Below are 802,500 nucleotides of genomic sequence, written 5' to 3' on the forward strand. Positions count from 1 at the left end.
GTCTATTAAATAAATGATATAGGCACAATTCATGAATTGTGCCTACAAATTATTTTGGGCAACGCACAATTAATTTCTGGAGATGTCTAATATCATTTATTACTATGTATTAAATATCGCCAATCGGTGAATATATGAGTAATATTATCGACATAATACTCTCTAGGGAGTATAAGAATTTATGATTACTTATAAGGAGTGGTGTTAAATATGATTCTTACTCGTATGTTTACTGAGTACCCTAGAGTAAATATTCTGTTGGCAAAGCTGAAGTTTCTGAAATCAGCAAGGCTTTTATTTTTTAGTTTTTCAGTATTATCTTTTATTCTAGGGATGGGGGCGGCAAGTATAGCGTTTCTGGGTATCAGTTTGGATAGTGCGATTGCTCAGATTCCATCGACACCAAATTCAGCACCTCTAAATCAGAAAACACCTTCTCAGGCTAATGTGCTATTTGTCAATCCTGGTGTTGGAGATGACAAGACAGGCAATGGCAGCGAATCCGCTCCTGTAAAAACGATTACCCATGCATTGCGATTAGCTAACGCCAATGTTGTAATTATGCTCTCTACGGGCACTTATAGCGCCGAGACAGGAGAGGAATTTCCCTTAATATTGAAACCGGGTATTTCAATTCAAGGCAACCCCAGCAATCAAGGTAAAGACATTATCATTCAGGGAGGCGGTGATTACCTGAGTCGAAGCTTTGGCGGTCAAAACGTCACAATTGTTGGAGCAAACCAAGCCTTGCTCGCAGGGGTAACGGTGACGAACTCTAATCCTCGTGGTTACGGTTTATGGATTGAATCTAGCAATCCGGTAGTCGCAGAAAATACATTTACTGACAATACTCAAGATGGAATTTCCGTTAGTGGTAATGCTGCACCTACCATTAGCAAGAATTACTTCGATCGCAATGGAGCCAATGGGATCACAATTGCTGGTAACTCTAGTCCCCAAGTGAAGGAAAATGTCTTTCACCAAACAGGTTTTGGAATTAATATTGCCCAAAATGCTGCTCCTATAGTTATAGGTAATCAAATTCAAAACAATAGATCGGGAATTATCGTACAAGCAAATGCCCGCCCGATTTTGCGGAATAATTCTATTCAAGATAATAAAGAAGATGGTTTAGTGGCGATCGCTCAAGCAATGCCAGATTTGGGTAGTGCATCCGAACCTGGAGGTAATACATTTCAAAATAACGGCCGCCACGACATTAACGCCAGCGCTGCTAAACAAGTGATTTCTGCTGCTGGTAACAACCTTGTGAGCGATCGCATCACTGGTAAGGTAGATATTAATGGTACAACAGCACTAGCAACCCCAAATTCTCAACCAGTTCCCAACAACGTATTACGACAAATACCACCAAGTGGAGAAATCACCTTCTCGGCTCCCGAAACCTCTGAAACTACTAATGGGCAAACCAGCAGCATTTCAGTAAATAATCCTGTTTCTGGGCAATTAAATAGTCAACTGCTGCCATTAATGCCAGCCAATAATGTACCGCTTTCCCCGCCTATATCCAAACAACCACCGACTTCTAGCGTCGCCGGATTTCCTACTCCTAGCAGCTTGTCAGGTAGACAAATACCAATTAACGCACAGCCACCTGATACACCACAGTTAAATTACGTGCGGATCGATCCTAATACCATTGAGTTTACTGCCCCTGAGTCCCCATCCAATTCAGTTGCACCTGAGCCACCAGTTGCAAGTATGAGGAATCAAACACAACAGCCATTACCAACACTAGAAACTGCTGCTCCTGGTGCTTCAGAACTTTTACCACTTCCCAATCCCAATATCCCCATTGTTAATACTCGCAATCTGCAAACAAGTTCTGCAAGTATTCCCTATGGTGGTAACTCTGCAAGACAATTTGGTATACGTTATCGCGTAGTAGTGCCACTAGCAACCGATCGGGATCGAGATTTAGTGCGATCGCTTGCTCCTGGTGCGTTTCTCACAGTTTGGGATGGTCAAAGAGTTATGCAAGCAGGAGTATTTAGCAGTGAATATAACGCTAAAGAAATGCTCAAAACACTCTCTAATAAAGGTTTAAGAGCTATTATGGAGCCGTTGAATTAATTGGGTATGGGGCATTGGGCAAAAGAGGTGGAGGATACTTTCACGCTTCGATCGCCCCTGAATTCAAATAGCATAGAACCAGATAACCACAAGACCACACTATGACTCCACAACTCGAAGCTGCGATCGCTGCCATCCAACTGCTTTCATCTACAGAACGTCAACAACTGCTGCAAATCCTTACCCAAAGCAATTCATCCTCACACTCTCAAACCGATCTTAAAAATCTTAGTAATCAGTTTTGGCAAGACACCACGCTCAAGCAGCTACTCGCCACCCAGACCCCCTATTACCGTTGATAACCTCAAATATCTCGCTGCTGACTTTTGGCCTGAAGAAGATTCCATTGAGGATTTTCTCACCTTCCTGCGACAGCAGCGCAAAGAGGCGATCTAACCAAACTGCCATGAGTCTTCTCCTGATTGATACTGATATCGCTTCCTTCATCCTCAAAGGTAGTGATTATGCCGAGCCTTACTTGCCACTTTTGAGTGGTCAGGAATTGGCACTGTCATTCATGACCGTCGCTGAACTGTTTCAGTGGGCAATTTTGCGTCAGTGGGGCGATCGTCGCCTCACACAGCTAGAACAATACCTGTCGAATTACCTAATCATTCCAGTCGATCAATCCCTTTGTCGAGAATGGGCACAGGTTCGTGCCAATCGACAAAGCGCGGGACGACCAATATCTCCACAAGATGCTTGGATTGCCGCAACGGCTCTACGCTACGACTTACCGCTAGTAACTCACAACATCAAAGACTTCCTAGAAATTCCCAATCTACGGCTTATTACCCCTTCACCTTAATACCGCATTTGTATTCTTACTTCTTGACAACTTGTATTTATTCATTCGTTGCAGTCAACCTGGCGAATATGAAGGTCAAATCCTTTTCATTCCTTTTGTTGATTATCATCGGCGATCGCAGGTCAAAATAAAATCAATCGACATTAGAAAAGCGATCGCTTTTCTAATGTGGAGGAGGCAATCGCGATTTCATCAAAGGAGCGATCGCACAGTATATGAGAAGAGATATTCCCGCGATCGCACACCCTTATATCTGCTAAGTGTACCAAGTTTTTTTCACGCAATCAAATAGGATTCCTATAATTATTCACTATACAATAAAATCATCGCCCATTTTATATCTGATGGCAATGTCTCATTTGTGTGAGCAAATTTTACAAACAGTAGAAGCATTATCGGCAGAAGAGCAGCGACAGGTTTTGGACTTTGTAGAGTTTCTACGGGCAAAACGTCACAAGCCAAGAACTATGGAATCTGAAATGGCTTCACAATCGTTTTTTGAAGTTGCCCAAGCTGCAATTGGGGCGGGGGAAGGCCCTGGCGATCTTTCAACAAATCCAGACTATATGCACGGCTACGGTCAGTAATGCTCTATCAAGTGATTGTTGACACAGGTGTTTTGGTGGCTTTAATTGATCGATGCGATCGCTATCACACTTGGGTAACAGAGCAGTTGATTCAGATTGCACCACCTTTGCTAACTTGTGAGGCTGTGATTTCAGAGGCCTGGTTTCTGTTGCAACGGGTGAATAATGGTCGGGAAACGCTGCTTCAACTTCTGGCTCAACGGCAAGTCGTGATTCAATTTAATTTGGATGCGGAGTTGACAACAGTATTGGCATTGCTGACTTGCTATCAATCTGTGCCAGTCTCTTTGGCAGATGCGGAACTAGTAAGAATGGCAGAGCTTTATCCCAACAGTTTTGTTTTTACTCTCGATAGTGATTTTCAAATTTATCGCAAGAATCGCGATCGCCCAATTCCTCTGCTCATTCCTCAGTCAGGAGTTTGAGAAAATTGGTGAAAAAGCAATGCACCTCAATTAGAGGCTGAGTTAAAACGGCGTATTAATCAAGCTAGTTAACATAGAACCCGTTACTGACATTCTAGTAACGGGTTTTTTTCAATTTAGCAGCTTGACTCAATGTGAATTTTGGAACTTGCCTTCAGCCATCATCTTTTTGGATATTCTCGCGATCGCACACCCTTATATCTGCGCTGATTTAGCGACATACTAGGAGTTGGGACGCATCGGAAACAACATCAACTAAACCTCATCTATGTTGAAACCTAGAGTTTTTTAAAAAATATATTTTTGTAGGTTGGGTGGAGTGAAACGCAACCCAACATTACCACCAAATTTTATGTTGGGTTACGCTATCGCTGCACCCAACCTACAAAACTACGGTTTTCAAAATAGACGAGGTTTAATTAGCCAAAGCAGCCAATACCGCCATCAAAGTGGGGTATCCACCACCAAACGCTATGTTGTGTTTTCACGCAATTAAATAGGACTCTTATAGTTGAATCATATTTATGATACTTTTGTGCGCGATCGCCTTCGCCGTAAATCAGGTTAAGGCAAAAAAACTCATCATCTAATACCTCAACACGACTTTGGAGTACCTCAAAACGACTTTCAGGTACCTCGAAACGACTTTGGAGTACCTCAAAACGACTTTCAGGTACCTCGAAACGACTTTCAGGTACCTCGAAACGACTTTCAGGTACCTCGAAACGACTTTGGAGTACCTTGAAACGACTTTCAGGTACCTCAAAACGACTTTTAAGTACCTTGAAACGACTTTCAGGTACCTCGAAACGACTTTTAAGTACCTCAAAACGACTTTGGAGTACCTCAAAACGACTTTCAGGTATCTATTGCTTATTTAATGTCATTTTTTTGACAAGTTTAATAAAAGCCTCAGTACAATCAACGAAAAATAATTAGGTCGCTCTTAGTTTGCTTTAATTTTTCCGAATTATCTCTCAGAGAAGTTTATTGTTGCATTGGCTAGAGTACATGCAGTAATCCCATAACTTCCTTCAGGAGCGCATTTTATGGCACGACTAAAACGCAGTTCACGCACTCTCGAAAACGCTCTCCGTCGAATTGCAGGAATGCGATCGATTAGCCCGACGCTAGAATTTGGTAACGGATTAAATTTGACAGACTACGACAGCCGCATCCAAAACTTGCAAACCCAGCTATCTACATACAACACTTTACTCTCTACTCTGGATGAAATGGCAGGTCGCCTCTCTCTAATTGAAGAAGAATTGCGCGGCTACTCTGAAAATATGTTAATGAGTGTAGCAACCCATTATGGCAAAGACAGTTTGCAATATATCCAGGCGGGAGGCAAACCACGCAAGAAATTATCACGCCGTTCGAGCAATACCCAATCCCCATCTGAGAGTACAGCTACAACCTTGAATGGTGCAAACAATGGTAAAAGAACCTCTATTGTTTGATTTTAATTGTTTAACTGCATGATGCTAATACCAATTCAATTAATGATTGCAACATATCCTTGGCTAAAGACGCGATAAATCGCGTCTCTACAAATAGATCATTTGTCGCATTCTTTTTTCAAATTGGTATAATGAATTCTTAATTACGAATTACGTTAGTGCAGCGTTAGCGACGCAGGAGCGTCATTACGAATTACGAATTACGAATTACGAATTATTCGATCGCTGGCTCTGCGTCGGAAAACGCCACCTGATACTCCTTATCTCCCCACTTCCTATCCTGGCTTATGATCCAAACGGGTAGCTTGCTCTAGGGCGGCTTTTTCTTTGGCTCGGCGGACATAGGGTTGTAATTGGGTGCGATCGCAAGCTGTAAAAATACTCAAATTTTCTAAGGTGATCCCCCGCATTAACATTTCTACGCGCCAAGTTTGTTGTGCTTGGGCGATCGCTGGCGTTTGTCCTTGGGGAGTTAACAATCCCTCGCTCCATACTTGCCAACGTGTCTCAAGTTCTGATTCTGAGATGGGTGTACCTGTTTCATTCAGAAACATCGCTGTTTGAGTATCTTTACGACTTTTCAGCCATTTGAGTAAGGGATTATTAGTAAAGGAACCGTAGCGTTTGCCCAAAATCCATTGATTCACAGGCACTTGACGAACAAATCCGGGGATTGTGATTTGCAGGAAGTGCCCTTGACTATCGTAAATTTGGTGCGATCGCTCCAAGCTAGTTATTTCTGTAGCGGATAACCCAGCCCCAAATAATACGTAAGCTAAGGCATAATCTCGTACTCCGAATTTCCTGGCTTGTTGCAGAATTTCGTGAACCAAACTAGCTGGTAAATCAGCTACTTCTGTGGTAGTGAATCCTCCTTGTAAGGAGTTTATTGCTGATTCTGTTGAAGATGACATGGCTCCATGTAAAAACAACTCCACCAAATTTTCCAGAAAATCGTCCCGATCCTCCCAAAGTTCGTGAAATTCGCTGGTGAACTCAATTACTGCATATCCCAAAATCATCCCATTCAGCAAACTGGCTAATTTTTCTGCGGGTAAATAAGTATTTAGGTGTCCTTGCTGAATTACAGTAGCTAAATACTGAGCTACATAACGGTTTGCCTCTGTGACTCCCCTGCCTAGTGCGCGGCGATTTTCTGCCGGGAATTGGTCGGCTTCACCTACCACAGATCGGACGAACTCTGGTACTCGTTCTAATGCATGTAAGCTATCACTTGCATAATCTTTCAGAGCTTGGTAAACATTGCCGGGAGGTGTTGCCCGCCGTACCAGCGATTCACCTAAATCCTTGAAGGCTGCGGACTCTTCCAGTACAGCTAAAAGTAATCCATGCTTATTGCCAAAATTCCGAAATAGAGTCACTTCATTGACTTCGGCTTTTTCAGCAATTTGGCGGGTTGTGGTAGCGCTAACTCCCTGAGCAGAAAACAACTCAAGTGCAGCTTGAATCAGGCGTTGACGAGTGGAAATGAGTTGAGATGACATAGAAAAATGCAAGTGGCACTTGCAGGGGTATCAGAGTTCTGCTAGCATAACAAATGTAAGTGATACTTGCTTTACTCTACCCTACGGGTTCGCCAGTCGCTAATGGGGGAAACCCCCAAGACCGCGCTGGCTCACTGTAACTAACTAGTAAGAGGTTGGATAAATCCTTAGTCGGATTATGCCCAAGAAAAAGTAAATCACTTCATGATCCATCAACAGGAATTTTTATGACCGCAAATTTTGGGGCGATCGCCCCTGAGAGAGGCAATTCACCTCGACTCAGTTGGACGAATGTAGTATTTTTTGCTACATTTCATGCCTTAGCACTTCTGTCTCCTTGGTTTTTCTCCTGGTCAGCATTAGGTTTGCTAGTGTTTCTGCACTGGTTATTCGGGAGCATTGGTATTTGCTTGGGATATCACCGACTACTGAGCCATAAAAGTTTCCAAGTTCCTAAGTGGTTAGAGTATGCGATCGCCCTGATTGGAGCGTTGGCTTTACAAGGCGGGCCAATTTTTTGGGTAGGTGGACACCGCCAACATCACGCCCACACAGAAGATATCAATTTAGACCCTTACTCTGCCCAAAGAGGCTTTTGGTGGAGCCATATATTGTGGATTTTCTACCCACGTCCAGAATTTTTTGACTATGACACCTATAAAAAATATGCCCCTGATTTAGCCAAACAACCCTTTTATTGTTGGCTAGATCGCTACTTCTTGCTATTGCAAATACCCTTCGCACTGCTCCTATATGCATTAGGAGGATGGTCTTTTGTATTCTATGGAGTGTTTCTCAGATGTGTCTTGCTTTGGCATTCAACCTGGTTTGTGAACTCAGCATCACACCTGTGGGGTTATCGCACCTTTGATGCCAATGATGGCGCTCGTAATCTTTGGTGGGTATCCCTCGTCACTTATGGAGAAGGCTGGCACAACAACCATCATACTTATCCCCACATGGCAAAATCTGGGTTTTCTTGGTGGGAAATTGATGTTACTTGGTGGAGCATTTTAGTTTTGCAGACTTTGGGTTTAGCTAAAAAAGTTGTCTCGCGTCCCCCTCAAGGTGCAACTCACGGCTAAATTGCAATTAAATGATCGTGAATTTGTTATGCCGATTGCTTCTTGCAGTCGGCTTATACCAATTCTGTATGAAGATGCGCCAAAATATAAGATGGGTGCTTTTGGTGTAAGCGTTATGGGTATGAGATTACTGATTGAGATTAAAGAGAGCCAAGAAGAATTGGAAAAAGCCCTTAAATATGTCACACAAGCAAGTAGTAAAGAAAGACTACAGATGCTCTATTGGTTAAAAAGTGGACAAGTGACAAGTAGGCAAGCGATCGCAGAACGTCTAGGACGCGACCCAAGCAACCATAACTCGTTGGATAAGAAAGTACAAAGATGGGGGACGACAAGGCTTACTGTCGATGAAATATGCGCCAGGTAAAGAGCCGATTGTTCAAGGGGAAAATTTAGAGCGTTTAAAACAAAGATTGTCTCAGCCACAAGGATTTCATAGCTATAGTCAAATTCAACAATGGCTCAATACCGAATTGGGACTCAACATAGCGTATAAAACTGTGTATCAGTTAGTTCGCTATCAACTCCAAGCCAAGCTGAAAGTTCCTCGTCCTCAAAGCACCAAACAGCACCCTTTAAGTCAGTCTCACTTTAAAAAAAACTTCCCCTAGCGCTGAAATTTTTGCAGTCAGAATTTGGAGACTCTAAGCGTGTGAGGTATCTATGTCAAGACGAAACTCGTTTAGGACTCAAAACAATTACCGGACGTTTGATTACTGCAAAAGGGATTAAACCTCTAGGGCACAGCCAGTGGCGGCGTGACAATTTTTATTTATACGGTGTCGTAGAACCCCTGAGTGGTTATAGCTTTTTCTACGAGTTTCCCTACCTCAATGCTGATTGTTTCCAGCACTTTTTGGAATTAGTGTCTGCTGAACTTGGTGATGATATTGCGGTTATCCAGTTTGATCGAGGGTCGTTTCATAAAGCAAAAACTCTTGATTGTCCTGATAACATTATCCCGATTTTTCAACCTCCGCACTCTCCAGAACTCAACCCAATTGAGCGGTTTTGGGAATTTCTCAAATCGAAACTCCAATGGCAAAACTGTAAAACCCTCGCACAATTACAGCTGAAGTTAACTGATGTCCTCAAAACGATTACACCTGAGATGATTGCTTCTGTGACTTCCTATGACTTTATCCTTGAAGCCTTATTTAGCGCAGCTTCATAAAGAATTGGTATTACTAATTTTTATCAGTAGTGTTTCACGGTAAAATCTAACGGATTAAATCACCGTAGTACATCAAGTGTGAAAACTGACAGCATTTTTTATCGCCTTTTTCAAGAACTTCCTAGCATCTTTTTTGAATTAATTGGCAATCCACCGCAAACGGCAGAGGGTTATCAATTCTCTTCAATTGAAATCAAGCAAACGGCATTCCGTATAGATGGTGTTTTTCTGCCAACACAAGGAGAAGAAAATCCGATTTATTTTGTTGAAGTCCAGTTTCAAACTGACACAGAAATTTATTCCCGCTTATTTTCAGAAATTTATTTATACTTACGCCAAAATAAACCGAAAAATTCTTGGCGAGGAGTAGTTATCTATCCCAATCGCAGTTTAGATACAGCAGATATCAATAATTACAGTGAATTTTTCACCAGTCAGCGCGTCAGTCGCATTTATCTTAATGAATTAGGTGAGACTGCATCATTGCCAGTTGGAATTGCTACGATGAAATTAGTGGTCGATGAACAGGAGACAGCAATTATAGCTGCTAGGCAGTTAATAGAAAGAACCCAGCAAGAAATCAACATCGAATCACAACGGCGGCAGTTACTAGAATTGATAGAGACAATATTAGTTTATAAGTTTCCAACGATGAGTCGAGAGGAGATTGAAGGTATGTTTGGGTTAAGTGATTTGAAACAAACACGAGTTTATCAAGAAGGTAAGCAAGAAGGCAAACAAGAAGGAGCGCGTGAGGAAAAGTTTAGAACGATCCCTTTGTTGTTGAGGCTGGGATTGAGTTTTGAAGAAACCGCGAAAGAGTTAGGTTTGAGCCTAGAAGAGATTCAGCAAGAAATGCAAAAACAGCCTCCAAGTCAGGATATGTAACCTACAATTAGCACTGCTCGCAGATAACCCTAACATTCCGACTATTTTCCATTTACACAATTTTTAATTTTTTGTATGATTTCGCTCTCTCCTATTCTCCAAGCTAGACTCTCCCAACCCCTCAAAATTGGCTCTTTCGAGGTGAAAAGTCGGGTTCTCCAGTCGCCTCTATCTGGGGTTACAGATATGGTGTTTCGCCGTCTAGTGCGTCGCTATGCCCCAGATTCGATGATGTATACCGAAATGGTGAATGCTACGGGGTTGCATTATGTCAAGCAGTTACCCAAAATCATGGAGGTAGATCCCAACGAACGCCCAATTAGCATTCAACTATTTGATTGCCGTCCAGATTTTTTAGCAGAAGCAGCAATCAAGGCAGTTGCCGAAGGTGCTGATACTGTTGATATTAATATGGGTTGTCCCGGTTAATAAAATCACTAAAAATGGTGGCGGTTCTTCATTGTTGCGGCAACCAGAAGTAGCAGAAGCAATTGTGCGAGAAGTGGTAAAAGCTGTTGATGTACCTGTGACAGTAAAAACTCGTATTGGCTGGAATGACAACGAAATTACTATTCTCGACTTTGCCAAGCGGATGGAAGATGCCGGGGCAAAAATGATTACGGTACATGGACGCACCCGCGCCCAAGGGTACAATGGCAATGCTCGTTGGGAATGGATTGCGCGTGTCAAAGAAGTGCTTTCTATCCCAGTGATTGGGAATGGAGATATTTTTTCGGTTGAAGCGGCAGTGAAATGTTTAGAACAAACTGGCGCTGATGGTGTGATGTGTTCGCGTGGAACTTTGGGTTATCCGTTTTTGGTGGGAGAAATCGATCATTTTCTGAAAACAGGAGAGATATTACCATCGCCAACCCCGATTCAGCGCTTGGAATGTGCAAGAGATCATTTACAAGCCTTGTGGGAATATAAAGGCGATCGCGGTGTACGTCAAGCCCGTAAGCACATGACTTGGTATGCTAAAGGTTTCGTTGGTGCTGCCGAACTCCGCGGACAGTTAAGTTTAGTTGAAAGAGTAGATCAAGGTTTGGCAATGATTGACCAAGCAATTGAAAAATTAGCTAATGGTTATGAACTAGAGGAAGAAGCAGAAGGTAGTTTGGTAATGCTTTAAAAAGTTGATTTTAATCTAGTTTGGAGTGATATTGCTGGTTGCAAAAAGTGAAGCGATCGCTTGTATACTACTGTTTCAGTTAGGGTTTAAATCTTTTTATGTAACTCTTTTGAATTTTGAATGTTTAACTAGCCAAAATTATATTCTCTGAGAAAATTGGTTTCAATCCCTAATAGGGATTTTAGTTAATTGCAATGAGGTTCAGCAGTGCCTTGGGCAATAGGTGCAAAGTTTCAATCCCTAATAGGGATTTTAGTTAATTGCAATTCCCATTTCCTGTCTAATTCAGCGCAAAATAGCTTAGTTTCAATCCCTAATAGGGATTTTAGTTAATTGCAATGCGGTAACGGCGATTACGCCGGCGATTCTTGGGTTTCAATCCCTAATAGGGATTTTAGTTAATTGCAATAATGAGTAATGAGTAATAAGTGTCAGTTTCAATCCCTAATAGGGATTTTAGTTAATTGCAATGTCTTATATCCTGCCGATGCCAGAAGGTAAAATAAGTTTCAATCCCTAATAGGGATTTTAGTTAATTGCAATGATATAAATTAATAGATGAATTCCTAGAGATTAATGTTTCAATCCCTAATAGGGATTTTAGTTAATTGCAATTTCCATCAAGGTAGCTGTACCCACTAGCTTTTCATCGTTTCAATCCCTAATAGGGATTTTAGTTAATTGCAATGTTGCTTTAGGGTTATCAAAGGGGCGATCGCATCTGTTTCAATCCCTAATAGGGATTTTAGTTAATTGCAATGGCATTGTTTTTGGTGGCCTACCTTCAGCTTGTTTCAATCCCTAATAGGGATTTTAGTTAATTGCAATTTATATCTAATGGGAATTAATGCACAAAATGCTGAGTTTCAATCCCTAATAGGGATTTTAGTTAATTGCAATCACATTCATAAACTTTCACTTTGCCACCAAAGGAATGTTTCAATCCCTAATAGGGATTTTAGTTAATTGCAATACGTCCAGCGTTATGTTGCCCAAGCTCAGGTAACAGTTTCAATCCCTAATAGGGATTTTAGTTAATTGCAATTTTTTTCTCCTCCATAATAAAATGTTTCCAATTATTGTTTCAATCCCTAATAGGGATTTTAGTTAATTGCAATACTTTAGAATGGCTTGCAAATTTCAACGCGAAAATGTTTCAATCCCTAATAGGGATTTTAGTTAATTGCAATTTCTATTCCTTGCTATGCCAGTGTTTGCAATACCAGTTTCAATCCCTAATAGGGATTTTAGTTAATTGCAATCGCTGGCTTCTGAAAGCGTTGCTGTATTTGGTTTTCAAGGTTCAGTTGCGCGAATGAACGAATCATAACACAGGGAATAGTGAGATCACAAGATGCAAATCGCTGAAACCCAGCCCCTATAAGGTGCGCGGATGGTTTGAAAGTACCATTGCCCTGAAAGTCTTATATAGAAGGAGCGTACAGCCTTTTTCGCTCCTTCTCATTTTGTACACCTACCCATCCGCGCATAAGGCAAGAAAATTAGCCTGATTAGCGATCGCTACCACCATTACAATAAGCGATCGCCTAATCCTGGCACACCTTAATTGACCAAATCAGGGAACACCTCTTGCACAGCAGGATGCACTAAGCGATGATTCTGCACATTCACACCCTTAGCCAATGCTGGGTTAACCTCCAGTGCCAAAATTCCCAAATTCGCTAACTGGACAACATAAGGTAATGTACTATTATTAAGTGCTTGAGTTGCTGTCCAAGGTACTGCTCCCGGCATATTCGGAACGCCATAGTGCACTACACCTTCTTCAAGGTATACCGGATTTGTGTGGGATGTTGGGTGTAAGGTTTCTATACAACCGCCTTGGTCAACGGCTACATCAACTATCACCGAACCAGGACGCATTTGTTTGACCAATTCGCGAGATACTAGTATTGGCGCTCTACGTCCTAACACTAAAACTGCACCGATGAGCAAATCGGCTTCAAGGACTGCGGCTTCAATATGAGCAGAGTTGCTGTAAAGCAATTCGACTCTAGAGCCAAACAGTGTTTCTAAGTAAGATAAACGCTCGACACTCACATCTAAAATCTGCACGACCGCACCCATACCTACGGCAATTTTAGCTGCTTCTGTACCGACAACGCCACCACCTAAAATTACTACTTTGCCCGGTTTGACTCCAGGGGGGGGACACCGCCTAAAAGTACACCTCTACCACCTTGCTGACGTTCTAGGAATCTGGCCCCAAATTGTACTGCTAGCCGACCGGCAATTACGCTCATGGGGGTGAGCAAGGGTAATCTGTTTGCTCCAGGTTGTTCTACAGTTTCGTAGGCGATCGCAGTTGTGCCACAATCAATTAAATGCTCTGTCAACTTGCGATCGGCTGCTAAATGTAAATAAGTAAATAATACCTGCCCTTTTTGCAAAAATTTATACTCAGATGTCAGCGGTTCTTTGACTTTAACGACCAATTCCCGATTCCAAGCTTTTTCTGATGTGGGAACAATTTCGGCTCCAGCATTTTTGTAGTCGTCATCTGAGAATCCAGCACCATTACCTGCTTGCGTCTCGACGAAGATGCTATGACCATTTTCTCGCAGCACCCTCACACTAGAAGGACTTAACCCTACCCGAAATTCTTGATCCTTATTTTCCTTGGGAACGCCGATTTCCATATATAGCCTCTGATAATTTTTTTGTTTAACTGTAGCCTTCCAATCTCAAGCTTGCTACTTCCGTCTTCCTAGTTCCGTATTAGAGATAGCTGGATTAGAGATACCTAATTTCTGTTCTAACTTTCTTAATTCAATCTGAGTAGCCCAAACTCTTACCCTTGACTATTGCCCCAGTATTTATACAATATATAAAGAATAGTAACAATTTATTAAAAGAGCGATTGTATAGCTCCCTACTTAGGAAGCTTTTGCTGAATTTCTCAAGTCATCTTGGCATTCAAGCACTGCAATCAGCTTTTAAGTTAACTTGACTTTTCAACGTCATCTGAAAATTTCAAAGTCTCTCTTCTTTCAAGAGAGATTTAGAAAGGGGTTTTCCAGATACCATAAAAAGTAAGTAGCGATTATCCCCACTTTCTGCGACTTCTACCAGAAGTTTGATATCAAGTCCCGTTTGCCAAAAATAAGGTTTCTTAAAAAATGACACAAACACAACCAACAATTACACCTAAACTAGAAGAGCCTAAGTTTGGCTTTAACGAATATGCCGAACGCTTGAATGGTCGAGCTGCAATGATTGGCTTTGGTTTGATGCTGGTGATTGAATATGTCACTAATCAAGGGGTGCTATCATGGCTGGGTCTGAAGTAGTGCCATCAACAAGCACAATCTTAAAGTTGTAAGCTAGTAATTAAAAGAGTTTCAACCAGCTGGAACAACCAGTTGGTTTTGACTTCTATAATTGATAGCGGAGTACTTCGCCCTAGATAGATTAATTATACTTAATTCATAAATAACTGCCCTAGAATGTAAGCAAGAGAGGAATCGAAATACCTATTAGCGATTGAAATATCATAGACTTGCAACTAATATGTGCAAGGCGATTAATGAGTAAATTTCCTCCCCCTACTAAAAAAATCATAACTTAGTGTCTGCCTTGAATGAGAAAGGCAAATTATGGGTGAGGTATTCTTGGTAAATATACACAAAAGGTGAACTGGAACCAACCAAGCTGTGATGAATGCTGTATTACCTCGTTTTTTGAAGTCAACCTACCGAAAAGAGCCACTAATCAGTGTACTGATGACAATGGGCGTTATGGATGCCCTGATTGGCGGATTGAATGATAGCTGGTCGTTGTTTGCTTTTGGTTTGGGAACGGCAGGGATAGCGCTAGGCTTTAAGTTGTGGCGTCTCCAGCAGCGTCGTTCTTTACCAGAGGAGCCTGTAGTGCAACATTATTTGCCCTCTCGTTCTTCTAGTGCGCCTTTACCAATGTTAAGTGTTTCTAAGAAAAAACCACCTCTTTAAGATGTGCAGAGTTATGACTGAAAATAACTCTGCAAAATTTATTGGGTTTAACTGTATCTATAAAAGTGAGGAAAAAGAGTGAGTAGTGAGGGAAGAGGTGGCGGTAATTTTCTGCGGCCATATATTATCCTGGCATTTATGGCAGTTGCCCTTCCAGTGAGTACCTGGGAAGGGTTTTATATTCATCAAGCTCATGCTGCCATTGAAGTAACGCCAAACTTCCCAGCTAACACCAACTTTGCTAATGCTCAACTACTTTACACACTCATCGGACATAACGGAACCATTAAATCCCTTGCTTTCACTCCAGATAGCAGAATTCTGGTAAGTGGAGGTGCAGAAAACGAGGGTGTAATTCGCCTGTGGAATTTAGCAAAGGGCAAAAAGTTGGCGACTATTAACAAAGCACACAAAGCAGCCGTAGAATCTTTAGTGATTTCGCCAGATGGACAAACCCTCGCTAGCTGTAGTGATGACGACACGATTAACCTCTGGAGCCTAAAAAATTTAAAATTTAGCCGCTCTTTTGTCGGACATACTAGTAACGTCTTATCTTTAGCGGTGTCTCCTGATAGTAAAGTTCTCGTCAGTGGAGCTTTAGATGGGATTCGGATGTGGGATTTGCTACAGCAGCGTCCTCTAGGGACTATAGTACGCTTTGATAATTTGATTTATACTCTCGCTATTAGTCCTGATGGACAGACCTTGGCTAGTGGTGATAATAAGGGTGTAATCAAGCTGTGGAATTTGAGTACTGGTAAATTAATCAGTGAATTGGCAGCTCATTCTAGTGCTGTTAGCGCTGTGCTCTTTACACCAGATGGACAAACATTAGTTAGTGCTAGCCACGATCGCACCATAAAACTGTGGAATATTAATACTGGAGAATTAGTCCGCACCCTTACAGGACATAATAACTGGGTAAATGCGATCGCTCTTAATCCCGATGGACAAACCCTTGCTAGTGCCGGTAGAGATGGAATTAAATTGTGGGATTTAACTACAGGTGAGTTAATAAATACACTGAATGGACATACAGATTGGGTAAGTGCGATCGCTTTTAGTCCCAATGGGAAAATTCTTGCCAGTGGTGGATTCGATCGACAAATCAAGATTTGGGGGATTCCCACAAAACGAAAGTAACAGCGATCGGACAAAATAATCGTCAAAGAGTAAACTATATCCCCCATTTCTTTTAAGAAGTCGGGGATATCATTTTGAGAGCTGATTCGTAAAGAAAATCTGAAGGATACTCAACTCGTTACTAGGGTCTGAGTTTCAGCGAATAAGTATTTTTTTGACTCAAATTCCTGAAATCCTTGCAAGACAAGTACTTTACTTGAGTTTACAAATTAGCTCTGACGCTCCTTTCAAGGCTTTGTGACTTGCCATAGCTCAAATTCTCACTTCATGTAGAAACTTAATATCGCTAACGCCGAAAAATTCCCCCAATTATTTCCTGTTTCTGCTAAACTTTGGTCTTGCCTTTTTAAAGTTTTTGTAGTAAAAAATCAACCAAAGCTCAGATCGAATTTTGCTATAACTAGTCAAAATCAATGATGGTAGCAACCAACAGCAATGTCTACAACAGGCTACGCCTACCCCAAATTTTGAAGAACTGTGAATACTTGATGAAAATACAGCCGAACTAATATCTGATCCAGCAAATTACTGTAAGTATAAACATAGGTAAATTCAAATCATCTGTGCAGTTACTTGCCCTCTAGAGCGGAACAATTTCTGAACTTAGACAATCTTAGAAATAATCGTCGTCAGTAAATGCACTCAGTTAAAAGTCACGAACTCGTGTGAAGCCAAGGCTTGTAGCGCTTAACCGCTATTTTGAAGATAGGATAACTTGTTACTTAAATAATGTTTAATTTTCCCGAACTGCTTTTGATCCCCATTTCGATAGAATGACTAGGCAGAACCCTAAAACTAAAAACCGCTTTTGACTGCGACGCTCATGAATCAACTGAACAATGGTTTTACGCTATTTTTAAGTCTGCTAGTCGAGGCGATGCCTTTTTTGCTTCTTGGGGTTTTATTCTCCAGTTTGCTGCTGTTTTTTGTTGATGAGCGCAAACTAGTAGAAAAAATGCCCAAAAATCCGCTGTTGGGTGCTTTAGTTGGCAGTGCGATCGGCTTTTTGTTTCCGGTGTGTGAGTGCGGGAATGTACCGGTAGCGCGGCGATTCCTGATTCAAGGAGTACCCACACCAGTCGCAATTGGTTTTTTGTTAGCAGCACCAACAATTAACCCAGTTGTAATTTGGGCCACTTGGACAGCATTTCGAGATCAGCCAGAAATAGTAGTCTTACGAGTCGTATTTTCTCTAACAATTGCCACAATTATCGGGTTTGTTTTCAGTTTTCAAAAGGACTTAAATCCCATAGTCCAACCTGCGATCGCTCGTTATATGAAGTTTAATCCACCCGCGCAGCCCCAAACCAAACGCCGTAGTAAACCTTACCAAGGACAACAGGAAGAAACAGTACCGAATCTGTTGCAATCTGGGACTTATATCTTGGGAGGAAAAGCAGGTATCCCTCTACGGATAGATGCTAATTCAGTACTGCCTACCTCAGTCTCTACTGCTGATAAACCGCTAGCAGCCAAACTGCGCTTAGTTGTGGATAATAGCATCCAAGAATTGCGGGAATTGGGCGGAGTGATGGTTTTAGGAAGTGCGATCGCTGCTGCTATTCAAGTCCTAGCTCCCCGTGAATTAGTTCTCAGTTTGGGTGCTGGGCCTATTACCTCAATTGTGGTCATGCTGATATTAGCTGTAATAGTATCAATTTGTTCTACAGTTGATTCTTTCTTCGCTTTATCTTTTGCCTCAACCTTTAGCAGCGGTTCATTGTTGGCATTTCTGGTGTTTGGGCCAATGATTGACATCAAAAGTGTTGGTTTGATGTTATCTATTTTTAAACCCAAGACTATTTTTTACTTATTTGCTTTAGCAGCACAATTGACATTTGTCTTCACTCTTTTCTTGAACTTGCACGTCTTTTAAGAAAATAATTGTCATTTGTCATTTGTCCTTTGTCCCTTGTCAGTTGTCCTTTACAAATGACCAATGACCAATGACCAATGACTAATGACCAATGACCAATGACTAATGACTAACAAAAATCCCAAATCTCAAATCCCAAATCTGTTACTTCCTTGGCTGGATGCTCTAGCAATTACTGCTTGGGGCATTTTGATGCTGAGATATTGGCTAACTAATAAGCTGAACCTGTTGATTCATCCAAATTACATTTGGTTTGTGGTTGTAACTGGTATCAGCTTGATCGTTATTGGTTTGTTCAAGATGCAGGAACTTTGGCAACGGCGTCGCCGTGATGTTACGCCACCAAACACCCAGCATATTAGTTTATTTCCCCCTGGTTGGGGCAGTGCTTTATTGTTGACTACAGCGATTCTAGGTTTTATGATTACACCGCAAGTTTTTGCTAGTGACAAAGCACTCCAAAGGGGCGTGACGGCTGATTTATTGGGAAGCACACGTGTTAAACCCCAAGCGTTTCGCGCTACTGTTCGTCCAGAGGAGCGATCGCTTGTAGACTGGGTACGCACCGTCAATGTCTATCCTGAACCAGATACATATACAGGGCAAAAAGTCAAGGTGCAGGGATTTGTGATTCACCCGCCCGATATCGGAAAAGAATATTTGTTTTTAGCACGATTTGTCTTAAGTTGTTGTGCAGCAGATGCTTACCCTGTGGGATTGCCCGTCAAACTACAAAATAATCAAGAGCTTTACCCTGCTGATACATGGCTGGAAGTAGAAGGACAAATGGTGACAGAAAATTTGGCAGGTAAACGTCAACTTACTATTGCCGCTACCTCTCTCAAAAAGATTCCTCAACCCCAAAATCCTTATAGTTATTAGTTATTTGTTGATGACAAATGACAAATACTTCTCTACGAGAGGCTGCGCCAACGGCTTCGCGGTAGTTGAGCGCAGTCGAAACTCAGTACAAGTGACAAATGACAAATGACAAATGACTAAATCTAAAGCATTTATCCAACCACTGGATCGTATAGCGATCGCACTAATGTTACTGCTGAGTGTGCTGATTGGGTTAATCATCTTGCAAGGTGATGTGGTAACTGCTCGTGTCCGAGAATTTACTTGGCAAAATCAACAAATTGGGGCAGAAGATAATTCCTTCACCCTCACCTTCAGCCGCCCAATGGAAACAAAAAGCGTCGAGGATAACTTGAAAATCGATCCACCCCTAGCAGGTAAATTCAGTTGGGCAGGGCGGCGGATGGTTTATACATTGGTGACACCAGCCCCTTATGGCACAAATTATAAAGTGCAGTTACAAGGAGCTAAAGATAAGTTTGCAGAGCAAGAAGGTACAAATCGGCTGATACAGCCCTTTACAGGTAGCTTCCGTACACGCGATCGCGTTATCCTTTACATCGGAACCGACAAAGAAGAACAGGGACGGTTAGTTCTTTACAACTTAACCCAAGAGCAAAAAAGGGTACTTACTCCCAAAGACCTGATAGTAATCGACTTTGAGTCATTTCCTGATGGGGAGAAAATTTTATTTTCTGCTCGCGCCGCAAACAATCAAGACTTACTTTCAGCCCAACTATATACAGTGACAACAGGCGTTTCTGCTAAATCTGGACAAAAAGCAGAACCAGAAGGCAAAGTTGACCTGACTTTAGATAGTAAAGATTATCAAAACCTGAAATTTGACTTATCACCTGATGGGCAAACTATTGTCATCCAGCGAGGAAATAAAACTAATCCTGGTGACTTTGGATTATGGTTTATGCCAGCAACCAGTGATGGTTCAGCAGAAAAACCCCCCCCGAAACGCCTAAAAAGCCAGCCGGGAGGTGACTTTATGGTGACACCAGATAGTAAAGCCGTAGCAGTTGCTCAAGGGCAAGGAGCAGCAATTTTACCACTGCAAGATGATGCAAGTAAACCTTTGGATTTTCTGCCGCAGTTTGGTTTGGTACAAGCTTTCTCCAAAGATGGTTCTCAAGCAGCAATGGTAAAGTTTAATACAGATTACACGCGGGATTTATTTTTGGTGACAAACCAAGGTGTGCAGAAACAGCTATTAAAAACAACAGGTTCAATTCTCAGTTGCCAATTTGACATCGCTTCACCCACCCTCTACTGCTTGCTAACACAGCTAGTATCCAAAGAACAATACATAGAACAGCCCTATGTGGTGGCAATTGATTTGAAAACTGGGCAACAGAAACCACTGTTAGTACTGCCTCCCGCTCAACGAAATGTGCAAATGAGTTTATCTGCTGACGGTTTAGGCTTGTTATTTGACCAAGTAGTACCGCAGACAAATCCCCCAGCATCATTACCCACAAACACTTTGAAAACCGATGATGGAGATACAATCGCTACCAGTAGCCTGTGGTTAATGCCTCTATTGCCCATCGCTGATACTACGACTGTTGAAATTAAACCAGAACAACTCCCCTTAGCAGGATTTCATCCCCGCTGGCTACCTTGAGAGAATAATTCCTAATTCGACTTTGGAAGGTTAGTTAAGGTGTCGCCACCAAAAATCAAGTTGAATCTAATGGAGTTCAGTTCCATCTTTACGGAGCAGATAGCGATCGCTAATTAACTTCAAGACTACTCTACCTATTTCTGGATGCGTTTTCTCAATCATCGGTTGCACAACAACGCCTTCCATGATGCAACTGGGACTAACTACACTATTGACATTATTGAACTGAGACACCGCTTCCCAAGTGTAAGCACCGATATAAAGTACAGGTACTAGTAGTCCGCCAAATGAACTTGGCGGGGTAAAGGGCAAAGGGGAAAGGGGAAAGGTTTTAAATCCCTTACCCTTTTCCCCTTCCCCTTTCCCCAGCCCTCACCCAGCATTTTTGGGTTGCCGGACTACTAGTTGTCTTTAGCTTCAAAAATAAAGCATAAATTTAATGTCTTGCCACGCTACTAGGGTGCATTAACCTGGGTCTTGAGTTAATTAAGTAATCAAACAAACCTGATATTAAAAATTATGAATTAATAATGATTTGTTGATAATTTATCCAAGCTTCCCAAAAAATATAAATTGATAGTATTCCTAAGAAGATGCGAAGCACTAAGCTTACAGTATAATCAGGTAGTTTTGGCAATGTGCGAGTACTCATTTGAACACCTAAAAGACCGCCGCATCCCAAAACTATACCTTGAGCAAACAGAATATTGCCTTCTAATGTATGTCCTGTGCAGGCAGCTAAAGCAGTGATGACAATCACGCCCAAACTAGTTTGAATTGCTACTTTAATTTCTTCTCCCAGTAGCAGCATTTGTAGCGGAACCATAATCGTACCGCCACCTAAGCCGAATAAACCTGCTAAAATTCCTGCTGCTCCCCCAGTGCCAATTTTAGAAACTAAGGGATTAAATACTGGGGCTGTATCTTCTTTTTCCTGCAAGGACAGTTGCTTGCGAAGCTCAATCAGATAGATGTTAGTAAGTAGTATGATGCCAAATGTAAAAAGTATTATATAAGATGGAATTTTATTGGCGAAATATACACCTATTCCAGTTGTTAGAAAAGCTGGAATTCCTAAATAAATTACTCGTTTAAAGTCAAAGTAGCCCATCCACCAATTTTGCAAACTTCCAGAAATTGAAGTAATTACAATAGCAAGGCTACTAGTAGCGATCGCTTGAACGGGAGTATAACCTAATGTGACTAAAAGAGGAATTGTGATAATACCGCCACCTATTCCTAAAAGTCCAGCTATGACTCCAGATATTAAACCTCCACTCACTAAAATCAACCAACTAAAATCAATCATAAATAATTATTTTTCTAGAGAACTGATTGTACTGAGTGGGCATTGGGCATGGGGCATTGGGCATAGATTATTCTTCTTGTACCCCTGATCTCCCTTATTTTTCTCATGCTTGTACTGTCACCGGATGGCTAACAACGCCTCCGTAGAGCAATCCAGAGTCATTCCACGGAATTGTACTCGGTTGTGTATTACCTAAATTGTCAGTAGCACGAGCCTGGAGAAAATATTCTCCAGGAAGTGGGTTCCATTCAATATCCCAGCGTACCCACGCAAATGGAAAATTTGGTTCTCTCAGTCGTGCAAATTGCCAAGTTTTGCCACCATCTAGACTGACTTCCACACGCACAATTTTTCCTTTCCCAGACCAAGAACGTCCGCGTAGTAAGTGGGTTTTAGCAGAAAGAGTAGCTGGCCAAGCCAACTCGAAAGCGCTCTTAACATTTTGATAGGTAATCAGCTTACCTTTATATGGTGCGATCGCTGGGTAGTCTGCACCAACTAGCACCATCTGCTCCGTTACCCACTGGGTATATATCGGTGTTTCAGAAACCTCAATCCGCTCAATCCATTTAACGTTGGCGTTTCCTCCCCAACCAGGGAATAAGACACGGCACGGCTGACCATGATCTGGAGGTAATGCTTCTCCATTCATTGCGTAGACGACGAGCGAGTTATCTGCTAATGCTTTGCTAATTGGAACTACACTGCTGAACTTGGATTTATTTGTCTCCTTTGAATCCAGCGAATCCACATCTGCACCCTCAACGAGTACATCTTTTGCTGTGGATTTCAGTCTAGCTCGTTCTAATAACATACCAAGTGGTACACCAGTCCACTCAGCCACACCAATAGCCCCAAGTCTCCACCGTGTTCCAGGGAGTGGTGTGTTATAAGCTTCTTCAAAGAAACGCCGACCATTAGCAGCACACTCAATAGCACAAGTGACTGAGATGGATGGTATGGCGATGATTTCATCGTATGTAAACTCGCAAGGTGCAGAAACACCAGTTCCATGAATTTGCAAGCGCCATGTAGATGGGTCAAAGGGAGGTGGTGCGCTGCGGTTGTGAACATAGAACCAATCATTTGGTACTAAATAGCCACGCCCATACATCGCTTCCCAGTTCATCTCTAATGTGCCTTTGCTATGAGAGATGTACCCTGGTGGCAATGGCTTAAGTATTTTGCTGCCTTTAGTTTTAATAGTTGTCTGACTGTGAGCAGACGCAGGTTTAGCTAATCCCCCGATGGCTGTAGCGCCAACCATAGTAGCCAGTATTTTCAGAAAGTGCTGGCGTGAAATACCTGCATCTGCGCTTTTTTGCCAGATGCACTCATCAACCCGTGCCTGTAAATAATCCTCTTGGTCAAAGAGGTTTTCATCGCTCAAGCTATACCTCCTTATAATTTGTAATTCGTAATTAAGGTACAGAGAATGAAGGGGCAAAGGGAGATGAAAGAGATGAGGGAGACAAGGAGAAAAACCAATGCCCCATGCCCAATGCCCAATGCCCTAAAAAACTAGCTGTTTATCGCTGTCCAAACACCAGTTATCTGATCTTGTGTGTAGTTGGGCAAATAGTGAGCTAATCCGTTTTTAGCTATTTGAGCGATCGCATTTATAAAGCGATCGCAATCTTCTAATGTATTATATACAGCAAAGCTGGCTCGGATAATACTAGGAATGTTGCGTGTAATTCCTCTGTCTACTTCCCGAGCAATTTCCTTGTCTTGCTCGTCTGAAATATTCTTGAGTTTGCGAATGTACTCATAAGTACAGAAAGCCCCAGCCCGAACGCCAATACCGTATTCTTGTGCCAGAATTTCTGCTACTAAGCGTCCGTCAAATCCATCAATATCAAAGGGAATAACATGGGCTAAATTATCTCCAGGAATATGTATTTTGACACCAGGAATCAGCCCAAGCCGTGTATATGTAAATTCAACTAGAGAGTGTTCATACTGAGCAATGCGATCGCGCCCTACTGCTTCGATAATTTCAATCGCCTTGGCAATAGCGATCGCACCCATTGCGTTTGGTGTTCCAGGATCGTGGGCCCGTTCTGTATAAAAACGCTTAATCTCTAGGTTTCTGGTGATATAAGGCAGGTTTCCACCCCCAATTTGATAAGGGTAGGAGCTATCAAAAAATTCCTTTGGCCCCAGCAAAACCCCGGTTCCATAAGGGGCGTACATCTTGTGTCCAGAAAAAGCTACAAAATCTAAATGACATGGATCGTCATCAGCACGCATATCAACTCGTTCATGCTGAATCAACTGACACACGTCGGCAAATATCTTCGCACCATACCGATGTGCTAAAGCTGCAATTTCGTAAATTGGAGGTCTGTAACCTGTAATTGTCGAAGCACCTGTAATAGTTACTAACTTAATTTGCTCGGCTTCGGGGAGATTTTGATGTGCCTTGAAAATATCTTCAATTTCTGCAATACTTACGCTTCCATCTGGCTGGGTTCTGTACTGCACAACTTCGTCTCTAGTAACCCAAGGCAGCAGGTTAGATGAATGCTCAATATCAGAAACTAAGATTTTCCCAGGTTTTTTTGCCCAAAGTGTGGCGGCTCCATTAATTGCTTCTGTTGTATTCTTCGCAAAGATTACATAGTTGTCTGAAGATGACCCGACAAAATCCCGAATGATGTTTCGACTGGCATCATATTCTCGTGTAGTGATGATGGATTTTTGCCCAGAACCTCGATGTACGCTGCCATAGGTGTCAAGCATTTCGTCCACGTACTGCTTGAGGGTTGCAAAGGGTGTCGTTGTGGCTCCATTATCCAAGTTCGCATACTTGACATAGTTTCCGTTAAGAGTTTTCACCTTGAAAGATAGAGACTCATTTGTAAATAACGGTCTGATTTCTTTGTCCCAAAAGCTGTCACAATTTTCTACAAGCAGCGGTAATTTAGCAGTCTCTTGCTTGATATTTGCGCCCATTGCAAGTATGTCAGTCATCTTTAGCACCCCGATTTTCAATTTTGATTTTTTTGAAAAAGCCTAACTGCCGCAACACTTTATTTCGCGCTGCAACCAGATTAATTGCCAGTAATTATTGTCTTTATAATCACTTTATTTCTAGTAGAAACTGCGGTTATTACAATTATTCTTTAATAAAATAATTAAAAATAGTATCCGCAATAATATGTAATTTATATATTTTTATTGTAAATTAATATACAGTGTAAATAATGTTGTTAAGTAGTAAAGTATACTTTAAAAGATTTTGTTCCAGTCATTAAACAAACTTGACGTATTGAAGATAAGTCGATCGAAAAGCTTATAACTAATAAAACCTGCAATTCCTTACTGGCAGGGTATTTATCAAAAAAAATGCCCTCACTAAGTTGAGATTACTCTTTAAAAAAGTTTTATATTTTACTTAAACAAATTGTTACGTCTTTATTAAGACTTTATAAGTATTTACTCGTATTTATCGGGATCTCTTAAGATTGCAGTTATAGCGAAAGCTCTTAGTTGTTTGCTGACATTCAATAGCGATCGCTTCGGATGAGAGAATTATCATTGAAGAGTAGATACTTGTACGGATATCTATATCTAAGTACTCAATCAGGCATTACAAAATGTATTTTAGGAGAAAATCATAATTTATATCTTACGGCAGATGCGATATTGAAAAATAAAGTATAAGTTAAAGCAGTTTTTTTATGTAAAAAACTTCATCAGCTAGCCAATACAGTTTAATTTTTAATGTATCGGGTTTCTCGTCTCTCTCGCTTATCTTCAAAGGCGGCCAGAGTTCCCCTTGTACCTCTTCTTGACGGGGCAGAGCATCATAGTGTTATAACGGCATCAGTCTAGATACAAAATGGGAACACCAATTGATGATTAATTGCTGGTGCTTGAAGAGAGTTAAACTTAGCTTCTAGAGCAAACCCTGATTAGACACAGTTGATAAGCAATGCTAATGCCAGCACTGCTGAATATTTTTAAGCAGGTGAGTCAAGAGTGATGAATGAAGCTGACACCTCAAACAAGGGGGCTGTGATGGAATCCCTAAATTCTGCTAATTCGCCACAATCAGAGCAGGCGAGTTGTCCCTTTTACTCAGTTGTGCCTAATGACAATATGACAGTTAAAACACTGCCACTCCTCATGCCAGCTGAAGATACACAATTTTTACAAGATACCACCCGGCAGGACTGGGTTGCAGAGCCTGAAAGCGGCAAACAAGCACTTATTGACTCGGAATTTCAGAAACTGCTGGCATTGAACGAAGAATTACGTGCGGCTAATAATAAATTGTATGAACAAGTGGAGCAGCTAAAAGACAATCTAGCTGAGTCAGAAAAGGTTTTGCAGTGGCAGAAAACGCGTTCTAGCGTTAGTGAGTCGATGCTCAACCAACATACTCAGGAACTAGCTGCGGCTCAAGAACAGATAAAATCTTTATTTCAACAATTAGAAACTGCTGTACAAACTGTTCAACGTCAGGAAATTTTCACTGATACTTATAAAGCACAGCTACAAATTAGCCAACAACGCCTGGCCCAGTTAGAGCGAGAATGTACGTTGCTACACACTAGTAACAACGAACAATCTCAGCAGTTATTGCAATCAGAAAATGTTTGTCGGGAGTTACGTACTAGACTGATGCGACAACAACGCCAGACGCTGCAATTCAAAGCAGCTTTGGAAAAATGTCTAGATACCTCGGTTCCTAGCTATGACTCTTTAGAGGATACTGCAAAACATCCTAAAGACATAACTAGTAGCCAAGGAAGATTTTCTAGAAAAGCTCGGTCTTTATTTCCTAACGCCCAGCCAATTCAACCTTGGTCAGCAGAAGAAGAATCATTAAGTAACGATTTTGATAATTCTTGGGGTGAACCCTCAGCACCAATCCCATTCCAAAGAAATGAAGCTTCTGCGACACCGCCATCCTCTCCTTGGAATTGGACAGTTAAGAAAGACACGCCAACACCAACACAATCCGCGCCATCTCCAAAAATTGATGATTCTCCAGATACAAGTGAAGCGGTTTCACCTTCAGGTTCATCAAATTTAGATCGGCAATTAGATAGTTTAATCCAAATGTTTTTCACCTCCCAGCCTGCATCTACATCACCACCATCTGCTGCGAAAACGGATGTTAGTGATGTTCCGATTTGGGAGACTTTAGCAACAATCTTAGAAGACGATGAGGAACTAGAAAATCCACAGGAAGAAGATTTGAAGGCAGAAATTAATCCTTCTGCAACTACCTCTACTTCTTGGACGAAGGATTCTGTGCTTTCATCAGCCAATAACTTACTGCTTTCCTCTAATCCATCTCACACCGAAACGCCTGTTGGAGAAACTGAAGACTACTGGTCAGAAGTTTCCCAATTGTCAGCAAGTGATTTGTCCTCAGAGTCATTAGGTGATAACACCAATGATGACAATTCACCTTCACCAGTAGTTTATCCCCAGCGTCCACCCAAGGGGCGTAAGTCATTGGCATCTGTAGAACTGCCGAATTTTCGTCCCAAGAGTTAGGAGAGACGCGATTAATCGCGTCTGTACAAGTGATTAATGCCCAATGCCCTATGCCCCATTACTAATTCAGAATCCTTGCTTCTGACTTGGGAATTATGTCCTCTGGGTTGGATTTTGCCACCTGACTTGGCGATCGCGGTTTGCCTGTGGCGATCGCATAATTAATCGCCAATAGCCACAGCCACAAGCCTGGATTCCGGGGTTCTAGCCAAAAACCTACCCGGTTTAAGAAGTGCGAAAACCACGGACTTAGTAAAGCACTAATCAGAGCATGACGACCGAAATTGAAATAACTACCAAGCCATCGCCCTAAATCTCTAGGCCCAGCAAGTTCCCAAATCCATAAAAGCAAGGCAGGATTTTTCTTAGCGGCTTTCAGTGCTAAACGGTTAAAGGTTAACCAATCACAGCGATCTTTGATGAAGTTATCTGCTACCTCTGGCGGTTCGTCTGCTAACAGTCCAAAGAAGGTGTTGAGCATAGAGTTAATCCGCTGGGGTGGTAAAAATTTCCCTGTAGGAACCATCATCCCTTTGGAAAATAGCCAAGTCACGGAAACGTTGCTTTGGTAGGCGCGAATTTGGTTCAAGTGGCAAAAACTCAACAAGTCATGTTTGAGAGCAGCATCCAACAGCGTTGTTAAGCGCTCTAGGTTGCGAACTAGGGAACCAAAACCGGTGAAAACAAGGGGAGATTGGAGTGATGCAGCATCGCCGATCGCCATCAATCGATCAAAGGCAACTGTGCGATCGCGGCTTCCCACACTAAAATGCCCTGGTATATATCCAAATGTCGGCTTTTTCCACACCAATTTGTCCATATCGCACCTGCGATACTCTGGCAAAATTGTGAAAAAGTCTTCGTACATCTCCAGCAAAGAACCGGGATTTTCAGCATTGACTTCGTGGTAATGAAATAAATAAATCGTTAGTTCCTCATCTGCTGCGGGAAACAATTCCCAAATCAACTGCCTTCCTCGCGAAATATCCCCATGACTGTAAAGAACGTCTCCATATTGGGAATCCCATACTCCCGGCTCGAATCCGCTCTCAATTGCCGCTCCCACTGTCGGACAGACACTATCAAAGGCACGACCACCGTTTAATTGCCAAGCGATGGGGGACGCAGTTCCCATTGCATCTATTAGCAGTCGTCCAGTTACTTGCTTCTCAATCTGACTGGGCAAGTGCTTGACTTGCAAAACTACCTGTGATATATCAATATCTGCACGGATAAATTCTGTTTCATCCCAAATTTCACCGCCTGCCGCTTGCAGTTTTTGCCCACACATTTGGAGCCATTTATCGGAATCCAAGCCTAAATTTAGGACTGTGGGTGTGTGGAGGACAGGCGATCGCAGTTTGGCTGGATTATTAGCATCAAAAAACTTATTGAATCCGTCTTTGTACTCCCTGGCAATGATGGTTTCTAACTCAGCGGGGGTGACTAAACCCAAGTTAACCAAGCTTTGAATCTCGTCGCGCGAAATATTCCATTCTCGGTTCATCCGCCCAAAGGGCATTCGTTCCACCAGCAAGACTTTATATCCGAGTTTTGCCATCAATGCTGCATGGATTGCACCGAGTGCGCCACCGATATAAATAATATCGTACTGAGCATTAGTAATTAGGGATTGGGTATCGGAATTACCTTTTCCCCTGTCCCCTGTTCCCTGTCCCGTGTCCCCTTGATTGGAAAACACCACTTGACGCGGCTGCTGCGGATTTCGCACCCCTTCGCGCCATCGTTTTTCCCACCAATAGGCACGAGTTAGGTCATATTCACCGTTGGGCATTTTCTGAAAATACTTGACGGTAAGGGGGTAAGTAGAACCTAGTGCGGCAAATATTGATTGCTGGGATAAATCAATTGCTGGCGGTTCTGGGTAATGATGCGGAAAACGGCTTCTGATTTCCTTGGTCAAGCGTTGCAGAATTTTTCCTTCACTAGGAAAAGGTTGTTCTGCCCAGCGAAACACTTTCAGATAGGTAGTTCGTTGTACCGACCAGACAAATACCGAAAGTTCTGTAGGCAAGTTTTCGGAAGGAGCCACTCCAGCATCTGTAGTAGCACTAGCTATTCTCAGGCGAAAGCCTTCCGAAGTAAGCACTTTTTCTCCATTTCCAGGTTCAAAATCTGTTTGTAACCAACTACGCACAGTTTCTGTTTCTGGAGTTGGAACTTCTAAATAAAGGATTTCTTTCATGTTTTCCTGACATCTCCCATCAATCTACTCACTTAGACAGATTTTCTTAAGGCATAAAGTAAAGTAAAGTCCGCCCTATTAGTTTCATAAAGATTCAGTGAAGAAATTTTAAGAGTTTGTCAAATTGATTGTTCATTTTGTATTTCTGTAAACCCACGCCATGAATTATCCCATTCCAGACAGTCCCCAAGAAATTATTGACCTACGACAACAGCCAATTGACGAAGAACTAGTTGCCAGTGCGATCGCTGGAGTAATTAAAATTGTCCGCGCTCAGGGTCAATCTTTGGAAGAATTAACCGCTCAGTTGTTAGCAGACGATCCGCTGCTGGATCGGCAACAACGTCGCTGGTTAAGCCAATTAGTTGCCCAATGCTGGGAAAAGTTCTCCTAAAACCTTGCATAAGATGAAGTTTTGGTCGCAGCATTAGATTTCTGGGTCTGCACCTAAATATTGGCGATGCCTGCGGCGGGCTGCGCCTATGCATTTTCAGTATTGTAGTAATAATAATGACCAGTATGGCATTGTCAATTGGGTTGCTATTTTTGCGTTCATGGCACAGAAGCTACTAAATGAACCATATCAGCGTTTTACGTTGCTTATGAATTTTACAATGTTCTGAAACAGAAAGACCTTTGGCGCAAAATAGAGGTCTTTTTTTTGCGATCGATCTTCATACTGTTTGAACAACGCCTCGGCAGATAATTTTGTTGAGCGATCGCTAACTAAGTAAAAATAAATACATTTGCAAGCCTTGACAAAAAATAATCGTAGTCAGCGTTTCTAGCCATTTAAAATCTTATGCAGAGCGATAAATCGCTCACTACGAACAAAAGTTTTATTTTAGATTTAATTATGTCTACCGACTTATCCACTGACGATCGCTTTCAACCCATCAATCTTTTTGAGTACGAAAAGCTAGCAAAAGCATATCTATCTCAAACGACACTTGATTACTATAGCAGTGGTGCTTGGGACGAAATCACATTACGAGATAATCGTGCTGCCTTTGAGCGAGTCAAGCTGCGACCTCGGATATTAATCGATGTGAGCGATCGTAATTTAAGTACCTCCATTTTAGGACAACCCCTGCAACTACCTTTGTTAATTGCACCGATGGCTTTTCAATGTCTAGCCCATCCAGATGGAGAAGTTGCTACGGCCCTAGCTGCTGCATCAGCTGGTGTGGGTATGGTGTTAAGTACAATGGCAACAAAAAGCATTGAAGAAGTGGCGACTGCATGTAATCAGTTTCCAGATTCTCTGCGGTGGTTCCAGCTTTATATCCATAAAGACCGGGGATTAACTCGTGCTTTGGTAGAAAAAGCCTATAAAGCAGGCTACAAAGCACTTTGTCTCACTGTGGATGCACCCGTTCTCGGACAGCGCGAGAGAGATAGACGTAATGAATTTGCCTTACCTCATGACTTACATCTGGCTAATCTTGCTAGTATCTCAGGACTAGACATTTCCCATGAAAAAGGTGAATCTGGATTATTTACCTACTTTGCTCAACAACTAAACCCAGCAGTCACTTGGGACGATTTGGAATGGTTGCAGTCTTTATCTGGACTACCTTTAGTTATCAAAGGAGTTTTACGCCCAGATGATGCTGTGCGGGCTGTAGAATATGGAGCCAAAGCAATTGTTGTTTCCAATCATGGTGGTAGACAACTCGATGGTGCGATCGCTTCTTTAGATGCCCTCGCTGAAATAGTAGCCGCAGTGGATGGTAAGGTAGAAGTAGTGTTGGATGGTGGCATTCGTAGAGGCACAGACATTCTCAAAGCTCTGGCATTAGGAGCAAAAGCAGTACTAATCGGACGACCTATTTTGTGGGGACTAGCGATAGCAGGGCAAATCGGCGTTTCTCATGTCATCTCACTCCTACAAGATGAGTTAAATGTGGCAATGGCACTTAGCGGCTGCGCCAAAATGCAGGATATTGACCTTAGTTTATTGACCCTGCCACGTTTTTAGTCGGAGAACTGTTAGAAATGTGATTCCAGCAAAACTTTGAGAAATAATTTTCAGACTTGTTACAAAATCTCTTAATTAGAGTATACTAGTTAAGGTTAGATACAAGGGCGGGTGGCGGAATTGGTAGACGCACCACACTCAAAATGTGGCGGCCTTACGGTCATAGGAGTTCGATTCTCCTCCTGCCCACTACCAAGCAAGTGATAAAGAGGTTAAAAACTTATGCGCCTAAAAAGATGGGAATCTCCCCGTAAAGAAGGCAGAAATGATAAAGGTAGAGGCGGTTCTGCTAGGAAGCGTCAACTAAAAAAACAAAGGCAAATGTTACGCCAAAGACTTAAAGAAAGTAACAAGCAAGACTTTAACAAAAACGATAGACCAGGGAAAGATAAATTTATCTTTCCCTTATTTTTTGGGCTTTTATTTCAGAAAAAAAGAAAATTTAGAGATTTTTCAATACAGACACTACATTAAAAAATCTGTAATCAGTTTGGAAATTATAATAAAAAATTATATTCATTAAAATATACTAAATTAATTCAACTTCTTAAGCGCATATTGACGTATAAAACCCGCTGATTAAGTGGTTAGCATTTTACATCTATACTTAAGTTGTCAAGTAGTATATACTACTTTAAAATTCAGCTTTTCTTTAGGAATTTATCGCAATTATAATGCTTAGATGAACTAACCAAAAATTAATTATGAAGGAAGTATGAATTTTGTCAAGCAGTGTCTAAAATCCTTAACATAAAACAGTAAGCTAGGACACAACAGTAAATAATTGTAGTATTACCGATTAAGCCAAAAGTATACTAAAAAGGCAATTGCACCTCCACGTGTTAACTTCCAACAATCACACAAGCCGACAAAAAGTTAGGAGTTATCCAATCCAAATATTAAATCGTTGGGATTGGTCTAGGTAATCTATGAATTGTTTTCTTGGATACAGGAGTTATTGATGGTGGCAAGAGTGCTTCTACCTACTAAAAAAGTGCTTGATTTTCCTATTACTGCTTTACGGTTTGACGAGCAGATACAAACAGTAGTGAAGTGGGCGAGTAGGCGTGAGAGTAAAACTGTATATGTAGCCAATGTACACATGCTCATTGAAGCCCATTGGAATCCAGAGTTTGCCACCGTATTGCGAAATGCAGATATAGTTACTCCTGATGGTATGCCTCTGGTATGGATGATGCGAAAAATGGGAGCGCTTTACCAAGACCGTGTAGCAGGGATGGATATTTTTCTTGCATTGTGCGAGCTAACTCAAACACACAATCTGAGCATTTTCTTTGTAGGTTCCCAAACAGAAATTCTGTCTAGGATGCAAAACAGGTTAGAGAAGGAATTTCCACAGATAAAGATTGCGGCAATGGAACCTCTACCCTTTCGTCCCCTAACTGAAATTGAAGACGAAGCCTTGGTTCAAAAGATTAACTCTAGTGGTGCTAGCGCTGTCTTAGTGTCTTTGGGATGTCCCAAACAAGAAAATTGGATAGCTCAACATAAGGGCAAAATACAAGCTGTAATGATTGGACTGGGTGGAGTTTTCCCTGTTTATGCCGGAATTCATAAGCGCGCACCCCGCATGGTTCGAGACTTAGGACTTGAATGGCTATATCGATGGATTCAAGAACCGCGCCGACTTTGCGGCCGCTATGCTAAGACTATTCCACTCTTTATATGGTTGGCTACTAAGCAACTACTATCATCAAGTCGGATTGCAGGGGTCTTCCTTCACGAGACTGGAGACTAAAGAAAAAGAAATAGGTTAAGACCAGACTCAAAGCGGCTCATCATCAAAAGAACCAGACTTTAGATGCTCAAGAAAAAATCTTCTGCTTGAAGCACGAAGATTCAACGGTTCACCTGAAAGTGATGAAAGAATTCAAGTACAAGGATTCGCACCAATCATTATCCTGCTGTAAAAACCCATTATCTGAAATCAACTATTAAAGTACTTGACATTAACCCAGGACGAAGTGTTATATTAACCGTAGTGAAATTGTTGGGGCGTCGCCAAGTGGTAAGGCAGCGGGTTTTGGTCTCGCCATCCCTGGGTTCGAATCCTAGCGCCCCAGTTAACCAAAAGACAGGCATAATAGCCTGTCTTTTAGAGTATTTAATTGAATTTTTAAGATGTATCTCAATGCATCTAATTCTGTAAATGTTACTTATCAGGGGATTTGAGAGCTTGATCTAGGGGTCTGCCTAGCTAGTTCTGCTTTAGCTCGCGCTTCTTGGTAACGCACATTAGCTTGAGCAAAGTTTTTGAGAACTTTAAAACCTTCCTTGAGTCGAGTCATTTCCTCTTCTGTCACCGAGTCATCGGTAAATAGAATATCAACAGCTTTACGAATTTCCAACGCTTCAGATCGTGACTCCTGAACTTTCAGTTTGAGCGTAGCCAGGTTACTTAGAATCTGAACAGCTTGTGTAATGGTATCTTCACCATTAGCAGTATCAATAGTTGACTCTTTTACCTCAATTAATTGTTGAGGGCCAAATCCTTCTTCCAGTTCCGTGGGTAGCTTACCTGCATCCATCAGTTCCATTAGCTGATCCATTGCTTTATCACGGGCTTTGGCTGAATCTTTTCCAGAAACAGTAAGGATAATTTCTGGGCTTTGAGCGAGAGTGTATTGAACCATATTTGAGCAGAAAATTTGCTGATTTAACCAAGCTGAGGCAAGTAATTATATCATTTTGCGTGTCCGATCGTTTGTTGATTGTCTAGTCAATTAAAGAGTTGAAGACCGAACGTCAACACTTTGAATTTTGAATTGTTACCTCTACCCAAGCTAAGTCGCTCAAAATAAAACTTTATACTTAAGAAAAGGAATAATTTTCAATAGGAGGGGAGAGCAATGGCTCCCAGTCCCACCATCATGCAGGCTGTGGAACAACTGGGCTACCGTGTCACCGTTGGTGATGTCGCAACTCAGGCAGGATTGAACGTCGCTGAAGCTAATCAAAGCTTGTTAGCTCTGGCATCTGATGCTGGCGGGCATTTACAGGTAGCGGATTCAGGTGATATAGTTTTCCTTTTTCCACAAAATTTTCGAGCAATTTTGCGTAATAAATACTTCCGGCTACGATTGCAGGAATGGTGGAAAAAAGTCTGGAGTGTTCTGTTTTACCTGATTCGCATTTCTTTTGGAATTTTCTTAACTGTTTCCATCGCCCTGATAACTGTTACCATCTTCATTATCATTACCTCTATCAATTCAGACCGTGACGGCGACAATCGAGGCAGTAATTCCGGCGGTGGGGGCTTCTTCTATTTTCCAAATTTATTTTGGTATCTTAGCCCAAATTATGACACCCACTACCAAGAACGACGACGTGAAAGCCGGGAAGAAAGCAATCTGAATTTCTTTGAAGCTGTGTTTTCGTTTTTATTTGGCGATGGTAATCCTAACGCAAATTTAGAAGAACGTCGCTGGCAAGAGATTGCTACGGTGATTCGGAGTAACCGTGGTGCAGTGGTAGCAGAACAAATTACCCCATATTTGGATGACCTTGGCGAAGGATACACAAGAGAGTACGAAGATTATATGCTGCCCGTTCTAACGCGGTTTAATGGGCAACCGGGAGTAAGCCCAGAAGGGCAAATGGTTTATTATTTCCCAGAGTTGCAGGTGAGTGCAGTTAAAAAGCGCCGTCATGCAATATCAGATCGTTTAGAGGAATTTCCTTGGCGTTTTAGCGCCGCAAGTTCCGGGCAAATTATGCTGAGTGCTGGGTTAGGGATACTAAATTTTGTTGGTGCTTTAGTACTGGGAAGTTTATTGAGAGATGGAACTGTTGCCGTCCAATTAGGTGGACTGGTAGCTTTTGTACAAGGAATTTATTGGCTGCTATTGGCTTACGGAGTAGGTTTTTTAGGTATACCGTTATTGCGTTATTTCTGGATTGGGTGGCGTAATCGCAAAATAGGCGATCGCAACCGCGATCGCCTTTCCAGAGCAAGGGTATTGGCAAGTCCTGATGCACTTTTGCAACAAAAAATCAACTATGCTCAACAATTTGCAACAGAAAAAGTCATTGGCAACGAAGATTTAGTGTATTCTAGCGAAACTGACTTACTCGACCAAGAAGTTGAGCGTTCTGCACAAATTGACGCTGAGTGGCAACGGCGCTTAGAACGTGGGAGTGGGGAATAAGAAGCAGAGGGGCAGGGCTTTCAAGGGCAGGCTTTTAGGCTTTCGATAAATAGTTGAGAATGTTCTCAATTATTGAACGTAGTTTTAAGTTCTCAGACAATGGTTTTGGTTTTAAAATCCCAAAAATTTGTCTAATCAAAAAAACCTGCCCCAGAAAGGAGGGGCAGGGGGGCAGAGGAGCAGGGGGAGAAGAATTAATAATCAGTCCCCAATGCCCAATGCCCAATACTTCGACTTCGCTCAGTACAAGTGCCCAATGCCCAATGCCCAATCCCTAATTACTTCGCCTGAATTGGTGTTAGAGCTACACCTTGATAATAATGTCCCAAAATTTGCAGATGGTTCACTCCTTGCCGAGCCAGATTGTACGCCCCCCACTGACTCATACCTAAAGCATGACCGTAGCCAAGCCCTTGCAGTACAAAACTACCATCAGCCCCCTTGGTGACGCTAAATTTGGTACTTTTTAACTTGAGGGCTGTTCGCACTTCTTCACCCTGTAGCACCTTTGTGCCCTTGTTACCGACAATTTTTAAAACTTTAACACTGCCAAAAGGTGAGTATGTCTCTGGAGTCATCGCCGTTACACTGCCCACATCAGGAAATTTAGCGCTAATTTCACTGGGCGAGAAGGTTTTCACCCAATTACACTCGCGGATATTTTGATCGTAGTCTTGAACAGCACGTAGATAAGGTTCGCTGCTTCCCCAAACATCTTCTACGTTTTCAGTGTGTCCCCCAGAACAAGCGTGGAAGACTGAGAGAATAATCCGGTTTTTGTAAGTTAGTACCTGCCCTAGAGTAGAATCCACTGCGGCGTAAGTAGCAGGAGATTCACTGATGACACCTTTGTAAATTTGCCAGCGATCGGGGGTATTGCCTAAATCATAAACGGGATTATTGCGTTGTCTTTCTCGTTCGTAGAGGGCGTAAGTGCGGGCTGCGATCGCTTGGGCTTTTAGTGCTTCTTGGGGCCAGCTAGCATCCATTTCCCCACCAAGAACGCTGTAGAGATATTCTTGATCGTCAACCCAGTTAACAGCCGTTAAGCCTTTTTCTGTGGGGACAACCAGAGTTCTGCCTCGATACCAGCGATCGCCAATATAAACAAATCCTTTACCAGTTGGCTCAATCCAAAATAAACCAGACTGCCACTTATCTAAAGCAACTCCGCCAGGAACGGCTTGGGCATAATATGCACTCATTGCTGGCAACTGTCCAAGAGTCCGACCAGTACTATCCTTAACGATCCCAGTGGTGGAACTGCCCACTTTTACCTGATTAACGCCTCTCTCGATTGCCACGCGTAGGATTACAGACGCTTGGGCTGGGGCAACCAAAGCTATCCACAAAAAGATACTTACCCACCAATAACGTACTTTAATCTGAGAAAATAAAGAGCCTAAGTAAAGTTGGAATTTCATACCGATCATCTAATCACACTAGTATCTAATTGACGCTCTGGATTATGGCGTCTACTACTTTAAGATGAGACAGTTCTCCAACGCAGGAGGTTGCCACCTCCTACTAATTATGCATTTTGCTTTAAATATAAGTAGGATTTACGCAAAATTATGAAAAAACGTAGACACGAAGTGGCTTCTCGAATGGTGCCGCAAAGACGCAAAGTACACGTTCGCGCAGCGTCTCGCAGAGAAGTAATAAGAGTTTGAGAGAGTTTTTGCGTAAGTCCTAATTAGCTAGAAATCAGAAATTGGGGAAAGTGAATCGTCTAAACCTGACTGCTGTGGAAGAGAAACTTTTATTCTCCGATTTACGATGTCAATACCTTTTGAGAATTGCTTGCTTCATTAGCGATAATTCCAATTAAATTTAACTTACTCAAAATTTCTGTTGCTTGAGTCAGTTCAGTTCGAGTCACTTTCCCCATACGCTCTACCATTACAATAGCACTGCAAAAAGATGCCACAATCCTGGCATCAACCGTGCCTAAAATAGATGGGGCATCTATTAGTACTAGGTCATAACTTTGCTCAAATAGCTCTATTAGTTCTTTCATCCGTTGACAACTGAGCAACTTCACTGTGTCTTCTGGTTCTGGTCCAGCAGTCAAAATATCAATAGAGGGGTGAATCGGCTGGATGTAATCTTGAAAATGAGTCGTTGTCTCATCAACTAATAATAGAGACAGTCCCCAATCATTGGATAGTTCCAAGATTTTGTGCAGGCTAGGATTATGTAGGTTAGCATCAATTACTAATACCCGTCTATGCATCCGGGCAGCGCTAGCTACAAGTCCTAATATTAAGGTTGTCTTTCCTTCTCTTGGTAGTGCTGAAGTGAACATCAGCGACTTGAATGGTAAGGGATATTTTAATATTTGAATATTTTGATAGATCATGTCCAAAGTTTCATGGACGGGCAATTTATTACTGGCTTCTATTATAGAAGAATTTGAGTTGACTCGGAAATTCCAAGGCAGGCCAAGCCGCCGTTTTTTGACACCACGTGACGGTAGTTTTGGTACCGATCCTAATACACGTAGATTTGTCACTTTCTTTAAATCTTCGGCACAATAAATAGCGTCATTAAACTTTTCCAAAATCAGAGCTGCTAAGATACCTAAAATCGGCCCAATTATTGCTCCTCCAACCAAAATGAATAATCTATTGTTACCCATATAAATACCAGGAGAAGGTTCTGCCAAAACTTGCCAGTTATATCCTTCCTGAGCAATTTTCAATCCTAATGACTGTTGCGCTTGGATTAATTGTTCAAGGTTTTTACGACTAGTTTCTACCTTTACCAGTAGACGATTATACTCTGCTATTAAGCTTGGGTATTGGTTTAGCTCAGAGCGTAGTTGCTGTTCTGATTCGACCAAATTCTTTTCATTGGCAGTTAGTCCTAAAACACTTGTCTGTACCAAAACAAACTCATCTACTAGTGTTGGATCGACCCCTAACATTTGTCCTTTGAATAAGGGTTTTTCTTTACTAGTATTAGTAATATTTTTTACCTCTTCTCGTAAAAGGTAAAGTTGACTTTGGCGTTGCTGTTTTAATTTTTGTACCGATGGGTAATCATCTGTATACCGGAGCCGCTCCTTAGCCAACGCTAGTTCAGTCTTTTGAATTTCACTTAATAATGCTTGATAGCGGCTTGACTGATTTAAACGAGAAGAAAGTAGTGTATTCTGCTGGGATGAAGATGCTATTAATTGCTCTAGATTATCGTAGCGAGCGTTTACATCTTGAAGGTTGGCACGAGTGGTTTGTAATTGTTGTTGAATATCGGCTAGAGATTCTAGCAGAATTTTACTTTGGACTTCGGGATCGAGTAATTTATGTTTTTTGCGAAACTGTTCTAAATTTTTCTCAGCTTTACTTACCTCTTTTTTGACCTCAGGTAGGCGAGTGTTTACAAAAGCTAATCCCTGATTCAGACGTTCTTTTTGCTGCTGTTTATTGTAGTTTTGATAGACTTTCTGTAGCGCTTGAAGTACTCTTTGTGCTTTTACTGGATCGTCATCCTGAAAAGAAACTTTAAATGACTGATTAAAAACTTTATTTGCTCCTATACCTCCCGCTTCTGGAGTTACTTCTAAAGGTGCTTTTTTGTTATGTTGTTTTTGACCATTGATATCTTGTAAAGTAAGCTCAGGATAATCAGAATGGAGTAAATCTACAGCTTTCTGAAGCAACTTAGAACTCAGCATCAGTTTCATCTGAGTAGTGGGATCAACAAGTTGAGAATTTGACTGTGACCCTTCAGATAAATTGGAATTCACCAATATCTGCATATTGCTCTGGTAAGTAGGTTTGGCATTGATAGCCAAGAGGCTAGCAACTGACATAACTACACAGGAAACTCCAAAGATCGGAAAGCGTCGGCGAAGCAAAATAGTAGATAGTTGTCTGATGTCAACTGCGCCTTGTGTTGAAGTAGTAACCTGTTGCTTTTGATTCAGACTAGTCTTAGCCACTATTAAACTCCTCTAATATCGAAACACTATATTTATTTGGAAGATTTATGAGAAATATGAAATGATTTTTTTTACACCTAATAGCTGCGATCGCATACTTAATTCTTCTTCCAACAATGACAAGCTAATTTGGCACAACATTATGCCAACTGGCGCTTTCATGTTCATCAATTCATGCATATAAATTCTGAATCAGTGTGAGAAGGATAAAATTTTCATAAATATTTTATTTAATCAATAAAAATCTTGACGAAAAATTAATGATTTTTCCTAAGTATTTGAGTATAAAACTATCCAACTCACAAGAATACTAGATATATTAAAGTTATTTTGATAACTTGTAATAAAAAAAACACATTGATAAAAATATTTAAATCATACTATTTGTATATTCTTGATACATCTAGTTAACAGTAAATTGTTGGTTAAATAATTGACTTACTTCCAAAACGAAGCTACTGATTATTTGCTTGATTTTATGATTGAGACTATTAAAATCTAAGATAGAACCTGCTTAATTTTAGATTTTAGATTAGAAGCGTTCAATAAAAAATCTAAAATCTAAAATTGTTAGACTGAGCGTAGCCGTACCCTTCTGGGGAAGCAAGCTAGGCGTAGCGTTTTGCAGGAAAGTCCAAAATTTAAACGCCTACCTTGGTTAACTCTACTTCCCGTCGTCTGGGTACTTCATGAATCATAAAATCGTAAGCCATATCAGTACGGGGAAAAATAGCACGAGCTTCTTTGAGGAGATCCTTCAACTCTAAAGTATTTCCCGGAGCATAGCGGGGACTAAAATGACTCATAATCAGTCGATGCGCCCCAGCAGCTAAAGCTGTTTGTGCTGCCATTGTGGTAGTCGAATGTAACCGCTGGAAAGCCATATCTGCATCTTGATGGGCAAAGGTTGCTTCGTGAATTAATACATCGACATCATGAGCTAATTCCACTGCACCATCACAATAAATTGTGTCTGTACAATAGGCAATCTTTCGACCAATTTCTGTAGGGCCGCATAATTGAGTGCCATCAATCACCCGTCCGTCCACAAGCGTAACTGTTTCACCCCGCTTGAGTTGACCGTAAACCCGACCAGGAGGAATTTGCAACGCCTTGGCTTTTTCCACATCAAAGCGTCCGGCTCGGTCTTTTTCGGCTACGCGGTAGCCAAAAGCTGTAATCCGATGATGCAAATTACCGCAGCTAACGGTGAAGTCATCGTCTTCATAAATTATCCCTGGACGGATGGCGTGAACTTTGATCGGGTAAGAAAAATGCGTGTAGGAATAACGTGAGGCGGATTGAATGTAATCATTTAATCCAGGTGGGCCATAGATATCAATTCGTTCCACATTGCCAGCCAAGCCGCAAGTAGCAAGAAGTCCCATCAAGCCAAAGATGTGGTCGCCGTGCATGTGGGTGATAAAAATTCGGGAGAGTTGACTGATTTTCAGTTCACTCCGCATAATTTGATGCTGAGTACCTTCGCCACAGTCGAATAACCAGAGTTCTGCCCTTTGGGGTAATCTCAGAGCGACACTGGAAACATTGCGCGATCGCGTGGGTACACCGGAACTCGTCCCTAAGAATGTTATCTGCACAGTGTTCTTTAGTCTTCCTATTGCTCAATTTGCAGCTCTATTTTCTATAGTGGCACGGTTATTGAGCAAAATATTTAGCAATTTGAGCATTGGGCATGGGGCAAAACAGTTCAAAGTTCCGTTAGCGGGGCATTTAGCCCGTTCTCAGTCCTGAGTAAAAAAGTAAGATTCTCCACTCAGCACTCTTGAGGAGCATGGGGTATTAGTTACTAGTTATTCTCGCAATTTAGTATCCGCAAGTGACTAGATAATAAGTTGATAAATACCAAATGACTGCTGTATTATTGGTTGTGTTATGACTTCTTCTTGGGAATCGAAGTACATCTCTTAATACAAACATAAGCTTGCACTCAATACTTGATTTAGGACTGAAACAGATAGATTGTTTTTCTTAGTCAAATGACTTGAGAAAAACTTTAATTTCTTTGCTTCTCATATCTTCGGAATGGCGCTCCAACTGAGTTAAGTCTCTATTTGCAATTAAGGAGAATGTTCATGAGTTCTTTCCGAAAAATCTTGCAAGCACTATGCTTTATCGTTTTTCTTGCATTCTCGCTTCCTTCAGGAATCGCTCATGGTGTACAAGTTACATCTTTGGTAGGAAGCCCTACGCAATTAACGATTAGCACCTTTAATGTGGAAAACCTCGATCCTAAAAAGGAAAACGTCTCTAAGGTTGATAATAAGTCGCCCAGAAACGTCGATGATGATGTGAAAAACGGTAAGTTTACAGCTTTAGCAAACCAGATTGTTACTAATCTTGAAGCACCAGACATTATTGCTTTGCAAGAAGTACAAGACAATGATGGAGCTGAGTTAAGTTCTGTAGTTGATGCTACTCTAACTGCTGATACTCTAATCAGTTCTATCCAATCTGTAGGAGGCCCAGCCTATGAATATCGGGAAATTCCTCCTCAGAACGGACTTGATGGAGGCCAACCAGGTGGCAATATTCGGGTAGGCTTTTTGTTCAATCCTCAACGAGTTAAGCTACAAAAGCTTGAACGCTTTGCGGACGATCCAGCTTTTTTAGAAAGTCGTAAACCTTAAAATAGATAACCAAGGCGGTATAGTAACAGACATCTACGCTGGTTACAGTGTTCCGATCGACCCAAATTCAGATAAACCCAGAGAGGAAGCAGCACAACGCAGAATCAATGCTGAACACGTTTGGCCGCAGAGCGTGGGAGCTGAAGGCCCAGCAAAAAGCGATTTGCATAACCTCTTTGCTTCACGTGTAGAAATTAACAGCGATCGCGCCAATTTTCCATTTGGAGATATTCCTGATAATCAAACTACGTCTTGGTATCTCGATGATGATGAACTAAGTTTCCAACCAAGTCCGCAGGATATTGACAAATACAGTGAATTCAAACGGGGATTCTTTGAACCACGGGAGGCGAAGAAAGGAGATATTGCTCGGGTAATTTTCTATTTCCGCACAGTCTACCCAGAACTGGCGAATGCAAGCTTCTTTGATGCACAAAAGGATACTCTCTGTCAATGGCAAGCAGACGATCCAATTGATGCTGGTGAGGTAGCACGCAGTCATGCGATCGCTAAAACACCCCAGGGTAATGATAATCCCTTTGTGTTAGATTCTACCCTGCCACAACGAACCTACTGCAACTAAAAAAAATACATAGGTCTTAACTCTATCCTGGTGGGAAGAGTTTTAGACCTCCGTTTTTAAGAAATTGAGCAGATGGGTTTTTCTGAGCGTAGTCGTTGGCGTGGTCGTTGAGCGTAGTCGAAGTGCAGCCTCTCCAAGAGTTGGGAGTCGAAACACTGCCTCCTGCCTTCTTAAATTGGAAGTCCCATAGCAATTTTTTTATGTAATATTCTTTACGAGCCGATTGCAAATTCTTTGGAGTTGGTCTTGAGTTTTAATTGGCTCTCGCGGTGCTGGCAATTCAGTATTTGGCCAGTTAGGTAAATCATTGCAGGGACATAACAACGCTGGCATCCCGACGTTTCGCGCGGCTACTGGCATATTGCATCGGCTGCAAGGTAGCATATTCCATGCTGGTGTCAACAATTCAGCAATAGTTTCATGTGTACCCTCAAGGTAACAATCACCCGATTTCGGTGAAATAATTTTTTGCCAGCATTCTTCAAATTCTTGACTATAGCGATCGCCATTTAGCACCGATTGGGGCAAAAAGCTTGCCTTACCGTTGCCCGTAATCACCCTCTTACCCAACTGAAACCAGTAGGCAAGATATCCTTTAACTTCTTGTTTGGTTGCCATATTACAATTCTAGATTTTAGATTTTAGATTTTGGATTAATTTGAATCAACAGTTAAGAATCTTGACTCCTGAATGTTCCAGCATCAGCTCTATTTGGCAATGGCGAACCAAGGATGCTGAGATTGAGAACATGGCCGCCAGTCACTAAATAAACAGTTTCGCTAAGTGTTGCTAGCTGGCGTACTAAAGAACCGAGGCGATCGCGGAACGCCCTTCCAAGGGGATAAGCTGGGATCACACCCCAACCCACTTCTTCTGCTACAAACAGCATATCAGCAGCAACCAATTCCACCGTCTCTAAAAACTCTGCAAGGGTATTTTCCCAGCTATATTCATCCTGTTCTAGGAGATTGGCAACCCAAGTCCCTAAAGAATCAACTAAGAGACAAGTATAGGGTTTGGCATCAGCGAGGGTAGCAGACAGTTCTATAGGTACAGATAGAGTTACCCAGTCTTGGGGACGACGTTCTTGGTGTTCTAAAATGCGTTGGTGCCACTCTTGGTCATCTGGGTTATCGGTGGCTGTTGCTATATAAATAACTGCTTTTTCTGACTGCATAGCTAAAGTTTCTGCCCATTCACTTTTACCAGATCGTGCTGGCCCTGTTACTAAGATGATTTTACCCAAAGTTTTTTACTGAGTATTTTAACAAGAGAGGCAGGAGGCAGTGTTTCGACTCCCAACTCTTGGAGAGGCTGCACTTCGACTACGCTCAGTGACCACGCCAACGACTACGCGGTAGTTGAATCTCGACTTCGCTCGATTACCGCGCAGTCGAAACTCAGGGCAAGTCGCTCAACAACCGGGTAGAAGGCTCAGTTGGAATATTGCCGTAGCCTCCTGTAGTTATTATTGCAAGTGAGCTTGCGGTTTAAGTCCTCCACCAAAATCTACAAAATCGTAGATTGGAATTAGATGGGGTTGAGAGCAACAGATAAATTCCCATCTCCTGCCTCCTCTACATACCCACGGTTACAATTGATCGCCACATTTTTTACTTAATGGGTGAGATTTTTGGTTTCAAATAACTTTTAAGGGATAAAATTAGCACCAACATCATTAGATGTTACAACTGGCAAAAGCCAAAAATCCCAACTACCCCATTCTCAATTATTCAATACTACTGGGGACAGCAAACTTTAGGATGTCTTTATGAACGCAGGCTTAAAACGCATTGAAGCAACTCTACACGATTTAGGGAATCGCGGCACTGCCTCTACTGCCGAAACAACTGATTCGACAACAAAACGGCCTTTCTCCTTTAGAATCAGCGTCGGCGCTAACGAACCTACAGAAAGTACACAAGTTCCATCCTCTCAGAATGGGGAAGTTAAGTCACAAGGACAAACAGTTGATTTAAATGTAAATACTGAGGTTGATTATCCTTCTGACCAAAATTTCTTTCCTCACCATGAATCTGTGCAGACCTTTCAAGCAGAAGAGAATGGTAACAAAACACCCAGCCTACCCAAGTTGAAAACTCCGACCTTTAGTAACCATCGTCACGGTGCCAATCCTGCATTGGCGATGAATCTATTGCAAGAAATTCAGGAAACTGTTGCTGGTTGGCAAACAGAATTGCAAAATATTTTAAAACAAATTCAGGATATTTACTTAGAAGGGCCAATTGTCAATGGCTGGTTAGAATCCAATCCCACCGAACCAGAACCAGGAGGAACTGCGACACTGCGCCATGCAGAAGTTGATCGCCTGATGAACTACGTAGAAGAAATTTGTGCTACTGGTGGAAAAGTATCTTATCAATCATCTATTACTGGCTATCGCCTCTGTGGTGTAGACGATACTGGTAAAGTTTGGTCGCGTCCATGTCCACCAGATCAGGTTCCCAATGTTAGTATGGCGATCGCTCGTTACCAAAAGTTACGTCAACTGTTAGGGCGCAAGCAATCTTTGGAAACCCGCCTCAGCCAACTGGCGCAAACTCTTGTAGTTTTACACAGTCATATTCAACAAACGTAAAGTTTTAAAGATTATTTCCGAATAAACTCGGTTGGTAGGTCGGTAACTTTTGGTTTAGATTAACTCTCAGCAGTTATAGCGTTGGATTTAGATTTTAATCTAAAATCGTTCGATTGAGCGACTTGCCTTGAGCGGAGTCGAAAGGAGCCGAAGTCCCAAATCTCAAATCCAAAATTCAATCTATGCCAGACATCCAAATCTCTGCCATTATCTGTACTCACAATCGAGATACCTATTTAGGGGCTGCAATTGATAGTCTTTTAGCACAGGATTTTGCTGCTGATTTTGAAATTGTAGTAGTTGATAATGGATCTAGCGATCGCACTCGTGAGGTTGTAGAAGAAAGGGCACACAATCCTCGCCTGAAGTATGTTTTTGAACCCACCATTGGTTTATCTGTTGCTCGCAACACGGGTGCAAAGGTAGCCAGTGGTGATATTCTTGCTTATCTAGATGACGATGCCGTTGCCAGTAAGGGCTGGTTACAAGTTTTATATTCTGCCTATTACAATAATTCTAAGCTAGCGATCGCAGGTGGCAAAGTCACTCTCCTGTGGCCCCCAGGAATTCAACAACCACGGTGGCTATCTCCTGGGCTAGCTGCAAATCTGGGTGCATACGACTTAGGTGACAGTAACATTTACATTGAGCAACCTGGCTCAACACCCAGAGGCTTAAATTATTCCATCCGCCGCAGTTTCTTAGAAGAAATTGGCGGTTTCGATCCCCATCTCGGTCGAGTAGGTAAAAATTTATTATCTAACGAAGAACTGCAAATGACCGAATTCGCCCTACAGCGTGGTTGGCAAGTTGCTTATCTTCCCGAAGCACTCGTCGCTCACAATGTAGCCCCAGAGCGTCTCCAACGCTCCTGGTTTTTAAACAGGGGCTGGTGGCAGGGTATCAGTGAATGCTATCGAGAACAACTCGCTGGTAAAGCTGGGATCGCTCAATTACAGCGAGGTAGCGAACGGTTTGTGCGAGGCTTGTATAAAGCTTTACAGTATTTCTCCGATCCAGCAGAACGGTTTGACAAACTGGTGTATGCTTACGGTCAGATTGGTTACTTAAATGCTGCTATTCAAGGTCTTTTATCTACATCAAATAAGAAATAACCAGTAACATAATTTTTACTCAATATGTCATCTAAAATACCAGTTTCAGTACTAATTCCGGCAAAAAACGAACAAGCTAACTTGCCTGCTTGCCTTACTAGCCTCAGCAGAGCAGATGAGATATTTGTAGTAGATTCTCAAAGTACCGACAACAGCATTGATATTGCTAAAAGTTACGGTGTAAATGTCGTACAATTCAACTTCAATGGACGCTGGCCTAAAAAGAAAAATTGGTCTTTGGATAATTTGCCTTTTCGTAATGAATGGGTACTAATTGTAGATTGTGATGAGCGCATCACCCCCGAACTTTGGGAAGAAATTGAGCAAGCAATTAAAAACGAGGAATATACAGGTTATTATCTCAACCGCCGCGTATTTTTCTTAGGAAAATGGATTCGTTACGGCGGTAAATATCCTGATTGGAATCTACGTTTATTTCAACATAAAAAAGGTCGCTACGAAAATCTAAATACAGAAGATATTCCTAATACTGGTGATAACGAAGTTCACGAACACGTGGTTTTGCAAGGGAAAGTTGGGTATCTCAAAAATGATATGCTCCACGAAGACTTCCGCGACCTTTACCACTGGTTAGAACGCCACAACCGATATTCAAACTGGGAAGCCAGGGTTTATTTTAATATTCTTACAGGTAAAGATGATAGCGGTACTATCGGCGCTAATCTATTTGGTGATGCCGTACAACGCAAACGATTTCTAAAAAAAGTTTGGGTACGCCTGCCATTTAAACCCGTTTTGCGATTTGTTTTATTCTATATAATTCAACGCGGTTTTTTAGATGGCAAAGCAGGATATATCTATGCACGTTTACTGAGTCAATATGAATATCAAATTGGCGTTAAACTTTACGAATTACGCAACTGTGGTGGTCACTTAAATACTGCAACTACGCCGAAGGAGGGAGCAGGGGAGCAGGCGAGCAGAGAAGCAGAAGCAAAGCTATTGACCATTGATTCCTGATAATGACTAATGACCAACCTTTCGTAGATTTACGCAAATATGACCAATCTTGGTTTGACCGGGGGCGTCCAAGTTGGTATGTCTTATTATGGTGGTTTGTACAAGCGATCGCCTTTCCTCTAACTCCTCAACCGTTAAATATTCTACGTTGTGCTTTGTTACGATTATTTGGCGCTCGTATCGGCAAAGGTGTATTAATTCGACCCACAGCCCGATTTACCTACCCCTGGAAAGTTACCATTGGTAACTACAGTTGGATTGGAGATAACGTAGTTTTATATAGCCTCGATCAAATCCATATCGGCGAACATTGCGTAGTTTCCCAAAAAAGTTACCTGTGTACTGGTACTCACGATCTCCAAGATCCGGCCTTTGGGTTGAAAACAGCGAGTATCACCATTGAAAATGGTGTATGGGTAGCCGCAGATTGTTTTGTTGGGCCAGGGGTGCAAATCGGGGCTAATGCTGTGATTGGCGCTCGGAGTAGTGTTTTTACTAATATGCCTTCTGGACAGGTTTGTTGGGGAAGCCCTTGTCACCCCAAAACGGCTCGGCTAAAACTCGATCCCTCCACAACTCCATAGATTTTTTATAGATAAATATAGTAAGGGCGCGCAGCTAGCTGTGCGCCCTTAACTTTTCCATATATATATTTGTTTTTGGAAAGAGAATAAAAGTGCGATCGCTATATAGCTTTTTCTAATAAAAATGAGGTATAAGACTAGTATTTGATTTGTGAGAATTGCAACCCGTAGATCCCCGACTTCCTAAAAGTTACCGAGGATCTTGTTTTTTACGAATGCTTCAAGATTGTTATATATACTTCATCACTTGGAAACCCCTATTTTGTGGAAATAGTTTACTTTTATTTAATCAAATCTTTTTAATTTAAGTCTAAAATTTGTGTGTATCTAAAAAAATTGGCAGAAAGTATGGTATCCCAAATCAGCCAAGAGATATTTTAAATAGCAAAATTATTTTTGCCATTCCAACAAGTAGGCGATCGAGTGCCATCTGCCACACATCTTCATTAACTTGCTAAAGCAGGACTTACGCAAATAATAACTGAAACCCTGATTTTTAGATAGGAGTAATTTATGAATTGCCCCTACCACTTGTAATTTTACGAAAATCTTATAAAAATTTTATTTTCAAGGAAAACAAATTATAGAAGTTTTAAAAAAAATTAATAAGAGGGAAGTATGAATTTTAATACAAATGGAAAACCTGTTATTTTAATAGTCGATGATACTCCTGTTAATTTACAAGTATTATTTGACTTTTTAGAGTATTACAGCTTTCAAGTTTTAGTATCTGAAGATGGTCAAAGTGCCGTTCAGATAGCAGAATATGCTTCACCTGACCTGATTTTACTGGATGTATTAATGCCGGGAATCGACGGTTTTGAGACTTGTAGACTTTTGAAAACAAATCCAGCCACTCAAGATATTCCCGTAATATTTATAACTGCCATGAGTGACAAGGTAGATAAAGTTAAAGGTTTGAATCTTGGGGCTGTAGATTACATTACCAAACCTTTAGAATCTCAAGAGGTTTTAGCTAGGATAAATACCCATTTACGTTTACGGAATCTCACAAAAAAACTTACAGAGCAAAATAACCGTTTAGAGATCGAAATCTTGGAGCGCCAGCGGGTAGAGGAAAAACTACGATGTCATTCAGATGCATTAGATGAGTGGAACAATCGCTATCAAGCACTAATTCAAGCAAGTGGTCAGATTCTCTACGACTGGCACTTGCATACCAACGAGATTAAATATGATGGCAATGTAGAGCGAATATTAGGTTACTCTATGCCTGAGATGTTGGGAGGTTTGAACCGCTGGTTAGAATTGATTCATCCTGACGATCGCAGCTTCTTTAACAAAGAGATTAACCGCGTTTTATCCACAAAAGAGCGATTCCATCTTGAATTTCGTGTATGTCGTAAAGATGGCACTTATATCACAGTTGAGAACAACGGGTATATCTTTTTAGATTCTACAGGTAAAGTTGCTCGAATGGCAGGCTTTGTAATTGATATTACCGAACAGCAAGCTGCGCTACGCGAACGCAAAGATGCAGAACAGAAAATCCGCGAGCAAGCTGCTTTGCTTAACATCACCACAGATGCGATTATCGTTCAAAATTTGATTAACCAAATTCAATTTTGGAATCAAGGGGCTGAACATCTCTACGGTTGGATGGCAGAAGAAGTAGTGGGCAGGAATGTCAATCAGCTTTTTTATCAAAAGCAAAGTTTTTGGCAATTGAAAAACATCCAGGAAACTTTAGCTGAGAGTGGTTCGTGGCAAGGTGAACTATATCAAGTCACAAAACAAGGCAAAGAAATCATCGTTGCTAGCCGCTGGACACTAGTAAATGACGATTGGGGGCAAGCCAAATCCATCCTGATTGTCAACTCCGACATCACAGAGAAAAAGCAACTTGAAGCCCAGTTTCTCCGGGCCCAACGGATGGAGAGTCTTGGCACTCTAGCAAGTGGCATCGCCCATGACCTTAACAATGCACTGACACCGATGATGATGACAGTACAACTTTTAGAGGCAAAGCTGCCGGATGAAAAAAGTCAGAAATGGCTGACAATTATGGAAACAAATATTAAACGTGCAGCAGATTTAGTTAAACAAGTGCTATGGTTTTCCCGCGGATCTGTAGGTAACTTTAAAACTTTACAGATACGGAATTCAATTTTAGAAATCGAAAATATTGTTAAGCAAACATTTTCCAGAGCTATTGAAATCCACATTGATGTTCCTGGGCAAAACCTTTGGGATGTCTTTGGTGATGCAACTCAGATACACCAAGTGCTGATGAACCTCTGCATTAATGCTCGTGATGCTATGCCTCATGGCGGTATCCTCAAGATTTCTGCGAAGAATTTCTGGGTTGATAGCCATTATGCCCGGATGAATATTGATGCTAAGGCCGGTTCTTATGTGATGATTACCGTGCGCGATACAGGTATAGGAATTAAAAAAGAAATAATAGATAGAATTTTTGAGCCATTTTTCACAACAAAAGAAGTGGGTAAAGGCACAGGGCTTGGTCTTTCAACAGTCCTTGGTATTATCAAAAGCCACAGCGGTTTTGTGAATGTAGTTAGTGAAGTGGGCAAAGGTACGGAGTTTCAAGTTTGCTTACCCGTAACGCAGACAATTGATGCAGATAGTAAATTAGCTAAATATCAGGAATTACCAGCAGGGCATGGAGAATTAATTCTCATTGTTGATGATGAAGATTCAATTCGAGAGGTTACTCAAACCTGGTTAGAACAAAATGCCTATAAAGTTTTAGTGGCTAGTGATGGTATTGATGCGATCGCACTATATACAAAACATCAACAAGAAATTAGTGTGGTGTTGATTGATATGATGATGCCATATATGGATGGACCAACAACTATCAATGTATTGAAAAAAATTAATCCAGATATCAAAATTATTGGTGTTAGTGGATTAGCCTCCAATCATACAATGATTAAAAACCTTGGTAATAGTGTCAAAACCCTTTTATCCAAGCCCTACACCTCAAGCGACTTGTTAATGAACTTACAGATGGTGATTAGCACAAAGTAGAGTTTGTCATTAGTCATTAGTCATTAGTCATTAGTCATTAGTCATTAGTCATTAGTCATTAGTCATTAGTCATTAGTGAATAACCAATTTCCAATGCCCAAGCAAAATGGTCAGTAGCAGTGGTAATATGTTTTTATGACTGCTCTAATCCTTGCTATTAATGAACAAACTATTGGATGAAACGCTGTCAATCAAAATTGCTGAACAGATAAACAGCAGAGCTAGCACTCCGTTTGATAATGCTTATAAAGCAGCATTATCTACAAAAGGAGCAAGGTATATTCAGGGATTTCTAGCTTTTGCTGGGAAGCCATATAGACCGATTGAACACAGTTGGATTGAGCTAGACGATACCTCTGATGTTCGGATTATCGATCCCACGTTACCTCACCTGAACAAAAATCCTCAAGAAATCTGGTATTTTGCAGCACATAGTCTGACGGTTAAAAAACTGAAAGCTATCATTGAAGAATCAAAAGAAGATTATCCAGAAGACGATCCATTACCAATTTATGGCGATCCACCTTATGAATATTACGGTGATGTAATGTTGGGTGGTCAAGACTATCTGGCAGCATATCAAGCCGCAGAGGCTAAGTGCAAAGAAATCAACGAACTCAACCCTGAGAGTAACTAATAAAAATGAATTATTTAATTCATAATTACGAATTACTTTACTATCAGTTTGCCACAATTTTGACTATTCAGAAGATATTCTATAAGTAGAGAGGTGTAAATAATTCAAGGTTTGTAGGTAAGGATTCAGACCTCATAAGAGGACTTTAGTCCTCACTACGAAATAATCCCAATATTTTTTACGTTACTTAATCTAGTTTGATTTATTCTCACCGACTTACTTAGCTTCAGAGAGTCATAAGTAATTATTTTTACTTTTTATCTTTTCTGTGCTATCGTCTGTAGCCATTCAATTAGGGGTCTTAAGGTTCCTGGCAATGCTGACTCACTGACAGTCACTGTATGCTGCTTGCCGTTATCTTCTACTGTTAATTTATATTGAAAGCGATCGCTCTGGGGATTTGGCGAAGTAATTAGTTCCGGTAGCCTAAATAAATCAGCAACTTCCACTAGTTGGCGAAGTGTGGCAGCTTCATGTGGTGGGAGAGTATCTGTATCAACGGTTGTCTTCTTGGTAATTCCAGCAAAACCGCCCGTGCGTTCAAATGATACCCGCATTTTTTCGCTCTCCGTTGTGTTATTTAGTTGAAATACATACTAAGACTGGGAGATGATAGTTCTCAACTCCCAGTTTAACAACAACAAACAACACATCTAAAAGTTAGGAGTTAAGAGTAGAGACGCGATTAATCGCGTCTGTACAAGAGTTAAGAGTTAGGAGTTAGAAGTTAAGAAAAAACTCCTAACTTTTAATTCCTCATTCCTCACTTTAAATAACTCCTACCTTTTGCCAAGCATTTCGCACAGCTTTTTGCTCATTACTGTCATTACCGTAGAGTTCGCCAGCAACTTGAATGGTGACGTTGGCAGCTTTTTTAAAATCTGCATTAGGACGTAGGCGATCGCGTAAAGCTATATACCATATTTTGCCAGCTTTTTCCCAGGCATAGCCACCAATCTCAACAGCCGCTAGATAAAAGGCATAGTTAGGGATTCCTGAGTTGATATGTACTCCAGCATTATCTTCAGTACCAGTATATTTATCTTTTACATGGGCAGGTTGCGGATCTTTACCCATTACAGAGTCATCGTATGCTGTTCCAGGTGTTTTCATAGAGCGGAGGGCAACACCTTTGACAGTCGGTACTAAAAGACCTTCACCAATCAGCCAATCTGCTTCTTGTGCAGTCTGATTTTTAGTCTTTTGTTTCACCAAGGAACCAAAGACATCAGAAAATGACTCATTCAGTGCCCCAGGTTCGCCATAATACTGTAAACCTGCTTCGTACTGGGTTATACCGTGAGTTAACTCATGCCCAATCACATCAATTGATTTTGTGAAGCGTTGAAATAGTTCTCCGTCGCCATCACCATAAACCATTTGGTCGCCGTTCCAAAAGGCATTGTCATATTTGACACCATAATGCACGGTGGAGTCTAAACGTAGTCCTTTATCATCAATGGAATTGCGATCGAACATCTCATGAAACAAGTCATAAGTCGCACCAGCAGCATCATAGGCTTCATTCACTGTTGGATCGCTGCTAGGAGGATCGCCCTCAGCACGCACCAGCGTACCAGGAAGTTGCTGCCCATTTTTAGCATCGTAGATGGTGCGGCGTTTCTCACCAGGAGAAGGCGCAAACGAGATATTACCTACAACATTTCTTCGTCCTAAAAATTGTGCCGAAATATTTAATGTATGAAATGCCCAAGTACGCTGCTGAGGATTGCCATTCACCACGACATTTTTTAGTATATGGGGTGGGATAATACAACAAATAGGGCATCTAGAGTATGGTGATTGCTCATGCTTGAAACTGACTGATTTCTTTTTATTTCGAGCCATCCAAGATATTCTCCTTTTGAAACTAAGTGATGGCAAACAGTGGCTTTAACTCCACTGGAGAAAGAAGCAGAAAAACGAATCTAAATCACATGTTCCTGGTTTCTTTTCTGAAGAAAATTTTATACTCTGTATTTTTGAAGAGGTCTGTAGAGGATTGATAGTATGCTCGCTGGTACTTATGATGTGGAAATATTGTATAAAAACACCAAGCCAGCTTAATTAACGCAAGTTTCAGTCAAGACCCTTGTGTGAGTTAGCAAGACTTCCTCTACAGGCCTATTGAGTTTATATATTAGTTCTTATCAACAGAAATAATATTATTTATTGCTGTTTTGTTACTATCAAGCTGTTAATTTTATAAATGCCTATTGGAGACAGGGAAATCTCAAATCTAGGCATCCAAAACCGATAATTTTCACAAACAGCCACCAAATACCGCTAGACCATAATATTTCCAAGGTACTGCAACTGTCTTAAATCCTGCTTCAATCAACATTTGGAAATGAGCATCTAAGCTAGCTAGCTGGTCTTGACTAGAGTAACCTTGAGTAGTGCTAGTGGCACGTTTAGCGCGAATCTTTGTCAAACTAATTCCCTGTTCAATTGCCCATTCCTCTCGTGCTGCTTTGTAAACTTCTGCTAAGGCTGGTGATTCTGGTAAGGTAGGATCTGCATTCCAAAAACAGCCGTCTTGAGTGAGGCTACCAGCAATTCGCTCAAATAATTTCAACTTCATCTCATCTTGGAGATGGTGAATTGCCAAAGATGAGACACAGGCATCAAATTCGCTACCAATATCCAAGTTCTCTGGATTATCTGCCCAGTCGCCAAAATCTGCTTGTATACCAGTCCAGCGTTGTTGATATCCAGCTGCTGTGATTTTATCTTGAGCAAATTGCAACATTCTAGGTGAGTAATCTAGGGCAATTACTTGGGAATCTGGAAAGCGGTTGAGTATCTTGAGACTAAGTTCGCCTGTACCACAGCCTAATTCTAAAATACGCCGACTTGTAGAAGTTAAACAACGGGTAATTACCTCCAACATCTCATCGTATCGCGGTAACAGTTGGCGAATACCAGTGTCAAAATCCGCAGTGTTGGCGAATACCTCTCCGGGAAATACCTGCTGCATAAGATTTGGAAAAAATAGACAAATTAATCAATATTAATCATCCATCATTACTGGGGTATATGCTACACCGATAAGAAGAACTATTAGTATTAAAATATATACACTAAAATCTATTTTTTCAAAAACAACGTACAATTTTGCTGAGAGATTGCTAAAGTCGTTCAGAGTGAGGATGAGCAAAGTTAATTCTGAGCAGCCTGATATAACAGATAACGATATGTTTCCAGATGAAACAAATTGTTAATTAGCATCGAAATTCTATGTAATCGCCGATTAAATCGTGATTTTTCTAACATATAGGATGAAGTTTTGGTCTTTTATATAGCTACAAGCCTTACTATGATTGCCATCAAAAAACATTGCCGCGATTATTGCCGTTGTAATAATTTCCGCATCGCTCATTTCTCTGCGACAGTCTTCTTAGCGATCGCTCTTGCGTTTATGGTGAAATAAGCTGAAGTAATTCTTGTCTTTTCACTAACCTCTATCTTCTGTCAGGTGCGAACTGACATCAAACGTACTAATCTACCTCTAGTGGAACAGGCTTCGCTGTGTTTGGTTGAGCAAAAGATGGATTTTAGTCAGACTCTAATTGCAAAAAGTGATGCCATTCTCGATCAATGGGTAGAAGCAGTTTACCAGGATCAACAAATTGAAGCTACTAATGAACTTACTTTCAACGCTGTACGGGATAGCTTACCCCGCATCTTGAAAGCATTAGCAACAGTACTTTCTGAATCTGCAACTAGCGATTTACAGACAGTAGTAGATGCAAGTTTGGAACACGGTACACTTCGTGCCCAACAGGGATTTGAACCAGAGGAAATTGCGCGAGAGTATCGTTTACTTCGGTTTGTAATTTTTTCGTTTTTAGAAGAAGATTTATTACAAGGATCTGCACAAGAAGTGCTAAGGGCTGTTCGCTTGATTGATACAGTAATTGATGAAGCGATCGCGCGATGCTTTAATAGTTATACTCAAGGACGATTACAAGAGCTTAAACAACTCCAAAGTCAGTTGCGGTTGACTAACCAAGAGCTAACTCGTTTGGTTCGTGCTAGTAAAGAAAGTCTCTCTCATTTGGCTCATGAGCTGAAGACGCCTCTTACTTCAATCATCGGTTATGCAGACTTATTTCTGCGCCAGCAGCGTCAACAATCAGAACTCAAAGACACCTATACAAATCTTGAAAGTATCGAGCGAGTTCTTAAGAGTGGTAGACTTATTGTCCGGTTAATTAACGATACTCTGGAAATTTCGCGTTACGATGCCGGACAGATGAAATTGCAGCCGACTTTAACCGATGTCCGTAGTTTAATCAACTCTATTTTAGAGATGATTGAGCCATTAGCGCGTGTGAAAGAATTATCCTTGGTTGTTGAATGCGAACGCGCCCCCAGTCAAGTTAACACAGATCCGCTTCGGCTTCAGCAAATTCTGACAAATCTGCTGAGTAACGCAATTCGCTACACAGAATCTGGTTCAATTCATTTGGAGTGCTGGACGATATCTCAACAGCAGTGGGCTATCTCTGTTACTGATAGTGGTATTGGTATTTCTTTGGATGCTCAAGCACAAATCTTCAATCCTTATTTTCGGGAAGTAACTGCTCCCCAAGTGCAAAGTTCTGATGGTACAGGATTAGGTTTAGCAATAGTCTCTCGATTGGTTCAGTTAATGGATGGTGAAATTAAAGTAGATTCACAGCTAGGAAAAGGATCTACATTTACTGTCATTTTGCCATTATACCAATTTAATATGAAGCTGCATATAATAGAGGAAACAAACTCGATAAATAAAAAGAACCATGAGCCGCCCTTTTAAGATTGAAATCGCAGAGAGCGAAGAAGAACTTAAAAAACGTTTACAAACAGCGAACTTAGGAACCCAGAAAGAAAAGCTTATTATGCTGTGGTGGATAAAAAGCGGGCAGGTTAAAGAGGAGCAAGATATTGGAAAACGCTTGGCAAGAGATACTTCAACGGTCACGAGATGGTTGCAGAAGTACAAAACTGATGGGATATCAGGCTTATTAGAAATCAAAAAAGCACTCTTGTGCAAAACGGAAAATCGATGATGCTGCGATCGCAGCACTCTCAGAGGAGTTAAAAACAGGAAAAGGCTTTAGTAGCTATGGTGCAATAGTTGAGTGGTTAAAAAAAGAACATGGACAAGATATAGAGTATGCAACGGTTTATGCCTGGGTTCGATATCGATTAGGGGCAAAACTAAAAGTGCCTCGCCCTCAAAGCCATAACCAGGACGAGAAATTAGTATCTGAATTTAAAAAAAACTCGGAATCATTCTTAATTGTCTAGAAAAACATCTTTCCCCCGGCAAGTGTGTTCGTTACTTGTGCCAGGATGAAACTAGGGTTGGACTCAAAACTCTTACAGGAAAAGTGATTACAGCTTCCGGAGTTAAGCCCACTGTTAAGGTGATATGGCCAAGAGATAACTTTTGGATTTATGGTGCAATTGAACCATTGACTGGAGATCATTTCCTTTATGAATATCCAAAACTAGATGGCGAGTGTTTTCAACAGTTTTTGGATTGGCTATCTGTACAATTAGGCTCGGATTATGCAATTTTACAGATTGACCAAGCACCAGCTCATACAAGTTCCACGATTAGCTGGCCAGAGAATATTATTCCTCTATTTCAACCACCATTGGCTCCTGAACTCAATCCTATCGAAAGGCTTTGGCAAGCTCTCAAGAAACCTCTCAAAAATCAACTTTTCTCTTCTCTACAAGCTTTACGCGATCGCATCCAAGAAATATTCGATCAACTTACACTTGAACAGGTAATATCTATCTCTTCTTATAACTTTATTCTCGAAGCTTTATTCTATGCAGCTTCACATTAAATCGGTATTAGAAGCAATCGTTCAGGTATGACTGTTGCTATTCCTAAAATTCAAAACTTGAGACTAAAATTGCATAAACTGGTACATTACACTGCGTTAACGCACCTAAAATTGGCACATCTACCCGTCAATTTGACCAACGCGGCGGATATTCAAAATGTCGCTCATTTTCTTAATTTGGACGAATACTAGCAATTACTTGGGCATCTGGAAAACGGTTGAGTATCTTGAGACTAAGTTCGCCTGTACCACAGCCCAATTCTAAAATACGCCGACTTGTGGAAGGTAGACAACGGGCAATTACCTCCAACATCTCATCGTATCGCGGTAACAGTTGGCAAATACCTCTCCGGGAAATAATTGTTGCATAGGGATTGGAACTAATATATACACTAATCAATATTCCCAAGCAATTTTGGGGACACCTTCTAAAGATGTGACATCATCAAAAATTAAGAATCTATTACACCTCAATTGAAAACTACTATAGTCAAGTCGCTTCGCTCCAATTAAAAATTAAAAATTATTAATTAAAAATTCTATCATTGGGAAATTGTACCCAAAATTAATTACAAATTATTATTATTCTTAATTTTTAACTTTTAATTGAAAAAAGGTCACGAAAGAACTGTTTTTTCTCTGACCCAAGCAATTAAGTTTTTGACTTTTCCTTTTAAGCTATATTGAGAAGTATCAATTGTATTAGCTTCTAGGATATCAGAAATCAACTTTGCAACTACACCAAAAGTAGAAGTTTTATTGTATATTAGATAATTACATTTGCTTAATAAATAGATATCTATTAAAGCTTGAACACCATTTTCAAATCTATCTGGACATTCAGGATTCTGATGTAAAGAAGATCCTGAGGCAGGGTACCACTTATCTGTCACTAAAATATTAGTATATTTATCTCTAAACAAATCTTCTACTGCTGGATTATCAGTAGCTAAAAATATCAAACTTTTAGGATGTTTTTCAAGAATCTTATCAACAAATTTTAAATAGAGGTTTTTGGAAGTTTTTCTGTCAGTATATCTAACATGAACGCCGATTACTATATCTTCAAAAGAACTATCTACAGTTTTTTTAACAATTGCTTCAATATTAGGGTGTAAACTCAGATTTTCTCTAATTATCTTTTTTAAAATAGTTTCATTACTCAGACTTTGTAGATAAGCGAAATCACCTAAAAAATGTCGTCTTAGCTTATAAGTCTCTGTTACATACGACCATCTAATCAAAATATCTTCACTATAATCTATGCGGGACATATTAGTAGTATATTTTGACCAGATTTTCGGGTTGTTATATCGCAAATCATCTGGAGATTCGTATGAGAGCAATACTTCATTCACAGATTTATCTAAGCTATTCTTCCAGATACTTGGATAGACAGATTGAGTAGAAGGTATTTCTGAAGCTTGAGTAACATTATGAAGATTAAAAAAGTCAGGAAAAACATTGTTGCGATTATTTGAGTAAACCTCATCGCTCCAATCAACAACTATCTTTCTATTAGTAAGTTGAGCATATAAAATACTGTCCAAGAGAGCGAGAAAACGGTTTCCCATACCTGCTTTGCCTTTTACTACTAAAAACTTCTCTGAAACCATTTTTGATTGCTCCTAACAATTTTAAACTCAAAAAATCGTTGACGAACCTGCCAGGGAAGGTTTTATTCATATTTTCTAGCTCGCCAAAATAATATCACTCATGATAGGTCAAATCAATAGTTGACGAACCTGCCAGGGAAGGTTTTATCTCTTTAGAGGCAGTTTATAGCCGTCATATTGAGTTCCCAGACAGGCTGCTAGGTAAGCAAGAGAAGGTTTTTTGTGATGGGGATATTGATACCCCGATTACTCATCAATTTGACCGACGCGGCGAATATTCAAAATGTCGCTCATTTTCTTAATTTGGACGAACACTTGCTCTAGTTGAGAGCGATCGCGTATATCTATTCCTAAATCGATCAATGCAGGTTGGCCAGCAGAGGTTTTCACCTGAGCATGACGGACATTAATTCCTTGGTCACTCAACCGTGACAAAATATCCTTTAGTACCCCTACACGGTCAAGAGCTTCAATTTGAACATCCACTGGGTAAGTATGCGGACGACCACTATTTTCGGCGGCTGGATTCCACCTAACTGGTACTAAGCGTTCATACTCCACAGTCTCCAGATTATGGCAGCCTTGGCGATGAATTGAAATCCCCCTACCTCGCGTTACCACACCAATAATTGGTTCGCCAGGAATCGGGGTACAACACCCAGCTAAATAATATACCAACCCCTCTACCCCAATAATTGGCGAATCACTGGAGCGTGAAGTAGTTGGAGATGCATCTCGCAAAGCTTTTGAACTTGGTTCTTTAGGGATAAATGGTGACACAGTGGCAACTGGTTGTTGTCCCTTCGCTACTTCTCGCCAACGATTTAGCACTAGGTTTAACGTAATTTCTCCGTAACCTAACCCAGCAAGTAAATCTTCCACGCTATGGTAGTTACACTTTTCCGCGACAATCTGCATCGCCTCTGACTTCAGCAGACTATCAAAACCAGTTTTGCCAAGTTCCTTTTCTAACAACTCTCGTCCACGTGCGACATTTTCTTCCCGGCGCGATCGCTTGTACCATTGTTTTATCCGATATTTCGCCGCCGAAGTTCTGACAAAGTTCAACCAATCTAAACTCGGATGGCAGTTCTTTTGGGTGAGAACTTCTACAATATCGCCATTGTGCAGCCGCGTTGACAGTGGCACCATTCGCCCATTCACCCGCGCCCCTGAACAGTGGTTTCCGACTTCTGTATGAATGCGATAAGCAAAATCTACAGTGGTAGCACCAGGGCTTAAAGGCACAACATCCCCCTTAGGGGTGAAGACATAGACATCATCTTCAAATAGATTATCTTTGACGCTATCAAGATATTCTTGGGCATCCTTGAGATCGGTTTGCCATTCCAGCAGTTGCCGCAGCCATGTAAACTTGTCATCTGTCGCTGTCGAATGGCTAATGCTAGAACCACCTGTTTCTTTGTACTTCCAGTGGGCGGCAATCCCATACTCGGCGATATGATGCATTTCGATTGTGCGAATTTGCACTTCTAAAGGACGGCCAGTTAATCCAATCACCCCAGTATGCAATGACTGGTAACGGTTAGGTTTTGGCAGTCCAATGTAGTCTTTAAATCTCCCAGGAATTGGGCGAAAAGCATCATGAACCACTGCCAACGCCCGATAGCATTCTTCATTGGTTTGAACAATTATTCGCAGCGCTGCCAAATCGTAAATTTCATGAAATTCCTTTTGCTGGCGGTGCATTTTTTGATAAATGCTGTAAAGGTGCTTGGGACGACCGCTAATCTCCTGAAAGTGGATTCCGGCTTGCTGCAAACGTTCTCGCAAAATATCTGTAGCTTTGGCCAATTTCTCTTCTCGGGCCGTCCGTTTTTCAGAAACATGCTCTTGCATTTGGCGGTAAGCTTCCGGTTCCAAATACTTGAAAGCCAAATCTTCCAGTTCCCATTTAATTCGCCAAATCCCCAAGCGATTGGCTAAGGGTGCGAATATATCTCGCGTTTCCTGGGCACTGCGGCGGCGGCTGGCCTCTGACATATATTGTAAAGTTCGCATATTATGCAAACGATCTGCCAATTTCACCACAATTACCCGAATATCTTGCGCCATTGCCAAAAACATCCGCCGGAAGTTTTCGGCTTGGCTTTCGGTTTTGCTGGTGAAATTGATTTTAGAAAGCTTGGTGACACCTTCGACCAATTGTCGCACTTCTGGGCCAAAGCGTTCTTCTATTTCTTGACTTGTAACTTCTGTATCTTCAACGACATCATGGAGAAATCCAGCTGCTATCATAGCAGCACTGCCTCCCAAGTCACGCAACAATTCAGCCACAGCGATGGGATGAGCAATGTATGGTTCTCCCGATTTGCGATATTGACCTTCATGCAGTTGGTAAGCAAATTCAAATGCTCGACCAATTAAGACGGCATCATGATGTTTTCGGTCATCTTCTGCTGCGCCGCTAGTTGTCGATGACTCCTTCAAACATTTTTTTAACCATTCGGGAATGGCAAGGTCAACTGATGAATTTATCGCTATACTGCTCATACAATTTGGGTTTGAATGGATCGGTAGATAAGTGAATGATAAATAAAACTAGCAGCATCGCCCTGATAAAGATGCTGTTGCCCAAAGAAGGGTGGAAAAAGCAGTGTAAGGACGATTCTCCAATTGCCAGTGGTAGTCATCCAGTTTGAATTTCAAGGATCGTTAAAGAAAATCCATTGATGGCAAATAAAGCCCCAAATCACGATTTGAGGCTTTTAGTACTGATAAGTGTTTAAGAAAGTTTATTGTAGAAGAAAAATTACTTGACATTAATACTATCTTAATTAGCACTGGATGTCTTTAAACCCTGAGAAATATCTGGCATTCGTAACTTTATTAGAGCAATTACGCTCCGATGCCACAACTACCCAAATCGCTGCGCCCGAACTGCGGCAGCGTGTAGCCACGTTGCAGCAATTTTTTGGGCAACAGATTGTGCCTTTGGCTGATGAAAACTGGCGAGTGCAGTCTTATCAAACGGAGATGAGCAAGCAATTGCGCCTGTTGGAAATAGATGTGATGTTTTTCCAAGGAGCGCGGCAAGCATCTACTGTACAAACGAGACTTCAAACGATTAGCGATCGCTTGACAACCCTCATTCAATACTGTGATGCCATTCTGCAACCAGAAGCGGAAGGAGAAAAATAACAATTGTTCACCTTTTTCTCTAATTTCTCCATCATCTCATTTATGACCTATGATGGAAAGTTATTTTGCTAACAAGTTGTCATTTGTCACTTGTACTGAGTTTCGACTGCGCTCAACTACCGCGAAGCCGTTGGCGTGGTAACAGAGCGTAGTCGAAGTGCAGCCTCTCCAAGAGTTGTATTTGTCATTGGGCATTGGTTATTCCGTTTCTCTCATCTCCCCATGCCCTATACCCCATTTCCAATACCTTTGAGGAGAAGATTCATGGTGCGGCGCATGTATGCTTCTACTGGCTCGGTTGTGGGTTTGAAGATCAGTGCATAATATAATGAACCGCTTACAAGGTCGATAATTAAGTCTACGTCTGCGTCCTTGTGAATTTCGTCTCTGGACTTGGCACGCTCAAGTATTTTAGAAAAGGCTTCACGTCGAAGTTTTGTATATTTTGTCCAATAAACCTCGGCAAACTGAGGATTGCTAGATGCTGTACTAACTATAAGTGCAAGTGTCTGACGACCAAGGGGACTATCTATTTTTTTGGCAGCATTCTTAATCAGGATATCCATGTCTCCCCAAAAGCTGCCAGTATCGGGGATCGCTAAATCATCTCTGAGACTTTCGATCGCGTCTGCAACTAGTTCTTCTTTGGAAGTATAACGCCGATAGATGGTTGTTTTACCAACTCCAGCACGAGAAGCGATCGCTTCTATACTCATGCTTTCATATCCTACCTCTGCAAGCAGATCCAAAGTTGCTTGCAGAATCGCTTGGTCGGCGTGGATGCTGCGTGGGCGTCCAGAGGTGCTGTTGATTTGCTTACTCATAAAAATATCATCCCCAAGCAATATCTTTTTGGTCATTTACTCCACTGTTGGGCATAGAACATCGCTTCTGGGAAACAAATAAGCTTTATACCCAATACCCTTGATTTAAGGGCTGCTGGCAACAATTTTGGGTTTTCAAGACGCGATCGATCGCCGTCTCTACAAGTGTTTTGTTGCTCATTCTGAACTGTATTGCCTTATAACCCAATTCTCATGCACTAAAACAGCAGCAATGACCATCCATCTTTAGCATAGGTATTTCTGCCATTTTTCAGAAAAAACTCTCTTGACCGTTTTTATATGATACGCTACCGTAGCGTATATATACAATACTTAATTTTAGCTAAGGCATTGCTCGACATCTTCCAAATATTATTTGTGCTAAATAATGGCTATTAACATTAAAGGTTCTAGTTTTGATCAATTTGGTTATGTCCACGGCCCATTGAAATGGGCGATCGCATTTACGGCTTCTCTGGGTGCAATATTAGAAGTAATTGATACTAGTATTGTTAACGTAGCTCTCACTGATATCCAAGCAACTTTGGGTGCAACTGTCAGTGAGGTGGGTTGGGTAGTTAGCGGATATGCGATCGCTAACGTCGTCTTAATTCCTTTATCTGCATGGTTGGGAGATTACTTTGGGCGTAAAACCTACTTTATCTTCTCGCTAGTTGGTTTTACGATTTCCTCTGTTTTATGTGGGCTGTCCCCCTTCAATCTACCGATGTTGATTGCGGCTCGAATTCTCCAAGGTTTATGCGGTGGCGGATTGCTAGCGAAAGCCCAAGCGATTTTGTTCGAGACTTTTCCCCCAGCTGAACAAGGTTTGGCCCAAGCAGTTTTTGGCGTGGGTGTAATTGCTGGCCCAGCAATTGGCCCAACCTTAGGAGGATTTTTAGTAGATGGTTTAGGCTGGCGCTGGATTTTCTTTGTCAACATTCCCTTTGGGATCGTTGCAGTCGCGATGTCTTTGGCATTTTTGCCAAAAAATAAGGATAAAAGCGATACAAAAAACCAAGCTGTTGATTGGTGGGGAATTGGCTTTTTAATCGTGGCTGTGGGTAGCATACAAACTGTATTAGAAGAAGGGGAAACAGACGACTGGTTTTCCTCTAATTTCATCGTCTCTCTGACTATCCTCGGTATTATCGGCTTGGGGTTGTTTATTTGGCGAGAACTGAAAACAGATCACCCGGCTGTGGATTTGAGAGTTTTGCGTCACCGTTCTTTAGCTGCGGGAAGCGTTCTTTCAGCAGTGGTGGGTATGGGGCTTTATGGCGCACTGTTTGCTGTGCCGATATTTGCTCAGAGCGTGTTGCAATTTACGGCTACACAAACAGGACTATTATTAGCACCTGGGGCTTTAGCGTCTGCGATCGGGATGGTTTTATTAGGCAAGCTAACTAGTATAGTTGATGCCCGATTTTTAATTGCGATCGGCGCTGTCGGCTCATCTGGAGTCATGTTTCAATTGGCAGCAATTACTCCACAAAGCGGCACAGACGATTTATTTTGGCCATTGGTATGGCGCGGAGCTTTTACTGTATTTATGTTTCTCCCTTTGAGTTTGGCAGTTTTAGGCCCGCTACCCAAAAAAGATATTTCTGCTGGTTCTGGTTTCTACAACCTGACTCGACAACTCGGTGGTAGTATTGGCATTGCCCTACTTACTACTCTGCTCGATCAAAGACAGACTTTTCATCGAGCTATCTTATTAGCAAAACTTAGCCCTTATGACCCAGAAACCAATCAACGTCTCGACTTGCTCAATGGGGCACTTCAAGGTCAAGGCATGGATGCGGCAACAGCACAACAACAAGCACTAGCTTTATTAAGTCAAACAGTAGATATTCAAGCTGCTGTTTTGTCTTACGCAGATTGCTTTCGAGTCGTAGGCATAGGATTTCTTTGCTCATTACCCTTATTATTATTCCTGGGTAAAGGCGGTGCAGGAGTGAAAGCGCCAGTCGGGCACTAGGCTAAAGAAAATAAGGAAATAGCGATCGCATCCCTATTCTAAATTTTTTGATTGCAAAACTACGTAATAACACGGCTTCTAGATCATTCTCTGCCGAAAGTGATAGCAGAAAATTAATACACACGGATTGTTCGGGATGAAAACGGGATGAAAAAAGCAAAAGTCCCACTCAGTTTTGAGCGGGACTATGTAAAGTCTTATTGCTAAAATGAGAAATTTTAATCTTAGAAAAAGTTCATTATTGTAATGATCCCAACGCTGGTTAACATCATTAAAGCACCCATAATTATAGATTGGCCTAATGGGTTGCTAAATTTTGCATTGTTCATTTAAGTAAAATCCCTTTTATTAATAGTTCCTTAACCATATCAAAATCAGTATAAATATCTATAAAACTAATGCAAAACTTAAATTACCGTAACGTTTCTTAGTAAATACTTCATTTATGCTTATCTAATAATTTCTACTGGGCATTGGGCATTGGGCATTGGGCTTTGGGCATGGAGAAGAGACAAGGTAGACAAGGAAGAGGGGGGAGACTTGGGAGAGAGTTGTTCAATAATTCCCCCTTGTCCCCTTGTCCCCTCACTCCCTCACTCCCTCACTCTCTTGCTCCCCTGCTTCGTCCCCATTCCCCATTTTCAAAATGTAGTAATTTCCACCCAAAATAATTACCTTATCTCCGAGCGGAATAGGCGTCTTCATGGAGTAAGATCGATATTAATCAAGGTAGAAATATTTGAATAGAAGATTATCATGACAGTCTCCACGGCATCTAGAAACCAAGCGATCGCTTTTGACTTAGAAAAATTAAATGAGCAATTTGAAACTGCCAGTCCCAAAGAAATACTGGCATGGTCTATAGAGAATATCCCAACGGGACTGGTGCAAACAAGTGCCTTTAACGTGGATGACATGATAATTACCCATATTCTTTACAGCGAACTGAAGCATCCCGTTCCTGTAATCTTTCTCGACACTTTGCACCATTTCCCTGAAAGCTTAGAATTAGTTGCCAAAGCCAAACAAATCTACAACCTGGATTTGCAAACTTTCAAAACTCCAGACCTAGACACTCGCGAAGCCTTTGAAGCCAAATACGGCGACAAACTCTGGGATACGGATATTGCTAAATTCCACCAGATTACAAAAATTGAACCACTGCTACGGGGTTTAGACGAACTCAACAGTGTTGCTTGGATTACCGGACGCCGCCGCGACCAAGCAGTAACCCGTGCAAATATGCCCATATTTGAATTAGACGGTAAAGGTCGGCTGAAAGTAAATCCTATCGCTACTTGGACTCGTAAAGATAGTTGGGTTTACGTGGCTGAACACGGAGTCATCTACAACCCTCTACACGATAAAGGTTATCCCAGTATTGGCGACCAACCCATTACCACCAAAGTAGCTGAAGGCGAAGACGAACGCGCCGGACGCTGGCGGGGAAGCGATAAAACAGAATGTGGAATTCATATTTAACAGGAAGTAGGGAGTAGGGAGTGGGAAATATAAGAAAATAAAAATTTCCCCCGACCCGACCTTCCCTTCTGTGCTTACTCTGCGCCTCTGCCGTTAAAGAACAATGTTATACAACAAATTTAGAGGCTACTTTATTGACCATTCTGTTGGAAAAGCTGCTCTAGAGAAGCTAATTCAGCTTCTCTAGCTGTGTCCATCTCTGGCAAAGGTCGCTGCATAATTGAGTGAAGCGATCGCTTTTGCACTTTTGTAGATTGCAAACCAAGTTCCTTCAATTCCTGTCCAATTTTTAAGATCAGATTGCGTCGGTCAGATTTAGCTACATCAGGACTTTGAAGAATAGCTATTTCAATAGCAGGTAAAATAAATTTCTTTACTTTGTCATATTCTCCTGAATAAATAGCATTTTGAGCTTGAGTAACTAGCTCTTTTATAGTTTCTAATGACTCCCAATCTTGCTGTTTCCGCTTTTCTATACGAAACAGCATATAGCTGTAACCTTCTAGGGGTTTGCCATCATGCTTAAAAGTTTTCGTTGTACCAGGTGAACCAAGACAGAGGCTATCCTTGACAATACAAAGCTTATCGCTGTTTATCTCGTTATCCTGCGCCAAAATTGCTGCAAAATAACCTGCTTTCAGGGAATTGCTACCACCTCCATCAGCTTCAGAAAATGTTTGTTGGTAGCCTAGTTCTAACCGACGCTCACCAATATCGAGTAAATCTTCAATACCCCGATATATTGGTTCTGCTAGCTTTATAACACTTGACAGTTCCGGCACAGGTAGCAATTCAGAAAATCTGCCCATCGTCTTAATAAATTTACCGATGGAGTCATTATTAGCTATGCTAAATAAGCCTGCTTGTAACTCGACTAATCCTTCATTGAAGGGAAATAAGGATGTGAGAGGATAGTTGCATTGAATAACTTTATCCAAATTACCTGCTATTGATTTTTCTAATTGTCCAGGTGCAGCTAGATAAGGAATTATTACGGATTTCCCACCGTGATTGAAGCGGACGGCAGCATGAACCACCGCATATCTTTTCTTGAACCATTCTACATCTTTAGCCAAGCGCATCTCCACTAGCCAGATACGACAATAGGCTTCACCTGCAAAAATAGTCTTTTCATCGTAGTCTTCATCAACTCGATGTTTTGGTAGAGAAAAAGTTTTATATTTTGGAGCCTCACGGCTGAAAGTTTCAGACAAACTCTGGATAAATCTCATGAAATTATTCCTCTGTTACATCAACCTAAATGCGTTGAAATTTGATTCCAAAAAGCACGAATGGGAATACCTCCTGTTGAATCTGGAGTCACGGTACGTCCTATACCGGGATTTCCTTGATGAATTGCAATTAATTCCCATTGGCGATTAAAAATTGGTGCGCCAGAGGAACCATCATCAGTTTTCACATTATGGTCAATGTAATCTTCTCCTACTTGCGTAATTTGCCCAAAGTCGGAAATTATCACTGGGTTTCCTTGTGGATGATGGATAATACGAACATCTTGGCCGCTATCTAATATAGATGTTTCATTAATAAAAATAGCTTTTTGTTGCTGAGGATTATCTTTTATTTTGACTAAAGCGTAGTCAGGGCGATTATGATAACTGACAAAAGTCATATCTAGTTCAAATAAATCATTGTCTAACTGACGGTTGTCAGCATTGTAGTTAAAACGTACCCAAGCTTGTCTAACTTGAGTTTTGCTAAAAATGTGATTGCAGGTTAGTAATAGATTTTTACCTATCAATACTCCTGTTCCAATACCCATTCCTTTGGGTGATTCGATTCTGCAAACAGTGTTACGAGCCTTTAAAGCGTTGAAGTTTTCCCGACCCTCGTTCAGCTAATTTAGTGAATAATTTTATATCTTGGTCTTCCAACTCATAACTTTCTTTTCGATTAAGTAGATACTGTAATAAATTTATCAGTGGGTGATAATCTACTCGCTGATTGGAAACTTTATAGTTTTTAAACTTTGCTACTACTATATTAGTTATTTCTACAGGACTACTGTTAAAATTTATAGTTCTAATAAATGAATCATCAATGCCAGATGTAATAAAAATACTTCTTTTATTGACCGCATTATCGAGTTTCATAGCAAATAAATTTTCTAGTCTATCCTCCAAATTTACAACCTCTCCCTGTTCTAAAAATATTTCAGGATTCATGACATTTTCATTTGTCCAACTTAAACTATAATTTCCAAATAATTGCAGCGACTCTTCAAGAGTTTGAGTAGCTAGGACAGAAAACGAACTAGCAACAGGTTCCAATATTTGTTGCTGAAATCTCTCATCTAATTTGAGATTAGATGTTTGCACGTTGTTGCTTAAAACTGGGGTTATGCTCGTAGAATCTATAGTAGTCTGGGTATAAGTGGTCTGATTAAATCGATCCTTCAAAATTTGAATAAATTCTTGTATGGAATAAGTAGAGTTAGAGCGGTATTGTCTTAATGCTTTTTCTATTGGTTTAGCAACATTTACATAAAGATTATAAATATATTCACGGCGTGCAGTCTTTGTATTCTCTAGCTGCTCTGAATAGAAACTGTACCATTGCCAAAGTGAGCGAAACTGATTGGTATTTGAGACTGATATTCCTGTTTCTCTAAAAATTTCTATTTTAAACCAAACTTCTTGATATAACTTTCTGTAATTTTCATCATTATACTGAATTGAAGAAATAGTATTATTTTCAGTAGCTATCTCTATCATGATTTCTTGTAGCTTTTCTATTTTGGCTTTTAATTCCTCCATTTGTGTTGGTTCTAACTCATTATCTAAAACTTCTTGTGAGGTAACTTTGACATAATTTTTGCATAAAGCAATATAAACTTGATTGCATAAATTTTGATAAAGGTTATGAATATAACCTCCCCGAAAAGCAGATTTACCTAACTTAGATTTCCAGTGCCTATACCAGTCCCATAGTGAGTAAAAATTGTTTGGATTTTGTATAGGAAATCCTTGGTATTGAAGGTCTTCTATTTGTGATGTTATTTCTTGATAAAGTTCAGTGTACTCGTCTTCTTTATCCTGAATTCGATACTCTTGGGAATTAGTAGCAACTACAATCATTATCGATTGTAGTTTTTGAATATTTGTTAATAATTCTTCAATTTCTGTTGATTGCATACAAAAATTACAGGATGCTGCCAATGTCATCTTGAAAGACTACACTAGCACCTTTGTCTATTCCTGATTCAGCAAATTTTTTATGTGTTCTACTAGTAGCTTGATCTGAGTGTTTCTATCCCTATACCACTCGCTAGACCAAATTCTGTAAATGTTCCAACCCAAGCCTTTCAGAATTTCGTGGCGGAGGCGATCGCGCTCCCGTGCGGTAGGATATTTATGATAAATAGTCCCATCACAAACAATACCCAACAAAAACTCTTCTGTTTCTTGCCGTCGATCATCTATTATTGCTAAGTCTATGGGATAGGCTGAACGACCTATCCGTTTTTTCACCCTGTATCCTTGCTGTGTTAGAGCTTGATATACATCCTCTTCAAAAAGAAAATCATATTCGGAAAAATTATTATCAAATTGCGTTTCTAATTTTTCACCACCCTTTTCAGCAAATTCAAAATATTTTTGTATCAGCCTCACTTCCTCATTATCCGAATCAAAATTTATTGCTTTAATAGAAGCTACTAAAACAAACTTGCTTTTTGCACGAGTTACTGCTACATTTAAGCGTCGCCTTCCTCCTGAATTAGTAAGAGGCCCAAATTTATGGATTAGCTTCTGGCTGTTTTCATAAAACCCAAACCCAAAGCTAAAAATAATTATTTCTCGCTGGTCTCCTTGAACTCTTTCTAGTGGTTTAATAAAGAAATTACGCGAGTCTTCTTGACACAATTCTTGAATTGTTGGATAGTCTGAACTAAGTTGCTGTAGTTTGTCTCGAATCATTTCTTCTTGAGATTCATTTAACGTAATAATTCCCAAAGAAAGTTCAGAAAGATCCTTATGCTCTCGACAATGTTCTAGACAATGCTGTATTGTCAGTTCTGCTACTTTTTGTGCTTCGCGGATATTATATTTTCCATTATCACCGGGGGTGTAGATTCCATCTGAAACGTACTCAAAATGAACGCCTAGATTAGGATTTTTTGCTGGATTTGGGAAAGTCAAAAGCTCTAAATCATAAAAGTTTTGGTTTGAGAAGGCAATTAAACTCTCGTGTTTACTGCGATAGTGCCATTTCAGCGTAAATTTATCTGGGAGTGACCAAGATTCATCGAGCAAGCTGTCATATATTTCTTGCTCCTCATCTTCACCACCTGAAGCATTGCTTTTAAAGAAATAAGTTGGCGGTAGTTGCTTCCTGTCACCAACAACTATTACCTGCTTTGCTCGCATAATTGAAGGTACTGCATCTTCGGTACAAACTTGGGAAGCTTCATCGAAAATTACTACATCGAACTCTACAGCTTGCGGTTCTATATATTGACTAACAGCAAGCGGACTCATTAGCCAAAAAGGTTTTAAGGTAGTCACAAGTTTAGAAGCTTCTTTGATGAATTGACGGATTTTTTTATGCCCTTTTTTTAATGTGTTTTGTTGTTCGAGTAATTGTATTTGCTTCCTTGCTTCTGGTTGTACAGACCACACTTTCCAGCGTTCAGCGTGGAGTTGTCTCAAACGCTGTATTGCTACTTGATACTGTTCATTATCAAGCTGAGAAAATTCTTCTAATTTCTGCTCATGCCTTTTTTGGTTAAAATTCCGCAATTCAGTACTATCTAAGATGTATTCCAACCAGTCCTTATAAATACCTTGTTGTAGAACTAAAAACCAAAAAATTGGTTGAATATTAGACTCTCTTAGTTTTAATAAAAAATCTTTAGCTCCAATATGTTCTAGTTTCTTTACTAGCTGTTCGCAGTCTAACCATTTCTGGAACCAATCTAGCTCTTTTTGGGCTTTATTAAGGAAATTTTCTACTTCATATAAAGGTTTTATTTCTAATTCACCAGGTTTTGCCATTGGTTCCTGGTGAAAATGTTGTTTGAGGAATTCAAAGCCTTCTGTTATCAAGTTTCGTGAAGTCTGTAAATTTGTTAATAAAGTCCTAAGTTCTTGCAAATTTTCAGATGAAGAGATAACTATTGCAACTTCCTTTGAAAGCAGTGAATGACTTTGTAGACTTTTCAACCAATTCAATGCTTGCTCAATAGCATCTAAGTCTGGCATTTGAGCTTCAAAGAATGAACCAAACGCTCGATGATATTGATGTGTAGTATCTTTTAATCTATTCCAAGTTTCACGTTGCCGAATTGCATTATCAATATCTTTAATTAATTCTTGGTCAGTCACTCTATTTTTTACTTTTTGGAGGCTAATAAGGCTTCTGCGAGTACGTAAATAACCACATTTTAACCAGCGAAAAATACCTTTATAATTCTGAAAGCGTTGTTTAAATTCCGTCAATTCTGGTAAATTCCAGCTTAAAAACTCATTGATGTATTTATTACTAAAATCTGAGCCTATACGTTGAAGTTCACCAATATCATCTTTAAGTTCATCAAAGTTTTGTTGCAAAGTATTTAATATCGTTCCTCGCAACCAATTCTTAGGAAAACGTGGAGGTACTTCAATAAGATGAGCTATCGCTAGCTGAAGCTTGTCTAAACCTAATAAAGTATTAGCAGGTTCTATTTTTAATAACTGCCGCAAACGAGTAGTAGTTATTGTGGCAAGCTGAATTCCTTGTCGCAAGTCGTCAATATTCTGGCGTAAGTCACTGCTAACATCAGAATTCCATCTCCTTATGGGACTACTTGACCATATAGTTTTCTGTCTTCCTCGAAAAAATGCCTCAAATTGTCCCAGATCATTCAGTAAATCTTTAGCTTCCAACAATAATCTTTTTTCTGACCAATCTTTAAGATTATAGGTATTAAATTCGAGTGTCGTATTTAACTCTCGTTCCAGTTTGAGTAATTCACCATAAAGTTCAAAAGCAGATTTGTTTATTGGCTGGTGTTTATGATGCAAACTTGCAGTATAACTATTGAGGCTTTGCTGACAGTTACGTAATTGTTGAAAGAATATATCTCGCTTTCCCTGTTGTAACTCAGTTTCATTTCTTTGTGACAAACGAATTTTAGTTTGATTTAGTTCTTTTACAAACTCTTTGGTGTTAGTTGTACCTTTATGGTGTAGGTTTAAACATAAGTCTTCAAGGCTAGGCTCAGAATCTCGTCGTAGTGTCTTGTATACGGCATCTAAGGCAGTCTCCTTTTCTGCAACTAGCAGAACTGTTTTGTTTTTGCCTATTAGTTCGGCAATTATGTTGGCAATCGTTTGGCTTTTTCCTGTCCCTGGAGGCCCCTGGACTACAAAACTAAGCCCTGCCTTTGCAGCTTCAATTACTACTTGCTGGCTAGAATCAGCATTACATATCTGATATATCAATTCAGGATTGATTGTATCCAGTTCTTTATCTGTGATAGTCTTAATATCACTACGATTTTCTTGTGCTTCTTGTAGAGCAAGCCCTTGCAGAACCGGGTGATTGGCGATGAGTTCCTGATTTTGTTCGAGATCCTTAACCATCGCTGTTTTGACAGACTCAAATAAGGTGATATAAGCAGTCTCTTCTAGTTGCCAATCCTGCTTTTCGCCTATAGCAGTACGCACTGCATTTATAAATCCTTCATAGCCCAAATTTTGAAGTGTTTCAGTTTCAGGCAACGTGATATTAAATTCGTCACGTAGCTTGTTTACTAAAAGGAAGTTAATGGAAATATCCTCATCAGTAGAGCATAGTGTATATTCTGGTGGCTTTTTACCTTTCTTTTGTAATTCCACTGGAATGAGCAACAGAGGAGATACTAACTTATCCTTCTCCTTTTTTTCTTGAGGCTTTGCAGTATCAAACCAGGTCAGAGTACCAAGGACTAAGAACAGGCTAATAAAACCCTTTTCTTCTATTGTTTTTTTTGCTTCTCTACGCAGTTTATCTAGAAGCTTGATGAGGGTCAGCTTCAGTTTGGTTAGTTCTCAACTCCTTAAAGGAAATTGATTCGGATTCATATCCAGCGAGGTTGTCAAATAAGATTAAAGATGATGTAACAACCTCAATTTTTGGCTTTTTGCTCTTTCGGAAGTCAAGTAGTGGATTACTGTTACTTGAACCAGCAAGTGTATCCCTCCAATCATTGATTTTTCGTTGAATTACAGGATCTATGCCGTTACTCATTGACTTGCGATTGCTAGCAGTTAATCAAAACAAACCTTTTTTCTGATACTTTATATTTTAAGTAAAATTCCTTAGAAAGTACATATTTTTGTACAAAGTTCATAAATATAGCGCAATAACCTATACTAAAACATCAAAAAACACGCAAACAACTGACCCGTAATTGCTAAGTTTGAGACATTTAGAGAGTTTTCAATAGCTATTTGTTATTAATATGTAGACATAAAATAAAGGACAAATATGATTAAAATCCTCCACCTCTCCGATATCCACATGGGAAGCGGCTTTTCCCACGGACGAATTAATCCTGAGACTGGATTAAATACACGGTTGGAGGATTTTGTCAATACATTGTCGATATGTATTGACCGAGCGCTGACAGATGCCGTTGATATGGTGATATTTGGTGGCGATGCTTTCCCGGATGCTACACCACCGCCTTATGTACAACAAGCGTTTGCTAGCCAATTTCGCCGTCTAATGGATGCCAATATTCCGACAGTGCTATTGGTAGGCAACCACGACCAACATTCCCAAGGACAGGGAGGGGCAAGTTTAAATATTTACCGCACTTTGGGAGTGCCAGGGTTTGTTGTTGGTGATACATTAACTACGCACTGTATCGAAACGCGTAATGGCAAAGTGCAGGTAATTACCCTGCCTTGGCTGACTCGTTCCACCCTGATGACTCGCCAAGAGACTGAAGGTTTATCTTTGGCGGAAGTCAACCAACTATTAACGGAACGTCTGCGAGTTGTTCTAGAAGGGGAAGTTCGCCGTCTTGACCCAGATGTACCTACTATCCTTTTGGCTCACTTGATGGCTGACAATGCTAGCTTGGGCGCAGAAAGATTTTTGGCGGTGGGTAAAGGTTTTACTCTGCCCTTATCTTTGCTAACGCGACCTTGTTTTGATTATGTAGCGTTGGGACACGTCCACCGCCACCAAAATCTGAATAAATCTAACAACCCGCCGGTGATTTATCCAGGGAGTATTGAGCGGGTAGATTTTAGTGAAGAAAAAGAAGACAAAGGCTATGTGATGATAGAACTGGAGCGGGGAAGCGCTGAGTGGGAATTTTGCCCTTTAACAGTTCGGACTTTCCGCACCATTGAAGTGGATGTCTCAAAAGCAGACGATCCGCAAGCGGTGTTAATGAAAGCGATCGCCAAGTATGATATTCAAGATGCTGTAGTGCGGCTAATTTACAAACTCCGCTCCGAACAGATGGATTTAATTGACAGTTCCTCTCTACATACTGCTTTAAGTCCCGCTCATACCTACACCATTCAAGCAGAATTAGTGAGTCAATTAGCCAGGCCCCGCATTCCTGAATTGAGTGCAAGTAGCAGCATCGACCCAATGGAAGCGTTGAAAACTTACTTGAACAATCGCGAAGACCTTAAAGATATCGCAACCTCAATGATGGATGCAGCACAAAAGTTGCTAGCAGATGATGTGGAAGTTTGGCTGGAAGCAGCAACTAATGAGTAGGTTAAAATAACTACAATGAGAAAATATCTAAGATGTGAATAGTAGGGATTACAGGAGTAATCATACAATGAAGATTAGAGGAATTAAACGCGGTCAAACTATTGAATTATTAGAGCAAATTCACAGTATTCCCGATGGAGCAGAAATAATCGTTAATCTAGAACTTCCTGATACTGAATCTGTAGTAGCAAAACTAAACTTAACAGATGAAGAGAGATTAGCAAAATTGAATCAATTATTTGGAGTTTGGCAAGACCAAACAGAGTTGATAGATGTCTTTGCTGAAATTAACCAGCAGCGTCATACTTACCAAGGAAGGGTAATAAACTCAATAGATAAATAGAATAAAGACTAATGTATCTCTTAGATACTAACATTTGTATTGCATTGCTTAACGGTAATTCCAAAGTAGTACCTGTATTTAATCGCTATTTCAGCCAATGCTATCTATCTACAATAGTAGTTTCAGAACTTTACAAAGGTGTTTACTGTTATAAACAAGTTGAAAAAAATTTAGAAACACTAGCACAACTAACTGAACTATTACCTATTGAGCCATTTGATATAGATGCTGCCAGACAATTTGGTAAAATCCAAAGTGAATTGAGGCAAATTGGTAGACCAACAGGAGAAGTAGATGCACTAATTGCTGCTGTTGTCCGTTCTCGTAATGATATTTTGGTTACAAACAATATTAAAGATTTTGAAAATATACCTAATTTGCAATTAGAGAACTGGTTAGAATAGCAAAAAAGCTATATATAAGTATTTCTACAAGTGAGCGATCGCCCGATCGTATATTCTCACAACAGGGGCGATCGCTCTTTCAATAATGAGAGAATAATTAATATGTCCACACGATTAAACCGATTCGTAAATAGTCGGTTGATTGGCGATCGCTCTTTCAATAATGAGAGAATAATTAATATAGTATAAATTCAGATAATTGATAGTCTTAATGAGGGCGATCGCTCAATATGATACTCAAGATGCTATAGTGCGGCTACTTTATTTTAAAAACAGCTTTACTGGCTAAAAAAAGTCGAATTTACACTACTGTTTTGTATTAAAAATCACATCTTTTTAGCAAATATTATGTATGGAATCAGATTGTTTTTCTATCCAGCAAAAAAACTGTCTTCTGAAATGCCTTGGTAAATCAGATTTATTTGCTACTTTCGATCGTTAATTGCTCATTGAGTAAAAAAAAATTAATTCAGATGATAAATATTATTCTATATACCCTATAATTCTCCTAATCACGGTATGCGTGTAGAAATACCGTAGATTTAGGGGTGATTCTAATGAGCAAGTCGCAACAACCGACACAGTTAAGTAAATTTCTAAGTGAAGGAATACAGCCTTATGTCATGAAAGCTTTGCAGAGTATACAACTCCGGTATCAACACGCAATTAAAAATTGGTTGAATGGACGCAGTGTACAAAGCTTTGTGAGTCTATTTTTAACAAGTATTTTTTTGAGTATAGCAGTTGCCTCCTGTTCTGGAAGCAGTTCAGCTAGCAAAAATGATGTTAAGCTAAAACTTGTATCTTTCTCTGTCACCAAAGCCGCTCATGACCAGATAATCCCCAAATTTGTCCAGAAGTGGAAGCAAGAACATAACCAAAACGTCACATTTGAGCAAAGTTATGGAGGTTCTGGCGCTCAAGCGGCTGCTGTCATTAACGGTTCGCAAGAAGCAGATATAGTACACTTGGCACTTCCCCTGGATGTCAGCAAAATTCAACAAGCAGGTTTGATTAAATCAGGTTGGGAAACCGAAGCTCCCAGAAATGGTATTGTTAGCAAATCGGTTGCTGCGATCGTTACTCGCGAAGGCAATCCTAAAGGTATCAATACTTGGGCAGACTTGGCAAAAGATGGCGTGAAAGTGATTGCAGCTAACCCAAAAACTTCTGGTATTGCTATCTGGGAATTCTTAGCTTTTTGGGGTTCGGTGAGTCTAACGGGAGGCGACGAAACCACAGCGTTAAATTATGTCACTAAAGTTTATAAAAACACCCCTGTTCTAACAAAAGATGCCCGTGAAGCAAGCGATTTATTTTTCCAAAAAGGTCAGGGAGATGTCTTAATTAACTACGAAAATGAGGTAATTTTGGCGGGTAAAAATGGGACTAAGTTGCCTTATATTGTACCCCAAGTCAATATTTCCATTGATAATCCTGTAGCGGTAGTTGATAAAAACGCCGAGAAACACGGTACAAGAGAAGTTGCACAAGCATTTGTTGATTTTCTTTACTCTACAGAAGCTCAACGGGAATTTGCAAAATTACAATATCGTCCTGTTAACCCCACCGTTAGCCAAGAAGTAGCATCACAACATCCACCAATTAAAACTTTATTCACATCTCAAGATTTAGGTGGCTGGGATATTATTCAGAAAAAGTTTTTTGGAGATGGAGCAATTTTTGACAAAGTGCAAGCTGCAAACAAAGCATGATATGTATTTTTTAATGCAGCATTCTTTATTTGCAGATAGCCAAGCATAAGCAGCAATTTACAGTCATTTTACTTAAATTAATAATTTTATGAGCTTTCGTAGCCGATTTAAGGATAGCTTTTTCTTAACATCTTTAATGCTTATTGCCAGCAGTATCAGTGCTTGTAACGGCGGGCAATTGAAAAGTCAAGTGAGTATTGATGGTGCAGCTGTAGGCTTTCCGATTTCTTTAGCAGTTGCAGAAGAATACGGTAAAGTTAAGCCTGAAGCTCAAGTTAGCGTTGCCTCAAGTGGTACTGGTGGCGGTTTCAGTAAATTTTGTAATGGCGATATTGATATCGCTGGTGCTTCTCGTACCATTAGAGATGAAGAAATCAAAAAATGTCAAAGTAAGAATATTAACTTTGTCGAATTGCCTGTAGCTTTAGATGGCATCGCCGTGATTGCCAACCGTCAAAATAACTTTGCCAAATGTCTAACTATTAAGGAACTGGGTAAGATTTGGGGCGGCAAATCAGACGGCAAAATATTGTCATGGAATCAAGTTAATCCCAAGTTTCCTAACGAAAAGCTGAAGCTATATGCTCCATCTTCGGATACGGGAACATTCGATTATATGACTCAAGCTGTGACTGGCAAAGCCAAGAATGGCCGTACAGACTACACTGCCACTCAGAATCAAAACCTTCTCGTACAAGGAGTGTCAGGTGATGTAACAGCCTTGGGTTATGTTGGAATATCTTACTACATTCAAAATCAAGAAAAACTGAATCTAGTTGCTGTAGAAAGTCTTACTGGAAAGTGTGAAAAACCAGTTCCGGTGGATAATGTAATTAAAAATATCTATACACCTTTGTCTCGTCCTCTCTTCATCTATGTCAGCAAAAAATCTTTAGATACTAAGCCAGCAGTTAAAGAATTTGTAGATTTTTATCTAGAAAATTCTTGGAAGTGGGTAGATAGTGTAGGTTATGTAGCATTACCTGATGAAGCTTATCTCAAAGTCAAACAAAAATTTGCTACTGGTGAAACTGGGACAAAGTTTAAAAAAGCAAAACCAGGTGAACCGATCACAAACTTTATTTAAATAAAGTCTCAGGCATAGTAGTTTAATTTTAGTGAGAAGTTAATTGTTTATGCAAAATACTAATTCTCAAGATGGTCTTTATCTACAATCCAGAGAATCACTGGATAAAAATCCATCTGAAGATATATCTGAAAAGATTGTGGCGGTAATTTTATTTGCTTGTGCTTTAGTTTCGGTTTTGACTACTTTTGGTATTGTTGTAATTATCTTTCAGGAGACATTCAGTTTTTTCCAAGAAGTTTCCTTTGCCAAATTCTTTCTTGATACTAAATGGACACCTCTATTTGCAGAGAAACATTTTGGCATTTGGCCCTTAATTAATGGCACTTTTTTAACTACAGCTATTGCAATGGCGGTTGCTATTCCTCTAGGTTTATCTTCTGCGATTTATTTAAGTGAGTATGCTCAACCCAAAGTAGCAGCTATTTTACGTCCGGCAGTGGAACTTTTGGCGGGAGTACCTACAGTAGTATATGGTTACTTTGCGCTGTTGTTCTTAACACCATTGCTGCGGAATGTTATCCCTCTGGAAATATTCAACGCTTTGAGTGCGGGATTAATGATGGGGGTAATGATTACTCCTACTGTTGGTTCTATCAGCTTAGATGCCATCCGAGCAGTTCCGCGTTCTTTGCGAGAAGGATCTTATGCTTTAGGTATCACTAAACTGGAAACCATTTTTAAAGTAGTTCTACCAGCCGCACTTTCTGGAATCATCGCCTCGATTATTTTGGGTATTTCTCGAGCTGTGGGTGAAACAATGACTGTTCTCATCGCCGCTGGACAGCAACCAAGACTAACTATCAACTTTGCGGAATCAGTAGAAACAATGACAGCCTACATGGCACAAATTTCTGGTGGAGATAGTCCGCGTGGTAGCCTGAATTTCAAAACATTATATGCTGTAGGTGCTGTTTTATTTCTACTTACCCTTGCTTTGAATATTGTTAGTTTCTGGATTGCTAATCGCTTTAAGGAAAAATACGACTAAATAAATATGGCTACAAGTTATCAACAAAATGATTCTCTAGATTCTGCGGCAGAATTTACCGATAATGTTGAAAGTAGAGAAACATTGGGTAAAGTATTTGAAGTACTTTTTTTGTTAGGATTGCTGATTGGTTTATTTATCCTAGCGTTGCTACTTTTTGATATTTTGAAAGACGGATTAGGCAGATTTTTATCACCCGGCTTTCTCACGGAAACTCCTTCTCGTTTTCCTGACCAAGGTGGTATCCGTCCTGCAATTGTCAGCAGCATTCTTTTAGGGTTGGTTGTGATTTTAGTTACTGTCCCCATTGGTGTCGGAGCAGCTTTATATCTAGAAGAGTATGCACCTAAAGCTTGGTGGACAGCGATTATTGAGATTAATATCAGTAATTTGGCAGGTGTACCTTCTATTGTCTATGGATTGCTGGGTTTAGGGGTTTTCAATTATTTGCTTGGGTTTGGCCCTGCTTTGATTTCCGGTGCATTGACTTTATCTTTGTTGTCTTTACCAGTAATTATTGTGACAGCTAGAGAAGCAATTCGCTCTGTCCCAGATTCCTTGAGAAATGCTTCTTACGGATTAGGTGTCACAAAATGGCGAACTATTAGCAATCATGTCATACCTTATGCTGTTCCCGGTATTCTGACGGGGGTAATTATCTCTGTATCCCGTGCTATAGGTGATGCAGCCTCTCTGATTGTTGTCGGTGCTGTGGGTTTTCTCACCTTTAACCCTGGTTTGTTTCAGAGGTTTATGGCATTACCCATTCAAATTTACAGTTATATAACTCGTCCTGAACCGGGTTTTGCAAGTGCAGCAGCAGCCACAATTATTGCGTTGTTAATCTTGATTTTAGCTTTAAATGGTGTTGCAATTTATATTCGCCAACGCTTCTCAATAAATTAGGTAATTAAATATCTAATTTGGATAGATTCACAGATATTGGAGTTCAATCACATGACTTATAGCAATAGTAGAAGTAAATCAGATAGTGCCACAATTGACCAAGATAATAGCGTCTTCAATGTTGAAGGTGTAAAGGTTTTGTATGGAGGATTTCTGGCACTTTTAGATGTATATCTCAAGATTCCTGAAAAACAAATTATTGCTTTTATTGGGCCTTCAGGATGTGGTAAAAGTACCTTACTGCGTTGCTTCAATCGGATGAATGATTTAATCCCTGGAGCAAAGGTTGAGGGTAGACTGAATTATCGCGATCGCAACATTTACGATCCTAAGATCAATTCTGTAAAATTACGCCGCCAAGTCGGCATGGTTTTTCAAAGACCGAATCCTTTCCCCAAATCAATATACGAAAATGTTTCCTTTGGGCCGCGGGCTAACGGTTATAAAGGTAACATTGATGAATTGGTGGAAGATTCTCTCAGACGCGCTGCTATCTGGGATGAAGTCAAGGACAAACTTAAAGAGAAAGGTACTGCATTATCTGGCGGACAACAGCAACGACTTTGCATTGCGCGTGCGATCGCCATGAAGCCAGATGTATTATTAATGGATGAACCCTGTTCTGCTCTCGACCCAATTTCTAGCCGCCAAGTAGAAGAACTCTGCTTAGAACTCAAGGAGCAATACACCATCATTATGGTGACTCACAACATGCAACAAGCTTCTAGAGTCGCAGATTACACGGCTTTCTTCAATACAGAAATTGACGAGCATGGCAAACGTCGCGGAAAATTAGTTGAGTTTAATCCGACAGCGCAAATGTTCAGTTCTCCTCAAACGAAAGAAGCTGAGGATTATATCAGTGGACGGTTTGGCTAAAGAGGCATCACAGTAGAAGGGGAAAGGTAAGAGTCAAGTTCAGTTGTGAACTACTATTATTCTTTTGCCCTTTAACCTTTCCCTCCCGTACAAGCTGAGACTAGATAATATATATACATCTAACTACGAATTAAAGGCATACAGTGGAAATTCAAGAATTAAAAGCATTGATTAAAGAAACTATGCGTGAAGTTCTGCAAGAAGAAAGACTTCGCCTTTGCCAAATTCTTATTCCTTACATAAATGATGATGAGCAACGCGAACTTGAAGCTGAGTTTGGTGTACCTTCAGATGATGCTGAGGATGAAGTAATTGATATGACCGATTGGGTAAGATATGGCAATAAAATTTCGCAAAAAAGCGATTAAATTTTTAGAAAAAGCAAATCCCGAAGATGTCGAAAATATTCGGGAGCAAATAAAGCAAATTTTTATTGCTGTCGAAGACTAAGGTATTATCCCGTTTACAGAACTAGATATCAAAAAGATGAAAGGTGATTGGGAGGGATTTTACAGACTACGTATAGGTAAAAACAGAATTATTTTTACAGTCGATATTAATTCCAAAGACATCGAAATTTACGCTATTGGTGCGAGAGGAGATGTTTATAAAAATAATTCGTAATTAGTAAGTTAATAACTGGGAATTACCAAAGTAATTCTGGAAAATATACTGAGGCTTGAAAGTACTAAACTGAAGTAACATTTTAGTCTAGCACTTATACTGTGTATTATGTTTAAGCCTCTGTCATTTGCTTTAGTTGCAGCTACCATTCTAGTTGCATCAATCAATAATCCCAGTGCCACTTTCGCTCGAACTTGTGCCTCTAAGTGTGGGTCGCACCAAATTCAATTTACACCTGGGCAACACATCAGAGTTGAAGTTATAAATAGCACACCTAACCCGATCAAAATCCAAAAACCTTCTGGGACTGATGCAATATCTTTGAGTCCAGGGCAGAAATTGAGTTTAGAAGAAATAGAGGGTACGGAGCCAAATACATCTTTGATATTTTGGAGCGAAAAGGGTTTGTCACTGCAAGCAATTGTCTCGAAACTTAATTTTGGCACATTGCGGCTGGAACTCTGTCCGACTTGGCGCTCTCCGGGCGATCGCTCGTTATATATTATGGATGATGGTAGGATAAACGTGTTTTAGATAGCAAATTAATGTTATTAGTTATGAGTTAAGAAATAACTTTCAATTCAACACTCATAACTGAAAACTCCTAACTTGTATTGTGCTAGACCGAGCTGTATCTGAACTATCAAAGCCTCGCAGGCGCTTACCCGATCAACGTTGGCAAATTTATCCACAAAAACCAGAATTTGCCCAAAATCTGGCGGTTTTGACAAATATTTCCCCGATTGTCAGCCAGTTATTGATTAATCGGGGTATGGAAACACCAGAACAGGTACAAGGATTTTTAAATCCAGAGTCTTTAGTTTTGCCTTCGCCGTTAGAAGATTTCCCAGATTTGGCGATTAGTTTGGAGTTGTTGGAAAATGCGATCGCTTCTCAAACAAAAATTGCTATTTGTGGTGACTACGATGCTGATGGAATGACCAGCACTGCTCTACTTTTGCGTAGTCTCCGCACTTTAGGCGCACAAGTAGATTATGCTATCCCCAGCCGGATGCACGAAGGTTATGGTATTAATAAACGCATAGTTGAAGAATTTCACAGCGAAGGGGTGGGATTAATTCTGACTGTAGATAATGGTATCTCTGCGTTTGAACCAGTCGCCAGAGCTAGAGAACTTGGTCTTGCGGTGATTATCACCGATCATCACGATATACCCCAAAAATTACCGCCAGCTAACGCTATCCTCAACCCTAAATTGATAGCTGAATCCTCACCTTATCGGGGTGTTGCTGGTGTTGGTGTTGCCTACATCTTGGCAGTTTCTCTAGCACAACAGCTAGGGCAGACTAAAGGCTTGATCCAGCCAATGCTAGCATTGTTTACACTGGGAACGATCGCAGATTTAGCCCCCTTAACTGGCGTGAATCGCCGTTGGGTGAAACGCGGTTTACAGCATTTACCCAAATCCAATTTAGCTGGTGTACAGGCATTGATTCAGGTAGGCGGCGTTCAATCGAGGGGAGACGGGGAGCAGGGGAGCAGGGGAGCAGGGGGAGCAGGGGAAGTAGGGGAGAAAAAATTCAATATTCCTAACTCCTCACTCCTCACTCCTAACTCCTCAAATCCAAAATCGCTCAAGCCTGAAGATATCGGGTTTCGTCTGGGGCCGCGAATTAATGCTATTGGCCGGATTGGTAATCCCCAGACTGTGATTGAATTGCTGACTACAGATGATATGGGAGTGGCGCTGGAAAAAGCAATGCAGTGCGAACAAATCAACGCTTCTCGCCAGGAGATGTGTCAGCAAATTGAACAAGAAGCGATCGCTTATGTAGAGACAGAATTTGTTGCGTCTCTACAAAAAGACCGTGTATTAGTTGTTGTTCAACCCAATTGGCATCATGGCGTTATTGGGATTGTCGCCTCTCGTTTGGTGGAACGCTACGGTGTTCCTGTATTTATTGGAACTTATGAAGATGAGGGACATATACGCGGTTCTGCACGCTCAATTCCAGAGTTTCATGTGTTTGAAGCTTTGGAATATTGTCACGATTTACTAGGGAAATTTGGCGGACACAAAGCAGCCGGGGGATTCTCTCTACCAGCAGAAAATTTACAGGTGTTGCGATCGCGTTTGATTGAGTTTGCTAACCAGTGTCTTGAACCCCAGCATCTCAAACCTCTGCTGAAAATTGATGCCGAAGTCAACCTTAATCACATCAATCAACAGCTTTATCAACAGCTTAATGCTCTACATCCCTGCGGTATGGACAACCCCGATCCAGTTTTCTGGACACCTAATGTTCAAGTGGTTGAGCAAAAAATTGTTGGTAAAGGTCACATCAAACTGACCGTTGCCCAAACTATTGATAATCAGGAGTATAAAATCAAAGCGATCGCTTGGCGTTGGGGCGACTACTTCCGCTTACCATCGCGAGTGGATATCGCTTATAAACTGCGAGAAAATTACTTTAACGGTAACACTAGCATTGAGCTAGAGTTGATAGGAGTCAGACTGCCAATTCAGATTCAACAATTTTTTGCTTCGCCACCTATTCAGTCAAGCACCACCTTTGAGTACAACCAGCGACAATATACTTGTGGTTTCTATAAAAATGGTATTAAAGCAGAATTAAGAATTAGAAATTCTGAAGGCAAAGTCTTAGCCATGCAGCCAGGACATATAATTGGTTTGCTGGGCACTAATCGTCAAAACGCTAAAGAAGTTGATATTTCTCAACCACAGTATGACAATATTATCCAAGCTGCCCTTCAGGCGTTATCAGTACTGAGTGCTGAGTTATGAGTTATGAGTTATGAATTCTTAATTAACTTCTCACTCCTAACTCTTAACTGTTAACTCCTTAGTCAGCACTCAGCACTCTTATAGGTTGCCGTTGCGAAATGCCAGCACAAATATTACTGCTGGCCCAGCAATCACGATCAGCGCCACGGACAACAATTGGAAAATAACTTCCCAATTGATACTGGTAAAAGCGTTAAACAAGTCAGACACAGCGTCAAACATTTTTCCTTTTCTCCTGCCAATAGTCTTAAAAAATTCAATAACTTAAATTAGAAAACCCGAAATCGATCATATATGGCTATGGACTGTTAAATTTAATTTACTTAACAAAATTATAAGAAAAGATATAAAAACGTAAAATAGGGGGATTGGGATTAAGGGAGAGGTGACAGGAAATAATCTGTACCCTATTCCCTGTCCCCTATTCCCTTCTTCAATCCCTAATTAAAAATGTCAACTTGGCAATGTGTAAAGCAATGTGGAGCCTGTTGTAATCTCGATCCAGCAGAGCGTCCAGACTTGGAAGAGTACCTCTCTCCATCAGAACTAGAACTCTACCTCAGCATGGTAGGCGAAGGAGGATGGTGCGTTAATTTCGACCATACCACGCGAGAATGTCGCATTTACCCCAATCGTCCCCGCTTCTGCCGTGTGGAATCAGAAGTGTTTCAAGATATGTATGGGATTGAACCAGAAGAAGTCAACGATTTTGCTATTGACTGCTGTCGCCAGCAAATAGAAGGAGTTTATGGCGATCGCAGTTTAGAAATAATACGCTTCGACCAAGCTGTTGGCCTTTGACATCCAACCCTGCTTTTTTTGTGTGAGATTGCAATTTATGACAAAAATCTGAGAAAATGATAGAAATATGAAAACACCCTAGCAACCAAAACTACTGCTTGTGAAACTTGATTCTGCACCTTTGGAGATTTCTGACATATCTCACACTGAGATCGAGCTAGAACTGGAAGACAGCAATGATTTTAACTTAACTCCTGCGATCGCTCCCTTGGTTCAGCCTGTAATTGCCGATAGTCCTCAAAAGCAGCAATCAACGCTAGTAGTTTTCGGTACGACTTTTGTAACCATTTTTCTAGCAGAAATTGGAGATAAAACTCAGCTATCCACTTTGTTAATGAGCGCACAATCTCATTCGCCGTGGGTGGTATTTATCGGCTCGGCGGCAGCGCTAATAACCACCAGCTTATTAGGTGTACTTTTAGGTAGTTGGATAGCCAGCCGACTCAGCCCAAAAACTGTAGAAAAATCAGCCGGCGTGATGTTATTGGTAATTTCCCTAATGCTGTTTTGGGATGTATTCCAAGGTTAGTTACAAGTTAGGAGTTAGGAGTAGAGACGCGATTAATCGCGTCTGTACAAGAATTAGGAATTAGAAGTTAGTAGTTATTCTCCCTCATCTTCCCCATTCCCCATCAATTATATGGATTGGCATCTTTTAGGACTTAGCTTTATTACGGTTTTTTTATCAGAATTGGGTGACAAAAGTCAGCTAGCGGCGATCGCACTTTCAGGACGTTCTAATTCTCCACGTGCAGTGTTTTTTGGTGCAGCAGGCGCATTGCTGTTGACAAGTTTGTTGGGATCGTTAGCAGGGGGTGCAGTAGCTGAATTATTACCTACACGGATTTTAAAAGCGATCGCAGCTGTAGGATTTGCCATTCTTGCGGCACGTCTGCTGTTATTTAACAATGAACCATCAGCAGATTCAGAGCAAACACCTTGAAGAATTCAGAATCCAGGAATCAGAATTAGTCTTTGTGGGCGATTGGAAGGCGCCAAGGTTTTAAACCAATCTCACTTAACCAGACTTGAATTCATACTGAATTCTGACCGGAGCTAACGGAAACGTCTCCGGCTCCGCTCCTGAGTTCTGAATTCTTTTTTACAAACGTTCCCAAGCAGTTCCTTTGTAGCCGTATTGAAAAATTTCTGGATGCAAAATTTCTGCCAAAATTTCTAGCGAATCTACCAGTCGCGGCCCTGGACGATTGAAATAAGAATTGCCATCAGTAATGTAGACTCTACCAGTTTCGGTAGTATGTAGTTTTTCCCACTCTGGACGTTGAGTTAATAAATTGGCTTCTTTGCGAGTGCGGTTTAAATCAAAGCCACAAGGCATAAAAATAATTATATCGGGATTAGTTGTTACTAGTGTTTCCCAAGGCAATATCGGAGAAGGCTGACCCTGTAGCGCAAAATAAAGACTGTCCTCCTGCTAAGTTAACTAATTCAGGAATCCAATTAGCGGCGATCATCAAAGGATCGGTCCACTCGATACAAGCGACAGTAGGCAGTTCATCTAAAGAAAGTCCTTGGATTTTTTGCTGACAAATTTTGACGCGAGCTTCTAAATTTTCTAAGACTTTTACCGAGTCTACGCCAAAGATGTTGCTGACTCGTTCAATGTCAGCCCAAACATCTTGGAGAATATTGGGTTGTAAAGAAATAATCTGAGGTTTACTGTCAATGAGTGTAGCAACTGCCTTTTCAACATCGTGTAAGCTGACAGCACAAACGTCGCACTGGTCTTGAGTGAGAATGTGGGTAGGCTGCAATTGCTCTAAAACATCTGTTTTGATTTCATAAATACTCAGAGCAGATTGCAATAAATTGTTCACGTCGTCGTGAATTTGGCTGCTGGAGGCATCACTATTTAAACGTGCTTGGGTACAAATGGGGCGATTGAGGATTTCTGGAGGGTAATCGCATTCGTGCGATCGCCCCACAATAGCATTAACCAACCCTAGTGTCGCTAAAATCTCCGTTCCACCGGGAATTAGGGAAACAATTCTTACATCATTATCTGTCATCGCTCCACCTCCGCAAAAGCTGCCGTTACCTTAAGTTTGGCAGAATTTGAGCCATTAAGTATCTTTCTCTAGGAGAATCAAGGGTATTTTGCTAATCAGTACTCAGCAAGAAATTGTACTAGCGATTGGGTATTGAGAAAAGTCTTTAGCACTCCCCAGTTTCAAATAAAAAATACTATACTACTTATACTACTTGATAGTAAAATTACTTAATAATGAAATTACTAGAAATGCTAATTACCCCCTGGCAAAAATTATTGGTATGAAGTAACAGAAGTAATCAGCAAAATCTAGCTTATAACTAATTAGCCAGAATCATAAAATTTAGTTAGAAAAATTATACTTTCCGGTTATGAAAAACCATAGCAAGTAATTGTAGTTATACAAAGACAGTTCTACTTTTTCCGTAGAACTGCAAGTCCAAATTATTTCTTCTTGAGGGCAACTAATGCAGGTGGTGTCAGCTAGAAATATAACAGAGCACAACCAGGCCCAAGAGGCTTTACGAATCAGAGAAAGTAGTCGGCGAAAACAAAGCCAGATGCTGGTGCAACTGGCAAGAAGCAAGACATTTCAGCAAGGTAATCTCAATGCGGTGTTGAGGGAAATTACAGAAACTGCTGCTCAGACGCTGTTAGTAGAGCGAGTTGGGGTATGGTTATATAATGAAGAACGTTCAAAAATTGAATGCATTGATTTGTATGATGTCAGGACTAAGAAGCATACCTTTGGTAACTTGCTTTTAAAAACAAATTTTCCTGCTTATTTCCAGGCTTTAGAAGAGGAGCGTACTATTGCCGCAGATGATGCTAGAAACGATCCCAGAACCCAAGAATTATCCGAGTCTTATCTTTCAGTTTTAGGCATCACATCTATACTAGACGCACCAATTTGGCTAGAGGGTCATTTGATAGGCGTAGTTTGTCACGAACACATAGGTGAAGGTCGCCAATGGACTTTAGAAGAAGAGAGTTTTGCTGGCTCAATTGCAGATTTTGTGACACTGGCTATAGAAGCGAGCGAGCGAAACGTCGTACAGGAAGCACTGCGACAGAGTGAGGCACAATTTCGGGCGATTTTTGAGCGTTCCTCTATCGGCATTGGCCTAATAGATATGAAAGGGCAGATAGTTGATACCAATCTGGCATTATGCCAGATTTTAGGATACAGCCGAGAAGAGTTATACGGCAAATGCTTTACAGATTACATTTCCATAGAAAGAGAGGATTTAAAACTTTACAAACAACTGATGTCAGGAATTCGCACAGACTTAAAGAGAACTTCGAGGGACGGTTTGCAACCCTCCAGACATCAGAAACAGCTTGTCGAAAGACATCGTATTGAGATAGAAAGATGCTGCGAGCATCAAAATGGTAACTTACTTTGGACTCATATCTCTGTTTCTGTTATACCAGGCAGCAATGGTAAACCTGAGTTTTTTCTAGCGATGATTGAGGATATTACTGAACGTAAGCAAACAGAGTTGAAACTACGTGCCTCTCAAGAAGCAGCAGAAGCTGCCAATCGAGCAAAAACTGAATTTTTAGCAACCATGAGCCATGAGTTGCGGACACCTCTGAATGCGATTATGGGTTTGTCACAGTTACTGCAACAAGAAATAGTTGGCTCTCTGAATGAAAAGCAAAACGAATATATAAGTTGTATATATAGTAGTGGCGAACACCTGCTGGCAGTGATTAACGATATCCTTGACTTATCAAAGGTAGAAGCAGGCAAAGAGGAACTGTTACTATCATCTTTATCAGTAGCAGATATATGTAATTATGCCATCTGGACAGTGCGCGATCGCGCCTCAGAAAAGGGATTGCAACTCACACATGAAATTGACCAAGAAGCTGATATTTGCATTGCTGATGAGCGGCGCATCAAGCAAATGCTACTCAACTTGCTGACTAATGCGATTAAATTCACCCCAGCAGGCGAAGTATCGCTGGTAGTCAAAAAAGTGCCACAAGGGATAACGTTTACAGTCTCAGATACTGGCATTGGTATAGACTCAAGTCAATTTCAATTTTTATTTGAACCGTTTAAACAGCTTGACAGTCGGTTAAATCGTCAGTATGAAGGCACTGGTTTAGGTTTAGCTTTGACGCGGAAATTAGCGCGTTTACATGGTGGAGATGTTACCGTGACATCAACTTTAGGAAAGGGCAGTCAGTTCATTCTGTTTCTACCAAATCCAGAGCATCCGGAAAATGGGGAAGATGAGACAAATCATCTCGATGAGACAGAAGAGGAAGCAAATACCTCGTCCTCCTCTTCTTCAGGCATCTCCACAAATAAAACTATTTTGCTTGTAGAAGAAGAGGAAAACACAGCAACAGTATTGCAAGATTATCTCCACACAATTGGCTACCAAGTCAAGTGGATAGATAATGCTAACGACTTTTTGAAACAGATACAAAGCTTCCAACCAGATTTAGTTTTTTTTGATTTGCAGTTAGTAAAAGATGTTCATATCTGGAATTTGCTGAATATCCTTAGAAAAGAGCCTTATCGGGAACATTTACCGATTGTGATGATGACCTTTAGCGAACCTTTAGAGGAGGAAATCGCCATGCTACCAGGTAGTTTTGATGACTACCTGATCAAGCCAATTCGTATAGTCCAGCTAGAGTCAATTTTAATGAAATATTTTAGTTAATTGCTCATAAAATACATATTTATCTGAACAATTATTGAAAAATACTATATAATTGTAATTTAACTGTGAAAATATTTTTCTACTTTTCAAATCGCAAATACAGCTTATTCAAATATTTATCGTTCTAGAAAATCCAGTTTTTTGTATAAATATTTCATATATTATTGAGCATGAATTACGACTTCTGGAATATGTTGTTTAGCTATCACTAGGACATTTTCAATAATTTTCTTACCAATACTTTGCTCTCTAATTGTCGATAAAACAGCTAATCTTTCTATTTTGGCAGTTTTATCATCTAAATATCTGATTCTAGCAGTACCTACAGCTTCCGCATTAAAGAAGCAATTAGACGCTCGAATATTTCATCTTTGCCATCAAATTATCAAGCGGGATCTACCCTTATTCTTTTTGAAAAACTAATACCAATTCAATTAATGATTGCAACACATCCTTGGGTAAAGACGCGACGCCAGTCGCTACAACGGGGGGAACCCCCGCAACACGCTGGCTCATGAATCGCGTCTCTACAAATGGTCTATTTGTCGCATTCTTTTTTAAAATTGGTATAATTTTCTAATTACTTAAATTGCCGGAAAATCTTTAGGTAATTCAGCAACTTTTATAACTAAATTACTCATTAAACTCTGTTTGATGTTACTACCTATTGTAGTTTAACGTGAGTTTGATGTACCTCTCCCTGCTTTGAACGAAAGTGCAAGCCTGTCCCTCTCGTAGTCGGAGCTACGGTGTACACACAAGTCCTTCTGACCCCCTCTAACTCCCCCTTGGTAAGCAGGGCTGTTTCATCCGAAATTTTAGGGATTTTGTCAAGAGTATGAGTCAGAAATTTGCTTGAGTGGGAAAAAGAAAAACTACCACCTCAACCAGCAAATTTAAGTGCATTCACCATTTTCTTGCCCAATCAGATTCTTTAGTCACCTGGTTTTTTTGCTTGAAACGCTTGTAAATCAGCGCCTTTTAGGGAATGAAACAGCCCTGCTTGGTAAGGGGGACCGGATAATTTTCCCCCAATGCATCGGGGAAATTAAGGTTGGTAAATCCAGGATTGGGGGTTCATTACCAAGATGTGTGTACACCGTAGGAGTCGGAGAGGGAGGGTTTTACGCAGTCAAATCAGGAACAGGTGTTTTGATTGTGCTAATTAGACAGACACGATATGAGCCGTAGATTTCACATTAGTTTAATCTGCTCCTTCAATTGGTGCAAAACCTTGACGTTGAATATTTTCTGTCACCGCGCGTGGTTCTAAAAATTGCAGTAAGTAATCAGGGCCGCCTGCTTTAGAACCTACTCCCGAAAGTTTGAATCCACCAAAGGGTTGCCGTCCAACGATCGCTCCGGTAATATTGCGGTTGATGTACAAATTACCGACTTCAAATTCTGTCTGTGCCTGCTGAATGTGCGAAGGTGTTCGAGAATAAAGTCCGCCAGTTAAGGCGTAATTTGTACCGTTGGCGACTGCTAACGCTTCCTGGAAATCTTTCACCCGAATTACCGCCAGCACAGGGCCAAAAATTTCTTGCTGAGAAATTACCGCATTGGGCGATACTTCACTAAAGATGACTGGGCCAATAAAGTAGCCTTGTTCGGGTGCTGGTAATTCCAACGCCACTTCTGCTTCTGCCTTACCTTTTTCAATATACTCGCGGATGCGATCGCGGGCATTAGCATCAATCACCGGTCCAACTTGGGTACTCGGTAACTCTGCTTCCCCAATATTCAACGATTTTGTCGCTTCCACCAACCGCTGCACAAAGGTATCATAAATCGGTTCCAGCACAATCACCCTGGAAGCAGCAGAACATTTTTGGCCGCTGTAACCAAATGCCGACTGCACCACTCCGACAACAGCTTGGTCTAAATCAGCACTTTCATCGACAATAATGGCATTCTTACCGCCCATTTCCGCAATCACCCGTTTCATGTGTTTCTGTCCGGGTTTCAATATTGCGGCTTCTGCGTAAATTCGACAGCCGACTTCTTGGGAACCCGTAAAAGCAATTACATGAGTATCTGGATGATTTACCAAATAAGCGCCAACTTGCGAACCCTTACCAGGTACGTATTGAAATACACCTTTGGGAAAACCAGCGTCTACCAAGATTTCTGCGAGTTTTGCTGCAATTACAGAAGATGTTTCCGCAGGTTTGAGGAGAGTGCAATTGCCCGAAACTAAAGCTGCAACAGTCATTCCACAAGCGATCGCTAGCGGGAAATTCCACGGAGAAATAACTACAGCAATGCCCCGTGGCTGATAAATATAACGATTAGTTTCACCAGGTATGTCATAATTCACACCTTCATCTAACCGTTCAATCTCGTCAGCGTAGTAACGACAAAAGTCTATCGCTTCTGAAACTTCTCCATCAGCTTCCTTAACTGGTTTCCCAACTTCCAGAACTATCCAAACTGAAAGTTCAGTGCGGCGGAGTTCCATCAAATCACCCGCTTTCCGCAAAATATCAGCGCGTTGTTTAGCTGGTGTTTTCTTCCATTCAGGAAACGCCGCTTTCGCAGCTTGCATCGCCTGTTCTGCTTGTTCAACGCTAATCAACCCAACTTTACCAATTACCTCACTGAACTTAGAAGGATTCAGAGAATCAACAAATTCTGGTGGATTAACATACTCGCCATTAATCAGTGGTAAATAAGTTTTACCCAACTGTTGACGAACGCTTTGGAAAGCTTGCGCCGCCTTCTTTCTCACCTCTTCCTCGGCGTAATCGGTATCAGCAGCACCAGAGAAATGAGAGTGAGGAGTTAGGAGTGAGGAGCGATGCCCTGAGCCTGCCGTTCGCGCAGCGTCTCGTAGAGAAGGGTTAGGAGTTAAAGAGTTTTTGTCTTCTTTGACAATCGGCGGTGCTAATAATTCTTCAATCGGCCGATTTTCAAGATTTTGCCGTAAAAAAGAACTATTAGCGGTATTTTCCAACAATCGGCGAATTAAATACGCCATCCCCGGCAATAATTCACCGTAAGGACAGTAAACTCTGACTCGATAACCTTTATCAACCAACGCCTTGGCAACTTTATCACCCATACCGTAGAGGACTTGCAACTCAAAGCGACGGCGGGGGACATTTAAACTTTCAGCGATGGCAATAGCGCGAGAGTGCGATCGCACATTATGGCTACCAATGGCAGAATAGACATATTGATGATTTTCTAGCAATAATTGAGTGATGGTTTCAAAGTTAGCATCAGTTGCGGCTTTGTCGTTGTAAACTGGCTGTGGCCAATGCTTTTGGGCTGCTTTGATCGTTTCTTGATCCCAATATGCGCCTTTCACCAAGCGGATTGTTAGGGGATAACCGCGTTCTTTTAACCAGGAAATTATGTCTTTGGCATCTTGTTCGCTATCACGCAGATATGCTTGAATTGTCATGCCAATATCTGTGCGTTGCCGAAACTCCTCTTCTAGTAACAGTTTTTTCAGAATGCTGAGAGTTATGTCCTTATAAGCATACTGTTCCATATCAAAATGTACAGCTGCGCCTAATTCTTTAGCACGATGTAAGAGAATCCGAATGCGATCGCTAACTCGCTCTTCACTACCTTTAGCATCTAATGGGTCAAATTGGGAATAAAACGCCGTTAATTTCACAGAAACCTGAACTTTTGGGATCGGTTCGCCATCAGCCTCATCAATCGCCGGAATAACTGCCCAATTCTTCGATGCTTCCACCAATTGTTGCATTAATTCTAGATAGCGTTCTAGATAAGACTGCGCTTCCGCTTCGGTAATTACAGCTTCACCAAGTAAATCGATGGTGAAAGCCATTTTTTCTTTTCGCAGTCGTTCAACTGTTTTAATGACTTGTTTGATATTTTCCCCAGAAATATATTTATGGGCAAGTGTCTCAACTGCTGTCCCAACAGTTGTAGCAGCAACTTGTCCAGGCATCGAGTCGGGGTTAGCAAAGTTTAGCATTCCCTTCAAAGCTGCCGGCAATTCTACAGATTCATCGCCTAAATATTCTTGTAAATGTGAGGCAATTTCTGATTTACTGTGCAAAGCAGGTAGCGTATCTATAAAGCGAAATAGTTGCACCCGCAAGCCAGGGTTACTCATTGCCCAAGCTAGTAATTTATCATCCCAACGCATTTGATCCCGCAGGGAAGAAAAAAACGAACGATTTTCCTGCGTTGCGGCTAGAAGTTGTTTAGCAATTTCTTGGGTTTTAGCTTCGTAGGTGCTTGTTTGTACTTGTAATACCACTGATAATAACTCCGTTAATCAAGGCAAGGCTTTTTGTACAAAGCCTGTGTCTCTATTTTGACGCTTTCATCTAGCTGTCACCATTATGTAGAATTCGTAATCGACGACAGATGTGGATTAAATAGATAAAAACTGCTATAAACTCGACTATGACAACGCACTTAACAATGCCCGCTTAAATTCAGCTGCACTCTTAAAGTGAATTTCTGGCTTATCAACCAACGCCAAATCAATCACCTGCGCTAGGGGTTGCATAATTGTTGCATCTCGTTGGCGAATTGGTATGGGATTATTCTGTAAAACTGCCAGAAAAGGATCGCCTGTGAAGTTGCGGGGGAAACAACCTGTTAGCATATTGTAGAGACAAGCCGCAACTGCCCAAATATCTACCTCCGGTTGGGCATATTTAAAGTTAAGCACCTGCTGTCGCGGCATGAAAACGGGAGTACCCGCTTGAGTTCCAGTCAAAGTTTGACCACTTAAACCAGCCAAGTCAAAGGCTTTAGATAAGCCGTAATCACCGATTTTAGCCACCAGCTTTCCATCAATCTTAGTCAAGAAGATGTTACTCGGTTTGAGGGTCGCGGTGAACTATACCTTTACCTTTGCCAAACTTCCCATCAGCCAGTTTGACATAAGGAAGTTCAACATTGTGGGCATATTCTAAAGCGTCTAAAATTTGGAGAATAATCGGTACTGCAATATCAACAGACAATCGCCCACCCAGTTGTTGCATGAAATCCCATACAGTACCGCCCTCACAATATTCCATTGTAAAAAAGAAGATAATTTCCGAGAAGCCAGAATCCATGAGTTGCACTACATGAGGATGTTGCAATGCCTTAGTGTTTTCAGTCTCCCGGAGAAACATCTGCACAGCGAAGTCATTCGCCGCCACTGCTGGTAACATGACCTTTAAGGCTATGAACTTGCCAGACTGATTGTGCTGTGCTAAATAAACTTCTCCGAATTCACTCGTGCTGAGAAGTTTGACAATATTATAACCGCTAATTGCTTTGAGATTGCGATCGCCACTCTCAGCCAATTTCAGAAAGTATCTGATGATGTCTAAGCAATAAACTTGTTGTACTGGGTTATTTTTGACAGTAACATCGTCAGGGATGAAGGTTGGTAGATTTACTTCATCTGGATGTATTTCTATACTAACTTTAAAGACAGTGTGACCTAAGTTAATTTCGTCGCCTGTTCGTAAATCATACTCTGGAAAGTGGCATTTTACAGCTTCTTCAGCCGTTTGATTTCGTTGGCGTTGTCCAATATTTTTACCGTTAATGTAAGTGCCATTTTTACTACCAAAGTCCCGCACCCGAATATCAGGAGGATTAATATCCAGTAAACAGTGATAGCGGGAGATGCCCCGATGATTCCGATCATCTGGTAACTGAGGATTGCAATCTGAACTTCTACCGATTATGCAGCTACTGCGGCAATCAAAAATATATTGCTGTCCTAATAATTGTCCTTGAATAACGGTAAGGATGATTTTAGCTGGCATCTGAACAATAAAAAATTAATGCCCACAATCATAACTTACCTGTATCAGATATCACAGTAGTGAACCACTGATGTCCCGCAAAGTATCTGAGATTAAATCCGGTTGAATACTGATTACAAATCTTGATGAAAAAGAAAACACCTACAACCCCACATAAAACTTTTACCTGTCGCTGCTGGAAGTCTTCTTTACTTTGTTGAATATGATTGAGGGTTTTAATAACAACTAAATTTACCTGTATGCTGTTCTATGGCGCTATAGGTGACACCAAAGCCACCGCCACCAAGGACTTTTTGTATAATGAATCTTCCGTTGTCCAGATGTTGATTGGGCGTCCAAAGTTTCATTGATTTATAACTAGATTTATAACTTGTAAATATATTCGCGTGAACTCACTCTTAACCCTTTACTACAAGTAAGGGGAAGAAAATTTTTCCCCTCTTTCTCGTAGCCGAGTTAGAAGATGAGGTTCTACTTGAAGTCTTCTACTGCTGTTTTAACAGTATGTACTTATTTTTTCCAATACTCAGAATGGGTATACTGCCTCTATGCCTACAGAAAACTTTATGGATATTTTATTTTATAACTGGCAACAAACACTCCAACCCTTTGGCGTTGACCAGGTAGCGGCTGAGAAAGCCTTTAATCTCTTGGTAGAAGCTTACTCTACCCCTGGTCGCTATTACCATACACTGAAACACATCGATCGCGTTCTCAGCACAATTGAGATTTTGCAAGGCTATGCCAACAACTTAGCTGCTGTTCAACTAGCTGCCTGGTTTCACGATGTAGTGTATGACACTGAAGCCAAAGATAACGAAGAACGAAGTGCAGACTATGCTTTTGAATTGCTGAATAATTTGGGTATTCCAGAAAGTATCATAATTACTGTCACCCGTCTGATTTTGAACACTAAAAACCACCAAGCTGCGGTAAATGACTATGATAGCCAAGTCCTAGTTGATGCAGATTTAGCGATTTTGGCTACTAACCCAGTTGATTATAAAGAATACGCCCATGCTATTCGTCAGGAATATGGCTGGGTAGCAGAGGCAGATTATATCACAGGTCGTCAGAAAATTTTAGAACGATTTTTACAGCGATCGCGTATTTATCTTACACCTTTAATGTCAGAGTTTGCCGAACCATCTGCTCGTGGCAATATCCAGGCAGAAATTCAATCTTTATCGCTTGGTTAGTTTGATAAAAATTTCAAGTCTTGGGAACCAGGACTCCCTATCAAAGCAGCGAATGTAAGACCAATAAAACAAGGAGTTCTGAAGGCTATCCCTGATGAATTGGCAGACCTAACACCATACCGCAAGCGCGGTTGGTGTCTGGTAATTTACCGTCTGCCACCACCACGATGAGGTACTTCAGGCACTTCAGTATTTTCTAGCTTTCTTTTTGGTGCAAACATTTCTTGATGTTGTTGCTGTTGAATTTTTTGCTGTGCAAATTTTACGCGGGTACGAACTCCCACATCGGCATCAGTATCAAGTATTTGCTGAAGTTGATTTGTAATCCGCGATGCTTGCTCTGGTAAAGTGACTGCTATGGCAATTGCTAGTGCCTCTAAACTCGTCACTGCTGCATAGCGCACTATCCACTCTGGATCTTGAGAAATTACTAATAGTGCCTCTAATACCTGAGTCTGAACAGATTCCACTTTCTCAGCAGGTAGTTGCTGCCAACGTAAAGTGCCTAATCCCCTAGCAGCTGCTCGCCGCACACTTAAGGAAAAATCGTTTTTTGCTGCCTCTAATAAGGTATCTAGCGCCCGAACATCGCCAATTCCCGCTAAGGCACGAATCGCCCAGGCTCTCGCACTGTAGTTGTAGTCATCAATTAGTTCCAATAGTGATGGTACTGCGACTTCGCCGATCGCAATTAGTCCATCTACTGCTGCCACTGCTGCCCCTGGATTGTTGTAGCCCAAAGCTGCAATCAGAGTGGGAACAGATTCCTCAATACCAGCTGCCGCTAATTCCTGAACTGCGTCTAATAAGCGATCCGAAGAGTCTGCTTCTTCCACAGCACGAATTAATATTTGGGCAAGGTCACTGTTATTCATAATAATTTGCCATCAGTCATTAGGGATCTGCCAATTGTAGCTTAAGCCCTCCGTAGTTGACATCAGACATAAACCCCCTAGCCCTTATTTCGCAGTTATGTTAGGGCTTTATGTGCGATCGACACTTGATTTAAACGTATTAATAACAACTAATGCCTGGGAAATTATAACTACAAAAGCGAGTCCATCAAATTTATCACTTTAATCGCACCATCTGACAAAGTGCTTGTTGCTGTGTGCTTAACTTGATGTTCTAGTAATCCTTTCAGAGAAATTAGCTTCAGGCTATTTTCAGCAAGAGTTTCGGCGATCGCATCTGCTGCGGGTAAATATCCAATCGCTCCCAAATCTGCTAACACTGCTCGACGCAATTGCAATTTATCTCCTGCCAGAGCTTTGACTAACCGTTCTCCATAAACTGGTTCTTGGGTTAATTGATACATCGCTCGTGCGGCAGCATATTGCACCAATTCGATTGGATGCTCTAAAAATGGTTTTACCAAAGGGATGCACTCAGTCGCCCTCAATGTTCCCAAGGCTTCTAAAATGGCCTCGTAGGGTTGAGATAAATCAGGCTGCTTTGATATTAGCTGCTCTCCCTGCAAACCTACTTGTAATAACTCAATCAGGGCGGGAATACAAACCGGATCGCCCAGCATTTCTAAGGATTGTGCCGCTGCTTCCCTGACATAAAAATCTGAGCAGTCTAAACACCCAATTAAAGGTGAGACTGCCTGGCGATCGCCTAGTTTCCCTAAAGCCCTAGCTGCGTTACGTCGCAGAGGATATCCGCCTTCTGGTGTTCTGTCGGCTTCATCCTTTAACGCTTTAATCAATCCTCTAACCGCAGCTGCTTCACAGATTTGAAACCTACCCAACCACCAGGCAGCATAAAAGCGCAGACCTAAATCTGCACTCTCAAGATTAGCGATCGCTTGCTCTACTGTTAAAGATTCACCATCGCCAGAGTTACCTGTCGGTGATAAATCTTCAAATTTTTGCGGACTAGAATTCATTATGAAGAAGGAGGATCGCTTTGTTCGCTATTTGTTTTAGCTTCAGCGTTCAATGGCTGAATGCTGACTATTTTGCCACCCAAGCGAGTAATCCGCTGCATTTCTTGATTCATCCGGTTCTCTGGTACTGTGAAAAACACAGTAGCACTAGAACGAATCGGATAGTTGGTTTTTTCAGTTTCTTCGCTTTGGCGCAAACCCACCACTTCATACCGAAAGTAGCGACTACTCGTACTACTAATTGCTCCAACCATAAAATTAATTTCCAATTTTAGATCGTCATTAGTCCTTTGTCCTTAATAATGACTATTGACTAATGACTATTGACTATTGATACTAAAGGGGTTTCACACTAGCTATTTTACCACCTTGTTTTACCACTCTCTGGAAGTAACTAGATAGTTCTTCATAAGGTATAACCACCGCTTGATTGACGCGGCGTGTGCTGGGATACCCAGCTCCAAAAACACCTGCTACTTCAATACGGTAAAGTCTGCCTTCTTTACCAAAAGTTCCCGCACCACCAAAAGTGCTGCTGGGGGTAACGCCTTTTTCAGAAGCAACGTATGAAAAGCCTGAGGAAGCACCAGAGGGAGGAACAACGACGGATGCACTATTGCGACCTAGTTCGCTAGCAAGGCGGGTGTCTTTGCCTTTGAGTTGGGAGGTATCGCTACTGGCATAGCCGCGATAAAGTTGAAATATTCGGGTAAATCCGACAGTTTTTTGTCCTGTTTGGGTTTCAAAGCCGCGATAGTAAGGCACTATATTTTCACCAAAGTTAGATTGATACTCTGGAGAATCGATATAAGAATCAATGTCGGCTTCATATCCCTTGGTTTGATACAAGTCCAAGTGATAGACGACATCAGACTCATCATAAGGGGCACGACCCAACAAATGTTTGTAGTTCAGTTCGATGACACGAGTTTGGAAGTTGTCGTAGAAAAATTTGGATTTGTACAGTTCTGATTTAGCTACTTGACGTACAAATTCTTGCACTGTAATTTTGCCATCGCGCAGGATAGATTCAGCACTTGTCAGGCGGTCAGATGCCAATATGTAGTTGTTGCCCAAAACTTGACGATAGACGGCAGCAATTACTCTTTCAATGTCTTCTTTGGTTGCATTCGGACGCAATTCTACAGGAGACTGATCGCTAAAAGGTTCTGTTCCCAGACGAGAAGCTGCTGTTGTAACGGCCATTGGTAATTTTCCTTTTGTAATTAATAGTTGGAAAAATTAGGAGTTAGGAGTTAAGAGTTAGGATTTAAGGGTAGGAATATAGTTAGGAGTTTAAAACTCATAACTTCTAACTCCTCACTCTTGACTCCTCACTCCTCACTCCTAACTCCTCACTTAATTCCCGATTCCCTATTTATACGGCTGTAATGCTAATAACCTTACTGCCCTTGCGATTCAACTGCTGTAATTTACTAGAAAGTTGTTCGTAGGGTACGATCAATTCCGCAGTACCGCGCCGTACTACAGCTGAGTTTGGGGAAGCTGCTTGTAGTACTCTGATCCGGTATGTTTCGCCGCGATCGCCTCTAGAAAGACCTGCTAAGGCTCCAGCAGAGACTGGATAAATGGGTGAAGCTAAATTCTTAGCCACTTCCCAAGTGAGGCGTCCTTGTTTTTGTCCTTGAGCGCGATCGCTATTGGCATAACCCCGGTAAAGTTGGAACAGTCGGCTATAGCCAACATTTTTCTGTCCTACTTGACTTTTAAAGCCTCTGTAGTAGGGCACAATATTTTCGCCAAAACTCTCTTGGTATTCTAATGAGTCAATGTAGGAATTAATCTCAGCTTCGTAACCTTGTGAGTTGTAAAGCTCAACATGGTACGAAATCTCTGACTCATCTTCTGGGGCACGCCCCAATAAATGCTTATAATTCAACTCGATAAACCGAGTTTGGGAGTTGGAGTAGAAAAACTTATCCCGATAGAGTTCTGATTGAGCAATGGCTAGCACAAATCCTCTTACGGTGATTTCACCTTGTTGCAACAGTGATTCTGCACTCTCTAGACGCTCTCCTTCTAGTAGATATGCATTACCCAAAACCTGACGGTAAGCCGTCCGGATAACCACTGCCACATCGGCTTCTGTTCTATCAGGGCGTAGTTCTACTGGTGCTGAATTTTCAAACGCTGCAATCCCTAATCTTGCTGCTTGTCCCAAAGCTGCCATCTTTAACCTCCTCAGTTTTAACTGCAAAACTGAAAACTTTTTAGAAAATTTTTTCTAGTCTTTTAACAGTCTTTTTGAAATTGACACTCACCTTACTTGAAATCAGGTGATTTTTAAGACATAGCTGCCTTAATATCCTGTTTCCACAGGTTCCCAGGCTCACCTTATCGGTTTGGCAGTCCCTCATAGGGGAGAAACCTCTAGACGTTCTCTGCCAGACACTGCCCGTAGCTTGCTTCCCTGTAGGGGCGCGGACTCGCTAACGTTGCACTAGCATCTTTCCTTCCTTACGGAACGTTCCGCGAACACGTAGCGTCTCCCAAGAGAAGGTAGAAGATTGCGATCGCTGCCTCACCACATTTGCCATAAGGGCGTAGTGATATCTCCTTACGTTATTTCGGGCGTATACTTTCCCCTAGTCCGAGGGTAGGTTCTTAAATCTTGTACTGACAAAAATATTGTGCCAATTGACGGTAGCTTAAAAGAGGCACTGGGTTGTGAACTTTCCCAAATTTGTAGCAAATACCGTGCTACGTCGGCAGCTTTCATCCCTGTTCTAAAGCAAAAAATACAGAACTACGTTCCTCTTTCTCCAAGGTTTTCAGCTAGCTTTTCTTAAAAAACTGCCCGGAGAGGTAAACAACTCATAGAACTCACTTGTCATAAGAGCTGATTTCCTCTCCGGGCTAAAGAAACACTCTAGCTTAGAGTATTGATTACATAGTCGATGTAGGAATTTGCTTCAACAGCTGGATCGCCGCTGAGACCGTGGTTAGCTTTGATGTACTTGAGAGCTTCAATGTACCAGCTAGGAGACAGGTCAAAAGTCCGGTTGATTTCAGCCAAGCCAGAAATTAAGAAATCATCCAAGGGACCTGTGCCACCAACAACTAAAGCGTATGTGATAATCCGCAAGTAGTAGCCGATATCACGTACACACTTGCCTTTACCGCGTGCATCAGCCGCGAAGTTAGGGCCTTGTTGTTGAGTGGTGTAAGGGTACTTGTTATACACTGCTTGAGCAGCACCTTCGGTCAAGCGTTGAGCATTGGCACTCAAAGCTTTTGCTGCTTGTAAGCTAGCAGGAGCTTGGCGGAAGCGACCAAAAGCAACTTGAATTTCGGTGCTGCTGAGGTAGCGTCCTTGAGAATCAGCCGATGCAATTGCTTCAGTTAGAGGTGTTTTTGTCATTTTGGTATTTCCCTTTTACAAACGTTATGGTTGAAATTTTGTTTTGTCCTAATAGACAGGACAATTATTTAGTCAACATCAGCAATGCTTGCTTTGCTTAAGCCACAGCAGCAGCAGCACGATCGAAATAGCTAGCTATTTCAGATGACAAAGCACTGCAATCGCCTCTGGTGATATTGTTTGTATCGTTGACAATTGCCAAAGAAGCTTGTTTCAGCTTTTGAATACCAACAGCAACTGAAGCTCCTGGAGTTCCCAATGCCAAGTAGGTTTCCCGCAATCCATTGAGGGCACGATCGTCTAGTACGCTAGAATCGCCAGCAAAGATAGCGTAGGTGATATAGCGAAGAATGATGTCCAAGTCTCTGATACAAGCAGCTGCACGACGGCTGGTGTAAGCATTACCACCGGGAGTGATCAATTGGGGTTGTTCTGCCCACAAATCACGAGCCGCAGCAGCAACAAGAGCTGACGCATTGCTGGTAATACGGTTAACAGCATCTGCACGCTTGTTACCATCTTTGACTAGTTCGCTCAATGCATCCAATTGTGCATCAGAGAGATATTCGCCGCGTGTATCAGCTTGGGAAACTACTTTTGCAAATGCATCTAAAACCATTGCGTTAAATCTCCTAATTTGCTTGGTTAAGAATAATTGGACTCAAAACTGAATGGTTCAGTTGATTTTTGATGTCAGCACTGCCTGACGAGTTACGAAAGGTTTAAAACAGACATCCAAGAAATAAGTTTACGATCTCCAGGCTTTCAGATTAAAACTTTTGTTAAAAAACTTCAAACTTCTATGAACGACTGGAAAACCTGATTAAGATGTTGTTTTTTACTTCCAAGTTCTCTTTATACAATGCTGCTGCATCATATTTTATTACAAATTATTGTTATGTTTGTGAAAATTATTTACATAACTTCATATTTTGGTCTCTGTTTAGTTTATAAGCCGAACGCTGCTCTTGTGGGAGGGCAATAGATATTGTAGTTACTGTCACTTTGTAGTTATGTCTTATATGTCTTATGTAAAATTACTCAAATTTATTTTGGAGAAAGGCAATAACGCGCTTGAATGCTTGGGAATCTTGGTAAAGAAAGCCATGACCGCCCTTAAAGAACTCTAAGTACGAACCTGGTATCTGTTTGTGCATTGCCTCAAGATTGGCAGGAGGAGATATGCCATCGTGATGACCGCCGCAGATATAGACAGGAATATGCAGTTGAGAAAGTCGATTATAGGTATCGTGAGCAGCACGAGCCTCAAGCTGGCGACGACGGCCAACTTCACGACTTGGTTCGTCTGTACCCGCTTGAGAAACTGCTAGTGTCAGCTTTACTAATTCCTGAAATTGTGTAGTTCGGCTAGAGAGCCAAGCTTCCTCTTGCCAACGGGTATCAGCAATTGTGATTTGCCGATGAGCTAGTTTTTCAGCAGCAAGGTTTGCGAGTTCGTGTAGTGGATATGACGACCCACCAGCACCGCCACTACTAGTACAGGCCAAAACAAGACGTTTAACGCGGTGCGGATAGCGCAGTGCCAACTCTTGGGCTACCATACCCCCAAAGGAAATTCCGATGACATGAGCGTTCTCCCACCCAACTGCATTTAACAAAGAGTCTGCATCAGCGGCGTAATCTGCTATGGTATAAGGAATATCAGGTTTTGAAGTTTGACCCAGACCGCGCTGATCGTAGGCTAAGATTTCAAAGTGTGGGGCTAGTGGTGAGTCAAAAATAGTCGGCGATCGCTGCAAATCTCCTCCAGTACCACTGATACTGAGTAGGCGTTGACCAGTGCCACGAATCTCATAATACATTTGCAGGTCGCGAACAGATACAAATGGCATAAGTATTTTTACTGATGAAATTCGGCGAATTTGGCTCAAGAAGCGATCGCAATATCTCTAAATAAGCATCCTCTTTTTATCCTCACTGGATGTTGTTGCATTGAAGAGCTGCTAGATCCCCGACTTCTTTAAGAAGTCGGGGATCTGAACACCACTAATCTCTCAAAACTTTTGGGACAGACTACTAATTTCTACCAAACACACTGCCAAGGGCACGCGCCATATTTTGCGGCTGCATTGCATCCATTGCGGCGGTGGGTTCGTAACCACAATGAACCATACAATCGGCACACTTAGGATTACCACTCTTCTGGCCGTATTGACTCCAGTCAGTTTGTGCCAGTAATTCCTTAAAAGTAGAGTAATAACCTTCGTTCAGCAGATAGCAAGGTTTTTGCCAACCGAGAACGCTATAACTAGGGCTACCCCAAGGCGTGCATTCGTAGTCCTTATCACCCGTGAGAAAATCTAGGAACAACGGATTGTGATTGAAGTTCCAATTTTTTTCACCACTTTTGTAGGGAGCCAGAATTTGCCGGAAGAGGGCGCGGGTTTGTTCGCGGTGGAGAAAATGATCTTGATCTGGTGCCCACTCATAACTGTAACCGGGAGAAATCATCATCCCGTCAGTATTTAGTGTTTCCAGAAAGTTGAAGAACTCTTGCATATCTTTAGGTTCAGTACCTTCAAAGATAGTGGTGTTAGTTGTAACACGAAAGCCTTTAGCTTTAGCGGCACGAATGGCTTTGACAGCAATATCAAAAACACCTTTACGATCGACGCAGCGATCGTGTAATTCCCGCATTCCATCTAAATGCACGCTGAAAGTGAGGTAAGGAGAAGGTTGAAACTTATCCAGGCTCTTTTCTAATAACAAACCATTAGTACACAAGTAAATATATTTCTTGCGCTCAATTAATCCCTGGACAATCTCATCAATTTGGGGATGTAGCAGAGGTTCTCCACCAGGAATGGAGACAACTGGTGCGCCACACTCTTCCACAGCGGCAAAACACTGTTCTGGGGTGAGATTTTGCTTTAATATTTCCTTCGGATGTTGGATTTTACCACAACCAGTACAAGCGAGATTACACCGAAAAAGAGGTTCTAACATCAACACTAAGGGGAAGCGTTTGCGTCCTTTCAAACGCTGTGTAACAAGATACTTCCCAATATCCATAGCTTGTTGTAGATTAACTGCCATTGTTGCGATCGCTCCTCTTTTAAAGATAAATGCACCACTTTCTCAACCCCAAGATTTATCTGTGGGGTCTTCAATTTTGAATGCGTGAATTTTGAATTTTGAATTTCCCAGAGGGGTTGACATATCCCTGAACAACAAACCAATCCACAGCATCTTTGAGTGCGGCGTTCAGCGAAGATTGGGGTAGACCCCAATTCTCGTACAGCCTTTGAAGCATTGTAATACATAGGTTGTTTCGCCATCCGAACGCCATCTAATGGTACTGAGGGCGATTTACCCAATGGTGCGAGAATTTTTTCATCAACCCAGGCAACACTCAGGGGCAACCAAGCGGGTACTGTTTGTTGAGGTGCGCTCAGACCTGTGATATCGGCGAGTTGTTCGAGTAGTTGCTTAAGACTGAGGTTTTGATGACCTAAGATATAGCGATCGCCAGATTTACCCCGTTGCAAAGCCAGTAAATGCCCCCATGCCACATCCCGCACGTCGATAAAATTTAGACCAGTGTCCAAGTAAAAGGGCATTTGCCGTCGTAAAAACCGCAAGATTATATCACCCGTCGGGGTAGGTTTGATATCCAACGAGCCAATCGGACTGCTGGGATTGACAATAACTACCTCCTGACCTGTAGCAACGGCTTGCATAGCTTCTTGTTCAGCCAAAAACTTAGACTTTTTATAGTCACCCACCAACTTTTCTAAAGGACTCTGATGTGTTTCATCCACAACTTCCCCTGACGCTCCTACCCCAATCGCTGCTACTGAACTTGTGTAGACAGTGCGTTCAATGTTAGCCTTGCGAGCTGCTGCCAACACATTGCGCGTACCCAGGACATTGTAACGGTGGAGTAATTCTCGGTCTGTCTGCCAGAGGGAATAATGAGCTGCTACATGAAATAAATATTGACAACCTCCCATCTGTTGCCAAAGATTTGGATCGTTCAAATCGCCTTTGACAATTTCCACCTCTAAACCGCGTAAATTCTCCAAATTGCTGCTATGGCGTACCAGTGCTTTGACGGCATATCCCTGTTGCAGTAACAACCGTACCAAATGAGCACCAATAAAACCCGTCCCCCCGGTGACAAAAACCTGCATCAACTTGCCCCCTGCTCCCCTGCTCCCCTGCTCCCCTTCTTAAATCGGGGAAACCAATCATCCAAAATTGTGTAGACTACAGGCACAACAATCAAACTGAGAATAGTTGAAGTTACTAATCCACCTGCGATCGCTACAGCCATCGGCGATCGCAATTCGGAACCAGCACCCAAACCCAAAGCGATCGGCAGCATCCCTAAAATAGTCGAGGCCGTGGTCATCATAATTGGTCTGAGGCGCACTACTCCGGTGTTGAGAATCGCCTCTGTACGGTCTAAGCCAGCATTGCGTAACTGGTTGATATAATCTACAAGCAAAATCGCATTTTTATTTGCCAGCCCCAGCAAAAAGACGAAACCGATCAATGAGATCATACCAAAGTCGCTCTTGGTAATTAGTAGCGCCAACATCGCCCCCACTAGTGCTAAAGGCAAAGAGACACCAATAACTAAAGGGTCTACCCAGCTTTTGAATAGTAAAATTAGTACCACAACAATGCACAAGGCAGATAGAGCTAAAGTACTGCCGAAACTGCTAAAAACCTTATTTTGGTTAGCAGAGTCTCCTCCTAAATTTAAAGAAACATTAGAGGGTAACACCGCGTTTGCTTCAGCTACCACTTTGTCGGTGGCATCACCCAAAGACAGATCCTTGCCAAGATTAGCACTGATGTAGGCTACGCGCTGATTATTCAGACGCTCGATCTGAAAAACCGTGCCCTGTGGATTCGTTTCACCTGTAACTGTGACATCAGCGAATCCCGGTAGCCTTTGAATCCTTTCTTTAATGGCTTTGACTGCTTTGCTCAAAGCTTGGAGATTATCACCTTGTAATGCTATTTGCAGGGGTTTTTGACCGCCAGAATCGACAAATTGAATATCTTCAACACTAGTAGTTACCCCAGAAAGAACAGGTAAGGAGGAGCGCAACTGGGTCTTGTAATTCCGCAGTTGCGATCGTGCGATTTTCCTTTAACTTTACGTATAGTGTCCCTTTATTCGGCTCACCCTCACGAGAACCAACGGTGGTAAATACCGTTTCAACTGCCGGTGATTTTCTCACAACCTCTTCTAGTTTCTTCGCAACCACAAGAGAATCATTTAAAGGATTGGGAATTGAGGATTGGGGATTGGGGATTAGAGATTGGGGACTAGGAATATCACTCCCTTGTCCTCCTTGTCCTCCTTGTCCCCCTTGTCCTCCTTGTCCCCCTTGTCCCCCTCTGCCCAAATCAGGGATACTCGGCAAAGGAGCCGTATAAGCAATATTAAATTCGCCGCGATCGAGTTTGGGAATAAATCCTTTGGGAATTAGTGGAATCAGTGCTATACCTGCGATGAAACTGAGTGCAGCTAACCCGATAACTATCTTGCGATGATTTAAAGACCAACTGAGCAAATTTCTGTAAGATTGGGTAAACGCCACCCAGATTTTTGCTTCTCTACGCGGGGAGAGCGAGGATTTCGGTTTGAGCCAGTAGATAGCCAGAACTGGAGATAAAGTCCGAGCAACTAGCATAGAAGCAAGCATCGCCGCAGATACAGTGATGCCAAAAGGCTTGAAGAACTGACCAATTACCCCACCCATTAAACCTATGGGTAGAAAAACTGCTACTGCTGTTAAAGTGGCGGCGGTAACTGTCAACCCAATCTCATTTGTCGCTAAAAGCGCTGCTTGGCGAGGAGTTTCTCCATCTTCAACGTGTCGCATGATGTTTTCCACATCCACGATCGCATCATCAACAATGCTACCAATCACCAAAGCTAAAGCCAGCAGGGTGATTGTTTCTAGGTTGAAGCCGAAAATCGCCATGACGATAAATGTCGCCAGCAAAGACGTGGGAATCGCCAAGGCAGAAATCAGAGTTGCCCGCCAATTCCATAAAAAAGGAAAAATTACCACTATTGACAACAAGACGGCTTCCAGTAAAGCATCGATGGTTGACTGGGTGGCTTGGCGGATATATTCTGCTTGGGTGGCAGCTAAGGTAAGTTTGACATCTTTGAGGGTTGAGCGTAGCCTTTGAACTTCTTTCTCAACCCGACTCACTACTTCCAAAGTATTAGCATTACCGCGTTTGATTACCTGAAATGCGAGTGCATCTTCACCGTTAAACCGGACTAATGTCGCCCCACCTTGGGGGATTGTTGCACTCGCATTCGCTGGATTTATCGAAGGAGTTGCAGTCGCAGCGCCTAGTAGTGAGACTTTTAATACTCCTGGTAATTTAGCGATCGCACTAACAATCTCATCTTGCGCTAACTTCGTCAAATCTTTGAGATTCCGTGTAGGACTCTCTATGGCATAACTAATGGCGGCTGACTCGTTTAGATTCAGGGGAATAATTTTAGAAGTCGCTCCTTGAGGTAGAGCTAACTGCTTCAGGGCAGTTTCAACCTTTTTGGTTGATGTTTCTAAATTCGTCCCAACGACAAAAGAGAGGCTAACGGCTGTTTGACTAGGATAGGTGGATGAGCGGATAACCTCCAGTCCTTCAAGGGAGCGGAGGCGTTCTTCTAGGGGTTTGGTGAGCTTCGCTTCGGTATCCAGGGCAGTTGTCAGGGGAGCTGTAGCATTTACAACCACTACTGGAAAAGTAATATCTGGAAACAAGGCATATTTAAGGGAACTGAAAGCCAGAACACCAGCTACCGTTACGGCAATCCAAAAACTCACCGTCAGCCACGAAAATTGAATCGCCAATTTGGAAATATTGAAGAGTTCTCGTGCGGATTTGGAGTTATGAAGCTTTACCATCTTGGAAAATTATCGTGTGGATGACACAATTATTTAGTCATGCTACAGCAATCATCTTCGGTTTGCTAATTTTTGGTTACTACTAAACGGCAATATTACTTATTATCACTCAGAGATAGCAATCCTATTTGATTTGTGAAAATGGGCGGTGTTCAGATCCCGACTTCTCAAAGAAGTCGGGGATCTAATTTGGAAGTCCCTTAAAACTTGAAACTATCGAGAGAGCTAGTGTCTAATTTTTTGCCCATCAACACAATTCTGGTGCCTCAAGGAGCAGAATATAAAGCTGTGTGTCGCGGATTAAGCGGCGTTACTGGCTTCATGCCAACAGTATTAGCCATACCTGTTGGCATGAAACCTTTACTCAAATACCTGCAACAAGGACAATTTCTGACTCCAAAATCCAGAGTCCTAATTATGGGTATATGTGGCAGCTTGAGCGATCGCTATACAGTTGGCGATCTTGTGCTGTATCAAAATTGTATTTATCAGGAGAAACAGCAAGAATGCGATCGCACTTTCACAGCACAATTGCACTCTTTCATACCAGAACAAGGCACATTAGTCAAGTCACTAACAAGCGATCGGGTGATTTGGTCTGCTGCCGAAAAACGTCATTTAGGTAAGACTTTGGCGGCTGATGTTGTAGATATGGAAGGATTTACCGCTTTAGAATTTTTCAATGCGGCTGAGGTGTCTGTGGCAATGCTACGAGTAGTTAGCGACGATTGTCAGCATAATATCCCCGATCTTACACCAGCAATTAACTCTGACGGCTCTCTAAACCCTTTGCCGTTAGCGATCGCCATGCTTCGACAACCTTTTGCCGCTACTCGGTTGATTCGAGGTTCATTGACAGCATTAAAGATATTAGAGCAAGTTACAAATCGGCTCTTTTCTGGCAATCAGCTGGAATAATTTGTTGCAGAATTAATGGCACACAGTTATTTGAGTTGAGCATTCAGCAAACTAGAAACAGCCTATTTTTTACGTTGCTGACTGTTTTGAGAACACTTCAAATCTGCGCCATGCCCCCATCGACGAAGAGTTCGATGCCGTTGACAAAGCTGCTGTCATCGGATGCAAGGAAGACAACAGCTTTGGCAATCTCGTCTGGCGTACCCACCCGCCCAAGGGGGATATTGACAGCCTGACTTGCTACAAATTCCTGCACTTGCTCCTCGGTCAGTCCCAGAAGATTGTAGCCAGGAGTAGGCACAACACCAGGGCTGATAGCATTGACACGAATTTTGCGCTCTTTGAGGTCGAGTGTCCAGTTGCGTGCAAACGAGCGCACGGCGGCTTTGGTGGCGCTGTAAACGCTGAATGCTGGGTTGCCTTTAATAGAAGTAATCGAAGCATTGAGAATAATTGAAGCTCCCTCTGACAACAAAGGCAATGCCTTCTGCACAGTGAAAAGCAGACCTTTGACGTTGGTGTTAAAGGTTTTGTCAAAGTGTTCCTCAGTTATCGATCCAAGCGGGGCAAGTTCCCCACCTCCAGCATTGGCGAAAATGATCTCAAGGCGACCTTTCTCTTGCTCAATTGTGGTGTAAAGGCGATCGAGGTCTGCAAGAAGAGAGACATCGCTTTGAACGCCAGTGACGTTTTTACCGATCTCTTTGACGGCGGCATCAAGTTCATGCTGACGACGACCTGTGATGAAAACATACGCACCTTCGGCGACGAATCGCTTGGCAGTCGCAAGACCGATGCCGCTGGTGCCACCTGTAATGAGCGCGACTTTTTCTGAGAGCTTTTGTGACATAACGATGTTCTTTTGAATAAGGTTTAGTGATTGTGAGTCCGATCGCATATCGTTCAAGCTGTAAACCCACCATCGATCAAATGGCTGGCATCAGGAGCTTTGGTGGGCATAATAGTTACCAACTAAATGCTTATTTACCAATCGATACAAAAAGTATCCCTTGATTAAGTCTTGGTGTCAAGGAAGTTTTATACTTATAGGTATGAAAGCGGAAAAATCTAATTAAGTCGCAAGGAAATCCTTGCGCTTTCGATATTGACGAAGCCTGAGAGCAAGCTTTGCATATGTTTTGGCGCAAGAACTATCTAGGAGCATCCCTTATAAAGCTAACTGAGGCGATCGGCATTAACCGTTTGAGCCGAATAGCACGCTTGTAAAGCCCAAAGGTTTGTGTTGTCTTGTTCCCAGCCTCCAGGCTGGGAATATATTTAAAAGAAGCTCTGCCTCTTGTCAAGCTACTGGAGGCGGAGCCTCCAAGAATGAGTTAAGAGCTTAAAAACTGGGAACCAGTCAAATCAAGGGCTGTATCTTTTCTTAGTACCATTCCTGTCTGAGCTTCTATGTTAAGCTAATGCGCCTACATATTGCACAAACTCCGTTAAGACCGTCATTAGTCATTAGTCATTTGTGTTTACCAAGGACAAATGACTAATGACAATTGACTTAGGACAACCTTCACCAGTTGATGCGCTTTTCTTTTTGCGTAACAGCTTACCTTTGCTAATAAGAAAACTTTATTCCGCGTCTTTAATTTACTAAAACCTTAGCTCAGGGTCTCTATAAGCTTGCATTTTTTGACTTTATTTATAACATTAATTGCATTCGATTAATCGAATGCAATATCTATCAAAAAGACCAAAGAAACTAAGAGTTTATTATTTGTATACGTCTAGATTGATGGAAAAAATATTTATAACTAGCTGATTGATTAATTGATATAACAATTAAATTTTGTTTTTAAAAAATCGTATTATCAAGCTTTTTTACAATTTAATATTAAATTTGGATAACTACTGACAGTATAAAATTCAATAGAATTACGATCGTTAAATAGTTTATAAAATAAGTTTTACAGAAACTTTATCATAATGCATATTAAGTAAGAGTCTAGATTGGGAAACATAATATATAACCTTGTCAGGGTTGGGTTCCATGAGAGCTAATTTTACTGGAATGTGAATTAAAAATACTTTTTTCTCAGAATAGCTCGGAACTAATTTACCAACTATCAAACAAAATCTATGAAGCTCAATCACAAGCTCAATCTATACTCGTTCCTAGCTAGTTTTCCATTACTCAAAAAAAGCTACACTGCTAAAATCATGTTGGTGGCATTTTTGGGTACTCACATACCACTTCTAAGCTTACTCTTGAGTTTCGTGATCTCAAACTCCTATTCCTTGGAGATGGCGATTCGAGTTATGCTTATTGCTCTGTTGGCTACCTTAGCGGGTACAGCCGCCACCCTCTACGCACTACACCACCTGCTCAAACCAGTTATTTTGACATCTGCGGCATTGCACAATTATCTAAACACCAAAACCTTACCTAAATTGCCCACAGATTTTGCTGATGAAGCCGGTACATTGATGGCGGATACTTCACAAACTCTTTACAAATTAGATGAATTAATTCATTACATCAGTAATTATGACGATCTAACTGGATTACCCAATCGCGATCTATTTCGCGATCGCCTCCATCAGACTCTATCTCAACCTGAAAATAATCAGCGCTTTGTAGCAGTCTTTTTGTTGGGTATTGATGATTTCACTGCTATGAGTCATGGTTTGGAGCATGAAACAACAAATTTGTTGTTAAGAGCAGTAGCTCAGAGGTTATCAGTCTGTATGACACAAACAGATATTTTTGCCCATTTGAGTGGAGATGAATTTGCCATTGCCCATATAGACATTATTTCTTTTGAAAGTGTGATTAAGCTATCTCAGATGGTATTAAGTACCCTGAGCAAACCTTTTTCTATACAGGGTAACTTGATTCATATTACCGCCAGCATCGGCATCACAATTAATGGAATAAATGAGCGTAATAGCGTAGATCAACTTTTGCAACAGGCTCATATCGCACTGTACCAGGCGAAGCAGCAAGGGCGTAGCAAATACCAATTCTATTCACCAGAAATTAATGCTCAGTTGCAGGAGCGAATAACTTTAGAAAATGAATTACGTGGAGCGCTTGAGCGCAATGAAATGCTGGTTTATTATCAACCTCTGATTGATTTACACAGCGGACAAATTACAGCTATGGAAGCGTTGGTTCGCTGGCAGCATCCTACATTAGGTTTGGTTTCGCCAACAAAATTTATTCCCATTGCTGAAGCCAATGGTTTGATCCTACCAATTGGTGAGTGGGTCTTGCGAACTGCTTGTGCCCAAAACCGTGCTTGGCAGCTTGCTGGATTTAACCCAATTCGGATGTCTGTAAATCTGTCAGCCCGACAGTTTGAACTACCGAATCTGGTTGAGGTTGTCAGTCAAATTCTTGAGGAAACTGGACTCCAAGTATCTTACCTGGAATTGGAAGTGACAGAAAGCTTCTTGATGGCTGATATGGAGCGATCGGTTAAAACCTTAAAACAATTACGAGAACTGGGTATATGCTTGGCTCTAGATGACTTCGGTACTGGTTATTCCTCCCTCAACTACTTGAAGCGCTTTCCTGTGAATATGCTCAAGATCGATCGCTCATTTGTACAGGATGTCACATCCAATCCTGATAGTGCCGCCGTCACGAATGCAATTATTGCCCTGGCAAAAAGCCTGCGGTTGAACATCACGGCAGAGGGTGTGGAAACCCAAGAACAGCTTGACTACCTGAAAATGCTGGGATGTGATGAAGGGTCAGGGTTACTACTTCAGTTGCCCTGTACCAGCCGATCTAATTACCCCGATGTTGCAGAAAACTTTTCAGCAGATGGAGAAAATTCCAGCACAAGTGGATGCCTAAGCCAGAAAATACACCCCTGATAACGTTTCACTTAAATATTTGCTAGAAATGATTATCAGGGGGCAGGTTAAGGAGGCAGCTATGCTGAAGGAATTCCCATAAATAGATTTAGACTTGCGCCGTGAGCCTCAGCCAAACGGAGATTTAACAAGGAAGCTGTATTTCTTGTGCCCAGTTAATAAAATACATATTTTTTTATTTTTCATAAATAAATTTAGTTGCTCTCATATCAAGTCTGGCTAATTAGTTATGATTCCCGAATCTATGCAAAAACCCAAAAACCCTTCCCCTCTGCCCCCCTGCCCCTCTGCTGCCTTAATGATAAGTCTTTAACCGGACATGATATCAGACCATTTTGCCTCCAGAGAAAATTCTTTTCTAAAACCTCCTGCCCCCTGCCTCCTGCCTCCTGCCTTTCTTCAATGACATAAGCAGAGAAATCCAGGATTAATCAGACCAATAAAAGGTTATTTATTTTGAAACTGTAGAAAGCTTTGCAACCATGTGAGCACGAGATGAAACCTCAAGCTTGCGAAACATCCTTTTTAAAGCTTGCTTGACAGAGTTTTCAGTAATCCAAAGTTCAGCACTAATTTCTGCATTGGTTTGTCCTTGAGCCACCAAGGAAGCAATTTGCATTTCACGAGCCGTTAAACGCTTTGTCTGTAATAGTGGTTGTTGCAATCGCGTCATTGCCACCCAAGTAGAAATATGCAGACAAAGCGCACTCAAATCTGTAAGATTTTGTGAATCAAATGCAGGCATTCCCTGCTTACGAGTAAAACCTACCACGCCTACTAACTGCCCATTACTGACAATTGGCCCTGCCATGACGTGCCAGTGATCGGCGCGAGGACAAATCAACCTCCACGTCTTAGGTTCTACTACTAAAGCTTCATGAACAGGGGCATGATGTTCTAGCAAATAGCGTGCAACTGGGTTGTGTTGGGGTGATAATGCGATTTCCACTGCTTTTTGAAGCTTGCTGTTAGCTAGAGAAATTTGAGCAAAGAAAAACAGCCCACCTCGTGTAGCTGAAAAATATTCACTCATTTCTGTGGATATGTGCGATCGCAATGTCTCTTCATCTTTAGCTTGAGCAATTGCATGAAATAGAGCTTGTAAGGCAATCATGATTGGCAAATTGTACCCTTTCGAGGTCTAGGCGCAGTATAGCAACCAGACCTATCTTAGCTTTAGTCACACCAAGTCTTTTCCTTTGTTTGCTTTTTTTGGATTACTTAACCATGACTCTAAATCCTGGCATTGATGATACACAGATATCCGGGCGCTGGATTCAAATTAGTTTTTTTATCGCAGTAGTGTTTTTTAATCTGTGTTTAGCAACCCAAGTATTCAGTGTTGGACTGGCTTACTTTTACAACTCTGATTGGTGGAACCTACATATCTGGCTCGTGCGAGGATATAGCGGACTCTCACTAATTTTGTTGATATGGGTGTTTCTGATGCCGTTTCCTTCAAGAGTCCAGCGCCTTACAGCAGGTATTCCAGTGCTGCTAGGACTGCAATTTCTCACAATTCACTTGAAGACTTCTTTTCCTTTAGCAGTCTTCCATCCACTTATCGGCTTTTCTTTATTCTCTATTTCTACAACCCTAGTTCATCGAACATTTCGCATTGTATTTCCTAACCACAACCAAGACTAAATCCTTAACTTTCAATTCTTTAAGGATAGATTTCATAGCAACTTTCATCAGGAGATTGATTCATGACTTACTCACAAAAACATATTATTGGCTTGGTACTTTATCCTGGCATGACAGCACTTGATATTGTCGGACCCCAGACAGTTTTTAATTCGCTTCCTAATGTCCAGATCCACCGCATCTGGAAAGCTTTAGACCCGATCAAAACCGATGATGGAATGGTGATTTTGCCCGATACCACCTTTGAAAATTGCCCACCTTTAGACGCGATCTGCGTCGGCGGCGGTTTAGGACAGAGTGCAGTAGTAAACGATCCAGAAGTGCTTGAGTTTTTCCACAAACAGGGGAGCACAGCAAAGTTCATCACCTCTGTGTGCGGCGGGGTCTGAGTTTTTAGCGAAGGCAGGACTACTACAAGGCTATCGAGCGGCGACTCACTGGATGATGCGTGAACAACTCGCAACGTTGGGCGTTGAGGTCGGAACGGAGCGAGTTGTGATAGACCGAAATCGCATAACTGGTGGGGGGGTTACGGCAGGCATTGATTTTGGTCTAACGATCGCTGAAGTGCTTTGTGGTGACGAAGCCGCCAAGATCGCTCAACTATTAATGGAGTACGATCCAGCCCCTCCATTCGATGTCGGTTCACCCGAAAAAGCGGGGGCTGAGTTAGTCAATAAAGCAATGTTATATGCTACGGGGACATTGGGTTTAAACGTAAAATAGGCAGTCTGACATGACCACAAATTCGGAAATTGAACGTGTTCTCACACGTTGGATACAAATCCGTTTTTATACGACTTAAATCGTCTTTAACCTCTGCTTGATTGCTCAGTTATTAACGATTGGGGTTGCCTAGTTCAACGATCCTGCTTGGTGGACTATTCATGTTTGGCTCGTGCGACGAGGGTACAATGGACTGTCCTTTTTATTACTAGGAGGGTTGTTGAGCGCCCCATTTTCGGACAGAAGTTGTGGGTATAGAGCAGCATTAGCATAAAAAAATGTATCGAGATGCGCTATCGACGCGATCCAACGTTTCTCCTGCTTCCTGAATTTGGATGCTCTCAATAATCCCAATAACCGCACCTTTACCGACGGACACCACTACCGCCATCAAGATTAAAATCTCTTAACCTTTCGTTACAATAAAGACATTGAGAAGGACAAAAGCAAACCTCTCGAAGCTGAAATCAAAGGTGAACGACATGAATGGCACAATTCGCGTTGGTAATCTCTTCGGAATTCCCTTCTATATCCATCCGTCATGGTTTTTAGTTCTGGGTTTGGTAACTTGGAGCTATAGCAGTGGACTGGCGGCGCAATTTCCCCAATTATCTGCGGGATTAGCTTTGCTACTAGGATTGATGACAGCGCTGATGTTATTTGCCTCTGTCGTCGCCCATGAATTAGGCCACAGTTTTGTTGCGATTCGTCAGGGAATTGATGTCAAATCCATCACACTGTTTATATTTGGCGGTTTGGCGAGCTTAGAAAAAGAGTCGAAAACTCCAGGTGAAGCTTTCTGGGTAGCGATCGCCGGGCCAATGGTAAGCTTACTATTGTGCGGTATCGTTACAGCGATTGGTGTTACTACTGCTGCATCAGGGCCGTTAGCTGCAATTCTTGGTGTTCTAGCTTCCGTTAACTTGGCATTAGCACTGTTTAACCTGATTCCTGGCTTGCCTTTAGATGGCGGTAATATACTGAAAGCCATAGTTTGGAAAATTACAGGTAATCCTTATCAAGGTGTAACCTTTGCGAGTCGAGTTGGGCAAATTTTTGGTTGGGTAGCAATTCTTTCAGGCGTACTTCCCCTACTATTATTTGGCAGCGCCGATAACTTCTGGAACTTGTTAATTGGCTTCTTCTTGTTGCAAAATGCTGGTAATTCGGCTCAATTTGCCAGAGTCCAAGAAAAACTCACAGGTTTGACAGCCGAAGATGCTGTAACTCATGACAGCCCGATTGTATCTGCTAATCTTACCTTAAGAGAGTTTGCCGATGAGCGAGTCATCAGCGGGCAAAACTGGCATCGGTTCTTAGTGACTGATGATGATGGACAATTAGTAGGTGCGATCGCAATTGATAATTTAAGAACCATCCCCACAGCACTGTGGTCAGAAACTCAAGTTAAACAAGTCATGCGACCAATTACTGAATCTACCACAGTCCAATCAGATCGACCTCTGCTGGAAGTCATGCAGTTACTCGAACAACAAAAACTATCTGTGCTTCCCGTGATTCGCGAAAATGGCGTCCTAGTTGGAATCTTAGAAAAAGCTGCAATTATCCAGCTACTTCAAAACCGAACCCAACCTAACCCTGCATAAAGATGCAATTCATCGGAATCAAAAAACGCTAAACCCTTGTAGAGACGCAACAAATCGCGTCTCTACATTTTTATCACCCAAATTTTTGATTGCGTGAAAAAACCCCGTACAATTGAAAGAACTTTCTTGACTGTTGCCTTTTATCTGTCTCGGTAAATAAGTTCAAAAATCAAATCGGATTGTTATGTAGCACTCCTATTTAATTTTTGAACAAAACTGAGTATATATCTATTCTCTATTTCCTATATTTTTTTTCCAAGAATTTTTGCGAGATATCAGGTATATCCCTAGCAATGATAGACCCAACACTGATGCAGGTTCGGGTATAGTTTTGATTTTGGCATAAATAGCTGTTGTAGTTGTAGCTTCTTCAAGAGCCTTAATACTTATCTGGCGACCGTCTAGATTAAAACCGATTAACTCAAGGGTATATTTATTACTTCCAAAGGTGAAACTGCGATTACTCAAATTTGTATCTAAAAATACCAAGTCTGCACTCTTCTCAGGATCTTTTGGGTCGTTAAGTGTATTTACTAAACGCAAGTTGAAGTCAAAAACTTGGCTGGTTCCCACAGGGGGGCTGAAAGATACATTGAGATTTAAAGGTACAAATTCAACGCTTGAACCAGTGTTTACTGTTCCATTAAAGTAAGTCAAATCAGCTATTTTGAATACAGAGTTAATGTCCGCAGCAAATGAAGTTCCATTAGAGGTTAGTTTATTTGGAAGTCCTGACAATGACGACGAATTAACTTTACCCCAAGTAAATGCGTTACTTCCCACACCTGTATATATGGGATTAGTATCAGTGCTTCCTGGAGTAGGATTTCCCCATGTCGCACTAGAGATGCCAGAAAAAGTTAGAGCTTGTGCTTGACCAGAGAAACTAAATCCTGTGGCCGAACTCACAAAAAAACTAGATATAGCAGTAGCAAAAACAAAGCTTAGTTTCATAATTCTAGGTTTAAACGTTCATTCTGGAGCTTCTTTCAAGTAGGTATTCAGTCTACCTTAGTAAATTTACGGAAAATACGCCAATGTCTTCTTGTATTTTTTATAAAATATTTATGTGTATTTCAAAATAATTTAATGAATAATTTATATTTATGAAGTTAAAATTATGAATTGTTAAAATATATTTCACTAGTTTGTAATTAGTAAAACAGTAAACCGATTGTAAAATTTCCCTAACACGCTACCTCTCAGCAAGAGTGGAGACTTTAAGGGAAGTCAAAGGCGGATTAGGGTTCTTTTTTGATTTATGCAAGAAGTCTAGTAATTACGCAGGCAATTACGTAGGCGTAGCCCGTCGTAAACATCGCTACCTTACTTGACTTACCAATAAATTGTCAAGCTGATATGAAGTTACAGTTTTTTGACATTCTCCGCACTATGGGGAGGAATGGGATTCACAATTTTGATAAAATCTCTGGTAACAACTGGCTAGGAACTTTAGATAAAGCCAGATTTTGTCCCTGTATGCCTAACTCATTATGAAAAGCACGAATAGTTTTCACCACATAAGCAAAGGTTGTTTGATAAGCCTCTGGTTGTTTACTTAATCCGTTTAAGGCTTGCAAATGGTTATCTAATGCTACTTCTAAGTGTTGAGAGCGTGTCGCTTTGTCAATATTAAAAGACTTATCTATTACTAGCTGATAATGTGCTAGTCCCAGGTTATTGTGAGAGGCAAGCAAATCAAAACTTAAAGAAGTACCGCTAAGTGAGTGAGCCAAAGCTATAGCTTCCTCGTAAGCATTGATACATAGTTGCAGATATTTTTGCCGTGCCTCTTTAGTAGTTTCAGATAGGTTTGCTAAATGCCAGTAGGCAGTACCCAGATTATTTTGTGTAGCGGCGCAGGCACTGGGAACATTAGCTGGAGTGCGATACTTGAGAGCTTCGCTATAAACGTCTATGGCTAGCTGGAGATTTTCGGCAGGTTGTTCGTATTGTGCCAGATTCCAAAACGCAGTACCGATATTGTTTTGAATCATGCCATACTTGAGCGGTTCCGCTTCCGGGTTGTAGTGTGCAAGTGCTTCATTGTAAGCTGCGATCGCTTTCTTTAAATGCACAATCGGTTGGTTGTATTGCCCTAAATGCCAGTAAGCAGTACCCAAATTATTTTGGCAAGCCGCATACTTTAATGAATCCATTTCAGCTGTACGGTAACTGAGTGCTTCACTGTAAGCCAAAATTGCTTGCTGCCAATTTTCCGATGGGTGAGAGAAACGAGCTAAATCACCATAGGCTGTCCCCAAATTATTTTGTACGCGAGCGTAAGTTTCCGAATGTGTCTGAGGCGAAATTATCTTTAACGCCAACTGATAAAATTCTATTGCCTGCTCTATATAAGTTTGTCCCTCTTCAGAATTGGGTGGTGTGCGGTATAGCATCCAGTAGAGTGTACCCAAATCATTCAAGATATCTGGGAGTTGCGGTGAGCTTTCGTCATAGCTAATTGCTTCCTGATAGGCAATAATTGCCACCATTAGGTTTTCTAGAGTTGCCTCTCCTTGCTCAATGCGAAGACGGTATAAAGTACCCAAGCGATGATAAGCCTCTGCCAGTATCTCCTCTGCAACAAGATTTTCGTGTAATTCTTCAATCTCCAATAAAATCTGCTGTGGTTGTAAGGAATCCTCTGTATTTTTGGTAGTACTTGTATTAATTGTTGCTGTTACTAGCTCCCTTAACTCACTGCTAATATGAGATAAAGACGATAGCGATTGATTATTACTTCCACTACCAGACCGATTTGTAGATTCCTGTTGTTGTGGCGTAGCCTTCAAGAAATCTGCTGTTGATGATGGAACTTCCTCAGTTTGGTGTACGCGATTCCCTTGTATCTCTACTGGAAAATCAGAATTATTTTCAAACTTGAACTCAGTAGCTGCGGTTCTAAGTTCTGCTTGGTTAGCTGATTCATCTAGAATCGACTGCTCAATATTTTCTAAATCCAAGCTTCCAGAACGTGAAAAACGTTCTGGATAGGCCAAATTCTGAGTTGCTGGTGTGGGTTCTCCAGCAAACACAAATACGCCAGTACGACAACGCCAAAACTGTGGTGCTGATTGCTTAATAGCCGACAACCAAGGACGTGGTATCCACAAAAGCAAATTAGATTCTAGGAATCGGCTGGATTCTTGTGTAGAGAAATATTGTTCGCTTAAGCGGAGATAGTGCAAAAATAAACGCTGTGTTGCAACTGGTTGCTTCGTAAGATGTTCCACACCGACAATCTGAAATGCTGGTACTGGAAAAGGTCTTCCAGGAGTATCTTTTGATGCCTCAACAATTGGCGGTGGGTAATTAGTCAACCATTGATTAATCTGGATTATAGGATTGGGATCGTTTAAATTCAAACGCAACGTGACTAATCGCGGATAAGCTGGAGTGCTATTTTCCTGAGCATTTGATGATTGATATAGCACTTGTCCAACAGGATAAGCCAATGTAGAATGCAAACGGGCTGCTACCTGATTCCTTAAGTATAAATCATCACAAACCGCCAAAAGAATTTGTCGTCGTAAGCCAAGACTTAAGGCAAGTTTCAGACGGTGGTATACTTGCCGATTCCAAGTAGAATTATTGTTGGGTGCAGTATCATTCACGCTCATAGCGGCTAAAAAGCCAAAACATAGTACATATCACCTTTCTGGGTGCATTCAAGTGGGCTAAAGTCATAATAAAAATGATTTTTAATAAGTAGATGTTGTGCTGCTGTGGATATATTGAGCCTTCAATTATAGTTGGAAAAATAAAGTATAATTATATACTTTCATTCCTGGTTCAATTTTAACAAAAAATAAAAAAGCAGGCCCCTCTTAAAATCGGAACCTGAAAAACTATACAAAAGATGAAGTTTTCTTAAAATGTTTTACGATCAGCTGCTCTTAGAAACAAAGAAGGCGACTAGAATCAAGCCGGCAACCAAAGCTGTAGCGGCAATTCCTAGTAAGAGATAAGTTCGCTTTTGCCCTTCTGTGGGAGGTTCTGCTTGATAAACCTTTGGTTCCCGGGCAAAATTATTCAGAAGACCGCCTTCTTCATTGGTATAGGGCATGAATGAATTCCTTTATCTTTATCGTTAATTTAATGTTACATAAATGCTAAATCTGGTCTTAAACTGCTAGATAAATCGTTACATTTTGGATTGGGGACAAGAGGCAGAGGAGCAGAGGGGCAGAGGGGAAAGACTTACTGCTACTTCTCCTCTGCTCCCCTGCTCCCCTGCCTCTCCAGTCCCCATTCCCTAACTTGTAATCGTCCCAGTTAGAGGTGAACTAGGACTGGCGTAATCTTTAATAGGCATTCTGCCGGCAAGATATGCTAGACGACCGGCGACTGTCGCTAAATTCATCGCATGAGCCATTGCTGCTGGTTTTGGAGAAAGAGCGATCGCACTATTAATCAACAAGGCATCTGCTCCCAATTCCATTGCTTGCGCGGCTTCTGAGGGTGAACCAATACCAGCATCTACCACCACTGGCACACCTGCATTTTCGATGATTATTTGGATATTGGCAGTTGTTTTCAGTCCTTGTCCAGAACCAATTGGTGATGCTAGAGGCATGACTGTCGCACAGCCTACCTCTTCTAAACGCTTGGCTAACATCGGATCAGCGTTGATATAGGGCAATACTGCAAAGCCTTCTTTAACTAGTTGTTCTGCTGCTTGCAATGTCCCAATCGGGTCTGGGAGTAAATACTTAAGGTCGGGTATTACTTCTAACTTTATAAAGTTATTATCTTCTTGCCCCAATAATTTCGCCATTTCTCGCCCTAAACGCGCCACCCGAATCGCCTCTTCGGCAGTTTGACAACCTGCGGTATTGGGTAACATCCAGATTTTCGTCCAATCTAAGGCTTCCGCTAAACCTTCATGTCCAGGAGCCTTGGTTTGTACCCGTCGGACTGCTACGGTGACAATTTGGCAATCGCTGGCGGCGACGCTTTGCTGCATTTCCTCAATACTGCGATACTTACCAGTTCCCGTCATCAAGCGAGATTGGAAGGTTTTGCCAGCGATAATCAATGGGGAATCGGTAGAGACGCAATTAATCGCGTCTGTGGGGAGTGAGGATATAGCAGAGTGATGTCCGTTAGAGAAATTGGCAGAGTGAGTCAGCATTGCGGTGGAGGTAGATGACAGGGACTGGAAGCGCGAATAGTGAAAATCAGCAAGTAGGGGGTCAAATTTTTGTTCTAAAATTAAATCGGCAATCAAAGCGGCAGTTACGGGCGCAAGTAGAATTCCGTTGCGGTAATGACCCGTAGCAAAGGTTAAATTTTGACAGTGGCTAGTGCCCAGGATGGGTAATTCATCAGGGGTAGTTGGGCGAAATCCCCACCAAAATTCCTGGATGGGATAATGCTTTAATTGGGGATACAGGCGAATGGCAGCTTGTAGTAATTTTTGAATACCTTCTGGGGTGTTGTTGGGGATAAAGCCAACATCTTCACTGGTTGCGCCAATAACCAGGCGATCGCGTCTTGGTACGATGTAAATATCCTGCCCAAATAAAACCCGCTTCAAAGGCAATTCCGGCGAAACTTCTGGTATCCGCACACTCAGCATTTGTCCTTTTCTGGGTAGCACGGGTAGCGGTAACAATTCATTTGACCAAGCACCTGAAGCTAAAACATAGTGCGCGGCGCGAATTATTCCAGCATTGGTTTGCACGCCAACCACTTGTCCCTGCTGCTGTAAAAATGCTTCTACTCTAATACCGTCTTTGAGTTCAACACCAACAGACTCAGCTGCCGTTCGCAATACCTGAGCTAGAGCTTTATTATCAACTTGAGCGTCTTCAGGATACCACCAGCCACCAACTACCTCGGCTCCCAATCCTGGTTGATATTGATGAATTGCCTCTTTGTTTAACCAGTAAGCCGGGGACTCTTCGCTAGCAGAGGGGCAGAGGGGCAGAGGGGCAGAGGAGAGGAGTTTTCCCTCCTCCCCTGCTCCCCTGCTCCCCTGCTCCCCTGCTTCTTCAAAAACAGGTGCAAGGATACCACAGGCGCGGTAGCCAGTATTTAAGCCGGTCAGTTCTTCTAATTTGCGCGTCCAGTCGGGATATAAAGCACGCGATCGCCAACACAAGGAACGCATTGCCTCATTAGCGATGTTTTCCGCATCTGGTGCCAACATCCCGGCGGCGGCGTGGGTAGCGGCAGCCTGAAAGTCACGACAAAGCACGGTGACGTTTGTCCCGCGCAATTTTAGTTCAATGGCGATCGCTAAACCAATAACGCCACCACCAATAATCACAGTCTCACTAATCATTAGTCATTAGTCATTAGTCATCTGTCATTAGCCATTTATCATTAGTACATAACTAATAACTCATAACTCATAACTCATAACTTATAACTTATAACTTGTAACTAAAGACGGGTCTGAAGACGGATCTGATCGTTACCACAAGGCGCGAATTGGTTCGTTGTTTTGATTTGTATTGCTAGATGGTGTGCTTGTTTCTGAAGAATTTGTATTGCCGTCTGTTGTACTGTCAGTTGAGTCATCGCTAGAATTCTGGGCAACGTTACTCCTGTTGTCAGGTCTTGGGGCTACAATAGAGCGCCTATTTTCGTTTGTTTGAGTTGTTTCGTTTCCTTCTGTTGCAGTTTCTTCATTCTTGCTGCCAGCACTGCTATTAACATTGATATTAGCTGGCAGGACTTCTGATTTCTTGTCACTAGGAGCGTTAGCAGTTTGTACGCCCATCGGAAAGTTGATGCCTAGTAATGTACCAAGCAGAATGGCTAAACCTCCAGCCATTAAAATTAAGGGTGTCCATCTACCCATCTTGTCTTAACTCCTTTTTAACCTTTTGGTGTCCACACTATTCGAGAACCTTGTCCCCAAAATCCATCAAACTTTGTCACTTTCACATCGCTTAAAACCTGAGTTTGACAGGCTAAACGTAAGTCTGTTGTAGGAGAATGGGGAGGAAGCGAACGCCGCGCAGGGGTCGCGCCAATTCGCTGCTGAGACTTTGCCCTCTACCTTAACCGCGCAGGTACCGCAACTGCCAATGCCCCGACAGTTTATTACCTTAGCACCGTCATTGTAGAGGTCAATACCATTTTGCAGCAAAATCTTGCGGAGATTGCTTCCATGCTCGCAATCAATTGTTTTACCTTCAGCTATTACTTTAGGCATTTTTAAGTTGCCAAACCGGCTTTTTGTTGTATATTGACACATTGCCTCGAAAGTTGTCTCGTCGGTCCCAGTTTTATGACCACAAATTCTTTACCTCAACTTTGGCTCTATGACACTACATTACGGGATGGCACTCAGCGCGAGGGGCTATCTGTATCGATAGAAGATAAGTTACGCATTGCCCGTAGACTCGATCGGCTGGGAATTCCCTTTATTGAAGGTGGTTGGCCTGGTGCCAATCCCAAGGATGTACAATTTTTCTGGCAACTCCAAGAAGATCCGCTCAAACAGGCTGAAATTGTTGCTTTTTGTTCGACTCGCCGCCCCAACTCCACTGCCGCCACCGAACCGATGCTACAAGATATTTTGGCGGCGGGAACTCGCTGGGTAACGATTTTTGGCAAGTCTTGGGATTTACATGTAACAACCGGACTCAAAACGACATTAGAAGAAAATTTGGCAATGATTCGCGACACCATTGAGTACCTCCGTTCTCAGAGTCGCCGGATTATCTACGATGCCGAACATTGGTTTGATGGCTATAAGCACAATCGAGATTATGCTTTACAGACATTAGAGGCTGCGATCGCCTCTGGTGCGGAATGGCTAGTCCTCTGTGATACCAATGGCGGCACTTTACCCCACGAAATTAGCCAAATTGTTCAAGATGTAGTCAAGGTGACTGGGGACTGGGGACTGGCGACTGGGAAAGACTCTTCCCAGTACCCAATCCCCAGTACCCAATCCCCAATCCCTCAAATTGGAATTCATACTCACAACGATTCGGAAATGGCGGTTGCTAACGCAATAGCCGCCGTGATGGCAGGGGCAAAGATGGTACAGGGCACAATTAATGGTTACGGTGAACGTTGCGGTAATGCTAACCTCTGTTCGTTAATTCCCAATTTACAACTGAAGGCGGGTTACAGTTGTATCACAGAAGACCAGCTCACAGAACTTACAGAAGCTAGTCGTTTTGTGAGTGAGGTCGTCAACCTGGCGCCAGATGAACACGCTCCCTTTGTGGGACGTTCGGCTTTTGCCCATAAGGGCGGTATTCATGTATCAGCTGTAGAACGTAATCCCCTAACTTACGAACACATTCAACCGGGACAAGTCGGGAATCGTCGGCGCATTGTGATTTCGGAACAGTCTGGACTGAGCAATGTTTTAGCCAAAGCCCGCAGTTTTGGGATTGAATTGGATCAACAAAAAGCAGAGGCTAGGGAAATTCTCCAGCGTCTCAAAGATTTGGAAAGTGAAGGATTTCAATTTGAAGCAGCAGAGGCTAGTTTTGTGTTGCTGATGCACGAAGCTTTGGGAGGCCGCCAAAAGTTTTTTGAAGTCAAAGGTTTTCAAGTCCACTGTGACTTGATTGAGGGAAAAGAAACTAGCAATGCCTTAGCTACAGTCAAAGTCGCTGTTGACGGCAAAAATATTTTGGAGGCGGCGGAAGGTAACGGGCCTGTTGCAGCTTTGGATGCAGCTTTACGCAAGGCTTTGGTGAACTTTTATCCTCAGATTGCAACTTTTGATTTGACAGATTACAAAGTGCGGATTCTCAACGGACATACGGGCACTGCGGCAAAAACTCGTGTGTTGGTAGAATCAGGCAATGGTCGTCAACGCTGGACGACGGTAGGAGTTTCCACCAATATTTTGGCGGCTTCCTATCAAGCGGTGGTGGAGGGCTTAGAATACGGTTTGTTGTTACATTCCCAAGCAGAAGCAGCTTTAAAGGCTTCTAGTTGACCGAAGAAGCAGGGGGGAGGGGGGCAGGGAGCAGGGGGAGCAAGCCCTTCCCTCCTGCCGTGGAGCGGAGCGGAACATGGGATATGTAGTGTAGGGAAAGTTTGCGTTTTTGGATGAAAAGGGGAAGCGATCGCTATTTGGCGATCGCTTCTTACGATCTATTAAAAATTTTTCTGCTTATATAGCGAAAAAGCAATTGTGAAAAGTAGCTCTACCAATTGCGCCATCCACCTTTAGGTGCAACTTCATTATTAGTAGACTTCAGCCCGTGATTTTGCAACAGAGTTTGATATTCGGTGCTGCTTGCCCAACGGTCAATTTCTCGCGCCCGCAGTACTGGCACTGGATGGGTTAATTGGGCTGTACGGGCAGCTTTGACCATTTCACCCAGTTCTGTCTTGCTAATATCATCGTAAGCGCGGGCTTGGGCAACAAAGGCATCGAGATTCAGTTGGGGCGCTAAGGTGGGAGAACCACCAGCCAACTTCATCAACACGGACATGACCACTTTCGGGTCTTGGGTTGCTAGTAATGCGGCGCGATCGCAGGTAAACTCAGCACAACGTACCCATTCCAAAAGTTGCGCCTGTATAGCTTGAGCCACAAAGGTTCCGACATTGGGCACAATCGCCGCAGCTAATATTAATAAATTTACAGGTGTCAAGTAAACGCTATGGTCACACTTGAGATGCCCTAACTCGTGGGCGATTACTGCTTGTATTTCCTCTGGTGTGAGGATATCAATCAGGGAAGTGTGTACCACCACAAAAGGCTGCTTACCCCGCACAGCAAAAGTATAAGCATTGGGAGCCGGATGTTGCCGGACGTACAACTGGGGAGGATCTATATCCAGGATTTTACAGGCATCTAACAATAGCTTGTATAAATCGGGTAGTTGCTTTTCACCCACCAAAATGCTAGAGGCAATATTTTCCACATAAAAAACTTGCTCTGCCATTGGCCCAAGCCAATTTCGCACCAACATATCTATGCCTGGTATCTGCTTGAGCGCTCTGGTAGCTTCCAGGTCTAATGGATGACGAAATGAGTCAGCTTTTAAACCAATCAGCGGGGTTTTGAAGAAGGACATAGTGCAACAAGCTATAAAAAAATACAACTATGGAATCTGGCTGGATAGATAAACAGCCTCCCACAGTTAGTATAACGATTTCAGTTGGGGGTTTCCTTTCTTGTATACTCGTAACTTTCGGGATTACTGCTCATTTCACCCCTTTGCTGCATACACCTACCGAGCAAATCCTCTCCTTTAGTGTCCGTTGCAGTTAATCTTGATTGGACACACTAATTCACACTCGGAGAATTGAATGCGCTTTGGTTTTTTGACTTTATGTGTTCTCGCACTAGCGACAACTTCTGGACACGCCGCTCAGTCTGCCAAGATTCCAGCACTGGTGATGACCAGCCCAAATTCAGCTGAGGCCAACTACGAAGATAAATGCAGCAACGGTGGCAACCTTGACCAGTTTAATCGCGATAAGTTTCTTAAACTTATGCTTGCTGATAAAAAATCAAAGCTATCTCAACTGAAAGTAGCTCTCCTCAATGAAATTAAACAAAGCGGTGATGAGCCACGAGGCGAGGGTGTCCGTATTGGTGAATGGAATCAAACCTTCCATGACCGAAGTGGTTGTGGCACAAACACTAACAGTTACTCAGCATTTGTTGTCACCGTGACTGGTGGAAATGCAAACCATACGGTCGTGAAATACCTGGTAACAATTGATGACGACGATAACGCAGGCAAAAGAACCCTCAAGATCGGCGACATCCGTCCAATCAAACTACGAAATGATAATTGACCCAAGCCACTTCTTTTCGCTTCCTAGTTCCAAGTCTCTGAAATTTAGAAGCTTCAAAGTCTTGTTGTGCCCTGAGAAAACTCAGTACAGAATTTCATTAATTTATAGCGAATTCATGAAAGGCAATACCGTGCAATGCCAATGCGTTGGCTTGCATTGTTAATGCAATGGCCGCCTTGTTAATGCATCGGCTTGTATTGTTAATGCCATGGCCGCCTTGTTAATGCATCGGCTTGTATTGTTAATGCAATGGCCGCCTTGTTAATACGTCAGCTTGTATTGTTAATGCCATGGCCGCCTTGTTAATACATCGGCTTGTATTGTTAATACGTTCCCCTGAATTAAAAACGCTATGCTTTTACGCAAAACTGTACTAAGCATGAAGCTACAACTAGTGACACGATCAAAAGAGATCGTTTTTTTCTGTTGTCACTATGAAAATATTGGTGCTAAATGCCGGATCGAGCAGCCAAAAGAGTTGTCTGTATGAAATTCCAGATGAAATGCCTACCCAACCACCCCAACCTCTTTGGGAAGGGAAAATTAACTGGACTCAAGATCGGGGTGCGGCAGAAATTGAGGTGAAAACTGTTACGGGTGGAACGCTGCAAAAATCAATCTCTGGTGATTCTCCACAGGCGCACCTCACCTATATGCTGAATACACTCGATCGTGATGATACCAAGGTAATCGATCGCTTGTCAGAAATCGATGTGGTGGGGCATCGGATAGTACATGGTGGAGAGGATTATCGAGATAGTGTAGTAATTACGGAGGATGTCAAAAAGGTGATCGCCCATCTGTCTAATCTTGCTCCCGAACATAATCCAGTTGCCTTGGAAGGTATAGAAGCAATTGAAAAAATTTTAAAAGATGTCACTCAAGTAGCAGTATTTGATACCGGATTTCATGCCACTTTACCCGATGCAGCAGCAATTTATCCCGGCCCGTATCAGTGGGTAGAGCAAGGTATTCGTCGCTATGGATTTCATGGTATCAGTCACCAATACTGTTCTCAACGTGCTGTCCAAATTCTCGGTCGAGATGTTGCATCTGAGCGGTTAATTATCTGCCATCTGGGGAATGGATGCTCTTTAGCAGCGATAAAAAACGGTCGCAGTATTGATACTACTATGGGATTCACGCCCTTAGACGGATTAATGATGGGTAGCCGTTCTGGTTCAGTCGATCCGGGGATTTTGATTTATTTGTTGCGGCACTGCAATTACTCTATCGAAAAGTTGGATGAGTTATTAAATAAAGCTTCTGGGTTAAAGGGAATTTCCGGTGTATCTAGCGATCTGCGTGAAGTTAGAGAAGCGATTGCTGAAGATAATTCCCGCGCTCAATTGGCATGGGATATCTACGTACATCGCTTGCGTTCTGGTATCGGCGCAATGCTTGCTAGTTTGGGGGGATTAGATGCTTTAGTATTCACAGCAGGTGTGGGTGAACACTCTGCAGAAATTCGCCAAGCCGCCTGTGAAGCCTTTGGATTTATCGGACTGAAAATAGACCTTGAGAAAAATCAACAGCAGCCAGTGGATGAAGATATTGCCACACCTGACTCAACAGTGAGAATATTAGTCATACATACTCAAGAAGATTGGGCGATCGCCGGGCATTGTTGGCAAATATTGACAAAGTAAAAATCATCAAAAAGCCAACCCCTTTTAGAAGTTGGCTAAATTGCAGCAGATTTCAAGTTAGTGAAGTACAGTATTTAGGTCTTAAAGCTAGACAGAGAGATTATTCTAATTCTTTTAGCGCACCGGGGCGTAGCCAATTCTGAATTCTACTGTAACTTTCTTTGAAAGGAAACTCTTAAGAATCTGTAATCGCAAGCTGCGCTACAAAAGCATCTAATTCTTGGTCAATAGCATCTAATTTTCTGTTAAGTAATTGTAACTCTCTAATTGTTGCGTCAACGTCAGATTGTCCTTGTTGTTTTTCTTTTAGAATTGAATCAATCTGTTCTCGAAACTTTTGAATCTCTTGACCAAGACTCTCATCTATCGATTTTTGAATTTCAATTAGCTTTATTACTACCGCATCGGCTATTTTATCGCCTCGTTGGTCTGCTGAATCACGAATTGAAACTGCAAATCGTTTAGCAGCGTCTTCTTTAATCTTGTTATTTGTAGATTTTGCAGTTAACAATCCCTGAATGAGTCCACCACTAGCCATAGCTCCAAATATCAACAAAGGATTTGCAGCAGTTAGAGTAATTGCTGCCACACTAATTATTAGTTGAGGAATAATAGCTTTTGCCATCTCTTGATAGCCAAAAACAGCACCAACCCCGGCTAATCCAATATTTGCTCCTAACAAAAAGCCTCCACTCGCAGCCAGTACTCTTTCGATGACACTAACTTTTTTAATGTTAAGGTCATCTATGGAAACTATGCCACCTGCAACTTGAATCTTCAGGCTATCTAATTGATGTACAAATTCGTTGGCACGTTCATCTATCTCTTGGGTAAGACGTTCTAGACGGCTACTAACCAAAGGTTGTAATATTTCATTTTGCCAGACTAATAATTCATTTTCCATCTTGCTGGAAAGTTGGTTAGTCACATCCTTAATTAACTTTTCAATTTGCGACTTAGTTAACACCATTGATGTTTGGGTTTCCAACGTTTTCACCCATTCGCTCACAACTTTGTCAGCCAGACGGCGATAGAAACTAGAACCTTCAGCACTAATAGTCTGTTTGATATCTTCCAAAAAATTAGAGATACGTCGCACTATCTGTTCTCGCTGCATTTCCAAACGCCGTAGTGGCTCCTGAGCAGCTTCATATCGAGCTTCCAAGGTTTTTAAATCAGTTCTTAGCATCGCTTCCCGCTGAGGAATAACTCCTCGTGCTTCATAAATTGCTCTCTGGAGTTCTGCCGCAGTTCTGAGAATTTTGATGTTACCTTTTTCGTTGGCTAAGAATTTTTCTAGTTCTCTTTCAACCAAAGTTAAACCTGAAGCTTCAACTTGCCCCTTATCGCCTTTGAGTTTTCCTCCTAAAGCACCACGAGCATCGATAAAAAATATCCGTTTTTTATCACGTTTTGTTTTCGGAGCTAGTTTGTTAATTCCAAGTTGCTTAATGCTGTCTTTTTCTTCATCTTCAATCATATTGAAGCGATTGCAGATAAAGAAAATATCTTTATGTCCAGGAGGTATTAAAGTATTGTCAATCACATCCATTTCTGACTTAGAAGCCAGTGCTTCGCAGGAAAGTACAAAGAGTATTGCATCAACATTAGACAAATAGTCCATTGTTACTTTCTGGCGAGTATCATGTTCATTCAGTCCAGGAGAGTCAATAATTTCTACTCCATTGCGGCAAAGTTCTAGAGGCCAAAACAATTCAACTTTTTCGTAGGGATTGCTATTAATTTCACTTACATCATCTTTAATTACAACATACTCTTCAATTTCATTAATAGGAACTTCTTGAGGCTGAGACATAGGAGTATCTACCGACTTTGCAGGATGTAATAAAGCCCGACGGCTATCTCCCCATTTCACTTCATTAATGATTGCAGTACAAGGTCTAGCATACGCAGGTAAAACTTTCTCACCCAGCAAAGCATTGATAAAAGTACTCTTACCACGCTTAAATTCACCTAAAACTAATACCTTAAAGCTATTGGACTGCACTAGATATTCTAATTGTTTGAGTGACTTTTCTGATTCAGTCATGTTTAGCGAACTAATTAGCTTCAAGTGGCGTTGAATTAAACTCGCTAGCACATTTTGTTTCTCTTGAAACGCTTCATAGTTTTGGTATTTAACAGTTTGAACTACCATAAAAATTTCCTTGCAGATTTATTGGGTTTATGTACTTGAAAGAAATGTAATTTAGGGCAATAACAATCGTGAAATTTCTTTTTTCAAAGTAGAAGCTTGAGAGATTATTTCTGTCCAATGGTTTTCCGGTTGTTCTTGCTTACTATTGAAAGCAAGTTTATAGGCAGATTGCCAAGCAATTTTTTCCTCTTCCATTTCTTCACTCAATTGGTTATATAGTTGTTGAAAACGATTTGCTAAACGTTTAAAATACTCATCCATACAACGGTCAAGGCTATGTTCTAGCTCTTGATTAAGTAACTTTCGCTGCTCTTGCAATTTTTCCCTAATAACTCGCTCACCAACGACCCATACTGTTGTACTTACAGCTACTCCAATTGCTCCACCAAAAACACAGCCACAGATTGTAGCAGCACTACCTCCAAGGCGGGTGAGAAGTCGATATTTTTCGATTTCAGTCAGGGAAATAGCTTGTAAATCTAAATCGATTTTAACTATCTCTGAAGTATCAATATCTTCTGTATTTATCCGAGTTGAAAACTGTTTCGATACTTCATTTTGTAGCCACTCAAAATCTAGAGCCAAAGCTTTTAAAATATCGCTTTCTAATTGTCGGCTCAACCTGAAAAGCTCACGTCTTAATCTAAATGGTAAATCTTGCTCCCACCAAGTTTTAGGATCTTGGGTTCTTTTGAGTTCCAATGAAAGATTTTCTAATAACTCTGTTTTCGCTTCGAGAACTTTTTGGTGTAACGCCTTGGTACGGTATAAGCGTTTTTGATCCAAATTCAGGCGAATTCTTTCCCAGTCAGTTTGAGAGTTTTGGATTTCCTGATTGACCTTCATTAAAGCGCTCTCTTTCGCTGTTGCATCCATTGCAGTAGTAGAGATTGCTAATTCTCCAACTTTGATTAGATGTGAAAGATAATCTGTTATTTGACCTGCAATTTTACGGCTACGCCAGATCCGGCGATCGCCTTTTGCTACCATTGACTCAATCTCAGTTTTTATTGCTGCAAATACTTCAATTTCTGAATTCCGATCGCTGACAGGATATAGCGGTAAAACAGGAATTGTTGAGGAAATTTTTGCTATTCGCTTACGAATACTATTAAATACCTCTAACCTTTCCTCTTCAGCAATAGTATCAAGCTTGGAAACCGCAACCAAAATTCTAGGAATATGGCGACCCATTACTTCCTGTTCTAAAAAGGTTGCTTCTGTCATGCTGAAAGGTAATGTAGCACTGACAACTAAGACAGATGCATCACACTGGCTTAACAGATCGAGTGCAAGAGCCGCACGACGACCACTTAAGTCTCCTACTCCAGGTGTGTCAATTAATTCAACGTCAAGTGCTTGTAACCAGGGATTGGCTAATGTTAAACGGACTTGGCCAACCACCTCTTGTTCGCTACCATTGCGATCGATAGCTGTTAAATCTCTCCAAGATAGTGCTTCCATTGGACGAGTCTCCCATCCATCTTTGGAAGATTGAACTTCCATACGGTCTTCTGACCCTGCGACAATTGAGGTTAAGGTCGCTGTAGTTGGAAGATCGCCAACAGGTAAGATGTTTGCATCTAATAAGCGATTGACTAAAGAACTTTTGCCACGACTGAACTCACCCACAAACGCTAGACGGAAACCTGGCAATTCCCACCGTGAGTTTAGTACTTTTAACTCAGCAGTAATATCTTCACAATCAGATAAATTGGATAATAGCAAACACTCATCAAGCCAGAGGCGAATCCATTCACTCAAGTTATGAAAATCTTCTGAAGGTGCAGGTGATGGTCTTTGAGTTTCGATAATATTAGCATTTACTACAGATTTATAAACACTATCATCTGTCTTTTCTGCTTGAAAAAAATGATCGTTGACAGCTTCTACTACACCTGAAACAACAATCTGAATTGTCTCAACAACAGCGGTATTTATCGCTTCTGGAACACCATCAATAACAACTTCTTCCAATGAAGAACCTAAATAATTTGAATCTTCCTCACATCCTGATGCTTCACTATAATATTGAACTGAATATGAGGCAGGTTCTAAATTATCACTGTTTACTTCTATAAAATTCTCCTTTATATTAGTTTCCGCTTCAAAATGAAACCAATCATCAAAAGCATTGGAAAAAGACTTATCAATCATACAAATTTTCCTTTAGGATATTTACTTACTGCTCAAGTTATTAGATTTTTCTGTAACGCTCTCTGCGACTTAATATTTTGACTTCATTTTCATTGTTCTATACTAAAAAGAGAGAGGCTTTGATTTTTGCTCCCCTTCCCTATAAGGTAAGTAGGGGTTAGGTTTGAGAGAAAGTCGCAGATATCGTACTGTAATAACTTTTAATCTGGCAAATTTAACTCAGCTGTAGATATACTGGATATATGCAGTACAGCCGCGTCTGATTGAGCAATACTTAATGATTCAAGAGGATTAAAGATAATTTCGGATGCGATCGCAAAAACTTCGACTAATTTTTTGCTTTTCTCAAAAGATTTATTCATGGATTGTTTGCAGTCTAAGAGTTTGACTTTAGGTAAAATCCATGATATGAGTCTTGCTGTGATAACTATGAAAGTGGGCTAGATTGTAATCAAGAATACAAATTATATTTTCATCAATAAATTAGACATACTAAATTTAATCACAGGAAGCATTGTCATCTTTGACAAGGCAAGATTACAAGCCAAATGTTCAGCTTCATACTTTTTAATCACTTTCGGGAGAGAATATTCAAAGCTCAATTCTGAGTAAGGATTTTAGATTTTACTCTAGTGATAGTGAAAAAAAGAAAGTTAAAAGAATTTTATTTAATTTAAATTTCTTAATAAGGGACGCATAATCAATTTAACAACTCGCCCCCATGTAAAGCTTAAAATGTACTCTACAAGTTTTGGGACGATTAGTGAAAAAAGCGGTAAGAATAAGGCAGTAAGGTTACGAAAGCTAGTACTAGCAACAAAAACACTAGGGATGAAACAAATCAGCGTCCATATCAACCTATTTATAAATTTAGAATTTATGGAAGTACGACTTTGAAATTGATTAACAACTATATAGCGAGTAGTAGCAAATAATATAGTTAACCCTAACCAAGCAAATATTACTAGCATCCAATTTGCTGGATGGAGATTGTAAACTAGAAAACCAGCAGGAAAGAGAGAAGCTATCTCCCAAACTAGCAGATTTAATTTACTCCGCAGACAGCTTAGTATTTGCTCAATAAGCCAATAATGCACATAAACAATATTTAAACACTGAGAATTTTGGATAAAATCACTCCTAATTTTGTGAATTATGTCGCCATAAAATAAGATATTGCTTTGTAAAATAATATCTTGTTCTTTCCAAAAATATAAAGCTGATGTATCTTCTCTATAATAAGAATTAAAAGTAAGTCCATACTGTAATCTCGATTTATTTTGTAATGATTTGCTCCAAAATAATTTGATAAAATTTCCGATAAAAGTATTGTCAAATATTTTCAATTTATTTTTAGTAACTACTAATTTAGTGTATGGTGTAACGTTCTTATTCAAGCAAATCTTATCGCTAAAACAATTGTAGTACCAAAGATAAGCTAGTAACTTTGGAGGAATGTATAAAGAGCAGCCTATTTCTCGCGCTTCCGCAATTTGTTTTAAAATGGTCTTATTTAGATAAAAAGTATACTGTCCTGGTTCAACCTTAATTTTAAGTTCAATAGGAGTGCCTTGAGGTATTTGTACAAAGAAAGAGAATTGAACATCAACTTGATTATCTGTGTGTGTTTGTTCGGCGTTCATTGTCGGGATAATTTTGCGATATTTTGTATAATACCAATCAGAAAATCTAATGTTCCACGCCACTGTTTCTCTCCAGCAACTACCCCTTCATTATGTATTTTTAGAATTAAATCTCTATCTCCTTCAGATAATTGAAATAGCTTTTTATGATAACGACTAATAATATCTCCATCTAACTGCATAACAGTTTGAGCATAAATAATATCAATATCTACGCTAGTAATGTTGCCACTATTAAGTGCCGCTTTTAGTTCAGACATTTTTCGCAAAGTACGAATAAATTTATCATTATTTAAAAGTTCTTCAATCTCTTTCCACCTTTGCTGCAAACTTTTTAGATTATTTTCTTCTCGATCTGCAACAGGAGTGGGAGCAGGCAATATTGGTCGAGCTAACTTTATGTATACCTCGTCAGTTGGAAGAATATTCGCTTTATGTTCCACTTGATATTTAAGACGCTCTTGATATTGGATTATTCTGGAGTCTGGCTCACTACTCTCATTGCTTTTTTCCAGGAGAATGTAAAAATATTCTCTTTCAAGTTGCGAAAATAGACTTGTATAACGCTTGCGTAATTCTTGAGCTTGAGTTTTTTCTGGTTCTGCTAAATCGTCTGGATTTGGAATTCCTTTGACATCAAAGTAGTCTTTGTCATTTATTGAATAAATCTCTTCATACGCTTGCCAAGCATTAAACTTTGCGCCAGTAATTTGCTCCACAACCATTGTATTTATTTCTAAAGCTGTAATATCGTCAACTAATTCATGTACAGATGAGACTACTTTCTCTAGCAAATCTTTGGCTTGTTCTTGAATTTTGTTAGGCATAGTCATAATTTCCTTGATTTATCTAAAGCAAATTAACCTACAGGTTAAGATAAGCTTATATCCTGTAGGTATTTTTGGGTTAATATTAATTAATATAATAAATATTAACTACTGGGGACGAGATAGCGATTGTTGTGAAGTTTTACGAGATTTCATAATTTCGATAAAAAATCCATACAACTTATGCAAACTTTCTATATTTTTTTGCATAATCTCGCGACTTTCTTTGATTTGAGTTAGATGAAATTCGCGAAGTTCTGTATATGGCCCACTGCCAACAAATTGACTACCAACTTCATTAGTTATATCACCATCAATTAGATTGATTATAGTGTGCATTCGATTACCTGTTTGAGGAATTTGCTGCCCTTGTAGTTCTTCTAAGTGAGTAGATGATTCTGGAACCCAAGTGGTAATTTCTAGCTCGATAACTTCAACTATTGCTGTTTGAATAGTATCAATAATTTCATCAATATTGAATCCTTCTCCCTTACTATTCAGTTTCTTAACTTTGATTTTAAATTCACTACTTGGTTTGCTATATTGACTATTATTATCCCAATTTTCTATGGTTTGACCATTAGTTTCTGTGTTTTCATTAAGAGTATTATTCACCATGATGTTTTAGAGGTTAAAGACAGATGTAAATATAAACAAGATACAACTATAGGTGATGTCAAAAGTTTTCAGGCTTTTACTAAAAAAAAGTAATTAAAGTCAAAACAACTTAATATTCAAGAAATTTTTACTAAAAAAATTATGATTTCTTAAAGCCAAATTTATCTTAAAAAAAGAATAATACCATTTTAGATTTTGGAAGAACTGCGTTGCAGCGAATCCAGCACTACCGTAGGATTTCCCTATTATCCTAAGTAGCGTGATTCTGAAATAATTATTTAATTAATTAGCTTTTGGGCGTTTCGTTCCAATCAGTATAAATTAAATATTGCTTTTATACAAAGAATGCCTAAGTATTTTTCAAGGCAAAGATAAATTTAAGGTATTAATAAGCACAAAGTAATAAGATTAATTTATTTGAGTCAACTTTTTTATCTTACCTAGCAAAGCTTAGACGCACAAGTAGACCTGACTTTTCTTATAGCACTATGTATACAATGATATGACTGCGATCGCAAAGCAAAGGAAAATATGTTGTTATTTCGTCAAGCTTTTGCTACACCTTTTGTAATTTCTATGTGTATTTTAGGAGTTGGCTTGATTCAATTCCCCCAATTGCAAAAACTAATAAATAGAAAACAATCTGCCTCTATAGAAAGTTTAAAACAAGAAATAAAATCTGAAAATATTCGTCTAAAATTTCTCAAAAAAACACCTAGTTTTAGTTATGATAACTTCATCGCAGATTTGGTGTATCTCAATTTTCTTCAATATTTTGGAGATGATGAAATTCGGGATAAAACAGGTTACAGTTTAAGTCCAGAATATTTTGAAGTTATTTTAGAACGTGACCCGCGATTTTTAGCAGCCTATCACAGTCTTTCGATCAGTACTTCATTATATGCTGGTATGCCAGAACGTGCGATCGCAATATCAGAGAAAGGCTTAAAATCAATATCTCCCTCAGTTCCCAAAAAGTCTTATTATATATGGCGTTATAAAGGAGTTGATGAGTTATTATTTTTAGGCAACGCGAAAGCTGCTCAACAGTCTTTTGCAACGGCGGCAAATTGGGCAAGTAAATTTTCAGATCCAGAGAGTCAACTTATAGCTAATACTTCCCAAAGAACTGCGGAATTCCTGAGCCGAAATCCTAACAGTAAATATGCTCAAATTTCTACATGGTCAATGGTTTTAAATAATCATGCTGATGAAAGAACTCAGAAACGCGCCATTAGAGAAATCGAAGCTTTGGGAGGAAAAATAGTTACGACTCCTGAAGGCACGAATAAAATTATATTTCCACCTAAAGATTAAATTATTGCAAATGTAATTGAAGATTATATTGACTCAATTAGTTTCAAGTTTATCATACATGATTGAGTAAGGTGATACTGATGTTAATACAATTGGCAGAATCTAACTCTCAAATATTAAAGTGTTTTCCTGTTATTTCTCAGTTGCGCCCTCACCTGGAGCAGGATAATTTTGTAGAACAAGTTCGATATCAAATGAAAGAAGGATATCAACTTGCATTCTTGGAAGTAGAAAAGCAAGCTGTAGCAGTGGCTGGATTTCGTATTTCTAATTGTTTAGCATTGGGAAAATTTTTATATATTGATGATTTAGTTGTTGATGAGTTGAAGCGGTCACACCGCTATGGTCAACAATTATTTCAGTGGCTAATTGAATATGCCAGAAATCATGAGTGTAAACACCTGAGTCTGGATTCTGGCGTTCAGCGATTTGCAGCCCACAGATTTTATCTCATGCAGCGTATGAGCATTACAAGTCATCATTTCTCAATGGAGTTGTAGCAACAAGCAATTTGGTTGTGACAAATAATATTTTTTGGTATGAAGGCAAATTAATTCACTCTCAAACCCTAGAATTAAACATTAACGATCCGGGTTTACTTTATGGGGCAACTGTTTTTACAACATTGCGGGTTTATGAGAACTCCCTAGATAGTAATTTAACTAATTGGCAAGCACATTGCGATCGCTTACTCTTCTCAATACAATCTTTTGGTTGGCAGCAACCCAATTGGAACCGTCTGCGTCAAGGCGCTCAAATTCTTCTGGCACACTTTCCTGTTCTCAGAATTACCCTCTTTCCCGATGGACGGGAATGGATAATTGGTAGATTCTTACCACAAAATTTGACAGAAAAACAAAAAACTGGTGTTTCGTGTGCAGTTGCGAGTCCGGAATTTTCTCGCTCTCTCCCCTCTCATAAAACTGGAAATTATTTGAGTGCTTGGTTAGCAAAAACTAGCTCAGATGCTCAAGAAGCAATATTAGTCGATGCTCAAGGAAATTGGCTAGAAACCACTACAGGCAACCTTTGGGGATGGTGCGATCGCACTTGGTACACGCCACCAATAAAGGCCGGAATTTTACCGGGAATTGGGCGATCGCAACTTGTAAACTGGTTGCAAAACCACCACCAGCCAGTGCGAGAAGAAACTTGGAGCGTCGAGTTAGTCCAGAAATTTGAAGCGATCGCCTACACTAATAGTGTGGTCGAAATTATTCCCATTCATACAGTTCATCTGCCTTCAGGGTCGCTAGAATGTAATCCCTACCATCATAGTTTTCAGCTAATAAGGGAGCTTTTTTTAGCATGACAACCACGCCAAATTTGTTATATCTTAAGATAAGTTAACATAATTCTTAATAATCACCTTTTTGAGCAGAGAAGCTAGGCGATTGCGCGAAAAATACCGGAGGATAGACCTTAGTGAATAAAAGATGGAGAAATGCAGGGCTGTACGCGCTGCTGTTTATTGTCGTAATTGCGTTGGGAACAGCATTTTTTGACAAACAACCCCAAAGCAGAGAGACATGGCGATACAGTCGCTTTATTCAAGAAGTTCAGCAAGGCAGAGTAGAAAAAGTCAGTTTGAGTGCAGACCGCTCTACAGCACTGGTTACACCCAAGTATGACCCAGCTAAACGGATTGTTACCTTAGTTAACGATCCAGACTTGATTAATACTCTGACTTCTAAAGGCGTTGATATTTCTGTTTTGCCCCAAACCGACGAAGGATTTTGGTTTAAGGCACTGAGCAGCTTATTTTTCCCTGTATTGCTTTTGGTTGGCTTATTCTTCTTACTACGTCGCGCTCAAAGTGGCCCGGGTAGCCAAGCGATGAACTTTGGCAAATCCAAAGCCAGAGTGCAAATGGAACCTCAAACTCAGGTGACATTTGGCGATGTCGCTGGTATTGACCAAGCCAAGTTGGAATTAAACGAAGTCGTAGACTTTTTGAAAAACGCCGATCGCTTTACTGCTGTTGGTGCAAAAATTCCTAAAGGTGTACTGTTAGTTGGCCCTCCTGGTACAGGTAAAACCCTCCTAGCTCGTGCCGTAGCTGGTGAAGCAGGTGTACCCTTCTTCTCAATCTCCGGTTCAGAATTTGTGGAAATGTTCGTCGGTGTGGGTGCATCCCGCGTCCGCGATTTATTTGAACAAGCTAAGACCAATGCTCCTTGTATCGTCTTCATCGATGAAATTGACGCCGTAGGTCGTCAACGGGGTGCAGGTTTAGGTGGTGGTAACGATGAGCGGGAACAAACCCTCAACCAGTTGCTCACAGAAATGGACGGCTTTGAAGGTAATACTGGCATCATCATCATTGCCGCTACCAACCGTCCTGATGTCCTAGATGCAGCCCTGTTGCGTCCTGGTCGCTTTGACCGTCAAGTTGTGGTAGACCGTCCCGACTACGCCGGACGCAGCGAAATCCTCAAGGTACACGCTCGTGGCAAGACTTTGGCGAAAGATGTGGATTTGGATAAAATTGCCCGTCGTACCCCTGGATTTACTGGCGCAGATTTATCCAACCTGTTGAATGAAGCCGCAATTCTGGCAGCACGCCGGAATTTGACTGAAATTTCAATGGATGAAATCAACGACGCGATCGACCGCGTATTAGCTGGGCCAGAGAAAAAAGACCGGGTAATGAGCGAAAAGCGCAAAACCTTGGTGGCTTATCACGAAGCTGGTCACGCTTTAGTTGGTGCTTTGATGCCAGACTATGACCCAGTACAAAAAATTAGCATTATCCCTCGTGGTCGCGCAGGTGGTTTAACTTGGTTTACCCCCAGTGAAGACCGGATGGACACTGGTTTATACAGCCGCGCTTATTTGGAAAATCAGATGGCTGTAGCTTTGGGTGGTCGGATTGCTGAAGAATTAATCTTTGGTGAAGAAGAAGTGACCACGGGTGCTTCTAATGACTTGCAGCAAGTAGCACGGGTTGCGCGTCAAATGATTACTCGATTTGGGATGAGCGATCGCTTAGGCCCTGTTGCTCTTGGTCGTCAACAAGGTAATATGTTCCTCGGACGCGATATCATGTCAGAGCGCGATTTTTCTGAAGAAACGGCTGCTGCTATTGATGAAGAAGTTCGTAAACTTGTAGATGTAGCCTATACACGCGCCAAAGAAGTGTTAGTGGGCAACCGTCACATTCTAGATCAGCTAGCGCAAATGTTGGTTGATAAAGAAACAGTAGACGCTGAAGAGTTGCAAGAAATTCTGTCGAACAACGATGTGACAACCGCAGCGTTTGCTTAATTTAATAAGTAGTTAGGAGTAGAGACGCGATGAATCGCGTCTTTACAAAAGTTAGGAGTTAATAACAATCCGTAACTTTTAAAAATTGGGTAATTCTGGGATTTTCCAGAGTTACCCCAATTTTTTTTAATTCATTGGCAAAAGCCCGGTCATGAAGACCGGGCTTTTAATCCGTAATGGGGTTATATTCCCCGAAGGTTCGTTATAGAGTTTCAGTATAAATCGCTAATCTGATGATAAAGACTACCACACGAGCATAATCAGTTCCGGAAAATTAGAAAAATTTTTTTTAGATACACCAAAATCAAATTACTAACGCCGGAAGAACGTGTCCAAATGTTGGCACAGAAGTTACGCGAACTTGGTATCGATCCTGATTCTCTCCCGTAATCACTCGAAATCAGGGTAACTCGGAGATTTTACGAATTACCTTGATTGCGATCGATCCAAAAAGAATTTATGCATTCTGTCGTACACCCCTCATGGCATCAAATAGATAACTTTCTAAATCTCGATCGGACTAGCATCACGAGTGACTGGATACTAATCAGTTGGTTTTACGCTCTGGATGTCGGTTTCAAAAATAGCCACGCCACAAAGAATGTAGCCGCCGTAAATAGTTGCGTTAAATCCAAAGCAGATAGATAGCCATCTGCAAATGAAGCAATGCTGCGATCGGTAATGCCAAATACCCAGGATGACAGGCCAAATAACCAAATCCCATTCTTGAGATTTCCGACGAATTCTTTAGAGTCCGATCGTTTTTGATCTTTCATAATCTTCTGTTCCGTTGGTGAACAATCTAGTGATTGATGCTCAATACCTGCCATTAGGAATTTTTTCCGATTCCTGACGCTGAATTTACATTTACTATCTATTAATAATATTAATAAATATTTCACCTACTTGACATCCCTACCTAAAGGTACATCTCATAATGATGACATTCCTCTTTTGGTTCTGTTACCTCCGATAGACGGCAATACGTTGAGTTCTCAGCTTTACAGCGTCAGGTTTGAATACTGAAATCACATGATTTTTAAATAACCATATAAATATTTATTTATGCTTCGCATAAAATACCTCATAGGATAGATGCGTTTCCAAAATCTCTTTATATTTCAATTGTGTAGAGACTTCGTAGGGGCGCACAGCTAGCTATGCGCCCCCACAAAGAAATGAAATACTTATTTTGGAGTAGATTAATTCCTTACTCTTGACTCAGCACTCAGCACTCAGCACTCTTCATCTCACCAACTGCGCGGCGGAATTAAAAAATTGACGACACAACCCCTTCGTGACTAAAACTGTTGTCAACAAGTTAGCAAAAGCAACCATAAACATAATCAAAATTTCGTAGGAGACAGCATCTAGAGGTTTGACACCAGCTAATAACTGTCCGGTGGTAATTCCTGGTATTGCGACCATACCTATGAGTATCATTTGATTAAGAGTAGGAATCAATCCGGCTTTGATGGCGTCTTTGCGATACTGGCTAACAGCTTGCTCTGGAGTTGCACCTAAGCTTAAATGGGTTTCTATTTCGAGATGGCTGGAATTAATGGTGCTGACAAGGCGATCGCCTGCGATCGCAGCTGCATTGGTAGCATTTCCTAAGACTATCCCTGCTAGGGGAATTATATACTGTGGTTCGTACCATCTCTCTGGTTGAACGATTAACAAGTTGATGTAAAACACTGTCACGGCGGTACTAATTAAAATTGCACCCCACACCAAAGGCAACAGATGAGGAATTTTTGGAGTAATGCGATTTCGTGCGACAATCGCCGTAATTGTCAGCATTATTGCTAATAGCGCCAAAACTGCCCAAGGATTGTCTAAAGCCAAGATGAAATCTAAAATGTATCCCAATACAAGAAGTTGTAAGATGGTTCTCCCAGTAGCAAGGGCTAGGTTCAACTCTAATCCTAATTTTTCCCAGGCAGATAAACCAATGGCGATCGCCATCAATCCCACACCAATAGCTAAATCCACGAAATCCAGCTCGATCAGATCCTGCATAGGTTCTCTATCTCCTGGTATTTTCTGCTCAAAGCAGCCCACACAAGAGGAACTTTGACCTGATGTGTTGGATCTTGGTTGATATATATCACTTTCATCAATTCAAAATGGTACGACCCCTTAACATGGCAAACACCTAGTATGCCTACATCTGTAAATTAAATGTGCGGTGGTTTCCTGTACCACAATTTAAGTAAAAACCCTAATAGATGCGTATCTTGGGCGATAGTCTTTTAGTAGCTCCTCTTTGATTAACAATTCAATCAGCAAAAATTGACTGTTGAAGTGCATCCTTTGTATCTCCCGATAAAATGAGAACTCATGATCCAAAGTGTAAATCCCATCCCTGTCTTTGATATCAAGCAGCAATATACCACCATCGAAGCAGAAATAAGTGCAGCCGTCTTAGAGGTTTTAGCTTCTGGCCGCTATATCGGCGGCCCCTTAGTCGAAGGCTTTGAACAACAGTTTGCCGTTTATAATACTGTTACTGAATGTGTGGCTTGTAATTCTGGTACTGATGCGCTCTACTTAGCGTTACGAGTTTTGGACATTGGTGCAGGCGATGAAGTTATTACAACGCCTTTTACCTTTATTGCAACATCTGAAGTGATTAGCGCCGTTGGCGCAAAGCCTGTTTTCGTTGATATTGACGCGACTACGTTTAATTTAGATGTAGAGCAAGTCGCAGCGGCGATTACACCCAGAACTAAAGCGATTATCCCGGTTCACCTCTTTGGACAACCCGTGGATATGACATCATTAATGGCGATCGCTCAGTCTCACAATTTGTCCATAATTGAAGATTGTGCTCAGTCTACAGGCGCGATTTGGGCCGGTGAAAAAGTCGGAAGTATTGGACATATTGGTTGCTTTAGTTTCTACCCTACCAAAAATCTTGGTGGTTGCGGCGATGGTGGAGCAATAACCACTAACGACCCTGCGATCGCCACTAAACTGCGAATATTACGAGATCATGGCAGCAGAATTAGATATTTACATGAAGAAATTGGTGTAAATAGCCGCTTGGATGCTCTCCAAGCAGCCATTTTACAGATTAAGCTACGTTATTTAGATATTTGGAACGATCGCCGACGAGATATTGCCAACTATTACTATCAGTTCCTTAGTCAAGTTCCGGGGATTGTCCCGCCCCAAGAATTACCTGAAGGTATTGGGGTATGGAATCAATATACTATTCGCATATCAGGCGAAGGGCGCAATGGTTCTAGCGCCAAATATCGAGATTGGGTGCGTAGTCAATTGCAAGAACAGGGCGTCAGTTCAATGATTTACTATCCCCACCCTTTACATTTGCAGCCAGTTTATCAAAGTCTGGGCTATCAAATTGGGGACTTACCAATAGCAGAGCAAGTTTGCCATGAGGTCATATCCTTACCTATGTTCCCAGAACTGACACAACAGCAGCAAGACCAGGTGATTTATGCGTTGAAAGATTGTTTGGGGTGAGGGAGGCAGAGGGGCAGAGGAAAATAATTAATAACCAATGCCCCATGCCCAATGCCCAATGCCCTACTTCTCAGTCAGCACTCTTGCAGTCGCTAAAGCTTCTACTAAGCCGCGCACAGCGGCAATCATGGCGACTTCGCTATTAAGTTGGTTGATGGCGGAACCAACACCAACACCAGCAGCACCAGCTGCGATCGCTAATGGTGCGGTAACGTTAGAAATGCCTGAAGCACACAATACTGGCACTGAAACTACACGGGAAATCTCAAAAGCTGCTGCCAAGGTGGGAGCAGCTTTTTCAATTAATCCTAGAGTTCCGGGGTGAACTGGGTTACTGCTAGTACCGCCTTCGGTTTGGATAATGTCCGCTCCAGCTTTCACCAGTTCTTCTGCTAGCTGTACTTGTCGATCTAGTTCCAGGATGTGGGGAACGGTGACAGATAGGGTGATTTCCGGCAGGAGAGCGCGGGTTTGCTTAGTCAGCGCTAGCACTTCTGGAGCTTCAAAACGGCGTCCTTGAGCATAAAAGGAATCGAAATTCCCGATTTCAATTAAATCAGCACCAGCTGCTACAGCTTGCACAAATTTCTCTGGCTCTACTGCTGATACACAAATTGGTAAATTTGTCAAACTTTTGGCTAGCTGGACTAAAGCTGGATCGGCAGCAATATCGACAAAAGTAGCACCGCCTAACTCAGCAGCTTTGACAGTAGCAGCGACGCTAGCGGCGTCGAAGTTATTTAAACCGCTAATCACTTTAAGAACGCGGCGGTTAGTAAATGCACGTTGGAGTGTGGAATGCATCGTCATAGTTTGGCTTTTGAAGCTACGAAAATTAGGTATATTCTACCGTCCCTCAGTTGATCGGGGACTAAATCACTATGGTAGTTGCCAAATATTGATAATTTTATCCTTACCACGGATCAAAGTTTTGCCATCTGTACTGAAAGCGATCGCATAAACTTCTAGTTCCATCCATCTGCGTCTGTAGGGTCTTTTCTCGCTATCCTAGTCAAACTCTAGAGGCCACAAATCTGCAATTGGTACTTCCCATCCTGGGAGCAGTTCGGGAACTGTTAAAATATCGCCATCACGAAGTATTATTGCCTCTTGTCCAAAGTTGTAAACTTCAACAATCCGCTCATCTGGATTGAGCAAAATTCCTACCTTAGTTCCCAAACTCAGAAATTCTTGAATTTTGGCTCTCAAATCCTCTAAATTATCGCTAGGGGACTTCACCTCTACAGTCAAATCGGGAGCCAATTGAGCAAAAGACTTCGGACTACGACGCAAGCGTTCGGCTAAAACAAATGAGGCGTCCGGCGCGCGCAAATCGGAATTAGGCAATCTGAAACCGGCGCTAGAAGCTGCTGTTCGCCCCAGTTTGCGCGGTCTAACCCAGTTATGTAACTGGGCAATCATTGCCGCTGCGACTTCATCTGATTCGTATCCTGATGGACTCATAACAATAATATTACCCTTAACCAGTTCCATACGAAAGTCAGGGTGCTGTTGCTGCATTTGTTCCAAGTCTTCAAGCGTTAGGGACATAAAACCTCTAATTACACGCCTTGTTTCTATATTAATTATGGAGACAACAGACCTCTCTAGGTGCGATCGCTCCATGAATTACCTTGACTTTTTACGGAATTTAGAAAGGGTACATTGATTTTACTAAATGAATTTCCTAATTATTTTCCACGTTTACAATCAAACTTTATTTCCTGCGACTATGACTTTAGATACCAAAACCATTTTTGCTATCTTGACTGATAAAGGGTCTGCCATCGACTGGAACCAACTACTTACCGAAATCCTGACCGCTTTCAACTGCTCTACAGGTAGCATCCATACCCTAGATAAAGACAGTCAGTTATTGCACCTAAAGGCTTACCAAGGCATTCCAGAATTGCTTTTGCCTAAAATGACGATAATTCCCATTGGCAAAGGAATGGCTGGTGTCGCCGCCGAACGCAAGCGACTCGTACAGATTTGCAACCTGCAAACCGACGAATCAGGAGTGGCGAGGCCCTCAGCAAAAGAAACGAAGGTAGAAGGTTCTATGGCAGTACCGCTGATGCTGAATGGTCAATTGCATGGTATCTTGGGCATTGCAAAGCCAGTTACCTACGAATTTACTGCCGAAGAGAAAGAGATACTGATGCAGATTGGAGAGGCTATTAGCCGGAAAATCGTCAGTTAAAATCAAATACTATTACTATTTTTCAAAATACTTCATTGCTGTTTGTACTTTCTCAACTTGTCTGGGTGCTTGCATTTCGTTAAAGAGGGCGTAGGCGTAGCCCATCGCAGACATCGCTTGGACAAAACTTTCCCTATTTTTCTCAATTTCACCCATTTTTTTATGAGTCAATGCCAACTGATAATAAGCCTCAGCTAAGTCTGATTTAGCACCAATTTTATCAAGAATTTCTATTGCTTTTGAATGATGAAAAATTGCTATAGTAAATTCTCTCTGTTCTCGAAAAATTTCCGCCAGACAACTTATAGCTTTAGCTTTAATCTGGGTAAAGTTGTTTTCTTCAGCATGAAATATAGCTTGTTGGCAGAACTTAAAGGCTTTTTTTAGATTACCTAAATTTATATAAGTTATGCAGAGAGTTACTAAACTATGCCCCATTCCCCATAAAGTCACTCTACTTGACAATGACATAGTATAAAAGGCATCTTCAGCAAGATAAAAGGCATCTTTTCTGCTACCAAAACGTGATTTTATCAAAGCTAAACAACATTGAGCATAAGCCATGTAATCATCAAGATTGCTATTTGCTTCAGCAAGGCTACAAACAGAATTAAAACAATCTTCGGCTGCTTTTATTTCCCATAATTCTAGTTTACAAAGCCCTGTATTGAACAAAATAGATATTTTTGTTTGCTTGACATCTAATTTGCCTAATACTTCTTCTGATTTCTCATAGCATTCTATAGCTTCTCTAATGCAACCGATAATTCGATATGTATAGCCAAGGATATTGTAAAGTCTAATTAATCTTTCTTGCGATTTTATATCGTCTATTATCCGTTTAATGACAGAGAAGTTTTTCTGGAGCAGTCCCAGTTGGTAAAATGAGCAACCCAAAGGCAAACCTAGACTCCACTGTTTACCTCGTCCTTGTAAAATTACATCACCAGCTTGCTCAAAATCATTAATTTCTACATAGTGATAATAAGCTTCTAAAGCAGTCAAAGCATCTGTAATATTTTTGATATCTGTAACTCTTCGCGTCCAAAATTCTGCGGCTTTTCGGTTGACTAATTCCCATTCTTCACTGACTAACCTTAATCGGCTAATTGCTTCATCACGAATTACCGGATGCAGCCAATATTGTCCTTTTTTTGCTTCTATTAAAGACAAATCTTGCAGAGCTTTAATTACCCGTCTACGTTGTTGTTCTGGTACATCCCAAAGCAAAGATAAAACTCCTTCAATAGGCACTGAAGTAATATCTTGATAACGATAGCATCCTAAGCGGCACAAGAGGCAATAGGCTTCTAAATCATTCGTTTGGAGTCGCGTAAATTGACTGGCAACTAAATCTTTTAACTCTCTTTCTATTAATAAATATGTACAGTTTTCCTGCCAATAGGCGTGTATATCACCAGAAAAATCTGTCAATATTGCTCCTCGGAGAATTTGCATTGCTTTGGCATTACCTCCATAAGCTCTACACATTTCACTGAGAATAGTAGAATCACAATTGATATGGTGACGGCTGAAAAACTGTCGCCATGCTTCATCATCTAAACCTTCGAGTGGATAGAGATGAACTTCTACACTAGACTCCCGCAAACGCTCACGACTTGTTACTAAAGTAACTGAATGCACATCTGAATCTGCTAATACTCTCAATAACTCAACATAAGGGCGACGATCTTCTAGGAACTTGCCATTTTTATCGAGAGCAGTTTCTAGATTATCGATAAATACCCCAATTTTAAAAGTTTGCTCTCGGAGTTTGCGCCGTAGTCGTTCTAAGCTGATACCAAAGTCACCTCCTGGTTCTTCGTTAAAGTATCGCCGCAGCCATTCTTCAACCACACTTTCCACTGGCGTGAGGTTTTGGATTTCTGTAGCCATCCACAGTTCCAGGACAAAATTAAATTTTTGACTTTTAAAATATTTGCGTGCTAATCTGGTTTTGCCAACACCACCTTCACCCTGGATGAGGATAACTTTTGCTCCCCGACTAACGAGGGTGTGAAGTTCGGCTATTTGGCGATCGCGCCCTACAAAGTTAGAATCTAAATCTTGAGGTCTAGTGCCATTAGTCGCTAAATTGGCAATGTGGAGGATTTTTTGCGACTGTTGGCTTGTTCTAAATCCCTGAACTATCCCTTGGAAGGTTGATTTAGAGACTTTCACTCCTAGCACTTTTGACAGTAGATGCCAAAGTTCTGCACCAACTGATTTTAAATGCGCTTCTGTATAACCACGCCTGCTGGCAATATCCTGGTAAGTCCGCTTTTCATCCTCCCACAAATGCCGCAAGATAATCCTTTGAGTTTTATCTAAGTGTTCTCCCGTCTTGAGAAAAACCAAGTTATCTACAAACTCTAAGGCTTCTTCTGCACCCATTTGCGAACTTGATGTATCATTTGCAGTTTATTATAACTATATTTTTACTACTTATTCCTACCTTCCATAGTACAAAATACTTTTTCCTACTCGGTAGGAAACTTACTTTATCCGACTGCAAAGCATTTTCGGCTGTATTACTCTTGTAATTAATACAGGCGAAGTTAAGTTAAGCGCCAAGACAAGGTGGTTGAGGAGAGGTTTAGAGAGCGCTACTACTGCAAGCTTAGTAAATCACAAATGTTATTGTCCCATATTAATTACTCATGAAAGTGGTGTCTACTAAACAGGCAGTGGGTATTAACTAACTAGATTCTGTAGAGCGTATTTACAACTAAGTATGTAAGTCTTTACCCTACAGGAGGTTCAATGATGTTAGACAAAGATTGTCATCATGATTGCAATCAGAATCAGTGCCCTTTTGCCCAAGATACGCGTAATCCCAATAGATATGTCTGCCTCAAATGTGGTATTGAGCGAGAAATAAATCAGTATTCTTCTGGTTTTGGCTCGTTATTGCTGTTGTTATTGAGCTTGTTTATTGCATTTCAACTACTAGTTAATTATGAAAAGCAAAACAATGTACCAAGACAACAACAATCTTTGAATAATTCACTTAACAACGCAATTATCCACTTGTAAAACTAATACTGTTGATTCTCCATAGCCTCATATTTTTAGAGATGTAGGGGAATCACAAAAAATATTCACTGCCAAAAAATTTAGCTAATTTCGTGAGTAAAAACATGGACACAAATCAGGATACGCTTTTATTTCGTTTTGCCTCTAAATCCTTGAAATATTTTTTGTTGGTACTATTTGGCATTGCGATCGCTTACGTTTTATCAAGTGGTTTGGGTATCTTACAAATCATACCCATACTGCTGTACCTTTTACAACAGTTTTTGTTTCCACTGGGAATTATCCTGTTGTGTTTAATGACAATAGCAGTCATTTTTGAATCCCTGCGTTAAAAATTGGGGGAGTGGTAAGTTAGGAGTTAGGAGTAGAGACGCGATTAATCGCGTCTGTACAAGAGTTAGGAGTTAGGAGTAAAGAATTAATTGCCTTTCTTGTCTCCTTCATCTTTCTCATCTTCCCCATCTCCCTCACTTTCCCCTGGCATCTAAAAACTTCAACTGGTGGTATAAACAGCTAATCTGCACTAAATCCACACCTACTGCTTGGGCTTTTCGTAATGGGTTGCCGAAAATTGCTTCTATCTCCAAAGGACGATGTTCGTCGTAGTCAATTTTCATACTGGGGCGGTAAGGTGTCATTTTGACAGTATAATCGAGCATTGTTTGAATGAAGCGATCGCTAATAATCCGCCCATAACTTTTCGCCCCCGCCGCTACTTCATACATCAACTGTTCGACTAACTTGCGGGTGTACTCATACGCCATTAATTCATCAGTTCTAGCGTTGAGAAGCACAGAAAGCCCATTGTAGGGGATATTCCACACCAACTTTTTCCAACGTGCTAGTAGTAAATCTTCAGCTAATTCAATTGAGATACCAGCGCTTTCAAAATCATCAGCAATTTGCTGTATCCTCTGAGTTATCCCACTAGGCTGATAGTTAGAGGTATATTCACTGAAGTTAATTTGTCCATAGTCTAGATGGTGTATATGCCCTGGCCCCACTTTGTTAGAACACAAAAAGCACAATCCACCGATAACCGTTACATTACCAACAATTTCAGCGACTTCCTCTTCTACACCAAGTCCATTCTGTAATACCAACACCACCCCATTGTCTTTAACTACAGGTGGCAACATCTTTGGTAGTAAATGGTTTTGCGTCGTCTTTAGTGCCACCACCACCACGTCGCATTGTGGCATCTTTTCTACGTCGTTGTATGCATGGACTTCGGGAAGGGTAAAGTCACCGTCTTTGGACTCTACCACTAAACCATATTTCTTTACCTGTTCGTAATCACTCTTGAGCAAAAAGTGGACATCTAACCCAGCTTTTTGGAGTCTAGCGCCATAGAATCCACCTAATGCTCCAGTTCCCAGAATGGCATACGTGCGATCGGACATTTCTTTGATAACGGAATTTTCCTAGAAACATCATAAGGTGATGTCTGACGAGGGTACGCGTCTAGGTGTAGTTTATTCAACGCCTGATTTTAAATTTATTTTGTTTAATAAAACTTAAAACAGGTTTATTATCCTTTAAAATCTTTTGCAGAGATTTAGGTAAGATATATGGCTGATATTGTTGATATTGCAGTTACGTCTGAGTCGTTTAAAACACTAGTAGCGGCTGTACAAGCTGCTGGTTTAGTAGAAACATTAAAAAGTCCTGGCCCGTTCACTGTCTTTGCACCAAATGACGATGCTTTTGCCAAGTTACCAGCGGGAACTATCCAAACTCTGTTACAGAATATTCCCCAGCTAACACGGATTTTAAAGTATCATGTCGTTCCTGGAAAGCTGCTAGAGGCTGATTTGGCACAACTCGGTACGGTTAATTCTGTGGAAGGTTCACCCATTAAAATTCATTCTTCTGATGGTTTTGAAGTTAAAAATGCCACAGTTTTAGCAGCAGATATCGAAGCTGATAATGGTGTAGTACACGTTATCGATACGGTAATTTTACCGGGTTAATTCTGGCTAGGGTGGGTATTTTCCACCCTACCGATCCAAAATCTTTATAATTAACTAACTATTGGTACTATCAAAACGCAACTCAAAAGTTTAGTTTGTGTTATGTTTGCAATGTGAGTACTCACTGTTATGTTAATGTAAATTTCGTTGTTTTAAAATAAATTAAATTCTTAAAAAGCCAACATCTATCCCAGGAAATTAATGCTCGATTTTAACACCTTAGCTGAGTTCTCTCGTGGCAATTGCGTAAGTATTTGTGCATTTCTCGTACCAGCGAACTTACTTGTCACAATTTTAACGATGAGCCTAGTTGCCTTACGTCGTCCATCGCCTCAAGTGTGGCAATCTGCTGGAATCGCTAGCTTTTTCGCTTCTGTAATGATACTGCACGTATATACTTGGTTCATGATTGGTGTGGTGATGGCTCCTACTTATATCTTGATGTGGCTAGCAATCACCTGCTTAGTGACTAATTTTGCAGCAATTCTTTTTCAAAGACGCTACAGCAACAGCCCTAGTCTTTCCAATTAAAGTCTATCGGGCATCTATGGATGATATTTTCAGAAAATCAATCATCATTTGACCAAATAATTACTAATTCGTAATTCGTAATTCGTAATTCGTAATTAAAGAGGGTTTAAGCCCCCACCATAATCTCTGCTGAAGGGTGGTCAACAAGATAGTGGAGGGTTCAAGCCCCAAAGGAATTGCAACTACGAATTACGAATTATGTTGACGCCTCTCCATTCATGCTCAAGGATGGCATATAACCAAGAGTCTCGCCATTCTCCCTTAATCCAATGGTGTTCTTGCAAATAGCCTTCCTGCTGCATTCCGATTTTTTGCATCACTCTTGCTGAGGCAATGTTTTCTGGGTGACAAGTGGCAAAGATGCGATGTAAGCCTAACTCCTGAAAACCAAATGATACAACTGCTTTTACAGCTTCGGTTGCATATCCTTGTCCCCAAAATTCCTTAGTAAAAGAGTATCCAATAGAGCCTATTTGGTTGTCAGCATCCTGAACGGATATACGACAGATACCAATTAATTGCTTTTGGGGTTTCAAAGTCACTGCCAAGGCAAAATGCTGACGGGGTTTTTCCCCTTGCAATGAAATCTCTCTTTGCAAAAAGTTTTTGGTATCTTCTTTGGTATTCGGGCCAAAAGTCAAGTAACGCACAACTTCAGCATCAGCAGCATATTGATGAACCTCTTGCCAATCTGATTCTACAAAGTCTCGCAGTATAAGACGTTTGGTTTCTAGTGGTATCATTTGGGAAATTCTGCACGTAACTGATTGACTACCCGATCTAGTCCCACAGAATGGGCGGCTTTGAACAATAAACGATCGCCTGCTTGCACAAATGTTTTCAACCTAGCCACCAACTCGGCATGAGTTGCAAAACACTCCGATGCAATACCCTCAGCACTAAGAGCGATCGCTTCGGCATCTTGTCCATCTACCAAAACCAACAAACCGTCTAAATTCAACTTTCGTACTGTTTCTCCCACTCGCTGGTGCAACTGCTGCGATCGCTCTCCCAATTCTTTCATTGCACCCAATACGGCAATTTTCCGCTTTCCGGGTGTATCTGCCAATAATTGCAACGCTGCAATCATAGCTTCTGGTGCAGCATTGTAAGTTTCATCTAAGATTACCACATCGTTGGGTAAGGTAAATCGCTGCGATCGCCCTGTGGGCATATCCACGATTACACCTGATTTGAGGGTTGCCCAATCTATCCCTAAAACCTTTGCCACTGCTAAAGCTGCCAAGAAATTAGTCGCATTATGACGACCCGGTAAAGGTAGAGGTAGTTCGATTCCTGCGACTTCCACCTGGTCGTTATCAATTAACTGCCCTTGAATATCTCCACCAGAAAAGCCGTAAGTCAAAACTTCTCCCTGCCAAAATTTCGCTGCTGTGGCCATTAATAAAGGATTGTCGTGGTTGAGAATTGCCACACTATCAGCAGGCATTTCAGCTAACAACTCACATTTTGCCTCAGCGATCGCCTCTTCGGAACCGAGTAACTCAATATGCGCCGTCCCGACATTGGTAATCACTCCAATTGTTGGCCGAGCTATTTGCGTCAGTTCGGCAATTTGTCCTCTACCGCGCATCGCCATTTCAATCACGGCGTAGTCGTGTTCTGCGCCAAGTTCTAAAAGAGTTTTCGGAACACCGATTTCGTTGTTGTAATTTCCATAAGTTTTGTGAACTCGTCCCTTTGTTCCTAAAACTGCGGCGATCAATTCTTTGGTTGTAGTTTTACCCACCGAACCGGTGACACCAATTACAGGAATATTAAAGCGATCGCGCCACCATCTGCCAATTTGTTGATATGCCTTGAGAGTATCTTTTACTTGTAGTACAGGGAATCCCGGATTTTCGTATTCAAAATCTACGATTGCAGCTATTGCTCCCTTTGCGATCGCAGTTGGCACAAATTCATGTCCATCAAACTTATCGCCTCGGAAAGCGACAAATACTTCACCCGGCTTCAAGGTACGGCTATCTGTTTGGATACCACTAGTTACTTGTGTTAAAGCAGTTTCAGATAAGTTTACAGAATGGGCCAAAATAACTTCAACCAGTTGGGTTAGGGTAGCAGAACAGCGCATAAGCAATTGATAATTTATTTAAAGTTGAAAATCATAAAAGCAAAAAATAGTGGCAAAGAAGCTTAACTTCCGTGCCACGCTTTATTTATAAGCTACTTATACAGTTTAATCAAGTAAGGACAATGGGCATAACAAGTGATGTTCGATCGCCCTATGCACGATTTTTAATCAAGATTACTTGCACAATTTGTATTGCTATCTCACTCGAAACCCCTAAAGCTTGATATAAATCAATTAAGAAGTTTTTTTCTTCTTCAGGTATAATACCTTCAGCTAGGACAAAATCGGTGGCTACTGTAAAGGCTGTTTCCCGCAAATCTTGAGATAGAGAATCTTTGGCTGCATTAAACAAAGCATTAAAGTCATCACCTTGGAGAATGCCCAAAATTTTTTCAAACAGCCTGTTCATCATTTCATTAGAATAACTTTTAAAAAGTTTCATCCGAGACAGCACAGAAATGATAGAATTTGCTTGCTCAACAGAAAGATAACCGTCTGAAGCCGTTGCCGTCAATATAATGACAGCAAAAGCTTCCGCTGGACTGAGTGCTGCTTGGGCTTGGCTATCTGTACCCAACACAGCGTCGAATAGACCCATTGTAGTAGCTCCTTGGTTAGAGTCCCAATAGCGTTACTGTTACCTGTATGTTTGGTAGATTTACAGGTAGGACTGTGACGCTTGAGACTTTCATCCTTTAGTGTTCCCAGGATTGATTCACGGCGAACACTCGTATCCAAAGGTTTTTGGCAGGAACTACATTGCCATCTTTAAACTTAGCGTTCTCCGGTCTTTTCTATTGTCTCAATTACCGCCAGACCTATACCAGAAGCTGCCATTAACAGTACTACTGAGATCAGATAGGCATTGGTCAGCATTCGTAAGGCTTCGTCGAAAAAAATATAGGTGGTCATTGCTTCACCTTTTTAAATTTGTGCTGCTTGTGCTTTTTATTTCTCCACACCCGGATAGGTGAATTTCGCTGAGAAACTTCTAGCAATTGCATCTTAACAAAACTTTAGCTCTTTCAGAACCCCGCTGAAAATTTTTCTTTCTGAAGATTCTATGAAGTTTATAAAAAAGAGAATGGGGAATGGGGCATCCCTTCTCCTTCTCTACAAGACGCACTTGCGTTCGCTCAGAGGAAGTGGGATTGGGCAAAACAACTTTCTCGCTGCAATTTACCTTGCTCCTACCGCGATTTGGCTCAACTAATGACATGCACTAGTAGTACGCCAAGGAAACGCAAGCGGGGTAAAGGGTAAGGGGGAAGGTGGGGGTCTCCTCTGAGGATAAGGTGCAGGGGGAAAGGGTTTAAATCCCTTACCATGAATTCCCTTTTCCCTTTCCCCTTTCCCCAGTCCTCACAAGCGCATTTTTGGGTTAGCAGACTACTAGGTGGAATCACACCATATCTTGCCACGATTTTTTTCTATGACTATTTTGTAGCTGATGGATAAGCCCATACCAGTACCTTTGCCGATGGGTGTCGTGGTGAAAAAATCAAAAATGCGCGATCGCACTGTTTCAGGTATCGCACAACCATTGTCGGCGATCGCAATCGCACCAACTACAATCCTTAACAAGGAAACACCAACAAAGCTTGCAACCAGTTTGTGAGAAATTTTCATAACTGTATGTCAGCTATAACCGTGTCAGTATTCAGTGTTCCCAAATTTTTGCAAAGAATTTAGGTTATTATCTTCGGTAACTGCGATCGTCGGTATATATATCAGGTATTTTGTGAAATTGGGATAAACAAGACAAGCTTAAAGTAAACAGCGTTCAATCGTCGCTACAACTGATTGAGAAAGAGTATCGAAGTCGTAACCACCTTCTAAGCCAAACAGAATTTTACGAGTTATCCCCAGACAATAATCAGTAAATAAAGCGTAGTCTTCTGGCTGTAAATTAATACTTGCCAAAGGATCTTCCGCATTGGCATCGTAACCAGCACTGACAATTAGTAAATCTGGCTGGAAGTTGGCTAAAAACGGTACTACCTGTTTTTCAAATAGTGGCTGATATATGGCAATATCACTACCAGGGCGTATTGGTAAATTTAATACGTTATTGTGAAAACCTCGTTCTGTCGATCTTCCCGTACCGGGATAGCATGGGTACTGATGTAGAGAACAATAGGCGATGCGTGCTTCAGTTTCCACGATCGCCTGAGTACCATTACCATGATGTACATCCCAATCAAGGATGGCGACGCGGTTAATTCCAGGTTGTTCTAGAGCAAATAAAGCGGCGATCGCGGCATTAGAAAATAGACAAAAGCCCATCCCTGCATCACTTTCAGCATGGTGTCCTGGGGGACGCGCTAGTACAAAAGCTGGATTAGCCGACCTTAACACAACCTCAACTCCATCCAACCATGCACTGACTGCCAATAATGCTACATCATAACTGCGTGGGGAAACTGGCGTATCTCCATCCAATGGCCCGCCGCCACTAGAAGCGATTTGCCATAGTTTTTTGATGTAGGCTGGGCTATGTGCTTTAAGCAACGAAGACATCAGCGATGGCTGTTCTGATGCTGGTGTAGGCAACTGCCAGGTCATTTGACCGGCGAATGTAGCGGCTTTTAAAGCATTTGCGATCGCACTTAAACGTTCTGGTTTTTCGGGATGGTATTTTCCAGTCTTGTGATCTAAAAATTCGTCGGAATAAATGACTGGTAGCATAGGACGAAAAAGGTCGGCAGCAAGACAATGAATTTTATTGTATCCTTACTGGTACAAAGAGTTTCCCCTTGTACTAGATCGTTGGTCGTTTACTTTCAAGGATTTCTGTTGCTTTCTGTTCAGGAAGTGGGCGGTAGAATAAAAAGCCCTGTACCTCCTCGCAGTTGATAGATTTCAAAAACTGCAATTCCTCTTCCTTCTCTACCCCTTCGGCTGTTAACTTTAATCCCAAACTGTGTCCCAAGGTAACTATGGCCTGGATAATATGAGCTACTTTGGCATCCTGCGTCAAATATTGAATGAAAGATTTATCTATTTTCAGATTGTGGAGTGGCAAAAGCTGTAGGCGCGAGAGCGAGGAATGACCTGTACCAAAGTCATCGATGGAGATATAAACACCCATCTGCTGTAGCTCCTCTAAAACCCTTCTGGTAAAACCCAAGTCCTCAATCGCTGTGGTTTCCATAATTTCTAATTCCAAAAAGCGCGGCTCCAGACCTGTTTGTTCTAAAACCTTAGCTATAGTTTCTACCAATTTGGGTTGGCGGAACTGCTTCAGAGAAAGATTGACAGCGATCTTAATCGGTGGTAATCCAGCATCTTGCCATGCTTTATTTTGGCTACAGGCCGTCTGTAGAGTCCATTCGCCGATGGGGACAATTAATCCACTTTCTTCGACCAAGGGAATGAATACACTGGGGGCAACTAATCCCATCTCTGGGTGTTGCCAACGCAACAGAGCCTCCATACTAGTAATTTCTCCTGTGGCAATGTTCACACGAGGCTGATAGTAAAGCTTAAATTCATTGCGTTCTAGGGCATAGCGCAAGCTCTTTTCTAAAGTTAAAAGTTCAGGATTTTTAGCACTTAGGGAAACACTGTAAAATTGGTAGTTATTCCGCCCTTTGTCCTTGGCGTAGTATAAAGCCGCATCTGCGTGCTGGATTAGTGTTTCGGTGTCAGGGCTGTTGCGATCGAGTAAGGCAATACCGAGGCTAGCAGTTACATAAAGTTCATGCTCTTGGAGATGAAAAGCATCCTCTAAGGCTTGTAAGATTCTCTGCGCCACTAAAGTTACTTCTTCAATATCATTGATTCGTGGAAGTAAAATAGTAAATTCATCGCCTCCCCAACGGGCTACAGTGTCTCCATCTCTGAGTGAGTTTTTTAATCTTTGAGAGACGCTTTGTAACAATTGGTCTCCCAGAGTGTGACCCAGAGTATCATTAATTACCTTGAAGCGATCCAAATCGAGGAAAATCACAGCTAAACTTTCGCCATTGCGAGTGGCGTTGGGCAGAGTTTTACTGAGCATCTCGTTAAATAGGAGACGATTCGGCAACCCTGTCAGCAAGTCATGAAGGGCTTGATAGCGAATTTTTTCTTCTACTTGCTGACGCTGCCGCGCACCAATGATACTGGCGGCCATGGTCAAAAGAGTAGATTCTTCATGCTTTGACCAATGACGTTCAAAGGTGCAGTCTGCCAAGCCAAGATACCCCCAGAAATGATTATCCAAGCGAAGAGGTACCAAGAGAAGGGATTTAATGCCATCTCGAATCAGGAATTCTTGTTCGGCGACAGGAAATTTTTGAGTGATGCCGCTAATCGACTGGCCGCTAGAGAGAACTGTGTACCAACGGGCTAATTCAGGAGCTTGATAAAGCTGATTCTGCCAATGGTGGTGGGTAGATTTAATCCCAGATTGTGTCCATTCAAACCGTAGGCTGACTGCCATTTCCTCTGTAATAGGATGGAGATGGTTCTGAAAGAGATAGGCACGATCTGCTTTGGCAGCTTCACCCACTACAGCTAGAGCTAGATCGATACCAGTTTCGTAATTCATTTCTCCTAGCAAATAATTGGCAGCTTCTGCAACTGCTTGTAGCAAGCGATCGCGCTGCCGGAGTTCGGCTGTAGCTTGCTTTTGCTCTGTAATATCTCTAATAATAAAAGTTCTAATTAAATCACTTTCTGGAAGATAGAGTACGGATTGTTCAAAAACTTCTGTGCCTACTTCCACCTCCCGCACAAAAGAATTGTTTTCTAGATTGTTAGCTCCAACCAACAGTCCCGTTAAAATTGGGTGTTCTGTCCCAACTTCCCTAAGATTGGGAAACTTGATCGCTGCGGCTGGATTGACATACGTAATTCTTCCCTCGAAATCCATCTCAATAATTGGATTGGGGATGAGTTCAGGAAAGGATGCTAGCCGAGCTAGAGCAGACTCACTAGCTGCTTCAAAACTGGGATCGATGGCTAAGGTTTGAAACGGATTGGCAGGACTGGCTTGCTCTGATAAAAAACCAGATAAGTCTTCAACATCAAAAGATTCAGAAAATGCTTGTTCGGAAATATTGGAAATAGCATAATATTTAGCCTGAGCTTTATTACTGCCAAAAGCTATGACATCTCCATGCCTAAGATTATGAGAAAAGCATTTAGTGCCATTTACAAATAAGCCATTAGTACTTCCTTTCCCCTTATAGTTACCATCAATAATCTGGAAGCCGTATTGGTCAGTTTCTGGAACAGTGACTCGCAATAAAATTGCATGTTGCATTGATACCGATCGGGAAGCCAAGACAATAGTGTTTGCAGGATGCCGCCCCAGAGAATAAGTAGTCTCTCGCAGGGGGACAGTTCGCCGCCCTTCTAGGTCTTGGATGACCAACAGATGGCGTATTTTTTCCCACTCATTTCCTTGCATGGCTGTTCCTCAAATTTTTTATATAATTAATATTTATGTCTCTCACCATTTGCGTAGGCGAGCATTTACCGCAGGCATCGCAAAATTGGTATGAGGGTGTAAACGAGCTTTTACCTTCATGATTGACCGCACTCAGTACTCTTCTTTTTATAGAATGAGTTGGCTAATTGTTCAATCAGTTTTTGTAGTAGAAATTATAGTTTTTTTTCTACTCATAGATAAGTTATAAACTTTGTTCCTTCATCTATATCATTTAACCTTGTCTTTCTTAGGATACCCAGATTAACAATTCAAAATTAAAATTTTAAAATTGTGCCCTTACAGGGAAGCAAGCTGGGCGTAACGTGATGTTGCGGCAGCCTCTTGTAGAGAAGAGAGTTACATAAGAAAATTCCAAAGCCGACTAAAACTGAACAAAGTCAGAGCCAATGCGCCTTCGATCTCAGTGTAGATTTTGGCGTTAATCTCTCTTTGCAGCTATCCATTAGCCACATCTTTTTTAAGACTTTATAAAATACCTAATCTCCGACCTCATAAACTTAGAGACTTTTTATGTCCTATATATAGATTATTAGTCCAAGAACTTAGGGATATAAGATAGAGAAGTATATTTAACTTTTCCTTTTCCTGATAATGGGGTTGAAAAAGTGAGCATTGATTAAGTATGGTTAATGAGTACGAATTCATACATATTATTCACAATCGAATGCTGAAAGTAAGTGTTTTGAGCATTGGATGAGCATTTTAGAGAGAGTAAAGGCTAAAAGTGTTGATATGATGTCGGTTTATCGTAATCTGCAAGAAACTCACTTAAATCGTGCCCGCGCCAGTCTCAGACAAGCGCTTTCTTGGTATGGATATCTTCGCAAGTCAGGGACAGTTATCATCTAACCCAGAATTTGTAGGTTTGATGAAACCAGAATTGGAAGCTTTGAGAGCCACACTCAACAAGCTGGATTCAAACGTCATTAGAATTGCTGTCTTTGGTTTGGTGAGCCGGGGAAAGTCAGCAGTTTTAAATGCCTTGTTGGGAGACAAGATTTTGCAAACTGGACCCCTGAATGGTGTCACCCAATGGCCCCGTTCCGTGCGCTGGCAACCCAGTGATAAGGTACTAGTAGAGTTAATTGATACCCCTGGATTAGATGAAATTGAGGGGGAGTCACGGGCGGATATGGCACGAGAAGTAGTACATCAGGCGGATTTGATTTTGTTTGTCGTGTCTGGTGATATCACGCGCACTGAGTATCAAGCGCTGCTGCAATTAAGGCGATCGCAAAAACCCCTGATTTTAGTGTTTAACAAAATAGACCTTTACCCAGATACAGACCAAGGGGCAATTTACCAAAATTTACAACAACTGGGTGCAGGGCATCCAGAAGCGAAACCTCTATTACCCGATGAAATTGTGATGGTGGCAGCAGAACCAGCAGCAATGGAAGTCCGGGTTGAATGGCCTGATGGGCGTGTCACTTATGAATGGGAAACACCACCACCGCAAGTAGACGAACTCAAAGAGATAATTCTGAATATTCTGAATCGAGAAGGGCGATCGCTTCTGGCTTTAAATGCACTGATCCAAGCACGGGATGCAGAAGCCGCGATCGCTCAAAAAACTATCGATTTACGCGAAAAGGAAGCCGAAGAAATTATTTGGCAATTTACCAAATACAAAGCTTTGGCAGTAATGCTCAATCCCATCGCCTTCTTAGATATCCTTGGCGGAACTGTTGCTGATTTAGCTTTAATTCGCGCTCTCGCTAGATTGTATGGTTTGCCGATGACTAGCTATGAAGCCGGGAAAATTTTAAAAACGATTTTATTTAGTTCTGGCGGCTTGCTACTTGGAGAACTAGGTAGTAGCTTTCTTTTGGGTTTAGGTAAAACTACGGCTGCGATCGCCAGTGGTGACAATCCCAGCAATATTACTGCTTTTGCTGGCAGTGCGATCGCTCAAGCTGGTATCGCAGGTTATGGCGCATATTCCGTTGGCAAAGCTGCCCAAGTCTATCTCGAAAAAGGCTGCACTTGGGGACAATTAGGCGCTAGCAGCGTCATTCAAGAAATCCTCTCTCAAGTTGACCAAAATACAATTCTGTATCGTTTGCGACAAGAATTAAACATAAAGTATTGAGAATAATTAAAAACTGCTATCTTTTTGTTACCGTTTATAAGCGTTTATCAACTTCTATCAAAGTCTTCTGACAATTAACTGACATTCTCAATTTGGGATGCAAGATTGAGAACATGACCACCTCTGCTTGCGATCGCAACTAGTAGAATTCCCATACCTTTTTGAATCTAAAGATGCCAAGAGGGTAATCCCACTCAATTTTGCGAAAAAGATGGCGGTGTTTACCACTACTTTTTGTGGGAAGCGTATCTAAACTAGAAATGTGAGCTGACTGAGGTCATTAAAAGCTTGCAGCTAATAACTCTGTCTGTAAATTAAAGGTGAAAGTATCATGACAACTACCCTAAAAATTGAAATTGCTGGGGCAGAAACTCTAGAAGAAGCCATTACTAATGCCATTACTGAAGCCCGGACAACTTGCGATCTAGATGGCAGCAATTCTGCTGGTTGTGCTGTAGCGTGGGACATTGTAGAAGAATTGCAAGCCGAAAAATCTCATCAACACCAAGCAAAATCCAAAAAAACCTCTTTGGAAAATTACTGCGATCGCCATCCAGATTCCGTAGAATGTCTAATCTACGACCTTTAATTCTTCCGTAAATCAGTTGTTGCTGATTGCGTTATTTGCTTAATTGCCTCTAAATCAAGTGGTGGTGTTTCACTTTCCATTGCCAACCACAACAGATATTCGATATTCCCAGCAGGGCCAACGATCGGCGACCAAGTTAAGCCTTTGTATTTCCATCCTAATTCGTGAGCAGCTTGCAAAACCTGGAAAATGGCATCAGCTTGGTCGTTTGGATCGCGCACAACACCTTTTTTACCCACACGGGATCTGCCGACTTCAAACTGTGGCTTGACTAACAACACAGCTTCACGATTAGCTTGAGTTAGTTGCCACAAAGCAGGCAGAATCTTATTTAAAGAAATAAACGATACATCAACCACCGCCAAATCAGGAATCGGGTCATTTTCACCATATAACTCATCCGGTCGTAGTTGCCGTAAATTGGTGCGTTCCCGCAAAATCACTCGCGGATCGTTCCGCAACCGCCAGTCAACTTGTCCGTAACCGACATCAATACCGTAAACTTGTTTTGCTCCAGCTTGCAAGAGACAATCAGTAAAACCACCAGTAGAAATTCCACCATCTATACAAATGCGCTCTGCTACGGGAATGGCAAATACTGACAAAGCTTTGGAGAGTTTTTCACCGCCTCTAGAAACAAAAGGCGATCGCTCTTTAATATTTATTTGAGCCGAAATATCAACTTCTGTTCCAGGTTTATCAACTAACTGTTGATTAACAGTAACTTCCCCCGCCTGAATTAACCTCTGTGCTAAGGCGCGAGAAGAACATAAATTTAACTCTACTAATAATGTATCGAGTCGCTGTTTAGCCAATTAATTAGACTCTCCTGGTAAGATTAAAGCCAAAGCACGATTGATAATTTGTTTTTGGTTAACCAGCTTTTCTAATTCTTGGACTTCATAACGACCTTCTTCTACTTCCAAGGAAGCCTCATCAATGGCATTTAAATAGGCTTCTGCTAAAATTTCTAACAATTCTTCTGGGGTGAGATAATAGTCCCCAGCTTTGGGCTGCTTATTTTCTCGTTGAATTTCCCGAACCGAATTCCGAATTGAGACTTCCCAAGAGCGAGTTGTGCGATTTTCAGCTTGTTGTTTAATTAGATGCAACAATAAAATCACTGCATCGCTACGAATCGTCTTGATGATGTCATTTCGGCTCATTTCCTCTAATTCTTCAACTATAATCAATGCTCCTTGAACATCGCCTTTAACAAGTAAGTCTTTCAGGGTTAATAATTCTTCCATCATCAGCGCCTCAAACATCGGCAACTTCTATTGTGGCTTATGACGTTTATTCCTATGCTCTTAAGAATTAGCTGACTAATCCTGCCGATCTTCAGAATTAGACGAGGAAGTGTCGCTATTTGTATCCTGCTGTTGAAAGTTAGGAAGAGTAGCAGCAGGGTCAGTGTAAACTCCTTGTTCATAAGCCTCCAATGCCCTCGTAAGTATTGCTGCGGCTAGATTACTGGTAGTACGTTTTTGAGTTTTTGCCCATTCCTCCAGTCCTTTTAGTGTTTCTTCTGTCAGGTTTACTGTTAATCTCCATCTCGACGGCATTTCAAATATTTCCATACTTACACCCCCTATATAGTGCCTCACTGTGCTGCCAAAATTTTACCAAATAAGTGCATCCAGGTGCAGCACTAATGATATTATCTCTGTAAAACCGACGCAGGTTTTAACTACAGAATCTGCAAAAAAATAGCGATCGCCCCCAGCACGGAAAAGCGATCGCTTCGTAAACCCCCATATAGGGAGATAAATACAATGATGACACAATTACAAAAGTTAACAGATGTCCAAACTGACTATCAAGCATCCCCAGAAAGAGAATCCATCAATAGTTGGTATTCACAAAAAAGCGATCGCTCCATTAAACCAAAGTGCGATCGCTATTTATGTTTATGTCGAGGTAGACACCTGGCCCACTTAAAATCTAAATATCTATCTCGCTCAACTCACGTGTAATGTGATCGAATGGTTCATCTACAAAAGCACTGTTAACCACACCTGCTGCTGCTACTTGCTCCTTAATTAGATCCTTGAGAATCTGGATACCGCGAACCGTAGGCCCAATAGGTACTCCTAAAGAATTGTAAGTTTCCCGCAGCCCTTGCAGCACTCGTTCATCCAACACATTGGTGTTCCCAGCAACCAGCGCATAAGTGGCGTAGCGCAGATAGTAGTCCATATCGCGCAGACAAGCTGCATAACGACGAGTTGTATAAGCATTTCCACCAGGGCGAATCAATTCTGGCAGTTCTTCAAATAACTGTAAACCAGCTTGCTTGACAAGTCCAGCCGCATTAGAATTTATCGCCGCCGCTGCTTGTACTCTTGCTGTACCACTATCAAAGTAAGACTTCAGGCTATCGATCGCATTCCGGTCAAAATATCGACCAGCTAGGTCATAATTCTTAATTAAACTTGTTACTGCATCGCGCATTCCTTCTTCTCCCAATCATTGCTATTTATGGTTTGATATTTATTTGGCTGCACTTATGCACCAGTAAAGTTTTGTGCTATTAAAAATAGATTCGGCACAAAAACAATCTATCCACTATCTATGGATTCTATGCCAAAGTTGACCCCTATATGATGAACTTTCCAGTTTTGTACAGATGATCGCCGAAAGGTTAATATAACCTGATAATCCAGATATCTGTAGTACAAGCTACAAAATCAGCTAATGTCTAGTATTTAAGATATTTCTGGTGTGTCACGGCCTGATTGAGATCGGCAGGGTTAGGATGCAATGTAATATTCTGGTTTACTTTAGGAAATTGGTAGAGAAGGAGTAACAATGACAACACCACAAGAAGTCTTGAAATTGATCCAAGACCAAAAAATTCAGCTGATCGATCTCAAATTCATCGATACAGTAGGGACTTGGCAGCACCTCACACTGTACCAAAACCAAATCGATGAGACTGCATTCACTGATGGCGTACCGTTTGACGGTTCCAGCATCCGAGGTTGGAAAGCGATCAACGAATCGGACATGACGATGGTACTCGACCCCAACACTGCTTGGATCGACCCCTTCATGGAAGTGCCAACGCTAAGTATAATTTGTAGTATTAAAGAACCCCGCACGGGAGAATGGTACAACCGTTGCCCACGGGTTATTGCCCAAAAAGCAATAGATTACCTGGTTTCCACTGGTCTTGGTGACACAGCTTTCTTTGGCCCTGAAGCTGAGTTCTTTATCTTTGACAATGCTAGATTTGCCCAAACCGCCAACGAAGGCTACTACTTCTTAGACTCCGAAGAAGGTGCTTGGAATTCCGGTAAAGCTGGTACAGATAACAAACCCAACTTGGGTTACAAACCACGCTTCAAAGAAGGTTACTTCCCAGTTTCACCAACGGATTCTTTTCAAGATATCCGTACAGAGATGCTGTTGACAATGGCACAATTAGGTGTGCCCATTGAAAAACATCACCACGAAGTTGCTACTGGTGGTCAGTGCGAACTAGGTTTTCGTTTCGGTAAGTTGATCGAAGCGGCTGACTGGTTGATGATTTACAAATATGTCATCAAGAACGTTGCCAAGAAATACGGCAAAACCGTTACCTTCATGCCAAAACCAATTTTTGGCGATAACGGTTCGGGAATGCACTGTCACCAATCCATCTGGAAAGATGGCCAACCTCTGTTTGCAGGTGATAAGTATGCTGGTTTGAGCGAAATGGGCTTGTACTACATTGGTGGTCTTCTCAAACACGCACCAGCGCTGTTGGCAATCACCAACCCTAGTACCAACTCATACAAGCGCCTAGTACCTGGTTATGAAGCTCCTGTTAACTTGGCTTACTCCCAAGGGAACCGTTCCGCTTCTATCCGTATTCCTCTATCTGGTACTAACCCCAAAGCCAAACGTTTGGAATTCCGTTGTCCAGATGCTACTTCTAACCCCTATTTGGCATTTGCTGCAATGCTTTGTGCTGGTCTCGATGGCATCAAGAACAAAATCCATCCTGGTGAACCCTTAGATAAGAATATCTATGAACTCTCTCCAGAAGAACTGGCAAAGGTTCCTTCAACTCCAGGTTCTTTAGAACTGGCTTTGCAAGCACTGGAAAAAGATCACGCCTTCTTGACCGAATCAGGCGTCTTCACGGAAGACTTTATCGAAAATTGGATTGACTACAAACTAGGTAACGAAGTCAAACAGTTGCAGCTGCGTCCTCATCCTTACGAGTTTTACCTCTATTACGACGCTTAATTAAGAGTCGTATCTAACTAAAAAGTCATAAGTAAGTTTTGCCACCCTAGATAAAGGGTGGCTTTTTTTAGAGCTGCCGGTTGAGATATTCACTCAAAAAATCAACCTTAAAACTTAGCTCATGGAAGCATGACTCGGCCCATAAATCATCCGAGTGTTAGCATCAACCTTCCCTTGAATTGGGTTCCAGTAGTGGGATGCTTCTTCAGGAAGACCAAGTTCTTGTGCCGCACGCATCAGCATTGATTGTTGGCGATTCTTGACTTGTTGGTGTTCACGCGCCATTAACGCCCGAGATTTATCTGCAATAGACATAACCATAGCCCTCTCTATTTTGTGAATATATAATTTTTGTTTTCCTGAGACTACTATAACAAAAATTCTGTAACATAAGCTACTGTTTTAAAAAATTTATATTTGCTTTTGCTGACAATATCAGCTATTTTTTCCCAGAGCTGGAAAAATCTCCCTAAGCCACTTTTGACGGCTAAAATCATCTGGCTTCAGATTGTCTCACCTGAAAAAACACACCTCTCTCAAGACAGAACACTTATTCGTTACTTTTGTTTACATTTAAAAGGTCTGACACTTCAGTTCAAAAGTGACTAGTTCAAAAGTGACTAAAAAGTGACTAATTTTTATAACTTTTACTGTTTTTTTAGGTGAAGCGGCATAAATACAACAGTTGAAAAAATTAAGTTAGCATTAAATAAAGATTTACAAAACTTTACATAAGTTATGACAGTTACCTACCCACGCAAATTTCAAAATGTTTTGAGTGCGAGAGATATATTGAAACGAGTGGTATGCGATCGCGAAATCCATCTAATTACTCTCAACCGCTACCGTTACAGCGAACAACGTAGTTGCAAAGACCTAACTGAGGTAATTGAACAACTGAATGGACAGCCACGGGAACTGGTACGGGATTTGTCTCATCACATCTCAGATGAAGCTCGTCATGCCATGTGGCTAACTGATTTGTTGATTGATTTGGGAAGCGATATAGGAACTCCCCCCGGAACTTCCTATATTGATGAATTTGATCGGCTGCTCGACAAAGACACCTACGATCCAAAACATAACCTAGAGGACGGGATAATTGCTGCCTTGGCCGCAATTAACATTACCGAAAAGCGGGGTTGTGAGTATTTCTCTGCCCACATTCACGCGCTTAAACAAGCACCTCAGACAGAAGAAAACATCAAAATTCGGGAAACGATTGAAAAAATTCTTCCAGAAGAAGTAGGACATGTCCGTTGGGGTAATCGTTGGCTAGGAGAAATTGCGCGTAAGAGTCCAGAACATCAGCAAAAAGTAGAGCAAGCCAAGCGAAAATATACCGTAATTGAACAAGCCGCATTTGAATCAGGAATGGATATCACCTTGGGTGCAGAACTACGGCGAGTTGCCAACCTGGTGGAAGTCGCAAATACTATGCCGCTTTGGCAACGTCCTCAATACTTGATGGAACGCTTACCCCAGACTTTGCTAGCGCCGGAGTTGCAATTTACTCGAATTCAGGCTGCACAAAAGGCTTGGCAGCGCGATCCACAGGCGTTTATTGAGAAGTTTGTGCCAATGTTCCTCAACGGCATCCAGGATACAGAAAGTAGCCGCAAGAAAACAACGGTGTAAAAGGGCGTGGGGGATTGGGTATGGGGCATTGAAATAATTAATAGTTTTTCTCCCTCATCTCTCTCACTCCTTTTTCTTTAACGTGAGTTCGATGAATCTCTCCCTCCCAGCCTCCCTCTCCGAAACCCAAAGGGAGGAGCAACGAAAAATTCAGCTTTTTGCTCCCCTCTCCGTGTCGGAGAGGGGTTGGGGGAGAGGTCAAATAAGACTTGTCGAACTCACGTTTCTTTAAAAAAAATTCATATAAAAAGGCCAAATGCAAATTTTTGCATCTGGCCTTGGGTGTAAAATAATTAAAAAGACTAAGATGATCTGGCAGATCCTTCTTAACACTTATTTCGTCGGGAGCCATCTACGAGGAGAACGAACCAAAGGGTAAAAGTAGGTCAAGAATAATAAATTTGTTAGCAAGTGCAATAAACCTATACTACTTATGCGAATCCCTACCTAGATAAGCAAGAGATGAAACGAAAGGGATTTTATGCTTCGGCAAAAGGCGCTAAACAAATGTCAGAGCGAAGAGCGGTTACTTTCTTTTGTAGATAATCGGCTACTCGATGTATGAGAAGAAAATTTATTGGGGAATAAAGTGAAGTTGCCCTAAGGCTGTTTCTTCAACAAGCAAAATGTCTGAATTAGATGTGCTTTAGATTAACTCGTAGCCTAAATAACATCTATTTCTAGAGCCGTTGAGGATTGAGATGCAAAGCTTTCCACCGAAAATGAGCAACAGTTGTAGAGCTTTTGAGGAGTTGGTAATGCTATCAATCAAAGCACTTAATTTGATTTGCTTTTTGATCGGCAGAATTGAGACCAACTATATATATACAAAGTTTGCAGTTGAAATACTAAGCGATCGCTGAAGACTTTCGTGTGTCAACTGTATATATCTCCGCCAGAAAAGCTGTGTAAAAGACGTTAACACAATATCCTGTTTCCTGGTAATTCTGTTCCTTTGGGAAAAGAGGCATTACCCTACAGTAGTTAAACCACAGCATAGATATTTCGGACTTTTTGTGTCACTTCTCTGCGCCCACTACCACGATGACGTGGCGCATCATCTGAAGCTTGTTCAGATGCCGCCGAGAGCCACTGTGACGAAGTAGGCGTGGAAGGCAGCCCTGTTGATAAGTGATTGACCATTGCTTGGCAGTTAAAAGCTAAGGGGCCGAACACCAGACTCGAGACTAAAAGTGAAATGGCAGCACGCATAGCAAATGTCTATTTGGGAACTCTCCACTTCACTGATACTTAGCTTTTTGATTAATATCCGGACAATTCATCAAAAAGTATTCTGTTTTACTGAAAATAAACTCTTCTTATCCTCCGTTTAAATGTTCGACTAATAACCAATTACCAGAGTGATTGTAATGACCCCACAATGTAACTAATTGTTCGTGGGGATAAGCGCGTAATTGCTCGTCGATATGCGATCGCAAAGTCACAAGCTGCCAGTTTTGCCCTTGATATGTGGCTGGTGCTGTGACAGTGAATCTGTATTCCTGCTGTTCCAAGCGGTAAAAAATCCCTTTGAAACAGTTACTTTCCGGAATTAATGGCTTGCCAAAAGCAGATTCAGGGCAATCGCCACTAACTGGATAGGCTTGTGGGTTATCTAAGTAATACAGTTGCCAGTGCCGCCAATCCGAACGATTGGGGGGAAGATTAAACAAAGGAATAATTAGCGCTTTTGAGCGATTATCATCTAATAAAGCCGTTTGCAGCTTTATAATAGGTAAATCCCTCGGCTGGCAGTTTAATTCAACACATATCGCCGCCGCCATCCCTGCTGCTTGACCAATTCCCATCACCACAGGTTGTAATCTGGTAGCGCCATTGGCAATGTGGGAGACAGAAATATTCTTTTCACACACCAAGAAACCATCTGTTGCGGCTGGAATTAGACAACTGTAGGGAATTGTAAAAGGAGTTCCAGTCCAACGCCCCCCCCAACGGATCGATTTAGGTTGCAGTGAGAATTGAACACCAGGATAATGATGGTCATTGGCGTAATTACCAACTGCGATTGCATCATTAAATATAGATGCAACTCTACCTTTTGCGATCGGCAAAATATCCTGTTCTCGGACAGTAGTTAGCCCCACCAAGCGGCGGCTTTCCCGGTAATAGGGATGCAGTGCAAAAGCTGTAGAAGTGTGAGGAAATACTTTTTCTGCTAAACCATAGCGACGACCAAGCTGTTTTTGGATAAAATGAGCAAAATTTTGGCTGTGCCAGCGAGATTCTTGGATGAATTCACCTCTGGATACATCTGACTCTATCAATCGCCCTACCCCTTCGCCGTAGTCATTGCCACAGATTGGCCAGTTGATCATAAATAGGCCACCGGGCAAACGTCCATAATTTAAAAATGTCTCTGCTCCATAGGCATCCCAAGCACCTGTAAACTGCGATGAATTATAGTTAGGCGCAGTTGGAATCTCTGGTGCTATTGCTTCACCAAAGTCCTGCATAATCACTACATAAGTGGGCGCTTGCACAGGATATTTGTGGGTTAAAGAGCTAAAAGTCACTGGGGCGCTGGGTTCTTCCCACTCAGATTGCAATTCCCAGCCCCAACGGTAAGGTATGTCAGCTAAAGCTAATAAATCTCCTAATTCTGTGCCATCGAGAATAATCTTGGCTGTGACAGCAAAATCAGCAAAGCGGACACCAGTAATCAAATTACCTTGTCGAAATACCTCTAAAGGTACTTGTCCAGAAATCCAGTGCAAATTCGGCAATTCCTGCACCCAATCTGCAAAAATCTCTGCTCCAATTCGGGGATCGTAACTAAAAAAGCTTACCCAACTGTTATCTAATCCTCCAGGCTGTCGTTGTCGCAATTCCTGCAAAAACGCACCCCATAACCCTGTTTGAAAGGATTCTAATTCATTGCCATCGGGTACAGACACTCCAGCCGAAGTTAGCATTCCTCCCAACCAAGGAAATTCACTCACCAAAATGGTTTTGGCTCCCCGTCGCGCCGCTTGGATAGCAGCCGCAGTGCCTCCGGTTCCACCGCCGACAACTAAAACATCAGCTATATATGTTTGATTAACCATAAATAATTTACGTATTGTTGACGAGATACATGAGATTTTATCCTCTTGCATAAGTCTTTTATTATTGTCTAATGTTTGTATTAGCTAATGATTAAATAATTAGAATATCAAATTGATTATCTATTTATCGTATTTTTACTGAAAATAAATAGTAATTATTTGGGAATACTAATAAATAAAGAGTAACTTGTGATTAAAATGGAAGTTTTATTGATTTATGCTTGGGCTTATTTTTCAATTTCTTGTCACGAAATGGGACATTTTACAGTAGCTAAAATGATTGGTTTTAATCCATATTCAGTAAAAATTGGAACTGGAAAAAGAATGTTAAAGTTTAAATTATTTAATTGTATATTTGAACTTAATATTTTCCCAAATGGTGGTATAACTTATATGTCTAATTTAAGCTTGCATAACATTAAACCTAAGTTGATATTTGTGTATTTAGTCGGGCCGATGATTAATTGTTTATTATTTGGATTAATTATTAATATTTACAATCAGAGGATTTTACATTATAAATTTACAAGCTTTCTAAATATTATAATATGTTTTGCTGTTTTTGAATCTTTATTAATTATTGGAAATCTTTGTCCATCACAATTAACTTTATACGGACAAAAGCATTCCAACGATGGTCAGCAAGTACTCGATGCTTTGACTAAAACTCAGGCAGAATTTATTCAACAAAAGTTAGGTTTAGCTAGATACACAATTAATAAAAATGATTCTTTAATTGAGTTCTTTAATAATAATTTGAAAATATTACAAATACTATATGAAGCTCAAGTAGAATTCGAGAAAAGAAACTTTGATCGAGCAATTGAATTATTGGAGGCAATTGTAATCAACGATTGTCTGATTGTAAGAGATAAACTATATATTCTTGATATTTTAGTTTCGATTGTTATTGAGCATGAACAAATTCAATATTTGCAAAAAGCTGATGCTTGGTCTGCTCAAGCACTGGCATTAGCTGGTGATATTAAAACTATTCAAGGAACTAGAGGAGCTATTTTAATAGAATTAGGTAGATATAGTGAAGGTAAAGAAATGCTTTTACCTTTAACGGAATCAGGTAACGATCTCATTGATATCGCATATAGTTGTTGCTACATTGCTAAAGCAGATTATTTTTTAGGCAATGAAAATCAGGTCAAAGATTGGTTAAAAAAAGCTAAACAAGTTGGTGTTGCTCCTCGTACTTTACTAAGGATACAAAAGGAAATTAATTATTTTATATAAATTAAAATTTTTTTTGATGGTTTGACCAAAACTACCAGTTCCCAAGACTCGAATGATTTTATAATCTCACTTTAGTGACTGACCCAATATCAAGGCTTAAAGGCGATCGCCTACCATGAAGAATGTCTATATTTTAACCTTACTCTTACAGATGCTAAGTGTTGAGCCTTTTTACCACTCTCCCATAATTTTTGTTTGTCAATGGTGAATAGCTCACAGTCCACGCCAGTTTGCTCAAGCCGGAAAACCCGCCCACCCAACTGGCTCAAAAAACTATAATTTTGACTATTGACCAACTTTAAAAATTTGAACAACGCTTAAAACAAGCCAACACACAAAAATCACAAGTGTGATAGCCTAACGTTGACTGCTAATGTTACATCTAGTATCGTTAAGCGGGGAAAAACCAACGTGAAAGCACAGGTATTTAGAGGCGTTAATCAACTGTCTTACGAAGATATCCCAGTTCCAACTCTGGAAGCAGATGAAGTGCTGGTACAGGTGCGGGTTGTGGGATTGTGTCAGTCAGATATAAAAAAAATTCGTTATCCACTGTATGAACCGCCGCGCATTTTTGGACATGAAACCGCCGGCACGATCGCAGCAGTAGGCAATAATGTCAAAGGTTGGCAAGTTGGACAACGGGTAGCAGTGATGCATCACATCCCTTGTATGCGTTGCGCCTATTGCCTAAATGATAATTTCTCGATGTGCGATGTTTACAAAAACATCTCCACTACCGCAGGCTTTAACGCCAGTGGTGGCGGTTTTGCTGATTATGTCAAAGTTCCAGGACATATTGTGGAAAACGGTGGGTTAATTTCCATCCCGGATAATATTAGTTTTGAAGAAGCCAGTTTTGTAGAACCAACTAACTGCTGTTTGAAGGCAGTGAGAAAAGCTCAAATTGCTCCAGGACAAACTGTATTAGTTACTGGTGCTGGGCCAATTGGGTTAATGTTCATTATGTTGGTGAAGTATTTCGGAGCAAAAGCGATCGCTACTGATTTACTACCCTCTAGAATTGATAAAGCCTTGAGTGTCGGTGCAGAGGCGGCTTTTGATGCTCGCGATCCCGATTTATCTGCCAAAATTCATGCCTTAACTGGTGGACTAGGCGTTGATGTCACCTTGCTGGCGGTTCCGAGTGAGAAAGCTTTCTTTCAAGCACTTGATAGTACCCGCAAAGGCGGTAAAATCTTGTTTTTCGCCGAATTTCCTGATGAGGTGGAAATTCCCATTAACCCAAATATCCTCTACCGTCGAGAAATTGACTTGATCGGCAGTTATAGCTCATCTTATCGGCTTCAGAATCTATCAGCCGATATTGTGTTTAATCAGCGAATTGATGTAAAAGCGTTGATTAGCGATCGCTATCCATTAAAAGATTTATCAGCAGCCGTGGAAGTTGCGATCGCACCCACACCGGATACTTATAAAATCTTAATTTATCCGTAAAAGGAAGATTAGGGAGATAGGAGAGTGTTAAAACTAGAAGTTTAAAGTTCTGTCTGAGATTCAGCTACGAAGCTAAAAGGTTCAACGATGGAGCTAAAAGGTTCAACGATGGAGCTAAAAGGTTCAACGATGAAGCTAAAAGGTTCAACGATGGAGCTCAAAGGTTCAACGGTGAAGCTCAAAGGTTCAACGATGGAGCTAAAAGGTTCAACGGTGAAGCTCAAAGTTTCAAAGTTCACCCTTACAAGCTCACGTTTCATCCTTATCTCTCTCACTTTCCCCTTGTCCGCAACAAAATGCTTATTACTCTACTTTTCGTCGCTCTACTAGCTTTCTACGTCGCCTGGAATCTCGGAGCAAACGATGTCGCTAATGCGATGGGAACCTCTGTAGGTTCCAAAGCTGTCACTCTCAAACAAGCACTAATAATTGCTGGGGTATTAGAGTTTACGGGTGCTGTGTTGTTTGGGACATGAGGTAACGGAAACTCTCGCAACGAAAATTGCTAATCCCGCTTTATTCGCAGCTACACCCCAAATATTAGTTACTGGGATGGTAACGGTATTAATATCCTGTGGTGTGTGGTTGCAAATTGCCACATCACGCGGTTTACCAGTCTCATCTTCTCATGCGGTTGTTGGTGCGATCGCTGGATTTAGTTGGGTAGCTTTGGGAGTAAATGCAATTGATTGGTCATCAATTGGCTTAATTACCATTGGCTGGATTTTAACGCCATTAATTAGTGGTGCGATCGCCGCTTTATTTTACAGTCAAATCAAGCACTGGATTTTAGATCGACCCAATCAAATAGTCCAGTTACAAGAGTGGATTCCCTGGTTAAGCACTGCGCTGCTAGGTATATTCGGCGTAATTGTCTTACCATCGCTCACAGAACCGCTAACCAATTTTGTAATTGAGCAAGTTGGTTTTACAATCCCTGCTTACGACATCCCTCTGTTAACAGGTGCAATCGCAGCAGTTGGACTCACAATCATTAGTTGGCGACAATTGGGAGATAAGGGAGACAAGGGAGAAATACTCCCAAATCCCGTAGAAAGATTATTCGGTCGATTCCAACTCCTAAGTGCTTGCTTTGTCGCCTTTGCTCACGGTTCTAATGATGTGGGAAATGCGATCGCTCCTTTAGCTGCGATCGTTTACATCAATCGCACTGGTAGCGTACCTACTGATGGTATAACTATCCCGCTTTGGATTTTAATCCTTGGTGGTGCTGGTATTGTTGGTGGTTTAGCTGTCTGGGGAAAAAAAGTTATTGCTACCATTGGCGAAAACATCATTGCCTTGCAACCCAGTAGTGGATTTTGTGCCGAACTGGCAACTGCTACCACCATACTTATTGCTTCCCGGCTAGGTTTACCAGTCTCCACCTCTCACGCTCTCGTCGGCGGTGTAGTTGGTATTGGACTAGTGCAAAATCTCAAGTCGATTAAGTTTCAAACACTAAAAGGTATTGCTGCCGCATGGCTAATTACAATCCCCGTGAGTGCTGTCCTTAGCGCTGCCATTTTCAGCATCGCCCGAATTTTATTCTTCTAAGAATTATTAATATTTTCCCAACTTTTCCTCTATTGGAATTTACTCAAAGCAAAACCCAGACTGCAACAACGCCAAAAAAAGCGTGCTTTTGCAGAATTGTTGCTCATTCATTAGAATGTTGTGCAGGGGATAACGTAACTTAGAATTTCCACAGAAGGATACTTTAATCCCCGTTTAGAGATATAAACTGTCACACCAGTTACATTCCACACAAATTTACAGTTAGTTTCGCAAGTCAGACAATTTGGTGGGGATATCTAGCGACAAGTCGCCTACGCACACGCATCTGTGAATCTTTGACAATTATTGTTGGCAGCAAAACAATAAATATTTATTTGGAGTGAGATTTCTTTAAAAGTAAAATTTCATTGGCAAATAATTTATGAAAATTAAACTGACCAAAAATAAAAAAGTTCCTATTTAAGGCACTTCCAGGCGTGGCGATCTAATACTTTTCGGGTTTTGGGGAAAAGGAGAAAGAAAAAACCTTTAACCTTTAACCTTTAACCTTTACCCTTTAACCTTTTCCCCAAACCCAATGGCCAGTTAAAAATGGTTAACCGAGCAGTATTGAGACGGGTGCTACCTCACTAAAATTCCAAATCTAATGGTTAAATACTTATCAATACTGAAGAGAACACGGTGTAGTCAGCTGTGTTGGCAAACTTAGATGCTTTGCTAACTTGTGTCTAGTATGACAGAATTACGTTGAAATGCGGAAGTGCTGTTAAAATTTTTAATTTATCTGACAAAATACAGGAAATTAGGATGACCGCCAATAAAGTGTACGGGAAGCAGCTTTATCGTCAAAGTATTAGAGGTTAGAAGCTAATGGGGCGATTCGAGAAGCAACCAGAAAACCCAAGAGTCAGAGGGGAGCTATCTAGAGCAGCAGAAAATGCTCTTTGGGCTTTAGTTGAAGACTTAGAAAATCTTCAGCAGAATGTCCTCAGAGGCTTGCAGGAAGACGTAAAGCGGCTTCAGTCAGAAAAAAATCGGTTATCTGATGAGATTCAAAGCTTGGTAGAGGAAAAAGAGCATTTACAACAAGTGCGCCAAATCACCGAGCAGCAAGTATTAATTCGGCAACTGGCAGAAGTTCTGGCAAAGCATATATCTTCACAACTGCAATCCTCTCTGACAACTTTAGCTAATCAAAGCATAGAGGGCAAATCTTACGAACAAGCGGCGTTGAAGTCTGCTGAAGTGAGCAGCAATGTAGTCGGTGAAATCAATGAAAAAGTCGAACACATGTTTGACAGTCTCGATGACACTGTTACTGTTACCTTTAATTCCTTACAACAGGAACTGAAGAACTATCAAAGTAATCTTTCCCAACAGCTGTCACGGATGTATAGCCAGCAGCAGCAAGGGGAAACGATTTTGGCGGAGTTTGTTAACCGCCTGCATGGAGAACTAGAAAAAACTATAGAAGAAACTTCACGCAAATCAGCAACAGCAGGTATACCTACTGTTTTGCAGTTTAGGGAGCCAGAAAAAAACAGTTCTGTTGAAACATCCCTGCCAGAGTTTGAGGAAGTAGTAAGAAATTCCCTTGAGCCAATTTCCCCAATCTCCAATCAATTTTCACCAAGGGAAACAACATTAGAACCACCGACTGTTAGAGAAAACACCGCAAATCCAATTTCTTCTCCCAGCAAGGATGCATCGGTAAGGGAAATAACATCAGAGCCACCAATTGTTAAAGAAAACGTCGCGAATCCAATTTCTTCTCCCAGCAAGGATTTGTCGCCAAAAGAAACAACACCAGAGCCGCCGATTGTTAGAGAAAATACCGCGAATCCAATTTCTTCTCCCAGTAAGGATTTGTCGCCAAAAGAAACAACACTAGAGCCGCCGATTGTTAGAGAAAATACCGCGAATCCAAGCAAGGATTTGTCGGTAAGAGAAACGCCATCAGAATCTACTGCGGCTGTAGTTCCGCCACCAAAGGATAATGCCACCGAGCCAATTTCTGTCCTCAATCAGGAATCGCCGGAAGACGAAACGAAATCAGAGTCTTTGCTCACATCTGTGCTACAGCCGAGAATAATCCGACCTTCTCTCAAGATTCCTACTGAACCACTTTCTGTCCGCCGTAAGAACGCATCGCAAAGTACAGCTGAATCCTCATCGACCACTGCGCCAGAAGCGCAGGTGGAAGCAAAACCCCCACAATCGCGATCGCCTAATTCTTCTGGGTTATCGACACTCAGAATCGGTTTGTTTTTGATCGTCTTATCGGCAGTGGTGTCGTCACTTTACAACGTAGCCATCAAGGTGATTTTCCATGAAGGTTCCCAGATTTTTGGAGTATTAGAGGTAGAGCAATTGCTACCGCCGACTTTGGGCAATACTCTGTTAATTTTGACGCTACGGTTTATGGTAGTCGTACCACTAATGGTACTTTTGTCTCCGATATTGCATCCAAGACTGTGGCAAGATTTGGATAACTTGTCTGCTTCAGTCCGAGGAAATTCCACACCTGCCAATGCCGCTACCAAGCAGATTTTGGTGTTGTCAATTGTGAGTGGCTGCTTTTTGTTTTTATCTCAGGTATTAATCTATATTGCGATCGCTCAAGTCACAACGGGAATGGCGATCGCACTGTTCTTTATCTATCCAATGGTTAGCGGTCTATTTTCGTGGTTTCTGTTTCGCGATCGCCCCACTCTATTCCGCATCGCCGCGATCGCCGCGATTTGCTGCGGTGAATTGTTGGTTTTAGGAGGTTCTCCCAGCATCGGTATCGGTAATACTTCAATAGGAAGCAGCACTGCCATTCTTTCGGGTGTGGCTTTTGGTGCCTACATAATTCTGACGCGAGTCTGTGCTAGCAAACTCCATCCGGTGACTTTTACTTTAATCAACTTCACTACCATGTTGTTGTTGAGCTTTATCTGTTTGATGCTACCTTTGCCCAGCAGTTGGAACTTGGTAGTAGTTGACCCCTCGAAAATGCTGGAATTGGTTTTAAGCGCGTTTATTTTAGGCGTGCTGACCCTTGCAGGTTATTTGCTTAATAATGTTGGTATTAGTAAACTAGGTGCCTCGCGATCGGCGCTCATCGGTGGTAGCATCCCAGTTTTAACCGTGATTTTCGCTGGGTTAATCATTCAAGAAAATTTGGATATTGTGCAAATTCTGGGAGTGTTATTTGTAACCTTTGGCGCGGCTGCTTTCAGCTTTGAAACAATGCGAAATCAGGTTAAATCCTCTAGTCCCACGAATTAAATGGCGAGTTCAATCAGCTTAAGAGTGATAGGAGCTACTTTACTCCCCATCACTCTCAGCATCAATCTTGACGCTAATGCACTCACTTGTAACTTCAAGATCCCCGACTTCTCAAAGAAGTTGGGGATTTAAGTTTTTACGAATAATTTCAGAATGCTGTATAGGTGCAGATACAATACTTGTCGGTTAACGCGAAAAGGGGAATGGGAAAGGGGAAAGAAAAAACCTTTGATACCAATTTTAAAAAAGAATGCGACAGATACATACGGACATACCTTTGTCCTGTCTAGCTTTCCTAATTTTGAATTTTGAATTGGTATAACCTTTTCCCAAAACCAAATTCCAGTTTAAAATCCAAAACCCAAGGAGTATTGGGTGCAGATATATAGCGATCGCCAGGTAGGTTAGGACATAAACTGAATATAGAACCTAGACACCAAGAGACTTTCAACCCTGTCCTCTGTCACCTGTTCCCTGTCCCCTGCTATAGCAGTTGCCAGGTAGATTAGGACATAATGACAAGCGGAAATCTCAGAAATAGCAAGGTTTTTACCTCCAGCATGGTTGTTGAGCGACTTGCCCTGAGTTTCGACACTTCGACTGCGCCCTTCGGCTACGCTCAGGACAGGCTCAGTGCATCGCTGCGCGGTAATCGAGCGACTTGTACTGAGTTTCGACTGCGTGGTAATCGAGCGAAGTCGAGATTCAACTACCGCTTAGTCGAAGTAAGTCGAGATTCAACTACCGCGTAGTCGTTGGCGTGGTAACAGAGCGTTGGTCATTGAGTTTCGACACTTCGACTGCGCTCAGTGCATCGCTGCGCGGTAATCGAGCGACTTGTACTGAGCGTAGTCGAAGTAAGTCGAGATTCAACTACCGCGTAGCCGAAATGAGTCGAAGTGCAGCCTCTCCAAGAGTTGGGAGTCGAAACACTGCCTCCTGCAAAGCTGCCTCTTGCTATAACACTTAATAGATCGGCAAGCAGTATTCAGAATAAATCGACTTGTAATATATTTTTAGGAATTTAGCCTGATACAGGTAGGGAAAACACGTATATGTAAGCAACATGAGTAGTACGAGCATAAGTACTTGCTCAGAGAGAATATTCCCAAGGAGTTAAGACTATTGCAGCATATTTTGGAACTAAGAGATGGAGAAGTCGCAGAAATGCTTAGAGGAACTCGTTTTTTCAAGCCAAACGTACTTAGTTGATATTAGGCGGTCGACCTACCTGTTTTTTCAGTATGGGAGGCAAAGTAAGTGGGCAAGAATAGACTAACTTATGTTAAGCAATGTAAATTACATGAAATTGCCTTGTAGTGAGAGCTAAAGTCCTTATTGTTCCGTTTTATTTGTCCTTAATTAGGAAGCCTCCCAGACTGCACTAAGTCACTACAAATCTTTAATTATTCACACCCATTTACTAATTGTGTTTTGTAAAATGGTATCTTTATTTCTATCGTTTTATACAAGTCAACTTAATCTGCGATCGCCAAAACACCCAGAAAAAGAAGCTTTTATCGTAGCTTACTACGGATTCTCACTCTTTTCTCGCGACAAACTATCTACGTAATTTAAGTCTCTGAAATATATAAAATAGCGAGGTAAAACATACTTGAAAGTAGCCAAGAAATTAGTTAAATCATCAAAATTTAAAATTCTTTCATGAAAGAAATATAAATTTATGGCAAAAAAAACTCTAAACAATCATCGGATGGAACCCAAGATGTCTTATTATATGTATAGCTATTAACTAATCTTTCGGTTATTAGCACGAGCAGCAAAGCCTTATATCTACGCGATTGAGTCGGAAGTAATCGCGGCTTTTTGTGTCCACTCATCATATATAAAATAATAAATAAAAGTGGGATTTAGGATAGATCTAAAATATCATCAAACCTTGATTTAAGCAGAATATAAAATATTTAAATAGTCATCATTTATAAACTTTAAAATGCACAATTTTATTTCAAAACGAAAAAATGGTGATATGATATAGAACAATATTTGAAAAACAACAGGTATTTTGAAATTGGAATTATTTGCTCTACTTAATGTCTACTATCTTTCCTCAAGCCAACGGCTCATATTACCGAGACATCACTGGAGGTTGTGAACAAAATGATAGTTGACAACGGGCTGTATAGCTCAACCTCTAAATGTGGCTACACCTGGTAAGCGATTTGTTTTGAGACAATTCCCAATTATTTCTAGTCAATTGTGTACTACAAATAATTCGCCAAAGTGGCAAAAAAGCATCTTTTTCTAGTAACAAATATCCCAGATTAACTGTGCAAACTAGTTTTTATTCTGAATCGGCACAGCACCATCATTAGGTGTAAGCAGCTTGACGTTGTTGCTCTTGAAAGATGAAAAAAACCAGAAAACTGAAAGGCTTTGGAGATGAATTGCAGCATAGTTGACTGTTGGGACATAAACCACCGTTAAACTAGATTTGGTGGTGTCTCTAATTTCCCGGTTAAATGCTTCAGACAGTTATAGTCACAACTAGCAACTCTGCTTTTTAACCAGGAAAGATGCGAAAATGGTAGTTTGCGCTACCACCGATATCATCGTTATCGCATACTAATATAGTTTGAAGTAAAGACAGCTTTCAGCCAGGTGTGTACTACTTATTTTCACTCGATTAAAATTGTGTAAACGTGCTATTCAATTGTCTGTAATATGAGTAACGACATAGATCTGATCAAACGTCTTGACCCCAGTGCGATGGATCAGATCATGCTTTATCTGGCTTTTAGTGCCATGCGGACGAGTGGGCACAGGCATGGGGCATTTTTAGACGCAGCCGCAACAGCAGCAAAGTGTGCAATTTACATGACCTATCTAGAGCAGGGACAAAACCTGCGGATGACAGGGCATTTGCACCACTTGGAGCCAAAACGAGTAAAAATTATTGTAGAAGAAGTCAGGCAGGCACTAACAGAAGGCAAACTGTTAAAAATGCTGGGTTCTCAAGAACCTCGCTATTTAATTCAATTGCCTTATGTCTGGCTAGAAAAATATCCTTGGCAACCGGGGCGATCGCGCGTTCCTGGTACTAATCTGACAAGTGAAGAAAAAAGACAAATTGAGCAGAAACTACCAAGTAATCTACCTGATGCTCAGTTAGTTAGCTCCTTTGAGTTTCTGGATTTGATCGAGTTTTTACACAAGCGATCGCAAGAAGACTTACCAGCAGAACACCAAATGCCTTTGAGTGAAGCTTTGGGCGAGCATATCAAGCGCCGTCTGCTTTACTCAGGAACAGTAACGCGGATTGATTCTCCTTGGGGAATGCCCTTCTACGCGCTAACCCGTCTTTCTTATACCCCAACAGACGATGAAGAACGTACACACATCACCGTGGAAGATACCGCTCGGTATTTTCGCATGATGAAAAATTGGGCAGAACGGCGACGAAATGCCATGCGCTTGCTGGAAGAACTTGATATCCTCCCAGAAAAAATGGATCGGGCTATGGAAGAATTGGATGAAGTTATCCGTGCCTGGGCAGACAAATATCATCAAGATGGTGGTATTGCAGTGGTTTTACAGACAGCTTTTGGTGAAAGAGAAGACTAGTACAACTAACTGTACAAACTGTGCAAAATCCTAAATTCCCAAAGCTGAAAAACTGACGTGAGTTCAACTAACCTCTCTCCAACTCCTCTTTGCGTTGGAGAGGAGAATTATAATGTTTTTCATTTATTTGAATGAAATGCTTATCTGGTCAGTGGACATGGGAACAGTGCTAGGTATCGTATGCCCACAAGTGGCAGAAGTGCTACCGAAGTTTATCCTACTTAATACAACGTTTGACAAAAGTTGCATTAGTGTACAATCCGCCTGAAGGTTCGCGTGATATCTTTGTAGTCTAGATAAGATCGGGTGTTGGCATCATTGAGAAGGGCAAAAAGACGGCTTTTTTGGGCGAGATGCTGAAACTTCTTCAACCTTTCGATGATGATATAAACACCAAAGTAAGAAATATAGTAACTATTATTGCTTTAATTCCAGCTTGTTCCGACTTGGAACTAGTGCGACAAAGCGATCGCTTTCTCTACGATCGAACTACCGATAATTTAATACGCTTGGGTTAGCACCAAAAACCTTAAGTTGTGTAGGTTGGCGAGGCACTGCGCCTTTGCGGTTTCCCGACTTGTACCCCTTTAGGGAAGCAAGCTTCACGCTGCGCGTCTCTCTTCTCCTTTTGACAGAGGCGTTGCGCTAAGGGAGAAGCAAGTGGGGTTTGAAAAACGTAGACCCCGAAGGGGCTTATCGAAGAGTAACCCAACATTTTCATAGCTTTGTTGGGTTGCGCTTTGCTTCACCCAACCTACAATTTTTCACAAAGCCAAGCGTATCGATCGGTAATCTTTTTTTTGACGCAGATGGGATTGGTAAAGCTGCACAAGTTCAAATCGCCCAGTTCTCGAATCAGGCAATAGTAACTAATGTAAATATTACTGTCATTGCCTAACCAAAACTATACAGTCAACAAAGGTAAATTATCCAGTCAGGTTGAAGCATTGTAAATATATAAGGCTGGGTTTCGCTGTTGCTCAACCCAACCTACAAATTAAAATCGGATAATTTATTTTTTGGTAGTGCCTGAATCAGGTTGGCAAATAGCCACTCTAAATTCAACCTGTATATCAATTACACAAAGCACTGTAATCTAATTAGTGCCCGGTTGAGTTGGAACAACTGGTTGGGTTGGAATAACTGGTTGAGTTGGAATAACTGGTTGAGTTGGAACAACCGGTTGGTTTGGAAATGGGGTAGTTTCTAAATTTGGACTTGAACCCTCAGGAATTATAGTTGGCTGTGTAGACGAAGATGAAGCACCGATAACACTATCAGCAGCACTGATACAAGTATCTAGCGCTTGAGTAGCGGGAAGGTCGATTTGGCTACGTAAGCCAACCACACACTGACCAAAGCGCACGGGTAACAAACTGCGTCCACAATAATCTAAAACTGTCGGATTAGCTTCTTCCTTAGTACTTAAGCTAACACCAACTACACAGGTTGCTAACTCTTCAGGACGCCGGGCCTTCCCACAAGAAAAAAGCGCATCCGTTGCAGCAATTTGGGTTTCCTTATCAATTTTCACCACGCAAGCAGCCAAATCTCTTGGACGCAATGCTGCTGCACAACCTGCTGATGCCGCTTCTGCCTTTACACCCACACTCAGTAGGCGACCCGCACAGACACTATAATCATTCCTGTAAGAGGCAGCAACAGCCACATTAGGCAAGATTGTTAAACATCCAGCTATAGCCAAAACTGGTAATGTTAAAATCCTGGAGGTGGAACTGCCTTGTTTGTTCTTAACTCTGCTAACCACTTTTTTGCTCATTGACATTGCCATTCTCCAAACACCCAAAGTTATGCTAACTCAAATATCTTAAAAATCCTCTGTAATCTAAGAATTTCAGAGGTAGTAAAGTATGGACATAATTAATTATGTCGAAAATTGTGTTAATATAGCTGTTTGAAAGATAAGTAGGCAACGTAAAAAGTATTTCAGAGTAAGAATACTGCGTAAACCAATCTGATGATTGAGTAGCCTACGAAACTAAATAAACACAAAAAACTTATGGGCAGAAGTACGGCGTGACAGGTCGGAATTCAGGCTTGGAGGCTAGTTTGTCGGGTTTACCGATTAAAAGCAACTGGCGCAAAAATCGATGCGTCTACCTTGGTGAGATACGTCTTACCTCGGTAAGCAGCTTCAAAAAACCAAGAATCCCCTGATTAACAATTAGGGGAGTGTCAAAATGGAATGTTTCGGTAAAGTTTAAACAGGATTAGATTAAGGAAACTCATGTCCCGATATAGAGGGCCCCGCCTCAGAATTGTCCGCCGCTTGGGCGACTTACCAGGATTAACTCGTAAAAGTGCCAGACGCGCTTACCCACCTGGGCAGCATGGCCAGAATCGCAAGAAGCGCTCTGAATATGCTATCCGTCTAGAGGAAAAGCAAAAGCTCCGCTTCAACTACGGTTTGACTGAAAAGCAATTGCTCCGCTATGTGCGGAAAGCCAGACGTGTTACTGGTTCTACCGGACAAGTACTGTTGCAATTGCTAGAGATGCGCTTGGATAATACCGTTTTCCGCTTAGGTATAGCTCCAACTATCCCAGCCGCTCGTCAATTGGTAAATCACGGGTCACGTAACTGTTAACGGTCGTGTGGTGAACATTGCCAGCTACCAATGCCGTCCTGGTGAAACAATTGCCGTCAGAGATCGGGCACAATCACGGAAATTGGTGGAAGCTAACTTGCAATATCCCGGTTTGGCAAACCTCCCCAGTCATTTGGAGTTTGACAAAAATAAATTGGTTGGTAAAGTCAATAGCGTTATTGAGCGCGAATGGGTGGCATTACAAATTAATGAACTACTTGTGGTGGAATACTACTCACGACAAGCTTAAACAGTTAGGAGTTAGGAGTTATGAGTTAGGAGTTGCAAGACGATAATTTCTAACTCCTCACTTTTAACTCCTAACTTTTTTCAACCGCCAATTTGCGACATGGTGCGAGTATATGCACCTAAAATGCCAGAATCACGCCCTTTAAAGTTAATTTCTGGCTTATTTGCGAGTAAATCTCTGACCTGCTCTTGTAATTTAGCGGTGCTGACACCAGAACGCAGGGCAGTTTTTAAATCTATTTGACCAGTTTCATTCAATAGACAGGGACGCAGCCAGCCATCAGCACTCAGGCGCATCCGATTACAACGATCGCAAAAACATTCCGACATCTGACTAATAAATCCTAGTGTCCCCTTCGCATTGGGAATTTGAAAGACATCAGCAGGGCCAGCACCACGAACTTGTGATTCTGTCAAGCCCCAGCGATCGCGAATACGTTCTCGTAAATCGGCTGAAGATACCCAACCGCGATCGCCAAATAAATGTACATTACCAATGGGCATAAATTCAATAAATCGAACGTGCCACTGTTTATCAATTGTCAGGGCGGCTAAATCGAGAACTTCGTGGTCATTAACCCCAGAAATCACCACCACATTCAGCTTCAGGGGGTCGAATCCGACTTGATGGGCAGCTTGAATCCCCTGCCAAACTTGTTGCCAACGAGAACGCCCCTGATTACCAATAATTTGGTCAAAAATATCGGGATCGAGAGAGTCTAGACTAATATTAATTCGTCGCAGACCAGCATTATAAAGGCTTTGTGCCATCGGAGCCAGCAAAAACCCGTTGGTGGTCATTGAGATATCTTGCGTTTGGGGTAAAGTTGCGATCGCACCTACCAAATCCACCACACGCGGACGCAATAAGGGTTCCCCCCCAGTCAAACGAAATCGGGTAAAGCCTACTGGAATAAAGACCTCTTGAATTAAGGTGAGTAGTTCTTCATCAGTCAATAACTGTTGCTTGAGAATATAATCCAGTTCTACTCCCTCTGGCATACAGTACTGACAACGAAAATTGCAGCGATCGATTAAGCTAATGCGGAGGTAGTCTACCTGGTTCATCGTTTTATTTTTATTGTCTCTGATTAATTAAAGACTTTACAAAGGTGGTTTATGGAACTCCAAAAAATAAATTATCCAATTTGTCTACTCAATTAGACTTCTTTCTTCCTTGTCCCCTTGTCCCCCTTGTCCCTCTGCGATTGAATATTTTTTTGCTTGGAAGTTCTTTACCCCTTTCCTACTATCTTTGTTGTAACTCAAAATACCGTACTCCCCCTTAAGTGAGAGTCCACAGATTGTGGCATAATAAGCCGATCGCATCCACTAGTTAGTCATCAATCGTGCAAGATACCGACTCCATCAACGACCTTGCTGCTGCTTTACAACAGCCAGCCGATATCAGCTTTGAACTGCCCGATCCAGAAGATGAACAGATTCTAGAGTCAGATTTTCAACAGCAGCTAGAAATAGCTTGGCAGGTATGCGATCGCTTTGATTTGCAAACTGAAATCTGGCGGGGACGAATTTTACGGGCGATCCGCGACAGAGAAAAAGTCGGTGGTGACGGACGCGGTACTGGCTTTTTGCGATGGCTAAAAGAGCGGGAAATCAGTAAAAGTCAAGCATACTCCTGGATACAATTGGCGAATAGTGCCGATACTCTGATTGAAGACGGTAAACTTGACCCCGGATCTGTGAACAACTTCAGTAAACGGGCATTTGTCGAAACCTCCAAAGCAGTCCCAGAAGTACAACAGATGGTGAGTGAAGCTGCCCAAAAAGGCGATCGCATCACTAGGCGAGAAGTGCGTCAACTCAATGATGAATGGACAGCCATGTCCTCAGATTTATTACCCGAAGCCGTTAAAGAAAAAGCCGCAGATAACACCCTTCCCCCGCGCTACATTGCCCCACTGGTGAAGGAAATGGAAAAACTGCCAGAATCGCATCAAAAGTTTATCCAGAAGGAAATAGCTGCCAATCCTGATGTGGATACCCTCAAACAGGTAACTAGCGAAGCGCGTAACTTGGCGAAATATCTTAAAGGGGCGGCTCAAGTTCAGGCGCTAACGCAGGAGAATGTTGATATTGAAACAGCTTTAGAAGAAGCGCAAAGGGTTGGCTGTTTGAGCATTGCTGCTGATTTGGTAAATCAAGCATCGCAGATTGAACAAACGATCGCTAAATTGTACATGACTTGGAAACGGATCGGTAATTTAGCAGATCGATTATATGTAGATACTGGTGCAAGTACACCCAACTTGCGATCGCTCCTCAGTTGCTTGGAACCTCTGGGTGGTGAAATCATGGAATTGCAACTTAGTGGTGCGACTGAACACACTGTTCGTTTGCAAATTCAGGAAACGAATTAGGGAGTGGGGAGTAGAGACGCGATTAATCGCGTCTGTACAAGAGTTAGGAGTTAGGAGTTATTCTCCTCCTGCTTTCCTCTTTCCCTTCACTGGGATAAGTTTGGGTTTGTGGGTCATCTAATATGACGTGAGTTCGACGAGTGCTATTTTGACCTCTCTCCCAGCCCCTCTCCTACCAGGCTACGGTGTACACACAAGTGTTGGTGCAGTGTATCTATCCCGCCTCGGAATAAATTCCGAGTCTCATAACGCAAGTCCTCTAAAAGAGGACTAAACAAGAAATTTAGTTTAGTCCTCTTTTAGAGGACTTTAACTATCAGCCCGGAACTTTAGTTCTGGGCGGGATATTTGCTCAGTGTGGGACTTTCACTTGAACATATTGGGTGGGTAGGATTTTTAGAGATGTGTGTACACGGTAGCCTACCAGGAGAGGGGAGCAAAAAGCTTCCTTACTCGTTACTCCTCCCTCTCCTTACCCAGACGCTACGAACTCATTTGCTACGGCGTACGCAATTGCTATTTCGGCGAACTCATTTGTTAATTTGGCGTACGCAATTGCTATTTTGGCGAACTCATTTGTTAATTTGGCGTACGCAATTGCTATTTTGGCGAACTCATTTGTTAATTTGGCGTACTCATTTGCTATTTTGGCGTACTCATTTGCTATTTCGACGTACTCATTTGTTATTTCGGCGATGCCTACGGCTGGCTACACCTACGTATTTGCTGATTGCGTTTATCCTAAAACAACTTAAAAAACAAATACCTCTCTCTGGTATTACTACGCAAAACCTGTCCCTCTTTAGATCAAAGAAGGACAAGCTTGAACCATAGTTCAAAGTAGGGAGAGGTTTGTCGAACTCACGCCTAATTAGCAGGGCAAGATTTAGAGGTGAGCGAGGAGTTATGGGGCGTCGCAGTTGGTACTTGAGCAACCAGAACTACATTTCCATTGGCATCCATTACCCAGCCTTGGGCTTCTACAATTTGAGTAGGTTCATTGACAAAATTAACTTTCTGTGATTTTTTTGTGTTTCGCTGCGCCTGAACAACGGCTCTTTTCTGAATACCGCCAGCACGATTCTGACTCTCTGGAGGGAGCGCGATCCAATCTGCTAGTACAGCATCATCAGCTATCAATGGCTCCGTGGGATCGGCTACTACTCCTCCACGTCCAGTAGTAATAAATGAATTTCTTGCTATTTTTCCACCAGAACTACAACTAGCAACAATTTGCCGCGAAGCATCAACCAGATTTACGGGTAATTCCACTAATCCTTTACTGGGGTCAGCATCCGGTGAGTTGATTTGTACAGTGCCATTTAATGAAGGGTTTTGCTGAGAAAACGCCGTGATGTCATTTGTTAGCAGGTTATTCGGGTCGATTTCCTTTGGATCAAGTCTCTGTACGTCTGCACGAGTGGGGGGCACAAAACCAAAGATGTTCTTAGTGGTGATGGTGATTTTTCCACCAGAGCCAGAGATGGCGTTGGCGGTGATATCGTTATTTCCTAAGGGGCTGGCGACAAGAAAGCCATTTGGTGCATTGATGGTGATATTACCACCATCTCCATTACCGTTGGCGTTAGTGGTTATTTTACTTTCGCGCTGCATCAGTAATAAGTCCCGCAGATGTAGCCAAATATTACCGCCCTGACCTGATTCACTATTAGATGTGAGTTTTGCTTTGTTGTCGAGCACGATGGAGCGAGCGGTTACATTTAGTGCGCCTGGTGTTTCTATGATATTTGTATCTTCTGAGGGAATTGCATTTGGTAGAATCTTAACATCCACAGCAATTGCAGCCCCGTCGCGGACAATCAATTGTCCTGTGGAGACGTTAACAGTTCCTGCATTTCCGTACCTTGAAGCCGAAGCAAACAGTCCACCAGAATTACCTCCAGGTGAAGTTCCACTTAGTTCTACGGACTCGGAGGCATTCACAGTCAAATTCCCTCCTTTTCCATTAGCTGGTATCACTTTAAAGTTATCCAATAATGGAGTAGACTCCGTTGAAACCCCTGCACCATTTTGTACACTTAATTTTTTTGTGTTTATTGTTACGTTTCCTGCCAGTCCATCAGCAGCAGTAGTACTAAACAATGCAGTAAGAGTATCAAAAGCATCACTACCACCAATAATATCTACTGTCTCGGAGGCGTTAACTGTCAAATTTCCTCCTTCTCCAATGCTTGTGGTAGAAGTGCCTACTTGTGCACTATTTTGGACAATCAACCTTCGAGTATTGATTATTAATTCTCCAGCATTTCCGCTACCAGAAGTTCCAGTCCTCAAGGTTGTATTGGGATCAATTAGTTCCACTGACTCTGCACCAGTGACCACCAAATTTCCCCCTGATGTCGAGCCTGAAGTTCTAGCCCAGATGCCTGAACCGCCAGTGAGTAAGACGTCTTTACCGTGGACTTGAATATTACTACCTCCCTCGCCACTGGTATCTACAGTAGATGGAAACTCGAAACCGTCAACAGTTCGCGGGATTAGTTGAATGTTCTGAAAATCCTGAACACCCTCATATCCCAAAGCCCAGCCTTGATTGGTTAGGTTGAGACTAACCAGACTATTGCTACCAACACTTCCTAGCTCAATTCGTCCGGAAGGTGCTGTTAAGTTGCCACCCTCCAAGACTATATCACTACCTACAAGTGCCAAGGTTTTGTTTGGCGGCACTTGTAAACCAACGTTTTGACCTAGAACATTTTTAGTTTCGTTAATTAAACTAGGAGCTTGAGATTGATTATGGATAAAACCCGCAGTTGCTCCAAATTGTAAGCCAGAGGGAACACTCACTGTGAGTAGGGGTGTAGTCTGAGGACTTATAGCACTAAATTTGGTACCATCAGCAAAGTTCAGACTACTTGCTGTACTAGCGACAAATGAACCATTTATTTGCAAAGAAGCATTGGGACCAAAAATAATCCCATTAGGATTAATCAGAAACAGGTTAGCTGTGCCACTAGCTTTCAGAATGCCTTGAATATTAGAAGCAGACTTACCTGTTACCCGACTTATAATGTTTTGAACACTGTCAGCATTTTTAAACTCAGCTGTAATTCCATTAAGAACCGAAAATTCCTTAAAACTATGGAACAGATTACTTTCTACTTGCGTTCCACCTTCAATAGTTATAGTGTTGCCTTCTGTTTTAACAATGGTAGGTAGAGTACCATCCTGTGTGATTTGGGCAATAGCAGAGTTGACAGAGAAAACTATTACACCACCTATCCCAAATCCTAGACTTTGAAACCAGCCCCAAAAAGTACTCATACCCTGTAATGAACCTCTTCAAAGAAATATTAGTTTCTCAACAACGGTGATGCTGCACTTACATACAAATGGGACTTAACATCATCACTATATGTCATGATGAACGAAGGTTCTTTATTGCTCCACTATTGCTATACACACATCTGAATTTATAAAATATAAAGATTAAGTCTGTCTAGTGTGGAGAGACATTTGCGTGGCTACCTTACAACTTTTCTGGGCACTTAACACAACGTCCAAGCTGATCCGTACAGCAAAACATTTGCATCATGCCTTTAGCAGGAATTGGTTGTAAAAATCCCTGGGCTTGGTGTTCCATATTAATATTATTAAATTGAATTTGATTTACCTCAATACTATATTGAAATTTAATTTCCAAGCTAATTTCTTTAGATAGGCCATGCTTTTCTAGTATTTTACTTAAGTTAGAGTTATTTATACTCTCACTGATTTCCTGCTGCAACTCGTCTTGTAACTGATCTAGTTTTTGAGGATCAATAACTGCTTGCTGTGAAGTTTGAGATTCCATAAATTTGACTCTCCTAGCAGACTGGTAAATATGTGAACTTATCTTGTGATGTACTAAATTAACGTGAGTTTGATTAGTACAGTTTGGCAACGAATAAATTAATAATACAAAGTCTAGAGTGGTACAAAAGCATTAAGTTTCTAACGCTCTTGTTAACTCTGATAATTATGAATTCAACTTGACTAGTTATAATTACGCATGATGTTACAAAACTTCATATATTTCTGCCGGATTTGCTTAAAGCATTCATAAATCTGGCTACTGACCGTTGACCGCTCAAGAGAATTGAGTAATTGATATCTTCTCAAGTCTCACACTCTCTGACGGTTTGGATAAACTTAGAAGCTTTATTAAGGCGATCGCTCATATAAAGTTGATTGCAAAACAGCGATGTCTACGAAGGTCTACGCCAACGCACTGATTGAGTAAAAAAAGCGATCGCTCATATAAAGTTCATTGCAACGAAGCGGTGTCTACGCCGACGCACCAACAAAAGTTATGAGAATCTCAATCTTTAATTAGCACCGCAAGATGTAGCAACCAGCGAGGAGTTATGAGGCGATGCAGTGGGTACTTGAGCAACCAGAACCACGTTTCCATTGGCATCCATTACCCAGCCTTGGGCTTCTACAATTTGAGTAGACTCATTGACAGAATTAACCTTCTGTGATTTTTCTTCTGTGTTTCCCTGCGCCTGAATAACGGCTCTTTTCTGAATACCGCCAGCACGATTCTGAATCTCTGGAGGGAGCGCGATCCAATCTGCTAGCACTGCATCATCAGCTATCAATGGCTCTGTGGGATCGGCTTGTATTCCTCCACGCCCTGTTGTAAAAAACGAACTTCTTCCTATTCTTCCACCAGAACTACAACTAGCAACAATTTGCTGCGAAGCATCAACCAGATTTACAGGTAGTTGCACTAATCCTTTACTAGGGTCAGCATCTGGTGAATTGATTTGTACAGTGCCACTTAATGAAGGATTTTGCTGAGAAAATGCCGTGATGTCACTTGTTGGTACGTTATTCGGGTTTATATTTTTGGGATCAAATATCTCCACCTCTGCACGGGTACGTGGCACAAATCCAAAGGTATTTTTAACGGCGATCGCAATTTTACCACCAGAGCCAAAGTTGGCGTTAGCGGTAATATCGCTATTTCCGAAAGGAGTGGCGACGAGAAAGCCATTAGGTGCATTGATAGTGATATTACCGCCAGTTTTATCACCTCCGGCATTAGTAGAGATTTTACTGTTGCGACGCATCAGTAATAAATCCCGCACCTGTACCCCAATGTCACCGCCCTTACCTGACTCACTATTAGATGTGAGTTTTCCTTTATCCAGCAGGATGGAACGAGCGTTTATATTGAGTTCGCCTGCTAGACCGAAATTGGGTACACCCCCTTGATAGTTAACATTTTTTCGAGCTTCACTGCTCACAGTGATTGCCGCCCCATCTTTGATCGTTAATTTCTCTGTAGTTAGGGTCAAGTTGCCGCCATTTCCAGGCCCTTGAGTGCCAGCAAACAAGCTACTGAGCTTAGAACCATTTGCTGAGGTTCCGATTAATTCTACGGACTTGGAGGCGTTCACTGTCAAATCTCCTCCATTGCCTGTAGCTGGTATAAATTGGTTAGAAAAACGCCCAAGTATACCCTCAGAACTTGTTGATATTGCTGCCCCTGCCTCGATACGTAACTTTCCAGTATTAATTGTTATGTTGCCAGCATTTGGAGCGCCATAAGTTGCACTAAATAATCCACTGGATATTAAATCACTACCATCTGGCAAAGGAGAAATGGGGATGCCTGCAATTAGTTCTACGGAATCTGAGGCGTTGATGGTCAATTGTCCGGCCAATCCCGAACCAAGATTGAACATTAAGACTTGCGCTCCATCTTTGACAATCAGCTTTCTGGTAGTGATATTTATATCTCCAGAGTTTCCAGTGTCGAGAGTTCCAGTAGACAAGAACGCATTTAGTCCAAGTTCTACAGACTCGGAAGCGTTCACTGTTAAATTTCCCCCTGGTTGCGCTCCCAGAGTCAGAGCCAAAATTTGCGAACCGTCAGTTACCAGTACTCGCTGTCCTTGCAGGTGAATATTACCGCCACCTTTGCCACTGGTATCTACAGTAGATGGAATCTCACTTTGCTGGGTGAGTTTGATGTTCTGAAAATTTTGAACACCCTCATATCCTAATGCCCAACCCTGATTTGTTGAATTCAGACCAACTAAACTATTGCCAGCAACGCTTCCTAACTCAATTCTTCCCCCACTTGCCGTTAAATTTCCGCCCTCTAGCGTTATATCACCACCGATCAGTGCTAAGGTTTTGCCTTGCTGCACTTGTAGACCAACACCTTGTCCGAAGGTATTAATTGCATTATTGGGACTTGCTTGGGATTGATTGCGGATGGGCGCCGCATTTGTTCCGAATTGTAAACCTATAGGAACACTTTCTGTGAGTAGAGGTGTAGTTTCAGGTGATGTCGCACTAAACTTTGTACCATCAGCAAAGTTCAAACTACTCGCCGTACTCGCCACAAATGAACCGCCAATATTTAAAGAAGCATTGGGCCCAAAAACAATGCCGTTTGGATTAATCAGAAATACGTTGGCTGTGCCGTTAGCTTTGAGAATGCCATCTATATTAGAAACAGAATTGCCTGTCACCCGACTGATGATGTTCTGAATATTGATTGCATTGTTGAAATAGGCTGTCCTTCCCGCAGAGATAGAAAACTGTTCAAAGCTGTGGAGCAAGGTTGTACCACGAACTGCTCCACCATCAATCTGGTCTATAGGCTGACCATCGATGAGCTTTGGTGTAATGATTGAACTTTCAGATCCAAGTGTGGCATCTTTTTGAATCTGAGCTAGAGCAAAACTCTCAGCAAAAATGAGCACTTTAGCAATTACTAAAGTACTCACTATTTTTAACTTCCAGTGGCAACTGCTTCGTTTTTGAGACATGAAAAACTGGCGCTCAAAACATCAGAGTTTATTAAAATACTGCTTTTTGCTAAGTAGTGATGTTAGTACGTTGATGTTATCTCTGTAACTTTAATACTACATAAAATCAAAGTTTAGTATTTTTACATTCACTAGAATAAACTCTTTGCAGTCCGAAGATTAAATTATTTAGCAGTTACAGCCTAAAGGGCTACCAGTTGATGGGCAAGGGATACACAATGCTTTTTTGACTAACACAATTTCTGGTATTGAAGGTCTTGAAGTTTCTGCCAATAATGTATTGGGTTGCTGTTCATCAACTGCATCATCGGATTTGAGTTGATTGGGATCGAGATTACACTGCCAATGAATTCTCAAGACTCTATATTCTAATAAGCCGTACTTTTCAAGCACTGAATGTAAGTCAGCGTTTTCTAGGCTTTCATTCATTTTCTGCTGAATCTCTTCTTGTAACTGCTGTAATATTTGAGGATCTATAACTTGTTGAGAACTCATGAGTGTTTTCGTTCCTGACGGGAGGTGGATAATTATTGCTTCAGTTTAGTTAGCAATGATTACGGTCAGTGTCACAAAAGTTCATAATTTACCTACGGGATTTTATTTACAGCTATTTTTAACTAATACCAATTCAAATTATTTATTGTCGAGTGGGCATCTCGTCTAGTAACTAAAATCGGGCTTCCACTTACCGCCTTCCCCACTAATTCTTAATCCCTGTCGCAGCAATACCTTGAAGAAATTGACGCTGACCGATGAGAAATAATACCATCACTGGAATTGTGGCTATTGTCACTGCTGCCATCATCAAGGGCCAATTATTCGTAAATTGCTCCTGAAACTCAGCCAACGCTAGTTGCACTGTCCTTAATTCTGGTCTTGTCGTAAATACTAAAGGCTTAAATAAATCATTCCACTCACCGATGAAGGTGAACAAAAACAGCGTTAGCAAGGCCGGACGAGCTAAAGGTAACATCACCTGCCACAAAATTTGCAGTCGGTTCGCCCCATCTATCGCTGCGGCTTCCTCTAACTCTACAGGAATTGTCTGGAAATACTGACGTAATAAGAAAATCCCATATCCGCTAACCGCAGTGGGTAAAATCAGCGCCCAGTATGTATTTATCAGGTGTCCCCACTTCAACACCAAAAAGATGGGAATCACCAATAACTGAAAGGGAATCACTAAAGTTGCTAAAACGACTAATAGCAGTGCTTGGCGTCCCCGAAACTTTAATCGTGCTAGGGCGTAACCAGCCAAAGCAGAAGTGACAATCTGAAACGCCGTCACAGCGATCGCTACCAAGGTAGAATTAGCAAACGCGAGCAAAAATTTTCCTTGTTGCCACGCAACGCGGTAATTTGCTAAAGACCAGTTATTTTTGAACAAATTTTCTGGGCTGGTGGATGTCGGTGCAAAGGAGGTGAGAAAGACCACAAACAATGGTAGTAGAACGATAAATGCCCCTAGCAGTAAGATTACTAGGCTCAAAAAATCGCTAGATTTCAGATTCGGGTTTGATTTGAACATAAACTTAAACTGCAAAGCATTTATTTCGCTAGTACTAGAACATTGCCCCCAGCAACAATTAATCTATAAACATAGTCTACTTGTTAAGTTAAATTAAACCACAGTAATTGTTACTCTTAGTTCATAGGGAAAATCAATACTTGGTGTCAAATAACTCAGGTTTACAGGAGTAAAGATAACTATGCAGCAGCTTGCAGACCAATTTAAAGAATTAGATTTCAAGAGCGAAACATACAAAGATGCTTATAGCCGGATTAATGCGATCGTGATTGAAGGGGAACAAGAAGCCCATGAAAATTACATCACATTAGCCCAACTGCTGCCAGAATCTCATGATGAATTGATTCGCCTCTCCAAAATGGAAAGCCGACACAAGAAAGGATTTGAAGCTTGTGGGCGGAATTTGGAAGTTACCCCAGATTTGCAATTTGCCAAAGAATTTTTCTCTGGACTACACCAAAATTTCCAAACAGCAGCAGCGTCCCGGGAAGGTCGTCACTTGTCTGTTGATTCAATCTTTGATTATCGAATGTTTTGCGATCGCAGCATATAACATTTACATCCCTGTTGCCGACGCTTTTGCCCGCAAAATCACGGAGGGAGTAGTAAAAGATGAGTATAGCCACCTCAACTTTGGAGAAGTTTGGTTGAAAGAACACTTTACAGAATCCAAAGCTGAACTTGAACTAGCAAATCGCCAGAACCTACCCATCGTCTGGAAAATGCTCAACCAAGTAGAGGGTGATGCCCAGACAATGGCAATGGAAAAAGATGCTTTAGTTGAAGACTTTATGATTCAATACGGTGAAGCATTAAGTAACATAGGCTTCACGACTCGCGACATCATGCGCTTGTCAGCCTACGGACTTATCGCTGCTTAAAAAAGTCCTGAGTAGAGACGCGATTAATCGCGTCTGTACAAGAGTGCTGAGTGCTGAGTCGATGAAATTCAGAACTCAGAACTCAGAACTCAGAACTCCTAACTCTACAAAATTTCCCCGCCCTCAAGACGCATAAGCCTAATAATCACTACATGTTTGGTCTAATTGGACATCTGACTAGTTTAGAACACGCTCAAGCGGTGGCTCAAGAATTGGGATACCCAGAATATGCCGATCAAGGGCTAGACTTTTGGTGCAGCGCCCCACCGCAAATTGTCGATACCATTATTGTCACCAGTATAACTGGGCAAAAAATTGAAGGACGATATGTAGAATCTTGCTTTTTGCCGGAGATGCTGGCTAGTCGCCGCATCAAAGCCGCAACACGCAAAGTCCTCAACGCGATGGCTCATGCACAAAAGCATGGCATTAACATTACAGCTTTAGGCGGATTTTCCTCGATTATTTTTGAAAACTTTAAGTTAGACCAATTTAGCCAAGTCCGCAACATTAAACTAGAGTTTGAACGGTTCACTACAGGAAACACACATACTGCATACATTATTTGTAAGCAGGTGGAAGAAGCCTCAAAACAATTGGGAATCGATCTGTCAAAAGCGACTGTTGCTATATGTGGGGCAACTGGAGATATTGGTAGTGCAGTTACCCGCTGGCTAGATGCGAAAACAGATGTCAAAGAACTTCTGTTGATTGCCCGCGACCAAGAACGCCTCAAAGAACTGCAAGGCGAACTGGGGCGAGGAAAAATCATGGGTTTGACAGAAGCACTACCTGAAGCTGATATTGTAGTTTGGGTTGCGAGTATGCCCAAAGGCGTGGAAATCGACCCAGCCACTTTGAAACAACCCTGTTTATTGATTGATGGTGGCTATCCGAAAAACTTAGCAACAAAAGTTCAGCATCCTGGTGTATATGTGTTAAATGGTGGGATTGTCGAGCATTCCCTAGATATTGACTGGAAAATTATGAAAATCGTCAATATGGACGTGCCAGCCCGCCAGTTGTTTGCTTGTTTTGCCGAATCAATGCTGTTGGAATTTGAGAAGTTATACACGAACTTTTCGTGGGGACGGAATCAGATTACCGTAGACAAAATGGAGCAGATTGGTAAGGTATCAGTGAAACATGGATTTAGACCGCTGCTGGTTTAACTGTAAGAGTTAGAAGTTAAAAGTTAGGAGTTAAAAGTTTAAGAGTTAAGAACTTTTATCAATACACTCCTTCTAATAGCTAACTCCTCACTCATCACTCCTAACTCCTCACTCCTCACTCTAAAAAACCTATAACTCGTAACTTGTAACCCCTACGATGGCAACTACCGAGCGTAAACCGCTACTGTTAGATTTTGAAAAGCCCCTAGCAGAACTTGCAACCCGAATCGATCAAATTCGGCAACTTGCAGAAGAAAATGGCGTCGATGTTTCTGGTCAAATTCGTCAACTAGAAGCACGCGCCATGCAACTACGTGAGGAAATTTTCACTAGTCTATCCCCGTCCCAGCGATTACAAGTCGCTCGTCATCCGCGTCGCCCTAGTACTCTCGATTACATTCAGGCAATTAGTGATGAATGGATGGAATTGCATGGCGATCGCTGTGGTGGTGACGATCCGGCTTTAGTTGGTGGTGTTGGTCGTCTGAGTGGACAACCTGTGGTAATGTTGGGTCATCAAAAAGGCCGCGATACCAAAGACAATATTGCCCGTAACTTTGGAATGCCTTACCCTGGCGGCTATCGCAAAGCTATGCGGTTGATGGAACACGCCAACAAGTTTAGTATGCCGATACTAACCTTTATCGACACACCAGGAGCTTGGTCTGGGGTAGAAGCAGAACACCAAGGTCAAGGAGAAGCGATCGCTTACAACTTGCGGGAAATGTTCTGCTTGGATGTGCCAATTATCTGCACAGTTATCGGTGAAGGTGGTTCTGGTGGCGCACTCGGTATTGGTGTAGGCGATCGCTTACTCATGTTTGAACACTCCGTTTATACCGTCGCCACTCCCGAAGCCTGCGCCGCAATTTTGTGGAAAGACGCTGGTAAGGCCCCCCAAGCCGCTGTGGCGCTAAAAATTATTTCCCATGACCTGAAAAAGTTGGGAATTATCGACCAAATACTGCCTGAACCCACTGGTGGCGCTCATTCCGACCCCTTAAAAGCCGCTACTACTCTTAAGCAAGTGCTGATGGAAAACTTAGACGAACTCAATCGTTTAACTGCTCCAGAACGCCGCCAACTGCGCTATGAAAAATTCCGCAAAATTGGTGTTTTTACAGAAGTTGCCCACTAAAGCAACTCTATAATGATAGATTAGCAAAACAGCAATGTTATAATTGCCTATGTGCTTAAAGATTTTTAACAATCTAGCCATAGGCATTTGCATTTTTTGCAAATCTACTCAATTTGATTGAGTGGGTTTTGTATTATGTAAATAATCTAATTTGAATGTACGATGTACCGCGTGGTTTTCCAGGCAACAATTTGTTGTATTTACTGTTAAAAACCACAAGATGGTTACTATTGTGCTGAATCATAACATCTGCTTAATGAAAATCATCAGATTTTTAGATTCCTTTAATCTATGCAAACCGAGAAGTGTGAATAATGGGGTGGTAATAGGTTTTGGGAACTGTCAAAAAATTGGGAGACACCATGAGTGTTGAGCAAAAACGACGCGCCCTGATTACTGGGGCAAGTAGTGGAATTGGGAAAGCAACGGCTTTAGCCTTTGCCAAAGCCGGAATAGATGTTGCCTTAGTCAGCCGTTCTTTGGATAAGTTGGAGGCGGTAAGAGAAGCCGTAGAGCATACTGGGGTGGAAGCGAAAGCTTACGCTGTAGATTTAGCGCGGATTTTGGAAGTCAAAGACAAGATCCAAGCGATCGCCCTTGACTTTGGTGATCTAAACATTCTGGTAAACAATGCTGGCATCGCTTATACAGGCGCTTTAAGCGAAATCCCCCTAGAGGGCTGGCAGCAGGTAATTGACTTGAATCTCACCAGTGTGTTTCAGTGCATTGTGGGGATTTTACCTTCAATGCGCGATCGGGGCACAGGCACAATTATCAACGTCGCCTCAATTGCCGCCAAGCAACCCTTTCCCGGTTGGGGAGCATACAGCGTCAGCAAAGCTGGTTTGATAGCCCTCTCTCAAACCCTGGCACAAGAAGAACGCATTCACGGCATTCGTGTCACAGCTATTTGTCCTGGCGCAGTCAATACCGAACTTTGGGATACAGAAACAGTCCATGTCAACTTAGACCGTTCTAAAATGTTAACCCCGGAAATTGTGGCTCAATCAATTCTCAACACAGTTCTGTTACCACAACAGGCAGTGATTGATGAATTGACTCTGATGCCCAGCGCTGGCGCACTCTAATTAGTCCTTCGTCCTTTGTCCTTTGTCCTTTGTCTTTTGCAAATGACCAATGACTAATGACTAATGACTAATGACTAATGACTAAACCATAACCAAGACTGAATCATGACTATTGCTAGTTCCAACGGTTCCAATTGCTCTCAATCGCCTCTGATTCCCGATTTGGCAGAAGCCATAACTCCTAGACCCGATCGCAACACCCACAACGGGCGACAAGCGGATGTGTCCCCGCCAAAAGAGGAACATCTGGAGGAAATGAAGGATGCCGTGCGGACACTAATATTGGGAGTTGGTGAAGATCCCGAACGCGAAGGACTCCTGAAAACACCCAAACGAGTAGCCGAAGCAATGCGGTTTCTTACCAGTGGCTACAACCAATCTCTTGAAGAACTCGTTAACGATGCCATCTTTGATGAAGGGCATAGCGAGATGGTACTTGTTAGAGATATTAACTTCTTTAGTCTGTGCGAACATCATATGCTGCCATTTATGGGTAGAGCACATGTTGCTTATATCCCCAACCAAAAAGTTGTTGGACTGAGTAAGCTGGCCCGGATTGTTGAGATGTATTCCCGTCGCTTACAAGTACAAGAGAGACTAACCCGCCAAATTGCTGAAGCAATTCAGACGATTCTTCAACCTCAAGGCGTTGCTGTAGTTATGGAAGCTAGCCACATGTGCATGGTAATGCGGGGCGTTCAGAAACCAGGTTCTTGGACTGTTACTAGCGCAATGATTGGTGTGTTTCAAGAGGAGCAAAAAACCCGTGAAGAATTTTTTAACTTGATTCGCCACCAACCAGCATTTTTTTAAGTGCTGAGTTAGGAGTTAGGAGTTAGGAGTTAGGAGTTAGGAGTTAGGAGTTAGGAGTTAGGAGTTAATTCACAACCGATAACTCCTAACTTCTAAGTAACTCAATGTTCTTTAGACTGTGAAATAGCAGTGCTACTTTGTCTAAATCCTTATCTCCTGGTGTCCGTTCTACACCACTAGATAAATCAACGCCGCTAGGATTAACCTGATTTAGGGCTTCCACAATATTATCGGCTGTTAATCCTCCTGCTAAAAGCCAAGGACAACTAGGGCTAAATTGCTCTAGCATCGTCCAATCTAAAGTTTTGCCTGTACCACCTAGTTGTTGCGGATGGTAGGCGTCAAGTAGCAAAGTATCTACAAATTTGGTGTAATCAACCGCTGTGTCAAGATGCTCAAGACTGCGAATTCTCAGTGCTTTAATAATTTCGACATTGGGTAAAGCTTGACGTAATTGGTAGCAAAAATTTGGTGATTCATCTCCGTGCAACTGCACACCAGTCAATCCAGAATCAGCAACTATCTGACTGATTTCAGCGATACTAAGATTGGCAAAAACCCCAATTGTGTCAATATTTGCCGGGAGTTCTGCCACTGCTGCCCGAATTTGGGATGTAGTCACATAACGAGGTGAGTTTGGCACACAAATAAATCCTAGTGCCGTTGCGCCTAGAGAGGCGATCGCTATAGATTGCTGTGGTTGAGTAATGCCGCAAATCTTAACGCGCATAAAAATTTAACAAATTTAAAATAATATCAACAAATTCTAAATTATCTGAAAAACTTTTGTGCCTTGGTAATTTTATAATCTTGTAGGTCTACATTTTAGGAGACAAAAGCTTGATTTCATCTATTTTATTAGCAGCAGCTGAAACTGTTCCCGCAACACCTGCGTGGAATCCTACAGTGGGCATCATCATCAGCATTAGTAGCTTAGTAGTTCTTTTGCTAAGTACGAGGATTGAAAAACCTTTAGTAGGCCCCAAGTTCCCCATCCTGCCCGTTAGTATTCCAACATTCGTTGCAGCGATGGCTTTTGGTCATATTATTGGCGTTGGCATCGTTTTAGGATTGACTAACATCGGTCGTCTATAGTTTTGCGATCGCAGAGGTGTTACTTGTAACCCCGCTATCAATGCAAAACTGCTAAAAATGATTTTGGGCAGGGGGAGTAGGGAGTGAAAAAGGGAATAGGTTACAGGGAAAAGGGTATAGATTAATTATTCCCTGTCACCTGTTACCTCTCACTTTTACCCTAACCTCATGCCCAATTTTCAATTCCAAAGTTTTGCCCACAGGCATTAATTGTCTATTCTAGAAATAAGAGCATTTCGTCACTTGTTACTACCGAATTGATGCTCAATATAAATGTGTATACGAATATGCATAGGATTTCGGTATAAAAAGTACTGGCGATATCTAGTTTTAGGGCAGTGTAATGCAAACAAATTGGAGAATTGGGTCATTATTTGGAATTCCCCTGTTTTTAGACCCGTTATGGTTTGTGATTTTAGGGTTGGCAACCCTGAATTTTGGGGTAGCTTACCAGGAATGGGGGCCTGTTATAGCTTGGAGTGCTGGAATAGTTATGGCACTACTGCTATTTGCTTCGGTGCTATTGCATGAGTTGGGGTCATAGCTTGGTAGCCCGATCGCAAGGCATTAGAGTTAATTCAATTACCCTATTTATGTTTGGCGGAATTGCTGCCATTGAAGAAGAATCTAAAACTCCTTTTAAAGCCTTTCAAGTTGCGATCGCTGGCCCTTTGGTGAGTATCATCCTATTTGTCCTGCTCCGTCTGGCAGCTTTTGCGATCCCTGATACTAATCCCCTCAGTGTCATGGTTGGAGATTTAGCGAGAATTAACTTAGTAGTAGCTCTATTTAACTTGATTCCCGGCTTACCCCTAGATGGAGGGCAAGTGTTAAAAGCAGCACTATGGCAAATTACAGGTAATCGTTTTCAAGCCGTACACTGGGCTGCAAGGGCTGGGCAAATATTGGGTTATGCTGCGATCGCTTTCGGATTTGTTGTAGATTTCGTCACCAAAGAGTTAGTACTTGGTTTGTGGATTGCGCTGTTAGGTTGGTTTGCTGTCCGCAACGCTAACACCTATGACAACATGACTACATTGCAAGAAAGCCTACTCAAGGTGGTGGCTGCCGATGCGATGACTCGTGACTTTCGGGTAATTGATGCCGACCAAACATTGCGTTCCTTTGCCGATTTATACCTCTTAGAAACCAATCCCTCACAAGTTTATTTTGCCGCTTCTGATGGACGTTACCGGGGTCTAGTTTCCATTGACGATTTCCGTTTAACCCAAAGGAGTGAATGGGAAACTGAAACTTTACACAGCATAGTGCATCCACTGACAGAAATACCTACCGTAACAGAATCCACAGCGATCGCTGAGGTAATTAACAAGCTAGAAAATGAGCAGTTACCGAGAATTACTGTCCTTTCTCCGGCTGGTGCTGTAGCTGGTGTAATCGATCGGGGAGATATTGTGCGATCGCTCGTACAAAAGTTAAATTTGCAGATAACCGATGCTGAAATTAAGCGCATCAAGGAAGAAGGTAGCTATCCGCCTGGGTTGCAACTGGGAGTAATCGCGAAATCAGCTACAAATTAAACGTCATACACTCGTCATAGGTTTGCAATAGATACGTCAAAAGCGTGTGTGATATTTAATTTGGTATTTGGTTACAAAATGCTTTTTTTGGGTAAAAGGTAGGACATCCTCCTACCTTTTTTATTTTTCAAAGTATGGCATTACCAAACAGCCCATCGTAGACCAATACGGTTCAGATAAGAATTCTTCACCTCCCTTGTGGTTTGGGAAAAGGGAAGGTGTAAAGGAAAAAGGTTTGAATTTCCCCTTTCCCCTTTCCCCTTTACCCCAAAACCCGAACCCTATTGCATCGTAGACATCGCCTCAGATGATGGGAAATTATTAAAACTTCAAGTTTAAAGTGAGTAAAATGTAAGTACGTGATATACTACGTCTCTCACTTACCCTGGTTTTATGGCACTGCCAATTGTTGCAATTATCGGACGCCCAAATGTGGGCAAATCCACCCTGGTTAATCGACTCGCCGGGGAACAAACGGCGATTGTCCATGATGAACCGGGAGTGACACGCGATCGTACTTATCTTCCAGCTTTCTGGAATGGTCGCGAATTTTTAGTGGTAGACACTGGTGGTTTAGTTTTTAATGATGATACCGAATTTTTACCACTGATTCGCCAACAGGCAATGACAGCCCTTACAGAAGCGTGTGCCGCTATTTTTGTCGTCGATGGTAAAACAGGCCCCACATCGGCAGATTTAGAAATCGCCGAATGGATGCGCCAACAACCGGTACCTGTACTACTAGCTGTAAATAAATGTGAATCGCCAGAACAAGGCTTAATGCAAGCTGCCGAATTTTGGGAATTGGGATTGGGCGAGCCTTACCCCATCTCCGCGATTCATGGCAGTGGTACAGGAGAATTACTCGACGAGTTAGTTAATCACATCCCTGCTATTGAAGACATTCCAGAAACGAATGAAATCAAAGTAGCAATTGTAGGACGCCCAAATGTGGGCAAATCGAGCTTACTCAATGCTTTTGTCGGGGAACAAAGGGCAATTGTCAGCCCCATTTCCGGCACAACTCGCGATGCTATTGATACTGTCATTGAACGAGCCGGACAAACCTACCGCTTGATTGATACCGCCGGCATTCGTAAAAAGAAACACATCGAATACGGCACAGAATTTTTTAGTATTAACCGTGCTTTCAAAGCTATTCGTCGCGCTGACGTGGTTTTATTAGTAATCGATGCCGTAGATGGAGTTACCGAGCAAGACCAAAAATTAGCTGGGCGGATTATCGAAGATGGTCGAGCTTGCATCATCGTCGTTAATAAGTGGGATGCTGTCGAAAAAGACTCTTACACAATCTACGACTACGAAAAAACTCTGCAATCACGGTTACATTTTACCGAATGGGCAGAAACAATTTTTGTGAGTGCCTTATCAGGACAACGAGTAGAAAAGATTTTAGAATTGGTGAAAACGGCAGCTGAATCACACAAACGCCGTGTCAGCACATCAGTTATTAACGAAGTCTTAACAGATGCTGTGAGTTGGCATTCACCGCCGGCATCCCGTGGTGGGCGTCAAGGGAAGATTTATTATGGTACACAAGTCAGCAGCCAACCACCAACGATCGCCCTATTTGTCAACGACTCGAAACGCTTCAACGACAACTACCGCCGCTACATTGAACGGCAATTTCGTCAACAGCTAGGATTTAAAGGCACGCCAATTATTTTACTGTGGCGGAGCAAGAAAGTCCGTGATGCCGAAAGTGGTGTTAATAGAGCAACTCGCGTGTAATGATTGTCACTTGTCATTAGTCATTTGTCCTTTGCATAATGACTAATGTTAATCAAGTAAATCACGTATAATAATTTTCACTTATGATTAGTCATTTGTTTTTTGCCTAATGACTAATGACTAATGACTAATGACCAATGACAAAACATGGATTTATTGCGATCGCTGCCACTTGGACTTTATTTAGAACAACCCCAAACTTGGCTGCATAAAATCGATCCGCGAGTCAAGTTCGCTTGGTTGATGAGCTTTTTAACTAGTTATGTGTTAGCCAACAACAATTGGCGGGTGCTGCTGGTGGTAATTTTGATTATTGCCACCTTGATTGCCAAAATTCCTCGACGCGTATGGCAACAGCAAATGGGTTGGCTATTAATGCTATCGTTTTTTGTGCTAGCGATCGCAGCCATTAGTCCTGATGGTCTGGGTATAGATTATCAGTCACGTTTGCCAGCTAACGAACAAATCTTAACCCAGCAAGCAAACTCTAATAATATTCAAGAGCCAGCAGCCGAGAAAAAAGCTTACAGCTACGTGCTATTTCACAAAGGCCCGGTTAAAGTAACTCGCTACTCCTTGAGTTTGGCAGTACGCTTGAGTACACTTATATTTACGGTTATTTACAGCACCAACCTCTATCTGCTGACAACCGCACCAGAAGAAATCACATCTGGTATAGAAAGCTTAATGCAACCCTTGCGACGCTTCAAGTTGCCTGTCACAGAAATTGCTTTAACTTTAACCTTGTCTTTGCGCTTCATTCCCTTGGTTTTGGAAGAAGTGCAAAATTTATTTCGCTCCGTGATGACAAGGGCAATTAATTGGAAAAAGCTGGGATTAAAAGGAGCATTCAAGGTTTGGATGACAGTTGCAGAGAGACTTTTGGAAAATCTGCTCTTACGAGCCGACCAAATGGCAAATGCCATGATGGTGCGGGGTTTTACTAGTCCCAATGAGCATCGAGTCCAGTGGCACGATTTACGATTAAAAGGGCGTGACTGGCTGGCGATCGCAACTTTAATCTTATTCTGGGGAATACGGCTAGCTATCGGAACTCAAGCGTAATTTTGCACCGAAAAAATGGTAAGAGGTAATACAGCAGAATTCAGAATTTAGGAGCAAAGCCGGAGACGCTCCGCCAAGGCGTCAGAAGTAAAACATTAAATCGCCCTCTCTACCAAAGACTAATTATTGTAGAGACAGCGATTCATCGCGTCCTTGCTTTAACCAAACAGTATTGAGCTATAGGTAACAATATGGTAGGGTAATTTGAATAGCTACCCAGCCATAAAATTGATCCCCTAGCATTTCCTGTAGATTTTTGATATTAACCAGCGTTACGCGAACACTACAAACTAATCTGAAGATTTTTGACCGAGTACCCTTATGAATCTCTGCACAATGTTCAGGCACAAATTCCCCCACTGAAAATACTGGATAGTTAATAAACCTTTTGCATAAATAGTAGTTTTCTTTCCAGTACCTAATTTTGTGCCATTGGGCGACAGTTGTGGCAGTATGGAAAGAAGTTGAAAAATTCGCCGTTGCCGTTGGGAACTTCAAAGGGTGTTTTTCCTTCTCACGTCGAACTTTCAACCAGAGGAGCGGCAATATTTTGTGCCTTGTCCCTACAGATTGCTAAATTGAAGTCACCAAAGCAGATGGTGATATTTGTCAAACAGCCTCTACTCTTTGAATCTATGCTTCGCGGCTTCTGTTGTACCATTGCGCTTCACTACCACTAGCTTCATCTGCCCATTAGGAACTAGATCGAGGTCTTCGTAACCGCAGCTTCGCATTTTAACCAAATATTCTGACGAATGTTGGTATTACGTCTGAATGTTTGGAATTCACTGCGAAAAGATATATATACTTCCACCTTGACTACACCTTGACTCTTAAATGAATCCAGAAAACGCAGAAACTTACATAAACCATCCAACTTGGGGTTTACTCTACAAAATCTGTATGGTTGATGAGAACCAGGATTTGTTCACCACACTTTATGCCCAGCGCTTATTTTTTTTGGTGGCGAATGACGTTAAAGGTGTTAAATTCCAGTCTCTAGGACGTACTGAGGCGAGGATGATGTTGGAAAATCGCTTACGTACTCTGCGGCGCAGTGGGCATTCTCAGGAGTACGATCAGCTTCAGAGTGTTTTCCAGCGCACCTTCCAATGAACAGTTCGATTTCCGAACGTATTCTTTCCATTCGTTCCTCACTGCCAACTTCAGTCAAATTGATTGCTGTTAGCAAGCAAGTTTCTGTCCAGGCCATTCGGTCTGCATACAACGCAGGAATTCGTGATTTCGGGGAAAGTCGTATCCAAGAAGCTGCCAGCAAACAAGCCGAGTTGCAAGACTTACCGGATATTACCTGGCACTTTATTGGACATTTGCAAAGCAATAAAGCCAAAAAAGCCATCGAGCATTTTCCTTGGATTCACTCCGTAGATAATTTGAAGCTGGCACAGCGCTTAGACCAATTGGCGCAACAGCTAGGAGTGAGTCCCCAGGTTTGCCTGCAAGTGAAAATTCTCCCCGATCCCAACAAGTCTGGTTGGAGTGTGCCAGCACTTTTGGCTGATTTACCCACACTCAATTCTTACAAAAATTTACAAATTCAAGGTTTGATGACAATTCCGCCTTCAGGATTAAATGATTCTGAAATTCTCAGTGTGTTTAATCGCAATCGTCAGCTAGCCAAAGAAATCCAGGAGCAAAACTGGTCGCATATTAAAATGCAGCACCTATCTATGGGTATGTCAGGCGACTACGAACTGGCGGTGCAAGCAGGCGCAACGATGGTACGATTAGGAACCATATTGTTTGGCGATCGCTATTAGCCGATTAATCATCAGTCTTACTCTTGGGTATTAATAGAAGCTAAAGATTTGATGACAAGAATTTTGTAACAGACTGGTGCAATCGGAAACAAAGGATATAGTATTGACAAGAGCAATCGCCAAAAGAAAATGGGGTATAAAGAAGTCTCCTTCGGATAAACCTTAGGATATAATCTTTACTCATTATTGTGTTTAGGCGATGCACAGACCTTTCCAATAAGTGTCAGTTCATCGCCAAAACCCGTAGTATAGGCTACAACTAGGAATACAGTTGCTGAAGTATCCACCGATGTAGCGATTGCTCCTAGCTCAATCAATCCTCAGCCAAGGCAATGCAGGCTATTCGCACCAGGAGAGTACACACACAATGAACAACATTTTTTCCAAACTCAGAGACTTTGTGGGTCTAAATGAGCAAGTAGAATACGAGTATTACGAAGAAGAACCAGAAACAGATAATAATAATTACCAAAATCTGTATCAGCAAGAAAATCCCCAGCCAGCACCACAAGAGAGTCCAGCCGCTCAAAATCGACGCTGGCGGGAACCAGTGCCTACAATGGGAGATGATATGACAGCAGGTTCAAAGCCAATGGGGAATGTGATTGGTATGCCAGGAGCAATTAACGGAATTTCGGAAGTTTTAGTACTCGAACCACGCACCTTTGAAGAAATGCCCCAGGCAATTCAAGCGTTGCGCGAACGCAAGTCAGTGGTATTAAATCTGACAATCATGGACCCAGATCAAGCTCAACGAGCAGTAGATTTTGTTGCAGGTGGTACTTACGCACTAGATGGACATCAAGAGCGCATCGGTGAGAGCATCTTTTTGTTTACACCAAGTTGTGTCCAAGTTAGCACCCAAGGTGGCGTTCTTCATGAAGTACCACAACCACCAGTACGTCCCTCTCGTCCGACAACAGGTACTCCAAATCAAACCTGGGGCAACGAAACTAACCGGATGGCACAATAAAGTTAAATTAGTATTTAGTCCTTTGTCCTTTGTCATTTGTCCTGAGTTTTGCTCATGGTGACAAATGACAAACGACTAATGACTAATGACCAATGACTAATGACTAATGACTATAAAATTTGGCTTAATTGGTGGTGGGGTAATGGGAGAAGCGCTCTTATCCCGCCTTATCGCGCGTGGAATTTATCAATCATCAGAAGTCATAGTTAGCGAACCATTATCTTCACGCCTAGATTTTTTAAAGCAGCAATACGGTGTTGCTGTGACGACAGATAATAGCCAGGTTTTCACCGAAGCAAAAGAAGTTCTATTTTTGGCAGTAAAACCGCAGGTGTTTAGCGCGATCGCTCAAGAATTAGCAGATATTGATATTCTTAATAGAGAACATTCACCTCTGATCGTTTCTATTTTGGCGGGTGTGCCCTTAAGTCAGCTAGAAGCTGCATTTGTGCAATTGCCAGTGATTAGAGCAATGCCCAACACCCCGGCCACTGTGGGAGCAGGAGTTACCGCGATTTGTTCAGGTGCATATACTAATGCCTTGCATCACCAAATAGCACAGCAAATTTTTTCTGCTGTGGGTGAAGTGGTGGAAGTTTCAGAAGGGCTGATGGATGCAGTTACAGGGCTATCTGGTAGCGGCCCCGCTTACGTGGCGCTCATGGTAGAAGCACTTGCAGATGGCGGAGTAGCCGCAGGTTTACCTAGAGTAATTGCTAATCAACTAGCCTTGCAAACCGTACTGGGAACAGCAAAACTGTTGCAGGAAACCAAAATACACCCAGCAGAACTCAAAGATCGCGTTACCAGTCCCGGCGGTACAACCATTGCGGGGATTGCCAAGCTAGAACAGGCAGGATTTCGTTCCGCTTTAATTGAAGCAGTCAAAGCTGCCACAGAGCGATCGCAAGAACTGGGAAAATAAATAAGAGTCATTTGTCATTAGTTTTAGACAAAGGACAAAGGACAAATGACAAATGACCACTAACGAAGTTGACAAAAGACTCGTTAGTATAGTAAACAATCTGGTTGCAAATGTGATTGAGTGAATTATCCTGCACCGTCTCCAGAACTTGACTTAGGGTTTATATTTCCCTTTGAACTGGATCAGTTTCAAAAAGAAGCGATCGCGTCCCTGAACGCTGGGCGCTCTGTAGTTGTATGTGCCCCCACAGGTTCGGGGAAAACATTAGTCGGGGAATACGCTATTTATCGCGCCCTAGCGCGAGGAAAACGCGTGTTTTATACTACTCCCCTGAAGGCGCTGTCGAATCAAAAATTACGTGACTTTCGAGAAAAATTCGGCTTCGATCGAGTCGGGCTGTTAACTGGAGATGCTTCCATTAACAGGGATGCACCGATTTTGGTGATGACCACAGAAATTTTCCGAAATATGCTCTATGGCACACCCATTGGGCAAATCGGCATCTCATTAGTAGACGTTGAAGCGGTGATCCTTGATGAGTGCCACTACATGAACGATCGCCAGCGCGGTACTGTTTGGGAAGAATCAATCATCTATTGTCCCCGTGAAGTGCAACTAGCAGCCCTCTCAGCAACGGTTGCCAATAGCGATCAACTCACCGATTGGCTAAACCGCGTTCACGGCCCAACTGACCTGATTTACTCCGATTTTCGCCCAGTCCCCTTAGAATTTCACTTTTGCAATCCCAAAGGGTTATTTCCCCTGCTGAATGATAGCAAAACCAAAATTAACCCCCGCCTTCAGAAGAAAAAAGGGAAAGGGGGAGAAAGAGATAGGGGGAGAAATGGTAGACCTGAAGCTCCAGGTATAATTTTTATCCTTAGCCAATTAGAGCAACGGGATATGCTACCAGCAATTTACTTTATCTTCAGCCGCCGGGGATGTGATAAAGCGGTGGCGGAAGTGGGTGATTTATGGCTGGTAAATAATGAAGAGTCCCAAATTTTGCGGCAACAGATTGATGACTTTTTAGCTCGCAATCCCGAAGCTGGACGTTCTGGACAAATTGCGCCTCTGTATCGGGGAATTGCTGCCCACCATGCTGGGATTTTACCTGCTTGGAAAGCACTGGTAGAAGAACTATTTCAGCAAGGGCTGATTAAAGTAGTATTCGCCACCGAGACACTAGCAGCAGGAATTAATATGCCCGCCCGGACAACGGTAATTTCTACCCTTTCCAAGCGGACTGATACCGGACACCGCCTGTTGAACGCTTCCGAATTCCTACAAATGGCAGGACGAGCAGGCCGCCGGGGAATGGACAAACAAGGTCATGTGGTGACAGTCCAAACTCCCTTTGAAGGAGCCAAAGAAGCCGCGTATTTGGGAACATCCAAGCCAGACCCTCTAGTAAGCCAGTTTACGCCCAGTTATGGCATGGTACTCAACTTGCTGCAAACCCATACCCTAGAACAAACCAGGGAACTGATAGAGCGCAGTTTTGGGCAGTACATGGCGACCTTGCATTTACGGCCAGAATACGATGAGATTGCCGAATTGCAAACCCAATTAGCTCAACTTCATGAGCAAATCGCCGCAGTTAATGAAAATGAACTGGCTGTTTATGAAAAATTGCGGCAACGCCTGAAGGTGGAACGCCAGATATTGAAAACTTTGCAAGAGCAAGCACAGGAAGACCGCCAAGAGGAATTGGTGATGATGTTAGGCTTTGCAGTGTCAGGAACTCTATTGAGTCTCAAAGGCAAAAATATCACAGTGTCTTCACCCGTAACGGCAGTTTTAGTGGGGAAATCACCCGGTTCTGGTCAAGCTCCTTACTTGGTATGCTTGGGGCACGATAACCGCTGGTATGTGGCAACCACAGGGGATGTAGTCGATTTGTATGCCGAACTGCCGCGAATTGAAGTGCCGCCTGATGTATTACCACCGCCAGAGATGCCTTTGAAGCCAGGACAATCGCGCCGTGGTAACGAAGAAAGCTTTGCGATCGCCGTGCGTATTCCCAATCCGATAGAATCTTTGCATCTAGCACCAGAAGTAGCAGAACAACTCAGTCACGTTACTGCTGTTCAAGAGCAATTAGAAGCTCATCCCCTACATCAATCAGGCAATGCGGCAACGCTTTTCAAACGTCGGGCCCGTTATGTCGAACTAGAAGCCGAACTCGAACAGTTGCAAGGGCATGTAGAGCAACAGTCACAACGTCATTGGGAAGAATTTCTCAATTTAATCGCCATTCTGCAACACTTTGACGCTTTGGATAACTTAGTTCCCACACAATTAGGGCAAATCGCTGCCGCCATTCGAGGGGAAAATGAATTGTGGTTGGGTTTAGTATTCGCTAGTGGTGAATTGGACAATTTAGACCCGCATCATTTAGCAGCAGCAGCAGCGGCTTTGGTGATGGAAACGCCCCGTCCAGATAGCAAGGTTAACTTTGATCTAAGTAATGAAGTGACAGAAGCTTTGAAAAAATTGCGGGGAATTCGCCACCAAATGTTCCAACGACAACGACGCTATAACGTAGCACTGCCGATATGGTTGGAATTTGAGTTGATTGCCATAGTCGAACAATGGGCGCTGGGAATGGAGTGGACAGAACTCTGCGAGAACACTACCTTGGATGAAGGCGATGTAGTGAGAATTTTACGCCGGACTTTGGATTTATTGTCGCAGATACCCCACATTCCCCATTTGCGAGACTCTTTCTTGCGTAATGCCTATCGGGCGATGCAGTTGATTGATAGATTCCCTGTGAATGAGGTGGTTGAATAAATAGGAAGTGGCAATTTCTGTGCGTCTTTTTCTCTCAGTACTTATGCAAAAATAGTTGCTGTTGGGGCAATTCATAAATTGCCCCAGCAATGAACTTACATGTTATCAAATAATAGTAGTGGTACTTAGTTAAAAATGCTTTTTTGGTTTCGTATATTTTTTATGCGTGATTAATCGTGGTATCTAACAAAAGTTATAGTCGCTATCAGCGCTATTCAATCTTAGTACACCAAGTTTCCAGTACCCTGCAACTGACGCAAAGAATTTATACATAATGGACAGTCGCAACCAAATACCCTAATTGCAGCATCGCTTTCCTCTTCAGTAAAGTTCAACATGGCAACATTCCGATCTGATACTGATGTGACAATTGTTGAGGAACTTTTAGAGGTATACGGACGTTTTCTCTCCGAATCTCGAATGCACACAAAATCTTGTCCGCCATGTGGGTTAGTGATACAGGTACGACCGTCTTGTGTGTGCAGTAATCTCTGTGTAATGCTACCACTAGCATGGGCAGGATGAAATGTTACCAGCGTAGACATCATTGACACAAAAATTGAGGAACTGGAAAGCAAATTCAGAAGAATTTTTTTGTTCATAGATTTCCTTGAGAAAATTGTCTATTAGATTAGGGTATTCGATTAACTTTCAAACTTCAAGTGAATTTTCCCTGAGAATAGCTAGATAGACACTTGTTACCCAAAAAAGTTCCATCTCTACACCAGTTCGACCGGAAATTATTTACTACATTATAATTCAGCAATCAAACAGGCTTGATATATCGCTTTTAGACGCAAGCTTATGCAATTGAGCAAATTTCAATCCGCTGTATATTGCCAAGACGGTTATTATTTGCTTGCTCTAAGTATAAAAGCTTAATTAAATTAGAGCTAGTAATTAGCCCTTCTAGCCCTTTAAATTCTTATACAGAGCAATAAATTGTTCGCTACGAACAAAAGTTATATTTTACAAATTATATACAATTGAAAGCCGCTATAGCTATCTTTACAAAATTAAAAATCTTAATTTTAATCAAAAGGTAGTTGATGTATTTAGCAATAAATTTGAGATAGATTCTAATACTGTTCGGTTAAGACAAGAGACGCGATGAATCGCCGTCTCCACAATAATCAGTCTTTCGTGTTGATGGCAATTTATGGCATCTTTAGCGATCTCAAATTTTCATCAAAAAACATTAACCGAATCGGATTGAGATAGATTATCGTTCTTGAAATATGAACTTGTAAAAACTTCTTTTTTTCATTACATTTAAAAAAAGGCTCATATCTCAATTAATTTACTAGCCTACATATAAAAAATGAAGCAGAAAGTACATTCGGAATCTTCAGATTGTTGCAGCTGTGAACATGACCATCACGAGAATCATAACCATGTTCATAATCATGATGATAATCATAACCATGACCACAATCACGAACATGGGGGAGAATTCAATCTGAAAAATGAGCTATTGCCTTTGGTAGCAATTTTAAGTTTATATGCGCCTGGTGTGATTTTTGAAAATCAATTACACAATACATTCTACTCAATAGGAGAATATCTACTTTTCATTCCTGCTTATTTATTAAGTGGATGGAGTGTTTTAAAAACTGCTGGACGCAATATAGTCCGAGGTAGAGTATTTGATGAAACCTTTTTAATGACGGTAGCAACATTAGGAGCGATCGCAATTCATAAATTACCCGAAGCTGTCGGAGTTATGTTATTTTATAAAATTGGAGAATTGTTTCAAGATATTGCCGTCAGTCGCTCTCGTAATTCGATCAAATCATTATTGGAAATCCGCCCAGACTATGCAAATATCCAAATAGAAGGAGAACTAAAGAAAGTATCGCCAGAAACAGTAAACATTGGCGATATTATTGTTGTCAAGCCGGGAGAAAAAATTCCTTTAGATGGCGAAATTATAGATGGTAATTCGCAAGTTGATACATCTGCATTAACTGGAGAATCTGTACCGCGAACGGTAAGAATCGGAGAAACAGTTTTCGCTGGAACGATTAACAAAATAGGTGCGCTCGTCATTAGAGTCACAAAACTATTTGATGAATCTTCTATTGCCAAGATTTTAGATTTGGTACAAAATGCCAAAAGTAAAAAAGCAGCAACAGAAAAGTTTATTACTAAATTTGCCCAATACTATACACCAATCGTAGTTTTTACATCGCTAGTAGTTGCAATATTGCCTCCTTTGTTAATTTCGGGTGCAACTTCTTCCGAATGGGTTTATCGGGCCCTGATTTTACTAGTTATCTCCTGTCCGTGTGGACTCGTTATCAGTATTCCATTAGGTTACTTTGGAGGTGTGGGAGGTGCAGCTAGACGTGGGATTTTGGTTAAAGGCTCTACTTTTTTAGATACTTTAAATGCAGTTAATACAGTTGTTTTTGATAAAACTGGGACATTAACTAAAGGTGTATTCAAAGTAGTAGAGATAGTACCATTAAATGGCTGGAATGAACAAGAACTGCTGCTATTAGCTGCTAAAATAGAATCGCACTCAAATCATCCCATCGCTCAATCTATCTGCAAGGCTTATGGTGGAAAAATCGATGAATTTGAGATCGGAGATTATGAAGAAATAGCAGGCTATGGAATTCGAGCCAAGATTGAAAATAGGGTAGTAATAGCGGGAAGCGATCGCCTATTACATAGAGAGAAGATTTCTCACGATAATTGCCAGTTAGAGGGAACAGTTATTCACCTAGCAGTGGATAAGATTTACGCTGGCTATATTGTGATTGCTGATGAACTCAAAGAAGATGCAAGACTTGCTATTCAAGCACTCAAGCGAATGGGTGTAGAGAGAACAGTAATGTTGACAGGAGATAATCAAGCGATCGCTTCCCGAATTGCCCAACAGCTTGGTATAGATACCTACGAAGCAGAATTATTACCTGAAGAAAAAGTTAATGCCATTGAAAAGTTACTCAGCACTGCTGCCAAGGATGGTAAAGTTGCCTTTGTTGGGGATGGAATTAATGATGCCCCAGTGATTGCTAGAGCAGATGTTGGTATGGCAATGGGTGGATTAGGCTCAGATGCAGCGATCGAAACTGCCGATATTGTAATCGTGACAGATGCACCATCGAAAGTGGCAGAAGCAATCCAAATCGCTAGAAAAACAAGGCAAATTGTTTGGCAAAATATTGGGTTTGCGTTAGCAATTAAAGGTGTATTTATTGGATTGGGTATTTTCGGGATAGCGACAATGTGGGAAGCTGTATTTGCTGATGTCGGAGTAGCAATGCTGGCAATTTTAAACGCAACTAGAGCGATGAAATAAAGTTATTGGGAAATCGGGAATCTTTAGTTGGTAATTTGTAGTAGTTAAATTATGAGTACTCCTCACTCATATTCTACTAACCAAAATAAAACCCATGAATTCATCAATCAAAGGCATTGCTACAGCTACTTTAGCTTTACTGCTAAACTATTCAGCAAACCCAGCCTTTGCACTACCCCAGAAAATCAATCACCCAATTACTGTTGCTAAATCGCAATCCTTAAAAGATACCTTAATTGTTCCTGGGGAAAGAGTTGGCCCGATAACACGCACAACCACCAAGCAGGATTTAGTCAAACTGTTTGGTGCATCCCATCTCGTTGATAAAACTATCTCTGGTGCTGAAGGAATAGGTAGTTTTGCAGCTACTCAGGTAAATCTAAATCAGGGGCGATCGCTCTTGGTAGTTTGGAGTGATAATACTCGTACCAAACCTTTAGATGTGCGTAACCTGGGTTGGGCTTGGAAAACCCGCGAAGGTATTGGAGTGGGAACCCCATTGAGCGAGTTACGTAAAAAATTAGGTCATTTTAAACTCTATGGATTGGGTTGGGATTACGGCGGCACGATTTTGTTAGATAGTAGTAAATTATCCCGTTATCAAGGCAAAATCATTTTCCGAGTAGACGCTGCTCCCAATGCTTCTGAAAAGTTTCTCAATGACTACCAAGCGGTGTCAGGGGATGGTACTTTTTCCTCCAGCAATTCCCATTGGAAACCTCTGGGAATCAGGCTAGCAGAAATTATCGTTGTATTGAATTCAAGTGAGTAGTGGTATGTTAAACATCAGTTTAGTTTTCTGAAAGTATTACAAAGAATGAAAAAAACTTACTGGGAAAACCGTATTAGAGAATGGAGCCAAAAGCGAATAGAAATATTTCTTGAATATTATTATGAAGAAGATTTATCCCCAGAAATTCGCAAATCTGGCTACTTAGGTTATCCTGGTGCAACTGAGGAGGAAATAGTTGCTACCGAAGCTCGTTTAAATGTAACTTTTCCACCTTCTTACCGGGAGTTTCTGAAAGCTTCTAATGGGTTGCGTCCTATATCAGAATATGGTCTAGAATTTTGTGGAACTGAAGATATTGTATGGTATGCTCTTGACCATCAAGATTGGGTAGATGAATTAATCGAAACTTGGTCTGAATCACCATTAACAGATGAGGAGTATTTTGTTTATGGCGATCAGCAATATGATGTCATATCCCGACCAGAGTATCTACAAACAGCATTGGAAATAAGCAGCGAAGATATGGGTCTGATATTTTTACTAAATCCTCAGATTGTTGCAATAGATGGTGAATGGGAAGCTTGGTTTTGTAGTTTTTCAACTGCTTCATTTGGCGCACAGCGTTATCGCTCATTTGGTGAAATGATGGAGGAAATATTAAACGATATAATTAAAATTCCAGATATCTGATATTCAATAATTTAAAACATTCTGGGAGCGATTAGTTATTAGGATTGATTTTCTCTCATTTTTTCCAATAAACCAGTCAAAAAACGCCGATGATTATCATCTTGGCAGGTAGAAAGGGTTTCTGTAAGAGCAGCAATTGCAGCGGGATTTCCCACTCCAATTTCCGCTAACGTCTTAACGACATTCCAATAATCAACACTTTTAAGCGTTGGCAGTAGTTCAATTAATGTGGCAATAGCATTATTATTACCAATACCTATTTTTTGGAGAGTTTCAGTTGCAAAATACCAAAAATTATGGCCATCACAAATACGCATTAAATAAGTTAAAGCATCAACAGCCTCTGAACTAGTAACTGTCATTTTTCCGAAAGCTTGAGCTATAGCGTGGCGTTCTTCTAAATCCTGAGCATCATAAGCTAAATCAATTAAAGTACGCAGAACAATCTGGTTATTGACACCAATCGTACTTAAACCTTTAATAACCGCAGCACGTATTGAAGTATGTGTTCTTGGAAGTAGTTCAATTAAAACTGTAATTACATCTGGATTCCCAATAGCAATCTTTTCTAAGCTGTAAACAATTGCTGATATAGCTATTTCATACTGAGGCAGATGTAATAGTTTAATTAATGCATTAATTGCGTCTAAATTTCCAACATTAACATAACCTAAACTCTCCGCTAATATGAAAATCAACTCTTGGCCACGGTTGTTTTCTGCCAACCTTATTATAGTTTTATAATCCATTTTTGCGATAGTATGAGCAATTAATCGCTGACTATTATGTTTTTGATAGTTTCTAATAGGCTCATAATTACCAGATAATAACATTTCTGTTAATTTATTGATTGCATCAGTATTCCCCACTGCAATTTGTTCTAAAATTGATAATGCTGTACACCGAGTACCATATTCTTGTGCAGTCCTCGCAGTTTCAACTATGGCATTGATAGTATCTTGACTAGTATCCTCAATGCGTTTTAAGCTCTTAGCAGAAGTTTGGCGAACATAATCATAAGAACTATTGTGTATTAAATAAATCAAAGTTTGAATTGCATCCTGGCTACCTTTACCGATGTACCCCAAGGTATAAGCAATGGCTCCGCGAGTTACTTCATCAGAGCTGCTACGTGCTAGGCTAGCCAGAGTCGTAATTGCCTGTTCGTTACAAACAGCAATTTTCGCTAGGTTCTGTGCTATTACCCTACAGGTAGGTGGCTGAACAGTACTGAGTTGCTTAATTAGTGTTTGAATAACATCATTGTTATCAGTACCAATTTTGCCTAAGCTTTGAATTCCTACCCAGCGCGTAGGTTCATCTTGTGTGGTACATACTAGGTCAATTAACGCATTAATTACATCTGCATTACCAGCACCCAAAAACCCCAAACGTTCAGCAACCTGTTTGAGAACTGAGTTATCCTGACTTGTGTGTAGTTGTTGAATGAAAAAATTAATATTGTCTTGCTCTTGCTGGTTACTCATTGGTTTTCATAAATATTACCTTGTAACCAATATCCTAAATCTGTATAAATAATGGCATTTTACAGTGCGATCGCAACAAAAACTAGACGCACTTCAGGCAGAATTTGACATCCGCAGCGAGAAGTTTAAGCAGATGAACAAAGCTTTGGCTATTGAGGCTGGTACGGCAGTCAAGTTTCAATTAGAACATCAACTTCTTGATGAAGAGGCAAAACTAGCATATCTTAACGATGAGCTTGATAAACTTGAGTCTGCATTACAATCATGAGACTTATGTAAATATACAGTTATTTGGTACATAAAAATCAGGATTTACTCACTTATAAACAAGGAAAATAGAGATATTCAGTTAATTGGTGTTTGTTTATACTATTTCATTTTTTTGTAGTCGTTATACTCATAACTTAGGTTCTACCTGGGAATTAGGAAGTGGCTTTGCCACTTCTTTTATTTATCTAGTAATCCAGTAAAAAAGTAACTTTGTTAAACTTTTAATTTTTATTAAGTGTTATATCATTTCAGAAAATACTTGCTAAACATACATTGGTAGAGGCGTACATCTATACGCCCCTACAAACGATTCATTTCTTGCAAAGATTGTTGACAATAGTTATGATATCGTGTGCGTTTAATTGGCCAAGCAGTCTGACGGAATTTTGGTCATATAAACATGATGTTAGTCATTACTCATTGTATCTTCCCATCTCTCACGCCTGAGCTTGCTCTCCACATCGCGCGATCGCATTTCTTGCCAAGTCCCCCACATTAGAGATTGCTGTTTTTCAACATGGTTAATAAACTGCATAATTGAGTAATCTGCTTTGATGGGGGTTTTCAAATCAAACTGAATTGTTTGAAGAATCTTGATGTCACCCATGAGAAAGTATTTAGCCGCAATCTTAGTCAGCCATAGCACAACTCGATTGCATAACCAACCAAAAACTCCTTTACGTTTTTTAGTCATCAATAGAACTTGACCTTCAGTTTTTCCCCCTTCGTAGAGGCGAACTGCAACCATCATGTGGACATGAAAGAAATCAGGGCCAAGTGTCACAATGCCAATGCTACCGTACCAATAGCAAATACTGTAAGTTATGACATTTTTGTAGAACAAACGGATGAGCTTAATCAAAAAGAAATTGTCTTTGATGGGTGTAGTATTACTGAAGATAATTGCATTCTCATTTAGTTCGTGTCTTTCAAAAATAATTTCTAGTGGCAATTTGTGAACTGTATTGAGGTGTTGAGCATCAATTGCATTAATCATCACCACATTGGGATGACAGTTCAGCAAGAAGTGGGAATGGATGGCGACATCACACTCTTTTTGCTCTAACTCTGGAACAAAAGGTAGAGGTTGCTGTGGTATTTCTCCAGTCCAAACCCAAATCATCCCATATTTTTCAGCAGTAGGCCAAGTTTGTAACTTTACGGAAGGTGGTACATCTAAACACGGGATATCAATACACATCCCCTCAGCATCAAACTTCCAGTGGTGGAAAAAACAACGTAGTCCATTACCCTCAACTTTGCCTTCAGCAAGGTGAGCGCCCATGTGTGGACAGTAAGCATCTAAGGTAACTACTCTTTTATCTTTCCCACGGTAAATTACTAATTCTCTACCCAAAATCGTGACAGGTTTTACTTCACCCACCCGCAGATTTTGAGAGGGTGTTACCCAATACCATCCCTCAATAAAACGCTCTGGATTATTGAAAATTTTAGGTTTACGGATTGAGCTAAAAGTCTGCGAGTTGAGATTCATTTTTATGGTTTCACTTGAAGTGAAGCAGTTGATCTAGAAATAACATGGCAACTTCAAAAAAACAGTTACTTTCAGTACCATGAGAAACAGCTACCCAATAAATAGATAAAAATCATCAAGTAAAATCTGGAAAAAATATTATAAAAAATGTTAAAACTATGCAAATTTAATATTAGCTAAATTCCAAATATCCATTTAGAATAGATCATTTGAAAATTTCAAACTTAGTAAAATCTCTAATTAAATAAAAATTGCCAATACGGATGCCAATATTTGGCTCAACTCGCAAATTACTTAATATTTCAGAAAATATGTAATAATAATTACAAGAATTGGGAAAATCTACCATGTTAACTCAAGAGAAAAAACTGTTTTTAATTGGTCAGGTAACAGATTTAACTGGAATACCCATCAGGACAATTCGTTATTACGAGAGTTTAGGCTTAATCAATTCATTCAGACGAACAGAGGGAGGCTTTCGCCAGTTTTCATTGGATGTGCTGACTCGTCTAGCATTTATTAAAAGGGCACAAAATCTTGGTCTTAGCCTAGAAGAGATTGGAAATATTCTTCAAGTTTACGATCGAGGGCAAACTCCCTGTGGTGAAATCAAAGAAAAGCTTGAAGATAAAGTTTTGCAGATCGATCGCCAAATCGATCAGCTGTTAACTTTGCGCTCTGAAATTAATGGATTACTTTCAGGCTGGAAGAATACCAGCGACCATCATGAGAAGACAATTTGTCCGATTATTCAAAACACCTCTCAGGGCTGACACTAATCAGGAATCACGACTTTTATAGAGAAGAAACCAATACAACTCTAATCCAGTTAAGGCTAAACCTGCGATCGCAACATTAACTTTCAAGCTTAAAGGTTGCTCTTTGCTTTGGAATTGACTGGTTTGTTCGGAATATTGAGCAGTTGATAGCAGCTATTATCACTGCAAGTCATTAAGTTTCTTCGTTCTTAACCACATAACTAAAATTACAGCTGATTACGCAAGCAGTTAATTAACAGCAGCAATCGAATGATACAATAGACCTCTTGCAAAAGTGCTTTTTGCAAGAGGGGGAAAAGGGTAAAGGTTAAAGGAAAAAGGGACTTTTGCAGTACCTTTTTCCCCTTCCCCTCGCCCCTTATCCCCTTCTTGGGACCCCACTTTCCCCTTTTCCCGACTTATGCAAGAAGTCTAATGTCTCTGGCTTTTTGGCTCTCGCCTCAATATCATTGGCGATCGCACGCTTATCCGTTCGAGCATTACGAGAAAGCAACGCGATTTTGTGAGATGGCACAGAAGGAGCTGGGGAGGCTAGGGATTAAGCCTGCTTTTTGAACCAAATATTGAAACTGACCGCGCCAAGGAGCAATTATGTCGAAGAAAGTATTGATCGTCGTTTCAAATGCTTACGTCATTGGGTCCACACAACAGAAGGACAGGCAATTTTTTGCCGGAAGTCGCGCATCCATATGCTGAATTCGACAGAGCACAATACCAAATCGACTTTGCAAGTCTTACCGGAGATACTCCGTTTCTGGACGCGCTCAATCTAGCTAACGACCCCGATAATCTGGCCTTTTTGGTAGGAAAAGGATGGGCCTCAATGCAGAAAGCCAAGAAACTGTCAGACGTGGATGTTAGTCAGTATGACGCCATCTTCATACCTGGCGGTTTGGCGCCGATGGTTGATATGCCTGAACATCCGCTACTTAAGAAGGTTATCAAAGAGACGTACGAGCGAAAGGCGGTCGTTGGGGCTGTTTGTCATGGCCCGGTATCGCTGCTCAACGTCAAGCTGAGTAGCGGAACCTTTTTACTGGCCGGGAAAAATATCAGCTCATTTACAAATGACGAAGAAGAAAACTACGCTAAAGCTGATGTGCCTTTCGAGTTGGAGACAGCCCTCACCCAACAAGGCGCTATCTTCCATAAGACCGCACCTTGGCAGCCATACAGTATTGCCGATGGAAATCTCGTCACCGGCCAAAATCCCGCTTCTGCCAAAGGCGTTGCCGAAAAAATGATCGAACTCTTGGAAGCTGTGTGAAGCAGTATCCTGAAGGCATAACCACACGCTGCAACAGATCGGCTGGGCGTCGTTATCTCTGTTTGAATGTGCGTCCGGTGTCCGGGGTGAAATGAGCAACCGATACTGTTGGCGAACTTAATAATTCACCCAAAAGGGCGTTGTTGCGTGAATAGGTAATAATTGACCATTTTGCCTATTTAGGCTGAGAATATTCTTTTTGGTTGAAAGTTACGCAATCTCAGGGCATTGCTAACAACAGAAAGTGAAGAAAGTGCCATCGCCGCCCCGGCGATAATTGGATTGAGTAACCAACCAAAGATAGGGAACAAAATTCCCGCCGCAATAGGAATACCAATGACGTTGTAAATAAAGGCAAAGAAGAGATTTTGCTTAATATTATTGATGGTAGCGCGACTAAGTTGAATAGCCGTGACAATTAAGAGCAAATCTCCAGAAATTAAGGTGATATCGCTAGCTGCGATCGCTACATCTGTTCCCGTACCAATGGCAATTCCCACATCAGCCTGTGCTAAGGCTGGCGCATCATTTATGCCATCACCTACCATTGCGACAATTTTAGATTTTAGATTTTGGATTTTGGATTTGGGAAATTTCTCTATCTCCCCTTGCAAAGATTGAATAATCGCTGCCTTTTGATCTGGGCGGACTTCCGCAAAGATTCGCTCTATGCCAACTTGTCTAGCGATCGCATCAGCAGTTTTACGATTATCTCCGGTGAGCATTACTACTTCTAAACCTAACTTCTGTAAGGCTTTCACCACTGCTGTTGATGAAGGTTTTAGGGCATCGGCAATACCCATTATTCCTTGTAGTTCGCCATCTACAGCAATCAAAATAACTGTTTTACCAGCAGCTTCCCAGGCATCTTTATATTGCTGGAGAGTGATGGTGTTAATTCCAAGTTCGGTTAACCAACGTTGTGTACCAATTTGCACAAGCTGATTTGCCACAACTGCTTGCACACCACTACCTGCATTAGCTACGAAGTTTTTTGCATCTATTAAACTCACCTCTTGAGACTGGGCGTATTTTACAACTGCTTCAGCTAAAGGATGCTCAGAATTGCGTTCTACCGTTGCTGCTAACTGTAAAAGCTGGATTTCATTACCATTAGCTGTGCCGTTGACTGTTACAAAGTCTGTAACTGTAGGTTTCCCCTGAGTCAAAGTACCGGTTTTATCTAAAACGATGGTTTGAATTTTGTGTGCTAGTTCTAAGCTGTCAGCACCCTTAATCAAGATGCCATTTTCTGCACCTTTGCCCGTCCCCACCATTACAGATGTGGGGGTAGCTAAACCCAAAGCACAAGGACAAGCGATAATTAGTACACTCACCATTGTCATTGTTGCTAAGGTAAGGTTGCCAGTGAAATTAAACCAAATGACGAAAGTGGCGATCGCGATCGCAATCACAGCTGGTACAAACCATCCTGTAACTCGATCTGCCAAGCGCTGAATGGGTGCTTTTGAACCTTGTGCTTGTTGCACTAGTTTGACGATTTGAGCCAAAAACGTATCATTTCCGATTCGTGTCACCCGAAACTGAAATGCACCCGCACCGTTAATCGTCGCCCCAATCACCTCATCTCCTGGCTGCTTTTTGACTGGCAAACTTTCACCCGTCACCATCGCTTCATTTACCGTTGAAGCGCCTGTAATCACTTCGCCATCCACTGGAATCTTTTCACCAGGACGCATTAAAATCACATCGTTGATTCTGACTTCGGCGATGGGAACATCAATTTCTCTACCATCACGGATAACTCTGGCATCTCTAGCTTGCAGTCCGATGAGTTTGCGGATAGCTTCGGAAGTTTGTCCCCTAGCGCGATTTTCTAACAACCGCCCCAGCAAAATTAAGGTAATCACAATGGCGGCAACTTCATAATAGATATGAGGTATCAAGCCTTGAGCAATAAAAAATTTGGGGAAAATAGTGACAAACAAAGAATATAGATACGCTGCACTTGTGCCCAAAGCAATCAGCGTGTCCATCGTTGCTGTATGGCGCTTGAGGGATTTCCAAGCATTGCGGTAAAAAGATCCTCCACACCAGAATACGACAGGTGTTGTCAGCACTAACTGTATCCAAGGATTTTGCAAGAAACTTGGAATCAAGGGTGAATTTAGCCCAGTCATCATGGGCAATGACCCCAAAAATAGGAAAATGCTGATTACACCTCCCACCGCTACCTTGAGGGAAAGTTGGCGTTGTAATGCTTGCCTACTCGCAATCTCTGCATCATCTTCTTCGGTGAGCAATTCTTCCTGAAGTGAGTAAGAAGAGTATCCCGCAGCTGCGATCGCACTTTGGATTTTCTCTAAATTCGCTAGAGAGCGATCGTATTCGATCGTAGCTTGCTCTGCTCCAAAATTAACGTTACAGTCAATTACCCCAGAAACAGAGCGAATTGCCTTTTCGATATTGTTGGCGCAAGCGGCACAACTCATGCCTCGAAGTTTGAGTGTGAGAGTATCCATAACTAGATGAACCCCTGTGATTGGTGTGAGGAGCGTGAAGAAGGCAGGAGGCAGGTGGGTCACTGAGCGTAGTCGAAACACTGCCTCCTGCCTTTCTTGCTAAAAATTAAGCAACTGGATAACCCGCAGCAGCTAATGCTTCCTTAATTGCTGTTTCTGATGCTTGAGTTTCAACACTGACAAGCTTGGTTGTTGGATCGGCTTGAACGCTAGCATTGGCATCGACTGCCTGAAGTGTTTTGGTGATGGTGCTTGCACAAGCAGAACAAGCCATGTTGGGAACTGTGAGTTGGAGAGTCATAGATTTACGGGATAATATGAACAACTTAGCCAGATCGGGCTGGATGATTGAGACGTATCTCTCACACATTAGAAATAACTGGAAAGAGAGTCGCCTTAAATTTATCCTAGACTCTCTAGCCGGCTGGAGAGTCTAGAGATTTTTAAAAGTTTTTCGCCAAACTTCAAATTTCTTTACAGCTTTAGATTGACTGAGTAACCGTTGCCCATCAAAAATACAACGTACTACAAAACACTTGTCATTTGATGAAACTGTGTGTTATTAAGGCTATATAACCACATTAGTCAGAATTAACTTGTTGTTTTGCCCACAGTTCTGGAAAAATGACCTTCTGCACTAATTGAGACGCGGCTGCTGAACCAAGTCTCCTCCTCTCTTCACAACAAAGGGTCTTTTTTAAGACCTTATTTGGAGTTTTCATGCAGCCAAAAAATCTCAAACGTCTCCTGCGTGCTTTAGAGCGGCAAGGTTTAGATGTAACTTATAACAATCGCACTTATTCAGTTCGTTTAGTTAATTCTCCTGATGCCCCTGTAGCAGAAGTGTTGCTGCCAGAAGACTTCCCCGTAGAAGCTAAGGCATTAAAGCAGTTAGCAAATTTAGCAAGCGTCCGTCACCCGTCAGGTGGATGCGTTTGTCGCGCCTGTGCTACGCCTGACTTTCACCCAGGTGATGCGGGTGTTGCCATTGGTTCAGTCGTAGAAACTGTGGGTCAAGTCATTCCTGGTGCTGTCGGTTCTGACATCAATTGTGGGATGCGCCTGCATGTTGTTGATTTGACAATTGAGGAATTCCTGGCAAAGCGCGACCAATTCGTAGAACGGATGAAGGGGGATTACTTCTTCGGTACGCGTGATGTGACAATGACTGCTCAAGCAATGCGATCGCTATTTCAGTACGGAGTTCCCGGTTGGCTGGATGCCATGCTAGACGAGCCTACAGGGAGTGTAATCAAATCTGATTTACAACAACTTGCCCAAGAGAGCGATCGCATTTTCTTAGATGGTTCAATGGATGGTGAATGGAAACTAGCACCTGAAGAATTGGTTCCCGATGCTGGATTAGTACGCGATGGCGGACTGGCAACCATTGGCGGCGGCAATCATTTTGTCGAAGTGCAACGGGTTGATAAAGTTGAAAATCGCCCACTTGCCCACGCCTGGGGAGTGCGCGAGGGACAGCTAGCTTTTATGATTCACTCTGGTTCTCGAAACGTGGGTAAGTATATTGGGGGAATGTGGCGAGATCGAGCTAAGGCGACTTGGCAAAAAGGTCTAAAGTACCCTGATTCTCAGATTTTTCCTCTCTCTACTTCTTCTCATCCTGAACTAGTTGCCAGTTACCTACAAGCTGAGGCCACTGCTGCTAACTACGCTTTTGTCAATCGCCTGTTGTTAGCAGAATTGCTACGTCTGCGTTTGCGAGAAGTATACAAAGATGTCGAAGCACCTTTAGTTTATGACTTGCCCCATAACATCACCTTAGCAGAAGGTCAGGGATGGGTAACACGCAAGGGCGCTTGTCCCTGCCCATCTTGGACAACCAGTGATTATCCCTGGTTCGATGGGTGCTTATTCTTATCTGATGGTGGGTAAAGGGAATCCAGCATTTTGTAATTCGGCGTCACATGGGGCGGGAAGAATTCGTTCTCGCTTCGACCTCAGTCGCAAAGGTGCATCTCAAAGTCAGGCAGAACTGGGATTAACCGGAGTAGACTGCATCACCCTGCGTGAAGAACGCCGAATTGAGGAAGCACCTGCTGCCTACAAACCGATTCAGTCTGTGATTGATGTGCAAGTTGAAGCAGAAATGGTAGACGTTGTAGCGCGATTAAGTCCGGTGTTGACATTTAAGGCGTAGCTGCTAAATAAAAAGCCCCTGGTAAACACCAGGGGTATCCATCTTTATTCCCTCATTCAGAATCGCATCTATGAAGCTATAGTAAATCCGTATTAATGCAATAATTACATATTAATGATGCTTATTTTGCAATTGACGAGTTAGAGCGGAATTTACTCAGTGGCATGGATGAGAGCTATATCTACGACGGGCTATTCGGCGTCGCTTTTTTGCAATCTCCATTCAAAACATGGGATTGTGTTCATTATCCCAACACTTGCGATCGCTCCAATTTCTGCCAGTATGTTCGCATTCAGATGCATTATCTATCCAAGGAATCGATGTAGAGTGGTACGAGTTTCCAATGGAAGCGAATAAGCTAGCACTGAATAAGGGTAATAATAAAGATAAAATTATTAATGTACAAATCGGTAGAGTGATTAAATATGCACTCAGCAGTACAATGTTGCTATGAGTCAAAATAAATGTACCTATTTTCTTGTTTTTTTGACGAGTTTTTAAGCTGGTTTTTGAATTCGAGAAATGCATAATGCAACCCTATTAATACCAGTTTATATAACAATCAAATTTGATTTTTAATAGCCAAGCTAACTGAGAGCAAGCCCGATCGGGTTTTGCTCTCAGTATATTTAGCAAAAATCAAATATGAGTCTTATATAAGTATGGATTTTTACGTAAGAATATTATTCAGGCTATACACTCTGATGTCAAAGGTACAAGTGACGACTTCTTATAATTTTTAATTTGTGGGCGAAAAAAAATATTTTACATGAAAATATCTTGAAGTTTTAGCACTCGCTTTTGTGTAAGTACTGACAACTTTAAGTTATCTGGATTATTGCGATCGCTTTTTGATAAAGTGTAAATTTGAGTTCCCATCGCAGCCTTTGAGCATGGAAACCATAATTTCGAGATATTCTAATCAGCAACAGTAGTCGGGTTGGGGGACACAGATGACTCGCAGAAAGCTTTTCCAGAGATGAAGAGATTCCGGTTCGCAACCTTAAGTATGTGCGGACATTTGCCGAAGCTTATCCAGACGAGGAATTTGTGCAAGCAAAAAGAAGATACAGTGGGTGGGAAACGCAAAGAAACGGAGAGAGTATTTATTAATAACTTCTCCGCCTCTGTGCGTATTTAATAAACAACTACCACCAAACTCGATTTCCATTTTCGTCAACTCGTGCTTCCCGAATTACGTCGGAAATTTCTTCAGCATCTTTAACGTGATGGAGTGCTTTCTTTTCGCCGTCGGGTTCATCGACAACGAAGTAAGTAGGTACTGTGATTTTGTCGCCTGTAATATCTGGTACATCATCAATAGCTGCCTGTTTAGCCTTCTCTTCAACTGATTGAGGCTTATCAGAAATTCTATCTCCTGGATTCGCGGTTAGGTTTCTTTCGTTCACATCCGGCTTTTCACGAGAATCCCGATCTTCGCTTACTGGTTGATTAATTTGATTTTCTTGATTTTTATCACTCATGGCGCTTTCAGTTATTAAAATATGGAACTCGACTAACAACAGCTTAAAAAATCAAGGGTATAAAGAGTTCTTTCTCTGGAGAGAGTTTAAGAATATATTTTGAATAGATTTTGTGAGGAACATATCTTAGGTTATAGCCTAGCTCTGAGGTTTATAAATAACCTCCTACTCCAGAAATAAATAATAATTAAAAATTACAGTTCAGGCGCAACTCTTAAAAAATCAAATTTATTAAAATTAACCTACAGTAAACACAAATGTACATATTAATATTAATGCGATCGCACCGTAGTATATTAGTAAACCTTTGTGGGTAAATCCAATCATCATGGAAGATTATTCTACTAAAGTCAGCCAAAGTCGTGAGATAGACCTAGAAACCCAATGCTTCACTCGATCGCAAGTATTCACGCTGTCAAAATTATCTTCCAGGATCGGTTGCACTGGCTGAAGACGGCAAACAAATTCAGGCAATGCACTATTAGCAACCGCAAAGTCAGAAATTCCGATTCTGGTAAAATTATCTGATTATTCAAAACGGGCCGCAAATTGCTGAGTACGCTATCAGTCCAATCTGCACCCATTTAGGATGTACAGTCAAGTGGGATCTTGAGAAGAATCACTTTATTTGTCCTTGTCATGGATCTCAATACGATTCTCAGGGTCGAGTTGTTCATGGCCCAGCTAAACGTTCTTTACCACTAATTACCGTAGTAGTCAAGCAAAACCAAATTCGTTTAGTCGATCGCAAACCTGCTGTAGATCCTCGTTAACCTAGCATTATCAAACAAATTGAACAATACCACCATACTTTTTAAGCAAGTTATAAATTATAAAAGACTAACAAAAATTACTGCATGATTTAAATTTGTCGGGTAAGCTGACAACAGCAGTTTTATTCTCAAACCAATGACCGCAAGTAGTCCCAAAATTTTAGCCCTGGACTTTGATGGAGTGATTTGCGACGGACTAATTGAATATTTTGAGGTAGCATGGCGCACCTACTGTGAAATTTGGTCTCCTACTAATGACACACCACCAGATGATTTAGCTTTAAGATTCTATCGTCTACGCCCTGTTATTGAAACTGGTTGGGAAATGCCCGTTTTAATTAAAGCTTTGTTAGATGGAATTCCTGATAATAAGATTCTTCATGAATGGGCAAATATCGCCCCACAACTTTTATTAGATGATAAACTACAGGCAAGAGAAATTGCTGCAAAATTAGATCGACAGCGAGATGAATGGATTACCACGGATTTAGGTGGTTGGCTGAGTCTACATAGATTTTATCCGGGTGTAGTAGAAAAAATCAAATTAACTGTTGACAGTGGAGTTAAGCTATTTATTGTGACAACTAAAGAAGGGCGTTTTGTGCAACAGTTGTTGCAACAAGAAGGGGTGAATTTACCACCGGAAGCAATTTTTGGCAAAGAAGTCAAGCGTCCCAAATATGAAATTTTACGAGAATTAATCCAGTCAGCAGGTGATAAGCCAGTTAGTCTTTGGTTTGTAGAAGATAGACTCAAGGCATTACAGTTAGTCCAACAGCAAGCAGACCTTGAGGATGTGAAACTTTTTCTTGCAGACTGGGGCTATAATACCCAAGCAGAACGGGAATTTGCCCAAAACGATCCGCGAATTCAATTGTTATCACTTTCTCAGTTTACTAAGGATTTCTCAGCTTGGCTTTAATCTATTAAACATTTAGTAAAAAAGAGACGTAGCAATTGCTACGTCTCTACAAAAGCTCTGAATAATGCATATTTAATTTCTGGTTATGTCTATTAAACCTTTTGCATAAATCACAAAATTTGAATCTCACCTCGCCAAAGCTATGCTTTGTCTCCCCTCCGCTTACTAAAGGGTAAGTGTGAGGAACTTTTGCAAGATATCTATTAAATAAAACTATGTGTTTTGTAAATTTAGGTGAAATAATAACTCATAACTATTCATTCCTCACTTAGCACTTATTTTTATGCTTGACCTCACAAAACTAGCGCGACAAATGCAGGGTTTAAGTCAGCATCTTACATTAGAAGCTGCTGCCAGTCGTCAGCGTTTAGAAATGGCACAACAACATTTAAAAAATGCTTACGAGTGTCAACAAGATTTAATCGATCGCCAGGAAAAATGGCGCGATCGCATTCTCTTTGCTAATGCTACCCCAATCGAGCCGCTAGAAACCTGCATCGATATCCCAGTTCCCCCAAAAATTCATACTGTCATCGCTACCGATGGTTCCCAAATTGCCCCCAACCATCATGAAATTGCTTACTGTTATCTGCTAAATATTGGCAGAGTCGTCTTGCACTACGGACAAAATCGCCATCCATTACTCGATAGTTTGCCAGAAGTATTTTATCGCCCAGAAGATTTATATATGTCTCGGCAATGGGGAATTAGAACCGAGGAATGGATGAGTTTTCGCCGTACTGCTTCCGAAACAACGGTGTTAGCAGAACTTGCGTGTAGTGCAGCACAAGCGGAAACGCCAGCGCTAGCGATGGTAGATGGTTCGCTAATTTACTGGTTTTTAGAACAATTGCCGATGGATGCACGCGATCGCATTTTACCCCCCATCCTAGAAGCTTGGCAGCAGATGCGTGATGCTGGAATTCCTTTAATGGGTTATCTTAGCGCCTCTCGCAGCATCGAAACAATGAACTTTTTACGGTTATTAGCTTGTCCCCATCCAGCGCCAGACTGTAAAAGTCATTGCCCAAATCAACTAGAAAAAGTACCTTGTAAAATTTTTGAACAGTTGCGAGATACTTCTGTTTGGGCAAACCGACTCAAACCAGGGGGACAACGCAGTACCTTGTGGCGCAGCAATTCCCCCATTTTGGAACTTTATGGCGATCAAACAATTTACTTTTGCTATGTCCACGTTGGCACCGAAATCGCCCGCATCGAAGTTCCGGTATGGGTAGCCGAGAATGCAACCATGTTAGACCAAGCACTAGGACTGATGTTAGCACAAGTGCAAAAAGGATATGGTTATCCTGTAGCGCTCGCCGAAGCGCATAATCAAGCAGTAGTAAAAGGTGGCGATAAAGCGCGTTTCTTTGCTCTACTTGAACAACAAATGATTAAAGCTGGTTTGAAAAACGTGGGAACTTCCTACAAAGAAGCCAGAAAGCGCGGGAGTATTGCTTAAAATAATTTGTAATCACGCTCCTGCGGACGCTCGAATACTCGCTAACGCTAACGCTGGGTTAACGTAATTCATAATTCGTAATTGAATTCTTAACTACAAATTACGCTTTGCGGTACTAATACCTTAGCTACTTAAGGACAATTACAGATAAAAGTTCTGATGAATTCAGTTTACGTAACACTTCTTATTTTAAATTTAAAATCTAAATGTTTACTTTACAGCTTTTTAGGGAAACCTTTATTTAGTAGAGAATTAACTCAATAACTAGCTAGTTTCCTCAGTAGAAACTACTAGATACTTATTGGCTCTACATCAAGTTAATTACGTTTTTATTGGTAAGCTCAACAGTCTTGGTTAGAACTGGCATTACGTGAGTTCCTGGGTTGATAGATGACATCAAAATGGTAATTAAACTTCAATAAATAAACGTATTAACTGATTTAACCTTTTTCAAAAAAGATTCATACCTAAAAAGCTGATGAAACTAGTTAAATATGAGTTCAACAAATCTGAAGAAAAATACTCCCGTTTTTTTTCAATTTCTTTAGATTTATTGTGTATTGCTAACTTTGATGGTTATTTTAAGTATTTAAATCCGGTATGGACAAAAATATTAGGTTGGTCAATTCCGGAACTTGTTGCTCAACCCTTTATCGAATTTGTTCATCCTGAAGACCGTGAATCCACTATTGTTGCAGCTGAAAAAATTGCACAATCTGTAGATGCAGTTAGCTTTGAAAACCGCTATCTTTGTCAGGATGGTTCTTACAAATGGCTGTCATGGAATGCAACTAGTTTCAGTGAAGAAAAGTTGATTTATGCAGTAGCTCGTGACATAACTCTTAATAAAGAGAATGAGATAGCGCTACAAAAATCTATCAAAGAATTAGAAGCTTTTAAATTTGCCTTAAATGCTCATTCCCTGGTAGCTATTACTGATAAATCTGGAAAAATAACCTATGTCAATGACCTATTTTGTGAAGTTTCTAAATATTCTTCAGAAGAACTTCTAGGGCAAGATCATCGGATTATCAATTCTGGACACCACACAAAAGAATTTTTTGCAAATTTATGGAAAACTATTGCTCAAGGAAAAATATGGAAGGGAGAAATTCAAAATAAAGCCAAGGATGGAACTTTTTATTGGGTTGATACTTTGATCGCCCCAATGTTGGGACAAGATGGAAAGCCCTATCAATATGTATCAATTCGTACAGATATTACACAGCGTAAGCTTTCAGAGTTAGCTTTATTGGAGCGATCGCGCTTGTCAGTTTTGAGTGCAGAAGTCAGTTTAGCCTTATCTCAAAGTGGCACACTTCCAGAAATTCTGCAAAATTGTACAAATACTATTTCCCAATACCTTGATATCGGCTTCGTTTGTATCTGGACATTTGAACGCCAGACAAACCAGCTACAATTGCAAGCTGGCGTTCATTGCACAGAGATTACTTGTAGTGCTTTGAGCGATACTCAAGATTTCCCAGATCATATCGCTTTAGTTAATAATACTATTGGCTTAATGATTCAAAACCATCAAGCTATTTTTAATCAAGAATTATCAATTAGTAATTCAGTAAAGCTTATAGAGTCTACATTTTCAATTTCTCGATTTTCCGCTTATCCTCTGATAGTAGAGCAGCAATTAATCGGCATCATTGCTTTATTCAGCAAGCAATTATTTACCGAACCAACTCATAACTTATTAAATTGGATTGCTAATAATATTGCTGTAGCTATTGACCGAATCTGGGCGCGAGAAGAACTCCTCAGCCGTCGGGAAGCCTTATTACTGCGTTTAGCTAGCCAAATCCGCAGTTCTCTTAACCTAGATATGATCTTAGAAACAGCTGTGAACGAAATTCGCAGCTTATTACAAATTGACCGTTGCTACTTTCTTTCTTATTTACCGCACCCATCTCAACCAAGCCTGACTATTACCTATGAAGCGCGAAACCCTAACTTGACAAGTATGTTAGGCAGTATTCCACTGCAAAAAAGTAATTTTTTGACTCAAACCCTTCTCTCTCAAGAACTAATTTGTATAGAAAATATTAATAGTAAATCACCACTTGATTATGATATGCAAGAACTTTTAACTGAGTTTGGGATTACATCTCAACTAATGCTACCAGTTAAAAGTAATTCTGGAGAGATTGGAGCGATTGTGTGCAGTCATTGCAGTGGCGATCGCATTTGGAATAACAGTGAAATTAGCCTACTACAAGCTGTTTGCGATCAACTAGCGATCGCTATCGATCATGCACAACTTTATATCCAAAGTCGCACTGCTACTTTAGAAGCTCAAACTCAAGCTGAAAAACTCACCGAAACCTTGCATAAATTGCAACAAACTCAATCTCAACTGATCCAAAATGAAAAAATGTCTAGCTTAGGACAATTAGTCGCTGGAGTTGCTCATGAAATCAACAATCCAGTTAATTTTATTCATGGTAACTTAACCTTTGCTAACGAATACTTTCAAGAGATGTTAACTCTGTTGCACCTTTATCAGCAACATTATCCCCAACCGGAAGTAGAAATTGAAAACTTCGCTAAAAAAATTGATTTGGAATTCCTTACCAATGACCTTTCTCAACTCCTATCATCGATGAATATGGGTACTAATCGTATTCGTGAAATTGTTTTAGGATTGCGAAATTTTTCTCGTCATGATGAAGCAGATAAAAAATTAGTTGACATTCATGAAGGAATTGAAAATACCTTATTAATTTTGCATCATCGGTGGAAAAACAATGGAATTGGCTTGGATATATCTATAATTAAAGAATATGGGAATTTGCCTCTAGTTGATTGTTATGCTGGGCAGTTAAATCAAGTGTTTATGAATATTTTAACTAATGCGATCGATGCCTTAGAAGAGTCAATGGTCAAGATAAAAACAAATTATAAACCGCAAATTGTAATTCGTACTGAAATTTTAGAGAGTAAATTTGTTGTCATCCGAATTGCTGACAACGGATTAGGAATGGTAGAAGATATTAAAAAGCGGTTATTCGATCCATTTTTTACCACAAAACAGGTAGGTAAGGGAACAGGTTTAGGATTGTCAATTAGCTACCAAATTATAGTAGAAAAACATGGTGGAATTTTGAATTGTCTCTCAGAACCAGGACAAGGCACAGAATTCTGGATTCAAATTCCAATTTAAAACTTTTGAAGACTGAAAAATCTTAAATTATGATTTGCGATCGCTCCACAAATTAATTAAAAAATAGTTAATTTGTTGAAATCATTCCGAATTATCTTTTTATCCCCACAACTTCACTTGTTTTTTGAGTTCATTCATATCCAAATAATCATTAGCAAAAGCTTTTCGTAAAAGTGAATGAGGAATAAAAGCATCATATTTTTGAATTTCCGGTGCTTCTGAGCTACTGACTAAATCTTCTGGAATAATTCTTTGTTCGCATAATGAACTAATTTCACGATAAAGATATTTAAATTTATCCTTGCCTAATTTAATTGTCAAATAATAGGGATTTACTCCGCCAATACTTGTAATTTCCAACGATTCCCGACAGTATGAATTGAGTAATCTTTCTAAGGTGCGATAAGCAACCGTACCCATCCAAGGAAAAATACAGCATTTACCTTTTTCTAATTGCAAAATATTCTGCCGATCTAATCCAACTTGCTGCGCCATTTGGCGAACTTGACATAACCGTTTCCAAGCATTTTTTTGTAAGTAACTATACTGGATATTCTCAAATAATATTTGCTGCATTCGTTGTAAAACTTTGGTATGAATAGTCCCACCACCGCCACGCCAATAAATACTAGATTTTCCCTCAGCTTGTTTAACAAAAATAGCCTTTTTTTTAAAGTCAACTTCTACGACTTCCCAACTTCTGCCAGCTAAAGCAAATTGATTACCAACAGGAAGCGGTGTGACAATACTGCCAATTTCTGTTGTACCTTGCTTAACAATATATTCTTGCTGTTCAGCAAAGACAGCATAAAACTGAAATTTTCTCACCACCTTTTCTCCTGCCAAACCCAGGATTAATTTACCTTGTTCAGTCTGCTGAATATGACCAATATCAATTAAATAACGTAATAATAGTTGAAAATCTTCTTTTAAAATAGCAGTAAAGGGCGACAGATTAAAAATTTGTTTAGCTAGAGCATTAGCTGAAATTTCCCCTGCTGCTGTTAAAATACTCATAGTTTGGTGATAAAGCAAACTCAAAGGATATTTAATTGGTCTAATTGGTTCAATCCATTGTTCCTCTAAATAAAGTTGAATTATCGCAATACACTGTAAAAGTTGCCAGGGGATTTGTTCTGGTAGAGAAGCTTCTGCTAATGGCTTATCTTCGGCGCAGACAAAACGCATATCAGCAGCTTCTCCTCTTCTACCACTTCGTCCCAAGCGTTGTAAAAAGCTAGCTACAGACAAGGGTGATTCTAACTGAATCACTCGCTCTAAATGACCGATATCTATGCCTAATTCTAGAGTCAGAGTGGCGGCGGTAACGGCTGGATTGTTGGGTTCACGCATCGCATTTTCAGCAGCTTGCCGTAAGCTAGCAGATATACTCCCATGATGCACATGATATATATCTGGTAGTCCTTGTTCTGTGGCAATTTGTCGCAAAGATGCAATTACAGATTCGGTACGTGTGCGATTATTAGCAAATATCAGGCATTTGCGAGACTTGCTGAGGTTGAAAATATATTGTTCATCTGCTGTCGCTTCTGATTCATCTACTTCATCAGTAATATAAAAATGTTCTACAGCTAGTTTTATCTGGCGTTTTATACCATCAATTTTTGGTGTAATTACTGGTTTATCTGTTCCCGATCGCAGCCAATTTTCCGCTATTGAGTAATTCCCAAGAGTTGCCGATAAACCAATACGACGCGGTTGTTTTTGCGTCAACTTTGCTAAACGTTGTAATTGGCAAATAATTTGACAACCGCGTTCTGAACCCATAAAGGCGTGAATTTCATCAATGATGACAAATTTTAAATCACCAAATAAGCGAAGTAAGTCGTTATTTTTATTAATTAGCAAACTTTCCAGAGATTCTGGAGTAATTTGCAGAATCCCTTGAGGATTCTTTAAAAGCTTGTTTTTTCTAGTTTGCGAAACATCGCCATGCCAGTGCCAAACTGGAATATCTGCTTCTTTTAGTAAATCATTAAGACGCTCAAATTGATCGTTAATTAAAGCTTTAATTGGACTAATATATAATGCGCCAATTGTGGCAACAGGGTTGGTATGTAATAGAGTCAAAACTGGTAGAAAAGCTGCTTCTGTTTTACCCGCAGCAGTTGCAGCAGTAACTAGCAAGTGAGCATCAGTGTCGAATATAACTTGACAAGCGGCAATTTGAACTGGTCGTAATTCAGTCCACTGGTGATGATAAATATATTCTTGGATGAAGGGTGCAAGTCGGCGAAAGGCATCGCTCATATTTTTTATGGATAAAAGTGTTAGTAAAACTACTCCTTGGTATTTCAGAATCCTCGAATCATGGATCGACGAGTTCCATGCTTGGAATTACCGATTGCTAAAAGCGATCGCTACTCTTAAATTTCTGCCGTAGAGATTCAACGACAAGAGCATTGATGGCAGAAATTCCACCTAATATGTCATATATGAAGATTGTTTTAATTATTTTATGTCTATTCAAGTCTACGGAATTCCCAATTGCAGCACTTGCAAAAAAGCTTTGACGTGGCTCCAACACAACAACATTGACCATGAATTTATCAACACCAAAGATACTCCGCCGACTCGTGAGATGATTCAAAACTGGGTAAAGTCTTTGGGTTTTGCTCCCATGCGAAACACCTCTGGTCAATCCTACCGCGCTTTAGGAGATGAAAAGAAGACTTGGGCTGATGAACAGTGGGTTGATGCATTCACTCGCGATGCAATGCTGCTCAAACGTCCACTTTTCGTCAAAGATGGAACAGCTGTGTTGGTCGGCTTTAGAGATGAGGAAATAGTTCGAGAAAAATTAGATTTAGCTTCAACATCATAACCCCCTGCCACGAAACAGTGGGCAGGGGGGTCAGGGATGCGGTTAAGTAAATACTGAACCGAGAACGGGTATAGGGCGATCGCCTTTTTAGATTTGGTGCGATCGGAAGCCGATAGGCCCTTCACCAGCATAGGTCGTGGTTCCAGTTAGGGTCTTCCCACCATCACTAGATGTGAGGTTGAGCGCCACTACATTCTGTTCCACACGACTACCGATTATCCAAGTCCCACCAGGATTCCACGGCGCTGTATTACCACCCCACTGGTTTTCTACTGTGTAGTTGTTGCTGCCAACAATGTTACCTTTAAAGCCGATGGGGCCTTCACCAGAATATGTGATAGTTCCAGTTAAGGTTTTACCGCCATCGTTCGATGTAATATCGATCGCAACAACATTTTGATTGGCGCGAGAGCCAAGTACCCAAGCCCCGCCGGGATTCCACGGAGCAGATGAGCCTCCCCACTGGTTTTCCACATTATAGACACGGCCATCAACAGCAGCACTCTTAAAACCGATGGGGCCTTCACCAGCATAAGTGATAGTTCCAGTCAGGGTTTTACCGCCGTCGCTTGATGTAATATCAATCGCAACAACATTTTGGTTTCCCCGCGAGCCGAGTACCCAAGTGCCGCCGGGATTCCACGGAGCAGATGAGCCTCCCCACTGGTTTTCTACGTTGTAGGTGTCGCTCCCAGTTAAGGTAGCTTTAAAACCGATGGGGCCTTCACCAGAATATGTTGTGGTTCCAGTAAGTGTCTTACCGTTGTCATTGGATGAAACTTTGAGTTCGACAATGCGCTGATCTGCTCTAGCTCCAATTACCCATACTCCACCAGGATTCCACGGAGCAGAGGCACCACCCCACTGATTTTGTACATTGTATAGATTATTAGCATTAGTAGTTGTTGTAGCTGTCATTGTTTTCCTCCAAAATTTTGATTGTTTTGTCAAAGTGAATCTGTAGCAATCCAATTTGATTTGGAAAAAATTACGCACAATTAACAATACCTTTGCCAAATTACGAGGCTTGACATCGAACAAACCTAAGATTTTAAATGCTTCTTTCTACCATGTAACAAAAAATTTCGTCAAGAAAATTCTGTTCTGTATGGTTTTACAGAAGTAGTTTTAACTGTCGTGTAAGCCTGAGTGCAGATTATAGTTTCTGCCTCATATTCAAGCAAGCGCTTGTCTTAGGCTATTTTGGCAAAAGTATTGTTAAGCAGCAAATGTTACTGTTTTGGGCTGTCGTAGTTATACTAGTACAAGAGTAGTTAAAATTGCAAGCGTAGTTAAGAAAATTTTTGATAAAAATGTTGTTTTGCTTTACTAATCGAGCCGTGGCATAGTTAATAAATCCTTTAGTACAGTCCGGTGCATCAGTTTTATTTATAGTTGCAATCACTTTTTTCAAGAGTGCCCAATTGTGAATTCCGTTAGCAGATAGCTAGGTTTAGCCCGTGCTGAGTGCAATTATTGCTTTTTTACTCAGCAATGCCGTTTTGTTCAGAAGGCAGAAGGCAGAAGGCAGGAGGCAGGAGGCAGAAGGCAGAAGGCAACCCACCCTTAAAAGAGTGGGATTGAAACAAGGACGTTTTATACCTCGCTGCAAGCAGTCTCAGTATAATTATCAGTTTTAACTGGGCTTTATACCCTGCAACTTTAGTTTTAATTGATACTCCTGAACTTCTGCCTTCTGCCCTCTGCCCTCTGCCTTTCTTGTAAATACTTGGGAAAATTTTGTTGATTTTTACTCCTATTGACTCAATGCAGATTAACATCCATCAGTCAAACTGAAGTAATAGGGGCAAGTATATATAGAGGCAAAAACCATGAATAAGCATAAAGAAACATTACGTGTCATCCTTGCTATATCCATCATTGTGGTTGGGATAACACACTTTCTTGTTCCACAAGAATATGTCAAAATTGTGCCGCCACAACTACCTTATCCTTTAGGATTAGTTTATCTCAGTGGCTTTTATGAAATTTTGGGTGGTATCGGGTTATTAGTTCCGCCTGTAAGTCAAGCTGCTGCTTGGGGGCTTCTTGCTCTTTTTATTGCTGTTTACCCAGCGAATATTTACATGGCAGCTAATCTGATTAAGATTGAACATATACCAAACTCACCTTGGGTACACGTAGTTAGACTTCCCTTGCAAGCTGTTTTAATTGCTTGGGCTTGGTGGTATACAAAATCTTCCTTTGGGGAAAAACAAGCTTCGATCGTTCCTAAGTCACTGATTCCCAAAGAACTAGAATGAGAATAAGTGCGTTTTTTATATCTGAATCATGCGCCTCACAACTTTATTTGGAATAACACTCTCGATAGCAATAGGTATTGGAGAAGTTACGCTTCCGGTGACTCAAGCTGTGCAGCTTAGAGATGGCTTGGTCTATTTTGTCCAACCGCCGACACTTGTTAAGGCGACAACTACTTACAAAGAGGTGAATGTTTGGGGCGCAACTTACTATTTCACTATCAATCTGCCGGAAAATGCTGGAGAATCGCTTCAGAAGGTATCGATCGCCCAAAAAGAAGGCTCAGAAAACATCCGCTACAATCTTGATGATACCCGTGCATTTGTCGGCACACGCGATCGCAAAGAAACGCAACTGCATCTAGGTTCAGTCATAAACGAGAGCAAGATACGCACTGTTTCTGTAATCTTCGATCCACCTGTGACTCCAGGACAGACAATTACAATCGCCCTCCGTCCTGTGAGTAATCCCAGCTTTTCTGGTGTCTACCTAATGGGTGTTACAGCATTCCCTGTGGGTGAAAAATCTCACGGTCAATTTCTTGGCTTTGGACGCTTTCAGTTCTATAGCAACAGGGGAAGTTGGTTATTCCCATAGAGGGAATAGGGGAATGGGGAATGGGAAACTTGTACTGAGCGCAGTCGAAGTATGGGGAATATTTTCTACAAGTACGGCGTTGGGAATGGGTGTGGAAATATTTGTTAGATGCGTGGAAAAGTTTTTAATTGAGTGGGTGTAAATTAGCTGTTTTTTTACCTTGGTTAATTTACACCCAACTTTCCCAAGAAATTTCTCTGACTTGTCGCATTCGCTCAAAGTCGCTATCAGATGAAACAAGAGTCAATGAATGACGTAAAACTGTAGCAGCTATCCAGAGGTCATTTTCACTAATGCCTATGGTATTCAATTTAGTTGTATTACGCTCACGCAGAGGCGCAGAGACGAAGATTGAGGTTTTCTGGCTATTGCTAAAATAACTTTTGGAGTCGCAAAAGCAACAAATGTGACTTTAAAACTAACTATTGGAGTCGCAAAAGCAACAAATGCGACTTTAAAACTAACTTTTGGAGTCGCAAAAGCAACAAATATGACTTCAAAACTAACTTTTGGAGTCGCAAAAGCAACAAATGTGACTTTAAAACTAACTTTTGGAGTCGCAAAAGCAACAAATGTGACTTCAAAACTAACTTTTGCGTAGACGTGGCCTACTACCTATTTTGTGGTTGAGTGGAAGACGATGGGGTTTGTTGTGTCGGGGGTGCTGGTTTATGAGTGCTTTTCCAATTTGTTGGATGTAATCTAAAGCCTCTTTTTCAGGGAAAAATCCTCGCGGTTGGACAATCTTAGCTAAATTATCTCCTTGAATATACTCCATGACCATGCATTTTAAATCACCTGACTCGAAGGTATCAATGACTTGGACAATATTCGGATGTATGCATATTGCTAGTTTGCGGGATTCATCAGCAAAACCTGATTTTAAGCGATCGCGGTCTTCGTTACTTAATTGATTCAGCAAATTGGAATTCAATGTTTTAATCACAACATTCTTGCCATCCCGATCCTCAGCAAGATAAGTAATAGCGAAGTTCCCCTGTCCTAACTCTTGTTTAATTTCATACCGATCGCGGTGTAACTTGTGTCCAGATGCCCAAGTCATTGGTTGATTATCTCAGAGAGTTATATTAATTTTTGCATATAGCCATTCTCCTGTGGATGCGATGCCTACGGCGGGTTACGATTACGCACCTGGAAAATGTGTGTTATAAAAGCGGGCAAGAGTTTAAAAAAAATACGAAAGTCTTTACTATGAAGCTTTTTCGTTAAATACCTCTAATGATTCAGGAAAAAGTATTTGTAATTTTTCACGATTGCTAACGCATACTCTAATTTTTCGGTAAATGCGTAATTCTTACAGTAATAGAATCAAATGCTACTGTCGGCAATCAAGCTTTAGCGTTTAATCATCAGTAATCTTTAAATAGAAAAATATTATGTTAAGTATTCCTATTAACCTAAATTTACCTCGTATACCCCATCTAGTAACTTCCTTACCTGGGCCTCGCGCTCAAGCAATTGTACAACGCGATCGCGCCGTAACTTCTCCTTCTTACACCCGCGATTATCCGTTAGTAGTATCTCGCGGTCAGGGCTGCATGGTAGAAGATGTGGATGGCAATGTATTTCTGGATATGACCGCAGGTATTGCCGTTACCGCCACTGGACACGCTCACCCAGAAGTTGTCAAGGCAATTCAAGAACAGTCGGCGCAACTGCTGCACATGTCAGGCACAGATTTTTATTATCAGCCAATGGTGGAACTAGCAGAACAATTAGCAATTCGCGCTCCCTTTCCCCACCCACAGAGTGATACTGGGTTTCCTGCAAAGATATTTTTCACCAATTCCGGGGCAGAATCGAACGAAGGAGCAATCAAACTAGCTCGATATTACACCAAGCGATCGCTAATCGTAGCCTTCTTAGGGGCATTTCACGGACGCACTTATGGAGCGATGTCTCTGACTGGTTCCAAAGCAGTGCAGCGAGCTAACTTTGGGCCTTTAGTTCCTGGGGTAACTCATATTCCTTATGGCACTCACGCTAGCTTAGATTACTTAGAACAACAGCTATTTACCACGATTTTACCACCGCAAGAAGTAGCGGCGATCGTCGTCGAACCGATTCAAGGAGAAGGTGGATATATCGTACCCGAAGATGGTTTCTTACAGCGGATTCGAGAGATATGCGATCGCCACGGTATTCTGATGGTAGTGGATGAAGTACAAGCAGGAATGGGGCGGACTGGTCGCTTATTTGCGATCGAGCATTGGGATGTCATGCCTGATATCATTACTACTGCTAAAGGTATCGCCAGTGGTATGCCATTAGGAGCGATACTTGCTAGACCAGAGTTAATGACTTGGCCTCCTGGTTCTCACGCTACAACATTTGGCGGTAATCCCGTAGCTTGTGCTGCTGGTATTGCCACACTGCGATTGCTAGAAAGTGGTTTGATGACCAACGCTACCCAGATGGGAGAATTCTTACAAGCTAGTCTTACCCAGTTGCATCAAAGATTTCCCAGAGTATCGCCGCCACGAGGTAAAGGTTTAATGGTAGCGGTAGATTTATTGGATGAACAGGGTAATCTCGATCATAAATTGCGCGATCGCATTATCCAAGAATCTTTCTTACGCGGTTTATTATTGCTAGGTTGCGGTAAAGCAGCAATTCGTTTCTGTCCCCCTCTAGTTATCGACAGCGACCAAATTCAGATAGCCCTTCAGATTATCAGTGAGATTTTAAGTTCTTAAAATATCAGGGAGATGAGGAGTAGGGGAACACAGGATAAATGGGGAAATGACAAATAGATTATTTGTAGAGACGCGATTCATCGCGTCTTTACCCAAGGATATGTTGCAATCATTAATTGAATTGGTGTAACAAATAACAAATGACAAGTGACAAATGACAAATAAAATAGCCCTTGATTTATGGAAATTACTTTGGCAAGAATATAGCGCCAGGGTCAATCATGCTCGTACCTACCAGCAAATGATTACTACTGCGGGTGGGACTGTCGCCAACGACCACATCGCCTTTCGGTCTTTGCGTTTATTAGTAGATACTCCACAAGGTAAACTTAACTTAGGAATTGACTACCTCGGACAACTTGCAGAAGCTTTGGGTTACGTGGCGGCTGGAGAGTATACTTTTGCTCAAACTCATTTGTACGCCCGTCATTATCGTCATCCACAGCAAGAGGAATTTAATTTACCCAAGCTGTTTATCAGCGAGTTGATTGTCGATGAATTGCCTGCTAATATTGCCCAACTCATCTTTAAAACAGTATCTTCAATCCCCAACAAACTCATCTCCCCCCTTACTCTTCTACAAAAAGACGCAGACTTTGAAACCAGCGCCAAACAACTCCAGCAAGTTTTTACCCGTCCTTGGCAACCTCCGCAGCGTTCTGTTGTCGAAAAGGTGAATCGGGTTACTCAGTATGGAGCTTGGGTTTTACTGCACGGATATGCTGTCAACCACTTTACAGGTTACGTTAATGGACAGAATACCCCAGAATATCCAGACATTGATACTACTGCTAATGCTTTGGCTAACCTGGGTGTACCAATGAAAGCAGAGATAGAGGGAAATGTTGCTTATGGTTTGCGGCAAACTGCAACTCAAGCAGTAACAGAAATGGTGACGGTGTTAGATGATAACAGTGGTGCAAAAATTCAGATTCCTTGGACTTACGCCTATTATGAAATTGCCCAGCGCTATCTAGTAGAAGTGGAATCTGGAAAGCAGCAGCTTTTTGATGCTTTTCTAGGAAGTAATGCCCAGCAATTGTTTGAAATGACTCGTCTATCTAAATAGCCTAGAGATTGTTCTGTAAAGGATTCAGTTCGGTGTTCCAAGCTTGAAGTTTCATGTTTCAAGTAGGTACACCGTGTTTTGGGCAAACTACGCTTGCAAGACAAAATCAGATGCTGTAAGAGTCGGCGCACCAGTTAGAGTTGCAAATAAACCGCCACTGCCAAAACCAGCCGCGCTGCCATTTTGGTTGTAAAACAACTGCCCACTCACAGCGTCATAGACAATTTTCGCTGTGCTAGTTCCGGCGGAAGATGTTATTTGAAAATCACTCTTGTTACTAAAACCTGTTCCGGGAGTAGAAGCGATCGCACTAAAAGTAGTCTTATCCAGTACAATCTTGTCACCTTCAAGACTGTTAAAGTCACTAATAGTATCTACACCAACATCAGAGCCGTAAAAATCAGTACTAGTGTTGTAAAGGAATATATCAGCACCAGCACCGCCAACAAGAGTATCATTACCTGAACTACCAATGAGGGTATCATTGCCAGCGCCACCACGGAGATAGTCGTTGCCACTCTTGCCATCGATGATGTCATCACCTCCCTGACCATTAATCACATCATCAGAGTTGTCAAAACCTGTGATGTTATTGTTAAGGTCATTGAGGAAAGTCACTGTGTTTTTATTGAATAAGTTAGTTTGAGTGGAGTTGGCATCGAAGACATCGAAACTGTCAGCGATGTTAGTCTGGTTATCAAACAGGATATTGCCGAGCGCTGGTTCGCTACCCGACGCAGGTAAATTTTCCAGGTTTTCTAGTTGAAAGTTTTCCAGGATGACTTTGGTATTGCTTGTATCTTCAAAAGTGACTTCTAGATTGTTGCCATTTTGAGTTAATTGCAGATTTTTAGCAGTCAATCCACTACCTGTAAATTCCAACGTGTCCACTTGAGGAATCACTGATACTGAAGCTTTTGAACCTTTGCCTACACCGCTAAAGTCGGTTATGGTGTTGATGCCATCGCCAGGGTGAAAGATAAATTTATCTTGACCACCCAATCCCTGAATGATGTTATTGTCAGGCGTACCGATGAGAATATCTCCACCAGCAGTTCCGGTGATAAATTTCTGGCCACCCAAGCTGGTTATTGCCACTGCGCTAGTGTTACTGAAACCTTGCCCATCATCAATGACAAACTCAATTATGGTGTTAACAGTAGTGGCAGCAGTATTGTTGTAAGTAAGGCTGTTGAGAACTTGTCGGTAATTGGCAATGGTATCAGTGCCGTTTAGGGTAAGAGTACCTGTGGTGGCATTGTAAGTAGAGGTGATGTTACCAATGGCAGTGGCATTGAGACTTTCGGCTGCGCCATTTAAGAGATTGGTAATGGTGATGGTGGCACCAGCTAGGGTAGTGTTGTTATCGCTGAGGGTGAAGTTGGGATCGATGATGCAAACTGGAGTGCCGCTAAAGGTGGTGCTAAAATTAATTCCTGAAGAGTTGCCGTTCAGGTCGAGGACAGGAGCGCTGTTGCCAAACACCGTATAACCGTAACCTCCTCGCCCCCCGATAATCAGATCGTCAAGACCATCGCCGTTAATGTCTCCCGCACTGCTGACAGACCTGCTTGGTGAGTAGAAATCTTGATTAATGCTTTTAATGACAAAGCCGTTAGTGCCGTTGAGGCTGGAAAGATCAAAACTGGCAGCAAAACCAGACTTACTGCCAAATACCACGTAGCTCTGACCTGCACTATTTGACCCGATAATCACGTCGTCGATACCGTCGCCATTAACGTCTCCTGCACTGCTGACAGAGATGCCTAATTGATCGCCGTCATTGACGCCGTTGATGGTAAAACCATTAGTACCATTCAGGTCAGAGAAGTTGAGTTTGGGATCAAAACCAGACTTACTGCCAAACACAACGTAGCTCTGCCCTGAGAAGGCGTTGGAGGAGGATATATCATACGCCCCGATAATCAGGTCGTCGATGCCGTCACCATTAATGTCTCCCGCACTGCTAACAGAGATGCCTGAGTCGATGCCGTTAATGACAAAGCCGTTAGTACCGTTGAGGGTGGAGAGGTCAAGGCTGCCATTAAAACCGGACTTGCTGCCAAACACCACGTAGGTCGTCCCTAAGAAGCGGCCATTGGCGTCGCTACCTCTTGACGTCATAATTAGGTCGTCAATGCCATCGCCGTTGATGTCTCCCGCACCGCTGACAGAGTAGCCTAAATCGATGCCGTTGATGATAAAGCCGTTAGTACCGTTGAGGTTGGAAAGGTCAAAGCTGGCACTAAAATCTTTTTTGCTGCCAAATACCACGTAACTCTGCCCTGAAAAGTAGCCGTTGGGAAAAGAAGCTGGTGGTGGTGCCCCAATAATCAGGTCGTCAAGACCGTCGCCGTTAATGTCTCCTGCATTGCTGACAGACTTGCCTGATGATGACAAAAAACCTGGATTGATACCATTGATGGCAAAGCCGTTAAGACCGTTGAGGGTGGAGAGGTCAAAGCTGGCACTAAAATCTTTCTTGCTGCCAAAAACTACGTAGCTTTGCCCTGAATTCGGCCCGTTGGGGGAGGCACCCTTTGCCATTATAATCAGGTCGTCAAGACCGTCGCCGTTGATGTCTCCCACATTGCTGACAGGATTACCTAAGAAATCACCTGGATTGAGACCGTTGATGACAAAGCCATTAGTGCCGTTAAGCGTGGAAACGTTAAGTTGAGCATCAAAACCCCCCTGTCTGCCAAACACTACGTAGCTCTTTCCTGAATAGTTGCCGTTGGGTGAGGCGTCTGGTGCCCCAAGAATCAGATCGTCAAAACCGTCGCCGTTGATGTCTCCCGCACTGCTGACAGAGAAACCTAAGTCGTCATTTGGATTGATGCCGTTGATGGCAAAGCCATTAGTGCCGTTGAGATCCGAAAAGTTAAAAGTTGAATTTGCCATCATTTCTCCAGTGTTAGTTTTTATGAGTTATTTTTTGTTAGTCACGATCGAAGACACTAGTGCCGCAAAGCGGAAGTTAAAAGTATTATGGAATGGATTTTTTAAGGATTTTAAATGGTTGCTCTATTTACGCCGGTGGCATACTATAAAGCTGAGTAACAAGCTGCTCGAAATTATTGTAAAAAATCTTAATACAATTTGCTCTCTTCATCTCTCCCCTACTGGCATTACATTGCCAATTTGTGATTGCGTTATAGATTGTGCGATATCTACGACGGCCTACGTCTACGCATCATATATTTTCTAAAATTTGGCTACAATTCTATTAATATCCCCCTGCTTATCCTCTGTGATAATCTTTTACTGCCACATCTAACCAATAGGGGGAATTGAATAGTTCGTAATTCATAATTAGGAAGTTTAATCACGAATTACAAGCTTACAGTTATAAATTCTCTTGATAGCGGCCTTTTGATATCAGCTAGTCAACCGATTTAATTTTGTAAGCAAAAATTAATTTAATACTTTAATAACTGTTAAATCACTTAAATACTCTAATGAATCTCTCAGCAGTGTCAAGAGGCTAAGTGTAATTTTGGTAAAGTTAGAATGAATTTTATGAAGTGCTATATAAAGTTTTTGCGTAGGCGTAGCCTGTAGTCGATATTGGACTCTTCTTACAGATTCTCTTGAGGAAGCAAATTCAACATTTGTGCGTTTATTAGCTAAAACTTGGGTTCAGCACAACTTAAATTACAGCGTTAGTAACGAAAAAAATGATTTTACTAACCAAAATGGTAATTTTGTAACGAAAATTATGACATTTGTAGCAAAAAAACAATTTTACTAACCAAAATGGGGACTTTGTAACGAAAATTATGACATTTGTAACAAAAAAAGGGGTTTTTATAACGAAAATTGCGACTTGAGTTAAGTGAAGTCGCAATTTTTATAACTAAAATTAGGGTTAATGTTCAAAGAGTGTCGCGTTTTGCTAGATATTGATACATCTGCCAACGTGCATCTACTTCAGCTTGGGCTTGTTTTAACAAATGTTTGGCAACGTCAGGTTTACTCTTAGTGAGCATTTTGAAACGATTTTCTTGATACATCGAATGTTCTACAGATTGCGTAGGCGATCGCATATCCAATTGCAATGGATTTTTACCCTGGTTAAGCAACTCTGGATTATGCCGATACAGCAACCAACGACCTGATTCTACCAAAGTTTTTTGATGATTCATCCCTGTGGTCATGTTGATGCCGTGGGCAATGCAATGGCTGTAAGCAATAATTATTGATGGGCCATCATAAGCTTCTGCTTCTAAAAATGCTTTCAGGGTATGTTCATCTCTAGCACCAAGGGCTACACTCGCTACGTAGACATTTCCGTAGGTCATGGCAATCATTCCTAAGTCTTTCTTTGGTGCTGGCTTACCACTGGCGGCATATTTTGCCACTGCGGCTTTTGGCGTCGCTTTAGAAGATTGACCGCCTGTATTAGAATACACTTCTGTATCCATCACCAAGATATTGACATTCCGACCACTAGCAATTACATGATCGATACCGCCAAAATCGATATCATAAGCCCAACCGTCACCGCCAACAATCCAGACGCTTTTTCTCACCAAGTAATTTGCAAGGGATTTGAGATTTTGGATTTTGGATTTGAGACTTCGGCTACGCTCAGTCGAACGATTAGAATCGAGAGTTACAATTTCATCTAACCTTTGCTGCAACAGTTCTATCCGTTCGCGCTGTTCCCAAATGTCAGCTTCAGATTTTTGTTCAGCTTTCAGGATGGAGTAGACAAGGTTTTCATCTATTTCACTCCCCAATTCTTGCAACAATTCTGCCGCAAACTCAGCTTGTTTGTCGAGGGAGAGGCGAAAGCCAAAACCAAATTCGGCGTTATCTTCAAATAGATTATTAGACCATGCGGGGCCGCGTCCTTCGGCGTTGGTTGTCCAAGGAGTTGTAGGAAGATTCCCACCATAAATTGAAGAACAACCTGTGGCATTGGCGATGATGGCGCGATCGCCAAACAATTGTGTTAATAATTTTAAGTAAGGTGTTTCACCACAACCTGCACAAGCACCAGAGAATTCAAATAAAGGTTCTTGCAGTTGTTGTTGGCGAATCTGGTTTAATTTTAGCGATCGCCTGTCAGGATTAGGTAAACTCAAGAAGAAATCCCAGTTTTTCCGCTCTTGCTCTTGTAAAGGCAACTGCTTTGCCATGTTAATCGCTTTGAGCGATGGCTCAGATTTATCTTTAGCAGGGCAAATATGCACACAAATCGTGCATCCCGTGCAGTCTTCTGGGGCAACTTGAATGGTAAATTTTTGATTGGCAAAGTCTTTATCTTTTGCACTAATTGACTTGAAGCTTGCTGGTGCTTTAATTAACTCATCCGCTTGATAAGCTTTGGCACGGATGGCACTATGGGGACAAACCATGACGCACTTACCGCATTGAACGCAGACATCCGGTTCCCATACAGGTATCTCTTCGGCAACGTTACGTTTTTCCCACTTGGCAGTACCTACAGGAAAGGTGCCATCAAATGGTAGTCTGCTAACAGGTAAGTCATCACCTTCCCACACCATGATTTTACCCAGAACTTCTCGCACAAATTCGGGAGCAGAATCGAGCAATTTTGGATTTTGGATTTTAGATTTTAGATTATTGATTGTCTGTGGTATGTCTACTTTATGCAAGTTGTCTAAGGTATTATCTACAGCTTGCAGGTTCATACGGACAACTTCTGCGCCTTTTTTACCGTAAGTCTTGTCAATCGCTTGTTTGATTTTAGCGATCGCTTCTTCTTGCCGCAAGACACCCGCTAAGGCAAAGAAGCATACTTGCATAATGGTGTTAATTCTGCCACCCATACCACTTTCACGGGCAACCTGACTAGCATTGATTACATATAACTTCAAATGCTTGTCGATAATTTGCTGCTGTACCTTCAACGGCAGATATTCCCAAACGGTATCTGCATCATGAGGACTGTTAAGCAGCAAAGTTGCTCCAGGAATAGCAGACTTTAAAATATCTATGCGTTCTAAGAATCCCCAGTGATGACAACCAATAAAGTTAGCTTGGTCAATTAGATAAGTAGAGCGAATTGGCTTTTTACCGAAGCGGAGGTGAGAGACGGTCATTGAGCCAGATTTTTTGGAGTCAAAGACAAAGTAGCCTTGGGCGTAATTGTCAGTTTCTTCACCAATAATCTTGATAGAGTTTTTGTTAGCGCCAACAGTACCATCAGCACCTAACCCATAGAACATTGCCCGAACAACATTATCCGATTCTGTAGAAAAATTAGGGTCATAGCTCAAAGAAGTATGACTAACGTCGTCATTAATCCCAATCGTAAAGTGATTTTTTGGTTTAGCTTGGGCAAGATTATCAAAGATGCCCTTCACCATCGCCGGAGTAAATTCCTTAGATGAAAGACCATAACGACCACCAATAATTTTAGGGTATGAGAAAGTATTTTCTCCCCCTGCCTCCCCTGCTCCCTGCTCCCCTGCCTCTTCTCGCCACGCTTCATGAATAGCAGCCACTACATCTAAATACAAAGGTTCACCAGCGCTACCTGCTTCTTTGGTGCGGTCGAGAACTGCGATCGCTTTTACACTAGTTGGTAATACTGCAACAAACCTTTGGACATCAAAGGGGCGGTAAAGTCGCACTTTCACTACACCAAGTTTTTCACCACGGGCGTTAAGGTAATCTACTGTTTCATGGACGGTTTCACAGCCTGAACCCATAAGAACGATAACGCGATCGGCATCGTTAGCACCGTAATATTCATAGATTTTATAATGCCTTCCCGTGCGTTCTCCAAATTCATCCATGATGCGTTGGACAATTTCTGGACAGGCGTTGTAATAAGGGTTCGCGCCTTCACGCCCTTGGAAGTAGACATCGGGGTTTTGGGCAGTCCCGCGCAATACGGGACGATCTGGGGTGAGGGCGCGGCTGCGGTGGGCAAGTATTAGGTTATCGTGAATGAGCGATCGCAAATCATCATCTGAAAGCAGTTTGACTTTCTGCACTTCATGTGATGTACGGAAGCCATCAAAGAAATGCATAAAGGAGACTCGCGTCTCTAGGGTAGCAGCATGAGCAATAAGAGCAAAATCTTGACTTTCCTGCACTGAAGCCGAACACAGCAGAGCAAAGCCAGTCGCACGAGCTGCCATTACGTCGCTATGGTCGCCAAAAATTGATAAAGCGTGGGTAGCCAGGGAACGGGCAGCAACGTGAACCACAACGCTAGTCAACTCACCAGCAATTTTGTAGAAATTGGGTATCATCAACAATAATCCCTGAGATGCCGTGAAAGTGGTACTCAGAGAACCTGTTTGCAATGCTCCATGCACAGCGCCAGCTGCTCCCCCTTCGCTCTGCATCTGCACGACGCTAGGAATAGTACCCCAGAGGTTGGGACGACCTTCTGCTGACCAAGCATCTGCCCATTCACCCATTGCTGAAGAGGGGGTGATGGGATAAATGGCAATCACTTCATTTAATTTGTAAGCAACACGGGCAACAGCCTCATTGCCGTCAATGGTTGCAAAGGTTTTGTTCATAATATGATTTTTGTCCCCGCCTCTAAGCTGTATTATCAGAACACGCGAATATAAGAATCAGAAATAGCCAGTACTAGAAAGTAAGTGTATTATCTGCATTAAAGATTTCACGGTAGGATTTACTCCGTGTTTAAAGGATAGTTTGTTAATACCTTTAGGCTTTTAAATTAACTTTCAATCAATACTGCATCTATTAATATCTCATCTGCAATACTGCATCTATTAATATGTATTAATAATGTACTCAATGACAAAAGTCTTTGTTTGAAAAGACTTTTAGATAATTTATTCTTTTTTGTGGGGTACAGGGACGGGAATATTACATTGCTAATCGCCGATTTCCATACCATTGACTTAAATCATCTTCAATCGCCTCAAGAATCGCGATCGCCTCAGTTATTGATTTTGCATCGGCAGCTAAAAGTGCAAACGCTCGCTCAACCCGCTGTTGATAGTTCTGCGGGCAAATAGCAAACTTATTAGCAATTGCGCTCGCCCCTTTTTCATTCAACAGGTAATCTTCATTGATGGCTAACTAAAGCACGAGCGATCGCAACTTGTTGTTTTTGCCCTCCAGATAGGTTTTTTGGGTAATAATTTATACGATATCCTAAACCGACAGTTTCCAAAATAGCGATCGCTTTGGCGTCGATATAGTTTAATCTAGTTTTGCCCTAGATGTAATATTTCTCAATTTTCATCTTTGCCACTTAAGTATGAAACTATGATTTGATTTGGAAAAACTCCGTAAATTCTGGAGGTAGAATGGTCAAATAAGAATCAGTGTATTTTTATACGGTAAAATAATAATCAATGGATTTTTTATTAAGTGTAATTTATGACTTATCGAAGAAATTTTTTAAGGAGAGCAGGATACACAACCCTTTCTGCCTTATTAACTATGGGGTTTTTACAAAAGGATAACCAAAAACAAGACCAAAACACGAATTCTATTGCAGCAGATTATACAAGTAAAAATTTAAATTCTCCCCTTCGGCAATTAGCTGCCGCCAAAGGAAAGCGTTATGGTGCAGCAATTTCTAATGAATTTTTGCAAACAGAGAAAGATTACGCTAACCTAATAGCTCGTGAATGTTCCATTGTGACACCGAATGGTGAATTAAAATGGGACGCTACTGAACCACAGCCAGGACAATTTACCTTTGAATCAGCAGATGCGATCGCTGATTTCTGCCAAAAGCATAATATAGATATGCATGGGCATACCCTTTTCTGGCACATGGGAAGACCAGACTGGGCAACATACCCTCCTACACTTAAGATGATCGAACGCCATGTTAACGGAGTCATGGGGCATTATCGCAATAGTCCCGTTTTAAAGTCTTGGGACATTGCCAATGAAATTATCGCTGATAGTGAAAATGAAACTGATAATGCAACAATCGGTTTGCGTAAAGGGGTAAAACCAGAATTAATTCGAGACTTATTTTTAATTGCCGCTTCAGTTGATAACAGCAAGAAATTTTACCTAAACGATTTCGGCATCGAAGGCGCTACATGGAAATCAGATCGTTTCTTGAAAATGGTCGAATATCTGAAGAATAGTGGCGTTAAAATTGACGGGGCAGGTCTCCAATCACATCTATGGTTTTCTACTGCATATCCTTTTGACGAGAAAGGACTGAATTCGGTCTTAAAACGGCTTAACGATCTTGAAGTGAAACCAATAATTACAGAATTAGATATTATCATTGATACCCCGCTACCCGATAGTATCAAAAGCCTAGACCAAATGGTAGCCGATAGTTACAAGCGATATCTTGACCTATGCTTTGAGAATCAAGTCGATACTGTGATTACATGGGGACTTACCGACCGTCATACCTGGATACGTCACCCTAAGTGGATGCCAAGAAAAACCTTTAGAAACAATCCAAGTCTCTGGAAATTTCTGCGTCCGCTTCCCTTCGATGAGAACCTGCAATCTAAACCAGCTCGCAATGCTATAGCCCAGGCTTTTCAGGAATCAACTTAATACTCCACTAAGGCATAAATGTAGTATTTCCTCAGCAACTGAGGTACACCCAGATCTTGTTTACCAAGCTTAGTAGCTTTGAAAATGTACCTCACTATGCCGGGAACTGCTATAGTATTTTTAAGGATTATTCTAAGCAAAATAAATGCAAATATTTTTAGTTATTCACGATTATGAAAGTTGAATAAGACTTCCTGACTAATCAATCATTAAATCTTAGTACAATATTTCATAAATTCGTGACGAATTGAGCGACCTACTGGTAAGAGTCTGAGAGACTCGATCAAGCTACGAACTTTTGAAATTTCGTACTTATAAATACCAGAAGGTTATTTTTTTTTCGTTTACTTGAGATACTCCAAATTTCTCGTAAAAATAATGTGCCAACAAACCAAGGCTCTAGTAAGTAACGTCTCCAAAGTCTTTTCGGTTCAGACAACAAGCGATACAACCATTCTAATCCCACCTTTCCCATCCAGCGAGGAGGAGTAGGTATTGCTCCTGCTATATAGTCCATACAAGCTCCACTATTCAAAATAGTATTGGTATGAAGATGTTCAAGATTTTCGTAAATCCAATACTCTTGGCGTGGCATACCCATTCCCACCATTAATATATGAGGTTTGTAAGCATTAATTGCAGCTACAGTGGCGAGATTTTCTTGACTATCTTTATTTATATCAATATAGCCATGAGCGCAAGCAATCTGTAAACCAGGAAATTTTTGGCATAAAATATTTGCTGCTTTTTCAGCAACTCCTGGCTTTGAACCTAAATAGAATACACGCCAGCCTTTAGTAGCAGCTTCTGCCATCAGAGGACATACCCAGTCAGCATAGGTTACTCTTTGTTCGCGTTTAATTGGAAAACCCAACAGCTTTCCAATAAACACCAAAGGCATACTATCAATATGGGTATATTCTGCTTTTGAATAAAAAGCTTGCATTTTTAGATCGTTATGGAAGAGATAAAGACTATGTAAGTTGTGATTAGCAATAATCCATTTTTCATCACGATCAATAGATTCTTCAATCAATGAATTTAAGTCAAGGATAGACAGTGCATCTACTTGAGCACCAATAATTTTATAAGAAAATCGCTTTTTCATATCTTATTTTTATTTTGATAAATATGAGATGTTATCTCAAAGTCAAGGTGAGTATTGTAAAATCAATCAGCAATATTTCAATACAAAAGTACTTAAATATTGAAACACCTAAGTTTTTTAGTTAAAATTATTATCTAAATATAACTAAAAAGCACTTATTCTTATGAGGATGTCTGCGATATTTTGTGCTTTTGCATTCCACGAATACTTTTCGGTAATTAAACTATATGCTGTATCTACAAGTGATTGATATTTATCAATATTGGAAACAGCATCCAGTATTGTGTTAGCGACTTCTTCGCTAGAGTATCCTGTTACCAACAGATGTTCCAAGTGGCGAAATTCTTCTAAACCTCGCAAACCTTCTGGCGTTGATACAACTAATTTTCTACTAGCGAAATAATCTAGTGCTTTATTGCGAGCGCCACCTGCTACTGCTTGTTTTGAAAATGGCAATAAAGCAATATCTGCATATTTCAGATGGACGATAAAATCTTCCCTTTTAGGTAAAAAGCCTAAAAAAGAAATGTTAGAGGGTATTGGTTCTGAAATATCACTACTATCCCTACCAATGACAACAAAATGTACTTTTTCTTGATAATTTTCAAGGTATTTAGCAACCTCAATAGCCATTGATACAGACATATCATTAGTTGGAAATTGAAATGTCTTGGGAGCAATGATAACGACTATTTTAGCTGGCCTGAATGCCTGATAGGGGTCTTTATCTGGAAAAACTTCAGTATTGAGTAAGTCTTCAGTAACTCCGTTCCCAATAGAATAAATTTGTTGTGGAGTTTTTCCATACCATTGGGAAATTAGTTTAGGAATTGATTCACCTGCTGCAATAATTGGACTACCAGAAAATATTAAAATTCCCTGAGCAATATATGTCTTAATACATTGTGCAAACTCTTTGAAAGGATTGGTAACTGAAAACAAGCGCATCCAGTATTCATAAGGCGAAAATGTATGAAAATCTAAGACAAGAGAGGAGCTACTGTGTTTTCTAAGCTTTAGTGAAATTAAAGCAGCCAATCCAGGTAGTGTTTCTTGAGCATACACAATGTCTGGACAAAACTCGTCGATGCACTTTTCTATGGATTGAATATATGACTTCAAGCTTCTTGAGCCAATAGAAAGAGAAGGTGCATAATTAACAGATGAGCAATCTAAACCTAGTTGAAAAACATCAAAATGTTTAGTAAGATATTGTCCTAGATAAAAAGGTCTAGTAAATGCACCAAATGGCTGACTAGAATCGAGTGTTGAGACAATCAGTAAACGTTTACCCATAAAATAATTGTTGATTATTTTATAATTTGAAATTACATTTGTCAAATTATTAAGATAGTTACAATTTATCTAAATACCATGCATCAATAACTATCGTGCAACTATTAAACTTCTGAGTTACTTTGATTAATATCCTCAGAAAATGTCGGAGAAGTTGCTAAATCTTTGTAACCAATAATTGCTCTAATATAGGGTAAGAACCAGTACAATATCCAGAATGGCCCAGAGTGTCTGCTACAAAATATAGTCCATGATTTCAATGGAAAGGCTTTGATTTGTAGTACTTTTTTCAAGCGTTCTAAGAGATTTAAATTGGTATCTGCCCAACTATTGCGGATAGAGTTTTTAGTGCAAGTACCAATATACCCAGGAGCTACCCATATTTTACAACCCAATTTACGCGCTCTCAGGGCATAATCTAAATCTCCTAAACTATGAACAAAAGCTGTATCAATATTACCAACTTTCGCGGCAACACTTTTAGGAATTAGCACGCAGTTACCATACATAGCATCGCATTGTTGGATAACGGAGCTTGGTTCTAAAAATTCAAATTTATTAGAATACCACTTTTTAGATTTTACCGCTCCTCCATAGGTTGCTTTTCCTGTAATTGAGTCTTTAGTTGAACCAACTACAATTGAGTCTCGATAACCAAGTTCTGTCAAATTTTGATGAACCTGTAATAGTTTACTCACAGCATTGGCTTCCAAAAATGTGTCATCATTCAACCACAGATAATAATCATATTGATATTTGATTGCCTCACTGAAAGCTAGATGCATTCCTCCCACCCAAAATAAATTGCCATTACCTAGAAGAATTTGTACTTCTGGATATTCTGCTTTAACAGCCTCTGTAGTCCCATCAGAACTTCCATCATCGGTTAAATAAACATCACAACAATTTTTTTGCTGATATAAAGCGTTTAGACAGGCAAGAGTTATATTCCGTCTGTTATAACATGTCATAATTACAGCTATATTCGCTTTCTTCATCTCATTTCCCTCATAATAATATGTACAAAAGCAGTCAATCTAAATAATAAATTTAGAGACGTTTTGGATGGATTTTATTCATAATCTTAATTATCAAAATTTTAACTTTCATATATTCATATATAGTGATGTCAGTTTAAAATTTAACTCTGTTTTCTATCCATCCACTGAAATTAATATCTAAGTTAAAGCTTTTTAGTTTTTGTTCCATTCTTCTGACTCCCAACAAATATCTATGCCAAACTGATACACGAGGCATATTAAGTCTGACAACCTCTTCAGATAACCATTGATATTTCTTAGAATTGACATTCAACTTTTTCAATCTTTTTATTTGTCCATGCCAATCGTTATAAAAAAATAAGTTGAAATAATGAATGGATACAATATCATCCCAATGTTTAATTTTTAGTTTGTTTGATAAACGGTTATGTAAAGGTAATGGATAACTATAATTAGGGGGAAGATGTTCAACGTTTTCTTCCAAGGCACATAAAGTTACAGACAAAACAGACTGCTCAACAAAATAAATACCCTGGGGAGGAGTAATATCCAAGCGCATTACTTTCTCAAAATTCTCTTTCCAAGTTCTAAATATACCGGCACTTTTTCTTACAGCAATCAAACCAGAATTCCAGTAGGCTCTGATTCTTTTATTACCAATGGGCGTGTCAACAAATACCTCACGCTTTACTCCTAGTACTTCATATAGTTTTTGCCAATACCATTCTTGAGGATCTTGCAAACCTGTAGAACCAATTCCTTGGCCATACTCAGGACGCATCCGCACATTACAATCTACGGGCAATAAAAATTCTTTCGGTTCAGAAAAAAAGCATTTGTCACTGTCTAAAAAAACCAATATTTCTGCATCGATATTTTCTTCTGCATAGGCACAAACTAGGGGCTTATTAGCTAAATAATATTCATGGAATTCTCGATTTATCGGGATTTGTTGATGAGTTACCTGCAATGCTTCAAAGGCTTGTTGGGTTTGCTTTAAAATCGGTTCACCTACTCTAGGATGGAAACTATATATAGGTGTATTTTTCAATTCGCCGCAGAACTTACGAATACTTTCTGCAAGCATCAAAGATTGACCTTCTAAACGACCAGGTTCTGTACAAATTATAAAAGCTATAGGTATTGACATAGTATGAAGTATTGATTTAATAAGTTAATTACTCAATGAAGATTTCTTTGCTATCATCAATATTTCCTGAAACAAGGCTGAATAACGACGTGCTTGAAGTTCCAGGGTAAATTTTTGCTCGGCTTTCTCACGTGCATAAAATGACAGTTTTTGCAATCTCTGTTCATTTTCAAGAACCCAGATAATTCCTTTGGCAAAATCCTCAACTTCATAAGGTTTAGCCAAATAGCCGTTCTGCTGATGATCGACAATATCTTTTAAGCCAGTAGAATTAAACGCCACAACTGGAGTACCACAAGCGAATGATTCTGAAGCTGTCTGTCCAAAAGATTCTTGAAGAGATGGTACAAGCATTACATCAGCAGCTGAGTAAACAGTTGCTAAAGATATAGCATCATGTAAATGTCCCAAATAGTGGGTTTTGAAGCCTAAATTAGGTGGATTTTCGGGTTGAGATGCTCCAAAAATCACAACTTCCAAGTCATCTTTCCAGCCAGATTTACTCAATTCTTGTAAAGCTGGTTGCAATAAATGAAATCCTTTATTTCTATCGCTTGTTGCTTCTATAGCTCCAAATAGTATCAGCTTTTTATTTTGAGGTAGATTGAGTGTTTCGCGGGCAAAATGTTGATTAATCGGTCGATATTTTTGAGTATCTAATCCGTGGGGAATTATCTCAATTCGCAAATTTTGGAATAAAGAGCTAAAACGAGCGCACTCTGCTAGCCAAGAACTTGGTGAAACTAGAGTTAAATTTAAATTTTTCCAAGCTTTTGCTTTGCGCTGCCATACCCAGCGGGATAAATCCCATTCATTACCACTATTAAGTTGAGGACAAGCCCCGCAGGATATTTTGTAGCGATCGCATTCTCCAGTAACGTGACATCCTCCAGTAAACCCCCACATATCATGGAGAGTCCAAACTAAAGGGCGCTTCAGTTTAGCAAAGGTTTCTATTTGCATAAAACCTCCGCTAATCCAATGCAGATTGATTATATCTGGATTAATCTGAGCAACTTTAGGAATAACTCTATCTGGCAACCATTGAGTAAAAAATGGGGTATTTTTCTTTTGACGATAAAGCTTTAATGGCAAACTTTCAACTGTCAGCTTTGCTTTAGCGATGCCTTGAAACAGTCTAATTTTAGGTGCAATTATTGTTTTATCATTACTAGATTTTTCCTGTACTAACATTTGTGACTGTAGTCCTATATTCTGTAAACCTATGTGTAAACGATATGCAGCCCTAGCTGCACCGCCACTAATATCATGGGTACTAATATGTAAAATTTTCATTTTTATTAACTTAATATTCACTAAAACTATTTCTGACTGCCATAAAAACTAATTGAATAAAATCTTTTTATAATTTCGTTGAGATTCAACAGTTAAAGATAATGACGTGGTGATATACATTAACCAATTCCAGCTTGGAGTTAATAATCTGGCTTCTGAAAAATTCACTATGACAATGATAATTAGCATCTGCATTGGCCAATAATCTTCTGGCTTTTTAGCGACAGAAATAATTCGAGTCAATGCCATTACGAAAAACCGGACAAACCCGACTGCAAAAGTCAAAAACCCTAAGAATCCCAATTCTAACAATAATTCTAAAAAACCATTATGGGCGTTACTTGCCCAATCGTAAGTAGCTCTTAATTTGGATGCAGCATTACTAGTCCAAAATCCCGAAAATCCATAACCTAACCAAGGGTCTCTCCAAAATCTTAGAAATTACTAGCTCCCAGAGGTCAGAGCGTCCATTGAAGGTAAGGTCTTTACCAGAAGTACCAACTACAGTTTCGGCATTATTGAGAAGTAATATTGAAGAAATCATCAGCAACATCAAAGTTGAAGTTATCGTAATAACTTGTAACTTATAATTAGTTTTCTTCAGGGATCTATAGACAGGTAAAAGCAATATCATTGTCAATAAAATCGTTAAAGATGTTGTTGAACGTGAAAGGATAATTAGACATATAGATATCCCACATAGTGCCCACATCAACCAACGATATCGATGACCACTAAGAGCCAGGTGCAAAAAAACTCCTGCACTCCAAGCCATCATGTAACCTAATTCATTTTTATGACCATAAATTCCACTCCACATACCTAGTAACTCAGGTGATTCGTGAATATAACCTGGTACAAATGCAGAAAATAGCATAGATAATGATGCAGCTACCCCAAGTGCCCAAGCTATCAGCTTAATTTGTTCCTTAAGGGGATAACGCATTGCTAAATAGATGGCAAGAAAATATATTCTGATTAGACCTCTTAAATAAGTAAGACTAGAACTTAGGTCTTCTGACCATAAAAGAGAAAATATAACTATTGCTAGTAATAAAAACTGTAGCGGACTTCTAATAATTACATAAAGAAAACCTTTCCAGTATGAAATTAGAAAATAAAATAGGATTAAATATGAAACTATATTGAACAAAGTATCTAGCTTATCACCTCCAAGTGTAGACATTGAAACTTCTTGTGCGGGGTGTATTGTTAATGCCCCTACAGAAATTAGTAGTAGCAAGATAGTTAATATTTTTTCTGTTAGTTTTATTTTCATTTCTGAGATTTAAGTGACCTATTTTTTATCGTTAAGTAATTCAATCTTTTCTTCACTTCTTCTTTAAAAATATCTAATGTAGTTGCTTGATAAACTGTTTTTTGTATAAAATTATCTGCTTCTACATTCCTGACAATAAATGGTGGATGCTTTAAAGGAAATTCCATTGCCTGTATGGGCATATTGATGAAGGAAAATTCTTGATTTGAAGTGAAATGAGTTGCGTCTGCACCAACACCAACATTAGAGATTAAATTGACATTGGGAATAATACTTAAGCTTCCCTGCATCCAACAAGCAAATGTCCATTGATAATCCCAGGTTATACCTGTAGGATTGTCATAAACAGATTGAAATATTCGTTGCCAAGAATTTACCGCTTTTTGGTCTATAAGAATGTCATGTAAAAGATTTTCTGCTTGCACCTCTTTCCAGAGTTTAATAGTCAAATCATAATGTTGCCAAGCACGTCTCCAACTTGCCCAACCCCAGCAGTGGTTGTAGCGAGAAAAATAATAACTGTAATTTGTACGTTTTTTTTCTAGTTGGAGATTTTGAGCAGAGATTGTGGCGATTCTGGTATCATTTCTATATTTTTCCAGCAGTTCTTGACTAAACCTGAAAAAAGTTCGATGAGGAATACAATCATCTTCTAAAATAATTGTTTCTTCAACATTATTAAAAACCCAACTTAAGCCGCTTGATACTCGTTTTGCGCAACCTAAGTTGATATCAGAATAATTTTTAATTACTTCACAATTCCAATCAACTCTCTCAATAACTGCCCTAGTTGCTTCGCATTTTTCTGCCTCACCTTCGCGGTCAGTGCGGGGTCCATCTGCAATTACAAAAAGTCTTGTTGGCTTGGCTTGGCGAATAGCTTCAAAAACTTTCTCTGTTGTTTGTGGACGTTTAAAAATAATAAAAGTTACGGGTGTTTGCATAATAATAAAATTTCAGTAACAACGATTAGTATCTATAAAAATGAATAAGCGATCGCACTTGAATTTTAAATAGTTTTTGTGTTCTTGAATCAAATGCATTACATATAAAAGCAGCAGCAGCTTGAGATATTATTGTTGCGATCGCAGCTCCAAGTCCTGCATATTTAGGAATAAGTAATAAATTCAGAATAATGTTTAATATTGCCCCAAATAAAGTTTTACCTAAAGAAACGTGGTTTAAACCTTCAGCAATAAACCAAGGCGATGTTGCAAGACCCATAAATACAAAGAAAGAAGTCCAAATATGAACTGCTAATATTGCTCCTGCATCTGCATATCCACTTCCAAACATCACCATAATTATGTTGTCAGATAAAAAGGACATTGGAAGAGCAATTGCTAAAGATATACATGTCATTAGACTAAGTAATTGTCCTATTCGCTGATAGTAAAGACTTTCTGATTTTTCTTTTGCTGCATAAATTGCCGGAGCAACAGAAGAAACAATAGCCCCTGGAATAAAATACCAAATTTCAGAAATACGCACAGCAGCAGAATAAACTCCAACCTCACTATCTCCAATCATTTGACCTAACATCACCTGATCTATTCTCATAAAAATCATGATGGCGAACCCCGAAAAAATGAGAGGTAAACTCTCTTTCAGAAGAGTTTTGGCAGCCGCAATGCTCCAACGCCATAACCACAACGAAGATCCTTTGATTTGGTAAACAATCAGTAAGGCAATTGCACTCATTACAAATTCTGCTAATGTTACCAAAGCAAAAGCTAGCAATGGTGCTTTTGTTAAAATTAATGCAATTTTGATGACAGTGTTTAGCAGAAACGCCGTGTTTTTAGCAATCACAGTATACTTTGACTGCACCTGTGATTGAAACCACAGTTCAATAGTATCAGATGCCCTAAAAACTCCTGCTGTTCCTAAAATTACCACTAGCCATATCTTTAGTGTTTCATGCTCACCTAAGAAAAACATTGTGCTAACTGCCAATAAAACAGAAGCAATTCCACCTAAAAATTTTAGCCAAAAAGTAGTTCCTAAAATTTCCTCTTTGTTTGATGATTGACGCACAAGATGGCGAACTACTACGTCGTCTAGTCCGAGAGTAAAAATTGGACTAAATAAGGCAACAAAAGCTAAAGCATAGTTAAATAGACCATACTGTTGTACTCCTAAATAACGTGCTACCCATACTCCTACAACTAAGCTTGCACCCATACGTAGAATGCGGTCAGCAAATAACCAACCTGTATTAGCAATAATTGCACGCAGACCAGAACGAGATTTAAATTGCGATAAGTTTTTGATTTTTAATCTACTTAACATTATTTTTATGAACTAATCATTTGACATTATTTGTACTTATCTATCTTGTTAGTGCAAGTTGTCTTGGAAAATCCGAAATAAAGTGTATTTCTTATGAACTTATATGATTGAGCGTTAACGATGTTTTTAATTTACCACTAATTAAAATTTTCAAAAAATAGCTAAATAGGAAAATAATGCCCTTGATTTTCCAATACAAACTTTGCTCAAATAAAAATATTATTTTCAAATAAGTAACAAAATCTTGAGATTTTGGACATGGTATTGTTTGTAATTCATTGATAGATGTAAAAGCTAAAAATAATGGAGAGCTAAAATTGTTTTTTTGCAGGATGTAATTAAAGAGAGAATTACGTTTCCAGAATCTTTTGTATTCATAGTTTTTGTCTACATCTAAAAAGTTCTTATTATGATATTTATTATGATCGTGTATTCTATACCTTACTAAAGGTTTAGACATATAAAACTTTTTAGCCCCCACCAAAGAAGCTCCCCACACCAAACAGTCATCAGCCCTTACACGCCAATCTTCTAAATTTGGAATAGGTAAAAATTTTCTGACTATTTCTCTACGTATTGATAATGTTGAAGTTATAGAACCAATCCATTCACCATTATATAAAGTTCTAATTACTGAATAACCTAAATCTAAATCAACTACATCGTCTTGAAATATGCCTTCTACTGCTCCAAATTTTTTATACGCACAAAATACAAAATCACATTCACTGCGTCTATTGTAAAAACTTAAGGCGTTTTCTAAATACTGAGGTTCATAAATATCATCGGCATCTAAAAAAAATAGAATGTCACCAGTAGCAGCTAAAAAACCTTCATTAAAAGATGATAGTTGTCCTTGATTTTGTTCTTTAAAAATAGATTTAACATTTGCTATTTGAGTAAATTTATTGATAATTTCTACAGAATTATCTGTAGATGCATCATCAACAATGATAATCTCATCAAATTTGACTGTCTGATTTAAAGCGCTATCAATTGCCTCAGATAGAAATTCAGCATAGTTGTAATTATTAATTAAACAAGAAGTTTTGATTTTAGGTTTGTCCATTATTCCTACAGTCACGAAATTAGGTTTAGATAGTTTTAGTGATGGTAGCTTTCACAATTTATAAAAAAACTTAACGCTCTTTGCGAAATTTAGTTAAGCTGCTAGAAGATACCAAATCTTGTTCAATTTGTCGTTTTTTGGTGTCATAAAAATAATTATTAGGTTCATTTTTAGTATTCACACCATTGATGACTATCCCTAATACCTTCTGACCTGACTGAGTTAAAAACTCTTTAGCTGCATTTGCACTGTTCAAGTCAACCACTCCAGGACGAACGACTAATAAGATACCGTCAGTCAAAGTACTTAAAACAGCAGCATCTGCTATTCCTGACAATGGAGAAGTATCAAAAATTACAAGATCGTAATCTTTCCCAAAGTTACTAATTAATGTTGCCATACGTTGAGAATCTAGCATTGCCACTGGATTGGGAGGCAAAACTCCAGAAGTAAGAACTTCCAGATTAGGCATAACTTCCTGAACAACTGTATCTAAAGAAGCTTGATTGATTATTACATTACTTAATCCCATTGTATTTGTTAGTCCCCAGATATGATGCTGTATGGGATGACGCATATCTGCATCCACCAACAACACCCTACGCCCCGCCTGAGCCATAGTCACAGCTAAATTTGCAGATACGTCAGACTTTCCTTCTTTGGCAACGGAACTTGTAATTACAATGCTTTTGAGCGGTTTATCAGAACAGAGGAACTTCAAGTTTACTTGTAGTATTTGATATGCATTACCAACAGGGAAGTAAGGAATATCTCTGCCAATAATTTTGGGAATAGCTCTATCCAGCCCTGGTATAGAAGAATGATCTTTACCATTTCTACCTTGTGTAGGAATTACTCCCAAAACACTGTATCTCAAGACTTCTTTGGCTTCTTTGACGGTCTTCACCGAGCGGTCTATCAAGTCTAAAGTAAAGGCGACAATGATACCTAAGAAAAAACCAACTCCTGCTCCACCAATAATAAACAGCATTTTCCGAGGCCCTTCTGCTTTATCAGGGGTTAAAGCATAGGAAATAACACGAGCATTAGGAATCTTTTGATTCTGTGCAATATCAATCTCTTGGCGTTTCTTTAAGAGTGTTTCGTAAGTCGTTTGAGCTGCTTGCAATTTCCGTTCTAGCTCTCGTTGACTTTGTTCTAGCCTTGGCAAATTATTTGCTCGTTTGATATAGGCATTTTGCTGTTGTTTGAGTGTGGCAATTTGTCTCTCCAGACCAACACGTTCTGCCTGAGCACGAGTAATATCTGCAATTAGGCTTTGCCGTAGTTGTCCAACCTGTAAACTTCCCTGTGTTATCTGTGCTCCACCAGCTACTTGTCCTGTCCGCTCTTTTAACAAGTTCTTAAGAGCTAAGACTTTTTCTTCTAAGTTAGTAATTGTAGGGTGTTCAGGTGAAAAACGGGTACGTTCTAGTGCAAGTTGGCTTTCTGTTTCTTGAAGTTGGGCTAGCACTTTCTGAACTCCAGGTGCTTGACTCAATTCAGATTCGATTACACCTTGCCGTGAATCTATCTGAGCTTCACTGCTTAACTGTTCTAGACGACCCTTCACATCATCTAGTTGAGCTAAAGCTTGAGAAATTTGGTTTCCTAACTTAGAAATGGTATCGACTGCTGCGGCTGCTTCTTGTTCTAGAACAACAACTTTATTCGTTTCTTTAAATAGCCGCAGTTTTGATTCGGCTCTTCTGACAACTTCCTCAGCTTTAGGTACTTCCGTTACAAGAACCTGTTTGGCTGTCCGCGCTTCATTCTGATTAGCCTTGATATTTAGATCGATATAACTGTCAATAACTTTATTGACGATTTTAGCAGCTAGTTCTGGATCGCCGCCTTTATAAGAAAGTTGTACAACATCAGTGCCTTTGATTCCTTCTATTTTTATTTGTTTTGCCAAATCAGGAATCGAGAGCAGTTTGCCTTGACTATCTTTGAGATTCAGGGAATTAATCGTTTTTTCAATTACTGGATTCGATCCAATAACTCTCACCTGAGTTTCTAGGGGATTATCGTTCACATTCAAAGCTTCTAGGCGTCCTATGTCATCCGGTAAGCCTGTGAGTGAGGAAGAGCGATTTGTTTTAATCATCAAACTTCCTTCTGCCTTGTATGAAGGTTTTAGTGAAAATGCATACAAGCATCCAAGGCTAACAGATATGGCGAAAATTCCAACTAGAGGTAGCCAACGCCGTTGAAGAACTTCTAAGTATTTCTGAATATTTACTTCTTCAAAATTTGGTAAAGATTCCATTGTCATAATATATGTAAACTTTTATAAAAAGACTATTTACTTACAGCAAATTGTTCTCAAAATTGTGACTACATTCCTAATAAAGTCTATTTTGCGATATTAATATTTGCATGAATTCGTAGCTAATAACTTGCTGCTGAGTTTCTTCAATATCTGAAGTTAACTAATAGTTTTGCAAGCTGTAATTTTAACTTATACTGATACTATAATGAGAGCAAAAACAGGATAAATCACAAATTTATCCCTGATTTAGTCGCTTTCCATTTTTGGGGCTTACTTAATTTTAGTTAACTTCGTTTTATGCTACTACTAATGCAAGTATTGATTAGTAAGCTAACAATCACTATCATATTATGTAAAAACATTGATTTTTATAACTTTACAAAAAATTTATACAATAGACTAATATATTCATTCTCAGTCTGCTAATTCTTAAAAGACAAGAGGAGTTAATTCGTTCCGGGTAAGGAATAGAAGAATTGTGTCAGTATATAAGCAATGGAAGCACTTCAGAGATAGGCTTTAGACAGTGAAAAAGATACCTAGAAAGACTGGATGAATCTTTACAGAAGCTACTTCAAAACTTTAATTAACAATTTATTTTTGCTCTAAATAATAGTCAAATTTGGTAATAATACGGTACTAGCAATCATAAAATTGCATGATTTAGGTATTGAACCTATAAAGACTCGCAATCAGTTTAATTTGCCTTTATGTAGAAATACATTCATTTTTGTAACACAAATGAAATATATACGATTACTAAGTAAATTGGCTCCAGCTTAAATTTAACGCAGTCCAACAAACGAGCATCAAATAACAGCGTGACTAAATCGAGAAATTAGTCTATATCAGACTAGTACAAAATAGCAAAAATCCAGCTACTATCTCAATTAAGCAGACAAATAGCTTAAGCAACTTGTTCAAGTTAGGCAAACTCCCGTCAGATTCTACTAGATTTCACATATTTTTAATGAAGTTTCCCTATATTTATTATTACGTGTGTTAATCTAAGGTACTCAAGCTAGCCTGCTATTTCTTGGTTTTTATATTTAGGCAATTGTAATTATTAAACTGACATTAAATGTTGAGAGATTGAATTATGAAATCCTCTTTTATGATCTTAGGCATTGTGATTAGCGCATTCACTCTCAGTCAAAGTGCCTATGCTAATCAAGAGAATGTTCCCATAAAAATAGGCGATCGCGATCGGGCTGGAGTTTTATTGACAGAACCAGCTACGATTAATACTACATGGAGTAATTTGATCGGACAGACTAATAATTCCAAACAAACTGCTGAATCAATTTCGCTAATGCAGGAGCGAGGATGCCAAAAAATTAACCCGCTTGAGTTCATCAATAACCCCAGCGCTTTTTTTAAGCAATGTCAGGAGCCAATCAAGACTCAAAGTACTGAACCAATTGAGTATCTCAAAGTTCCGAAACTGGATTCTGGTATTAGTGTGACAGTTACTAAGTTTTGATATTAGGAACTTTTTTAACAAAAAATAGCTAATTCTTGGTAGTGTGATTTATCTAGATAATTTACGCTCAAATATGGATGAAATATTTATGCTGGCTGCTTTAGCTCAAAGCAGAAAAGCTTTGCCGGAATGTTTGCCGAACCCACCAGTAGGCTGTGCGATCGTATATGGCCAAGAGATAGTAGCTCAAGGATACACGCAAGCACCAGGAAAACACCATGCTGAAGCTGACGCACTTAAACAGATTCAAGGTAAAGCTTTCAACTTGTTGAAAATGTATGTAATATCATGTCAGGTTGAAGACTTATTATTTAGAGGGCAGTTCTTGCTGGGGGCTATTAGCTGGGGGAAAGAGACTTTTGGGATTTTTGCACAGATACGTTAATCATAAGTGATTAGCCGACATGATATAACTCTTGAACCTTGTTCTTTTCATGGACGCACACCTGTATGTGCTTTAGCGATCGCTAAAGATTGTCGGATACATGAAATATATGTATCTATACTCGATCCAGACCACTGCAATAATGGTAAAGGATTAGACATTCTCAAGAATTGCAGGAAAAATAGTTAATGTTGGGTTATGCGCCAATGAGGTGAATGCTTTTCTTAACCAATATCTACTAAAGTCATAGTTGAAGAGTTAGATTAAAACTTCAATATAGTACCATTTTCCCAAAAATCTTTGCAATAAGCCAATCATTTATGTAGATAGATAATTGTGCTTTTGTGCAACTAAAAGTTAAAACTAGTAAGCGATAAAGCTGTGAGATATTCCTTCATTAGGAGTTTTAGACTATTTCCGACTTCTCCAAAAAGTGGGAATGTTGTTGTTTAAGCAATGCTGCACAGCAATCAACTAGATACTTTTACACAAAAATCTTTTCGCTTCAAGAGAATATTAGTTAGGGCGATCGCGGGTGTTGCTGTCTTGCCAAGTATTATCCTTGATGTTAATACTACCACTGTTAGTACTTTTAGTCCATAAAATTTCTCTAGTAGTAATCGAGTTGATTGTACCGCATCCAATACAGATGTCTGCGTTAAATTATGACACAAGTGCAATTGTCACAGATATCTGCGTCTTCTGGATCGTCCTAAATTTCAGGAAAGAGATATGAGTAAGAATGAATGTACAGATGTAGCAGTGCTACGTCTGTGCAGGTGTTCTGGATATCGTATAATTAATTTCAGTAGATGCCTCATTACTAAAGTATTTGACCAGATTCTTAAAGAAAGCGGTTATTAAAGAGGGGAAGCAGGAGAAATTCTTTCTTTCATATTTAACGATCGCCCACTATGTACTTGGCTTGATATGCTTAGATTGTATTACAAAAAAATGAGGTAAAAAATGCATATTTTATATTTAATGAGTTTTTATTTCATGAATTACATTTATTGATAATTAGACTATGAACAATTACAAAAATGAACTTTTTGTGATTTTTCAGAGTTGCTATTAATAATTTATCTTTTAGATAATGGAATCGTAGCTCAGTATTTTTTACTTTTCCAGTAAGCGCATTGGATAACTAGACTAAATTTAATTGTTAATTGAATTTTAGAAAATGCAAAAATCAATAATAAAGGAATGTAATTACTTCCAAGGATATGCTAATGATACTTTAGGTAATTGATTTGTGACTGATGATGATGTTATTATTAAGGAGTAGGTTGATTTTGGGTTTATTATCTCCAAGAATTAACTTGTAATGTATCATAGATCAGAATTCATCAGTGTTGCAAATTGATTAGACCTTTTGCATAAATTACAAATTAATAAACCCACCTCGCAAAGCGTTGCTTTGTCTACCTCCCCCAAAAGCGGGAAGGAAATTAAAGGATGGGGTGTTAAGTACTTTTGCAAGATATCTATGATTAGCAGTGTGAAATGGCTGTGGGTCTGAATATCTAGACTTGATACCAATAAATTGATGAGGTTACAGAGGAGCAAATAACCATGAGCAACTTAACATCTCCACATACCGAAGTTCAAAAAACGAAGAAAAAAAGTTTAACCGCAGATAAAAAGCCTCGATCTACAGATGATATTGTGCGTAGTTATCTGCAAGATATCGGACGTGTAGATTTGTTGACTCGCGAACAAGAGGTTATTTTTGCCCAACAAGTGCAGCAGATGATGAATTTATTAGCTGCTAAGGATGAATTGGCTGTCAAATTAAACCACGAACCCACGCTACAAGAATGGGCAGATCGGGTGGAGTTAACTGTGGAGGTGCTAGAGCAACAGCTAAATTTAGGACACCACGCCAAACAGAAAATGATTCAGGCTAATCTCCGGTTAGTGGTAGCTGTGGCAAAGAAATACCAGCACCGCAACCTGGAATTTATGGATTTAATTCAAGAAGGTACTTTAGGTTTAGAGCGAGGGGTAGATAAATTTGATCCCGCCCTTGGTTATAAGTTTTCTACCTACGCTTACTGGTGGATTCGTCAAGGAATTACACGGGCGATCGCTCAACAAGGACGTACAATTCGTTTACCGATCCACATCTTTGAGAAACTGAACAAAATTAAACGGGTGCAGCGAGAATTATCTCAACAGTTGGGTCGCGTTCCTACTACTGCTGAAATTGCCACTGCCTTATCTTTGACAGCTAGCCAGGTTCGAGAGTGTTTGTACTTGGCCCGTCAGCCCTTCTCTCTAGAGGCGAGAGTTGGCGAACAACAAGATACAGAATTGCAAGACATACTGGAGGATGATGGTCCTTCTCCTGAAGATTATGCCGTTGAAGAATCTCTCCACCAAGACTTACAAGACTTATTGGCAAAGCTGTCTCCCCAGCAGCGAGAAATATTAACCCTACGTTTTGGTCTAACGGATGGGTATGAACTTTCTTTAGCACAGATTGGCGATCGCATGGGTATTAGTCGAGAACGGGTGCGTCAGATAGAACAAAAAGCTCTTAGTCTCCTCCGGCGCCAAAAAGAACAAGTACGTAGTTATCTAGCTAGCTGAGGTTATTTTTTCATAATTTAGGGCATTTAAACTCAGGAAGTCACTATCATAACTGTGTAAAATTCAGTCATTATGGGCGAAAATAAACTTAGATAATCACTTTTAATGATTTGATATGAGCACATCAAAGACAGTGCAACAGTTGCAAGTGCAATGGGTGACTCCTGAAAACTTTCGGCCTTATGGACAGGTTATTTTTGCAAGTCTTGATGGCAAAACTTACGATGGGGAAGATGCCCAGTTAAACCTGCAAAACGGGATTCCACGATTTTATCTTATGCGATTGGAGAAAATAGGACGAAAGTTTCACAAAATTACTCGCCATGTGCAATGCACTCAATGTCTGGGTTCTTTGGAAGGGAAGGATTGGTTAATTGCAGTTTGTCCTCCTCATAATGATGTGAATGAACCAGCATTAGAAGATATTGCTGCTTTCCGCATTCCGGGAAATTGTTTTATCAAGCTACATGAGGGTACTTGGCACGCTGGCCCCCATTTTGACCATGAAGCTGTGGATTTTTATAATTTGGAACTAGCTGATACCAATATGGTGGATCATTTCACCCATGATTTTCTTAAGAGTCATCAATTAGAGTTTGAGATGGTTTAGGTAAAATTAGTTTAATTATAGATATAGACAAGCCATTTTCCTGAATCAGTTCAAGTATTACGTCAGTTTGGTTATGATGTATGGATGTGTAATGTTAGCCTAGAAATTGTATCCCAGCAGAATGGTTGCGTAGAAGTTTCCACTGCTTTTGAAATTTTTCTTAAACATTCATTTTATGTCTTCTTCCAAGTCTCAATCTTCTGACAAAAGCTTTGTCTACCGCGAATTTGGCAATGACAACTCCGCCGCCACAGAAAGACCGATTCCAGAACTACCCCCACAACAACAAAATTTGAAAGTACAAGCTTCCCGCAAAGGACGCAAAGGCAAAACCGTCACAGTAATTAGCGGTTTTCAAGCCAAACCGGAAACCTTAGCAGATTTGGTGAAGCAGTTGAAAACCCAGTGTGGGACAGGTGGGACACTTAAAGACAACGAAATTGAAATTCAGGGCGAACACAAACAGAAAATTGTTGAGATTTTGACCAAGCTAGGTTACAAAGCCAAAATTAGCGGTGGCTAATTTTGAGTGCGGTTTACCGTATCTTAAGCGCTATCTAGATTAAGAGAGGGAATGTTATCTTTGAGAAGTACAAATATGCTTGAACAGTGGTAAATTAGTTTGCCAACAAGCTGTCTTTTTTGAGATTAACAGGAGGTTTAAATGGATTTAGTTCGGATTCTGTGTGCCATTTTTCTGCCGCCTTTGGGAGTTTTTTTACAAGTAGGTTTTGGTATAGACTTTTGGATTAATATACTTTTGACGCTGTTTGGTTACATTCCTGGGATTATTCATGCAGTATGGATAATTGCTAAGAAATAATTCTTTGTAGAAGTAGGTTAAGCGTACCAATATCTGTGTTAGTGATTGTTATAGAGGCGATTCATAAATTGCCTCTATAAAAAAGTTTATGAACTTAACTACTTTGTATTCGTAACTTTAATTAAACAAAAAGCTCTAAAAATACTATTTTATTTTTGAAATATATATAAACACTACTTAAGAAAACGCGATATCTAAATAAAAGTTGTAAAAACAATATTTATCAAGTCTTTAATGTCGGCTTATGTGTGGCGGTAAATACCGAATTAACTCTAACTTTTTAACATGGCATAGAGTCTAAATTCTAGAAGCAAGGGGCAGATGTGCAATTGCCATTGCACAGTTGAAACGTTTAAATCTTTGATTAACCCAGTGCTTATATCTAATACCCAGCCGTGAACCATAGGTGCTTTTCGCTCATGGAGTACTTGACGCATGACGGAAGTTTGGTAAAGATTTTTCACTTGCGCCACAACATTGATTTCTGCCAAGCGATTCAGACGTTCTTCTCTTGTTGGCAAAGTATCAATTTCTTCTTGTTTCTCTAAATACAGTTCCCGAATCGGATTTACCCAGTTATCAAGAATTCCGATAGTTCGCCCTTCTAAAGCTGCCTTAATTCCTCCGCAATCGTAGTGACCACAAACGATAATGTGTTCCACTTTCAGGTGTAAAATTGCGTATTCTAAAACGGCTAAAAAGTTTATATCCGTTAGAGAAACTTGATTGGCAATATTACGATGTACAAATAACTCTCCTGGTTCTGTACGGGTAAATTTTGTTAATGCCAGACGACTATCAGAACAGCCAATGTATAGAAAAGGTGGTGTTTGTCCGTTAGATAATTCTTGAAAGTAAGTTGGATCTAGAGCTAGCTTTTCGGCAACCCAAGCCTGATTATTTCTGAGGAGTTCATCAATGCTGTTGTATTTCATCTTTCGTCAAATTCGAGAGAGAATCTCATCAATATTTTATTTTAACCGATCTCCAGTTTTGTCTAAATCAAGATGAACTTTCTCTGAACTAAAATCTGATAAAGATGACAATCTTTTTCAATCGGGGGCAACAACTTTGCTATCGTTATGATGGTTGATTGACCAACGGTGATCGATAGTTACAGAGGAAAACTCGCAAATTTCTTCTAGTCGCTTTTGCTGTACAGCAGCTTTACGGAGAGTAATAATTAGCTGATTCACCTGATGCCGTAAATCTGGATTATCATTGACTGCTAACATAGTTTGTCTTTCTAAGAGTTGAAGTATAAGTTCGTAGTGAATAGGCGAAGGTAGAGGAATTTGCTCCATGAAGTTAACTTTTGATTTCATATTTGGGATTTTGTATTAGTCACAGTTTATTTCTTGTTAATAAATTGTTACATAATAAATAACTAGTTGCTTATGGCTTTGGTTTGATTAGCAATGAAGATTTAGCAAAGATATTGATGATATTTGATAGCAAAGTGCTGCGTGTATACGCATAGTATGCCCAATTGCTCAACTATTATGTGCAGCCCTGCGCCTTTTAGGGCAGATGGGGTGTTTATTTCAAAAATTCCTCGGTAATATACGGGCGATCGCAGCGCCGGGATCTGGTTGTTTTACCAAAGATTCTCCAATGAGTACAGCAGATGCACCTGCTGTCAGCACTAAACTCAAATCTTCTGGGTTGTGTAGTCCTGACTCGCTGACAACAAGGATATTTTTCTCTTGCAATTGTCTACCCCTTGCAGCCAAAAGTTGGCAAGTAGTTTGCAGATCGACAGAGAAATCTTCCAAATTGCGATTATTGATTCCTATCAGGGAGACTCCATCTAAGGCTAACACACGGTCAAGTTCTGCCAAACTATGGACTTCAATCAAGGCTGCCATTTTCAGGTTGTTAGCAATTTTCAAGAAGTATTGCAAATCTCGATCGCTCAAAATAGCTGCAATCAACAAAATCGCATCTGCACCCTGAACCCGTGCTAAGTACATCTGGTAAGGATAGATGACAAACTCTTTACACAGTAGGGGCAAATCTACGGCAGCCCGGACTTTGGCTAAATTGTCAAAACTACCTTGAAAGAACTTGACATCTGTGAGTACAGAAAGACAACTAGCACCTCCTTGCTGATAAGATAGGGCGATCGCTACTGGGTCAAAATCTGCTCGTAAAACGCCTTTACTCGGTGAAGCTTTTTTAACTTCGGCAATCAATGCTGGCTTTGTCTTACCTTGACGCAAAGCAGCAACAAAATCACGGGTTGGTGGCGCAGAGAGTGCTTGATGTTGCAATTCCCGTAAAGGCAGCCTTTCACGCATTTGGTCAACTTCAACTTCTTTATGCCAGACAATTTCTTCCAAAATGTTGTTTGGCGCTGCATCAGGTACGGCAGCCTGATAACGTAACATGGACACGGAAATAGCTGGGTTAGGTGAACGGCGACGGATTTGCATAATTAGTGCTGAGTTAGGAGTTAGGAGTTAGGAGTTGGGAGTTAGGAGTTAGGAGTTGGGAGTAGAGACGCGATTAATCGCGTCTGTACAGGAGTTAGGGATATTAATTCTTCACTCCTAACTTTTCACTTCTAACTTTTAGATGGCTCGTTTATAAGCTTCGTCCAGGACTTCCGAAAGTGTCGGATGGGCGTGAACTAGATGTGCGAGACTTTGGACAGATTGACGGTTGGCGATCGCAGCTGAGGCTTCATGAATTAAGTCTGAGGCGTGCAGTCCGAAAATGTGGACGCCCAAGACTTCCCCGGTGTCTTTGCGATATATCACCTTGGCAATACCGTCGGCTTCATTTTCTGCCAGCGCTTTGGAATTTCCTTTGAAGTAACTCCTACTGGTGGCAATTTCAAACCCTTCAGCTTGTCCCAACTCCTTAGCTGCTGTTTCAGTTAAGCCTACATAGCTGACTTCTGGGTGGGTAAATGCCGCTGCGGGGATGCTGCGATAGTCTACTATTCTTTCCCTCCCAACTATATTTTCTACCGCGATGATGCCTTGAGCAGAAGCCGCATGTGCTAACATCATCTTCCCATTAGCATCGCCAATTGCCCACAAATGCGGTACGACTTCACCTGCTGATAGTACTGCCATGCGATCGTCTACTGGAATAAAATTCCGCCGATCGAGTTCCACACCCACAGACTCTAAACCAAGATTTTTGGTCGCTGGGATGCGTCCTGTAGCCACCAAGCAAGCATCTACTTCGATGACATCTATATCTTCCTTGGTTTTGAAATCTGCTAACTCAATTACCACAGGTGAACCGGGAATGACTTTTTTAGCGTATATCCCGACTTTCGTTTCAATATCGCGGGGAGTAATTAGCACCCGTTCGGCAAGTTTGGCAATATCGCGGTCAAATCCTGGCATTAACTGATCTAGGGCTTCAATCAAGGTGATTTCACAACCCAAAGCTGAGTAAATATCAGAAAATTCTAAGCCGATATAACCACTGCCAATAATTGCTACCCACTCTGGTAGTGATTCCAACTTCACACCTTGGTCGCTGGTAAAGACAGTTTTGCCGTCTACTTCAATCCCTGGAGGCACAAAAGGAATTGAACCAGGCGAAAGGATAATGTCTTTGGCTGTGATGGTTTTTTCGCCACCGTCTCCGACGATCGAGACTTTTTGTGCCCCAGCGATTTTTCCCCAACCTCTGATAATATCGACTTTTAGACGTTTGAGGCTGTTGGTTAAGTCGCCTTGAATTTTCGAGACGAGATCGTTAGCATGATTAGCGATCGCTTGGCGATCGAATTCTACGCTACCAATTTGAATTCCCAGTGACTTGAGGTGGTGGGCATTGCGTAACTCCCGCACACGTCCAGATGCTGCCAGCAGCGCTTTAGAAGGAATACAGCCCCGATTAACACAGGTTCCTCCCATATCAGCACCTTCAATAATTGCTGTTTTCAAACCACAACTTACGGCGTGTAAGGCTGCGCCATGTCCGCCTACACCAGCGCCGATAATTACTAAATCGTAATCATATCCTTGACTCACGTTAGTTTCCCCGTCTGCTTCGCCTATTTATTCTCAACTTGACCGACAATCAGCGCAACCCTTTTAACAGTTATCAGTTATCAGTTTTATCGCTGAACTCTAAATCCCTTACCTTACATTACCCTGACTGTTTACTGTTGACTGTTCACTGATTTCAGGTTTGGGTATTGCTAACTCAAATTATGATTCACTCACTTCTGGCGAAAATATGGATATTTTCATTATATGGGTTGGTTTTCCCAGAAAAGCGACAAGAAATGAAGTGAGTATTTGCAGGGTAATGAAACTGATTCCCTGTTATGAGCTAGTTAATGAATAGAAATTGCAGTCTCATTCAGAATCGCCACACCTTTTTCTTTACAGCGCGTTAGCGTAACACTAAGCTGGATTTAGGATTGATCCAGAAGATTTACGCAGGCGATCGCTCGATGTCTATTCCTCAAATTAGTGAATTTACTATCCGCCGTCATGCCAACGCCAAATCTTTCCAGCGGGGCGAGGCATATTATAACGCTGGTGCTGTTCATGCCGTTATCCAACGTGGTCATCGGCTTCAGGCAGATGTTGTCGGCACCGAAGCTAGACCTTATCATGTCAGCCTGAATTTCGATAGCAGTGGGTTAACCTCAGTAAAATGCACCTGTGCCTACGACTATGAAGGGTGGTGCAAACACATTGTCGCCACGATGCTCGTTTGTGCGCGTAACTCAGAAAATATTGAGCAGCGCCCCACCCTTGAGGAACTACTAAATCGCCTGGATTATATCCAAACTCAAAGGCTGCTGCAAGAGTTGGTAGCAGAATACCCCCCCCTAATTGAGGCGATTGACCGTCATGTAAGTTGGATGACGAATCCTGCTGATAACCAAACAACCCTAAAATTTGTACGCCGCAATACTCTCGATCCGGCTCCGTTTCGGCGGCAAGTACGGCAGATTCTCAAGGATACCGTGCGCTACTTTGAGGAGGGATACGAAGAAGACCCAATTGGCGAAGATTTGCTGAGTGTAGTGCAAACTGCGGTAACTTTTAGCGAACGGGGAGAAGGTGAAAATGCGATCGCTATTTTGGAGGCGATTACTTCTACCTGTGCGGAAAATTGGGATGATGTTGCCGAATATGGCGCTGAAAATGATGAAGTTGTCGCAAAATTAAATAATGCTTGGTGTGAAGCAATTCTCAGCACCGAACTTACTCCAGAAGAAAAAGTTGATATTCAAATAAATTTGGAAGCTTGGCAAGATGAGTGGAATGCTGATTTTGGTCTAGTTATGGAGGCTTTACGCCAAGGTTGGGATTATCCGCCACTAGTACAAGTTCTCCAAGGTAACATTACTGAAAGGGGAGCTTGGGAAGAAGACGTACCAGATTATGCTGATGATTTGGCATTAATTCGCCTGAAAATTCTCGAACGTCAAGAACGTTATCAAGAATACCTGTATTTAGCAGAAGCGGAAGGGCAAACCCAGCAATATCTGATAATGTTGGGGCGTTTAGGCAGGGTGGAAGAAGCAATTGATGCTGCTCAAACCCAGATGAACTCAATGGAAGAAGCCTTTGCCCTAGCGAAAACACTCAGCCTTCAGGGAGCATTACAGCAAGCATTAGATATAGCCGAGAGTGGATTAAATTTATCCGGTAATTGTCAGTACGAATTGGGAATTTGGACAAGTGATTTAGCTATTGAGTTGGGTAATAGTGAAGCTGCTTTATTAGCAATCAAGGCGGCTTTTCAAGTGAAGCCCTCCTTGGTGGACTACCAAAAAATGGCAGAATTGGCTGGGGAAAACTGGGGAAGTGTCAAAACAGACCTGCTGAGAATTGTTCGTACTTGTAATGGTTGGGGAACAGAATCAGCCAAGGTAGATATATTTTTGCATGAAGGGCTAATTGATGATGCAATTGCGATCGCTAGCGAACTAAGTTCCGATCGTTCAGAGTTAATTCACCGAGTCATGGATGCTGCTATCCCTCATAATCCTGGTTGGGTGATTGCTAATGCTCGTCGCCGTGCTGAAAAGATTATGGATGCAGGTAAAGCCGAATACTATTATTACGCGGTTGAATGGTTAAAAAAGGCGCGTAATGCCTACCTGAAATCTGGGAAGAAAGCTGACTGGTTAAGCTATCGGGAAAACTTGATGCAAACTCACGCTCGTAAACGTAAATTGATGGGAATGTTTAAGGAAAGTGGTATGGAGTAGACCTCTTGCAAAAAGCACTTTTGCAAGAGAGGGGAAAAGGGTAAAGGTTAAAGGGGAAGGGGACAATACAGAACCTTTTGCCCTTTTCCCGACTTATACAAGAAGTCTAGTGAAGAAGGCAGCAAGTGGGAGGTTTCAATGAGCGGTGTAGGCTTGTCTTTCAGAGACACATAAGGGAAAGACCTACACTGATTGCAGCACACTAAATCAGAAATTTGGTATCAGATTTAAACTGTAAAAAAAGCACGGAAATCCTACGCGTAGCTTGCTTCCACGTAGTGGTACGGGAAGCCTTTGACTACATAAATTTTGCCTAACAAGGATTTCGAGCAACGCATAATTAATTTCATTTCACCAGATATCTTATTAATACTTTTAAGTCTGCAATCATCAGATGATTTAGCTTTTAAATTGAGATTTGCTCAAGATATCAACTTTAGCGACAAAAGATGAAGTAAGATTCACATCTGAAGCAGTCCTCGTATAATCCCATAGTTACTGACAAAAATAGTCCAGTGCGATGATTGATAAATACCCTCAGAATCTTATACTGTCCTGCTTACCGCTGAGTATGTTTCTATTACTTGGCAGTACATCTTTAAGTCCACTGAAAGCTCAGGCTGTTGATACTACACAATTATCAACTAGTAATTTCATCCTATCACAACGAATTCCACCACCACAGGATATCCAACCACCCACACCTTCACCACTTCCCTCACCGGAAGTGCCACAGCCACTCCCCCCACCAGCACAACTACTTCCACCCTCTGCCCCAACTCCCACACCTGAAACACCACTCCCTGGCAACTTTCCTCAAACTATTGTTGTTGAACGCTTTGAAGTTGTTGGTAGCACAGTTTTTAGCGCCCAAGAGTTAGCCCAAGCCACTGCTGAATTTACCAAACGACCGATCTCACTGACCCAAGTGTATCAAGCACGTTCTAAAATCACCGATCTATATGTCAAAAATGGTTACATTACTTCTGGCGCCTATATTCCACCTCAAACAATCCAATCTGGTGTTGTCAAAATTCAGGTGGTTGAAGGTAAATTAGAAGATATTCAGGTAACTGGGACTCGGCGGCTGAATCCGAATTATGTCCGCAGCCGACTAGCAATTGCGACATCACCACCTCTGAATCGCCAGCGTCTATTAGAAGCCTTGCAACTTTTGCAACTTAATCCTTTGATTAAAAACGTGACTGCTGAACTCTCAGCAGGATCGCAAACGGGTACGAGTCTTTTGGAAGTTAAAATCAGTGAGGCAAAAACCTTTAGTGGTCAAATAATTCTTGATAATGGGCGATCGCCTAGTGTTGGCAGTTTTCGACGCGGATTACGATTGAATGAAGCCAACTTACTTGGATTGGGGGATGGTCTGAGTGTAGGCTACACCAATACTGATGGTAGCAACTCCTTTGATGCTAGTTACACATTGCCTCTTAATCCCCGCAACGGAACTCTTAGCTTTAACTATGGCACTACGTCGAGTAATGTCATTGAGCCTCCTTTCGACACTTTAGATATCGAATCGGCTTCTCGCTACTACGAAGTGACATTCCGCCAGCCCATAGTTCAAACTCCTACACAAGAGTTTGCTCTGGGGTTAACAGCTTCCCGACGCGAAAGTGATATTTCGTGGAAACTACAAAAAGAGAGCGAAGGAGGGTTTCCCCCCTCTCTACTTTCACCTGGTGCTGATGAAGAGGGACGCACTAGGGTATCTGCGTTGCGATTTTTTCAAGAATGGACGAGTCGTAACAGTCGGGAAGTCATCGCCCTACGCTCTCAATTCAGTTTGGGCATAGATGTGTTGAATGCCACAGTTAATCAAGATGCTCCTGATAGCCGTTTTTTTGCTTGGCAAGGGCAAGCACAGTGGGCCCGCCTTTTAGCTCCTGAAACCTTACTGTTACTTCGTTTAAATACGCAACTTGCATCTACAACACTTCTGCCTATTGAGCAATTTGGCATAGGTGGGCAGGATAGCGTTCGCGGCTACCGTCAAGATTATCTGCTCACAGATAATGGCACTTTTGTTTCTGCGGAAGTTCAAGTCCCAATTCTGCGCTTACCCCAGATAAATAGCACCTTAAAGGTTATCCCCTTTGTGGATTTTGGTGTTGGCTGGAACAGTTCTAATAGAGAGAATCCCGATCGCAATACTTTAGCTGCTGTTGGTCTGGGGTTGCGTTGGGCACAGGGCGATCGCTTCACCGTTCGTCTTGACTGGGGTATTCCTTTGGTATCTGTTAACTCAAATGAGAGAACATTACAAGAAAACGGTCTGTATTTTAGTTTACTTTATAATCCTTTTTAACTGCTGTCCATGTCCACCCTATTAAAAGTTGAGAGTGGACATGGACAGTAGTCAATGATGAAAAAATGATGATTATCTAGGTTTTTATAAAAAAGACCCTGGGTTATGATTCCAGGGTGCATACACGTTTTTCAGGCATTAATATGTTGAATAATAACTTTGTAAAATAGTTATTTCTACTATCTATAGAATGATACAAAAGTAGATTTAGTTATTTTAATCGAGCGATACATCTACCGTTGGGAGTATACAAATATTGGAAGAGGCAAGTTATCCAGCAATATTCTGATTGGATTAACCTTCAAATGCTGCTGTAATTAATCCATATTAATTTAAGCTAATTTTATTTTTGCTGGGCGCATCAAAATACATTCAAAATTAAATGTAATTTCTTGGGAGATATCCGCAAAATAATCGGTGGTGAAGGAGAACAACTTAAGCATTTTTAGGTAGTTGCACAGTAAATAAACTACCTTTCCCTACTTCCGAAGCGACCTTGATAGTTCCTGCGTGCCCTTCTATAATGCGATGGGATAGATGTAGTCCTAAGCCACTACCCGATCGTTTATTTCTGCCTTGGCGAAATCGCTCAAAAATTGTTGCCCGATCTTCTGGCGCAATTCCATATCCTGTATCTTCTACCTCAATTACTACCGAATCTGGATCTCCTGGATTAGATGATGTTTCATAAATGCGGATTGTTATGCCTCCTGTATCTGTAAATTTGATGGCATTTGCAATCAAGTTGTTTAACACTCGCCGTAATTCCAAACGATCGCCCATGATAATAGCAGCATTTGGACTCAGTGGATCTAATTGACGGGTATCAATTTCCAGAGTCAAGCCTTTTTCATTAGTTAGAGGAATTAATTCGTTGACTACTTCTTGAGATATCTCACATAAATCGCATTCCTCCCAATTCAACGTTTTTTTACCCGCCTCGAAGCGATAGACTTCTAATAGGGTGTTGACCATTTCCATCAAATTTTGGTTACTACGAATCATGACTGCGATCGCTTGTTTCATTTCCGGCGAAATTTTGCAGAATGTTTCCATTTCAAACAAATTCAACATGCGATCGGCGGCTACTAGGGGAGTTCGTAAATCATGAGTCAGACGGGAAACAAAATCTTCCCGTTGGCGGGCCATTTTTTGTTGTTCGTCCAGACTGTGCTTGAGACGTAATAGCGATCGCACCCTTGCCAGTAGTTCATCAGTATCAAATGGTTTACGAATAAAATCGTCAGCACCAGCATCCAAACCTTCGACAACGCTGGATTGATGAAAGGCAGTAATTAATAGAATTGGAATATAAGAGATAGCAGGGTTATTCCGAATCCGACGTGTGACTTCATAACCATCTATCCCCGGCATCATTACATCTAACAGAATCAGATCGGGTGGAGATTGCTCAATTTTCCGTAAAGCTTTTATTCCATCTGAAGCCAAATCAATTTCATACCCCTCACTTTCTAAAATTGCTTGAACCAAAATCAGATTATCTTGAGTGTCGTCAACTGCTAATATCCGATAAACTTTATTATTTTCAACTACAGACATGATTTATAAATTTTTATCAGTTTTTCTGGAAGTAATTTTTCAATTTAGGATATTCTATTGGTATTTTTCTGGCTTGAGAAGAGGAATGATGAGGATTTTGTGCAGGAGAAAAAAAATCATCCCGATCTAACTGTGAAGCTGGAGCATTTGCTGCTACAGTCGGTAATGTAATTTGACGTGGCAATTCAATTTTAAAAATTGAACCCACCCCCAATTTACTCTCAAGAAATATTTTACCGCCCATCATTCGCACTAGCGAATCTATAATTGCCAAACCCAGACCTGTACCTGGATATTTGCGAGTGATAGTTTGATCGACTTGCCGAAATGCTTCAAAAATATGTTTAAAATCTTTGGGGGCTATGCCAATACCTGTATCTTTAACGATAACTACTACTCGATTTCCAGGTAATTCCTTAACCTCAACCGAGATTTCACCAGACTCTGTAAATTTAATGGCGTTGGAAAGCAAGTTAATCAAAATCTGTTTGACACGAACTGGATCGTTAAATATCAAAGGATTTTGCAAATCAGTTTGTACTAACAATGAAAGATTTTTAGCATCAGCGAGGGAACGCATTTCACTGACAACGAGATTGATTACCTTTGATATATCAAATCTTTCTGCCTTGAAATCTAATTCTCCTCCCTCCAGCTTGGAAAAATCGAGAACTTCATTGAGTAGCATCAGTAAATGCTTCCCATTATTCAAAATGCGCTCAACCATATCTGCTTGCTGATTCGTTAGTTGACCGAACTTAGGACGCAAGAGTATTTGTGAAAAACCAATAATCGCATTCATCGGCGTTCTAAGTTCGTGGGAAATAGTTGCCAAAAAAAGTGATTTTAGACGTGATGCCTCCAATAACTTGAAGTTTTGCATTTGAATCTGTTGCTGTTGCCTCTCCAATTCTTGATTCTTAAAAATGAGTTGTTCGTGAGTTTCTCTAAGCTGCTGATTTGCCAAATCTGCCTGTATTTCCGCCCGATAAATCCGAATTGCATTCCGCAAAACCTGCGACAACATTTCTGGGGATATTTTAGACTTAGAGAGATAGTCTGTAGCACCAGCTTTTAATAATTGAAGAGTAATTTCTTCATCTCCTTGACCAGTTATAACTACTAAAGGAACTTTAATTTCTGAAGAACGTAGCTGTTGAATCAAGGTTAGTGCGTCCCGATCTGGTAAACGATAGTCGAGGAAAACACAATCGTAAGTAGTAATGCTTAAGACAGAGAATGCTTCATTACCATTGCCTACTTCAGACAGTTCTATCCGAACACCTGCTTTAGTCAGGGCAGAACAGATTGCTATCCGGTCTACTTCGTCATCGTCTACAACCAAAATTTTCAGCGTCTCTTCCATCGGTTTTAATTTTCGCCGCCAAACATAGGTTGATGTATAAAATTTATCTTTTTAGATTATCCAACTAAAGAATATAAGATTTTCGGACATTTAAAACCTGTAATTTGATTGATTAAGAAATTTTGCATAAAGATCCACTTTAATACCTGCTTGACATTCATCACATTCTACAACTTCGTTATCCTCCGTTAGTAGTATGTCGTTCGCTCTTTCGGGTCTTTCCTTGGGTTGAATTGAGTCTGTTGTATCTTCAATCTGGTTAATTTACCAGATGGTAACTAACTCTGAACAAATGACCAATGTCTGGCAAAAAATTAGTCATTAACAAGCAGACACCGTTGATAGAAAGTAAAATAAAATACTTTACCAAGCTTAAAACAATTGTAGATGAGTGAGGAAGCCACCGTCGTCAGTCATTGGTGAGAGTTGCATACCATTATCGTGTACCATAAGCTTGAACTGTTTTACCTATCAGGTTAGTTAGACCAGATAAATAAAAAAGTAATATCTATAGCTATTTGTGAATCTGAAGTAATCCTACCTCCTGAAATTTCAACAATTTTCTTAGCGATCGCCACATCTGTGTTAGTATTTATTTAGGTATATCGAACTTATGGATGTTCGCAAAGTTACCAAAGCTTAATTCCAAAGAAAAGTTCCCGACAAAAGTTAGGCAAAATTCAAAACCTAAAAGGGGAGAGGTTAGTACAGAGCGGCTTGTATTATATCCTGTGAGTCAGACGGACAAGTTTGTTACAAAGGACTAGGAATTACTTTGCTGTTTCTGATTTCAGTGAGTTTTAACGCTGGTTGATTCCCTTCCATGAGGATCTCTATTGGCTCTATCAATCGGATGAATCCAAAGGTTTGATTAAAAATCGTTCGCAACCATCTTTTACTTTCTCGGAAAGCAACTTTTACACGGTGTAATTTTTTCATTTTCGTAAGCTTTTTTTAAAGTTTGCTCCCAAATAATACTAATTAACGGATGGAACATGACAACTCAAAGCTGAATTATCAGCAAGGAAGAGCAATTTGGCATTCGTTTCAATATTTCATACTTTTTGTGTAAGTATCTATATATCTCCAGCTAGATTTGTCGTCTATCTAAATATAAAAATTTTGGCTACTTGTTATTTCTATCGGTGGATGCAGACAGGTTGAAATATCATCTATCTTGAGTTTGGGAAAATAATAGATAATAGTTACAAAAGGCAATACTTTGAAAGATGCAAACAGCGCAAGAGTGAGTGTAGCGATGAATGAAATTAGTATTATTTTAATTGAAGATCATGACTTAACGCGAATGGGGCTACGAGCAGCATTACAGTCTCATAGTGCATTGAAAGTAATTGGAGAAGCGGCAAATGCTACCCAAGGGTTAAAACTTTTAGAAACGGCAAAGCCAGATGTAGCGGTAGTAGATATCGGCTTGCCTGACATGGATGGCATCGAACTCACTCGTAAATTCAAACGCTCCCAGGCTGAAAATGGGCAATCTACTACGAAGATTCTCATTTTGACAATGGATCATACAGAGGATGCTGTACTTGCAGCCTTCGCAGCTGGCGCTGATTCTTATTATATGAAAGAAACCAGTATCAGTAAATTAACCGAGGCAATTCAAGCAACTCATGGCGGTAACTCTTGGATCGATCCGGCAATTGCCAACGTGGTATTGCGGAAGATGCGCCAAGGTATTCCTGGAGAAAGTCAAGGTTCTGACAAGCCGAAGACTGTAAAAATTGAAGCGCTGGCGACAGAATACGAGCAAGTTTTGGAAACATACCCTCTGACTCAACGGGAACTGGAAATCCTAGAGTTGATTGTAGCTGGGTGTAGCAATGGTCAAATCGCCGAGAAACTTTACATTACAGTTGGTACTGTAAAAACCCATGTTCGTAATATTCTAAATAAACTATGTGCTGATGACCGTACCCAAGCTGCTGTCAGGGCCTTACGTTCTGGATTAGTAGCGTGAAGAATTGAGACAAGAAAGAGATGGGGAGATCGGGAGAATAACTCCTAACTCCTAACTCTTAACTTAGCACTGTTTTGCCCACTGCCTCATTATCCCAATTTTTCCCGCAAGCAATTAGCAATACGTAGTGCTGCTCCCGGTTTTCCCATACGTCGCCCACCATTTTCAGCAATAATTTGCAAATTATCAGGGTTTTTAAACAAGGATTGTACAACCTTCGCTACATCTGCTGGTCGATCGATTAAAATCAAAGACGATCCCAGAAGACGACTTTGAGATTCAGCAAAGCCAAGGTTATATTGTGGACCATTACCGGGAATTGCGATCGCAGGTTTGCCTAAACCGATAAACTGTTCTGTGGCTGTACCTGCCATTGCGATCGCTAAATCTCCCAAATGCAAGCAATCATTATAGGCTCGTTGTGTTAATAGTAGATAAGCATTTCTCTGTTTAAATGTCAATATATTTGGATCGCCAAGTTGGATAGGAGATGCTGATTCAGCGCGCCAGCCTTGAGATTGCACACTTTGGGATAAAATATTAGAGTCTAAACCAGGAGCGATCGCACCTAAAAACACTACTTTGTTAGAACTATAAAAGATTGAATCTCGCTGTTGAAAACTTGTCATCAATGCAGATACGGCAATCATAATTGTTTCCCAGTTGGTGTATGCTTCTGGGGGACGAGAACCAGGAAGAAGAGTCACTACAAAAGGTCGAACTGTCTCTTGCTGTTGGATATTCTGACTATAAAATTGTTGGCGTGAAAACCTTGATTCTAGACCATCCATCATGGGATTACCCAAATAGAAAGCTGGAATTGGCCATTGTTTTAATGTTTCTGTTGTCAGCGCATCTCTCAGGAACACAGCCTTACAACGGCGACGACTCATTAACCAACGTTCCCAAGGATGGTAAACTGAACCAGAAAAGTTTTCCCAACCTGCGTCTTTAGATTTTCGTGGTAATAATCCAGCTTCATCTCGCACATAATATTCAGATTTTGCCGTACCGACAAAAGCATAATTAGCGCCACTGAATGTTGCAAACAACAGTGGCAAAATATCTCCCACTGCTAAAATCGCTCTCCTATTACCTAATTTTTTTTGAGAACTTACCCAACGGCGGATAGCTTTAATTTGGCTGAGGGTAAGTTGCAATAAGCCACCGCGTACATCCCGCGCTAATTGGTGGCCATCCATATAAATAAAGCCGCCAGAAGGCATATTCAGGACTGAACCGATAAAGGGGATATCCAACTGTTCATAAGCACGTCCCTCACCCACCAGAGGTAAAGCAAATATCTCTGGTGGGTTTGGTTGTCGTACGAGTTCTTGCAAAATCCGAAGTGCAATCACATCTTCCCCATGACCCATTACTTAATACAAGTAACCGCAAAGGAGAAATTGCAGATTGAGAATCAGAAGCTAGAGATGACCGAGATAAATTACTCATAAGAAACAAAATATCAAAATTAACTGTCTGTTTGGGTAAGAGGTATAAATAGGGAAATCGACAAGGAAGCTGGAAGTTAGTATTTCCCTATTCCTTTACTTCCCTACAACTAATACCAATTTTGGATAGGAATGTAATTGTTTGAAATTTCTAGAACAGCCTTTTGGTCAATACTTTTAATCAAAAATCTAAAATCTAAAATCCAAAATTAGTATAACTCCCAGTTAATTAGGTTAAATATTTATGCGAGTTTCTGCTACTGCAATTTTTACATTAGCTACATTAGCTGCTGGCAATGTTACTGGGCAAGCAACGGCTGCACCTGCTAAAACCGTTACTCCAACTGCAAAAGCTGGTAACTTGGTGGTACCGATAATTGAAGACACTCCCGCACGGGTAGAGACAATTGCTTCACCAGAAACTATAGTTGCACAACAATTTTCTCAAAATCCTGTCGCCGTGCAAACAAGTGCAAACAAAAATTCCCCAGTAGTCTTAAAATCAACAGACAAGGGAAATTCATCAGTAACGCTTCTTCCCACTCCCTCTTTTTCCCCTTTATCCCCCAAAACTCCTGCTACTGAAAGCGATTTGGTAGTCAGAGCTACAGATGTACAGGTGGTGGGAGCCAATCAAGAATTACAGCAAATCATTGGCCAGGTAATTAAAACCCAGGTGGGTGGAGAAACCAGTCAAAGCCAGCTACAAAAAGATGTAACAGCAATTTTAAATACAGGTTTATTTAGTAGTGTCAGTGTGAATAGCTTTAGCACTCAGGCTGGATTGAATGTAGTATACCAAGTCCAACCAGTGATAGTGCGATCGCTGCAATTATCTGGTGCTAAAGTACTTACCTATCAAGTCGCCCAACAACGTTTGCAATCTCAAATTGGAACCACCATTAGTCCCAGTGGACTGCAACAAGCAGTGGCACAAATTAACAAGTGGTACGCCGACAATGGTTATAACTTAGCACGGGTGTTATCAATTAAACCTAGTTCTCAAGGCATTCTCACTGTGAATGTCGCTGAAGGCTTGGTAAGTGATATCAAATTTCGCTTTGTCAACGATGAGGGTAAAACTGTTGATAGCAAGGGTAATCCCATTGGAGGACGCACCAAAGCAGATTTCTTACAACAACAACTCAAGTTGAAACCCGGTCAAATTTTCCAAGAAAATGTCGTTAAACAAGACATCCAACAGCTATATCGGACTGGTTTATTTGAGAGTGTGAATGTTGCCTTAGAAGGAGATGCGACAAAACTTGATTTAGTCTATCAACTTAAAGAAACTGGGGCGCGTGGTGTTAACTTGGGTGGTAGTTACAATGCCGATCAAGGATTGGTAGGTACAATCAGCTATCAAGATCAGAATGTCGGTGGTGTTAATGATACTTTAGGTGTGAATGTTGGGGTAAGTAGCCGAGACTTGCAGTTTAATAGCAAATTTGTCAGTCCTTATCGGATAACTAACCCCGATCGCTTGGGCTACACTGTAAATGGTTTTCGTAGTCAGGAACTTTCGGAAACCTTTGATGACAAGATTAAGCTAGCTAACGGCGACAAAGTGCGAGAAGGTCAACTTGGCGGTGGTGTCAGCTTGCAGCGACCAATTGACGATTGGAATACCTCATTAGGATTAAACTATACCCGAACTAGTATTCGCGATCGCCAAGGTAATATTACCCCAACTGACGCTCAAGGCAACCCCCTATCTGCGAGTGGAACTGGTATTGACGACCTAACTACTGTATCCTTCACCGCCACCAAAGATAAACGAGATAATCCCATCAATCCAACTCAAGGTTCCGTTTTGAGTCTGAGTACAGAACAATCTATACCCATTGGCGAAGGTAATATTTCCCTCAATCGCCTCAAAGCCAATTACAGCCAATATTTACCAGTGCAGTTATTTAACAGCAAACAGCCACAGGTATTTGCGGTGAATGTTCAAGCTGGTACCGTCCTTGGGAATTTACCGCCCTACGAAAGTTTTAACTTGGGTGGTTCCAACTCAGTGCGCGGTTACGATTCTGGCGAAGTTGGCAGTGGTCGCAGCTATGTGTTGGCTTCGGCAGAATACCGTTTTCCCGTCTTACCAATCGTAGGCGGTGTATTGTTTGCTGACTTCGCCTCAGATTTAGGTTCTGGTGATACTGTATTAGGAGATCCGGCAGGTGTACGGGATAAACCAGGTTATGGTTTTGGTTATGGGGCGGGAGTGCGATTAAATTCACCACTAGGTTTAATTCGGGCTGACTATGGCATTAACGACCAAGGAGAAAGCAAAGTGCATCTAGGAATTGGGCAGCGATTTTAATTTGAGTTTAGGCGTTGCCAATACGGTTCGGTTAAAGGGAAAAGGGTAAAGGGGAAAGGGGAATAAAAAACCTTTAACCGCAAACCCATTCCCCTTTTCCCCAAAGCCTATTCTGAGTTCAAAATACTTATCCGAACCGTATTGAGTCATATCTAGAAATTAAATATGCGTTATCCAAAACCCTTGTAGAGACGTAGCAGTGCTACGTCTCTACAAGGGTTTTGGCTCATACAGCAGATTTCAAGTTGGTGAGGTACACAAGCAATAAGTCTGTTACCCAGGTATAAAGCGTGTTTTACTTCTGAATTCAGAATTCTGAATTATGAATTCTGCTGTATCTCTATTAGCGATCGCCTTTGAAAATGACTTTTATAAATTGGCCAATTTATTACACAATATTTAATAGTATATAAATTTCAATAATCAAAGAAAAAAAGCTATTGTCACGTTTTTATGAGACATTAATTTTTTAATAGCGCTAGTCATGCAGAATATAAAAAAATATTATAAGTAATAACATGGAAAAAAGTGTTATTAATGCCAGCCTTTCTACTCAAAACCTAACTTTTCGTCCAGGTGATACTCCTGTATCATTTGAGGTAACTGTCAATAATGACAGCGATCGCTTCGTCAATTTTCAGATAGAAATTACCGCCGCCGGAGAAATCCGCAACACAGGATATCGCTGGTATAGACTCGAACCAGAGGTAGCGGCAGCCAAGCCACCGGGCAGTAGTACCATCTTCCAAGTGTTCGTATTCAATACACCCATGCCGGGATTTGTTGGTACTGTCAACCTGATGGTAAATATTTTTTCACCGCAATTAGCACAACAGTCCAGACTTGTGCTGCGCCTGAAAATTGAGCGAGACAACAGACCAACACATTTAAGTGTAGAATTACCTGTACGAGAGTTCCAAGTTTATCCCCGCAATTCTGTCGATATACCAGTACGGGTGCGGAACTTGGGGCAACAACCAACTGAGGTAATGCTACGTTTTACAGGCGTCGATCCGTCTTGGCTGGCTGGCAGTGCAGAACGCCGATTACCCTTAGATGCAGGTGGTTTAGCAGAAGCTACATTCCAATGCCAACCTCCTTCTGTAGTGCAAGCGCCCAGTCAAAATTATCCTTTTACTATTGAAGCTGTTAGCAATAATGGTTATCCAACTAATGCTGAAGGCAATATTGAAGTTTTGCCAGTGGGTTTTATAGACTTTACTACCACCGAAAAACACCTGAAAATCCCCAATAAATCGGCTTGGTTGCCTGACTGGAAATCTGATACAGCTTCCTTTGAATTACTATTTAAAAATGCTAGCAATCTCAATCAGCAAATTAATGTGCAGGTACAAGGTAGAGACTGGCGAAAATGCACTTTTAAAAAAATTCCTGAAACCGCCAATCTTCATTTAGGAGAGACAAGTAAAGTCATCCTCGATGTTAAAACAAAACGTCCTTGGATTGGAATCGGCAAAACTTTGTTGCTGGAGGCTAAATCAGAATTATCCGACCAACGTTTAGGGAGTACAGACCCAGCCACGCAGACATTAGAAGTAGAGGCTCTGCCAATTATACCTTTATGGCTACAATTAGCTGCGATCGCACTATTAGCCGCACTCCTGGCATTAATCCTGCAACCAAGAGGTGTAATGCATACACGTTCTGTCAACTCAGTGCGTTTTAGTGGCATTGGTTTATCTGTGGTCAGCGGCTCAGATGATTGCACCTTAAGGCTTTGGAGAATTGGTGCTGATAGCTTAAACCCTGATGATACGGTGACATACGCTGGGCAGCCCCTTGCTTGCGACCAAGCACAACAGCCCAAAGGCTTGATGGCCATTACCGATGACGCTGTAGAAGTCTTGCGCTTTATGCCATTACAAAATAATCGTGTTGCTGTTGGTTTAGATAATGGTGTAATTGAACTTAGAGATGTCCCTTTAGGTGCCAAGATTAGCCAACTTCAAGACCTTAAAGATCCGAAAGCAAAAGGCGATCGCGTTTTTGACCTAGCTTTCACCTCAAACTCACTTAACTTATTCAGTGGGTATGGCAGTGGTAAAGTGAGACTATGGTCAAGACCAGTGCCTAACAGCGATTTTCTGCCAGAACCGCAAGTTATTGACGTACAAAGTAGATTGAAACTCTCAGGTTTCCAAGTCCGGGCATTAAATCTTAGCCCAGATGCAAAAACTCTAGTAATTGCTGGAAACTTTAAGCGTTTTATATTGTGGCAGTGGAATCAAACTCAATCTGATAAACAATTCCCAAGTTTATCGGTGCAAAATCTAGAAAAACTAGACCCATTAGTTGGTCCTGAAGATTATATTTGGGGATTAGCTTTTGTTCCTGACTCAACAGGAAAAATCCTCGCAACTTCTGATTCTGCGGGATTTATTACCATTTGGGATTTAAATCAGTGTCAAACTATCAAAAATCCGAATCCGCTAGAAAAAGTAAATGAGCTTAATTGTTTACAACTAGACCGTTGGTCAGCATCAAAAACATCTGTGCGAACTCTAGCATTTAGTGACGATGGTAGTCTCTTAGTAAGTGGTGGCGATGATGGACGAGTCGTAGTGTGGTACTTAACTCCCGAACATAAGCTTGACAAAACAAGAGCAGCAGAAGGTAAAACAATTTACCAAAGCTCTAAAAAAATCAATAGTATCGACTTGAAAACCAATCAAGGAACCATGATTGTGAGTGGTGGTGAAGATTTTCAGGTCAAATTACACCGCATCAAATAAGGGAATCAATGACATGCAAGCTAAATTCAATCCACTGCAAGTTATTATCAACCCACCTGGAATTCAATTTGGGATGCCAGGAGATACCATTGAACTTTATATTGTTGTAATCAATCAGGGAAATCAAAGCGCGGTTATTGACTTATATTTTGTTTTTGATGAAGTATTTCAAAATTTAACTGGTTGGTCTAGTTCTTCTAGAGAAAGTTTAGCATTAGCTCCAGGGCAAAATAGTGACGAAGTAAGATTTGAGTTTCAAATTGCCGCAAATGCTCTTCCAGGAACCTATGACTATACACTAGTCGTAGATTCTCCTCTACATTATCCACAAGATACTCCCATAACCTTCCCAAACCAAATTAAGGTTCTGCTAAAAGAACAGACCGCAATTCGGGTGAACGACCCGACATTTTCCATTAGACCTAACACTAACCCCAACAAACCGTTAATTTTCAATTCTAGTGAGTATCTGCAAGTAGAGATAATAGTTGACAATCGCTCTTATCTCGTAGATAGATTCCGCTTGAGTTGTCCAGATTTAGACGATGACTGGTTCACAATTAATTATCCTGCAACTGGATTTGAGGGGCCAGGATTAGTGTCTGACGTGACTGCATTAGAACTCAATCCTGGTACTCAAGGTCAAATATTATTGAAATTTCACCCACCTGGGGATACCCTTGCGGGAAGCTATTCTCCGACAATCCGCTTGTATTCAGAAAACTCTCCAGATTTAGTACTACTGGATTTGGTATATATCCAAATTCCGACAAATTATCGCTTAGATATACAACTTAATACCATCTTGGGACAAGTTAGCCGTAGTCTTGGCAAGTACGAATTATCACTAGCTAACCAGGGCAATATTGTCCGCGAACTGATATTAAACTTAAAAAGTCGAGACGAAGAAGAACTATATACTTACAAATTCGATCCTACGGAAGTCAGATTATTACCTAATAGAAGTGCTGTGGCTAATTTGACGGTCAAACCCAAACCTTGGTGGCGACGACCGTGGTTTGGTACAGGGCTAGCGATCAACTTTCAACTCGATGTCAAAGACCAACAAAATTTACCCCTACCGAACACACTGCCTCAAGGAACTTTGGTATGGAAACCCCGTCCTTGGTGGCAATTTCTTCTATTAATTTTAGCAATTTTGGGGTTATTGGGAGGCATAGGATTTATCATTTGGCGAATTTTAAACCCCGACCCTTTGAGATTAGAAAATTTTAGTGCAAATGACTCTCAAATTACTGAAGGTGATGAGGTAGCTTTAAACTGGGAAATTCATCAATATAAACAGTTAAAAAAGTTAGTTTTGACAGCTAAAGGTTCCCAACCTATTCAGCCGATTACTTATGACTTTAACAATGGCATTCCTGAAACACTGGGTAAAGGAAGTGCTAATGAAATCCCTCCTTGTCAGGTACAAGACAAACAAGAGTTAATTTGTAGCAACGTAAAAACTGGAGTGAAAACAAAAGGTAATTACACTTTTGAATTACAAGCCTTTTATCGCAATGGTATACAAATATTTTCCCGAACTAACCAAGTAGTAGCGCAAACTACCCAAGTAGAAATTGCAGAAAAACCAATTGCATCAGTAGTTAATTTTCAGCTAGATAAGCCCCAGTACACAAAAGGTGAAAATATTCTTTTTAGTTGGACAATTGCACGTCCATTATTGCTGTCACAACTACAGGTTGTTGGCAATGCAGATGATGGTACATCTTATGGTAAACCAGTTACTTACAAATTTAATCAAGGCAATATTACAGACCCTAAACTTAACAAACTATGTATACAACAAAATCAACAATTGCAATGTAAAAATATTCCTTTATTAGCAAATAAAGTGGGGAGTTTTGCATTTGAAATCAAAGCTGTTTCTAATAATGGCAGCGACAAGATTAGTTCTAAAAAAGCTGAATCCAAAATTCCAATATTACCCAAACCATTTAAGATTGTTTATTTCAAAATTAACGGTAGCGAACAACCAAATTTAGTTCTCAATGAAGGAACATCTGCTATTCTGAGTTGGAGAGTAGAGGGAGAAAATATTCAGGTTAAACTTATACCATACGGCAATGATGTTCCAGCAGTTGGTTCAACTAAGTTTCTAGTAAATCAAGCTTTCCCCGCTCAAATCGGACTGCTAGTCAATGATATATCTGGTAAGCAACAACCCCAGCAAAGAGGATTTGCAATCACAGTCCTCAAAAAAGTAGAGCCTACTCCTATACCTAGCTTTAACCCAATTCCACCTAATAATAGCCCATTTAAGACTCCCTTACCTCTGAGGTAAGGTTTATCGAAGGAAGGCTGTCTTGAAAATAAGAAGTAGGGAAAGCTCATATTTTGCACCTTGTCACCCATCTGCTCAAGAACCACTATATCACTTTCCCTTCGTCCAAGATTTTTTGTTAGGCTTATAAAGGTTGTTTTAAAAGTAGTAAAGTATACTCAAAACGTTAAAACACCCATTTCCTTGTAGGGAAGAGGATCTGGGGGGTTAGGTTACGAGGGTTTTGATGTTACCAAAAATACTTTTAAAACATCCTCTTAGGGAGATTCTCCATAGACTATAAAAGACTTAGTTAAACCGAAAACCTTTTCTTCATAAAGTTGCGCTTTGGGGAACAGATTCAGGAATCTTCTCTTACTCAGCAGCTTAATTGAATTAGCTATCCTTCTAGCCAGCTGTTTATCAGATACCTTGTCAAACCATCCAAGAGCAAAATTGGTTAGTAGCCATACCTGAAGATTTATAGGAAGAAATTGAAATAAAGGAAAAACAAAATGGGGTTCAATCGGAAAAAAAAGATTAGGTGTTTGAACAAAATATCTTTTTCCTACTCGCATTACTTCAGTGGCCATTTGGTACTGTTTATCATAATCTCCTACATGTTCAATCACTGAATTTGAAAAGACTATATCAAACTCATCGGATTGAAAATTTACCATGTTTGTAGCATCTCCAACAACTTGGTTGATCTGTGGGTGTGTTGAGCTTGTTTCAGTAAATTTTATATTTAGTAGAGTAATTTTTACCTGTTTATTTTCTTCATTCAAAAAACCTAAATTCTCCCAAAAGCTTACTGTTCCTCCAACATCGAGTATTTTTATATCAGAGGGTAGTGAGTCTAATATAGATGTGAACAAAGAGAAACGTTTCTTTCTAAGTCTACTTGCCCAGGAGTCAGTAAGACTAGTGTCATATACATTACGCATTAATTTAGTCATTTTTTATTCACACAAAAATGATTTTACTCACAGCTGATTCTTTGACTTAAGTAACTGAGAGCCATCATCTTACCACAGTTAAGCATCAAGGTTGCCGTCCTGCTTCCTGCTCGCTCAATTCCTATTTTTCTGAAAAGCTCGGCGCCTGCGCCCATTTTCAACTTGAGGTTTTCGCAACGGTACTACCTCAGCTTCACTACTCTCACGTGCTACCCGAATTAGCAACCCAGCAGCTATTAAGCTGGCAATCATAGAATTACCACCATAACTAAACATCGGTAAAGGTAAGCCAGTAGTCGGAAGAGAACCTGTAGCAACACCGATGTGGAGCAATGATTGTCCCACCATCAAAGTCGTCACACCGATCGCTACCAATCGATGTATTATATTTTTAGCCTTCAGCGCCACAACTAATCCGAGAGTAGCGAATGTAGCTAAAAGTACCAACAACACCATACTGCCAACAAAGCCAAACTCTTCAGCGAACACCGCAAAAATAAAATCGGTATCTTGAATTGGTAAATAAAACAACTTTTGTTGAGAAAGCCCATATCCAGCTCCCCAAGTTTTCCCAGAACCCACAGCTAGTAGACTTTGCACCAACTGGTAGCCATCTCCTGTAGCATCTGCCCAAGGATTGAGGAATGACATCACCCGCTTACGCTGATACTCTTTAATACTAATACTGAGTATTGCCAACATCACTCCACCAATTGCTGTTCCTCCCAAGTATTTGTAGGGTAAGCCAGCTGCAAGAGCAATTAGCCAGATAGTCATGCCGCAAAGTGCCGTTGTACTCAAGTTAGGCTGGGCAAGAATTCCTAAAAGTACCAAACCAAAAACGCCCAACCAAGCGAAGCGAACCCGCCAACTAATTCGTTCCCATTGACCAAAAAGCCGCGCACTTTGCAGCACCAAAAAGGGTTTAATTAGTTCTGAGGGTTGAATCGGAATTGGCCCGATCGCAATCCAACGCGCTGCATCAAAAGCTTTTCTTCCCAATCCTGGGATCAGTGTGACAAAAATTAACCCCAAAAACAGCAACAAAAACCAATGGGATAGTCCCAAAATTTTCTGCAACGGCGAATTAACAATAATATTGAATCCGATTAAGGAAACTAAGACCCAAAGCAGTTGACGTTTAAAGTAGTACAAACCATCATTATGACGAGCATCAGCAACAGGATATGATGCTGAAAATAGCATGATCAAGCCGACGAACAGCCAAATCAACGTTAACCAGCGCAACAACCGCGCTTCTAATGCCCAGTTGGAGACTGAACTATCAAAAATTGGAATCAGGCGGCGTAGATTCACGATCGGTACAGGTAAAAAGTTAGAAATTAGGAGTTAGAAATAAAACTCATAAATCATAACTTATAACTCATAAGTAGGCTTTACAACTATAAAAGACCATTTATAAAGTAAATCTTTAGACGACTATAGGAATCCGCTTTGATCCGGAGAAATTATTTGCGTGGTGCGCGTTCGCAAAGCGTCTCGCACAGAAGCGCAGCGCAAGCGCGATAGGGAGGGAACAGGGAACTCTTAACAGGGAAGAAAGAATAAATGTGTACTGAGTTTTTTCACGCAATCAAATACGAGTCTTATAGACGACGTAAACATAATACGTTTACCGTTATCTCCTTGATTGAGCGATGTCTACGATGGTCACTGACTTGTACTGAGCGCAGCCGAAGTAGCCTTGTCGTACCACTTCGTGGAAGCAAGCTAGCAAGAGCGTCTCCAAGAGTTGTGCGGGCTGCGCCAACGCTTACTATACCCCTAGCTCAAAGCCCTATTCTCTCGTGAATTATTGTCACTAATATAAAGTTATTGAGAATACAGTCTAGTCTGAAACTCTTGCTACTTCGTTGTTTCATGACTTAACGGTAAAAGTCAGATACCGCTGGGCATCTAAACGCCGTATGACTTTCTCTAAATTACGTATCATCAACCAAAAAGAATTGAGTCGATGGCTAGAATTGGCAAGTACAGCAAAGGTACAGTAGTTAGCTTCTCGATCAACACTCTACTAATTGATATCCTGACTTTTAATCTCTGGCATTTTGTTTTAGATACTGGCACACTCCCGCACTCATTGCTAGTAGATTAGGTTGTATATTTTTTCCTAAAAAATCTTCAACTACATTAGCAATTGTACTTGTGAGAAAGAATGGTACTCCATTGATTTGTTTTGGGTCGATCGCTAGTTCACCACGGCTTTCAATTATTGTCGTATTCCCATCTGACAGAAAGCGATTTTTGCCAGAACACTTGACTGCTTTTGTGAAAGCATGAGTTTCAATACGCCATTCAACTGTAAACAGAGCCTGATTCCACGTATTATATTCTGTCCACGAGAGCATCTCTTCACTGAGGATAACTCTTGCTGCTGCTGGAATTTCGCTGCCACCGTGCCATTCATTAACAGTATAAATATTACTGCCTACTTCACTACGTGATTTAACTTCGATGTCGCGCACGTTTGGCATATAGGGAACTAGCTCAACTAGTTTGTCCCGATAGGTAGCATAAACTAGGGAACGGGGAAAAGGAATTTGGCTATTAGCAGAGATGAGCATTAATTAATACCATATTCAAATATAGACATAACGAAGAATTGCCAAGAATTTGGCGATGGCGTAACCGCCCACCGAAAGCGATCGCAATATAACTATTTTTCACAGTAGCATTTCAAATTCGGTAAAAAGCTACTTTTTTTTGATATGTTTAGCTTTAGTGTCGAAAGTCTCAAGTTTGTTCGTTAAGTTAGTAAATGTGCTTTAAATCATAATTTCTCATGAAATTGGCAATTCTTCCTCCTGTTGCTGATAATAGTTTTAGAGCTAATTATCTAAGAGGTTGATTGTGGTCTTTGCTCAAACCAGTCTCTGTGATGTAATAACAACTCGCCTCACGTTAGACGAGTATCGGACTATGGAAGAAACCAACCCCGAACGCCGTGAATACCGTAACGGAGAGATTATTACTATGTCGGGAGGGTCGGAATCTCACAGTGCGTAGACGCGAAGCGGCTTGTCGTGAGACATCGCCAGCAAGTTCTTAATTTACTTGGGATTTTTACTAAGAGACACCGATTTTCGCTTGTATAATAGCGACTTGCGAGTTTGGATTCCTGAATATCAGTGTGGGACTTATACCGATTTGATGGTTGTTAATGGTGAACCAGAGTTCAATGGCAATGTCTACGACAAGCCGCAAGAGCGTCTACGCAATGATGAAATTCTTAATCCAATGCTTATTGTCGAAGTTTTATCGCCCTCTACCGAGGCATACGATCGCGGCGAAAAGTTCAGAAAATATCGCTCGATTGCCAGCTTTTGTGAATATCTGCTTGTAAGCCAAACTGAACCCTACATTGAGCAGTATCACAACTTGGATCGTAATAGTAACGATCGCTGGCTATGGCAAGTTCACTCTCACCTCGAGCGGACGATTGTTCTGCACAGTTTAAACATAGAAATTCCCCTGACTGAAATCTATCGTCGGATTAATTTTTAACAAAGTTTGGGGTTTAATTCCCCTGCCTAAGAAGGGTAACAGGTTTTGTGTTGGGGTTAAATCCACGTTACAAAACGTAATTGCGAATTGCGAATTGGTTTAAGGGTGGCTAACTCTTTTACGAAAATATCAACTAAGCCAGAAAACTATTTCCTCCTCCAGATGGGTAGAGTGTCCATACTCCTCCGACTCCCAAGAGCTAACAATGACCTTTCCCATAGTTTTCCTCCTTCTTGAATTCGGGAATTTTCTCACAATACTTTAACGCCAAGCTGATTTACAAATGTCACTAAAAACGTTGCGAACAGCATCAACAAAAACCAGATATGAATACATAGTTTTAATGCTTGAATTAGTGAACAGGTGAATATCTGAAAAGTGGATATTCACCTGTAATTAGTTATTGAATTGTTAACAATCGGGTACTTGGCGTAGCAATTATTTCTTTTGAGCAATGCGATTTATCCTGTTATGTTCAAGAGTGCTTCGCCAGCATTATCAGTTCAGATTACGGAATTGTGGAGTTCGCACCACAGGCTGTTGAGCGATCGCACCCGAAGCTGGTCTTGCCACCTTCGCCCAAGAGAAAATACCAACCTTCAAGCGATCGCTCTGATGGTTCAGTTAAATATACTGGCGATCGTCTTGCTATGTCTTTCCCACTTTTGTGTTCAGTGACAATTACCAGATAAAATATTACCAATAGATTGATAGATTGCTCCCCTTACCAATGCAGTCCAACATGAAGTAACCTCTGCTGTAACCGTGTGTAGCGTTGTTCTTGCCGGACAGAACACACACCCAAAGCAGAAAATTGGACCCAAAGGAGAAATCACCATGACCCCTGACAATGACACCCACTATTACCGCCTTTGAACGGTCGCCTGATGGCGGCAAGGGACTGGCGCGTGACATGCGCGTTCGCTGGGCGCTCGAAGAAGTGGGGCAACCTTACAACGTTCGTCTTGTTTCGTTCAGTGAGATGAAGCAACCCGCGCACCGTGCGCTTCATCCTTTCGGGCAAATTCCAACCTATGAGTCAGGCGATCTCGCCCTGTTCGAGTCGGGGGCGATCGTGTTCCATATCGCAAAGCGCCATACAGGGCTGTTGCCAGACGATGCCAATAGTCAAGCGCGAGCGATCGCCTGGATGTTTGCCGCACTTAACACAATGGAGCCGCCAATCGTCGATCGGGAAATCGCCACGTACTTAGAGCGCGATCAAGTTTGGTATGAGCAGCGCTTGCGTGTCGTCGAAGGTCGCATCCGCGACCGGCTCTTAGAACTTTCCAGTCACCTTGGAGATGCCGACTGGCTTGATGGCGCATTTAGCGCAGGCGACCTGATGATGGTGGAAGTGCTGCTCAGGTTGAAAGACTCTGGTATGCTCGACGACTATCCGAATCTCTCTACCTATGTCGCCCGTGGCGAAGCGCGGCCCGCCTTCAAGCGGGCTTTCGCCGCTCAATTAGCGGTTTTCACTCTTCAGCAACCGACTGGCTGACTAGCGCAAAAGATAGATATAACACTATTGCCCATAGTGTTACATCCTGGAGTTTAGACTAAAGCAAGCAAAAATAGCTCAACATTTGAATCAAGTTAGATTTTTCGTGAAATGGTATAACAGCACTCTAGAACACTGTTTGGCGCAATTCTGGAAATACTTTGGAGACTTTATTCAGAAGATAATCGCCATAAGTCCCGCGAAATTCGTGGACACTGGCTTTATCCCAGCGATCGCTTCGATCGTCATTCACTACTATGCCGTTCAATTCAATAGGTTTGACTTCAATGTTGAAATTGGGATCGAAGAAAAATGGAAATGATAAGCGACTACTTGTCGATCGGTTCTGAACGCGGTGGGGTGTTGAGCGATACAGTCCTCGTGTCATCCGATCGAGCATATCCCCAATGTTACATACGAATGAACCAGGAATAGGAGGTGCATCTATCCAACCAGACTTTAATTTGACTTGTAATCCACCGACATTATCTTGTTTTAGTATAGTTAATACTCCATAATCTGTATGTTCGCCAACGCCCCATTTAGATTCAGATAATGATGAATGAGGAGGGTAATTGAAAATCCGAAATAATATCAATGGGTTTTTTGTATAACGGTCTGCAAAGTAGGACTTTTCTAACCCCAAACTTAGAGCAATACCAGCCATTAGGGTGTGTCCAAGTCTGGTCATTGAATCTATATAATTCAGCACTGTTTCCCGAAATTGGGGAATATTCGATGGAAAAAGATTTCGACCGTGCATTGGTACACCAGTTTTCACAAGTGGGTGGTCTGATTCTAGTTCTGTACCGAAGTAAATACCTTCTTTTAAGTCCGGTCTACCTGATGTCAACTCATTACCCACGGGGAAATATCCTCGCCATGCTTTACCACCAAGAGCCATACGAATCTTCAGTTTTGTTTCTATATCCTGCGCGAAAAACTGTTGGCTGAGATGTTCTAACTGCTTTTGTAATTGCTCATCAACTCCATGTCCGACGATATAGAAGAAACCGTAATCATGGAGAGCTTGTCTAATTTGGTCTGCAATTACATCACTGGAGTTGCTAGTTTGAGAAACCAATGGACTAATATCAATGACGGGAACTTCTGAAAACTCTTTATCTACAACTTGTAAGATTGTCATACTCTGTTTTTTTAGTAGTGTGTAGATTAATAACTAGACTACATAATAAATAGTAGACCTCTTGCAAAAATATATTTTTGCACTCTAAGAGCTGATTCGTAAAGAAAATCTAAAGAGAACAAAGCCCCAGTGTATTCAGGTTATAGGCTAAATCAATAACATTGATGTTGTTGTCGATGAGCCGTCTACCAGCGATAGAAAATCCACACCGCAAACCCTATCCCAGTGATTTAAGCGATAGCGAATGGTTAATTCTCAAGCCTCTTCTACCAAGCCCTAAAGGATTTGGGCATCCTATAGAAGTAGATTTACGAGAGATTCTTAATGCAATTTTCTACGTGCAACGTACTGGATGTCAGTGGGAAATGTTGCCTCATGACCTTCCTCCTTACACCACTGTGTACGGCTACTTTCAGAAATGGCAACGCAAAGGCATCTGGCAGAAAATTCACGGGCCTTGTACGCCATCAACTTCGTCAAGATTTAGGACGAGATGAACACTCTACTGTAGCGATCGCAGATTCTCAATCAGTGAAGACCACGGAAAAAAAAGGGAGGTCTACGGCTTTGATGGTGGTAAGAAGGTTAAAGGGCGTAAACGCCATATAGTTGTGGATTCTCAAGGGTTGTTAATCGGTGTGTTAGTGACCGAGGCGAATGCCTCAGAACGTTTGGGTGCAGTGGTTGTACTGGATGAAGCGGCTGTAGAGTTGTCTAAATTGGAAGTTGTTTGGGTAGATCAAGGCTATTCGGGAGAAAACTTTGCTCAAGCGGTCAGGCAAGTTTGCGGCGAACAGGTTCGTGTTGAGGTAATTCAACGGCACTCGAAAGCATTTGAGCGATTACCGAAACGATGGATTGTAGAACGCACATTCGGTTGGCTGAATCGATTTCGGCGTTTGAGCAAGGATTACGAGTTGTACACAGAGTTAAGTGAAGCTATGATTTATGGTTCATTGATTCGTCTGATGATTAAGCAAATGGTATCTTAAGCTTTTGTTTACGAATCAGCTCTTAGGGAAAAGGTTTTGGTTAAAGGGAAAGAATTTTGAGTTTCTTTACCCTTTTCTCCTGCCCCTTATCCCCTTCTTGGGACCCCACCCTCCCCTTTCTTTCAAGGGCAGGCTTTTAGGCTTTCGATAAATAGTTGAGAATGTTCTCAATTATTGAACGTAGTTTTAAGTTCTCAGACAATGGTTTTGGTTTTAAAATCCCAAAAATTTGTCTAATCAAAAAAACCTGCCCCAGAAAGCCCTCCCCTTTACCCCGACAAATGCCAAGAAGTCCAGTATGTAATTGAACTGGTATGCGATATTTCGCCACGACTAACGCCCAAATCTACCTTGTGTCACCTGAGATTCTTCTTGCTTACTAGAGTTAACCATTTGCATCAAGTGTTGGTTTAGATAGTTTTGTGGCGAGAGAAGAATTTTTCGGATTGTGTCGTCAGTGAGTCGAAGATTTGTCTGTAGGTGGCGCTTTTACGGTTTGGTTCCCTGATGTTGGGTTCTAGCGGTACGTCTGTCGGGAACGAGTCTACATGGGCGGTGGCGATAATGCACTATAGCATCATGGAGTAGAGCAGCGATCGCTCTTTTTTTATCTCTGATTCTGGACACTCATCTAGCTCTTAAATAAGTAAAGCTAATGATTTTTATTGACTCTACAAAATTCTTAGCACTTGATTAATTTTTGTAAAGCGGTGTAAAGTAATTTCACAGGCGAAAACTTTACCGCCTGATTCATAAACAACCGCAATCATAAAACCATGACAGCAACCTTACAACAGCGCTCAAGCGCCAATGTATGGGATCGATTCTGCGAATGGATCACCAGCACCAACAATCGGATCTACATCGGTTGGTTCGGCGTATTGATGATACCCACCTTACTAGCCGCCACCGCTTGCTTCGTAATCGCCTTCATCGCTGCTCCTCCAGTAGACATCGATGGAATCCGCGAACCAGTAGCAGGTTCCTTGATTTACGGAAACAACATCATCTCCGGTGCAGTAGTACCTTCCTCCAACGCCATCGGTTTGCACTTCTACCCAATTTGGGAAGCAGCATCTCTTGATGAGTGGTTGTACAACGGCGGTCCTTACCAGTTGGTAATTTTCCACTTCCTGATTGGCGTATTCTGCTACATGGGTCGTGAATGGGAACTATCCTACCGCTTAGGAATGCGCCCTTGGATTGCGATCGCCTACTCAGCACCTGTTGCAGCAGCAAGTGCAGTATTCTTGGTATACCCGATCGGACAAGGATCATTTAGCGACGGTATGCCCTTGGGTATAAGTGGAACCTTCAACTTCATGATCGTCTTCCAAGCAGAACACAACATCTTGATGCACCCATTCCACCAGTTAGGTGTAGCAGGTGTATTCGGCGGCAGCTTGTTCTCTGCGATGCACGGTTCTCTTGTAACTTCTTCCTTGGTTCGTGAAACAACCGAAACCGAATCTCAAAACTACGGTTACAAGTTCGGTCAAGAAGAAGAAACCTACAACATCGTTGCGGCTCACGGCTACTTCGGTCGGTTAATCTTCCAATACGCTTCCTTCAACAACAGCCGTTCACTGCACTTCTTCTTAGCAGCATGGCCTGTAATCGGCATCTGGTTCACCGCCTTGGGTGTAAGCACAATGGCGTTCAACTTGAACGGTTTCAACTTCAACCAGTCAATCATTGATTCTGAAGGTCGTGTGATTTCAACTTGGGCAGATGTAATCAACCGCGCTAACCTGGGTATGGAAGTTATGCACGAGCGTAACGCTCACAACTTCCCTCTGGATTTGGCTGCTGGCGATTCCGCTCCTGTTGCTCTGACTGCTCCTGCGATCAACGGTTAATAGCAGCGATCGCGTCAAATAAAATCAAAGGCGCTCTCCAGAAAGGGGGGCGCTTTTTAGTGTCGATGATTGGTGGTGGCGTGATAGCAGAGCATCAGTGAAATGGTATAAACTGTCGGCTGCAACACAGTTGTTGTACTGTGCCGCAGCGATGGTTGATTTAACCCCGAACCGGGAGGGAGATAGAAAACTCAGAGCCTTGTCCCAATTGGGACTGAACTTCCAGCCGACCATCATGTTTCTCGACGACAATCTGACGGGCGATCGCTAAACCTAACCCCGTTCCCTTGCCAACCTCTTTAGTGGTAAACAAGCGATCAAAAATCTTAGATTTAACTGATTCATTCATGCCTTTTCCATTGTCAGAAATACGAATTTCAACCGCATTTTGTTCGGATAATAATGTAGTGGAAATCGCGATTTGTTGGGGATGATTTTCTAACTCTTCAAAGCTTGTTTGCTGTGCTATTTCATCGAACATATCAATCGCATTAGCCAGAATGTTCATAAACACCTGGTTAAGCTGACCGGGGAAGCAATCAATTTCAGGGATATTACCGTAGTTACGGATAACTTTAATGGCAGGCCGATTTTCATTTCCTTTGAGCCGATACTTGAGAATCAACAGCGTACTATCTAACCCTTCGTGCAAGTTGGCTTTAACTTTATGTTCTGTATCGGCACGAGAGAAGGTACGCAGGCTCGTACTGATGCTTTTGATGCGATCGGTTGCGCCTTTCATCGAGTCAATTAATTTAGGTAAATCCTCCAACATAAACTCCAGGTCAAGTTCTTCGGCTAATTCGGCCACCGCACCCGTAGGTGGCTGGTGCTGCTGATAGGTATCTAAATACTCACACAGGTCTCGTACATAATCTTTGGCATTGTTAATACTGCCGTTGAGAAAGCCAATTGGGTTATTAATTTCGTGAGCCACCCCAGCCACCAAGTTACCCAAAGTCGCCATTTTTTCGCCTTGCACAATCTGAAGCTGAGATTCTTCCAGTTGTTGAGTATATGCTTGGGCTTGCTGATAAAGACGAGCATTTTCCAGTGAAATCGCAGCTTGGGCGCAAAGCAGATTCAGTACCTCAACGCGATCGCGGGTAAAGGCTCCAGTTGCCAGGTTATTTTCTAGATAGACTACGCCCAGCAACTTGCCCTGTTGCAGAATTGGGCTGCACAGCAGACTCTTGGGCTGTTGATTTTGGATATACGCATCGCCAAGCAATAGCGGCTCTTGGGCGGCATTGCTAATCACAGCAGGCTGCAAGCTGCGTTTGACTTTTGTTACCAGAGCGATCGGCACTATACCACTCTCGACAAGCGACTGGGTTGGATGCAAAATCTGCGTTTCGATTTGGCGCGATGCCGTAAGTTCTGCCCTCGCCTGAACCGTGAGATTTTGCCCCTCACTCAACATCAAAGCGCACTGTGTCGCACCAGAGGTTTGCATTACCGTCAGCAAGAGAGTAGCAATTAACGGCTCAAGCTCGATTTCACTGGAAAGAGTTTGCGACGCTTTGAGGATGGCAACCAGATCCAGAGAATCAGAAAGACTCGTGGAGGAACTACTAGTCGAGGTGACAGTTGCAGTGGAAAATAAGGTTTCATCAATAGAAAGTGGTGTCTGCGCCCCTTGGAAGATGGGAGCTAGCAGTTGGGGATAGCGAGTTTCCAAGTCAGCGAGTTTGGCTTTCGCCCCCCAGCGAGCATAGCCATAGTAAGCGTCAATCAAGTAAGTTTGGGCGATGCGCTCTTTGTTCCAATTTAGATAGAATTTTGCCGCGAGTTCATTGCTAAGGGCTGCTTCTTGAGAATAGCCATTGGCTTTGGCCCCCGCGATCGCCAGATCGTAAAATTCTATAGCTTCGGTTTTGCGATCGAGAACGCGATATTTTTCCGCTTCTACTAAATGATATTTGTGCAAGTAATTCATGGGGCCATAATCTGCCCAATCTTTTAACTTAGCTTGATTTTCTTCCATTCGCTGCCATTGCGGTTCTGACGGGGAAATTGATTCACCAGGATGAGCCAGCATGGTCAGAGAATCATAGAAATAAAAGATTGGTTCAACGATACTTCCCATCCCGCCGGCTAAATAATGTCGCGTTTGAGCGGCATCGTGTTGGGCTTTGGCAAAGTCTTGCAGCCAGTAATTTAAGGTGAAGCGATAAAGGTAAAAGAAGGATAGTCGGTAAAAATCGACTTTTGCCTCATCCAGAACTTTCTGTTCGTAGGCATCCTGGCGTAAGGGAATTTCTTGTTCTGACTGACCTAAGAGAATTTGCGCCGCTTGCCAGTAAGCCAATACACAGTTTGCTGCCGTGACTTGGTGGAGGTCGGACAACTGCTGGTAATAGGCACGAATTTGGGGTTCGAGTTCAGCGAGCGGTTGACCGTACCAATACGCATTGAAGCAGTACAACTGGGCATCGTAACCCATAAATTCTAGATTGCCAGTTTCCAACCCGGCTTGATATCCATCTAGTAGAATAGGCAGCGTGTCTTGCAGATGGATTGTCCAAGAACCCACATAAGCCCCCATTAACATGGCGGTTGCGGCTCGAATGTTTTTGGCATCGGGTTCTAAGGCGAGTTGGTATCCTAATTGCCCAAACTGAGGCACTTTTGACATATCGCTCCACAGCATCCTCAGTTGGAAGGCGTAACCTACGTAGCAAAACGCCGAAACCGGACTGTTGCCAAATTGAATCGATAATTTGACCTGGAGTGCCACAACTAGGAAATAAAGCTTTGTGCCGGACATATAACAAACTGGTGTCAGCCGCGCCGCATTTTGCATAATTGCTAATTGCTGCGGATCGGTCATTTTCGGCAGATGAATGAATGACTCAATGGAACGACCCCTCAATTAAAGCATCAATTTCTTGCTTCAGGAGGCGAATATCATCTAGGGTTGGTTCATCTGGCAAGTTTACGCCCAACATCCGGAAGACTGATTGACCGATCGCAATCGCCTCGACAAATTGATTGCGGGCGACTAATGCCTGAATTCTGACTTGATAGACTGGCACTCGTTCTAGAGGCGTTTTTGCACGATCGATTACCGCTTCAATCCACTCATCCATCTGCTCAAAAGCACCAGCCAAAAAAGCAACCTCAGCAGCTAAGTCATGCAGGGATAGAGTTATTTCATACTGCCGTTGCCAAGCGTCCCCTCCCAGCAGTTGCAGCCCGACTGTGGCATATTCACGGGCGGCTTGATAGGCAGTTGCGCCTCTGGCTTTGCGGCAAGCCGTGAGGTTGAGTTGAGCGAGTTCGTCCCGTTGGTGTTGTTTTCCAATCAGCGTGGTTCCATAGTTCAACTGATTGACGATTTCAAAAATGCGCTCTTCTCTGGCGGCTGGGGGAAACTTGTTGCAGTAGAAGTTGTCCGATTTGGTAATGAGTCGTCTGTTTTTGCTCGTCAGGGATGAGGGAATAGGCAGCTTGCTGGACGCGATCGTGGAGAAAGCGATAGGAACAGTTAAACGATAATGGTTGCTGGACTTGTGCCACCTGAAGTTCTGATGGTTGGTAGAACTTATAGACATCGCTAATAGGCACAATCATGCCTTCTTGCAAGGCTTTCCAGAGGTCGAGTGCGGTATCTTCGGGCGATCGCTGATTGACAATCGCCAGGGTAGACAAATCGAACTGAGCGCCAATGCAAGCTGCCAGTTTCAAAGCAGTCTGGGTGGCAGTCGGCAATTTTTGCAACTGAAGTGCCATGAACTCGACGACATCATCCGTGAGTGCGAGTAACTTCACCGTTGCTAAGTCACATTGCCAATGTCCTGTCTGGAAGTCAAACCAAATATAGCCGTCCTCATACAGTGCTTTGAGAAATTGGGTGAGGAAGAAGGGATTCCCCTTGGTTTTTTGATAGACCAACTCCGAAAGCGGTTGAGCCAGTTCAGTTGAGCAACTGAGCGTATCTGCTGTTAACTGATTCACATGGGCTTGGCTCAGAGGTTCTAGGGTGAGGGTATGGATAAAGGTTTGGGCTTTTTTGACCTCATCGAGCATCAGCATCAACGGATGAGTCGGGAACACTTCGTTATCCCGATAAGCTCCGATGACGAATAAATAACCGCGCTCGCGTTCTGTCAGCAGTAGTTTCAGCAAGTTTAGCGAAGCCGAATCAGCCCATTGCAAATCATCTAAGAAAATCACCAGTGGATGCTCTGGCGTGGTGAACACCGTGATGAACTTCTGGAACAGCAGATTGAAACGATTCTGAGCAGCACTACCGGAGAGTTCTGGTACTGGGGGTTGTTGACCGATGACATGTTCGAGTTCCGGAATCACCTCGATGAGTACCTGGCCATTGTCACCTACTGCCGCCAGGATTTTCGCTTTCCACTCAGCTAACTGTGCGTCATCACTGCTCAGAAGTTGACCCATCAGGTCGCGGAAGGCTTGGATAAAGGCACTAAACGGCAGATTGCGGTTGAACTGGTCGTATTTACCTTTGATGAAATAGCCATGCCAACGCACAATCGGCTTATGCACTTCATTGACGACGGCAGTTTTGCCAATACCGGAAAAACCTGCTACTAACATCAGTTCGGAGGCTCCGTTGGCAACTCGGCCAAAAGCATCAAGTAAGGTTTGAACTTCTTGTTCTCGTCCGTAGAGTTTCTCGGGAATCAAAAAGCGATCGCTAATATCCCTTTGCCCTAAATCAAACCAGGCGAGTTTGCCCGTAGCATGATATTCTTCCTGGCATCGCAACAGATCGTGCTTGAGACCGAGGGCGCTTTGATAGCGGTCTTCGGCATTCTTGGCCATCAGTTTGCGAATGATTTCACCGAGTATGATGGGCAAATCGGGATTGCGATCGCAGATAGAAGGTGGTTGTTTCGCTATATGGGCGTGAACCATTTCCATTGGCTCGTCTACTGGAAATGGTAACTGTCCCGCGAGCAGTTCAAAAAACGTAACTCCCAAAGAATAAAAATCGCTGCGATAGTCAATTCCCCGGTTCATTCGCCCGGTTTGTTCCGGTGAGATATAGGCGAGTGTGCCTTCTAGAACGTTGGGATTTTGAATCTCTTGGGTTTCGCGGGGTAATAGGGAGGCGATGCTAAAGTCAATCAGCTTAATCTCCCCCGTTTCTGGTTGAATCAGAATGTTGGCTGGTTTAATATCTTTGTGGATAATCCGTTGCTGATATAGCTGGTGGAGGATATCTACAATTTGCAGGGCAATGGGCCAGAATTGTTCGACACTCAAAGGGGCAGCCTGGATGCGATCGCGTAGGGAGATGCCACCGATGTCTTTCATTACCAAAGCATAGCCATTTTGATATGGTTCTAGACTCAGCGGTTGGACAATGCCTGGGATGTCGAGATTTTTCGCGATCGCATACTGATTGCGAAACTGCACCAATTCGCTAAAGCTGGGATAGTCGTGTCGCAGTAGTTTAATAATGACTGGTTTTCGATCTAATTCCCTAAGAGCGCGATGTACTAGGGTATTGGAACTCGAATAAATTAGCTCGTTTATGCGATAACCAGCGATTCTCAACATAAATCTTATTTTTATTTACAAATCTTTTTTTATCTATATAGAGAATTCCCGTTTTAAGATTATCTTTAACTTTTAGAGACAAAAATTAATAATTATGGTCAAATTTGCGATCTTTTGCTCTAAAATTACTGGCTCAAAATGTCATTAATTAACTATAAAAAAGTAAAACGACTTATACTAATTCTCTAAAATCGGGCAACACATATTAGCCCCGAAACCTAATTCATATATGACGCATCTTATTCAAACAATTCAACATAAAATGCTTAGTAAACAAATTCTCATCTAATTAACTCCGACAACATCTGTTCAAGAATATCTTCTAAGAATTCTGACTTTGAAGGATACAGAGAAACTGGCCCAGCAAGAAATTTTCAATGAAGCTTATCGGGCAATGGTCGCACCTAATATTGCTGGTATTGAAGAAGATATGAGTGTGCCTTATGAAGAGTGCCTGAAGGTTGGGAAAGAAACGCTAATTGTGTTTGATGAAACTGTTGAACAAGCTAAGAATAGAAAGAATGCTGACGCTCCAGTTCCACTTTATACTCGTGGGTATCGTCTTTTAAATATGTTTAACTTTTGATTTGCATAAAATCTGAGCCATAAAAAAGAGGTCTTTCTCGACCTCTTACCAATTCCCTAAAATAATATTCTATTTACAGAATTACGACAAGCCAGTATTAGCGCCTTGCTTACCAGTTGCTAGTTCCACTTTGATGATTGTGCCACCTGCTTTTTGAATACGTTGCTGTTCGCGGAACCAGTTTTCATAAGGAACTAGCTTAGTGAAGTAAGTATTTTGCAGTTCGCGTTGAGTCCGAATTCGGGTTTGGCTAGGAACTAGAGCAGTAATTTTAAACAAACGGGACATATTTTGAAAATCTCCTGTATACCTTGTGAAAACTTTTTTATCTCAAAATCTTGAGTGCAAATCTTTTAATCATTCAAAGGCTGGAAATCAAACATCAATACTAGACCACCAACACTCATCACTGATAATTTACCAAGATAAGCAATATAACGTTCTAGCACTCACGGCTGATTTCCAGACCTTAATAAAGCCGCACCTAAATTCTTAAGCGCAAACTAGTTCTTAGCTTAAGCCAGAGGAGATATAGTCTAAGTAAACGCCCATTTCCTTACCAGCATCAGAACCTACCAAACTGGCGGTTACTTCTTTGATTGCTTGGATAGCTTGTACGGTAGCACCAACGGGAACACCTAAGGAGTTGTAGGTTTCCTTCAAGCCATTGAGCACACGCTCGTCTAGGATCGAAGGATCGCCAGCCAACATAGCGTAGGTGGCATAGCGGAGGTAATAATCCAAATCACGGATGCAAGCAGCATAGCGGCGGGTGGTGTACATATTGCCGCCGGGACGGGTGATGTCAGAGTATAGCAAAGATTTTGCTACAGCTTCTTTGACGATCGCAGCAGCGTTAGCGCTGATGGTGCTAGCAGCACGTACCCGCAGTTCGCCAGTAGAGAAGTAGCCTTTTAGCTTCTCTAAAGCAGAAGAGTCTAGATATTTACCTTGAACGTCTGCGGAGTTAATGACAGCGGTAATTGCGTCTTGAGCCATGTTGTTAATTCCTTATTTCCAACCGTATTGCAATACTTCTGTTTAAGTAGGTAAACAGCTTTACCCTATCCTAGAAGGGCACCAACTAGGTAGTCGAAGTAGCCAGCAGCTTCACTAGCTTCATCACCAGAGAGCAGTGATGCAGAGCCATTCTTCAGTCCGCGAATACCTTCAGCAACACCATCGATAGGAGTTCCCAAGGACTTGTACAGTTCACGGGCACCAATAACACCAATTTCTTCGATGGGGGTGACATCACCAGCAACGATACCGTAGGTAACGAGACGGAGATAATAATCTAGGTCACGCAGACAAGTAGCAGTCAATTCTTGACCGTAAGCGTTACCACCAGGAGACACAACATCAGGACGCTTTTGGAACAGTTGATCGCCAGCTTGCTTAACAAGCCGTTCGCGATTTTCTGACAAAACTTGAGCAATCCGCACCCGGCGCTCACCACTTGTAACAAAGGACTTGATCCGATCTAACTCACCAGGGCTGAGGTAGCGAGCTTCTGCATCAGCATTCACGATAGCTTTCGTGACGATACTCATTAATGGATTCCTCCAATACGAATGAAACCAGGATTTGATTAAACTGGTGCGACTTTGAGTTTGGTTTACTGAGTTTGTTTTTTCGTCCTTTTAGACACAACAATTTTACAACTGCTACGGCTAATAAATTACGAGTTTGCTTGAGTCAACATAAGTACACAAGCTTTCAAACTCAGTTACCTTCCGCAAAACATTTTCCGGCATTCTGTTGAGCATTTATGACTGCTCTTAATACTTTGTAATATTGCTTTTCAGAATTTGCTGTTCTAACTGCAATCTGAGAGCGGGATTACGAAAGGTTACGAAGGGGACAGGGGATAGGTTACAGGGGATAGGGAACAGTAAATAATCTGTACCCTATTCCCTATTTTGGACTCCTTACTCCTTAATCAACCGCTACACTGCCAAGGTAGTTACCTACTGGCACAGATGGGAAGCGGTTGTAAGGTACAACATCTTCACCGAAGTAGCGGCTATATTCTGGGCTTTCGACTATTGCTTCTACAACGGCTGACAAACCACTATTGGTTAGCAAGTTGTTGTATTGCACAATTTCTTCCTGAGTTGCGGGTGTACGCCCCAACAGATGACGGAAGAGGAACTCAATGACCTTGGTATGAGGATAAGGTGATAGGAAGCGCTGGCGATAGATTTGGGAACTAGCTAGTTCGCGCACAAACTCCCGCACGGAAATTTCACCATTTTGGAGTTTGCTATCTAGGTCAGTGCGACGGAAATTATCAGGCACTTCACCGCTAAATATATCCAAGACTTGACGATAAATGGCGTTGATTGCCTGTTGTTTTTCGTCTTGGTTGGTGTTTTCTGTTAAACGGTAAATACGTGCATGTTTACGCACACCCTGTTCCACCGTTTGTCCGCTAGCATCGTTGTAGGAACGACCCAGTTCAGCAAAGGATGGCTGACCATTTGTTTGGGCTGCGATATCTGCGATCGCCTGTGCCAAAAGCGGTGTATCGTTACTAACTCCGACACGGGCTTGTACTGGCTTAAAGCTTGGTACAACCACGTCATCATTTTGCTTGGTCAGCTGGTTGTAAAGCTTCTCTGTATTGGGGAAGTTTGCCGCTGGCAGGGTCGGGAAGCGGCGGTAAGGAACCGTATCTTCACCAAACACCTGGTTATATTCCACACTATCTACCAAAGCACCAATAAAGGCACGAATACCTTGAGTAGCCAAAATTTGGTTATACTTGCGGATTTCTGCTTGGTCTAATGGCGCACGTCCCAAGAAGTGTTTGGTTCCTAACTCAATCACTTTGGTGTTGGGGTAAGGTGTGTAGAACTCTTTCAGGTAGAGGTTAGAGTAACCCAAACCTTCAATAAATTCCTTCACGCTAATTTCGCCATTCCCCAGCTTGCTTTCCCATTTGCTAAATTCGTTTTTGGCGATGTATGGTGCAATATCCCGCTCAAATATCTGACGATAGGCAGCGCTGATCAAAGTTTTGACTGCAACCTTGTCAGTAGTATTCGCCACCAATTTGAAGATTTTGGTTTGTTCCCGTTGCTTGCTAACACCTTGGTTAATGCGGAATTGAATATCTGGTTCTGACCGCTTTTCTGTCACTGTACCCAGTGTCACAAAGCTTGGTGTTACCTCCTTCTGGACTTTCGCGGCAATATCATCACGAATGCTACCAACACGTAATTGTCGCCCTGCTACACCACCAGGAGTCAGATACCGTTCGTAAGGAATTGTATCTTCACCAAAGGCTTCGCTGTATTCTACGCTGTTAATAATGGCATCAACCACCGCGTAAAAGCCCTGTTTTGAAGCAATATCAAAGTACTTGTTGATTTCTTGACGACCATAAGTCGGACGACCCCCAACAAGCGGCGGTGAATATACTCGATCGCTTTACAAACATACAGCGATGACCAGTACAGATTGCGGAAGACATCCGACTTAGCCAAAGCACGGATAAATTCCCGTACTGAGATGTCACCATTTTCCAGCTTGATTTCTAATACCTTCGGGCGCTGACCTTCGTAGACATCGCGACCAAAAACTTGCAGGTAAGCAGCTCTAATTACTGCTTGCGTGGAGCTTTCGGAGTATCTGATACTAGAACTTTTGGGAGCCTTTTTACCTCTAGTACCAGGCAGTTGGTCTAATTTGAACACCTTGGGACCAAGGGTACCAGGAGCTTCACCCCGCGCTTTGGGATTACTATTTTGGTTATTAATCCCTGCTCCTTGGTGAATCAGGATGCGTTTGGTATCCTTGCTAAAAGGAGCCGGACTGGTACTGGGGTTGCGAGTTTCTTTCGGGAAAATCGCCCCAAACTGAATTTCCAAGGGGTCGTTACCAGAACCGTAGGGATGTTGATCTGGTAGCGGTTGCTCGTAAGCCGCAAATGTGGTGATGAACTGAGGTATCTTGCGGAAAGGCGCACTGTAGTTAAACAGGTCTTGCTGAGGCCCCCAGTTGCGACATTCTTGTGCTTCTTGACCTAGACCCCGCAGGTAGGGTACTGTTTCTTCGCCAAAATAGTCGCCGTATTCAGCAGAATCTACTAAGGCATCTACTAAGGCTGGTAGACCACCATTAGAAATAATCGAGAAGTATTTTTGTACTTCTTCTCGGCTACTTGGGCCCCGTCCTAAAATGTGACGGAAAGCTAGTTCGATGACTCGGCTGTTAATAAAAGGCTGGTAAAACTGTTTTTGGTAAAGGGGAGATTTAGCTAAACGACGGACAAACTCTTTCATCGAGATGTCGCCATTCTTCACCTTGGATTCTAGGTCAGATATGGACAAACTATAAGCACGGCTAATGTCGCGCTCAAAGATTTGTCGATAGGCCGCTTTCACTACCTCATTTTTTTCGCTACTGGATAACCCAGTCTTCATCACAAACTTGGGACGACGTTCTGAGGCATTGAAGTAGATTTGCGGCAATTCTAACCCTTGCTGGTCGCTAGAAGGACGTTGGCGCAGTTTATTTGAAGGTGTGGCTGCTTTGAATTCTGTTAACAAAACATCCATGTACTGAGACACAATTTCTGTACCCTCAGCATCGTTGCGGAAAAATGAAAGTGCCCCAGCTTTGATTTCTTGTAAAGCTACTAGCGTGGCTTCTCCAGAGCAGGCATTTTCAATGATTTCCCGCAAACCCCTTGTATTCACCGCTATGATGTTGGGGTCGCCAGCAACGATCGCATAAGTAGCGTAGCGCAAGAACCAGGATAAATCCCGCAAGCTCTTGGCCATGTTGCTTGGGCCATATCGAGCAATGTTAATTGGTCTGAAACCTGGAGGTGTCGGGCCGCTGGGGGATGAGTTAAATATTGAGCGTAAATTTTCTAAGAACCCGCCACGACTTTCAACGTAGGTTACAGTTCCCAGTTGCATCCCTTGCTGAACATTAGCACCGGCAACAGCACTAACAGGTACTATTTCTACTTCTTTGGGCTTTTCTAAAAAAGCCATTGGCGAACCACCGACAAAAATTCGGTTAGCAGCTCGAGACACAATAATCTCGGCATTGTCGGTCAACGTCTGAGAAATTTCTAGACGTTTTGCACCAGATGCAAAATAGCTTGCCAGTTCATTTAGTTCACCACTTCCCAGGAAACGGTCTTGCTGCTCCGCTTGGGTAATTGTGGATACAGTTAGGGTTTGATATAGTTGCGGACGCGCAACCGAGCTTCCACCACTCGCCTTAACACTCATCGGATTTGTAAAACTCCCATCATAAGCGTTTATATGTTAAGTCTGGATTGTTTTGAGGCTTGACACATCGACGTGTCTATGCTTTATGAGCTTGAGAGTTTTGCCTGCAAAACTGCCAGTAAATTAACCCAGTTAGCTTTTAGATTAGAACGTTTTGCGTTCTCAAGGCGGATTTATTAAGAAGTATGTAGAACCTGTATCTTCATCTCCAGTCTTAAAAGTGCATACCCCAGTTTATCTGAGATTAAGTCTAAGTTTTGTAACTTAGTCGTAGGTTAGGAACTGTCTACCGATTTCTTTTTTATTTAAAGGCATAGGCACTTCGCCTTCTGGAAGGGTAGGGGCACAGAGGGAAGCGCAGAGGCAGGCAAAGAATTGGCTATATGCATTAATTAAAGGTTGCACTTAGTCACTGTCCAGTGGTTATTCGTCGATTTTAAGTGATTTTTGTTACAAGTAAAGGCATGTTAAAACTGACACTAAAGGATAAATAATTTTTAATGTGTGGTAGTTTAATCTGGAAATAGTCAGTATTAAGATTAAGGGTAAATGCTAAGAACAAAAGTTTTAAATTTAACTATTGATTCAATGCTAACCTATGTGCGATCGCAATTATTTTCGCTGTCACTCCGGCAAATGCGCTTCCAGAGAAAATATCAGCACCGTTGTCAAGTGAGCAAAGACTAGATTTCAAATACCAACTCTGGTATACAACAGTGAAGCCCACCACTACGACGATACTCAATTAAATGTATAAAGTTATACTTGTATATTAATGTCACTTTTTAAAAAGAGACAGTGACTAAAGAAAGCATAACTGTTAGTGGTAGCGATCGCTTCAAATTCACTACAAAAAATGCTAACGCAGTGAAACCGTTACAACATATTTATAATTCTAAATATTGCTAATGATTTTCATATAACCAGCAGATATCACCAAAATTGGACGTGACCAGTTTGATCGCAGACAAACGTTTGCTTACATCGCTACTGAGCTATAAGGTATGTACTCAAATGTCCTTGAATAAGTTGCAATGGTTCATAGATAATATCAAATATTGCCAAACCAATCAATGTGATGTTTAATTAAGCTTGTTCTGAAATTTAATATTTGCTAATGATAACGCGACGTAAATTTATAGCTTTAATTCCTGGTTTTTTATTAGCTAGTACTAGCAGCATACTTGTCAGTTTAAATCCCAAAAAATATTTAACTAATCGAAAACGAAGTTTACCCTTTTTCTTAGGATGGTATGACAATATCAATAATATAGATGTACCACTCAAAGCATCTTCTAAAGGAATTGACTTATTAATGCCCTATGTTGAAAAAGAAGGTAAGGCAAAAATCCAGGCATTTTTGGATGCTTCTAAAAAAACACCAATAAAAATTCTGCTTGAGATTCCTCGTCCTTTAATCGAATCAGAAAATATTTCAGGAGTAAAAGACTTTATTCGTACTTATAAAAACCATCCTTCCGTTTATGCTTGGTATCTTTATGATGAACCAGAAATGAAACAACCTAGACCAATTTCTCCAAATTTGTTAAAAAAGGTATACAAAGCTATTAAGGAAGAAGATAAATCAAAGCCAGTAGCATTAGTTTTTCACAAAATAGAAAAAATTGAACCTTACAGCGATGCAATGGATATAGTGATGTGGGATTGTTATCCTTGTAAATACGGGGTTAGAGAATTTCAATGGGTATCATTTTACCGAAAAGCACTCTACGATGTCATTTCCCTTGCTGATGTTAAAAACAAAAAGTTTTGGAACGTAATACAAGCTTATAAAGGAAATCAGACCGATTTTCGATTACCAACAAAGTTAGAATTTCGCTATATGTTTTATTTATCAGTCCTTACAGGGGCTGATGGACTGCTATTTTGGATACACTATCTCTCTTCACCTTTCTGGAATGAATCAGTTTTGTATCCTACTATTAAAGAATTCCGAGATTACATTCCTGCAATCGTTAGAGGAGAAGATTTAAGTAATCCAGTACAAGTAAACAACCCAAATATAGAAGTTAAATTATTTCCTATTCCTAATACTACAAAATCTTTAATTATAGCTGTTAATCACACTTCGACTCCAATAAATTTCGTAATAAAACTGACTCAGAGTTTAGCTGGTAAAATAGTTACTTTTAATGAAAAAACTATTAATAACCTATTTCCTAATGCAAGTTTCAGTACTCGTTTAAATCCTTATGAAGTAAAGTTGTATCAAGTAAAATAAGTTAATAAGCTTAGTAATTAAATATAAGACATCTAAATTCTCCAAACTTCTTATCCCATATTTATTAACTCCGAGAAGTAGGGATGAAGAAGTTTGAGCTATGTGGCGTAATTAAATATATTTTATGTTTAATTCCCTTGTTATACTGAGAGATAGAGTATGATAAATATTTTTTATAGAGATTAAATAGATATGATATTAAATAAACCAATTTTTATGGTAATAATTAATACCTATAGTTTGAATATAATTAATTAGAAATATTCGATTTATATTTAACTAAAAATTCGCCAGCATTTTGATTAAAATTGCTCTCTTTTTTAAACTTTTTGTATCCCCAAACTTGCATTTTATAAGGAAGAATGCGAAATAGTAAAGACATTACTTTGAGAATATTTAATTTTAGTGAAAGAGTATTGTATTGATATCGTGCTTTAATTTGCTGTCCTAAAGCCGCAGACCTTCTACTTATAACGCCTGTATTTCTATAATAAAGTAAAGGTTCAGATAAATTTGAAATACCAACTCTCAATTTCAATGCTCTTGCCCACAATTCTAAATCACATTCAGAACGAAATTCTATGTTATAAAGTCCTGTTTTAGCAAAAACGCTACTTCTAAACATCACAGATGGATGTATTAACGGATTTTGATAATGAAACAGTGCATGTATCTCCTGATTACATACAGGCATTATCCTAATTGAGCAATTTTCTCTTGGAAATTCATCCTCAAAGACAAAAGCCCAAGTACCTAAAATGTCAATATCTAAGTTGCTTTCTAAAAAATCTATTTGTTTGCTTAATCGGTCTGGATGTGCAATGTCATCAGAGTCCATTCTTGCGTAGTATGTAGATGAAGAGTTTAATATAGAGATATTAAGTGCATGAGCTAAACCCATGTTTTGAGAAATTAAGAGGTGTTTTATATGAGGATAAGTTGCAGTATATTCATTAATAGTTTCCTCCAAATTTTTTGAAACCAAACCATCCTGAATTAAATGAATTTCCTTTGCTGGTACACTTTGCCATAAGATAGAGTCAATAGCAGCACGAAGATGTGCAATATTGCTACCTTGGTAAAAAGGAATACCCACTGTAATGCTTGGCTGTATGTTGCTAGAAACTGTAGGTACTGTATTCGACATGGATATATTTCACCTCTGTATCAAAAACAAAAATGTGTTTATAAAATTTCTTGCAAGGTTTTTGAAAGATAAGCTTCTGAATGATTTTCTTGGAAGTATCTTATTGCTTCCCAATAGCGGGTTTCATAATCATTTATGTCCATACTAAATACATCATGGATACATTTTGACATTGAGCTTTCGTCATTAAAATCAGTAAAAAAGACAAAACTTAGACCTTTTAAATATGAAAAAGTAGGAATATCATTAATAATTAAAAGCTTTCCATAACTCAAAGCTTCTGTCACCACACCACTTTGAGTTGAGAATGAGTAGGGAATCACAACAAAGTGGCTTAAACCAAGTAGGAAACTTTTAGCACTATTTGAAATGAAGCCAGGAAATCTAATTATTAATTTTTCGTCGTAGTTAACTTGTATATTCCTCTCACTTCCACCCCGAATAAATCTCGCTTGTTTTGGGTAATCTTTGTTAATTATACTTGCTAGAGATAAAAATCCTTGAGGGTTTTTATCTCTATCTGCTCGACCTAACAATAAAAAAGTTTTTTCTCTATCCCAACTATACTTTAGTTGTGTTAAATTGTTCTGTAAAATATTTTCTGGTAGAGAAAGAAATGATAAGTTTAACTTGTAAAGCTTATCATTATTAACAAAGTCTTTTGCTTTCAAAAATGCCTCATTGCTAGGCAATAATATTTTATCTCCTATATAACCAAAAATTAAATGATATAAAAATACAATATATGCTTTTAAAGGGTTAATTCTTCCTTTTTCAAATTTAGGTTCATGCATTAAATAAAAAATTTTTAAGTTCTTATTTAAAACTTTAGTAATAATTTTTACAAGTAAAGCTAATACTAAATAATCTAACTGAATTAAAAAGAAAAATACTGAGATTTCTTCTTCCTTATTTAGGCTCACGAACTGTTTGATTAATGGCCAAATTTCTCGTAAAGTGACGGAATACAAGTATTTTACGGAATAACTAGCTATATCAAAACCAGTATTTAGTGTCATTGCTTTGTAAAAAGATTCTGAGCAATGATGTACTCTGGGATTTTTCGGTCTAAAAAGATATATTATATGCATAATTCACAAATGGATCAAAACGCAATTTTAGTAAATATTCGCTAATATAATATTTGATTTATTCATTTTTTGATGCAAAAAGTGAATCAATTTTGAGATAGTTTTTAAGTAGAATTAATGTATTTAAAATGCTAATTATCAATTTTTCATGTATTTTATTAGCGTAAATCAAACGTATTTGTGAATGTTCACTAATTCTCTTTTGAGTTTGGCTAGAAATACCTCCAGGTTCGCGTATTGATATTATTGTAGGTAAATAAAAGATTGTTATATTTTTGAGCATTCGCAGAAATAACTCGTAATCCATAGAAATTTTTAGAGATTCATTGTATTTGTAATTCTTATGTAGAGAAGTTTCACAGAAAAACCCCTGGTGTGGTAAAAACATAAAATATTTTAGAAATTTCGATGAAAGTTGCGGCGGACGATAAAATATGGTTTCTCCAGCAAAACTTGTAGTGACAGTGACACCAATAGCACATTTCCATTTATGTTGCATATAGCTTTGCACAACTTCAGAAATCACTGTTTTGGAAAAGAATACATCTCCCGCGTTTAAGAAGAAAATTAAATCCCCATTACTTTTTTGTAAACCTTTATTAAATGCGCTAGATATCCCATTATCTAGTTCTGACAAATAAATATAATTTTTAGAATGGATATATGAATCTAAAAACTCTTTACTTCCATCAAAAGAATCTCCGTCAATAACAATATGCTCTATCATTTTATAGTCTTGTTCTTTGACTGATTGTAAGGTTTTTTGTAATCCTTGGTAATTATTTTTGGATATCGTCACTATTGATACTTGACAATTATTCATATTAGTTATGATTAATTAGGTTTAATACAAACTGATAAAAAAGGTAAAAATATTCACTGATTGGTGTAGTTAACGGTTCACCATTCCAAAAAGTTAGGTAGCTTTGAGGAAGTGTGATACTAACAAAAAAGTAAATCATCCTGAAAACAATTGCCAATATAAATATAAAAGTATCATAACTATAGGCACCATCAAGTTTGTTTGAAGAAAGAGCAATAATATAAAAAAAACCAGGAATGCAAAAAAAGATACTGGTAATTCTCAAATTAAATCCATATGTCAAAGACCCAAAATAAAGTAAGAAAAGCAAAAAGAATGTTGTAATCCATCTTATATATCTTCTATTGGTTTTGCTATATACTCTATTTATTTTGTTTATATCAGTTCTCAAGATAAATATAGAGATAATAATATAATCAAGAATAGGACGTATTTGATTTTTAATTTTATCTCCAAGACTGTAGTTATCACCGCCACCGCCATAAATATCGATTCTTTGAGATACAGAACCATCAAAAGATGACAATGAACTTGTCAAATCTAGCAGTGATTTCATTATTACTGATGAAAATAGAAATATCGAGCCAAAACAAATAATAATACTAAATCTGTTATTAAAATATTTAGAAAAGGATTTTAATGGATTTAATGCATTAATAAATTTATACTTGAATAGTCCAGGTAATATGCCAAAAATATACATCAAAGAAGATTTGTGTGTCCAATAACCGACATATATACAAAGACAAGCAATCACAAAACTATCAACATAAATAGCAGGTATTATAAATATCCACGAATAAATTTGCCTCATCCAAAATAGTTGAAAATAGTATCCTTGAGTCGTGACATTAATTAATATGATTAATGGATAAAAATCGGGCATGAATAGCATGGAGAAAACGGTAAAAGCCGTATTCATGCTCAAAGATTGAAGGAATAAAAAACTCAGTTGACTAGGCCCTATTAATACACTCAAATATTTAGGCAAAATGAAAGAGACTGGTTCTAGTTCGATATCTGGAATAGTCAACCCTGTTTCTTTCTGAAGCGAAGAATAAATATCAAGATATACAATTGTATCTTGAAATGGCTCAAAGCTGGCTATATATGTAGTAATTGTAAATAAAACTAGTAAGATTGGAAATATATTAAGTATACGTTTTTGGTTTCCGACTATTTTGTTTTGGGAGATATTAATTTGGCAATATGCAAGTATAAAAACTACACCTAATAACGGAATAATAGCCCAAATAGCTAGACCAAATATCAAAACAAAATTTTTTAAATTGCCAAATAAAGAAAAAACTTTATGTATTGAATGAATTTTATTTGTTTCTGGGATGAATTTAAGAAGCATAATTTTTAGATATTATAAGTGCAACATTATCACCTCTATAGACTCAAAACCCTTGCACTTTCTTTGAGAGGTTGCTAAATGAATTTGATGAGACTCTGTTACGAAACTAGTATTTATCAAGCTGCGTGAATTCTAAATCCACAGTGCGGGGTTTTTCAACAAGCCCTATATAGTTACTCACTCACTTTTTTTGTATATTCATTGCTTCCTTATAAACCGCAACGTACTGCTGTGCGATCCGAACTGGGTCAAACATATATTCTGCATGACGACGGGCTGCTAAACTAAGAGATTTACTTTCCTTTTGTTGCTGTAGAACCCATTGAATTCCTGTTGCTAAATCTTCTGCTTCGTATGGTTGTGCCAAATAACCTGACACCCTATGCTGAATTAAATCAGGCATTCCTCCAATTTTGAAGGCAACAGTAGGAGTACCACAGGCTATTGCTTCAACAACTGTATTTGGTAAGTTATCTTGTCTAGAAGGTGCAACAAAAACATCAGCAGCAGAATAGAGTAGAGCGAGAGAAATATCATCAGCAAGATGTCCTGTGTATCGAAGTGGGAAACCCAATTTAGGAACTTGTGCTGGAGTTGATTGTCCAAAAATTACTATTTCAATATCTTTTAACTGTTGAGTTTCAAGAAAACTGATGGCTTGTAATAATAAATCAATACCTTTGCGAGGATCGTTAGTTCCACCCAAGGCACCAAATAAAATTAACGATCGCTGTTGAGGTAAATTCAAAAGCTGTCGTGCTAATGTTTTTTCAATCGGGCGAAAGCTATCTATATCTAAGGGATTTGGTATTACTGAGACGGGACAATCTGCCATCAATGCACTATTGCGAACGCAATCTGCTAGCCAGTTACTAGGACAAACAATATGGAAAGGATGTTTCCAGTGACGTTGCTTGCGTTCCCAAGTCCAACGATTTAAATCGAAACCAGACTCGTCTTGGGGACGATTGTCTGCTCGATAACCCTCACGCCAGCGAGCATTAAGTCCATCGTTTGCATAGTGCTCTGCTCCACAAAATGCCCACATATCGTGAAACGTCCACACTATTGGTTTACGAATCTGACCAATTTCACTAATGGATAAAGTCTCTGCACCTACCCAATGAAGATTTATCACATCTGCATCAGAGGCATGGAAAGATTTTACCCAATTAGAAGGAAGAATCCCCGCTGAAAAACGCGTTGGATCGGAACTTTTGATGGTTTTTTTGGCTAATAAACCAATACCTGTACGGATTTCTGTTGTTATTCTTCCGATTTTTAATGAATTACCTCTAACTGTTGGATCGTCAGAAATTTTTGACAAAACTTGCATCCGAGAGTCTATTTCTGCCTGTAACAGACAACGATGAATCCGGTAAGCTGCACGAGCAGCACCTCCAGATAAATCAGAATAACTAGTATGAATAATTTGCATAAATAGATTCAATGATTAAACATTAAGAGATTGACAAATTATTTGAAATTTTTGAATGTTTTTCTGAGCTTTCTCTGGACACGTTTCAAGAGACTTGGCATATAAACATTTTGTCTTGTGAAGCGATCGGCTTGGCGATCTGGGATCGTGAAGGGCGGATGTTGTAATGGAAATTCCATAGGTTGTGTCGGAACATTGGAGCGTGGATCGCCTCGATCTGTAGTATTGGTTCCATCCAGATCGAATCCCAGATTGCTAATCAAATTAACTGTGGGGATAATGCTCAAGGCATTTTGTAACCAGGAACAGAGCATCCATTGATAGTCCCAAGTATCAAAACCATCATAGGTAGATTGAAATTGGTTTTGCCAAAATTGGACTTCTCTAGAATCTCTAAGAATGTCTTCTAGCCAACCCTCGTCGCGAATGGTTGACCATTTTTTCATTTCCAGATCGTAATGTTGCCATGCCCTACGCCAGGTTGCCCATCCCCATGTTCGGGCATAAATTGAAAAGTAATAGCTATCCTGAGTCTGCCGATTTCTAGGATTGCCCAAGGGGGTATTATCTCCAGAAATTGTCATAACCCGCTGATCGTGACGGTAATACCTCAATAATTCTTCGCAATAGGGAAAAAATGTCGGATGAGGTAAACAGTCGTCTTCCAGAAGAATAGCTTCTTCAACAATGTCAAATACCCAAGAAAAAGCAGTAGCTTCTCGCTGCTTCATTCCCAGATTGATGTCAGAATAATTGGTTAAGACTTCGCAGGGCCAGTCTACGCGCTCGATTATCGATCGCGTTTGTGCACATTTTTCGGACTCTCCAGTTCGATTTACACGAGGGGTCCATCCGCTGCAACTAAAAGCATCGGTGGACGCGCTTGGCGAATTGCCTCAAACACTTTTGCGGTTCTATCTGGGCGATTGAAAATGATGAACGCAACTGGAGTTTGCATTTTGACAATACCTTTCTTCCTGAAAGTTGATACATGAGATGATGCGTTTGTAAAGTGCGTAAGTCCTAAAGTCGTAAAACAATAAACAAGCCTGGAAGCATTTTAATGACTGGAGAGACTATCTCAATTACTTGCCACAATTGGTATTATTTAGTTTATTTAACTTCGATAAAATGACAGGGAACGTTTCAATCCAGCTTGGGTAGCAAAGTAAATAAAATATGCCATAACTTTTGGTGAAATACTGCATTTAAATGCCTCTTTAATTTGGGCGATCGCAGCAGGTAAATCGCCAATCATCAGCATATTCTGGGCTGTTCTGAGAGCACAGATTGCCGAGTGTTTTTTATTGGCATCGATCAGGCGATCGACTGTTGATTGTGACAGATAAGCAGGTAAATAAGACTGAACAATTTCCAACCCACGGCGTACCTCTTGCATATTTTTGCCTGTACGCACAGTTTGTCCAGTATTAGATACAGAATGTAGCCGATAAATAGCTAGTGGCTCAACTTCGTACCATACAGGGTATTGTGCGGCAATTCGCACCCACATTTCCCAGTCTTCATAATAAAAACAAAACCGATGGTCAAAACTACCTAACTTTTCATATACTTGTCGGCGAACGACAATAGAGGGAGTTTGAATATATTGTTTAACTATAATTTTTTCCAACCAATTATCAATTGTGCCGCTTTGAGGTTGTAATATCTCAGAAAAGTGTCGCCAGTGCCCTGTTTCATCCATAAAGATGTGACGACAGAAAGCGGCTCCTATTTCCGGCTGAGTATCAAATGTTTGTTGCATCTTGCGATAAAAGCCTTCCCGAACGCAATCGTCACCATGCAAAAGATGGATGAGTTTGCCACGCGATCGCTCTAAGCAGGTAGTAAAGTTCTTAACATGTCCAACATTTTCTGGCTGGCGATAAAAACTAACGCGATCGCCTGCTAATTCTTTAACAATAGCTTCAGGATCGTCTTTGGTGGAGTGGTCATCAACCACCTCTATTTGCATTATCTCTGGCCCTGGGTCTTGTGATAACACACTCGTCAGTGTTTCACGCAGATAGTTTGCACAGTTGTAAGTGGGAATCATCACTGACCAAAGAGGACGTTTTGTTCCCTCTGACACTGGTGAAATTATTGCACGGTAAGGATATTGTTTATTAATCATACGTTAATTTAGTAATGTTGTTTTTAGCGTCTTGTCTTCTTCAACCAAGTTTTTCCTGTGCGCCAAGGAAGCAAAAAAATTAATGCCTGAATTACCTTTAGTGAGTAACTGCACTTTAAAGCTTCTTGAATTTGAGTAATTGCAGCAGTCAAATCACCTATAGCAAATAACCGTGGTGTTATATCGCTAATTGCATAAAGTGCCCAATTTTCTCTTGCTTTTATATACAGCTTGTTGCTAACTGATTTAGGCAAGTAAGGGTGAATAATCTCTATAGCTTGGCGTAGATCTCTAACATTTTGACCAGTACGTATAGAGTATCCTGTAAGAGATGATGAATGAATCCTATAAATTGCTAATGGCTCAACTTCGTACCACACTTGGTACTGTGCAGCAATTCTAACCCACATTTCCCAATCTTCTGCAAATTGGGATAAACGACTATCATACCCCCCAAGCTTTTCGTACACATCACGGCGCACAACCATTGACGGCGGTTGTAGGTGATTTATTACAGCAATTTGCTCTAGCCAATTTTCCAAAATTCCACTTTTTATTTGCTGTAATGGGGGTAACCATAACCAGTGCCCATGCTCGTCCATACCGATATAGCGACAAAAGGCAGCTCTAACTTCAGAGTATTTCTCAAAGGATTGCTGCATTTTCTGATAAAAACTGTCTTGTACACAGTCATCACCATGCAGTAGATGAATTAAATGACCACGGGATCTCTGCAAGCAGGTGTTAAAGTTTCTGATATGACCTACATTTTCTGGCTGGCGATAAAAACTAACGCGATCGCCTGCTAGTTCTCTAACAACAGCTTCAGGATCATCCTTGGTAGAGTGGTCATCAACTACTTCGATCTGCATAACATCTGCTCCAGGGGCTTGGGCTAATACACTTGCCAGTGTTTCACGCAGATAGTTTGCACAGTTGTACGTGGGAATCATAACAGACCATAAAGGTCGTGTTTCGCTATCGGGCACAGATTGAATAACAGCTCGATAAGGGTGTAGCTCATTCATCATAATTGGCTTTTTGTCAGTTCACTTGTTCAGTTAATTTGTTTGTTTACTGCTGTAATCAAATAATTTCTTTCAGTCATTAATTGGTTTCTCTAAAAAATGCCAAAAAATAGTAGCTAAAATAATCAGATACCGTTTAGGTTGATGAATAAATCTAATCAGACGGTACAAGATAGGATGGCGATAAGGAAACTGCGCTTTTTTGAGCGCTTTCCAAACTTCAGGAACTTTAATTTCTTTCTCAGATAAATAATTCTCTAACCAAGTCAGGTATTTTAAATGACCAATACGGCGTATTTCTACTCCTTTTCCTTGCATATCTGCATGTCGCCAGTAACTATCTGGGTGTATTCGGTACTTATCCCAGCATTCACTGGATACATATACAGGTGCTTTCAGAAAGACCTTGGAGTGAAAGACCATATCTTCATGAGCATTGCGAAAATCCTCTTCAAATCCACCAATATCCTTAAAAACCTGACGACGTATTAGAATGCTACACGTACAAGGATAAATTTCTTTGTTTTGTAAAAACAAGAGAAGCTGTGTTGTTGGTCTAATCAGCGTATCAAATTTGGCACTAGTTATTGTCATCAGGCCATCCTGTCCATTTTCAGAATTCCATGAATTGACGGGATTATTCTCTGTCCAACTGAACCAAAATTGAGTTCTGCCGTAGAGCATTGCTGCTTCGGGATGTGATTCTAAAATAGGTACTTGCTGTTCTAGCTTGTGTGGCAACCAAAGATCATCAGCGTCTAGAAAAGCAATGTACTCTCCTTTGGCGTGGCGAATACCCAAATTGCGCGTTGCACTCATACCGCGATTTTGGTGTCCTTTATGCTCTACATAGCGCACTTTGTCAGGGTATTGCTGGGCATATTGCAAAGCAATGGCTGTACTCTCATCAGTTGAGCCGTCATCTGCTAGCAAAAGTTCCCAATTTTCATAGGTTTGCGCGAAAATGCTTTCTATCGCTTCTTCAAAGAAGTTCTGCTTTTTAGCATTAAAAAAGATGATTATGCAGGATACTAACGGTTTACTATTTATCTGTTCAACCATGAAACCACCTCGATAGTTGCTTGGCAAATTCTTCCCCATTCCAGTTTTCGATCCCGAAGCGAGGTAATTGAAAACTGTCGCTCTGTTGCCAGACAATATCTTTAGTTGTAGTGCAAGCACAGTCAAATCCAACAGTTCGAGCTAGTTCAGCGGTTTTTGTGGTGTAATTGCCAAATGGATAGGAAAAACTCGTCACAGGACGATTGAGCATTTCCTCTAAAGCAGCTTTGCTTTGCTGGATTTCTTGCCTTTGTAATTCTGTTGATTGTGCTGAAAGAAATGGATGGGTGACTGTGTGAGCGCCAATTTCTACTAATTTCCCTTGTCCCAAAGCACAAATCTCTTCAGGTAAAAGGGAGCGGTGAGTCTTGCGTAAAGTAGATTCGGCATTAGCCCAAATTACTAACTCGTCTAGAGCTTTTAAACATTCCCGTTCTGGTAAAGGTAATAATACTTCCCAAATTGAGTAATAGAAAGACATTCGAGAACCGGGTTTAGCTTCCCAGGCTTTACAAATGCGATCGCTTTGATAGTCTTGTTGAGTGTAATTGGCGGCTTGACCCAGTTCCCAGTGACAAAGGCTACCATTAATATTCAAAGAAAGTTTCTCCGGTAATTTACCCGGTCGCAAAAGTAGCCATTCTAATTCATCCCACCAAAACTCACGCTCCCTTCCAATATAGCCAGTACTCACGAAAATATTTGCTGGTATACCATAGCGTTCTAGTAGAGGTTTGGCATGATGGAGATTGTCTGCATAACCGTCATCAAAGGTGACAACCACTGCTCGATCTGGAATGTTGCCATCTCGATGTGCTTGCGCGAATTGCTTGAGGCTAAGGGGTTGGTAATATTTTTGTAAAACTTCTAGTTGCTCGGCGAAGTTTTGGGGAGTTACGCACAGACTCCAGGGGTCTAATTCTACCTCAGCGACGCGATGGTACATCAAAATCAGCCCCTTAGAAAATGCTAAATTTTTCTGGAGCCGTCGAATCGTTCGCTGCAATTTGTCACTTCCAGGTATTTTCATTCCATCACCTCATATCAGGTTTCACTGCTCTGACGGTGATAGTTACCTCGTAGCTACGGTCATGATAATCTAGCTTTCCCTTGGGTATATCTTGAACTGCCAATCCTTGAAGAAAAGCTGTGGCTGCCAAAGCATTTCCGTGGGTTTCGACTTGAATATTCTCCTTAGGAAAAACCTCCTCAAACAGTTGCTGTGCAGATATTTTAGTAAAATTCCAACACCAACAGGATGTCCCCCAACTTTCATCATTGTCATCAGGATCGAGAAGTGGGGTAATATTTGGAAGAGTTGCTAGTACGACTCCACCTGGCTTCAGAATACGATGAATGGTTTTCAAGGCACTTTGTATATCGTAAATATACTGAAGCACTTGTGTCAGAATAATACAATCAAAGCTATTGGAGGCAATCTGAGGAGCATCAACCAAATCTCCAACAATCGTTGCGTATGGATTTCCTTCTATCACATTCAGAATATCACTTTTTGTAACCTTCTCCCCGCCCCATTTGCGACTATAGTTGTTATCTGCGACTTCCAATACCCGCTGCCGAATATCATCTGAATTGCGTGACAGGAATTTTTCAATGTAGTAACGGTCAATAGGCTGTCCTCGACCATTCCAATTTCGGCTGATAGGTTGCAAGCGTCCTAAGTCTCCGAAATTGACCCTGCCTACTGGAGGATGGTGCTTATAAGCTTGCAATTGAGTTGTTAGCCAGTGGTGGATAGGATATGGTAACGTCTTTTGGACTATTAATTTTAACTGTTCTTTGTTCATAAGAAAAATCCTTTAAGACTAGAAAGGACAGTACAAAAAGTGCTAATGTCGCGCCATCAATTACCCAATCTTCTCATCAGCCTTGTAAAATTATGACCAATTTTTATCAACTTTTGCCGAATAATATTTTGATTTTGAGTGGGAAGTTTGCCCCAAGGAATACTATGGTTTAGACTAACATAAATACGTTTATTTATATTTGTCTTTGATTCATTGTTATATTTTTTTTTAACAGAATTGTGGCAAACATTATTACAAATAAATTTATCTGTTTGGTCAAAAACAGTGATAAACTCATTCTGTATTTCTACAGCTATTTGCTTTGCCAGTTCAGAACATTCTTTAGCTTTTTTTCGTGCAGCTTCTGTCAGGCAATAATCAAAGGCTTCTTGTAATTTATTATCAGTTATATTGGCACATGTAAATGTCATAGGCCAGCCAATTTTTTTTGTTTGTTTTTCAATTTTAAAGCTGTCACCTCCTGGATCAATTGAAATTGTAGGAACTCCATTCTTAAGAGATAAAACTGTTCCATGTAGGCGTGTTGTTATCACTATATCCATACGAGCAAGCAGTGACTCTATTTCCGCCGAACTGCGAAGTCCTGTTCTATTCGTATCTAGGCGAGTATCAATATTTACTATTGCCATTTCACGCGATGCTACAAGTCTTTGAATCGCAGCATAAGCCCCCTCTTCAAAGGCAGCACCATAAGGCTCTACCAAGCAAATACCTACAACAGGTACTAACTTTTGATGTGTTAGAAAAACCATGTCAGGGCGAACAGATGCAGAACTATCGCGCTCAATCAAAACATCAAAAGGATTCCATTCATTCACTGGCTGAATCATAGTTAAGTTAAGTCCTATCATCCGGCAGCCAGCAAAATGTGCTAAAAATTCTTGTGTTTCCTTTGAATTAAAAAAAGGACCGCATACAAAAACGATATGTGAATAGTCTTCGGGATCGGCAAAACGCCAATCAATGCCTCCTTGAAACGGAGGATCTAGTGCAAAATCATAGGGGCAACCAATATCTTCAAGCCAATCAGCCACCAGTTCTGCGGCTAGCAAATCACCAGCCGTTGCATTCCCATAGTTAAAAAAGCTGAACCAACCTGCAACTAGCGTTTTCATGTAAATTCTCTCAAAGTCACTTCAAATTAACTAAAATTATGTTCGTTTATTTCTGCGTCCAACTCATTCTCAACTATTCCAGCAGTAGATTGTAGAATTGTTAGCTTTGGTAATGACTGACAAGGGCTAGCCCCGTCATTTAAATTGATTGGCAGATTGTGCCACGGGCAAACCAGACATTGATCCCGTAAATAACCTGCGATCAAGTCTGCCCCTTCATACGGACAATAGCGAGTGAAAATAGCAATTTATGCAGGGACAATCCATTGATGGTGAATACAGACATTGCCGTATCCAACTGTTGGGTTTACTGGGCGACCTCGTAAGTTTCCCTGTTCAACATCAAAAAGAGCAGCTCCTTTGATATCATCTTGAAATTCTCCATTGTCCATGATTGCAGCATTGATGCGATAGCGACCAGGCATAAGCAACAGTTCATCAATCTTGCAAATGAACTTGGTCTCTTGCTGCGGATTAGTCATATCCTCTTGACTATGCATAGCAGAGTCAAAATATGTGACTGGCTGTCCATATTGGTCGTAAATAGTGAAACAGCAGGAAAGTCCCGAAAGAATTCCAGTGATATGGAAGGTGAAAACAGCCGGAAACCCTGTTGCCAAAGTTGTAGAGGGATAACTTCCACCAGTCGAAATTCCGATCTGAGAAAGTCGCACATGACCCTTACCCTGACGATCTGTACGCTTTAAAAGATTCTGGAAAGAGGCTTGTTCAAGATTTTGGAGGTAAGTGTTGACCGCTACGTCTACTGTACCATCAGCTAATACTGTTCCTTGCCCCAGCAAAACCCCACGACTACAAAGTGCCTGAACAGTGCCCAGATTATGACTTACAAATATAACTGTTCGCCCTTCTTTAGCCACATCCTCCATCTTACCCAAACACTTCTTCTGAAACTGCACATCCCCCACCGCTAGCAGTTCATCCACAATCAAAATTTCCGGTTCCAAATGCGCCGCCACCGCAAATGCTAGCCGCACATACATCCCTGAAGAATAGCGCTTAACAGGCGTATCTAAAAACTTTTCAATTTCAGCAAAATCAACAATTTCATCAAATTTGCGCTTAATTTCCTCCCGGCTCATTCCCAGAATGGCACCATTGAGATAAATATTTTCCCTTCCGCTCAACTCTGGATGAAACCCCGTCCCTACCTCTAACAAACTCGCTACCCGTCCCTGAATTTCAATACTTCCCTTTGTTGGTTCTACTATTCGACTTAATATCTTCAACAGTGTCGATTTTCCCGCCCCATTCCGGCCAATAATTCCAACCCGATCGCCCTGCTTAATCTCAAACGATACATCTTTGAGTGCCCAAAACTCCTCACGAGAAGGATTTTGGATTTTGGATTTTGGATTTTGGATTTTGCTGAATAAAGACTTTGTGCCGTCCGCCATGACATCGCGCAACGCCTTATAGCGACGCCCCTCTTGCTGATGGCTCAACACATATTTCTTACTTAAGTTCTCAACCTTGATTACCGTATCCGACATGAATCCTCCAACCTGTGCTAACAACTCCTGAAACCCTGTACCTAAATAATGTCCGCAAACTTGCGCTCCATTCGGCGGAAATAGTAAATTCCAGTAATCAGCACTAATATCACTAACGCCATCGACAAGAGAAATCCTGGTAAATAAATGTCAAAATTTTTACCTAAAATTGCCCACCGGAAACCATCAATTACACCCACCATTGGATTTAATGAGTAAAGCAGTCGCCACTGTTCCGGCACCACACTACTACTAAAACCCACTGGCGAAATATATAATCCAAACTGCACAATAAACGGCACAATATATCGGAAATCCCGATATTCCACATTTAATGCGGCCAGCCATAACCCCGACCCCATTGCTGCTGCAAATGCGATCGCAATAAACAACGGCAGCGTTAAAATTCGCCAATCCGGCACAAAGTTATACCACGCCATAAATCCCAATAGGATGATTGCAGAAATCATAAAATCGACAAAACTCACAATCACCGCACTCGTTGGCACAATCAAACGCGGAAAATAAACCTTAGAAATTAAATTAGAATTACTAATTAAGCTATTACTACACTCACTCAAGGCATTGGAAAAGAACTGCCAAGGTAGCATTGCCGAAAACACCACAATCGGATAAGGCGCACCCGCCGACGGAGCCTTGAGTAAAACACCAAATACAACCGTAAACACAACTGTTGTTAAAAAAGGTCGCAGCAACGCCCAAGCCAGCCCGATGGCCGTTTGCTTATAGCGCACCAAGATGTCTCGCCAAGCCAAGAAGTAAAACAACTCCCGATACTTCCAGATATCCTGCCAGTACTGCTGCTCGGTTTGCCCTGCCTTAATCACTAATTTCTGCCGAGGCTCGAGCGTCTGTTTTCCGATCATAAAAATACACCTATCCCAGAGTTAACTTATAGTCAAGTCAATAAATAAACTTCATCAAGCTCTTAATCCCAGGCAAATTTATCTGACTCAAAGTAGACCTTTTTCCACCATCAGATCCTCTAGAGTGATAGTAATCAGATCCCTTTTCAGCAGTAACCCCATTTACCACCATTCCTAAAACATGCGAGCGCGCTTGCTCTAGCATGATTTTCGTACTCTTAGCAACAGCACGGTCAAGCACTTTTGGATGTACAACTAGCAATATCCCATCTGCCATCTTGCCCAGCATGAGTGCATCACCAAACAAACTCAAAGCAGGAGTATCAATAATCACACAATCATAGTCTTTGGCTGCCTCTTGAATTAACAAAGCCATACGCTGCGAATCTAGCAATGCTGCGGGGTTAGATGGGATTGTCCCAGCCGTTAATAAATCTAAGTTAACTAATACTTCTTGAGTGGTGTTGCGAAACTCTGCTTGACCAACCAAAACATTACTTAGTCCGACTGGATTAGATAATTTCCAGATTTCCTGTTGAGAGGAGTGACGCATATCCGCATCTACTAATAGGATTCTGCGCCCCATATGTGCTTTAGCTACTGCCAAATTTGCAGCCACAAATGATTTACCTTCACCTGGAGCCGAACTAACTACGGCAATTACTTTTAATGGTCGATCGGAGATAGTAAAATCCAGGTTCGTCTGAAGCATCTCAAAGGCTGAACTTGCTCCTGAACATGGATTATCTTTGACTGGTAGTTCGACTAGACCTTCCCCACTGTTTTTAGCTTTTCGATCCAAGCGAGGAATCGTACCGAGTAAAGAATAACCTAATAACTGCTGGGCTTGCTCAAGAGTTTTCAGGGATCGATCCATAGCTTCTAAGATCGAAGCTACGCCTACACCCAGCAAAATTCCCAAAAATCCACCCAGTGCTAGCTGAAAGACAATTTTGGAAGGAATAGCGTTTTGAGGAAGTAAAGCCGCAGATATTACCCTGGCATTACCGACATTCTGATTTACTACTACATCGACTTCTTGCGATCGCTTTAGCAGTTCTTCATAAGTAGATGTAGCAACTTGCAACTGTCGCTCTAACTGCTCCTGTTTTTCTTGCAGTTGCGGTAAAACACTCAATCGTCTTTGAGAAAGTGTGTATGCATTCTGCAAAACCGTAATTCGGTTAGCTAATGCTGAACGTTCTACATCCGACTGTACCAGTTGGGCCACTAAGGTCTGCTTGAGTTCTCCCATCCCTAAATTCTGGGCTGGTACAGATTTTTCTCTATCTGCATTCTCAAAAATTCGCGTCTCTAGCTGCTTTTTGAGGGCTGCTTCTTTTGCTAACAAATTAACGATCGTAGGATGTTTGTCTGTATAACGAGTCTTCTCTACTGCTAACTGGTTTTGTACCTGTTGGTATTGTGTTAATACTTCCTGCACAGCTTTTGATTGACTTAAATTCCCCATATCCACAGCCTGCTGCGAATTCAATCTCAATTGACGTTGCAGAAGTTTTGAGCGAGTCTCAGCATCCGTTAAATTTGCCTGGGCTTGGGTAATCTGGTCTGATAAGTTTGCGAGTTTATCCACTCCTTTTGCTGCTTCTTGCTCTAAAGCAATTACCCGATTTTCTTCTTTAAATCGACGCAAAGCTGCTTCCGATGTAGCTACCCTTGCTTCAACTTCAGGCAATTGCTTGCGTAAAAACTTCTTTGCCACTGTCGCTTGGGCTTGGTTAACGTGAATATTGTTCTCCAGGTAATATCTCATCAGCGAATTCACAACATCTGCGGCTTCTTTTGGATTGCTGCTGCTGTACGAAATCGCCAAAATATCTGTACCCCGAACACTCTTAATTTTGACTTGTTTGAGAAACTCATTTATTTCCAAGGGTGTTCCTTGCTTATCTACCAACCTGAGACTAGCAATAGTTTTCTCAACTATTGGATTAGAACGAATGACCTCTGCTTCTGTATCCAACGGACTGTTGATTTCAGTCACACTTCTCAACTCCCCAACTTGTGCCGAGGGATTTGTCAGCGAAGAAACGCGGTCAGTTTTACTGAAAAGCAACTTACCTTCTGCTTCATAAATTGGTTTTTGCTTGATAGCATTTAAAGTTGAAAGCCCAAAAATAGAGGCAGTCACCGCAGCTATAATTAGCCAACGCCTTTTCAGAAGTAGCGAGTATTGCTGCAAATCTAAGGAGTTTTGGTCTTCTTGGTTAGAGGGCATGGAGTATGTTACGAATACCTGAAATTGTTTTTACTAATTTTGCTTCACAATTTTGGTAGTCCAAGATAGCCATTTGGACATAATTAGGATTAATTACTAGTTATTTGTATAAAAAATCATAATATAAGTATCCGTATTTTTTAAAATGTTTGCTTTTTATTAGATTTCCTTAGATTTATCCCAGAAATATTATCTGAATGTCAAGGTGTTTTTAATTTTTTTTTCTAAAATTTTAAATTAAATTAAAAAGCATTTATTTTAACTCATTAAGTAGAAAAGCATAAATATTTATAGTTGAGGTCAGGCAGGAGGTAGAAGGCAAGATATAGGAAGGAAGAAGCTTTTAGCCTCATTTATCTTGGTTAACATGATTATGTTTTTTTTTACCCACTTACTTCTTTGGTATTAATTTAATAACAGCATTTCAACAGCTTGCATAAGCTTTTTCTTTATTTTGTTACTTTGTGAACAGCTACTTTAACAGCAAATATACGCTAATCAAAAAATTAAATATAAAGTTCAGATTGACTACACTCATGGCATAATGCAAATGTCAAAAGAACAACCTTGAAGCCGTAGTGTAGTTCGTACAGCCAATGCAAGTTAAGATGTATCTCCTACAGATATGCTATACCGACGCACAGATAGTTCCCCTCCTAGTTTGTAATACATAATCTCCAATTTCTTTGACAAACAGAGCATACAAACTTTCTTATTTTTGTATGCTTTGGCACAATACGGCTAGTCTTTAATATTCCCTTATTTGACTCGGTTGCTGGTTTTAACGAAGAAATCGATATCAGGATACTGAAGAATAATAAAAACCAATGACTTCCACAAGTTATGTCAGTTTACCTATCAATACTAGGCTGCCAAATATAGTCCGCAGCCTACCGATATTGCTTTTGTTAGGGGATATTTTTGGGTTGCTAATTTGTTTAGCGATCGCACAATGGTTGCGTTTAGATCAACCCTTACATTGGCTAAATCCGTTACCTTATACATTTGTCTGCATGATACTTGCAGCATTTTATTTAGCAGATGCTTACCATCCAGATCGGCAAATTTCAGGTTTAAGAGCGCCCGCTCGAATTATTGTTTGTAGCATTGCGATCGCCTTGTTGATTTCTGCACTAATTTACTTGTCAGATATTGCCAAATACAACCCGATATCGTGGCGGAGTGTCTTCTTACCCAGCTTAGGAATCTTTACTATCTGGGCAATAATATTGCGCGTGGTAGCAGTGAGATGGGTGCGATCGCACGCTTTAAAAAGCCGTTGGTTAATACTAGGATCGGGGGATAATGCCATCAAATTTACACAAAAATTGCTAGAACTTAATCCCTTAGGAAAGTTGACTGTTCTAGCAGAGGAAAACCAAAAAACCATAGACTTACCAAAAAGAAATCTGAGTTATCAGGGAAGCCTGAGCGATTTGTCGCAATGGAGTCAAGAATCCTGGTCTGGGGTTATAGTGACAGCGCAGATAAACTTTTCCAAGTCACAAGCACAACAATTAATGCAGATGCGGTTGCGAGGCATTCCGGTTTATACATTGCCAGATGTTTACGAAACATTTTGGTATAAACTACCTTCGTCGCTGTTACAAGACAAATGGTTGGCTTTTAGTGATGGTTTTAACTTAATGCCTGGTTACTTCAGTATGAAACTGAAGCGAGTTATCGATCTCATCTTGATCCTCTTTTTACTAGTATTAGTTGCACCACTTTTATTATTGGTTGCATTACTAGTTAGGCTAGATAGCCCTGGGCCAGTATTGTACAGTCAGCAGCGAAGTGGGTTATACGGTAAACCATTTAGAGTTTATAAATTTCGCTCCATGTATCAGAATGCAGAAAAGTTGGGGGCGCAGTGGGCTAGTCAACGCGATCCACGAATCACCAGAGTCGGATACTGGCTACGTTTGTTGCGTATTGATGAATTACCGCAAATATGGAACGTCTTACGAGGTGAAATGAGTCTGATTGGGCCTCGTCCAGAACGACCAGAATTTGATGTCAAACTCAAAGAAGCGATTCCTTACTATGAAGTTAGATATTTGGTCAAACCTGGAATTACAGGCTGGGCACAGGTTATGTATCCCTATGGAGCATCTATAGAAGATGCTTACGAAAAGCTGTCATACGATCTGTACTACATCAAAAATTATTCCATTTGGTTGGATTTAGCGATCGCCTTCAAAACGATTCGAGTTGTTTTGTTAGGTAAAGGTAGATAAGGAAAAAGAAATGAAAAATAAAATATTGGTAACTGGCGGTGCTGGTTACATTGGCTCCCATGTAGTTCGCCAACTAGGGGAAGCTGGTTATGATGTCGTGGTTTACGACAACTGCTCTACAAGTTCACCAGCATCAGTACTACACGGGAAACTAATTATTGGTGATTTAGTAGACAGTGGACATCTTTATCAAGTTTTTGCCCAGCATAAATTCAGCGCAGTTTTACACTTTGCCGCTAGTCTGATTGTTCCAGAATCAGTAGCTCATCCCCTCGACTACTACGCCAACAACACCCGCAACACCTTAAATTTGCTGCGTTGCTGTAGCGTCATGGGTGTTAACAAGTTCATTTTTTCCAGCACAGCCGCAGTCTATGGAGAAGTAAAAGACAATCCTGTTACTGAGTCGAATCCTACACAGCCCATTAATCCTTACGGACGTTCAAAGTTGATGAGTGAGTGGCTGATCCAGGATTATGCAGCAGTATCTTCACTAAACTACGTAATTTTACGTTACTTTAATGTAGCAGGTTCGGAACCAAATGGACTATTGGGGCAAATGTCACCGAATGCCACACACTTGATTCGAGCTGCTTGTGATGCAGCACTCAAGCGCAAGCCAGAAGTCCGAATTTTTGGTACTGATTTTCCTACGCCCGACGGAACCGCAATTCGAGACTATATCCATGTTGAAGATTTGGCGACTGCTCACTTAGATGCTTTGGATTACTTAGAAAAAGGAGGGGAAAGCCAAATTTTCAACTGCGGTTATGGACAAGGATACAGCGTGCGACAAGTTATTGAAAGAGTCAAGGCTATTTCTGGTGTAGATTTTCCCGTTATTGCTGCACCACGTCGTCCAGGCGATCCTGCCTGTGTTGCAGCTTGTGCTGATAAAATCTATAGGGTTTTGGGTTGGCAACCAAAACACAATGATTTAGATGAGATTATCAACACAACCATTGCTTGGGAAAAACACAAGAGTAACTTGGCAAGTCAAAGGCATATCAATATGGCATATGCATAATTAGAACTTGGCACCTAATTAACCTTGTTTTTGCAATTTAGATAACGTGAATTCGACGGCTCATATAGTGTCCCTATAATTGACTCAATCAAAAAATTTCTTGGAGATTTTACTACACAAAACCATCTCTCTTGGAATCGGATAAGCACAGACTTGGACTTTAATTCAAGGCAGAGAGAGGTTCGTCGAACTTACGTTAACATAGGCATTATCTTTAAATAAAGGCACGCAATTACTGATGTTAAAGGCGGCGGATAGTTCAACATCTAACTCAAAACCTTTTTCAATCAACTCTTTACCCGAACTGCATTTTTTCAGATATCCTAGTAAATCCTGCTGGAAAGCCTGAAATGTTGTCACAGCGACTTCGGCTTCTGGTGATAGACTGCCATCTAAATAACTGAGAATTGCCCCAGCACCAATTAAATCTTCAAATGCAGGTCGGAGGCTACCATCTTCTTTCCACCTCTCACCGGCAGGAATCACAGCAATTTGATCGCCATACTTTTGAGCAAACTGCGCTACAGCTTGGCAATTTCGTAAGCAACCAGCCAAAGTTGGTGTATTTCCTGTATGTAAGGTTAGGAAAGAACCATTAGGTGATGGTAAAACTAATCTGGTTCCAGCAGAAATCTGAATCACCGATTTTGGCGAGAGAGAATATCCAGTTGTAGTCCAACGTTGTCTATGACTTGCTAATTCTGCTTGCACTGACTTGGCATAATCTATGGCTGATTCATCTTTATATGCGTAAGGAAAAATTATCGCGCCGTTATTGGTGGCAATTTCTACACAAGTAGAAAAAGAGAGAACATCAACTATCACAACTACATCACTGATAGGAGCGAGTTCAGCAACTCCTTGCGGCCCCCATTCACAGCGTAAATTGAACTCTGATTGGTTGTAAATCATTGGTGCGATCGCAAAAGACAATATGATAAAAATCAAACCACAAATTCACCAAGCCAGTATAAATAATTAAAGGTTTGTAGTAAGTACTTCAGTGAATAAAAATTCATGACTAAAGTCCTGACTACGAACTTGTTCTAAGTCAGCAGTTATAATTAATATAAAACTTCAAGGTTAAAAATATTATGAATTTTTCTGTAAAAGATTATACTAGTAATACTGTACCAAAGTTAAATTACGATGTCTTAATTGAAAATCAACAAGATGGCAAAGTTAAAGCAACATTGTTAGGTTTACCAGACTGCCAAGGTTTAGGAAATACAGAAACGGAAGCAATCGAAAAAGTCAGTCAAAGTTTGCAAACTCGGTTACAAACAGCAAAGATTGTGACTTTAGAAATTGAAGCACCCAAAGTAGAAAATCCTTGGTTGAAAATAGCTGGTAAATATAAAGATGATCCACAATTTGAGGAAATGCTGGAATATATAGAAGAGTATCGACGTGAATTGGATGCAGACAATGAAGAGAGGGAAATTTAGACTTGAATGATTTAAGAATTCTAGATACGGATCACCTATCATTGATGCAAAGAGGTAATCCATTTATCATCCAGAGATTAAATAAATCGAATCCTCAAAATATTGCTATCACTATTATTACAGCAACAGAACAACTGGTGGGACGACTCAATATTATCAGAGCTAATTTGTAAACTCAAGTAAAGTACTTGTCTTGCAAGGATTTCAGGAATTTGAGTCAAAAAAATACTTATTCGCTGAAACTCAGACCTAGTAACGACTTGAGTATCCTTCAGATTTTCTTTACGAATCAGCTCTCAACAGGGCTACTTCATCAAATGATTTAGTCTTTGCTTATGCCAGATTAAAAGATACATTAGAAGACTTAAATAATCTAAACGTACTAGCATTTAGTCATGATGCTGGCAAAATTTACGCTGAGTTAGTTAAGCAAAAAATTCGCGTTGGTACTCAAGATTTACGCATTGCGGCAATTACACTGTCAGTGAATGGTATTTTGGTTACTCGGAACTGCAAAGATTTTGAAAAAGTGCCTAATTTGCGTTTAGAAGATTGGACTATATCTTAATTTGTCCCAAGGATAATTAGCCAAGATACATACCAAGACTTTTTCTCACGTCAATTTATTCAAGATTCTTTAAAAGAATATCAAATTAAACTTTTAATATTTAATTCCTTAAGTCAGGACATTGTTTTATGGAAGGAAAAAATTACTCTCAAATCATTCAAGATATTTTAAATAACCATTCAGCTAATGATGTGGCTAATGGGACAGAGGTTCAATTGTTGTTTGACGCGGAACGCCATCATTATCAAGTCTTAAATATTGGCTGGAAAGAACAACGGAGAATTTATGGAACGATCGTTCATGTTGATATCAAAGACAAAAAAATTTGGATACAAAGAGATGGTACAGAAATCGGTATCGCTAATGAATTAATTGCTGCTGGAGTACCTAAAGAAGATATTGTATTAGGATTTCATGCTCCTTATAAACGCCAATTTACTGACTTTGCTATTGGATAAGTAGCAGGAAATAAGCAATAGTAATCTTTGCCCTAATCAGCCACTATCCGTTAAACTCAGAAATGCTGCGTTATTCCTCATCATGTCCGATTCCCAAACTGTTAGTGCTGCTGTTGCCAAACTCTACAATACCTACCCCTTTCCGCCAGAAGCCCTGTTGGATGAACCACCTCCAGGCTATAACTGGCGCTGGAATTGGCTAGCGGCTCATAACTTCTGCACCGGTCAAAAGCCCCAAAAGCAAGATATTCGGATTTTAGATGCAGGTTGCGGTACTGGTGTGGGTACAGAGTACTTAGTTCACCTCAATCCTCAAGCTTCTGTTGTGGGAATTGACCTCAGTACTGGTGCTTTAGCTGTAGCCAAAGAACGTTGTCAGCGTTCTGGGGCTAACCGCGTTGAATTTCATCACCTCAGCTTGTTTGATGTAGAACAGTTAACAGGTGAGTTTGATTTAATTAACTGTGTTGGCGTTTTGCATCATACCCCCGATCCCATTCGTGGGATTCAAGCTTTGGCGAAGAAGTTAGCCCCAGGCGGCTTAATGCACATTTTTGTGTACGGGGAGTTGGGACGTTGGGAAATCCAACTCATGCAAAAAGCGATCGCACTTCTTCAAGGTGACAAAAAAGGCGACTACCGCGATGGTGTCCAAGTCGGGCGACAAATATTTGCTTCTTTACCAGAAAATAACCGAATTGTCAAATACGATAAACAACGTTGGTCGCTAGAAAACAACAAGGATGAATACTTTGCTGATATGTACGTTCATCCTCAAGAAATTGACTACAACATTGAAACGCTGTTTGAATTAATTGATGCTTCGGGATTGGAATTTATTGGTTTCTCGAATCCGAGTTTCTGGGATTTAGACAGACTTTTGGGTAAAGCACCAGAGTTAGTAGAACGAGCAAAAGAATTGAGCGATCGCCAGCTTTATCGCCTGATAGAATTATTAGACCCAGAAGTAACTCATTACGAGTTTTTCCTCGGTCGTCCTCCTTTAATCAAAGCCGACTGGTCAGATGATAACGCTCTACTAGCAGCGATTCCCGAACTGAATCCTTGTATTGAGGGATTTCCCAGTCAATGTTTCTTTAATTACGATTATCAAATTGTGAATTTATCTGTAGCAGAATTTGAGTTTATGCAAAGATGTGATGCTAATGCCACAGTTGCAGAGATACTGACAAATGTAGAACTGGGATTGGATCGGGTAAGAAGCCTTTTGCAACAGCAGTTGATTTTATTGACACCTGCTTAGGGAATTCAAGTAAAAAATATCCAATTATTTATTGTGGGATGGGCCTTTCGGTTATCCCACAATTAGATATTTACCCTACCACAGCCGAACTTGCTACTTTCTCCTGTCTTTGAGAAGGCGGACGCATTCCCAAACCAAGTAAATTCAGCATTTCTCGGTCAGTATCGTAATCTGGACAGGGAGTTGTCACCGTCAACATCTTGTTGTCGTCGCTAGAAAAGATAGAATTGGCTCCTGCCATAAAGCAAAAAGCTTGCTCAACTTGAGAAAGTCTCGCCCTACCAGCACTAAGACGCACATCGGAAGCTGGCATTAAAATTCTGGCTGTAGCAATCATCCGCACAATATCCCAAATGGGAACATCAGGCTGATTTTCTAAGGGTGTGCCCGGTACTTGGGAAAGAATATTAATTGGCACAGACTCTGGATGAGGATGTAAGTTTGCCAGAGTTTGTAACATCCCAACCCGGTCATCGACTGTTTCGCCCAAGCCCAGGATACCGCCAGAACAGACGGTAACATTTGTCTGACGGACATTCTCAATTGTGTTCAAGCGATCGCTATATGTCCTTGTGGTAATAATTGTGCTGTAATATTCCTGCGAGGTATCTAAGTTATGGTTATAGGCATAAAGTCCTGCTTCTGACAATTTCTTGGCTTGATTTGCCGTCAACATACCTAGAGTGCAGCACACTTCTAAACCCATTGCAGTCACATCCTTGACCATTTCCAGGACTTCCTCAAATTGTGAGTTATCCCGGACTTCGCGCCAAGCAGCACCCATACAAATGCGACTAACACCAGTTTCTTTAGCTTTTTGGGCGATGTTAATTACCGTTTCCTTTTCTAGAAGTGCTTGCGCCTTTACCTCTGTTTTATAGCGAGAAGATTGGGCGCAGTAGCTACAATCTTCTGGACAACCTCCCGTTTTGATAGATATGAGCTTGCAAACTTGTATTTTTGTTGGGTCATGATATTGGCGATGCACGCTAGCAGCTTGATAAATAAGCTCTAGCAAAGGCGTGTTGTATATCGCCCGAATCTCTAATTCCTGCCAATCGTAGCGTATTCCCACCACATCACTATCCTTCTTGTAGACTGGGTTAAATCTTGAGCTGTCTTTTGCTTAAATCTGCTGCGGTACAGCCTTTGGGCAAAGCTATTTTATCGAAGTTGTACCCTGGACTGTGCTTTATCACCCATTGGCTCTCAATCCTTCCGCTCTAGATATTAGACATCAGCTTATCAAGATTTTGGTTGAATGGCAGATTAAAAGCAAAAATACTCACCCCATCTTTTGTAAAGGGCATTGGGCATACATATATCTTTTGTCATGCTGGTCAAGAGTTCAAAGTCTATATAAAATCAGTTAATTGACCCCTGACTCTTGACAAACTTTATGAAAAAATTATAAAACTTGCGTCAGTGCCGATCGTAAGACAGCCAATCTAACTGCTGCTAAACCGCAGACTATGAGAGAATTTATAGCATTTAGAGAATATTTTGAGAAGATATCCCGCCGATTAAATAATTTATGATATCAGAACTGCCAATAATTGCAAGCGATCGCCTATTATTACGAGCAGCGATCCATGAAGATATACCCCAAATTCTCAAATACTTCATTGATAACAAAACTTATCTCACTCCATTTTACCCTCTTTGGGCTGATGGTTTTTTCACTGAAGAATATTGGCAATATCAGATAGAGAATAGTTTTCTAGAATTTATCAATGGGCAATCGTTAAAACTATTTGTTTTTACCAAAAGAAATCCTACCGTAGTTATTGGAACGATCAACTTTAGCAATTTTGTCCGAGGAGCCGCTCATTTTTGCTATGTGGGATATAGTCTTGCTGAAAATAAACAAGGAAAAGGATATATGACAGAAGGTTTAAAATCTGCAACTCAATATCTATTTGAAGAGTTAAATTTTCACCGAGTTATGGCTAACTATATGCCTCACAATCGGCGCAGTGGTAATGTACTCAAAAGACTCGGTTTTGTCGTTGAAGGATACGCTAGAGACTATTTGTTAATTAATGGGCAATGGGAAGATCATATTTTGACAAGTCTTACAAATCCTTATTGGAAAGAACCTAAAATTTAAAAATCTGAGAATTATTGCCAATATTATTTATTTCAATTATCTATTTAAGCTGCTTTTAAATCAGTTAATTTATAATTCATAATTACCAACCTTGTTTAGTCAATATATAGAAGTAAGTATTTTTTAAATTGCACTCAAATACTAATTTGTAATTTTTGAGTAATCCCTATCTTACAGCTATTCGCAATCTTATCATATCTATATGAGAATGAGTTTAATATATCAGTTGTAACATTTACAAATTCATAGTAAATTCATCATAAATACACAACAACTCCACAGGCAAATGCAATAGTAATACTTGTTCGCTAACAAGCTTAGTTACTAAAGTTAGCTTTAGCCAATGTGTCCAATTTTCTTAAACAGTTGAGGAGTTTTTTAAAATGCTCATTAATTCTATAAAGCGCTTATCTGTCTTTTCTACTATCTTCGCTTTTGCTACCATCTTAAACGGAGTTGTCTTGGCAGCACCAGGCCCAAATTCCGCCACTACACCAGCCTTAAAAACTCAGACTAGTGCTGCATCACACCAGCCAATCAAACTCACAAATCAACAGCGTCTACAAATCCAAGCGGCTCGCCAGCAAAGAGACAAGGATATTGAGGCTCTATTAAACCCGTCCCAAGATACTAAATTTAAAGCAGCACTGCAATCCCGTCAGAGAATCAGAATAGTGTTAAAATCTTTGGAGCTGAATCCAGATCAACAGAAACAGGTTCAATCAATTTTGCAAGCTTATAACCTGCAAGTGAAAAAAATTCTAGCTTCACAGGTATCACAAACAACATCAAAACCAGGAGAAATTGCTTCACCAACATCACAACCAATTAAAAAATAAAAAATCAGTTTTATTTCATTAAGTTTAAATTTTGCAAGACTGGCGGATTTTATCCAAACTTCGATTAAGCCAGTCTTATTTTTTTTAATATCCAAAACTTTATTTATTTTAGAGGATGTTTTAAAATTTATGATTGATGTATCAAATATTTTTTTTGCTCATTTTGCTCATTATTTAGTTTAAGTTAAAAAAAAGGCTATAATTTTTGAATCAACATATCTCATGGCAGAGGTAAAAATTTACTCGTGAGCGATTGACACGCGTCTACGAACTTACGCCAGCTTCAGCGTTATAATTATTCTGAGTTGCCTAACCCAATACAGGTGTATAAGCTTCAACATTGAGAGGGCTTATTCTGTACAAACCACTTTTCACAGGCATCTTTGACCACTTTTCTCTCTTCAGACGACAAAACCTCATCTGGCTGACCAGAAGCTAAAATTTTAGCGGCAGTAACCGCTTTTTCATATAACACACCGCACTGAACCAGTTCTGAACAAAAGATTTTTTCTCTTTCTTCTACTGGTGTAAAGAAATTAATTGGCATTTAGAAAAAAAATTATTTAGTTTTGTTTTTAAGAGAATACTTTTTATTACTAAACTTCTTCTTCTATCTAGTGAATAATTTCAGGCAGATAAAACATAGTTTAATGTAAAGTTTGTTAGTAATAAAAAATACAAAACTGAAATTTCTCGTTGATTATTTTATCAGGCAGTTTGATACAACTACAAATTAGTCAGCGTTCTTGCTTCAATTCCACGTTTTTCAAGGTGACTCACTTCTGCCTGCTGAAGCGCTCTCGATTTTGATCTGGATCGCTTTTTGCGTCTATGCTGATGATGCTGAAGCCAGAGGTAGTATTAAAGAAAGAATGAATTAGCTTTGCTCGTAATGACTCTGGCTGAAACTCCAAACGACAAGAATTCTAGCAATCCTTTTCTCACCCTCAACTACGAAACCGCCTTAGAATCTCTAGGAGGCGACTACTACGATGAGGTTGCAGCGGCAGAATTTCCTCAACACCTCCTGCGTTGGCGTAACGATGAACTATTACCCCGTTTCGGTCTAGACCCCCAAGCAGTCAAAGACGAAGATTTCATCACAGCCTTTGGCCAATTTCAGGGGCGTAAACCCTTGTTGGCACTGCGTTATCACGGCTATCAATTTGGTGAATATAACGGACAGTTGGGTGATGGTAGAGGCTTTCTCTACGGGCAAGTCCGCGCCAATGATGGCGAATTATACGATTTTGGCACTAAAGGTTCTGGGAGAACGCCCTACTCCCGTGGTGGTGATGGTATGCTCACGCTCAAAGGTGGGGTGCGGGAAGTTCTGGCTGCGGAAGCGCTGCACTACTTGGGTGTACGTACTTCGCGCTGTCTGAGCATGATTGAAACAGGTTTACCACTCTGGCGGGGCGATGAACCTTCGCCTACCCGTTCATCTGTGATGGTTAGGATGAGCAGTTCTCATATTCGATTTGGCACTTTTGAGCGACTGCACTATTTTCAGCGTCCAGATTTAACTCAGAAGTTATTAGACCACGTAATTGAGCAGTATTATCGACACTTAAATGCTGAAGAAGATAAATATATCCTGTTTTACGCCGAATTAGTTAAACGGGTTGCACAACTAGTAGCGCAGTGGATGGCGGCTGGCTTTTGTCATGCAGTCCTGAATACTGACAATATGTCGATTACGGGAGAAAGTTTTGATTATGGCCCTTATGCATTTATCCCTACTTATGACCCATACTTTATCGCTGCATATTTTGATTATTATGGACGCTACTGTTACAGTAATCAACCAATTATTTGCAAGCTGAATTTAGAAATGCTCCAGGAACCTTTAAAGGCAATTATTGATAAAGGTGATATGGAGAATAGTTTAGCTAGGTTTGATGAATATTATCAAGCTGAATACAATTCTTTGATGTTGAAAAAGTTGGGTTTTGTGGAGTTGCAAAATCCCCAAGCTGAAGAACTCTTAAATCTCACGATTGAATTCTTGAAAACAAGTCAAGTTGGTTATCACCAATTTTTCTATGAAATGGCTCGTACTTTTTCATCTAAATGGCGAGATGAACCAGGTTTTGTAATGAATAGTTCAGATATTGTACCAGCACCGGGCGCATCAGCAATTTTTGATGATTGGTGCATAGCATACCATAAAATATTGAATGATTTTGATAGCGATCGCCTTGATATAATAGCCCAAACTCTAGCTGTTAATAATCCCAAAACGGCATTATTAAGACCTGTAATTGAGTCGGTTTGGGAAGCAATTACTCAGGAAGATAATTGGCAACCTTTTTATGATTTAATCAAGGCAATTCAGTCTAGGAAGTAGTCAATTTACAGCTACTTTCTTTTTAATATAGTACTTCTCGTTTGTATGCAATACACTCTGACCTCACTTCCATTCCTCTCTCCTCTTAGGAGAGAGGCTTTGAAACTTACTCCCCTTCCCTTGTAGGGAAGGGGCTGGGGGTTAGGTCTGTATTCCATGCAATTGAGAACCGCTATATTATGACTTTTTGTGCTTGGTTAGTGGTTAGCTGTTCCACCTTTAATTTGCATAATTAGGGCAGGCAAGATGCCCAATCCACAAGATGTATAATTTATTTCTTGGAAGTCCCTTATGGATATTGAAGAAATGTTGGATAGATATGAAGCGGGAGAAAGAAACTTCGCTTGGAGTGTTAATTGCAGCAGAACTGGTTTGTTCATGATAGCGGTCGATCTGAGTGGGGCTGACCTGAGTGGGATCAACTTGAAAGGAGCCTTTTTGGAAGGAGCTGATTTGACTAATACCAATCTCAGTGGGGCTAATCTCAGGGGAAGCAACATGCATCAAATTGATTTGACTGGGGCTATCCTTAATGGTGCTGATTTGACTGGGGCTGAGGGGGCTGAAGCTAGTTTCTATGATACTTCTTTTGTCAGGGCTAACCTGAGCGGGGTTGAAATGAACCAATGTATTTTTAATGGTGCTAATTTCAGCCATGCTATTTTCAGGGGCGCTATTCTGGAGGACTCTAGTTTTCGTGGTGCTAACTTCACCAATGCCGATTTGCGTTCGGTTGAGGGCTTCTATAACATTCGTGAGGCTATTTTCAGTAATACCATTATGGAAGATGGAAATATTTGGTACGACAGTATTGGGTATTGAAGACCATACAATATTGCTGTCCGCATATATTTCGTTCTTTTGGAACCTTCATATATAAATTGTCTTAGCCAAAACGCGATCGCGAATTTGAGGTTTAAGACCGTTCTTAGTGATAATATCTACCTTCAACCCAAAAAGCTGACTTAAATAATCCCTAAGTTCCACCAACATAATAAAAGTAGATGCTATTTCATAATCAACCAGAATATCTATATCAATCACTTACTTCTGTCTGCTCTCTCTAGCATAAGAACTAAAGATACCGATTTCTGTAATTTGATAAATTTCATAGAGAGATTGCTTTGGTAGTGATAAAATTTGTCGAATTTCATTAATAGTTTTCATCACATTTCATCCTTGCAAAACTTCAGCAACAGTCAACTTGAGATCGGCAAATAGAGGGGAAACGATCGCATTATCTCCCACATACACCTGCTCATCATAAAAACCCTCCACCCACTCCAAAACCGTCACTTTTAGAACTTACGCATTGACAAGTGGAACAAAAAGTGTATAACGAAAATGTAGAAAAATACCAGCGATCGCTAGTTAATAGAGGCATGAAAAACAGATAATTTACCTGTTTGTGTTTAGGGTTCGGACAATCAGAGCAATTACAAAACCATCCACTGCCAAGTGTGACCTCAACACTTACACTTTGTTCTTGCTAGCAGAATCAAAGTATTCAGGTTGCCAACGTTTGGCGCAGATAATGAAAAATTTGTCTCATGATAGCGTCAATAGATTTTTGCTGCGTGAGCAGTACGAACCCAAGGATTTATTTGAAGAAATCAAACCACACATCAACTTAATTGGAGGTACTTTAAGTGGTGACGATACAGTAGTTGATAAGCCTCATAGCAATCCAAAAATAACGGAATTAATTGGTTACTATTACTCAGGTAGACACCATCGTGCCGTTAAAGGAATTCAATTAATTACCTTGTATTACACGGATGTATCTTTTAAGTCTGTGCCAGGAAATTATCGCATTTATAACAAACAGGATGGAAAGACTAAAAATGATTATTTGCAAGAAATGATTGCTGAGGTTTTGGATTGGGGTCTTAGTCCAAAAACAGTGACTACTGATAGTTGGTACTCCAGTCAGAAAAACCTCAAGTTCTTTAAAGACAAGGAATTAAGGTTTTTAACAGGAGTAGCTAAAAATCGTTCATGTTCAGTCGATGGGAAAAATTATACTCAAGTCCAAAACTTAGAAATTCCAGAAGTTGGTTTAGTAGTGTATCTAAAAAACTTTGGTCAGGTAAAGGTATTTCGCAGAAGTTTCAAAAACGAAGCTTACAGATATTACATTATGTATATTCCTGAAAAAGATGCACTTTTATCAATTTCTAGAGCAGACTTCAAAGAATTACACTCAATACATTGGGGTATTGAGTGTTACCACAGAGCTATTAAACAAGTTTGTGGTGTTGGTAAATTTATGGTGAGGACAACTGAGGCCATCAGAACTCATTTTTTTAGCGCAATTCGAGCTTTTACACAGCTAGAATTAATGCGAGCAGAAGAGTTAATAGAAAATTGGTACGAACTCCAAAGAAATTTATCTCTTCAAGTAGCCCGTGACTTTATTTTAGAACACCTATCACAGAAGTTGATCCAGATTGCATAATACCAATTTTCTGTCAATGCGTAAGTTCTAACTTTTTGGGCAATCGGATCGACAATCCAATACTCAACAATTCCCCGCGCTGCATACTCAGAACGCTTGTAACGATAATCCCGATTTTCCTGATTTGGACTCACCACTTCAACCACCAATAACGGTGGTGGCATATCCATCAAAATTAGCGATCGTGTAGCCCCTTGCATTACAGTCGCCAACTCCTCAGAAAACACCACCAAATCAGGAACACGCACCCCCACCTGCCGGCTATTCACAGAAACTTCTGTTTTCATACTCAAACGGTAATAAGGAATACCTAATTTAGAAAAATAGATTAATAAAAACGTAGCTATCCGGCGATTTAGCTCGCTTTCTAATGGCATTTGAATTAATTTTCCATTCTCCAATTCATATAAATTATCCGTTCCATCGTCAAACTGAAGAAATTCTTCCAAAGTCATCTTTTTAGTGGCTGCAACTGTCATTGCTTTTTCTCCCATAGTTAGCTTGTATTGATTATTTTAACTAATTACTAATTCGTAATACTCGCCAAAAGCGAGAAGCAAGCTATGTAATTCGTAATTTTTGGGTTTAATTCTCCTTCTTCTATACGTGAATTTGTTTGGATCGAGGTCTAAATCCCCGTTCCAAACGGTCTTTAACTAGGAATTACGAATTATCAATTACGAATTATTTTAACAATGCCTCTAATTTCTCCATCCCCTGCTGAATCTCCGCCTCTAACTTTGCCAAATTAGCAATTTCATTCTTTTGGAACCCCAAATTTCATCGAGTATAGATACTCATTCTTCTAGCTCAAAAACCGAATTTGTGAACTCAAAAACTAATTCGGTTGTCTCAAAACCTCAAACTTCCCTGCATCTAACTAAACTGTTGAGCATAAAACCGCGCATAGCGACGCTCTAGAGCTAACAATTCTTCATGAGTTCCCGATTCGACAATTTGACCCTGTTCGAGAACTAAAATCCGATCGCACCTTCTAACTGTCGATAAACGGTGAGCAATAATAAACACCGTCCGTTTTTCCATCAATCTTTCCAGCGCTTCCTGTACCAGTGCTTCTGACTCGGAATCTAAGGCTGATGTCGCCTCATCAAGAATCAAGATTTGAGGATTGAGCAGAACAGCACGAGCGATCGCAATTCTTTGTCTTTGTCCACCTGATAAGTTTACCCCACGTTCGCCTACCCAAGTCTTATAACCTTCTGGTAGTTGGCTAATAAATTGATGGGCATTAGCAATTTTTGCTGCCTCTTTAACTGCTTTTATGTCAAAAATATATTGTCCAAAGGCGATATTTTGAGCAATCGTCCCCGAAAACATGATGGTTTCTTGAGGAACAATCCCAATTTGTCGCCGCAAACTATGCAATTTCACATCTCGAATATCAACATCGTCAATAAAGATTTGACCAACTTCGGGATCGTAAAAACGGGGTAAAAGATTTACAAATGTGGTTTTACCAGCACCAGAAGCACCCACAAGTGCGATCGCTTCACCTGGCGATACCAATAAACTGATATCTTTTAATACAGGTTCACCCGGTTTATAAGCAAAGGAAATATGACGATATTCTACTTTGCCTTTGACTAGGGGGAGAGCGATCGCATCGATCTTTTCGATCGTCGTCGGCTGAATTGCCATTAATTCAAAAACACGGTCAACAGATGCTTCACCCTGCTTAAATTCGTTGTAGTTGTTAGTAGTATGACCAATGGGATCGATTAACAGCGCCGCCGCCGCCAGGTAACTGAAAAAATTCGCCACTGTCAAGTTACCTTGGGAAATTTGCCAAGCTCCCACAATCAGTAACGATAGCGCACTTAAGGCTTCCAAAAATCCAACGATCGGAATCTGAATCGCTTTCAGGCGTTCGGCTGAGTATTTGGCTTTGAGACTGCGTTCTGCTTCATGGCCAAAACGAGCAATTTCGTAATTTTCAGCAGCAAAAGCCTGTACCAAACGAATCCCGTTGAAAACTTCCGCGATGATGGCTGATAAACCCGATACGCGATTTTGACTTTTTAAGGAATACTTACGTAACCGTTCGCCAAACCAGCCAACTAAAATACCCATGAGTGGTGCAACTATCACTGTTGCTAATGTTAGTTGCCAATTCAGATAAATCATGTAAATCGGAATTGCTAGCAACTGCAAAATACAGGGGATAAAGTCGTGAAATACTTTATTTACCACTTCGCCAACGCGGTCAACATCTTCGGTGAGGCGGTAAGATAAATCACCTGCTTTTGCGGTTTCAAAATAGCTGAGATTTAGCTTTTGCAGATGAGCGTAGACTTGCTGACGGAGATGAAAAGCAACTTGCAAAGCAGCTTTCGCCATATACATATCTTGTATAGACTGAAACAAGCCTCTAACAAGAAATACTAAAGCACAACTGCCAGTTATTTGAGCGATCGCTACTACATTACCTTGGGCAAAGGGAGTTGCCAATTTCCCGGCAAGATTAATCAACACTAAAGTCGCTAGTACGTATCCCAAGATCCCAATAAGTCCCTTGGTGATGGTTTGCCACTGGAGCCGGATATAAGGCAGTAGTTGCCAGTAATTAGAACGCGTTTTCAAGCTCGAAAGTCCACAGCGATATTTTACTTTGTTTGACGCTAGCAGTTTTGGGGAGTTTCTGAACACTTAACTAATTAGTTACACACTGTTTGAGCGTTCGTTCTTTTATGATTGAAGTGGAATGTTCATTCGTGGGGTCTTGCTTTATGAAACTGGAAGAGTATTTCAACACCCTTGCACCAGATGACATTCGACTCAAAGGAACCCGCATTGGGATTGAGAGCATTCTTTACGAGTATATCTATCGCTGCAAAACACCAGAAGAAATTGCCGGACAATTTCATACGGTGACGCTGGAACAGGTTTATGCCACGATTTTGTATTATTTGCATCATCGTTCAGAGGTTGATGCGTATCTGGTAGATTGGTTAGAATTTTCTCGAACCATGCGCGAAGAACAACAGCGAAATCCTTCTCCTGCCAGGATGAGGTTTCGGCGGATGCAGGAAGAAAACGCTCCAAAGCATTTACAGGAAAGCTAATGGCAATCCGGTATCTGTTGGATGAACATCTGAATCCTACATATCGCTCCCAACTTGTGCGGCGCAACCCTGAATTGATCGTGCGAATCATTGGCGATTTAGATGTGCCATCCAAAGGCACTCCAGATCCAGAGATTTTGATTTGGTGCGAAACCAATGAATTTATTTTGGTGACAAACAACCGTAAGTCTATGCCCGGACATTTGGCTGACCATTTAGCTTCAGGGTCGCCATATACCTGGAATATTCACCATCGATGCAAACCAAAGCATCGGACAAACTGTTGAAGAGTTAATTCTCATTGTGGAAGCTTCGTTTGAGGATGAATACCAGGATCGAATTGAATATCTACCCCTGAGCCAATAGCCCATTCTCCACTCCCTCACCCTTCCACCCCTCACTTCCCTGCCTACTAAGATAATTTTTGCTGTTTCTCAACAATTCGTGTGTTAATTTCTTGAAGTTCTTTTATGTAGGGTATCCATAACTCTTTATCAGCTTGCTTAATTACTTGCTCAACCTTACGCATATCTTTTTTGCTATAGCTGATTTCAGGGATCTCAGAAACTCTTTTACTCAAATTACCCTCTAGTTTAGACAGTGCGTTGTGCTGTTGCTAACGCTCTCTACTGTGTTCTAAAAAATTAGCCCTCTCCTTGTAAGTAAGGAAAAGGCTGAATTAATCTTAAAATACTTCGTAATTTTCCGGTTCAATTACGAATTACGAACTTGTACTGAGCGTCTTGCTCTGAGCGAAGCCGTAAAGCCTGCGCCATAGCTACGCTTCGGGCGCAGCCTCTCCAAGAGTTGGGAGCCGAAGTATTACGAATTACGAACTACTTAATATCCGCCTTCTTCTTCGTATTCTGGCTGTCTTTCCTTGACTTTTTTCGGAATATTCACAGGCTTCGGTGCATCTTCCCAAGCATCGCCGTCTACGTCGTCATAATCATCGTATTCGTCAACGTATGGCTTGCTATAGGGCTGGGCTTCATACTTTAGTGGCTGCGGTTGTTGATACCTGTCGCTGCCCGTTGCCTCGCTCCAGTTATCTTCTTCCTCGTCTTCTTCGTATTGAATAGATTCATACTGCCGCGCCTTCATTACCTGACGCTGTGGCCTTTCTTCTTCCACATAGTCTTCATTCCATTCTTCTTGCGCTACGGGTTCGGGGGCGCGAACTTTTTGCCTGGGTGGCTGCAATGGCACTCCACTAGGCAGTTGATTGGGTGGTGCAATTGTCCGAGGTGGAGTATAGCCGTATTCTTCTTCTATATCTCGCTCCCAAGGTGCTTTGCCGATACCCAGACGCTCTAGTAAACCAACTGTTAATTGATTCACTCGTTCTTCAGCTCCCTCAAACACAATCAACCGATTAGGGCCAGTGCTGACAATTTCATCGACTGAGAACTCGTAAGTACTCACAAATTGATCGGGAATTTGGGGTAATCCTAAAGAAGCAATGACTATAGATTCAAGCTTCCCACTTTCGCCGTTGAACTTGAAGCCGCGAACTTTGCCTAAGACTTCACCTGTTTCTGTAATTACTTCCCAGTTAATTAAATTACTGAAAGATTCAACATCGATATCTTCAATAACATCTTCGTTATCAACCAGGATGACATCACCAATCTGGCTGATGTTGTTGAGGTACATATAGCGCGGTATGCCCGAAATAGAGATCAGGCTGTCTCGCAAACCAAGAGCCACAACCTCTCGTTGATCGATATCAACCCAGACTTGACTGATGATGCCTAGCCGCTTGCCGTTGTCGCGGGTAATCACCTGGGTATTTAATATGTCGGAACGCCTAATTATCTGTTCAGAGGTCATTCTATACCGAGTCCTGATCTCGAATCCGGTTTGGTTTATCTATACACTATTATTAACAAAAACTCAAGCAGATGTATTGGATGATTGTAATTTAATCCCCAAAACTTGAGTGTAAGCTCCTCGTGCTTGAGTAACGCCAATTGTGCGTTCGGCTGATTCTATCATCGGACGACGCAAACTCACAACTATAAATTGCGCTTGTTGTGACTGTTGTTTAATCATTTTAGCTAATCGCTCTACGTTTGCTCCATCTAGGAACATATCTACTTCGTCAAAGGCGTAAAATGGCGATGGGCGGTAGCGTTGCAGGGCAAAAATAAAGCTCAAGGCGGTGAGTGATTTTTCTCCCCCAGACATGGAAGCTAGGCGCTGTACGGGTTTACCTTTGGGATGTGCGACTAAATTTAGCCCACTATTAAAGGGATCTTCGGGATTTTCGAGTTGCAAGAAGCCGTCACCATCTGAAAGAATGGCAAAAATTGATTGAAAGTTTTCATTCACAGCATCGAAAGCTTCTTTAAAGGCAAGTTGCCGCAATGTGGTAAAGTTTTCAATCCGTAAAAGTAGTTCGGTGCGTTCTCCTTCTAGTGTTTCTAATTTTTGCGTGAGTTCTTGAAGGCGGTTTTGAGTGCGTTCGTATTCTTCCAACGCCAGCATATTAACAGGTTCCATTGCTTGTAAGCGTTTGGTAAGCGATCGCAATTCTTTCTGCAATTCTTCTAAATCTACTTTGTCTGGCACTTCTGGCAAGGGATTTGGTAATTCTGCTCCCATATCTTGCAATTGAGTTTGCAGTGCAATTAGTTCCTCTCGCCGCTTCTCTTGGGTTTCTTGGAGTTTTTGGATTTCCCATTCCAATTGTTGTTGGCGCAAAAGATGCGATCGCACTTCTTGTTCTGTAGCGTCGCGTTTTTGTTTCTCTTCGCCTAAATTTTGTTCCATTTGACTCAACGATAAACGGGTTTGGGTGATTTGCTCGTCTATCGTTGTGGTTTGTGAAAAGACGCGATGAATTGCGTCTTTACAAGAGGTTTGTTGGGTTTCGTATTCGGTGATTCGCGTTTCTGCTTCTTGGATTTTTTCTTGTAAACGTTGTTGCTGATTCTCTAAATTTTTTAATCTTTGTTCTGCTTCCCGTAATGCTGTTTCACGTTGTTGTAATTGTTGCTCTTGAATTTTAATGGTTGCCTGGATTTGTTGCCATTCACTGGGGGTTTGGGATGCTTCTAACTCTGCTAATGCGTGTCGCAATTGTTGCAACTCATTTTCTTGCCCAGGTAATTCCCGCTCTAAAATTTCTAATCGGGATTGAGCAGTGGCTAATTTTTCGCTGTTTTGGGCGAGTTGCGATCGCGTCCCCTCTAATTGCGCTGTCAAATTCTTAATATCTTTTTGCAACTGTTCCAATTGCAACTGCTGTTCTCGCCGCGTCTGACGCGCTTCTGTTAATTCTTGGGTGAGTTTTTTGGCTCTAGCTGACAAAGTAGCGATCGCTTCAGTACAACGCTCTAAAATTCGCTCAATATCCACCAAGCGACTTTTTAAAGCGATCGCTTCATCAGATTCCGCCGCTTCACCCGTACCAAAACGTAACGCTGAACGCTGGGTATTACTACCACCAGTCATTGCGCCACTAGTTTCCAGAAGTTCCCCGTCTAAGGTGACGATGCGATACAATCCTAAATTTTTCCGCGCCGCTTCCAGGTTGGCAAATACTACCGTGTTACCGAAAACATAGCTAAATACATCTTTGTAACGGCGATCGCAATCAACTAAGTTAACAGCATAGTTAACAAAACCGCTAGCAAAACGCAGCGTTGCATCTTGGGTAAATTTGGGAACGTGAATTTTATTTAGTGGTAAAAAAGTCGCTCTCCCTGCACGTTTCTGTTTGAGCAGTTCAATCCCGGCTGCGGCGATGCTGTCATCTTCCACCACAATATGTCCCAAGCGTCCACCAGCAGCCATTTCCAAGGCTAGCTGATGGCGGGGTTCCACCAGTCCCAACTGCACAACTAAACCGCAAACACCAGGCATTCCTGATTGTAAAATGACTTTACTAGCTTGGGTTCCTTGGACTTCTTGCTGTGCTTGCGCTTGCGCCTCGATTTTATCCAACTGACGTTGTTTTTCTCGTTGTTCAGAAAGTAACCGTTTTTGGGTTTCCTGTTGGATTTGCAGTTCTTGTTCTGTGGCTGAGAGATTTTGGGCTAAATTTTGGATGGGTTCGCTAGAGGTGTTAAATTCTGTTTCAATTTGATTACATTCAGTTTGTTTTTCTGCTAGTAGCGGTTCGTCGCGTTCAATTAACTGGCTTTGCTCTTGGATTAACTGCTGTAACTGATTATTGCGTTCCCTGAGTTGTGCTTGTTCTGTGCGTTGCGGTTCTAAAGTGTGCAGCAAAGCTTCTATTTGACGGTTGAATGCTGTTTGTTGCTGCACCCAGGCTTCTGAAGCCGAGGCGATTTCTGCGGCGGCTTCGCGGGAGGTTTCTAAGGCTTGGTGGGCTTCATTTCTTTGGTGTTGGGAAGACGCGATGAATCGCGTCTCTACAAGCTGGGTTTCGGCAATTTCTTGTAGGGAATGACGGTGTTTTTGAATCTCTTGCTGAGTTTGAGCTAGACGTTTGGCAGTTTCTTGGGAAGCTGTTTGTAATTCGGTTAGCTGACGCTGGAGTTGTTTACGTTCTGCTTCTTGGGTGGCGAGGGTAGATTGTACTGCCAAAAGTTCCTCTTCTCCCAATGCTTTAACGTGGGCATTGAGTTGTTCGAGTTCAGCCGTTTTTTGGACGATTTCAGAATTTAAGCTGGTGAGTTGGGTAGTGAGTCCGGTAAAATTGCGATCGCCTGTTTGAATTTCGTGAACTAACTTTTCTTGTTGTGTTTGCAAGGAACGCCATGATAAAACAGCTTCCCAGGATTGTTTAGCCAGAAATTCTGTGCGGAGTTTTTGATATTTTTCAGCTTTCGCCCGATCTTGGGAAAGGCGATCGCGCTGTGCAGTTAATTCCGTTTCAATAATCCGACAGCTATCTTCCTTTTCCTTCACCTCATCTAAAGTTGATTTGGCTTGGACAATTTTGCGATCGAACGCCGCTACCCCAGCTAATTCATCAATAATTTCCCGTCGTTCCCGCCCATTCATCGAGATAATGCTGGTGACATCCCCTTGAAGTACCACATTGTAGCCTTCAGGATAAACCCGTAGATTACTTAGTTCCCCATGCAACTCTGTTAACGTGCAAGGTACACCATTGATATAATAATTCGATGTGTAAGTCCCTTGGTGAGTGACTCGTAGCCTTCTAGTAACACTCCACTCTGCCGATTTTGGATTTTGGATTTTGGATTTTGGTTCTTCCCCTACTTCCTCCGCCTCCCCTGCCTCCCCTGCCTCCCCTGCCTCTTCTACTTCCTCCCTTTCCGCCTTTGCGTCTTTGTCTGAAATTTCATCCGACAAATCAAACGTTACGGTGACGCTAGCCTCAATCGAGGCACGTCCTTTAGCCGTTTGAGTGTTATTTACCAAATCCGGTAAGCGATCGGCTCGCATTCCCTTAGAACTAGAGAGTCCCAGGCAAAAGAGCAGTGCATCTAAGATATTAGACTTACCCGAACCATTTGGCCCAGATATGACAGTACACCCCGGTAGCAAAGGGACAGAAGTAGTGCCACCGAAGGATTTGAAGTTCGTAAGTTCCACGCGCTTGATGTGTACCATAGGCGCTGGTTCGCTGGGCTAATGAAGAACAAGTGTATCAACTAATTAAGAATTCGCAAGAGGGTAAACCGGAGAATTGGAAATTATAGTAGACGCATTGCGGTGAGCCTGCAAGCTTTACCCAAAAGGCTTACCACAGGCGATCGCTCAGTGTACGACACAAATTTTGATGTCGCAAACTGAACATCAAAATTTTCCCAGAGCAGATAATATCATGTCTGACTAATTACTTGTAATTCAAAAATTTCTTTCAAGATATAACTAGTTTGAAATCGGCTCAAGGCATTCTCACACCGCAATATGACCTGCTCAGGAACAGGAAGGAGTAAGGAAAAAAAGTAACTCAACCAAATGGTAGAGGATATTAAAAGCACCAAATGAATTTATAATATAGTAATCTTTACAATTGGAAAAACGTAGAAAGAAAGTCCTCTTTACTACCCCAATCTACTGTCTGTGATTTAGTTCTTAACCCGCAAATATTTGTAGAACTTAGTAATGAAGAAATTAATTAAAGGTCTGCGCGAATTTAAATCTAGCTATTTTTCGGTACATCAAAAATTATTTGAACAACTTTCGCATGGTCAAAAGCCCAGAGTATTATTTATTACCTGTTCTGATTCTCGTCTCGATCCAAATCTAATTACACAAGCTCAAGTTGGTGAATTATTTGTCATTCGCAATGCAGGCAACATCATTCCACCCTATGGGGCAAGTAATGGCGGTGAAGGTGCGACAATTGAATATGCTGTTCAAGCTTTAGATGTTCGCCAAATTATTATTTGTGGTCATTCTCATTGCGGTGCAATGAAAGGATTAATGAAGTTACACAATCTCAGCGATGAAATGCCACTTGTACATGATTGGCTGAAATATGCAGAAGCAACTCGAAGGCTAGTTATAGACCACTATAGCCACTACGACGGAGAAGAACTGCTAGAGATTATGATTGCCGAAAATGTTCTTACTCAAATTGAGAATTTGCGGACATATCCAGTGATTCACTCTAAGCTTTATCAGGGGGAACTCAGCATTTATGCTTGGATTTATCACATTGAAACAGGAGAAGTTTTCGCATACGATCCCCAAAAGCACGCTTATGTTTTGCCTCAAGCTTTGGTTCCAGAATCAGAAATAGATGAGTCGTTCAGGGATCGGGTTCCAAATACCAATGTAGCAGTGCGTTCCCCTCAAAACCAGCAGGATGATGTTCAACCTTATGAGAAACAGTCTGTTTCTCCATTTGAATGGTTTCCAATGAGACGACTTTCTCCAGAGCAGATGGAGCGAATTTATCGAGGTTCAAATAATGGAAGTTGAAAGATAAAAATATAGAATTTCAAACATTCTATTAGAGGGTTGAGGGTGAGGTTTTTGTACCTTACAGCTATTTTCAGGTAAATAAACTACGCGGTAGGGGCACAAGCAATGCTCAGTGGTGTAAACTTAAGCCAAAACCCTTTTAAAATCTCGTTTTCAGCCAGAGGCTGAAAATGTTACTCTTGGCGGTGCCGCGAGTTGGGAGGCGGAGCCTCAATGAAGGGCATTCCCAGTCTGAGACTGGGAACGAGATCGATGGGTATTAACTACCTATTCTTGACTTTTATTTAAGTAAGTCAAAAATAGAGACTTACGTCTGTATAAGTCTCTATTTGGTTTCCATGTCGATGCTAACTGAAAGCTTCAATTATTCTTTTATGGCTTTTTTACAGCATCAACTTTTGCTTCTACCTTCACCGTCTTCACACCTTGAACTTCTTTAGCCAAGGTTTCAGCTTTCTTAAGTTCTTCAACAGAACTGGCTGTACCTTTAAGAACAATTTCACCCTGTTTGTTTTCAACTTGTAACTTGTTGCCTGGTAAGCCTTTATTTAACTTGGCGCTAACTTCAGTTTTTAAATCGCTCTTAGCTTTTGTTGCTGCTGTTTTTTCAGCATCAGTTTTAACTTTAGTATCTGTACTAGCTGCTAAAGGAGTAGTTTGTGTTTCTGGAACTTTGACAGTTTGATTTGTCTGTGAAGCTGGTTTTGCTGGTGCTTGAGCGGCTTCATTAGTTGTGCTAGGAGTTTCTGAACTAGTTTTAGGAGCCTCTTGGCAGCCAAAAGTACCAACTACCAAAATGCTACTAACTAATAATAGAATTAGTTTTTTCATTATTTATCTCCGAATTGAGTACTTGAAGCGATTAATTGAGATGTGTGTCATGGTGAGGAGCAAATTTAAAAAAACAATTAAAAGTGAAGTCGCAAAAGTGCTTCAGCAATAGCTCAGGTTACTGAAAATTGAAATTTGGGCAATTTCTTGAAGCTAAGATTTTGCACCCGGTTTTGAGAAATCTCAATTCAATTTTTCTGACGGCTGCTAACCAGGATGGCTTTACACACAGTCTGTGGCTCTCGATGAATTTAATGTAGATGCACAGTAGCTCTTTTGATGGTAGACTATGCCACTCCACAGTAGTGACTCGATGTTATCAGATTTGAATTAATTTGGCGATGTCTATGACGAATTTCAAACTTCAGCCTTTTTGCAATCCTGTATAAGCATTCTTACCAGCAAAATGTTACTTTATAAAACTATGGCTTACTTACAATGCTTTAAATATCAGGAAATATTAGTCAATGCCCTACCTTACTTCGGCTAGCGAAATTCGTGCCATTGTCGCTGAATATACAAACGCTAAAACATTGTGGATAGATACAGAAGTCGCTGACTATAAAAGTCGTAATCCCCGATTATCGCTGATTCAGGTATTAGATAATCCTCAAGATATGAGTGGCGATCGCGTCTATCTTTTAGATGTATTAGACCAACCTAATATTATAGCTGAATTTATTGAAAAAATTATGATAAATTCTGCCATTGAAAAAGTTTTTCACAACGCGAGTTACGATCTAAAATTTCTCGGTAGCAAGAAAGCGAAAAATATTACTTGCACTTTGGAAATGGCTAAAAAAATCCCCTATTATCTTTTGCCATTACCCAACTACCAACTCCAAACAATAGCTACAGCACTTTGTAGCTTTAATAATATCGATAAACAAGAACAAAAAAGTGATTGGGCAAAACGCCCTCTGACTGAAGAACAGATAGAGTATGCTTACCTAGACTGCATTTATCTTGCTCAAATTCACCTAAATTTGTTAGGCTTACAAGCCCAAGCCAGCCCCGATCCTGCAACAGAAGACTTAAGCTCGCTAAGTGCTAGATACTCGCAAGTTGAGCAGCAGTGGAAATTGTTGAATTCAGAATTTGAGCATTTGCAAGAACGTATAAAAAAAGCTATGCAAGCTCAGAATATATCAGAAACTTATGATTATAAGCTGACTAGTTATGAACGAACTACAATCAAAGCTGCATTTACAGAATTGGCAAAGCTAGCACAAACTCAAGGTATTGATTTAGATTTTCCGATTACGCTAACTCAGAAACTCCAAAAAGATTTAGGGGAAAATCTAGAACAACTATCTGTAGATATTGACAAAACTACCTCTTGGCGACTAACTTCTAAAACTCCAGAGAGTGAAACAGAGGATGAGTAAATTGTTCATATTGATACAAATGTCAGATTTTCTAGAGTGATTGTGAAGAATAAATATTGAAATTTAATAATTCTTTCCTCCTCCCTTATCTGAGAAATATATAAAATATTAGGGAAATTTGTCAATTAACTTGAAAGGACTATCAAAAGTTAGAATAATTATTGAGTTAAAGAATTAAAATCTAGATTTTGGTACTAATTCCATTCAGGTATTATGGCAGTTTATATTAACTTATGAAACGGCGTTTATTTGGGCGAAAGCGAACAAGGGTAAATACTTTATTTACCATAGCTATTTTTACTACATTGACAGCAACTAGCAGTATTTCTTGTAGTAAGAATGACAATGTATTAGTAACAGAAATAGGAGTTAGTCAACCTAGCCGTGGTTCAGCGACAACTTCCATTGGTGGGGAATTTTATCTTCAGGGAAAGAATCAGCATTTAAACGGCGACTTGCAAGCTGCGATCGCTTCTTATAGTAAGGCAATTAGTCAAAATTCTCAGTATGGCGCTGCTTACAACGCGCGGGGATTAGCCTATTTTGATTTGGGAGACAAGGAAAAAGCGATCGCAGATTACAATCAAGCACTCCGCATCAACCCCAATGATGCCGAAGCCCACAATAACTTAGGGAATGCCCGCGCCTCACTGGGAAACAACAGAGAAGCAGTTAAAGATTACAGTGAAGCAATTCGCCTAAATCCCAACTATGCCGAAGCCTACAATAATCGGGGAAATGCCCGCGCCACCAATGGAGATAAAAAAGGGGCAATAGACGATCTCGATCAAGCGATTCTCCTCAACCCCAAATATGCGATCGCCTATAATAATCGAGGAAATGCTCGTGCTGCCAATGGAGATTTCCAGGGTGCGATCGCAGATTACAATCAAGCCATTAGCCTCAATCGTAACTTTGCCCCTGCCTACAATAACCGAGGAAATGCCCGCGCCACCAATGGAGACAAACAGGGGGCACTCAGGGACTTACAACAAGCAGCAAGTATTTTTCAAAGTCAAGGTAACAACGACTTATACCAACAAGTGATGAATAATATCAAAGAACTTGGACAGTAGCAGGGGGGCAGGGGAGCAGGGGGCAGGGAGCAGGGAGCAGCTTTCTGGGGCAGGTTTTTTTGATTAGACAAATTTTTGGGATTTTAAAACCAAAACCATTGTCTGAGAACTTAAAACTACGTTCAATAATTGAGAACATTCTCAACTATTTATCGAAAGCCTAAAAGCCTGCCCTTGAAAGGCAGGGAGCAGGGGGCAGGGGGAACCTAATGCCCAATGCCCAATGCCCAATGACAAAATCACATCCCAGAACCAATGTGAATGCGATCTTCAACTTCTGCAAATTTTTCCTGTGCCAGCTGTTCAGTACTCAACAGTGAAACGACAATCGCCACAATAAACGCCAGTGGGATACTGATTAATCCAGGATTTTTGAGGGGAAAGGGTGCAGAAGCGTGCTTGAGAATCGTTACTTGAATAGTAGGTGATAAATAAATCAGCACTAAAGAGGAGACAGTTCCTACTAACATACTTGCAACCGCACCATTGGTAGTGAAGCGTCGCCAAAGCATGGATAAGAGCAATGCTGGGAAGTTTGCACTCGCAGCGATCGCAAATGCTAAACCTACCATATAAGCGACATTTTGTCCTTTAAACAAGATGCCCAAGAATATCGCCACTAACCCCAAAAGCATTGTTGCACCGCGAGCCACCTTCAGTTGTTCTGACTCGTCAGCATGGCCAGAGCGCACCACATTTACCCACAAATCATGAGACAATGCAGCTGCACCTGAGAGTGTCAACCCAGCGACAACTGCCAAAATCGTTGCAAAGGAAACAGCCGCGATAAAACCTAAGAAAGCATCGCCACCGAGAAATTCTGCCAACATTGGTGCAGCCATATTACCACCAGTACCAATTTGCTTGATGGCATCTTGACCTACTAACACCATCGCTCCAAAGCCTAAGATGAAGGTAAGGAGATAAAAAACGCCAATAATAGCTGTGGCATAAGTAACAGAGAGCCGCGCTGCTTTGGCGTCGGGTACTGTGTAGAAACGCATGAGAATGTGGGGTAATCCAGCAGTGCCGAACATCAACGACATCCCCAAGGAGATAGCATCAAAGGGATCGGAAACCAGTTTGCCCGGAGCTAATACACCTGTATACTTCTGGGATGCAGCAGCGAAAAGAGCGATCGGGTTAAAACCAAATCGTGCCAGTACCAAGATAGCTAGTAAAACAGTTCCGCCGAGCAACAAAACTGCTTTGATAATTTGTACCCAAGTGGTGGCAATCATCCCGCCAAAAATCACATAAGCCATCATCACACAACCGACGATGACCACAGCTAATTCATAATCAAAGCCAAACAATAGTTTGATTAATTCCCCAGCACCTACCATCTGGGCAATTAAGTAAAAGCTAATTACTACTAGCGTTCCAATTGCAGATGCGATACGTACAGGTTTTTGCTGCAAGCGAAAAGCCACTACATCGGCAAAAGTGTATTTACCTAAGTTACGCAGTGGTTCGGCAATTAGGAACATGACAATCGGCCAGCCCACCAGGAAGCCGATAGAATAAATTAAGCCGTCAAAGCCATTGAGTGCCACCAGCCCAGCGATACCTAAAAAGCTAGCTGCACTCATAAAGTCTCCAGCCAAGGCCAGCCCATTTTGGAAACCGCTGATTTTACCACCAGCTGTATAGAACTGTGCCGTATTTTTGGTGAGCTTTGCCGCCCAATAGGTAATGCCTAAAGAACTTACAACAAACAGAAAAAAGAAAGCGATCGCCAATGGGTTAAACTTACCAAGACTGGTAATATCCGCCGCTAGTGGCAGATCGAACCACACACTATTCATGCTTTTTTGGTTTAGTATTTTGAATTTGGGACTAGAAATTGCTAATAGGTATTGGGCATTGGGCATGGGGCATTGGGCATTGGGCATGGAAAAGAGACAAGGTAGACAAGGAAGAGGGGGAAGACTTGGGAGAGATTTGTTCAATAATTCCCCCTTGTCTCCCTTGTCTCCCTTGTCCCCCTTGTCCCCCTTGTCCCCCTGCTCCCATGCCCCATGCCCTATACCCCATTTTTAGTTGCGTGTCAGCCTTGCAATTTGGTCGTCATAACTACTATTTGCCCAACGCACATAGATAAAAATTAATACCCATGCTGAGACAATTACCAGCGCCCCTAGTAAAATTCCCAAGCTGAGACCAGGAACTACTAATGACCCCAGCAGGGGTTTATTGAACGCGATTAATAGGATAAAGCCAAAGTAAATAAACATCATAGCTCCACTGAGAATCAGGGATACCCGCCAACGTTCAGCGGCGAGAGCCTGGAGAGCCTTTGTGCGATCGTTCATGTCTTCCTTTAGGTTGAGAAGATTAGGTCAGATTGTCTCATTGAAGCTGATCTCTGCGTAATTTTCTTAAAGATTATTAGTAAATCTATTGCTATATCAGGTAATAAAATTAACTTTGCAAAGCGATCTACCCAAATAACAAGACAATAAACCTCTTGCAAAAGTAACTTTTGCAAGAGGTGGGAAAAGGGGAAAGGTTTTTTTATTCCTTTTGCCTTTCCCCCTTACCCTTTTCCCTACTTCTGCAAGAAGTCTAATAGTGACTCTGTTTTGAGTCAAGAAACATAAAACTATAGATGCAGTTAGACACAAATAAAGCTCATCTATTTGTGATTTGTGATTTTGCGCATACAAGTATTTTTTTATACATTCAATTAAGTCTATAGCTAACCAATTAAGTTTTTAGATACTAAAAAATAAAATAAATACGTAGTTATTCCCAGGTTTTAAAATCCTTAAAGTGTTATGAACTACTTTTTTTAAGCTATAAAATCAACTGAGATTAATATAAGTAGTAAATTTTAATTTATAAAATATACCAAAAATTACGGTAGCTATTTAAGTACCGATTTTAGTAAAATTTATACCATTATTTTGTTATTACGTAGATAGGGCATTACCAAAATTTAGTAACGTATGTTTATCGAAACACTAATCACAAACCCGATTCATTTTTTCAGAATCGTTGTAATTGTTATATTCTCCATCACTTTGCATGAACTTGCTCACGGCTGGGCTGCGATGAGTCAGGGAGATGACACTCCAGAACAAACTGGTCATCTGACGCTTAATCCTGTAGTTCATATGGGTCAAGAATCTCTCATCTTTCTCTGTCTCATGGGTATAGCTTGGGGACAAATGCCCGTCAATCCATCCAAGTTTCGCTCAGGTAAGCTAGGCAATATTTTGGTATCCGCTGCTGGGCCAATATCAAATCTGGCTTTAGGTATTTTATTTATTATGATGCTTAAAATTCTCGCTAATTTGAGTCTTTCAGGACTATTCAGTGCCGAATTTCTTTACCTAGCAGCTCGGATAAATTTGACCTTATTTTTGTTTAATCTTTTGCCGATTCCACCACTCGACGGCTTTCATGTCTTCAGTGAAATTTTTCCTCAGCTAAAACCATTGAAATATACTCAATTTGGACTTTTTGCCATGATGGTTCTATTTATAGTTCCGGGTTTTGGCATCGGACTTGGTAGGATTGCTGATTTTTTTATCCGGTCAGGATTGGGGATGTAAACAGCAAATATTTAGGCAAAAGCAAGGAAAATTTAAATGGAAATCAAGCAAAAATTTGTGGTTGCTGCTACTAGTATTGCCTTGAGTATTGCTGCTATACTTCTACCATCTGGAGAATCAATGGCGAGTACATTATCTATAGGTCAATATAGTAATAAATGGCATTCTATAAATAATCATTTAGTTAAATATCCTTACGAAATAAGTCCACAATTAATGGTTGTGCAACCAGAGCTATTTAACTCCGTGTTAGGAAATTTTGTAATTGAAAAAGGTAATTTTATGACCTGTTTGGATCGGGAGCGATCGCCATTTACCTCTTCCATTGAATTATTGATGAGATTATTAATCATTGGAAGTTTTGGCTCTGTGGGAATTGCAGGTTATTCTTCCTTTGTAGAGCGCTATTTTCAAATCATTAATAAAGATTTAAAAATTATTTATTACAGTATTATTTTGTTATTGTCTTTACAGATTATAGGTAGTGTTATTGTTTTGATGTCTTCACCCACAAGGTCAATTTCTTCTGTAATTAGTCCAAGCTCTACCTGTATTTTAGGGAATCCCTAAAAATGGTGCTTATATTTACAGTCTTTTAAAAGAATACTGAAAAGTATTGGATAGTGATTACTTCAGTAATCTTAACATTGAAGTTAGTGGATATGCTTAGTTACCTTAAAGACACAACTTGAGTGGCAAGATTACTGTGTTTGATCTGGAAGACTTTTTTAACCTTTCATCTGATCTATTTTGTATCATCGGACAAGATGGTTTTTACCAACAAGTTAATCCAGCATGGGAACAAGTATTGGGATGGAAAGCGGAAAACTTAATCGGGCATCCGTGGCTGGGATTAGTGCATCCAGATGATATCACAATCAGTCACTTGCCAACGGAACCACAGCAACAGTTGCAATGGGACAGCCGTTATCTTCATAAAGATGGTAGTTATCGGTGGTTGTGTTGGAGTTTATCAACTTCTCAAAAAGGACTCATTTATGCAGTAGGTAAAGACATTAGCCAACAACTGCGGCGAATAGAAGCGCTACAAACTGAACGGGAAAGCCTTTATAACCTACTCAATCAGTTACCAGCTTTTCTCTATCTGCAACCCAAGGATTATGGGGTGGGATTTTATAACCAACGCTTTTGCGAGGTATTTGGAGACCCCACAGGGAAACGTTGTTACGAAGCGATCGCCGGATTAAAACAACCTTGTCCTGAATGTCCTACCTTTCGTGTTTTTGATAGTAATGCTCCGCAACTTTGGGAATGGGTGGATAGTAAAACAGGCCGGGTATATCAGATTTACGATTATCCATTCAAGGATATAAATGGTGAGCCGATGGTTGTGGAAATGGGTTTAGATATCACTGCTGTCAAAAAAGCCGAGGCTGCTTTGCGACAAAGGGAGCAGGAATTAACTCAAAAAAATCAACAACTTCAAGAAACCCTTGAACAATTACAAAAGACCCAAGCACAACTAATTCAAACAGAAAAAATGTCTTCTTTAGGACAATTAGTTGCGGGTGTAGCTCACGAAATTAATAATCCCATTAGCTTTATTAATGGCAATATTACTCATGCTAAAGAATACATCCAACAATTGCTAAAAATACTGCAACTTTACCAAAAAGAATATCCTCATCCAACACCATTGATTCAGGAAGTAATAGAAGCAATCGAGTTAGATTTTGTCATTCAAGACCTACAAAAACTGCTAGATTCTATGCAAATGGGAAGCGATCGCATTCGCAACATTGTACTGTCGTTGCGGAACTTCTCACGACTGGATGAAGCAGAAATGAAAGCAGTGAATGTTCATAGCGGTATTGATAGTACGCTAATGATTCTGCAAAACCGCCTCAAAGCCAAACCTGACAGTTCCCAAATTCAAATTATTAAAGAGTATGCTCAACTTCCTCTAATAGAGTGTTACGCTGGTCAACTTAACCAGGTGTTTATGAATATTATTACTAACGCGATCGATGCTTTGGAAGAGTTATATGTCAATAACCAGGAGTCAAGTTGTAATCCACAAATCACTATTCGCACTGAGTTACTCAACTCAGATTGGGTTGCTATTGAGATTGCTGACAATGGAGTGGGAATGTCACAAGAAATTCAACAACGTCTATTCGATCCCTTCTTTACAACTAAAGTAGTAGGTAAGGGAACTGGTTTAGGGATGTCAATTAGTTATCAAATTGTCACAGAAAAACATCAGGGTCAACTGCGATGTATTTCATCTCTAGGAGAAGGAGCAACATTTATAATTGAGATTCCTATTCGACATTTACTGCTTGACAATAAAGAAGTGCAAAAATGCTAAAAACCTTTAATCTTTTGGGATTTTCTATGAGGTTTTTCCAGTAGTTATCAATTAAATTCATAATATATATTTGTAGTGACACAACTATTTGTGCCACTCCTGTGTAATCAGCAAAAATTATAATTGCTAAATAATCTAATTATCTGTAATGGCATAAAGAACTTTACTGTAATATTCTGTTTTGGTATAGATACTGATAATACTATCACCAACTGCAAAAAAACTGCCTTCTTGCTCATTTTTAGAAAATTGCAAATTTGGGTATTTCGCAGCAGCTTCGTCAGCAGTCATAGTTTTGGCTTTCATTTGATCTGGCAAGAGTCCAGTACAACCAATGTAAAATACCAAAGGAGATATTTTATCTTGGTAGATATTTTCTGCATATTTTTCTAACTTTTTATTTGCCACTGTTAAAACTAAAACCATTTCCTCTTTGCCGATTTGCTTACCAGCTTGTTTGTCCCGCAATAACTGCGCTAAACTATCAGCACCAACTTTCTGAAGAATACCTTCAACAATGCCATTTTGCTCAAGCCCAAGAAAATCATCAAAAATTGGTTTCATCAATTCGTCAGCTTTTGTAATCTTGGTACGGGATGACAGTAATCTGTGCCTCACAGCGAGATTCTGATTAAATGCCATCTCGAAACTCGGATTCATGATAATTTCTCCGGTTTCTTTGTCATAAAGGCGATACATTCTATTGAGAAACTTGTTAGCAGAAGGTAATTTACTCAAATTCAGAATATCTTGACTGCCGATATCGATTTTATAACTCAATTTGGAGTCAATAGTACCATTAGCTAAAGCTTCGCTGATATCAGTGTATTCATTGGTTGTAGGAAAGTTGATGTAAGTATTCTTAGATAGATAGTGCTTTTTAAACTCATCTAACTGCGCCTCGATAAATACATCTGATTCCTTTTTTAAGTGAGCAGAAATAATACTAGTCAGTACTTTAATTTCTGCCAGTTCATTGAATAATCCATCAATACTGCTGTAACGACTATTAGCAGCTACAAGTGGCAATTTATCTAACTGAATCGTATATTCTGCTCGGAAGTCAAATTCTTCTGCGTCCAATATACCTTTTTGTTTGAGTAAATCAAAGACTTTTTTACTGCTAATTTTGACTTGTAATGAATTTACATTCATTTTGCCGTCACTTACAATTGTATAATTATTAAAGGTTTTGAGGTCATTTACTAACAATCCTGCTACTTCAATAGTAGGAGTTTGATCTTCAAATTTTATAAGTTTAACTCTACGTTTGACAAGCATATTGATAGTAGCAGTGTTGCGGCTAAACTTAAACTCTCCCAGATCGACGTACTCAGCATTATCTATATATTCTGTTGTCAACCAAGGTTGTAACAGTTCTCCATTTTCGTTTCTAATGCCTCTAATACGCTTAACACCTGTTCTTTGATAATATTCTTGTAGGTGCTTGATATTGATGATAATGTTATTGCGATATTGTGCAAAAATTTGGATTAATTCTACTAGAGAAATTTTATTGTCGCTCATATTCTCACCTTGCGAATAAGGTCAATAATCTTTGATAACAACGGTTATTGAAGTTTATTAATATTCCAAAATAAACTGTTCTTACCGTGTGAAATTTCATGGTAAGTTCGTGGAGATTGAGGGTTTAAGTTTAAACGCAGAGGGGAGGCAGCGCGTTGCGGGGGTTCCCACGGCAGTCGCTCATGGGGGGAACCCCCAAGACCACGCTGCCTCCCCGTTGTAGCGACTGCCGTCGCGCAGAGTATAGCGCAGAGGAACGCAAAGTAAGTTTTGAGTCTATTCGCTAGGAATTTAGGCAACGCGAAGAACAGCCTTGCCTAAGTTTATAGTACAATTGTATCATACAAAGAACAAGCTGTGTAGGCGTAGCCGCTGGTAGATATTGCTTTGTTTTGAGTCTAGATTTAGGCTCCGGGTTTGAAATAATCGAAGAGGCGATCGCCTGAATCTGCGCGAATCAATGCTACAACTACATCTGGTAAGGTGGCTAAACTGGGATAAACCAAGTAACGCGGTTCCCAACGGGGACGGAACTTGTCTTTGTAGGCGTGCAGTCCTTTGAAGTTGTAGAAACGATTCAAATGCTCGTAAAGATAGTGCAATACTTTCTCCAAGCGGCGCGATTCCGGGTTGTCTCCAACTCCAGCAAGTGCAGAAAGACCGAAATTAAAGCTGTCGTACCCATTCTCTTTAAAATGCTGGAGCAGGGAAATAAATAGAAAGTCCATTGTGCCATTTTCAAGAGATGAGCGATGTCGCATCATGTCAATAGTCGCTTCGTTAAGTTGATACTCTCGGATAATGTTGGCAAAGGCGCTAATCTCACCTTCAGGATTATGCACCACAGCAATCTCGCACTCTCGCAGGTAAGCTTCGTCAAACCAACCCAAAGAAAATTGTTTTTCTGAACCTTGTACCATTTTTAGCCATTCATCACTCACAGATTTGAGCCGATGCAATAAATCATTAGCGATTGGTGGTTGGTAAAAGTCGATTTGGTATCCTAGCTTAGTTAACCGACTGATTGATGGTCTAAAGTTTTTACCGGCTTTACCTTGTAAGGTAAAACTTTTTAAGTCAACGATCGCTTCCTCTCCAATCTTGAGTACCTTAAACCCCAACGATTTATAAAGCTCAATATCATCGGGCATAGTTTGGTAAAAGCCAGGATACCAGTCATTACGCTGACAAAACTGTTGGAAAGCAATAATTGTCTCTTTGCGGTCTTCAATGGGGCCGATGGGATCTCCCAAAGCGATCGCGCCCCGTCCTTTGGGAACATAAGCAATTATACTATTACCCGAAGGACTAAAATAATAACTTTTATCATTTAAGAGAGTGAGCGCTGCTAAAGAAGAACATCCATATTGCTCGACAATTTCTTTAACTCTTCGTCGCTCATTTGTAGTTGCTAGATTGCGCCAAAACACAGGTTGCAACAGCATTACTATTGCATAAGTAAAAGTACCTGCGGCAATAATATAGATAGAATTAGCAAAAAATTCTCCAAATCTACTTTTTGGTTGCAGTCCCCAATTATCCTCGGTGAAGAACATTGCCAAAGTCTGAACTATCGCTTCTCGCCAATTAAAATTCTCTGAAAATTTCCCGTCTAACAAGTAAAATCCAATAGTTCCGTATGCCAGAGTAAATAATAAAGCGCCTATCAGCACTCTGACTCCCCGTGCAATCGAAGGACGGTCTGATTGCGCCGTGAAATAATGCCGCATCAAGATTAATTGCAGCAGCAAAACTCCAGAGAGTAGACTCTCTTCATAGTCCAGTCCTTTCAGCAAATGGCTGAAAATGGAAATTATTAGTAAACCAATGGTAAGTAACCAGGCTATTTTTTTACGGCGTAATAAATTAGTAGCAAGTGTTAATAAAACAAACCCAGTCAATGCTGCAAATATATGACCGCTGGCACGAATTTCAAATGGTAAAAATTCCTTTAACCACTGATTCCGTCCATACAGGTTAGGTGTCACGGCTGATAATAAATTTACTACTCCGACTAAACCTGTTAGGAAAGCTGCACTCCAAAGTCCAATCTGAGTTTTTAAATTATTTGTCATTTTTCGTTAGTAGTTAGGAGTGAGGAGTTAGGAGTTAGGAGTTTTCAATTTTTAACTCTTAACTCTTAACTCCTGTACAGACGCGATTAATCGCGTCTCTACTTTGACTTTTTAAACTGTTCTCCGACATAAGAGAGTGAATCTTTAAGGTGTTTGTGGAAGTAGTTCCAGCCTACATTAGCACCAGACAAACCATGACCGCCAGGAAATGCATAAAATACGTGAGCAATCCCTAATTTATTTAAGGTTTCGTTAAAGGCTTTGGTAGAGGCTAACAAATTAGGATCGTTCACACCCGCATCTAGGTAAACACGCAATCGCTTCCTATCTTTAACTGGTAGCTGTTGCACAATTTGTTGAGGACTATTTTGTGAACCGCTGTCATCAGTAAAGTAACCGCTATGGCTAAACAAAATCTGAAAGTTATTGAGATAGCGTAATCCAATATTAAATGCACCCCATCCTCCAGAAGATAGACCTCCTAGCGCCCAAAATTGGGGTTCTTCCAAAGTGCGGTAGCGCGACTTGACAACTTGTACTAATTCTGAACCAATCAAAGTCCCCATTTTGCCATTCGGCCCATCAAAGTAATCGGGGTCGTATAAAGGACTAGAACCGCGATTATCATTACCATCAGGTGTAATCACAATCGATGGCGGTAATTTTCTACTTTGATAAAGTTCATGCAATACATCTAAAAGTGCGTATTTATCAGCATAAGCACGAGCATCATCATGACCCCCGTGTAGTAAGAATATCACAGGGTAGCGCTTTTGGGGATTTTTGCTATAACTAGGGGGCAAAATCACGCCGTAGTTACGGACTGTACCCATCGCTTGGGAGTTGAAGGTTGCTAATTGAAACTTTAGCCCGGTATTTGCCTCTTCTTGGGGTGGGTCTAGTTGTGGCGCACCTAAAATGAATACATAATAATAACCAGCGCTAGCCAGGAGTGCGATCGCTCCTACTAAGGCAATTAAAAATTTAGAAATTTTCATATTCTTTATATTCTTTTAACTTAAAAAAAATTACCTCCATTAGAACTTACTATAATGAATATTTTACAAATGTCAGTATACTTTTTAACTGTGGTTTTAAAGTATTAACTGGTTGGCAAAATAATATTATTTCTACTAGTAGTTCGCCAAGCGAACGCAAGCGGGGTAAAGGGGAAGGTGGGGTCCCAAGAAGGGGATAAGGGGAGGGTGGAAGGGGGAAAGGGGAAGGGGGAAAGGGGAAAGAAATGGAATTTTCCCTTTCCCTTTAACCTTTAACCTTTTCCCCTCTTTCCTTCTCACAAGCGCATTTTTGGGTTGGCAGACTACTAGCTTAGACATTGTATAGCAGTTCTTGCTGGAGGTAAAACTATTGCTAACTCTAGCATTCACCTTTCCAAAGGTTCTAACCTGTGTAACTGCGGCTATACTATGGATTGTTAATTATTTTGAGCATTTTTTTATGATTAATACTTAAAGTTTTATCAGCCATATTTGCTGTTTCTGAAGCTCGAAATTGTTCGCCGACAAATGTTAATGAATCTGCTAAATGCTTCCGCCAGTACTGCCAAGTGTGACTACCAGGAAACTGACGAAATGAATTATAAATTTTCAGTTGATTTAGTACTTTACTAAATTGTTCTGCTTCCTTGAGTTCATCAATATCTGATGTACCCGAATCCAGGTAGATTTTTAACCTTTTTTGAGCTTGTATAGGAATGGTTTTAATATAAAATATTGGGCTATTTGCTGGGCCACTTTTATCATTAAAATAACCACTATGACTAAATAAAATCGAGAAACGATCCAGGTTGTGTAATCCGACATTCATTGCTCCCCAACCACCAGAAGATAAACCACCTATCGCCCAAAAATTTGGATTATTTATTGTGCGATAAGAGCTGATTCGTAAAGAAAATCTGAAGGATACTCAACTCGTTACTAGGTCTGAGTTTCAGCGAATAAGTATTTTTTTGACTCAAATTCCTGAAATCCTTGCAAGACAAGTACTTTACTTGAGTTTACAAATTAGCTCTAACGGCTTTGCACAACTTTTACTAACTCATCGCCTACGGCTGTAGAGACTTTACCATTAGGGCCATCGAAATATTCTGGATCTCGGTAGGGACTAGAGCCACGTTTGTCGTTGCCATCTGGTGTAATGATGATGCTGGGTGGCAACTTACCTGTAGTATAAAGTTGTTCTACAGTCTTGAGAGCTTGTCCCTTATTCTGAATAAACCAATCACTGGGATTACCATGTCCACCGTGGAGGAGAAAGATTACAGGATACCTTTGTTTGGGGTTTTGCTCATAGCCAGGAGGTAAAGAAACGCCATAAGTGCGACTTGCACCCATTGCTTGACTATCGTAGGTTTCAATTTTGTAGGTTAGGAGAGTTTGTGAGTTGCTAGTATTGCGCTGGATTGGAACAACGGAAGGCGTTGTTTGTAAATCCTGCTGTTGCGGTGGTTTTGCAACGACACTTTGGTAAAAATTACAGCTAACTAGAGTTAATACTGAAAATAGCAAGAGAGTTTTAGGTTGTTTGTAGTTCATCTTTGAAGGGAATTGAGCATGAGGTAGTCGTTGCTTGTTTTCAAAATCTTATGCAAATGATATGTCAACGCTGTGTCAACAGAATGGAAACTTTACGACTGGTTGTAAATTAAAAGTCAAGGTTAGGATAAGTTTCTTTACTATGCTTAAAAAGCTGCAACTGAATTTCAGTTCTTTGTTTGGCTTGTTGCTGCTGGTGCTTTCCCTGTTGGCGATCGCTAACGAATTACGTGAGTATAATTATCGTGATATCCTCAACTCTTTAGCTGCTATTCCCAAAAGTCGCGTAAGTTGGGCAATTTGGCTGACAGCTTTGGGCTATCTAGTGATGATTGGGTACGATATCTTAGGTTTTAACTACATTAATCGTTCTTTAAGTTGGAATAAGATAGCTTTCACTAACTTTATTAGCTCTGCATTTAGTAATACCATCGGTTTTGCCTTGCTAACTGGCAGTGCTATCCGTTATCGATTTTATGCTAGTTGGGGAGTGCCAGCAGTGGCGATCGCTCAAGTAATTGCTTTCGCCAATTTTACTTTTTGGTTGGGAATGTTTGCCGTTGCAGGTTTCTTATTTATCATCAACCCCCTGAAGATTCCCACTCAATTACATTTACCTTTTGCTACTGTGCGTCCCATCGGCGGAATTTTTCTGCTATTAGTTGCAGTTTACTTACTAGGAAGTATTTTTATCAAACAACCATTAATAATTCGGGGACATGAATTTCGATTTCCTTCTTTTAAAATATCCCTGGCTCAAATAGCAATTTCTAGTTTTGACTGGATTCTGGCGGCAGCAGTTCTTTATGCTTTACTTCCTAGCAATATATCTTTGTCATATTTAGACTTTTTGGGAATTTATTTACTAGCGATGTTTGCAGGTGTAGTTAGTAATGTTCCCGGTGGTTTGGGAGTATTTGAAACTATAATTTTGCTGATTCTATCTTCAAAAGTTTCGGCGGCGGCAGTTTTGGGTTCAATGTTAGCTTATCGGGGAGTCTACTATTTCTTACCTTTGCTAGTAGCAGCAGGTTTGCTCGGAATTTATGAGCTTAGATTTAGAAAGGGGAATTAAAAAATAGAACTCTTGTATGAATCAAAAGCCCCGATCTCCCAACCCCTTCTCCCAAGCTTGGGAGAGGGATTTAGGGTGAGGGGTATTTATGTCAAATTCGTAAAATCAGTAACTACCGTTATTTTTAAATGCGGAATTCTGCGGTGCTATCTTCACATTCGGCGGCAGAAATTCATAATTTTTGCTGAGGCGATCGCTAAACAAATACCACAAAAATAGTAACAGTTAGTTGCAAATTTTGAAGTAGATTTCCAGAAATCACCATCAAAATTTGGTTTTACTGTTTGAGGATAGAAATAATCATGAAAAATAAAGTATTGTTTGGCGCCATCTTCATGGCAACTTGGGTAGGAACATTAATTCCCAGTGCTTTTGCTGCTTCACCCTGTTCTGTGGGACAAAAGGCTGAGGTTCTTTGGAAAGAATCATGGTATCCAGCAACGGTACTTAAGGTTAATGATGACAAGTGCTATATTACCTACGATGGTTATGATAGTTCCTGGGATGAATGGGTTGACACTGCACGCTTTCGGGCATCATTTCAAGCTGGAGATGCAGTGAGAATTTTGTGGAAAGGAAAATGGTATCCAGGACAGGTTTTAGAAGTTAGTAACGATCTTTATAAAATTACTTATGATGGCTACGATAGCTCTTGGGATGAGTGGGTTGAACCTGCAAGAGTAAGCAGATAGGGAATATTTCATTTTTAGAATTTGAGAGGGGCGATTTCACCTGTTGAAGTCGTCCCTTAATTTGTTTTATCAAAACAGAATTCAGGAGTCAGAAGTCAGAATTCAGAATGAATTTTGTACAACTGGTAAGAGGCTGTTAAACTAAGAGCCATAAGTAAAATCTCGTATGTTTTTACAAACTTATGGAGCCAGTATCACTGACAGCAGGTGCGATCGCCACTCTGGTAATCATCAAAGCCTTTGAAAAAACTGGGGAAATCATCGGCGAAAAGGCTTGGAACGAAGGCGAAAAGTTGTTAGTTTTGCTGAAACGCAAGAAACCTAGTACGGCAAAGCTTATCGAACAGGCTGAAACACAAGCTTTAGATTATGGTCAAGCTTATCTCATTGGGCAGCAAGTAGAGGAAGCGGCGAAGAAAGATCCTGAAATTGCTCAAGCTGTAGAGGCAGTGGCGGATGCTGTTAAATCTCAACCCTCTATTATCCAGAATTTTACGAACACAGTAGATAAAAATTATGGCGGCAATGTTGGGAACGTTTCTAATGATAACCGAACCCAAACCTTTAATTTCTGACTACAGCCGCCCGAACGGGAACGGCTAAAGTTAAATCCCTCTACTGAAATACCGCAAAATTTGCCCCTGAGTGGGGTGGTGGAATTTGTCGGACGTGAGGAAGAATTGCAAAATCTTCACCAACTTTTGCAGGATAATAAACAAGTTGCCATTGCTGCGATCGCTGGGATGGGTGGAGTTGGTAAAACAGAACTCGCCTTACAATATGCCATTCAGCGCCGCGAAACATATAACGGTGGACTTTGCTGGTTGCTACCAAAAACTGGAGATGTGGGCATTCAAGTTGTGCAGTTTGCCAGAACGCAGCTTGATTTAAAGCCGCCAGAAGATTTTGATTTACTCGCGCAAGTGCAATATTGCTGGCGGCGTTGGCGTGAAGGTGATGTGCTGCTAGTGCTGGATGATGTCAGCGACTACGAGCAAGTTAAGCCTTACTTACAGTCGCTACCTTCTCGGTTTAAAGTGTTGATGACTACCCGCCAGAAGTTGGGGGGGACGCATCGCACAGTTATCTTTAGATGTGCTGCAAACAGAGGCGGCGCTGGAGTTATTAAAGTCTTTACTCAAAGAAATACCGGGGCGAATTGAAAAAGAATTAGCTTTAGCAAATCAGTTGTGTGAATGGCTGGGATATTTACCTTTAGGTGTGGAATTAGTGGGGCGCTATCTGGCGCGGAAACAGGATTTATCTTTAGCAGAAATGTTGCGGCGGTTGCAGAACAAGCGATTAGATGAGCGTTCTCTGTCTAAATCTAAGTCGGAAGTTGACATGACAGCACAACGAGGTGTGTTAGCAGCCTTTGAGTTGAGTTGGCAAGAATTAGAAGACGACGATAAACAATTGGGTTGTTTATTGAGTTTATTTGCAGCCGCACCCATACCTTGGAAGTTGGTGGAACAGTGTGTAACAGAAGAAGATGCCGAACATTTAGAGGAAATTAGAGATGATCGCTTGCTGAATCTGCATTTACTTCAGCGCAAAGGTGAGGGAATCTATCAACTGCATCCACTGTTACGGGAGTTTTTTCAATATAAGCTTACAGGTTTAGATAAGGGAGAGGAATTAAAGCGATCGCTTTGTTGGGTAATGGTAGCAGTTGCCCAAGATATTCCTGAATCGTCCACCCTTGAGCAAATCACCGCCATTTCTCCCGCTATTCCTCATATAGCTGAAGTAGCGAATCATCTCATTCAATACGTCAGCGATGATGATTTAGTTGAGCCTTTCATCGGCAACGCTACATTTTACAATGCTCAAGGTTTATATAACCAAGCTTTACCTTGGTATGAACAGTGTTTAGAAGTCACTAAAAAGCGCTTGGGTGAAGAACATCCAGATGTCGCACAAAGTCTCAACAACCTAGCAGAACTCTACTACTTCCAAGGCAGATACAGCGAAGCCGAACCCCTTTACATCCAAGCTTTGGCACTCAGGCGCAAGCTGCTGGGTGAAGAACATCCAGATGTCGCACAAAGTCTCAACAACCTAGCGGGACTCTACGACTCCCAAGGCAGATACAGCGAAGCCGAACCCCTTCACATCCAAGCTTTAGCACTCAGGCGCAAGCTGCTGGGTGAAGAACATCCAGATGTCGCAGTTAGTCTCAACAACCTAGCGGGACTCTACGACTCCCAAGGCAGATACAGCGAAGCCGAACCCCTTTACATCCAAGCTTTGGCACTCAGGCGCAAACTGCTGGGTGAAGAACATCCAGATGTCGCACAAAGTCTCAACAACCTAGCGTTACTCTACTACTTCCAAGGCAGATACAGCGAAGCCGAACCCCTTCACATCCAAGCTTTAGCACTCAGGCGCAAGCTGCTGGGTGAAGAACATCCAGATGTCGCAGTTAGTCTCAACAACCTAGCAGAACTCTACCGTTCCCAAAGCAGATACAGCGAAGTCGAACCCCTTCACATCCAAGCTTTGGCACTCACGCGTCAACTGCTGGGTGAAGAACATCCAGATGTCGCACAAAGTCTCAACAACCTAGCGGCACTCTACTGTTCCCAAGGCAGATACAGCGAAGCCGAACCCCTTCACATCCAAGCTTTAGCACTCAGGCGCAAGCTGCTGGGTGAAGAACATCCATCTGTCGCACGTAGTCTCAACAACCTAGCGGGACTCTACTACTCTCAAGGCAGATACAGCGAAGCCGAACCCCTTTACATCCAAGCTTTGGCACTCAGGCGCAAGCTGCTGGGTGAAGAACATCCAGATGTCGCACAAAGTCTCAACAACCTGGCAAAACTTTACTACTTACAAGGACGTTATATCGAAGCTGAACCATTTTATCTGCAAGCTTTGGAGATTTTTGAGCGACGGTTAGGTGCAGATCATCCTAATACTGTTACTGTGCGTAAAAATTTAGCAGATTTGCGCGATCGCCTCCCCCCAAATCCAGAATAAGCTAGTTTTGTGCAAAGCATACCGTAATAAAACTGAAAAGCGCGATCGCCTAGACTAAAATTCATATTGAACTAAGTAAAAATGCCATTCAACTTACTCAAAAAGAGCTTTTACTTTCTCAAAAGCAGCTTTTACTTTCTCAAACCCCAGTTTGCTTTCTCATTTTGGTGTTTTCCGCAAGCAAAATAAGCTTTGACTTACTCAAAAGCAGCTTTTACTTTCTCATTTTGGTGTTTTCCGCAAGCAAAATAAGCTTTGACTTACTCAAAAGCAGCTTTTACTTTCTCATTTTGGTGTTTTCCGCAAGCAAAAGCAGCTTTTACTTTCTCAAACCTCAGTTTGCTTTCTCATTTAAGTAATTCACGCATTCGTTTTGGTATATCATTGAGCCAAAAGCTGGCGTAGGCGTAGCCCGTCGGAGATATCGCTTTAGAAAAGAAGTTAAATCAACAGGCGATCGCTATTATGCAGTTGTGAATGATGAAGAGCAATGTCTCCCACAACAAAAAATCAGCTACGATAAATCATATAATTATCTTCACAAACATAGCAATGTTAATTACATACACTGCAAAATATACAAAAACTAATAGCGGATATATGGGACAACTTATTGAATGGCAAGAAGTCATCACAGAAGGAGAAACCTTAGAAGAATGCAGGGCTATGTTACAAGATGCAATCAAAGAAATGATTCTTGCCTATCGCCAACAAAATAAAGAAATTCCCACAGGTGGTTCTTTGCTCGAACAAATTCCTATAGAGGTTTGAGTGTGTTAGTCAAGCGAAAAGAGCTAATTAAATACTTAGAGCAAAATGGCTTTTATTTATTAAGGGAAGGAGGAAATCATTAAATTTATACTAATTAGATAAAAACTCTTCCTGTAAAACGGCATCGTACCATTGATCGTATTACTGCTAATGAAATATGTAAACAAGCAGGTTTATTACCTAATTTTTAACTACAAAGTGTAAATCAATAAGCGATTGCTCTTTTAAATCTCATCAAACACAGCAATGTTAATTAAAATATAGGATTACTCAAATAAATCAAATCCCTTTTCGCTTCTCAACTTTCTGTCAAAAGTCACTGTTGAACTACAACCAGAATCTTGATCAATCGCCCCAATTAAATAATCAGAAAAATCTGCACTTCCCTGCTTAAATCTTTGTAATGCTTGATAAACTAAAGAGCGATTTTCTAGCTCAAATACCGAACATTGCAGCATTAATTCTATAGTGTTACTAATTTCTTCCCTACTAAATTGATAAGTATTACTCCGTAAAACCCATACCAATTCACAAATCACTATATTAGCAACAAAACATTGCTCTCCCCCTTCGATAATTTCAGCAGCTTGCTCCCACTGCTTTTCATCATCTTTTGTTAAGTAGCGCACTAAAATATTTCTATCAAGTCCAATCACTTGCGCCTTCTTTAATTGCAGCTTCCATTTCTTCTAAAGTTGCGCTTTTCATGCCCGGACGGTGTAAAATCCCTGATAAACTTTGGATGGAGATATTCAGGGGAATTAATTTAACTATTCCATTTTCATCAATGACAAAATCAACTTTACTACCTGTATCAAGGTTAAGATAATCCCTAATTTCTTTAGGAATAGTTACTTGCCCTTTAGTGGTGATGGTCGCACTAGCCATTATCCAGGCTCCTTACATAAGTTCCTTACCTGATTATAAAGTCTACTGCGCCTAATGCACCGCCACAGGTAAATCGGCACAATAAAACCTTTAAAATATGATAGCCTCGCCCCAACAAAACTATCTTACTGTTGAAGAATACCTCCAAATGGAGGAACAGAGCGATATTAAGCATGAATATATAGACGGTTATATTTACGCGATAGCTGAGGTGCTCGATCCACACGTAACCATAGCTGGAAACCTTGCTACCTTCCTCCGTAATCATGTGCGCGGCTGTGGTTGTCGTGTTTACATCGCTGATATGAAAGCTCGAATCGAATCTCTGAATCGCTTTTATTATCCCGACGTGATGGTTACTTGCGACCAACGAGATCGAGAAACGCCAGGTTATAAAAGATTTCCCTGTTTAATTGTGGAAGTTCTATCTAATTCTACCGAAGCCTTTGATCGGGGCGACAAATTCGCCGATTATCAAACATTGGAAAGTCTGCAAGAGTATGTTTTAATTAATACAAAACGTCAGCGAGTTGAGTGTTTTCGACGCAATGAACAAGGGTTGTGGGTTTTACAATCTTACACATCAGAACATCAATCATTTCGACTCAATAGCGTGGATTTTGAGGAAACAATGGCAGCACTTTACGAAGATGTGGTTTTTGAATAGTCAATTATTATAGGGCATTCGACGCAATATTTAGTAAACTATATAACTGATAAGCCTTGAAGGCTTCCTAACCAAGCGGAAGCGTTGATGAAAGCAGGCACAATTGATTAAAAAAAGTTATGGCGCTCATAGTTCAGAAATACGGTGGTACATCTGTCGGTTCAGTCGAACGTATTCAAGCTGTTGCACAGCGTGTTTATAAAACTGTTCAAGCTGGAAACTCTATTGTCGTAGTGGTTTCGGCAATGGGCAAAACCACCGATGGACTCGTCAAACTAGCTACTGAAATTTCTCCAAATCCTAATCGCCGGGAAATGGATATGCTGCTTTCCACTGGCGAACAAGTAACGATTGCCTTACTCAGTATGGCTTTGCAGGAACTCGGACAACCTGCGATTTCCATGACTGGCGCTCAGGTAGGAATTGTTACCGAAGCTGAACACAGTCGCGCTCGGATTTTGCATATTGAAACTACTCGCCTAACTCGCCACATAAATGCAGGTAAAGTAGTTGTAGTAGCTGGGTTCCAAGGTATTTCTAGCGTCGGAGAGATGGAAATTACGACTTTGGGGCGTGGTGGTTCCGACACCTCAGCAGTGGCGATCGCCGCCGCATTAAAAGCGAATTTTTGTGAAATTTATACAGACGTTCCAGGTATTCTCACTACAGACCCCCGCTTAGTTGCCGAAGCTCAGTTGATGGATGCCATCACCTGCGATGAAATGTTGGAACTAGCTAGCTTGGGCGCAAAAGTGCTGCATCCTCGTGCTGTGGAAATTGCCCGTAACTACGGTGTTCCTTTGGTAGTAAGGTCTAGTTGGACAGATCAACCAGGTACTTGGGTGACATCAGCCAAACCCCAAGGGCGATCGCTAATCAATTTAGAAATTGCCCGTCCAGTAGATCATGTAGAATTTGACACTGACCAAGCAAAAGTTGCTTTGTTGCGCGTACCCGACAAACCAGGTGTAGCAGCTAGGTTATTTGGCGAAATTTCTCGGCAAAAAGTAGATGTAGATTTGATTATTCAGTCAATTCATGATGGTAATAGTAATGACATTGCCTTTACTGTCACCACACCAATATTAAAACGGGCAGAAGCAGTAGCAACAGCGATCGCCCCAGCACTGAGAAGTCAATCTAACCCCAAATTTGACGAAGCCGAGGTAATGCTAGAACATAATATTGCTAAAGTCAGCATCGCTGGCGCGGGAATGATTGGGCGTCCTGGTGTGGCTGCAAAGATGTTCGCTACCTTAGCTGAAGCAGGCGTGAATATTCAAATGATTTCCACCAGCGAAGTGAAAGTAAGTTGCGTAGTCAATGCCGCAGAATGCGATCGCGCCGTTTTGGCACTCCGCACTGCTTTTGAGATTGAAGCAGGGGAAGGGGGGACAAGGGGACAAGGGGGACAAGGAGGACAAGGGGGGACAAGGGGGACAAGGGGGACAAGGAAGAATCATTGAACAAATTTCTCCCTTGTCTCCCTTATCTCCTCCCTCTCCTCCCGTTCGCGGTGTCGCCCTCGATTTGAATCAAGCGCGTCTTGCGATTCGCCAATTGCCAGATCGTCCGGGAATGGCGGCGAAGTTGTTTGGATTATTAGCGCAACATAATATCAGCGTTGATATGATTATCCAATCTCAGCGTTGCCGGGTGATTGATGGTGTTCCCAGACGAGATATTGCCTTTACAGTCTCGCGGATAGACGGGGAAAATGCCAAAAAAATGCTTACTCAAGTAGCAGCAGAGTTAGGATGGGGTGAAGTTGTTTTAGATAGTGCGATCGCGAAAGTGAGTATTGTTGGTGCAGGGATGGTAGGACAACCAGGTATTGCCGCTAAAATGTTTGAAGCTTTAGCCCAACAAGAAATCAATATTCAAATGATTGCCACCTCAGAAATTAAAATTAGTTGTGTTGTGGCACAAGAGCAAGGTGTTAAAGCTTTGCAAGCTATTCATGCAGCCTTTGAACTAGCTGGTAGCGAGAAATTTGTCGTGCCAGCGTAAAATCTGAATCAATGAGCTTTCACCCTAAATCCCTCTCCCAAGCTTGGGCTACGGTTTACACACAACTCAAATTACCCCCCTTAGAGGTTGTTTGAAAAGTACTTTGCTGTAATTTTAATCACATTATTACCCCCCTTAGTCCCCCCTTATAAAGGGGGGAAACAAGAAAAATCCGGTTCCCTCCCCTTTATAAGGGGAGGGTTAGGGTGGGGGAAAACCCTGGTTACTCAGCTATTTCAGACTTGTGTATACACCGTAGCAAGCTTGAGAGAGGGATTTTGCAATATACACGCGGTAGCAGCCCGCGCATCGATCTCATTGGAAGTTGCTTAATAAATAAATATTTATATTTTAAAATCAGTAATAATAACACGTAAGCTATAATCGAGCAATTTATCAGACTAGAATTTTATATTGATGAATAGTCATTTACTAGATGGACATTATCAAATACTAAAAGTTCTCAATGATGGGGAAAAAGAGAAAACCTATCTAGTTGAAGATGTTAACCTTAATGGTAAAGAATTTATAGTAAAGCAGTTATCTCTTCCTAATAGCAATCCTCAAGCTTTAACCATCCTGCGCCGCTTGTTTGACAGTAAGGCAGCAACTTTAGAAAAACTCGGACAAGAACACGATAAAATTCAAAAGCTCATTGCTTCTTTCGAAGAAAATGAAGAATTTTATCTAGTCCAAGAATTCATACCGGGTAATCCTTTAACTGAGGAAATTATCCAGGGACAACTTCTCAAGGAAGACCAAGTAATTAGTCTTTTGTCAGAGATATTAGAAACTTTGGTAGTTATACATAGCTATGGCATAATTCATCGGAATATTACACCAGCAAATATTATTCGCCGGGAATCAGATAAAAAATTAGTTTTGATTAATTTGGGTACTTTTAATGAAGCGATCGCTAATACTGTTGATAATTCTGAGTATATGCCTATAGAACAAATTAACGGCAACCTCAAATACAACAGTGATATATATGCTTTAGGTCTTGTTGCGATCGCCGCACTGAAAGGTTTACCTACAAAGGAAATATCTAATTTGCGAAGTCAGAAAAATAAGCTGACAGGTGAAATACTTTGGCGCGATAAAAATATAAAAGTTAACAGAAAATTAGCAAAAATTATTAATAAAATGGTGCGTTTTGATTATCGGAAGCGCTACCAGTATGCAACAGAAGTCTTAGAAGACCTAAAAAAGTTAATAAATGTTGATGACAATCGACAAAAACAGCATCAAAAAAAATTATTACTAGTTATAGGGGGGATAGCTGGTTGTGTTGCACTTGGTATCGCAGCTTGGCAATTTAAGTTGCTAAAACCTGTAAGTGATGCTCAACAGACATTATACCAAGAGGGAGTGAATAAATATGAGTCAGGAAACTATGAAGGAGCAGTTGCAGATTTCAATCAGGTTATTGAATTAGATCCGCAAAACGCTTTGGCTTATAATAGGCGGGGTGATGCTTATTATCGATTAGGAGACTACGAGCAAGCACAAACAGATTCTAGCCAAGCTATTTTACTCAATCCTCAAGATGCTAATGCCTATTTCGATCGAGGATTTGCTTTTTCGGCATTAGGCAAATACAAAGAAGCGATCGCAGATTATACTCAAGCCATTAAGTTAAATTCTAAAGATGCTTATGCTTACTATGGACGAGGATTAGCTCGTGCTCAATTGAAGGATAATAAAGATGCAATTGAAGATTTTAGTAAAGCGATCGCTCTTAAACCCCAGTATACCGAAGCCTACTTGCAACGAGGTATTCTCCACCGCCGCCTCAAACAAAGAATTGAAGCAATCCAAGATTTTGATAAAGTAATTAAGATTAATCCTAGCGATGCTAAAGCTTTTTATCAAAGGGCTTTAACTCAATCTCTTAATAAACAAAAAGATGAAGCAATTAAAGATTACACAGATGCACTCAACATCAATCCCAAATACATAGAAGCTTATCTGAATCGTGGTGATATTTACAGCGATCTGGGAAATCAAGTAGAAGCTACTGAAGATTACAACACTATTTTACAGATCGATCCTAAATTTATTGCAGCTTATATTCACAGAGGTATTCACCGCTTTTCTTTTGGAGATTATAAAGGGGCTATTCAAGATTATACTGAAGCACTAAAACTAGATACTAATAATATAGCAGCTTACAACAACCGTGGTAACGCTTATCTGGAACTGGGAAATAAAAAAGCTGCAAATCAGGATTATTCACGAGCGATCGCAATTAATCCTAACAACGCCCTAGCCTATTATAACCGGGGTGTGATTCGCACTAAGCAGAAAAATAAATCGGGTGCGATCGCAGATTTCAAAAAAGCTGCAAAACTATTCCAACAGCAAGGGGAACAAGATAGTTATCAAGATGCACGGCGGGAAATTGCAATTTTACAAAATAATTCAGCGCCAGCTCTAACTAGTCGCCCGAAATCTGGGAAAATAGAAAAAAATTGAGCTACTACTCAATATAGTGTTGGCTATCAACGGTCAAAACTCTTAGAGAGTGATTGTGCTATTTAAATGTGTTTTATTTTACAAATTTACGATATTACTTTATCAAGCTAGTTTTTATGGTTTGTAGTAAGCACTTTAGTGCTTAGAAAACAAGGACTAAATTCCTGATTAATTCCCATGAGTCACTGCATTGTATTACGACTCAATTAGGATTACTATATGCTAATTCTCCTGACTTTTTATCCAGATAACCTGGAAATATTTACTCATAGAGATGTTGATACGGTACTGAAAAGAATTGATGGTTCTCACAATATTTGGTTGCGTTGTGTTCACTTCCGCGATCGCACTGGAACAGCCAGGATTATCAAGCACTTTGGACTAAATCCATCTCGTGTTAACATGATTTTCAACCATTCCCCTGTAGGAATTGATGAAGACGTAGAAGATTGTTTATTTGACAGCTATGAAATCCTAACTTCTCAAATAAAAAATAATGAGTTTGAGGTGGTGCGTGGCAACATTGTAGTTGGAAATAATTTTATCATAACTTTTGAAATCACAGAATTAAAAATTTTAACTATTTTAACTAATAATCTCCAAAAGCGATCTCTAGATATTGAGAAATTAGGAATTGACTATCTTTTTTATCTCATATTTAAAGACATTTTAAATAACTACGAAACTGTATTTACCTATATCTCTAGAAAACTTGATGATTTAGAAGATGAAGTTTTAGACAATTCTGGTGATGAATTAACGTACAAAAAAATTGCCACAATGAGGCAATCTACTCGTTCTGGGCGCCGTAATTTTCAAAGCATCAAGTTACTTATGGCTATTATGGATAATGAAGATTTCCAATGGATCGGTCAGCCAGTAAAAGAACTATTCAATCAAGAATTAGTTCATCACGTTGATAAACTCTGGCAAGAATATCAAGCTATAAGAGCCTGGATGTCAGAATTAATGGAAATTCAACGCGATAATATTGCTAGTAAAACAGGCGAACGAATTAATCGCCTGACTATCTTATCGACCATCTTTTTACCAATTACTTTTATATCTGGTTTCTATGGTATGAACTTCAAAAATATGCCGGAATTAGAACAACCTTTGGCTTACCCTGTAGTAATCTGTATGATGGCACTAATTGTGATTGGCAGTATTGCCTATGCTAAAAAACAACGTTGGCTGTAGAATATATAAAGTTACTAATAACAAGATTATCGATTCATTAAAAAGCCATTTATTTGAGTCTGTTGGTGCAGAATAAATTAAAATGCGATGACTATATATATTATTTAAATAAACTGAATCAACCCTAAATCGGCAAAGAAACGTGAATTTACCATTGATTATTCGTGCTGAAGAATATAACCAGAAAACAGCAATTGTGACAACAGACGGAGCATTTACCTATCGGGATTTGCTACACACTTCCAGTCAAATAGCAACAAGTCTTCTTCAAAATACAGAAGATTTGCAAGAGCAGCGAGTTGCCTTTCTCATTCCGCCTGGGTTTGAGTATGTAACGACTCAATGGGGAATTTGGCGGGCTGGTGGCATAGCTGTACCTCTGTGTATTTCCCATCCCCGCCCAGAATTGGAGTATGTAATTACTAATTCTGGAGCATCGATTATTGTTGCTCATCCTAATTTTGAGGATATACTGCGCTCGCTAGCTGAAAAATACAATTTACGATTTATCCTCACCTCAGAAACGCTTCCACATAACATTAGTCGCCTCCCAGAGATAGATATCACTAGACGCGCCTTAATTCTCTATACCAGTGGTACAACAGGTAAACCAAAAGGTGTAGTTACGACTCACCAAAATATTCAAGCGCAAGTGACTAGTTTAATCACCGCTTGGGAATGGACATCGGACGATCGCATTTTGCATATTCTGCCACTACATCATATTCATGGGATTATTAACGTACTGACTTGTGCATTATGGGCTGGCGCGGAGTGCCATATATTGAGCAAATTTGATGCCGAAACCGTTTGGAGGCGAATTTGTGATGGTGACTTAACCTTATTTATGGCAGTACCAACAATTTATGTAAAGCTAATTGCGGCTTGGGAAACTGCCCCTAAAGAACGCCAAAAAATCATGTCAGCAGGCTGTGCTAAAATGCGCCTGATGGTTTCTGGCTCGGCAGCGTTACCAGTTCAAGTTTTAGAAAAGTGGCAAACCATCAGCGGCCATTTTCTGCTAGAGCGCTATGGTATGACTGAAATCGGCATGGCGCTATCAAACCTTTTACACGGTGAACGGTTGGCTGGATATGTCGGCAAGCCTCTGCCTCAAGTTGAAGTGAGATTAGTAGATGAGAACGGAGAGTTAGTTCCAGCCGGAACACCAGGAGAAATCCAAGTTAAAGGCCCCGGAGTGTTTCTCGAATATTGGCAAAACCCGGAAGCAACCGCCAAAGCCTTCCAAGATGGCTGGTTCCGTACTGGAGATACCGCCGTAGTTGAGAACAGCAACTACCGAATTCTGGGACGGATGAGTGTGGATATCATCAAAACTGGAGGGTATAAAGTTTCTGCTTTAGAAATTGAAGAAGTACTAAGAACCCATCCAGATATCCAAGAATGTGCAGTGGTTGGGGTTGCTGATTTAGAATGGGGCGAACGGGTGTGTGCCGCCTTAGTATTGCAAGGCTCACAACCTTTAACATTACAAGCTTTCAGGAGTTGGGCAAAAGAGCGATTAGCTGTTTATAAAGTGCCAACCCAAATTTTGATCGTTGAAGAATTACCGCGCAACGCGATGGGGAAAGTGACTAAGCCGACGGTGGTTGAACTATTTTGCTGATAGGGATGGTCATTGGTCATTGGTCATTAGTCATTGGTCATTTGTGTTTCTAAGGACAAAGGACAAAGGACAAAGGACAAATGAGGTGATTTATGAGTGACTTAGTTTTTCTACCCGCTCATCAACTTGCTCAGATGATTCGCGATCGCCAAGTCTCTGCTGTCGAAGTGTTCGATGCTTACCTGGCGCAGATTTATAAACACAACTCAAAACTGAATGCGATTTGCACGTTAGACGAAGACAATGCTCGTACCAGAGCAAAGCTTGCAGATGAAGCCCTAGCTAGAGGAGAACACTGGGGCGCTCTGCACGGTGTCCCTGTGACAATCAAAGACATTTTTGAAACAGTAGGACTACGTACCACAGCAGGTTACATTCCTCTCAAAGACTACATTCCTCAACAGGATGCTACCGTTGTTGCCAGGTTGCGAGCAGCAGGAGCCGTTATCCTGGGAAAAACCAACATGGCAGAACTGGCTGGTGATTTTCAAAGTACAAATTCTCTATTTCCACGGGTAAATAATCCCTGGAATCTTGACTATACAGCAGGTGGCAGTTCTGGAGGTAGTGCTGCTGCTGTTGCCGCCGGACTTTCAGCATTAGATATAGGCAACGATATAGCGGGTTCTGTGCGCCAACCTGCAACTTTCTGCGGCGTGTATGGCTTAAAGCCAACAGATCGCCGTATTTCCACCGCCGGAAGTATCCCTGAAGTACCGGGAATGCCGCTATGTTTGCGACAAATGTTGACTATTGGCTGTTTTGGGCGATCGCTCGAAGATATTCGCCTTTGTTTCTCACTGATTGCTGGTGCGGATCTGCGTCGCCCAGATGTGCCACCGATTCCCCTTGATACTCCATCAGGCAAGTCCTTGCAGGATCTTAAAATTGCTTGGATCGATCAATGGGTGGAAGTTCCCGTTGCTGCGGAAATTCGAGGCGCAATACAAACAGTCGTACAAAAACTCGCTCAAGCAGGTAGTTATGTGGAACGCTGGCTTCCCAAAGACTTCGATTTATCGACAGTGTGGAACCTCTGCGGGCGGATGGAAGCATATATCAACAACTACGCCCAACCCAAGGATCGCTATAATGTGCTACGCAGCTTAGAATTACTTTTTCGCACGGCAACTCAAGGCGACAAAAAATTGCGAAAATTGGGGAATTTCAGCAGCTTTCTGCCAGAAATTTTGAATCCCAGCTTAAAAGGATATTTCGAGACACTCACCGAGCGCGATCGCTTCATTTCCCAAATGGATGAAGCCTTAGAAGTATGGGATGTATGGCTCACTCCTGTGACAGCAACCCCTGCATTTACCCATTGTCCGGCTTGGAGCGCCATTGATATTCAGGGCAAATCCTATCCTCATGCAGTGGCAAACGGAGCTTACACTATGCCATTTAATCTCAGCGGTCATCCGGCGGTGGTGATTCCTATTGGGCAAACTCATAATGGCTTACCGATTGGAATCCAAATTATTGGCAAACGATGGCGCGAGATGGAGTTGTTAGCGATCGCTCAAGAATTTGACAAAGTGGTTGGTGATTTCCGGCATCCATTGGGCTATTGAAAAATGGCAGCAATTAAACTTCACCGTTATAACCCTATCCTGACTGGTTCCCAGCCTCCAGGCTGGGAACTCATTCTGGGAGGCTCCGCCTCCATAGCTTGACAAGAGGTGGAACCTCTTTTGAATACATTCCCAGCCCGGAGGCTGGGAACGAGGCTACAACCCGCGAAAATGTTGGGTTACGTTCCTCCACCCAACCTACGCAGTTTATGGTTTTTGACGCCAACCCAAGCCTATTGCGCTATAACCAACTCACGGTAAGTTAAAAAACTCAAACAACCCAGTCGCCAAAATAGCAAATGAGTACGCCGAAATAGCAATTGCGTTCGCCGAAATAACAAATGCGTTCGCCGAAATAGCAATTGCGTTCGCCGAAATAGCAATTGCGTTCGCCGAAATAACAAATGAGTACTCCGAAATAACAAATGAGTACGCCAAAATAGCAATTGCGTTCGCCAAAATAGCAATTGCGTTCGCCGAAATAGCAATTGCGTTCGCCGAAATAGCAAATGACTAATTATTGTAGAGACGGCGATTCATCGCGTCTCTTGCCTTAGCCGAACAGTATTGCGATCGCCTCTACCCAGTTTCCCACCCCTTCGGTATTTTCGGCGGACACCAAAAGAGGTTTTTACTAGACACACCAAGGGATTCCAGAATTCCTCGCATCACCTCTGTGCAGTACATCCAATGTCCCAAATCGTCATACATACGATCGGGATTAAACTCGACATTGTAATGCAGCACATTGGGAAGGTCTAAAAACTCATCACCGCTTTGGGGAGAAAGAAGCAAGAGATGAAATGGCTTCCCCTGGCATTGTTTTTCCAGCTTGTTCACTAAATCGATCACACCACCGCGTAGCTTGCCGCCGTAGGCATCGCTAATTCCTGTGCGAACAAAAAGCACTTTGTCGCAGTGCCGCAGTGTATACCAAAACCTTTCAGCGCGTGCCGTGTAACGAACCCGCATCCGTTCATAGACGGGAGACATATCTTGAACAGCGTTGTCTGTCTCCTCGACTTCATGGGCAAAGGATAAACCCGACCACTTACCGTGGTAAATTCTACCTGCATCGGGACTGTAATGCAAAAAAGCAGGGTTCCACATATCATCAAAACCGTGTTCGATCGCATCTGCAACATCTGCAATATTAGTAGTGCGCGTTAGATCGAAAGGAAAGGCGGGGCCATCGTACTCCATCTTATATAACATCATGCGGACGGCACAGCGATCGCCAAGGGGAACAATTGCCACACGGCTGATATCCGATAACTCACATTTGTATTGGAACAACACCGCAGACTTAGGTGGTGCTTTTACTCGGCTTTCTAGCCCATCCTTACCAATCATCATTGTGCGAAAAGGGACATCGGGATAAAGCGGATCTTCATAAACACCCGATGGCATGGCTTTAAGGGCGTTGCAAACTTCCGTCCACATTGGCTGGATGTTGTACTCGCTGTCTGATTCGTTGATTATCCAGAGGTGGCGTTCATCCGCTTGCAAAATCCCCAGATGTCCGTCATAGAATAAAACGTTGTTCGGCGAAAAGAGATTGAGGGCGGGGCTATATTCTAGATCGGTATTTGGGGGGATGTTTATTGTAGTTGCGATCGCGCCATCCTCTACAGCCAAGAAAGGGAGCGTCCCCGCCTGGGTATTCTTTGCAATGTAAATACCCGGTATCAATCCCGCCTGACTTTGCAGTGCAGTTTGTAGTTCTTGCCAATAGGGAGCGATCGTGTAGCTGTATGGCGATGAATTAACAATCCGTAAACGCTTTTCTTTCATACACACAAAGACATGAAAGCCTCCATTATCAAAGTAGATAGGAAATTCATTCGGTTGCCGGAAGCGTTGTTTTTCTTTTGCTAATTCGTCTTTGTCAATATCGAATAGTTGCTGGTCGATTTGCTGATACATAAGGCTATGACCGACTGTATTCGGGTGAGCCGGATCGAAGGATGCCCCCGCTTTCCATCTTCCTTGTCCATCATCGACGGCTGCCAACCAATCCAGTACAGATACGCCCCAATTTAGCATCCGGTTGTGTGTGTCTCGGATCAGCCAGTAATGTTCCTGGGAATAATCGCCATTGGGATAGACACTGCCTAAAATCGGAATTGCCCCGATGTCGCGCGTCATTTTCACAAGTTGCTGCAAGCCACTTTCAAACCGTCGCTGTACTGCTCGTCGTTCGTGAGGGGAACAGTAAGCTAACCCTTCGTTACCCAGAGATAGGGCAATGATAACGATATCCGGTTTTTCTGGGGTGACAAACCAGGGAAATCGAGCGATCGTTCTGCTGACATTCGCTCCCACCTCCGACACGTTCACCAGTTTATGCCCATATTTTTGCTGTAAAGCTTGTGCCAACTGCCAAACCCAACCTTTCAAAAACCAGGCTTTATGACCTAATGCAACGGAACTACCAATGACTACGATTTTTAAACCTTCAGACTCTCGATCCAAGGTGACTTTAACAGCAGGTTTCTCAATATATCCAAACGGATAAGCTTGTAAATAACCGAATGCGCCATCATCCACAATAATTGTGCTGGCACGATCGCTAGAGTCAATCGGAATCCAGCGGTTTGTATCTATTAAGCTTTCCCATTGGGCGTTGCCGTTGACATCGAGTAGCACATACTTGTATTCAACTCTCTGTTGACCACCTGACTCTTGAATGCCAATTTCATCTGTCCACCATAAAGGATAGCGATCGCCACTTGTACGCAGATGAACACATTTACTAATATCCCACAATCCCAACTCTGGAGTAGAACCCACCAGACCAATGGATTCGCCCGTTTGCGTGTATGCATTGATCTCGAATCGATACATAGAGTTTATCCTGATTTAGTGAGGACAATACCAAACGGTTAGCTGAATCCTTAAACCTGCTTTGAGAATATCACATAGAACTCTTAATAATCCGGTATTAATCTTTTTAAGTATCCTGAAGTTCTGATTTACATCACCCAAAGCTACAGCAGGCAAGCTTTTCAAAGCTAAAATCGGATTTTTATAAAAGAATCTTATACTGATTAAATAGAATTTATTGTATTAAAAGTCTTAACACAACTAAGAACAAATCAAAAAAAGGATAAGATTAAGTTAAATTGGTTCTATCGCTCTCTTTTATATAGTTAGAGCCAGAAAAGCATTTTTACGTAAGTGTTACAAATAGTTTCAATTGAAATTAATACTTGCCGAATAATTTTTAGCAATAATAAGTTAAGCGAGTTGAGATTTAGCTCAGTATGGATAACTTACCTCAAAACGATTCTAGCTCCCCTGCTGGGGGTGGTTTACCTGTGATTCAGTATTGGGTAGAAAAAACTCTCTCATCAAAAGGATTAAAATTATGGCAAACTCTCAATCATAAAAGTGCATGTTTATCCTGCGCTTGGGGCACGGGTGGACAAAAAGGAGGGTTTGTTAATGAAGCGGGAGAATATTTACAACGCTGTGCTAAAAGTGTAGAGGCGATCGCTGCGGAATTGCAACCAGGAATTAAACGAGATTTTTTCCGAGAAAATAGCATTAGTGAATTACAAAAACTGACTTCTCAAGAATGCGATTCCTTGGGTAGATTAAGTTATCCTGTCATTCTCAGAGCGGGTTCATCCCATTATCAACGTATAAGCTGGGAAGAAGTCTACCAGATCGCTACACAAGCCTTTAATTTCCCACCAGCACGAATTGCTAGTTATAGTTCTGGACGTTCATCTAATGAAGCTGCGTATTTACTACAATTATTAATGCGATCGCTAGGTAGTAATAATCTAGCAGACTGTTCAGATTTGTGTCACGCACCCTCAACAGTGGGGTTAAAAAAAGTTTTCGGCTCAGGTACATCGATGGTGAGCTTAGAAAACCTAAAACATAGTGATTGTATAGTTTTAATTGGTTCTAACGCCCCTGCAAATCATCCACGACTGATGAACGAATTGATCGAATTGCGGGAAAGAGGCGGGAAAGTAATTATTATTAATCCCCAAATTGAAATCGGTTTAGTTAAATTTGCGTCTCCGGCATTTCCGATCAAATCTTTACTCACAGGAGGTTCAGATATATCTTCTTTATATTTACAACCAATTCCTGGAAGTGATGCTGCATTATTTGTCGGTTTACAAAAATCTCTGATTGAACAGAATTTAATTAACATAGAATATCTGAAATCCTATACACAAGATTGGCAAAAAATTGTAGATTACGCTAATAATATATCGTGGGATAACATCACTAGCACCTGTGGCTTATCCCAAGAAGAAATTACAGCAACAGCTTATATAATTGGTAAATCAACGCGTGTAGTTTTTGCCTGGGCAATGGGGATAACTCAACACTCTAACGGCGTGGATAATATTTTTAGTATTGCTAATACAGCCTTAATTACAGGTAACGCTGGTAAAATTGGTGCTGGGACAATGCCCATTCGAGGACATTCCAATGTGCAAGGTTTTGGTTCAATGGGTGTTACTGTAAACTTGCGAGAAGAAATCAAACAAGCACTATCTCAATTATTAGGAAAAACTCTCAATGAAACTCCTGGCTATCATACCCGTGACTTAATCACAGCAGCAGAATTAGGAAAGATCGATACACTGTTTTGTTTAGGAGGAAATTTGTATGCAGCTAACCCAGACTTACAGCAAGCAAAACAGGCATTCTCGCAAATAGAAACCATATTTTATGTAGCCACCAAACCAAACTTGGGACATTTCCACGGGTTAGCAAAACAGCAAACTTTAATATTACCTGTATTCAATCGTTTTGAAAATCCTCATAAAACAACAACTGAATCGGGTAATAATTTTGTGCGATTAAATGATGAAGGTAAAAGTCATTTAAAAGCGCCTAATGCCGAGCTAATTTCGGAAATAGAATTAATTACAGAAATTGCTCATCGTTTACATAGTGAAACCCCGATAAATTGGCGTAAGCTGCAAGATACAACTTATGTTAGAGAATTAATTGCTAAAACTATTCCTGGCTATGAGAAGATTGGCACAATTGACCAAAACAAGCAGGAGTTTATCATTGGAGGGCGGATTTTCGATGAACCGAAATTTCCCACACCTGATGGTAAAGCACAGATGTTTGTCACACCGTTACCGCAATTATCAGTACCAACTAAAGCAGCGTTTGGTGTGGCAGAAAATCAGCCAGGAATTGTGGTAATTTTAGGAACAGGACGCAGCTACGGTCAACATAATACTGTAGTTTATCGCAGTGAAGATAAATATCGAGGTATGCCTCATCGTCACTGTATTTTAATGAATTCTCTAGATGTCAAAAAAGCGGGATTCCAGGAGCATCAGCGAGTCATAGTCAAAGGAGATCGGCAAGAATTAGACAATATTGAAATTATTTGTGGGGCGATTCTTGAAGGTGTAGCTTTTATGTTTTATCCTGAAGCTAATGTTTTATTTAAAGCAAAAATCGATCCGCAAAGCGGTACACCTGCTTATAAAAGAGTTCCAGTTTGTATTATAGGTTCTCGTCTTCTTTAAAAACAGGCAAATCCAGGCTTTGAGTTTTTGTCGTTTGTAGACATCAGTTAAATTCTTGAGAGTAAATTGTAATAAATAAACTTATTATCCGTTGTTTCAGAATTTAAATGGCTATTCCACAATCAGTTTTGTTACTACTCAACTGGAATGTACCTGAATACAAGCATCATAAAAACATAAATAAATATTAATATCTTAATAGTTATATATAAGTTAAGAGTTAAATAATCTTAGGAGAAATAAAATACCTGGGATTTGCATGGCAGTTGTATTTGCCAGATAAAGTGATGCAGATCCTTTCTCAACCTAGAATAACAATTTTTTAGCTGGTACTGGCAGGCATCCTGAGTCGGTGACTGCCCAGAAGCCTTGCGTTTGAACATGAAGGAAGCAACAATGAGTAGTAATCTAGCCATCAAACTGCGCTCTGGAACTCAACAAGCCCACACCTCAGCAGAAAATGTGGCATTCATGAAATGTTTTTTGCAAGGAGTTGTGGATAGAGACTGCTTCGCGAAATTTTTAAGCAACTTGTATTACGTCTACAGCGAACTAGAAGCGGCATTAGAGAGGCATAAAGAGCATCCTGTGATTAGTGCGGTTTATTTTCCTGAACTTAATCGCCAATCTTCACTTGAAAAAGACATGGTATTCTATTATGGGGATAATTGGAGAAAGGAAGTTACAGCCTCACCTGCTGCCCAGAACTACATTGACCGCATTCGGGAAATTTCTGCTAGTGAACCAGCCTTATTGCTCGGTCATGCCTACACTCGCTACATGGGCGATCTTTCTGGGGGTCAAATGCTACAAAAAGTTGCTCAGTCAGCCCTAAAGCTTTCTGGCTATGAAGGCACATCCTTTTACGACTTTGAGCAAATTCCTGACAAAAAGGCATTTAAGGATAAGTATCGTCAGGCATTAAATGCATTACCCGTTGATGATATAACAGCAGAACGGATTGTTGCAGAAGCTAATAATGCCTTTGGGTTCAATTTAAAGATGGCTCAAGAGTTAGAGGGAAGTTTAATTAAAGCACTCGGTCAAGTTCTCTTTAATAGCCTCACTCGTTCTCACAATTCAGGTAGCCCTGAAATAGCTGCGGCTAATTAATTTTGGCATTGGGCATTGGGCATTGGGCATGGAAAAGAGACAAGGTAGACAAGGAAGAGGGGGAAGACTTGGGAGAGATTTGTTCAATAATTCCCCCTTGTCCCCCTTGTCCCCCTTGTCCCCCTTGTCCCCCTTGTCCCCCTTGTCCCCCTTGTCCCCCTTGTCCCCCTTTGCCCCCCTTGTCCGCCTTGTCCCCCTGCTCCCCTGCTCCCCTGCTCCCCATTAATTACTCCCTTCATTTATTGGAAAGCAACTCAATGGTTTTTCTATTACCTGGTGTTAAGTTCGATCTGGATCTGATTCAAAAGTACGACACTCGCGCACCTAGATATACTAGTTACCCGCCCGCTACAGAGTTAAGCGAAACATTCACTGAAACTGATTTTAAGACCGCGATCGCCGCATCAAATCAACGTAAAACTCCTATGAGTTTATATTTCCATATCCCTTTTTGCCAAAGTGCTTGCTACTTCTGCGGCTGTAATACAGTAATTTCCAACAACAAGAATATTGCTAAACCTTATGTGGAGTCTTTGGTTGAAGACATTAAAAACACCGCAGCTTTAATCGATTCTGATAGAAAAGTGCTGCAAATCCACTGGGGAGGTGGTACTCCTAATTATTTGGAGCGTCACCAAGTAGAATTTTTATGGAAAAATATCAATCGCTATTTCAACATCGATCCCCAAGCAGAAATCTCAATTGAGATTAATCCCCGCTATATCGATAAAAACTACATTTTCTTTCTGAGAAAGATTGGATTTAATCGCATTAGTTTTGGCATTCAGGATTTTAATCGCCAAGTTCAAGTAGCTGTTAATCGCGTCCAACCTGAAGAAATGCTCTTTGATGTCATGAGTTGGATCAAAGAAGCTAAGTTTGAAAGTGTGAATGTAGACCTAATTTATGGTTTACCTTATCAAACACGTGAGACATTTCAAGAAACGCTGAAAAAAACGATTGAGTTAGATCCTGACCGAATTGTTGTGTTTAACTTTGCTTATGTACCTTGGCTCAAACCGACACAAAAAAATATTCCTCAAGAGGCGCTACCGCCAGCGGAGGAAAAGTTAGAGATTCTGAAAATGACCATTGAAGAATTAACGAAAAACCAATATCTATTTATTGGAATGGATCATTTTGCTAAAACTAATGATGAACTAGCGATCGCTCAACGTAATGGTACTCTTAAACGCAATTTTCAGGGCTATACTACCCACGCCGAGACAGAATTATTTGGTTTTGGTGCAACATCCATCAGTATGTTAGAAGATGCTTATGCTCAAAACCACAAGGAGTTAAAGGATTATTATCAAACACTGGCAATAGGTAGTTTACCTATTAGTAAAGGTATCAAACTAAGTCAGAATGATATTATTCGACGGGATGTGATTATGAGTATTATGTCTCATTTTCAGCTTTATAAGCAAGATATTGAAAACAAATATCAGATCGGTTTTGATGAATATTTTTCTGAAGAACTAGAGGCGTTAAAACCACTAGAAGCTGATGGTCTAGTCAGTTTATCAAAAAATCAGATTCAGATTACCGACATCGGTAGATTGCTAGTAAGAAATATTGCCGTCATCTTTGATACTCACACAAAAACGCGAGAGACAAAATTCTCCCGCGCCATTTGATATTGCTTCTGCAAATCTTTACCACATATTATCCCCTCAATCTACCTGAAAAATAAAATTTGAGGGGATATTATTAAGACTATAGTAATCCGATTTTATGTTTGAACTTATTTGTGTGTGTGGTGCATGAAGCGCAGTGCAAGCGGAATAGCCAGTCAAAAGGTAATTGGAATAAAGTTGTTAAATAAAAATCTGTAACAAAAATCTTGGTTAATTATTTATAGAGGTAATTAACGATCGGCGATCGCGAAAATTCTCAAAAGTTGAATCAAGAAATATTTTTCATACATCCCCAATAAGTTAGATACGAACTTTATACCTTAAGAGAGAGATAAAAAAGAATATATTGATTACTTAATTAACATTTAGTTTTGCCGACAATAACTATGTCTATGATTAGATGTTTTTAATAACTTCTAGCTTACAATACGCAAAAATTTTCGTTTAACCTTAAAAAGATTTAAAAAACGCAAATTCTCATCCAATTCTGAATATAAAGTATTGTGTATAACTTTTGGATTTAACATTTACCCCATCTGGTAGAAATAATTCGTAATTAGAGTTGATAGCTTAGATATTAAGTGAGTGAGATTGTTGAGGCGGTTATGAGTATTATTGCTTGGATAGTTTTAGGACTTTTGGCAGGTGCAATTGCTAAAGCTATTTATCCTGGTTCTCAAGGCGGCGGAATTCTCTCCACAATGATTTTGGGTATCATTGGTGCTTTCGTCGGTGGAACTTTATTTACCTTGTTAAGAACAGGAACTCTGCAAATTACTGCGGCTGGCGCTGGTTTAACTCTTCCCGGTATTTTAGTGGCTGTGCTTGGTGCAATTGTTGCTATTTATATGTGGGGATTAATCAGAAGAAGCAGCAATGTATAACCGCTGATTGGCAGTTATCAACCCTGAGATAACTACTGTATTTTACTCAGTCTTCTAGTTCACCAGTTGAAGAAGCTATAAAACATCAAATTTAGCTCTATCTGGAAAAAAACTGAAAGATAAGTTGATTCGTTCTGTAACACCAAATTTTGAGAAGTGTAAATCTATGTTTTTCCACAAAAAAGAGCCTATTCATGCAGTTAACGTTAGTGAACCAAACCCTCGTTTTGCTCAGTTGCTACTAGAGCAGTTTGGCGGAGCGACTGGAGAACTTAGCGCAGCGCTTCAATATTGGGTGCAATCATTCCATGTCGAAAATGCTGGCATTAAAGATATGCTCCAAGATATTGCGATCGAGGAATTCAGTCATTTAGAAATGGTTGGTAAACTCATTGAGGCTCATACTAAAAATGTAGATCAAACAGAGGCTTACAAGAGTACTCTTTTTGCAGTCCGAGGAATTGGGCCTCATTTTCTAGATAGCCAAGGTAATGCTTGGACTGCAAGTTACTTGAATGAGGGTGGAGATGTAGTACGTGATTTAAGAGCTAACGTTGCAGCTGAAGCTGGCGCTCGTCAGACTTACGAAGAATTGATTAAGTTGGCAACCGACAAAGGAACCCAAGAGACTTTAGTCCATCTGTTAACACGAGAAATTTCTCATACTCAGATGTTTATGAAAGCTCTAGATTCGCTAGGTAAGCTGACAGATCCTTTCTTTGGTAATATTAAGCCAGATGAAACTGTTGCTCTCTACTACAATCTATCTACAAACGGAAACGGTCAAGATGAGCGTGGGCCCTGGAATTCTGAGCCAACATTCAAATACATTGCTAATCCACTAGAAAGCCACTCTTAATTGCATAGATTGCAGTCAAAATATAGGTTGATTTTGAGCAAAAAGGTTTTTGGCTGGTTCTGAACAACTCCCAATAATCTGGTGGGCAAATAGCTTACCTTGTTTAAAAAATGTTGGGCTGTTTAGCTACATTTAGCGAGCAAAAAAATCCCGACTTTTCTAAGAAGTCGGGATTTTTATTTTCAGCAATTTTCATGTATTTGAACCGCACCTGTCGTCGGGGCGCAAGCCCTTGCGCCCCTGCTTCAATTTCTACCCCGATATTTCTGACTTTAGAAATTAATTCAACTAAAAATCCGGAGATTAACTTGTGATTGTCAACCCTACGCCAAATGGTTGGGAAGTAATTTATCATCGTGCCCATGCTTTATTAGCAGCTGAACTGGCTGGACAATGGCGACGTAAAGATGCTCCTGCAAGATTATATGAAACAATAGCTGCAATTTCTCATCACGACGATCTAGAAAAAGAGTGGGAAGAAGATATTCTAACTGAAGCGGGTGCGCCAAAGGACTTTATGCTTTCCACAAATGCTGATTTAGATGCAGGTGTCGATAAATTGGCTAATTTGGCAAGGAATGCCCTTTACCGTGGACGATGGGTAGCTCTATTAATTTCTATGCACATCAGCCGTTTAAATGAGTCAAGCCGGGGTAAGTCTTCAAAATTAGACAAACTTTTAAACGAGCAACTTCAAAATCAGCGACGTTGGCGTAAAGAATTGGGCATCAAAAAGGAGGAAGTTGATGCAGCCTATGCATTTATGCAATGGTGCGATCGCCTTTCTCTGATTTTATGTCAGCAGGAACTACCTGAAGATGAGCGGTTTTTAGAAATTAGCAAGGGCCCTGAAGGTGAGCGCTATGACATTATGCAGCGCAGTGATAACTTGGTTGTTGTCAAACCCTGGCCCTTCCAAAACGATAAATTCACGGTCAACGTCGAAGCTTGCGACCTCTCCCAAGTAAAATTTGAGAGCAGCGCCGAATTAACTCAAGCACTACAAGAAGCGCCGATCGAGGTACTAGAGTGGACATTTGTTAAGAATTAGATGCATAAAGCTTACAGCTATTTTGCTGAAAATAGCTGTAAAAAACTAGGTTATGCGATCGCACTCTTTTATCAAATCCCTACTTATACCACTCCAATTAATAATTGCAACACATCCTTGGTTGAAGACGCGATGAATCGCGTCTCTACAAATGATCTATTTGTCGCACTCTTTTATCAAATCCCTACTTATTCTTACAATGGCGATCTCAGTCACGACTGCTGATGAGATACCAAAAGTAAGTAGGGGTCGGTGTAAATATTTATCGTTTGGATGAGGCAGGATAGCGCAGCGTTAGCGAGTCCGCGAGCGTCGGCAGGAGGCTCAGTTGGCAGGAGGGAAGAGGGTTTGAGTCTATTTAATTTTTATTAACATAGTTTGGTTTTTCCACATCGTTCTACTTAGCGATCGCATTTAGCCTTTAAGGGTGAAGTCAGTTTTAATTCTTCTAATTTTTATCTAAAGATGTAGTTTTAAGACAGATTCTTATTACTTATGATAGTTCCTCTAAATCATTCCAATCAGTGAAAGTAAATATACTTAATAACTGAGGTTCAAAGCATGGACTCAACAGGTAAGGTTCAAACTGTGGACTCGTCCTGGTCTCTTCCACTGCTGTTGAAAGAGTATGCAATGAGCCGAGTAACTGTCTACTTTTATAGCGACAGATGGGTTCCAATTAAATATTGTTCTTTGGAAAAGGCAATTTTGCTTCACCACAAGGCAAGTTTAGAAGGTAAGGAAATTTTGTTATTTCCTGCTAATGTAGACCCTAATGAATTCTCAAACTCTTTTAACTAAAATGCATTGAGGTAGACTATCTTTCCAACATCTTGGCAACAAATTAATCAACTATAAAGGCGTACATATATATGTACGCCTCTAATTGTAAATTGAGTTAGAAATGCGTGCCAACTTGAAAGCCAAAGGTGTGGCGATCGCCATAAGATACAACTGCATCAGGTGGTCTAAAGGCTGTATTTACATATATCTCGTCAAAGATATTACTGCTTAGTGCTACGATTGCTAAGTCCAAATATATACACAATAAAAGTTGTTTGACCTACTAAGATTCCGAGCGCTGTTCCTCCAAGTGCTACCCTAGCTTGAAAACTTCCAAGCTCATCAAGCTTTTGGGTTTTAATATATACTCTGGATTGCGGATAGAATTGCCATCTTGCTGCTTCTGAGTTGACGAGTAAACTCAGAGGTAGACTGAGAATATAGCCCAGAATCGTAAATCCTAAAGCTGTCGGAATAGTCAGCTTCAAGTTTTGAAATAGTAATGAGCGCATGGAACAAAAAATTAGCTAAATTTAAAAGTTTTACAACTATTTGAATAGTTAGAAATATACCCAAAGGTTGGTATTGAGTATTTTGAAAGTTATACCAATTTGAAAAAAGAATGCGACAAATAGACCATTTGTAGAGACGCGATGAATCGCGTCTTTACCCAAGAATGTGTTGCAATCATTAATTGAATTGGTATTACATACAAAGTAGGAATCGCTATACACACCGATCCAGATATTTAGTAGTAAAGATTTGGATTACTTCTGATATTAAACCAACCCAGAACGCAGTGCCACAACTGCTGCTTGCACGCGATCGTCCACTGATAATTTATTCATAATCCCTCGGACGTGAGTTTTGATGGTATTGGGACTAAGATAAAGTTTTTCGGCAATTTCTGGGTTACTCAACCCGTCTACCATCAGCTTTAACACTTCTAACTCGCGCCCAGATAAGTTGGCGGTGTTGGTGGTGGGTGAAGGCGGTTTGAGATTATCAATGACTCGCCGCGCAATTTGGGGATCGAGATAGGCTGCACCATCAACTGCGGCTGCGATCGCACTTAACAATCTTTCCACACTTGCACCTTTGATACAATATGCATCTGCACCGCTAGATAGTGCCGCAATAATTTCTGTTTCCGTTTGATGAGATGTCAGCATCACTACATGAGTTGCTGGCAGCGCTGCCTTAATTTGCTGTGTCGCGGCAATGCCATCCAATCGCGGCAACCCAATATCCATAACCACCAAATCAGGCTTCAGTTGCAGTGCAGCTTGGACTCCCAAATAACCATCTTCAGCTTGTCCAACAATCTCCAGCTGAGGATGAGCCATTAACGATTGCTCTAATCCCAATTGCATCATCGGATCGTCTTCGACAATTAACACGCGCAATGGCGGAGCATTGACGGGTAAATTTAAGGGATAGCGAGTTTCTAAAGACATTTTGATTAATTAAGAGTCATTTGTCATCTGTCACTTGTCATTTGTCCTTTGTCTTTTGCTTGCCAATGACTAATACTTCTCTACGAGAGGCTGCGCCAACGGCTTCGCTCAGTACAAGTGACTAATGACAATTGACCAATTATTATTCTTCTACGCGATAGCCTAATTCTGCTAAACTAATCCGCGACTGTCGCCATTTTGGCTGGACTTTCACAAATAATTCTAAGTAAACTTTGCCAGCGATTAATTTTTGGATTTGTTCGCGGGCTTCACTACCAATTGCTTTGAGCATCGCTCCACCTTTGCCGATGAGTATGCCTTTTTGGGAATCACGCTCGACGTTGATAGTAGCAAGTACGCGGGTAATGCTGGGAGTTTCTTCTACTAGGGTCAATGGCGATCGCTACTGAATGGGGTACTTCTTCACGAGTCAATAATAAAATTTGTTCTCGGATCAATTCACCCATAATAAAGCGTTCTGGCTGGTCAGTTACCAAGTCTGGAGGATAATATAATGGCCCAATTTCTAAATGTTTAATTAATAATTCTTGAAGTTGCGGTAATCCGGTACTAGTCTTGGCAGAAAATTTCACGATTTCCCATTGATGGGATTGGGCCATCTGAGCGTAGCTATCATCTAGAAACTGCGAATCAGCCGATTGTTGGTCGGTTTTGTTCATACCCAGAATTACTGGTGTTTTGCTGCGACTAAGCAAATCGGCAATGTAGCGATCGCCCGATCCACAAGCCACAGATCCATCTACCACAAATAACACTACATCTACCGATTCAATAGCAATTTTGGCATTTTGCACCAATACTTCACCCAATTGATGATGGGGCTTATGAATTCCTGGCGTATCTACAAATATTAACTGCGCTTCTGGTGTAGTTAATACACCGCGCAAACGGTTACGTGTAGTTTGTGCTACTGGTGATGTAATGGCAATTTTTTGTCCTACTAACTGATTCATCAAAGTAGATTTACCGACATTTGGACGACCAACAATGCCGATAAAACCTGATTTAAAATCAGGAGGAGCCTGGGGAATTGTTACTTCTCCTGGAAAAGAGAAGTTGTAATTTTCAATACTAGTCACCTTTGGCTCCACCCTCATATTTGATAGCTGGGATAACTTGGTTCTTTCTTAGACACAAAATAGGCATAAAATTACCCTGGCATTTTTAGGGATTGCTTTTGCCGAGGTTTAATCTACTACTGGCTCTACACTTATATTTTACAGCTGAGATCGCCTTAGTTGTAGTATTCAAGAGCAAAGCCACATACTCCGAAAGCTTCGGTCAGAATTTAGTAGTCAGAATATTAAAAAAATTAAACTCCAAGTTTACCTCATTTCATCGGCAATCATACCAAACCCACATAAATTATGACTTCTGGTTCAAGAGTTGCGGAATTTTTAGACTTTGTTTTGTTTTTAGATCCAAAAGAAACATAAAATTACTTTGGCATTAACAGGGAGGACTTTTGCTTAAGTTTAATCTGCTGCTAACTTTGGCTTAATTTTCATCGACTGCTGAACATATACATTTGGATCAAAATGTCAACAAAAAATGTGGGAAAACCCAAATGCATCGGAATTTTGACGAGTGGAGGTGATTGTTCTGGTTTAAATGCTGTGATTAGGGCTGTAGTAAATTGTGCTGTCAATACTTACGGCTGGGAGGTTTTGGGAATTCGTCAAGCGACTCTAGGATTAATGGCGCGTCCGCCACAATTCACCAAGTTGGAAGTTGACCAAGTTGACTCGTTGTTAACTGCGGGTGGCACAATGTTGGGGACAACCAATAAAGGCGACCCTTTTGCTTTTCCAATGGCGGATGGAAGTTTATGCGATCGCTCCGAAGAAATTATTGCAGGTTATCATCAACTAGGTTTAGACGCTTTGATTGGTATCGGCGGTGATGGTAGCTTGGCAATTTTGCGTCGCCTCGCTCAACAAGGTGGTATTAATTTAGTAGGTATTCCCAAAACCATTGATAACGATATTGGCGTTACCGAACACGCTATCGGTTTTGATACAGCAGTAAATATTGCCACAGAAGCACTAGATCGGTTACATTTTACCGCTGCAAGTCATAGCCGAGTCATGATTTTGGAAGTAATGGGTCGTGATGCTGGACACATAGCCATAGCTGCGGGAATTGCGGGGGGAGCAAATGTAATTTTAATTCCCGAAATACCTTATACAGTTGAACACATTTGCCACAAAATCAAAGAACGCCAAGAAAAAGGCAAAAACTATTGTTTGATTATTGTTTCTGAAGCAGTTCGTACCCAAGACGGCGAAAATGTGACAATTACCAATCGCTTAGGGTCAATCTCGATACGGGGGAATTGGTGAATATTTAGCCGATGAAATTATTCAGCACATTGGTGTAGAAACGCGAGTCACAGTTTTAGGACACATTCAACGAGGTGGAACTGCTTCACCACTGGATAGATTAGTTGCAACAGCCTTTGGCGTAGCAGCAGTTAATCTAATAGCCGAAGAGCGATACGATCGCATGGTGACATGGCAAAATCGCCAAGTATTAACTGTACCAATTACAGAAGCGATCGCTCAATATAGCGCTGTCGATCCCAATGGTACTTTAGTTAAAACCGCTCGTGGTATGAGTATTTATTTGGGAGATTAAACATATATGGTAGAGGCGCAGCTATACTGTGCCTATCAAAGTACAAAGTTTAGTAGAGTTTGATATTGTACAGGTGTTGGAAATTAAAAATGCTATTTCATGTATTTGAACCACCCCTGTCGTAGGGGCACAAAGCCTTGCGTCCCTTGACGTGTGGTCTATTTACCTGAAAATAGCTGTAATATAATCATAATATTAGGTCTGTTAATATTGTGAGTTTTGATAATGTTTGTAAGCTGCTGGCAGAAAAATATCCAGCAGATTTTGTTCGGTGGTTAATTGCTGAGGAATCGGCAAATATAAAGGTGCTAAAAACTGAATTAAGCTTGGAACCAATTCGTGCAGATTCTGTGACTTTTATTCAAACTAAAAACAGGATTCTGCATATTGAGTTTCAGACTTTAACACAGTCTAGCCCTGCAATTACCTTCCGAATGCTAGATTACTCTGTGAGATTAAAGCGTCAGTATAAATGTCCAGTTGTGCAGGTAGTCATATTTTTGCAAGAAACAAATGATAAAATTGCTTTTACCCAAGAATATGTGGATGATACGACAGTACACCGCTATCAAGTCATACAGATGTGGGAGCAAGATTCGAGTGTATTCTTAAATAATGCAAATTTATTACCTCTGGCTATTCTGAGTCGTACTGATTCCCCACAAAGTTTATTGTCCCAGGTTGCGGAAAAAGTGGCTACAATTTCAGATAGAGAGACAAAACAAAATATTGCCGGGTATACAGAAATTTTAGCTGGTTTGCGATTCGACAAAACTTTGATTCGTCAATTGTTAAGTGAGGATATTATGCAAGAATCAGTGATTTATCAAGATATTTTGCAAAAAGGAAAACAACAAGAAGCTTTTTCTTTATGTATGTCTCTGCTAGAAGAACGTTTTGGTGAGATTGATGAATCAATTTATCAAAAAGTTCAAAGTTTGAGAATTGAACAATTAGAGGCTTTATGTCGAGCGCTCTTAAGAATGTCTGAGATGGATGATTTAGTAACTTGGTTGGAACAGCAACATAGTAGTTGAAGTTAAATTGATTTTCTTTAAGAAAGCATCGCACCTCTCTACAACCCTAAACGAAGTGAAACTGTCACACTCATCGATATCCCACCCAGAAGTGAAGTTCAGGGCTTCAGCTATGAGACTCGGAGTTCATTCTGAGACGGAATAGAAACGCAGTGCGAGATCATTAATAAAGATATTGTTTAAAATCACTTGATATATTTGTTACCCTCTAACTAACAATTCCCAATACAAACTCGCCTTCATTCACAGCCTGATTAGTTGCCACATCATAAACCAATCCATCTTGTTGAGCGCAGACATCTATTACACTCGGTAACTTACCTTCTTTATTAAAACTCAGAATTTGATAGAGTTTGTCTCCAGCTTTTACTGAAGTGCCTAATTCTATTCTGGATTGAATCATACCACCTGCGATCGCATAATATTTTTTTCGGTTGCTGCTAGATGCAAAAGTCATTTCATGGGTTTTTGTGTCACCTGATAAATCAGACATTTGCAGGACACCTTTTTGTGCTAAATAATTTTTTACACCCCGTACACCTTTAGCGACTGAATCAGGATTCATTTGCATTCCTGAGCCTAATTCTAGTGTCCAAGCTTCCACATCAAACTTAATTTCTCTACCCAACTCTTGAAAACAAGCTTCCAGCGCTAACCAAGGTTTGATAAAAGCTTCATCAAAAGCATCACCATCGTATTTATTAAGCAAGATTCCAAAATCGAGTAGGAAGTATTTTGCACTGTCTTCTCGATTTCGGAAGTAATAAATGTAGTCTAAAGCTTGATTTGTAGAACTATGTAAATCAATTAAGTAGTCTGCATCTAAACTCAGATTTTGTAGCTTGTAGCCAAAAAGCTCAGTGTATGGCACTGCACTAGGAGAATTAATTTTTTCTAAAATTTTCATGAATTGTTGCTTAATTATAGTTAGATAATTTTGTCGAATGACCTTTAGATCGAGATGAAGTTGAGATTTAGTAAAAGCTACTAAATCATCAGCTTCTTTTTCGTAGTCCCAAAATATGCGATTCCAGTCTTTGGCTTCGTAAATGCAGTAACGTCCAGGGGAAAAATGATGAGCGCGTTCATTCGTCCCCATTGGATTACAAACGGGAACTAGCCAAATTTCTCCAGTTAAATCTGTATGATTTATTGTTAATAAAAACTCAATTAGCTGGTGAATAACGGCATTACCAGCAATTTCTGCACCGTGCAGATTAGATTGAATGTAAACCTTTTTACCGGGTTGAGCGCCGATGAATTTGTATAGTTGTAAGGATAGGCGATCGCCCGAAGCCATTTGACGTAATACAATAGTCTCAATATCTGGCTGCATAAAATAATTCGCTGATAATTTGAGTACATTATCGCTGTATCTGTACTGAATTAAAACTCAATCTTCCTCTCTGTGCTTCTGCGTGAATTACTCAAATTAAGCTAGCATCAATTTACCCAGTAACCAGCACAGCAGCAATGGCAATAAATTGGTTGCGGATTACGCATCAAGGCGAAACAATCCAACTTTCTTGGCAACGCGGATATGAAAGTCCTCGCCTTGCGCCAGAAGTAGCCTTTCAGCAACCATTCGATGAAGAAAACGCGGCTGAATTGCGCTGGTATTTAGAAGATTATTTACAGTTTCCTTACGGTATTTTTCCAGATAACGCCGCAAAAATCGAACAAAAGTTACAGCAGTGGGGACAAGAATTATTTGAACTAGTATTTCGCAGCACAGAGAAAGGAAGAGAGTTTTTTCAAGAAGCCACACGAGATGGACTTGATAAATGCGAACTGGGCATCATTTCTGATAACGCCAAGGTGCTGAATTTACCTTGGGAATTGCTGTATTCCCCCGACTATCAATTTCTTGCACCTTCACTGGCGGGAATGTATCGCAGTCTCAGCAGTCAGGGCGTAAAAGCACCATTGCCACCAATGCCCGATGACCAACTGAATATTTTATTAGTTATTGCTCGTCCTGACGATGAGCAAGACGTAAATTTTAAAACTATTGCCCGTCCCTTGCTGGCGGCGTTGCAACCGATACGTCAGCGAGTCAATCTCAAGGTATTGCGTCCCCCTAGCTTGAAAGAGTTTGAAGCAGAATTGCAAGCTCATAAAGGTTTTTATCATATCGTCCATTTTGATGGACATGGGAATTTTGACAACCAGACACAGGGCGTTTTAGTCTTTGAGGATGAGCAGGGAAACGAGCAAGCTGTCAGCGCAAGGGAAATTGCCCAATATTTAACAGATTGCCGCGTACCGATTTTTGTGCTGAATGCTTGTAAGTCTGGACAAGTCGGGGAAGAAGCCTTTTCTTCTGTAGCGGGACAGTTGGTGAAACTGGGGGCAAAGGGTGTGGTAGCAATGGCGTATTCAGTTTACGCCAAAGGTGCTGAACATTTTATTGGGCGGTTGTATGGGGAATTAGTCAGGGGAGAGTGTATCGCCAAAGCAGTTGCAGCTGGGCGCAAGTCCATGTCTATTGACAAAATGCGCCCCAGTCCTAAAGGAAATTTACCTTTACAAGATTGGCTTGTACCAGTGCTGTATCAGCAGGAACCCTATACGCCTTTTGTTCCTCAAAAGACAGCACCGAGTTTTGCCGATTTGATGGCGCAAGCGGACAACATTTCAGAAAGCAGCAAAGCTGTAGGTTTACCTGATGAAAGCGCTTATGGTTTTATTGGGCGAGATTATGAGATTTTGCGTTTAGAGAGAGCATTTCGGCAAAATCATGTGGTTTTGGTGCAGGGAATGGGCGGTGTCGGTAAAACTGAGTTAGTCGCAGGTTTCGCCCGGTGGTTGGATGATACTCAAGGACGGACTGGGGGTATTTTCTTTACCTCCTTTGAACAGGGTGCGGGGTTGAGTCAGGTAATTAACCAAATTGGTAGGGCGTTGGGCGGTGAGAGATTTTCCCAAATGATGCCAGAACAACAAGAGGCTGTGGTGCGGCAATATCTGCAAACTCATCCTTGCTTGTTGATTTGGGATAACTTTGAACCTGTCAACGGTTTTCCTACGGGGAATGAACCATTATTGAGTGGGGAAGAAAGAAATAAGCTGAAGCGGTTTCTGAAGGAATTGCGGGGTGGTAAATCTTGGGTATTAATAACCAGTCGCCGCGAAGAAGCTTGGTTGGATTGTGGGTATAGTTTAATCAATTTGCGGGGGTTATCTCAAGCGGATGCCCAAGAGTTAGCCGCAAAGATTTTGCAAACGGTGGGTGTGGAGAGAAAGAACCTGCCAGCAGAGTATTTGGAATTGCTGAAATTGTTGGGGGGACATCCCTTGTCTTTGCGGGTGGTGTTAGCGCATTTAAAGACACAGACACCCGTGCAGTTAATTGAGGCGTTGCGGCGGGGGTTGGATACTTTTAGGGGACAAGAGGAAGAAGGGAGAGAAAAATCTCTTACTGTGTCGTTGGATTATTCCTTTGCGAAGTTGTCGGAACGAACACGACGACATTTACCATTTTTGGCGCTGTTTTCGGAACGGGTGGATACTGAGTTGTTACATCGTTTTTCAGTAAGTCCAGATAATAGCTATGGACAAGCTTATCGGGCGGTGTTTAGCGAGAACTTGCAAAAAACTGATTGGTTGCAGCTGCTTAATGAAGCCACCGCCGCAGGTATTATGGAATATCTGGGTTATGAGACTATTTATAAAATTCACCCTGCATTACCTTGGTATTTGCGCCAACAGTTAAACACAATAGCTTCTCAGGAGGTGATTAATAGACTCGAAAAAAAGCTGGTGATTTTCTACACTTATTTGGCTGCTCACTATGACAAGCAACTCATTAGTAAAGCTGAAATAGCAACTTTTGTGCTGCAAGTCGAAGAACCAAATCTGTTACAAAATTTGCGTCTAGCCGAGCAGCAAGAAGAATGGCTCGAAGCACAAACAATTTTGCAAACATTGGGAGAAGTTTATCAGCGCATTGGGCGCAAACCCGAATTTAAGTCACTGCGACAACGGGCGCTGAAGCAAATCGGTATACACTTGGCAGATGCAAAAGCAAAGGGTAAAGCTGCTGTTAATTTCTGGATTTATTTGCGGGGTAATGAAGCTAATGAGGCAGCGCAAAGTGCTAATTTGGCAGGTGCAAGGAAAATTTATCAAAAAATACTCGATGAACTTATAGCTTTCAATGATTGCTCAGTGAATGACAAAATTGCTCTTGCTTATCATAATCTAGGCTATGTTGCCCAAAGGCAAAGACAGTTTGATGAGGCTGTTGATTACTACCACAAAGCACTAAAGATTTGTGAAGATGTCGGTGATTTTCACTCCGCTGCTAGTAACTATCACCAAATAGGCATAGTAGCCTATGCTCAACGACGGTTTGATGTGGCTGTTGATTACTACCACAAGGCGCTGAAGATATATAAAGATGCTAGAGATTTTTACAATGCTGCTTATGTTTATGTCCAACTGGGTAGCGCATCTCAAGCGCAACAGCGGTTTGATGAGGCTGTTGATTACTACCATAAGGCGCTGAAGATATTTGAATATGTTGGAGATTTGTACGCTATTGCTAAAGTGTATTACCAACTGGGCAATGTTGCTTATAAACAACAGCAGTTTGATGTGGCTGTTGATTATTACTACAAGTCGCTGAAGATTCATGAAGATACCGGGGATTTGTACAATGCTGCTAGCAACTATCACCAATTGGGCAATGTTGCCTCTAAACAACAGCAGTTTGATGTGGCTGTTAATTACTACCACAAGTCCCTGAAGATTCATGAAGAGGTTGGAGATTTGGAGTTTGCTGCTAGTAACTATCAGCAACTGGGCATGGTAGCCGAAGAGCAAGGGCAGTTTGATGTGGCTGTTAATTACTACCACAAGTCCCTGAAGATTCATGAAGAGGTTGGAGATTTGGAGTCTGCTGCTAGTAACTATCAGCAACTGGGCATGGTAGCCGAAGAGCAAGGGCAGTTTGATGTGGCTGTTAATTACTACCACAAGTCGCTGAAGATTCATGAAGAAGCTGGAGATTTGGACTCTGCTGCTAATGATTATTTCCTACTGGGCATGGTAGCCCAAGAGCAAAGGCAGTTTGATGTAGCAATTAACTATTATCAAAAAGCTTTGGAAGTTCACCAGCAATCCCACGATTGGCATAAAGCTTCATTAGCATTGGGTACATGGGCAACGGTTTTAGAAGCTCAAGAAAATTATGCTAAGGCTTTGCCAATTTACATTTATGCTTTAGATATTGACCTAGAGCATAATCAAGATTGGATTGGTTATCGTATCAGTAATTTAGCCCGTATGCTCAAGCAGTTAGGTGAAAGCCAGTTTCAAAGCATTTGGCGCGAGGCGACGGGTGAAGAGTGCGCTGGAGAGCTACGCGAGGCAATTTGGACAGCACGAGATGAGCTAGGTTGATTCAGATCCCCGACTTCTTGAAGAAGTCGGGGATCTCGCAACTTCTCAAATAAGTTTTGTTTAAGCATTGCTTGCGATGTCTACGACGGGCTACGCCTACGCACAAATCACACGACCCCTAAAGAGCGATCGCATAAGCTTTTGTCAAAATGTTGTAACTGTAAGGCTTAATGTTGTAACTGTAAGGCTTAATGTTGTAACTGTAAGGCTTAATGTTGTAACTGTAAGGCTTAATGTTGTAACTTTAAGCCTTAATGTTGTAACTGTAAGGCTTAATGTCGTAACCTTAAGCCTTAATGTCGTAACCTTAAGCCTTAATATTGTAATGTTGGTGACGACAAGACATTCACTTATAACTGCGATCGGTGATTCAACAATTAATAAATTCTCTCTAGGTAATTTTCTAGGAGATGTCTATTATGGTAAATCTTAATACTTCCAATAATGCCAGCAATGATTCTATGGGTGCAGTTTGCATCAAAGTTAAACTAACAAATGCCATAGACGAAGCTCTTGTGAGTCGAGGAATGCTTAATCCCAATATGTTACAGGTATATGAAACCGAAGCACTGGTGGATACTGGGGCTGTGCGTACAGTACTACCAATGTCGATTGTACAGCAGTTAGGTTTGAGAATTCGGGGTCAGCAGATTGCCCAATACGCTAACCGCATGGAAGAATCTATTGGTGTGACGGAACCTGTAATTATAGAATTAGAAGGGCGAGAAACGACGGAAGCGACATTAGTTACAGGCAATACTGTGCTGATTGGGCAAACAGTACTGGAAACGCTAGATTTATTAGTAGATTGTAAAAATCAGCGACTTATACCAAATCCTGAGCATCCCAATTATCCCGTATTAAGGATATAGCATGAATCTCCAATTAACCCCTGGCGAAATCCAAGAATTTCAGCAACTTCTGCCAAACGACACTCCAGCGCAACAAGCTCTTACTACCCTGCAACAACACAACGGTAATCTAGAAGCGAGTTTTGATACACTCTGGCAAGAGAAAGTCGGCAAAACAGATTATAGTAGGGGCAAAAAATCTCTGTTGCAGCTGACTCTCGACGAAATCCGCGCAGAAATCTGTGGTGATGATGGTTTACGGGGCAAAATCAAAGAATACACTAATAACCCCGGTAGTAGTTCTTTGCTCAATAGTATCATTGGCTCACTGGTTGCCGTTGCAGCAGTACATGGCATCCCGATTGATGGTGCGATCGCCACAATTGTCGTGTTATATATTATCAAAATTGGAATCAACGTTCTCTGCAAATACACTGAGCCAGATAGCTAGGGAGAGCAAGGCAAAAATAATAACTCCTAACTCCTAACTCCTAACTTTTAACTCCCTCACGTTCCTGGTAAATTTCGTAACCGTTCATCCAAATGACTATGGTCTGCCAAAACTTTTAATAACGGCCCATGTGAGGTAAATTCTACAATACTGACCGAAGCCACAGGGCATCCCAAACGAAAACGGAAGCGTCCGACATCAACCCCTAGTAAACTACACAGAAGAATTCTAATGGTTGCCTTGTGTGAAACGACTAAAACCTTTCCACTAGTGTAATTTTGTTTAATTTCTTCAATTACCTGCAAGGCGCGAGAAGCAATTGTGACAGCCATTTCTCCGCCAGTTGGAGCATTCCAAGCCGGATCTGCTGACCAGCGAATATAATCATCGTGATATTCACGGCTAATTACTTCTGGGGTTTTTCCTTCCCACAAGCCATAATTGATTTCCTTCAAACCATCTCTAAGTTGTGGTTCTATCCCTATTGCTTCATACAAAGGTTTTGCTGTCTCCACAGTTCGCTGCATTGGACTACAAAATATTGCTGTCCAATCCATAGAACTATATGTATCTGCAAAAGCTTTTGCCATCTCCAAGCCTTCTGGAGTAAGTTTTGAATTTATAGAACCGCAAAAGGAATTATTGCGGCTGCATTCTGTCTGTCCGTGACGGAGAAAATAAAGAGTTAGGTTCACGGTATATTCTCATCGATTGTGAATTTAAGAGCGCTAACAATCAGATGTAGCTGAAGATAGTTAATGCCTGTGGTATATTACTACAATTTTTGATATTTTAAATGATTTTCATATTGAGCAAAGTTGTCTAGCTACGATCGTCGTAGACAGATTTGCAACGGAAAATTACTTTAAAGGAGGTTGAGGTATCTGAGTGTGTAAGTTCTAACTTGAGAATATGATACGGTTTAATTAAAGATGATTGGTATTTCAATAAGCAATAAATCGCTTCTCTACATCAGGTTTTTGTTGCTCATTGTGAACTGTATTGCTTTATAGTTTTAATAATTATAAAAAATAAATTACAGCATTTTGCATCTAAATGAAATACATTCTTACCCCCCCTTAATCCCCCCTTATAAAGGGGAAACTTTAAATCTTGCTCCCTCCCCAACCCATACGGGGAGGGGTGATTCAAGGATTTTTGCAAGAGGTCTATTAACTTGCAATCTGCTGTAAAAAGAAATTAAGCATAAATATAGAGACGTAATTAATTACGTCTCTATAAAATTTCTGTCAATCAAGCTAGTCCTTTATCTTTCAACGCTTGCTAAGAATAGAATAAAGGCGCATAGCATTGAATATTTAGCATTTCGTAATTTTTTCTTGCAAAAATGGAATCCACCCCATTTATATCCCTAGAGTTTCTGCAAAAAAAATCATGAATTACTAGTCAATGTTTTTCTTGACATTATCTTTCACGTCTTCAATACCATGACGTACTTCGCTTTCGGCTTGCTTTGCTTTACCTTTAGCTTTATCTTCTGGATCTCCAGTAACGTTTCCTAATGCTTCTTGGGCTTTACCTTCAACATTTTTAGCAGCAGCCTTTGCGCGATCTTCTATGCTCATTTTGATACTCCTGATTCAATTAAAAATTCATTTCAAAGCTATCAACTGACTTTGAAACTCTTTGTTATTACCTTTACACATTAACTTAAAGTTTTTGCTAAAGCCTTCTACCACAAGGAAGATTCAATAATTCGGAATTCGTAATTGGTAATTCATAATTAAGAAAGTTAGTTTTAATAAGCGTTCTGGCTGTTAATTGAATATAAAATAAAGTGAGAATAGTTTAGTTACCTATGCTAAAAGACATAGAATAAATGTTACAAATGGTAATTTTTACTTTTTAAATAAAAAAACCCAGTTTCCTATAGAAAATGGGTTAATAAAGTTATGGGGATGTTTGTTGTTTAATCTAGAAAACCCATCAGGTTTTCAGGATTGTCAATCTGATTTGATGCTATCGGACGATTACCGAATGTCGAATAGCTTTCATCAATTACTAATGAACTTGAGGCAATTGGACGAATCCCAGAGAGATTCATACTTTCAACAATTTGGAATCTATTAGCACCAATTGGTCGAATACCCATTGCATTATAGGTTTCAACTACTTCCAAATTACTAGTGCTAACAGGACGCACCCCAGAAATTGAAAGGTGTTCAGCAACTTCTATGTCGCTAGCGCCTATAGGGCGAATTCCAGAAATGGCGAGTGTTCCAGAAGCTCCTACTGGCAGTTCATTAACTTCCTCGGCTTTATCTGCATTCAAGCTCTGGTCTTGTTGATTTTCAACTTCCTGTGTAGACTTGGCATACTTCTGCCGAGAACTGGTTGCTTTGCCAGTGTTGCTATTAGTCATAAACGAACACCTCTAGTTTGTTAACTGAATTTTACAATAATTAAGGAAAGATGAAATTTTTTCCCATATACCTTAGAGTTTAACCTTAAAAAACCTCATATAGATATAAGAATCTTTAAAACTAATACATAAGTAAATTTAAAGCAATAACTTTTATAAATAATTATTACTATTTATTTGCTCTAATCAGCCAGCTACAATAGATACAGAGCGGAATTGTCACCATGAGATAGGGTATTTACAGCAAAACTGTATGACAGAATTTTGTCTTCAAGCTCCCTTTAGTCCCACAGGCGATCAACCACAAGCGATCGCTAAACTTTCTGCTAGTATCCAATCAGGCAATCGTTACCAAACTTTACTAGGAGCCACTGGAACTGGCAAAACATTTTCGGTAGCAGCAGTTATTGAGAAAATTGGCAAGCCGACTTTAGTACTGGCGCATAACAAAACCCTGGCTGCACAGCTTTGTAACGAGTTGCGGGATTTCTTCCCCAATAACGCAGTCGAGTATTTTGTCAGCTACTACGATTATTATCAGCCAGAAGCGTATATTCCCGTCACCGATACTTATATTGAAAAAACGGCGGCGATTAATGATGAAATAGATATGTTGCGGCATTCAGCAACGCGATCGCTTTTTGAACGTCGTGATGTCATTGTCGTTGCTTCCATCAGTTGCATCTACGGTTTAGGAATGCCAGCAGAATATCTGAAAGCTGCCATCCCCCTTCAGATAGGTATGGAAGTAAATCAGCGTCAAATTTTACGAGATTTGGCAAATGTTCAATACAGCCGTAACGACATCGAAATGGGGTCGGGGAAAATTTCGCGTCCGGGGTGATGTTTTAGAAATTGGCCCAGCTTATGAAGACCGAATTATTCGCGTCGAATTCTTTGGTGATGAAATTGACGCAATTCGCTATATCGATCCGGTAACAGGTGAAATTCTCAAAAGTTTGGAAGCGGTGAATGTTTACCCAGCGCGTCACTTTGTCACCCCAGAAGAACGGTTAGAAGTAGCTTGTAATGACATTGCAGCAGAGTTAAAACAGCAAAAACTAGACTTAGAACAAGCTGGCAAATTATTAGAAGCGCAACGCATAGATCAACGTACACGCTATGATTTGGAAATGCTGCGCGAAGTAGGTTACTGTAACGGCGTTGAGAACTATTCCCGTCATTTAGCAGGAAGACAAGCTGGAGAACCACCAGAATGTTTAATTGATTATTTTCCCAAAGATTGGCTATTAGTTATTGATGAATCTCACGTTACCGTGCCCCAAATTCGCGGTATGTATAATGGCGACCAAGCGAGAAAAAAAGTTTTAATTGAACATGGATTTCGGCTTCCTAGTGCTGCTGATAACCGTCCTTTAAAAGCCGAAGAATTTTGGGAAAAGGTAAATCAGTGTATTTTTGTTTCAGCAACTCCCGGAAATTGGGAATTAGAAGTTTCTGAAGACCATGTAGTTGAACAAGTAATTCGACCAACTGGCGTGATCGATCCAGAAATATCTGTGCGTCCCACAGAAGGACAAATTGATGATTTGTTAGGCGAAATTAAAGATAGAGCCGACCGCCATGAACGAGTCTTGATTACTACATTAACTAAGCGAATGGCGGAAGATTTAACCGAATATTTGCAAGACCACGGTATCAGGGTACGATATTTACATTCCGAAATTACTTCTATTGAGCGCATCGAGATTTTGCAGAATTTGCGCGAGGGAAATTTTGATGTATTAGTTGGTGTGAATTTGCTGCGGGAAGGTTTGGATTTACCGGAAGTTTCATTAGTAGCAATTATGGATGCAGATAAAGAAGGTTTCTTGCGAACCGAGCGTTCCTTAATTCAAACTATTGGTAGAGCCGCGCGTCACATTCAGGGACAAGCGATTTTATATGCCGATAATCTCACAGGTAGCATGATTAAAGCTATTGATGAAACAGACAGGCGGCGCGGGATTCAAACAGCACATAATCGACTGCATGGGATTACACCACAACCGATTGTGAAAAAATCAAGTAATGCGATTTTGGCTTTTTTAGATGTATCTCGGCGGTTAAATGCAACTGATTTAAAAGTAGTAGATGAACATCTAGATGAACTGCCATTAGAACAGATTCCCCAATTGATTACTCTGTTAGAAACGCAAATGAAAGAAGCAGCAAAGAAACTAGAATTTGAAGAAGCGGCAAAATTGCGCGATCGCATTAAGCATCTGCGGGATAAAATGCTAGGACGTTAAGTGAATCTTCTGCTGACCAATATTCGCCTAATAAACAGTGATGACAAAAGAGGGTTAAGGACTTCTACAAGCAATACATAAGTACTAAACTTTAGCGTTCGCCTCTGTCAGTTTGTCATCTAGCAACCGATTTATTTCTGCTGTCTTGTCAAGAGGTACGAGATAAAGACCACAAATTTTGCTTACCCGATCTACGGAAATATTCTCAAAATCACACCAAGCACGGGCAGCTTGGTTAGCTATCTTCTCAATCTCAGCAGCTTGAATTGCGGCACAAGGTTCTGATTCTATACAAGCAATTAAGTCAAGAATAGCAAGTTCATCTTGCTTTTCAAGCTTTTTGCTTGACAAGTTGAAAAGTATGGGACAATACTTGCTTTCATACTTAAGCAGTACAAAGATACGGGGTTGAGGCTTGGAATAGCTCCTTGCACTCAGTAAATATTCTGGCAGTTCTTCTGCACGACTCCGGTATTGTTCAAGCACTGCTACATGAGTCAGCATGGATTCAGCACCAAGTCCACCAATATCTTTTAAAAATTGACTATCTCGTGTAAGTTGCTCCACATCTAAATCTCTATCAAGCGTTATTTCAGAGTGCTCTTCTTTTGATATGACATCAGATCCCAAAATGCGTTTCGATTTGTTGTGGCGATGAGCAATGCGAGTAAATCTCTTACAGATATCGTTTTGTACGCGGGAAAGGCTGTCTGTTTGATCTATGATTAACGGTACAAGTGTATAGAACTGAACCACTCGTTCAGAATTTGCGGTCATCCTCAACACTCTACCTGCCCTTTGAAATAGCTCATCCGCTCCTTCAGGTGGATCGTAATTCACAACAGTATCGGCATCTTGTAAATTAACGTGAGTTCGACGGCTCTAAAAACCCCACTTCCATTCCTCTCCCCCACTCTTCGAGAGGCTTTGAAACCCTAATTTTTTCGTTGTCAACTAAGAATATTTCTGCCCCTCTCCGCCTCGGAGAGGGGTTGGGGAGAGGTTCATCGAACTCACGTTAAATTAACACCTACACCATCTGCATCAGTACAAATTAGTACGTCATACTCTCGGCTGGCATTGTAATTATGAGAACGTGGCGAAAATTGTTTTAGTACTTCAAAACGCTGTAATCCAGCTTTTAATCGCAGATTACCTTCATCCGTTTCAACTGTACAACCAATCCTAAGTGCTTCACTAAATGTTCTCTCCAACATACTTAGTAAATACTGGGCAGTAAGATATCTCTTGACAAATATGATGACTTTACCCCTTGTATCTAGGCAATGCTCCTCAATAATGTTCTGCAATTTCAGAAACTTGTCATCTGTGTAGTTACTCTGCCTAAGCCGTGCCAATAGTGGTATAAGAGTATTCCTACGCTCTTCCAAACTTATATACATCGGTGTTTTATGAGACCGATTTTGTGTATCAAGCACGTTAAAAGAACGATGTTCTTGATTATGAATATTAGTAGCAGACTGTTCCCATAGGTTTAGAGTGAGTTGAGAGGAGTCTTCTGTTTGTTCACAAAAGCTTAATGTCGCAAGGTTTTGTTCAATACTGTATGCCATTGCTACAGGTGAACTAAGCCAGTTTGTAAGTGAAGCATTATACACTGTATCGATCGCACTCTCGCATAAAGCCATTTTGTCATCATCAAACCATTTATGTGGAGACTTAAAAGCTTGATCAAAACAATGGCGATCAAAAGCAGCTTGTAGTTCAGGCTGCAAGAACAACTGGTAGCGTAATGAATATAGCTTAAGGCTTTTCGGTAGATAACGTCGTTCATCACCAAACTGAATAAAAGTTCGTCCGTTTGTATCAATATCACCTCTGTTTCGAGCCATTTGTAAGACATGAGGTAACCCCAAAATGGTCACAATTGGTAAGCGGGAAAATTCTTCGGCATCAATAATTTCCCAAGGAATTTGCTCTTCCAATAGATTAGGTTTGTAAAACCGATGAGGTAGAAGATATAGCAAACTATTAAGATTTAAGTAATCTGTGCCGTATGCTGTAGCCGTGAGAAGAAAGATTTTTGCACCTGCTTTGACTGCTGGTACTATACGTTCATAAACCAAACTCTTACCACGCTTGGACTTCTCCCGTAGAAGTTCATTTCGATAGAAGTGAGCCTCATCAATAATAATGACAGTATTATCATTAGCTCGTTGAAGCAGCTTCTCTAACTGAGTTGTTAGATGGCGAGATTCCTCAGAAGCTTTGCGAAACAGCAGATCAATGTTAAAAAACTTAAAGTAAACATTGCGGTTTTCAAGCTGCTGTTCCCAATTTTCGCGTACTCCACTAGGAGCAATTAAAATAACTAGACTGGTTCTGCCTATTGGTTGCAAACGTAAAGCAATTTCAGCACCTATAACAGTCTTACCCAGACCAGTCGCAGCTATGATAAGTGCGCCACCATACTCATTAGCTTGACGAAGAGCGCGTGCAATTACACCCTTCTGATAATACACAGGAGAATACGCACCTAAACACAAAGGATATTCAGCTAAGTTATTGAGCAGAAAAAGTGTTTTGAGATATACCTCGAATGGGGTGGCGAGATTAAGCCAATCCTCTAATTTTTTGATCAGTTCAGCCAGTAAATCTTGGGCATTTTGAGCAACATCATCATACCAATTTGTAAACAAACAGATCCGCTCAGAATCGTGGCTAACGCTCACTTGCTCTGCTGATTGGCAAAGTCCCCTACGACTGTAGTTTGATGAACCATGCCATATTAGCTTTGAATCACAGATGTAAAATTTACAGTGAAAAGGCACTTGCATTTCACGGGCATCTCGAATAATGAAGCGTCCGGATTTCATGCGTTCAACTAATTCAAAAACTGTTCTCCACAAATCTGTATCACACTGCCCCAAATCTGCCGTAATCTCATCAATGACAGTGGCTCGGACATGCTTTCCTTCCTCCCGACCCCACTAGGATTTGAAATTGTACCTCCGATGCCACATACTTACGACCCAACTTGTATCCAACCAGGCTAAAGTAAGCACTAGCAATACGAATTGTATTTTCAGCTTCTGGAAAATAGGTTTTAATAAACTCTAATCCTACACCAGAGCCGACACCTGCAATAGGTTGACCATCAGGATTAGACTGTAAAACCAAAGCTAACTTTGACTTTGACTTGCGAGGCATGAGGGAGTGTTATTAATTTCAGCAATACCTTTCTATTATCTGTCTTATTGATACTTATGTACTATGATTTAGCGATTGCGCTGTACCAATTGCGTAAGTCCTGTACTATATAAATCAATACAGTTCAGATCAGCCTGTTTTTTCTTCCTTCTGTTCCCTGTTAAGAGTTTCCTGTTCCCTTGCCTCCACAGACAAGCTTTCTTAACTGAACCGTATTGCTATATAAATGCGATCGCCCTGTGCCAGTTCCGTGTGGCGTCAGTCATACAATACATATGTACTCAAATTTAGCGGTCGCCTGTGCCAGTTGCGTAAGTCCAGTTCTAAATCAGTAGTCCAAGCTGGACGAGTAAGTATTGCTGTCATAAAGTTTCCTTTGGATAGTGGAGAACAATTTAATCCAAAATCTAAAATCGTTCAACTGAGCAACTTGTGCCGAGCAAAGCTGAGGTAAGCCGAAATCCAAAATCTAAAATTCTTAGCCTCTAGCCCCTATTTTCAAATTAGCGTAGGCGCAGCCCTTCGGCTGCGCTCAGGAACCACCCGTCGCAGACAAGTTCTTGGTTCCTGGGATTGATGATATGTTGCGCTATTAAAGTTGTGGTAAATCCGCACTTTTAGGCCAATTGGATTAAATTCTTGGCTCGTAAGTAACTAGCATCACGAGGTTCAAGAGGATGGTTCATCACGCCGCAGTTGCCGTAAACGGGAATCCAAATCCCATAGTGTGGTTCAGACATAGCTTTCTAGAACCTTTGTAGTCGGCACTAAAACTTTATTTTTGCACCTTAAAAACCATACTGTAAATCGGTAGATTTGTAGTAGTATACTATGAGATTTGCATAGGTGAGGATAAAAAACTAAAGTATATTTCCCCAGTCCCCATTTAATTTGGAGGCAAGAATGTCACAACCACGCTACGGTATTTGGGCCCCTGTTGGGGGTAACTTTGGCCCTCTCAATACGCCAGATGAACCGATTGATGCTAGTTATGAACGCACGCGATCGCTAGTATTAGAAGCAGAACGTTTAGGATATGTGACAACCTTAGTCGCACAGCACCTTGCTAATCCCCGTAGTCTAGATTTAGAACAGTTGGAAACTTGGACAACTTGTGCCGCATTAGCTGAAGCTACGGAAAGCATAGAAATTATCGCCGCGATTAAACCTTTATTATTTCATCCAGCCGTTCTAGCAAAGATGGCTTTGGGTATTGATGCAATCAGTCGCGGACGTTTTGCCATCAACCTAATTAGTGCTTGGTTTCGCCCAGAAATGGAGCGTACTAATATCCCCTTCCCTCCCCATGATGAACGTTATCGCTATTCTGGTGAATGGTTGCAGGTTGTTAGAGCTTTATGGAGTGGTGAGAGGGTGAACTTCAAGGGTGAATATTTCAAAATCCAAGATTTGAGTTTTCGACCTTTTTCTGTTGCTCAACCCTATCCTCGTATCTACCTGGGAGGAGCATCAGACCCAGCACAAATTTTAGCAGCCCAACAAGCTGATGTTTATTTCATCAACGGTCAGCCGATTGAAGATGTCCGCAAAGTAATTAAACAAGTTTTAGACCGACCACGTTTCCTAGCCCAACCAGTCCGTTTTGGTTTGTCAGCCTTTGTGATTGCCCGAACTACAGACGAAGAAGCACAAGCAGAACTAGAACGACTCATGGCACTGCAAAAGTTGGAAGAACAATATAAGTTAAGTGTTGCTAAAGGAATTGACCCAGAAGCCGCCATGTTCAAACTCTTCGCTAAAAATCCGGCTGTTGGCGGCAATGGTGGCACAGCCGCAGGATTGGTTGGCAGCTATGATACAGTGGCAACTCGCGTTGCAGCTTTCGTTGATGCAGGTATCGACACTTTCATGCTGCAATTTAATCCCTTTGTGCAGGAGATGACACGTTTTGCCCAAGAAGTTATGCCTCGCGTGCAGCACTTGCAAAAAGTTGCTTAGTTGTTGACTCAAAGGAGGCAGGGGGCAGCCCTTCGACTTCGCTCAGGGCAGGGGCAGGAGGAAAGAATTTATTTTCACTCTGTCATTCGGTTTCAAGTACACCAGTTCTAATCGGATCGGAAATTAACTTGTAATACTGAAATGTTTGATAAGCTAATAATTAGGGTATCATGCTAAATATAATTTGCCGTACACACTCTTTGTATATATTGTGCAAACTCTATCTACTGCATAATTTAGTCAGACAAATCAGCGATACCTCCGGTATAGCGATCGCTAACGCAAGTTTATAGACAAAAAAGCCGATGAGCAAAACACGCCAGTATAGAAGCTCATTGGCGAAGACTGCACCGATGACAAATTACTAGCAAAAAGTGGTGCTTAGAGGTTGTGGAAAATGCAGGTGGGTGGATTTTTGCTTGTAGAAGCCGCTCACAGTGGCAAAGAAATATGTTGACTGCTAAATAAGGAGGAAAGGAATTGCTAACAGAAAATGAACTACACCTATCTGCCGATGTGCTGGTAATTGGTGGTGGCCCTGCCGCAGCATGGGCAGCATGGGCAGCCGCATCCCAAGGAGTCAAAGTCATCATTGTTGATAAAGGTTTTCTGGGTACGAGCGGTGCAGCTGCTGCTAGTGGTAACGGCATTATGGCTCCTTCTCCAGAGAATTGGAACAAAGTTTTATCGGAGCGTTATCGCATAGGAAAAAACCTCGCTAACTCACGTTGGATCGAGCGTGTGATCGAAAAAACTTGGCTGAGTTTGCCCCTAGTGGAAAGTTGGGGCTATCGTTTCCCCAAAGAAAATGGGGAATCTGTGCGCCAGAGTTATTATGGGCCTGAATATATGCGGGTACTTCGCAAAAACCTTTTGCGTGTTGGTGTACAAATTTTCGACCAAAGTCCGGCTCTAGAACTTTTATTGGCTGACGATGGCTCAGTCGCTGGAGCAAGAGGTGTGCAGAGGCAACATCATCGTAGCTATACCGTTCGTGCTGGTGCAGTAGTCTTAGCAAACGGCGGTTGTGCATTCTTGAGTAAAGCATTAGGGTGCAATACTAATACCGGTGATGGGCTGCTGATGGCAGTAGAAGCTGGTGGCGAACTCTCTAGTATGGAAGCTTCCAATCACTATGCAATTTCGACCGCTTTTAATGCCACAGTGACGCGGGGTGTTCCCTTTGGCTGGGCTAGTTACACTGATGAAGCAGGTAACGATCTTGGTGGCTATATTGATGGTCGTCGCGATCCATCGTTCCTTCCCAATGCCCTCTTGAAAGGCTCCGTTTATGCTCGTTTGGATAAAGCCACACCTGAAGTCAAAGCAGTAATTGAAAAGTCTCATTTCATCGCTTTTCTACCGTATAAAAAAGCTGACATTGACCCCTATACAGAACGAGTGCCTGTAACCCTAATTTTAGAAGGTACAGTCCGTGGTACAGGTGGAATCCGTTTGACCGATGATAGTTGCGGTACAAAGGTTCCTGGTCTCTACGCCGCCGGTGATGCTGCATCGCGGGAGTTTTTAGCTGGGTTAGCTTCTGGAGGCGGTGGCCCTAATGCTGCCTGGGCAATCTCTACAGGGCAATGGGCTGGAGTTGGGGCAGCTACCTTTGCCAAAAGTTTGGGCGATCGAGCAAATGAACGGGTTGCACGTCCTGCTGGTCAAGTGGGATTGCGATCAGCTACGCTGGGCGGAACGCCATCGCCGATGGCGGGGCGTAGCCCATCGCCTTCACCATCTTCGGAAACATTCGATAGTGAGGCGATCGTGCGTGGCGTACAAGACCAGATGTTCCCGTTGGAGAAGAACTACTTGCGTTCTGAGCAGGGACTTCTAGATTCCCTCGCCAAATTAGAAACCCTGTGGCAGCAAGTACAAGGGAACCCGAAACAAGATACAGTGCGCGATGTGGAATTTTCTCGTCGAGCAGCTGCTCTGACGGCTGTAGCGCGATGGGCGTATTTTAGTGCTTTACATCGCACGGAAACACGCAGCGAACATATTCGTGTGGACTATCCCGAAACCGATCCAAATCAGCGTTATTACCAAGCAACTGGCGGTTTAGATAAACTTTGGGTGAGGCGCGATTGGATTAAGGATGCCATCGCTACACCACCAGTACAAACCTCTCAAACCACACCCTCTGTATCAAAGTTGTAATAGGAGCAGGATCGTGATCGAGCTTGTCAGCCATAAACTCTGTATCAATTGCAATCTGTGCGTCCAGGTATGTCCTACTAATGTTTTTGACTCCGTACCGAACCAACCACCTGCGATCGCTAGGCAGGAAGACTGTCAAACTTGTTTCATGTGTGAAGCATATTGTCCTGCGGATGCACTCTATGTTGCGCCCCAATCTCACACCAATGTTGCAGTCAATGAGGATGATTTAATTGAAAGTGGCATCATGGGTGAATATCGTCGCATCTTGGGTTGGGGATATGGTAGAAAAAACAATAGTGAATTAGATACTGCTCATAAACTACGCCAACTACCGCGCCCCTATCAAAGTTAATTTCAGTAGGCTTGATTTTTAGGAGAGGGATACAACTAAGAATCAAGCCTTTGCAGCAAGTTTTTGGTCAGATATTAGACCTCTTGCAAAAGTAACTTTTGCAAGAGGCGGGAAAAGGGGAAAGGTCAAAGGGGAAAGGTTTTTTTATTCCTTTTCCCTTTCCCCCAAACCCAATTCCCTACAAATGCCAAGAAGTCTATTGGCTCAATAGCACCCTGAAAAGTAATTTTTGTGACGTTATCAGAGTTCTCATTAGCTGGAAAAGTTGCCTTAGTAACTGGAGCGGGACAAGGTTTGGGACTAGAAATTGCCAAATCACTTGCCAAAGCTGGTGCGCGTGTCATCGTCAATGGGCGAAATTTGGAACGCCTTAATCAAGCAGTTGTAGTTATTGAATCAATTGGCGGATTAGGTTTTACGTTACCGTTTGATGTGACAGACGAAGTTGCGGTTCAAAGTGCATTTATTGAGATCCGAGAAAAGCACGGCTGTTTAGATATTCTGGTTAATAATGTGGGAATGCGCGATCGCCGTGGACTGTTCGAGTTTGAAATGGATGCAGTACGTCGGTTAATCAATGCTGATTTGATTGCACCATTCAATTTGTCACGAGAAGCGGCAAAACTGATGATGCACAGGGGTGAAGGTCGAATCATTAATATTACGTCAATTGCAGGACAACTTGCAGGTGCAGATGACGCAGTTTATACGACAGCAAAAGGAGGACTCGAAGCCCTAACCCGTACACTTGCGGCAGAACTTGGGGCTTTTGAAATTACAGTCAATGCAGTCGCTCCAGGCTTTTTTGCCACAGAGAGTAATGCTGATGTAGTTGCCGATCCAGCAGTCACAGAATGGTTGAAACATCGAACTTCTCTCGCGCGTTGGGGATCTCCACAAGAAATTACAGGCGCTGTTGTGTTTTTCGCTTCTCCAGCCGCATCTTACATCACCGGACAGGTTTTAGCTGTTGATGGTGGCTACCTTTCCCATTTCTGATTAATTGTTTTACCCGTAGACATACTTTTTCGGATCTTGCATTTGCAGCTTATATATGTGAATATTCCATCATAAAATACGGTAAATTGCCTGATTTATCGTAGTATGATATTGCTTATAGTTTAATGTACGTATGTTCAGTAAGTATTTACCACACCGACTGATGAAGATTGTCAGCAGCCTTCTTCAAAATTATGAAATATCCAGAATTGGCATATTTGCTTTATTCTTTACCTGTGGGTTAACTTTGACTCTTGTGATATCTGCGTGTTCTGCCACCAATACAGGTAACTCTGTAGCAACACAAACAGCAAATCAAGGTGTGGTAGTTCGTATCGGCTATCAAAAAGCGGCGACTATCCTCAGTGTTCTCAAAAACCGAGGCAATTTAGCGCAAACTTTCAAGACTGCTGGTGCTTCGGTGACATGGGCAGAATTTCCTGCCGGTCCACCCATGCTAGAAGCAATGAACGCAGGTAGTATTGACTTTGGCTATACAGGTGAATCACCACCAATATTTGCCCAAGCCGGAGGTACTCCTTTGCTTTATGTTGCTTACGATCCTTGGAGTCCCAAAGCCGAAGCAATTATTGTACCGAAAGATTCACCAATTAAAACGGTTGCTGACCTGAAAGGGAAAAAAGTAGCCTTTGCTAAAGGCTCGAACAGTAACTATCTTGTTGTCAAAGCTGTAGAAGCTGCCGGATTAAAGTATAGCGACATTCAACCAGCACATCTAACACCAGCAGATGCCCGTGCAGCATTTACTGGTGGTAACGTTGATGCTTGGGCAATTTGGGACCCTTACCTAGCAGCAGTTGAACACGACACAAAGGTTAGGACATTAACAGATGCGACAAATTTAGCACCGAATCGGGGTTACTATCTTGCGCGTCAAGAGTTTGTTAAATCTCACCCAGATTTGTTGAAAACCCTGTTAGATGAAGTAAGCATTGTAAATAAATGGGCAACAAATAATCCAGAAGAAGTTGCCAAGTTTTTAGAACCAGAGTTAGGTATTCCCGCAGTAGCATTAGAAATTGCCGAAAAACGACGAAAATATGGCGTTTTACCGCTAACAGATGAAGTAATCACTCAGCAACAAAACATTGCTGATACTTTTCACAAAATCAAGCTAGTTCCCAAGCAAATCCAAGTCAAAGATATCGTTTGGAACGGTAATAAATCTTAGAAGTTCCTCCCTACTCCCAAAAGCTTATGGACATCAACACCCAACAGATAAAAACTGATGTACTTGTCATTGGTGGCGGTACAGCCGGGACAATGGCTGGAATTAAAGCCAAACAAGCCAATCCCAATGCAGAGGTGCTGATTTTAGAAAAGGCTAACATCCGACGGAGTGGTGCGATCGCAATGGGTATGGATGGAGTTAATACCGCAGTCATTCCCGGCCATTCCACCCCAGAACAATACGTGCGCGAAATCACCCTTGCTAACGATGGCATTGTCAACCAAAAAGCCGTATATCAAACAGGCAAATTAGGTTACGAAGTCATCCAAGAATTAGAAAGTTGGGGTGTGAAATTTCAAAAAGATGCCCAAGGCAACTATGACTTAAAACAAGTGCATCGTGTGGGTAAATATGTCTTACCCATGCCAGAAGGAAAAGACCTCAAAACGATTCTTACCCGACAAGTTAAACGCCACAAAGTCAAAGTCACAAATCGCGTCATGGCAACCCGCGTCTTAGTCAAAGCAGGACGTGCGATTGGTGCAGTAGGATTTGATGTCAGAAGCGGAGATTATATTGTCATTCAAGCTAAAGCAGTCATCCTGTGTACAGGTGCTTGTGGCAGATTAGGATTACCTGCTTCCGGCTATCTCTACGGCACTTATGAAAATCCTACCAATGCCGGCGATGGCTATTCAATGGCTTATCATGCAGGTGCAGAACTTAGTAATATTGAATGCTTTCAAGTTAATCCTTTAATCAAAGATTACAACGGCCCCGCCTGTGCTTATGTCGCCGGGCCTTTTGGCGCACATACAGCTAACGCCGAAGGAAATCGCTTCATTAGCTGTGACTATTGGAGTGGTCAAATGATGTTGGAAATCTGGAAAGAATTAAATTCTGGAAAAGGACCAGTCCAATTGAAAATGACCCATCTCGATGAAGATACAATCGCGGAAATTGAATCTATACTTTGGGCGAATGAACGACCAAGTAGAGAACGTTTTCATCAAGGTAGAAATGAAGATTATCGCACTCACGGCGTAGAGATGCACATTTCTGAAATAGGCTTATGTAGCGGTCATAGTGCTTCTGGTGTGTGGGTGAATGAAAATGCTCAAACAACCATTCCAGGTTTATATGCAGCTGGAGATATGGCCAGCGTTCCCCATAATTACATGATTGGAGCATTTGTTTTTGGTCGCATAGCCGGAACTCATGCCATTGAATATATCGAAGATTTAAATTTTATCGAACCAGACACAGAGTTTTTAGAAACTGAAAAAGCTAGAATTTATGCACCTTTAACTCGTCCGAATGGTGTACCTCACACCCAGGTAGAATATAAATTAAGACGCTTAGTTAATGATTATCTGCAACCACCAAAATCAGGTAATAAAATTGAGATTGGTTTAAAACATTTTGTGCAATATCAAGAAACATTAGATTTAATGGGCGCTCGCGATCCTCATGAATTGATGCGTAGTCTAGAAGTTCACTTTATTCGCGATTGTGCAGAAATGGCAGCCAGAGCATCATTATATCGTCAAGAGACTCGTTGGGGTCTTTATCATTACCGCTTAGATTATCCAGATAAAAATGATGATGAATGGTTTTGTCATGTCAACTTAAAGAAAGATGAATTAGGACAAATGATATTGTTTAAGCGTCCTATTGATCCTTACATTGTGGATATCAATTTATATCATGAAATTTATGATATAGCAGTGAAATAAATATGAAATATTTATTTTGGGATTTCGATCATACACTAGGTTATCGTCAAGGAATGTGGAGTGAAACATTACATTCAATATTAAAAGATATACAAACAGATCAAATCAGCAATCTTAGCCAAAGTTTTTGGCAAATTTTTAATCATTCAAGCGTCTTGGAACCTGATGTAAATGAAGTGCTAACTGTTGTCGCACGTAGTTATCGTTTAGCTGTCATCAGCAACGGGTTTGTATCAGCGCAATTACCGAGAATGCAAGCTGCTGGAATTGAGCATTTTTTTGAAGCAGTTGTAGTTTCTGAAGCAATTGGTTTTGCTAAACCATCTCCTGAGATATTCCATCATGCTTTATCTAAGTTAAATTTAACATCAGCAGAAGTTCTTTACGTTGGAGATTCTCTAAAGCACGACTATGCGGGAGCAACACAAGTCAAAATGGATTTTTGCTATTACAACAGAAAAAATCAAAATTTACCACAAGAAGCAAAACCTAAGTTTATGATAAGTGAACTATTAAATTTGCTGGAATTGTTTAACTAAATTTTTTTATTTATTCATCTAAAGCTAGATTTAAATGGTTTATTGTAAATTAGTTTGAATAATTTTATAATATGTCTATATATAATTCAATTGGTCAACAATACTCAAAAACTCGCATTCCTGATATCCGTATTGTCAATAAATTAATTGATTTACTCAATTTACCCAAAGGTAGCATTATTGCTGATATCGGCGCTGGTAGTGGTGGTTACAGTCTAGCGCTAGCTAATAAAGGATTTATTGTTAATGCTGTTGAACCTTCTGTAGTTATGCAAAAACAAGCAGTAGAACATCAGCAAATTAAGTGGTTTACTGGCTATGCGGAAAATTTACCTCTACTAAATAACTCTGTTGATGCTGTTGTAAGTATCTTGGCAATTCATCACTTTTCTCATCTCGAAAAAGCTTTTCAGGAAATGCACAGAATAATTAGAGATGGGGCAATAATTTTGTTAACTTTTGATATTAGATTAGCTCAAAAAATATGGCTTTATGATTATTTTCCGTTTTTGTGGGAAGATGCGTTACGATTTTTACCACTTAAGGAACAGGTGAATTTAATTCAGAGTAATACTAAAAGGCGTGTTGAAGCTATACCCCTTTTGTTACCATACGATTTATCTGATTTATTTGCAGCAGCAGGCTGGAGACGACCAGAGTTATATCTTAAACCAGAAGTACGTGCAGGGATATCATCTTTTGCTTTAGCTAATCAAGATTTAGCAGAGCAAGGAGTAAAGTTACTTGCAGCAGATTTGAGTAGTGGAGAATGGAGCAAAAAATATGGTGATATTCACAATTTGACAGAGATTGATATAGGCTATCGTTTTATCCGTGCAACGCTGGATAACTAAATAATTGTAATTTTAAATTAAATTATGACAAATAAAGTTAGTGTAGGTGAGAAAATTAAAATTAGACAAGCTGAAATTAAAGATGTAGTGAGAATTACTAGTCTTTGCGAACAACTGGAATATTCTGTGACTAATCAACAAATAGAGCAACGCCTTATTAAAATTCAAAATAATGATACTCATATTGTATATGTTGCCACTTTAGAAGATAAATATGTAATTGGTTGGGCGCACGCTCATATTTGTGAATCAATAGTTATTCCGACTCCAGCGATTATTTTGGGATTAGTTGTAGATAAAGATTATCGTCATAGTGGAATTGGACGTTTTTTAATGCAGCAAATTGAACAGTGGGCTTCTCTGGCTGGATGTGATAGTGTTCTGTTACGTTCTAATACTAAACGCAAAGAAGCTCACTTGTTTTATGAGAAAATTGGTTATACCAACATCAAGCAATCATTAACTTTTTATAAAAAATTGTTTTAGTGCGATCGCTATCTCCCGTAGGTTGGGTGGAACGTAGTGGAACCCAACACATGACATCGGGAAAACAGAAAACATTCACACTATAATAATCTCTCGATTTATTGTAAAAATTAATGCTAAACCTATTTTATATATTTAGTTATGCACTAAGATTAATATCCTTTGATGTTGGGTTACGGCGCAATACAAATTTTTAATTGTGCCGCCAAGATACTAACTTGCGCCTCCACCCAACCTACAAATAGATTATTCATTTCCTACATCTTCAGTAAATTCTATATCTATTCCTGAACCCCAATTTATATCGTAAACTCCTTTGTTTACATACAAAATAAAACTTGAATAATTCCAATCTTTAGGTGCTTTAACATATCCATGCTTAACAGGGTTATAATGAATATAATCAACATGATGAATAAAATCAATTTCATCTTGAATTTGATGTTCCCAAAATCTGCGTTGCCAAACAGCTTTTTCACCTTTATTTTGACGTGATACAGAGATTTTTCCTTGATATTGAATATCACAACGATGGGTAAAATAATTTTTTATTAATCGCCAACGAGCCGAAAAATCACTATCACCTGGGGGCAACGTCCAAATACAGTGTATGTGGTTTGGTAATATGACAATGGCATCTACAGTAAATGGAGATTTACTCATTACTTCTCTGAATGCTTGTCTTAACAGCAGAATATTCTCTGTATTACAAAGAAATTTCCGGCGGTTATGAGTAACAACAGTAAAGAAAAATGTACCTCCTTCTATCTTGGCTCTGCGATATTCCATAATACCTATAAACAATCTATAATTGTGAGATAATTCATGCAAGCTTACCCCATTTATTTTACCGTTTAGCAGTTTCAGTACAAAATAATGGAGTTATTTTATGGCTTTAATCAATCAAAGAATAGATGTTCCTGTGATCGTTGATGAATCAAAATGTTTAGAAAAATGCACAGCCTGTATTGAAGTTTGTCCGTTGGATGTATTGGCGAAAAATCCAGAAACAGGCAAAGCCTACATGAAATATGATGAATGTTGGTTTTGTCTGCCTTGTGAGAAAGAATGTCCAACTAATGCAATTACTGTACAGATTCCCTTTTTATTACGCTAAATATTCTTTTATCTCTGTGGTAAAAATTAATGAACGATGAACTCAAGCATTGGTTGGAAATGTTGCGATCGCCTGACGTAAACGATCGTATAGTAGCTGTCAAAACCTTGCAACATCTCGGCGATGACGAAACAATCGATGCTTTAATTGTCGCTTTAAAAGACGAACATATTACTGTTCAAAAAATAGCAATATCTGCCCTTTGGGAAATTGCCAATCCTGTTGCCATCCCGGCTTTAATTGAATGCCTCGGTTCAGCAGATATAGATATTCGCACTGAAGCGGCATCAGCATTAAATGAGTTAGTTACACAAGATGACTTGTTACTTTTACTAGAGAAGCTCCAAAATAATGATGTAAATATTCAATTAAATATTTTGGTGCTTTTACGGAAGATACATGATATTCAATCTTTGCCCGACATTTTACCATTTTTGGAATCAAAAAATCCTGAGTTAAGAGAAGCAGCCGTTACGACACTGCGATATATCAATCAACTAGAAAAATGTCCGCAAGCTTTAAATTTAATCTTTGATGAGGAAGCAAGTGTACGTCGTGCTGCTGCTTTAACTTTAGAACATTTACAAGATGCAGAAGCGATCGCAATACTTTGTCAAGCACTTACAAATGATAGTGACTGGCAAGTTCGCCGGAATGCAGCTAAATCTCTGGCTATTCATGCAAATAATCAAGCAATTTCAGCATTAGAAATAGCTTTAAATGATGAACATTGGCAAGTGCGGAAATCAGCAGCACAAGCTTTGCAAAAAATTCCAGATATTCAAGTTATGCCGAGATTAATTCAAGCATTAACAGATGAATATGCAGATGTAAGAAAAGAAGCTGCGATCGCACTTGGAAATTTAGCTCATCCCGACGTTATTAACCCCCTGCAACAAGCTTTAGATGACCCTGACAAAGAGGTGTCTATCCAAGCGCAACGTGCAATTCAAAAGATTCAAACAGATAGAATAGTCTCAAGGGAGCAGTAAATAACTAAGGGAAAGTGTAATGGACAATCCATTTCCTGGAATGAACCCGTATTTGGAACAGCCTGAACTTTGGCATCAAGTTCACAATCGTTTGATTGTAGCGATCGCTGATGATCTAACTCCTCAAATCGCCCCTAAATACCGAGTTTCCATTGAAGAGCGAGTTTACACTAGTGTAGATGATATCTTACTCGTAGGAATTGCTGATGTAGCAGTTGCTAAACGTAACACTACAGATAACAGTACAACTTTGACTGCTGCGAAACTTGCTGAACCCAGTAAAGTGAAAGTTCCTGTACCCGAACAGATAACTGAGCGATTTTTAGAGGTGCGAACCACTCCAACCAAAGAAGTAGTTGCTGTGATTGAAATACTTTCTCCTAAAAATAAACGATCCAAAGAAGGTAGATCCGCCTACGAAAGCAAACGACAGAAAATTTTGGCTTCTGCAACCAACTTAGTAGAAATTGATCTCACCAGACAAGGGCAGCCAATGCCTATTTTCGGAGCATCAACCACAGATTATAGTTATAGTATCTTGGTCAGTCGCAGCTACAACAGACCTGATGCAGATTTATATACTTTCGATTTAAAAAACCCAATTCCGGTTTTTCCTGTACCTTTGCGTGAGGGAGAACTTGAACCGATAGTTGAATTACAAAGGTTATTAAATGAAGTTTACGAACGTGCTAGATTTGACTTGGCAATTGATTATTCACAACCTTTAAAGATAGTGCGATCGCCCGAAGAACAAGCTTGGGTGAGAGAAGTATTACAGAGGATCTAAATTAGAGCGATCGCTTTTACTATACTGCAACTAGCAAATTTTTGATCCCTAAGCTTCTCTTAACTATGTCTAACCACCAATCCCCCTTTCAGCATCCAGAAGATCGCGTAAAACCAGATACTAATTTATATCAGCAAGAAGTCGTCCAACTACTCAAACAAATCATCGAACCTATTTTAAAAAATGATATCGTTAGTTTGGGAATGGTGCGAAATCTCCGCATAGTTGATGATTATATTTACTTACGTTTATATATTGGTTCTCATCAGCATCAGTTACAGTCAGAAATTCAATTCTTATTATCATCTTTATCTTGGTGTAAAAAAACTTATATTCAAATTTGTACAATTCCCGGTGTTAAAACAACTCTTGCAGTGTCTAGCGGTAAAGGTGGTGTGGGCAAATCCACAACAGCCGTTAATCTCGCCGCAGCTTTAAAATTACAAGGTGCAAAAGTAGGATTATTAGATGCTGATGTTTATGGCCCCAATGTTCCCCAAATGTTGGGTTTAGGACAAGCTGATATTCAAGTGATTAATACTCCCACAGGTGATAAGTTTTTACCTTTAGAAGCTCAAGGAATAAAAATAATGTCAGTGGGTTTACTTGCAGAAGCAAATCGTCCTTTGGCATGGCGGGGGCCTGTATTGCATAAAATTATCACGCAATTTTTGCAAGATGTGGAATGGGGAGAATTAGATTATTTATTAATAGATTTACCTCCCGGTACAGGTGATGCTCAAATTACAATTATCCAAGAAAGCCCAATTTGTGGAGTCATTTTAGTGACAACTCCTCAACAAGTGGCTGTTGCAGATGTACGACGTAATATATATATGTTTCGCCAAGTGGGTGTTCCTGTCCTTGGCATCATTGAAAATATGAGTTATTTAATTTGCGGTGATTGTGGTTCACGCACACCGATTTTTGGTAGTGGTGGCGGCGAACAACTAGCCACAGAATTACAAGCGCCTCTGTTGGGACAAATTCCCATCGATCCCCGCATTTGTAGCGGCAGTGATACTGGAAATCCGATCGCGATCGGCGAATATGCTTCACCAGCAAAGGAAGTTTTTACACAAATAGCTACTTCATTAAATACTACTTTTACGTTACACAATGAGACTACACAACTTGACCAAGCTTACTAGCTTCAGGAACTTCAATCAATTGCCCTGTTTTGACATCGTAGATATAGCCATAGATCGGAATTTCATTCGGAACTAATGGATGCAAACGAATCCGTTGGACATCTGTATAGACGCTTTTGGCTTGGTCATCAATAGTTAACCAATTGATAAACTTGCCTTCACCCGATCCTGACTCAGAGCCAATATCTGACCAACCTCTTTCATCTAGCTTGGCTGTTTTGAGGCTACTAGAAAGTAAATTACTGATGATTTCATTAGTGAAGGTTTCCATGCCGCAATTAGTGTGATGAATTACAAACCATTCACGCGTACCCAGTAACTTGTAAGAAATCACTAAAGAGCGAATCGCATCATCGCTAGCACGCCCACCTGCATTACGAATTACATGGGCATCTCCTTCAGCTAGTCCAGCAAATTTAGCTGGATCGAGCCGAGCATCCATGCACGTGAGAATTGCAAACCGACGAGATGGGGGTATGGTGAGATTACCTTTATCACCGAATTTATCAGTGTAACTAAGATTAGCTGCCAGAACTTCTTCTACAATTTGGCTCATTTTGAGTTGATGTGGGCGATCGCTAGTAGGAGCGCAAGGCCTTGCGCATTCGTGTCAACTTAACGTGAAAGCCAGCCGAGAACAAGCTTTTAGATATTGTCTCGGTTGTCTCGTTCCCAGTCTCCGACTGGGGATGTTCGTCGTTGAGGCTCCGCCTCAAGACTTGCGGCAGAGCCGCAACGATTGGCATTTCCAGCCAGAGGCTGGAAACGAGGTTTGAAAAGGAGTTTGAGCTTAAGTTGACACCAATGGGCCTTGCGCCCCTACGAACGGTGTGGTTCAAATACACGAAAACTGATGTAATTAGTTTGACGCAGAGGCGCAGAGAGTACGAGTTTGAAACAAGTTTTTGCGATCTATGCGGGGTAAAAAACTAATGTTCGGAGTTCGATGCTTTCTCGTGGGGGAGCGTTAGCTGGGCTGGTGGGGGTCTTCAAAGGCTGTATGGGCGGCAAAACGGGCGTATCCGTCTTCTGCGGAGTCGAAACATTTGATAAATACTGCTTCGTCCCTGTGCATTTGCGGAAAGTAGAACCATTTATGTTGGGAGTTATACGTGACTCCGTATGTCTCACCAACCCGATCGCGGTACATAAGATCGCCAGCTACAAGGTCTGTGGGTGCGATACTTTGCGCGTCACACAGTGCCAAGGGTGACTCTTGGATTGGTTGGGCGATCGCTCGCCAAACATTGACAATCGCAAATCGTTGTTTTAATAACGTATCAATATCATCATCATCTATGCCTCGCGCTGCTAGTTCCAAACGGGCGCGAGTATAGCCTGATTTGGCGGTGAAGTCGTTGTGTACGCGCTTGGCGGGTTCTTTAATATTATTCTCACCTGGCTTGGAGTTACCAGCGTTACGCAAGGTATGATCGAATATCACTACCTTCGTTGCACCTGTCACTTCTTTTAACAATTGCTCGGCTTCTGGATAGTAGACGCGCCGTACTTCGTCTTCATCGTAAAAGTTGCGGACATTAGTATTATGTCCAGTAAAGGCGAATCCTTCTCGATCTAAGGAGATGTTCTCTGAGATGGAGCGAGCGTTGTAAATTGGCAGTTTGTGCGTCTGATAAGTTGCATTCGTGCGAGGAATCCCGGTTGGCGGTTCGTAAGTATAGTTAACAGGTTTTTCTGCCATTGGAACTAGGTAACTGAGGTTAGCCTCTACGGATGGCAGTTCTTGGGAAATCGGTCTATCTAGAACTTGGTTATTTAAGCTCATAGGTCATCCCATTTTGGATTTTGGTTAATTTTTGGTCAATACTTAACAGTTAACGGTTCACTCCCATTACCATACCTTTGTGTCCTATTTTTGAGATGCACCAACAGGAACAGGTTCACCGAGAACTTTGGCAAATCTTTGCAAATAGAAGTCCACAGGGTTTGCTACTGCTTGGATTGAGGAGCGATCGCTTAACCTGTTCCACCATGTCTGCAAACGAGGTGTTTCTGCTGGTAGTGTGAATTTGCGGAAGTGTTCTAAGAGTGGTAAACGTTCAAACCAGGGATAGAAGCTGATATCAACTAGGCTAAACCGATCTCCTAAGAAGTAATCACCTTTGCCTAATCCTTCTTGTTCAATATATAAAAGTGCTTCTGTGAACTCTTTTCGTCCTTGTTCTTGTTCGGTGCTATCTTTACCGCGCAGAAATTTGTTAAAAGCTGGGACAAGGCGAGTATTGGCGTAGTCTATCCAAATCCGAGCGATCGCTTTACCTGCGGGATCGCGGGGTAACAAAGGTGGCTCCGGGAACACTTCATCTAGATATTCATTGATAATAGCGGACTCGTAAATTTCCACATCCCCATGTTTGATAGCCGGAACTTTACCATAGCGCGAAATCTGCGTGTACCCATCTGGTTTATTTTGTAAGTCAATTTCTATCGGGGTGAAGTCAATACCTTTTTCCAGTAAGACGACGCGAGTCCGTTGAGAGAAGGTAGAGGCTTTGGCGAAGTATAGTTGGATGTTGCTCATGAAATTTTCTCCTTGTAATAATTGTGATATGTAGACTATTTGAGATTGCACAACTCAACCTAAACCAATAAAACAGAAGCTGTTCATGAGCGATCGCCCACTATGGATGAAAGAAACCATCTGTTTTCTCCGGAGCTAGATGTGTTGATTGGTGCAGTTAAATAATTGATTGGCAGGTATCTACGTCAGTTTAAATAATATACTACAGTTTATCGGTCGATTTAATGTATTTTATATAGTATACAGTCTTTATGAAAATATGCATACCTAATTATTTGTGCAACCAAATAAATAGCTAGCTGGACATAATCAGGCGTTTGTACTCTGGGATGCTTTTTGTTGGCTGTGGCGTTTATCGCTCATTCGCAATCCTTACTGGCCACATCTGGCAGCTAAACAACTTGGATACGATAAACTTGTGCTTGTTCAATGCGATCGCGCTTGGCTGCGATCGCAACTGGGTTTAATTGAGCATCAACCACTTCAAACCCTTGCTGTTTAGCGGTAGGAGTTGTGGCTATTCGACCAAACATGGTATTGTATGCATTCTAGTCATCACAGTGCTATTTTTTTACTTTAATAATAAGTATACAAACTTTCTGTTTTACTAATATTAAGCTTTGCTAATACTATTTCAATGCTGGTGATATGCAAGTCTACTAAAACTTCATCCAAAAAATTAGTAGAGACATTGTATTTCAACGTCTTTACCAATGTCCTAATCCGTGCAAATTATCTTAATCCAAGGGTAATAGGTAAAGGAAAAAACAGTATGAACAGAGTGAACGCAAAGCGCACGAAAGGCAACACAACCTAACAAGTAGAAACGTCTATTCCCCCTTAACCCTGGTTTGCCACTCTCGGAAAACAATAATTGAATTTAGATTCTGAGACTTAGGTTTAATCAAGCTTTGAGGCTTTATTTTTTAAGATAAACTAAAGTTTTTAGATCAAAAGTAGAAACTAAAACCCGATAAAATTTTGGGTTATTGCATTCTCCAAAAGTGACAAAAGAGGAGAAAAAAGGGGGCTAGTGGATCTCTTGTGCGTAAGTCCTAACAATGAACGAAGCATGAAAACCTTAAACAGGATTGGAATAATTTTAAAATAGGGAAAAACTGATGATACCAAGTAATAGAGTAAAAGTCCAAAAACATAAGCCAAAGTTTTTTTTGGAACTTCCACCTGCACTTAAATCTATAAATTTTTCTTGTTTCGTTATTGGACAAAGTTTATCTTTTTTTGGGTCTTGGATGACTCAAATTGCTTTGGTATGGCTAGTTTATCAGCTAACTAATTCGGCTGTATTAGTGGGTGTAGCTGGATTTACAAATCAAGCTATGGGCTTGATTATTACACCGTTGGTAGGAGTATTGCTAGATCGCTGGAACTTACGATATGTTCTATTAACTACTCAGCTAGTATCTATTCTGCTATCTTCTACCTTAACCTTTTTAACTCTTAGCGATAACATCAATGTTGCATGGATTATTACCATAGGCACGATTCAGGCAATTGTAAAAGCTTTCGATTTACCAGCACGCCAGGTAATTATTCCCAGACTTTTGGATAAGAAATCAGATACTTATAGTGCAATGGCTTCACATTCATTCTTGATTAATACAGCGAAGTTTGTTAGCCCAATGATTGGGGGTTTACTGATTGCCAGGTCTGGTGCAGCTTCTTGTTTTTTAGTAGATAGTATCAGCTATCTACCATTTATATCTGCAATTTTAACTATCAAAGTCAACCCAGTTATCAATAATTCCTTGGTTCAAAAACCCCAAATGTGGAAAAACCTTAAAGAAGGGTTTGTTTATGCATACGAATTTTTGCCGATTAAATATTTACTGATATTGCAAATTACTATTTGTTTTATGGGAATGACTCATGTCAATCTAGTGCCGATTTTTACTCAAGAAATACTAAATGGTAACGCTGAAACTATGGGTTTTTTGATGACAGCTTCGGCTTTTGGTTCCATAGTTTCAGGTATTTATCTCATTTCTAGAAAAAATGTTATGGGATTGGGAAAAATTATAGCAATCTCTGCCGCACTTTTAGGTTTAGGTTTAATAGTGTTTTCTCGCTCAAAAAATTTAGAGATTTGTCTAATACTCATGTTTATCATCGGCATGAATAATACTCTAACCTTGGCTTCAATCAGTAACTTTATGCAATCAATTCTTCTTGATGAAGATAAAAGAGGTAGGGTAACTAGTATATTTACAACTGGTTTTTTAGGAATACTGCCTTTTGGTAATTTATTCTTCGGAGCATTAGCAGGTTACTTTGGTGTTGATAATTCTTTATTATTTGGCGGTGTTTGTTGCATTTTAGGAGCATATTTCTTTAGTAGACAATTGCCCCAAATCAGAAAAATAGTGCATCCAATTTATGCAGAGTTGGGCTTAATTACCCAGTCCAATAAAGGCTAAATCCGTTTGTTTAGGATATTGTCTGGAAGCGATGTCTACGACGGACGGGCTACACCTACGCCTAGTTCTCTCAACTCAACCTTTCAACAACCGCCTTTGATACTCGATCGAAACTCACTGCGTTGCGTTTCATCCACAGTCTCAAGCAGAGAATATGACGCTGTGTGCCTGTTTATCTAGGGCTTACACGCTCTTGCTAAGTTTATTGTAAAAACCTCTTGATTTTTATCAGCGATTGTGAGAAAGTCTGATTTAATATCTAAAAATACGGTAAAGCGATAGGTTTAAAGTACTTTTAGTTTGACTGGAAGCAATCGGTGGTTTTAGCTGTGCTTTAATCCCGGTCGCATCCGATCGCACTGATTACAACTACAAAAGTATAACAGCCATGCAATGAAAGCATAATATCGGCATTCAGTGCTGATATGACTGTCACGAAAAATCATATCAAGTTTGGATGATTACTTTTAATAAAATCTATCAATTTAGGTTGGGTTTGACTGCCGTTAACCCAACCTAAACAAGGATCTAAATGTTGAGTTTGACTGCGAGAAGCCCTTTCTCTAGGAGATGCTATTCGCATTAGATTCTAGGTTCTTCAACCGAAGCTACAGATATTATTAAGTGTTTAACCGAACCTGATATCACTCTTATGCAAGTTACCTTCCAGTACCAGTAAAGTAACCCCAGATATCATCCCAAATCTGGTTTGATTTCCCTGTTTCTCTAGGAGTAGGCATTTTCTGTGTGGCTAGTTGTTCTAGTTTTCAGATGCTCATGTATTCACTTATGACTAAATTTTTGGATTATTTTTTCTAGTGGAGAACATCTTATGCAAGTAAATCCAAATTCTCATCAAGATTCTGAAAAAAATGCTCAGGCTCATAGTGAAATAACAAAAACTAAGCAACCTCAAACGAGCGCAGGTAGTAAAAGATTATTCCTCAGTCGCGGCAGCAGACGTTTATTTCTCGGTCGCGCTGGTTTGTTTAGTGCCGCTAGTGTTGTGGCGGGGGTTTTCAGCTCATCCCTTTCCTTGAAGAAAGGAGGAAATGTTGTCCAGGCCCAAAGACCTCCTGCAACGTTTACTCCTGCAACGTTTAACTATAGCAACTTTCGTAATAGAGCTTTTCAAGTACGTATAAGAGCAGCCAAGGTTAATTCGGAAATTCCTATTCCTCCTCATCCCACCAATGGAGATGAGGCGAAGTATGCTAATAAAATTGCGACGGATACACGAGGATTACCCCATAACAAGCTGGGCGAAGTGGATTTGAAGGCTTATCAATCTTTTATTAATGCGTTGACCTCCGACGATCCCAATGAGTATGAAAATATCATCCTGGGTGGCAAACGGAAGCTGGTACAACCGCTCGGTCCATTAGCAGTTAGCTTGAGTGGGCTGAATCCGACCCAATTGACAATTCCAGTGCCACCTACCCTCGATAGTGCAGAGCAGGCGGCTGAATTCCTCGAAATTGCTTGGCAACAACTGTTGCAGGATGTACCCTTTAGCGAGTTCCACAATAATACAACTAACCCGCTGATTCTGGCAGCAGTTCAGGATTTGAATCGGTTGTCAGCATTCAAAGGGCCTAAACAGAACGGACGAGTTACACCCGAACTTTTATTTCGAGGCACCGCAATTTACGTTAATGGCTCTGGTGGAACAACTTACTACACGTTACCAGGGGTAGATGTGGGGCCATACGTCTCCCAGTTTTTACTGCGTCCTGTGCCCGCAGGAACACAGAGTTATGTTCAGCTTAACCGTGTTCCTCTAGCTATTCCCGAAAATAGTTTTCAAACCAACTATAACGAGTGGTTGCTGGTGCAAAATGGTGGTGATTCTGGTCGAACGATTAAATTTAACTCAACCCCTCGCTACTTTATCAACGGGCGCGACCAGTCAGAGATTGCCCACACGCCACCACCCGTCTATGCAAATGCTGCTCTAATTCTACTCGCCAAGCCAGTCATTAATGACTTCCTAGCTGGTGGCGTTGGCTCACCTTACAATCCCGGTAATCCTTATAACAACTCGAAGACCCAAGCGAGTGGTTCTGCGACATTTGGCCCAGGGTATTCACAATCTCTCATCGCTTGGGTTGCTCCACATGCAATCAGAGCGGCTTATTGGCAGAAGTACTATGTTCACCGTCGTCTGCGAGCAGAGGCTTATGGTGGGTTGGTTCACAACAACAAGGTGAATAAAACAAACTATCCGATTCACCCCGATGTTTTTAACTCAGAAGTACTAGACCGCTTCTTTAGTAAAAACAAATCCTATCTGCTACCGCAAGCTTTTCCTGAAGGGGCACCATTCCACTCTTCTTATCCAGGGGGCGCTTCGGTGTCGGCAGGTGCCAGTGTCACGATTTTGAAAGCACTATTTGATGAGAGTTATGTGATTCCGAATCCGGTGGTACCCGATCCCAAAGATCCCACCAAGTTGATTCCCTATCAAGGCCCACTGCTGACCGTGGGCGGCGAATTGAACAAACTGGCGGCAAATATTGGCTTGGGTCGTGATAGTGCTGGGATTCACTGGCGCACAGATGCAGCAGCGTCGTTGGCCCTTGGCGAAGCGATCGCCATCAGCATTCTCAGAGATGAAAAGCTAACGTTCCGCGAAAAATTTGCAGGTTTTACCTTCACCAAGTTTGATGGTACAAGAATCACAGTTTAAGGCTTTGACTGTTTAGAAAATATAGAGACACGATATTTCGCGTCTCTACATTTACTTAAATCCTATTTAGTTTCAGAGTTCTACAATGTCTGATCTTCGGAGATTTTACTCTCGATGCCTGCGGTGGTCACTGAGCGCAGCCGTTCGCGGAGCGTCTCGTAGAGAAGTGCGGGCTGCGCCTATGCGATCTATGTTATTGAGCATAGCGGTAGCGATCGCTTTGCTAACGTCTTCGACGAACGCGTTCTTGATATCTACAACACAAGCACTCAATCCCAAAAATATAGTATCAGCACAAGAAGTATCGCCGGACATAGAACTAGCTAAGAAAATCGGTAAAGAAATTATTGCTGCTTGTCCCGTTGTTTCTGATGCTAAAAATTTAGCTGCTTTCAACTCATGCGCTGACAAACTCGCTAAACTAACAGCCCTCCGCAAAACCATGAATGCACCCTTCTTGTGGGGCGCTCAAAACAAAGTCGGTAATTATAATCTCAAAGATAATCAAACAACTGAATTTAATCCATTAGTTTGGCGTCGCATTTACCTAGCTACTTTTATGTTCAAAGGTGAACCAAAGGTTGAACAGGTAAACAATTTAATTATGATTCACCTTCCCATTCAGTTCCGTAATCAGCTTGATATTGGTGCTTATCCTTATCCTTTTTGGCACTCATCGAAAAAGTGGAATTCTTACCAGCAAAGTACTGAATTACTTTTGTTTCTAGAACAGAAAAAGCTCAAAGGGGCGCTGCGTTCAGCTGTGGTTGACTCACAAAGACCAGTAGTAAATCATGTATGGGATGGTAAGTGGGTTTGGAATGATGCTCATGGTCAGAAACAACCTTATGTGACACTGTATACTCGTTTGTTTTCTCCATCGAACCCACACGTCGCTAAAGTTGATGCTGCTTATCGTGCATTTGAGGTTAATTTACGTCAACACGCTTGTATTGTTTGTCATAGTCCAGACAACGCGGCTAAACAAAATCCTTTAGTAATGCTGAGTTATCCAAATCAAGCGCTCTCTTTACGACACGAAACGGTACGCCAAATTCAAGAAAAACGAATGCCACCTCCGGCTGGTATTATTAACGATCGAGAGCGACAAAAGCTAGTTGAACTCGCCCAAGCATTTGCCCAAGCAGGCGACCAAGCCCTAGCTTACGAAGGAGAAAAATAGCTTCTTTCAAGTTCATTCAAACAACTGGTAATTGAATCTGATGTGGTGCCAATACGGTTCGGTTAAAGGGTAAAGGGTAAAGGGGAAAGGGGAAAGGGGAATAAAAAACCTTTAACCGCAAACCCTTTTCCCTTTTCCCCAAACCCTATTTTGAGTTCAAAATGCTTATCCGAACCGTATTGGATGTGGTGCTGTCAGTGCTAGTTTGTCAGCTAAGAAAATCGACTGAGAATATTACATGATTTCACGATCGCACTCGTTTTCTCAGCCACCAAACTACAAAACCAACAATGATTCCCACTATTAGGCTGCCACTTAAAGGATACTTGCAAAAGAAGTCAACTTGCTTAAAAATATCTTTACAATCTTTTGCCGTCTCTTTTAGCAGAGATACAGTTGCGATCCCAGCACCCGCAACAGCTACAAGCTCTTGAAAGTTACGCTCTCGTTCTGCTTTCTCGGCTTCTATGCGACTGCGAGTAGAGTTAATTGTATCTTCTAAAAGTTGCAAGCCAAGCTGCATATTTTCGATATCTTTGGTAATTTGTGGTAAATATTTTTTGTTCGCTAGGGCGCTAAATTTTTCTAAAAAATCTAACTGATTATTTTGACCTACTTTTTCTTTAATTAAAGCCAAGCGAAGTTGATAGTTAGATAAATTAATTTCAATAATTTGTTTTTGGAAAGAAAGGTTTAGTAAGTCGATTGTATATTGCTGAAGAATATTATCAATATTATTTAAAATCTTGCGAGAATTTGTAATATTATGCTTTTCTTGCCGAGAATTACTTTGATTGGTAATTTTTCTATTTTCTTCAATCTGTTTATAATGATTGAGCAGAGATTCTTTGACTAAACGACTTTGCCAATAAGCCCACGAAATCTTACTTCGATAACAAAATAACCCCATCCAATCTTTATAAAATTCCGCAGCTTGTTCTGCGCTCTCTCGATTATTATAAATAGTAATAATCACATGACGTTCATTACTATTTAGAGGCGTTGTTACGTTTTTTAGGCTCTGATTTATATATTGCGATCGCCCTACTTCAAAAACTTTCCCGTCTAAAAAAGTACCTTTGTCTGGTTGCCAATAAGTATCATTAAATAAAGCATAATAGCAATTTTTGGCAATATCTTCATGGTTCTGAGATGAGTTTTCTGGTAGCCAACCAGAAAGCAACCAGCTTTTTCCAATTATTGCCAGTTCTTTATTTATTTTTTGTTCAATTTCATTTTTTAAGATTGCAAAAGACTTAGCTGGTTGAGTTTCAGTTTGATTATTAATAGAACAATCAATTTGTAAGCCATAAGTGTCATTTAATCTCACAGCATAATAGTATCCTTCTAAACTTTTATTGTGGGAAATAAAGTTAATTTGAGGAGGATGGGTAATCTCTAAATACTCGGTTTCAATGTCAGGATCGTAGAATTGAGTACCAGAGGGGAATTGCTCTAAAAAAGCTGCTTGATTTTTTTGTGTTTCTGCATCAGTTGTGTTTAAAGAAGTTTTTAAAGCATATAAAAACAAATCGAGTGTCGGATAGATTAAATCGCTCATCACAAGGGCAAAACTAATTGGATTGATTGGATTGAGATAAAAACTGTTTCCATTTTTCTAAAAATTTGACTTGTTTGACGGTTTCTTCTGGTTGAGAAGAACTACCAACAATGACTACAATATTATTGAGTTGGCTTTCGTAACCTATAGCTTCATCTTTGGGTTTAAATCCTCTAGTTATTGGAGACTTTTCAAGAGTATTAAGCCTACTAATTTCTGCTTCCGTCGGAAGTAATTCATGAGGAATTTCTTCGAGATTATCTAATTGAGATTTATACAATTGATAAGACTGATTTAAGTCAGGATTAGGGGTAATTATTTTTAATAAACGTTCTTTAATATAGTCTTCCCAAGCTTTGGGTTGGGTGTCTAACTGTTTGGCAACTTCTTTTAAATTTTGTTTCTCTTGTTCTCCAAGGGCGGTTTTTAAGTCTTGAAACGCTAAGAGAAAAGCGATGATAGTATTGTCAGCCTTTGTATTCATAGGTTTTTATACCAAATTCACTACGAATAGTATAAACGTAATTTCAGTGAGATAATTACACTATGTATTTCATGTTCAATTTTGATTTTCGATCTCTAAAAAGAATAATTATTAAAATTAATGTTGCTTATTATACCTTTTATTTGGGTAAATTAATCTAGTTTATTGCACTGTATTCTAGTGATTTTTCATACAAACTAAACAAATGCTGTGGGCAGATTTTGCCTACAGTTTAACCAAAAAGTTATCAGAGTCAGTCAGGTAAGAAAAATGGCATCGGAATGGGCTGCTCAAGTTATTGGAATTAATTATTACCCAGAGTACACTACTCTAAAGCCGCTAACAGCAGCAGCAGAGGATGCAGAGAAAATTGCCCAACAATTAGAACTATACGGTTATAGACCTTTTCGCGCTCAGTGTTTACCTAAAACTTTAAACCCGAAGGGAGAAAGTAAAATTGACCGCCAAGGGGCAGTAAAGGTGCAAGAATTGAGAGAAGCGATCGCTAATCTTTTCAATCCTCCCGATCCAAACCCCACGCCAGAAACAGCGTTATTCTTTTTTTCAGGACATGGGTGGTGCAAAACTGTGGCGGGTAAAGAAGAAATATTTCTAGCTACCAGTGATGTTTTACCTGATGCAGAAATCTATGGTATACCCTTAAGTTGGTTGGGCGAGCAGCTGCAAAAAAGTCAGGCTAAACGAGTCGTTGTTTGGCTAGATTGCTGCTATAGCGGTGAATTGTTAAAATTTATTCCCACAGATAAAGACTACTGTTTCATTACTGCAACCCGTTCCTACGAAACTGGTGTCGAAATTCCCCACACGCAGGGGTTGTTGACGGAGGCGTTACTTGCAGGATTGAATCCTGAAAATGACGCAGATGGGATCGTTAATAGCCACAAATTGGCAGATTTGATTATCAGCCGAATGCCGAATACAGTCCAGCGTCCGTTAATTGCCAATTCCCCACGAGCAATTCTGCTGACAACTAAGTTTTCGCAAAAAAGTTTTCAAGATAAGTGTCCTTATCGTTCTCTGTCGTATTTTAAGGAGACAAAGGAAGATGCTGAGGTTTTTTATGGGCGGAGTGCGCTAACTGGGCAGTTGATTAAACAGATAACAGATAAGCATCGCCTCATTGCTGTGTTAGGTGCTTCCGGTAGTGGGAAATCATCTCTGTTACGGGCTGGATTATTATATCAGCTTAAGTTAGGGCAAGATATTCCAGGGAGCGATCGCTGGACTTATATTACTCCCTTTACGCCGAAAGAATCTCCTGTTAACAGTTTACAGGAGGCTTTTGCAGTTTCCTTGCCTACTATGTGTTTTCAAAGTCTTAGATCCCCCCAACCCCCCTTAAAAAAGGGGGGCGAAGAGTTTCTTAAAGTCTCTCTTCAAAAGGGAGGCGAAGAATCTCTTAAAGTCTCTCTTCAAAAGCAGGGCGAAGAATCTCTCAAAGTCCCTCTTCAAAAGCAGGGCGAAGAATCTCTCAAAGTCCCCCTTCAAAAGCAGGGCGAAGAATCTCTCAAAGTCCCCCTTTTTAAGGGGGATTTAGGGGGATCTAAAAAGTTAGGCGGCAAAACAAGTAGTTTAAAAACACGCCCTAACCTTTCTCTTCCAGAGACAACAGAAAATATTGCCCATGTCATCGGCGAGGAATTAAAAGCATTAAACACACCAGTCATTTTGATTATCGACCAGTTTGAAGAATGCTTTACTATGTGCGATGACAGCCAGCGCCAAGAATTCTTTGACTGTTTGCGGGAATTAATTGATTGTACAGATAACCTCTATATTTTCATTGGGATGCGATCGGATTTTCGGGGAAGATGGCGAGAATATCCCAAATTTGCCAGCAGAATCCATAAACCTTACATCAACGTCGAACACTTAAGCCGTGAGGAAATTGAAGAAGCGATAACTAAACCGGCTGATTGGGTAGGATTAGGCATAGAGGGAAGGTTAAAACAGCAACTAATTAATGATGTTGAAGATTACCCCGGAAGTTTGCCTTTGCTGCAATATACCTTGACAGAATTATGGCGGGAGTCGAGAAATCAAGGCGATGACGTTCTCAGCCTGAAAACTTATGAGGATTTAGGCGGGGTGGAAGGAACGCTACAAAAACGCGCTGATGCAGTTTATGAGAGTCTTTCAGTAACAGAACAAACTGTGGCGCGGCGGATTTTTCTGGAATTGACGCAAATGGGAGAAACCACAGATGTCAGGCGGCGCGTGCGTTTGGGTGAGTTGGTTAATTCCCATCATTCTTTGGAACTTTTGCAACAGGTGAGCGATAAGTTAGCTGATAGAGATGCACGATTAATTACAAAGACGGATGAGCCGGATTCTCAGGATGTAATTTTAGATGTGGTTCACGAAGCTTTAATCCGCCACTGGCAAATGTTGCGGGGTTGGAAAGATGAATATAAGTTGGGAATAGGTATTGAGCGACAGATTGAAGCGGAAGCCCAAGACTGGGAGAAGAATGATAAAAAGCCAGGGTTTCTTAGGAAAGATGACAGATTGGCAGTAGCAGAGGCATATTTAACTAGATTTGGCGATTGGCAAATGCTGAATGGGATAGCCGAGGTGTATATTCAGGAGAGTCAAGAACTGCGAAATAGTCAAGTTCAAGAAAAGCTGGATGCAGCACTGCGGCAAAACCGAGTTGTTACATTGTTTAGTATGGGGTTAGCTGGAGTAGCTATCTTTGCGGGTTATCAATGGTATAATGCCCAAAACAAAGCTAAGGAAGCAGCAGAACAAAGTGCGATCGTTCTGGCTCAAACCTCTGAAACTTCCCTACTGTCCGATAGGCAACTTGAGGCTGCGGTTGCAGCTATACAGTCAGGGAGACAAGTTTTAGGTAGACCAATTAAAAATGCTAATTTGGTACTAACGGCTAATCAGCAAGCTGTAGTAGCACTCAAGCGAGCAAGTTACAATCTGCAAGAACGAAACCGCTTGGAAGGACATAGCGATGCGGTTAGGGGCGTAGCATTTAGCCCCGACGGCAAGATCATCGCTTCTGCAAGTTATGACAAGAGCGTCAAACTCTGGGATGCGGCTACAGGTAAACCGATCTCCACCCTCAAGGGGCATAGCGATAAAGTCATTAGCGTAGCATTTAGCCCCGATGGCAAGACCATCGCTTCTGCTAGTTCTGACAAGAGCGTCAAACTCTGGGATGCGGCTACAGGTAAACCGATCTCCACCCTCAAGGGGCATAGCGATAAAGTCATTAGCGTAGCATTTAGCCCTGATGGCAAGACCATCGCTTCTGCTAGTTATGACAAGAGCGTCAAACTCTGGGATGCAGCTACAGGTAAACCGATCTCCACCCTCAAGGGGCATAGCGATAAAGTCATTAGCGTAGCATTTAGCCCCGATGGCAAGACCATCGCTTCTGCTAGTTATGACAAGAGCGTCAAACTCTGGGATGCAGCTACAGGTAAACCGATCTCTACCCTCAAGGGGCATAGCGATGTGGTTAGGAGCGTAGCATTTAGCCCCGATGGCAAGACCATCGCTTCTGCTAGTTTAGACAAGAGCGTCAAACTCTGGGATGCGGCTACAGGTAAACCCATCTCTACCCTCAAGGGGCATAGCGATGCGGTCTTTAGCGTAGCATTTAGCCCCGATGGCAAGACCATCGCTTCTGCTAGTTCTGACCAGAGCGTCAAACTCTGGGATGCGGTTACAGGTAAACCCATCTCCACCCTCAAGGGGCATAGCGATGAGGTCTGGGGCGTAGCATTTAGCCCCGATGGTAAGACTATCGCTTCTGCTAGTTATGACAAGAGCGTCAAACTCTGGGATGCGGCTACAGGTAAACCCATCTCCACCCTCAAGGGGCATAGCGATGCGGTCTGGGGCGTAGCATTTAGCCCCGATGGCAAGACCATCGCTTCTGTTAGTTCTGACCAGAGCATCAAACTCTGGGATGCGGCTACAGGTAAACCGATCTCCACCCTCAAAGGGCATAGCAATGCGGTCTGGGGCGTAGCATTTAGCCCTGATGGCAAGACCATCGCTTCTGCTAGTTATGACAAAAGCGTCAAACTTTGGGATGTGGCTACAAGTAAACCCATCCTCACCCTCAAGGGGCATAGCGATGTGGTCTTTAGCGTAGCATTTAGCCCCGATGGCAAGACAATCGCTTCTGCTAGTTCTGACAAGACCGTCAAACTCTGGGATGCGTCTACGGGTAAACTCATCTCCACTCTCAAGGGGCATAGCAATGCGGTCTGGGGCGTAGCATTTAGCCCCGATGGTAAGACTATCGCTTCTGCTAGTTATGACAAGAGCGTCAAACTCTGGGATGCGGCTACAGGTAAACCCATCTCCACCCTCAAGGGGCATAATGATAAGGTCTGGGGCGTAGCATTTAGCCCCGATGGCAAGACCATCGCTTCTGCTAGTTCTGACAAGAGCGTCAAACTTTGGGATGCGGCTACAGGTAAACCCATCTCCACTCTCAATGGGCATAATGATAAGGTCTGGGGCGTAGCATTTAGCCCCGATGGCAAGACCATCGCTTCTGCTAGTTCTGACAAGAGCGTCAAACTTTGGGATGTGGCTACAAGTAAACCCATCCTCACCCTCAAGGGGCATAGCGATGCGGTCTTTAGCGTAGCATTTAGCCCTGATGGCAAGACCATCGCTTCTGCTAGTTCTGACAAGAGCGTCAAACTCTGGAAAGTGTACCCAAATAATAATCTAAATGATTTAATTGTCTACAGTTGCAATCGGCTACGTGTTTATTTACAATCAAATCCCAATGTGAGCGACAAGCACCTCTGCGATGGCATTGCTGCTAAGAGCAATTAGAATGTTCCCTTCGACTACTTCGACTACTTCGGCTACGCCCTTCTCTACGAGAGGCTGCGCTCAGGACAAGCTCAGTACAAGTCCGCTCAGGGAACGTTTTGCTCAGGCAACGTTTTGCTTAAGGAAATCAATTACTGGTACTGCGATCGCACTGATTAAAACAGGCGATCGCACTTTCGATATTTCGGAGCGATTGTACTGATTAAAACAGGCGATCGCACTTTCGGGATTTCGGGGCGATCGCTTACAATCGCATAGGTTTTGATGATGCGCGGTGACAAGATGGCGATGGGCTATGCCCCGTCGGAGACGAGCGCACGCATCTACAGAACTAGAGAATTTGAGGCATTGTTGCTATATTCCATAACAATCTTTCAAGGTAAGGGAAGAATTTTTGCTATGATATCTAAGCTCATTAACAATGTAAATGTAAAACTTTAAGAAAGGCAATGAAAAAGGTTACATTAACGGAATTAAGTAATAACATCGAGTATCTACTAGATGAAGTACTAGAAACAGGTATTCCACTAGAAATTAACAAAAATGGCAAATTATTAAAAATTGTTCCTTTAGAAAAACAAGATAAGCTTCAAAATTTGACATTCAAATCTGATGCTATTCAAGGAAATCCAGATGATTTAGTTAATATTAATTGGGAACAGGAGATTAATATTGATTTATCTTGATACTCATGTAGTAGCATGGCTCTATGCTGGTTTAACAGATAAATTAACTGATATTGCTAAAACTTTAATTAATGATAATGACGTTTATATTTCGCCAATTGTGAGATTAGAGTTACAGTATTTATATGAAATAAAACTTCTTAAGGATGAACCGGATGTGATTATTTCTAATCTCTCGCAGCAAATTGGTTTAAAGATATGTAATCAAAACTTTAATAATATTATCAGTACTAGCTTAACTATCACTTGGACTCGCGATCCTTTCGATCGGATTATTACGGCAAATGCTCTGTTAAATAATAATATATTACTGAGCAAAGATGAAAATATTCTGAATAACTATCTGTATGCAAAATGGCGTGATTAAAAGTTATATCGATCGCGACAGCATAACGCAATGCACAACAGCGATCGCACTTTCGGAATTTTGGGGCGATCGCTTCACTGGTATTTGCTGACCTAAAGTTGACTGTTGTTCAAGTTTTACAAGGATGATGAAAATTTAGCAGGAGAGTGTTCCCTTCGACTTCGCTCAGGGAACGCTTTATTTAGGGAACACTTTTTCTAATACAAAGCGATTGCACAAATCAATTTATGGCTTATATGTACATTCTTGAATGTGCTGATAGTAGTTACTACACAGGTAGTACAACGGATCTTGAGCGGCGGCTGTGGCAACATCAACAAGGTGAGGGCGCAAACCACACAGCAAAACGGTTGCCTGTGAAGCTAGTTTTTTGTGAGTATTATCAGTGCGTAGTAGACGCTTTTGAGCGTGAGAAGCAGGTGCAAGGTTGGAGTCGAAAAAAGAAGCAAGCTCTGATTTCAGGAGATACAAATTTGTTGCATAAATTAGCCGAATGCCAAAATGAAACTCATTACAGTAGGTTGGTTGGCTTCGGTGGTGATGGCTTCGACACTTCGACACAAAAACGCTCCCTGAGCGAAGTCGAAGGGAGCGAAGTCGAAGGGAGCGAAGTCGAAGGGAGCGAAGTCGAAGGGAGCGAAGTCGAAGGGAGCGAAGTCGAAGGGTGCGAAGTCGAAGGGAGCGAAGTCGAAGGGAGCGAAGTCGAAGGGTGCGACTGATCTTGTAGCAACTTCCGCTTTGCTTGCAGCAACTTCTGCTTTAACGTTTCCGCGTTTCGCGCAAGCTGTAGCAACTTCCGCTTTAACGTTTCCGTGTTTTGCGCAAGCTGTAGCAACTTCTGCTTTCACGTTTCCGTTCTGAGAAGATTTTGCGTGGTATTGCTTATAAATATGGTAATAATAGCCACGAGTATCAGATGGCTGGAGGTACTCGTAAAAGCGATCGCAAGCGTGCTGTGCGTCAAAGCGTGGTTTTGCCGAATTAACTAGGTGCGATTAAATGCGATCTATGCGATCGCCAACCAAAATTACTGATTTAGCCGGTGTACACACAAGTTATGGAATCACTACCAGTCATTGAATTACCCCTCCCTAACCCTCCCCTTGTAAAGGGGAGGGAACTAGATTTTCCGGTTTCCCCCCTTTACAACGGGGGATTAAGGGGGGTAATTTGACTTGTGTATACACGGTAGCCTTTACAAGGGGGGATTAAGGGGGGTAATTCGACTTGTGTGTACAACTTCAAAGGAGAAAGAAGTTTTCTGGACTAAAAGTTCTTCTCGACTAAACTTTTTGAGTACTCCACAATAGTCTCAACCAACTCAAAATTCAATAAGCCTCCTACATAGAAGGTTTTGCGTTGACCTTGCATCGCTTCTAAGCGATCGTAAAATCCCGCTTGCATAACCTCTGAAGTAACGTGAGGAAAGTAAGGCCACTTATCGTAGGTGTAGTAATCATCATCTACCTGCACTCCCAAATTCTCTAATGTCTTTTGAATCCCTTGGAGAACATCTTCTTTAGTGATTTTTCCCTCACGATCTAAGCGAGTGTAAAAGGCAATCAGGTCATTGTCAGCAAACTGTTGAGCAATAAACCAAGGATTCCCCATTGCATTTAAGGGAATGACATTAGTTACTGGGGTTGGCATTTCCAAATCGGGAATTAGATAAGTAATCAAACTGTAGGGATTGAGAATAATCTGCTCAAATAGGTCTTTCTCTGCTGGCGACAAATCGAGAAAGGTGTTGAGAACATTCAACGTCAACGGACAAGCTAAAACCAGATAGTCAAATTCTAAAACTTCTTCATGGGTAACAATCTTGTCAAGAATCTGCTCTTGCTCGGTGAACCGCACCCGTGTAATTGCTCCACGCTTGATTTCTTTGATGTCAATATTCAAGCGCACATTTATTCCCCAAGCAACACGCTCCCAGAAGCGTTGGAAACCATCAATAAACCGTTTAGGCCAACCGCAGCGCATATCTGCACCGTAAGTAACTAAAGTCCCAAAGGTTTCTAGAGTCATGTATTTTAAGGCATAGGCAGCAGGGATTTCGTTTAAATAGCCATAGCCCATTGCGGTAATCGGAATTTCAAATAAAGTTGTTAGACATGACAAATTTTTCTCTGCTAACCACTGGGAAAAAGGTTGAGTGAGTTCGGGATGTTGACTGATACCGGCAAACCCAGGAACGGAAATAATTGGCTCTAGCCAAAGACGCTCCCACCAATAGCGCCCAACGGCTGCCAAAAACGTTACTGGGGTCGGTTCCCTCGGTAACGGCATTCATGATTGAGGTGTAGGCAGGTTGTCCCGGTTGAGATTTAAAAGGGTTGTAGACTTGCCCTGGCCCTTCGCTGTAAAGTTGAGCGCCGACTTCTTCAGCCATTTTGAGGACTTCTTTGTAAGCAGGAGTGAGATAATTTGCTCCTAAGTCAAAGGAACGGGAATTATAGGTAATAGAACAACATAATCCCCCTACCCGTCCAGCTTTTTCTAAGACAAGTACGTTGCGGTAGCCTTGCTTTTTCAAAAAGTAAGCCGTAGATAATCCGGCTGCTCCCGCCCCGACAATACAAATTCGTGCATCTTTAGATACTTTAGTCATAATAGTCGTTCTTCCTAGTAGTAATGTGCCCTGATTTGAGAATGTTGCAATTAGTAGAAGGCAGCACTTCTCTACGAGAGGCTGCGCCAACGGCTACGCTCAGTGACCAAGCAGGAGGCAGCACTTCGGCTACGCTCAGTGACCAGGCAGAAGGCAGCACTTCTCTACGAGAGGCTGCGCCAACGGCTACGCTCAGTGACCAAGCAGGAGGCAGGAACGTTACTGTTCCTTACATTCACGCTTTTAAAATCTCCTAATTTATATAGATAGATCGCAACTTCTACTGAAAATGCGGATAAACTGCTTCTGTGAATAATTGCTGAATGGCTGGCTGTTTAAGTAACGATTCATAGTCTTGTCGCACGGGGATATCGTAATTAGCAGTGCGAGGTGCGATCGCAGATAACCAAGTAGTGTGCATTGTGAAGCCAAAATCCAGTTGTGGATGACTCAATTTGCATATAGGCCCAGCCCCTAATCGATCGGCTTGGAAGATCCAAATTTCGTTGTTATTTTCCCCAAATACCGTACAGACGATATAGCCATCTGTAGAACTGCCATTGCTGTTCAATCTCGGTACAAACTGGGGTGAACTGATGAAGTAACCAGAGGGCGCATCATAAAAATCTGCCACCTCCATTTTGATTGTATCGACCCGAAATAAAGAAGAAGGGCGATTGTGAAATGCTTCTTCTCGTTGCATTAAGTCTTTTAGTGGTACAGCCCGATAGGGATACTCTTCGTACAAGTTGTAAATAAACTCAGTCAGCAATTCTGGCCAAAAACCGAGGGATTGCCAATAAATATTATCAATCCGCTGAGGAGGCAATCCAGAGGCCAGCTTTTCCTGGCAAGCGTAGAATCCTATACCCCAATGACGGCGAGTATCGTAAATTACTTTGGCATCTTGAATCTGACCTGTCTCGCCGTTTATTTGATAGCGACCCAGACGACCCACATCCATTTGCCCATTAGATAACATTCCTCCCAACCACAGAGGCGCAGATTTGGGAGCGTCGAATTTTGATATATCATACTTGCGAACCCATTCGGCAATATCTGTAGCGCAGAGATGGGCAGCGTGCAAGGTGATTTGACCGTCGGGGTTTTCGTAATCGGTCAAAAAATGCACTGTTTCTAAAGGAATTACGGCTGGGCGGACTACGACAGTAGTCACATCTGCTTTGAGGTCAGCCCGACGCACGATGTAAATGGGGGAATTGGGCTGCTGCGATCGCGTCAGTAATCGTCGCAGTAGGCGCTCAGTTTCCAAACTATCGGGAATGGGATTATTGAGGATTTGTTCTGGGCCAATCTTCAAGGAGGTGTCCATCAGCACCACGTAATCTTTGGTAACTGCCAACTGATGGATGCTTTGTTCAATTCGCACCGGGGAACCATCCGGCAGTATTAAATCCCACTGCTGGAGTTTACCGACACCATCCCACCGCATCAGACGAACAAAATCTGGCATAGCAGTTCCCAACAATTTCTCAATCCAGCCAATCAATAGTTGCGAGAAACTTTGAGAAAACTTCGAGAACATTCCCAAGGGAATCTGCAAAGGATTGTTGTCTAAAAGTTGAGCGATCGCACTTAGCAATTGCTGTAGTTCCTGGGGCAGTTGTTCCAGGTCATAAATGAAACGCGCACTTTCGAGAAAATTACTCAGCGATCGCCCATAGTTAACTAAGAAAACTTCGTTGGTATAACCATCAAAGGCTGGGTGAGACGTACTCAACACCGGGGGGAAAGGATAGGGAAAAGGTAGAAACGGTTTCCACTCAGTGTTACCTCCCACTGGGGTAACAATCTCTAAACTATTGGTATCAATTTCGTAGGGACGACCAGCGTCATAAGTAATCATTAATCGCTCTTGGCTGTCGTTAGCCGTATTAAAGGCGAGAAAGGCAATATCTACCTCATCTCGCAAGCCCAAGGAAGGGGAGAAGCGTAACAACCCATAATCGCGAAATTGATGAGAGCGATAAGTAGGATTTTTAAAAGTTGCTCGATCTGCATAATAGCAAGGTGTACGTGCCAGTTTCGTTTTGACAGTCACCTGTCCGGCTTGCCAATCTAAGCGGTAAATCATCCCATCACCGTTAAAAATGTGGGTTCCATTCGGATTGGGTAATCCCCCAGAGGCAACACTACCTACAGGCGCAATAATAAACGTATGTCCTGATAAATCTGTCGGTACATCTCCATAGATGACATTCATCGGTAAATTCGATATTTCCTGACGGCTGGCAGTCATTGCTGCCTCTGGAAATCGGGGTTCGGGAATTTTAGGATTCATTAATTGATACCCTGGTATTGTCTAATTTGGTGTTTTGCCTTTAGGTATAACACTAGGTTTTAATTTAAAAGTTGAGTTTTTGCCCTCAAATGTCCAAACATCAGCTTTTTCAGGATTTTTAAATCCAACTATGAAGAGTGCTGAGTTGAAAGACCGCCTACAAGAGGCTACCGTGTATACACAAGTCTGAAATAGCTGAGAAATCACGGTTTTACCCCACCCTAACCCTCCCCCCTTCGACAAGCTACTTCGGCTACGCTCAGTACAAGTCAGGGCATTGCTTGCAAAGGGGAGGGAACTAGATTTCCGGTCTCCCCCCAATGCATCGGGGGGATTAAGGGGGGTAATTAATTACTCAGTACTTCTTAATTTAGTCAGCAATCAGTATGTAAATCCCTTAAAATTTAACTGCCTCAGTAAAAATTGATGCTATTTCTTTTCCTGGCTGACAGCGCTCAAGATACATCTGCGCGACTCGATCGCACGGGTTTTGCTGCAAGCAATCTTGAAAATACTCGGCTGCTGCTGCAAATTGTTGTTGTTCGTAACACGCTAATGCTGATGCAAATACTTCTAAAGTAGCCGCTTTACCTGCATTCACTTTTGGGGAATCGGCTGCAAACACTTCATGAACAGTCACAGCATTCGTTTTACCCTTCACCTTCACCTGACCAATTACACGAATACCATAGCGATCGCGATTTTGTAAGCGCTCAAAAGTTTGGTCGGTAATTAAAAGTGGCGCGTTGAATGTTTTCGTCAATCCTTCGATTCGCGCTGCTAGATTAACTGCATCACTAATCACTGTACTATCCATACGATTCAACCCGCCGACTGTCCCCAAAATGAGCGAACCAGTATTAATCCCAATGCCAATTTGAATTGGTAAGTAGCCCTTGGTTTGGCGTTTTTCGTTGTAGGTTGTTAATGTCTGCAACATGGCAATTCCCGCCTGTACTGCATCATCGGCATCTCCGGCAAACAAGGCCATGATGGCATCACCAATATATTTGTCGATAAAGCCATTGTTTTCGAGAATAATTGGCTCCATGCGGCTGAGATAGGAGTTAATAAATCGGAAATTTTCGGCGGGAGTCATGCTTTCGGAAAGGGTGGTGAAGGCGCGAATGTCGGTAAATAAAACTGACATTTCTCGCTGCACCTGATCGCCTAATTGCACGTCTATAATGCTTTGCTTATCGAGGAATTGCAGAAATTGGCGCGGGACAAAACGCTCATAAGCTTTGTTGAGTGCAGCTAAATCTGTATACAAACGGGCATTTTCAATGGAAATAGCTGCTTGTGCGGAAAGCAGGTTGAGCAACTCCAAACGATCTGGGGTAAATGCTCCTGTTGTCAAGTTATTTTCTAAATAGACAATCCCTGCTAACTTTCCTTGGTTAATCAAGGAAGTACACAAAATCGATCGCGGCTGGTATTGGCGAATGTAGGGGTCTTTGATGAATTCCCCAATCCCTACTGCTTCGTTGATGGCATCGTTTAAGACTACATTAGTTTTAGTGCGAATCACATAATTAACGATCGCAGTCGAGAGAGTTTGGTTATCTTCAATACTGAGTGATTCCAACACCTGAATAGTATTCTCACCAACGGTTCCCTGAGCTTCAATTAGAAATTTTCCTTTGGTTGACAACAGCAAAAATCCCCGTTGCGCCCCGGCATTTTCTATTAAAATCCGCATTAAGTTAGATAAAAGTTTATCTAGTTGAATTTCTTCAGAAAGGGTTTGAGAAGCTTTGATGACTGTCACCAAATCCAATGACTCTGAGCGGCTGGTACTTGTGAGACCTGTTGGGTGAGAAGTAGTGGTTGATAAAGTTGAGTTAACAGCTTTTTCGAGAATGCGCGTTAAGATTTGGGGATACTTGGCTTCTAAATCTTTTACCTTAGCGATCGCTCCCCACTGCAAATAAAGATAGCGGGCTTCTTGCAGATAAACTTGGGCAATCTTGGATTTGTTCTGGGCTAAGTAAAATTTGGCAGTTAATTCATTGGCGAGAGCCGCTTCATTAAAATACTGGTTTTCTTGGGCTAAGGCAATGGCGCGATCGTAACAGGCGATCGCCTGACTAGATTCTCCATGCACCCGATGCCATTCTGCTTCTACCAGCGCTAATTTATGGGTATAGTTGACAGGAGAAAATTTCGCCCAGACTTGCAATTTTTTCCGGTTTGCTGCCACTCGCTGGAGTAACTTTTGACGTTCTGCTGCACTGACAACAGAAGCTAAAGCTAGTCGTGCTAATGAGTCATAAAAGTGGAACCATCCCACAATATATAAAGCCACAACTGCATCTAAATAAGGAATTGCTAAATCAGCATTCTTGACGGCTGTAGCGTAATCTTCAAACCAATAATTCAGCGTTAATTGATTAGTATAAATATAAAAAATAGCTGTGCGGTAGTTACTCTCGATATGCTGGGCTAACATCGACGTTGCATCATAAAATTCCCCCATCAACTGACAGGGATTAGCATTTTTGCCCTGTAAATTAGCAACTACTTGGCGATAAAGTTGAATGAGAACAAAAATCGGTTTTTTCTTAAACTGGTGAATTGCATCTGCGTAAATAGCTAAACATTCATCTAATTCAGCCAGATTTTGACCAGAAAAATAGCAATGCATAGAGCATGTATTCGCACAAAAGGCAGCGTACTCGGTATCACCCGTATCGCGCCCAACTTGAAATCCTGCTTGCAGTGAAGGAATAGTATTTTGCAGTGGTTCTTGCCAGTGGCGGACAAAGGAATTAACTACAAATAAAGTTCTCGCTTGCAAATGCTTGGCATTGAAGCGGTCTAGGACTTGCAAGGCTAATTCACCAAATTTATATCCCCCTTGCAAATCCCCAACAACGCCACAGAGAATCAAACCATAGGTAGCGTAGGCAAAGGCTGATTCTGCCGCATTGCCATATTTCGCGGATATTTCTACCTGTTTAAAGACCGTCAAAGGAAAAACATTCGGGGCTGCGAGGTAGGTCGCCGAGGCAATACTTGCCAGGATGCGAATTGCCGCTAATTTTGTGGGATGGGTGAGTTTTGGTAAGTCAACTAAGGTGTGTATTTGCTTACCTGCCAAAGCAAGTTTAGTTTTTAGCAATCCCAGCATAATTTGCGGTTGGCCGGGGTTGCTGGCTAAGGGAATGCCCAGCAGTTGCAGAACTTGCAGACCGAGTTTAGAAGCTGCCAATAATTGATCGCAGGCGATCGCAGCTTGGATTTTAATGGCATAAACCTGCACTTGATCGACTGTGCTGCGGGTCTTTTGCAGAACTTCATCTGTGAGTGCATCCATGCGTTCAAAGTCCCCACCCAAATAAGCAGCTTCGGCGGCGGCGGTATGCAATGCCAAAGCTAGCTGATATTGTTGCCGCCAACAGTTAGCTGCTAGGCAATTAATCCCCATTATCAGATAATCTAAAGCTGGCTGATAAGCTGCTGAGGCTTTGGCTTTGTTACCTGCTGTTAAATTCAACTGAGCTAATTTTTGTCGCTGTTGACGGTCTGCGATTAGGACGATGCCGAAATTCAGTTGATTAACAATGTCAAAAATCCTTTCTTCTTGCTTTTGGGGAGTAATGCCTTGTAATAATAGTTGCCCAATCTGCAAGTGTACTGCCCGTTTTTGGTCGGTAGAAATCAGTGAGTAAGCTGCTTGCTGGACGCGATCGTGCAGAAATTTGTAGACTACATCCAAATTTGTCAACGCTGTTACTTCTAGGTCGGCAACTTGCAAGAGTTGGTAGTCATTACCTTGGGGTAAAATTAGTCCGGTTTGCACGGCTTCCCAGAGTTGGGCGGCGACATCTGCAAGGGATTTTGAGCTAGCGATCGCCAGAGTCTGTAAATCAAAGGAATTACCAATACAAGCTGCTAATTTTAAAGCTTCTTGGGTGGCTACTGGCAGCTTTTGAATTTTCAGCGCCATCAACTCAACTACGTTATCGGTAATCTGCGCTGCTTGGATTTTTGTCAGTTGCCACTGCCATTGTCGCTGAGTGAAATTAAACTGGAGTAATTCTTCTGCATACAGCGACTTCAGAAATTCATTCATGAAGAAGGGATTGCCATTAGTCTTCTGCTGAAGCAGTTCTGCTAAAGGAGTAACTTCTGCTAAATCGACATTGTTGAGAGTATCGCTGAGGAGTTGTTGAATTTCAGGCAATGCTAAGGGCGTTAAGGTGAGTTCGTGAATAGCTACCCCTGCTTGTTCTAAAGATGCGATCGTTGTCCGCAGGGGATGGCTTTTATCTACTTCATTATCGCGATAAGCACCAATCAGCAACAGATATTGACTGTCTGCTTGACTAATTAACAACTGAATCAGCTGGAGTGATGCACTATCCGCCCATTGCAGATCGTCCAAAAACATCACTAAAGGATGTTCCTTTTGGGTAAAGACCTTAATGAAGTTTTGCAAGACCAAATTAAACCGAGTTTGCGCTTCCTTGGGCGATAGTTCTATAACGGGTGGCTGCTGACCAATAATCAGTTCTACCTCTGCAATCACTTCGATAATCACCTGGCCATTGACACCAAGAGCATCTAATAATTTTTTGCGCCAAATAGCAATTTCGGCTTCACTTGTAGTTAATAGTTGGCGAATTAAAGCTTGAAAGGCTTGAATTAAAGAACTGTAGGGAATGTTGCGTTGAAACTGGTCAAACTTCCCAGAAATAAAATATCCCCGTTGCTGAGTAATCGGTTTATAAATTTCTTGAACTAGGGCTGATTTGCCAATTCCAGAATAACCTGCAATCAGCATCACTTCACTTTGACCGTGACTAGCTCGCTCAAAAGCTGCCAGCAAATTTGTCACTTCCGCCTCGCGTCCGTAGAGTTTTTGAGGAATTTGAAATCTACCGGAGCAATCTTGCTGTCCCAGTTCAAATAAGGAAATTTGCCCTGTAGCGTGCAACATCTCCAAACATTGCTCTAAATCTGCCTGCAATCCAAAAGCACTTTGATAACGCGCTTCGGCAGTTTTTTCTAGCAACTTCATCACAATTTGCGAAAGCGCTGGTGGAATTTGAGGATTGATGCGATCGGGTGGAATCGGTTGTTTGGCAATATGGCTGTGAACCAGTTCTACAGGATCGTCGCTAATAAAAGGTAAATGCTGGGTCAACAGTTCGTAGAAAGTGACTCCCAAAGAGTAAAAATCGGTGCGATAATCAATCGAGCGATTCATCCGTCCTGTTTGTTCGGGAGAAATATAAGCGAGAGTCCCTTCTAAAACATTCAGATTTCGCAACGTGGGATTTTCCCGCGACAACAAAGTAGCAATCCCAAAGTCAATTATTTTCGTTTGTTGAGTTGTGGGATTGAGAAGAATATTGGCAGGATTAATGTCTTTATGAATAATTTGTTGCTGATGAATTGCTTCTAAAGCTGCCGCTACTTGTATAGCCAATTGCAAAAAATTATTTAGCGGTAGAGGCGATTGATTGAGTAACTCACGTAGAGGTTGCCCACCAAAATCCTCTAAAACTAACACTAAGGTATTTTGATATTTTTTCAAGTCGTAGGCTTGGATAATTCCAGGCGCTTGAGCGCGGCGTGTGAGATCGTATTCAAGTTTAAACCGAGCGATCGCTTCTGGGGATGGGTATTCTTGCCACAGAACTTTCAGTACTACTGGTTGTCGATCTAACTCTCGATATCCTTGATAAACCTGAGAATTAGGGCTTGCGTGCAGTTCTGTCAGGACTTTATACCCTTCCAGTGCGATCATAGATTACTTAAGCGTTTGCTGTATTGTTAGGGCCTATTCAGTATAAATTACTCACCTTACAAGTGAACAGAGATTAGCCGAATGCTACAGTGAGTGGATTGGAAGCGATCGTCTAATGGATATAAATTTATTTGTTATGTGATGTTGCGTAGAGAGCTACGGCGTATACACAAGTCGAATTACCCCCCTTAATCCCCCCGATGCATTGGGGGGAAGCCGGAAAATCTAGTTCCCTCCCCTTTGCAAGGGGAGGGTTAGGGTGGGGTATTTTTAATGCAAGGGGAGGGTTAGGGTGGGGTATTTTTAATGCTCTGTTAAATAACCACATATTACCGAACAAAAATCAAAATATTTTTCCCTGTAGCGACTCCCGTCATCCCTGTAGCGACTACCGTCATCCCTGTAGCGACTACCGCCTTCCCTGTAGCGACTACCGTCTTCCCTGTAGCGACTACCGTCTTCCCTGTAGCGACTACCGTCACCCCTGTAGCGACTCCCGTCTTCCCTGTAGCGACTCCCGTCACCCCTGTAGCGACTCCCGCCTTCCCTGTAGCGACTACCGTCTTCCCTGTAGCGACTACCGTCTTCCCTGTAGCGACTACCGTCTTGACGTTTGAAGGCACAGTACTGCTGTACTTCAATAAATAATAAATGTTTGCCAAGGATGCGATCGCCTATGCAATATCTTTAGGTGTAGCGTCTGTTACTAACATCGTTATTTTTTAGTCAGGTTGGGGAACTCTATAAATACGTTTCAGTAATTGCCCAACGCTAGATGTGGGCTGCTCTGAACCGTATTGTAACGATATCTGGAGTTTTGAGGATCGGCTGATGGATAAATCAATTATTCAGTTGGTTGATGAGTTACCGACTGACAATATTACTGTCAAAGTTTTAAAGGCTCTTGATTATGTAGCTCCAGGTGAATGGAGCAATTTGACGGGGTTTGACAATAATATCCGCGCCATTACAGGAGTTACCGATGCTAAGGTAATTCAGAAAATCCGCGATCGCGCTGCTAGTTTATACATAGATCCTCAACAAGGCTACCAGTTTGCCATCAAACTTTATCAAACAATTGATAAAGCAGACACAGCGATGGCGGCGGCGGCTTTAGCGAATAAAGCTAGTGAAAAAATCGGCTTTCTCTCTTTTTTAGGCAAAATTACTCCCAAAGCCGATGTCACTCAATCCATTGACTTGGTACTAAAAATCGCCGTCGAAATCATTGCCTTTTGCAAACTAAACGGCATTCCTCAACCTAATCCTCAAGAGTTTGCTAATTCCCTGACTAACAACTATCAAAATGCATCCCTAATCCGGATGGTAGCTTTAGTTTGTCTAGATGGAATTCTCCCCTTGGGCCCTGACTTTCTCAGCAAAATTCACGGAGTTATTAGTGGTACTGATGCTAGTGCAATAACTCAAAATCCGGTTTTCTTAGCCGTTAATAACTTTCTTCCAGGCAGCAATCCTTCTGATAAAGTTGGTTTTATCAGTCAGGGTTTCAACTCCGTGCAAGGCTGGATGAATAATTTAGTATCCAAGACGGGCATAACCCCGCAATCAATTTCTAGTAATTTGGGTAATTTTATTCAGATTGCTGATGATAATTTAGATTTAGTTGCAGCATTCTTAGATCAAACTACCAATTACTACGAGCATACAGGAACTCAAACTGTCGCTCGCAGTTTGATTTTGCAAGCATACACTCTAGTAAAAGAGGAAATCAAACAAGAAGAACAAAAGCCGATTCAAGATGTTTCATCTGCCGTTAAATCAGATAAATCAGATAAGACTCAGTATGAAGTCAGCAAAACAGTAGAAGTCTGGGATGATGATGAAGAGGATTGGTATCAGGGAACCATTGAGAAAATCCAAGATGACCAGTTCTTTATTCATTACCTTGGTTACGGTTCATCTTATGACGAGTGGGTAGGCGAAGATGACATTCGGACTCGCGATCTTCGCTCCACTGATGAAAATGGATATGCAGTAGGTCAAAAGGTAAAATGTTGGGATGATGACCAAGAGGCTTGGTATTCCGCAACGATTCAGCAAATCCAAGGCCAGCAATACTATCTTCACTACGTTGGTTATGACTCATCTTATGACGAGTGGGTTGATAGCGATGAGATTTCCTAATTGTTGAATTAGCAAGGAGTTAACGAGAATTGCAACCCGCAGCTCCCCGACTTTTCAAAAAAGTCGGGGAGCTTGTTTTTCACGAATGGATTCAGGGTTGTTCTAGTACTTTGAAAAATTCATAATTGACAGTTTGGTAATCAATTACGAATTACGAATTACGAATTACGAATTACAAATTATCTTGACACTTGCGCTACGATATCCCCTATTGCTTTCATGCAATGTACGTGAGGAGTAGTAGAGATGAAACAGATGACAGAAGAATTCAATACACAGGTCGCAGAGAATCTGGTGGCGATCGCTAACCAATTCGCCCCACTGGGGAAGGTTACAGGCGTTAAAGCTTTTGGCAGTGGTAATATAAATGACACTTTTTTAGCAACTCTCGATTCTTCAAAGGAACAATATTTTGTCTTGCAACGCATTAACACACAGGTGTTTCGTCAGCCACAACTGATTATGCAGAATATGCGTACCTTAACTGAACACGTTCAAAAAAGGTTGCAGGATACACCCCTGAATCGTCGCTGGGAAGTGCCACGCGTACTGTTGACCAAAAACGCTCAAGACCACTGGAAGGATGCAGATGGCTCATTTTGGCGGGCAATCAGCTTTATTCCAGGCTCTCAGTCTTTTGATAGTATGGGCGATCGCTCCCACGCCAAAGAAATCGGTTATGCCTTGGGGATGTTTCACAATCTAATCAGCGATTTGCCAGCAGAAAAACTTGCTGACACCCTCGAAGGCTTCCATATTACACCGTTTTACCTCCAGCATTATGAGGAAGTTTTGCCGAAAACTAGTGCGCCTCAATCTTCGGAAGTGAATTATTGCTTACAGTTTGTTAGCGATCGCCAAGCTTTTGCACATATCCTCGAAAATGCCAAAGCTGAAGGTAAGCTACCCCTACGTCTGATGCACGGCGATCCCAAAATCAATAACGTGATGTTTGACACTGTTACCCAGCAAGCCGTCAGCGTCATCGACCTCGACACCGTGAAACCCGGTCTGGTACATTACGATATTGGTGATTGCCTGCGATCGGGTTGCAATCCGGCTGGCGAAGAAACCGAGAATTGGGAAAGTATTTATTTCGATACCGATCTGTGTCAAGAAATCCTCCAGGGTTATCTCGCTGTGGCTAAGGCATTTCTGACCGAAAATGATTATGCATACATCTATGATGCCATTCGTCTAATTACTTTTGAACTAGGACTGAGATTTTTTGCTGATTATTTAGCAGGGAATGTCTACTTCAAAGTTAAGCACCCAGAACATAACTTAGCAAGAGCGATCGTCCAGTTTAAGCTGACTGAAAGTATTGAATCTCAAGAAACGCAGATTCGCAAAATTATCCAAGATATGAAATGAACAAGCAGACATTTTCCCTGCAATCCTTTTCTTCCACCGAGTCTTTTCCTGATTTGAAAATTACAGGCAATATCCGCCGAAATGTTAATCAACTTACTATCTACTACAACCTTGGAGGTGACTTCAAAGAAATTGCAATTGCTCCAACATCAAATGCACCATCACGCAAGCATAAACTTTGGGAAGATACCTGCTTCGAGTTTTTTCTTGGCATTAAAGATTCTGCACGATATTGGGAATTCAACCTCTCCCCCGCCGGACACTGGAATGTCTATCGCTTTGATGGATATCGTCAAGGGATGCAAGAGGAAACTGCCTTTAAAAAGCTACCGTTTAGCGTTCAGAATCAAACCGATGCTTTGGTACTTGCGTTAGATGTCGATTTGGATCGAATCGTCTCGGCAAACCAAGCCATCGAAATTAGCATTACTACCGTTATTAAATACAGAGATGGTGAAGTGACTTACTGGGCGTTAACTCATCGAGGCGCGGAGGCTGACTTTCATCTCCGAGACAGTTTCATCGTTGAGTTGTGAAATGTGGTTACTGCTACCAATATGCCAAAACGAGAAGGCGGCAAACAAGTCACCCATTTGGATGAAAGGCAATTCAACCATTTGGGTGAGTCAATTGTATGAGGTTAATTTCTATAAATAAGGGGAATCTATTAGTAGAAACTATTGATTGCACTTCACTATAGTTAAGGAGTACCTGATGAAATTAACAACATTGATAAATTCTACAGTTATCATTGCTTCTCTTGCCTTCACATCTGGCATTGCTAGCGCTCAAACAGCCAGATCGATAAACATAGCAGTTAATCCTGATGCATTAGGCAGTAATTCTACCAATGCCAGCTACATTCAGCCGTTTAATCTTGTTAATCTTGCTTACCAAGGTGCTTTCAAACAGCAAGGAGTTCCTAGTGGAGGAGCTTTGATTTCTCAAGGTCAGCGCGGAAATATTACTGCGAAAGATTTAGTCAAAGCTGCGATTGATGCTAAAAAATTACCAGCACAAGTTTTAAGCGATCGAACTTACATAAGTGCTGTTAGTTCGCAATTGCAAACATTAACCGGGGTAAGTTATCCTGAATAAGTACAGCTTTGTCTATGGCTATGTTTAAGTTTTTAATTGGATGAAATACAAGTTAACCTTTTCCTTAAAGCATTCCGTACCAGCTGAAATAACCCCTGTACATCTAAAGTATGGGGGTTTTAGATTTGGTGTCTGCTAAATAATTGTGGTTAAGGCAAGAGACACAATAAATCGCCGTCTCTACAATCATCAGATAATAAACAAACTAATTTACTTCTTTCGTTTGATAGAGTTAATTAAAAGATAAGTAAGATATATAAATAAAAGCCAATTATCGAATATTAGCTTTATGCAAACAAAATATGGCAATCTTCAGGGTAGAAAATATAGTAAAACAAAACAATTACAACGTTTTTTGAAACAAATTCAACCAAAAGATAGATTAATTTTACCGAATTTTATTAAATCTTTAGCTGCAATTACTAAAGAAATTGTCTTTAACCAAGATCGGGTTCTGCTGGCAGGAGTGCAGACAGAAAATGTATCTGTCCAATTGTTTGAGGATGCAGTTTCTGGGAGGGCTAAATGAACTCAAAATATAACTTTCAATACTTTCAAGGAAGTTCTCTTTCCGATCTGTTTGCTGAAGATATTACAGATGCATCTTATGGGTTTATCCTCAATTACCCTGCAACTGCTAGTTGGGCTGCTTATCCCAACCTAGAAAAATATTTTATTCAAGATGGCAGTAGTGAAGCCACCAAAACCTCCTTTGACAAGATTTGCCAAAAAGAACCTTGGAAAATTTTAGCTGTGTTAGGCGATCGCATTCCAGGAATTATGATTAATCCACCGCCAAACTCGCTGCTTGCATACTGGCAAGAGCATTTTGGCTTCAGCTACTCCCATAGGTTGATGATGGAGCGCTTAACTTATTTGGACGATCTCAGCCACAGCAAACGCTTTGACAAACTCATCACTCTATTTCCCTTCGATCGCCTCAAAAAAGAAAAACACGCTGTTGATTCAGACACTCATTACCGTTTACTCAGCAAAGTTACTTTAGCCGAATTGGGAGTGCAATGTCCAAAATACGAAAGCTACAATTTACATGAAGTCAATCTCGAAGACATTCCTTTACCACAATTCCCTTACTTAATTAAAACGTCCCACGGACTCTCAGGGGAAGGCACTTATATCATCAAAAGCCTCAACGATTTGAACTACTGCTTTGAGGAAATCAGAAAATATCTCAAGATTAAGTCGCTCGATCGGATTATTGTCTCGGAGTTCGTCAAGAATGAGGTGCAGAATTACTGCGTACAGTTTTATGTCAACAAAGCGGGAGAGATAACCCTCATCGGCACTACCAGCCAACTCGTCACTCCAGAAGGCAACTATTTAGGCGGACTAATTGACTACCGCAACACTGACACGAGCAAATTCTTTGAAATGATTGCCGCCATTGGTCAGTATGCTTACAAACATGGTTATTTCGGCGTGATTGGGTTCGATGTGCTAGAAGATCGAGACGGACAATTTTATGCGATCGATGCCAATTTCCGAGTCAATGGATCGACTCCGTTGTGCTTACAGCGTCACACCCTACTGGAACTGGGAAAGGAAGTTGCTAAATATTCTAGTAGCTACCGCATGGAAGGTACGTTGGATTCAATTTTAGTCACCTTAAAACCAGAACTAGATCGCAAAGACTTGATTATCCTGTCGGCTTTAGAGAAAGTCAAATACGGAAAAATCTACACCGAAATTTATGCGATCGTGACTGGAGAAACTATCCAGGAAATGCAGCATATCGAGCAGAAATTACAGGATAAGGGATTACAATGGCTCCCTTAAACAGGTTGGGGACAAGGGGACAAGGGGACAAGGAGGACAAGGGGACAAGGAGGACAAGGAGGACAAGGGGACAAGGGGACAAGGAGGACAAGGGGACAAGGGGACAAGGGGGACAAGGAGGACAAGGGGACAAGGAGGACAAGGGGACAAGGGGGAATTTTTGAACAAATCTCTCCCAAGTCTCCCCCCTCTTCCTTGTCTCTTCTCCATGCCCTCTGCCCCTCGGTCACTGAGCGTAGCCGTACCCCTCCGGGGAAGCAAGCTACGCGGAGCGTCTCGCAGAGAAGTGCTGCCCCTCTGCTCCATCAAACGCCTGAAGCTTGTGAGAAATGCGGGTAAAGGGTCCTTACTTTAATCCCACTTTTTAAACGTGGGTTCCTCCTGCTTCCTGAAATCTACTTCCTGTGGCGCTTTCAAATTCCCCAATAGACAGAGAAATGCAACCGTAATAATAATTAACGTATATATGTACTAGGAGAGTTATTAAGAAATATTTTTAATAACAACTGATACTAACAAAGTGGCTGAATTACCTACTGAAGCTATCTCTAAGATTCTCGAAGCCAATTCCCAATCCCTAATTTATTTTAAAACGTAACACTTATGCAATTAAAGCCAATCAATCAGCAAGTCGTTTCTGTCGTCGGAGCCTCCAGCGGGATCGGACGTGTCACAGCTCTTGAGTTTGCTAGACGCGGCGCAAAAGTCGTAGTCTCGGCTCGGAGTGAGTTGAAGCTAAAGTCTTTAGTGGAGGAGATTCGCGGCTTTGGCGGTGAGGCAACTTTTTACGTAGCTGATGTGGAAGTATTTGACCAAGTTAAAGCGATCGCAGATAAAACTGTGGAAGTGTACGGGCGACTCGATACATGGGTACATGTCTCTGCGATCGGCATCTTTGCCACTTTCGACAACATCACACCAGAAGAGTTTAAGCATGTCATTGATGTCGATCTCCTGGGACAAGTGTATGGTGCAATGGCAGCCCTACCCCATTTGAAGCGTGAGGGACGGGGAGCGCTGATCCATGTCTCTTCAATGGAAGGTAAGCGATCGCTACCCTACCAAAGTGCTTACTCGGCAGCCAAGCACGGAGTTGAGGGCTTTATCGAAGCCATGCGCCTTGAGTTGCTACATGAAAAATGGCCGATCGCTGTCACGAGTGTGAAACCAGCGGTGATTAATACCCCCTTTTGGAATAATGGTCTGACGAAATTAGGTGTAAAGCCTTCCGGGATACCACCTTACTACGATCCTAAACTTGTAGCTGATGCTATCCTCTACGTAGCCGAACATCCAACTCGTGACTACTTAGTTGGGGATGTAGCTAAAATATTAGATGTGGTACAGCGCGTCTCACCATCATTAGTAGATTCACTGTTACTGCTCGTCGGCTTTGATTTACTACGTTCTTCTGAGGCGAAATCTGAAGATGCACCAAATAATTTTTACCAATCTGTTGCTGAAGACGACAGAGTTAAGGGTGATTTTAGTAACTTAGTTATACCTAGCATTTCCGACTGGCTAGAGAAAAATCCGCTTCTTCAGTGGGGTGCGATCGCTGGTACAGCAGCATTAGCGTTGTTAGCAGCTAAAGTATTCAAAGATTAAGGATAAATAGACTTTTCGGAAAATTTGCAATTCAGTTTTTACAAGGATTTGAGAGAAATCATTGCAAACTTTTTAGCAACATAGTGATGAGATTTTGAGATAATTACTAATAATGCCATTTGGTAGTTATAAAAATCTTTTTAACTATTCATACTTTGCACAATCATAAGTTTCTTGTAATTAGAGTAAATCTCAGCAGTCAAATTTTCCGATCCAGGAGCATTCTAGCCAATGACAGACTATCAACGCACCTTACCGCCTCTGTGGATAGGTTCGGCGATCGCTTTCTATGCCTTTATTGCCATTGGCATCGCTGAAGCAGGATTAGGAGTTCTTCTGCCCTCGATTCTGTCTACCTATAACCTGACTCCAGCAACCGTCACCCTGCTGTTTCTCAGTCAAATTAGCGGTTACATTCTGGCAGCATTCACCAGCAGTCTGGTGAGTAGTCGGTTGGGGTTAGCCCGAATGCTGCTGATTGCTGCGGGTGCGCTGACGATGGCACTGACGATCTATGCCATCTCACCCTCTTGGTTTCTCATGGTTGCCGCTGGCTCGGCATTAGGATTGGGCATTGGGTTGATTGATGCAGGCATTAATACCTACATTGTGCAAGATTCCCGCAGTGCTAGTTTAATTGGTTTGCTCCATGCTTTCTATGGTATTGGCGCTCTTTCAGGCCCCGCGATCGCTACTACTTTGTTAGCAGTTGGCATGAACTGGCGACAGGTTTATGGGGTATTAGCCGGGATTGTCAGCCTATTAATTGTGAGCGTGCTGGGTGTTATCATCTTCAACTACACACCAATGACAGTACGGATATTGCCATCAAAGACAACTGCCTTAGAAAATCTGGGCAGAGCGCTGCAAACTCCGATAGTACTGCTAACTGGGCTACTTTTGCTGGTTTATGTTGGCACTGAAGCCTGCATTGGTAACTGGGCATACACTGTGCAGTCTGTCGCTCGTCACACTCCCACGCTGATTGCTGGTTACAGCGTTAGTGCTTACTGGGTGGGATTAACATTAGGACGTTTCATCTTAGGTTATTTCTTGCAATCCCTTGGGGCGGTGCGCACAATCAGTATGTCGCTCAGTCTTGTAATCATTGGATTGCTTGCTTGGTGGCAATTGCCCGATCAATGGATTAGCTTACCGTTGATTGGCTTTGGGTTGGCAGCGATCTTTCCTGCAACCATTTGGTTAATTCCTCAACGATTACCAGATCCTCATGTTCCTGCGGCTGTTAGCATTGCCACTAGTGCCGCCAGTTTGGGCGCTGCGATCGTACCCACTGGAGCCGGTTGGGTTGCAAGTTGGACAACTTTAGAAATCATCCCAATGTTGATGCTGCCATTGGCGCTGTTAATGGTGGGCTTACATTGCTGGCTGGTACAACATTCGGTAACTGACTTTTCTCGTTAAGTCTCAAAAAACTTACCTATATTTGTTATCCAAAGTATCTAATACCCCCCCTAACCCCCTTTTCAAGGTTACGGTGTATACACAAGTGTTGGTGCGGTGTATCTATCCCGCCTCGGAATTTATTCCGAGTCTCATAACCAAAGTCCTCTAAAAGACAATACAGTTCAGTTAAGAAAAATTGTAGGTTGGGTGAAGCAAAGCGCAACCCAACAAAGCTATGAAAATGTTGGGTTTCGTTCCTCAAACGCCACGTGCTACAAGTCGGCATAGCCGCCCAACGCAGTGGCTCCCCAACCTACACAACTTAAGTTTTTTGGCGCTAACTGAACTGTATTGCTCTAAAAGAGGACTAAACAAGAAATTTAGTTTAGTCCTCTTTTAGAGGACTGTTAGCTATCAGCCCGGAACTTTAGTTCTGGGCGTTATGAGCGGGATATTTGCTCAGTGTGCGACTTTCACTTGAACAGAAATATTGGGTGGGTAGGATTTTTAGAGATGTGTGTACACCGTAGCTTGTCAAGGGGAGGGGAAATAGTTTCTTAAAGCCCCCCAATACATCGGGGAGTTGGGGGGGTAATATCAAAATTTAATATGCTATACGACACTTTTCAAACACCCTCTAAGCAATAACTAATGCCTTTAACTCCTCAGTTTTTAATCTTGGCCCATAGCATGTAACAATCTTAGAAGCTGCGGCCGATGCTAATTTTCCGGCTTGTTCATAGCTCATACCGTAGGTAATTCCATAGAGGAAAGCTCCTGCATACATATCTCCTGCTCCTACTGTATCTACAGCTTTTACTTGAGGTGCAGCGATTTCGATTAATTTCTCACCGTCAAATACTACTGATCCCTTGGAACCGCGAGTAATAGCAAATTTCTGACTCAGGGTTTTTAGTTTGTCTACAGCTACTTGAAAATCTTCTGTATCTGCTAGTTCTAATGCTTCACTTTCATTAGCAAAAATCAAGTCTAAACCAGGCCCAATGATCTCTAATAAACCATCTTTAAAAAATTTCACCATGTTGTAATCAGATAGAGACATGGTAGTTTTTACTCCCGCTTTTTCAGCTATTTCTCTAGCCTTTATAGCTGCTTCTTTTCCTGTGGGAGAAGCCACTAAATATCCTTCTATATATAGATATTCTGAATCAGCGATCGCTGATGATACTAATTCTTGTGTAGAAAATTCTCCCGTAATTCCCAAAAATGTATTCATGGTGCGATCTGCATCGGGAGTTACTAACACCAAACATTTACCTGTAATTCCTGATTGGCGATCGCCATTTTTTAAGTTGGTATCTACCTGAGAGTTGACTAAATCTTCGATGTAAAAGTCTCCAAATTCATCATTAGCTACTTTGCAGGAATAAAAAGTTTTTCCTCCTAGTTGACTAATTGCCACTATTGTGTTGGCGGCTGAACCTCCACAACTCTTATGGCAATCAAGATTTTTGAGATTTTCCAAAATATGATTTTGACTGTCTTCATCTAGAAGTGTCATTACACCTTTATCAATCTTTAGCTTTTGTAGTAACTCTGGAGAAACTTCGTATTCTATATCTACTAAAGCATTACCTACACCATAAACATCATATTTCTTGCCCATTGTCGATCTCCGAGAATAATTTCTATCTGACTTGAACAGAACTGATGATAACAGATAGACAACTCTCGTAGGTAGAAAAAGCTTACTCGTTGATGAAATACTTTCAAAAAAACGAGCAAGCAAATATAATTACTACTACTGTGACGCTACGAGTACAAATCCTCAGAATGGCACGAAGAAAAACTCAGGCGATCGCTACATCGAAAACGTGACGATTTTACACAAAGTTATACTAGTGAGACAATTCAGCTTTCAGATGGTCAGCTAATCGAATTGCCAAGGCGATAATGGTCAGCGTCGGATTAGCATAGCCTCCTGTAGGGAAAACAGAGCTACCTGCCATAAATAAATTAGAGATGCCGTGAACTTGACAATTTGCATCAACTACTCCTTGTTTTGGGTCGTTATGCATACGCGTTGTACCCATATTATGATGGGTACTAAGAGAAGCAACTGGACGATCTCCATCCAATTCAATCTGCAACTCACCCAGTCCGGCACTAGCAAACTCTTGTGCAAATACTAACTGCGATCGCTTCACACTGCAAATATCTATTTCGCTCCAATAATTAATTAATTTTGCTTGCGGACAACCCAGCTTATCTAGTTGATTGCTGAGTGTCACTCGATTATCTGGATTTGGGGTTTGTTCAGTTTGGCTGAGAACTTCAAACTTAGTATATTTCTGTTCATTACCTTCATGCTCAGACCATCCTCCATGACTCAAATCAGGGAATAAATATTCTTTTTTAAAATTATATTTATACCAATCAGCTACTAAATCATCAATATTAGTTATGACATTTTGCAAATGCTGAAAAATATTTTTAGGTAACTGTCTTTGTTGAACTGAAGAGAACAAAATTTTTGCAGAAGCCTTTGCAACCGATCTATACCTTTCATCTCTGGGATATAACAACGCGGTCATATTTAATAATTTATCGCGGCGCATCACTTGTTCCGTCAGAGCAAATTTTCCCATGACTGTGACATTGTTCACGCGGCGTAAATCATACAAAGCCATCGAATTAAATATTTTGCGATTTGGCGGAACAAGCATACCACAACGGATAAATGGATGATCCATGAAGAATCTACCCACTAAATCATGTTGATTGCCTAATCCATTCTTTTGAATTCTGTTTGATAGTAATAACAACCGCGCGTTTTCAATCCCACCTGCGGCTAAAATAAATACTTTTGCAACAACCCAAAATTTATTACCAGATAAACAAGCAACTTGCACGCGTTTCACTGTTTGGGCTGTTTCGTCTGCCTCAATTTCTACCACATTGGCGTTGAGGTATGTAGTTATATTAGGAGATTGATTGATTTGGCGGCGATATTCATTAGTAAAAATATCGCGCGGGCCAAACTGAAACATACTAGTAGTAACTCGGTCACTTGTGAAATGTGTCCGAGGAGATTGAGCATTTTCCCAAGCTTCTGCTTCATAAGCAAAAGAACCGAGTTTACAGACTACTTGCGCGCGCTCATAAAATGGATTCAGGTGAGATTTACTAAAAGGCCAGCCACTATATGGAACCCAATCTCGTTTTTCAAAATCTATTGCGTCTAACGGCACGTGCCTCAGACCAAGTTGATTTTTATTAATTTCAATATTCCAGACATTAGCCATTCCACCAAATTGACGATGACGCATATCTTGTAAGGGGGGAAAAGGATCTCCAACCGTTTCACCTTTACCAAGAGATGCAGTTTCTCGATCAAATTCTAAATCACCACTTTCTAGTAAGCACACTCGAAAGTCTTGCCCAATTAATTCTCGTGCAAGTGTAATTCCGGCTGGGCCAGCACCAACTATACAAACTTCCGTATTGATAATTTCATCTATTGGTAATTTGCGGCTATCAATCAACATTGATTTAATTCCTTTTGCATAAATATTTTTTATATTGCGCAGATGTATAGAGGATATTAATTACGAAGTGTAAATGCGTTTGTAGTAAGGACTTTAGTCCTGAATTTTTAAGCACTAAAGTGCTTACTACAAATCGATCAAAACTTTTGTGATAAAGGGCTAGGCATTACAGAGCGGATTGCATTAATAAAATTTTGGGCATAATTCTGCGTTGAAAAATCGAGGGCGCGTTGTCTAGCAGCTATTCCCGCACTTCGGGCAAATTCTTGCTCGTCAAGATAGCGGAGAATTGCGATCGCTAATTTATCCGCATCGCCGTAAGGTGTTAATAGTCCATTCATCCCATCGGTAATAATCTCTGTCGGCCCGCCTGCACTACCAGCAATTACAGGTTTACCCAGCGCCATCGCCTCAATAATCACAATCCCAAAGGGTTCTTTATCCGATGCATGAACAAATACATCCATTGCTTGCACCCATTCCGGGATATTACGCTGTAGTCCAGCCATAATTACTTGGTCTTCCAAGCCCAAAGCGGTGATTTCGGCTTTTAAGAAGTCCTCATAATCCGGTTCCAAATCGTGCTTACCGCCAACTACCAGACAATGGGCATCGGGATACTTCTGTAAAATTTTGGGCATCGCTTGCACCAATACGTGCATTCCCTTCCATCGTTGCAATCGTCCCACAATTCCAATCAACGGCCCGTGTAAAGGTAAGCCTAGTTTTCGCCGTGCTTCTTCTGGAGTTGGTAAAGCATTCGGCTCAAATCGGTCTAATGCGACACCAGGATAAACCAAAGGTGTTGGTCTGTGGGGCCAAATTTCTGCTTGTGCTTGCTTGCCATCTTGTGAAAGAGTAATAATTGCCCTTGCTGGAATTAAAGTAGCAAGTCGCACCAACCAAGTTTTATCGCTAGGTACTTCTAGTTGATACCACACAGCAGGCAACCCTGCCAGCATTGCCGCCAAACCTCCCGATATATGCGTGATCCACATCCAATTGACAATTATATCTGCACGTTCGCGGCGTGCGATCGCAGCTATCCGCAAAACAGCGCCAATAAAACGGTGGATTTGGCGTAAACGTCCACTTTCTACAACTCGCGCATCAATACCGAGAGACTTTACTTGTTCCACCATCGGGCCGGATTCTAAAAATATCACCAGCCACTCAACACCAGCATTACGTCCCTGCTGCACCAAATCCCAAAGCATCATTTCACCACCGCCTCGTTGCTCGGCTAGTGGCATAACAATAATTACTTTCATAATCTATATCAGTCCTATTTAAGTTATAAGATTTATGAGATTCTCGACTTATTAGAGAAGTTAGAAATATTGGAGAACATCTGAGGATTGCTATAGTACTTATGTCCTGCCATAGCCATAGCTAAAAATCCCCAAAGAATCATCCCTGAGACGCTCAACATCCCGCTACCGATAACTAACTGTGAAGCAGAACTGATGCCAATGGCACGAGCAGCACTGACAAAACTATCGAAACGACCTTCACCATAGCTGCTAACAGTAATAATCAAAAAGATTAATCCACCCATATAAAATATGCCTCCAAACCAACCAAGGGTGAAAAACATATCTAAAATACCACTATCAATTACCACTACTTCAATTTGACCAGTTTTTTCGTTGACCTTCCAAATATTTCCTAAGCCGTTACCTAGACCATTAGAAAGGGCTAAACCAAGATTTCTGTCGTAAGTTCCCGATCTATCTTTAAAGCTGCCATCTTCTTGAATATTAGAAAAAGTTTCAAAACGTGCTGCTACCACCCCAGCAATTGGTTCGATAGTTGTCAATGGCACAACACAAATAGCCATGACCGCAATTATGGTAATTAAGCGCATTTGAATTTTGGCTTTGACTGAACCCATAATCATAATTATTCCAAATAACCAGCCTCCCCAATTAGTACGTGCTTGTGTTAATAGAAAAGATAAATAACCAACAGCTGAAGCCGGAAAAATTAAGCTTCCCGAACCGGTCAATAATAAGAGTAATCCAGCCTGCATAACCGAACCAAAGGGGCCGACTGAGTGTAATGTACTCCAGACGCGCATCCCGAAAGGTACAGGGTTTCCAGAACTCATGAATAATTTTGATTGGATGAGCCAGTACCTATCCCACTCAGGAGCTACTACAAATTGATATACGCCATAAGTTCCTAAAATCAACACACTCCAGAGAAATGTTCGCTGAATATTTTGGCGATAGCTGGGATAATCTCGCCAGTTGATAAATAAGTGAAAAGCGAAAATCACCGGACTGAGCCAATCCATTAATCCGCGTGCTACAGGGATAGGTGGGTTGTAAATTAGACCGATGAGAAACCCATAAAAAACTCCAATAAAAGCCAAAACAAACGGCAAACCCCCTTGGCGAGAAGCGCGGGGAAAGTGTCGCAAAAATGTTGCTATAGTAATAAACACCACCAAGTAGGGTGCTATGAGCATTTGACGGCTAGCATCCCAGCCTACCCGATAATCAACTAAGCGAGTCGCTAAGGGTGTGAGAAACCAAATCCACCACGTAAAGCCAATGTAGAGAATGGGATGCCGCAAGTATAAAAATACGGCTACTACTAAAGCTGTCGCCGGGTAAATTAGGCGCAATCCGGCAGTAACACCACCAAAATAGCAAACTACAGTTAGTAATATAAAGCCTGCGATCGCCATCCAACCCTGTAGCGATCGCTCTTCAGGAGAATAGTTTTCTTGTAAAAAACTATTGAAAAGTATTTGCTTAGAATTCATTCAATTTTAGATGTACATATAAATAAGTTCAACTCGTTCCCAGGCTCTAGCCTGGGAATGAAGTCATTCGAGGCTCTGCCTCATTCTGAATTGCGAATTCTGAATTTTGAAATGTTTATATCCTTGCCAACGTCCACGCCAAGATGCTAATAACTTTTTCCCCGCCAACTGCCCTTGGCTAGGTAAAAATCTCAGCCATTGTACTAAGCCCAAACTATCGCATGTACCCACGAATACTGCCCAAAACAAAAATGCAATCCGGCGGATAAATGGTAAATGTTCTAGTAAAACTAAGGTTTCATTATGGACTAAATTAATAAAGGCAATTTCATTAAAGTTATTTCGCTGATCTTCGTCAAAACGTTGGGCTGGATAATGATCTACAGCAACGCTAGGATCGTAAATTATCTTCCAACCCGCCCGCTTTAATGCCAGGGTGAATGCCATTTCAAAGTGTACTTGCGCTCCAGTACCGCGCATTCGCTCGTCAAAGCGTAGTTGTCCGATAGCTTGGGTACGAAAACTCATGTTCACGCCCTTGAGAATATCGACTTCGCGGGGTTCTCCCACTCCCAAATGATGGTTGCCAATGACTCGCCCAAACCATTGCAACTGTCCCACTACTGGGCGGGATTCGTCTTCTAATTTGCTGCCGTGGTATATCCAATCACGCCCTCCCAGACCGCCGAGGCGATGATCGCAGCTAAAGTAAGCCGCAATCCGCTCTAACCAATCGGGGTGGGGTGCGGCATCATCATCAGTAATGGAAACAATATCGCCCTCCACTGCTGCTAATCCGGCGTTGAGAGCTGCTACTACTCCCGGTTGTGTCACTTTCACGGGATGCAGTGGCAAATTGTGCGCTGTGTATTGGGCCAGAAATTCCCAAGTTTCTGCATCCGTATCGCGGACAACCACGATCGCTTGATCGACTGGTTTAGTTTGCTTTTGTAGCGCCAAAAGGCAGCGTGAGAGGTCTTGTGGACGGCGATAAGTCGGTATCAGAACAGTGTTCCGCATTGCTTAACTCCTCGAATAAATCCACATAAGTTTGTGCCATAGTAGTCCAGCTATGTTGTTCTGCCACAGAACGAGCAGCTTGACTCATTTGCTGTATGAGCATATCTCCACTTACCAAGGACATCATCGCCACAGCCAAAGCATCGATATCATTTGAGTCGGTTAAGACGATGCCACATTCTGGTGTCACCAACTCTGCACCCCCGGTAGCTGTGGCAGTAATTACTGGTAGTCCTGAAGAAAGTGCTTCTAACAATACGAGGCTACAAGCTTCATATCGGGAAGGAAAAATAAATAAATCTACTGACCGCATAATTTCGGGGATATCACGGCGAAATCCGACAAAATGCACGCGATCGCTTAACCCCAAGGATGCCGCTAGTTGTGGGAAGGGACTACCTTCGATATGACCCTACCACCGCCAAATGTAAATCGGGAACTTTCACCAAGGCGTGTAGTACTGTATCTAAATTCTTTCTGGGTGTGCGGATGTCTCCAGCGAACAGGGCTAGGGTGACATTCTCCGGTAAACCTAATTTTTGGCGATTGCTTTGGCCAGGGATAAACTCTTCTAAATCTACGCCATTGACAATTACCCGAATTCGAGAACGCGGTACACCAATGTTGACTAATTCTTGGGCTACCTTTTCCGATACAGCTACAACAACCTGCGCTTTTTGGAAAGCTTGTTTTTCCCAACGGGCATTAAAAGCCGTAAATAGCCACTGGTAAAAACCATAGAAATCGCGGCGGTTGCGAGAAATATGAACTGGCGATCGCAACCATGAACTGTGGACAAAATGCACAGCATTCACATCAGCCGCAGCCAGATTAATTGCTCCATTGACTTTAACTAAATCAATTTCAGAGCGATGTTTGCGCAACCAATCTGCACTTTTTTGAGCAAAGATGAAATTACGCACAAATTCTGTAGGATAGCCTTTGACTGAAATTTGAATCCAATTAACTTGGCTATTTTCTTCTAGTTCTGGTGCGACTTCACTAGCTAATAATGTCAAATGATGACCGCGACGAATTGCTTCCTTAGCAACCTCATAGTTTACCCGCCCCTGACCATCACCTTTTTTGATTTTATGAGTAACAATACAAAGTTTCATACACTATTTCCTTAAGGATAAAATCCTTGAATCACCCCTCCCCAACCCTCCCCGTATGTATTGGGTAGGGGGCAATATTTCAAGTTTCCCCCCTTTATAAAGGGGGATTAAGGGGGGTCTATTCGACTTATGCAAGAGATATCTTTAAGAAAGAAATTCCTCAACTCAGAGATATTGAGATATTATTTCGATATTCCGATTAACTTACTTGTTAAAAATCGCGGCGTAAAACTAAGACTAAGTGCTGCCATAGTTCGCACATTAAATTTTTGTTGATTCAGCGCTTGCCAAAAATAAGGGCGTGCTGCGGCTATCTGTTCGCTTCGTAGCAAACCAATTCCCAAAGTAGTATTAGCTTCTAACCATTTCTCCTGAAAATGAGTTCTAAATTCCTGTAACCGAGGATCTTCCATAAATACTTGATAGCAAAACATTTCGCTTTTCGCTTTGCGAATTTTTGCTTGTACATCTCGACTACCACTGAGCATAGTATCAGTTTGCTCATGGGCACGATATCGCGTCAATCTTTCTGGACAATAGTAAGCACCATAACCAGATATACAGAATAGATAGGTTAAATATAAATCCCACATCCCACCAACTTCTGAGGGAATACTATACCAATCCACCAAATTATTCCGAATCACGCAAGATGCAGCAGTAGGTATACTTTTATCTACCAATCCAATTTTGGAAAAAGGCTTATAAATTCCTTTGGCTAGTTTGTCTCGCTTGTAAGCGCGTGTATTTTCTTCAGTACCAGCATGATTAATTATGCCATTAGCATCTATAATATATTGGTCAGAAAAAGCGAGAATTAAATCAGAATTTGCTTCTAATGGTGGTACAAGCTTTGCTAAAAAGTCTTCATGCCAAATATCATCATCATGTAAACTAGCAACATATTTACCTTGCGCCATGCTAAAGCCATACTGCTGATTAGCTAACATTCCCACATTTTGCGGATGCTGCCAAAATTTGATGCGTGAATCACCAAAAGATGCGACAATTGCTTGGGGATTTTCGGAACTACAATTATCAGAAATAATAATTTCAATATTTTGATAAGTTTGTTTTATTGCACTTGCGATCGCTTGCTTGAGATAGTCTGGTCGATTATAGGTGGGGATAACAATACTGACTAAAGGTTGTTGACATTCTTGATGCAATGACATATTTTTCTCCCTTAATATTTTCTAAGTAAAAAATGCAATATTTGATGTTTTTAGTAAATTCAGCTTATTTAGCTGGAGAGATACTATATACTTTGTTCGCTGGGGAAGGAAATTCAGCTATTGTTTTTGCATAAATTGTTCGGAGATTATTTACATGAGCAGCCATTGTAAATTCCTTCATCAATAAAGTATGACCTTGCTCACCCATGTATCGGCTTTTTTGATAATCTCTAGACAATTCATTAATAGCATCAGCCAGCTTTTGGATATTATTGCCTGGAACAAGAATACCCGTTTCTCCATCTTGTAAATGTTCTGGAATTCCTCCGACTGCACTACCAATTACAGGACGACAACGAGAGTATGCTTCCAGAGTTACAAGACCAGCAGGTTCAGGCCAAACACTAGGAAAGATGACTGCAAAACACTGTTGATAAAGTTTATCTAATTTATCCGAATTGCACCAACCATGCCAAGTGATTCGGTTATTTAATCCGAGTATGCTTGCTAACTTTTCTAATCGTGGTCGTTCCCAACCTTCACCTGCAATATCAAGTTGAATTTTTGGGTCTGTATGTATTAAGGTTTTCAGTAACCATTCCAAACCTTTATCAGAAACAATTCGTCCAGCAAACAAAATTCGATGATTTTGATGTACTTCCAAACTTAGGGGTGAACTTGCTGTTTCTGGTATAGAGATTCCACAGTGTAGGGTTATAACTTGTTCAGGGGATACACCGTTTTGAATTAACTCTTGCCGCACATATTCGCTATTCGCAATGAAAGTAATTTTTAGCCTTTTTAAGACATCTAAAAACTGATGAGTGGTTTGAAGTTCTCTAAGAGTTCTTAAAGGTCTACGGCTACCACATTTATCTGCTAATTTACCCCAGGTACACCCTAAATAAGAGAAGTTGCGATCGCAGATTGTCCGTTGCTCTGCTAAATACTTTGTGCCGCTAGGGCAGTAGAATGAGTGATTATGAACGCTGAAGATAGCAGGACATTCGCCTGTAAGCTGCAATAGCAAATCTGGACTATGGATGTGCAGCAGTTTGAACTGTTTTTGATCGATATTTTTAAGTGATTTTATCACGCGATCGCTAACATCAGTTGGTCGATGTTCAAACAGAGAAGCTAAATAAGTTTCAACACCTCCGCTCCCACCGACACCGAAACTTGAGCATTGATAAATTAGGTCTTTGTCAAAGATTTCCTGGGACATATTTTCTCTTAATTTTGAGTATATAGGACTAACTTTAATAACTTATTAATAGTAAGAATAAGTATTATAAATCTTATTGTTTTACCATTTGGCAAAATTACTGATACATATTTGAGGGTTTACGGCTGTAGAGATGTACAGCCGTGAATATGTTGTAATTACTTTGGTAATTGGATGTTGTTTCTAATCTGGCTGCCTTACTTCATATTGCATTTGATGATATTTCCAAAGCTTGCCTTTTAGTTCCAATAGTTCTTGATACTTACCTTGTTCTACTATTCGTCCCTGTTCTAAAACTACAACTTTATCTGCTTTAGAAATAGTAGAAAGACGGTGAGCGATCGCAATTACTGTTTTACCCACAGATAGCTTTTCTAATGAATCTTGAATTAAGCGCTCAGATAGGGAATCTAAGGCACTAGTTGCTTCATCCAAAATCAAAATTTCTGGGTTCCGCAGTAGAGCGCGTGCAATAGCAATTCGCTGTCTTTGTCCTCCAGATAATCTAACACCCCGATCTCCTAATTGGGTATCAAAACCTTCAGGCATTTCCAAAATAAATTCTAGTGCATTCGCTAGTTTAGCGGCTTCTTGAATTTCCTCATTCGTTGCCTCTGGAGTTCCGTAAGCAATATTCTGCCAAACATTAGTATTGAAAATAAAAGTATCCTGACTGACGACAGCTATTTTGCGACGGAGAGAATTAATTTCAAACTGTTGGATCTCGATTTCATCAATATAAATATATCCATCTGTAGCATTATAAAATCGGGGAATCAAATCAGCAAGAGTTGTTTTACCAGCGCCAGACGAGCCGACTAATGCTGTCATCTTTCCCTTTTCAATCGTCAGGGTAATATTATGCAACACTAGATTTTCATCATCATAGCCAAAATCCACAGATACTAAATCTATTGACCTGTTTAATCCCTTAAACTGAACTCTGCCATTTTGAAAGTAATATTTTTCATCACTTTTCAACAGATTTTTAATATTGTCTGCTGAACCATGTAAAGTGCTAAGATATGCTCTCGTACCATTAATATCTTGAACAAATGGAATAAAGCGAAATAGTACAAAGAAAAAGGTTAGTAAAGAAGCAACTTGTAGTGTTCCATTAGTCACAAGACTAGTGAATGCCAAAATAATCATTCCGATCAATACCGTAGTCGCTACTGCTTCGGCAATTGGCTTCACAAGTGTCCAGGTAAATACAACCTTTGTTGTACTACTTATTACCTTATCGCTAGCTTTATAGTAACGTTGACGCTCAAATTCTTGAGTACCACAAGAATGAACAGTGCGAATGCCATTAATAAATTCTATGGCTGTTGATGTAAAATTAGCATTAGCAGTTGTCATGCCAAAACTTGATTCTCTGACTCTAGCATTCAGATTTGACAATCCCACACCTAACAGTGTAAATAGCAATGCTGAGATTATCGTCAATTGCCATGAGATCAAAAACATTGATATTAAGTAGACAAAGGTTGTTAGTCCTCTAGTTACTAAAAAAGCTCCGCCACTAAAACCTTGTCTGATCCTTTCAATCTCTGTAGTAATTGTGTTAATTAGTTCGCCAGAACGAGTTTTACTAAAGTAACTTAGCGATAAGGATTGTAACTGTTCAAAAATTTGCTTGCGTAAGCGATCGGCAAGATGTAGTTGAGATAATTCAGTATAGACTTGAGAAAAATAATTGAAGGTGGCACGTAACCAAGTACTCAATAAAATCAGCAAAGATACGCGATATAAACGATTAATTGCTGATGTCTTGGCTCCTAAAATCCAAAGATCGAACCATTCTATTCCTGTTTGTACGGGTTGAGCATTGGGGCTAGTTAAGCTTTGCAAGAATGAAAGTAAGAAACCAATACTTACACCTTCAAAGGTTGCCGCCAAAATTGAGAAAACCAGAGCTGAAATTGCAATTTTGCGAAAGTGTTTAAATTCTCGCAATATCAAATAGTTGTCCTGCCAAAAGCTGCTAGCTTTGAGCAGATTACTGACTGGTTGAGGAAGCTGTAAATTCATTAATTTTCTCATAATATTTTAGCAAGGTACATAGACATCTATAGATCGATACAGTTCAGATAAGCTCAAAACCCTGACGTAAAGATGCTATTTATCGCGTTTGAAAAACTAATTATCTAGAATCTGATACTACATAAATAATTTTTTTGAGTCTCAGTGCGATAAATGAAATCATCAATTACCGCACCGATAAATTACAGGGTTTGGCTATCGAGATGTAACAGATGAGACTGTGCGTCTACTTCCCAGGAAGTTGTAATTTCTGGTAATTTATTTAGCTGTACTGCATCTTCCAAAGTCCAACAACGAGATCCGGTTAAACTCATATCACCCCGTAGCACATTAAATAACTGTGGCAGATTGTCGAGATTGTATTTACCCATCCAACGCCCTAGTGGTGTGGTATTATCGGTGCAAAAACTCATCGCTTGAAAGAGTTTACCCCGTTCCCCAACACGCCATTCATGACAAAAAAGAGGCCCTGGCGAGTAAACCTGCATTAATACAATCAATCCCAACATGACTGGACTTACTAATAGCAGCAATATAAAAGCAGCAATCCAATCAATTACTCGCTGCAATTGTCTGAAGGGTTGGTTAGGGAGTTTTTTGCTAGCGGGTATGCTTAGGAATATTGGTTTTTGAGCTGCTTCACATGCATCTGCCCAAAATTTGAGCAAAGTCTCACCCAATTTTGGATCTATGCTGACCAAACTTACTGGAGAATGTTGTAAGCATTCTACTAGCGATCGCTTATTATCTAATGAAGCCAGATATGGTTGTTTCACTCCTCCAAGCGGCTTCACCAACAGCTTACCCCGTCGCCACTGGAGTGTGCAGTACCCACGATTATCTTGCTGTGACTGGGTTACATCATATAAATTCTCTAGAGTTGGAATTATTGAAGTTGTCATAATGTCTTTGGGTTTATACAGGAGTGAATTACTGAGGCGTTATCAAAGGCTATTAATGCCAAAGACCCAAATCCGAATCTTGTTGTAAGTCCAAAAAGTTGGAGATAATTGAGAGCAAAAATATGTTATAGTATTTGCCACTCGACCAAGCACGTATTGCGTAGAATTCTGCTGGTGTAGAGATTTACAAATTAGACAGATACTAATTACATAGGTAGCAATCACCGCTACTATTAACATTCATGGGCAAATCTTGATTTTCCGGAAACTACTGACAGTAGAGAAGTGTAGAGAGAAATTACCCATGAATCTATATCTACGTTTAATTACGCTGAGGTGTTCATTGTCTCGATAGATTTGAAAAACCAGTCTGCTCTTGTCTTCTAGCCTTTATGAAGGTGCTTTAATCTCTAGAATATAAGACTATGTAGAAATAGCGATCGCTCAAAGAACTTCTTTATCTATTCTTTAAAGAGTCAGTGATTTCTCTGAAAAACCATAAAGATAGCATAAATATACTGAATTCTTCCCGATAGCAACAAAATTAAATTTGGTTCATCAAAACGCAGAAACAATTCATGAATCATTGCTATCAATTTAAGGTAAAAACTAGCTTTTAGCAGATTGCCTCGTTCCCAGTCTCAGACTGGGAATGCCCGTCCTTGAGGCTCCGCCTCTTTTACTCGCGGCAGCAGCCCAATGAACCAATACGCTTAGATTAAGCATTTTTTCTCTTCTCTCTGTTTCCTCTGCGCCTCTGCGGTAGCCTGCGGCAAGCCGTTCGCGTAGCGTCTCGTAGAGAAGCGTCTACGTTAAAAATTTGACATTTACTCGCGGCAGCAGCCCAATTAACAGCATTTCTAGCCTCTAGCTAGAAACGAAAAAAAATCCAAAACGCAAAATCCCCGACTTCTTTAAGAAGTCGGGGATTTATCATCTAGCCGTACTAGCTACTTTTCTACAGCTTGACGTAGAGCCAATTGTTGTTGTTTGATATTGGGTACGTAATTACTACTATTAGATACCCCATTAGCTACAACCCCAATCAGATTTAACTTACTCAGCATCGCTGTCGCTTGATTAAGCTGACTTCGCGTCACAATACCAATGCTTGCCACCATAATCACACTACGACAAGATGATGCAGTAAGCATGGCATCCACCAAACCGAGAACTGGGGGCGCATCTATCAGAACCAAATCATAGTTTTCCTCAAATGCTGTCATTAATTGGATCATCCGAGGGGAACTCAACAGATTAGCTGGGTCGGCAGGTTTGGGACCAGCGGTCAAAATATCGATGTAGGCGGAACCTGAGTATTGAAGACTAATTTGGTTGGGTAGAGTTGTATCACTCGCCAATAAAGTTGAAAGCCCCTGCTCATTGGGAAGATTCAGTTGGTGGTGCAAACTGGGATCGCGTAAGTTGGCATCAATCAGCAGTACTCTTTTGTGTAAACGAGCAGCACTCATTGCCAAACCCAACGCCAAAGCTGATTTACCTTCATCGGCTAAAGCCGAGGTAATCATCAAAGATTTTAAGTTCGTAACGGTATTTAAAAGTTCAATGTTTTTGTAAATCAGATCCAGCGATTCCCAACGCGGTGGAGATTGCAATACCTGAATCGTCCAAGGAGCGAGAACTTCTGGCTTGCCAAAAGGCAACTTAATCATTGATTCTCTAGGTTTGGCTGGCGGTAACTTGGGAGTTGTTCCCAACAAAGGCATAGCCATTTGCTTCTCTAATTCAGCAGTGGTGTGAACTGCATCATCAGCTGATTCGCGAATAAAGGCAGCAATACCTCCTAACATTAACCCAACCACAGCACCTAACAGCAAATTCTGTTGAAGATTGGGGCCTAATTTTGCACCTTTTTGAGGATCTTCTACCACTTCCCAATTAAATCCACCCTTGGAAAGTTCTTGCCGTAATTGTTGTTCTGCTCTTAAAAGCTGCTCTAATCTTTCACGACTAAATTGCAACTGTGGTAGCATTCGATTGTAATAAGCCAACAAAGGCGGGAAGCGTTTGATTTCCAAACGCAACTCGTTTTCTTTCTGAGCCAAACTTTGATCGCGAGCAGTTAAAGCAACTATAGTTGTCTGCGTTTCTACTAACTGACCAGCAAGGCTGAGATCGATTTGACCCAACTGCCCTTTTTCGAGAAGAGAATCTCCAGAAGTGAACGCACCAGCAGACTTTTCGCCTAAAGTTCTTCCTACCTCTTGTTGCAATAATTCCTTTTGGCCTTGAAGCTGTTCTTTGAGCTTTTGCACGCTCGGAGTTTGATCTGTAAACCGTAAGCGTTCTTGTGCTAGTGCCAATTCGCTTTTTTGGATTTCGTTTAGTAAGCCTTGATAGCGAGTAGACTGACTCAAACGAGAAGCAACTAGAGCATTTTGGGGAGAACGGTTAAGTTGTTCTTCTAAAGATTTTTGGCGTGCTAAAGCTTCCCCATACTGAGCGCGAGTTGTCTGTCTTTCTTGGGAAAGATTGTTCAAAGCTGTTTCAATCGCTTTCGCCTGTGACTCTGGATCGATTAAGTTCTGATTTCTGCGAAACCTTTGTAAATTTGTCTCAGATGCGTTTACTTCTTCACTGGCTTTACTTAACTGTTCCCTGATGATTTGCAGACCTTTTTGTAAACGCGAACTCTGTTGTTGTTTGTTATATTCCAGATAAACTTGTCGAATTGCATCCAGAACTTTTTGGGTTTTTTCAGGATCTCCAGCGGTATATTCAACTTGAAAGATTTTAGTAGCGACATTATCTTCTTTGCTCCTAATTTGAGTTAAGACCAAAGAAGCTTTAATTTCCGCCGAAGTTATATCTGGATAATTAGACTGAAGTTTATCAACTGCTTTTTGAATGAGTCCCGAACTTTGCATCAAGTTAAGCTGGGTGGCAGTATCTATGACCACATTAGAGTCAGTAAACTGATTGTCTACTCCCGCACCACCTTCCGTTTTACCTTGATAGTTAGGTTCTACTAGCAGTTGCATAGAACTTTTATAAGTAGGCTTTGTTTTTACAGTTACTATGCTGGCAATAGCAATAGAACTAATTAATACTGCTAAGAACCAAGGAAATCTCCGCACAAATACGGCAAACATTTGCCCGTAACTTGGTTCACTTTCAGAAGCTAGAGCTAGATGAGGATTTAGACTATTTTGAACCACTTTTATATCCTTGTCTTCAAGACTTACGCTAAGAGATTCTCCGAAAAATACCTATTTTTTTACGAACTGCCAATCACAAGAGAGCAAATAAATAGGTAATCTGATAGTGGAAAATTCAGAAATCAAATGAATAATTGCTGCACGCCACAAGCTTGGTTAATAATTTGCTCAACCTTGCCAAAGAATGCATTCTCTGAAAAATTTGCTACAGCATGATTGCGGATGCGATCGTAATCCCAAGAAATGCCGTTGGCTTCTTGTAATGCGATTTGTAGAGATTCGGGTGTTTGTCTTTTGAAAAAGACTCCTGTTTCACCTGGAATTTGAGTATCTAATACTCCACCTGCTCCATAAGCGATGACTGGTGTACCGCTAGCGTTAGCCTCTACTGGCACTAATCCGTAATCTTCTAAGGCTGCGACAATAATAGACTTGGCTTTGGAAAACAAGTCTTTGCGGGTTCTATCACTTACGTGTCCCAAGAACACAATATTTTGTAATGCTTTGGATTTTAACCGTGCTAATTCTGGCCCGTCACCAGATATTAATAGCCGCCACCCTAACCAATTAAAAGCTTCGACTATTATATCAAGTCGCTTATAACCGATCATCCGGGCGGAGGCCAGATAATATTCATCTTTTATATCGGAAAAAACAAATTTACTAGTATCAATTGGATAGTTCACCATCATTGCCTTTTTGCCATAAATCTTTTCAATTCGGCGGGCAACAACGCTGGAATTAGCTATGTAAAGGTCAGGCTCCTGTGCATATTTCAAATCTACCTTTCTCATTACTTGAAATATTTGTTCGATTAAAGGAGCAAAATATCTATAGTCTCCGTACTCTCTTAAATAAGTTGCTGTATCCCATAAGAAACGGGTGACGTTATGGCAAAAACAAATGTGGTGGGCATTGGGGTTTTTTCGCACTGCTTTGGCGAAGCTGGTGCTACTACTAATAATTAAATCGTAGTCTTGCAGATCCAAGGCACGAAAGGCAGGAAAATATAGAGGAGCCATCGACCTAAAATATTTTGCTGCACCAGGAATCTTTTGTAAGAAGGTTGTATTAACTATGCGATCGCCTAGATCGATAGTTTTTTGGGGATCGTACAAAGATGTGAAAATGTCTGCTTCAGGATAGCGCTTACAAAGCAGTTCAAACACCCGCTCTGCCCCACCTCGCTGGGTTAAATAATCATGGACGAGAGCAATTTTCATGAAATTTGACCTAAAGTTTCGATCGGGTTTGTTGAAACGCTCCCTAGCAAGTTACTATCAACAACTTTAGTGTCCCGCAGTATAGCTTTCTATCCTCTTGATGAAATTCTGGCAACAAATATGTTTTTGGAGATCCCCCCAACCCTCCTTAAAAAGGCGGGCTTTTTCTGATTCTTTACCCCTTTTTTAAGGGGGTCGCCGCAGGCGGGGGGATCTTATCCGAAACGTATTAGGGGCGTACAGCTAGCTGTACGCCCCTACAGCTAATTCATTTGTGGCAAATGTTTTTAAAACCGATATTATCCAACTGCTACTAAGATTTTTTCTGGAGCGAAATAGGCGTTTTGCTCAGCTCGTAATTGGTCGCAAAGTCTGCCTTCAGGTAATTCTACATCCTCATAAGTGAGGACTCGATCTTTAGAAATATCTCGTTTGAGGCGGCACCCTTCAGCTAAACCCATTGGTAGAAGATTTTGCTGTTGGACGATATCGGAATTTTCACATTGTCCGTAGGTCATGTAGTAGCCGATGCCATCTAAGGTTTCTCCTGCTTTCAGGTCGATTTTGGCGGTGGTGACAACATCTACTAACGGGCCTGCTAGTGGAGACATCACGGCATCACCAAATAAAACAGCACGCGCTACGGACAAGGGAACTTCAAAATGACAGAGGTGATAAGGAGTATAGAAGCTGTAAAGTGGGCCTTCACCTAATTTATATAAGTTGAGATAGTGGCGTTGCTTGGGGTCGTCGTGAGTGGCAAATACATATACGCCTGGGCCTGGTTTTGCTCCAACTACATAATCGACGATGCCGCCCAGTTCTTTGAGTTGTTCAACATCATATAACTGGGTCATTTCATCGACATGACCGCTGAAGTCATATCCCAACATTCCCCGTTTGGCGACTTTCATGCCTGTGGCATTGGCAACGATCGCTTGCTCGAAGGAAATTTTGCTTCCGTCGGCGAAGCTAGTCACCATGTGGGGCTTTTGACCCCAACGTTTAGCAAATCCTTCTTGGGTGGTGGGATTGCGATAGGGGTCTTGGAGTCCTTTAATGTTACCGCACAATAAGGGAGTTAAACCAATGCTTTTTACAAAGCGATAAAGGTTCATTTGTACCCCTGGCTGGTCGCCATCACAAGCGCTGAGAATCACACCTGCTTTGTCGGCATACACTTTCAGGATGGGGCCAATGGTGCCATCGAGTTCGGCATTCATCATAATCGTATGTTTGCGGTGGGCGATCGCTTCCATAACGATATGAGCGCCAAATTCCACTGCACCCGTGACTTCGATTAATGCATCGATGCCTTCAGCCTGACACAGTAACTTAGCGTCTTCTGTGACTGCATACTTACCGTTAGCGATCGCATCTTCTAATTCGCTAATAGTTGCAACAACTTGAATATCTTCAATTCCTGCTTCCGAATAAGCTTGTTTAGCTGCACCAATCTGACGATTAGAGATCGCAACTAACTCCATTCCTGGCACTGAATTGGCAATTTGGTTGGCAATTCCTCGACCCATAAAACCAGCACCGATCATTCCCACCTTGATAGGATTTCCTGCTGCTGCACGGGCTTGTAAGGCGCGATCGATAATAATCATGAACTAAACTCCTTTTTGGAACTGTTTGTTGTGTTACAAATTCTCGATAATTTTGCACTTAATAATTTTTTACAGCTCAATATTAAGTACATTTTCATGGGAATTATGATTAATGATAGCTACTAGCTGGTTGCTTGCTAGATGGTATACTTTTTGGAACTACCTTACCTCATACAGAGGAGCCAGTGTGTTGTGTGGAAAACACCTGGCACAGAGAAATAGTTGATGTTATCTGGAAGCTGTACCGCCAACAGTCATCATTCTCAACAAGGGCCAATTTAAATCTTTCTCGGAGATTTCAGTCACATCTAGAGGCCAATCAATGTTAAAGAATGGGTCGTCATAGCGTAAACCTCTTTCATATCCTGGGGTGTAAAATTCGCCCACTTGATATACAACTTCTGTCTCATCGGTGAGCGCTTGATAACCATGAGCAAACATTTCTGGAACATACAAAGCGCGGCGATTTTCTGGGGTTAGCTCTACACCAATATGTGATAAAAAGCTAGGAGATTCAGGACGCATATCAATAATTACGTCGTAGATTGCACCTTTCGTACAGCGAATTAATTTTGTTTCTGCTGCTGGCAAAATTTGATAGTGCATTCCCCGGATAGTGCCTTTTTTATAATTAAAAGACAGGTTACATTGAGCAACTGTTGGCTTTAATCCGTGTGCTTCAAATTCTTGAGCGCAGAAAGACCGAGCAAAAAAACCACGGTGGTCTGGCTTTTCTTCTAAATCAATAATGAATGCGTCTTTGAGTGCAGTTTGAGTGAAGAGCATGAATGAGTAACCTTAATAGGAAGATTGACGACAATAAAAATTGGCAAATTTGAAAACTTACAGCACTTTGCAAGTAAATGAAGTACACCCCTTCTTAAGGCAAGCTACGGTGTACACACAAGTCTGAAATAGCTGATTAACCAGGGTTTTACCCCACCCTAACCCTCCCCGTATGTATTGGGGAGGGAACTATATTTATTTCTAGTTTCCCCCCTTTCCAAGGGGGGATTAAGGGGGGTAATTGGGTTTTTAGATTAACAAGCAGCTTGTTTTAATTGAACTAGATGGCGCTATTACTGACTGGTTCAGTTAACTTTGGTTGGGGAAAAGTATTGTCTCGATATTGAGTACAAACTTCTGGACGATCGGGAGAAGTAGATGTATAGCACGAGAATAAAGTTAACCTATCTTCAGTGCGTGATGTACCGTGATGTATGGCTTTTTTGGGATCGACAATAATCACTGTTCCTGCCGATCCTGTACAAGATTTCCAAGCCTCTTTCGGGATAATTTCATTTAGTTCTTCATCGGTGATTCCTAAATGACCAGATTGCCAAAGCTTGTAGTAAGTACGGTAATAGTTTAATCTAAATAAAGAGGTTAAAGAGGCGGGGATATATTCAAAAGGCCCGTGCTTTTCTTCAACATCATTTAAGTAAATAATGATTTTGATCATGCGGCGGTCTTCTGCATCTTTATGCCATAGTTGTGTACCAAACTGATTTTTATTAGGGAAATCTTTGCGGAGATGTACACCATGAAAAATGATTGGTAGACCAATGTAGTTTTCAATGATGTTTAAAAGCCTTTTTTCGTTTCCCCAAGTAGCAAATTCAGGTAAATATGTAACTGTGTAAACTTGGGGAATTTTTTCATGTGAATCGTCATGATTGCCAGATTCCATTTGGGACGAATAAGCATAAGCTGCCTTGAGCAATTCTGCTGTTGAATCGAATCCCAATTCAGCAAGTGTGGTAATATGAATACCATCACATTTAAGGTCATCAAGAATTTTGCGATCGCCTTCTTGCAGTACAGGCAAATTAGCAGCGTGTTTCCAAAGTGCTAATCTGTAAACTAACTCAGATCCCAGTGAAGATATTTTGCGTTTAATCTTGAGCAGCATGGCATGACTACCTTTAATAGACTATCGGCTATTTTCTACTTGTTGCCTTAACTCTGCTCTGGGATAAGTATCATCCCAGTATTGGGTGCAGAGTTCTGGTCTTTCAGGAGGGTTGGCGGTATAACAAAAGAATAGTGTTGAGCGTTCTTCTGTGCGGACTGTGCCGTGATGCAAAGCATTTTTCGTATCTACAATAATGACAGTACCTGCTGGGCCTGGGCAGGATTTCCAAGCTGATTTGGGGATGATTGGTTTCACTTCTTCATCGTCAATGCCCATATAACCTGACTTCCAAAGTTTGTAGAAAAGCCGAATATAATTCCAACTAAACAAGGAAGTTAAAGAGCGGGGAATGTATTCAAAAGGCCCAGTTTTTTCTTCTACATCATTCAAGTAAATAAAGATTTTGATAATGCGACGGTCTTCGGCATCGCTATGCCATAGTAGCGTGCCAAACTGATGTTTGCTAGGGAAATCTTTACGTAAATGTACACCGTGAAAAGCAATAGGCAGACCAATATAGTTTTCGATGAGATTGAGAAGTCTTTTCTCCATTGCCCAGGCATAAAATTCTGGTAAACCTGTAACTGTGTAAATTTGTGGCAACTTTTCATCTAGATGGTCGTTGTTGGGATTTTCCATCTGAGACAATTGCTGATAAGCAGCTTTGAGCAGTTCGGAGCTAGAGTTTAAGCCTAAATCTGCCAGTGTTGTGACACAAACACCGTCTTTTTTGAGAGCTTTGAGGATATTGCGTAGGCGTAGCCCGTCGCAGACATCGCGCCCTTCCAATGCTGGCAAATTTCTGCTATGCTTCCAACGAGCTAGATAATATTCCAAGTCAGCAGATAGTGTAGATAATTTGCGTTTAATTAGATTAAACATCTGGTAAACTCTTTCTAATTTCAATGTCGATTTATCAGTAATTTAGTAGTTTATGGCTTATAGTTCCGTATTTCTTGAGCAGGTACTTCACTTGATTCTGCTAAACTAAATTCTTTAGAAATCATCACGTCAAAAGCACATAAACCGACTAAAGCCAAAAATGGGACTACTGTCTGAATAGCAGACATAGGCCATCTTCTTAAAGCACCTAAGAAAACTTTTAAGTTAACTTCTTTACCGTTTTGCAAAAGCATCCGCCGACAAAACTGCTTAGAATATCCACTCTGCTCCAATTTCAAAATTACTTCGGGTATGTGTTTGTATTGCATTAAAAGTGCAGATTTTGGTTCTTTTTGCCAATAACTCACACCCACAACACATTCCAAATAAGTCTCTTTCGTGACAATTACACGACCATTAGAAGCACAATACCCGGCTAAATATGCTAAAGATATCCAGTTATTCTCAGCATCTTGCCAATTTTGTAGAGCGCGTTTCACTAAATCAGTGCGGTAGATTGTCGCAGTCAGGAAAATGACTGCACCGACACTTTTTGAGAAACAATGCTCAAATATAGCTTTACCATCACCATCACCATCTTCACTCTCTATATCAAACCAGCGATTACCAACAATTGTTGGTGGATGAACTGGTTCACCAGTAATTTGGTTCCGGCCAGAAAAGTTGAGAAACAATAATGATAAATCTTCATATTGCTTAAGTTTGCTAATCACATAAGCAATGGCTCTATCTTGAATTGGGTCATCATCACCAATCGTCCAAACATATTTTGTTGTAGTAGAATTTAGGCAATACATAATATTTTTGACAACGCCTAAATTTTGAGGATTTTTATTTGATTTAAATGGGATACTACTAAGGATTATTTGCCATTTTTTAATCGTATCCTGAGTATTGTCTGTTGAACAATTATCAGAAACCAAAATTTCACAATCATCTTCAAAACCTTTGATAGCTTGAGCTAACCATGCTAACTGTTTATCCAGTAATTCAGCACGATTATAAGTTGGTATAGCAATGGTTAGTAATTTCTGCATGGTAAGAAATAGTAGTTAATAAATTGATATATGAATAGTTACAGATTACTCTCTAGCTGTTTGGGTGGAAAAAGAATTGCCCAAGCTGATATACTTAACAAACGTAGGTAAGGAAGAAATATCTTGATTGTCAATAAAGGCCAACGTTTTAAAGCGCCTAATAGGATTTTCAAGTCAGTTTTTTGATGGAAATTCTGCCAAATCATTTCCTGACAAAATTTATGAGGATATCCTACTTTTAGTAGTTTTATATAAACTTCAGGTATGTATGCATATCGCATTTTAAAGTTCCATGTCGGATCGAGATCCAAAAGACTAGCGCCCATAGTACATTCTAAATAAGTGTCTTTAGTGACGATGACACTCCCATGAGCAGCACAAAATGCAGTCCAATATGCTTGAGATGCCCAATTATTAGTAGCAGACGGCCATTTTTGTAAAGCGCGTTGCACTAGATTTGTGCGATAAATTGCTGCTGATATAAAAAGTACACCGCCAAAATTTTCATTTAGATAACTTTGAAATACAGTTTTACCATCAACTCTTAATTCGTCATTATCGCTATTCAACCAGCGTTCGACAACAAGTTGACCTGTTTGTTTTTGACGACCAGAGAAGTTTAAAAACATTAGTGCTAAATCTGAATGTTTTTTTAGTGTTGTTAGCACATAATCTAGGGTTCTCTCTTGAATTGGATCGTCATCACCAATTGTCCAAACATATTTAGTAGTTGGGGCTTTTAAGCAACAAGCGATATTACCCATAACCCCAATATTTTCACTATTTCTATTTGATGTAAATGTGACATTACTAAGAAGTATCTGCCACTTTTTAATAACTTCTTGAGTATTATCTGTAGAACAATTATCAGAAATAAAGATTTCACAGTCAGACTCAAACCCTTTAATAGATTTAGCTAACCAAGTAAGTTGTTTATCTAAAATCTGGGCACGATTGAATGTAGGGATTGCGATAGTCAGCAATTTATTCATCTTCGACTTTGTTTATTTGGCTTTTTCTCAAAATGTAGCGATGTAGTCCAGCGGCAATCTCTTTAGTTTTCAGATGGCTAACTCGTTTACTAATGTTGAGATGAACGCCATAAATTTTAACTCGCTGATTGCAAATAACTTGAGGAATAGAATAAGCCCGAATCAATACTATTTGATTCGGAAGCTTAGATTCTTTTTCTGTTGCAGCTAGGCAGCTTTAGTATTTTTTATTCCAGAAGAAATCTTTGTCAATTTGCTCTGTCCGAATTAGATACTCTAGCTGTTTTAAACGAGTAAATCCTCTAAACAAGAAAGTATCTTCAGCCATGTGTATTTGACTGAATAAATCAAATAGCTGCTGGGCACCAAGTCGGGCATTCCAATCACATTTAAATCCAGGTAGGATTGTGTTGATTTTCTCGAAGGATACGCGATAGCTGCGGTTATCTGCGCCGTTGTCACCAAAGGACAATTTGCAATCTGGAAAAACATCAGCAATAATTTCTGCGATTTCTTTAACGCGATAGTTATTCGCTGTATCTCCCACGTTGAAGATTTGGTTATGTACAATGTCTCGTGGTGCTTCTAAGGTGCAAACTATTGCTTTGCAAATATCCAATGCATGGACTAATGGCCGCCAAGGTGTGCCATCACTAATCATTTTGATTTCTTTGCTAGTCCATGCCAACCCTGCTAAGTTGTTTAAAACAATATCGAAGCGCATTCTGGGAGAAGCACCAAAAGCTGTTGCATTCCGCATAAAGGTGGGAGAAAAGTCATCGTCAGCGAGTGGTGCGACATCTCTTTCTACAAGAGTTTTGCATTCTGCGTAGGCTGTTTGAGGATTAACTGCGGATTTTTCTGTGACATCACCTGCGGTAGCAACACCGTAGACACTGCACGAAGACATATATACGAAGCGACGCACACCCATAGCCTTAGCTAGACTAGCTAGACGAACTGAACCTACATGATTAATTTCGTAGGTAATATTGGGTGCTAATTGTCCGGCTGGGGGGTCGTTGGAGAGTTCTGCCATGTGAACTATGGCTTCAATACCTTCCAAATCATCAGGGGTGATGTTGCGGATATCTTTGTTAAGGGTTTTGGGTGTGACTCCACTAGGGTTGTACAGCCAACCAACTTTATAGAAGCCGGTATCTAGACCAATAACTTCATGTCCTCGTTCGATTAACAAAGGGGGTAATAACGAACCTAGATAGCCTTCTGTGCCAGTTACTAATATTTTCATTGTGGTTAATTCCTTTGTATTGTATTGATGAGTTAAATTCTTCGTTTAGCTGGACGCACAGATGTATGTCCTAGAGTGTTGTTGCATCTAGAAGGGAACCGCTATATTTTTAGTTTGTAGGCTAAAAACTAAAACTGGTGTAGGTTGGGTTGAGGAACGAAACCCAACATTGTCAAGGCTTTGTTGGGTTTCGCTGTTGCTCAACCCAGCCTACTATTCTTCTTAACCCAAGCGTATTGTCTTATACCAATTCAATTAATGATTGCAACACATCCTTGGGTCAAGACGCGATGAATCGCGTCTCTACAAATGGTGTATTTGTCGCATTCTTTTTTCCAATTGGTATTACCTGTTTCTTGTATTTTCAGGCAGGTAAAGATGCCCACTATACAAGATTCATCCCTTAATTCAGCAGTCCCGGAAATAACAACTGTGATATCTATGCAGTGACTACACTCTCTAGATGCGAAAGTTGGGGAATTTCTGCTACAAGTGCTTTGCCGATTTCTAGAGAGGATGTCGCAGCAGGAGAAGGAGCATTGCAAACATGAATGGAGTTTTGACCGGAAACAATCAAAAAGTCGTCTACAAGCTTGCCATCGTTCATTAAGGCTTGAGCGCGAACTCCTGCATGGGTGGGAACTAAGTCTTCTGCTTGCACTTCGGGAATTAGTTTTTGTAAACTTCTGGTGAAGGCTGCTTTGCTAAAAGAACGAATTATTTCTTGGATGCCTTCATCAGCGTGTTTAGCTGCTAACTTCCAGAAACCGGGATAGGTGATGACTTCTAGGAAATCGCGCACGTCAAAGTCGGTTTTTTTGTAGCCTTCGCGTTTGAGGGATAGAACTGCGTTTGGGCCTGCATGGACGCTACCATCAATCATCCGGGTAAAGTGGACACCCAAGAAGGGGAAATCTGGATTGGGTACTGGATAAATTAGTGTTTTGACTAGATAGCGTTTTTCTGGGGTGAGTTCGTAGTATTCTCCCCGAAATGGCACAATTTTGGCTTGGGGTTCAACTTGCCCTAGTTTGGCGGTGCGATCGCTATGCAATCCAGTACAATTAATTAAAAAGCGGGTTTCAAAGCTACCCTTGTTTGTTTGCAGTACCTGATTTTTACCACTTGGAGAGATTTTCAGGACTTTTGTATTCAGGTGTAAATCTCCACCCTGCTGTTGAATTAGCTGGGCATATTTCAAACAAACTTGCTTGTAATTAACAATACCAGTTGAAAATACCCGAATTCCACCTACACATCTTACGTGAGGTTCAATTTCCCTGACTTCTTCAGGACTAATTCTCTGGACTTCTATGCCATTCTCTAAGCCGCGTTGGTAGAGATTTTCTAAGCGTGGTAGTTCTTGTTCTTCAGTTGCAACAATTACTTTACCACAAACTTCATGGTCAATTCCATGCTCTTGGCAGAATTCTACCATTGAACGAGAACCATCACGACAAAATTTAGCTTTGAAACTCCCTGGCTTGTAGTAAATACCAGAATGAATTACCCCGCTATTATTGCCAGTTTGGTGAAATGCCCATTGACTCTCTTTTTCTAGTACTAAAATGCGGGCATTGGGATAGCGTTTTCCTAAAGCTAACGCTGTCGAGAGTCCAACTATTCCCCCACCTATAATCGCAAAATCATACATTAGTATTATCGCACTTCAAATTACAGTAAATCTATTAAGTCATTTGTCATTTGTCATTTAACTCCTGACTCTTAACTTTTGTACAGACAAGGGTTAATCGCGTCTCTACTCCTAACTCTTCTCTTACCATACCTTCCAAGGAGCCTGATTGTTTTTCCACAGCCCTTCGAGATAGTTTTTATCGCGTAAAGTATCCATTGGTTGCCAAAACCCATCATGTTTGAAAGCAGATAGCTGTTCCATATCAGCTAGCTTTTCTAATGGCTCTTGTTCCCATACCGTAGAGTCATCAGCAATTAAGTTGATTACTTCTGGTTCTAACACAAAATAACCGCCATTAATCCAAGCTCCATCACCTTCCGGTTTTTCCCGAAAGCTGGTGATTTTGGTTTGCTCATATCCTAAAGAAATAGCACCAAAACGTCCAGCTGGCTGAACGGCTGTAAGTGTTCCTAAGCTATTTTGTTCTCTGTGAAATTTAACTAGCTCGGTGATATTAATATTACTGACACCATCGCCATAAGTAAAGCAAAAAGTCTCATTACCAAGATGTTCGCTGATTCGCTTTAAGCGTCCGCCTGTCATTGTATTATCACCCGTATTTACTAAGGTGACACGCCAGGGTTCTGCATAACCAGAATGCACGTTCATCTGGTTAAAGCGCATGTCAAAGGTAACATCTGACATGTGTAAGAAGTAGTTAGCAAAATACTCCTTAATGATGTAACCTTTATAACCACAACAAATAATAAAGTCATTAATGCCGTGGGCAGAGTAAGTTTTCATTATGTGCCAAAGAATTGGCTTACCACCAATCTCAACCATCGGCTTGGGTCTAACACTGGTTTCTTCACTGAGGCGTGTACCAAGACCTCCAGCCAAAATCACCGCTTTCATGCAATTACCTCGGAGATTTGTAGGGATATGATTATTCGACTTTTGCGAGATGAAGAGGATGCACTTCAAGGGAGAGAAATGTATTTCTGATTTCTGTTTCTCCGTCAATAATCTAACTGTAATTTCCGATGAAATTATAAAGGTAAGATAAATTAAAATCTTTTCTATATAAAAGCTCTATGAATATCTATAAATATAGAAATAAATTACTCAATGAAATAAAAATATTACCTATAAAATAACTAGGATTAGCTGGCGCTAACCCTAGTCATGCTTGATTTTTTCAATCAAAATCAACAATATGCTAGTAACAAAACTTACTGGTTTCTAGTTAGTTTTTTCCACATTACTTGAGCCTTGGAATAAAGGGTCACATTTGTTTTCGATGACTACACACATATTACTGAGTGCTTGTTGATAATTATCCATGTCATCTTGCTCAAGAAATATTTTGGCAGATGTCTGTATATCTTCGACAGCTTTCGCTTGGTTTTTGTTAGCTTCACTACCGCCATATTGTGCCAGTTCATAGCGAACCATACCTCGTTTGAGATATGCTTTTGCTAGTTTGGGGCTGAGAGTTAATGCTTGGTTAAAGTCAGCGATCGCTTGATTATATTCTTGCTGATAATTGCTGCTATATTGCGCAATTTGATAATAAACAACACCCCGCTGGAAGTAAGCTTCGGCTTTGGAGATATTACGTTTTATTGCCTGAGTAAAATCTGCGATCGCTTTTGTGTAAGCTTGTTGAGATTCACCGCTGTATTTAGCCATTTGGGCGCGGACAATTCCTCGTCTGATATAAGCTTCAATTTCATTATTATCCAGACCAATGGCTCGATTATAGTCTGCGATCGCTAGATTATATTCTCGGTCGGGATCGTTGCTATATTCGGCGAGCATATAGCGGGCATTGCCCCGATTTACCAGAGCTTTGGTTTGATTGGGATTGATTTTCAAAGCTTGGCTATAATCTGTAACTGCTCCTTCGTAGTCTTTCAGGTTATAGCGGGCATTACCACGATTTACAATTGCTCTAGCATGTGTCGGTTCTTGTTCAATTGCTTGGCTAAAGTTGACAATTGCTTTGTCATAGTCTCGCTCTTTATAAGCAATATAACCTTGCTGATAAGAATCAGCGAAGCTAAGTTTATTATTTGGCTGGGAAGACTTGATTGTTTGTTGGGTGTAAGCATTTTGGGAAACCAACGGCTGAGTAAATTTAATCATCACGTCTGCATATCCCAATAAACCAAAGCCCAGCAAACAACAAATAATCGGGTACAACTTTGACTTTTTGGAAGGTTTGTATGAACCGCTGGGAGTCATTATTGGCTGCCAGTAATTAGCTAGCTGCTGCGGTGACATGGCTCGCTGGGGAAAATGCGGTGTCTGATTGTAGCGTTTTCTCGCTTTGACTCGCGGTTGGAGATGTTCTCTAGCTTCTATAGCCCGATGTGATGGGAAGGGGTCGCGTCCGCCTAATCGCACGGTGCGTTCGCACCACGGACAGCTACGCATATGGTTGTTGTAGCGATGCTGGGGATTTGTTGTGCAGGTAATTAGGGACTCTTCGGCTTCAGCGATGGCTGAGAGCCAAGTCTGGGCACTGGGGCGCAGTTGGGGATTGTTATGACCCTCTTCAAAACAACGGACAAATAATTCCTGTAAGCTGGGATGGAGAATTTCCCAAGGGGGGGCAATGGGTGTCGGCAGGTAGGGTACGTAACGCTTTTGGCTGTAAGTGAAATGACCCGACGCAATGCGTGCTTCGTAGGGTGGTGGCTCAATCGCACCTTGAAAAATCCCCGAAAATGGGTGGGTGCCTTCCATTAAGAGTTGAAATACTAACACCCCTAACCCAAATAAATCGTGAGAAATTTCGCGATCGTGCTGGGCAAAAGTTTTATTCTGTAATTCTGGCGGAGTAAACTCTGGTTTACCTACTGGGCAACGATAAACAACATTGCTGTTTGGGTCGGTTACTTGGAAAGAGTCTGTGTCTATCAAGGGTCACCAGTGCTGTATCACTGACGAGGATATTGGACTCGTTCACATCACCAATGCAATATCCACTAGCGTGCAAAGCGGCAAAAGCCGCCGCCAAGTTACGAGCCGTGCGGAGCAGGTACTGATAGTTGAATAGGGGGCAATGTTGCCGACGGGTTCTGGGGTTGTAAAAGTCGATGATTGGACGCATCCCCTGAATACGTGGCATCAAAAAGCCCAGGATGCTATTTTTGCCATCTGCCGCCCGTAATAAATCCTCTGGCCAAGCGATAGAGATATGCCCCAAACTCGCCGTCGGGTTTTCTGGCGGGTTGGCAAGCATCGCCTGGAGTTTTTCTGCATGAGCAGTGGTTGGCTTGTGGTAAATCTTTGCCACGAAGTCGTTATCGGATGGCACTGCATAAACACAAGCTTCACCGCCACGTCCCAAACTGACATTGAGACTGAGGATTTCTTTTCTGGGGGAACAACGTAGTACCTGCATAATGAAATTACCGCTAACGGAAGTTATTGTAAGATGTAGAAACCTGTAGATTTGTTGCTCATGAGTCGTTGAATGCAGCTATAATGAGTGTCAAATCATCATCAGTGCGTTGCGTAATCCGCTCTGAGCGTAAAAATTTTACCAATTGCTCCTTTGCTTCTGTCTTATCCTCGGTATTGGCGACAAATTCAAACAGCGGAAAAAAGAATGGTTTGTGAGGTTCGCCAACAACCATATTCAAAGCCAGCATTTGTAATCCGTCGGTGATGATACCAACGTTTACTATGTCTGTGCGCCATAGTCTCATTTGTGCTGTATCTAAAGCATTAGGCGAAGTTAAAAAAGTAGTTTCGTTAATGTATTCACCACTGTCAGGCATAGTTAGTGCCAGCAGATTGCCCAAACGATCTTTTGCCACTGCCAAACCATCACCTATCTGAACTACAGCTACAACTTCTGGTGTGGCAACCAGCATAATTAAGGTAGTTGCTAAATCTTGAGGCTGTTTGTCACAAGTAGCCGCCTCATCCTCCACAGCTTTTTTAGCGGCGAATATGGCATCATTTAAGAGCGATCGCACTAATGTATCATCAGTCAAACTTTTTCGGGTCAGCCCAATGGTAGAAATGTTTTCTATTGCTGTCTCTACAGCAACCATCGCTCCCACTTTCCCAAGGCTAGCAGAACCCGCGCCATCTGCTGCGGCCGCCACTAAAACATTATCTGACAATATCTGCCAGTGATGAGCATCCTGACATAATTGATTGTTTTTTAAGTGACTTGTACCACATACAGATGCAGCCACAATCCGCCATTGAGCAATCTGTTTTGATATGTTCATAAATTTTTTTCAAGCAGCTAGCTGGGTAAACATCAAGCTGCGCTTTTTCATTAAACAGTCCCCCAACCAATCGGCGGTAGTGCTACCTGTTCGTCTACTTGGGAATGAGAAACAGCCGACATACTAGTTGACAGCCAGACAAACATCTCGATAAAATTTAATCCTTTAAGCTTTAAGGGAGTACGTACAGTTATTTGATTTAAACGCGTCATATTTGCATTTTCTACTCCAACTGTAAAGAATGCTACCCGCTTGTTCGCCTCGTCTCCCTGTAGGCGCACAGATGCTTGCTCTACCACTTGCTCTAACTCACCTTGGGGTTCTCCATCGGTAATCATAAATACCCAAGGACGATAGTAAGCAATCCCGTTGGCACGATACTGAGATTTCCGCTCTTGAATTATGTCCAAAGCTTTATGAATTCCCGCACCCATTGTTGTCAAGCCTTGGGCTGTCAAAATCGGTGGATTGAATTGATCGGCAGTCACAAAGTCTTGTACTACATTGATATTACTATCAAAAGTGACGATCGCCACTTCCACCCGTCTCGCAGCTAAGGAATTTTTGACTAGTTCATCCTTTAAGCTTAGTAAACCTTGATTTAAAGCCTCAATCGGCTCTCCTTGCATCGACCCAGATGTGTCTAATAAAAGTACACAAGGACAACGGGGTTCTGGGTTCTCAGCAAATTCTACTACTTCATCAAGTCTTAATGTATCATGCATAACTTTTTGTGTTATGTTAAAGTTCAAAGCTTTATTTCCCTTTGCTCAGAGTATATAGTTCCAATCGCCGAGGCGACTACAGAATATAGTATCTATTGGTAGATGCTCTAATCTTTATTAAACAAATTATTTTCATGAAGTTCTCTATATATTTAAGATGAACTTGAGTACAGCTTAGTTTAGCAAAAAAGAGTTTATCAAAACCCAGCATTACCTGTTGTAATGTATCTACCAAAAAGTTATATCCATTAACCCTACAGTACAATAAATACGTAAACTTGTTTAGATAATTTTTTAAAGATTTTATGTAGAAGAATCGTTTCTTGAAGGAAAAGTAATTAACCATAATTAAGCTCGTTAACTCTAGAAGGATACCAGTGTAACTACGCGAACTCGGAATTAAATTTGCTTCTGGAAGTGAGTGGGCATAAAGAAACGTCATTATTAAGGTCTTCACTCAAGAGTTGTCAGTAATTAGTAAAATCCAGAATTAACCAACATCCACTGATAATCTCGTTATGATAGATGCTTACCTTTATTCATACCTACTTACTTTTTGAGATAGGTTAAGTAAAATGTGCTAAATGTAACAAAGTACTTATAAGCCTTACAATTTTTAATATATGTACATATTTTCAAATAAATAATTTGTGGTTAGAAAAATATTACAAAAAAGAGAATACTTTATAGCTCATATTTTCAATCTACAAATGTTCGCTTGTTGATTCCGCAAAAAACTTGAAAAATATGAATAACTCAGGTACATTCACCAAACTACGTCCTCTAAGTTTGTTAAGACAATTATCCAATTGTTCCGACAGTACTTGTTTACAAGTATTGAGTAACTCAGTTTCTTGGTCGATTTACTTAGAACAGGGCAAAATAACTTACGCTACCCATTCCGTGGAACCCTTCGATCGACTAGAACGCCATTTGCGACGCCTCAGCCAGCAAATTCCACTCCTGACTAATGAGGTTCGCCATCAAGTACGGCTGATGTTTGAACCTGACTCACACAGTCAGTTAATCAAAGATGACACTAATTCGAGAAGCCACCCTCCTGAGTATCAGGCTATATCCTGGCTTGTTAGTCAACAACATCTACATTCTACACAAGCAGCAGTACTGGTTCAAGAATTAGTTAAAGAGGTAATTGAATCATTTTTGCTCATCAAAGAAGGTACTTATGAATTAACAGAATCACTTGATAGGATGCCAAAAATTTGTCGGCTAGGTGTCGAAAAAATTCTAGAGTATTGCCAATTAAGATTACAAAATTGGCAGGCTTTTATACCTAAAATTTCTTCTGCATATCAACGTCCATATCTATTGATTAATAGCAAGTTTGATGACCAAGATTTACCAAATCTACAGCCAGATTTAATTAACTGGATGAAGGGTTTTAGCTTGTGTCATCTGGCTGTAATTTTAAATCAAGATGAAATTCAACTAGCTCGCAATTTATACCCTTACATTCTGAAGGGTGCGATTATCCTTCATGAACCCGATCCACCTTATGATAAGTTACCAAGGATTTTTGAGGAGCAATCGCTTTTCTCAAAATTGATTTCAGGGTTAATTGACACGAAACAAGAACTAAGTAACACTGTCAATTCTTACCAAAATATTCCTGAAGAGAAAATAGTGCCTGTTCAGCGATTACCACAGATTTCTACTCCTTCCAAAGAAAACTTTCAGGAACCAACAATATCAAATAACATAAATTCTGCTTCCCCAAGAGTAACGGCTGCTACTGTAACAGTAAAAAAAGTCCACAAAATCGTTTCTGTAGATGATAGCCCTACAATTCTTAAAGAAATCAGTTATTTCTTAGAAAATGAAAACTTTTCTGTAGTAACTATTAACGATCCAGTGAAAGCAGTTTTGTCAATTATAAGGCACAAACCGGATTTAATTTTGTTGGATTTAAATATGCTAGGAATTGATGGCTATGAGTTGTGCCGAATTATACGAAATAATTCACTATTTCAAAATACTCCTATTATCTTTGTCACTGGGAATAAAGGAATCGTAGACAAAGTAAAGGCGAAATTAGTTGGGGCTTCTGGATATCTGACTAAACCGTTTACTCGCGCCGAATTACTGAAAATAGTTTTTATGCATTTGACTTAAATTAACTACCTTACCCATTACATTTAAAAGAGTAATACTTCTGGGTTAATTACAGATTAGACTTACGCAAAAAGTGCTAAAAAGCTTAATTTATCGAACTGCCAAGAACGCCAATAACGTCAAGAATCGTAGAGTTTGCGTAAGTCCTAACAGATTGAAATTCTTGAAGTACTAGAAGGTTGATTCTTGCGCCGCTCAATGAGAGCAATGTCAACTGCAAAGCTTAACCCAGAAGTATTGTATTCAAAATGTAATCAACTCAAGTTGGTAAAAAGGGCCATTGCCACAATAGACAGGCTTACCGATGCAAAACAGGTTCCTTTCTGTTACCAACTTTTAGGCTATGGTAGAGAAATCATAATTTGGGTTGTTGTAGCCTGGATTTGATATGGCGGATGTTACAAGGTCAGAACTGCTGAGTAAACTGCTGACATCAGTTCCTATATTTTGGCTAGGTTTAGTACTACCTAACGATATCAGTTCGCCACTAACAGAGAAATTCCAGCCTTCATTACCAATGAGTGTTTTGTCATCACCACTAGCTTCAATCCGGTTTCCCAGGAGATTGCTGTTACTTACATTGGCAGTGTTGCCACTACCAAGGATATCGTTTTTACTACCAGGTAGTGTATTGGCATTACCAAGGATGTCGTTATTATTGCCTAAGTTCCAGTTACCGTTACCGTTGGTTGTATTCTCGTTACCAAAGCCCCAGTTGCCATTACCTTCGGTTTTACCGCCATCACCGTAGTTCCAGTTACCGTTACCGTTGGTTGTGTTACCGCTACCAAAATTCCAGTTACCATTACCGTCGGTTGTGTTGTTACTACCATATAGCCAGTTACCGTTACCTTGACCACTGTTACCGATAGCATTTGCACTATCTAATTGTTGAATATCAGATATCCAGTTGTCGCTCTTATAAGGTACAGGTTGACCGTTGCCAGTTTCAGGTAGGTTGCTACCACTTTCCTTGGAGGGCGGAGTGCTGCCAAATGGTAAGTTACCAGGGAGGTTGGCGCTACTACCAGATGCGTTACCACTAGATGCGCCACCACCAGCAAAGGGGTTGCTACCGCCACCAGATGCGTTACCGCTAGATGCGCCAGCAAAGGGGTTGCTACCGCCACCTAAGGCACTAATATCACCGCCAACGACGCCGATGAGTTGATTGAACGGATTATTGGTATCAGTTAAAGCCCGCTCGTCAAGTGGTCGCTCGTAATTATATTTGTACTTTCCATCTTCACTGGTTGTGGATGAGTTACCACCACCGATAAAGGAAGCGAAAGGATTACTACCGCTAGCAGCGCCACCAAAACTACTGCCACTATCTAAACTACTGCCATCGGTAGACTGCCATTTGCCATCACTGAAAGAAAAATTGCCATTACCAGTTGAACTGTTGCTAGTACTTTGTGAGCCAACAGTTTGATTGCTATTGTTAGAAGTTGCCATTAGAATTAAACTCCTATTACTCAAACTGAAATCCCTCTATCAAGAGGAAGATCGACGACATGAATGAAAGCATTTTTTTACTTTTATTTTCACTAAAAAATACTAATAAAAACAGCAATCACCGCATTTAGTAAAAGTGTACAAAATCAAATTTATATTTAAAATGAACAAAATTTCGATTGGATTGCCGATTTTTTAGATTGGATTGTCTATTCTTTCGATCTTGTTGAGGTAGATTTCAGAAAAATGTCCGATAATCCTGATTTTGAAAGCTTTAGAGGCAGTTTATACAGTGATTTTTCGGCACAAACAGGGCAAATTTATTTCTTTGGTGTTATACAACACAATGCAATATAATTCCACTACAAAAAAGAGTAAGTGTAATTTTTGTAGTCTCTTGAGTTATAAAATATTACTTGTGAGGTTTGATCGAGTTTTAAAGATTCAAGTTATGCGATCGCTAGAGCAAACACATCTAAATTACTCGCGATCGCAACCAATGTTAAGAACCAACGAAAAAATCAGCATTTCTCATTTGATTTATTTTTCAAGTCTCAAAGCCATATCTCCGATGGGTGGTTCCTGAGCGCAGCCGTACCACTTGCCTACGGCACGCTGTTCGCGTTCGTGGAAGCAAGCTAGCAAGAGCGTCTCCGATAGGAGAAGGGCTACGCCTCGTGAAATTGTGGTCATTGCTCATCTCAAAAAACTGGGCTTGTTGAGAATAGAGAAAAAATAATGTCCCTTTTACATAATGTAATAATTGCTAAAATATGGACTAATAATGCTAGAAAGTAAAACTAGGTGAATCTTCAAGATAAGTAAGTCGGGGAGAATAAACCGAACTATATTAATAAACATAAACATATTTTAAACCCTTACAAATGACCAATGACAAATTACAAATGACGATTATTGCTAGTTAGCTTTATTTGTATCGTTCTACTGAAATTCAGCAAAAAATGCCTTGCAAAGCACTGTTGAAGTTTTTGAAATCAGAAAAAAACTTGTGTATTTAGATTGCTGGTTTTATGGTATTTTAACTTAAGCGTGAGAAAGCAAACGGCTCTCACTCGTAATGGTTATGTAAGAAGCGATATCTACGACGGGTTGCACCAACGCACAAAGGTTAACTAATTGCGTTTTGTGTTTTGAAGCTTCACTCTAGCAGAAAACAAAATAATTTATCAGTCTGCTTTCTAGTTAAACTAATAATAAAAATTCCTGACTATGGAGTATAAAAAATGAAAAGTGTAGTAAGCGCAGCAGTTATATTAACATTGATTGGTGGAGCAAATTGTCTTCCTAGCTATGGAATATCATCAAATATCAAGCCTTCAAGCATAGAAGTTAAATCAATTGCTCAAGGTAGTCATCAACAATTGATGGCTAGAGTTGGAACTACTTTAAATACTCCATTTTATCTGAGATATGGAAGGACAGCTTACCTCCCCACTGAAAATATTGAAATCAAATTTTCAAAAGTTATCCAGGATTCTCGGTGTCCTTCTGATGTAACTTGTATTTGGCAAGGGCAAGTTATTATTGGATTAGACATCATAAAAAATGGTCAGCAAGTTACAACATTAACGCTAACCTTGATACCAGGTCGTGATGCTTTACCAATTCAATTTTTAGATAAGTATTCGGTAAAATTAATAGAGGTTTCCCCGTACCCAAATAGCAAAAAGGCGATCGCACTCAAAGACTACATTGCTAAAATTGTTGTTAGTAAAAATTAGATGGCCAAATAATTCGTAATTCGTAATTAAAAAAGTTAGATTTAATCTGGGTTTTCAGCTTTACATCTGTAGCCTGATTTTGGAAAATCGGTATTACTTCCCTGCGTAGATACATTCTCAGTATTTACTTATTTTTACATTGGCTGTCTAACGTAGTAGGATTGTTCAAGTGAAAGGGTACACCTTGCAGGGCGAGTAGCCATCGAGCGCTTCTTGCACCCTAAAATAAGAGCAAAAGACGATTCCTAAAACAAGCACACTCCATGCGTATTTCTCTAAATTGGCTGCGCGAACTAGTAGAGATAAAACTTAGTCCAGAAGAATTAGCTGAAACCCTGACAATGGCGGGGTTTGAGGTTGAAGAGATTGAAGACCGCCGCACTTGGGCAAATGGCGTGGTCATCGGCAAAGTGCTTGAGCGTCAACCCCATCCCAACGCCGATAAATTGAGTGTTTGCCAAGTGGATATCGGTACAGGTGAAACTTTAAATATTGTCTGTGGTGCTGCCAATGTGAAGGCAGATATCTATGTCCCAGTGGCAACTACGGGTACTTACTTACCCAAAATAGATTTAAAAATTAAACCTGCAAAACTGCGTGGTGTCGCTTCTCAGGGCATGATTTGTTCTTTAAAGGAACTCGGTTTGCCCACCGATGTCGATGGAATCCATATTTTTACCCAGGAAAATTTACCATTGGGTAGTGATGTCCGGCCGTTGTTGGGTTTAGATGATGTAATTTTAGACCTGACGGCAACTGCAAATCGCGCTGATGCTCTGAGTATGGTAGGTGTAGCTAGAGAAGTAGCAGCTTTAACGGGTGGAAAGTTGAGCATTCCTGAACCTGCTGAAGTATCTATTCCCAAAAATGCCGGAAATTTAGCTTTAAAAATTGCCGATACCCAAGCTTGTCCTGCATACATCGGTACGGTAATTGAACAGGTGAAAATTGCTCCATCTCCCGAATGGTTGCAACAGCGTTTGCGGGCGGCTGGGGTACGTCCCATCAGTAATGTGGTAGATATTACTAACTACGTTTTGTTGGAATGGGGACAACCACTGCATGCCTTTGATGGCGATCGCCTAAAATCTGTTGCAGGTAGCGAAAATTTAACCATCGGCGTTCGCTTCGCTAATAATGGAGAATCGCTCAAAACCCTGGATGGACAAACTCGCACCCTGACAACCCAAAATTTGTTAATCACCGCTAACGAAAAACCCGTTGCGCTGGCGGGAGTCATGGGTGGAGAAGAAACAGAAGTTCATCAAGGTACTCAAAGCCTAGTTTTAGAAGCAGCTTTATTTGATTCCGTGGCAATTCGCCGTTCTTCGAGGAGTGTAGGGTTAAGAAGTGAGGCTTCTGGCAGATATGAACGGGGAGTTAACCGGGCTGAGTTGGAAATAGCCAATCGCCGCGCCTTATCCTTAATTAGCGAATTAGCGAGTGGAATTATAGTCCAGCAAGAAATTGCTGACACCCGCCCCGATCCGTCTACTTGGAGTCGTTCTATCGCCCTGCGTTTAGAACGAGTTAATCAGATATTGGGGCCCATCGATTTGGAAGAGGACACAGGCGAACTGCAAAAACAAGATGTTGAGCGCATCCTGACTGCATTGGGGTGTCAGTTAACTTCTTCAGGAGAAGATAGCAGCCATCACCCTACATGGTCAGTTTCCGTCCCACCCTATCGTTACCGCGACTTAGAGCGAGAAATTGATTTAATTGAAGAAATCGCCCGTCTTTATGGTTACAACAAATTCTGCGATACCTTACCAGAAAAAGCGGAAGCTGGCTATCTGCCTTTAGATGAGGAAGTGATTCGCAAATTACGAGCTTTCCTCCGGGCTGAAGGATTGACAGAATTAATCCACTATTCTTTAGTCAAACCAGGAGAAGACAGAAATATAGTACTGTCAAACCCGTTATTTGTCGAATATTCAGCGCTGCGAACCGATTTGATCTCTGGGTTAATTGATGCTTTTCAATACAATTTAGAGCAGGGTAATGGTGCGCTGAACGGCTTTGAAATCGGGCAAATTTTCTGGCAAGAAGAAGACGGTTTGCAAGAAACAGAAGCCCTAGCGGGAATTATGGGAGGGGATATTTCCGTTGGCAAATGGTCAAAAAGTGGACGCGAAGAACCCATCACCTGGTTTGAAGCCAAAGGCATTTTAGAAAGTGTATTTCGGCAACTTAGCTTGCAAATCGAATTTCAACCCGATCGCCGCGACGATCGCTTACATCCAGGACGCACCGCTTCCCTGTGGATTCGGGGTAACAGACTGGGGATTTTTGGGCAACTCCATCCCCAACTGCGACGAGAAAAAGGTTTACCAGATTCCGTTTATGTTTTTCAATTGGATCTAGATGTGCTTTTAGATTCTCTGGGAGAAGATGAAGTTCTCGTCCCCACATTCCGGCCTTATTCTACATATCCAGCTAGCGATCGCGACATCGCCTTTTTCGCACCCGTGAAAATCTCAGTTGTCGAAATTGAAAAAGTAATTACTAAAGCTGGTAAAGATTTGCTCGAATCGGTGGAATTATTTGATGAATATCGGGGTGAAAACGTCCCCGAAGGACAGCGGAGTTTAGCATTCCGCTTAATTTATCGGGCTAGCGATCGCACTTTGACTGAGGCTGAAGTCGAACCAGTACATAATAAAGTCCGCGAAGCCTTGGTGGAAAAATTCGGTGTCAACTTGAGAAGTTAGTCATTTGTCATTTGTCACTTGTACTGAGCGTAGTCGTTGGCGCAGCCTCTCGTAGAGAAGTATTTGTCATTTGTCTACTTGTACTGAGCAACTCGTACCGACTTGTGCCGAGCGAAGTCGAGGTAGTGGAGCCGAGGTAAGTCGAAGTATTTGTCATTTGTCGTTTGCTAGGAGTGAGAAATTAATCATTTCTTACTCCCCGATGCACTGGCTGGAAAATCTAAAATCCAAAATCGTTCGACTGAGCGCAGCCGAAGTCTAAAATCTAAAATCCAAAATTGGTAAAGTTATGCCTAAATATGTACTCTGGGGAACTTACTGCGAAGACGTTATCGAAAAACGCGCCCCCTATCGTCAAGCTCATTTAGACGGATTGGCAAAACAGAAAGAATCCGGTGTGCTGATTACCATCGGCCCCACTAAAGATGTTACAAAAGTTTTTGGCATTTACGAAGCCGAAGACGAAGCCACTGTGCGCCAGTTGATTGAAAATGACCCCTACTGGAAAAATGGCATCTGGACTGAATATTCTGTCAAAGAATGGATTCAGGCTTTATAAATTGGGCATTGGGCATGGGGAATAGGGGATGAGTCTTTTATACTCGCTGACGAGTCTTTTATACTCGTGAATGAGTCTTTTATACTCGCCGATGAGTCTTTTATACTCGCCGATGAGTCTTTAATACTCGCTGACGAGTCTTTGATACTCGCCGACGAGTCTTTGATACTCGCCGATGAGTCTTTAATACTCGCTGACGAGTCTTTGATACTCGCCGATGAGTCTTTGATACTCGCCGACGAGTCTTTAATACTCGCTGACGAGTCTTTGATACTCGCTGACGAGTCTTTGATACTCGTGAATGAGTCTTTGAACTCCACTCTTCTGCTTCCTCTGCTCCCCCTACCTCTCCCCAGCGTATGAAAATTTGGCAGGTTGATTTTTATCGTCGTCCCTCACAAGATGCATCTGGACAAATTTTATGGGATTTGTTGATTTGTGACGCAACTCGCAGCTTTCAATATGAAGCCACCTGTCTCCAGTCAGCAGCAAATTCTAATTGGGTTGCGACTCAACTTGAGTTAGCTGCTGGTGAAGAATTGCCAGATGTAATTCAGGTGTTTCGTCCTCAGTCTCTAAGCTTAATTGAAGCGGCTGGACGTAACTTAAGTATTAATGTCGAACCTACCCGCCACACCTTGGCGTTAAAGCAGTGGTTACAAGAAAAGCAATATCCCGCAACGCTGGATAAACCACCTCCAGCACCATTACCAGAAAACCTTTGGGGAGAACAATGGCGTTTTGCAAGTTTAGCTGCTAGTGATGTAGAAACGAGATTTAGCGATCGCCCCATTCCCATTTTGCACATCCCAGAACATTTCAAACCCATCAATTTAGGTTTGGCATCAACAGTTCCCGTTCCTGGTGTCGTCATTTATGGGGGACGGCAATCAATGCGCCTAGCACGGTGGTTGCAGCAAGCCCGTCCTGTAAGCTTGAACTACATTTCTGGCGCACCGGATGGCTTAATATTAGAAGCTAGCTTGGTGGATAGGTGGATTGTTGCCACATTTGAAGATCCAGAAGTTACAACAGCAGCCCAAGCATTTGAACAACGCAAAAAGCATTGCCGAGGATTGCATTTTTTGTTAGTTCAACCCGATGATTCTGGTATGACTTATAGTGGCTTTTGGTTATTGCAGGCAGAAAATTAATATTAATTGCCAAAAATATTTGTCTGCTTAATTTTGATAGCTAAATTAGAGGTATTAAGAAATAAAAATAGAGATAAAAGTGAGGCAAAGGCAATGAAAAAATTAAACTATTTCTTCCTGTTTTTGACTGAAATACATCGCAATTCCTTTCTCGTAGTAAGCTGCTTCATTAATAAAAATAGGATAAACAGTAGACGCTCCCTCATAGAAAATATCTTTTCCTTCAAAAGTCAAAAACATTGGATCGCCTGGATGCAAAGGTTCATAATCCCTAAACTGAAGCTGGGGATGAATCATGGCTTGAATTTCCCTGTGTTGGCGCAGCCCACTGTAGGTATCGCTTCTCGGATAATCTATAGTCTTAATATATTTATAAAGTGTAAGGTAGTTGCTTGTCTGCGGAATATTACCCTGATTGCACCTTTCAAAATAATCTAAAACTGCATAAATAAGCTGTTCTGTCTCCTGAAATAATTTAGCGTTTAAAACATTTTGAGCTACAGCACCAACTTCTATCACAAAACCCAATTCGCACAAAGAACGGAGAAAACCATTTTCTTTGGATTCCTGATTAATAAAGACTTTCACCAAAGGATTGATAGAACTTAAATAAGCGCCTAACCGAAGCAAGAAAGGATGCATATCACAAAAAATCAGACTTAACCCCATATTGGCAGTTGTGCTATGCAAATCAACAATTACATCTACAAAGGGCTGATTTTGCGGTTGCAATATCTGTTGAATTGCTTTTGCCCGCATATCTTCATAACTTAAGAGTTGAGGATTTTGTAAACCTTGATTAGTGAAACAACGATTTAAATCTTTTTCAATGTATCGTTTGCCTTCTTCAATAGCTTTGAGATTGCCAAGTAATGCCAGAGTTTCAAAACTTGCCCTATTAATTAAATTAGGATATTGCTGAAACTTTTTGACTAAATGTACTCCTGTTAGCTCATTGCCGTGATTTCCTCCAACGATCGCAACTCGTTCAATCTGACTCATAACAACCTCATCTCTAAAAAACTACACTAAATCTTGTAAAAGCCTGACACAATGTCTACGAAGGGCTACGCCTACGCTCCATATTAGAGCCAAAATATGATAACTGTTAAGCTGTTAGATTTAGTACAAAAAGGGAGGAAATTTATGGAGCAGGACTTTCAAGCGATGGCTGAACTTTACAAAAACGCCCTCCTCAACGACGTACTCCCCTTTTGGGAAAAATATTCTCTCGATTGGCAGCAAGGCGGCTATTTTACCTGCCTCGATCGCGAAGGCAAAATTTATGATACAGACAAATTCATTTGGCTGCAAAACCGCCAAGTGTGGACTTTTTCGATGCTTTACAACCAGTTAGAAAAGCGCGAAAACTGGCTAAAAATTGCCAGCAATGGCGCTAATTTTCTCGCCCAACATGGCAGAGATAGCGATGGTAACTGGTACTTTGCCCTCACCCGTGAAGGAAAACCATTAGTTCACCCTTACAACATCTTTTCTGATTGCTTTGCAGCGATGGCATTTAGTCAATACGCACTCGCTGGCGGTGAAGAATGGGCAAAAGATGTAGCGATGCAAGCTTATAACAACGTATTACGCCGCAAAGATAACCCCAAGGGCAAATATAATAAAACCTATCCCGGCACACGCCCGATGAAATCATTGGCTGTACCGATGATTTTAGCCAACCTGACTCTAGAAATGGAATGGTTGTTACCAAAGGAAACACTAGAGAATGTCCTAGCTGAGACAGTCCACGAAGTAATGACCGATTTTCTCGACCAAGAACGGGGACTAATGTACGAAAACGTTGCCCCTGACGGTTCCCACATCGATAGTTTTGAGGGAAGGCTGATTAATCCAGGTCACGGTATCGAAGCGATGTGGTTTATCATGGACATCGCGCGTCGTCAAAACGACACCAAAACTATTAACCAAGCCGTTGATATAGTGCTAAATATTCTGAATTTTGCTTGGGATAAGGAGTACGGCGGATTGTATTACTTTATGGATGCAGATGGGTCATCCCCCACAACAACTGGAATGGGATCAAAAATTGTGGTGGGTTCACCTAGAGTCATTGGTTGCATTAGCGATGGGTTATCGGTTGACAGGGCGTGAGGTGTGTTGGGAATGGTATCAAAAGATGCACGATTTCGCCTGGTCACACTTTGCTGATTCCGAGTATGGTGAATGGTTTGGCTACCTGAATCGGCGTGGGGAAGTATTGTTGAACCTCAAAGGTGGCAAATGGAAAGGATGTTTTCATGTACCGCGTGCATTGTACCTTTGTTGGCAGCAATTTGAGGCATTGCGATCCCTGCGGCGGTAAACAACGCAGTCAGTTTAATCTCTGCTAGTGTACAAGTACTATTAAAAAGATGTCTCATGAATGTTGTGACACCTAAGCGATTTACGATCGCAGAATACCATCAATTGATTGAACTCGGATTTTTCACAGAGGGCGATCGTATTGAATTGATTCGCGGAGAACTGATTCAAATGACAGCAAAGGGAACGCCTCATACAGTTTGTAGTTCTATCCTATGCCGTCAATTGGATCGGCTTCTAGGCGATGGAGCAGTCATCCGTGGACAAGATCCCATTACCCTTCCTAATCAAAGTGAGCCTGAGCCGGATGTTGTCATTGCACGAGGGAGAGATGAAGATTACCTAGCTCATCATCCCTATCCCGAAGATATTTTATTAGTGATTGAAATTTCAGATAAAACAATAGATTACGACCAAACAACCAAGCTGTCTTTGTATGCAGAAGCCGGAATTTCTGATTACTGGATTGTGAATTTATCGGCTCGTCAACTTGAGCGTCATAGCCAGCCATATCAAAATGCTCAAAATAAGTTTAGCTATCTCAGCAAGCAGATTTCTTTATCGAATCAGTCAGTGGCAATTCCTGGATTTGAAGATACATTATTAGACTTGAATCGGTTGTTTCCAGAGGGTGCTAATGAATGATTTTCGCTCATTTTCTAAAGTGAGTTAAGAGGATGTTTGAAAAGTGTTTGATTGTGATTTTCATTGCGTTGTTACCCCCCTTAGTCCCCCCTTATAAAGGGGGGAAACAAGAAAAATCCGGTTCCCTCCCCTTTATAAGGGGAGGGTTAGGGTGGGGTAAAAAATATTTGATACACCAATCACGACTTTTCAAACAACCTCTAAGCTACTTATGCTTATTAGACAAACTAAACGCTTCTCTATTTAATGCTAATCAACCAAAAGCTATTTTAACCAATACTGAAAACAGATGAATTCGATGAAAATTGCAGGTTTGATTGAGTTTTATTCCTATACATTTTTATTTTTAGGCAAAATCTAAGCAGTATTGAGTAGATAGTAAGTCGAATTGTAGAAAAATACTTTCTCTAATGCTTGTTGCTAACTTAAGTAATCTTACAGTGGGGTAGTAACAAACAGCAAAGCTATAAAAGCAACAAAGCTTTGGAGTCACGAGCAAATGACAAGTCGAGAATTGCCAGATTCTAATCAAGAAATTCTGTTAGAAAGGTATCAAGTGCAACAGGAATTAGGCAAAAAAGCCGGACGGCGATCGCTGCTAACTCGTGACTTACAAACTCAAGAATTAGTAGTGGTTAAAATACTGTCCTTTGGTAATGAATTTGAATGGAATGACCTCAAACTATTTGAGCGGGAAGCTGAAACTCTCAAAGCACTTTCCCACCCAGCCATTCCCCGCTACCTTGACTACTTTGAGCTAGATTCACCCAACAGCAAAGGATTTGCACTCGTACAAAGTTATATCCCAGCCCAATCTCTAGAAGCACAACTCAAAGCTGGGCGTAGTTTCAGTGAAGAAGAAGTTAAGGAACTAGCAAAAGCCATTCTAGAAATTCTCAAATATTTGCATGGCCGTCAACCGCCCATGATTCATCGTGACATCAAGCCAAGCAATATTCTATTAACAAATCGCTCTAGTAATAGTGTGGGTGAAGTCTACTTAGTAGATTTTGGTTCAGTGCAAACCATCGCCAGAACAAGTAGCACTATGACTGTTGTGGGAAGTTACGGCTATATGCCACCAGAACAATTTAATGGGAGAGCTACTCGTGCTTCTGACCTTTACAGTTTGGGCGCAACTTTAATTTACTTAGTAACAGGTCAACATCCAGGCGATTTACCCCAAACAGACCTACGAATTGAATTTGAAAAGGCTGCTAATATTAGTCTTGGTTTTAGCAGTTGGTTAAGGCGGATGACAGAACCGATTATGAGTAAACGCTTGGCTTCTACTGAAGATGCTGTGCGAACCTTGGAGAAAGGAGGAGAAAATAATCAGAGTCAGTTTGAGAGTAGGGCAATTAATTCAATTCCTAAAAAACCTCATGGTAGTAAAATTTTGTTGAATAAGAATGCTAATTTTATAGATATCATCATTCCAGGGGCAGGATTATTATCTATTCAAACACTTACATTTATAATTCTCTACTTTTTTATACTTTTTATGATGAGTATTCCGCTTTTAGGTGGTGATGGGAGTAGTTTATTTAGAGGTATTTTAGTCATTTCTCCTGTAGCTTTTTTTCTGATTTGTATATGTGTATTTGGGCGAAAGCGACTTTACATAAATCGCCAGCAGATTTATTTGATTTATAAAATATTTCAGCTTGAGCATCACAATCCCTTTCCAAGTTCTAGACAAGAGATTTTACGTTTGGATATAAACAAAAGTGATTTCAATAAATATTATTTAACAATATGGGCAGGTATAAAAAAATATGTAATTTCTAGTAATGAACTCGATATTTTTACTGTAACTCTTTTGGAACTAGACTGGCTAGCTCATGAACTTAGCGATTGGCTAGGCTTACCAATTACAAAAAAGTAAACTTTGTAGAGTAATGTGCTTATTTTTATTGTTCAGTCTCTTCATTATTAATTACAAACTAAATTCTGCTGCGCCATCCTCATCCACATCTGCATCTTTACCCATCGCAGTAGGTTTAAATTTAGAGCCATGAATTAATTCACCAAACGCAATTCCTGGATTTTGGTGAAGAATATTCAACACACTCATAAAATCTCGCACAATTTCCCCTGGTGTAAGTAATGCTTCTGCACCCAAGCGATTAATAATTTCTTGTACAAACTCTTTCAACTCACGATTTGTCAAAATCTGTTCATACCCAAAATTGAGTGCATGAATCTCAGCTAAACGTTGCAAAAGCATCAATATTTCTGCTTCACTCAACGGATTTAACCGAATCACTGGTCCTAAATGTTCCTGAATATTAGCTTGTGCAACAAAACGACTTTCTTTTGTGCGTCTTTGCCAAGCTTGGTCTGCAAAAAGTCCCCGTTTGGGGTCTTCTAAAAATTTAGTTGTTCCACCAACGACAATGCCAAGATGTTCTGCTTTGCACTGCATGGTATCGTTAAACATTGCGAGGAGTCGATTATAATTCTTTTCCCGCGTTACCGTAGTAGATATTTGATATAAATGTACGGCTTCATCAACTAAGATTAACAGTCCTTTATAGCCAATTTCAGCGACAAATTTCGCAAATAGTTTTATATAGTCATACCAACTATCATCATCAATAATTACCCGTACTCCTAAAGCTGCTTTCGCCTCAACTTTAGTCGTAAATTCTCCACGCAACCAACGCATTGCCGCATTTTTTAAATTATCATCATCCATTCGGTAGCCACGCCAATAAGCGATAATCACGCTACCAAAATCAAAACCGTGAACTAAGTCTTCAATATACTGAACTACTTCTCTAATTTTCGCTTCAACTTGGTCATCAAAACCATCGTCATTCGGACGCATTTCAGTTTCTTTAACCACTTGTTGTTGAATTTTATTAATCCATCCTTCTAAAATTGAGACTAAAGCACCACCATCAGGACGAGTTTTTGTAGCTAGGTGGCTCATTAATTCTCGATAGGTAGCGACACCTTCATTGTTACTTCCAGCTAATCGCCGTTCCGGGGATAAATCAGCATCAGCTACTACAAAACCTTGCTCCATAGCGCGGTTGCGAATTAGTTGTAATAAAAAACTTTTCCCAGAACCGTAGTTACCAATTATGAAGCGAAATGCTGCGACACCTTCTGCAATATCATCGAGATTTTGTAATAGGCTTTTTAGTTCTTTTTCTCGACCGACTGCGATATATTCAACTCCCACTCTTGGTACTACTCCCGCACCAAGAGAATTAATTAAAGCAGTGGAGATTTTCTTCGAGATTTTAAGCTTTGCCATGTATTACACTTCACTTGATTCTAAACGCAGAAGCACGCGGTAAGTAGGTAAAGGATATCATCTTACTACTAAATATTACGACGGCAATAACAATTTAATTTGACGAAGTATGTCTGGTCATGAGGTCTTCATACATTGCAATCATTTTTTTGACATCTGTTATATGCTCCTGATAAACTTTTGGACTTTCGGAATCAGAATTGATTATTAATTCCCCAATCGTATCATTTGCGCGTTCATTTATAGAATCGATTAATAAATTTGGCATAGTGATATTTGCTTCGGCAATTGTTTTAATAGCACTATTAGGATTATCTTGTTCAACTATAGCTTTTAATACTTGTAACTCATGTCCAGGGAGATTTACTAAAAAATTAGTCCATTCTTCGGAGATATTTTTCGATGTCTCAACTTCCGAATTTTCACTGATATCAGAAGATTCAATTATCTCGGAAAATGGAAACAATTCAATATCATCTTCTTGAGAATTATCAGACAAAGGCTCTGAATTAAACGTTTCTACTTGTTGTAGTAATTCCCATACTTGATTTTGTAATGAGTCTCGTTCTTCTTGCAATAATGAAACTTGGCCTTGTAATTGCTGTAATTCGGCCTTGTGTTCTGCTAGTTGGGTTTGTGAATAATTAAGAATAGCTTGGATATTTTCTCTTTCAGTTTTGGTTGCTACCAGCAATTGATTATTTTGGGTTGTCTCAACTTCTAGCTCTTGAATTGCAATTCGCAGTTCGTATAATTTTTCTTCTAATTGGGGTTTGAGTCTGCCTAAAAGAGTTAAATTACTTTCAATCTCTTGTTTCTCGTGTTGTAGCTCAGAAATTTGACTTTGCAATTGAGTGATTTCAGCGCGAGATACATTACAATTTGACTCTAAACGGCGCTTCTCTGCTGTGAGAATAGAAAAAGCATTGTTCAATTCAGTTTGATTGTTCTGCAAATTATTAATTTCAGTTTGCAGGCTACTAACTTCTGTTTCTAATTGCTTCTTTTGTCCGGCAAATGTTCTTAATTCTCGATGTAGACTATCTCTTTGGCTACGGCTTTCTATAACTTGATTTTGCAGTTGTTGTGATTCAGCATAAAGTAAATTATGATGTTCTTCAATTTGATTGATTTCTCTAACAACACGAGCCTTTAATCCCTCCATCTCTTTAATTCGCTTACGCAGAGAACCTAAAACAAACATTTCATAATTTCTGCGCCGCTTGTCTATGAATAATGCTGTTGTATGGATAGTAACGGCAGTAATTACACCTGTGAGAAAGGCTTTATTAAAATCCCAGCTTGGGACAAGGCTAAGACCAAAACTCACACTAAAGGCAACTATCACTAGTATAAATCTATTGCCGATCGTTACTGATTGCATATTGCTGGTTTTTAGCGTAGTTAAATTATCTGAATAAGTAGCTCTCATAGTAATTTGTAATTCCTAATTCGTAATTCGTAATTTGTAATTAAAAAACACATACACATAAAATACTTAATCCAAGTGGTTTATCTGGGAAATCAAGATATTTTTCTCAATTTTGGTATCAGAATTGTTATGAAATCTCTAATTTTAGTTAATATTGCATAACATTGTTCTGTAAGTTACAAAAAAGCGCAATCATTAATGAAATAATTTTAATGTTAAGCGTTGGATATATTTTTATTTGCATGAAAAATTGTTAAATCTGCTTTTAAAAAATCAACAAACTGCCGTGCTGTACGTCCAGAACGACCATTATGACGAGTTGCCCATTGTAATGCCTGAAATTCTAAATCTTCTTGGGTAATATTAATTTCAGCTTGTGCCACTAGATGTTGTACAATTTTTAAGTAAGTTTTTTGATTGGCTGGTTCAAAAGTTAAGGTTAAACCAAAGCGATCGCTAAACGAAAGCTTCTCCTGCATCGTATCCCAGGCATGGATTTCCTCGTTATCCTTGGGAGTAGGTCTATCCACAAAAAACTCCCGAATCAAGTGGCGGCGATTGGAAGTAGCATACACAACTACATTTTGCGGTCGCGCCGTTAAATTGCCTTCTAAAACTACCTTGAGGGCTTTAAAGGCATCATCATCTTCTTCAAATGAAAGGTCATCGACAAAGATAATAAATTTTTGTGACACACCTCGTAAATGTTCCACGATTTCTGGTAAGTCTTTTAAATCAGATTTTGCTACTTCCAATAGGCGGAGGCTGCGATTGCTATATTCATTCAACAAAGATTTCACTAAAGAAGATTTGCCAGAACCGCGACTACCGTAAAGTAATACATGCAGTGCCATCTCTCCTGATAATAAAAACTCAGTATTTTTCAGCAAAGCATCTTTTTGAGATTCGTAACCGACAAGCGAACTCAGTTTAACCGGGTCAGAATACCTAATACCGATAAACTGCCCAGATTGCCAGCGTAAAGCGCGATATTCTGCAAATAAACCAGAGCCACATTGCCGATAATAAGCTGCTAATTCTTCTACAGCATCACCCCAATTATCTAACTCTTGTAGATATGTAATGAATTTTGTCTCTACTCCTAGCAATTCTTGCTCTTTATACCACACTACTGGTGAAATCGGCATGTGAGCTACGCTTTGTACCCACTCGCTCAAAGAAGCGCTGCTACACTCATAGAGACTTTGCAATACTTGTAAATCATGCTGAACTGCTGTTACTAAAGCTGGGGGCAAATCTTCAAATTCTTGCACTCCCGCTAGCTTTGTAAAGGGATTCTCAGAGAAGAGAATTTGAGTAATTAAATAGTCTTCCCAGTTTTGATTTCTAGCAGCCAAAGCGTAAAAGTAATTGCCGTAAGCTTGGAGACAACCCCGTGCATCGGTGTCAGTGTAACGTATAGCTTGCAACAGTTCCAGAAATGCCATCCCGACTTCGCCTTGCAGAACAGATTGGTACAGTAAAAGTGAGGCTGCTTGGCGCTGGAGATATTGAATTTTTGTATATGAAGAAGTATTTGCCATTGGCATCGCTTGATTATCCATCAATTAACTGTGTGGTATAGCTAAATAGCTATGGTAAATTGTCTGCTGACCCTGGCAGTAAAGTCAAAGTCTACATAGGTTTTAACAATGAATTTAAGTATAATTGCTGCTTTTGCCTACGGTATTTTAGCGATTGTTGGTGGGGTTATTGGCTACATTCAAGCTACAAGTAAAGTTTCACTCTTAAGTGGTAGCATTAGCGGTTTATTACTAATACTTGCCGCTTACTTTCAACTCCAAGGACAAACTTGGGGTGCGATTTTAGCAGTGTTATTTACTGCTGTTCTAGTAGTTTTCTTTGCATTAAGAGTAGTAAAAACACGCAAGTGTATGCCTGCGGGATTAATGACAATTTTGGGTATGCTGGCATTGGCGGTGATGGTGAATCAATTTGTGGCTTTAAGGTAGCATTAGTCTCTCAGCAATAACCACCCTCCTGTTTTTTTTGGTATGGCATGACTTTCCCTGCTTTGAATTATATTAGTACATGTATATTACTGTGACTTGTTACCTTTGCCTAATAACTTCTAGCATTCTCAATGAGTTATAGCGATTCTGTCTAAATAAGGTAAACGAGTGGAGGCGCACAGTACCTTTATCAAGGTGAGTCAAATTGTTGGCAAATATAGCTGAGTGTTGTTAGCGTCAGCGAGGCGTTTAGCTTGTGCTGAGTCAAAACCCAGTTGTTTCAAAACAGGACTTACGCAACTGGCATATTATTTTCAATTTGTAGTGTTCGCGTAGTGTCTCGCAGAGAGGACTTTAGGGACTTCCAAATAAAAAAACATCCCAAATTTTCTTGTGGGATGGGTGTCCCCACCCGTCCCAGATTTAGGGCGGGCTTTTCGGCCCACCCCACAGAAAGGGACAATACAGAACCTTTTCCCCTTCCCCTCGCCCCTTATCCCCTTCTTGGGACCCCACTTTCCCCTTTTCCCCTTCTTGGAACCCCACTTTCCCCTTTTCCCGACAAATGCCAAGAAGTCTACTTTAGTAGTTCGGCACCTCCTCGTTGTGGTGGCTGTGGGCTAGTTGATGTAGTCGGACTGGGTGCGGTATTGGAATTAGGAGATGGGGTATTTTGGGAAGCAGGATTAAATATATTGACTAAGACTTGTACTAGGGCATCTCGTTGGCTGCGGGTGAGACTTTTGATAGCTTTGCGATCGCCTTCTATCGGATTTTCCCGTAGTGAGTCATTCCCTGGATAGGTAGTATCATACATAATTTCGTTCACACCCAGGTAATCAGCTAAAGTCAGCTTCCAATCTAAGCGATAAATGGGGGCCCGCCCTTTGGTATAAATGTGATATCTAATGAGGCGATTTGCTAAAGTGTTGTTTTCGGCAACTTTCCCATTTTCTTTACTGATATACTTATTTTCTCGTGGAAAATCTGGCAATTGTTGATACACTAGCTGCCAAACATCGCTAGGCGTGACTCTTTGGGCAGAAGCAGGTTGGATACTAAATAAATTTCTATGTATTGATTTATCCGCTCCTGAACCTAAAACAATTACACTCACTAGTATTAAGGTAAGCAGTAGTGGTGTTAGCGGGAGCGGGGCGTTTCGCTTGTACTGAGTTGTGAGTTTTGAGAAAATTAATTTAAATAGAAATTTTTTCTTTTTCATAAAACAATATTTTGGGCGTTGCTGAGTGAAAAGATGAATTTGCCTGATTCGGCACTCAGCACTCAGCAATCAGCACTAAATCTTATAGTTCGCCGATAATTTCTGGTTGAGTCAACTCATCGGACATTTCGATAATTGCCCTTAGCACCGGCTTCATCATCGCATCTTCGTTACTTTCAAAGTCTTCGTAACGCCGACGTTTAGCACGATTTGCTACCTGAACCGTAATGCGGTATCGATTTGAGGCTGCACTAATCAGATCCTCAGCACGGTGCATAATCTGAGATTGAGTTGTCTCGAACTTAGAACGCTTTAGCATAATCAGTGGTTCTTGGGGTCATTCTCCAGTGTAACAGTACGAAATCAGTCTACTGCTGTCTGTTAAATCGCCAGCAACCTCTCTATTGATAGAAGCTAAAAGTATTTTACTCACTTTATAAGTAACTTGTAGTATTAAATAACGCACCCTCATGGCTGACCTTGTGGAAACTGCGATCGCAGCAGGTAATTTCAATACCTTAATAAAAGCTGCTAAAGCTGTAAATTTCATCGAAACTTTGAAAAGCCCTGGTTCTTTCACGCTTTTTGCACCAACTGACGAAGCTTTTGCTAATTTGCCAGAGGGAACTTTAGACTCGCTACTACAAGATATCCCCAAGCTCCAGAAAATTGTGGCGTATCATATCGCTAGTGGGGATGTTAGGTCTGATGATTTGGTACAGATTAACGAGGCAGAGACCCTTGAAGGGTCAATTGTCGCCATTGAATCTGCCGACGGTAAATTTAAGGTAAATAACGCCAATGTCATCAAAACAGATATTCTGGCAGACAATGGCGTGATCCATATCATTGATGCGGTGTTGGTGCCTGCAATGGTGGCGGGGAAGTAAGGGCAGAGGTGCAGAGGTGCAGAGGCGCTGGGGGGCTGAGGGGAAAGACTTACTGCAACTGACTTCTCCTCGGTCACTGAGCGTAGCCGTTCGCGCAGCGTCTCGTAGAGAAGTGCTGCTCCCCTACTCCCTACTCCCCACTCCCCACTCCCAGAATACAGCCATTGCGTGCGGGAATAGTTAATGACAACTGCCGATCTCCTTCACTATTCCACTCAACTTCAGCAGTGCCATATAAAAGTTTGTTGGGTTGAGTACACAAAGTAGCGATATCTGCATTCGCTGTTGCCGAACTTGTGCCAGCGTTGAGGGCAATTATTAATTCTTCTGTCCCCAAAGTTCGTGCAAAGATATAAAGTTGTCCTTGAGCATAGAGGACTTGGTAATCGCCTGTACGCAAGGCTGGGTAAGTGTGGCGGAGGGCAATTAACTGGCGGTGAGTATTAAAAATTTCTTGATTCCAGTTACTCTCTAAAGGAAAGCCACGGCGGGAGTCGGGATCTATTGCACCAGGTAAACCAACTTCATCACCATAGTAGATGCTGGGGGCACCGGGAAAGGTGAGTAACAGTAGAGTTGACAACTCTATACTGGCGATATCGCCGCCTGCAATGGTCATCAATCGGGCTGTATCGTGACTCGCAAGCAAATTGAGTTGAGTTAGCTGAATTTCCCAAGGGTAAAGTTGCAGTACTTCTTGGATTTTGGTGGCGTACTCGGCAGCAAATAAGGGTGGGTAGGGTTGATAGTCGCGGCTTTGGACTTGTTCTAAGACTACGCGATCGCCTGCTGCAAAGGCAATTGTTGGCCCAGCAAATAGATAATTCATTACGCCGTCAAATTGCGTTCCATCCAACCACTCGCGGGAATCTCCCCAGACTTCGCCCACAATATAAGCTTCGGGATTGATGGCTTTGACGCGATCGCGAAATTCCTGCCAAAAACCAGGAGTTTTTATTTCAAATGGTACATCCAATCGCCAACCATCAATGCCGAATTTAATCCAATATTCGGCAATTTCCATAATGTATTCTCGTACTTCTGGATTGTCGTGGTTAAATTCTGGCAAGGCGCGATTTCCTGCCCAACCCACATAGTTAGCAGGGAATTCCCCATTATATGCTGAAAGGGGCCAGCCTTCTATTTTGAACCAATTTACCCAAGGTGAATGGGGGCCATTTTCTAAAACGTCGTGGAAAAAGAAAAAGCCCCGGCTGGAATGGTTAAATACCCCATCCAGAACAACTTTGATATTCCGTTGATGGGCTGCATCAAGTAATTCTTTAAAAGCCTCGTTGCCCCCTAACATCGGGTCAACTCGATAATAATCGTGGGTATGATAGCGGTGATTGCTGGCGGATTGAAAAATGGGTGTGAAATAAATCGCGTTAATCCCCAAATTCTGGATGTAATCTAAACCCTCCATAATGCCCCATAAATCGCCGCCTTTATAGCCCTGAAGGGTTGGCATAGAATCCCAATCTTCCCAACGGGCCTCTTGCAATAACCGTTTGCGTGGCTGTTTGCTTCTGGCAAAACGATCTGGGAAGATTTGGTAGAAAACAGCGTGCTTCACCCAGTCTGGTGTTTGAATTTGCATGAAATGAATAATTTTTTGTATGTTCAGAAGCGATCGTTGCAAATATTAGCTTCTTTATGGCTCTTACTTATGATAGAGAATCTGTGATTTCTCAGTATTCATTAGTGATTTAGCCTTTTTGATGCTGTTTTATACGCAAATGTTATCAGTCTTAACTATTTTGACTACAATTTATTTTAGTTTTTAACAGTTCATATACACAGACTCGTCACTGATTGCATTCTGAGTCTTAAATCTTCTTTAATAAATTTATTTATTACTTAATTCTTCTTAATTTTATTTTCTTCACTTTGTCCGTAATGATTTAGGCAGATGATGGATTAGTTTAATATAACGCCATGTGCGACTTTCTCTCAAACCTAACCCCTTCCCTACTAGCGTTGGGGAGCAAAAATCAAAGCCTCTCTCTTTTTAGGAGAGAGGAATGGAAGTGAGGTCAGAATATTAAGTTGCACATCGCGTATAGCAATCTTAAATGAGATTGTGAAAATTTTTGTTATGGTCGTCTTTGGCGATTTGTCAAGAGTAATTTGTGATTAGAAAGGACAAATGACTAATGACAGCCGACTCCAAAAATATTTCACAAATAATTTAGGACTACTATAGTTTCAGAAAAATTACTGTTACCTTAGATTTCGGTAATTCTTAGATGCAACCGAGCGAAAATGTCTCAGTAACCACAGAAAATCACTATGAGGGATACGCAATTCCAGAATATGAGTTAAGAATTAGCAATTGTCTTAAGAATAACTCTTACCTCCTAAACTTATTTGATGTTATCTATAAAATAAATAGATAACTATAGTCGCATCAAATAATCGAAGCGACAAAACTACATAGACTGTGTTAATCCTAGAGCGACTTATCCTGCTATAACCACTACTTTGTTGACGGCAACTCAATTTAATTTAAGGTAAAAATGAGACACGAAAAACTTTCTCCTGGACTACTTTTGGCATATCAAGACTATCAAAATGAAGGAGATCGAGCTTTAGTTACACACAAGCGATCGCTTGGCATCATTGCCCACAAAAGCCCGGTCAAGCCTACTAAGAGCGTCGTTTTTATTTACTGCGACCCTGATGCAGACTTAAGTTATCTATCACAATATAATATTGAAGTCAATCAAAACTCCGGGAGTGTGCGGACAGCTTTCTTACCCATAGAGAGTTTAGATGTCTTATCTGAAGAAGATGTGATTGTGCGGATTAAGCCATCACGCAAACTTCATTTGAGGATGGACACTGCAATGGGAACAGTCAAACTGCCGGAATTTAAGAATCAAACCGGATTGACTGGTAAAGGAGTAATCATCGGCATTATAGACAGTGGCATCGATCCGAAACACCCCGCCTTTGCTGGACGAATTTTACACATTTGGGATCAAACACTGCCAGGGCCAGGAGTCACAGAGGGCGGCTATGGGGCTGAATTTACGGGAGCGCAACTGACGGTTTCTCAGGATACTGGCGGTCATGGTACTCACGTCGCTGGCATTGCCGCTGGTGCCGATGCTAGTTATGGTGGTGTCGCACCAGAAGCGGAATTAGTTGTCGTCAGGTCAGATTTACAAGATGCCCACATTGCAGATGGTGTGCGTTATATTTTCCGAGTTGCTAGAGAGTTGGGACGCCCAGCAGTGGTGAATCTCAGCTTGGGCGGACACGCTGATGCTCATGATGGTAGCGATTCCTTATCCAAAGTTATCGACGCCGAAACTGGCCCTGGAAGAATTGTTTGCTGTGCAGCCGGTAACGAAGGGAATGACAACATTCATGGACAAGCGACCATACCCAGTGGACGCACTCGTGGTATGCGCTTCAATGTTCCTTTAAATCAAGTAGGCATAGTTTGGTTAAACGCTTGGTATGCCAAAGATAGCGAATTAGAAGTATCTGTGCGGAGTCCTAACGGTTTTGTCACCCCCTTTCAAAAAATCATTACTGAAGGTAATGCCGCCCAAGATTACCAGTTACCAGATGCACGGGTGCAATTAGCGACACCAGCACCAGATAAAGCCAACGGCGACCATAATTTCTTTGTGCAAATACGCGGTATTGACCCCCCCTCGCCAGTCATGGGAGGTATTTGGCAGTTGCGAGTCCGCAACACTTCTTCAACTGACACATGTTTAAATGTGTGGACACTAGATGATACTTCGTCAGTATTTTTCACAGGTAAAAGCGTGAAAGATGCCTTAAAAATTGGTTCGCCGGGAGCCGCCAGCAGTGCAATTACAGTTGCCGCCTATACTACTAAAACCAAGTACACAGATATTGATGGCCAAGTGCGAGAAATGGGCTTAGAATTGGATACTATTTCGGAATTTAGTAGTGAAGGGCCTCTACGCAATGATGGACAGAAGCCCGATGTAGCAGCACCAGGCGCGATGATTGTTTCCACCCTTTCTGCCGATGCTAATTTTGACCGCTCATCAATGATTAATTCCAAGTTTGTGGTTCAGGCTGGTACGAGTATGGCGACACCGTTTGTAAGTGGGTTAGTAGCACTGCTGTTGCAGCGAGATCCTAAACTCGATCCGGTTGCTGTGAAAGACTTACTACGTAAAAATAGTGCGATTCCCGGCAAACCCGCAGGCACATTTGATGATAAATGGGGTTATGGAGTAATTAACGCTTTAAATCTGTAATTAGACCCAGAGACGCGATATATTGAACACTATAGATATATCGTGTCTCTTTAGGGTTGTAAAGGCGATCGCTTGATGTACCATGTAAGTTAAAATACGTAACAAAATAGTAAAATTATTCTTAACTATTGAGATACTTTTTAATTTTGTTTGTATATTTTTCACTTAACATAGTAAAGCTTACCTAAAATTTTTATAGTTTTATTAATATCAATGGTTAAACTTCGCGTTCGAGAACTAGCACAAGAAAAGGTTTACCATTTACTTAGTCTGACTTCAGGAGTTTCTGAAGAAGCTATTCGGACTTACGCAACACAGACTACTGACGATTTTAAAAAAATTTCTCTAGCCCTAAATTGGCCTGTCACAGAGCCTGGTGTTGCTCAAGTATTTCAAATGTTAGATCCTGTCAAAGCTAAGGATATGGCTGTTAATTTACTAAGTAAAGTTTCTGAGATTTCTCTAGATGATATTCAGAAATATGCTAATGAAAATGAAAATTTTAATATTACAGAAAAAATAGAAGATTTGAAAAAAATCGCCAAGGCATTAGATATAGAGATGGTAGAACTAGTAAAGCCTAAAGAGACAAGGGAAGCCGTAAAACTCAAAATTGCTGAACTAGCTCAAGAAAAACAAATATCTCTTCAAGAGTTGGCAACCCAGTCTCAAGTTGATTTTCCTATTATTTGTTTCTATAGTTCACAACCGATTGAAAATAAAAAACTAACACAAGAACCATTTCATAGTAATCTAAGTAAAATCAGTGTAGCTTTAAATTGCAGCTTGGAAGATTTGCAGGATAAAGAAAAAGTAGAGTTACCTCCAACTATGTTGCGAGTTCAAGAATTTTTTGAGACGACAGATTTAAATATAAATGATTTGAGTTTGTTAACGGGAGTCAATAGTGAATTTATAGATTTAATTGCCACTAATCCTATAGATATAAGAAACATACCAAGATGGGGAGAGGAAAAAGTCATATGTGAAATAATATGTAAATTTTTGCATTGCAACTGTAATTAATTTACGGCAATTTTATCAGTGGAATTTTATCAACAAGACATTCGTAATAATCAATATACAGAGAGTATTCTAACCAAGAGTAATTTTCAAAATGCACTTGCAGGACAGAAGCTTATTCAAAAAATACTAATAGGTATTTTGTGTATTGTCGTAGCTGCTTTCGTTAGTATAGTAACGCTTCTAGCAGGTGGAGTATTAACAGCTATACCCAGTAATTTTAACATTAATCATTTTAATTTAATAGAAATTACTGCAATTCTTTTATATGGCATAGCATTAATAATATTTGTAGTTCGCAGTTACGAAGTAGTATTAGCTACTGTTATCTTGATAGTTATCGGAGTTGTTATTTATATTTGTTTCGAGGCAAATCATAAGACTACTGGAATAGGATTCTGGCTATTATGTCTAGGTTTGAGCATAACTTTTGCGTGGGTTAGTGCAACTATTACAGCATTATTTATAGCCATTAGTTTTATTTACTGTGGAGTTATAGGTGAATTCCTAGCTATTATGGGATATGGGCTGATTGCTGAAGCTCTAATTATGGGTGTATCAAAAATTCTATCAGACGAAAAAGATGGCGATCGTTTTATAATTAGAATTGCAGCAATTCCGGTTATATTAGCAGCCGCGCTGATTGCACAAAAAGCAATTAAAGGATCTCCTAAATTGAAATTGATTAAGGAAGTAGCTGTATTCTGGACATCAATAGGTGGAACGTCTTTTTATAAAGCAGATTTAACAGATGCTTGTTTTGATAGCGCACATTTGCCCCATACAGATTTTAGAGAAGCTAATTTAACTCGTACTAGCTTTGAAGATGTAACTGGATTAGAATTTTCTCGTCTCCAAGGAACGATACTAGAAAATCCAAAGGTGAGAAAACTGCTAGTAAAAAAAATAGGCAAGAATGAAGATTATACAGTTGCCAATTTCAATGGTGCTAATTTAAAAAAAGCTGACTTGACAGGGGCAATTTTGAGCGGAATAACTGCTTTAGATACTGATTTTTCTGGAGCAAATTTAAGTGGTGCTTGCATCCAAGAATGGAATATTAATAAGAATACTCGTTTCACAGGGGTGAAATGTTCGCACGTTTATTTAAAGTGTACTAAACAAGGCGATCGCATTATTCTTTCAGAACGGAAGCCAGACAGTGGCGAGTTTCAAGACGGTGACTTTGAAAAATGGATCGATAAATTACAAGAGACAGTAGATGTAATTTTGCGAGATGGATTTAACTTGCGGGCTTTTGGCATTTCGCTTGCTAAAGCTGCTCAAGAGCATGAAGGATTAGACTTTTCTCGTTATAGTATTGAAAATAAGGGTGGAGGCATATTTGTTGGCAAAGTCGGTGTGTCTCCACAAGCTGACAAATCGGCTATTCACCAAACAATTACAAATTATTATTATAACGAATTATATATTCAAGGTGAAAAAGCAAATATATTACTAAATCCAGCAGGAGAAGTTGAAATTATGGAAAGCAATAATCAAAATATTAATGCAGATGGAAATGTCGATATGTCTAGCGGTAATAATATTACCGTAGGTGGCAATGTCACAAACTCTAACTTGACACTGGCAGATGCAAACAGTCAAGTTAGTAATTCGATTCAACAGCTTAGAGATATTAGTACTGATACTAGTGGCGATTTAGCAAAGATTTTAAGCACTTTGCAAAAATCGATCAATGATGAACCTGCCCTTTCTGAAAATCAAAAAAAAGAGGCGCTAGAAGCTGTAGAAACTATAGCAGAAGAAGGTAAAAAACCATCAGGAGAACGAGCAAATAAACTCTGCTCAATGGCTCTCAATGCTCTTAAAGGTATAGCATCTGCTGTTACGGATGCTAGTAAACTAGCCGAAGTCTTCAAAACTTATTTGCCTACTCTTGCAAGCATACTGGGCATTTAGGTTCTGAAGAAAGCTCAACAGCTAAAGATAACAGCAGTAAATCTGTAATTGGAAGTAGAAATTCATGCATTAAGTCTGTAGAAAGATAGGTAATTAAAACTCATAAATTTGATAAATTGGTCTTAAGTATAGGCTAAAAATTGCCCGCCCTTTGACGAAGGAATTGCTGATGAATTATCAAAAGCTAGATGCTGCACTTGCTACAGCGCTGAATGATACTCAAAACCTAGAGCAACCGAGTTTGGTGGTTTTCATCCATACCGAACCAATTTTAGACTCGGCAGCGATCGCTATTTTAGAAAGTTTAGGCGTTAGTGGTGTTAGCAGTGGCAAAGATATTTTCACAGCAACACTTTCACCAAATGCCATTTCACAGTTATCAGAGCAACCTTGGGTGATGAGTTTGAAGCGATCGCAGCAATTAAGTTTGGTTAATAGGAGAATAAATATAGGCAAGTTGGGCGTTTAATGGCTATTGTCTACCTTTTGTACAGATCATTTTTTGCTGTTACTGTGAATCAGGTTTTGGTTTTTCTGGAAACTTACACTTCACTTGAATTTCCAAATTACTTTCAGCAGAGCCTTCGGTAATGTAAGGAATACCTGCTTTACCACCCAACTTAATGCCAAATTTAAGACTTACCTCCTCAATCTCCGCAGTATTAAAGTCTTTAAAAGCACTCAGAGCATAAATAGTATAAGAGCGAATCATTTGCCGAGCTTGTTGCATCCGAGCGATCGCATCTGTTCGCACATCCTTGTATTCTATGCCATCGTCGTCCTCCTCAATTTCCGAAGTTATTTCGGTGGCTGTGACATTAATCTCAATCTGCTCAATCTCCCCGTCTGCTTCAAAAAATAGTTGCTGTACTTCTGACATAAGCTACCTCAATTAAAGTTTTGTAACGTATCTGAATAAATTTCAGCTTGCTTGCAGAAAAATAACAGATGGTATTGTTTCTAGTAACACAGCCATTGATTGTGTCTGTCAAGATTATCCCGCATTTACCAACCCAAGGTGTGTTAAATGGCACGATACGCGCTTGTTATTGGTATCGCCGAATATGTCAGCCCATCATTAACGCGTTTGTCGAAGACTACAAATGATGCTGAAGCTGTAGCGCAACTCCTAGAGCAATATGGTGATTTCCAGTCTGTGCAAAGACTGCCTCAGCGCTGGAATAAAGATAAAAACAGTTATGAAATGGCAGCGCAAAAAGTTACTGGCGCTCAACTTGGGCAAGATTTGAGAACTTTTTTACTAGAGCAAGCGGCTAATAATGAAGCGCTGATTTATTTTAGCGGACATGGTTTTACTATTTCTGACAATTTGGGACAACAAAAGGGATATTTGGCAAGTTCCGATTGTCAGATTGAATTTAAGGATAACGAAAATGTTGAACAAAAATATGGTATTCCTCTGGATAGCCTCAACGATTTAATTCAAGAGTCGCAACTGAGTAGTTTAGTGATGCTACTCGATTGCTGTCATAGCGGCTATTTCTTAGAAAGACAATTAATAGAAAAAAGTCTGAATGCTTTCAGTTCACAAAAGGATTACTACTTAATTACAGCGTGTCGGGGCTTTGAACGCGCCGGAGTAATTAAGAGTGAAGAATACAGCATTTTCACAGGTGCAGTTGTTAAAGGATTGGCGATAGAAAATGCAAGTAGTAATAGTAGGCGAATAAGTGGCGATCGCTTGTTTGATTTTGTCAGCAACGAATTGAAAGGTTCCGTACAGGAGCCGATTCGCATGGGTTGGGGACGTTCGATTACTCTGGTTACTTATCCCCAATTAGATATTCCTACAGGCGAAAAAGTTGCTTTCAATCAAGAAAATCCATACCGGGGACTTTATGCCTTTGAATCAGAACAAGCGCAATATTTTTGTGGACGAGATGAAGCAGTTCGTACATTAATTTTGCGGTTAGCAGAAAGTCGATTTTTGGCTGTAATTGGCTATTCAGGTAGTGGCAAATCTTCTTTAATAAAAGCGGGTTTGTTACCGCAACTGGGAGGCGATCGCCTCCCTGGAAGCAGTGAATGGGCGATCGCATCTTTTACACCAGGAGAGCATCCTTTAGGTAAACTTGTTGATATTTTAACTAGACAACAGCAGCAAAATAAACCACATCTATTATTTATCGATCAATTTGAAGAAGTATTTACACTTTGTCAAGACGATGAGGAACGCCAAGCTTTTATTAGTTTAATAGCACAAGAAGTAAAAAAGGGTGAGGCAGAAACACGAATAATTTTGACAATTCGCGGTGATTTCTTAAATCGTTGTGCTGACTATTTAGAAATTATTACTCTCATCAATAGCATTCCTCCCACATCATTCATCGTTACACCGATGTCTTTTCCTGAGTTAGAAGAAGCAATAGAAAAACCAGCAAAATTACATGGGGTAACATTTGAGCATGGTTTAGTTTCGCAAATTGCTGCCGATGTTATCAACCGTCCCCGGGTGCATTACCCATACTGCAATATGCCCTTAAAGAATTGTGGCGAGTTTGCATTGAAGAACCTGAATCGCCACAACCGCTTTTAACTCATGAAGGCTATGAAGAAATTGGCGGGGTTAAAGGAGCTTTAGACAAAAGAGCGACAATTTTATATGAAAGTTTAACAACTATAGATCAAGCCTTTACGCGTCGTTTGTTTATGGAATTGGTGCACTTAGGTGAAACAGGAGAAGTGACGCGGCGGCGTGCTAGCTGGGAGAGATTAGAAGCAATTTCAGATTCTCCACAACAACTGCAAAGGGTTGTAGGATTGCTGGCAGGTTCTCAACAACGTTTAATTATCACCGATGAAAAGACGGTTGAAGTTGCTCATGAAGCACTTTTATCTGAGTGGAAATTATTAAATACTTGGATTGCTGAAAATCTGGAGAATATTCGTCTGAGTCGTTCTTTAGAAGAAGATTGCCAAGAATGGCTACAAAGATTTAATAAATTAGATGAAGCACTATTGGCGGGTGCAAAGTTGGCTGTAATTTCTGAGTGGGTGAATAAAACTCAGCCAAGACTTACACCCTTAGAATCAGAATTTTTGCATAAGAGTTTGGAGAGACGCGACAGAGAAATTCAAGCTCAATTAGAGCAGGAACGTCAACTTAAAGAACTAGCAGAGTCTCGACAAAAAGAAGCGGAAGCTAGAGCCATAGCCGAAATTGAAAAAGCTATGGCAGCAGAAGATAAAGCCAAAGCAGAAGCTGCAAGAGCAAAAGAGGCAGAGGCAAGTGCTAAATATCAAAAACAACGAACTAGGCTGGCGATCGCCTCAGCATGTGGACTAACATTACTGACTATTTTTACGATTGGATTTGGAATTAGGGCAGAACAGAATAAAAATAAAGCTCTTGAAGCTCTTATTTCTGAGCCTATACGGCTTTTTGAAACAAGCAATCAGCTTGAAGCAATGATAGCAAGCATCAAGGTACTGAAAGAATTTAGAAAAATGAGTGTAGAAGATGGTGTGTCTCTAAATAAACTAAAAGCGTCTGTAATTGATAAGGTGCGAGAGCGTAATCGCTTAGAAGGGCATACTCAGGAAGTTATGGATGTCAGTTTTAGCCCTAATGGTGAAATTATTGCCTCTGCAAGTGTTGATACAAGTATAAAGCTTTGGAACAAAAACGGTAAATTTCTAGAAGATTTGAGAGATCCAAATAAAAAGGACATTGAAAGCATCAGTTTTAGTCTCAAAGATCCAGTGATTACCTCTTCTTCTGCTGATAATAATGGAATGATTAGGCTTTGGAATATCAACAGCAAATCCAAACGCGAACTTAAGCCGCAAACACTCAGCCCTGATAACTATATTGTGCAAGTAAGTTTCAGTCCTGATGGCAAAATGATCGCCTCTGCCAATTGGGATAAAACTGTAAAACTTTGGCAGGTAATAGATGGGAAGCTTTTACACACTTTCTCCAAGCATAATAATGTCGTTTGGGAAGTAAGTTTTAGCCCCGATGGTAAAATAATTGCCTCGGCAAGTGAAGATAAAACTGTAAAACTTTGGCAGGTAGTAGATGGGAGACTTTTACACACGCTGAAGGGACATCTTGATGCCGTTATGGGTGTGAGCTTTAGCCCCAATGGTAAAATGATCGCTTCAGCAAGTAAAGACACAACCGTAAAACTTTGGCGAGTAGCAGATGGCAAATTGCTACACACCTTCACTGGCCATAAGAATTATGTTAACAAAGTCAGATTCAGCCCCAATGGTAAAATGATCGCTTCAGCAAGTAAAGACACAACTGTAAAACTTTGGCGGGTAGCAGATGGTAAATTACTACACACCTTCACTGGCCATAAAAATGCAGTCAATAATGTGAGCTTTAGCCATGATGGTCAAACAATTGTATCTGCTAGTGACGATTATACTGTCAGAATATGGAGTTTGAATCCAATTGATACTCATCCTAATGTTAATGATCTATTATTCAAAAGCTGTAATTGGCTGAAGAATTATCTCACAAATAATTCTAAACTACCTCAAGCAGAGCGCTCTATCTGTGATGATGTTTAATTTATTTAATAAGTAATCGTAATCGATTTTGTAAATTTATTTTATTTATATTGAAAAGCTGGAAAGATAGTTATTTAACTAATTGAAAAATAAAAAATGTTTTATTACAATAGTATTGCTAAAAAATAAATAAAGGTTAAATAATGAAAACAGCTTTAGATAGTTTAAGTGAAATCAAAGTTTTGTATAGTGATTTGAGTGGTGAACTAGAAACTTTAACTTCGATTCAAAATTTCATCTCCCAGATGGAAGTATCTTTGAAAGAACCTTGCTTAAATGAGCCAAAATTAGAGACAGATGAATCGGAAATTATAAAATTTCAAGAGACATTCAAAAATTTTTTAGATGAAAATAAGTCTGTAAGCCAAGTTGAACTTCAAAAATTTGCTAAAGGAGTTGAGAAAATAAAGTGTAGGTGTCCAAAAAAACCTTGCCGCTCACAAGAGACAATCAGTTTATTTCTGAAGTCTTTTGAAAGCTGAGAATTAATACTTGCATATAAGTAACAAACTTATACTTTAGGACTTATGCATGTTACATAAGTAATACATGGAATTTGGGTGTTTCAGCCATGTTTAAAACCTAGCTAGTATAAAGGAAGCGGATAAATCAGGGTTATGCGAAGCACCTGAAACTGAAAAATACCGTCGTGCATATTATGGCTAATTTGTACAGTGCGTAAGTCCTAATGAAGTGAGTGTTTGTAATGGCACGTACAACTTATACTTTCAATAAGTAAAATTTGATATTCTGAATTAGTTTTTTGATTAACAGGCAGCACTATCTATTACCAACAGCATTTTAGAAAATTCATCCCAAAGAATCAGACGATCCCCCTTACCTGTGGTGGCAGACAGTCCTAAACTGAAGATGAGAGTTGAAAGGCAGTCTGGAGAAATTTTGTGAAAAAAGTATTATCAATCATTCTTGGTGGTGGCGCGGGTACTCGGCTTTACCCGCTAACCAAACTACGCGCTAAACCAGCAGTACCAGTAGCGGGCAAGTATCGCCTAATCGATATCCCTGTAAGTAACTGCATAAACTCCGAAATATTCAAAATTTACGTCCTGACACAATTCAACTCAGCTTCCCTGAATCGTCACATCGCCCGTACCTATAACTTTACTGGCTTCAATGAAGGGTTTGTGGAAGTTCTCGCGGCACAACAAACACCAGAAAACCCTAACTGGTTCCAAGGTACAGCCGATGCTGTACGTCAGTACCTGTGGTTAATGGAAGAATGGGATGTAGAAGAATATCTAATTCTCTCTGGCGATCACCTCTACCGTATGGATTATCGCCAGTTTATCCAGCGCCATAAGGAAACGGGGGCTGATATTACTCTCTCAGTCATCCCCATCGATGAGCGCCGCGCCTCAGATTTTGGCTTGATGAAAATTGATGATTCTGGTAGGGTAATCGATTTTAGCGAAAAACCCAAAGGTGAAGCGTTACGCCAAATGCAAGTTGATACAAGTGTACTGGGATTATCAAAAGAACAAGCCCAGCAACAGCCTTATATCGCCTCAATGGGGATTTATGTCTTTAAAAAAGATGTTTTGTTCAAGTTGTTGAGAGAAGGTATAGAAAGGACTGATTTCGGCAAAGAAATTATTCCTGATGCCTCTAAAGATTACAACGTTCAAGCTTATCTTTTTGATGACTACTGGGAAGATATTGGAACAATCGAAGCATTTTATCATGCCAATTTAGCCCTAACTCAGCAGCCCCAGCCACCCTTTAGTTTCTACGATGAACACGCACCAATTTATACCCGCGCTCGCTACTTACCTCCAAGTAAACTTTTAGATTGCCAGATCACAGAATCAATAATCGGCGAAGGTTGTATTTTGAAAAATTGCCGCATTCAACATTCAGTGTTGGGAGTGCGATCGCGAATTGAATCTGGTTGTGTCATCGAAGAGTCCCTACTCATGGGTGCAGACTTTTACCAAGCTTCTGTAGAGCGCCAAACTAATGTAGAACAAGGTGTTATTCCTGTAGGTATTGGTACTGACTCAATTATTCGCGGTGCTATCATTGATAAAAATGCCAGTATCGGTCACAATGTCAAAATCATCAATAAAGATAACGTCCAAGAAGCTGACCGAGAAAATCAAGGTTTCTACATCCGTAGTGGCATCGTTGTCGTACTGAAAAATGCCGTAATTCCTGATGGAACAATTATTTAATAGTGCTGAGTGCTGAGTTATGAGTGCTGAGTTATGAGTTATGAGTTATGAATACAACATCTAATCACTCCTCACTCTTCACTTCTTACTCAGCACGGGCTAAACGCCCCGCTTCCGCTAACAGCACTCAGCACTCAGCACTCATTTTGCTGATTGGTCTTCCAGGTAGCGGTAAGTCAACTTTGGCAAAACAATTATTGGCAGAATGCCCCCAAATGGCGCTAATTTCTACCGATGCCATTCGGGGGCAATTGTTCGGTTCCCAAGCTGTTCAAGGGCCGTGGCTGCTGATTTGGCGCGAAATTGAGCGGCAATTTCAGCAAGCTATTTCTACAACTAATACAGCTATTTTTGATGCCACTAATGCCCAGCGCCGTCATCGTCGTGAAGTGATTACTTTCGCCCGTAACTTGGGCTTTACCCACATTAGAGGAATTTGGGTAGATACACCAGTTTGGCTATGTTTAGCACGGAATAAAAAGCGATCGCGCCAAGTTCCAGAAGAAATTATTTTGCGGATGCACCGTCAACTCCGGGATGCTCCCCCAAGCCGCGAAGAAGGACTAGACAGCCTGAGCCGCTTATCAGAAAAATTGGAGTACGGGAATTGCGATTCCTTGGTGAGCAAGAACCACACTTGATTTTCTATATTTTTTGTTAATTTGAAATCAGATTCTTTTTGTTTGGCACTATAACCAGGCAAATTAAATATCTTTCATCTTCAAAAAAAACATAACGGGAATTTCTATAGGAGGCTGGTAGATGGCTGCAACCGACTTCAAGGACTATTACGCTATTTTGGGAGTCAGTAAGACTGCCAGTTCAGAGGAAATTAAACAAGCCTTTCGTAAACTAGCCCGCAAATACCATCCTGATGTCAACCCAAACAACAAACAGGCAGAAGCACGCTTCAAAGAAGTTAGCGAAGCCTACGAAGTTATATCAGATCCAGATAAACGCAAAAAGTACGACCAATTCGGTCAATATTGGAAACAAGCTGGTGAAGGTTTCCCATCTGGTGGTGCTGCTCCCGATATGGGTAACTTTGACTTTAGTCAATACGGCAATTTTGATGAGTTCATTAATGAATTGCTAGGACGCTTTGGTGGTTCTCCCCCTCGTGGTGGGGCGCGCCAAAGTCAGGCACGAAGTCACTCTTACCGCACTTCTCCAGGTACCTCAACTCATTTTAGCAGCAGCTTTAACGATTTTGGGTTTCAAGATGGAGGTGTGGGTACTGGCCAGGATAGCGAAGCTGCGATCGCTCTAACTTTTGCTGAAGCATTTAATGGTGTGAAAAAGCGCTTCAGTTTGGGTAATGAAACCATAGATGTCAACATTCCATCTGGGGCTAAAACTGGTACTCGCCTACGGGTGCGAGGCAAAGGTCAAATTAACCCCATGACTCAACAACGGGGGGATTTATACTTAAAAGTCGAACTTCAGCCGCACACGTTCTTCCAAATGGAAGGCGATAACTTGGTATGCGAAGTGCCAATCACACCAGATGAAGCGACTCTGGGAGCCTCTATTGATGTACCCACTCCCGACGGTTCAGTTAATGTCAAACTACCAGCAGGAGTGCGTTCTGGTCAATCTCTACGTTTACGTGGCAAAGGTTGGCCCCTCCCTAAAGGTGGACGCGGCGATCAGTTGGTGAAAGTGGCGATCGTTCCACCAAAAGACCTCAGCCAACAAGAGCGGGAATATTATGAAAAAATCCGGGCTATACGTACTTATAATCCCCGTAGTCATTTGAACCAATTTAGGCTTTAATCAGCAAAAAGAGAATCCCCATAATTGAAATCTCGTCATTACTCACATTTTGGTGACAGTCAAAGTATTATGCTAAACCACATCCTATCTAGAGCTTAAGTTCTGCGGCTTTGAGCTACTGTTCACTCAAGTGGATTTGAATCATGTTTGGATAAGTGTTTAACCGAACTTGAGATGAATTGTTGTTTAGTCCAGTTAAAAGAACTTGAACTATTAGCCTTGGAATTGTATTTCGAGGCACAATAGTTCCACTTAGTATTCAAAAGCCCACTGATTCCTTATTTTAAGTAGTTTGTTTTTATATAAAAATTGTATTTTTATATTGTCATAAATCTGATGATTAAATTGCTAAAAACAAAGCTAAATAATGTTGTTATCTTTTAATTCTTAACTTTTTTGATACCGCATACCTGGTAGTTGCGAAATAAAACCCATAAGTTCCAACTGTAACAAAGCACTGGAAACTGAGCCAGCAGCCATGCCAGTTTGTTGGACAATAAGATCGAAGGGTAAAGCATCACTTGCGAGTGCCTCCGGCACGCCTGCGGCGAACGCATCCATTACTGTTTGCAATTCTGGCGATAAAGTTGGCATTAACTGTTCTGGTGCTGTAGAAGCTTCAATCGCATCAATTTGTGGTATTGCTCCTAGCATTGTTAACAGTTCGTCTAGTTCCTTAAGAATGAAAGTTGCTCCCTGATTCAGTAACTTTAAGCATCCTTGGGATGGATAATCGTCAAGTCTTCCAGGTAATGCATAGACATCTCTACCAAATTCATTTGCGTAGGTAGCAGTAATTAAGGCACCAGATTTTAAAGGCGCTTCCATTACTAAGATGGCGCGGCTTAAGCCTGCAATAATCCGGTTGCGACGGGGAAAGTGAGTCCGATCGGGTGGGGTTTTTGTCGGGTACTCACTTACAACTAGCCCAGCCGTCAAAATTTGCTTGTACAAATCCCGATTTTTATGGGGATAGATGACATCTACACCAGTTCCCAAAACTGCGATCGTGCGTCCACCTGCTTTCATAGCAGCGATGTGGCTTTCAGTGTCAATTCCCTCTGCCATACCAGAAACGACTGTAAAGCCATTTTTAGCCAAAGCTGTACTAATTTGGCGAGTCCAACGGATACCATATTCTGAGGGTTGGCGGGTTCCGACAATCCCAACCATTGGTTTTTGTCCGAGATTTTCTTGGAGTTCGACTTCACCGCGATAGTACAAAATTGGCGGTGGACTCGGAGTTTCTAGCAGTAAACGGGGATAATCTGCATCTGCTGGCGTCCAGAAATGAGAATTTTCCTGCTGGTGCTTGGTGAATAGTTGTTCTGGGTGCAAACGCGATCGCTGTTGTACTACTTTTTCTAGTGTCTGAAAACCAAAACCCTCTACTTCTCCTAACTGTACCTTAGTAGCGTTCCAAGCTGTTGCCAGCGTGCCAAAATGCTGTTGTAGCCGTCGCAGTAATACTGGCCCAATTCCAGAAATTTGTGCCCAAGCTAGCCAATATGCGCCTTCTTCTACCACGGTTCTATCCTCACGCCTACTGGATTGAGTATTCCCAAATTAAGGTTGGCTGTTGATGTGGTGAGGGGGCAGGGGGGTAGGGGAGACAAGGGAGACAAGGGAGACAAGGGGGACAAGGATGAATTATTGAAAATCTCTCCCCAGTCTCCCCCTTCTTTCTTGTCTCCTTTGTTTCTTCTCCATGCCCAATACCCAATGCCCAATTCCCAATTCCCAATTCCCCTTGACTTTTGGCTCTTGACTCTTGACTATTAACTATTGACTATCTATCTTCTTATCCTGTGTGATGAAATATTTCTATCGTCTTCTAATAAGCCTATCTGGGTGCTTAATATTTTTACTGGTGCATAGTGGCCTTGGTTTATTACCTAGTTTGGCAGCCGAAAAAGTTACCGTCAGGTACGGATTGTTTGAGCAATCGATTCCGGTGGCAGATATACGCAACTATGACAAGACACAAAAGGTTTCTAGCGATCTGAAATCTTTTCTAGATTACCTCAGCGCTGAAGAGAAACAGAAATTTCAAGAAGCCCTTCAGGTGAAAATGTCCCTTGATATTGTGGCTTTAGATAAGCTGGTAAACACAGGAATGGGCAAGCAAATTTTATCTTTTGCTTCCCAAGCGATCGCTCGTCGCGATCAGGCTAGTATACAAGCACTACGATCTGCCCTGATCGTCGGAGCAAGATCGCCAGAAGGTCTAGGAATAACCAGCTTTCTAGAAGCCTATCCCAGCGATCGACTAGTTATTGAGGTGTCAAAAATTAAGAAGCTGGTCGGTATGGCAAATTCTTCTGCTAGTTCTGCTGATGCGCCGCCGAAAGATGATGTCAGTTCTTCACCTTTAGGGAAAATTGCCCTACAATATCAAACACTCGCCGCCCAGGATAAACAGTTCTCAGGTTGCTTATTTGGCGATTCTATTTCGGCTGGACTTGGCAATACCCTAGGCAGTGGTACTTTTAATTTTGGGTTAAATGGTCTGAGTACAATCTCATTACTAGAACAACTGAAAAGTTTAATTCCTACCAAGGTGAAATGCGAAAAAGCCATTATTGCTGTAGGTGGAAATGATGCTTTGTATAAAATTAGTGATGAATTATTTAGCAAAAATCTCCAAGAGGCGATCGCACTTCTGCGCACAATGGGAACTAAAGAGATTTTTCTAATTCCGGCTTTTTATTCGACAGTGGCAGCAAGCTCAGATCCAACTGTAGCAGCCCCACTGAAGAGAGTTGAACAAATTAATGTTCTGATTAATCAAGTGGCTGAAACAGAAAAAGTGCCAGTTGCCGCAGCCGGACTAGCACCATTATATGAAAATAATGTTCTGAAAGAAAATTTCACCAGTGATGGCGACCATCTGAATGCAGAGGGTTTGAAAATTTATCGACAAGCATTATTACAAATCCTGGGTAAGTAATACCATTTTGGATTTTGGATTTTGGATTGACTGAAAAATCTAAAATCTAAAATTCAAAATTCAATGGCTGCCGCAGCCAATATTTCTGCTGTATTACTATTAGGCTTTCCAATTCAAAAACCGTGCATAAAGATAAGCTATACCTTCATCAAGAACCATCCGCACGCCTTCGCTAGAACTCCACCATTTGTTTGGATTATAATCTTGTGTTGTCGCAGCAATCACACCAACATTAATTTGAGGGTTAAGTATTTTTTTAAAAAGAAACCAACTCCTACGGGCATGAACGTCCAAGGAAAAAAGATTAATCGATTCTATCTTTAAATTTGAATTGGATAGCCAACGTTCAAATTCAGCAGCAGATGCATAACTACGATCTTTAACCACAAAAGGTGTCGGAACGGCTACTACTTTTTCTGCTTCTAAACCGAGTTTTATGAAGGTGTCAGCCGATACGTCTGCAAAGTTCTTGTATCCGGTAAGATAACTTCCTTTTCCTAATGTACCTCCGGTAGTAATTATTTGATGATAAGAACCGTTTTGAAATTCAGTCAAAGCTTCTTCTATAGCGTAATCTGGTAGCCATCCTTCAACAACTAATACTTCTGCTGATTGGCTCGGGGAAGTTACGGCGAGAAATGAGTGTACATGAGTAAAAATGAAAAATATTAAATAAACAATCAAAGCGATCGCAATCGCCCACCCTTGAGCCGTAAGTGTCCACATTTCTTGGCGTTTGATTAGTTTGATTTTGGGAAATTTTTGACACCGACGATTTTTTATCCGCATTAAACCTTAGCTAAACGTTGTTCTTTCAAGTAGGTAAATACAGACTTATCTCCAATATCAGCAGGAATTGCTTGAACTGTCTTGCGCAGGGCAAACACTAAAAATAATATTGCCCAAGTTCCTAATAAAATACTTTCTACCTGGGTTGGTAAAATTCCTACCAAATGTCCTAACAACAGTAGCGGTACAATTGGGGTTAATACTTTGGTTTCCAGGCGATTGAAGCAAAAAGCCTCTTTAAAATAAATACCTGTTAAAGCTACGAAAATAAAACCAACTCCAAATAAGGTAATTGGCTGATTGTAAACAGCAAGAGCTAAAGGTTCACTACTACTGATTGCCAGAATCACTGATGCGATACTACCAATCGCCCAAAAAACTTGCAATGCTCGGTGCAGTGATGCCATGTAAATATGGATGGTAAATAAACTTACACCAAGAGCGAGACTAAAACAAGCATATAGAGGTGTCAGTAAATTTACAACAGTTGGGTTATTGTTGAGTAAAATCAAGGCGCTGCCGATGGCAAAGCTCAGTGCTGCTACCATTAACCCAGCACGGTAGATAATTACGCCAGTGCGATCGCTCTGAGTAATTGTAAATTCCCCAAACTGACCTTGATAAACTTCTGGTGCAGAGAGTGTTTGTGTAGTCATAGCTAAGAATATAATTATGATTCTCTAGGAGAGTACAACAGGAAATTGCTCAAGGGTTACTTTTATTATTATGAGCAATAAGGCGAACTTCATGTCACCATTTTTAAACTTACATATTTTAGCAGTTGCTTTCTGGAAATTTTTGTCGAATCGGCACTGCCTACGGTGAATGAAAATGCTTATTTTTAAGTGATGTGTAGTTGGCTATGCTCCTTTTTATATCTAGAATTTTCCTCTTTTTTTGACTTTCCCACAAATTACCAACAGGCACTTTGCAGCCTGGGAATTTTTCACTGTCTTAACTTTAGCAAGATTCACTGGTCTGATTTTCTTAAAAAAACAAGACTTCTAGCGGATCTTGTAAATTAATCTGTAATTGTGAGTGAGCATGTCCGCAATTAATGGCAATTTCTACCCAACCGTGACTGCCAACTAAAGCTATTATCTCTCCCACTTTCACCTCACTGTAAGTTTCACAGCCTGGTACACTCAATCCAGCAACTTGCACATACCAACTTTTGCCTTGCACGTAACTGGCTGGAATGTTACTCACCAAGTTGCCAAAGTGGTCAATATATTGAATGCAACCCACTACACTGGTGGTTGTCTGCTTGCAGTTGCCTATATCCAGGTTTACCAAACTTGCTGGATCGATTTCTTGCCCTAGCTGTTTGAGGGGGACACCACTAGCAAGATTAGCTGCTACTGGTGCAAAAATATCCCTACCGTGAAAAGTCTTGCTTGGTTGAGGAGTGCGCCAATAATTAAGATTTGTAAGTTCGACGGCTGCGTAGGCGTAGCCCGTCGTAGACATCGCCAGACTTTGACTGAGTACCCCGCTGAATATACCATTATCTGGGCCGACCAAAAACCCTTGAGCAAATTCTACTGCGATCGCTCGTCGCTTGCTTCCCACACCTGGATCGACTACTGCCAGATGCACTGTCCCAACTGGAAAATGGGTATAAGCATTCATCAGGCTAAACCTGGCTGCTTTGATGTCTTGCGGCGGAATTTGGTGCGTTAAGTCTACCACCGTCAGTCTGGGGTTGATTTGGGCTATGACTCCCTTGATTATGCCTACATAAACATCGCGATCGCCAAAATCGCTCAGTAAAGTCACAAGGGGCTGTCGATCTATCTGGTTATTAGACATATTCTGGTAAAAATATATAAAAAATATATTTTCTGTAGCAACAGCTACAAAATGTGTGCTATGTTAAGAATACAAGACATAAATGGAAAAACTAAAGCAGGTAATCACTATGAGTCAAAATAGACTACAAAGTTTGAGCAAATCACGAGAAACTCACAGAGCGAATATTCAAAGAAGCCTAGAGCATCGCTTGGAAATAGCTAGAGCAAAAGGCGACGAACAGTTAATTCGTCAACTGGAAGCTGAAATGAGGTATTCCAGCTAAATCAAGTTTTCATTGTTCATAGTTTTGTTGTGTAACCCGCTACGGCGGGTTTTTTCTTTTTAGAGGGTTTCCTGGCAATTCTGCTAAAAGCTCATCATCCTTACTCAAGCGACGAGATTGATTCCACTAAGCGAAAGTTCGTTCAACAATTTCTCAAAGGTATTGGTGAAGCGATGTTTACGATGGTCACTAAGCGGCTGGTAAGCAAAGTCGAATTATGCCGTCCCGTCTGCGTCTCGTAGAGAAGTGCGGGCTGCACCTACGCTCCTGTATTATGACCGAATAATTAGCAGAACTTGAAACACCGCAATTAGTGTAAAACTTTGACCGCAAAACTTCCCATGTTTAGATTAGATTACAGATTTTTACGCCTGTCTTGGCTCAATACTAAATATAAGTATCGATACTAGCTAGACCCCCATCATTGAAGACGTTGACTAAATCATCTCTCCCGTCTGCGTTAAAATTGCCGACTAGCCATTTTTGAGTATCCCCAAACCCGCCTTGACCTGTTGCCCAGCGCTGGCTATCAAAACTCTCACCATTAGATAAGTGAGTATCGATACTAACTAGACCCCCATCATTAAAGACGTTGACTAAATCATCTTTCCCATCTGCGTTAAAATCGCCGACTAGCCATTTTTGAGTATCCCAAAACCCGCCTTGTCCAGTTGCCCAGCGCTGGCTATCAAAACTCCCACCATTAGATAAGTGAGTATCGATACTAACTAGACCCCCATCATTAAAGACGTTGACTAAATCATCTCTCCCGTCTGCGTTAAAATCGCCGACTAGCCATTTTTGAGTATCCCCAAACCCGCCTTGGCCTGTTGCCCAGCGCTGGCTATCAAAACTCCCACCATTAGATAAGTGAGTATCGATACTGGCTAGACCCCCATCATTAAAGACGTTGACTAAATCATCTTTCCCATCTGCGTTAAAATCGCCGACTAGCCATTTTTGAGTATCCCAAAACCCGCCTTGTCCAGTTGCCCAGCGCTGGCTATCAAAACTCCCACCATTAGATAAGTGAGTATCGATACTAGCTAGACCCCCATCATTAAAGACGTTAACTAAATCATCTTTCCCATCTGCGTTAAAATCGCCGACTAGCCATTTTTGAGTATCCCCAAACCCGCCTTGTCCAGTTGCCCAACGCTGGCTATCAAAACTCCCACCATTAGATAAGTGAGTATCGATACTGGCTAGACCTCCATCATTAAAGACGTTGACTAAATCATCTTTCCCATCTGCGTTAAAATCGCCGACTAGCCATTTTTGAGTATCCCAAAACCCGCCTTGGCCTGTTGCCCAGCGCTGGATATTAGGAAAGTTTAGAGTACCACTGATAAAGTACTGCCCCAAACTGCCGTAATCCGTGTAGCCAGTTGAAAGAGGATCTTCTTTTCCTATACCATCAATTTTGAGGTAATAATTTCCAGCAACGACATTTGTTGTAATACTTGCAGATAGTAAATCTGTTGGATTGGACGATGCAATTAAGGTACCAGCAGAATTGTATAGCTCTGCCAAAATGTCTAAGTTTGGCCCTGGACTAAAAGGATTCACTGTCAAGCTAATCAGACCAGTACCTGTGACAAAACTATAGAAATCTAAATCTGTATTGCGCTCAATGATGCCACTACCACTGATAGACGTACTAGAAATGGTTAGTGGCTTTGCTGTCGCAATTGTATCGCCACAATCATCGGCTCGGTAGGTGAACCCATTTTGGGTTGTAATAATTTGCAAATCATCCTCAGTATTGTTAGCAGAAGCATACTCGCCTTTACTCCACTGGGTTAGCTCGTCGTAATACGCTGCTCCCATGATCGGTGCCCAGCCAGTCTCTCCACTAGGATGTCCTAGATAGTATTCTTGAGGGGGGGTTATTTGTCCATCATGCTTGAGTCCCAGCGTATGACCTACTTCATGAGAGATAAGTTCAGCCGTCTCCTTCTCATCGCCGAACGCATCTTCAGCAAAAACAAAGGCAGGAGTATCACTATTCCAGTTGAAAGAACCACGCTTGGCGATTCCTCCTACTCTTTCACCATACCAATCGTAACTGCTACCGCCGATCGCAATACGCACCCCCCAGCGAGTATCATTACTGCCGCTCTTAATCAGATCGTTAATATCTACTGGAGCCTGCGTTGTGACATTAACATTAAATGGGCTGAAATCCTCAGCAACACGCTGCCAGATATACTGAATTGTTTCAAGTTCAGCCGAGCTAAAGGATGCTATGTTGCCGTCGAAGTCGAAGGCAGGGATGATAATGTTAGCCAGACCTTTATCTGTGTTCCAGGAAGTACCAGAGGTGATATTGCCGTCGAAATCTAAATAAATTGTCTGATTAGCTCCTGGTAAGCTGTTGAGGAAGAAAGTTTTAGACAGGTCTAAAGAAGCTGATACTGACATATAATTTCATCCTTAAAGGAAATCTCTATTAGTTTCTCTGTATCAAGCAGATAACTTTACGTGTTTTCCTATGCAATCTTTACAAAAAGTTATAATCTGCTCTCACCGATACTGGAAATATTTGCATTTCATCTCGCAGGATGGTATCAACTAACTGACAAGAAGAGATAATGACCAAAGAATTTCAGAGTCTCGACCAAATTAATTTTGAGTTTGAGTCAGAATTGGTAAGGTAATGACAAATTCAGTTCCCTCACCAAGCGTAGAATTCACAACCAGTGAACCGTGATGTTTTTCTACCACAATAGACTGAGCGATCGCCAGTCCTAAACCCGTACCTTTACCAACTCCTTTTGTAGTAAAGAAATGGCTAAATATTTTTTCTTTGACTTCTTCACTTATTCCGTTACCATTATCAGCAATTGATATTTTTACGTTGCCTTTATGGATATTAAAAGGTACTGAAATACTGCAATTAGTGAGTAATGTTGCAAAGTAGACCGCTTCCGTCATGAGTTAGACCGCTCCCATAAGTTCGGAAGCTACTCCCATAAGTTCGGAAGCTACTCCCATAAGTTTGGGAGCTACTCCCATAAGTTCGGGAGCTGCTCCCATAAGTTCGGGAGCTGCTCCCGTAAGTTGTGAAACCGCTCCCATAAGTTCGGGAGCTGCTCCCATAAGTTTAGGAACTGCTCCCGTAAGTTTGGGAGCCGCTACAGTTGCAATATTGATAACTACAGCTTAAGTATAGTGACACCAACTTCAATAGATGATACCTTAAGCATTTAAAGGTAAAGGCACGCAGCCATGCACTTCTACTGCGTATTACATCCAAAATTTTTGTATTTTCCTTATTTTGTCAAAATCCGAAATATTGCATAGTAAACTTGTATAAAATTTCAGTGATACCACCTCTCTAAAATCTATCACTAAATTCAAACCCCCAAACCCAGATTTCATCTGACTTTCTTTCTTAATTACGAATTACGAATTAGTGATTATGCCGCCAGACTACTCCGGTCAAAATCTCCGAGGTCGCTCTTTTAAAGGTCAAAACTTGACTGGAGCCAACTTTAGCAGTCAGGATATTAAAGGGGCAGATTTTACCAACGCTATTTTAAAAGATGCTGACTTCACAGGTGCTAAAGCTGGACTACAGAAGCGTTGGGTAATTGGGTTGCTGATAATATCATGGCTACTATCAGCACTATCAGGATTTTTCTCAACCCTAGTTGGTGTATTGATAGCATCTATTTTTGACACCAGAATCACTCAAAAGCCCATTACCGGGGTAGCCACTCTAATTGTATTGGCCGTCTTTTGTATTGTAACTATTCGTAAGGGTTTAACAGCCATCGCATTTGCCATAGCGATCGCCGTCGCCATCACTATCGGGTTTGCCGTTGCTATCATCATCTTCGGAGCCAGTTCTTTAGCGTTCGCCGGAGTCTTTACCTTTGCCGGAGCCATCGGCATCGCCATTTCTGGAGTCATCGCCGTCGCCATCGCTGGAGGCATTGTTGCAGCTATCGTCGAAGCCGGAGCAATTACTGGAGGCATTGTTGGAGCTATCGTCGGAACTGGAGCAATTACTGGAGGTATTGTTGGAACTATCGTCGGAGCTATTGTTGGAGCCGGAGCTAATACCAGAACCGTCGCCATTACCGCAGCCGGAGCCGTCGTCATCACACAATTTGGTGCTTACATTGGGTGGCGCAGTCTAGCTGGAAATGAAATAGATGCCTGGGTTCGCTCAACTGCTATTGCTTTTGCTGCCACAGGTGGTACAAATTTTTTTAATGCTGATTTAACTGATGCTGATTTTACTGGTGCGACTCTTAAAAATACAGATTTTAGAAAAGCCAATTTAACACGCACTCGTTTTTATGAAGCTAAAAAATTGGACTTTGCTAGAGTAGACAACTCGATATTAGCTAAACGAGATATTTTTAACTTGCTAGTAACTGGCAATGGTAGAAGAAAATCCTATGCTGGTGCGAACTTAAAAGGCGCAAACCTTATCGGTGTAGATTTAACACAAGCAGTTTTAAAAAATGCTGATATTACAGCAGCCACCTTCCAAGGCGCTTATTTAGAGTGGGCAAACCTAACTCTAGCTCAAGCTGTAGGTACTAACTTTACCAGCGCTAAAATGACAGGTGCTTGTGTGGAAGCGTGGAATATTGAAAGTACAACTAAGTTAGATAATGTAGATTGTCGCTTTATCTATCTTCTTGAAAACCCGAAGGCACAAACAGATGACCGGGAACGCCGTCCCAGTAGTGGCTACTTTCAACCAGGAGAATTTACCAAGCTATTTGAAGAGGTTTTAAATACTGTTGATTTAATTTTCCGCGATGGCATTGATTGGAAAGCTTTTGTTAACGCCTTCCAAACAGTGCAAGACCAAAATCAAGACACAGAATTAGCTCTACAGAGTATTGAAAATAAAGGTGATGGCGTTGTTGTCGTTAAGGTAAGTGTACCTATTGATGCCGATAAAGAGAAGATTCATAGCGATTTTACGGAAAATTATCAACTGGCACTGCAAGCTGTAGAAGAAAAATATAAAGCACAATTACAAGCTAAAGATGAGCAAATAGTTATCTATCGCCAACAAAGTGGAGAGATGACAGAGATTGTAAAATTATTAGCAAATAAGCCGATTAATGTTCAAGTTGACAATAAAGTTGAGAATAAAAATATGACTAACAGTAATGATGCCAGCCGCAAAATTGAAATTGGTAGTGTTGGCAGAGATTTTAATGCCAGTGGACAAGCTTTGAATTTAGGTGATATTAGCGGTACGGTAACAAATACTATCAACGAGTTACCAGCATCTCCCGAACCAAAAAAACCGGGAATTAAGGAACTGTTGACGCAATTGCAAGCAGTAATTGAGGCTGATACAAACTTAGCTCAAGAAGATAAAGCTGAGGCATTGCAAAACCTTTCCTCTCCGGCTCAGACCTGCGGTGTACACACAAGTCTAATTACCCCCCTTAATCCCCCCGATGCATTGGGGGGAAATAAGAAATCTGGTTCCCTCCCCTTTGCAAGGGGAGGGTTAGGGTGGGGTAAAACCGATATTTATCAACGACTTCAGACTTGTGTGTACACCGTAGCCGACTCAAAGAAGAACAGACTTGAACTTTAGTTCAAGGCAGAAAGAGGTTTGTCGATCCCATTCAACTCAGAGAGTAAGGTAAAATTATCAGTAAAAGTATTAAGAATTTTAAAGAAAATAATCAATGTCCAGCATTTCTCTTGACAAAAGTAACTCTCATGTCGTTGTTATTGGTGCGGGCATAGGTGGACTGACAGCTGGGGCATTATTAGCTCATAGAGGTTACAGCGTCTTAATTTTGGATCAAGCCCTCGTACCAGGAGGCTGTGCTTCGACCTTTAAACGCCAGGGATTTACCTTTGATGTGGGCGCAACTCAGGTGGCGGGGTTGGAACCAGGGGGAATTCACCACCGGATTTTCTCAGAATTGTCAATAGATTTGCCACAAGCAACGCCTTGCGACCCTGCTTGTGCGGTGTATTTACCAGGGGAAACCACACCCATCAACGTTTGGCGCGACCAAGAGAAATGGCAAGAGGAACGACAAAAACAGTTTCCTGGTAGCGAACCATTTTGGCAATTGATGGCAACTTTATTTGCTGCTAGTTGGGAATTTCAAGGACGCGACCCCCCGGTGCTACCACCGCGTAATTTATGGGATTTGTGGCAGCTAACTCAGGCGGTGCGTCCGAGTACATTAATTACCGTACCCTTCACCTTGTTTACGGTAGGAGATGCTTTACGGTTATGTGGACTGGGAAATGACCGACGGCTGAGAACTTTTTTGGATTTGCAACTGAAGCTATACTCCCAGGTAGATGCAGAAGAAACAGCATTACTTTACGCAGCCACAGCGTTGAGTGTATCCCAACTGCCCCAAGGATTGTTTCACCTCCAGGGAAGTATGCAAGTATTAAGCGATCGCTTGGTACAATCCTTAGAGAGAGACGGCGGCAAACTATTGATGCGCCACACTGTAGAACAAATCAAAGTAGAAAATGGTAAAGCCAGTGCTGTTGTTATAAGAAATCAGAAAACTGGCGAAGTTTGGACAGAAGCAGCCGACCACATAGTTAGCAATGTCACCGTGCAAAACTTGGTACAGTTATTGGGACAAGTGCCATCTGGTTATAAAAATCGGGTAGAAAAACTGCCCCAAGCATCGGGTGCTTTTGTGGTCTATTTGGGTGTAGATGCCAGCGCGATTCCGCTTGGATGTCCTCCCCACCTGCAATTTCTGTATGATGTCAATGGCCCCATTGGCGAGAATAATTCCCTATTTGTTTCCGTCAGTCATCCTGGAGATGGTCGCGCACCGGAGGGGAAAGCGACAATTATCGCTTCTTCCTTTGTCGATCCCGCACAGTGGTGGCAGACTGATGATTATGAAGGACTAAAACAAAAGTTTACCCAAGAAGCGATCGCTCGTCTTGCCCAATACTTCTATCTCAAACCAGAAACTATTATTCATCAAGAAGCCGCAACACCGCGCACTTTTGCCCATTTCACAGCCCGCGATCGCGGTATAGTTGGCGGCATCGGTCAAAGAATTCCCACCTTTGGCCCCTTTGGGTTCGCCAATCGGACACCAATCGAGAATTTGTGGTTAGTTGGTGATTCCACCCATCCCGGCGAAGGTACTGCTGGGGTGAGTTATTCAGCGCTAACAGTAGTTAGGCAAATTGAGGCGTGAAGAAGGCAGATTTAACTATAATTGAAAACTCTGCCTTGATTAAAAGGTAAGTCATACTTATAACCGATGGCAAACAGCACACAAAACTGGTCAAATTAAGTTAGTGTTGCGAATGCTGGAGTAATGACAGACAGCGTTTTAATTCTTGGTGGACGAGGGCGGATTGGTAGCAGTGTTGCTCAGGATCTCGCTACTCATACGCAGGCTCAAATTACGATTACTGGACGTTCTGCGGAGTTTGGGAAGGCTGTTAGCTTGTCTTCAGGAGGACAAGTGCAGTTTTTGGTATTGGACTTGGCAGAAGTTGACAAGTTGCGAGATGCGATCGCAAACTCTAATTTAGTCATCCATTGTGCCGGGCCATTTCACTATCGAGATACGAATGTTCTCGAAACCTGTATCGCTGAAGGCGTTAATTATCTAGATGTTAGCGACCATCGGTCTTATACCAGCAAAGCTTTGAATTATCATGAAAAAGCTGCTGCTGCTGGCGTGACAGCAATTATTAATACTGGCATTTTTCCTGGTATTTCTAACAGCATGGTACGTCAAGGTGTTGAACAATTTGATAAACCAGAAAAGATTCATTTAAGTTATTTAGTTTCTGGTTCTGGTGGTGCTGGCATTACAGTGATGCGGACAACTTTTCTTGGGTTGCAGTATCCTTTTGAGACTTGGATAGATGGAAAATGGGAAATAGTCAAGCCTTATAGTGAAAGAGAAGTAGTTGAGTTTCCACCTCCATATGGACGCACCGGAGTTTACTGGTTTGATATGCCAGAAACCTTTACACTGCCCCATGCATTCCCATTAGTGAAAACTGTAATTACTAAGTTTGGTTCCGTTCCAGATTTTTATAATCATCTAACTTGGATTGCGGCACACGTTTTCCCCAAGTGGTTAATGCAGCGTCGTTACATGATTGAATTTCTGTCTCATGTCAGCCATTCAATGACAGATGTCACTAATAATTTTAGTGGAATTGGAGTAGCAGTTCGTTCTGAGGTTACAGGGCAGAAAAATGGTGAAACAGCCGTTTATTGCTCAACTGTAGTGCATGAAAATACAGCTGTGGCTTCTGGTTGTGGCACAGGTACTATTGCCCAATTATTGCTAGAAGGTAAACTCAAAAAACCTGGAGTTTTTCCTGTAGAAGAAGCATTACCAACAAATTTATTTGAAGAAGTAATGCAAAGTCGAGGAATAAAAATTAATCACAGTTGGTCATAAGTAGTTTATCCGATAAGAAAGTAAAATATCAGTCTACTTGAGCAGACTTGAGCTATTATTCCAGAATTTGATGTCTGGACGGGATGTTACTAAGCACGATAATTTGGGACTATAGCGATTCTCATTTTAAACAGATACACGGGTAAGATTACACAATTTTGTGCTACTACTAAATCATTTGTGAACCACGAGATCCTCGACTTTTCTAAGAATTCGAGGATTTTAGTCTTGTGAATCAGATTACTATAAAAACTAAAAATTAATATACCTTGAGGTAGAAGAAAGAACTGTACCTAAACACTTAGGATGCCTTTGAGCCTCAGATATTTAATCTATCTTCTACCTCAAAAGGCTCATAACAAAAAGATTAGGAGATTTTTTTCATGCAAAAAATTCTATTAAGTTTAAAACAAGTATTACGTTCAAGCTTTTTGGTTATTAGCTTGATGGTTTTCATCGGCTTGTCAGGTTCTTTCATTTTGGTTCAGCAAACTAGTCATGCAACTACTCTTGAAGAATTAAAACTAATACCTCCAGAGTATAAACCAAATTCTGAAGAAAAAATTAATCGTGCTAACGAATACGATCCAGGTGTTGGTATTCAAGAAGAAGACAGACAAAAAGCTTATGAGCAAGCAAAAAAAGATTCAAAAAACCTCAATACTATAGAGAAGACTTATGAAAGAAATTTAAAGGCTGAACAAAAACAAAATCCCCCAGAAAGTTTTGGTGAAAAAGCGAAAGAAGTTATTGAAAAAGTGACAGGTAAATAGGGAACTGTAGCGACTTTCAAGAAAGTCGCTACATCCAAGAAATCTTTTTACTCAAATTCATCTATTGTGGTGGGAGGAGTAGTCTTTCTCTTGTTAGCAAAATGGCGCTCATACCACTTCATTAATGGAGTTGCACTAATTCCATGCACAACGACCGAGGCTACAATAGTAGTGTAAGTTATCCAAGCAATTTGTTCGGCTGCCTCACCTTTCAAACCATGACTAAAGGCATAGGCTAGATAATATAAAGAACCAACTCCGCGAATCCCAAACCATCCAAATAACAACCGAGTTCCTGGGTGGAAGGTTCGGCGGCGTGAATCTAAAGGACGTTTGCCTATTGTGCTAATCCAAACTCCTAAAGGTCTGACGATCAAGAATAACAAAACTATTACTAACACAGATTGCATAGCATAATTAAGTATTGGTTTCAATAATAATATTGAACCCAATAGTAAAATTGTCCCAACTTCCAGTAGTTTTTCGATTTGCTCAACAAATTCTAATTGTTCTATCGGTTTTTCAGGATTTCTGTAACTGCGTTGAACAACTAACCCAGCAATAAATACTGCTAGAAATCCATAACCATTAACCATTTCTGTTAATGAATAAGTTAATAGAATTGTGCTGATAGCAATAAAATCTTCCATTAACTCATCGGTAGCACGGCGTTTTTGAACTTTTTTTTCAATCCAAACTATAGATTTGGCAACAATAATCCCCATAATAATGCCAGATGCGATCGCCCATATTAAATCAACTGTAATCCACTGTTGAAACCAGTTACCCCAGTTGTCATCTTCTAAGGCATGAATGCCAAAATAAACGAAGGGAAAAGCTAAAGCATCATTTAACCCACCTTCAGAGGTTAAACCAAATCTCAACTCATCTTGGTCATTTATACTGGTCAATTGTACTTCTGATGCTAATACTGGATCTGTAGGTGCGAGAATTGCTCCTAATAAAATTGCTTCTCCCCAATTCATTCCTAAAAACAATTTACCCACAACAGCCAGAGCAAAAATTGAAATTGGCATCAGAAATACAATCAATCGCACTGTAATATCCCAAACCCCCAACTTTAGAGGCCGAACAATTCTTAAGCCGCAGCTAAACACAGAAATAATTACGACAAGTTCTGTTATTCTCTCTAGCAGTTCAGTATTAAAAACGTCATCTCGGCGTAATTGAATCAGTCCTAAGCCATAAGGGCCTAGAAAAATACCAACCACTAGGTAGATGATGGCAAAAGAAAGGGGTAAGCGAGTAATCCAACCCGACCCTAAAGTTACCATCAGTAAAAGTAGACCAATTACAAATAGGTCAATAATATAGATATCTACCATATAGCGATTTACATAAATATAAGGTGTTGCTTTGTAAGCTTAGTTGCAATACCTTTGTATTAGAATTTATCTATAGGCAGATTTTATGGGATTAAGAATTTAGAGACATCACCAAGTTGGAGAAGAAAGGAATAGATAAATTTAGCGTTGGCTTTGCTCATCGTAGACATTGCGCTTTTATGAATGGTTTATAAGCTAAACGACATCTAATTTAAAATTTATATAACTCTTGTGGCATAAGTCGAAAAGCCTACGCTAATTATGCAAGTTAAATGTGGAACAGCTTAATCGTGTCCGGTTAAAGGGGTTTTTGGGCTTTCTGCTCTGCATAGATTAGGGAATATAGCCAATTAGACGGAAATGATATATTTCCTACTTTCTGACTTGGACATCGCCAATTTAGTACAAATATACTATAATAGGTATAGCGTCCACAAAGCCTAGCCAAATGCATAATGGCTCTGTGAAAACCTTCTGGAAGATGGATTCAAGGGTTAGTTCGATGATGAAGCATTATATTCTCAACCTCAATCCGACTGCCAAGCATGAATGGGATCGGTGTATTTTACGTGACCCCCGCTGAGTGCCAAACGCCCAGACATTGCTAAACTGATTGCCGAAGCAGTTGGTGCTGATACAGGTAGTTATTTGGTCAGCGTGAATATTGAAGTTCAAGTTTTGCAGCAAGCGGCAGTACCTCAAGCCGAACAACTCTCGCTTTCTTTTCCAGAGGTGAGTGTGCCGTCACAACCACAACTGCGGGAAGCAGCTTGAGCTAAAGTGTAGAATTTAGCAGAAAATAATTAGCCTGCTTATGCACGCTTACTTTGTTAGCCGCAGACTTCAGTCTGGCGGCTAAATAATATCGTGTCCGGTAAAAGACTTATCATTAAGACCGCAGGGGGGCAGCACAACTCTTGGAGACGCTCCGCAAACGGCTGCGCTCTGTTACCGAGGGGCAGGTGGTCACTGAGCGACTTGCCTTGAGCGAAGTCGAAAGGAGCCGAAGTGGGAGCAGGGGAGAGGGTTTTGTATTTTCTGCACAGATGTATCGAATCACAAGTAATTAGCCGGACATGATATAAGTCATAACCCGGATTTCTCACCACACCTCGAATTGAGGAGTAATGAGTAGTGAGTAAGGAGTAAAGAGTAAGAATGTACTCTTTTCTTGCACTGGTATTGCGCCTGTTGCTTTTTTACTTATTACTCATCATCAAACGCTTCATAAGCTTGTGAGAAATACGGGATAAGTATATGGGCGGACTTAATCTTAAAAGGCAAAATTAATAGTGTTATTCAAAAGACATCTCCAGAAATTAATGACGATTGATATTAATTTTTACTCCTTTGTCTAAAGCTAATTTCAAAAACTTAAAAAATTAGCTCATACAGAGTACATGTAAAGATGAATGAGGTTTAATTTTACAAATTTTGGAGAATTGATTTTAGCGAAAGAAAATTTAGGAAAATGATTGTAAATAATTAGTATAAAATAATTGGCATACCTGTACTTCAGACATCGCTTTTTTCCCCCAATTCAATACATTTGGGCTATAATATATATATAGTTTCTACCAAGCTGAGTTAAGTGTAAAACTGCTCTGTGATAGCCTTTTGGTAAATGGATTCAAGGGTTGGTCTTATACTTAAACACTACATTATTGACCTGAGAGGAAAATTATTAAATGATGCAACTGAGTCATTATCCAGCTGCGATCGCACAAGCTGCCCAACGGGCTAATGAAATAGATTCTCAGTTGATGGCAGTGCAGCATCAAGTTAACCGATTTGAAGGCAATGCAGACCGCACCGCCGCTTTTGAGATGGATTTGAAAAATGATGCTCAACGTAAGGCTCGCCGCTTTGAGGTGCTGCTTGTGAATCAGGAATATCAGAAAGCAATAGACACCCAAATTCGATTAACTGTTGATAAAGCAAATGCCATCGCTCATTTGGAATATCTGCGTAACCAGTTTAGTGTAGCTAAGTTGGAAGCAAGATTAGCGATCGCTCAACAACTCTCTGATTTTGAGTCTCGTGAATTAGTTGGTTTGTAATTACAACCATAAACCCCAGATGTGAATCTGGGGTTATCCAAACAAAATCGGTGATTGTCAGATTAGGGAAGTAATTATAATCTGTGGGACAGCAGTTGGAAAATTTGCTGATTAATAGTTGAAATATCAAAACGCTTACTAGCAGTAGCCCTGGCATTATTGGCTATAGTTGCAGTTATTTCCGTCTCTTGTAAACAAGTGCTAATTACTTGTGCAAGTTCCTGGGGTTCTCCTGGTGTCACTAAAAAACCATTAAGTCCATGTTCTACTAACTCTATTGCACCCCCAGCTTTGGCTGCAACTACAGGTTTTCCAGATAGCATTGCCTCTACAATCACTCTACCAAAGGGTTCTGGCGAAGTAGAGGTATGTGCCACCAAGTCACAAGCTGCCATTAACTGGGGAATATCAGAACGAAACCCTAAGAATTTGACGCGGTTTTCTAATCCCAGTTCACTAACTTGTTGGTGTAACTTTTGGACATAATCTTGTTCGCCAAACAGTGCGTCACCAACTAAAATTGCTATCACATTATGCGGACATTTAGTAAGGGCATCAATTAAAATATGCTGCCCTTTCCAAGGTGCAAGACGGCTAAAGTGTCCAACAACAAATTTCCCTTCTAATCCTAACTGTTGCTGTAATTGTTTAATATCAGACTCATCAGTTTGATAAATTTTGGGATGAAAGCCGTTATAAACAACTTCGATGATATCTGGGCGTCCTCCTGCTTGTACAAAGGCAGATTGACTAGCTTGAGAATTAGCAATTACTAATGATGCAAAACGATTAGCTAAGTTAACAGCAATGCGAAGATTAGTTTGGCTAAAATGTTCTTGGGAAAGAATATCATGTAAATGATAAACCAGAGGGCGACGACTGAAAAAACTTGCTAACGCTCCGACAACTAATGCTTTTTGGGTGTTGGCATAGATTAAATCGTATTTACGCGCTTTTTTAACTATCTTAGTAATCAAAGGTGCAAGTTGTCCCAAACTCTTGAATCCTTGTAACCAACTGCTTTCTTTGCGAACTTGGATTGCTTGAGTTGCAAGGACTTCTACTGGGATATGATTTTGTTGTAGTAAATCTTTAAACGATCCATCTGCAAATAAACCTACTAAAGCGCGATCGCCATAAGGTTTAGCAATATCTATTAAACATAATTCGGCACCGCCTGGTTTACCGCTTTGATCCAAAAAAAGAATTTTCATTAAACCTCTTTTTATCTAATTTGATTCGTATAATGCCCCTAGAATTTATTAAACTTACTTGTCTAAGTTAATAAAACATTCCGTACTTGCTGGGCAATTTGATTCCAGTCGTAATGTGTGGTGGCATAGTGGCGACAGGCCAATCGTGAAGGTATGGGGATATTTCCCAAAAGCACTTGCTCTAATTTTTCAGCAATGTCTAATGCTTCTGTTGAAGTCGTAATTAAATCAGGTGAAAAATCTGATAAAATTTCTGGCATTCCCCCAACTGGAGTACATAAAACAGGAGTACCACAGGCTAGAGACTCAACTATTACTAATCCAAATCCTTCAAAAGATTGACTAGGCATAATAGTCAATTCGGCAGCTTGGTAAGCTATAGGTAATTGTTCATCAGGAAGAAAACCTAAAAATTTAACGTTGTCTTCTAGTCCTAATTCTGTAGCCTGTTTTTGTAGTGCAGCTTGAATGTGACCGCGACCTGCGATCGCTAGCCAAACATCTGGTATTCTGGGCTTAATTATAGCCAGAGCTTGTAATAATTTGTCAACTCCCGTTCGATGCACTAAGCGGCGTGATGTAAATATAATCCGGCGATTAGTAGGCCAGCCTAGCTTTGCACAAGCTTCTTGGGATGATAAATTTGGTTGAAACCAATTAATATCAACTCCACCGGGAATAACATGAATTTTGCTCCACGGTACTTGATATTTATCGTGTAAAATTTTCCCAAATGCTTTACTCAAAACAATGAAGCGATCGCAACGATTATAAGTGTTTTGTTCGATTAGCCAATGCTTGATAAAAAGACTGAGGTTTTTATTAACTACCTCTTGCTGACTCTCAGAAGCCCAAGGGCCATGAAAGTTAAAAGTAACTGGTACTCTCTTTGGCAAAATATCTAAAATCGGAAAGCTATATAATGCAAAGTGCAAATTAATAGCATCTGGTTTGCTAGTTCTTGTTTTCTGGAAGTTTGTGCGAATTGACCATAATCTTTGCCAAATAGCACTATCCGGACTCGCCAAGTTAGTCAGCTTAATCGGCGAATTTATTTCAGTCTCTGGAAGACCAACTCCGCATAATTCAATCTGGTCTTGATTTGCTGCTAATTTATGAGTTAGTTCGTAAATATACCTTTCTAGTCCTCCGGGATTTTTGGGAAACCAGCCTAATCCCAGAGTGAGAATAGATGCAGATGAAGAAGTAAAATTTTCTGGTTTATTTTCCACTAATGTCTCTCCTATAAATATACTAAAACAGGCGCACATCTGTGCGCTTTTATATCTGTATGCAAACCTGAATCAATAGAATTTATGAATACACATTACCAATAATAATTTTTATATAGAAAACTAATTTATAAACTATTTATATCTCAACGTCAATAATGAACAAAATCTGTGTTTTTATTAACTAGATCGCACCGAGATAGCTATATATGATACCTCCCAATTCAAAAAGCTGAATGCTATATAGGAAGAGATAAAAGCCACTATAAAGTAATAAATATAGAACGTTTTTGTATTAATGCTTACGATTTTAAGTTAAATAACTAAGTAAATGTTGATACCTTAAATAATGTTTTAAATACAGCAGATTACAACTTGGTGAGGTACAGATTATCGTAAGGGCACAACAATGTTCATTGGTGTCAACTTAACGCGAAACCGCACGTCCGCCAAGAATTGTAAATCCCTGTCTCATAGCCAAAGTCCTCTTCAGTAGTTTTGTAGGTTGGGTGCAGCGATAGCGTAACCCAACATAAATCAGGTGGTAATGTTGGATTGCGTTTAACTCCACCCAACCTACATAAATATATCTTTTAATATTTTTTAAAAAACTCTAGGTTTCAACATAGATGAGCTTTATATATTGCTCTGCAATCACTCTGTTCAACGAAAAATCTCAGCCAAATTTGAAAGCAAAAGTAATTGGGGTAATAAATAATGCTAACGCTTAGTACTTGTTTCGTGCGCTGATTGATAGAGAACTAAGGCGTTTTCACGTAAAATTGCTACAGAAATAGCCTCAGCTTCAGCTACAGTAATATCAGAATCTGTAATTGCTTGCTCTAGCACTTCCCCTAAAACCTGGCGACCCCATTTTGCACCCAAGTAGTACAATTCTGGAATTGAATGGGCATCAGAAGAATACATTAATTTAGTAGTGGGAGTTAATTCTAACATCTGCCTGATTGCTTCCCGCATCCCAGATACGCTTAAAAAGGGTATTGCTAAACCGAAATCTAGATAAACTTGGGGATATACAGAAGCTAGATAACCAGCCTGCTGCATATAAGGATATGAAGCGTGTAGCAATACTATTGGTACATCGCGATACTGGGGTAACTCTAGTAAATATCGCAGATTTAGAGGATTAGCCAATCGTAAATCCAAGCTGGGATCGCCGTAGCCAGTATGAAATTGCACTGGTAAGCGGTATTTTGCTGCTACTAATAATGCCTGTTGTAACAGAAAATCAATCAGCGGTTTATCTGTCAGTCGCAGAGGTTGATTGTGCAGTTGTTGCTTGAGGTTGTCAAAGCGAGCCGCCGCCACCTCGTCAGTTACCGATTGAATATCCAAACCACTCCGATAACAGGCAATACTTTTAAAAGCTACTACTCCCAACGGTGGGGGATCGAGTTCACTGTTGAATCTGGCTAGGAAAGTAGCAAAATCAGGAGATTGCAGAATTAGCTGTTCTGCTAATAGTTCTAATCTCAGAATCCTTCGCACAGGAATAAACCTTTCATGCCACGACAGAGGTAGGATAGTTTCTGGCTGCAAACCATCATCTAAGTAAATTGCCTCTAGGTTAGCAGCCCGAAAATAAATCTGCGTTAGTTCTTCTAATCCTAGACTTTCTCGCCGTGCCAATATTGCTGTTTCTTCAGCTTCGCAGTTCAATAAAGCAGCAATCTCGCGCAAGCTACGCCGATAAAAGAAGGTATGACGGGCATGGTAGTTGATGATTTCAGGTTCGTAGCCTTCAGTAAAGGCAGCCGCATAAGGAGACTGGGCAGCTACTTCTGGTTTTAATATGTTGTGGGCGTGTTGGTCAATTAAAGGAATATCAGCCAGATTCATCTGTAGTAGGGAGTAGGAGTGGGGTGCTAGTATTTTTCTAATAATGTTTTCACTTCTGCCGTTAATTCCCAATCTTTCATTGCTTGCCACTCTGCTTGACGCACTGCTAAGAACGCTTTGGCTAACTGGGGATTTAAAGCTGTTAATAGGATATCGTCTTGCTGGAGGTGAGCGATCGCTTGCCCCAAATTATTTGGTAATGGGTCTATTTCCTTAGCACTGCGTTCTTCAATTGATAAATATCCAGGGTCTTGATTTACTGGGTTTGGTGGTGTGAGACTACGCTGCACACCATCAAGTCCGGCTGCGATCGCTGCTCCTAAAGCTAAGTAAGGATTAGCTGAGGCATCTACAGTTTTCAATTCAAAGTGGCTGGGACAGCCCGAAGCAGGGTTGCTAGGGACTCTCACAGCAGCTTCTCGATTATCTAATCCCCAACAACGGAAAGCACCACTCCAACTATGAGGAAGAATGCGGCGGTAAGAATTAGTACTTGGGGTAGTAAGTGCCATTAATGCCGGCAGATGGTGTAGGATACCAGCGATGAATTGTAATGCCACCTCAGAAAGACCATAGATACTCTGAGGATCGGGTAATAGATTTTTCTCCTTATGCCAAAGGCTCAGATGGATATGACAACCACTACCAGCTGCATCCGGGAAAATTTTGGGTAAAAATGAAGCGATGAGGTTGTGACGGTGGGCGATCGCTCTGACAGTTTCTCGAAAAGCAATTTGCCAGTCAGCTGCTTGTAAAGCATCGGTATAGCGCATGGAAATTTCCTGCTGACCCTGGGCCTGATTCAGGATAATACTGTTCGACAGGTATACCTTGGGCAATAAGTGCATCAGCGATTTCATCAATTACTTCACGGTGGAGATCCATTGCCTGAGTTGAAGCAAAAACTGTGGAGTCAGCCGGAATGATGCCATCAGGTGTTTGCCGTAGTAAATAAAACTCATTTTCAAAGGCTGCTCGTACTTCCCAACCAGTTGATTTAGCTGCCGCAATCATCCGCTTCAAAAAATTTCGCGGGCATAACTCCCAAGCACCACCATCTAATACCATATTGCCCATGACACGAGCATGACCAGGACTATAAGGTAAAGGCTTGAGGCTAGACCAATCTGGGACTAAGCGAATTTCACCTACTGGTCCTAAATTTGTTTCTGGCACAACTGCATCATACATTACGGGAACTCCCTGCTGCCCTACAGAAATCCCTACTCCATGTTCAAAGTAGTGAGCTAACATTCCCAGATGCACGGCTTTGCCACGGATAATATTCGCATTATCGCACCAAAGAACTCGCACAAATTTAACATCAGCTTCTTGAAGATATCTTCGTATTTTTTTAAAGTTATTTTTTTCAGCCATTGCTAGTTATTTTTATTTTTACTCTGTTATTTTCTCATGAAAGTTATAGCAGAGTGATATCAGATGCCGTGTCCATACATAGACGGTATCTTAACCACTTCAAAACAGTTATATTTTTTTACGGATTTCATAAACAATGATTGTATATAAATAATTAAAACCTAAAAATTATATGATAAATAAATTACTGACGCGGTTAAAAAAACTACGTTACAAGCTCAATCAACACATTAAAAAATCATCTAATCCTAGATATTTACAAAGAAATAAAACGTTCAAATTTTTACTCAGTCTGACTATTGGAGTCATTGTTACTACCCTTGGAATTACAACAGACTGGGCGACAACTGGAACACGCACGCTTACACATAATACTATTGGTAGTGTAAATATGCGGGTGCAAAATAATACTGAAATACCCACGCTTACACACAAAATATCGTCAATAAATAATACTATTGGCAGCGAACGTCTGTGGGGACAAAATAATACTGAAATACCCACACTTACACACAAAATATCGCCAATAAGTAATACTATTGGCAGTGAAAATCTGCAAGTACAAAATAATACTGAAACATCCGCGCTTAACTACAAAACATCGTGGATAGGTAATACTATTGGCAGTGGAAATCTGCGGATACAAAACAATATTGAGGGCATGTATGTTGCTCCTGATGGCACAGTTTATACTAATAGCCATTGGGATGAGGCGGCAATGGAAGCAGGAATATATAAAGATGGTAAGGTTATTGCTGCCCTTGAGGATACTCACGGCTGGAGTCGTGGCGGTGGCAAAGCTGTAACCGCAAATAGTAAATATGTTTACATTGCCATGACTCAAGGTTCGAGGGGCGATACAAAAGAAGATTATCCACCAGAAGGAACAACTTGGTATAACGTTAGACGCTATGACTTATCAGGAAAACCTGCGCCGTTTCCGAATGGACGCGGTTGGGATAAAAGTATGTTGATTACCAGTACTAAAAGTGAAGTCACTGGATTAGCAACTGTGGGAAGCGAGTTGTATGCGAGTGATTCTGCTGCTAACCGCATTCGTGTTTATGATACTGATACGATGAAGGAACTCCGCAGCTTTACCGTTGCTAATCCGGGAGCAATAACTATCGATCCACAAAAAAATCTGTGGATTATTCAAAGTAAAAATGGTAGTAAGCCTGCCAAGATTCTCCATTATTCCCAAAGTGGAAAGCAATTGCCCCAACAGATTGCAGATATTGTCGAACCAACTGCGATCGCTATTAATCATCAAGGTAAGTTGTTAGTAGCAGAAAATGGCCCGCGTCAGCAAATGTTGACTTATGACATCAAAGATCGGCCTGTACAGGTGAGTAGTTTTGGTTCTAAAGGCGGTATCTATGCAGGAGTTCCTGGTGAAGTTCGAGATTTGAAACTTTACGGACTTACCGGAGTCGGTACAGATGCTTCAGGTAATATCTATATAAATAGTAATGGTTTCAACAAATCAGGAACAGATTTGCGGAAATTTTCGCCATCGGGAAAACTAATGTGGCGATCGCTGGGATTGATATTCGTCGATAATGCAGATGCCGATCCTAAAACTGATGGTGTAGATTTATTCACCAAACAAGAACACTATCTGATGGACTACAGTAAGGCTGCTGGTAAGCAGTGGACTTATAAAGCCTACACCTTAAATGCTTTCAAATATCCTCAAGATCCACGTCTGCATACATCCCCAGATGGAACCTTTGTTCGCCGCATCCAAGGGAAGCCGTTTTTGTTTCTCACGGATATGTATAACAGCTTTCTGCAAATCTATCGTTTTAATTCAGCCACTGATGGTAAAGTCGCCATACCCGCCGGCATGTTTGTCGGAACTAATGGCGCAGATAAACCATTTTTCACCGGAAATTGGCCACCGCATCAGCCAGAACAAGGCGAATGGATCTGGCGCGATCGCAACGGTAATGGCAAATTTGAAAAGAACGAATACGATCGCAGCAAAGATTATCCTTATCTCGGCGGCTGGTGGGTAGACAGCAAAGGAGATGTTTGGAAAGCTTTGCGAACAGAAGATGGTATTCGACATTATTCTTTACAGGGAATAGATCCTAAAGGCAACCCCATCTACAGCTATAGTTCGATGGAAAAGCAAACTACTCCCAAAATATTTAACGACTTGCGCCGGATCGAATATTTCCCTGAAACAGATAGTATGTATTTGTCAGGCTTTACGGTAGATCGCCCTGCATTTAGTGACGATGCTGGAGTTGCTGGATCTGAGATTGCCCGTTTTGACAATTGGAGTAAAGGAAATCGTACTCCTAAATGGCGGATTGTAATTCCTTACGACGGCACTGGTAAGCGTGAAGTGTCTACAGCAGCAATCAGTGTCACGGAAGACTATGTATTTGCCGTGACAGTCAAAACCGCAGAGGTATATGTCTACAATGCCAAGACGGGAGCGCAAGTACAACAGTTAAAACCAGGTTCAGAAGTTGGCGGCGAAAGTGGCTGGATTGATATACCCTACGGTATTCGCGCTTTTCGGCGTTCCAATGGTGAGCATCTAGTATTTGTAGAAGAAAATTGGAAAGGAAAAGTGATTATGTATCGGCTGGCAGGGTAATACCATTTTGGATTTTAGATTTTAGACTTCGGCTGCGCCCTTCTCCTGTCGGAGACGCTACGCGAACGGCTACGCGGTAGTTGAGCGCAGTCGAAACTCAGGGACAAGCTCAGTCGAACGATTTTGGATTGTGAAACATCCATTGGATAAATGTTTCAGTTTTCCATCTGTCGCAATCATTTTTCACGCTTGGTATAAGTATTTACAGTAATTACGACACAACACAGCTTTCAATACTGCTCGGATGAGAATTTTAAACTGGAATTTGGTTTGGGAAAAAGGGAAAAGGAGAAGGGGTAAAGCTATGAAATTTTCCTTTCCCCTTTAACCTTTAACCTTTCCCCAGTCTAGTATTGCTATATGTACAAAAATATGCGATACATTTAATCGCATATTTAGTGTCAATTATTTTGTCATTTCTTATTTAGCCTGAACCCGCGCCTGCTTCACCATTGCAATCAAAGTTTGATGAGCGTCTTCCGCATCTATTAAAACACGATCGAATTGAATGCGAACTGGGACAGCTTCCCCATTTACTTGCGCTGTTAAATCCATACCCTGTGCATCAATTGACAGCATTTTGGCTGCGTTCGCATCTGTGACACCACCAAAAGCTTTAGCATAAATAACTACAGCATCAGCATGATCGTCATTCATGTGCTTGCAGATGCGCGAACTAATTTCAGCAGAAAAACCATTAGACATTGTGAACTTAAAAGTGATGAATATGGCAAGAGCTTAAATTCTCGGCTAAGTAGTTTAAATTAGCAGAAAAAGCTAGTCTTACGCCATCGTTATTATAAGTTATATCTGAAAAACAATTGCTGTTGTATATATTTGATAAGTTAAGTTTATTACTCGTACAAAAATTAAATTAAAATAAGCATTATCCAGTATTTTTACCTTTCATTGCGGAAAGCAGACAGCGTAAACTGTAGCAGAAGTATTAGCCAAAACTATTGCAGCTAAGAGACAATGAGCGAAACTAGCCCCAGACGAATTGTAATTGGGGATGTGCATGGACACTATGAAGGTTTAATGACACTGTTGGAGGCGATCGCCCCCACGTCAGAAGATCGAGTCTATTTTCTGGGAGACTTAATCGATCGCGGCCCTCATAGCGCACAAGTAGTTAATTTTGTCAAACAAAATAACTACCCATGTTTGTTGGGAAATCACGAGCAGATGTTATTAAACATTCTGACCAATGAAAGGACTTCCTCCTCGACGATGCAGGCATGGCTGTTTGGTGGAGGGCAAGCTACCGTGGCCAGTTACCACGAGGCTCCCATTCCTGATGACCATCTGGATTGGTTAAAAGCTTTGCCTACATACCTTGACTTGGGGGATATTTGGTTAACTCACGCTGGTGTTGACCCTTCCAAGTCAGTGACAGAACAAACTGCCGATGAATTGTGCTGGATACGAGAGGATTTTCACAGCATTGAAAAACCCTACTTTCCAGATAAACAAATTATCATCGGTCACACCATTACTTTTACCCTGCCGGGTGTTTCTCCTGGTAAACTGGCCCAAGGAAAGGGATGGCTAGACATAGATACTGGCGCTTATCATCCCCGGAGTGGCTGGTTGACTGGACTAGATGTCACAAATCAGTTGGTTTATCAAGTTAATATCTTTAAAAACTATATCCGTACCCTGCCTTTAGAAGAGGTTGTAAGTACAGTCGATCCAGCCAAAATTAAAGTCGATCGCCGCAATCGGAATTGAGGAATATTTGAAATCAGGGGGAGAAATCAATTCAAAATTCAAAACTTGTACTGAGCGTAGCCGAAGTATTCAAAATTCAAACATTTTAGAACTTCTGCCCCCTGCTTGGTTGTTGGGCGTAGCGATGCACTGCCTCCTCTTTCCCAGTTCCCTTAAGACTTCGCTAATGGTCGAATATTTGCTTTATAACTAGCATTATCCAAGCCAGATTTTCCATTACTAGGTTGAGCGTTAATTGCACGTCTAAGGGCTTCAATGCGATCGCTAGTTCCGGGGTGTGTACTCAAAAATGTCGGAGTGGAACCGCCCTTTTTCAGCAGCTTTTGCATAAAAGAGACCATTGCTGACTGGGCATAACCAGTACGTGTCAAAGTTCGTAGTCCTCTTTGATCGGCTTCAAATTCGTTTTTACGACTGCGTGGTAAGTCCCGTGCTACCTGTACACCAATTTGCACTGCGGCATTTCGATCTAAGCCAGCCGCCGTTAATAGACCACTTTCGAGGGCTTTTTGCTGCATCTGCTTGACTACATGTTTCCCGCCAATGTGACCAATTTCATGGGCGAGTACACTTGCTAGTTCCGCTTCATTGTCTGCGGTTTTCAGCAAACCCGTGTGGACATATACATAGCCGCCCAAGGTCGCAAAAGCGTTAATAGACTCATCTTGAACTATCTGAAAAGTATAGGGTAGATCGGGGCGATCGCTATTCGCTGCTAAACGCCGACCAACTTGTTCTACATAACGATTCACTTCGGGATTGCGGTAAAGTCGGACTTGACTGCCGACCAATTCCTGATTAATCTGCTTACCAAGATCAACTTCTTGATTAGGGGATATATTAGAAAGCTGAAATGCCTGAACTCCTTGGAGTAAAAGAGGTAAGAAATCTAAAGTTCTTCCAGGCAAGGGTGTACTCAGGCACAGACTCAGGGCGACTACCACTGAAATTAGGGGATAAAACCAGCGACGCCGCCATACACGGTAATTTGCAGCAAAACCTTTCCAGTTGAACATAATACGCTTTGAAGATTATTTCGGAAGAACATAAAATGAGGGGACAAATTATGAGACGGATTTAAAGTATTCTAAGTTGCATTCTTAACTCAATATCAAAGGAGTTGTTATACAGATAATCTTGACTCAAATCTACCGAACTGCGGGAGGCTAGAGATTCTCTCTAGAGATAGCCCTAAACACTAGATTTTACTTTCTAGGCGCGTGAGGATTACAGCAGAATTCAGAATTCAAGAGTCAAACACGCTTGATATATGGATAACAGACGCGAGCTTGTGTACCTCACTTTCCTTGAAATCTGCTATAACAGGTAAAATTTTCAGGGTTAGCTGCTGGCTCTTCGGAAATTATGAACTCGTGATAAACTGTCGCATAACTGCAACCCTTGAATACTTTGAGTTATTACCAAATAGGGAAAATTACTGTTTCTATCGAAAACTTTCTGGCTACAATCCATTACTTCGCTATTACCTCGGAAAACTTTTTATGGCTATTTTAGATTCAAAAGGTCGCTTGTTTGGCAAAATCAATCTCCTAGATTTAGGTGCTTTACTGGTAATTTTGCTAGTTATCTTTGGCATCTTTATTTTTCCTGGCACTTCTGGTTCTGTTGCCCAAGTTGGCGCGAAAACAGTACCCATAGAAGTAGACTTAGTAGTTCGTGGTTTGAATGTACGCGACCCGGAAAAATTAATCGACAATGGTTTAAAAAAAGGTGGGAAAACCAATGTGATTATCCGCAATCAGCCTTACGGACAGATTGAAATTAAATCCATTCAACAGCTACCTAGAACAGTTAATGTTTCCCAACCTGATGGCACTGTTAAAGAACTGCCAGATCCTAAGAGCAATAATTACAGTACAGATTTTCTTTTAACTTTAGATGGTAAAGCCCAAGTTACTGAAAACGGGCCAGTTTTAGGTAACAGTAAAGTTAAAATTGGGATGCCATTTGAATTAGAAGGCTTTAACTACAACTTCAATGCAACTGTCATTGATATCAGATTGAAAGACAAATAGTATTATCACTTTTGTTGATAATATTTTCTCTAGAAATCTTATTAAACGTCTGGTGAAAAAGAATGTAGAGACGCGTTAGCGCACTGAGGCGAACGCGTCTCTACTACTCATGTTAATTAAGCAAAGGCAAAAATTTGCGAATTAACCCAATTGTCACTGCTGGCAATTCTAACTGTGGTGTCAATCCGACATCTTCCAACTGTTGAAAAAATCGGATTGCTAAGGGATTGATTTCAGCAAGGCGGCGACCAATTGAGGGGCCTGTAAATTGCGACTTTTGTCCCCAAATAATCGCAGTGGGAGTGACTAATTGTTGAATGTAAAGGGATAAATCAAAGCACAAATCGCCACGTACAAAGGACAGTGCTGCATACTCAGCATTAGGTTGTTGGGCAGATTGTAGATAAGCATCTACAATTTCTTCGTAAACTCGATTGGATTGAGCAAATTGCCGTTGTTCTAAAAAGCTGCGAATACCACCACTAGTAGCAATTCCAGTGCTGTAAAGTAAACGATCGACAATGGGAACGCTAACTAACTGAGCAAAAAAACTCCTAGAGTAGTCTTCGCCAAAGTCAGAAAGTCCGGCGGGGGTGGTAAGAATTAAAGACTTAAATAAATCAGGATGATTTGCTGCTACCCGAATTGTAAATGCTGCGGTCAAAGAAGAAGCGATCGCTGTTACTGGTTCAGTACAAGTCTGCTCGAAAAACTCCCGAATCGTGGTCAAATAATCCTCAATCTTGTAACTCCGTGCTGGATGTTCAGACCTACCCCAACCGAGCAAATCTGGCGCAATGACCCGATATTCAGCCGCAAAAGCTGGATAAACTTTCGACCACTCATAAGCAGAAGACCCACCACCAAAGCCGTGTAGGAATACCAAAGTTTCCCGATCGTCTTTGGCAGTCACATCATCCTCCCAAGGCGCTCCAGCAGCAGTATAATATACCATTCTACCTAGTGAGGTATTTATAGAGCGTTGTTCAAATCCTAGTGGTTGAAACATAAGTTTTTTTGTTGACTGTAGTGATTCGTTGGCACAAGTAAGACACGATACCTGAGGCGCAGGCGCACGAAGAGAAGATTCGATAATTTCTCCGCCTCCCCTTTAGTCACCCTAGATGTTGACCGCACTCAGTGCTGAGTAAATTAAAAAGCACTTAATATTTGTGTACTTAGTAAGAGCAACGTCCTTTGTAGGCAGTCTTCTAACTCAGCATTCTTCATGTGTCTAGTTCAAACTCCCCACTCATTGTTATTATCAGCGAACCAATCACTCTCAGACTTCTCGCTAGCGTCAGATTAAGTAGATATAAAATTACTGGATTACTTGTAAAGATTTGGTGCTTTTTTTCATAAAAATAAAGTAACGGAACGTTGAAATTACTGTTTTATAAGGGTTTTTCATGGTAACGAGGATCGCTCCAGCGTGAATCCAGCATAAGTTTTTATGGTAGTCTATCAAAAAACCGATAAATAATTTTGAGCGTCAACACGTCAAAAATAGTTAAAACGCTTATTTTAATAACCTGTTAATTCTACTTATATATGTAGAAAATACAGCTTTTAATGTATAAATAATCTAATTTTATCTAAGTAATAGTAAGGCGGGATGTCATGGTAAAGCAGGCTACTCTTCAATCAAATAAACTACCAACGATTGAAGACCCTAAATTTGCGCTTGACAACTCGAATATACAAAACGAAATTAAAGCTTCAGCTAGGCGGGGTGAGGTTGAACCAGCTCTTGATGCTACTAGACTTACTGTACCTACTTGTATTTGTTTAGACTTAGAAGACTTGAAGTGTTTTGAAGCGGTAGAGCGCCAATATGAACGTTGGGGAGTTATTTTTCACAATTGTCTAGCAATACAGCCATCAAATCCAGCATTTCCAACCTATTCAGGGCTAATAGTCTTAATGGGAGCGCCCAAAAGCGGATTTTTAGAAGCTACCTTCTTGCGTCCAGTGAACTCGGTTAGCGCCTTTGTCACTAGTTCGCAACGGCTAGTGCTTTCCGCCTACGATCGCGATCAGCAACTACTCGCTCAAACTGCACTACCAGGCTCTAATCTTGCCAATTCCGACTCGCCAATTTCCCCCAATACCTTATTATCTATAAATGTGAATAACATTTACAGCGTTACCTTTTGTACTTTTGATGGGCAATTCACCCTTGATAACTTTCGTTTTTGTCTTTAATTAAGACTTACGTACAAGATGCCCTTGCTCTGAGCGATTGAAAATGGTATGTTAATTGGCGCTGTGCTGTATTAGTCTACTATCCGTCTATTAAATCGGGCATTTTGTGATTTCAGCCTTCATTCTTTCTTCATCCATAGTAAAACTTATACAATAGGTAATTTCATAATCAAGTAGGTAAACACTGTGGCACAGGCTTCGTCTTCTTGGCAGCAATTGATCAACCAAATCCCCAACTGTAACTGGTCGCTTCCAAAATTCAAGACAAAGGGAGCCATAAAGCAGCAAACATTTAAACGTTTCTCTGGCCCTGGGGGCTTTCTTGGGTTCCTGACAATTATCATTGCCATGTTGTTGTGGAACTGGAAACTGCTACTGGCTCTTTTGATCGGCATTGGAGTAATGGTATTGGTTTACTCAATGCAGGAGTGGGACTGGCAATTGCGCTGGTCTAAAATACGTAAGTTCTTAAATAGTTCAAATCGTCGGTTAGTTTTAGCAGTCATCAGTGGTGGTATTGCTACTGTCAGCACTTACATGGCAGCGGCAATATGGGCCGACTCTCAGAGTCACTGGATTGCTGCTGGTGCGATCGCTCAAGGTGTGGGAACCCTGTTAACTTTAATTTTATTGGTATGGCAAATTGTCAACTTCTCTGAAAATCGAGAAGACCACCTCGATCGCTTGTTGATGAATTTAACAGAAAAAGATCCTTTGAAGCGGTTGATTGCTCTAGGTCAACTAAGTAAATTCATCAGCCGTAAGCGAGTTGACTCTTCAGTGCAGCAAAGTATTGTCCAATGCTTGCAACTCCTACTCAGTCGAGAGGAAGAAGTTGTAGTGCGAGAGGCAGCTTTTAAGAGTTTACAAGCCTGCGATCGCCTACAAGTCCCACCCCCCAAAACAGCAGTACCTTTCGTACCCGTATCATCAAAAGTCAAACACCACGTTTATTAGTCCTTTGTCCTTTGTCCTTTGTCCTTTGCAAATGACCAATGACCAATACTTCTCTACGAGAGGCTGCGCCAACGACTACGCTCAGTACAAGTGACCAATGACTAATGACTAATGACCAATGACCAATGACCAATGACAAATAACTATTTTCGAGACAACGTTCCATTACGAACTTGCACTACCGGATGATTGCACCTGCGTACCAATTGTTCATCGTGGGTAGTGACAATTACCGTAGCCCCAAAGGAATTTAACTTCTGGAGAATCTGGATTACTTGCCAAGAATTATCTGGATCGAGATTTCCAGTAGGTTCATCGGCCAACAGTAGGGGTGGTGTACTAACGATCGCACGGGCAATACTCACCCGCTGTTGCTCTCCTCCAGACAGTTGATCTGGAAAGTAGTCAGCTTTACTCAGCAAACCTACCAACTTTAAGGTTGGTTCTAAACGTCGTTGAATTTCTTTACGGGTATACCCTTGAGCTTGCAGCACAAAAGTGACATTTTCTGCTACTGTTCGTTGGGTAATGAGTTTGTAGTCTTGAAACACAATACCAATTCGTCGCCGCAATAATGACAAGCGATCGCCCCGCAAATCCGCTACATTACATTCATCAACAATTACTTCTCCCTGTGTAGGAAACTCCTGGCCATATAGTAGTTTCAAGAGCGTTGATTTACCAGAACCACTTGGCCCCGTGATAAACAGAAATTCTCCCTTTTTTACCTCAAGGTTTGCATTCAATAAGGCGTGAGTGCCATTAGCATAAGTCTTGGTTACAGATTGCAATTGTACCTTTGTAGTATTGCTACCGTGCTGTTGAGTTTCACTGTCTTCTCCGTGAACGGAAAAGTCTTTCTTAACTTGAGTTGTTAATACTGGCATTGTTAAACTTTCCTCATACCCACAACTAAACAGTTTGCCTGCTTAGATGTAACATTCTCCCCAAAATAAGGATTCCCAGGTTTCGCCTGGGAATTTAAATTTCAACAAAGAAAATTTAAAAGTTTTTCAAGACTTTAATACTAACTAAGTAAGAACACCCAGAACTCAGCACGGGCTAAACCTTAGCTTTCCGCTAACAGAACTCAGAACTTATAACTCAGCACTCTTAACTAATTGCACCTCTTGCTGTCAAACGATAAACAAACGCTTTCACAGCAAACGCTGGCAAAGCCAACATCCGCCGCCAGCGCCAAGGTTCTTGATAAAGGCGATACAACCATTCCAAATTATTATTTCCTAACCAGGCGGGAGCGCGAGTTTTAGTTCCCGACCAAATATCAAAACTACCACCAACGCCAATCCAAATTGCTTGGGGACACAAATGGCGGTTTTCGGCAATCCATAACTCTTGACGCGGCACTCCCAAACCAACAAAAATCACTTGTGGCTGCAATTGAGCCAGAGTTTGTCGCAATAGTGCTTCTTCTTCTAGAGAATGGTAGCCTGAGTGAGTGCCGACTATATTCAAATCTGGAATTTGCTGCTGCCAAAAATCTGCCGCATTTGCCGCCACTCCGGGCGCTCCTCCATAGAAAAATATCTTTGTCCCTGTCTTTTGTTGTCCAAGGGCTTGCAAAAGTTTTTCTGCTAATTCAATCCCTGGAAACCGCTGCACTTTTTGCCATAACAGCCACCGTAAATACAGAACCACTCCAGCTCCATCTGGAATAACTAGTTCAGCATTTTTAATTACCTGAGCTAATAATTGGTTTCGCTCTGCCTGCATAGTCATTTCTGCATTGAGCGTTACGACATGAGTTCCTCTGCCTGTGTGCAGGCATTCTAACAACCAGCCTGGATAGTCAGCCATCACATGAACTGGTATTCCCAACACTGAAAATGCTTGATTGCCGTTAGACATAGCCTATTCTTAAGTAATACTCACACCAGATTTTGCATGAATGTTAAGTTTATCAAATTTTTTTATATTAGAACTTAGGCGAAAGAGATTCCCCTTTGCCCTGCAACGAGAGTAAGCATAATTAAACTAAATAGACATAATAGTGAACAAGAATGTATATACGCAGCCCTGCTACGTAATATATAAGGGTTTTAGATAACACATAATTAATTTCACTTCTCTGTCTATTAATCTTGGGCGCTTGTACTTGGGCTAAACCAGTTCAACTTTTATTGTTAAAGTGTAAATTCACTCAGTATAAAACGCTCAACTCGCAACTCTGGTTCCGGGAATAAAAGCCCCCACTATACTGCTTGCAGCTAGTGTGGGAGTATGTCACGAAACTCGACTTTATGGTTATAGTGTAACGGGCTGAAGTTGGCTATGAGTAAAATTCGTATCGCTCTGATTGAAGATCATGACCTAACTCGTGTGGGTATTCGTACAGCACTACAGCAAAAGGATGAAATTGAAGTTGTAGGTGAAGCTGCTAATGCTGCTGAGGGTCTAAAAATGTTAAAAATGCTACAACCAGATATTGCCATTGTCGATATTGGTTTACCAGATAAAGATGGCATTGAGTTAACACGGGAGGTAAAATCTACTACTAATGGCCAGCAGCTAGTTACAAAAGTGTTAATTTTGACGTTGCGGGATAACAAAGAAGCGGTGTTGGCAGCTTTTGCCGCTGGTGCAGACTCTTACTGTATGAAAGATATCAAATTTGATAATTTGCTGGAAGCAGTACGAGTAACTTACAATGGCAACGCCTGGATCGATCCAGCGATCGCTCGGATTGTATTACAACAAGCGCAACAAAATCCTCAAAAGTTGGAATCGGCTTTGGTCGATTCCAAGACTATTGCTCCTAACCCAGATTCTTTTGAGAATTTGGAAGAAATTCAACCTTACACCCTGACAGAAAGGGAATTGGAAGTGTTACAGTTGATTGTCGAAGGTTGTAGTAATGCAGTAATTGCGGAAAGACTTTACATCACAGTTGGCACTGTTAAAACTCACGTTCGCAATATTTTGAATAAGCTATGTGCCGATGACCGTACCCAGGCAGCAGTCCGCGCCTTGCGTTCTGGGTTAGTTGGATAAATTTAATTTTGGTGTGGATCGATTGAGGATAATCAAGGGAAACTCACAGCTTTGAAAAGTTATATTTTCAAAGTAAATGACTTCTCTGATTTTCTCTTATTTATTAGGTGAGATAAACATCATACTATCTCGCCATTCAAATATATGAAAACAAAAGTCAAATATGGCTGAGATTGTTACGGACAAACCTAAGCTCATGGTGGTAGATGATGAGCCAGATAACCTAGATTTACTCTACCGCACTTTTAGGCGAGATTTTCAAGTATATAAAGCCAATCATGCCTTTGGTGCTTTGGAAATCTTGAATCAATTTGGCGAAATGGCGGTAATTATTTCTGACCAAAGAATGCCAGAAATGAATGGGACTGAATTTTTTAGTCGCACCGTAGAGCGGTTTCCAGACACGATTCGGATTTTGTTAACTGGTTTTACTGATGTTGAAGATTTGGTAGATGCGATTAACTCCGGTCAGGTATTCAAGTACATTACCAAACCCTGGAATCCAGAACGGCTCAGAAGCTTAGTTGAGCAAGCTAGTGATACATATCGCCTAGTTAAGAAGCGCACCCAAGAGTTGCGTCGGGCCCTACGGCGAGAATCTTTGTTTAATGCGGTAACAACAGCGATTCGGGAATCTTTAGACTACGATAGTATGCTGCAAAAAATTGTCGCAACTATTGGAGAAACATTTGAAGCTACCAGTTGCTTGCTCAAACCAGTAGAGGGCGATCGCCTCACACAAGACGAGTTTTTCTACCGCGATCCGAAATCCGATCTATTAGATTCCTCCTTCGACTCCAGTGTTTTAACAGAAAAGGTGCTGGAAACCCGTCATTATCAACTTGCTCAAGATATATATGACGGTAATCCTGGTCATCACCTAGTTGTGCCACTTAGCTACCATCAGCATCTGTTGGCTGTGCTAACCCTCCACCAATGGGGACGCGATCGCCCTTGGGAAGACGAAGACATCCAACTAATTGCAGGTGTTGCCGAACAAGCAGCCTTAGCTCTCTCCCAAGCAAAATTCTACCAACGCCTCCAAGAAAAGCAACAGCAGATTCACACTGAGTTAGAGGTGGCTCGCCAAATTCAATACAATCTGCTACGCCAAAGTTTACCTGACATTAAAGGTGTGAAGGTACAAGCCTGTTGTTATCCAGCGCGAGAAGTAGGAGGCGATTTTTTTGAAGTTTTTGTCCATCCCAAAGGCGACTTGTGGTTAGCGGTGGGTGACGTTTCTGGCAAGGGCGTCCCAGCAGCTTTATTTATGGCTAGTATTATTTCAGTTTTGCGCCGAGAATTATCTCAAGAGACACCAGCAGAGCCGAATGTGGTCATGCAGAACCTCAACCACGCTCTCAGTGAAGATTTAATTAGCAACAATTATTTTGTCACTCTTGTGTTAGCCTGTTATACCCCTAGCACAAAAGAACTGGTCTACACTAATGCTGGTCATATTTACCCAATATTATGGTCACGCCAAGGTGCTTTAGTCGAAAATCCCAATTACCTGAAAGTTCGCAGCGTTCCTTTGGGGATTTTGCCTAAGTGGCAGGCACAGTCTGGTCGCTTGGTTCTCGCTGCTGGGGACACATTGTTACTAGCCAGCGATGGAATTACAGAAGCAATGGTATCAAATAATCCTGATTCAACAGTAAAAACTGAGGTTGGGGTTGAGTCAGTAAACCGTTCGATGCTGAATCAAGATGGTCTTTGGCAACTCTTACAACAAGAGCAACAACCACTTTCTCTTAACCATTTACTAGCTCGCATCCAGGCAGATAATAACGTTCAAGAAGACGATCAAACTATACTTTCACTGGAGATTTTGTAAGTCATGAAAAGTGAGCTTCATGTACCAAGCGACTTGAATTTTCTAAATATTGTTGAAAACTGGTTGTTGGGATGTTTGAAAATTCAGCTAGGGGAATCTGTGGATTGGTCGCGACAATCAAGTCGTTTGAGACTGGCTTTAGTGGAAGCCTACTCTAATGCAGTCCGTCATGCCCACAAGGAGCAACCAAATTTACCCATATTGCTGCGTTTAGAAGTGAAAGACCGGGATTTTGCCTTAGAAATTTGGGACTACGGCGAAGGCTTTGACATGTCTAACTACTACGCTCCAAACCCGATGGAAAAGCAAGAAGGTGGTTATGGTTGGCTGATTATGAATCGTCTCATGGATAAAGTAGATTACAAGTTGCAGGTTAATGGTGCTAACTGTCTGAAGTTAGAAGCTACTTTACCTGAATTAGTCCCATAGACAAAAGTTATACCAATTCACGCATTCAAAATGACGCTCTCTACGAACGCGAAGAGCCTGTCGCAGACAGACGCTAAAAGCGTAGCTTGCTTCCCCGTAGGGGTACGCGGACTCGCTTGCCGCCGGTTCTAACAAAATTCATGCATTAAGAAAGCTAGACAGAACAAAGGTATGTCCGTATGTATCTGTCGCATTCTTTTTTCAAATTGGTATTACTATTTTTCAAGTCATGCATTTATGAGGAATAATTCAGAACTCAGGAATCAGAATAAAGCCATGAATCCTATGTAACTGGGTGATAAATATTGGTTTAAAACTTTGCCCTTTGTAGTTATTTGCTATTTACTTTTCACGACGTAAATTAAGTAACTCTTGGGGGGAAGCTAAAAGTTTGATTCTAATATAAGAAATTTGTCGTTGTTGGTTGAGAATAAATAACCACAAGACATTGACACTACACCACGAAGTTTGTGCTTTGCCTGTTACCTGGACTTGGATATCTCCATTTTCTAAAGTCTCGGCTATTCCTGTGTTCGGGTAAGCTTTGATGTTTTGACCTTCTTGTTTTAAGTAGGCTGCGATCGCATCTGTCCCGACAAGATCGGATTCAAATGGCGGACGCATCACACCATCTATCGCAAATAAGGCAGCAGTTGCCTCAAATTCTCCTGCATTTAAGGTTTCAAAATAACGCAGTACGCTTGATTCTGTAATTCCCTCAATCTGGAATTCTGCTTGAAACTGCGCTGGCGATATAAATTCAGCAGAGGTCATAAAATTACCTGTATTATCCTATCTGAATATTAATTTCAATACAAAAATAAGTAAAAAAAAAGCTGCTATTGAAATAGATTGCTACATCTTAATAAATCTTCCTAACGATAGAAGTTTTGAACTACTGTGCAGTTTAAGACAGGCTATATATCGGGCAGTTAAAAAATCTTAATTAAAGGTATTGGCTACATCATATATAATTAAAACGCCTTTATTTAGGCAAAATCCAGATAAAAAAATGAATCAGTATTCTGTAACGAGCAGCAGTCTAGTGAAAGAAAAAGCCAGCGAGTTGGGCTTTCACAAAGTTGGAATTACTGCTGTAGATCGGGTAAATGCCACAGAAGCGCAGAGGTTGCAAGCATGGATTGAACTAGGTTATCACGCTGATATGAAATGGATGGCTAATCCAAAGCGTCAGGATATCCGCTTAGTGATGCCAGAGGTGCGATCGCTAGTGTGTGTAGCGCTGAATTACTACACACCACATCAACGTCCTGAAAGTGAGGAATACGCCAAAATTTCCCGTTATGGTTGGGGAAGGGATTATCACAAGGTGATGCATAGAAAACTCAAGCAGCTATCTATATGGCTAAAATCACTCGATCCAGGCGTATTAGCTCTTTATTATGCAGATACTGGCCCCGTGCAAGATAAAGTGTTGGCACAACTTGCCGGAATTGGTTGGATTGCCAAGAATGGTAATGTGATTACACCAGAATATGGCTCTTGGGTATTTTTGGGAGAAGTGTTGACCAATTTAGAATTAGAGAGCGATCGCCCACACACAGAACACTGCGGTAGCTGTACTCGTTGTCTTCAGGCTTGTCCTACTGGTGCAATTACTCAGCCTTTTGTTGTCGATGCTAATCGCTGCATTGCTTATCATACCATTGAAAATCGTGACAAGGAATTGCCAGAGGCGATCGCACCTCATTTGCAAGGTTGGGTTGCTGGTTGCGATATTTGCCAAGATGTTTGTCCTTGGAATCAACGTTTTGCCCAAACAACTGATATTGAAGAGTTTCAGCCAAATCCAGTGAATATTGCTCCCCACCTGCTAGAATTAGCCCAAATCTCAGATCGGGAGTGGGATAAACGATTTCCAGCATCTGCCTTGCGGCGGATTAAGCCAGAAATGTTACGACGCAACGCCCTAGCTAATCTTGACGCATCCAAGCAGAAGAATGACCCAGAAAGTAATTATTTTTGATTTTGATGGCACAATTGCTGATACAGTAGATGCCCTTGTAAGTATTGCTAATCGTTTAGCTATAGACTTTGGTTATAAACAAATAAGCCCAGAACAATTAGCCTTTCTCAAAAACTTAACATCTAGGGAAATCATTAAGTACTCAGGAGTTTCTCTATTTAAGATCCCTTTTCTAGTTAAACAAGTTAAAGGGGAATTAAAAAACAAAATACCAGAATTAAAGCCCATTCTGGGTATTAAGGAAGCATTAACAGAACTCCAAAATCAAGGATATAAACTGGGTATTATCACTTCTAATTCTAAAGAAAATGTTACGCAATTCCTCACAATCAATGATTTAAATCACCTATTTGATTTTATTTACTCAGGAATTACAATTTTTGGCAAGACAACTATTATAAATAATGTCTTGAGGCAAAAGCAACTCAAACCTCAAGAGGTTATTTATGTTGGAGATGAAACCAGAGATATAGAAGCATCAAAAAAAGCAAATATCCAAGTGATTGCAGTCACTTGGGGCTTTAACTCACCGGAAGTACTAGCCAAGCAAAATCCAGATTATTTAATTCAGCAACCTAGCGAACTACTAGAAGTGATGAACAGTCGTTAATTAATAAATAGTCAAATAGTTAAAAGCGGATGAACAATCGATCCAAACACTAGAGTGGGCAATGTCTACCAATACTGAGAACTTCAATTTTCATATTGGTGACATTGCCCATCTGACAAAATAGCAAAATATCAGGGAAAATTAATTTTTCCGTTCACCCTTTTCCAAAGCTTCTTCTACTAAATCATCACTAACATCGGTTACAACCTCAGTCTGAGAATTCCCAACTTCTTTTGCTGACTCTTTAAAATCATCAGGATTGCCAGTTGACTGAGTTTGAGTTGTTGTCTTTTGTGGCTGAGAGGTTTTCTGTTCAGGTGCAGTAGCTGCTTCGGCTGCTGCTGCACCTTTACCTGTGCGATCGACTTCACTTACGCTGAATTTTTGTGCAGCTGTATAATCAGCATCAAAATCCACCGTTGGCGCTTCTTCTTCACCACTAGCTATGTTATCGGCAGCTAATTGTGCATCCTGGGTGGAAGCTTCATTTAAATTGGGCTTCACTTCTTCATCAGGCATAATTAAAACCTTAGGTAAATTTTTTATTGCTTCAGAGCGATTATAGCCAAGTAATGTGCTGCTTTCTTGCTTCCTGGGGGAGACTTTTACCTCTATTAAAAGGTAGATTAAAGCTAGAATTTCCAATTAATTTAACTATTTCTATCGGTAGTAGAATTTGACAATCAAACTTTGATACCACTTAGTTTGGCCTATTAAATTATTTTGGAGACAAACAATAATGACTGCAAGTTACGATAAAACTATTTCTCAAGCTCAGAGCAATGAAACTCAAAAATTGGTGGATGCGTTTAACGCCTTAGATACCGATGCCAAATTAGCCTGGTTCTATTTTGTTTATAAAAAAATGGGTGATTCTATCACACCAGCTGCCCCTGCTGCGGCCGAACCAGAGTTAGCACCACTTCTACTAGGAGATTATTTTAAATTATCCGACGATGAGCAACTAGAAATTATGCGGGATATTGTTAACCGCAAAGACACAGAATATTCTCGTGCTTATGGGGCGATAAAAGAAAATAACCAGTTGCTAGTTTGGTATGCTTGGGCGGTAGCTATGGGAGATACAGTGGTTGGAATACCAGCTAGCTACCAGCCAAGTAAGGCAGTTAACGATCTGCTTTCCCAAATTGAAGGACTAGATTTTGAAGAGCAAATGTCAGTGTTTCGGACAATAGCTGGTGAAGTAGGTTACACCGATGTTAAGCCGATCGCAACGCAAGCAGAAACTGGGAAAACATCAAGTTTATAATCTTCACTTGGCGACTAGAGTCGCTGCAACACAAACTAAAGTCCGCCTCTGCGGACTTTTAGAACTTACGAGACAGCTAACTGACTCAAGTCGGCTGGGGTGAGGTTGGAGTGTACTACTTGACCATCACGGAACCAAACGATGCGCTGGGTTTGACGGGCGACTTCTGGTTCATGTGTCACCATGACAACTGTAATTCCACTGGCATTGAGTTCGCCAAAAATATCTAAGACTTCTTGGGTTGTGCGCGAATCAAGTGCGCCTGTAGGTTCATCGGCGAGGAGTACCAGGGGACGATTGACGATCGCACGGGCGATCGCTACTCTTTGTTGTTGTCCGCCAGATAGTTGAGTGGGTTTGTTGTTGAGGCGATTTGCTAAACCTACTCGCGTCAAGGCAACTGTAGCGCGATCGCTTCTTTCTTTCGGATTCACACTAGCATAAACCATTGGTAGCATCACATTTTCTAATGCTGTGAGTTGAGGTAATAAATGGAATTGTTGAAAGACAAAACCCAGCTTTTTATTACGGATGTGTGCCAAGGATTTATCATCCATTTGCGCCACATCAATATTATCTAAATAATAATGTCCGCCTGTGGGTCGATCTAGACAGCCGATAATATTCATGGCTGTAGATTTACCTGAACCAGATGGTCCCATAATTGAACAATATTCGCCCTCGTGGATAGTTAAATTCACATCGCTAAGTGCTTTAACTTCAGTTTCGCCACTGCCATATATTTTAAAGATATTCTCTAAACGAATAATTGTTGATTTAGGAACGGGATTAGGAACTAAAGAATCGGTAATTGAAATAGTGTTTGCCATAAGGATTTAGTTATTAGGTGGTAGAGATGCAATTATTATAAAAATTTGATTAATCCATAAGACGGGTTAACTAAGGAATCATTGCTACCTTAATTACTTTACGCGCTTTCATTTCACAAAACACCTGTTCTAAATCTTTTAATGGTCGTTGTTCGCTAATAAGTAACTCAAAGGGAATTTTGCGACTAGCTATGAGTGCAAGGGCCGATCGCACATACTCTGGTGTATTATGAAACACGCCTTTGATAGTAAGTTCGCTATAGTGTAGCTGTTCTGTATTCACAGTAATGCTGGTATTTCGTGGACATCCACCGAATAAGTTGACTGTTGCACCAGGACGGGCGCAGGCGATCGCAGTTTCCCAAACACTTGGGACACCGGTGGCTTCAATTACTACATCTGCACCCCATCCTTGGGTAAGTTCTTTCACTACACTGGGAATCTCTGAGATTTGATGATAATTAAAAGTCTGGGTTGCACCCAATTTCTGACCAATTTCTAGTCTGTGGTTATTACCTCCCCACAGCAAAACCTCAGCTTTCTCACTCAACGCCGCCACAAACATTAACCCGATCGCCCCATCTCCTAACACGACTACTTTATCTTTGGGCTTAATATTAGAACGCGCTACACCATGCAACACACAAGCTAAAGGTTCCGTCATCGCTGCCAATTCCCACGGCAACTCATCGGGAATCTGCAACAAATTATGTTCTACTATCGGTGCAGGAATTTTCAAGTATTGGGCAAAGGTCCCATTATTCCAGGTCAAATTTGGACATAAGGAATATTCTTGACGTTGACAAAAAAAGCATTTCATGCAGGGAGCAGAATTATTAGCGACAACGCGATCGCCTACTTGCCAATTTGTCACTCCTCTACCCAAGGCAACAATTTGCCCAGCCGCTTCGTGACCAAACAGGGTTGGCGGGATCAGCATCCTGGCATGACCCACCACGCCGCCAGACTTTTAAATCAGTACCGCAAGTTGTTGCAGCCCCCACTTGGATTACAACCTCTCCAGCCGCCGGAGTCGGGTCAGAAACTTCCTCTAGGCGTAAATTTTCTTGACCATAAAGTAACGCTGCTAACAAAACTTTAAACCTATTAATTAGCTCCATCCGATTTTATCAGTTGAGGCTTATTGATAGGTTTAAACTAAATCAGTATTGATTTTTAGTAGCTTTTATATATTCAAAAACTAGGTATTCACCGCTGGCTGAGGAACTACTCCGGTGTTCCGGGTTTCCACATTAGGCAGGCGAGTAGCAGTTAACAGCGGTACTTCTTGTCGGCATGACAGGCAAAACCAATAGAGTTCACCATGACGGGCATGACGCAGGAGGGAACCACCGCAGCATGGGCAAGTGTTGGCTCTCGTACTCATACCAATGTCCTCCTTAAAAAATTGTTGTTTTAAACTAAGTCAAAAAAGCAGTTGATTAAAACTGGATGTTAGCTGCATGAATGCGGCCATTCGATTCTATGCGGTCTTTTATAATTTGTCTGTAAACAGCTTCATATCCGTTAACCATTTGGCTAACGCTAAAGTTGTTTTCTACGTGTTTTCTACAGGTTTGACGATTGAGTTCCAAAGCTGGTGGAATCATTGCCGCCATTTCTGCATAGTTATTGCAGATAAAACCTGTTTTACCGTGAGCAATAACTTCAGGTACGGCGCCGAAATTCATGGCAATTACTGGCGTACCACTTGCCATTGATTCAATCATTACTAAACCAAAAGGTTCTTGCCAGTTAATGGGGAAAAGAGTAATGGCAGCATTACCCAGAAGTTCAGTTTTTTGGGCATGGTTAATTTCACCGAGATATTCGATTTGCTGACCATCTATGTGGGGAGCAATCTCTTGTTCAAAAAACTCTGAGTGTACTGCATCAACCTTTCCTGCCATCTTCAAGCGCCAACCACTCTGTTTAGCAATGGCGATCGCATGTTGCGGGCCTTTATCTGGCGAAAAACGACCTAAAAACGCTAAATATCCAGGTTCTAACGGTTGGGCTACAAATGGGTAATCTGCTAGCTCAATTCCGTTATAAACCGTGCCAACATAATTAAGATCGATTTGACGCTGCGAGTTACTAATGCTGATGTATGGTTGCTTTTGGTAATAAGTAAATGCGTGACGGTTGTCAGTTGTAAAATTATTGTGCAGGGTGTGGACTGTAGCAGTTACTGTTATCAAACTCGCTAAAGGTAATGCCGAAATCCCTACATGAGAATGGATAATATCGAATTGGTCAGCACGCTGGTAAACTTGGCTTAGTTCTAGCATTTCGTACACTGCATACTCTTTCACATTTTGGTCTAAGCGTAATGCACGTGGATAAACTGCTTCTAAGTTAGCCAAAGTTTGAGAATCACCAGAGGCAAATAAAGTTACCTCATGACCGCGACGAACAAGTTCATCAGTCAAGCGACTCACCACCAATTCTATTCCTCCATAATTAGGAGGTGGAACCCTTTCCCATAAGGGGGCAACTTGAGCGATTTTCATAAGTTTTTCTGGTTCAGTCTATGAACTTGTCCTCAATAATGAACTAGATCGTTATTTTATGAGTAAAGAGCATTTGTACTTACTCTTTTGACATTTAAATTAACCTTATAGGCTATCAAAAGCGCAATAACGGTTAACCCTACCGCAAATTTTCTGCCAACAAATCTAACTGACTATCGGCAAAAGTCAACTCTGAGCCACACTTCTAACCGTATAGCTATCTATTATTTGTTGCATCTGTCTTGGGGATCATAAAGAGGTAGAATGTTTTGTAGTAAAACTTACAAAATTGAATATTTAGTAGCTGACAATACTAAAATATTCAATGGGATCAAGCCATTAGAGCTTCATTTAAAGGTAATTGGGAAAGATAACAGAAAATATAAATATTAAGTAATTGTACAATAATTACATAATTTGTAATTAGTAATTTACAAAAATTCTGATAATTAACTAATGAAAATCGCTACTTGGAACGTCAACTCAATTCGCACTCGCCTAGAACAGGTTATTGATTGGTTAACCCTAAATCCTGTTGATGTTCTCTGCTTGCAAGAAACCAAAGTTGTGGATGCTGAATTTCCGCGATCGCCTTTTGAGCAGTTAGGGTATAACCTTTATATGTCAGGGCAAAAATCTTATAACGGTGTAGCCCTGATTAGCCGCCAGCCACTCCTAAATGTCAGTAGCGGGTTTAGGGCGATTTTGCCAGATTTACATCACGAATGGGACGAGCAAAAGCGCGTGATTACAGGTGTAATTGATGGCGTGCGGATTGTAAACTTATATGTTCCTAATGGCGCAGCGGTAGGAACGGAGAAATACGAATACAAACTGCGTTGGTTGACAGCGCTACACGAGTATTTGCGATTGCTGGTGTTGTCAGAATCCGCAATTTGTGTGTGCGGCGACTTCAATATCGCCTTAGAAGATAAGGATATTCACGAGCAAGTGAGTACAGAAAATCACATTATGGCAACAGAAACAGAGCGCCAAGCCTTACGGGATATTCTGAAACTGGGATTTGCCGATGCTTTTCGCAAATTCACCACAGAGGGTGGAAATTATAGCTGGTGGGATTATCGCTCCGCCGCCTTCCGTCGTAACTTAGGTTGGCGAATTGACCATCACTATCTCACGCCCATCCTGTATCAGCGTGCTACAAGTTGCATTATTGATGTCGCGCCGAGAAAGTTAACTCAACCTAGCGACCCATGTGCCGGTAATTGTGGAATTTTGAATGGAGATTGGAGGAGCAGCACTTCGGCTACGCTCACTGACCAGAAAGCAGGTGGTCACTGAGCGTAGCCGAAGTGGGAGCAGGGGAGAATAACTAATGACAAATGACAAATGACAAATGACAAATAATGCCCCATACCCAATTAATCAATTTAACGGCTGATATATATCCTTAGAACTGGGATTGAGATAAGGACGCTGCAAATCTATTAGATGCCGCGCAAAGTGTTGGTCAATAACCCTCATCCTTTCCTCCATCGCATTTTTACCTTTTTGCCAAGCTTCCAACAAAGCATTAGCGACGATTTGGCAACGGTTCATCCCAAAACTTTCTTGTGCGGCAAATTTTTGGGTTGGTTCCTCAGCTAAACCTAACCCTGGAGCTAAAAATTTGGTAAACAAAGGAATTTCGGGCTGGAAATGAAATTGATTTTCGATATAAACAGTCTGAAGGATTGCGCGGATTGCTGGATAGTCGGGCAGTTCAAAGTAAAGTAGCCCCGAATCATAGCGTCCGTATGCAGAGGGGTTGTGGAGAACTTGAAAGCTAAAGGGAATCGAGGCTGCATTTAGTTGCAGCGTCAAGCTTTCCATGAGAGCGATCGCACCAGATGCCGTAAAGTTAAAGTAGATTCGCCCTGCTCCTAAATCGGCGTCTGGGTTGCTTTGCCGTTCCTGTCCAACATTGCTAACTGCTAAGTAACAGCCATTTTGCAGTCGATTTTTGGGCATCCAGATTCCTACCATATCACCAACTTTGGTAGATTTTTTACTGGATTCTAGATGACAATCTGGCTCAACATAAAGTGTTAAACCGCCTTTAGTCACCGCCATAGTCCCATCAGGTTCTTTCCGCAACACCTGCCATTGAGGGTCAAAGTAACCTATGCCGTGATTACTGGCGTGCAGTTGCTCGTAAAAGTCCCAGTCAATCTCTAAAATAGAATTATCTGCTAAATTATGCTTTTGCGGGCGATTAGTATTATCAGTATTGACTGCCAAAGTACTTTGCAGGGAGCCATTGTGATAGATTCCATAGAGAAAATTTCGCAGCAGGAGAGTGAGATACTTCTGTTGTAAATCTACAGAATTTTGCTGAAATCTATCGGCTATTTTAGTCGGCAGACCGAATGGTTGATAATTTGGATGGTAAATACAAAAATTTGACTCAATCTGGATATTCTGAGCAATATCAAATAGAGAATTTAGCGATTGATTGATAGAGGAATTTAGCATTAATCCATTCAGAAATCAAACTTTAACAAAATAGAATTCAGGAGTCGGAATACATAATTCAGAATTATGTGTTCTTTTTGAATTGTTCTGCTACTTTATTACTAACAACCACGCAGCCGAGTTTTTTCGTAATAAATCCGAAGTAACTGCTGCTCCTTTACAGGCTGAGGAAATTTATGAATCTTTGCTACAGGATTCAGGATTTCTGACTCTGACATCCCAAAGATGGTCAATACAGCTTGCTCTGGCATTACAAGTAAACTTTTAGCTACTTGCAGCATACACAGTTCAACATTATTAAAATGTTTACGGCAGGTAATCATCTCCTGAATTTGATGAATTAGTGCCAGCCCCGCAAACTGGATAACCCGCGAAATAAAGTCACTGCGGTATTCCAAAATCATCGGGAAAGCATTTATATAAGCCCTAATTAAGGCAATAATTGAAGGTTGTAAAATCTCTAACGGTGTTAACGCCAAATGTAGAGATTCTTCTAACTCAATGGTGGGGTCTACTACCAGACTCTTAAGCCAAATTCCTAAATAGCTTGCCAGTAAAGTTCCTAAATCAAAGGCTGGGGTCTCCCCAAGAACCAGCTTCCCAGTCAATTAGTCGTATAAGACAATTGTCTAATTGCTCCCATCTGGAATGAACCAAAATGTTGTTCAATTTCAGGTCGTTATGAGTTAAGCAGCAAGGATTCCAGCTATATGCCAAATCTGCGATCGCAGATGACAAACTCTCGTATTGTTGATAGAGAACATAGAATTTCAGTGCATCTGTGGGAACAGTCCCAAAAATCTCCGGCCCAATTGACCCTACCCCTTGCGCTGGATTGTAAAACCCGTAGCGAAACTCTCCTTGGGGAGCAGTTGCCATAAAATCCCGATATTCTCGGCGGTTGTAGGTGGCGCGATGCAGTCCCGCCAAAGTTGTGCCGATGGCAGAGGCAATTTCTTGTGGAAAAATCTCATTGTTGTGGTAGAATGTCGCAAGCTCTAGATATTCATTCAAGTAACTACGGACAAGAATCGAATTTTCTTCGTCAAAATGCACTACCAATGGCGCAATTGCTGAAGTGTTACCTAGAACTGGAAACTGTTGTAACAACTGGTGAAACAGCCACTCCTGAAACAATTCATGAGGCGCGCCGTCATTGTTGTTAACGTTACGTTCTTGTTTAATGAGCAGTTGGCGATTATCTGCTAAAGTCACTAGTAAATTGAAATTTTTCTGACTACTTCCTGGCAACTCAGATTTGTCTGATGGGCCATCTTCTGAGCTACACAGACCCGCGTCTTGCAGATACTGGATAACGTTATGAGAAGACAGTGATAATACCATGTATTATTTCCTACTTCATTAAATTACTTAAACTTATCGTGTCAAATTTGCTTGGTCTTAAGAGTTTTAGTAGATAGGAACTAATGCAAGAAGAGAGATGTGAATAAGAATAAAGATTTCTACAATCTACTAATATCTCATATTTGGGAGAAAAACTTGCCAAATTGGCACCAAGTCCTTTGCGATTCCTTTAAAATTGGCTGCAAGATACTGTGAAATCTTTACACTTTATCAGCATAGTTACTTAGATACATCTAAAGTAAGTTTTGTGGTAGAGCCTTTTTTTGTGGCAAAGAAGCATCCCCAGCAAAAAGCTGATTGGTAGCAGATGTTGTTTGATGTTTAGTAATCATCTTAAAAGCAGCGAAGAATTTCAGTAATCCTTCGCGGTACGAAGCACGCGATTCAACAGTATTACTTTTATTTATCATCACAGAGCCAAAAAAACCGGAGTTTTTTAGCAATGAATAATTATTTTTTGATTTAATTTTCAGAATTGATGTCTGGAAAGCTTGTTTTCACGTTATTTTCGTCACCTACAAATTGTAGATGACTATAGGCGATCGCAAACAAAACCTACATTAGCGTACCTTATGTAAGTGTACTTTTGTCAAGCTTGAAACACGGCATTTTTCAAGTATGATTTGTGATTACTAGTTGGCGGATAACTTTTAAAACTTTAACCTGAGAATGCACAAGCCTACTTTGAATGGAACGCGTTGTTAAAACCGGATTGGGTTGGCGTATTGGCTGGAACCCCGATACACCTGAGTTTAAAGGTTTAGTTGGTACAGATGATTGGGCAATTGAGTTAACCGAAGCTGAGTTAAATGATTTTTGTCGTCTACTAGCACAGCTAGCAGACACCATGAAGCAACTCGCAACTGAATTGATGGAAGAGGAAAAAATTACTTGTGAAGCCGAAAGCGATTTATTATGGATGGAAGTGCAAGGCTATCCTCATGATTATAGTCTGCGCTTCATCCTAAATACAGGGCGATGTGTAGAAGGTAAATGGAATGCTTCTGCTGTTCCAGATTTACTGCAAGCTAGTGGGATGCTTAAGGTTTTTTAAAATTACCTCTTGATTAACCTACAGTTTTGCTATATAATAGGAATTCTGACCGGGGCGTAGCGCAGCTTGGTAGCGCGCCACTTTGGGGTAGTGGAGGTCGTGGGTTCGAATCCCGCCGCTCCGATTGATGATAAGCCATGCCTGCTAGTCTTTTTAAAAGATTAGCAGGTTTTTTCATAGCTTTTTCCTGAAAAAACCTAACCGAACAGTAAATAGGGATGTTATACCAAGCGTGAAAAATGATTGCGACAGATAGAAAACTGAAACACTTAGGGACTGACAAATAAAAAAATATACAACTTTTCTTGTGGGGTGGATATCTTGTCCGCCCCTGTCAACGGGCGCTCGTGTCGCCCACCCCACAAGAGTGGATAATTTATTTCTTGGAAGTCCCTTATCCAATGGATGTTTCACAATCCAAAATCGTTCGACTGAGCGACTTGCCTTGAGCGAAGTCGAAAGGAGCCGAAGTCTAAAATCTAAAATCCAAAATGGTATTACCCGCACAATCAAATTTTGTCAATGATAAGTAATTAGGCGGACTTAATATAAAATCTCTAGCAGATTAGTAGGTAGATTGTTGGCATGAGTGAAACTACAGAAACGATTTTCAGCAAAATCATTCGTCGGGAAATTCCCGCTGATATTGTTTATGAGGATAATTTAGCCCTAGCATTCAAAGACATCCATCCCCAAGCGCCCGTTCACATCCTCGTGATTCCTAAAAAACCCATTGCGACACTAGCTGAGGCTGAATCTGAGGATCATACTGTGTTAGGGCATCTTTTGTTAACTGCTAAACGTGTTGCAGAAGAAGCTGGATTAAAAAATGGTTATCGAGTTGTGATCAATGCTGGTGATGACGGCGGTCAAACAGTCGATCACTTACATTTGCATATTTTGGGAGGACGGCAGTTAAATTGGCCTCCTGGTTGATTAGAGGCAGGGGGTAGGGTAAAAGGTACAAACTCAGTCAAATTGTGGGCAAAAGCACCCCTCTTCCCCTGCTTTCTAGTATCAAGGATCGTAGTGCTGAATTCTGGCAGCGCGTTTTCACTTGATTGTGCGGTAGTGTAAAAACAGATTGCTTCCAACCTGACGAGTTTCTATGAGTTCTAGATGAGGAGCAGCATCGGGAAGAAAACCCTCTCCCTCCACTGGGCTAGGGGCGTGCTTTCCCCCAAAAATGAGCGGCCAAATGGTCAGCCACCAATCGTCAATTCGTCCTGCCTGAACTAGAGCAGCTGTTAAAGAGCCACCTCCCAAAGCAACGACTTTGCGAATACCCCGCTCTGCCATCAAGCTGTAGCCCCGATCCCAGTTCAGGTCTGTATCTCCCAAATCAATTAATTCAGCCAGTTTTTGCAAAGTTGTTGTATCAGAACTGCGCTCTATAGCAGTCCGTGTGGTAAATATCCATCGCTCAATGTCCTGACTCAAAAAAGGCAAGTCCGGCGATAAGTTAAGGGAAGGTGAAACAACGCAAGTTATCGGTTGAGGAGACTGGCCGCGAACCTCACGTGCTGCCAACAGTTCGCGATCGCTAATTGCAAAGGTTCCCCCCTCAGCCCGAATTGTCCCTGCTCCTACCAGCACTAAATCGGCAAGGGAGACTTGATACTCCAAGTGTGCTTGATCGACTACATTGGGTTCACGAGGCGCTTTCGGATCTACGGCACTAATTTTTCCATCGGCCGTCATCGCCAGAACCACAGTTGTTTGGATGGTTGACATGATTATGTTGTAACGATTCTTTATAATTTTACCTTTTTGAATCCCCTCCATACTTGAGAGTCAAAAGAGGCAGGGGAGCAGCTTTCAAGGGCAGGCTTTTAGGCTTTCGATAAATAGTTGAGAATGTTCTCAATTATTGAACGTAGTTTTAAGTTCTCAGACAATGGTTTTGGTTTTAAAATCCCAAAAATTTGTCTAATCAAAAAAACCTGCCCCAGAAAGGGGGAGCAGGGGGCAGCACTTCGGCTACGCTCAGTGACCGGGGAGCAGGGGGAGCAAGCCCTGCCCCCTGGCCTTCCACTTCTTCGGTGAATAGTTGTTGCATTGTGCTTTAAATCACTTTGTTAAGTATGGCTCAAGGTGGTAAAAAACTGTTGTTGAATGATTCTCTCTACACAAGAGTTTTTTTACGCCTCAGAAACTATCATGCTTAACCACATATCTGCAATCGTCGTATTTGTCTTAATTTTAATTTTGGGGTTTGCATCTCCAGTTCAAGCTGCAACTCCCCGTTCGACTTGGGTGGTGAATGAAATTTACCAATATAATCATCCCTTTGCTTCTCAATTGCCTCAAGAACTGGCAACGAAAATGCAAAAGATGACAGCTAAAGATAGCTTTTTCACTTTTTATCGGGGGACGGCTCACATTTTTTATCGTGATATGCAGACCTTACCAAGTTCACGATTTGTCAACTCCTCAACCTCAGCCATCTGGTTAGAAGGAGATATGCATCTGCAAAATCTTGGAGCGATAAGAGATAGCAAAGACAACAACGTTTTTGACACCACCGACTTTGATGAAGGGTATCTTGGCCCTTATGTTTGGGACTTGCGACGGATGGCAGTCTCCATTCTGTTGGTAGCTAAAGAGAATGGTTTTAATTCAACTGATGCTGAGGATGTTGTCCGAAATTTCTTGGATGCTTACCTCAATAAAATGAACGACTTTAAGGGAAGCAATGATGAACTGTCATACCGTTTAGAATCTAGCAATACGAACGGTGTGGTCAAAGATTTAATTCAAAAGGCATCAGATAAGAGCCGTTCTAAGCTTTTAAAAAAGTACACAGTGCTAAATAACAGTAACAATCGCCTCTTCAAAACAGCCTCAGAACTCCAGCCTATATCCAGCAGCACCTATTCTGATATTGCTGGGGCTATGAGCAGCTATATCGCCTCAATTCCTATCAGTAAGCGCTACAACGACAGTTACTATACCCTCAAGGATATTCGGCTTAAATTAGGTTCAGGTGTTGGTAGTCTTGGGAAGTACCGATATTACTTGCTGATTGAGGGGCCAAGTTCAGCAACCGACGACGATCGCATTTTAGAAATGAAACAGGAAGGCAGTAGCGCAGTTGCGATCGCAGTTCCAGGTTTGCTGCCGAGTTCAGTCTACGGAAACCAAGAAGGGGCAAGGGTGACAATCACTACGAAAGCGATGTTATCCAATCTCGATTCCTTGGTTGGCTATACTACTGTCAGTAGCATCCCCTTTATGGTGCGTGAAAAATCACCCTACCAAGTGGACTTTGACTATAAGTTGTTAACTAGCAAGTCAAAATTCATGGATGCGATGGGGTACGCAGGGAAGGTGGTTGCCAAAAACCATGCAATCTCCGATCGAGACTACGATGCTGCGATTATTCCTGTCAGCGTTGACAAAGAAGTGACTGATATTGTGAGTGGTAATAAAGCTGTATTCAAAGACGAAATTTTTAACTTTGCAGTGGACTATGCAACTCAAGTCGAATATGACTACAGGGGTTTTGTAGATGCTTATAAACAAGGGGTAAAACTCTACTAGAACATTGATTCAGTATTCAGAGATTGTTTTAATCTACACCAACATCAAATAATTGCTCCAATGAATTCACCTGATATGTACATCGTACATAGTCTAGGTTTCGGTTTTTTTCGTACTTATGCTTTTTTTTATTCGGGATTTGGGCTTTGTTAAATATCAACCCAAATCCAGACACCGAAGCACTTTAGATTTATGTCCACACCTTGCTTGGCATTTTGGCGTAGGTGTATATTGTCGTAGACATTGCTTTAAGTTGTCACCAATCTACAGAGTATGGGAACGAGGAAAGCTTACAGCCAAGCGCGATCGTATTGAACAGGCCAGAGTTTATCGTGTCCCAATTGTTTGGCTGCCAGATGTGGCCAGTAAGGATTGCGGAGTAGTTCGCGTCCTAACAGCACTATATCAGCGACTTCTGTACGAATAATCTCGTCAGCTTGTTCAGGGGATGTAATTAAACCCACGGCTCCTGTATGAATATTAGCTTCGCGGCGGATGCGTTCGGCAAACTGAGTCTGATAACCAGGTTTAATTGGGATATGAATGCCCGGTATAATACCGCCTGATGAATTGTCGATCAGATCCACTCCTAAAGACTTGAGTTTGTCGCTTAAAGCAATACTTTGCTCAATGTCCCCCAGCCATTGTCTACCCAATCGGTGGCGGAGATGCGCACCCAAAGTGGATGTGTTTGAGGCCAAACCTCTCGGACTGCTTGAACTACTTCTCTGAGCAGACGAGTCCGGTTTTCAAAGCTGCCACCATAATCATCTTGACGGTGGTTAGAAAGGGGTGAAAGAAATTGGTGCAGTAGATAACCGTGGGCAGCATGGATTTCCACTACCTTAAAACCAGCTTGGAGAGAACGTTTGGCAGCTTGAGCAAAGGCGTCAATAATTTCTTGAATTCCCTCAAGACTGAGGGCTTCTGGAACTGGGCTATCTTTGCTAAAAGCGAGCGCACTACTCGAAACTAAGGGACGCCAACCTTCCTGAGATTCATCTAGTGCTTTCCCTCCCTTACTCGGTTTGGCAGTGCTGGCCTTTCTACCTGCATGAGCAAGTTGAATACCTGCAACAGCACCAAAGTTATGAATTAATGCCACAGTCTTGGCTAAAGTTTCGATGTGTGAATCTGACCAAATTCCCAAATCTTGCGGGCTAATGCGTCCACGCGGCTCTACAGCTGCCGCCTCTGTGAACACTATACCTGCACCGCCAACTGCGCGAGAAGCTAGATGAATAACGTGCCAATCATTAGCATATCCATTTGTACTGGAATATTGACACATCGGTGAAACGGCGATGCGGTTGCGAAAGGTAATTTCACGAATTTTGAATGGTTCAAATAGATGTGCCATTAATCTTGATTCCTTCTCTTGCTAAGTAAAATAAATTAGGGAGGGATTTACAGCATGAATTCGATTTTGCATTAATTAAAGGTAACTCCAAGAAATAAATTATCCAACCCCACAGGAGTTAATTGGATATTTTTTTATTTGGAAATCCCGAAATAGAGAAGTCAAAATTCAGAATGCAATTAGTGGGGAATTTCGACCCACCACTTGATAGTTTCCCACCAAATTTTGAATTTGCTGGGAGATTTAAACCCTTACTCTCAAAGCCGAATTTACTGCCGCAGGTATCGCAGTAGTTCTTGTGTAGGGCAGTATTCTTCCAGGCAACGCTCTCTACAAGACGCTTTTGCTAGCTTGCAACTCTTACAGAGTACGCGGACTCGCTGCTGCTACGATATCTTGCCTTACGCAAGAACTACCTCTTTTGTTAAATATTTGTTGAATGACTAGAGTCATCATAGAGATTTGAATAAATAGGCCGATTGTCAGGCTTTTGAGACTGCAATTCCCAAATATCGCGTTTTCCTAATTCTCGATCCACTAATAACTGTAGATGGTCTGGTAATTTAGTTGTTTGCCAAATTGACCAAATTTCTTCACCAAATAATTCTTTTTCAATTTTTCCAGAAAACATGATTTGACCTCCACGAATGTTCAATTTTCAGTTTAGTAACTGCTAATTTAGGAAAGACGAAGTAACAAAATTGTCATTCTTCATTCTTTCGCTATCTTTAAAATACAGGTACTATTCGCCCTGAATACTGCTTGTTAAGAAAATCTCTAACTTGTGCATATTTAAGTAACTTTTCATTACAGATATTGTCGATGGTATCGCGTTCTGTGAGGGCAATAATCCGTTGAAAAAAGGCAAACGGATGAGCGCGATCGCTACCAATTTGTCTACTCAAAATTAAATGCAAATCCAGGGTTAGAAATCAGCAAAGTTGCCTGACTAGCAGCTTACAGAATAGACTTCTTGCATAAATCAAATGTCCTCACCCTAAATTTCTCTCCCAAGCTGGGGAAATTACGTATAAAGCGCATATAATCATGAGCTTCTTATAGCGCGACGACTAGGGGGACGCCCTTCGTCATCTACGAGGCAACCAGTACCAGAAGGTGCTGTTGCTCCACTGATACCGCAGTAGCCTTTATCTACGAGTATCACTCTTACCCATTGAGCAGCATTCCAAGTTGCCCAAGTTGCTGATGGATCGCGGCTTATGACTAGAACATCAGTTTCTAAATTCAGTTGCGAAGTCGAACTATTGACTGACTCAGATTGATATGTACTCACGATTACATTTCCTAAAAAGTTTACTTGGCACTAAATTTTGAGTTTATTGGCTAACCCACCTAATTTTTTGAAAAAGTACGATAAACACATCGATTTACCGTACTATGTATTTATGAGATTTACATAGATTGTGCTAAAAAACAAGAGGCTATTAAAATTTATTGATATTACTCTTGAATAAAATGCAGCCTGTGGCGAAAACTTTCTCAAAAAAATAAAGGACAAGAACTATACTTGTCCTCAATGGTTAAAATAATATATCCTGCATCGAAAGTTTTAATTAATACTCCTAACCTCCTATCCGGTTGTTGAGCGTAGCGATGCACTGCATCCTAACTGCTGCCTTTTTTGTAACTTGTTGGCATAAACTCTACGCGAACAAAACTAATAATTAATCTTGCTTATAGTTAAATACGCTTAGTTTCAGGGTTATTGGTGTAGATAATTGGTCTTTCCAGACGCGATTTATTTATCGCGTCTCTATATCTAGGTTTTGGGTTTATCTGAACTATATTGGCTGACAGTTTTCTGCAAAAAAGAATTGAGTAATGAGATTGTAGACAATCTTGTTGCTTAATTAAAACTTAACGAAATAAGTATTTGTTGGTAAGGTTTGGGCAGTTCCTACATTTGTAGGCAAGTCATTAATTTTATTATCTGTTTTGATTACTGCAAACTTATCAGTAAATAGCAATACTTCACCATTTCCCGGTGTTACCCAAGCGTGGCGAGTCATTAGGTTTTTGGAGACAACTAAAAGAGATGCATCTCCACGGTAAGGCGAGATGGGTTTACCCATGAAGGTTTGATTATCTCTATTGGCGATCGCATAAGCAGCAGAAGAACCCACAAAAATTTTACTCCCATCTGAGTAAATAGTTTTAGGGAAATTGCTAGTGCCGTCTCCCATCCCCGCAGTTGTAGGTTTTCTTGGAATACTTAGCTGTCCACGCTCGACAGTAAAATTAGTCAGATTAATAGTTCCTATATAAACCTTTGTCTCATCACGGGTTTGTGCAGCATTGGTATAGCTGTCTGTGGTAATCAAAGTCTTTGTTAATAAGTCTTTGCCATTCCACCTGTAGATTGAGTTACCCCCATAAACTGAACCGAGGACATAAAGCTTGTCTTCAACAATATGTAATCGGTTAAGTCTTGTGTCTGCCATGTCGCGAGCAAGATCGGCAGAATTGTAGCCCCAAAGCTTACCTTGGTTATTTCCTGCTATATTTGCCAAAGCAAATATTTTTGCTCCGTCGAAAACCATCCGGTAAAGAAAAGCTATCTGGACGGGAATACCTAACCTCTTTTGTTGCTGGTAGCCACTAGTGTAGAGATAGCCATTTTTATACTCAAAATCCATTACCTCAGTTACGCCATAGCTCTGTTTGGCTTTAAAGTTGAGGTTTTTATCATAAATTGATAGAGTATTTGCAGACTGGTAAATAATCCAATTTTGCAAAAATTTTACCCGTGTCTTTGAATTAGCTTTATTGCTAACTATTTTTTGCCTAGTTCCGTCAGTTTTGATTTTTACTAGTCCTGTTGGAACAGCTAAGACATAAGTTTTGCCGTCAATTGCTACAATGTCACGAGCATCGTAATTAGAGTTTGGGATTAATTTTTTCGTACCATTACTTTCTACTTCCCATACACCTTCAGTATTGATGACCGCAACTTTACTGCCATTAGTGCAAGCTGCTCTTGGCGAAGAGATATTAAGATATGTAGCTAAAGCGGGGGTAGAGTAATCAAACATTGTACAGTCCTAGATAAGGTTGACTGAAAAATATTGGTTTTCAATTAAGAAAAAAATTTGGGAGTTTTTGCGCGTTTTGAAGCTAAACTCGTCTGAAAATTGAAGAAAATATTGGCTACGGTAAACTCAAACTCAAAGGTTGAGTAATCCGCAAAATATGCATATCTGCAAACATCGCTAAAATTAGAATTGAATTGTTTGTGGTTATGTCGTAGCGATAACCTGTTAATTGGGGGAAAGTAACTTCAATTAAGCCTCTCTGGCTGCTTTCTAATTCGACAAATACTTTACCAACACTTTCTGCCCCAGCTCACCCATCTCCTTTAACATCCCCTGAATCTTTTGCATAGCTAGAAATTCAGGCTTGGTATATCCTTTCTCCCAACGGTTTCCCGTCGAAGAAGTTATACCTAAAGATGCTGCAAACTGTTCTTGGGTAAGACCAGTTATGCCACGAAGTTCACGGATGAGCTTTCCAACTTCCGGTTGCTTGATTAGCAAAGGTTTCTTAATAGTCATTTAGCTAAGAACGCACCTGTTAATCTGGCGAGTGATATGTATTCCGCTACATCCTATTGGGGCTAATGCTGAATTGATAGGCGAAAATATACTAGAGTTTTTATACTTTCTTGATTTGCTAACCGAGTAATTACACGTCCGTAGATACGTATTTCCTAAATGAAACTTTCAAAGAATCAATTACGCAACGAAATAAGCATCCTGTTGTCAGGAAGCAGTTAAAATTAATATATGACGTTCAGTGGCTTCAATTCAGGAGGGGTTGAACCGATAAGTGAATTACTCCTTCTGCGTCCTACCTTTTTCAATCCTGAATTACTCATAGAGACAGGAAATAGGGAAGAAAAAATAAAGCTGAATTGTAATTTTTTTGAAAAATCAAGTAGGAGTCTTATAGAAGTTTCATTTCCCCAAACCCAGGTGATTTTGTAATGCTTGACGCATCACTTCTACAGGCAAAGTTTCCTGCTGCAACCAGATTTTTAATGCTGCTACCCCTTGTTGAACTAGCATTTCTAATCCATCGATCGCAATTGCACCTTGTTTTTCAGCTTGCTGGAGAAATTGCGTTGGTTTAGGAATATATATTAAATCGTAAGCGATCGCACCCGTTGGTAAATTCGCGATTTCTTCTACACTTAAAGGCGATTCATCGACTTTGGGATACATCCCAATCGGAGTTGTATTTACCAGCAGATTTGCTTGGGGAATTAGTTTTGGTAATTCCTCCCATTGATGAACCTGGAATTTCTCAGCAAGGGGCGAATTGCTCCAACTATTGCGGAATTCTTCTAATTTCTGCATATTGCGCCCAACAACATGAATTTGGGCAAAACCTAACTGAGTACAACCTGCAACAACTGCTCTAGCTGCACCACCATTGCCTAAAATTACCGCTACTTTCTGACTCCAATCTTGTTTATATGTTGTCTGCAAAGGGGCGATAAATCCTTCTATATCTGTATTTGTGCCTACCCATTGGTTATTTTGGCGGCTAACAGTATTCACGGCTCCAATAGTTTGAGCCAGGGGTGTAATTTCTGAGAGTAAGGGAATGATTGCCTGTTTGTGAGGTATTGTCACACTAAAGCCGACAACCCCAACAGCAGCAAAACCTGCGATCGCCACCTCTAAATTCTGTGGTTCAATCCCAAAAGGCAGATAAATGTAATCTAATCCTAATTGTGTGATCGCTGCATTATGCATCACTGGCGACAGCGAATGCTCCACCGGATGCCCAATTACCCCTAGTAGCTTAGTTTTGCCTGTAATTTTTTTTGTCATTAGTCATTAGTCATTAGTCATTAGTCATTAGTTATTCTCCCCTGCTCCCCTGCCCCCTGCCCCAATCCCCTCACCTAGCCTACAATTATTAAAAGCTCCTTAACATTTCTTTAAATCATGCAGGTAACTACAGCCTCCTCTACAACTCCAATTCCTGGCAAATATTGGCAGTGGCGCGGGCATAACATTTACTACGTGCGTGCGGGAGAGAAACAAACGCAACGTCCCCGCCTTTGCTTTTGGTACATGGATTTGGTGCTTCTACAGACCATTGGCGCAAGAATATCACAGGATTGTGTCAAGATTTTGAAGTATTTGCGATCGACCTTTTGGGATTCGGGCGATCGGCAAAACCAAAATTGCAGTATAGTGGCGACTTGTGGCGCGACCAACTCCATGATTTTATCAGCGAAGTGATTGGTCAAAAAGCAGTATTAGCAGGTAATTCTCTTGGTGGTTATGCTTGCTTATGTGTTGCAGCCCAACGTCCTGACAGTGCAGCTGGATTAGTTTTGCTCAATAGTGCCGGGCCTTTTAGCGAAAGCCAGCCGACATCGGAACCGGAAGCTTTGCAAAGCGAAATTCAGCCACCCAAACAACCCTCTTCTTTAGAGAAACTTCTGGGTGACTCAGTTAAATGGATTTTTCAACAACCTTTAGCTCAGTTTGTGTTATTTCAATACGTGCGACAACGTTGGGTAATTCGCCAAACCTTAGAAAAGGTATATCTTGATAAAAGTGCAGTTACAGATCAATTGGTAGAAGAAATTTATCGTCCTGCTTTCGATCCGGGTGCATTGGATGTATTTGTTTCAGTTTTTAGCAGTCCTCAAGGAGAAAAAGTTGATGTACTACTAAAGCAATTAACTTGTTCTCTGTTGATGTTATGGGGAGAAGCCGATCCGTGGATGAATGCTAGAGAACGTTCGCAAAAGTTTCGTCAATATTACCCGGAATTGACAGAGCATTTTTTAACAGCAGGTCATTGTCCCCACGATGAAGTACCCGATAAAGTAAACCAACTTTTACGCGATTGGGTTTTGTAAAGGTTAATACAGTTCAGAATGAGCAACCAAACCCTCATGTAGAGACGCGATAAATCGCGTCTTGAAAAACCAATTATTTACACCAATAACCCTTAACCCAAGCGTATTGGATTAAAGATTTGTAGTAAGCGGCTTCAGCTGCTTACTACGAAAAACTTATTTAAAAACGTAAGATTTAATTTCTTGCTCTATTTGGTCACTAATAATCTCAGTTCCCATACCAATTTTATCGAGGTTAACCCTCACAAAATTTGTTTTGTCTTCTTTTGTAAACTTTTTATCATTATCCGAGTCTTTAAGAATTTTTAAAAAAATTGCATTTTGACCTGGAACAATAACCCAACTGATGATTCGAGTATTATTTGGGGTAATTTGCTGGAGGTTCTTACCCGATATATCAGAAAGATAACCAATAGTAGCATCTTCGCTATTAAGTTTCTTATCTATATTTGTATCTTGGTCAATGATTTTATATAACCAAACTCTTGTAGTGGGCTTGTTTGCCGCTTTTACTTCCAATAAATCGAAGGAAGCGATAATGGCTTTTTTATTTAATAAAAGATGAGCTTCACCACCTTGCTTTTGATAAAAGATGATGTTATACAATTGATTATTTCTTTCTTTTTCATAAGAACGTGAAAGGTTTAAATCAATTCCTTTATCTTCATTCTGCTCTGCAAGACTAACAGGAATCATCAGATAATCTGATTGTTCTTTAATAATTAAATCGCCATAAATAAGATTTTGCTGTGGCTTCGGTTTCTCAATTGCTTTTGCCTGTTCTGCATTTTTACTAACAGAAGATTTACAGGAAAAAGAAAGAGCAGCTACAATCATAGCTGTAGTAATCTTATTTAAAAAGCGATAATTTTTCATCAAATTTTCCTCGCAGGATATGTTGCTGTCTTATTTTATTCCCTGCTGGAAAATTAGCTAGAGTCCAATACGCTTCAATACAGTTCAGCTAAGACTAAAAATTATACTGATGTCGGTTGGGTTTCGTTCCTCAACCCAACATTATCGAGATTTTGTTGGGTTTATCTGTCGCTCAACCCAACAAAGCCCCACAGATAATCCCTGGCGTACTGAGAAAATCATATTACAATAAAATGCCAAAAACCTGGTCGAGGTTGACCAGGTTTTATCGAGTTTACAGATTTCAAATTTTAAACTGATTAACTAACTGAAGGTTAATAACTAGGGTGGACTAAAAAACTAACAAACTCAGCATTCTTGCGTTTTTCCGCTTTAGGATTTGGCTTTGCCTTCTACATTAGGCTTTTTACCACTTTTATCACATTTGATATGCTGAAATTTGCTTGGGCTGATGACGAGGGGACACTAAGTCATTGACCCTTTTGTTTGGTTTTATTTTTTTGGTGTCCTACTATCTAAATTATCACTTACATTTGTGAGTTGCAACCCTTGGTTTACGAAAGTTGACGTTTTGTTAGATTTTGCAATCTAGAGGCATAAATTTGATCCCCGACCCTCTTTTGAAGAAAGTTAAAGGGATCTTGAATAGATTAAGCATAGAAACCAAACTACATTGTCATCAATTCCACATAATCTGATTGTCATCCAGATGGTTGGTGACAATAGGGCCAATGGCATCAATTTCTGCCAATTCGGCTGTAGAAAGCTTGATTTGGGCGGCTAATGCATTGAAAGAGTGCTTGTTCGGGATAACCCCCTCTAGCGATATCTGGCGACAAGCCGCTATGACGCGTCTAGGCGTTTGTTTGAGGTTGAGCAATTAACCAGGCTAAAGCTAACTGAACAAGGGTACAATTATTAAGAAGGGTTATAGGACGCAGTTTTTCTAGCAGTTGTTGGGCAAGTTCAAAGTTTCGCCTTGAAACAGTTTATTTTTAGCACGGTTATCTATTGGGTCAAATTTCTGACCGAGAAGAAATCTTCCTGTTAACAACCCCTATGCTAAAAGCGAATAAGCAAGGATAGAAATATTGTTTTCGATACAATAGGGCAATGCATCTTGTTCTACCTGTCTCCAGAATAAAGAATAGGGTGGTTGTAAACTATCAATATGTCTATAACTTGCTGCTTCTGCTAACTGAACGCTAGAAAAATTGGAAACAGCGATCGCTTTCCTAATCTATTGCCTTGGACAGGTTGATACTTTATCAGTCTTAGCTTCAAATTAAATCAGAGTTACTGTAGATGCTGATGGAATTGACTACAACTTTTCATGCTCTCAAAGAATGGGCAGTTGCCATAAATGCCTTGGAAAGTGGCAATACAATTATGTTGCTCCGCAAAGGCGGTATCCACGAACGAAATGGACATTTCCAAGTTGCTCACAAGCAAATTCTGCTTTATCCTACTTATGAACATCAACAAGCTTTCATGCTGAAAGCTGAATATGCCAATAATGTCTATCCAGTAACATCAGGCTGGCATCCTGAAACAGTTCGCATTGGTAGTTGGGCTGAAATTACAGATATTTTGCCCTGTAGTGACGAATCTATTGTCAACAACTTACTTCCCTTCCATATTTGGAACGAGCATTTTATTAGCGATCGCCTCAAATGGAAAGCACGTCAGCCCCTTTATATCCTCCTCCTAAGGACATATAAACTACCGCAACAAGAAATTCCCTATTACGCCAAATATGCTGGCTGCAAGTCATGGATTGATTTAGATCGAGAAATTCAGTTGCAAACAGCACAACCAGTTTTATCTAACTTTGCATACAGCCAACTAGTAGAGACAATTCGCGAGATTGTCGGCGATAAGTTGTATGCTCCATCCTTCTAATAACCCAATTTGTTGCCCAAATCCCCGGCTTTTTAAAGAAGTTGGGGATTTAAATTTAGCTTATAGATAAATACGAAATTGCTTTTCGTCATCAAACGGACGATTAGACCTGTCTTGAAAGTCTACTTTCATCCTTGGTTATGAGCCGAAGGCTCATGGAGGGTCTGTTGCAAAAATATATTTTTGCACTCTTAGAGTAAAGGTTAAAGGGGAAAGGATTTTGAGTTTCTTTACCCTTTTCCCATTCACTTTTACCCCGACAAATGCCAAGAAGTCTATTGTATACAACCAACATCAAAATAGATTTTATATTGTTTGCTCAGAGTGTTTAATCAACGAAACTTTATAACTAACTTCTAGAATCTGCGCTTATATATCTCAGCAGAAAAACAAATAGTCTGATTCCGAGCCTCAGCCAAAATAGTAGTGATTGTTACACACGATCGCAAAAAACGCGGATAACATGATAAAAATCTCACCCAAGAAACAAGGTGAGCCAAGGCTGTTTATCTTTATGTCCCGTTAGCAGCTGTCTTCCAGGCTATGAGTTATTAAGCAATTATCTCGCAGTGGATAGAACTTAATTACATTTTGTCTAAAGTACTAGGCAAAAATTATCCCCAAGGGTGATAATTAGCTTGACAAAGATAAGCTATTATGCATCATTAGCTAAAAGCAAAGGAGTTTGCAATGCATCGACAAATGTGCTGGTTATCTAAGTCTAGTGGCGATGGAGAGAAAATTTTGTATTTGCAGACAGAACCTAATCAACCTTGGCGTCCTTACACAGCTTTTGGACATTTTACAGTCCCAGATTATCAAATACCAGGTGGCTCTAAAGGTTGGGCAACTTATCAAAAACTTTTGAAAGCAGGTTGGACACTAGTACCTAGCGCACGGGCAAACGAGTTTGGCAGCAGCAGCTACGCAGAGTCAACAATCCAAAATCAATAGTCATTTATCATTTGTCACTTGTCATTAGTTATTTTTTGCGTCCTTGTGTCTTCCTCACAAACCTCTGGGGGAACCTTCACCGCGAGGATCGGCGGCTCCTTCTAAAATTCCATCAGATGTAACAGCGATCGCGTTACCATTACCCCAAGGAGTAGTTTCCTTAATTTTGTGTCCCCGACGGCGTAAGTCTTGCAAAGTCAAAGCATCCAAGCCCCAGGATTCAACGCGCAACTCATCTGGCAGCCATTGATGATGTATGCGTGGAACAGAAATAGCCGCACCAACATCCATGTTGTATTCCAGCACATTCAGGATTACCTGCAAAACCTGGGTGATGATGGTGCTACCACCAGGCGCACCTGCTGCCATCCGAAAATGACCATTTTCTGTGACAATTGTGGGAGTCATACTGGATAGAGGAGTTTTGCGGGGTGCAATGCTGTTGGCATCATTACCAACTAAACCAAAAGCATTAGGTACTCCTGGCGCAGCAGCAAAATCATCCATCTCATTGTTGAGAATAATTCCAGTTCCCGGTGTCACCACACCAGCACCAAAACTGAGATTAATGGTGAAAGTCAGACTGACGGCGTTGTGTTGTTCATCTACAACATTCAGATGAGTGGTTTGGAGAGATTCATGCGGAAGACAAGGGGATGAAGGAAGACGCAGACATTTTGAATTTAAATCTCCTGGCTTGACTTCGGTGGAAGGTCGAGCCATTTGCATATTAATTTCTTGACGGCGTTTTTTGGCGTAAGCTGGACTGAGCAGTTCTTGTACAGGGACTTTGACAAAATCAGGATCGCCTAAATATTTTGAGCGATCGCTATAAGCAATCTTCATTGCTTCTACCATTAAATGTATCGCGTCTGGATGATGCCATCCTAAAGATTTTAAATCGGTGTCACCGATAATATTTAAAATCTGCAATAAGTGAACGCCTCCTGATGATGGTGGTGGCATTGAGCAAATTTTAGCTTTGCGGAAGTTGCCACAAACAGGAGTGCGCCAGATTGGTTTGTAGGCTTTCAGGTCTTCCAGAGAAATTAAACCACCATTTTTTACCATATCAGAAGCGATCGCTTGAGCAATACTTCCGGTGTAAAAACTTTGGGGATTTTCGGCAATTGCTGTTAAAGTGCGTGCCAAATCGCGCTGCACCAGTTTTTCCCTTGGTTGATAAAATTCACCATTGCGAGTGAAAATTTCTCGCGCTGCGGGATTCTTGAGAATTGCTTCCTGGCGCTGGTTGAGCCTTTCGGTTAGCACATTGCCAAGAATAAAGCCATCTTTAGCGAGTGCGATCGCAGGTTTCATTACCTCTTGCCAAGAAAGTTTACCATAGCGACGATGCACTTCATAAAGTCCTGCTACCGTTCCTGGTGTTGCTACTGCCAAATAACCATTAATACTTGCATTTGGACGGACTTTTCCTGCTGCATCTAGATACATATTTCTTGTAGCTTTCAGTGGTGCGCGTTCGCGGAAATCGAGCGCTTTGATCTCGCCAGTTTTCTCAGAGTGCATCAGCAAAAATCCGCCGCCGCCGATTCCGGCTGAAAAAGGCTCAACTACAGAAAGTGCAAAGGTTGTGGCTACAGCTGCATCCACTGCATTACCCCCTTTGCGTAACATCAAAATTCCTGCTTCACTTGCTAGGGGATGGGCTGAAACCACCATCCCCTTCTTGCTGCGTAGGGGTAAAGTTAAGGCGGCTGATGCTACTTGGCTGTAAAGGAGGACGCTGAAGGAAAAGATTGCGATGCCTGCTTTGGGCCTAGCCATCGCAACTCGCTTAAGTTTAGCAACAGCCAGCTTTTTTATACCATTACTCATAAAATCTTATATATATTTAGCATCTTGGTGTACTTAATTTATCAGATTTTGATTACCATTGTTTGCGTAGCTTACTGCTGTAGGCATTGCTCTCTTACCCCCATTTGAACGATTATAAATATGAAGAGTATGCAAAGATTTTTGGAAAAGATAGACATCTAAGTAAATATTCGATATTTAATTATTGTCAGGTTATTTTGATATTTCCTATTTTCCAGATAGAAATTCCAGGGCGATGCCGAAGGCGGCAAGCTACGCTGACAAGGAATGCATAAAGATTTACTGTTTTATGCTGTCTCAAGTGTTCTCTATTTATTTTGAAACTAGTAAGACTTATGCGTTGACAAACCAACTAAATTTTGTACAGTGCTTAAGACTTAGATAGTCCTCAATACTCGGATAGTAAGGTTTGCAAGCGAATTAAAGAGGAAATCTTTAATGAATAATTTGCGACTCTATCTAAAGACTGAATAAGGTATGCCGAAAGCTTCAACTTTTGGCAGATTATTTGTGCCATCAAACAGCACTAACTCAATTATGTGGATCGTCAGGCGATAACCTGCTTTTTGGAGGCGATGGCAATGATTTCCTAGACATCTCTGGCTATTTTTACCAATTTTCTGATGTTTACTTCAACTCTCGCTCATCTGGCAAGAACCTGCTTTCTGGGGGCGATGGTAATGATTCTCTGATAGCCTCTGGTGCGACTGGTAATAACACCGTCATAGGTGGCAATGGTGATGATACCCTCACAGGTGGCAGTGGTGGTGCTATCCTCATCGGTGGCAAGGGTAACGATCGCCTCTTTGGGGAAGGTGGTACTGATACCTTTGTTTTCAATAGTTTTGATGAAGGTCTCGATTTGATACGTGACTTCGGGGCGATTAATGAACCGAATGAAATAATTCAAGTGTCGGCTGCTGGTTTTGGTGGCGGTTTATCAGCAGGTGTACTTCAGGCAAGTCAGTTTACACTTGGAGAATCTGCAACCACTCTTCTCCAGCGATTTATTTATAACTCCACTACAGATGCATTGTTCTTTGATCGAGATGGTAGTGCAGGTGCATTTACTCAAGTACAATTTGCCGGATTATCTCCTGGGTTGTCACTAACGAACAATAATTTTGTGGTTGTTTAATCGTTATCCTCGATGTAATTGATTGACACTCCCCGACCTGAAGGTACGGGGATTCTGTAATCTACCTTGTCACTTGCTCTAAGGGACTTCCAATTAAAAAAATATTCCGTCGCTTAGAAGGCAGGGGGCAGGGAGCAGGGAGCAGGGGGAGAGAAAGTCGTATTGATAGGGGTGAAATGGGATAATTTATTTTCTGTAAGTCCCTAATAGGCTCTCGCCTAAAAGAGTAGAGGTTACGAGTCCTACAGCGTTACTTCGCTTGTGCCCCAAGCTAGCTTGTCTTGCAAGATTCAAAATGTTAATTGTTTGGGTTAGCTTGTTGATGTAGCAAACTTTGCGGTTCTAGATTTTCTTCCCTTGAGGTTTTGATAGTGCTTGTAGTTCTTCCCAACTATAATGACTAGGTAATTCAATTGGTTTGCGATCTGCTCCTAATCCTAAGCCTACTGTCGGCTGGAGTTCTTTAATGAATTGCTCGGTGTATCCTGCCAGTTCATTGGCTGCAACTCCAAGTGCGATCGCACCTGCAACGCCACCAATTGCAGCACCAACCTTACCACCAATTGAGCGGCCTAGTGCGGCTCCTGCAATTCCCCCTCCGGCTGCTCCCAATCCTGTTGCAATAGGATGAGTATTTGGGGGTGTTTGATTTTCATTTTCTCGGTTAGAAGTAGAGTGTTCTTCGTTCATAATCTGTTTCTCCTTGAAACTATAATCAGCATGAAACTACTTCTGGCTCAGGTGTGCCAGAAGCCACAGAGCAAAGCGTTGTAATCCAACTAACAAAGTAGTGATGCCCACAGCTAGACCAAACAAAACTAGGTTATTTTCATTACCAGCTTTTAAAGCAAAGCTTAAGGATGTAGAAACGGCTGGAGGATGCATCACATCTAACAGGATCATCAGTACGATGGTGACGATCATTGCAGTTCCCCCAGACACATAACCCGAACCTAACAGCACATAAGTTATAAAACCGATTCCAGCTGCCATCATTTGGGAAATGGCTAGAGTTCGCACCGCATTTGTACCGTGCTGGGGATCGAGATAAATGAGAAAGGCACTAGAAGCTAGGGACGCAAACAATAAACGCTGGCGGGTTAGTACCTCCACTAGTGCAAACATAGACAATATGACTAATGTCGGCGCAGTGGCTAATGCCAACTCACCTTTCCAATCGAGGTGGCGGCGGAGCGAGCGATTTGCACCTTCCAAAGGTTTTAAGCTGGAACGATGGGATTTCATCGTATACTCCTATCTAATTCCGGCTCCGATGAACGGCGTTGTTCTCCTTGCTGAATCTCTCGTTCTAAGAAATAATTCAGCAAGGTTCGCAGCAAAACGATCGCTCCTAAATTCAAAATATCCTGGCGAGTTGGTGCTACTGCTGTCCGTAAAATATCGCTGGCGACAGTAAATTCCAACCCCAATGCCAGCACTCGTCCCAATTGTAGACGAATTCCTTCTGTGGCATCAAAATGTTGTTTGGAGCGAGAGAACAATAATCGCAAATAAGTAGAAATACCCCGGATCACTGCTGCGCCAATCACAACTGCTGCGGCAATTTCTGTCCCTGCTGCCAAATAACCAACAATGACTTTGAGCCATGTCTCTAGAGGAGTAGTTTCTCTGCCCTGTTCTCCGGCTTCCACATTCAAACTCAAAAGCAGAACAAGCCCTAGTATGAGGGCTAGAGGCAATATCAAATTAATCAATGAATCTTGTGATGCCTCTTTTTTCATAGCTTTCTACTTCAATCCTTTAGCTATGCGTTAGAGAAGTGCTGCTGCAAGCAGATCGCCAACACGCAATGCATTCGCCATAATCGTGAGCGTGGGGTTAACTCCCGAATTTGACGGAAAGAAACTACTATCTACAATATAAAGATTCTCGACATCATGAGTACGACAATTTAGATCCAGTACTGAGGTTTTGGGATCTGTGCCAAATCGACAACTACCGCATTGATGAGCAACTGCTTGTTCTGGTATATGAGTGCGGGGATAAATGCTAAATGGCAAGACGTGTTTAGCAGAACCAGGGATTGACTTGAGTACAGATGTCCATCGGTGAATTAAGCGATCGCTTGCTTCGATATTGTTCAGTGTATAGTCAACATGAATCTTGTCGCCCACCACCCGAATCCGATTATTTGGATCTGGTAAATCCTCTGTTTGCAACCACCAACCCACCGATCGCTCGGCCAGCAAATGGCGCTCAAAATGAGGAATCAGCTTGATAAATGGAGCCATTAGTGGCGGCGCTTCTCCAGGAATCATATCAGCTAGGACATTACCTGTATTCTGCACCATGCCCATCGGATAAGGGAAATCTGGCTCTCCCCAGTAAAAATCGTTGACAGCGATCGTTTTTTGAAAGTTAGCGTGATTCACCTCTAGATGTATGGAAACTATAGCCGTTTCCAGTTGCTTCATGAAATTTCGCCCCACCCGATCGGAACTATTTGCTAATCCGTTGGGATGCTTGTCATTAGCAGAGCGTAACAGCAAAGCAGCTGAGTTGACAGAACCACAGGCAACAACCACAATATCGCTTGTGAACCAATGTTGCTCTTTTGCAATTTCAGTTTCTACCTTCGTCACTTCTCGCCCCGACTCACTGGTATGCAGCCGCAAGACTTTAGTATTAGTTAAAAGAGTAACATTGGCATACTTTTCACGAGCCGGACGAATGGCGTTGACTTCAGCATCGGCTTTTGCCTGTACCAGACAGGGATATCCATCAAAAGTATCGCAGCGAATGCAGGGACTTTTGGTGCGATCGCTTTCATTGAGCTTTAATCCTAGTGGTAAATGAAATGGGTAGTAACCCAGTTCTCGAATGCCATCAGCAAGGGACTGCATATCTGGCTCATGACTCACTGGCGGGTAGGGATATGGTTCGCTGCGAGGTGGTTCTGTGGGGTCTTCTCCTTCCTGACCATGCACGTCATATAGCTTTTCTGCTTGGGTGTAGTATGACTCAAAGTCTTGATACTTCAAAGGCCATTCTGGAGAAATTCCTTCTTTATGAATTACCCTTTCAAAATCTCGCTCCCGGAATCTAATTAGGGCTGCACCGTAGAGTTTGGTATTGCCACCAACCCAATAGCCTGTCTGAGGTTGAAAGGCTTTACCTTCCTTGTTATACCATTGCTCATCAGTATGGTAACGATGTTTTTGATAGACTTCCTCTGGATTCCAGTTAGCCTTCTCTCTCGGTAAAAAGTCGCCTCTTTCCAGTATTAGAATTTTTTTACCTGTGGGTGCAAGGCGGTGGGCTAATGTACCTCCACCGGCTCCTGTACCGATAATAATGATATCGTAATGTTCTGTGATGCTAGTCATAATTGATAATTGGTAATTTCATATTAATTACGGTTTAATTTCTTTGATGCCACAAATTAATTTGGCAATCTTTTAATTTACTTTATAAGTTTTTTCAAAATTTGAATACTTTTAAAAATATGTTTTAAAAGTGTCGTATAACACATTAAATTCTGATCTTAACCCCCAAAATCCCCTTGTAAAGGAGGGATTTAAGAGATTATTCCCCACCATTTACAAGGGCTACCGTGTATACACAAGTCGAATCACCCCCCTTAATCTCCCCTTATAAAGGGGGGAAACAGAACAAATGTTGTTCCCTCCCCTTTATAAGGGGAGGGTTAGGGTGGGGTAAAACCAAGATTTATCAACTACTTGAGACTTGTGTATGCACCGTAGATTTACAAGGGGGGTTAGAGGGGGTATTAGACACTTTGACCAATAACTATAGCTTTTCAAACACCCTTTAAAGACAGATTATTATGCTTAGATTAAAGTTTGAATTACAATATTACTTCTCTCTAATGGATTAATATTTATTTATGCCTAAAGACAGGTTCTTATTTCATTTTAATTTCATTTTTTATTTTTATTGTGTGAATTAGTCATGTAATATATTCAGGACTTACGCAACTGGCACAGAGCGATCGCCGCTAGCTAGTACATGAGTATTATTTGAATTTAATTCCGAAAGCCTTGTATTCGTAATAGAGGCAGGTGTATTGGAGGCAAAGCATGAAAGATTCATGAGAAAATAGGTAGAGGTTGTATTAGATAAATGTTGCTTACGGTAATGAAATTTACTAAGCTTGATTACTGCCAATACTTATTAAGTAGTCAGATTAATTATACAATGACTAATTTGGCAGAGCATTTAGAAAGTATTAGCCATGATGCAATTAACTATTATTTAAACAGAGAAAAATTAACACCTCGGTTATTATGGGATAACGTGAAAGAGGTAATTGAACCTGATGCTAATGGTTACATAATATTTGATGATAGCGTTTTAGATAAAAGGTATTCTAAAGAAATAGAAACAGTCAGAAAACAATATAGTGGTAATGAACATGGTGTCCTCAAAGGTATTGGTGTAGTTAGCTGTGTGTATGTCAACCCTACTCTTCAAAAATTTTGGGTAATCGATTACCGCATTTTTAATCCTGATGTCGATGGTAAAACCAAGATAGACCATGTGAAAGACATGCTGCAAAACCTTGTATATCATAAGCTTTTACCATTCGATACTGTTTTGATGGACACATGGTATGCCGTACATAGTTTAATGCTTTATATTGATGCAATCGAGAAAATATATTATTGCCCTTTAAAAAATAATCGGTTAGTTGATGATACATTTGGACAAGACAAATATAAACGTATTGAATTATTAGAATGGAGTCCTGAAGAACTAGACTGTGGTAAGATAATTAAAATTAAAGGGTTCCCAGCTAAGAAAAAAGTGAAACTATTCCGGGTTACTGTTTCTACCAACAGAACGGATTATATCGCCACTAACGATTTATCTCAAAGCTCCACGGATGTTGTACAAGAGGTGTGTAAAATTCGTTGGAAAATCGAGGAGTTTCACCGAGAGATTAAACAACTAACAGGCATTGAATCTTGTCAATGTCGTAAAGCTAGGCTTCAAAGAAATCATATTGCTTGTGCAATGTTGGTTTGGATTAGATTAAAGAATTTAGCCTATCAAACTGGTCAAACTATTTATCAAATCAAGCATAATTTGCTTTCTAATTATTTAATTCAGCAACTAAAACGCCCAAGTATTCTTATGTGCTTGGTTTGAGTTGAATTGTCGCTGGCTAGGGCTGCACCTTACCCCCTTTTTGTGCCAGTTGCGTAATACCAATTCTTTATGAAGCTGCGCTAAATAAGGCTTCAAGGATAAAGTCATAGGAAGTCACAGAAGCAATCATCTCAGGTGTAATCGTTTTGAGGACATCAGTTAACTTCAGCTGTAATTGTGCGAGGGTTTTACAGTTTTGCCATTGGAGTTTCGATTTGAGAAATTCCCAAAACCGCTCAATTGGGTTGAGTTCTGGAGAGTGCGGAGGTTGAAAAATCGGGATAATGTTATCAGGACAATCAAGAGTTTTTGCTTTATGAAACGACCCTCGATCAAACTGGATAACCGCAATATCATCACCAAGTTCAGCAGACACTAATTCCAAAAAGTGCTGGAAACAATCAGCATTGAGGTAGGGAAACTCGTAGAAAAAGCTATAACCACTCAGGGGTTCTACGACACCGTATAAATAAAAATTGTCACGCCGCCACTGGCTGTGCCCTAGAGGTTTAATCCCTTTTGCAGTAATCAAACGTCCGGTAATTGTTTTGAGTCCTAAACGAGTTTCGTCTTGACATAGATACCTCACACGCTTAGAGTCTCCAAATTCTGACTGCAAAAATTTCAGCGCTAGGGGAAGTTTTTTTTAAAGTGAGACTGACTTAAAGGGTGCTGTTTGGTGCTTTGAGGACGAGGAACTTTCAGCTTGGCTTGGAGTTGATAGCGAACTAACTGATACACAGTTTTATACGCTATGTTGAGTCCCAATTCGGTATTGAGCCATTGTTGAATTTGACTATAGCTATGAAATCCTTGTGGCTGAGACAATCTTTGTTTTAAACGCTCTAAATTTTCCCCTTGAACAATCGGCTCTTTACCTGGCGCATATTTCATCGACAGTAAGCCTTGTCGTCCCCCATCTTTGTACTTTCTTATCCAACGAGTTATGGTTGCTTGGGTCGCGTCCTAGACGTTCTGCGATCGCTTGCCTACTTGTCACTTGTCCACTTTTTAACCAATAGAGCATCTGTAGTCTTTCTTTACTACTTGCTTGTGTGACATATTTAAGGGCTTTTTCCAATTCTTCTTGGCTCTCTTTAATCTCAATCAGTAATCTCATACCCATAACGCTTACACCAAAAGCACCCATCTTATATTTTGGCGCATCTTCATACAGAATTGGTATAAGTCCTGATATTTACAAAAATAGTAAATAAATTTTGCTTGGCATTTAAGGAAGCTATTAATTCGATGGTGTTATAAAAGATTTATCTTGAACAAAAATAGTATTTTAGTGCAATCTATATCTATGGTTCAATGTTAATGGAGATCGATATAGTAAAAATTAGCTTTATAATCATTAACTTCAATATTGTATTTAGTAACTGATGAGAATAGTTGAAAATTTTACACTTAGTTTGTTGCCCGATATTAAGTAGACATTGTCAATACTTTTAGTATTAATTTATACCTGATATTTATCGTCAGTAGCCAAGTTAAATAACAGGAGATTTCTATGCTTGAAGCCATTGAGATTTATGACGATCGCCTGCGTGCTATTGTACGCCCCGATGCTTTACTCCAGGAGCTAGCCAACGGTGCAGTCCATAGCGAGGGGCCTGTTTATTTCCATGAAGATGACAGTGTTGTGTGGAGTGACGCTCACGGCAATCGCCTGTTGCGATGGAGTCCCACTGACAAGGTGACTGTCCTACGAGATCCATCTGATTACCAAAGTGGTAATTACCGAGACTTAGAGGGTCGTCTGGTTGCGTGTTCCTCTGGTTTGCGTGCTATCATCCGACGCGAAGACAATGGTGAATGGAAAGTTTTAGTTGATCGCTACCAAAGCAAACGCCTGAACAGTCCAAATGATTTAGTAGTTAAAAGTGACGGTACAATTTGGTTCACCGATCCGCCTTATGGGATTACCGAGCCAAACCAAGGTTACGGCGGCGAACAGAAACAACCCGGAAGTTACGTCTATCGCTTTGACCCAAAAACAGGTGAAATTTATCCTGTAGTAACAGACATGGTGCGCCCTAATGGGTTGGCTTTCAGTCCAGACGAAAGCATGCTGTATGTTTCAGATACAGCTGCGTTTAATATTCCTGGGGGGCCTCATCATATTCGCGTCTATGAGGTTGTGGGCGAGCGCTATCTAAAGAATGGGCGTATATTTGCAGTCATTGAGCCAGGACAACCGGATGGACTGCGGGTTGACGAATATGGCAATGTTTTTACTAGCTCTCAAGATAGCGTGCAGATATACGCCCCCGATGGAACTCGCTTAGGAAAAATTTTTGTACCGGAGACATCAGCTAACCTAACTTTTGGTGGTAAAGAAGGCGATCGCTTATTTATCACAGCCGGTCATTCGTTATATGTTATCAACCTTAATACTCGTGGTGTACAGCTATGATTTATCAATTTGGGTTAGGTGTAGCGATCGCTTTTTTCCTAGCTGCATTTAATTTCCCACAGTTAAGTCCACACTTGTTAAGTTCGCTTTCTCCGGTGTATCCTGACGGATTCCCAGGATTGGCACTTTTACTTCTCAGAGTTAGCCTTGGCTGGTTGTTTATATTACACGGTTATCCCAAGATAACCCATCTTAAACAGTGGGCTGATTCTCTAAAAATGCCTGTGTTTCTTTGCTTTTTATCAGCTGCATCGATGTTAGGTGGCGGAATTTTTCTGATTATTGGATTCCTCACCCTCTTAGCAACTTTACCCATTCTTTGCTCAATGATTTTTGCGATATATTTGCACATCTCTGGAAGTAAGCCTTTCGTAGCTCAAGATCCATACTTAATTCCTCCAGAACAGTATCAAGGTGCTTTAGGACAAGGTGAACCCCCAAGTTGGGAAAAGGCTTTTATGTATTGCGTTATGCTAATTGCGATCGCAGTTTTAGGCCCTGGTGCTTGTTCGCTGGATGCTCTCATTTTTGGACGGTGAACATCATGTTTCGAGGTGGACACATGTCTATCTCAATGCCATTAGGCTAAACTACTGGGTGTCCTAAAGAAAATCCAATTTCATTCATGAATGCTGTTGATGTATTTGAAAATATCGCGTCCTCAACTTGGCAACGCATATATTTGGGAGAGGTATATCATGTTTCACAAGGTGAAGAGACAATTACAGACTCTAATCTACTAGAAATCGCTAAAGCTAATTGCCCTGAAGTGCGAGTAATCAAAACACCTAAAAATCAAGAGAAAGATCAAGGTACAGACTGGGAGTGGTGGATTGGAAATAATCGCTTAGGTTGGTTACGCTATGCTATTCAAGCTAAAAAGATTAATCCAGCAACTACTCGTTACGATAAGCTTAAGCATAAAGTAGATAACACGCTACAGATTGATATTTTAGAGCAGTATGCTAAAGTAAATCGTGCCATTCCACTCTATTGCTTTTACAACTATCTTAAAAATGTAGACTTAGAGGATGTTTGAAAAGTTGGGAATGTTGTAAAAAAGCTCTCTCGGTATAGGCTGTGAATAGATAGTAGACAGCACCGAGAGAGCAGCATGAGTAAAGCATACCCCAGCAACCTGACCCGCACCCAATATGAATTTCTCAGTGAGATGATTCCAGAACCCAAACCAGGTGGTCGTAAGCGTGAAGTCAATATGTGGGAAGTACTCAACGCCATCTTCTATGTTCTAGTTGAAGGAGTGAGATGGCGAGCGTTACCTGGTGATTTTCCCGTGTGGCAGACTGTATACACCTATTTCCGTAACTGGCGACAAGATGGAACGTGGTTGCAGATCCACGATCGCTTGCAAGAGTGGACAAGAATCGAAATTGAGCGCCATCCGAGTCCATCAGAAGCGATAATCGACAGCCAAAGCGTGAAGAGTGCAGCGATGGTGAGTCAAGGAGTGGGCTACGATGCGGGTAAGAAAATCAAAGGACGCAAGCGATTTATGACGGTCGATACTTTGGGATTAGTGTTGAGGGTTGTAGTCACCGCAGCCAATGTTGGTGAACGAGAAGGGGGAAAACAAGTTCTAAAACGGGTCAAACAGTCCCATTACAAGATCTCTCGTTTGACCACTATCTGGGTAGATGGTGGTTTTGATGGAGAACCTTTCATGCAGTGGGGTCATGAATTTTTGCCGTTGGATTGTCCAGGTAGTGTTGCGCTCCCAAGAGGCTAAAGGTTTTATCTTGCTCAAAAAACGTTGGGTTGTAGAGCGAACTTTTGGTTGGCTCATGGGATGTCGCCGATTAGTTCGAGACTATGAGTTATTGCCCGAAACATCCGAGACGTTTATTTACCTTGCCATGATCCGCATCATGGTGAGGCGATTAGCATAAAATTTGACCCCTCAAAACTTTTCAAACACCCTCTTAGGTAGTTGGCAATGTAGCTTATTTTATGAAAGTGAGCAGTTTGGTTGCACAGTAACTCCTTCAAAGAACGTGCGTTTAGCACTCTCCAAAAAAGGATCTAGGAAATTTGCCGAGCTACATAAATTAGACCATACTAAACCTTGGCGCTGTCTTGTACGTTGTCCTCTAATGCTTCAGATTTATCAAACTGGCTCGGCTAACAGTACTTTATTAGGCTTTGAGAACGTTACTGTTTATTCAGAACTACCAAGACAATTTCTTTCTGCTCTAGAAACTGGTAATTTAAACGAATTTTCATCTGACTTTTATAACCAAGATTTAGGAGTATATCCAAAGCGCATTCTGGTTGCAAATTATGTTAGTGAAGAAAATGTATAATACTACACTGTCCCAGACAACTAGTTTATAAGCGCATTGTTACACAGAATTGGTATTATTCAGAGTTAGCAAGATTGTATGTCCATCAGGATCTTTAACTAAATAACCTTGGCGGTAAGGAAAAGAGCGATCGCTAAACTGTACAATCCGCGACGATACAAACTGAACTCCGTTACGCCGTAGCTTATCTACAAACTGTTCAAGATTATTTACAACAAGCTCAATTTGGATATGTGCAATATCGCAACTTTTCCAGTCACTCGGTATTGGGCGGCCTTTTTCAGGCACAATATAGTCTAACAGTTCAATTCCCACACCATCTTGAACAGGTCGTAGTGCTGTAATTTTGACTTCGGCTCCTGGTAAATTATCCAAGCGAGATTGGGTTGCACCCCAGTTGAGACTGCGGCTATCAATTTGCATTCCCAGGAGGTTGCAGTAGAAGTGTAGACTCTGCTCGGTATTGGAAATAGCGATCGCACTATGATCGATTCCCAAAAACAAGCTATGACTATTTTGATGCCACTTATCTTGTCCTTTATCAGGTGGAAACCAAATTAACTCTAAATCATGACCATCAGGGTCTTTAAACTTAAAAGCGCGGACACCACCAGATGCTTTATTCTCAGGTGGTATTGTCTGGGGAGCAACTGAAATTGGTTCAATGGGAAATGAACGCAAGTGAGCATAAGCACGATCCATATCACTCACGACAATTGCCAGATGTTGAAACCACAAGTCATTACTTTGTGAATCGCTGGGAATGGGTTTACCCTGAATATTAAGATACTCCATCAACTCGATCAGTTCATCACCTAATCGTAAAGTGACAATGCGAATTGTTGTCCCAGTCACACCTCCTAAGTCGCTGTAATCCTGTCCTTCAACAGTAATGTCAGAAACTAGTTCAAAAGCAAGTGCTTGTGTATAGAAATCCAAAGAGCGATTGCAGTTTGTCACTGTTAAGCCAATAGCTCTAATTCTTTGTACTTGTACATCGGTTTGACTTGACATATTCAACAGACTTTGTATTTATTATGTACTAGCTTCGCAAAAATTCAATATGAGTCTTGTATAAATCAATATCAAAAATATGATAAAATTTATCTCTAGCTGAAGAAAGACATGCAACTGAATTTATCCTTTAAAGATTTCATCCAATAATGAAATCGTGATGAAATTTTTATAGTTCTTTCGGTAGAAATATTTCTTAGACTTCTTGCAAAAGTGGAGAAAAGGGTAAGGGTTAAAGGGGAAAGCGGCTCATAAAAACCCTTTTCCCTTTAACCCCTCTTGCAAAAATTACTTTTGCAAGAGGTTTATTATCCCAATGGCTAGAGGCGTTAATTATTGCAAATCTCTAAAGTCATGCCAGAATCACCAAAATAGCTAGTCAAAGAAAACTTGCCGCTTGTTGGATACCTGCTGCTGGTATTCCCTGGTTTGTTGCCGTTTTTGGATGTGACTCAATAATTGCTAGAATTGCTAGCTTCAGGCGATCGTAAGGTTGCGGTTGATTAGTAGCAATTATGGTGCAACTCGCACAGGCTCCGACTATAGAGCAATCCTGTCGCTTGAGGTAGCGATCGGGGCAGTTAACTGACAGTTCAGAACCGCTATCTTTATCTAATTAAATAGTAACGAAAGATTAAGCATAGCAAATGACTGTGCGCCATCACTCAAAGTAATCTTTCTTAAGGCAAATAGATAAAAGTGAAGCGATGGAGTAAAATATTTGAATAAATTAAAACTGATTTAATTCAGAACAAATAATATGTTGAGTATACTTTGGGGTATTGTTGTTATACTGGTTGCTTTTTGGGCATTAGGACTGGCACTTCATATTGCCGGAAATCTCATTCATGCAGTGTTGCTTTTAGCTATTGGTCTTGCTATCTATAATTTTTTCAAAACGCGTGATGTGTGAATAAATATAGTATTTCTTCATCATGGTGAAGGTACATTATAGTCCCTTCCTCGCTTGCAAAGAGAGGTGAAGGATGTGCAAAGAGAGGTGAAGGATGCAGTTATTGTACCTCATTCATTATCTTGGCAATTGCAAACAATTGAAGAATTCAACTATTCTGAATTCAGGAGCAAAGCTGGAGATAATAGACTTATTGTATAAGTTGGGAAAAGGAGAAAAGGTTCTGCAAAAGTCCCTTTCCCCTTTCACCTTTACCCTTTTCCCCAAGAGTGCAAAAAGCACAAATGCCAAAAGGTCTAATGATGTATTGTGATGTATTGCAGTCTGCATAATACAGCAAAAATACTTTTGTAAGGCGGGCAAGACTTTGGCTTTGTTCAGTCGAATGCTGCCCACCTCCTAAGTAATTGGATGTTTTTATTTGAAAGTCATCTGAGAACTTTTAAACTAGTGCTGTTGTTGCTTTTAATCTAAAAATCTTCTCAATTACATCTTCTACTACCTTATCAGGCGTAGAAGCACCAGAAGTAATGCCTACAACAATTTCCCCATCAGGCAACCAGTTATCTGTAGTTATTAACTGCCCATTTAATTGCCGATGTTCAATAGAATATACCGATTTAAGGCGTTCAACAGTATCAATATGGTAAGAAGGAATTCCTCGCTCAAAGGCAATTTGTTGCAACTGAGTAGTATTCGAGGAATTAAACCCACCAATTACTATCATCAAATCTAAATTATGTTCCACTAATTCCAACATGGCATCTTGCCGTTCTTGAGTGGCATCACAAATAGTGTTAAAGCTTTGGAAATGCTGATTTAACTCAGTGGGGCCATACTTTTGTAACATAGTCCGCTCAAAAAGCTTGCCGATTTGCTCAGTTTCGCCTTTAAGCATGGTAGTTTGGTTAGCAATGCCAACTCTTTCTAAATCGCGATCGGGGTCAAATCCTGCTGAACAAGCTTTCGCAAATTTTGTCAGAAATTCTTCACGGTTGCCACCATTGATAATATAGTCAGCAACATATTCTGCTTCTTGCAAATTTAACACAATTAAATACTTGCCAGCGAAGGAACTAGTCGCAACTGTTTCTTCGTGCTTATATTTACCGTGAATTATTGATGTATAATCGATTTTTTTGTGCTTTTCTACTGTATTCCAAACTTTAGATACCCAAGGACAAGTTGTATCAACAATTTTGCAGCCTTTATCGTGAAGTATCTGCATTTCTTGAACGCTAGCCCCAAAAGCGGGTAATATGACCACATCACCAATTCCAACAATAGAAAAGTCTTTATTCTTTTCTTTAATGGGGATGAATTGTACTTCCATCTCCTGCATCCGCTGATTTACAGAAGGGTTGTGGATAATCTCGTTAGTAATCCAGATGTGTTCTGTGGGGAAATGCTGACGAGTTTCGTAGGCCATAGCCACAGCCCGTTCTACACCCCAGCAAAAGCCAAAGGCTTGTGCTAGTCGGATTGTTACATCACCCCGTTGCAGAGTGTAATTGCGATCGCGAATTTCCTGAATCAAGTTACTCTGATACTCAGATTGCAACTGCGTGGCAACTTCTGCTTGATGACCAAAGCCCTTGCGATTGTAATTTTCTGAATGTTGGAGGTTGCGCTTAAAAGCTTTTGTATCCATTAGATTTGTCTACTTAAACTCACTATTTCTTATTTTCTCGCGCCTAGACGCGATTGATACAGAGTTGTCTTCAAAGATATTATCAGAGAGAGGCAAAGGGAAAAGGATTTAATGCCTTTACCCTTTACCCTTTAACCTTTTCCCCTCTTTTTCTTGCTGAGGTTTTAATTCAATCTCGCTATAAATCTGCAATGCAGAACGCCAAACCATATAGCCTTCAGGACTTAAATGTAAGCCATCAGTAGTAAATTCGCGGCGGAGATTTCCTTGCTTGTTGGTAAACAGGGGATGTAAATCGAGGTATTTGACACCTTTTTTGGTAGATATGCTTTGTAGTTGCTGATTCAACTCGCGAATGCGACTATTGGCAACAGCCAATAGTTTATCTCGTCCTTTCCAAGTTGCTGCTTCTGCCCCATGTGGCAAAATCGATTGGACAACAATTTGCGCTGTAGGATGAGTCTTTTGTAGGTGATTGATAATTTGCCGCTGATTATCTAAAATTTCCCCATTGCTCATGCCCCGAATTAGGTCATTAATGCCAATCATTACAAAAATCACCTCTGGCTGGGTGCGGTCAAATATTTTTAATCTTTTTAAGAGTCCATTGCTGGTTTCGCCAGAAATTCCTTGATTGAGCCAATTTTTACCTTCGGGTAATAACTCAGGGGGAAACCACAAACTCAGAGAATCTCCCGCCAGGATGGTTAAATGCGGAGGATGTTGGTCAGCGGCGACCTTGGCTTCTTGGTTGAGGATATCTATCCACTCTTGATAAGTGAGTTGGTGACGGCGACCTAAATCAGGTGTAGCAATTTGCGGTGAATTATTCAGGTTGATTGGCTGTGGGGATGCGATTATCCCAAAAAAAGCGGCCAATCTCTGCTGTTGCCAAATGAGCAGAATGACCGCCAACATTAGGATGCCGTTGGTTAACAGCGAGAAAAATGCCCAGATAGGAAAGGTTTTAAGAGATGTAGACACGACTAGCGAAATTTACCAATTATTTGAATCAAATTTTAACGCTAGCGATCGCAAATTACACAATCTTAAATTGGGCATTAGGGAAGCAACTCCTAACTTCTAACTCAGCACTCTCTACTGAGTAGGACGATCGCCAAACTCGGAGTTGTAACCTTCTTCGCCGTGTTCGTTGATATCCATCCCTTGCAATTCCGCTTCCTCTTTGACTCGCAGCCCGACTGTAGCATCGATAATCTTGAGAATAATCCACGTACCAACACCTGCGATTACATAGGCAACGACAATTGCTACTAGTTCAACTATCAATTCACCAAAATTACCACGCAGTACTCCGTCTTTACCTCCTCCGTTGACTTGAGTCGTGGCAAAAATGGCCGTTAAAATTGCCCCTACTGTACCGCCAACGCCATGCACGGGATAGGTATCTAAAGCATCGTCAATTTGCAGCTTATGCTTGAAACTCACAGCATAGAAGCAAACAAAGGAGGTGATGAAACCAACTAAAATCGCTGATAGCGGTGTGACAAATCCGGCGGCGGGGGTGATACCCACCAAACCAGCAACAGCTCCTGTAGCTGCTCCCACTGCGGTCGGTTTACCCCGTAAAACGCTTTCCAAAATTAGCCACATTAAAGCCGCCGCCGCTGCTGCTGTATTGGTAGCAACAAAGGCTGTTGTTGCTAAATTTGTGACTACATTACCAGAAGTTCCACTGGCAGCAGATAAGGCACTTCCAGCGTTGAAACCGAACCAGCCAAACCATAGCAAGCCAGCACCCAGTAAAATGAAAGGAACATTGTGCGGCGGGCTAAGGCGATCGGGATGGGTTTTCCGAGGCCCAAGGACGATCGCTGCTACTAGAGCAGAAACGCCAGAACTAATATGAACTACTGTGCCACCTGCAAAGTCGAGGGCACCTAATCCACCGTACAAACCCAAGAATCCACCTTTCGCCCACACCATGTGGGCTAGGGGAGCGTAAACAAAGGTTGACCACAGTAGAACAAACAGCGAATAGGCGCGGAAACTAATCCGTTCAACGATCGCCCCAGAAATTAAGGCTGGGGTGATAATGGCAAACATGGCTTGGTAAATCATGAATGCCTGATGGGGTATTGTGCCGGCATAAGAAACGACTTCCGGCGGGTTTGACCCTTTGAGATAATCGGTTATCTCTAATCCGACACCATTCAAACCCAGCCATTGCAATCCACCGATAAATGGTAAACCTGGCGCAAAGGAAAGACTATAGCCCCACAGAATCCAGGTAACTCCGACGATTGCCATTAACACAAAGCTCATCATCAATGTGTTTAGGATGTTACGCGATCGCACAAATCCACCATAGAAAAACGCCAATCCTGGTGTCATTAACAGCACAAGTGCTGCTGAGATCAGCATAAATGCTGTGTCTCCAGTATCAGCAGTAGGCGGGGCAGCAGTTGGGGTTTGGGCAAAAGCATTGCCCATCAACGGCCCTCCTAAAAATAGTAGGGTGATAGCTCCAATCATCACAACTTTCTTCAACACTTTTTTTTCTTCCTAAGCACCAACAATTTGTATCCTTAACTACATTTGATTACTTTTATTGACACATTTTTGTCTTGAAAGTTACTTAACTTGAATTTTCTTGAAATGTTAACAAAAATATAAACCCGATTGTAGTTGCCAAGATTTAAATTAGCGTATAAACACGCAATCATTACATTGCATCTTTTTTTTTAAAGAATAGAAGAATAGTATTTTATTCAAGCCGGACAAAATTACGAATTTTTAGTTACTTACTGTTACAAACCAAAATAATTGTGATATGTAACGAGTATTGTAAATTCTTGTCAGTATTTTCCGATAATTTGCCCAAATATGCTGCAAATTTCAACTTCTCGTGCGATCGCGAACAGGGTGCAAAGACAGAGGCTACGCCAATATGAGGTAGAGAAATACCCTACTCGTGCGATCGCGATCGTCATTTTAGAGAAGAGAGAAGCAAGTAGCGTGAGGGTTGTGGAGAAGTTTACCTCATCTAGTTGCAAAATGTTGCATCATGAGTTCTCTTTCTATTTCCCTCATAAACATGTAGATATCCAGATGCCTGCTTCTAACAGGTTAGTTGCGAAAAAACTTTTGCAATTTTGCGTGAGATTATTATTTGTTTACCAGAGAACACTATAAAAGTTCAAAATAATCTAGAAATTTTACTTAACTTCTGGGGGCAAACATGATAATTAAAACACTTATTAAAGCTAAACATACTCCGATTAAGTCGTAGCGGTCTGGAGTTACCCCGTCTACCTTCCAACTCCAAAGCATTGCCATTGCGATAAACACGCCGCCATAAGCCGCATAGACTCTGCCAAAATTTGTTGGTTGGAGAGTTGCAATAACCCCATAGAAAGCTAAAGCAATTCCTCCCAATATACCCAACCAGGACGGCTTACCTTCGCGCAACCACAACCAGATTAAGTAGCCGCCCCCAATTTCCAATAAGCCAGCCCACAAAAAATATAGCAGAGATTTAAGCATTTGATCGATTATTTAACAACATATAACTCAGTAAAATTACGCTAACGGTTTTAAGTAAACTATTGTCATTAATTAAAGGTAAGTTTATTGACCAAATTCGGCATGGGGCATTGGGCGTTAGGAGTGCTGAGTTAAGAGTTAAGAGTTAGGAGTTTTGTTTACCCCCTTGTCCCCTTGTCTCCCTATCTCCCTCATCTTCCCTATCTCCCCCTGCTCCCTCACTCCCTCACTCCCCACTCCCCAGAATGTAGATAAGACTCAAGGATGAAAGCACCATTACCTGATAACGAAGCCCAGAGAATCGATGCAGTTTTGCAGTATAAGATTCTCGATACGCCATCGGAAGCCACCTTTGACGATCTGACTCGTTTAGCCTCGTATATTTGTCAGACTCCTATTGCCTTAATTAGCTTAATTGATACAAATCGCCAATGGTTCAAGTCAAAAGTCGGTTTGGATGCCCCAGAAACGCACCGAGATTTCGCATTCTGTGCCCATGCCATTCTCCAGTCTGATGTTTTGGTAGTGCCTGATGCAAAAGATGACGAACGGTTTGCAACAAATCCACTGGTGACATCTGACCCAAATATTCGGTTTTATGCTGGTGTACCTTTAACTAACGCTGAAGGATACGCCCTCGGAACGCTGTGTGTAATTGACTACGTACCACGAGAACTTAATCCAAAACAAATAGAGGCATTACAAACTTTAGCTCGTCAAGTCATAAAGCAACTGGAATTGCGCCGAAATTTAGCAAGTTTGGTACTTGCTTCCAAGAAAAGCAACCAGGTACAGAGGGTACGCAAGCAATTTTTCAAAAAGATTGCAGCAAGTTTTGGTTTGTCGTCAATAATTTTAGTTCTGATTGGGGTGGTTTCCGATCAAAATACAAGAGTATTTAGTAATTTTAATCGCAGTCTAGTAACAAATACTTATAAAAAACTTAACAGCCAAGAGGAAATACTGTCCCAGGTAAAGGATGCTGAAATTGGGCAACGTAGTTACATCTTCACTGGAGACAAACTTTATCTAAAATCGTATCAAACAGCACTTAGTAACGTCGATCGAGAAATTGCCAAGCTGAAGAAGTTAACAGCAGCTCAACCGAATCAACAAAAGCAGATGGCAACGCTTGAATTTCTGATAACGGCTAAACTTACTGAACTAAAACAGACTATCGATTTGCGCCAGAATAAGGGATTAGAGGCAGCGTTGCAAGTACTGCCCAGAAACGATCGACAAAATCTCATGGATGATATCCGCAAAGCGATCGATGAGATAGAAAACGAGGACAGGGGACGAATTCGACAGCAGTCACAAGCAGCAAAGATTTGGACTCGGAACACAATTCTCACATTGGCGATCGCTATTTGCCTAAGTTTTATCGTTCTTGCTGTAGTCTACTACTCGATCTATCGTGAGGTTCTTGAACGGAAGAGGACAGAAGAAACCTTAAATCAAGAACGCAACTTTATCTCAGCAGTCCTTGATACGGTCGGTGCGTTGGTAATAGTTCTCGATTCTCAAGGGCAAATCGTTCGTTTCAATCAAGCCTGCGAGCAAATAACTGGTTACTCTTTTGATGAGGTGAGGGGTAGGTATAGCTGGAACTTGTTTCAACCTTCTGAAGAGGTGGAGCCAGTTAAAGCAGTTTTTGACCAGTTACGATCTGGTCAACTTTCCCATAATTATGAAAACTATTGGGTAATGAAAGATGGTAGTCGGCGGTTGATTGCCTGGTCAAATACCATCTTAAAAGACTATCAGGGCTGTGTTGAATACATTGTTGGCACTGGCATTGACATTACCGATGCTAAACGAACACAACAGCATCTAACTGCACAATATGCTGCAACCCGCGTTTTAGCAGAGTCCGCCACAATTAGCGAAGCTACTCGCCAAATATTGCAAGGAATTTGTGAGAGTTTGGTATGGGATTTGGGTGAAATTTGGATGATAGATGAGCAAGCAAATGTGCTGCGCTTTCTCGATATCTGGCATAAAGCATCCCTTGAGATGCAAGAGTTTGAAATATTGAAGCGGCAAACCACCTTTGTACCCGGAATTGGACTACCTGGACGGGTTTGGGCTAGTTCTGAATCGGTTTGGATCGCTGATATCGCTAAAGATATTAATTTGCCTAACTTCAAAATAGCTGCTCAAGTAGGACTACATGCAGCTTTTGGTTTTCCGATCCGCAGTGGTAATAAAATCCTCGGTGTGATTACCTGCTTTAATCGTGAAATCCAGCCCCTTGACGAAGATTTAGTAAAAACGATGAATTCTATCGGCGAGCAAGTAGGGCAATTTATCCAGCGTAAACAGGCTGAAGAAGAAATACAACGCCAAAATTTGCGATCGCAACTATTTACCGAAATCACCCTGAAGATTCGTCAATCTTTGGACATCGAAGAAATTCTCCAAATCACTGTCGAAGAGGTACAAAAGATTCTCCAGACTGACCGAGTTTTAATCTATCAGCTGATGCCAGAAACTACTGCAAACACCGTTGTTGAAGCAGTAGTTTCTGGCTTACCAGCAATCAAAGAGCAAAATAACGCCGCCCCCTACTTTGAAGCAGAATATCTCCAACAGTACTATCTACAGCAGTATCGTCAAGGCAAGGTTTTCGGACTGGATAACTTGGATCTTTTAGAAGTTGAACAAAGCCATCTGGAATTAATGCAACAGTTTGGGGTCAAAGTCAATTTGGTTGTACCTATTCTTGTTAAAGAAGAACTTAGCGGTTTGTTCATAGTTCATCAGTGTGACGATTCCCACCACTGGTCTAGCTTTGAAACCGATCTTTTGCGGCAAATAGCCGACCAAGTAGGTATTGCTTTGACCCAAGCCCAACTATTAGCAGCCGAAACTCGTCAGCGACAAGAACTTGAAATTGCCCGTCGCCAAGCCGAATTAGCTTCTCAGACGAAAAGTGCCTTTTTGGCAAATATCAGTCATGAAATTCGCACTCCGATGAACGCTGTATTGGGGATGACTAGTTTGGTGTTAGATACTCCTTTAGACGAAGAACAGCGAGATTTTATTGAAATAATTCGCAGTAGTGGAGACGCTCTTTTAAGTTTGATCAACGAGATTTTGGATCTTTCCAAACTTGAGGCTGGAGAGATGGCTCTCGAAACTCTCGATTTTGACCTATCCACTTGTGTAGAAGACGTGGTGGAATTATTGGCTCCTTCAGCCCATAACAAGGGATTAGAAATTGCTGCAATAATCGATCGCAACGTCCCCACTCAACTCAAGGGAGATACTGGTAGGCTGCGGCAAATTTTGATGAACTTAATCAGCAACGCCATCAAATTTACCAGCGCTGGCGAAATATTAGTACAAGCCGAATTGCGTTCGCTTTCTTTGACTACAGCCACCATCCATTTTGCGATTACAGATACAGGTCTTGGCATTAGCCCTGAAGACCAACGCAAACTCTTTACACCATTTACCCAAGTGGATGCTTCGACCACTCGCAAGTATGGTGGTACCGGTTTGGGATTAGCTATCTGTAAACAACTTGTAACTTTGATGGGAGGAGCGATTGGGGTAGAAAGCCAGATGGACAAAGGATCTAAGTTTTGGTTTGAGTTACTTTTTACCAAACAAGTTGAGCCTGTTGAGCCAAAATGCGATCGCGAACTTTTGCAAAATCGCCGCTTATTGGTAGTGGATAACCACACTACTAATTATAAAATTATCTGCCATCAAGCTACTCATTGGGGGATGGAGGTAGATCGAGCTGACAGTATTGCTGCGGGCGTTAAAGTTATTCAGCAAGCTAGCGAGCAGGGGAAATCATATCATGTTGCCTTGATTGATATGCAAATAGCCCAAACAAATGGCATGACAATAAAAGAACAAATTCCAGCCAATTCTGCAATTGCTAAGATCCCTTTGATTATACTCGCCTCTACTAATCAACGGGATGAAGTACAACAGGCGCTCAAAATCAAATTTGCTACTTATTTATTCAAACCCATTAAGCCATCACGACTCCTTGATACCATCATAAATATTTTAGAAACTCAGCCGGAATCAGAACAAGGGTGTAGAAACAGAAAGCTAGAGGCTACAGAAGAAATTACCAGTACAGAAACTTCAAGTATTCTTACTTCCTGTCCTCCTAATCCTTCTACTAAATCCAAGTTAAGAATTCTCTTAGCTGAAGATAATTTGGTGAATCAAAAAGTAGCACTAAAGCAACTCCAGAGTTTGGGCTACAAAGCCGATGTCGTTGCTAATGGAAAGGAAGTTTTGCAGCTCTTAGAAAAAATTCCTTACGATTTGATTTTAATGGATTGCCAAATGCCAATTCTCGACGGTTTGGAAACCACAAAAGAAATTCATCGTTGGCAAGAGGATGCTTTTGCATTGGGTCATCGTCCCGTAGTGATTGCGATGACAGCTAATGTGATGAAAGAAGACGAAGAAACTTGTCTAAATGCCGGAATGGACGACTATTTGAGTAAGCCAGTATTTAAAGAAAAATTGGCACAGACTCTAGAATATTGGACAGGTGCGATCGTTTCCCAGCAAGAGGCAGGTGTGTATGAACAGACAGTTTCCACGGACTTAGCAATTGATTGGGAACACTTGCATCAGATATCAGGAAACGATCGAGAATTTGAATTAAATTTATTGCAAATATGCGTTGAAGATATTAAACCCCGTTTAGAGATAATTAAAGCAGCGATCGCAGCTGATGACTTTGAGCAAATAGCACGAGAAACTCATCACCTTAAAGGTGCTAGTGTCAACATTGGAGCCACAGCTATGTACTTAGCAACTGACAAACTAGAACAACTAGCTAGCGATCGAGACCTTAAAGGTACTACTAATTTAATTTTAGAATTAGAAGAATTTGTCAACTGCATTCAATACTTTTTAATTAAAAACAAAGCCGTCAAGGAGGCAGAAGGCAGGATAGCGCAGCGTTAGCGAGTCCGCGAGCGTCGGCAGGGAGCAGGTGGTCACTAAGCGACTTACCTTGATGCCACTATGCCTAAGCGATGAATAATCTTGTACTTTGATTTGCGATCTGAAATACTCATACTTCAAAAATACAACACGAAAGCGATCGCACCTGCGAAATGTGGATAGTATTACAATACGGTTCGGTTAAAGGGGAAGGTGGGGCCCCCTCTAGGGATAAGGGGCAAGCAGGGTGGTTTCATACAAAAAAAGAAAAATACATAAGTCTTGATTTCTCATGTACAACCATAGATTTTGACCCCTCTCCAAACCTCTCCCCGAAGCGGAGAGAGGCTTTGAAACTCAGTTTTATTTTTTCTCTGCTTGTATGAAACCACCCTGCTCTAGGGATAAGGGGCAAGGGGAAAGGGAAAAGGTATTGGTTTTGAATACATCCTTTACCCAATACCTCCAAACCCATTCCCCAGACCACACTCGATTATGAAAAATGCTTATCCGAACCGTATTGGGTAGTATTACATCTATCTTTTTGCGATAGTTCCGCCGGTGCTTTTAATGCCAGCTTTGATGCTAATATCTAGGGCTAGGGTCAGGGCAAACGCATCTAAATATAGTACATATATACTAAAAAGAGCGATCGCGTCTGACAAGGGGTTAAGCAATCAGGTTTTGATGGTAAAGTCATTGTAAAAGTAGCAATATTGCCCCAGAAAGGCATGAGACTCAAGCCTAAAATTACAATTGCTGACCACTTTGCTGTGATGTCAGATCCACGAATAGATCGCACAAAGCGACACAATTTAATTGATATTTTGACTATCGCCATTTGTGCAGTAATCTGTGGAGCAGATAGCTGGGTAGCAATTGAACTGTATGGCTGTGCAAAGTCTGAATGGTTGAAAACGTTTTTAGAGCTACCAAATGGCATTCCTTCACACGATACTTTTGCAAGAGTATTTGCTCTGCTTGATCCGCAGCAATTCCAAGAATGTTTTTTAAATTGGATGAAATCGATACAAAAAATAACTGTTGGAGAGGTAGTTGCAATTGATGGAAAAACTTTATGTGGTTCTTATGATAAGAGTAGCAATAAAAGTGCTATACAGATGGTGAGTGCATGGGCAACTTCAAATAAATTAGTTTTAGGACAAGTAAAGGTAGATTCTGAATCGAATGAGATCGCGGCAATTCCCGAATTATTAAAGGTATTAGAACTATCAGGATGTATCGTAACAATTGATGCAATCGGTTGCCAGAAAGAAATTGTGAAGTTGATTACAGAGCAATCAGCAGATTATGTAATTACCTTAAAAAAGAATCAAGGTAATCTTTATGAGTCATACCAATTCACTAAAAGTGTGATACAGATAAAATAGGAATAAATATGAACGGGTGAAAATGGCTGGAATCACCAAAGTTGAAATCAAAGAATCAGTCCAAGAGTTGCATGAACTGCTCTTAAACCAGAAAACAGCATCAAGCCGCGAACGAATTCAAGCTTTGTATTTGCTGAAAATGGGCCAGGTGAGAACGGTACAGGATGCAGCTGTAGTTGTGGGCAGAGAAAGGGTGACGGTGCAAAGATGGCTCTCAATTTATACAAAGTCAGGAATAAATGGTCTGTTGTCAGTAAACAAGAGTACAGGGCGACCGCCAATTATTAATGGTTTGGCTAAAGAACAACTTTTAAAAGAACTTGAACAGCCAGAAGGATTTAAAAGTTATGAGGAAATCCGAACATGGTTGAAAGCGGTGGAAGGAGTAGAAGCGTCATACAAAGTAGTACACGATACAGTACGTTATCGAATGAAAGCGAAGTTAAAAGTACCAAGAGCAGTAGGGATAAAACACAATGAAGAAGCAGAATTAGAATTTAAAAAAAACTGCCACAATACCTAGAAGTCATTAGAAAACACGCTATAGAGCCAAAAGATAAACACAAAAGAATTAGATATTGGTGTGGTGATGAAAGCCGTGTAGGATTAAAAACAGAATTGGGGAGGCTGATTACGCTTTGTGGCATAAAACCTATCGGCATAATGCAATGGAAGAGAGAAAACTTCTATTTATACGGGTTAGTAGAACCCTTAACTGGCGAGTATTATATTTGGGAATTCTCTCATCTCAACACAGCTTGTTTTAACATTTTTTTAGAACAGTTTGCTGCTACATATTCGCAAGATATACATATTATTCAATTAGATAACGGTGCTTTTCATTTAAGCCAGACTCTTAAAATTCCCGAAAATATTATTTTCTTATTTCAACCTCCACATACTCCCCAAGTCAATCCAATTGAACGTTTATGGGAAGAAGTCAAAAGAAATCTAAGTTGGGAATGCTTTGCTAGTTTGGACGAGTTAAGAACAGTTATCTGGCAACGTCTTGAGGAATTAAACACATCAATTGTTGCTTCTATTACAGGTTGGGGTTTTATTCTGGATGCTTTATTTGTATCAGGCTTTTCGTGAATTGGTATCAGTTGAAGAACTATTTAAAACAGGGATAAGTACGGGTTTTGAAGGGATTAAATATAGCACATATAAGACAGAAGAGACAGGGCATGGTCGTCATGAAATCCGCAATTACGTCATGTTATCTGGAATTGGGCCTCTGCTTAACCCAGATTCAGTTTGGTCAAACTTTAATAGTGTTGGCATGGTAGAATCTGTCCGCTTATTAGATGGTAAAACAACAGTTGAAACTCGTTATTTCATTAGCAGCCTTGAAGATAATGCTGAACAGTTTGGTAATTCTATTCGTAGTCATTGGAGAGTTGAGAATTCATTACATTGGCTATTGGATGTTGCCTTAAGAGAAGATGACTGTCGGATTAGAAAAGATAATGCTCCACAGAATTTTGCAATTCTCAGACATATTGCAGTCAATCTTTTAACTCAAGAGAAGCGTGTTAAACGTGGAATTAAAAATAAACAGTTCCTCGCGGTCATGGATAACAACTATTTACTAAGAATTTTAGCATTAGCTTAAAATAGTATATTAAAATTTGAGTTGAATATTTCAGATAAAAGATTTATTTTCTAGATAAATACATTCTTATGTACACCATAATTTAATTATTTTATTATTCATGAATAGTCATTTAGATGAAGATAACCTAATTCATATTTTGAGAATATATTTGATTTAGTTTACTTATCGTTCCATCAATTTTTGCAATTATCTATATTATTTTGCAATCTTTCTTCGTTTTTATTAGTAAATAAGATGCGTTCGCCCTGGGGCTAGGGTTGCTGTTCTTGCCGGACAGAATGGGCATTTGAATTGATATTATTTGAGCCACACCTATTTTATGTCCTAATCTATCTGGCGATCGCTATAACCCCTATTTAAAGGCGTTCCCTACCAACACGCACCCAACGGTAGCCGTAGCCTTCAAGTTGTATGCCGCTTTCTGGATGTTTGATCGGCTCATAGGGTTTATCTCCAAGCAAATCAATCCAATGGGATTCGCGATCGCCGCTAAACTTGAGAGTTACTGTACAACCATCTTTTGCCAGATTATGAAGGGCTACAACCCTTCCATCGCGCCACTGATAGTGTAAAGCTAACACTCCTGAGTTATCTGTCTCAATCAGTTCCCAACTTCCCCAACCGAACTCTGGACATTCTTTAAGCATCCGAATTGCTCGTTCCATCCAGTTTAAAAGTGAGTTGGAATCTCTTCTTTGAGCAATGACATTCAGGTGTGGGTAGCCATATTCCCCTTCTTCGATCACCGGGAGAATAAGTCGATCGCTAGGAGCGGTCGAGAACCCTCCATTAGACTCGGCTGACCATTGCATTGGGGTGCGGTTGGCGTCGCGTTGTTCCAACGATAAGTCGTCTCCCATGCCAATTTCTTCACCCGCCTTTAGGACTGGTGTTCCTGGCATAGTAAACATCAGGCTGTAAGCCAAACGAATCCGATGCTCGTCTCCTTGAACCAAAGGTGGAAAGCGACGCCGAATACCGCGATCGTAAATCCACACCTGCTCTTTATTCTGATGAAATTTGGTCAATATTTCTTCTTGTTCCGATTTAGAGAGCTTGTCTAAGGACAATTCATCATGATTGCGGATAAAATGCGCCCACTGACAAATGTCTGGAATCTTTGGCGGTGCTTTCAATCCTTCTATAAGAGGAGCCGCTGCTTCGCGAGCCAAGGCAAGCATGAGATACTGATTAACGATAAAGCTAAACAACATCTGCAACTTATCGCCATCGTCGAAATATTTCGGTACATCCTCCATTGAGACATTTGCTTCTGCCAGAACGATCGCATCTCCTCGCCGCCAGGAAAGAAAGTTCCGCATCTGTTGCAGATAACGGTAAGGGTCTTTAATATCTGCCTGTTTTTCAATACCCTTTAGCTCAATTAAAAACGGAGCCGCATCAACTCTAAAGCCAGAAATCCCCAGTTGCAGCCAAAATCCCATGATTTTGTCGAATTCTTCGCGGACTTGAGGATTGCCAATATTCAAATCTGCTTGATACTCAAAGAAGCGGTGAAAGTAATAGGCTCCAGCTTCCTCATTATATGTCCAAGTACTCTGTTGATAGCCAGGGAAAATAATTCCTGACTCAGCATCAGCCGGTTTTTCCTCTGACCAAATATAATAATTCCGGTATTTAGAATGCGGATCTTTGCAAGCAGCTTTAAACCAAGGATGGTCAGTCGAGGTGTGATTAATTACTAAGTCAACAATAACGCGCATCCCGCGATCGTTTGCCTGACGGAGAAATTCTACAAAGTCTCCTAATGTTCCCAAACGCGGATCTACACTGTAATAATCCGTAACATCATAGCCGTTATCTCGGTTTGGTGTGGGATAAAATGGCATCAGCCAAATACAGTTAATGCCTAAGCCTGCAATATAATCTAGGCGATCGATCAGTCCCTCAAAGTCTCCGATGCCATCGCCGTTACCATCCATAAACGTTTCAACATCAATGCAATAGATGACAGCACTTTTATACCAGAGGTTTAGCATAATACTTACAGCGATCGTTTTCGCCATCGTATCTTTTTTTGGTTTTTCTTAAATATCTGTCGATAGAGTTAGATTTGCTGGCGTTGCTGAATCAAAAGATAATTTTTGTGGGGGAGCCAGTGCGTTGCGGTGAATCCAGCGTTGTAGGCGGGTTTCCCGCCATAGGCCACTGGTGTTAGTGTAGCGTTACGACGTTCGCGTAGCGTCTCGCAGAGAAGGAGCTTCACCTGAAGGGAGATTCCCGACGCTTAAGTACTCGCTCTATGCGTACTCTTACAGAGAAGCAAGCTACGCATAGCGTCTCCAAGAGTTGCCATGCCGCAGGCTTTACGCTGCGCTATCCGTTGTAGTTGTAACAAGTGAAATCCTACTACACCACTGCTCAATGGCTTTACAGCCTGCAATTTTTATTTTTTTCATGGCCTTCAGCTTAACAGATCCATCCCGACACTTGACATTATGTAAATTGTGTATTACATTTGTAGTATAGAAGAAAAGCCTCCTCAAAAGCATTGCAATAATGCTTTCCTTGGGTCTGTAGCTCTAACGGTAGAGTTCCCAGATGTCACTTGTGCCCTGACAGAAAAAGCTTACATACTTGCTCAATGGTAGAGCGATCGTCTCTAAAACGATAAGTTGCAGGTTCAATTCCTGCGGTGTAACCACAGCTTTTTCAACTCGCATGAGGTGTGAGTGTAACTCTCACAGGGAGGGTATCGGTTCAATCCCGATCAGATCCACTAATACGAATTCGTAATTCGTAATTAAAACAAGAGGTGATTGTAATGGTTCATATTCGATTTGAAGGACGTTCTGTTGATGTGCCAAAAACCCAATTGGGAATTGCAGCAGGGATGAATGATGTGGCGGTGAAAGAGCGGGTTGCTCGGCATTTAGATGTAAATAGCGATCGCCTTTCTGCTTACGTAATCGATCGCCGTCCTAGTGGCGATTTGATCGTCCGTCCTGAAGCTGTCTATGGTTAAATTTTCGAGTCATTCGTGCCCTAACAGAAGAAGCATACATACACATTCATAACGGCCCTAAGGTAGTAAAGTTCGAGCGATCGAATAAGCGAAGCATGATTTCTAAGTCTCTCGCAGATTTAGCGTGCGTGCCCACTGCCAATATTTGGCAGGACTTACGCAACTGGCACAGAGCGATCGCCGCTAGCTAGTACATGAGTATTATTTGAATTTAATTCCGAAAGCCTTGTATTCGTAATAGAGGCAGGTGTATTGGAGGCAAAGCATGAAAGATTCATGAGAAAATAGGTAGAGGTTGTATTAGATAAATGTTGCTTACGGTAATGAAATTTACTAAGCTTGATTACTGCCAATACTTATTAAGTAGTCAGATTAATTATACAATGACTAATTTGGCAGAGCATTTAGAAAGTATTAGCCATGATGCAATTAACTATTATTTAAACAGAGAAAAATTAACACCTCGGTTATTATGGGATAACGTGAAAGAGGTAATTGAACCTGATGCTAATGGTTACATAATATTTGATGATAGCGTTTTAGATAAAAGGTATTCTAAAGAAATAGAAACAGTCAGAAAACAATATAGTGGTAATGAACATGGTGTCCTCAAAGGTATTGGTGTAGTTAGCTGTGTGTATGTCAACCCTACTCTTCAAAAATTTTGGGTAATCGATTACCGCATTTTTAATCCTGATGTCGATGGTAAAACCAAGATAGACCATGTGAAAGACATGCTGCAAAACCTTGTATATCATAAGCTTTTACCATTCGATACTGTTTTGATGGACACATGGTATGCCGTACATAGTTTAATGCTTTATATTGATGCAATCGAGAAAATATATTATTGCCCTTTAAAAAATAATCGGTTAGTTGATGATACATTTGGACAAGACAAATATAAACGTATTGAATTATTAGAATGGAGTCCTGAAGAACTAGACTGTGGTAAGATAATTAAAATTAAAGGGTTCCCAGCTAAGAAAAAAGTGAAACTATTCCGGGTTACTGTTTCTACCAACAGAACGGATTATATCGCCACTAACGATTTATCTCAAAGCTCCACGGATGTTGTACAAGAGGTGTGTAAAATTCGTTGGAAAATCGAGGAGTTTCACCGAGAGATTAAACAACTAACAGGCATTGAATCTTGTCAATGTCGTAAAGCTAGGCTTCAAAGAAATCATATTGCTTGTGCAATGTTGGTTTGGATTAGATTAAAGAATTTAGCCTATCAAACTGGTCAAACTATTTATCAAATCAAGCATAATTTGCTTTCTAATTATTTAATTCAGCAACTAAAACGCCCAAGTATTCTTATGTGCTTGGTTTGAGTTGAATTGTCGCTGGCTAGGGCTGCACCTTACCCCCTTTTTGTGCCAGTTGCGTAAGTCCTGTTTGGTAAGAGCGACCGTAGCTGTAAAAAGCTTCTTGAACTTGCACGGAATGATTTAAGACTTAATTCCGCGCCCTAACTTGTGAAGTCTACACACACTCCGGCAACGGAATGCAGGTTCAACTCCTGTCGCTCCCTTTGATGGGAGCGTAGCCAAACTGGTAAAGGCAATTGTGAAAACTGCTTTGCTAACTTGTGCGGAATTCCAATTATTTAAATTGTATTTATCTATAATCTTTACTCAATACGGAGGTGAGTTCAATGATGTTAGCTAACTCATGTTTAATAACAACTCAATTAGTACAACTGCATTTAAACAACGTGAGATATGAGCGAACATCGTTTGAGCGAAATTGTAATTGAGCGTCCTCGCGGTGGAAGGAGAATTAGCCTCAAAAAGGTGACTGGCTTTAAGAAGCAATTATACAAAATCACCCAGGATGCAATTCAGGATGGATTGTTGAATCCCTACCTGATTAAACCAATAAATAAATCTAAGTATCTTTCAGACCATCTCGGCCCTCTGCGTCGGTTTTTGCGATCGCAAGTCGGACAGCCTTGGAATGAGGTTTATAGCCAACTGTGTCAACGATTAGATCCCAACACAATAGCAGGACAGCATGTTATCGATCATGTGTGGGACTACGTTGAACGGCATGTGGAAATAATTGATGATGGTTTCTATAGCAAGCCTTACCAAGGGTATCGAAATCAGCTAAATGCAAGCCATCGCGATCGCTTCTATATCCATCCTGAAACCGGAATTCTTTGTGCCGCCGAGAAAATACCTCGAAAGCAAAAGCAAAAGCAAAAGCAAGAACAAACTGATATTGTCATCATTGATAATTATCATCAATACCAAAAGCTAAACGAGATTTGGTATTTAATTACCTTTGAAAATTTGCCATCGCCACCCATTCATTATGTGAAGGATGCTGTCAAAGGTACAATTCATCATTCTGTGGCATATACAGGTCGAATGATTTACGCTGTTAGTAAAAAGCAGTGTAACAAGAAAGAAATTCGATTTATTTTAAATCAACTTTCTAAAATCTAAATTTTTCGCTTCGTGCCCTAACTGAAAAAGCTTACATACTAGCCGAATGGTAAGGCACTTGATTGGAGATCGAGCAATTACGGGTTCAAATCCCGTGTGTGAATCAACAGCTTTTTCGACTTGCACGAAGCGACTTTATTTTATTTAAATATGGAGGTGAGAACGATGAAAAAGATTAATTCTTTCAACATCGAGCCTGAAGATTTCGACAATTTTGACGATTTCTGCTTTTGAACCATCGAGCAAACGTCGTCGTGGCTACCCATCTGAAAAAGCTGTTAAACGTGGCAATCGCCTTGTTCATGGCGACAAGGAACTAGAAGAAAAGCTTGGTAACAATGACCTTTGTCTTTGTGGTTCTGGTCGCTGCTTTCAAAAAGTGCTGTCGCAATAGCGGCAGATATGATGGCAGCTTACGCAGCTACTACTTTTAGGGAGTAGCACCAACGATTTCAACACTTTACATCAAAACTGGCAGTTGTTGCCGCGCCCCGATCGCAGAAGCTTACATAATTTTGAAAAAGTTATACTCAATGCTTCTACAACTTGCGCGGTAATATCGCCCCGCGTGCAACATCTGCCTCCTTAGATTTTAGATTTTGGATTTTCGATTGCAATCCAAAATCGTAAATCTAAAATCCAAAATTCTTCAAGGAGGTTGATAATGAATACCGCAGAACGTGACTTGCGTTTGGAAATGCTCAATAGTTTGCTGACAACTCCTCACCGCAAGCTTGAGCAAGTCGCAGAAATTCATCAGTTGATTGTTGAACTCGATCCCATCTTCTACGGACATCTGGCAGTTTGGTATCAGCGTCATGGTGATGTCCGCGATCACAAAGAGGTGTTTATTGCTCATTTGTTAACTAGCAATTTGATTGAACACCGAGATGCTGGATTTATGATGCTGCAAGAGTTTCCACCCTATCAGGTAGCTCGTGTGGTGGACTTCATGAAGGAGAAGCAGAATAAACTGCCTCGTTCGGCTCGGACTGCGGTACGGCGTTACTTGAAGACACGGGAAAACAATCCGGCTCTGTTCGATCGCGCTGCGCTCAGAGGTCGTAAAGCAATGAAGCACTTATATGCTTCACTGCACATCAAGCCAAATGAACGGGCAAATGCAATTCTATTTGGCGATACTCCTCCAGAGGGTTCTTTAGCAAATGTGCTGAAGCAGCTTGCTAAGGCAGAAAATGCCGCAGAACAGGCACGGCTGATTGTGGAGTTCAAAATTCCATATACGATCGCAATTGGTACAATCAACCAACTTACACCAGTTGTGCTGGTGGCGTTAATCAACAGCATGACTCCCCAAGAAGCTATCAATAACCTCAAGTCTCTCCAGAATAGAGGTGCAATGGATTATCCACAAGTGAAGAAGCTGATTGATTCCAAGCTGGAAGAAGCTTCTAAGAGTGGGCGTGTTTCAGCATTCAAAGCACAGATTGCCACGGGACGCAGCAGATTTTGACGCAGACACCGTTGCCCAACTGGAAAAGGTAACAAACGAACAAGTAAAGCGGCGTGGTGCGATCGCTCGTCCAACTGCTTTATTGGTGGACAAGTCTGGTTCAATGGAAAATGCGATCGCGACGGGTTTGCAACTCGCTGCCCTCATCTCTGGTATCACAAAAGCAGAATTGTTTGTTTACGCCTTTGACACCATTCCTTACGCTGTTACGGCAAAGGGCAAGGAGTTGAGCGACTGGGAACGCGCCTTCCAGCACATCAAAGCAGGCGGTGGTACTAGCATCGGCTGTGCATTGGAAGCCATGCGGAAGAAGAAGCAGGTAGTTGACCAGATTATTCTAGTAACGGATGAGGGCGAAAATGCGGCTCCTTACTTCGGTGAAGTTTACAAGAACTACTGCCGGGAGTTAGCGATAATGCCCAATGTGGTGATTGTCCGTGTGGGTACTCATTACAACTGGGTGGAGAGTCAGTTAAAGCAGCAGCAAGCACCAGTAGATACGTTCACTTTCGCGGGTGACTACTACAGTTTGCCGAACATCGTCCCACTGCTAACGCGCCCCTCTCGTCTGGATTTACTGATGGAGATTCTGGATATGCCGTTGCCTGTAAGAGAGGATAAGTAAGTTGCAAAGTATGGCAATGTTTATTAATACAAATAGTAAGCCTTGCCTATTTTGGATATTTTAAATTACTTTAATTAAGTTGAAATATAAATTAATTTTTCAACAAATATATTTGTTGTTGACAATAATTTGTCCCCGCACGTATCCTGGGATTTCAGATAAAATACTCTCAAAGTATAAAACAATTAAAATTAGGCTTAGAAAAACTATGTTAGAAAATACTAGCTTTGCTTTTGTAGCTAACCTAGTTAATGTAAATTGTGACCTGCCTTTCAAAGTTATTGAAGATTGCTACTTCCAAAAAGCTAATCCTATTCAAATTGAGCAAATTAAAGAATATTTTCGATATTCAGGTTATTTTCCAATGTTTTCCAGCTTTAATTCATCTCCTTATCAATTTGAATATATTGAAGCCATAAATACACTCAATCATAAGAGTTTTCAAAGTCAGCCGCTTGAACCACAAAATTGGAAATATTATGTAATAAACTTTTATGGGAATAATTCTAAAATTCATGATTTAAGTTTGGCAGCTAATTTAATAGAAGTCGAATTAGAATTTGGCTTACAATTTCTCTACCATGAAGGAGTAAAAAATTTTGGAATCCAGAAAAACCCTACACATATTTTTAATTATTTTCATGAAATGGATAGTGACTTGCCTTCAATTGAATCTATTGATGGTGTAACTCTGCAAGATATAGGCTCAGTATATCAAACTTATCAGCAGTTAGATGAAATGAAGTATCCAGACATCAAAAAAGCTATTAAGATGCTAGAAGAACTCAAGCATATTCCTCATAATTCTAAATTCAAGATTCTTGGGCTATTTACTATTATTGAATTTTTGATTACACATAAACCAATTGATAAAGAGGATTCAATTACACGACAAGTTATAAATAAAATTAATTTATTATCAAAGCGTTTTAGTAATAAACTCGACTACTCTCAGTTTTTTGGAAATACACCGGAAAGTACCGTTTGGAAAAAACTTTACGCTTATAGAAGTAATATAGCACACGGTGGGCAACCAGATTTTGCAAAAGAACTATTAGTTTTAAAAGATGATTGTACTGCCAAAAAATTTTTAAAGTTAGTTGTAAAAATGCTTTTGCGACACTCTCTAATTGAACCTCAACTATACACAGATTTGAAAGAATGCTAAATAAATCTTGTTGGTAGATCAAACTTTAACCTAGCTTGCTGAGAAGGATTATAACTCAATTTACTTTATGGCAATGACAACCGCAATCGCTTTTTCATTTATTTTGTAGTATATTGTATTATATTAATATCCTGCGTGCCCCAACTCTTGGAGCCTACATACTAGTACGAGAGGAACGGTACACTGTCAAATACAGTGGGCGTGTGTGAACGGGGAGTACGAAGAACCTGGGAGGTAGGCTTAAAAGTAGCCATCCTTAAAAGAGTGTGTAACAACTCACCAGCGGAGTCCCTCTAGTAACTGAGAACACGCAATGCTCCACCAACTTGCACGCAGGAATTTTACTACTTTCTAAGTAGGAGGCTATTGATTAACAAAATTAAAATTAACTTCAAGTTTTTGACTTTAATACTTCTATAGCTTTAAATCCTCCTATAGTCTGACCTAAAAATATCATGGGAACAATCAAGCCAAACGGTTTACCAGTTTGAATCATATTAAAAATGCCTGTTAACACATTTAGCGACATCAATCCTACTGCAATACCTAGTGCAATTTTTGATTTACGTTGTACAAAAAAACCTAGAACTAAATAGAGTAAACCAATAAATAAAGAACAAAAAACCAATATTAGATAATCGGGCAATCGACTACCAGCAACAAAGAATATTATGCTTAGAAAAATACTCAAAACTCCAATTGCGTAAACTGCACGGTAAGCAGATGCTAACTTTTTTCGGGACTCTGATATTTGTTGTATTTGGGTAGTCATTATTTTTCTATTTTTTGGGTTTACTGTTTAAAACTATGTTTTTTTATATACTTTGATTTAAGGAATATCTTGAGTAATTATGCGTAAATAGAGATAATGATGACTGACATCCGTAAGCTAATCAACCAAATTGCGATCGCACAAGCACAGTTATATACCACCCAATTCCTCGCCCCCTGCGTCAAGGGTGGACGAGTTCGCACACGGGTAGCCGGGATGATCTACACCTTCAGTCCCCCCCAAGCCTAGTAAATTTCAAGGTTGGGGCATCTTTCAGGCTGTGGATGAAAAAACAGCAACGGTTGTAGAAGAAGCAGACTTACCCCAAATTGCCGAATACCTGCAACACTTTCCCCAAATACGGCTGCGGTTAGCACATCAACTGCAAAAACAAACTTGGTTAGCATACCCCGTGAATGAAGTAGATATGCGTCAACGGTTGAAGGTAGTTAAGCCGATCGCAGTCCACTTAGTTACCGAGGGCGTTACCTTTGAGCAAATCATTGCCCGCTGGAATGGACATTCATGCTGGTTCGAGGAAGTCGATCGCCGTACCGATCCGGTAATTGTTGAAACTCTGCAATCTGCCGTCAAGCAACTCATTCCGGCTGAGGAATTACAGTTTAAAGGTATTACTCCAGAAATCCGCACAGTGTATGAATTAGCAACGCGGCGGATTGAAGGATTTACTCAACCCCAACAGGATGAAAAGCGATTGAGAAAGGCTTTGCAAATGGGTGGCGGTACTTTAAATCAATTCCACGATCGCAGCGACTACTGGACAGTCGATTGGACAACTGCTGATGGTGTTCGCCATAGTAGTGCGATCGCAAAAACTGATTTGACTGTTGTTAGTTCTGGTATTTGCCTAAGTGGACGCGATCGCGATTTTGATTTGCAATCCTTAGTGGCTGTCATAGAACAACAAGAGTAGTTAATTACGAATTACGAATTACGAATTATTATGAGTGTCTTTTTTCACGAACAGCTTTACCGCACTAATGCTGTGATGACAAAACTAAAAAACTATCCTGTAACAATTTGTGGCGCGGGAGCATTAGGAGCTAACATTGCAGAAAACTTAGCTCGGTCTGGTTTTGATAAACTTACAGTCATAGATCGCGATCGCATTGAGGAGCGTAATCTTTCGACTCAGCCTTACTACCGTTCTGATGTGGGAGCGTTCAAGGCGAAAATCTTGGTGAACAATTTATATCGAGCAATTGGTACTAAAGTTGATGCCAAAACAAAGGAGTTGACACCAGCAAATACAAATCAATTACTTCAAGACAGCCAGCTAATTATCGATGTCTTTGACAATAGCGTGGCACGTCAAGCAGTGAAAGATTATGCTGACCAATTAAGCATACCTTGTCTTCATGCTGGACTATCGACTGATTACGCAGAGGTGATTTGGAATGACGTTTATCGCGTTCCTTCCGAGGTTAATGATGATGTCTGTGATTATCCGTTGGCACGAAACTTGGTGATGTTAACCGTTGCTGTGGCGTGTGAAGCGATCGTTTCATTCATTGCCACAGCAGAACAGCGTAACTTCAGTATCACTCAGAAGGATCTGACTGTTCAACCTCTGTTTTTGTAGATTGCATAGACGTTTGTGATTTTAACGCAACTCTTGGAGACGCTGCGCGAACGTTGATGGTTGAAAATTCGGTTTCAGGTGGAGAGGGGTATTAGTGAAGTAGAATAATACCAATTTGAAAAAAGAATGGGACAAATAAACCATTTGTAGAGACGCGATTCATCGCGTCTTTACCCAAAGATGTGTCGCAAAATTGAATTGGTATAAGTAGCGATCGCTCTCAAACTCTTTCCCACTGCTAACACCGCGCTGTTTCTACCATTCCGTTATCTCCCTACTCCCCTACATTCAGCAATTTCGCCATCGTTAACCGTTGCAGTTTACCGGTAGCACCACGAGGTAGTCGATCTAAAATGTGAATTTGCTTGGGAACTTTGAAGTCTGCCAGCATAGTTGCACAGTGAGCTAAAAGTTCTTTTTCGCTAGCTTCTGCTTTCAGAACCACAGCCGCGTGGATATCTTCTCCTAAAGATTTGTGGGGGACGGCAAAAGCTAAGGCTTCGGCGACGGCAGGATGGCGTAGCAAGACATCATCCACTTCTAAAGGAGAAATTTTTTCCCCACCCCGATTAATCAATTCTTTAATCCGTCCAGTCAAGCGGAGGTAGCCGTCTGCATCCACAGTACCTTGATCCCCTGTACGGAACCAACTATTCACAAAAGCAGTGGCGTTAGCTTCTGGATTGTTTTCGTAGCCATCTATAACATTGGGTGCTTTGATCGCCACTTCCCCCAAGCTTCCTTTAGATAAAAGGTTGCCTTCAGAGTCCATAATACCCACTTCTACACCGAAGCCATAACCGACAGTACCTGGTTTCCTGACTTTTGGCGGTAGGGGATTGGTAGTCATTAAGTGAGATGCTTCAGTCATGCTGTAAGATTCCACCACAGGAGCATTCAGAGTTGCCTCTAGCTGTTCAATGATAATCGGCGGCAAAGAAGCGCTACTAGAGCGAATGAAACGAAAACGGTTAGCTTTGACAATTTCTGTATTACGGCTAGCGCGCGCCAAAATTGTCTGGTGCATGGTTGGCGCTGCGGAGTACCAAGTGGGTTTGTAGGTATCTACCAACTTCCAAAACTCCAAGGCATTAAAACCATTGGGACAAACTAATGTACCACCCGAAGCCAGAGTTGCCAGCAAACAGCCCACCAATCCGTGAACATGGAACAAGGGCATTAGACAAAGTGTAGTATCAGCTGCTGTGAGTGAGTAAGCACTAATCAGGTTGCCGGCTGAAGCGATTAAGTTGCGATGACGAATCGGCACACGCTTGGGACGACTGGTAGTGCCGCTAGTGTGGAGAATCATCGCTATATCATCAGCGTTGGGGGCTGTGGGATTCGCGGATTCTCCTGGTTCTGAACCTGTTTTGACTAATTCAAAGCTTAATGTGCCGTCAGTGTTTACCTTGGCATTAATCAGCGCCATATCGGGTGTGACACTAGCAATGGCTGCTTCTGTCCCCTCAGACAACGTAATCAGTGCTTTTGCTTGGGTATCTTGGTAGTAAAAGGCAAATTCTTCTTGTTTGTATTTGGGATTTAAGGGTGCAGCAGTGCCACATAAAGCAGCAGCCAAAAAGGTAATCGCCATTGGTGAACCGTTAGTCATGGCAATGGCAATGCGTTCTCCCCGTTTCAATCCAAAGCTGTTGAGTTGAGATACCAGTGCAATAACATTCTCGCGTAATTGCTTATAAGTTAGCGATCGCCCATCAGGCGTAACTAGGGCTGGATGATTGTCTTCCCCTACTAAAAGCTCAAATAAATTCATTGGTTTTTCCGACCTGTAAATATATGATTTAGCTTAAACAAAAAATTGTTACTTAGCTTTTAGTTATGAGAGAGTGCTAGAATGCTGTTATTAACAACAATGTTTTAAATACCTTCATAACAATTTCTCTGACAGAATTTTGTTATGGAGATCATCCTGTAAAATCATAAAAGTGTACATTAAATAAATTTAAGGATCTGCGCTCAAGCAGATAAAGTTATTAGCATTAATTCTCAAGATGCCTTGGGAGTATTCCTTTGGATATAACTAGAAGAAATTTGTTCAATAGTTTATATAAATAGCCGTGTACTCAATTTCCAAAACATATTAATTTAATAGCAATTATGAGTTTCATAAAAATTACTATGTTGGGCGAAAGCTTAGAGCGCCAAGGCGGAATAGTTTCAGTGGAAAAGCTGATTCTTGAAGAAACTACCTCTGATATTCAAATTGAACACATTACGACTTTACCAAATGGTTCTACTGTCTATAAAGTGTTAGTTTTTTTGCAGGCAATAGGTGAGTTATTTTGGAACTTATTAAACCAAAGAACTGACCTAATTCACATCCATGTTTCAGATAGAGGTAGCGCTTTTCGTCATTCAATTACTACTCTTATTGGTTGGCTATTTCAAAAACCAGTAATTATTCATACTCATAGTGCTGATTTTCATTTGTTTTACTCTAAACTACCCCAATGGCTTAAGCAGTGGCTAAGTTGGTCGTTTTGTAAATGTACGCGTTTCATTGTTTTATCAGATAGCTGGAAAAAATTCTATATTGAGAATCTTGGCTTGAAATCTGAGCAAGTTATTGTTCTGCCTAACCCAGTAAAAATTCCCGCACAAATTCCACAGCGAATAGATTCCAAACAGATATTTTTCTTATTTTTAGGGCGCATTGGTGAGCGCAAAGGCACTTTTGATTTAATTAAAGCATTTGCTGCTATGCCTGTTGCTCAACAAAGCCAAGCCAAGTTAGTTATAGCGGGGGATGGAGATGTAGAAAAAGCTCGTAGTTTGCTCCCAACTTTAAATATTACTGACTATATCACTATTCTTGATTGGGTAGATCGAGAAAAACGTGACGATCTTTTCACTCAAGCTGATGTCTTTGTGTTACCTTCCTACAACGAAGGTCTGCCTATGGCACTATTAGAAGCAATGAGTTGGGGTTTGGCAGTTATCACTACCGCAGTAGGAGGAATACCCGAAATAGTTACTCAAAATCAGAATGGTTTATTAGTTAATCCGGGGGATATTCAACAATTGTCAGAGGCAATGCAATCTTTAATTGCAGACGAAAATCTGAGAATATCTTTGGGAAATAATGCACGAGCTAGAGTTAAACACTTGGACATTAACAAATATCTTACGTCTTTAAGAGGTATTTATACAGCAGTTATCAATTGATAACCATCTTGATGAAAGTAGGTTTAAGTTACATAGCCTATGTATTAAACACCAAATTCCAAAACGACGTAATATATTCTGTATGCAAGGAGAATCGGTGTTACCAAGGTAGGAATTTAATTTAAATTAGGAAAATTTAAGGTAGCGATAAAGGTATTATTATTTTGTTGTTCTGATTCTTCCAAACTTGGTATACTGGCTAATAAGTGAGAGAGTGCAGAAATGAAAACTTTTCCGGAAGTTAAATTGTTTGATACAAGATTTCATAAAGTTCAAGTACAAGAATTAGTTGATTATTTAATAGAAGCAGCAAAAAATCAAAAAAAGACAGTTGTAGGACATGTGAATATCAGAGCAATGAATTTTGCTTATGAAAAGTCTTGGTATCGAGATTTTTTGAATAAGGCTGATTTAGTATTTTGTGACGGATTTGGTGTAATGGTAGGAGCTAGATTTAATGGTTATTCAATGCAATCTGCACATCGAATGACAGCACCAGATTACATCGAAGATTTAGCATTAAAGTGCGAACAAGAAAACCTTTCTTTATTTTTGTTAGCTGGAAAACCTGGCGTAGTAGATAAGGCAATTACTAAGTTAGGATCGATTGCGCCTAATTTACGCATACAGGGACATCATGGTTATTTTGATAAATCAGGAAAAGAGAATGATTTGGTAATAGAAAAAATTAATAAATTTCAACCAGATATTTTATATATTGGTTTTGGTATGCCATTACAGGAACGCTGGATTTTAGATAACTTCAATAAAATTGAAACTACTGTATTTTTACCTTTAGGTGCTTGTCTAGATTTTTATACTAACTCTATATATCGCGGGCCGCGTTGGTTGACTGATAATGGTCTGGAGTGGTTAACACGCTTAATTACTGAACCTACTCGTCTAGCAGACCGTTATATTTTAGGTATTCCATTATTTTTTTATCGTGTAGTTAAACAGCGAATCGCTCAAGGAATGATAACAAATCGCTAAATAAATTTTTTCTAAATTTCGCATTTGTTATAACCATGACTGCCCAAAAGAGGCAAATTGTTTCCCCTACCTCTGCTGCCAAGACTAGAATTAGAATTGATGTGACATTCTTCTAGTAGCCAAAGTGCCAGACTCTCTGCCATTAAGCGATCGCTATCTTGCCTTAATCGATGAAATTGTCGAAACCACCCTCAAGGGCAAAATTAGCTCTGTAGAACAAGTGTATCAAATGCTGCTTAAAGGAATTACTTCCGGTACAGGGGAAGTGTTTGAGCTAGCTTTGAGCGATCGGCTGAATTCCCTTCAAAGCCAAGTAGATAACGAAAAAGACGAACTCAAGAAAGCCAAGGCGACTCGTAGTTTGAGAGCCGTTAAGACGATTCAAAGTCAATGGCAACGCTGGCAAGAGCAAAACAAAGCAACAGAAGCGATCGCCTTTGCAGTTACAGAAATCACCAGAGCCAGCGCTGCCGAGCGTCTAGCGACATTTATCCGAGTTACTGACCCGAATCAGAAGTATCCGCTAAATTTACAACAGTTACAGCAGTTGTCCAAAGCATTACTGCAATTTGCTCAGGCAGATGCTGATTTACAACAATTTTCCGAAGGGATTACCCGTGGTTTAGCTTCTTGGCAGCGATTGCAAGACAACTTGCTCAGTTGGATGTACGAGCAAAAAGAATCTCTGGGGTTTGGCGGTGTACCGGGAGAACGCGGCCCTTGGGCAAGTTGGGCGAAGCAACTCAATAGTGAATTACCCCAAGCACTGCTTCGCACTTTAGCTAGGGAAGAATCCGCAATTGAGTTTGCCGAACGACAGCGTGGTATTACCCTCAGAGATTGGGTGGAAATGGCATTAATTTTACAGTTCTTGCAACGGGGACTAATTAGCTGGTTTGACCAACAAGCTTACGATATTAAGGCTGGGCCAAAGTTGTCTATTTCCACTTTTTTGACCTTTGCGGTGATTTGGAGTCAGTTAGCAAGTGGTTTTAGGAGCATTGGGACAATATACAGCGATGCCTGTTCTCAAATCATGCTTCAGATTTTACGAACCTTTGCCCAGCGTCCGTATTTTCCCTTTTACGGCGGGATTTTTGCCTCTTTTACTGGCACTTATTTACGAGATGCTCTAGATTATTTAGATGAACCACTGCGACGAGGCGAGGGAACCCAGGAAAAAGCGCGGATTTTGACACTTTTAGGTTATTCTCAGCGTGCTTTGGGACAATACCAGCGCTCCATTGATTTTCATCAGCAAGCGCTAGAGATCGCCAGAAATGCAGGCGATCGCACCTGTGAAATTGCCAATCTCAACCACCTCAGCCGTACCTACGTACAACAGCAAAATTACGCTGAGGCAATTAACTATAGTCAACGAGCATTAATACTGAGTCGGCAAGCAGGCGATAGGACAGGAGAGGCAAACGCGCTGGTAAATTTAGGTTATAGCGAAGTCATGCAAGCTCAGGAATTGGAAAACCTAGAACCCGAAATATATGAAGCCGCAATTAATTATTTGGAACAAGGTTTAAAATTATCAGAAAAATTAGGCGATCTTCAAAGTAAAGCTTTATGTGTCAGTAGCTTAGGAATTGCCTATCTAGTCATCGGAGAATACCAAACGGCAATTAAGTATCTGGAAGATGGTTTTAAAACAGCGCAAGTTTCCGGTGATTTGTATCTCCAAGGGCGGAACTTAGCTTATTTAGCAGAAGCTTATTATCATCTGCAAAATTCTGAAAAAACTGTTTACACAGGTTCTTTGGGAATGTATCTTTTAGAGCAAATTGCTTCTAATGAGTGGCGTCAACCAGCAGGTTTACTGACAATTTTACAAGGACAAATCGGGGCAGAAGCTTTCCAAATGTTCTTACAGCAACATCGCCCGAAAATTATTGCGATTATCGGTGTAGATGGGTACGATCACATTCCGCAATTGTTAGAAGAATATCAGCAAGATATGTAAAAAAAATAAGGATTCAGACTTAATTGTTTTCAAGTTTGAGAAGAAAAGCAACAAATGCGATCGCACTTCCGACCGCCACATCATCAAAGAAGCGAGAGTCAATATCGTCTCATCAACGGCTTTGGGTTGTAACCGGAGGTCAAACAGGAGTTGATAGGGCTGCGCTCGATACAGCTTTATCACTTTTGTTACCGGTTCGTGGCTGGTGTCCAAAAGGGCGGCTTGCAGAGGATGGAAAGATACCATCTGTATACCCGCTTCAAGAGACGACGAGTACAGACTATGCGTTACGTACCGAGTGGAACGTTCGAGATTCAGATGGGACGCTCGTCCTAGCGTATGGATCGCTTGAAGGAGGAACAAAGTTTACGGCTGACCCTAGCGCATAAGTACGATCGCCCCGTCCTGATTATTAACGCGCTGTCGTTCAGTGGAAATGACGCTGCTCGTTTCTGGAGTTGGATTCAGAAGCACAACATTCGCATTTTGAATGTTGCTGGTCCACGAGAAAGCTCACAACCGGGTGTTATTTATAACCGTGCCCGATATGTTCTTAAGCAGCTCTTGGAGTCGTAAAAAGAAAGAGATAAAACTTTCCCCGGTATATTTTTTTAGCATAAATCCATATTGAGCTTGCTTATTTAAATGAATTGTGGTAGCTTCATTGTAATTTAAATACTTTAAGTCGATTGACTTGCCGTAGTTTACTTGATAGTATCATTACTCTAGTTAAGAAATTTGTTTTCACTAGGTAGTTTAAAAACCGTAAATAGTAAGGTATTCATGGCTATCAGCCAAAAATTATTTATAATATTTTATACTGAATAAAATGAAATGATACGTATTTGCAGCGATAAAAACTGCGTAGTTTACCGCCGTAGGCATCGCCCACCGAGCCATAATCCTTTATTGCGATCGCTAATTTAATGGTGAAGCAGTGTTTATCGATAAACCTTGAGGCTTTCAGCAGCAGTGATGCAGCATAGGTCTACTTAATCCATACGTAGGAGTTGAAAATTATGGTGCAAACTTCTCTCGTCCGCCCCAGCAATCCCTTTCAACCACCGACTTTTGTTTCTATTGAATCAGAGCGTCGCCATCGTCAAGAACGCTTGGCAGCAGCCTTCCGGGTATTTGCGCGTTTGGGTTTTGCTCAAGGATTGGCAGGACACATCACTGCCCGCGATCCCGAACTTACCGATCATTTTTGGGTAAATCCCTTTGGGATACACTTCAGTCGCATTCGGGTATCAGACCTGATATTAGTGAATAGTGAAGGTCAGGTAGTCCAAGGTGAAGGCAAAGTTAGTCAAGCAGCATTTGCCATTCACTCTCAAATCCACGAAGCCCGCCCCGATGTCATTGCAGCGGCTCATGCCCATTCTTTCTATGGTAAAACTTGGTCATCTTTGGGTAGGTTGCTCGATCCGATTACCCAAGATTCCTGTGCTTTTTACCAAGATCATGCTCTATTTGATGATTTTACAGGCATTGTTTTAGAGACAAGCGAAGGAAAACGCATTGCTCAGGCACTAGGCAAGAGCAAAGCTGCGATTTTACGCAACCACGGAATATTGACCGTAGGGCATAGTGTGGATGAAGCAGCTTGGTGGTACATCAGGTTAGAGGATACTGCTAAAGCGCAATTGCTAGCAGAAGCCGTAGGAAAACCCATCCTGATTGACCACGACATCGCCTTAAAGATCCAACAACGCGGTGGTACTCACCAAGTAGGCTGGGGTGGATTCCAGTATTTATGGGATGAAATTACCCACGACCAACCAGATTTGTTTGATTGATTAGGGAATGGGGCATTGGGCATTGAGAAGAGACAAGGTAGACAAGGAAGAGGGGGGAGATAAGCGAGAGAGTTGTTGAATAATTGCCCCTTGTCCCCTTGTCCCCCTTGTCCCCCTTGTCCCCCTTGTCTCCCCTGCTCTCCAACATTTTTAGGAGAATTAATTATGCCCATTGAATTTATTGGATTGATTCGGACAAAACGGACTTCGGAATTAAATAGTGCATCAGGTGGTCTGGGCGATGACATCATCGATCCAGTTTATGTTCGTGAATTTGCCAAAGCTCATGAAGAAGGAGGCTTTGACAAAGTATTGATTGGCTATAGTTCTAGTAGCCCTGATGGTTTGACTGTTGCAAGTTTTGCTGCTTCAGCAACCGAACGATTGGGCTTTTTAATTGCTCATCGTCCGGGTTTTGTCGCACCAACTCTGGCAGCTCGCAAGGCAGCTACCCTTGACCATTTTACCAACGGTCGGATTGCAATCCATATCATTACTGGTGGTAGCGATGCTGACCAGCAAAGAGATGGTGACTGGCTAGATCATGACAGCCGTTACCGTCGCACCGATGAATATTTAGAAATTGTTCGTCGCGTCTGGACAAGCGACACTCCCTTTGATTACGAAGGTGAATTTTACCGCATCAAGGATGCTTTCTCGGCGATCAAGCCGTTGCAAAAGCCGCACATCCCACTTTACTTTGGTGGTGCATCTGGTCCAGCCGTACAGGTAGGAGCCAAACACAGTAATGTTTATGCCTTGTGGGGTGAGCCAATTGCCGCAGTTAAAGAACGAATTGCAGAGGTTCGTGCTGCCTTACCACCCGATCGCTCCATTCGCTTCAGTGTCTCTCTGCGACCGATTCTTGGTGCTACAGAACAAGAGGCTTGGGAGAAAGCACATAGTATTTTGGCACGAATTCAAGAGTTGCGAGGAGGCGCAAAATTAGCTGCCCCAGCTAGACCCCAGGCGGTAGGATCGCAACGTCTGCTAGATTTTGCCGCCAAAAATGAGATTTATGATAAGCGTCTATGGACACCGATCGCCGCAGCTACTGGTGCGGCAGGTAACACTACTGCTCTAGTGGGTACACCAGAACAAGTAGCAGAGGCTTTGGTTGATTATTACGATGCAGGTGTGACTACCTTATTGATTCGGGGCTTTGATCCTTTAGAGGATGCGATCGCTTATGGGCGTGATGTTATACCTTTAGTACGTGCAGAAGTCGCACGACGAGAACGGCAAACAGTTGGAGTCAGGAGTTAATACCCTGGTAAACAAAGATAAACTAGGCTAAAACCCTCTTGCTTCTTGCTTGATTCCAACTACAAATTTTGACGCTAACCTACTTGGAATAATTTACTCAATACTCAAAGAAGTCCTGCTGATTCATATAATCGTTTGAGCATTGCTGAAATCTTTGTACCATAATCTAAATCTGCTGACCATCGCCCTGATAGCTGATCGATTAATGGCGCAATCCCGCGTGTGACAAAACGAAACCTGGGATCTACTACTTCCTGTACCAAAGGTTCTAAACTAGCGTAAGCTTTCAAATGTTGAACGTGCGCTCTAACTCCAATTCTTGCACTTGGAAAAGACGCAGCCTCCGAACCGCCACCGATCGCACCTAAGCCTGCAAAGTTATTTTGCTCAGGTTTAATATCACCACCAAACCGTAAAAATCCCGTTTCTACACACATTTGGCAAAAGGCAATATCATAGTTCACTCCCTCTATACCTGCTTCTTCGCGATAAAGTTTGGGGATATCAGGAAACTTTGTTATCGCATTTTCATTATTATTTCTCAGGAATAATTGTAACTGGACTTCGGAAGTATTACCGTTCGACATTACGCGCGAAAATTGACCAGGGCAAACCACCAAATTCGAGCGCAAGCTAACAGTACGCGTCGCCGCATCCCAATTAACTGCAATATTAAAATCTCGGAGTTCGATTGCTTTGACATAAACTACTTTGTGATAGGTAATGCGATTGACATTAGCCGCTTTTGAAAGGTCAATGCGGAGAAGGTCTACTAAATCAATGGGGATGTAAGCATTCCCATTAACTAAAATTCCTTGCTCGGTGTAACTTTGTCCATTAATATTAATATTAATCGGTGGATAATTTGCTTCAGCTGGAGTTCCGGGAGTGGGGTCAATTACACGACTCCAAGTCACCAATCCATCGACAATTCCTAAAGCAAAATCGCGGCGACGAGTTTGCAGCAAAGCCCGATCCTCTGGATTGCTGAGAAACCCCACTTGCATCACCAAAGCTGGCAGCGTTGTCTGACGACAGAATGCTAAACTACCCAATCCACTATCTGTATCTGGCTTGACTCCCCGATTCGGTAATTGGGGTACGCGGCGCAATAACCCCACCAGCAATTGTTCGGCATTACTCTTGCGATCGCTATTATTAGCTATGTAGAAAACGCTAGCCCCACGCACAGAAGGACTGTTAGCCGCATTAGCTGCAATTTCTAGGGCGACATCACCCCGACGGCCGCGGGAATTGATCCAAGAGATAGTTTGGGCGGCGCTCAAGTCATCAGGAACCGCTAAAATTTCCAAACTCCGCGCCCTCAGTTCCGTGACAATCAAATCCCGCAGCAAAATCATTTCTTTTGCTTCAGTTGTACCACCTGCGATCGCACCCCGATCTATTCCTCCCGCTTCTTTGCCTCCATGAGCCGCTGATATAAAAATACGCCCCATTTTCAGTATTTCCTCTGATAAAATTAAGTTTAAGCAATTCTATACATCATTCTTGGTCTAGCAACAAGAATATAATAGCTATCAGAAGTCATTTGTCCTTTGTCCTTTGTCCTTTTTTCAAAGTTAATGCCCAATGACTAATAGACTTCTTGCAGAAGTAGTGAAAAGGGTAAGGGGGAAAGGGAAAAGGAATAAAAAAACCTTTCCCCTTTGACCTTTCTCCTTTTCCCGCCTCTTGCAAAAGTAACTTTTGCAAGAGGTCTAATGACTAATGACCAATACTTCGACTACGCTCAGTACAAGTGACTAACGACTAATATATGCAAATCCCCCGCTTGCACCCAGACACAATTGAGGAAGTTAAACTACGGGCTGATATTGTAGATGTCGTCTCGGAATACGTAGTTTTACGCAAACGAGGAAAGGATTTTGTCGGTTTATGCCCCTTCCATGATGAGAAATCTCCCAGTTTCACCGTTAGTCAAACCAAGCAAATGTATTATTGCTTTGGCTGTCAAGCTGGGGGAAATGCGATTAAGTTTGTCATGGAGTTGGGAAAGCGTTCTTTTGCTGATGTGGTGCTGGATTTAGCACGGCGTTACCAAGTACCCGTGCAAACTCTTGAACCCGAACAACGTCAAGAATTACAGCGTCAGCTATCTTTGCGCGAGCAGTTGTATGAAGTTCTCGCTTCTTCAGCACAGTTTTATCAACACGCCTTGAGACAATCCCAAGGACAAAAGGCACTTCAATATTTGCAATCTAACCGCCAACTCAAAGAAGAAACTATACAGCAATTTGGTTTAGGTTATGCCCCCGCAGGTTGGGAAACTCTTTATCGTTATTTAGTGGATGATAAACATTATCCAGTGCAAATACTGGAAAAAGCGGGATTGATTAAGCCACGCCGGGAAGGTGGTGGGTATTATGATGTATTTCGCGATCGCTTGATGATTCCCATCCGTGATGTCCCCAAGGGCGTGTTATTGCCTTTGGTGGCAGAACTTTGACTGATGAACAGCCTAAATATCTGAATTCACCCGAAACCGAACTTTTTAGTAAAGGTAAAACCTTATTCGCCCTCGATCGAGCCAAAGATGGTATTTCTAAACTCGATCGAGCCGTGGTAGTGGAGGGATATTTTGATGCGATCGCTCTCCACGCTGCTGGTATTAATAATGCCGTTGCCTCACTCGGTACAGCTTTAAGCTTAGAACAAGTCCGGTTAATATTACGCTACACCGAATCGAAACAATTAGTACTCAACTTTGATGCTGATAAAGCTGGAACCAATGCCGCAGAACGAGCGATTGGTGAAATTGCCGAACTGGCATACAAGGGCGAAGTTCAGCTAAAAATTCTCAATTTACCCGATGGCAAAGATGCTGATGAATATTTGCATAGTCACACTCCAGAAGATTATGGAGAACTGCTAAAAAATGCGCCACTTTGGCTAGACTGGCAGATTCAGCAAATTATTCAAAATCGTGATTTAAAACAGGCTACTGATTTTCAGCAAGTAACTCAGCAAATAGTCAAATTACTTAAAAATATCGCTAACAGCGATACACGCAACTATTACGTTTCTTACTGTGCAGAAATACTCAGTTTAGGAGATACCAGACTTATACCCCTAAGAGTCGAAAATCTGTTAACTCAAATTGCTCCCCCTGCGGCTACATATTCTAAGCCTGTGTTAGCGAAGAAAGCATGGGGAGGTGGCAAATCCCCACTGTCCATTACTTCGGCTACGCTCAGTACAAGTCCCAACTCCTCACTCTCGACAGAACGCAGCCTTTTAGAACACGCAGAGGCATTATTACTACGAATTTACTTGCATTGTCCCGAACAGCGTCAAATGATTGTTGACGAACTAGAGGAGCGAGATTTGCAATTTAGTCTTTCCCACCACCGATTTTTATGGCAGCAGATTTTAGAAATTTCATCCGATGATGGAGAGACGAAAAACTTTGCGTCTTTACCAAATTTAATTTCCCGCCTGCAAGATCGGTTCTTAGAATTTGACAGCGAAATCGGGTTAATTTCTCATTTATTTCATGTGGATGAAAAAAACCAAAAAGAAATACTGCGGACTGGGCAAGTAGTTCAAGCTGCGATCGCTTGTATGGATTTAGTGATGCTTGAAAAACGCTATCGTCACTTTTTGGAACTATGGCAACAAACCGATCCAGAAGCGGAACCAGAGCGCTATGAATATTATTATCAAGCTTTTTACGCTGAAAAAATCAAGCTTCAACAAATAGACCGACAACGGTTATTTTCCATCACCGAGTTGTTGTAGCCTTGCACTCACGCTCCACCGAAATCTTGAATAGTGGGGGCGCAAGGCCTTGCGCCCCTACTTCTAAAATGGTTGCATCCCCAGCAAACCTGGTAAATCCAGAGAGGCGAGGTGTTGATAAGCTCGATCTATAACTCGCTTACCTCTAAGAAAGCCTGTATTAGCTCCAGGACAAATATACTGGAGAGTTTCTGGTGTAAAACGTTCTAACAATAATCGAATGCTCTGAATTTGCCTTGGCCAGTGAAAAGTTTTAGCTGTCCGTAATGGTACTGCTTGACCGTGCTGATTAGGGAGTAAATGGCGACCAGAAAATAATATACCCCCAAATTCGCTGTAGTAGAGACAAGATGAGCCGGGAGAATGCCCTGGTGTCCAAATCACTTGCATAGCTGCATCAAGAGTAAATTCTTGTCTAAAGGTAGTTACGGTTAAGCCTGGTAATAAATACGCTTCTTGCTCTTGAATCAACACCTCGCAGCCAAAAACTTGCTGAAATTCAGCAGTCTTGCCAATAGCACCGCGATGGGTGAGAAATAACCAACGCACGCCTCCATACGCTGCTAAAAAATCTTGATTTGTTTTTTCTAGTGCAGGGCAATCTATGAGGATATTGCCTTCATTTCTTACAATAAAATAAGAGGTTCCCCCTAATGTGTCCCGATTGGGTGGAAAGGCAAAAATGCTCTCTTGTGCGAAGTCCGATTGCAGAGAACCTCCGCTGAATACTTCGTTAGGGAAGACAGCCCGTGGTGGCTTAGTTGTATGACTTGGCTGTTGAGGTAAAGGGCACATAATCAAAGAACCGAAACTGAGGAGTTGTGGACAATTTGATGACAGTGCGGAAATTCTCAAGAATTGCAACTTGAGCGTTAACCAGCACTGTTAACCGTTGTGAAAAAAAATTGAGATTTGAGGTCTGCCTTGTAGTTAATGCTATGGTGCTGAAGCTACTGGTGGGGCGTTTTGTCAAAATTACTGAAGAGAACATGGCATTTTGGTTTCTGTTTATCCTCCTGCTGGGGCTAGCTACTTATCTAATGGTGCAGCGCAGCGTTGCTCACATCACCCGCACACCAGTATGGTTGTTGTGGCTGGTTTTAATGACACCAGCATTTCTGTTGAGTGGATGGACGCTAATCTACGGAGCGAAACAACCTCCACCGCCAGAGCTGATCCTCTGGTCGGTATTTTTCTGCACAGTCTTGTACTGGGTGTTGTTTCAATGGGGGCGTCAAGTACCAAGAGATACACAGACTGACGAAGCCCAAACCCCAGCCTCAGAATCACAACCGACTATCCAGCCTACTCCAGAACCAATAGTGCGTCCCATTGAACCAACGGAAGAAACCCAACTACGAAATTGTTTTCCTTGGTCTGTATACTACATTCAAAATATTGAGTATCGACCCCAATCTGTGATATGCCGGGGTCAGTTGCGAACTAAAGCCAGCAACGCTTACCAGCAGATTAAAACTAATATTGAAGCACAATTTGGCGATCGCTTCTTGCTGATTTTTCAAGAAGGCTTTAATGGCAAACCTTTCTTTGTCCTTGTTCCCAATACTCAAGCTGCTGCTAAACAGACAGATACACCACGACGCAACCAAGAACGATTAACTCGACCAGGATTAGCGCTGATGCTGTTAGTAGCTACTTTGATCACTACTACCTTGGTGGGAGTACAAAATGCTGGTGTGACTCTGCCGCCTATCTGGCAAATTGGATCTTTGTTCAAACTTCTATCTAACCCAGATGTCCTATTCAAGGGATTGCCTTATGCTTTAGGATTGATGGCTATTTTGGGCACTCACGAACTTGGGCATTATTTAACAGCTAAATTTTACAAGATTCGCTCGACATTGCCTTACTTTATTCCCGTACCTTTCTTTTTGGGAACTTTTGGCGCATTTATTCAGATGCGTAGTCCTATTCCCAACCGCAAAGCTTTATTTGATATTAGTATCGCTGGGCCAATTGCAGGTTTTGTTGTCACCTTGCCACTACTAATATGGGGTTTGGCTCATTCTGATATAGTTTCCCTGACTGAAAAAACCCGACTTTTAAATCCTGATGCGCTCAATCCCAAGTATTCAATTTTACTGGCTATACTCTCGAAGTTAGCTTTGGGAAGTCAGTTAACGGCAAAATCAGCCCTCGATTTGCATCCAGTTGCAGTAGCAGGTTTTTTAGGACTAGTTGTCACAGCGTTAAATTTAATGCCTGTGGGACAATTAGATGGAGGTCACATTATCCATGCGATGTTTGGACAACGAACTGCGATCGTAATTGGTCAAATTGCTCGCGTGTTGTTGCTATTACTTTCTTTAGTTCGGGAAGAATTTTTGGTGTGGGCGATTATCTTATTATTTATGCCGTTGATTGATGAACCTGCACTGAATGATGTCACTGAATTGGATAACAAACGTGACGTTTGGGGGTTACTGGCAATGGCTTTGTTGATTGTAATTATTCTGCCATTACCGCAGGCGATCGCTAACTTTTTGCAAATTTAAAAAGATTCAGGAGTCAGAATTCAGGAGTCAGAATTCAGGAGTCAGAATTCTGAAGTAAAACAGGCTTTATACCTGGATTTGAGGCGAATCGTTGTGTACTTTACTTCCCCTGAAATTGGCTGTATCAGCGATCGCGATCGTTATCTCTCAGCAGCCCATAGATTTGTCTATGAGGTTTTCCCCTTGTCCCCTTGTCTCCTTGTCCCCCTTGTCCCCATTGTCCCCCTTGTCTCCTTGTCCCCCTTGTCCCCCTTGTCTCCTTGTCTCCTTGTCCTCTTCCATGCTAATTCTGGAGTCCTCCCCTTCAAGCCAATCATCAATTTCAGCATAAATACTTTTAATACAGGTACTCGCTGCAAAAACCATAAACCCAAACGACGAACCACCACCACAGGGAAGAAATTATTAGAGAACATCCGATCTAACAAATCGGTGAAACCTAAAATTGTCAGATTCTCTAGCTTGCGCCAGCGTTCATAACCTTTGAGAATCTGAATGTCACCAATATCTTTACCCGTTTTGTGCGCTGCTTGAATTACTTGCGCCAAAGCTGCTGCATCCCGAATGCCCAAATTTAAACCTTGTCCGCCGACGGGATGGCAATTGTGCGCCGCATCACCAATTAATGCCAGTCGCGGGAGAACGTAGCGATCGCTTTGCATGAGTTGTACCTGAAAAACAAAGCGATCGCCGAGTAATTCCAGTTTGCCCATTTGATCGCCATAGCGGCGGCTGAGTTCTGCCAAAAATTCCTCATCATTTAAAGCACATAAAGCTTTTGCTTCTTCGTGGGGGGCTGTCCAGACAATGCGGCAACGGTTTCCCGGTAAAGGTAAAATCGCAAAGGGGCCGCTAGACCAAAATCTTTCGTAAGCGGTGTTATTGTGGGGTTTTTCTGGTTTGACAAATGCCACAATGCAAGATTGCCAATACTTCCAGCCCGAAGTTTTGATTCCCGCCGCTTGCCGAATTGGCGATCGCGATCCATCTGCTGCTACAACTAATTTGCTCTTGACTGTCTTTAGGCGATCGGCAATTTTTATCTCAATGGCGACTATATGCTGCTGGTATTGCGTATTTACCACTTCCGCCGGACACAAATAAGTCACGTTGGGGCAATTTTGGACGAAATCTTGCAACGGCTGCAACAAAGCTTGGTGTTCCGCCACATAACCCAACTCTGGGGTATTTATATCATCTGTAGTGAATTCCACCACATCGGGATGATCGGCATCCGAAAGACGAACTCGGCAATATTTGGCGATTTGAGGCAACATTTTGTCCCAAACGCCAATTCCTTGATAAATTAGCGACGAAAGCTGATGAACTGCATAAGCTTGTCCCTTGGCAACCGCCACTGATGCCACTTTCGCCTCAATTAGCAAAATACTCAAACCAGAATCTTTTAAAGCAGAGGCTAGAGTTAACCCAATAATCCCACCGCCGACAATTACCAAATCATATTCATATCCTTGCTCATTTGGCGGTGTTGATTGAGGGGAAATTTGCTCAAGCTGCGTGATGGTCATTGTTAAGTTAGATTACAGCGTCTTAACTCTTATTTTGACGCGATCGCGCCTTCTTGAGCAAGTTAACAATTCAAAATTTTATCCATAACCCTTGTAGAGAGGCGAATTTTCGTGTCTTTACGAATTATTTGCTGACTCGATAGACTGGTCTAACCTGACGATAAGTATTAAGTAAGCTGAGAAATTTCTGACCATCAAAATTTATCGGGTCAACTTTTTTACCAGAACGGTCTACTAGATGGTGCGTAGTGATGCGATCGTCTGGGACTTGACTTTGAGCAATTAACCAAGCAAGAGAATGATATTGAGCTTCCGTATAGCCGCTATGGGTTTGTTGGCTGCTACTGTCATAACTATCTGGCGGTGTTTCCAAAGAGACGTGATAAGCAAAATTATTCACAGACGCGGGTAAAGTCGGATTAGTCTGTACAGTTTCCACTCCCTGCGAACCATCAAACACAGAGTTAGCTGCACCAAAAGCCCGCTTGTCTGGCGGTACTAGATAAACCACTGTGCCGTCTAACTTGATTAAGGCGTGGTAACTTGCTTGCACACCTTCATCGCTATGGGCTACTTGAAAGAAATTAATGGCGCTAGAAGCAGAATAACCAGTTTCATGGATGACGATAATTGGTTGATTGTTGACAGGAATGCCGTTAACATCTTGGGTGTAACGTTCACCATAGTTACTTGGATCGACTGAAGCAACTTGATAATTAGGTCTGTACTGTGCAAAAGCTTGAGTGGTTATGTACCTTGCTACAGGCTGGTTAGTCTTGACTGGGGACTTGATAACATTTTGAAATTTCTTCTCTGGCTCTTTGGCTGATTGAAATTGCGCCTGGGGATATTTACTGAAAGTTGTAACCTGTGGATTGGATGTACGGGATATTGTCGGATTGTTGTGTAATTTTGTTGCTCGTCCAATTAGCAGTACTACAGTTAGAGTGGCGAACATTAGCCAGATTAGTAGTACTCTAGTCACCCAGTCTGTAAACTTCATTTTTCTAATACCCGTAAAACCGTAGATATTAATTTATAGCTAAACTGGCGTGTCAGTTGTAGAGGCGCACTTCTGTAAACCCCTACCGCTTATGGTATCCAAATAATAATCGCTATAATACTTTAATTCTAGTCAAATATACCTTGATAATCCCTGCAATAGTGCTGTTAAAAGCCATTTAATTTCAATGCCGTGGGTAGTGGATTCGTGGGTGTGAAAGTCTTCATCGTGTAGCGCTCTTAATGATGTTTTACCCACATCCTCTTCACCAACTATTAGCAGTTTAGAAAGATAATTATCCTTTAGCTTCTAACCTGGCTCGAAGATAGGTCAAAATTACCTCCGTTCCCTGCTCAACAATTTCAGGCGGCGGCGATTTTAATTGTGGATTATTATTTACGGATAGCTCAGTCAAGTTGGAGAGTCGACAGATTTCTAGCGGCAGGCTGCTGAGTTGATTGTAAGAGAGGTCTAGCCATATTAAGTTTGAGAGTTGGCTGATTTCTGGCGGTAGACTGCTGAGTTGATTGCCAGAGAGGGTCTAGCCATTCCAAGTTTGAGAGTTGGCTGATTTCTGGCGGTAGACTGCTAAGTTGATTACAAGAGAGGTCTAGCCATGTCAAGTTTGAGAGTTGGCTGATTTCTGGCGGTAGGCTGCTGAGTTGATTACCAGAGAGGAATAGCTCAGTCAAGTTAGAAAGTTGGCTGATTTCTGGCGGTAGGCTGCTGAATTGGTTACCACAGAGGAATAGCTCAGTCAAGTTAGAAAGTTGGCTAAATTCTGGCGGCAGGTTGCTGAGTTGATTGTTATCGAGGTATAGGTGAGTCAAGTTGTAGAGTTGGCTGATTCCTGGCGGCAGGCTGCTGAATTCATTACCAGAGAGGGATAGCTCAGTCAAGTTGGAGAGTTGGCTGATTCCTGGCGGTAGACTGCTAAGTTGATTGTTCTCAAGGGATAGCTCAGTCAAGTTGGAGAGTTGGCTGATTTCTGGCGGGAGGCTGCTGAGTTGATTTTTATCGAGGTATAGGTGAGTCAAGTTGGAGAGTTGGCTGATTTCTGGTGGCAGACTGCTAAGTTGATTTTTATCGAGGTATAGGTGAGTCAAGTTGGAGAGTTGGCTGATTTCTTGCGGCAGGCTGCTGAGTTGATTGTTATCGAGGTCTAGATGCGTTGCTTTTTCCCTGGCAGCTTTTTCAATAATTTGCAACAGTTCTTCGTTTGTCATCAGCAAATCTCACCAACTCTGTAGCGATATTTACTCAAGTAGTATATCGTAACTAAGCATTACAGATTGGATTTGTGTGTTCATGTCCATAAAAACGGCTGTAATGTTTAAATTAGTAGGGTGCCGCAGCTACGCCCGTCGTAGACATCGCTACCCTTGCAATAACATTCACTTATTCATGAGTATCAAAGACTCGCTCACAAGTATAAAAGACTCGCTCACGAGTATAAAAGACTCGTCCATGAGTATCAAAGACTCGTCCGCGAATATCAAAGACTCGTCCGCGAATATCAAAGACTCGTCCGCGAGTATCAAAGACTCGTCCGCGAGTATCAAAGACTCGTCCGCGAGTATCAAAGACTCGTCCGCGAGTATCAAAGACTCGTCCGCGAGTATCAAAGACTCATTAATGGAGTTCAAAGGGTGCGCTACGCTTTCGCGCTAACACACCCGAAAACTGCGATCGCCTTATAATAAGGATGTCTACGACGGGCGTAGCTGCGGCACCTATAAAACAAATCCATAACTACTTACCCCAATTCTCTTGATGGAGAGACGGTTTCATTAGTTTGAGAAGATGGTTTATTCAAGAAGAAATTCCAAATTCTTTGAATAGCTATTATTAGAAAACCAATTACAATCGTTCCTGCTACCACTGGTAAAGCTAGCGCCAGCACAGAAAGTCCGATGGCAACGAGCAATTCAATGGTTGACACAACTGGATTGGTTAATCCACCGGAAACGCCAGTAGAACTTATCCGCAATAAATTCGTTAATCCCTGAGTTAATCCTGCGGTTCCACCACCAGCAACTAAAGCTAACGTCCATTGCACCAGTGGATTCATCTCTGGAGCAACAGATGCTGTGACGATTGTCCCGGCGATAAATGCCGCAGGAGTGGCTACAATATCCAGCAGATGATCCAACCAAGGAATGTAATAACCGATAATTTCTAGGGAACAAGCGACTGCAAATACAATTACAGCTTGAGGTGTTTCCACCCAATCAAAGTTAGTCGGCAAATCTAAATGTCCAAAAACTGAAGCCACACTCAATGCTAGCAGTGGTACAAATACTCGAAAGCCAGCCGCCGCACTCAAACTAATCCCCAGTAATAATTCAATAAATGTATTTAGATTAAACAAAGAATTTAAATCCATAGTAAGACTCAAGTTATACTCCTGGTGTTTTTTCCATCTTTGAGCTGAACGGAGTAACAACTCTAAGCTGTAATCCCAAGATAAGAAACTTGATGAAAATATTTCATCTGACTATGTGTAGAATCAGTGAAACCCTACCTATGTCAATACTGCGTAAGTTTTGCCTAAAAAATAACTCCAATGTAGGTTGCGTTTCGTTCATCAACCCAACATTTTCAGGGCTTTGTTTGTGAGCCAGCGACCTCTAGAGTAATATCATGTCCGCATAATTAGTTATACTAACCACAGTCATTACACCCTACCCGCCGATGCTTTGGCTACGGTGTACACACAAGTCACCAGTTTTATCCCAATACGCTTGGGATAAGTCAGAAACCCCTCATGTAGAGACGCGATTTATCGCGTCTAAAAGACTGACACGTTAGAGAGACGCGATAAATCGCCGTCTCTACAAAGAATGGACTCGTCAATTATTCCTTGACAGCTTTTGCATAATTCTTTCCTCGCCAACCTTGAGAAATCAGGCCAAAATGAGCGAATAGTAAGTTTCAGCAAAACAGACTTTATTAAAAGGATGCCGAAAATATCACAATCTTGGAAAATAATAAAGTAAGTCGAGTATCACATGACTCACTTGATATCCTCATTTATTCTAGGAAAATATGACTCATTCTTTCCTTGAACGCCTGCGTAGTCCAGATAGCCCAGTCCTCGTCTTCGACGGGGCGATGGGAACCAACTTACAAACCCAAAACCTGACTGCTGAAGACTTCGGCGGCCCGCAGTATGAAGGTTGTAATGAATATTTAGTCCACACGAAACCGGAAGCTGTCGCTAAGGTTCACCGCGACTTCCTCGCTGCTGGTGCAGATGTCATTGAAACCGATACCTTTGGCAGCACGTCTCTGGTGCTGGCAGAATATGACTTGGCAGACCAAGCCTACTACCTCAGCAAGACAGCCGCAGAATTGGCGAAGCGTGTGGCTGCGGAATTTTCCACACCTGAAAAACCCCGGTTTGTGGCAGGTTCCATCGGCCCGACAACGAAACTTCCTACCTTGGGACATATTGACTTTGACACCATGAAAGCAACTTTTGCCGAACAAGCAGAGGCGCTGTGGGATGGTGGTGTTGATTTATTTATTGTGGAAACTTGCCAAGATGTGCTGCAAATTAAAGCGGCGCTGAATGCCATTGAAGAAGTGTTTGCCAAAAAAGGCGATCGCCGTCCGTTGATGGTGTCTGTGACAATGGAAAGCATGGGCACAATGTTGGTAGGTTCCGAAATCAGTGCTGTGCTGACAATTTTGGAACCTTACCCAATTGACATTCTCGGTCTAAATTGTGCCACTGGCCCAGACTTGATGAAACCACATATCAAGTATCTATCAGAACATTCACCTTTTATAGTTTCTTGTATTCCCAACGCGGGTTTACCTGAAAACGTTGGCGGTCAAGCGCACTACCGCCTGACACCGTTGGAATTACGGATGGCGCTGATGCATTTTGTTGAAGATTTGGGTGTCCAAGTGATTGGGGGTTGCTGTGGGACGCGTCCAGAACACATTCAACAATTGGCAGAAGTCGCTAAAGGTTTGAAGCCAAAAGTTAGACAGCCAAGTTTAGAACCAGCAGCAGCATCAATTTACACCACTCAGCCTTACGAGCAAGATAATTCTTTCTTGATTGTTGGCGAACGTCTCAACGCCAGTGGTTCCAAGAAGTGCCGCGATTTGCTTAATGCCGAAGATTGGGATGGACTGGTGTCAATGGCGAGGGCGCAAGTCAAAGAAGGCGCACACATCCTTGATGTTAACGTCGATTATGTCGGACGCGACGGCGTGCGAGATATGCACGAATTAGTTTCGCGCATTGTTAATAATGTGACATTACCTTTAATGCTTGACTCCACCGAATGGGAAAAGATGGAGGCGGGTTTAAAGATTGCCGGTGGTAAGTGTTTGCTGAACTCCACCAACTACGAAGATGGGGAACCGCGCTTTTTGAAGGTGCTGGAGTTAGCGAAAAAGTACGGTGCTGGTGTAGTCATTGGTACTATTGATGAAGACGGGATGGCACGGACAGCCGAGAAAAAGTTTGCGATCGCCCAACGCGCATACCGTCAAGCTGTAGAATACGGCATACCACCCACAGAAATATTCTTTGATACCCTAGCGTTACCCATTTCCACCGGGATTGAAGAAGACCGAGAAAACGGTAAAGCCACAATTGAAGCGATTCGGCGGATTCGTCAAGAATTGCCTGGATGTCATGTGATTTTGGGTGTTTCCAATATTTCCTTTGGTTTGAATCCAGCAGCGCGGATGGTGCTGAACTCGGTGTTTTTGCACGAGGCGACGACGGCGGGAATGGATGCAGCCATTGTCAGCGCTAACAAAATTTTACCGCTCTCGAAGATTGACGAACGCCATCAAGAAATTTGTCGGCAGTTGATTTATGATGAGCGGAAGTTTGAGGGTGATGTTTGCGTTTACGATCCTTTGGGAGAGCTTACCACAGTATTTGCTGGGGTGACAACTAAGCGCGATCGCTCTTTAGATGAAAGTCTCCCTATCCCAGAACGTCTCAAGCGTCATATCATCGACGGCGAACGCATTGGCTTAGAAGAACATCTCAAAAAAGCCTTAGAAGAATATCCCCCCTTGGAAATTATCAACACCTTCCTGCTAGATGGGATGAAAGTTGTCGGGGAATTATTCGGTTCTGGACAAATGCAGCTACCCTTCGTCTTGCAATCAGCAGAAACCATGAAAGCGGCGGTAGCGTTTCTCGAACCGTTCATGGAAAAATCCGAATCAGGTAACAATGCCAAAGGAACCTTTATCATTGCCACAGTCAAAGGCGATGTCCATGACATTGGTAAAAACTTGGTAGATATCATCTTGTCCAACAACGGCTACAAAGTGATTAACCTGGGAATTAAGCAGCCAGTAGAAAACATTATCAACGCTTACGAACAGCACAAAGCTGATTGTATAGCCATGAGTGGTTTGCTGGTAAAATCCACCGCCTTTATGAAAGAGAACTTGGAGGTATTCAACGAAAAGGGAATTAGTGTCCCCGTGATATTAGGTGGTGCAGCATTGACTCCCAAGTTTGTCTATGAAGATTGCCAAAATACCTATAAAGGTAAAGTTGTTTATGGCAAAGATGCTTTTTCAGACTTGCACTTCATGGATAAATTAATGCCAGCAAAGGCTACTGGTAACTGGGAAGATTTGCAAGGATTTTTGAATGAAGTCGAAACGGCTGAATCGACTAATGGTCACAAAGAAGCAAAAGCTAAGACTGCTGAAGAAACATCTGCTGAACCAAAAGAAGTAGATACGCGGCGTTCTGATGCTGTGGCGATAGATATTGAACGTCCCACACCGCCTTTCTGGGGAACGAAATTATTGCAGCCTAGTGATATTCCCATCGAGGAAATATTCTGGCATTTAGATTTACAAGCTTTAATTGCTGGGACAATGGCAATTCCGCAAACCAAAGGAACAATCTAAGGAAGAATATCAGGCTTTCTTGGCTGAGAAAGTGTACCCAGTTTTAGAAAGTTGGAAACAGCGAATTATTGAAGAAAATCTGTTGCATCCCCAAGTTATTTACGGGTATTTCCCTTGTCAAGCCGAGGGGAATTCTCTACATATATATGACTCAGAAAACCAATCACAACAGGTAGCAACTTTCGAGTTTCCCAGACAAAAGTCGTTAAGGCGGCTGTGCATAGCAGATTTCTTTGCACCAAAGGAGTCAGGAATCATTGATGTCTTTCCAATGCAAGCCGTGACTGTAGGGGAGATTGCCACAGAGTTCGCTCAAAAGCTGTTTGCTGCCAATCAATACACCGATTATCTGTATTTCCACGGTATGGCAGTGCAGATGGCGGAAGCTGTAGCTGAATGGACACACGCCAGAATCCGCCGAGAGTTAGGTTTTGCTGCTGAAGAACCCGACAATATTCGGGATATGTTGGCACAACGCTATCGTGGTTCCCGGTATAGTTTTGGCTATCCAGCTTGTCCCCACATTCAAGACCAGTACAAGCAACTGGAGTTATTGCAGACTGACAGGATTAACTTGTATATGGATGAAAGCGAACAACTTTATCCAGAACAGTCTACCACTGCGATTATTACCTATCACCCGTTAGCCAAATACTTTAGCGCGTAGAATCCTACTCGTTAACTCAATACGCTTGATGTTAGTGATATTTTACCCTTAAAGATCCCCCTTTAAGGACTCTCTCCTTCTAGGCTACGGTGTGCATACAAGTCCTTCTCACCCCCTCTAACTCCCCCTTGCTAAGGGGGAGAACCGGATATTTCCCCCCTTAGCAAAGGGGAGAACCGAATATTTCCTCCCTTAGCAAAGGGGAGAACCAAATATTTCCCCCCTTTGCAAGGGGGGATTAAGGGGGGTAAATCCAGAGTTTGGCCTTCATTACCAAGATGTGTGTAAACCGTAGCCTTCTAGGAGATGTATTGTATACAAACGAAACAAGGTACTGTTACTTTGCTGATTTTTCCGGGAATCCTGTAGTTGTATACCCACCAAATTTATTAATCTCTCAGCTTAGGTAGGCAAGTTTTATGCAACTCATCACCTCCTTAGATATTAGAAATTCAGAATATTTATCCAAAAATCGCCTCATCAGTTATCATCACCAGTTGCGTCTAATTTTTTCGCTGGGTAATCAGGTAAAAAACGTTTTGGAAATTGGGATTTTTAATTCTCTGTTAACAGACATCTTGAAGAATAATGGATACAACGTCTCCACTGCTGATGTTGACCCCAGCCTCAAACCAGAAATAATTTTGGATTTGACTACAGATTTTTCCTTACCAAAAGATAAATTTGATGCGATTGTCCTGTTTCAAGTGCTGGAACACTTTCCTTACGAACAGTCAGAAGAAGCATTGAGAAAACTTGCTATTGCAACTAAGAAATTTTTGGTGATTTCGATTCCCTATTGCACTCAATACCTCTCGTTGCAGGTGAAAACCTCTTTCTCAGGTAGACCAAGGCATTTACTATTCAATGTGCCAAAATTCTGGAGTACAACGCCAGTCTGTGACGAACACTGCTGGGAAATGGGTTTAAAAGGATATCCGAAAACGCGGATTTTAAACTCTGTTGCCAAAGCTGGGTTAACTGTTAAGCAAGAATTTATCGATCCCACTTATCCATACCATTATTTTTTGGTGCTGGAAAAGAATTCTAGTAATACTTAAACAGCAATCTGTGGGGAGTGGGGAGTCAAAAGTAGGGAAATCCGAATCAGAAAATGGGGGCAAACAATGCTCAAAAAAGGTGCGATCGCCTAAGTTATGCTTTTAAAATCCTAATTGGTATCATGTTCTCCTGTGTTCTCCGGGTTTATCCTGGAAAGCAGAGGTTTAGGCTATATTAGCCACTATCATCATTTCAGATACTAACATCGAAAATTACCAATTATGCTAGAACAAGGCACTATCAGTATTCATACTGAGAATATTTTCCCGATCATCAAGAAGTCGCTTTATTCAGATCATCAAATCTTCTTGCGGGAACTGGTATCCAACGCTGTAGACGCCATCCAAAAGCTAAAAATGGTATCCCGCGCCGGCGATTATGCTGGAGACATCGGCGAACCAGAAATTGAAATTGCCATTGACAAAGATAAGAAAACTCTATCAATTTCCGATAACGGTATCGGGATGACCGCAGATGAAGTTAAGAAATATATCAATCAGGTTGCCTTCTCTAGTGCGGAAGAATTTATTCATAAGTATGAAGGCAAATCAGATCAACCGATCATCGGCCACTTCGGTCTTGGTTTCTACTCTTCTTTTATGGTGGCGCAAAAGGTAGAAATTGATACCCTATCCTATCAAGAAGGGGCACAGGCGGTTCACTGGACTTGTGATGGTTCCCCAGCTTTTACTCTCGAAGAATCTTCTCGGACAACTCGCGGTACTACTATTACTCTCAGCCTGCAAGGGGAAGAAGAGGAATTTCTCGAATTAGCACGGATTAAGAATCTTGTCAAGACATACTGCGACTTTTTGCCAGTTCCAATTAAACTAGATGGCGAAGTATTAAATAAGCAAAAAGCACCGTGGCGAGAGTCTCCGAGTAATCTGACTAAAGAAGATTATTTAGAGTTTTACCGCTATCTGTATCCTTTTCAGGAAGAACCTTTGTTATGGGTACATCTAAATACAGACTATCCCTTTATCATCAACGGAATTCTGTATTTCCCGAAAATGCGACCGGATGTAGATGTTACCAAAGGGCAGATCAAGCTATTTTGCAATCAAGTTTTTGTTAGCGACAACTGCGAAGAAATTATCCCGCAATTTCTGATGCCGATGCGGGGTGTGATTGATAGTACCGATATTCCCCTAAACGTATCGCGGAGTGCCTTGCAAGGCGATCGCACCGTGAAGCGAATTGGTGATTACATAGCCAAAAAAGTAGGCGATCGCCTCAAAGAACTTTTCCGCGACAACCGCGAACAATACATTAGTGCCTGGAAAGACCTCGGTACTTTCGTAAAATTCGGCGTTCTCAACGACGAGAAATTCAAAAAACAAATCGAAGATATCATCGTCTTCCGCACCACCGCCAAGCTGACAGAAAAACCTGCTGCTGAAACTCCAGTGGTTGAAGTCCAATCTTCAGACGGCGATGCTTGGCAAGATGTCACTCCTTCACCCAGTTCTGACTCAGCACCCAGCGCTCCCTATACTACGCTGAAAGAGTATCTAGAACGCAACAAAGAACGCAACGAAAACCGGGTTTTCTACAGCACCGATGAAGCAACCCAAGCTACATACATAGAACTGCACAAAAATCAAGGCTTGGAAGTCCTGTTTATGGACTCCTTCATCGACACCCACTTTATCAACTTCCTAGAGCGGGAATATCAGGATGTTAAGTTTACGCGGGTAGACTCAGATTTAGATAATACTCTGCTAGAACAAGATAAAGATAAGGAAATTGTCGATCCCAAGACGAATAAAACTCGGAGTGAGACGATCAAAGAGTTATTTGAGAAATCCCTCAACAAACCCAAACTCAACATCCGTACCGAAGCTTTGAAATCAGACGATCCTCAAGGAACACCACCTGCGATCGTGCTTTTACCAGAAATTCTCCGCCGCCTGCGGGAAATGAACGCCATGATGCAGCAGCAGTCAGCAGAGTTTCCCGAAGATCACATTTTACTGGTGAATACTGCTCACCCACTGATTCAAAATCTGGCTAATTTGAACCAAGGTAGTATCATTCAAAGTAACGGTGAATCGTCTACAGATCAGTTAGTCAACTTGATTTGCCAACACGTTTACGATTTAGCGCTGATGTCTCAGAAAGGATTTGACGCTGAGGGAATGAAATCCTTCGTCGAGCGATCGAATGAGGTACTCACTAAGCTGACGGAACAAGCGAGTAAATAGTGCTGAGTGGGAAGTTAGGAGTTAGGAATTAGGAGTTAGGAGTTATTTCTCCCCTGCTTCCCCTGCTCCCTGCCCCCTGCCCCCTGCTCCCTGCCCTCATCTCTCCACTTCTGCTGCCTAAGACCTAAAATGGAAAGGCTGTATTAAAATAACAATCTGGAGATAGTAGCTATGTCCCGTCGCTGTGAACTAACTGGTAAGAAGGCAAATAACGCTTATTCTGTTTCCCACTCCCACCGCCGTACTAAACGCCTTCAGCACGCTAATTTGCAAGACAAGCGGGTTTGGTGGGAAGCTGGAAATCGCTGGGTAAGACTAAAGTTGTCTACCAAAGCAATTAAAACCCTACAAATTAATGGGTTAGAAGCAATGGCAAAAAAAGCTGGCATTAACCTAAATCATTACTAAGTAATCTGGATTTCATAACCTGAAACTTTTGTAGTAGCGTGGCAAGCCTTAAATGTTGCAATAAATTTTCTTGTGGGGACGGGTGTCCTCAACCGTCTGGGCGGGCAAGATGCCCACCCCACAAGAGCTAAATTTTATGCACTATTTTAACGTGAGTTCGACAAGCCCTTTTTTGACCTCTCTCCCAACCCCTCTTGGACACCCAGAGGGGAGCCAAAACCCTAATTTCTCGTTGCTCCTCCCTTTCCCTGTGGGAGAGGGAGGTTGTCCGGGAGAGGTTCATCGAACTCACGTTATTTTAGCCTTGCCACGCCAGTAGGTTGCAATATAGGTGATTTGTGGGGGCGCACAGCTAGCTAGCTGTGCGCCTCTAGTGTTTATTACATCTTGAGTAGCAGGCAGGCTCTCTATATTTCAATACAGTTCAGTTAAGCATTTTTTCCTTCTCTTTGCATCCTTCTCTACAAGATGCTGCGCGTTGGCAAAAGCCTGTGGCAAGCCGCTCTGCGTCTACGTTAAAAAAATTGACTTTGACAAAGGATTTCAGTTTTACAGCAGTTTTCATGTATTTGAACCACATCTGTCGTCAGGGCACAGTATTACTCATAGGTGTCAACTTCAGCTAGAAATAGCTTATCTGTTGGCTTCCATGCCCACCCGGAAATAAATTTTCTGGCTTTTAGCTTAAGTCTACTGAAGTAGACTGGAGATTTTTGGCGATATTTAGTCATCTTCAGATGACTTTAGCGATGAGACGGGAATTTTAATTCCCGGCGGACAAGCGGTTTGGCGTTAAGTTCACACCTATGAGCATTGCTGTGCCCCTACCGCGTGGTCTATTTACCTGAAAATAGCTGTAACCCAAGCGTATTGCTCTATATTTTGAATTCTGTTGCTAGTAAGAGAGAAATATAGGAATCCATTTTGATTTGGAGAACTAACTTGATTTTTTAGGCAAAAGGCAAGAGCAAAAAGACTCTTGGAATTATACTGAGCTTTTTGAAGCAATCAAGATGAGTTCTTTATGTAATTTTTACACTACGGATAAATTCCGGTGTTTCTGAATAAAAATACTTACCATTTTTCTATTTTTCATAATTGAAGTTAGACGGCTCTCCACCCAAAATTAATTATGAATTGATTTTGTAATCGCTCGACACTCTTAACAAGAGGCCGAAATAGAGATTAACTGAATAAATAGAAAAACTGCCTGACCTCAAACAACTATCAACGAGGCAATAGAACCCTTATTAATAGAGTTATACGAGGAAATCCAGAAACTAAAAAACGCACAGTAAACTAAAAGTAATCAAGACTCTCCAATAACTAAGACTAGTTGAGCAATTACAAATAAACAAGGGAATACTGAAAATAGGTAGTCTATTTTATTTATAATTTATGACAACGAACAGTTATGAAGCGTCGAACCACTTAGATCGGCAAGAGTGTCACAAACAGCTACAGCTAACGGTTCAATATCAAAAAATATTGGCGAGGATTCTGGCTAAGATTCGCGCATCTGTAAATATAGAATCTCTCTGTTCGACTTCTTGTCAAGATATTTGTCGGCAATTGAAGATTGAGCGAGTTGCAATCTACCGTTTCAATGAAGATTGGAGCGGTAGTTTTCTCAATCGTTTTGGCTTTGCAGAACATCCTTGGGATGCATTGACTGCCTTTGGACAGGATTTAGTTTGGGAAGATTCACATTTGCAAGAAACTCAGGGAGGGCGATATCGCAAAAATGAGCCGTTTGCTGTAGCTGATATTTACGATGCAGGGCACGCTCGTTGTCATATTGAAGTATTAGAACAGTTTCAGATTCGGGCGTATGCGATCGCACCCATCTTCATCGGGCCAAAATTGTGGGGAATGCTGGCAGCCTATCAACACTCCGCTCCTCGGCAATGGTATCCTCACGAAGTTGAATTTTTCGCTCAAGCTGCCAGCCATCTTGGTGTGGCAATGCAGCAGACAGAAACCCTAGAACAAACCAAACAACGCACAGCAGAACTGCAAGATGCGATCGCGCGGCAACGGGCTTTGACGGAAGTGGTAGGAAATATTCGCTCCTCTGTAAATACCGAAATTATTCTAGATACTGCCTGTCAAGAACTTTGCAAACTCCTGAAGTTAGAGCGGGCAGCAATTTACCGCTTTAATGAAGATTGGAGCGGTGAATTTGTCAGCCAATTCGGGATGGTAGAGGCGCAGTGGGATAGAATCAATCCTTTTGGCAAAAATCTCGTTTGGGAAGATGCCCACCTCCAAGAAACGAAAGGTGGACGCTACCGCAATAACGAAAGTTTTGTTGTCAACGACATCTACCAAGCCGGACACTCGCGTTGTCATATCGATATTTTGGAGCAATTTAAGATTCGGGCATATACCTTAGCACCCATCTTCATCGGCCCAAAACTGTGGGGACTGATAGCAGCATATCAGCATTCCGGGCCGCGTCAATGGGCAAATTACGAAGTGGAGTTTCTCGGACAAGTAGGGGCACAATTGGGAGTCGCGATTCAGCAAGCCGAGAATTTAGCTCAGTCGAAACAACAGGCAGTTGCTCTCAAAGATGCGATCGCAAGGCAACGAGCATTAACTGAAGTGGTTGGGAAAATTCGCTCCTCTTTAAATATTGATTTAATTCTAAAAACTACTTGCCAAGAAGTATGTAAACTGCTACGAGTTGAGCGGGTTGGCGTTTATCGCTTCAATCAAGACTGGAGTGGCGAATTCGTCAGTAATTTCGGTATGGTTGAGGCACACTGGGACAGTATCAATCCCTTTGGCAAAAATCTCGTTTGGGAAGATACTCACCTTCAAGAAACCAAAGGCGGACGCTACCGCAACAACGAAAATTTTGCTGTAGAGGATATTTATCAAGCTGGGACACTCGCGCTGTCATCTCGATATTTTGGAGCAGTTCAAAATTCGCGCTTATGCGTTAACCCCAATTTTTGTAGGACGGAATTTGTGGGGATTGTTAGCTGCCTATCAGCATTCCGCACCGCGCCAGTGGGATAGTGTGGAAGTGGAATTTTTGGGACAGGTTGCTAGCCAACTAGGAGTGGCACTGCAAAGTTCTCAAATGGTGACTCAAATTCAAACTCGCGCTGATGAACTGCAACAATCGGCTGAACAGCGCCGAATTTTATTTGATTTAGTCGTCAAAATTCGGGAATCTTTGGATTTAGAGACGATCCTTAAGACTACAGTACAGGAAGTTAGGCGATCGCTAAATACAGATCGAGTTGGCATTTTCCGCTTCGATCCGAATGTCGGTTTTTGCAGCGGTGAATTTATTGCTGAAGATGTCTTACCCAAGTTCGATTCTGCCCTCGCCGTGAAGGTGCAAGACTATTGCTTTGGCGATCAATATGCACCGCAATATCGCCAAGGGCAAGTGCAAGTAATATCTGATGTCAACAGCGTTGGCTCCAAAGTACCTCATCTGGATATAATTGAGCGATTCCAAGTCAAAGCACAGATTATTGTGCCATTGATGGAAGGGGATGAACTGTGGGGGTTGTTGTGCATTCACCAATGCACCCATACACGTCATTGGGAAGAAGCGGAATTGGAATTTGTCACCCAAGTGGCGGCTCAACTCAGCGTAGCACTGCGTCAAGCCAATTTATTTCAACAATCCAGTTTGCTGGGTCAAACTCGTGAAGAAGCGAATCAACTCGCCCAAGCACTGAATGAACTGCGTACTGCCCAAATGCAAATTATCCACGCTGAAAAAATGGCCAGTTTGGGGCAATTGGTGGCGGGAGTTGCCCATGAAATTAATAACCCGATTAATTTTATCCACGGCAACTTAGAACACGCTCATCAATACACGCAAGAATTGCTTCGCTATGTGCAACTTTATTGGCATCATTATCCTGATGCCGCACCAGAAATCCAAGAGTTCTTCAAAAAAGCCGAAATAGCGTATTTGGTCGAGGATTTACCTCAATTATTCCAGTCCATGCAGGTCGGCACTGAACGCATTCGGGAAATTGTCACATCTTTGCGGAACTTCTCGCGCCTAGACGAAGCTGACTTCAAACCAGCAAATATTCACGAAGGCATCGACAGTACATTAATGATTTTACAAAACCGTTTGAAGTCCTCAGCTGATAGTCTCACCATTCATGTGAGCAAAGATTATGGTACTTTACCTCTAATAGAATGCTATCCCGGTCAGTTGAATCAGGTATTTATGAATTTGCTGTCCAATGCCATTGATGCTCTAGAAGAACGAACCACAAAGGAATCTTCTGAAGCACTGGCAAAAAACCCCTGCAAAATCCGAATTTCTACCTCCCTGCTCAATAAAGATTGGATTGTCATTCGCATCGCCGACAACGGACTTGGCATAGATGAAAAAGTCCTCTCTCGACTGTTCGATCCATTTTTTACTACTAAGATTGTCGGTAAAGGTACAGGTTTGGGACTGTCTATCAGCTATCAAATAGTTACAGAAAAACACAACGGTAAAATATACTGTCAATCTGAACTTGGCAAAGGTACAGACTTTGTGATTGAGTTGCCGATCCGTCAGGTAACAAATAAAAAACAGTAGCTAAAGTCAACGGATCAGACCAGGAATAAGTATAGAGGCAAAGTGATGATTTTTACGCATTTATCTGAAAAATTATCACTTTTTTACTCGGCACTCACTACTGTTTTAGTAACAGCATTATTACATAATTGTTTTACCTTTTCTGTTACCCAATCAACACGATCCTTTCCCCAAAACCTCTCACCTTCGACTACCCAAGTCGGGACTCCGGGACAGCCAAACTGTTCGTATTCTGCCAAAGCTGCCACTGCTGCAAGTTTTGCTGCTTCGCCGTGGATTAATTCAAGAATGCGATCGCCATTCAACCCAACATCATTTGCAACTTTCTTAATCACAGGCTCATCGTTAACATCAAGTTGGTCAATGTACGTCGCTCGAAAAAACGCCGCATCAAGCAGATGCTCCTTTCCGGTTCCACAAGCAGCGTAATAGGCTCTCGCGGGAAGTTCTTCACGACCAAACTTCATTTTCTGCCAGCGCTTGACCCACCTAGCAAATTCTTCAAACTCCTTGAGTTGTATTTCAATGCCATACTTTTTTGCCCAACGCAGACAATCTTCTTTGTGATAGGACGATAACACGGCGGTTTCACTTCGTCCTTGGAGATCGGCTACCTTTATCCCGCGCTCCTTCGGTATGTAAATTGGTCGTCGTTCAATATCAACAGGTAAACCCTGCAAAGCTTTTTCGGCAAGAGCAATACCAATATATGAATTTGACGAGTGGTATATCGAGTATGAGTATACTTTGATTCGCTGCGACATCTTGGCTACCGTAGCTACCTAACTCATAAATAATTTTTGAATTTATTTTTGCTGAAGCTTGTCAATTATACCTAGAATCAAGTCAAAGAGAAAGACTTTCCCAGTAATTTAATGCCCATTCAAATGAACGCTTATCAAACCTTTTACTAATTTGATATATCTCTTCCCAAGAATATACTTTTTTTGAAACTCTCTCTTGTGTGCCTGCTAAGTTGGAGATTACTATGTAGTATTTACCTCGTCCATGAACCTGCTTTTTGACTGTATCTACTACTCTACCTGCTGGTCTAAAAGTTATTTGAACATCATCAAGTGCTGGTTGCTTGCTCAGTGTTACTGCGGGATGACCTTCTGAGCATACACAGTCTCCTTCATCTTCAGGGTCTTGTTTATCCTTGAAAAGAGTCCACTGATGCCCAAAATCACACATATATGCTCTATATTCTTTCATATATTTTTGCTCTCCTACACTTTCTTAACTATTCACACTAAAGTACTTACTTCATCTGTAGTGTTGGCATTTTCCCTTTGAAAAAATCAAAATTTCCACCTAAAGGACAGTTTGCCAGTTCAATAAAGGAAGGTATCTGATTGCTACAGTCGCGGTGAAAAATACTAAGCTGGTAGATAGCACGTTAAAACTTTAGCGGAAATTCGCGATCGCATTCATCGGCGGTTTAGAGTTCCACATTGGCGAACTACCTGTAATTACATTATGTTTGATGCATTATCTGACCGTTTAGAAGCCGCCTGGAAAAAACTGCGGGGACAGGACAAAATTTCTCAATCCAACATTCAAGATGCATTGCGCGAAGTGCGCCGCGCCCTGTTGGAAGCAGATGTCAATCTCCAGGTAGTCAAAGATTTTATTAGCGAAGTCGAAGCCAAGGCACAAGGAGCCGAGGTGATTACCGGCGTGCGACCTGACCAACAGTTCATCAAAATTGTTCATGATGAGCTGGTGCAGGTGATGGGAGAAGAAAATGTTCCCATCGCAGAAGCCCAGGAACAGCCTACCATCGTGTTAATGGCTGGGTTGCAAGGTACTGGTAAAACCACAGCTACCGCTAAGTTAGCCTTACATTTGAGAAAATTAGAGCGTAGCTGCTTGTTGGTGGCGACAGACGTATATCGCCCAGCAGCGATCGATCAGTTGCTAACGTTGGGTAAGCAAATTGACGTACCAGTATTTGAACTAGGAAGCGATGCCGATCCCGTAGAAATTGCAAGGCAAGGTGTAGAACGCGCTAGGGCAGAAGGTGTCAACACAGTAATTATTGATACTGCTGGACGCCTGCAAATTGACGAAGATATGATGGCGGAATTAGCCCGCATCAAAGCAACTGTCCAACCCGATGAAACTCTGTTGGTGGTGGACGCGATGACTGGTCAAGAAGCAGCCAATCTTACCCGCACCTTCCACGAACAGATTGGAATTACTGGAGCGATTCTCACCAAATTAGATGGTGATAGCCGTGGTGGTGCTGCGCTTTCGGTGCGAAAGATTTCGGGAGCGCCGATTAAATTTGTGGGCGTGGGTGAAAAAGTCGAGGCACTGCAACCGTTTTATCCCGATCGCATGGCATCGCGGATTCTCGGTATGGGCGATGTGCTAACTCTGGTAGAAAAAGCCCAGGAAGAGTTTGACTTAGCCGATGCTGAGAAAATGCAGGAGAAAATTTTGTCAGCGAAGTTTGACTTTACTGACTTTCTCAAGCAGTTGCGGATGCTAAAGAACATGGGTTCTCTGGGAGGCTTGATCAAGATGATTCCAGGGATGAACAAGCTTTCAGACGATCAACTCAAGCAGGGAGAAACCCAGTTAAAGCGCTGTGAGGCGATGATTAACTCCATGACTCGCCAAGAACGCCACGACCCCCCGATTTATTAGCCAGTTCTCCCAGTCGGCGGCGGCGGATTGCTGCTGGCTCAGGCTATAGAGAGTCAGATGTCAGCAAACTGGTGGGTGATTTCCAAAAAATGCGATCGCTCATGCAGCAAATGGGTCAAGGTAGCTTCCCTGGAATGCCGGGAATGTTCGGCGGTGGCGGCATAGGCAACGCCTTCGCTGGTGCTGGTAATCGTCCCGCAGCCCCCGGATGGCGAGGGTATGATGGTGCCTCAGCCACAAAAAAGAAAAAACCCAAAGATAAAAAGAAAAAAGGCTTTGGCAATCTTTAGTCATTCGTCATTAATAACCAATAACAAAGGACAAATGACAAAGGACTAATGACAAATAGCAGCAAATGCTAGGCAGTGCTAAAATTAGCATTTCGACCTCAGAATTTATTAGCAGAGGAAACTAACCCTTAATTTCTCGGCAGCAGCCAAATTTAGGTTACTTCCTCACCAATTAGTTGCTAACTAATATCTAACTACAGGAGAATGATTCTTCAACCATGATCAAACTGCGCTTGAAACGATTCGGTAAAAAGCGGGAAGCAAGTTACCGCATTGTCGCTATTAACAACCTTGCTCGCCGCGATGGCCGTCCCTTAGAAGAATTGGGATTTTATAACCCCAGAACTGATGAAGTGCGACTAGACGTTCCCGCCATCGTCAAGCGACTACAACAAGGCGCTCAACCTACTGACACCGTTCGTCGCATTCTAGTAAAAGCTAATGTTTTTGAGCAGGTCAGTGCAACAGCCGCATCATAATTTGAAAACAAAACTCCCAACAGCTAGCCCCAACTATGTTGAGCTGGTTCGGTTTTTGGTACAACCGTTTTTGGAATCTCCAGAAACATTAAGCGTCGATTGTGAAATTTCTCAGACCCTCAATCGGGTTTGGGTTCGCATCGCCTTTGAAAGCACAGATAAAGGAAAAGTGTTTGGTCGAGGGGGACGCAATATTCAGGCGATTCGTACAGTAATTGCCGCAGCCGCAGCCGCAGCTGGGCAATCAATATACCTGGATATCTACGGCAGCACCACGCCGGGCCGCGAGGGTATGTCTTTTGATGAAGAGACAGAAGAGCGATCGCCACCGCCGACTAAGAGAGAACCGCGAAATGATGGGCCTAAACCCATTGTTAAACCACGCCTCCGCTAGGTTGAAACCAGAGAGTAAATCTGAGCGGTTGTTGTTACCTCCGCTCAGAATTTTTATAAAAATGGAAAGTAACAAAAAGATTTTTAAATCTTTTTTTGAACTCTTCACCAGTAGGGGCTATGCCCTCACCCCCAGCCCCTCTCCCATGTTGGGAGAGGGGAGTAAATTCTCCAGTTCCCCTTCTCCCAAGATGGGAGAAGGGGTTAGGGGATGAGGGCAAGCTGTACGCCCCTACGGACAATTAATCTGTTGCAAATCTTTTTCACAATGTAGGTAATAAAAGCATAATTTCGCCATTAGCGAGAAAAATTAACCTTTGTCAAATACAGATCCTCACCAATTAAGAAATACTATGGCAGGTGCCTTAACAATTCAGCTGCCGAATATTACCAGTGCGATCGCTCTCGCTGGAGATGGAGAAGAAAATCTCAAAATCCTATCTCGGCAAACAGGAGCCGCTTTAGTACTACGCGGACAGGAATTAGTGATTTCTGGTACTGAAAAGCAAATTGATTTGGCCTCTCGATTAGTGCGATCGCTTGAAGACCTCTGGATTAAAGGCAATACTATTTCCAGTGCGGATATTTTAACAGCCCGTCAAGCCATAGATAGCGATCGGCAAGGGGAACTGCAAGATTTACAGCGAAATGTCCTCGCCAAAAGTCGCCGGGGTGAAGAAGTCCGTGCCAAAACCTTCCGCCAGCGCCAATATATTGACGCACTCCGCAAACGCGATCTCACCTTTGGCATTGGCCCTGCTGGTACCGGCAAGACTTATCTCGCTGTTGTTGTCGCTGTCCCAAGCACTCCTTGCTAACCAATTTGAAAAGCTAATCTTAACTCGCCCTGCCGTCGAAGCTGGTGAAAAACTCGGTTTTTTGCCTGGAGACTTACAACAGAAAGTTAATCCCTATCTTCGCCCACTTTACGATGCTATTTATGAATTCATCGATCCAGAAAAAGTACCTAGTTTAATGGAACGCGGTGTGATTGAAGTCGCACCACTAGCCTATATGCGGGGACGCACCCTCAATAACGCCTTTGTAATTGTAGATGAAGCTCAAAATACTACACCTGCTCAGATGAAAATGGTTTTGACTCGTTTGGGTTTCCGTTCGCGGATGGTGATTACAGGCGACATGACACAAACTGATTTACCACTTCACCAACAATCAGGTTTAGGAGTGGCTTTACAAATTTTAAAACACGTTGAAGGTATTGCCTTTTGTGAATTTTCCCAAAGAGATGTTGTACGCCATCCTCTAGTTCAGCGTATTGTTGCTGCTTATGAACAATATGAAAAATAGTCATTAGTCATTGGTCATTGGTCATTAGTAAAAAAATTAAGAAATGACAAATGACAAATACTTCTCTACGAGAGGCTGCGCCAACGACTTCGCTCAGTACAAGTGACAAATGACAAATGACAAATACTTCGACTTCGACTTCGCTCAGTACAAGTGACAAATGACAAATGACTACAACATTAAAAGAATTTTTAGAAGCTTGCGAGACTTTGGGAACTTTGCGTTTAATTGTGACTAGCAGCGCTGCTGTATTAGAAGCACGAGGCAAAATAGAAAAATTATTTTATGCAGAATTACCTAAAGGTAAGTATGCGAATATGCACACCGAAGGCTTTGAGTTTCACTTGAATATGGATAAAATCACTCAGGTGAAATTTGAAACAGGTGAAGCGAAAAGAGGTAACTTTACAACCTATGCCATTCGGTTTTTAGATGATAAACAGGAGTATGCTTTAAGCCTCTTTTTACAATGGGGTAAACCAGGAGAATATGAACTAGGACAAGTGGAAGCTTGGGAAACTTTAAAACAGAAGTATGGGGAAGTTTGGCAACCTTTACCAGCAGAAATTTAATACAGCTAAACTGATAGGGGTGGAGGAAATCGGATATCTGCACTGAACTGCTCGATATTAACGCTGCGATGAATCGGTAAAACATATTCTAAATTTTCGTGAGGGCGGGGAATAATGTGATTAGAAAGTACCTCGCCACCGTTAACTCGCAGCACCGCCTTTAATCCTGCTGTCACTGCTACATTCACCTCGCCTATAGCTCCTCGAATTAAAACAGTAATTCGTCCCAAATCAGTGTTTTCATAACCAACAAGGGTTACACGGGCAGCTTTACACATAGCATCTCCCACTTCCACTGCTGTGGGAACGCCATAAACTTCAATCATGCCTAATGCCAATGTCATGCTATCACTATAAATTCGGGATAGGGCTAATTATCTCACTACAAAGTTTTAATTTATTACAGAAAATTATTTAATTTTTAATCGATAAACAATAACCATTAAATACAAAACTGCTAATGCTTGTAATGAAGGTAATTTGGAGTTTTTGCTTGCTGTTTTTATTCCTTGTGTGGGGTGGTGAAGCTTTTGCAGGAGAGTTGTCTCAAAGGTTAGCAAATTTTCCCCAATGGGAAAAACTAACTTCAGTGCAACCGGCTTCAGGTGATTTAGTTTACCCTGAATGGATGGCTGGAACTTGGAAAGTTACAAGTACCTTAGTAGATTTAGCTGCGCCTTTAGCACCAGAGATTGTAACTCCAGGATTTGAAGGTAATCGCCGACAATTAAATCAACCTGTGAGTTTTGTAGTAAGATTTGTGAAACAGCAACCATCTATTTCTGGATTAAAAATACTTCCTCAGATAGGTTACAAATCCCCAATTTTAGTAGCGGATAGAGCGTTTAATAGCTTGAATTTGGCAAGAGCTTATTTAGGGGATAAAGCAGTGTTATCAGTCAAAGTAGATCCAGATTCACCTAATCGTCAAATTACGTTCTTGCGTAGCAGTCGCCAACTAGTTTCTATTGTGACTGCACGTGCTACAGAAACTACTCCTGATGGCAAGTTCATCACCACAGAAGTGTTTCAACAACTATTTAAAGGCGGTTCGCGCCCCTATTTAAACTCTGTAGAATCGACTACGGCTTATCATCAAGTTTCAACATCTAATCCGGCGATTGAAGCAGATCAAGTTACTGCTGTCTATCTTTCACCCCAAGATCCAGATTACTTTAAAGCTGGTTCTCGACCAGTTGCTCTCTATCGCTATCGCCTCGAATTTTTCCCTCAAGAGCTACCAACTACTCCCAAAGAGTGATTTGTCATCTATCTCTTGATCGCTTTGTAATACAGTTGTAGTATATAAATTCCAAGTTTTCGATCGCGCTCTTGGACGGTGTGCATCATGGCCAAATTTCAAGATATTGTCAATTACTTTCGCTCTTACTGGAAAGTGAGTGTTTTCAGTATTACAGCATCCAGCGTTTACGAAATTATTGATTTGGTTGTTCCTTATGCGATCGGGCAGATATTAAACGTTTTGTCTGCTCAACCCTTGGACAAACCACTTCAAAGTGCGATCGCAACTTTTTCGGATATCACCAATTACCCAGTTAATAAAACTCTATATTTAGGTGTATTACTGGGTTTAATTTTCGTTGTCACCGTAGTGAGAGCGCCAACACAACCCTGGTTAACCAATTGGTTTCATTGGGATATAGCTTTCAGGGTCGCGTCGAGAAAAAAACGAAACAGCGATCGCTAAAGTTCTGACTCTGCCACTAGAATTTTATGATGAAAATAACCCTGGACGCATTGCCGGCAGAGTAGCTAGAGGTGTTGCTAACCACACTTGGGTATATCCCGAAGTTACCGGACAGTTGATTCCTAAACTGGCTCGTGTGCTGGGTATTTTTGTGTTTATCTTGTTCATTGAGTGGCGGATTGCAATTTTATATCTAATTTCCTTTGTAATTATTCTCAGCTTCAGCTTGAGGAGTTTACAACAGCTCATTAGGTACGAAAGTCGTCTAGATAAGTATGCAGAGGACACCGAAAGTCGCACTTCCGAATTAATCACCAATATCAAAACGGTAAAAGCATTTGCTACAGAAGCTAGGGAACTGAAGCGGCAAAAGCAACGTTTGGATCGAGAACTAACGGTGCTTGATTATCGCATCCACAAAGGTTATACGATATTGGGTACTTGGCAAAGAACCGTAATTCAGTTTTGTGTATTTACAATTCTGGGTTTGACTTTAGCAGCAACAGTAAATGGGAAAATTTCTCTCGGCCACTTTGTCATGACCTTAACTCTTTCTAGCATGGCTTATGCCGAATTAGAACCTATTGGTAGCTTGGCAGAAGTTTTTGCCCGTCGTTATTCTTCTATGCTGCGGTTTCACGAATTTCTCCAAGAGCCAACTGCATCCGATTCAGCTAGTCTTTTAGAAGAAAGCTACCAGACAGAATCACCTTATAAATTTACTGGAAAAGTTGAGTTATCTCATATTAGTTTTGGATATGATGCCAACCGTCAAGTTTTGCAAGATATTAACTTGTTGATTGAGCCATACCAAACGGTGGCATTAGTGGGGCGCTCCGGTTCTGGTAAGTCTACTTTAGTGAAATTGCTGTTGCGATATTTTGAACCTCAAGCAGGCCAAATTCTGATTGATGGTCAAGATATTCGCACTTTGGATGTGGGTAAGTATAGACGAAGGCTAGCGATCGTTCACCAAGAAGTAGACGTTTTCAACGGTACTATCTTGGATAACCTCACCTACGGCAGACCAAATGCCACTTTCGAGCAGGTTCAGGAAGCCTGTAGAATTGCTAGAGTCGATGAAGTAGTGCAGCACTTACCCAAAGGTTATTACACTGTCGTGGGAGAACGAGGTGTCAGGTTATCTGGAGGACAAAGACAACGTTTGGGAATTGCTAGAGCGTTGTTAGTGGAACCAGACGTGCTGGTTTTTGACGAAGCTACCTCTAGTTTAGATTATGAGTCTGAGCGTTCAATTCAGCTAGCGATGCGATCGATTCAAGGCACTTGCACCACCATTGTTATTGCCCACCGTTTAAGCACAGTCCGGGAAGCTGATAAAATTGTCGTTCTAGAGCAAGGAAAGATTGTAGAAATGGGTAGCCACGATGAACTCTTGCGTCACGAGGGTATTTACCGCCGCTTGCACTCCCTACAAGAAACAGGAGAACTTCTGAGTTAGGGGACATACACATTTTGGATTGGCCCCACAAATGAATCCGCCTGATTAAATCGACTTTATTCACAATAAGGTCGATTTTTTATAGATATCTTCAGAAATTAAATATGTGTTATCTAAAACTCTTTCGCGCCTATTCGGTGGTATAACTAATATTATCAAGTGGGGAATTTGCTCCTATTCCCCAAGAAAAGCGTTAGCCATTGAAATTAGTTTTACGCCCTTTCGTGAAGCGTGATAAGTAAAGTAAATAATCCATTCCCTACTGCTGGAATACTAATCACTAATCGAAGTCTTCCAATCAGAAAAAACTAAGATTTGCTCTTATCTGCTTCTTTCTGTGCCGCCTCACTGTATTTTTTATAAAGTTGAGTACGAATTTTAGCTTCTTGATAACGGCTGTGGGTTTGTGGTACAGTACTCATTAAATCTGAAGCCCGTTGCCACTTAGCAGCAATCTCTAACCACTGAGTTGAGGTTGTAGCTGTTTTTCCAGATGCAGAAGCTTGGTTGGCAATTCGCACAGATATTTGAAATGGATCGTCAGAAGGCTCAGAAAAGCTATTGTTAGAAGCGCGAGATGATGTTTGGGCTTTGCTATCTTTAGTGTTTTCTGTAGTTAAAGATTTGGAAGTTTCTGGTTGTATTAGGTTTTTCAATTTATTACCTAGCTGGGCATAAACAACCCAACTAAGCAATAACAGCGAGCATAAACCAGCTGCTGCTAATATCTTTGTTTTAGGTTTATTTTTGTATTTTTCTTTGTTGATGAGTACTAAAGGACGAGAAACTTGAGTTTTCGGATAATTTGGTTTTCCTAGTTCAGCTTGAGCTTCTGTGAAATCTTTAATTAATTGCTTTACAACATTTGGCTGAATTAATGTAATTTCCTGTGACCAAAGCAATTGATTTTCGCGATCGCTATCTATTTCTTTTAACCATAGCAATTGTTGTTCTCGAACAATCCGACTGTTGATTTTAACACGGCGAATGTGACGCGGGGCGATAGACTCAAGAATTTGCTGGATTTGTTCTACCAGAGGAGATTGCTCAAGTTGTTCTACTTTAGCTGCCTCGCACAGAATTTGTAAGACACCATCAGAAAAAATGGCTCTAGTTCTGACACAAGACTGGGCTAGCTTTTCGTTCAATAGCTGAATAATCGCCGCAACGCTGCCTTGGTGAGCTTGCCAAGCGATATCGTTTATCCGGTCTACCACCTGAAATTTAGTGATAGCTCTTCCACCCTGAGTGATTAACGTATTCATTAATTTAGGGACTCTTTTTTACTGACCTCGATCTTGTCTTCGATTTTACGAGTAAAAAGATGAGTTGCCAAATAATATCATAAATATGGAAATCTGGAGCCTTCCTTTTTGGTTTGCTAAGGACGCTTGCTGATGCTCAGTTAATTTGTACGCTTCTGAGCCTTGAAAACGTGCAATTCTCCGGCTGAAACTCTGCTTTTCAGGTAAGGCCCATGCTGACAGAGGAGTTACCTGTTTGACATAATACACGATCGTGTCTTTTTGCGTAGGCATCGCCTTTAATCAGAGTGAGGTAGGTGAATACACTCTGTTCCCAATGCGAAGCGCCGACGAGCAAGCGATCGCAAAGTTCATAAACTAAACAAAATAGTCGTATCGGGATACTTTTGTGAGGAATTATCGTTTTTTTTAGCTTTTTGCCACAATGGCAATACCAAATAGCACAGCGATCGTTACATTAGAAGATATATAAATAAAAATCAACAATGATTTTTTTTCGTTCGCAGTTCACACAAAATCATGAGTGCAAGTACCATTATTTCCGATAATCCCTTACTCCAAGGCACTGGTTTACCTCAATTTACAGAGATTAAACCAGAACGAGTAGTACCCGCCTTCAATCAGCTGCTAGCAGAACTTGACCAGCAACTTGCCACTTTAGAAGCTAATGTACAGCCGACTTGGAGTGGTTTAGTAGAACCCTTAGAAAAGCTGACGGAACGGCTTACCTGGAGTTGGGGGGTGGTAAATCATTTAATGGGTGTTAAAAATAGCCCGGAACTGCGCGAAGCTCATGAAATCGTACAGCCACTAGTCGTACAATTTATCAACAAACTCGGTCAAAGCCAACCCATCTACAATGCTTTTAAGGCACTCCGTAGCAGTGATAATTGGGCAACTTTAGAATTAGCTCAACAGCGCATTGTGGAAGCCGCCATTCGAGATGCAGAACTTTCTGGTGTTGGCTTAAAAGGAGAGATAAGAGACCGTTTCAACGCCATTCAGATGGAGTTGGCAGAACTTTCTACTAAATTCTCTAACCATGTACTTGATGCTACGAAAGCCTTTAGCTTAACCCTGACAACAAAAGCGGAAATTGACGGTTTACCACCAAGTTTGGTGAGTTTAGCTGCTCAAGCTGCACGTGCGGCAAAAGAAGAGAACGCCACACCAGAAAATGGCCCTTGGCGCATTACTTTAGACTTTCCCAGTTACGGCCCTTTCATGCAGCACAGCACCCGTCGAGATTTGCGCGAACAGCTCTACAAAGCTCATATCACTCGCGCTTCTAGTGGCGATTTAGATAATAACCCGTTAATTGTGCGTATTTTGGAGTTACGGCAAGAACTCGCAGAGATACTTGGCTTTAAAAGTTTTGCCGAGTTGAGCCTTGCAAGTAAAATGGCTCCTAATGTTGAGGCAGTCGAAGCACTATTAGAAGAACTACGCCAAGCCAGTTATGATGCTGCTGTCAAAGACTTAAAAGAACTTCAAGCTTTTGCTGCATCTTATGGAGAAGAATATCAAGATTTAAAACATTGGGACATCAGCTTTTGGGCAGAACGCCAACGAGAAGCAAAATTTGCCTTTACCGCTGAAGAATTACGTCCCTATTTTCCCCTTCCCCAAGTGCTAGATGGCTTGTTTGGACTTGTTAAGCGGCTATTTGGTGTTACAGTAACCCCTGCCGATGGTCAAGCCCCAGTATGGCATGAAGATGTCCGTTATTTCCAAATAGCCGATGAAACTGGTTCTCCTATTGCTTATTTCTACTTAGATCCCTATAGCCGTCCAGCAGAAAAACGTGGTGGTGCTTGGATGGATGTATGCATCAATCGTGGCAAAACTGAAAATGGTGCAACTGCCATCCGGTTGCCTGTGGCTTATTTGATATGTAACCAAACTCCTCCAGTAGATGGCAAGCCGAGTTTGATGACTTTCTATGAAGTAGAGACTTTGTTCCACGAGTTTGGTCACGGATTGCACCACATGCTTACCAAGGTTGACTATGCTGGAGCCGCAGGTATCAATAATGTGGAATGGGATGCAGTGGAACTACCCAGTCAGTTTATGGAGAACTGGTGTTATGAGCGACCGACTTTGTTTGGTATGGCTAAACATTACGAAACTGGAGAAGCCCTACCAGAGCATTATTATCAAAAGCTGCTAGCGGCGCGTAATTATATGAGTGGTACTGGTATGTTACGGCAAATTCACCTTAGCAGTGTTGATTTAGAACTACACTACCGCTATCGTTCCGGCAGCAATGAAACTCCAGCAGATGTGCGTCATCGCATAGCTAAGACTACTACTGTTTTACCACCACTTCCAGAAGATTCAATATTGTGTTCTTTTGGGCACATTTTTGAGGGTGGCTATGCAGCAGGTTACTACAGTTATAAATGGGCTGAAGTCCTTAGTGCTGATGCTTTTGCCGCTTTTGAAGAAGCTGGGCTAGAAAATGAAGAAGCTATAAAAGCTACAGGTCGGCGTTATCGGGATACGGTATTAGCACTCGGTGGTAGCAAGCATCCAATGGAGGTGTTTAAAACTTTCCGGGGTCGTGAACCAAGTACGATCGCTTTGCTCAGGCACAATGGTTTAGTAAGTGCTGCTGCAAACTAAGTAACACATCTGTGGAGATGTTGTATTGCAACGTCTCTACACCAAAATTTTTGCTTATACCAATTCAATTAATGATTGCAACACATCTGGCGTCAAGTAAAGACGCGATGAATCGCGTCTCTACAAGTGGTCTATTTCTTGCATTCTTTTTTCCTCGTTTAAGGTGTTCCTGGAACAATGGGTTCTCCGGCAACATCATCTAAGCGGATGCTGCTCAACAAATTTCGCCACTCTGCTTTCAGGGCTGCATCTTGAGGATTTTTTTGACGCAGTTCAGCTAACGTCGTCAGTGCCTCGTACCATATCCCATTTTGGGCGTAGATAGCATAGCGCTTTAGAGGTTCTGCCGTTTCTAGTTGTTTGACTGTTGGTTGACTAAGGTTAACTCGTTTTATTACCCCTTCAACAAAACTTGGGGGAGCATTCTTTTCTTTGTCACAGTTAATGGTGAAAAACCAACGGTATTGTTGGCCTACTGCTAAAGTGGGGGCAGTGCTAGGCAAAGAAACGCGGATGATTCCGGGCTTATCCGGTAGAGCGATCGCTTTTTTGTATACCTCGTTAGCGTCTGGATCTTGCAACACAAATTCAACTGTATATGGCGAATCTTTGGTATATGGCACATAGAAAAACCAACTTGGATGTTCTACTGTTGTTTGTCCCCAGACATTAATCACTGAGTTAGCTTCCTGAGTAAAGGGTACTAAAGCAGTCAAGTCAATTTCAGGTGAAGGACATCCACTAGGCCCCCCGCGCTTTGCTCCACCACGAACGCGACCTCCCGGAGGTGAGCCAGCTGGAATTGGAGGTTGAGTAAAAGTTGTGGCTTGAGCAAGGGTTGTTTTAGCGTCAGAGCGATTAGGAGTTGTTTTTGCCAGTATTGGAGTCAGACTAACTAATAAGCTTGTACAACTAAAAGCTACTACTAAAAACAGTTTTATCGGTTGTGAATTTAAATTCATAGAAACCTGACCTCATAGGATTTTAGATTTTAGATTTTAGATTTTAGATTTTAGATTTTATATTGGGCACAAGAGGCACAGGGGCAAAGGGAAAAAACTTACTACAACTTCTCCCCTGCTCCCTTGCTCCCTGCTCCCTGCTCCCTTGCTTCTTCCCCATTCCCCGCCCAGACTTTTGTTTTTGAATTATTATAAATTGACATCAAAACCCCCATAGCTACTAACGATAAAGCCGACGGTACGAAAGGCACCCAAGCACCCGAAATGAACAGACCAAAGCAAAGTACATACAAAACGCTAGAAGCAACACCCATTGCCAACGCCAACCAGGGTAATGAAAGTCTGCGCCAAGCTAACACTCCCCCAATCAAAGACCATCCCCAAATCCAGACGACCTCAGCCCACAATGACCAAGCGCGCAGCAACGGCCGTCCATCCTGAACTGCACCAAGGATCTGGCTGACCATGTGAGCTTGTACTAGTACTCCTGGCATTTGCTCATCTAAAGGAATGCCATAAGGTGTAGACCAAGTGTCTGGAGAATCCCCCTTTGCAGTCACACCAATCAAAACAATCCGGTTTTTGATGGCGTTAGGGTTAACCGGACCAGATAAAAATTGCGTTAGCGTTACCTGTTCGGCTATTTCTTTTGAAGAACGATAGTTGAGTAAGATTTGACCGCCATTAGCATCGATACCTTGATAGCCACCAGTACGAGACTTCAGATTCTCAAAAATAGTCTTACCCAACTGCAAATTTCCTTCAGGGGTGAACTTTGTTTGAATTCCTAAAGGGCGCAGATAAAGGGATGCTAGTTGTAAACTGAATGAATATGGAGTAAAACACGATGATGTCGTCTCTTGATTCATGAACAGAAGATGCCGACGAATAACTCCATCGCGATCGTGAATAAAGTCACTGAATCCCAGATTTGCTGGAGGGATTTCTGGTGGCGGCTTAATGCCTTTGATATTTCCTGTGCGATCGCTTCCCTTGCATACGCCAACCAAGTTCTGAGTTTGCTGGAGACGAGTAATTAAATCTGGCTCTTTGGCCTGAAAATCACGGTAGACATCCAAGCCGATCGCGCGGGATTGGTATTGATTCAGTTTTGCTAAAAGTTTATTCAGAGATTTTTCAGAAATGGAAGCTCCAATTAAGGACTCGCCATTTTGTCTTTGAATTGCTAAATCCTCATCGTCAATTGTAATAATCAACAGTCGGGGATCGAGTCCTTCGGCAGGGCGCGATCGCATCATTAGGTCATAGGCTTGAATCTCTGGATTTTCTAGCAATCCCACCAATCTCACGCCAAAAACCAAAGCTGTAACTGCCAAGCTGGATAATACAATTCTCTTAAATTTGCGTCTGTTAGACAAAGGTAAACTTGCTGGCTCTTCATCTTCAGATTTTGTAGACCTTAATTCATCCCAAGTCGGTGGTATCTGCGCCGGATTTTGGCAAATTACTGGTAGCCAAGTCGCACAAGGAAATCTATCTTCAAGTCCTTGCAAGCGTTCCCGCGCTTGGCGTACCGCTTGATATAAAGACTCGCCACCGGCAAAGCCTTGGAGAAAATATTTTAAAAACTCCTTGGCAACCTGGTCTGGGACGGGTTCGCGCATGACAATTATTTGAGGAATTTGCAAATCAGCTAATTCTCGCGCCAATCCCAATCCATCACAGGAGTTGAATATAGCTAATTGCAAACCGTTTTCAATGGCTTTTTTGAGAGCGTACTTTAACTCGCCAATGGTAAGACTATCAGTTCTATTCAGATAAATTCGTCCGCTTTCGCCATTTCCTTGACTGGAACTGTGTCCGGCAAAGAAGAGAATATCCCAGTTTTTTCCCCAGAGATGCTCAGTCAAGTCCTTACGTTGTGGTTCTACCAAAAAGCTCACCTTTGCGTTACTACACTGTTGCAGTAAAGCTCGATCGGCTTGGGTGTCAATCCCTTTACTATTGCCGACAATTGCCAAAATATTGACTAATTGATTGAGAGTGCGTGGCTTGTGAATGCGATCGTAGGATGGTGAAGAAAGGGCAATTTCAGCTTTGGGATAGCGTTCTAACAAGTCCCAAAGATGCCAAGGTAATAGCTGCAATTGGCTATTTTCTGTTTGCAGAATTACCCGTACTTCGTCGCTGGATGATAATTTTTCTAACCATTTTTCTCTCAAAGGGCGAAACTCCTCTGCTCGCAACCAAGTATTAAAGCGTGCGCGCAAAATATGAGAAGCGTTTTCGCAGTCTTGCACCATTGATACATTCGTCACCTGCATTTTGTCAGCATGGAGGCGATAACGATTGCCTATTTGCCGATAACTAGACTGCCAATGACTATAATAGAGCGGCATTTCCGGGAATGAAGGGAGCCTCCCGGTGATTTCGGTTGTAGCACGCTCGTGTTCTTCACCAATTTGGAGGGTGACAGCAAACCCCTGCTCAAAACTACCCTCTCCAAATTTGATCGCCACTAATTTACCCATAACCGTCGCTATTTCCCCATGCAAGATCGTGCCCTGTTCTCATGTCCGATCGCAAGCTTCACAAGTCTCCAAAAGCTAGCTTGGATTTTTAATTTTTAATTTTCAATTAATGAATTATCACTTAATAAATTACCGACAAACAAGGAAGATAGTTACATATTTCAAATTCGGAAATATTCGGTAATACTGGTATTATCCAAGGCTACCCTAACACTAAATTGCTCTCTAGGTTCACCACGAAACTGCAATTGAATGTAGTTGTCTGATTTTCTAGATTGAGCGTCAAGAAATATTGCTCCTGAACTATCTATAACAGTGAGATGAACTCCTGGTGGCAAGTAAATTTGATTTCCAGTGGCGTGCAATTGGAGATGAATACTAGTTTGTCGATCTTTTTCGGGACTGATTTCCACAATCAACATCACAGGTTGGTTGTAGATTTGGATACCTAAATCAATCACTTTTGCCCGTTTAGTAATTGATTCTGGTTGTTTGAGGGTATCTAATTCCAAAGTTTCAATACTGCGAAAGGCATAAGTTGGCATGAGTTCCGGCACGTTCCACAGCGATTCAATAGTTTCCCAACCAGTCTCAAATATACCAGCAAACCATTGACTCAAATTTACTAATGAATTAAGTGGGGATTGACGCAGTTCCCAGATGTGGTCAATAAACGCTTCCAATGGTTGCAGTTGCGCTAAAGGAACTGTTTCAGTTGCCACACTAGGGACAAAACCAAGCAGCCTTGCTTCTTCGAGCGATTCATCAAATTGAACTATTAAATAACCCACCCGTTCTTCCCAAGTTTCTGGAGGAATAAAACATATTTGCTGATGCAAACGGACAGGGCGACACTCCAGACGGCCAATTGAGGGCAGTTCTAAATCAGCGACATCCCCACAAAGGCGCACAATTGGGTTCCAACTGTCACTAGCATGAAGATCGGTAGGAATATCCATCATCTGCAAGTAGTCATTCACCACCCATACAGCTAAAGTATTCAGCCGGACTTGCTCTGCTTTTTCAAGATTTGGTTGCTGGTTAGCAAATTGCTGGGCAGTTATGCGAGCTGTTTGGGAAATCGGCAATGTTAAAGCGAAATCATCTAGCTGATAGGTGGAGTTATTCATAAGTCAATTTCTAGGGTTCAATGCTGCTATGTATATATCACCCGCATTCAATAAATTTATGCCACAAAACTGAACACTGGAAAAAAAAACTGAATACTGGAAAAAGAGAATTGGGGACTGGGGATTAGGTAAAAATATCCCATACGATTAAAAGATTGTATATTGAAATCATCTGAGAGATAGATATTTTGAGTATTTATACCTCGATAAAATAGCTTAAAGCTGCTAAAAGCGGCTTATCAACTAGCAGATAGTTTGCCAAATTTTGAGCGGACAATTTGAGCGATCGCTTACAAAGATCGGCCCCTCAAATCACAACCAATTGCCAATCAAAACATAGGCAGACCAAAAGCTTGGCGCTCTGTAATTGGGATGTTTCAGCAGTTGTAGTTGGGCACGATGGACTGCTTCGGCTTTGGTGATTTTGCCACTTTTGAGTTCTCGATAGAAGGCACTAACAAACATCGCTGTTGATTCATCATCAATTTGCCACAGGGAAGCGATGGTACTACGCGCCCCAGCTCGGACAGCTGCTCCTGCTAGACCGAGTGCTGCACGGCTGTCTCCTGTTGCTGTCTGGCAAGCACTCAAAACCAATAATTCTACTACGGTTTTATTCTGGCTGTGGAAGAGAGTATCAAAATCTTTGACATTGATCTGACCATCGAAATCTAAAATAAAAGTGTCTTCGAGGCGGGAACTAAACTGACCGTGGGTTGCCAAATGCACTATGTTGAATGAAGCAGCGTCAATTTCACTTTCCAAATTCTTTTTCTTAAAATCTCCATCCAATAGGCTGGTTGTCGAAACTCCTGCTTTGGCAATACCGTCAAATTCAGATTTGATCGCCAGCAATGGTGCAAACTTGGGAAATCCTGGCGGCGGCATAGTCAGTCCTGCGGTTAGCGCTCTGAGCTGCTGTTTAATTAGCGGTTTCGGGTCGAGAAGTTGTAGACCAACGCTGAGGGCGATCGCATATTTCTCTACTAAATATTGTTTACCATCGTAGAGAGCTGCCATTGGTAAATTGCGTAATGGTCCATCTAGGACGAACACTAACGTATCGACGCCACTTTGTTGCAATTGTGACTCAATGGGTTTAAGCAGCCAGCTGTAAACTTCTTGCGATTGGGTTTGGACGATCTTAGTAGCAGTTGGATCGACAAGATTTCTTCGCAGTTTTATTAAGAGTTGCTCTACTTCTCTTTGGGAAATTTTGGTACTGTAGCTTTCCAAAGGTTGTTGAGGAATTTTGACAATTACCTGGAGTTCGTCACGAAGAATAATTGGATAAAGAATGGCAGCCTTGGAATTATCTTTATCTACTACTCGATCGAGGGCTACTTTCTGACCTTGCAGACAAGCTTCCTGAAAGAAGTCGTCTAATTCTGCTAGTTGGAGTGCTTCAATTCGCTGGCGTGCTTTATCCAATATTTCTTCATTTGGTTTTCCTTTTTGAGATTGCAGCAGTAACTCTACTGACTGGCGGTAGACAGGTTCTACACTGTCCCGGAAATCAAATTGCACATCCTGGTTCACTACATCTTTATTGACTACTAAATCTCTCCGCAGAGACTCAAGAGTGTTTACAGCAGCATCATAAGCCGCGATCGCACCATTAATATCTTTTTGTGCCCAAAGCAATCTACCTAACTGCCACTCCAAGCTATAGGTAATTTCTGGTGCATTGCTACTCTGTGCCAAAGCTAATCCTTGCCGAGTCAGGTCTTGCGCTTCTGACAACTGTCTGGTTTCTTCGTACAAGCCGCCTAAACTCTTTAGAGCATAAGCCTCTGCCCGCTTGTCACCTAAACTACGGGATTGCTGAATGGCACTAGCGAGTAATTTTGCTGAATCTTTTGTACTCGATCCTGAGTAAAAACTCTGACTCGATGCTTGTAATACACCACTCTTGACTTTTGCCAAACTTTGTGAAAAGTTAACCTGAGCGTAAATACTCGCACGGCTGAGGGGAAGTTGCTTGAGGTGGGACTCAATCAACGGCAAAAGAGTTTGAACCTTTGCCCATTCTTTATCTTTAATCAGTAGTCCCAGGTGATTGAGTTGTGCTTGAACTTTTGTGAGGGGTGAGGGAGATACTGCGACTGTTTTTTGATAATAGGCGATCGCCTGTTCCTTTTGATTTTGTTTGCGGGCATTATTCCCCAAGCTGAACAGACTAGCCCCAATATCAGCGCTTGATTGGAGATTTTGAGCAATTATCAGACTTTCTTCTAGCGCTTGGCGTGACTTTTTCAAATCGCCCAATACCAAAAGGGCATCACCGAGCGATCGCAAACTCACTGTCTTTTCTAGAGAATCTGGTTGAGATTTTAACGTCTGACTGATTCGATCGAGGGTTTTGATCGCTCGCGGGTAAAATCCTTGGGTGCGCCACGCTTGTGCTTGATTGATTAGCGATCGCACCACGCCACTTTGATTATCTGCTTGTTTGTAAATTTCTTCTGTCTGCTGCCAAGTTGCCAAAGCCGCCTCGGACTTTCCCATTGTCAATTGCAGACGACCTTGAATATCTAATGATTGGGCAAATATTTGCAAATTTTGGTTTTTATCCGGTTCTTGGAGTAAATTTAAGCTTTCTGTAATTGCCTGCTGCGCCTGACTCCATGCACCAAGTTGCTGGTAAGCTAGGGAAAGATTACCCAATGTGACTGCTAGTCCAAGGCTCTCCCCTTGCTGTTTATATATTTGGACAGCCTGTTGTAAAACTTCTACAGCTTTGGTAAAGTTGCCATTAATGTATAAAACTTCGCCCTGCTGTAAGAGTGAGGCGGCATCAGTGGGCACAGCCTGCGATATTGTACTATTTATTGGCAGTTGGGATAAAGAATTGATAGAGCCAGGAACTTTTGCTAGCACTGGTGAACCGACAATGCATAGCAAAGCGACCAGGAAGTACAAAGGCAAACGTAAAAAGTGAGTTAGAGGAGTGAGCCAGCGCGTCCTTGCCGTTTCTCGACCCCTGCTTTTGAACTTTAGAGAATTTGCGCTAAAAATCCTAGTTGTTTTAGCCATAAGCATGACGAGAGGTAGGTGATAACCAGAAACACATAGGATGAATTATTAAGCTAACAGGCTAATGTTACCATCCCCATTCCCGATCAATCTTTGAGCTTCCACAATTTTCTTATTTATGGCGATCGCTGTGAAACTTGATTAGCAAAGTAAATGAAGTACACGGGTAGGGGCACAATATATTGTGCCTCTACGATTATCTCTACCTCATCATGCAATCTGTTGTAGTTAAAAAGCACAATGCTAACGCATCGGTTTAAGAGCTGATTCGTAAACAAAAGCTTAAGAAGCCATCCGCTTGATCATCAGACGAATCAATGAGCCATAAATCATAGCTTCACTTAACTCTGTGTACAACTCATAATCCTTACTCAAACGCCGAAATCTATTAAGCCAGCCAAATGTCCGTTCCACAATCCATCGTTTCGGCAATCGCTCAAATGTTTTCGATATCCTTTCAATCACCTCAACACGAACCTTTTCTCCGCAAACTTTCTTGACTGCTTGAGCAAAGTTTTCTCCTGAATAGCCTTGATCTACCCAAACAACTTCCAATTTGGACAATTCTTTAACCGCCTCATGCAGTACAACCACAGCACCTAAACGTTCTGACGCATTGGCTTCAGTTACTAAAACACCAATCAACAACCCTTGAGAATCTACAACTATATGTCGCTTACGCCCTTTAACCTTCTTACCACCATCGAAACCGTAGACCCTCCCCTTTTTTTCCGTGGTCTTCACTGACTGAGAATCTGCGATCGCCACGGTAGAATTTTCATCTCGCCCTAAATCTTGTCGCAGTTGATAGCGCACTTGGTCGTGAATCTGCTGCCAGATGCCTTTACGCTGCCATTTTTGAAAGTAGCCATACACTGTTGTATATGGAGGAAGGTCATGAGGTAGCATTTCCCATTGACACCCAGTACGTTGCACGTAGAAAATTGCATTCAATATTTCTCGTAAATCTACTTCTACAGGATGCCCAAATCCCTTTGGCGTAGGGAGAAGAGGCTTGAGAATCAACCATTCAGCATCGCTTAAATCACTTGGGTAGGGTTTGCGGTGTGGATTCTCAATCGTAGGTATACGGCTCATCGACAACAACATAAATTACACTCGATTTAGCCTATAACCTTAACAAAGCCGGATTCAGCTTTCTTTAGATTTTCTTTACGAATCAGCTCTTAGTTAGAACGAGGCGCACCTCACCAAAAAAATAGAGTTGTTGCATAAACTGATCGCCTCCAAAGCGGTAGCGATGCCCAATGCCCCATTCCCAATGCCCAATGCCCAGAATTTAAAATCCTGCCAAATGATGTGAAGGGTTCAAACTCAGGGATGATGAGTAATTAGCAATTAAATTGACAAAATCACACTATAAAGAGTGATATTAACCGATAAATAGCGCTTGTAAAGGACTAACGGGCATGATTAAATCTTGGATGGTGATTGGGGGCGTGGCTTTCTTGGTTGCTTTAGCCGCAAACGTGATTACGCCTAGCGATCGCCAATGGTTCAAGCGTTTACAACGACCGAGATGGCTAACTTTTGAGGGCGCAATTCCGATTATTTGGACTGTAATATTTATTTGCGGTGCTTGGTCAGCTTATATTGTCTGGGAAAAAGACCCAGGAAGCACCTCAACTTGGTTAATCATGGGTTTATATCTGCTATTAGAAATTGTTACCATTGCCTATACGCCTGTAATGTTTAAGCTTCGCAGTCTGAAAGTGGGTACAATTCTCGGTGGCACAGGTTTGATTATTGATGTTTTATTGATACTTGCAGTCTTAGGTTTTTCTGGTTGGGCAGCCCTATTACTAGTTCCTTATTTACTCTGGAGTCCCATTGGTACTTATACCACTTGGCAGATGATGAGTCTCAATCCTCAAGATGCCTAAGAATCGCACCAGAGAATGATTAAACATATAGCCTAAATTGTCACACTTGCAGTGTATGAATTGACAAAATACACAAAGCTTGAGTGCATTATGATTCCATCTTGGATAATAATTGGGGCTGTAACTTTCTTAGTCGCCCTTGGTAGTTTCTTCATCACGCCGCGTGATGTGAAATGGTTTGCAAATTTAAGTCGCCCTCGCTGGTTAGTTTTTGAGCCGCTGATTCCGGTCATCTGGACTGTGATTTTTATTTGCGGTGCGGCTTCAGCTTATATTGTCTGGGAAAAAAATCCCGGAAGCCTAATTACTTGGCTACTAATGGCTTTGTACCTCTTGGTGGAAATTATCACCGTTGCCTACATACCTACAATGTTGAGGTTTCGCAGCCTCAAAGTTGGGGAAGTTCTTGGTCTAATCGGTTTGATTTCAGGGGTTGTCCCTGGCAATCTGCGTTTTACCGATTTCTCTAATAGCGGCGTTATTACTCCTTCCCTATCTAGTTTGGACTCCCATTGGTACTTACACCACTGATGAGTTAAAAGAATTGAATCCTCAAGATGCATAACGCATTTATGCAAGTCGCCCATAACGTGCTGTGGTAGGATTGGCTGGATTAGATTGATTATTCAGCCAAGCCCACATTTGATCGCCAATAGAAAAATGCCACCACTCTCTAGGATTGCGTTGAAAGCCAGCTTTTAACATTACATCTTGCAATAGCTGACGGCGAACATGATACTTTTGCGTTTCAGGACGATCGCTATTGGCATAATAATCGGGATGCGATCGCTCTGACATTTCGTCAATTGGCGAACCCATATTTACTATTTGCCCTGCATCATCTACCAGCGTCACATCTACCGCCCCACCCGTACTATGAGGAGGCGGAGTTTTTGCATCTAAACTCGGTGCAGCCCAAATACCATAAACCGCTTCCCAAATCTCTTGGCGTTGGTTTGGGGATAATTCCACCTCAGTCAGTCCTCTTTCTCGTACTGCTTGCGCGAAGCTGTAATCTACCATAAACTGTTGAACTGCGATCGGGCGATAGGCATCGAAGATTTGGATACGCCAGTTAGGATGCAGGAGATTAAGATAATTTTGCGCTTGCAGCAAATTTTCAATAACGCTTTGACGGAGATAATAAGGAGAGCGATCGCCATAGGGCGCACCTAACTTTTCATAAGGATGGGGAGATTCCACCGCAAACAATTCTAAAGGAATCGCTATTAACGGTTCACCACACTCGAAAATTGGGATTTGATGATAAGGTCTCATCTAGTCAGCCACATAGGACTTACGGATTTTAACGTAAGCATAGCATTCTGTGTAACGAGTCTCTTCTTCCTCTGTGTCCTTTGCGCTTCTGCGTGCAATACCAATTTTTCTCAACCCTGAACAATTTGTTACTTCGGAGTACTCATTTGTTATTTTGGAGTACTCATTTGTTATTTCGGAGTACTCATTTGTTATTTCGGAGTACTCATTTGTTATTTCGGAGTACTCATTTGTTATTTCGGAGTACTCATTTGTTATTTCGGAGTACTCATTTGTTATTTCGGAGTACTCATTTGTTATTTCGGAGTACTCATTTGTTATTTTGGAGTACTCATTTGTTATTTCGGAGTACTCATTTGTTATTTTGGAGTACTCATTTGTTATTTCAGCGATGCCTGCGGTGGTCACTGACTTGTACTGAGCGCAGTCGTAAAGCCTGCGGCGGCGTAGCTACGCTTAGGGCGCAGGCTCTCCAAGAGTTGTAGCTTTGTCGTACCCTTAAGCAATTGCCAAATCATAATGTAAAACTAAGATTTCATCTGCTTTTAAAGTCGCAATAAAATTGATGCGAAAACTCTAGCTTTATGTTTTCCACTCGGATGTTCTGGGTTTAGACAATAGACCTGTCTTGAAAGTCTACTTTCATCCTTGGTTGTGAGCCGAAGGCTCATGGAGGTCTCTTGCAAAAGTGTTTTTTGCAAGAGGGGGAAAAGGGTAAAGGTTAAAGGGGAAAGGGACTTTTGCAGTACCTTTTCCCCCGCCCCTTATCCCCAGAGGGGACCCCACCTTCCCCTTTCCCCTTTTCCCGACAAATGCCAAGAAGTCTATTGTCTATGAATATGCCCTAACAAATTTAAGATTCTATCATTAACGGTTCGTTTTTCAAAAATGCTCAATCAAAACCAAACACCTTTATTAGATGCCTTAAAAGCAAATGCAGCAAGACCTCATGCGCCTTTTTACACCCCAGGACATAAACTAGGTCAGGGAATTTCTCAACCTTTGGCTGATTTACTTGGTACAAAAATTTTTCGCGCTGATTTAACTGAATTAGCAGATTTAGATAATCTTTTTGCACCCCAAGGCGTTATTCAAGAAGCGCAACAACTAGCAGCTGAGGCGTTTGGCGCTTCGCAAACATGGTTCCTTGTCAATGGTTCCACCTGTGGGATTGAAGCGGCAATTCTTGCTACCTGTGGCACAGGCGATAAAATCATTCTGCCTCGGAATGTGCATTCTTCGGCGATCGCAGGTTTAATTCTCTCTGGTGCAATACCAATTTTTCTCAATCCTGAATACGATCCAGTTTTAGATATTGCCCACAGTATTACACCCAATGCTGTACAATCTGCACTCCAACAGCATCCAGACGCTAAAGCAGTGTTGACAGTTTACCCAACATATTACGGTGTTTGTGGAGATTTGAGTGCGATCGCCAATATTACACATCAATATAATGTCCCTCTACTTGTAGATGAGGCACACGGCGCACACTTTGCCTTTCATCCCCAATTACCCACTCCCGCTTTAGCCGCAGGTGCAGATTTAACTGTACAATCCATCCACAAGGTACTCGGTGCAATGACACAGGCATCGATGCTGCATATCCAGGGTGATAGGATAAATGGCGATCGCATCAGTAAAGCTTTGCAACTTGTACAGTCTACCAGCCCTAGTTATTTACTTTTAGCTTCTTTAGATGCAGCGCGTCAGCAAATGGTACTCCACGGAAAAATGCTGATGTCTCGCACTTTGCAACTTGCTGACGAAGCTAGAACCAGAATCAGTCAAATTCCTGGATTATCAGTTTTGGAAATGCCTCGGTTGGGGGAACCTCTAGGCTTTATAGCTTTAGACAAAACGCGACTAACTGTCACTGTTTCTGCTTTAGGTTTAACCGGATTTGAAGCAGAAGAGATTCTCGATGAAAAATTTGCTGTCACTGCTGAATTTGCCTCACTACAACATCTCACATTTATCATTAGTTTGGGCAACACCCCAGCCGATATTGAACAATTAGTGCAAGGTTTCACCACCCTCGCCAAAGAATATCGCCGAAGCAACTTGACTGTTAAAAACCAGGTTTTACTAAATTTAGACAGAACACTAGATTATGCTTTACAATTTTCTCCGCGTGAAGCTTTTTTTGCTGTCAGTGAAATACTACCTTTGACACAAACCAATAACCGCATCTGTGCTGAAATCGTCTGTCCCTATCCTCCAGGAATTCCTATGTTAATGCCGGGAGAAGTCATCACCAAATCTGTCCTTGAATACCTACAACAAATCCAGGCTATGGGGGGATTTATCAGCGGTTGCGATGACATTAGCCTCAAAAGGTTGAAAGTTGTGAAATAACCTTATAACTCCTGAATTCTTCATAAAAGTCTAATTGATGAAGTCAATAGTAAATGTGCGGTTTTTAAAATGAGTTAAGGGAAAATATACAGTATTTATACTAATGTGAAACTTCCATAAAAATAGCTAGTACACTAGTGCAATCTTTGATTGATACCCATAGGATCGTTTTGATGATTCCTAAACTATAAGATGAAATCAAAAACCTATTATATTTGGGGGCAAGTAACAGGTTCGATTGTATTCACTCTAGCGCTGGGTTTCTCAGCAAGAGCGAATGCAGTTGAGTTAGGCACTGCCTCTGATTACAATGTATTTGTTTTGGGAGATATCTCTCAAAAATATACAGATATCGAAGGAAAAGTTGCTGCTGGCGGTAACATCAATTTCGTCGGCGGACTTGGAAGCAGACTTTCTGGCAATAGCGGCAACGTAGTAGTCGCTGGACAGAATTTAACTTTAAGCAACGGTCAAGTCTACCACGGGAATGCTGTCTATGGAGGCAGCGCCAATGTATCCAGCAATGTGGGATTTCCCCAAGGAACTCTCAGCCAGGGTAATCCCATCGACTTCAATGAAGCAGGGAAACAACTGCGAGGGTTATCTGAATATTTGGCAACCTTGACTCCTACTGGTAACACAACAGTTCAACCTTGGGGTGCTATTAACCTTAGTGGCAGTGGTACTGCTTTGAATGTTTTTAATCTTGCAGGCTCATCTGTCTCCAAAACAAACTATTTTGAAATTAAGGGGGACGCAAATTCAACTATCGTTGTCAATATCAGCGGTAAGGATGTATCGCTGCAAAACTTTGGGTTTAATATCATTGGTGCAGATAAACAAAAAGTAATCTACAACTTTTATGAAGCAACTAACTTAACTGCTAGCGGAATTGGCATCCAAGGCAGTATTCTTGCGCCTTTGGCTAATTTCAATTTCAATAACGGTCAAGTTAACGGCAATGTCGTGGTAGCTTCTTTGACAGGAAATGGCGAGTCTCACAATTATCTATTTAATGGCGATTTGCCAGATGTCCCAATAAAGTACTACACTCCGCCTAAGCCTCCCACTCGTAAGGTTCCAGAGCCTGCAAATGTTCCAGGTTTAGGATTAGTTGCTGTAGTATTTGGTTTGTTTCGCTACAAACGCAATCGAGCAACTTGTTTAGAATAATGAAAAATTTTTGGCAGCATAGCGCATGATGCGAACTTATTTACAGATTTTCGCTTATGCGCTATTTCCTTGCTCTCTACCTTCTACAATAAGGATAGACTTTATTGAGATTTGTATAGTTGGGGATCGGCTGTCATGGCTCCCGCCGTTTTAATTCAAAATCTGCAAAAACGTTACGGTACAGTGGTTGCCGTCCAGGATGTTTCCTTTCAGGTAGAACCAGGAGAAATTTTTGGTTTGCTTGGCCCCAACGGTGCTGGGAAAACTACAACCTTGCGTGCTTTGTGTACGTTGACCACACCGGATGCAGGCATTATCGAAGTATCTGGCATCTCTGTGTTAGATAATCCGAAAGTGGCAAGACAACGACTAGGCTACGTAGCTCAGGAAGTCGCTATAGATAAGGTGTTGACTGGAAAAGAACTGCTGCAATTGCAAGCAGCACTTTATCACCTCCCAGGCGCAGTAGCTAAACAGCGGATTGAGACGGTATTAGACTTACTCGGTTTGCAAGAATACGCCAATAAAAAGACAGGAACCTACTCAGGCGGTTTACGCAAGCGCCTAGACTTGGCTGCCGGCTTGCTCCATGCACCGGATGTTCTGGTATTGGACGAGCCAACTGTAGGGCTTGACATAGAAACCCGTTTTGTGGTATGGGATTTCCTCAGAAAATTACGCGCTTCTGGGACGACGGTAGTAATTACCAGCCATTACTTAGAAGAAATTGACGCTTTAGCCGATCGCGTGGCAATTATAGATCGCGGCGTTGTCATTGCTAGTGATACACCTTCGCAATTGAAAGATCGAGTAGGGGGCGATCGCATCACCTTGCGAATCCGCGAGTTTTCCCCGATTGAGGAAGCTGAAAAAGCCAAAAACCTCCTGAAACCTTTGCCTTTTGTCCAAGAAATCATCATCAACAGCGCTCAAGGTAATTCACTCAACTTGGTAGTGACACCTCAAAATGATGTTCTCATTAACATACAGCAAGCGCTGAATACCGCTGGCTTGCCCATATTTGGCATCGCCCAATCTCGCCCCAGCCTCGATGACGTTTATCTCGCTGCCACAGGACGCACCTTGTTGGATGCAGAACTCGCAGCCGTAGCTACCCGCGATCCCAAAGCTGAGAAGAAGCAGAATATGAGATAGAGAATGGGGAGTGAAGAAGGGAATAGGTGACAGGTTACAGGGTACAGATTATTCCTTGTCACCTGTAACCTCTCCCCTAATCCCAATCCCCAATCTAAAATCCAAAATCCAAAATCCAAAATTGCTATGAGTGTTACTCCTAAGTCTGATATCAATTGGCAGCAATTAGCATCGCCGCAAGCTGATGCTAATACTGCACCTAACTTTTTCGGTGAATTGGTACAAGAGACGTTGGCTTTAACTCGTCGCTTGTTTATTCAGTTGCAACGCCGTCCCTCATCTTTGGTTGCTGGAATTATTCAACCAGTAATGTGGTTAGTGCTATTTGGTGCTTTGTTCCAAAATGCTCCCAAGGGTATATTTGGCAATACAACAAATTACGGTCAATTTTTGGCGGCTGGCATCATTGTGTTTACAGCCTTTGCTGGGGCGCTGAATGCTGGTTTACCTGTAATGTTTGACCGCGAGTTCGGCTTTTTGAATCGTTTGCTGGTAGCACCGTTGGCATCGCGGTTTTCCATTGTCTTTGCCTCAGCAATTTTCATCATCAGCCAAAGTTTGTTGCAAGCAGCCGTAATTGTTGCAGCAGCAGCATTCTTAGGGGCTGGACTACCAAATGTAGCAGGTTTAAGTGCGATCGCTCTAATTGTCTTACTCTTAGCTTTGGGTGTAACAGCCATCTCCCTCGGTTTAGCTTTTGCTTTACCCGGACACATTGAATTGATTGCAGTGATTTTTGTCACTAACCTACCATTATTGTTTGCGAGTACTGCTTTAGCACCTCTATCCTTCATGCCTAAGTGGTTGCAGGTTGTAGCTACTCTAAATCCTCTCAGTTATGCAATCGAACCAATTCGCTATCTCTATTTCCACAATAATTGGGGACTAGGTAGTGTAGTGATGCAGGCTCCTTGGGGCGATGTTACCTTTGGGGGAGCGTTGCTGGTGTTGTTTGGCTTTGCCTTAGTCGCCTTGCTGAGTATTCAACCCCAACTGCGGCGTACTCTGGCTTAAAAAGATAAAATAGATCAATTTTAGGTAGGGTCAAAACCCATGAAAAAACCATTTTTACAAATTACTAGACTCTTTGTAGCTACGGCAGCAGGAATTAGCTTTGCTTCCTTGCTCGCGGCTCAACCAAGTTCTGCTCAAATCAGCAGCCCAACGGATGCTTTCCCCAGTAATAGTACAACAGACCAAAATACCGATCCTTTCGCCCGTTCCAATTCAGACAATTTCAACATGTTCGATCTGATTCATCGGGCAAATTTCGGGACTCTCAACTGGGATTCTAACCAACAGAACGAAGAACTAAACTCAGCAGCAGCAGCCTTTAAAGCAAGGCAGCAAAAACTAATTCAAGGTCAACAACAGCAACCAACCCTCAGTTTGCCAACGGTTAGACAACCATCAGTGACGCCACCATTGATTACACCACCATCAGGTAACTGAATCAAACAAAGAACCCCAAGTCTCTAGAGGCTTGGGGCTGAAACTATTAAAAAAAACCTGAATTATCAGGTAAAAAACTACAGCCCAAGTGCAGCTAAAATATCGTTAGCATGGTTGCTGGTATTTACATTGGCGTCAACATGGGTAATTTTGCCGCTGGGGTCAATTACGTAAGTGACGCGCTTGGCATAACCACCGCCATCCACATCGAAAGCTTTGATGAGGGATTTGTCGGTGTCAGCCAGTAGGGGAAAATTCAAATTATATTTTTGGGTGAATGCTTGATGGGAGACTTCATCATCTGCACTCACTCCCAAGATGACAATATCTTTACCTTGATATTCAGACTGGGCATCCCGGAAACTACAGGCTTGTTTGGTGCAGCCTGGCGTGTCATCTTTGGGGTAAAAATATAAAACAACCGTCTTCCCTCTCAAATCAGATAGCGAGACTGTGTTGCCGTTTGTATCTTTGGCGGTAAATGCAGGTGCATCCGTACCAACTGCTAGAGGCATAATTAACCTTTCCTGTTTCAGATTGTTGATGCACTTGAAATTTTACATTAATTTATAATGTTTAAATATAATTACTAAAAAATAGGATAAATACACTTTAGGTAACTAATTTTGGTTTAATGGGGTATTTGGTACAATAAAAAATATATTCTTAAATTAATCTTTGTTAGAAGAAAAATTTATACCAATACACAATGGCTGCTGTTGATTCCCAAAACCCAAATATTTTTGTCTATCCTCAAAGCACAGTAGAAAGAGCCGAGCGATCGCTAGTGTGTTCGCCTTTTAATGTATCTTTATTTGAAGTGATGAGACACCAGAGTGTGTCATTAACTGCGATCGCCCTAGAAAATGGACTCAAGCAGGGCTATACTAAACGCCCTTTATCAGAATTAGCCTGTAATGACGCTTTGGGGTGGTTGATTCAAGTAGGTGTATTGCGCCGAGAAGTAGATGGTCAGGGAATTACAGATAGTTTTCGCCTCACTCCCTTGGGACGCCAGTTAGTAGAACAATACCAGGGTAAAAATTGGCGTACTCCTTCATGGCGCGATCGTTTGTATGATTCTGTAATTCGTTGGTTACGGATACCTTTTTAGAATAAAAAATCCAAGAGTTAGGATTAGGGAATCAAAGGGAACAATATATACGGAAACATCACATCTATTCATGAAGTCTTTACCATAACCATCTAATTGCAATTTGTGATGGTTATGGTGAGCATTGGGCACTTGTACTGAGCAGTTCGGCAGGTTTTTACAGGTAGCTCTGTCGAACTGTTTACTGTGAGATGTTGCCATTGGCGCAGCCTCTCGTAGAGAAGTGTTGGGCATGGTGTATTATTTCTTCTCCCCTGCTCCCCTGTTGTTCGCTCTCAAAATTAACCCTGTATCTTGAAAAACTAAATGATAGCAACTATGAAATCAATTATGGTGGTGGGGACAACATCCCATGCAGGGAAATCACTTTTAACTACAGCTATTTGTCGCATTCTGTCGCGGCGTGGTTGGCGAGTGGCTCCCTTTAAAGGTCAAAATATGGCTTTAAATGCTTATGTCACTGCCAGTGGTGGAGAAATTGGCTATGCCCAAGCAGTGCAAGCTTGGGCTGCGGGAGTCGTGCCTTGGGTAGAAATGAACCCAATTCTACTCAAACCTCAAGGGGATATGACTTCTCAAGTAATTATTAAAGGTAGGTCTGTAGGTAAAGTCAGTGCTTCAGATTACTACGAGCAATATTTTGAACTGGGGTGGCGGACAATTGAAGAATCGCTACAGCATTTAGGAACGGAATTTGACATGGTGGTTTGTGAAGGTGCCGGTAGCCCTGCGGAAATTAACCTCAAGCACCGCGACTTAACTAATATGCGGGTAGCAAAACATTTAAATGCACCAACCATATTAGTAGTTGATATTGACCGGGGTGGTGCTTTTGCCCATGTCATTGGCACCTTAGAGTTATTAGAACCAGATGAACGCGCTTTAATTAAAGGTATAGTAATTAATAAGTTTCGAGGGCAGCGATCGCTCTTAGATCCGGGGATAAAATGGCTAGAAGAACGCACAGGTATCCCCGTTATCGGTGTTATACCCTACTTGCAAGAAATGTTTCCAGCAGAGGATTCTCTTGACCTGCTAGAACGTCAATCGTCCACGAATAAAGCCCAAACTGACCTCACCATTGCCGTCATCCGCTTACCAAGAATTGCCAATTTCACCGACTTTGACCCACTGGAATCAGAAAGTACAGTTTCAATTAAATACTTAAGCCCTAAGCAAGATTTGGGACATCCTGATGCCGTAATTATCCCAGGTACAAAGACTACAATTGCTGACTTGCTATTGCTGCAAAAGAGCGGTATGGCAGAAGCGATCCAAAACTACGCTGCTTCTGGGGGAACGGTTTTAGGTATCTGCGGTGGCTATCAAATGCTCGGTCAAATCATCGCTGACCCAGAAGGGATAGAGGGACAAGCTGGCAGATTTCAAGGGTTAAATCTTTTACCAATCAGAACTGTAATTACAGGGCAAAAAATCGCCCGTCAGCGCCAAGTTAGCTCAAATTATCCCCAACAAGGCTTGCCAGTTAATGGCTTTGAAATCCACCAAGGGCGATCGCGTATCGAACAGCAAGGCATAGATCCCCAATCGTACCATGCCCTATTTGACGATATTAATTTAGGGTTAGTAGATAGTTGTCAATCGGTGTGGGGTAGTTACCTCCACGGGCTTTTTGACAATGGGCCTTGGCGACGGGCTTGGTTAAATCGCCTCCGTCAACAGCGCGGTTTAAAATCTTTGCCTACCGGTGTTGCGAACTATCGAGAACAGCGAGAGCAGATTTTGGACTCTCTAGCCATTGAAGTTGAAAGCCATTTAGACTTAAGTCTGTTTTTGTCTTAAGCTAAAATCCCTTGAAATGTCATTAGTCATTGGTCACTTGTACTGAGCTTGTCCTGAGCGTAGCCGAAGGGCGTAGTCGAAGTATTAGTCATTTGCAAAGGACAAAGGACAACTGACAAATGACAACTCTATTAAAAGCGTAATATTGATGATTGTTCGTGTCCGTTTTTTACCAGATGATGTCACAGTAGATGCCGAAGTGGGAGAAGCCCTCTTAGATGTAGCAGACCGGGCTGGGGTATTTATTCCCACCGGTTGTCTCATGGGGTCTTGTCACGCTTGCACTGTCGAATTAGAGGATGGAGAGATTGTTCGCGCTTGTATCACCGGAGTACCGCCACGCGAGGAATTGACGATTAATTTGTTTAGCGATCCAACTTGGTAGTTTTTTAATCCTCTAAGTTCAAAATATCAGATGAGGAAGTAGAGGAAAAGAAACAAGATGAGTAAACTTAAATACCAAATGCTTATTCAATGGTCTGAAGAAGATAATTGTTTTTTGGTAGGATTCCCTGATTTTCCAGGACAACGCTGGCGAACTCATGGAGATACTTACGAGTTAGCTGTGGCAAATGGAATTGAAGCTTTAGAGTCTCTAATTATTGCTTACGAAGCTGTAGGTGATCCACTTGCAGAACCAACAGTAAGTAAGGTGTGTCAACACAATTTACTAAGTGGTAACTAATGCTGTATTATTTGCGCGATCGCAGTTTATTTTAGTCTAAATAGTATTTTTACGTATTATTACTGCTTTTTTACAACCATATAATTTGTATATTAATTTATCAGTATGCGCCTGAACTATAAAATCGGGCATTCATACTTGGTAATGGTAAGTGGTAAAAACGCAGGTGTAGCTCGTCTTAGACATATTTGGCAATTAGGATTTTTATGACAGATTTCACTAGTAACGAATTCAAAATTTGGGTTGAAGGTATTATTGATGACCTAAACTTAAATTCGGTTATATATTATTCTACTGAAAGTTTAAAAAAACATGATTATGCAAAATTATGGGAAATTTATAAAGACACTGAAAATGATGATGATTGTGCTGATGAATTGGCAAAATCTATTATCTCAAATGCTCATGGTATTGATGATTCAGAATTTACTCAACTTGAGCTTATAAATCATTATAACAACAGTGGTAAATACGATTTAGAATAAATCATCTATTTACTAAATAAGAATTATTTAATATTAACTGTTAATTGGCAAAGCTCATGATCATACGTCTTGATAATTCTACTGGTAAAGCAAAAATAGTCAAATTTGATTATCCTTATAATGGGAAGGAAATTTATCTAAATAAAGGATTAGTGACTAAATTACAAAAAGATGGAAAACTGGAAAAATTGGAGGATACGGTTTATGATTACAGAGTTGATGTAAACTTTATCCCTCAAACCCATAATATATGGAGTTTTACTGAATATGTAGAGTTAGAAGATAATTCACCAAAAGATCAATACTCAGACTTTGAAGATTATCTGTGCGGTCATGTTGAGCAAAATAATGATGAATCTATCCCACTAATAAAATTCTGCGAACCCAGATGTGAACTGTTGCTAAGGAAAGAAAACCATTAAAGCAGGCGGAAATTCGCTCCCACCGCACAACCAGACGGCGATATTTTCTTTGATACCAGGCGAAACAACGTTCTTGCTGAAAGCGCGGAACAGAAATTTTAATTGGTCTACCCCGATGTTTCTTATTCTTCCAAATACGCTTAGGCAATTGGGGTCTGATTCCACGTTTACGCAATGCAGCCCGTTTGTCCTTGGAATCGTAACCTTTATCCGCAGCCAACACCTTGACTCGTTTACGCGGTCTACCAGGCCTATTAGTTTTGACCTTGACACTATCTAACAGAGGTATAACTTGCTCTCTTTCGCTACCGTTGGCTGGAGTTGTGCAATTAGCCAAGGGCAGACCATTACCATCGGTCAATGTGTGTATTAAGATTCCTTTACCTTTATGACCATACTTAACTCCTTCACCGCCACCCTTTCCAGGGGGAAAAAGACCCATCAACTGCACCATAATCCCAGTTGATTAATCCTTTTTCTTCTGCAATGCCTAATACACGAGCTTGTAAATTATCTAATGTTCCGTCTTTTTGCCAACGTTGTAGCCATCTGTGCGCTGCACTTTTTGATGCCCATATTTCTCCCTTTGGAACATCACACCAACGACATCCTGTAATCAATATATACAGCAACGTATTAATCACATGACGAAATGGAGCGTGTGGCATTCCGCGATCGCGCTTTTCTGGTTCCTTGGGAAATATATCTTCAAATAGTCTCCATTCTAGATCACTTAATCCTTCAAATCGCCCAGCCATACCCTGATACAACTTACCGTCATCAACAGTAGATTATCATATTGCTGGTATTAGTGGGATAGGTTCATTCTATAACTTTAATTTACAAAGAATAATTTATACAAACACATTAAAATTTCAAGCAGACAGCTTTACTAAGATTGCTCCTCCGCTATCTCAATAGGAATTTTCAGCATTACCTGTTACAATCCTTAAAAAATCCCAATTTTTCCATCAGACAGCAAGAAACTTTTATACCTTGTTTCCTACTGCCTGGTTTTGCTATCTATATCAATTAGCTTTAACATTCAGCGCGTATTCTTTAAACCTTTCCAAATCAGCTTGAATTGTTGATTCAACTATCCGCCCCAAAAACAAGTTATCCATAATTTTGCCAAGAATGCCGGGGATGGCATAGGAAATAGTCATTTTCACTATGCTACTATTGTGGCGATCGTAAAAGCGAATCGCTCCCTGATTCGGCAAACCATCAACCGATTCCCATTGAATAATTTGGTTGGGAATAACTTTGAGAATTCGGGATTGCCAATTAAATTCTAGACTGCCAGTTTTTAATTTCCAAAGAGATATATCTGGATTATCTGGCGGAATTTTCACCGAATCAATCCACTTCATCCACCGGGGCATTTGCTCTAAATCAGACCAGAGGCTCCATACTAAATCTATGGGAGCCTCTACTTCTACTTGCACAGTATGCTCTAACCAGTCTGACATTTTTTTGTTCCTTCTCTACGAGATGCTTTGCGATCGCCTTCTTTGCACTCTTTGAAGTTATTTCTTCAAACTCTCCAAAATCACTTTTGCTGCACGTCGTCCAGAAATAGTAGCACCTTCCATGCTGTCGATGTAGTCTTGCTGAGTATAACTGCCGGCAAGGAAGAAATTATCTACTGGTGTTTTTTGGTTGGGGGGACGGTACGCATCCATCCCTGGCGCTTCTCGGTAAAGAGACTGAGCAAGTTTTACCACACTGTACCAAGTCATATTTAGCTCCCGCGACGAGGGAAACAGTTCATGGACTTGCTTGAGAACATGTTGTGCGATCGCTTCATTACTTTGGGTAATAAACGGATCTCCCGGTGTCAGCACTAACTGTAACAATGACCCCTGTCCTGGGCGATAATAATCAGCAGGACTAGTTAACGCTAAATCGGCAAAACAAGAAAAGTCAGCATCGGCTGTGTAAAGTAAATTATCAATTCCAGCCGCCTGATTTAGCTGTTTGCGTTGCTCTCCATCGTTCAGTTCTGTTACCCAACCGTCAAAGCGTAACTGCACTGTAGCTACTGGCACTGCATCCAGTTTGTAAATATTGTCAAATTCTGACCACTTACGCCACTCTTGGGGTAGGATGCGTTGAATTCCTGGAACATCACAGGCAAAAACGTAAGCATCAGCTGCGATCGTTTCGACTGCATCACCTTGGGCAACTACTATACCAGTGACACGGGTTTGTTCGGCTGACTCAGTAAACTGAATTTCTCGAACTTGTCGGCGCGTGTAAATTTTGGTGCCCCTAGCTTCTAGATATTCCAGAATCGGCTTGTGTAAATATTCAGATGGAGAACCTTCCAGCATTCGCAAAACTGAAGCTTCAGTTCTAACTGCAAATAGCTGAAATATGGTTAACATACAACGGGCAGACATATTTTCGCAATCAATAAATCCCAATGCGTAGGCAATGGGGTTCCACATCCGCTTGATGCTGCCATTACTCCCACCATGACTGCGAAACCAATCGGCAAAGCTAACTTTATCTAAATTGCGGATAGTTTTCATCGCCCCATTAAAGTCTACCAATCCGCGAACTACCGGACTAGTACCCAAAGCGATCGCATTTTGCAATTTATCCTGCAACGATAGTTGGGAAGTAGTGAAAAATGCCTTTAACCCGTTGAAAGGCGCACCTGTAAGAAAGCGAAAATCTAAAGCACCAGTGCGCCCCCCTTTATTGATAAAAGTGTGGGTATGTTCCTTGAGGCGTAAGTTTTCTAACACCCCCACTTTTTTCATTAAGTCAAATAGTTGGTAGTAGCACCCGAAAAATACATGCAACCCCATTTCTAGATGGTTGCCATCTCCATCAACCCAACTGCCAACTTTACCACCGACAAACGGACGAGATTCAAAAATCTCTATTTCACAACCAGCATCAGCTAGATCCACTGCGGTTGCTAGCCCAGCCAGTCCCGCACCTACGATTGCAACACGCATTCCGTCGTTCCTTTTCAGTTTCTTTACAGATTGTAACTGGGTTGGTGTCGGAATTTGCTACTTAATATCAACTCCAGCAGCATATTAATGCTTGCCAATATTGATACTAAAAACTCTTTGATTACTTCTTTTAGTTCCGGTAAATGACCAGACGCGATCAAAACGCGTCTGTATCATCTAGACAAACTTTTGTCCATAGCAGCGGACTCTCAAAAGTATCAGAGATATTTTTTTGGTGGCAAAGCAGTTTTCTGGATAAGTTGTGAAAGTCACTTCTTAGTTGTTTGCATCTTTACTGTCGTCGGAGACAGGCAAACTTCTAATCAGTTCGCGAATCACATCAGTTGCAGGTCTACCTGTTTGTTGGCAATATTTTTCTAGTTTTTCCGCTTCCTGCGTTGCAAGATTAACTGTTATGCGTTTAACTGCCCATTTTTTATTTGTCATTATCATGCTATCTGCTGTATATTTAGATGGTCGAAAGGGTCTAAATTAAAGAGGGAACCGATAAGATTATCAGAGTTTGTCTCACGAAACAAGTAATACCATTAATATTAAGAATGTTTGTTTTGTCAAAGGATCGATCATTTTCTAAAAAAATCAAAATACTACACTTTATTTGTTACTATTGTGACAGCATAAATAGCACATCGTTGCTTTTGAAGATAATAACCCTACTAACAGCATGAGTAAACCCTAACAATTAAATTTTATAAAGGAATTCAAGATACCTACTGTTGACTCAATGAAGATTTCCAAAGTTATTCTCCATTGAAAGCATTTGACCTTCACTCTTAACTAAGTTCGTCAAACCCAGTTAGAGAGAACATCTGTTAGAACATCAAAAAATAAAGCTTCAAAATCATTATCATACTGAAATGCTGCTTTACAGGAGGGTTGAAGTGGTGTGTGTAGAGCGTTAATAGTGACTTAGAAAGTAGACAAATAAGCGATCGCCTTAAAACAAACACCTATATCTAACCAGACTGTAACCAAGAACTTAAGAGCTACTTGAACTGTTATCAATTTTGGCTTACTTCGATCAAGCTGATTGCTTTTCACTGTCAATATAGTAGCCCGAAAAAAAAGGACAACGCTCAGTCTACTGAGTCTAAATTGCCAATTATCTTGGTAATTTTTGACAACAACATCTGTAATTTCACACAGACGAATTCATCCAGAATATATGTGATGTTATTTGACTGTTGCCGATAATATTTTAGTTTTGTTTCATATTTTTACAATAAATCATCGTCAGAATGTTATAAAATATTCCATCTTTTTTATCTTCTTTCTAGCGATATAGTTTGCTTTGAAAGCAGCAAGATTTTTACGATTTATCGTCTTCATTTATCTAGAGGTTATATAAATCCTTTTTAGCCAAGTAGGGCGTTAGAAGTTTGACATAAAAATTTTTCCTCATCTGTAAGCTAAGATATAAATTCCTGCAAAGAAAATTTTTGTCACAACTATTTTTATCTGGTAAGTATACCCGTAAAAAGAATCGTATATTTTATTTTTTTTAGCATTGTGTTTATTATAGCTATTATTTACGCACTTTAAATAATCTTCATTTAGACACTAGCAAACCTATTTTTTATCCTTTATAAAAAAATTACAAAGAAAAACATATTATCTGAACTTTTGCTTAATGATATTGATATATAACAGTTAAAAAAAAGATTTTAATATCTCAATGCATCAGTTAGGTTTGATTCAAGCAGTGTTTGGAGATAAAATTTTAGTGTGTTGTAGTTATTTATACTTAGCTAACTTAGATAAAATAACTAGAAAACTATGAAAATATAGGTACTTCATGAAATTTAGGTAAAGTTAGCTTCTTAAGATTGGTCGCGTATTCGTATTGACATATACGTGAATATTCATGAAAAAGTGCCGCATGCTGATAGGTACGCAGATCGCCAAGACTGAGTAGAACCGGAAATACTCTGCCTCTACTTAAAAGACTACCTACCAGGGATGGGTTGCATACTAATAGGATTTAGTTAAGGGTTAGTGGTGTAGACAATTGGTCTTTCAAGACGCGACAAAACGCCTGTCTACATCTGGGTTTTGTTGCTCATTCTGAATTGTATTGGGGTATATACAAAAGTGAAAATCCTGAACCTGTTTACTTCCCTGAAACAGTTACTCCTGAATTCAGAATTCTGAATTCAGGAGTAAAACACGCTTGATATTTAGGTAACAGACTTAGCTTGTCTAATTCACTTTCCTGGAAATCTGCTGTCAATGATGCGCCCTTACTTTCATCCCCACGTTTTGCTATGGGGTAAGACAGTACTCAGCACTGGTGAATCAACACTCTGTTGGTAAAAAGAACAGGGGTAAACGTTAAAAGGTAAAGCCTTCCCTTTTTCCCTCTCAAATGCAGTTTTAATCAATCAAATACACATCAACTTAATTTCTCATACCGATAATTTGAGATTGAGGATTGCGGCAATTCGTACAATTACTCAAATTTAAGTTGGGGCATCAGTTGGAGAGTGCCAATACCTAAATCTTTAGGTGAAAGCGATCGCCCTTCAAACAAAGCCATCATATCTCGTAACTGAGGATTGCCACGGGAGGCTCCCGTTAGTCCTTTGGCAATGATTAAGCCACAGTAGCCCTTAGTATTTTTACACCGCTGATTCCATTTTTTTCGGGCTTCGACATGAATCGGATCTTCATCTAAAAATTCCCCGAATAGGAACAATTCGCCATTTTGAGTTTGCAATAAACCTAAGTCGTAGCGATCGCCATCAAAAGGATCGGCACCTGGATTAAAGCAAATTGCTCTTAGTCCGCCCGCTGCTTCAATTCTTTCAATTACAGTCTTCGCCTTGGGCCGGGAAGTTTGAATTAGAATCACCGGCAAACCGTCACCCACTTGTTTGATTTCACTAGCCTGGTGGTAGCTGACCCCCCTTTCGTAGAGAATCCAACATTTCCCAGGACACTACACCTAAGCTGAGGAAGGAATCTTCTGGTATCAAGTCATCTCGCAATGATTGGAAATCAGGGTTGTTAATCTCCTCGTCATCAATACCAAAGCCTGCCATTTCCTCTAATTCTGCTGCTAACTGCGGCATGGTAGAGACTGTTACCGACACTGATTTAGTTGATTCTTCCGACTGCGGTAGAGAAATGCGATAGCGACGGCTGAGAGTAGGGAAAATGTGTTCGTGAAGTTGGCGACGGTGATCGCGAATAAAGCGACTCAGGCTTTCGATCGCAACCAAGATTACCAATGCCTCTTCGTCATACAAAACAGACCGTAGTCCTTCTAAAGGATGAATGTTACCAAAAGTAGGGTCAATTTCTGATAATGGCAGATCCGCCAAATCATCTTCTTCATTCTCATCTTCATCGGTTTCGTCAACGCTCTCGAAAGTGAGAAACAGACAATCTTGCTTAAGGAACGCTTCTTCTAGATGCTCTGTTGATTCTTCATCCGTTAAAACTGCGGCGCGAAACTGTTTTAAAGACTCTTCTGAGCGATAAAACAAAATCCCATACTCCATTCCCAGCATTCCCATAACTGAGGCGTAGAGTGTGCCAACATCCCACCTATTAATCTCGATTGACAAAATTTGCTGTTCTTCCAAAAATTCCCAAGGTGCTGCTTGCCAAATTGCAAATGCTTTCTCTCGCAATATTTGCGCATACTGTGGGGGTAAATCGGGGGTTTGACTATCGAGGATGTCGGCGAATCCCCGAAATAGTTCATCAATTAAAGGCAGTTCTGGTGCGTAGTCAATAGCGATATCCAAATCTTGCAGCACTCCCCGCAGGTAAAATTGGATCTCGCGGTCTTTGACTACAATTCTTTGGGGCCTAGCAGGTCTTGCCGGACTTTGGGGATGCTCCATTGCTTGCATTAAGGTGCGAACTATTGCTTCTGGGCCGGTATCAGAAGCTACCACGTCCATTCCTCGAACAACACCTTGGGAGTAATCTACCCAAAGAATGCATTCTCCCTTTGCCTCTGAGTCTGACAGCTGGTTTGGTGATGACAACGGACGGCGATCGCCCTCCCATACAGAAGGAATTTGAGTTAATTTCTTCAACCGACGACTGGTAGAGCGATTAAAACTTGTCATAGAAATCAAAAGAAGCAATTTGGAAGTAAACTTTGGGGGCTAGCTAGCCTCGGATTAAATTTTTATGGCTGCACCTGAAGGGTGGTTGCTTCTGTTGCTGCCGTAAGGCTTGAATTTTAAGAATACCGAATGTATAAACACATTGAGTCTCTCAATTCTAGAATAAAAATCTTTGGCTACTTTTGACGGAGTGTTTACAATTTGGTATCTAGCAACATCTAAGCCGCTAGAATGAATACAAAAACACTTAACGAGCAACCCAGAAGCATTACAAGCCGATATAGGGTAACGCTTATACTAATTAAGGAGTTGAAAAGCAGATGACACAAGCAATTGAAGCTCAACAACGCGGAATTATGTTGAGCGAAGCCGCATTGCACCAAGTAAAATCCCTCCGGGACAAGCAAGGCACAGACTTGTGCTTACGGGTAGGAGTGCGTCAGGGTGGGTGTTCTGGGATGTCTTACATGATGGACTTTGAAGATACCAGCAAGATCGCTCCTGATGATGAAGTTTTTGATTATGATGGCTTCAAAATTGTCAGCGATCGCAAGAGTCTGTTATATCTCTACGGTTTAATGCTTGATTACAGCGATGCTATGATTGGCGGTGGTTTCCAATTTACTAACCCCAATGCTAATCAAACTTGTGGTTGCGGCAAATCATTTGGGGTGTAATATTGTCAGTTGTCATTTGTCATTTGTCTTTTACAAATGACCAATGGCTAATGACTAATGACTAATGACCAATGACTAATGACCAATGACTAATACAGTTGAATCCCTGTTTGATACAGGTTTAGAACGCTATAAAGCAGGAGAATCAGCAGAATCTTTAATCCCTGTATTTAAAGAAGTGTGCGATCGCGCTCCTAAAACTAGTGCAGCTTGGGTTTGTTTAGCGTGGTTGTATCTACTCGATAACAAACCCAATTTGGCTTACAAAGCCGGACAGAAGGCAGTCAAGCTAAATCCACAAGATCCCCAAGCTAGAATCAATCTCGCCTTAGCAATGCTGGAAACAAAGCAAAAAGGTTTGCGGGAACATATTGATATAGCACAACAGTTGATTTTTGTCAACGAAGAATGGAGTGATGAAATAAAAAATAGTATTGAGGACGGTTTAAGTAGAAAACCAGATTGGCAAAGTTTAACAAAAGTCAAAAGTTGGCTATTTGAAAAATAAAAGATGGGGAGTGGGGACTTTTAAGAGGCAGGGGGGCAGGGGAAGATGTGGTTCGACTGCGCTCACCAACCGGGAGATGAGGGAGATGAGGGGACAAGGAGATAAACAAAACTCTTAACTCCTAACTCCTAACTCCTAACTCCTAACTCCTAACTCAGCACTCTTAACGCCCAATTCCCAATGCCCAGTACCCAATCCAATCATGAAAGATAAATTGTTAAATTGGCTAAACATGGTTTTAGTTGCCGATGTTTTTTTGGTTTTATTTGGCTTTGGCTGGTTAGCGATCGCTGCGATCGGTGATGCCGCTGGAGTAAACCTGGGTTTGGATTTGTGGCATCAACTGTGGCAACCCTTGTTTAACCCCGCAATTGGCATTCTCATGGGCGGTGCAATTCTCAGCGGTATTATCAGTTGGGTTTCCAAAAAATTTCTTTCTAGCCAATAGTCAAAAAATCAGGTATGGGGCAATTCAATTTTGGATTTTGGATTTGAGATTTTGGATTAAATTTCAATCTAAAATCCAAAATCTCAAATCTAAAATTCTTACTCCCCACTCCCTTTTAATTAAGAATTTGTGTTAATGCCGATTGCAAATTAGGATATTTGTACTCAAAGCCTGTTTGCACAGTGCGTTTTGGGATAACTTGTTGACCTTCTAAAACTACTATTGCCCCGTCTCCTAAAAGAGCTTCGATCGCAAAAGCAGGAACAGGCAACCAAGAAGGGCGATTCATCACTTGTCCCAAAGTTTGGCTTAAATCTGCCATCCTAACTGGGTTGGGGGCAGTGGCATTATATACGCCTTCTATTTCCGGTTTAGTTAAAGCTTGCAAAATCAGGTTAACTAAATCGTCTACGTGAATCCATGAGAACCACTGCCGACCACTGCCAATAGGCCCGCCAGCAAAGAGTTTGAAAGGCGGAATCATTTTACCTAAAGCACCACCATTACCCAAGACAATCCCAAAACGCAGAATTACTAGTCGCACACCAGCATCTTTTACTTTTCTCGCTTCAGCTTCCCAGGCTTGGCAGACTTGGGCAAGAAAATCGTTACCAGATAGACTGGTTTCATCAAAGGTAGCCGTTTCACTGGTGCCGTAGTAGCCAATAGCCGAAGCGTTAATTAACACTGATGGTTTAGGATTAGCGTTGGCTATTGCTTCAACTATTTTTTGTGTACCTAACTTTCGGCTATTGAAAATTTCTTGTTTCCGTTCTGGTGTCCAGCGTCCTTCACCAATAGGTTCTCCTGCCAAATTAACTACGCCATCACAACTAGCAATAACACTTTGCCAAGAACCAGATGCATTTGGTGTATGGGCAACAATTTCTACATTAGGGAAAGCCTCAGATGGAAAAACCTTTTGAGCAAAAGCGGTATTCCGAGTTAATGCTACTATTTTATGACCTTCTTTGTGTAATCGTTGTACCAAACGACTACCGACAAATCCTGTTGCTCCAGTAATTGCGACTTTCATTTTCTACCTTAGCCAAACCTTTATTGTAAAGTTTTCGATCAAACTTTCAGCTTACCAAAGAAGGCAGGAGGCAGGAGGCAGGAAGAAGAAAACACATTTTTTGCCCTCTACCACTTTCTTCTAGATTGAGTAAATTTATTTATGTTCGCGAAGCGTGTCTTAGACAAGAAAGAATAAAGTATATATTTCGAGCGGAAAGTGCCACAAAAAATACTGCCTCCTTATTGAAACCTCATTCAGCTGAGACTCACGGAACGCCTAAATTATTTATGACGTTTACCTCCTGCCCCCTACCTTTCTGGGGCAGGTTTTTTTGATTAGACAAATTTTTGGGATTTTAAAACCAAAACCATTGTCTGAGAACTTAAAACTACGTTCAATAATTGATACCAATTCTGTATGAAGATGCGCCAAACTACGTCAAACTTATAGATGGATGCATTTAGTAATTTTGTGATGAGTGGTCCATTCCAAATCGAGATTTCAGAAAGCCTTGAAGAATTGGAGAAAGCTCTCAAACATTCCACAACGGCAAGCAGCAAAGAACGATTGCAAATGCTCTATTGGCTCAAGAGTAGTCAAGTCAGCAGCAGGCGATCGCTGGCAGAACGTTTAGGGCGTGATGAAGCAACCATAACTCGTTGGGTGAGAAAGTATAAAGATGAAGGAACAAGGGGCTTGCTTGAAGTCAAACATGCACCCGGAAAAGCTCCGAGCATCAGTGGTTCAGACTTAGAACGCTTGAAAAAGCGGTTACAGGAGCCATCTGGTTTTCAAAGCTATGGTCAAATTCAACAATGGCTCAAGAGCGAATTAGGGCTTTCACTGGCTTATAAAACGGTCTATGAAGTTGTTCGCAACCGTTTAGGTGCTCCCGTTGAAAGTACCTCGTCCTCAAAGCACCAAACAACAACCAGAAAGTCTATCTCACTTTAAAAAAAACTTCCTCTAGCATTCAAATTCTTGCAGGAGGAATTTGGAGAGGGGAAGAGATTAAGGTACTTGTGCGGAGCCGGAGACGCTCCGCCTCCGGTCAAGACGAAACACGATTAGGATTAAAGACAATTACAGGACGTTTAATTACAGCTAAAGGAGTTAAACCTGTTGGCTTAAGCCAGTGGCAACGCCAGAATTTTTATCTATACGGTGTTGTCGAACCTCTGAGTGGATACAGCTTTTTCTATGAGTTTCCCTACCTGAATGGGGATTGTTTCCAACGTTTTTTGGAATTACTGTCTGCTGACAAGAGGAGATGATATCGCAGTCATACAGTTCGACCAGGGGTCATTTCACAAAGCTAAAGCTCTCGATTGTCCAGATAATATTATCCCTATTTTTCAACCTCCTCACTCTCCCGAACTCAATCCGATTGAACGTGTTTGGGAATTTCTCAAATCGAAACTGCAATGGGAAAATTGTAAAACTCTTGTGCAACTACAGCAGAAGTTAACTGATGTACTAAAAACAATTACACCTGAGGTGATTGCTTCTCTGACTTCTTACGACTTTATTCTTGAAGCTTTATTTAGCGCAGCTTCATAAAGAAATGGTATGAGAACATTCTCAACTATTTATCGAAAGCCTAAAAGCCTGCCCTTGAAAGCTGCCCCCTACCCCCTGCCTTTCTGGGGCAGGTTTTTTTGATTAGACAAATTTTTGGGATTTTAAAACCAAAACCATTGTCTGAGAACTTAAAACTACGTTCAATAATTGAGAACATTCTCAACTATTTATCGAAAGCCTAAAAGCCTGCCCTTGAAAGCTACCCCCTGCCGCCTGCCCCCTGCCCCCTGCCTCTTCATTGACTCTATATCCGGTAATACCTACTCTCAAAAACTTTGATTTTTTAATGACTTTATATTTAGATACTTCGGTATTATAGGATGGACGGAGTGTTGCAAGGCTTGGGGCTATTATGGCTCGCTATACCTGTTCATTTATTATTTCTGTTCCTAGTGACCATCTGGTGCCGTTACTTGTAGAACTTCTACAGGACTGTCAGTTGGATATTCAGTATCACACAGCCGAATATATTATCGGTCGTGAGGTTCCTGGAAATGTTCCTTTTCCTAAATTAATAACAGTAGAAGTACTGATTGACAAATCAAAATCTACTGAAACAGAAACCCGGATGAGTATTGTGATTAAAAATGAAGAACTACCAATTCACCTAGATAATTACTGCCGACAAATGTTTGAGTTAATCAAGCAAGCTATTGAAAGTAGCCGCCATTGGCATTTGATTGAAAGTATTGCAGGATAGTTTTGGTGATTTAATTTATACTCCCACGACTTCAAACCGTGGGAGTATCAGACTGTGATTGGTAGTTATAATTCACTCTCCTACTCCTCTAAATCCTCGGCCATACCGGGGTTTATCAGTGTAATGTCGTACTCGCTCGAATCCGTTTGTCCTAAACGCTGAGTGTTTCTTAAAAGGTAATAAATGGCACGTACTTGAGGCCCAAAAACGATCTCGTCTTCATTTTTGAGATCGTGGGCTGGTATCTTGCGTCCATTAATCATCAAACCATTGGAACTAGGCTTACCTTTGGCATCGCCATCTACAATCCGGTAATAGTAGCTATGACTATTATGCTCTCGTGGCAATCTCACTAATGTGGCATGGCGGCGGGAGACAAACTGCGACATCAAACGGATATTACATTCGCGGGTCTCTACCAATAGAGTAGACAGGGTGCTCCAGAGAAAATTCTTTGCGACCTTGATCGTCTTCAATAATTAGTAGATGGTTTTCATTGGTTTCTGCTGCCATTGACAAATCGGTGGAACTGTAATTGATTAAGCTTTGTTTAGTATCGTATCTTGGCATTTTTGCGCACCATAAGTTTGTGGTGCTAATCTAAATAAGCTTTAAAATTGCATAATACCTTGAAAGAGTAGAACATGGCCGTTCTACTCCAGTAGCTATGATAGCTTTGGTAAGTGTTTTAATTTGACGACTGACTCCTGAATTGTGCTTTGATAACCAAGATTTGTGGTGGCAAATTGAATATGTAAAGGAGTCTTCTACGGGCGATGAGCAAATCGCCGTAATAATATTGAGTTGGTGACGACGCTAACAGAGCTAAAAGCCATTAATGCAGCAGCACCAGATGGGTTAAGCACAAAACCCAGACTAGGAAATAAAACACCTGCTGCTAAAGGAATGCCAAGTGTATTATATGCAAAAGCCCAGAATAAATTTTGGCGGATTTTGTTGAATGTGGCGCGACTAAGCTGAATAGATTCGACGACATCGTTTAGGCGATCGCGCATTAAAATAATTTCAGCAGTTTCCATTGCCACATCTGTCCCGGAATGTAAAGCAATTCCGACATCAGCTTGAGATAAAGCTGGAGCATCGTTGATTCCATCTCCTACCATTGCAATTATTGAGTGTGTAGAGACGCGATTAATCGCGTCTCTACGGAGTGAGAAGTTAGGAGTTTTCTTTGCCCCCTTGTCTCCTTGTCCCCCTTGTCCCCTTGTCCCTTCTAACTGAAGAGACTGTATTGCTGCTGCTTTTTTAGCTGGGGGAACACCTGCGATTACATCAGCGCTATCTAATCCTAATTGTTTGGCTATGGCGCTAGCTGCTTCTTGGCGATCGCCACTGAGCAACATTACCCGTAGGCCCATCTGACGCAATTTGTCTACAGTGGATCGAGCATCCGATCTCAGGGTATCAGAAACACCAATTAGTCCGGCTAAGGTTCCCCCAATTGCTACACAAACGACTGTTTTACCATCTGTTGCCAAATCCTGTGCTAACTGTTGTGCGGTTTCGTTAATGGCAATGCCATGCCAACTTAACCATTCCCAGTTACCCAACAATACAACTGTGCCCTCGATCGCAGCAGATACCCCTAGCCCTGGTTCCGTGTGAAAGTCTACAGCCTCTGGAATAGATAACTGTTGCCGTTGTGCTTCTTGTTGAATCGCTTTTGCTAGAGGATGGTAAGTACCGCTTTCTACGGCGGCTGCTAGTTGTATTAGGGAGTAGGCTTGCCGTGAGCGTAGCCGAACGGGAGTAGGCTTGCCGTGAGCGTAGCCGAACGGGAGTAGTGAGTGAGGTTGACTACTCCTTATTCCCCACTCACCATTCCCCATTTCCTCAATTAGCAGACAATCTGTAACTATGGGATTACCTGTGGTAAGAGTGCCAGTTTTATCAAATACTACGGTGTTTAACTGGTGTATTTTTTCTAAAACATCGCCACCTTTGATTAACAAACCTCTTTCTGCGCCCATAGCAGTTCCAACCAGAATGGCTGTTGGTGTGGCAAGTCCCAAGGCACAGGGACAAGCGACTACCATAACTGCGATCGCTAGTTTTAAACTGATTAGGAGTGATGAGTGCTGAGTGCTGAGTGCTGTTAGCGGTAGCGGGGCGTTTAGCCCGTGGTGGGCTTCATGTGTAGCGTGGCTCATCATTTCCATACCACCAGACATGGTGATATTAGCCCAGATGTGAGTACCGAAAAAATACCAAAAGAAAAATGTTAAGACAGATGCTGTTAGTACTCCGTAGGTAAAGTAACCAGCTACTGTATCTGCTAATTTCTGTACTGGTGCTTTCCGAGTTTGAGCGGCTTCTACTAAGGCGACAATTCGAGCTAGAGTTGTATCACTTCCAATCCGGGTTGCCCGAATAGCGATCGCTCCTGACTGGTTTAGTGTTCCCCCTGTCACCACATCTCCTGGTTTTTTGATTATTGGCACTGCTTCCCCGGTTAGCATTGATTCATCAACCGTTGTTTGACCAACCACCACTTCACCATCAACGGGGATTTTATCACCTGGCAGCACTTGTAAGCATTCACCGACACGCACCTGTTCAGCAGGAATTTCAACACTAGAAGAACCCATTCCGGCTTTCTCTGGATTGGCTATCAATCGCGCTAAGAGTGGCTGGAGTGCTAGCAATTTCCTAAATGCAGCCGCCGCACGACCTCTAGCTTGTTGCTCTAATGTCCTTCCTAAGAGAATAAAGCCCAGCATCATTACTGGCTCGTCAAAGAAGCACTCCCAACCTAATTGGGGAAAAAGCAGCGCTACTAAACTAGCAATGTAGGCTGTCAGCGTTCCCAATCCTACTAGGGTGTTCATGTTAGGCGCATTTCGTCGCCAGCCCAGCCAGCCATCTACTAAAATCGGGCGACCAGGAATTAACAGCGCCACTGTCGCTAGTCCACAGTGAAACCAAATATTATTTAGCACTGGCAGCACTGAGCTACCAAGATTACCAAAATGTCCACTTCCCGACAATATCAGCAATACTGCTGCGATCGCTAACTGCCATAGAGAAGAACGCATTTCTCGGCGTTGTCGTTCTGCTGGATCTGGTAAGGTTGATATTTCGCCTGCTACTGTGCCATTAGCTTTTCGGGGTTGAGTCGGGAATCCAACGGCTGTTAATCGCTGTGCCAGTGCATCTGCATCTATTGCACCAACTTCTGACTCTACAACTGCTACCTCTGTGGCCAGGTTCACACAGGCACTCTTGACTCCTGGATGTTGGGTCAGCTGTCGCTCTACTGCGTTCACACACCCAGCACACTTCATACCCCCAACATCTAAAATAATCTTCTCTAGGATTGGGTCAGGTTCTAGGGCTGGCTTAGTTTTCGGGACAAGTTGCATGGCTTGTGTTTAGATTCGCTACAGAAATTCAACGCCTGACTAAAAGCGTCTCTAATTCGAGCGTAGGCTAAATATGGAACTATGACTCAATGTCAACCATATTAAAATTATTAATTTATCGTACTTCGTTGAGCATCAAGACTATCGCTGCATTTTAATTCAACGTTCCAAGTTCTCAGATTTTTCTGTAGGGTTCTGAATTTGAAATTTGAAATTACCCTACAGGGGGTTGACATTTCCAACGTCTATAAGTGATATAAATAATTGCTGCCACCTGTATTGGCGCGATCGCAATCAGGTTTTTGAAGAAATAGTTGATTTCTAAATGAGATATAACGCTGAAATATCCTAAGCCTAACAAGAAGAAGATTGCCCAGTTAAGCTGTTTAGGTTTGAAATTGAGCATATTAATAAAAATAAATATAGAAGGTAAAAGTGCTGTATAACTTTTGTTAAAGGTAAAAGGTGAAGCGAAAGGGAAAAAGGATGTTTTTTTTGGTTGCTAACCTTTATCCCTGCGCTTTTGCTGCAATTCTCAGCTTGGAAACGTGTGTTAACATTTGCTTCCAGTAAGAAAGCTATTCTTGCACTAAGTAGAAGGACTAAATTAAACCTAACTCGCTCTCGCCGGGTTTCGACTGCGCTCAACCCTCAATGAATAAGCTTACCGAGCATTGAGCGAAGTCGAAATGCGTCTTCTAAATAATTGTGTCCACCTACTTAGAACCAGCCCTGCTTATTTTCAAAATAGGTATTTACAAATCCTTCAGGGGATTTATTTAAGTAGATCATGCCTTCAATTAGACCTACAAGTTGCATAACTAACAAAGCAACGCCGTAGGTAAAAGAACCCCCAACGACAGAAATCACTAACATGATAAAGCCTTCCGAAGCGTATCCTAGAATAAACTTATGAACCCCAAACGCTCCCAGAATAATGCCACAGTAACCAGCTAGAAGTTGTTTGGTAGGGTGACTGGGGTTAAGATTTGCCATATAAGTGCTGCTCCTTGATAAGTGAGTATAAAAATAAAGTCTTTATTGTAATGGAAGCAAATACATTTACTTGCTTAATAAATAGATTTTTAATTTTTTCAGTCTGAGTAAGTCTCAAGATGAATAATTAAAATCAGCGTGCTTTTATTCCAGAGGAGACGCCAAGATGTCTTGCGCTATAGGCCGAACTGGCGCTCCTTGATAACTTTTGCTGGATTTGACGATCGCAAACCCTGATGCAGCAGTTTTGCAGATTTTTCGCTCAGGCGTTTATCTTGAGCAGAATCAATCTTAAATAATCAGCAAAAGCTGCTACATACACCACTTTTTACAAGTCCATCAGTATTATTTCCGGATTTTTTTGCGATGCTTCCAGCGAATGTGAAATACCATCGCACCAATGGCAAGACAACTGTGTGGCTAGTGAGAGTCTAGAAGCGCAAAAGGCATCTTCTATATCTTTGCTAACCGTTTTTTAGTTACCGATCCCCACTTCCATGAGCGCAAACCGGAATTGCATTCCAATTTATGACAGCTAAAAATGGTTCAAGAAGACAATTAACATCTCGAAAAATGGCTAAAATCTACCTGAATCAGAATAAATGCTTAACTAGATAGTTTGTTGTCTATGTTAATAGCATTCTTTAATTTGCTTTTGCCATTATCCTAATTGGGTTTTCAGCTAGTATTTATGCTTATAACCAATTGTTACTAGTAAATTGTCTCTATCTATGGAGATAAAATCAGATATTTCTGTTTTTGGCAACAGTACTATACTTGTATTAATTGCTTCCCAAAATAAACAGACTTAACAGTGTACCACTATTCCAAAGGCTGTGGAGAAGCATAGGAGCGAGGAGATTGCGCGATCGCGTGTAGACCACTCCCAACACAATGCCCAATGCGGTCAGGGGGAGAATTTCCGATAAGCTGAGGTGAGCGATCGCAAACAACAAACTACTAATCAGAATCGATCCCCACACGGGTAAGTAACGAGTTAGAGAGGGTAACAAAAAACCGCGAAATAGGATTTCTTCAAAAAATGGAGCTGCGATCGCCGCTGTGGAGAAAAATATACCAAGTGCGATACCATCTTGGCTTTCCAGGGCTAATTGCAACAGAGGATTACTCCCACCCTGTCCTTGCCATAGCTGCTGATTAATCAAAGATACCACCACAACTACTGGTAAAGCCGTGCAATAACCTCCCAGTCCCCACAAAAACCAGTTATCTTGAAAACGGAAGCGAAACCAGAATTCTGGTAGTGGAAAAAAGCGTTTGAGAGAGAAATACAGTACTAACAGCGCACCTAATGCTACCAAGAAGTAACTAACCAACACAGAAAATGCCTGAAGTCGCACATCCACAATGGGACGCGGAATGGGTAGCAACGATATTACTAAGGGCACAAAAATTTGCCCCATGAAGAAAAAGCCGATGATAAAAACCTGCAAAACCGTTTCACCTCCCCAAGGCGTTGACCAAGGGATATCAGCATTTTGAGCTAATAACGAGGCTTTTCCTTTCAACAAGCGTTGAGCAAATAATAAAATCAGCAGTATTAGACCAATTAAAGCTGCCAAGGTGGGAATAGTGCCAATAACTGCCAATTTAATCACTGCTTGAGCAGAAGATTCTTGTTGTGCGGCTTTTACTGCTGATAACGCATCTTGTCGTTGCTGGAGTTGGTATAACTTAACCAAAGCAGTAGAGCGAAACCAACCTTCTAAATTCTTTTGAATTGGTTCTTGAGCATTTGGGAGGATACGCGGAGGATTGCTCCATAGTCCAGTCAATACAGCGGCGGTTTCCCCAAACCCTGGATTAATATCTGAGCGTTGTTGTAATTCGCTCCAAGTCTTGAAGGCTGTATCCGTCTGTCCCTGCTGTGCTTGTAAGATTCCCAAGCGCAGGTCTAATTCAGCCAGTAATTTTTGTAATTGCTCAAAAGACTGCTGTAACTGTTGCTGTCCCTGTTTAGAAGTTTTAATAGTGGGAGGAGCGTCCGGTAGAGGTTTCGGAGGTGTGGGAGTTATTTCCGCTTGAGAGCGTAATTGTGCAAGTTTATTGTTAACTTTGTCTAAATTAGCTTGAACTGATTGACGCGCCTCCTGATACTGCTTTGTAGCGCTTTCTAGGGGTTGTTCGCCAAGTATTGCTTCCCGAATCGCCTGGAGTTTGTCATCACCGCTATCTTCTGATTGCCAAGCTTGAGCTTGTAAAGCAATATTTGTTTGGTATAGTTCCAAACGACTTTGAAATTGAGGTTCTTGCCAACTACCGAATAAAGCCGAAACTGCTAACAGAACTGCTATCGGCGTCATCACAAAAAATAAAACCAACCGCTTGAGTGTCATCTATCCCCCTTTAACTGACCAGTGGAGAGCGCGTCCCCCTTGGGAATTATCGCAATAAAAAGTCAGAGGTGGATAGATATCATCAATATTATAAGTTTGCGATGCCTGCGGTAAATGCTCGCCTATGCACCCACGATGTTAAATATACAGTTAATGCGTGCTCCTACAATGCCATTGCATCCCGATACAATGTCAATGCGTGTCCCTACAATGCCATTGCATCCCGATACAATGTTAATGCGTGCCCTTACAATGCCATTGCATCCCGATACAATGTTAATGCGTGCCCTTACAATGCCATTGCATCCCGATACAATGTTATTGCATCCCCCTGCATTAAAAACGCTACGCTTTTTAGCAAAATTGTACTTAGAGGAATTCAGAATCGAGAAGTTGTTCCATAGTGAAAGGACACTCAAGGGGAAAAGTTTCTATTGGCTTTTGAGTCTCATTTACTGCGTCTCTACGAGCGCGGCGATAATATTTCTGTATCCACTCCCAGTTTTCTAGAAGGCGCTGCAAGCTGGGAGTATCTTCCAAGCAATCTTGAATTTGGTTTTGGCAGTTTGAGATTGTGTTAACCCAACTTTTAGTTTTTCGTGGTTGATATTGGCATTTGAGTAAGTACATCAAAAGCACTTGTAAATAACTTCCAAGTTCCTTTTGTTCACTCCGACCCAAAGCCTCTAGTTCCTCTACCAAATGTTCAACATCTAATTCAGCCCAGCGTCCTTTCTTCAGACACTCAGCTTGTTGCTGCGTCCACACCAGAAAGTCCTGATTGTAGAGTGTAGTTTTACTCATCAACAGTTACCCCTTTGTTTTCAGCAGCATTTTGCCTATTTTTGCTCAATGCAGTGCTTTACTAGACATTTTACAAACAAAGTAGGGCGAAAGCGCTGACTACAAACCTTTAATTATTTATGCTGTCCTATTTAATCCTCCAAAAGGAATCTAGCAATTACTCCTTTGATTAATTTCAAGTTGTGTATTTTTTAGTACTCAAAATTCAAAAATAATGAAGAGTGAAGAATCAAAATTTTAATCCTTCACTCTACCTCATTGCATATTTCTACGATTCTCTTCCCGATGCCCAAGTATCACGCCATTTGACAGTACCTTCTTTTGCAATCACCCAGCGGCGATTTACGAGATTTTCGCGTAGAGGCGATCGCCCTTCCCGCCACATGGCATATTTGTAAGCTATGAGATTTCCGGCACTCTCATTAAAGGGAATTTCAGCAAACCAAGTATTGGTGTTGATGTACTCTAAGGGATAGGCTTTGCCGATATCCCAGTTACCTAACTCTGGGCAATCTCCTGTCACCACAATGATTTCACCAGGTTTGGTCTCCACACCATTGAGTTGGACGCGGACAATTGTTTGTCCTTTTATCCGTTCGCCAACGTGGCTGAAAACAATCACTCCCCGTTCTTCTAGTACTAGGTCATAAATCTTGCCATCTTTCACTTCATACTTGTTGCGAGTCACCACGCAGGTATGTTCGCCATCGGGCAATTCTGTTTCTACTTCTGGTAAAGTAACTTCTCCTCCCCGATTTAAAGCGACAAAACACACAGAGTCACGATAGCGGCGTACATAGCAGTAAACATCAGCTGTTAAGTATTTTTGCCAGTGGCTACCCATTGAAACGGCTGGATTCAATCGTCGTAAGCCAGACAGCAGCCTGATGCAACGATAAATCTCACTCTCAGTATCCCAATTTTCCATCATTGGGCGGTTATATGGGTCGTTACCGCCATCAGTATCGTTATGCAGATATTGTTCTGTGCCGTAGTAAATGCAGGGAATGCCGCGACAGGTCATAATTAAGGCGATCGCCACCTTCAGCATCGCTGGATCGGGATTCAGCGATTGGAAACGGCACATATCATGGTTATCAATGAAAGTAATTAGCTCTGTTGCCCCCTTGTAGCGATAATCCTGATCGAAAATATATTGAATTGTTTGGAATCCGTTTTCTGAACCTTGCCCTAGTGCAGCTCGAATTGCCACGCACAACCCAAAGTCTAGAAGTGTCATGCCTGAGTGATTGGCAAATTCCACTGAGCGATCGTCACTGGGATTACTATAAATCCATTCACCAAAAATAAATACATCTGGTTTGTGATTGGTCATCTCGCCAGTGAATTCTTGCCAAAACCAAATCGGCATGTGCTTGACAGTATCCACCCGCAGTGCATCCACACCCCGGTCTAGCCATTGTTTAATTGCTGACTTAATATACTGCCGATATTCAGTATTATTTTCATTAAAGGTTGCTAGACCAGCTAGTTCGCAGTTTTGTACTTGCCAATCGTCTTCCCAATTTTGCACTTCGCCATAGTGGTGATACCAATTATTGACATCATTATTGAAATCAGCAATTTTGACACCATCATCATACAATTCACCTTTACTACCGCTAGTATCAGGTGTACTATGGTTGCAGACAATATCTAGCACTAGCTTCATATTGCGCTTGTGCATTTCTGTAATTAACCGATCGAAGGTTGTATTTTTTTCTTCTTGAGTGGCGTTTAAAGAAGGGTTCTCTCCCTCCGCAATGAATCGAGGATTAAGCCGTTTAAAGTCTTTTGTCCAATAACCATGTATCGCTGCATTGCCAACAAATAATTCTTCAACCTGCTCGAACAGGGGAGTTAACCAAAGAGCGGTAACTCCCATATTTTTGAGATAATCTAATTTATCGATGACACCTTGCAAATCGCCACCCCAGTACTTACCCCAATCTTGTCTAGTTGGATCGTACAGTTCTGAGTTTGCACCTTCGCTGTTATCTGGATCGCCATCATAAAAGCGATCGACTACGAGAAAATAAATTGTTTCCTGACGAAATTCAATATCTCTGGTGTAAAGGAACTCTAGAGCAATCTCAATATCTAACTGCGGTTCTTGTATAAGAGCTTCTACATTTTCCTTTGCAGGATCTACTTTATATTGATCCGGTGAAAACTGAGATGGTGGGGTTTGTACCATAAAAAACTCAAAATTTCATCTAATTCACACTTGCAGAACCAACAGTACAACGTTTCGAGTATTGTGTGTCGCTACAAACTTCGGTATTGTGACATCCTGCCTACGGTGTAAGTATCTATCGCTAGCTAGTTTATAATTCTATCGGTAGATATAATTCATTTGCTAGAGGATAAAAATAAAAGAATATAGCGGTTATTAAAGATAATTGCTGGGTTACAAAAATTTACAAGATTTAATTAAACTAACCTGTAGTAAATACTGAGTTTATCTCGTACTTAGGTGTATATTCGAGAAAAGATTTTAGAACACCTCAACTCCTTGGAGATTAGTTGTCAATAAGGTTTAGTTACACCTGAGTAATACTGACTCGACCACTATCAGCCAACTTTTTCTCTAGAAGATTCGCTCCATTGGTAAACTGACCATTGTCACTTTCAATCTGTTATTACTATCAAGGAATTAATTTAGGTAGCAATTATGACTAAATATGACAAGGTTTTTAATTCACCAAAGACATCAGAGGAATCACTAAGTCCAGAGGAAGCGGTGGCGGCGATCGCAACTGTGACTGCGATCGCTGATTCATTTATTGAAGAGGTAGATGCAGAAAGCTTGGCGGGTATCCTCTGGGAATTCGAGGTTTTCGAGGAATACTCAGAAGATGATATTGCAGAAATAGTTGATAGACTCATCTCCATTGCCGAAGAAGAGGGAATTGGGCCTTTGTTTAATGCCGCCAAAGTATCTCTCTCAGATGAATTAGTGCTAGATGGTTTTGCCGCTGGGGTAATAGTGCTTTTAGACGATGACCCTCGCCATCCCCAAATCGAAACAAATCTACCTGAAAAAGCTACAAGCAGCCTTAGAACTGGAAGATGAAGAAGCAGAGGAAATCATCAAGGAAGTAATTGCAGCTTTTAAAGAAGCAGAAGATGAAGAATATGCAGACGATGAAGATGAGACAGTAGTCATCGAAGATTTTAGCGAACAGACATATCAATCTCCTTTAGGTAATTTTACCGTACCGATTCCGGTCGATCCGCAGCAGGGTGGTAGAATTCAAAGCCAAGAAGGAGTAGTTGGCTTTTCTGATGACATCGGTACTTTACTGAGAATCGATTATTATCCTTTCCCCCTAGAACAGTTAGAGGAATTGGAGTCTGTTGGTCAAGAAGAATATTTACAAACAATTTTAGTAGACAAGTATGTACCCCAAGCGATTTTTGCCAATGTACCAGATGCTTCTGTGGAATATACCGAATATCTGGAAAATACTTTGCGAGGCGCTTACTACGTGTTAATTGATATGCCCAAAGGTTCGACAATTTCTAAGCAAGAAAATAATGGAACTGCGAGTAGATTAGATGCGTACCGGGGGTTGCTCACCTTCATCAGGGGTGAATTTTTGTATATAGTTAGTAGTCAGCACAGTTTTATTAACGGCGAAACTCCTGATTCTGTTGAGGAAGAGGCTGAAGACATCAAAGAAAATATTTTAGAGTTTGTTGAGACTATAGAGTTCACTTAGTACAGTATTTAATTCATTCGTAGCGAAGTAAATTTGGCAGGATTCCGCGATACCAATGCATTGGCCGGCATGAGACATAATAATGGAGAGACGTAGCAGTGCTACGTCTCTACAAAAATTCTGGATAACGCATATTTAATTTCACCAGAGTATATTGCCTTGCCTTCGCTTATGTGATGTACATTTGGAAAGGGCGATGTCTGACGACAAGTTTGGAGAAGACAAGAAGTCTCCGCCTTTGCACTGGGTGTCTACGCTTATAATTTTTCATGACAATAACCCTGCTGAACAATCGCTATCAAGTTATCCAGGTAATCGGCGCTGGTGGGTTTGGCGAAACCTTTCTAGCAGAAGATGTCCACATGCCTTCTCGCCGCCGCTGTGTAATCAAGCAACTAAAACCGATAACCAATAATGACCCGCAAACCTACCAACTTATCCAACAACGGTTTGAACGGGAAGCCGCAACCTTGGAGTATTTGGGTGAAAGTAGTTACCAAATTCCCAAACTCTACGCCTACTTTTCTGAGAATGGACAATTTTATCTCGTCCAAGAATGGATTCACGGTCAAACCCTGACAAAAATTGTCGAAGCCAAAGGATTTGAGAGTGAAACTGCTGTTCGGCAAATTCTCTTGAGTCTGCTTTCAGTTTTAGATTATGTTCACAGTAAAGGCATTATTCACCGGGATATCAAGCCAGATAACATTATTCTGCGTTCTGTTGATAACGCGCCAGTTTTGATTGATTTTGGTGCAGTCAAGGAAACAATCCGTTCAGTGGTGAATTCTCCAGGATACCCCACGCGATCGCTTGTCATTGGTACGCCGGGATATATGCCTAGCGAACAAGCCGTTGGCCGCCCAGTTTATGCCACTGATATCTACAGTTTAGGTTTAACGGCAATTTATCTGCTGACTGGCAAACACCCGCAAGAATTAGTAACCGATCTAAAAACTGGGGAAATACTTTGGCAGCAGCACGCCCCTAAGGTGTCTTCTCAATTGGCCGCGGTACTTAATCAGGCAATTAAACCTCATGCTGGCGATCGCTACAGTACTGCCAGTAAAATGCTATATGCCTTGCAATCTGGTAGTAATATACCTCCTGAGTTAGCTGCAAATACTTCTACAGTTAGTTTTTCTCCCACCGCATCGACTCGGCAAACTCAGCCATTATATTCTCCACAAAACAATTCTACGATTCCAGGGTCTTCCAATCCTAGAAACTGGCAAAAACCTGCTGTGATTGTTGGTAGTTTACTAGTAGGCGGCTTGATTGGTGCAATAGCAATTCCTAGCATCATTCGTCAGCAACAACCAGAAACAACCATTGGCACAAATCCCACGCCATCGCCAGAATCTTTTCCAACTTCTGCATCTACCGAACCGCCCGTTTCTTCTCAAACGTCTCCAGTTCCAGTTATCCCTAGCTCACCACCACAACGGCGACCAACCTCTAATTCTCCAGTTGTACCCATACCACAGCCAGACAAAGAGCCTGTCACTTTAGATACTCCAGCACCGATAGCAGTATCCACACCACAGCCAGAACCAAAGGATAAGGAAAGCGCAATTCCCAAACCAGAAGTTCGTTCCACACCACAAAACAGCGATCGCTCGCCTAGTAAATTAGCTACCAATAGCCAAAGCGTTCCCGCATTTCCTACAGGTACATCAAGAAGTGACGTAGAAGCTACCCTCGGCAAGCCAAATCAAGATTTAAGAGGCGCATGGGGCAAGACTCGTGCTGTCGTTTACAAACTAGTGCCAAACAAAATTGACCTTGGCTACTTATTCGATCGTAATTCTAAAACGCTACGTCAAACTGAGGTATCTTTTGCTCAATCGGTAGACCCACAAGTAATGGAGACTACCTTAAATGGAATGTTAGCAGGGCAAGCCACTGAAGAAATTAAGCAGGGACTCAAACAGGTACAACAGCGCCAATCTGATAATTTTAGTTTTAAAAATGGCTCAGTCAAGGGTCAAATTATCCGCCAACAATGTGATTTTATTTACATCAGCATTTGGGATGCAGATTTACATGATTTTGTAAATCCATCTACAGCCAAACAGTGTTAACTTTCTGGCAAACACTGTTCTCAAAAGTTAGATTTTTGTATCCTCCAAGACAGACTTAGTATTCAACATAGTGATTCAAAAACTAACTTTATTCAGGTACGATCGAGATAATTTCAGTCTTCCCAAACACAAAAAGCCAATTTTTAGAATTGGTGCATTTGTTTTCTAGATTTTGCAACTAAATCCCTAAAAATCTGTTTTTCCCATTCCCTATTTCCGATTTTCAATTCTTAATCTTCATAAAGTTATAAATACCATTATTAAGTTTTTAATAATACTTGTCTCAGCTTCTACATTCATGTCGTAAATTGCGATCGGAATTGTGTAATCTGAAGACAGCAAAGCTAAATTATTCAATCGAGGTCTGATGACTCCTAAAATCATACGTCAGCTTTGGTCAGTGGTTGAAACCGCCCAAGCCAAGCTCCTCTTACAACTGGATGATGCTAGCTTGGTACAGTGGTTAGTAAAACAAACCGAAACGCAAGTGTTGTTAGATTCTAACGAAACTGATTTTCTTAGCCACTACATTCAATCTCGGCTAGCCCTCATACGCGATCTTGCCCATGAACGCCAATGTTCATGATGCCTACGGCGGTCACTGAGCTTCTTGCCTTGAGTTTCGACTGCGCTCAACTACCGCGAAGCCGAAAGGTGTCGAAGTGCGAGCTACGCCAACGCAAAATCAAGATAAATAGATCGCTCGTCAAGCGTTATTACTGTTGACTATTAGCTTTTGGGGAAAAATAACCTTCTACTAAGCAGTCAGAGCCTACTACACGCCAACGAACACGTTCTAAAGACAACGCCTCAGTCATGGTAGTAAAACCTAAATCGCCCACTGGTGTGGGAGCAATACTACCACCAATGATCTTTGGGGCAATAAATGCCAAAACTTTTTGCACTGCTCCTTGAGCGATCGCACTAGCAGCTAAAGTGCCACCACATTCCCACAGCACGCTACAAAAACCTCGTTCATATAAGTACGCCATTGCCTTATCCGGTGTCAGCGATGCTAATTCCACCACCTCCACACCCTGGTTGAGCAACAGGTCTTGAAAATCGGGGTTAGCACCCTTCTGTGTCAACACCAAAGTTGGAGCATCCGCGGTTTGCCACAGATGGGCACTGGCCGGTAAGTTAAGATGGCGACTCATCACCACTCGTAGGGGATTATGTGCCCCCACCTGATGGCTGGTTAAGTAAGGATTATCTTGTCGGACTGTATTACCGCCGACAATTATGGCATCACAAGCCGCCCGCACTAGATGTACTTCACTGCGGGCTTCTTGACTTGTTACCCAAGCGCTATGACCAGAGGTAGTAGCAATTTTGCCATCTAAAGTCATGGCATATTTTAAAATTCCCAAAGGTCGCTTATAGAGAATGCGATGCACAAAAGCTTCATTTAGCTGACGACAGGCTTCCTCTTCTACTCCAACCAATACTTCAATTCCTGCCGCTCGTAAACGGGCGATGCCACCTCCAGCCACCAGTGGATTGGGGTCAACCATACCCACTACTACTTTTGCCACCCCTGCTTCAATCAATCCTTCCGAACAAGGGGGAGTACGTCCGTAGTGATTGCAAGGTTCGAGTGACACATAGATTGTTGCACCACGCGCGCGATCGCCTGCTTCCCTCAAGGCAAACACTTCTGCATGAGGCTCACCTGCGCGAGGATGAAATCCTTCGCCTACAATTTCGCCATCCTTGACAATCACCGCTCCCACTAGCGGATTTGGCGAAGTCCGCCCTAAAGCGCGACGGGCAAGTTCTAAACACCGCAGCATCATGCGAGAGTCAAAGTCAGTTCCTACCTTTGGCTTCGGTGGTGAATTCGAGCCAGCTGCTGACTCCACTATTGATGTATTTTCCTGAGTGAAATTTGGTAAGGATGCATCTGCTTGAGCGACCACTGGGGAATTATCCATAATTTTAGGCAACACTGTAAATATTCTGCACGCGATCGCGCAGCCTCTCCACAAGAGAATCGCGCTTTGCTCCTGATAATTAAACAGTAATATCTAGGCGCTATTATTGGCTGTCTCAACTTACATGAGTCTGTAATATTCACACTTACAGTTCACTGTAGCTTGAATCCATATTGCCAGAGGTTGCCCAAATTCCATAAAGATTTAGGTTACAGGGTACAAAAGATAATTTTCTTGACTCTCACCTATAACCCTTCTTAACTCCTAACTCTTGTACAGACAAGGGTTAACCCTTGTCTCTACTCCTAGTTTTTGTACAGACAAGGGTTAATCGCGCTTCTAACTTTACTATTGCTCCAATAATTTCATCCGCTGCCACCAAAGATTCAACGGATAATAGACGACAGGCGCCCACAGACTACTCAGAATGGCAGAGGCCAGAGCGACGCGCTGATAATATGTCCAAATATCTGTCACCTTACGCTCATTGCCCAGCAAAGTTAATTGCAACCCAAAGATAGTTTCTGCCAAAACTGCTAAAACAAAGACAATTACAGCAATCGAAATAAAATCTTCTTCGATAAAACGCTGTTTCTGGAGCAGACCAGTTAAAGCCCCGACTATCCCTAAACTGATGGCATGAGTCGGGCTAGGTGATGTCATCGAATCTTGAAGTAGCCCCAGAACTATACCAGCTAATGCTCCGGCAAACACCGTGCGCTTCACACTCCAAGCTACCACCCAAATTAATAACCAGTTAGGGCCAATTCCCAACAATTCCATACCTGGGAATCGGGTTGGTAATAATAGCAAACATAACAGTACAGAACTAGCCGTCACTATCCAACCAAACAACTGACGTATACCCGGATGCCAACGAGCAAGCGGCTGAATTCGGAATTTCGATTTTTGCTGTGACGATTTTGGCTTTTTCTGCCTGCTACCACCAAATGCAGGAATCTTCATTTTTCTATTTTTTCAAAGAATTTACTTAGACTTTTGCGGCACGTGATTTGCCGACTCTTGGTTTTCTGGTTTGGGATAAACAGCTACCCAATCGAGAGAGCGGATTGGCGGAAAAAGCTCAATTTTTGCCACTGATGCTGGGAGTTTCTTTAAATCCAGCGACTTAATTCGTCCTACTGCCAAACCGGAGGGAAATTTCTGACTATAAGTAGATGTGGAAACTAAATCTCCTACTTTGACATTTGGAACTTTTTCATAAAACTCCAATACAGCTTCAGCAGAAGAATCTCCTCGTAAAACGCCTTTAGCTGCTGTGCGGCTAACCGATACACCCACTTGACTCTTGAGGTCACTGATTAACAACACGCGGCTAGTATTGGGAGTTACACTCTCCACCAAACCCACTAATCCGCCTTCTGCCTTGACTACGAAGCCTTCCTGAATCCCCGCATTTGCACCGCGATTCAGCGTTACTTGTTGCCACCACTGGTCAGCACTACGTCCTACCACCCGTGCTGGAATTGGTCGCGATGCCAGCGGCTCTTTTTCCACATAGCCTAATAAATCTTGTAACTTTGTCTTTTGACTTTCCAAATCTACTATACGGGTTTGCAATTCCATTATCCGGGCATCTCTAAGACGTTCTTCTGGAGTTGGCCCTGACTGCAACATCTCTAATGGACGCGTAATTGCCTGGTATGTCTCAAGCACTAGTTCACCTTGAGTCTGTCGCAATATCCAAGCACTACCAACTACTAAAGCTAATAACCCAATTTGCAACCCTTTACGATCCCACCAACGCCGTATTGTCACCATATATACCTGTATGTACTTATATAAATTAAGTTCTACTTGGATTCTATGTATATAGAACCCAAATAGAACTTAAATAGAACTCAAGTCTGATATTTTTTTGTTACATATTGCGAGAGCTTTCGATAACAACTCGTTCCAACTGTTTAAAGTTTTCTAACACACGACCTGTTCCCAGCACAACACAGCTCAAAGGATCGGCAGCAATATGGGTAATAATCCCTGTTTCATGACTAACGAGGGTATCTATGCCTTTGAGCAAAGCACCGCCACCAGCTAACATAATACCTCTGTCAATAATGTCTGCCGCCAGTTCTGGCGGTGTGCGTTCTAGTGTCCGCTTCACAGCTTCGATAATTACTGATAGCGGTTCCATCATACTTTCACGGATTTCCGGCCCTTTGATTGTCACAGTTCGCGGTAGACCAGAAAGTAGGTGTAAGCCTCGAACTTCCATCATCGTGTCATTATCATCATTAGTTGGATAGGCAGAACCCATCCGAATCTTGATTTCCTCGGCAGTACGTTCGCCAATGACTAAATTATGAACTTTCTTAATATACTGAACGATCGCATCAGTCAGTTCATCTCCAGCAATGCGTACTGATTCACTGATTACCGTACCTTGAAGACTCAGCACTGCAACTTCTGTTGTCCCACCACCAATATCGATGATCATGTTGCCAGTTGCTTCAGCAACAGGTAGTCCTGCACCAATGGCCGCAGCTACAGGTTCATCGATTAAATAGACTTTTCTGGCTCCTGCTTGGTGAGCTGCATCCATCACCGCTCGTCTTTCTACTCCTGTGACGCCACTGGGAATACCAATGACAATTCGGGGTAGGATTAGAGATTTACCTTCATTTACACGCTGAATAAAGCTTTTGAGCATCAGCTCGGCGATATCAAAGTCAGCGATTACACCATCCCGCAAAGGACGCAGAGCAATCACATTTCCCGGCGTGCGACCGAGCATTTTTTTGGCTTCTTCTCCTACTGCTAGTGCCACCTTTTCGTTGACATCGATAGCAACTACAGAAGGTTCTTGTAGTACAATACCTTTACCAGATACATAAACCAGGGTGTTTGCAGTACCAAGGTCGATACCCATATCCCATGAAGTGCGAAAGTTCCTAAAAATACCCACGCGTCTGTAAGCCCCCTATGTGCGATACTTCTTGACTACAACGGTAAGAGTTAATCGTGCTTGATTCGATTATGTTTGTATCCTAAGTTGAGTAAATTAGACAATATTTTTATATGATTCCCAGAAATATTTAGTATGTCTCAAGCCGCGTACTTTTTGATATTCTCTGGTTAGATTAGTATATCCGTATATTTTTATGTGTTTCTCCAAATAATGTGTATAAATTTTCAAGTCAATTATATTGTTAACTGTTTAACACATTATTTTCAAGTCTTTCACAATTCGCTATGATGAAAGTCGAAATTGCTAAGTACGTTTGTACTGAAAGGTAACGCACATGAGTATTAATATTGTCACCCTTGTGGGTCGTGTAGGTGGCGACCCTGATATAAAGTATTTTGAGTCTGGTAGTGTGAAGTGTAGATTGACACTCGCGGTAAAAAGGCGATCGCGCAACAGCGATGAACCTGACTGGTTCACGCTGGAGTTATGGGATAAGACGGCTGAGGTAGCAGGTAATTATGTGCGTAAGGGAAGCTTAATCGGCATCAAAGGTTCCTTAAAGTTTGACACATGGAGCGATCGCCAAACAGGAGCAAACCGTTCTACACCAATTATTAGAGTAGACCAACTAGATTTATTAGGCTCTAAGCGTGATGGAGAAGGCGGTACAGGAGATATGTCTTCAGAACATTTTTAATTGGGCATCCCTTCTCTGCGAGACGCTACGCGAACGGCTCCGCCCTTCGACTACGCTCAGGACAAGCTCAGGGCAAGTGGGAATTGATTATTAGTCCTTTGCCTTTACAAATGACAAAGGACAAAGGACAAATGACAAATGACAAATGACAAATGACAAATGACTAATAACTAATTTGCAACGTCACCGATGCTTCTACTTGCTGTTCACCACCAACAATCGGGGTGGAAGCATCAGCTGATTTCGCAGCCTCAGCCCGTAAAAACATTGGTGGTGGTGGAGGCGTATTAGCATTATTAACTTGAATGCTGACTATTTCTTTGGATTTAAAACCCAAAGCACTAAAAACGGCATCAGCTTGCTGTCGCGCGTCTTGAGTAGCTTCTTTTAATGCTTGCTTTTGAGCCGCGGCGATCGCTTCATCATTCGCAACAAAACTAATGCCGTTAATTTGTGTTGCACCGGCTTTGACTGCATCATCCAATAATGTCCCAGCTTGTTCAACAGGAATACTAAAACTTACAGTGTTAGTGGCAGCATAGCCTGTAATCCGTTGCACATTATTGGTGTAGCTGTAAACCGGATTGAGACGAATACCGGTAGTTTGTAATTTTTCAACATTTTTGCTCTTGAGAAACGCAACCACCGCCGATGACCTCTGAGCGGCTTCTTGCTGTACCTCTTGAGCTGTTTTCCCTTGAATCTCCACTCCTAAATTGACTTGTGCCAGAGTTGTCGGAATTGTTTCCACTCCGCGACCCACTGACACTAAGGGTTCGCCACAATTTATCTTTTTCTTGTGCGAATGCAGGTAGTGCAAAAGTTGCACATACAAGAATTGCTAAAGGCAGTATTTTCCACAAGTTTCCAGACGGAAATTGAGAACCGGGTAAAGCGGCTCTAGTCATCATATTTGCACTCCTCAAAGTATCCACAGATGTTTTAAATAAAGGTATGTAGCAATCTGCTGGTGGTCGTTGAGAGCCAACAGCCACCACAAGTTTTTCACAACTTAAGTGCGATCGCTAAATACGATTTGTATGTTCTTACTTTGACACTGCGATCGTCAAAAGCGGAAATGGTTACATTTTTTGAAACTAAAAAAATTACACTAGTACTGCACAGGGTAAATGAAACGTTTACGCTGTATTCCTTTTGAATTCGGATTGCTTCACCATAGGATGTTTTTCAGAAACGCGTCAGAATCAAAGAGAAGGATTTTCAGAGAACCTAATGCATTTGTTAGAACCAATCAACTTCTCTTTTCCTCTGCTGGCTAGCGCAACACAAGCCGCAGACAGTTCAATGGTAGTAGCAGCAGTGCTACTAAGCTTAGTAGTTATTTATCTCGCCAGCAAAGTTGGTGGAGAGTTATCAAACCAAGTGGGTTTGCCGCCTGTTTTAGGCGAACTCGTTGGCGGTGTGGTAGTTGGCATCTCTGTTTTCCATCTTTTAGTCTTTCCAGAAGGCGGCACAGACAGTTCTAATTCTTTGATTGTGTCCTTTCTTCAAACCACTGCTGGTTTAACGCCTGAAGCTGCTCCAGCGGTGTTTGCAGCCCAGTCCGAGGTCGTTTCCGTTCTGGCAGAATTGGGTGTGATTATTCTGCTGTTTGAAATCGGCTTGGAGTCGAATTTAAAAGATTTAATGGCAGTTGGTATCCAAGCCACTGTCGTTGCAGTCGTGGGGGTAGCAGTACCCTTTGCCGCTGGGACTGTGGGACTGATGACTTTGTTTGGTATTAGCGCTGTACCTGCAATTTTTGCAGGGGCGGCTTTGACTGCTACTAGTATTGGTATTACTTCCAAAGTGCTGTCAGAACTGGGGCGACTCAATTCTAAAGAAGGGCAGATTATTTTGGGTGCTGCTGTAATTGATGACGTACTAGGAATCATCGTTTTAGCGGTAGTTGCCAGTTTAGCTAAAGACGGCGTGGTGGATGTCAGTAAAGTCATTTATTTGATTATCAGCGCCACTGGTTTTATTTTGGGAGCAATCCTACTAGGCAATGTTTTCAATAAGTCCTTTGTAGCGATCGCCGATCAACTCAAAACACGTGGTGGACTAGTAATCCCAGCATTCGTCTTCGCTTTTGCTATGGCATACCTGGCTGCTGTCATCCAGTTAGAAGCAATTTTAGGAGCTTTTGCAGCTGGTTTAGTTCTAGAAGAAACAGATAAGCGTAAAGAACTGCAAAGGCAAGTCTGTCCCATTGCCGATATGTTAGTGCCAATTTTCTTTGTGACTGTTGGCGCAAAAACCGATTTGGGAGTGTTAAACCCAGCAATTCCCGACAATCGTGAAGGTCTAATTATGGCAACTTTCCTGATTACAGTAGCCATTCTCGGTAAAGTAATCACAGGTTTAAGCGTGTTTGGTCAACCGGAAATCAACCGTTTAGCGATCGGTGTGGGGATGATTCCTAGAGGCGAGGTTGGGTTAGTGTTTGCTGGTGTCGGCGCTGCTAGTGGCGCTCTCTCGAAACCATTAGGGGCAGCAATTATTATGATGGTTATCTTGACAACCTTTTTAGCTCCTCCATTGTTACGATTTGTGTTTCCAGATCCAAAAACCGTGGACGGAAATTCAGAGCAACTAATTTTAGACAGTTCCTCTGGGACTTCGTTGGTAATTGAACCACCTCAATCGAGGGTGCCAGCATCAAATGACAGCAGCAATTTGGGAGTAACTCCAGATTCTGGCGATCGTTAATTATTGGGAATGGGGAATGAGGCATTGGGCGTTAGGAGTGCTGTTAGCGATAGCGGGGCGTTTAGCCCGTGCTGAGTTAGGAGTTAGGAGTTAGGAGTTTTGTTTATCTCCTTGTCCCCTCATCTCCCTCATCTCCCCCATCTCCCCCATCTCCCCCTGCTCCCCTGCTCCTCTCCTCCAATTGTGCAGTGGAAACTTCTATCCTCAAATCTCCGTCCCGTGTGATTGTAGAATAATCATTTGTTTATAATTTCTACCAGCATTCAGAATGTTACTTAATTTCTAGTCTCCCCTAGCTTGTGAGCCTTTATATGAATATTTTCCACATAATTGGGGAGTAACACCCATAAATCTTGCTAGATCGTTTGACAGTAATGGGAATTATTTAATCAGTGCATCGATGGCAGCAAAGAACAAACACTAATCAGTAAACAGCTATCAATTATCAGTTTTGTAGCCTTATTGGGAGTCAGAGTTTTCCACCTGTAAAGGTGGAATGTTTCGCATGGGGATTTAAACTTAATTTGAAACCCGATCGATGATTTTAAGTGTGTCTAAATACTAGTTTAAAAATCAAACAAGGGATTCAGAAGTCAAGTTTAGGTGGTGATAGTGTGATGATGATTTACCAATGAGTTGAGATATTGACGGCTCCCATGAATGTGAATTAGGAGAAAGGACTGTGAAATTACATTGGTTACTAGCCAGCACTATTGGAACTATCTTCATGCTATCGTCGCCAGCAATGGCCGCGAGACTTGAATCTTGGCGCTTTGATGCCAATCAAAACAGGCTGGAAATTAATACTGTGGGAGCAGTTCAACCCCAAGCACAACTAATTTTCAACCCAACTCGGTTGGTAATTGATTTGCCGGGAACTACATTTGGTCGTCCACAGTTAACCCAACAGGTGGGTGGTGGAATTCGCTCAATTCGTGTTGGACAGTTTGATGTAGATACAACACGCATAGTTGTCGAATTGACTCCTGGTTACAGTTTAGATCCGAAACGAGTGAAATTTGTTGGTACAACTGGCGATCGCTGGACGGTGCAATTACCGAAACCAGAAGTCGAAAAAGTAGCTTCATCTCCTAGAAGTGCTTACAGTGTAGTTACCCCAGACTCCGAACGTCAATCTAATATTTCAAGAGTTGCTACTACTACACGAGGGGCAACTCAAATTGAGAGCTTACAGGTAACAGGTGATGGGTTGTTCATTCGTACCAGTGGTGGTAATCCTCCGATTCAGGTAATTCGTAGCCGCGATCGCGCTACCATCTTCGTTGATATTTCTGGTGCATCTTTATCATCACGTCTGATGCAGCAGAGGAATATACCCGTTAACAAATATGGTATTAGCCGCGTCGAATTCACCTCATTGCAAAGCCAACCTCCTAGTGTCCGCCTCACTTTGCGGGTAGATAAAAATAGCCCAGATTGGCGAGCAAGTAATAGTAGCGATGGTGGTTTGATAGTTCTACCTAGTCGAGTTGTCAGATTGCCTGGAAGTAATAATTCGGACAATCAGTCAGAAGCCGTTTCCTTTCCCAATAGAGCATCTACCAATAACTCGCCAGCAACAATTGAGTCTGTGCAACTTGCTGATAATGGCAAACAACTGCTAATTAGAGGCAACCAACCTTTATCTGCTACGGGAACCTGGGATAGATCCTTAGGTATTTTCCGCGTCACAATTACCAATGCTAAGTTAGCTCCCAGAGTTATCGGGCCTACTTTTGCTCCCAATAGCCCCATTCTTCGGGTACGTCTCCAACCTCAAGCATCCAATACAGTGGTTGTTTTAGTTCAACCCGCAGGAGGAGTGCAACTTGGGCAACCCCAGCAAATCGGCGAGCAGCTTTTGGTACCAATACAAGGTTCTCGGCGAGTTGTCACCCTTCCCGGAAGACCACCCTTTGCTTTACCTGGGCTACCACCACCGAACCGCGGGCCATTCCCAGACCCCAAACAATCCAAACCCTCGACCCCTAATACAACCACAACGCCGAGTTACCAATGGGCGAGTGGTAGTTATTATTGACCCCGGACATGGTGGTAAAGACTCAGGAGCGCTTGGCATTGGGGGAGCGCGCGAAAAAGATGTGATCTTGCCTATTGGTAAAAGGTTGAGTGAGATTTTGCAGCAACATGGTGTACAAGTGATTCTGACGCGGGATTCTGACTATTTTGTTACTCTTCCGGGACGGGTGCAATTAGCAGAGCGAGCTAATGCTGATGTGTTTGTGAGCATCCACGCTAATTCCGCAGGTGCGAGTCGTCCCGATGTTAATGGCTTGGAAGTCTATTATTACGACAGCGGACTGGATTTAGCTCGTATTGTCCGTAGTAGTATTCTTCAAAGTATTAGTACTATCAAAGACAGGGGAGTGCGGCGAGCCAGATTTTATGTCCTCAGAAAAAGTTCTATGCCTTCCATTCTCGTGGAAACAGGTTATATGACTGGTCGACAGGATATGGCTAGGCTCCGAACTTCAGCTTACCAAAATCAAATGGCAGAAGCGATCGCTCGTGGCGTTCTTCAGTATCTAAAGAGAAGATAAGTAATTTAGTCTAAATTTCTAAATTGTTGAGTAAGTACATCTAATCTTTACCATTTTTATCCAATTTAGTAGTAAAACAATTTAAGTATTCTTGCGGCGGAATAAGAGCAGCTTCTTTGTTATTGTCATTTGATACTTTGCAAGTCAACAAATTTTGAATTTTAGACTGTTCTGCGGAACGCTACGCCTAGCTTGCTTCTTTGGAGGGTACGGCTACGCTCAGTCGAAGGATTTTAGATTTTGGATTTGTATCACTTACAACAGGTGTTAGTGTAGCAAGACCCTAGTCTGGCAGAAAACTAAAATCGGGAATCTAAAATCTAAAATTGGCAGTCAAATTTATATAGGCTAATGGCATGGCAAAATCAGAGGAGCGTGCTATATTTTACGCCATTAGCTGTGTCTTAATAACAGCGCAAAACTCAAGTGTGCGCGGTGACGGTGTGAGGATTTGCCAATATGTTGAGATGTTGACGGCTCCCATAAATGTGAATCAGGAGAAAAGACTGTGAAATTACGCTGGTTACTATCCAGTACTATTGGAACCATCTTCATGCTATCGTCGCCGGCAATGGCCGCGAGACTTGAATCTTGGCGTTTTGATGCCAATCAAAACAAGTTGGAAATTAATACTCAAGGGGATGTTCAACCCCAAGCACAATTAATTTTTAACCCGACTCGTCTAGTTATTGATTTACCAGGAACCTCATTTGGTCGTCCGCAGCTAACCCAACAGGTGGGCGGTGCAATTCGTTCAATCCGTGTTGGGCAGTTTGACGAACAAACAACGCGCATAGTGGTTGAACTAACTCCTGGTTATAGTTTAGACCCCAAACGAGTGCAATTTGTGAGTACAACTGGCGATCGCTGGACAGTGCAATTACCTAGGCCAGAAGCCGACAATGTACCCGCAAGAAACACTGAAGGGCAACCAGAACAAGCTATAGCCTCTGATACTTCACCCAGAACATCTACACCAACATTCCCCCCAAGGAATATTTATAATGTGGTGACAAGTGGCTCTGTAAATCCACAGAACACCAGATTGCTGAACAACAGAATGATTGTCGCCAAAGTTACTCAAATTGAGAACTTACAAGTCACTGGTGATGGTTTTTTTGTCCGTACCAATGGTGGTAATCCTCAGATTCAGGTAAATCGTAGCAACGATCAAAAGGCAATTAACATCGATATTACTGGCGCAACTCTATCACCAAGTTTAGAGCAGCGAGATTTGTCAATTAATCGCTATGGTGTTAGCCGTATCCAGTTCAGCCAGCTGCAAACTAGTCCATCTGTTGTTCGCCTGACTTTACAAGTAGATGAAAATAGTCCAAATTGGCGAGCAACCACTAGCAGTGTTGGTGGTTTTGTGGTTCTACCCAGTCGTGGAGTTGCTCAGTTGCCTGGAAGTAACAGTCCACGTCCCATACCACCAAGTAACACACCTGCTAGCATTCAGTCTGTACAACTGGCTAATAATGGTACACAACTGCTGATTCGAGCTGACCAAACTTTGTCTGCTACAGGAGGATGGGATAGAACCTCTGGTCTGTTCCGCATCACTATCAACAATGCTAAGTTAGCCCCCAAAGTCACAGGCCCGACTTTTAATCCTAATAGCCCAATTTTGCGGGTACGCCTGCAACCACAAGAATCCAATACTGTCACCGTCTTGGTTCAACCAGCCGCTGGAGTACAAATTGGGGAACTCAACCAAGTTGGCGACCAGCTTTTAGCTTTAGAATTACGGCGTAGTAGCAGCATCACACCGCCCATTGCTTTACCTCCTCTGCCATTACCAGACCAAGGACAATTACCAAATCCCATAGATAATCCCCGTCCAATCTCCCAGCCACAGCCACGCCCCTCAGTTCCCAGAGGGAAATTGCTAGTAGTTATTGACCCAGGACATGGTGGAAAAGACTCAGGTGCCCCTGGTTTGGGAGGACTTTTAGAAAAGAATGTAATTCTGCCTATTGGGAAAAGGGTAGGAGCAATTTTAGAGCAAAATGGTGTACAAGCGGTACTAACGCGGGATGCCGACTTTTTCGTAGAACTTCAGGGACGGGTAGATATTGCCAAGCGGGTTAATGCGACTTTGTTTGTCAGCATTCACGCTAATTCTGTTGATAATCGCCCTGATGTCAATGGGTTAGAAGTATATTATTTCGATAGTGGTTACAATCTGGCTGAAGTAGTTCGTAAAACCATTCTCCAGGACATCGGTACTATTAAAGACCGGGGAACCCGCAAAGCGAGATTCTATGTTCTGAGGAAAAGCTCCATGCCTTCGATTTTGGTAGAAACAGGCTATATGACTGGTTACGAGGATAATCCCAGATTGGGAACACCTGAATATCAAAATCGGATGGCAGAAGCGATCGCTCGTGGCATTCTAAAATACTTACAGCAGAGGTAATATAGTACAAATTACTAATTAAAGAGGTGGTATTTAAACTTCTTTGACGCGCAGAATTTAGTGGTCAATTTGGAGATTGTCTGCTAAATTCTGTATTTTAAATCTCAAAACCTAAAAATATATCTGCCTGTGTATTCATCTTCCATTTTTGAAGGGAATCTTGACGATTTTTCCAATCGAGAACCCCAACGTGCCCCAATTGGCATCTTTGATAGTGGTGTGGGTGGGCTAACAGTACTGCGACAAATTTATCGACAACTTCCCAATGAATCAATAGTTTACTTTGGGGATACAGCTAGACTTCCTTACGGAATTCGTTCACAAGCAGAAATTTTACGATTTACACGTGAAATTATTACCTGGCTACAACAGCAGGGGGTAAAAATGGTGATTATGGCTTGCAACACCAGTTCTGCCCTAGCCCTAGAAACCGTGCGTCAAGAATTCAGCATACCTATTTTGGGAGTAATCCTACCGGGTGCAAAAGCTGCGGTGCAGCAAGGAAAACGGATTGGTGTAATTGCCACTCCAGCTACAGCTAAAAGTAATGCTTATAAGCACGCTATTCTTGAAATTGCTCCCGATGTCCAAGTCTGGCAAGTTGGATGTCCGGAGTTTGTGCCATTGATTGAGCAAAACCGCATTCACGATCCTTACACTGCACAAGTCGCACGAGGCTACCTAGAGCCTTTATTAGAGCAGGAAATTGACACTCTAGTTCACGGCTGTACCCATTATCCCCACCTGACACCAGTACTGCGATCGCTCCTCCCCTCTCAAGTCCAGTTGGTCGATCCAGCTGTTCATGTTGTGGCAGCTTGTGCGCAAGAACTAGACTTACTAGGCTTAAAAAATACTCATCTACCATTACCAACTCGCTTCGCCGTCAGCGGTTGTCCGCAACAGTTTTCTCAGTCAGGAGTGCAGTGGCTAGGCTATACCCCAATGGTTGAAGAGGTTTCTTTCACCGATATCGCTATTTCCCAACTCCAATAAAACTATTTCAAAAGTGAGAAGTTAGGAGTTAGAAGTTTTGAATTAATAACTCCTCACTTCTAACTCCTAACTATTGACTATTAACTGCTTGAGTTACCTTTGTCCTTACTGATATCTCCTGCTTGTGTTTTCCTTCGGTAGATGAAGGGAAACTTGTAGGAACAGTCTTTGTACCCGTTCGCTTCGCCAGTGCTAATAACAGGTAGACTGTGAACAAATATCCAGAGGCTAAAATAAAAATCATCATAGGTATACTTCCGTAAATCATTGTTCTACTAGCACCCTTCTAAACGAATATAAAATTTCATAAAATTAGTAGAACCTCAGCCAAGCAAGTACATTCTTGATGACTGTAGTTTCCTATGGTAAAATTACCTATAGAGATAAAATCCTCTACGGACAAAGAATTTATGACCTAATGCGATTTCTTGCAAACCATAGATCCGACAGCAGTTAGCTTGCCGTTTAGCAATCTAAAACTACGATTCTCAGCGGTCTACTCGATCTGCTTTATTTTTGCTCAAACTGCTGGCAAAAGAGCAATGCTTGCGCTCTACGTGCGCTAAGTACGTGTAGCGGCTTCCCATAGGGATATCACACAGCTCCAAACCAAGAGTTTTACATATCGTAGGAAAAATTAAAGAATTTATTCCCTTAATCTAACCGACGAATATTTATTTTAGACTCACAGCCCCAATTAAGTAAAATCAACTAGTAGCTGACTTAACTTTTGGGCTGCGAATATCTTACAAAATTTAAAATTCCTATATTTTAGCGTAACACAACGACCCTAAATTTTGAGCTTATTGGGCTGCTAAATTTCAAATTTTTTGGAGAGCTACACCTCAATCTAGAGAAATTTAGCCTTGCCTCTTGGCGGCAAATTTGGATTACTTCATTTTTGTCAATAAGTAATATTGCCTAAATTATTTTTGGAACTGTGGCAATAAAGGTGAGATGAGAAACTACTTGACACAATTTAATGTAACCTGTGTTCCGTGTACTGAGAATTCATTTTTGAAGTTAGTTGAAAGTTTGAGTAACGACAAATTAAGTACAATTGCTTATTGACAAAAACCTTAACAACCTTAATTATCACCCATAGACTCATAAAAACGGGATTACCTGATGAAAACTTTGCGCTGGCACAGGGTTATCTTAAAATGAGTATAGGATATGTAAACTTTCGTAACCTAAGTCAGAGTCCGCCCATCCATGACCCCAGCCACCTCCCTGTTTACCCCTGTGGAAGCAGACCCTGCGATTACTAGCAGATAACCTAAAACAGCTAGTTGGAAATCGCCACCCCATTCTGTTTGCAGCAGCCGAATATTTATTCGGAGCTGGGGGAAAGCGTATTAGACCAGCAATTGTCCTGCTAATATCGCGGGCAACAATGTTAGAACAAGACATTACACCGCGTCATCGCCGCCTTGCTGAGATTACAGAAATGATTCACACAGCAAGTTTGGTACATGACGATGTAGTAGATGAATCAGACGTGCGGCGAGGCGTTCCCACTGTTCATAGTTTCTTTAACAGTAACCGCATTGCCATCTTAGCAGGAGATTTTCTCTTTGCCCAATCGTCCTGGTATTTAGCAAACTTGGACAATTTGGAGGTAGTGAAACTGCTCTCACAAGTCATTATGGATTTGGCTACTGGGGAGATTCAGCAGGGACTTAATCGTTTTGATGCTGGTATCTCTATTGAAACGTACATTGAGAAGAGTTATTACAAAACAGCTTCGTTAATCGCCAATAGTTCTAAAGCTGCTGCGTTACTTAGTGAAGTCTCGCGAGAAACTGTTGAGCATCTGTATAGCTACGGTCGTCATTTTGGTATAGCATTTCAAATTGTTGATGACATTTTAGATTTCACCAGTACAACAGATACCTTGGGTAAACCAGTGGGGTCTGATATCAAAAGTGGTAATCTGACTGCACCGGTTTTATTTGCTTTAGCCCAAAAACCATCCTTGGAAGTGCTGATTGAACGAGAGTTTGCTCAAGAAGGAGATTTAGAGCAAGCACTAGCACTGATTCAAGATAGTCAAGGTATACAGCAGGCGCGAGAGTTAGCTGCTCATCATGCTAAGTTGGCAATTGAACATCTTGCGGTTCTCCCACCCTCAGAATCTCACCAGGCATTGATTAACATTGCTGAGTACACACTGAGTCGCCTCTATTAAATCAGTTCTCAGTTCTTAGGTAGAAAGTGGGAATTTAGATGTAGGTGTGTTGTGGCTTCTGTAACCCACGGAAAACCTGAAATGTTGTGTTATGCAACGCTTTAACACACTGAGGTAGCTTTATGTTTAATTTAATCCACTTATTTAGCAAGTAGAAAGTGGGGTTTTGATTTGGAAGTTCTTAGGGATTTCTAAAAAATAAATTACTACTACTTCTGGGGTGGATAGTTTTGACTGAGCGTTCACTCTAAAGACTTGTCCGCTTTTGGTTACTGGCCACCTCACAATCAAGAATGAGATATTTTTTGATGTGAAAGTTCTTAAGTATAAAACTCTGCTTCACTAGGAAACTAAAACTTAAAAACGGAAAAATGTTCACTGATAACTATTTTTTAATCAATTTTAGGTTTCACCAAAAGTTGAGTCAGTCGTATGGTGTAACGGAAAGAAAAAATTTCTTTTTTCACTGATTTAGAAAACTTTTTTAAAGAAATTTGAGATTTAAAATTTTGGATGTGGGGTTGTATCTAAAAAATCCCACATCCAAATTTTTTCTATGCAATATCAGGGGGTATCTGTTTAGGCGATCGCTTTTGTCGTAACTGTTTCTGCATGAGTTTTTCTAGTTCAGTGCGTCGAACTTCGACGGTATGAGTGGTCTTACCCGGCGTCTCCAAAAAAACGATACTATCTACGGGTTCTAATGCCACCAATTGGAACAAAATATGGGTGACAGGAGTAATTTTAGCTAGCATTTGAGGGTCAAGCCCATCAGGGGAAATTAGAGAGACATCCTGTATGGTAGGGAAAGCGTAAATCACACGTTTTTCTAATCCTGGGTTAGCACGATTGCTCAATGTAGTTAAAACCCAGCTTGACTCCGAATTCTGGAGAATATAGTACTGGGAGTAGCGTAATTTTTGAGCGATCGCTCTCAGGGCAGGAGCAATTGCTGCAACAAGATGTGGTGTCATACCATCGCGGGGTGCATTGTCAATCAGCAATTGAATTTGTGCTTCTAAATCCATAATGACTTGTATACGACTCTTGGGTAATGGCAATAACATCTATCAAGTGTGAACAATCCCATCAGAATTGGGAATAATAAAATCAGCCATATCTTCAATATAGGATTGGCCTGCGTTTAGCTTATACGTAAAACCAAACTAGCCAATACCCACAGTCCTACAGGTTGTATTTAAGTTAAGTTAGGGTCTTTTGAAAACCGAGACTATGAATTCAGCCGCAACCGCAACTATTCCATCTGCAACTATTCTGGGAGAAAATTCTACAGGCGTGGAGGCGATCTTTCAACTCCTGTCCAAGGAGTTTCAGCAGTCAACCAAAGCTTCGGAACAGAATTGTCACGACGTAGCAAGACGTATTACCACCGAAGTCTACCGGATTTGTCATGAGAGTAAACGTATCCAAGCTTCTGGATCTGTAGAAAGCTCGGCGATGACCCTTGGCTCGGCATCGGCTGCAACAGTGTCTCAGGTACTATCAGTTGGGTTCAAATCGGGGCAGAGTCGAATTACACAGTACTTTGAGTGCAATTATTTATCGATACATTAATCCTCCTCAGAGACAATTGAGCTATCAAGGGCGGCTGACAATCATCGAAGATTTCCTCCAGAGTTTTTATTTAGAAGCGTTGAACGCTTTCCGGCGAGAAAATCAACTTGGTGCTACTTATCGCCCGCAGACGCTCTTGGAATTGTCCGAGTATATGGCATTTACCGAGCGCTACGGCAAGCGACGCATTCCCTTACCAGGGCGTCAGCAACAGCTAATTATCCTGCGCGCGCAAACTTTTTCCCAACAGCAGCCCCCAGAAACCAGCGTAGATATAGAACAAGCCGCAGAAGGTAGCAATAATGAAGGTGATGGTTCTTGGGAAGAGCCAGCAATTCACCAATTGCGCTCCACAATGGCAACGCAAGCCGAACCCGAACCCGAAGAAGACACCTTGCGTTCCGTTGTGGTTACGGAACTAATGAATTATCTCGAACAACGGCAACAATCTGACTGCGCTGATTATTTTTCTCTCCGCCTCCAAGATTTATCAGCACAGGAAATTGAATCGGTTTTAGGTTTAACCCCTCGTCAGAGAGATTATTTGCAACAGCGCTTTAAGTATCATTTAATTCGGTTTGCCCTGTTGCACCGTTGGGAATTAGTTCACGAGTGGCTGGAAGCTTCTTTGCACACCAATTTGGGTTTAACTCCCCAGCAATGGCAAGTATACACAGCACAGCTGGACAATAAACAACGGTCTTTATTAGAGTTGAAACAACAAGGACAAGCTGATGAAAAAATAGCAAAAATTTTAGGGCTGTCAATGGCACAACTGCAAAAACGATGGTTTAAAATTCTTGAGCAAGCTTGGGAAATTCGTAACTCATTAGTTTCCGGATCGGGTGCATCTACTCATGAATAGTGACTCAGAATCCTTACAACACCGATGTCTCGATTGGTTATTGACAGATGATGTCAAAAATAACGAGCAATCGGTAGAAAGTGAGGAAAATGACGGGGTAAAAAACCTCCTCAAAGAAGCCACTGCTTCAAAAAGCAGTGAGCCAAAATTAGGAGGAACGCCCCAGACCTTTCAACTGGGAGAAATTCCTACTGTGCAAGATCGTTTTCAAGCTGTCCTTAAGAATCGGTTACAAATCCAAGCCCAAGAACACCCACCGTTGTTTCCTTGGGAAACACAATTAATCGAATATCCTGATTTTGTTGATGAGCCTTCAATGACACTCGTTCCTAGCTGGGGATGGATGGTACAACAATCAAAGTTGACCTTGCCAACCCGCTTACCGGAAAAAGTTTTCCAGCAATTGCTAGAACAATGTCAGGCTTTAGTGACATCTTCAGTGCCATTGGGGGCAAAATTAGTTCAAGTGGTGGAGAACTTTTTTCCCAATGAGTCTCAAGCACTAAATGATATAGCTGGATTGGTGCTAAGAAGCACCTATCGGTCTGCAAGTACTCTGGAGACAATGCCCGCTATTCAGAGCGATTACTCAGATTTACAACCGCGTCAACAGATGGCTTTGTCGTTGCTAGCAGCTAAACAACTGCTGGAAAATCTGACTCTACCAGTTTCAGCAACTAGTCCAGTAGTAGAAAGACAGTGGCTAACCAGTGTTGGTGCTTTGAACATCAGAGTAGAATACCAGTCTCTAGGTAAACTTACGAAGTTGCTTGTTCAAGCTGAGTTACCTGTTAAAGGAACTTTGACGCTGCGGGGAAGTGGCACTTTAGCAATGACAACATCTTCGACTTCGGGATACTTAAATGTAGAGTTAGGCTGCGAGCAACTTAACCCAACTTATACCCTGGAAGTTGAATTTCCAGAAATAGACGAACAGCCGTTGTTGTTTGTGATTAATCTCACGATTTAGGTTAAATTTCCACCGCTAGCACACTATGTCAATCAACGCCGATATATATTAAGAGGATTTTCCTGGTTTTGAAGCTCATCCTATTTTTCAACAAACGGTCATTAGGGTGTCTACGAGAAGCAGTTATTACAAAGACACAGGGATGCGAGAATATGGGGACATGGGGATATTGAGAAAGTATTTGATTTCTCAATTCACCGCATCACCCATTTCTCGTGTATCTCCATCTCTACCACCTATCCATAATTAATTTTTTTGACACAGTACTAGGGTAGGCAATTACGTCCCCCGCATTGTGTTTTTTGCATCTCCATCATTGCTTCTACTAGACTCAAATGTTTAATTTATCCAGGATGAATCGGTTTTGGCGTATCCCTGTAGGTAATTTCTGGCGGCAAAATCCGCAGGGTTCGCCTTTGATTGAAGTGGAAGATTCAATTTTTTTGCGGGTGCTGGTGCTAGCGTTGGTTATTTTGGGAATTGTGGCGACGGATATTGCTGCTGAGACTTCATTCAGTTTTTGGGCGTTACCCCTGAGTGGTGTGGGTGCAATTTGGAGTTATTATCGTCGCCGCGATCGCAATGTTGCAATTAAATTCTGCATCGCCATTGGAATGTTAGTAGCACTGGGTGCTTTCTTTGGGCGATTAGTCGGAGAGTTGAATGATACGCGGTTGGGTTTGGCAGAGTTATTAATTCAACTCCAGGGTCTTGCATAGCTTTGATACACCCCGCCGGAAAAATTTGGGCTATTCGATTGTTATAGGACTGATTTTATTGGGTGTAGCAGCAACTCTAAGTCAGACTTTAGCATTTGCACCTGTGTTGCTGTTATTTTTAGCGATCGCTCTGCCAACTCTAGTATTAGATTATCGTTCGCGCTTGGGTTTGCAGCCATTAAAAACTCAAAAGAAAAAATTCAATCAGAAGAATTCCTCAAGTCTTAATTTTAAATTTTTAATTCTAACTTTTTTGCTAATTGTCGGTTTGGGACTGGCAATTTTTGCTGTTTTACCGAGATTCCCCGGCTATCAGTTACGGAATTTTCCTGTAAGTTCTGCTATTCAAGTAAAAAATAATTTTACAGGACGTAGTATCATTAACCCCGGTTATGTCCGCCAAGGGAAGGGTGAGAATCAAGGCAGTGGTAGCGGTGGTACGGCACAAAATAAAACAGGTGAACCAGGTAAAGTAGATAATAATTTTTATTACGGCTTTAATAGCCAAATGAATCAAAACCTGCGGGGGGAGATGAAACCCAAGGTTGTGATGCGGGTGCGATCGCAAGCTGAGGGTTTTTGGCGAGTATTAGCATTCGATCGCTATACAGGTAAGGGATGGGAAGTTTCTCGCAATGAAAATGTGACGACTGTTAGGCGATCGCCTTGGTCTTACCAAATTTTTCTTTCCCCATCTGTACTCACTGGTAAAACCCAAGAAGTAGTACAAACTTATACAGTGGTGTCGGATTTGCCTAACCTGATTCCGGCGATGACTTATCCCAAAGAAGTTTACTTTCCAGCACCAGTAATCGCTGTTGATAAAGAAGACGGATTGCGATCGCCTGTAGAATTATCAGAAGGTTTCACCTACACAGTAATTTCTGAAGTGCCATACCGCGATCGCACTAAATTAGGTGAAGCTTCTACTAAATATCCGCAACAAATTAAAAAGCATTATCTGCAAATTCCTCCCGAAATTGCCGAAAAAGTCCGGCAACGTACCGAAGAAATCCTCGCTAACTACAATCAAGAAAAAGTCGCAAAATCTGCTAAAAGCCTGGATTCACCCTACGAAAAAACTCTCTATTTAGCTCAATATTTAAAGCAACGCTACTCTGTTCCTCAAAATCCCTTAGAACTACCTTATTTGAGTGAAAAAGAAGACTTGGTAGAAACTTTTTTGTTTAAGCAAAAAGGAGGCTATCCAGACCACTTTTCAACAGTTCTCACGGTGATGTTGCGTTCCATTGGCATTCCAGCGCGGTTGGTAGCAGGGTTTAGTGCAGGAGAATTTAATCCATTTACAGGGCTATATGTTGTCCGTAATACTGACGCTTATGCGATGACAGAAGTGTATTTTCCGAAATATGGTTGGTTTGCCTTTGATCCTATTCCCAATCATCCTCTGATACCACCTTCAATAGAAGACACTCAGACTTTTAGCGTATTGCGCCAATTGTGGCATTGGGTTGCTGGCTGGCTACCTTCTCCGGTGACAGGTTTGTTGAATAATATATTTGAGACAATATTTAAGTGGGTGATTAGAGCGATCGCTTGGTTTTTAGCTTTATTCTCTCAAGGTTGGTTCGGCGTGTTAACTGGCTTAGTCTTGTCAACTACAGCAGCTTTCTTCGCTTGGCTGGGTTGGGGTCAGTGGCGAGAGTGGCGCAACCGCCGATGGTTAAAGAAATTGCCAGCAATGGAGAGCCTTTATCAACAAATGCTGCAATGGACAACTCAAAAAGGTTTAGGCAAACATCCAGCACAAACACCTTTAGAGTATGCCAGAGTCTCATACCAGCATCATCCTATAGCAACTGCTGAGGTTATAGATGAAATTTGTCAAGCTTATGTTGGCTGGCGTTATGGCGATCGTACACCTAACTTGCAGCGATTGCGCCAAAGATGGCAAGGTTTGAAAAAAGCTGCTAAGTAGATTCAAAATATTGTTTATTTGTATCGAGGTGTACTCTCACATTTTGAATATGTCCATCTACAGGACTTATGAAAACGATAGCCTCAACCCTGATTGTCAGGTAGTGGCAATTCATTAATTGCCCTACAGTGTGTAATTTTGAGTAAGTCCTGTATCTAGAGTCATCGGTAGAAATCATCAATTGGCGACTGTTGGATATGTAGCCCTCCAGTGTGCGGTTCCTGCACATAGGTTTTTGGTGGTCGAGGAAGTCTGTCGATACAGATTTGTGAACAAGCATTAACAAGAAGGGGCAAAACATCCGTAGCTACCGGAAGAGATATCCATACTTGATGTAAATTTGGAGCTATGACAAGAGCATTACATACACTGCACTTTATGGAGGAATCTGCCTCCACAGTTTTTCCTACCGGAAGCTTGGGAAATGGCGGGCGAAACTTGTAATTCCCATAAAGAGTACGAGTACTGACAGTACTATGCTTTAGTTTTTTGCAACGAGTAATTTCATAGGGAAACCAATGTAATCGATGGGATGTGTAGGGAGTAAACGTTTCTAAATTCGTCATCTCACCGATTTCTGGAGGTATGCGAACAAGATTGCTCCCGTACAGCATCAAGTGCTTAACAGATTTTAGTTTCGATATTGTCGAAGGCAGCGTGATAATCTGACTCCAGTCATCCCAGCCTATTTCACGTCCAGGGGCAAATTCTTCTCGCTCATCTGCGGATACAACCTCCACAAGCTCTAATAATCGCTTCCATGCATCGCACTCAATATCTTGATGCTCTTGATGCAGCTTTATCTCAGACCATTTATTGCCCAAGTAGTAAGCTTGGAAACACTTGCATGAAGGGCGGTTATTCATGTGTTCCTTTAGAGGACATAAAGCCTAGATATTATAATATGACCAACATTGACCTCAATCTCGCATCTGCATCAAATTCCTTGAAGAGTAGCGAAGCAAACCTTAGTAAAACACACCTGCACCAACCAACAGCACAGTAGTTGACCCCAGCCACTGCTAGCACAGCATGAATTAAAGATAGCGATCGCAATGCCTCAATTGGCAAATAAGTCACCAATCCAGCCGGAATCAACGTGTACAAAAGTAGTTTCACCGTTCCCTCAAACAAAGTTGCTCGATAAGTACTGAAGGTAAGAATGGCATTTCGCCACTGTTGTGTCAGTCCTTTGGAATTGCGTAGATAAAAGCTGAGGCTACCCTTCAAAATATTAAAGCCGACAACATCGCCACTGAAACTGTCAATCCAGTAAACAACGCCAAATGCACCGCATCAGGCTTGACAAAAAACCAATCAATTCCATATCCAAAAAGCAATTCTGCTAAGTGTGCATTTCCATAAATCTAGCAATAGCTAGATGCTGAAATTCTCTCAAAGGCTATAATTTACATCTGTTGCACCGAGAGATTAACTTGTGGATGTCATATTAGAACGATCGCACGAATTAAAACAAGCCTTAGTTGATTTTGTCCTTGATGCTGAAGGCGAACTGGCACAAGCGCTGGAAACTTATGCAGCAGAACAGTTGCGCCGTGGAAGTGGGGATAATACGCAGCAGGACTTAACCATCGATAGCTTTTTGACAGACGGGAAAGTTGGTGATAAGTCACCATTAGACTTGTTTATCGAAAGCCATCCAGATTTAGCAGAAAGCGATCGCAGACTGATAAACAGTTGGCATCATAGTTTTATTGGCTTGTTTGCCATCACTAATATTTTACCTGATGGCTTTGAATTGACAAACTGGTTAACAGATAAACGCTACATTGTCAAGCCAAACAATACTCAAACATTACAGGCAATATCTCGGTTAAAAGTTGGAGAAATCCTGCTAACTCGCATTTCTCCCGTTACCGATAGCTACTGGACGTTTTCTGGCCCCTACACAATAATGGGTAAATTAGGTAAACCAAAACTTGCCGTAGCAATTGGTAATTTTAAGGAAAACTATAAAAGTAATCTTTATAGCGATGCTCCAGACTTGCTAGAAGAAGCTTGGCAGTCAGTAGAAAAATATCATCAGCAGTTTGTGGACTTTTTTGGCACTGATGAAATCACACTACCTGGATACCAGCTGAATAAAAAAATAGCGGAATTTCAAGAAGTAATTACTGAGAAAACCTTTGCAGCCGCAGGAATTGATACTTCTAAATCTCTGGCGGAAGTAGCAGAAGCAGCTGGAATTGGCGACGAGGAAATCAAAGCAGCCGCACAAGAATTTGGTGCAGATTCCAATGTAGTCTCTGAGATGCTTAACAGCAAAAGCAGCAAAAAAATGGTGATGCCAAAGGTTGATTTGCCTGCTGAACTCAAGAAAGCAGAACAGGTAACGGCTCTCTCTCATCCTCGTTGGGGACAAATGTTTTTACCAACATATAGTAAAGTACAAGCAATCTTATCGGCAGAGGATTGGCAAAGTGTTCAAGGAGCGGAAAAACTAATTCGCTACTACCTCGAAGATAAAAGTATTAATGCTTTTATTTGGCATCGATTAGCGCAACAGTATCCAACTCAATTAGAAAATGTGTTGCAAACATTTTTGCAACGTCCATTTAGGCTTGAAAGTGACTTGGATACACTTTTGCAAGAATTCCACAAACCTATCGAGCCAGAGTTGCCAGACATTGCCAGTGTACCCATACATTTGCATAACTTATTTCAGGAAGCTTTAGGAGAAGTTAACAAATCTAAGCCCAAAGGTAAGGGGCAACAAAAGCCAGCAAAGGGTTTTCAACGAGGTTAATAAATATATGCAACATTTTACCCTACTCATTTAGGGTTCTATGGTTTCTTTTCTTAAAATCGTTTTTAGGAGTGTATAGCTAGCTGTGCGCTCCCACAGAGTATTGTCTGAAATCACGATCAAAAACGAGATCGAGGCTAGCTACTTATATTTAAAGATCGGAAGATAACAGGTAAACAATCTCATCTACAATTTCTTCTGGACTCTCAAGCTTGACTAGAAATCGATTAAAACCAGCATTCAAAGCTTTATAGCTTGAGACTTCCCGTGTATAAGAAGTGATAGCGATCGCAGGCAACTGTCTTAAGGATGGGCAAGAATGTACTCGAATTTGCTCAATTAACCAATTTCCATCGCGATCGGGCAACTTCATATTGCACACCAGAATATCGGGATGGAGCAATTCAACTAAGGCAAGGGCTGCTTCTGCATCGGTTAAAGCCATAACCTCCGCACCAGCTGCTTCCAAAATGAAAATGAGCAAATCTGCAATATCTGGCTCATCCTCTACCAGTAAAATCAAGATTCCAACAAGCGGCTGAAGCGAATTTAACTCAGTTTCTTGATTGATTTTTTGATTCGTTGCCATATCGTCCTCTTATTAGCTATCTACTTAGTCTGCTATTTCTATTGCAATGCATAGAACAAAATAAGTATTCAGCCTAAATATACAAACTTGGAGTGAAAAGCTTGAGAACAGGCTTTAATTATTTTTTGGTAATAGGTACTTGGAGATTACCCATTACCCATAACTCATCACCGAGGTTCAGCTTGAGTTAAGACTGTTAATACTTGCGGAGGTGTAGCATCTGGCGGATAGAGAAAGTCAACTTCTACTAAAGAGCGATCGCCTGGTTTCATCTTTAATAAAACTAACGGTTCCCCTGGTTGACCTCTCTTTTGTACTAAATGCACAAATTGAGTTTGCAGCTGATTTTGGTCATTTTTGTAACGTACTCGCACTGTCCCTCGAAAAAATACTTGAGGATCTGGTGTACTCAAAAAGCGTAATCCTGGTTTGACTAACCGATCTTCCTTTAGTGGTGTTTGTATGGATACACTAACAGTTTGAGAACTTTGAGTATTGTTGTATAGTGGCAACTTGAGATTATATTGAATTCCATAGTTACCATGAGCGCGATATGCGGTGTCAGGATAGCGCACCAGCATAGGTGCACTTTGAATTTGACCAGTTCCTAATGTACCGCCATGCACGGTATTCAGAGCGTAAGAAAACACTTGACCAGACTGGGGAATAGTTAAATACTTGGCTTTAGGATTATCTACTAATAAGGCTCTCCATCGCGAACCACCAACCACTCCCGCAACACGCCCATAAATTCTTGGCTTGCCAGTTTCTTCTAAGGGAGTGGGAGTTTTATCTCGCGGCACAGCCAAATCGCCATTATCTAGTAAATTCTGCCACTCTTCTAAAGTGGGCGATCGCTCGCTGCCATCAGGATTCTCGCGTGCAAACATCGCTAGGCTAGCTGCATAGACAGTGCCATCACTTTGCAGTCGGATGAATGTAGACCCGACCATTTAAAGGTGGTGTCAATCCCTGTACAGGAATTGGTAAATTGAGTAACATCCGACTTTGCTTTGGTGGAATCTCAATTTGGGCAGGAAAAATCTCTTGTCGCACTCCCCGAAGCACATCAGACATAACGCGATCGCCAGGACCTGCAAAAATTTTACCTAAAGGATTTTGGCTAAAGGATGGTAATTGAATAAATGGTGCATCCGGTTGGCTTAAATAACTCGCCGCCTGCCAAATATTTACTTTCACCGATTCCGAACCAGGGTTATGCAAAATTATCCCTAAATAAAGAGAACGCAAATTCTCTGGTGGTTCAGCCTTCGCAACATGATGGGCAAAAATATCAAATCGTCCCCGAAAGGGAAAATTTAGATGCGCTGTTGGCACTTTTTTCCCATCTGGTGGAAACGTGGAAAGTAAAATTCCTTCTTTCAAAACTAATTCTGGACTATTGCTGTTAAAGGTTGGCACTGTATCCAATTGACCTGGTAAAGGACGTACTTCTTGTGGTTGTACGACTTCTTCAGGTGGTAGCGTGGCAGGAGTTGATTGGGCAATTGGGAAAATTAGTAACAATGGCAACATATACATAGATATTTCTTTCACCATACAGACATTAACAACTTGATGAAAGTGCCAGTTTGTTAATAATTAATACGAAATCGGCAAGAATCCCCATCAAATTTTCTTGATTGAGAACCGGAACGTGGACAAAAATACAACGTGCCGTGAGTTTATTTTGGCTTAAGTATTCCAACACTGAATAGTAAAGACCTTCGCAAACAAATTTCCCACAGTCGTAGCTAATTTGAATTTTTGCTGCTCCCGCCACTAATTTTTCTAAATCAACTTCTGTCTGTAAAACAATTTCTTCGCAGCTAGCACCTGCTTCCACACTTAATTGTGTACGGCTTGCAGCCATGCCACAACAGATGATGTAATCAGGTTGGATTGCCTTGATTTTTTCCATTACCTGAGTACTGGCAAGTTGCACATCTACGGGTAACTGGCGTAAAAAAGTTAAATCATGTGGTATCAACTCAAGTTTGCTCACTTCAAGTAATAAATCATCAGAAGAATTTGACTGTTGATCTTTTAGCCAAGTGTCAAAAGAAGTTAATAGAATTCTTTTCTTCATAACAAATATTATTTAGAATAGAAAAACCCTCCATAATAAATTTACAAGGAGCAGGTAAATGCCAGTAATTGCGGTCGTAGATTATGAGATGGGAAATTTGCACTCAGTTTGCAAAGGCTTGGAAAAAGCTGGGGCAACTCCTAATGTTACTTATTCTCCAAAGGAATTAGAGCAGGCAGATGCTATAGTCCTACCGGGAGTGGGAGCATTCGATCCAGCAGTGCAACACCTGCGATCGCGTGGTTTAGAACAACCTATTAAAGAAGCGATCGCATCTGGTAAGCCTTTTTTGGGAATTTGTTTAGGATTACAAATTCTCTTTGAATCAAGTGCAGAAGGTACCCAACCAGGACTAGGAATTATCAAAGGAAAAGTGCGGCGGTTTCGTCCAGAAGCTGACATAACTATTCCTCATATGGGGTGGAATCAACTAGAAATCACTCAACCAAAAAGTATTTTGTGGGAGCATTTACCGTCCGATCCTTGGGTATATTTTGTCCATTCCTACTATGTTGACCCAATAGACCCGTTAATCCGTGCAGCAACTATCACTCACGGTACTCAAACCGTCACAGCTGCGATCGCTCACGAAAACCTGATGGCAGTACAATTTCACCCCGAAAAATCCTCTAATATCGGATTGCAAATTCTGTCTAATTTCGTTGCTCAAGTCCGCGAAAAAATTCCTGCCTAATTATTTTGTCATTTGTCCTTTGTCATTTGTTAATAAATGAAAATGACCATCTACCTTGAATTAATGCCAATGCCCTATTTGGCCTATGCCCCATGCCCAATGAATAATGAGCCTGAGAATTTACGGTAATCGCCAGCTAAAAACTTTACCAGGGAAAGAAACTAGACCCACTAGTGCGCGAGTCAGAGAGGCAATCTTTAATATTTGGCAAGGAGAAATTGCTCTTTGTCGCTGGCTAGATTTGTGCGCCGGTACTGGTTCAATGGGCGCAGAGGCTTTGTGTAGAGGAGCCAGCGTAGTAGTGGGAATTGAACAATCGAGCCGAGCCTGTGCCACCATCCAACAAAATTGGCAGCAGTTAGCTAACGCTGACCAAGAATTTCGAGTATTGCGGGGAGATATTACCCAGCAGTTAAAGACTTTATCAGGTAAACAGTTTGATAGAATTTACTTCGATCCACCTTATGCCAGTGGATTGTACCAGCCAGTATTAGAAGCGATCGCTCACCATCAACTTTTAGATTTTAGCGGCGAAATTGCAGTTGAACACGCCTCACAAGGTTGGACACCGCCAGAGATTCCCGCTTGGGAAATTTGCCGCCAGAAAGTTTACGGCAACACATCACTTACTTTCTACAGAATTCGGAATCAGGAATTAGGAGCAGATAAAGGAGATGAAGAACAATATGACTCCTAACTCTTGGAAAGACTTGGGTTAATCGCGTCTCTACTCCTAACTCTTGTACAGACGCGATTAATCGCGTCTCTACTCCTAACTCCTAACTCCTAACTCAGCACTCCCTCATCCCCCCAGCTGATTGGGGCGCTTGTATTGCTTATATGCAGCGTAAAAAAGTCCAGCGAGAGTTACGAAAACTAGACCAAGGACAATACCTGATAGCAGGGGTTCAACCACTGTAAATCTCCTCTTTGTAATTATTAAATATTCGTTGCCTGTTTTTGATTTTACCAAATTTCGTATGAATCCTGCGCCCTACAGCCCTTTGGAGTGCGACTGGTCACAAAAAAATAGTCTTCTGTGCTTGCAGACACAATCAAGAACTTTTAAGCTATGTGTAGGAAATGAAAACTTTTTAGCACACCTAGACTTTCAGAGCAAACCTTTTGGATAACCAGATTACCAAACCTGAAATTTTGATTCAGCGGATCGTTTTATTGACGCTGGCTATACTGCTAGCAGTCCCTTTGGGCTTTTTTGGTGTTCAGTTGGTTCAAGCCTCCGATCCATACGTCAAGAGTGTTCTATCCCTAACAGGAAACCCAGTTCAAGGACACGCGATATTTCAAATTAACTGTGCGGGTTGTCATGGCTTGGAAGCAGACGGGCGAGTGGGGCCCAGTTTGCAAGCTGTTTCAAAGCACAAGTCTCGGTATGGACTGATTCACCAAGTGATCAGTGGTGAAACACCGCCAATGCCAAAATTCCAACCTAGTCCTCAAGAAATGGCGGATCTTTTGAACTATTTAGAGTCTTTGTAGACCCTAAGAATTTTTGGTTCAGGACTTACGCAACTGACACAAGCAATGGTGTGCGAAGCGCACCAAGCACCCAAAAACTACACAGAAGACATAGCAATATCTGGACGTTTTAGTTGCTCAATTAAATAATTAAAAAGCAATTTGTGCTTGAGCTTGTAAATATCAAACACATTCTGGGTAATTAAATACTTATGTACTACTGGCTAGCGATCGCACTGTGCCAGTTGCGTAAGTCCTGTTTATGAGCAAATTCCGTTAAGATACTTAGCCTAAGTTACAGTTTATGAAATTTAGGTTTTTTGTCGATTCGCGCAATACCTGCGGCGGCTATGCGTAAGCAGATCGCAGATTTAGCTGAAGAGGCGAGAAACATCAACGAAACCTTCATGAAGACTAACAATATTTGAAACTTCTGAATACATGCTTCCGACTTTACCTGATTGATGGGTAAATAAATTATGGCAACCCACAATTATTAGTAGTTCTTGAGCGCGAGAAAATGCAACATTTACCCGTTCTGGTTTCTTCGCAAATCCCACATCTCCATTGTTATTATTGCGAACCATACTGACAATTACAACAGGTCTTTCCATACCTTGAAATCTGTCTACTGTACCAGTACGAATTTCTAGCGAAGGAAAAAGTTCAGATTGCAGACGTTCATCGATTTTTCTCAATTGAGCGCCATAAAATGTAATTACGGCAATTTCTTTTTTTGGTTCCCCATTAGCAACTTTAGAAACCCAAGTATTTTCAAACTGATGACACAAACGTTCAATCGCATCAATTTCTGGAATATTAAAGTAAGAAGTTCCGTTTCGTTGCTCTAAAAACTGATTTTCTATAGGCGTTTTTACCCAAATAAGATGCTGAGATTCTTGGATAATTTCGCTTGCTAAATGATGTGCGCGTTTTGTGTCCGCCTCTAAAATACCAGATTCTAGTTTACCGTCATAAAATTGATTAATTGCACCCATAATAAATGGATGCATTCGATATTGTATAGTTAGCATTTGTTTGATGCTTTCATCAGCAGATTCAAACTGACTTTTAAATAATGATTCTTCTAGGAATTGTAGTTCATCTCGTGTATTGCCAATTGTTTGAGCTACTTCTTCTAAAGTGCTAGTATCAAGCATGGGTGGTAATTGGCGATGATCGCCTACCATTACTAGCTTTTTGCCTTTCAAAGCTGGGATTAGTAACTCTGGTGGAGTACACTTACTAACTTCATCAATAATGACGACATCAAAAGATTTAAATTCTTCTGAAAAACCTCTATTTGCAGCCTGAACACAGGTGATTCCGACGACATTGGCATTATCTAAATATATGCGCCTTAAATCGTCGCGTAGGCGTAGCCCGCCGCAGGCATCGCCTTCAGTTGGCTCTCTTAATTTTCCTATCCAATCTTGAACAAAATTCTGATATTTATTAAGATAATTTTCTTCTGTCTGGAGTTGTTGCTGCCAAGATTCAAACTGAGTATTAATCTTGCGTAAAAACTTTATACTAAATAAGTCTGCTTGGGAAATTTCTGGTTTAAATTTATCAGGTATTGTTTGCCATTCTGTCAACCACCAACTTCGTTCTTGCCTTAGGTTTTCTGATAGCTGTGGTTGTGATTTTTGTTCTACCTCACGTAGATTAGTTTGTAATTTTTGTAGATGCTGTAGAGAAGTTTCAGTTTTTTCTTGTAGCTTTGATAAATGCTCTTTTAGAGAATGTTTAATTATCTCCAGTACAGCAAAAGGTTCTAATGATGAGATTAAAGTTTCAAGCTGACTAATGGAAGATTCCCAGTAATTTGCTTGATTTGCAAATTCTTGGGGATGCTCCCAAATATTTGATTGTGTTGCCAGATATCTTTCAACTAAAATACGTAATTTAGAAGGGATATTTTTTTGATTAAGCTCCTGCAAGATATTAATCACTCGTCCAAGTTGGAAATTAGCATCCTGCTGTGCTTTTTCTACCTCAGCTTGAGTAATAGATATTTGCTGTTGGCTAACTTTATTTTTCTGAAGTTCATTTAATTGTCCTTGTAGATACTGAAGTTGTTGCTCGGTTTCCGTTTTGACTTTTAAAACGCATTGACGCGCATTTGCAAGGATAACATCTAACAATTCTTGGGTAATGCGGGTGAGAGTAGAGTCGATATTATTCCATTCCCATGATGTACCATAAGTCCGTTGCATTCTAATTAAGAAAACCTGGGTATTCTCAACCAGTAATTTTCGTTGTTTGGGGTTGAGTAGCTGATAATTGTTAAATTGTTGATAGGTTTCTTGCCATTGGGTGCGATCGCTGTTTGATAGCACCATTGGAATCTGGCTAAAATTTTCTTGTAAAAAATAGCTAAAATTATGCTGTTTACCCCGCCTGTCGGTAAAACCTCCATCTATTTCATAAGCGATCGCCTTTGCTAATACTTCCCATTCTGGTAGATTTATTTGATAATTTTTTGGTACTATTGGAAGTTTTAATGTATTAGCAAACATCAATAAACCTAGCGGTAAGTCAACTAAATTTTCTGTGAGTGGTACACCTGATTGATAACATTCTTTTAAAGTTTGATAGAGATGAGAAGGTGCTGTAGATTTCCATTCTTTAACTGCTGAGATAATGTAATCTATTTCCCGTTTGCGGTTTTGCCATATCTGGATTGTTTGCTGTATATTTTGCAGTTTTGTATGATATTGCTGATAATCTGGTTGTAACTGATTCAACGAAGCGAAATTTTGTTTGACAACCTCCACTGATGCTGCAACTTCTAAGATGGCTTTACTTGCTTCTTGAGCATAAGTCAAAGAAGTTTTAAATCCAGAAATTTCTATTGCTACAGTTTTACGCAACCAAGCTGCTAAACCAAAAGCACCAAGCGCCGGACGCACAAAACCAAGCTCATCAGTATATTTGATGATTTGACGAACATTTGCTAAAAACTCTTCTATTAAACTGTTACCTTCTGTGTAGGGTTTAAGAAGTGGCAAGAAATCTGTAACTTCTGAAGCTTCCCAGTTGATATTTGGTAAAGTCTTTAATATATTTTCTAATTTTACAATTAGTGATTCAACCTCGTTCTGTTTATCTACAGTTTCGTTGTAATCTTTTTCTTGATTTTGAAAGTTTACCTCTAGTTTTATCTTATTTTCATTGAATTTAGTTTGTTGCTGATTAAATTCTTCCTCTGCTTGGAAGTAAGCAGTAAATCTTTGTGATGATGCCAGTAAGTGAGTGAAAATTTTAATATTTTCTAGCCGTTGAATCAGATTATTTTCGCAATCAGTTGCAGTATTTTCTAGCCATCTGCCAATTACTTGGTCTTCTAAAAATGGCTGTCCTTCTTCCCCAACTTTTTCGGCTTTACCCTTGCGTACAGCGCGAATTACTGGGTTGTGAACTAATCGACTCAGGGCGTTATCTACTGCTAAATTGGCTTGAGAAGCAATTAGAGTGCGTCCACCGCGAAGGGCAATTTGATAGCAAATCTCGGCAATTACGGTAGTTTTCCCAGTACCTGGCGGCCCTTGGATAAGAACAAGATCCTTAGCGGCAAGTACCTTTTCTACTGCTGCTTTCTGTCCAGGATTTGCAGAAGATAATAATAAATCTTGTGGTTGAAGTTCAACAGTTGTTTTGATTTCTCTAGCCTGAGAAGCATCGAATAAAAAGTTACCTAAGTAGGGATTTTGGGTATAACCATTATTCAAATCATCTAAAGCTTTTTTCTTGCGCTGAATCTGCTGAATATCACCAACTGCCTCGAAACACAAAAATCCGCTAGCTGGTAATTTATAACGCTCTGTTGCCATGAATTCAGCTAAGTCGCGTTCTAGTCTGAGGCTGATAATACCACGGTTGATATCAACTTCTTCAACAGTTCCTAATTGACGACCGCTAATCCAATTTTTGCCTACAGGAGCAGTTTCAAAAAGTTTTAAATCTTCGTTTTTTGTGCGGATTGCTCGTTCCCAAAAATTATCTACATCAAGGGAATTTTGATAAAAGCCGTCAAGGGTAGCTGAGTTTACATCAATTTCAAAACTGATTCGCCTTTTAAAGTTATAGTTATGATTTACGTAACGCACACAAAATTGACGAGCTTTAGCAATTTTTTCCTCAATTTGCAAAAATGCTTTCCAAGCTTTTAGCTGATGTTCTGTAGGCACATTTTCGCCACAAACTGGCGCGGTAGCGATGCGCTTCAATGTCGCTGGCGGAATGTCGAGATGATGCTGATGATTAGCCAGTAAACGCAAGCGACAAGGTATAGCATAGCTGTCGGCGTGTCCCCGTGAGAGTTGTAACAACTGAGCCGAAAGTATTTTTATACCATCGCGTCCATCTTTTTGTACAGCCGCTCTAAATCCTAATGTTTTTCTGAGCTTGTCAAGTCTTGCGGGTAATGGAAAATCATCGGAGTCTGTTGCTATTGTCAAATCCCAGATTTCCTCTCTTGTTTCTTTCCCCGCACCTTTGCGACGCACATAAAATAGAGAGGGCTTTTTACCGACACATTCATACATTAACTGATTGGCGCGATCGCGCCGCTCCCTAAAATCGGAATATGATTTCAAGGCAGCCTCACCTTCAAGATGGCGGATAAAGCTATCAATTGCTGAAGCTATAAATGTATAGCCCCAATCTTCAGAGGTGGTTTTAGTTTTCGAGGATTTTGCTGTTAGTTTATTTATCGCTATACGAATACGTTCTGCATCGGATTCTGGAATTGCACTGGTATGGCTTTTGACTGCAATTTTGAGTTTTTCACAAATTACTAATAGCTTCTTGCTATCTAAATTTAATTCTTTTGCTAGTTCGTAGACTCTGATTTTGCCGTTGTTCATCCAGTTAACAATTAAGGGTTTTGATTTAAAATAGTTTGTATTGCTGATAAACTTCACTAGCGGCCCGATGCAACAGGGAATGCCGCCATACTAAAGATTTCATATCATCAGCATAACCGCCGCCAATAACGCAGGCGACGGGATAACCCCTACTCATACAGGTACTCAAAACCTGCATTTCCCGGCGAAAAATGCCAGTATCTGTAAGGGCTAATTTTCCCAAGCGATCGCCTATATGAGGGTCAACGCCTGCATCATAAAATACTAAATCTGGCTTGACTTTAGATAACAAATCTGATAAATAATTCGCTAAAGTTTGTAAATAAGCCTCATCTTCCATTCCCACCGGCAAAGGAACATCCAAATCGCTGTTTTGTTTTGTACCGGGGAAATTGACTTCGCAGTGCATGGAGAAAGTAAAAACGCTGTCGTCGTCTTGGAAGATAAAAGCGGTACCGTCTCCTTGATGGACATCCAAATCGACAATCAGGATTTTTTGGACGAGTCCAAATTTTTGTAAAACGCGACAAGCGATCGCTAAATCGTTGAAAATACAAAAACCAGACCCATAACTGGGAAAGGCGTGATGAGTTCCACCAGCCGTATTACAGGCTAAACCCTGACTTAGTGCCAGTTTTGCAGTGAGTATCGTACCACCTACCGCTACACAAGTACGATTTGCTAGTGCTGGACTCCAAGGCAAACCAATACGTCGCTGTGCTTTGGCATCTAGGGTTCCTTCACAGTAGGCTTGAACGTAGCTTGGAGTATGGACTAACTCTATTAATTCTGGTGGCGGACATTCGGGAGTGTGAAATTGTTCTTGATTTGCTACACCATCAGCTAACAGCAATTCGTAGAGTTGTCGGAACTTAGACATCGGGAAACGATGTCCTTCAGGCAGGGGAGCAATATAATCTGGGTGATAAATAATTGGCAAATCCATAAGGAAAGAAAATTTTAAGCAGCTAATCCGATAACAAGGTAAAATTTAGCCATAATTACAGTAATAGTGCTGTTATTCTAAATGTAAAATTCCAAATTTAAAATTGATATGATCGAATGGATTACGCCCATAGCGTTTATTATATCTGGCTTTCTGGCTGGAATAATCGGTGAAAAAGTTATCTTCAAAAAACTAGAAACATTCGTTACTAATAAACGAGTTGTCGGGAGTAAAATTATATTTCACTCTCTACACCGGATGACTTTTCTTTGGTTGGTCATTGGCGGTTTTTTTTGGGCAGTTCTGAGTGCTCCCCTCAAGCCAAATGTTGCCATCGTACTGCAAAAAATTCTGACGATGGCATTTCTATATTCAATAACTTTAGTCTTGGCCAAACTGACTGCTGGTTTTGTGAATTTATTTATTCGCAGAGCCGAAGGGGTTCCCACATCACTAATTTCTAACCTGGCTAAAATTACTGTTTTAGTTTTGGGAACATTAATCATATTGCAAACTGTAGGTGTTCAAATTACCCCGATCGTCACAACTTTAGGTATTGGTGGTCTAGCAGTTGGTTTGGCGCTTCAAGACACACTTGCAAATTTATTTTCTGGTTTTTACTTAATTATTTCTAAGCAAGTTAGAACTGGTGACTATGTAAAATTAGATGCTGGACATGAGGGATATGTTATAGATATTTCTTGGCGGAATACGACCATTAGAGAAATTTCCAATAATGTCGTCATTGTTCCCAATTCTAAGTTGTCTTCGGCTATTTTCACCAACTATCATTTACCTGCAAAAGAAATTACTTTAACAATTGATGTGGGCGTCAGCTATGATAGCGATTTGGAACAAGTTGAAAAAGTAACTGTAGAAGTCGCTAAAGAAGTTATGCAAGAAATTGCACCAGAATTAAAAGATAATGAACCATATATCAGATTTCATACTTTTAATGATTTTAGTATAGATTTTACGCTTTATATGCGGGTAAGTGAATATTTCGATCAGCGGATTGGTAAACATCTATTTGTCAAAAAATTACACAAACGCTATCAGCAAGTAGGAATTCAAATTCCTTTTCCGATTAGACAAGTGTATATGCAAGATAATTCAGCTATGGAAAAAAATTAGTAGTTGCCATGTTATTAAACTAACATGGCAAGCAGTATGTCCTCGAATTTAAATTGCCAATGCTCGTTTTTCTAATGGTAGTTCAAAGCGATCGCCTGGTTTCGGCTCAAGTACCCGCGTCGAAAGATTATTCTTTTCTAATAACGAACGAAATTCCTCAGCAGTTCCTTTAGTTTGAATCAGTTTCATCAGCAAGCCCTCAAAGGACACATCTCCACCAGCAGCAGTAGGTATTATTACTTGAGGCTGTAATGATTTGACGACTTCTAAAGCACTATTTTGCCCTTTAATAATCGACCCAAGCAAAGGTAGCGTCATATCAATAAACGGTGTAATCACTACATCGATAGGTGCAGATTGCTGAAGTTGTGGAGAATGATACCCGTGAGGCTCATAGTATACAGTTAAACCACTCTCCAATTCTTTGAGGAGATAACTATTTTCTACCAGAGTCGGGCCAATTGGAGAGCCAGGGAAAGCCTTGATTTCTACTTGATTATTTAAAGTGAAAGTTTCACCATGAGCCAATACTGTTACTTGGGTGTAATCTAACTGCTGTACTACCTTAGCGGCATTGGGAGAAGCTACAACCTTGATGCTGCGATCTAACAGCTTGAGCGTTGGTGGGTGAGCATGGTCTTCTAAACCCTGAGATAGCAGGATCAAATCAATATTATCTGGGATTGGGCGATTTTGCGATCGCGAACCTTTAAACAACCATTCCAAATTGCTGAAAATCAACGAACCAACCAGCCAAGGGTCAATTAGTATTCGTTTCCCGCCGATTTCCAGCAGCCAAGAATTACTGTCGAACCAAGTTAAAAACATAAATTTTGTGAAGATAACGCCTATCTTCATTATCAATCGTGTCAGCTTGCTTAGTAAGCACTCAGTCCAATACCTACATTCGTCCGGTCAACCTCTATATACGGAGTTATTTTAATGTCCGATCTTGGTTTTACTCACATTGCACTTGCAGTTAGTGATGTTGATGCAAGCATCTCATTTTATGCAAAGTATGCTCAGATGACAGTCGTGCATCATCGCATCGATCGAGCAACTCAATCAGATGTTGCTTGGATTAGTGACTTGACTAGACCTTTTGTAATTGTCCTAATTAAAGTACCTAAAGTAGAAGGCGCACTTTTACCACAATCCCATCTTGGGGTAGCTTATCAGAATCGCGGGGAAATCGATCGTCTGTGCAATGAGGCACGCAATCAGGGAATACTGCTGGCTGGGCCAAATGACTGGGGTTATCCAGTTGGTTACTGGGCTTATCTTCGAGACCCAGATGGTCATACACTAGAAATTTCCTATGGTCAGGAAATTAGTTTTACAGTTGAGCAAGCTAGAGACGCAATTAATCGCGTCTCTTAAAAAAATTGGTGTTACTTTTTGCCACGTGTGCGTCCACCTTCATCGTTACTACCACAGTGAGAAGTAAAATTACCTGGGTTATAGCTTTCAGTAGTGAGTACTGAGTTATGAGTTATGAGTTAGGAGTTATGAGTTCAGGAGTTCTGAGTGTGATTATTGCTTTTTTAGTCAGCACGGGCTAAACGCCTCGCTACCCAGCACTATTTCGGTCAGAGAACATTACTATATTTGAAGAAACACTTTATGAATCTTATTAATGACTGTAACTACACAACAACTTCCAACTCAAGATGCCTTTGAAAAATTCATTTGGAATTGGCAGGGCTACAAAATTCAGTACACTGTCATGGGTGCAGGACGCCCTTTGGTATTAGTTCACGGCTTTGGCGCTTCCATTGGACACTGGCGCAAAAATATCCCGGTTTTAGCTGATGCTGGCTACCAGGTATTTGCCATAGACCTTTTGGGTTTTGGTGGTTCCGATAAAGCGCCCATTGATTACAGTGTAGAAGTTTGGGTGGAACTGCTGAAAGATTTCTGCACAGCACACATCCAAGAACCGGCTGTATTTATTGGCAACTCCATTGGCGCACTTTTGAGCTTAATAGTACTGGTAGAACATCCAGAAATTGCTGCTGGTGGTATTTTAATTAACTCTGCGGGTGGTTTGAGCCATCGTCCTCACGAATTGAACCCACCGCTACGGATTGTGATGGCAGCTTTTAATCGGTTTGTGCGATCGCCAATTACAGGTAAATTTGTCTATAACCGCATCCGCCAAAAAGCCCAAATTCGCCGCACCCTCTATCAAGTTTACCGAAACCGTGAAGCCGTCACCGATGAATTAGTTGATTTACTTTATACTCCCTCTTGCGACCCAGGAGCGCAACAAGTCTTCGCATCTATTCTCACAGCGCCTCCTGGTCCAAGCCCAGATGAACTTTTGCCCAAAGTAGAACGTCCTTTATTAGTAATTTGGGGTGCTGACGACCCCTGGACACCAATTACTGGGGCCAAGATTTACGAAAAGGCACGGGAGAATGGCAAAGATATCAAAATTGTCCCCATTCCCAATGCCGGTCATTGTCCTCACGATGAGGTTCCAGATGTTGTCAATGCCCAGATTGTCGATTGGCTAGCGCAAAGGTGATAATAATTTCACCTTTTTGCCTATATGTCTTAGCCCAGGCAGGGTAAAAATGGGGCTAACAATCTGGGTGAGTGGATCTTAATCTTTTAATTGCACCTTGACAGAATCAAACTTGTATAATCTGTGAAATGGAGCTTGATGTGCGTAGTGGTTTTCAATTGAATAGACTATACGCGTAGGGGCACAATATATTGTGCCCCTAAAATTATGTGTATTCCACGCTTGTAAAAATTGCTGTCATTTTCACGAGTATCAAAGGCTCATTAATGGAGTTCAAATACTCATTAATGGAGCTAAAAGACTCATTAATGGAGTTCAAAGGCTCATTAATGGAGTTCAAATACTCATTAATGGAGTTCAAAGGCTCATTAATGGAGCTAAAAGACTCATTAATGGAGTTCAAAGGCTCATTAATGGAGCTAAAAGACTCATTAACGGAGTTCAAAGGCTCATTAATGGAGCTAAAAGACTCATTAACGGTAATGCACTATCAGTAATTGTGTAGTTATCTGCTGTAGTAAACTACATCTAAGCCAGAAGACTGCATTCAATAGTTGATAGCGCTGTGAAAAAAATCCTGATTGTGTCAGCTAATCCCACAACGACAGACAAACTCCGCTTGGATGAGGAAGTAAGGGAAATTCAGGAAGGGTTGCAACGCTCTCGCAGCCGAGATAAGTTTGAACTGATTACTAAATGGGCAGTACGCCCTGACGACTTGCGGCGGGCGCTTTTAGATCATAATCCTCATATTATCCATTTTTCAGGACATGGGGGAGGAAATCAAGGTTTAGCCTTGGAAAATATTACAGGGCAAATGCAGCTGGTGAGTACAGAGTCACTAGCAAGGCTATTTAAACTATTTAAAGACAAAATTGAGTGTATTTTATTAAATGCTTGCTATAGCGAGGTACAAGCTGAGGCAATTCACCAACACATTAATTGCGTGGTTGGGATGAATCGGGCAATTGGCGATCGCGCCGCAATTAAATTTGCGGTTGGCTTTTATGATGCACTGGGTGCTGATAGGGTCTTATGAGGATGCTTATGAGTTTGGCTGTAGCGCGATTGATTTAGAAAGTATTCCAGAGTCTTCCACCCCAGTGCTGAAAAGTCGGAACAATTCCCAAGGTGCTATCTCTGCTAGCGAAATTATTCCAGATACCGAGATACAACCAGCAGTTTCCTTAGAAAATCCCGAAGGACAGGTATCTCTAAACTCTGCTTTCTATGTGGAGCGATCGCCTATTGAGGTAGACTGTTATGAAGCCATTCTTCAACCAGGGGCCTTAATTCGCATCAAAGCTCCCCGGCAGATGGGCAAAACTTCGCTCATGTCAAGGGTTCTCCATCATGCTAGTCAACATGGCTATCAGATAGCACCTGTAAATTTCCAGTCAGCCGATGCAGAATTTCTCGGTAATTTAGATCGGTTTTTGCAGTGGTTCTGTGCCAGCATTACCTACGAACTGAATTTACCCGATAAATTAGACGAGTATTGGAAGGGTGTTTTAGGTAGCAAGAATAAATGTACAAATTACTTTCAACGGTATTTATTACCTGCGATTAATAACCCCGTAGCTTTGGGTTTGGATGAAGTCGATGAAGTCTTCAAGCATCCCAAGATTGCGGCTGATTTTTTTGGATTGCTACGAGCTTGGCATGAGCGGTCAAAAAATGAGACAGTTTGGAAAAATCTCCGATTGGTGATTGTGCATTCTAAGGAAGTTTATATTCCACTCAATATTAATCAGTCGCCTTTTAATGTCGGTTTACCTATTGAGTTGCCAGACTTAAATCAAACACAAATACAAGATTTAGTACAGCGTCACAGACTCAATTGGTCTGATTCACAAATTGAAGAATTAATCACACTCGTCGGTGGTCATCCTTATTTAGTGCGGGTAGCCCTTTATGAAATTGCCCGTGGTCGGATAACGCTGGAAAATCTGCAAAAAATCGCGGCAACTGAGGAAGGCCCTTACAGTGACCATCTGCGCCGCCACTGGCTGAATTTGCAAGAGGATGCAGAATTGCTAGCGGCGGTCAAAGAAGCGATGATGGCAAATCGGCCTGTGGATGTCGGTATAACTGAAGCATTTAAACTCCGCAGTATGGGGTTAGTTAAGTTTCAAGGTAATCAAGTAGTGCCACTGTGTGAATTGTACCGTCAATATTTTCGGCGATCGCTTGGGCATTAAAAATTAAAAAACTACATTAGGAGTGCAATATGACTTTTATCTGCAATTACCATTTAACAAAAAGGTTTAACAATGGTTCAAGTTATTCAAGGAAGAGATATCACCCTAGCCCAACTCATCGATGAATTTGGTCTACACCTTGCAGACAACGAACTTTTTTTTTCAGAGTGGCAGCAAGATTTACCTGAGTTGAGTGATTTAGAAAAGCAATCTCTCAACGAAGTCAAGGCAGAATATTTGCATTTATCCCGCTACCAAATTTTAGAATCTGTAGTCAAAATGGTGGTGCTATCTCCACTATTGCGTCTAGCAGGTTTTTATCAACCGCCTTTTTACATAGCGTCGGAAGAAGAGGTCAGAATTTCTTCTGAAGACGAAGGCACAATTATTAGAGGACGTATTGATATCTTGGTGTTTCATCCTCCATTTTGGGTTCTCATTATTGAGGCGAAACGAGCAGAATATTCTTTGGAGGTAGCAATTTCTCAAGCATTAGCTTATATGTTGGCTAATCCTGGTAATGATAAACCTACGTTTGGTTTTGTAACCAATGGTCGAGAATTTCAATTTATTAAGTTGACGAAACAGGATACACCAAGATATGCATTATCTTACACACTGTCGCTCAATCGTGGAGATGACTTATATACTGTCGTAAAAGCGTTAAAACGCCTAGCTCATTTAGTCCGTGATAATTCTTAATGGACTAAGTTAATAATAATTGTAGGTTGGGTTGAGGCTTTGCGAAACCCAACAAACCCCGCAAAATGTTGGGTTTCGTTCCTCAACCCAACCTACATAATTTAATTTTTTTTTTATGACCCAGTACCAATATCAAGTCGGTGGTAGTCTACCTCAAAATGCACCAACTTATGTTAGACGGCAAGCTGATCGTGACCTCTATGAAGGCTTGAAGGCTGGGAATTTTTGTTATGTACTCAATTCGCGGCAGATGGGTAAATCTAGCTTGCGGGTGCGGGTAATGCAGCAGTTACAAACAGAGGGATTTGCTTGTGCTGTTGTTGATATTACAGCTATTGGGACGGCAGATATTACGCCAGAACAGTGGTATGCCGGGGTGATTGATACTCTGGTGGGAAGTTTGAATATTTATACAACTTTTGATTTAGATACTTGGTGGAATGATAACGGGTTGCTTTCACCAGTACAGCGCTTGAGCAAGTTTATTGAAACAATTTTATTAAAAACAATTACTGAAAATATTGTTATTTTTATTGATGAAATTGACAGCGTTCTGAGTCTTTCATTCAATTTGGATGACTTTTTTGCAGTTATCCGCGATTGCTACAACCGACGAGCAGACCATCCTGAATATAATCGCCTCACCTTTGCGTTGATTGGAGTATCTACGCCTTCAGATTTGATTCAAGACAAACGCCGGACACCTTTTAATATTGGACGGGCAATTGATTTAACTGGCTTTCAACTTCAAGAAGCGCGACCCTTGGCACATGGATTGGCAGAACTGGGTGATTCTCAAGAGTTCATGCAAGTGGTGCTGGACTGGACGGGAGGACAGCCGTTTTTGACGCAAAAAGTTTGTAAGTTGCTGGTGCAGAGAGGACTGGAGACTAGGAATTGGGGACTAGAGGCTGGCGACTGGGTGGAAGAGTTGGTACGCGAGGGGATTATTGAGAATTGGGAGACGCAAGATGAGCCGGAACATTTGAAGACGATTCGAGACAGAATTTTGCAGAGTGGGGAACAGAGGACTGGGCGATTGTTGGGGTTGTATCAGCAGATTTTGCAGCAGGGAGAAATAGTAGCTGATGATAGTCCTGAACAAACGGAACTGCGACTAACGGGATTAGCGGTGAAGCGGGAGGGGAAACTGCGAATTTATAACCGAATTTACGCAGAGGTGTTTAAGCACGAATGGTGCGACAAGATTTTAGCAAACTTGCGCCCCTACTCCGATACATTTAATGCCTGGGTTGAGTCTGACCATCAAGATGAGTCGCGCTTGTTGCGGGGACAGACTTTGCAAGATGCCCAAGAATGGGCAATTGGTAAAAGTTTGAGTGACTTGGACTATCAGTTTTTAGCTGCTAGTCAGGAGTTGGAAAAGCGCGATGTGCAGAAAAGGCTGGAGGCAGAGGAACAGGCAAAGCAAGTTTTAGCAGAAGCGAACCGTAAAGCTAATCAACGGATTCGCATTGGCTCTGTGGTGTTAGGTTTTGCTCTGGTGGGGGCGGTAGCATCATTTATAGTTACTCAAAAAAGTCTTCAGGCATCCAAGAATGCTATTGCAGTAGCAGAATTAGCTAAGGCAGAAACAAATAACGCCCAAAGAGAGTTAAAAAACGCGACGACAGAAACAGCAACAACCAAGCAAGAGAATCAGCGGATATCAGTTGAAAATAAACGGATATCGGAACAAGCGGTACAGGTAAAACGGAATCTTAGTAATGCAACTTCAAAACTGAATGCAGCAAATGCCAAAGTGAATAAGGCACAGCAAAACCTGAAATTAGCCCAAAACAAAGTGGCAGCAGCTAGCGCAAACGCTAGTCAAGCTAAAGTACAGGCAAACCAAGCAATTCAACAACGGCAAGTGGCACTCAATGCCCGTAAAACTTCTGTGGAGGAACTAAAGAAGGCAGATGCAGCAAGAATTGTTGCTTTAACAGCTACGCGATTGGAACAAGGCGGAACAAATGCATTGCGGCTGTTTGAGACTTCCAGAGAATTTGATGCTCTGCTATTAGCAATGGAGACGGCAGGAACATTAAAAAGTATGGTTAAGGATAAACAATCTTTAGCAGACTATCCAGCATACAGCCCTTTGTTTAGTTTACAGAGAATTTTATCTAATATTCGTGAACAAAATCGCTTGGAAGGGCATAGCGATTTGGTCAGAAGTGTCGTCTTCAGCCCGGATGGCAAAACTTTAGCTTCCGCTAGTGATGACAAGACGATCAAATTGTGGAATCGAGACACAGGCAAAGAAATTACCACCCTGAGTGGGCATAGCGATTTGGTCATGAGCGTTGTCTTCAGCCCGGATGGCAAAACTTTAGCTTCTGCCAGTTGGGACAAGACGATCAAATTGTGGAGTCGGGACACAGGCAAAGAAATTACCACCCTCAGAGGGCATAGCAATTCGGTCACAAGTGTCGTCTTCAGCCCGGATGGCAAAACTTTAGCTTCTGCCAGTTGGGACAAGACGATCAAATTGTGGAGTCGGAACACAGGCAAAGAAATTACCACCCTCAGAGGGCATAGCGATTCGGTCACAAGTGTCGTCTTCAGTCCGGATGGCAAAACTTTAGCTTCTGCCAGTTGGGACAAGACGATCAAATTGTGGAGTCGGGACACAGGCAAAGAAATTACCACCCTCAGAGGGCATAGCGCTCCGGTCATCAGCGTCGTCTTCAGCCCGGATGGCAAAACTTTAGCTTCCGCTAGTGTTGATAAGACGATCAAATTGTGGAATTGGGACACAGGCAAAGAAATTACCACCCTCAGAGGGCATAGCGATTCGGTCATCAGCGTCGTCTTCAGCCCGGATGGCAAAACTTTAGCTTCCGCTAGTGTTGATAAGACGATCAAATTGTGGAGTCGGAACACAGGCAAAGAAATTACCACCCTCAGAGGGCATAGCACTCCGGTCTTCAGCGTCGTCTTCAGCCCGGATGGCAAAACTTTAGCTTCCGCTAGTGTTGACAAGACGATCAAATTGTGGAATCGGGACACAGACAAAGAAATTACCACCCTAAGTGGGCATAGCGCTCCGGTCTTCAGCGTCGTCTTCAGCCCGGATGGCAAAACTTTAGCTTCCGCTAGTGTTGATAAGACAATCAAATTGTGGAGTCGGGACACAGGCAAAGAAATTACCACCCTCAGAGGGCATAGCGATTTGGTCAACAGCGTCGTCTTCAGCCCGGATGGCAAAACTTTAGCTTCCGCAAGTCGTGACAAGACGATCAAATTATGGAATCGGAACACAGGCAAAGAAATTACCACCCTGAGTGGGCATAGCAATTTGGTCATGAGCGTCGTCTTCAGCCCGGATGGCAAAACTTTAGCTTCTGCCAGTTGGGACAAGACGATCAAATTGTGGAGTCGGGACACAGGCAAAGAAATTACCACCCTCAGAGGGCATAGCGCTCCGGTCATCAGCGTCGTCTTCAGCCCGGATGGCAAAACTTTAGCTTCCGCTAGTGTTGATAAGATGATCAAATTGTGGAATTGGGACACAGGCAAAGAAATTACCACCCTCAGAGGGCATAGCGATTCGGTCATCAGCGTCGTCTTCAGTCCGGATGGCAAAACTTTAGCTTCCGCTAGTGTTGATAAGACGATCAAATTGTGGAGTCGGGACACAGGCAAAGAAATTACCACCCTCAGAGGGCATAGCAATTGGGTCAACAGCGTCGTCTTCAGCCCGGATGGCAAAACTTTAGCTTCCGCTAGTGATGACAAGACAATCAAATTGTGGAATCTCGACACGGGCAAAGAAATTACCACTCTGAGTGGGCATAGTGATTCTGTCAACAGCGTCGTCTTCAGCCCGGATGGCAAAACTTTAGCTTCCGCAAGTGCTGACAACACTATTAAATTGTGGAATCTGAATCTTGATGATTTATTAGCACAGGGTTGCAGTTGGCTTAAGGGTTATTTGGCTAGCCATCCTGATGCGGCTAAGGTGTGTCCAAGGCAGTAGAGATGAGGGGGATGTGGTTCGACTTCTCTACGAGACGCTACGCGAACGCTCACCAACCGCGGAAATGAGGGAGTTATGGCGAGTTAATATTCAAAAAGAGCGATCGCTCACTAAAAAAGAAATGCGTAGGCGAAGCCCATCGAAGATATCGCAGTTTAGAACTTGTGGTGTCCAAATCTCCATCTAATTTTTGTAGTGATTCTAAGCTTAAATGTAGAGCCAAAGGCATAGGCGTAGCCCGTCGTAGACATCGCTTGGTAAATTAGAGATGCGTAGGCGAAGCCCATCGAAGATATCGCAGTTATAAACTTGGTGTTTCAAGTTCTGAACACGAACGACCGAGCAAAAAGGTCGAACTTCCGAGTTCCAAACAAGAATGGCCGAGCAAAAAGGTCGAACTTCCGAGTTCCAAACAAGAATGGCCGAGCAAAAAGGTCGAACTTCCGAGTTCCAAACAAGAACGGCCGAGCAAAAAGGTCGAACTTCCGAGTTCCAAACAAGAATGGCCGAGCAAAAAGGTCGAACTTCCGAGTTCTGAACACGAACGGCCGAGCAAAAAGGTCGAACTTCCGAGTTCTGAACACGAACGGCCGAGTAAAAAGGTCGAACTTCCGAGTTAAACCTCCGGTTCCACTCCCAGCGCTTTTAACTGAACAGCCAATCTCTCTGCACGCTGCCGTTCTTTTGCTGCTAACTCCAAACCCCACAGTAATAATTCGCCATCGTCCCTTGTATTTCAGGGCGGGCGAGACGCCCACCCTACAAGAATCATGCCTTGATTCAGCAATGCCCCCGATTAAAAAATTGCACGCGGCACTACTCCTGAGAAAGGGTTCGCACTTCTTCCACTGACAATCCCAAAGCTTGGGCAATCTGTTCAATGCTCAAATTCATTTGCAACAATCGGGGTATGGCATCTCTTCTGGCTTGTTCTGCAAGTTCCGCCCGTTGTCGTTCTTGTTCAGCCCGTTGTCGTTCTTGCTCGACATTGCGAGAAATTTCTGTGTAAGTTAAAAACCGTTCTCCGTCAGGGCGATATAACTGCAAACCCTCTGTTGATAAAGCAAACCGAATTTTTAAACGGGGACTCACCCAATCTTCCATTTGGGGGATGACATCTAAACCATCTTCGCGGCGCAACCATCCACGCAAATTATTGCGATCGGGATCGTAAATGTAGTACTCTTCCACGCCATAGCGATCGTAGAAAAGTAATTTTTTATCCATTTCAGTTTGGGTGTTGCTGGGAGAAAGAATTTCAAACACCACTTGTGGTGCAACTCCCTCTTCTTTCCATTGTTGGTAGCACAAGCGATCGCCCTTTGGTCTACCCAATACCACCATCACATCTGGGGCGTTAACAATTGTGTTACGTCCTTCTACCGGATACCAAAATAAATCCCCAGCGACAAAAACATTGGGATCGTCAGCAAATAGCCACTCTATATTCTGCTTAATTTCTACAATCCAGCCAAACTGTATGGTATTATTAGCCACTGGTTGTCCGTCACTATCTGGGTAGATGACCTCTGCCTGGGTCGGCGGTTGGATTTGCGATACCATAGCTTCGCCCTCAGAAGGATATTTAATCAGGATGCTTCCAAATTAGCAGACTCTTAAGGATGTCTGCGCCATGAATCTGGAACGATAACTAACTAAAACAGTACTATTGTTCTACAATAAACCGATTAAAGATAGTATTATTAAGGACTGTTTCATCAGAAACTCCTTCTTTGCCGCCCAATATGTCAGACCAACAGCTAGCAGCATCCTTGAATGGACATCTTCCGTACCCCAGCCACAACAGCCAGAATACCATTCGGATTCGGGGTGCTAGGCAGCATAATCTGAAAAATATTGATTTGGAATTGCCACGCGATCGCCTAATCGTATTCACTGGCGTTTCGGGTTCAGGTAAGTCTTCCCTAGCCTTTGATACCATTTTCGCTGAAGGGCAACGTCGCTATGTGGAATCCCTCAGCGCCTACGCACGGCAATTTTTAGGACAACTGGATAAGCCGGATGTCGAAGCAATTGAAGGCTTAAGTCCAGCAATTTCCATTGACCAAAAATCGACTTCTCATAATCCCCGTTCCACTGTGGGTACGGTGACAGAGATTTACGACTATTTGCGGCTGTTATTTGGTCGGGCTGGCGAACCCCATTGTCCGATATGCGATCGCTGTATTGCACCCCAGACAATCGATGAAATGTGCGATCGCATTATGGAATTACCAGACCGCACCCGCTTCCAAATCCTTGCACCCGTTGTCCGGGGAAAAAAAGGCACACACCGTAAGCTTTTGTCAAGTCTGGCATCCCAAGGTTTTGTTCGCGTGCGGATCGATGGCGAGATCCGCGAACTGTCAGATTCAATTGAATTGGATAAAAATCTTACTCACACCATCGAAGTGGTAATTGACCGCTTGGTAAAAAAAGATGGTATCCAAGAGCGTTTGGTTGATTCTCTGTCTACGTGTCTCAAGCAATCGGGTGGTATTGCCAGTATTGTCATTAGTCATGAGTCATCTAAGGAAACCCCCCCTAGCCCCCCCTTGGCAAGGGGGGGTGCCGAAGGCGGGGGGTTTAATAACGAAGAAGAATTAGTATTTTCAGAAAACTTTGCTTGTCCAGAACATGGCGCGGTAATGGAGGAACTATCGCCGCGATTGTTCTCCTTTAACTCACCTTATGGTGCTTGTCCGCACTGTCATGGTATCGGCACTTTAAGAAGATTTGCGCCAGAGTTGATCGTACCTGACTGGGAAGCGCCAGTTTACGCTGCGATCGCGCCTTGGTCAGAAAAAGATAATTCTTATTACTTGGAATTACTCTATAGCGTGGGGCAGATTTATGGATTTGAGTTACAGACAAATTGGGGCAAGCTGACAGAAGAACAGCAGCAAATTCTTCTGTTTGGAGAGAAAGATGAACGAGCCGCAGAGGCAAAAAGAAAGCAGAGCTTTAAAGGTGCTATTCCAATTTTGCAACGGCAGTATGAGGGTGGTTCGGAATTAGTTAAGCAAAAATTAGAGCAGTATTTGATCGATCAACCGTGTGAAGTTTGTCTGGGAAAACGGTTAAAACCGGAAGCCTTGGCGGTGAAGTTGGGACAATATGGAATTTTAGAATTAACTGGGGTATCAATTCGAGATTGTCGAGAGAGAATTGAGCAATTAAAGTTGAGCGATCGCCAGTTACAAATTGCTGATTTAGTCCTGCGAGAAATCAAAGCCAGATTGCAATTTTTGTTAGATGTAGGTTTAGATTATCTCACCCTTGACCGTCCAGCCATGACCCTTTCTGGTGGCGAAGCCCAACGAATTCGTCTAGCAACGCAAATTGGTTCTGGATTAACAGGAGTTCTCTACGTTTTAGATGAACCGAGTATTGGTTTGCATCAACGAGATAATGGCAGATTGCTGAAAACTTTAACGAAATTGCGCGATTTGGGTAATACATTAATTGTCGTTGAACACGACGAAGAAACAATTCGTGCAGCTAACTACATAGTTGATATCGGCCCTGGTGCAGGAATTCACGGCGGAAATATTATCGCCCAAGGTGATTTTCAGGCATTATTAGCAGCAGAAGATTCTTTGACGGGTGCATATTTATCAGGAAGACGAGTAATTACCACACCAGCAGAACGCCGAGAAGGAAATGGGCGCAGTTTAGGAATTAAAAATGCCCATCGCAACAATTTAAGAAATATCGATGTAGACATTCCATTAGGTAAACTCGTCTCGATCACTGGTGTGTCTGGTTCTGGCAAATCTACTCTGATTAACGAATTACTGTACCCATCTCTGCAACACCATTTAACAAAGAAAGTTCCCTTACCCAGACATTTGGATAAAATTCAGGGATTGAATGCGATTGATAAAGCGATCGTTATCGATCAATCTCCTATTGGACGCACACCACGTTCAAACCCTGCAACTTACACAGGAATTTTCGATGCGATTCGGGATGTCTTTTCCCAAACCGTAGAAGCCAAAGCTAGAGGTTACAAACCCGGACAATTTTCCTTCAACGTCAAAGGTGGACGTTGCGAAGCTTGTAGCGGACAGGGTGTGAATGTTATTGAAATGAACTTTCTCCCGGATGTTTACGTACAATGCGAAATTTGTAAAGGTGCAAGGTATAACCGCGAAACTTTGCAAGTGAAGTACAAAGATAAATCAATTTCTGATGTACTGAGAATGACAGTTGAGGAAAGTTTAGACTTTTTTCAGAATATACCCAAAGCGATCGCGCGTTTGCAAACTTTATTTGATGTCGGGTTGGGTTATGTCCAACTAGGACAACCTGCGACTACCTTATCTGGTGGTGAAGCGCAACGGGTAAAATTAGCAACAGAACTATCTCGACGCGCTACAGGTAAGACACTTTATTTAATAGATGAACCGACAACAGGGTTATCTTTTTACGATGTTCATAAATTATTAGATGTGTTGCAACGATTGGTAGATAAGGGGAATTCAATATTAGTCATTGAACACAACTTAGATGTAATTCGCTGTTCAGACTGGGTGATAGATTTGGGGCCAGAAGGTGGCGACAAAGGCGGAGAATTAATTGCTGTGGGTACACCAGAGGAAGTTGCAAAAAATCCCAGGTCTTATACTGGGCAATATTTGCAGCAAGTTTTGAAGCAGTATCCGGCGATGAAATCTTAGTCTTTTGCAATTAGGGTACATTGCATAAAGGTCATATCCAAGTCAAAAAAGCGGAGAAAGTTGTAGCAAAAGTATTATGAAACTTCCTAACCGTGAATGCGCTATTGTTGAAATAGATAAAATCGCGGGTTACTGTCTCAACCCCGAACATCCAGAAGGAAAACACAAAGCCCGTGTATTTAAATCTGCACTAGGCTTAAATTTAGATGATGCAGAAGAATTACAAGCGATCCTTTTACAAGCAGTAGCAAATTATGATGCTATCCCTGGTAAAAGTAATGCATACGGTCAAAAATATATCATTGATTTTCCCCTGAATCGTTCAGATAAACAAGCAATTATTCAAAGCGTTTGGATAGTGCGTAATAATGAAGGCTTCCCCCGCCTAGTCACCTGTTATGTAATCTAAGCAATGAGGTAATACTAATGAAATTATTAGATGTGGTTGCCCTAACTGAAGACTTATTAGAATTGGGATTGCATCGCGGTCAAGTAGGAACGATTGTAGAAGAATATGAACCTGGAGTTTTTGAAGTAGAATTCAGCGACTTAACAGGAAAAGCTTATGCCGTAGAAACTTTAAATGTTAGTCAGCTAATGACTTTATATCATCAACCAATTGGTGGAAAAACATTATTAGTTTAACTGCCCTCCCTACGGTACTTTTGAAGTCGGTTCAACACCCACACCACATTTGCTTCTGAGAGGGCAAAATTATAGCGATATAGCTAATTCTCTACAGTAAAACCCTCAGAGTGCTTATACACCAAAGGTTTTGTTAGTTCATAAAAACTCTGAGGGTTCTGTCGAGATTTGGCGATATAGGGAAAATAAAATCAACAAATAAACAAACTTGCATCAACATGAAAACACTTTCCCAAAAGCCTCAGCTTGTTTTTTAGTGACTTATAGTCGACAAAATCCCCAACTTATTTAAGAAGTTGGGGATCTACTGTTTGCAATTATTACAAATAAAATAGGATTGCAATAAATGTTTATCAAGTTGTAGCTAAAGCTGGTTCTGCCAAAAAATATTTCAGATTTTCTTGCTGGGTAGCAAATTTCAAATATTGAGATGCCATTTCTGGTGTCAGCAATTCAATCATTAACCTGTTTTCCACCCAGAACTCAATCACATCAAAGAAAGAATCGCGGTTACAGCGCACTACACGCCAACCTTCACGAACACCAATTTTTTCAATTTCTTGCTGACTAATTGGTACAGAGATAGCTGCATGAATATCTGTATACCTGGAAGTAATAGCAGTATGTACAAATACGCATTCTTCATCACCTTCACCAGGTTCTATTTGAGAACCTAAAGGATAAAGTTCAATACCTGTACCGTATTCATCAAAAGGTAGAACCATATAACTTCCAGGATTAGGAGGAAAGGGAACAGCTTGCGCTTTTAAGATTTCCCCCAGAACTTGAGCAACATGACTAGGGTTTCTAACAGCAATTGAAATATGGTGAATCATAGAGTAACCTCAGTTCGATATTTTGTAGATTAGAAAACAATCGGGTAGAACTAGGGGAGGCAGGGGAGAGAAAAAATTCTTAACCTCAGCGTATTGGCTTCTATGCAAATTGAATGCTCATTAGCTTATTGAGGTCGTCCATAATGAGCGCGACCCTGACCATCGGCAGTCTCAAGTACTAAAACTTGCTGCCCATAATCATTCGTCTCAATCGACCACTGGTAAGTCTCAGGCTTTGCTGTGTTGCGGCTGGAGTAGGTGCGCCCGCTATTGCAGATTTGCCCTTTAGATGTGCTGTCGCTGGGTTGAAAAGTCAGGCGTTGAGCCTCAATCTTAACTTTGCCTTTTTCCTCTATGAAGAGGTTAGACGCACAGTTGTAGGTGTTAATTTGAATCAGTCTATTTCGCTTGTAGTTGCCATTAGATGCAAGTTGGAATTGGTCGCTAGAGCCATTTGGGGCTGCGGACTGCCCTGTGTAACTGTCTTGGTATTGGATAGATGAAATCCGGCCATACCGCCACTCGCCCTGGAGTTCAGCAGGCACTCCAGTGTCATTACCCGCCTGACTCGCGCTTGGATAAAAAGCAAGGCTAGCGGTGAAACCCAAACTTAGGGCACTAGCAGCGAAAAAGCGGACAGTTTTTGGCATGGAATAGAATAGCCTATTGGTTATTGAGTGCATAGCATTTTTGTAGAAATAGATTTATTTATCAACGAAAGCGATTTCCAACGCGAACCCTGCATGTTTCTATATCGCCTTTCCGAATAGGGGTACACAAATGTGCATCCAAATCCATCCAAACGAAAACTTCATGCAATAAACTGCAATCCATATTTGTTCAAAACAGGCTGTACTTTTTCCATATTTAGCGATGGACTATCTGCTACTTGACCCATTTCTTCATAAAAGTTTTTCGCACCCTTCGGCGAAATTAAAACCAGGAATTTCGCAGTAGCAGAACGAATCTTAAAGCCGTGTGCTGCATTGTGAGGAATATTAATGAAAAAGCCTGGTGATGCCAAAATTGTTTCTGTACCAATTTGGATGTCTAGTTCGCCTTCTAGAATATAAAACGCCTCTTCCCAAGGGTGAGTATGAAGTGGTGGGCCATTTTCTTCTGTATCTGTAATTTCATAAATGGTCCACGCTTGATTAGTCTCTTCTCCGGTTACTTTTGTTGTGAACTGTGCACCAATAACTGAAAATTTATTTCCTTCTCCTGATGCAAGAATAGTTGGTTTCCGTACGGTTGTACTTTGCATACAAGTTACTCCTTGTTGTGTAATGTAGGAAGTGATTCACAAACTTGATTTGATGTTTTTAACATTAGAAATTAATCGGGGAGAACTAGGGTAGATAAATAGGTAATTGCTATTTTTTTTGTAACTGATTATTAAGACATTGAACTAAGGTTAAAATCTCTAGAAAGAATTAGTAGCTTATTGTGGCTAAAGTCGATATTTCCATGCCTAAAGAGTCACCCAACTTCCCCAAAGCAGACATACTGGTGATTGATGACACGCCAGAAAACTTGAATCTCCTATCTGCCATGTTGACGGAACAGGGATATAAAGTTAGGAGTGTAACTAAAGGTTCTACAGGTTTACGGGGAGCAAATGCAGTTCCTCCCGACCTAATTTTGTTGGATGTGAATATGCCTGAGATGAATGGCTATGAAGTCTGCCAACACCTAAAAGCAAACGATCGCACCCGCGAAATTCCAGTAATTTTTATCAGCGCTTTGGGTGATGTGCTAGATAAGGTAAAAGCTTTTACAGCTGGTGGGGTAGACTACATCACTAAGCCTTTCCAACTAGAAGAGGTCTTAGCACGAATTGAAAATCATTTGACCATTTGGAAACTGCAACGACAACTCCAAGCTCAAAATGAGCGGTTGCAGCAGGAAATTTCTGAACGCGCCAAAGCAGAAGAGAAGTTTGCTAAGGTTTTTCGCTCTAGTCCCCCCAACCCGATCGCGATCGCTACAGTTTCCGAAGCTCGTTTTATTGATGTCAATCCCAGCTTCTTGAAGATGAGCGGCTATTGTTTAGAGGAAGTAATTGGAGATACTGCTACCGAACTTAATTTAGGTAAAAACACAGTCGCGATCGCTCAAACAATTCAACTTCTGCCGGAAACTGGCTCGCTGTACAATCTAGAATTTGAATTTTCTACAAAGTCTGGAGAACTCAAAACCATACTGATATCTCTCGAATTAATTGACTTAGGTGGAGTGCCATGTGCTTTATTAATTGCCAATGACATCACCGAACGTAAACGCCTAGAAAACGAATTTATCTCTTTAGTTAGTCATGAGTTGCGTACACCTTTAACTTCCACAATGGGAGCATTAGATTTATTGAGTTCAGGACAACTGGGAACTTTAACCGAACAGGGACAAAAAGTCCTCAGCATTGCCACAACTAATACTGAACGCTTGATTCGTTTAGTGAACGATATTCTCGATTTAGAGCGGATGAAATCGGGCAAAATCTTTACACGGAAGGCGAAGTGCAACGCCGCAGACTTGCTAATTACGGCAACGGAAGCAATGCAAGCAATGGCAGATAAATTACAAGTTCGACTAATTATAAATCCCGTACCAGTAGAACTTTGGGCAGATCCCGATCGCCTCTTGCAAACCCTCACCAATTTACTGAGCAACGCAATTAAGTTTTCTGAACCAGGTGACACTGTGTGGATAAGTGCCACTCTCTCAGAATCTAAAGGCGTTGAGTCTGAAGAAAATCAGCCTTCATCATTCAACTTTCTTTTAATTACGATCCAAGATGAAGGGCGAGGAATTCCTGAAGATAAATTACAGATCATCTTCGAGCGTTTTCAGCAAGTAGATGCATCTGACTCCCGCAACAAAGGAGGAACAGGTTTAGGACTTGCTATTTGCCGAGATATCATACAGCAACATGATGGTAAAATCTGGGTTCAGAGCATTTTAGGCAAAGGTAGCACCTTTTATGTACTGTTACCTTTAGTAGACTCTCAATAGCAGCCTTTAATTACCCAAATCTCCCCTACTTCTACCCGATTGCATTCTAAAATAGCTGAATACTAATCAAGCTAATCAGCATCACATATCATGCGAGAGTGACAATATGAGCAGAAATATCTTGATTGTTGATGATGAAGAAGATGTGCAGGCGATCGCAAAATTGGGATTAGAAATGGGTGCTGGTTGGAACGTGTTGACTGCTTGTTCTGGTTGGGAAGCGTTGAATCTAGCAGCCAACTCTAAGCTTGATGTAATTTTACTAGATATGATGATGCCTGATATGGATGGGCGTGCCACTTTGCAACAACTCAAGGCTAACCCCGTCACTAAGTCAATTCCCGTAATTTTACTAACTGCCAAAGTGCAGGAGTCCGCTCAAGAGGTGTTTACTGGCTTAGATGTAGCTGCTGTCTTTGCCAAGCCTTTCCGTCCCTTGAAACTAGCAGCGCAAATCAGTGAAGCATTAGGTTGGAACTGATTGTTTTGAGTGGTTATAGCAAATTTTGCTCTCCATATAATATGGTGACTGCTTTTCTTATTCACATTGATACAGAAGTGGGCAAAAGTGTGTACAAAACGATTCGGCGTTGGATACCATCTGTCAGATTGAGCCGCAAAGCAATTGATCTATAAATAATTTACGCTATGGGAAAGCGATCGCCCCTGCCAATATCCTCCAGCAACCAGCTACGCAACAGAGGATCTAAAACTAGTCTTGGCGGCAAAACAGCAGAATAGCTCACAAATTTATTGCTTCCTTAGAGACTTCCAGCAATACTATAGCCTAAAGCCCTTATCTTGCAAGGCTTTGATAGTGATGCAGAAGTAGTCCAAAAATAATTTGGGAAAAATAGTTGACACGAGGAATTAGGTTCGCTATATTGAATAAGTGCTTGAAGCGGAGCGAGAAAGAGCAACGCTTAAAGAACACCGAACCTTGAAAATATTATAGTTTGAAAGCGATTATACAGCAAGTGTATTGCGTCAAGCAAATAAAAATAACTAAGCTGAAGTTAAAAAAGAGCAGCTATTGAGCTAAAGAGCTTTCCAATTCAAAACGGAGAGTTTGATCCTGGCTCAGGATGAACGCTGGCGGTATGCTTAACACATGCAAGTCGAACGGTGTCTTCGGACACAGTGGCGGACGGGTGAGTAACGCGTGAGAATCTGGCTCTAGGTCTGGGACAACCACTGGAAACGGTGGCTAATACCGGATGTGCCGAAAGGTGAAAGGCTTGCTGCCTAGAGATGAGCTCGCGTCTGATTAGCTAGTTGGAAGTGTAATGGACTCCCAAGGCGACGATCAGTAGCTGGTCTGAGAGGACGATCAGCCACACTGGGACTGAGACACGGCCCAGACTCCTACGGGAGGCAGCAGTGGGGAATTTTCCGCAATGGGCGAAAGCCTGACGGAGCAATACCGCGTGAGGGAGGAAGGCTCTTGGGTCGTAAACCTCTTTTCTTAGGGAAGAACACAATGACGGTACCTGAGGAATAAGCATCGGCTAACTCCGTGCCAGCAGCCGCGGTAATACGGAGGATGCAAGCGTTATCCGGAATGATTGGGCGTAAAGCGTCCGCAGGTGGCAATGAAAGTCTGCTGTTAAAGAGTCTAGCTCAACTAGATAGAAGCAGTGGAAACTACATAGCTAGAGTACGTTCGGGGCAGAGGGAATTCCTGGTGTAGCGGTGAAATGCGTAGAGATCAGGAAGAACACCAGTGGCGAAGGCGCTCTGCTAGGCCGTAACTGACACTGAGGGACGAAAGCTAGGGGAGCGAATGGGATTAGATACCCCAGTAGTCCTAGCCGTAAACGATGGATACTAGGCGTGGCTTGTATCGACCCGAGCCGTGCCGTAGCTAACGCGTTAAGTATCCCGCCTGGGGAGTACGCCGGCAACGGTGAAACTCAAAGGAATTGACGGGGGCCCGCACAAGCGGTGGAGTATGTGGTTTAATTCGATGCAACGCGAAGAACCTTACCAAGGCTTGACATGTCGCGAATCTTGATGAAAGTTGAGAGTGCCTTCGGGAGCGCGAACACAGGTGGTGCATGGCTGTCGTCAGCTCGTGTCGTGAGATGTTGGGTTAAGTCCCGCAACGAGCGCAACCCTCGTTTTTAGTTGCCAGCATTAAGTTGGGCACTCTAGAGAGACTGCCGGTGACAAACCGGAGGAAGGTGGGGATGACGTCAAGTCAGCATGCCCCTTACGCCTTGGGCTACACACGTACTACAATGCTTTGGACAGAGGGCAGCAAGCGAGCGATCGCAAGCAAATCCCGCAAACCAAAGCTCAGTTCAGATCGCAGGCTGCAACTCGCCTGCGTGAAGGAGGAATCGCTAGTAATTGCAGGTCAGCATACTGCAGTGAATTCGTTCCCGGGCCTTGTACACACCGCCCGTCACACCATGGAAGCTGGTAGTGCCCGAAGTCATTACTCCAACCATTCGTGGAGGAGGATGCCTAAGGCAGGACTGGTGACTGGGGTGAAGTCGTAACAAGGTAGCCGTACCGGAAGGTGTGGCTGGATCACCTCCTTTAAAGGAGACCTACACCCCTTAGAGATCGAAAAGCAAACAGCTATATAGATACTAAGTTGGTCATTCCTTAGGTCAGTCGCAGACATTTGCAAATGTAGAAAGCTTTCAAACTA

The 802,500-nt window shown here is 41.3% G+C and carries 636 protein-coding genes, 4 tRNA genes, 1 rRNA gene, 64 pseudogenes and 1 CRISPR repeat array; of the genes and pseudogenes, 363 read left to right on the plus strand and 342 right to left on the minus strand.

The genetic code is table 11. From position 1 onward, the window contains the following. The first annotated feature begins 210 nt into the window (after positions 1 to 210). The 3 genes from NSTCB13_RS31835 to NSTCB13_RS31845 all read left to right on the plus strand — a co-directional run bounded on the left by NSTCB13_RS31835 (position 211) and on the right by NSTCB13_RS31845 (position 2,902). On the plus strand, positions 211 to 2,094 hold the full coding sequence (locus NSTCB13_RS31835; protein ID WP_448275051.1) for a DUF1565 domain-containing protein: 1,884 nt from the start codon (positions 211 to 213) through the stop codon (positions 2,092 to 2,094). 101 nt (positions 2,095 to 2,195) lie between these two features. Next, positions 2,196 to 2,393, plus strand: a complete 198-nt coding sequence (locus tag NSTCB13_RS31840; protein ID WP_448275053.1) for a hypothetical protein — start codon at positions 2,196 to 2,198, stop codon at positions 2,391 to 2,393. A 107-nt stretch (positions 2,394 to 2,500) separates the two neighbouring features. After that, on the plus strand, positions 2,501 to 2,902 hold the full coding sequence (locus NSTCB13_RS31845; RefSeq protein WP_448275055.1) for a PIN domain-containing protein: 402 nt from the start codon (positions 2,501 to 2,503) through the stop codon (positions 2,900 to 2,902). Positions 2,903 to 3,045: 143 nt separating this feature from the next. On the opposite strand, the gene NSTCB13_RS31850 is transcribed toward NSTCB13_RS31845, so the two are convergent. Next, positions 3,046 to 3,186: a hypothetical protein gene (locus tag NSTCB13_RS31850; RefSeq protein ID WP_448275056.1), complete on the minus strand. Its 141-nt coding sequence runs from the start codon at positions 3,184 to 3,186 to the stop codon at positions 3,046 to 3,048. A gap of 66 nt (positions 3,187 to 3,252) precedes the next feature. Here NSTCB13_RS31850 and NSTCB13_RS31855 point away from each other — a divergent pair, with 66 nt between their 5' ends. The 4 genes from NSTCB13_RS31855 (at position 3,253) to NSTCB13_RS31870 (ending at position 5,377) form a co-directional block, all read left to right on the plus strand. Continuing rightward, on the plus strand, positions 3,253 to 3,489 hold the full coding sequence (locus NSTCB13_RS31855) for a hypothetical protein (RefSeq protein WP_448275058.1): 237 nt from the start codon (positions 3,253 to 3,255) through the stop codon (positions 3,487 to 3,489). Beyond that, positions 3,489 to 3,914 carry a type II toxin-antitoxin system VapC family toxin gene (locus NSTCB13_RS31860; protein WP_448275059.1) on the plus strand — a complete coding sequence of 142 codons (426 nt, stop codon included), beginning with the start codon at positions 3,489 to 3,491 and terminating at the stop codon, positions 3,912 to 3,914. The genes NSTCB13_RS31855 and NSTCB13_RS31860 overlap by 1 nt, the downstream gene beginning before the upstream one ends. Positions 3,915 to 4,233: 319 nt before the next feature. Beyond that, positions 4,234 to 4,410, plus strand: a complete 177-nt coding sequence (locus tag NSTCB13_RS31865) for a hypothetical protein (protein WP_448275061.1) — start codon at positions 4,234 to 4,236, stop codon at positions 4,408 to 4,410. Positions 4,411 to 4,963: 553 nt separating this feature from the next. Continuing rightward, complete coding sequence (locus tag NSTCB13_RS31870) at positions 4,964 to 5,377, plus strand: hypothetical protein (protein ID WP_448267129.1); 414 nt, start codon at positions 4,964 to 4,966, stop codon at positions 5,375 to 5,377. Positions 5,378 to 5,652: 275 nt separating this feature from the next. On the opposite strand, the gene NSTCB13_RS31875 is transcribed toward NSTCB13_RS31870, so the two are convergent. Next, a complete protein-coding gene (locus NSTCB13_RS31875) occupies positions 5,653 to 6,882 on the minus strand; it encodes a TetR family transcriptional regulator (protein WP_448267128.1) in 1,230 nt (409 codons plus the stop codon). Positions 6,883 to 7,109: 227 nt separating this feature from the next. Between NSTCB13_RS31875 and NSTCB13_RS31880 the strand changes: the two genes are divergently transcribed. The 6 genes and pseudogenes from NSTCB13_RS31880 to dusB all read left to right on the plus strand — a co-directional run bounded on the left by NSTCB13_RS31880 (position 7,110) and on the right by dusB (position 11,161). Beyond that, positions 7,110 to 7,967: an acyl-CoA desaturase gene (locus tag NSTCB13_RS31880; RefSeq protein ID WP_448267127.1), complete on the plus strand. Its 858-nt coding sequence runs from the start codon at positions 7,110 to 7,112 to the stop codon at positions 7,965 to 7,967. A gap of 28 nt (positions 7,968 to 7,995) precedes the next feature. After that, entirely contained in the window at positions 7,996 to 8,334 is a 339-nt protein-coding gene (locus NSTCB13_RS31885) for a hypothetical protein (protein ID WP_448275063.1), read from the plus strand. Then, a complete protein-coding gene (locus NSTCB13_RS31890; RefSeq protein ID WP_448275064.1) occupies positions 8,315 to 8,578 on the plus strand; it encodes a hypothetical protein in 264 nt (87 codons plus the stop codon). The genes NSTCB13_RS31885 and NSTCB13_RS31890 overlap by 20 nt, the downstream gene beginning before the upstream one ends. Before the next feature lie 41 nt (positions 8,579 to 8,619). Next, complete coding sequence (locus NSTCB13_RS31895) at positions 8,620 to 9,141, plus strand: IS630 family transposase (RefSeq protein ID WP_448275066.1); 522 nt, start codon at positions 8,620 to 8,622, stop codon at positions 9,139 to 9,141. Positions 9,142 to 9,219: 78 nt separating this feature from the next. Beyond that, positions 9,220 to 10,029, plus strand: a complete 810-nt coding sequence (locus NSTCB13_RS31900) for an Rpn family recombination-promoting nuclease/putative transposase (RefSeq protein WP_448275067.1) — start codon at positions 9,220 to 9,222, stop codon at positions 10,027 to 10,029. Positions 10,030 to 10,104: 75 nt separating this feature from the next. Beyond that, a pseudogene (gene dusB, locus NSTCB13_RS31905) lies at positions 10,105 to 11,161 on the plus strand (tRNA dihydrouridine synthase DusB). Positions 11,162 to 11,320: 159 nt separating this feature from the next. After that, a CRISPR array of direct repeats spans positions 11,321 to 12,423; the repeat unit is 37 nt; unit sequence GTTTCAATCCCTAATAGGGATTTTAGTTAATTGCAAT. A gap of 301 nt (positions 12,424 to 12,724) precedes the next feature. On the opposite strand, the pseudogene ald reads toward dusB, so the two are convergent. Further along, positions 12,725 to 13,821: pseudogene (gene ald, locus NSTCB13_RS31910) on the minus strand (alanine dehydrogenase). Between the two features lie 480 nt (positions 13,822 to 14,301). Between ald and NSTCB13_RS31915 the strand changes: the two are divergent. The 6 genes from NSTCB13_RS31915 to NSTCB13_RS31940 all read left to right on the plus strand — a co-directional run bounded on the left by NSTCB13_RS31915 (position 14,302) and on the right by NSTCB13_RS31940 (position 20,645). After that, entirely contained in the window at positions 14,302 to 14,472 is a 171-nt protein-coding gene (locus NSTCB13_RS31915; protein WP_099099534.1) for a hypothetical protein, read from the plus strand. A gap of 366 nt (positions 14,473 to 14,838) precedes the next feature. Further along, a complete protein-coding gene (locus NSTCB13_RS31920) occupies positions 14,839 to 15,132 on the plus strand; it encodes a hypothetical protein (RefSeq protein ID WP_292776335.1) in 294 nt (97 codons plus the stop codon). A gap of 78 nt (positions 15,133 to 15,210) precedes the next feature. Next, positions 15,211 to 16,275 carry a WD40 repeat domain-containing protein gene (locus NSTCB13_RS31925; RefSeq protein WP_448275069.1) on the plus strand — a complete coding sequence of 355 codons (1,065 nt, stop codon included), beginning with the start codon at positions 15,211 to 15,213 and terminating at the stop codon, positions 16,273 to 16,275. A gap of 823 nt (positions 16,276 to 17,098) precedes the next feature. Beyond that, entirely contained in the window at positions 17,099 to 18,151 is a 1,053-nt protein-coding gene (locus NSTCB13_RS31930; protein WP_448275857.1) for a permease, read from the plus strand. Between the two features lie 105 nt (positions 18,152 to 18,256). Further along, positions 18,257 to 19,033, plus strand: coding sequence for a TIGR03943 family putative permease subunit (locus NSTCB13_RS31935; protein WP_448275071.1), 777 nt, complete (start codon positions 18,257 to 18,259; stop codon positions 19,031 to 19,033). A gap of 112 nt (positions 19,034 to 19,145) precedes the next feature. Further along, positions 19,146 to 20,645 carry a hypothetical protein gene (locus NSTCB13_RS31940; protein WP_448275073.1) on the plus strand — a complete coding sequence of 500 codons (1,500 nt, stop codon included), beginning with the start codon at positions 19,146 to 19,148 and terminating at the stop codon, positions 20,643 to 20,645. A 66-nt stretch (positions 20,646 to 20,711) separates the two neighbouring features. On the opposite strand, the gene NSTCB13_RS31945 is transcribed toward NSTCB13_RS31940, so the two are convergent. The 4 genes from NSTCB13_RS31945 to NSTCB13_RS31960 all read right to left on the minus strand — a co-directional run bounded on the left by NSTCB13_RS31945 (position 20,712) and on the right by NSTCB13_RS31960 (position 24,930). Continuing rightward, positions 20,712 to 20,957 carry a hypothetical protein gene (locus NSTCB13_RS31945; protein ID WP_448275075.1) on the minus strand — a complete coding sequence of 82 codons (246 nt, stop codon included), beginning with the start codon at positions 20,955 to 20,957 and terminating at the stop codon, positions 20,712 to 20,714. Between the two features lie 205 nt (positions 20,958 to 21,162). Further along, the gene (locus NSTCB13_RS31950) at positions 21,163 to 21,954 is read right to left on the minus strand and encodes a sulfite exporter TauE/SafE family protein (protein WP_445631607.1); all 792 of its coding nucleotides are present in this window, start codon (positions 21,952 to 21,954) and stop codon (positions 21,163 to 21,165) included. Positions 21,955 to 22,057: 103 nt separating this feature from the next. Further along, on the minus strand, positions 22,058 to 23,344 hold the full coding sequence (locus NSTCB13_RS31955; RefSeq protein WP_448275077.1) for a sulfite oxidase: 1,287 nt from the start codon (positions 23,342 to 23,344) through the stop codon (positions 22,058 to 22,060). 131 nt (positions 23,345 to 23,475) lie between these two features. Continuing rightward, positions 23,476 to 24,930 carry an aminotransferase class V-fold PLP-dependent enzyme gene (locus NSTCB13_RS31960; RefSeq protein ID WP_448275079.1) on the minus strand — a complete coding sequence of 485 codons (1,455 nt, stop codon included), beginning with the start codon at positions 24,928 to 24,930 and terminating at the stop codon, positions 23,476 to 23,478. Between the two features lie 1,014 nt (positions 24,931 to 25,944). On the opposite strand from NSTCB13_RS31960, the gene NSTCB13_RS31965 reads away from it, so the two are divergent. After that, positions 25,945 to 27,471: a hypothetical protein gene (locus tag NSTCB13_RS31965; protein WP_448275081.1), complete on the plus strand. Its 1,527-nt coding sequence runs from the start codon at positions 25,945 to 25,947 to the stop codon at positions 27,469 to 27,471. 61 nt (positions 27,472 to 27,532) lie between these two features. Here the strand turns inward: NSTCB13_RS31965 and NSTCB13_RS31970 are convergent, their stop codons facing one another. Beyond that, entirely contained in the window at positions 27,533 to 29,677 is a 2,145-nt protein-coding gene (locus tag NSTCB13_RS31970) for an NAD(P)/FAD-dependent oxidoreductase (protein WP_448275083.1), read from the minus strand. Positions 29,678 to 29,837: 160 nt separating this feature from the next. On the opposite strand from NSTCB13_RS31970, the gene NSTCB13_RS31975 reads away from it, so the two are divergent. The 6 genes from NSTCB13_RS31975 (at position 29,838) to NSTCB13_RS32000 (ending at position 33,742) form a co-directional block, all read left to right on the plus strand. After that, on the plus strand, positions 29,838 to 30,071 hold the full coding sequence (locus tag NSTCB13_RS31975) for a hypothetical protein (RefSeq protein WP_448275085.1): 234 nt from the start codon (positions 29,838 to 29,840) through the stop codon (positions 30,069 to 30,071). A 462-nt stretch (positions 30,072 to 30,533) separates the two neighbouring features. Next, positions 30,534 to 31,658 carry an alpha-hydroxy acid oxidase gene (locus NSTCB13_RS31980; RefSeq protein WP_448275086.1) on the plus strand — a complete coding sequence of 375 codons (1,125 nt, stop codon included), beginning with the start codon at positions 30,534 to 30,536 and terminating at the stop codon, positions 31,656 to 31,658. A gap of 105 nt (positions 31,659 to 31,763) precedes the next feature. Continuing rightward, positions 31,764 to 31,847 (plus strand) — tRNA-Leu (locus NSTCB13_RS31985). Positions 31,848 to 31,880: 33 nt separating this feature from the next. Beyond that, complete coding sequence (locus NSTCB13_RS31990; RefSeq protein ID WP_445631614.1) at positions 31,881 to 32,132, plus strand: hypothetical protein; 252 nt, start codon at positions 31,881 to 31,883, stop codon at positions 32,130 to 32,132. Positions 32,133 to 32,619: 487 nt separating this feature from the next. Beyond that, on the plus strand, positions 32,620 to 33,417 hold the full coding sequence (locus NSTCB13_RS31995; protein ID WP_445631615.1) for a WecB/TagA/CpsF family glycosyltransferase: 798 nt from the start codon (positions 32,620 to 32,622) through the stop codon (positions 33,415 to 33,417). A gap of 253 nt (positions 33,418 to 33,670) precedes the next feature. Beyond that, positions 33,671 to 33,742, plus strand: a tRNA-Gln gene (locus tag NSTCB13_RS32000). Positions 33,743 to 33,831: 89 nt separating this feature from the next. Here the strand turns inward: NSTCB13_RS32000 and NSTCB13_RS32005 are convergent. Then, a pseudogene (locus NSTCB13_RS32005) lies at positions 33,832 to 34,312 on the minus strand (hypothetical protein). Positions 34,313 to 34,528: 216 nt separating this feature from the next. Here NSTCB13_RS32005 and NSTCB13_RS32010 point away from each other — a divergent pair. Next, a complete protein-coding gene (locus NSTCB13_RS32010) occupies positions 34,529 to 35,827 on the plus strand; it encodes a hypothetical protein (RefSeq protein ID WP_448267117.1) in 1,299 nt (432 codons plus the stop codon). A gap of 278 nt (positions 35,828 to 36,105) precedes the next feature. Here the strand turns inward: NSTCB13_RS32010 and NSTCB13_RS32015 are convergent, their stop codons facing one another. The 3 genes from NSTCB13_RS32015 to NSTCB13_RS32025 all read right to left on the minus strand — a co-directional run bounded on the left by NSTCB13_RS32015 (position 36,106) and on the right by NSTCB13_RS32025 (position 41,374). After that, a complete protein-coding gene (locus NSTCB13_RS32015; RefSeq protein WP_445631617.1) occupies positions 36,106 to 37,251 on the minus strand; it encodes a SpoIID/LytB domain-containing protein in 1,146 nt (381 codons plus the stop codon). Between the two features lie 350 nt (positions 37,252 to 37,601). Further along, a complete protein-coding gene (locus tag NSTCB13_RS32020) occupies positions 37,602 to 39,773 on the minus strand; it encodes a GumC family protein (protein WP_448275087.1) in 2,172 nt (723 codons plus the stop codon). 641 nt (positions 39,774 to 40,414) lie between these two features. Beyond that, positions 40,415 to 41,374 carry a ribonuclease Z gene (locus tag NSTCB13_RS32025; RefSeq protein ID WP_445631619.1) on the minus strand — a complete coding sequence of 320 codons (960 nt, stop codon included), beginning with the start codon at positions 41,372 to 41,374 and terminating at the stop codon, positions 40,415 to 40,417. A gap of 495 nt (positions 41,375 to 41,869) precedes the next feature. Here NSTCB13_RS32025 and NSTCB13_RS32030 point away from each other — a divergent pair, with 495 nt between their 5' ends. Continuing rightward, positions 41,870 to 42,424, plus strand: a complete 555-nt coding sequence (locus NSTCB13_RS32030; protein WP_448275089.1) for an endonuclease/exonuclease/phosphatase family protein — start codon at positions 41,870 to 41,872, stop codon at positions 42,422 to 42,424. Between the two features lie 55 nt (positions 42,425 to 42,479). Beyond that, complete coding sequence (locus NSTCB13_RS32035) at positions 42,480 to 43,007, plus strand: endonuclease I family protein (protein WP_448275858.1); 528 nt, start codon at positions 42,480 to 42,482, stop codon at positions 43,005 to 43,007. A 198-nt stretch (positions 43,008 to 43,205) separates the two neighbouring features. Here the strand turns inward: NSTCB13_RS32035 and NSTCB13_RS32040 are convergent, their stop codons facing one another. Both NSTCB13_RS32040 and cobU read right to left on the minus strand, forming a co-directional pair. Beyond that, positions 43,206 to 43,625, minus strand: a complete 420-nt coding sequence (locus NSTCB13_RS32040) for a hypothetical protein (RefSeq protein WP_448275091.1) — start codon at positions 43,623 to 43,625, stop codon at positions 43,206 to 43,208. 52 nt (positions 43,626 to 43,677) lie between these two features. Beyond that, positions 43,678 to 44,253, minus strand: a complete 576-nt coding sequence (gene cobU, locus NSTCB13_RS32045) for a bifunctional adenosylcobinamide kinase/adenosylcobinamide-phosphate guanylyltransferase (protein WP_445631622.1) — start codon at positions 44,251 to 44,253, stop codon at positions 43,678 to 43,680. Between the two features lie 525 nt (positions 44,254 to 44,778). On the opposite strand from cobU, the gene NSTCB13_RS32050 reads away from it, so the two are divergent. From NSTCB13_RS32050 to NSTCB13_RS32075, 6 genes are all read left to right on the plus strand, one after another. Further along, the gene (locus tag NSTCB13_RS32050) at positions 44,779 to 45,606 is read left to right on the plus strand and encodes a hypothetical protein (RefSeq protein WP_445631623.1); all 828 of its coding nucleotides are present in this window, start codon (positions 44,779 to 44,781) and stop codon (positions 45,604 to 45,606) included. A 182-nt stretch (positions 45,607 to 45,788) separates the two neighbouring features. Further along, a complete protein-coding gene (locus tag NSTCB13_RS32055; RefSeq protein ID WP_448275093.1) occupies positions 45,789 to 46,721 on the plus strand; it encodes a glycosyltransferase in 933 nt (310 codons plus the stop codon). Positions 46,722 to 46,745: 24 nt separating this feature from the next. Further along, positions 46,746 to 47,702 carry a glycosyltransferase family 2 protein gene (locus NSTCB13_RS32060; RefSeq protein ID WP_448275094.1) on the plus strand — a complete coding sequence of 319 codons (957 nt, stop codon included), beginning with the start codon at positions 46,746 to 46,748 and terminating at the stop codon, positions 47,700 to 47,702. Between the two features lie 2 nt (positions 47,703 to 47,704). Next, positions 47,705 to 48,286 carry a hormogonium polysaccharide biosynthesis acetyltransferase HpsU gene (hpsU, locus tag NSTCB13_RS32065; protein WP_445631626.1) on the plus strand — a complete coding sequence of 194 codons (582 nt, stop codon included), beginning with the start codon at positions 47,705 to 47,707 and terminating at the stop codon, positions 48,284 to 48,286. A 618-nt stretch (positions 48,287 to 48,904) separates the two neighbouring features. After that, positions 48,905 to 51,301, plus strand: a complete 2,397-nt coding sequence (locus tag NSTCB13_RS32070; RefSeq protein ID WP_448275096.1) for a hybrid sensor histidine kinase/response regulator — start codon at positions 48,905 to 48,907, stop codon at positions 51,299 to 51,301. 160 nt (positions 51,302 to 51,461) lie between these two features. Continuing rightward, positions 51,462 to 51,938, plus strand: a complete 477-nt coding sequence (locus NSTCB13_RS32075; RefSeq protein ID WP_445631628.1) for a hypothetical protein — start codon at positions 51,462 to 51,464, stop codon at positions 51,936 to 51,938. 257 nt (positions 51,939 to 52,195) lie between these two features. Here NSTCB13_RS32075 and NSTCB13_RS32080 read toward each other — a convergent pair whose 3' ends face one another. The 4 genes and pseudogenes from NSTCB13_RS32080 to NSTCB13_RS32095 all read right to left on the minus strand — a co-directional run. Further along, positions 52,196 to 52,495: a protealysin inhibitor emfourin gene (locus NSTCB13_RS32080; RefSeq protein ID WP_445631629.1), complete on the minus strand. Its 300-nt coding sequence runs from the start codon at positions 52,493 to 52,495 to the stop codon at positions 52,196 to 52,198. A gap of 211 nt (positions 52,496 to 52,706) precedes the next feature. Beyond that, a complete protein-coding gene (locus NSTCB13_RS32085) occupies positions 52,707 to 53,786 on the minus strand; it encodes a M4 family metallopeptidase (RefSeq protein ID WP_445631630.1) in 1,080 nt (359 codons plus the stop codon). A 415-nt stretch (positions 53,787 to 54,201) separates the two neighbouring features. Further along, complete coding sequence (locus NSTCB13_RS32090) at positions 54,202 to 54,918, minus strand: class I SAM-dependent methyltransferase (protein WP_448275097.1); 717 nt, start codon at positions 54,916 to 54,918, stop codon at positions 54,202 to 54,204. Between the two features lie 227 nt (positions 54,919 to 55,145). Continuing rightward, a pseudogene (locus NSTCB13_RS32095) lies at positions 55,146 to 55,338 on the minus strand (IS982 family transposase); the annotation flags it as partial. Between the two features lie 150 nt (positions 55,339 to 55,488). On the opposite strand from NSTCB13_RS32095, the gene NSTCB13_RS32100 reads away from it, so the two are divergent. From NSTCB13_RS32100 to NSTCB13_RS32115, 4 genes are all read left to right on the plus strand, one after another. Next, positions 55,489 to 56,742: an ATP-binding protein gene (locus NSTCB13_RS32100; protein WP_448275860.1), complete on the plus strand. Its 1,254-nt coding sequence runs from the start codon at positions 55,489 to 55,491 to the stop codon at positions 56,740 to 56,742. Beyond that, complete coding sequence (locus NSTCB13_RS32105; protein WP_448271390.1) at positions 56,726 to 56,995, plus strand: helix-turn-helix domain-containing protein; 270 nt, start codon at positions 56,726 to 56,728, stop codon at positions 56,993 to 56,995. The genes NSTCB13_RS32100 and NSTCB13_RS32105 overlap by 17 nt, the downstream gene beginning before the upstream one ends. Positions 56,996 to 57,059: 64 nt before the next feature. Continuing rightward, a complete protein-coding gene (locus NSTCB13_RS32110; protein WP_397330461.1) occupies positions 57,060 to 57,236 on the plus strand; it encodes a winged helix-turn-helix domain-containing protein in 177 nt (58 codons plus the stop codon). Then, positions 57,221 to 57,787 (plus strand): IS630 family transposase, encoded by a 567-nt coding sequence (locus NSTCB13_RS32115; RefSeq protein ID WP_448273115.1) that lies wholly within the window; start codon positions 57,221 to 57,223, stop codon positions 57,785 to 57,787. Before NSTCB13_RS32110 ends, NSTCB13_RS32115 begins: the two co-directional genes overlap by 16 nt. 172 nt (positions 57,788 to 57,959) lie before the next feature. On the opposite strand, the gene NSTCB13_RS32120 is transcribed toward NSTCB13_RS32115, so the two are convergent. From NSTCB13_RS32120 to NSTCB13_RS32130, 3 genes are all read right to left on the minus strand, one after another. Then, entirely contained in the window at positions 57,960 to 58,187 is a 228-nt protein-coding gene (locus NSTCB13_RS32120) for a class I SAM-dependent methyltransferase (protein WP_448267109.1), read from the minus strand. Positions 58,188 to 58,404: 217 nt separating this feature from the next. Continuing rightward, positions 58,405 to 59,403 carry a nodulation protein NodZ gene (locus NSTCB13_RS32125; protein ID WP_445631634.1) on the minus strand — a complete coding sequence of 333 codons (999 nt, stop codon included), beginning with the start codon at positions 59,401 to 59,403 and terminating at the stop codon, positions 58,405 to 58,407. 246 nt (positions 59,404 to 59,649) lie between these two features. Then, positions 59,650 to 61,917: a RelA/SpoT family protein gene (locus NSTCB13_RS32130; protein ID WP_448275098.1), complete on the minus strand. Its 2,268-nt coding sequence runs from the start codon at positions 61,915 to 61,917 to the stop codon at positions 59,650 to 59,652. Between the two features lie 294 nt (positions 61,918 to 62,211). On the opposite strand from NSTCB13_RS32130, the gene patD reads away from it, so the two are divergent. Next, on the plus strand, positions 62,212 to 62,565 hold the full coding sequence (gene patD, locus NSTCB13_RS32135; protein WP_445631636.1) for a heterocyst frequency control protein PatD: 354 nt from the start codon (positions 62,212 to 62,214) through the stop codon (positions 62,563 to 62,565). A 60-nt stretch (positions 62,566 to 62,625) separates the two neighbouring features. On the opposite strand, the gene NSTCB13_RS32140 is transcribed toward patD, so the two are convergent. Together NSTCB13_RS32140 and NSTCB13_RS32145 are read right to left on the minus strand one after the other, a co-directional pair. Next, positions 62,626 to 62,760, minus strand: a complete 135-nt coding sequence (locus tag NSTCB13_RS32140) for a hypothetical protein (protein ID WP_448275099.1) — start codon at positions 62,758 to 62,760, stop codon at positions 62,626 to 62,628. Between the two features lie 32 nt (positions 62,761 to 62,792). Beyond that, positions 62,793 to 63,389: a TetR/AcrR family transcriptional regulator gene (locus NSTCB13_RS32145; RefSeq protein ID WP_448275101.1), complete on the minus strand. Its 597-nt coding sequence runs from the start codon at positions 63,387 to 63,389 to the stop codon at positions 62,793 to 62,795. Between the two features lie 388 nt (positions 63,390 to 63,777). Between NSTCB13_RS32145 and NSTCB13_RS32150 the strand changes: the two genes are divergently transcribed. Further along, positions 63,778 to 65,370, plus strand: a complete 1,593-nt coding sequence (locus tag NSTCB13_RS32150; RefSeq protein ID WP_448275102.1) for a DHA2 family efflux MFS transporter permease subunit — start codon at positions 63,778 to 63,780, stop codon at positions 65,368 to 65,370. 756 nt (positions 65,371 to 66,126) lie between these two features. Continuing rightward, positions 66,127 to 66,852 carry a phosphoadenosine phosphosulfate reductase gene (gene cysH / locus NSTCB13_RS32155; protein ID WP_448275103.1) on the plus strand — a complete coding sequence of 242 codons (726 nt, stop codon included), beginning with the start codon at positions 66,127 to 66,129 and terminating at the stop codon, positions 66,850 to 66,852. Between the two features lie 131 nt (positions 66,853 to 66,983). Here cysH and NSTCB13_RS32160 read toward each other — a convergent pair whose 3' ends face one another. Genes NSTCB13_RS32160 through NSTCB13_RS32175 form a run of 4 tightly spaced genes read right to left on the minus strand, consistent with a single transcriptional unit; the run spans position 66,984 to position 73,874 of the window. Beyond that, complete coding sequence (locus NSTCB13_RS32160; RefSeq protein ID WP_448275104.1) at positions 66,984 to 68,084, minus strand: hypothetical protein; 1,101 nt, start codon at positions 68,082 to 68,084, stop codon at positions 66,984 to 66,986. A 20-nt stretch (positions 68,085 to 68,104) separates the two neighbouring features. Then, positions 68,105 to 68,635, minus strand: coding sequence for a S1 family peptidase (locus NSTCB13_RS32165; protein ID WP_448275105.1), 531 nt, complete (start codon positions 68,633 to 68,635; stop codon positions 68,105 to 68,107). Between the two features lie 31 nt (positions 68,636 to 68,666). Next, positions 68,667 to 70,037: a hypothetical protein gene (locus NSTCB13_RS32170; RefSeq protein WP_448275107.1), complete on the minus strand. Its 1,371-nt coding sequence runs from the start codon at positions 70,035 to 70,037 to the stop codon at positions 68,667 to 68,669. A 27-nt stretch (positions 70,038 to 70,064) separates the two neighbouring features. Beyond that, positions 70,065 to 73,874 (minus strand): AAA domain-containing protein, encoded by a 3,810-nt coding sequence (locus NSTCB13_RS32175; RefSeq protein WP_448275862.1) that lies wholly within the window; start codon positions 73,872 to 73,874, stop codon positions 70,065 to 70,067. A 451-nt stretch (positions 73,875 to 74,325) separates the two neighbouring features. Here NSTCB13_RS32175 and NSTCB13_RS32180 point away from each other — a divergent pair, with 451 nt between their 5' ends. The 11 genes from NSTCB13_RS32180 to NSTCB13_RS32230 all read left to right on the plus strand — a co-directional run bounded on the left by NSTCB13_RS32180 (position 74,326) and on the right by NSTCB13_RS32230 (position 85,295). Then, positions 74,326 to 75,579 carry an exonuclease SbcCD subunit D gene (locus NSTCB13_RS32180; protein WP_322673598.1) on the plus strand — a complete coding sequence of 418 codons (1,254 nt, stop codon included), beginning with the start codon at positions 74,326 to 74,328 and terminating at the stop codon, positions 75,577 to 75,579. 67 nt (positions 75,580 to 75,646) lie between these two features. Continuing rightward, positions 75,647 to 75,922, plus strand: a complete 276-nt coding sequence (locus NSTCB13_RS32185) for a hypothetical protein (RefSeq protein WP_445631641.1) — start codon at positions 75,647 to 75,649, stop codon at positions 75,920 to 75,922. 11 nt (positions 75,923 to 75,933) lie between these two features. Further along, positions 75,934 to 76,326 carry a type II toxin-antitoxin system VapC family toxin gene (locus NSTCB13_RS32190; RefSeq protein ID WP_448275109.1) on the plus strand — a complete coding sequence of 131 codons (393 nt, stop codon included), beginning with the start codon at positions 75,934 to 75,936 and terminating at the stop codon, positions 76,324 to 76,326. Positions 76,327 to 76,883: 557 nt separating this feature from the next. Then, positions 76,884 to 78,041, plus strand: coding sequence for a sulfate ABC transporter substrate-binding protein (locus NSTCB13_RS32195; protein ID WP_448275111.1), 1,158 nt, complete (start codon positions 76,884 to 76,886; stop codon positions 78,039 to 78,041). Positions 78,042 to 78,129: 88 nt separating this feature from the next. Further along, entirely contained in the window at positions 78,130 to 79,128 is a 999-nt protein-coding gene (locus tag NSTCB13_RS32200; RefSeq protein WP_448275112.1) for a PstS family phosphate ABC transporter substrate-binding protein, read from the plus strand. A gap of 49 nt (positions 79,129 to 79,177) precedes the next feature. Then, the gene (pstC, locus tag NSTCB13_RS32205) at positions 79,178 to 80,119 is read left to right on the plus strand and encodes a phosphate ABC transporter permease subunit PstC (protein WP_445631645.1); all 942 of its coding nucleotides are present in this window, start codon (positions 79,178 to 79,180) and stop codon (positions 80,117 to 80,119) included. A gap of 6 nt (positions 80,120 to 80,125) precedes the next feature. Then, on the plus strand, positions 80,126 to 81,025 hold the full coding sequence (gene pstA, locus NSTCB13_RS32210; RefSeq protein WP_445631646.1) for a phosphate ABC transporter permease PstA: 900 nt from the start codon (positions 80,126 to 80,128) through the stop codon (positions 81,023 to 81,025). A gap of 51 nt (positions 81,026 to 81,076) precedes the next feature. Continuing rightward, complete coding sequence (gene pstB / locus NSTCB13_RS32215) at positions 81,077 to 81,904, plus strand: phosphate ABC transporter ATP-binding protein PstB (protein WP_448275114.1); 828 nt, start codon at positions 81,077 to 81,079, stop codon at positions 81,902 to 81,904. A gap of 143 nt (positions 81,905 to 82,047) precedes the next feature. After that, positions 82,048 to 82,272: a hypothetical protein gene (locus NSTCB13_RS32220; RefSeq protein ID WP_334817945.1), complete on the plus strand. Its 225-nt coding sequence runs from the start codon at positions 82,048 to 82,050 to the stop codon at positions 82,270 to 82,272. Positions 82,273 to 82,636: 364 nt separating this feature from the next. Beyond that, complete coding sequence (locus NSTCB13_RS32225) at positions 82,637 to 83,062, plus strand: hypothetical protein (RefSeq protein WP_448275116.1); 426 nt, start codon at positions 82,637 to 82,639, stop codon at positions 83,060 to 83,062. Between the two features lie 82 nt (positions 83,063 to 83,144). Further along, entirely contained in the window at positions 83,145 to 85,295 is a 2,151-nt protein-coding gene (locus NSTCB13_RS32230; RefSeq protein WP_448275117.1) for a single-stranded-DNA-specific exonuclease RecJ, read from the plus strand. Between the two features lie 78 nt (positions 85,296 to 85,373). Here the strand turns inward: NSTCB13_RS32230 and psb30 are convergent, their stop codons facing one another. Further along, a complete protein-coding gene (psb30, locus tag NSTCB13_RS32235) occupies positions 85,374 to 85,517 on the minus strand; it encodes a photosystem II reaction center protein Ycf12/Psb30 (protein ID WP_069068686.1) in 144 nt (47 codons plus the stop codon). A gap of 228 nt (positions 85,518 to 85,745) precedes the next feature. Between psb30 and NSTCB13_RS32240 the strand changes: the two genes are divergently transcribed. From NSTCB13_RS32240 to NSTCB13_RS32250, 3 genes are all read left to right on the plus strand, one after another. Then, positions 85,746 to 86,096 carry a YkgJ family cysteine cluster protein gene (locus tag NSTCB13_RS32240; RefSeq protein WP_445631650.1) on the plus strand — a complete coding sequence of 117 codons (351 nt, stop codon included), beginning with the start codon at positions 85,746 to 85,748 and terminating at the stop codon, positions 86,094 to 86,096. Between the two features lie 100 nt (positions 86,097 to 86,196). Continuing rightward, positions 86,197 to 86,625, plus strand: a complete 429-nt coding sequence (locus NSTCB13_RS32245) for a TMEM165/GDT1 family protein (RefSeq protein ID WP_448275119.1) — start codon at positions 86,197 to 86,199, stop codon at positions 86,623 to 86,625. Between the two features lie 111 nt (positions 86,626 to 86,736). Further along, positions 86,737 to 87,039, plus strand: a complete 303-nt coding sequence (locus NSTCB13_RS32250; protein WP_448275121.1) for a TMEM165/GDT1 family protein — start codon at positions 86,737 to 86,739, stop codon at positions 87,037 to 87,039. 159 nt (positions 87,040 to 87,198) lie between these two features. Here NSTCB13_RS32250 and NSTCB13_RS32255 read toward each other — a convergent pair. Continuing rightward, positions 87,199 to 88,126: pseudogene (locus NSTCB13_RS32255) on the minus strand (cobalamin-binding protein). 448 nt (positions 88,127 to 88,574) lie between these two features. Between NSTCB13_RS32255 and NSTCB13_RS32260 the strand changes: the two are divergent. Beyond that, positions 88,575 to 90,791, plus strand: coding sequence for a hybrid sensor histidine kinase/response regulator (locus NSTCB13_RS32260; RefSeq protein WP_448275122.1), 2,217 nt, complete (start codon positions 88,575 to 88,577; stop codon positions 90,789 to 90,791). 164 nt (positions 90,792 to 90,955) lie between these two features. On the opposite strand, the pseudogene NSTCB13_RS32265 reads toward NSTCB13_RS32260, so the two are convergent. The 5 genes and pseudogenes from NSTCB13_RS32265 to NSTCB13_RS32285 all read right to left on the minus strand — a co-directional run. Further along, positions 90,956 to 91,173: pseudogene (locus NSTCB13_RS32265) on the minus strand (GNAT family N-acetyltransferase); the annotation flags it as partial. An 822-nt stretch (positions 91,174 to 91,995) separates the two neighbouring features. Continuing rightward, positions 91,996 to 95,034, minus strand: coding sequence for an L-glutamate gamma-semialdehyde dehydrogenase (gene pruA, locus NSTCB13_RS32270; protein ID WP_448275124.1), 3,039 nt, complete (start codon positions 95,032 to 95,034; stop codon positions 91,996 to 91,998). A 147-nt stretch (positions 95,035 to 95,181) separates the two neighbouring features. Further along, positions 95,182 to 95,592: a protein kinase domain-containing protein gene (locus NSTCB13_RS32275; protein WP_448275125.1), complete on the minus strand. Its 411-nt coding sequence runs from the start codon at positions 95,590 to 95,592 to the stop codon at positions 95,182 to 95,184. 7 nt (positions 95,593 to 95,599) lie between these two features. Beyond that, complete coding sequence (locus NSTCB13_RS32280; RefSeq protein WP_448275127.1) at positions 95,600 to 96,550, minus strand: protein kinase domain-containing protein; 951 nt, start codon at positions 96,548 to 96,550, stop codon at positions 95,600 to 95,602. Positions 96,551 to 96,765: 215 nt separating this feature from the next. After that, positions 96,766 to 96,897: a hypothetical protein gene (locus tag NSTCB13_RS32285; protein ID WP_445631657.1), complete on the minus strand. Its 132-nt coding sequence runs from the start codon at positions 96,895 to 96,897 to the stop codon at positions 96,766 to 96,768. A gap of 201 nt (positions 96,898 to 97,098) precedes the next feature. On the opposite strand from NSTCB13_RS32285, the gene NSTCB13_RS32290 reads away from it, so the two are divergent. Beyond that, positions 97,099 to 97,749, plus strand: coding sequence for an HD domain-containing protein (locus NSTCB13_RS32290; protein ID WP_448275128.1), 651 nt, complete (start codon positions 97,099 to 97,101; stop codon positions 97,747 to 97,749). A gap of 146 nt (positions 97,750 to 97,895) precedes the next feature. Here the strand turns inward: NSTCB13_RS32290 and NSTCB13_RS32295 are convergent, their stop codons facing one another. The 11 genes and pseudogenes from NSTCB13_RS32295 to NSTCB13_RS32345 form a co-directional block, all read right to left on the minus strand. Then, positions 97,896 to 98,624: a HEAT repeat domain-containing protein gene (locus NSTCB13_RS32295; protein WP_445631659.1), complete on the minus strand. Its 729-nt coding sequence runs from the start codon at positions 98,622 to 98,624 to the stop codon at positions 97,896 to 97,898. A gap of 170 nt (positions 98,625 to 98,794) precedes the next feature. Continuing rightward, complete coding sequence (locus NSTCB13_RS32300) at positions 98,795 to 99,640, minus strand: HEAT repeat domain-containing protein (RefSeq protein ID WP_448275130.1); 846 nt, start codon at positions 99,638 to 99,640, stop codon at positions 98,795 to 98,797. Continuing rightward, complete coding sequence (locus tag NSTCB13_RS32305; protein ID WP_448267092.1) at positions 99,640 to 99,909, minus strand: phycobilisome linker polypeptide; 270 nt, start codon at positions 99,907 to 99,909, stop codon at positions 99,640 to 99,642. The genes NSTCB13_RS32300 and NSTCB13_RS32305 overlap by 1 nt, the downstream gene beginning before the upstream one ends. A 67-nt stretch (positions 99,910 to 99,976) precedes the next feature. After that, positions 99,977 to 100,846, minus strand: a complete 870-nt coding sequence (locus NSTCB13_RS32310; protein ID WP_448275131.1) for a phycobilisome rod-core linker polypeptide — start codon at positions 100,844 to 100,846, stop codon at positions 99,977 to 99,979. Positions 100,847 to 101,018: 172 nt separating this feature from the next. Next, positions 101,019 to 101,831 (minus strand): phycobilisome rod-core linker polypeptide, encoded by an 813-nt coding sequence (locus NSTCB13_RS32315; RefSeq protein WP_445631662.1) that lies wholly within the window; start codon positions 101,829 to 101,831, stop codon positions 101,019 to 101,021. Positions 101,832 to 102,530: 699 nt separating this feature from the next. Then, the gene (cpcA, locus tag NSTCB13_RS32320) at positions 102,531 to 103,022 is read right to left on the minus strand and encodes a phycocyanin subunit alpha (RefSeq protein ID WP_445631663.1); all 492 of its coding nucleotides are present in this window, start codon (positions 103,020 to 103,022) and stop codon (positions 102,531 to 102,533) included. Positions 103,023 to 103,119: 97 nt separating this feature from the next. After that, the gene (locus NSTCB13_RS32325; RefSeq protein ID WP_099099077.1) at positions 103,120 to 103,641 is read right to left on the minus strand and encodes a phycocyanin subunit beta; all 522 of its coding nucleotides are present in this window, start codon (positions 103,639 to 103,641) and stop codon (positions 103,120 to 103,122) included. 418 nt (positions 103,642 to 104,059) lie between these two features. Further along, positions 104,060 to 104,875, minus strand: a complete 816-nt coding sequence (locus NSTCB13_RS32330; RefSeq protein WP_448275133.1) for an alpha/beta fold hydrolase — start codon at positions 104,873 to 104,875, stop codon at positions 104,060 to 104,062. A 184-nt stretch (positions 104,876 to 105,059) separates the two neighbouring features. Beyond that, positions 105,060 to 106,079 carry an adenosyl-hopene transferase HpnH gene (hpnH, locus tag NSTCB13_RS32335; protein ID WP_445631665.1) on the minus strand — a complete coding sequence of 340 codons (1,020 nt, stop codon included), beginning with the start codon at positions 106,077 to 106,079 and terminating at the stop codon, positions 105,060 to 105,062. A 70-nt stretch (positions 106,080 to 106,149) separates the two neighbouring features. Next, a pseudogene (gene hpnA, locus NSTCB13_RS32340) lies at positions 106,150 to 107,176 on the minus strand (hopanoid-associated sugar epimerase). After that, a pseudogene (locus tag NSTCB13_RS32345) lies at positions 107,176 to 109,933 on the minus strand (efflux RND transporter permease subunit). The pseudogenes hpnA and NSTCB13_RS32345 overlap by 1 nt, the downstream one beginning before the upstream one ends. A 228-nt stretch (positions 109,934 to 110,161) precedes the next feature. Between NSTCB13_RS32345 and NSTCB13_RS32350 the strand changes: the two are divergent. Beyond that, a complete protein-coding gene (locus NSTCB13_RS32350) occupies positions 110,162 to 110,851 on the plus strand; it encodes a 5'-methylthioadenosine/S-adenosylhomocysteine nucleosidase family protein (protein WP_448275135.1) in 690 nt (229 codons plus the stop codon). 97 nt (positions 110,852 to 110,948) lie between these two features. Here NSTCB13_RS32350 and NSTCB13_RS32355 read toward each other — a convergent pair whose 3' ends face one another. Further along, positions 110,949 to 111,701, minus strand: coding sequence for an SDR family oxidoreductase (locus NSTCB13_RS32355; RefSeq protein WP_445631669.1), 753 nt, complete (start codon positions 111,699 to 111,701; stop codon positions 110,949 to 110,951). A 1,241-nt stretch (positions 111,702 to 112,942) separates the two neighbouring features. Here NSTCB13_RS32355 and NSTCB13_RS32360 point away from each other — a divergent pair. Beyond that, positions 112,943 to 114,668, plus strand: a pseudogene (locus tag NSTCB13_RS32360) (putative bifunctional diguanylate cyclase/phosphodiesterase). A 471-nt stretch (positions 114,669 to 115,139) separates the two neighbouring features. Here the strand turns inward: NSTCB13_RS32360 and NSTCB13_RS32365 are convergent. Next, positions 115,140 to 115,802 carry a LuxR C-terminal-related transcriptional regulator gene (locus NSTCB13_RS32365; protein ID WP_445631671.1) on the minus strand — a complete coding sequence of 221 codons (663 nt, stop codon included), beginning with the start codon at positions 115,800 to 115,802 and terminating at the stop codon, positions 115,140 to 115,142. A 113-nt stretch (positions 115,803 to 115,915) separates the two neighbouring features. Between NSTCB13_RS32365 and NSTCB13_RS32370 the strand changes: the two genes are divergently transcribed. From NSTCB13_RS32370 to NSTCB13_RS32380, 3 genes and pseudogenes are all read left to right on the plus strand, one after another. After that, complete coding sequence (locus NSTCB13_RS32370; RefSeq protein WP_448275136.1) at positions 115,916 to 116,335, plus strand: DUF6220 domain-containing protein; 420 nt, start codon at positions 115,916 to 115,918, stop codon at positions 116,333 to 116,335. Between the two features lie 110 nt (positions 116,336 to 116,445). Next, a pseudogene (locus tag NSTCB13_RS32375) lies at positions 116,446 to 117,061 on the plus strand (DJ-1/PfpI family protein). 482 nt (positions 117,062 to 117,543) lie between these two features. Beyond that, on the plus strand, positions 117,544 to 118,668 hold the full coding sequence (locus NSTCB13_RS32380; protein ID WP_448275137.1) for a site-2 protease family protein: 1,125 nt from the start codon (positions 117,544 to 117,546) through the stop codon (positions 118,666 to 118,668). A gap of 228 nt (positions 118,669 to 118,896) precedes the next feature. Here NSTCB13_RS32380 and NSTCB13_RS32385 read toward each other — a convergent pair whose 3' ends face one another. From NSTCB13_RS32385 to NSTCB13_RS32410, 6 genes and pseudogenes are all read right to left on the minus strand, one after another. Next, the gene (locus NSTCB13_RS32385) at positions 118,897 to 119,622 is read right to left on the minus strand and encodes a choice-of-anchor K domain-containing protein (protein WP_448275139.1); all 726 of its coding nucleotides are present in this window, start codon (positions 119,620 to 119,622) and stop codon (positions 118,897 to 118,899) included. A gap of 455 nt (positions 119,623 to 120,077) precedes the next feature. After that, positions 120,078 to 122,291: a tetratricopeptide repeat protein gene (locus NSTCB13_RS32390; RefSeq protein WP_448275140.1), complete on the minus strand. Its 2,214-nt coding sequence runs from the start codon at positions 122,289 to 122,291 to the stop codon at positions 120,078 to 120,080. A gap of 266 nt (positions 122,292 to 122,557) precedes the next feature. Beyond that, entirely contained in the window at positions 122,558 to 122,737 is a 180-nt protein-coding gene (psb34, locus tag NSTCB13_RS32395) for a photosystem II assembly protein Psb34 (RefSeq protein WP_322659602.1), read from the minus strand. Positions 122,738 to 122,926: 189 nt separating this feature from the next. Further along, positions 122,927 to 124,960, minus strand: a complete 2,034-nt coding sequence (thiO, locus tag NSTCB13_RS32400) for a glycine oxidase ThiO (RefSeq protein ID WP_448275142.1) — start codon at positions 124,958 to 124,960, stop codon at positions 122,927 to 122,929. Between the two features lie 132 nt (positions 124,961 to 125,092). After that, on the minus strand, positions 125,093 to 125,482 hold the full coding sequence (locus NSTCB13_RS32405) for a hypothetical protein (RefSeq protein WP_445631678.1): 390 nt from the start codon (positions 125,480 to 125,482) through the stop codon (positions 125,093 to 125,095). Positions 125,483 to 125,499: 17 nt separating this feature from the next. Continuing rightward, positions 125,500 to 125,839: pseudogene (locus tag NSTCB13_RS32410) on the minus strand (2Fe-2S iron-sulfur cluster-binding protein). A gap of 75 nt (positions 125,840 to 125,914) precedes the next feature. Between NSTCB13_RS32410 and cimA the strand changes: the two are divergent. After that, positions 125,915 to 127,591 (plus strand): citramalate synthase, encoded by a 1,677-nt coding sequence (gene cimA / locus NSTCB13_RS32415; protein ID WP_448275144.1) that lies wholly within the window; start codon positions 125,915 to 125,917, stop codon positions 127,589 to 127,591. A gap of 211 nt (positions 127,592 to 127,802) precedes the next feature. Here cimA and NSTCB13_RS32420 read toward each other — a convergent pair whose 3' ends face one another. Continuing rightward, positions 127,803 to 128,681, minus strand: a complete 879-nt coding sequence (locus NSTCB13_RS32420) for a M48 family metallopeptidase (protein ID WP_448275146.1) — start codon at positions 128,679 to 128,681, stop codon at positions 127,803 to 127,805. 250 nt (positions 128,682 to 128,931) lie between these two features. Between NSTCB13_RS32420 and NSTCB13_RS32425 the strand changes: the two genes are divergently transcribed. Together NSTCB13_RS32425 and NSTCB13_RS32430 are read left to right on the plus strand one after the other, a co-directional pair. Further along, the gene (locus tag NSTCB13_RS32425) at positions 128,932 to 129,411 is read left to right on the plus strand and encodes a hypothetical protein (RefSeq protein ID WP_448275147.1); all 480 of its coding nucleotides are present in this window, start codon (positions 128,932 to 128,934) and stop codon (positions 129,409 to 129,411) included. A 434-nt stretch (positions 129,412 to 129,845) separates the two neighbouring features. Continuing rightward, complete coding sequence (locus NSTCB13_RS32430) at positions 129,846 to 131,060, plus strand: acetate kinase (protein WP_448275149.1); 1,215 nt, start codon at positions 129,846 to 129,848, stop codon at positions 131,058 to 131,060. A 175-nt stretch (positions 131,061 to 131,235) separates the two neighbouring features. Here NSTCB13_RS32430 and NSTCB13_RS32435 read toward each other — a convergent pair whose 3' ends face one another. The 6 genes from NSTCB13_RS32435 to NSTCB13_RS32460 form a co-directional block, all read right to left on the minus strand. Beyond that, positions 131,236 to 133,218 (minus strand): dynamin family protein, encoded by a 1,983-nt coding sequence (locus tag NSTCB13_RS32435; RefSeq protein ID WP_448275150.1) that lies wholly within the window; start codon positions 133,216 to 133,218, stop codon positions 131,236 to 131,238. A gap of 51 nt (positions 133,219 to 133,269) precedes the next feature. Next, positions 133,270 to 135,375 carry a dynamin family protein gene (locus NSTCB13_RS32440; RefSeq protein WP_448275152.1) on the minus strand — a complete coding sequence of 702 codons (2,106 nt, stop codon included), beginning with the start codon at positions 135,373 to 135,375 and terminating at the stop codon, positions 133,270 to 133,272. Between the two features lie 200 nt (positions 135,376 to 135,575). Then, complete coding sequence (locus NSTCB13_RS32445; RefSeq protein ID WP_448275153.1) at positions 135,576 to 135,737, minus strand: hypothetical protein; 162 nt, start codon at positions 135,735 to 135,737, stop codon at positions 135,576 to 135,578. Positions 135,738 to 136,043: 306 nt separating this feature from the next. Then, the gene (locus NSTCB13_RS32450; protein ID WP_448275155.1) at positions 136,044 to 137,018 is read right to left on the minus strand and encodes a hypothetical protein; all 975 of its coding nucleotides are present in this window, start codon (positions 137,016 to 137,018) and stop codon (positions 136,044 to 136,046) included. Continuing rightward, positions 137,015 to 137,845 (minus strand): hypothetical protein, encoded by an 831-nt coding sequence (locus NSTCB13_RS32455; protein ID WP_448275157.1) that lies wholly within the window; start codon positions 137,843 to 137,845, stop codon positions 137,015 to 137,017. The genes NSTCB13_RS32450 and NSTCB13_RS32455 overlap by 4 nt, the downstream gene beginning before the upstream one ends. 108 nt (positions 137,846 to 137,953) lie before the next feature. Further along, positions 137,954 to 138,463 (minus strand): hypothetical protein, encoded by a 510-nt coding sequence (locus NSTCB13_RS32460; RefSeq protein WP_448267071.1) that lies wholly within the window; start codon positions 138,461 to 138,463, stop codon positions 137,954 to 137,956. A gap of 531 nt (positions 138,464 to 138,994) precedes the next feature. Between NSTCB13_RS32460 and NSTCB13_RS32465 the strand changes: the two genes are divergently transcribed. The 4 genes from NSTCB13_RS32465 (at position 138,995) to ftsH3 (ending at position 143,047) form a co-directional block, all read left to right on the plus strand. Beyond that, positions 138,995 to 139,780, plus strand: a complete 786-nt coding sequence (locus NSTCB13_RS32465; protein ID WP_448275158.1) for a hypothetical protein — start codon at positions 138,995 to 138,997, stop codon at positions 139,778 to 139,780. Positions 139,781 to 139,860: 80 nt separating this feature from the next. Next, entirely contained in the window at positions 139,861 to 140,280 is a 420-nt protein-coding gene (locus NSTCB13_RS32470; protein WP_448275160.1) for a GNAT family N-acetyltransferase, read from the plus strand. A gap of 17 nt (positions 140,281 to 140,297) precedes the next feature. Next, positions 140,298 to 141,092, plus strand: coding sequence for an aminotransferase class IV (locus NSTCB13_RS32475; protein ID WP_448275161.1), 795 nt, complete (start codon positions 140,298 to 140,300; stop codon positions 141,090 to 141,092). A gap of 113 nt (positions 141,093 to 141,205) precedes the next feature. Then, complete coding sequence (gene ftsH3, locus NSTCB13_RS32480; RefSeq protein ID WP_322659564.1) at positions 141,206 to 143,047, plus strand: ATP-dependent zinc metalloprotease FtsH3; 1,842 nt, start codon at positions 141,206 to 141,208, stop codon at positions 143,045 to 143,047. A 557-nt stretch (positions 143,048 to 143,604) separates the two neighbouring features. On the opposite strand, the gene NSTCB13_RS32485 is transcribed toward ftsH3, so the two are convergent. Together NSTCB13_RS32485 and NSTCB13_RS32490 are read right to left on the minus strand one after the other, a co-directional pair. Then, on the minus strand, positions 143,605 to 143,823 hold the full coding sequence (locus tag NSTCB13_RS32485; RefSeq protein WP_448267068.1) for a hypothetical protein: 219 nt from the start codon (positions 143,821 to 143,823) through the stop codon (positions 143,605 to 143,607). A 469-nt stretch (positions 143,824 to 144,292) separates the two neighbouring features. After that, positions 144,293 to 145,069, minus strand: a complete 777-nt coding sequence (locus NSTCB13_RS32490; RefSeq protein WP_448267067.1) for an ABC transporter permease — start codon at positions 145,067 to 145,069, stop codon at positions 144,293 to 144,295. 321 nt (positions 145,070 to 145,390) lie between these two features. On the opposite strand from NSTCB13_RS32490, the gene NSTCB13_RS32495 reads away from it, so the two are divergent. After that, a complete protein-coding gene (locus tag NSTCB13_RS32495) occupies positions 145,391 to 146,539 on the plus strand; it encodes a DegT/DnrJ/EryC1/StrS family aminotransferase (protein WP_448275162.1) in 1,149 nt (382 codons plus the stop codon). A gap of 63 nt (positions 146,540 to 146,602) precedes the next feature. On the opposite strand, the gene NSTCB13_RS32500 is transcribed toward NSTCB13_RS32495, so the two are convergent. Together NSTCB13_RS32500 and NSTCB13_RS32505 are read right to left on the minus strand one after the other, a co-directional pair. Beyond that, positions 146,603 to 147,349, minus strand: a complete 747-nt coding sequence (locus tag NSTCB13_RS32500; protein WP_448275164.1) for a DUF561 domain-containing protein — start codon at positions 147,347 to 147,349, stop codon at positions 146,603 to 146,605. 198 nt (positions 147,350 to 147,547) lie between these two features. Continuing rightward, entirely contained in the window at positions 147,548 to 148,090 is a 543-nt protein-coding gene (locus NSTCB13_RS32505; RefSeq protein ID WP_448275166.1) for a Uma2 family endonuclease, read from the minus strand. A gap of 127 nt (positions 148,091 to 148,217) precedes the next feature. Here NSTCB13_RS32505 and NSTCB13_RS32510 point away from each other — a divergent pair, with 127 nt between their 5' ends. Continuing rightward, positions 148,218 to 148,742: a GAF domain-containing protein gene (locus NSTCB13_RS32510; protein ID WP_448267062.1), complete on the plus strand. Its 525-nt coding sequence runs from the start codon at positions 148,218 to 148,220 to the stop codon at positions 148,740 to 148,742. Between the two features lie 15 nt (positions 148,743 to 148,757). Here NSTCB13_RS32510 and NSTCB13_RS32515 read toward each other — a convergent pair whose 3' ends face one another. Continuing rightward, the gene (locus NSTCB13_RS32515) at positions 148,758 to 151,136 is read right to left on the minus strand and encodes a tetratricopeptide repeat protein (RefSeq protein WP_448267061.1); all 2,379 of its coding nucleotides are present in this window, start codon (positions 151,134 to 151,136) and stop codon (positions 148,758 to 148,760) included. Positions 151,137 to 151,505: 369 nt separating this feature from the next. Here NSTCB13_RS32515 and NSTCB13_RS32520 point away from each other — a divergent pair, with 369 nt between their 5' ends. Both NSTCB13_RS32520 and NSTCB13_RS32525 read left to right on the plus strand, forming a co-directional pair. Further along, the gene (locus NSTCB13_RS32520) at positions 151,506 to 151,778 is read left to right on the plus strand and encodes a hypothetical protein (protein ID WP_448275167.1); all 273 of its coding nucleotides are present in this window, start codon (positions 151,506 to 151,508) and stop codon (positions 151,776 to 151,778) included. 104 nt (positions 151,779 to 151,882) lie between these two features. Further along, positions 151,883 to 152,110 (plus strand): hypothetical protein, encoded by a 228-nt coding sequence (locus tag NSTCB13_RS32525; protein ID WP_445631698.1) that lies wholly within the window; start codon positions 151,883 to 151,885, stop codon positions 152,108 to 152,110. 135 nt (positions 152,111 to 152,245) lie between these two features. Here NSTCB13_RS32525 and NSTCB13_RS32530 read toward each other — a convergent pair whose 3' ends face one another. Further along, positions 152,246 to 153,181, minus strand: a complete 936-nt coding sequence (locus tag NSTCB13_RS32530; protein ID WP_448275169.1) for a putative 2-dehydropantoate 2-reductase — start codon at positions 153,179 to 153,181, stop codon at positions 152,246 to 152,248. A 168-nt stretch (positions 153,182 to 153,349) separates the two neighbouring features. Between NSTCB13_RS32530 and NSTCB13_RS32535 the strand changes: the two genes are divergently transcribed. After that, positions 153,350 to 153,751, plus strand: coding sequence for a fasciclin domain-containing protein (locus NSTCB13_RS32535; protein WP_445631700.1), 402 nt, complete (start codon positions 153,350 to 153,352; stop codon positions 153,749 to 153,751). 201 nt (positions 153,752 to 153,952) lie between these two features. Continuing rightward, on the plus strand, positions 153,953 to 154,282 hold the full coding sequence (locus NSTCB13_RS32540) for a hypothetical protein (protein WP_445631701.1): 330 nt from the start codon (positions 153,953 to 153,955) through the stop codon (positions 154,280 to 154,282). A gap of 182 nt (positions 154,283 to 154,464) precedes the next feature. On the opposite strand, the gene NSTCB13_RS32545 is transcribed toward NSTCB13_RS32540, so the two are convergent. The 7 genes and pseudogenes from NSTCB13_RS32545 to NSTCB13_RS32575 form a co-directional block, all read right to left on the minus strand. Further along, positions 154,465 to 155,025, minus strand: coding sequence for a GNAT family N-acetyltransferase (locus tag NSTCB13_RS32545; RefSeq protein ID WP_448275171.1), 561 nt, complete (start codon positions 155,023 to 155,025; stop codon positions 154,465 to 154,467). Further along, positions 155,022 to 156,377: a UDP-N-acetylmuramoyl-tripeptide--D-alanyl-D-alanine ligase gene (locus NSTCB13_RS32550; RefSeq protein WP_448275173.1), complete on the minus strand. Its 1,356-nt coding sequence runs from the start codon at positions 156,375 to 156,377 to the stop codon at positions 155,022 to 155,024. Before NSTCB13_RS32550 ends, NSTCB13_RS32545 begins: the two co-directional genes overlap by 4 nt. A gap of 151 nt (positions 156,378 to 156,528) precedes the next feature. Further along, positions 156,529 to 156,975 (minus strand): tellurite resistance TerB family protein, encoded by a 447-nt coding sequence (locus tag NSTCB13_RS32555; protein ID WP_322696900.1) that lies wholly within the window; start codon positions 156,973 to 156,975, stop codon positions 156,529 to 156,531. A gap of 176 nt (positions 156,976 to 157,151) precedes the next feature. Further along, positions 157,152 to 157,289: a hypothetical protein gene (locus NSTCB13_RS32560; protein WP_190240853.1), complete on the minus strand. Its 138-nt coding sequence runs from the start codon at positions 157,287 to 157,289 to the stop codon at positions 157,152 to 157,154. 480 nt (positions 157,290 to 157,769) lie between these two features. Then, a pseudogene (locus tag NSTCB13_RS32565) lies at positions 157,770 to 157,937 on the minus strand (ATP-binding protein); the annotation flags it as partial. Between the two features lie 207 nt (positions 157,938 to 158,144). Further along, positions 158,145 to 159,065 carry a histone deacetylase family protein gene (locus tag NSTCB13_RS32570; protein ID WP_448275174.1) on the minus strand — a complete coding sequence of 307 codons (921 nt, stop codon included), beginning with the start codon at positions 159,063 to 159,065 and terminating at the stop codon, positions 158,145 to 158,147. Between the two features lie 73 nt (positions 159,066 to 159,138). Beyond that, the gene (locus NSTCB13_RS32575; RefSeq protein ID WP_448275176.1) at positions 159,139 to 161,775 is read right to left on the minus strand and encodes an EAL domain-containing protein; all 2,637 of its coding nucleotides are present in this window, start codon (positions 161,773 to 161,775) and stop codon (positions 159,139 to 159,141) included. A 777-nt stretch (positions 161,776 to 162,552) separates the two neighbouring features. Here NSTCB13_RS32575 and NSTCB13_RS32580 point away from each other — a divergent pair. Both NSTCB13_RS32580 and NSTCB13_RS32585 read left to right on the plus strand, forming a co-directional pair. After that, positions 162,553 to 163,909: pseudogene (locus NSTCB13_RS32580) on the plus strand (DUF697 domain-containing protein). 331 nt (positions 163,910 to 164,240) lie between these two features. Further along, positions 164,241 to 164,498, plus strand: coding sequence for a Calvin cycle protein CP12 (locus tag NSTCB13_RS32585; RefSeq protein ID WP_445631708.1), 258 nt, complete (start codon positions 164,241 to 164,243; stop codon positions 164,496 to 164,498). On the opposite strand, the gene NSTCB13_RS32590 is transcribed toward NSTCB13_RS32585, so the two are convergent. From NSTCB13_RS32590 to NSTCB13_RS32600, 3 genes are all read right to left on the minus strand, one after another. Beyond that, complete coding sequence (locus NSTCB13_RS32590) at positions 164,495 to 165,313, minus strand: TlyA family RNA methyltransferase (RefSeq protein WP_445631709.1); 819 nt, start codon at positions 165,311 to 165,313, stop codon at positions 164,495 to 164,497. The genes NSTCB13_RS32585 and NSTCB13_RS32590 overlap by 4 nt on opposite strands. Next, on the minus strand, positions 165,314 to 165,748 hold the full coding sequence (locus tag NSTCB13_RS32595) for a DUF29 family protein (RefSeq protein WP_445632109.1): 435 nt from the start codon (positions 165,746 to 165,748) through the stop codon (positions 165,314 to 165,316). 75 nt (positions 165,749 to 165,823) lie between these two features. Next, positions 165,824 to 166,078, minus strand: coding sequence for a ribbon-helix-helix domain-containing protein (locus NSTCB13_RS32600; protein WP_445631710.1), 255 nt, complete (start codon positions 166,076 to 166,078; stop codon positions 165,824 to 165,826). A 223-nt stretch (positions 166,079 to 166,301) separates the two neighbouring features. On the opposite strand from NSTCB13_RS32600, the gene NSTCB13_RS32605 reads away from it, so the two are divergent. After that, positions 166,302 to 166,439 carry a hypothetical protein gene (locus NSTCB13_RS32605; protein WP_445631711.1) on the plus strand — a complete coding sequence of 46 codons (138 nt, stop codon included), beginning with the start codon at positions 166,302 to 166,304 and terminating at the stop codon, positions 166,437 to 166,439. A gap of 3 nt (positions 166,440 to 166,442) precedes the next feature. Here NSTCB13_RS32605 and apcB (NSTCB13_RS32610) read toward each other — a convergent pair whose 3' ends face one another. Further along, positions 166,443 to 166,952: an allophycocyanin subunit beta gene (apcB, locus tag NSTCB13_RS32610; protein WP_445631712.1), complete on the minus strand. Its 510-nt coding sequence runs from the start codon at positions 166,950 to 166,952 to the stop codon at positions 166,443 to 166,445. Positions 166,953 to 167,309: 357 nt separating this feature from the next. Between apcB (NSTCB13_RS32610) and glnA the strand changes: the two genes are divergently transcribed. After that, the gene (glnA, locus tag NSTCB13_RS32615; RefSeq protein WP_445631713.1) at positions 167,310 to 168,734 is read left to right on the plus strand and encodes a type I glutamate--ammonia ligase; all 1,425 of its coding nucleotides are present in this window, start codon (positions 167,310 to 167,312) and stop codon (positions 168,732 to 168,734) included. Positions 168,735 to 168,848: 114 nt separating this feature from the next. Here the strand turns inward: glnA and NSTCB13_RS32620 are convergent, their stop codons facing one another. Then, complete coding sequence (locus tag NSTCB13_RS32620) at positions 168,849 to 169,049, minus strand: hypothetical protein (protein ID WP_322677020.1); 201 nt, start codon at positions 169,047 to 169,049, stop codon at positions 168,849 to 168,851. A gap of 423 nt (positions 169,050 to 169,472) precedes the next feature. On the opposite strand from NSTCB13_RS32620, the gene NSTCB13_RS32625 reads away from it, so the two are divergent. Continuing rightward, on the plus strand, positions 169,473 to 170,372 hold the full coding sequence (locus NSTCB13_RS32625) for a ferritin-like domain-containing protein (RefSeq protein WP_448275177.1): 900 nt from the start codon (positions 169,473 to 169,475) through the stop codon (positions 170,370 to 170,372). Between the two features lie 984 nt (positions 170,373 to 171,356). Here the strand turns inward: NSTCB13_RS32625 and patX are convergent. Together patX and NSTCB13_RS32635 are read right to left on the minus strand one after the other, a co-directional pair. Continuing rightward, positions 171,357 to 171,584: a heterocyst-inhibiting protein PatX gene (gene patX, locus NSTCB13_RS32630; protein ID WP_445631715.1), complete on the minus strand. Its 228-nt coding sequence runs from the start codon at positions 171,582 to 171,584 to the stop codon at positions 171,357 to 171,359. Between the two features lie 107 nt (positions 171,585 to 171,691). Continuing rightward, positions 171,692 to 173,437, minus strand: a complete 1,746-nt coding sequence (locus tag NSTCB13_RS32635; RefSeq protein WP_448275179.1) for an FAD-dependent oxidoreductase — start codon at positions 173,435 to 173,437, stop codon at positions 171,692 to 171,694. Between the two features lie 198 nt (positions 173,438 to 173,635). Between NSTCB13_RS32635 and NSTCB13_RS32640 the strand changes: the two genes are divergently transcribed. Together NSTCB13_RS32640 and NSTCB13_RS32645 are read left to right on the plus strand one after the other, a co-directional pair. Then, positions 173,636 to 174,682 carry a site-2 protease family protein gene (locus NSTCB13_RS32640; RefSeq protein WP_448275864.1) on the plus strand — a complete coding sequence of 349 codons (1,047 nt, stop codon included), beginning with the start codon at positions 173,636 to 173,638 and terminating at the stop codon, positions 174,680 to 174,682. A 411-nt stretch (positions 174,683 to 175,093) separates the two neighbouring features. Then, positions 175,094 to 176,140 (plus strand): zinc-dependent dehydrogenase, encoded by a 1,047-nt coding sequence (locus NSTCB13_RS32645; protein WP_448275866.1) that lies wholly within the window; start codon positions 175,094 to 175,096, stop codon positions 176,138 to 176,140. Between the two features lie 41 nt (positions 176,141 to 176,181). On the opposite strand, the gene NSTCB13_RS32650 is transcribed toward NSTCB13_RS32645, so the two are convergent. Beyond that, entirely contained in the window at positions 176,182 to 176,400 is a 219-nt protein-coding gene (locus tag NSTCB13_RS32650) for a hypothetical protein (protein ID WP_448275181.1), read from the minus strand. Between the two features lie 36 nt (positions 176,401 to 176,436). Between NSTCB13_RS32650 and NSTCB13_RS32655 the strand changes: the two are divergent. From NSTCB13_RS32655 to NSTCB13_RS32665, 3 genes and pseudogenes are all read left to right on the plus strand, one after another. Then, a pseudogene (locus tag NSTCB13_RS32655) lies at positions 176,437 to 177,697 on the plus strand (inorganic phosphate transporter). Between the two features lie 831 nt (positions 177,698 to 178,528). After that, a complete protein-coding gene (locus NSTCB13_RS32660) occupies positions 178,529 to 180,931 on the plus strand; it encodes an EamA family transporter (protein ID WP_448275182.1) in 2,403 nt (800 codons plus the stop codon). Between the two features lie 515 nt (positions 180,932 to 181,446). Beyond that, positions 181,447 to 181,683: a hypothetical protein gene (locus NSTCB13_RS32665; protein WP_445631721.1), complete on the plus strand. Its 237-nt coding sequence runs from the start codon at positions 181,447 to 181,449 to the stop codon at positions 181,681 to 181,683. Positions 181,684 to 183,229: 1,546 nt separating this feature from the next. On the opposite strand, the gene NSTCB13_RS32670 is transcribed toward NSTCB13_RS32665, so the two are convergent. Continuing rightward, positions 183,230 to 183,373, minus strand: a complete 144-nt coding sequence (locus NSTCB13_RS32670) for a hypothetical protein (protein ID WP_448267045.1) — start codon at positions 183,371 to 183,373, stop codon at positions 183,230 to 183,232. Between the two features lie 243 nt (positions 183,374 to 183,616). Here NSTCB13_RS32670 and hetR point away from each other — a divergent pair, with 243 nt between their 5' ends. The 3 genes from hetR (at position 183,617) to NSTCB13_RS32685 (ending at position 185,414) form a co-directional block, all read left to right on the plus strand. After that, entirely contained in the window at positions 183,617 to 184,516 is a 900-nt protein-coding gene (gene hetR, locus NSTCB13_RS32675) for a heterocyst differentiation master regulator HetR (protein ID WP_445631722.1), read from the plus strand. A 353-nt stretch (positions 184,517 to 184,869) separates the two neighbouring features. Continuing rightward, complete coding sequence (locus NSTCB13_RS32680; RefSeq protein ID WP_445631723.1) at positions 184,870 to 185,034, plus strand: hypothetical protein; 165 nt, start codon at positions 184,870 to 184,872, stop codon at positions 185,032 to 185,034. Positions 185,035 to 185,183: 149 nt separating this feature from the next. Further along, positions 185,184 to 185,414 (plus strand): hypothetical protein, encoded by a 231-nt coding sequence (locus NSTCB13_RS32685; protein WP_448275184.1) that lies wholly within the window; start codon positions 185,184 to 185,186, stop codon positions 185,412 to 185,414. A gap of 198 nt (positions 185,415 to 185,612) precedes the next feature. On the opposite strand, the gene NSTCB13_RS32690 is transcribed toward NSTCB13_RS32685, so the two are convergent. After that, positions 185,613 to 186,302 (minus strand): hypothetical protein, encoded by a 690-nt coding sequence (locus tag NSTCB13_RS32690; RefSeq protein ID WP_448275186.1) that lies wholly within the window; start codon positions 186,300 to 186,302, stop codon positions 185,613 to 185,615. A 462-nt stretch (positions 186,303 to 186,764) separates the two neighbouring features. On the opposite strand from NSTCB13_RS32690, the pseudogene rpsD reads away from it, so the two are divergent. After that, positions 186,765 to 187,374 (plus strand): annotated as a pseudogene (rpsD, locus tag NSTCB13_RS32695) (30S ribosomal protein S4). 80 nt (positions 187,375 to 187,454) lie between these two features. Here rpsD and moaA read toward each other — a convergent pair. Further along, a complete protein-coding gene (gene moaA, locus NSTCB13_RS32700) occupies positions 187,455 to 188,441 on the minus strand; it encodes a GTP 3',8-cyclase MoaA (protein ID WP_448275187.1) in 987 nt (328 codons plus the stop codon). Between the two features lie 281 nt (positions 188,442 to 188,722). Between moaA and NSTCB13_RS32705 the strand changes: the two genes are divergently transcribed. Then, on the plus strand, positions 188,723 to 189,754 hold the full coding sequence (locus tag NSTCB13_RS32705; RefSeq protein WP_448275189.1) for a hypothetical protein: 1,032 nt from the start codon (positions 188,723 to 188,725) through the stop codon (positions 189,752 to 189,754). A gap of 867 nt (positions 189,755 to 190,621) precedes the next feature. On the opposite strand, the gene NSTCB13_RS32710 is transcribed toward NSTCB13_RS32705, so the two are convergent. From NSTCB13_RS32710 to NSTCB13_RS32730, 5 genes are all read right to left on the minus strand, one after another. Next, complete coding sequence (locus NSTCB13_RS32710; RefSeq protein ID WP_448275190.1) at positions 190,622 to 193,039, minus strand: two-partner secretion domain-containing protein; 2,418 nt, start codon at positions 193,037 to 193,039, stop codon at positions 190,622 to 190,624. Positions 193,040 to 193,244: 205 nt separating this feature from the next. Then, positions 193,245 to 193,568 carry a hypothetical protein gene (locus tag NSTCB13_RS32715; protein WP_448275192.1) on the minus strand — a complete coding sequence of 108 codons (324 nt, stop codon included), beginning with the start codon at positions 193,566 to 193,568 and terminating at the stop codon, positions 193,245 to 193,247. 514 nt (positions 193,569 to 194,082) lie between these two features. Next, the gene (locus NSTCB13_RS32720; protein ID WP_448275194.1) at positions 194,083 to 196,503 is read right to left on the minus strand and encodes a two-partner secretion domain-containing protein; all 2,421 of its coding nucleotides are present in this window, start codon (positions 196,501 to 196,503) and stop codon (positions 194,083 to 194,085) included. Between the two features lie 210 nt (positions 196,504 to 196,713). Next, on the minus strand, positions 196,714 to 197,040 hold the full coding sequence (locus NSTCB13_RS32725; RefSeq protein ID WP_445631730.1) for a hypothetical protein: 327 nt from the start codon (positions 197,038 to 197,040) through the stop codon (positions 196,714 to 196,716). A 205-nt stretch (positions 197,041 to 197,245) separates the two neighbouring features. After that, complete coding sequence (locus NSTCB13_RS32730) at positions 197,246 to 198,073, minus strand: carbohydrate ABC transporter permease (protein WP_448275196.1); 828 nt, start codon at positions 198,071 to 198,073, stop codon at positions 197,246 to 197,248. 181 nt (positions 198,074 to 198,254) lie between these two features. Between NSTCB13_RS32730 and NSTCB13_RS32735 the strand changes: the two are divergent. The 5 genes and pseudogenes from NSTCB13_RS32735 (at position 198,255) to folE (ending at position 203,165) form a co-directional block, all read left to right on the plus strand. Further along, a pseudogene (locus NSTCB13_RS32735) lies at positions 198,255 to 198,954 on the plus strand (aldehyde oxygenase (deformylating)). Positions 198,955 to 199,106: 152 nt separating this feature from the next. Further along, positions 199,107 to 200,126, plus strand: coding sequence for a long-chain acyl-[acyl-carrier-protein] reductase (locus NSTCB13_RS32740; RefSeq protein WP_445632111.1), 1,020 nt, complete (start codon positions 199,107 to 199,109; stop codon positions 200,124 to 200,126). Between the two features lie 157 nt (positions 200,127 to 200,283). Next, a complete protein-coding gene (locus NSTCB13_RS32745) occupies positions 200,284 to 201,264 on the plus strand; it encodes an acetyl-CoA carboxylase carboxyltransferase subunit alpha (RefSeq protein WP_094349744.1) in 981 nt (326 codons plus the stop codon). Between the two features lie 362 nt (positions 201,265 to 201,626). After that, a complete protein-coding gene (locus NSTCB13_RS32750; RefSeq protein ID WP_445631733.1) occupies positions 201,627 to 202,352 on the plus strand; it encodes an SDR family oxidoreductase in 726 nt (241 codons plus the stop codon). A 105-nt stretch (positions 202,353 to 202,457) separates the two neighbouring features. After that, positions 202,458 to 203,165, plus strand: coding sequence for a GTP cyclohydrolase I FolE (folE, locus tag NSTCB13_RS32755; RefSeq protein WP_448267035.1), 708 nt, complete (start codon positions 202,458 to 202,460; stop codon positions 203,163 to 203,165). Between the two features lie 85 nt (positions 203,166 to 203,250). On the opposite strand, the gene NSTCB13_RS32760 is transcribed toward folE, so the two are convergent. Beyond that, positions 203,251 to 203,895 carry a phosphoribosylanthranilate isomerase gene (locus NSTCB13_RS32760; RefSeq protein WP_445631735.1) on the minus strand — a complete coding sequence of 215 codons (645 nt, stop codon included), beginning with the start codon at positions 203,893 to 203,895 and terminating at the stop codon, positions 203,251 to 203,253. Between the two features lie 110 nt (positions 203,896 to 204,005). Between NSTCB13_RS32760 and psaK the strand changes: the two genes are divergently transcribed. From psaK to NSTCB13_RS32805, 9 genes and pseudogenes are all read left to right on the plus strand, one after another. Next, on the plus strand, positions 204,006 to 204,260 hold the full coding sequence (gene psaK, locus NSTCB13_RS32765) for a photosystem I reaction center subunit PsaK (protein WP_322693754.1): 255 nt from the start codon (positions 204,006 to 204,008) through the stop codon (positions 204,258 to 204,260). Positions 204,261 to 204,603: 343 nt separating this feature from the next. Then, positions 204,604 to 205,801 (plus strand): annotated as a pseudogene (locus NSTCB13_RS32770) (site-2 protease family protein). A 393-nt stretch (positions 205,802 to 206,194) separates the two neighbouring features. Next, positions 206,195 to 207,553, plus strand: a complete 1,359-nt coding sequence (gene der / locus NSTCB13_RS32775; RefSeq protein ID WP_445631737.1) for a ribosome biogenesis GTPase Der — start codon at positions 206,195 to 206,197, stop codon at positions 207,551 to 207,553. Between the two features lie 147 nt (positions 207,554 to 207,700). Beyond that, positions 207,701 to 208,618 (plus strand): energy-coupling factor transporter transmembrane component T family protein, encoded by a 918-nt coding sequence (locus NSTCB13_RS32780; RefSeq protein WP_448275198.1) that lies wholly within the window; start codon positions 207,701 to 207,703, stop codon positions 208,616 to 208,618. 837 nt (positions 208,619 to 209,455) lie between these two features. Next, on the plus strand, positions 209,456 to 209,734 hold the full coding sequence (gene pipX, locus NSTCB13_RS32785; protein WP_069068710.1) for a transcriptional coactivator PipX: 279 nt from the start codon (positions 209,456 to 209,458) through the stop codon (positions 209,732 to 209,734). Next, complete coding sequence (locus tag NSTCB13_RS32790) at positions 209,731 to 210,399, plus strand: YggS family pyridoxal phosphate-dependent enzyme (RefSeq protein WP_445631739.1); 669 nt, start codon at positions 209,731 to 209,733, stop codon at positions 210,397 to 210,399. The genes pipX and NSTCB13_RS32790 overlap by 4 nt, the downstream gene beginning before the upstream one ends. 367 nt (positions 210,400 to 210,766) lie before the next feature. Continuing rightward, a complete protein-coding gene (locus tag NSTCB13_RS32795; protein WP_322659462.1) occupies positions 210,767 to 211,372 on the plus strand; it encodes a cell division protein SepF in 606 nt (201 codons plus the stop codon). A 106-nt stretch (positions 211,373 to 211,478) separates the two neighbouring features. After that, positions 211,479 to 212,297: a pyrroline-5-carboxylate reductase gene (gene proC, locus NSTCB13_RS32800; RefSeq protein WP_445631740.1), complete on the plus strand. Its 819-nt coding sequence runs from the start codon at positions 211,479 to 211,481 to the stop codon at positions 212,295 to 212,297. Between the two features lie 120 nt (positions 212,298 to 212,417). Next, a complete protein-coding gene (locus NSTCB13_RS32805; protein WP_445631741.1) occupies positions 212,418 to 215,093 on the plus strand; it encodes a DEAD/DEAH box helicase in 2,676 nt (891 codons plus the stop codon). Positions 215,094 to 215,314: 221 nt separating this feature from the next. Here NSTCB13_RS32805 and NSTCB13_RS32810 read toward each other — a convergent pair whose 3' ends face one another. Further along, positions 215,315 to 215,695, minus strand: a complete 381-nt coding sequence (locus NSTCB13_RS32810; protein ID WP_445631742.1) for a hypothetical protein — start codon at positions 215,693 to 215,695, stop codon at positions 215,315 to 215,317. A gap of 719 nt (positions 215,696 to 216,414) precedes the next feature. On the opposite strand from NSTCB13_RS32810, the gene NSTCB13_RS32815 reads away from it, so the two are divergent. From NSTCB13_RS32815 to NSTCB13_RS32825, 3 genes are all read left to right on the plus strand, one after another. Beyond that, positions 216,415 to 218,403: a heavy metal translocating P-type ATPase gene (locus NSTCB13_RS32815; protein WP_448275200.1), complete on the plus strand. Its 1,989-nt coding sequence runs from the start codon at positions 216,415 to 216,417 to the stop codon at positions 218,401 to 218,403. Positions 218,404 to 218,497: 94 nt separating this feature from the next. Then, positions 218,498 to 219,175: a hypothetical protein gene (locus tag NSTCB13_RS32820; protein ID WP_448275201.1), complete on the plus strand. Its 678-nt coding sequence runs from the start codon at positions 218,498 to 218,500 to the stop codon at positions 219,173 to 219,175. A gap of 45 nt (positions 219,176 to 219,220) precedes the next feature. Next, positions 219,221 to 219,826: an SMI1/KNR4 family protein gene (locus NSTCB13_RS32825; protein WP_448275202.1), complete on the plus strand. Its 606-nt coding sequence runs from the start codon at positions 219,221 to 219,223 to the stop codon at positions 219,824 to 219,826. A gap of 38 nt (positions 219,827 to 219,864) precedes the next feature. Here NSTCB13_RS32825 and NSTCB13_RS32830 read toward each other — a convergent pair whose 3' ends face one another. Beyond that, positions 219,865 to 221,313, minus strand: a complete 1,449-nt coding sequence (locus tag NSTCB13_RS32830; protein ID WP_448275203.1) for a HEAT repeat domain-containing protein — start codon at positions 221,311 to 221,313, stop codon at positions 219,865 to 219,867. A 64-nt stretch (positions 221,314 to 221,377) separates the two neighbouring features. On the opposite strand from NSTCB13_RS32830, the gene NSTCB13_RS32835 reads away from it, so the two are divergent. Then, the gene (locus NSTCB13_RS32835) at positions 221,378 to 221,581 is read left to right on the plus strand and encodes a hypothetical protein (RefSeq protein WP_448275204.1); all 204 of its coding nucleotides are present in this window, start codon (positions 221,378 to 221,380) and stop codon (positions 221,579 to 221,581) included. Positions 221,582 to 221,989: 408 nt separating this feature from the next. Here NSTCB13_RS32835 and NSTCB13_RS32840 read toward each other — a convergent pair whose 3' ends face one another. Continuing rightward, positions 221,990 to 223,078 (minus strand): aromatic ring-hydroxylating dioxygenase subunit alpha, encoded by a 1,089-nt coding sequence (locus NSTCB13_RS32840; RefSeq protein WP_448275206.1) that lies wholly within the window; start codon positions 223,076 to 223,078, stop codon positions 221,990 to 221,992. Between the two features lie 347 nt (positions 223,079 to 223,425). Here NSTCB13_RS32840 and NSTCB13_RS32845 point away from each other — a divergent pair, with 347 nt between their 5' ends. After that, positions 223,426 to 223,851: a heavy metal-responsive transcriptional regulator gene (locus NSTCB13_RS32845; RefSeq protein WP_448275207.1), complete on the plus strand. Its 426-nt coding sequence runs from the start codon at positions 223,426 to 223,428 to the stop codon at positions 223,849 to 223,851. A gap of 673 nt (positions 223,852 to 224,524) precedes the next feature. Next, entirely contained in the window at positions 224,525 to 225,124 is a 600-nt protein-coding gene (locus tag NSTCB13_RS32850) for a type 1 glutamine amidotransferase domain-containing protein (RefSeq protein ID WP_448275208.1), read from the plus strand. Positions 225,125 to 225,303: 179 nt separating this feature from the next. On the opposite strand, the gene NSTCB13_RS32855 is transcribed toward NSTCB13_RS32850, so the two are convergent. Both NSTCB13_RS32855 and NSTCB13_RS32860 read right to left on the minus strand, forming a co-directional pair. Continuing rightward, a complete protein-coding gene (locus NSTCB13_RS32855) occupies positions 225,304 to 227,607 on the minus strand; it encodes a heavy metal translocating P-type ATPase (RefSeq protein ID WP_448275868.1) in 2,304 nt (767 codons plus the stop codon). A 106-nt stretch (positions 227,608 to 227,713) separates the two neighbouring features. Next, positions 227,714 to 227,908: a heavy-metal-associated domain-containing protein gene (locus tag NSTCB13_RS32860; RefSeq protein ID WP_094350009.1), complete on the minus strand. Its 195-nt coding sequence runs from the start codon at positions 227,906 to 227,908 to the stop codon at positions 227,714 to 227,716. 419 nt (positions 227,909 to 228,327) lie between these two features. Here NSTCB13_RS32860 and NSTCB13_RS32865 point away from each other — a divergent pair, with 419 nt between their 5' ends. The 3 genes from NSTCB13_RS32865 (at position 228,328) to NSTCB13_RS32875 (ending at position 230,222) form a co-directional block, all read left to right on the plus strand. Continuing rightward, on the plus strand, positions 228,328 to 229,503 hold the full coding sequence (locus NSTCB13_RS32865) for an RtcB family protein (protein ID WP_448275209.1): 1,176 nt from the start codon (positions 228,328 to 228,330) through the stop codon (positions 229,501 to 229,503). Then, the gene (locus NSTCB13_RS32870) at positions 229,472 to 229,768 is read left to right on the plus strand and encodes an RtcB family protein (protein WP_448275211.1); all 297 of its coding nucleotides are present in this window, start codon (positions 229,472 to 229,474) and stop codon (positions 229,766 to 229,768) included. The genes NSTCB13_RS32865 and NSTCB13_RS32870 overlap by 32 nt, the downstream gene beginning before the upstream one ends. A gap of 229 nt (positions 229,769 to 229,997) precedes the next feature. Beyond that, complete coding sequence (locus tag NSTCB13_RS32875; RefSeq protein WP_445631757.1) at positions 229,998 to 230,222, plus strand: hypothetical protein; 225 nt, start codon at positions 229,998 to 230,000, stop codon at positions 230,220 to 230,222. Positions 230,223 to 230,916: 694 nt separating this feature from the next. Here NSTCB13_RS32875 and NSTCB13_RS32880 read toward each other — a convergent pair. Further along, entirely contained in the window at positions 230,917 to 231,252 is a 336-nt protein-coding gene (locus tag NSTCB13_RS32880; RefSeq protein ID WP_322693734.1) for a hypothetical protein, read from the minus strand. 336 nt (positions 231,253 to 231,588) lie between these two features. After that, positions 231,589 to 231,726 (minus strand): hypothetical protein, encoded by a 138-nt coding sequence (locus tag NSTCB13_RS32885; protein WP_448275213.1) that lies wholly within the window; start codon positions 231,724 to 231,726, stop codon positions 231,589 to 231,591. Between the two features lie 98 nt (positions 231,727 to 231,824). Here NSTCB13_RS32885 and NSTCB13_RS32890 point away from each other — a divergent pair, with 98 nt between their 5' ends. From NSTCB13_RS32890 to NSTCB13_RS32905, 4 genes are all read left to right on the plus strand, one after another. Next, positions 231,825 to 232,025: a Rieske 2Fe-2S domain-containing protein gene (locus NSTCB13_RS32890; RefSeq protein ID WP_448275869.1), complete on the plus strand. Its 201-nt coding sequence runs from the start codon at positions 231,825 to 231,827 to the stop codon at positions 232,023 to 232,025. Positions 232,026 to 232,161: 136 nt separating this feature from the next. Then, on the plus strand, positions 232,162 to 232,947 hold the full coding sequence (locus tag NSTCB13_RS32895; RefSeq protein ID WP_448275215.1) for an HAD family hydrolase: 786 nt from the start codon (positions 232,162 to 232,164) through the stop codon (positions 232,945 to 232,947). A gap of 283 nt (positions 232,948 to 233,230) precedes the next feature. Continuing rightward, positions 233,231 to 234,412, plus strand: coding sequence for a DNA double-strand break repair nuclease NurA (locus tag NSTCB13_RS32900; protein ID WP_448275216.1), 1,182 nt, complete (start codon positions 233,231 to 233,233; stop codon positions 234,410 to 234,412). A gap of 478 nt (positions 234,413 to 234,890) precedes the next feature. Next, on the plus strand, positions 234,891 to 237,584 hold the full coding sequence (locus NSTCB13_RS32905) for a PAS domain S-box protein (protein ID WP_448275218.1): 2,694 nt from the start codon (positions 234,891 to 234,893) through the stop codon (positions 237,582 to 237,584). 99 nt (positions 237,585 to 237,683) lie between these two features. Here NSTCB13_RS32905 and NSTCB13_RS32910 read toward each other — a convergent pair whose 3' ends face one another. Next, a complete protein-coding gene (locus tag NSTCB13_RS32910) occupies positions 237,684 to 239,855 on the minus strand; it encodes a DEAD/DEAH box helicase (protein ID WP_448275219.1) in 2,172 nt (723 codons plus the stop codon). A gap of 208 nt (positions 239,856 to 240,063) precedes the next feature. Between NSTCB13_RS32910 and NSTCB13_RS32915 the strand changes: the two genes are divergently transcribed. Continuing rightward, positions 240,064 to 240,429: a Spx/MgsR family RNA polymerase-binding regulatory protein gene (locus tag NSTCB13_RS32915; RefSeq protein WP_448275221.1), complete on the plus strand. Its 366-nt coding sequence runs from the start codon at positions 240,064 to 240,066 to the stop codon at positions 240,427 to 240,429. Positions 240,430 to 240,516: 87 nt separating this feature from the next. Here NSTCB13_RS32915 and NSTCB13_RS32920 read toward each other — a convergent pair whose 3' ends face one another. After that, entirely contained in the window at positions 240,517 to 241,347 is an 831-nt protein-coding gene (locus tag NSTCB13_RS32920) for a lectin OAA family protein (RefSeq protein WP_448275223.1), read from the minus strand. 914 nt (positions 241,348 to 242,261) lie between these two features. Here NSTCB13_RS32920 and NSTCB13_RS32925 point away from each other — a divergent pair. Together NSTCB13_RS32925 and NSTCB13_RS32930 are read left to right on the plus strand one after the other, a co-directional pair. Then, a complete protein-coding gene (locus NSTCB13_RS32925) occupies positions 242,262 to 242,693 on the plus strand; it encodes a DoxX family protein (RefSeq protein ID WP_448275224.1) in 432 nt (143 codons plus the stop codon). A 28-nt stretch (positions 242,694 to 242,721) separates the two neighbouring features. Then, positions 242,722 to 243,288 (plus strand): DUF2808 domain-containing protein, encoded by a 567-nt coding sequence (locus NSTCB13_RS32930; protein ID WP_448275226.1) that lies wholly within the window; start codon positions 242,722 to 242,724, stop codon positions 243,286 to 243,288. A 169-nt stretch (positions 243,289 to 243,457) separates the two neighbouring features. Here the strand turns inward: NSTCB13_RS32930 and NSTCB13_RS32935 are convergent, their stop codons facing one another. After that, positions 243,458 to 243,598 (minus strand): PIN domain-containing protein, encoded by a 141-nt coding sequence (locus tag NSTCB13_RS32935; RefSeq protein WP_448267011.1) that lies wholly within the window; start codon positions 243,596 to 243,598, stop codon positions 243,458 to 243,460. 96 nt (positions 243,599 to 243,694) lie between these two features. Between NSTCB13_RS32935 and NSTCB13_RS32940 the strand changes: the two genes are divergently transcribed. After that, positions 243,695 to 243,889, plus strand: coding sequence for a hypothetical protein (locus NSTCB13_RS32940; RefSeq protein WP_448275227.1), 195 nt, complete (start codon positions 243,695 to 243,697; stop codon positions 243,887 to 243,889). Here the strand turns inward: NSTCB13_RS32940 and NSTCB13_RS32945 are convergent. Next, positions 243,875 to 244,351 carry a serine/threonine protein kinase gene (locus NSTCB13_RS32945; protein ID WP_448275229.1) on the minus strand — a complete coding sequence of 159 codons (477 nt, stop codon included), beginning with the start codon at positions 244,349 to 244,351 and terminating at the stop codon, positions 243,875 to 243,877. The genes NSTCB13_RS32940 and NSTCB13_RS32945 overlap by 15 nt on opposite strands. A gap of 334 nt (positions 244,352 to 244,685) precedes the next feature. Here NSTCB13_RS32945 and NSTCB13_RS32950 point away from each other — a divergent pair, with 334 nt between their 5' ends. Further along, complete coding sequence (locus tag NSTCB13_RS32950) at positions 244,686 to 246,005, plus strand: acetyl ornithine aminotransferase family protein (protein WP_448275231.1); 1,320 nt, start codon at positions 244,686 to 244,688, stop codon at positions 246,003 to 246,005. Between the two features lie 154 nt (positions 246,006 to 246,159). Beyond that, positions 246,160 to 247,074: a 2-oxoadipate dioxygenase/decarboxylase family protein gene (locus NSTCB13_RS32955; RefSeq protein WP_448275232.1), complete on the plus strand. Its 915-nt coding sequence runs from the start codon at positions 246,160 to 246,162 to the stop codon at positions 247,072 to 247,074. A gap of 87 nt (positions 247,075 to 247,161) precedes the next feature. On the opposite strand, the gene NSTCB13_RS32960 is transcribed toward NSTCB13_RS32955, so the two are convergent. The 4 genes and pseudogenes from NSTCB13_RS32960 to NSTCB13_RS32975 form a co-directional block, all read right to left on the minus strand. Continuing rightward, positions 247,162 to 249,981 (minus strand): beta strand repeat-containing protein, encoded by a 2,820-nt coding sequence (locus NSTCB13_RS32960; protein ID WP_448275233.1) that lies wholly within the window; start codon positions 249,979 to 249,981, stop codon positions 247,162 to 247,164. A gap of 971 nt (positions 249,982 to 250,952) precedes the next feature. After that, positions 250,953 to 254,585 carry a pyruvate:ferredoxin (flavodoxin) oxidoreductase gene (gene nifJ / locus NSTCB13_RS32965; RefSeq protein ID WP_448275235.1) on the minus strand — a complete coding sequence of 1,211 codons (3,633 nt, stop codon included), beginning with the start codon at positions 254,583 to 254,585 and terminating at the stop codon, positions 250,953 to 250,955. A 319-nt stretch (positions 254,586 to 254,904) separates the two neighbouring features. Further along, on the minus strand, positions 254,905 to 255,096 hold the full coding sequence (locus tag NSTCB13_RS32970; RefSeq protein ID WP_445631777.1) for a hypothetical protein: 192 nt from the start codon (positions 255,094 to 255,096) through the stop codon (positions 254,905 to 254,907). Positions 255,097 to 255,112: 16 nt separating this feature from the next. Further along, positions 255,113 to 255,238 (minus strand): annotated as a pseudogene (locus tag NSTCB13_RS32975) (ATP-binding cassette domain-containing protein); the annotation flags it as partial. 185 nt (positions 255,239 to 255,423) lie between these two features. On the opposite strand from NSTCB13_RS32975, the gene NSTCB13_RS32980 reads away from it, so the two are divergent. Then, positions 255,424 to 256,581, plus strand: coding sequence for an endo-1,4-beta-xylanase (locus NSTCB13_RS32980; protein ID WP_448275237.1), 1,158 nt, complete (start codon positions 255,424 to 255,426; stop codon positions 256,579 to 256,581). A gap of 283 nt (positions 256,582 to 256,864) precedes the next feature. Here the strand turns inward: NSTCB13_RS32980 and NSTCB13_RS32985 are convergent, their stop codons facing one another. The 11 genes from NSTCB13_RS32985 to NSTCB13_RS33035 form a co-directional block, all read right to left on the minus strand. Then, entirely contained in the window at positions 256,865 to 257,689 is an 825-nt protein-coding gene (locus NSTCB13_RS32985; RefSeq protein ID WP_448275239.1) for a WecB/TagA/CpsF family glycosyltransferase, read from the minus strand. A gap of 144 nt (positions 257,690 to 257,833) precedes the next feature. Next, the gene (locus tag NSTCB13_RS32990; protein WP_448275241.1) at positions 257,834 to 258,985 is read right to left on the minus strand and encodes a glycosyltransferase family 4 protein; all 1,152 of its coding nucleotides are present in this window, start codon (positions 258,983 to 258,985) and stop codon (positions 257,834 to 257,836) included. A gap of 104 nt (positions 258,986 to 259,089) precedes the next feature. After that, a complete protein-coding gene (locus tag NSTCB13_RS32995; RefSeq protein WP_448275242.1) occupies positions 259,090 to 259,983 on the minus strand; it encodes a glycosyltransferase family 2 protein in 894 nt (297 codons plus the stop codon). 136 nt (positions 259,984 to 260,119) lie between these two features. Continuing rightward, positions 260,120 to 261,136 (minus strand): hypothetical protein, encoded by a 1,017-nt coding sequence (locus NSTCB13_RS33000; RefSeq protein WP_448275244.1) that lies wholly within the window; start codon positions 261,134 to 261,136, stop codon positions 260,120 to 260,122. 24 nt (positions 261,137 to 261,160) lie between these two features. Beyond that, positions 261,161 to 262,432 carry a glycosyltransferase family 4 protein gene (locus NSTCB13_RS33005; protein ID WP_448275245.1) on the minus strand — a complete coding sequence of 424 codons (1,272 nt, stop codon included), beginning with the start codon at positions 262,430 to 262,432 and terminating at the stop codon, positions 261,161 to 261,163. Between the two features lie 48 nt (positions 262,433 to 262,480). Beyond that, the gene (locus NSTCB13_RS33010) at positions 262,481 to 262,717 is read right to left on the minus strand and encodes a hypothetical protein (RefSeq protein ID WP_448275247.1); all 237 of its coding nucleotides are present in this window, start codon (positions 262,715 to 262,717) and stop codon (positions 262,481 to 262,483) included. A 97-nt stretch (positions 262,718 to 262,814) separates the two neighbouring features. Then, complete coding sequence (locus NSTCB13_RS33015; RefSeq protein ID WP_448275248.1) at positions 262,815 to 263,378, minus strand: O-antigen ligase family protein; 564 nt, start codon at positions 263,376 to 263,378, stop codon at positions 262,815 to 262,817. A 329-nt stretch (positions 263,379 to 263,707) separates the two neighbouring features. After that, positions 263,708 to 264,655 (minus strand): glycosyltransferase family 2 protein, encoded by a 948-nt coding sequence (locus NSTCB13_RS33020; protein WP_448275249.1) that lies wholly within the window; start codon positions 264,653 to 264,655, stop codon positions 263,708 to 263,710. Between the two features lie 25 nt (positions 264,656 to 264,680). Next, positions 264,681 to 266,003, minus strand: a complete 1,323-nt coding sequence (locus NSTCB13_RS33025) for a flippase (protein ID WP_448275251.1) — start codon at positions 266,001 to 266,003, stop codon at positions 264,681 to 264,683. Between the two features lie 91 nt (positions 266,004 to 266,094). Next, positions 266,095 to 267,087, minus strand: coding sequence for a glycosyltransferase family 2 protein (locus NSTCB13_RS33030; RefSeq protein ID WP_448275253.1), 993 nt, complete (start codon positions 267,085 to 267,087; stop codon positions 266,095 to 266,097). A 55-nt stretch (positions 267,088 to 267,142) separates the two neighbouring features. Then, positions 267,143 to 269,350, minus strand: a complete 2,208-nt coding sequence (locus NSTCB13_RS33035; protein ID WP_448275254.1) for a GumC family protein — start codon at positions 269,348 to 269,350, stop codon at positions 267,143 to 267,145. Between the two features lie 1,096 nt (positions 269,351 to 270,446). Between NSTCB13_RS33035 and NSTCB13_RS33040 the strand changes: the two genes are divergently transcribed. From NSTCB13_RS33040 to NSTCB13_RS33070, 7 genes are all read left to right on the plus strand, one after another. Beyond that, the gene (locus NSTCB13_RS33040; RefSeq protein WP_448275255.1) at positions 270,447 to 270,830 is read left to right on the plus strand and encodes a hypothetical protein; all 384 of its coding nucleotides are present in this window, start codon (positions 270,447 to 270,449) and stop codon (positions 270,828 to 270,830) included. Positions 270,831 to 270,903: 73 nt separating this feature from the next. Beyond that, a complete protein-coding gene (locus NSTCB13_RS33045; protein ID WP_445631790.1) occupies positions 270,904 to 271,215 on the plus strand; it encodes a hypothetical protein in 312 nt (103 codons plus the stop codon). 456 nt (positions 271,216 to 271,671) lie between these two features. After that, the gene (locus tag NSTCB13_RS33050) at positions 271,672 to 271,818 is read left to right on the plus strand and encodes a hypothetical protein (RefSeq protein ID WP_445631791.1); all 147 of its coding nucleotides are present in this window, start codon (positions 271,672 to 271,674) and stop codon (positions 271,816 to 271,818) included. Positions 271,819 to 272,790: 972 nt separating this feature from the next. Further along, positions 272,791 to 273,810 carry an RpoD/SigA family RNA polymerase sigma factor gene (locus NSTCB13_RS33055; RefSeq protein ID WP_445631792.1) on the plus strand — a complete coding sequence of 340 codons (1,020 nt, stop codon included), beginning with the start codon at positions 272,791 to 272,793 and terminating at the stop codon, positions 273,808 to 273,810. A 115-nt stretch (positions 273,811 to 273,925) separates the two neighbouring features. Next, positions 273,926 to 274,420, plus strand: a complete 495-nt coding sequence (locus NSTCB13_RS33060; RefSeq protein WP_445631793.1) for an ureidoglycolate lyase — start codon at positions 273,926 to 273,928, stop codon at positions 274,418 to 274,420. A 175-nt stretch (positions 274,421 to 274,595) separates the two neighbouring features. Then, the gene (locus tag NSTCB13_RS33065) at positions 274,596 to 274,943 is read left to right on the plus strand and encodes a translation initiation factor (RefSeq protein ID WP_445631794.1); all 348 of its coding nucleotides are present in this window, start codon (positions 274,596 to 274,598) and stop codon (positions 274,941 to 274,943) included. 141 nt (positions 274,944 to 275,084) lie between these two features. Then, positions 275,085 to 275,243 (plus strand): YqaE/Pmp3 family membrane protein, encoded by a 159-nt coding sequence (locus NSTCB13_RS33070; RefSeq protein ID WP_179065728.1) that lies wholly within the window; start codon positions 275,085 to 275,087, stop codon positions 275,241 to 275,243. Positions 275,244 to 275,515: 272 nt separating this feature from the next. On the opposite strand, the gene NSTCB13_RS33075 is transcribed toward NSTCB13_RS33070, so the two are convergent. From NSTCB13_RS33075 to lpdA, 4 genes are all read right to left on the minus strand, one after another. Then, complete coding sequence (locus NSTCB13_RS33075; protein WP_445631795.1) at positions 275,516 to 276,178, minus strand: carbonic anhydrase; 663 nt, start codon at positions 276,176 to 276,178, stop codon at positions 275,516 to 275,518. 117 nt (positions 276,179 to 276,295) lie between these two features. Further along, on the minus strand, positions 276,296 to 276,547 hold the full coding sequence (locus NSTCB13_RS33080; RefSeq protein WP_069072137.1) for a DUF5340 domain-containing protein: 252 nt from the start codon (positions 276,545 to 276,547) through the stop codon (positions 276,296 to 276,298). A gap of 240 nt (positions 276,548 to 276,787) precedes the next feature. Further along, positions 276,788 to 277,678 (minus strand): indole-3-glycerol phosphate synthase TrpC, encoded by an 891-nt coding sequence (gene trpC, locus NSTCB13_RS33085; RefSeq protein ID WP_448275256.1) that lies wholly within the window; start codon positions 277,676 to 277,678, stop codon positions 276,788 to 276,790. A 138-nt stretch (positions 277,679 to 277,816) separates the two neighbouring features. Beyond that, complete coding sequence (lpdA, locus tag NSTCB13_RS33090) at positions 277,817 to 279,241, minus strand: dihydrolipoyl dehydrogenase (protein ID WP_448275258.1); 1,425 nt, start codon at positions 279,239 to 279,241, stop codon at positions 277,817 to 277,819. A gap of 428 nt (positions 279,242 to 279,669) precedes the next feature. Between lpdA and NSTCB13_RS33095 the strand changes: the two genes are divergently transcribed. Then, complete coding sequence (locus NSTCB13_RS33095) at positions 279,670 to 281,445, plus strand: SWIM zinc finger family protein (protein ID WP_448275870.1); 1,776 nt, start codon at positions 279,670 to 279,672, stop codon at positions 281,443 to 281,445. A gap of 520 nt (positions 281,446 to 281,965) precedes the next feature. Beyond that, the gene (locus tag NSTCB13_RS33100) at positions 281,966 to 283,768 is read left to right on the plus strand and encodes a ShlB/FhaC/HecB family hemolysin secretion/activation protein (protein WP_448275260.1); all 1,803 of its coding nucleotides are present in this window, start codon (positions 281,966 to 281,968) and stop codon (positions 283,766 to 283,768) included. A gap of 435 nt (positions 283,769 to 284,203) precedes the next feature. On the opposite strand, the gene NSTCB13_RS33105 is transcribed toward NSTCB13_RS33100, so the two are convergent. From NSTCB13_RS33105 to NSTCB13_RS33115, 3 genes are all read right to left on the minus strand, one after another. Then, complete coding sequence (locus NSTCB13_RS33105; RefSeq protein ID WP_448275262.1) at positions 284,204 to 285,328, minus strand: hybrid sensor histidine kinase/response regulator; 1,125 nt, start codon at positions 285,326 to 285,328, stop codon at positions 284,204 to 284,206. A 16-nt stretch (positions 285,329 to 285,344) separates the two neighbouring features. Then, a complete protein-coding gene (locus tag NSTCB13_RS33110) occupies positions 285,345 to 286,694 on the minus strand; it encodes an ATP-binding response regulator (RefSeq protein WP_448275263.1) in 1,350 nt (449 codons plus the stop codon). Positions 286,695 to 287,447: 753 nt separating this feature from the next. Next, a complete protein-coding gene (locus NSTCB13_RS33115) occupies positions 287,448 to 287,633 on the minus strand; it encodes a hypothetical protein (protein ID WP_448275265.1) in 186 nt (61 codons plus the stop codon). 319 nt (positions 287,634 to 287,952) lie between these two features. Here NSTCB13_RS33115 and NSTCB13_RS33120 point away from each other — a divergent pair, with 319 nt between their 5' ends. After that, entirely contained in the window at positions 287,953 to 288,675 is a 723-nt protein-coding gene (locus NSTCB13_RS33120; RefSeq protein WP_104908003.1) for a response regulator transcription factor, read from the plus strand. 89 nt (positions 288,676 to 288,764) lie between these two features. On the opposite strand, the pseudogene NSTCB13_RS33125 reads toward NSTCB13_RS33120, so the two are convergent. Beyond that, a pseudogene (locus tag NSTCB13_RS33125) lies at positions 288,765 to 290,130 on the minus strand (lipid-A-disaccharide synthase-related protein). Between the two features lie 243 nt (positions 290,131 to 290,373). Here NSTCB13_RS33125 and NSTCB13_RS33130 point away from each other — a divergent pair. From NSTCB13_RS33130 to NSTCB13_RS33140, 3 genes are all read left to right on the plus strand, one after another. Beyond that, positions 290,374 to 292,449: a BamA/TamA family outer membrane protein gene (locus NSTCB13_RS33130; RefSeq protein WP_448275267.1), complete on the plus strand. Its 2,076-nt coding sequence runs from the start codon at positions 290,374 to 290,376 to the stop codon at positions 292,447 to 292,449. Between the two features lie 518 nt (positions 292,450 to 292,967). Continuing rightward, positions 292,968 to 295,202 carry a hypothetical protein gene (locus NSTCB13_RS33135; protein ID WP_445631804.1) on the plus strand — a complete coding sequence of 745 codons (2,235 nt, stop codon included), beginning with the start codon at positions 292,968 to 292,970 and terminating at the stop codon, positions 295,200 to 295,202. 13 nt (positions 295,203 to 295,215) lie between these two features. After that, a complete protein-coding gene (locus NSTCB13_RS33140; protein ID WP_448275269.1) occupies positions 295,216 to 297,510 on the plus strand; it encodes a COG1470 family protein in 2,295 nt (764 codons plus the stop codon). 257 nt (positions 297,511 to 297,767) lie between these two features. Here NSTCB13_RS33140 and NSTCB13_RS33145 read toward each other — a convergent pair whose 3' ends face one another. The 3 genes from NSTCB13_RS33145 to NSTCB13_RS33155 form a co-directional block, all read right to left on the minus strand. Further along, entirely contained in the window at positions 297,768 to 298,448 is a 681-nt protein-coding gene (locus tag NSTCB13_RS33145; protein ID WP_445631806.1) for a class I SAM-dependent methyltransferase, read from the minus strand. Positions 298,449 to 298,562: 114 nt separating this feature from the next. Further along, the gene (locus tag NSTCB13_RS33150; protein WP_445631807.1) at positions 298,563 to 299,765 is read right to left on the minus strand and encodes an FtsW/RodA/SpoVE family cell cycle protein; all 1,203 of its coding nucleotides are present in this window, start codon (positions 299,763 to 299,765) and stop codon (positions 298,563 to 298,565) included. 737 nt (positions 299,766 to 300,502) lie between these two features. After that, positions 300,503 to 301,033, minus strand: coding sequence for a hypothetical protein (locus tag NSTCB13_RS33155; RefSeq protein ID WP_445631808.1), 531 nt, complete (start codon positions 301,031 to 301,033; stop codon positions 300,503 to 300,505). Between the two features lie 286 nt (positions 301,034 to 301,319). Between NSTCB13_RS33155 and NSTCB13_RS33160 the strand changes: the two genes are divergently transcribed. Together NSTCB13_RS33160 and NSTCB13_RS33165 are read left to right on the plus strand one after the other, a co-directional pair. Beyond that, the gene (locus tag NSTCB13_RS33160; RefSeq protein ID WP_448275272.1) at positions 301,320 to 301,475 is read left to right on the plus strand and encodes a hypothetical protein; all 156 of its coding nucleotides are present in this window, start codon (positions 301,320 to 301,322) and stop codon (positions 301,473 to 301,475) included. A 48-nt stretch (positions 301,476 to 301,523) separates the two neighbouring features. Further along, positions 301,524 to 301,973, plus strand: a complete 450-nt coding sequence (locus NSTCB13_RS33165) for a Uma2 family endonuclease (RefSeq protein ID WP_445631810.1) — start codon at positions 301,524 to 301,526, stop codon at positions 301,971 to 301,973. Between the two features lie 508 nt (positions 301,974 to 302,481). Here NSTCB13_RS33165 and NSTCB13_RS33170 read toward each other — a convergent pair. Next, positions 302,482 to 302,676, minus strand: a complete 195-nt coding sequence (locus NSTCB13_RS33170; protein WP_445631811.1) for a hypothetical protein — start codon at positions 302,674 to 302,676, stop codon at positions 302,482 to 302,484. A gap of 147 nt (positions 302,677 to 302,823) precedes the next feature. Between NSTCB13_RS33170 and NSTCB13_RS33175 the strand changes: the two genes are divergently transcribed. Next, complete coding sequence (locus NSTCB13_RS33175) at positions 302,824 to 303,477, plus strand: glutathione S-transferase family protein (protein ID WP_448275274.1); 654 nt, start codon at positions 302,824 to 302,826, stop codon at positions 303,475 to 303,477. Between the two features lie 127 nt (positions 303,478 to 303,604). On the opposite strand, the gene NSTCB13_RS33180 is transcribed toward NSTCB13_RS33175, so the two are convergent. Further along, positions 303,605 to 304,624: an isopenicillin N synthase family dioxygenase gene (locus NSTCB13_RS33180; protein ID WP_448266981.1), complete on the minus strand. Its 1,020-nt coding sequence runs from the start codon at positions 304,622 to 304,624 to the stop codon at positions 303,605 to 303,607. 176 nt (positions 304,625 to 304,800) lie between these two features. Between NSTCB13_RS33180 and NSTCB13_RS33185 the strand changes: the two are divergent. Next, positions 304,801 to 305,616: pseudogene (locus NSTCB13_RS33185) on the plus strand (IS5 family transposase). Positions 305,617 to 306,029: 413 nt separating this feature from the next. Here the strand turns inward: NSTCB13_RS33185 and NSTCB13_RS33190 are convergent. Then, positions 306,030 to 306,182: pseudogene (locus NSTCB13_RS33190) on the minus strand (AIPR family protein); the annotation flags it as partial. A 210-nt stretch (positions 306,183 to 306,392) separates the two neighbouring features. Here NSTCB13_RS33190 and psbA point away from each other — a divergent pair. Further along, the gene (gene psbA, locus NSTCB13_RS33195; protein ID WP_448275276.1) at positions 306,393 to 307,475 is read left to right on the plus strand and encodes a photosystem II q(b) protein; all 1,083 of its coding nucleotides are present in this window, start codon (positions 306,393 to 306,395) and stop codon (positions 307,473 to 307,475) included. A 160-nt stretch (positions 307,476 to 307,635) separates the two neighbouring features. On the opposite strand, the pseudogene NSTCB13_RS33200 reads toward psbA, so the two are convergent. Continuing rightward, a pseudogene (locus tag NSTCB13_RS33200) lies at positions 307,636 to 313,013 on the minus strand (trifunctional serine/threonine-protein kinase/ATP-binding protein/sensor histidine kinase). A 337-nt stretch (positions 313,014 to 313,350) separates the two neighbouring features. On the opposite strand from NSTCB13_RS33200, the gene NSTCB13_RS33205 reads away from it, so the two are divergent. After that, positions 313,351 to 313,599 (plus strand): hypothetical protein, encoded by a 249-nt coding sequence (locus NSTCB13_RS33205; RefSeq protein ID WP_448266978.1) that lies wholly within the window; start codon positions 313,351 to 313,353, stop codon positions 313,597 to 313,599. Positions 313,600 to 313,680: 81 nt separating this feature from the next. Here the strand turns inward: NSTCB13_RS33205 and NSTCB13_RS33210 are convergent, their stop codons facing one another. From NSTCB13_RS33210 to NSTCB13_RS33225, 4 genes and pseudogenes are all read right to left on the minus strand, one after another. Further along, on the minus strand, positions 313,681 to 313,887 hold the full coding sequence (locus tag NSTCB13_RS33210) for a phycobilisome linker polypeptide (protein ID WP_094349821.1): 207 nt from the start codon (positions 313,885 to 313,887) through the stop codon (positions 313,681 to 313,683). 222 nt (positions 313,888 to 314,109) lie between these two features. Beyond that, entirely contained in the window at positions 314,110 to 314,598 is a 489-nt protein-coding gene (gene apcB / locus NSTCB13_RS33215; protein WP_104908010.1) for an allophycocyanin subunit beta, read from the minus strand. 65 nt (positions 314,599 to 314,663) lie between these two features. Then, entirely contained in the window at positions 314,664 to 315,152 is a 489-nt protein-coding gene (gene apcA / locus NSTCB13_RS33220) for an allophycocyanin subunit alpha (protein WP_322698411.1), read from the minus strand. Positions 315,153 to 315,537: 385 nt separating this feature from the next. Then, positions 315,538 to 318,851 (minus strand): annotated as a pseudogene (locus NSTCB13_RS33225) (phycobilisome rod-core linker polypeptide). A gap of 1,117 nt (positions 318,852 to 319,968) precedes the next feature. On the opposite strand from NSTCB13_RS33225, the gene NSTCB13_RS33230 reads away from it, so the two are divergent. After that, positions 319,969 to 321,093 (plus strand): glycoside hydrolase family 2 TIM barrel-domain containing protein, encoded by a 1,125-nt coding sequence (locus NSTCB13_RS33230; RefSeq protein WP_448275278.1) that lies wholly within the window; start codon positions 319,969 to 319,971, stop codon positions 321,091 to 321,093. A gap of 250 nt (positions 321,094 to 321,343) precedes the next feature. On the opposite strand, the gene NSTCB13_RS33235 is transcribed toward NSTCB13_RS33230, so the two are convergent. From NSTCB13_RS33235 to NSTCB13_RS33315, 17 genes are all read right to left on the minus strand, one after another. Next, complete coding sequence (locus NSTCB13_RS33235) at positions 321,344 to 322,240, minus strand: glycosyltransferase (protein ID WP_448275279.1); 897 nt, start codon at positions 322,238 to 322,240, stop codon at positions 321,344 to 321,346. Positions 322,241 to 322,278: 38 nt separating this feature from the next. Beyond that, the gene (locus NSTCB13_RS33240) at positions 322,279 to 323,259 is read right to left on the minus strand and encodes a glycosyltransferase (protein ID WP_448275281.1); all 981 of its coding nucleotides are present in this window, start codon (positions 323,257 to 323,259) and stop codon (positions 322,279 to 322,281) included. 130 nt (positions 323,260 to 323,389) lie between these two features. Continuing rightward, positions 323,390 to 324,154, minus strand: a complete 765-nt coding sequence (locus tag NSTCB13_RS33245; RefSeq protein WP_448275283.1) for a glycosyltransferase family 2 protein — start codon at positions 324,152 to 324,154, stop codon at positions 323,390 to 323,392. A gap of 1 nt (position 324,155) precedes the next feature. Then, the gene (locus tag NSTCB13_RS33250; protein ID WP_448275285.1) at positions 324,156 to 325,514 is read right to left on the minus strand and encodes a hypothetical protein; all 1,359 of its coding nucleotides are present in this window, start codon (positions 325,512 to 325,514) and stop codon (positions 324,156 to 324,158) included. Positions 325,515 to 325,695: 181 nt separating this feature from the next. Beyond that, positions 325,696 to 326,952, minus strand: a complete 1,257-nt coding sequence (locus tag NSTCB13_RS33255; RefSeq protein ID WP_448275287.1) for a glycosyltransferase family 4 protein — start codon at positions 326,950 to 326,952, stop codon at positions 325,696 to 325,698. Positions 326,953 to 326,990: 38 nt separating this feature from the next. Continuing rightward, entirely contained in the window at positions 326,991 to 327,683 is a 693-nt protein-coding gene (locus tag NSTCB13_RS33260; protein ID WP_448275288.1) for a glycosyltransferase family 2 protein, read from the minus strand. Between the two features lie 104 nt (positions 327,684 to 327,787). Continuing rightward, positions 327,788 to 327,910 (minus strand): hypothetical protein, encoded by a 123-nt coding sequence (locus NSTCB13_RS33265; RefSeq protein WP_448275290.1) that lies wholly within the window; start codon positions 327,908 to 327,910, stop codon positions 327,788 to 327,790. A 159-nt stretch (positions 327,911 to 328,069) separates the two neighbouring features. Beyond that, positions 328,070 to 329,086: a glycosyltransferase family 2 protein gene (locus NSTCB13_RS33270; RefSeq protein WP_448275291.1), complete on the minus strand. Its 1,017-nt coding sequence runs from the start codon at positions 329,084 to 329,086 to the stop codon at positions 328,070 to 328,072. Between the two features lie 23 nt (positions 329,087 to 329,109). Beyond that, on the minus strand, positions 329,110 to 330,117 hold the full coding sequence (locus NSTCB13_RS33275; protein ID WP_448275293.1) for a glycosyltransferase family 2 protein: 1,008 nt from the start codon (positions 330,115 to 330,117) through the stop codon (positions 329,110 to 329,112). Positions 330,118 to 330,186: 69 nt separating this feature from the next. Next, on the minus strand, positions 330,187 to 331,176 hold the full coding sequence (locus NSTCB13_RS33280) for a glycosyltransferase family 2 protein (RefSeq protein WP_448275295.1): 990 nt from the start codon (positions 331,174 to 331,176) through the stop codon (positions 330,187 to 330,189). Next, on the minus strand, positions 331,169 to 332,206 hold the full coding sequence (locus tag NSTCB13_RS33285) for a polysaccharide deacetylase family protein (RefSeq protein WP_448275296.1): 1,038 nt from the start codon (positions 332,204 to 332,206) through the stop codon (positions 331,169 to 331,171). Before NSTCB13_RS33285 ends, NSTCB13_RS33280 begins: the two co-directional genes overlap by 8 nt. Positions 332,207 to 332,210: 4 nt before the next feature. Then, positions 332,211 to 332,984 (minus strand): methyltransferase domain-containing protein, encoded by a 774-nt coding sequence (locus NSTCB13_RS33290; RefSeq protein ID WP_448275298.1) that lies wholly within the window; start codon positions 332,982 to 332,984, stop codon positions 332,211 to 332,213. A gap of 56 nt (positions 332,985 to 333,040) precedes the next feature. Continuing rightward, on the minus strand, positions 333,041 to 334,120 hold the full coding sequence (locus NSTCB13_RS33295; protein WP_448275300.1) for a polysaccharide pyruvyl transferase family protein: 1,080 nt from the start codon (positions 334,118 to 334,120) through the stop codon (positions 333,041 to 333,043). A 26-nt stretch (positions 334,121 to 334,146) separates the two neighbouring features. Further along, complete coding sequence (locus NSTCB13_RS33300; RefSeq protein WP_448275871.1) at positions 334,147 to 334,368, minus strand: Rieske (2Fe-2S) protein; 222 nt, start codon at positions 334,366 to 334,368, stop codon at positions 334,147 to 334,149. Beyond that, a complete protein-coding gene (locus NSTCB13_RS33305; RefSeq protein WP_448275302.1) occupies positions 334,369 to 335,634 on the minus strand; it encodes an ABC transporter ATP-binding protein in 1,266 nt (421 codons plus the stop codon). Between the two features lie 41 nt (positions 335,635 to 335,675). Next, positions 335,676 to 336,521 (minus strand): ABC transporter permease, encoded by an 846-nt coding sequence (locus NSTCB13_RS33310; RefSeq protein ID WP_445631830.1) that lies wholly within the window; start codon positions 336,519 to 336,521, stop codon positions 335,676 to 335,678. A 37-nt stretch (positions 336,522 to 336,558) separates the two neighbouring features. Then, on the minus strand, positions 336,559 to 338,760 hold the full coding sequence (locus NSTCB13_RS33315) for a GumC family protein (protein ID WP_448275303.1): 2,202 nt from the start codon (positions 338,758 to 338,760) through the stop codon (positions 336,559 to 336,561). An 827-nt stretch (positions 338,761 to 339,587) separates the two neighbouring features. On the opposite strand from NSTCB13_RS33315, the gene NSTCB13_RS33320 reads away from it, so the two are divergent. Together NSTCB13_RS33320 and galE are read left to right on the plus strand one after the other, a co-directional pair. Then, positions 339,588 to 341,000 (plus strand): sugar transferase, encoded by a 1,413-nt coding sequence (locus NSTCB13_RS33320; RefSeq protein WP_445631832.1) that lies wholly within the window; start codon positions 339,588 to 339,590, stop codon positions 340,998 to 341,000. Between the two features lie 10 nt (positions 341,001 to 341,010). Continuing rightward, positions 341,011 to 342,027, plus strand: coding sequence for a UDP-glucose 4-epimerase GalE (gene galE, locus NSTCB13_RS33325; RefSeq protein WP_448275304.1), 1,017 nt, complete (start codon positions 341,011 to 341,013; stop codon positions 342,025 to 342,027). Between the two features lie 165 nt (positions 342,028 to 342,192). On the opposite strand, the gene NSTCB13_RS33330 is transcribed toward galE, so the two are convergent. Further along, positions 342,193 to 342,975: a 2-phosphosulfolactate phosphatase gene (locus NSTCB13_RS33330; protein WP_448275306.1), complete on the minus strand. Its 783-nt coding sequence runs from the start codon at positions 342,973 to 342,975 to the stop codon at positions 342,193 to 342,195. 146 nt (positions 342,976 to 343,121) lie between these two features. On the opposite strand from NSTCB13_RS33330, the gene NSTCB13_RS33335 reads away from it, so the two are divergent. From NSTCB13_RS33335 to NSTCB13_RS33355, 5 genes are all read left to right on the plus strand, one after another. Beyond that, positions 343,122 to 343,475 carry a hypothetical protein gene (locus NSTCB13_RS33335; protein WP_448275308.1) on the plus strand — a complete coding sequence of 118 codons (354 nt, stop codon included), beginning with the start codon at positions 343,122 to 343,124 and terminating at the stop codon, positions 343,473 to 343,475. A 44-nt stretch (positions 343,476 to 343,519) separates the two neighbouring features. Further along, a complete protein-coding gene (locus NSTCB13_RS33340) occupies positions 343,520 to 343,648 on the plus strand; it encodes a hypothetical protein (RefSeq protein ID WP_448275309.1) in 129 nt (42 codons plus the stop codon). A gap of 410 nt (positions 343,649 to 344,058) precedes the next feature. Beyond that, positions 344,059 to 344,214 (plus strand): element excision factor XisH family protein, encoded by a 156-nt coding sequence (locus NSTCB13_RS33345; protein ID WP_448275872.1) that lies wholly within the window; start codon positions 344,059 to 344,061, stop codon positions 344,212 to 344,214. Then, positions 344,172 to 344,501, plus strand: coding sequence for an element excision factor XisI family protein (locus NSTCB13_RS33350; protein ID WP_448275311.1), 330 nt, complete (start codon positions 344,172 to 344,174; stop codon positions 344,499 to 344,501). Before NSTCB13_RS33345 ends, NSTCB13_RS33350 begins: the two co-directional genes overlap by 43 nt. Before the next feature lie 82 nt (positions 344,502 to 344,583). Further along, positions 344,584 to 345,765 carry a class I SAM-dependent methyltransferase gene (locus NSTCB13_RS33355; RefSeq protein ID WP_448275313.1) on the plus strand — a complete coding sequence of 394 codons (1,182 nt, stop codon included), beginning with the start codon at positions 344,584 to 344,586 and terminating at the stop codon, positions 345,763 to 345,765. Between the two features lie 70 nt (positions 345,766 to 345,835). Here the strand turns inward: NSTCB13_RS33355 and bioB are convergent, their stop codons facing one another. Beyond that, positions 345,836 to 346,843 carry a biotin synthase BioB gene (gene bioB, locus NSTCB13_RS33360; protein WP_445631842.1) on the minus strand — a complete coding sequence of 336 codons (1,008 nt, stop codon included), beginning with the start codon at positions 346,841 to 346,843 and terminating at the stop codon, positions 345,836 to 345,838. Between the two features lie 456 nt (positions 346,844 to 347,299). On the opposite strand from bioB, the gene NSTCB13_RS33365 reads away from it, so the two are divergent. Continuing rightward, positions 347,300 to 347,875: a GNAT family N-acetyltransferase gene (locus NSTCB13_RS33365; RefSeq protein WP_445631843.1), complete on the plus strand. Its 576-nt coding sequence runs from the start codon at positions 347,300 to 347,302 to the stop codon at positions 347,873 to 347,875. A gap of 383 nt (positions 347,876 to 348,258) precedes the next feature. After that, positions 348,259 to 348,714 (plus strand): hypothetical protein, encoded by a 456-nt coding sequence (locus NSTCB13_RS33370; RefSeq protein ID WP_448275315.1) that lies wholly within the window; start codon positions 348,259 to 348,261, stop codon positions 348,712 to 348,714. A 334-nt stretch (positions 348,715 to 349,048) separates the two neighbouring features. Here NSTCB13_RS33370 and NSTCB13_RS33375 read toward each other — a convergent pair whose 3' ends face one another. Next, positions 349,049 to 349,261 (minus strand): hypothetical protein, encoded by a 213-nt coding sequence (locus NSTCB13_RS33375; RefSeq protein WP_448275317.1) that lies wholly within the window; start codon positions 349,259 to 349,261, stop codon positions 349,049 to 349,051. A 345-nt stretch (positions 349,262 to 349,606) separates the two neighbouring features. Between NSTCB13_RS33375 and NSTCB13_RS33380 the strand changes: the two genes are divergently transcribed. Both NSTCB13_RS33380 and NSTCB13_RS33385 read left to right on the plus strand, forming a co-directional pair. After that, the gene (locus NSTCB13_RS33380; protein WP_448275319.1) at positions 349,607 to 351,064 is read left to right on the plus strand and encodes a protein adenylyltransferase SelO; all 1,458 of its coding nucleotides are present in this window, start codon (positions 349,607 to 349,609) and stop codon (positions 351,062 to 351,064) included. 291 nt (positions 351,065 to 351,355) lie between these two features. Further along, on the plus strand, positions 351,356 to 351,886 hold the full coding sequence (locus NSTCB13_RS33385) for a pentapeptide repeat-containing protein (RefSeq protein WP_448275321.1): 531 nt from the start codon (positions 351,356 to 351,358) through the stop codon (positions 351,884 to 351,886). 48 nt (positions 351,887 to 351,934) lie between these two features. Here the strand turns inward: NSTCB13_RS33385 and NSTCB13_RS33390 are convergent, their stop codons facing one another. Continuing rightward, positions 351,935 to 352,108, minus strand: coding sequence for a nucleotidyltransferase family protein (locus tag NSTCB13_RS33390; RefSeq protein WP_448266944.1), 174 nt, complete (start codon positions 352,106 to 352,108; stop codon positions 351,935 to 351,937). 129 nt (positions 352,109 to 352,237) lie between these two features. Beyond that, positions 352,238 to 352,363: pseudogene (locus NSTCB13_RS33395) on the minus strand (Uma2 family endonuclease); the annotation flags it as partial. 127 nt (positions 352,364 to 352,490) lie between these two features. Between NSTCB13_RS33395 and NSTCB13_RS33400 the strand changes: the two are divergent. After that, positions 352,491 to 353,522 carry an IS701 family transposase gene (locus NSTCB13_RS33400; RefSeq protein ID WP_448275874.1) on the plus strand — a complete coding sequence of 344 codons (1,032 nt, stop codon included), beginning with the start codon at positions 352,491 to 352,493 and terminating at the stop codon, positions 353,520 to 353,522. Here NSTCB13_RS33400 and NSTCB13_RS33405 read toward each other — a convergent pair. Together NSTCB13_RS33405 and NSTCB13_RS33410 are read right to left on the minus strand one after the other, a co-directional pair. After that, a complete protein-coding gene (locus NSTCB13_RS33405) occupies positions 353,462 to 354,001 on the minus strand; it encodes a Uma2 family endonuclease (RefSeq protein WP_448275323.1) in 540 nt (179 codons plus the stop codon). The genes NSTCB13_RS33400 and NSTCB13_RS33405 overlap by 61 nt on opposite strands. A gap of 397 nt (positions 354,002 to 354,398) precedes the next feature. Further along, positions 354,399 to 356,123, minus strand: a complete 1,725-nt coding sequence (locus tag NSTCB13_RS33410; RefSeq protein WP_445631850.1) for an ABC transporter ATP-binding protein — start codon at positions 356,121 to 356,123, stop codon at positions 354,399 to 354,401. A 146-nt stretch (positions 356,124 to 356,269) separates the two neighbouring features. Here NSTCB13_RS33410 and NSTCB13_RS33415 point away from each other — a divergent pair, with 146 nt between their 5' ends. Both NSTCB13_RS33415 and NSTCB13_RS33420 read left to right on the plus strand, forming a co-directional pair. Continuing rightward, complete coding sequence (locus NSTCB13_RS33415; RefSeq protein WP_445631851.1) at positions 356,270 to 356,605, plus strand: DUF433 domain-containing protein; 336 nt, start codon at positions 356,270 to 356,272, stop codon at positions 356,603 to 356,605. Beyond that, positions 356,605 to 356,892: a hypothetical protein gene (locus NSTCB13_RS33420; RefSeq protein WP_448275325.1), complete on the plus strand. Its 288-nt coding sequence runs from the start codon at positions 356,605 to 356,607 to the stop codon at positions 356,890 to 356,892. Before NSTCB13_RS33415 ends, NSTCB13_RS33420 begins: the two co-directional genes overlap by 1 nt. Positions 356,893 to 357,017: 125 nt before the next feature. Here NSTCB13_RS33420 and NSTCB13_RS33425 read toward each other — a convergent pair whose 3' ends face one another. The 3 genes from NSTCB13_RS33425 to smc all read right to left on the minus strand — a co-directional run bounded on the left by NSTCB13_RS33425 (position 357,018) and on the right by smc (position 362,158). Beyond that, positions 357,018 to 357,185, minus strand: coding sequence for a hypothetical protein (locus NSTCB13_RS33425; protein ID WP_445631853.1), 168 nt, complete (start codon positions 357,183 to 357,185; stop codon positions 357,018 to 357,020). A gap of 260 nt (positions 357,186 to 357,445) precedes the next feature. Next, positions 357,446 to 358,438, minus strand: coding sequence for a PRC-barrel domain-containing protein (locus NSTCB13_RS33430; protein ID WP_445631854.1), 993 nt, complete (start codon positions 358,436 to 358,438; stop codon positions 357,446 to 357,448). A gap of 63 nt (positions 358,439 to 358,501) precedes the next feature. Next, positions 358,502 to 362,158 carry a chromosome segregation protein SMC gene (gene smc / locus NSTCB13_RS33435; protein WP_448275327.1) on the minus strand — a complete coding sequence of 1,219 codons (3,657 nt, stop codon included), beginning with the start codon at positions 362,156 to 362,158 and terminating at the stop codon, positions 358,502 to 358,504. A gap of 498 nt (positions 362,159 to 362,656) precedes the next feature. Here smc and NSTCB13_RS33440 point away from each other — a divergent pair, with 498 nt between their 5' ends. Continuing rightward, on the plus strand, positions 362,657 to 363,478 hold the full coding sequence (locus tag NSTCB13_RS33440; protein ID WP_322698582.1) for a carbonic anhydrase: 822 nt from the start codon (positions 362,657 to 362,659) through the stop codon (positions 363,476 to 363,478). Positions 363,479 to 363,853: 375 nt separating this feature from the next. Here NSTCB13_RS33440 and NSTCB13_RS33445 read toward each other — a convergent pair whose 3' ends face one another. Then, the gene (locus NSTCB13_RS33445) at positions 363,854 to 364,312 is read right to left on the minus strand and encodes a BON domain-containing protein (RefSeq protein WP_448266937.1); all 459 of its coding nucleotides are present in this window, start codon (positions 364,310 to 364,312) and stop codon (positions 363,854 to 363,856) included. A 467-nt stretch (positions 364,313 to 364,779) separates the two neighbouring features. On the opposite strand from NSTCB13_RS33445, the gene NSTCB13_RS33450 reads away from it, so the two are divergent. Both NSTCB13_RS33450 and NSTCB13_RS33455 read left to right on the plus strand, forming a co-directional pair. Continuing rightward, the gene (locus NSTCB13_RS33450) at positions 364,780 to 365,700 is read left to right on the plus strand and encodes a ribonuclease D (RefSeq protein WP_448275328.1); all 921 of its coding nucleotides are present in this window, start codon (positions 364,780 to 364,782) and stop codon (positions 365,698 to 365,700) included. A 233-nt stretch (positions 365,701 to 365,933) separates the two neighbouring features. Then, complete coding sequence (locus tag NSTCB13_RS33455; RefSeq protein ID WP_448266935.1) at positions 365,934 to 366,776, plus strand: tetratricopeptide repeat protein; 843 nt, start codon at positions 365,934 to 365,936, stop codon at positions 366,774 to 366,776. Positions 366,777 to 367,015: 239 nt separating this feature from the next. Here the strand turns inward: NSTCB13_RS33455 and NSTCB13_RS33460 are convergent, their stop codons facing one another. Both NSTCB13_RS33460 and NSTCB13_RS33465 read right to left on the minus strand, forming a co-directional pair. Next, positions 367,016 to 368,650 (minus strand): sodium:solute symporter family transporter, encoded by a 1,635-nt coding sequence (locus tag NSTCB13_RS33460; protein ID WP_448275330.1) that lies wholly within the window; start codon positions 368,648 to 368,650, stop codon positions 367,016 to 367,018. A gap of 165 nt (positions 368,651 to 368,815) precedes the next feature. Beyond that, positions 368,816 to 369,091 carry a DUF485 domain-containing protein gene (locus tag NSTCB13_RS33465; protein ID WP_448275332.1) on the minus strand — a complete coding sequence of 92 codons (276 nt, stop codon included), beginning with the start codon at positions 369,089 to 369,091 and terminating at the stop codon, positions 368,816 to 368,818. 636 nt (positions 369,092 to 369,727) lie between these two features. Between NSTCB13_RS33465 and NSTCB13_RS33470 the strand changes: the two genes are divergently transcribed. The 3 genes from NSTCB13_RS33470 to NSTCB13_RS33480 all read left to right on the plus strand — a co-directional run bounded on the left by NSTCB13_RS33470 (position 369,728) and on the right by NSTCB13_RS33480 (position 372,668). Next, entirely contained in the window at positions 369,728 to 370,336 is a 609-nt protein-coding gene (locus NSTCB13_RS33470; RefSeq protein WP_448266933.1) for a site-2 protease family protein, read from the plus strand. 36 nt (positions 370,337 to 370,372) lie between these two features. Next, positions 370,373 to 370,906, plus strand: coding sequence for a hypothetical protein (locus NSTCB13_RS33475; RefSeq protein WP_448275333.1), 534 nt, complete (start codon positions 370,373 to 370,375; stop codon positions 370,904 to 370,906). Positions 370,907 to 371,042: 136 nt separating this feature from the next. Beyond that, complete coding sequence (locus NSTCB13_RS33480) at positions 371,043 to 372,668, plus strand: PAS domain-containing sensor histidine kinase (protein WP_445631862.1); 1,626 nt, start codon at positions 371,043 to 371,045, stop codon at positions 372,666 to 372,668. Between the two features lie 135 nt (positions 372,669 to 372,803). On the opposite strand, the gene NSTCB13_RS33485 is transcribed toward NSTCB13_RS33480, so the two are convergent. From NSTCB13_RS33485 to NSTCB13_RS33505, 5 genes are all read right to left on the minus strand, one after another. Continuing rightward, positions 372,804 to 374,195 carry a hypothetical protein gene (locus tag NSTCB13_RS33485; protein ID WP_448275335.1) on the minus strand — a complete coding sequence of 464 codons (1,392 nt, stop codon included), beginning with the start codon at positions 374,193 to 374,195 and terminating at the stop codon, positions 372,804 to 372,806. Positions 374,196 to 374,599: 404 nt separating this feature from the next. Next, a complete protein-coding gene (locus NSTCB13_RS33490) occupies positions 374,600 to 376,270 on the minus strand; it encodes a phosphatidylglycerol lysyltransferase domain-containing protein (RefSeq protein ID WP_448266929.1) in 1,671 nt (556 codons plus the stop codon). A gap of 98 nt (positions 376,271 to 376,368) precedes the next feature. After that, positions 376,369 to 377,268, minus strand: coding sequence for an alpha/beta hydrolase (locus NSTCB13_RS33495; protein WP_445631865.1), 900 nt, complete (start codon positions 377,266 to 377,268; stop codon positions 376,369 to 376,371). A 427-nt stretch (positions 377,269 to 377,695) separates the two neighbouring features. After that, entirely contained in the window at positions 377,696 to 378,172 is a 477-nt protein-coding gene (locus NSTCB13_RS33500; protein ID WP_448275876.1) for an alpha/beta hydrolase, read from the minus strand. Between the two features lie 128 nt (positions 378,173 to 378,300). Continuing rightward, positions 378,301 to 378,825 carry an alpha/beta hydrolase gene (locus NSTCB13_RS33505; RefSeq protein WP_448275337.1) on the minus strand — a complete coding sequence of 175 codons (525 nt, stop codon included), beginning with the start codon at positions 378,823 to 378,825 and terminating at the stop codon, positions 378,301 to 378,303. A 142-nt stretch (positions 378,826 to 378,967) separates the two neighbouring features. Between NSTCB13_RS33505 and NSTCB13_RS33510 the strand changes: the two genes are divergently transcribed. The 5 genes and pseudogenes from NSTCB13_RS33510 to NSTCB13_RS33530 all read left to right on the plus strand — a co-directional run bounded on the left by NSTCB13_RS33510 (position 378,968) and on the right by NSTCB13_RS33530 (position 384,348). Beyond that, complete coding sequence (locus tag NSTCB13_RS33510; protein WP_448275338.1) at positions 378,968 to 379,900, plus strand: lysylphosphatidylglycerol synthase domain-containing protein; 933 nt, start codon at positions 378,968 to 378,970, stop codon at positions 379,898 to 379,900. A gap of 302 nt (positions 379,901 to 380,202) precedes the next feature. Then, complete coding sequence (locus tag NSTCB13_RS33515; RefSeq protein WP_448275340.1) at positions 380,203 to 380,592, plus strand: agenet domain-containing protein; 390 nt, start codon at positions 380,203 to 380,205, stop codon at positions 380,590 to 380,592. 182 nt (positions 380,593 to 380,774) lie between these two features. Continuing rightward, on the plus strand, positions 380,775 to 381,167 hold the full coding sequence (locus NSTCB13_RS33520; RefSeq protein ID WP_448275342.1) for a hypothetical protein: 393 nt from the start codon (positions 380,775 to 380,777) through the stop codon (positions 381,165 to 381,167). Positions 381,168 to 381,242: 75 nt separating this feature from the next. Beyond that, a pseudogene (locus NSTCB13_RS33525) lies at positions 381,243 to 383,577 on the plus strand (tetratricopeptide repeat protein). 552 nt (positions 383,578 to 384,129) lie between these two features. Beyond that, positions 384,130 to 384,348: a type II toxin-antitoxin system HicB family antitoxin gene (locus tag NSTCB13_RS33530; RefSeq protein WP_445631871.1), complete on the plus strand. Its 219-nt coding sequence runs from the start codon at positions 384,130 to 384,132 to the stop codon at positions 384,346 to 384,348. Between the two features lie 266 nt (positions 384,349 to 384,614). Here the strand turns inward: NSTCB13_RS33530 and NSTCB13_RS33535 are convergent, their stop codons facing one another. Continuing rightward, positions 384,615 to 385,004 carry a PIN domain-containing protein gene (locus NSTCB13_RS33535; RefSeq protein ID WP_448275343.1) on the minus strand — a complete coding sequence of 130 codons (390 nt, stop codon included), beginning with the start codon at positions 385,002 to 385,004 and terminating at the stop codon, positions 384,615 to 384,617. Continuing rightward, positions 384,991 to 385,236, minus strand: coding sequence for an AbrB/MazE/SpoVT family DNA-binding domain-containing protein (locus NSTCB13_RS33540; RefSeq protein WP_445631873.1), 246 nt, complete (start codon positions 385,234 to 385,236; stop codon positions 384,991 to 384,993). Before NSTCB13_RS33540 ends, NSTCB13_RS33535 begins: the two co-directional genes overlap by 14 nt. Positions 385,237 to 385,333: 97 nt before the next feature. Here NSTCB13_RS33540 and NSTCB13_RS33545 point away from each other — a divergent pair, with 97 nt between their 5' ends. From NSTCB13_RS33545 to NSTCB13_RS33570, 6 genes and pseudogenes are all read left to right on the plus strand, one after another. Beyond that, positions 385,334 to 385,903, plus strand: coding sequence for a Uma2 family endonuclease (locus NSTCB13_RS33545; RefSeq protein WP_445631874.1), 570 nt, complete (start codon positions 385,334 to 385,336; stop codon positions 385,901 to 385,903). 119 nt (positions 385,904 to 386,022) lie between these two features. Beyond that, positions 386,023 to 387,913, plus strand: a pseudogene (locus tag NSTCB13_RS33550) (aspartate kinase). 417 nt (positions 387,914 to 388,330) lie between these two features. Then, the gene (locus tag NSTCB13_RS33555) at positions 388,331 to 390,391 is read left to right on the plus strand and encodes a tetratricopeptide repeat protein (RefSeq protein WP_448275346.1); all 2,061 of its coding nucleotides are present in this window, start codon (positions 388,331 to 388,333) and stop codon (positions 390,389 to 390,391) included. A 219-nt stretch (positions 390,392 to 390,610) separates the two neighbouring features. After that, on the plus strand, positions 390,611 to 391,591 hold the full coding sequence (locus tag NSTCB13_RS33560) for a magnesium transporter CorA family protein (protein ID WP_448266917.1): 981 nt from the start codon (positions 390,611 to 390,613) through the stop codon (positions 391,589 to 391,591). A gap of 142 nt (positions 391,592 to 391,733) precedes the next feature. Further along, entirely contained in the window at positions 391,734 to 393,218 is a 1,485-nt protein-coding gene (locus NSTCB13_RS33565; protein WP_448266916.1) for an acyl-CoA synthetase, read from the plus strand. Positions 393,219 to 393,310: 92 nt separating this feature from the next. Continuing rightward, positions 393,311 to 394,789, plus strand: a complete 1,479-nt coding sequence (locus tag NSTCB13_RS33570; protein ID WP_448275347.1) for an amidase — start codon at positions 393,311 to 393,313, stop codon at positions 394,787 to 394,789. Between the two features lie 579 nt (positions 394,790 to 395,368). Here NSTCB13_RS33570 and NSTCB13_RS33575 read toward each other — a convergent pair. After that, on the minus strand, positions 395,369 to 397,636 hold the full coding sequence (locus NSTCB13_RS33575; RefSeq protein WP_448275349.1) for a DUF1796 family putative cysteine peptidase: 2,268 nt from the start codon (positions 397,634 to 397,636) through the stop codon (positions 395,369 to 395,371). Between the two features lie 419 nt (positions 397,637 to 398,055). Here NSTCB13_RS33575 and NSTCB13_RS33580 point away from each other — a divergent pair, with 419 nt between their 5' ends. The 7 genes from NSTCB13_RS33580 to NSTCB13_RS33610 all read left to right on the plus strand — a co-directional run bounded on the left by NSTCB13_RS33580 (position 398,056) and on the right by NSTCB13_RS33610 (position 406,083). Continuing rightward, positions 398,056 to 400,311 (plus strand): FdhF/YdeP family oxidoreductase, encoded by a 2,256-nt coding sequence (locus NSTCB13_RS33580; RefSeq protein WP_448275351.1) that lies wholly within the window; start codon positions 398,056 to 398,058, stop codon positions 400,309 to 400,311. Positions 400,312 to 400,707: 396 nt separating this feature from the next. Further along, positions 400,708 to 401,424: a biliverdin-producing heme oxygenase gene (locus NSTCB13_RS33585; protein ID WP_448275353.1), complete on the plus strand. Its 717-nt coding sequence runs from the start codon at positions 400,708 to 400,710 to the stop codon at positions 401,422 to 401,424. 257 nt (positions 401,425 to 401,681) lie between these two features. Further along, positions 401,682 to 403,064 carry an oxygen-independent coproporphyrinogen III oxidase gene (gene hemN, locus NSTCB13_RS33590; RefSeq protein WP_445631884.1) on the plus strand — a complete coding sequence of 461 codons (1,383 nt, stop codon included), beginning with the start codon at positions 401,682 to 401,684 and terminating at the stop codon, positions 403,062 to 403,064. Positions 403,065 to 403,669: 605 nt separating this feature from the next. Further along, entirely contained in the window at positions 403,670 to 403,948 is a 279-nt protein-coding gene (locus tag NSTCB13_RS33595) for a GlsB/YeaQ/YmgE family stress response membrane protein (RefSeq protein WP_445631885.1), read from the plus strand. A gap of 166 nt (positions 403,949 to 404,114) precedes the next feature. Continuing rightward, positions 404,115 to 404,807 carry a manganese catalase family protein gene (locus NSTCB13_RS33600; protein ID WP_012410902.1) on the plus strand — a complete coding sequence of 231 codons (693 nt, stop codon included), beginning with the start codon at positions 404,115 to 404,117 and terminating at the stop codon, positions 404,805 to 404,807. A 310-nt stretch (positions 404,808 to 405,117) separates the two neighbouring features. Further along, positions 405,118 to 405,858, plus strand: coding sequence for a DUF3891 family protein (locus NSTCB13_RS33605; protein WP_448275355.1), 741 nt, complete (start codon positions 405,118 to 405,120; stop codon positions 405,856 to 405,858). After that, the gene (locus NSTCB13_RS33610) at positions 405,859 to 406,083 is read left to right on the plus strand and encodes a hypothetical protein (RefSeq protein WP_445631887.1); all 225 of its coding nucleotides are present in this window, start codon (positions 405,859 to 405,861) and stop codon (positions 406,081 to 406,083) included. 779 nt (positions 406,084 to 406,862) lie between these two features. Here the strand turns inward: NSTCB13_RS33610 and NSTCB13_RS33615 are convergent. From NSTCB13_RS33615 to era, 3 genes and pseudogenes are all read right to left on the minus strand, one after another. Continuing rightward, the gene (locus NSTCB13_RS33615) at positions 406,863 to 407,153 is read right to left on the minus strand and encodes a hypothetical protein (protein WP_448275357.1); all 291 of its coding nucleotides are present in this window, start codon (positions 407,151 to 407,153) and stop codon (positions 406,863 to 406,865) included. Positions 407,154 to 407,420: 267 nt separating this feature from the next. Beyond that, complete coding sequence (locus tag NSTCB13_RS33620) at positions 407,421 to 408,098, minus strand: response regulator (protein ID WP_445631889.1); 678 nt, start codon at positions 408,096 to 408,098, stop codon at positions 407,421 to 407,423. Between the two features lie 142 nt (positions 408,099 to 408,240). Then, positions 408,241 to 409,216, minus strand: a pseudogene (gene era, locus NSTCB13_RS33625) (GTPase Era). 456 nt (positions 409,217 to 409,672) lie between these two features. On the opposite strand from era, the pseudogene NSTCB13_RS33630 reads away from it, so the two are divergent. Both NSTCB13_RS33630 and NSTCB13_RS33635 read left to right on the plus strand, forming a co-directional pair. Then, a pseudogene (locus NSTCB13_RS33630) lies at positions 409,673 to 410,756 on the plus strand (ATP-dependent 6-phosphofructokinase). Between the two features lie 212 nt (positions 410,757 to 410,968). Beyond that, positions 410,969 to 411,793, plus strand: a complete 825-nt coding sequence (locus tag NSTCB13_RS33635; protein WP_448275359.1) for an Rpn family recombination-promoting nuclease/putative transposase — start codon at positions 410,969 to 410,971, stop codon at positions 411,791 to 411,793. A 208-nt stretch (positions 411,794 to 412,001) separates the two neighbouring features. Here NSTCB13_RS33635 and NSTCB13_RS33640 read toward each other — a convergent pair whose 3' ends face one another. Then, positions 412,002 to 413,129, minus strand: a complete 1,128-nt coding sequence (locus NSTCB13_RS33640) for a succinylglutamate desuccinylase/aspartoacylase family protein (RefSeq protein ID WP_448275361.1) — start codon at positions 413,127 to 413,129, stop codon at positions 412,002 to 412,004. Between the two features lie 137 nt (positions 413,130 to 413,266). Here NSTCB13_RS33640 and NSTCB13_RS33645 point away from each other — a divergent pair, with 137 nt between their 5' ends. The 3 genes from NSTCB13_RS33645 (at position 413,267) to NSTCB13_RS33655 (ending at position 418,501) form a co-directional block, all read left to right on the plus strand. Continuing rightward, positions 413,267 to 417,199, plus strand: coding sequence for a tetratricopeptide repeat protein (locus tag NSTCB13_RS33645; protein ID WP_448275363.1), 3,933 nt, complete (start codon positions 413,267 to 413,269; stop codon positions 417,197 to 417,199). Positions 417,200 to 417,618: 419 nt separating this feature from the next. Next, positions 417,619 to 418,071, plus strand: coding sequence for a retroviral-like aspartic protease family protein (locus NSTCB13_RS33650; RefSeq protein ID WP_448275365.1), 453 nt, complete (start codon positions 417,619 to 417,621; stop codon positions 418,069 to 418,071). A 1-nt stretch (position 418,072) separates the two neighbouring features. Beyond that, the gene (locus tag NSTCB13_RS33655; RefSeq protein WP_448266906.1) at positions 418,073 to 418,501 is read left to right on the plus strand and encodes a hypothetical protein; all 429 of its coding nucleotides are present in this window, start codon (positions 418,073 to 418,075) and stop codon (positions 418,499 to 418,501) included. Positions 418,502 to 418,557: 56 nt separating this feature from the next. On the opposite strand, the gene NSTCB13_RS33660 is transcribed toward NSTCB13_RS33655, so the two are convergent. From NSTCB13_RS33660 to NSTCB13_RS33670, 3 genes are all read right to left on the minus strand, one after another. Then, on the minus strand, positions 418,558 to 419,196 hold the full coding sequence (locus tag NSTCB13_RS33660; protein ID WP_448266905.1) for a histidine phosphatase family protein: 639 nt from the start codon (positions 419,194 to 419,196) through the stop codon (positions 418,558 to 418,560). Between the two features lie 708 nt (positions 419,197 to 419,904). After that, positions 419,905 to 420,087 (minus strand): CsbD family protein, encoded by a 183-nt coding sequence (locus NSTCB13_RS33665; RefSeq protein WP_099103871.1) that lies wholly within the window; start codon positions 420,085 to 420,087, stop codon positions 419,905 to 419,907. A 344-nt stretch (positions 420,088 to 420,431) separates the two neighbouring features. Further along, positions 420,432 to 420,884 carry a hypothetical protein gene (locus NSTCB13_RS33670; protein WP_445631895.1) on the minus strand — a complete coding sequence of 151 codons (453 nt, stop codon included), beginning with the start codon at positions 420,882 to 420,884 and terminating at the stop codon, positions 420,432 to 420,434. 253 nt (positions 420,885 to 421,137) lie between these two features. Here NSTCB13_RS33670 and uvrB point away from each other — a divergent pair. Next, positions 421,138 to 423,136: pseudogene (gene uvrB, locus NSTCB13_RS33675) on the plus strand (excinuclease ABC subunit UvrB). A gap of 84 nt (positions 423,137 to 423,220) precedes the next feature. Here uvrB and NSTCB13_RS33680 read toward each other — a convergent pair. The 4 genes and pseudogenes from NSTCB13_RS33680 to NSTCB13_RS33695 form a co-directional block, all read right to left on the minus strand. Beyond that, a pseudogene (locus NSTCB13_RS33680) lies at positions 423,221 to 423,991 on the minus strand (hypothetical protein); the annotation flags it as partial. 158 nt (positions 423,992 to 424,149) lie between these two features. Further along, positions 424,150 to 426,006 carry a DEAD/DEAH box helicase family protein gene (locus NSTCB13_RS33685; RefSeq protein ID WP_448275366.1) on the minus strand — a complete coding sequence of 619 codons (1,857 nt, stop codon included), beginning with the start codon at positions 426,004 to 426,006 and terminating at the stop codon, positions 424,150 to 424,152. Positions 426,007 to 426,043: 37 nt separating this feature from the next. Next, positions 426,044 to 426,307, minus strand: coding sequence for a hypothetical protein (locus tag NSTCB13_RS33690; protein ID WP_448275368.1), 264 nt, complete (start codon positions 426,305 to 426,307; stop codon positions 426,044 to 426,046). Positions 426,308 to 426,924: 617 nt separating this feature from the next. Then, positions 426,925 to 427,047 (minus strand): hypothetical protein, encoded by a 123-nt coding sequence (locus tag NSTCB13_RS33695; RefSeq protein ID WP_448275369.1) that lies wholly within the window; start codon positions 427,045 to 427,047, stop codon positions 426,925 to 426,927. 163 nt (positions 427,048 to 427,210) lie between these two features. Here NSTCB13_RS33695 and NSTCB13_RS33700 point away from each other — a divergent pair, with 163 nt between their 5' ends. The 9 genes from NSTCB13_RS33700 (at position 427,211) to NSTCB13_RS33740 (ending at position 436,593) form a co-directional block, all read left to right on the plus strand. Next, entirely contained in the window at positions 427,211 to 428,266 is a 1,056-nt protein-coding gene (locus tag NSTCB13_RS33700) for an LLM class flavin-dependent oxidoreductase (RefSeq protein WP_448275371.1), read from the plus strand. 480 nt (positions 428,267 to 428,746) lie between these two features. After that, complete coding sequence (locus NSTCB13_RS33705; RefSeq protein ID WP_445631901.1) at positions 428,747 to 430,432, plus strand: FAD-dependent oxidoreductase; 1,686 nt, start codon at positions 428,747 to 428,749, stop codon at positions 430,430 to 430,432. A gap of 13 nt (positions 430,433 to 430,445) precedes the next feature. After that, complete coding sequence (locus NSTCB13_RS33710) at positions 430,446 to 430,787, plus strand: 4Fe-4S binding protein (RefSeq protein ID WP_322683781.1); 342 nt, start codon at positions 430,446 to 430,448, stop codon at positions 430,785 to 430,787. A 231-nt stretch (positions 430,788 to 431,018) separates the two neighbouring features. Then, the gene (locus NSTCB13_RS33715; RefSeq protein WP_448275373.1) at positions 431,019 to 431,786 is read left to right on the plus strand and encodes an SDR family oxidoreductase; all 768 of its coding nucleotides are present in this window, start codon (positions 431,019 to 431,021) and stop codon (positions 431,784 to 431,786) included. 133 nt (positions 431,787 to 431,919) lie between these two features. After that, on the plus strand, positions 431,920 to 432,978 hold the full coding sequence (locus NSTCB13_RS33720; RefSeq protein WP_448275374.1) for a sulfonate ABC transporter substrate-binding protein: 1,059 nt from the start codon (positions 431,920 to 431,922) through the stop codon (positions 432,976 to 432,978). Positions 432,979 to 433,004: 26 nt separating this feature from the next. After that, positions 433,005 to 434,714, plus strand: a complete 1,710-nt coding sequence (locus NSTCB13_RS33725; protein ID WP_448275376.1) for a fumarate reductase/succinate dehydrogenase flavoprotein subunit — start codon at positions 433,005 to 433,007, stop codon at positions 434,712 to 434,714. 2 nt (positions 434,715 to 434,716) lie between these two features. Then, positions 434,717 to 435,253: an HAD family hydrolase gene (locus NSTCB13_RS33730; protein WP_448275377.1), complete on the plus strand. Its 537-nt coding sequence runs from the start codon at positions 434,717 to 434,719 to the stop codon at positions 435,251 to 435,253. 71 nt (positions 435,254 to 435,324) lie between these two features. Continuing rightward, positions 435,325 to 436,107 (plus strand): class I SAM-dependent methyltransferase, encoded by a 783-nt coding sequence (locus NSTCB13_RS33735; RefSeq protein ID WP_448275379.1) that lies wholly within the window; start codon positions 435,325 to 435,327, stop codon positions 436,105 to 436,107. Between the two features lie 24 nt (positions 436,108 to 436,131). Then, positions 436,132 to 436,593, plus strand: coding sequence for a GNAT family N-acetyltransferase (locus tag NSTCB13_RS33740; RefSeq protein WP_448275381.1), 462 nt, complete (start codon positions 436,132 to 436,134; stop codon positions 436,591 to 436,593). 246 nt (positions 436,594 to 436,839) lie between these two features. On the opposite strand, the gene NSTCB13_RS33745 is transcribed toward NSTCB13_RS33740, so the two are convergent. Beyond that, entirely contained in the window at positions 436,840 to 437,382 is a 543-nt protein-coding gene (locus NSTCB13_RS33745; protein ID WP_448275878.1) for an REP-associated tyrosine transposase, read from the minus strand. Positions 437,383 to 437,482: 100 nt separating this feature from the next. Here NSTCB13_RS33745 and NSTCB13_RS33750 point away from each other — a divergent pair, with 100 nt between their 5' ends. The 4 genes from NSTCB13_RS33750 (at position 437,483) to NSTCB13_RS33765 (ending at position 440,640) form a co-directional block, all read left to right on the plus strand. Beyond that, the gene (locus NSTCB13_RS33750) at positions 437,483 to 437,710 is read left to right on the plus strand and encodes a 4Fe-4S dicluster domain-containing protein (RefSeq protein ID WP_012408944.1); all 228 of its coding nucleotides are present in this window, start codon (positions 437,483 to 437,485) and stop codon (positions 437,708 to 437,710) included. 29 nt (positions 437,711 to 437,739) lie between these two features. After that, positions 437,740 to 438,702, plus strand: coding sequence for a HEAT repeat domain-containing protein (locus tag NSTCB13_RS33755; RefSeq protein ID WP_448275382.1), 963 nt, complete (start codon positions 437,740 to 437,742; stop codon positions 438,700 to 438,702). Positions 438,703 to 438,721: 19 nt separating this feature from the next. Then, positions 438,722 to 439,489 (plus strand): DUF4058 family protein, encoded by a 768-nt coding sequence (locus NSTCB13_RS33760; protein ID WP_448275385.1) that lies wholly within the window; start codon positions 438,722 to 438,724, stop codon positions 439,487 to 439,489. 65 nt (positions 439,490 to 439,554) lie between these two features. Next, entirely contained in the window at positions 439,555 to 440,640 is a 1,086-nt protein-coding gene (locus NSTCB13_RS33765; protein WP_448275386.1) for an Mrp/NBP35 family ATP-binding protein, read from the plus strand. Here the strand turns inward: NSTCB13_RS33765 and NSTCB13_RS33770 are convergent. Continuing rightward, complete coding sequence (locus NSTCB13_RS33770; protein WP_448266885.1) at positions 440,615 to 441,196, minus strand: beta-class carbonic anhydrase; 582 nt, start codon at positions 441,194 to 441,196, stop codon at positions 440,615 to 440,617. The genes NSTCB13_RS33765 and NSTCB13_RS33770 overlap by 26 nt on opposite strands. A 64-nt stretch (positions 441,197 to 441,260) precedes the next feature. Here NSTCB13_RS33770 and NSTCB13_RS33775 point away from each other — a divergent pair, with 64 nt between their 5' ends. Continuing rightward, positions 441,261 to 441,416, plus strand: a complete 156-nt coding sequence (locus tag NSTCB13_RS33775) for a hypothetical protein (protein ID WP_448275388.1) — start codon at positions 441,261 to 441,263, stop codon at positions 441,414 to 441,416. Between the two features lie 191 nt (positions 441,417 to 441,607). Here NSTCB13_RS33775 and NSTCB13_RS33780 read toward each other — a convergent pair whose 3' ends face one another. The 3 genes from NSTCB13_RS33780 to NSTCB13_RS33790 form a co-directional block, all read right to left on the minus strand. Beyond that, entirely contained in the window at positions 441,608 to 442,426 is an 819-nt protein-coding gene (locus NSTCB13_RS33780; protein ID WP_448275390.1) for a CmcJ/NvfI family oxidoreductase, read from the minus strand. 84 nt (positions 442,427 to 442,510) lie between these two features. Continuing rightward, positions 442,511 to 443,182, minus strand: a complete 672-nt coding sequence (locus NSTCB13_RS33785) for a glutathione S-transferase family protein (RefSeq protein WP_448275392.1) — start codon at positions 443,180 to 443,182, stop codon at positions 442,511 to 442,513. A 392-nt stretch (positions 443,183 to 443,574) separates the two neighbouring features. Continuing rightward, complete coding sequence (locus tag NSTCB13_RS33790; RefSeq protein ID WP_448275393.1) at positions 443,575 to 443,715, minus strand: hypothetical protein; 141 nt, start codon at positions 443,713 to 443,715, stop codon at positions 443,575 to 443,577. 588 nt (positions 443,716 to 444,303) lie between these two features. Between NSTCB13_RS33790 and NSTCB13_RS33795 the strand changes: the two genes are divergently transcribed. The 3 genes from NSTCB13_RS33795 to NSTCB13_RS33805 all read left to right on the plus strand — a co-directional run bounded on the left by NSTCB13_RS33795 (position 444,304) and on the right by NSTCB13_RS33805 (position 449,492). Then, on the plus strand, positions 444,304 to 445,620 hold the full coding sequence (locus tag NSTCB13_RS33795; RefSeq protein ID WP_448275394.1) for an MFS transporter: 1,317 nt from the start codon (positions 444,304 to 444,306) through the stop codon (positions 445,618 to 445,620). Positions 445,621 to 446,452: 832 nt separating this feature from the next. Further along, entirely contained in the window at positions 446,453 to 448,309 is a 1,857-nt protein-coding gene (locus tag NSTCB13_RS33800; protein ID WP_448275396.1) for a vanadium-dependent haloperoxidase, read from the plus strand. Between the two features lie 85 nt (positions 448,310 to 448,394). Continuing rightward, positions 448,395 to 449,492 carry a c-type cytochrome gene (locus tag NSTCB13_RS33805; protein ID WP_448275397.1) on the plus strand — a complete coding sequence of 366 codons (1,098 nt, stop codon included), beginning with the start codon at positions 448,395 to 448,397 and terminating at the stop codon, positions 449,490 to 449,492. Positions 449,493 to 449,736: 244 nt separating this feature from the next. Here the strand turns inward: NSTCB13_RS33805 and NSTCB13_RS33810 are convergent, their stop codons facing one another. Then, entirely contained in the window at positions 449,737 to 451,056 is a 1,320-nt protein-coding gene (locus NSTCB13_RS33810) for a hypothetical protein (protein ID WP_448275399.1), read from the minus strand. Positions 451,057 to 451,066: 10 nt separating this feature from the next. Continuing rightward, positions 451,067 to 451,537 (minus strand): hypothetical protein, encoded by a 471-nt coding sequence (locus NSTCB13_RS33815; RefSeq protein ID WP_448275401.1) that lies wholly within the window; start codon positions 451,535 to 451,537, stop codon positions 451,067 to 451,069. A 270-nt stretch (positions 451,538 to 451,807) separates the two neighbouring features. Between NSTCB13_RS33815 and NSTCB13_RS33820 the strand changes: the two genes are divergently transcribed. Next, entirely contained in the window at positions 451,808 to 456,373 is a 4,566-nt protein-coding gene (locus tag NSTCB13_RS33820) for an nSTAND1 domain-containing NTPase (RefSeq protein ID WP_448275402.1), read from the plus strand. Between the two features lie 155 nt (positions 456,374 to 456,528). Here NSTCB13_RS33820 and NSTCB13_RS33825 read toward each other — a convergent pair whose 3' ends face one another. Next, entirely contained in the window at positions 456,529 to 456,654 is a 126-nt protein-coding gene (locus NSTCB13_RS33825) for a hypothetical protein (protein WP_448275404.1), read from the minus strand. A 168-nt stretch (positions 456,655 to 456,822) separates the two neighbouring features. Between NSTCB13_RS33825 and NSTCB13_RS33830 the strand changes: the two genes are divergently transcribed. From NSTCB13_RS33830 to NSTCB13_RS33840, 3 genes are all read left to right on the plus strand, one after another. Beyond that, positions 456,823 to 457,059, plus strand: coding sequence for a type II toxin-antitoxin system Phd/YefM family antitoxin (locus NSTCB13_RS33830; RefSeq protein ID WP_448275405.1), 237 nt, complete (start codon positions 456,823 to 456,825; stop codon positions 457,057 to 457,059). After that, positions 457,046 to 457,426, plus strand: a complete 381-nt coding sequence (locus NSTCB13_RS33835) for a type II toxin-antitoxin system VapC family toxin (RefSeq protein ID WP_448275406.1) — start codon at positions 457,046 to 457,048, stop codon at positions 457,424 to 457,426. Before NSTCB13_RS33830 ends, NSTCB13_RS33835 begins: the two co-directional genes overlap by 14 nt. A 227-nt stretch (positions 457,427 to 457,653) precedes the next feature. Beyond that, positions 457,654 to 458,145, plus strand: a complete 492-nt coding sequence (locus NSTCB13_RS33840; protein ID WP_448275407.1) for a GIY-YIG nuclease family protein — start codon at positions 457,654 to 457,656, stop codon at positions 458,143 to 458,145. A 547-nt stretch (positions 458,146 to 458,692) separates the two neighbouring features. On the opposite strand, the gene NSTCB13_RS33845 is transcribed toward NSTCB13_RS33840, so the two are convergent. Further along, on the minus strand, positions 458,693 to 459,547 hold the full coding sequence (locus tag NSTCB13_RS33845; RefSeq protein WP_448275409.1) for a hypothetical protein: 855 nt from the start codon (positions 459,545 to 459,547) through the stop codon (positions 458,693 to 458,695). Next, positions 459,522 to 460,037 (minus strand): FAD-dependent oxidoreductase, encoded by a 516-nt coding sequence (locus NSTCB13_RS33850; protein WP_448275411.1) that lies wholly within the window; start codon positions 460,035 to 460,037, stop codon positions 459,522 to 459,524. Before NSTCB13_RS33850 ends, NSTCB13_RS33845 begins: the two co-directional genes overlap by 26 nt. Before the next feature lie 41 nt (positions 460,038 to 460,078). On the opposite strand from NSTCB13_RS33850, the gene NSTCB13_RS33855 reads away from it, so the two are divergent. After that, entirely contained in the window at positions 460,079 to 460,294 is a 216-nt protein-coding gene (locus tag NSTCB13_RS33855) for a hypothetical protein (protein WP_448275413.1), read from the plus strand. 23 nt (positions 460,295 to 460,317) lie between these two features. Here NSTCB13_RS33855 and NSTCB13_RS33860 read toward each other — a convergent pair whose 3' ends face one another. From NSTCB13_RS33860 to NSTCB13_RS33870, 3 genes are all read right to left on the minus strand, one after another. After that, a complete protein-coding gene (locus NSTCB13_RS33860; RefSeq protein WP_448275415.1) occupies positions 460,318 to 462,339 on the minus strand; it encodes a carotenoid oxygenase family protein in 2,022 nt (673 codons plus the stop codon). Positions 462,340 to 462,736: 397 nt separating this feature from the next. Then, complete coding sequence (locus NSTCB13_RS33865; RefSeq protein WP_448275417.1) at positions 462,737 to 468,097, minus strand: AAA family ATPase; 5,361 nt, start codon at positions 468,095 to 468,097, stop codon at positions 462,737 to 462,739. Positions 468,098 to 468,426: 329 nt separating this feature from the next. Further along, positions 468,427 to 468,759 (minus strand): hypothetical protein, encoded by a 333-nt coding sequence (locus tag NSTCB13_RS33870; protein WP_448275418.1) that lies wholly within the window; start codon positions 468,757 to 468,759, stop codon positions 468,427 to 468,429. Between the two features lie 169 nt (positions 468,760 to 468,928). Here NSTCB13_RS33870 and NSTCB13_RS33875 point away from each other — a divergent pair, with 169 nt between their 5' ends. The 8 genes from NSTCB13_RS33875 to NSTCB13_RS33910 all read left to right on the plus strand — a co-directional run bounded on the left by NSTCB13_RS33875 (position 468,929) and on the right by NSTCB13_RS33910 (position 477,544). Continuing rightward, on the plus strand, positions 468,929 to 470,242 hold the full coding sequence (locus tag NSTCB13_RS33875) for a Tudor-knot domain-containing protein (RefSeq protein WP_448266871.1): 1,314 nt from the start codon (positions 468,929 to 468,931) through the stop codon (positions 470,240 to 470,242). Positions 470,243 to 470,497: 255 nt separating this feature from the next. Further along, positions 470,498 to 471,616: a phosphotransferase enzyme family protein gene (locus NSTCB13_RS33880; protein ID WP_448275879.1), complete on the plus strand. Its 1,119-nt coding sequence runs from the start codon at positions 470,498 to 470,500 to the stop codon at positions 471,614 to 471,616. Then, positions 471,613 to 472,152 carry a DOMON-like domain-containing protein gene (locus tag NSTCB13_RS33885; RefSeq protein ID WP_448275419.1) on the plus strand — a complete coding sequence of 180 codons (540 nt, stop codon included), beginning with the start codon at positions 471,613 to 471,615 and terminating at the stop codon, positions 472,150 to 472,152. The genes NSTCB13_RS33880 and NSTCB13_RS33885 overlap by 4 nt, the downstream gene beginning before the upstream one ends. Before the next feature lie 178 nt (positions 472,153 to 472,330). After that, a complete protein-coding gene (locus NSTCB13_RS33890; RefSeq protein ID WP_448275421.1) occupies positions 472,331 to 472,714 on the plus strand; it encodes a hypothetical protein in 384 nt (127 codons plus the stop codon). A gap of 289 nt (positions 472,715 to 473,003) precedes the next feature. After that, the gene (locus tag NSTCB13_RS33895) at positions 473,004 to 473,243 is read left to right on the plus strand and encodes a hypothetical protein (RefSeq protein WP_448275423.1); all 240 of its coding nucleotides are present in this window, start codon (positions 473,004 to 473,006) and stop codon (positions 473,241 to 473,243) included. After that, entirely contained in the window at positions 473,240 to 474,511 is a 1,272-nt protein-coding gene (locus NSTCB13_RS33900) for an ATP-grasp domain-containing protein (protein WP_448275425.1), read from the plus strand. Before NSTCB13_RS33895 ends, NSTCB13_RS33900 begins: the two co-directional genes overlap by 4 nt. A gap of 603 nt (positions 474,512 to 475,114) precedes the next feature. After that, a complete protein-coding gene (locus tag NSTCB13_RS33905; RefSeq protein ID WP_448275427.1) occupies positions 475,115 to 476,119 on the plus strand; it encodes an SDR family oxidoreductase in 1,005 nt (334 codons plus the stop codon). Between the two features lie 231 nt (positions 476,120 to 476,350). Continuing rightward, positions 476,351 to 477,544: an MFS transporter gene (locus NSTCB13_RS33910; protein WP_445631935.1), complete on the plus strand. Its 1,194-nt coding sequence runs from the start codon at positions 476,351 to 476,353 to the stop codon at positions 477,542 to 477,544. 619 nt (positions 477,545 to 478,163) lie between these two features. On the opposite strand, the gene NSTCB13_RS33915 is transcribed toward NSTCB13_RS33910, so the two are convergent. From NSTCB13_RS33915 to NSTCB13_RS34030, 24 genes and pseudogenes are all read right to left on the minus strand, one after another. Continuing rightward, a complete protein-coding gene (locus NSTCB13_RS33915) occupies positions 478,164 to 479,153 on the minus strand; it encodes an adenosine kinase (protein WP_448275428.1) in 990 nt (329 codons plus the stop codon). Between the two features lie 232 nt (positions 479,154 to 479,385). Continuing rightward, positions 479,386 to 481,035: a GMC oxidoreductase gene (locus NSTCB13_RS33920; RefSeq protein WP_448275429.1), complete on the minus strand. Its 1,650-nt coding sequence runs from the start codon at positions 481,033 to 481,035 to the stop codon at positions 479,386 to 479,388. 137 nt (positions 481,036 to 481,172) lie between these two features. Beyond that, entirely contained in the window at positions 481,173 to 482,306 is a 1,134-nt protein-coding gene (locus NSTCB13_RS33925) for a glycosyltransferase family 4 protein (RefSeq protein ID WP_448275431.1), read from the minus strand. A gap of 32 nt (positions 482,307 to 482,338) precedes the next feature. Next, positions 482,339 to 483,808: an O-antigen ligase domain-containing protein gene (locus NSTCB13_RS33930; protein WP_445631939.1), complete on the minus strand. Its 1,470-nt coding sequence runs from the start codon at positions 483,806 to 483,808 to the stop codon at positions 482,339 to 482,341. A gap of 63 nt (positions 483,809 to 483,871) precedes the next feature. After that, positions 483,872 to 484,828 (minus strand): glycosyltransferase family 2 protein, encoded by a 957-nt coding sequence (locus NSTCB13_RS33935; protein ID WP_448275432.1) that lies wholly within the window; start codon positions 484,826 to 484,828, stop codon positions 483,872 to 483,874. Next, positions 484,746 to 485,946 (minus strand): annotated as a pseudogene (locus NSTCB13_RS33940) (glycosyltransferase family 4 protein). Before NSTCB13_RS33940 ends, NSTCB13_RS33935 begins: the two are co-directional and overlap by 83 nt. Before the next feature lie 182 nt (positions 485,947 to 486,128). Next, complete coding sequence (locus NSTCB13_RS33945) at positions 486,129 to 487,121, minus strand: glycosyltransferase family 2 protein (protein ID WP_445631942.1); 993 nt, start codon at positions 487,119 to 487,121, stop codon at positions 486,129 to 486,131. Between the two features lie 64 nt (positions 487,122 to 487,185). Next, entirely contained in the window at positions 487,186 to 488,346 is a 1,161-nt protein-coding gene (locus tag NSTCB13_RS33950) for a glycosyltransferase family 4 protein (RefSeq protein WP_448275434.1), read from the minus strand. Positions 488,347 to 488,529: 183 nt separating this feature from the next. Then, positions 488,530 to 490,380, minus strand: a complete 1,851-nt coding sequence (gene hepA / locus NSTCB13_RS33955) for a heterocyst formation ABC transporter subunit HepA (protein ID WP_445631944.1) — start codon at positions 490,378 to 490,380, stop codon at positions 488,530 to 488,532. Between the two features lie 194 nt (positions 490,381 to 490,574). Next, a complete protein-coding gene (gene hepC / locus NSTCB13_RS33960) occupies positions 490,575 to 491,294 on the minus strand; it encodes a heterocyst development glycosyltransferase HepC (RefSeq protein ID WP_448275436.1) in 720 nt (239 codons plus the stop codon). A 950-nt stretch (positions 491,295 to 492,244) separates the two neighbouring features. Further along, positions 492,245 to 494,473: a GumC family protein gene (locus NSTCB13_RS33965; RefSeq protein ID WP_445631946.1), complete on the minus strand. Its 2,229-nt coding sequence runs from the start codon at positions 494,471 to 494,473 to the stop codon at positions 492,245 to 492,247. Positions 494,474 to 494,595: 122 nt separating this feature from the next. Then, on the minus strand, positions 494,596 to 495,696 hold the full coding sequence (locus NSTCB13_RS33970; protein ID WP_445631947.1) for a glycosyltransferase: 1,101 nt from the start codon (positions 495,694 to 495,696) through the stop codon (positions 494,596 to 494,598). A 299-nt stretch (positions 495,697 to 495,995) separates the two neighbouring features. Continuing rightward, on the minus strand, positions 495,996 to 497,309 hold the full coding sequence (locus tag NSTCB13_RS33975; protein ID WP_448275437.1) for an NAD(P)H-dependent oxidoreductase: 1,314 nt from the start codon (positions 497,307 to 497,309) through the stop codon (positions 495,996 to 495,998). A 228-nt stretch (positions 497,310 to 497,537) separates the two neighbouring features. Further along, positions 497,538 to 498,095 (minus strand): dTDP-4-dehydrorhamnose 3,5-epimerase, encoded by a 558-nt coding sequence (gene rfbC, locus NSTCB13_RS33980; protein WP_448275439.1) that lies wholly within the window; start codon positions 498,093 to 498,095, stop codon positions 497,538 to 497,540. Positions 498,096 to 498,375: 280 nt separating this feature from the next. After that, entirely contained in the window at positions 498,376 to 499,221 is an 846-nt protein-coding gene (locus NSTCB13_RS33985) for a phytanoyl-CoA dioxygenase family protein (RefSeq protein ID WP_448275440.1), read from the minus strand. Between the two features lie 21 nt (positions 499,222 to 499,242). Further along, positions 499,243 to 500,106: a phytanoyl-CoA dioxygenase gene (locus tag NSTCB13_RS33990; RefSeq protein ID WP_448275442.1), complete on the minus strand. Its 864-nt coding sequence runs from the start codon at positions 500,104 to 500,106 to the stop codon at positions 499,243 to 499,245. A 50-nt stretch (positions 500,107 to 500,156) separates the two neighbouring features. Further along, the gene (locus NSTCB13_RS33995) at positions 500,157 to 501,164 is read right to left on the minus strand and encodes a glycosyltransferase family 2 protein (protein WP_448275444.1); all 1,008 of its coding nucleotides are present in this window, start codon (positions 501,162 to 501,164) and stop codon (positions 500,157 to 500,159) included. Between the two features lie 38 nt (positions 501,165 to 501,202). Next, positions 501,203 to 502,156, minus strand: coding sequence for a glycosyltransferase family 2 protein (locus tag NSTCB13_RS34000; RefSeq protein ID WP_448275446.1), 954 nt, complete (start codon positions 502,154 to 502,156; stop codon positions 501,203 to 501,205). Between the two features lie 217 nt (positions 502,157 to 502,373). After that, positions 502,374 to 503,408: an NAD-dependent epimerase/dehydratase family protein gene (locus NSTCB13_RS34005; RefSeq protein ID WP_448275447.1), complete on the minus strand. Its 1,035-nt coding sequence runs from the start codon at positions 503,406 to 503,408 to the stop codon at positions 502,374 to 502,376. Positions 503,409 to 503,847: 439 nt separating this feature from the next. Then, a complete protein-coding gene (gene lhgO / locus NSTCB13_RS34010) occupies positions 503,848 to 505,062 on the minus strand; it encodes an L-2-hydroxyglutarate oxidase (RefSeq protein ID WP_448275449.1) in 1,215 nt (404 codons plus the stop codon). A gap of 123 nt (positions 505,063 to 505,185) precedes the next feature. Continuing rightward, positions 505,186 to 505,959: a glucose-1-phosphate cytidylyltransferase gene (gene rfbF, locus NSTCB13_RS34015; protein ID WP_445631955.1), complete on the minus strand. Its 774-nt coding sequence runs from the start codon at positions 505,957 to 505,959 to the stop codon at positions 505,186 to 505,188. 327 nt (positions 505,960 to 506,286) lie between these two features. Beyond that, a pseudogene (locus NSTCB13_RS34020) lies at positions 506,287 to 508,456 on the minus strand (tetratricopeptide repeat protein). Between the two features lie 58 nt (positions 508,457 to 508,514). Then, entirely contained in the window at positions 508,515 to 509,297 is a 783-nt protein-coding gene (locus NSTCB13_RS34025; protein WP_445631957.1) for a PP2C family serine/threonine-protein phosphatase, read from the minus strand. 50 nt (positions 509,298 to 509,347) lie between these two features. Beyond that, the gene (locus tag NSTCB13_RS34030) at positions 509,348 to 510,022 is read right to left on the minus strand and encodes a vWA domain-containing protein (protein ID WP_445631958.1); all 675 of its coding nucleotides are present in this window, start codon (positions 510,020 to 510,022) and stop codon (positions 509,348 to 509,350) included. A gap of 747 nt (positions 510,023 to 510,769) precedes the next feature. On the opposite strand from NSTCB13_RS34030, the gene NSTCB13_RS34035 reads away from it, so the two are divergent. Next, the gene (locus NSTCB13_RS34035; RefSeq protein WP_445631959.1) at positions 510,770 to 512,155 is read left to right on the plus strand and encodes a response regulator; all 1,386 of its coding nucleotides are present in this window, start codon (positions 510,770 to 510,772) and stop codon (positions 512,153 to 512,155) included. 336 nt (positions 512,156 to 512,491) lie between these two features. Here the strand turns inward: NSTCB13_RS34035 and NSTCB13_RS34040 are convergent, their stop codons facing one another. After that, positions 512,492 to 513,613 carry a hypothetical protein gene (locus NSTCB13_RS34040; RefSeq protein ID WP_448275451.1) on the minus strand — a complete coding sequence of 374 codons (1,122 nt, stop codon included), beginning with the start codon at positions 513,611 to 513,613 and terminating at the stop codon, positions 512,492 to 512,494. A gap of 540 nt (positions 513,614 to 514,153) precedes the next feature. Next, complete coding sequence (locus NSTCB13_RS34045; RefSeq protein WP_445631961.1) at positions 514,154 to 514,306, minus strand: hypothetical protein; 153 nt, start codon at positions 514,304 to 514,306, stop codon at positions 514,154 to 514,156. Positions 514,307 to 514,857: 551 nt separating this feature from the next. On the opposite strand from NSTCB13_RS34045, the gene NSTCB13_RS34050 reads away from it, so the two are divergent. The 4 genes from NSTCB13_RS34050 to NSTCB13_RS34065 all read left to right on the plus strand — a co-directional run bounded on the left by NSTCB13_RS34050 (position 514,858) and on the right by NSTCB13_RS34065 (position 519,782). Continuing rightward, on the plus strand, positions 514,858 to 515,355 hold the full coding sequence (locus NSTCB13_RS34050) for a hypothetical protein (RefSeq protein WP_448275453.1): 498 nt from the start codon (positions 514,858 to 514,860) through the stop codon (positions 515,353 to 515,355). A gap of 263 nt (positions 515,356 to 515,618) precedes the next feature. Then, the gene (gene pheT / locus NSTCB13_RS34055; RefSeq protein WP_448275455.1) at positions 515,619 to 518,069 is read left to right on the plus strand and encodes a phenylalanine--tRNA ligase subunit beta; all 2,451 of its coding nucleotides are present in this window, start codon (positions 515,619 to 515,621) and stop codon (positions 518,067 to 518,069) included. Positions 518,070 to 518,358: 289 nt separating this feature from the next. After that, positions 518,359 to 518,628, plus strand: coding sequence for a YciI family protein (locus NSTCB13_RS34060; RefSeq protein ID WP_289799149.1), 270 nt, complete (start codon positions 518,359 to 518,361; stop codon positions 518,626 to 518,628). Positions 518,629 to 518,987: 359 nt separating this feature from the next. Continuing rightward, a complete protein-coding gene (locus NSTCB13_RS34065; RefSeq protein ID WP_445631964.1) occupies positions 518,988 to 519,782 on the plus strand; it encodes a Tab2/Atab2 family RNA-binding protein in 795 nt (264 codons plus the stop codon). A 102-nt stretch (positions 519,783 to 519,884) separates the two neighbouring features. Here NSTCB13_RS34065 and NSTCB13_RS34070 read toward each other — a convergent pair whose 3' ends face one another. Next, positions 519,885 to 520,784 (minus strand): aspartoacylase, encoded by a 900-nt coding sequence (locus NSTCB13_RS34070; RefSeq protein ID WP_448266843.1) that lies wholly within the window; start codon positions 520,782 to 520,784, stop codon positions 519,885 to 519,887. Between the two features lie 144 nt (positions 520,785 to 520,928). Here NSTCB13_RS34070 and NSTCB13_RS34075 point away from each other — a divergent pair. From NSTCB13_RS34075 to NSTCB13_RS34085, 3 genes and pseudogenes are all read left to right on the plus strand, one after another. Then, positions 520,929 to 522,111: pseudogene (locus tag NSTCB13_RS34075) on the plus strand (AGE family epimerase/isomerase). Between the two features lie 56 nt (positions 522,112 to 522,167). After that, positions 522,168 to 522,755, plus strand: a complete 588-nt coding sequence (locus NSTCB13_RS34080; protein WP_448275457.1) for a Uma2 family endonuclease — start codon at positions 522,168 to 522,170, stop codon at positions 522,753 to 522,755. A gap of 499 nt (positions 522,756 to 523,254) precedes the next feature. Further along, a complete protein-coding gene (locus tag NSTCB13_RS34085; protein WP_448275458.1) occupies positions 523,255 to 524,643 on the plus strand; it encodes a serine/threonine protein kinase in 1,389 nt (462 codons plus the stop codon). A 51-nt stretch (positions 524,644 to 524,694) separates the two neighbouring features. On the opposite strand, the gene NSTCB13_RS34090 is transcribed toward NSTCB13_RS34085, so the two are convergent. The 3 genes from NSTCB13_RS34090 to NSTCB13_RS34100 all read right to left on the minus strand — a co-directional run bounded on the left by NSTCB13_RS34090 (position 524,695) and on the right by NSTCB13_RS34100 (position 529,020). Continuing rightward, complete coding sequence (locus tag NSTCB13_RS34090; RefSeq protein ID WP_448275459.1) at positions 524,695 to 526,023, minus strand: ATP-binding protein; 1,329 nt, start codon at positions 526,021 to 526,023, stop codon at positions 524,695 to 524,697. Positions 526,024 to 526,117: 94 nt separating this feature from the next. Beyond that, positions 526,118 to 527,455, minus strand: a complete 1,338-nt coding sequence (locus NSTCB13_RS34095; RefSeq protein ID WP_448275461.1) for a tellurite resistance TerB C-terminal domain-containing protein — start codon at positions 527,453 to 527,455, stop codon at positions 526,118 to 526,120. A gap of 215 nt (positions 527,456 to 527,670) precedes the next feature. Beyond that, on the minus strand, positions 527,671 to 529,020 hold the full coding sequence (locus NSTCB13_RS34100; RefSeq protein WP_448266837.1) for an ATP-binding protein: 1,350 nt from the start codon (positions 529,018 to 529,020) through the stop codon (positions 527,671 to 527,673). 87 nt (positions 529,021 to 529,107) lie between these two features. On the opposite strand from NSTCB13_RS34100, the gene NSTCB13_RS34105 reads away from it, so the two are divergent. Next, positions 529,108 to 529,428, plus strand: coding sequence for a TMEM14 family protein (locus NSTCB13_RS34105; RefSeq protein ID WP_448275463.1), 321 nt, complete (start codon positions 529,108 to 529,110; stop codon positions 529,426 to 529,428). 577 nt (positions 529,429 to 530,005) lie between these two features. Here the strand turns inward: NSTCB13_RS34105 and NSTCB13_RS34110 are convergent. Then, positions 530,006 to 530,563, minus strand: coding sequence for a hypothetical protein (locus tag NSTCB13_RS34110; RefSeq protein WP_448275880.1), 558 nt, complete (start codon positions 530,561 to 530,563; stop codon positions 530,006 to 530,008). A 172-nt stretch (positions 530,564 to 530,735) separates the two neighbouring features. Further along, on the minus strand, positions 530,736 to 530,972 hold the full coding sequence (locus NSTCB13_RS34115; protein WP_094351515.1) for a DNA-directed RNA polymerase subunit omega: 237 nt from the start codon (positions 530,970 to 530,972) through the stop codon (positions 530,736 to 530,738). Positions 530,973 to 531,123: 151 nt separating this feature from the next. On the opposite strand from NSTCB13_RS34115, the gene NSTCB13_RS34120 reads away from it, so the two are divergent. After that, positions 531,124 to 531,543: a fasciclin domain-containing protein gene (locus tag NSTCB13_RS34120; RefSeq protein ID WP_448275465.1), complete on the plus strand. Its 420-nt coding sequence runs from the start codon at positions 531,124 to 531,126 to the stop codon at positions 531,541 to 531,543. A gap of 130 nt (positions 531,544 to 531,673) precedes the next feature. Here NSTCB13_RS34120 and NSTCB13_RS34125 read toward each other — a convergent pair whose 3' ends face one another. Next, positions 531,674 to 533,143: a glycoside hydrolase family 13 protein gene (locus NSTCB13_RS34125; protein WP_448275467.1), complete on the minus strand. Its 1,470-nt coding sequence runs from the start codon at positions 533,141 to 533,143 to the stop codon at positions 531,674 to 531,676. 919 nt (positions 533,144 to 534,062) lie between these two features. Here NSTCB13_RS34125 and NSTCB13_RS34130 point away from each other — a divergent pair. The 4 genes from NSTCB13_RS34130 to NSTCB13_RS34145 all read left to right on the plus strand — a co-directional run bounded on the left by NSTCB13_RS34130 (position 534,063) and on the right by NSTCB13_RS34145 (position 539,208). Next, positions 534,063 to 535,793: a S8 family peptidase gene (locus tag NSTCB13_RS34130; protein WP_448275468.1), complete on the plus strand. Its 1,731-nt coding sequence runs from the start codon at positions 534,063 to 534,065 to the stop codon at positions 535,791 to 535,793. A 213-nt stretch (positions 535,794 to 536,006) separates the two neighbouring features. Continuing rightward, complete coding sequence (locus tag NSTCB13_RS34135) at positions 536,007 to 536,819, plus strand: hypothetical protein (protein WP_448275471.1); 813 nt, start codon at positions 536,007 to 536,009, stop codon at positions 536,817 to 536,819. Between the two features lie 18 nt (positions 536,820 to 536,837). Further along, complete coding sequence (locus tag NSTCB13_RS34140; protein WP_448275473.1) at positions 536,838 to 538,739, plus strand: pentapeptide repeat-containing protein; 1,902 nt, start codon at positions 536,838 to 536,840, stop codon at positions 538,737 to 538,739. A 169-nt stretch (positions 538,740 to 538,908) separates the two neighbouring features. Next, on the plus strand, positions 538,909 to 539,208 hold the full coding sequence (locus NSTCB13_RS34145; RefSeq protein ID WP_448275474.1) for a hypothetical protein: 300 nt from the start codon (positions 538,909 to 538,911) through the stop codon (positions 539,206 to 539,208). A 39-nt stretch (positions 539,209 to 539,247) separates the two neighbouring features. Here NSTCB13_RS34145 and NSTCB13_RS34150 read toward each other — a convergent pair whose 3' ends face one another. Then, a complete protein-coding gene (locus tag NSTCB13_RS34150) occupies positions 539,248 to 539,619 on the minus strand; it encodes a CU044_2847 family protein (protein ID WP_448266830.1) in 372 nt (123 codons plus the stop codon). Between the two features lie 147 nt (positions 539,620 to 539,766). Between NSTCB13_RS34150 and NSTCB13_RS34155 the strand changes: the two genes are divergently transcribed. The 6 genes from NSTCB13_RS34155 to NSTCB13_RS34180 all read left to right on the plus strand — a co-directional run bounded on the left by NSTCB13_RS34155 (position 539,767) and on the right by NSTCB13_RS34180 (position 547,249). Continuing rightward, positions 539,767 to 541,296: an nSTAND1 domain-containing NTPase gene (locus NSTCB13_RS34155; protein ID WP_448275476.1), complete on the plus strand. Its 1,530-nt coding sequence runs from the start codon at positions 539,767 to 539,769 to the stop codon at positions 541,294 to 541,296. After that, the gene (locus NSTCB13_RS34160; RefSeq protein ID WP_448275477.1) at positions 541,248 to 543,281 is read left to right on the plus strand and encodes an nSTAND1 domain-containing NTPase; all 2,034 of its coding nucleotides are present in this window, start codon (positions 541,248 to 541,250) and stop codon (positions 543,279 to 543,281) included. Before NSTCB13_RS34155 ends, NSTCB13_RS34160 begins: the two co-directional genes overlap by 49 nt. Positions 543,282 to 543,424: 143 nt before the next feature. Beyond that, positions 543,425 to 543,763 carry a hypothetical protein gene (locus NSTCB13_RS34165; protein ID WP_448275479.1) on the plus strand — a complete coding sequence of 113 codons (339 nt, stop codon included), beginning with the start codon at positions 543,425 to 543,427 and terminating at the stop codon, positions 543,761 to 543,763. A 420-nt stretch (positions 543,764 to 544,183) separates the two neighbouring features. Further along, positions 544,184 to 545,473 (plus strand): glucose-1-phosphate adenylyltransferase, encoded by a 1,290-nt coding sequence (locus tag NSTCB13_RS34170; RefSeq protein ID WP_445631980.1) that lies wholly within the window; start codon positions 544,184 to 544,186, stop codon positions 545,471 to 545,473. A 47-nt stretch (positions 545,474 to 545,520) separates the two neighbouring features. Continuing rightward, positions 545,521 to 546,114, plus strand: coding sequence for an AAA family ATPase (locus NSTCB13_RS34175; protein ID WP_448275481.1), 594 nt, complete (start codon positions 545,521 to 545,523; stop codon positions 546,112 to 546,114). A 121-nt stretch (positions 546,115 to 546,235) separates the two neighbouring features. Continuing rightward, a complete protein-coding gene (locus tag NSTCB13_RS34180; RefSeq protein WP_445631982.1) occupies positions 546,236 to 547,249 on the plus strand; it encodes a DnaJ C-terminal domain-containing protein in 1,014 nt (337 codons plus the stop codon). Between the two features lie 387 nt (positions 547,250 to 547,636). On the opposite strand, the gene dprA is transcribed toward NSTCB13_RS34180, so the two are convergent. Next, complete coding sequence (gene dprA, locus NSTCB13_RS34185) at positions 547,637 to 548,776, minus strand: DNA-processing protein DprA (protein WP_448275482.1); 1,140 nt, start codon at positions 548,774 to 548,776, stop codon at positions 547,637 to 547,639. 343 nt (positions 548,777 to 549,119) lie between these two features. On the opposite strand from dprA, the gene NSTCB13_RS34190 reads away from it, so the two are divergent. Continuing rightward, a complete protein-coding gene (locus tag NSTCB13_RS34190) occupies positions 549,120 to 550,199 on the plus strand; it encodes an alpha/beta hydrolase (RefSeq protein ID WP_445631984.1) in 1,080 nt (359 codons plus the stop codon). A 99-nt stretch (positions 550,200 to 550,298) separates the two neighbouring features. Here NSTCB13_RS34190 and NSTCB13_RS34195 read toward each other — a convergent pair whose 3' ends face one another. From NSTCB13_RS34195 to NSTCB13_RS34205, 3 genes are all read right to left on the minus strand, one after another. Next, positions 550,299 to 550,988 carry a YdcF family protein gene (locus NSTCB13_RS34195; protein ID WP_448275484.1) on the minus strand — a complete coding sequence of 230 codons (690 nt, stop codon included), beginning with the start codon at positions 550,986 to 550,988 and terminating at the stop codon, positions 550,299 to 550,301. Then, complete coding sequence (locus tag NSTCB13_RS34200) at positions 550,988 to 551,644, minus strand: DUF2301 domain-containing membrane protein (RefSeq protein WP_448266824.1); 657 nt, start codon at positions 551,642 to 551,644, stop codon at positions 550,988 to 550,990. Before NSTCB13_RS34200 ends, NSTCB13_RS34195 begins: the two co-directional genes overlap by 1 nt. 331 nt (positions 551,645 to 551,975) lie before the next feature. Then, positions 551,976 to 552,800, minus strand: a complete 825-nt coding sequence (locus NSTCB13_RS34205; protein WP_448266823.1) for an SAM hydrolase/SAM-dependent halogenase family protein — start codon at positions 552,798 to 552,800, stop codon at positions 551,976 to 551,978. A 109-nt stretch (positions 552,801 to 552,909) separates the two neighbouring features. On the opposite strand from NSTCB13_RS34205, the gene pirA reads away from it, so the two are divergent. Further along, positions 552,910 to 553,065 carry an arginine synthesis PII-interacting regulator PirA gene (gene pirA, locus NSTCB13_RS34210; RefSeq protein WP_292738868.1) on the plus strand — a complete coding sequence of 52 codons (156 nt, stop codon included), beginning with the start codon at positions 552,910 to 552,912 and terminating at the stop codon, positions 553,063 to 553,065. 387 nt (positions 553,066 to 553,452) lie between these two features. Here the strand turns inward: pirA and NSTCB13_RS34215 are convergent, their stop codons facing one another. From NSTCB13_RS34215 to NSTCB13_RS34225, 3 genes are all read right to left on the minus strand, one after another. Next, complete coding sequence (locus tag NSTCB13_RS34215) at positions 553,453 to 555,489, minus strand: hypothetical protein (protein WP_448266822.1); 2,037 nt, start codon at positions 555,487 to 555,489, stop codon at positions 553,453 to 553,455. 201 nt (positions 555,490 to 555,690) lie between these two features. Next, positions 555,691 to 556,002, minus strand: a complete 312-nt coding sequence (locus NSTCB13_RS34220) for a sensor histidine kinase (RefSeq protein ID WP_448266821.1) — start codon at positions 556,000 to 556,002, stop codon at positions 555,691 to 555,693. Between the two features lie 3 nt (positions 556,003 to 556,005). After that, positions 556,006 to 556,167 (minus strand): hypothetical protein, encoded by a 162-nt coding sequence (locus tag NSTCB13_RS34225; protein WP_448275486.1) that lies wholly within the window; start codon positions 556,165 to 556,167, stop codon positions 556,006 to 556,008. Between the two features lie 322 nt (positions 556,168 to 556,489). On the opposite strand from NSTCB13_RS34225, the gene NSTCB13_RS34230 reads away from it, so the two are divergent. The 4 genes from NSTCB13_RS34230 (at position 556,490) to NSTCB13_RS34245 (ending at position 562,252) form a co-directional block, all read left to right on the plus strand. Beyond that, positions 556,490 to 558,646 (plus strand): pentapeptide repeat-containing protein, encoded by a 2,157-nt coding sequence (locus tag NSTCB13_RS34230; RefSeq protein WP_448275488.1) that lies wholly within the window; start codon positions 556,490 to 556,492, stop codon positions 558,644 to 558,646. A 94-nt stretch (positions 558,647 to 558,740) separates the two neighbouring features. Continuing rightward, positions 558,741 to 560,249: a C-3',4' desaturase CrtD gene (gene crtD, locus NSTCB13_RS34235; RefSeq protein WP_448275489.1), complete on the plus strand. Its 1,509-nt coding sequence runs from the start codon at positions 558,741 to 558,743 to the stop codon at positions 560,247 to 560,249. A 123-nt stretch (positions 560,250 to 560,372) separates the two neighbouring features. Further along, positions 560,373 to 561,479 (plus strand): saccharopine dehydrogenase family protein, encoded by a 1,107-nt coding sequence (locus NSTCB13_RS34240; protein ID WP_448275491.1) that lies wholly within the window; start codon positions 560,373 to 560,375, stop codon positions 561,477 to 561,479. Between the two features lie 383 nt (positions 561,480 to 561,862). After that, a complete protein-coding gene (locus NSTCB13_RS34245) occupies positions 561,863 to 562,252 on the plus strand; it encodes a hypothetical protein (RefSeq protein WP_448275493.1) in 390 nt (129 codons plus the stop codon). 47 nt (positions 562,253 to 562,299) lie between these two features. On the opposite strand, the gene NSTCB13_RS34250 is transcribed toward NSTCB13_RS34245, so the two are convergent. Continuing rightward, positions 562,300 to 563,598, minus strand: a complete 1,299-nt coding sequence (locus NSTCB13_RS34250) for a cation:proton antiporter (RefSeq protein WP_448275494.1) — start codon at positions 563,596 to 563,598, stop codon at positions 562,300 to 562,302. 502 nt (positions 563,599 to 564,100) lie between these two features. On the opposite strand from NSTCB13_RS34250, the pseudogene NSTCB13_RS34255 reads away from it, so the two are divergent. After that, positions 564,101 to 564,372, plus strand: a pseudogene (locus NSTCB13_RS34255) (hypothetical protein). A 914-nt stretch (positions 564,373 to 565,286) separates the two neighbouring features. Next, positions 565,287 to 565,658 (plus strand): hypothetical protein, encoded by a 372-nt coding sequence (locus tag NSTCB13_RS34260; RefSeq protein WP_104909380.1) that lies wholly within the window; start codon positions 565,287 to 565,289, stop codon positions 565,656 to 565,658. A gap of 74 nt (positions 565,659 to 565,732) precedes the next feature. On the opposite strand, the gene NSTCB13_RS34265 is transcribed toward NSTCB13_RS34260, so the two are convergent. The 4 genes and pseudogenes from NSTCB13_RS34265 to NSTCB13_RS34280 all read right to left on the minus strand — a co-directional run bounded on the left by NSTCB13_RS34265 (position 565,733) and on the right by NSTCB13_RS34280 (position 571,341). After that, positions 565,733 to 566,872, minus strand: a complete 1,140-nt coding sequence (locus NSTCB13_RS34265) for a glycosyltransferase (RefSeq protein ID WP_448275496.1) — start codon at positions 566,870 to 566,872, stop codon at positions 565,733 to 565,735. A 62-nt stretch (positions 566,873 to 566,934) separates the two neighbouring features. Continuing rightward, complete coding sequence (locus tag NSTCB13_RS34270; protein WP_448275497.1) at positions 566,935 to 568,104, minus strand: glycosyltransferase family 4 protein; 1,170 nt, start codon at positions 568,102 to 568,104, stop codon at positions 566,935 to 566,937. Positions 568,105 to 568,824: 720 nt separating this feature from the next. Next, positions 568,825 to 569,964 carry an amidohydrolase family protein gene (locus tag NSTCB13_RS34275; protein ID WP_448275499.1) on the minus strand — a complete coding sequence of 380 codons (1,140 nt, stop codon included), beginning with the start codon at positions 569,962 to 569,964 and terminating at the stop codon, positions 568,825 to 568,827. Positions 569,965 to 569,990: 26 nt separating this feature from the next. Further along, positions 569,991 to 571,341 (minus strand): annotated as a pseudogene (locus NSTCB13_RS34280) (glutamine synthetase family protein). Between the two features lie 172 nt (positions 571,342 to 571,513). Between NSTCB13_RS34280 and NSTCB13_RS34285 the strand changes: the two are divergent. Further along, positions 571,514 to 573,955 (plus strand): hypothetical protein, encoded by a 2,442-nt coding sequence (locus NSTCB13_RS34285; RefSeq protein ID WP_448275500.1) that lies wholly within the window; start codon positions 571,514 to 571,516, stop codon positions 573,953 to 573,955. Between the two features lie 420 nt (positions 573,956 to 574,375). Here NSTCB13_RS34285 and NSTCB13_RS34290 read toward each other — a convergent pair whose 3' ends face one another. Then, the gene (locus NSTCB13_RS34290) at positions 574,376 to 574,660 is read right to left on the minus strand and encodes a DUF2470 domain-containing protein (RefSeq protein ID WP_445631999.1); all 285 of its coding nucleotides are present in this window, start codon (positions 574,658 to 574,660) and stop codon (positions 574,376 to 574,378) included. A gap of 270 nt (positions 574,661 to 574,930) precedes the next feature. Here NSTCB13_RS34290 and NSTCB13_RS34295 point away from each other — a divergent pair, with 270 nt between their 5' ends. After that, on the plus strand, positions 574,931 to 575,686 hold the full coding sequence (locus NSTCB13_RS34295; protein ID WP_445632000.1) for a metallophosphoesterase family protein: 756 nt from the start codon (positions 574,931 to 574,933) through the stop codon (positions 575,684 to 575,686). 152 nt (positions 575,687 to 575,838) lie between these two features. Here NSTCB13_RS34295 and NSTCB13_RS34300 read toward each other — a convergent pair whose 3' ends face one another. After that, a complete protein-coding gene (locus NSTCB13_RS34300) occupies positions 575,839 to 576,702 on the minus strand; it encodes a M48 family metallopeptidase (RefSeq protein ID WP_448266811.1) in 864 nt (287 codons plus the stop codon). Positions 576,703 to 577,188: 486 nt separating this feature from the next. On the opposite strand from NSTCB13_RS34300, the gene NSTCB13_RS34305 reads away from it, so the two are divergent. After that, positions 577,189 to 577,722, plus strand: a complete 534-nt coding sequence (locus NSTCB13_RS34305) for a DUF4330 domain-containing protein (protein WP_448266810.1) — start codon at positions 577,189 to 577,191, stop codon at positions 577,720 to 577,722. Between the two features lie 112 nt (positions 577,723 to 577,834). Here NSTCB13_RS34305 and NSTCB13_RS34310 read toward each other — a convergent pair whose 3' ends face one another. Beyond that, positions 577,835 to 578,731, minus strand: coding sequence for an alpha/beta fold hydrolase (locus NSTCB13_RS34310; RefSeq protein ID WP_448275501.1), 897 nt, complete (start codon positions 578,729 to 578,731; stop codon positions 577,835 to 577,837). Between the two features lie 611 nt (positions 578,732 to 579,342). On the opposite strand from NSTCB13_RS34310, the gene NSTCB13_RS34315 reads away from it, so the two are divergent. Both NSTCB13_RS34315 and NSTCB13_RS34320 read left to right on the plus strand, forming a co-directional pair. Next, the gene (locus tag NSTCB13_RS34315; protein ID WP_448275502.1) at positions 579,343 to 579,927 is read left to right on the plus strand and encodes a hypothetical protein; all 585 of its coding nucleotides are present in this window, start codon (positions 579,343 to 579,345) and stop codon (positions 579,925 to 579,927) included. Between the two features lie 186 nt (positions 579,928 to 580,113). Beyond that, entirely contained in the window at positions 580,114 to 580,884 is a 771-nt protein-coding gene (locus NSTCB13_RS34320) for an armadillo-type fold-containing protein (protein WP_448275504.1), read from the plus strand. 143 nt (positions 580,885 to 581,027) lie between these two features. Here NSTCB13_RS34320 and ftsE read toward each other — a convergent pair whose 3' ends face one another. Beyond that, positions 581,028 to 581,771, minus strand: a complete 744-nt coding sequence (gene ftsE, locus NSTCB13_RS34325; protein WP_445632006.1) for a cell division ATP-binding protein FtsE — start codon at positions 581,769 to 581,771, stop codon at positions 581,028 to 581,030. A 226-nt stretch (positions 581,772 to 581,997) separates the two neighbouring features. Then, positions 581,998 to 582,753: a WecB/TagA/CpsF family glycosyltransferase gene (locus tag NSTCB13_RS34330; protein ID WP_445632007.1), complete on the minus strand. Its 756-nt coding sequence runs from the start codon at positions 582,751 to 582,753 to the stop codon at positions 581,998 to 582,000. Between the two features lie 423 nt (positions 582,754 to 583,176). Here NSTCB13_RS34330 and NSTCB13_RS34335 point away from each other — a divergent pair, with 423 nt between their 5' ends. The 3 genes from NSTCB13_RS34335 (at position 583,177) to NSTCB13_RS34345 (ending at position 586,162) form a co-directional block, all read left to right on the plus strand. Beyond that, entirely contained in the window at positions 583,177 to 583,896 is a 720-nt protein-coding gene (locus tag NSTCB13_RS34335) for a response regulator (protein WP_448275506.1), read from the plus strand. Between the two features lie 163 nt (positions 583,897 to 584,059). Beyond that, positions 584,060 to 585,733: a SpoIIE family protein phosphatase gene (locus NSTCB13_RS34340; RefSeq protein ID WP_445626163.1), complete on the plus strand. Its 1,674-nt coding sequence runs from the start codon at positions 584,060 to 584,062 to the stop codon at positions 585,731 to 585,733. Between the two features lie 3 nt (positions 585,734 to 585,736). Further along, positions 585,737 to 586,162: an ATP-binding protein gene (locus NSTCB13_RS34345; protein WP_322697241.1), complete on the plus strand. Its 426-nt coding sequence runs from the start codon at positions 585,737 to 585,739 to the stop codon at positions 586,160 to 586,162. 342 nt (positions 586,163 to 586,504) lie between these two features. Here NSTCB13_RS34345 and NSTCB13_RS34350 read toward each other — a convergent pair whose 3' ends face one another. Further along, positions 586,505 to 586,936, minus strand: a complete 432-nt coding sequence (locus tag NSTCB13_RS34350; protein ID WP_445626164.1) for a ketosteroid isomerase family protein — start codon at positions 586,934 to 586,936, stop codon at positions 586,505 to 586,507. 238 nt (positions 586,937 to 587,174) lie between these two features. Between NSTCB13_RS34350 and queG the strand changes: the two genes are divergently transcribed. Beyond that, entirely contained in the window at positions 587,175 to 588,149 is a 975-nt protein-coding gene (gene queG / locus NSTCB13_RS34355; protein ID WP_445626165.1) for a tRNA epoxyqueuosine(34) reductase QueG, read from the plus strand. After that, entirely contained in the window at positions 588,124 to 588,759 is a 636-nt protein-coding gene (locus tag NSTCB13_RS34360) for an HAD-IA family hydrolase (protein WP_322697244.1), read from the plus strand. The genes queG and NSTCB13_RS34360 overlap by 26 nt, the downstream gene beginning before the upstream one ends. 141 nt (positions 588,760 to 588,900) lie before the next feature. Here NSTCB13_RS34360 and NSTCB13_RS34365 read toward each other — a convergent pair whose 3' ends face one another. After that, on the minus strand, positions 588,901 to 589,278 hold the full coding sequence (locus NSTCB13_RS34365) for a hypothetical protein (protein ID WP_448266804.1): 378 nt from the start codon (positions 589,276 to 589,278) through the stop codon (positions 588,901 to 588,903). A 220-nt stretch (positions 589,279 to 589,498) separates the two neighbouring features. On the opposite strand from NSTCB13_RS34365, the gene NSTCB13_RS34370 reads away from it, so the two are divergent. Further along, entirely contained in the window at positions 589,499 to 590,029 is a 531-nt protein-coding gene (locus NSTCB13_RS34370) for an orange carotenoid protein N-terminal domain-containing protein (RefSeq protein WP_445626168.1), read from the plus strand. Between the two features lie 65 nt (positions 590,030 to 590,094). Here the strand turns inward: NSTCB13_RS34370 and NSTCB13_RS34375 are convergent, their stop codons facing one another. The 4 genes and pseudogenes from NSTCB13_RS34375 to NSTCB13_RS34390 all read right to left on the minus strand — a co-directional run bounded on the left by NSTCB13_RS34375 (position 590,095) and on the right by NSTCB13_RS34390 (position 593,372). Beyond that, the gene (locus tag NSTCB13_RS34375; RefSeq protein WP_448266803.1) at positions 590,095 to 590,859 is read right to left on the minus strand and encodes an ABC transporter ATP-binding protein; all 765 of its coding nucleotides are present in this window, start codon (positions 590,857 to 590,859) and stop codon (positions 590,095 to 590,097) included. A 70-nt stretch (positions 590,860 to 590,929) separates the two neighbouring features. Beyond that, a pseudogene (locus tag NSTCB13_RS34380) lies at positions 590,930 to 591,953 on the minus strand (zinc-dependent alcohol dehydrogenase). A 107-nt stretch (positions 591,954 to 592,060) separates the two neighbouring features. Then, complete coding sequence (locus NSTCB13_RS34385) at positions 592,061 to 592,246, minus strand: hypothetical protein (RefSeq protein ID WP_104909358.1); 186 nt, start codon at positions 592,244 to 592,246, stop codon at positions 592,061 to 592,063. Positions 592,247 to 592,301: 55 nt separating this feature from the next. Beyond that, complete coding sequence (locus tag NSTCB13_RS34390; RefSeq protein WP_445626170.1) at positions 592,302 to 593,372, minus strand: glycosyltransferase family 4 protein; 1,071 nt, start codon at positions 593,370 to 593,372, stop codon at positions 592,302 to 592,304. A 456-nt stretch (positions 593,373 to 593,828) separates the two neighbouring features. Here NSTCB13_RS34390 and xth point away from each other — a divergent pair. Next, positions 593,829 to 594,612: pseudogene (gene xth / locus NSTCB13_RS34395) on the plus strand (exodeoxyribonuclease III). 146 nt (positions 594,613 to 594,758) lie between these two features. Here xth and NSTCB13_RS34400 read toward each other — a convergent pair. The 3 genes and pseudogenes from NSTCB13_RS34400 to NSTCB13_RS34410 all read right to left on the minus strand — a co-directional run bounded on the left by NSTCB13_RS34400 (position 594,759) and on the right by NSTCB13_RS34410 (position 597,655). Beyond that, positions 594,759 to 595,847 (minus strand): T3SS effector HopA1 family protein, encoded by a 1,089-nt coding sequence (locus NSTCB13_RS34400; RefSeq protein ID WP_448275508.1) that lies wholly within the window; start codon positions 595,845 to 595,847, stop codon positions 594,759 to 594,761. Between the two features lie 101 nt (positions 595,848 to 595,948). After that, positions 595,949 to 597,191: pseudogene (locus NSTCB13_RS34405) on the minus strand (phosphotransferase family protein). A 254-nt stretch (positions 597,192 to 597,445) separates the two neighbouring features. Then, positions 597,446 to 597,655, minus strand: coding sequence for a hypothetical protein (locus NSTCB13_RS34410; protein ID WP_448275509.1), 210 nt, complete (start codon positions 597,653 to 597,655; stop codon positions 597,446 to 597,448). Positions 597,656 to 597,900: 245 nt separating this feature from the next. Between NSTCB13_RS34410 and NSTCB13_RS34415 the strand changes: the two genes are divergently transcribed. The 3 genes from NSTCB13_RS34415 (at position 597,901) to NSTCB13_RS34425 (ending at position 599,202) form a co-directional block, all read left to right on the plus strand. Beyond that, entirely contained in the window at positions 597,901 to 598,266 is a 366-nt protein-coding gene (locus NSTCB13_RS34415) for a DUF1818 family protein (protein ID WP_448266800.1), read from the plus strand. Positions 598,267 to 598,316: 50 nt separating this feature from the next. Next, a tRNA-Pro gene (locus NSTCB13_RS34420) sits at positions 598,317 to 598,390 on the plus strand. A 461-nt stretch (positions 598,391 to 598,851) separates the two neighbouring features. Further along, complete coding sequence (locus tag NSTCB13_RS34425) at positions 598,852 to 599,202, plus strand: histidine triad nucleotide-binding protein (protein ID WP_448275511.1); 351 nt, start codon at positions 598,852 to 598,854, stop codon at positions 599,200 to 599,202. Positions 599,203 to 599,319: 117 nt separating this feature from the next. Here NSTCB13_RS34425 and NSTCB13_RS34430 read toward each other — a convergent pair whose 3' ends face one another. Then, entirely contained in the window at positions 599,320 to 600,000 is a 681-nt protein-coding gene (locus NSTCB13_RS34430; RefSeq protein ID WP_445626175.1) for a RibD family protein, read from the minus strand. A 381-nt stretch (positions 600,001 to 600,381) separates the two neighbouring features. Here NSTCB13_RS34430 and NSTCB13_RS34435 point away from each other — a divergent pair, with 381 nt between their 5' ends. Next, positions 600,382 to 601,809, plus strand: coding sequence for a DUF2252 domain-containing protein (locus NSTCB13_RS34435; protein WP_448275513.1), 1,428 nt, complete (start codon positions 600,382 to 600,384; stop codon positions 601,807 to 601,809). A 290-nt stretch (positions 601,810 to 602,099) separates the two neighbouring features. Here the strand turns inward: NSTCB13_RS34435 and namA are convergent. From namA to NSTCB13_RS34470, 7 genes and pseudogenes are all read right to left on the minus strand, one after another. Further along, positions 602,100 to 603,169, minus strand: a pseudogene (gene namA, locus NSTCB13_RS34440) (NADPH dehydrogenase NamA). Between the two features lie 424 nt (positions 603,170 to 603,593). Beyond that, positions 603,594 to 603,800 (minus strand): hypothetical protein, encoded by a 207-nt coding sequence (locus NSTCB13_RS34445; RefSeq protein WP_448275515.1) that lies wholly within the window; start codon positions 603,798 to 603,800, stop codon positions 603,594 to 603,596. Positions 603,801 to 603,897: 97 nt separating this feature from the next. After that, a complete protein-coding gene (locus tag NSTCB13_RS34450) occupies positions 603,898 to 604,074 on the minus strand; it encodes a hypothetical protein (RefSeq protein WP_445626179.1) in 177 nt (58 codons plus the stop codon). A gap of 140 nt (positions 604,075 to 604,214) precedes the next feature. Further along, on the minus strand, positions 604,215 to 604,463 hold the full coding sequence (locus NSTCB13_RS34455; protein ID WP_448275517.1) for a hypothetical protein: 249 nt from the start codon (positions 604,461 to 604,463) through the stop codon (positions 604,215 to 604,217). Between the two features lie 577 nt (positions 604,464 to 605,040). Then, on the minus strand, positions 605,041 to 606,222 hold the full coding sequence (locus tag NSTCB13_RS34460; protein ID WP_448275518.1) for a hypothetical protein: 1,182 nt from the start codon (positions 606,220 to 606,222) through the stop codon (positions 605,041 to 605,043). Positions 606,223 to 606,492: 270 nt separating this feature from the next. Further along, positions 606,493 to 606,741: a helix-turn-helix domain-containing protein gene (locus tag NSTCB13_RS34465; protein ID WP_448275520.1), complete on the minus strand. Its 249-nt coding sequence runs from the start codon at positions 606,739 to 606,741 to the stop codon at positions 606,493 to 606,495. A 402-nt stretch (positions 606,742 to 607,143) separates the two neighbouring features. After that, the gene (locus tag NSTCB13_RS34470) at positions 607,144 to 608,025 is read right to left on the minus strand and encodes a shikimate dehydrogenase (protein ID WP_448275521.1); all 882 of its coding nucleotides are present in this window, start codon (positions 608,023 to 608,025) and stop codon (positions 607,144 to 607,146) included. A 117-nt stretch (positions 608,026 to 608,142) separates the two neighbouring features. On the opposite strand from NSTCB13_RS34470, the pseudogene NSTCB13_RS34475 reads away from it, so the two are divergent. Then, positions 608,143 to 609,071, plus strand: a pseudogene (locus NSTCB13_RS34475) (alpha/beta fold hydrolase). A 156-nt stretch (positions 609,072 to 609,227) separates the two neighbouring features. Here NSTCB13_RS34475 and NSTCB13_RS34480 read toward each other — a convergent pair. Together NSTCB13_RS34480 and NSTCB13_RS34485 are read right to left on the minus strand one after the other, a co-directional pair. Beyond that, the gene (locus NSTCB13_RS34480; protein WP_448275523.1) at positions 609,228 to 609,947 is read right to left on the minus strand and encodes a hypothetical protein; all 720 of its coding nucleotides are present in this window, start codon (positions 609,945 to 609,947) and stop codon (positions 609,228 to 609,230) included. A gap of 679 nt (positions 609,948 to 610,626) precedes the next feature. Then, positions 610,627 to 611,181, minus strand: a pseudogene (locus NSTCB13_RS34485) (aldo/keto reductase); the annotation flags it as partial. A gap of 71 nt (positions 611,182 to 611,252) precedes the next feature. Between NSTCB13_RS34485 and NSTCB13_RS34490 the strand changes: the two are divergent. Together NSTCB13_RS34490 and NSTCB13_RS34495 are read left to right on the plus strand one after the other, a co-directional pair. Further along, on the plus strand, positions 611,253 to 611,849 hold the full coding sequence (locus NSTCB13_RS34490) for a DUF1802 family protein (RefSeq protein WP_448275524.1): 597 nt from the start codon (positions 611,253 to 611,255) through the stop codon (positions 611,847 to 611,849). Between the two features lie 690 nt (positions 611,850 to 612,539). Then, on the plus strand, positions 612,540 to 612,803 hold the full coding sequence (locus NSTCB13_RS34495) for a hypothetical protein (protein ID WP_448275526.1): 264 nt from the start codon (positions 612,540 to 612,542) through the stop codon (positions 612,801 to 612,803). A 54-nt stretch (positions 612,804 to 612,857) separates the two neighbouring features. On the opposite strand, the gene ggt is transcribed toward NSTCB13_RS34495, so the two are convergent. After that, entirely contained in the window at positions 612,858 to 614,591 is a 1,734-nt protein-coding gene (gene ggt, locus NSTCB13_RS34500; RefSeq protein WP_448275882.1) for a gamma-glutamyltransferase, read from the minus strand. A 547-nt stretch (positions 614,592 to 615,138) separates the two neighbouring features. On the opposite strand from ggt, the gene NSTCB13_RS34505 reads away from it, so the two are divergent. Further along, positions 615,139 to 615,780, plus strand: a complete 642-nt coding sequence (locus tag NSTCB13_RS34505; RefSeq protein WP_448275528.1) for a hypothetical protein — start codon at positions 615,139 to 615,141, stop codon at positions 615,778 to 615,780. A 342-nt stretch (positions 615,781 to 616,122) separates the two neighbouring features. Here NSTCB13_RS34505 and NSTCB13_RS34510 read toward each other — a convergent pair whose 3' ends face one another. The 5 genes from NSTCB13_RS34510 to NSTCB13_RS34530 all read right to left on the minus strand — a co-directional run bounded on the left by NSTCB13_RS34510 (position 616,123) and on the right by NSTCB13_RS34530 (position 619,929). After that, positions 616,123 to 616,470: a hypothetical protein gene (locus tag NSTCB13_RS34510; RefSeq protein ID WP_448275529.1), complete on the minus strand. Its 348-nt coding sequence runs from the start codon at positions 616,468 to 616,470 to the stop codon at positions 616,123 to 616,125. A 36-nt stretch (positions 616,471 to 616,506) separates the two neighbouring features. Then, on the minus strand, positions 616,507 to 617,025 hold the full coding sequence (locus tag NSTCB13_RS34515) for an HPP family protein (protein ID WP_448275531.1): 519 nt from the start codon (positions 617,023 to 617,025) through the stop codon (positions 616,507 to 616,509). Next, positions 617,022 to 617,522 carry a DUF1622 domain-containing protein gene (locus NSTCB13_RS34520; RefSeq protein WP_448275533.1) on the minus strand — a complete coding sequence of 167 codons (501 nt, stop codon included), beginning with the start codon at positions 617,520 to 617,522 and terminating at the stop codon, positions 617,022 to 617,024. Before NSTCB13_RS34520 ends, NSTCB13_RS34515 begins: the two co-directional genes overlap by 4 nt. A 30-nt stretch (positions 617,523 to 617,552) precedes the next feature. After that, on the minus strand, positions 617,553 to 619,127 hold the full coding sequence (locus NSTCB13_RS34525) for a GMC oxidoreductase (protein WP_448275535.1): 1,575 nt from the start codon (positions 619,125 to 619,127) through the stop codon (positions 617,553 to 617,555). A 604-nt stretch (positions 619,128 to 619,731) separates the two neighbouring features. Further along, complete coding sequence (locus NSTCB13_RS34530) at positions 619,732 to 619,929, minus strand: hypothetical protein (RefSeq protein WP_448273232.1); 198 nt, start codon at positions 619,927 to 619,929, stop codon at positions 619,732 to 619,734. Here NSTCB13_RS34530 and NSTCB13_RS34535 point away from each other — a divergent pair. Next, complete coding sequence (locus NSTCB13_RS34535; RefSeq protein ID WP_448271396.1) at positions 619,900 to 620,913, plus strand: IS701 family transposase; 1,014 nt, start codon at positions 619,900 to 619,902, stop codon at positions 620,911 to 620,913. The genes NSTCB13_RS34530 and NSTCB13_RS34535 overlap by 30 nt on opposite strands. A gap of 67 nt (positions 620,914 to 620,980) precedes the next feature. On the opposite strand, the gene NSTCB13_RS34540 is transcribed toward NSTCB13_RS34535, so the two are convergent. From NSTCB13_RS34540 to NSTCB13_RS34550, 3 genes are read right to left on the minus strand one after another with little or no spacing between them, the layout of a single operon-like run. After that, on the minus strand, positions 620,981 to 621,502 hold the full coding sequence (locus NSTCB13_RS34540; protein ID WP_448275066.1) for an IS630 family transposase: 522 nt from the start codon (positions 621,500 to 621,502) through the stop codon (positions 620,981 to 620,983). Between the two features lie 41 nt (positions 621,503 to 621,543). Then, on the minus strand, positions 621,544 to 621,807 hold the full coding sequence (locus NSTCB13_RS34545) for a hypothetical protein (protein WP_448275064.1): 264 nt from the start codon (positions 621,805 to 621,807) through the stop codon (positions 621,544 to 621,546). Further along, positions 621,788 to 622,039: a hypothetical protein gene (locus NSTCB13_RS34550; RefSeq protein WP_448275536.1), complete on the minus strand. Its 252-nt coding sequence runs from the start codon at positions 622,037 to 622,039 to the stop codon at positions 621,788 to 621,790. Before NSTCB13_RS34550 ends, NSTCB13_RS34545 begins: the two co-directional genes overlap by 20 nt. Positions 622,040 to 622,429: 390 nt before the next feature. On the opposite strand from NSTCB13_RS34550, the gene NSTCB13_RS34555 reads away from it, so the two are divergent. The 5 genes and pseudogenes from NSTCB13_RS34555 to NSTCB13_RS34575 all read left to right on the plus strand — a co-directional run bounded on the left by NSTCB13_RS34555 (position 622,430) and on the right by NSTCB13_RS34575 (position 625,656). Beyond that, positions 622,430 to 623,335: an SMP-30/gluconolactonase/LRE family protein gene (locus NSTCB13_RS34555; RefSeq protein WP_448275537.1), complete on the plus strand. Its 906-nt coding sequence runs from the start codon at positions 622,430 to 622,432 to the stop codon at positions 623,333 to 623,335. After that, positions 623,332 to 623,874, plus strand: coding sequence for a DoxX family protein (locus NSTCB13_RS34560; protein WP_448275539.1), 543 nt, complete (start codon positions 623,332 to 623,334; stop codon positions 623,872 to 623,874). The genes NSTCB13_RS34555 and NSTCB13_RS34560 overlap by 4 nt, the downstream gene beginning before the upstream one ends. An 86-nt stretch (positions 623,875 to 623,960) precedes the next feature. Continuing rightward, complete coding sequence (locus NSTCB13_RS34565; protein ID WP_448275541.1) at positions 623,961 to 624,374, plus strand: DUF6615 family protein; 414 nt, start codon at positions 623,961 to 623,963, stop codon at positions 624,372 to 624,374. A gap of 75 nt (positions 624,375 to 624,449) precedes the next feature. After that, positions 624,450 to 625,242: pseudogene (locus tag NSTCB13_RS34570) on the plus strand (IS5 family transposase). A 204-nt stretch (positions 625,243 to 625,446) separates the two neighbouring features. Further along, a complete protein-coding gene (locus NSTCB13_RS34575; protein ID WP_448275542.1) occupies positions 625,447 to 625,656 on the plus strand; it encodes a hypothetical protein in 210 nt (69 codons plus the stop codon). 39 nt (positions 625,657 to 625,695) lie between these two features. On the opposite strand, the gene NSTCB13_RS34580 is transcribed toward NSTCB13_RS34575, so the two are convergent. Beyond that, positions 625,696 to 626,670 carry a VOC family protein gene (locus tag NSTCB13_RS34580; RefSeq protein ID WP_448275544.1) on the minus strand — a complete coding sequence of 325 codons (975 nt, stop codon included), beginning with the start codon at positions 626,668 to 626,670 and terminating at the stop codon, positions 625,696 to 625,698. Positions 626,671 to 627,430: 760 nt separating this feature from the next. On the opposite strand from NSTCB13_RS34580, the gene NSTCB13_RS34585 reads away from it, so the two are divergent. Continuing rightward, the gene (locus NSTCB13_RS34585) at positions 627,431 to 627,583 is read left to right on the plus strand and encodes a lmo0937 family membrane protein (protein WP_322670168.1); all 153 of its coding nucleotides are present in this window, start codon (positions 627,431 to 627,433) and stop codon (positions 627,581 to 627,583) included. 442 nt (positions 627,584 to 628,025) lie between these two features. Here NSTCB13_RS34585 and NSTCB13_RS34590 read toward each other — a convergent pair whose 3' ends face one another. From NSTCB13_RS34590 to NSTCB13_RS34600, 3 genes are all read right to left on the minus strand, one after another. Next, the gene (locus NSTCB13_RS34590; RefSeq protein ID WP_445626198.1) at positions 628,026 to 629,234 is read right to left on the minus strand and encodes a 4-hydroxy-3-methylbut-2-enyl diphosphate reductase; all 1,209 of its coding nucleotides are present in this window, start codon (positions 629,232 to 629,234) and stop codon (positions 628,026 to 628,028) included. 117 nt (positions 629,235 to 629,351) lie between these two features. After that, positions 629,352 to 630,218 carry an SGNH/GDSL hydrolase family protein gene (locus NSTCB13_RS34595; protein ID WP_445626199.1) on the minus strand — a complete coding sequence of 289 codons (867 nt, stop codon included), beginning with the start codon at positions 630,216 to 630,218 and terminating at the stop codon, positions 629,352 to 629,354. Between the two features lie 114 nt (positions 630,219 to 630,332). Beyond that, the gene (locus tag NSTCB13_RS34600) at positions 630,333 to 631,730 is read right to left on the minus strand and encodes an ammonium transporter (protein ID WP_448275884.1); all 1,398 of its coding nucleotides are present in this window, start codon (positions 631,728 to 631,730) and stop codon (positions 630,333 to 630,335) included. A gap of 351 nt (positions 631,731 to 632,081) precedes the next feature. Between NSTCB13_RS34600 and NSTCB13_RS34605 the strand changes: the two genes are divergently transcribed. Beyond that, complete coding sequence (locus NSTCB13_RS34605) at positions 632,082 to 632,390, plus strand: hypothetical protein (RefSeq protein WP_448275546.1); 309 nt, start codon at positions 632,082 to 632,084, stop codon at positions 632,388 to 632,390. Between the two features lie 27 nt (positions 632,391 to 632,417). Here NSTCB13_RS34605 and NSTCB13_RS34610 read toward each other — a convergent pair whose 3' ends face one another. Further along, positions 632,418 to 632,741, minus strand: a complete 324-nt coding sequence (locus NSTCB13_RS34610) for a YnfA family protein (RefSeq protein ID WP_445626201.1) — start codon at positions 632,739 to 632,741, stop codon at positions 632,418 to 632,420. 264 nt (positions 632,742 to 633,005) lie between these two features. Between NSTCB13_RS34610 and NSTCB13_RS34615 the strand changes: the two genes are divergently transcribed. The 5 genes and pseudogenes from NSTCB13_RS34615 to NSTCB13_RS34635 all read left to right on the plus strand — a co-directional run. Continuing rightward, entirely contained in the window at positions 633,006 to 637,691 is a 4,686-nt protein-coding gene (locus tag NSTCB13_RS34615) for a GAF domain-containing protein (protein WP_448275549.1), read from the plus strand. Between the two features lie 710 nt (positions 637,692 to 638,401). Then, positions 638,402 to 639,022, plus strand: a pseudogene (locus tag NSTCB13_RS34620) (ISAs1 family transposase); the annotation flags it as partial. 61 nt (positions 639,023 to 639,083) lie between these two features. Next, the gene (locus tag NSTCB13_RS34625; RefSeq protein ID WP_448265554.1) at positions 639,084 to 639,584 is read left to right on the plus strand and encodes a helix-turn-helix domain-containing protein; all 501 of its coding nucleotides are present in this window, start codon (positions 639,084 to 639,086) and stop codon (positions 639,582 to 639,584) included. A 47-nt stretch (positions 639,585 to 639,631) separates the two neighbouring features. Beyond that, positions 639,632 to 640,156, plus strand: coding sequence for an IS630 family transposase (locus NSTCB13_RS34630; RefSeq protein WP_448270086.1), 525 nt, complete (start codon positions 639,632 to 639,634; stop codon positions 640,154 to 640,156). Between the two features lie 7 nt (positions 640,157 to 640,163). Further along, positions 640,164 to 640,676: pseudogene (locus NSTCB13_RS34635) on the plus strand (ISAs1 family transposase); the annotation flags it as partial. Between the two features lie 359 nt (positions 640,677 to 641,035). Here NSTCB13_RS34635 and NSTCB13_RS34640 read toward each other — a convergent pair. Both NSTCB13_RS34640 and NSTCB13_RS34645 read right to left on the minus strand, forming a co-directional pair. Further along, positions 641,036 to 642,706 carry an alpha-amylase family protein gene (locus NSTCB13_RS34640; RefSeq protein WP_448275550.1) on the minus strand — a complete coding sequence of 557 codons (1,671 nt, stop codon included), beginning with the start codon at positions 642,704 to 642,706 and terminating at the stop codon, positions 641,036 to 641,038. A gap of 516 nt (positions 642,707 to 643,222) precedes the next feature. Beyond that, complete coding sequence (locus tag NSTCB13_RS34645) at positions 643,223 to 643,363, minus strand: hypothetical protein (RefSeq protein ID WP_334718840.1); 141 nt, start codon at positions 643,361 to 643,363, stop codon at positions 643,223 to 643,225. 101 nt (positions 643,364 to 643,464) lie between these two features. Between NSTCB13_RS34645 and NSTCB13_RS34650 the strand changes: the two genes are divergently transcribed. After that, positions 643,465 to 643,665, plus strand: coding sequence for a hypothetical protein (locus NSTCB13_RS34650; RefSeq protein ID WP_012407952.1), 201 nt, complete (start codon positions 643,465 to 643,467; stop codon positions 643,663 to 643,665). Positions 643,666 to 643,820: 155 nt separating this feature from the next. Here NSTCB13_RS34650 and NSTCB13_RS34655 read toward each other — a convergent pair whose 3' ends face one another. Next, on the minus strand, positions 643,821 to 644,018 hold the full coding sequence (locus NSTCB13_RS34655) for a hypothetical protein (protein ID WP_448273232.1): 198 nt from the start codon (positions 644,016 to 644,018) through the stop codon (positions 643,821 to 643,823). Between NSTCB13_RS34655 and NSTCB13_RS34660 the strand changes: the two genes are divergently transcribed. The 6 genes and pseudogenes from NSTCB13_RS34660 to NSTCB13_RS34685 all read left to right on the plus strand — a co-directional run bounded on the left by NSTCB13_RS34660 (position 643,989) and on the right by NSTCB13_RS34685 (position 649,388). Continuing rightward, the gene (locus tag NSTCB13_RS34660; protein ID WP_448271396.1) at positions 643,989 to 645,002 is read left to right on the plus strand and encodes an IS701 family transposase; all 1,014 of its coding nucleotides are present in this window, start codon (positions 643,989 to 643,991) and stop codon (positions 645,000 to 645,002) included. The genes NSTCB13_RS34655 and NSTCB13_RS34660 overlap by 30 nt on opposite strands. Positions 645,003 to 645,392: 390 nt before the next feature. Continuing rightward, positions 645,393 to 646,121, plus strand: coding sequence for a hypothetical protein (locus NSTCB13_RS34665; RefSeq protein WP_448275553.1), 729 nt, complete (start codon positions 645,393 to 645,395; stop codon positions 646,119 to 646,121). A 32-nt stretch (positions 646,122 to 646,153) separates the two neighbouring features. Further along, positions 646,154 to 646,222: transfer RNA gene (locus NSTCB13_RS34670), tRNA-Ser, on the plus strand. A gap of 113 nt (positions 646,223 to 646,335) precedes the next feature. Beyond that, complete coding sequence (locus tag NSTCB13_RS34675) at positions 646,336 to 646,515, plus strand: hypothetical protein (RefSeq protein ID WP_448275555.1); 180 nt, start codon at positions 646,336 to 646,338, stop codon at positions 646,513 to 646,515. Positions 646,516 to 646,785: 270 nt separating this feature from the next. Further along, positions 646,786 to 648,220: pseudogene (locus NSTCB13_RS34680) on the plus strand (vWA domain-containing protein). Between the two features lie 208 nt (positions 648,221 to 648,428). Further along, positions 648,429 to 649,388: a hypothetical protein gene (locus tag NSTCB13_RS34685; RefSeq protein ID WP_448275557.1), complete on the plus strand. Its 960-nt coding sequence runs from the start codon at positions 648,429 to 648,431 to the stop codon at positions 649,386 to 649,388. A gap of 391 nt (positions 649,389 to 649,779) precedes the next feature. Here NSTCB13_RS34685 and NSTCB13_RS34690 read toward each other — a convergent pair whose 3' ends face one another. After that, a complete protein-coding gene (locus tag NSTCB13_RS34690) occupies positions 649,780 to 650,160 on the minus strand; it encodes a hypothetical protein (RefSeq protein ID WP_334899003.1) in 381 nt (126 codons plus the stop codon). 99 nt (positions 650,161 to 650,259) lie between these two features. Between NSTCB13_RS34690 and NSTCB13_RS34695 the strand changes: the two are divergent. Further along, a pseudogene (locus NSTCB13_RS34695) lies at positions 650,260 to 651,094 on the plus strand (hypothetical protein). A gap of 30 nt (positions 651,095 to 651,124) precedes the next feature. Continuing rightward, the gene (locus NSTCB13_RS34700) at positions 651,125 to 651,763 is read left to right on the plus strand and encodes a HesA/MoeB/ThiF family protein (RefSeq protein ID WP_448275559.1); all 639 of its coding nucleotides are present in this window, start codon (positions 651,125 to 651,127) and stop codon (positions 651,761 to 651,763) included. A 274-nt stretch (positions 651,764 to 652,037) separates the two neighbouring features. Here NSTCB13_RS34700 and NSTCB13_RS34705 read toward each other — a convergent pair whose 3' ends face one another. Beyond that, positions 652,038 to 653,540, minus strand: a complete 1,503-nt coding sequence (locus tag NSTCB13_RS34705) for an acyl--CoA ligase (RefSeq protein WP_448275561.1) — start codon at positions 653,538 to 653,540, stop codon at positions 652,038 to 652,040. A 344-nt stretch (positions 653,541 to 653,884) separates the two neighbouring features. On the opposite strand from NSTCB13_RS34705, the gene NSTCB13_RS34710 reads away from it, so the two are divergent. From NSTCB13_RS34710 to NSTCB13_RS34740, 7 genes are all read left to right on the plus strand, one after another. Further along, positions 653,885 to 654,952 (plus strand): glycosyltransferase family 4 protein, encoded by a 1,068-nt coding sequence (locus NSTCB13_RS34710; protein WP_448275562.1) that lies wholly within the window; start codon positions 653,885 to 653,887, stop codon positions 654,950 to 654,952. Between the two features lie 222 nt (positions 654,953 to 655,174). Beyond that, positions 655,175 to 655,945, plus strand: a complete 771-nt coding sequence (locus NSTCB13_RS34715; protein WP_448275564.1) for a WecB/TagA/CpsF family glycosyltransferase — start codon at positions 655,175 to 655,177, stop codon at positions 655,943 to 655,945. Between the two features lie 124 nt (positions 655,946 to 656,069). Continuing rightward, positions 656,070 to 657,914: a tetratricopeptide repeat protein gene (locus NSTCB13_RS34720; RefSeq protein ID WP_448275566.1), complete on the plus strand. Its 1,845-nt coding sequence runs from the start codon at positions 656,070 to 656,072 to the stop codon at positions 657,912 to 657,914. Between the two features lie 35 nt (positions 657,915 to 657,949). Beyond that, positions 657,950 to 658,303, plus strand: coding sequence for a YpsA SLOG family protein (locus NSTCB13_RS34725; protein ID WP_448275567.1), 354 nt, complete (start codon positions 657,950 to 657,952; stop codon positions 658,301 to 658,303). Continuing rightward, positions 658,254 to 658,490 carry a YpsA SLOG family protein gene (locus NSTCB13_RS34730; protein WP_448275568.1) on the plus strand — a complete coding sequence of 79 codons (237 nt, stop codon included), beginning with the start codon at positions 658,254 to 658,256 and terminating at the stop codon, positions 658,488 to 658,490. The genes NSTCB13_RS34725 and NSTCB13_RS34730 overlap by 50 nt, the downstream gene beginning before the upstream one ends. 443 nt (positions 658,491 to 658,933) lie before the next feature. Beyond that, the gene (locus NSTCB13_RS34735; protein WP_448275569.1) at positions 658,934 to 659,713 is read left to right on the plus strand and encodes a class II aldolase/adducin family protein; all 780 of its coding nucleotides are present in this window, start codon (positions 658,934 to 658,936) and stop codon (positions 659,711 to 659,713) included. 165 nt (positions 659,714 to 659,878) lie between these two features. Beyond that, complete coding sequence (locus NSTCB13_RS34740) at positions 659,879 to 660,979, plus strand: LLM class flavin-dependent oxidoreductase (RefSeq protein ID WP_448275571.1); 1,101 nt, start codon at positions 659,879 to 659,881, stop codon at positions 660,977 to 660,979. Between the two features lie 104 nt (positions 660,980 to 661,083). On the opposite strand, the gene tftA is transcribed toward NSTCB13_RS34740, so the two are convergent. Then, on the minus strand, positions 661,084 to 662,436 hold the full coding sequence (gene tftA / locus NSTCB13_RS34745) for a hormogonium tapered terminus morphoprotein TftA (protein WP_448275573.1): 1,353 nt from the start codon (positions 662,434 to 662,436) through the stop codon (positions 661,084 to 661,086). A gap of 320 nt (positions 662,437 to 662,756) precedes the next feature. On the opposite strand from tftA, the pseudogene dnaG reads away from it, so the two are divergent. Beyond that, positions 662,757 to 664,738, plus strand: a pseudogene (gene dnaG / locus NSTCB13_RS34750) (DNA primase). A 63-nt stretch (positions 664,739 to 664,801) separates the two neighbouring features. On the opposite strand, the gene NSTCB13_RS34755 reads toward dnaG, so the two are convergent. Beyond that, entirely contained in the window at positions 664,802 to 665,533 is a 732-nt protein-coding gene (locus NSTCB13_RS34755) for an MBL fold metallo-hydrolase (RefSeq protein WP_448275574.1), read from the minus strand. Positions 665,534 to 665,727: 194 nt separating this feature from the next. Between NSTCB13_RS34755 and NSTCB13_RS34760 the strand changes: the two genes are divergently transcribed. Continuing rightward, a complete protein-coding gene (locus NSTCB13_RS34760; protein WP_448275886.1) occupies positions 665,728 to 667,254 on the plus strand; it encodes a site-2 protease family protein in 1,527 nt (508 codons plus the stop codon). A 281-nt stretch (positions 667,255 to 667,535) separates the two neighbouring features. Here the strand turns inward: NSTCB13_RS34760 and NSTCB13_RS34765 are convergent. The 6 genes and pseudogenes from NSTCB13_RS34765 to NSTCB13_RS34790 all read right to left on the minus strand — a co-directional run. After that, positions 667,536 to 668,783 (minus strand): annotated as a pseudogene (locus tag NSTCB13_RS34765) (FAD-dependent hydroxylase); the annotation flags it as partial. 124 nt (positions 668,784 to 668,907) lie between these two features. Continuing rightward, the gene (locus tag NSTCB13_RS34770) at positions 668,908 to 669,786 is read right to left on the minus strand and encodes an N-acetylmuramoyl-L-alanine amidase (RefSeq protein WP_445626223.1); all 879 of its coding nucleotides are present in this window, start codon (positions 669,784 to 669,786) and stop codon (positions 668,908 to 668,910) included. Between the two features lie 132 nt (positions 669,787 to 669,918). Beyond that, the gene (locus NSTCB13_RS34775) at positions 669,919 to 670,044 is read right to left on the minus strand and encodes a hypothetical protein (RefSeq protein WP_445626224.1); all 126 of its coding nucleotides are present in this window, start codon (positions 670,042 to 670,044) and stop codon (positions 669,919 to 669,921) included. Positions 670,045 to 670,081: 37 nt separating this feature from the next. Continuing rightward, positions 670,082 to 670,288, minus strand: coding sequence for a leucine-rich repeat domain-containing protein (locus NSTCB13_RS34780; protein ID WP_448275888.1), 207 nt, complete (start codon positions 670,286 to 670,288; stop codon positions 670,082 to 670,084). Continuing rightward, entirely contained in the window at positions 670,194 to 671,012 is an 819-nt protein-coding gene (locus tag NSTCB13_RS34785) for a leucine-rich repeat domain-containing protein (protein ID WP_448275575.1), read from the minus strand. The genes NSTCB13_RS34780 and NSTCB13_RS34785 overlap by 95 nt, the downstream gene beginning before the upstream one ends. 530 nt (positions 671,013 to 671,542) lie before the next feature. Next, complete coding sequence (locus NSTCB13_RS34790; RefSeq protein WP_448275577.1) at positions 671,543 to 672,184, minus strand: DUF4126 domain-containing protein; 642 nt, start codon at positions 672,182 to 672,184, stop codon at positions 671,543 to 671,545. A gap of 650 nt (positions 672,185 to 672,834) precedes the next feature. Here NSTCB13_RS34790 and metH point away from each other — a divergent pair. The 6 genes and pseudogenes from metH (at position 672,835) to NSTCB13_RS34820 (ending at position 684,610) form a co-directional block, all read left to right on the plus strand. Beyond that, positions 672,835 to 676,360: pseudogene (metH, locus tag NSTCB13_RS34795) on the plus strand (methionine synthase). Between the two features lie 419 nt (positions 676,361 to 676,779). Next, positions 676,780 to 677,421, plus strand: coding sequence for a class I SAM-dependent methyltransferase (locus NSTCB13_RS34800; RefSeq protein WP_445626228.1), 642 nt, complete (start codon positions 676,780 to 676,782; stop codon positions 677,419 to 677,421). A 222-nt stretch (positions 677,422 to 677,643) separates the two neighbouring features. After that, the gene (gene htpG, locus NSTCB13_RS34805; RefSeq protein WP_448275579.1) at positions 677,644 to 679,629 is read left to right on the plus strand and encodes a molecular chaperone HtpG; all 1,986 of its coding nucleotides are present in this window, start codon (positions 677,644 to 677,646) and stop codon (positions 679,627 to 679,629) included. 171 nt (positions 679,630 to 679,800) lie between these two features. After that, positions 679,801 to 680,037, plus strand: a complete 237-nt coding sequence (rpmB, locus tag NSTCB13_RS34810; RefSeq protein WP_322708983.1) for a 50S ribosomal protein L28 — start codon at positions 679,801 to 679,803, stop codon at positions 680,035 to 680,037. 1,398 nt (positions 680,038 to 681,435) lie between these two features. Further along, positions 681,436 to 683,064, plus strand: coding sequence for a GAF domain-containing protein (locus NSTCB13_RS34815; protein ID WP_448275581.1), 1,629 nt, complete (start codon positions 681,436 to 681,438; stop codon positions 683,062 to 683,064). Further along, positions 682,955 to 684,610 carry a GAF domain-containing sensor histidine kinase gene (locus NSTCB13_RS34820; protein WP_448275583.1) on the plus strand — a complete coding sequence of 552 codons (1,656 nt, stop codon included), beginning with the start codon at positions 682,955 to 682,957 and terminating at the stop codon, positions 684,608 to 684,610. Before NSTCB13_RS34815 ends, NSTCB13_RS34820 begins: the two co-directional genes overlap by 110 nt. Before the next feature lie 83 nt (positions 684,611 to 684,693). Here the strand turns inward: NSTCB13_RS34820 and NSTCB13_RS34825 are convergent, their stop codons facing one another. Both NSTCB13_RS34825 and NSTCB13_RS34830 read right to left on the minus strand, forming a co-directional pair. Then, positions 684,694 to 685,374: a DsbA family protein gene (locus tag NSTCB13_RS34825; RefSeq protein ID WP_448275585.1), complete on the minus strand. Its 681-nt coding sequence runs from the start codon at positions 685,372 to 685,374 to the stop codon at positions 684,694 to 684,696. Between the two features lie 82 nt (positions 685,375 to 685,456). After that, positions 685,457 to 685,825 (minus strand): hypothetical protein, encoded by a 369-nt coding sequence (locus NSTCB13_RS34830; protein WP_445626233.1) that lies wholly within the window; start codon positions 685,823 to 685,825, stop codon positions 685,457 to 685,459. A gap of 264 nt (positions 685,826 to 686,089) precedes the next feature. Here NSTCB13_RS34830 and ffh point away from each other — a divergent pair. The 5 genes and pseudogenes from ffh (at position 686,090) to NSTCB13_RS34855 (ending at position 690,307) form a co-directional block, all read left to right on the plus strand. Then, positions 686,090 to 687,555 (plus strand): annotated as a pseudogene (gene ffh / locus NSTCB13_RS34835) (signal recognition particle protein). Positions 687,556 to 687,773: 218 nt separating this feature from the next. Next, the gene (gene rpsP / locus NSTCB13_RS34840) at positions 687,774 to 688,034 is read left to right on the plus strand and encodes a 30S ribosomal protein S16 (RefSeq protein WP_292783039.1); all 261 of its coding nucleotides are present in this window, start codon (positions 687,774 to 687,776) and stop codon (positions 688,032 to 688,034) included. After that, the gene (locus tag NSTCB13_RS34845; protein ID WP_445626235.1) at positions 687,997 to 688,428 is read left to right on the plus strand and encodes a KH domain-containing protein; all 432 of its coding nucleotides are present in this window, start codon (positions 687,997 to 687,999) and stop codon (positions 688,426 to 688,428) included. Before rpsP ends, NSTCB13_RS34845 begins: the two co-directional genes overlap by 38 nt. A 352-nt stretch (positions 688,429 to 688,780) precedes the next feature. Continuing rightward, a pseudogene (locus NSTCB13_RS34850) lies at positions 688,781 to 689,735 on the plus strand (PhoH family protein). Between the two features lie 167 nt (positions 689,736 to 689,902). Further along, entirely contained in the window at positions 689,903 to 690,307 is a 405-nt protein-coding gene (locus NSTCB13_RS34855) for a ChuX/HutX family heme-like substrate-binding protein (RefSeq protein ID WP_448275587.1), read from the plus strand. 5 nt (positions 690,308 to 690,312) lie between these two features. Here NSTCB13_RS34855 and NSTCB13_RS34860 read toward each other — a convergent pair whose 3' ends face one another. After that, on the minus strand, positions 690,313 to 690,651 hold the full coding sequence (locus tag NSTCB13_RS34860) for a carbon dioxide-concentrating mechanism protein CcmK (protein WP_448275589.1): 339 nt from the start codon (positions 690,649 to 690,651) through the stop codon (positions 690,313 to 690,315). A gap of 116 nt (positions 690,652 to 690,767) precedes the next feature. On the opposite strand from NSTCB13_RS34860, the gene NSTCB13_RS34865 reads away from it, so the two are divergent. Next, a complete protein-coding gene (locus NSTCB13_RS34865) occupies positions 690,768 to 691,568 on the plus strand; it encodes a DUF6816 family protein (RefSeq protein ID WP_448275591.1) in 801 nt (266 codons plus the stop codon). A gap of 87 nt (positions 691,569 to 691,655) precedes the next feature. After that, positions 691,656 to 693,477 (plus strand): annotated as a pseudogene (locus tag NSTCB13_RS34870) (ABC transporter ATP-binding protein). 308 nt (positions 693,478 to 693,785) lie between these two features. On the opposite strand, the gene NSTCB13_RS34875 reads toward NSTCB13_RS34870, so the two are convergent. Further along, complete coding sequence (locus NSTCB13_RS34875; RefSeq protein ID WP_445626241.1) at positions 693,786 to 694,742, minus strand: hypothetical protein; 957 nt, start codon at positions 694,740 to 694,742, stop codon at positions 693,786 to 693,788. Between the two features lie 519 nt (positions 694,743 to 695,261). On the opposite strand from NSTCB13_RS34875, the gene NSTCB13_RS34880 reads away from it, so the two are divergent. Further along, entirely contained in the window at positions 695,262 to 697,367 is a 2,106-nt protein-coding gene (locus tag NSTCB13_RS34880; RefSeq protein WP_448275593.1) for a M3 family metallopeptidase, read from the plus strand. Between the two features lie 158 nt (positions 697,368 to 697,525). On the opposite strand, the gene NSTCB13_RS34885 is transcribed toward NSTCB13_RS34880, so the two are convergent. The 5 genes from NSTCB13_RS34885 to NSTCB13_RS34905 form a co-directional block, all read right to left on the minus strand. Continuing rightward, entirely contained in the window at positions 697,526 to 698,329 is an 804-nt protein-coding gene (locus NSTCB13_RS34885; RefSeq protein ID WP_448275594.1) for a DUF928 domain-containing protein, read from the minus strand. 101 nt (positions 698,330 to 698,430) lie between these two features. Then, positions 698,431 to 700,821: a CHASE2 domain-containing protein gene (locus tag NSTCB13_RS34890; RefSeq protein WP_448275595.1), complete on the minus strand. Its 2,391-nt coding sequence runs from the start codon at positions 700,819 to 700,821 to the stop codon at positions 698,431 to 698,433. A gap of 161 nt (positions 700,822 to 700,982) precedes the next feature. Continuing rightward, a complete protein-coding gene (locus tag NSTCB13_RS34895; RefSeq protein WP_445626245.1) occupies positions 700,983 to 701,951 on the minus strand; it encodes a DUF1822 family protein in 969 nt (322 codons plus the stop codon). A 312-nt stretch (positions 701,952 to 702,263) separates the two neighbouring features. Continuing rightward, on the minus strand, positions 702,264 to 704,987 hold the full coding sequence (locus NSTCB13_RS34900; protein ID WP_448275597.1) for a CHAT domain-containing protein: 2,724 nt from the start codon (positions 704,985 to 704,987) through the stop codon (positions 702,264 to 702,266). Between the two features lie 282 nt (positions 704,988 to 705,269). After that, the gene (locus NSTCB13_RS34905) at positions 705,270 to 706,085 is read right to left on the minus strand and encodes an IS5 family transposase (RefSeq protein WP_448273213.1); all 816 of its coding nucleotides are present in this window, start codon (positions 706,083 to 706,085) and stop codon (positions 705,270 to 705,272) included. A 332-nt stretch (positions 706,086 to 706,417) separates the two neighbouring features. On the opposite strand from NSTCB13_RS34905, the gene NSTCB13_RS34910 reads away from it, so the two are divergent. Both NSTCB13_RS34910 and NSTCB13_RS34915 read left to right on the plus strand, forming a co-directional pair. Continuing rightward, positions 706,418 to 706,891: a TspO/MBR family protein gene (locus tag NSTCB13_RS34910; RefSeq protein WP_322701606.1), complete on the plus strand. Its 474-nt coding sequence runs from the start codon at positions 706,418 to 706,420 to the stop codon at positions 706,889 to 706,891. A 90-nt stretch (positions 706,892 to 706,981) separates the two neighbouring features. After that, positions 706,982 to 707,456, plus strand: a pseudogene (locus NSTCB13_RS34915) (TspO/MBR family protein). A 5-nt stretch (positions 707,457 to 707,461) separates the two neighbouring features. On the opposite strand, the gene NSTCB13_RS34920 reads toward NSTCB13_RS34915, so the two are convergent. After that, entirely contained in the window at positions 707,462 to 708,169 is a 708-nt protein-coding gene (locus NSTCB13_RS34920) for a M15 family metallopeptidase (RefSeq protein WP_448275599.1), read from the minus strand. Continuing rightward, complete coding sequence (locus tag NSTCB13_RS34925; RefSeq protein WP_448275601.1) at positions 708,170 to 708,577, minus strand: hypothetical protein; 408 nt, start codon at positions 708,575 to 708,577, stop codon at positions 708,170 to 708,172. A 480-nt stretch (positions 708,578 to 709,057) separates the two neighbouring features. On the opposite strand from NSTCB13_RS34925, the gene NSTCB13_RS34930 reads away from it, so the two are divergent. From NSTCB13_RS34930 to NSTCB13_RS34950, 5 genes are all read left to right on the plus strand, one after another. Continuing rightward, positions 709,058 to 710,527 carry an aminotransferase class I/II-fold pyridoxal phosphate-dependent enzyme gene (locus tag NSTCB13_RS34930; protein WP_448275602.1) on the plus strand — a complete coding sequence of 490 codons (1,470 nt, stop codon included), beginning with the start codon at positions 709,058 to 709,060 and terminating at the stop codon, positions 710,525 to 710,527. A 192-nt stretch (positions 710,528 to 710,719) separates the two neighbouring features. After that, complete coding sequence (locus tag NSTCB13_RS34935; RefSeq protein WP_448275604.1) at positions 710,720 to 711,700, plus strand: choice-of-anchor A family protein; 981 nt, start codon at positions 710,720 to 710,722, stop codon at positions 711,698 to 711,700. A gap of 135 nt (positions 711,701 to 711,835) precedes the next feature. Next, positions 711,836 to 712,855: an ABC transporter ATP-binding protein gene (locus NSTCB13_RS34940; RefSeq protein WP_445626254.1), complete on the plus strand. Its 1,020-nt coding sequence runs from the start codon at positions 711,836 to 711,838 to the stop codon at positions 712,853 to 712,855. A gap of 126 nt (positions 712,856 to 712,981) precedes the next feature. Further along, the gene (locus NSTCB13_RS34945) at positions 712,982 to 713,869 is read left to right on the plus strand and encodes an ABC transporter permease (protein WP_448275606.1); all 888 of its coding nucleotides are present in this window, start codon (positions 712,982 to 712,984) and stop codon (positions 713,867 to 713,869) included. 39 nt (positions 713,870 to 713,908) lie between these two features. Next, positions 713,909 to 714,307: a hypothetical protein gene (locus NSTCB13_RS34950; protein WP_445626256.1), complete on the plus strand. Its 399-nt coding sequence runs from the start codon at positions 713,909 to 713,911 to the stop codon at positions 714,305 to 714,307. A gap of 77 nt (positions 714,308 to 714,384) precedes the next feature. Here NSTCB13_RS34950 and NSTCB13_RS34955 read toward each other — a convergent pair whose 3' ends face one another. Beyond that, on the minus strand, positions 714,385 to 714,822 hold the full coding sequence (locus NSTCB13_RS34955; protein ID WP_448266742.1) for a peroxiredoxin: 438 nt from the start codon (positions 714,820 to 714,822) through the stop codon (positions 714,385 to 714,387). A 194-nt stretch (positions 714,823 to 715,016) separates the two neighbouring features. On the opposite strand from NSTCB13_RS34955, the gene NSTCB13_RS34960 reads away from it, so the two are divergent. After that, the gene (locus tag NSTCB13_RS34960) at positions 715,017 to 715,421 is read left to right on the plus strand and encodes an Npun_F0494 family protein (RefSeq protein WP_448266741.1); all 405 of its coding nucleotides are present in this window, start codon (positions 715,017 to 715,019) and stop codon (positions 715,419 to 715,421) included. Here the strand turns inward: NSTCB13_RS34960 and NSTCB13_RS34965 are convergent. Continuing rightward, positions 715,404 to 715,655 (minus strand): hypothetical protein, encoded by a 252-nt coding sequence (locus NSTCB13_RS34965; RefSeq protein ID WP_448275607.1) that lies wholly within the window; start codon positions 715,653 to 715,655, stop codon positions 715,404 to 715,406. The two genes, NSTCB13_RS34960 and NSTCB13_RS34965, sit on opposite strands and share 18 nt — an antisense overlap. An 84-nt stretch (positions 715,656 to 715,739) precedes the next feature. On the opposite strand from NSTCB13_RS34965, the gene cobQ reads away from it, so the two are divergent. The 5 genes from cobQ to NSTCB13_RS34990 all read left to right on the plus strand — a co-directional run bounded on the left by cobQ (position 715,740) and on the right by NSTCB13_RS34990 (position 718,816). After that, positions 715,740 to 717,224 (plus strand): cobyric acid synthase CobQ, encoded by a 1,485-nt coding sequence (gene cobQ / locus NSTCB13_RS34970; RefSeq protein WP_448275609.1) that lies wholly within the window; start codon positions 715,740 to 715,742, stop codon positions 717,222 to 717,224. 148 nt (positions 717,225 to 717,372) lie between these two features. Further along, positions 717,373 to 717,609 carry a 2Fe-2S iron-sulfur cluster-binding protein gene (locus NSTCB13_RS34975; RefSeq protein WP_289798882.1) on the plus strand — a complete coding sequence of 79 codons (237 nt, stop codon included), beginning with the start codon at positions 717,373 to 717,375 and terminating at the stop codon, positions 717,607 to 717,609. A 57-nt stretch (positions 717,610 to 717,666) separates the two neighbouring features. Next, positions 717,667 to 717,909 carry a type II toxin-antitoxin system HicB family antitoxin gene (locus tag NSTCB13_RS34980; RefSeq protein WP_448275611.1) on the plus strand — a complete coding sequence of 81 codons (243 nt, stop codon included), beginning with the start codon at positions 717,667 to 717,669 and terminating at the stop codon, positions 717,907 to 717,909. 206 nt (positions 717,910 to 718,115) lie between these two features. Beyond that, positions 718,116 to 718,394, plus strand: coding sequence for a hypothetical protein (locus NSTCB13_RS34985; RefSeq protein WP_448275613.1), 279 nt, complete (start codon positions 718,116 to 718,118; stop codon positions 718,392 to 718,394). Between the two features lie 44 nt (positions 718,395 to 718,438). Beyond that, positions 718,439 to 718,816, plus strand: coding sequence for a hypothetical protein (locus tag NSTCB13_RS34990; protein WP_448275614.1), 378 nt, complete (start codon positions 718,439 to 718,441; stop codon positions 718,814 to 718,816). On the opposite strand, the gene NSTCB13_RS34995 is transcribed toward NSTCB13_RS34990, so the two are convergent. The 6 genes and pseudogenes from NSTCB13_RS34995 to NSTCB13_RS35020 all read right to left on the minus strand — a co-directional run bounded on the left by NSTCB13_RS34995 (position 718,752) and on the right by NSTCB13_RS35020 (position 725,891). Then, positions 718,752 to 719,270, minus strand: a complete 519-nt coding sequence (locus NSTCB13_RS34995; protein ID WP_448275616.1) for a transposase — start codon at positions 719,268 to 719,270, stop codon at positions 718,752 to 718,754. The two genes, NSTCB13_RS34990 and NSTCB13_RS34995, sit on opposite strands and share 65 nt — an antisense overlap. Next, positions 719,224 to 719,574 carry a transposase gene (locus NSTCB13_RS35000; protein WP_448275617.1) on the minus strand — a complete coding sequence of 117 codons (351 nt, stop codon included), beginning with the start codon at positions 719,572 to 719,574 and terminating at the stop codon, positions 719,224 to 719,226. Before NSTCB13_RS35000 ends, NSTCB13_RS34995 begins: the two co-directional genes overlap by 47 nt. A 270-nt stretch (positions 719,575 to 719,844) precedes the next feature. Then, positions 719,845 to 720,288, minus strand: a complete 444-nt coding sequence (locus NSTCB13_RS35005) for an SRPBCC family protein (RefSeq protein ID WP_322701381.1) — start codon at positions 720,286 to 720,288, stop codon at positions 719,845 to 719,847. A gap of 57 nt (positions 720,289 to 720,345) precedes the next feature. After that, entirely contained in the window at positions 720,346 to 721,788 is a 1,443-nt protein-coding gene (gene zds / locus NSTCB13_RS35010; protein WP_448275619.1) for a 9,9'-di-cis-zeta-carotene desaturase, read from the minus strand. A gap of 276 nt (positions 721,789 to 722,064) precedes the next feature. After that, positions 722,065 to 722,241, minus strand: a complete 177-nt coding sequence (locus tag NSTCB13_RS35015; protein ID WP_292857258.1) for a CopG family transcriptional regulator — start codon at positions 722,239 to 722,241, stop codon at positions 722,065 to 722,067. A 2,017-nt stretch (positions 722,242 to 724,258) separates the two neighbouring features. After that, positions 724,259 to 725,891, minus strand: a pseudogene (locus tag NSTCB13_RS35020) (DUF6930 domain-containing protein). Between the two features lie 320 nt (positions 725,892 to 726,211). On the opposite strand from NSTCB13_RS35020, the gene NSTCB13_RS35025 reads away from it, so the two are divergent. The 3 genes from NSTCB13_RS35025 (at position 726,212) to NSTCB13_RS35035 (ending at position 727,524) form a co-directional block, all read left to right on the plus strand. Beyond that, positions 726,212 to 726,568, plus strand: coding sequence for a HesB/IscA family protein (locus NSTCB13_RS35025; RefSeq protein ID WP_448275621.1), 357 nt, complete (start codon positions 726,212 to 726,214; stop codon positions 726,566 to 726,568). An 85-nt stretch (positions 726,569 to 726,653) separates the two neighbouring features. Further along, the gene (locus tag NSTCB13_RS35030; protein ID WP_448275623.1) at positions 726,654 to 727,076 is read left to right on the plus strand and encodes a tetratricopeptide repeat protein; all 423 of its coding nucleotides are present in this window, start codon (positions 726,654 to 726,656) and stop codon (positions 727,074 to 727,076) included. A gap of 202 nt (positions 727,077 to 727,278) precedes the next feature. Then, complete coding sequence (locus NSTCB13_RS35035) at positions 727,279 to 727,524, plus strand: hypothetical protein (RefSeq protein WP_094352470.1); 246 nt, start codon at positions 727,279 to 727,281, stop codon at positions 727,522 to 727,524. Positions 727,525 to 727,639: 115 nt separating this feature from the next. On the opposite strand, the gene thyD is transcribed toward NSTCB13_RS35035, so the two are convergent. Then, positions 727,640 to 728,560, minus strand: a complete 921-nt coding sequence (gene thyD, locus NSTCB13_RS35040) for a thylakoid membrane protein ThyD (RefSeq protein WP_448275624.1) — start codon at positions 728,558 to 728,560, stop codon at positions 727,640 to 727,642. Positions 728,561 to 729,016: 456 nt separating this feature from the next. Here thyD and NSTCB13_RS35045 point away from each other — a divergent pair, with 456 nt between their 5' ends. The 4 genes from NSTCB13_RS35045 (at position 729,017) to NSTCB13_RS35060 (ending at position 730,823) form a co-directional block, all read left to right on the plus strand. Next, positions 729,017 to 729,496, plus strand: coding sequence for a helix-turn-helix domain-containing protein (locus tag NSTCB13_RS35045; protein ID WP_448265850.1), 480 nt, complete (start codon positions 729,017 to 729,019; stop codon positions 729,494 to 729,496). Between the two features lie 68 nt (positions 729,497 to 729,564). Beyond that, positions 729,565 to 729,816, plus strand: coding sequence for a hypothetical protein (locus NSTCB13_RS35050; RefSeq protein ID WP_448265851.1), 252 nt, complete (start codon positions 729,565 to 729,567; stop codon positions 729,814 to 729,816). Further along, entirely contained in the window at positions 729,761 to 730,102 is a 342-nt protein-coding gene (locus NSTCB13_RS35055; RefSeq protein WP_448265852.1) for a transposase, read from the plus strand. Before NSTCB13_RS35050 ends, NSTCB13_RS35055 begins: the two co-directional genes overlap by 56 nt. Before the next feature lie 373 nt (positions 730,103 to 730,475). Next, positions 730,476 to 730,823 carry a hypothetical protein gene (locus tag NSTCB13_RS35060; RefSeq protein WP_322693640.1) on the plus strand — a complete coding sequence of 116 codons (348 nt, stop codon included), beginning with the start codon at positions 730,476 to 730,478 and terminating at the stop codon, positions 730,821 to 730,823. An 80-nt stretch (positions 730,824 to 730,903) separates the two neighbouring features. On the opposite strand, the pseudogene NSTCB13_RS35065 reads toward NSTCB13_RS35060, so the two are convergent. The 7 genes and pseudogenes from NSTCB13_RS35065 to NSTCB13_RS35095 all read right to left on the minus strand — a co-directional run bounded on the left by NSTCB13_RS35065 (position 730,904) and on the right by NSTCB13_RS35095 (position 740,560). Further along, a pseudogene (locus NSTCB13_RS35065) lies at positions 730,904 to 731,393 on the minus strand (FHA domain-containing protein). A 197-nt stretch (positions 731,394 to 731,590) separates the two neighbouring features. After that, entirely contained in the window at positions 731,591 to 734,206 is a 2,616-nt protein-coding gene (locus NSTCB13_RS35070) for a heavy metal translocating P-type ATPase (protein WP_448275626.1), read from the minus strand. A 214-nt stretch (positions 734,207 to 734,420) separates the two neighbouring features. Continuing rightward, positions 734,421 to 734,612 (minus strand): hypothetical protein, encoded by a 192-nt coding sequence (locus NSTCB13_RS35075; protein ID WP_448266734.1) that lies wholly within the window; start codon positions 734,610 to 734,612, stop codon positions 734,421 to 734,423. 314 nt (positions 734,613 to 734,926) lie between these two features. Next, positions 734,927 to 735,202 (minus strand): TM2 domain-containing protein, encoded by a 276-nt coding sequence (locus NSTCB13_RS35080; protein ID WP_445626272.1) that lies wholly within the window; start codon positions 735,200 to 735,202, stop codon positions 734,927 to 734,929. Between the two features lie 782 nt (positions 735,203 to 735,984). Beyond that, entirely contained in the window at positions 735,985 to 737,559 is a 1,575-nt protein-coding gene (locus NSTCB13_RS35085; RefSeq protein WP_448266733.1) for a CPBP family intramembrane glutamic endopeptidase, read from the minus strand. Positions 737,560 to 737,928: 369 nt separating this feature from the next. Then, the gene (locus tag NSTCB13_RS35090; protein ID WP_448266732.1) at positions 737,929 to 738,363 is read right to left on the minus strand and encodes a DUF29 domain-containing protein; all 435 of its coding nucleotides are present in this window, start codon (positions 738,361 to 738,363) and stop codon (positions 737,929 to 737,931) included. 268 nt (positions 738,364 to 738,631) lie between these two features. Then, on the minus strand, positions 738,632 to 740,560 hold the full coding sequence (locus tag NSTCB13_RS35095) for an alpha-amylase family glycosyl hydrolase (RefSeq protein WP_445626276.1): 1,929 nt from the start codon (positions 740,558 to 740,560) through the stop codon (positions 738,632 to 738,634). Between the two features lie 477 nt (positions 740,561 to 741,037). On the opposite strand from NSTCB13_RS35095, the pseudogene NSTCB13_RS35100 reads away from it, so the two are divergent. The 3 genes and pseudogenes from NSTCB13_RS35100 to NSTCB13_RS35110 all read left to right on the plus strand — a co-directional run bounded on the left by NSTCB13_RS35100 (position 741,038) and on the right by NSTCB13_RS35110 (position 744,758). Further along, positions 741,038 to 742,088, plus strand: a pseudogene (locus tag NSTCB13_RS35100) (hypothetical protein). 269 nt (positions 742,089 to 742,357) lie between these two features. Further along, on the plus strand, positions 742,358 to 744,172 hold the full coding sequence (locus NSTCB13_RS35105) for a protein kinase domain-containing protein (RefSeq protein WP_448275628.1): 1,815 nt from the start codon (positions 742,358 to 742,360) through the stop codon (positions 744,170 to 744,172). A 367-nt stretch (positions 744,173 to 744,539) separates the two neighbouring features. Continuing rightward, positions 744,540 to 744,758, plus strand: coding sequence for a hypothetical protein (locus NSTCB13_RS35110; protein ID WP_445626279.1), 219 nt, complete (start codon positions 744,540 to 744,542; stop codon positions 744,756 to 744,758). Between the two features lie 130 nt (positions 744,759 to 744,888). Here NSTCB13_RS35110 and ribD read toward each other — a convergent pair whose 3' ends face one another. The 4 genes from ribD to NSTCB13_RS35130 all read right to left on the minus strand — a co-directional run bounded on the left by ribD (position 744,889) and on the right by NSTCB13_RS35130 (position 748,996). Next, entirely contained in the window at positions 744,889 to 746,106 is a 1,218-nt protein-coding gene (ribD, locus tag NSTCB13_RS35115) for a bifunctional diaminohydroxyphosphoribosylaminopyrimidine deaminase/5-amino-6-(5-phosphoribosylamino)uracil reductase RibD (protein WP_445632124.1), read from the minus strand. Positions 746,107 to 746,454: 348 nt separating this feature from the next. After that, positions 746,455 to 747,072: a rod shape-determining protein MreD gene (gene mreD / locus NSTCB13_RS35120; RefSeq protein ID WP_322693628.1), complete on the minus strand. Its 618-nt coding sequence runs from the start codon at positions 747,070 to 747,072 to the stop codon at positions 746,455 to 746,457. Positions 747,073 to 747,093: 21 nt separating this feature from the next. After that, positions 747,094 to 747,888 (minus strand): rod shape-determining protein MreC, encoded by a 795-nt coding sequence (gene mreC / locus NSTCB13_RS35125; protein WP_445626280.1) that lies wholly within the window; start codon positions 747,886 to 747,888, stop codon positions 747,094 to 747,096. Positions 747,889 to 747,988: 100 nt separating this feature from the next. Continuing rightward, on the minus strand, positions 747,989 to 748,996 hold the full coding sequence (locus tag NSTCB13_RS35130; RefSeq protein WP_445626281.1) for a rod shape-determining protein: 1,008 nt from the start codon (positions 748,994 to 748,996) through the stop codon (positions 747,989 to 747,991). Between the two features lie 373 nt (positions 748,997 to 749,369). Here NSTCB13_RS35130 and NSTCB13_RS35135 point away from each other — a divergent pair, with 373 nt between their 5' ends. Then, positions 749,370 to 749,732, plus strand: a complete 363-nt coding sequence (locus tag NSTCB13_RS35135; RefSeq protein ID WP_069071395.1) for a single-stranded DNA-binding protein — start codon at positions 749,370 to 749,372, stop codon at positions 749,730 to 749,732. Positions 749,733 to 749,895: 163 nt separating this feature from the next. On the opposite strand, the pseudogene NSTCB13_RS35140 reads toward NSTCB13_RS35135, so the two are convergent. Beyond that, positions 749,896 to 750,640: pseudogene (locus NSTCB13_RS35140) on the minus strand (SIMPL domain-containing protein). 62 nt (positions 750,641 to 750,702) lie between these two features. Here NSTCB13_RS35140 and NSTCB13_RS35145 point away from each other — a divergent pair. The 6 genes and pseudogenes from NSTCB13_RS35145 to murI all read left to right on the plus strand — a co-directional run bounded on the left by NSTCB13_RS35145 (position 750,703) and on the right by murI (position 758,423). Beyond that, positions 750,703 to 750,891: a hypothetical protein gene (locus NSTCB13_RS35145; RefSeq protein WP_448266727.1), complete on the plus strand. Its 189-nt coding sequence runs from the start codon at positions 750,703 to 750,705 to the stop codon at positions 750,889 to 750,891. A gap of 74 nt (positions 750,892 to 750,965) precedes the next feature. Next, positions 750,966 to 752,444: a cation:proton antiporter gene (locus NSTCB13_RS35150; protein ID WP_445626282.1), complete on the plus strand. Its 1,479-nt coding sequence runs from the start codon at positions 750,966 to 750,968 to the stop codon at positions 752,442 to 752,444. A gap of 682 nt (positions 752,445 to 753,126) precedes the next feature. Beyond that, positions 753,127 to 755,005: pseudogene (locus tag NSTCB13_RS35155) on the plus strand (N-acetylmuramoyl-L-alanine amidase). Between the two features lie 356 nt (positions 755,006 to 755,361). After that, positions 755,362 to 755,517: a hypothetical protein gene (locus tag NSTCB13_RS35160; RefSeq protein WP_322665579.1), complete on the plus strand. Its 156-nt coding sequence runs from the start codon at positions 755,362 to 755,364 to the stop codon at positions 755,515 to 755,517. After that, positions 755,514 to 757,427: an N-acetylmuramoyl-L-alanine amidase gene (locus NSTCB13_RS35165; protein ID WP_448275631.1), complete on the plus strand. Its 1,914-nt coding sequence runs from the start codon at positions 755,514 to 755,516 to the stop codon at positions 757,425 to 757,427. Before NSTCB13_RS35160 ends, NSTCB13_RS35165 begins: the two co-directional genes overlap by 4 nt. 129 nt (positions 757,428 to 757,556) lie before the next feature. Next, entirely contained in the window at positions 757,557 to 758,423 is an 867-nt protein-coding gene (gene murI, locus NSTCB13_RS35170) for a glutamate racemase (protein ID WP_448266724.1), read from the plus strand. Between the two features lie 70 nt (positions 758,424 to 758,493). Here the strand turns inward: murI and NSTCB13_RS35175 are convergent, their stop codons facing one another. Beyond that, positions 758,494 to 758,691: a hypothetical protein gene (locus NSTCB13_RS35175; RefSeq protein WP_448266723.1), complete on the minus strand. Its 198-nt coding sequence runs from the start codon at positions 758,689 to 758,691 to the stop codon at positions 758,494 to 758,496. Between the two features lie 947 nt (positions 758,692 to 759,638). Between NSTCB13_RS35175 and sds the strand changes: the two are divergent. Beyond that, positions 759,639 to 760,614 (plus strand): annotated as a pseudogene (sds, locus tag NSTCB13_RS35180) (solanesyl diphosphate synthase). Between the two features lie 554 nt (positions 760,615 to 761,168). Here the strand turns inward: sds and NSTCB13_RS35185 are convergent. Then, a complete protein-coding gene (locus NSTCB13_RS35185; RefSeq protein WP_322682951.1) occupies positions 761,169 to 761,642 on the minus strand; it encodes a hypothetical protein in 474 nt (157 codons plus the stop codon). Positions 761,643 to 761,847: 205 nt separating this feature from the next. Here NSTCB13_RS35185 and hetZ point away from each other — a divergent pair. The 3 genes and pseudogenes from hetZ (at position 761,848) to NSTCB13_RS35200 (ending at position 766,682) form a co-directional block, all read left to right on the plus strand. Next, positions 761,848 to 763,054: pseudogene (gene hetZ / locus NSTCB13_RS35190) on the plus strand (heterocyst differentiation protein HetZ). Next, complete coding sequence (locus NSTCB13_RS35195; RefSeq protein WP_448275632.1) at positions 763,047 to 764,024, plus strand: PatU; 978 nt, start codon at positions 763,047 to 763,049, stop codon at positions 764,022 to 764,024. The pseudogene hetZ and the gene NSTCB13_RS35195 overlap by 8 nt, the downstream one beginning before the upstream one ends. Positions 764,025 to 764,377: 353 nt before the next feature. Further along, positions 764,378 to 766,682, plus strand: a pseudogene (locus NSTCB13_RS35200) (transglutaminase TgpA family protein). A gap of 161 nt (positions 766,683 to 766,843) precedes the next feature. Here NSTCB13_RS35200 and NSTCB13_RS35205 read toward each other — a convergent pair. Next, positions 766,844 to 767,548 carry a hypothetical protein gene (locus tag NSTCB13_RS35205; RefSeq protein ID WP_445626290.1) on the minus strand — a complete coding sequence of 235 codons (705 nt, stop codon included), beginning with the start codon at positions 767,546 to 767,548 and terminating at the stop codon, positions 766,844 to 766,846. A 31-nt stretch (positions 767,549 to 767,579) separates the two neighbouring features. Then, positions 767,580 to 767,912 carry an ABC-2 family transporter protein gene (locus NSTCB13_RS35210; RefSeq protein WP_448275634.1) on the minus strand — a complete coding sequence of 111 codons (333 nt, stop codon included), beginning with the start codon at positions 767,910 to 767,912 and terminating at the stop codon, positions 767,580 to 767,582. Between the two features lie 208 nt (positions 767,913 to 768,120). On the opposite strand from NSTCB13_RS35210, the gene NSTCB13_RS35215 reads away from it, so the two are divergent. Beyond that, entirely contained in the window at positions 768,121 to 769,449 is a 1,329-nt protein-coding gene (locus NSTCB13_RS35215; RefSeq protein WP_445626292.1) for a hypothetical protein, read from the plus strand. Positions 769,450 to 769,600: 151 nt separating this feature from the next. Here NSTCB13_RS35215 and NSTCB13_RS35220 read toward each other — a convergent pair whose 3' ends face one another. From NSTCB13_RS35220 to NSTCB13_RS35230, 3 genes and pseudogenes are all read right to left on the minus strand, one after another. Next, a complete protein-coding gene (locus tag NSTCB13_RS35220) occupies positions 769,601 to 770,038 on the minus strand; it encodes a response regulator (protein ID WP_448266717.1) in 438 nt (145 codons plus the stop codon). 167 nt (positions 770,039 to 770,205) lie between these two features. Then, positions 770,206 to 771,574: pseudogene (locus NSTCB13_RS35225) on the minus strand (DUF3370 domain-containing protein). 31 nt (positions 771,575 to 771,605) lie between these two features. After that, complete coding sequence (locus NSTCB13_RS35230) at positions 771,606 to 772,127, minus strand: pyroglutamyl-peptidase I family protein (protein WP_445626295.1); 522 nt, start codon at positions 772,125 to 772,127, stop codon at positions 771,606 to 771,608. 58 nt (positions 772,128 to 772,185) lie between these two features. Here NSTCB13_RS35230 and hisH point away from each other — a divergent pair, with 58 nt between their 5' ends. After that, complete coding sequence (hisH, locus tag NSTCB13_RS35235; protein ID WP_322674225.1) at positions 772,186 to 772,821, plus strand: imidazole glycerol phosphate synthase subunit HisH; 636 nt, start codon at positions 772,186 to 772,188, stop codon at positions 772,819 to 772,821. A gap of 106 nt (positions 772,822 to 772,927) precedes the next feature. Beyond that, a complete protein-coding gene (gene rsmD / locus NSTCB13_RS35240) occupies positions 772,928 to 773,518 on the plus strand; it encodes a 16S rRNA (guanine(966)-N(2))-methyltransferase RsmD (protein ID WP_448275636.1) in 591 nt (196 codons plus the stop codon). 105 nt (positions 773,519 to 773,623) lie between these two features. On the opposite strand, the gene petG is transcribed toward rsmD, so the two are convergent. Beyond that, the gene (petG, locus tag NSTCB13_RS35245; RefSeq protein ID WP_063721252.1) at positions 773,624 to 773,737 is read right to left on the minus strand and encodes a cytochrome b6-f complex subunit V; all 114 of its coding nucleotides are present in this window, start codon (positions 773,735 to 773,737) and stop codon (positions 773,624 to 773,626) included. A gap of 209 nt (positions 773,738 to 773,946) precedes the next feature. On the opposite strand from petG, the gene NSTCB13_RS35250 reads away from it, so the two are divergent. After that, entirely contained in the window at positions 773,947 to 774,321 is a 375-nt protein-coding gene (locus NSTCB13_RS35250; protein WP_445626297.1) for a c-type cytochrome, read from the plus strand. Between the two features lie 350 nt (positions 774,322 to 774,671). Here NSTCB13_RS35250 and NSTCB13_RS35255 read toward each other — a convergent pair whose 3' ends face one another. Beyond that, on the minus strand, positions 774,672 to 779,171 hold the full coding sequence (locus NSTCB13_RS35255; RefSeq protein WP_448275638.1) for a translation initiation factor IF-2 N-terminal domain-containing protein: 4,500 nt from the start codon (positions 779,169 to 779,171) through the stop codon (positions 774,672 to 774,674). A gap of 25 nt (positions 779,172 to 779,196) precedes the next feature. Next, positions 779,197 to 780,117 carry a histone deacetylase family protein gene (locus NSTCB13_RS35260; RefSeq protein WP_448275640.1) on the minus strand — a complete coding sequence of 307 codons (921 nt, stop codon included), beginning with the start codon at positions 780,115 to 780,117 and terminating at the stop codon, positions 779,197 to 779,199. Between the two features lie 108 nt (positions 780,118 to 780,225). Here NSTCB13_RS35260 and NSTCB13_RS35265 point away from each other — a divergent pair, with 108 nt between their 5' ends. After that, entirely contained in the window at positions 780,226 to 781,251 is a 1,026-nt protein-coding gene (locus NSTCB13_RS35265; RefSeq protein WP_448275641.1) for a mechanosensitive ion channel family protein, read from the plus strand. Between the two features lie 48 nt (positions 781,252 to 781,299). On the opposite strand, the gene NSTCB13_RS35270 is transcribed toward NSTCB13_RS35265, so the two are convergent. Beyond that, positions 781,300 to 782,079 carry an MBL fold metallo-hydrolase gene (locus tag NSTCB13_RS35270; protein WP_448275643.1) on the minus strand — a complete coding sequence of 260 codons (780 nt, stop codon included), beginning with the start codon at positions 782,077 to 782,079 and terminating at the stop codon, positions 781,300 to 781,302. A 114-nt stretch (positions 782,080 to 782,193) separates the two neighbouring features. Between NSTCB13_RS35270 and NSTCB13_RS35275 the strand changes: the two genes are divergently transcribed. The 6 genes and pseudogenes from NSTCB13_RS35275 (at position 782,194) to NSTCB13_RS35300 (ending at position 790,669) form a co-directional block, all read left to right on the plus strand. After that, positions 782,194 to 782,631: a VOC family protein gene (locus NSTCB13_RS35275; RefSeq protein ID WP_448275644.1), complete on the plus strand. Its 438-nt coding sequence runs from the start codon at positions 782,194 to 782,196 to the stop codon at positions 782,629 to 782,631. Between the two features lie 256 nt (positions 782,632 to 782,887). Beyond that, positions 782,888 to 783,781, plus strand: coding sequence for an alpha/beta fold hydrolase (locus NSTCB13_RS35280; protein ID WP_448275646.1), 894 nt, complete (start codon positions 782,888 to 782,890; stop codon positions 783,779 to 783,781). 209 nt (positions 783,782 to 783,990) lie between these two features. Then, positions 783,991 to 784,278, plus strand: coding sequence for a hypothetical protein (locus NSTCB13_RS35285; RefSeq protein WP_448275648.1), 288 nt, complete (start codon positions 783,991 to 783,993; stop codon positions 784,276 to 784,278). Between the two features lie 68 nt (positions 784,279 to 784,346). Beyond that, positions 784,347 to 785,982, plus strand: a pseudogene (locus NSTCB13_RS35290) (AAA-like domain-containing protein). Between the two features lie 72 nt (positions 785,983 to 786,054). Beyond that, positions 786,055 to 786,684 (plus strand): type I restriction endonuclease, encoded by a 630-nt coding sequence (locus tag NSTCB13_RS35295; RefSeq protein WP_448275650.1) that lies wholly within the window; start codon positions 786,055 to 786,057, stop codon positions 786,682 to 786,684. Between the two features lie 115 nt (positions 786,685 to 786,799). Then, positions 786,800 to 790,669, plus strand: coding sequence for an AAA-like domain-containing protein (locus tag NSTCB13_RS35300; protein WP_448275652.1), 3,870 nt, complete (start codon positions 786,800 to 786,802; stop codon positions 790,667 to 790,669). Between the two features lie 816 nt (positions 790,670 to 791,485). On the opposite strand, the gene NSTCB13_RS35305 is transcribed toward NSTCB13_RS35300, so the two are convergent. After that, complete coding sequence (locus NSTCB13_RS35305) at positions 791,486 to 792,232, minus strand: Uma2 family endonuclease (protein ID WP_448275654.1); 747 nt, start codon at positions 792,230 to 792,232, stop codon at positions 791,486 to 791,488. A gap of 182 nt (positions 792,233 to 792,414) precedes the next feature. Between NSTCB13_RS35305 and uvrA the strand changes: the two genes are divergently transcribed. The 3 genes from uvrA (at position 792,415) to NSTCB13_RS35320 (ending at position 795,996) form a co-directional block, all read left to right on the plus strand. Next, positions 792,415 to 795,351 (plus strand): excinuclease ABC subunit UvrA, encoded by a 2,937-nt coding sequence (uvrA, locus tag NSTCB13_RS35310; protein WP_448275655.1) that lies wholly within the window; start codon positions 792,415 to 792,417, stop codon positions 795,349 to 795,351. Between the two features lie 76 nt (positions 795,352 to 795,427). Continuing rightward, on the plus strand, positions 795,428 to 795,760 hold the full coding sequence (locus NSTCB13_RS35315) for a DUF6883 domain-containing protein (protein WP_445626312.1): 333 nt from the start codon (positions 795,428 to 795,430) through the stop codon (positions 795,758 to 795,760). Between the two features lie 17 nt (positions 795,761 to 795,777). Continuing rightward, entirely contained in the window at positions 795,778 to 795,996 is a 219-nt protein-coding gene (locus NSTCB13_RS35320; RefSeq protein WP_448266704.1) for a DUF4926 domain-containing protein, read from the plus strand. A gap of 353 nt (positions 795,997 to 796,349) precedes the next feature. On the opposite strand, the gene NSTCB13_RS35325 is transcribed toward NSTCB13_RS35320, so the two are convergent. The 3 genes from NSTCB13_RS35325 to NSTCB13_RS35335 form a co-directional block, all read right to left on the minus strand. Then, positions 796,350 to 796,832 (minus strand): hypothetical protein, encoded by a 483-nt coding sequence (locus tag NSTCB13_RS35325; protein WP_322682373.1) that lies wholly within the window; start codon positions 796,830 to 796,832, stop codon positions 796,350 to 796,352. 125 nt (positions 796,833 to 796,957) lie between these two features. After that, on the minus strand, positions 796,958 to 797,482 hold the full coding sequence (locus NSTCB13_RS35330; protein WP_445626314.1) for a hypothetical protein: 525 nt from the start codon (positions 797,480 to 797,482) through the stop codon (positions 796,958 to 796,960). Positions 797,483 to 797,643: 161 nt separating this feature from the next. Next, entirely contained in the window at positions 797,644 to 798,096 is a 453-nt protein-coding gene (locus NSTCB13_RS35335; protein WP_445626315.1) for a cupin domain-containing protein, read from the minus strand. Between the two features lie 182 nt (positions 798,097 to 798,278). Here NSTCB13_RS35335 and NSTCB13_RS35340 point away from each other — a divergent pair, with 182 nt between their 5' ends. Both NSTCB13_RS35340 and NSTCB13_RS35345 read left to right on the plus strand, forming a co-directional pair. Beyond that, positions 798,279 to 799,841, plus strand: coding sequence for a hybrid sensor histidine kinase/response regulator (locus NSTCB13_RS35340; RefSeq protein WP_448275658.1), 1,563 nt, complete (start codon positions 798,279 to 798,281; stop codon positions 799,839 to 799,841). A 106-nt stretch (positions 799,842 to 799,947) separates the two neighbouring features. Further along, entirely contained in the window at positions 799,948 to 800,322 is a 375-nt protein-coding gene (locus NSTCB13_RS35345; RefSeq protein ID WP_448266701.1) for a response regulator, read from the plus strand. 175 nt (positions 800,323 to 800,497) lie between these two features. On the opposite strand, the pseudogene NSTCB13_RS35350 reads toward NSTCB13_RS35345, so the two are convergent. Then, positions 800,498 to 800,587 (minus strand): annotated as a pseudogene (locus tag NSTCB13_RS35350) (carboxylating nicotinate-nucleotide diphosphorylase); the annotation flags it as partial. Between the two features lie 311 nt (positions 800,588 to 800,898). On the opposite strand from NSTCB13_RS35350, the gene NSTCB13_RS35355 reads away from it, so the two are divergent. Further along, positions 800,899 to 802,387: ribosomal RNA gene (locus NSTCB13_RS35355) — 16S ribosomal RNA — on the plus strand. Positions 802,388 to 802,500 lie beyond the last annotated feature (113 nt).

The organism is Nostoc sp. DSM 114160 (assembly GCF_053470305.1).

Bases quoted from the DNA above. Each gene is read 5' to 3' on its own strand.
- NSTCB13_RS31835 (WP_448275051.1), top strand. From the start codon at position 211: ATGATTCTTACTCGTATGTTTACTGAGTACCCTAGAGTAAATATTCTG.
- NSTCB13_RS31840 (WP_448275053.1), top strand. From the start codon at position 2,196: ATGACTCCACAACTCGAAGCTGCGATCGCTGCCATCCAACTGCTTTCA.
- NSTCB13_RS31845 (WP_448275055.1), top strand. From the start codon at position 2,501: ATGAGTCTTCTCCTGATTGATACTGATATCGCTTCCTTCATCCTCAAA.
- NSTCB13_RS31855 (WP_448275058.1), top strand. From the start codon at position 3,253: ATGTCTCATTTGTGTGAGCAAATTTTACAAACAGTAGAAGCATTATCG.
- NSTCB13_RS31860 (WP_448275059.1), top strand. From the start codon at position 3,489: ATGCTCTATCAAGTGATTGTTGACACAGGTGTTTTGGTGGCTTTAATT.
- NSTCB13_RS31870 (WP_448267129.1), top strand. From the start codon at position 4,964: ATGGCACGACTAAAACGCAGTTCACGCACTCTCGAAAACGCTCTCCGT.
- NSTCB13_RS31875 (WP_448267128.1), bottom strand. From the start codon at position 6,882: ATGTCATCTCAACTCATTTCCACTCGTCAACGCCTGATTCAAGCTGCA.
- NSTCB13_RS31880 (WP_448267127.1), top strand. From the start codon at position 7,110: ATGACCGCAAATTTTGGGGCGATCGCCCCTGAGAGAGGCAATTCACCT.
- NSTCB13_RS31885 (WP_448275063.1), top strand. From the start codon at position 7,996: ATGCCGATTGCTTCTTGCAGTCGGCTTATACCAATTCTGTATGAAGAT.
- NSTCB13_RS31890 (WP_448275064.1), top strand. From the start codon at position 8,315: ATGAAATATGCGCCAGGTAAAGAGCCGATTGTTCAAGGGGAAAATTTA.
- NSTCB13_RS31915 (WP_099099534.1), top strand. From the start codon at position 14,302: ATGACACAAACACAACCAACAATTACACCTAAACTAGAAGAGCCTAAG.
- NSTCB13_RS31920 (WP_292776335.1), top strand. From the start codon at position 14,839: ATGAATGCTGTATTACCTCGTTTTTTGAAGTCAACCTACCGAAAAGAG.
- NSTCB13_RS31930 (WP_448275857.1), top strand. From the start codon at position 17,099: ATGAATCAACTGAACAATGGTTTTACGCTATTTTTAAGTCTGCTAGTC.
- NSTCB13_RS31935 (WP_448275071.1), top strand. From the start codon at position 18,257: ATGACTAACAAAAATCCCAAATCTCAAATCCCAAATCTGTTACTTCCT.
- NSTCB13_RS31940 (WP_448275073.1), top strand. From the start codon at position 19,146: ATGACTAAATCTAAAGCATTTATCCAACCACTGGATCGTATAGCGATC.
- NSTCB13_RS31950 (WP_445631607.1), bottom strand. From the start codon at position 21,954: ATGATTGATTTTAGTTGGTTGATTTTAGTGAGTGGAGGTTTAATATCT.
- NSTCB13_RS31960 (WP_448275079.1), bottom strand. From the start codon at position 24,930: ATGACTGACATACTTGCAATGGGCGCAAATATCAAGCAAGAGACTGCT.
- NSTCB13_RS31965 (WP_448275081.1), top strand. From the start codon at position 25,945: ATGAATGAAGCTGACACCTCAAACAAGGGGGCTGTGATGGAATCCCTA.
- NSTCB13_RS31970 (WP_448275083.1), bottom strand. From the start codon at position 29,677: ATGAAAGAAATCCTTTATTTAGAAGTTCCAACTCCAGAAACAGAAACT.
- NSTCB13_RS31975 (WP_448275085.1), top strand. From the start codon at position 29,838: ATGAATTATCCCATTCCAGACAGTCCCCAAGAAATTATTGACCTACGA.
- NSTCB13_RS31980 (WP_448275086.1), top strand. From the start codon at position 30,534: ATGTCTACCGACTTATCCACTGACGATCGCTTTCAACCCATCAATCTT.
- NSTCB13_RS31990 (WP_445631614.1), top strand. From the start codon at position 31,881: ATGCGCCTAAAAAGATGGGAATCTCCCCGTAAAGAAGGCAGAAATGAT.
- NSTCB13_RS31995 (WP_445631615.1), top strand. From the start codon at position 32,620: ATGGTGGCAAGAGTGCTTCTACCTACTAAAAAAGTGCTTGATTTTCCT.
- NSTCB13_RS32010 (WP_448267117.1), top strand. From the start codon at position 34,529: ATGGCTCCCAGTCCCACCATCATGCAGGCTGTGGAACAACTGGGCTAC.
- NSTCB13_RS32015 (WP_445631617.1), bottom strand. From the start codon at position 37,251: ATGAAATTCCAACTTTACTTAGGCTCTTTATTTTCTCAGATTAAAGTA.
- NSTCB13_RS32030 (WP_448275089.1), top strand. From the start codon at position 41,870: ATGAGTTCTTTCCGAAAAATCTTGCAAGCACTATGCTTTATCGTTTTT.
- NSTCB13_RS32040 (WP_448275091.1), bottom strand. From the start codon at position 43,625: ATGGCAACCAAACAAGAAGTTAAAGGATATCTTGCCTACTGGTTTCAG.
- NSTCB13_RS32050 (WP_445631623.1), top strand. From the start codon at position 44,779: ATGAACGCAGGCTTAAAACGCATTGAAGCAACTCTACACGATTTAGGG.
- NSTCB13_RS32055 (WP_448275093.1), top strand. From the start codon at position 45,789: ATGCCAGACATCCAAATCTCTGCCATTATCTGTACTCACAATCGAGAT.
- NSTCB13_RS32060 (WP_448275094.1), top strand. From the start codon at position 46,746: ATGTCATCTAAAATACCAGTTTCAGTACTAATTCCGGCAAAAAACGAA.
- hpsU (WP_445631626.1), top strand. From the start codon at position 47,705: ATGACTAATGACCAACCTTTCGTAGATTTACGCAAATATGACCAATCT.
- NSTCB13_RS32070 (WP_448275096.1), top strand. From the start codon at position 48,905: ATGAATTTTAATACAAATGGAAAACCTGTTATTTTAATAGTCGATGAT.
- NSTCB13_RS32075 (WP_445631628.1), top strand. From the start codon at position 51,462: ATGAACAAACTATTGGATGAAACGCTGTCAATCAAAATTGCTGAACAG.
- NSTCB13_RS32080 (WP_445631629.1), bottom strand. From the start codon at position 52,495: ATGCGGGTATCATTTGAACGCACGGGCGGTTTTGCTGGAATTACCAAG.
- NSTCB13_RS32085 (WP_445631630.1), bottom strand. From the start codon at position 53,786: ATGGCTCGAAATAAAAAGAAATCAGTCAGTTTCAAGCATGAGCAATCA.
- NSTCB13_RS32090 (WP_448275097.1), bottom strand. From the start codon at position 54,918: ATGCAGCAGGTATTTCCCGGAGAGGTATTCGCCAACACTGCGGATTTT.
- NSTCB13_RS32100 (WP_448275860.1), top strand. From the start codon at position 55,489: ATGGATTTTAGTCAGACTCTAATTGCAAAAAGTGATGCCATTCTCGAT.
- NSTCB13_RS32105 (WP_448271390.1), top strand. From the start codon at position 56,726: ATGAGCCGCCCTTTTAAGATTGAAATCGCAGAGAGCGAAGAAGAACTT.
- NSTCB13_RS32125 (WP_445631634.1), bottom strand. From the start codon at position 59,403: ATGGTTTCAGAGAAGTTTTTAGTAGTAAAAGGCAAAGCAGGTATGGGA.
- NSTCB13_RS32130 (WP_448275098.1), bottom strand. From the start codon at position 61,917: ATGAGCAGTATAGCGATAAATTCATCAGTTGACCTTGCCATTCCCGAA.
- patD (WP_445631636.1), top strand. From the start codon at position 62,212: ATGTCTTTAAACCCTGAGAAATATCTGGCATTCGTAACTTTATTAGAG.
- NSTCB13_RS32140 (WP_448275099.1), bottom strand. From the start codon at position 62,760: ATGCCCAATGACAAATACAACTCTTGGAGAGGCTGCACTTCGACTACG.
- NSTCB13_RS32145 (WP_448275101.1), bottom strand. From the start codon at position 63,389: ATGAGTAAGCAAATCAACAGCACCTCTGGACGCCCACGCAGCATCCAC.
- NSTCB13_RS32150 (WP_448275102.1), top strand. From the start codon at position 63,778: ATGGCTATTAACATTAAAGGTTCTAGTTTTGATCAATTTGGTTATGTC.
- cysH (WP_448275103.1), top strand. From the start codon at position 66,127: ATGACAGTCTCCACGGCATCTAGAAACCAAGCGATCGCTTTTGACTTA.
- NSTCB13_RS32160 (WP_448275104.1), bottom strand. From the start codon at position 68,084: ATGAGATTTATCCAGAGTTTGTCTGAAACTTTCAGCCGTGAGGCTCCA.
- NSTCB13_RS32165 (WP_448275105.1), bottom strand. From the start codon at position 68,635: ATGGGTATTGGAACAGGAGTATTGATAGGTAAAAATCTATTACTAACC.
- NSTCB13_RS32170 (WP_448275107.1), bottom strand. From the start codon at position 70,037: ATGACATTGGCAGCATCCTGTAATTTTTGTATGCAATCAACAGAAATT.
- NSTCB13_RS32180 (WP_322673598.1), top strand. From the start codon at position 74,326: ATGATTAAAATCCTCCACCTCTCCGATATCCACATGGGAAGCGGCTTT.
- NSTCB13_RS32185 (WP_445631641.1), top strand. From the start codon at position 75,647: ATGAAGATTAGAGGAATTAAACGCGGTCAAACTATTGAATTATTAGAG.
- NSTCB13_RS32190 (WP_448275109.1), top strand. From the start codon at position 75,934: ATGTATCTCTTAGATACTAACATTTGTATTGCATTGCTTAACGGTAAT.
- NSTCB13_RS32195 (WP_448275111.1), top strand. From the start codon at position 76,884: ATGAGCAAGTCGCAACAACCGACACAGTTAAGTAAATTTCTAAGTGAA.
- NSTCB13_RS32200 (WP_448275112.1), top strand. From the start codon at position 78,130: ATGAGCTTTCGTAGCCGATTTAAGGATAGCTTTTTCTTAACATCTTTA.
- pstC (WP_445631645.1), top strand. From the start codon at position 79,178: ATGCAAAATACTAATTCTCAAGATGGTCTTTATCTACAATCCAGAGAA.
- pstA (WP_445631646.1), top strand. From the start codon at position 80,126: ATGGCTACAAGTTATCAACAAAATGATTCTCTAGATTCTGCGGCAGAA.
- pstB (WP_448275114.1), top strand. From the start codon at position 81,077: ATGACTTATAGCAATAGTAGAAGTAAATCAGATAGTGCCACAATTGAC.
- NSTCB13_RS32225 (WP_448275116.1), top strand. From the start codon at position 82,637: ATGTTTAAGCCTCTGTCATTTGCTTTAGTTGCAGCTACCATTCTAGTT.
- psb30 (WP_069068686.1), bottom strand. From the start codon at position 85,517: ATGTTTGACGCTGTGTCTGACTTGTTTAACGCTTTTACCAGTATCAAT.
- NSTCB13_RS32240 (WP_445631650.1), top strand. From the start codon at position 85,746: ATGTCAACTTGGCAATGTGTAAAGCAATGTGGAGCCTGTTGTAATCTC.
- NSTCB13_RS32250 (WP_448275121.1), top strand. From the start codon at position 86,737: ATGGATTGGCATCTTTTAGGACTTAGCTTTATTACGGTTTTTTTATCA.
- NSTCB13_RS32260 (WP_448275122.1), top strand. From the start codon at position 88,575: ATGCAGGTGGTGTCAGCTAGAAATATAACAGAGCACAACCAGGCCCAA.
- NSTCB13_RS32280 (WP_448275127.1), bottom strand. From the start codon at position 96,550: ATGCCAGCTAAAATCATCCTTACCGTTATTCAAGGACAATTATTAGGA.
- NSTCB13_RS32285 (WP_445631657.1), bottom strand. From the start codon at position 96,897: ATGAAACTTTGGACGCCCAATCAACATCTGGACAACGGAAGATTCATT.
- NSTCB13_RS32290 (WP_448275128.1), top strand. From the start codon at position 97,099: ATGCCTACAGAAAACTTTATGGATATTTTATTTTATAACTGGCAACAA.
- NSTCB13_RS32295 (WP_445631659.1), bottom strand. From the start codon at position 98,624: ATGAATAACAGTGACCTTGCCCAAATATTAATTCGTGCTGTGGAAGAA.
- NSTCB13_RS32300 (WP_448275130.1), bottom strand. From the start codon at position 99,640: ATGAATTCTAGTCCGCAAAAATTTGAAGATTTATCACCGACAGGTAAC.
- NSTCB13_RS32310 (WP_448275131.1), bottom strand. From the start codon at position 100,846: ATGGCCGTTACAACAGCAGCTTCTCGTCTGGGAACAGAACCTTTTAGC.
- NSTCB13_RS32315 (WP_445631662.1), bottom strand. From the start codon at position 101,831: ATGGCAGCTTTGGGACAAGCAGCAAGATTAGGGATTGCAGCGTTTGAA.
- cpcA (WP_445631663.1), bottom strand. From the start codon at position 103,022: ATGACAAAAACACCTCTAACTGAAGCAATTGCATCGGCTGATTCTCAA.
- NSTCB13_RS32325 (WP_099099077.1), bottom strand. From the start codon at position 103,641: ATGGTTTTAGATGCATTTGCAAAAGTAGTTTCCCAAGCTGATACACGC.
- NSTCB13_RS32330 (WP_448275133.1), bottom strand. From the start codon at position 104,875: ATGCCATTTGTATCTGTTCGCGACCTGCAAATGTATTATGAGATTCGT.
- hpnH (WP_445631665.1), bottom strand. From the start codon at position 106,079: ATGGCAGTTAATCTACAACAAGCTATGGATATTGGGAAGTATCTTGTT.
- NSTCB13_RS32355 (WP_445631669.1), bottom strand. From the start codon at position 111,701: ATGTCACAAAAGCTCTCAGAAAAAGTCGCGCTCATTACAGGTGGCACC.
- NSTCB13_RS32365 (WP_445631671.1), bottom strand. From the start codon at position 115,802: ATGATTGCCTTACAAGCTCTATTTCATGCAATTGCTCAAGCTAAAGAT.
- NSTCB13_RS32370 (WP_448275136.1), top strand. From the start codon at position 115,916: ATGACTCTAAATCCTGGCATTGATGATACACAGATATCCGGGCGCTGG.
- NSTCB13_RS32380 (WP_448275137.1), top strand. From the start codon at position 117,544: ATGAATGGCACAATTCGCGTTGGTAATCTCTTCGGAATTCCCTTCTAT.
- NSTCB13_RS32385 (WP_448275139.1), bottom strand. From the start codon at position 119,622: ATGAAACTAAGCTTTGTTTTTGCTACTGCTATATCTAGTTTTTTTGTG.
- NSTCB13_RS32390 (WP_448275140.1), bottom strand. From the start codon at position 122,291: ATGAGCGTGAATGATACTGCACCCAACAATAATTCTACTTGGAATCGG.
- psb34 (WP_322659602.1), bottom strand. From the start codon at position 122,737: ATGCCCTATACCAATGAAGAAGGCGGTCTTCTGAATAATTTTGCCCGG.
- thiO (WP_448275142.1), bottom strand. From the start codon at position 124,960: ATGATTAGTGAGACTGTGATTATTGGTGGTGGCGTTATTGGTTTAGCG.
- NSTCB13_RS32405 (WP_445631678.1), bottom strand. From the start codon at position 125,482: ATGGGTAGATGGACACCCTTAATTTTAATGGCTGGAGGTTTAGCCATT.
- cimA (WP_448275144.1), top strand. From the start codon at position 125,915: ATGACCACAAATTCTTTACCTCAACTTTGGCTCTATGACACTACATTA.
- NSTCB13_RS32420 (WP_448275146.1), bottom strand. From the start codon at position 128,681: ATGTCCTTCTTCAAAACCCCGCTGATTGGTTTAAAAGCTGACTCATTT.
- NSTCB13_RS32430 (WP_448275149.1), top strand. From the start codon at position 129,846: ATGAAAATATTGGTGCTAAATGCCGGATCGAGCAGCCAAAAGAGTTGT.
- NSTCB13_RS32435 (WP_448275150.1), bottom strand. From the start codon at position 133,218: ATGGTAGTTCAAACTGTTAAATACCAAAACTATGAAGCGTTTCAAGAG.
- NSTCB13_RS32440 (WP_448275152.1), bottom strand. From the start codon at position 135,375: ATGATTGATAAGTCTTTTTCCAATGCTTTTGATGATTGGTTTCATTTT.
- NSTCB13_RS32445 (WP_448275153.1), bottom strand. From the start codon at position 135,737: ATGAATAAATCTTTTGAGAAAAGCAAAAAATTAGTCGAAGTTTTTGCG.
- NSTCB13_RS32450 (WP_448275155.1), bottom strand. From the start codon at position 137,018: ATGAACGCCGAACAAACACACACAGATAATCAAGTTGATGTTCAATTC.
- NSTCB13_RS32455 (WP_448275157.1), bottom strand. From the start codon at position 137,845: ATGCCTAACAAAATTCAAGAACAAGCCAAAGATTTGCTAGAGAAAGTA.
- NSTCB13_RS32460 (WP_448267071.1), bottom strand. From the start codon at position 138,463: ATGGTGAATAATACTCTTAATGAAAACACAGAAACTAATGGTCAAACC.
- NSTCB13_RS32465 (WP_448275158.1), top strand. From the start codon at position 138,995: ATGTTGTTATTTCGTCAAGCTTTTGCTACACCTTTTGTAATTTCTATG.
- NSTCB13_RS32470 (WP_448275160.1), top strand. From the start codon at position 139,861: ATGTTAATACAATTGGCAGAATCTAACTCTCAAATATTAAAGTGTTTT.
- NSTCB13_RS32485 (WP_448267068.1), bottom strand. From the start codon at position 143,823: ATGAAAGATCAAAAACGATCGGACTCTAAAGAATTCGTCGGAAATCTC.
- NSTCB13_RS32490 (WP_448267067.1), bottom strand. From the start codon at position 145,069: ATGCAGGATCTGATCGAGCTGGATTTCGTGGATTTAGCTATTGGTGTG.
- NSTCB13_RS32495 (WP_448275162.1), top strand. From the start codon at position 145,391: ATGATCCAAAGTGTAAATCCCATCCCTGTCTTTGATATCAAGCAGCAA.
- NSTCB13_RS32500 (WP_448275164.1), bottom strand. From the start codon at position 147,349: ATGACGATGCATTCCACACTCCAACGTGCATTTACTAACCGCCGCGTT.
- NSTCB13_RS32505 (WP_448275166.1), bottom strand. From the start codon at position 148,090: ATGTCCCTAACGCTTGAAGACTTGGAACAAATGCAGCAACAGCACCCT.
- NSTCB13_RS32510 (WP_448267062.1), top strand. From the start codon at position 148,218: ATGAATTTCCTAATTATTTTCCACGTTTACAATCAAACTTTATTTCCT.
- NSTCB13_RS32515 (WP_448267061.1), bottom strand. From the start codon at position 151,136: ATGGGTGCAGAAGAAGCCTTAGAGTTTGTAGATAACTTGGTTTTTCTC.
- NSTCB13_RS32520 (WP_448275167.1), top strand. From the start codon at position 151,506: ATGATGTTAGACAAAGATTGTCATCATGATTGCAATCAGAATCAGTGC.
- NSTCB13_RS32525 (WP_445631698.1), top strand. From the start codon at position 151,883: ATGGACACAAATCAGGATACGCTTTTATTTCGTTTTGCCTCTAAATCC.
- NSTCB13_RS32530 (WP_448275169.1), bottom strand. From the start codon at position 153,181: ATGTCCGATCGCACGTATGCCATTCTGGGAACTGGAGCATTAGGTGGA.
- NSTCB13_RS32535 (WP_445631700.1), top strand. From the start codon at position 153,350: ATGGCTGATATTGTTGATATTGCAGTTACGTCTGAGTCGTTTAAAACA.
- NSTCB13_RS32540 (WP_445631701.1), top strand. From the start codon at position 153,953: ATGCTCGATTTTAACACCTTAGCTGAGTTCTCTCGTGGCAATTGCGTA.
- NSTCB13_RS32545 (WP_448275171.1), bottom strand. From the start codon at position 155,025: ATGATACCACTAGAAACCAAACGTCTTATACTGCGAGACTTTGTAGAA.
- NSTCB13_RS32550 (WP_448275173.1), bottom strand. From the start codon at position 156,377: ATGCGCTGTTCTGCTACCCTAACCCAACTGGTTGAAGTTATTTTGGCC.
- NSTCB13_RS32555 (WP_322696900.1), bottom strand. From the start codon at position 156,975: ATGGGTCTATTCGACGCTGTGTTGGGTACAGATAGCCAAGCCCAAGCA.
- NSTCB13_RS32560 (WP_190240853.1), bottom strand. From the start codon at position 157,289: ATGACCACCTATATTTTTTTCGACGAAGCCTTACGAATGCTGACCAAT.
- NSTCB13_RS32570 (WP_448275174.1), bottom strand. From the start codon at position 159,065: ATGCTACCAGTCATTTATTCCGACGAATTTTTAGATCACAAGACTGGA.
- NSTCB13_RS32575 (WP_448275176.1), bottom strand. From the start codon at position 161,775: ATGCAAGGAAATGAGTGGGAAAAAATACGCCATCTGTTGGTCATCCAA.
- NSTCB13_RS32585 (WP_445631708.1), top strand. From the start codon at position 164,241: ATGACAACTACCCTAAAAATTGAAATTGCTGGGGCAGAAACTCTAGAA.
- NSTCB13_RS32595 (WP_445632109.1), bottom strand. From the start codon at position 165,748: ATGGAAGAATTATTAACCCTGAAAGACTTACTTGTTAAAGGCGATGTT.
- NSTCB13_RS32600 (WP_445631710.1), bottom strand. From the start codon at position 166,078: ATGGAAATATTTGAAATGCCGTCGAGATGGAGATTAACAGTAAACCTG.
- NSTCB13_RS32605 (WP_445631711.1), top strand. From the start codon at position 166,302: ATGTCCAAACTGACTATCAAGCATCCCCAGAAAGAGAATCCATCAATA.
- apcB (WP_445631712.1), bottom strand. From the start codon at position 166,952: ATGCGCGATGCAGTAACAAGTTTAATTAAGAATTATGACCTAGCTGGT.
- glnA (WP_445631713.1), top strand. From the start codon at position 167,310: ATGACAACACCACAAGAAGTCTTGAAATTGATCCAAGACCAAAAAATT.
- NSTCB13_RS32620 (WP_322677020.1), bottom strand. From the start codon at position 169,049: ATGTCTATTGCAGATAAATCTCGGGCGTTAATGGCGCGTGAACACCAA.
- NSTCB13_RS32625 (WP_448275177.1), top strand. From the start codon at position 169,473: ATGACAGTTACCTACCCACGCAAATTTCAAAATGTTTTGAGTGCGAGA.
- patX (WP_445631715.1), bottom strand. From the start codon at position 171,584: ATGCGTGCTGCCATTTCACTTTTAGTCTCGAGTCTGGTGTTCGGCCCC.
- NSTCB13_RS32635 (WP_448275179.1), bottom strand. From the start codon at position 173,437: ATGGTTAATCAAACATATATAGCTGATGTTTTAGTTGTCGGCGGTGGA.
- NSTCB13_RS32640 (WP_448275864.1), top strand. From the start codon at position 173,636: ATGGAAGTTTTATTGATTTATGCTTGGGCTTATTTTTCAATTTCTTGT.
- NSTCB13_RS32650 (WP_448275181.1), bottom strand. From the start codon at position 176,400: ATGAAACGTGAGCTTGTAAGGGTGAACTTTGAAACTTTGAGCTTCACC.
- NSTCB13_RS32660 (WP_448275182.1), top strand. From the start codon at position 178,529: ATGGGGCGATTCGAGAAGCAACCAGAAAACCCAAGAGTCAGAGGGGAG.
- NSTCB13_RS32665 (WP_445631721.1), top strand. From the start codon at position 181,447: ATGACAAGCGGAAATCTCAGAAATAGCAAGGTTTTTACCTCCAGCATG.
- hetR (WP_445631722.1), top strand. From the start codon at position 183,617: ATGAGTAACGACATAGATCTGATCAAACGTCTTGACCCCAGTGCGATG.
- NSTCB13_RS32680 (WP_445631723.1), top strand. From the start codon at position 184,870: ATGCTGAAACTTCTTCAACCTTTCGATGATGATATAAACACCAAAGTA.
- NSTCB13_RS32690 (WP_448275186.1), bottom strand. From the start codon at position 186,302: ATGTCAATGAGCAAAAAAGTGGTTAGCAGAGTTAAGAACAAACAAGGC.
- moaA (WP_448275187.1), bottom strand. From the start codon at position 188,441: ATGAACCAGGTAGACTACCTCCGCATTAGCTTAATCGATCGCTGCAAT.
- NSTCB13_RS32710 (WP_448275190.1), bottom strand. From the start codon at position 193,039: ATGAGTACTTTTTGGGGCTGGTTTCAAAGTCTAGGATTTGGGATAGGT.
- NSTCB13_RS32715 (WP_448275192.1), bottom strand. From the start codon at position 193,568: ATGGAATCTCAAACTTCACAGCAAGCAGTTATTGATCCTCAAAAACTA.
- NSTCB13_RS32725 (WP_445631730.1), bottom strand. From the start codon at position 197,040: ATGAGTTCTCAACAAGTTATAGATCCTCAAATATTACAGCAGTTACAA.
- NSTCB13_RS32730 (WP_448275196.1), bottom strand. From the start codon at position 198,073: ATGTTCAAATCAAACCCGAATCTGAAATCTAGCGATTTTTTGAGCCTA.
- NSTCB13_RS32740 (WP_445632111.1), top strand. From the start codon at position 199,107: ATGTTTGGTCTAATTGGACATCTGACTAGTTTAGAACACGCTCAAGCG.
- NSTCB13_RS32745 (WP_094349744.1), top strand. From the start codon at position 200,284: ATGGCAACTACCGAGCGTAAACCGCTACTGTTAGATTTTGAAAAGCCC.
- NSTCB13_RS32750 (WP_445631733.1), top strand. From the start codon at position 201,627: ATGAGTGTTGAGCAAAAACGACGCGCCCTGATTACTGGGGCAAGTAGT.
- folE (WP_448267035.1), top strand. From the start codon at position 202,458: ATGACTATTGCTAGTTCCAACGGTTCCAATTGCTCTCAATCGCCTCTG.
- NSTCB13_RS32760 (WP_445631735.1), bottom strand. From the start codon at position 203,895: ATGCGCGTTAAGATTTGCGGCATTACTCAACCACAGCAATCTATAGCG.
- der (WP_445631737.1), top strand. From the start codon at position 206,195: ATGGCACTGCCAATTGTTGCAATTATCGGACGCCCAAATGTGGGCAAA.
- NSTCB13_RS32780 (WP_448275198.1), top strand. From the start codon at position 207,701: ATGGATTTATTGCGATCGCTGCCACTTGGACTTTATTTAGAACAACCC.
- pipX (WP_069068710.1), top strand. From the start codon at position 209,456: ATGAATCCAGAAAACGCAGAAACTTACATAAACCATCCAACTTGGGGT.
- NSTCB13_RS32790 (WP_445631739.1), top strand. From the start codon at position 209,731: ATGAACAGTTCGATTTCCGAACGTATTCTTTCCATTCGTTCCTCACTG.
- NSTCB13_RS32795 (WP_322659462.1), top strand. From the start codon at position 210,767: ATGAACAACATTTTTTCCAAACTCAGAGACTTTGTGGGTCTAAATGAG.
- proC (WP_445631740.1), top strand. From the start codon at position 211,479: ATGACTATAAAATTTGGCTTAATTGGTGGTGGGGTAATGGGAGAAGCG.
- NSTCB13_RS32810 (WP_445631742.1), bottom strand. From the start codon at position 215,695: ATGAACAAAAAAATTCTTCTGAATTTGCTTTCCAGTTCCTCAATTTTT.
- NSTCB13_RS32815 (WP_448275200.1), top strand. From the start codon at position 216,415: ATGAAGCAGAAAGTACATTCGGAATCTTCAGATTGTTGCAGCTGTGAA.
- NSTCB13_RS32820 (WP_448275201.1), top strand. From the start codon at position 218,498: ATGAATTCATCAATCAAAGGCATTGCTACAGCTACTTTAGCTTTACTG.
- NSTCB13_RS32825 (WP_448275202.1), top strand. From the start codon at position 219,221: ATGAAAAAAACTTACTGGGAAAACCGTATTAGAGAATGGAGCCAAAAG.
- NSTCB13_RS32830 (WP_448275203.1), bottom strand. From the start codon at position 221,313: ATGAGTAACCAGCAAGAGCAAGACAATATTAATTTTTTCATTCAACAA.
- NSTCB13_RS32840 (WP_448275206.1), bottom strand. From the start codon at position 223,078: ATGAATCTCAACTCGCAGACTTTTAGCTCAATCCGTAAACCTAAAATT.
- NSTCB13_RS32845 (WP_448275207.1), top strand. From the start codon at position 223,426: ATGTTAACTCAAGAGAAAAAACTGTTTTTAATTGGTCAGGTAACAGAT.
- NSTCB13_RS32855 (WP_448275868.1), bottom strand. From the start codon at position 227,607: ATGGATACTCTCACACTCAAACTTCGAGGCATGAGTTGTGCCGCTTGC.
- NSTCB13_RS32860 (WP_094350009.1), bottom strand. From the start codon at position 227,908: ATGACTCTCCAACTCACAGTTCCCAACATGGCTTGTTCTGCTTGTGCA.
- NSTCB13_RS32865 (WP_448275209.1), top strand. From the start codon at position 228,328: ATGCAGCCAAAAAATCTCAAACGTCTCCTGCGTGCTTTAGAGCGGCAA.
- NSTCB13_RS32870 (WP_448275211.1), top strand. From the start codon at position 229,472: ATGGGTGCTTATTCTTATCTGATGGTGGGTAAAGGGAATCCAGCATTT.
- NSTCB13_RS32875 (WP_445631757.1), top strand. From the start codon at position 229,998: ATGGGATTGTGTTCATTATCCCAACACTTGCGATCGCTCCAATTTCTG.
- NSTCB13_RS32880 (WP_322693734.1), bottom strand. From the start codon at position 231,252: ATGAGTGATAAAAATCAAGAAAATCAAATTAATCAACCAGTAAGCGAA.
- NSTCB13_RS32895 (WP_448275215.1), top strand. From the start codon at position 232,162: ATGACCGCAAGTAGTCCCAAAATTTTAGCCCTGGACTTTGATGGAGTG.
- NSTCB13_RS32900 (WP_448275216.1), top strand. From the start codon at position 233,231: ATGCTTGACCTCACAAAACTAGCGCGACAAATGCAGGGTTTAAGTCAG.
- NSTCB13_RS32905 (WP_448275218.1), top strand. From the start codon at position 234,891: ATGAAACTAGTTAAATATGAGTTCAACAAATCTGAAGAAAAATACTCC.
- NSTCB13_RS32910 (WP_448275219.1), bottom strand. From the start codon at position 239,855: ATGAGCGATGCCTTTCGCCGACTTGCACCCTTCATCCAAGAATATATT.
- NSTCB13_RS32915 (WP_448275221.1), top strand. From the start codon at position 240,064: ATGTCTATTCAAGTCTACGGAATTCCCAATTGCAGCACTTGCAAAAAA.
- NSTCB13_RS32920 (WP_448275223.1), bottom strand. From the start codon at position 241,347: ATGACAGCTACAACAACTACTAATGCTAATAATCTATACAATGTACAA.
- NSTCB13_RS32925 (WP_448275224.1), top strand. From the start codon at position 242,262: ATGAATAAGCATAAAGAAACATTACGTGTCATCCTTGCTATATCCATC.
- NSTCB13_RS32930 (WP_448275226.1), top strand. From the start codon at position 242,722: ATGCGCCTCACAACTTTATTTGGAATAACACTCTCGATAGCAATAGGT.
- NSTCB13_RS32945 (WP_448275229.1), bottom strand. From the start codon at position 244,351: ATGACTTGGGCATCTGGACACAAGTTACACCGCGATCGGTATGAAATT.
- NSTCB13_RS32950 (WP_448275231.1), top strand. From the start codon at position 244,686: ATGTTAAGTATTCCTATTAACCTAAATTTACCTCGTATACCCCATCTA.
- NSTCB13_RS32955 (WP_448275232.1), top strand. From the start codon at position 246,160: ATGACAAATAAAATAGCCCTTGATTTATGGAAATTACTTTGGCAAGAA.
- NSTCB13_RS32960 (WP_448275233.1), bottom strand. From the start codon at position 249,981: ATGATGGCAAATTCAACTTTTAACTTTTCGGATCTCAACGGCACTAAT.
- nifJ (WP_448275235.1), bottom strand. From the start codon at position 254,585: ATGAACAAAACCTTTGCAACCATTGACGGCAATGAGGCTGTTGCCCGT.
- NSTCB13_RS32980 (WP_448275237.1), top strand. From the start codon at position 255,424: ATGACTTATCGAAGAAATTTTTTAAGGAGAGCAGGATACACAACCCTT.
- NSTCB13_RS32985 (WP_448275239.1), bottom strand. From the start codon at position 257,689: ATGAAAAAGCGATTTTCTTATAAAATTATTGGTGCTCAAGTAGATGCA.
- NSTCB13_RS32990 (WP_448275241.1), bottom strand. From the start codon at position 258,985: ATGGGTAAACGTTTACTGATTGTCTCAACACTCGATTCTAGTCAGCCA.
- NSTCB13_RS32995 (WP_448275242.1), bottom strand. From the start codon at position 259,983: ATGAAGAAAGCGAATATAGCTGTAATTATGACATGTTATAACAGACGG.
- NSTCB13_RS33000 (WP_448275244.1), bottom strand. From the start codon at position 261,136: ATGTCAATACCTATAGCTTTTATAATTTGTACAGAACCTGGTCGTTTA.
- NSTCB13_RS33005 (WP_448275245.1), bottom strand. From the start codon at position 262,432: ATGAAAATTTTACATATTAGTACCCATGATATTAGTGGCGGTGCAGCT.
- NSTCB13_RS33015 (WP_448275248.1), bottom strand. From the start codon at position 263,378: ATGCGTTATCCCCTTAAGGAACAAATTAAGCTGATAGCTTGGGCACTT.
- NSTCB13_RS33020 (WP_448275249.1), bottom strand. From the start codon at position 264,655: ATGCAAACACCCGTAACTTTTATTATTTTTAAACGTCCACAAACAACA.
- NSTCB13_RS33025 (WP_448275251.1), bottom strand. From the start codon at position 266,003: ATGTTAAGTAGATTAAAAATCAAAAACTTATCGCAATTTAAATCTCGT.
- NSTCB13_RS33035 (WP_448275254.1), bottom strand. From the start codon at position 269,350: ATGACAATGGAATCTTTACCAAATTTTGAAGAAGTAAATATTCAGAAA.
- NSTCB13_RS33040 (WP_448275255.1), top strand. From the start codon at position 270,447: ATGAAATCCTCTTTTATGATCTTAGGCATTGTGATTAGCGCATTCACT.
- NSTCB13_RS33045 (WP_445631790.1), top strand. From the start codon at position 270,904: ATGGATGAAATATTTATGCTGGCTGCTTTAGCTCAAAGCAGAAAAGCT.
- NSTCB13_RS33050 (WP_445631791.1), top strand. From the start codon at position 271,672: ATGCTGCACAGCAATCAACTAGATACTTTTACACAAAAATCTTTTCGC.
- NSTCB13_RS33055 (WP_445631792.1), top strand. From the start codon at position 272,791: ATGAGCAACTTAACATCTCCACATACCGAAGTTCAAAAAACGAAGAAA.
- NSTCB13_RS33060 (WP_445631793.1), top strand. From the start codon at position 273,926: ATGAGCACATCAAAGACAGTGCAACAGTTGCAAGTGCAATGGGTGACT.
- NSTCB13_RS33065 (WP_445631794.1), top strand. From the start codon at position 274,596: ATGTCTTCTTCCAAGTCTCAATCTTCTGACAAAAGCTTTGTCTACCGC.
- NSTCB13_RS33070 (WP_179065728.1), top strand. From the start codon at position 275,085: ATGGATTTAGTTCGGATTCTGTGTGCCATTTTTCTGCCGCCTTTGGGA.
- NSTCB13_RS33075 (WP_445631795.1), bottom strand. From the start codon at position 276,178: ATGAAATACAACAGCATTGATGAACTCCTCAGAAATAATCAGGCTTGG.
- NSTCB13_RS33080 (WP_069072137.1), bottom strand. From the start codon at position 276,547: ATGGAGCAAATTCCTCTACCTTCGCCTATTCACTACGAACTTATACTT.
- trpC (WP_448275256.1), bottom strand. From the start codon at position 277,678: ATGCAAATCCGTCGCCGTTCACCTAACCCAGCTATTTCCGTGTCCATG.
- NSTCB13_RS33095 (WP_448275870.1), top strand. From the start codon at position 279,670: ATGTCTATTCCTCAAATTAGTGAATTTACTATCCGCCGTCATGCCAAC.
- NSTCB13_RS33100 (WP_448275260.1), top strand. From the start codon at position 281,966: ATGATTGATAAATACCCTCAGAATCTTATACTGTCCTGCTTACCGCTG.
- NSTCB13_RS33105 (WP_448275262.1), bottom strand. From the start codon at position 285,328: ATGTCTGTAGTTGAAAATAATAAAGTTTATCGGATATTAGCAGTTGAC.
- NSTCB13_RS33110 (WP_448275263.1), bottom strand. From the start codon at position 286,694: ATGGAAGAGACGCTGAAAATTTTGGTTGTAGACGATGACGAAGTAGAC.
- NSTCB13_RS33115 (WP_448275265.1), bottom strand. From the start codon at position 287,633: ATGAAAAAATTACACCGTGTAAAAGTTGCTTTCCGAGAAAGTAAAAGA.
- NSTCB13_RS33120 (WP_104908003.1), top strand. From the start codon at position 287,953: ATGAATGAAATTAGTATTATTTTAATTGAAGATCATGACTTAACGCGA.
- NSTCB13_RS33130 (WP_448275267.1), top strand. From the start codon at position 290,374: ATGCGAGTTTCTGCTACTGCAATTTTTACATTAGCTACATTAGCTGCT.
- NSTCB13_RS33135 (WP_445631804.1), top strand. From the start codon at position 292,968: ATGGAAAAAAGTGTTATTAATGCCAGCCTTTCTACTCAAAACCTAACT.
- NSTCB13_RS33140 (WP_448275269.1), top strand. From the start codon at position 295,216: ATGCAAGCTAAATTCAATCCACTGCAAGTTATTATCAACCCACCTGGA.
- NSTCB13_RS33145 (WP_445631806.1), bottom strand. From the start codon at position 298,448: ATGACTAAATTAATGCGTAATGTATATGACACTAGTCTTACTGACTCC.
- NSTCB13_RS33155 (WP_445631808.1), bottom strand. From the start codon at position 301,033: ATGCTCATCTCTGCTAATAGCCAAATTCCTTTTCCCCGTTCCCTAGTT.
- NSTCB13_RS33175 (WP_448275274.1), top strand. From the start codon at position 302,824: ATGACACCCACTATTACCGCCTTTGAACGGTCGCCTGATGGCGGCAAG.
- NSTCB13_RS33180 (WP_448266981.1), bottom strand. From the start codon at position 304,624: ATGACAATCTTACAAGTTGTAGATAAAGAGTTTTCAGAAGTTCCCGTC.
- psbA (WP_448275276.1), top strand. From the start codon at position 306,393: ATGACAGCAACCTTACAACAGCGCTCAAGCGCCAATGTATGGGATCGA.
- NSTCB13_RS33210 (WP_094349821.1), bottom strand. From the start codon at position 313,887: ATGTCCCGTTTGTTTAAAATTACTGCTCTAGTTCCTAGCCAAACCCGA.
- apcB (WP_104908010.1), bottom strand. From the start codon at position 314,598: ATGGCTCAAGACGCAATTACCGCTGTCATTAACTCCGCAGACGTTCAA.
- apcA (WP_322698411.1), bottom strand. From the start codon at position 315,152: ATGAGTATCGTCACGAAAGCTATCGTGAATGCTGATGCAGAAGCTCGC.
- NSTCB13_RS33230 (WP_448275278.1), top strand. From the start codon at position 319,969: ATGATAACGCGACGTAAATTTATAGCTTTAATTCCTGGTTTTTTATTA.
- NSTCB13_RS33235 (WP_448275279.1), bottom strand. From the start codon at position 322,240: ATGTCGAATACAGTACCTACAGTTTCTAGCAACATACAGCCAAGCATT.
- NSTCB13_RS33240 (WP_448275281.1), bottom strand. From the start codon at position 323,259: ATGACACTAAATACTGGTTTTGATATAGCTAGTTATTCCGTAAAATAC.
- NSTCB13_RS33245 (WP_448275283.1), bottom strand. From the start codon at position 324,154: ATGAATAATTGTCAAGTATCAATAGTGACGATATCCAAAAATAATTAC.
- NSTCB13_RS33250 (WP_448275285.1), bottom strand. From the start codon at position 325,514: ATGCTTCTTAAATTCATCCCAGAAACAAATAAAATTCATTCAATACAT.
- NSTCB13_RS33255 (WP_448275287.1), bottom strand. From the start codon at position 326,952: ATGCAAATTATTCATACTAGTTATTCTGATTTATCTGGAGGTGCTGCT.
- NSTCB13_RS33260 (WP_448275288.1), bottom strand. From the start codon at position 327,683: ATGAAGCAGCGAGAAGCTACTGCTTTTTCTTGGGTATTTGACATTGTT.
- NSTCB13_RS33265 (WP_448275290.1), bottom strand. From the start codon at position 327,910: ATGCAAACTCCAGTTGCGTTCATCATTTTCAATCGCCCAGATAGAACC.
- NSTCB13_RS33270 (WP_448275291.1), bottom strand. From the start codon at position 329,086: ATGATTAATAAACAATATCCTTACCGTGCAATAATTTCACCAGTGTCA.
- NSTCB13_RS33275 (WP_448275293.1), bottom strand. From the start codon at position 330,117: ATGATGAATGAGCTACACCCTTATCGAGCTGTTATTCAATCTGTGCCC.
- NSTCB13_RS33280 (WP_448275295.1), bottom strand. From the start codon at position 331,176: ATGGTTGAACAGATAAATAGTAAACCGTTAGTATCCTGCATAATCATC.
- NSTCB13_RS33285 (WP_448275296.1), bottom strand. From the start codon at position 332,206: ATGAAAATACCTGGAAGTGACAAATTGCAGCGAACGATTCGACGGCTC.
- NSTCB13_RS33290 (WP_448275298.1), bottom strand. From the start codon at position 332,984: ATGAACAAAGAACAGTTAAAATTAATAGTCCAAAAGACGTTACCATAT.
- NSTCB13_RS33295 (WP_448275300.1), bottom strand. From the start codon at position 334,120: ATGAAAACGCTAGTTGCAGGTTGGTTCAGCTTTTTTAACTATGGGAAT.
- NSTCB13_RS33305 (WP_448275302.1), bottom strand. From the start codon at position 335,634: ATGTCGGATACGGTAATCAAGGTTGAGAACTTAAGTAAGAAATATGTG.
- NSTCB13_RS33310 (WP_445631830.1), bottom strand. From the start codon at position 336,521: ATGATCGGAAAACAGACGCTCGAGCCTCGGCAGAAATTAGTGATTAAG.
- NSTCB13_RS33315 (WP_448275303.1), bottom strand. From the start codon at position 338,760: ATGCCCTCTAACCAAGAAGACCAAAACTCCTTAGATTTGCAGCAATAC.
- NSTCB13_RS33320 (WP_445631832.1), top strand. From the start codon at position 339,588: ATGACTTCCACAAGTTATGTCAGTTTACCTATCAATACTAGGCTGCCA.
- galE (WP_448275304.1), top strand. From the start codon at position 341,011: ATGAAAAATAAAATATTGGTAACTGGCGGTGCTGGTTACATTGGCTCC.
- NSTCB13_RS33335 (WP_448275308.1), top strand. From the start codon at position 343,122: ATGAATTTTTCTGTAAAAGATTATACTAGTAATACTGTACCAAAGTTA.
- NSTCB13_RS33340 (WP_448275309.1), top strand. From the start codon at position 343,520: ATGCAAAGAGGTAATCCATTTATCATCCAGAGATTAAATAAATCGAAT.
- NSTCB13_RS33350 (WP_448275311.1), top strand. From the start codon at position 344,172: ATGGAAGGAAAAAATTACTCTCAAATCATTCAAGATATTTTAAATAAC.
- NSTCB13_RS33355 (WP_448275313.1), top strand. From the start codon at position 344,584: ATGTCCGATTCCCAAACTGTTAGTGCTGCTGTTGCCAAACTCTACAAT.
- NSTCB13_RS33365 (WP_445631843.1), top strand. From the start codon at position 347,300: ATGATATCAGAACTGCCAATAATTGCAAGCGATCGCCTATTATTACGA.
- NSTCB13_RS33370 (WP_448275315.1), top strand. From the start codon at position 348,259: ATGCTCATTAATTCTATAAAGCGCTTATCTGTCTTTTCTACTATCTTC.
- NSTCB13_RS33375 (WP_448275317.1), bottom strand. From the start codon at position 349,261: ATGCCAATTAATTTCTTTACACCAGTAGAAGAAAGAGAAAAAATCTTT.
- NSTCB13_RS33380 (WP_448275319.1), top strand. From the start codon at position 349,607: ATGACTCTGGCTGAAACTCCAAACGACAAGAATTCTAGCAATCCTTTT.
- NSTCB13_RS33385 (WP_448275321.1), top strand. From the start codon at position 351,356: ATGGATATTGAAGAAATGTTGGATAGATATGAAGCGGGAGAAAGAAAC.
- NSTCB13_RS33405 (WP_448275323.1), bottom strand. From the start codon at position 354,001: ATGACAGTTGCAGCCACTAAAAAGATGACTTTGGAAGAATTTCTTCAG.
- NSTCB13_RS33415 (WP_445631851.1), top strand. From the start codon at position 356,270: ATGAAACTGGAAGAGTATTTCAACACCCTTGCACCAGATGACATTCGA.
- NSTCB13_RS33420 (WP_448275325.1), top strand. From the start codon at position 356,605: ATGGCAATCCGGTATCTGTTGGATGAACATCTGAATCCTACATATCGC.
- NSTCB13_RS33430 (WP_445631854.1), bottom strand. From the start codon at position 358,438: ATGACCTCTGAACAGATAATTAGGCGTTCCGACATATTAAATACCCAG.
- smc (WP_448275327.1), bottom strand. From the start codon at position 362,158: ATGGTACACATCAAGCGCGTGGAACTTACGAACTTCAAATCCTTCGGT.
- NSTCB13_RS33440 (WP_322698582.1), top strand. From the start codon at position 362,657: ATGAAGAAATTAATTAAAGGTCTGCGCGAATTTAAATCTAGCTATTTT.
- NSTCB13_RS33445 (WP_448266937.1), bottom strand. From the start codon at position 364,312: ATGAAAAAACTAATTCTATTATTAGTTAGTAGCATTTTGGTAGTTGGT.
- NSTCB13_RS33450 (WP_448275328.1), top strand. From the start codon at position 364,780: ATGCCCTACCTTACTTCGGCTAGCGAAATTCGTGCCATTGTCGCTGAA.
- NSTCB13_RS33455 (WP_448266935.1), top strand. From the start codon at position 365,934: ATGAAACGGCGTTTATTTGGGCGAAAGCGAACAAGGGTAAATACTTTA.
- NSTCB13_RS33460 (WP_448275330.1), bottom strand. From the start codon at position 368,650: ATGCCCAATGCCCAATACCTATTAGCAATTTCTAGTCCCAAATTCAAA.
- NSTCB13_RS33465 (WP_448275332.1), bottom strand. From the start codon at position 369,091: ATGAACGATCGCACAAAGGCTCTCCAGGCTCTCGCCGCTGAACGTTGG.
- NSTCB13_RS33470 (WP_448266933.1), top strand. From the start codon at position 369,728: ATGTTTATCGAAACACTAATCACAAACCCGATTCATTTTTTCAGAATC.
- NSTCB13_RS33475 (WP_448275333.1), top strand. From the start codon at position 370,373: ATGGAAATCAAGCAAAAATTTGTGGTTGCTGCTACTAGTATTGCCTTG.
- NSTCB13_RS33485 (WP_448275335.1), bottom strand. From the start codon at position 374,195: ATGAGCGACAATAAAATTTCTCTAGTAGAATTAATCCAAATTTTTGCA.
- NSTCB13_RS33490 (WP_448266929.1), bottom strand. From the start codon at position 376,270: ATGACAAATAATTTAAAAACTCAGATTGGACTTTGGAGTGCAGCTTTC.
- NSTCB13_RS33495 (WP_445631865.1), bottom strand. From the start codon at position 377,268: ATGAAAATTTCTAAATTTTTAATTGCCTTAGTAGGAGCGATCGCACTC.
- NSTCB13_RS33505 (WP_448275337.1), bottom strand. From the start codon at position 378,825: ATGAACTACAAACAACCTAAAACTCTCTTGCTATTTTCAGTATTAACT.
- NSTCB13_RS33510 (WP_448275338.1), top strand. From the start codon at position 378,968: ATGCTTAAAAAGCTGCAACTGAATTTCAGTTCTTTGTTTGGCTTGTTG.
- NSTCB13_RS33515 (WP_448275340.1), top strand. From the start codon at position 380,203: ATGAAAAATAAAGTATTGTTTGGCGCCATCTTCATGGCAACTTGGGTA.
- NSTCB13_RS33520 (WP_448275342.1), top strand. From the start codon at position 380,775: ATGGAGCCAGTATCACTGACAGCAGGTGCGATCGCCACTCTGGTAATC.
- NSTCB13_RS33530 (WP_445631871.1), top strand. From the start codon at position 384,130: ATGTTAATTACATACACTGCAAAATATACAAAAACTAATAGCGGATAT.
- NSTCB13_RS33540 (WP_445631873.1), bottom strand. From the start codon at position 385,236: ATGGCTAGTGCGACCATCACCACTAAAGGGCAAGTAACTATTCCTAAA.
- NSTCB13_RS33545 (WP_445631874.1), top strand. From the start codon at position 385,334: ATGATAGCCTCGCCCCAACAAAACTATCTTACTGTTGAAGAATACCTC.
- NSTCB13_RS33555 (WP_448275346.1), top strand. From the start codon at position 388,331: ATGAATAGTCATTTACTAGATGGACATTATCAAATACTAAAAGTTCTC.
- NSTCB13_RS33560 (WP_448266917.1), top strand. From the start codon at position 390,611: ATGCTAATTCTCCTGACTTTTTATCCAGATAACCTGGAAATATTTACT.
- NSTCB13_RS33570 (WP_448275347.1), top strand. From the start codon at position 393,311: ATGAGTGACTTAGTTTTTCTACCCGCTCATCAACTTGCTCAGATGATT.
- NSTCB13_RS33575 (WP_448275349.1), bottom strand. From the start codon at position 397,636: ATGTATCGATTCGAGATCAATGCATACACGCAAACGGGCGAATCCATT.
- NSTCB13_RS33580 (WP_448275351.1), top strand. From the start codon at position 398,056: ATGGATAACTTACCTCAAAACGATTCTAGCTCCCCTGCTGGGGGTGGT.
- NSTCB13_RS33585 (WP_448275353.1), top strand. From the start codon at position 400,708: ATGAGTAGTAATCTAGCCATCAAACTGCGCTCTGGAACTCAACAAGCC.
- hemN (WP_445631884.1), top strand. From the start codon at position 401,682: ATGGTTTTTCTATTACCTGGTGTTAAGTTCGATCTGGATCTGATTCAA.
- NSTCB13_RS33595 (WP_445631885.1), top strand. From the start codon at position 403,670: ATGAGTATTATTGCTTGGATAGTTTTAGGACTTTTGGCAGGTGCAATT.
- NSTCB13_RS33600 (WP_012410902.1), top strand. From the start codon at position 404,115: ATGTTTTTCCACAAAAAAGAGCCTATTCATGCAGTTAACGTTAGTGAA.
- NSTCB13_RS33610 (WP_445631887.1), top strand. From the start codon at position 405,859: ATGCATAAAGCTTACAGCTATTTTGCTGAAAATAGCTGTAAAAAACTA.
- NSTCB13_RS33615 (WP_448275357.1), bottom strand. From the start codon at position 407,153: ATGCGCTCATTACTATTTCAAAACTTGAAGCTGACTATTCCGACAGCT.
- NSTCB13_RS33620 (WP_445631889.1), bottom strand. From the start codon at position 408,098: ATGTCTTTAGAAACTCGCTATCCCTTAAATTTACCCGTCAATGCTCCG.
- NSTCB13_RS33640 (WP_448275361.1), bottom strand. From the start codon at position 413,129: ATGCAGCCAGATATTGAGACTATTGTATTACGTCAAATGGCTTCGGGC.
- NSTCB13_RS33645 (WP_448275363.1), top strand. From the start codon at position 413,267: ATGGCAATAAATTGGTTGCGGATTACGCATCAAGGCGAAACAATCCAA.
- NSTCB13_RS33650 (WP_448275365.1), top strand. From the start codon at position 417,619: ATGGTAAATCTTAATACTTCCAATAATGCCAGCAATGATTCTATGGGT.
- NSTCB13_RS33655 (WP_448266906.1), top strand. From the start codon at position 418,073: ATGAATCTCCAATTAACCCCTGGCGAAATCCAAGAATTTCAGCAACTT.
- NSTCB13_RS33665 (WP_099103871.1), bottom strand. From the start codon at position 420,087: ATGAGCATAGAAGATCGCGCAAAGGCTGCTGCTAAAAATGTTGAAGGT.
- NSTCB13_RS33670 (WP_445631895.1), bottom strand. From the start codon at position 420,884: ATGACTAATAGCAACACTGGCAAAGCAACCAGTTCTCGGCAGAAGTAT.
- NSTCB13_RS33690 (WP_448275368.1), bottom strand. From the start codon at position 426,307: ATGCCTCGCAAGTCAAAGTCAAAGTTAGCTTTGGTTTTACAGTCTAAT.
- NSTCB13_RS33695 (WP_448275369.1), bottom strand. From the start codon at position 427,047: ATGTCTGAACCACACTATGGGATTTGGATTCCCGTTTACGGCAACTGC.
- NSTCB13_RS33700 (WP_448275371.1), top strand. From the start codon at position 427,211: ATGTCACAACCACGCTACGGTATTTGGGCCCCTGTTGGGGGTAACTTT.
- NSTCB13_RS33720 (WP_448275374.1), top strand. From the start codon at position 431,920: ATGTTCAGTAAGTATTTACCACACCGACTGATGAAGATTGTCAGCAGC.
- NSTCB13_RS33725 (WP_448275376.1), top strand. From the start codon at position 433,005: ATGGACATCAACACCCAACAGATAAAAACTGATGTACTTGTCATTGGT.
- NSTCB13_RS33730 (WP_448275377.1), top strand. From the start codon at position 434,717: ATGAAATATTTATTTTGGGATTTCGATCATACACTAGGTTATCGTCAA.
- NSTCB13_RS33735 (WP_448275379.1), top strand. From the start codon at position 435,325: ATGTCTATATATAATTCAATTGGTCAACAATACTCAAAAACTCGCATT.
- NSTCB13_RS33740 (WP_448275381.1), top strand. From the start codon at position 436,132: ATGACAAATAAAGTTAGTGTAGGTGAGAAAATTAAAATTAGACAAGCT.
- NSTCB13_RS33745 (WP_448275878.1), bottom strand. From the start codon at position 437,382: ATGGAATATCGCAGAGCCAAGATAGAAGGAGGTACATTTTTCTTTACT.
- NSTCB13_RS33750 (WP_012408944.1), top strand. From the start codon at position 437,483: ATGGCTTTAATCAATCAAAGAATAGATGTTCCTGTGATCGTTGATGAA.
- NSTCB13_RS33755 (WP_448275382.1), top strand. From the start codon at position 437,740: ATGAACGATGAACTCAAGCATTGGTTGGAAATGTTGCGATCGCCTGAC.
- NSTCB13_RS33760 (WP_448275385.1), top strand. From the start codon at position 438,722: ATGGACAATCCATTTCCTGGAATGAACCCGTATTTGGAACAGCCTGAA.
- NSTCB13_RS33765 (WP_448275386.1), top strand. From the start codon at position 439,555: ATGTCTAACCACCAATCCCCCTTTCAGCATCCAGAAGATCGCGTAAAA.
- NSTCB13_RS33770 (WP_448266885.1), bottom strand. From the start codon at position 441,196: ATGAGCCAAATTGTAGAAGAAGTTCTGGCAGCTAATCTTAGTTACACT.
- NSTCB13_RS33780 (WP_448275390.1), bottom strand. From the start codon at position 442,426: ATGAGCTTAAATAACCAAGTTCTAGATAGACCGATTTCCCAAGAACTG.
- NSTCB13_RS33785 (WP_448275392.1), bottom strand. From the start codon at position 443,182: ATGAGCAACATCCAACTATACTTCGCCAAAGCCTCTACCTTCTCTCAA.
- NSTCB13_RS33790 (WP_448275393.1), bottom strand. From the start codon at position 443,715: ATGTTTGGTCGAATAGCCACAACTCCTACCGCTAAACAGCAAGGGTTT.
- NSTCB13_RS33795 (WP_448275394.1), top strand. From the start codon at position 444,304: ATGATACCAAGTAATAGAGTAAAAGTCCAAAAACATAAGCCAAAGTTT.
- NSTCB13_RS33800 (WP_448275396.1), top strand. From the start codon at position 446,453: ATGCAAGTAAATCCAAATTCTCATCAAGATTCTGAAAAAAATGCTCAG.
- NSTCB13_RS33805 (WP_448275397.1), top strand. From the start codon at position 448,395: ATGTCTGATCTTCGGAGATTTTACTCTCGATGCCTGCGGTGGTCACTG.
- NSTCB13_RS33815 (WP_448275401.1), bottom strand. From the start codon at position 451,537: ATGAATACAAAGGCTGACAATACTATCATCGCTTTTCTCTTAGCGTTT.
- NSTCB13_RS33820 (WP_448275402.1), top strand. From the start codon at position 451,808: ATGGCATCGGAATGGGCTGCTCAAGTTATTGGAATTAATTATTACCCA.
- NSTCB13_RS33830 (WP_448275405.1), top strand. From the start codon at position 456,823: ATGAAAAAGGTTACATTAACGGAATTAAGTAATAACATCGAGTATCTA.
- NSTCB13_RS33840 (WP_448275407.1), top strand. From the start codon at position 457,654: ATGGCTTATATGTACATTCTTGAATGTGCTGATAGTAGTTACTACACA.
- NSTCB13_RS33850 (WP_448275411.1), bottom strand. From the start codon at position 460,037: ATGACTAAAGTATCTAAAGATGCACGAATTTGTATTGTCGGGGCGGGA.
- NSTCB13_RS33855 (WP_448275413.1), top strand. From the start codon at position 460,079: ATGTTGCAATTAGTAGAAGGCAGCACTTCTCTACGAGAGGCTGCGCCA.
- NSTCB13_RS33860 (WP_448275415.1), bottom strand. From the start codon at position 462,339: ATGAATCCTAAAATTCCCGAACCCCGATTTCCAGAGGCAGCAATGACT.
- NSTCB13_RS33865 (WP_448275417.1), bottom strand. From the start codon at position 468,097: ATGATCGCACTGGAAGGGTATAAAGTCCTGACAGAACTGCACGCAAGC.
- NSTCB13_RS33875 (WP_448266871.1), top strand. From the start codon at position 468,929: ATGGATAAATCAATTATTCAGTTGGTTGATGAGTTACCGACTGACAAT.
- NSTCB13_RS33880 (WP_448275879.1), top strand. From the start codon at position 470,498: ATGACAGAAGAATTCAATACACAGGTCGCAGAGAATCTGGTGGCGATC.
- NSTCB13_RS33885 (WP_448275419.1), top strand. From the start codon at position 471,613: ATGAACAAGCAGACATTTTCCCTGCAATCCTTTTCTTCCACCGAGTCT.
- NSTCB13_RS33890 (WP_448275421.1), top strand. From the start codon at position 472,331: ATGAAATTAACAACATTGATAAATTCTACAGTTATCATTGCTTCTCTT.
- NSTCB13_RS33895 (WP_448275423.1), top strand. From the start codon at position 473,004: ATGCAAACAAAATATGGCAATCTTCAGGGTAGAAAATATAGTAAAACA.
- NSTCB13_RS33900 (WP_448275425.1), top strand. From the start codon at position 473,240: ATGAACTCAAAATATAACTTTCAATACTTTCAAGGAAGTTCTCTTTCC.
- NSTCB13_RS33905 (WP_448275427.1), top strand. From the start codon at position 475,115: ATGCAATTAAAGCCAATCAATCAGCAAGTCGTTTCTGTCGTCGGAGCC.
- NSTCB13_RS33910 (WP_445631935.1), top strand. From the start codon at position 476,351: ATGACAGACTATCAACGCACCTTACCGCCTCTGTGGATAGGTTCGGCG.
- NSTCB13_RS33915 (WP_448275428.1), bottom strand. From the start codon at position 479,153: ATGGGCAAGAAATATGATGTTTATGGTGTAGGTAATGCTTTAGTAGAT.
- NSTCB13_RS33920 (WP_448275429.1), bottom strand. From the start codon at position 481,035: ATGTTGATTGATAGCCGCAAATTACCAATAGATGAAATTATCAATACG.
- NSTCB13_RS33925 (WP_448275431.1), bottom strand. From the start codon at position 482,306: ATGAAAGTAATTATTGTTATGCCACTAGCCGAGCAACGAGGCGGTGGT.
- NSTCB13_RS33930 (WP_445631939.1), bottom strand. From the start codon at position 483,808: ATGAATTCTAAGCAAATACTTTTCAATAGTTTTTTACAAGAAAACTAT.
- NSTCB13_RS33935 (WP_448275432.1), bottom strand. From the start codon at position 484,828: ATGCGGAACACTGTTCTGATACCGACTTATCGCCGTCCACAAGACCTC.
- NSTCB13_RS33945 (WP_445631942.1), bottom strand. From the start codon at position 487,121: ATGTCATTGCATCAAGAATGTCAACAACCTTTAGTCAGTATTGTTATC.
- NSTCB13_RS33950 (WP_448275434.1), bottom strand. From the start codon at position 488,346: ATGTCCCAGGAAATCTTTGACAAAGACCTAATTTATCAATGCTCAAGT.
- hepA (WP_445631944.1), bottom strand. From the start codon at position 490,380: ATGAATTTACAGCTTCCTCAACCAGTCAGTAATCTGCTCAAAGCTAGC.
- hepC (WP_448275436.1), bottom strand. From the start codon at position 491,294: ATGACAACTTCAATAATTCCAACTCTAGAGAATTTATATGATGTAACC.
- NSTCB13_RS33970 (WP_445631947.1), bottom strand. From the start codon at position 495,696: ATGAAAATTGCTCTCGTCCATGATTATTTAACCCAGCGAGGTGGGGCA.
- NSTCB13_RS33975 (WP_448275437.1), bottom strand. From the start codon at position 497,309: ATGATTATTATCGATCGCGCCTTACAAGCCCGTGCAGCAGCAGGAAAT.
- rfbC (WP_448275439.1), bottom strand. From the start codon at position 498,095: ATGCTCTTCACTCAAACTGCACTCAAAGACGCATTCATTATTGATTTA.
- NSTCB13_RS33985 (WP_448275440.1), bottom strand. From the start codon at position 499,221: ATGCTGCTCAAGATTAAACGCAAAATATCTTCACTGGGATCTGAGTTA.
- NSTCB13_RS33990 (WP_448275442.1), bottom strand. From the start codon at position 500,106: ATGTTTAATCTAATTAAACGCAAATTATCTACACTATCTGCTGACTTG.
- NSTCB13_RS33995 (WP_448275444.1), bottom strand. From the start codon at position 501,164: ATGCAGAAATTACTAACCATTGCTATACCAACTTATAATCGTGCTGAA.
- NSTCB13_RS34000 (WP_448275446.1), bottom strand. From the start codon at position 502,156: ATGAATAAATTGCTGACTATCGCAATCCCTACATTCAATCGTGCCCAG.
- NSTCB13_RS34005 (WP_448275447.1), bottom strand. From the start codon at position 503,408: ATGAAAATATTAGTAACTGGCACAGAAGGCTATCTAGGTTCGTTATTA.
- lhgO (WP_448275449.1), bottom strand. From the start codon at position 505,062: ATGTATGATTTTGCGATTATAGGTGGGGGAATAGTTGGACTCTCGACA.
- rfbF (WP_445631955.1), bottom strand. From the start codon at position 505,959: ATGAAAGCGGTGATTTTGGCTGGAGGTCTTGGTACACGCCTCAGTGAA.
- NSTCB13_RS34025 (WP_445631957.1), bottom strand. From the start codon at position 509,297: ATGAACATATCAAAACAGATTGCTCAATGGCGGATTGTGGCTGCATCT.
- NSTCB13_RS34030 (WP_445631958.1), bottom strand. From the start codon at position 510,022: ATGCATGATACATTAAGACTTGATGAAGTAGTAGAATTTGCTGAGAAC.
- NSTCB13_RS34035 (WP_445631959.1), top strand. From the start codon at position 510,770: ATGAATAACTCAGGTACATTCACCAAACTACGTCCTCTAAGTTTGTTA.
- NSTCB13_RS34040 (WP_448275451.1), bottom strand. From the start codon at position 513,613: ATGGCAACTTCTAACAATAGCAATCAAACTGTTGGCTCACAAAGTACT.
- NSTCB13_RS34045 (WP_445631961.1), bottom strand. From the start codon at position 514,306: ATGACCACAATTTCACGAGGCGTAGCCCTTCTCCTATCGGAGACGCTC.
- NSTCB13_RS34050 (WP_448275453.1), top strand. From the start codon at position 514,858: ATGAAAAGTGTAGTAAGCGCAGCAGTTATATTAACATTGATTGGTGGA.
- pheT (WP_448275455.1), top strand. From the start codon at position 515,619: ATGCGTATTTCTCTAAATTGGCTGCGCGAACTAGTAGAGATAAAACTT.
- NSTCB13_RS34060 (WP_289799149.1), top strand. From the start codon at position 518,359: ATGCCTAAATATGTACTCTGGGGAACTTACTGCGAAGACGTTATCGAA.
- NSTCB13_RS34065 (WP_445631964.1), top strand. From the start codon at position 518,988: ATGAAAATTTGGCAGGTTGATTTTTATCGTCGTCCCTCACAAGATGCA.
- NSTCB13_RS34070 (WP_448266843.1), bottom strand. From the start codon at position 520,784: ATGAGTCAGATTGAACGAGTTGCGATCGTTGGAGGAAATCACGGCAAT.
- NSTCB13_RS34080 (WP_448275457.1), top strand. From the start codon at position 522,168: ATGAATGTTGTGACACCTAAGCGATTTACGATCGCAGAATACCATCAA.
- NSTCB13_RS34085 (WP_448275458.1), top strand. From the start codon at position 523,255: ATGACAAGTCGAGAATTGCCAGATTCTAATCAAGAAATTCTGTTAGAA.
- NSTCB13_RS34090 (WP_448275459.1), bottom strand. From the start codon at position 526,023: ATGGCAAAGCTTAAAATCTCGAAGAAAATCTCCACTGCTTTAATTAAT.
- NSTCB13_RS34095 (WP_448275461.1), bottom strand. From the start codon at position 527,455: ATGAGAGCTACTTATTCAGATAATTTAACTACGCTAAAAACCAGCAAT.
- NSTCB13_RS34100 (WP_448266837.1), bottom strand. From the start codon at position 529,020: ATGGATAATCAAGCGATGCCAATGGCAAATACTTCTTCATATACAAAA.
- NSTCB13_RS34105 (WP_448275463.1), top strand. From the start codon at position 529,108: ATGAATTTAAGTATAATTGCTGCTTTTGCCTACGGTATTTTAGCGATT.
- NSTCB13_RS34115 (WP_094351515.1), bottom strand. From the start codon at position 530,972: ATGCTAAAGCGTTCTAAGTTCGAGACAACTCAATCTCAGATTATGCAC.
- NSTCB13_RS34120 (WP_448275465.1), top strand. From the start codon at position 531,124: ATGGCTGACCTTGTGGAAACTGCGATCGCAGCAGGTAATTTCAATACC.
- NSTCB13_RS34125 (WP_448275467.1), bottom strand. From the start codon at position 533,143: ATGCAAATTCAAACACCAGACTGGGTGAAGCACGCTGTTTTCTACCAA.
- NSTCB13_RS34130 (WP_448275468.1), top strand. From the start codon at position 534,063: ATGAGACACGAAAAACTTTCTCCTGGACTACTTTTGGCATATCAAGAC.
- NSTCB13_RS34135 (WP_448275471.1), top strand. From the start codon at position 536,007: ATGGTTAAACTTCGCGTTCGAGAACTAGCACAAGAAAAGGTTTACCAT.
- NSTCB13_RS34145 (WP_448275474.1), top strand. From the start codon at position 538,909: ATGAATTATCAAAAGCTAGATGCTGCACTTGCTACAGCGCTGAATGAT.
- NSTCB13_RS34150 (WP_448266830.1), bottom strand. From the start codon at position 539,619: ATGTCAGAAGTACAGCAACTATTTTTTGAAGCAGACGGGGAGATTGAG.
- NSTCB13_RS34155 (WP_448275476.1), top strand. From the start codon at position 539,767: ATGGCACGATACGCGCTTGTTATTGGTATCGCCGAATATGTCAGCCCA.
- NSTCB13_RS34165 (WP_448275479.1), top strand. From the start codon at position 543,425: ATGAAAACAGCTTTAGATAGTTTAAGTGAAATCAAAGTTTTGTATAGT.
- NSTCB13_RS34175 (WP_448275481.1), top strand. From the start codon at position 545,521: ATGAATACAACATCTAATCACTCCTCACTCTTCACTTCTTACTCAGCA.
- NSTCB13_RS34180 (WP_445631982.1), top strand. From the start codon at position 546,236: ATGGCTGCAACCGACTTCAAGGACTATTACGCTATTTTGGGAGTCAGT.
- NSTCB13_RS34195 (WP_448275484.1), bottom strand. From the start codon at position 550,988: ATGCGGATAAAAAATCGTCGGTGTCAAAAATTTCCCAAAATCAAACTA.
- NSTCB13_RS34200 (WP_448266824.1), bottom strand. From the start codon at position 551,644: ATGACTACACAAACACTCTCTGCACCAGAAGTTTATCAAGGTCAGTTT.
- NSTCB13_RS34205 (WP_448266823.1), bottom strand. From the start codon at position 552,800: ATGTCTAATAACCAGATAGATCGACAGCCCCTTGTGACTTTACTGAGC.
- pirA (WP_292738868.1), top strand. From the start codon at position 552,910: ATGAGTCAAAATAGACTACAAAGTTTGAGCAAATCACGAGAAACTCAC.
- NSTCB13_RS34215 (WP_448266822.1), bottom strand. From the start codon at position 555,489: ATGTCAGTATCAGCTTCTTTAGACCTGTCTAAAACTTTCTTCCTCAAC.
- NSTCB13_RS34220 (WP_448266821.1), bottom strand. From the start codon at position 556,002: ATGACGGAAGCGGTCTACTTTGCAACATTACTCACTAATTGCAGTATT.
- NSTCB13_RS34225 (WP_448275486.1), bottom strand. From the start codon at position 556,167: ATGGGAGCAGCTCCCGAACTTATGGGAGCGGTTTCACAACTTACGGGA.
- NSTCB13_RS34230 (WP_448275488.1), top strand. From the start codon at position 556,490: ATGCCGCCAGACTACTCCGGTCAAAATCTCCGAGGTCGCTCTTTTAAA.
- crtD (WP_448275489.1), top strand. From the start codon at position 558,741: ATGTCCAGCATTTCTCTTGACAAAAGTAACTCTCATGTCGTTGTTATT.
- NSTCB13_RS34240 (WP_448275491.1), top strand. From the start codon at position 560,373: ATGACAGACAGCGTTTTAATTCTTGGTGGACGAGGGCGGATTGGTAGC.
- NSTCB13_RS34245 (WP_448275493.1), top strand. From the start codon at position 561,863: ATGCAAAAAATTCTATTAAGTTTAAAACAAGTATTACGTTCAAGCTTT.
- NSTCB13_RS34250 (WP_448275494.1), bottom strand. From the start codon at position 563,598: ATGGTAGATATCTATATTATTGACCTATTTGTAATTGGTCTACTTTTA.
- NSTCB13_RS34260 (WP_104909380.1), top strand. From the start codon at position 565,287: ATGATGCAACTGAGTCATTATCCAGCTGCGATCGCACAAGCTGCCCAA.
- NSTCB13_RS34265 (WP_448275496.1), bottom strand. From the start codon at position 566,872: ATGAAAATTCTTTTTTTGGATCAAAGCGGTAAACCAGGCGGTGCCGAA.
- NSTCB13_RS34275 (WP_448275499.1), bottom strand. From the start codon at position 569,964: ATGAATCTGGCTGATATTCCTTTAATTGACCAACACGCCCACAACATA.
- NSTCB13_RS34285 (WP_448275500.1), top strand. From the start codon at position 571,514: ATGATAAATAAATTACTGACGCGGTTAAAAAAACTACGTTACAAGCTC.
- NSTCB13_RS34290 (WP_445631999.1), bottom strand. From the start codon at position 574,660: ATGTCTAATGGTTTTTCTGCTGAAATTAGTTCGCGCATCTGCAAGCAC.
- NSTCB13_RS34295 (WP_445632000.1), top strand. From the start codon at position 574,931: ATGAGCGAAACTAGCCCCAGACGAATTGTAATTGGGGATGTGCATGGA.
- NSTCB13_RS34300 (WP_448266811.1), bottom strand. From the start codon at position 576,702: ATGTTCAACTGGAAAGGTTTTGCTGCAAATTACCGTGTATGGCGGCGT.
- NSTCB13_RS34305 (WP_448266810.1), top strand. From the start codon at position 577,189: ATGGCTATTTTAGATTCAAAAGGTCGCTTGTTTGGCAAAATCAATCTC.
- NSTCB13_RS34310 (WP_448275501.1), bottom strand. From the start codon at position 578,731: ATGTTTCAACCACTAGGATTTGAACAACGCTCTATAAATACCTCACTA.
- NSTCB13_RS34315 (WP_448275502.1), top strand. From the start codon at position 579,343: ATGGTAAAGCAGGCTACTCTTCAATCAAATAAACTACCAACGATTGAA.
- ftsE (WP_445632006.1), bottom strand. From the start codon at position 581,771: ATGCCAGTATTAACAACTCAAGTTAAGAAAGACTTTTCCGTTCACGGA.
- NSTCB13_RS34330 (WP_445632007.1), bottom strand. From the start codon at position 582,753: ATGTCTAACGGCAATCAAGCATTTTCAGTGTTGGGAATACCAGTTCAT.
- NSTCB13_RS34335 (WP_448275506.1), top strand. From the start codon at position 583,177: ATGAGTAAAATTCGTATCGCTCTGATTGAAGATCATGACCTAACTCGT.
- NSTCB13_RS34340 (WP_445626163.1), top strand. From the start codon at position 584,060: ATGGCTGAGATTGTTACGGACAAACCTAAGCTCATGGTGGTAGATGAT.
- NSTCB13_RS34345 (WP_322697241.1), top strand. From the start codon at position 585,737: ATGAAAAGTGAGCTTCATGTACCAAGCGACTTGAATTTTCTAAATATT.
- NSTCB13_RS34350 (WP_445626164.1), bottom strand. From the start codon at position 586,936: ATGACCTCTGCTGAATTTATATCGCCAGCGCAGTTTCAAGCAGAATTC.
- queG (WP_445626165.1), top strand. From the start codon at position 587,175: ATGAATCAGTATTCTGTAACGAGCAGCAGTCTAGTGAAAGAAAAAGCC.
- NSTCB13_RS34360 (WP_322697244.1), top strand. From the start codon at position 588,124: ATGACCCAGAAAGTAATTATTTTTGATTTTGATGGCACAATTGCTGAT.
- NSTCB13_RS34365 (WP_448266804.1), bottom strand. From the start codon at position 589,278: ATGCCTGATGAAGAAGTGAAGCCCAATTTAAATGAAGCTTCCACCCAG.
- NSTCB13_RS34370 (WP_445626168.1), top strand. From the start codon at position 589,499: ATGACTGCAAGTTACGATAAAACTATTTCTCAAGCTCAGAGCAATGAA.
- NSTCB13_RS34375 (WP_448266803.1), bottom strand. From the start codon at position 590,859: ATGGCAAACACTATTTCAATTACCGATTCTTTAGTTCCTAATCCCGTT.
- NSTCB13_RS34385 (WP_104909358.1), bottom strand. From the start codon at position 592,246: ATGAGTACGAGAGCCAACACTTGCCCATGCTGCGGTGGTTCCCTCCTG.
- NSTCB13_RS34390 (WP_445626170.1), bottom strand. From the start codon at position 593,372: ATGAAAATCGCTCAAGTTGCCCCCTTATGGGAAAGGGTTCCACCTCCT.
- NSTCB13_RS34400 (WP_448275508.1), bottom strand. From the start codon at position 595,847: ATGCTAAATTCCTCTATCAATCAATCGCTAAATTCTCTATTTGATATT.
- NSTCB13_RS34415 (WP_448266800.1), top strand. From the start codon at position 597,901: ATGGAACGCGTTGTTAAAACCGGATTGGGTTGGCGTATTGGCTGGAAC.
- NSTCB13_RS34425 (WP_448275511.1), top strand. From the start codon at position 598,852: ATGAGTGAAACTACAGAAACGATTTTCAGCAAAATCATTCGTCGGGAA.
- NSTCB13_RS34430 (WP_445626175.1), bottom strand. From the start codon at position 600,000: ATGTCAACCATCCAAACAACTGTGGTTCTGGCGATGACGGCCGATGGA.
- NSTCB13_RS34435 (WP_448275513.1), top strand. From the start codon at position 600,382: ATGATTCTCTCTACACAAGAGTTTTTTTACGCCTCAGAAACTATCATG.
- NSTCB13_RS34445 (WP_448275515.1), bottom strand. From the start codon at position 603,800: ATGTTTTCTGGAAAAATTGAAAAAGAATTATTTGGTGAAGAAATTTGG.
- NSTCB13_RS34460 (WP_448275518.1), bottom strand. From the start codon at position 606,222: ATGTTTGATTACTCTACCCCCGCTTTAGCTACATATCTTAATATCTCT.
- NSTCB13_RS34465 (WP_448275520.1), bottom strand. From the start codon at position 606,741: ATGACTATTAAGAAACCTTTGCTAATCAAGCAACCGGAAGTTGGAAAG.
- NSTCB13_RS34470 (WP_448275521.1), bottom strand. From the start codon at position 608,025: ATGACAAAAAAAATTACAGGCAAAACTAAGCTACTAGGGGTAATTGGG.
- NSTCB13_RS34480 (WP_448275523.1), bottom strand. From the start codon at position 609,947: ATGAAAAATTATCGCTTTTTAAATAAGATTACTACAGCTATGATTGTA.
- NSTCB13_RS34490 (WP_448275524.1), top strand. From the start codon at position 611,253: ATGCTGATGGAATTGACTACAACTTTTCATGCTCTCAAAGAATGGGCA.
- NSTCB13_RS34495 (WP_448275526.1), top strand. From the start codon at position 612,540: ATGCATCGACAAATGTGCTGGTTATCTAAGTCTAGTGGCGATGGAGAG.
- ggt (WP_448275882.1), bottom strand. From the start codon at position 614,591: ATGGCTAGGCCCAAAGCAGGCATCGCAATCTTTTCCTTCAGCGTCCTC.
- NSTCB13_RS34510 (WP_448275529.1), bottom strand. From the start codon at position 616,470: ATGAACGAAGAACACTCTACTTCTAACCGAGAAAATGAAAATCAAACA.
- NSTCB13_RS34515 (WP_448275531.1), bottom strand. From the start codon at position 617,025: ATGAAATCCCATCGTTCCAGCTTAAAACCTTTGGAAGGTGCAAATCGC.
- NSTCB13_RS34520 (WP_448275533.1), bottom strand. From the start codon at position 617,522: ATGAAAAAAGAGGCATCACAAGATTCATTGATTAATTTGATATTGCCT.
- NSTCB13_RS34525 (WP_448275535.1), bottom strand. From the start codon at position 619,127: ATGACTAGCATCACAGAACATTACGATATCATTATTATCGGTACAGGA.
- NSTCB13_RS34535 (WP_448271396.1), top strand. From the start codon at position 619,900: ATGAAATTTACTAAGCTTGATTACTGCCAATACTTATTAAGTAGTCAG.
- NSTCB13_RS34545 (WP_448275064.1), bottom strand. From the start codon at position 621,807: ATGAAATATGCGCCAGGTAAAGAGCCGATTGTTCAAGGGGAAAATTTA.
- NSTCB13_RS34550 (WP_448275536.1), bottom strand. From the start codon at position 622,039: ATGGGTATGAGATTACTGATTGAGATTAAAGAGAGCCAAGAAGAATTG.
- NSTCB13_RS34555 (WP_448275537.1), top strand. From the start codon at position 622,430: ATGCTTGAAGCCATTGAGATTTATGACGATCGCCTGCGTGCTATTGTA.
- NSTCB13_RS34560 (WP_448275539.1), top strand. From the start codon at position 623,332: ATGATTTATCAATTTGGGTTAGGTGTAGCGATCGCTTTTTTCCTAGCT.
- NSTCB13_RS34565 (WP_448275541.1), top strand. From the start codon at position 623,961: ATGAATGCTGTTGATGTATTTGAAAATATCGCGTCCTCAACTTGGCAA.
- NSTCB13_RS34575 (WP_448275542.1), top strand. From the start codon at position 625,447: ATGCTTCAGATTTATCAAACTGGCTCGGCTAACAGTACTTTATTAGGC.
- NSTCB13_RS34580 (WP_448275544.1), bottom strand. From the start codon at position 626,670: ATGTCAAGTCAAACCGATGTACAAGTACAAAGAATTAGAGCTATTGGC.
- NSTCB13_RS34585 (WP_322670168.1), top strand. From the start codon at position 627,431: ATGTTGAGTATACTTTGGGGTATTGTTGTTATACTGGTTGCTTTTTGG.
- NSTCB13_RS34590 (WP_445626198.1), bottom strand. From the start codon at position 629,234: ATGGATACAAAAGCTTTTAAGCGCAACCTCCAACATTCAGAAAATTAC.
- NSTCB13_RS34600 (WP_448275884.1), bottom strand. From the start codon at position 631,730: ATGATTGGAGCTATCACCCTACTATTTTTAGGAGGGCCGTTGATGGGC.
- NSTCB13_RS34605 (WP_448275546.1), top strand. From the start codon at position 632,082: ATGCTGCAAATTTCAACTTCTCGTGCGATCGCGAACAGGGTGCAAAGA.
- NSTCB13_RS34610 (WP_445626201.1), bottom strand. From the start codon at position 632,741: ATGCTTAAATCTCTGCTATATTTTTTGTGGGCTGGCTTATTGGAAATT.
- NSTCB13_RS34615 (WP_448275549.1), top strand. From the start codon at position 633,006: ATGAAAGCACCATTACCTGATAACGAAGCCCAGAGAATCGATGCAGTT.
- NSTCB13_RS34625 (WP_448265554.1), top strand. From the start codon at position 639,084: ATGGCTGGAATCACCAAAGTTGAAATCAAAGAATCAGTCCAAGAGTTG.
- NSTCB13_RS34640 (WP_448275550.1), bottom strand. From the start codon at position 642,706: ATGGCGAAAACGATCGCTGTAAGTATTATGCTAAACCTCTGGTATAAA.
- NSTCB13_RS34645 (WP_334718840.1), bottom strand. From the start codon at position 643,363: ATGCGAGTTGAAAAAGCTGTGGTTACACCGCAGGAATTGAACCTGCAA.
- NSTCB13_RS34650 (WP_012407952.1), top strand. From the start codon at position 643,465: ATGGTTCATATTCGATTTGAAGGACGTTCTGTTGATGTGCCAAAAACC.
- NSTCB13_RS34660 (WP_448271396.1), top strand. From the start codon at position 643,989: ATGAAATTTACTAAGCTTGATTACTGCCAATACTTATTAAGTAGTCAG.
- NSTCB13_RS34665 (WP_448275553.1), top strand. From the start codon at position 645,393: ATGAGCGAACATCGTTTGAGCGAAATTGTAATTGAGCGTCCTCGCGGT.
- NSTCB13_RS34685 (WP_448275557.1), top strand. From the start codon at position 648,429: ATGTTAGAAAATACTAGCTTTGCTTTTGTAGCTAACCTAGTTAATGTA.
- NSTCB13_RS34690 (WP_334899003.1), bottom strand. From the start codon at position 650,160: ATGACTACCCAAATACAACAAATATCAGAGTCCCGAAAAAAGTTAGCA.
- NSTCB13_RS34700 (WP_448275559.1), top strand. From the start codon at position 651,125: ATGAGTGTCTTTTTTCACGAACAGCTTTACCGCACTAATGCTGTGATG.
- NSTCB13_RS34705 (WP_448275561.1), bottom strand. From the start codon at position 653,540: ATGAATTTATTTGAGCTTTTAGTAGGGGAAGACAATCATCCAGCCCTA.
- NSTCB13_RS34710 (WP_448275562.1), top strand. From the start codon at position 653,885: ATGAGTTTCATAAAAATTACTATGTTGGGCGAAAGCTTAGAGCGCCAA.
- NSTCB13_RS34715 (WP_448275564.1), top strand. From the start codon at position 655,175: ATGAAAACTTTTCCGGAAGTTAAATTGTTTGATACAAGATTTCATAAA.
- NSTCB13_RS34730 (WP_448275568.1), top strand. From the start codon at position 658,254: ATGGATCGCTTGAAGGAGGAACAAAGTTTACGGCTGACCCTAGCGCAT.
- NSTCB13_RS34735 (WP_448275569.1), top strand. From the start codon at position 658,934: ATGGTGCAAACTTCTCTCGTCCGCCCCAGCAATCCCTTTCAACCACCG.
- NSTCB13_RS34740 (WP_448275571.1), top strand. From the start codon at position 659,879: ATGCCCATTGAATTTATTGGATTGATTCGGACAAAACGGACTTCGGAA.
- tftA (WP_448275573.1), bottom strand. From the start codon at position 662,436: ATGGGGCGTATTTTTATATCAGCGGCTCATGGAGGCAAAGAAGCGGGA.
- NSTCB13_RS34755 (WP_448275574.1), bottom strand. From the start codon at position 665,533: ATGTGCCCTTTACCTCAACAGCCAAGTCATACAACTAAGCCACCACGG.
- NSTCB13_RS34760 (WP_448275886.1), top strand. From the start codon at position 665,728: ATGGCATTTTGGTTTCTGTTTATCCTCCTGCTGGGGCTAGCTACTTAT.
- NSTCB13_RS34770 (WP_445626223.1), bottom strand. From the start codon at position 669,786: ATGAAGTTTACAGACTGGGTGACTAGAGTACTACTAATCTGGCTAATG.
- NSTCB13_RS34785 (WP_448275575.1), bottom strand. From the start codon at position 671,012: ATGACAAACGAAGAACTGTTGCAAATTATTGAAAAAGCTGCCAGGGAA.
- NSTCB13_RS34800 (WP_445626228.1), top strand. From the start codon at position 676,780: ATGCAACTCATCACCTCCTTAGATATTAGAAATTCAGAATATTTATCC.
- htpG (WP_448275579.1), top strand. From the start codon at position 677,644: ATGCTAGAACAAGGCACTATCAGTATTCATACTGAGAATATTTTCCCG.
- rpmB (WP_322708983.1), top strand. From the start codon at position 679,801: ATGTCCCGTCGCTGTGAACTAACTGGTAAGAAGGCAAATAACGCTTAT.
- NSTCB13_RS34815 (WP_448275581.1), top strand. From the start codon at position 681,436: ATGACAACGAACAGTTATGAAGCGTCGAACCACTTAGATCGGCAAGAG.
- NSTCB13_RS34825 (WP_448275585.1), bottom strand. From the start codon at position 685,374: ATGTCGCAGCGAATCAAAGTATACTCATACTCGATATACCACTCGTCA.
- NSTCB13_RS34830 (WP_445626233.1), bottom strand. From the start codon at position 685,825: ATGAAAGAATATAGAGCATATATGTGTGATTTTGGGCATCAGTGGACT.
- rpsP (WP_292783039.1), top strand. From the start codon at position 687,774: ATGATCAAACTGCGCTTGAAACGATTCGGTAAAAAGCGGGAAGCAAGT.
- NSTCB13_RS34845 (WP_445626235.1), top strand. From the start codon at position 687,997: ATGTTTTTGAGCAGGTCAGTGCAACAGCCGCATCATAATTTGAAAACA.
- NSTCB13_RS34855 (WP_448275587.1), top strand. From the start codon at position 689,903: ATGACTACAACATTAAAAGAATTTTTAGAAGCTTGCGAGACTTTGGGA.
- NSTCB13_RS34860 (WP_448275589.1), bottom strand. From the start codon at position 690,651: ATGACATTGGCATTAGGCATGATTGAAGTTTATGGCGTTCCCACAGCA.
- NSTCB13_RS34865 (WP_448275591.1), top strand. From the start codon at position 690,768: ATGCTTGTAATGAAGGTAATTTGGAGTTTTTGCTTGCTGTTTTTATTC.
- NSTCB13_RS34875 (WP_445626241.1), bottom strand. From the start codon at position 694,742: ATGAATACGTTAATCACTCAGGGTGGAAGAGCTATCACTAAATTTCAG.
- NSTCB13_RS34880 (WP_448275593.1), top strand. From the start codon at position 695,262: ATGAGTGCAAGTACCATTATTTCCGATAATCCCTTACTCCAAGGCACT.
- NSTCB13_RS34885 (WP_448275594.1), bottom strand. From the start codon at position 698,329: ATGAATTTAAATTCACAACCGATAAAACTGTTTTTAGTAGTAGCTTTT.
- NSTCB13_RS34890 (WP_448275595.1), bottom strand. From the start codon at position 700,821: ATGGGTAAATTAGTGGCGATCAAATTTGGAGAGGGTAGTTTTGAGCAG.
- NSTCB13_RS34895 (WP_445626245.1), bottom strand. From the start codon at position 701,951: ATGAATAACTCCACCTATCAGCTAGATGATTTCGCTTTAACATTGCCG.
- NSTCB13_RS34900 (WP_448275597.1), bottom strand. From the start codon at position 704,987: ATGGCTAAAACAACTAGGATTTTTAGCGCAAATTCTCTAAAGTTCAAA.
- NSTCB13_RS34905 (WP_448273213.1), bottom strand. From the start codon at position 706,085: ATGAGCCGTATACCTACGATTGAGAATCCACACCGCAAACCCTACCCA.
- NSTCB13_RS34910 (WP_322701606.1), top strand. From the start codon at position 706,418: ATGATTAAATCTTGGATGGTGATTGGGGGCGTGGCTTTCTTGGTTGCT.
- NSTCB13_RS34920 (WP_448275599.1), bottom strand. From the start codon at position 708,169: ATGAGACCTTATCATCAAATCCCAATTTTCGAGTGTGGTGAACCGTTA.
- NSTCB13_RS34930 (WP_448275602.1), top strand. From the start codon at position 709,058: ATGCTCAATCAAAACCAAACACCTTTATTAGATGCCTTAAAAGCAAAT.
- NSTCB13_RS34935 (WP_448275604.1), top strand. From the start codon at position 710,720: ATGAAATCAAAAACCTATTATATTTGGGGGCAAGTAACAGGTTCGATT.
- NSTCB13_RS34940 (WP_445626254.1), top strand. From the start codon at position 711,836: ATGGCTCCCGCCGTTTTAATTCAAAATCTGCAAAAACGTTACGGTACA.
- NSTCB13_RS34945 (WP_448275606.1), top strand. From the start codon at position 712,982: ATGAGTGTTACTCCTAAGTCTGATATCAATTGGCAGCAATTAGCATCG.
- NSTCB13_RS34950 (WP_445626256.1), top strand. From the start codon at position 713,909: ATGAAAAAACCATTTTTACAAATTACTAGACTCTTTGTAGCTACGGCA.
- NSTCB13_RS34955 (WP_448266742.1), bottom strand. From the start codon at position 714,822: ATGCCTCTAGCAGTTGGTACGGATGCACCTGCATTTACCGCCAAAGAT.
- NSTCB13_RS34960 (WP_448266741.1), top strand. From the start codon at position 715,017: ATGGCTGCTGTTGATTCCCAAAACCCAAATATTTTTGTCTATCCTCAA.
- NSTCB13_RS34965 (WP_448275607.1), bottom strand. From the start codon at position 715,655: ATGCCCAACACTTCTCTACGAGAGGCTGCGCCAATGGCAACATCTCAC.
- cobQ (WP_448275609.1), top strand. From the start codon at position 715,740: ATGAAATCAATTATGGTGGTGGGGACAACATCCCATGCAGGGAAATCA.
- NSTCB13_RS34975 (WP_289798882.1), top strand. From the start codon at position 717,373: ATGATTGTTCGTGTCCGTTTTTTACCAGATGATGTCACAGTAGATGCC.
- NSTCB13_RS34980 (WP_448275611.1), top strand. From the start codon at position 717,667: ATGAGTAAACTTAAATACCAAATGCTTATTCAATGGTCTGAAGAAGAT.
- NSTCB13_RS34985 (WP_448275613.1), top strand. From the start codon at position 718,116: ATGACAGATTTCACTAGTAACGAATTCAAAATTTGGGTTGAAGGTATT.
- NSTCB13_RS34995 (WP_448275616.1), bottom strand. From the start codon at position 719,270: ATGGTGCAGTTGATGGGTCTTTTTCCCCCTGGAAAGGGTGGCGGTGAA.
- NSTCB13_RS35000 (WP_448275617.1), bottom strand. From the start codon at position 719,574: ATGGCTGGGCGATTTGAAGGATTAAGTGATCTAGAATGGAGACTATTT.
- NSTCB13_RS35005 (WP_322701381.1), bottom strand. From the start codon at position 720,288: ATGTCAGACTGGTTAGAGCATACTGTGCAAGTAGAAGTAGAGGCTCCC.
- zds (WP_448275619.1), bottom strand. From the start codon at position 721,788: ATGCGTGTTGCAATCGTAGGTGCGGGACTGGCTGGGCTAGCAACCGCA.
- NSTCB13_RS35015 (WP_292857258.1), bottom strand. From the start codon at position 722,241: ATGATAATGACAAATAAAAAATGGGCAGTTAAACGCATAACAGTTAAT.
- NSTCB13_RS35025 (WP_448275621.1), top strand. From the start codon at position 726,212: ATGACACAAGCAATTGAAGCTCAACAACGCGGAATTATGTTGAGCGAA.
- NSTCB13_RS35030 (WP_448275623.1), top strand. From the start codon at position 726,654: ATGACTAATACAGTTGAATCCCTGTTTGATACAGGTTTAGAACGCTAT.
- NSTCB13_RS35035 (WP_094352470.1), top strand. From the start codon at position 727,279: ATGAAAGATAAATTGTTAAATTGGCTAAACATGGTTTTAGTTGCCGAT.
- thyD (WP_448275624.1), bottom strand. From the start codon at position 728,560: ATGAAAGTCGCAATTACTGGAGCAACAGGATTTGTCGGTAGTCGTTTG.
- NSTCB13_RS35045 (WP_448265850.1), top strand. From the start codon at position 729,017: ATGAGTGGTCCATTCCAAATCGAGATTTCAGAAAGCCTTGAAGAATTG.
- NSTCB13_RS35055 (WP_448265852.1), top strand. From the start codon at position 729,761: ATGGGGATTGTTTCCAACGTTTTTTGGAATTACTGTCTGCTGACAAGA.
- NSTCB13_RS35060 (WP_322693640.1), top strand. From the start codon at position 730,476: ATGGCTCGCTATACCTGTTCATTTATTATTTCTGTTCCTAGTGACCAT.
- NSTCB13_RS35070 (WP_448275626.1), bottom strand. From the start codon at position 734,206: ATGCAACTTGTCCCGAAAACTAAGCCAGCCCTAGAACCTGACCCAATC.
- NSTCB13_RS35075 (WP_448266734.1), bottom strand. From the start codon at position 734,612: ATGCTCAATTTCAAACCTAAACAGCTTAACTGGGCAATCTTCTTCTTG.
- NSTCB13_RS35080 (WP_445626272.1), bottom strand. From the start codon at position 735,202: ATGGCAAATCTTAACCCCAGTCACCCTACCAAACAACTTCTAGCTGGT.
- NSTCB13_RS35085 (WP_448266733.1), bottom strand. From the start codon at position 737,559: ATGACACTCAAGCGGTTGGTTTTATTTTTTGTGATGACGCCGATAGCA.
- NSTCB13_RS35090 (WP_448266732.1), bottom strand. From the start codon at position 738,363: ATGAGTAAAACTACACTCTACAATCAGGACTTTCTGGTGTGGACGCAG.
- NSTCB13_RS35095 (WP_445626276.1), bottom strand. From the start codon at position 740,560: ATGGTACAAACCCCACCATCTCAGTTTTCACCGGATCAATATAAAGTA.
- NSTCB13_RS35105 (WP_448275628.1), top strand. From the start codon at position 742,358: ATGACAATAACCCTGCTGAACAATCGCTATCAAGTTATCCAGGTAATC.
- NSTCB13_RS35110 (WP_445626279.1), top strand. From the start codon at position 744,540: ATGACTCCTAAAATCATACGTCAGCTTTGGTCAGTGGTTGAAACCGCC.
- ribD (WP_445632124.1), bottom strand. From the start codon at position 746,106: ATGGATAATTCCCCAGTGGTCGCTCAAGCAGATGCATCCTTACCAAAT.
- mreD (WP_322693628.1), bottom strand. From the start codon at position 747,072: ATGAAGATTCCTGCATTTGGTGGTAGCAGGCAGAAAAAGCCAAAATCG.
- mreC (WP_445626280.1), bottom strand. From the start codon at position 747,888: ATGGTGACAATACGGCGTTGGTGGGATCGTAAAGGGTTGCAAATTGGG.
- NSTCB13_RS35130 (WP_445626281.1), bottom strand. From the start codon at position 748,996: ATGGGTATCGACCTTGGTACTGCAAACACCCTGGTTTATGTATCTGGT.
- NSTCB13_RS35135 (WP_069071395.1), top strand. From the start codon at position 749,370: ATGAGTATTAATATTGTCACCCTTGTGGGTCGTGTAGGTGGCGACCCT.
- NSTCB13_RS35150 (WP_445626282.1), top strand. From the start codon at position 750,966: ATGCATTTGTTAGAACCAATCAACTTCTCTTTTCCTCTGCTGGCTAGC.
- NSTCB13_RS35160 (WP_322665579.1), top strand. From the start codon at position 755,362: ATGGCAAAATCAGAGGAGCGTGCTATATTTTACGCCATTAGCTGTGTC.
- NSTCB13_RS35175 (WP_448266723.1), bottom strand. From the start codon at position 758,691: ATGATTTACGGAAGTATACCTATGATGATTTTTATTTTAGCCTCTGGA.
- NSTCB13_RS35185 (WP_322682951.1), bottom strand. From the start codon at position 761,642: ATGGATTTAGAAGCACAAATTCAATTGCTGATTGACAATGCACCCCGC.
- NSTCB13_RS35195 (WP_448275632.1), top strand. From the start codon at position 763,047: ATGAATAGTGACTCAGAATCCTTACAACACCGATGTCTCGATTGGTTA.
- NSTCB13_RS35205 (WP_445626290.1), bottom strand. From the start codon at position 767,548: ATGAATAACCGCCCTTCATGCAAGTGTTTCCAAGCTTACTACTTGGGC.
- NSTCB13_RS35220 (WP_448266717.1), bottom strand. From the start codon at position 770,038: ATGGCAACGAATCAAAAAATCAATCAAGAAACTGAGTTAAATTCGCTT.
- NSTCB13_RS35230 (WP_445626295.1), bottom strand. From the start codon at position 772,127: ATGAAGAAAAGAATTCTATTAACTTCTTTTGACACTTGGCTAAAAGAT.
- hisH (WP_322674225.1), top strand. From the start codon at position 772,186: ATGCCAGTAATTGCGGTCGTAGATTATGAGATGGGAAATTTGCACTCA.
- rsmD (WP_448275636.1), top strand. From the start codon at position 772,928: ATGAGCCTGAGAATTTACGGTAATCGCCAGCTAAAAACTTTACCAGGG.
- NSTCB13_RS35255 (WP_448275638.1), bottom strand. From the start codon at position 779,171: ATGAACAACGGCAAAATCAGAGTCTACGAACTAGCAAAAGAATTAAAT.
- NSTCB13_RS35260 (WP_448275640.1), bottom strand. From the start codon at position 780,117: ATGGATTTGCCAATTATTTATCACCCAGATTATATTGCTCCCCTGCCT.
- NSTCB13_RS35265 (WP_448275641.1), top strand. From the start codon at position 780,226: ATGATCGAATGGATTACGCCCATAGCGTTTATTATATCTGGCTTTCTG.
- NSTCB13_RS35270 (WP_448275643.1), bottom strand. From the start codon at position 782,079: ATGTTTTTAACTTGGTTCGACAGTAATTCTTGGCTGCTGGAAATCGGC.
- NSTCB13_RS35275 (WP_448275644.1), top strand. From the start codon at position 782,194: ATGTCCGATCTTGGTTTTACTCACATTGCACTTGCAGTTAGTGATGTT.
- NSTCB13_RS35280 (WP_448275646.1), top strand. From the start codon at position 782,888: ATGACTGTAACTACACAACAACTTCCAACTCAAGATGCCTTTGAAAAA.
- NSTCB13_RS35295 (WP_448275650.1), top strand. From the start codon at position 786,055: ATGGTTCAAGTTATTCAAGGAAGAGATATCACCCTAGCCCAACTCATC.
- NSTCB13_RS35300 (WP_448275652.1), top strand. From the start codon at position 786,800: ATGACCCAGTACCAATATCAAGTCGGTGGTAGTCTACCTCAAAATGCA.
- NSTCB13_RS35305 (WP_448275654.1), bottom strand. From the start codon at position 792,232: ATGGTATCGCAAATCCAACCGCCGACCCAGGCAGAGGTCATCTACCCA.
- uvrA (WP_448275655.1), top strand. From the start codon at position 792,415: ATGTCAGACCAACAGCTAGCAGCATCCTTGAATGGACATCTTCCGTAC.
- NSTCB13_RS35315 (WP_445626312.1), top strand. From the start codon at position 795,428: ATGAAACTTCCTAACCGTGAATGCGCTATTGTTGAAATAGATAAAATC.
- NSTCB13_RS35320 (WP_448266704.1), top strand. From the start codon at position 795,778: ATGAAATTATTAGATGTGGTTGCCCTAACTGAAGACTTATTAGAATTG.
- NSTCB13_RS35325 (WP_322682373.1), bottom strand. From the start codon at position 796,832: ATGATTCACCATATTTCAATTGCTGTTAGAAACCCTAGTCATGTTGCT.
- NSTCB13_RS35330 (WP_445626314.1), bottom strand. From the start codon at position 797,482: ATGCCAAAAACTGTCCGCTTTTTCGCTGCTAGTGCCCTAAGTTTGGGT.
- NSTCB13_RS35335 (WP_445626315.1), bottom strand. From the start codon at position 798,096: ATGCAAAGTACAACCGTACGGAAACCAACTATTCTTGCATCAGGAGAA.
- NSTCB13_RS35345 (WP_448266701.1), top strand. From the start codon at position 799,948: ATGAGCAGAAATATCTTGATTGTTGATGATGAAGAAGATGTGCAGGCG.